This is a genomic window from Beijerinckia sp. 28-YEA-48, from assembly GCF_900104955.1.
Taxonomy (GTDB): domain Bacteria; phylum Pseudomonadota; class Alphaproteobacteria; order Rhizobiales; family Beijerinckiaceae; genus Terripilifer.
The window spans coordinates 839,595-1,755,506 of the sequence record NZ_FNSI01000001.1; the positions used below are offsets into that span (position 1 = coordinate 839,595).

The following is a 915,912-nucleotide window of genomic DNA, read 5'->3' on the forward strand; positions in this document are numbered from 1 at the left end:
TCACGCAGAACGTCTTTCCAGTTGATCTCCGCATTCGAGACGCGATCGAGCTTCTCTTCGAGATCGGCTGTGAAGTCATATTCGACATAGCGCTTGAAAAAGCTCTCGAGGAAGGCGACGACCAGGCGTCCCTTGTCCTCGGGCACCAGCCGCTTCTTATCGATCCGCACATATTCGCGGTCGCGCAGAACGGCGAGCGTCGAGGCGTAGGTCGAGGGCCGGCCGATGCCGAGCTCTTCCATGCGCTTGACCAGGGTCGCCTCGGAGAAGCGCGGCGGCGGCTCGGTGAAATGCTGGCTCGCTTCGATCTTATCCTTCGTCGCCGGATCGCCCGCCGTCATCGGCGGCAAGCGGCTGCCGTCTTCGTCTTCTTCGTCGTCCTTGCCTTCTTGATAAAGGGTGAGGAAGCCGTCGAAGCGAACGACCTGGCCGGTGGCGCGCAGTTCGATCTTGCGGGTGCCGGCTTCCGCCAACACTTCGACCGTGGTGCGCTCGAGTTCGGCCGATTCCATCTGGCTGGCGACGGTGCGGTTCCAGATCAGCTCGTAAAGGCGGAACTGATCTTTCTCGAGCACTTTGGCGAGCTGGCGTGGTAGCCGGGTAACGTCGGTCGGGCGGATGGCCTCATGGGCTTCCTGCGCATTCTTCTGCTTGGTCGTATATTTGCGCGGGACTTGAGGCACGTATTTCGCGCCATATTCCTTCTCGATCATCTGCCGGGCGGAGGCGATCGCCTCCGGCGCCACGTCGACGCCGTCGGTTCGCATATATGTAATGAGACCGACGGTCTCGCCGCCGAGATCGACGCCTTCATAGAGGCGCTGAGCCAGGCGCATGGTGATGGCCGGTGCAAAGCCAAGTTTGCGCGAGGCTTCCTGCTGCAGGGTCGAGGTGGTGAACGGCGCCCAGGGATTGCGGCGGGCGGGCTTCGCCTCGACCGACGTGATGGTGAACTTGGCGTTCTCCAGGGCCGTCTTGAAATCCTCGGCTTCCGTGCCGGAACCGATGTCGAGACGCTGAATCTTCTTGCCATCGGCGCCGACAAGACGGGCGACGAAGGGCGCGTCGTCTTTCGTCTTCAGATGGGCGGCGATCGACCAGTATTCGCGGGTAACGAATTTTTCGATTTCGAGTTCGCGGTCGCAGACCAGGCGCAGCGCCACCGATTGCACGCGGCCGGCCGAGCGGGCGCCCGGCAGTTTGCGCCACAGCACCGGCGACAGGTTGAAGCCGACCAGATAGTCGAGAGCGCGTCGCGCCATATAGGCATCGACCAGCGCCTCATCGACCTGGCGCGGGTGGCGCATGGCTTCGAGAATGGCGTTCTTGGTGATGGCGTTGAAAACGACGCGCTCGACCTTCTTGTCCTTGAGCACGCGTTTGTCGCGCAGCACTTCCAGCACATGCCAGGAGATGGCTTCACCTTCGCGATCCGGATCGGTCGCGAGAATGACTTTATCCGAGTCTTTGACCGCCTTGGCGATGTCGGACAGGCGTTTGGCCGCCTTGCCGTCGACTTCCCAGCGCATGGCAAAGTCATTCTCGGTATCGACCGAGCCATCCTTGGCGGGCAGATCGCGGACATGACCAAAGGAGGCCAGGACTTCATAGTCCTTGCCCAGATATTTGTTGATCGTCTTGGCCTTTGCCGGCGATTCGACGATGACGACAGCACTCATTGCGGGGAACGCCTCGCAGGCTAAATCATTGAAATATTTTGAGGATACCCATTCGAAGAGGATCGGGCTTAAGACACCCGGAGCCGGTCCGCATGGACATTCGATCGGCCGGGAACATGGTGTAGGGTCTGCCAAGTGTCAAATTGTGGGCGCTGCGGGCGGGGGCTCAGGCCTGCATCAGGTGACTTTCTCAAGTCATTTAATTGTCTGATTTTGAAGGTGTTTATATCTCTGGCAGGGCACTGGCGGGTGCTTTTGTGGCCACATCACGATTTTGCGCCCGATTGCCGAAGGCGGTGCGCAAGTGCCACCGATATCTTGCGGATTCCGCATCTTGGCCTATAGACCAGCCGATATGACCGCTCGCGCCACTCCCGTCTTCCCCCATCGGCACCTGCTCGGCATCGAAGGGCTTTCCCGGCCGGATATCGAGGCTTTGCTCGATCTGGCTGAAGAAGCCGTCAAAGTTTCCCGCCAGGTCGAAAAGAAACGCGCCGTGCTCAGCGGCCGCACATTGATCAACCTGTTCTTCGAAGCGTCGACGCGCACGCAGGCGTCCTTCGAACTGGCCGGCAAGCGCCTGGGCGCCGACGTCATGAATATGTCGGTGGCCACGTCGTCGGTGAACAAGGGCGAGACCCTGATCGACACGGCCGCGACCTTGAACGCGATGCGGCCCGATCTCATCGTCGTGCGCCACCATCATTCCGGCGCGGTGCATCTGCTGTCGCAGAAAGTATCCTGCTCGGTCATCAATGCCGGCGACGGCAGCCACGAACATCCGACGCAGGCACTGCTCGACGCCTTGACCATCCGTCGCAATAAGGGCCGCATCGAAGGCCTGACCGTGGCGATCTGCGGTGACGTCGCCCATTCCCGCGTTGCGCGCTCCAACATCATTCTGCTGACCCATCTGGGGGCGCGCGTGCGCGTCGTCGGCCCGTCGACCTTGCTGCCGGCGGGGATCGAGCGCATGGGCGTTGAAGTGCACCACTCGATGGAGACGGGCCTTCGCGATGCCGATATTGTCATGATGCTGAGACTGCAGCGTGAGCGTATGCAAGGCGCCTTCATCCCTTCGCTGAAGGAATTCGCGCGCTTCTACGGCCTCGACGAGGACAAGCTGAAGTGGGCCAAGCCCGACGCGCTGGTCATGCATCCGGGTCCGATGAACCGCGGTGTCGAGATCGACTCCGCTGTCGCCGACGGGCCGCGCTCCCTCATTACCGAGCAGGTCGAGATGGGCGTTGCTGTTCGCATGGCCGTTCTCGAAGCTCTGTCGCAGAACCTGCCCAATGGCTGATGCAATGACCTCTTTGCCCGTCGCTCTCCTCAACGCGCGCCTGCTCGATCCGGCCACCGGCACCGAGACGCCGGGCGGCGTGTTGGTCGAAAACGGTTGCATCGTCGAAGTCGGCGCCAAGGTGACGAAGGCCAATGTCGGTGCGCGCACCGAGGTTGTCGATTGTGCTGGCGACATCGTCAGCCCGGGCCTCATTGATATGTGCGTCTTCGTCGGCGAGCCGGGCGCGAGCCATCGCGAGACGATTGCCACCGCGAGCCGGGCGGCAGCCGCCGGCGGCGTCACGACGATCGTTGCGGCGCCCAACACCAATCCGCCGATGGATGGCGCGGCCAGCGTCGATTATCTGATGCGCCGGGCGCGCGACAATGCGCGGGTGCGTGTTCTGCCGTGCGCGGCGCTGACCAAGGGCCTCGCCGGCATCGAGATCGCCGAGATCGGCCTGCTCCAGGAAGCGGGCGCTGTCGCCTTTTCCAATGGACCGAATTCGGTGGTGTCGTCGCAGGTGATGCGCCGCGCCATGATCTACGCGCGTGACTTCAACGCCATTGTCATCCATCGCGCCGAGGATCCCGAGCTAGCGCGCTCCGGCGTGATGAACGAAGGCGAGTTCGCTAGCCGCATCGGCTTGCCGGGCATTCCGCGCGAGGCGGAAGCGATCATCCTCGATCGCGACATGCGGCTCGTGGCGCTGACCTTTGGCGACGGCGCGCAGGGCGGCCATTATCACGCGCAGATGGTGACGACGACTTTGTCGCTCGAGATCATCGCCAAAGCGAAGGCCGCCGGCCTGCCGGTGAGCTGCGCCACGTCGATCAATCATCTGACTTTGAATGAAAGCGATATCGGTCAGTATCGGACCTTCCTGAAATTGTCGCCGCCACTGCGGGCGGAAGAAGAGCGCATGGCGCTGGTCGAGGCGCTCGCCGGCGGCCTTATCGACGTCATTATGTCTGATCACAATCCGCAGGATGTCGAAGCCAAGCGCGTGCCGTTCTCGGAAGCTGAATATGGCGCGATTGGTCTTGAGACCATGCTGTCGGCGGGACTGCGCCTGGTGCGCTCCGGCCAGGTGTCGCTCGGGCGCTTGATCAACGCGATGACGGTGCGGCCGGCTGAGATTTTGGGGCTGCCGCAGGGCCGCTTGCAAAAGGGCGCGCCCGCCGATCTGATCCGTTTCGATCCCGACGAGCCCTATGTGGTCGATCCGTCGCGTCTGCAATCGCGCTCGAAGAACACACCGTTCGACGAAGCTCGCTTGGAGGGGGTCGTCAAACTGACAATGGTGGCTGGCACAATTGTCTAAGGCGGTTGGGTGGATGCGGTTTGCCGTTGCGGCGAAGCGCGTTAATGTCACCTTTCTTGCCGGGCTCTAGACTACGAGAAGACATGTTTCTGGATCTGCCGCAAAACCTGATCGCGCTTGCCATCGGCTATCTCCTGGGCTCGATCCCCTTTGGCCTGGTGCTGACGAAGCTCGCCGGGATGGAGGATCTGCGCTCCATCGGCTCGGGCAATATCGGCGCGACCAATGTGCTGCGCACCGGGCATAAGGGACTCGCGGCGGGAACCCTGGTGCTCGATGCGCTGAAAGGCACGATTGCCGTGCTGATCGGCGCGCAGCTCGGCGAATATCAAGCGATCATCGCCGGCCTTGGCGCTTTTCTGGGTCATCTCTATCCGGTCTGGCTCAAGTTTAAGGGCGGCAAGGGCGTCGCCACTTTCCTTGGCTGCGCCTTGGGTCTTGCCTGGCCGGGCGCGCTTGTGTTCGCGGTGGTCTGGCTCGGTGTCGCGGCGATCACGCGCTATTCGTCGGTGGCGGCGCTTGCCGCGAGTGCCGCGACGCCGCTGGCGCTGTGGCTCATGGGACGCCCCGAAGCGGTCGAACTCTTCGTCGCTCTAACCGCGTTGCTGTGGTTCAAGCACTGGCCGAATATTTCGCGGCTGATGGACGGCACCGAAACCAAGATCGGCCAGAAGCCGTGACGGAAGCGCGCGCCGAAAGACATCGTCTTTCCGACGCGCATTTGCCAGACGCGCATTTGCTGGACTGGCTGCAGCTCACCCGCAGCGACAATATCGGTCCGCGCACGTTTCAATCGCTCCTGCAACGTTTCGGCAGCGCCACAGCGGCGCTGAATGCCTTGCCGCGTCTCATCGCCAAGCAGAGCGGCGCGCGCGCCATTCGTCTCGCGGTACGCGAAGATTGCGAGCGCGAGTTGGACATGCTGCGCCGAAAGGGCGGGCAGTTCCTGACGCTGGATGACAGTGCTTATCCGCAGGCGCTCCGCGCCATCGACGCGCCGCCGCCAGTGATCGCCGTGCTTGGCAATCTCGATGTTTTGGCGCGGCCGATGGTGGCGATCGTTGGTTCGCGCAACGCCTCGGTCTATGGCGCGAAATTCGCGACCGCCACGGCGCAGGAATTGGGCGAGGCCGGTTTCGTGATCGCCTCTGGTCTGGCGCGCGGTATCGATGAGAGCGCGCATCGCGCATCGTTGGCGACAGGCACCGTGGCGGTGCTCGCCGGTGGTCTCGACAAGATATATCCGGCGGAGAATGTGCCGTTGGCCGAGGCGATGTGCGAACGCGGCGCGGTCATCTCCGAAATGCCCCTGGCATGGGTGCCGCGCGGACGCGATTTTCCGCGCCGCAATCGCATTGTCTCGGGCTTGGCGCTGGGCACCGTGGTTGTCGAAGCGGCGCGGCGATCTGGTTCGCTGATCACGGCGCGCTATGCCAATGAGCAGGGCCGGGAAGTGTTCGCGGTTCCAGGCTCGCCGTTCGATCCGCGCGCTGAAGGCACCAATGATTTGTTGCGCCAAGGTGCGACGCTATGCACACGCAGCGCCGACGTGATCGAAGCGCTGGAACCATTGATGGTGACAGGTCCGCAACGTCAGGGCGCGCAAGCCGCGTCTGATGAAGACGCGCCGGATCTCTTCGAGGCCATCGCGCCGCGCGATGGCGCGGATGAGACGGTCTCGCAGCAACCGCTCGCGCCTGCCTTTGCCCGCAGCGTCGTGCCACAGGATTTCGTCGAGCGTTTGCGCGCCTTGCTGGGGCCATCGCCGGTGTCGATCGATGATCTCGTGCGCGTCACGGGACGTCCGGTGGCGGAAGTTCAGGCCGCGATCCTGGAGCTTGACCTTCAGGGCGCCATCGGCCGCCAAGGCGGCAACCGTATCACACTGATGCCATAGGCTGTTTTGGCTCGATTTTAAGCATCACAACCTGTGATTGCATACCGGCAATGCAACTCCTTGTCTGGCAAAGCGTTCAACCTACATTCAGGTAGGTGCCGATAAGTTCAGCCCCAAATGGTCGGCTGAACAGGCCGGCCTCTTTCATAAGGGGACTGCGTCATGTTTTCGAGCAAACCGATGAAGGTACTGCCGGTCTTGGCCGGCGCGGCCTTCGCAATTGGACTGATCGGCCAGGCTTCGGCCTTGCCGATGGACTCGTCGCTGGGCAAGGCGGCGACTGAAGCTTCGCCAATGGTGCAGGATGTGCGCTATGTCGCGAAAAAGCGGCATGTGGTGAAGCGGCATAGAGCGACGCGCCATCATGTGCGTTACGGGCGTCATGTGCGTTACGGGCATCGCGGCTACGGCCCGGCGGCTGCGTTCGGCGTGTTCGCGGCCGGTATCGGCGCCGCCATCGCGGCGGATAGCTACAACAATGGCTACTACTACGGGCCGGGCTACGGCTACGGACCGGGCTATTACGGCTACAACTACGGCTATGCGGCGCCGGCCTATTACGGGCCGCGTTATCGCTACGGCGGATACGGTCACCGTCCGTTCTACGGCCGCACGACGGCGATAGTCCCGGGCTATCGCGGCTTCCATGGCGGTGGTTTTGGCGGTGGCGGCCGGGTTATCGGCGGCGGCGGCTTTCACGGAGGTGGCGGTTTCCATGGCGGTGGTTTCCATGGTGGCGCCACGACCATGCGCATCAAATAAGCCTGAGCCGTTGGATTGAAATCAAGACGTCGCGGCATCGATGTGCCGCGACGTTTTTCATTCAGCCTTTTCGTTCAGCCTTGGCTGAGCCGCTGCAGTCGGTCGAGAACGCCTTGCAGAATATAAGCGGCGGCCATGCGATCGACCACTTCGGCCCGCTTAGCGCGCGAGACGTCCTGTTCGATCAATTGCCGGGTGACGGCAGCTGTCGACAGGCGCTCGTCCTGCAACAGGAACGGTCTTTGATCGAGCGCGGCGAAACTGCGGATGAAGGCGCGGGTCGATTGGGCGCGCGGGCCTTCGCTGCCATCCATGTTCAACGGCAGGCCGATGATGAACGCGGCGATGTCATAGGTCTTGGCAAGCTCCAGCATGCGGGCCGCATCCTTGCTGAACTTGACCCGCTTGATGGTCTCCAGCGGCGTGGCGATGCGCCGCTCGACGTCGGAGATCGCCAGACCGATGGTTTTCGTGCCGAGATCGATGCCCATGAGACGCGAGCGCGCGTGCAGCCGGGGCAACAGGGTTTCGGGGGTGACGATTTCGACGCTCATCGGGGCGGCCTATCATGGCGGTGGCTGTCTGTCTCGTCGCCCGGCAGCCAATCCGGTGCCAGAACGGACCGGCTGGCTAATATTCAGGCTGATTCGGCTTAAATTTGCCCGGCGGCCCGCGCAAATGCTATAGCCGCGCAGCTTTCAACCATATGGGGATTTCATGTCGGTCGATCACGCGACCGTGCGGCGTATTGCGCATCTGGCGCGGATCGCCGTCACAGAAGAAGAGGTGCCGCACCTCGCCGGCGAACTCAACGCCATCCTGTCTTTCGTCGCCGAGCTCGACAAGGCGGACGTTGCCGGCGTTGAGCCGATGACATCGGTCATTCCCATGAGCATGCGCATGCGTGCCGACGTGGTGAGCGACCAGGCGGGCGCCGATGCTGTCGTCGCCAATGCGCCGCAGCGCGAGGAACATTTCTTCGTCGTTCCGAAGGTGATCGAATGACGCGGCCGACCGACCTGACCCTCGCCGAGGCGCGCGACGCTCTTACCAAGCGCAGCCTCTCGGCCACCGAACTGACCCAAGCGCATATCGATGCGGTTGCCGGCGCGCGCGCCCTGAATGCCTTCATCGTCGAGACGCCGGAACAGGCGCTGGCCATGGCGAAAGCCTCCGACGAGAAGATCGCGCGCGGCGCCGCTGGTCCGCTCGAGGGGCTGCCGATCGGCGTTAAGGATCTTTACGCCACCCAGGGTGTTCACACCCAGGCGTGCAGCCACATCCTCGATGGCTTCAAGCCGGTCTATGAATCCAGCGTCACCGCGCAACTGTGGCGCGATGGCGCGGTGATGCTCGGCAAGCTCAACATGGACGAGTTCGCCATGGGCTCGTCGAACGAGACTTCGTTCTATGGACCGGTCGCTTCGCCCTGGCTGCCGCCGAATTGGACGGTTGAACAGGGTAGGGCGGCGGCGCTCAAAGCCGACAAGCATGGCTTGCTCGTGCCCGGCGGATCTTCGGGCGGTTCGGCTTCTGCTGTCGCGGCGCGCCTGTGTCTTGCCGCCACCGCGTCCGACACTGGCGGTTCGATCCGCCAGCCAGCGGCGTTCACCGGCACGGTTGGCATCAAGCCCACCTATGGCCGCTGCTCGCGCTGGGGCATGGTGGCGTTTGCCTCCTCGCTTGATCAGGCGGGCCCCATCGCCCGCACGGTGCGCGACTGCGCCATCTTGCTCGGCTCGATGGCCGGGTACGATCCGAAGGATACGACGAGCGCCGATCTGCCGGTGCCCGATTACGAGAAGGCCATCGGCGCCTCCGTGCGCGGCATGCGCATCGGCATCCCGAAGGAATATCGCCTCGACGGCATGCCCGAGGAAATCGAGACGCTGTGGCAGCAGGGCATTGCCTGGCTGAAGGACGCGGGCGCCGAGATCGTCGACATCAGCCTGCCGCACACGCGCTACGCTTTGCCGGCCTATTACATCGTCGCGCCGGCGGAAGCCTCGTCCAATCTCGCCCGCTACGACGGCGTGCGCTACGGCCTGCGGATGCCCGGCAAGGACATCGTCGGCATGTACGAGAACACGCGGGCTGAAGGCTTCGGCAAGGAAGTTCGGCGGCGCGTGATGATCGGCACCTATGTGCTGTCGGCGGGCTACTACGACGCCTATTACGTCAAGGCGCAGCAGATCCGCACGCTGATCAAGCGCGACTTCGAGACCGTGTTCGCCGCGGGCGTCGACGCCATTCTGACACCGGCGACACCGTCGGCGGCTTTCGGCATTGGCGAGAAGGGCTCAGCCGATCCGATCGAGATGTATCTGAACGACATCTTCACGGTGACGGTGAACATGGCGGGGCTGCCCGGCATCGCGGTGCCGGCGGGCCTGTCACGTGACGGGCTGCCGCTTGGCCTGCAGCTCATCGGCAAGCCGTTTGAAGAACAGACCCTGTTCACATTGGCCGTAGCGATCGAACAGGCGGCAGGTCGGATCAGCCTGCCCGAGGCGTGGTGGTCCTAGGACCCGGTTAAACCGGATCCTAGCTGTTTTGTTTTGATGCATTTTCTTGGCGCGAACTGGCATCTGCTGCGCGCGAAAATGCCATAGAGAACTCTGGAAGACAGACATGAGCGCATCCGCAGCAACCAAGTCCGCAGCAGCCAAGTCCTCGAAGCTCGTCAGGGGCGCCACCGGCGATTGGGAAATCGTCGTCGGCATGGAGATCCACGCGCAGGTGAATTCGCGCGCCAAATTGTTCTCCGGCGCCTCGACCACCTTCGGTGGCGACGCCAACAGCCATGTCTCTCTGGTCGATGCCGCCATGCCCGGCATGCTGCCGGTGATCAACGAGGAATGCGTCAAGCAGGCGGTGCGCACGGGCCTCGGCCTCAAGGCGCAGATCAACCTGCGCTCGGTCTTCGATCGTAAGAATTATTTTTATCCTGATTTGCCGCAGGGCTATCAGATCAGCCAGTACAAAAGCCCGATCGTCGGCGAAGGCGAAGTCGTCGTCGATGTGTCGCCGACCGAGCAGATCCGCGTCGGCATCGAGCGGCTGCATCTGGAACAGGACGCCGGCAAGTCGGTGCATGACCAGTCGCCCGACAACAGTCTGGTCGATCTCAACCGATCCGGTGTGGCGCTGATGGAAATCGTCTCAAAACCGGACATCCGTTCGGCCGACGAAGCACGCGCTTATGTTTCCAAGATGCGCACGATCCTGCGTTACATCGGCACCTGCGATGGTGACATGGAGAAGGGCAATCTGCGCGCCGACGTGAACGTTTCGGTGCGCCGTCCTGGCGAGCCTCTCGGCACGCGCTGCGAGATCAAGAACGTCAATTCGATCCGCTTCATCGGCCAGGCGGTTGATGTGGAAGCGCGGCGGCAGATCGCCATCCTGGAAGATGGCGGCAGCATCGATCAGGAGACCCGTCTCTTCGACCCGGCGCGCGGTGAGACGCGTTCCATGCGCTCCAAAGAGGAGGCGCACGACTATCGGTATTTCCCCGACCCGGATCTCCTGCCGCTCGAATTCGATCAGGCGTTCGTGGATGCGCTTGCGGCGGAATTGCCCGAGCTGCCGGACGCCAAGATCGCCCGCTTCATGAACGACTATGGGCTGCAGGCTTACGACGCCAACGTGCTGGCGAGCGAACGCGAGTCCGCTGAATATTTCGAAGCCGTTGCCCGTGGGCGAGACGCCAAGACGGCGGCCAACTGGGTGATCAACGAACTGTTCGGCCGGTTGAACCGGGAAGGCATCGAGATCACGGCTTCGCCGGTTTCGGCCGAGCAGCTTGGCGCCATCCTCGACCTGATGGCGGCCTCCACCATCTCCGGCAAGATCGCCAAGGACGTGTTCGAGATCGTTTGGAAGGAAGGCGGCGACCCGCACGCCATCGTCGACGCGCGCGGCATGAAGCAGGTCACCGACACCGGTGCGATCGAGGCGGTGATCGATGCCATCGTCGCCGACAACGCGGACAAGGTCGCGCAGGTTCGGGTGAAGCCGACGATGCTTGGATGGTTCGTCGGACAGGTCATGAAGCAGAGCGGCGGTAAGGCTAATCCGCAGGTCGTGAACGACCTCCTGAAGCGCAAACTCGAACTCTAAATCGGTCGAATCATACCACCCCGATTCGGGGCAGTTGCGCGATTTTGGGTTTTGGCGGTGATCACAAGCGCCAAAATTTTCTCTATTCCCAAAATTTTTTTTGAGGTGTTGCCGACGCGTCGGCGACACCCTTCGGAATGCTTGCGCGTTAATCCGTAAACACGCGCCGGCATCCTTTGACTCGCTGCCTTCGACGTCATGCGCGAAGCGTCGGCGCTGATGCGATGATGATCGATGCGATTGCGATGCGCCACCTTGCACCGATGAGAATCGGAAGCCGTTGCGCTTTACGTCGTCAATTCAGTTTTTCAGGAGAATCAATGAGTTTTCTTATTGAATCGATCTGCGGTGCATCTAAGCGAAGATCATCGCTTGATGCTTCTTGGCATCGCGGCGATGCGCGAAGGGAATGGATTGAAAGGGCGTGATGACCCACGTCGATGGTGGGTACACTTTCTTGAATCCGGATCGATAAGTCTGCGTGTTGGATGCGTCGTCGGACGTGTTGGAAAGAGCGTCGCGACCATGCTGAAAGGCCCCGCAACACGGCTTGTTGCGCGCAGACGACTTGCACAACTAGTTAACCTCGCTAACTTATGTCTGCCTGATGCCGACGAAAGCTCGTCGGCTGTCAACTTAGAGGGGACCTCAGATGGCTAAGGCAGCTAAGCGTAAACCGGCCAAGAAGGCCGTGAAGAAAGCAGTGAAGAAGGCGACCGCCAAGAAGAAGGTTGCCAAGAAGAAGACCGCCAAGAAGAAAGCTTCTAAGAAGAAGTAAGTGGCTTTCGGGCGGACCGGCTTAGGCTGGTCAGGCTCGAAGCGCTGACCAGACTTCAGCGGTTCGGAGACATAAGCGAAATGTTTTGGTCGGCCTGTTTGCCGAGGGGTTACCTCCAGACAGTCTAGGCAATTAACAGATCGTTTCGTTCAGGTCTCATCTTCATCTGGTCCCTCGCATGGCAACATGCGGGGGACTATTGTTTTGGGGCCTGCGGTTGGGGGGCTTTTGCCACTCCCACCTTGAGGGCCTCGGCCCTAAGACGCGGGCCTTCGACGCCCTGGAGCCTAGCGCTTGTCGCGCCGGTTTTGCTGGGCGCAGTCCTGGGCGAAGTCGCGCCAGAGACGGCCCGCCGCGGTTCCATCCAGTTTCATCGCCTGCCAGCGGGTGGCGCAATAACGCAGCGTCGCGCGGTCGAGGGGCGGGCGTTCCACCTCTGTCTCGGGACGGGCGGCGGGTGGTTGCGGCTCGGTAGCTGGTGCCGGCTGATCGAGGTTTGGCGGGCGGGGCGGCGGCAGTGGGACATTGGTCGGAAGCGTCGACCGCGTGCCTTGGGCAAGCGCGGGAGTGATGGCGACCGAGGCAAGCACTGACCCGATCGAGAGGATAAGCGAACAGATCGCGCCGGGGCGGTACACCAGCCATCGCCGGGTGCTTGTGTTTCCCATCATGAGCCTTTCAGGCCACAGGATGACCGCACATGCAAGGGTGCAGGCGCTTCTACGCGATGCGCATGCATGCCGGTGGCGGAATAAAGCATCTTACTCCGCATGAATCTCCTTCGCGATGAATCTCCCGTGGGAAAATGGCGTTTCGTCTGACGGAAAGTTGGACGGAGATGTCCGCCGATGGTGGCACACCTTGGGCTTCAGTTGGCCCCTTGCGTCGTTCAGGCACCCGAGTACGATCCTCGCGAGAGACGGGTAGTAAACCCGCCGCTGGGAGAGCGCCCGCATCGAAGTCGGACAAAGTTGGACACGGCACGCCTGGAGATTTCAGCGGCTAACTCCAGGGCTTGGGAAGGAAATTGCGAGATGAGCGCTGGTGATGTGAAAGCCGAAAGCAGAGCGTCGGACTACCGGTGCGATCAGGTCGGCAGTCTGTTGCGGCCGCCCCATCTCCTCGATGCGCGGGATGCTTTCAAGACGGGCCAGATCGATCGCCAAGCCCTGCGGGCGGCGGAAGACAAGGCGGTGCTGGAAGTTCTGCAGGTGCAGAAAGACGCTGGCATGGCGATCTTCACCGATGGCGAGATGCGGCGCGATTCCTGGCAGACGGTGTTCAGCGAGGCGGTTGACGGGTTTGAGGAAAAATATCCGATCCGGGAGTTTAAGCGGCCGGATGGCACCGTCGCCCGGTTGCAGATGCATACCAAGGCGATCACCGGCCAGGTGCGGCAAAAGCAGCGACTGGCCGGTGTCGATGCCGCCTTTCTGAGCGGCCACGCGCCGGGGCCGTTTAAGATCACCATGCCGAGCCCGGCGATGATCGCACGGCAGAGCTATCGCCGCGGCGATACGGACAAAGCCTATCCCGATGCCAACGCGCTGCGCGTCGATCTTGGTGACATTGTCACGGGCGAAATGAAGGCGCTGGCGCGGGAAGGGTGCGCCTATCTCCAACTCGACGAGGGCTTCACCGTCTATGCCGATCCGGCGCGGCTAGCGATCATGGTGGAGGAGGGGCTCGACGCCGACCAGGCGCTCGAGGAAGACATCGCGTTGGAAAATGCCTGCTACGACGCGGTGCGCCGGCCGGGGCTGACCTTGGCGATGCATCTGTGCCGGGGCAGCCGTGCTGGTTTCGCGCGCGGCAAGGGTGGCTATGACTGGCTGGCCGAACGTCTGTTCGAGCTGCTGCATGTCGATCGCTATCTGCTCGAATATGACAGCGACAAGGTGGGCGGTTTCGAGCCGTTGCGGCATCTGCCCAAGGGCAAGGTGGCGGTGCTGGGCCTGGTCAGCAGCACGAACCCGCGTCTTGAAAGCCGCGATGAATTGCTGCGCCGCATCGAGAGCGCTGCCGAACACTGCCCGATCGAGCGCCTCGCCATCAGCAGCCAGTGCGGTTTTCAAGGCGCGGCGACCCGCGACGGGGCGCATATGAGCTTCGACGATCAGCGCCGCAAGCTGGAGCGGATCGGTGAGGTTGCCCAAGAGGTTTGGGGCTGAGATCGAGCTCAGTTGATCCGGCAGAGGGAGGGCAGGTGATGCGCGTCAGATTTCTGCGCCGATGGAGCGCCGTCGTTGCCCTTGTCTGTCCTCTCGCCTTTCCTCTGGCTCTGGCGTCATGGCCGGCGCTGGCGGCCTATCCCGACCACCCGATCAAGGTGATCTGCACCTATGTGGCGGGCGGCGGTGGCGACCTGATGGTGCGCTATTACGCGAAGGGGCTCAGCGACCTGACCGGTCAGCCGGTCATCGTCGAGAACCGTCCGGGCGCCAACGGCCATGTCGGCAATCAGGCCGCGATGGATGCCAAGCCGGATGGCTATACGCTGTTGATCACCGGCGCCTCGGCCTATGTCGGCAATCCGCTGTTCATGAAGAGCGCCGATTACGATCCGGTCACGGCGTTGAAGGCGGTAGCGACCTTGAACGAGTTGGGTCTGGCGCTGGCTGTCAATCCGAAGCTCGACGTGCATTCGGTCGCCGACCTGACCAGGTTCATCAAGGAGAAGAACGGCCGGGCCCGCTATGGTGCGCAGACGTCGAGCGCCATGGTCGCCGCCAGCCTCTTTCTGCAGAAGATCGGCGCCGAGGCGACACAGGTTAACTACAAAAGCGCTGGCGATGCCGCCGGCGACACGACCGCCGGTCTGATCGATTTCTTCTTCCCCGACATTACGCTGGCCATGGCGCAGGCCGCGCAGGGGCGGCTGCGCCTGCTGGCCTCGACGCCGGCCACGCCGGTGTCGGCGGCGCCTAGCCTGCTCACCATGCAGCAGGCGGGCGTGCCCGACTTCGCCTATTCGGTGATCTGGGCCGCCTGGTTTCCCAAGGATACGCCCGATGCGATCGTCAACCAGATGCACGGCTGGCTGACCGAGATCGTCAAACGGCCGGAGACCAAGAAATTCCTGTTCGGCGTCGGCGCCGATCAGCGCATTTCGCAATCGCCCGAGGATATGGCGCGGATCGTCAAAGCCGAATTCGAGAACTGGAAGAAGATCGCCGAGGCGGCGAAGATCCAGAAGGAATAGGCGCCACGCGCGATCCTGATCGCTTGCCGCAACCTTGGTGTCATACCGGACACGCAAAGCGTGATCCGGTATCCAGGGGCAAGTGGTCGGATGCCAAGTGACGGCCGCTCATAGGCCTGCAAAGCGAATATGTCAGCGTTTGCCCTGGATCCCGGATCACCTGCTGCGCAGGCGTCCGGGTGACACAGAGCAGGCGACTAAGGCTACGTCACCACGGACTCAAAGAAGCGCGGCGACAGTTCCGGTCCCCATTGCGCCAGGTTTTCCTGGGTGGCTGGATAGTCGCCGGGCGGCACGCTGGCGTTGAGCAGGTCGCCATCGGCGTAGTGTTCGAAAATATGGCCCCAGGGGCTGCGCCAATAATCGAAGACCTGGCTGCCGAGCAGGTGGCGGCCAACACCCCATTCCTGCTTCCAGCCCTTGCCCTGTAGCCAATAGTGCCCGAGCTGAACGGCATCCGGATCCTGCACTTCGAACGAGACGTGGTGGACGTTGATGTCGCCGGGGGCGTGCAGGGCGAAGATGGTGTGATGATCGGCCGGCTTGTCGCCGCGATTGCAGCGCATGAACGTGCCGAGCGTCACCTTCGGATCGTCGGGCACGTGCAGGCGGTCCGTCACCAGCATGCCGAGCGTGTTGACGAACCAGTCGCGGGCGGCGCTGCCGTCGGTGAACTTCAGCACGCAGTGGCCGAGCCGGATGATCTTGGCGGACTCGTTCTTTGGCCGTTGCAGTTCGAACAGGCGGTTCTTCTCGTAGCCGAAATTGATCGCCAGCGGGTCGCGGATGTCGATGCGCTCGGTGCGCTTGATGCCATGCACCAGATCGATCCGATAGCCGTCGGGGCCTTGCAGGCGCACGCGCTTGCCGCCGCCGGGCGCATCGATGGTCTCGATGGCGGAAGAACCGGGCAGGCGCGCCGCCTCTTCAAGTTCGGCCTCCGAGCCCGCCAACATGCCGACGGCCGCGAAACCGGGCTCGCCTTTCTCGGTCACGTGAAGATAGGGATAGTCGCCGGCGCCGCGCATGTAGAGTTTGTCGGGCTCGCGCAGTGCGCGATACATGCCGAAATCGATCAGAAACTGTTCCATCTTGTCGAGATCGGGCGCCCGATACACGACATAGACGATATCCTGCACCTTGATCATTAGGCGTCCTCCCTGGTGGCCCGCTGGCCTCCCTCGCCGGGCGGTAAGCTTCCACCTTTTTCCCTGGATGTGAAGGCCTTTGAGTGGCAAAGCAGGCCTGCATGGCGAACGTGTCCTGGCGACGTATCCTGGCAGGCGTGGGCAGGCGAATTTTGCTGGAGGAGACGACATGACAGACCAATTCATCCATCCCGAGAAGCGCAAGCGGCAGGCGTTCCGGGCGCTTTTGGCCAAGGACGGGCTGACGGTGATGCCGGGCGGTTTCAGCCCGATGTATGCCAAGATCGCGGCCAGGGCCGGGTTCGAATGTTTCTTTGTCGCTGGATCGCAGATGTCGGCGTTCCTGCTTGGGGTTCCCGATACCGGCGTGATCGGCTTGCGCGACATCTGCGACCATGCCCGCCATGTCGCCGCGCGCTCGGACATTCCGATCCTGCTCGATGCCGACACTGGTTTCGGCAATGCGGTGAACGTGCATTTCAGCGTGCAGGAGATCGTCCGCGCCGGTGTCGCCGGCATGTCGATCGAGGATCAGGAGGCGCCGAAAAAATCCGGCACCAGCGCCGGCCGCCGGGTGATCCCGAAAGAGGAGATGGTCGGCAAGTTGCGCGCGGCCGTGGCGGCGCGTGATGCCATCGATCCCGATTTCGTCATCTGCGCGCGCTGCGATGCCATCGGCGCGGAAGGATCGAGCGCGGAGGATGCGATCGACCGCTGCGTCGCCTATGCCCGCGACGGTGGTGCCGATCTCGTCTGGCTCAACTCAGCCAAGTCGCTTGAGCAATTGCAGGAGGTCTGCAAGGCGGTGCCCGCGCCGGTACTAATGATCTGGGGCGGGACGCCGCCGGGGCCTGACTTCGAGGCGCTGGAGAAAACCGGCCTGCGCATCGCGCTCTATCCGACCTTGGCGGCGTCGGCGGGCATGCAGGCCGCCTGGCATGTGCTGGCCGACTTCAACAAGCGCGGCGTCGCGGCGCTGAGCGACTGGCGCAAGAGCATCGCCAGCAATCCGTTCGGCGCCCTCGAGTTCGCCGAAATGACCGGCTACACCGGCGTGCGCGACCTGGAGGCCAAATATCTGCCGCAGGACGCGCAACGCGATTACGACACGACCTATGGTCATGTCTCGCCGCTGGGCTTCGGCGATGGGCCAGACAAAGCCAAGACATGATCCTAAAGGCTCAGCAAAGGCTCTAGGCAAGGCCCTAGGATGACCGCTGAGCCCGTTCGTCGTTTATTCGACGCTGAGGCCGAGGCTTTGTACCATGGTGCGCCAGCGCGCGATTTCGCGCCGGAAATAGTCCTCGGCTTCTTGTCTGCCCGCGTTCATCGGATTGAAGCCGATAGCGATCAGGCGTTCGCGGATCGCCGGCTCGCGGACGATCTCGTCGATCTGCTTGTTGAGTGTGTCGATCTCAGCGGAGGGCGTGGCGGAGGGGGCGAAGAAGCCGACCCAGGACTGGGCGGTGAAATCCTTAAAGCCGCTCTCCGAGAAGGTCGGGACTTTCTCGATCACCGCGATGCGCTGCGGCGAGGCCACGGCAAGGCCGCGCAACTGGCCGCCGGCGACCTGGGCGGCAAAGCCCGACAGCGACGAGACGACAAGCGGCACATGGCCGCCCAGCACCGCATTGGTGGCATCGGGACCGCCGCGGAACGGCACATGTTTGGCGTCGACCTTGACCAGTTCGCGGAAGAAATATTCAGCCGCGATATGGGAGCTCGTGCCAATGCCGGCGGTGGCGAAGGCGATTTCCTTGCCTCTGTTCTGGGCGACGAAGTCGCTGAGCGACTGCGCCGAACTGTCGGGGTTGATGGCGAACACCTCTGGCGTCGTGGCGACGACGGCGATCGTCTTCAACTCGTCGGCGGAGAAACCCTTGTTGCGATAGAGCGTCTCGTTGATGGCGAGCGCCGCCGTCGACATCAGCAGGGTAGCGCCATCGGGCGTGGCGCTGATCACGGCGCGGGTGGCGATATTGGCGCCGGCGCCTGGTCGGTTTTCGACGACGATCTTGCGCTGATATTTCTCGCCGAGCCGATTGCCGACCACCCGGGCGATGGAATCGGCCGAGCCGCCCGCCGCGAAACCGACGATGAGGGTGAGGATCGAGCCTGGCGTCTGCGTTTGCGCCTGCGCGCTGGTGATCTGCGCACTCGTGCTCGCGGCCAAAAGCATCGCGACAGCGAAAAAGTTCGCCCTCTTCATTCCGTTTCCTCCCCATGTCGGCTGACGCCGTTACAGGCAAGCTAGGACGAGTGTGGCGGGGCTTGCAAGCATAGCCAGGGAGATGCGTGCCGGCGCGTCACGCGAATGTGACCCGGTACTTTACGTTGCGATTTATTTGGCAGTCTTACTTGCCAGCGCTGGCCAGCGTGCGAGCCAATGCCTGTTCGCTGGAAATATGGCTGGAAATCTCGCGCGCCGCCGTCAGCACGATATCCTTGAGCCGGCCGACCATTTCTTCGGGCGCGACGGTGGTGTCGACAGCGGTGACGTTGATCGCCGCGACGATCCGGCCGTTGTTGTCGCGCAGGGGCGCCGCGATGGCGCTGATGCCGCGTTCGAAGAAGGATTGGCTCACCGCATAGCCGCGCTCGCGATCCTCCTTGAGCAGCTTCTTCAGAGCGGGCAGCGTCTTCGGCGTCTGCTCGCTGAAGCGCGGCAGGGCCGGCTCGGGAAAAAGCTCCCGCAGTTCCGTGTCGTCGAGTTCGCAGATCAGCATGCGGCCGAGAATGGTGCCATGCACGGGAAAGCGCGTGCCCACCTGCACGCTGCTGGCCAGCGCCGAATGGGCCGGGAAGCGGGCGAGATAGACCACTTCGCGCCGGTCGCGCATCACCAGATGCGAGGACATGCCGGTGTTGTCGCGCAGTTTACGCAGCGCCGGCTGCGCCACTTCGACGAGATCGAGGGAGGCGAGATAGGCGAAACCGCGGCCGAGCACGGCAGGCCCCAAGCGATATTGCCGGTCGTTGATGTCGCGCTGCAGGTAGCCCAGGGTTTCGAGCGTGTGCAGCAGGCGGAACACCGTGGCGCGCGACAGGCTCAGCTCGCGGGCGATATCGGGCGGTGCGAGAACGGGACGTTCGCGCGAGAACAGGCCGAGGACGGACAGTCCCTGGGTCAGCGCCGGGACAATATATTTGCCCTCCGGCATCATGTCAGGGCCGTTCATCATGTCCCTCCAGAAATGCATCGATGACAGCGTTGAAGGCTTCCGGCATTTCCACATAGACGGCGTGGCCGCCGTCGGGGATGGCCGTGATCGGCGTGCCGGGCCGCGCGGCGGCGACCCGCTCGTTGGCGGCGGGCGGCGTGATCACATCGGCGGTGCCGTAGACGACCTGCACCGGCATGGCGGCGGGTAGGGTGGCGACGTCATCGAGCATGTTGCCTTGCGACAGCATGCGGGCGGCCTGGGCATAGCCCTTGGGATCGACGCTCGCCATGACGTCGACGACCTTGCGGATGGCGGTTTCGCTGGCGCGTGGTCCCAGCAGGCGCGGACCGCGCTTCTCGGCCATGGCGCGCGGGCCAAGCGTCATCACGTCGTCGACGCGGCCGTTGAGCATGCGCGCGCGTTCCTCTGCCGGCAGTTTGGCGTGGCCGATGGCGCAGGAGGCAAGGGTGAGCGTGAGAATGCGCTGCGGATATTGCGCGGCGAAACGCGCCGCCATCAGCGCGCCAAGCGAATGGCCGACCAAATGCACTTGGCCGACACCCAGCCGGTCGAGCAGGCCGGCCAGCGCCTGCGCATAGGCGGAGGCTTCAGGCGCTTCCTCGTGCAGGGGCGTAGAGCCGCCATAGCCAGGCGCGTTCCAGGCGATGGTGCGATGGCGTTGGCCGAAATAGGCGAGCTGCGCCGCCCAGGAGGCAGCCGACGAGCCGATGCCGTGCAGCAGCACCAGCGGCGTGCCGGTGCCGTTTTCCTGCCAGACGATCTCCTGCGTGTCCTGCATCGCACTCACTTCAATTCATGACAAAGCCGCCGTTCACCGGAACGAGCTGGCCGGTGACGAAACCGGCGCCGGGCCCGAGCAGGTAAACGACAGGGCCGGTGACGTCTTCCGGCATCTGCTGGCGCGGGATGGCGCGATTGTTGACGTAAAGATCATGCCGCTCCTGCGGCACATATTCGGTGGATTCGCTGATGACGATGCCGGGCGCGATGGCGTTGACGGAAATGCCGTCGGGGCCGAGTTCACGCGATAGCGAGCGCGTCATGGAGATGATGGCGCCTTTGCTGGCGACATAATGCAGAAGGTTCGGTGCGCCCCACATGGCGGTGTCGGAGGCGACATTGACGATGCGGCCGCCGAGGGTGGATTTCTTCAGCAGGGGCGCCAGCGCCTTGATGACCAGCCAGACGCCCCGCACATTGATCGCCATGACGCGGTCGAACGTGGCGATCTCGATCTCGTCATAGGGCACGCCGCCGATGCCGGTGGCCAGGGCCGCATTGTTGACGAGGCCGTCGATGCGGTCGAAGCGCTCCGCCAGCGCCTTGCCGAAGGCCTCGATCGACTGCGGTTGCGACTGGTCATAGGCGATGAACTGCACGTCGGCGCCACGCTGGCGCAGATCCGCCGCGCAGGCTTCGCCCAGTTTCACGTCGATGTCGGCGACGATAACGGTTTCAGCGCCGGCAGCGACGCAAGCTTCGGCAAAGGCGCGGCCGAGGCCGCGTCCAGCACCCGTGACGACGATACGACGTCCAGTCAGCTCCATTTTAGGCCTCTCCTACGACGCGCGACGGGCGCGGCCGGGCAGCCAATGCAGCACACGGTTTTCAATCAACACGATCGCGCCATAGAGCACGATGCCGATGATAGTCAGCATGATGATGGTGACGAAGACCATCGGCGTATTGCCGGCGCCTTCGCCGAAGGTCAGCAGATAGCCAAGGCCCTGGTTGCCACCGACGAGTTCGCCGACGAGGACGCCGATGACCGCGAGCGTCGCTGCGATACGCAGGCCAGCGAAGAACGGCGGCAGCGAAGCCGGGAATTCGATCTTGCGGAAGATCTGCACCTTGCTGGCGTTGAAGGAGCGGGCCAGGCGGACGATGTCGGGGTCGATGGCGCGCACCGCGCCCAGCACATTGATCATAATTGGAAAGAACACGATCAATATCGCCACGAGAATCTTTGGATAGACCGTATAGCCGAACCAGATGACGAAGAGCGGCGCAAAAGCCACTTTCGGTGCGATCTGCAAGGCCAGGATGTAAGGCGAGAGGACGAATTCCGCCGTCGGCGACATGCCGAGGACGAAGCCGACCGCCATGCCGAGGATCATGCCGAGCACGAAGCCGACAACCACCTGCATGGCGGTGATGCCTGTGTGATACATCAGGCGATCACGCGTCAGCATCTTCAGGAACTCGTCCCAGACTTGGGAAGCCGGTGGGATGATGAATTGCGGAATGCCCAGCGCGCGCGGGCCCCATTCCCAAGCGGCGAGGAAGGCGATTGCCAACACAAAACTGGCAAGCATCATTCGCTGCGTGGAAGGATTGCTGAGTTCGCTACCCATCTTTTAACCCCACCGGCCTAGACCGTCTGATCGATTTCAAAACAACGAGCGCGGGACGCGAAGATTTCCGCATCCCGCTCTTGTGCTACTGCAGGAACTGGTTGGTGTAGAGATCCTTCACCGGCGTCGTCTTCTCGATGATGCCTTCCTTCAGGTAGAAATCCTGAAGCGCCGAGAGGCGGGACTCATCCATTTCGCCCAACACCTTCTGACCCGGATAGACCAGGGTGTCGTAAGCCTTGAAGATTTCCGTCAGATCGGCTTCCTTGCCGGCGAATTCCGGAACCGCCTTGGCATAGTCGACAGCCGCGGCCGCCGGATCATCCATGAGCGCCTTCATGCCCTTGAGGGTGGCGCGCACGATCTTGCGCAGCAGTTCCGGGTTCTTCTGGATGGTCTCGTCGGAAGCGACGATGGCCTGGGCCATGCTCTTGAACACGGTGTCCGACGGGATGGACTCGATGTTCATCTTCGGCGCTTCCTTGCGGGCCTGGATGGTCCATTCCGGCGTGCCGGCCATTGCGTCGGACTGGCCAGCGGCGAACAGCTTCCAGATGTTGACGGGGCCGACGGCCTGGGCGTTGACGTCGTTCTTGGTCATGCCCTGGGTGGCGAGCATGCCGAGGAGGGCGAAGAAGGTCGTGTCCTGATAGGCGAGAACCGTGATGGTCTTGCCCTTCAGATCCTTGACCGAGTTGATGCCCTTGTCCTTGTTGACGGCGAGCTGCATCAGCGCCCGGCCGCCGATCACCGCGATCGCCTTCACCGGCACGCCATTGCTGCGCACGATGATCGGCGTGTCGCCGATGGCGCCGCCAACGATCGCATTGCCGGCGCCGACCTGTTTGGCGACATCGACGCCGCCGCGCGCCACCTGGAAGTTCACGTTGAGGCCTTCATCGGAAAAATAGCCGCGCTGCTTGGCGACCATCCACGGGCCGAAAGCCGGCAGGGAGCCCGGAGCGGGCAGGAGATAGGTAATGTCTTGAAGCGGCGCCTGCGCCATTGCGCTTTGGGTGCCAGCGAGGCCGAAGGAACCGGCGAGGCCGGCGAAAGTCAATGCAAGAATCTTGCGACGCGAATTCATGACCCTTCTCCTGTTTTGATTTTTCAATGAACGTCTTCGCCGATGTTCAGAAGACTCATTAGTTGTGCAATATAGGGGCCCGTTTTCGGGCTCTTGCGGCGTTCCATCGGATTTTCCCGGCCGGGAATATCGATGACGATTTCTTCGATGATCGTGCCGGGGCGCTGGCTCATCACCAGAACACGATCCGACAAAGCGATGGCTTCGACGAGATCGTGCGTGACGAACAAGGTCGTCTTGCCGGTTTCAGCCAGAGTGCGGCCGAGGTCCTGCTGCAATACCATTTTGGTCTGCGCGTCGAGCGCCGAGAACGGTTCGTCCATCAAGAGCACGGCGGGATCGACGGCGAGCGTGCGGGCGAGCGCCGCGCGCTGGCGCATGCCGCCCGACAGCTGGTGCGGGTAGCTGTCGGCGAAATCCGGCAGGCGGCACTTGCGCAGCAGATTGAGCGAGATCACCTTCCGCTCCGAAGCGGGAACGCCACGGATTTCCAGGCCGAACTCGACATTCTGACGGATAGTGCGCCAGGGCAGCAGCAGATCCTTCTGCAGCATGAAAGCGACATGTTCGTTCGGCTTTATCACCTTCTCGCCATCGACGAGAACTTCACCTTCGCTTGCCGGATCAAGGCCCGAGCCCATGTTGAGCAGGGTGCTCTTGCCGCAGCCCGATGGGCCGATCAGCGAGACCACTTCACCATCGGCAATCTTGAAGTTGAGATTCTGCACGGCGGTGATGGTGCCAAAGCGCTTGGCCACATTGCGGCATTCGAGGCGGATCTGCGCCATCGCTGTCAGCTCCGCTTCTCGGTGATGAACTTGCCATCGGGGGCAGGCGTGCTGGCGCTCTTCTGGCGGCGAGTCTTGCCGTCGATGCCACCGGAGATCGCCCATTCGGCGAAGAGGTCAGGGCCAGGCACGAAGTCGCGGGTCTTCCACTCTTCGGTCAGCACGTCCTCGTCGGCGTAATATTCGATGAGGGAGCCGGCCGGATTCTGGAAGTACCAGAAGAAGGCCGAGGAGATCGGATGCTTGCCCGGTCCAAGCTGGGTATCCCAACCGAGCCGCGACATATGCATGCCGCCGCCGAATACTTCATGAATGTCGCGCACAGCGAAGGCGACGTGGTTGAGGCCAGGCTTACCTTCCGGCGTCTGCAACAGGAACATGTCGTGGTGGCCGCCGCGCGGTGCGGTGCGCAGGAAGTGGCCGCGACCGGGATAGCGATCCGACATGCAGAAGCCGATGTCCTCGTAGAACTTGGTCGTCTCGTCGAGATTCTTGGTGAAGAACACCACATGGCCGACTTCGATCGGCGTCGCATGATCGTAAGCCGCGCTGGGCTCATTGACCCGCGAGGCCTTGTCCCAGGTGTTGGTCTGGCCGCCATGCACGTCGATGGCGCGCTTGCGGCTGACGCGGACGCCAACAGCGAGACCGTTGGGATCGGTGCAGAACAAAGTGCCGTCGGCTTCGCGGAAACCCGGCGCTGCCCGCATCTTTTCGCGGCTGGCGGCGATGTCGGCGTCGTTCTCGGCGCTCCAGATCACTTCGCGCACGGTCGGCCCGGCTTCGATCGCCGGCGGCAGGGCGGGGTCGTCATGCAGGCGGACGAAGACCTCGCAGCCATTGAGGGTCTCGAAGTCGAGCGCTGTCTCGGAATCGCGTACCAGCGACAGGCCCCAATCGAGGAAAAAGCGACGGCAGAGGGCGATGTCCTCAACGCCGTACGTCACGCGGTCGATGCCAGATATACTCACGGTCAACTCCAGATGTTCGGGCTGCGGCGAAGTTGGCGGCACCGGAGCGCCGCCACCTCAATCAGCGTGTCAGGCGACCTGTCGGCCGGCTTCGGCCAGGGCGTTGAGCTGCTGGGCCGCCTGGTTCTTCATGACGCGGCGCAGGCGCACGAGACCCATGTCGTGGGCGTAGAGGTTCTCATGCTTGTTGGCGTCGGGGTCGCACGCTTCGAGCATGGTGCGATCCTGTTCGAGCACGTGCCAATGGCGCGCTTCGAGGCGGTTCTTATAGAGGAAGCGCCAGGTGTCACGCTGCCAGCTGTCGACCTTACGGCAACGCCAGTGGATGACCACGGACTTGCCTTCGGAAATCGGCGTGTAGGAGCCGATGATGTGGAAGTTGCCGCCCGGACCGCCGGTCTTGGGATAGGGGATTTCGAGACGCAGCCACGACGTGCCGGTCTGGCCGTATTCGGTCCAATCGAAATTGACGTTGCGCTGGCCTTCCTTCTCGAAAACGAAACCGGCTTCGGTGTCTCGGATGCGGAAGTTGGCCTGGGTGTCGCCAAACGACATGGAATGGGACTGCTTGTGCAGGAAGGTGCCATGCATCGGGTCCATCACATTGTCGATGACATAGCGATAGTCGCCGTTCCATTCGGCATAGCAGAGGAAGGCGCTGAACTCGGGCGAGGTTAGTTCTTCCGGCAGGACCAGTTCCGGCGGCTCTTGATGCAGCTCGTCGCCGACATAGGCGAAGATGACGCCAGCGCGTTCCTGCAATGGGAAGGATTTGGTCGCCTTCGAGCCTTCAAGCTTGCTGCCGGGAGCGCCGGGAACGACGACGGCGACGCCGTCCTTGTTCACTTGCACGCCGTGATAACCACAGGCAATGCGATCGCCCATCAGGATGCCGCAGGAGAGCGGCACGCCACGATGCGGGCAGCGGTCTTCGAGCGCATAGGGCGTTCCGTCAATGCCGCGCCATAAAACCATGCGATAACCGCAGCGACGCAGGGACAGAGCTTTTTCAGTGACGAAATGCGTCGGGCAGATCGCATACCACTGGTTGCGGGGCCCGACGGAGAGAAGCTTTTCAACGGCGATATCGGAAACGGCGGCCATTTCACTCTCCTAATTACGCGCCGAGGCGCTTCATTTCCTGCTGGAACAGTTCCGGCGTCCAAGGCGAGCCATTCGGCGAGGGGACGCAGTCATTGTTGAGCATCTCGCAGATGCTGGGCAGATCATGAATGCCGGCAGCATAAGCTTTCTCGATGCCGTCGCCGAGGAGATTTTCATAATCGGTCGGCTCGTGGTCTCGGGTCTGATGGGGGTTCAGATACTGATCCATCATTTGCCTCCTTTACGCACACGTTCTTTGATCATCTCGCGCACCGGTACGAAATCGTAGGCCGGATAGCATTCGGTTGTAAAAACACCCCAGGCCGAGCGTTCGAGTTCGACGTTGACGGCGGGGATTTTCGAGGGCGGCAGGCGCAGGGTGACGATCTGTCCAAAGCCCATGGCGACGACCCAGGAGACGACTTCCACGCCCTGCGGCGGAAACCGTTCCCACCAATCGGCGTCTTTCAGTTTCGTCTGCACGGCGTCGAGATTGTTGGATTGATCGTGACGGAGAAAAACCGTCATCAGCATCGTTTCCGATGCTGTCTCGCTCGTCGTGCTGCGCCCCTCGTTCGCCATGGACATCCTGCTCGATGACAGTGGAAAGCGTGTTTCATTAGAGAAACATCATTTCATATTTGCAACAACCTAAAACGTCGTGTAATCTTTGTCAAAATAAAATTCCGGTGGTTGGCGGGACGAATGCGGTGCATGTGCCAATGCTTTCGAAACGAGCACGCAGTGATCACGTGTTCGGCAGAGAACGAGGAGATTGCGTCATGAATCAGCACTGCAAGGCTGAGCTAACGCGTCGGAGGCGCGCGCGCGATCGAGCTGCCAACACTGCGCGGTCCAGCGGATCGGCTGTTGTCGAAAATCAAGCGTAACAAGGTCTAAGCGGTCAGGAGAGTCGTATGGATTTGGGGCTTTCGGGGCGCACCGTCGTTGTGACCGGTGGGACGTCAGGCATCGGCCTGGCGACGGCCGGTTTGTTCTTGAACGAAGGTGCGAAGGTGGCGATCTGCGGACGCGACGAGGCGCGGCTGGCGAAAGCCTTGGCCGATCTCGAGGCGCGCTTTCCCGGCAAGGTGATGGCGCAGCGCTGCGATGTGACCAAGAAGGAAGACGTCGAGGCTTTCGCCGCAGCCGTGCAGACATGGGCCGGTGGCACCGACATTCTCATCAACAATGCCGGGCAGGGGCGCATGACGACCTTCGCCTCGACCACCGATGAGCAATGGCGGGCCGAACTCGATCTTAAATTCTTCAGCCAGATCCATCCGGTGCGGGCGTTTCAGCCGCTGTTGCAGAAGAGCGATGCGGCGGCGATCCTCGCCGTCAATTCGCTGCTCGCCTATCAGCCAGAGCCCTATATGGTTTGCACCTCGGCGGCGCGCGCCGGCGTGCAAAGCCTCATCAAATCATTGGCGACCGAGTTCGCCCCGCGCATCCGCGTCAATTCCGTCATGCTCGGCCTGATCGATTCCGGTCAGTGGGAGCGGCGTTTCCAGGCGCGCGAGAACAAGGCGCAGACGCGTGACGAATGGATGGTCGAACTGACCAAGACGAAACACATTCCCTTCGCTCGTCTCGGCCTTCCAGACGAGGTGGCGCGCGCCATTGTTTTCCTCGCTTCGCCGGCGGCCAGCTATGTGACTGGCGCTTCCCTTGAAATCTCCGGCGGAATTTCCCGCTACATCTGAGAGGACGCGATGAACATCGCAACCGCAACATCATCTACGACGACCCGCGACGAGCCGGTCGGTGATCTGATCGCCCGCACGCTGGCCGAAGCCGGCGTCACCCATGTCTTTGGCGTGATCTCGATTCACAACATGCCGATCCTCGATGCGATCTTCCGCCAGGGCCGCATCACTTTCGTGCCAGCGCGCGGCGAAGCCGGCGCCATGAACATGGCCGATGCCTATGCCCGCGTGTCGCGTTCGGTCGGTGTCGTCATCACCAGCACGGGCACGGCGGCCGGCAATGCCGCTGGCTCACAGGTGGAAGCGCTTACCGCCGGTTCGCCGGTTCTGCACATCACAACCCAGATCGATACGCCCTGGATGGATCGCGATCGCGCCGCCATCCATGACGTGCCGCGCCAGCCCGACATGCTGAAGGCTGTGTCGAAGGCTTATTTCCGTCTGTGGGATGCCAATGGCGTCGTGCCGGTGGTGCATGCGGCGATCTCGGCGGCCTTGAGCGCGCCGACGGGGCCGGTGAGCCTGGAAATTCCCGTCGATGTGCAGCGCATGCCGGCGATCATCCCGCCGCGCATCGGCAAGCCGGTCGTCGTGCGCGTCGCGCCCGATGCCGATCATCTCGATCTCTTGGCCGACATGGTCAAGAAGGCGAAGCGGCCGATGCTGTATCTTGGCGGTGGCGCGCGTGGCGCCGAAGCCGCTGCGACGGCTTTGGTCGAGCGCGGTTTCTGCGCCGCCACCAGCACCAATGGCCGCGCCAGCGTGCCGGAAGATCATCCGCGCAACATCGGCGCTTTCAACATGACGCCACAGGCGCAGGAGATCTACGATCGCTGCGACCTGATGATCGTCATCGGTTCGCGCCTGCGCGGCAACGAAACCCGCAACAATGCGCTGCGCCTCGGCAAGCCGTTGGTGCAGATCGACGCCGATGCGAGCCAGGGTGGCCGCAACTATCCGATCGATCTCTTCGTGCATGGTGATGCCAGCCTGGCGCTTGAAGGCCTGCTGCAACGCCTGCCGGCGAAGGTCGGTGGCGATGCGGATTTCGCCGCGGCCGTTCTCGCCGCCCGCGTCAAGGGCGAAGAGGGCGTCGCGCGCGGCCTCGGTGTCTATCAGAAGCTGGCCGACGTGCTGCGCGATCGCGTGCACACCCAGGCTTTGCCTTTCGTGCGCGACGTGACGATCGGCAATTCCACCTTCGGCAACCGCTATGTGCGCCTCGCGGCGCCACACCTGGGCGTCCATGCGCTCGGTGGCGGCATCGGCCAGGGTATTGCCATGACGGTGGGCGCCACCTTCGCGGCACAGGGCAAGAAGACCGTGTCGCTCGTCGGCGATGGCGGCGCGATGGTCAATATCGGCGAGCTCGCCACGGTGGTCGACAACGCCTGCGATACGGTCATCGTGATGATGAACGACAAGGCCTATGGCGTCATCGCCAACATTCAGGATGCGCAATACGGCAATCGTCACGCCTATTGCCATCTGCTCACGCCTGATTTCGGCCTGCTCGCCAAGTCCATGGGCTTGCCCCATGTGCGCATCAGCAAGATCGACGATTTTGAGCCGGCCTTCGACAAGGCGTTGGCGGAGCGCGGCCCGATCATGCTCGAAGTCGATATGATCGCGATCGGCCCCTATGCGGAAGCCTTTGGCGGACCGCCGGCGGGTGCGGCGGGCGGCGCGCGCTGATGCGGCTGGCTCTGATCGGATATGGCAGCATTGCCCGCCAGGCGCTCGGCGCCCTGGCGGACACCCTGCCGTCGCCGCTGGAAGCCGTGATCTGCCTGGCACGGGAAAAGGGCGCCAATCGCGCCCGCGACCTGCTGGAAAGTTTTGGCGGACGGCTGGCGCGCCAGCGCCTGGTGGTCGGTTCGATGGCGGAGTTGCAGCAGTATCGACCGCTGCTGGTGGCCGAGGCTGCCGGGCATGGTGCACTGAAGATGTATGGCGCCGAAGTGTTGCAAGGCGGCGCCGATCTGATCGTGACTTCCGTGGGCGCGCTGGCCGATAGCGAGTTGCGCGGTCAGCTCGATACGGCGGCGCAAAGCTCGGGCGCCTCCTATCATCTGTGTCCCGGCGCCGTTGGTGGGCTCGACCTGCTCGCCGCCGCGAAGCTGTCGGGCCTCGATCAGGTGACCTACACGTCGCGCAAACCGCCAAAAGCCTGGATGGGATCGCCGGCTGAAAAGGTGGTCGACCTTGCGGCGCTGACATCGGCTCACGTGTTCTACGAGGGCGCCGCGGCCGATGCCGCGCGCGACTATCCGCAGAACGCCAATGTGGCGGCGACCGTGGCGCTGGTGGGGGCGGGATTTGAAGCCACCCGGGTGCGTCTGATCGCCGATCCGGCCGTCAGCCGCAACATTCACGAGATCTCGGTGCGGTCGAAAAGCGTCGATTTCGAGCTGCGGATCGAAGGCCGGCCGTCGCCCGACAATCCCAAGACATCGCTGACCACGGGCTTTGCCCTGGCGCGGCAGATTCTCGACAACCTGAAATTGAATCGGCCTTAAGACGCGCCAAAACAAAGTCCCCGGGGCAAAATTGCGTTTCGAAACGCAATTTGCTCTCGGGTTGCCACAATCGCAGGCAACCCTGGGCGGCCCTTGTGCGTTGAGGTGGGGAGGCGGCCGCGCCTCACCCTTTCTCATCAATGCAGGAGGACGAAATGGTCGCTCTTGATGAAACGACATCTCTGATCGCGGCGGGAAAAGTCACCGGCACGCCGGTCTTCAACACGGCGGGGGAAGCGCTGGGCGAAATCTACGACATCATGATCGACAAGCAGTCGGGCAAGATTGCTTATGCGGTGATGTCGTTTGGCGGCTTTCTGTCGATTGGCGAGCGCTATCACCCGTTGCCCTGGAACAGCTTGAAATACGACACGCGGCAGGGCGGCTATGTGGTTGGCCTGACACGAGAACAGCTCGAAGGGGCGCCGACGATTACGCAAGCCGACCCGCTGCATTGGGAAGAGCGTGGACCAGAGCCAGGCATCCATGGCGCCTATAAGGCGCCGCCGTACTGGCCGTTTTGATCCGCGCCGAAAGGCCGCTGCCAAGCAAAATTGCGCCGTGGCATCTGCGCGATGCAACGGCGTTGCTTATGAAAAGCAGGGAGCAGAGGGCTGATCGGACGCTGACGAATGGATTAAATTGAGCGTCTGATCGCTAGAGCTGGGATTGTTGGGAGGGCTTGTTGGTTGACAGATCCCGCGAGGTTTCAGCCTTGGAGACGAGGTGCAGCCGCAGCGCGTAAAGCGCGACCGCGGCAATACCGAGCATCAGTACCGAGCCGATGCCGGCCATCCACATGAAATCCGCATAATCGATAATCATCTGTGGTCCAAACTCAATAAATGTACACAAACTGTACGCACCGCTTCCTAAGGGAGCCGGTTTAAAAGTCCTTAAATCTGATCTCCGAAAGAGAAGAAAAAAATCGTCAGATTGCGATAGTCGCGCCCGCTTATGGTTTTCAAATCATGAAATAGCGTTCGGGTCAGCCCTTCTTCAGCCGTACCAGAATGGTGTCGAGCGTCGATAGGAAGGTTGAGCGGTCACGTGGACTAAAGGGTTTGGGGCCGCGCGTGACGGCACCAGCATCGCGCATATCCTGCATCAGATTGCGGGTCGCAAGCGCCATGCCGATCGAACTGGGCGTGAACTCGCGGCCGTTCGGCGCCACGACGGCAGCGCCAACCTTCACGCAGCGCGCCGCGAGCGGCACATCGGCCGTGATGACCACATCGCGCGGGGTCGCATGGTCGGCGATCCAATTGTCGGCCGCATCCATGCCGGCGGGCACGAGAATGCGCTCGATCATCGGATCTCTTGGCACCTGCATATAGCTGTTGGCGACGATCAAGACGCGCAGCTTGTGCCGGGCGGCGACGCGATAGACTTCGTCCTTCACGGGGCAGGCATCGGCGTCGATGATGATGCGGGAAGGGGCGTCGGGCAAATCAGTGGACATCGGGCGGCAATGTGCCATCCCGCGACCTGTGAGGAAAGGTGGTCGGGATTTTAATGGCGGGAGATCGCCGTCTCTTTCAGCCTCGCTCAACTCACGCCGCGTGCGGCGTCAGGCGCTGTTTCGAAGCTGCAAAGAGATCGCGGCCAATGGTGCGCGCGGTGTCGAGATGTGACTGGGCGTCCGAGCCGGGTAGAAGTTCGGAGGTGACCACAGGTGCCCCGCAATAATTGAAGATCCCATGATCGATCTGCGTTTTCATCGCACCGAAATAGCCGTGCCGCGCATAGGTGCGCAGGTCCGCGCCACCGATTGCGACCAGATGAACCTTCAGGTGGCGCAGCTTCTTGACCAGCTTGGTGTCAGGGCCTTCGTCGTAAGCCCAGCCGTTGGCGAAGACGCGGTCGATCCACCCCTTGAGAAGGCCAGGCATCGACCACCAATAGACCGGATAGACCAGGACCAGCGCATCGGCGCGATCGATCCTGGCCTGTTCGGCGGCGACGTCGGCGGGAGGCGCTGCCTCACGACGGTGCAGGGCGAGATCAGCAGCGGTGAAGCGCGGATCGAAGGCTTCGGCCGCCAGATCGGCGATTTCATAGGAATGGCCCGGGCCGGACAAGGAGAGGCCCTCGGCCACTTGCCTGGCGATGCTGTGGGTGAGCGACTGCGGCTCGGGATGGGCGACGACGATGAGGGCATGCATGGCGAAACGCGCTCCTGCCGGCAGTTGCCGGCACGTGATCTGTCTTATATACTTTTAGTAAGTTACTAATGGTATATTATCATGTCAAGTCCTGAAGCGCTGGAAAAGGCTAAGGGTCCGCGTCGCCGCCTGTCCCGGCAGGATCGGCATCGGCAATTGATCGAAGTTGCCTGGCGGTTGGTGTGCGCCGAAGGGACGGAGGCTTTGACGCTCGGGCGGCTCGCCGAACAGGCTGGCGTCACCAAGCCCGTCGTCTACGATCACTTCGAGACGCGCTCTGGCCTGCTGGCAGCGCTCTACCAGGATTTCGATGCCCGTCAGAACGCGCTCATGGATGTGGCGCTCGCGGCCAGCACGCCGACGCTCGCGGGGCGGGCGGCGGTCATCGCTTCATCTTATGTCGACTGCGTGCTGCTACAGGGGCGCGAGATTCCCGGCGTCATCGCGGCTCTTGCCGGTTCGCCGGAGCTTGAGAAGATCAAGCGTGACTACGAGAAGGCCTTTATCGAAAAATGCCGCTTGGCGCTCGCGCCTTTCGCCAGCGCGGGTGCCATTGCACCGGCCGGACTGTGGGCGATGCTGGGGGCGGCGGAAGCGCTCTCCCACGCTGCCGCGACCGGGGATATCACGCCGGTGCAAGCCCAGGACGAATTGCTGGCGACGATCGTTGCGATGGTTGGCAGGCAGGGGGCCAGCACGGCGCGGTCGGGCAAGCGTGCTTGAAGCCGTGTATCCGGCTTCAAGCTTCTCTTTCTTTTTTCTTGGCTATTGCACGCCGCCCTTGTTGACCACGGGGCCGGTATAGGCCTCGAAACGCTTGCGCAGATCGATGATCAGCGGCTCGTTCGAGACGAAGGCGTTATAGTCGAGGGCGGCATTCGCGGCGGAGAGCGGTTTGAAGCCGGCCGGTGGTGGCACGTCGGTGCGCGCCGAGAAGACGCCGGAGCGCCGCTGTTGCTCGGGCTGCAGATACCAGTTGAGAAAGAGCTTGGCGGCGTTGGGGTGCGGCGCATCCTTGAAAATGCCGGCTGTGAGGGTGAAGGTCACGATGGGGTCGTCTTGCGGGATGACGAGTTCGACCGGCGCGCCGCTCTGCTTCAATGATCCGGTGGTGGAGGTCGTTGCGTCGAAAGTCACCAGGCGTTCGCCGGAGGCGATGGCGCGAATAACGCCGAGATGGCCTTGGATAAAGCTGGGTTTGTTGGCCATGAAGCGGTCCATATAGGACCAGCCGTATTTTTGAACGATGGTGTAGAAGACGTAGAGCGTGGCGTCATCGTCCGCCGGATAGCAGGTGATGATCTTGTCGGAAAATTCCGGCTTGAGAAAATCCAGCGCCGATTTCGGCACTTCGTTCGCGGCAACCGCGTTCTTGTTATAGGCATAGGCGATCGCATTGACGCGCGCGGTGGTGAAGGCGCCGTCGGGATCCTTGAAGACGGGGGCGATGTTTTCATGACCCTCGACCTGGAAATTCAGCAGCAGGTTGCGCTTCTTCCAGGCAACGAAATCCTGGGCCGTCTGAAACAACGCCATGTCGGCTTCGAGCTTGCCGGCCTTGAGCTGCTGCTCGATCTTATCGTTCAGCACATTGCTGAAGCCGCCCGTCACGCTGACTTTTATGCCGGGAAACTTCTGTTCGAATTCGGCGACGATGCCTTGATAAGGTGCGACCGGGCCGCCGGTATAAAGAGTGAGCGCGCCTTCGGCTTTTGCCTTCTCATAGAGATCGCTCGTCATGTCGGCCTTGGCGCTCGCCGCACTCATGGCGACGACGAGTGCCGCAGCCGGGATCACCCCGGCTGCTGTGCGGAAACTCTTCATCATGTCCCCCCTCCCAGTTTACCGGAAGACCTTCACAAAGCTTCCGGCCATCTCTCTATTTTTGCGGCGTGGCCTGCGCTGATCGCTCCGCATCCAAAACCGGCACGATGAGTTGCGACGGATAGTCCTTGCTGTGGAAGAAGGTATCCGTGCCGTTCTGCCGGGCGCTGTAGGGATGGGTGAAGATCGCGTCGGTGATGGATGAATCGCCGTTGCTGATCTCAAGGCGCAGGCGGCTACCCTTTTTGAAGAGATAGGCCGTGGGCATGACGGCGATCTCATATTTGTACACCTTGCCCGGCTCGATCGGCTGTGGGTTTTCGTGGGTGTAATAGGGGGCGTTTTCCAGCGATTGCTTGGCATCGATGGCGCGATGGGAGGCCATCAGCCAGCCCTTGGTGACGATGCGGGCGCGGGGCTGCACGCCACGGGCATGCTCTTCGTCGGCCTGCTGCGATTGATCGGAAATTTTGACGATGAACTGCGTGTCCGGTTGGGTCGATGCCGCATAGAGGACGAGCTTGATCGGTCCCGTAATCTCCGTATCGCGATCGAAAGGTTGCGTCACGAAGGTCAAAACGCGCCGCGCCGGATCGGGACGCCCATCGGGGCCAGGGCCGACGACGCCGTTGCGCCAGCCGGCGTCGGGATAAGTATAGGTGGTCTTGCCGTTCGCGCTGTCTGAAACCTCCGACGTCAGAAGACCGTCGTTGAGGGACGTGACGCTGCCGCTGGGGCCTGCCGCCAGATAATAGCTGCGATAGTTCGCGGCTTTCGGCGGCCAGGCGTCGGCTGTCTCCATACGGTTGCCGTTGACGAGAGCATAGCGAACGGTCGGCTCCTTCTGATAGGCCGTCGGCTCGCCTTTCAAGCACCAGTCATAGAACGGCAGCAGGTAGCGCTCGTGGAACTTGATGCTGGCATATTCGGCAACGGCTTCGTTCACATCGGCGCCGCCCAGAACCAGAAGTTTCTTGGGGCCGGCGACCCGTTGAAAGCCCAGGATATTGCCGTTCAGATGCAGGTCGACCTTGCCCCAGACGCCAATGGAATAGACGGGGATTTTGACCCGATGCAGATTTTCGCCGGCTGAACGTTCGCGCCAAAATGCGTCATAGGTCGGATGGCGCCGCATGTTCAGCGAATAGTCCCAGGGCACTTCACGAGACGGGCCGGTCAGCGGACGCTGGTTGTAGTTGCGAACCGTGCTCCACCACCCTTCCGGATAGGCGCCTGGAATGCCGCCTGTATAGGCGGATTGCCGATAGGTATCGATGTGGCCGTCATAGGGCGCGATACAGGCCAGGTGCGGTGGCGCCTGCGTGGCCGCGAACCATTGAGAGCGCGCGTAATAGGACTGGCCGACACCGCCGACCTTGCCGCTCGACCAGGGTTGCTTGGCGATCCATTCGATCACTTCGTAGAGATCGCGTTGTTCGCGCCGGCTTTGATATTGATACTGGCCGCCGGAGCGGCCGGTGCCTCTGACATCCATATGGATATAGGCGTAGCCATGCGCATTGTAGAAGCCGATGGGGCCGAGCTCTTGAATCGGGTAGATCGAAACCGCCGGCAGGCCGTCATTGTCGAAGCGATAGGGCGAGGCGGCGAGCAGGGTCGGGGCGGGGCCCGGTGTCTTGGGCAGATAGAGCGCAGCGGAGATGGTGATGCCGTCGCTCATGGGGACTTGAATGATGCGGGCAGGGGAACGTTCTGGTGCGCGCTCTTGCGCGCGTTCTGGCGCAGGCTCTTGTGCAGTGGCGTAAAGAGGCAAAAGCGTGAGCAGGCCAACCAAAAATTGGCGCGCATGCGATCCATAGGTGCGCATGGTTTCCTCCCTGATGTCATTTCTATAGCCGCTCGATCTTAGCGAGAGGTCTTGGAAACTGCGAGCCTTATTCTACACTTATGGGTTTAATTCACTCTGAGCCTGGTCGGACTTCTGTCGGATTCCGCTTCACACCTAAAGCCCGTTTTCCTTCAGATATTTCGAGACATTGGCGGCCGTCTTCTCGATGTGGTCGACAATCAGCGTGCGGGCCTTTGCGGTATCGCGTCGTAGGACACAGTCCATGAGGGCCTTGTGCTCGGCGACCGTGTTGCGCGACTTGCTGCGAACATTGGCCGACAAGCGACGGTAGCGTTCGGACTGATCGAAGTGGTTCTCGCAAGCACTGATCAGGCGTTCCGATCCGCATGCCGAAATCAAAGCGATGTGAAAGGCCTTGTGCAGTTGCGTCCAGGTATCATCTCGCTGCGCTTCGCCGCGATTGATCTGGCGCTCGACTTTCTCAAGCCGGTGGAACGCTGCGACGACACTGGCTTCCCAGGCATCATCGCCATATCGGATCGCCAGTTCGAAGGCGCCGGCTTCCTGAATGGTGCGGCACTGGGTGAGATCGCCGAGATCTTTCGCCGTCATCGGCGCGGTACGAAACCCGCGTCGATCGTCGGAGGTGACAAGCCCTTCGGCGACCAGCCTGTTCAGCGCTTCACGCAAGGGACTGCTCGAAAACTTATGGAGCTTCTGCAGCGCATCGACCTTGAGCTTTTCTCCCGGCGAGATCTGGCAAGCGATGATGGACGCACGCAGCGTTTCATAAGCCTGCGAGGCGAGAGGGCTGTTGCGCGGGGCGAGGTCGGCTTTTTCCATGGCCTTGATTTATGCATAAAATTGTGTTCCCTGCAATAAACTGTTTTGGGAGGATTTGTTGTTGAAGCTGAAATTGCAGCTAGCCGCCGTTGTCATGGCCCTCGTCTCGGGGGCTGCGAAGGCTGATTATCCGGAGCGGCCGATCACCATTGTCGTGCCCTTTGCCGCGGGTGGGACGGCCGATTTGCTGCCGCGGATCGTCGCCGAAAAGCTGCGTCCGGTTCTCGGTCAGGCGATCATCATCGAGAACCGGCCTGGGGCTGGCGGCAATCTCGGCGCTTCGATCGTGGCCAACGCCAAGCCCGATGGCTACACCTTGCTCTGCGCACCGCAGCTCAACTACAGCGCCGCCGATCTGATCTATAAATCCCTGAATTTCGACCCGCTGAAGCTGGAGCCGGTCGTCGTTCTGGCGCGCTATCCCAATGTCATCGTGGCGCGGCGCGACTTTGGCCCCAACAATCTGGCCGAACTGATCGACTATGCCAAGAAATCACCAGGCAAGCTCACCTATGCGTCGCAGGGCATTGGCCAGGTCGGGCATCTCACTTTCGCGCTGCTGGCGAAGGTGACCGGCACGGAACTGGTGCATGTGCCTTACAGAGGTAGCGCACCGGCGATCACCGATCTCCTCAGCGGACAGGTCGATCTGCTCGCCGACAATCTGCTGCCGACCGCATCGAATATCGATGTTGGCAATCTGAAACTGATCGCTGTTGGCGGAACGCGTCGTGTCGTCGCTTATCCCAATGTGGCGGGCATTTCGGAAACCATCCCGGGCTTTATCTCCGATACGTGGATGGCCATTTCCGCGCCGCAGGGAACGCCGCCGGAGATCGTGAGCAAGTTGTCCAAGCTGATCACCGAGGCGACGCGCTCGCCTGAGTTTCTGGAGAAGACCAAGAGCCTGCAAACGGAACCGCTGGAGGGAACGCCGGCCGAGATGGGCCAGTTGATCAAGGGAAGCCGCGACCAATGGGCGCCGATCATCAAGGAACAGTCCATCCAACTGGAATGAGATCAGGCCGCGCCTTCCGGGGCGCGGCCTCAAACAACCGCTCCTGCAACATGCTCAACACAGGTGATCCATGCCCGAAGATTTAAAAACAAAAAGCGGTCTGTTCCCGGTCGGTGGTGTGCTGCTGGAGCGGCCCTTTGCCATCCGCCGGCTTGGCCATTTTGGTCTTGACGTCGATGACATCGATCGTGGCATCGATTTCTATACGCGCATGTTCGGCCTGAAAATTTCCGATCCGATCGATTTCGGCGCGCGCCTGCCTATTGAAGAGCAGGGCAAGCATGGCTCCGGTATCGGCTATTTCATGCGCCATGGCACCGACCACCATTCCTTCGTGCTGTTTCCGCGCCGCGTGCGCCGCAAGCTGCTGAAACAGATACCGCCGGGAATGACGATCAACCAGATCACCTGGCAGGTCGGCAGCCTGCGCGAGGTGGTCGATGGTTCCACCTGGATGAAAGGCTCGGGCATCCGCATCGCCCGCTCCGGCCGCGACAATCCCGGCTCCAATTGGCACGCCTATCCGGTCGATCCGGAAGGTCATATCAACGAAATCTATTACGGTATCGAGCAGATCGGCTGGGATGGTTTCAGCAAGCCAAAGGGCATGCATCGGCGCGACTATCACGACGTGCCGCCGCTGCCGCATCGTTCCGAATTCGTCGAGGTCGAGGAAGGATTGGCCGCCAAGATCGCGGTGGCTGACGGCTATCGCTTCAAGGAGCCGTTGGACGAGAAATATGACGTCGGCGGCATTCTGCTCGGCCGTCCGTTCAAGGTCGCGAAAATCGGCCCGATCCGCATTTTCGTCGATGACGTTGCCGCTGTCACTGCCTTCTATCGCGAGACGATGGGGTTGCGGCTGACGGAAGAGATCTCCTGGAACGGCCATTCCTGCACGTTCCTGCGCGCCAATACGGAGCATCATTCGCTGGCCATCTATCCAGCGGCGCTGCGCCAGGAATTGGGCCTGAGCGATCACACGTCGCTGTTCTCCTGTGGCTTTCAACTGGGCGACTACACGCAATTGAGGGCCGCCGTCGACTTTCTGCAAGAGCAGGGCGTCACCGTGCGCAAACTGCCGCCGGAGCTGTTTCCAGGCGTCGACTACAGCGCCTTCGTCATCGATCCCGATGGCCATGCCATCCAGATCTATCATCACATGGAACAGATCGGCTGGGACGGTCGGCCGATGCCGGCTGAGCAGCGCCGCAAGATCGACAACGACCGTTGGCCGGAGGTATTGCCGGCGCAAAGCGACAGTTTCAACGGCGAGGTCTATCTTGGCCCGTGGAATTGAAGCTGGCTCTCGCCGTGGGTGTTGAATAGGCTTCGAAGAGGGCGCCGTCACGAGCGCCCCACGCCTGGGAGGAAAGCATGAACCTGTTTGACCCGGTACGCCGCGCCGTCAGCCGTCGCGCCATGCTGCAACATATGGCGGCGGCATCCGCTGTCCTCACCGCCGTTCCAAGCCGCGTGCTGGCGCAAGCGCCCGCATCGCAGCCGGTGACGACGGCGCTGCCGGCGCGCGGCGAATATCTCATCCGCAATGCGCTGGTGTTGACGATGGATGCCAAGCTCGGCGATGTGCCGAAGGGTGACATCCATGTGCGTGACGGCGCCATCGTCGCCGTTGGTCTGTCCCTGCAAGCGCCCGGCGCCAGCGTCATCGACGCCACCAATATGATCGCGCTGCCGGGATTGATCGACACCCATTGGCATATGTGGGGCTCGGTCGCCCGCAACATGGCGGGCGAAGATTCCAAGACCGGCTATTTCCTCTTCGCCCGCGCCGTCGGCGATGTGTTCACGCCCGAGGACAATGCGCGCGGCGTGCGCCTGTCGCTGGCCGAAGCCATCCATTCCGGCATCACCACCGTGCACAACTGGGCGCATAATCTGCCGCGCCCCGAGTTCGCCGATGCGGAGCTGCAGGCCCATGTCGATTTCGGCGGCCGCGCGCTCTATGGCTACGGCTATGCGGGCGTCGGCATGACCAATCAGCCGGTCAATCTGGCCGATCTGCCGCGCGTACAAAAGCAATGGTTCGGCGACCGGGCAGGCCTCCTGACGCTGGGCATCGCCTCGCGCGGACCTGAGAGCAATTCGCCGGAGATCTGCAAGCGCGAATGGGACACGGCGCGCCAACTCGGCCTGCGGATATCGACGCACATCGGCACCGGCATGGCGCGTGTGAAGCAGAGCCAGGGTGTGAAGGCTTTGGCGGCGGCGGGCCTCCTCGGCCCGGATGTGATCCTGGTGCATGACACCAACTATCTGCCCGAGGATCTCGAGCCTCTGGCCAAGACCGGCACGCATATTTCGATGAGCCCCTATACGGAGATGCGCACCGGCTTCGGCTTTCCGCCGATCCTGCCGATGCTGGAGAAGGGCATCAACGTCTGCCTGTCGGTCGATACCACTGTGCTGGCTGGAAATTGCGATATGTTCGCGATCATGAAGGCGATGCAGAATGTCGCCGATGGCGCCAAGCAGAGCGAGTTCGCCTTGGCGCCCCGGCGCGTGCTGGAAATGGCGACGATCGATGGCGCTCGCGCTCTGGGTATTGAAGATCGTGTCGGCACGCTGACGCCGGGCAAGCGCGCCGACATTATTCTGGTGCGCATGGACGATCTCAACATGGCGCCGTTCACCGATGGCGTGCGCATGATCGTGCAGGCGGCGCAGCCGGCCAATGTCGATACGGTGCTGATCGATGGCCGCATTCTCAAGCGCGGCGGTCGCCTGCAACATATCGATACGGCTAAGATCATCGCCGATGCCGGCGAGACCATGGGGCGCGTGCGGGCTGGCGTCGAAAAGGTGCTGGAGCGCAGCGGTGTCAGCGTCGTGCGCTGACGTCAGTCCTCAGAAGCGTTCGCGATAGGCCTGAGGGGAGACATTCAGCAGGCGCAGGAAGCTGCGCCGCATGGTCTCTTCGGAGCCAAAGCCGCAGCGCTTGGACGTCTGCGCGACGCTGGCGCGCTCCTCCAAGAGGCGTCGAGCGGCTTCGACGCGGATCTGCTCGATGGCGCGGGCCGGGGTGATGCCTGTCTCATGGGCATAGTGGCGTGAGAAGCTGCGGGCGCTCATATGGGCCTGGGCCGCGAGCGTTGGCAGCGAGAGATCGCCGCGCAGATTTTCCATGATCCAGGCATGGAGACGGTCGAAGCGGCCATCGCTTTCCTGCAGGGCCAGCGTGGCACTGTACTGCGACTGGCCGCCGGGGCGCTTGAGAAAGACGACGAGCTGGCGGGCCACGGCAAGCGCGGTCTCGCGGCCGAGATCGTCCTCGATCAGCGCTAGGGCCAGATCGATGCCCGCCGTGATGCCCGCCGAGGTCCAGATGTTGCCGTCGCGCACGAAGATCGGATCGGGATCGAGTTTCACCTCGGGGTAGAGCCGGGCGAATTCGGCGCAGCGCCGCCAATGGGTGACGGCGCGGCGGCCATCGAGCAGGCCGGCGGCGGCAAGCAGAAAGGCGCCGCTGCAAACGGAGGCCATGCGGCGCGTCGTGCGGGCGCGGCTCTTGATCCAGCGGATCAGGCTTTCGTCCTCGCTGGCGACGTTGACGCCCTGGCCGCCCGCCAGCATCAGCGTGTCGAACGGAGCTGAGCGCGCCGATAGAGGCATGGTCTCCAACACCAATCCCGCCGTCGTCCTCACCCGCTGTTCCTGGGCCAGGACCATGGTTTCGTAAGGCAGGGGGCGCTTGCCGGACGCCGCCAGATCGTTCGCCGAGGCAAAAGCCTGCAATGGCCCGGCCACATCTAGGAGCTGGACATCGGGAAAGGTGAGGATGGCGATACGGCGAGGGGCGTTTGGCATGAGTAGCGTTTGGCATGAAACGAGGGATTATTGGCAATCTCGCCAGAGCCTGATCGGTTAGGGTCCGAACGTCAAGCCAAGAGGCGGTCAGGAGATCGTGATGAATACGCGCTTTGGAATTCTCGTCTTCCCCAATGTCCAGCAGCTCGATCTCACCGGGCCCTATGAGGTCTTCGCCGCCGCGCGCGGCGCCGAGGTTCATCTGATCTGGAAGGATCGTAACCCGTTGACGTCATCGACAGGCTTGGCCCTGACGCCAACCGCGACCTTCGACGACTGCCCGCCACTCGACGTGCTGTGCGTGCCGGGCGGTGGCGGCGTGAACCCATTGATGGAAGACGCGGTCGTCCTCGATTTTCTACGCCGCCGCGCCTCTGAGGTTCGCTATCTCACCTCGGTCTGCACGGGTTCGCTGGTGCTGGGCGCCGCCGGATTGATCAAGGGCCGCAAGGCGACGAGCCACTGGAACGCGCATGACCTGCTGGCGCGCTTCGGCGCGATCCCGACGCAAGGCCGCGTCGTGCGTGACGGATCGCTGATCACCGCCGGTGGCGTGACGAGCGGGATCGACTTCGGCCTCACCGTGGTGGCGGAACTGTTCGGCCGGGAAGAAGCGGAATCGATTCAGCTCGCCATGGAATATGCACCGGCGCCGCCGTTCCATGCCGGCACGCCTGATGAGGCGTCGCCCGCCATTCTCGCGGCGACGAAGAGCAAGCTGGCGCCCTCACGCCAGGCGCGCGAGGCGATCATCGAGAGAGTGGTGGGGAGCTGGGTGGCGGCGTGAGGAGAAAAGTGGCAGGTATGTGCTTTTCTATCGAGTTTTTCTTGTTTTCAGTTGACCTGGAGGCTGAGGATTTCGGTTTCCACGTATGTGCGAAAATCTGTAATTGACGTGAAGCAACGAAAGCCCGCAGCGTTTGCAAGACCTAGCACGCTGGCGGGCTCGTTCAGGAGAACTGTAACTGGCCCGGTGAGGCCCAGCTGAATACCTTTCGGCCACGCTAAGTCGAAGATGGCTTTTTGTTCTCCGGTATTGGAGTCGGCATAGTCGAACGCCATTTGTCCGCGGGGTAGGCCTTGTTCTTCCATCCAGGCGTTGAGTTCTTGCAGTTCTAGCTCCTCGGCTTCGCTGGTAATGCTGCCGATCTCCGCCTTTGCAGGTTCTGTTGGTGTGACCGTCGAGCCGGTTAGCCAGTGCGTGTCATCGTGTAGAAGGTCTTTAAACCGCTTGTTCGCTTCCGTAGTTAGTAGGATTTTCCTTGCCTCCAGAAAGTCGAGATAACGCTCGATCTTCCACAGGGCTGGATCCTTGGGAATCCATTGAGAGGCGAGTGCGCCCGGATGCTTTTCTTCCACCTCAGCGAAGTATTTCTCAGGCAACTGGTCGCTGATGTTGAGATTGGTGTCTTTGGTCAGAAAACAGAAATTGGCGAGGGCGTTGACGTCAGGTCGTTTCTGACCTCGCTTATAAAGTTGCGCTTTCGGGAAGATATGGTGAACCTCAAGACGATTCATGTTGCCTAGCATGTTCGCTTTCAGGGGTAAGCCTGTGCCCCAATCGCGGGCTTCGCCCATGCGCGTCAGCATGTAAAGGACGGGATAAAACCGTGCGCCAAGACTCCAGCCCGTGAAATGGTCTGGCTCGATCAGAAGGCTACCGTGCCACAGACGCAACTGTTCAATCAATGAATCGAGGCCACCGTTTGCCCCCTCCAAAGCAGCGAGATCTTGATCTATTACCGTTTCGGTAGAACCAGAGAAGCGGCCCCACATTCCGGCCTGGGCAAACCAGAATAAAAGCTTGTCACGTTCTCTTGCATCCAGCCTACCATTTTTCTTGTCTAAATAGCGCACCATCACTGGTACACCGAAACGTCCGAAAAATACTTGGTCGTGGTCGAGACCTAGGCGGCCGGCTATCAGATTGAGTGTCGTATCGATATGTTTCGAAGCGCGTTTCAACCCGTCTCGAATGTCGAGAGCGCCTATATCATGTAGGTAGCTGAATTTGGCTTCGCCAGTCAGGATTGTATTCACCGACCGCAGCAACCAATCCAGGTTGAATTGGTAGCCGGCATCAGTCCATTCGTTGAGTTTGCTCTTCATGGAGTCGCGAGCATCGGGCCACTCGGCGCAGATTTTTGCTAGGGCCAGGTCGCCTTTGGAAAGTTTTGTGCCGCCACTGTTTACGCGGTTGAAAATGTCGACGACGATGTCGAGTGTCTTGTCTTGTCCGGTGACTTCTTCGATGTGCAGATCGATATCCGTAATGCCGAGAAGATGACTAAGGCGTCCAATAAACTCGCCGACTCGAGCTGTATGTTCCGGGTGCGCAGACAACTGAGCGATGAAATTGCCGAGCCCCGCAGCGCCCGCCTGCATGAGCACCGTCACATCGATCCACAGAGGATCATCTTGCATTTTGATCGGTTGATAGAATGCGAAAGTTTCGGTGCCGAGATGAAAACGCAATCCGCTGAATACTTGATCGTTTCCATCAAAGAATTTCGGCGGCCTGCCACGTACAACGCCGTAAAGTGATGTGATGCGTTGTTGTCCGTCTAGCAGTAGCTTGACGATGCCGGAAGCCACAGGACCATCGCCGCGACGAATTGCCGTGTTAGCTTCTGTTGCCCATACAAGAAGCCCACCTACCGGGTGGCGACGATAGAGAGAGTCAAATAGTCCGCGTACCTGATCACGGTTCCAAACATACCCGCGCTGAAACTCCGGCAGCGCCATATGTCCGTTATCGATGTGATCCAATACCGTTGAAATTCGCATCAGCGCCCTCCATGAACGCTTGTTTATGGCATGCGCGATCGTCTTGACCAATCCGCAGCGTCGGTCTGAGGAATGCGAGACTTTGGGATGCTTAAAATGGTGGAAATGGGGGCTACGAATCCACGATAGGTGTTGTAGTCCTACAGTGGTTCTGCAAACTTCCGCCTCTCGACCAAGTTCTGCTTGCATGGCTCCTCGATTTTCGGCGCGGTCGGGATTTTTCCTTCCGGGGCCGTTTTCGGATCGGGCGTCCCCCGGTTCGATCCGTCACGCTCCATGCGCATTGGGATTTTGCGCCATCGACGACTGCTCGATCTTCGCGAACAGCGTCAGTTCCTTTTGCGACATTGCCGAACCGTCGCGCACCGGCAATTGGCCGATGCTGACTCATCTGATGGAACATACCCGCTTATGTCGCGAGGGCGCTGGACCGACGCGCTGTTGCCTTCGCCCATGGCAGGAAGCCATCGAGGAAGCGCGTCGTCGCCGGCATGAAGTTGCTCCCGTGGTGATAGAAGGGATCGAGCGTGGCGATGAGGGCGCGGCCGGCAAAACTTGTTCTGTCGTCATAGAGCAGAGCGCCGCCTTGATCGCGCCCTTGCCGTTCAGGCGGTACATCGATCAGCACTTGCGCGCCAGCCGGCGGCGTCAGCACGCCGTGATAGTGCCAGATGGTGTCTGAGAAGGGCAGCGCGTTGAACAGCCCATGCTCAGGGGCTGCAAGGCGCTGTTCGGGGACCGCGTTCTTGTCGAGCCACCACCAGAAATTCGTCGGTCGTGGCGACCAGGCGATCCCGGGCAGCCAGGTCTCGACCTGATTTTCGCCGAACACGACGAGCGTGCGTCCCTGAGCCAGGAAAGTTGTGAACACGTCCTTATGCTGGCGCAGCACGTCCGGATTGATGCGATCCGGCACGATCAGGACAGCGGTTGCTGCAAGCGCCTGTAACGTCAGGTCGCGGGCATAGATCACGCTGTCGAACAAGCCGTTATAACGCGGGCCATGAATGGTGGCGTGGTGATAATAGGTACCACCGTCGAGAACGGTGAGTGTCACGGCGAGACCTCTGGAGCGAAGAGCCAGTGGAAAAACTGCGGCAGGAGGCGCGCGGTGCTGTCGCCGCCACCGAATTGCCAGAGGTCGTTTCCACCATGCAGAAGAACACGGCCGCGCCCGACCGGATAAATGATGTCGAGGGCGCGTTGCGGCGCTCCAACAGCATTGATCACGAGAGCATCTGACGGAGGATCATGCCAGGCCCGGCCGTAGAAGCCGGCAACACCGCGCCGGAAGGTGAGGTCTTCGCAGGAGACACCCGCCCAGATCGGATGATCGGCGAGCCTGAGGATGCGTAAATCCTCCAGCCCCTGCTGGGCCAGGATACGCGCCTGTCCAATACCGGGCAGAAACGGATAAGCGATGTGGCCGTTGGCCACGACGGTGCCCCCTTGCGCCAGAAAGGCGGCAATGCTGCTGGCCTGGCTTGCGAGAAAGCGCTGGTCGCTGTGCATGCTGATCAGCAGGGCGCCATAGTCGTTCAGGTCGAGACGATCCAGATCATAGATGTCACGGCTGACGACCGCGCCCAGGGCCTCGGCCTTTTGGGCCAGAGCCGCGCCCGACCCTTCGGGATGACCGAACGACGGGTAAAGCGCGGGCTTCATGTCTGCGGTTGTCCAACGACGAACAGGTCTTGTCCGGCGCGACTCAGGATATCGCCGGCAATGGTCCTTTTGAGCAGGCTCAATTCGGCATTATCGGCTTCGCTGCGGTTGGGCGTGAAGTTGAGTTCGAAGAAGCGCGGCGGCAGGGCGTCGGGCTTCAACGCCAGCTCGATGGTTTTGCCATCGAGCGTGATGCGGAAACTGTAGGAGATGTCGAACCCCGGCACGAGGCGGCCATGCGGCAGCGCGCGGTCCACCACATAGACGCCGCGCGTCACCGCGCGGGTGACGCATTCGAAGGCATCGCGCACGCCGGGGCCGGGATGGCCGCTGACGATGGAGATGCTGCTACGCCGGGCGGGCGCCTGTGGCGAGAGGATAGAAAGCGCCACCGCCTGTGCCTGGAACGTGACCGCCAGCATGGCGAGCGCCGCCTGGCCATGATAGGCGGCGAGCATGTCGAAGCCGATCGCGATCGGCTCCTCCTCCGCCTGCACGGTGATGACGGGCCAATGCGCTGGTGAGGTTTGGGATGTCATGACGATCTTCCAGCCTAGAAGTTGTGTTGCAGTTTGACGGTGAAGTTGCGGCCCATTTCGACCAGCGGATTGGTCATGCTTTGGGCATAGCTGCGGTTCACGAAGGTCGAGGCATCGACATAGGTCTTGTTGAAAATGTTCTCGATGCCGAGAACGAGCCTGGTATCGCCGAGTGTAGGCGAGATCAGTTTGCCGAGCTGCAAGGTCGCGTAGATCTTGGGGACGACATAGCCGCCGGTCGCATATTCCTGCGTCGTATCGATGCGCGTCTTGGCGCTCGCCCAATCGACCACGCCCATCACAGAGTAGGACGCGTCGGGCGCTGCATATTGCACGCCGACGCGGCCGCGCCAGGGCGCCAGGAAGGGCAGGGGCCGGCCAGTGGTTTTGTTATCGCCGCGCAGATAAGCGACCGTGCCGAAGATGTTGACGGTCTCGCTCGCCTGCCAACGGCCTTCCAGCTCGAGGCCGCTGACTTCGGCCTTGCCGATGTTCTGGCTCTGGGTGAAGCCGGCGACGCCGTTGTAGGTTACAGCGGTGGTCTGCAGGAAGTTTTCGTAGCGACTGTTGAAGGCCGTCACCTTCAACGTGGCGTTGTCCATGTGGAAGCGGAAACCACCTTCATAGGTGACGCCGCTCTCCGGCTTCAGCGCCGGATTGGGCACGGTCGTCGCTGAGAAGGCGAAGAGCTCCGAATTGGTCGGCTGCCGGAAGGAGGTTGCAACACTGGCGAGCAGATCGAAGTTCGGCAGGATGCGATAAACCGCGCCGATGCTGCCTGTCGGCGCGCTGCTGGCAACCTGCGAGTGGGCGAGGAAGGCGGGCAATACGGCTGCAGGCAGCGGCGCCAGACCGGTCGTCGTGTTGAACCAATCGAAGCGGCCGCCGGCCGACAAGGTGAGTTGGCGCACCGGCGTCCACTCATGCAGCATGAAGATGCCAGCATTGGTCTGCGTCGTATCCGGGCCGTTCTTGGCCGGGGTCACCAGGCTCGTGCTCGTCAAAGCGCCGGTGGTGGCGGTGAAGTTGCGCGTGGCGGACCAGCCCTCGCTGCCAGGCCGGAACTCCTTGAAGGCGTCAGCGCCCACAAGCGTGTTCACCTCGCCGATGCCGAAACTCCACGGAATAGTGCCGACCACGCGACCGCCGACCACCAGAGGGCCAATGACATGGCTCGTCGACTCGACGCTACGCGTGATGATGTTGCGCGCGTTGATCGTGTTGTTGATGGTCTTGAGGTAGGTGTCGAAATAATTGACGTAGACCGAGGCCTCGACCTTCTTCACCAGGCCGTCGAACTCGCCCGTGTAGGCGAGGCGGCCCATGGTCACTTCATTCGGGCTCTGGCGGACGTTGAGATAGGGCGCGCCAGGCGCGCCGCCAACGCCGCCGGCGCGGCCATCGGTTTCCGTATAGCGGCGGAAGGAAAGTTCGACGCGCTGGCCGGCGGTCGGCGTATATCCAAGCTTCAAGCTGCCGCCGAGACTGCGATAGTCGCTGTTTGGCGCAGCGCCGAGCGGGGTCTGATAATTGTCGCCCCAGCGACCGTTGACGCTGGCGAGGAAATCGAAGCCGTTGCCGGCGCCTTGCAGCCAGGCGTCGGTGGTCAGCGATTTGGCCGCGCTGCCATAGCCACTCGAGACGCCACCACCGCTGATCTTGAACGGGCCGTTGATGTCGCCCGCTGGCTTGCGCGTGACCACATTGACCAGACCCGTGAGCGCTTCGCTGCCGTAAAGCACGGACGCCGGACCACGGATCACTTCGACGCGTTCAATTTCGCCGGGCGCGAAATAATTGAGCTGCAATGTGTTGCGGCCGCGGAAGCGATCGCCATCGACATAGAGCGGCGAGCGGAAATTGTTGGAGCTGAAGCCGCGCAGATAGATCTGTCCTCCGATGCCACCAGCGCGGGCAATCGAGATACCGGGCACGGTGGCAAGGATGTCGAGAAGCCCGGTCGGTGATGTTTGTTCGATCTGCGCACGCTCGATCACCGTCGCGCTTTGCGTCACCTGCTGTTTGAGGCTCTCGACCTGAGGCAGCTGGCCGCCGCGCGGCAGCAGCGAGTCGCGGCCAGCTTTGCGCATATTCGTCGCAGGCGCACTGGCAACAGGCACGGGCGCTTGAGCGCGTGGCGCGGCGACACGCGCCGGCGCGCGGCGTGCCGGTGTTGCTATGCGTGCGGGACGTGTTGCCGCGCGATGGGAGGCTGTCGCGGGGGCGTCGACCGTGACGCTGGGCAGATTGGATTGCGCCTTTGCCGTTGTCGGAAGGCTTAAAGCGGCCGTCATCATGCCTGCGGCGACAGTGATAGAGAGCTGCCACGCTTGGGCGGAAGGCTTGTACCAAACGCGATTTGAGGCGAGCGCAGCGGAACCGGAGGAGAGCATCATCATGGCCTTTGTTTTTCTTAGCGGCCGACGCTTATCCGATTAAGTAAATTCACAGCAAGAGCATGGAGAAAGATCATAACTATAAGAATTATAAAGAAAAACTAGGATTTCTTATGTTGCGATTTAACTAGAGCTGATCCACAAGGCTGGCTGAGGGCGCAGTTCATCTGGGCCATGGGAAATCGTCATGCCGTATCGCTCCCACATCTTTGCCGCCGCCGTCAGCGCCGTCTTCTGCCAGTCGGTCGGAGCAACCGAGGTCACCGATCAGCGCGGTCAGTCGTTGTCTTTCGACAAGCCGGCGGCGCGCGCGATCTTCCTGCCGATGCCGGCGGCGTCGACCTATATGGCGATCAACCGCAGCGAACATGGCATCGCCGGCATGAATGCTTCGTCGGCTGTTGCCATGCGTGATGGCATCCTCGGTAAGCTCTTTCCCGGCTATGCGAAGATTGCGACCAATATCACGCTTGGCGCCGGGACCGCCGCCAATGTCGAAAGCATTCTCGCCTTGCGGCCGGACGCGGTGTTTCAATGGGCCGCAGCCGGCGACGATGCGCTGGCGCCGCTCGAACGCACAGGGCTCAAAGTGCTGGGCATGCGCTATGGCAGCCAGGAGGATATGGCTGGCTATATCGCGATGATGGGGCAGGTGGCGGGAAAGCCGGAGCGGGCCCAGGAACTTGTGGCGCGGCAAGAGACGCAGCGCCGACAGATCGAGGCGGCGCTTGCTGGAGTTGCCAGTCAGGAACGGCCGCGTGTGCTTTATCTGGCGCGCGCCTCCGATACCTTTCGTGTCGCCGGCAAAAAATCCTACAACGATTTTACCATTCGCCTAGCGGGCGGCGAGAACATCGCAGCCGATACGCCCTCGTCGACGACCGTGACGATCGAACAGATACTGACTTGGAATCCACAGGTCGTGCTGCTCGGCAATTTCGATACGGTGATGCCGGCTGATCTTTATGCCGATCCGCGCTGGCAGGGCGTCGAGGCTGTGCGAAGCCGCAAGGTCTATCGCATGCCGCTGGGCGGCTACCGCTGGGATCCACCGAGCCAAGAGTCAGCTTTAACCTGGATCTGGCTCGCGGACCTGCTGCATCCCCAGCGCGCCGGCATCGATCTGCGTGTCAGCATGCGTGGCTGGTTCGATTTTCTCTACGGCTATGCGCTGAGCGATGATGAGATCGATACCATCTTGTTCGCTCCAGAAAACCGGCGTTCGGCTGGCTATGATCGGCTGCTGGTTCGATGACACAGCACAGCGCCATGGTGGACGGGCCACGGATTTCGAGCGTCAGGCGGAGGGGTGAAAGCGCGCTCATCCCGGTGCTGCTCGCTGGGCTCGTTGGCGTTTTGCTTTGGTCGGTGACGTCTGGTCGCTATCCGGTGCCGCTGGATCATGTTTTGGCGATCCTGGTCTCGCGGTTTGTCGACGTGACGCCGATCTGGACGTCGACGGAACTCGTGGTCGTCGAAGTCGTGCGACTGCCGCGCGTTTTGATGGCGGCGATGGCCGGGGCAGGGTTGGCGCTCAGTGGCGCGGTCTTGCAGGGACTGTTTCGCAACCCGCTGGTCGGGCCGCAGACGATCGGGGCTGCTTCGGGCGCGGCGCTGGGTGGAGTCGTCGCCATCCTCTTCCTCGGCTTTGGTCTTGGCGTTCAGGTCGGCGCTTTCGTTGGCGCGGCGCTGGCGCTGATCGCCGTTCTCGCCATCCATCGCAGCGATGGGCTGTCGCCAATTCTGAGTTTGGTTCTGGCGGGCGTCGTTGTCAGCGCCTTCTGCGCGGCCCTGGTCGGTCTGGTCACTTACGTGGCGGATCCGGAAACCAAGCTGCCGGGTATCGTCTTCTGGCTGCTCGGCAGTTTTGCCGCGGCGAGCTGGACGAAACTGGGATTGATCAGCGTCTGCACCGTGCTGGCTGGTATTGTCATGCTCGGCATGCGCTGGCGCATCAACGTGCTGTCGCTGGGCGATGAGGACGCGCGCTCGCTTGGCGTCAATCCGGCGCGCGACCGGCTGATCCTGATCACGGCAACTTGCTTGGCGATCTCGGCGCAGGTGGCGGTCAGCGGCACGATCGGCTGGGTTGGACTCGTCATTCCCAATTTGGCGAGAATGATCGTCGGCGCCGACCATCGCCGGCTGCTGCCTGTCGCCACCTTGATGGGCGCCATCTTTCTGGTGGTGGCCGACACATTGTCGCGCGATCTGACGGCGGCGGAAATCCCGGTCGGGATTGTCACGGCCATCGTCGGCACACCGATTTTCGCTTATCTCCTGCGTCGCAATGCTGCGAGTAAGGCACCATGATCGCGCTGCACCAGGCTGGCCATTGGTTTCAGCCGTCACGCTGGCTGTTTCGTCATCTGTCGCTTACGCCAGCGCCGGCGCAAATCACCGCCATCCTCGGTCCCAACGGCACCGGCAAGACCACATTGCTGCGGGCGTTATGCGGAATTTTGACGCCGAAGGAGGGCGCGCTCACGGGCAGTGAAGTGGTTGGCTATGTGCCGCAGGCTCTTCACGCGGACCAGGCTTACAGCGCGCTCGATATGGTGCTTCTGGGCCGCAGTCGCTTTCTCGGCCGTTTCGATGCGCCCGGACGAAAAGATCTGGCGCGGGCGCGGGCCTGTCTTGAGGAGGTTGGTCTTTCGAGTGTTGCGGACGCACGCTATGACCGATTGAGCGGCGGCCAGAGGCAACTCGTTCTGCTCGCCCGTGCGCTGGCGAGCGACGCGCGCGTCCTTGTCCTGGATGAGCCGGTCTCGGCGCTCGATCTGGCCAATCAGGGGATCGTCCTGCGTCTCCTGCGTCGCCTGGCCGATCAGCATGGCCTGGCTGTTTTGTTCACGACCCATCATCCTGAACATGCGCTCGGCATTGCCGACCGCGCCCTGCTGATGTTCCGCGACGGCGAACATGTCGAAGGCGGTGCCGATACTGTGGTGAGCGAGGCCAATCTGGAACGCATGTATGGGGTTCCCGTGCGACGGCTGGCGCTTGGGCAGGACGACGCTTCCGCCTTCGCGATCATACCGCTTCATGGTCTGAGATCAGCGACGACGTCTCGCGGGACGGGCGAGGCAGTCACGGGCTGAGGCTTCGGACAAGCCACACGCCGACGCTGAGCGCGCCGATGGAGAGAACCAGGCTGAGAATAAGGTAGGCAGCGAGGTGCGCCGGCTGGTTGCGTTCCCACAGCAAAACGGAATCAAGGGAAAAGGCTGAGAAGGTGGTGAAGCCACCCAAAATGCCGGTGGTGAGGAAAAGGCGCCAATGCTGGGAGGCGTCGCCTCGGAAAGCGAAATAGCCGGCGAGCAGGCCCATGGTGAGCGAACCGACGATGTTGACGGTGAGCGTGCCAAAGGGAAATGCGGTGCCGAGCAGGCGCGCAGCGGCGAGATTGACCCCGTGTCGCAAAGCCGATCCGATGCCGCCGCCAATAAATACGATGAGATAAGTCATATCGATTGCCCTTTATGTCGTTTGATCGGGCAATAAAAAACCCGCCTATGGCGGGTGCTGGAAATGCTCCCACCACGGCAGGGCCTTCACGGCCCGTGTCGCAGTAGGAGTCATCAGCCTTACGGCGGGTATCGGGGGACTCCATCCCCATCGCGATCAGTGTATCGCGAACAAGGGGCGATCGTAAAGTCGCTGCGGCCGCGCGCGTCAAGCTTAGACTTCACAAATATGTGTCAACTTGCCAGGCTGATTGGTGCCGCAGCTGCCGATGACAGCCGTTCCCTGGACGCGCAAGCGATTTAACCACGCGATTTAACCAAGCGACTTAACATGTGGTCGTTTCACCGGGCTGACGTCATCGTCGAAATTCCGCGCGGTTTGCTGTGCACTGTTCCGTCGCTGTTTGAATGGCGCATCATGATTTCAAAACGGGAGAAATCATCGGTGTTTCCGATCGATAATTTCGATTTGATCGATTTGACCGGCGGCCAAAACCGTCGCAACATTGTTCGGGTTCTAAACGGCGTGGTGAGGTCTCTACGATCCGCCGGCCCGCGCTTGGTGTTGTTGCGCCAACGTTGAAGCTGGCGTTTTCAGAGCGAGCGTCGTGGAGGAGGAGCTGGCAGTGTCGAGCAAGGATAAGTCCTACAAAGCGACGACAGCGGAACAGGTGGCCTACTTTATGATGAAGCTGGTTGCGCGAAACGAAGGCAAATCCCTGGAGCAGGGCAGCACTTCGGATGGCTCCATTCATCGCGATTACATCTTGGACCTTTATGCGGAGTGCCTGGAAGCGACGAGCGGAAAGCGCCAAAGGACAAAGTCCGTGGCCAAAAAGCCCGTAGCGAAGAGAGTAAAATAATTCTGCTCGGCAAATCGGGAGCAAGCAGAGGAGGAGCAGCTTTATCGCAGTGGTTCGTCATCTGAATTGAGGACGACGATCTCGAATGTTCGATGAGCTCTGCAGCGCATGCAGACACGAGTTGGCAAGCAAACTTGGTAAGCAAACACTTGGGTGGAGAGAAACATGGACGCGAAGACCGACAACAATGCTGGTAAATGCCCCGTCGTTCATACGGCCAAGACCAATCGAGAGTGGTGGCCCAATCAAGTCGACGTTCAGATCCTGCACCAGCACTCCAAACTTTCCGATCCGATGGGCGAGGCCTTTGACTACGCCAAAGAGTTCAAGAGCCTGGACCTGAACGCGGTCATCAAGGATCTGCATGCGTTGATGACGGATTCGCAGCCGTGGTGGCCAGCGGATTTTGGTCATTATGGACCTTTCTTCATCCGCATGGCTTGGCACAGCGCCGGCACCTATCGCATCGACGATGGTCGCGGCGGTGGTGGTTTCGGGACGCAACGGTTCGCGCCGCTCAACAGCTGGCCAGACAATGTCAATCTCGACAAAGCGCGCCGGCTGCTGTGGCCGATCAAACAGAAGTATGGCCGCAAAATCTCATGGGCCGACCTCATGATTTTGACGGGCAATGTGGCGCTCGAGTCGATGGGCTTCAAGACGTTCGGCTTCGGCGGCGGTCGCGCCGACACTTGGGAGCCGGGAGAAGATATTTACTGGGGGCCGGAAGGCAAGTGGCTCGAGGACGAGCGCTATACGGGCGATCGCGATCTTGAAAAGCCACTGGGCGCCGTTCAGATGGGTCTGATCTACGTCAATCCGGAAGGTCCGAACGGCAACCCTGATCCGCTTGCCGCAGCCCGTGACATTCGCGAAACCTTCAAGCGCATGGCCATGGATGATGAGGAAACCGTCGCGCTCATCGCCGGTGGGCACTCATTCGGCAAGACCCATGGCGCCGCCGATCCAGCCAAATATGTTGGACCAGAGCCAGAAGGCGCCCCGATCGAACTGCAGGGTCTCGGTTGGAAAAACACCTATGGCAGCGGCGCGGGCGGGGATGCGATCGGCAGCGGCCTGGAAGTGACCTGGACGAAAACGCCGACAAAATGGAGCAACAATTTCTTCGAAAACCTGTTCGGCTTTGAATGGGAATTGACGAAGAGCCCGGCCGGCGCGCATCAATGGCAACCGAAGAATGGTGCGGGCGCTGGCTTGATCCCCGATGCCCATGATCCGTCGAAGCGGCGTGCTCCCACGATGCTGACCACGGACCTTTCCCTGCGGGTCGATCCGGCCTACGAGAAAATTTCAAGACGCTTCTTCGAACATCCGGATCAGTTTGCCGACGCGTTCTCGCGCGCCTGGTACAAGCTGACCCACCGCGACATGGGGCCGATCGAGCGCTATCTCGGTCCGCTGGTGCCGAAGGAAAAATTGCTGTGGCAGGACCCGATTCCGCCGCTCGATCATGAGGTGATCGGCGAGAAGGACATCGCCGATCTGAAAGCCAAGATCCTGGCGAGCGGGCTGTCCGTCTCGCAATTGGTGTCGACCGCTTGGGCCTCCGCTTCGACCTTCCGTGGCTCGGACAAGCGTGGCGGCGCCAATGGCGCGCGTATTCGCCTGGCGCCGCAAAAGGGTTGGGAGGTCAACCAGCCGGCTCAACTGGCCACTGTTCTCCAGAAACTTGAGGCGATCCAGAAAGAGTTCAACGCGACGGGCGGGAAGAAGAAAGTTTCCGTGGCTGATCTGATCGTGCTCGGCGGTAGCGCGGCTGTCGAGAAGGCGGCCAAGGATGCTGGGCATAACGTCACGGTGGCGTTCACACCAGGGCGTCGGGACACGACCCAGGAGGATACGGACGTCGAGTCCTTCGAACCGTTGGAGCCGGTCGTCGACGGCTTCCGCAACTATGCGCGTGGCAAGCATCGCTTATCGATCGAGGAAGCGCTGGTCGACCGCGCGCAACAGCTGACGTTGACGGGACCGGAGCTGACGGCTCTCATCGGCGGCCTGCGGGTGCTCGGCGCCAACACGGGACAGTCGCCGCATGGCGTCTTCACCAAGCAGCCAGGCACTTTGACGAATGATTTCTTCGTCAATCTGCTCGACATGGGTACTGAGTGGCAGCCTTCGAAGACCGAGCATGTCTATGAAGGGCATGATCGTAAAACAAAGGCGGTCAAGTGGACGGGCACGCGCGCCGATCTGATTTTCGGATCGCATGCGCAGCTGCGCGCCTTCGCGGAGGTCTATGCGTCCTCTGATGCCAAGGAGAAGTTCGCGAAGGACTTCGTCAAGGCTTGGACGAAAGTCATGAACCTCGATCGCTTCGATCTCGCCTAAGCGCGAGGTCTTCGCAAGCATCTTCCCGCCGCCTGAGAAGGGCGGCGGGATCTATCTGTAAGGGCCAAAGCGCGTCGCTAACGCGCCAGCACCTCACGCAGGGTTATCGGTGGGCGACCGATGAGGCTCTTGAGTGTCGGATCAGTGGCGGCGAATTCGCCCGCACGAGCCGCGCGATACAGGCCGAGGGCTATGGCGATGATGGCTGGCGGCAGACCGCGCGCGGCGAGGCGGGCTTCCTGCTCGCTGTCGGCAATCATCCGCCTTTCGATGGGTCGACCGGAGAGATCGCTGAGGATTTTGGCGATATCGGCGAAGTCCAGCGCGTCAGGTGCTGTCAGCGGTGGAGTAGGGCCGTCGAGCCGGCCTTCGTCTGTCAGCGCATGTGCCGCTGCAGCTGCGAGGTCCGCGTGGGCGGTCCAGGAGACCTTGCCATCTAGCGGGGCTTCCAGCACGCCCGATGCGGCGGTATTGCCCAGATACTGAGGCACGCTCTCGGCATAAAAACCATTGCGCAGGGCGGTCCAGGCGATCCCGGTGTCGCGCAGCATGGCTTCGGTGGCGGCATGGTCGTGCATCGGCGGGAAAGCCGAAGACGCGCTGGCGCCCATATGGCTGGTGTAGACGATCCGGCGCGCGCCGGCTGTGCGTGCGGCGTCGATGGCGGCGCGATGCTGGGCGAGGGTGTCGCCACCATGGGCGCGGGCGTTGGACGAGACGATCAGAACCTGGGTCGCCCCTTCAAACGCGGCTGCCAGACTGTCCGGCTCGGAAAAATCGCCGCGCCGCACCTGCACACCGCGCGAAGCCAGATGGCCGGCTTTTCGCGGGTCACGGGCGCTCGCCGCGACCTGGCCAGCGGGAATAAGCTCCAGCAATCGCTCCACAATCAGGCTGCCAAGCTGCCCCGTTGCGCCGGTCACAATGATCATCAGAACTCTCCATCCTGGGTGCCGATATCGCCGCTAACGATATTTTGTTATCAGTAATTATCAATGGAAACAAGATCGAGATAGCGATGATAAGTTGGGCGGGCTATGAATAGTCATGTCCACTTCGATGCCCCCGTCCGACGATCCCCTGAGTAGCGACACCCGCGCGCGCATCATCGCGGCCGCTGCGGCGCTGGTCGCCGCTGGCGGTAGCGAGGCCGCCACCACGCGGGCGGTTGCCAACGCTGCGTCCGTCCAGGCGCCGACCATCTATCGTCTGTTCGGCGACAAGCGCGGTCTGCTCGATGCGGTGGCGGAAGAAACATTCTCCAACTATGTCGCCGGCAAAGCGCAGCGAGCGCGGGATGGCGATCCGGTGGAAGACCTGCGCCTAGGATGGGACGCCCACGTCGCGTTTGGTCTGGCCAATCCGGCGATCTTCACCTTGATCAGCGCGACCTATCCCGAGCCGTTGTCGCGCACGGCCGCCGCCGGCATGGCCGTGCTGCGTGAACGGGTGCGCCGCGTCGCCCGCACGGGCCGGCTGCGCGTCAGCGAGGAGCGGGCCGTCGATCTCATCCATGCGATGGGGACGGGTACCGTACTTACACTGCTGGAGAAGGCGCCGAACGAACGCGCCGGCCTGGCGGAGGCCGCGCGTAATGCTGTCTTCGCGGCGATCCTCGATGAGCGATCGGGCCCGGTCGCAGGTGCAAGCAGCGTTGCAGGGACGGCGTCGGCCTTGCGCGCGCGTCTTGATGAGGTGACGGGGCTCACACCCGGCGAGCAACTTCTCCTCGATGAACTGCTGCGCAGAATTGCTGGCGCGCAATAGCGATTTGCTCCTGAAGATGGAGTAGCCGCTCGTTGCTGCCCCACGGGCACTCTTCGGTTCAGCAGTCAGCACTTTATCAACACGGGCGATCTGTTGATAAATTTACTTCATTCGCTTGTGCTGATTAGTATGGAAAGGGCTTGATGGTTTGGGGTGGGGCATTTGATGCGTGGATTTTGTGGCCGGGCTTTTTTTCGATCTTCGTTGTACGGCTCCGTTTCCCATCTAACCTTGCTTGCAGGTCTGAGTTTCATGGGGCTCGGGGCAAACCAGAGCTTGGCTGCTTGCGTGGCAGGGGCGCTACCTAATTATACTTGCTCTGGCACTGAAACGACGGTTCAAGCGATCACCACCAACACGGCCAACGTCACAACCAACGCTGGATTTAACGTGACGGTGAATGCTCCCAACACTGGCGCGTTGGACATTCGTGCGAACGGCGCTCTCAATTATAGCGATACCAATTCGTCCAGTTTGCTGAACAACAGCGCTGACGGCTATGGTCTCTATGTTGTTTCACACGGCGATGACGGAGGCATTCCGAGCGCGATCACCATCAACACCAATGGTGCGATTGCAGGTGGCCGCGGCATTTACGCTGCGGTGAACGGCCTTCACGGAAGCGGACTGAGCGTGACAGCAGCAAGTGTCAACGGTCTCCTTGAAGGCATTTTTGCGCAGAACAACGGCGTCGGAACAACCAGCGTTATAGCCAACGGCACCGTTGTTGGAGTGAATGGCACTGGCATTTATGCTGTTGCTACTGGCATCGGCGGCAGTGGGCTCAGCGTGAACGCCGCTGATGTCAGCGGTGACGGGGGCATCTTTGCGCGCAACGCGGGTGGTGGGATAACCAGCATCACAGCCAGTGGTTTGGTCACGGGAGCGAGCCGCGATGGCATCAATGTCTATGCGGAGGGTACCTCCGGCACTGGGTTGAGCGTCGACACTGCCGCTGTCAGCGGTCGCGGCACTGGTATTTTTGCGCAGAACGGGGGCGGTGGGACAACCAGCGTCAATGCCAGCGGCACCGTCACGGGCATGAGTTACTTGGGAATCAGCGTTTACGCCGCGGGCATTGGCGGCACCGGACTAAGTGTGAGCGCTGCCTCTGTCAGCGGCCATACCGGCGGCATTTACGCGGTCAACGCTGGGGGGGGGTACGACCAGCGTCAACACCAGCGGTGCGATCAGCAGTCTAATCGGTACGGGCATAGATGTTTATGCCCGTGGCGTTAGCGGTATCGGACTGAACGTGACCACGACGGCCAGCGTCTACGGTTTTTACAACGGCCTGAGTGCGAGGAACGATGGCGGTGGGACCACCAATATCAATGCTAGCGGTTCCGTCATCGGCTCGGACTCCGCCGGCATTTCTGCTTATGCCGGAACCAGTGGAACAGGGCTGAGTGTAACCGCGACGGAGAGGGTCTCTGGTCGCTATTACGGCATTCGCGTACGAAACGAGGGGGGAGGGACAACCAGCGTCATCACCAGTGGCACGATTACGGTCACCGACTCGAATGGCGTGGGCATTTATGTCGACAGCCAAGGTTCAAGCGCAACGCAAATCACCACCAACGGCTTGGTGGAAGGCGGCAGGAGCGCGATTTTCGTCAACTCCACCGGCCAGCCTGTTACGATCACGGCCAATGGCCTGGTACGCAATGTGCTGCAGCGTTCCACTAGCCTAACGGTTGAAGGCGGTGGCGGTCCGATCGCCTTCACCAACGCTGGCGGCCTGATCGGTACGGTCCGTTTTGGCGCCGGTGCTCATGTCATGACCAATGCCGCGACTTGGAATACCGCTGGCGGCAGCAATCAGTTTGGTGGTGGCACGCTGATCAATAATAACGGCAGCGCTATTATTGCTGCCAACAATGGTGGCGTTATCGAAAATACGACGTTCGACGGACTTGCCAGCTTCGTCAATCGTGGCGTGCTTGCCTTAGCCGATGGCAATGCTGGCGATACGGTTCGCCAGAGCGGCGGTAATGCCCGGTTCGAGGCAGGTTCACTCCTGGCCATCGATATCAACAGTGCCGGTCAGTCCGATAGGTTCATGACGACGGGAACGGCCACGTTGTCGGGAGCAAGACTGGCGGTGAACGTCGTCGGTGGCATCGCCGCTTATGGAACGCGCTATTTGGTGATAAGCGCTGACGGTGGCTTGAGCGGTCAGTTCGACGGGGTGTCAGGCATCGAGGCACGCACGGCTTTTACACGCCTGCAAGACACCTACGACGCCAATCACGCTTATCTCGAAGTTCTCAAATACCGTAATTTCGCTGATGCGGGTCTGATGCCCAATCAGATCTCCACCGGTCACGGGCTCGACAGCCTCGGTCCTGGTGTGCTGGTCGGCGTGATCGGCGCCATGACCAGTGACGCCCAAGCACGCGCCGCCTTCGATCAACTGTCGGGCGAACCGCACGCCTCAGCCATAACGACGCTCATCCACGACAGCCAGTTCCAACGCGCGGCGGTGATCGATCGTTTGCGGGGCTCCTTCGATGCGCCGGGTGCATCGACGATCCCGGTCATGTCCTATGCGCCGGGTGGACCGACCAGTGTGAAGGCCGGTCCCAGTGAACTCTTCTCGATCTGGGGGCAAGGCTTTGGTGGTGCCGCGCGATGGAACGGCAACGGCAATGCCGCGCGTCTCAATCGCTCGATCGCGGGCTTCAATGTTGGTATCGATATGCCGGTGTTCGGCGGCTGGCGCGTTGGTGCTTTGGCTGGCTATGGTTCGACGGGGCTGGGCGCGCGCAACGGCAGCGGCCAGGCCGACAATTATCATCTGGGCGTCTATGCCGGTGCGCAATACGGTGCCTGGGGCATTCGGGCCGGCGCCGTCCACAGCTGGCACGACATCGCCATGACGCGCATGGTTGCCTTCAACGGCTTCTACGATTTGCTGCGCGCCCGCTACGATGCCCGCACCACACAGATTTTCGGCGACATCGGCTATCGTGTCGCCTATGGCGGCGCTGCCTTTGAGCCCTTCGCCAATCTCGCCTATGTCAACTTGCGCACGCAAAGCTTCCAGGAGATTGGCGGCCCGGCGGCACTGGCCAGCTTTGGCAATGGCACCAGCCTCACCTATACGACCTTGGGCGTGCGGGGCTCGACCGACTTCGTACTCGGGGGCGTGTGGGCGACGGCGCGCAGTACGTTGGGCTGGCGTCATGCTATCGGCGCGACGACACCGACGGCTCGCTTGGCATTCGTTGGTGGTACGCCCTTCGATATTGCCGGTGCCCCGATCGCCCGGGACGCAGCGGTGGTTGAGGCTGGCCTCGATCTGCGTATCGCTCCTGGTGCCGCTCTCGGTTTCAACTACAGCGGTCAGTTCGGCGGCGCTTTCCTTGATCAAAGCGTCAAGGCAAATCTTGCAGTGAGATTCTGAAACGGTATCAAGGATGGCGGCGTGATCACCGCGTCGAGCGGAACTCGACGCGGTGATGAAAGGCCGAGGCACCGATGTCTTTCGCGCGCCTGGCTTCGTGCCGTCTACCAACGATGGTAGCGTGGCCCATACCAACCATAGGGGCGATACATCGGGCGCGGTGCATACCAGCCATAGGGGCGGTACATCGGGACCGGTGCGACCCAAGGATTTGGAGCGCAGCGACCCCAGGGGGTCATATGTGCGGCAGGGCCGCATGGCCAATCCACCTGCGTGGCCTGGCTTGCCATGTCGGGCTTGGGGCTTATCGGCATGGCCGATGCGGCCGTCACCGAAAACGTTGCGATGCCGCCAAAGAGCGTTGCGGCGATAAGGCTCGTACGATTCATATCGGTCTCCTAACGATCCAGCCCTCCTTTGCCCGATGAGAAAATTGCCTCGTGCAGCTTAACTAAAGCTGAACGATAATGCGGTTCCAAGGCGATGACCGCCTCCGACATATCTCAGCGCATGACTGCAGGATGAAAATCCTCCGCCATTGCAATTCAAAGATGCAGCGAAACACGACAGGCTCAGGGGAGCCTGCTAGGTTGGCGCACGTCTTATGCGGGAGGTTCGTTATGATCGTTGAATTCGTGCAGTTCCGGCATCCCAAAGGTTGGTCGCGAGAGCAGGTGCTGGCAGAGGCGCGAACGACTGTCGCGAAATGGCAGGCCAACGATAAGCTGATCCGCAAGCATTTTCTGATCGGCGATGATGACATGGCCGGCGCCTTTTACATCTGGCCGACACGGGAAGACGCGGAGAGGGCCCACGATGCCGCATGGCGCGACGGGGTTATCAAGCGGACGGGTGCTCCCCCCAACATTCGCTATTTTGATCTGCAGATGATCATCGACAATGCGGATGGGTCCGTGCGGGAGTTCGCCGCCGATGAAACGCAGTGGCAGACGTGAGCGTTGGCCATCCGGCGGCGATGCGACTTATTGTGAGCCTTCCAGTCCTGCTTTGCGCACAACATCGCCCCAGCGTATGAGCTCCGCCTTCACGAATTTCTGAAGGTCCTCGATATTGCGGGGGGGAAGCGGCAACATGCCGGCCTTGCTGATGGCCTCGGCGATGTCAGGCATTTCGAGCACCGACCGGATATCCGCGCTCAGCTTTTCGAGAATGGGTTGCGGCGTGCCGGAAGGCGCGGCGAACATCTGCCACGAAGCGACATCGAAACCAGGCAGCGTGTCGTTGATCGGCGGCACGTCGGGCAGCACATCGAGCCTTCGGGCGAGCGAGACGCCAAGGGAGCGGACGGCGCCCGATTGCATCTGGCCCAGGCCGGGGCCGAGGTCCACGAACATCACCGGCACATGCCCCGCCACCACATCGGTGAGCGCGGGCACGCTGCCACGATAGGGCACCGGATTCATCTGCACGCCGGTCATGCTCTTGAGCAATTCCATATAGAGATGATGCGGCACGCCATAGCCCGCTGTCGCATAACTCAGCGGTTGCGGGCTGGCCTTGGCGTAATCAATGAATTCCTTCACCGTCTTGACCGGTACCGACGGGTTGACGACCAGAACGAATGGCGTCGCCGCGGCCATGGCCAAGGGCGTCAGTTCTTTTTCGGGATCGTAGGGCAGCTTCTTGAACAGGGTGACGTTGACCGTGAATTGCGGACTGGCGCCCAAGAGCAGCGTGGTGCCGTCTGGCGTGGCGCGCGCCACCGCGGCCGCGCCGATATTGCCGCCGGCGCCAATGCGGTTCTCCACGACGACGGCTTGGCCCCACTTGGTTTCCAGTTTGGCGCCGACCAGACGTGCCAGAATGTCTCCGCTGCCGCCGGCCGCGTAGGGCACGACGATGATGACCGTCTTGTTTGGAAAATTCTGGGCTTTGCTCGATCCGCCGGTCAGGAGCGCCACCGTGAACATGGCGAAGCAGAATACGGCCATGCGGCCGATGCCTTTGCGGATCATGATTCCTCCCAACACGCGGCTCGTTCGAACTCGCTGCGCGAGCATAGGCTGCCATGAGAGGGCGTGACAAGTTTGGCGCGTCAATCGAACGTCATGCCTCCACGGGCGTTCGCGCGGCCATGGATAGAGCTGTGCGACTCTCCCCACCGCCTTGAAATATCTCTTGCTTTTACCCCGGCCGGCATGTTCCACAGCCGCTCATGGCCGGCATAATGTCGGTCAGCACCTTAGGACTCCCATTTATGTCGACCAAATCACGCATGCTTTTGGCCGCGTTCGCGATGACGCTCGTTTCTTTTTCTGTTTCCGCACAGGTTACGGACCCGGAAATGAGCTGCGCCGACTATCTCAAGGCCGTCGCGACCGGTGGCGGAACGCCCAAGACCGGTGATGCCGCCATGGACAAGATGGCCGCTGAGGTCGACGCCAAGATGAAAACCTATTGCACCGCCAATCCGAAGGAAAAGGCGATGGACGCTGCCATGAAAGTCATGGGCGGCTAAAAGGCTCGGCCCTGCGCTCCTTCGTGAACGTAGGGCCAGTTCGTTTTTAAGCGTTCCGGCAGCCGATTTGCGTTGCGTCAGGGTCGACGTCGCAGAGGAAATGAGCTGCAGGTCATAGTTGCTACCTGGGGTTGGGAAACTCAAATGCATATTGCTCGCATCCTCTTTGCGACCTTCGTCGCGTTCCTGCATGTCATGCCGGCCTCCGCGAAGAATTTCGCCGTTCCGGACAAGAATCCGGCCATCACCCTCACGGTTCCGAACAATTGGAAGACCGAGGAAATCGAATACGGCTACTCGGCCCGGCCGCCGGACGAAGCCATTTTCTTCTCCGTTGAGTTCGCCAACGCCCGCAACATCGACAAGATGATGGCGACCAACGAAGCCTGGATGAAGGAAAACGAGATCAAGCAGGTGAAGCCCATCAAGGCCGAAATGCCGATCAATGGGATTTCATCGACCGTTTTCCAATTCCAGACGACAGACGCCAACGGCCCGACAAAAGTCGATTTCATCCTGATGCCGGCCGGCAATGAGCGCGTGATCATGATCACCGTTTGGGGCAATGACGAAGAGCGCGAGAAGCACGGCAAGGCGCTCGACGATATCTTCGGCAGCATCAAGCCGATCAATTGATCCATTGAGAGAAAGCCCGGTCGCGCTAAAGCGTGATCGGGCCTATGCACTGAGAAACGCCGCGCGGCGATTGGATATCCTGCGGCGCATCGGGATCTATCGCCCAATAGCGATGGAATCCGCCCGAAAAATGAGGAGCGGGCGGCCGGCCCGGTAACCCATAGCCGCCATCACGCCGCAAAGCGCGAGGCAGATCAGCAGTGGTGTCGTCCAGCCATGGGAACGATCATGGATGAAGCCCGCTGCTGGAGGAGCCATGGCGGCAACGAGATAGCCGACGCATTGCGCCATGGCCGATAGGGCGGCGGCCTGGTGCGCATTGGCTGTGCGCAGGCTGATGAACGCCAGCGCGAGAATGAAGGTTGCCCCCGCGCCAACCCCAAACAAGGCGACCCACACCACCGACCATCCGGGCAGCACGAGCAAGCCCAGCAGGGACAGGGCGGTTATCGCCGATATCGAGACGGCTATGATCTTCTGGTCCTTGAAGCGGCTGAGGACGGCGCCGAAGACAAGGCCGGGAATGGCCGTGGCAAGCTGCGAGGCGCCATGAAGCGATCCCGCTGCGGCAGCCGAATATCCAGCTTCCCTCAGGATCGCGGGCAGCCATGTCACGATGACGTAATAGATGAGTGAGTTGAGCCCGAAGAACAGCGTCACCTGCCACGCCAGCGCCGAATGCCAGGTGCGGCCGCCATGGGGCGGGGTCGCGGTGCCCTTCGATGGCGCGGTGTGCCCGGCCAGTTGCGGCAGCCACGCCGCCATCGCCATCAGGGGAAGGATCACAAGCGATCCGAGCGCCCAGGTCCATCCCGCTTCGAACAGGCCGGCAATGGGAATAGCGGCGGCCGAGGCCAGGGCGGCGGCGATGCCGGCTGTCACTGAATAGGCGCCCGTCAGCGAGGCGATCCTGTCGGGGAAATCGCGCTTGAGGAGGCTCGGCAACAGCACATTGGCGATGGCGATACCGACGCCGATGATCGCGGTTCCGAGGAAAAGGCACCAGACGAAACCGAGCGAGCGCAGGACGATCCCGCAGGCCATCAGGAAAAGCGCGCCGAACAGGCTTCGCTCCAGCCCATATTCACGCGCGACCAGAACGGCAAAGGGCGAGGTGACCGCGAAAGCCAACAGCGGCAGTGTCGTCAACACGCCGGCTTCGGTCGTGCCGAGCGAAAAGCTTTCACGGATCATGCCGAGCACCGGCGCGATGCCCGTGATCGGCGCTCTCAGCGTCGCGGCGATCAGCAGAATGCCGACGATCAGCAGGGCCGGTCGCGCGACGGGGGCAATTTTCTTGGTCATGAGGGGCTATCCACCTTTCTGCCTTTCTCGTAGTGGTTTGCGCCTCCGATGAATTCAGATAGAATGCCAATTTATCGCTAAATCATGCCAAGCCTCATGCCATCGCGTTTCGCCCACACCGACTTCGAACTCGACGGGACTGACCGGCCCGCCGTCGCCCTGCATCTGGACTTCAAGGATTACGCGACGGAGGTTCCAACCCATCGGCATCGCAAGGGTCAGCTCGTGCTGGCCTTGCACGGGGCCGTGACGTGCCATGTCGCCGATGGCTGGTGGATGGTGCCGCCCCAGTGCGGTGTGTGGATTCCAGGCGGCATGGCGCACAGCAATCGCGCCACGGCCAATGCGCGCCTGTCCTACCTGTTCGTGGAGCCCGAGGCCGTCGCCTTGCCCCGGCAGTGCTGCACCCTGTCGATCTCGCCGATGATCCGCGAAATGATCAGCCACCTTGCGCGACAGCCGCCGGACTATGAGCCGGGGAGCCATACCGATCGCCTGGTCGGGGTTCTGCTCGATGAATTGATGCTGATGCCGAGGGAAGATTTTCATTTGCCGGTTTCCAGTCACCCGAAAATCCGCCGGATCGCCGAGGCCCTCGACGTGGATCCAGGCGATCGCAGCACGCTCACGCAATGGGCGGCGCGCGTTGCGGTCAGCGAACGCTCGCTGGCGCGGTTGATGGTTCAGGAAACCGGGCTGACCTTCGGCCGCTGGCGGCAGCAATTCCATCTCATGCTGGCGCTGCGCGAAATCGCGGCTGGCGCTTCAGTCCAGAGCGTCTCCGAAATGCTCGGCTATGAATCCGTGACGGCCTTCATCACCATGTTCAAGAAAGCCCTGGGGCAGACACCGGCGCGTTATCTGGCGGAACGCAGAGGGGACTGACGAACGACCTCTCGTCGGGCTTCTCCATGATCATCGCTCGGGGCAATCACGAGAACGCCAGACGCACGCCCAACCTGTCAAAGAAGCTGGGGCAATCTCGTCTAGCTTATTGGATTTCGAGCGTTTATCTTCGCCGCTTCGATAAGCTGAAAAAATCGTGAGATGATCGAGCGAACGCGCCCTTCTTTATCTTTTTTGCTCTTTTTGGCAGCGAGCGCTTCTCAAGAATTGGAGGCGAAATCCCTCGGCAATCGAGCCGAGCCAAGTCGTATCGTATCGGCCTGCACGGAAACGCCGCCTGACAGCTATTCGCTCGATAAGCCAAAGGCGCAAATCCAGGCGGAGGATGAGGAGGATACGGAGAGCGACGACGACGATGATGCGCTGCCTTCAGGCCGCAAAGGAAAGGGGATTGCCCCTGGTCTTTACAACGCGCCTTTCGGATGTCTCCTGATCGACGGTTCGGTCGACACCGGAACGCAAACCTCGATCATATCGACGGATAAATCTCGGTTCTCGGGGGCTTCCAGGTTAACCGATACGCAGTCGCTGCTGTTGGGGACGGTCAACTTCACGCATCAAACGTCAACCGAATTTGGAAGTTTGACGACCCGGTTTGGCGTCCAGGCAGACCCGGATGGCAATGCAACGCTACCCCATGCTTCGATTCAATTCGGCAATGCCGTCGTTGGCGTCCAACCCTCCTTTTTCAATGCCTGGCTGGCATTGGAGTTTTCCTTCCGCGCGCTTGCCGCAACGCAGTCGCCGCTTGTCGCTGCCTATATCTTCAGGCCGACCGACAGCAGCACACTCAGCATTTCGTTGGAAGATCCTTCCTATCGACGCGTCACGATCTCGGGTTATGGCCCCACGAGTTATCCCGATGTTGTTGGTCGCTATCGCTACTACTCCGGAAACTGGCAATTCATTCTCAGCGGAGCCATCCATCAAACGACCTTCGCCAATTCCATTTTAAAAAATCCCGCATCGAACAATTCGCCGATATGGGGGGCGGCCATTCAAGCTTATGCCCGATATGCCCTGCCAAACGAGGCGCAGAGCGACAACTCCTTTGTGGTTTTACAGTTCGCTTATGCCAAGCAGGCTGCGGGCTATCTTGGGATAAACACACCAACGAGCGGATTTAGATTGCAGCTGCCTGGCGCATTCGGTGCCGACAACGCGGAGCGGTCTATAGGCTGGAATGGCGCTGGCGTCGTGAGTTGGGCGTGGAGCGAAAAGTGGCGCTCGGCTGCATTCACAAGTTTCACGAAATTGAATCTGCCAGACCTCGTCGGAAACGGCTCCGTTCTATCGACCAGGAGCGCGATCAATTTGACTTACACACCGGTTGCCAGCTTGGAATTTACACTGGAAGCGGGCTTTGCCCGGGTGATATCGGCCAACTCAGGTATTCCGTCAGCTCGGCAATGGTCCGTCATTCTGAGCGCTTCACGGAGTTTTCCGTGACGGCTGAGGTCTGTGAAGTGTTGTGAGACGAACGAAGCGAGGCACAATCCAGCGAATAGCCTTTTATGGCAGCAACTCCATCTCATGCTGGCGCTGCGCTAAATCGCGGTCGCGCTTCAGTCCGAGGGGCTCCGAAATGCTCGGCTATGAATCCGTGAAAGCCTGATCGCGCTGCGGCTTGAAGTGCTTGGCCCGGTGCTAGGGCCAATGCTTATACATGGCGTTTAGAAACGTCGTTTCAGCGATTGGATATCTTGAAGCGGACCCGATTGCGGAATTGCGCCCAATTGCTGGTTCTCAATGTCTCTCTCTACGGTCCGGATAGCGGAGGCACGTTTGGGTAGAGGCGAGTCCCACCGCTGCTCGCGGTGCCGCAATCAGCGCGAATCCGCCCGTTAGTTATCATCTGCGCACTCTTGGGTCTTCAGATCAGCGATGGCGCTCGACGATGTTCGCCCGTTGGTTGCGCTATATGATAATTAGTCATTGGTAGGGGCGGGCGGGATAAAACCGATACGCTCACCAGGTTCGGCTTCATCACCTGCAAACCACTCGTAATTGACCGCATCAGCTACGTCTCGAGGCGGTTCCTTGTTTTCGATGATGGCTACCTGCACGACTGCCGGGATCTTTTTCAAAGAATCCCAGAACGCAGTCTCGACACCAGCGTCAATTGCGCCATCGGCACCTCGTACCCTCGAACTCTGCTTCTTTTTGTAACTGGTTAGGGGAGAATCAATTACGACAAAACCAGGGTGAGGCAAATTCTCTCTATGACAATAACGCAGCAAAGCGATAACGAACGCTGAGTATAAAACCGCGCGCACTCCCTTGCCGTGTGATTGCCTCGCCTGACCGTCAACAATAATGTCATATTTTTTTGGGTCGAACTCGACCTTGCACGCACCTTTAAATTGCCAAGCTTTGAGTACAATCTCAATCTCATCGCACAGCGACCGAAGGGATTTGCCCGGGAGTTCTTCCCACTGCTTCTTGCTGGATTTTCCTCCTGCGTTCTGTTCAATTTGGCCCTTCATGACGCGGAGGGCATCGGCCTGCTCGATGTCGTTTCGGGTGGATTCCAGCTCGATCCGCCTCGCGGTCAAACGGCGCAATTGCGCGCTGGCATTGGTAAGCGCAGGCTGGACTATCGTAGTCAAACGTTGATTGGCGTCCTCCTCTGAGGCTTTTGCTTCAACCCAATCTTTTTCTCTCGCTTCGCGTCGCCTTTCCAAGCTGGCGATCGCATCTTCTAGATCGCTGTACTGCGCTAAGATCTTCGACGCTTCGGCCTGTGACGCTGAATAGACATCGGCGCTAGATTGCGCTGCGGCGTGAAGGTGCTCATCGGACATCTGCTGCCCGCACATAGGGCACATGATTTCTTGGAGTCCTTCAAAATAGTGCGCACCTTCCGCGATGAAGTCGAGGCGTTCCAAGTCTGATTTATATCGGTCGCTCAGCAAGTGGTACCTCGTGAGCAACTCGTCTATAGCGATGACCTGCGTCTCAGCCTTTATGCGGCGTTCGGCCGCCGCTTCTCGCAGTTCCTGAAGGTCAATACGTTCGCTCTCTACCTCGCCGATCTGGTCGGTTAGGCGTTCTATCGCAGCTTCAACCCTCTCGATTGTCTCGTCATTTTCGGGCGCTGGACGATTTTGTAAACGTTTTTCCAGCGGGGTAAGAAGATCATTTATCAGCGAAACCTGCGCGTTCATTCGCGCCGTTGCGATTTCCCTTTTCTCAGCAGCGATGATGCCGCTGTCGTCTTTCCCGGAGAGCATGTACGCAAACATTCGTTTGCGCGCGGTGGTATCAAAACCCCGTTTTCCCAAAACAGGGGACTGTTCTTCGATAACCGAGACTTCATCGACAAGTGTGATCGGGATGAATGTCCGAATTGTTAGACGTTGTGTCTTGCCGTCATCGTTCTTACGGAGCCTTGCTTCCATTATGCTCGCGAACTCGAACAAAACTGAAGTGACGTCGGGCGCGGTGTTCTTGCCAGACCGACTCGAAGTGACTGCCTCACCCATTTCTTCGATTTCGGCGATGGTGCAGTGATGAACCGCAACGTCACCGCCGCTCAGGCTACGTTGAAGAGTGAGGACCGCGTTTGAGGCATTCTCAAATTGCACGAACAACTGGGAGTATGACTCCGCTTCCGGGATACGCTTTTCAAGTTCGTCGGCGGCAAGGATGTAGTTGAGAAGGTGAAGCAAGTAGCTTTTGCCGGTGTCGGAATCACCCGCAATAATGTTTGCTCCACCTTTTAAACGCACAGACGCATCGGGAAGATTTATGCCTCTCAATAGGATTTCGCGGATTTGGAGCATATTATAGTTCTAGCTCCCTGATTGCCGTTAGCCGTTCGAACTCCGCGCCCCAACGCCCAATGCTTTGTGTCATGTAGTTTTCGAGTAGATCATCGGTGAAGCTCGCGAAATGGTTTGTCACCCATTCGGCGCGTGACCGGAGGGCGGAAGCGTAGGGTGAGACGAGCAATCTAAGAAATGGCGCCGTTAAGTCGTTGGAACGGTACCAGATCCCCGACGGTTCGAACCGCTTTGTCAGAAGCTCCCTGGCGAACATGACATTAAGGCCGGCCTGCACGAGGTCGCGTTTGACGAGCAATTCGCCCCCACGGAATGGTACTGCGGGGTGCAGGCTTGTCGGCCCCATTTCAACGTCGCCGGAATGAACCAACAGATAATCGTAAGCCACCAAGCGTTGTAGATCTAACGGACATCCACGGGCTGCATCGAGCGTGAACAGCAGGCGCAGCCCGCATTCCAGCGGCGTATTGAAGGGGCGGATTCTGACTGCGGTTACACTCATGGCTCGCACCACTCAACCCGGCCGTCATTGGCCATTTGATGGCACATGCCTTCTCTATCGTTTGGCACAACATGTGGCGTGAGCGCATGGGCGCTGAGTTGGAGGCTTTGAGCAGCTTTGATGGTGCTAACAAGACGATCATATCCGTCTGGAGAGCCCGTATACCAATGATACAGTCCGTCGCTGAACTCGTCGAACAGCATATCGAAATAGCCCTTGTCGGCCATCTGGTCTCGTGCCAACTCCTTCAGACCTTCGGCGCAGTAGAAGGTGAGCCGTGACCTGTCAAATAGCTTTCGATGTTTGTCCGAGTGCAGAAAGTCGGCAAGACCCGAAACGGGTTGTCCGAGATCTTTCGCGACAACCGTCAGCAGCTGGGCAACGTACTGATTTTCGCCTGGAGCAACCGCTGACGGTGGCTGAGGGGGCTTCGGGCGCTGTATCAGCGGCGCGCCAAATACGGTCAAATGGTATGGGGTTTGCTGGTGCTCTTCGAGCAGCGCTTGGGGTTGTTTCGCTCTAAAGATTGAAAATGGAAATTTGTTGATATGATCCTTAAGTTCCACAGTGAGTTCGACCGGGTCTTTTTGGATTTTCTCGCGACAATATTTATCCCAGTTGTCGAGAATTGATTTTCTCAGATTTTCCGGACTATCTAATAGGTCTTGAAAGTTTGATGTCATGCCTTTGTGGGTGATGAAGTGATACTCTTCAGGAATCGTGTAGTCGCCTCGCTTGGTATAAAATAAAAGCTTGGCGATCTCGGCTGCGGCGGTGCCTTCGCCTAGTGCCGCGGCGTAGTGTTTGCATTGGTACAATCGCCACCGACGAATTGAAGCAGTGTTCGTATCTAGCCAAGCGATTACGTCTCGCCCTTTGTCGCCCGCGCCGCCACGTTGCTGTACCTCGACGATTTCCGGGACTTTTTTTGCCAGGTATCCAGCGACCCATTCGAGCGTAAAACGTTCGAAGTCAGCGGCGCTGAATTGGGCCAGCCGAACAAGCGGGTCCACGGGCAGGCCGACGCCTAGACCTAAGAGTCGCGCATTGGCGCCGGGCCATGCTGATGGCGCGCCGATTGGCTCTAAGGTAGCCGCAACTAGATCTGACTGTAATTTCTTCACCTTGCCCCCAGGTGATTTTTGCCTCTTTTTCGTCCCTAGCGCTAGAGCGATTTGGCGCAGTCTTCTGAAGTACAGGCCACTTTCTAATTTGCTATTGCTTGGGAGCTGTTGGTCCGCAGATGGCCGGCTGCTGTCGTGAAAGCGCGATCTTTTGAATGGGGATCATGGTCCTCCCAAGCGAACTCGCAGTGGTGGCTATGGCAATGAGGTGGAAACAGCGATTCGATATTCCGCGTGGTGTCATGCGGTAACCTGAGGGAATATCTAGCCACAGAGGGCAATCAGCGGTGCTGGCGGAGACGGAGGGATTCGAACCCTCGATAGGGCTTTACAACCCTATAACGGTTTAGCAAACCGCCGCCTTCAGCCTCTCGGCCACGTCTCCGGCTTCCGTCGCGATATCTGGCGCGGAACGGATCGGCAGGGCCGATCCGGCGGGGAACCATATGCCCGAGGGGATCGGCCTTTGCAAGGCGCAGGTGGGCGGTTGCGGTGGCAAATCGTGCCTCACGGGCCGGATTTCTGGGGGAGGCCGGGCGAGGGGCGGCCGGGGCGCCGTAATCCTCTGATTTTTGATGCGGAAATCGGGGTGTGAGCCGTGTCGAGCTGGCGTCGGCGGGGCTTGCTTCTGTGGATCGGCGACTCAGTCCGCGACTCAGGCCGGATCGGCCTCGGCAATGAAGCGGGCGAGACGGGCGATGGTGGGGGCATCGAGCAGCAGCGGCGCGTGGCCCTGGTTGTCGACCACATGGGCCTGGCAGCGGGGATGGCGCTTTTGCATCTCGGCGACGGTTTCCGCCGACAGGAGGTCGGAATTGGCGCCGCGCAGCACCAGGGTCGGGATGTCGCGCAGTCCCTCGAACTGCGGCCAGGCTGTTGGCAGCGGCTTTTCCAGGTCGATGCTTTCCAAGGTGCGGAACAGGGCGCTGTCGTAGCGCGCCCGCAGCTTGCCGTTCTTTTCTTCGAAGGTGAGGCGCGCGAAGGCCTCCCAATCAGCATCCGACATGTCGGTGAATTGCGCGCTCATCAGGCTCTTGGCGATGTCGACGGTGTCGCTCCAGTGGCGTGGCTGCGGCAGTTTGCCGATATAGCCGCGCAGGCGCGCGAGGCCCTTGGTCTCGATCACCGGGCCGATGTCGTTGAGGACGGCGGCGTGCAGCAGGGCCGGCCGCATGGCGGCGATGAGCATGATGTGCAGGCCGCCGCGCGACGTGCCGATGAAAATCGCGCGGTCGATGCCGGCGGCCGCCAGCGTGTCGAGAATGTCGTCGTTCTCGATGCGCAGATCATAGTTCTGCCAGGTCGGGTCGCGGTCGGAGGCGCCGCGGCCGCGATAGTCCAGCGCCAAGACGCGGCGCGGTTTCGCGGCGGCGCCGTCGGCCAAAGCCAAAGCGAGCCGTTCGAAATCCTGCCCCGTGCGGGCAAGGCCCGGCAGGCAGACGACGGGGATGGCCGATGTCAGGCGCGGGCCGAAATCGAGCATGTGCAGGCGCAGGCCATCGCGCGCCGTGTAGAAGCGGCTGATGCCGGTGTTCGTTTCAATCATGCGGGATGGCTACATGCGAGATGGCTAGCTGGGTGAGCATGGCGGCGATTTAGAGCCGTGCTTCGCGGGCGCGCAAGTCGGTATCGACCGGGCGGGGCGTCGCAGTCGTCGAGTTCAGGCGGGCGCGATACATGCCAAGGTTTTCGACGACACGCTGGACGTAATTGCGCGTCTCGGTGATCGGAATGCGCTCGACCCAATCGATCGGATCGACGTCGCCCTTACGCGGATCGCCGTAAGCCGCGATCCATTCCTTCACCCGTTTGCCGCCGGCATTGTAGGCGGCGAAGGTGAGGATGAGCGACTGGCTGTAATCGTCCATCAGGTCGGCTAGATGGGCGGCGCCGAGCTGAGCGTTGAAGGCGACATCGGCGGTGAGGCGGCTTTCGTCGAAAGCGACACCGGCGCGTTGCGCCGTGCGGCGTGCCGTCGGCGTCATCATCTGCATCAGCCCCTTGGCGCCGGCATGGGAAATAGCGTCGCCTTGAAAGGCGCTCTCCTGGCGCGCGATCGAATAGACGACGGGCAATTCGGCCGAGCGCGGCAGCGGGGTGAACGTGGGCACGCCAAAGGTCGGGAAGGCAATGTCGTCGAGGGCGACGCCGCGTTGCGAGGCGAGCTTGCCGACAATCAAGGTGGCACGAGCATCATTGCCGCGCCGCGTCACATCGGCGAGCGCCGCGATCTGCGCCTTGTCTTCGAGCGTGCGCGCCAGCTCCATGGTCAGGCGGAAAGCCAGGTCCTTTTCGCCGACTGAGAGAAACATTTCGACGGCGCGGATCGGCTCGTCGCGGGCATCGCCTTGCGCGATCGTGTCGGCGACGCGCATCGCCGGGTCGGGCAGGCCGAGGCGGGCGCGCGCCAATTGACCATAGTATGTGCTCGTTTGCTCGGCGGCGATGGCATAAAGGCGGCCGGCATCTTCCGGTTCCTCGCCCTTCTCGGCGGCGCGCGCCTGCCAATAGGCGGCTCTGGCGCGCGAGATCGGCGTCTGCGCGATTTCCAGCGCGGCGGCGAAATGGCCGAGCGCGCGCGTCGGATCGTTGAGGAAGCGCAGCGCGATCCAGCCGGCGTGGAATTCCGCTTCGATGCGGGCTTCGCCGGATTCCGCATTGTGTTTGGCGGCGACGCGGAACGCGGCTTCGGCATCGCCGGAGTCGAGCAGCTTGCGCGCCAGCAGGCGACGCTCGGTCCACCAGTCGTCGCCGCTGACGACCACATTGGCATCGTCGGGAATGGCGTCGAGCACGGCGGCGGCTTCCTGCAGCTTGCCGGCACGACGGAATTGCTGCAGGCGGGCGAATTGATAGGACGCATCGGCGCGCATCGCTTGCGGCACCGCGTTCATCAGCTTGTCGGCACTGGCTTCGTTGGCGACGGCATTGCGCGCCTGGGCGAGCTTCACATAGTCGGGCGAGACGAGCCCGGCAACGCGCAGTGAAGCGGCGAGCTTCTCCTTGTAAAACAGCCGGTCGGAGCGGAAGCGATGATCCTGCGCGGTGAGGAGCTGACCGAACTCCTTCTGCAAGGCGTTCTCGGTCCAGGCGCCGATGTCGTCCATGCGCCAGACGCGGGCGACAAGGGCGGTGGCTTCCTTCTCATGTTTCTCGGCCATCAGCAGCCGCGCCTTGGCGAGGCGACCCGATGAGGTGACGGGGTCGTGGTTGGCGAAATAGCGGCGCACGGCGGCGAGGTTCTTGTCGCCGTAGAGCGCGTCCTCGGTGCGGGCGCGCAGGAAGTTTTGCGATCGCCATTGCGGATTGCCGTCGGCGAAAGCCGCCAGGCGGGTCGGGCCGGCGAGACGGGCCTGCAGGCGCAGAACGCTCCATTCAAGCGCGGTGCGTGCCAAAGGATCGGTCACGCCCTTGGCCGCCTGGTCGCCGGCGGCGAGATCGCCCTTGCGATAAGCATCGAGGGTGTTGCGGATGGCGGCGGCTTCCGGATGGGCGGGAAAGGCCACGACCACGGGGGCGGGGACATCAGTGGCCGGCGCCGTCGGGCTGACCGCTTCGGGCGCATAGGCGGTGACAATGGGCGCGTCGGCCGATGGGGCCGGGGCGGTCAGGGCGTCGATCGCCGCGACCGCTGAACGGGGCTGCAGGGCGTTATAGGCATCTAGATGGGCGCCGAAGCCGGCGGCGGGATCGGGCGGTGCGGCACCATCGCGCAGGCTGTTATTAAGCTTGGCAATGATCGAGGTGGGCAGCAACGAGGCGATCGAGCCAGTGGGGCGCCCGTCCGGCATTGGCGGTGCGATACCGACGACGGTGGGCGCCAGCACGAAGATGGCGGCCGGGCCTATCGCATAGAGGGGACGGGAGAATCTGAAGCGCAAAGGCGAAATCCTAGGCAAAAATCCTGGTCGCTATTCCTGGTCGTGTCGTCCGCTGGCGTCCTGCATCAGATAAAGCGTGCCCGATGGCTCTTTACGAATGCTTAACCACGTCTCGCTGATCCGGGGGCGACATGATCCCGGCCAGGCGTAACCTTGACAGTGGCTAAGTCTACCGAGCGCCAAGGCATTCAAAAATCACCCTGGCCACTGGTCGCCAGGGTGATTGTTTCACAGCCTCTTTCCAGCAAAGGGGCAAAGGGCTATCAATTCGGGTTCAGAGTCGCTTGCGAATGCGGCGACCGTGCGGCGGCCCCTGCCGTCCGTACAGCAAGGGAATTCCGGTGATGACCAAGGCCCCGCTCAAGGGATGGATGACAGCTCTCGTGACGCCGTTCCGCGACGGCAAGGTCGACGAGGCCGCCTTCCGCAAACTGGTCGACTGGCAGATCGCGGAGGGCATCCATGGCCTCGTGCCTGTGGGCACGACCGGCGAGAGCCCGACCCTGACCCATGACGAGCACCGCAAGGTGGTCGAAATCTGCATCGCCGAGGCGAAGGGCCGGGTGCCGGTGATCGCCGGGGCGGGCTCCAACAACACCGCTGAAGCGGTCGAGCTTGCCCGCCATGGCGAGAAGGCCGGCGCCAGCGCCGTGCTGGTGGTGACGCCCTATTACAACAAGCCGAACCAGGAAGGCATGTACCGCCACTTCAAGGCGGTGAACGATGCCGTCGGCATTCCGATCATCATCTACAACATCCCGCCGCGCTCGGTGGTCGATTTGTCGGTTGAGACGATGGCGCGGCTGTTCGAGCTCAAGAACATTGCCGGCGTGAAAGATGCGACCGGCAATGTCGGCCGCATCTCCATGCAGCGCGCCGCCATGGGGCCGGATTTCATCCAGTTCTCCGGCGACGACATCACGGCTCTGTCGTGCCTCGCCGCCGGCGCGCATGGCTGCATCTCGGTGGTGTCGAACATCGCACCGAAGCCCTGTTCGCAATTGCAGGACGCCTGGGATCGCGGCGATGCCAAGCAGGCGCTGGCCATTCAGGATCGGCTGACGCCGCTGCATCTGGCGACCTTCCTGGAAGCCGGTGTCACTGGCGCCAAGCATGGCCTGTCGGTGCTTGGCCGCATGAGCGAGGAAGTCCGCCTGCCGCTGGTGCCGATGGTGGAAACCAACAAGGCGAAACTGCGCGAGGCCATGGTCCACGCCGGTTTGATCGCCGCTGCCGCATCGCGCGCCGCCGAGTAGGGCTCGCAGTCGCGGTGCTTGCTTCCTATGTATAGTGCATAGGTGGGGTCGCGCAGGATTGCGCGACCGTGAGTGTGTGTTTTGACGCGTCTTGCCGTTTGATGAAGTCAAACCGCGAAACGCTGTGGGAGTTTGAGTTTTGGCGCAGAAGCCGGAGCCGCGTTTCAAGATCGCGGCGGAAAACCGCAGAGCGCGGTATGAGTTTGAGATCGGCGACAAGCTTGAAGCGGGCCTGGTCCTCACCGGCACCGAGGTGAAATCCTTGCGCTCCGGCAAGGCGACGATCGCTGAAAGCTATGTCGGCGTGACCAAGGCCGGCGAAGTGCAGCTGATCAACGCCAATATCCCCGAATATCTGCAGGCCAATCGCTTCAACCATGAACCGAAGCGGCCGCGCACGCTGCTGCTCAAGCAGCGCGAGATCGCCAAGCTGGCGCAAGGCATCGAGCGCGAAGGCATGACCATCGTGCCGCTCAAGCTGTATTTCAACGAACGCGGTCGGGCCAAATTGGAAATCGCTCTGGGGCGCGGCAAGAAGCTGCACGACAAGCGGGAAACCGAGAAGCAACGCGACTGGGGCCGCGAAAAGGCCCGCCTGATGCGCGATCGCGGTTAAAGCGCTTCGCGGTTTGGTTCAAACGTCCAAGCACGCGCCTAAGCCAAGATTTTTGGTCAAGATTCACGGCAAACTGATTTGCACCGTTTTGGCCAGCGCATCGGCGGCTTCTAGGTCGGTGAGAATGCGCTTGCGGATGGGCGCGGTCATTTCCAACCGCGACAGCGCGCCGGGAATGTCTCTGGCGAAGCGCGGGAACTGCTGCGTCAGATGCGTCTGCCATTTGGCAACGAGACGCGCGTCCTGATTGTAGTTGGCCATGATGATGCGGGCGATGAGACCGAGCGGCGTGCGAACTGTTTGGGTCCGCGCGGTATAGCGCGCGGCGAGTTCGTCATTGTCGGTCATATAGGCGTTGAGGAAGAGGTAGAACTGCAGCCAGGTGGCGCTGTTCTCGGTGCTCGCCAGCACCTCGTCCAACAGGTTCTGGCTGATTTCGTGCTCGCCGCGCAGCGCATAAGCGCTCCCGAGCCGGGCCTTGATCTCGGTCGAGAAGGGATTGAGGGCCAGCGCGCGCCGGGCCGATACGAAAGCATCGGTGAAGCGCCGTTCATGGAAGCGGGTCAGGAAGAGGGCGAGATGGGCCCGTGCCGATTGCGGTGCGAGCTCCACCGCTTCGTTGGCGGCATTGGCGGCACGCGATAACGGTTCATCGCCATCGTTCCAATAGCCTTTGACGTAACCGTCGACGAGGAGGATCGCCAGCATTGAATGGCCGAGGCTGGATTTCGGTTCGGCTGCGACGGTGCGCTGCAGGCAGGCTTGCGCTGCGTCGAAAGAGGTCCGGGTCGGCGCGTTGAAATAGCGCGAACCATAGATCATGCATTCGAAGCCGATGGAGGCGGGCCCCAGATCCGGGGTCTGCCGGTAGCGGTCGGCGAAGATCACGCCATGGATGCGCCCGAGCGTGCTGGCGATGTCGCCGACGATCTTGATCCGATGGTCGGCGGTTAAATCGCTGGGAAGCTGGTCGTAGGCCTTGCTCCAGATGATCTGGTTGTCGCTGGCGCGGACGAGGCGATAGGAAATGGTGTGCCGATCACCGGCTCGGCCAACGCCGCCCGCCAATACATATTCGGTGCCGGGCGCGGTGGTGGCATCGGGATCAACCTCGCGGACGCGGATCGTCTCGAAACGGCCGAGCCCTGCCGCGATTTCGCGGGCGAGCGCGCCGGCCTGGAATGGCGATATGTCACTTTCAGGTGGCAGTTCCAGTCGCGTGACGGCAATCGAGGGCGGCGAAGCCCAGACCGGGCTGAAGGCCGTGGACGGTCCGTCGGAGAAGGACGGTTGGGCCACCCAATAGGCGAGACCGGCCATCGCCAGAAACAGCGCGGCGACGGTCGCACCGGCCAAAAACCAGGGTACTTTCGAATTGCTGGCGACAGATTTTCTTGTCTCAGGGGCATCTTCGGCGATCGGCGCACCCGCCGGAGCATTTGTGCGTTCAATAAATTCAGGGACATAGCTGCCACGATTGACGCGGATTTCGATCGGGTCATCGGTGCCGGGGCCGGCATAATAGGTGGCGAGTTGCTTGCGCAGTCGGGTGGCTTCGACGCGAACGACGGAATTGGTCTGCGGGTCGAATTTTTCGCCGCGGGAGAACACGCTGAGGGCGACATTGTAGCCTTTCAGCCGGCTGCCGCGATCGGCCAATGTTTCGGTGACGATATAGCGCAAAAAGGCTGACAGCCGATCCGACGTCGCGAACGTCTGATCCTGCAAAATCTTTTCAAGACAATGCATTACTGTGTCTGCACACAGTGTCTTGGATGTTTCCAAACCCATTCCCTGATTGTTATATTTATTGTTATGCTTATGCTCGTTGTCGGGCAGAAGTGGCGCGTCTCCTACAAGCATCTGACTCGTGACCGTGCGTTTATAGTTCGTTGCAGCATTCTCTGCAAAATTTTTCTTAATTGCTTTCTCCTCCGCAGACGAGAGGAAGCAAGATGAAATCGCTTCATAGTGATGATGACGGATAGCGTGGTGTGTCTTGTGGCCTGCGGCAGAGACGAGGCAGCGGATTTACATTTCCAGAAGCCATCCCAATTGAATATGTACGCATTTGTCATTGTTATGGCCCCATTTATTACTGGATCTGGGGCGTGGATACTTGTCTGAAGGCTGGGTGTAGGGGCGATGATGTAGGTGCGCCGCCGGGAAGGGGGCAGGCGATGGCCTCGCGATGGGACCCATTCGTTCGCCGATGCCGTCGGCGGTTATTGGCGGTAAGGCCCGCTGACGTGCTGCTCGAGTCGGGGAGGCGACGCTCTTCCCTCTTTCCCTATTGCCTCTTGCCCTCTCGGCGTTTTGGCGTCGACCGCGACCCTGCTCCCAACGAATAGGGTCTGAATTGCCGATTTCAGCAGTCTCAATTGTGGCCGTCATGGGTGCCGAAACGCTTTTCGGCCGCGAACGGCATTTCTTCGCTCGGTTGAGATATGAAATGGGAAAATATTATTATATATCAAATAATTAATTTGTTTTTGTGAGATTTTGAATCCGATTGGGTGAGTGGCGCCGCCATATGTTGCCATTGTCAATTGTGGCGAATTTGGTCCAGTTTTGGACGGTTCTAAGAGGCTGAAAATCAGCCTAACTGCCGTGCTTATCTATTTATAAATAAACAATTTTCACTGTTACAAACTAGTGCGCATGGCCTTGTAGCCTACAGCCGGCCGTCACAATCCCGTCAAAGTCTCCCTGGCTGCGACTCGATCCCTCACGGATCGGGCGGGGCGTGACTTGAATATGCCGAGGCCGACACAGGCGGGGGCGTGTCAGAGGAGAGCACTAGTGAAACACCTTAAGATGGTACTGGCGAGCAGCGCGGCAGGTCTCCTGTCCGTAGCCGCTGCCCAGGCGGCCGATTTGCCATCGCGCAAAGCCGCCCCTGTTGAATATGTCCGAGTTTGCGACACCTATGGCGCGGGCTTCTACTTCATTCCCGGCACCGACACCTGCTTGAAGGTTGGCGGCCGCGTTCGTGTCGACATGTGGTACACCCCGGCGAAGAACGCCGTTGCGCACCGCTCGACGGCGTCCGCCGCTGTTCCCGCCGGCACGTTCGTCAGCTCGAACGCTGTTGACCAGAACGGCTGGTACGCGCGCGGCATCGTCAGCATGGACGCTCGCACCCAGTCCGCTTGGGGCACCGTGCAGACCGTGTTCACCCTGCGTCTGGCAGCGACCTCCGGCCTGGCCAATACCCCCCCGGGCTACACCGGTGGCGTGTTCGCGGCTGGTATCGCTTCGAACGCGACGATTGAAGCGGCCTACATCCGCTTCGCCGGCTTCACCGTCGGTCAGGCTGCCTCGAACTTCACGTTCCTGCCGCCGTTCCAGTACCACACGATGTTCACCTCGGGCTTCCCGAACGGCATCCGTCAGCTCGCTTATACGGCGACCTTCGGTGGCGGTTTCTCGGCGACCATCGCCTTGGAAAACCGTGCTGAACTGACCAACTCGGCTTCCGTCAACACGCTTGCCGGCAACCCGTTCACCGCTACGGCGGCGACCGCTGGCCCGAACGCGCAGCGTCTGCCGGCCCTCGTTGGTAACCTCCGCGTCGACCAGTCGTGGGGTTCCGCGATGTTGTCCGCCGCGGTTCTGCAGAACAGCGGCACGTTCGGCAACGCGGCTCTCGCGGTTGTCGGCAATGCTGGCCCGGTGGCCCGCAGCACCGGTTGGGCTGTGAGCGGTGGTGTCCGCATCAACCTGCCGATGATCGCCCAAGGCGACAGCGTCCAGGCTTGGGTGTCTTACGGCGTCGGCGCGCTCGACTACGTGACCAACTCCGGCATCAACACGAACCCGCCGGTTTCGGGCAACTTCCTGGGCGGCTTCCTGCGTGCTGACCGCAACATGACCCTGTTCTGCGTGAACGCGGCCTGTACGGTTGGTGGTTCGGAGCAGACCAAGGCTTGGTCGGCTGCGGCGATCTTCACCCACTACTGGACCCCGTCGCTGCGTTCGAACCTGATCGGTTCTTATGCGCGCGTGACCCCGGGTTCGGTCACTCGCAACACGGCATGGGCCAACGGTGGTCTGTCGAACGCCTCCGTGTTCGGTGTCATGGGCAGCCTGATCTGGTCGCCGGTGCGTAACTTCGACATCGGTGTCGAGCTGACCTACGCCCGCCTGAACCAGAGCCTGCCGCTCTCGTTCCCGGTTGGTCTCGGTACCCTGGCTTCGGTCAGCCCGAACAACTGGACGGGTCGTGTTCGCGTCGAGCGCACGTTCTAATCAAGCCAGGTTTCGGCCGGGGGGCGCAATACCCCGGCCGGAACGGCCGCACCCTGTAAAACCCGGACAATCGGCACGATTGAAATTGGCCTCCGTTTCAATCCGCTCCCTCTGAGCAACAAATCCAGGATTACGGGAATCGGGCGGACTTCGGCCCCGGCGTCTAACGCCGGGGCTTTTTCATGGGGCAAGTGTACTTTGAGCCGGTATTTGGGAGCAGCTGCTCGGGAGCAGGCTTGTTCCCGTCGCATTCCTCTGGTTGAAATCGATCTGGTTTCGAGAGGGCCTGAAGCATGCGGTTCGCCGGAAGTTTTTCTATCGTTTCGGCATCCTTGCTGCTTGCACTGAGCGCACAGGCGGCAAGTCCGGAACCCCTACGTCCGCAATCGCCACGCAAGGCCACGGCTGCTGAAAAGGCGGGAAATTGCGATGCCTATGGGCCGGGCTTCGTGCGCCTTCAGGGCAGCGATACCTGCATCAAGGTGGGCGGTCGCGTCCGGGTTGAAACCTGGTATACGCCCGGCCAAAACGCTGTGACGCAGGGGACGACCACGGGCCGCTAGTCACGCCGGGTTCGACGGAAATACGGATTTTAGCGTTTGACGCAGCGGTCAAACGGCCAAGCCTTCAGCCGGGACGGCCCAGGTCATCCACAGGCAAATCGGCCGCGAATCCACTGAATCGCCGTAACATCCTGACTGGGACATGGCTGTTTTATGACGGCTGCGTTTTTGTCATCGACGCCAGAAAAAGGGTTCCTCCAAGCCCACCTGAGCGTCCGTCGCCTTGCGCAAAAGCTCAAGCAGGGCAGGGCTGAACGCCAAATTGTGACCTTCTCACAACACATTGCGGGAAACGACATGTTCCGCTGCCCGGAATGGCTCGTGTGGCGAAGTTGCCCCTTTTTGGTCACATTGCCCAGCCCATGTCACCGGCGTTGCACAAAGCCAAGGCTATAAGCTAGAGCTTGGCTGATAGCGTCGGAATCAGAGGCCGGCGCTTCGCATAAATGGAGGCTGAATAAATGACGTTTACCAAGAGCCTATTGCTCGGTTCTTCGGCGGCTTTGCTCGCCGTGGCCGGCGCCCAAGCGGCGGATCTCCCGTCGCGCAAGGCGGCTCCTGTCGAATATGTTCGCGTTTGCGATGCTTATGGCGCGGGCTTTTACTGGATCCCTGGCACCGACACCTGCTTGAAGGTCGGCGGTCGCGTCCGTGTTGATATGTGGTTTACCCCGTCGAAGAATGCGGTCTCCAGCCGCTCGACAGGTGGTGGCACCGGCACGTTCATCAGCTCGAACGCTGTTGATCAGACCGGCTGGTATGCCCGCGGCATCGTCAACATGGACGCCCGCACCCAGTCCGCTTGGGGCACCGTGCAGACCGTGTTCGCGCTGCGTCTGGCAGCGGCTTCCGGCCTCGGCAACACGGGTCCGGGCTATTCCGGCGGCGTGTTCGCGGCTGGTAACGCCAACTCGACGGCGATCGAAGCGGCCTATATCCGCTTCGCCGGCTTCACCGTTGGTCAGGCGGCCTCGAACTTCACGTTCCTGCCGGCCTTTCACTACGGTTCGACCTGGGCCTCGGGCTTCCCGAACGGCATCCGCCAGCTCGCCTATACGGCGACCTTCGGTGGCGGCTTCTCGGCGACCATCGCCCTCGAAAACCGGGGTGAGCTGACCAACTCGATGACCGCCAACACGCTCGGCGCCAACCCGTTCAGCGCCACCGGCGCCGTGACCGGTCCGGTTGCACAGCGTCTGCCGGCGCTCGTCGCCAACCTGCGTATCGATCAGGGCTGGGGTTCGGCCATGATCTCGGGCGCCGTGCTCGAGAACACCGCGACCTTCGGCAATGCAGCGCTTGCGGTTGTCGGCAACGCTGGTCCGCAGGTCCGTCGTACGGGCTGGGCGGTCAGCGGTGGCGTTAAGGTCAACCTGCCGATGCTCGCCGCTGGCGACAGCGTCCAGGTGTGGGCTGCCTACGGTGTCGGCGCGCTCGACTATGTCTCGTCGGCTGGCGTGAACTCCAATACGTCGATCTCCGCCAACTATCTCGGCGGCTTCCTGCGTATGGATCGCAACATGACGCTGTTCTGCGTCAATGCGGCCTGCACGATTGGTGGTTCGGAGCAGACCCGGGCGTTCAACGTGACGGGTATCTTCACCCATTACTGGAGCCCGTCGCTGCGTTCGAACTTGATCGGCACTTACACGCAGATCGATCCGGGCAGCGTCACCAAGAACACCGCCTGGTCGCAGGGTGGTCTGTCCAAGGCCAACGTGTGGGGCGTCATGGGCAGCCTGATCTGGTCGCCGGTGCGTAACTTCGACATCGGTGTCGAACTGTCCTACGCCCGCCTGAACCAGAACCTGCCGTTGTCGGTTCCGGCTGGCCTTGGCGTTCTCGCCAACGTCAACCCGAACAACTGGTCGGGTCGTATGCGCGTCGAGCGCACGTTCTAATCTAATCTAAGCTAAGGTTCCGGCCGGGAGGCGCAATATCCCGGCCGGAACGACCGCACCCTCGCAACCTGGGCGGTTCGATTGAAAACCTCCGTTTCAATCCGCTCCCTCTGAGCAGCAGTTCCGGGACAGTGGGGATTGAGGGCCTAGAGCCTCGGCGTCTAACGCCGGGGCTTTTTTTATGTCGACTACCGCCATGCTTTGTCGCCGCCGCCGCTAGACGCCAGCGGCTGTTCAACTTTCTGTGTCTGCTAGTCTCCGGCTTCTTCTTCGCTGCCGCGACACCCGGCTCCGCCATTGGCGCGATGTATTATCCCGTGGCCGCCACGGACCGCCTTTTGCCGCCTTTTTACTAGGTCACTGCAGACTATCGGCTTCAATTTGTCGCCGTAGAAATACGAGTGCGTCAATCGAGCGAGGCTAGGGGATAGTATTCGTATGTATATTTTTTATTTTAAAAGTAATTTTTAGTATATATAAGTATACACTAGGCTGAATGTGTCTATAAAGTCACATTTTTGAATAATCAGCGTCCGTAATGCGGCTAAATACATGCGAATGCTCGTCGGATGACACGATTCGGCTATAATGGGGCCGATCGGAATCGCGGGGGTCTAAAGTGAGTTCAGGTCCTGGGAAGCGGGCCCGCCGATCTTAAAGGTTCCGACCGCTTCCTGTAGTGGCTTTGAAATCAGTATTTTAGAATTTTGTACGGAGAGAAACGAATGACGCTCACCAAGAGCCTTCTGTTCGGAACGTCGGCGGCTCTGCTCGCTGCGGCCGGCGCACAGGCCGCAGATTTGCCATCGCGCAAATCCGCCCCTGTCGAATATGTGAGGGTCTGCGACGCCTACGGCGCAGGCTTCTATTGGATTCCGGGCACCGACACCTGCTTGAAGGTCGGCGGCCGTATCCGTGTTGATATGTGGTACACCCCGGCGAAGAATGCGGTCTCCAGCCGCTCGACCGGTGGTGGCGCCGGCACGTTCATCAGCTCGAACGGGGTTGATCAGAACGGCTGGTACGCACGCGGCGTCGTCAACATGGACGCGCGCACCCAGTCCGCCTGGGGCACCGTGCAGACCGTCTTCGCTCTGCGTCTGGCGGCAGCGTCCGGCCTCGCCAACAGCCCTCCGGGCTATTCGGGCGGCGTGTTCTCGGCCGGCAATGCCAACTCAGCGACGATTGAAGCGGCCTACATCCGCTTCGCCGGCTTCACGGTTGGTCAAGCGGCTTCGAACTTCGTCTTCCTGCCGGGCTATATCTATCACTCGCCCATGTACGGCGGCTTCCCGAACGGCATCCGCCAGCTCGCTTATACAGCGACCTTCGGTGGCGGCTTCTCGGCGACTATCGCCCTGGAAAACCGCGGTGAGCTGAATCTGTCCACCACGGCCAACACACTCGGCGCCAATCCGTTCTCGCCGACGGCGGCGACGGCTGGCCCGAACGCGCAGCGGCTGCCGGCTCTCGTCGGTAACGTTCGTGTCGACCAGTCGTGGGGCACCGTCATGGTGTCGGGCGTCGTGATGCAGAACAACGCGACCTTCGGCAATCCGGCGCTCGCGGTGGTCGGCAATGCAGGACCGTCGCTTAATCGCACCGGCTGGGGCGTGAGCGGTAACGTCCGCATCAATCTGCCGATGCTCGCCCAAGGCGACCACATCATGGCGACGGTTGCCTATGGTGTTGGCACGCTCGACTACATCACCGGCATCGGCGCCAACGCCAACTTCCTCAACACGGGCAGCTGGCTTGGTGGCTATCTGCGCGTCGATCGCAATCTGACACTGTATTGCGTGAACGCGGCTTGTACGGTTGGTGGCTCAGAGCAGACCAAAGCGTTCAACGTGACCGGCATGTTCACGCACTACTGGACACCGTCACTGCGGTCGGTCTTCGTGGTGGCGTATACGCAGATCACGCCGGGCAGCGTCACCCAGAACACTTCGTGGGCCAATGGTGGTCTGTCGAAGGCCAATCTGTGGCAGGCCGCTGGCCAGCTCGTCTGGTCGCCGGTGCGCAACTTCGACATCGGTGTCGAACTCTCCTACGCCCGCCTGCAGCAGTCGCTGCCGCTGTCGGTTCCGGTTGGCCTAGGCACGCTCGCCAACGTCAACCCGAGCAACTGGACGGGTCGCGTTCGCGTCGAGCGTTCGTTCTAATCGATCGAGTTTCGGCCGGGATCCGCAATATCCCGGCCGAATGGCCGCGCCTCTGATACCTGGGCATCGGTGAGATTGAAATCGACCTCCATTTCAGTCCGCTCCCTCTGAGCAACAGATCCGGGACATGGGGAAGTGGGCTAAACCTTAAGCCCCGGCGTCAGGCGCCGGGGCTTTTTCGCGCCTTGTGGTCCGTGCCGGTCGCCGCCGCGCGGCATTTCGGTGGCATTTGTGTGGCTATCTGACCACACCCCCCGGCGAAGTTTGCGCGGAATGCGAACAAATCCGCTCTGCTACAAAACTTTCACAAAACCGTTGTGTGGGCCGCTTACCCGCGCCTGGTGCAGGAGAGAAGTCCGCGGAGCCGGAGCCTCCTGCGCTTAGTTCCACTCTGGAGGTTTTGTAATGACATTCACCAAGAGCCTATTGCTCGGTTCAGCGGCGGCCCTGCTCGCCGTGGCCGGTGCGCAGGCAGCGGATCTGCCCTCGCGCAAGGCGGCTCCTGTCGAATACGTGCGGGTTTGCGACGCTTATGGCGCAGGCTTCTATTGGATTCCCGGCACCGACACCTGCTTGAAGGTCGGCGGCCGCGTCCGCGTTGACATGTGGTACACCCCGGCGAAGAACGCCGTTGCGCATCGCTCGACCGGCACCGCCGGCACGTTCATCAGCTCGAACGGCGTCGATCAGAACGGCTGGTACGCTCGCGGCATCGTGCAGATGGATGCCCGCACCCAGTCCGCTTGGGGCACCGTGCAGACGGTCATGAGCCTGCGTCTCCATGCCGGCAGCGGCCTGTCGAACGGCAACTACACCACCGGCAGCTTTGCTGGCGGCAATGCCAACTCCACCACTCTCGAAGCGGCCTATATCCGTTTCGCTGGTTTCACCATCGGTCAGGCGTCGTCGAACTTCACCTTCCTGCCGTCGTGGAACTACCACTCGCTGTTCAACTCGTCGTTCCCGAGCGGCATCCGTCAGCTCGCTTACACGGCGACCTTCGGTGGCGGTTTCTCGGCGACGATCGCGCTTGAAAACCGTGGCGACTTGCCGATGTCGATGGCTGCCAACACGCTCGCCGCCAATCCGTTCACCGCCACGGCGGCGACGGCTGGTCCGATCGCGCAGCGCCTGCCGGCGCTCGTTGCCAACCTGCGCGTCGACCAATCGTGGGGTTCCGCGATGCTGTCGGGTGTCGTGCTCGAGAATACCGCGACTTTCGGCAACGCCAATCTTGCGGTTGTCGGCAATGCCGGTCCGCTCGTGCGTAACACCGGCTGGGCTGTCAGCGGTGGCGTGAAGATCAACCTGCCGATGATCGCCGCTGGCGACAGCGTCCAGGTGTGGGCTGGCTACGGCGTCGGCGCACTCGATTACGTCGTCGGCAACGGCATCAACGCCGGCGCCACCTCGACCACGGGTAACTTCCTCGGCGGCTTCCTGCGTGCCGACCGTAACGTCACGCTGTTCTGCGTGAACGCGGCCTGCACCATCGGTGGTTCGGAACAGACCCGCGCCTTCTCGGTGGCTGGTATCCTGACCCACTACTGGACCCCGTCGCTGCGTTCGAACCTGTTGGCTTCGTATGCGCGCATCACCCCGGGTTCGACGACACGCAACACCGCTTGGGCCAATGGCGGTCTGTCGAACGCCACCGCGTGGAACGTCATGGGCGACATCATCTGGTCGCCGGTGCGTAACTTCGACATCGGTGTCGAACTGTCCTACGCCCGCATGAACCAGAGCCTGCCGCTCTCGGCTCCGGCCGGTCTCGGCACGCTGGCTTCGGTCAGCCCGAGCAACTGGACGGGTCGTGTTCGCGTCGAGCGCACGTTCTAATCAAAGGTTTCGGCCGGGAGACGCAATCTCCCGGCCGGGACGACCGCGCCTCGTGACACCCGGGCATCCGGTGAGATTGAAATTGGCCTCCGTTTCAATCCGCTCCCTCTGAGCAACAGATTCGGGATTATGGGGAATCGGGCGGACCTTGAGCCCCGGCGTTGGCCGGGGCTTTTTCATATATGCTGCCCATTGAGCCAAGCTTGTTTTGGAACACAGTGGGTCGTGCATGAAGAACGTGCTGTTCGTTTGCAGCCAAAACCGATTACGAAGTCCGACCGCCGAGCAGGTGTTTGCCACCTACCCAAATATCGAGGTCGCTTCAGCCGGTACGAACAATGATGCTGAGACCCCTTTGGACGCCGAACTGGTGCGCTGGGCCGACATCATCTTTGTCATGGAGAAGGCCCATCGGGGCAAGCTCCAGCGTCGTTTTAAATCCGACTTACGGGCTCGTCTCATCTGCTTGGATATACCCGACGAGTACGACTACATGGATCCGCGGCTGATCGAGATCCTGAAGACGAAGGTGCCCCGGTTTTTGCCTGCTGCCTCCTAAAGGAGACAGGCGCGGGAAGTCGTGCCTGTCAGGGCAGGGCAGCGCGGACGGCGGCGAAGACCTGTTGGAACATCTTTGGCGTCAGCACACCGGTGTTCGTGTTGTAGCGGGAGCAATGATAGCTGTCGTAGAGGCGCACGCTGCGGCCGTTCGCCAGTTGCAGCGCATGTTGCGCGCCATGGCCGAAGGGATGTGACGCGAGCTTGGCGCCCACGGTCCGCAGCAGGCTCTCATGGGCGATCCGCCCGAGGGCGACGATGGCTTCGAGACGCGGATTGTCGGCGAGGGTGGCGTTGAGAAAGGGCCGGCAGGTGTTGATCTCGGCCGGGGTCGGCTTGTTCTGCGGCGGCACGCAGCGCACCGCATTGGTGATCCGGCAATCGATCAGTTTCAGGCTGTCGTCGGGGCTTTGCTCGTAGATGCCTTTGGCGAAGCCGTAGTCGAGCAAAGTGGCGTAGAGCAGATCGCCAGCATAGTCGCCGGTGAACGGTCGGCCCGTGCGGTTGGCGCCGCGCAGCCCGGGCGCCAGGCCAATGATCAGCAAGCGCGCGTCGGCGGGGCCAAAGCTCGGCACCGGCGCATTGTGCCACAGCGGTTCTTTCGCCCGCGCTTCAAGGCGAAACTCCATCAGTCGGGGGCAGAGCGGACAATCCCGCCCGGGCCCGGCGCTGAGGGCTGTCGCTTTCGCAGCTTTGGCCATCGGCGAGGCGATCAGCTGTCGGGGTCGTCCAGAGGATGGCTGGCAGGGCCAACGGGCATCGGCCGCCGCTCACCAACGGGGCGCTGCGGGCGCTCGGTCTGCTCGCGGCCGACCTTCTGGATGAGCGAGATGAGATCGACGAATTCGTCGGCCTGGCGGCGCAGTTCGTCCGCCACCATGGGCGGGTGGGTGGTGACAGTGGAGACCACCGAGACGCGCACACCGCGGCGCTGTACGGCTTCGACCAGCGAGCGGAAATCGCCATCGCCAGAAAACAGGATCATGTGATCGATGAAGCCGGCCATTTCCATGGCGTCGACTGCGAGCTCGATGTCCATATTGCCCTTGACCTTGCGGCGGCCGAGGGAATCGACGAATTCCTTCGTCGGCTTGGTGACCACCGAAAAGCCGTTGTAGTCGAGCCAATCGATCAGCGGGCGAATCGAGGAGTATTCTTGATCTTCGACCAGCGCCGTATAGTAGAAGGCCCGGATCAGGCGGCCTCGCGTCTGGAATTCTTTCAGCAACTTTTTGTAATCGATGTCGAAGCCGAGCGTTTTCGCGGTCGCATAAAGATTGGCGCCATCAATAAATAGTGCAATCCGTTCGTCGTTTGCCATTGTAGGATGCCCGCATTTCCCGGAATAAGAAAACAGTCGCCGTCAGATAAAAAACTTAAACAGACGAATTGCGTCTGGAAATATTCCCAGCCAACATAAAATATGCGGCCTCACTGGCTACATACGCGACATTCGCGGCAATATTTTGTGTCGTCTTTGGAAAGTCTACGCCGCAGCCGCTCTTCCCATACCTATTTGCCGGCACGCCGTAAATTCGTATGTTATTGGCAGCGCGGGTAAATTTACAACCGACTCCGATGGGCAAGATAGTTGTCGCCATGATTACTGCAAGTGAAAATTGGTGACTTTGGTCAAATTTGCGCAGACTTTTCCGGATAGTAGGGATCTCTTCAGGGTTGCTTTCGCAGCGCCCACCGTGTACCCGGACAAGAATCTCAGCATTTTTTGGCATTCTTTTGCCCGTTTGGAGGCTCCATGGCCCGCGTCACCGTCGAAGATTGTATCGACAAGGTAGAAAACCGCTTTGATCTGGTGCTCGTCGCCAGCCATCGCGCTCGTATGATTGCGTCCGGCCAGCCGATCACCATTGATCGCGACCGTGACAAAAACCCGGTCGTGGCGCTGCGCGAGATCGCCGACGGCACCTTGCAGCCCGAGGATCTCAGGGAAGATCTGATTCACTCGCTGCAGAAGCACGTCGAAGTCGACGAGCCGGAGGCCGAGGTCGTGCCGGCGCTGGCGCCGGCTGGCGAGCAGAGCGATGGGTCCGGCGACGTTCAGTTCGATCGCATGACCGAAGAAGACCTGCTGCGGGGCCTCGAAGGCCTGGTGCCCCCGGCCGAAACCGAAGAAGACGCTGAATAAGCGTTTTTTCATCGGCTTACGCGCCGCCAAGGCAGTGTTTGGCTTGCCAGTGTCGGCAAATGCCCCGATATGTGATCCAGGCGCGCCCGTGAGCGCGCCTGAGCGTTGGCACGACACAAATGATGAGGCAATACGAGCTCGTCGACCGGGTGCGGAAGTACAATCCGCAGGCCGACGAGGATCTGCTTAACAGAGCTTACGTCTATGCGATGAAGGCGCATGGAGCGCAGAAGCGCGCGTCGGGCGACCCCTATTTTTCGCATCCGCTCGAAGTTGCCGCCATCCTCACCGGCCTGCGCCTGGACGATGCCACCATCGTCGCCGCGGTCTTGCACGACACGATCGAAGACACGGCCTCGACGCGCGAAGAGATCGATCAACTCTTCGGCGAGGAGATTGGCCGGCTTGTCGAAGGCCTGACCAAGCTGAAGCGGCTCGATCTGGTTTCCAAACAGGCCGAGCAGGCGGAAAATTTCCGCCGCATGCTGTTGGCGGTCGCCGACGACATCCGCGTGCTGTTGGTGAAGCTCGCCGACCGCCTGCACAATATGCGCACCCTGCAATATGTGCCGCCCGAGAAGCGTCGGCGCATCGCCCAGGAGACGCTCGACATCTATGCGCCGCTCGCCGGCCGCATGGGTATGCAGGCGATGCGTGACGAACTGGAGAACCTGTCGTTTCGCACGTTGATGCCGGACGCAGCCGTCATGATCGACGAGCGGTTGGACGTGTTGCGGCGTTCCAACGGTGAGCTGATCAAGCGCATTGAAAAGGAATTGTCCGACGCGTTGAGCGATCGTGGCATCACCACGGACGTGAAGGGACGCGAGAAGACGCCCTATTCGATCTGGCGCAAGATGGAACGCAAGTCGATCGGCTTCGAGCAGCTGTCGGATATTTTTGGCTTCCGCGTCATCGCGCCGACGATCGAGGATTGCTATCGCGTGGTCGGTGTCGTCCACACGCGTTGGCCGAACGTGCCGGGTCGGTTCAAGGACTATATCTCGACCCCGAAGCAGAACGACTATCGTTCCATCCACACCACCGTGGTCGGTCCCGGCAGCCAGCGCGTCGAGCTGCAGGTGCGCACGCGCGAGATGAACGAAGTCGCGGATAACGGCATTGCCGCCCATGCGCTCTATAAGGACGGCCATACGGTCGATACCGAGCGGCTGTCGAGTGAAAGCCGTGCTTATGCGTGGCTGCGGCGCACCATCGACGCGCTCAACCAGGGCGATACGCCGGAAGACTTTCTCGAGCACACCAAGCTCGAATTGTTCCACGACCAGGTGTTCTGTTTCTCGCCGAAGGGCCGGCTGATCGCGCTGCCGCGTGGCGCGACGCCGATCGACTTCGCTTATGCGGTGCATACCGACGTCGGCAATCACGCGGTCGGCGCGCGCATCAACGGCCATATCGCGCCACTGCTGTCGGAACTGCAGAACGGCGACGAAGTGCAGATCGTGACGGCGGAAGGCCAGACGCCGCCGCCGGCTTGGGAATCCCTCGTCGTCACCGGCAAGGCGCGCGCCGCCATTCGTCGCGCCACGCGCGATGCGGTGCGTGAGCAGTATTCAGGCCTCGGCCGCCAGATCGTCACGCGCGCTTTCGAGCGCAGCGGCAAGACCTATTCCGACGATCGGCTCAAGACGGCGCTGCCGCGGCTGGCGCGCCAGAGCGTTGAAGATGTGCTGGCGGCGGTGGGTCGTGGCGAAATGTATTCGGGCGATGTGGTGAAGGCGATCTATCCCGATGTCGCCCTCGACCGTCCGGTGGCGCGCACCGCCAAGTCAGCCAAAGGCAAGAAGACAGCGAATGGGACAGCGCCGGGCACCTTGGCCGCCGACCAGGGGACGGGCATTCCGATCCGTGGCCTGCGCGGCGATCTGCCGGTGAGCTTCGCGCCCAACGGCGGCGCGGTCCCCGGCGATCGCATCGTCGGCATCCTGACGCCAGGCGAGGGGGTCGTCATCTATCCGATCCAGTCGCCGGCACTGACGCAGTTCGACGACCAGCCGGAACGTTGGCTCGACGTGCGCTGGGACGTGGAGAGCGCGTCGGGCAGTCTGTTTCCCGTGCGCCTCCTTATTTCTGTCATCAACGAACCGGGCGCGCTCGGTAATGTCGCCACAGTCATTGGCGAAACTGGCGCCAATATCGACTCCGTTGATATCGCCAAGCATTCCGACGATGTCCGCGATTTGATGCTGGATATTGAAGTGCACGATTTGAAACATCTCAACGCACTGATCGCGCAGTTGAAGGCGCAGAACGTCGTCTCGCGCGTTGAGCGGGTGAATGGCTGATGAGCGCCGCCGAAGAAGAAGCGGCGGCGCCAGCGCCCTCGCGCGCAACCTATCGGCGTGTTCTCTTTTTCGTGACCCATTACTGGCTGCGTTGGCCAGGCCTTCTGGCTGGCATCCTCGCGGCGCGTATTGGCTCGACGCTGATTGACGTCAGCATTCCGCTGGCGTCTGGCCATCTGATCGATGCCATCGCCTCTGGATCGCGCGACAATCCAGCGCCCGTCGTGCGGGCGCTGGCGATTTTCATTGGCCTTGGCGCGCTGTTCGCGTTGTCGCGCCAGATTGTCGGCTTCCTGCTCAATCGCCTCAGCGCGCGCTCGATTACCGCAATTGGCCGCGATGCCTTCGCCAAGGTGCAGCGCTTTTCGTCGGAATGGCACGCCAATTCTTTCGCCGGCTCGACCGTGCGCAAGATCACGCGTGGCATGAGCGCCTATGACACATTCACCGACACGATCATCTTCGGCCTGCTGCCGGCGCTCATCGTCATGCTCGGCGTCAGCGCCATCTTCGCCTGGCGCTGGCCGATCCTCGGTCTCATCGTTGCTGCGTCCATCGTCATCTTTCTGACGGTGGTCATCTCGATTTCGGTCATCTATGTGCAGCCGGCCAATGTCGCGGCGCGCGAATGGGATTCGCGCATGAGCGGCACTCTGGCGGATTCGATCACGTCCAATCCGGCGGTGAAGACCTTCGCCGCCGAGGAGCGTGAAGACAAGCTCTTCGCCGATGTCGCCGGCAATTGGGAATGGCGGGCGATCCGCTCGTGGGACCGTGGCGTCCTCAGCGGCATGGTGCAGTCGGTTCTGCTGGTGTTCTTGCAGATCGCCATGCTCAGCACCGGCCTGAAATTGTGGATCGATGGCCAGGCGACGCCAGGCGACATCACGACGCTGATCACTACGCAGATCCTTCTCAACGGCTATCTGCGCGACATCGGCCAGCATGTGCGCACCATCCAACGCAACGTCAACGATATGGATGACGTGCTGGAGTTTCGCGAGACGGACGTGCAAATCGCCGACCGGCCTGGCGCCAAGCCGCTCGCCATCACGCGCGGCAAGGTCGAGTTCGATCATGTCACCTTTGCTTATGCAGGGGCGGGGCGGGCGCTGTTTCGCGACCTGTCGGTGGTCATCGAGCCGGGGCAACGGGTCGGCCTTGTCGGCCATTCGGGCGCGGGCAAGTCGACCTTCGTCAAGCTGGTGCAGCGGCTCTACGATCTGCAGAGTGGCCATATCCGCATCGATGGCCAGGACGTTGCCGAGGTGACGCAGGACTCGCTGCGGCGCGGTATCGGTCTGGTGCCGCAAGAGCCGATGTTGTTCCACCGCTCGCTGGCGATGAACATCGCCTATGGCCAGCCGCAGGCGAGTCAGAACGAAATTGAACAGGCGGCCAAGCTTGCCCATGTGGACCGTTTCGTCGGCGGTCTGCCGAAGGGCTATGAAACCCTGGTTGGCGAGCGCGGCATCAAACTGTCCGGCGGCGAACGCCAGCGGGTCGCCATCGCCCGCGCCATTCTGGCGGCGACGCCCGTGCTCATTCTCGACGAGGCGACATCGAGCCTGGATTCGGTGTCCGAGCTTTATATCCGCGACGCTATCGAAAAGCTGTCGAAGGGCCGCACCACATTGGTCATTGCCCACCGGCTGTCGACCATTCAGAGCATGGACCGCATTCTGGTTTTCGACGACGGTAAAATCGTGGAAGATGGCACCCATACGGAATTGATGGGGCGACACGACGGCATCTATCGGCAATTGCTTGAGACGCAGATGCGCTCGGGCGAGATCGCGGCGGCCGCGGAATAGAGCTAGCAGACGAGGAATTGTGTGATGGGGCAGTTACGCCTGGGGGTGAACATCGATCACGTGGCGACGGTGCGTAACGCCCGGGGCGGGACGCTGCCCGATCCGGTGCGCGCCGCGCTGATTGCCATCGCCGCTGGCGCCGATGGCATCACGGCGCATTTGCGTGAGGATCGGCGCCACATCCGCGACGAGGATATGGCGCGGCTGAAGCGCGAAATCTCCAAGCCGCTCAATTTCGAAATGGCGGCGACCGACGACATGGTCGCCATTGCGCTTAGTACACGGCCGCACGCCTCTTGCCTGGTGCCGGAGAAGCGCAGCGAACGGACGACCGAAGGCGGTCTCGATGTGGTCGGCGGCCACGATCATCTGAAGATCGTCACGACGGAGTTGAAGCGTGCCGGCATCCGGGTGTCGCTGTTCATCGAGCCATCGCGCGATGCGCTTGAAGCCTCGCATTCGATCGGCGCCCCGGTGGTCGAACTGCACACGGGCGCCTGGTGCGATGCGTTGGCCCATGGCGAGACGCAGCGCGCCGCTATGGAGTTCGAGCGCCTTCGCACGGCAGCGGCCCTGACCAAGGAGCTCGGCATCGAATGCCACGCGGGTCACGGGCTCGATTTCGACACCGCGCGCACGATTGCGGCGCTGCCCGAGATCGTCGAGCTCAATATCGGCCATTTCCTCATCGGCGAGGCGATCTTCATCGGTCTTCCGGCCGCCATCGCGCAGATGCGCAAGGCGATGCAGGAAGGCCGGGCGCGTCTAGCGCCAGGCGAGCCCCAAAATGGGGGCCAGACATGATCATCGGGATCGGCTCAGACCTGGTCGACATCCGGCGGATCGAGGAAACACTGGAACGGTTTGGCGACCGCTTCACCCGGCGCTGTTTCACCGACATCGAGCAGGCGCGCTCCGACCGCCGTGCCGCCCGCGCCGCCTCCTATGCCAAACGTTTCGCGGCCAAGGAGGCCTGCGCCAAGGCCCTGGGCACGGGCATCCGCATGGGGGTAGCCTGGCGCGACATGGGCGTGGTCAACATGCCCGGCGGCCGGCCGACCATGGCGCTGGCTGGCAAGGCCGCGCTGCGGCTGGAAGAATTGACGCCGATCGGACAGACGGCGCTGATCCACGTCACCATCACCGACGATTATCCTTATGCTCAAGCTTTCGTGGTGATCGAGGCCTTCCGTCCCTGAGAATCACCTGCCGGTTCAAGGGGCAGGTGGGCTCCTGGGCCGGCTGGAAGCGGCCAGGGGCGGGGGCTGGCTGGGGTGGGCGCGGTCATCCACTCCCTTCCGTTGCGCCCTACAAGAGCCTGATTTCGGGATCAAATCGCCATAGGTTTGCGGGAAATACAGGTGACGCTGCCAAGGATTAGCCTTGGCGGGTCCGTGTTCCAGGACTATACGGACGGAAGGGTTGGCCGTCCTGTTATGCTCGGTGCAACTGCCCCGCATTGGCGGCGCGAACAGACGGATGACGGCATGTCGGACCGGAAGGTGGAGCGGGTGGCGAAAAAGGCCGAAGGCGGCATAGGCGAGACCATCAAGGTCGTCATCGAAGCCCTTCTCATAGCCATCGTGGTGCGAACGCTGCTGTTTCAGCCGTTCAACATCCCCTCGGGCTCGATGATCCCGACATTGCTGATCGGCGACTATCTGTTCGTCTCGAAATATTCCTACGGTTATTCCAAACATTCGATGCCGTTCAGCCCGGACCTGTTCTCCGGCCGCGTGCTCGCCTCCGAGCCCAAGCGTGGCGACGTCGCTGTGTTCAAACTGCCGCGCGATGGTTCGACGGACTACATCAAGCGCGTCATCGGCCTGCCGGGCGACCGGGTGCAGATGATCGAGGGCAAGCTCTATATCAACAGCCAGCTGGTGCCACGCGCGCCAATCAGCAAGATTCGCACCCGCGATGCGTTTGGGCGCGACGCCGAAGTGCCGACCTATAAGGAAACCCTGCCCAACGGCGTCAGCTACACGGTTATCGAGCGGGACGGCGACACCGGTTTCTACGACAACACCAATGTCTACACCGTGCCGCCGGGCAATTACTTCATGATGGGCGATAACCGCGACAATTCGACGGATTCGCGCGTTCCCAGCAATGATGGCGGTGTTGGCTATGTGCCGTTCGAAAATTTCGTCGGCCGCGCTGAGTTGATCTTCTTCTCGATCGATGAAGGCGAGCCGGCCTGGCAAGTGTGGCGCTGGCCCTGGACTGTCCGCTGGGATCGCATCTTCACGCCTGTGCGGTAGAGCGATGGCGCGAAAAGCCCGGCCCGAATTCGGACCGTTAGAAGAGCGTATCGGACATCAGTTCAGCAACCGCGACCTGTTGGAGGCGGCGCTGACCCATGTCAGCGCGGTCACCACGGCGAAGCGGGCTCACTCCTATCAGCGGCTTGAGTTCCTCGGCGATCGGGTGCTGGGGCTGGTCATCGCCGAAATGCTGTTCGAGACCTTTCCGAAGGCGACCGAAGGGGAGATGTCGCAACGTCTCACCGACCTGGTGCGCCGCGAGGCTTGCGCCGACGTGGCGACCCAATGGGGCGCCAGCGACTGGTTGCGGCTGGGCGGCGGCGAGGTGAAGACCGGCGGTTCGCAGAAGAAGGCTATCCTCTCAGACGTCTGTGAATCGATCATCGGCGCGGTGTTCCTGGATGCCGGCTATGAGGCGGCGCGCGGCCTGGTGCGCCGCAGCTGGTCGCAGCGGATGATGGCGCCGAAAAACCCGCTGCGGGATCCCAAGACCGTTCTGCAGGAGTGGGCGCAGGCGCGCGGCAAGGAGCCGCCGCATTATCGCGAGACCGGCCGGTCGGGTCCCGATCACGCGCCGCACTTTACAATTGCTGTCGAAGTGACAGGCTATCCGCCGGCGGAGGCGGAGGGCGCGTCGAAACGAGTGGCCGAGCAGGCCGCGGCGCGCGCTTTCATGACTCGCGAAAAAGTTCGCGACCGCAAGGACAAGGTATAAAGTTGACCACTGACACTCAAACGCGCTGCGGGTTCGTTGCCCTGATTGGGGCCCCGAACGCCGGCAAATCGACGCTGCTCAACACGTTGGTTGGCGCGAAAGTCTCGATCGTTTCGCGCAAGGTGCAGACGACGCGGGCGCAGGTGCGCGCCATCGCCGTGCACGAGAAGACGCAGATCATCTTTGTCGACACGCCGGGTATCTTCCAGCCCAAGCGCCGGCTCGACCGCGCCATGGTGACGAGCGCCTGGGGCGGAGCGGTCGACGCGGATGCGGTATGTCTGCTGATCGACGCGCACCGCGGGCTCAACGATGAAGCGCGCGAGATCCTGACGAAGCTGAAGGACGTGCGGCTGCCGAAGGCGCTGGTGCTCAACAAGATCGACACGGTGGAGAACACCACGCTGCTTGGCCTGGCCCAATCGATCAACGAATTGTGCCCCTTCGACGACACCTTCATGGTGTCGGCGCTCAAGGGCTATGGCGTGCCGACCATGCTGGAGAAGTTGGCGGCCAAGATGCAGCCGGGCCCATGGTTGTTTCCCGAAGACCAGATCACCGAGGCGCCGATGCGCGTCTTCGCCGCCGAGATCACCCGCGAGAAACTGTTCGAGCGCCTGCACGACGAACTGCCCTACAACCTCACTGTCGAGACCGAACAGTGGAAGGACCTGCCGGATGGTTCGGCGCGCATCGAGCAGACGATCTATGTGACGCGCGACGCGCATAAGAAGATCGTCATCGGTGAGGGCGGACGCACGCTGAAATCGGTCGGCAGCGCGGCGCGCAAGGATATCGCCGAAGCGGCCGAGCAGAAAGTGCATCTGTTCCTGTTCGTGAAAGTGCGCGAGCGCTGGCTCGACGATCCCGATCGCTATCGCGAAATGGGTCTCGACTTCCCCAAGGAATAAAGGTGACGCAAGCGGCTGGGACAGGGCGGATCGCCAAGGGGACGCCGCAATATCGGCGCACGTCGCTGGCGATCTTTTCCTGCGGCTTCTCGATCTTCGCGCTGCTCTATTGCACCCAGCCGATCCTGCCTTTGTTCGTCGACGAGTTTCATGTCTCGCCGGCGCAGAGTTCTCTCGCCCTGTCGCTGACGACCATCACGCTGGCCGTGGCGATGATCTTCGCCAGCTCCTTCGCCGAAGCTTGGGGTCGCAAACCGCTGATGTTGGGCGCGCTCGTCTCGGCCTCTGTGTTGACCCTGCTGCTGTCGGTGGCGACGGAATGGAGCCAGATCTTGTGGCTGCGGGCGCTGGCCGGCGTCGCGCTCAGCGGCATGCCGGCGGTGGCGCTCGCCTATCTCGGTGAGGAGATGGAGCCGCAGGCGGTGGCGCCGGCCGTCGGCCTCTATATCGGCGGCGGCGCGCTTGGTGGCATGTCGGGCCGGCTCTTTGTCGCGGTGTTGGCCGACTACGGTTCCTGGCGCATCGCCATGGCTTTTATCGCCGCGACCGGGCTCGTCTCGGCCGTCATCTTCTGGAAGGCCTTGACGCCGTCGCAGCATTTCGTGCCGCGTGGGCTGCATTTTGGCGGGCTCGCCGCCTCGCTGTTTCGCCATTTCCGCAATCCTGGCATTGTCCTTCTGGTGTGCGAGGGCTTTCTACTGCTCGGCGGCTTCATGGTGCTCTACAATTACATCGGCTTCCGCTTGCAGGCGCCGCCATTCAATTTCAGCCAGAGTCTCGCCGGTCTGGTCTTCGCCTGCTATCCGATCGGCAGTCTGGGATCGGCGACCATGGGCAATTTGGCGTCGCGCTTTGGGCGGGGTCGTGTGCTGGTCGCCTCGATCCTGATCATGATCTGCGGGCTGGTGGTGATGACGCCCGACAATCTCATCGCCATCGTCTTCGGTCTGGCCGCCATGACATTTGGGTTTTTCGGCGCCCATGCGATTTGCAGTGGCTATGCGCCAGCGCTGGCTGACCAGGACAAGGCGCAGGCTTCTTCGCTCTATCTGCTATTCTATTATATCGGCGGTGGCATCGCCGGCTCGGCGGGCGGCCTGTTCTGGAGCACGGCCGGCTGGCCGGGCGTGGCGATGTTCTCGGGCGTGTTGATGCTGGGCACGCTGACCGCAGGCTTGTTTCTGGCGCGTCGCGCGCCATAGGCTCAAAACGCTATGATTGAGGTTGCGCGTGGAATGGCGCGATGAAGGCATCATCATCGGATTGCGCAAGCACGGCGAGACCAGCCTCATCGTCGAATTGATGACGCGCGCCCATGGCCGCCACATGGGCATTGTCAAAGGCGGCCGCTCGCGGCGCATGCAGCCGACCCTGCAACAGGGCAATAGCGTCGAGGTGACGTGGCGGGCGCGGTTGGAAGAGCATCTTGGCCTGTTCACGCTCGAGGTGGGGAAGGCGCGCGCGGCCGAGATAATGGCGACGCCGCTGGCGCTCGCCGGTATCAATCTGATCGGCGAACTGCTGCGGCTGCTGCCCGAACGCGATCCGCACGAAACGCTTTACGAGATGGCGAGCGCCATGGCCGATCGCCTGGGTGATCAGCAGTTTGGTCCGGCGCTGATGGTGCGCTTCGAGCTGGAAGTGCTGTCGGAACTGGGCTTCCGTCTCGACCTGTCGCAATGCGCGGCGACGGGAACGAATGACGCTTTGATCTACGTGTCGCCGAAGACGGGGCGTGCCGTCAGCGCCAGCGCTGGCGAGCCCTATAAGGATCGACTGCTGCCGCTGCCGGCTTTCCTGCATTCCATGTCCTGGCAATATGCGCCCAGCAAAGCGGAGATTGCCGATGGCTTTCGCCTGACGGGGTATTTTCTCGACCGCGATGTGCTGCAGCCGCGCGGCGGGAGCGATAAGCTGGTGCGCCGCAGTTATCTCGCTGCCGCGGGACTGACGTCGGGCGATCTCTCCGGCACCGGTCATTGAGCACACGGCTGCATCATGGTTGCAGATCCCAGTTGCGATCTTGCACGGGCAGGGCGCGCATCAATCGGACGAATTCTTCCGCATCGGGTGTCGTGAGCCAAATCAGTGTGGCGAGCCGAGAAGGGCAGGACATCGGATGGGTGCGTGGCCTGTCCCGTCCGGCGACTGGGACAACTGCTTTCCAGATGCCGAGAGCAGTCTCTACCGCATGGGGCGCGCGTTTGAGATCGATCGGGGCGTGTGCCGGTCGTCCACGGACTAAAACTTGTTCTTCGCGGGACATGTGGCTTCTCCTGCGGGCTGAATGAACCGCAGGTTAGGAGTGGTTGGATTTCTTCAGCACACCGGTTCTTGCTGTCGAATCGAAGATTCATCGGTCCGGTTCGATACCAGGGCAATATTCGGAGTTTGATGGGCGTTGTCTCGACCTAGGTCTGCTTCCGCTCGCGCCGATGCGAGCTGACAGGAGATCGAGATGTCCAAGATTGATGATAACAAGGCCGTTGTCGGCCGTTGGTTCACCGAGTTCTGGGGCGAAGAATGCAACCTCGACGTCGTCGACGAAATTGCCGCGCCCGACATGCTGCTGCGCTATTCGCTGCATGAACCGCGCCGTGGCCATGCCGACATCAAGGCTTTCATGACCGACTTCCGCGCCGCTTTTCCCGATCTCAAATTCTGGGGAACGGCCGATCTGATCGCAGAGGGCGACTATGTCGTTGGCCAATGGGAAGGCGGCGGCACTCACACGGGCGCGGCCTTCAGCGACTTTCTCGTCGGATCGCTGCCGGCGGCAAGTGGGCGCAAGATGCACTTCACCGGGACCACGGTGCTGAAGATCGAAAACGGCAGGATCGTTTCCGAGATCGGTCTCGATGACGGCGTGACGGCTCTGACGCAGCTGGACCTGATCCGGCAGCTGGCCTGACAGCCTTCGGCCCGCATGCGCAACATGCGGGCCGTTCTATTTATTCCGCCCATTCCTCGTCCGTCGTGAAGACGATGGTGAGCCAGCGATCCGACGTGTCGCCGCCGATCGACTCGCCGATTTCATCGCGGAGGCGGTCCCATTCCTCCAACCGCTTTGCCGGCCAGCCCGTTGGCACGATGAAATAGAGCTCGATCTGGCGGCCGCGTCCGACCCGGGCGACATAGGCGCGATAGGAGGCGAAGCCGTAGCGCGCGACGATGTTTTCGGCGATTTCGTCGACGTGCTGTTTGAGTTCCGCCGGCGTCACCAGCAGGATATCGGCCAGCGCCTGTCGCACCGTGCCGAGGGGAATGGGGATCACCACAAGGCAGACGACCGCAAGAATGGCCGGATCGACATAAGGCGACATCCACTGCAAGTGGGTGCCCTGGATGAAATAGCCGAAGATGAAGGCGACCAGCAGGGCGGCGGTCAAGGCCGCCGACATCACCCACGCCTTGGCATCCATGGCGAGAAAATCCGAACGGATCGTCTTGTTCGCGCGCTTGCCATAGATGGCCATGCCGACGGAGAGCACGACGGTCACCACGGCATAGATGATCGCCATATTGAAGCTCAGCACGCGCCCGCCCGACAGGATGCTGCCGATGGCGTTGATGAGGGCATAGATCGAGGCGCCGATCAGCAAGATGCCGTTGAGGCCGAGCACCATGGGCTCGAGATGCCAGAAGCCCATAGTGAAGGTTTCGACGAGCTTGCTCTTCTTGGTGCCGATGGCCGTCGAGGCGGCGATGAGATTGGTCACCAGAAGCGACAGAACGGTCATACTGGCGTCGGTTAGGGCGTAGAGGCCATCGAAGACGATGGAATACGAGCCCGACAGCAGGCCGAAGAGGATGCCAAATCCGGCCAGGAAGAAGGTCATGACGATGGAGAAGCGAAGGACGCTCTGTTCGGTCTTCATCGTGCGGTCCTTCCGGGATTCGACCCCACATTTATAGTTCAAACTGTGATGACGGCGTGAATGCTCCGGGTTGCCCAGATCCGGAACGTGGGGCTTTCAGCGTAATCGGGTGGTTTTCAGCGCCGAGGCGGCCAACATGGGAGCCTGATTTCGGAGGCGGCCGCGCGGCAGCGGTGTGCCGCGCCAATCCGCATAGAGCCGGCCGATGACCATATTTTTGAAGAAACAAACGATTTCGCAAGCATTTGGCGGCGATGATGGGCGCTGGACGCAGATTTTGGCGCGCGACCGTAATGCGGACGGTCAGTTTTGGTATTCAGTCTATACGACTGGTATCTATTGTCGCCCCTCCTGTCCCTCCCGTGCCGCCAACCCCAAAAACGTGCGTATTCACGCCACTTTGGCCGATGCGAAGGCGACGGGCTTCCGGCCTTGCCGACGCTGCAATCCCGATGGCGCCTCGGTCGTGGATGATCAGGCGGCGCTCGTCGCGCGGGCCTGCCGCATCATCGAGGCGAGCGAGGAGGAGCCGGCATTGGCCGATCTGGCGCGGGCGCTCGGGCGCAGCGCCGGCTATTTCCACCGGCTGTTCAAGGCGACGACCGGCCTGACGCCGAAGGACTATGCCGCCGCGCAGCGCGCCAAGAAGGTGCGGCTGGCCCTGGCGCAGGGAAGTGGCGTGACCGAGGCGATCTATGATGCCGGCTTCAATTCGAGCGGCCGCTTCTACGAGCAAGCTGTGGGCATGCTCGGCATGACACCGACGCGCTATCGTGCCGGCGGCGCGCATGAAGACATTCGCTTCGCGGTCGGCCAGTCCTCGCTCGGGGCGATCCTCGTCGCTTCGACCCGCAAAGGCGTCGCCGCCATCCTGTTCGGCGACGACCCGGATCAACTCGTGCGCGATCTTCAGGATCGTTTCCCGAATGCCAGCTTGATTGGCGGCGATGCCGATTACGAGACGCTGGTGGCGCGTGTCGTCGGCTTTGTCGAAGCGCCGCGGCTGGGGCTCGATCTGCCGCTCGACGTGCGGGGCACTGCGTTTCAACAGCGGGTGTGGCAGGCGTTGCAGGATATTCCTGTCGGCGAGACGATGTCTTATGCGGAACTCGCCCGCCGGATCGGCAGGCCTAGTGCGGTGCGCGCCGTCGCTGGCGCCTGTGCGGCCAATCCGTTGGCCGTGGCGATCCCGTGTCATCGTGTCGTCAGAACCGATGGCGCGCTGTCTGGCTATGCCTGGGGTGTCGAGCGGAAGCGAGCCTTGCTCGATCGCGAAGCGCATCCCTTCGTTGAGCGGGCGCAGCGCCAATGATCACCAGGCCCGCGCGGCAGGCGCGGAGCATTGCCACGCTCCGTGTCATCAGGCGCGACGATCCGGACAAGGCGCTTGTTCTGTCGATGATCGAGCGGCTGGTTCGGCGCGGGTTCGCTAAGCGGCGCGCTCTCGACAATGGCGATTTCGAGGTTCGCTTTCACAGCGGCGAGGTCTTTCTTCTGGGCGACGCCGATGTCACCCGCATTCGCTGAAGGGCGGGGCATGTGCTCAGAAATGACGAGATGAATTTGCAAAAGTCGATTTGCAAAAGTCGATTTGAAAGCAAGGACCGGAGTGTGGCCCTACGTTCGCGCCTCTAGAGTCAGCCTTGTCGCAACACAGGAGTGACGAAGATGAAACATGTTGAAATCGAGCGTCTCGTTTACGCGACGGCTGAGACCGCGCTGGGGACGGTTCTGGTGGCGCGCGATAGCGGCGCTATCCGGGCGATCCTGATCGGGGACGATGCCGAAGCGGTTCGTGCGGAACTGGCAACGCAGTTCGGTGCCGGTCTCATCGAGGATGAAGCACGGCTGCGCGCCGATCTTACCAGGGTTCGCCGCCATATCGAAAACCCGAATGAAGCTCTCGATCTGGCGTTGACGATGCATGGCACGTCGTTTCAAAAACGCGTTTGGGCGGCGATCCGCCAGGTGCCTGTTGGATCGACGATCACCTATACCGAACTGGCGCAGCGGATCGGTGCGCCCCAGGCGGTGCGGGCCGTTGGCAGCGCCTGCGCGGCGAATGTCACGGCGTTGGCCATTCCTTGCCATCGCGTGATCCGCAGCGACGGGACGCTCGCCAGCTATCGCTGGGGCGTCAACCGCAAGCGGCGACTGCTCGATCTGGAGGCGGCCGCGTGACCCGTCTTTCGATTGAAGACCGTATCGGCGCGGCCGACTGGATGTCGGCCGCTGACGATCTCGATGCGCAGGGCTGGACGGTTCTGCCGAAGCTTTTGCAGGATGGCGAATGCGATGCCATCGCCGCTCTCTATGGCACGGGCGGCGAAATGTTCCGCAGCCGGGTGGTGATGGCGCGCCATGGCTTTGGCCAGGGCGAATATCGCTATTTCGCTTATCCGCTACCAAGCCTGATCCAGGATCTACGCACGGCGGTCTATCCGCGTCTCGCTCCGCTCGCCAACCGCTGGCACGCGCGCATGGGGATGCCGGCGCGCTTTCCCGAGGATCACGCGGAGTTTCTCACGCGCTGTCATGAAGCCGGGCAAAAGCGGCCGACGCCGTTGCTGTTGCAATATGGGCCGGGCGACTACAATTGCCTGCATCAGGATCTTTATGGCGAGCATGTCTTTCCGCTACAGCTCGTGGTGCTCCTGTCGCAACCGGGAGCGGATTTTCAGGGCGGCGAATTCGTCCTCACCGAACAGCGCCCGCGCATGCAGACGCGTCCCGCCGTGGTGCCCTTGAACAAGGGCGATGCGGCGATCTTCGCGGTCAACAGCCGCCCGCAAAAAGGCACACGGGGCGATTATCGTGTGGCTCTGCGCCATGGCGTCAGCAAGCTGCGGGAAGGCCACCGCCACACGCTGGGCGTCATCTTCCACGATGCGACATAGGTTGTGGTTGCTGTCATGAATGATCTCTTCGAGAACGATCTCTTCGACACAACGCGGGCAGATGTTTCGCTCGGGCCGGGCGCTGTGGTTCTCGCAGGGTTTGTCCGTGCCGAAGCGGAAGCCTTGTTGACTGCCGTTGCGGCGATCGCGCAAGCCGCGCCGTTCCGGCATCTGATCACGCCGGGCGGCTGGAAAATGTCCGTGGCGATGACCAATTGCGGCCAACTCGGCTGGGTCAGCGATCGCAGGGGCTATCGTTATGATCCGCTTGATCCTGAGTCCGGCCGGCCCTGGCGGGTGATGCCGCCGCTGTTTCTCGATCTGGCGCGACGGGCGGCGGCGCAGGTGGGCTTTGCCGACTTCGCGCCAGAGGCCTGCCTGATCAATCGCTATGTGCCGGGCGCGCGGTTGACCTTGCATCAGGATCGCAACGAGCGCGATCTCGACGAACCGATCGTCTCCGTCTCGCTCGGCTTGCCGGCGACGTTCCTCTGGGGTGGCCTGTCACGCGCCGACAAAACGCGCCGCCTGCGCCTCGTCCATGGCGATGTGGTGGTCTGGGGCGGGCCGGCGCGCATGACGTTTCATGGCGTCGACACCCTGCGCGATGGTGATCATCCGATGACGGGTGCCGTGCGCTACAATCTGACGTTCCGGCGCGCCGGCTAAAGCAATGCGCGTTTTGCGACTTCGACGAGATAGCTCGACGCGCGCGGCAGGATGGCGTCGTTGAAATCGTAATGTGGGCTGTGCAATTCGCGGCCGCCATCGGTCGGGCCATTGCCGATCCAGACGAAGGCGCCCGGCACTTCATTCAAGAAACAGGCGAAGTCTTCGCCGGTCATGGCGGGCGGCAGATCGCGGCGCAGGGCGCCACCGACGGCGGCGGCCGTGGCGGCGAGGTCGGCTTCGGCCGCATGATTGATGGTCGGCGGAATGATACGGCGGAATTCCAACCGTCCGCTCACCTCAAACGTGGCGCCGATGCCCTGCGCGATGCGCTGCAGGGCGGCTTCGATGATGTCGCCATCTTCCTGGCGCAGCCAGCGCGCTGTGCCGCGCAAGGTGGCGCTGGCGGGAATTTGGTTCATCGCCGTGCCGGCTTCCATCATGGTGATGGAGACGACGCCACCGCCGGTGACGGGATCGAGATTGCGCGCCACGATCGATTGCGCGGCGACGATGGCGTGGCCAGCGGCGACCACCGGATCGCGGGTGAGATGGGGCAGGGCGGCGTGGCCGCCATGGCCATCGAACTGCATGTCGAAACGGGCGCCGGCCGCCATCACCGGGCCGTCGTGGACGGCGATCGTGCCGGCCGGGAGACCCGGCCAATTGTGCCAGCCGAAGATGCGCTCCATCGGGAAGCGCTGGAACAGCCCGTCCTTGATCATCGCGTTGGCGCCGCCAGCGCCTTCTTCCGCCGGCTGGAACACCAGATGCACGGTGCCCGACCAATCGGGGTCGTCTTGCAATAAAGCGGCGGCGCCGAGCAGCGCCGTGGTGTGGCCATCATGGCCGCAGGCATGCATGACGCCAGCGTTGCGCGAGCGCCACGGCAGCTCTTCGGTCGCTTCCTCGATGGGCAAGGCATCCATATCGGCGCGCAAGCCGACGGAGCGATTACCGCCACGACGCAGCGTGGCGACCACGCCATGACCGCCGATGCGCTCCGTGATCTCGGCGACACCAATCTGTTTGAGTTTTTCGACGACGAAGCCAGCGGTCTCGCCTTCATGCAAGGAGAGGCCGGGATGAGCGTGCAGATGGCGACGCCAAGTGGTCAGTGTGTCGGCAAGGGAAGCGTCCATGGCCGAATGGTGCGCGGCTTCCGCGTGCTTGGCAAGCCTCAAGCTTGAGCAGATTTATGCGGCAGAAACACTTAAGTCGTTGAGGAAGCGCTTAGTCTTTACAGACCTGCTGCGTCACCATGGCGGTGATGCCATAGCCTTCGTCGAGCGGCACTTCGATCTGGCGGCAGTCGCTGTTCTCGCGTGCTTTGAGCTGGGCCGACGGCGGCGTCAAAGCAACGAGCGCCAGGCTGCCGACGAGAGCGAAGCTGAGAGCGAAAGTGACGAAGCGTGTCATGATCTTGCCTTGGCGGACGGCGGCTTGACTTGAATGGTGCGAAATTAGTCCGAGGGCGACCGGCGCGATGTATCGAATCGCACGGGGCCGGGGGAGGCTGTGTAACCTCCTGCCGCCGCGGTATCTAGTGCATCCGTGCAACAGTTTGGCGTCGGTTCGAAGGTTGTTGTTTCCGCTGTGTTTTTCGTCAATTTTTAATCCACAGCCGTCAATATCCAGGGCCGCCTGGGCCACGCCCGGTCGGCAGGGCGAACAGAGCGGCGAGCGCGCGGCTATAGTCCTGGTCTCATTGCCTTTTTGAACTTGCGGCGGCTAATCTCGTAGGACGTCTGATCGAGCTGGAGTATTCCTTGTTTCTTGGATAGCTCTCTGTGATAGCAGGGGTTTCGAAGGCAGCACCGTTCATCGAGCGAGGCACAATTGGTGGCAACGAAGAAGCGTCAGGCGGCCGATTCCGATCGAGAAGGGCCGCCGAAGCTCAGCAATCTCTCTCACCAAATTCTCGGCGTGCTGCTGCGTGAGCCGCGCTCGGGATATGACATCGTCAAGGAGCTGCACGCCTTTCGGCCAGCCAAGACCAGTCAGGTCTATCCGACCCTGGCCGAATTGGAGGAGGGCGGCTTCGTCACCTCCGTCGATGTCGATCAGAAGGGCCGGCCCAATAAGCGCGTCTATTCGGTGACGGATACGGGCCGGGCGGCGCTGACCGACTGGATCGGCTCCGAGCCCGAACCGCCGACCCAGCGCGACGACTTCCTCACCATGATCTATTCGTCCTGGACGAAGGAGCCGGCGGTGGTCCTGGCCATGTTCGAGCGGCGGCTGGCCTATTTCGAAGATCTGATCACAAGCTTCGAGGCCACGGTCGGGGAGCTGCGGAAGAACTTCCCGAGGGAGATGGAGGATCCATTGCACTGGCGCTTTTCGCGCTATGTGCTGGTTCTGCGCCGGCTCGAGATCTATCGCCTGGAAGTGACGTGGTGCCAACAGGTGATGGATAAGCTGCGTGAGAAGATGAAGGGCTGAGGCCCTCTCTTCGCTGACCGTCGCTCAGGCGTTGAGCCAGAGTTTGAGTTCCGCCACCGTGGCCGCCGGCTTTTCCATGGGCAGCAGATGGCCTGCGCCAGGCACGACGACGACACGCGCCTTTGGCGCTGCGGCTGCCGTGCGCTGCATTTCGGCCAGCGGTACGACATTGTCGGTTTCGCCCGCCATCATCAGCATCTCGTGTTGCAGCCCGGCGAGGACATGATAGCGCGCCGGCCGTTCCAGGGCGGCGCGGCTGTGGGCGACATAGCGCTCTGCGCCATAGTCTTTCACCATCGCATCGCGGCGCGCCATCAGCCGTGCGTCGGTGAGGCTGTCTGGATGAAAGGCTGCATTGGCATTGGCTTTCACCATGGCCTCGTACTCGCCGTTCTGCGCCCGTGCGATGGCGGCCTCGCGGGCGCCACGGCGCTCCGGCTTGTCGGCGCCGGGGCCCGCACCGATGAAGGCGAGGCGCTCGATCCGTTCCGGCGCCTGTTCGAGCATGGCGGCGGCGACATAGCCGCCGAAGGAAAAGGCGCACAGGTTGAAATGTTCGGGGCAGCGCGCCAGGACATCGGCGGCGATCGCCTCCAGCGTGTCGAGCGGCGGATATTCAAGCACGGTAACATCGACCGTGTCGGCCAGCAGCCGGATCATGTCTTCAAACACGGCGCGGGTGTTGTTGAGGCCAGGAAGCATGACGAGAGAGGGTTTGGACATGAGAGAGGGTCCTTCAGTTTGCCGTCGCGCGGTTTGCGTGTGCGACTTGTGCTGGATGATTGAGAAAATCGAGGAAGATTTGGGCGACGCGGTCGCGTTTCTGGCCCCACTCGAGCGCGGCTTTTTCGAGCTGCGTCTGCGCGGAGATCACGTCGTCATGCAAAGTGGCGGACGCAAGCAGATGGCTCAGGGTTTGCGCGGCGGTGCGTGTATGGATCGGGTCATTGCCCGCGATCACACAGGTGGGAGCCGTGATGGCTTGCAATTGCGCCGCGGAGGCGCCGATCACCGGCATGGCGGCTTCGCGCAGGAAAGCATCGCGCCAACTCTTCATGACGGCGACAAAGGCGTTGACCTGCATTGCCATCAGCCGGTCACGATTGCCGGGGCGGGCGTGGATACAATCAGCAAAATGCGGCGTGGCGCAGACCGCGGCCATGCCGCCTTGCTCGGCGATGCGAATGAAATCGCCGTAATAGGCCTCGGCCAGCTCCGGCGCGGAAGCGCCACCGGTGATGCGCCATAGGAGCAAGCCCCTGACGCTTGCGGGATGACGGATGGCCAGGAGGAGGGCCAGCCGCGCCCCGGAAGAGCCACCGCCCGCATAAAGCGGCAGCAGGCCAAGTGTCTCGGCCAAGGCGTTGAGGTCATCGGCCCAGACCTCATATTCCGAGCTTGTCGCATCGAAAGACACGGCGCTGGCGCCGCAATTGCGCCGATCATGCAGCAGCACGCGATGACCGGCTTTGGCCAGGCGCTCGGCCAGGGGCTGCACATCGCCAAGTGGGCGGCGGCCGCCAGGGCTGAGCGCGATAGCGGGGCCGCGATCGCCCAGAATGCGATAGTTCAGACAGACGCCACGGATGATCGCTTCAGCCACGGTTTCTCCTTCGACCGTTCGCGGCTCTCACTCGGCCAGCTGGATGTCGCCATCCTTGATGAGCTTGCCGAAGCGGTTGAGATTGGCCTCGACCGTGGTGCGGAATTCTTCGCCGCTTGAGCCGCGCACGGTGTAGCCGATGTTGCTGTAGATCTTACGGACATCGGGATCGTTGATGGCTTCGCGCATGGCTGCTTCGAGTTTTTTCGCAGCGGGCGCCGGGACGTCGGCTGGCACGACATAGCCCACCCATCCCTCGGTGACGAGGTCGACGCCTTGTTCGCGCAAGGTGGGAATATGGGGGAGGGAGGCGATGCGGTCCGTGCCGGTGACGGCCAGGGGAACGGCTTTGCCTGAATCGATATAGGCGCGACCGGCGGCTGCGCTGGTCAGCAGAAACTGGATCTGGCCGCCGGCGAGATCGTTGAGCGCATTGCTGTCGCCTTTATAGACCACATGCACGGCATTGAGACCGAGCTCCTTGGCCAGGATGACGCTGTAGAAATGATAGGATGTGCCGGCGCCTAACGTGCCGTAGTTGAACTTGCCCGGATTGGTGCGGGCATTGGCGGTGAAATCCTTCAGCGTCTTGCCGGCGTCCGCATTGGCCATCAGAACCATGAACGTATCCACCGCGATCGTCAGCGGCGTGAATTCTTTCAATGGATCGATGCCATAGCTCTTGTCGGTGAGCGGCAGTGAAACCATGGTCGCCGGCACGACGGTGCCGATGGTATGGCCGTCGTGCGGTGCTTTCAACATGGCCTGCAGACCGACCTTGCCGCCGGCGCCGGGCTGATTGACCACGATCACTGTTTTGCCGAGGAGCTTGCTGAGCTTGGCGGCCATCGGCCGGGTGACCACATCGGTCAAGCCGCCGGGCGGATAGGGAACGATGATGGTCAATGTCTTCGTTGGCCAGGCCTCGTCGGCGATGGCGAACACGGGCGCCATCACCGCGAGGGCGGCGACGCTCAAGAACATAATCGTGCGACGTGACAGCATGATAAGACCTCCCCAAGTTTCTTATCTTCATGGGCTGCCTGATAGAGCAGCCCGCGTTCCCAATTTGTTAGGCTCTTGCGCTCGTTTTCGTCGCGGGCGCTTCCGCCGGCCGGCTGTTGTTGGCAATCCAGGCCACGATTTCGTCGGTTGAGGCGACATCGCCGAATAGGGCGTAGAACGTGCCGAGCGTGGCGTTGTGGGCGTCATCGTCATAGGTGGCGTTGGCATCGCTCACCATGATGGTCTTGAAGTTGAGCATGGCGGCGTCGCGCGCCGAGGATTCGCAACAGACATTGGTGACGGTGCCAACGATGATCACCGTGTCATATCCGCCCGCGCGCAAGCGAGCGGGGAGGTCGGAGCCCCCCTCAATGAAGGCGCTGAAACGGTACTTTTGGACGCAGTCATCCTGCTCGCGGACGTCTAGGCCGGCATAAAGCGCGTGGCCGGGGGAGCCGGGTTTCTGCGTCTCCAGCGACAGGCTGGTGGCTTCGGGAAGATTCATCTCAAACCAGTTCGACCAGGATTGCACGGTCTCTGGCGTGAAGGTGTTTTGAATCCAGAAGACCTTGCCGCCTCCGCCGCGCACCGCCGTAGCGAGGCGATTGACGTTGTCGACGATGGACACCGCGCTCGCAATCAAAGACACCGCATGTTCCTTGACCATGAAGGCATTCTGCAGATCGATCACGACGAGCGCGGTTTTACGCGGATCGAGATCGGCATGGGGATGTTCGGCCTTGCGCCGGCGCATGGCGCTTTTTTTCGCCCATGCCGGCAGATTGGTCTTGTTCATCGATCCATCTCCCGTCCGTTCATGCCGCCAGAGGATAGCGCCAGCGCCAGATGATCGGCGTCGCGACGATGGCCACCAGGGCGAAGAAAGCCACGTAATGCGCCGGTGCGATTGGCACGATTGGCGCCAGCGCCCCCAGGATAACCGGCGAGAGCCCGCCGATGATTGCCGCCGCGAGATTGTAGCCAACGGCGATGCCGGTGTAGCGCACCTGCGCCGGAAAGCTGCGGATCATCACCACATAGAGCATGGTCTGGAAGCCGATCAGCAGGCCGAAGAAGAAGAAATAGGTCGCCGTCGTGAGCAGAGAATTCGAGACGTTCAGATAGAAGGCGTAGACGGCGACAATCGCACACATCGCGACGCTCATGATCGTGCGCACGGCGCCAAACCGATCGACCAGAAGACCGCAGACAAAGGTGCCGATGGCCAAACCGCCGGAAGCCCAGGGCGCCGCGTCATGGATGACATGGCGGTCGATGTGCATGAACGTCTGTAGATAAGTGACGGGATAAAGCAGGCCGCCCGCGACGATGGCGGCCGGCACGGTGGAGACGACAAAACAGCCGAGGGTTTCGCGCGGGTAAAAGCGCAGCAGGTCCATCAGCGGCATGGTGCTGGCTTTTTCCTTGTTCCGGCGCATTTCCTCGAAGACCGGCGTCTCGCGCACGTAGCGGCGCAGATAGGCGGAGATCAGGCCGAAGATGCCGCCCAGGATGAAGGGCAGTCGCCAGCCGTAGCTGATCTGGTCCTGCGCCGGCAAAGAAATGATGATGGCGACGATGCCGGCGGCGAGGAGGCCGCCAATCGCCAGGCCTGAGCCCATTAGTCCGCAGGCAACGCCGAGCCGGCGCTCGTGCAGATGTTCCGACATGAAGACCAGCGCGCCGGGGATTTCGCCGCCGATGGCGAGGCCTTGAAACAGGCGGCAGACGAGCAGGAGGAGCGGCGCCAGCGCGCCGACCTGGGCATAGGTCGGCAGCAGTCCAATGAGGAAGGTGGGCACGGCCATGAGAATGAGGCTGACGGCGAACAGGCGCTTGCGGCCGAAGAGATCGCCGAGAACGGCCAGGATGATGCCGCCGACCGGCCGGATGAAATAGCCGAGCGAGAAGATCGCCAACACCTGCAATTGCGCGATCCACGGCGGCATGTCGGCGGGGAAGAACAGCTTGCTGAGGATCGGCGTCAGATAGATGAAAACGACGAACTCGTAATATTCGAGCATGCCGCCCAAGGTCGCCAGGCCCATGACCCGGATTTGTTCGTGGGTCAGTGTGCGCTGGACTTGCGTATCTTCCGCGCTGATATCCAAGCGTGCCGTGCTCATGCCTGTTCCTCCGGCTTGTTCCTTCCTGGGCGCCAATCGCGTCAGATGATGGTTGAGCGTCCCTCGTCTTTGATGCGATCGCCCTCGACCCAGCAGGCATGGGTGCCGGCGGAGATGCGGTGCGGCAGGATGATGCGGGCAATCGGCTCGGCCGCGATATTGGCGGCATCAAGGATGAGGCATTCCGACTGGTTGGCCTTCATGTCGGTGATGTAGGTCAGCAGATAGCCGTCGTCCTCGCTCTTGGCGTTGAGGCGGCGGGCGATCTGCGGCTCGCTGCCATAGCGGCCCTCGCCGAATTCCATGCGCTCGGTCGTGTCTCTGGCCAGGTCATAGCGCTTGAGGCCGCGGAACAGCCATTCGCCGGGTTGATAGAGCACATTGTAGCTGAAGCGATAGGGACGGCCGACATAGTCGTTGCTGCACACCGGGAATTCGGTGATCTCGTCGTCGATCTGCTGTTCGGTGGTCTGGCCGGTGCGCATGTTGAAGCGCCAGCGATACATCAAGGTCGGATTGTTGTGCTTGTCGAGATGGGCGCGGATGCGCTCATACTGCTCCTGCTTGGTGCCGCCTTCGCCGACGCGCGGCTTGTGCGGATCGTTCTGGATGCAGCCGTCCATCACGACTTCATCGCCATCCTCGTAGCAATTGGCCAGATGCAGAATGAAACAGGGCTTGGCCTCGAACCAGCGCACCTGCGCATTGTCGCCATGGCGCGGAATGACGCCGAAGCGGGCCGGTACGTCGCGGTGGAAAGCGAGCTTGCGCTGGCCTTTCTTGAGCAATTCATGATCGAAGAAGAACGGCAGATCGTGCAGGACCGTGTAATTCTTGGTGATCCCGAGATCGTGCGGCCAGCGCGGGCCGGGCAGTTCGATCGGGACATAGTGAACGAGCTGATTGTGCCGATCGATGACGCCATAGTTCATGAATGGCGCCACTTCCGGGTAGTTGAAGAACATCATCTCCCCGGTTTCCCAATCGACCTTGTAGTGGGAGGCAAGGCCGTGGACGACCTTGCGCGCCCAGGAGCGATCGGCGCCGAGGGTTTCCAGCGTCACCGGATCGAGACGCCAAGGCTCGCTGCCTTGCGACATGGAAGCGATCAGCTTGCCGGCGTGGCAGATCACGTCGGTGCCGGCATTGTCCTTCATCGCGCCCATGGAACCCCAGCCGCGCCGCTCGTAGAGCTGCGGCGCGAGGATGCCGGGCCAGAGCGATTTGCCGGCGCCTTGTTCGGCGAGAAAGCCGGTGGTGCGGACGAAGCGGTTGCGATAGGTCGCCTTGCCGTCCTCGAAAGACATGGCATGCAGCATGCCATCCCCATCATAGGGGTGATACATGCCGATCGATTCATGCACCTGATTGTGGGTGTTGCGCACATAGATGCCGTGGAGATCGCGCGGAATTTCGCCGATCACCTTTAGGTCCGGCGTGCTCGCCGTATATTCCTTGTCGTTGGGCGTGAACGGGCCGTTGAGGAACGGGTGATCATTGTCGGCTGCGAGGGTGAGCTTGATCTGATTGGCGATCTCAAGCATGGGCGCTCTCCTTGGCTTTGGCGACGCGGCGTTGGATGAAGTCGAACACGGCGCTGTTGAATTCGCCCTGGTTCTCGGCCCAGCCGTAATGGCCGGCACCGCTGACAACGGCGAATTCGGAATCGGGAACGAGCGCCGCCGCGCCACGCATGCCTTCGGGCCGGCCGACGCCATCGCATTCGCCGGCGATCAAAAGGGTCGGGAGACGCAATTGCTTGAGCGTGTCGCGCCCGTCATAGGCCATGATGGCGAGGATGGAGCTGCGAAACGTATCGGCTTCGGTTGATCCGGCGACCTGGGTGACGAGATCGACCATCGGGCCACTGGCTTTCGGACCGAACATGGATTTGATCACCGGCATCGCCGATTCAGCCAGCGTCTTGCCCTGGTCGAGCGGCGCGAGGCGTTCGGCGACGTAGTTCTTCTGATCTTCGGCGCTGCGCGTGGCGAAGGAGCCGACCGTCGCCGAAACGATCAGGCCGTGGACGAGATCGGGAAAGAGCAGGGCGGCGCGTGGCGCGATGATGCCGCCGAGACTGTGGCCGAGCACGACGTTGGTGTGGCCGCCTGTTGCCTTCAGCAGTTGGCCGAAACTGCGGGCCAGATAGTCGATGTTGTAGCCGCCAGCCGGTAGGTCGGGCAGAGGGCTCAGGCCATAGCCGGGCGCATCCCAGGCGATGACGCGATAGCCGGCGCGCACCAGTTCGGCGATCTCGTAGCGCCAATAGTCCTTCGAGCCATAAGCGCCGTGCAGCAGGTAGACGGTGATGTCGCCATCGCCTGTGACGGAATAATCCGGAAGCCGTTCACCTCGAGCCACGAAATCCTCCCTTAGGCGCTTGATTGCCGCGCGCGTCTGTCGCTTTGGGAAGCTAAGCTTGGCCCAGACTTGGCGTCGTGTTGCTTCCCGGCGTAGGCGATGCTGGTCTAAGACAAACTCTTTCATATGTCAAACATTACATATATAACTTTCTTTCAAGGAGGCCCGATGCCGCACCAAATCATCCGCCGTGATGTGACTTTTCAGTCCGAAGGCGACCCGATCAGCGCCTGGTTCTATGAGCCGGCGAATGCTGGAGCAGAGGGCGCACCAAAACTTCGGCCCGGCATCGTCATGGCTCATGGCTTCGGGGCGACGAAGTCCATGCATCTCGACAGTTTCGCCTTGCGCTTCGCGGCGGCTGGCTTCGTTGTCGTGGTCTTCGACTATCGACGTCTGGGCGAAAGCGGCGGCGTGCCGCGCCAGGAAATCGATCCGGCGACGCAGATCGAGGATTATCGCAACGCCATCACCTGGCTCTGCACTCAGCCCGGCGTCGATGCCGATCGTATCGGCATCTGGGGCACGAGTTATAGCGGTGGTCATGTGCTCGTCGTCGGCGCGACCGATCTGCGGGTGAAATGTGTTGTTGCGCAAGTGCCGACCATCAGCGGTTATGCGGTGGGCAAACGCCGTTTCGGCACGGCCGAAGCGCTGGCGAAACTCAATGCCGATCTCCATGCGGATCGTCTGGCGCGGCTGCAAGGCGCGGCGCCGGAATTGCGTCCGCTTGTTGCTGCCACGCCGGCCGATGTTGGCGCGATCTATGCCGCGCCCGATGCGATCAAATGGTATGTGGAGGCGGGCGCCGCCGGCGGCGGCTGGGTTAATCAAGCGACCCTGCGGTCCATCGAATATTCGCGCGCCTATGAGCCTGGCGCCTATGTGTCCTTCATCAGCCCGCGTCCGTTGCTGATGATCGTGGCGCGCGAGGATTTCGTCACCCCAACCGATCTGGCGCTGTCGGCCTTCGAGAGCGCGCGTGCGCCAAAGAAACTTGTGCTGGTGCCCGGCGGTCATTTCGAACCCTATGGCGCGGCATTGCCGCAAGCCGCCGGCGCCGCGACCGACTGGTTTGTCGAACATCTGAAACCTTGACGAGTTCTTGAACGAGTTCCTGCAATCCTGAATGAGGACATTATGGCTGTTGATCTTTTCGACCTCACCGGACGCGTCGCGCTGGTTACGGGCAGTGCATCCGGCATTGGCAGCGCGGTGGCGCGTCTGCTGGCGCAAGCCGGCGCCGACATGGTCGTGCATGGCTTCAATCAGGCCGAGGCGAGCGCGGCGCTTGTCGCTGAGATCAAGGCTATGGGGCGTCGCGCCATTGCGGTCGATGGCGATCTGACCGATGCGAAGGTCGTTGCCGGCATCGCCGAGACGATCGGCCAGCAGATGGGCGGGCTCTCGATCCTGGTCAATTGCGCTGGTGGCTCACCGCGCAAGGCGCTGTTCGCGACGATGGACGAAAGCGATTGGGATCATGTGATCGACAAGAATCTCAAATCGATGTTCCTGACGACACGGGCGATGCTGCCGCTGCTAAAGGCAAAGCCCGAAGCTTCCATCGTCAACATCACTTCTTGCGTGACGCGCTCCGGCGGCGTGCCTGGCGGCGGCGCCTATGCGACGGCCAAGGGCGGCGTTGATGTTCTGACACGCGCGCTTGCCAAGGAGCTGGCTGGCAATGGCATCCGCGTCAATGGCATTGCGCCGGGACTGGTAGACAGTCCGTTCCATGAGGGTGATCCGAAGAGCAAATACGCCCATTTGATCGGCCGTATTCCGCTCGGCCGCATCGGTGAGCCCGAGGATCTGGCGGGGCCGGTGTTGTTTCTTGTCTCCAAAGCGGCGCGCTATGTCACCGCCGAGATTATCGAAGTGAGTGGCGGGACGCGCCTGACTTAACGAGAAGCAGAAGAGGGGCGCGGATGAGGTCCGCACCCCTCGTGTCTCAAAGTTTTAGGCCTTCGCCAGCTTGTCCTGCGTCTTGGTGTCGAAGTCGCTGGCGTCGTGGCGCTCGTGCAGTTGGGTCTCCGGGTCGCCGCTGGTGCGGTTGACCATGCGGCCGCGCTTCACGGCGGGGCGCGCATAGAGCTGGTCGGCCCAGCGCAGCAGGTTCTTGTATTCGTGCACGGCGAGGAATTCGCCAGCGCCGTAGTTCCAGCCCTTCACCAGGCCGCCATACCAGGGCCAGATCGCCATGTCGGCGATGCTGTATTCGCTGCCGGCGATATATTCGTGCTCGGCCAGCTGCCGATCGAGCACGTCGAGCTGGCGCTTGGTTTCCATGGCGTAGCGGTCGATGGCATATTCGATCTTCGTCGGTGCATAGGCATAGAAATGTCCCAGGCCGCCGCCGACGAAGGGCGCGCTGCCCATCTGCCAGAACAGCCATGACAGCGTCTCTGCGCGCGCCGCTTGTTCGGTCGGCAGGAAGGCGTCGAATTTTTCCGCCAGATGCATCAGGATGGCGCCGGATTCGAACACGCGGATCGGCGTCTTGCCGCTGCGATCCACTAGGGCCGGAATCTTGGAGTTCGGGTTGACGGCGACGAAGCCGCTGCCGAATTGATCGCCTTCACCGATCTTGATCAGCCAGGCATCATATTCGGCGTCGCTGTGTCCCGCCGCCAGCAGTTCCTCCAGCATGATCGTCACCTTCACGCCATTGGGCGTGCCGAGCGAATAGAGCTGCAGCGGGTGCTTGCCGATCGGCAGTTCCTTGTCGTGGGTCGGCCCGGCGATCGGGCGATTGATGTTGGCGAACTGCCCGCCATTGCCCTTGTTCCAGGTCCAGACTTTGGGCGGCGTGTATTCGGATGTCTCTGCCATGTTCGGCTCCGCTGATGGATGGATGATTGGTAATCTGGGTGCTTGTTATGCGAACGACAATCGGGCTGATCGGTTTTCTGAAGGGGACGTCTAATTCACCCGTTGGTCGTAGCTCTGCTGCGCATCGATGACGGCAGCGAAATTGTTTTCGGCCCAGAGACGCAGGGCATCGACGGCCTGTGCCAAGGTGCGGCCGAGTGGGGTGATCGCATATTCGACTGTCACTGGAACGGTGGCTATGGCGGTGCGTGTCACGAGGCCGTCGCGCTCCAGGCTTTTCAATGTGTGCGACGCCATTTTTTGCGACAGGCCGTCGATCTCACGGCGCAGCTGATTAAACCGCTGCGGTCCGCGATCGAGGAGGCCCAGGATCAGCACGGCCCATTTGTCGGCGACGCGATCGAGCACCATCCGGGTCGGGCAGAGGGCGGAATAGGGGTTGGGCGGCAGGGTATCGCCAGAGGCGGTTTCGGTGAGGTGACTTAAGCGCATCGTGGTGCCTTCTTTACAGCAAGATATCTATACAGCATCTAGTATCCATTGGAAACCAATAGAAGGATACTGTCATGAAAATCGCTCTTATCGGCGCCACCGGGAACGCCGGCTCGCGCATTCTGGCCGAACTTTCCCAGCGTGGTCATAAGGTTACGGCGATCGTCCGGAAGCCGGAAGCCGTGCCGGCGCTGCCCGGCGTCACCGCCCAGAAGGGCGATGCCGACGATCAGGCGGCGCTGGCCAAATTGCTCGCGGGCCATGACGCGGTGATCAGCTCGGTGCATTTCTCGGCCAGCGACCCGCATAAGCTGATCGAAGCGGTGCGCGCTTCGGGCGTGAAGCGCTATCTGGTGGTCGGCGGCGCTAGCAGTCTGGAAGTGGCGCCGGGGGTGAAACTCATTGATACGCCAGAGTTTCCGGCGATTTACAAAGTCGAGGCCTCGGCCGGTAACGTCTTCCTCGACCTCCTGCGCCCCGAAAAAGAGCTCGACTGGACCTTCCTGTCGCCATCGGCCGTGTTTACCGCCGGCGAGCGCACCGGCAAGTTCCGCCTGGGCAAGGACACGCTCCTCACCAACGACAAGGGCAGCAGCATTTCCTTTGAGGATTATGCCATCGCCTTGGCCGATGAGCTTGAATCGCCAAGACATTCTCGCCAGCGCTTCACCGTCGGCTACTAACCGATTTGAGGGCGGGGCGGGGCGGAAAAAGGTCGGAAAACGCGCCGATCCACATCCAAAAACTTGCCCCGACTCGCCCCTTCCATTACCCGTGCGGCCATGAGCAAAAACGTCACGCCGCCGAGCGCGTCGGGTGGTTCCGGCGCCGATATCGTTTCGCTGAAAGATGCGCTCGAAGAGCGTTATCTCGCCTACGCGCTTTCCACCATCATGGGCCGCGCCCTGCCGGACGCGCGCGACGGCTTGAAGCCGGTGCATCGCCGTATTCTTTACGGCATGCACATCCTCAAGCTCGATCCGGGCACCGCCTTTAAGAAATGCGCCAAGATCGTCGGCGACGTGATGGGTTCGTTCCATCCGCACGGCGACCAGGCGATCTATGACGCGCTGGTGCGTCTCGCCCAGGATTTCTCCTCGCGCTATCCGCTGATCGAGGGGCAGGGCAATTTCGGCAACGTCGATGGCGATAGCCCGGCGGCCTATCGTTACACCGAAGCGCGCATGACCGAAGTGGCGCGCATGCTGCTCGAAGGCATCGATGAGGATGCCATCGACTTCCGCGAGAATTACTCCGGCGACCAGAAAGAGCCGATCGTTCTGCCGGCGGCTTTTCCGAACCTGCTCGGCAATGGCGCGCAGGGCATCGCGGTGGGCATGGCGACATCGATCCCGCCGCATAATATCGGCGAGCTGTGCGATGCCGCCCTCTATCTGGTGAACCATCCGAAGGCCAATTCGGATCAGCTGAGTGCCTTCGTGCCGGGACCGGATTTTCCGACCGGCGGCATTATCGTCGACACGCCCGAACAGATCCAGGAAGCCTATCGCACCGGCCGCGGCTCTTTCCGCATCCGCTCGCGTTGGGAGAAGGAAGAGGGCGCGCGCGGCACCTGGAACATCGTCGTCACCGAAATTCCTTATATGGTGCAGAAGAGCCGGCTCATCGAAAAGATGGCCGAGCTGATCAACGACAAGAAACTGCCCCTCGTCGCCGACATTCGCGATGAATCGGCGGAGGACGTGCGGGTTGTCATCGAGCCGCGCTCGCGCACGGTTGACCCGGCGGTGATGATGGAGACCCTGTTCAAGCTGACCGAGCTTGAAAGCCGTTTCCCGCTCAATATGAACGTGCTGGTCGATGGCGTTGTGCCCCGCGTGGTGTCGCTGTCGGAAGCGCTGAAGCAATGGCTCGACCATCGCCGCACCGTGCTGGTGCGCCGTTCGCGCAATCGTCTCGGCCAGATTGAACACCGGTTGGAAGTTCTGGCCGGCATGATCATCGTCTACCTCAATCTCGACGAGGTGATCCGCATCATCCGCGAGGAGGATGAGCCGAAGGATGCGCTGAAGGTCCGCTTCGAACTCTCCGACGTGCAGGCCAATTACATCCTCGACACGCGACTGCGCTCCTTGCGCCGCCTGGAAGAGATGCAGCTCAAGAAAGAGCACGACGACCTTACGCAGGAGAAGGGTGGCATCGAGGAACTGCTGGCGGACGAAGCCAAGCAGTGGAAAGTCATCACCATCCAAATTCGCGACATGAAGAAGAAGTTCGCCACCGATGCCAAGCTCGGCAAACGGCGCACGACCTTCGAGACCGCGCCTGTCACCGCCGATATCGATCTCACCGAAGCGCTGATTGAGCGCGAGCCGATCACCGTCGTCCTGTCCGAAAAGGGCTGGGTGCGGACCATGCGGGGCCATCAGGCCGATCTGTCGTCGCTCGCCTTCAAGGGCGATGATTATCTGAAGACCGCCTTCTTCACCGAGACGACGCAGAAGATCCTGCTGTTTGCCACCAACGGCAAAGTGTTCACGCTCGAGGCGTCGAAACTGCCGAGTGGTCGCGGTTTCGGCGAGCCGGTGCGCCTGATGGTCGATATCGAGGAGGGCGCCGACGTCACCGCGCTCTTCCCCTATCGATCCGGAACGAAAATGCTGGTCTCCTCGTCCGACGGACGCGGGTTCATGGTGTCGCAGGACGAGATGATCGGCAATACGCGCAAGGGCAAATCCCTGCTCAATGTCGATCCGGGCGAGAAGGCCGTCATCATCGTCGAGGCCGATGGCGATCATGTCGCCACCATCGGCGAGAACCGGAAATTGCTGGTCTTCAAGCTCGATGAAGTGCCGGAGATGGCGCGCGGCAAGGGCGTTCGCCTGCAGCGCTACAAGGATGGCAGCATCGCCGACGCGAAAGTGTTCAAGCTGTCGGAAGGACTCACCTGGAAGGACAGCGCCGGGCGCACCTTCACTGTCGAGCGTGGCGAGCTGAAGGAATGGATCGGCGCCCGCGCCGAGGCCGGGCGCCTGCCGCCCAAGGGCTTCCCGAAGACGAATAAGTTCGGGTGAGTTTCAAGCTCTGATGAATTGCAAGTTCTGATAAATTAAAGGCCGCGGCTTAAATGCAGCGGCCTTTTTTATGTCTGCTGATAGATGCTCTTCACCCGGTCGAAGCGGCGAGCCGCGAGATCGTCCTCATGCAGGATGAGGAAGGTGTTGCCGTCTCCACCCATGTCATGGGGCATGGTTCTGGTGCCGGCATAGCTCTCCGCGCCCCAGGAGAAGAGATGACGCCAGGGCGTGAGGCCGGGGCTTATGATCTCGCTGTTGTCGATTTCCTGCTCGGCATTGCCTTGGATGTCGGATGGCCAGCCGCCGAGACGATCGCCGAAATTGGCGGTGACGGTGTCGTCGCCGCCGACGAGTTCAGCGCCGGGATGGAAAGCCTGTTTGTGCGCGCCCTCCTGAAACCAGTCCCAAATCCTGCTCCATTTGGCGCTGCCATGGGGGAAGGCATATTTCCAATGGTGCGGCACGGTCAGCGCGGAGAAGGGGAACAGCACTTCGGCATGGGTCAGCCGTTCCCATTGCCAACTGCCGTCCCGGCGTTCGGCGCCTTGGCCGAAGCGATCGGAATAATCGACGAGCCGATGCGGCCAGGCGTGCCGTTCGAGCGTCGTTGTCTCTGGATGCCAGTGGACGGAGAACTGCTCGCCGGTGATGTCGCTGAAAATGCTCAACAGGCCGGTGTCGGGAAAATCGGCGGGGAAGCCCGCTTCGTGAACCAGGGTCGATAGATTGATCTGCGCGACGAAGGCCAGCGGCATCGGCACATACATATAGGCGGCCATGCCCTTGTGCCGGGCCACGACGCCGTCGAGATGGTCGGCGGAAATATGCGTGTCTGGATGGTCCCGCTGTAATTGCTCGAGACCTTCACGGATCATGCTGCCGCGCTGGTGCAGCGCCTCGGCCCGTTTCGCGGCGTCGGCAAAGGCTGGGCGCTGCGGCCAGATGAAATCGTGCGGCAGATCGGGATAGCCGCCGATCTTGCTGGTGCCGACCGGCAATGTATCGTCAAGCTGCTGCTGACGCACGAACAGGATCGCCGGCCGAACGGTGGCGGCAATGTCGCGGCTTTCGGCGCCGAGACCGGCGGCCCAAAGGGATTTTTCCAGATCATATGTCGAACGAAAGGCAGGCATGGTCGTGGCGTTATCGCCGATTTCGGCGCGTCGAGAAACGCCCTGGGGACCAGATGTTCACATGTTCCATGCCCTGCAGCAGCATGTAAGACGCTGAAATCCGGGGCAAATGCCATTAACCATCTTGTTATGGCTTGACCGTGACTGTGGATGTCCGGGCCAAGAGACCGTCCTCATTTGATTTTCGGCGTCTTGATGCAGCGATGCAGATCGTCGACCTGAGCATCGCTCAGCACGCGGCGCGGCAACATCTGGAAGAGGCGGGACGAATGATAGAAGAGGATGATGCGTTGATCCTCCGCCCATCGGAACAGATCGGTCCAGGGGAAGGCGGCGCGTCCTTGCTGGTTCTGAACCTCGATGCCATCGTCCGACCACGTCAGGGTCAGGGGGTATTGAAAGCCTTTCTGTTCCTGGAAGGCTTTGCGCGTTTGGCGTGGAACGAGGAAGAAATAGCTGACGAGTGACCAGAGAATGCCGCCCCAGAAGGCGCCATGAACGATGACGGCAAGCGGCGCGGGCGGGGCGCGATGCCAACTCATGACGATAAAAACGAGATAGGCCAGGGTGACGCAGATCGAAAAGACAAGCAAAAGCGGCTTTCGATATTGTTTGCGCACATGCAGCTTGTTGGCGGTGACATAGTCCGCCGCTTCAAGTTGAAAAGTGACGCTGCGATTTGGCTGGTCTGTACCCAATATACTCACGACGGTCTCCAATTAATGCGGTAGAAATATGCATCCAGTGATCGTCGCTTTGATGAATCCATTCAACGATGGCGCGGTCTATCGGCCGATCATAGTGTTCGGGCAGGAGCTCCCCGGTTGTAAGAATGCGAGCTTCGATTTTGTTGGTGGGAAAATATTGATTTAGGACCGTATCGACTTCTCGAACCAAAGCTTCATCGGTTGCATTGTCAGTTGCGAACGTAGCCTCGATGCGCAAGGGATTGTGGAGGCAATCTTCGACCTGACCGGCAACGCGATGTTTGGTGTCGTGGATTTTTCCGTATGGATGAATCTTATGGGAAAAGCCGTGGAACTTTATCTCGAATATTGTTCCAAGCTGCCAAATATTTTCATAGCACGGAGGCCTTCTCGACAACTCTTTCTCCGATGGTTTCTTGCCGGCAATGAGGAGAAGATATGACGATGTCGGACGCGATCCGGGTGAGTAGATGCTGATACTTTGGTCTTCAGGCTTATAGATATCGCCTTTCGTATCAATGTTTATTTGCAAGATGTAGCTATCGGAAAAAGCCTTTGCGAGGGCATCGACGACACTGCTCGCAGTTCTGACAGTCGCCGCGAAGCTCACGTCATAATACGTGGTTGCCCCAGTCAGATCGATGTAAGGTCTATCGTCATCGTCTTTTTCATTTTCGGTTGGGAGGGCTGGAACCTCGCCTTGAATAGAGATGCCGGCGTAATGACAGAGTTGTCCTATTGAAAGCGAAGCATGTAAAGATGGGCCTATACGCTCATTCAACAGGTGGGCGGCGTCGCTATGGACGTCCGACTGGACAGCTTTTGCAATGTCAACTGACAGCCATCCGTTTCGGTAGCGACAGTACACTTCCCGCCCGTCATGAGTTCTCCCATCGAATTGCGCGGGCCAACCATTCCGCTTCCTAAGCGATGCAAGATCGAGATTCAGGGGACTCAACTTCGGTGGCGTGAAGAAGCGCATTGATTGAGTATCGGTCACGATTGTATCCGTTAGATTCAGTATGGATTTCGCGCGGTCACGCAATTACGCCGCCGGGAAAAATTAACGACGTGGCTAAAGTCGGAACCGGTTAGTCTGGACAGCTTATCGAGGCCCCTCATTCCTCAAGCGTGAAGCCGACACGGATCGTCACCTGATAATGCGCGATCTTGTCGTTATCGATAAAACCACGTGTATTGGTGACTTCGAACCAGCGCATGTTGCGAACGGTCTTGGTGGCCCGCGCGATGGCGTTTTCGATCGCTTCCTCGATTGAGTCTTCCGAGGAACCAACGAGTTCGAGAATTTTGTAGACATGTTCTTGCATGTTCATTCTCCCTGGTTGGCGTGAAGCGCGATCGAACGCGTCCTCTCCCAGCGTGGCGATTATACGACGTTGGGCGTGGCTAGGCTAAGATTAATTGGGGGGATCAGCGTCTGAAGATGCCGGCGAATGTCGCAATCGCGGCTTCGGATTCAGCGCGGTCAGGCGTCTCGTTGTCGATGCCGTAGCCCCACATGTCATTGTCGCCGGCCTGTTGCACGACGATGCCGTCGGGACGCGGCAAAACGACGACATTGCGATAATAGACGCCGTAGCGCACCTCCGGCTGCGCCGGCAGCCAGGCGATCTGGCCGCGCACGGGTGTGATCGTCTCGTCCTTCCATAAAGCCCGCGCGCCATAGCCGGTGCAATTGACCACCACGGGCTGTTTGAGCCGTGCCAGATCAGCCGGCGTGTTGAACGTCATGGTTTCGATCTGGCCGCCTTCACGCAGAAAATCCTCAAGCAGCATTCTGGCCAGTTCGGTGACATTGAACTGCATGCTGGTGCCGTGTCTGACATAGTTGACCGGGAAGGGATGGGAGCCGGGCGCCAGGAGACGGAAGGGCGGTGTGATGTCGGCCAATACTTTCTTCTCATATTCGGCGAAGTGAATGTCGCCGATGGAGCGTGGCTTCGGCGCATCGTCGGACAAAGCGTAGCGATCGGTCCAGGCGACGGGCTCTCCCGGCAGGCCGAGCAGGGTTTGATAGGTGGCGTAGGAGGTGCGCGCCATGTCTTCCCACAAAGCCGGGAAGGTTGGCGCCACCCTATCGGCATCGGCGATGCGCGAGTCCGGCGACCAGGTGCCGGTGGCGCGGAAGGAGCGGGTCTGCGGCGTGCGCTCCTTGGTATAGATGGTCACCCTGGCGCCGGCTCGTCGCAGCAGCAGGGCGGAGGTGAGGCCAAGCGCACCGCAGCCGATGACGGCGATGTCGCGCTTGCCGCCTTCCAGCGCATAGCGCGCGGCGATCGTGCTCGACCCCCAGGACAGCGACCAGCCGCTGCCGCCGTGGCCATAGTTATGCACCACGCGCTTGTTGCCGACGCTCTCGACTTCAAGGCGTGGACCGGTGGCGCGGAACGGGCGCATGCAGGCGGTGATGCGCGTGATGCGATCGGCGCTGAGATGCACCGGCGCCAGAGAGGGCACTGTGAAACGAGGAGCTTTCTCGGTTGCTGGCGGCTTTGGGGCGCTGGCCTCCTCGGCGAAGGCGCGGGTGGCGGCCACGGCGCCAAGGCCGGAGAGGCCGATCATGAAGGCACGCCGGTTGTTCGTCATCTGAGGCATGGGTTATCTCGAAGTGGCGAGGCGGGATCGCCGATGTCGGCCAGAAAGACGGCAAGATTACGGGCGTAGGCTCGTCATGATTGTCGGCGAGGCGGGTAAAAGGCCATTGCGGTTTGGTTTTCTGTGAATTCCTATAAAGTCGCGCCCGGCCAGATGATTGCCCTGGGGCTTTCTGCGATACAAGCTGGCTCGAGATTTCACCGGCGCGACGTCGCTACCCGCCGGATCATAGGGCTGACGATCATGTCCTTTCCATACGATGATCCGTTCTGGACGTCGGCCGCTACATTTTTGTCGTCGCACGCACGCCCTGTCGACCGGGTTCTGGCACCTGAATTGTTCTGGCGGATTGTTCCGGTGGTCAGCACCTATGGCACGACGTTCGCGCCGCAGCCGCCCGTCTACGACTGGATGGTGCTGCACAAGGGCGAGCTTGAGCTTGTTGAGCGCCAGTTTCTAACGCGAATTGCGCAAGAGGCGGTTCCGGTTTTCGCCAATGAAGTGTTCGTTATTTTCGCAGACGTGCCAGACCGGAATTTAGCGTCGGTGCGCGAGAGCGAACACGTCCGCGCCTTCGAGGAGATCGTCAAGGCGTTGCCGCCGGCACAGGCGCCGCCCGTGTCGTCGGCGCCCTTGGTCATCCGGAATTTTTCCGCGATGAACTCCGCCGAACTCCGCGAGGCCATGAACGCATTCTGGCGCATCGGTGGCTATGAATATGTCACCTTGCGCGACAAGGTCTATTACGGCGAGGTGGATACCTACGTCGATGAATTCATCGAAGATGCCCGTGACCTGGAGGTCCTGGATCTGTGTTGCGGCGATGGGCGCGTCATCCCTAAATTGCAGAACGCGCGACGGGTGATCGGCATAGATTTATCGGACGAAGCCGTCCGGCTGGCGAACGAGCGCAACAGCTCACCGAACCATTCGTTTCAGGCGATGGATGCGGAGGCTCTCACATTCGCCGATGCCTCTTTCGATCTGGTGCTGTTCGTCGATGCGATCGAGCATGTACTGGACGCTGAAAAAGTCTTTCAGGAAATTGGACGGGTCATACGGCCAGGTGGCCGTCTCTTCGTGACTGTGGCCAACCGCGCCAGCCTGAATCAGGTCATGACCCGGAAGATGGGATTTCCCGAATTCAAAACCAACTATCAGCATATCCGCGAGTTCGACATGGCCGAGACGCGGCGTCTGTTCGCCGATGCCGGGTTTTCGATCGAACGGGAAGGGGGATTGTTTCTGTTCCCCTATTGGGGCGTCCCTGGCGTCGATCAACAGGTGCGCCACATCATCGACCATGACGCGGAAGTCGTCGAGCTGCATCGGCTTCTTGGTCGGGCGGTGGGGGCGGAACATGCCTATTGTTCAGTGGTGCTAGGCAGAAAAATCTGAAGTGCGGCGGCGGAATTTTATCGGATTGAGTTGAACCATGCGCGTTTGTCTTGACGCTTATTCAATAGATCTTCCGCATCAAACCGGCATTGGCGTTTATGCGCGCAGCCTCGCCGCGGCCTATCGCGCCAACGGCGTGATGGTCGACGGCTTGTTCGGACGTATTGCACCCCGGTTCGATGATCCCGAATTGGCGGAGATAGCCTTCCATCGTCAGGGCATAGTGGTCGGCGATCTGCCATTGCGGGAGCGGTTGCGGTGGTTCACAGATGGCCTGATGGGAAAGGTCCAGGCGTCTCGTGTCGAGCGGTCGGGGACCGTGCAGTATAGGCCGGTTGCCGAGCGGTTCAGCTGTCTTGACGGTGTTTTGAATGCGCCCATGCCGTTGGGGCGGGCGCAGCGCCATTTCGCCAAAACCGGCCGGTTTCTGACAGTCCGTCTGCCCAAAGACGTGGAGCTGATGCACTGGACCATGCCCGTGCCAATCCGGGCTGAGGGCATCAAAAATATCTATACGATTCTCGATTTGATTCCGTTTGTTCTGCCCTATGCGACGCTCGGCAATGCGGAGCATGAAATGAAGATGTTCCGCACCATTCTTGAGACGGCTGATCAGATTGTCACGATCTCGGAGTTCAGCCGTAGCGAGATTGCCCGCATCTTTGCCGTCGACAAGGAGAGCATCCTAAACACCTATCTTAGCGCGAGCACCGAGGCGACGATTGCTGCTGCGCCCGAGGATGAAATCGAGAAATTCGTTGCGGCGTCGGCGGGACTGCAACTGCGTAACTATCTCCTCTTCGTTGGCGCCATCGAACCGCGCAAGAACGTTGAGAGAATGATCGACGCCTATTTGAAATCCGCCACCACGCTGCCCCTCGTGGTCTGCTCGAGTTCCGGTTGGCTCAATGAAGAGACGATCACGCGTCTGGACTTTCTGTCCCGCAGTCTTGATGGGACGAGCCGGATGAATGGGGGAGGCAAGCGGATCATACGCATCAACAAGGCAAAGGATGCGGATATTGCGCGTTTGATCCGGGGCGCTCGCGCCGTCGTGTTTCCTTCTCTCTATGAAGGGTTTGGCTTGCCAGTTCTCGAGGCGATGCAATTGGGAACCCCGGTGATCACGTCCAACACGGCATCGATGGCCGAAATTGCGGCCGATGCCGCGATCTTGGTCGATCCTTTTGCAGTCGATGAACTGGCGCGCGCGATGGAGACCATCAGCAGCGACGACGTAACTTGGAGCCAGCTTGCGGCGGCTGGGCTGGCCAGGGCGGAGACGTTTTCGCCGAAGGCTTTCGCCGAGCGCATGCGTGTTGTTTTGAATATGCCGGACCGTGTCCGCGCCAAGGTGCCGTTGACGAGCGCAGAAGGCGCGCCTGCTGGTCTGTGACCTATCGGATTTGGCGCAGGTGTGGCTTGGCTTATCTTAGAACACCGCTGGTGAAGGCGGCGAGCGCGAAACAGGCGAGCGCCACCACCAATATGAACCAGTAATAGCCGGTCGGGTTTTCCAGCGCCGCGTTCGAGGGATTGGCCGGATCGTAGTGAACGTCGACATCGCTGCCGAGTGGATAGTGAGCGATGGTCTTTTCGGCGAAGCCACGCGCGCCGGAGACGCCGATGCCGAATTTGATCTGGCGGCCGTGGTAGTCGAGCCCGCGCACTTGATAGGTATATTCGACCGCTGGCGCGTAAGCGGTGCGCGAACGTCCGTCCTCCATCTTGTGAATGGTTTCCACTTCGCTCGTGATGATCCGTCCACGCACGACCGGCCAATTGGCGGCGGCGCGCGAAGCGCGGTAGCCGGCGACGAACGCCAGGAGCAGCAGCAAGCCGAAACAGATGGCGAAGACCGTGGCAGGGGCATTGCCGTTTGGCAGATGATCGCCGAGGAGGCGCGTCGCATTGGTGACAAGATACCAGACGACGAGCGCAAATAGCGCCAGGGCCGCGAAGCCGATGAGGCAGCCTTTGCCCATGCCGGAGGGCGGATCGCGCTCCAGCACGCAGTCATTTGGGTTCTTCGGATTGTAAAACACTTTGACGACGGCGCCGACAGGATAGCGTTGCAGGGTGGCCTCGGTGTTGGCGCCACCAGAATCTTCGCCGATGCCGATACGCTGGCTGCTCCACCTGCGTCCATCGGTGGTGAATTCATAGGCGACCGACGGCACGTTATGGACTTGAAGCGTGTCGCTCGTTCCCTTGCTGTGGCGCGCTTCGAGGGTCGAGCGGGTGATCCGTCCCATGGCGCTCGGCCAATGCGCCGCCTTGCGCATTTCGATCATCTTCACGGCGAACGCGAGGATGAGGAGCATGAGGATCGGCAGGAAGATCAGGCCGATCCAGAACGTATGATAATTGGTGAAAGGTAGCGCATTGCGCCAGGAATTGTCGCTGCCGTCCAGCAGCGTGAAGGCCAGGACGACGAGGGCGATGGTGCCGACCATGATCGCCACGGCCCAGGCGGGTGGTTCCGCCATGCCTCTGTTGGTGGGGATTGCGGCGGAGCTCGCCTCGGCTTCCTGCCGCCATTTGCAGGCGCGGGCCCAGGATCGGTCGCGGTGCAGATATTTGCCCAACAAGGCTTTCAGCGTCGCGGCATCGATGGTGTCGATCGAACGCTGACGTTGATCGTTTCTCCGGCTATGGAGACGGAAGGCGCTGCCTTCGGCAAAGGCCTCGACAGAGGTGCCATCGTCGGACGCGAGACGGAGGAACCAGCCGGCTGGATAGGGCGTCGCGTCGATCGCGGCGGCGATATCGTCAGATGTCGGGCGGGCGATGAGGCGGTTGTTGACGTTGAGTTCCAGGGCCCGGCTCCATGGCAGTCCATGGTCAGCCTATGCCTGTCCAGCGGTTGGCGAAATGTGTGCGGGCACACAAGGCCGTTCAGTCGACCACGTCCCAGCCGTCCATGCCGAGCCGCTCCTGCGGCAGGAAGCGGGCCTTGTAGGCCATCTTGCGCGAGCCATCGACCCAATAGCCGAGATAGAGGTGGGGTAGGCCGAGGCGGCGCGTGCGCTCGATATGATCGAGGATCATGAAGGTGCCAAGTGAGCGGTCCGCGTGTTCGGTATCGTAGAAGGAATAGACCATCGACAGGCCATCGGCGAGCACATCGGTGAGGCAGACGGCGATCAATGGACCGGTGCCGCGTCCGTTGATGGAGCTGTCGGGGCCACGGCGGCGATATTCGACCAGCCTGGTTTCGACATGGGTGTCCTCGATCATCATCGTGTAATCGAGCACGTTCATGTCGGCCATGCCGCCATCGCCGTGGCGGGCGTCGAGATAGCCGCGAAACAGCGAATATTGTTCCGAGGTCGGCCGTGCGGGCAGGGAGGCGCCGATGAGATCGCTGTTGGCGTCGAGCACGCGGCGCATGTTGCGGGTCGGCTTGAACTCGTCGACGCGGACGCGCACCGAAACGCAGGCGCGGCATTCCTCGCAGGCGGGACGATAGGCAATGGTCTGGGAGCGACGGAAGCCGCTTTCGGTGAGCGCATTGTTCAGCGCCACCGCCTTGCGCCCGACCAGATGGGTAAACACCTTCCGCTCCTCCCGCCCCGGCAGATAAGGGCAGGGCGAAGGCGAGGTGAGATAGAATTGCGGGGCGTCGCGCGGTTCGCTCGTCACGCTCCGAAGACTCCAGCGTTCATCATCCCCGTAAGGTTAGCAAAAAGGCTTACGAAAGCCAGAACATCTTCGGGGCGAACCTCCAGATATTAGGTGTAAGCGGCCCTCTATTACCGCATGAGCGCATAAGGCCCGCCCCGTTCGACGGCGGCGAGATAGGCCGGGCGGGCGTGGATGCGCTGGAGAAAAGCGGCGGTTTTCGGCCGCGCCTTGCCGTCGCCACGGGCGGCGGCGGCCTCGATGGGAAAGCTCATCTGGATGTCGGCGGCGGTAAAGGCATCGCCGGCGAACCATTCGGATTGGCCAAGCGCCGTCTCCCAATAATCGGCATGCTGGGCGAGCTGCGGATCGATGAAGCCTGCGACGGCGCCCTCCGTGTTGGGCAGGCGCGAAAGCACCAGTTTCATCAGCAACGGCGGCATGGCGGAGCCCTCGGCATAATGCATCCACATGCGATAGCGCTGGCGCTCTGGTGTGCCCGCCGCCGGGATCAGGCGGCCGTTGCCATAGGTCTCCACCAGATGTTCGAGAATGGCGCCGGACTCGGCATAGGTCTCGCCGTTGTCGGTGATGACGGGCGATTTGCCGAGCGGATGAATGGCGCGCAGCGCCGGTGGCGCGAGCATGGTTTTGGGGTCGCGCTCATAGCGGACGATTTCGTAAGGGAGCCCCAATTCCTCCAGTAGCCAGAGCACGCGCTGGGAGCGGGAATTGTTGAGGTGGTGAACCGTGATCATGAGGGTTCCTGAAGGGTTCGAGGGGCTTGAAGCTCAATGTAAATAGAATTAACATTACAAAATCAAGGAATCAACGACGGGCCTCCCTTGCGGCTTTCGCAGCTGAGCGGACGCCGCGACCGGCTGAGGGTGCGGGTCAAGAGTGGCCAAATTGGAGAGAATTCATGTCGCTTGCGCCGCTGCTGGCCGCGCCTCTCGCCATCCAGATTCATGCCTTCGCGGCGATGGCCGCCTTCGCGCTTGGCGTCGTTCAGTTCGCCGCGTCGAAGGGCACGCTGCCGCATCGCACGTTTGGTTGGATCTGGGTTGGGCTGATGCTGGCGGTGGCGCTGTCGTCGTTCTGGATTCACGAACTGCGCCTGTTCGGGCCATGGAGCCCGATCCATTTCCTGTCGATCTTCACCTTGGTGACGCTGCCGCTCGCGGTCTACGCGGCGCATAAGCACAAGGTGCGCGTGCATCAGCGCGCCATGATCGGCTTGTTCGTTGGGGCGCTGGTGATCGCCGGGCTGTTCACCTTCATTCCCGGCCGCTTGATGGCGCGGGTGGTTTTGGGTGGTTAGGCCGGGCAGCTGCGATCGGCATTCGCTTCCTGCTTCGTGCCGTGGGGCATGTCCTTCGACGCGGCGCGATCGAGCCACAAAAGCGAGAGCAGCGCGCCAGAGAGGAAAAGGATGACGGCGAGGGCGAGAGACAGCAGCATGCCGTCCATGAAAGCGTGTTCTGAGATGTCGCGCACGAGATAGCCGCAGACTGCCACGCCCAGCATGCCGCCGACTTGCCGGGCGGTGTTGAGCACACCCGAGGCGAGGCCGGCGCGCGAGGGCTCTACGGCGGAGAGCGTCATGTTGGTGATGGTGGGCACCACCAGGGCAAGGCCGCCGGCCGCCATCAGCATCGGCACGATGAGCAGCGCATAGGAGCCCGTCGTCACGGCGCCCAGGAGCAGCAGATAGCCGCTGGCCGCCAGCATTTGGCCCAGCACCATCAGACGACGCGCGCCAAGACGGGTGATGAGAAGGCCGCTGGCGATATTGGCGATCATGAGTACGATGGTCATCGGCAGAAAGGCTAGCCCCGTCTCCTGCGGCGAGAACTTCTGTTGCCATTGGAAGTAGAGGCTGAAAACGAAGATCAATCCATAATAGGCGAAATTCAAAAAGGCGCCGCTGATCGAGGCGATCGTGAAGGCACGTGATTGGAACAGCGTCAGCGGCAACATCGGCTCCGTCGTCCTGGCTTCGATCGCGATGAAGGCGACGGTGGCGATCACGGCGACCGACAGGGCAATGATGATGGTCGGATTCGTCCACCCGAGATGTCCGGCTTCGATCAACGCCGTGGCCAATGCGGCGAGCGCGATGATGGCGGTTCCTTGTCCGGGCAGGTCGAGCGATCGGCGCGCATTGACGGGGCTGCGCGGGGCATAGCGCAGCGTGATCGCCAATCCGATCAAGCCGATCGGCAGATTGATGAGAAAGATGCTGCGCCAGCCGAAATGGGCGACGAGAAAGCCGCCGATGACGGGGCCCGCGGCCAGCGCACTGCCGCCGGCGGCGCTCCACCAGCCCACGGCACGGTGGCGTGTCGCCTCGACCGGGAATGCCTGTTGAACGAGCGAGAGCGAATTGGGAATGAGCAGCGCCGCGCCCGCACCCTGAACGAGGCGCGCCATAACCAATGTCATCAGCGTGGGGGCGAGGCCACAGGCGACGGAGGCGGCCGTGAACAGGACGAAGCCGGCAACGAAGACCTTGCGCGCGCCAAAGCGGTCGCCCAGCGTTCCAGTGGTGAGAAGCAGGGCGGCGAAGATCAGCGTATAGGCGTTGACCACCCATTCGAGGCCGGCGACGTTTGTTGAGAAGTCGGCACGGAAGGCGTCGAGCGCGACATTGACGACGCTGACATCAACGACAACGACGACGAAGCCGAGGGCGGCGCCGATGAGCGTGAGCCGCGACCGGGAGGCGGGAGAAGGCGACATTGCAAGGATCCAAAAGGGTTTGCCAAAATGGGTCGCCCCGCAATACGCCCGTGCGCACTATGCGAAAATTCGGTATATATGCGACTGATCCTTGAGATTTCGCACAGATTGTCGATTGGCAAATGGTTGACTGGGAAGACATCCGGCATTTCCTCGCCGTGGCGCAAAGCGGGTCGCTGTCTGCCGCTGCCCGCAGCTTGAAAGTCGATCATGCGACGGTGAGCCGGCGGCTCGCTGCCCTTGAGGCGGCGCTCGACGTGCGGCTGGTCGATCGCCTGCCGCGATCCTGCCGTCTCACCACGACCGGCCAGCAGGTGTTCGAGCGCGCGCTGGAAATGGAAGCCGGCGCCCATGGCATCGCCCGGTTGGCGAAGGCTGCTCATGCGCCGCTTGTCGGCCGGGTCACGCTGAGTGCGGCGCCGGTTCTGGTCACGCATCTTCTGGCGGAGCGCTTGACGCGCTTCCGCACCGAATATCCCGATATTCGCCTTTCGTTGTCTTCTGAAGGGCAGCAGATTTCGCTCAGCCGGCGCGAGGCCGATGTTGCCCTACGCATGGCCCAGCCCGATGAAGCGAGCAGCGTGGCGCGGAAGATCGGCAGGATGCCCTTCGGCCTCTACGCGCACCGGGCCTATGTCCATTTGACGATACCCGAGCGCTGGCAGTTCATCGCCTTCGACGAGAGCTTCGCCGACATGCCGCAGCAGGTGTGGCTGCTCGGCATTGCCGGCAAACGGCCTGTGGCCTGCGAATTGAACCTTATCAGTGAACATCTCATCGCCGCGCGGGCGGGGGCCGGTGTGGCCGGCTTACCCTGCTTTATCGGGGAGAGAGACCGCGATCTGGTGCGGATCGATCAAGACGTCCCGGCTTTCGCGCGCGACATCTGGCTCGCGGTCCATCACGACTTGCGCCAAGCGCCGGCGGTTCGCGCCGTAATGGATTTCGTCGCGGCCGCCGTTGTCGAGAACCGCGATCTGTCGTTGCGATAAAAAAGCTTGGCGCGCTCTAGTCGCGGCGGCGGGTGATGATCACGTCCGACAGGATGTCGTGCAGGCAGCGCTTGTTGCGGGTGAACAGGCAGACCAGCAGCGAGAACGGCGTCAGGATGGTGAAGCTCAGATAGAACAGCACCGCATGAGCGGCGGCATTGATGAACGGCACCGGATGGCCGTCGGTGAGGCTGGCTTCGAGATCCATGAAGCGCATGCCGGGCGTGCCATGACGCCAGCCCGAGACCGTGAGGCCGTTGTAGAAGAATGCGACCAGCGGAAACAGGAAGGGGATGGGTAGCCAGGCGAGGCCGAACGTGACGACACCCAGGATGCCCAACACCATGAAGGCGACGGTCACGAGAATGGTGACGAGGATCAGGTCAAGACAGACCGCGATGATCCGACGCGTCCGCACGCCCTCAAGGGCAGCGGCCGGTAGATCTTGATCGAAGATCACCGGGGCGGGGGAGTTCTGGCCGGAATAGCTCATCTTGGTCCTCTCGAAGCAGCGAAAGCCGCGACGCCTATCATTTGGGGAACGCCGAGCCGCGCGCAAGGTTCAAATGGGGTAAGTACCGGTCTGGATGGCGATTTATTGTGATGAGGGCCGTTTTTGGATTTTGGGCATGAAACGCAGGCTGTCATCATCAGCCTGATTTAATTGCGCAAAACGTATTTGCTGAAATCAGGCGGCTGTAGGGATCGCGTGCAACGGCAGCCCGATTACCGGTTCGTTTTCTCCTGACCGGCCGCCGCGCTATTTCCCTGAATGATCAGATCCTTCATGGCGTCCGTGAAAATGGCCACGCCTCTGCCGCCGAAATGGCAGCCGTCCATGCGGTCTTCGGCCGATATCAATCGATCCGTATCGACGCCGGCATAAATGCCCTTGGACGGGTCTGGCATCTGGTCCAAGGCGATACCGACGGGATTCTCGCGCACCCACGGAATGTCGGGCTCGCAAAACGTGGCGCGGGTTACGAAAATAGGTGCGCCAACGCCCTTGCCACGGATGCTGTCGACCAGTCCGAGGAAATGCTGGCGATAGGTCGCCGTATCGGTGCCTTGGCTGCGGTCGTCTTCGCCTTGAACCCAGACGATATGGGTCGGGAAATAGGTCGGCGTCAGTCTGTCCAACTGCTGCATGAGCATGGTGAAGAGATCACCGCCAGGGCTCCAGCGCGCGACTTTGGTTCCGCCGATGGCGAGAGGGACGATGACGACGGTGTCGTAGGCGCCCGCCTCGATGAGCTTGTTGGCGAGGATCGTCCAGCTCTCGCCACGGTCTCCGCTGGTCCCAAGGAGGGGAGACTCGGCGATCTGGCACTTTCCGTCGAACCACGAAACGATGTTGGCGCCATGGTGCGATTTCCCACGCTCGCCAGCCTCGTTGGAGGCGTTGGATTGGCCGATCGCGAGGATGACGGCCGTGCGTGGACCAGCGGGCGGGCAGGCCACGTCGGATTTGCCGGGATAGGCAACAAGCCGGCCAAAGTTGTCGATTTCGATGCGCCGCGCGGCCGGCGTCCGCCATTCGGCTTCAAAGCGCCGGATGGGGTTGGCTGGCCACTGGCCCTGATGGTCGCGCAGCGCCCCGTAAAGGAAGGCCAGGGCTAGGAGCAGCGCAGCGATTGTGAGACGCACCAATCTCGTGATCATCGGAAGCCCCAGTTCGCCATCGCCACGTTTTGACGCGCGGATCTCATTGTAGCCCTTTGCCAGGTCTCGGTCGAAATGGCTTCGGCCCAATCCCTTGAGAATGGCGCGCCATGGGACAGGCCTGCCGGGGCGGGGTAGCGAATTCTAGGCAACGAGGCTCAAACGATCGACTTCGACGCGATTGCGGCCTGAGCTTTTCGCTTCATACAGCGCGATATCGGCGCGGCTCATCAGCGTTTGAATAGCTTCAGAGCCTTCGGAATAGGCAAGCCCGACGCTGACGGTTGTCTGAATCAGTCTTGATCCGATCCGCATCGTCGTCATCTCCATCTGTAACCTGATGCGATTGGCAACAGCGGTGGCCAATTCCAAAGACGAACCGGTGAGGACAATGCAAAATTCCTCGCCGCCGAGGCGCACGACGATGTCTGTGGAGCGGACGCTATCGAGAATGAGGCGGCTGAAGCGTTTCAGCACCTGGTCGCCAGCGTCATGCCCAAAGCGATCGTTGACTGTTTTGAAGTGATCCAGATCCAGAAGAAGCACGGCCGTGTCGGGAGGCACGACATCCGGCCAGACTTCGAAGAGCACGCGCCGGTTCATCAGGCCGGTCAACGCGTCCGTCATGGCATTGAGTTTATGCTGCTCCGCGATCCGGGCTTGATGAAGCGTGAGCGATAATGTGCCGACGGCGGTCAATCCCATAATCACGACAACGGCATTGATATCTTCGGCCCAATTCGCGGGGCGTGCGTCGAGGGCAAATTGGCCCTGTTGGAGAAGGGCATAGCCACAGGCGATGAACGACGCCGAGGCCAGGAAGAAGCAAACGGCGTTGACGCCCATCAGAACGGGGGATTCGGCGCGTGCGATCCAATATTGGTGGCCGCTCAGTGCGAGCAGAACACCGATGACCACATTGCCGACCATTGTGCCGATGCCGGAATAACCAAGTCCAAAGCTGACAGACAAGGCGAGGGAGCCGGCCGCGCAAATCGACAGGGCTGTTCCCAACCTCATTCGGTCCGAGCAGAATTTCGCCGAGCCCAAATAAAGCAACCCAAAGCCAATGGTCAGGAACGTAAAGGACCAGAACAGATAGGCGTTATTGTAGCGCTCGATGATCCAGCCAAAAAAGATGACGCCGACGACGATAAAGACGAGGCCGACGGACCAGACGAGCAAATGCGCCTCTGATCGGGCCACGGTCCACATCATGAACAAGGTCAGCCCAAGGGAAGCCCCTGAGAAGCCGATCGCGACGAGAATGGAAAACTGATCGAGAAGCATGCTGGGGTGATGTTGCCGCAGGAAGGTGACTTCGTCATAGGTCAGCAATCGTACCTAACGGAACATCTGCCGAATTATTCTATATAAGACAGATAATTCGTTAAATTTTTCGATTTGAAGAAGATAAAATGGGCCGGGCTCTTGGACGCGCCGCGTCCCTTCTGTGATAGGAAGAATCTCTAAGCCCCCGGAGCCGTGCGCAATGAAACGCCAGATCAGACGCGCCATTGTCGCTGTCTCCCTTTCGGCCGCTGCTGTTTTGCCGGCGTCGGCCCAAGGGCTTCCGCCGGGTTTCGTGCGGGTTGCCGATGTGGTGCCGGGCGCCTTGCAGGACGTGCGCTACGCCGGCAGCAATAATTTTTACGGCCGGCCGGTGCCGGGCTATAGCGCGGCCGAATGCTGGCTGTTCAAGCCGGTGGCCGAGGCGCTGGCGCGGGTCGAGGCTGATGCGCGGGTGCGCGGACTGCGGCTGGTGCTGTGGGATTGCTATCGGCCGCAACGGGCGACGGATGCTTTCGTGCGCTGGGCCGCCGATCCCTCGGACCAGGCGACCAAGGCGCAGTATTATCCCAATATCGATAAGAGCATGTTGTTTGTCGCCGGCTATATCGCGAAAAACTCATCTCATTCCACCGGTACGGCGATTGATCTGGGTCTCGCCACGGCCGACGGGCGCGTGCTCGACTTTGGCTCGTCCTACGATCTCTCCGATCCGATGTCGGCGACGGTTTCAACCGCTGTGCCCGATGCCGCGCGGGTCAATCGCGCGCTCCTGCATGGGATGATGGCGGCGCGCGGGTTCAAGAATTACGCGCGCGAATGGTGGCACTATTCCTATCCGCCAGCTGGTCGGCAGCCGACCTATGACGTGCCGATCACGGCACGTTGAGCGACCCATATCGCCATCCCCATATCCCCATCCCTATGTCGCGGTCTTGAATCGTCTTCGCAATCGTCTTCGCAATCGTCCTGGCATCAACCTTGTTCCGAAAGGGGTTTTGTCGGTGTGATGTCGTGCGACATGCTTCCGTCATGTGGCCGACGCGCGAGCGTCATGCGACTCGCATAACCGGCTCCGGCAATGGGCGGCGCGATGGCTCCGCCAGTTCGGGAGCCCGCCCTTGTCAGATATCGCCGCCGCCGTCCGCCGTCATACCACCAGCAATCTGAAACAGGCCGTGCACAAAAACGGCACCCTGTCGCGCGAAGGCGTGTTGGAGCGGCTGTTCACATTTGCTTTTCGCGGCCTGGTTTATCCGCAGATCTGGGAAGATCCGGTGGTCGACATGGACGCGCTGGCGATCCGCCCCACCGATCATGTGGTCACCATCGCCTCTGGGGGCTGCAATGTGATGAGCTATCTGGTGGCCGGTCCCGCCAAGGTGACGGCGCTTGATCTCAACGGCGCCCATGTCGCCCTCAATCGGCTGAAGCTCGCGGCGGTGCGCGCCGTGCCGAGCCATAAGGAATTCTATCGCTTCTTTGGCGCCGCCGATCGGCGCGACAATATGGATCTCTACCAAGAGCATGTCCGGCCGCAGCTCGACGAGACGACACAGCGCTATTGGGAAAAACGCAGCCTGTCCGGACGCCGCCGCATCGGCGCCTTCTCGCGCGGCTTTTATCGCAGCGGCTTGCTCGGCTCCTTCATCGGCGCGGCGCATCTGGTGGCGCGTCTGCATGGTTGCGATCCCAAGCGCATCCTCTCGGCCAAGACGCGCGAAGAGCAGCGCGAGCTGTTCGAGAAACATTATGCCCCGGTGTTCAACAGCTTCCTGCTGCGCCGCATCGTCGCCAATCCGGCGTCGCTCTACGGCCTTGGCATTCCGCCGGCGCAATATCGCGCGCTGGCTGGCGATGAGGGCATGGCGGCCGTGCTGAAGAAGCGGCTCGAAACCCTGTGCTGCGATTTCGACATCGCCGACAATTATTTCGCCTGGCAGGCCTTCGCCCGCCGCTATGACGCGGGCAATAATCCGAGCCTGCCGCCGTATTTGCAGCCGCGCCATTTCGAGACGGTGCGGGCGCGGGCGCATCGCGTCGATGTGCGCCATCAGTCGATGACGCGCTTTCTGCACACGAGCCCGTCGGCCAGCGCCGATTGCTACGTGCTGCTCGACGCGCAGGATTGGATGAGCGATGTCGATCTGACCGAATTGTGGGAGGAGATCACCCGCACGGCGCGGCCGGGCGCGCGCGTCATCTTCCGCACCGCCGCCGACGAACGCCTGCTGCCGGGCCGCATCCCCGAGCGCCTGCTATCGCGCTGGACCTATGAGGAGAGCCGCAGCCAGGTGCTTGGCGCGCGCGATCGCTCCTCGATCTATGGCGCCTTCCATCTCTACACCCTGCGGAATCCTTAAGATGTCGGGCGCCGCCGAACATATGGATCGCATCTACCGCTGGCAGGCGCCGATCTATGATCTGACACGCAAACCCTATCTGCTCGGCCGCGATCAGTTGATTGCTTCGCTTGCGCCGCCGCCGGGCGGAACGGTGCTGGAGATTGGTTGCGGCACCGGGCGCAATCTGGTTGCCGCCGCCAGGCATTGGCCGCGCGCCCGTTTCTATGGCTTCGACATTTCAACGGTGATGCTCGCCAACGCGCGCCGCGCCGTGCAGGATGCGGGTCTCGAAAAGCGCATCACGCTGGCTGCCGCTGATGCGGCGACCTTCGAGCCGCAGCAGGTGTTTGGACGCGGCAGTTTCGATCGCGTCTTCATGTCCTACACGCTGTCGATGATTCCACCATGGCGCGAAGCGCTGGCGCGGGGCTGCGATGCGTTGACGCCAGAAGGTGAATTGTTCGTCGCCGACTTTGGCGATCAAGCCGGTCTGCCCAAAACCTTCCGCGCGGTGCTCTATCGCTGGCTGGCCGCGTTCTCGGTCACGCCGCGGCTTGATCTTGATGAAGAGCTCGATCGGCAGGCGCTGGCGCGCGGGCGCGCTGCGTCGGTCGAGCGGCCCTATCGTGGCTATGCCGTCCTGGGACATATTGGCCCAGTGGCGTAAGCCTGCAACCATTCGACTGTTGAACCGTTAGCATCCCGGATCATTTTTCAGGGATGTTGGCATGCGCTTTCTGATCGGCCTTATTTGTGGCGTCGCTCTGACGATCGGAGTGGCCTGGGTCATCGATCATTCTGGCGGTTCGGAACACAGGCTGGTCAATTGGGACCAGTTCGAAAAGACCGTCGATGGTGCGCGCCAAAGCGTGCGCCGACTGGCCGAATGATCACAATATAGAACTGGTTTCCTGGTAGATTGCGCCACACGCCCCCTGCGAGCCATACTGGGCGGGCAAGAGACGAGGGCGCCATGGGTTGGTCGGTTATGATCGGGCGTATCGCCGGGACGGCGGTGCGCATTCACATCACCTTTCTGCTGTTCCTGTTGTGGATCGGCTTCGCCTCCTGGCGCACCGGCGGTTCCGAGGCCGCCTGGAACGGCGTCGCCTTCATGGTGCTGCTGTTTGCCTGCGTGCTGGCGCATGAGTTCGGCCATATCTTCATGGCGCGCCGCTTCGGCATCGCCACGCCGGACGTGACCTTGCTGCCGATCGGCGGCGTGGCGCAGCTTGAGCGCATGCCCGAAAAGCCGATCGAACAGCTTTGGGTGGCGATCGCCGGGCCAGCGGTGAATGTAGTGATTGCCCTGGTGTTGATCTTCGCTTTGGGCGCGACGACGGATGTGCAGCAACTGGCGCAGATCGAAGACGGCCGGCATGCGCTGATCGCACGGCTCGCCAGCGCCAATCTGTTTCTCGCCATCTTCAATCTCATTCCCGCTTTTCCGATGGATGGCGGGCGCGTGCTCAACGCCATTCTCGCCATGCGCATGGATCCGCGCCGCGCCGTGCAGATCTCGGCGCGCATCGGGCAGGGCTTCGCTCTGCTGCTAGGATTCTTGGGCCTGTTCGGCAATCCGCTGCTCGTCTTCATCGCCATCTTCATCTATATGGCCGCCGCCGCCGAAGCGCAGGGCAGCACGATGCAGAGCACGACATCGGGGCTTTTCGTTTCCGACGCGATGGAGACGAAGTTTCTCACCATTCCGATCGAGGCTGATCTTGCGCACGCGGTCGAGACATTGCTGTCCACATCCCAGCATGAATTCCCGGTGGTCGATGCTTTCGGCAAACCGATCGGCGTTCTGACCCGCGACGATCTGTTGACGGCGCTAAAGAGCAAGACGCCGGATGCGCCGGTGGCGGAAGCCATCAACGCCGGCGCCCCCAGCGTGCATCCGCGCGATAGCCTCGACAGCGCCTTGCGGACGCTCAATTCCACCGGTGCGCCAGCGATCAGCGTCATCGACGAGCAGGGCCGGGCCGTCGGCATGCTGACGGCGCAGAACGTGCTGGAAATGATGATGGTGCGCAGCGCGCGGCCGGAGTGGAATTTCGGACGTAAGTGAAGACCTCGCTGTCATTCCCGACGTCTGCGCAGCAGGCGAGCGGGAATCCAGAGCAGCCGCTGGTTGCTCAGTCAGTCGGATATCATGCCACGATCTTATTGGGTCTATATTCTGGCCAGCGAACGCAATGGCACGCTTTACATTGGTGTGACCAACGATCTTGCGCGGCGCGTCTATGAACATAAAACCAAGGCCGTTCCTGGATTCACTTCGCGTTATGATGTCGGTCTCCTCGTCTGGTATGAGGAATACAGTGACGTGAATGATGCGATCGCGCGCGAAAAGGCGCTGAAGCGCTGGGAGCGGAAGTGGAAACTTCAGCTGATTGCGGCAACCAATCCGCAGTGGTTCGATCTTTACGAAACCTTGAACCGCTAGCTCTGGATTCCCGCTCGGCCGCTTTGCGGCTGTCGGGAATGACAAGTGAGCCTTTTACTGGCGCATTTGCCAGATAGCCTCGCTGTCATTTCCGACGTCTGCGCAGCAGGCGAGCGGGAATCCAGAGCGCGTGGTAGGATCGTCGTGCAGTTATCATGAGTGTAAGGCGGGCGTTGAGCCGGTTGCTCTGGATCCCGGATCGCCTGCTCCGCAGGCGTCCAGGATGACACCGAGGTTCTACGATCAAGCCATCTCCGGAGCTCTGAACCCCCTTCGCCTGCTTTAGTTCCCTCAAAACGGGCGAAACCTTCAATGGAGCTCTCACAATAGAGTGACGTCCTCCCGCTGATCTACCGGGGTGATTGCCTCGTTGTAGATCTGGTCACTTCGGCCATCCCAGAGGGAGCCTCATCATGAAGACAATCTCCAAATTCGCCTTCGCGGCAGTTTTTCTAAGCTCTGCTTCGTTGTTTACGCCGATCGCATCGGCAGCACCGTTCAGCTTCACGCCGGTCGGGACACAGGGCGATGCCCAGATCGTGCCAGCGGCCATGACGCGCCACGAGCGGATGATGCATCGCCGCGAGATGGAACGGCACCACATGCGGCGCGGTCATCGGGCGATGCGACCCAGTCAAATGCGGAGCAATCGCACGATGGGCCGCAAGGACATGACGAATTCCGATGCGGGCGCGATGACCAATTCGCGCGCGCCGACGAGTGAACGCGGTCCGATCAGCCCGCCGAAGGATATGTCCACGTCTGATGCAGGGGCGCGTAACAACTCGCGCGCGCCAGCCAGCGTGCGTGGCCCGATGACGCGGCCGAAAGACATGTCGACGACGGATTCGCCGAGATAGCCTGGCTGTCATTCCCGCTCGCCTGCGCAGGTGAGCGGGATGAAACGGAGGCTCGGCGTAGGGGTTCAGAAGCTCACAACCCCTTCGCCAGCTTCTCCGCGATGAACGGCGCGAAATAGGTCAGCACGCCCTTGGCGCCGGCGCGTTTGAAGGCGATCAGGCTTTCGGCCATGGCCTTCTCGTGATCGAGCCAGCCGCGTTCCACCGCCGCCATGATCATCGAATATTCGCCCGATACCTGATAGGCATAGGTCGGCACGCCGAATGTATCGTGGACGCGGCGGATGATGTCGAGATAGGGCAGGCCGGGTTTCACCATCACCATGTCGGCGCCCTCGGCGAGATCGAGCTCGACTTCGCGCAGCGCTTCATCGCTATTGCCGGGATCGAGCTGATAGGTGCGCTTGTCGCCCTTCAGCAGGCCGCCGGAGCCAACCGCATCACGGAACGGGCCGTAGAAGGCCGAGGCATATTTGGCCGCATAGGCCATGATTTGCACATGCTGGAAATTCTCCGCATCGAGCCCTCTGCGGATGGCGCCGACGCGCCCGTCCATCATGTCTGAGGGGGCGATGATGTCGGCGCCGGCGCGCGCCTGCGTCAGCGCCTGGCCGACGAGCACATGCACCGTCTCGTCGTTGAGGATTTCATCGCCGCGCATCAGCCCGTCCTGGCCGTGGCTGGTGTAGGGATCGAGCGCCACGTCGGTGAGCAGGCCGATCTCGGGCACGGATTTCTTGATGGCGCGGCAGGCGCGGCAGATCAGATTGTCGTCGTTCAGCGCTTCGCTGCCGTCTTCGTCGCGCAGTTTCGGGTCCGTATAGGGAAAGAGGGCGATGGCCGGGATGCCAAGCTTGGCGGCCCGTTCGGCCTCGCGCACCGCTTCATCCACCGAATAACGCTCGACCAGCGGCATGGAATCGACCGGAATGCGCTGGCGGGCGCCGTCGACGATGAAAATCGGCCAGATCAGGTCGTCGACCGTGACGACGTTCTCGCGGGTCAGCCGGCGGCTCCAGTCGGTGCGGCGCAGGCGGCGGGGGCGGTGGGTCAGGTCGAGGCTGGGGGCAGCTTGCGTTGCGGGGACTTTCCGGCCTGATTTCGACGCCATTTCATGTTCCTTATGTCTTACAGCGCGCAGGTTATAGCCCTCATTCGTGCCGCAGATGATGGATAAAACTGTCACATCTGCTGAAAAATGAGCGAAAAGCAGGGGAAATGTAAGCGCCATCTTACATATCGAGGGAAGTTTCCTCACGTTGACGCGGCGGGCCGGCGGCTCTATCCGGGAAGCCCCTTCCGCGCCGATTCAGTTGGCGCGTCCGGAGCTTGCGCATGCCGATCGTCCAGGCGGACCGATCAGACCCATTTGACGACCGCGAGGCCATCCAGGTCGGGCCGGAGGCGGAACGCCGCCGCCGCGCCTCGCTGCGCTGGGCCATCATGCTGGTGGTTTACATGCGGGCCCTGGCGGCGCTGTGGATGGTTCTCGGCCTCGTTAACTGGATGAAGTTACTTTTCCCGGCCGGCGGCCCGCCAAACCTTCCCGAAAGCCTGAATTCGACCGTCGCCGTGCTCGCCGTCGTCCAGGTGGTGGCGGCCGCGGGCCTGTGGCTGGCCAATCCATGGGGTGGGGTGCTGTGGCTGGTGGTGGCTTTTGGCGAGGCGCTGGCGGCGCTTTTCGTGGCCGGATTTCCCAATGGCGGGGCCCTTCTGATGGCCCTCTACGCGCCCCTGATTTTGATCTATTTCCTACTGACTTATCTCGCTTCCCGGGAAACCGAAGTGCGTTATGGAGGCCGTCCAAAGCCTCTGATCGGGCGCTTCAAGCGCACCGGTGGTTAAGCGATTTTTACTCAAAAAACAGAGGGTTAGTTAAGCATCGATTCAGCCCAAGTGGTAAACCTGGGATTCATTCTGTTATTTAAACTCGTCTTCATTCGAGCAACCTATCTTCCTTATCAACGAGCCGGCACAGACCGGCCGGGCAAGGTGTTAACGGGGTGATGAAAATGAGCACGGCTTTGAAGTCCGAAATGTCGCAGAACCGGTCCGAGCGCACAGCGCAAGTGCGTCCCGCCTATTTGGAATCGCTGACCCTGGTGGAGCGGCTGCATCGCCGCCTGCTCGATGTCATCAAGGATGAATTCGACCGCCGCGGTCGCAGCGACATCAACGCCGTGCAGGCGCTGCTGCTCTATAACATCGGCGGCAGCGAGTTGACGGCGGGCGAACTGCGCACACGCGGTTACTATCTCGGCTCCAACGTCTCCTACAACGTCAAGAAACTGGTCGAGATGGGCTATCTGCATCATGCCCGCTCGCGCGTCGATCGTCGCTCGGTGCGCATCAGCCTGACCGACAAGGGCAAGGAAGTGCATGACGTCGTCAGCGCGCTCTATGAGAAGCATGTCCTGACGGTGGAACAGATCGGCGGTATTCCGGCGGAAGATTTCGTCCGCATGAACCAGGCCCTGGTGCGCCTCGAGCGCTTCTGGACCGACCAGATCCGTTATCGTCTGTAGAAATTGAGTTAGGTCCCCCCGAAAGCAGCCCCCTAGTGGGGCTGTTTTTGCGAGAAGGAGGGCGCGATGGAGTTTCTCTTCAATCTCCTTGGCGAGTTTTTCATCGTGCTCGGCGCGCGGGCGGTGGAATCGGTTGCGAAAGACGAACGTCACGTTGATGGAAACAGTTTCTACGCGCGGGCAGCCGGCCTTGTTGCGGGCATCGCTGTCGTGGCAGTGTTCGGGGCGATGATTGGCGGCGTGCTTTACATATCGTTTGCACGATGACGCCCTCGTTTCTTTCCGCAATCCTCAACGCGTATCCGGATTGGGGGCGGTTGCCGATCATCGAACGGTCGGGGCCGGGGTGGCGGGGCCGCGCGTTGATCGTGCCGGCACCTTCGACTTCCGACCTCGAAGGAGGTCTCGATCTCGAAGAAGTTGACGATGAAGTGACGATCAGCTTCGATCATAGCCACATTCATCGGAACTGGCCGGCGGAACGACCGGGCGATCTGTGGTCGGACGCTTTGATTTTAGTCGGGGCGATCCTGAATGAAAAAGTTGCCGCATCGTCCGGTTGGATCGATGATGAGCTGCGGGTAGGGGCGCTCCATGAGTCCGACAATGAACCGAACCTGCTGGTCCCTGGGATCCAGCTCATTCGTATCAGGTCGTGGCTTGGAACCTTTGACCGGGATATTTCGCCAGTTCGGTGAAGAGCGGTAAGGGTTGAATTTCATGCTGCCGAATTGGGTCATCCGTTTCTGGCGTTCGTTCGCGATGACCGGCCTGTTGCTGGCCACGCTATTCTTCGCGGCCTCGCTGACACCGACCCTGATCCCGCGTAATTATCTCGCCCAAGGCGCATTGTCCGGCCTGTCGGCCGCCGCCGGTTATGGTCTCGGCTTCTTTCTGCGCTGGCTCTGGCGCTATCTGGAACTGCCGGAATTCAAAGCGCGCACCCAGCGCATCTGGAAAGTCGTGGCGGCGCTGATCTGCGGCGTCGTCGGCCTCGTCTTTCTGTGGCGCGCCGCCGAATGGCAGAACTCGATCCGGCATTTGATGCACCTCGATCCGGTGGACACGGCGCATCCGCTGGAGGTCGGCGGCATCGCGCTGGCCACCTTCGTCGTGGTCATCGCGCTCGCCCGGTTGTTCAACCTTCTGCTCTATTTCATTTCCGAACGGCTGAACCGCTTCGTGCCGAAGCGCATCTCCTATGTTGTGGGAACGGCGATTGTGGCGCTGCTGTTCTGGTCGGCGGCGAACGGCGTCATCTTCCGCTATGCGCTGCGCGCGCTCGACAGCTCCTTCCAGCGGCTGGACGCCCTGATGCCGCCCGACATGCAGCGGCCAGCCGATCCGCTCAAGACCGGCAGCGCCAGTTCGCTGGTGCGCTGGCAGGATCTCGGCCGCATGGGCCGCTCCTATATCGCGACGGGGCCGACCGCCACCGACATCGCCTCTTTCACCAAGGCGCCAGCGAAGGAGCCGGTGCGCGTCTATGTCGGGCTCGAATCCGGGGCGACGCCGCAGGAGCGGGCCCGTTTGGCATTGGAGGAGTTGAAGCGGGCGGGGGGCTTTGAGCGCTCGACGCTGGTCATCATCACGCCCACCGGCACCGGCTGGGTCGACGGACAGGCGATTGACCCGATCGAGTTTCTTCACCGTGGCGATGTCGCCAGCGTCGCGGCGCAATATTCCTATCTCGCCAGCTGGATGTCGCTTCTGGTCGAACCGGGCTATGGCGCCGAACAATCGCGCGCCCTGTTCAGCGAGATCTACGGCTATTGGCACACGCTGCCGCGCGCCTCGCGGCCAAAGCTCTATCTGTTCGGGCTCAGCCTCGGCTCGCTCTCGACCGAACTGTCGAATGAATTGTTCGAGGTGTTGGGCGATCCCTATCAGGGCGAGCTGCTGGCTGGGCCGCCGTTCGCCAGCCGCATCTGGCGCTCGATCACCAATCGCCGCAACCCCGGCACGCCGGAATGGCTGCCGCAATTCCGCGACGGCTCCTATGTCCGCTTCACCGCGCAGAAGAACGCGCTGGATATTCCCGATGCGCAGTGGGGACCGTTGCGGGTGGTCTATTTGCAATATGCCAGCGATCCGATCACCTTCTTCGATCCGAGCTCGTTCTACCGCGAGCCCGACTGGATGAAGACGCCGCGCGGCCCCGATGTTTCGCCCGAGCTGCGCTGGTATCCAGTCGTCACCTTCCTGCAACTGGCGCTTGATCTCGCTGTCGCCACCACAACGCCGATCGGCTTTGGCCATGTTTATGCGGCGGAGAATTATATCGATGCGTGGAAGGAAGTGGCCAATATCAAGGATTGGTCGCCGGTGGAGACCGATCGGTTGAAAGAGCGGTTTATTGCGCAGCGGGCGGTGAAGAATTGAGGGCCGATTGGTACAAGAGCGTTTCGCGGTTTGCTGGAAGCGCTGAATGACCACCGTCATTGCGAGGAGCGTAGCGACGAAGCAATCCAGGGGCGTGTGGAAATATGCCAAGAAGTGTCTGTGGTGCAGGCATATTTATGCCTAGGATTCTATCCTTTGACTTCTGCCTTTGACTCCTGGATTGCTTCGCTGCGCTCGCAATGACGGTTATTTCTCTACCGCCGCTTCACCTCATGCGGCGATCTCCCAAACGCCGCTTTAAACGCGCGGCTGAAGTGAGACAGGTCGCTGAAGCCATAGTTGAGCGCCGCGTCCGTCACCTGTTGCACCTTGCCTTCGCTCAACGCGCGATAACTCAAAGCCAGGCGCTGTTGCCAGAGCCAGCGGATCGGTGTCGTCTCTTCCGCCGCGAACAAACGGTTTAGGGTGCGCGGCGCCATGTTCTGGGCCTTGGCGATGGTGTCGAGATCAAGATCGGGATCGTGCAGGTGGGCGCGGATGAAGGTTTTGACGCGCTCAAGCCGTGGGTCGCCGCGCAGGCCGTCGGACGCGGTGAGTTCGGTTTCCAAAGTGGTGGCGAAAATGTCCAGCGCCGACTGGCTCAGGCGGTCCACCACCGCGTCGGAGGCTTCATCGAGGCTGGTGATCTGGCGGATGAGCGTGCCGCAGAGATTGCCGAGCTTTGATGTACGTGGGATCGCGCGGGCGGTGAGCGCGGCCGCATCGGGCAGGCGCGCTGTGAGCAGGGGTCTTGGGACCGAGACCATCATGGCGCGGGCGCGCGGGGCGAATTCCAAGGTGAAGGGTTGTGACTGGTCGTGCAGCACCATGTCGCCCTGGCGCAGCGGTGCCTCGCGGCCGCATTGCGTCAGGATCGCTTCGCCGCCGAGCGATAGCCAGAGCATGAAATAGTCGCGCGGGTCCTTGCGGATATCGTGCGGGCTGCGGGTGACGCAGATGCGCTCGTCCTCCGGTGTGGCCGACCAGATGTCGTTGATGGCGAGCGCGCCGAAGTGGCGGATGGCGATGCGGGCGCGAAACGCATGATGCGGCGCGCGACGGCATTCGGTGCGCGAGAAGTCGCGGCAGGTCACCTGATGCCAATGGTCGAAACCGTCGCTGGGTTTGACGGCGGTGACATCCGAGATGTGAGCCGACATGGGCATTCCCCAATGCATGAAGGGGCGCATTAAGCCCCGAAGGCGAGGCCGTGGCAATGTTTGGGCCAATTGTGCGGGATCATTTCTCCGCAACCTCAGTGTCATCCCGGACGCGCAACGCGCGATCCGGGAACCAGGGGCGTGTGGAAGAGTGCTGATCGAAACGGCGATACGCGGTCACGACGCAAGGCTTTACCGCTCGCCCCTGGGTCCCGGATCGCACCTGCGGTGCGTCCGGGATGACACCACGGTGGCCGCCTTGCAGGGATCGTCTGTCCATAAATCCGCCGTCCTCCCTGTCTATTCTGAGCCCGATCGATTGCGGCGAGCGCCGTCGGCGCGCAAGGGGGAGGGGGTTCCGCGCAATTCTGAGGAACAACCCCATGCGAGGTCAAGTCAAGGACACGCCTGAGATCATGTCCCTTTGCATTGAGCCAAGCGACACAAAGGCTTCTGTATCTTCAACTGAGCTGATGATGCCGCTGATGAGGCGGCCTGGCACGCAGAGGCCAAAAGCTGGCGAGCGCAGGCAAGCGCGCTGGCGGGGCACGGTGTTAGGGAGAAGCCTTCACCAGAGCGGGAGCAATGCCATGCCATATCAGGTCCAAACACTCGATCCGGCCAAAACCGTGATGATCGTCGTCGACATGCAGAACGATTTCGTCGCCGATGGCGCCAAGCTGCAATCGAAACAGGCCCACGCCATGGTGCCGAAACTGGCGCAGACCTTGAAGGCCTGTCGCGAACAGGGCATCCGCATCATCTACACCGCTCATGTGCATCGCCGCGATGGCAGCGACATGGGACTTTACGACGATCTCTATGGGCCGATCGCCGATCGTTCGTCCCTGGTCGATGGCACCGCCGGCTCGGAGATTTACGATGATCTGGCGCCCGCAGCCGGCGAGCATGTGATCAAGAAGCACCGTTACAGCGCTTTCTTCGCCACCGATCTCGATCTGATCCTGCGCGAATGGGGCATCGACACCGTGATCGTCTCGGGCACGACGACGGAAAACTGCTGCCACGCCACGGCGCGCGACGCGATGTTTCACAATTACAAAGTGGTCTTCCTGTCCGATTGCACCGGTACGTTCGATTATCCCGATGTCGGGCAGGGCGCGATGACGGCGGCTGAGGTGCATCACGCGACGCTTTCGATCCTGGCGTTCTCGACCGCCCATGTGATGACGGCGGACGAATGCCTGGGCCGCGTGCAGGGCGGTCCGGTGGTGCTGCGCAAAGCAGGGTGATCTTTGGAAAGGCGTCTTGCCTTCCGATAAGATCTGAATGGGTTGTGCGATTTGCGATAGGTCATGCTATGTCTTGCGCATGCATGGCTTTCGCGATCAGGCCCGACAGTGAATACACGCACCAGCAAGGCAAAACCCGTCGCGCGGCGCAACGCTGGCGAGAGCGCGGTTTCGCGCACCACCAAGAGCGACAAAGGCAGCGTGCAGTCGGCGGAGGTCGGGCTCAACCTGCTCGTCACCCTGGCGGAGAATGGTGGCGACCTGACTTTGTCGGCTTTGTCGGCGCAATCGCAGATGGCGCCGGCCAAGGCGCATCGCTATCTCGTCAGCCTGATCCGCGCCGGTTTTGTCGAGCAAGATCCGCGTTCGGAGCGCTATGCGCTCGGGCCCCAGGCGATCCGCGTCGGGCTGGTGGCGTTGGGCCGCCTCGACATGATGGAGGAAGCGACCAACGCGCTCTACCGATTGCGCGATCGCATCGATGAGACGGTGCTGCTCGCCGTTTGGGGCGCTTATGGTGCGACGGTGGTGCGGCGCGTCGATGCCAGTCGGCCGGTGACTGTCAATGCGCGTATCGGCTCGGTTCTGCCGTTGTTGCGTTCGGCGACGGGCCTCGTGTTCGGCGCCTTCCTGCCGAAAGAGATGATCGAGCCTGTGCTGGCTTCCGAATTGGCGCTGGCGCGCGAAGGCGCGCCGCTGGCGCTGGCGACCACGGAGCAGGCGGCGCACCGGCTCTTCGATACGGTGCGCCAGCGCGGGATCGGCTTTGTCGATGGCGCCAGGCTCGTGGGCATCCAATCGTTCAGCGCGCCGGTGTTTAATGCCGAGGGCGAACTGGCCTGCGCGCTGACGACGCTCGGCCCCACAGGCAGTTTCGACGATCGCCCCGATGGCCAGACGGCGCTCGCGGTGCTGGACGTGGCACGCGACCTGTCGGTACGGCTCGGCAGCTTCAAGGCGTGAAGGCCGCGCTTTACGCGCGGCCGGTCGGGAACGGGCTCCAGTCGCACAATTCCATCATGGTGCGCGACATGTCCTCGAAAAGATCGGTACGGATGCGCGCGCCCTCCGGCGTGTCGGCCAGATTGGTCTGCTCCAGCGGGTCGTTGACGAGATCGTAGAGTTCGACCAGCGGCAGCTTGTCGTAGATGCTCATGCGATAGCGTTGGGTGACGATGGAGCGTGTGCGCAGCGGGCCGTCGAGGCCGGGGAAGGCTTCATGTCCGTCCTCTTCGATCAACACGGCCTTGCGCCAGTCGGCCTTCGGATCGTGCAAGAGAGGGCGCAGGCTTTGGCCCTGCATGCCGTGAAACGGCGCGAGGCCGGCGGTGTCGAGGAAGGAGGGCGCGAGATCGATGGTGCTGGTGAGCGCATCGGTCGCCGCGCCGCCGTTCTTTTCGCCGGGCTCGCACCAGATCAGCGGCACGCGCACCAGGCCGTCGTAGTGCAGCGACGATTTCAGCATCAGGCCGTGGTCGCCCATGAAGTCGCCATGGTCGCTGGTGAAGACGATGACGGTGTTTTGGGCGAGACCCAGCCGTTCGAGGGTGGCGACGATGGCGCCCACCGCATCGTCGATCATGGTGATCATGCCATAGGTCAGCGCGATGGCCTGCCGCGCTTCCTCGACATCGACCACGAAAGGCACGGTGCCCAAGGTCTTGGCCTTGCCCGCTTGGCGCAGCTCACGCAGGCGCGTGATGATCGGATGATCGGCCGGCTGGCCGCAGATCGGCGACAGCGGCACTTGGGCGGGATCGTACATGTCCCAATAGCGGCCGGGTGGCGTGAAGGGGTGATGCGGATCGGGAAAAGAACAGTGCAAGAAGAACGGCGCATCGCCGCCCGCCAGGCTTTCGAGACGCGCGACGGTGCGCTCCTGAATGTAGCGTGTCGGATAAAGCTCTTCGGGAGTGCGCGTGCGATAGGCTTGCGGCACCGTGTAGCGATCATCCGGTAGAGCGTTGGCTGGGCCGCGCACGGCGTCGGGATCGGGTAGGCGCTGTTTCAGCCAGCCATAGTAATCGCCATGCACCATGTCGCCGTGCATCGTGCACAGTTCGATCTCATCGAAACCGTAGTAGGGACCGGAAATCGGCTGCGGATCGCTCTGCCAGCGTTTCAGGCTTTCCTCGTCATAGCGGCCATCGCTCCACATCGCCTTTTCGGTCTCGCTCAAAGCGGGTTGCGGCGCCGTGAGATCGGGATTGGCGTGCTGTTGCGCAGCAGCCGGCGGCAGGCCGGTCATGTTCTGCAGATGCGACTTGCCGACGACCCCCGTGCGATAGCCCGAGGCGCGCAACAGATCGCCAAACGTGTTGCTGCGCAGCGCCAGCGGCACGCCGTTGCAATGCAAGCCGTGCACCGAGGGCATGCGGCCGGTCATCATCGTGGCGCGATTGGGCATGCAGATTGGCGAAGCGACATAGTTTCGCGTGAAGCGACGCCCGCGTGCGGCCAGGGCATCGATATTCGGCGTGGCGACCACCGGGTTGCCGTAGCAGCCGAGGTGATCAATGCGATGTTGGTCGGTGGTGATGAACAGGATGTTCTTGCGGTCGGCGCGCATGGTCGCTCGCTCTATTGCTTGATCTGCGGCAGGCGTTCGATCTTCTGGGCCCATTCGTCCATATCGCGGCGAACATAGGCGGCAGCCTCGGTCACCGAGAGGGACTGCGGCGCCAGAGAATGGATTTTCAGGCTGTCGGCGAAGCCCGGCGAGGCGGTGGCGCGATTGATGGCGCCATTCAGCTTCTCGATGATGTCCTGGGGCGTGCCGGTGCGTGCGAAGATGCCGAACCAGTAATAGCCGGTGTCGAGATCGACGCCGCCTTCGCGGAAGGTCGGAACATTGGGCAGGACATCGCAGCGTTTGGCGGTGGACACGCCGAGCGCGCGCACTGTGCCGGCTTCGATAGCGCTCACCGCGGAGACAGCCGAGACGAACAAGGCATCGAGATGGCCGCCGATGACATCCTGGAAGGCGGGGCCGGAGCCGGTGTAGGGCACTTTCTGCATTTTGGCGCCGGCGCTCGCCTGAAACTCGATAGCGACGGTTTCGGCCGGCGTGCCAAGGCCGGAGCCGCCGTACATGACTTCGCCGCTTTTCGAGCGCGCCAACGCCACGAAGTCCTTCAACGTCGCGGCGGCGAATTTCGGATTGACGACGAGCACGTTGCACCCGCCGGAAGCAAAGACGGCGGCAGGCACAAAGTCGGTTGCCGGATTGTAGGGAATGTTCTTCTGGACATGCGGGTTGATCGACATCGGGCCTTCGCCCGCCATCAACAGCGTATAGCCATCGGCGGTCCCGCCCTTGACCGAGGTGGCGGCGAGGGTGCCACCGCCGCCGACCTTGTTCTCGATGACGACACGCTCGCCGATTTCCTTACCGAAAGGTTCGGACAGGAGACGGGCCGCGGTGTCGGCCGGTCCGCCGGCGGCATAGGGAACGACGAGAACGATCGGCTTGCGGGGATAGGTGTCGGCCCAGGCGGTTGTGGAGAGCCCGGCGGCAGCCAGTACGAGACCAAACGAAAACGACTGTCGGATGTTCATGACGTCCCTCCCTTCACTTACGGCACGCGCGATCAATTACGAATTTTAGGTCGACGCGCGGTTGCAGTTGACTTCCGAATTAAATCGTAATTCATTACGTATGTCGTAATCAAGTCCGGTGCGCGACTTTTTTCGAGGCGCGACTGGCTGGCGGCATGGCACTAATATCGGCGCACCAGGATGCGACAAGGAAAGACCCATGGCAGAAACCGCGGCAGCATCCGGTTGTCCATTTTCGGGGCGGAGCGACGCTGCGCCGCTGTCGCCGACGGGCTGCCCGGTTTCCCATCACGCGGCTGCTTTCGATGCCTTCGAAGGGCCGTATCAAGTCGATCCGGCCGAAGCTCTGCGTTGGGCGCAGGAGAGCGAGCCGGTCTTCTACAGTCCCAAGCTCGGTTATTGGGTGGTGACACGCTATCAGGACGTGAAGGACATCTTCCGCGACAACATCCTGTTCTCGCCATCGATCGTGCTGGAGAAGATCACGCCCGCGCCGCCGGAGGCACAGAGCATCCTGGCGAAATATGGCTATGCCATGGACCGCACGATGGTGAACGAGGACGAGCCGGCGCATATGGAGCGCCGCCGTCTGCTCATCGATTCTTTCGCGCCCGACGAATTGAAGAAGCAGGAAGCTGATATCCGCCGCTTGACGCGCGACTATATGGACCGCTTCATCGACACTGGGCGGGCCGATCTCGTCGATGACATCTTTCGAGAAATTCCGCTGACGGTCGCACTGCATTTCCTGGGCGTGCCGCAGGACGGCATTGACGAACTGCGGCAGTTTTCCGTCGCCCACACGGTCAACACCTGGGGGCGGCCGACACGCGAGGAACAGCTCGGCGTCGCCGATACGGTGGGCCGTTTCTGGCAGGCGGCCAATCGCATCCTCGATGAGATGATGCGCGATCCCGCAGGTTCGGGCTGGATGCATTTCTCCATCCGCCAGCATCACAAGCACCCGGACGTGGTAACGGAATCCTATCTGCGCTCGATGATGATGGCCATTCTGGTCGCGGCGCACGAAACGACGTCCTATGCATCGGCCAATGCGTTCCGCTTGCTGCTCTCCGATCGTCAAGCGTGGGAGGAGCTCTGCGAAAATCCCGAGCTTATTCCTAACGCGGTGGAGGAATGTCTGCGCCGTGCCGGCTCGATCGTCGCCTGGCGTCGCCTGGTTACTGCCGATACGACGGTCGGCGGGGTTGATATCCAGAAGGGGGCAAAGCTGTTGATCGTCATGGCTTCGGCCAATCACGACGAGCGGCAGTTCGAAAATCCTTTTAGTCTCGATCTGCATCGCGGCAATGCGATCGATCATCTGTCCTTCGGCTATGGCAGCCACCAGTGCATGGGCAAAAATATCGCCCGCATGGAAATGCGGGTCTTCCTTGAGGAATTCACCAAGCGGTTGCCGCATATGCAACTGGAGCCGCAGACGTTCGAATTTCTGCCGAACACGTCTTTCCGTGGCCCAAAACATTTATGGGTGAAGTGGGATCCCACGCAAAATCCAGAACGACGCGATCTAGCGCTGCTCGACAGGCATCAGGATTTCAAGATCGGCGCGCCGTCGAAGCGCGAGATCGCCCGTCCGCTGCGGGTCAAGCACATCCATCGCGAGACGGATCAGGTCGTGCGGCTGGTTCTGGAAGATCCGCATAGCCGCCGCCTGCCGAACTGGACCGCGGGTTCGCATATCGACGTGCTCGTCGATGGCTTCGACCGCCAATATTCCCTGTGCGGCGATCCGGCGTCATCGACCTATGAAATCGCCGTCCTGCGCGAGGACAACGGACGCGGTGGGTCCAGGTTCATCCACGGGCAGGTCACGGAAGGCATGATCCTGCGCACACGTGGGCCATCGAACCGTTTCCGCCTTGATGAAGCGGCGGATGGCTATGTGCTGATCGCGGCGGGCATCGGCATCACGCCGATCATCGCCATGGCCGATCGCCTGAAGGCGCTCGGCAAGCCCTATGAACTGCATTATGCCGGGCGCTCGCGCGGCGAGATGCCTTTGATCGAGCGGGTCGTGCGTGACCATGGCGCTTGCCTGCACGTGCATTGCAAGGCCGATGGGCGTCGGCTGGCGCTTGCGGCCCTGGTGAACGAGCTGGCTCAGGGCTGGCAGGTCTATGCCTGCGGGCCGGAGCGTCTGCTCAGCGAGATCGAGGACCTGACGGCGGGCTGGCCTGACGGTCGCCTGCATGTGGAACATTTCAGCGGCTCGGGCCTGCTGCTCGATCCGTCGAAGGAAATGGCGTTCGAGGTTGAATTGCGTGACTCCGGCCGCACGCTTCATGTCGCGCGGGATCAGACCTTGCTGCGGGCTTTGCATGCGGCAGGCGTCGATGTCGCCTGCGATTGCGAGGAAGGTCTGTGCGGTTCCTGCGAGGTCGGCGTCATCGATGGCGAGATCGACCATCGCGACATGGTATTGACGCGCGCCGAGCGGACGGAGAACCATCGTATGATGACATGTTGCTCACGTGCGCGTGGCGGCAAACTGACGCTGTCGCTCTAAGCGGACATTGGCCTCGGCTCTGCAATAAAACTGTCACAGAGGGCGCATAGGCCGAGAACAGCTCTGTTCCAGCTGGAGACTGCCATGCGTCGCTCTGTTCTTGTTCTGGGAGCGCTAGGCGCGCTTTGCGCCTTGGCCGAACCAGCTTTGGCCGAACCAGCCATAGCCGCCGCTCGCCCGCACAATGTTTTGCTCTTCGTCGCCGATGGTTTGCGGCCGGGGATGGTCAATGCGCAGACGGCTCCGGCGATCACGGCGCTGTGGAAACAGGGCGTGCATTTCACCAACACCCATTCGATGTTTCCGACCTTCACCACCGCCAATGCCTCGGCCATGGCGACAGGCCATAAGCTCGGCGACACCGGCGATTTCAGCAATACGATCAATGCCGGCTTTCAGGTGCCGGGCGCCGGTAACAGCCTGACGCCGTTTCTGGAAAGTGATCCGGTGCTGGCCGATGTCGATGAGCATTTCGCTGGCGACTATCTCAATCAGGAAACGGTGATGAAGGCGGCGCGGCTTGCCGGCATCAGCACGGCGACGATCGGCAAGCTTGGGCCGGCCCTGATCTTCGATCATACCGAACGCACGGGCGCGCAGACGCTCACCATCGACGACATGACCGGACGCGCCGGCGGCGTGCCCTTGAGCGAGGATGTGCAGCAGCGGCTGAAGTCCGCCGGTCTTGGCCTGGAAGCGCCGGGGCGTGGCGACAACGGTCAGGCCGGCGATATGCTCAAGCCCGGCACCTTGCAGGCCAATGTCACCCAGCAGGATTATTTCCTCAACGCAGCGACCAAAGCCGTGCTGCCGCTGTTCAAGGCGCGGGCCAAGCCGTTCATGATGGTGTTCTGGTCACGCGATCCCGACGGCACCCAGCACAATCAGGGCGACAGCCTGAACCGGCTGGTTCCTGGCATCAACGGCCCGACTTCGCTTGCCGCCATCCGCAATGCCGATCACGATCTGGCCGAACTGCTGGCGACGCTGAAGACGCTCGGCCTTGATGAAACGACTGACGTGATCATCACCGCGGACCATGGTTTCTCAACGATCTCGAAGGAGAGCGCGACGAGCTATGCGGCGACGCAGGGCTATAAGGATGTGTTCCAGCGCTTCCTGCCGCTGGGCTTCGTGGCGATTGATCTGGCCCATGGTCTCGACATGCCGATGCTCGATCCCGATGCCAAATATGCGGCGATTGTCGCAGGCGCCCATCCCTCGAAGGGCAATGCTTTGATCGGCGGTGACCAGGATCACTCCAAGGTCGTCATCGCCGCCAATGGCGGATCAGATTTGGTCTATATCCCCGAGGGCGATCGCAACCTGGCGCGCAAGGTTGTCGATATCCTTTCGGCTCAGGATTATGTTAGCGGCCTGTTCGTCTCCGACGATCTCGGGCCTATTCCCGGCACGCTGCCGATCTCGGCCATCGATCTGAAGGGTTCGGCCGTGACGCCGATGCCGGCGATCGTCGTCAACTTCCGCAGCTTCTCGACGGGCTGCGCCGATCCGCTGGCCTGCGGCGTCGAAGTGGCCGACACGGTGTTGCAGCAGGGGCAGGGCATGCACGGCAGTTTCAGCCGCGCCGATACGGCGATCATTGGCGGCGCGCTCGGGCCGGACTTCCGCCAGGCCTTCGTCGATCCGGCGCCGGTGAGCAATGCCGACATCGGCAAGACCATGGCGCGCATCCTGGGGCTGCACATCAAGGATGTCGGCAAGCTCGTCGGCCGCGTCACCATCGAGGCGATGCCGAATGGCGCCATGCCGAAATGGCAGTCGACCGTGCAGGTCTCGGCGCCGGATGCGCACGGGCAGATCACCAAGGTGGTGATGCAGGTGCTCGGCGCGACCCGCTATTTCGACGCCGCCGGCTATCCGGGGCGCACGCTCGGCTTGCCGGATCCGGCGGTTGCGCCCGTCCGGCATTGAGGGCGGAGAGCGGCCTATTCGTGGCGAATTTTTCGGCCGATTTCCTTGTTATGTGCCAATCGGCACATCTTTTCGCCCTTGTGCCGTGTTCTGTCTCTCCCTCAAGAAAAGGGAGTGCGATGAAGATGACCCGTTGCGACGATCTCAATCGGATCGCCGACCAGCTTTGGCAGGCTGGCGGTGAAGACCGCAAATATGCCGGCGTTGCGCGCGACGCGGCTGAAAAACTGGCGCGTGAGCGGTGCGATGTGTGGTTGGCCGTCAAGGTGGACGTATTGGTGCGCCGGCTCTGCGCCCAGGGCAAGATGGAAGAGGGGCAGGCGTTGGCCGAGGCCGCCTTCATTTTGCGGGCCGAGAAAATTCGCGATCATGCACAGGCTGCCTGATATGAGCGGTTCGCGTTAAACCCGCATTTTCATGCGGGTTTTCGCGCTTATTTGAATCCAAAGCTGCTGGCGACTGTCATCAGATTTCCAACTTTTTCGACGATACTCGCTGCAACGAAAGTTGGTGTTGTGCGTTGAGTAACGGGAAATGCCGGGCGGGCCACCTAGAGCCATGACTTAAGACCGGCAAAACGCGTCACGGAGAGGCGGAGGCTCATATGAACGACCGCATTGCCCGTTTGGTGCATTTGTCGCAGCGTCTCACTCAGGCTGAGGAAAATTTCGCGGTGGAAGCGGAAGCCGTCCGCACCGCTGCTACCCGTCTCGCCGAAGGGCAGGGGGACGCCCGGCTCGCCGGCGTCATGGACGATCTCTTCAAACATATGCGCGCCCGCGCCCGCCTCGATGACGGCCAGCTTCTGGCCGAGACGTCGCTGCTGCTGCGCCGCCGGGGCGGTCCCTCGGGCACCAACCCAGTGTCGGAAGCCGCCTGATTGGTCAGGTAAAACTGACCGCTCAACGCCTTGCGCCGCGCATCCCACTGTGTGACCTTGGTCACACCCTTGATCTTTAACGGTCTTTCACAAGCTTGTGTTGCCCATTTACGCCGCAGTCGCCCTAATTTGGCCCGACTGTTCGTTCCTTTTTAAGCATATAACGGTACATCACTGTTGCTCGCGGCGGATTTTGCAATCGCTCGAGCGCGGGGCGCACGGCGCCGTACCAATACGAGGTTCAGTTCCCGTGTAATCCGCGCCCGCTTTTCGCGAGCGTTTTTTATAGCGGTGATTCAGATTTCTGGAGCAAGGCTTTGGGTGACAATATGAAATCAATTTCGCGGCGCGCCTTCACTTTGGGCTTCACCGGCGCGGCGTTGGGGCTTCCCTTGGCCTCCGCCTTTGCGGCCGATGACTTCGACAGCGGCCAGGCCGAATGGCAGCAGAAATTCGACGGCGACGCGCGCCTGCGCGTGCCGCGTTCCGAAACGCCGCTCCTGTCGCAGCAGACCATTTCGGGCACCGAGCAGGCGATCGCGCAATATCAAGCGCTCGCCGGTCGCGGCGGCTGGCAGACGGTGCCGTCCAACGCCACCCTCAAGATCGGCTCGCGCGGCCCGGCCGTGGTGTCCTTGCGCCAGCGCCTGATCATCACCGGCGACCTTGACCAGCAGGCCGGCGATTCTCCGGTGTTCGATTCCTATGTCGAGGCCGGCGTGCGCCGTTTCCAGGCTCGTCATGGCATCGGCCAGACCGGCATTGTCGCCAAGCAGACGTTCACCGAGATGAACGTGCCGATCCAGACCCGCATCCGCCAGCTCGAGACCAATCTGGTGCGCTTGCGTGCCTTTTCCGGGAACCTCGGCAACCGCTACGTTATGCTCAACATTCCCGCCGCCGCCGTCGAGACGGTGGAGAACGGCCAGATCGCCACCCATCACCAGGCCGGCGTCGGCAAGATCGATCGCCAGTCGCCCGTCATGCAGGCGCGCGCGCTGTCGGTGAACTTCAACCCATTCTGGACGGTTCCTGCCTCGATCATCCGCAAGGATTTGATCCCCAAGATGCAGCAGGATGCGAACTATCTCACCGAGAACAAGATCCGCATCTTCACCCGCCAGGGCCAGGAATTGCAGCCCTCGCAGGTGAACTGGAACTCCAACGAAGCGACGAACTATATGTTCCGCCAAGATCCGGGCGGCGAGATCAACTCGCTCGGCTTCGTGCGCATCGACATCGCCAATCCGCATGGCGTCTATATGCACGACACGCCGGCCAAGGGCATTTTCGGCGACGACTATCGCTTCGTCTCCTCGGGCTGCGTGCGCGTGCAGAACGTGCGCGACTATGTCGCCTGGCTGCTCAAGGACAACCCCGGCTGGGATCGTCCCAAGATCGACGAGGCCATCCGGTCCGGCCAGCGCATCGACGTGCGCCTGACGCCGGCGGTCAATGTCTATTGGGTTTATATCACCGCCTGGGCGAACGAGAATCTCATCCAGTTCCGCGATGACATCTATCGCCGCGACGGTTTCGGTGGTGGCGCTGTGGCGCAGAGCGCCCCGATCAACAATGCCAACGCGGCCGACGACGATCTGCTGCCGCCGATCCGCTAAACATCGGCTGGATTGAAACGACGAAGCCCCGGACCGAGAGGTCTGGGGCTTTTTGTTTCTTGTGCGGTCATACGGGATTGGATCATAAAAATCGTATAACGATAGTATTATTACGTCCGTAAATTCATTGCGAAGCCCTCAGGGGTTGAATAGGCTGGTATCCTGCTTCCTTGAGGATATGCCATTGCTCGCAAGATCAGCGCGCATCGCGATAGGAGCTCTTGCTTTACCCCTGGCGGGGTGTAGCGGCGTGCTTGATCCGCAGGGACCAGTCGGGGCCGCCGAAAAGCTGATCCTGTTCAATGCGCTCGCAATCATGCTGGTCATTGTCGTGCCGACAATCGTAGCGACGCTGGCCTTCGCCTGGTGGTTTCGCGCTTCCAATACCCGAGCCCAATACCGTCCTTACTGGGCCTTCTCCGGGACGTTGGAATTGATCGTCTGGGCGATCCCGGCCTTGGTCGTCATCTTTCTTGGCGGCATCGCCTGGTTCGGATCTCAAGCTCTCGATCCGTATCGTCCGCTGCCGAGCAAGGATAAGCCTGTCGAGATCGAAGTGGTGTCGCTCGATTGGAAATGGCTCTTCATCTATCCAGACGATGGCATTGCCACCGTCAATCAGCTGGTCATTCCTGTCGGCAGGCCGGTTCATTTCCGCCTGACGTCTTCGGGTGTGATGAACAGTTTCTTCGTGCCGCAGCTCGGCAGCCAGATCTACACGATGGCGGGCATGACGTCGCAGCTCCACCTGCAGGCCGATCGTGCCGGAACCTTCGAAGGTCTCTCGGCTCAGTTCAGCGGCGAGGGCTTTTCCGGCATGCGGTTCGAGACGCGTGCCATGGCGCCCGCTGATTACGCGGCTTGGATCTCCAGCACGAAGGCGACGGGGCCGCATCTCGATCAAGCCGCCTATGCCGATCTGGTGAAGCCCAGCAAGAACGTTGCGCCCAGCATATTCAGCTCTGTCGAGCCGGGCTTGTTCGACAAGATCGTCTCTGGGACCGCGTCCAGTGGATCCTCGTCAGCTGCTGGGAGCGGCATGGAGCATGGTGCCTCCCGACGGATGGAAAGGAAGCCGTAATGCTCGGCAAGCTGAGTTGGTCGTCCGTTCCGCTCGATCAGCCGATCCCGTTGATCGCTTCCCTCGCGGTGGTCGTTGGCATTGTCGCCGTGCTCGGATGGATCACCGTCAAAGGCTATTGGCCCTATCTGTGGCACGAGTGGATCACCTCGGTCGATCACAAACGGATCGGCGTCATGTACTGCCTGCTGGCGCTGATCATGCTGCTGCGCGGGTTCATCGACGCGCTGATGATGCGCTCGCAGCAGGCCATGGCCTATGCTTCGCAAGGCTATCTGCCGGCCGATCACTTTAATCAGATCTTTTCGGCCCATGGGACGATCATGATCTTTCTGGTGGCGATGCCATTCGTCATTGGGCTGATGAACTTCGCCGTTCCCTTGCAGCTCGGCGTTCGCGACGTGGCGTTTCCCACCTTCAATTCGGTGAGCTTCTGGTTGACCGCGTCGGCGGCGCTGCTCGTCAACATGTCGCTTTTGATCGGCGAATTCGCGCAGACCGGCTGGCTGGTTTATCCGCCGCTGTCGGAGCTGCAATTCTCGCCAGGTGTCGGGGTCGACTATTATCTGTGGGCCATCCAAATATCAGGCGTCGGAACGCTTCTGACCGGGATCAATTTCGTCACCACGATTCTGAAGGTGCGTGCGCCAGGCATGACACTGACGCATATGCCGATCTTTTGCTGGACGGCGCTCGCCGCCAGCCTACTCATCGTTGCCGCATTCCCGATTTTGACGGCGACGCTCGGCATGCTGCTGCTGGATCGCTATCTCGGCTTCCACTTCTTCACGGTGGAAGCGGGTGGCAATCCGATGATGTATATCAATCTCATCTGGGCCTGGGGACATCCGGAAGTCTACATTCTGATCCTGCCCGCCTTCGGCGTCTTTTCCGAAGTGGTCTCGACTTTCTCCGGCAAGCCCTTGTTCGGCTACCGCTCGATGATCGCGGCGACGATGGCGATCTGCGTGCTCTCCTTCATGGTGTGGCTGCATCACTTTTTCACCATGGGGGCAGGGGCCGATGTCAACGGCTTCTTTGGTGTCGCGACGATGATCATCGCCGTGCCCACCGGCGTGAAGATTTTCAATTGGCTGTTCACGATGTGGGGCGGCCGGATTCGCTTCTACACGCCGCTGCTGTGGACGATTGCCTTCATGGTGACGTTCACGATCGGGGGCATGACCGGCGTGCTGATGGCGATCCCGCCCGCCGATTTTGTCCTGCACAATTCGCTGTTTCTCGTCGCGCATTTCCACAATGTGCTGATCGGTGGACTGCTGTTTGGCTGTTTCGCCGGCTACAGCTATTGGTTTCCGAAGGCGTTCGGTTTCAAGCTCGATGAACGATGGGGGAAGGCGGCCTTCTGGTTCTGGGTCGTTGGCTTCTACGTAGCTTTCATGCCGCTTTATGTTCTCGGTCTCCAAGGCATGACGCGACGCATGCAGAGTTATGATGTTGCGGGTTGGCAGCCATGGCTGCTTGTGGCCGCCGGCGGCGCCGGGCTCATTCTGTGTGGGATTCTCTGTCAGATCGGCCAGCTCGTTTACTCGATCAAGCATCGCGCCGCCTTGCGCGACACCACCGGCGATCCTTGGGACGGGCGAACCCTGGAATGGATCACGGCTTCGCCGCCGCCGGCCTATAATTTCGCGGTGCTGCCCAATGTGTTTGGGGAAGAGGCCTATTGGGGGATCAAGCAGATCGCGCTTGCGCAGCATCAGCTGACCGATCTGCCTGATTACGCGGATATCGAATTGCCGCGCAACAGTCCGACGGGCTTTGTGGCGTCATTCTTCGCTGTCGTGACGGGCTTCGCTTTTATCTGGCACATCTGGTGGATGGTTCTGGCAGGTCTTTTCGGAGCTTTTGCCGTCTTTGTCGTCTTCGCCTGGCGCGACCGTTCCGAATATGAACTGCCGGCCGCGGAGGTGGCTCGGATCGATCATGAGCGGCGTCAGGCGCGCATTGCTTTGGTCGAAGGCCGTGAACCGGGCATTACCGCCATCGCGCCTGCGCGCGAGATCGACCACGATCCCAATCAACTGGGCCTGTGGCCGGGGGCCAACGAGGAGTTCAAGGGGCCGGCCTCCAAGCGGATCATCAGTGCCTATGGCTTCTGGATCTTTCTGCTCTCCGATTTCGTCATGTTCTCGGGATTCTATGCGGCCTATGCCGTCCTGTCGCACGCGACCGCTGGAGGGCCTGGCCCCCAGGATCTGTTTGATCTGAACACGGTGGCGCTCGAAACAGCCTTCCTCTTGCTGTCGAGTTTTGCCTGCGGCATGGCGACGATCGCCAGCAACGTCCGCAATATGCTTTGGACACAGATCTTCTATCTGATCACCGGCTTGCTGGGCGCCGGCTTCCTCTATCTCGAACTGCGCGAATTCGCCCATATGCTGGCGGCAGGCCACGGGCCCAGCAGCAGTGCGTTCCTGTCGTCGTTCTTCGCGCTCGTCGGGCTGCACGGCGCCCATGTGACGGTGGGCTTGTTGTGGCTGGGGACGATGATGGCGCAGTTCTGGGCCAAGGGTTTTAGGCCCGACATCATGCGGCGCGGGCTGAGCTTTGCTTTGTTCTGGCACGCGCTCGATATCATCTGGGTTGGCATTTTCACCAATGTCTATCTTCTGGGAACAAGCCCATGAGCAACCATCATCACAACCACACCGATTGGCACACGGATACCGCGCCTGGCGATCAGGAAGGCGACCATCACGATATCGCGGGCGCCGTCCGCAATTATCTGATCGGCTTCGTCTTGGCGGCTGCCCTGACGGCCGGTTCATTCTGGGTCGCGAGCGGAACGAGCTTTATTTACACGCCTGGCGTGCCGATGGCGCTGGCGGCGCTCGCCATCGGCCAGATGGGCGTGCATCTGGCGTTCTTCCTGCACATCACGACCGGCCCCGACAACACCAACAATGTCATCGCGCTCGCCTTCGGCGTTCTCATTGTCGGCATCGTCATCGCTGGATCCCTGTGGATCATGTATCACCTCAACGCCAACATGATGGTGCCGGGCAATCTCATGGATATGCGCATGCAGCCGGGGCTGTAAGCTCAGTGAAATACGACTAAGACGGGTTGAAGCGAGGAGCCAGGCAAAATCGCATTTCTTTCGAAACGGGATTTGCCCTAGCAACCGCGGCAAATGTCCTGGATCTTTTTGAGGGTCTGGTTGCCACCATTGATCAGCTTCTGATAGGAGCGCTCTTCTTCGTCGCGGCTGGCGCTGTGGGGTTCGGGCTGCTGCATGACTGGCAGGGCATTGACGGTGAAGATGCGAACGCCGGCCTTTTGCGCATCGGTTTCGAAATTCTTGAACGGCTGAGAAACCCTCCAGCCATCGGCTTCCTGGGTCGTATTGAAGGCGACCAAAAAGAACGTTGTCGGTGGCACGCCGTCTATGGCGCTGGGGCTGGTGTCGTGGGAGACAAGCCGGCCATTGAAAGCTGGCAGGCTCTCGGTCAGCTTGGTGGTTAGGGCAGGGACGAGGGTTGCGTCTGTCGTCGACGTCATCTCGACCGCAGCATAGGTGCTGATGGCGATATCGGAACGGTTCGCGCGCCGTTCACCGGGAACGTGCAGGCCATGTGGACCATGGACGCCATGGATCCCGCTGTGGAACCCGCCGCCTCCGCCAAAGCCACCGCCCATATGGCCGCCTCCCCGAGCACTCGCCAGCGCTGGCCAGAGGGCGAGGGGGATGAGGAGAAAAAGCGAAACAGGTCTCAACACGATCATTCTCCCGGCTGCCCGCGGCCCGAAGCCGGAGGAGCTATCACGGGATTGGAGCAACACTACGAACGGTCCTCGAAAGATTGGGGGAGAACTCACAGCGAGCGGAGGGCACCATCTTCGTTTGCGCTTGGATGGCACCGCCCGCTGACTGGCCGCAAATGCTTCCTCCGGCTGAACAATCCGAGGTGGTTTAGACGGGAACGATCATTGCGCTGGTAGCATGGCTCGTCTTCTCTTTGCGCCTTTGCGGGAGCCAGCGAACAGGAGCAGAATATTGTCATTGATGTCGTGATGGGACGCAACAATTGCGTTAGCGCGTTTGAATTATCAGCTGGCGATTGTTCCGCTGGGTCGCGTGAAACGGTCGCCGCTTATTCGGGAGGTCGCGATGCCAAACGGGTCTGTCCGCTGGCTGCTTATTCTTCCTTACATCGGACTGTTGTGGGTGCCTTTCTATAACAGGCACGATCCGGTGTTGTTCGGCTTTCCATTTTTCTATTGGTACCAACTGGCCTGGGTTCCGCTCTCGGCGCTCCTGACGTGGATCGTCTATAGGAGCATGCCCCATGACGACTGAAGTCGACACCACCGCACTTGCGGTCTTCACCTTCTTCTTCGTGCTGGTCACGGTGATGGGATTCATCGCGGCGCGCTGGCGCCGGCCCGCGACGCTGGCGCGGATCGATGAATGGGGATTGGGCGGGCGCTCCTTCGGCACATGGATCACCTGGTTTCTCATCGGCGGTGATTTCTATACCGCCTATACGGTGATCGCTGTTCCCGCGCTGGTCTATGCTGTCGGCGCTTACGGCTTCTTTGCCTTGCCATATACGATCATCGTTTATCCCTTCGTCTTCCTCGTCATGCCGGTTTTGTGGAAACGAGCGCGCGATCTGAACTACATCACTGCCGCCGATGTGGTGCATGGGCAATATGGCTCGCGGGCGCTTGAACTGGCGGTGGCGGCCACCGGCGTCATCGCCACCATGCCCTATATCGCCTTGCAGCTCGTCGGTATGACGGCGGCGTTGAGGGCGCTGGGCCTGCATGGCGAAATCCCGCTGGCGATCGCCTTCATCGTGCTGGCGCTTTACACCTATTCGGCGGGCTTGCGCGCCCCGGCACTGATCGCCTTCGTCAAGGACATCATGATCTATATCGTGGTGATCGCAGCGGTGGCGTTGATCCCCTCGCGGCTCGGCGGCTATGCGCATGTGTTCGAAGCTGCCGATGCGGCCTTCAAGGCTAAGGGGTCGGGAAGCCTGTTGCTCGAGGGCAATCAATATGTCGCCTATGCGACCCTGGCGCTTGGTTCGGCGCTGGCCGCCTTTATGTATCCGCACACGCTGACCGGTATTTTCGCGTCGAAGAGCGGCAATACCATTCGCAAGAACGCGGTCCTGCTGCCAGTCTATACGCTGCTGCTCGGTCTGCTCGCGCTGCTCGGCTATATGGGCCATGCCGCCAGCTTGAAACTGTCGAGCCCCAACGACGTGGTGCCGCAACTGTTCAAGACTCTGTTCCCGAGCTGGTTTGCGGGTTTCGCTTTCGCTGCCATTGCCATCGGCGCCTTGGTGCCGGCGGCGGTCATGAGCATCGGCGCGGCCAATCTGTTCACGCGCAATTTCTGGAAGGCTTATATCAACCCGGCGGTCAGCGAGGCGGGGGAGGCCAATGTGGCGAAGATGACGTCGCTGGTCATCAAGGCTGGGGCGCTGCTCGTCATTCTGTTCCTGCCGACGCAGTTCGCACTCGACTTGCAGCTGCTTGGCGGCGTGTGGATCCTGCAGACATTGCCGGCGGTGGTGTTCGGCCTCTACACCAATTGGTTCCGCGCGCCGGCTCTGTTCGCGGGATGGTTTGTCGGTTTCTTCGGCGGCACATATCTCGCCTGGGACGCCGGCTTGAAACCGCTGCATGCGGTCAGCCTGGGCGGTACGCCAGTGACCATCTATATCGGCCTGTTGGCGCTGGCCGCTAATATCATCGTCGCCTGCGTGCTGAACGCAATTCTGCCGGCGCGGGAGACGGCCAGGGCGTAAGCGCCTTAGCCGCTTATTCCGCTGGCTCGCAAATCGCAGCGTCGACCGGCGCGTTGGAGCCATCGCCCGCGAGCGTGCGTTGGCCGAGCAGCACGGTCGTGAGGGCGATGAGGCTGGCTGCGACCGAAACCCAGAAGCCATTGTAGGCGCCGAATGTGTCGACCACCCAACCGGTGACAAAAGCGCCGAGCGCCATGCCGATGCCGATCCCCGTCATCACCCAGGTGATGCCTTCGGTCAGTAGGGCGGGGGGCACACGCCGTTCGATCAGGCCGAAAGAGGTGATGAAGGTCGGCGAGACCGCGACGCCACTGACGAAAAGCGCCAGCGCCAGCACGGGCACCGTGTTAGCGAGGAGCAGCGGCAGCGTCGTCACGACGATGACGGATACGGCGATGGCCAACTGTTTTTGCAACGGCATGCGCAAGTTCAGCGCGCCGACAATGATGCCGACGAGGAAGGACCCAACCGCATAGACGCCGATGGCGAGACTCGCCGCGCCAGGCTGACCCAATTGCTTGGTGATCGCGACTGTCGTTACCTCCGCCGTGGCGAAGATCGCGCCGATGAAGATCAGGGCGAAGGTGATGATCTGCACCGGCCGCAACAGGATGGCCGATTGCCGCCCGCCAAGCTGGATCGGCCGCACCTTGGGTTCTGTTGATCGCTGCAAAATGAAAGCGGTGGAGCCGATGGCCAAGCATAAAGTCGAGACGAGCACGCCTGCTTCAGGAAAGAGCGAGACGCTCAGGCCGACCGACAACGACGCACCGGCGATATAGACGAGTTCGTCGGCCACCGATTCAAACGCGAAAGCGGTGTTGAGTTGCGGGCGGCCGCGGAAAATCTCGGTCCAGCGGGCGCGCACCATGGCAGGCATGCTGGGCATGGTGGCCGCGAACAGGGCGGCCACGAACAAGGTCCAAGTGGGCCAGCGCAGGTGCGTGGCCACCATTAAAGCGGTGAAGGCGAGGACGGAGATGACGGTCGCGGGCACGAGCAGCCGCGTCTGGCCGTAACGATCGACCAGGCGGGAGATTTGCGGGGCGATCAGCGCATTGGTCAGCGCGAAGGTGGCCGCGACAGCGCCGGCCAGCCAGTATTCGCCATGGGTCTGCGACAGCATGGCGACGATGCCGATGGCCTCCATGGCGATCGGCAGGCGGGCGATGAAGCCGGCGGCGGCGAAACCTTTGGCGCCCGGGGTGCGGAAAATCTCTGCATAGGGATTGGGCATTGCCCGGGCTCCTCGACCCTTGAAAACTTACATACATTGCGTATGTTGATCAAATAAGAAGATACGTCGCGTATGTCAACCGTTCGCGACAGCCCTGTGACCGGAGTTTTTGATGGCGCACAAACCGCGCAAGGAGATGATCGCCGAGACCCGCGCCAAGCTGATCGCTGCGGCCCGCAAGGCGTTCGCCGAAAAAGGCTATGCTGAAGCCTCGATGGATGATTTCACCGCCGAGGCCGGCCTGACCCGTGGCGCGCTCTATCACCATTTCGGCGACAAGAAAGGCCTGCTGGCGGCTGTGGTGACGCAGATCGACGGGGAAATGGTGGAGCGGCTCAACGCCATATCCGCCAAGGCGCCCTCGCGCTGGCAAGGGTTTTTGGACGAGAATATTGGCTATCTCGAAATGGCGCTGGAGCCGGAAATCCAACGGATTGTCCTGCGCGATGGCCCAGCGGTGTTGGGCGATCCATCGCTGTGGCCAGAAACGGAAGGCTGTGTTGCCACGATCACGGCCACTGTCGCGCGCCTGAAAGCGGAGGGGGTGATCGCCGACGTCGATGCGGAAGCGGTGGCGCGGCTGATCGTCGGCGCCTCGGCCTATGCGGCGAGTTGGATCGCCAATTCGGGCGATCCGAAAGCGACCTCGGAAAAGGCCATTCCGGCATTCAAGGCGCTGATGGAAGGGGTGCTGTTGCGGGATTGATCTGGCTTAGTTGTGTGACGGTGTCACGTCGTTCCCAGGATCATAGCTGACCCCCGGCTCGAAGCTGATGCCTGGATCGCGCGTGGGTGGGAAAACTGATTTGGCCTCATCTTTCGGTGGTCGGAAGGCCCAGTATAAGGCGCCTCCAACGACGACTAAGCCAACCAGCAGACCAAGAACGACCGAAAGCCAACTGGACATAGGTGTGTTCCTTTGTCTGCGCTCATCTGGCGACAGCAACACCGTACACGAAGCTGATCATTTCAACGATTATGTCGATGTTGCAGGGCTAGGCATAATATCATGCATTGGTGCTTCAGGCAGGCTCACATCGCAAAGTTGTTTGCATCGAGCCGTTAGCAGCCTTTGAAATCTTGCCGCGCGCGCACCTTTGAAGTGGCGGGTGACGAAGCGGAGGCGCAAATTCTTGCAAAGATTTCGATTGACGCTGAGGGGATCGCTGGTGCTCATTCTCATGTATCGCGCAGGGGGGATCGAATTGCGCCGCAGGTGTTTCCGGCGGTGAAACCTCGCATACGCTCTGCATAACGTCTGCGTTGCGGAAGATGGATATTGCATATGAAACGCGTGCTGATCCGTTGCGGTTGGTTGGTTACGCTCGATCCTAAAATAGGTGACTTCCGCTCCGGCGAATTACTGTTTTCCGGCAATCGTATTGAAGCCGTTGGCCGCAATCTCGGTGCGACGGCGGACGAAATCATCGATGCCTCCGACAAGATTGTGATGCCGGGTCTCGTCAATGCCCACATGCACACCTGGGAGACGGCGCTGCGCGGCATCGGCGCCGAATGGATGACGCCTGATTATCTGCGCACCATCCATCTCAATCTCGCCACCCGCTACACGCCCGAAGACAACTATCTTGGCAATCTCGTCGGTGCACTCGGCCAGATCGATGCCGGCGTGACGACGCTGGTCGACTGGTGCCACAACATCACCAGCCTCGACATGGCCGAGCGCGCGGTGGACGGCCTGATCGACAGTGGTATCCGCGCGGTGTTTGCGCATGGCACGGCGAAGCCGCCAACCAAGGAAGGCGGGGTGCCCTTTACACACATTCCGCATCCGCGCGAGCGCATCGAAGCGCTGCGCAAAGGCCGGCTTACGAGCGACGACAATCTCGTCACGCTGGCGATGGCGATCCTCGGACCAGACTGGGGCGCGTGGGAGGTCGTCGAGCATGATATCGCGATGGCGCGCGAATTTGGTCTCGTTTCTTCCTCGCACACGCGGCGGCGCGAGGATTGCGTGGTGCCCGATGGCTATCATCGCATGGCCAAGGCCGGCCTGCTCGGACCCGACCACAATCTCGTTCACGGCACCAGCTACGACGCGCGCGACATCCAGGTCGTGGTGGACAATGGCGCCTCGCTGACCTCGACCGTGCTGGTCGAACTGCATCACCACATCGGCGATCCTCAGGTGGCGGCGTTCCGCGAGGCGGGAGGCGTGCCTTCGCTGGGTATCGACGTCGAGCCGTTTACTTCCGGCCACATGTTCCGCGAAATGCAGGCAGGCCTGCTGTTCACGCGCGGTCGCGAGATTCGCAACAATGCCCTGCGCGGCAACTCGCCGTTCAAGCAAATGCCGGTGCGCTCGCGCGAGGCACTTGAATGGGCGACCATCGGCGGGGCGAAAGCCTTCCGCATGGACGACAAGATCGGCACGCTGTCGCCAGGTAAAAAGGCTGACATCGTGATGCTGCGCGCCAATGACATCAACATGGTCCCGATCTACGATCCGATTTATTCGATCGTCGAGATCGCCGGGGCGGGCAATGTCGACACCGTCATCATCGATGGCATCGTGCGCAAGCAGGATGGCAAGCTCACCTTCCCAGCCGATGTGCTGGCGCAACGGGTCGAACAGCTCGCGGAATCCGGTGCGCGGATCATGCGCGAAGGCGGCTATCAAATAGCCGGTGCACTGCAATAGGAGGCGATGATGACGCAACTTACGCGCCGTGCTGTTGTTGGCGGGCTATCCGCTCTGGGGGCTGCGCCTGCGCTGGCGCAAAGCGGTCGGCCGATCGCCATGCTGCATGGTTTCACGGCGGGTGCGAATGTCGACTTGGTCGCGCGCCTCATTGCTGATCAGTTGAGCCGGAAACTCAATCAGTCGATCGTGGTCGAACCGCGCCCTGGCGCCGGTGGCACCATATCGGCGGCAGCGGTGGCGCGCGCCGCGCCCGATGGCGCGACACTGACGGTGCTGCCCGGCGGCCATGCGGTGTCGGCGGCGATCTACAAGCAATTGCCCTACAACACCGCCGAGGATTTCAGCTTCATCAGCATGCTCACGGACTTTCCGTTCATTCTGGTGACCCATCCCAATCATCCGGCGAAGACCGTCGCCGACGTGATCCGTATGGCGCAAGCCGATCCCGGCAAGCTGATCTGCGCCACCGCCGGCAACGGCACGGGCATGCATCTCGCCCTCGAGTTGTTCATCTCGATGGCCAACGCGAAGATCCAGCACGTGCCCTATCGCGGCTCGCCGCAAGCCATCACCGATCTGATGGGGGAGCGCTTCGATTTCCAGATGGATACGCCGACGGCGCTGCTGCCTTTCATCAATGATGGAAAATTGCGCGCCATCGGCGTGACCGGGCCACGGCGTTTCTTCGCTTTGCCGAATACGCCCGCTATCGCGGAAACCGCCGTGCCGGGCTATTCGGTCACGTCCTGGCTCGGCCTTGCCGGGCCCCCAGGATTACCGGCGCCGTTCGTCGCCAAGATGAATGCCGACATCAAAGCGATCCTAGGGGATCCGGCGGTGGTCGAGCGGTTGCAGAGCTTCGGCAGCGAGCCCATGGCGACGACGCCGGAGGGATTCAAAGCCCGAGTCGCCGACGACGTGGCCAAATGGACCAAGGTCGTCGCCGAGGCCAATATTCAGCGGATCTAGCAAACACGGCCGTGCGCCCTGGAATTGTTGCGCCTGTCAGAGGCGCTGAAATGCCGCTGGAGCGCGAAATCCAGGGCATTGCCCTGTGCGACGGCCGGCGTGCCGCTTGGAGAGGGATTGCCGCGAAAACGAGGCTATTCAATCGTGTGACGGCGTTACCCCATTTCGACGCTGATCCGTGGGGCGGAGGGCCTTGGCAGGCTCGCTGATTATTCGTCCGTCCCATTCCGAGCGTATTGTACAGTTCAAATGACACTATATCTGGACGCGGACGGCCATTTTCTCTATTGGCAGGGCGGACCGAAGATCGAATCCGCGCCGGACGCGGGATCAGGAAAAAATCAGATGAGCCAGTCGTCAGCAGCCATGGCCGGTCAGGCTAGGTCGAATTCTTTCTTTTCCGCCAGCCTCGCCGAGGCCGACCCGGAGATCGCCCGCGCGGTTGACCTGGAATTGGGTCGCCAGCGCGATGAGATTGAGCTGATCGCTTCGGAAAACATCGTCTCCCGTGCCGTTCTCGAGGCGCAGGGCTCGGTGATGACCAATAAATATGCCGAGGGCTATCCGGGCCGGCGCTATTACGGTGGCTGCCAGTTCGTCGATATCGCCGAATCCCTCGCTATCGAGCGGGTGACGCGGTTGTTCGGCTGCCGTTTCGCCAATGTGCAGGCCAATTCGGGCTCGCAGGCCAACCAGGCCGTCTTCCTGGCGCTGTTGCAGCCCGGCGACGTGTTTTTGGGCCTCGATCTCGCCGCTGGTGGCCATCTCACCCACGGTTCGCCCGTCAATATGTCGGGCCGCTGGTTCAAGCCGGTGTCCTATGGCGTCGATCGCGACAGCCATCGGATCGACATGGACGAAGTGGCCAAGATCGCCCGCGCCAACAAGCCGAAGCTGATCATCGCTGGCGGCTCGGCCTATGCCCGTCATTGGGATTTCGCCAAGTTCCGCGAGATCGCCGATGAAGTCGGCGCGGTCTTCATGGTCGACATGGCGCATTTCGCCGGTCTCGTCGCTGGCGGCGCGCATCCCTCGCCATTCCCACACGCTCATGTGGTGACGTCGACGACGCACAAGACCTTGCGTGGACCGCGCGGCGGCTTGATCCTCACCAATGAGGAAGACATCGCCAAGAAGATCAATTCGGCCATTTTCCCCGGCCTGCAAGGCGGCCCGCTGATGCATGTCATCGCCGCCAAGGCCGTGTCCTTTGGTGAAGCGCTGCGGCCGGATTTCGCGCTCTACGCGCAGCAGGTCGTTGTCAATGCCAAGGCCCTGGGCGATGCGATCAAGAGCGGTGGCTATGATCTTGTCACCGGCGGCACCGACAACCATCTGCTGCTGGTCGACCTGCGCTCGCGCAAACTGACCGGTAAGGCGGTTGAGGCGGCGCTGGGCCGTGCCCATATCACCTGCAACAAGAACGGCGTGCCCTTCGATCCGGAGAAGCCGTTCGTGACGTCGGGTGTGCGGCTTGGCTCGCCGGCGGCGACGTCGCGCGGTTTCGGTGCGCAAGAGTTCCGCCAGGTTGGCGATCTCATCGTCGAGACATTGAATGGCCTTCTCGCCCACGGCGAAGCCGGCAATGGCGCGGTCGAGGCGAGCGTCAAGACGCGCGTCAGCGAATTGACGAAGCGGTTCCCGATCTACGGCTGAGGTCGGTGCAAAGGAGACAGGATGCGCTGTCCGTATTGCGGCACGCTCGATACGCAGGTGAAGGATTCTCGGCCGACGGATGATTCCGCGGCCATCCGTCGCCGTCGTGTCTGTCCCGATTGCAACGGCCGTTTCACCACCTTCGAGCGCGTGCAATTGCGCGAGCTCACCGTGCTCAAGAAGTCCGGCCGGCGTGTCCCGTTTGATCGTGACAAGCTGGCCCGGTCCTTCGAGACGGCGCTGCGTAAGCGCTCGGTGGCGCCTGAGCGTGTTGAGCGCATGGTCAACGGCATCGTGCGCCAGCTCGAAAGCTCCGGCGAATCCGAGATCGACAGCGGCAAGATCGGCGAATTGGTGATGGAGGGGCTCAAATCCCTCGACAGCGTCGCCTACGTGCGCTTCGCCTCGGTCTATCGCAATTTCCGCGAGGCGCGCGACTTCGGCACGCTCATCGACGAATTGAACGAGGAAGGGCCCGACGGCACGATCAAGTCCGTGGCGGGCGGTGAGTGAACATGCGGACGGCCCCTGAGCCGGGCGGCGTGATGGCTGACCAGGACGAACGCTTGATGGCCGCCACGATCGCGCTGGGCCGGCGCCAACTGGGCCTCACCGCGCCTAATCCAGCGGTGGGTGCGCTGGTGGTGCGCGATGGCGTCATCGTTGGTCGCGGCGCCACGCGCAAGGGCGGGCGGCCCCATGCGGAGACCGAGGCCATTGCCCAGGCGGGCGCACTGGCGCGCGGCGCCACGCTTTATGTCAGCCTCGAACCGTGCAGCCATTTCGGCGTTACGCCGCCGTGCGCGCAGGCGATCATCACGGCTGGCATCGCCCGCGTCGTCTCGGCGCTGGAGGATCCCGATCCACGTGTTGCCGGGCGAGGCCATCGCATGATGCGCGAGGCCGGCGTCGAGGTGGTTGTCGGTGTCGGCGCGGCTGCGGCGCGGCGCGCTCATCTCGGCCATATTCTGCGCGTCACCCAAGGCCGTCCGCAGGTGACGCTGAAACTGGCGGAAACCGCCGATGGTTTCGCTGCCGGTGGTCCGCACGACCGGCGCCTGCACATCACCGGCATCGCCGCCAACAATCATGTGCAAATGCTGCGCGCCACCCATGACGCGATCATGGTCGGCATTGGCACGGTGCTGGCGGATGATCCGCTGCTCACCGTGCGCCTGCCGGGGCTCGACGAGCGCCAGCCGTTGCGGGTGATCCTCGATTCCGCTCTGCAACTGCCGCTGCGCTCGCGTCTGGTGACGACGGCGCGGGAGGTGCCCGTGCTGGTGCTCTGTGCCGCCGATGCGGACGGTGGGGCAGAGGCCGCGTTGACGCAGGCTGGCGTCAACGTCGTGCGCGTCGCGCGTGGTGGCGATGGCCATCTTGATCTGGAGGCGGCGCTGCGGGTTTTGGCTGGCCGGGGTTTGACGCGGGTGTTTAGCGAGGGCGGCCCGCAGGTGGCTAGCCGGCTGATCGGCCTTGGTCTGGCCGACGAATGTGTCCTGCTCACCGCGCCCAAGCCCTTCACCCGCGAGGGCGTTCCCTCGCTTAGTGCCGAAGCCCGGGCGCAACTTGAGGATTCTCAGCTTTATCGGCTCGTCGAAGACGGCTTTTCCGGGGTCGATCGGCTGCGCCGCTACGAGCGCGTTCCGTAATATATCGTATTACCGCAAGGCGGCTTCTGGCCGCGCTTGCGCCGGTTGCCGCCGGTCTTTAAGGAACTGTCTCCCGAAGTTCGTGATAGGCTGTGTCGGCGTTACGGCTGGCACTGACTTCATTGGACTTGTCTGATTTCAAGAGTTTACCATGGCAGAACCCCGCCGCTCCACCTCGCAGCCACTGCCGCGCGCCGATGGAGCCCGTTTCCTCATCGTTGAAGCGCGTTATTACGACGCGATCGGCGATATGCTGCTCAACGGCGCCAAGGCGGCGCTGGAGCAGGCTGGGGCGACATGGGACATTGTCGGCGTTCCCGGTTCGCTGGAAATTCCCGCCGCCGTGCGCATGGCCACGGCCGGTGGTACCTATGCCGGCGCGCTGGCGCTTGGCTGCGTCATCCGTGGCGAAACCTACCATTTTGAGATTGTCGCTAATGAAAGCTCGCGTGCGTTGATGGATCTGTCGGTGTCGCAACAATTGCCGATCGGCAATGCTATTCTCACCGTTGAGAACGAGGAGCAGGCGGTTGTGCGTGCCGATCCCAAACAGGGCGACAAGGGCGGGGATGCAGCGCGTGCGGCGCTGTCGCTTTACCAGCTCAAACGCAGCGTGGTCCGGTCATGAGCGCGCGTCGTCAACGGGCCGCCGCGCGGCTTGCCGCCGTCCAGGCGCTCTATCAGATGGAAGTGGCCGGCAAGGGGCTGAATGAAATCCTGGCCGAGTTCGAAACCTTCTGGATCGGTGGCGAGATCGAAGGCGATCAGTATGAGGAAGCCGACGTCGCTCTGTTCCGCGACATCGTGCAGGGCGTGCTGACGGACCAGCTCGAGATCGACCAGGCCGCCGACAAGGTTTTACAGGAAGGCTGGCCGCTGCGTCGTATCGAGGCCGTGCTGCGCGCCGTGTTGCGCGGCGGCGTCTATGAATTGAAGCGTCGTCCCGATGTGCCGGCGCGTGTTATCATCACCGAATATGTCGATGTCGCCGCGGCCTTCCTGGCCGCTAACGAAGTCGGTATGACCAATGCGGTGCTCGACAAGCTGGCGCGGGAGTTGCGTGCCGATGAGTTTCTGACGCGCGCTTGACCGCGTGGAGGAGGGGAGATTGGCTGCCGATTTTTCGGAAGACGATCTGATCGCGACTTTGTTGGCGCCGCTTGCCGGCCGCGCTGGCTTGGGGCTGCGCGATGACGCGGCGTTGATCGATATTCCCGAAGGCATGCAGGTTGTCGCCACCAAGGATGCTTTGGTGGCGGGCGTGCATTTCTTCGCCGACGATGCGCCCGATGACATCGCGCGCAAGGCGCTGCGGGTAAATATTTCCGATCTCGCCGCCAAAGCGTCTGACCCGCTCGGCTTTCTGCTGTCGATCGCCTTGACCGAGAACATTGATCGCAAGTGGATGACGGCTTTCGTGCAAGGGCTGCGCGAGGATGGGGCACTGTATCATTGCCCCCTCATCGGTGGCGACACGGTGCGCACGACAGGCCCCTTGGTCATCTCGGTGACGGCGCTGGGCACTGTGCCGCGCGGCCGCATGGCTTTGCGCACGGGCGCCAAGGCCGGCGACATCATTTATGTGAGCGGCACAATCGGCGATTCAGCGCTTGGTTTGCGCCTGCGGCTGAAGAGCGAGCGCGATGCCGGATGGTGTAGCCGATTGAGCGTTGCCGTGCAGGCGCATTTGCTGCGGCGCTATCTTCTGCCGTCGCCACGTCTGGCGCTCGCGCATGTGGTGCGCGCCTATGCTCACGGTGCCATGGACGTCAGCGATGGTCTCGCGGGCGATCTGGCGAAAATGTTGCGTGTGTCGAACGTCGGCGGCGATGTGCGCCTCGCCGACATACCGCTGTCGGACGCGGCGCGCGCGGCGGTGGCGCTCGATAGCAGCTTGATCGACGGCGCCGTGACGGGCGGCGACGATTACGAAATTCTCTGCACCGTGCCGCCGCAGAATGCCGCGGCCTTCGAGAGTGCTGCGAAGGGCACAGGCGTGCCGGTGACAGCGATAGGCGAGGTCACAGCCGATGCCGGTGGTCTGCCGCGTTTCATCGATGGAGCGGGCGTGGCACGGACGTTTGAGAAGGGCTCGTATAGCCACTTCTGAACGACTGCGTCACAGCGGCAACGCGTTGGTCTCTTTCAGCGTTGCCAGCACGATCGCGGTTTTCACATGCTGCACGGAGTCGTGTGGCAGCAGCACGTCGTTGACGAATTGCGATAGCGCCTTCAGGTCCCGCGTCACCACCTTGAGGATGTAGTCCATCTCGCCGGTAAGCGCGTGCGCCTCCTGCACTTCGGGCAGGCGCGACACCAGTTCGGCGAAGCGGCGGGCGTTGTCGCGGTTGTGGGTAGCTAGCGTCACGGTGATCATGTTGACGAGCCCGAAGCCGAGCCGGTCGCGATTGAGCACGGCGCGGTAGCTGTCGACGAAACCGTCCTCTTCCAGCCTTTGCCGACGGCGCGAGCATTGCGAGGCCGAGAGGTTCACCCGTTCCGCCAGATCGTTGTTGGTCAGCCGCGCGTCGGCCTGCAGGCTTGCCAGGATCTTGCGGTCGAATTCGTCAACGTGCTCGATATTGCTCATAAAAATGGCCTTATATGCAAGAAATACGCGTAAATTTCTCATTACGAGCGTCAGAATGCAAGCTCAATGCGCGCTTCTGCGCTTAAACTTGCATCCAGATTCGAAGCTCACGAGCCGGACAGTAGGAGAGGATTATGGGACCGTTTCCGCACGATGCGCCGCCTGCCACCATCAGCGCTGAGAACCCGGCTGGTACAGATGGGTTTGAATTCGTTGAATTCGCCCATCCGGAACCGGAGAAACTGGAAGCCCTGTTCGCCCGCATGGGCTATGTGGCCGTGGCCAAGCACAAGACCAAAAACATCGCGATATGGCGCCAGGGTGACATCAATTACGTGATCAATGCGGAGCCGGGCTCCCATGCGATGACCTTCGCCGGTGAGCACGGGCCGTGCGCCTCGGCCATGGCCTGGCGCGTGGTCGATGCCAAACATGCCTTCGATTACGCAGTGGGCAAGGGCGCGACGCCTTATGAGGGCAATGATAAGATGCTCGATGCGCCGGCTATCGTCGGTATCGGCGGATCGCTGCTCTATTTCATCGACAGATATGGCGCCAAGGGCTTGGCCTATGAGGCGGAGTTCGATTGGCTCGGCGCGCGTGATCCGCGCCCGGCTGGCGTCGGCTTCTATTATCTCGACCATCTCACCCACAATGTCGTTCGCGGCAATATGGACACGTGGTGGGATTTCTATCGCGAGAAATTTGGCTTCAAGCAGATCCATTATTTCGACATCGACGGGCGCATCACCGGCCTGGTTTCGCGCGCGATCACCTCGCCCTGCGGCAAGATTCGTATTCCGCTGAACGAGTCGAAGGACGAGAGCAGCCAGATCGTCGAATATCTGAAGAAGTATAAGGGCGAGGGCATTCAGCACATCGCGGTCGGCACCGACGGCATCTATGACGCGACCGACAAGCTCGCCGCAAACGGCCTGAAATTCATGCCGGGGCCGCCGGATACCTATTACGAAAAATCACACGCACGCGTGCATGGCCATGACGAACCGATCGATCGCATGAAGACGCACGGCATTCTCATCGACGGCGAGGGCGTGATCGATGGCGGGATGACCAAGATCCTGCTGCAGATCTTTTCCAGGACGGTGATTGGGCCGATCTTCTTCGAATTCATTCAGCGCAAGGGCGATGAAGGTTTCGGCGAAGGCAATTTCCGCGCGCTGTTCGAGTCGATCGAGGAAGATCAGATCCGGCGTGGCGTGCTGAAGGGCGACAAGGCGGCGTAAGCCGCCGTTCAGCGCGGCGGACGATCTGTCTCGCCGCGCGCAAGGTCGTGATGCCGGATCACTTCCTTGATGATGAAGGCCAGGAATTTTTCGGCAAAATCAGGATCGAGATGGGCATCTTGCGCCAGCTTGCGCAGTTTCTCGATCTGTCCTTTTTCACGCATCGGATCGGCCGACGGCAATTGAAGGCGCGCCTTCAATTCGCCGACCCGCTGCGTGCATTTGAACCGCTCGGCAAGAATATGAACCAGCGCTGCATCGAGATTATCGATGCTGTTGCGAAGGGTCTGCAGTTCGGCGGGCGTTGTCATTGTGTCTTTCATCTAAAACAACCGCATCACGTCTGCCGCCGCCGCCTTCGGATCATCGGCGCCGATAATGGCCGAGACGATGGCGAGGCCGTTGGCGCCAGCCTTCAGCACGTCGGCCGAATTGCTGGCCTTGAGGCCCCCGATGGCCATCACTGGCTTTTGTGTCAGCGCCCGTAAAGCCGTAAAGCCTTCAACCCCGAGCGGCGTCGCCGCATCGGCCTTGGTCGTCTGCGCATAGAGCGGGCCGATGCCGAGATAATCGGCCTGGCGCGCGTCCTCGCGTTCGATCTGCGTACGGTTGGTGATCGACAGGCCGATGATCTTTTGCACGCCGATGAGCTGGCGCACCTGCGCCACGGGCATATCGGTCTGGCCGACGTGCACACCTTCCGCATCGACGGCAAGCGCGATATCGACGCGATCGTTGATGATCAACGGAACGTCGAGCGGCTGCAGCAGCGCTTTCAGCGCGCGCGCTTCTTCGAGAAACTGCCGTGTAGTGGCATCCTTCTCGCGCAATTGCACCATGGTGACGCCGCCTGAGACCGCCGCGCCGACGACATCGACGAGGTTGCGGCCGTGCGACAGGCTACGGTCAGTGACGAGGCACAGCCGCCAGATTTTCGGATCGAAACTCATAACTGTACTTTCAAGCGTGTGGCGATGTCGGCGGGCGTGATGGCATCGAGCGCATCGATGAAGGCGACGCGGAAGCTGCCGGGATGTTTGGTGGTTTCGGCGGCGATGTCGCCGGCGACGCCATAAACGGCGAGCGCGGCGATAGCCGCATCGAATGGCGGCGCGATGGCGAGGAAAGCGCCCATGACGCTCGATAGAGAACAGCCCAGTGCAGTGACGCGGGTCATCAATGGCGAGCCGTTGGCGAGGCGCACGATCTGCTGGCCATCGGTGACGACATCGACTTCGCCGGTGGCGACGACGACGCAGCCGGCGCGTTGGGCCAGTTCAACGCAGAGCAGCTCGGCTTCGCTCGTCGTATTGGCGCTGTCGACGCCGCGCGGCGCGGCGCTGGCTGTCGTCAAGCCGGCGAGGCGGGCGATGGCCATGATCTCCGAGGCATTGCCGCGCAGGATGGCTGGGTGGTTTTCCATCAGTTCCAGGGCGACATCGTTACGATAGTCGGTTGCGCCAACGCCGACCGGATCGAACAGCCAGGGCCGGCCGAGCTGGCGGGCCGCCGTGGTCGCCACTTGCGCGGAGCGGGCGGTCTCGGCCGACAATGTGCCGATGTTGATGACGAGCGCGCCGGCCAGCGCCACGAATTGCGGTGACTCCTCAGGCGCATGGACCATGGCTGGCGAAGCGCCGACCGCCAGCAAGGCATTGGCGGCGATGTCCATGGAGACGTAATTGGTGATGTTTTGGACCAGGGGCCGAGCGGCCCGCATCTGGTCGAGCAGGGCGCCGCAACGCGTGGCGACGGTCCGGGCATCAATATCCAAAGAATTTTCCTCCTGAGAATCTTCACACAAGCCTTGGGTGTGGTTCATATCATTGCCGTGCATGATCTGTAAAACTATTTAAAATCAGTGTGGTAGCTAGGGATGAGCTTGGCAATCCGCTGCTCAAGGTCCTAATGTGCCCGCTGCTTTTGTAAAGAGACCGGGGCGGACACAATGACAACAACAACGGCTGCCGTGCCCGATATCGATGATCGTACAGCCAAGAGCGCCATTCTGCGGCTGGCCATCGCCCAGGCTCTGGCCGGTGCCAATTCCACTGTGGTCATGACCACGGGGGGTATCGTCGGCTCGATGCTGGCGCCGCGCGCCGATCTGGCGACGCTGCCCGTCACGACCTTCGTCATTGGCACGGCGCTGTCCACGCTTCCGGCGGGCTGGATCGCTCGCAACTATGGGCGACGCGCGTCGTTCATCGCCGGGGCCGTGTGTGGTGTGCTGATCGGTCTGATCGCCGCCTTCGCCATTTATATCGGGTCATTCGCGCTGTTCTGCTTCGGCACCTTTATCGGCGGTGCTTATCAGGCGGTGGCGCAATCCTTCCGTTTCGCGGCGACCGATGCGGCGAGCCCGGCGCTGCGCCCGAAGGCGCTCTCCTGGGTGATGATCGGTGGGATTTTCTCCGGCGTGCTGGGGCCGCAGCTGGTCAACACGACCATGGATTGGGCCATGCCCTATCTGTTCCTGGCGAGTTTTCTGGCGCAGTCGGTGGTCGCTCTGCTGTGCATGGCCGTTCTCAGCACGATCGATATCCCGCGACCGGTGATGACGACACTGGCGGTCGGCCGTCCTCTCAAGGAGATTGCGCTGCAGCCGCGTTTCATCACGGCCGCTGCTTGCGGCATGGTTTCCTATGCGCTGATGAATCTGGTGATGACATCGGCGCCGTTGGCGATGAAAATGTGCGGGCTGCCGTTGTCGGATGCCAACTGGGGCATCCAATGGCATGTGCTTGCCATGTATGCGCCAAGCTTTTTTACCGGCAGCCTGATCGCGCGCTATGGCGCGCCGCGGGTCGTCACTGTCGGTCTCGCCTTCACTGTGCTGGCCGCCATTTCCGGCCTGACTGGCATCACCGCCTGGCATTTCTGGATTGGCTTGATCCTGCTCGGCATCGGTTGGAACTTCGGTTTTGTCGGCGCTTCCGCCATGGTGATCGAAACCCATCGGCCGGAAGAGCGCAACAAAGTGCAGTCGTTCAACGACTTTCTGGTCTTCGGCTTCATGGCCATCGCCTCGTTCTCCTCCGGCCAGATGTTAGCCAATTCAGGCTGGGCGCTGGTCAATTGGGTTGTGTTCCCGCCCATCGCTCTAGCACTGCTGCTGTTGATCGCCACCGGCGCGTTCAAGCGCCGGGAGCGGGTGGCCTGATCGCTATTGGTCGCCTTTGGCGCCGGTCAGTTTGATCCGCCGTTCCGTGCGCGTCATGTCGGCGGCGATGACCTCGCTGAACGCCTGAGGCGTTGAGAAGATCGGTGACGTCCTTGGCTATTTTTTCCCGCCGAAGATTGGATCGTCAATCGGGATGGCCGCACATCGTGTCGATGATTGCATCGTAGGATAGGGCGATTCCTCCGGCCGCCCCGGCATTCATCGAAACCGTCAGGTCCCATATCGCGGCGTTGTAAGTCGTCTTCCGCTCGGCAGGCCGGGGAGGTGGCTTAGGTTCCGCTGCCGCGCTTGTGTTGCCGTCGCGGTTCGCCGTGGTCTTGGTTTGCTGTGGGTCGATTGCTTGTATAGTATTGATTTTTATGAATTTTATTGGATGTCTCGTCTGATTGCTCGTATCCAAGGTTGGTCGCGTTTTAAAGTGCACTGCACGTTTCCGGGTGCCAGAAAGCGGTGAACAAGAAGCGGTTTGCCACCTTCAGCATTGCCTAACATTGCCGTTCAGGCATCTTTCTGGCATAGGCGGATTGGGTTGGCGGCCACCATGCTGACATAATTACGATAGGGCCGCACGAATGGGCGGGCTTCTGTCCGTCTCGTGAACTGGAGAGGGCGGAGCTCAATGAGTCCAATTCTATGGATTATTGTCGGCGGCTTGCTGTCGATTGTGTATGGCGTTGTTACCGTTTCCGCGCTGATGAAGGCTGATGCCGGCTCGCAGCGCATGCAGGAAATCTCGGATGCGGTCGCTGAAGGCGCGCAGGCTTATCTCAAGCGTCAGTATCTATCGATTTCCATTGTCGGCATCGTCATCTTTCTTGCACTTGGCTATTGGCTCGGCTGGCTGGTTGGTATCGGCTTCCTGATCGGCGCCGTGCTGTCGGGGGCTGCTGGCTTCATCGGCATGAACGTCTCGGTTCGCGCCAACGTGCGCACGGCGCAGGCGGCGACGAAGTCGCTGGGCGCAGGTCTCGACATCGCCTTCAAAGCGGGCGCTGTGACCGGCATGCTGGTCGCCGGTCTCGCCCTTCTCGGCGTTGCCGTCTACTACTGGGTGCTCACCGGTCCGCTTGGATTGCAGATCGCCAATCGCACGGTCATCGATTCCCTGGTGGCGCTCGGCTTCGGCGCTTCGCTGATCTCGATCTTCGCGCGTCTCGGCGGCGGCATCTTCACCAAGGGCGCTGACGTCGGCGCCGATCTGGTCGGCAAGGTGGAAGCTGGCATTCCGGAAGATGATCCGCGTAACCCCGCCACCATCGCCGACAACGTCGGTGACAATGTCGGCGATTGCGCCGGCATGGCGGCCGATTTGTTCGAGACCTATGCGGTGACCGTGGTCGCCACCATGGTGCTTGGCGCGATCTTCTTCGCCAAACAGGCGGTGCTTGGCAGCGCCATGCTCTATCCGCTGGCGATCTGCGCCACCTGCATCGTGACCTCGATCATCGGCACCTACTTCGTCAAGCTGGGCGCCAACAATTCGATCATGGGCGCGCTCTACAAAGGCCTCATCGTCACGGGTGTGTTGTCCGTCGGCGGTCTTGCCCTGGCGACCCACCTGCTGATCGGCTGGGGCGAAATGGGTAGGGTTGCTGGCCAGTCGATCACCGGCACCAACCTGTTCGTCTGCGGCGTCATCGGTCTGATCGTCACCGGCCTGATCGTCTGGGTGACGGAATATTATACCGCGACCGGCAAGCGTCCGGTCGTCTCCATCGCCCAGGCGTCTGTCACGGGCCATGGCACCAACGTGATCCAGGGTCTGGCCGTGTCGCTTGAATCGACGGCGCTGCCGGCCATGGTCATCGTCGGCGGCATCATCGCGACATCGCAGCTCGCGGGCCTCTACGGCACCGCGATCGCGGTCACCACCATGCTGGGTATCGCCGGCATGATCGTGGCGCTCGACGCCTTCGGTCCGGTCACCGACAATGCCGGTGGCATTGCCGAAATGGCCGGCCTGCCGAAGGAAGTGCGTCACTCGACCGATGCGCTCGACGCGGTCGGCAACACCACCAAGGCCGTCACCAAGGGCTATGCCATCGGTTCGGCCGGCCTTGGCGCGCTGGTGCTGTTTGCTGCCTATACCAACGATCTGCAGGCGTTCATCGATGAAGGCCGTCCCTACTTCAAGGACGTTGGCAAGGTCTCGTTCGACCTGGCGAACCCCTATGTCGTGGCCGGTCTGATCTTCGGCGGTCTGATCCCCTATCTGTTCGGTGGCATCGCCATGACGGCGGTGGGTCGCGCAGCGGGCTCGGTGGTCGAGGAAGTGCGGCGGCAGTTCAAGGAAATGCCTGGCATCATGCAGGGCACGCAGCGTCCGGATTACGGCCGCGCCGTGGACATGCTGACCAAGGCGGCGATCAAGGAAATGATCATTCCGTCGCTGCTGCCGGTGCTTGCACCGTTCGTCGCTTACTTCGGCGTGCTGTGGATCTCGGGCTCGAAGGCCAATGCTTTCGCGGCACTCGGCGCTTCGCTGCTCGGCGTGATCGTCAACGGCCTCTTCGTCGCCATCTCGATGACCTCGGGCGGCGGCGCTTGGGACAATGCCAAGAAGAGCTTTGAAGACGGCTTCGTCGACAAGGACGGCGTCAAGCATCTGAAGGGTAGCGAGGCCCATAAGGCTTCCGTCACCGGCGACACCGTCGGCGACCCCTACAAGGATACGGCGGGTCCCGCCGTCAATCCCGCGATCAAGATCACCAATATCGTCGCGCTGCTGCTGCTCGCCATTCTGGCGCATTAGTTTTCTGTTTAGACGCCGCACGGCCCATAGAACGAACGAAGGGCGGGGGAGACCCCGCCCTTTTTCGTGGTTATTCAAAGGTTAACAAGGCGGCCGCCGGGTTCATAAAGCTGTGCTTTAGGCGAGCTAGTTTTGCCTCCGTAACTCCACGGAGGCGGGCAATGACAAACATTACAATGCCGGGAGGCATGGCGACAGAACAGCCGCAAGGCCAACGGCCATCCCTTGAGACCGGGATCAGTCCTCTCACTCTTCTCATTCTTTTCAGCGTTATTGCGATCGGGCTGTTTTATGTGGCCTGGAGCATCCGCACCGACGTTATCGACGCTGGCGTGCCGGCGACGACCTGGGCGCCGTTCCTGCTGCTCGGCGTGGCGCTGCTGATCGCGCTGGGCTTTGAATTCGTCAACGGCTTCCATGACACCGCCAACGCGGTGGCGACGGTGATCTACACCCATTCGCTGCCGGCCAATTTCGCGGTCATGTGGTCGGGCTTCTTCAACTTCCTCGGCGTGCTGATGTCGACGGGGGCGGTGGCCTTTGGCATCGTCTCGCTGCTGCCGGTCGAACTGATCCTGCAGGTCGGCAGCAGCGCCGGCTTCGCCATGGTGTTCGCGCTGCTCGTCGCCGCCATCGCTTGGAACCTCGGCACGTGGTGGCTCGGCCTGCCGGCTTCGTCCTCGCATACGCTGATCGGCTCGATCATCGGTGTCGGCGTCGCCAATGCGATGATGCGTGGGCGCGACGGCACTTCGGGCGTTGACTGGTCGAAGGCGACCGAAATCGGCTATGCGCTGTTGCTGTCGCCGCTCGTCGGCTTCGGTCTTGCCGCGGCTTTGTTCCTGGCCATGAAGGTGCTCATCAAGAATAAGGCGCTTTACGAAGCGCCGAAAGGCAATCAGCCGCCGCCGTGGTGGATCCGCGGCCTGCTGGTCTTCACCTGCACCGGCGTGTCCTTCGCTCACGGCTCGAACGACGGTCAGAAGGGCATGGGCCTGATCATGCTGATCCTGATCGGCACGGTGCCGACGGCCTATGCGCTCAACCGCTCGCTGCCGGAAAGCGAATTGGCTGCGTTCCACAGCCGTTCGGAATCGGCGTCGAGAGTGGTGCAGGAAAAGGGCTACGGCCATGCGATCATCGGCGATCCGCGCCCGGCGGTGACGGCCTATGTCACCGAGCACAAGATCAGCGAAGGCACTTATCCGTCGCTGGCCGTGTTGCTCACGGACATTTCGCGGCAGATCAATGATCACGGCACGATGAACAAGATCCCCGCTGCCGCGGTCGGCAACACCCGTAACGACATGTATCTCGCGTCCGAGGCGATCCGCTTCCTGATGAAGGATAAGGAGAACGATCTCAGCGCCGGCGATGTGAAGGTGCTCAAGGAGTACAAGGAGTCGCTCGATGCGGCGACGCGCTTCATCCCGACCTGGGTGAAAGTGGCGGTCGCCATCGCGCTGGGGCTCGGGACGATGATCGGCTGGAAGCGGATCGTCGTCACCGTGGGCGAAAAGATCGGCAAGACGCATCTGACTTACGCGCAGGGCGCTTCGGCCGAATTGGTGGCGATGGCCACGATTTTTGCCGCCGACAATTACGGCCTGCCGGTGTCGACAACTCATGTGTTGTCGTCAGGCGTGGCGGGCACGATGGCGGCGAACAAGTCGGGCTTGCAATTGTCGACGGTGCGCAATCTGGCGCTGGCCTGGGTGCTCACCCTGCCGGCGGCGATCCTGCTGTCGGGGTCGCTGTACTACATCTTCTCGCATATCTTCTAAGCGATGTGCCGGCGCGGGTGGGAAACCGTCCGTGCCGGCTACAGCCATGCACGACACACTCTCTTCCCAAAATCGCGAAGCCGTGGTCTTCGCCTATCGCTTCGACGAGAGCGGACGCGCCAGCGCGCTGGCGGGTTGTAGCGTCGATGAACTTGCCTCGACGGCACGCGGCTTCGTCTGGGTGCATCTCAATCTGGCCGACGTGCGGGCGCGCAAATTTCTGACGGAGCTGCCGGGTGTGCCGGCCGCCGGCTTGCAAGCGATGCTGCGCTCCAGCGATCACCAGCAGATGCATCACGAAGCCGGGGTGCTGTGGGGTGTTTTCTCCGACCTGGCCCAGGACTTCGATGGCGTCCGGGACGATTTCGCCCATCTCCGTTTTCTGTTGTCCGACCGCTGGCTGGTCAGCGGCCGGCACCATGCCACCCATGCGGCGGAAACCCTGCGCCGGACGATCGAAGCGGGGACCAGTGTCGAGGCGCCGGTGGCGCTGTTCGAGACCCTGGCGGATCATATCGCCGACGGCCTCGACGGGGCGATGATGCGGATGGCGGACGAGCTTGAGGCCAGCGAAGACCGGCTTCTTGCCGACGATAGTTCGAAAGAAGCGCGGGCGCTCGGGGATTTGCGCCGGCAGGGCGTGCGGATTGAACGCAAGCTTGCTGGCGTCCATGCGATTCTGCGCCGGCTCGAGGTTGTCCGGTCAGACGGTCTGAGCCCAGCCATTTTGGCTGCCGTGATCCGGGTCAGCCATCGGTTCGAGATGCTGCACCACGAGGCGCATGGGTTGGTCGAGCGGACACGGCTATTACAGGACGAGGTTTCGAACCAGCTGCAGAGTTCGGCCAATGCCCATCTCTATGTGCTGACCATTCTCAATTCGCTGTTGGCGCCGGCGGTGCTGGTGACCGGATTTTTCGGCATGAACACCGCCGACCTGCCGTTCAAGGATGATCCGGGTGGCACCTGGTATGGCGTGGGGCTGTGCGTCCTGGCGTCCGGGCTGACATTCTGGTTCATGCACCGTCGTGGCGCGGTCGGCAGGAGAAAATACTAAGCTTTGAAATGGGTTATGTGGATTTGATCGGATTCTGATTCAAGTTGTTGTCGTGGCAAATGAAAAGGGCCCAGGCAAAGCAAATTGCGTTTCGTTAGAAACGCAATTTGGCCTGGAATCTTTGTTGTGACGCGTCTTTGTGCCGTTTGACTAAGTCAAACGGCAAAACGCTATGGTCGCGCCCTGAAAATTGCAATGAACTGCACTTCTTAGGTGAAGCGCAGCAGGTTCGACATCATGTTGCGAATGAACGAGGTTTCCGCGCCGGCCGTCGGAGTGGTGCGGGTCACGAAATCGATGACCTTGCCGTCTTCCAGACCGTAATTGGCGATGCGCTGGACTTTTTTGTTCTTGTCGAAATAGACAGCGAAAATGCGCTGGTCCGTGATGGTCGGCTGCATGAAGGCGACTTTGCGCTCGACCTTCTGGCTGATGTAGTACCAGGCGTCACCGCCGATGGTGGACGTGGTGGAGGGCGTGCCGAGCAGCACCAGGGTCTGTTCAGCTGAACTGCCGACCTTTATTTGATTCATGGTCGTTTCGTTGACGACATAGCCGCGATTGATGTCGCCGTCATAACCGAGGCAACCGCCAAGGGACACCGCGAGCGCCGCTGCCAGTGCCAGACCTGCCGATTTCGTCCCGACCTTGAACTTCATCTCTGATTCCCCTCTGCGCTCGCCGGTCCGCCATCGGAGCGCGCGCAACTGCCGCATCTGCGTGATTTTTCTTGCATCAGCGACCGGCGATGCCTAACCCCCGGAAACGCGAAATGCAAGAATAGCGTTTATTGTGGCCCGGGGTGCCGGGCGGTTTCTTGCCAGTGCAGACAGACAAAGCCGATGGCATTCAGCTTCTTCCGCCGCTCCCGCAACCGCCCTGTGATCGAACGGCTTCAGGGCGAGATCATGGCAGCCTCGCGCCAGCCGGCGTTTTTCCTCGATTATCAGGTCACTGACACAGTGTCCGGCCGGTTTGAGCTGTTGTCGCTGCACACCGGCCTCCTGGTCTGGCGGGTCGAGACCTTGCCGGCGCCGGGTCCTGACCTGGCGCAGGACCTGACGGACGCGGTGTTCCATAATATAGACACAGCCCTGCGCGAGATCGGCATCGGTGACGTCTCCATGCCCAAAAAGATGAAGTCCCTGGCCCAGGGCTATCTCGGGCGCACGCTGGCCTATCGAACGGCGCTCGAAGCAGGCGATTTGGGCGCGCTGGCGCAAGCCTTGGCCCGGAATGTTTACGGCGACGAGGGCCGGGCGGGGGATCCTGCCTGCCAGCGTCTCGCCCGCTATACGCAAAGCCTCAACGCCGCCTATAGCCGGCTTGACCTCGAAAGCGCATGGTCTTCGCCGCTGCCGGTGGTCGATGCTGCCACAATCGTCTGATTTTCTGTGTCTGATTTTCTGTCCTGCAATCCTGATCGAACCTTCGGGAGGCCCCATGATCAAGGAAAACCATACCGCGCCGGCCTTCTCCCGTCCGACGCTCGTCAGTGACCTGTTGCGCGATCCGACCCGCCGCTTCGACATCGAGGCCGATGCGAAGGAGCGGGCGGCGCTTGCCGCGCTCAATGGGCTTGATGACATCGCCAGCTTCAAGGCCTCTTTCCAGGCGGTGAAGGCGGGCAAATTCATTCGCATCACCGGCCGGCTCAAGAGCCGGCTGACGCAGCAATGTGTCGTCACCCTCGAGCCGTTCGAAAGCGAAGTTGCCGAGGAGATCGACACGCGTTTCTTGGAGGAGCCGACCGGCCCGGCCATGCGCGCTGCCAAAACGGCCAGAGCGATCAAGGCGGCTGGCAAGGTGACTGGCAAACCGACTGGGAAAGGGGAGAAGGAGGAGCGCCGCACCCCTGCGCCGATCACCGACCCGATGTCCATGGACGAGGATGAGGCGGAGGAGATCGTCGATGGTAAAATCGACCTCGGGGCGCTGGCGGGGGAGTTTCTGACCCTGGCGCTCGACCCCTATCCGCGCAAGCCGGGCGCGACTTTCGACCTTCCGGCGGAGGATGATGGCGAGAAGTCGCCGTTTTCCATGTTGGGCGACCTCAAGAACGGTGCCAACCGCAAGAAAACGTAAGATTTCTTGTCAGAACGTGGTCGGCTTTGGGATTGCCTTCCGATTGCAAACGGCTATTGTCCGCGCCTGAAATTTGGCCCGCCGGTTTGTTCGTGCAGGGCGGGAGCTTTTGTTGGATGGCGAAACCGGTCAGGATTTCTCTGGACGGTATGGGTGGTGATCATGGCCCCTCGGTCGTCGTCGAAGGCGCGGCCTTGGCGCATGAACGCCGTCCCGATACTCAGTTTCTGATCTACGGCGACGAGGCCATCATCGCGCCGCTGCTGGCGAAGCATGCGAAGCTGGCGGCGAATACGAAGCTTATTCACGCCGCCGTTGCGGTGCGGATGGACGACAAGCCGAGCCAGGCCCTGCGCAGGGGCCGCCGTGTTTCGTCCATGTGGATGGCGATCGAGGCGGTCAAGCGCGACGAGGCCGACGTGGCCGTGTCGGCTGGCAATACCGGCGCGCTGATGGCGATGGCGAAAGTCTGCCTGCATACGATGGCGCAGATCGATCGGCCGGCACTGGCGGCGCTGTGGCCGACCGTGCGTGGCGAATCCGTCGTGCTCGATCTTGGCGCGTCGATCGGCGCCGACGCGCAGCATCTTGTCGATCTCGCGGTGATGGGCGCCGCGATGGCGCGGATTGTCCTCGATATTGAGAAACCGACGGTGGGCCTGCTCAATGTCGGCGTCGAGGAGATCAAGGGGATCGAAGAGGTCAAGGCGGCCAATCGCATCCTGCGCACCGTCAACCTGCCGCATCTCAATTATCACGGTTTCGTCGAGGGCGACGATCTGGGCGCCGGCACCACCGACGTGGTGGTGACGGAAGGGTTTACCGGCAATATCGCCCTGAAGACGGCTGAAGGCACGGCGCGGCAGATCGCGCGCTATCTGCGCGAAGCCATGGGCGCGAGCCTGATGTCGAAAATCGGATATCTGTTCGCGCGCAAGGCTTTCGATGCGTTGCGTGCGAAAATGGATCCGCGCAGCGTCAACGGCGGTGTCTTTCTTGGTCTCGATGGATTGGTGATCAAGAGCCACGGCTCCACCGATGCATTGGGCTACTGCGGCGCCATTGAAATTGCCTACGACGTGGTACGTCATGATCTCATGAGCCGTATCCGCGATCTCATCTCGCTGTCGCAGGATCTGCGCACAGCGGAAACGCGGTCTCTGGCCGCAGAAACTGAAGCGCCTGTCGCCAGCGACGGCGCAACTCTCTAGTCGGACAAAATGGTCGAAAGCTCGCAGAAGATTTGGCGTTCGGTGGTTGAAGGCGTAGGCGCCTTTCTGCCGGAGCGCGTTATGACAAACGCAGATCTGGAAAAGGTGGTCGATACGACCAGCGAATGGATCGAACAGCGCACGGGGATTCGCGAGCGGCATATGGCCGCCGATGGCGAGACCACATCGGTGTTGGCGACTAAGGCGGCGCATGCGGCAATGATGGCCGCCGGCTGCACGGCCGACGATATCGATCTGATCGTCCTGGCGACCTCGACGCCCGACTACACGTTTCCCGCGACGGCGACGCAGGTGCAGGCGGCGCTTGGCATCACGCGCGGCGCGGCATTTGATCTGCAGGCGGTCTGTTCTGGCTTCGTCTATGCGATGAGCGTCGCCGATAAATTCTTGACCACCGGCGCCAGCGAGCGAGCGCTGGTGATCGGCGCCGAAACATTTTCGCGTCTCCTCGATTGGAACGATCGCACCACCTGCGTGCTGTTCGGCGATGGGGCTGGCGCTGTCGTGCTTGGCCGCCAGCGCGGCGAGGGAACGATAGAAGATCGCGGTGTGCTCACCTCGCATCTGCGCTCTGATGGGCGGCATCGCCAGAAGCTCTATGTCGACGGTGGTCCCTCGAGCACTGGCACGGTCGGCCATCTGCGCATGCAGGGACGCGAGGTTTTCCGGCACGCGGTCGGCATGGTCGCCGACGTGATGGACGATGCGTTTAAGGCGACCGGCCTTTCAGCTGAAAAACTCGATTGGTTCGTGCCGCATCAGGCCAACGAGCGCATCATCGATGCTTCTGCCGATAAGATGGGCCTTGCCCGCGAAAAGATCATCAAGACGGTCTCTCTGCACGGCAATACGTCGGCGGCATCGATCCCTCTGGCCCTGAATGCCGGGGTGGCCGATGGGAGGATCAAGCCGGGCGATTTGGTGATGATTGAGGCCATGGGCGGCGGCTTTACATGGGGTTCCGCCATTATTCGGTGGTAAGTCACTGTATACATTTTCAATTTGGCGTTATGCTCTTGACATTCGGGTGATTTTTTTAGAGACCGTAGGTTGTTTTTGATAAATTATTTTGGATGTTTCTATGACCGACAGCAGTGGAAAGAGCCCCACTAATATTACCCGGGCCGATCTCGCCGAGGCAGTCTATCGGCGCGTTGGGCTTTCCCGGGTGGAATCGGCTGAGCTTGTCGAACTCGTCATCAACGAGATTTGCGACGAGCTGGTGCGCGGCAACAATGTGAAATTGTCGTCGTTCGGCTCGTTTCTCGTGCGTTCGAAAGGTCAGAGAATCGGCCGCAATCCGAAAACCGGCGTCGAGGTTCCGATCACGCCGCGGCAGGTCATGGTGTTCAAGCCCTCCAATATCCTCAAGGCGCGGGTCAACGGCGAGACCGTCCCGGACGAGGAAGAGTAAGGCTCTCAGCCGCAAGCTGTCGCGAATCGCCCTGGCGCGATAGACTGGCCGCCTCCTGTCCCTCGCGACGGATTTATCGGCCATGGACAAGCAAGCAGACGCATTTCGGACGATCAGCGAGGCAGCCGATGCGCTCGGATTGCCGCAGCACGTCTTGCGCTTCTGGGAGACGCGGTTTCCGCAGATCAAGCCGCTGAAACGCGGTGGCGGCCGGCGCTATTACCGGCCCGACGACGTGCATCTGCTCTCGGCGATCCAGCGTCTTCTCTATAACGATGGCTATACGATCAAAGGCGTCCAGCGCATTCTAAAAGAGCAGGGCGCCAAGGCCGTCATCGCGCTCGGCCAGAATGGGCCGGAGGGCGGCAACCCCGCACCGGCGGGGCCGCAACTCGTCGGGCGAATGCACCCCGATATTCTCGACGACGACGATACGGAACAAGACGAGCCAGCCGGCTATCCGCGTGCTCTGGAAGCGCCGCCGGCGCGCCGCCCCAGCCCGTCAGGCGCTTCAGCCCAGGACCTGCGGGCGCTGCTGACGGTGATCGACGGCTGCATCAACCTGCTGGAGACCGCCGAAGCTTAGAGCTTTTCGGTTTGATCCATTTTCTTCACGCGAACCGAAGTTCACTTCGCTTGAAAATGCATTAGGCAACACATCCTGTTAGGATCGTTCGTCTGCGGTTGCGAGTGCCGAACCCTTTGTCTATAGGTGTCGCCGTCGGAGTGTAGCGCAGCCTGGTTAGCGCACCTGTCTGGGGGACAGGGGGTCGTGGGTTCGAATCCCGCCACTCCGACCACTTCAAGCCATTGAAGTCTCGTTTCGGGCCGCTGCGAAGCAGTGCGGATAGGCTTTGCCATCGTCGATGGGCGGTTTCGGGGCGCTTGGCGTGGCTCTTAAATTCTCAAGGACACGCCTACCGTCCTGTGTTAAGCAGCCGGCCGGGTCGTGAATCTTATATAATATATTCCATATCTATCATTTAAGATATTGAAAATAAATATCTTTTTATTGTTTCTGGGTTGGATGAGAAAGCAGGGCTGGTCAGTTTCCATTTCGAGACTGCCGCTCGGGAGGCGGACGGAGGAAACAGTGGATCTCGACGAGTTTGTGCGCGAATCAGATCGCCGTGGCGGCCCTAACACGCCGGATTGCACCGCCTATTGGATGAACTGGATCTATCAGCCGCAAGTGGCGATCGATCAGACGCTCGATCCACGGAGCGATGAGTATTGCGTGCAACAGCTGGCGCTCTACGAGGAAATGTCGGGGCGTCGTTTCGACCAATATGCCAATGAGCTCACCGCTTTCGACCTGGAGCGGAATATTCTCGCCCCGAATGGCTATGACCATTCCGATCCGAAGATTTTAGCCCACCAGATCGCACAGCTGGCTCATATGTTTCGCCGCGTGCCGATGGTGCGTGGCCAGCATCTCCTGGATATGGGATGCGGATGGGGGCTGTCGTCGGAATTCGGTGCCACGATTGGTCTCAATGTCACGGCCGTCGACATCAATCCGCAGTTCATTGAACTGGTGCGCCGCAGGGCTGAACGCCTGAGCTTGCCGATCCAAACGGTCATGGGATCGTTCGACGATGCGGCGTTGCCGCCATCCTACGATCTCGTCCTGTTTTATGAATGCCTGCATCACGCCTATAAGCCGTGGGAGCTGATCGCGAAACTTGCTCGCAATCTGTCGCCTGGTGGCCACTTTCTCATCGCCGGAGAACCGCTGATCAGTGACTGGAAGCACTGGGGCATGCGGCTCGATCCCTTGGCCACCTATTGCATCCGCAAGTTCGGGTGGTTCGAATCCGGGTGGTCCCTGGAATTCGTCTGCAGCATGTTCGAGGAACTCGGTATGGGCGTCGAGGTCGATCATGGCGGCCCAGCGCAGTTCGGCGCCAATTTTATCGCCGGGTTCAATATTCCCCAACGGGTACGAGTGGCGGCGACGGCATCGCGTCCCTGGCACGCACGTCTGCGTTCGGCATTAAACCTGGCTTGATTTTCTGCCCAACATTTGCCCATCGAAAGCTCGGCAACTCCGACTGGTCGAGTCAGGCTTAGCGTGCACTGCAACGGCACAAAGCGCTGCAAGATCAGTGCTTCACGCATCGTCCTCCGTATAAATCACGGTTGAGGTCGTGCCTCGACCGTTGTAGGCTTTGCTCGTTCGCGTGGGTGGGTCTCGGAAACCACTGGCACACAATGCATAGGGGAGCGGTGTGCCAGCTTCAGGACCACGCAAGCGAGCCATTTGAAGAAGGGGTTAGCTTCAGAGCATCCGGTTCAGCAGGACCGCAATAAAAATAAAAAAAGCGTCATTCGAGTGGAAGGGCAATGACAATGAACACAGCCGTGAACACCGCTGGAAAATCCAAACGTGGTTTTGCATCCATGAGCGTGGAGAAACGCCAGGAGATCGCTCGCATGGGCGGCCTCTCGGTCAAGCCGGAGAACCGCGCTTTCTCAAAAGACAAGAAGTTGGCGGTTAAGGCCGGCCGTAAAGGCGGATCATCCGTCGGCCCGCAAAATCGTGCCTTCACGCGCGATCCGGCGCTAGCCTCAGCTGCTGGACGCAAAGGCGGTTTGGCCCGCGCGGCGGACAACGAGTAGCACGGATCCAACAGCGCTGATCTTCGCGCGCCGTCACACGGCTCTAGGCCGTGCGGCGGCGTGTTTTGCATGTGGAGCTCTTTTTGATGATGCAGTGCGCATGAGGCGCTTGTTCGTTTAGATGATCATCGGCATCGATCCATCGGACAAGAGAAAGCAAGCCTGTGACTGGTACGTCGACATCACCATTCTGGACATTCTCATTGCGCTTCTATCGGCTCGAAGGGGTCGCGCCCGCCTGTCTTGAAATGCAGGACTTGAAGGGCGTCGACGTGAACGTGCTGCTGTTCCTTTTGTTCCTCGGCCACAACGGCAGGGCCTTGTCGCAAGCCGATATGGCGGCGATCGATGCGGCGGTGGCTGGATGGCGCGCCGAGGCGGTCGTGCCGCTGCGGGCGGTGCGTCGTTTCCTGCGCGCGCCGCCGCCGAGCGTCGATGCCACCGCTGCCGGCGCTTTGCGCGAGCGGATCAAGGCGGTCGAGCTTGAAGCCGAGCGGTTGCAGCAGGAGGCGCTGTTCGCCCTGCGGCCCATAGCTGACTGGGGCACAAACGGGAACGCCGGGGCGCCTTCCGGCAATGTTGCCGCCTATGGCGCTCATCTGCGCACTATCTTGCCGGCGGCCGCCGTCAATCTGCTGCTGGAGCGGCTGGCCAGCCTGCCGGCTGCATCGTCAGCTTGACGAGGCGCGTCCGAGCAGGCACTTCGAAGTCAATCAAGGAGTGAAACGTGGCAAGCGCAGATAAGCAGCGGATCATCGTCGGTATCAGTGGCGCCTCGGGCGTCGTCTATGGGGTGCGCATGCTCGAAGTGCTGCGCAAGGCCGGCATCGAGACCCATCTGGTGATGAGCAAGGCGGCGGAAATGACGCTCGGCTATGAGTCCGATCTCAAGGCCAAGGACGTGCGCGACATGGCCGATGTCGCGCATCCGGTCGCCGACATCGGCGCCTCGATTTCATCGGGCTCCTTTCGCACCTTGGGCATGGTGGTCATTCCCTGTTCGATCCGCACCATGAGCGAGATCGCCACCGGCGTCACCTCGTCACTGATGAGCCGCGCCGCCGACGTGGTGTTGAAGGAGCGTCGCCGGCTGGTGCTGGCGGTGCGTGAAACGCCGTTGCATACGGGGCATCTGCGCACCATGCTGCAATTGTCGGAGATGGGCGCGGTCATCTCGCCGCTGATGCCGGCTTTTTACAACAAGCCGCAGTCGGTCGAGGATATCATCGATCACAGCGTTGGGCGCATTGTCGATCTCTTCGGCCTCGATGCCGGCATCGTCAGACGCTGGAAGGACGATGGCTCGGAATCTTGAGCGACAACGATTGAACAACAATGATTGAACTTGCCTGCGCCGATGCGCGCGCCAGCATCGCGCTGCTGGGCGGCGAGTTGCGTGCATGGCGTGTCGGCGGCCAGGAGCTGATCTGGACACCAGATCCCGCGATCTGGAATGCCAGCGCGCCAGTGTTGTTTCCGATTGTCGGCTGGGCGCGCGAGGGCGCGATCCGTGTCGGCGGCAAACGCTATCCGATCGGCGTCCACGGCTTCGCCGCCGCTTCGTTGTTTGCCATCGAAGCGCAGCGGGCGGATGAGGTGACGCTGGCGTTCCGTGACGATGCACGAAGTCGGGCCCACTATCCGTTCGGCTTCCGTTTCTCGATCACCTATCGCCTGTCGCCCACGGCGCTGGGGATTGATATAGCGGTCGCCAACACGGGCGACGAGATGATGCCCTATGCCTGCGGGCTGCATCCGGGCTTTCGCTGGCCCTTTGCTGGTGGCGCGCAGGAGCAGTATGCGATCCGCTTCGCCGAGGCCGAGGTACCGAGCGTTCCCGTCATCGCGCCGGGCGGGCAGTTCAGCGCGCGCCGGCGGGCAATCCCCCTCAGCGGCCGCGATCTGCCGCTGATACCAGGTCTGTTTGCCGCCGAGGCCCTGTGCTTCCTTGATGCTGCCAGCCGGCAGGTCGATTTTATCGCGCCGGATGGGCAGCGCCTGTCCGTCGCCACCCAGGGCTTTCCCCATTGGGCGCTGTGGTCGCGGCCCGGTGCGCCGTTCCTGTCGATCGAATCGTGGAGCGGCCACGGCGATCCGGAAGGCTTTGACGGCGAACTGGCCGACAAGCCGTCGATGATCCTGCTGCAGCCGGGGCAGACGCGCCGCCACGGCGCGACCTATGCCTTGCATCCCGCCGTGTGAATGCGCGCCGTATTGACGCGGCGAAAGTGGGCCAGCAGCGATCCCATGGCGCACAGCCATGCATTCCAAGGCTTTATCGAACGGTGGGATTCGCCCACAAAATAAGGCCTGTTCGCAGGCGAGCGATGCTGCAATCACCGCCCTTGGCATGAGCCGCTATCTCTGCGAAGAGGGCGCGTCCAGATTTCGCCGCCCTGAAGCTGAGGCCGCCGCCATGTCAGAAACTCTCGCATCCAATGCTCCCGCCGCCGCCAAGCCGGCGTTCATCATCGATGGCAAGGCGATCTCGCAGCGTGTCCTGCAGGACGTGGCGGCTGAGACGGCGCAGCGCGGCCTGAAGCCGGGGCTGGCGGTGGTGCTCGTTGGCGAGGATCCGGCGAGCCAGGTCTATGTGAAATCGAAGGGCCGGGCGGCGGAAAGCTGTGGCTTCCATTCCGTTCAGCACACGTTGCCGGTCGATACCAGCGAGGCCGATGTGTTGGCGCTGGTGGCGGCGCTCAACGCTGATCCGGCCATCCACGGCATTCTGGTGCAATTGCCGCTGCCGCCGCATATCAACGCCACCCGCGTGCTCGAGCTGATCCTGCCGGCCAAGGACGTTGACGGTTTTCACCCGGTGAATGCCGGCTTGCTGTCGATCGGCGATATCGAGCGGGCTCTGGTGCCGTGCACGCCGGCGGGCTCGATGGTGCTGATCGACGAGGCGGTGAAGGCCCTGGGCGTGCGTCTTGCCGGCCTGGAGGCCGTGGTGGTTGGTCGCTCCAACATCGTCGGCAAGCCGATGGCGCAATTGCTGCTGGGCCGGAACTGCACGGTCACCATTGCCCATTCGCGCACGCGCGATCTGGCCGAAACGGTCGGCCGGGCCGATGTTCTCGTCGCTGCTGTCGGGCGGCCCGAAATGATCAAGGGCGAGTGGATCAAACCCGGTGCCATTGTCATCGATGTCGGCATTAACCGCGTTCCGGGGGAGGGGCTGACCAAGGACGGCAAGCCGAAAACCCGGCTTGTCGGCGATGTCGCCTACGCCACGGCGGCGGTGCGGGCTGGGGCGATCACCCCGGTGCCGGGCGGTGTCGGCCCGATGACCATCGCCATGCTGATGCGAAATACCCTGACGGCAGCGACGCGCACCAGCATGTGACAAGCCACACCCCGCAGGGCGCGGCGGAGTGGCAGTATAGGGTAGCCCCGTCGGCGGTTCATGCTAGATTGCCGCACACTGATTTCTGGGGCCTAACAGCGGCAGGGACCCGTTATGCAGACTTTGGCGCGTATACCCTTCTTCAAGGACACGTCGGACATCGATCTGACGTTGTTCGACCGACGTTGTACGTGGAAACGCTACGACCAGAACGAGATCGTCGTCGATTTCGAGGATCGTTCGTCCGACGTTTACTTCATCCTGTCTGGCGACGTGCGCGTTCTCATCCGCACAGCCGCGGGCAAGGAAGTGATCCTGGCCGAGATGAAGGCCGGCCAGTTCTTCGGCGAAATGTCGGCGATCGACAGCGTCGCGCGCTCCGCCAATGTCACGGCGTTGACGCGTAGCGAGCTTTGCATCATGCCGGCGGCGGTTTTTCGCGAACTGCTGTTCGGTTCCCGCTCAATTTGTGAAAAGGTGATGCGTCTGCTCACCGGCCGCATTCGTGAAAGCAATGCGCGCCTCACCGAATATTCGATCTTCGACCTCAAACACAGGCTCTATGCTGAATTGTTGCGCATCTCCGCTCCCCGCACTGGCCACGATGGCCAGCGTATCGTCAGTCCGCCGCCGTTCCATCATGTACTCGCGGCCCGCATCGGCTGCCGGCGTGAGCAGATCACGCGCGAATTGTCGGCGCTCGATCATGAAACACTGGTCGAGAAATCACGCGGTGGTCTCGTTCTCCTGAAGCCCAAGGTTTTGGAGGCGCGCCTCGCCGAAGCCATGCGCAACGAAGGCTGACCTGCACCATCATGCAGCAGCCTTTGGTCCGCATCGACGGCGTCAGTAAACATTTTGGTGAAACAACAGCCGTCGACGACGTGTCGCTCGAGATCGGCGCGGGAGAATTCTTCGCACTGCTCGGTCCCTCCGGCTGCGGCAAGACCACGCTCATGCGCTTGGTTGCCGGCTTCGAGACGCCTGATAGCGGCCGCATTCTGATCGATGGCGTCGATATGGCTGGCGTCCCGCCGAACCGGCGGCCAGTCAATATGATGTTCCAGTCCTATGCGCTGTTTCCGCATATGAGCGTCGAAGCCAACATCGGCTTTGGGCTCAAGCAGGCCGGCATGGGCAAGGCCGATATCGCGGCGCGCGTGATTGATCTCCTGAAGCTCGTGCAGCTTGAGAAACTGGGAAAGCGCAAGCCCGATCAGCTTTCGGGCGGCCAGCGTCAACGCGTGGCTTTGGCGCGCGCTCTGGCGCGACGGCCGAAATTATTGTTGCTCGACGAGCCGCTGGCAGCGCTCGACCGCAAGCTGCGCGAGGAGACGCAGTTCGAGTTGATGCAATTGCAGCGCGATCTGAAAATGGCCTTCATGGTCGTTACCCATGATCAGGACGAAGCCATGGCGATGGCGCAGCGCATCGCCGTGATGCGGGCCGGGCGCATCGAGCAATTGGGCAGCGCGCGCGACATCTATGAGATGCCGGCGACCCGTTTCGTGGCGCAATTCATTGGCGAGATCAATCTGTTCGCGGCCAAGGTGGAACACGGCCAGGTCGTGCGTTGCGCCGCGCCGGCTTTCACTTGCGCTCTGCCTGAGTCGATGACGGAAGGCACGGAGGTGTCGCTGGCGGTGCGGCCGGAGCGTATTCGTCTGACACGCTCAGAAGCCAGAGACGGCGAGATCGCGCTGTCGGGCGAGGTGATGGACAGTGTCTTTCTCGGCGATTTGAAAGTCTGGCGCGTGCGCACCGCCGATGGCGCGCTTTTGCGCGTCAGCGCCGTCAACAGCGGCAATGGCAGCGACGATGTCAAACGCGGCGAACATGTTCGCCTCGCTTTCGCGGAAAGCGACGTTCGGATCTTGCCGCGATGAGCGCCGCCAAGCGCAAGCTCGGGGTGGGGCAGCGCGTCCTGCTTGCCGTGCCCTTCCTCTGGCTGCTGTTGTTCTTCGCCGCGCCGTTTCTGTTCGTCGCGAAGATCTCCCTGTCGCAGGCGGTGGCGCAGCGTCCGCCCTATGAGCCGGTCTTTGCCTGGGGCGAAGGTTGGAACGTGATCGTTGAGAAGCTCGGCCAGCTTTCGCTGCAGGCCTACGGTCTTCTGTTCGAGGACGAACTCTACATCGCCTCCTATCTGGGATCGCTGCGGCTGGCGGGCCTGGCGACCCTCATCGGCCTCTGCCTGGCCTATCCGATTGCGCTGGCGATGACGCGAGCGCCGCGCGCCTGGCGGCCGGCGCTGATCGTGCTGGCCATCGCGCCGTTCTGGACGAGCTTTCTCATTCGCGTCTATGCTTGGATCGTCATCCTCAAGGACGAAGGTCTGCTCAATCACGCGCTGATCTCGCTCGGCCTGATCGACAAGCCGCTGCAAATCTATGCGACCGACTGGGCGGTGCTCATCGGCATCGTCTATTCCTACATGCCGTTCTTGATCTTGCCGATCTACAACGCCATCGACCGGCAGGAGCCGCAATTGGTGGAAGCGGCGCGTGATCTGGGCGCGAGTGGGATGTCGGCCTTCTGGCGCGTCACTTTTCCCTTGTCCTTGCCAGGCGTCTTTGCCGGCGCGCTGTTGATGTTCATTCCGGCGGTCGGCGAATTCGTCGTGCCGGATCTGCTCGGCGGCTCCGACACACTGATGATCGGCCGCACCTTGTGGAACGAATTCTTCGCTAACCGCGACTGGCCGACGGCTTCGGCCGTCGCCGTGGTGATGCTGCTGGTGCTTCTCGTGCCGCTGTTGCTTTACGAGCGCAATGAGGCGCGCTTGTCGGAGAGGCGGCGATGACGGGCACTTTGCGCAAGCGCGACGTGGCGATCCTGCTGGCCGGCTTTGGCTTCCTTTACGTGCCAATCGCGCTGGTGATCATTTATAGTTTCAATGCGTCGAAGCTCGTCACCGTCTGGGGTGGCTGGTCGACGCGTTGGTACGGGTCGCTGCTCGACAACGCCCAAGTGCTCGACAGCGCCTGGCTCAGTCTGAAAGTGGCTTTTCTGTCTGGCGTTCTCTCGACGATCTTGGGCACGATGGCGGCGCTTGTGCTGTCGCGCTACGGGCGGTTTCGCGGCCGTCTTGTCTTTTCGTCGCTGATCTATGCGCCGCTGGTCATGCCGGAAGTGATCATGGGCTTGTCGTTGTTGCTGCTGTTTGTCGCCATCGACATGGACCGTGGCTTCTGGACCCTGTTGATCGCCCACACGACATTTGGCCTGTGTTTTGTCGCCATCGTCGTCAATGCGAAACTGGCGGGCTTTGACCGTAGTCTCGAGGAGGCGGCGCGCGATCTGGGCGCGTCGCCGGTCGCGACCTTCTTCCAGGTGACTTTGCCGATCATCGCGCCGTCGGTCATCGCCGGCTTCCTGCTCGCCTTCACCATTTCGCTCGACGATTTCGTCATCGCCAGTTTCACCACCGGGCCGGGGGCGACGACCCTGCCGATGCGCATCTATAGCCAAGTTCGTCTTGGGGTGACGCCGGAAATCAACGCGATTTCCACGTTGATGATCGGCACGGTTCTGGCGCTGGTGCTGTTTGGCTTCGCTTTGACGCGGGCTTTCGGCGGCCGTCAGGCCTCTGGACGCGCTTGAAACCAGTCGTCGGCCGCTATATCCTTGAAAATATATCGATCCGCCCCCGTGCTGCGCGCCCGGGAGTGTTTGGGCACGATGGTTCCCGAAGCGATCGTTCTCCAGCCCGATTTTCCCCTTTCAGGAGGACGCCCTTGCGCGCGCATATTCGTACGTTTTTGACTGCTTTCGCCATCGGCTTTACCGCCATGCACGCGCCGGTGCGCGCACAGGAGCCTCTGGTTGTTTTTGCCGCCGCCAGCCTCAAGGATGCGCTGGATGATGCAGCGAAAACCTTCAAGGGCGCCGGTGGCGTCGATGTGAAGTTCAGCTATGCCGGTTCGCTCGCTCTGGCGCGTCAGCTGGAGCAGGGTGCGCCTGCCGACATTTTCGCCTCCGCCGATCAGGAGTCGATGAACTACGCGGCGAGCAAGAACAGCATCAAGCCCGACAGCCGCTTCAACCTGTTGCAGAACAAGCTCGTCGTCATCGCATCGAAGAACAGCAAGCTGCAATCGCTGCCCTTCACGGTCGAAGGATTCAAGGAAGCACTCGGCAGCGGTCGCCTGTCGACGGGTGAGGTCAACACCGTGCCGGTGGGGCGCTATGCCAAATCAGCGCTGGAGAAACTCGGCCTGTGGCGCGAAGTCGAACCGCGTCTCGCGATGTCGGATAACGTCCGCGCGGCGATGAGTTTCGTGGCCCGCGATGAGGCCCCGCTTGGCATTGTCTATGCGACCGACGCGGCCGCTGACGCGAATGTTAAGGTGATCGCCACTTTCCCGGCTGATTCCCATGCGCCTATCATTTATCCTTTCGCTCTGACCGCCACGAGCAAGAATCCGGCGGCGGCGAAGTTCCTTGAATTCCTGCGTTCGGACGCGGCCAAGCCGATTTTCGAAAAGCAGGGTTTTACTGTCGTTAAATAGGCGGAGATTGTCATGAAGATCAGCGCGCGCAACGTTCTCAAAGGCACGATTGTGGAAGTGACGAAAGGTGCCACGACCGCTCATGTGAAGATTGAGGTCAATGGCGCGGTGATCACCGCTTCCATCACCAACGAGTCGGTCGATTCCCTGAAGCTGGAAAAGGGGAAGAGCGCCTATGCAGTGGTGAAATCCTCCGACGTGATGGTTGCGATCGACTGACGCCGATGCGTTATCGCTCTCTTGCTTTGACGTTCGTGGCGGCGCTTGTTGTCGCCACGAACCTTCATGCGGCGGAATTCACCGATTCTGCCGGACGTAAGGTCAATTTGCCGGATAAGGTTGGCCGCCTGCTGCCAGCCGGGCCGCCGGCCGATGTCCTGCTCTATGCGCTGGCGCCCGATCTGCTCGTCGGTTTGGTCGAGCCGTGGAACGACAGCCAAAAGCAGGCCGTGCCGCAGCGGTTCCAGGCCTTGCCGGGCGTGCCGCGCCTGACCTCGCAGCACCTCAGTTCCGACGATCTCGAAAAGCTGCGGCAGCTCAAAGCCGATCTCGTCGTCGACTATGGCGATATCAATCCGAATTATGCGGCGCTGGCCGATCGCATTCAGGCCTCGCTGGGCGTGCCCTATGTGCTGATCGACGGCAAGTTGCGCGAGGCGCCGCAGGTGCTGCGCCGTTTGGGCGATATCATCGGGCGGTCTGAGCGCGGGCAGGAATTGGCGGGCGCGATCCAGAGTGCGCTCACTTTGATCGAGGGCGCGGGAACCGTGGCGCCGCAACAACGGCTGCCCTTCTACTATGCCCGTGGTGCTGACGGTTTGCAGGGCGTGCGCGCCGGCTCCAGCGTTGGCGAGGCGATCGAACTGGCCGGCGGGCGCAATGTGGTGCCGTCGGCACGCGGCGCGTTTGTCGGTCTGAGCGCGGCTGAGGTGGCGCAGTTGGCGCCACGGATCGTCATCGTCGGTGATGCGGCAGCGGTACAGTCGGGCAGTGTGTTGCGCCAGGCTTTGCCTGACGGCACGCGTTTTCTCGTCGATCTCGGCGCGCCCTATGGCGCGATTGAGAAACCGCCGTCGCTCAATCGCATTCTTGGCGCGTTGGCGATCGCAGCATTGATCCATCCCGAGCAGGCGTCAGCTTACAACGCGGCGGCGACGCGCTTGGCTGCCGTGCTGTTTGGCGATAGCGCTAAGTTCGAAGGCCTGCGCTAATAGCTATTGCTCTGGCCTTTGCTGGCTCAGAGTTCACCCCAACGACAGATCATGGTTCCATGCCCCAAGCTTCTCCTCAGCCCCCCAGCCGCACGAGGGTCGAAGGAGGCTCACCATCGCGGATGGACTTGACCGGCCTGTCGTCCTCCCGGACACCGCTCTGGTTGGTGAATTGCAATTTCGAGGAAGCTGACCTGTCTGGCCTCGACATGGTCGATTGGCGGTTCGAAGGGTGCATTCTGAAGCGCACTAACTTGGCGGGGGCGATGCTTGAGAACGCCGCTTTCCAGGGGTGCAGGGGCTCGTTTACCAATTTCACCGCGGCTAAACTTATCGAAGCGGTATTCCAGTCGAGCGATTTCAACAATGCGCTCTTCACCGGTGCGTCGCTCTCCCAGGCGACATTCACCGGATGCAAGCTGACGGGGGCAGATCTCACACGGACGAGTTCAACTGGCACTTCGTTTAGGGAAACCACCTTGTCGGCGGCGCGGCTTCATGGCTTTTCGTTCCGAAAGGCTGAAATCCATCGGGTGGATTTCAGCCTCGCGGACCTCGCCAAATGCGACTTCCGCGAGGCCGTCTTTGAGGAATCCAGTCTTCGTGAAGCTCACCTTGTGGACGCCAGGTTTGAAGGGGCCGACCTGCGGGGCGCGGACCTTGGTGGCCTGCGCCTCAACGATGCGCGCAAGTTCAAGGGCGCGACGATCTCGCGGAGCCAGGCCGGCAACCTTCTGGCTGAACTGGGACTGAAAGTTCAATAAGGATGACGATGAGGCTTGAGGACGCCTCGGCTCACAAGGGTAGGCTGCACCAACGCCATTCGTGACGCTGCTCTAGCTGCTTCTACGTGCCTTGGCGATCTGACGGATCATGCTGCCGGTGGCCAGAAGCATTTCGGCGATGAAAGCCCAGAGCGACAGCGACAGACACAGCAGGCCCATGCCAAAATTCCAGTAGAGCCAGTCTTCCTTGATCGTGCGTTCGATCTGGCCGACGAAGAGCCCAAGAATGGCGGCGCAGACGAAGATGCCGGTCAAAGCACCGAAGATGACAGCGATCTCCAGCGCGATGGTCCTGCGTCGTAGCACCCGCAATTGGGCGTTGCGGACATCAGCTGTTACGTCGCCGGTCCCCATTCCGTCGACAATGTTGTTGATGCGATCGGAGACGCGCGCGAGCCGTGATGAATAGACATTCAAGAAGCCCGCTGTGCCCGCCAGAAGGAAAACCGGTGTCAGCGCTGACTGAATGATTTTGACGATGCCCTCGACATCGGCCGTTGGGAGCTCAGTCATGGACCTGTTACCGCGCGATTTCCGATCAATCCGTCACGCGATACTTCGGCGCAAAGCATGCGTCGCGCATCATTTCGCGGCTTTGGGACGGTTGCAAGCCGTCGCCCTAGGGATTGGATGTCGCGTCGAGCGTGAAGGCCGGTGGCAGCGGCAGGGGGGCTTCGGGCGGCTTGATCACTGCGCGCAGTAGAGCAGCGGCAGCTTCGGAGCGGCGGATCAGGCCATCGGTGTCGAGCGAGAAGGTCGGCGCTTCCCAGGGGCCCGACAGATCGAAGTTCAGTTGCATCGGCGCGGTCGGATTGGCAGGCATGGCTTCCGGTCGGCGGGGCGGCGATACGCCGATGTCGAGATGCAGGGTCTGGTCCGGCCCGTTGATCACGCCGCCGAGGTTGATCATCGCACCTGGTCCCGCGACCTGGCCGCGTTCCAGCGACAGGACGCCCTTGTTGATGGTGCCGCCGATTTCGGCCGTGGCGAAACTGGTGCTGCCAGCACGCACTTCGCCGGGAACCGAGAGCGGCCGTTTTTCCGAACGCCGCAAAGCCTGTTCAGCATCGAGGCCGGCGAGTTCGCCATTTTTGGCTGAGAGCTTGAGCTGGCCGGACAAGGTCTCGACATGTTCGCCGACGCTGCCGCCGCGGCTTTGCAGGGCGATTTCGCCGGTGACGATGCCGCTCATGCGCGGCGAGCGGACCATGTCTTTCATGAGCGCGCCGGCATCGACACTGGTGAGCGACAAGGTGCCCTTGAAGTCACCGTCGCCGCCGGCTGGTGAAATCGTCAATTGCCCTTTCATCCGGCCGCCATAAGCCTGTGCGCCGGCGAGCAACACTTCCAGCTTGCCGTCGTTGGCAAGCACCGAGAGGCCCGTGGCGGTCATGGTCATTTTGCCGATCACGGCGCGTTGCGCCGACAGCCGCAGATCCAGGTCGGTGCGCGCCAGCGCGGCGAGCGACAGTGGTTCGCGGCTCCATTGCCGGTCGACACGCAGTGTCGGCATGATCTCGCTGCTGGGGAGCATCAGCGAGGGCGTGGCGAGCGTCGCCGATATCAGGGGACGTTCGCCTTCCAGCCGAACGCCGATCGAGCCACGAAACACGTTGGCGTCGAGGGTGATGCTGGCGTCCGACAGAGCCAGGGCCTGTTGGGTGACACGCAGGGTGCCGTTGGCGGAGACGGTGGCGAGTGGACCGGGCAGGGCCGGCGCGAAGTTTAGCACTTGCATCAGGGCGCGGGGCTGGGCGGCGGTGCCGGCGAAATGACCGTCGAATTGCCAACGCGAGCCGCCTTGCAGCACACCGTCGAAGGCGGCATCGGCGAGCGGTGAACGCAGTTTGGCGGTGAAGGGCGATGAGCCCTTGTCGAACAGGTCGGACAGACGAGCGAACAGCACTTCGGCCTCGCCGTTCACGTCGTTCCAGAAAAGGCGACCGGCGAAGGACAGCGGGCCTGGCAGACCGCGTGGGTCAAGGATGCCGTCGATCTGTGAAATCTGAATGGGCGGACGATCACCGAGCTGCAGGTCGAGCGAGCCGCCAGCGATGGTCAGTGGTCCCAGTTTCGACAGTTCGGCCAGCAATTGCGTCGAGGGCCGGGTCAGGGTCGCCTGCGTGGTTTGTAGGGACAGCTGCGGGCCGATCAGCGTCAGCCGCTCCAGCTCGATGCGTCCGCCCAGCAGCGGCAGCAGGCGGATGTTGCCGCGTATGAACGGTGTGTGCAGCGCCATGGCCGGATGGGTGCCGATGGCGACATTCTCGGCCCTGACTTGTGGTCGCGGAAGAAGAGAGAAGGACAGCCGGCCTTTGATGTCGGTTTCGAGACCGCTCACCTGTCTGACCTGTTCGGCGATCTGCTTGCGCAGCGCAGCCTCAAAGGCGCTGATCGGAAAAAATGCTCCAGCCGCTGCCAGGAGCAGCAGGAGGCCAATTCCCCATTTGAGGCTTCGGTTCATCAAGGACGGTTGATCGATGGTTTGAGAAGGGGCAGGGCGCACGAGGCAACCGCCATCATGACCTGGTCAGCTTAGAAAAGAAAAGTTGAGCAAATCCATGGCCGGGACAGGGATTCCTGATGCCATCCCCAAGCAAATAGCGCCAAGAACAAGGCTGGGAAGGGGCGGCGCGGCGGGTCAATGGGCAGCGCACGCTTGCGGCTGGGGCATCCGGATTGGCGATCTGCGCGACATCTGGTCCTCGGTCGAATGTTGAAAACATTCGGATAATCAATGATTTCGCACATATTTAATCAAGGTTTAGGGGAGTGACAAGAGCCTGTGAAAAGGGCCCGTGCTCGGCACGGGCCCTCAGCATCTTGGGGAGGCGCGGCGTCTACTCGGCCGCGTGGCGGACTGGCACCGGCTCAAGGTCAGGCTCGGCTTCGGCGCGTTGCTGCGCCCCGCCGGAAATGTAGCTGTCGACCTTGTCGAGGTAATAATAGATCACCGGCGTGATGTAGAGCGTCAGCAATTGCGAGACGCACAGGCCGCCGACGATGGCGATGCCGAGCGGCTGGCGCAGCTCAGCGCCCGCGCCCGCGCCGATGGCGATCGGGATGGCGCCGAAAATCGCCGCCAGCGTCGTCATCATGATCGGGCGGAAACGGATCAGGGCGGCTTCGCGAATGGCGGGCAGGGCTTCGATGCCGTCGCGGCGCCGCTCGAGCGCGAAGTCGACCATCATGATGGCGTTCTTCTTGACGATGCCGACGAGCAGCAGCACGCCGATGATGGCGATGACCGACAGATCCAAGCCGAACAGATGCAGCGCCAGCAGCGCGCCGATGCCGGCAGACGGCAGGCCCGACAGAATGGTGATCGGATGGATGTAGCTCTCGTAGAGCACGCCGAGCAGGATGTAGATGGTCAGGATGGCGGCGATGATCAGCGGCACCTGGCCCTTCTGCGCTTCCTCGAACAGGGCGGCTGCGCCGGAGAAGTTGGTCGAGATCGTCGCCGGCAGTTCGATCTCTTTGGCAACGCGGCGGATCGCTTCGTTGGCCTCGGAGAGGGCGACGCCGGGCGCGACATTGTAGGACAGCGTCACGGCCGGTTGCAGTGCCTGGCGGTTGATGGTGAGCGGGCCGACCGACCGGCGGATCGTCGCCACCTGATCGAGCGGGACAATCGGGAAGTTGAAGATATTGGCGGTCGGTGCGGGTGTCGCCGCCGCGGCGCTCGTGCTGGCGCCAGCGCCCGTGGTTGGGGCGACCGGGGCCACCACCGTGCCGCCGGCGCCAGGCTGGGCGCGGATATAGATGCGGCTCAGCGCTGAGGGATCGTCCTGGAAGCGGCGGTTGGCGAGCAGGATCACCTGATAGTCGGCGATCTGGGTGAAGATGGTCGAGATCTGGCGGGCACCATAAGTGTTGAACAGTGCCGTTCGGATCTGGTCAGCGGTCAGGCCATAGGCGGCGGCCTTCTCGCGGTCGATATCGACGTTGAGCTCGGGATTGCGGATCTGCAGATCACTCGTCACGTCGCGCAGGCCCGAGAGGCCTTGCATCCGCTCGAGCATTTCGGGACCCTTGGCGTAGAGTGCCTGGAGATCGCCCGATTGCAGGGTGAACTGATATTGCCCGCGCGACTGACGGCCGCCGGACAGGTTCATGTTCTGCACCGGGTTGAACACGGTGTTGATGCCAGGAACTGCGGTTGTGGCACGGCGTAGGCGCGCGATGACATCTTGAATGTTGCCGCGCTCGGCCTTCGGTTTCAGCGCGACGAAGACGCTGCCTTGATTGGCGGCGCCGAGGAAGCCGACGTTCGAGGCGACATATTCGACAGCCGGATCCTTGAGGACGATGTCGACCACTTTCAGGTTGAGATTGGACTGCAGCGGGAAGGCCGTGTCAGGCGCCACTTCCGTCGAGCCGGAGAGGAAACCGGTGTCTTCGGTCGGGAAGAAGCCCTTCGGCATCCACATGAACATCGCAATGCTCAGCCCGATCGTCAGGACGGTGATGCCGAGCATCAACAGGCGCGCCCGCAGCACCGCATCGAGCGTCACGCGGTAGACCGAGTTCATGCCGTCGATGAACCAGTCGACGCTGCGGGTGAAGGCGTTCGGCTTAGCGTGATGGTCGATGGGCTTGAGAATGCGCGCGCACAGCATCGGCGTCAGCGTCAGCGAGACGAAGCCCGACACCAGGATGGAGCAGGAGATCACCACGGCGAATTCGCGGAACACGCGCCCGACCACGCCGCCCATCAACAGCACCGGAATGAACACGGCGACGAGCGAGAAGGTGATTGACAGAATGGTGAAGCCGATTTCGCGCGAACCCTTCAGCGCCGCCTCGAACGGGCGCATGCCGTTCTCGATGTGGCGCATGATGTTTTCGAGCATGACGATGGCGTCGTCGACGACGAAGCCGACCGCGAGCGTAATCGCCAGCAGCGAAATATTGTCGATCGAATAGCCGAAGAGATACATGAAGGCGCAGGTGCCGATCAGCGACACGGGCAGTGCCAGCGCCGGGATGATCGTGGCGGTGAACGTCTTCAGGAACATGAAGATGACGAGCACGACCAGGGCGATCGACAGGAGCAGGGTGAACTGCACGTCGTGGACGGACTCACGGATCGAGTCCGATCGGTCCATGATGATGCGCGCTTCAACCGACGGCGGCAATTGCGCCTGCAATTGCGGGATCTTTTCCTTGATCGCATCGACCACGGCGACGGTGTTGGCGTCCGACTGGCGGAAGATCGCGAGCTGGATCGAGCGCTCGTTGCCGAACCAGGCGGCGGTGCGGTCGTTTTCCACCGAGTCATAGACATTGGCGATTTCGGACAGGCGAACCGGTGAGCCGTTGCGCCAGGCCACCACGATATCGCGATAGCCGTCGGCCTTTTCGATCTGGCCGGTGGCTTTCAGCACGGCGTCCTTGTTCTCGCCGCGCAGGCCGCCGACCGGCGCCGAGGAATTGGCGGCGGCCACGGCGGTGCGGATTTCGTTCAAGGTCAGGCCGCGCGCCGCGGCGGCATCGGGATCGGCCTCGATGCGGACGGCGAATTTCTGCTGGCCGAAGATCAGCACCTGGGCCACGCCAGGGATCTGCGAGATCTGCTGGGCGAAGGTGAATTCGGCGTAGTCATTGGTCGCCGACAGCGGCAGCACCGCCGACTTGAGGCTGAGGAACAGGATCGGCGAGTCGGCCGGGTTGACCTTGCGGAAGCTCGGCGGCGCCGGCAGTTCCGGCGGCAGGCGTCGCAGCGTGCCGGAAATCTGCGATTGCACGTCGAGCGCCGCGCCGTCGATGTTCCGATCAAGTTCGAACTGGATGATGATGTTGGTTTGGCCGTTCGACGACCGCGACGTCATTTGGGTGATGCCCGGAATGGTCGCGAAGGCGCGCTCGAGCGGCGCGGCGATCGAGGAGGCCATGGTCTCGGGATTGGCGCCCGGCAGAGTGGCCGAGACGCTGATTGTTGGGAAGTCGACGCGCGGCAACGCCGCGACAGGCAATTTCGAATAGCCGAAAAGTCCGAAGACGATAAACGACATCATTAGCAATGTCGTCATCACAGGACGGCGAATGCATAGTTCAGAGATGTTCATTTAACGACCTTCCAGCCCTTCCGTTCAGCCGTCCGTTAGCTCAGCTATCCGTCTTTCAGCTATCCGTCTTGCCCGTTTCATTGCGAATGATGACGCGTGCGCCATTGGAGAGCGCCAGCGCGCCTTCCACGACGACGGTTTCGTCACCCTTCAAACCTTCCGCGATGATGTCGCGACCGTCCTGGGTGCGCGCCACCTTGACCGCGCGCACGCGGGCCGCGCCATTCTCGATCACATAGACGAAATTGCCGGTCTGGCCCGACTGGGTGGCTTCGCGCGGAATGCTCACCACGTCCTGGTCGATGCGTATGACGATGCGCAGGTTGCACAATTGGCCCGGCCACAGGGCCTCGTCGGCATTTTCGAAGACCGCACGGACGCTGACCGTGCCGGTCGAGGGATCAATCATATTGTCGACGAAGGCGATCCTGCCTTTGATGGTGCGGTTCGAGCCTTGCGGCGTCGCCAGCACTTCGGCGCCGGTCGCGCCGATGGAATCGCGCAGTTCGGGCAGCAGATACTGGGCGAGTGAGAAGGCGACATAGATCGGCGCCGTCTGCACGATGGTGGCGAGCGTGCCGGTCGCGGTGTTGTCACCGGAACGCACGATATTGCCAGCCTTGGCGCTGATCATGCCGACGCGTCCGGTGATCGGCGCGGCGATCGTGTGCCAGCCGAGTTGCACCTTCAGATTTTCGATCTGTGCCTGGTCGCCAGCGATATTGGCGGTGGCGGTTGCCGCAGCGGTGCGGGCATTATCGACATTGATTTTCGTGCCGGCGTTCTTGGCCAGCAGTTCGGTATAGCGCGCGACATCGCGATTGGCTTGGTCGAGAGCCGCGACATCGCGAGCGAGAGTGGCTTCGGCCTGTTTGATCTGCGCTTCGATCTGGCGCGGGTCGAGACGAGCGATGACGTCGCCGGCTTTGACGAGGCTGCCTTCTGAAACGCCGATCTTGTCGATCTGGGCATCAACGCGCGTCTTGAGAGCAACGGTTGCCATTGGCTGAGCGGTGCCCAGCGAATTGATCACCATCGGCATGGCGCCGCGGGCTGCCTTGCTTGTCACCACGGGCGTTGCCGGGCGGCCGCCAGGCGAGCCGGGCGCTTGCGCCTGGGCCACGCCGATGGCGCCGCCGGATGCGCCGGACGTATAGGCCGGCAAGGCGCCAGCGAGGGAGGACGGTAGATAGGCACGCAAAGCATTGCCGCGATCGCCCGCCCCCGGGAAGATCGTGTTCGCTGCGCCCGGCCAAATGACCGCGGACGCGATCACGGCGACGGCCACACCTGTGAGCGTCGTCGCGACGCTGGGCCTTTTCATCGAATAAAGTCTCCCTCCGGCGGACGTTTTTCGTCGCGCGCTGTTTCGGTTTCGCTCCCCCGTCAGGTATTTATACCACGTCGGAGGTAGATGCATCTAGATTACATAAAGTTGAGCGGGCTACGAGTTACGATAAGGCAATGTTCGCGCCAGCCACGCTCAACGACGGTGGAAAAGCCCGCAAAGCCCGGTAACCAGCCACCCAACGATCATCAGCACGCCGCCGGCGGGCGCCGCCATCGGAAATGCCCGCACGCCAGCCAGGGCGCGCAGGGCCAGATCGCCCGAAAACAGCACAGTTCCGAGCAAAAGTGTGCCGCCGCCGGCCAGGAGCATGAGCGGCGGGCCGCCGCCCAGGGCTAGCGCGAGCAAGGCGGCAGCATGAAACAACAGCATGTGCGAGGCGGGATTCAGCAGTTCCGGCGCACCTGTGTGGGTGGCGGCTGCGGCCAAGGCGACGCCAGCCGCGCCCATCAGGCCGGCAAACAGAATGAAAAAGCGGCTTGAGGTCGGCATTAACGCTTCCTTGATCGTGGCCGGGATTCGGCAAAGTCTGGCCGGGCCGGGCGCGGTGGCTTCAATCTTGAAGCAAGGTTTTGAGAGCACGGTATCCGCGCGCCACCGTTGTGCGCCTCATTCGGATTTATATGCATATCTTCATCCTTGCCGATCACGCCTATATCAATGGCGGCCAGTCGAAAGTCGCCATCGAAAGCGCGCTCGGGCTTGCGGCGCGTGGCCGCAAGGTCACTTATTTTGCTGCTGTTGGGCCAGCCGACTCGCGCCTGGAGCAGGCCGGCATCGAAACCATCTGCCTCGAACAGTTTGACATCGATACGACACCTTCGAAACTCGGTTTCCTGCGCCAGATCATCTGGAACCGGCCGGCGGAGCGGCGGCTTGAAGCGGCGCTGGCGGGCCTCGACCGGCATGAAACGGTTGTCCACGTGCATGCCTGGCCGAAGGCGCTGTCGCCGTCGATCGGCGCGGCGCTGAAGCGGGCCGGACTGCCTTGCGTCTACACCATGCATGAATTCTTCCTGGTGTGCCCCAACGGCGGCTTTTACGATTATCCGCGCGCCGTCACCTGCCATCGGGTGCCGCTGTCGCTGCCTTGCATCAGCACCAATTGCGATTCGCGCAGCTACCCCCGCAAGCTGGTGCGGGTCGCCCGGCAGGTGGTGCTCGACCACAGCGGGCTGAAGGAGGCCATCGGCCACGTCATCACGATCAGCGCGCTGCAGGACGAGGTGTCACGGCCCTATATGCCTCGTCATCCGATCTATCATCGGGTCGACAATCCGATCGAGGCGCAGGATCTCGGCCCCAAGGATAAGCCGGGCGCGGCCTTTCTTTATGCCGGGCGTCTGTCGCGGGAAAAGGGGATCGAACATTTCTGCGCCGCCGCCGAACTGGCCGGCGTGACGCCTGAGATCGCCGGCGATGGGCCGCTGATGGACGAACTCAAGACGCGCTATCCCAAGGCCGGCTTCCTCGGCTGGCAGACATCCCAGGCGGTGCGCGCCCATATGCGGGCAGCCCGCGCCCTCGTTTTTCCCTCGGTCTGGTATGAAGGCCAGCCGCTCACCGTCTATGAAGCGCTGGCGCTCGGCACGCCTGTGATTGTCAGCGATGTCTGTGCTGGCCGCGAGGCGGTGGAGGATGGCGTCAACGGCCTCTGGTTCAAGTCGGGCGATGCGGACTCCCTGGCCCAGGCGCTGCGGCGTCTGAGCGATGAGGAGGAAGCGGCGCGCATGTCGCGTGCCGCCTATGAGCGCTATTGGGCGCGACCGCTGACTTTGGATCGTCACCTCGATGCGATCGAGGCGATCTACAAGCAGGCGTTGGCGGACTAGTCGAGCGGTTTAATCACGGCCTGCCTCGACCAGTTTGTCGGCGAGGCCGACAGGGTTGGTGAAGAGCACTTCGTGGCTACCGGGCATCTGCACCAACCGATAGAGACCAAGGCGGCTCGACATGCGCGGGTGCCAACCCCATTCGCCTGGCGGCAGCGCGATGTCTTCGGTGCAGTTGAGATAGCTCTTGGGAGTTTTGGTCTCGTAGAACCGCTTGAGATCGAGCTTGTCGATGAACGGCTGATAGGGCTCGGGTGACAGGGTATCGTAGGCGGATTTGGCCTGGGCCCCATCGGCATCGTTCATGAAGGCTTCGCGCCAGATCGGATAAGGCATCACGACAGAACGATCGGGTGAGGCAGCCGAGAGCTGTTTGAACAGCGCGCGATAATGCGGGGGCGTCTCGTCGTCGAGACTATTGCCCGGCAGCGGCACGAAGGCATTCCAGAACACCAACCGGCGAATGCGATCGGGAATTTCTTCCGCCAGCCGGGCGATGACCGTCCCGCCATAGGAATGGCCGGCGAGGACGAAATCTTTCAAATCTGCCTTGGTGATCTGGCGGACCAGATCGTCGATTTGCTGGGCATGGGTGACGTTTTTGTCGACGCCTTTGCCGTGGCCAAGCACCGTAGGCGCCGTGACCTTGTGGCCGAGCTGTTCAAGTCGCTTGGCGACCGGCGCCCAATGTTCTCCTGTATGCCAGGCGCCGTGGATCAGAACGAAATGTGTCATTGGAGTCTCCCTCTCTCGCCTTGCGCTCTAGCATGACCGGGCTCCCGTCTCTTGGACAGAGGCGCCGACGATTTTGGACACAGGCGCTGATTTGCCGGCCGCGTCCGCAAGGGTATGCTGATCGTCGGAGGGGCGTGGGAGATCGTCATGCGGGTGTGGTCGACCGATGATGTCGCCGGGAGGGAACGTTTCTCCTTCTGGAATGATGCGGTGTGCGATGCCTTCCTGAAGGTGCGGACGGAGTGCGACGAGCCTGAGGGCTTTCAGGGGCGGATCAGCAGCGTTACCGCCGGTCCGCTGGTCGTCAATCATGTCAGCTCGCAGATGCATCTGGTGCGGCGCAGCCGTTCCTCGGTCCGTGTCGATAACAGCGATCATTTCCACGTCAACCTCCACACCGGCGGCGCGTGCATCCTGACCCAAAACGACAGGCGGCAGAGTCCCGAGGTTGGAGATTGCCTGTTTTTCGACAGCACGCGGCCATTCGACTTGTGCTTTCCGACAGCCATGTCGCTGACCAGTTTCATCGTGCCGCGCGTCCTGCTTCTGGCACGCGCCGCCGACGCAGCGGATGCAGCGGCATTGCCGTTGTCGCAGAGCGGGGCGGGGGCACTGTTCAATGCTTTCGCCAAGACGCTGGCGACGACGGCCGATCGGTTGACGTCGGCCGAGGCGGTGCAAGCGAGCGAGATTTTCATCGATCTGTTGGCGTTGGCGCTTGGTGCGCTCAGGGTGAGGGAGGCGGGTGGCAGTGTACGGCAGGCGCGCTTCCAGCAGGCCTGCCTGCGCATCCGCGCCCAGTTGACAGATCCGGCGCTGACTTTGACGCAAGCGGCCTGCATCACGGAGCTCGCGCCCCGCACCTTGCAGACTTTGTTCCGCGAACACGGCACCACGTTCAGCGACTATGTGCTGGAGCAGCGCCTGCTGCTGGCGGAGCGGCAGTTGGTCGGGGGATCTCGGGCCTCGCTGACCGAACTTGCCTATGCGGTTGGATTTTCCGATCTGTCTTATTTCAGCCGCGCCTTCCGTCGCCGTTTCGGCGTGACGGCGCGCGAGCGCCGCGCCATGATGCGGCAGGACAATTCATGATCGCCTGATCGGAGGTTCCAGCATGTCATGCCAACACACCAGCAGCATCAAGACGGTCAAGCCGAGTGCGCTGGGCTGCGAGGAATGTTTGATGACCGGCAGCTGGTGGGTGCATCTGCGTCTGTGCCGGAGCTGCGGCCATGTCGGCTGCTGCGACCAGTCGCCCAACAAGCACGCGACCGGGCATTTTAAAGCCACCGGCCATCCGATCATCGAGGGCTACGATCCGCCGGAGGGCTGGGGCTGGTGTTATGTCGATGAAGACTTCATCGATCTCCCCGATCAGACCCCGCACAACGGCAAGATCCCGCGCTATTTTTGAACGGGTGTGCTTAGAGCCGTTTTGCCTGCCCGGCACGTTCGTCGTGTCGGGCTTTTTCCGTGCGATCGATCGCGATGCGCAAATCAAGTAGCGCTTCATCTATCTCAGCTTGATTTTAGCTTGACAAAAATCAAGCAAAACTTTATTTAGAGAGGGTCGGACGCGCCCGGGGGAGAAGCCCACGGCCGACACACCGCCCGCGACCTGACGCTGGCGGCGAGCGTTGTTTTCCTTGTTGAAAATAGGAGATCGGCATGGGTTACACCGTGTATCCGGACAATATTGTCTATGTTGCGACTGGCGGGACCGGCACGCTCCAGGACGCCATCAACCAGGCTCAATCGACCAGCAAGCCGCTTTATATTTCGCCGGGCACTTACTCCACCGGTGATCTTGTCATCTCCGGCGCCGTTGAAATCTATGGAACACCGGGAACCGTTGTTCTGCAGCCATCTTCGGCGACGAGCGGCTTTACGCTCAACATCCGCTCAAACACAGCCGGCGCCACGATCACTGACGTAACTATTCGTGGCATCACCTTCTACGGTGCGCTCAAGCCGTTCGCCACGGCTGTCAATCCCACCGACCGCTGGATCTTGGATCACTATACGCTTCCCGGCAATTTCAATGCGATTATCAGCGCCTACAAGGTGACGCGTCTGACGATCCGCAATTGTGCCGTGAACTATTCTGGCTCCAACGGCATCGCCATGTGGCAATGCACGGCGACCGTCGAGAACAATGACTTCGGTGGCAATCGCTTGTGCGCGGTCTATTCATGCGATGCCTGGGCGACATCCATCGTCGATAACTTTGTCCATGAAGGTGAGAATGCTGCTATCGTCGTCTGTCGCGTCTCGCAAGCATTCGACGGGACGGTCATTCGTGGCAATCATATCTATGATACGCGCGCGACCTATGGGGCCAATACGGGCGCCGGTCAGGTCAGCGGATCGGGATGGTTCGGCAATGCCATTTATGTGGCGCATGCGTCCAATACCATCATCGATCAGAATGTGACGGCCTACAGCGCTTTTTCGGGAATTCGCGTGATCGCGGCTTGGAACTGCACCATGACCAACAACCAGATTTTCAGCAGTCAGGAGGTCGCGGTGTTCCTGGAAGCTCCAGGAGGCACGCCGTCACCGACCAATCCTGAGCGATATGAAGGAGGTATTATCGCCAACAATGTCATCAATGGTGGCGGTCTCGGGATCAATGTTGCGAACGGTTGGTGGGGCGCGAGACGTGCGGTGGTCAGCGGCAACACAGTGACTGATATTGTACGCCGAACCTTTTCCACGACCGACCCCAACTATCCGACCTATACGACGACGGGTGCTGGCATTTTCGCCGAATCCGACGTCGTGGTCAGCGACAATATTGTCGATGGGGCTACGCAGGGGCCAGGCATCGTGATTTCGCCGGGTCAGATTTCAGGCAGCACGATGAAGATCACTGCTTCCGCGACGGGGAATACCGTTAAGCAGTCTCTCATGGGCATCGGCTTCTTCAAGGAATACGCCAACGGCTTCTCGCTCGTGGCGAGCAATATCGTCGAAGGCGCTTCGGGCGGTGCCATTGTTCCGGTGACCTTGCCTGGCCCGGCCTATGACACGGTAACCCGTGTTCCCGGCTCGACGGACTACGGGACGGCAAGTGGCGGCACCTATACTGGCAAGCCATTCACCAACGTGATGATCGGTCTGAACTTCGCCGTTTAAGCTGTAGGATCACTCACGAAACACGCGAAACCGATGGGGTGGCTGTCCGGCCTCCCCATCTTTGCAGCCAAGTCGTCAACGGCCGTTCGAACCAGCGATAGGCGATCACAGAGATGATGATGGTTGCGATCAATGTCGAGAGAATGAAGAGCCATGGCGGCAGACCGGCCGAAAGGCCCATCTTGTCCCAGAAAACCCGCAGCGCGCGGATGATTATCGGGTGCAGAAGATAGATCGAATAAGATGCGTCACCGAGCAGGATCGCCGGGCGAGCCAAAGCGCTACGCAGGGACGCGTTTCCACTCAACGTCGCGCCAGCCAGTATTAGAATAGCCGGGATACCCCAGAGGAGTGGACGAGCCGTCCCGTAGACTGTTCCAGGTTCAGGAACGGGAGCAAGCGAGAGCCAAAGGATAGCCAGTGCGGCAAGAATCCATCTCATTTTGGCGGGCAGGCGAACACCATCGATATAGAGGGAGGCAAGTAGAGCGCCGGCACCGAATTCGAGAATGATGGGATGCGTCCAGAAGGACGCGGGCTCGCTTCCCGCAGGGATGAATGCGCCAGCAACGACGAGCGTTGAAAGGACAATCAATAATGCGGCCACGGCCCGGCGACGCGGCAAGGCGATCATGCATGCAAGCAGCGTGTAGAAAAGCATCTCGTAGTTGAGAGTCCAGCCAAGTTTGTAGACCGGCTGGGCCAGGGCTGTTCCCGGTGCTGAGAATGGGATGAATAAATATGATTTGATGATCTCGCCGGGCGTCGGCGCGCCACTGGAAAGCAACGCGGGAGAGGCTGCCAGCACGAGGAGAAACAAGCTCGTTACGGCCCAATAGAGAGGTACAATGCGGGCGATGCGTCGGAAAAGGAATTTCCAGCCAGCACCTTGCGTCGCGAAAAGCTTTTGCGACGCGTAGATCATGACAAAGCCAGAAATGGCAAAGAAGAGATCTACGCCGGCTCCGCTTCTGTCCATCACGAAGGTGCTGAACGAGCCGCCTGTCATGCCTGGGAATGATAGGGTTTCATGCAAGGCGTGGCCCAGTACCACCGACAGGGCTGCCAAAGCGCGCAGAGCTTGAACCAGCTCGAGACGGTTCGCCTCACTACGGTTCCCCTGCATCGTGAAATATCTCCTCGTTCGTCGTCTTGTTTATCTTGCCGAGGCGGGCAAGGGGGCTTCGCGCGCGATGTGACGCTGTTGCCATTGCCAACGTATGCGAGCGGCCTCCATGCCCCAAATCATGCCGAAGCCCAGGAAAACCCAGCGCCAATGGTCGATATCGATTTGAAAGCCTTGCAGAAGCATCGCGAAGAGGGGAGGCCAACAGACGTGCGCAAGATCGCGATAGGGCGACTTCATGAATGTCAGCCGAAAGCCGATGAAGCATGTCGATGCGACCAGGATCAGCCAGGTGAAGCCACCAACCCAGCCATAGGAGGCGAAGGCGTTGATGTAGGAATTGTGCGGTTCAAGGAAGAAGAACAGGCGGAAGCGCAATGGCCCGAAGCCGTTTGGTAGTTCCAGCAGCATCGGTAAGGAGCGAAGCTGATTGCCGAACCGGCCCGTGAGGCCTTCGTCATAGTCTTGCGTGACGGTGGCGCGTTGTAAGAAGAGTTCACGGGTCGTGTCGAATGAAAGAATGACAATAATGCCGAGGATCGCGATCGTTATAGCCGCCGCCGCCCATAGCAGCATACGGCGGCGCGTCGGGGCATCTTCTGCAGTGAAAAAGGTTACAATAAACATCGTGACGAGCGCGATGACCGCTGCGCCCCAGGAGCCACGCGAGAATGACAAGAATATGCCGAGAGCAACAATTCCGGTGCTGACGATCACGAGAAACGGGCGACGCGTGCGGCCAGTGATCAGTCCATGGGTGAGGTAGACAAGCGCCATGACCAGATAGGAACCAAACACGTTCGGATCCTTGAACGTGCCGCTGACACGGCCTTCATACATAACCGTGTAATCAGCTAATCCGAAGAGACCAAGATAGCCAAGAATGCCGAGGAGGGAACTGGCGACGCAGCCAAAAGTGAAGGCCTTGAGGCACAGGTCTATTCGGTCATGAGTCTTTTCCGAGAAGAACATGGCGAAGAAGACGACTGTCACGATCAGATAAAGCGACTGAAACTGAAACAACCACGAGTCGTGCTCGTTCCAATGGGGCATGAGAGCGACAAAGCCAGCGACAGTATAGATCACCCAAAGGAAGATCATCGGCATTAGCACGACGTTGAGCCGAAAGCCTCCGAGTGCCCACACTGCGATCGCGAGCAGCGAAAGGAAATCGTAGGGCGAGGGCTCGATGATCGAAATGCAACCCGAAGCAATAAAGGCTGCGAAGACGATCCGCAGCAGAGGTTCGAGATCGAGCCTGCGTCGAGTGTGTGGCCCGATGTCGGCGTTCTGTGGTCTCGGATAGGTCGCGGTGTCGCTCATCGGGCCGTGGCCTCCGGTGTGATCGTCACCTTGCGGCGCACCAGCACGCGATCAGAGGTGTGGGCGCAGCCGTCGATGCGCATCGAGGCGTAGTAGAGCCAGGCCTCATTGCCGACGTCTTCGAAATTGCGCGTCTGCGCCTGCTCGTCGAGGAGCGCGGGATAGGAGTTGAGCCGGTCGGCGCCGCAGGCATTGTCGAAGAGCGTCTTGGTGGCAAACAGCAGGCGCGGCTCGCTCCAGGCGATCAGATCGCGCGAGGTGGCGTAGTAGAAGCCCGGCACCGGGTAGCTCTTGTCGTCCTTCCACGCCTGCACGACGGCGATCCAGGTGCCTGAGGCGCGCTGGCGCACGAGAGCGCCGGGCGCCACCGGGAAAGGTGCGATCGGTTGGCATTCGGCGGGGGCTGGCTGTTGCGGACCGTAGGGATCCGCGTAGCGGATGCTGAACCCCTTGCCGTCATAGGCGCGCCAGGTGCCGGCTTTCAGCGGTTCGGCGCTGCGGAACAGGCAGGCGCCATAGCGCTGGCCGGTCCAGCCGGTGGTGTTGCTGAGGAAATAGCGGTTACCGCCGAGGCCGACGATGTTGGATGGATTGAAAAAGCCGCGATGGCGGCCTTGTTCGACATTCTGGCGGAACGGCGCTGAAGCGACGACCGGCGGCGCCATTTTGGCGAAGGTCGTACCGCCATCGTGGGAGACGGCGCCGATCAACGTGTTGAACCAGCAGCCGAGCGCCGCCTTGTCCTTTGGTACGTCGCATTGACCGTTGCGGTCGCCATGGAATTCGTGATGGACGACGGCGGCGACATCCTTGCCGTTGTCGGTCCAGGTGGCGGCGATCCAGCTCTGGTGATCGTAGGCGGCGGGATCAGCGCTGAACGACGCCTTGAACGCGATTTTGCAATCGAGCTTGAGGTGAGACAGATCCTTGCCGCGCAGAGGGCGGTTGACGTCATGCAGCGCGAACATCACGACCTGATTGTCGCCATCGCGAAAGGCGCGGGCGTTGACGTCTGGCACATCATGGCCGTCACAGGCGTCGCGCTTGGGATCGAACATGATCTGCGTATCGTCGCCCAGCGCCAGCTTGAGCCGTGGCGCGTCGGCCAGCGCGGGCGCGCCGATGCTCATCACAGCAATGCTGGCCAGCAATCGGATTTTGCGCGGGCTGGGGCTCAATACGCGTTCTCCGCTTTCAACAGGGCGAAGGGCGTGACCGCGAGAATGTAGATGTCGAAGAGGATCGACCAGTTCTCGATGTAGAACAGGTCGAATTCGACACGCTGCTGGATTTTTTCCTGCGTATCGGTTTCGCCGCGCCAGCCGTTGACCTGGGCCCAGCCGGTGATGCCGGGGCGCATGCGGTGGCGGGCGAAATAGCCGTCCACCACTTTCTCATATTCGCGGTCGGCGGCCTTGGCGGCGACCGCATGCGGACGCGGGCCGACGAGGGAGAGATTGCCCTTGAACACCACGTTGAACAATTGCGGCAGCTCATCGAGAGAGGTGCGGCGGATAAAACGGCCAACGCGCGTCACCCGCGGGTCGGTGCGCGTCACCTGTTTCTGCACGGTCGGGTCGAGCTGGTCCGAATACATCGAGCGGAACTTCAAAACTTCGATGAGCTCGTTGTTGAAGCCATAGCGTTGCTGACGAAACAGCACCGTACCGCGCGACTCGAGCTTCACCGCGATGGCGATCGCCAGCATCACCGGTGACAGCAGGATCAGGCACAGCGTGCCGACGATGCGGTCAAAAGCCGATTTCAGCACCAGGTCCCAGTCGACGATCGGCCGATCGAAGACGTCGAGGACGGGTACGTTGCCGATCCAGGAATAGGAGCGGGGCCGCAGCCGCAATTTGCTGGCATGGGCGGCGAGGCGGATGTCGATCGGCAGCACCCAGAGCTTGCGCAGCATCTGCAGAAGCCGCTGTTCGGCGGTGATCGGCAGAGACAGGATGACGAGATCGACGCGGGCGTGACGGGCGAATTCGGGCAGATCGTCGACGGTGCCGAGTTTTGGATAGCCGGCCACCACGTCGGGCGCGCGGTCGTCGGAGCGGTCGTCGAAAACGCCGTAGATGCGCAGGCCGATGTCCTTTTGCTGCGACAGAGCGGTCAGCAGTTCCGCGCCGAGTTCGCCGCCGCCGACGATGACCGTGCGGCGATCGAGCTGGCCCCGGCGGGTCAGCCAGCGCACGCCGATGGCCACGAGGAGGCGTCCAGCCATGAGCATGACGAAGCCGACGGAGAAAAAGCCGACGGCCCAGACGCGCGAAAACACTCCTTCGAGCTTAAACAGGAAGATGACCGACAAGGCGGCCAGAAAGACCAACGTCCAGGCGCAGGCGAGGCGGATACCCCGTCTGATCGGCGCGCGGAACGCGGTGATCGTGTTCAAGTCGAAAGCCTGGAACAGGATGACGGCGAAACAGGCCAAGGTCGGAATCGCGGCGACATAAACGGCCTCGAGCCTGTGCAACGGCAGCACATAGATCGCATGCACGGCGAAGCCCGTGGCGCAGATGATGAGGATGTCGAGGAGGCGGACGAGACCGGTCAGAACGATGGGCGACCAGGCCGGCCGTGTGTCGCTGCCGGCCAGGGTCTCGGCCAGCTGCGCCATGCGGAGGCGCCGCGCGTCCTGCTGCGCCTGTTGTTCGGGCGTCAGCGGCGTCGGCGGTTCGATCCGCTTCATATCGTCGACGGTGAACGTGTTCATGACCGCTCGCTTCAACTGTCGTTCGGCAGACGATATCAAAATGCCAAGGCCGTGCTTTTGTCTCTATCTTCGATGCTGGGCAATTTTCTGGCCAAGGCGGCCCGGTACCCATCGATTACAGCGTCGACCATTTGATGAATAGTAAATCGTGACGCGACATAGTCGGCCAGCGCCGTCGCTTCCTGGGCCAGGACCTCGGCTGGTTTGCCGACGAGGTCGATCATGGCCGAGGCGAGGGTGCTGGGCTCGTTGCTGGGAATGAGCCGGCCGGCATGGGGGCCGAAGATTTCTGGAATGCCGCCGACCGAGGTGGAAATCATCGGGAGACGCGCGGCGGCTGCTTCAAGCACGATATAGGGCAGCGATTCGGCGCGCGATGGCACGATGAGCGCGTGGCCAAGTTGAAACGCCTCGTGCGCCGGCAGGGGGCCGGGGAAGGTGACGCGCGATCCCAAGCCGTTGCGGGTGGCCTGGGCCTGCAATGCCTCCCGATCCGGGCCGGAGCCAACCAGCACGGTGCGGATGCGCCGGTGGGTGCGCAGTTCAAATTCGAGATGGGCATCCAGAAGGGTGTCGATGCCTTTGGCGGCGCGCAGTTCACCGACATAGAGGAAGTTGGCGGCATCGGCGCGGGGCGTGACGGGCACGAACTCCGCCTTGCTGATCCCATTGGGAATTACGCGGGTGAAGGCGCCCGGCGCCCGGACGTAGCAGATGAAACAGCTTTGGATGAAAGCGCTCTCGAACAGGAAAATGTCGGTGGCGCGGGCGAGCTGCGATTCCGTTGCCATATAAATGGAATGGAGCGTGGTGCCGGGCCGGTAGTTGAAACTGCCGCCATGGGGCGTGTAGGCGCGCACGGCCGGCGCGGCACCGGGCAGAAAACCGGGCAGGCGGGCGTAAAGCCCCCCCTTGGAGCCGTGGCCATGAATCACGTCCGGCTGCAGCTGGCGCATGAGCTTGCGAATCCGCGACAGATTCATGATGTCGCTGGGATGCGGATTGCGCTGCATGGGCATGCGGGTGAGGCCCAAAGCCAACTGCGGTGCGAGCTCAGCCAGAACCGTCTCGGTCCGTTCGCCGCCTGTGAGCGAATCGCAGACGATGCCGACTTTATGGCCGCGCTTGATTTGGGCGCGGGTCAGATCGAGGACATGCCGGAACAGGCCGCCGAGCGGGGCACGGAAGACGTGGATTATTTTAAGACGATCATCGGGGGGCGGCGTTTCCAACATGACACATGCCTATACGCGCCCTGTCTTAAAAGAATCGCTCCCGAACTGTGATCGTGTCGCCCGGCAGGACCGGATAGGTCAGCGGTACAGATCCCGTGACGGGAGCGCCATTGATAACCCGTGTCAGATCGGCGCTCGATCTTGCCGCCCGCGGCCCGAAACCTCCGGCAACGGCAACGGCGTTTTGTACCGTCATGCCGTTAATGAATGGGTACTGGCCGGCGGTCAGGACCTCACCGAGGATGAAAAACGGCCGGTAAGCCTCGACTTCGACAGACACTTTTGGCTCGCGCAGATAGCCGCCGCGCAACCGCGCCTCGATGATGCGCTCAAGCTGGGTGGTGGAATGGCCGAAAGCATCGACCGGGCCGATGAGCGGCATCGAAATGCGGCCGGCGCCATCAACTGCATAGCTGTTGGACAGCGAATCCTGTCCGAAAACGATGACGCGCAGGCGATCGCCGGACGCCAGAAGATAAGGCGCCGCCGCATTCGCTTCGAGCAGCTCGTTTTGATAATGGGTCCTGGCACAACCCTGCAGCGCGATCGCTGTGAGCGCCAGGGCCGCAATGAACGAACGCCGTATCATGCTGCAACCACACGGGACTTTACCCGCCGGGCATCGGCGGGATCACAGCCTGAGTCTTAGGGTGGTATGGTTAACAAAGCCTAAGCAGGTCCGCGCCAAAGGATTGGCGGGTTAACCAGCCCTCAACCATAAGGCGCTCTAATCCGCCCAGTTTCCGAAAGGGCGTTGAATGAGTTCCCAGGCGACCGATTCTAACGATCAAAGATATGACGGCCGCAGGCTGGATATCGATCTGCCGGGAATCTGGCAGACGGTCTGGCGCAAGCGCAATGTTGTCCTGGGCACGACGGCTCTTTGTTTCGCTCTCGCAACCGTTTTCGTTCTGGTGGCGAAGCCGCGTTACACGGGCGAAGCGAAAGTCCTGGTCGAGAATCAGGAAAACTATTTCACGCGGCCGGCGGGGCAGGCCGAATCGGCGGCACAGGGGCAAGGCCCCGACCAGGAAGCCATCGCCAGCCAGGTGCAGGTGGTGACGTCGCGGGATCTTGGCCGCGAGGCGATTCGCGCACTCGGCCTCAAGGGCAATCCGTTTTACGATCCGCTTGCCGGTGGCGGTGGGCTTTTGGGCAATCTTCTGTCGCTGCTCGGCCTCAGCCGCGCGCCGACCCATCCGGAAGACCGTATCCTCGACAATTACTTCGATGCGCTGGCGGTGTTCCCGGTGCCGAAGTCGCGCGTGTTGCAGATCGAGTTCAAGGCCCCTGATGCCGATCTGGCGGCCAAGGGCGCCAACACGATCGCCGACCTTTATATAGACATGCAGTCGCAGGCGAAGCGCGAGCGGGCGAAGGCTGCGGCGGAATCGCTGGGGACCCTCGTCGCCGAATTGCGCAAGCAGGTGGCGCAGTCGGAAGCGCGTCTCGAAGCCTTCCGCGCCTCGTCCGGCTTGATGCTGGGCGCCAATAATATGACGCTGCCGACGCAGGCCCTGTCCGACATCAACGGCCAGCTTTCCACGGCCCGTTCGGTGCAGGCCGAGGCGCAGGCGAGGGCGAAATCAATCCGCGATGGAATCCGCAACGGTCGTCTCACCGAGATGCCGGATATCGCCAAGGATGATTTGATCCGCCGGATCTCCGAACAGCGCATCAATCTGCGCGCGCAACTGGCGCTCGAGTCGCGCACGCTCGGGCCCCAGCATCCGCGCATCAAGGATCTGAACGCGCAACTCGCCACACTCGATGCCGATCTGCGCGCCGCAGCCGAAAGGGCGGCGCGGGCTCTGGAGAATGAAGCCAAGATCGCTGGTGGGCGCGTCGATAATCTGGCCGCCGCCGTCGATCAGCAGCGTCGCAGCATCGGCAATGCCAGCGGCGACGAGGTGCGGCTGCGCGAACTCGACCGCGACGTGAAGCTGCAAAAGGATCAGCTCGAAGCCAACATCACCAAATATCAGGAAGCCGTCGCCCGCCAGGACTCGGCGTCGACGCCGGGTGATGCGCGCGTGATCTCGCGCGCCGTGGCGCCGCAGCTGCCGTCCTTCCCGAAGAAGCTGCCGATCATTGTCCTGGCGACGCTGGCTGGCCTGATTCTTTCGATCGGCGCGGTGCTGATGCGCGAGTTCCTGACGGGCAATAGTTTCGTGCCGAACGGACCTGATGGCAGCTACGCGCCGCCGTCGCCCCGTTACGATCCCGATCCGCGGCCTGGTCGGGGGACGGCCCGCATGTTTTCTGAGGCGGCTGCTTCGTCAGCTCCGGCAGCGAATCCTGAGACGCGTCTGGGTGCGGAGCCTGATGTTCGCCCCGATCCTCGCTCTGATGTTCGTGCCGCCGCCGCTGATCCGCTTCCTGAAGCAAGCCTCCATCCGCTCTCCGAGGCGAAAGCTGAGGCAAGTCCAGAGATAAGCCCTGAAGTAAGCTCCAAGGCGAGCCGGATCCGCAGCCTGTTCGCGTTGCCCGTGCTGGCGTCCCTGTTCGCGGGATGGCGCAAGCCCAAGACGGTGGAAGATTCGAAGGCTGTGCTGGCAGTGCCGGTTTTGACGGAGCCCGTGCCGCAACCTATGTCGCAATCTGTGTCTCAACCTAAGTCACTTGCCGAGCCGGTTGCGGAAGCGGAAGCACCGCTTGAGACGCGTCAATCCTTCGCCATTGTCGCGCGCGGCCTGCTTGAGGTGGCGCAAGCCGATTACGCCACGCGCGTCATGACCGTCGCGACCGATGCGATGCTCGACAGCCGCGAGACGGCCTATCCGCTGGCGCGCGAACTCGCCAACGAGGCGCGCACCATTCTGATCGATTTCCGTCGCTCGCCGGCGCGTACCCATCTGGAAGGTTTGTCGGATCTGTTGAGCGGCGAAGCGTCGTTCGAGGACGTGATCCATCGCGATCGCGGCTCGCGCCTGCATGTGCTCGAAGCGGGCGAGGGCAGTGTGGTGATCGGCGAAGATCTCGAAGCCGTCATCGACGCTCTGTCGCAGACCTATGAATTCCTCGTGCTGTCGGCGCCACCGGTGGCGGATGACGGCATCACCAAGGGGTTGGCGCCGGCCGCCGATTTCGTCTGCGTGGTTGCGCCGATTGCTGGGCCACCGGCTGTGGCGCTTGGCGCGTTGCTGGTCGAGGCTGGCGCGGGCGAAGCCATCGTCGTATCGCCGGAGGTCATGCCGGACATGCCGCGTCCGCACCGTCGCCCGATGGTCAGCGACGCGGCCTAAACAAACCGCGTTCGATATAAGCCTGACCTGCCTCGCGATGCGCGTCGATGATGACGGGTGAAACTGTTGCCCGAAAGCGATGGCCGACGCTTAGGTGTGGGGTTCCAGCTCGCTCAGGATGGAGGAGACGACGGAGCCAAGTCGGGGGTCTTTGAGGCTGACTTGGCGAGCCTTTGGCAGGGACGTCACCTGGAAAATCGCGTGCTGATGAAATTCCTCGGCAGCCTTGGCGGCGGCCTTGGCGTCCCGGCGTTCAATGGCCTGGACAAGGCGGAGCCGCAATTCATGCAGTTCCGAAAACATCTTTTGCCAGGCGCCGATCTTCCCCTCGGTCATGATGCGGGCGAATTCGACTTGAATGTTCGTTAGGAAGCTGCAGATGACCTCGAGCAGAGCATTATGCGATGCCTTGGCCAGAGCATAATGAAAGGCGCGGACACCGGCGGCCGCTTGTTCGCCGTTCTGCGCAGCGCCGAGCGCGGCGCATGTTTCCTTCAGCCTGCGAATATCGGCATCCGTGCCTTTTTCCACGGCGCATGTCGCGGCATGCACGCAAAGCACCTTCTGAATGTTCAGCGCATCGGCCACGCCCACCGTTTCCAACTGCATAACCGCGGAAAGAGACATGGCCACGAGGGCTTCGCCATTGGCGCTGACATAGGCGCCGCTGCCCTGTCTGACCTCGATAAGGCCGATGACCGAAAGGCCACGTATTGCTTCGCGAACCGTCGGGCCGCTCACGGAATAGAGTTCGGACAACTCCTTTTCCGTTGGCAGTTTCTGTCCCCGTTGCAACGCGCCGCTGATGATTTGATCCTTCAAATCATTGAAGATCTGGTCGGCGAGGCGGCCTTTGTCGATCGAGCGTGTGGCTAACGGCATGGCTCTGTTTCAGAAGTGTTTGGCAGGTCGCTCAAGGTTGCCTCCTGCAGGGTCGGCAATCGCCGCTGCGACTCATGCCGCGGTGACGCCGCGAAGAGTATCGCGAAGTGTTCGCTTCGTCTTGGCGAGCAGAGCCCGTGGGCGAACAATCCGAAGCTTCGGTTCATGGCTGAAGCGCCATCTGTGGGGCGGGCGAGGTTGAAACTGGGCGCATCCTATGGCGCAAGGCGAATACCGCGCCGGCTGCCATCACGGAAATAAAGGCTGGCACCAGGAAGAACGAGCCGTTCAAAACCCCAGTCCCGATGAGTAGACCGCCGAGCACGGGGCCGACAAAGGCGCCGATTTTGCTGATGCCGCTGGACCAACCTATGCCGGTGGCGCGAAGCCACGTGTCGTAAAAGGCTGCGGTGAGGGCGACCGCGCACATTTGGGCTCCGATGCTGAGAAAGCCCGTGGCGAAAGTGGCCGCGAGAAGCAGTGCGACCGATTGGTCACCCAAGCCGATCGCCGCGATCGCGATCGAACCAATCGCAAAGGCCGTCGATATGACTTTCACCGCGCCTCGCCGGTCAGCCAGTCGGCCAATCACCAGGCAGCCTAGTATCGCACCGATATTGAGGGTGACGACACTCATGACCGCGTGTCGGATGTCCAATCCAGCGCGCACGCTCATCAGCGGGAGCCAGCTGATCAGGAAATAGGTCAGCAACATGCTCAGGAACAGCGTGGCCCACAGCAGCAATGTGCCGACGCCACGTCCTTCTTGAAAGAGGCTGGCCACGGATGCTTTTGGCGGGTGCGCCGTGACCTCTCCTCCGGTCTTGGGGGCCAGCTTGAGACGGCTACGTATCCGCGCGAGCAGCTGATGCTTCTGTTTCAGTTCAAGAAAGGCCATGGATTCCGGCAGCAGAAGCGCAAGGATGGGGAGGAGCAAGAGAGGGATGACGCCGCCGGCGACGAATATGCTTTGCCAGCCCAGGACAGGCATGGCGGCGGCAGTTGCCATTCCTCCCAATACCGCACCGAGAGGAAAGCCGCAGAACATCCCGGCAATCACGGTTTGCCGCATTCTGGCCGGCGTATATTCGGCGGTAATGGCGATAATGCTGGGCAATGCGCCGCCGAGACCAAGCCCCGTGATGAAGCGGATCGCAACGAGCAATCCGAAAGATCGGCAGAATGGGGTGACCAGGGACGCACCAGCAAACAGCAAGACCGCGAACAGCAAGGTTGGCTTGCGTCCAAATCTGTCGGCAAGGCCGCCGAAGAGCATCGAGCCGATCAAACTACCGAGTAGGCCCGCGCCGAATATGGGGCCGAAATGGGCCATGTCGATCTGCAAGTCGTGCGCCATCTGTGGCGCGACAAGGGATATGGCCTGGGTGTCGAATCCGTCGATCATCGCAACGACGCTGCAAAGCGCAATGATGGTTATTTGATATCGCCCAAGGTTGCTCTGATCGATCGTCGTCCGCTGATGGAGAACCTCCGTCATGATTTCGACCCTCCCGATGAAATGTCCGTCCCCTCACGAAAATTTAACAGGAGACTTAGTGAATTTTTTCAAATCTCGTCAAGCGGAAAGTAGATAAATAGCAAATTTCGAAGGTTTTGCCTTGCACGCCCGGGCAGCTTAGATATATTTACCAGGTGAATTTACGAGAGGGGCCAGCGGTCCTTTGGGCGCGCGTCGGGACCTCACCGCTTGGGAGGCAGGCATGAAAATAGTTCACTACAGCGAAGACAATTGGACCATGGACCATCCGACGGGCCTGGTTGCGTTCCAGCATTTGGCGAAAGGCGATCCGCGCTCCAACGACAACTTCATGTTCATTCTCGGCCGGCAACAGGGAGAGTTCCTGATGCCGAGGCACCGGCACAATTTCGATCAGATCCGGCTCGGGGTCACCGGCGACATGAACCTGGGCGACAACTTTACGCTTCGCGAAGGCGAGATCGGCTATTTCGGCGAAGGGATGCCGTATGGGCCACAACATGATGTGGGACACAGGCTGCAACTCGTGCTGCAGTTTGGCGGCGCCTCCGGCTATGGGTTCATGAGCATCGAACAGCGTCGCGAGGCCTGGAAGGAGCTTGAAAAGACAGGGCGCTTCGAGGGGCCGAATTATCGCCACGCGGATGGCCGGCTCGAATGGGGATTGAATGCCATCTGGCGGCAGATTTTCGGCGTGGAGCTGCGCTACCCCAAACCGCGCTATCGCAAGCCCGTTATCGTTACGCCCAAAAGCTTCAACTGGTTGCCCGTTTCCGGCCAATCAGGTGTTGAGCGCAAGTATCTCGGGGCATTTTCCGAGCGCGGTGTCTGGGTGGAACAGATACGCATTCACAAGAATTCCACATGGACGCTCTCGTCGCCCGTGCGGCAACTTCTCACCGTTCTGAACGGTACAGGCGCAGCGGCTGGCAAGAAGCTCAGCAAGATGAGCGTAATTCAACTGGAACCGCAGGAAACCATCGAGATTACTGCCGAAGAGGAAATGACGTTCTTCGTCATTGGTTTGCCGCCAGTTGTGACGCCCGTCGAAGAGTCGCGGGAATATGACCTTGAGGAAATGCCGGCTCAAGAAGTCGCCTGACGGGGAATGCCTTGGGCCTCGTGTTCGAGCAAGCTCTGGCGTTTCGGCGGAATAGAAGATGCAGGCGGATCGCTTTTCTAATGAAGCGCGTCCGCTTCAGTTTTTGCGCAGAAAGCCGAGGCAGGCGCGCAGGCGTTTCGCCATCGGCCAGGCCCACTCGCTCTGCTTGATGAGGCGCTTGGCGCGGCGGCGGGTCTTTTCCATCAGCACGAAAGCCTGGCCGGCGCCGCTTTGGCCAATCAGCGTGTCGAACAAGGGTTCGGCCTCGTTGCACCAAGCGCTTTTGTAGCGGCCCTCGCCGATGCCAAGATCGAAGCGCGTTAGGCCGTCGTAGCATTTGGCTTCGATCAGCCGTTGCAGCAGCAGATCGCCGGGGCTTGAACGCGCAATCATCGGATCCATGTCGAAGGAATTGACCATGCCGTGGAAGCGGCCGCGATGCACGCCACCGCCGTAGATGGCGACGATCATCGTGTCGAGATAGAGGGCGTGCAGTTCGACCGCTGGCGCCTCATCGCCTTGCGGCAGGCAGGAGCGGCGGAAGTACGCGACCGCAACGCTGTTGTGCATGTCGGAGGCGATGTTCATCTGCGCGAAGCGGGCGCGCTTCTGCGCGAGATAGGTGCCGATGACCTTCTCGATTTCCTCGGCGGTCGTGGCCTTGCGATAGGTGACCTGGCCCAGCTCCTCGAGCTTGCGCAGTTTCCAACGCTGTTTCTTGCGTGCGTCCGACGAGAGCCGTTCCTTGGCGAACGAGTCGAAATCATGATGAAGCGCGGTCGAGTAGCAGAAGCTAGGGCTGTCTTGTCGGGCCAGGGCGGCGAAGGGATTGGGCCGGCCTTCCCAGGTGAGCGGCTGATTGGCCAGCACATAGGCGTCAGGCCGCAGCGGGCTGGCCTGCGCCACCTGCATCAGGATGGCGGTCAGGATATGGCGCGGCGGTTCGCTGCCAGGCCGGTAGAGGCCGAGGTTGGCGTTGGAATCGCGGCCGCCCAGGAATTGCACCAGCCTCAGGCCGCCGACCTTCTGAATGCCGAAGGGCAGCAGCATGAGCGGCGAACCGCTAGCGTCGCGGGTGAGGATCAGCAACGGGCGGATGCCGGCGGCGGGACAGACGGTCTCGATCCACGGCAGCAGCCAGCGCCGCGTCTGATAAACGGACGCGGGCGCGATCGCCTCCAGTTCGGCCCAGGCGTCGAGGACGTCAGCCGGATCGTCGTAAATCTCGATGCGGGGAAGGATGCTCACGCTGTCGATGCTCTTGTGTGGCTGCGCGACGGGCCGTCGCGACGATTTGTTCGTAACTGCCGTCTATGATGGACTGTGAAAATAGACCGCAATTGTCAATGCGGGCTTATTGCTGGTGTAGAATTCGGGTTCGGGATCTGTCATGCGCGCGAGCGTCAAGGAAAAGGCCATCGCCGCCGGTTTCGCGGTGTTTCGGGCCACCGGACTGCATCGGGCGGCGCGTTTTGCCCGTGGATCGGGCGTGATCTTAATGTTCCATCACGTGCGGCCGTGGGCGGGGCAGAGCTTCGCGCCGAACCGGCTTTTGGAGATCACGCCGGAATTTCTGAATACGGTGATCGAAACCTTGCGCGGCGAAGGGTTTGACATCGTCAGCCTGGATCAGGCTGTTGAACGGCTGGGGCGGGCCCAGGAGCGGCCGTTCGCCGTGCTGACCTTCGACGATGGCTATAAGGACAACCTTGAGCATGCGTTACCGATCCTGCGCCGCCATCAGGCGCCATTCACCCTCTATGTGACCACCGGCTTCGCCGAGCGCACAGCGCGGTTGTGGTGGGTGGAGCTGGAAGAGGCGATCCGCGCGCTGGACCGGATCGAGGTGGAGATCGATGGCACGCGGCTGACGCTGGAGTGTCGGAGCGATGCGGAAAAAGCTGCTGCCTTCCGCGCGCTCTATTGGCCGCTGCGCTCGGGCTCGGAGCAAGACCTGCTTGATCGGATCGCGGGGCTGGCCGAGCGCGCCGGCATCGCTCCTGCCGCCATTGTCGAGCGCCTGTGCCTCGACTGGGACGGCTTGCGCCAGATGGCCGCCGATCCGCTGTGTACGATCGGCGTTCACACGCTGACCCATCCGATGCTGGCCAAGCACGATGACGCCTTGGTGCGGCGTGAACTGGCCGACAGCCGCGCCATTATCGAACGCGAGATCGGCCGCCCGGCGCGCCACCTGGCTTATCCGGTGGGCGATCCGACTTCGGCAGGGCCGCGCGAATTCGCGCTTGCGGCGGAGCTGGGTTTTGCCAGCGCGGTGACGACAAGGCCTGGCATGCTGTTTCCAGACCACGCCGCTCATCTGACGGCGCTGCCGCGCCTGTCGGTGAACGGCAATTGGCAGGACCGGACGTTTCTTGAAGTGCTGCTTTCTGGCGCGCCCTTCGCGCTGTGGAATCGAGGCAGGCGCGTCAACGCGGCTTGAACTGGTCTTTGCGCTGCACTGCGGTTACGCTCGCGCAGTGATGGATTCTGGATCATCGGACATGGAACAGGTGCAGACGGTTGAACGGCCCTGGCGGCACGTCGCTGTTATCATCGGTGTTTTGATGATTTACGCACTGGGCAGCAAGATTCCGTTGCCGGGACTGGACGTCGATAAGCTTATAGCTGTCGGGGCTGGAGGCAACGCGCTCCGCTTCTCCATCATGGCGCTGGGCCTGACGCCAGTTTTGACGGTGCTCATCGTCTTCGAGGTCGCTAAGCTGCTCTTTCCGAAGTTGGACCAACGGCAGGCGGCCGCACCCAGCAAGACGGATCGTATCCTACGGACGCTCGCCTTGGTTCTTGCCACTGTGCAGGGGGGCAGCGTCCTTATCGCCATGCAACGCGCGGGATTGTTCGAGGCGGACGAAGGCGGCCTCGTGCTGGCCGGTGTCGCAGCCTTGGTCGGTGGGACGCTCCTGCTGATTTGGCTTGCCGATCGCATTGTGCTGCCCGGTCTGGGCAACGGCTTCTGGTTGCTTTGGATCGCGCCGCTTCTTGCAGGCCTCGCGCCGCAGGTGGCAACCGCGATCATGGTGATGCGGAATGGGGCCATGGGCACACCGCAGATTTTGATGGGCATCGCTTACGTGCTGATCGCGAGCGCCGCTGTGGTTGTGGCCAATGTCGTCATGACGAGGGGACGTGGCGAGCAAGAGAAAAGGCAATCGGTCCAGGCGTTAATTTGGCCGCCGCTCCTCGCAAATGTCGCGGCGGGGTACATTGCGACATTGTTCTATCTGGGTTTCTCCCTGTCGACGTGGGGGCTCGTTGTCGCGCGATGGATTTTGCTCGTGCCGTTGATCGTGTTGTTTGTCTTTGCCTATGCACGAAAGCCCGTTGCAGGCAGAGCGGCGGATCAGTTGACGCGTGAGCCGGTGATGGCACCTGCGGCTGTGTGGCTGCTGCTGTGTCTGTTGCAATTAGCCCTATGCGTTGGCGGCGAATTGCTGACCGACCTTCTTGGTCTGCCATGGCAACTCAATGGCGGGCTGCTCATCATCACCGTAACGGTGATGACGTCGCTGCTTCGGCTGGTGTCGTCGCCTCGGGTGAGCGCTACAGCGAGCGCTTAAAGTAATGGGCTATCTCGCCGATGATGGGGAACGCAGGGGCGACTAAATACTATGAGCTTATTGTTTCTTTGACTATTTCTTTTGCTCGCCGATAACAATACTCAATCAATTCATCGGGATCTGTTCCCGTCTTCTCGACGGCATGTCCACTGAGATCGTGTCCTGCTGCATGAAAAACGTTTGCCGATATCTCGTCGACAACGAATGACCATCCTGGAGCATCTGGGAACGTAAGCTGCTTCATCGGAGTGTCTCTCAGGGGCCTACCAGCTACAGCGAACGCTTAAAGTAATTCGCGATCTCGCCGACGATGCCGCGGCGGAAGGTCAGCACGCAGATCACGAAGATCACGCCCTGGATTACGACCACCCATTGGCCGAACTGGGCGAGATATTGCTGCATGGTGATGATGATGAAGGCGCCGACCACGGGGCCGAACACCGTGCCGAGGCCGCCGAGCAGGGTCATCAGCACCACTTCGCCGGACATCGACCAGTGCACGTCGGTGAGCGAAGCCGTTTGCGCGACGAGCACTTTGAGGCCGCCGGCGAGGCCGGAGAGGGCGCCTGAGAGAATATAGGCCATGAGTTTGTATTGCTCGGCCCGGTAGCCCAACGAAATAGCCCGTTGTTCGTTCTCGCGGATCGACTTCAGCACTTCGCCGAAAGGCGAATTGATGATGCGGAAGATCAGCAGGAAAGCGAGCAGGAAGACGATCAACACAAAATAATAGAGTGTCAGCGACTGGGACAGGTCGATAAAGCCGAGCAGCTTGCCCTGCGGGATGCCTTGAATACCGTCCTCGCCATGGGTGAACGGCGTCTGGATATAGATGAAATAGAGCAGCTGCGAGAGTGCCAGCGTGATCATCGCGAAATAGATGCCCTGCCGGCGGATCGCCACGAGGCCGGTGAGGACCGCCAGCGCGCCGGAGGCGAGCACGCCGAGGACGATGCCCGCTAAGGGATCAAAGCCCCAGACCTTGAGCGCATGCGCGGTGACATAGCCTGCCGTGCCTAAGAACATGGCGTGGCCGAACGACAACAGGCCGCCATAGCCGATGAGCAGATTGAAGGCGCAGGCAAACAGCGCGAAACACAGCGCCTGCATGACGAAATAGGGATAGATGCCGGTGAAGGGGACAATCGCCAGCACCGCCGCCATGATGATGAAGGCGATGTTCTCGTCACGCGGGCGATGGGCGGGGGCGGTCTTTTCTGCGATCGATGTCATGTCAGTTGGTCCGTCCCGTGAGTCCCGTCGGCTTGATCAGCAGCACCAGCACCATCAGTACGAAGACCACGGTGTTGGAGGCTTCGGGATAGAAATATTTCGTCAGTCCCTCCATGACGCCGAGGGCGAAGCCGGTGATGATCGATCCCATGATCGAGCCCATGCCGCCGATGACGACGACGGCGAAGACGACGATGATCAGATCGGCGCCCATCAGGGGGCGTACCTGATTGATCGGCGCCGACAGCACGCCGGCGAGCGCGGCGAGGCCGACGCCCAGGCCATAGGTGAGTGTGATCATGCGCGGCACATTGATGCCGAAGGCCTGCACCAGGGTAGGGTTTTCGGTCGCCGCGCGCAGATAGGCGCCAAGCCGCGTGCGTTCGATCATGAACCAGGTGAGCAGGCAGACAAAGAGCGAGAAGATCACCACCCAGCCGCGATAGATCGGCAGGAACATGAAGCCGAGATTGATGCCGCCTTGCAACTGCGGAGGAATGGCATAGGGCAGGCCGGCGGCGCCGAAATAATTCTGGAACAGGCCCTGGATGATCATCGCCAGACCGAAGGTCAGCAACAGGCCGTAGAGCTGATCGAGCCCGGCGAGCCGTTGCAGCATGGTGCGTTCCAGCACGATACCGAAAAATCCGACCACGATGGGCGCGAGCAGGAGCGACCACCAATAGCCGAGGCCGCCATATTCGAGCAGGAAATAGGCAACGAAGGCGCCCATCATATAGAGCGCGCCATGGGCGAAATTGATGATGTTGAGCATGCCGAAGATGACGGCGAGCCCAAGGCTCAGAAGCGCGTAGAATGACCCGTTGATCAGACCGATCAGCAACTGGGCGTAAAGGGCTTGGGACATCTGTCTCTCTTGAGTGCCGGTTCAAACGCCGAGATAGGTATGCAGCTTCGTGAGATTGGCTTGCAGCTCGGCGTTGTCGAAGCCGTCGATCACTTTGCCGTGCTCGACGACATAGAAGCGATCGGCCACCGTCGAGGCCCAGCGGAAATTCTGTTCGACCAGTAGAATGGTGAAGCCTTCTGATTTCAGGCGAGCGATGGTGGCGCCGATCTGCTGGATGATGACCGGTGCCAGGCCTTCCGTCGGCTCGTCGAGCATTAGGAAGCGCGCGCCGGTGCGCAGGATGCGGGCGATGGCCAGCATTTGTTGCTCGCCGCCAGAGAGTTTCGTGCCCTGGCTGTTCAGCCGTTCCTTCAGATTGGGGAAGAGTTCGAAAATCTGCTCCAGCGACAGACCGCCGGGCCGTACCATGGGCGGCAGCATCAGGTTTTCGCGCACGTCGAGACTGGCGAAAATGCCGCGTTCTTCCGGACAGATGGCGATGCCCTGGCGGGCGATCTTGTCGGAGGAGGTGCGCACGATCTCCTGGCCGTGGAAGCGTACCGAGCCCGTGCGCTTGCGGATGATGCCCATCACCGATTTCAAGGTCGTGGTCTTGCCGGCGCCGTTGCGGCCGAGGAGCGTCACGACCTCGCCTTCGCGCACGTCGAAATCAACGCCGTGCAGCACATGGGATTCGCCATACCAGGCTTCGAGACCGCGCACGGAGAGCACCGTGTCGGATGCGCTTGCCGTGTTCCGAGCGGAAAAGGCTGTCTCAGACATGACCCGCTCCCAGATAGGCTTCCTTGACCCGCTCATCCTTGGTGAGATCGGCGTAATTGCCTTCCGCCAGCACGCGGCCGCGCGCCAGAACGGTGATCTTGTCGGAGAGGTTGGCCACGACGCTGAGATTATGTTCGACCATGACGATGGTATATTTCGCCGAGATGCGTTTGATCAGCGTGGCGATCTTGTCGATGTCTTCGTGGCCCATGCCGGCCATCGGTTCGTCGAGCAACATCATTTCGGGATCGAGCGCCAAAGTGGTGGCGATCTCCAAAGCGCGCTTGCGGCCATAGGACATTTCCACGGCCTGGGTGTGGGCGAAGGCGCTTAGGCCAACATCGTCGAGAAGTTCCAGCGCGCGATCGTTGAAACGATCGAGAACGGTCTTGGAGCGCCAGAAGTCGAAAGAGCTGCCGTGCTGGCGCTGCAACGCCACCCGCACATTCTCCAGCGCGCTCATGTGAGGAAACACGGCTGATATCTGGAAGGAGCGAACGAGGCCGAGGCGCGCCACATCGGCGGGTTTCAGCGCCGTGATGTCTTTTCCATTGTAGAGGATTTGGCCACGGGTCGGCGTCAGAAATTTGGTGAGGAGGTTGAAGCAGGTGGTCTTGCCGGCGCCGTTGGGGCCGATCAGCGCGTGAACGCTGCCGCGCTTGATGCGCAGGTTCACGTCATTGACTGCGACGAAGCCGGCGAATTCCTTGGTCAGTCCCTGCGTCTCAAGAATATACTCTTGTGCCAATCAGATCTCTCCCAACAGTCCTCTGGAGCGCAGCGAAAGGTCTCAGTGCGATGTCATCAAACCGTGCCTAGGCAGGCTGGATGCCCTTTGCTGCGCATGCCGCTCTCCCAATGCTTCCCTTCATGGGTCCCTCGGCGGCAATGTTCTTGAAAGCGAATTCGATCTGGTTTCTGACGGCGCGGGCCGTGCAAACATGAACTTGCTTCATATTTGGGCGCCCCGGCGATGGCTCCTGTCGCTGAATGCCGGCAGTGTGGAGGACCAAATCGGCAAGTGCAAGATATCTCTATGGTTCCGCCTGTTGCGGGATTCCCCGAGCCGGAGCTACCGCGCGGTCTGTCATGCTCTTTACGTCTGGGTCCTTTTGCGGGAGGCTTACTTGTGGACGATTGGGGCGGGAAATTTAGCTTGCCACCCATGTTTCGTATGACGGCCATTCGGGCCTGCGAATTGGCAATAAGTCTGATTGCACCTGACAGGGCTTTTCTATCGGATTGGCTTTTCTATCGGATCAGCGGTTCAATCGCCCGACCCTGATCGGTGGCTGAGACCAGACCCATCGATCGCGGCGCGTCTTGGGGCGTTTCTTGGAGGGATTTATGACAGCAAAACTTTTGTCCGCGGTCGCTGCCTGCAGCCTGTTGCTCGGCGGTTCCGCCTGGGCGCAAGGCGTCAAGATCGGCATCCTCAACGATCAATCGGGTGTTTATGCCGATTACGGTGGCAAATGGTCGGTGGAAGCCGCCCGCATGGCCATCGAGGACTTTGGCGGCTCGGTTCTTGGGCAGAAGATCGAACTGGTCACCGCCGACCATCAAAACAAGCCGGATCTTGCCGTCAGCATCGCCCGCAAATGGTATGATGTCGATGGCGTCGACATGATCACCGAACTGACCACGTCGTCGGTGGCGCTTGCCGTGCAGGAACTGACCAAACAGGCCAAGAAGATTGATATCGTCATCGGCGCGGCAAGCTCACGCATCAGCGGCGATGCCTGCTCGCCCTATGGTTTCCATTGGGCCTTCGACACGCGCGCGCTGGCCGTGGGCACCGGCGGCGCCTTGACCGAGCAGGGCGGCAACACCTGGTTCTTCCTTACCGCCGACTATGCCTTCGGCTATTCGCTGGAAGAAGACACGACGGCGATCGTCAAGGCCAAGGGCGGCAAGGTGCTGGGCTCGGTGCGCCATCCGCTGAATTCATCCGACTTCTCCTCCTTCCTGTTGCAGGCGCAAAGCTCGAAGGCGAAAGTCATCGGTCTGGCCAATGCTGGTCTTGATACGATCAACTCGGTCAAGCAGGCGTCCGAATTCGGCATTGTCGCCGGCGGCCAGAAGCTCGCCGGCCTGCTGATGACGCTTGCCGAGGTCAACGGTCTGGGCCTGCAGGCGGCGCAGGGGCTGGTGCTGACGGAATCCTATTATTGGGATCGCGACGATCGCTCGCGCGCCTTCGCCGACCGCTTCTTCAAGCGCACCGGCCGCATGCCGAGCATGATCCAGGGCGGCACCTATTCGGCGACCTTGCAATATCTCAAGGCGATCAAGGCGGCCAACAGCAAGGACAGCGACATCGTGGCCAAGAAGCTGCGCGAAATGCCGGTCGAGGACGATGTCTTCAACGGCGGCAAGGTGCTGGCCAATGGCCGCATGGTGCACGACGTCTATCTGTTCGAGGTCAAGAAGCCGTCCGAGTCGAAGAAGCCGTGGGACTATTACAAGCTGCTCGCCACGGTGCCGGGCGACCAAGCCTATCCGACCGCGGCCGAAAGCGGTTGCCCGCTGACGAAATAAGGTCTGCGATAAACGAGAAACGCGAAAGCCCGGTTCCTGGAACCGGGCTTTTGTTATGCGGCGGTTTTTTCCTCTAAGCGTGTCTCGTCCCAGGCCACCTTATAATCGTAGACCCAGGCGAAGCTCGGAGCGAAACGCAGGAACAACGGCATCAGCAAGCTCTGGATGAAGGTCATCACCGGGCCGTGCCGTTTGCTGTTGCCGCTGAGGCGGCCAAAGGCGATCACCTTTTCGGTGCGCTCGCGCCGAGCCTTAACGAAGGCTTCAAAGGCAATTTCCGGCGCGGCCGGCGCGTCGCGCAGTTCTCGCGCCATGATGATGGCGTCTTCCAAAGCCATCGAAACGCCCTGGCCGGAATGCGGGCTCACCGCATGGGCGGCGTCGCCAATCAGGGCGACGCGGCCGGCCCACCAGAGCGGCAGCGAGGGCATGTCATAAATGTCGAGCGGCGGGATCGCCCGCGTTGTTGCAGCTAGCATGGCGCGGATCTCTGGCGACCAGCCCTTGCCTGCGTGCAAAAGCGCCTGCATGCCGGCTTCGCCCATGAGCGCCGCGCGACTGTCGGTGTCGAGTGGCGTTTCGCGGGCGAGCGCATACCACCAGAAGGCGCCGTCGGTTGCGCCGCGATCGCCGCAGGCATAGCCGATGAAGGCGCCGGTGCCATAGCATAGGTGCATCACGTTTTCGTCGCGCGGTTCTATCGCCGGCACCTGGCTGCGTGGCAGGAAGCCGCCGGCGCCGGTCAGGCCGGTGAAGGCGGGTTCGGGCGCATCGGGCAGGAGGCAGCGCCGCACTCGCGAGCGGATGCCATCAGCGCCGATCAGCAGATCGCCGTCCGCCTGCGTGCCGTCCTCGAAACGCACGCTCACGTGCGTGCCATCATCGTCGATGGTGGCGAGGCGCTTGCCGTAGTGAATGGCAATGCCGCGTTCGGCGGCAGCCGCCAGCAGCATCGCTTGAAAGGTCGAGCGCGCCAGGGCGATGGCCGGGCGACCGGCGCCGCTGGTGCGGCCATAGGACATGCTGCCGAGGAAGCGGCCTTTGGGGGTGTGAAACGCCATGCTGGTGATCGGCGTGCCGGCATCGGCGACCCGATCGGCAAGCCCGATCTGGGCAAGCACATTCATGCCGTTGGGCGCAATGCAGATGGCGCCGCCGATATTGGCCAGCTCGCCATGCGCTTCGTAAATGGTCGCTCGGATGCCGGCCTTGGCGAGGAACAGGGCAAGCGCCGGGCCGGCGATGCCGCCGCCGACAATCAGGACATGGCGTGGCGACGCGGGTGGTGGAAAGGCGTTAGGCATGTCGAGCATAGCGGGCTCCCAAGAAAGCCGCCGGAGAAACCACTGGCCCCGGCGGTGCGGGCGAGGTATGATGAATATCTTATAATTAGATAATCAAACTATCAGAATGTCAAGCAAACAACGCCAAGACCCACAACGGCAAGAACTGATGCAGGCGCTCGGAACGGCCATGGAGCTGTTTCAGGACGCGACCGATGCCTTTGACGACACGGCTGCGGTCGCCCTCGGCCTCAACCGGACCGACCTCAAATGCGTAAGCATCATCGTTCGCCACGGCCCGGTCGCGGCCGGTGACATTGCGCGGTATACCGGCCTGACGCGCGGCGCCATGACCACGGCGCTCGACCGCATCGAGCGCGCCGGCTATGCCCGCCGCCGCCCCGATCCCAACGACCGGCGCGGCGTGCTGATGGAGTTGACGGAGAAGGGGCGGGAGGCGCTCGACGCGATCTGGGGCGTCTATATCCGCGAGGCCGACACGTTCTTTGCCGGCTATACGACAGCGGAACTGGAGACGATCCGGCGCTTTCTCGTGCACGCTCGCGAGGTGCAGGACGCTAATCGCACGCGGGTTAGTGGGCTGCGGTTGGGGGCGTCGTAATCAGCTTTTGCTGTCGCCCCCGCCTTCCATCCATTTGATGAAAGGGAACATCGGGATGATCCAGCCGATGCCGAGGAAGGCGTAGCCGAAGCCGCGCAGCACCGCATTGGCCTCTTGGAAGATGCGCGCCTGCGCCAGCGCCATGACGAGCAGCGCGTAGACGACCACGAAGGCCAGAACCACCGCCGCACCGATCAGTTTCCGCGTCCGCCGTTTCATGATCCAATATCGTCCAATTTGGGGGCCAGTTCAGGTGCGACGTGACGTCCGTGGACGCCCAAGCGCCGAGGGCTTATCTCTCCCTGCGCTTTAAAGCAAAATGCTTTTCCATCGAAATGCCTTTTGCTCTCTTGTATGTCTTTGTTTTGACGCGTTTTTGTGGCGTTTGACTTTAGTCCCGTCGCAAAGCGGTCTCCACGCGGAATTCACTCATGACCTCTCAGACGGTCGCTTCGCCCGTCCACCCCGCCGCCGACGTGTCGAGCGGCACCACCGCCATGCGGATCTGGCTGTGGGGCGTGGCTTTGCTGGTGTTCGCCATGGTGATCGTCGGCGGCGCGACGCGGCTGACCGAATCCGGCCTGTCGATCACCGAATGGAAGCCGGTGCTGGGGGCGATCCCGCCGCTGTCGGAGGCGGCGTGGCTGGCAGAGTTTGAGAGATATAAGCAGATTCCACAGTATTCTCAGATGTTTCCCTCGATGGCTCTGAGCGATTTCAAGTTCATCTACTATTGGGAATGGTCGCATCGGCTGCTTGGCCGCCTGATCGGCATCGCCTTCGCCCTGCCGCTCGCCTGGTTCTGGCTACGCGGCCAGGTGAAGGGCAAATTGCGCTGGCAGCTGCCGGCGGTGCTGGCGCTCGGCGGCCTGCAAGGGGCGGTCGGCTGGTGGATGGTGGCTTCCGGTTTGGCCGGGCGCACCGAGGTCGCTCCCGAGCGGCTGATGATTCATTTGATCCTCGCCTCGATCACCCTCGTCGCCCTGGTCGCCATCGCGGTGGGGCTGACGGATCGGCGTGATCGCGATGCGACAGCGTGGACGCGGCGTGCCGCCTTCATTCTGCTCATCGCCGTATTGTTGCAGATCGCGCTTGGTGCCTTGGTAGCGGGCTCGCGCGCCGGGCTCTCCTACAACAGCTGGCCGCTGATGGATGGCTCCTTCGTACCGAACTTCATGTTCCGCACCGATCTCGAACCGACCTGGCGCAATTTCTTCGAGAACGTCACCATCGTGCAGTTCCAGCACCGCATGTGGGCCTATGCACTGCTCGCCATCGCGCTCTGGCATGCGTTCGCGCTGCGCGGCTCGCTCGCCGCTGGTCGTGCCTGGCTGCTACTGGCCATGGTCATCGTCCAGGCCGGTCTCGGCATCGCCACTCTGCTGCTGGTGTTTCCGGAAGGGCGTATTCCCATCGGCTGGGCGCTGGCGCATCAGGGCTTTGCCATGTGCGTGCTGATCGTCGCCACCGTGCATTGGCGGCGGTTGGCGGCGGCGAAATCCTGAATCGTTCAAGTCGTTTGGCGGTTTTGCTTTAGAGTTTGATTCAGGGGCGCTCGACCTTGGTGTCATGCCCGACACGCCGTAGGCGTGAGCGGGCCAAAGGTGTTTGCAGGCGCTTTGCCACTTGCTCTGGTTCCCCGCTCGCCTGCTGCGCAGGCGTCGGGGATGACAGGCAGAACACGTTGCCGAAGCCCACGTGTTTATCAGCTACCTTGACACATTGCGGCACGCGGCGAATGATCAAACGATAAGATCACCGGGTAGGACTGCCGCGTCCGGCAACGGCGCGCAAAGGGTACATGCAAGTTTTCTCAACCGTCGATGTCGCCGCCGCCGCGAAGCTGGATGCCTGGAACAAGCTCTGTTCCAGCCTCTACAATCCGCTCGACATCGAGCCGATGGATCGCGAGGCCTTCGCCGGGCGCATGGAGATCTTGTACGACGATCTCTTTCGCGTCACGCGCTTCACCTCCGCGCCGGTGCATATGAATCGCACGCGCGCGCGGACGCGCCATGCCACAGGCACGTCTCTCACGGTTTTTCTGCGCTTGACCGGCGAAGCGCAATTCATGCTCAGCGATCGCGACGTGACGACACGGCCGGGCGACTTCATGTTGCTGGATGCCCATACGCCGTTTGGCTGCCGGGCCGAGCAGGGAACCTCGGCGCTGGCTATCGGTCTGCCGGATCATCTGCTGTCGGCGCACCTGCCCAACGTCGGGCGCGTCGTTGGCCGCGTGATGGATGGCGGGGCGGATCTGAATGCCTGCATCGCCGCCACCATGCGCACGATCGCCAGCCAGGCCGCTGCAGGGCGGGCGCCGTCGCTCAATCTGGCGCGTGGTCTGCTCGAACTGATTTCAGCGTCCTGTGCCGAGGTCGAGGCGCAGGCCGAGCCGGTTTCGCCCTCAGTGCAGCGCTGGCGCCGGCGGATCGCTGCCTATGTTGGCACCCATCTGCGCGATCCCGAGTTGACACCAGCGCGGATCGCCACGGCGTTGAACATCTCGCAGCGTTACCTGCGCCTGTTACAGAGCGAAGATGGCGAGACGATCGCGCAGCAGATCCTGCGCCTGCGGCTTGAGGAAGGCGCGCGCTGCCTGCTCAACCCGGGCTGGAACGCTATTTCCATCACCGAACTGGCGCATCACTGGGGTTTTGAGGATTCCGGTTATTTCGCCCGTCGCTTCAAGGAGCGTTTCGGCGTGACCCCCAGCGCCTATCGGGCGGGAGCGATCGCCCGCTGCTGATTGCCGCTTTGTCCGGGTCGGTCTGCCGCTCTGTCAGCGCGGCATCCGTTGTTTTCGTTCAGTCTGCTTCCTGCCGCTATCGGTGATTTCGATGGCGCATGTTCCAAAGAGGCAGGACCGGGATGAAATTCGGAGTCTTCGACCACGTCGATTGCAGCGATGTCGATCTGGCGACCCATCTGGAAAATCGCCTGCGGCTGACTGAGGTCTACGACCGCTGCGGCATGTATGGCTATCATGTCGCCGAACATCACGGCACGCCGCTCGGCTATGCGCCGTCACCCTCCGTGCTGCTCTCCGCCGTGGCGCAGCGCACCAGCCGCCTGCGCATCGGGCCGCTGGTCTATCTGCTGCCGCTCTATCATCCGCTGCGTTTGATCGAAGAAGTCGCCATGCTCGATCATATGTCGCATGGACGCTTGATGCTCGGCGTCGGGCGTGGCGCCTCGTCGATCGAGATGGGGTTTTACGAAGTGCCGGCCGAGGAACAGCAGGGCCGCTATGAGGAAACGCTGGAGATCTTGCTCCAGGGCTTTCAATCCGACACGCTGACCTACAAGGGCAAGTACCATTCCTTCGCCAACGTGCCGATGACCATGAAGCCGTATCAAAAACCCTATCCGGAGCTTTGGTATGGCGGCCGCAGCCTGGAGAGCGCCGCTTGGGCGGCGCGACGGGGGATAAACATCGTGACGCTGGCGCTCGACGCGGAGGTGCGCGCCATGACGGACCTGTATCGCCGCGAATGGGCTGCCGCTGGCGGCAAGCCGGAAGATGTGCCGCTGATGGGCGTCAGCCGGCACATCGTCGTCGCCCCGACGGATGAGGAGGCCAAGGCCATCGCGCGTCCGGCTTACGAGCATTGGCGGGCCAGCTTCATCAAGCTGTGGATCGATAATGGCTGGAAGACGCCGATGCTGAATCTCTATCCCGAGACCTGGGACGAGCTGGAAGCGGTGAAGAATGGCTGCGCCGGTTCGCCGGAAACCGTGCGCCGCTTTGCCCATGAGGAAGCCGAGCAGGGCGGCTTCAACTATCTGATCTCCTGGTTCGCCTTCGGCAGCATGGGCCTGGCGCAGGCGACCCGGTCAGTGGAACTGTTCAGCCAGCATGTCATGCCGAGCTTTGATGGCCGGTGAAGTCTTGGGACGTGCGGGGTGACGACCTTTTCCGTCATTGCGAACGGAGTGAAGCAATCCAGGAGCCTAGGCGTAGAGCCTTAGACGCCGATATGCCTATGCCACAGGCGCTTCTTGGGACTATATCACGCGCCCCTGGATTGCCGCGTCGCTGCGCTCCTCGCAATGACGGAGAGCAAGCGGTTCGTGTTGCAGGCGTCGGGCATGACACCGATTTACTTGGCTTGCGAAAGACTGTTTCTATAGTCCGCGATGCGTTCCAGCAGCTTGTTGGGCTTCTGGCCGATCATCGAGGTGTTGAAGGAGATCGTCGGTGGCTTCGGTTTGCGGATGCCGCCTGTGTCGATCGCTGTCCCGGCGATGGTGAGGTTGGACTTCATCACTGAGACATCGCCGAGTTCAGCCCAAGGAATGGTCGTCTGCTTGAGGCCGAAGCCTTTGCTGAAACCGGTGATGCCTTGCGCCGACAAGCTCAGTGGCGGGATGCCGCTGAGCCAGCGCCGCAGAAAGACAACACCGCCCAGAGCCGTCACCGCCGCGATCAAAACCCAGAAGCCAGCGCGCAGCGGAACCGGGACGCTGTGCATCAGATCGCCGAACCAAGCATAGCGACCATTTGAATGGTCATAGAAATGGGGACTGAGCGAGAGCCATCCCATCCAGAGGAAGCCGGCGGTGAGAATAAAAAACAGAAAAAGCCAGAGCAACATACGGATGGGCTTGAACGGAAAGTTGAGGACGTCGCTCATTCTATTCTGCCTGTTTCGGGACGCTACGATCAATTCCGCATTGATCTTTGCGAGACACTTGGTCCGTACTGGGAGACAATGCGTCGCCGAAGACGAGATCACACTGCGGGCTGGCGGATGACGGTTTGTCTCCGGCGGTACGTGTGATTTTTCACTTCTTGATTGTCACGGCCTCAAGCGCTTCGATACGCATCTTGATTGCCTCGCACATGGCGGCGCGGTCTTCCGCCGGCATTTTCTCGAGCGCGTCGATCTGTTCGTTGACCACGTAGCTCACCATTGATGGCTCTTTCCAATGGGTCAGCAACTTAACAGCTAGGTCGCGTCGCAAGTCCGGCGAAATCTTGGCCTCGCAGGTTTTAACGGCGGCCATGACGGAGCTAGCCTCCTTGCTATCACTACGCATATCTGCCTGGCCCATCGACGCTGTGAAAAAGAAAACAGTTGCGCACAGGCCGCAGAAGAAAGTTTCAAAGCCCCACTCCCATCTGTGTTCGTCTGGCATATTTATGCAAATTGCATAGGCATAGGGAAGACGTCCTCGGCATAGGGAAGACGTCCTCAGACGTATTTCGACCGATCACACGATCGACACACCGATCAGGATGGGGTGCAGGTAGACCATCGCCACGGCGGCGATCGTGCCGACGATGACGGCGATGGCGTCGCCCTTGGTGAAGCTGGCGCTGGCTGGAGCGCCGAAGTCGCCGCGTCTTTTCACAGCGATCCGATCCCACACCGCCCAGGCGAGCAGCGAGCCGAACAGGATGATGCCGCCGAGATCGCCATTGGCGAGCAGATGCGCCAGCGCCCAGATTTTCACAGCCGCAAGCATCGGGTGATGCAGCCAGCCTTTGATCTTGCCCGGCGGCGCATAAGTGGAGATCAGCGCGATGAAGGCAAGCCAGACGAGCGGCATCGCCAGATGCCGCGTCCAGGTCGGTGGATCCCACACGGGGATATAGCCCGCCGCGCGATAGCTGCCGAAGCCATAGACAATGAGGACCAGGCCGACGGCGGAGGCGAGGGAGTAGAGGCCTTTGTAACCGTTCTCGCCAAAACGGGCGATGAGCCCTGCGCGAGTCTCGCGCAGGGTCGTCAGCGTGTGGGCGCCCAGGAAGATAACGAGGCCGAGGATCAGGATTGCCATGGTGTCATCTTCCTTGGGTTGTGTAAGCAAATCGCGTTTCTCTTGAAACGCGACTTGCCCTAGGTCGCGGCCAGCGCCTGGTCGAGATCAGCGATGATATCGGGCACGTCCTCGATCCCGACCGACAGGCGCACGACGTCAGGCCCGGCGCCGGCGGCAACCTTTTGATCGTCGCTCAGCTGACGATGGGTTGTCGAGGCCGGATGGATGACCAGCGACCGGGTGTCGCCGACATTGGCGAGATGGGAGAACAGCTGCAGGTTCTTCACCAGCGAAATGCCGGCGTCGTAGCCGCCCCTGAGGCCGAAGGTGAACACGCCGCCGGCGCCCTTCGGGCAATATTTCTGCGCCAGATTGTAATAGCGGTCGCCCTTCAGGCCCGGATAGGACACCCATTTCACCGCCGGATGGCCCGACAGATATTCCGCCACCTTCTGCGCATTGTCGGAATGGCGCTGCATGCGCAACGGCAGGGTCTCGATGCCGGTCAGCACCAGGAAGGCGTTGAACGGCGAGAGCGCCGGCCCCAGATCGCGCAGGCTGAGCACGCGGCAGGCGATGGCGAAGGCGAAATTGCCGAAAGTCTCGCCGAGCGTCATGCCGTTATACTCGGGACGCGGCGCCGAGATCATCGGATAGCGCTTGTCGGCCATCCAGTCGAACGAGCCACCATCGACGATAACGCCGGCAATGGAATTGCCGTGGCCGCCTAAGAATTTCGTCGCCGAATGAATGACGATGTCGGCGCCGTGCTCGAACGGCTTGATCAAATAGGGCGTCGCCAGGGTGTTGTCGACGATCAGCGGCACGCGGGCGCGCTTGGCGATCTTGGCGATGGCCTCGATGTCGACGATGACGCCGCCGGGATTGGCGATGGATTCGATGAAGATCGCCTTTGTGCGCGGGCTCACCGCCGCCTCGAAGGTCGACAGATCATCCGGATCGGCCCATTTGACGTTCCAGCCAAAATTCTTCCACGAATGATTGAACTGATTGATCGAGCCGCCATAGAGCTTGTTGGCGGCGATCACTTCGTCGCCCGGCTGCATCAGCGCATGAAAGGCGAGGAATTCGGCCGCGTGGCCGGAGGCGACGGCCAATGCCGCCGTGCCGCCTTCCAGCGCCGCCACCCGTTCTTCCAGCACCGCATTGGTCGGATTGGTGATGCGCGTGTAGATGTTGCCGAACGCCTGCAGGCCAAACAGCGAGGCGGCGTGGTCGACGTCATCGAAGACGAAGGACGTCGTCTGATAGATCGGCGTGGCGCGCGCGCCTGTGGCCGGATCGGGCTGGGCGCCGGCATGGACGGCGAGGGTGGAAAAACCAGGGGCGGCAGGCGTGTCGGTCATGGCACCTCGCGGAGGATTTCATAAAACAGGACGATTTGTTCTTTTTATAGAACGTGCGGCTGGCGTCAATCGCCAGCATCCCTTTGCCTTGTGAAGGCTTGCCTTTGGGTTCGCCACCTTAACCGCCGGCGATGACGGGTGGAAGGCGGGGCGTCTTGATGCAAAGGTTTGCAGCCTCTTGACCGTGAAGCGGGGACGCGAGAGACCGCGTAACACTTCTAAGGAGGGGACGATTGGCAGAGGGCAAGGGAACGATCGTACTGGTGCACGGCGCCTGGTTCGGCGGCTGGGTGTGGCGTGACGTGGCGCGGCTGCTGCGGGCCGAAGGGTTCGACGTGACGACCCCGACGATGAGCGGGCTTGGCGAACGCCGGCATCAGCTTGGTCCAGAGATCGGCCTTTCCACCCATGTCGAGGACATCGTCAGCCATATCGAGATGGAAGATCTCAGAGATGTGACCCTGGTTGGCTGGAGTTATGGCGGCATGGTCGCCAATGGCGTTTTGACGCGCATCAAGGACCGTATTCGCACATTGGTCTATTTCGACGCCTTCGATCCGAAGGATGGGGAGTCGCTCGCCGATATCGTGAACAGCCCGCTCTCGCAGAGGGCACGTGACCTGGAGCAGGCGGGACAGCCGTTGCCGCCGCCCAATCTGACGCGACAGTGGAATGTGACCGATGAAGCCCTTCTTGCCAAATGCGCTGATCGCGTCGGTCCGCATCCGGCAAAGACGATGACGGAACCGGTGAAGGGGTTTCATGAGCGTCCGCAAGGGGTGAACTATGTCTATGTCTGGTGTGGCGCCAACCCCGCTTCGGTCTTCGCACCATTCTATGAGCGTGCCGGCAAGGACCCGCAATTTGCCTTCGCCGAACGCCTGCCGCACGACCATGTGGTGGCGTTGACGGATCCGCCCGTGGTGGCCGAGGTGATTGCCAAGGCCGCGCGGCTTTGATTTTTGGAACAAGCGTTTTGAATAAGAGGAAATGGAATTGAATATGGATCAGGACGTGCTTGACGGGATCGCCGTGCGCCAGCTTGTCGACAATTGGGTGTTGTGGCGTGACGCCGGCTATTGGGAGAAGTTCCGCACGGTCTGGCATCCGGATGGCAAGATGTTCGCCACCTGGACGCAGGGCACCGGCGATGAATTCATCGCCATGAACAAGAAAGCCTGGGCCGCTGGCGTCAGCATTCTGCATTCGCAGGGCGCGCATACGTCGGAGATTCGTGGCAACCGCGCCATCGCCGAAACCAAGATGCACATCTCTCAACGTGACACGGTGCACGACATCCTGGTGGATGTGGTCTGCGTCGGCCGCTTCTATGATTTCTTGGAGAAGCGCGACGGCAAGTGGGGCTTCGTGCTGCGTCAGCCGATCTACGAAAAGGACCGCATGGATCCGGTGCGCGCCGGCGAGAAGGTGCCGCTCGACGAGAAGCTGCTCAACTCATTTCCCGAGGGCTATCGGCATCTCGCCTATATCCAGTCGAAGATCGGCTTTCCGGTGAAGACCAATATGCCGGGGCTGAAGGGCGAGCGGGTCGAGGCGCTCTATGCCGCTGGCGAAGCCTGGCTCGCCGGTAAGCCGCTGTCTTGGGGCCATGATTAATCGGGCCAAGATTAATCGGGCCATGACTAGAAATACGCTGAGAGATCACGTTTCTTGAGGGGATAGTATGCGCGAACTCGACGAAAACAGCATCACGCAGGCGGTCATTGAGCGTTTCGCCAATGCGCCGAATGCGCGGGTGAAAGAAGTCTGCACGTCGCTGGTGAAACACCTGCACGATTTCGTGCGCGACGTGCGTCCGACCGAAGACGAATGGGGGGTTGCCATCGACTTCCTGACGCGCACCGGCAAGATCTGCGACGACGTGCGGCAGGAGTTCGTTTTGCTCTCGGACACGTTGGGTGTTTCGACCCTGGTCGATTCCATCAACCATCCGGTGCATGGCGACATCACGCAGTCGACGGTGTTGGGGCCGTTTTGGACGGCGCAGATGCCCGACTGCAAGATGGGCGATGACATCCACGGCAATATGAAGGGCGAGCCGGCTTATATCTACGGCACCTTGCGCTCGGAGGATGGCACGCCGCTCGCCAATGCGCAGATGGATGTGTGGCACTCCGACGACGATGGCTTTTACGACGTGCAGCAGATGGAAAAGCTCGGCGGTCCGGGCGGTCGCGGCCGCTTCAAGACCGACAGCGAGGGCCGTTACTTCTTCTGGTCGATCAAGCCGACGTGTTATCCGGTGCCGACCGATGGGCCGGTCGGCGAAATGCTGCGCGGGCAGGGGCGTCATCCGATGCGCCCGGCGCATCTGCATTTCATCTTCACGGCGCCAGGCCATCGCCGGCTGGTGACGCATATCTTCGATCCGACCGATAAGTACATCGATTCCGATGCGGTGTTCGGCGTCAAGGAATCGCTGATCCGCGAATATAAGGAACATCCGCCAGGCAAAGCGCCCGACGGCAAAGTGATGAACGAGCCCTTCGTCACCATCACCTATGATTTCGTGATGGCGAAGGAAGGTAAGAAAGCGGCTTAAGCCGAAGCCTTGGTGTCATACCGGACACGCCAAAGGCGTGATCCGGTATCCAGGGGCAAATGCTTCTGCGTTGATCGCTCTGCCACGCGCTCTGGATCATCTGCTGCGCAGATGTGGCACGTCTACTTGATATCGATCTTCGCTACTTCAGCCACCTTGTTCCAGGCGGTGATGGCCTCATCGAGTTTCTTGGTCATGAACGCCGCGTCGCCCTTCACCGGCACGCCGCCGTTGTTGAGCAGGAAGTCGGCATAGGCTTTCGAGCCGGCCGCCTGCATGAACCAGTTGGCCAACTTGTCGAGGATCGGCTTCGGCGTGCCAGCCGGCGCCCACATGGCCCAGATCGGCGTCGTGTCGGAGGTGCGGTAGCCAAGCGAGTCCATGGTCGGCACATTCGGCATGGCCGGATTGGGCGTCGCCGTCGTCACGGCGAGGAGTTTCACTTTGCCCTGTCGCTCCTGGCCGCTGGCATAGAGCGTGTCGACGAAGGCGAAGTCGATCTGGCCGGCGGAAAGGTCGCGCACCGCATCGGGCGTGATCTTGTAGGCGACCGGCGTCATGTCGAGGCCGGCGCCCGTGGTATAGGCGACGGAGCCTGCGAGGCCGACGGTTGTCGCCCAGCCATAGGTGGCGCGCTTGCCCTTGGCCTTCAGATATTGCGTCAGTTCGGCGACGGTCTTCGAGGGATTGTCGGGCCCGATCGCCAAAGCGAAGCCGTTCTCGTGCAGCGCGGCGATTGGCACCAATTCCTTCTTCACGTCGAAAGGCACCGGCTTGTAGAGCGCCGTATTGCCGGCGGTGGTGGCGGTGGAGGCGAGCAACAGCGTGTAGCCGTCGGGCTTTGCCTTGGCGCCGGCATCAACCGCGATATTGCCCGAAGCGCCGGGCCGGTTGTCGACGATGAAGGTGGCGCCATTGGTGATCTGGCGCAGCTGTTCGAGCAGGAAGCGGGCGGGAATGTCGGCGCCGGAGCCGGCAGCAAAGCCGAGCATGATGCGGACCGGTTTGTCGGGGTAATTGTCCTGCGCGCGCACCGATGTCAGGCCGGCGCTAACGGCAATTAGGATCGCCACGATACGTGCGAGTTTCATTGTTCCCTCCCAGAAACTTATGGGAGGGAGGATCACAGGCTTCCTGCCATCGGTCAATGACGAAAGCGGAGGGGAGGGTTATGCCCGCCCGGCTATTTCTTGTTCTTCTTCGCCCGCTCGATCGCCTCGACGATCAGCTTGCGCGCTGCTTCCGCATCGCCCCAGCCCTTGGTCTTCACCCATTTGCCGGGCTCGAGATCCTTGTAGTGCAGAAAGAAATGCTCGATCTGCTGCAGGGTGATCTCCGGCAGGTCGGTGTAGTTCTGCACGCTCTTATAGCGTTGGGTCAGCTTGTCGGAAGGCACAGCGATGATCTTCTCGTCACCGCCGGCTTCGTCTTCCATCAGCAGCACGCCGACGACGCGGCAGCTCATGATGGCGCCCGGCACGATGCCGCGAGTGTTGGCGACGATCACGTCGCACGGATCGCCGTCTTCCGACAGCGTGTGGGGGATGAAGCCGTAGTTCCCCGGATAGCGCATGGCCGTATAGAGGAAGCGGTCGACGACGAGCGCGCCGGATTCCTTGTCCATTTCATATTTAATCGGTTCGCCGCCGATGGGGACCTCGATGACCACGTTGACGTCGTGGGGCGGGTTTTTGCCGATGGCGATGGCTTCAAGATTCATGATGGTTCCATATGCAGGACCCGTGCCCCTTTGGGGCGCGGGGAGGGTATGTTGTTGACGGCCTCGGCGCCATGCCTGACGCGCAAGATCCCGGATCGCCTGCGGGCAGACGTCCGGGATGACAGTGAGGTGACCAGTAGTGGCATCACGACAGCTGTGGCAAGTGCTTCTTCTGTCGCAAGGCCGGCCCTGAATCAGGGCAAATGATCAGGGTTTACCGTTCATCTTGATGAGCTGGTCCTCGAGCTTGCCGAGGGTCTGCATGGTCGAAAGAGCTTCGGCCACCGAGCAGTTCGGGACGCGCTTTTCCTCGATCGCGGCGATGAATTCACGGTCCTGGTTCTCGAAGCCGTTCATCGACGGAGCGACGCCCGTGAGATCGATCTTCTTGCCAAAGCCGTCGGTCAGGTCGTCGTAGAAGGAGACCCAGGTGCCCTTGTCGCACATATAGCGGTAGGGCGATCCGATCGGACCTTCGTCATTGAAGGAGAGGGACAGCACGCAGATGGCGCCCTTCGGCGTCTTCATGATGATGCCCATGTCCATGGCGATCTTCAGTTCCGGATGATAGGGGCCCTGGACCGCATAGGCCTCGGAGACCTTTTCGCCGGTCTGATAGGAGAACAGATCGACGGTGTGGCAGGCGTGGTGCCACAGCAAGTGGTCGACCCACGAACGGGCATGGCCGAGGGCGTTCATATTGGTGCGGCGGAAGAAATGGGTGTGGGCCTGCATCTGCTGCAGGACGACGCCTTCCTTCTGCAGCTTCTGGTGCATCAGCTGGTGGCTGGGGTTGAAGCGGCGGACGTGGCCGGCCATGGCAGTGACGCCGGTTTCCTTCTGGACGCGGACGATGCGCTCGGCATCGGCGACGGAATCGCACATCGGGATTTCGATCAGCACGTGCTTGCCGGCGCGCATGGCGATTTCGGCCTGGTCAGCGTGAACCTGGGTCGGGCCGGTGATGATGACGGCGTCGACGTCCTTGCGATTGACCGCTTCTTCGAAACTCGTCAGGGCGACGGGGACATTATATTCGGCAGCAGTCTTTTCCGTGCCTTCCTGGGTGCGGCTTTGCAGCACAGTCACCTGAGAGCCCTCGATCGCCTTGATGGCTTTCAGATGGGCGACGCCCATCGCGCCATTGCCGCTGATGCAAAACCTCATTGTCATTTCCTCATTTTGGCAGAGAGCCGTTACGGGAAAACCGATCGTAACTTGCGAAAAGTCCTGGTTTTCCCTTCGGCCGGAGTTACAGGCGGCCGGATAGCATGGCGGGGCCGAAATAGGAATGCCGGTTCCCATCCGCCGCGTCTGCATTTTGGGTCGTTTACACTCTGTTTGCGCTCATTGAAATCGCTCGAATTACATCCGTTAAGGTATCTCTCCCTTAACTTTAGCTGCCTAGGAATGGGGCGAGCCGGGCGGTGGTTCCGGAAGAGAGTTTGGGGTTCTGCGTCGTGGCACTAGCGCAGGGTGAGAAGCAGTTTGGTAATCGCCGGCCAGGGGGCGTCGCCGCTCCGCCGGTTCGTACAGCAAAGAGCGGGGCGCGGGTCGGCGCCAGCATGACCGATGTGTTCGACGAACAGAATCGCACCCGCCTGATGATCATCGGCGGGGCCGTGGCCGCGGTTCTGTTGGTTGGCTGGGCCTACTTCAGCCTGCTCTCGGCGGAATCCATCGACGGGAAAGTGCTGCGCAGCCCGGACGAATGCGCCTCTTTCGGTTCGGCAAAAATAGACGATTGTACAGAGCTTTGGCGCCAAGGGCTCATTCAGCATGCGAACACAGCGCCGGCCTATGAGACGAGCGAGGCCTGCGAGCGCAACCATGGTGCGGGGCGCTGCGCGCTTGCCAGTCGCTCGACCATTGCCAATCGGCAAAACAAGTTCATTCCAGCCATGATGGCGATCATGCCGGTGGCGTCCGCGAATGGTTGGGCGGTGACGCCGCTCTATCGCAATCCAGGTGACGGTCCGGATCAGTGGCGTCAGACTTTGCCTTGAAATATTATTTATTCCAAATAGATGCGCCGAAGTCCTAAGGATTGAGGCGAGGTTTCTGCTTTTGCCTCGGCCGCTGGAGCGGTCGCACATATCGCTGAATTTCAGATTTTGTTTACCATATTCGCCCACGCTCATCTCGCTGGCGTCCTGTGAGGGAACGCCAGTCCGACAGTCGGCCCGGCACATTCCACCGGCCGCGTCATTGGAATGCGAGAGATGAGCCAGTTCAGCCAGCAATTCCGCTATTTGCGCTCCCGTTTCGGCGCGCCAGCGCTGCGCGCCTTGCCGGCTCCGGCCGCCGTGCCGCCGAGCCAGAGCGCTCTTACTATAGAATCTGAGGCTGTTGCCCCGGCGGGCGCCGCGCAACGGCGCAAGTCGGTCTTGGCGCACCCGTCGATGGGGGCGCTGCTGATCGCGCTGGGTGCGGTGGTCGGCGCCAAGTTTTTGGCTTCGACCGAACGGCCGGAAATCGTCCGCGAGACACCGACCATCGCCGCGCCGACACAAAGTTATAAAACGCAGGTCGCCCAGACCGGAACGACACCGCCGATCCAGCAGAAAACAGCCCGGGCTAGCGTCGAAACGCCGGCCGGCCCGGTGGGGGCGACGCCGCTGACCGCACCGGCTCAAGTCGCCTCGAATGTCTATTTTCCAGAACCGAAGACGGTGAAGTCGGTCGCCACCGATTCCCGTGGCCGCATCGTCGACCCGACGCCGACCGGCACCATCCGACCCGCGCCAGTCGCCACACCGTTTGTCGTGGCCACCGCCAAACCTGAAACCAAGCCGGAAACCATCAAGCCTGAAACGACCAAACCTGAAGTTGCTAAGCTGGCGGCTGCCAAGCCCGAGATTGTTAAGTCAACAGCTAAGGTTGAGGTTAGGGCGGAGCCGACGACGATCGTGGCTTCGAATCCCACCCCTTCCGCCGCGCCGGCTAACGTGGACGTCCGAGTCCAGTTGCCGCCGGACGCGCCGCTCAACCTGAGTGTCGTCGCAAAAGCCCCCGATCCACTGCCTCCCGTGGCGCAGGATCAGCGGCCTCCGGCCACTGTGGTCGATAGCGCCCGTTTCGGCCGTTCCGGCGGCGTTTCGATCCAACTCGCCGCCGCCAGCACGGAGGATGAAGCCCGGGCCCTTGCCGAGAAGCTTCAGCATCGCTTTTCATACCAATTGGACGGACGGCCGCTGGAAATCATCCCAGCCAAGCCACGTGACCGAATCGTCTATCGCTTGCGCCTGACCGAAATCTCCCGCGATGAGGCCGATGCCATCTGCGCCTCGCTGCGGGCCAACCGGGCCGGCTGTTTCGTCGCGCGGGACTGATCTCCGTCGTACTTGCGGTCAGCCGCCCCGCGGCTTAGGTCTCCGGTCAAAGCAAATCGCGTTTCGAGAGAAACGCGATTTTGCCTTGGATTTTCTTTTTGACGCATTTTCTTCACGCGAACCGGCCTCCGCTTCGCTTGAAAATGCTTTGAAAAACCGGAGTGATCATGCAGGCGAATGGCGAAGTACGGATCGGCACAGGCGCGAAGTCGGTGGTTTTTGGCAACCAGCGGCCGTTGTCCTTCATCGCCGGCCCTTGCGCGCTGGAAAGCCGGGATCATGCGCTGCGCATGGCTGGCGCCCTGCGCGACATCGCCGACCGGCTCGGCGTCGGCATCGTCTACAAATCCTCCTTCGATAAAGCCAACCGCACCTCGCTGACTAGCAAGCGCGGCATGGGCATCCATGAGGCTTTGCCGATCTTCGCCGAAATCAAGGAGCGCTTCGGCTTTCCCATCCTCACCGACGTTCATGAGAACGAGCAATGCGCCATCGTCGCGCCGGTGGTCGATGTGTTGCAGATCCCGGCTTTCCTGTGCCGGCAGACGGACCTGTTGCTGGCGGCGGCCAAGACCGGCCGGGCGGTGAACGTCAAGAAGGGCCAGTTCCTGGCGCCGTGGGACATGAAGAATGTCGCCGCCAAGATCACCGGTGCTGGCAATCCGAACGTGCTCGTCACCGAGCGCGGCGCCAGCTTTGGCTACAACACTTTGGTGTCCGACATGCGTTCGCTGCCGATCATGGCCGAGCAGACCGGCGCGCCGGTGATTTTCGACGCTACCCATTCGGTGCAGCAGCCCGGCGGGCAAGGCACGACCTCTGGCGGCGAACGCCAGTTCGTGCCGGTGCTGGCCAAGGCGGCGGTGGCCGTCGGCGTCGCCGGTGTGTTCATCGAAACCCACGACGATCCGGCCAACGCCTTCTCCGATGGACCGAACCAGGTGCCGCTTGGCGAGCTGGAAGCGCTGCTCAAGCGGCTGATGGCTTTCGACCAGTTGGCGAAGTCGTAAACTCACTCAGCCAACGATCGAGAAAATCCCTTCGATCTCGACCGCCATGCCGTGCGGTAGGGACGGCACGCCGATGGCTGAGCGGGCGTGTCGGCCGCTCTCGCCGAAGACATTGGCCATGAGATCGGACATGCCGTTGGCGACGGTGGGATGTTGCGTGAAATCCGGCGTCGCATTGACCAGGCAGAGCATCTTCACCACCTGATCGATCCGGTCGAGGGAACCCAGCGCCTGTCGCGCCACGGCGAGCAGGTTGAGGCCGCAGAGCCGTGCGGCCGCGATGCCTTCCTCGACCGAAAGATCCTGGCCGAGCTTGCCGAGCGTGAGGTGGCCGCTGAGATCGTGCGGTCCCTGGCCGGCGAGATAAAGCATGTTGCCGCAGACACGAAACTGCACATAGGAGGCGAGCGGCGTGCGCACCTCCGGTAGTACGATGCCAAGCTCGATCAATCGGGCTTCTGCACTCATGGTTCTTTCCTCAACTTAACTGGCTTGCAATTGCGGGCGGCCGGCGCGCCGCTCAAGGCGGGCGATCAGTTCAGCATGATCATCGCGGGTAAGGGAAGGACCGGGGCGCGGACATAAGCGCTGGTGATCGAGCCGCAGGTCGCGATGAAATGGTTGTGCTGTTGTTTTTTGATCGGGTGCGAGGGCAGGCCGTAAGGCGAGCGCTTATCGCGCGCTTGCCTTGCCGGCTGAACTCTGGCATAAATGTAGCTCATGCTACACTTTAGTGTGTAGGCTTTAATGGGAGCTAGCCATGACGTTACAGCAGGCGGCGGGGGCAACCTGGCGGGTGCATCTTGCCGGCAGGTTCAGCAAATTGGAGGACGTGGAATCCTTCGCCAAGACATGCGGCGCATTTGAAAGCGGCTATGCGGGCACGCTCTATTTCGCCTTTCGCGAAGCCGCTGAGGCGCGCCGTTTCGCCGCCTTTAGTGAGTTGAACAATCCGAAGACCGCGGTCATCGTCGTCAACGTTTAGCACTCGAATGCGTGACATCCGTCATTGCGAGGAACGCAGCGACGAGGCAATCCAGAGCGCGTGATAGAATGTCAGAAATGCCTGTGGCGCAGGTCTGATTACGTCTATGGCGCTACCTTTGGCCCTGGGTTGCTTCGCTGCGCTCGCAATGACAGTGGGCGTCAGGCGACACGTCCGGCGCGGAAGGCGCGTTCCATCGCCTCGGTGCGCACGGTGCTGCGCTGATCGACGAAACGGCACACCAGATCGCCGAATTCTTCGCGCGCCCATGGCTGGGTGAGCATGTGGTCGGCGTTCTTCAGAATATGTTTGGAGACGCCGGGCAGGGCGTCGGCATCCATGCCGTCGCCATCGAGATATAAGCCCATGTGCCGTTCGAGTTCTGTGAGGCCGGCATCGTTCTCACTGTAGACCAGCATGATCTTGGTGCCGCGTCCGGCGATGGTGTGGAACGCTGCCTCGACCGGGTTCTGCTGCGCCAGCACGTGATTGGCCCTGGCCGAGAGCGCCATCATGGCGTCCAAACTGCTGCGGGCAAAACGCTTGGCGAGCGGGAACAGGCGCGCCATCAGTTTGGCCGCGTCGCTTGCCGCCTGTTCGTCGCTGTCGAGCGCCGACAGTTTCGTCTGCATCTCGCGGGCTTTCGACTTCTGCCAGGCCGCCAGTTTCATCGCATGGGTGGCGCTCCATACGAAGGAACCTTGATTGAGCAGCACCAAGCGGTCGATGCGGGGATCGGCCAGCGCCGTGCGGAAGGCATGATAGGCGCCGCTGCAAGCGCCAGCGAGGGAGATCTCGGCGAAGCCGCGCTCTTTCAGCCAGTCGATGATCGTTGAAATGCGCGCCGACAGATCTTGCGAAATGACAGCGACCGCTGAGGGGCCGCCGGGCCAGGCGCTGTCGGCGAGGCCGGGCAGGTCGATGCGCAACGATGAGGTGCCAAAGCGCGCCAGCTTGCGGGCGAGATCGACATGCATGCGGCCCCAGCCGCTGCGCGGAATGCCGCCGGCATTGAAGAAGACGATGATGTTGCGGCGCTGCTCGCCGCCGGGGGGCCGGCAGAAAATGCCGTTGACGTGGCCATCGGCGCCGATCTGCACGGGCGTTTCGACGAAGTCGGCGCCGACGAGCGGTAGGCAAGGCGGGTTTGCCGGTCCGCTTTCCCGCAGGGCATTGCCATGGGGGAGATGGTCGGCGATCAGGGTCAACGTCGGGATGGGCGGCTCGCTCGCTGTCGGATCGCACATCATCGCGCCATAGCCGGCGAACGGCAGGACTTCGACTTTATCCGATGGTCCGCCAGCGCGTTGCGCCAAGGCCTGGGCCTCCTGCGTCTGTTCACGCGACAGGATCAGGAGCGGGGTGGAGGCTGTCTCGAAGCTCGGCCAGGTGAGGGCCTTCAGGGCGGCCGCTGTTTCGCTGGTCATGCGATAGCCCGCCAGGGTGATCTCACTCGTGGCGGAGGGCGCAGTAGGTTCGCCCAGTGGTGGCGCGATCATCGCCGAGAAGGCTTGGGTTTCGCGCAGCCATGCCTTGCCGCTGAGCGGTGGGGCGATCAGCACCAGTTGGCTAAGCTGTTCGATGGACGGTGCGGCGTTTGCCGCCAGCAGCGCGCCGAGGCGCAGGCCGATCAGCGAGATATCGGAAACAGCAGCATTGGTTTTCAGCCAGGCGGCGGCGGCGCGGATATTACTGATCCAGCTCTCGACCTGATGCGGATGCAAGGGCCCGCCGAGGGCATCGCCGGTGCCGAAATAATCGAAGCGCAGCACATTGATGCCGCGCGCAGCCAGCTTATGGGCAAGCAGTACCAGCGATTTGCGGGCGCAGATCTCCTCGAAGCCGAAGCTCGAACAGATGACAACGCCGCGTGTTCCCCGTGCCGGATGAAAACTACCCGCGCACCCCTCGAAGCTGACCGGAACCATTGAACCCCCACCTCGCCGTTTACCGGCTTTGGTCCAGCATGGGGCTGGCGAGGTTAGGGGCTCGTGAACGGAATCGTTTGAAACGTCGGTGTGGTTATCCGTTCGTTGCGATGAACCCTGTGTGTGGCCAGGGCGTTGCCGCTATCAGCCACGGCCGCGGTAGGTGGGCACGCCCTGGTCGGGCGCCCAGGTGCCGGCGGGAAGCTTGCCGGTTTGCCAGAACACGTCGATGGGCATGCCGCCGCGCGGATACCAATAGCCGCCGATGCGCAGCCAGCGGGGTTTAAGGAGCGTGGCGATGTCTTTGCCTATGCGCACGGTGCAATCCTCATGGAAGGCGCCGTGATTGCGGAAGCTGCCGAGATAGAATTTCAGCGATTTGGATTCGACCAGCCATTTGCCGGGCACGAAATCGATGACCAGATGGGCGAAATCTGGCTGGCTGGTGACGGGGCAGAGCGAGGTGAATTCCGGCGCGGTGAAACGCGTCACATAGATTTCGCCGGCCTGCGGATTGGGAACGCGCTCGAGAATCGCGGCATCCGGATGATCGGGCATGGTGGCGGGTCGGCCGAGCAGGCCGAGGGACAGGGCGGGGGCACTCTTTCGAGCCGGGCTTTTCGAGGTTTTGGCCATATTCGTCACCAGAAGGAGAAATTTGGCCTCTGATTAGAGCAAATTGCGTTGCGACAGAAACGCAATTTTGCCCGTGAAAGCGTGAAACGCCTGCAGCCCTTGCCGGGTGCGCCAACTTGCGGCCTACTGTGGTCAAGACCAGGGTCAAAGCCCGGGGCTTCAGGGGAGGACATCTTGATCAATCGTCGCGACATGATTGTTGGCGCGGGGGCGGCTGCGCTCTCGTCCGCCGGTCTACCGGCTTTCGCGCAAGGCTGGCCGGACAAACCACTGCACGTCTATATCGGCTTTGCCGCCGGCAGCGGCGCCGATATCCTGTGCCGCTGGTTCACGACGAAAATGCAGGAACTCAGCGGCCAGACCGTGGTGATGGAAAACCGGCCGGGCGCGGTCGGTTCGATCGCCATCAATGTCGCGGCCAAGACGAAGCCCGACGGCGCCAACATCCTCTTCACCGGCAATACGCTGATCGCCGGCGGCAAACATCTCCTGAAGGATTTTTCGGTCGATTATCGCACCGATCTCGATTGCGTGTGCGGCCTGGTCGAGACACCGTTCGTGCTGGTCGTCGGCACCAAGTCCAAGGCCAGCAACGTGAAAGAGCTGCTGGCGCTGCTGAAATCGAAACAGCAGAACCGCTATGGCTACACCAACCCAGCGGCGATGGTCGCGGGCTTCGCCCTGAAAGCCTTCGCTGGCGTGCAGGCCGAAGCCATTTCCTACCGCACCACGGCCGATGCGGTGGGCGACCTGGAAAGCGCCACTCTCGATTACATGATCATGGATGGCACCTATGCCGCCGGCCAGCTCAAGGCGGGGCGTCTGCGCATTCTTGGCGCCACCATGGAGAAGCGCATCAATGTGCTGCCCGACGTGCCGACCATGCAGGAAGAGGGCGTGCCGGATTTCTTTTTCAGCCCCTGGTGGGCCGTGTGGCTGCCCAAGGGCTCGCCGCAGGAAGCCAATGCCAAGCTGGGCGAATTGGTCCAACGCATCTGTAAAATGCCCGAAACGGTCAAATTTCTTGGTGACATGGTGGCGATGCCGGTGGTCGGCGATGCCAAATATGTCCTTGCCAAGCTTGATGCCGACCGGGCGCGCTGGGACAAATTGGCCGCGGCCGCCGGATTGACCCCACAATAGCCAAATTGGCGGTCAAAACCGCGTCAGAGCCTTGTTTTCAGGGGAAGATACGCTTGCGCGGGATACGACCCTCTGCTTAATGGCCGCATTCGCCGGGCGGCGTCAGCCGTGCCGGACGCAACGGGAGAAAAGAAATGGATCGTAGGGACGTGGTCAAGGGGCTTGGCGCTGGCGCTCTGTCGCTGACGGTGCCGGGCGGGGCGTTCGCTCAAGCTGAGAACTATCCGGCGCAGCCCATGCATATTTACATCGGCTTTCCGGCCGGCAGCGGCGCCGACATTCTCGGCCGCTATTTCACCAACAAGCTGACCGAGCTGACCGGCAAGACGATCGTTGTCGAAAACCGGCCGGGCGCCAACAGCAATATCGCTCTTGGTCTTGTCGCCAAGGCGAAGCCCGATGGCTATTCGATCCTGTTCTCGGCCAATTCGAACATGGCCGGCTCGCGCTATATGTTCAAATCGCTGCCCTTCGACACGGTGCAGGATTTCGTGCCGGCCGGCACCTTCGCGCAGATCGTGTTTGTCGTCGTTGTGGCGGCGGACTCGAAGCTCAATTCGATCGCCGATCTGACGGCTTTCCTGAAGACGACCGACCGGGCCAAATATGGCTACACCAACCAGATGGGCATTCTCTGCGCCGAGCTCTATAAGTCGACGACGGGCACCAAGGCCGAGCCGGTGTCCTATCGCACGGCGCCGGATGCCTTGCCTGACGTTGTCAACGGCACGCTCGACTTCATGGTGATGGACGGCACCTATGCTGCGGCGCAAGTGCGCTCCGGTCGCCTGAAGTGTTTGGCCGTGACCACGGGGCAGCGCAGCGACTCGTTCCCCGGTGTGCAGACCATGCAGGAAGCCGGCTTGAAGGATTTCGATCTGTCGCCGTGGTGGGCTGCTTACTTCCCCAAGGGCACGCCGCAGCCGATCATCGACAAATTCTCCGGCTGGCTGCTGCAGATAGCCAAAACGCCTGAGACGGCGAAGTTTCTTGAGTCAGTCGGTGCGGTGCCGCATCACGACACGGCGAAGGAAGCGAATGCACGTCTCCTCTCCGACATCGAGAAGTGGGCGCCGATCGTCAAGGCCGCGAACATCGTGCCGATGTGATCTGAGCAACGGTTCTTTTAAAATTTTGGCCCGCCGGATTTTCCGGCGGGTTTTTTGTTCAAGTGAGGTCCCGAGGTCTGATCGCAACATCGCGCAGTTTGGATGATTTACAATCTTCCATCACAGCAATTTGTTTCGGGTTTATTTGCCGTGGAAATGAAAATCGTACATCGGGATTATGGTCGTGACTTTTGCAATTTGGAGATGGAATGTTTGGTAATCTGAATGCAATCAGCCCGTATTTGCTGAGTGTTTTGCGCATTGTCTTTGCGCTTGTTCTCTTCAGTTATGGCACTCAGAAAATACTCGGATTTCCTTATTCCGCGCGCGGGCCTGAGGTCCTATCTCTGTCTTGGATCGCCGGCGTGTTCGAATTGGTGGTCGGCTTCTTCCTGTTGATTGGATACTTGAGCAGACCGGCGGCCTTTATCCTGTCGGGGCTGATGGCTTGCGCTTATTTCATCGGTCATGCGCCAAAGGATTTCTTCCCCTCGCAAAATGGCGGTGTGGCCGCGATCCTTTTCTGTTTCGGCTTTCTCTACATCGTGGCCGCTGGGCCCGGGCCTTTCAGTGTCGATGCGTGGAGAAAAGCGCGCGCTTGATTTCACGAGCTGGAGGAGAGCCGTGTGGCTCTTATCTTGTATGGGCGCGGGGCGAGGGCTGAATACTCGCTTCGCGGCCAAGCCCTTTTGTAGCGGTCAAGCCTTTTTATAATGGCCTGCTCCATTGCATTTGCGAACCGGTCATTCGTTTTCACGGGCTACGAAGCCAGATTGTGCAAGCGCGCGATTTATTGTTTCGACGGCGTGCAACAAGGGAGCCGTCAAACGGTCGCGAACTTGTTCGGGATTTTCCGCGCCTGTCAGCCAGCCCGCGCCTATCGCCGCGAATGTGGTTCCTCGCGCATCGATGAGGGGGGCGGCTATCGAACATAAACCTGTGGCGTGCTCGTCCCGCACGAATGACCAGCCTTGTACGCGATCTTTTTGAATCTGCCTGGCCAAAGTCTTTTTGTCAGTAAGAGTGGAAGGCGTGAGAGGAGGCAGCGTTTGCTTCGCCAGCAGAATGTCGATTTGGCGATCAGACATCCCCCCTAAAAGGGTTCGACCCAGTGCAGTTACAAAAGCTGGAAATCGCTGGCCAATGCTGAATGTCATCGTGATCCGGTCGGCGACATCGTAATTGACACGATCCAGATAGATGACCTCATCATCTTCAAGCACAGCGGCGTTGCATGGCAACTTTGTTGCCGCCGCCAACGCCGTAAGTTCTGGTCGCACGATGCCGAGCCATCCCTGCGATGAAAGATAGGAAAACCCCAGTTCCAGTATCTTGGGCCGCAATTTGAAAATGCGGCCTTGCGCCTCGACATAGCCGAGGTTTTGAAGCGTCATTAAAATGCGACGCGCAGAGGCTCGCGTGAGCCCGGTTTTTTTCGCCAGGTCGCTCAGGCTCATGCCCGATGGCGCATCCGCGAAGGTCTTGATGACAGCCAAGCCGTTGGCGAGCGTTCCCAGTAACTCTCGTTCTGGGGCTTTGGATTCTGGGGCGTTCATGCTGTCCAGCTTAAAGTGTTTTGGCGGGGTGTGAGCGTTGATTGGCTGTTTCACTAATCAATCCGATCCGAACATTGAAGGGGACGAATATTGACACCGACGCAGAGCCGATGAATATTGTCGCGTGCGTTATACGAACAAATGTACGGTATGCGAACAAATGAATCAGCTCTTTCCATCTGCCAAGCAGCCAATTCCGTCCGGGGCCCGCGCGACTCCGGTTTTAAAGCAATATTTTCCTGGGCTTAGCCTCAAGGAGCGAGATCGTCGATGGGACAAGGCGCGTAAGCGCATGTTGATGGCGGGCCTCGATGCGCTGGTGTTCTTCGGCAACGACATCTTCTGGGGCGCTGGCATGGCCAACATGCGCTACATGTTCCAAGTCGACTCGCAGAGCGGCGCTCAAGCGCTGTTTCCGCTTTCTGGCAAACCGATTGTCTGGAACGGCATTCCCCACAATTTGCGGCCGACACATATGTATTTGTCGCTGCAGGATTGGGTGGATGATTTCCGCTGCAATGGTGGCGTGGCCGCCGTTGCAGCGCAGCTGCAGGAGCAGGGCCTCGACAAGGCCCGCATCGGCCTTGTCAGTTTCTCGTCGACAATTCAGACGACGCCGACACTGCTTCACCAGGATGCTCTGACGCTCCAGAAGCTGCTGCCGAATGCCGCCTTCATCGATGCCAATTGGCTGACGCAAGAAATGCGAATGGTGAAGAGCGAAGAGGAGATAGGACAACTTCGCAAGGCCGGGAAAATCGCGCGCAAAACGATCGATGCGATGATCGATGCGGCGCGCCCAGGCCGAACGGAGGCCGAAGTTTATGCGGCGATGATCCATACGCAGATCGCCAACGGTGGCGATCCGAACATTTTCAATTTCCTCGCGTCGGGGCCGGTCGAACATTCCGATATGGAGTTGTGGCATCTGCTGCACGGGTGTGAACAGCCCCTATCTCCGACAACGCGGCCGTTGGCGAAAGGCGATCTCATCATCGCCGAATGGCACACGAAGTATGGCGGCTATCGTTGCCACACGGAATATACGGTCTATCTCGGAGAAAAAGCGCCGCCGGAGCTGCTCGATATCTGGAAAGTGTCCGTCGAGTGCCTTGAAGCGAGCAAGCAAGCACTCGTTGCCGGCAGAACAATACGGGAAGCCGTAGAAATGATCCGGCGGCCTGTCGAGCGTGCGGGGATCGACTTCGTCGAGCTTGGTTTCCACGCCATGGGAACGGCATCGCCGGAATTTCCGACCGTGGTCTACAAGGAGGGCTATGGCTACGACACCATGAACGGTCACGGCATCGGAGACCTGGTTCTCGAAGAGGGCATGTGCTTTGGCAACAATATCGACCTGCACAATTCACGATGGAAGCCCGATGTGGGCTGCATGCTCTCCGATTTCATGGTGGTGAGGGAAAAGCAGGCGGAATGCCTGATCGGAACGCCAATCGAGATGGCTCAGATCGCCTGTTGAAGGCGATCTGTTCGTGGGAGGGGATCATGACGTTTTATCGTGACATAGCCAGCTATCTGCTTGCGTTTGTTCTTGCTTTCAATCTTGCGCCAGCGATGGCGCAAGAGCCATTGAGGCTTCGGCTGGGTGTCGGTCCAAGCTGCGTTGAGGAGGTTATGTGTCTCATGAAAGCCCGGCCGGATCTCACGCCGGGGCAAGGGAAAGACTATCTCTTGGATATCACGCCTTTCCGTGCCGGTGACATTCGCTTTCAGGCTTATGTCGCTGGGCAGATCGACGGCGGAACAACCAGCTTCTCAACGCTCATGCTATCGGCCTTAAAAGGTATTCGGACGACCACGGTTGCCGCTATCTCGAAAGAGAGCAACAGAACCTATTCGACATCGTTTCTGAGTTTAACCGAAGGCGGTATAAATTCGGCGAAAGATCTCAAGGGCAAGGTCATAGGAATTCCTGGCCTGCGCAATACTTTCGAGCTGATCGCGCGCGCCGAGCTGAGCAAAATTGGCCTCAATCCTGATCGCGATGTTCGTTTGGTTGTCGTCCCCACGCAAGTGATGGAGCAGGCACTGCGAGATCAAAAGATTAGTATTGGCGCCTTCGTGCAGCCCTTCTATGCGAACGCGATCGCTGGTGGCGGCGTGAAGGTTTTGTTTAATTCCATCAACACGCTTGGGCTTGCCGAAGAGTTCAACATTTTCTTCCAGCCCGAATTTCTAAAATCACATGACAGGGTAATCCGCTCGTTTTTGAGCGACTTTGTCGCGTCCACGAAATACTACATCGCCAATACGGGGAAAGCTCGGAAGGCGCTGCTGGCGAGCAAGATGGTTGAGATCCCAGCGTCGGTCTTTATCGGTATGGCCAACCTCGAGCCCGTTCCAGACGCACGACCGTCACCAGCCGACTGGGAGAAGATGCAGGATTGGATGTTCAAGCTTGGGTTCATGGATCAGAAGGTCGACATTAATTCGATGATCGACACGAGCTACCTGCCAAACTGACGTTGCTCTCATAACCGCCAATCAATTTGGCTATTTGGATCTGTCCATGAGTTCCCCGGAAGTCGCACCGAACCTTCATCGTGTTGTTACCGGCCATGATGCGGGCGGTACCGCGATCGTCATTCTCGATGACGATGCCCAAAATGCGCGCCTGTTTGAAGGGGGTACCGTCTCTCGCCTGGTTTGGAGTACGGACCGAACGCCAGCGGATATTCGGATGGGGACAAGCATCGAGGATGCGGGCGCGCGCCGGTTGGCCACTGCTCCGCCTCCCAATGGATCTCGCTTCGCGGTGATTGATTTCGCGCCATATTCCATTGGTCCCATGCATCGCACCGAGACGCTCGACTATGTGCTGGTCCTCTCCGGAGACGTTGAGATGCAACTGGATAACACGTGTATTTCTCTTAAAGCAGGAGACGTGCTTGTGCAGAGAGGAACCAATCATTCTTGGATCAACAAGACAGATCAATGGGCGCGCGTTGCATTTGTTCTGCTTGATGCCAATCCGCTCGGCATAGGCCGACCGATCACCGGTAATCAGTCCCCCGTTGAGTAGCGTCGCGGCAACGATAGATCATGAACCGAGCAGCGGTCGTCGCGTCGAGCCGAATTCGGCAAATTGCGATCTCCCGAATTTTTCCGTCAGCTCAAGGCCGATTTCAGCGCCTCCATGGCCGTGATGCTGGATGTAGACGTCACCATTGATACAAGCGAAATCTCGCCGGAGGCTGCCGGCATGACGATCGAGAAGGTGGCGGGGCTGTCGCGGAGGCCGCCGCCGTGAGAGCACCCAATGCAGCGTGCGGACGGGCTCGCTACAGCGCCTAGATTAGAACGCGTATAATCTAGAAGCAGATTTAATATCAATTGTCTGTGCGGGTGCTGCCGACGGCCTTTGTGGCGCTTGCTGATGGGCGGTGGCGGCGCTATCACGGCGCATTCGGCGCCGACATCCCGGCGCTGCTGCGGCCGATATGATGACTATGGGCGAAGAGATCGATACGCGTCAGCACATGCCGTTGGGGCAGGCCCGGCGCGGCTATCGCGGCATTATTCAACACCTGGACACGGCGGGCGTCAGTTCGGCGCTCTCGGACCTTGAGCTCGAAAGCCGGTTGCTCGAACTGGGTTTCGTCGAGGGCGCCAGGGTTGAGATTTTGCACGAAGGGATCGTTGGACGCGATCCGATCGCGGTGCGTGTCGACAACGTCACGATCGCCGTGCGCCGGCGCGAAGCCATGGCCATTATCGTTTCTGATCTGACTGGACTGTGAGCCATGGAACCCCCTCAGATGCATCTTGCCCTGGTGGGCACGCCGAACAGCGGCAAGACGTCTTTGTTCAATGCGCTGACCGGCAGCCGGCAGAAGGTCGCCAATTATCCGGGCGTCACCGTCGAGCGTAAGGAAGGCTCGTTCGTCACCCCGAAGGGCCGCCAGGTTTCGCTGGTTGATCTGCCTGGCACCTATTCGCTGCGCGGCCGCAGCCCTGATGAGGAAATTACTCGCGACTTCGTGCTTGGCCGTGTCAGCGGCGAGTCCCTGCCGGACCTGGTGCTGTGCGTCGCCGATTCAACCAATCTGCGGCTGACGATCCGCCTGCTGCTGGAACTCAAGAGCGCCGGCCGGCCGTTGGCGCTGGTGTTGAACATGTTCGACATCGCGACGCGCCGGGGCGTGAGCGTGAACGTGCCGCTGCTGGCGGAGCGGCTCGGCGTGCCCGTCGTCACATCGATCGCGATCCGCAAGGGCGGCACCGCGGATCTGTTACGGTTGACCGACGATCTTTTGATCCAGGCCGCGGCGGGCCACGCAAGCTCCTGGGAACCGTTGACGGTGGCGCAATTGCGCGGGCTGCAACGCGACGCCGATCGCATCATCGCCGAGACGATCAGCCTGCCGGCGCGCCCCGACACATGGACCGCGCGGATCGATGCGGTCGTGCTGCATCCGGTCGCTGGCCTGCTGATCCTGGCCCTGATCCTCTTCGTCATGTTTCAGGCGGTGTTCGCCTGGGCGCAGCCTTTGATGCAATTGCTGTCGTCGAGCTTCGATTGGGTAGGGCAGTTCATTCACGACACATTGCCGGCCGGGTTGCTGCAGAGCTTCTTGCAGAATGGTGTGATCTCGGGCGTTGGCAGCGTCATCGTGTTTCTGCCGCAGATCATCATCATCTTCCTGTTCATCCTGCTCTTGGAAGACTTCGGCTATATGTCGCGCGCGGCCTTTCTGATGGATCGCATCATGGGCGGCGCCGGGTTGCATGGCCGCGCGTTCATTCCGCTGCTGTCGAGTTTTGCCTGCGCCATTCCCGGCATCATGGCGACGCGGGTGATCGACAATCGCCGCGATCGGCTGACCACCATTCTGATCGCGCCGCTGATGACCTGTTCAGCCCGCATTCCCGTCTACACATTGATCATCTCGGCATTCATTCCGCAGAAGATGATCGGGGGATGGGTCAATTTGCAGGGGCTGGTGATGTTTGGCCTTTATGCGGCGGGCATCGCTAGCGCGCTCTGCGTGTCGTTTCTGATCAAGTTCTTCATGCTGCGCGACTATGCGCCGGCGCCTTTCATGCTGGAACTGCCCGACTATAAGATGCCGCGCCTGCGCAGCATCTTGATCGGCGTGTATACGCGGGCGAAGGCCTTCCTGCAGCGCGCCGGTACGACGATCTTCGCCATGATGGTGCTGATCTGGTTCCTGGCCTCGTTCCCGCAGCCGCCAGTCGGCGCGACGGAACCGGCGATCGACTACAGCTTGGCGGCGATGATCGGCAAGGCGATCGAACCGCTGCTGACGCCGATTGGCTTCAACTGGCAGATCGCCGTGGCGCTGATCCCGGGCATGGCGGCGCGCGAAGTGGCGGTTGCCGCGCTCGGCACCGTTTACGCGATCGAGGGCGGCAAGGAAGCGGCGGAGCAGATCGGCCAGGTCCTGGCGACCCAGTGGAGCCTGGCGACGGCGCTGTCCTTGCTTGCCTGGTACATTTTCGCGCCGCAATGCGCCTCGACCCTGGCGGTTATTCGCCGCGAAACCGGGAGCTGGAAATGGATGGTGATCACCTTCCTTTACATGCTCGTGCTGGCTTATGCGGCGAGCTTGCTCGTCTATAATGTCGCCAAGTCCCTCGGCGCAGGCTGACTAGAGGCGTTAAAACGCCCCGCTTTTGGCATGAATTCTTACGGTTTGATAACCGTATCCGGCAGGAAACGGGCCGAATTGGGCCATTTCGGCGCCTGGAGCGGCCGCTGGCGGCTTCCCGGTCGGCCGCGCTCACGATCCCTTAAGGTTGATTGGCTCAGCTTAACGATCTACCTTTGAGACCACTGATCGTGTCTGCGTTGCGTAGGAGTTCGTCGTGGCTGCACCCGCACGTCCCTATTGGAAGGGCTATCTTCAGCTCTCGCTCGTTTCGTGCCCGATTTCGCTTTACACGGCGGCGTCCTCATCGGAGCGCGTCGGGTTCCGGCAAATCAATAAGCAGACCGGCAATCGGCTGCGCCAACAACTCATCGACGAAGTGACACAGAAGCCTGTCGGCGCCGAGGACAAGGGCCGTGGCTATGAATATGCCAAGGGCGTCTATCTCCAGGTTGAAGACGAAGAGCTTGATGCGATTGCCATCGAGAGCAGCCATATGATCGGCGTCGATCGTTTCGTGCCGCGTTCCCAGATCGACGAGCGTTACCTCGAGAGTCCTTATTACATCGTGCCCAATGACAAAGTGGGGCAGGAGGCTTTCGCAGTCATCCGCGAGGCGATGCGCGTCAAGGATATGGTGGCGCTTGGTCGCGTTGTCCTGGCCAAGCGCGAGCGGGTCATCATGCTGCAGCCGTGGGGCAAGGGCATTTTGGGCGAGACCCTGCGCTACGATTATGAGATCCGCAACGCCGACGAATATTTCGACGATATCTCCGATATCAAGATCAAGAAGGAGATGCTCGATCTGGCGCAGCACATCGTGGCGTCGAAGACAGGCGATTTCAATCCGAAGGAATTTCGCGACGAGTATGAAGAAGCCGTCGTTGAAATGCTGAAGAAGAAACAGGCCGGCGCGCCAGTGCCGAAAGATCGGCCCGCGGCGGCGCCAAGCAATGTCGTTGATCTGATGCAGGCGTTGCGGCGTAGCATCGGCCAGAGTGCCCCCGCCGCGAAGGTCGAGGCGGCGAAGCCCGCGAAGACGGAAACGAAGAAAGCCGGCAAGCGCAGCAAGGCCATTCCAGGCCAGCGCGAACTGCTGCTGCCGATCACGGGCAGCGGCAAAGGCAAGGTGGCGGCTGAAAGCGTGGCGGAGCCGAAGAAGGCTTCCGGCAAGCCAGCCGCGACGCGGCGCAAGGCGAGCTGAGCAATCACGGCCTCAAATCTCAGTGTCATCCCCGACGCCTGCGGAGCAAGCGAGCGGGATCCAGAGCGCATGGCAGGGCCATAAAAAATCCGTGATGTTCCATCAAAGAGAGACGCGGGACATAGACGCCGTTGCCCTGGATTCCGCTCACGCTTTGGGCGTGTTGGAATGACACTGAGGTGTTCTCTCTCCCTGACGGAACTCATCGCATCCCCATCGGTTTGAACAGTAAGTATCAACCGATGAGAGATGTACATGATGTTTGTGAACGGCATGCCGCCGACCGAACCAGACCACCCGCAACCGCCGATCACGGAACCCGAGCCGCCGCCGCAGGAGGTGCCGCCGATGACGCCGGTTCCAACGCCGATCGAGAAACCGTTGACGGATCCCGATCGCATTCAGCCCGGACGCCGCACGCCGGATACAGATCCGCAGCCGGTGCCTGTGGAACCGCCGCCGCCCGCTGCAACATAATCGAATAAAACAATGCGGAACCCATCTTCGCAGGTGACGTTAGCTTGATGCCGGGGCGCTCATCCGCAGATGTCATATCTGCGGCAACATGAGAGAACGATCATGAGAAACAAACACCTGATGGCAACGGCTATCGTTGCAGTGCTTGCATTTCCTGTTCTCGCTCACGCGCAAGGTGTCGTTGGCGGAGCTGAAAGTGGCGCACGTGAAGGTAATAGAGCGGCTGGCCCAGTCGGCGGTGTTGTTGGCGGCGTCGTCGGAGGCGTCACAGGTGGCGTCGCCGGATTGATCGGTGGCGATCAACGGCCGCGTTTCCACGAATATGTCGTGACGCAAAGACGACCGTCTTATGTCTATCGCGAGGAGCTTCGCGATGGTGTTGTTCTGCCGTCCGAAGGCCTCCAATATTACGACGTACCGCCCGAATATGGTCCGAGCACTTATCGCTATACGGTGGTGAACAATCATATCGTTCTGGTTGATCCTGCGACACGCCGGATCGTCCAGATCATCGACTAATCAGCGATAGGTTTGACGTGAGGGTGGACAGGGTGACCTGTCCACCACGAGAAAATTGCGTGTCGGCAGAAAACGTAATTTCGTCGCGGACTTTTGTTTTAATGCGTCTTTGTGGCGTTTACTGCAAACGCTCTAGCTCCGTAGAAAATCGACGATCTGCGATAAAGTTGCGTCTCGCCCCCGTTCCGGGCGATCGAGCAACACGTAGTGTGTCGCATTCTTTGGCTCCCATCGGCGCACCTGCTCTGCGTTGACGAGATCACGTTGCAGTTCGTCGACATCTTCGACGCGGGAAAAATAGTCCAGCTCCCCTCGGACGATGAGGACCTTGCAGGACACTTGGTTGGCATGGACGAGTTTCTCGCCGATGCCAATATAGAAACTGTCTTCGAGCATGCCATTTGGGCTGCGGAAGGTCGGGGGATCGCGGCTCAAGGTGGTTGGATCACCATCGCTGAGAGCTTGGACGAAAGCCTTGGCGACAGCAGGATCGCGCCATTCATCCTTGTTGGCGAGAGGGATCGACGTGTCCCATTTCTCAAGCAGATGATCGAGCGTGTTGAAATTATAGCCGCCGAACTTCTCGACATTGAAGCGCAGAGGGTTGTTGGGATCGGCCAGTTGCGCGCCGCGATAACGCGCATGTTCGGAAGCGCCGCCATAGAGCGGGTTATAGAGAACGAGATGGCTGACCTTCTCCGGCCAAAGCGCCGCGTACATAAGGATGAGCGTCGCGCCGACACCCCAGCCCAGCAAAGCGACTTTGTCGACCCCGCAGGTTTCGCGCATCGCGTCCACTGTAGCGTCAACGTCGCGGGTGATTTCAAGGCAGCGTGCCAGTGGCCGTGAAGCGCCTGGCGGCTGTGACATGGCGGCGGGGCGATCGGAACGGCCAAAGCCGCGCGCATCGGGAATGAAGCTGTCGTGCCCTGAAAGCGCCAGGGTCTCGGCCACCGAGCCATTTTCGACCGGAAGGTCGAACTCGCTGATCCCGGGCACACGCGTGCCATGCATCAGAAGGATCGGCGTGCCCTGGGTCGAGGTTTCGTCACCACGGACTTCGCGAACCGCGATCGTGACCTGGTCGATTGTCTTTACCGTGATGTCCCGACGAACGATACGCGTCACTTTATTCCCTCGTTTGGAGATCAGTTGAAGAAGAGTTTGAGGGCGGTCAGGTCCATCGCCCGTCGCACCGCTTCATCGGGAAAATTGGCCGCATAGCGTTCGAGGGTTTGGGCATAGGTCACCTTGTCCTCGAAGGCGGCGAAGGGCCAATCGCTGCCCCAGAGCAGGCGCTCGGGCCCGACGTGTTTCAACAAGGTGGCGGCGAACACGGGGCAATCCTCCGATGGTTCGATCCGGAATGCGGCGGAAGCTTTGACCCAGGTGTTGCCGTTGTCGAGGGCGCGTAGGACAGCCTGGAAGCCTGCCGAATTGACGCCCTGACCGCGCGTCGGCCGGCCGAAATGATCGATGACAAGTTTGGCGCCGGACGCTGTAATCTTGGCGATGTGATCGGGCAGGCGCACGCCTTCGTCGTGCAGCTGAACGTGCCAGTCGAGATCGGCGATGCGGCGCATCAGCCGACGGTATTCATAGCTCGTCAGGTCGGGCGGCGTTTCGACGTTGCGGAACTGGAAGCGGACGCCGACGACGCCATCCTCCTTCATCCGCCGCATGGCGTAGAGATCGATGTCGGGCGAAACGATTACCGTGGTGCGCAGGCGCTTGTAGCGGCGGACAGCCTCAAGCTGATAATCGTTGTAATCGCCATAAATGCTCGCGGCGGCAAGCACGGCGAAATGCACGCCGTGGCGATCAAGCGTCGCGATATAATCATCGATCGGCGCATCGGCTGGTGGAATATGCCAGGCGGTGGCGCTTGTCGGCATCGATCTGGTGTAGACGTGCGCGTGGCAATCGATGAAGGGCTGTGCAGCCGGCATGGCGGATTTCATTATGGATCGGCCAGTTCTTTGCTGATGAGCCATTTCGAGATCTTGTCGGCAATCTCGCGATTGTTCTTATCCATCATCATCATGTGGGAATTGCCCTTGATGCCGATTTGGGGGAGATCGATAATATCGACGCTGCCGCCGGCGGCCTTGACCGCATCGAAATAGGCGAAGTCGCTTTTGCGATAGGCGACCCAGCGCGAATCCTGCTCGATATAGTCACCGAAGACACCGAGGATCGGGATTGATTTCAGGAGTGGTGCCTTGTCGAGATTGCCGGCGCTCGCCGCCTCGACGGAGACGATCCCCTTGATCTTGTCGGGACGGGCTTCCGCCGCCTTAAAGCCGAACACGCCGCCCTGGCTGTGGGTCAGGAGAACGCAGGGGCAGACTTTGTCGATGAGCGCGATATAGGCGGTCAAAACCGCATCGTCGGTCGACAGCCAGCGCGGCACGATCTGTTTGGTGAAAGCGTCGAAGGCTTCGATCGGGAACTGATTGCCGGGCAGGAGTTTGCGCTTGGCCGGATCGGCATCGAAGGAGCCGGCGCCGGGGCCGATGCGGAAGCGCTCCCACGGATCGGTCTGGGTTAGGAAGAGGGGCTGGGACTTCCAGATGTCGGGGGAGGCGAAGCTGGAGCGGCCGCGTTCCATGGCATCGCTGACATAGACGTCCCATCCCTTGCGGATGAACATGTCGCGCCAGCCCTCGCGGCCATCGGGCGTTGTCTCATAGGTCACACCGGTCAGGCCGCCGCCATGCCACATCAGCAGCGGCCATTTGCCTTTGCGGTTCTGCACCAGGAAATATTGCACATACATCTGCTCGACCTGATAACGGCCGTTGGGATCGAGCTTGGAGGTCGGGCCGCCGGGAACGCGCACGATGTCCTGTACGGGGAGGCCGGACAGTTCGGCGATGCGGCCGCCGACATGGAAGGAGCCCATGTCGCGTAAAGCGATCGGATCGGCGGCGTAGGAAGCTGTTCCTGTCAGACACAGGAGCGTAGCCAAGAATGCGTTGCGGAGTTTCATGTTAGGGCTCCCTCTCAGTCTGACGGATAGGCTATTGGCCGAAGGCGCTGCCCAGGGCTTTCAAGACTTCGGGCGGCGCGGCATAGAGGCGCTGGACATAAGCGCGCATGTCCATTCCCGACAGGCCGGAAACATCAATCCGCATCTTGTCGGCGTCGGCTTTCAACTCGCTGCTGGCGAGTGCATCGAGGAAAGCCTTCTGCAGAATCTCCAGCCGGTCGGCGGGAACTTCAGGCGGCGCAACATAGGGACGGCTGAGATCGTTCTGCGCGTAGAGAATGGTGAGAACCTGGCGTTGGATGTCGGTCTTGGCGAGGGCGGGCATCAGGGGCACGCCGGCGGCATTCAGTTCAGGATCGCCCTTCATGTCTTCCTGCACGAAGATGCGGGCAAAGCTGTTGCCGGTGAGGAGGTCGGGGTATTGCACCTTGAGCGTCGACCAGCCGATGCCGCAGATGCCCTGGACCTCATTCTTTTCGATGGCGCCGCCGACTTCGCGCGTGCCTTGATAGCCGGGAATGAGCTTGAATTTCACGCCGAGCAGATTGCGCTCGACGGTGGGAAAATCCACGACCTGACTGCCGCGCGTCGTTCCGCCGATGGTGATGTCCTGGGTCAGCAGATCTTCAATCTTCTTCACGCTGGCATCATTGCGCAGCATGCAGACCGAGGCTTCCACCTTGGCGTTACCGATGAAGCTGAACTTGCTGGCGTCCAAAGCATTGGCGCCAGGCGCCAGCAGGGCATCGATGAGAACGCTGGGAAAGAAGGTGCCGATCGTGGTGCCGTCTTTGGGCGCGCGGAACATCAGATGCCTGGCCACGATCTGGCCGCCGGCTCCGGGCATGTTCGAGACGACGACGTTCGAAGCGCCAGGGATACGCGAGGTGAGATGGCGCGCCAGGAGACGCGCATAGGTGTCGAGCCCACCGCCGGCTGCTGCGCCCACGGCGATGGTGATCGTTTTGCCTTGAAAGAACTGGCTTGCCGGCTGGGCGAAGGCAGGCGCGGCCGCGAGCGCCGAGACCAAGCCATAGCCGAGTGCGGTTCGGATTGTACCGACGAGCAGCCCCATTGCGATCTCCCTAGCGCCTATCGGCCTATAATTTTGGCTATTGATATTCGACCGTAGGAAGCAAGAGTGCGCCAATATTCGTTGCAACGCTTATCAAAACCAATACTTTCGATATAAAAAATACGCCATAAATTTTGTAGCGAGCCATCACGTGGAGCGAATTCCTGATCTTCGGCGTTTGCGCGCTCTTCATGAAGTGGCCCTATCGGGATCGCTCGTCATGGCGGCTGAGGCTCTGCGCATCAGCCAGCCGGCGATGACCTATCTGATCAATCAGCTCGAAGCCGATCTCGGGATCCGATTGGTGGTTCGTGGGACGACGGGAACAGCGCTGACCACGATCGGGGACCTTTTCGCCAAGCGTACCGAACGCTGTCTGCAGAAGATCGCGGAGGCCGTTGAAAACCTGTTGGGGGAAGGGATCTCTCTGCGGCGTAGACAGGCCGTCGTGTCGCGGATTGGTGGCACGCAGTACAACGCCATCCTGGCGCTCTGGCATGAAGGCGACGGCGCCTCGGCGAGCCGATCGCTTGGCGTATCGCAGCAATCCCTGCTGCGGCCCATTCGGGAGTTGGAGAAACTCCTGTCCATCAAGCTCGTCCGTTCGCTGGGTGGTCGGGTTCTCTTCACGGATGCTGGGCGCGAGTTGGCGCGGCACCTGGTGTTGGCGGGACAGGAGATTGGATCGGCGCTGGAGGAGATCGGTCGCGGGCCAACAGGGGCGCGGAACCTGCGCATCGGTGCGCTGGTGTTGTCGCCACGGCTCATCTTGACTGAGGCGCTCGACGAAGCGCTTCGCTCTACACCTCGGCAAACGGTGGAGATCGTCGAAGGGGCCTATGAGGATTTGGTGCTGCGGCTTCGCGACGGGTCCATCGATGTCATTTTCGGCGCCTTGCGGGCACCACCGCCGTTCTCCGACCTTGTCGAGGCGCCGTTGCAAAAGGATCCCTATATCGTCGTCTGTCGGCGCGGCCATCCCCTTGCTCGCTTGAAGCGGATCAAAGCGAAAGATCTAGAAAAATTTGACTTCATATTCCCGACGGAAGGGTTGCGTCGCGAGGTGCTGGACGCGCTTGTGCAACGCTGGAAGCTTTCGCCGCTCTCCCAAGTCTATAGCAATTGGCTGCCAACGGTTGTCGCCATGGTGCGCTCAAGCGATCGTCTGGCGGTGCTGTCGCGCTGGCATATCGAATCCGATGAGTCCGCCGATCTTCAGGCGCTCGACACTTTGCCGGTGCCGCACGCGCCGCGTTATGTCGGCCTGACAAGCCGGGCGTCGTGGTTGCCGACGCCATTCCAGCAGCATTTCATGGACGTGTTGACGAAGGTTGTGCGCGCGCGGGCTTCTTAGGAGCCCCGAGCTAGGTCGCCAGAATGCTGGCGCGGCCGAAGCCGTATTGATCGAGCGGCACGACGCGGCAGGGATCGCCCTTCTGCGCTTTGGGCGCGTGCGGCTGGCGCACGATCAGGCCCTGCGCTTCGGCGAGGATGCCGAGCATGGAGGAGTCCTGGCGCTTGAACGCCGTGGCGACAGGCAGGCCGTCGCTGTCGTGCTGCAGGCGCGCGCGCAGATAGTCCTGGCGCACATCATTGGCCGGCACATCCTCGCCGAGCACGGCGGCGATGGTGGGATCGCGGCCGGCGGCGCTGTCGCCGCACAGCGCGCGGATCATCGGCAGCACGAACAACACGCAGCAGACAATGGCCGACACCGGATTGCCGGGCAGGCCGGCGATCAGCATGTCGTCGATGCGGCCGTGCATGAACGGCTTGCCGGGGCGCATGGCGATGCGCCAGAAGCCGAGTTCCATGCCTTCGCGCTTCAGCGCCGATTGCACCAGGTCATGGTCGCCAACCGAGGCGCCGCCCAGCGTGACGAGGACATCGGCCTTGGCATCGCGGGCGCGGCGGATCGCGGTTTCCAGCGCTGCGAAATTGTCGCCGGCGATGCCGAGATCGAGCACTTCGGCGCCGGCCTGGCGCAGATAGGCGCCGACAGCGAAATTGTTGGAGGCGATGATCTCGTCGGGGCCGGGTGAGCTGCCCGGCGGCAGCAGTTCATCGCCGGTGGCGAGAATGGCGACGAGCGGCTTGCGCACCACATCGACCGTGGCATGGTTCATCGCCGCCGCCAGCGCCAGTTCGGCGGGGCCCATCAGCCGGCCGGCTTCGAGCAGCACATCGCCTTCTTTAAAGTCGAGACCGGCGCCGCGCACATGGCGGCCGAGCGGTTCGCTGAATTTCGCGGTGATGATGTCGCCATCGACCTCAGCGTCTTCCTGGATGAGGATTGTGTCGGCGCCTTGCGGCACGCGCGCGCCGGTGAAAATGCGCACGGTCTCGCCGGGGCTGATGGCGCCGTTGAAGCCGTGGCCGGCGGCGCTGGTGCCGATCAGTTTCAGCTTTGCGGGAAGGGTGGCGATATCGGCGGCGCGCACCGCATAGCCATCCATGGCGGACAGATTGGCGGGCGGCTGGGTGCGGCGGGCGGCGAGGGGATGGGCGAGCCTGCGGCCATGGGCCTGCGCCAGGGCAACCGTGTCGCTGAGGCGCGGCCGTTCAGCACTTGCCAACAAGCGCTTCAGAGCCTCGTCGACCGACAGCATCGGTTCTTTCGCCACTTTACGCCTCGTGTTTCCAATCGCCGGATTTGCCGCCGGATTTCTCGACCATGCCGATGCCTTCGATGCGCATGAAGCGATCGACCGCTTTCACCATATCATAGACGGTGAGGCAGGCGACGCTGACGGCGGTCAGCGCCTCCATCTCGACGCCGGTCTGGCCGCTGACTTTGGCGGTGGCGCGCACGCGCACGCCAGGCAGGCTTTCGTCGGCCGTCAGATCGACTTTGATGCTCGAGAGATTCAACGGATGGCAGAGCGGGATCAGCTCGTGGGTACGCTTGGCCGCCATGATGCCGGCGATCCGCGCCGTGCCCAGCACATCGCCTTTCTTGGCATCGCCGGCGATCACCAGCGCCAGGGTTTCCGGCTTCATCACGACGCGGCCTTCGGCGATCGCGATGCGATCCGTCGACGCCTTGGCCGATACATCGACCATATGCGCCTCGCCGGAGGCCGCGATATGCGTGAGCTTGCTCATGCCTTGGTTCGCACGGTCTCGCCATGCAGCAGGGTGTGGGTGGCCTTGCTCACATCGGTGTGGCGCATCAGGCTTTCGCCGACCAGGAAGGCGTCGATGCCGGCGAGGCTCAGGCGCTTGCAATCCTCATGCGAGCCGATGCCGCTCTCGCCGACGATGATGCGGTCCTTCGGCACGAGCGGCGCCAGCTTTTCGCTGATCTCGAGCGTGGTCTTGAAGCTGTGCAAGTCGCGATTGTTGATGCCGATGAGGCGCGTCTCCAGCGGCAGGGCGCGGGCCAGCTCCTCTTCATTGTGGATCTCGACCAACACGTCGAGATGCAGATCATGGGCGGCCTTGTTGAGCGCAAGGGCGGTCTCGTCGTCGACGCTGGCCATGATGATGAGAATGCAATCGGCGCCCCAGGCGCGGGCCTCATAGACTTGATAGACGTCGTAGAGAAAATCCTTGCGCAAGGCCGGCAGCAGAGTGGCGTCGCGCGCGCTGGTCAGGAATTCGGGCTTGCCCTGGAAGGAGGGCTCGTCGGTCAACACCGACAGACAGGCGGCGCCGCCGTGCTCATAGGCCTGGGCGAGCTTGGGCGGATCGAAATCGGGACGGATGAGGCCCTTCGACGGGCTTGCCTTTTTGACTTCGGCGATCAGGCCAAAACCGCCGGCATTGATCTTCGTCTCGAGCGCATGGACGAAGCCGCGCGTCGGCGAGCGCTGGCCGATGATCCGCTCCAGCGCGGGCAGGGGCATGCGCACCTTCGCTTCGGCGATTTCGCGGCGCTTATAGGCTTCGATCTTACGCAGAATATCTGACATTTCGGATCGCTTTCTGCTCCGCACCAGCGTCTTGCAGTTTGACAAAGCCGTCAAACGCCAAAAAGACGCGTCAAAACAAAGATCCCCGCAAATCGTGTTTAGATGAAACGCGATTTACGAGGGACGATTGGTTACTTCCGCCAGTTTGGCAAGCGTGGCCTTCGCCCTGCCATCGGCGATGACCTTGGCGGCGATGGCAACGCCTTCCTTCAGTTCCTTCGCCTTGCCGGCGACGATCAGGGCCGCGGCTGCGTTCATCAGCGCGATATCGCGATAGGCGGAGGCCTTGCCGTCGAGCACGTCGCGCAGTGCGCGGGCATTGTGCTCCGGGTCGCCGCCCTTGAGATCGGCGCTCGTCGCACGCGCAAGGCCAGCGTCCTCGGGGGTGACCTCGAAGCTTTCGATCTTGCCATTGGCGAGCGCCACGACGCGCGTCGGGCCGGTGGTGGTGATCTCGTCGAGCCCATCCGAGCCATGCACGAACCAGGCGTTGTCGGAGCCGAGATTGCGCAGCACTTCGGCCATCGGTTTCAAAAGATCGACCGAGAAGGCGCCGACGAGCTGGCGCTTGACGGCGGCGGGATTGCACAGCGGTCCAAGAATATTGAAGATCGTGCGGGTGCCGAGTTCGATGCGCACGGGCGCTACATGGCGCCAGGCGGCATGGTGGGTCGGCGCCATCATGAAGCCGAGACCAACTTCCCGCAGCGATGTTTCGATCTGCGCCGGTTTCAGGCCGATGCCGATGCCGAGCGCGCCCAGCACATCGCTGGCGCCGGAGCGCGACGACAAAGCACGGTTGCCATGCTTGGCGACCGGCACGCCGCAGGAGGCGACGATGATGGAGGCGAGCGTCGAGACATTGTAGGAGCCCGAGCCATCGCCGCCTGTGCCGACGATGTCTATGGCGCCCTCGGGTGCGGTCACCCCCAGCATCTTGCCGCGCATCGCGGCTGTCGCACCGGTGAATTCATCGACGGTCTCGCCGCGCACGCGCAAAGCCATCAGGAACGCGCCCATCTGCGCCGGCGTGACTTCACCCGACAGCAGATTATCGAAGGCGGCCTCGGCTTCCGGCCGGGTCAGGCTGGCGCCCGCGGCCACTTTGGCGAGGATCGGCTTGAAGGACTCCATTCATGCAGCTCCGCTTGCAGTTCTACGCGCTTGGCTCGGTACGGTTTGGGTAGGCACGGCTTGGTGCGCCGCGCGGCCGCGTGCATTCCAATCGCCAGCCATGTCGAGAAAGTTTTTCAAAATGAGATGACCATGTTCGGAGAGGATACTCTCCGGATGGAATTGCACGCCATGGATGGGCAGGCTGCGGTGTTGCAGCGCCATGATCAGGTTGTCGGTCCAGGCGGTGGCTTCGAGCACGGACGGCAATGTGTCGGCGCGGACCACCAGGGAATGGTAGCGCGTTGCCTGGAAGGGTCCGTTGATGCCCCGGAAGAGGCCGGCGCCGCTATGGGTGATTTCCGACAGTTTGCCGTGGATCGGGGTCGGGGCGCGCACGACCTCGCCGCCAAACGCCTCGCCGATGGTCTGATGGCCGAGGCAGACGCCGAGCAGGGGCACGGTTTCGCCCGCAGCCGCCACCAGATCGAGGCAGATCCCCGCCTCGCGGGGCGTGCAAGGCCCCGGCGACAGGACAATGGCGTCGGGCGCGGCCGCCATGACGGCGGCGACGGAGATCTGATCGTTGCGGTGAACGGTCACGGACGCACCTAGAGAGCCCAGGTAATGCACCAGGTTCCAGGTGAAACTGTCGTAATTGTCGATCAATGTGACGGAAGGCATGCAGGCCCCTGTTTCCGGCGTCCTTTTCGACTTTGGCAGGGGCAAGGTCAAGCCGGCTGTTTGGACGGCAATCCGGCGCCGTTTGGGAGGCCGGTTCCGCCTTATTCTTCCGTGATCTAGCTTCTGTGATCTTGCTGTTACCGGCCTGTCAATCGCCTGTCAGGGAATCGGCGCATGCCGAGGTCATGTTCGACCGGACCAGACCTCTGTTGGCGACACGGCGCGACCTCCTCCTTTCAAGCGCGGCCCTGGCCAGTTTCTCGGCCTTATCGGGCCTGGCCCGCGCCTCGGAGCCCGTCCAGGCGGGCGTTTTGGTGGGCGTATGGGCCAGCGGGCGGGTCCTGGACGTTGATCGCGATGTGGGCCTTCCCGGCGTTTTGGTGTCGAACGGCCTCGACATCGTGGCGAGCGACAATGACGGGCGCTATGTCCTGCCGGAAGCCGACGACGGTACGCTCTTCGTCATCAAGCCGGCGCATTATCACGTGGCGGTCGATCCGCTGACCGGCCTGCCGCAGCACTATCGCCCCTATGGCGCAAGCGCCGGTCCGTCTGATTTCAGATTGCGGGCCGGCGATGAGCCCGCGCGGTTCGACGTGGCGCTGTTTGCCGATCCGCAGCCGGAAACCCATCGCCATATCGATTATATCCGCGACGGCGCGGTGCGCGACGTCGCCAAGGCTTTACAGCTGCCGGCCTTCGGCCTGACGCTTGGCGATATCTGCGGCGACAATCTGGCTTTGCTTGACCGCCTAAATCTGACGATCGGGCAGGCGGGCGTGCCCTGGTGGAATGCCGGCGGCAATCACGATCTCGATTACGGCGCGACGACGAAGGTTGGCGCGCGTCGCACGTTTCGGCAGAAATATGGGCCGAGCCACTATGCCTTCCATTATGGGCCGGCATTGTTCGTCGTCCTCGATAATGTCGATTACGAAGGCGCCCGCGCCGATGGGTCGGCTGGGCGCTATCGCGGCGCGCTTGGCGCCCGGCAACTGACGTTCGTGCGCAATCTCCTGAAACACTGGCCGCGCGACCGGCTGGTGGTGTTTGCCATGCATATTCCGCTGACCACGGCGTGGAACCCGCGCAGCACCAGCGACAATACCGCCGATGCGGAGGCATTTCTGCGTGTTATCGATGGCTATCGCGCCGTCAGTTTTTCCGGCCATATGCACACGACGGAACATGGCTATCTGCCGCAGCTGTCCGGCGTGCCGCATCATCACCACGTGCTGGCGGCGGTGTCGGGTTCGTGGTGGAGCGGGCCGAACGATTATAGGGGCACGCCGCTTGCCATGGGCTGCGATGGCTGTCCGGCGGGTTATCATCGGCTTTCGGTCAGTGATGCCGATTACACGACGACCTTCCGCGCGCCGGCTGTGAGCGAGCGGCTGCGCCTTCATTGCACCGTTGGCGACGATACGGTTGATGTCATCGTCAACCTGTTCGATGGCGGCCCGCGTTCGACGCTGTTTGCGGCAACGGGTTCAACGCGCGTCGAGATGACGAAGGTGCGCCGCGCCGATCCTTTCGTCGAGAGCTTGTTCGCCGATCCCAGTGTGGACCGGCCCTCCTGGGTGAAGGCGGAGCCGAGCGAACATCTGTGGCATGCGCGGCTGCCGCTGGGTTCGGCGCTCGCGCCACAGCGCATCGCCGTTGAGGCCTATGATGAGTATGGCCAGCATGTCGATGACATGGTTTTTGTCGAGCGCGCGGTGCAAGAAATGGCTGTCTCGCACGGGTAAGTCTATCATTCCTGGTCAGCCGCTACGCGGCTGTCGGGAATGACAGAGGGGTCGCCTTACTGCCCCCGCCTGGCGCTGGTGGCGAAGCGCACCGCTTCTTCCGCCGCGCGGAACAGCGCCTGCGCCTTGTTGATGCATTCGCGGTGTTCGCTGGTCGGTACGGAGTCGTAGACGATGCCAGCGCCCGCTTGCGCATGCATCTGGCCGTCCTTGATGATGGCCGTGCGCAGCACGATGCAGGTGTCCATTTCGCCCGAAGCGCCGAAATAGCCGATGCAGCCGGCATAGATGCCGCGCTTGTCGACTTCCAACTCGTCGATGATCTCCATGGCGCGCACTTTCGGCGCGCCCGACACCGTGCCGGCGGGAAAGCCGGCGGACAGCGCGGTGATGTTGTCGTGCTGGGGATCGAGCTTGCCCTCGACATTCGACACGATGTGCATGACGTGGCTGTAGCGTTCGACGAAGAAACGGTCGGTCACTTCCACGGTGCCGATCTGCGCCACGCGGCCGACATCGTTGCGGCCGAGATCGAGCAGCATCAGATGTTCGGCGCGTTCCTTTGGATCGGCTAATAGTTCCTGCGCCAGAGCCTCGTCCTCGGCCGGCGTCTTGCCGCGCCAGCGGGTGCCGGCGATCGGGCGGATCGTGACCTTGCCGTCGCGTACGCGCACCAGAATTTCCGGGCTCGAACAGACGATCTGGAAACCGCCGAAATCGAGATAGCAGAGGAACGGCGCCGGATTGACGCGCCGCAGCGCGCGATAGAGCGAGAAGGCCGGCAGTTCGAACGGGCCAGTGAAGCGCTGCGACAGCACCACCTGAAAGATGTCGCCGGCGCGGATATATTCTTTGGCGCGGTCGACCATCTCAAGGTAGCGCGCCTCCGACGTGTTGGAGGTGGCGGGCAGGGCCAGCATATGCGGGTCGGCCGCCGGCGGCGCATGGGCGAGCGGCGCTTCCAACAACGTGACGATGCGATCGAGGCGCGCCTGCGCGCTTTCCCAGGCGGAGCGGGCATTGACGCTTGGCTGCGGACGCACCGGCGTGACGATGGAGATTTCGTCGCGGACCGTATCGAACACCACCATCAGGGTGGGGCGGATCATCACCGCGTCGGGCACGCCGATCGGATCGGGCTTGGCCGGCGCCAGATGTTCCATCTGTCGCACCATGTCATAGCCGAGATAGCCGAAGACGCCGGCCGCCATCGGCGGCAGGTCGCCGGGCAGGTCGATCTGCGATTCCGCGATCAGCGCGCGCAGGCCATCGAGCGGCTTCTGCGGCATCGGCGCGAAGTCATCGCGATCGGTGAGGGCGCGTCGATTGATCTCGCAGGTATCGCCCTGGGCTCGCCAGATGATGTCGGGATCGAGACCGATCATCGAATAGCGGCCGCGCGAGGCGCCGCCTTCGACGGATTCGAGCAGGAAGACATTGCCGTCGCGACCGGTCGTCAATTTCAGAAACGCCGAGACCGGCGTTTCCAGATCGGCGATCAAAGTGGTCGCGACTAGAACGCTTTTTCCGGCGCCGAACGCCTGCGCGAAATCCTCATAGGTCATCGCCGACATTGCGTGCGCCGTTTCAGTTGATGTTGTCGCCACCGCCAACCGCCATGCGAACGGCTGCGTCGTTGATGGTGACGCCGAGGTCGTTCTGCAGCCGCGTCACATATTGCGCCAGGATGTCTTCGGACAGCGCCGGCTTCAGCCTGTCTTCGACAGCCTTGAGGCCTTCGTCGTCGGCATCGAGCGGTGGCGTCACCGAATCCACGACCTTGAAGATAACGCGGTCGAGACCATCGGCGACCGAGGCGATGGCGCCATTGGCGACGGAGAAGACGCGCGCGACCACCGCCGGCGACAATTTCTCCGAGCCGGTGCGCTTCACGTCATTGGCGAGTTCCACCGTGGCGCCCAGTTCCTTCGCCGCGTCCTCGAAGCTGACGCCGCCCTGCAAGCGCTTGACGATCTCGCCGGCCTTTTCCTGCAGGGTGCGGACGACTTCGTCGTCGCGCCAGTTCTTGGTGACCTGGTCGCGCACTTCGGCGAGCGTGCGCTCGCGCGCCGGATCGATCGCTCTCACCTCGTACCAGATGTAACCGTTATCCTTGGTGGTGATCACGTCATTGTCCATGCCGATGTCGGAGGCGAAGACAGCGCGCAGCAACTGTTCACGTTCGGGAATATCGGCGACCTGCTGGCCGTCGTGGCTACGGCCGCTGGCATCGACGCTGTCGAAGGTGAGCGCCTTCAGCTTCAGCGCCTGGGCGGCGTCGGTGATCGACTTGCCGGCGGTGCGCTCGTCTTCGATCTTGTCGCGCAGGCTCAGCACTTCGTCGCGGGCGCGGGTGATGGCGAGCTGGTTCCTCACCTCGTCGGCGACCTCGGCGAAGGGCTTGACCGCCTGCGGGTTGATCTTGACGACACGCACCAGCACGGCGCCGAAGTCGCCCTTGACCGGCGCACTCACGGCGCCTTCGCTCAGGGCATAGGCGGCCTTGCCAACGGCGGCGTCGACGAAATCGCGCTGCGTCAGGGTGCCAAGCGCGATGTCCTTGTCCGACAGCTTGCGCTCCTGGGCGATGGCATCGAAGGTCGTCCCGGCCTTGATCTTGTCGCTGGCTTCCTGGGCCGCCTTTTCGTCGGGGAAGACGATCTGCTGCACTTCCCGTGTCTCGGCGCTCGTGTAGCGCTCGGCCTTGATCTTGTCGTAGTAGGCCACCGCGTCGGCGTCGGAGATTTTCGCCGTGTCGGCGACGGTGGCCGGCGTGATCGCCAGGGCGGTGAAGCTGCGATATTCCGGCGCGCGGAAGGCCAGCTTGCGCGCCTCATAGAAGCTCTGCAACTGCTCGTCGGTCGGCGCCTTGATTTCGCCGGCGGCCTTTTCGGGCAGGCGGAAATATTCGACGCTGCGCGTTTCGGAGCGATAGCGATGGATCGCCTCGCGCATCGCCTGCGGCAGCTTCAGATTGGCGGTGAGGGAATCGGCGATCTGCTGGCGCAGATAGACGCGCGCCTGCTCCTGAATGAAGCGCTGTTCATTCGCGAAGCCGGCTTCGCGCAGGGCGTCGTTAAAGCGGGCGCGGTCGAACTTGCCGGTCGGACCCAGGAAGGTCGGATCGCTGACGACCGAGGCGGCGATGTCGCTGTCGGCGAGGGCGAGGCCCATGGCCTTGGCCTTCTGGTCGAGCGCCGCTTCGCCGATCAGCCGTTGCAGCACGAGGCGGTCGAGGCCGGCGGCCCGGGCCTGGTCGCTGGTGATCGACTGGCGTGTCTGGCGCTGCAAATTGGTGAGCTGCGTCTGATAGGCGGCGCGATAGGTTTCGAGGTTGATTTCCTGACTGCCGACATAAGCGATACGGCTCTGGCCGAATCCCTTGAAAATGTCGGCGATGCCCCAAACAGCGAAGCTGGCGATTAGAACGCCGAACAGCAACGTCATAATGGTTTTGCCGACCCAATTCTGGGTCATCCGCCGCATACCTTCGAGCATTGTCACCCTTCCAGACCAGTAAGCGCCGCAGTCTCCTGTCGCGTACGCCATCGCGTTTTGCAGTTTGACGGAATCGTTAAACGTTACAAAGACGCGTCAAAATACAAATCCTTGGCAAAATCACGTTTCTATCGAAACGCGATTTGCTCTAGGGAAGCGGTTCACATACCTGCCCCAGCGCGCTTTGCATAGCTTGGCGGCTCTGCTAACCCCGGCCATAGAAGGGGAATAATGTCCTTGGGAGTATCAATGAGCCGCAGCCGCCGTCCGCTCGTCGCCGGAAACTGGAAAATGAACGGTCTGAGGGCGTCTCTGGCCGAAATTGCGGCTATTGCAGCGGGTTCCGGGCCGGCTCAGGCGGCAGGCCTCGAACTTCTGATCTGTCCGCCGGCGACCCTGGTGGCGGCCGCCGCCGCCCAAATCACCGATTTGGAGGGAGCCGGTGTGAGAATCGGTGGCCAGGATTGTCATCCGGCGGCCTGTGGCGCCCACACCGGGGATATTTCCGCCGACATGCTCCGGGATGCCGGCGCCAGCCATGTAATCGTCGGCCATTCCGAACGCCGCGCCGACCATGGTGAGACCGACGCCATGGTGAAGGCCAAGGCTGAAGCGGCGCAGCGCGCCGGCCTGGTCGCCATCGTCTGCATCGGCGAGACCCAGGCCGAGCGTGAGGCAGGTAAGACGCTGGACGTGGTCGGCGCCCAGCTCGCCGGCTCTTTGCCCGATGGCGCCAGCGCCGCCAACCTCGTGATCGCCTATGAGCCCGTCTGGGCCATCGGCAGCGGCCTGACGCCGACGCTTGAGGATGTGACCGAGGTACACGGCTTCATCCGCGAGCGGCTGGTGAAGGCGCTGCCCGGAACAGGGACGAACGGAGGCGATGCTGTGCGCATTCTCTACGGCGGCTCGGTGAAGCCCTCGAACGCTGCCGAGCTGATGGCCGTGACGAATGTCGACGGTGCGCTTGTGGGTGGTGCGAGTTTGCTGGCGAAGGATTTTCTGGCGATCGCGTCGGTGTATCGCTGAGGCGCTGTGTGACGCGTTAGCAAACAACCGCAGGCTAGATACGTCGCGATCAGACTAAGAACCTCGGGGGCGTAGACATACGTGCTTCGGCCTGACGGGCACGACATCTTTGATGCGGCTCCTGTTTATGGCGTGCGGATGTGGCTTGTTCGGCCGTTCGCTTCTGATACCAGCAGAGCTGCGACGCCTCTCAAAAAGATGTGTCGTTTCTCGAACTATGGGTCGGAAAACTATGATCGTGCGTACCGCTCTTCTGTCTGGCTTCGTCGCGGGCCTTCTCCTTGCTTCACTTCCGGCGGCCGTTGCGGCCGACCGCAACGTGGACATCGTCAACAACACAAAGAAAACGCTGAAGGAGTTCTACGCGTCGCGCACGAACAAGAACGCCTGGGAAGAAAACATCATTGGCGATGATCCGGTGAAGCCCGGCGAAACGCAGCCCGTCGACATCGATGATGGCTCTGGCGGCTGCCGATTTGACTTCAAGGCCATCTTCTCCGACGGCGATGAAGTCATCAACAAGAACGTCGACGTCTGCGCCGTCAGCACGATGACCTACAAGTAATTTGCCTTGATCGTTCGAGATGCGCGGCGCTGAAGCGCCGCGCATTGGCAGCTATCGATGCCTGCGTCCGTTGTAGTAAAGCGACCTGCCAAGCTGCCTTCACGGTCGTCTAAAGAAAAATTGAATTGCATACCTCCGGACACTGAGTGTTTTGGCAATCTCCAGTCAGGATAGGAGGTTGCTCATGACAGTGCCGTTCAGGATCGCGCTTGCAATAGCCGTTTTCTCGACACTCGGTGGTGTTGCATTTGCGCAGTCGACGCAGCGAAACTTCGCGTCCGAGGAAACCAATCGAAAATTGGTCGTCGAATTTTACGACCGCTTCTTCAATAAGCACGAGACGGCCGAGGCGGCACAGGTCGTGGCCGACGATTATAAACAGCACAATCCCAATGTTCCCGATGGGAAACAGGTCTTCGTTTCGTTCTTTACCAAGATGTTCAAGGACAATCCGGAACGCCGGTCCAGAATCGTGCGCAGCGCCACGGATGGCGATCTTGTCTATCTGCATGTCCACTCGCAATTGAATGCCAACGACCTCGGATCGGCCATCGTCGATATCTTTCGCGTCAAAGACGGCAAGATCGTCGAGCATTGGGACGTCGTCCAAAAAGTTCCGGAAAAGGCAGCCAACCAGAATACGATGTTCTAAGAAGGGACTTTGTTGGCTGCCATACCGGCGGCTCGAATGGAGAAGTCCCATGTTGGCGCCCATCGTTGGCAATCCGGTTGTTCAGGTCAAAGCGCCGGCCTTGCTCAACCCGCGCTATGCGGCGGCGGGCATCGACCTTGAAGTGGTTCCCATGGAACTGCCGCTTGACGGTTTCGACGATGCCTTCTCGGCTCTGCTCAACCGTCCTGATGTCGCCGGGGTGATTGTCACGGTTCCGTTCAAGGCGCAGGCGGCCAAGCATTGCGCCGTCCTCGACAGCGCAGCTGAAATCGCCGGTGCGGCAAATCTTGTCACGCGCGATGAGGACGGCCGCTGGCGCGGCGCGATGACCGACGGCGTTGGCATGGTTCGGGCGCTGCGCAAGGCCGGCTTCGATCCGGCCGGACGACGGGGCTTCATGGCGGGGGCTGGCGGTGCGGGGAAGGGGATCGCGGCCGCGCTTGTTTCAGCAGGCATCATCGCGCTCGATATTTTCGATCCGGCTTATGAGAAAACAATCGATCTCGCCATTCGCACGGGCACGATGGCTTTGCGCCGGCCGCCCGACACGCTTGCCGGCTATGACCTCTTGATCAACGCGACGGCGCTCGGACTAAATGAAAACGATCCGTCGCCGTTCGATTTCGCACAGGCGGCCGTCGATGCCTTTGTCGCCGACGTGGTTGCCGAGCCTTCGCCGTCTCGCCTGCAACAACGCGCTGCCGCACACGGACTTCGCAATATCGGCGGCATGGACATGCTGTCAGGACAACTCGATCTGCTGTTCGACGGGCTGGCCGCTTCCCTTGTCAACACGCGCAAGATCAGGCCGTCGTGACGGACCGGAGATCCTTGAGATAAGCGCACAGCATGTCGGCTACGGCATCGGCATAGGTTTCGATCTCGGCAGCCGTGCGCGGACGGCTCGAAAACTGTTTGCCCACCGCGCTGAGCGTCGTCGTGATGAGCTCGCCGGCGAGGATATGCGTTTCTTCCGGCGTGTCGGGCAGGGCCTCGCGCATGAAGCGCTGCACCGTCTGCGTGCCTGACGCCTTGGCTTCGCGCGCCTCGGGCGCGTCGCGATAGAGCGGTGCCGCGTCATCGAGCGCGCCACGTATGGTGGCCTCGTCACACTCCGAGCGGATGAAAGCGTGGACCAGCGCGCGCAATCGTTCGGGCGGCGGCGTGCTGGTGTCTTCGAGGATGGTGCGCAACAGCTCGGTGGTCTGGCGCCATTCGTCGCTCTGCAGCCGGAACAGGATCGCCGCCTTGTTTGGGAAATATTGATAGAGCGAGCCGACGCTGACGCCGGCCTTTTCGGCGACACGCGTGGTGGTGAAACGCTGCGCGCCTTCGCTCGTCAAAACCTGAACAGCCGCTTCCAAAACCGCCGCGATTAGGTCGGTCGAGCGCGCCTGCTGAGGCCGTTTTCGCGAGGAAATAGAGGTGCTTGGACGATCGGTCATGAAGCGGGCCGGGCAATGCGAATTGGAAACCTGAAGGATTATTCGTATTTTCCAGGTCGACGCAAGAACGCATTTCCGGAGACCCATTGGATGACGACCCTGACCACCACGCCACTGGCGCCGCTGCTCGACCGCCTGTTCATGGAAGCGGATGCCATGCAGCCGGCGATGAATGCCTTCGTTACAGACCTTTCGTCCGAGGAGCGGGGGCGCCTGATGCGCAGCAAGACCGACTATCTCGATCTCTACGGACGGCTGAAGGATCTGCCGCTGCCCGTGTCGCGCGAGACCGGCGCGCTGCTCTACATGTTGGCGCGTGGCACGCGGGCGCGCACGATTGTCGAATTCGGCACGTCGTTTGGCATCTCGACTTTGCATCTGGCGGCGGCGCTGCGCGACAACGGCGGCGGCCGGCTGATCACCAGCGAGTTCGAGCCGTCGAAGATCGCACGCGCGCGTGACAATCTCACCGCCGGCGACCTGATCGATCTCGTCGAAATCCGCGAAGGAGACGCGCTGCTGACGCTGAGCGTCGATCTTCCAGACACGATTGACCTGCTGTTGCTCGACGGCGCCAAGGCGCTTTATGCCGATGTGCTGAGCCTGGTGGAGAGCCACCTGAAGCCCGGCGCCTTCATCGTCGCCGACAATGCCGATTATAGCCCGGAATATTTGAAGCGCGTGCGCGCGCCGGCGCGAGGCTACATGTCGATGCCGTTCGGTGGAGATGTCGAGCTATCGATGCGGCTCGGCTGATCGCAGCTCACAAAATTATCGCTGCGGTGTTCGCACCGCAGCCGTAAGCGTTCACGTCAACCAACGCATTGCCCGATCTCGTTCGGCAGTGCGTTGGCATGTTCGTGGCGCACTCCGTCGATGTCCTATGGAGTGTGCAGACATGTCTGCGATTGTTCATCCCGATACCGCTTATCGCCACGTTCTCGCCCTGACGGGCGCGTTGTTTCTATCCTACCTCACCGTTGCGATGTCGCTGCCGGCCGTCTCGATCTATGTCGTCAATGGCTTGCATCTGAACAATGCCTATGGCGGGCTTGCCGTCGGCATTGCCTTTCTGTCGACCATCGTTACGCGCGGTCAGTCAGGGATCATCACTGACCGGATAGGCGGCAAACTCGCCATGCAACGGGGCCTCGTTCTCTATGCGGTGGCTGGCGTGATCTGCCTGCTCGCCAGCCTGCCGCAACTGCCCGTGGCTGGGCGTTACGCCGTGCTGATCGCCGGGCGGCTTCTGCTTGGTCTGGGTGAAAGCCTGGCCATGGTCGGCATGGTTAGCTGGGCCATCGGCCTGATGGGGCATGGGCGATCCGGCCAGGTGCTGTCGCTGGTCGGCATGGGCATGTATGGCGCGTTCGCCGCTGGCGGTCCGCTCGGTCTGGCCTTGCTCGATCGGATTGGTTTTGGCGGTCTCATGGGCATTTGCGCGACCTTGCCGTTGCTGGGGCTGATCGGCATCCATTGGCTGCCGGCGGTGGCGCCGCAGGCGGGCCAGCGCGAACCTTTCTGGCGGATCATAGGCCGGATCTGGCGCGCCGGCGCTGCGGTCGGCTTGCAGGGCGTTGGTTTTGCGACCTTGGGGGCATTCTTTGCGCTCTATTTCCTGAGCCGTGGTTGGCCTTACGCGGGGCTGGGCCTCACCTGTTTCGGTGTCGGCTTCGTCGCGGTGCGTCTGTTCTGCGGCCACTTGCCCGATCGGATCGGCGGTACCCGTGTCGCTATCGTCTCGTTGATCGTGGAAGCCTGCGGCCAATATCTGCTGTGGCTGGCGCCTGGGCCTGAGCGGGCGCTGGTCGGCGCTTTGCTCACCGGGCTCGGCTGCTCGATGGTGTTTCCGGCCATGGGCTCGGAAGTCGTCAAACAGGTGCCGCCGCATCTGCGGGGAACGGCGGTTGGTGGCTTCGCGGCTTTCCAGGATCTCGCCTATGGCGCGACGGGGCCTGTGGTGGGCGTGTTGGCGGATGTCTCTGGCTATCCGAGCGTGTTTTTGATCGGTGGGTTGGCCGCGACGCTGGGAGTGTGGATGGCGATGGGTGTGCGTAAGATGACCGCCCAGCCGTGATAGGCATGACATGCGAAAGGGCGGCCGATGGCCGCCCTTTGACTTTCTATTAGTGGATGTCGCCGGCTCAGTTCGCGCCAGCCAGTGCGACAGCGTCGGCGCCGGCGGGGAAGCGCAATTGCCCGGACACATCGTTCGCGGCCAGCCACACAGCCTCGGCCACATCCGTCTCCTTCGTCACCAGGGCCGGCTTAGCAAACGCGGCGAAGATCGGTTGCGCGAAAGCGGCATAGACCTCAGGGATCAAGTCTTCGATGCGCACGTCCGTATTCTCAGCGAAGCGGGTGGTCGGGGCATAGCCTGGCTCGACCAGTTTGACGCTGATGCCGAAGGCTTGAAGCTCGTGGGCGAGCGAGCCCGTAAAACCTTCGATCGCCATTTTGCTGGCCGTATAGGCCGCCGCCAGGGGCATCGGCGTAAGTGTCACGCTGGAGGTGACGTTGACGATCACGCCCGATCTGCGGGCGCGCAACTGCGGGATCACGGCCTGGGTCATCGCCATCACACCGAATGTGTTGGTCTCGAACACCTTGCGCACATGGGCCATCGGTGTCGCCTCGAAAGCGCCGACCACACCAATGCCGGCATTGTTGACGAGCACGTCGATGGGCCCGCTGCGGTCGAGTGCCGCCGAAATGCTCTTAGGGCTCGTCACGTCGAGCGGTAGCATCAGCAGGCGATCCGATGGCGGCAGAAGGCCGTCGCGCGGGGTGCGCATGGTGGCGACCACCTTCCAGCCCTGGGCCAGGAAATGACGGGCGGTCTCAAGTCCATAACCGGACGAGCAGCCGGTGATCAGTACGGTCTTCATTGCGAGGTCCTCTGGGTTCAAAACTCTTGGGTTGACGGGCCAGAAATAACCTCCACAATCAGGACTATCATCAATCATAAGTCCAAATTTAGTTGGCAATAGTCCTGAAATGGCTGATCCGCTGTCCCAGGTGATCGATCTCCTGAAACCCCGTGCCGTCTTCTCCAAGGGGATCAGCGGCGCCGGACGTTGGGCCGTGCGCTATTCGGCGTTTGATCAGCCGGGCTTCTGCGCGGTGATCGAGGGCCGCTGCCGCCTCGCCGTCGATGGCGAAGAGGCGGTCACTCTTGAGGAAGGCGACTTCGTGCTTCTGCCGGCGACGCCAGCCTTCACCATGTCGAGCTTCGAGACCGTGCCGCCGCGACATATCGATCCCAAGGTGGCGCCAGCGCCAACGGAAGAGGTTCGCCATGGCAGGCCTGATGGTCCGCCCGACGTGCGCCTGCTTGGCGGCTATTTCGTCTTCGACTCCCCTGATGCAGCGCTGCTGGTGTCACTCCTGCCGGTGATCGTTCACGTGCGTGGCGCCCAGCGGCTCTCGGTGCTGGTGCGTCTCGTTGGCGAGGAGGCGAGCGCTGAGAATGCCGGCCGAAATCTCGTGCTGAGCCGTCTCGTTGAGGTGCTGCTGGTCGAAGCCTTGCGAGCCACCCAAAGCAAGAATGCGTCTCCGGGATTATTGCGCGGGCTTGCCGATGCGCGGGTCGCGGTGGCGATCCGGCAGATGCATGGCGATCCCGAACGCGCCTGGACGGTGGTCGATCTTGCCGCAGAGGCTGGAATGTCCCGCTCGGCTTTCTTCGACCGCTTCACCCGCACCGTCGGCCTGCGGCCGATGGAATATCTCCTGACCTGGCGCATGGCTATGGCCAAGGATCTTTTGCGGAGCCGAGACATGGCGCTCGATGAAGTGGCGCGGCGGGTTGGCTACGGCTCGGCCAGCACGTTCAGCACCGCGTTCAGCCGACATGTCGGGCAGCCGCCGGGGCGTTATGCGCGGGTTGGGGTGGTGTGAGGAGGGTGGGGAGTTCGTCAGGCCTCCGAAGCTTGATCTCTCTGGTGACGCTTTGTTGACCGGGCTCGGCGGCTCAATGGTGTTTCCGGCCATGGGTTCGGAGGTCGTCAAGCATGTGCCGCCGCATCTGCGCGGCACGGCGGTTGGTGGTTTCGCAGCTTTTCAGTATCTGGCTTACGGCGCGATGGGGCCGGTGGTAGGCGTGCTGGCGGATTACTCCGGCTATCCGAGCGTGTTCTTGATTGGCGGTTTGGCTGCGACGCTGGGTGTGTGGATGGCCATGGGGGTGCGGGGCAGATAAGGCTCGGTAGCCGAGCTGATAGTCGTGACGAATGTTGATGGCGCGTTAGTCGGCCCCAGGAGCCGGCTACTGCTGTGAACGATGAAGCCGCAATTGATCGGTTGACGTGTTGCAGAAACGGTCAGAGGTAAAAGGGTATCTGTTCAAGATGTCCTACGATGATCTTAGAACGGAAGATCATCATCATCCGTAGATGCTGGGACCGCACCGGCAGGAAGGGGTAAATTGGTGACGACGAATAGATTTAATATATCCTCGCGATCCATGAAAAGGATCTGGCTGCGTTTCGTCGCGTCGAGTTTATTGCCCAACCAGTTGCGCGCTGACTTCGTGATCTCACCACCCGCAACTATGAAAGCATGATCAACCAGAACGCGCTTGCCTATCTCGGGATCAAATATCTCATGGCCGAGCATCATTGTTACTTGGTTGTGGATCTCGGCTATGTTGGCGTTGGAAGCTTTGCTTGTGCCCGACGCGTCGAGCTTTCCCTTCTTTACCTGGATGCCGAAATAGAGGACGTGCTGCGTTGGTAGCATGAATTTCATCCATACGTCCTTACCGTATTCGAGCTGCTTGTCCTTATGGCCGGCGGCGGTCACTCGATGAAAGCCAAGCTGCCGAAACAGCGGCAGCAAAACCTCTTCAATTAGTGCATCCTCGGATACCTCTCCAAGATAGGAGAGAAGTTGATCACGGCGTATTAACTCGGCAGCGGAAAATGGCCTGTGTGGATTTGGACCGGGTGCCAAGATCGCGTTGGTCTTCAAGTGCCGTAAGTAGCACAGTTTATCATCAGCGTAGAAGGCTTCGAACCCCTCGCGTACCAACGATGCGTTCAGCATTGCCAGAGCGCTCTGTCGTTGGGGAGATTCATTCAAGGCGTCACCCTGATCCATAAGCGTGCGTATCACGCGTCCGAAAGCGTCGGGCGGAATATTTGGACCTGGCTGCGGCGCTGACAAGATTTGCCTCAGGGTCTCAGCGACCCAATAGTTTCTCGTCGAACCGTCGTGAACGTAGTTCGTGCCACAGTCCCTGAAAAAATCCGTCAAGTAGCTGCTACTTCGATACCGAAAAAAGCTATCTTCCTCTTTGTAATTTCCGCAAATCATGTCGGCGATCTGCATCAAAGTACGTTGCTTGAAATCCATTCGTCCTCGCTCCGCTACTCATCCGGCACGATCTGACCTTCTGTTGGTTCGGGAACAACGGTCGCACGATCACCGACGGCAGATTCAACCTTCACGCCAAAACGAGCAACGCGCCGGGCATTGATCGCGGACTCTGAGCCGATCTGCTGGAGCGCCTCTCTCGCGCGCTGTGGAATTCTCCGCATGTCATCTGAAGCCCCTGCTATACGGTCGAATTGAAGCACATTGGCGAGTATTCGTCGCAACTGTCGTCCCGAATGCGACTTGAACACTTTTTTATACTCGTCAATGGATGCGGTCGCGAGAGCATTTAACTGATCTTCATTCCAACCATCTTTGATGCCCGCCATGACTGCGGCCAAGTCGGGAAGGGCTTCGGCTTCAGCGGCGCGCGTAACAAATGCTGCTCGGACATCCTCGTCATCGATGCCATCGCCAAACGGGTTATCGTCTAGATCAAAGAACCTTCGATCCTCATTTCGATTGGCCATATAATAATCTAGTAGCTCCTTCGCTTGTTCTGCGCGTCCTAGTTCCTTGAATAGCTTAATCGTACCATTCAGGTTTGTTGGGGTGATGTACCGGGCATTTTTCAGGAAGGACTCATAGAGGTCATCCAAAACCTCTTCCTGATTGTCGTCGAATGAATCGTGATAGCCATTCCATGCTTCTCCGAAAGACCCATCGGCCTTCGTCGCTATTATGCGGTCATGAACCGCCTGCGCAGTATTTCTCACGCGCTCCGGATCAAAATATCCATCGCAAACACCCTTCAACAGCACCAGATCGAAATCGTCGGTCCATGTATAGCCGTAAGCTTCAAGTAGGCTATTCCATGCCGCTTCCTCTGGCGGAACTTCGTTCTTTGGTCGTAACCCAAACTTATCTACCGCCTTGTTTTTGAGGTACGCTAATGACGGTGCCTGCTCGGGTTGATCATGAGACCATGAGAATAGTACAATAGAACTGATCGCGATCTTCAGAACATCGGGATCGTAGTTCTTTAGAAGGGGTTGGATAGATGCTATGAAGCGGAGAACTCGCTTCATGACGCGAATGTTGGTGATGCCGAGAGCGATACAACGATCACGTACGTCCTTGCTGATTTGGTCGGTACTGGCAACTGCGATGTCTACCGACACCTCCGGCGGTGGCTCATAGACGACCGATACATCGACCACTTTTTCAAGGTTCTTCTCGAAGTCACGTTTGGTGTCTCCATCCAGTTGTTGGTCGTTCAGGATCAAGACAACCTTGCAATTCCGCTGTTCTCGCAAATAGGAAATCAAGCCCAGCACGTCATTGACGTCGAGCTTTTGTCCCCGACGTTCGAGATCGTCGATGCAAATGATTTGGTCACAGATCGTCATGAACGAGATGAGTGACGTCGCGTCGGTGGTGAACACATTTCTGAGCACTGGTAGTGATGATGCTATTCTCGTTAGCTTGCGCCAAGAGCCAAGCTTCGAAACATATGCGTCCAGGGTTTCTAGATTTGCTTTCTTGATACCTTCGTTCAGCGTGATCACGTTTTCGAAGATCGCAAACTTCAGCTCGTCAAGAGTATTCACTCCGAAAAGTGAAACGTAGGAGTATCGGTGCAAATCTATTTTGCCAGCCTTTTGGGATGCTTCTAGTTGCTTCGACCAAGTGTACGTTTTTCCAACTCCCCACTTTCCACGGATACATAAAACCTCGGGGTCTGCTCGACTGAGAAACCGTGAGATTTCCTCGTGCACCAGTTCAACGGACATGATCTGTGCAATCCTTCTCAATCGTGGTTGTGGCAATAAACCTACCGGCATTTTTTATTCTTTCCAGAAGACTGGAGAGATACTCTTTAGGTAGAGCTTATCGAACTGTGAGCCCTGGGATATAAAAAGGGCGGCCTATAAGGCCGCCCCTCGTCTTCTATTGATGGACAATCAACCCTTACGAACACCCGGTCGTGCTTCCACACGTGTCGCACTTCAGACACGTCCCGTTCCGTACCAGCGTGAAGTTCTGGCACTCGGGGCAGGCCTCGCCGACATAGCCTTTCATGCGCGCTTCGGCGCGGCGGTCGGCGACGGACGGCGCGGCGGCTGTCGTAGAGTTTGCTGCCACCGGCGCTTGCCAGTTCAGCGTTTCCACCACTTCTGCCGTGTCGCGCAGAGCGGTCGGCGCGTCCGCGCCGTGGGCGCGGGCCACGGGTTCGTCCTTGCCGCCGGCGGTCTTCACCAGCATCAGTCGATCCTGCTTGCCGCGCACGAAGCCCGAGGAGACGAGTGGCGCGTTCTGGCCGCGGCTCTGGTCTTCGCCGCCGCCGATGCCGGTCGAGCCGATGTCGGCTGGTTCGACGTGGGCGAGGTCGTTGCGGTTGAGGTAGGAAATGGCGAGTTCGCGGAACACATAGTCGAGGATCGACGTGGCGTTCTTGATCGCGTCATTGCCCTGCACGAAGCCCGCCGGTTCGAAGCGGGTGAAGGTGAAGGCGTCGACATATTCCTCCAACGGCACGCCATATTGCAGGCCGACCGAGATGGCGATGGCGAAATTGTTCATCAGCGAGCGGAAGGCAGCACCTTCCTTGTGCATGTCGATGAAGATTTCGCCGATGCGGCCATCGGTATATTCGCCGGTGCGCAGATAGACCTTGTGGCCACCGACAACCGCCTTTTGGGTGTAGCCCTTGCGGCGATCGGGCAGGCGCTCACGCTCGCGCGTGCGCTCGACCCGTTCGACGATGCGCTCGACGATCTTCTCGGCCACCTGGGCCGCGCGGGCGGCATTGGGCAGTTGCACGAGATTCTCGACCGCATCGTCTTCCTCGTCGTCCTCATCGGAGATGAGCTGCGAGTTGAGCGGCTGCGACAGTTTCGAGCCGTCACGATAGAGCGCGTTGGCCTTCAGGCCAAGGCGCCACGACAGCATGTAGGATTCCTTGCAATCCTCCACCGTCGCATCGTTGGGCATGTTGATCGTCTTCGAGATCGCGCCGGTGATGAAGGGTTGCGCCGCCGCCATCATGCGGATGTGGCTTTCCACCGACAGGTAACGCTTGCCGGTGCGGCCGCACGGATTGGCGCAATCGAACACGTTGTAATGTTCGACCTTCAGGAAGGGCGCGCCTTCGAGCGTCATGGCGCCGCACACGTGCGTGTTGCAGGCTTCGATTTCGGCGCGCGAGAAGCCCAAGAAGGCCAGCAGCTCGAAAGCCGGATCGTCGAGCTTTTCCGCCGGCACTTTCAGCGCGCCGGTGAGGAAGTCGGCGCCGAGCGTCCACTTGTTGAAGACGAACTTGATGTCGAAGGCGCTCTTCAGCGATTTCGCCAGCACGTCGAGTTTTTCGTCGGTGAAGCCGCGCGCCTTCAACGTAGAAGTGTTGATGGCGGGCGCTTGCGCCAGCGAGGCATGTCCCACAGCATAGGCTTCGATCTCGGCGATCTGCGAAGGCGAGTAACCAAGCACGCGCAGCGCTTCTGGCACGGCGCGGTTGATGATCTTGAAATAGCCGCCGCCGGCGAGCTTCTTGAATTTTACGAGGGCGAAGTCAGGCTCGATGCCGGTGGTGTCGCAATCCATGACCAGGCCGATCGTGCCGGTGGGCGCGACGACGGTGGTCTGGGCGTTGCGATAGCCGTGCTGTTCGCCCTTGGCCAGCGCCCGGTCCCAGGCGGTCTTGGAATGTTCCGACAGAGCGCTCCAGTTGGAGCCGAGCTTGATCAGCGAGGCGTGATCGAGCGGCACCGGCGCGACGGCGATCGTCTCATAACCCGCCGCTTCGCCATGGGCGGCGCGGCGATGGTTGCGGATGACGCGCAGCATCTGCTCGGCGTTCGGCTTATGGCCGGGGAAGGGGCCGAGCTCCTTGGCCATTTCGGCCGAGGTTTCGTAGCAGACGCCGGTCATGATGGCCGAGAGCGCACCGACGATGGCGCGGCCTTCGTCGCTGTCATAGCCGAGGCCCGACGACATCAGCAGGCCGCCGACATTGGCGTAGCCGAGGCCGAGCGTGCGGTAGTCGTAGGAGAGGCGGGCGATTTCCTTCGACGGGAACTGCGCCATCATCACCGCGATTTCGAGCACGATGGTCCACAGGCGCACGGTGTGCTCATAGCCCGTCACATCGAACGCGCCGGTTTCCGGATGACGGAACTGCAGCAGGTTCAGCGAGGCAAGGTTACAGGCGGTGTCGTCGAGGAACATATATTCGGAGCAGGGGTTCGACGCGATGATCGGACCCGAGGCCGGGCAGGTGTGCCAGTCGTTGATGGTGGTGTGATACTGGATGCCCGGATCGGCCGAGGCCCAGGCGGCATAGCCGATCTTTTCCCAGAGATCCTTCGCCTTGAGGGTCTTGTGCAGCTTGCCGTCGGTGCGGCGGATCAGGTTCCAGTCGCCGTCTTTCTCGACGGCGCGCAGGAATTCATCGGTGACGCGCACCGAGTTGTTCGAGTTCTGGCCGGCGACCGTCAGATAGGCTTCCGAATCCCAGTCGGTGTCATAGGTGTCGAAGGCGATCTCGGTATAGCCCTGACGCGCGAACTGGATGACGCGCTTCATATAGCCGTCGGGCACGCTGTCGCGGCGGGCGAGTTTCACGGCCTTCTTCAGCGCCGGGTTCTTTTCCGGGTTGTAGCAATCGTCGCCCGGGCCTTCGCAATTGACGCAGGCCTTCATGACGGCGGCCATGTGCTTCTTGACGATCTTCGAGCCGGTGACGAGGGAAGCCACCTTCTCCTCTTCCTTCACCTTCCAGTCGATATAGGCTTCGATATCGGGATGGTCGGCGTCGACCACGACCATTTTGGCGGCGCGGCGCGTCGTGCCACCCGACTTGATGGCACCGGCGGCGCGATCGCCGATCTTCAGGAAGCTCATCAGGCCGGAGGACTTGCCGCCGCCGGAAAGCTTTTCGTTCTCGCCGCGCAGGCGCGAGAAGTTGGAGCCGGTGCCCGAGCCGTATTTGAACAGGCGCGCTTCACGCACCCAAAGGTCCATGATGCCGCCTTCGTTGACGAGATCGTCAGCGACGGACTGGATGAAGCAAGCGTGCGGTTGCGGATGCTCGTAGGAGCTCTTCGACTTGGTCAGCTTGCCGGTGAACGGGTCGACATAATAATGGCCCTGGCCCGGGCCATCGATGCCATAGGCCCAATGCAGGCCGGTGTTGAACCATTGCGGCGAATTCGGCGCGGCCATCTGGCTCGCCAGCATGAAGCGCATTTCATCGAGGAAGGCCTGGGCGTCGTCTTCGGTGTCGAAATATTTGCCCTTCCAGCCCCAATAGGCCCAGGTGCCGGCCAAACGGTCGAAGACCTGCGTCGAGGTCATTTCGCTGCCGTAGCGGGCGTCCTTGGGCAATTCGGCGAGGGCTTCTTCGTCGGCGACCGAGCGCCAGAGGAACGAGGGGACGTCGTTCTCTTCAACCTTCTTCAGGCGGGCGGGGACTCCGGCCTTGCGGAAATACTTCTGGGCGATGACGTCGCAAGCGACTTGGCTCCAGTCGGCGGGTACGTCGATACCGTCGAGCAGGAAGACGACAGAGCCGTCCGGGTTGCGGATCTCACTCTTGGCCTTACGGAACTCAAGTTCGGCATAAGGCGATTGATTGGCTTTGGTGTAACGACGTTCGATCCGCATTTTAGTCCCCCGATATGCGCGGACCGCACAGGCCCGCTGAGGCCACGCCTGGCCCCTGTTTTCCGTCTGACTTGGTCCCCGAAACTGGCGGGCCGCTCAACGGTCCCGTCTGCACGCAACGGATCAGGCTCTGCGGCGCTTCAAGGCGTCCGTGTCGTGCCATCCATTGAACAGAAAAATGCGCCTCTGTCGTGGCAACGTCAAGGATTAGTGGTGGGCTTGACGGTCGGACGCAAAATGTAGTGGGGAGGCTGTGAACAGCGGGGATTCGTCGCGACCATATCCCAAGTGTCTGACGAGTCGTGAATTTCTGCAACGGACCGACGCCAATCCTGTGGGAGAATCAGATCGCCACAGAGGTTACGATCGATTCATCATCCTGTTGATCATCCCCATACACCACAGGGTAGTGACAGGAGCTGTCACGAGCCGACCGCGTGTGGTCGGCGCGCAGGGTTGCAGAGCTGTCGGAAATTCAGAACCTTGGCCGAGAATCGAGGGGCGAAACAGGCTGCGCGGGTCGGACGACCTGTGGAGACGGGCGGCTGCCGGAAAGAAAAAATTTTATCGATCGGCTGGCGCGCGCCGGCCCGCGAATTCAGCGGGCGGGAGGGGCCCTGGCGATCACGGTGGATATGTCAGCATCGTCGCGGCCGTCTATCCGAACGGGTCTTTCCTGCCGGTCAACGGCAATGGCTCCGACCGGCGCTCTACGTAAAGTCTTCGCTAGTCTTTAGATCTTCCGCTTATGAAACGAAGGCTTACGATCCCACGGGCGTTTTGCGCCAATGACGATGATGGCGGCGCACAGCGCAGGGAAACCGATTAAGGCCGAGGCGAACTGAATGGGTGAGAGCCCCAATAGCCCCGCGATCGTACTGACCAGCAGCACCAAGATAGCAACACCGCTCGCTGCGATTAGTAAGACGCCTGAGAGGGCCGGAAGAAGGACGGCAAAAACCTTCAGATAATGTACAGAATCTCGCATAGGGATGGTGCCTAAATCCGACGTAGCCCAGATATTTCCAAGCAGAGAATAGGCGAGACGTCTGACAGCAGCCTTACTGGTTAACTGAATGAATTCAGCCCGCCGCCGGTTCGCCGGCGGCGGGGCTTTGTGCGTTTTGAAGGGCTTCAAAACGAGGAGGAGACCCTAAGACGATCCTAGACCGAGCCGTCCGCGCGATGGATGTCGCCATTTCCGATGGCGGCCAGTCCGAAACTCACAGGTAAGCCGCATAGGACTTAGCCCAGAGCAGGATGTGCGCGATCAGCCCAATGACGCCGGCCGTTTCGGAGAATACGGTCGCCGTGCCCGATGTTCCCAGGCGAAGCACGTCAGGATGGGTATCTGGCGGGATCGAGATGACTGCGGGATAGGCGCTCGTACCTCCGATCGATCCGACCCGAGCCAGCGTCCCTGAAACCGCGATTTCGCCCTCGCCAACGCCCTTTGGAATGGCCAGAATCGTCGCCTCATAGAGGCGGCCCGGTTCGGCATCGAAGAACAGTCGCACGGTGGCGCCCGGCTGAATGGTGCGGAACCCATTCTGTAAGAACGTGCCGACGATCGTGGTATCGGACTGGACGATGAAGGACATCGCCGCGCGGGCTTGCAGCGCCCGAGCGCCGACCGCGAGCGCCATGGTGCTCACATAGCCGTCCGATGGCGCCTTGACTGTCGTCTGCTTAAGCTCCCACTTAACATCGTCAAGCTGGGCGCGTGTCTGAATGACGGTCGTGTTGATGCCATTGATGGAGGAATCGAGGCCTGCGCGCGCGCTTTGCCGTTGGGCCTTGGCGGCCTGCAACTGTGCCGTGGCGATGTCGAGCTGTTCGAGCGTTTCCTGCTCGCGGAACGTCGTTGCCGATCCGCTCTTCGTCAGCTTCGCGATGTCCGCCAGCCGCTGTTGCTGGAACGCGACCTGTTTCTCAAGCCCCGTGACATTCGCGTTCGCCTGATCGAGGTTGGCCTGAAGTGCGTCGGCCTGGTGCTGTGCGGCGACGAGCGCCGCTTCGAGCTGCCGGACCTTGTACTGAAAAGGCGCCGGGTCAATCTGGAAAAGTACAGTGCCGGCCTTGACGGACACGTTGGGTTTGACCGGAACGGCTATGACTTCGCCGCTGACGTTCGGCGTCACCTCGACCACGCGCGATCCGACAACGATACGTCCTGTCGGCGTGAGAGAGTTCAAGAGTGCTGCGAAAATGGCGATAATGAAGATGCAGATCAGCGCGGCCAGGCTTCCGCTCAGCCATGTCAGCCGAAGCAGCTTGAACTTAGAAAATATGAGCCAGACCAGGATAAGATAGCTTCCGAAGATGATGAACAAGGGCCGACTCTTTCTCAACGCGCCTGGAGGCGGCGCTCAACAATCCGCCCGAAGCGTGCCGCCCCACCAAGGCATGCGCCGCTGCGGCCGGCACAGTTCGCGCCAGTTTTATAGCCTCCTGCAGTAGCGAGATCGGTCGGCGAGTCTTGCCATTCCGCGCCAATCACTGGGCTCAGGTAGCCTTCGCGGGACGCGGTGCACCCATCACGCCAGATAGTCATGCACCACTTTGCCCAGACCCAGGGTGAGGTCGGCGACAAGATGGGTGGCTGACAGCACTTCCAGCACCGGCAGTTCCGAGACCGGCGCCAGGGCATGGGCGAAGAGTTCGAGCGCGGCAGGTCCATGCCAGGCGCCTTTCACCGCCACATCGACGAGATCGAAGGTCACCAGCTCGCAGATGCGTGGCGTGGCATCGACATGGGGGATGATCTTGAGGAGGTAATTGGGCACGAGCAGTGATTTGCGCACGTCTTCTATGTCGGCGGTGGTGTGTTTGTAGCCCATCGTGCCGGTGGCGATCCGCACCGGGCCGTAATCGAGGGTGCCGACGAGGGTGTCGCGATGCACGGCGAGGGTGGGCTGGGCGTATTTCTTGGGAAAGCCCCAGAGTTCGCGGCCACCGAAAATCGGCGGCCCGTCATTGAGATACATGGCGTGGGTGTAGTTTCCCGGCTTGCCGTGGAAGCGCACGGGAATGACCTGGCCGGATTCGGTGTAGCTGCCGAAGCCGGTCGAATCGGGCATGCGGATGAACTCGAACTTGACGATCGGGTCGGCCATTTCGAGCGGCTCCGGAATCACGGCCCGCAGCCGCTGCGGATCGGTTCGGTAGGCGATAATGAGGAATTCGCGGTTGAAGAACCGGTAGGGGCCTTTGGGGAAAGCCGGGCTCGTCAGGGGCATGGAATAGGCGTTTTTCTTGATGTCGCTGGCTTTCATCTGCGCCTCTTTGCCGGGTAAAAATCCCTCAGACCCTTTGTGCCGCGCCCTTTGTGACAAATTAGCGGGTTTGGGGCGGATTTGGGCGGCGGTCCGATAATATTCCTGTGAGGGCCGGGTGGGCTGGCGGTGGATCGCGGCAGGACATCGCGCCTCATCACCCCTCGACATCGCCCCTGGACATCACGCTTGGGCATCGCCATAGTCCGCGCGAAATTCACATTAATTTCCCTTCGGATTCAGATCGGGCGCAGCCGATGAAATGGTTTCTGCAATTCTTTACCTGGTGGCACGGGCAAACGCTCAACACCAAGTTCAACACTTGGCGTAAGGGCGAGCTCGTCGGCGAAGACGAGTTCGGCAACCGCTATTTCCGCACCAAGGGCGGCCGGCTCGATCCGGCGCTTGGTTTCGAGCGGCGCTGGGTGATTTATCCTGGCATCAGCGAAGCTTCGAACGTGCCGCCGGGCTGGTATGGCTGGCTGCACCACACGGTGAAAGAGCCGCCGACCCGCGAGAACTACAAGCCGCGCGACTGGCAATTGCCCCATAAGCCGAACATGACCGGCACGCCGGATGCCTATCGTCCGCCGGGCTCAACCTTGAGCACAGGTATACGCCCGCCAGCGACGGGGGACTACAAGGCCTGGACACCGGGCACCTAGGCGCCTGAGCGCCATACCCTTGCTGCAATTTTCGGCGAATCGTGGCTTGAGTTCAAAAAAGGCGCCGCTGGCTGCGCCAGCGGAAGCGATATGAGACTTAGCTCTTTGAAGATCGGGCCTATGAAAATCGACAGAGCGGCGGCCGTCCTCCTGGCCGGCGCCTTGGTGGCAATCGCCTCGCCCGCCTCGGCCGACAAGATCAAGCATCCGACAGCCGTGTTCGCCGGTCTCGACAAGATCACCGGCCGGATCATTTCCTTCGATGTGGCGATCGACGAAACGGTGCAGTTCGGCACCCTGCAGATCACGCCGCGCGCCTGCTATACGCGCCCGGCCACCGAGGCGCCGCTGACCGACGGTTTCGTCGAGGCCGAGGAGATGATCTCGCCGACGGAAACCAAGAAACTGTTCGCCGGCTGGATGTTCGCCGCGAGCCCCGGCCTGCATGGCATTGAACACCCGGTCTATGATGCCTGGCTGACCGACTGCAAAGGTGGCAAGGAAGTCATTGCCGATCCGACACCGGCACGCCTCGACGATCCCGCAGACGTGGTGACGCCGCCGCCGCCAAAGCCTGGCACCCAGCCCCGTCCGCGCCGCCGCGAGACCGCGCCGCCGGCGCGCGAAGTGCGCCCGAGCCTGCCGCCGGGGCAGGAGACCATGTCGGAGCCGCAGGTTCTAGCGCCACCGCCGCCGCGCCCGTCGCAGAACCGCAGCGGGCCGCCGGGCCTGATCCCGCCGGGCGACATTCCCTTCGATAACAGGCGCTGAGACGTCATTTCCGGAGTCTGATGTCCTGTCGGACGCGCGTGAGCGTGATCCGGCATGTCATTCTAGCGCCCTAGCACCGCCAACACTTCTCGGCCGTACATCACTTCGCCCTTCGGCCAGCAATGGAATTGCGCCGGGCGTCCAATCGCTTCGTCGAGACGGGCGTGATACTCGGCGCGCGGAATTTCGACAGCGCCGAGCGTGATCAGATGCGGCGTGACGAATTGCGTGTCGAGCAGTTCGAAGCCGCCTTTGTTGAGCCGCGCCACCAGATGCACCAGCGCCACTTTCGAAGCATCGGTCTCGCGGTGAAACATGCTTTCGCCGAAGAAGGCGCCACCGATGGCGACGCCATAAAGGCCGCCGACAAGTTCGCCGGCGTTGTAGGCCTCGACGGTGTGCACATGACCTTGGTCGAAGAGATCGCGGTAGAGTTTGCGGATGCGGGTGTTGATCCAGGTGCTCGGTCGGGAGAGGCCCATGCCGGCGCCGGAACATCCGTCGATCACCGCGTCGAAGTCGCGGTCGATGTGAATTTCAAAACGATCCGAGCGCACCGCCTTGGCGAGCGAGCGTGAAATCGCCAGTCCGTCGAGCGGAAAGATGCCGCGCTGTTCCGGGTCGACCCAGAAAATCGACGGATCGTCGGCGCTCTCGGCCATGGGGAACATGCCGACCGAATAGGCGCGCAGCAAAAGCTGCGGTGTGATTTCGAAAATCTGTCCGGCTTCGCTCATGACTGTCGGCTCAAGACTTTTGACTCACGGCACCTGATCCTGCGCAAAGGGTGGGTTCGCTACCGGCGCTCGTCAAGAGGCGGCTTTCGGTTCCCCGCCGGTTTGCGATTGTCGAGGCGTAACCTTTGCCGGGCTGCATTGCGATGTTTGCTCATCTGCCGCCGCCAAGACACGGTAAAATACAACTCTTAAGGTAAATCCGGCCCTTCATCGAGGCACGATTTGTTTCGACAAGTTCTTTCGACAGGTTCTTCGGGAGAACGGTTGCATCGAGGAGCAGCGCGGTTCCATGGCAAACGTCTCGTCTTCAATCCATCAGACAGCGGCCGGCGGCTATGCCGTGGGCGCCGATTTCTACACGAAGGGACGGCCGGAATATCCAAGCGAAGTGTCGGACTGGTTGCGTGACGGTCTTGGCTTGCAGCCTGGGCGGGTGGTGGTCGACCTGGGCGCGGGCTCCGGCAAGTTCTCCGGCTATCTGGTGCGGACTGGCGCTTCTGTGATCGCAGTGGAACCCGTGCCGCAGATGTTGGAGAAGCTGACGCAGGCATGGCCTGACGTTATCAGTCACCTTGGTATGGCGGATGCCATTCCGCTTCCCGATGGTTCGGTGGACGCGGTGGTCTGCGCGCAGGCGTTCCATTGGTTCGCGCATGCCGGCGCCTTGAAGGAGATCTGCCGCGTCTTGAAGCCGGGTGGTCGGCTCGGCTTGATTTGGAACATGCGCGACACATCCGTCGGCTGGGTCAAACAGCTCAATGCGATCGTCGATCGCTACGAAGGCAACACGCCCCGTTACGCCAATGGCGATTGGAAGCAGGCCTTTCCGTTCGCCGGTTTCGGACCGATGCAGACGGTGCATTTCCGTTACGGCCACACCGGCGCACCGGAAGATGTCATCGTCAATCGTGTGCGCTCGACGAGCTTCATCGCGGCGCTGCCGAAAGATGAGGAAGCCAAAGTGGTGGCCGAGGTCCGCGCCTTGATCGAAGCAACGCCGGAGCTGAAAGGGCAGGGCACCGTGACAACGCCTTATGTCACCGACGCCTACAGCATGATCAAGGTCGCAGGGTAATCAGTGCTGGTTGTTGCGTCGTCTAAGCGCAGTGCAATGTTGAGTGATGGTCGTAGTCTAGCTCGAGGATCAGCGTGTACGGCAGAGTGGGCCAATTCTTCTCGAAAGAAATACGAGCGTGAAACGGCTGATTGCAACATGTTGCATAGTGGGCGCGGCGGCGATCTTGTGATGCCTATCGCGGTAACCGGTTGACAGTCCGAAAGCCAATCGTCAGTCTCCAGTCTTATAACGAATAGAACCCGCCTGGGGAGGTCCGATGATTGAAGCGCCGCGTCGTTCGCGCGTTTTTGGTGTTAGGGCGCTATTGTGACGGGAGCGACGGTTGGGAGTATCAGCCTCGGCCGGCAAGTCCCTCTCGGCCTGACAAAGCAACGGCCACCGTCGCGCTTCACGCGCCTGTTCAGTCTGGAATATCTCATCATGGGCGGCGCGATCGTCGCCCTGTTCGTGCTTGTGGTCTTGCCGCTCTGCTCCTTACTGATCGGGAGTATCTGGGGGGAGAATGGCTTCACCCTCGAATATTTCAGCGAGGCTTTCTCTGGCCGGCTTTATGTTCAGGCGCTGCTCAACTCGTTGATCTTGGGCGCCTGGACGGGATTGTTCAGCCTGCTGCTCGGACTGCCGTTAGCCTGGGCGGTGGCGCGCACGAATATACCGGGCAAGCCGCTCATCACTCTGACCGCCAATCTATCCTATCTCTCGCCGCCTTTCCTGACCGCGATCGCCTTCGTCAATCTGTTTGGCCCCAACGCTGGCCTGATCAACGCCTTCTCTCGCGACGTCCTCGGTCTGCCTTGGCTTGGCTTCAACATTTTCTCGATGTCAGGCCTCGTCCTGGTCACGGTGCTGCACACTTTTCCTTACGTCTATCTGCTGGCCTCAAGCGCGCTTCAGTCGGTCGATGCATCCTATGAGGAGGCCGCCCAAATCTTAGGGGCCAGCAAATGGCGCACGGCCCTGGTGATCACGACGCCGCTGGTGATGCCGGCGATCCTGTCGGGCGTTCTCCTTGCCTTTGTTAACGCCATCGCGCTGTTCGGCTCGCAAGCGATCATCGGCCTGCCTGGCCGCATTGTGACCTTGCCAACCCGCATCTATTCGCTTTTCGATTATCCGCCGCAGTATGGGCTGGCCTCGGCTTTATCGTTGCTTTTTGTCTTCATCACGATCGCAGCGCTCTACCTGCAACGCGCCTACCTGGCGAAGCGCTCCTTCGTGACGCTGGGCGGCAAAGGCGCGAGGCCGCAACTGATGGACCTGGGTTGGGTCAAATGGCCGCTTTTTGGCTTTTGCCTCTTGGTCTTTTTCATCGCGATCGTGCTGCCCTACATGACCTTGATCGCGGTTTCGCTCTCGAAGTCGTGGGGGCTTGCTTTTTGGCAGGGGCTGACGCTCGAGCATTATCGCTTTGTGCTGTTCGACTATGATGTCACGCAGCGCGCTATCCGCAATTCCCTCGGATTGGCGACCATCGCCGCCACCGTCGCTGTTTTTCTCGGCGCGATCATCGGCTGGATCGACATCCGCACTCATCTCCCTGGCCGCAAATTCCTCGACTATGCCGCCTTGGTGCCACTCGGCTTGCCAGGGATCGTCATGGCGGTGGCGTTGATCCAGTTTTGGCTGTCGATGCCGATCGCGCTTTACGGCACGCTGGTGATCCTGCTGCTTGCCTATGTCGGCCGCTATATTCCACTGGGCGTGCGCGCCGCCAATACATCGCTGCGCCAGATCGATCCGACGCTCGAGGAAAGCGCTCGCATCCTCGGCGCAAGCTGGGGCCATACGCTTAAGGAGATCACCTTGCCGCTGATGCGGCCTGGTCTCTTTGCTGGTTGGCTGCTCGTCTTCGTGCCGGTCATCCAAGAACTCAGCGCCTCGATCCTGCTGTTCTCGTCGAGTTCGATGACGTTGGCGGTGGCGATCTACAACCTCTACGAAACCGGCTATACCGAGCCTGTCGCCGCGCTTGCCATGATCAACATGGCGATCATCGTCGTGGCGATCGCACTGGCGCGCAAGATCGCTGGCGGAAGCATTGGCAAAGAGTCCGATAAAAACCTAACAGCACAGGGAGGAACCGCCTGATGGCCGGTATTACGATCTCCTCGCTTTCCAAAAGCTATGGTGGGCATCATCTGCGGCTGACGGCTGTGCAGGATCTCGACCTGGCGGTCCAGGACAATCAGTTTATCACGCTGCTCGGTCCTTCGGGCTGCGGCAAGACGACGACGCTGCGACTGATCGCGGGCTATGTCACCCCCGATACCGGTTCCATCCATGTCGGTGACAGGTTGGTCTCGTCGCCATCCGGCGTGGTCTCGCCTGAACGGCGCGGCATGGGCATGGTCTTCCAGAACTATGCGGTCTGGCCGCACAAGACGGTCTACGAGAACATCGCCTTCGGCTTGAAACTCAGGAAGCTCTCCTCGACACAGGTCCGTGACAAGGTTGAGGGAGCGCTCGACCTGGTCAATCTGAAGGGGCTCGCGGCGCGTTTCCCCAATGAGCTTTCCGGTGGTCAACAGCAGCGCGTCGCGCTGGCGCGCTCGCTCGTGGTCGAGCCCGACATCCTGTTGTTGGACGAACCTCTCTCGAACCTCGACGCCAAGTTGCGGGAGAAGATGCGCGGCGAACTCAAACAATTGCAGCGGCGCACGGGCATCACCTTCATCTATGTCACCCATGATCAGGCCGAAGCGTTGGCTCTCTCCGACCAGATTGCCGTGATGCATGCCGGGCGGTTGCAGCAATTCGGCTCGCCCTTCGATGTCTACACCACGCCGGCGAACCGCGTCGTCGCCGACTTCATGGGGCTCGTGAATTTGGTTCCAGGCCGCATCCGCTCGATCAGCGGCGACAGGGCCGAAATCGAGGCCGACGGCGGATTGGTCCTGGTGGCGCCACGGCCGCCCGAGATGGCGGTGGGTATGGAGATCGACATCGCGATCCGCCCGGAGAATATCCGATTGAGCGTCGCACCCGAAGCCTTTGCCGGTGTCGTCAGCGAGCGAACCTTTCTCGGCAATCTCTGCGAATATGTTGTCGTCATCCCGGGCGGACGGGCGCTGCGCGTTCAGACCCATCCCTTGCAGCAATTTTCTATCGGCGAAAGCGTCGGCATCACCATCGACCCAAGCCAGTGCAGCCTGTTCGCGTGCGAGCCGGATGCCGTCGCTTCGGCCGCATGAAACCATCAGAGACGGAGACGGATATGAATCAGCATGCAACCATGCAAGGCGCCATCAAGAGCGAGGAGCACTGGACCAAGAAGGGGGATGTCGATCTCTTTCTATTCGAAAAATATCTAAACCATCCCAGCGACGACAAGGGCACGATCTTGTTCGTACATGGCTCGTCGATGGCCTCGCAACCGACCTTCGATCTCAATGTTCCTGGCCGGCCGGATTCCTCGGTGATGGAATGGTTCGCCAAGCAGGGCTACGATACCTGGTGTGTCGATATGGAGGGCTATGGTCGCTCGACCAAGACCCGCGACATCACCAGCAACATCGCTGACGGCGCCGATGATCTGGCGGCAGCCTCCGAGTATATTATGAAACTGCGCGGCAACCGTCCTTTCCTGATCTATGGGATTTCTTCGGGTGCGCTGCGCGCCGCGAGCTTTGCCGAGCGTCATCCCGAGCGGGTGCGTCGGCTGGCGCTCGACGCTTTCGTGTGGACCGGCGAGGGGAGTCCGACGCTGGAAGAGCGCAAGAAGAAGCTACCGCAATTCCAGGCGATGAAACGCCGGCCGATCGACCGTGCTTTCGTGCATTCGATCTTTGAGCGGGACCATCCCGGAACGGCCGACCACGCGACGATCGAGGCCTTCGCCGACGCGATCCTGGCGCTCGACGATTCCATGCCGACAGGCACCTATGTCGACATGTGCTCGCGCCTGCCGCTGACCGACCCGGCCAAGATTACCGTGCCGACGATCATCATGCGGGGCGAATATGATGGCATCGCCAGTTTCGAGGATCTGATGGCTTTCTATGCGCGGCTGCCGAATGCCGACAAGCAATTCATCGTCATGCCTGGCATCTCGCATGCCTCGTTTCAGCAGAAGAACTACAAGCTGGTTTATCACATCTTGAGGAGTTTCTTCGAACAGCCGGAGCCGCTCTATCGCGGTGAATGAGCCCGCAAGGCCGGCGACTGCAAAGGAATATCAACGAACCAGGGAGGATCGCATGCGCAGACTGGCTTACACGATCGCGATGGGCACCGTGATATCGCTGGGCGCGGTCAGCGTCACGCTTGCGCAAGACAGGGCCGACCTGGAGGCCGCCAAAAAGGAAGGCAAAGTCGTCTGGTACACGTCGACGCCGGTCGAGACCGGCCAGAAGATCGCGAAAATGTTCGAGGCAAAATACGGCGTAAAGGTCGAGATCTTCCGCTCGGGCGGCTCGGCGATCCTGCGCCGTTTCCTGCAGGAGGCGCAGGCCAAGCGCATCAACGCCGATCTCCTCACGACATCGGATCCCGCCGCTGCGGCGGAACTGGGCGACCAGGGCATGTTCGTCCCGTTTAAGCCCGTCAATTTCGATAAGATCCCCGACAGCGCGAAGGATGCCAATGGCAATTTCATCGCTCAACGGCTCAATATCATCACGATCTATGTGCGCAGCGACAAGATGCCGGCGGCGATGGCGCCACGTACCTGGGATGCCTTGCTCGATCCTAAATATAAGGGGCTGCAGGTCATGACCGACCCTTCCTTCACTTCGCTTCAACTGACGGTGGTTGGCATGAATGCGAAGGAGAAGGGCTGGGGATATTATGAGAAGCTGCGCCAGAACGACATTATGATCGTGCAGAGCAACCAGCAGGTCTCCGACATGATCAAGCGCGGCGAACGCGTGATCGCTGCTGGCGCGCTTGATTCTTACGCTGCCGAGGATCGTAAGGACGGTCATCCGATCGAGACGATCTATCCGACCGACGGCACCTATGTGATCCCGTCGCCAACCTCGGTGGTCAAGGGCTCGCCCAACCCCAATGCCGGCAAGCTCCTGGCCGAATTCATGATCAGCGACGACGTTCAGAAGCTCTTCCCCGAGGACGGCGCCTATTCGGCGCGTATCGACATGCCGCCACCGGCCGGCAGTCCCGCCATCAAGGACATCAAGGTGATCGGCGTCGACTATGCCTTCCTGCGTAAGCAGGGGCCGGTCGTGAAGAAGAAGTTCAATGAGATATTCCAATAAGTGGGGATGAACCGATTTCGCTTTGTCTGATGCTTTCGCCCCGTCCTTGGACCGTTCGTCTCGATGGGGAGATGAAGGTCAGCTTCGCGTCGTTACGACTTGATCAGCGCGTAATAGGCGATGAGCAAGATCGGCAACGCCAGCGCGAGCCAGGACAGTATGTCCCAAAATCCGTCCCCGAGCAGGGCCGAGAGCAATCCGAAAGCTACTACGCCACCGACGACGGCCGGTGCGCCAAAGATGAGCTTGAGCGGCCGATGCCGCGACAGGAATGTCATCGCTTAACGTCCTGGCGCGTGTTGGACTTCGGAAGTCTGGCTGGCTGCCTGCGGACGGCGGATGCGTGCCAACCAGAGGTAAAGACCGCTGCCTAAAACCATGATGGCCGCCAGATCGAGTAGAGCCCACAGAATTTTCAGGGACATTCCACCATAGTCGCCGAAATGCAGCGGCTTTGAGAGGAAGAGCACCTGCGCATACCAGGGCAGGCTGCGCATGTCGCTGATGGAACCATCCTCGGCGTTGATGAGGACAGGCATGATGAGTTTTGAGGTCAGCGGCTGATTGCCGCTGAGAAAGACATCGTAGTGGTGGCCACCGGCCATCATGGTGCCGGGCATCGCGACCGTGTTGATCGTCATGCCGGGCGCCGCCGCGAGAGCCGTCTCGGCCGCCGATTGAGCCGAGATGATTTTCGCTGGCACTGGCGTATTGCGCCAAGGGCGGATCATCTCGGCCAGCTCTGTCGCCGCCCAGTGATTGGCGATTTGCAGCGAGAGCGTGTTGACGACGCCGGTCAGGCCGACGGCGAGCAGCCAGACGGTGAGGACGATGCCGCCCAAATTATGCAGGTCGAGCCAATACAGCCGTCGGCTGGTTTTGCGCACGGTGCCGAAATCGAGGCGACGCATGAAGGGCGCGTAGACGACGACGCCCGAAACGATTGAAGCGACAAAGCACACGCCGACAATGGCGAGGATCCACATGCCTTTGTCATCGAGGAGGAGTTCTGAGTGGAGATCCCTGAGGAATTGCATCGCGGGACTGCGGAGGCGGTCGCCGGTTCGCATGACCTTTCCGGTTCGCGCATCGACGGTGACGATTGCCGTCAGTTTGCGGGACTCGACCGAGCTGCCCATCGCCATGTTCCACAACGGTTCGCCCGGCACCGGTGTGGCGAAGCGAACGGCTTCGCCAGAGCGAGCCTGGCTCGCGATCTCCATCAGGCGGTCAAGCGGAAGGTGAGGCATTGTCGCTGTCGCGGACGGATCGGGAATGCCGCGCTGGCCGAAGGCCCGATCGATGTCCTCATGGAAGATGAGAGGCAGCCCGGTCACGCACAGCAGGAGCAGGACGAGCATGGGGAGTAGGCTCGTCCAGGTGTGCACACGGATCCAGATGCGAAGCGTCTTCGAGGTCATGGATTTACCATGTCATGCGCAGGCTCGCCGTCACGACGCGGCCCGCGCCATAGAAGCAGGCGCTGAGGCTCTGGCAGGTCGCAACATAGGGGCGATTGAAAATATTCTGCGCGTTGATGGCAATCGTCGCGCCCTTCAAGGTCGGGCTGAGGTTGGCCAGATCATAGCGGAGCGCCGCATCGACCAGCGCATAGTCAGGAATGCGCATGGTATTGGCCGCATCGCCATAGGATTTGCCGGTGTAGCGAACGCCCGCACCAAGGCTGAGACCGCGCGCCGCGCCGTCTTGGAACGTATAGTCAGCCCACAAGGCCGCCTGATTGCGCGGCGTGATGATGAGTTGCTTGCCGAGTTGCGCGGCGGTGTTGCTCTTCGTCACCTTGGTGTCGGTGTAGGTATAGGACGCGATGAGTTTGAGGCCTTCGGTGAGCGAGGCCATGGCTTCCAATTCGACGCCTTTCGATCGAGCTTCGCCGGTCTGGACCTGAGGAGCACCCGGTATCCCGGAAGGATTAGGCGTGAGAATGTTTTGTTGCGTAATGTCGAACACCGCCGCCGTCAGCATCACATTGGTGCCGACGGGCTGATATTTGACGCCGGCTTCGATCTGTTCGCCCGTGGTCGGGCGTGACGGACCGGTGGTCGTGACGGCAAGCGTCGGCTGGAACGACCGCGCATAGGCCACATAGGGCGACAGGCCGAAATCGAACACATAGTTCAAGCCGACGCGGCCGGAAAAGGCTGAGTCACTCTGATTGAGCTTTGGGGTGGTGGCGCTGAGGTAGTTGCGCGTCTCCGTTGACACCCAGTCATGCCGGCCGCTCAACGTCAGGCGCCAGCGATCGAACGCGATCTGATCCTGCGCATGGAGGCCGAGCTGATCTTGCACCTGTTCCGTAAAGGTCGTCAGCGGCGGTAAGGTGATCGGCTGGCTGTAGACCGTGTTGAAGATGTTGATGGAGGGAGCGGGGCCAAAATATTGTTTGAAGCTGCCCGTCGAGTGCCGGTAGTCGAGCCCGAACAAGGCTGTGTGGGTCAGCGGCCCGGTGTTGAAACGTGCTTCCGCCTGATTGTCGAGTGTGAACGCGGTAGCCTTTTCAGGCACCCGGAAGGCGAAGCGATTGAGCGTGTACATATTGGCGGCCAGGCCGCCTTGTCCGATAACCGCCTTGATATTGGTATCGAGGGATGCGTAGCGCAGATTCTGGCGCAGGGTCAAAGCGTCGTTCACGCGGTGTTCGAGCTGATAGCCCGCCCAATATTGCGTGCGCCCGTAGTGATCGAAGTTGGAATCACCGACGAATTTGTTGATCGGAATCTTGCCATAGGGGTTGGGATAGAGCGTGCCGTAAGCCGGCAGGAACTGAATCTCAACGCCGGTATCGTCGCGCTGGAAGGAACCGAGCACGGTCAGCGTCGTATCGGCATTCGGTTTCCAGGTGAACGACGGCGAGATCACGCCCCGAAAATCGTCGACGTGGTCGACCTGCGTGCCGCCGGCATGAACCAGTCCCGTGACGCGATAGAGAAATTCGCCGCTGGGGCCGACAGGGCCGCCGACGTCGAAGGCCGCCTGGCCGCGGCCAAACGTGTTGGCCTGAAATTCGACGGTGCGGATCGGCGTGGACGGCGGCAGCAGGCTGACGAGATTGACCAAGCCGCCGGGCGCGATCTGGCCATAGAGGGAAGACGACGGGCCCTTCAGCACCTCAACCCGTTCCAGCATGAAGGGATCGACCTTCGGCCTTGCGAACAGGCCGGTGCCGTAGGGCAGTTGCATGCCGTCGAGGTAAATGACGGGCTCGAAACCGCGAATGCGGAGCGTCTCGAAGCGCCCGTCGTTCGGATTGGCGTTAGCCGCGACGCCGGCGGTGTAGCGCAGCGCCTCGACCACGGATTGGGCGTTCTGGTCGCGGATCTGATCGCGCCCGACCACGGAGATCGCCTGCGGCGTTTCCAAAAGCGGCGTGTCGGTCTTTGTGCCGGCGAGGCTGCGACCGGCGACATAGCCGTTGATCGGGCCGTTGCCGCGCAGGATCGTGGTCGGATTTTGCAACGGCTGGGGCGGGATCGGCCTTGGCGTTTGTGCGACTTGGCTTGAGCGCGCTCCGGCGCGGGGCCGGCCCGTGGCGGCTTGTCGAACATGTCGTGGGGCACGAGGCGCGATCTGCCTTTGCATCGGCGCATCGACGGTGACCGCGGGCAAACTGCTGGCGCCGTTGGTCGATTGCGCGGAAACCCGATCGATGCCGAAGGCGAGCGCAGCATAAGCCGTCGTCAGCATAAGGATGCCCTGCATTCGGAATGTCGGCGTCATCAAATTCTCCCGCTAAGGTATCGCTCACGGCTAGCGGGCCATCGCCAATTTGGTCAAACTCGGCGCCTTGCATATCCTGCGTATACAAGTCACATCCTGCGCGCATCGACGGTTCTACCGTCAAATAGTTGTCCTGCGTAACAGCAAAGACACAGAGTATATTTAGACAATTTAAAAAATATGCCTCCGCCGCAGTGATATTTTGTATTTCGCCATCCAATTTGTATTAATGGCAACATGACACCGCGCCGTTTCGTGCAGAAATCATCTGATGGTACCCTCGCCAGAGGAGACCAGGGCGTCCCTGTCGATCATACTGCAATCGGGCTGCGCGCAGACGGCGCGTTCCGCCGCACGCGAGGTCCATCGGCCCAGACTGCCAGCAAAGAAGGCGGACACGGCGTTGAATTGCTCCTGACGAACCAGAGCGGCGATGTCCGGCTGATGTATGCGACATATGCGGCAAAAGAAGGCGAGTTCGCGAAGCTTTCCGACACATGGATTCATCTATGCCGCGACGGCGGCGGCCATCTTTACAGAACCACGGATCGCAACCGGCTCGATGGGCAAATGCGGCCAGGAGTTATCGCGCTTGCCGGACCCGATGCGCGCGTCGTCGGTTCCTGGCCGTCGATGAGCCTCTTGAGCCTGGGGATATCAACCAACAAGCTCGGCGCCATCATTGCCGATCTGCATCGGCAAGGCAGCGCCGGTTTGATTGATTACTCGCGTTTCTATCAAGACCCTTTGCTTGAGCAGCTTCTGATCGCGATTGCAGCCGAAGCAGAAACACACGCGTTGTCGACACTCTTCATCGAACACGCCTTGACACTGCTGGTGTTGCGGCTCACCTCGATGCCGCCGAAGAACACTGAGGGCGCATTGTCACCGAGGCAATTGATTCACGTTTGTGATTTCATCGCCGAACATCTGTCGAATGACATCTCCCTGCCGGCTTTGGCCTCCATCACGGGTCTGAGTACGGCCGAGTTCAGCCGGCGCTTCAAGACGAGCACCGGTGAAGCGCCCTATGCCTACGTCACTCATCAGCGCATCAGGCGGGCCATGTGGCTTCTGCGCGACGCGTCGGTCAGCATCGATAGCATCGCTAAGTGCGTTGGCTATCTGAATGGAAGCCAATTCGCACGTGCATTTCAAAGGGTGGTTGGGCGGTCTCCGACGCACTGGCGTCGAGAAGACGCCGCGCATTCTTGATTTGCTTTTTGAGTTGTTACGCACTGAGAGCGAGAAAGCGTCCGGTCACTATAGCGCTTCACAGCTCGACGGAATCGTCGAGCGCCATGAAGACGCGTCCAAATAAGAGGGGCTAAGCAAAATCACGTTTCTTCCGAAACGTGATTTTCTCCAGGCCGTCACCTCGTCGTCACTCGTGTTCAATGCTGGTTCGTTGCGTCGTCGAAGCGCAACACGTTGCCGAACGGATCGGTGAGGTTCATTTCCTTGGCGGTCGGGCTTGGCCGGGCGAAGCGAGCCTTCTTGGCATGCAGTTCCGCCGCGAGCGCTGGAACGTCATGACCCCGGATATAGACGGCGCTGCCGGGTGTGCCGTCGCCGTAATGTTCGCTCAGATGCAGCTTCGTGCCGGAGCGCGACACCTGCATGTAGAGCGGCGCATTATCGTCGAAGCGATGTTCCCAATCGATCTTGAAGCCAAGGAAGTCGACGTAGAATTCCTTGGCTTTCGCGATGTCGTAGATGCGTAGAATGGGGATGGCGGCGTCGAGTGCGAGACGAGACATGCGGTGTGACCCTTTTGCTCGCTCGCGATCCGACGTTCTACCGAGACGGATCCATGCCGCCGGTCGCGAGGAATTTTTCCAGCCAGTGGATGTCGTAGTCGCCGTTCTGCATGTCGGCATTGCGCACGAGCGTGCGGAACAGCGGCAAGGTGGTCTCGACACCATCGACGATGAATTCGTCAAGCGCGCGACGCAGGCGCAGCAGTGCTTCGTTGCGGCTGCGGCCGTGGACGATCAGTTTGCCGACCAGCGAGTCATAATAGGGCGGGATCGTATAGCCCTGATAGACGGCGGAATCGACGCGCACGCCAAGGCCGCCCGGCGGATGGAAATAGCTGATGCGGCCAGGCGAGGGTCGGAAGGTCGCGTGATGTTCGGCGTTGATGCGGCACTCGATGGCATGGCCGGAGATGCGCACGTCATTCTGCGTGATCGTCAGCGGCGCGCCGGCGGCGATCTTGATCTGCTCGTTGACGAGATCGATGCCGGTGATCATCTCGGTCACGGGATGTTCGACCTGGATGCGCGTGTTCATTTCGATGAAATAGAACTGGCCGTCCTCGTAAAGGAACTCGATCGTGCCGACGCCGAGATAAGCCATTTCGCGCATCGCCTTGGCGACGACCTCGCCGATCTTTTCGCGTTCCTCGACATTGAGCGCGGGCGAGGGGCCTTCTTCCCAGACTTTCTGGTGGCGACGTTGCAGCGAGCAATCGCGTTCACCCAGATGAATGGCGTTGCCCTGGCCATCGCCGAGCACTTGAATTTCGATGTGGCGCGGCTTCTCCAGATATTTCTCGAGATAGACCGCATCGTCGCCGAAGGCAGCCTTCGCCTCGGTGCGCGCGGTGGCGAGCGCATCGACAAGATCGTCGGCGGTGCGGGCTACTTTCATGCCCCGTCCGCCGCCGCCAGCCGCCGCCTTCACCAGAACCGGGAAGCCGATCTCGGTGGCGATCTTCATCGCTTCGACGTCATCGGTGACGCCGCCTTCGGAGCCGGGCACGCAAGGAATGCCGAGACGGCGGGCCGTCTTCTTGGCTTCGATCTTGTCGCCCATGGTGCGGATATGCTCGGCCTTGGGGCCGATGAAGGTGATGCCGTGATCGGCGCAGATGTCGGCGAAGCGGGCGTTCTCCGACAGAAAGCCATAGCCCGGATGCAAAGCGTCGGCGCCGGTGATCTCGCAGGCGGCGAGCAGAGCAGGGATGTTGAGATAGCTGTCGCGCGCGGTCGGCGGGCCGATGCAAACCGATTCATCGGCCAGCTTCACATGCATGGCGTCGGCATCGGCGGTGGAATGGACAGCGACCGTGGCGATCCCGAGTTCCTTCGCCGCGCGCAGAATGCGCAGGGCGATTTCGCCTCGGTTGGCAATGAGAATCTTGTCAAACATCGGCTGGGCCGCCCGTCTATTCGATCACGAGCAGCGGCGCGCCATACTCGACCGGCTGGCCGTCATCGACGAAGAGCGCCGTGATGGTGCCGGCGCGCGGTGCGACGATCTCGTTGAATGTCTTCATCGCTTCGACGAGCAAAATCTTCTCGCCTTCCTTGACGACGCTGCCGATCTCGACGAACGGCTTGGAATCCGGGCTCGGGCGGCGATAGGCGGTGCCGACCATCGGCGACTTCACCGTGCCGGGATGCTCCACAGGAGCGGCCGCTGGTGTGGCGGCCGCAGGGGTGGCGATCGGCAGCGGCGGCGGCGCAATGACGGAGGTCGGAGCGGCTGTGGCGATCACGGTCGGCGGCTGACGCGACACGCGCACGCGCATGCCTTCATGCTCAACCTCGATCTCCGACAGTTCGAGACGCCCCAGGATCGCGCCCAGTTCCTCGACCAGCGAGGTGTCAAACCGGGGCTTTTCGTCTTCGGGCTTCTTGGTCATTCGGTCTTAGCTCTTCTTCTTTGCCGCGAGCGCGATGAGCGCATCGACGGCCAGGTCATAGGACAGGGATCCGAACCCGAGGATGACGCCGCGCGCCACCGGCGAAATCAGGGAACGGTGGCGGAAGCTTTCCCGGGCGTGGACGTTGGAGAGATGGACCTCGATCACATCGGCGCCGGAGCCGGCAATGGCATCGCGCAGGGCAATAGAGGTGTGGGTATAGGCGCCGGCATTGAGAATGACACCCGCGCCGCCTTGGCCGGCTTCCTGGATCCAGTCGACCAGATCGCCCTCGTGGTTCGACTGCCGGCATTCCAGGATCAAGTTCGCGGCCCTGGCTTTGGCGATGAGGCGCGTCTCGATATCGGCAAGCGTTTCCGAGCCATAGATTTGCGGCTCGCGTGTTCCGAGCAAATTGAGATTGGGCCCGTTGAGGACATGGATGGCTTGCATCAGTGGCTCGGCAGGACGGTTTGGTGACGCTCGGAAACGGATGAACAACCGCAGGACTGCGGTGCGGGGGCGTGCCCGCCGGGGTGCCTCATAGCCCGGTTATCCTTGGGATGGAAGGGTTTGGGCTCTCCTGGCGTGCTTTGCGCACGTGAAACGCGGGGCGGGTTCCGGTTGCGCAAGAACAAAAGAGAACAAAAAAGAACAAAACATGAAAATTTTTGATGCAAAGCGCGCGAGGTTCTGGCAGCATCGGATCGGCTGCGTGGGCGGCGACAGGTTGGGAGTTGGCGATGGTGGCAAAGACGATCGTTCTGGCGACGGGACTGGTGCTTCTGGCTGGGCAGGCTTTTGGTCAAGCTTCTGGATCTGTGGCTGGCCAATCGGCCGGCAAGGAGACCCTGGTGCGGCGTTCGACCGAGGCCGGCAAGCCGGTGGAGGTGTGGAGCCATTCGTCGATGCGGCCCGATTGCTCGACCAAGGCGCCGGTGGTCACCGTCGTGCAGCAGCCGTCAAGCGGCACGGTGGCGGTCAATGATGGGCCGCGCGTGCTTTCCGGCAACAAGGGCGATTTCGCCAAGTGCAATGGCCAGACCGGCTTTGGCAGCCATATCGTCTATCAGCCCAAGCCCGGTTTCGAGGGCCAGGACCGGCTGCGCTACACGGTGCGCTTCGATTCCGGCACGGAGCTTATGGTGACGGCGCAGATGCGGGTCGGCACTGTGGCCCGCAGCGACGAGGGCTGGCATCCCGCGAGCAATGCGGCCAATGCCACCGCGCCCGTGCCGCAGCAGGCGGCGGCGCGGTAGTTCGCCTTGAGCCTCAAAAAATAATCCCCGAGGCGAACCTCGGGGATCGGTCAGTTCCGGAATAGTGAATGGCTCAGATGCAGCCAGGCTTTTAGATGCAGTCGGTCTTGCCGCATTTGCGCAGGTTGCTGATCTTGTCCTGCAGCTTTTCCACGCCGACGGCGCCGACGACGATTTCGGAGCCGACGATATAGGACGGCGTGCCGTTCAGGCCGAGGGTCTCGGCGATGTTCATCACTTCACTGAGGCCCGCGCGGACATCCGGGCCAGCCATGTCGGCTTGCAGCTTGTCGAGATCGGCGCCGGTTTCCTCGGCGACGGCGAGCGCCTGCGCCTTGCTGACCGGGCCGCGGCTGCCACCGAGAAGTTTCTGGTGGAACTCCCAGTATTTCGGGGCATCGACCTGTTTCTTGAGCGCGATGGCGACTTGCGCAGCCTCGACGGAGCCCGGTCCAAGAACTGGAAATTCCTTAAGGACGACACGTAGATCGGGGTTGTCCTTCATCAACTGCGAGAGGTCGCTGAGGGCGCGTTTGCAATAGCCGCAATTGTAATCGAAGAATTCCGCAAGCTGGATCTTGCCGTCCGGATTGCCCAGAACGGTCTGATATTTGGACTGGAAAATCTGCGGGCTGAGCTTGGCGACGGACTCTTGCTTGCGCGTTTCTTCCTGCGCCTGGGTGTGCCGCTCCATCTCCTCAAGCGCCATCCGCACCACATCCGGGTTCTTCAGCAGATAGTCCTTGATGATGGCTTCGACCTGCGTCCGTTCCGTTGTCGGTGCGACGACGGCAGGGCTGCGGGCGAGGATCCCGACGCCGAAGGCCAGGAGGGCGACTACCGCGAAGGCGGCGATCTTGCCGGCCATAGAATCAGGAAAACGCATGTTTGTATCCAGAATGAGGGTGCTTGACCTGAAGCTATAGGCTGAAAGCGGCTGAATCGCGAACGGCGGCCAGACAATTTGGTGTGAACGACCACAATCTTGGCCTGATCGCCCGCCGCGCGGGGATGCGGGAAGATATTGCGGCTTTCAGTCCTTCGGCGGCCGGTATTCGAGGATGTCGTCGGCCTTCAGCCAGCCGGGGGAGTTGTCCTTGAACAGGCGCTTGGCGCGATCGGCCTGGGTGCGAGCTTCGACGAATTTGCCGACGAGGAACAGACCCTGGGCGGCGCTGAGCATGGCATTGGCCTGGTCGCCCTTGCGCTCATAGGCCATGGCGAGGAATTGGAAGGCCTCGGCGTTGTCGTCTTCTTCCTGGGTGGTGCGGGTGAGGACGCGGATCGCGTCATTGGCATAGGTCGGATTGTTGGTCGCCACATAAGCATGGCCGAGCATAACGCGGATCGGCACGCCGCGTGGCGCCAGGGCCGCGGCGCGGCGCAGCGGCTCGATCGCCTGGCCAGCACGGCCGGCTTCGAGCAGGGCCTGGCCTTTCAACTCGTGGAAATAGGCATTGTTGGGCTGCGTCGCGATCAGCGCATCGATCTGCCCCAACGCATCGGGCAGGCGGCCGTTGCGATAGGCGGCGACGGCGCGGGCGTAGCGCGCCGCCAACGACGTGTCGCTCAAGGGATAGCGCCGGCCGGTCTCCGAAGTGTTGCCAACGAAGGCAATCACCTTGGCGCGCACCAGATCATGCCGCGCCTGCAACGCTGGATTGTCCGGTTTGTCGAAATTCGGACTGCGGCGCGCTTGCTGCTGCAGATTGGAAACGCGCTCGGCTGGCAGCGGATGGGAGAGCAGATAGGGATCGAGCGCCTGCGACTTGAACAGCATTTCATTTTGAAAGCGCTCAAGGGTTGTCAGCAGGCCCTTGGGCGATTGGCCGGAGGCATTGAGATATTTGACGGCGGCGATGTCGGCGGCCTGTTCCTCGCTGCGTTGATAGGAGAGCAAGGCGCGCCGCACCATTTCCTGCGGCCCGAGAATGGCGCCCATGGCGCCGCCGGAGTCCGTGCCGACCTGACGGCTGCGAGAGGCTCCGACCACCGCGCCGGCGCCGAGCAGCAGGCCGGCGACCGAATAGATCTGCGCATTGGCCAATTCGAGACGCTGGCGCACCAGATGGCCGCCGGCGATATGGCCGGTCTCATGGGCGATGACGCCGATCATCTCGCCGGGCGTTTTTGCTTCCATGATCGTGCCGAGATTGAGGAAAATCTTGCGGCCGTTGGCGACGAAAGCGTTGAAGGCGCGGTCCTGCACCAGGATGATCCGTGTCGCGCCGGCATTGACGCCCGCCGCGCGGAAAATCGGCGTGGCGTAATCGCGCATCAATTGCTCGGTCTCGGCATCGCGCACGATGATCTGGCTGGCCTCCTGCGCGCGCGCTGGCAGGCCTGTCGCAATCCCTGTTCCTGTCACAATCCCTGATATGGCGAGGCCGTAGGCCAGGGTGATCGCGGCTAGGCGCATGGGCGAATACGCGTTAGGGCTGCGCCGGGAGATCGTTGGCGGGAAGTCCAGCGGGCGGGACATGGCTACTCTTGAGCAATTCTCGGACAGTTTCGGATCACGTAAGGCAAGTAGTATGGCGACAGAACGGTGGCAGGGACAAGAGCGAGCATTGCCCGGCAGGTTGCGTAACCAGGCTGCGTTGCGCAGCCAAGTGGCGCCATTCCTTGCCATGGAGGTGTTCAAGGAGGCCGCCGCGCTGGAAAGCGGCGGGCGCCGCATCATCCGCATGGAAGCAGGCGAGCCATCGGCGCCGGCGCCGCGCATCGTGCGCGAGGCTGCCATCCGTGCGCTCGAAACTGGCCGCATCGGCTATACCCAGTCGCTGGGCCTGCCGTCGCTGCGCGCGCGCATCGCCCAGCACTATCACGACACCTATGGCGTTCACGTGCCGATGGAGCGGGTGGCGGTGACGACCGGCTCGTCCGGCGGTTTCATTCTGGCATTTTTGTCACTGTTCGACGCCGGAGCGCGCGTGGCCGTCGCTTCGCCGGGCTATCCGGCCTATCGCAACATCCTCGAGGCCATCGATGTGAACGTGGTGGCGCTCGAAACGTCCGCCCGTGACCGTCATGTGGTGACGGCGGCGATAATCGAGGCGGCCCATGCGCAGCAACCGCTCGATGGCGTGCTGCTGATGAGCCCGGCCAATCCGACCGGCACGATGATGACCGATGCGGCGCTGGCAGAGATCGGCGCCACCTGCCGACGGCTCGGCATCGCCTTCGTTTCCGACGAAATCTATCATGGCCTGACCTATGAACGGCCGGCGCAGACGGCGCTGGCCTTCGACGATCAGGCGATCGTCGTCAATTCCTTCTCCAAGTATTATTGCATGACCGGCTGGCGCATCGGCTGGCTGGTGTTGCCGGAATGGCTGACGCGCTCGGTCGAGCGGTTGGCGCAGAGTTTCGCCATTTCGCCGCCGACCCTGAGCCAGATCGCGGCTGAGAAGGCTTTCGATGCCATCGACGAACTCGAAATCGTCAAAGCCGGCTACGCCCGCAATCGCGCCTTGCTGATCAAGGAGCTGCCGCACATCGGTCTCGGCGACTTTCATCCGGTCGACGGCGCTTTCTACGTCTATTGCAACGTCAGCCGCTTCACCAACGACTCGCTTGATTTCTGCAAGCGCATGCTGAACGAGGCTGGCGTCGCTGCAACACCCGGTGTCGATTTCGACCGCCAACATGGCTCAAGCGCCGTGCGCTTTTCCTTCGCCGGTTCGCAGGATGACATCGCCGAGGCGCTGGATCGTCTGCAGCGCTGGCTGCCGAAATCATAGAGCGGTCGCGCCCCGTTATCTCGATCGACTATGGGCCTATGGAATGCGCGCTTCCCAGCCGCTTGGATAAGATATCCGCAGTCTTGAGGATAATGCCTTCAAGGCGCTTCAAGGCATCATCGTCAATCCGGCTTCTCGGCCCGCTGACGGTGATGGCGCCGGCTAACTCTCCCCCGGTCTTGAAGACCGGGGCGGCGATCGCCGCGACCTCCTGACTGACCTCGGCAAGGCTCACCGAATAACCCTTCTTTCGGATTTGAGCATTCCGCGCACCTTCGCCACCAGAAAACGCTTCGAGGATGTGACCGGCAGCGCCGTGCTTCAACGGAATGACGTCGCCAACCGTGACATGGTCGCGGAGACGATGATGCGACTCGATGCGGTAGAGGCAGACGCGATTGTCGCCATTGCGGATATTGAAGCAGGCGCTCTCGCCGGTTTCTTCGACCAATAGCCGCAGGGCCGGAATAATCACCTCCGCGGGCTCGAACGCTTCCTGATGCAAGCGCGCGAGCTGCAGCGTGGCCGAGCCCAGATAGTACTGACCACTTTCGCTGCGAGACAAAAATCCAAGCGCTTCAAGAGTCTGAGCCAGGCGTAAAATCGTACTCTTGTACAATCCCGTCGCTTCCGCGAGGTCGGCCAGCGTCATGCGCGGCCGCGCGATCGAGAATGCCAGCAACAGATTGAGCGCACGCTCCACCGAAGCAACATTCTTGGCGTCGCCATCGTCCTGTCTAAGGTCTGTCATGGGGTGACACTTCCAAAAAATGGCGGCAATTGTCAACTTTCAGAATGGCGTTCTATTTTCTTGAACGTCCTCCCGAGTTGCTGTAAGGCAAAAACAGAATGATGTTCTGTTTTTTGGGGAGAGAGATGATATTTTCGAAGGGGGCGCTCCGTTGCTGCGCCATTTTGGCAGCCTGTTTGCCGATGGTCTCGGTTGCCGAGGCGCAAAGCCCAGCCTTTTACAAAGGCAAGACCATCACCATTATTGTCGGCTTTTCGCCGGGGGGCGGCTACGACCTCAGCGCGCGCACCATCAGTCGCTACATTGGAAAGTATATTCCGGGTAATCCCACCGTCGTCGTTCAAAACATGCCGGGCGCCGGCAGCCTGACGGCCATCAACTACCTTTCGAATATCTCCCTGAAAGATGGCACTTCTCTCGGCACATTTTCACGTGGCATCGCCTTCGAGCCGTTGCTCGGCAATAAAAGCGCACAGTTCGATCCGCGTAAGTTGAATTGGATCGGCAGCCCGAGCCGCGAGACCAATGTGGTCTTTGTCCGTCAACAAGCGCCCATCAAAGTCTTTGATGATCTCAAGACAAAAGAAATGGTCGTCGCGACCACGGGAGCAGGTGCTGATACCGCGACATTTCCGCGTATCGTCAATACGATTTTTGACACCAAGTTGAAGATTGTGACGGGCTATCCGGGCGCCACGGAGACGCTGCTGGCGGTTGATCGCGGCGAAGCTGATGGCATGGCCGGGCTGTCCTGGGGATATTTGAAAGCCAGCCGCCCAGCTTGGATCAAGCAACAGCAAGTTCGCATCCTGATGCAGCTTGGTCTGACCAAAGCGCCCGACTTGCCGGACGTTCCGTCATCCCTGGATCTGGTCACCGATGACAGCAGCCGCCAATTGCTCCAGTTTTTTCTCGCGCGGCTCGAGATCGCATGGCCCTTGGCTGCGCCGCCCAACGTTCCAAGCGAACGCATCGAAATTCTTCGCTCTGCTTTCCAGCAGACCATGAAGGATCCCGAGTTTATCGCGGAAGCTGAAAAGCAGTCGATCGATGTCTCTCCGGTTTCGGGCGACGAAATCGCGAACATTCTATCGAAGGTCTACGCCACCGATCCGGCCATCGTGGAGCGCGCCCGCCAAATCTCCGACGCCGCGCGCTAACTTTTTCAGGACATCGCATCGTGAAAAGTCACTATCAGATCATCATCGTTGGCGGCGGTCCCGTCGGTGTCGGGCTCGCCACCGAATTCGGGCAACGCGGTGTTTCGTGTTTGCTCGTCGAGCCGCGCACAACACTGAGCAAAGTGCCAAAAGGGCAGAACCTCACGCAACGGACCCTTGAACATTTTGCGACATGGGGCTTGGAAAAAGAACTTCGCGCCGCGCGCCTCATGCCGAAGGGCTATCCGATTGGTGAGTTGACCGCCTACGGCAATTTAACCAGCGACTATTGGCATGCGCCTGCAGGGCGCGAGCTTGTCCGTGCTTTCTACGCGCAAGATAACGAACGTCTCCCGCAATATCAGATGGAAGCCGTTCTTCGTAAGAACGTCGTCACGCTTGCCTCTGTTGACACGCTGTTTGGATGGGAGGCTGGCCCTGTTGTCCAAGATGCCAACGGTGTGCGCGTCGAAATTCGCTCGATCGATACAAACGAGCGGGTTTTGGTCTCCGGCGATTATCTGGTGGGGTGTGATGGCGCCCATTCCACGGTCAGAACCCAATTGGGGATCGAGCGAAACAAGCAGGATTACGAGCAGAACATGCTTCTGGCCGTGTTCCGCTCCCCGGAATTGAGCAAGTATCTCGAGAGATTTCCGCAACGCTCGACCTATCGCGTGCTCCGACCCGAGTTGAAGGGATACTGGCAGTTCTTTGGGCGGATTTCAGAACCGGACGAATGGTTTTTTCATGCCCCGGTGCCGATGGACGCGGATATCAAAACCTTCGATTCCGTGGGCCTTATTCGTGAAGCGGCGGGCTTCGACTGCAACTGCGATTTCGAGCATGTTTCATTTTGGAAAATGCGTGTCGCGGTCGCCGAGCAGTATCAACTTGGCCGGATCTTCATTGCTGGCGATGCGGCGCACAGCCATCCGCCCTATGGCGGATTTGGACTGAACAACGGATTGGAAGACATCCGGAACTTGGGGTGGAAGATCGCAGCCCGTGTGCAAGGGTGGGGAAGCGATCGCCTGCTTGAGAGCTACAGCATCGAACGCCGCCCGGTGTTTTGGGAAACGGCGGATGATTTTATTACCAGCCGCATCAAGCGCGACGCTGCATTCCTTGATCGTTATAATCCGCAGGTCGACAAAACCGAGTTTGAAACGGCCTGGCAGGGTTACGCAACGGACATTGGCTCGCGGTTCCAGCAGTATGAGCCAAATTACGAGGGCTCGCCCGTCGTCTGTGGTCCGGTTGGCGGGGTGAATACGGCGCACGGAACGCATGCTGTGCGTGCCCGGGCGGGACATCATCTGGCGCCCGTGCCGATGTCATCGGGCCGCAATAGTTTTGAAGAGCTGGGCTTCGATTTTACGCTTCTGGCCTTTGGCGCACCTGACGACGATGTTGCATCGTTCACGTCAGCGGCCGCCGATTTGGGCATACCGCTTAAAGTTGTCCGCGACAGCTTGGATGGCGGGCGTGAGAGCTATGAGGCCAATCTCATTCTTGTTCGTCCTGACCAATATGTTGTTTGGCGCAGCGACCTGAACCATGTCGATGCCGCCAGCATTCTCGCACGAGCGACAGGCCGTTCTTAAACGGCGCTGGCGCGGTCAAACTGCAATACGCCGGAACGGCCTTCTTGAAACGACAAAGCCGGGCATCAGCCCGGCTTTGTTTATTCAGATGAGGCGATCTCTTATTCGCCGTTAAACGTCGACTTGGCGCGCTGCCACCAGCCGCCACGCTTTTGCTGCGGGGGCGGGGCCTCGGGCAGCAATTCGACTTCGCGATGGGCTGCTTGCGCCTGTTCCTCGGCGGATGGCGTCACGGCGATCGGTGCCGTCGGCTGCTCCGCTTCGTGATGGGCATGCACCGGGGCCGGGGGGGCCTGCGGCTCGGGGGCTACGTCGTGATGCGCTTCGTGAGTGCCGGACGCGGGTTCGGCTTCAGCTTCAGCGGGTGCCGCATAGGGGGCGAATTCGGCGTCGGGCTGACCGTCGTCCGTTTTAATCCACGCGCCTTCCTGCGAACGGCGCGGTTCATGTTCGTCACCGTCACCATTGCGCGGCAGGCCGTAAGGACCACGGCGATTGCCGCGCCGCGAGCGGCGCCGACCACGGCCTTCGCGCTCCTCGCGTGCTTCCTGGGCTTCGCCATTGGCGGTTTCCGGGGCATCGTCGTTAGCGGCGGCTTCCGGATCGCCGGCGAACGGCGTTTCGAGGCCGGCAGTGATGGCGAGAGCGTCGTCGGAGGGCTGTGGCGCCGACGGATCGATGCCTGAAGATTCACGGTTGCGACCGCGGCGTCTGCGCCGACGGCGGCGACCGGCTTCTTGTTCGCCATCGCCGCGCGCTTCCTGCGGGCTGTCGGCCTGTTCGTTGCTCTCGTCTTCGTCGTCGCTCTCTTCGATGGCTTCATCGTCATAGGGCGAGATGGAGTCGACGCGCACCAGCGGCTTCTGCACGGTCGGCGCCGGCACGGCCGTTGCCGGCTCGCCGCGTTCGAGCGTGTGGTAAACCGAGCCCGCCAGCGTGTCGTCGCCGAGCACGGTGATCGCCACGCCGAAACGCTCTTCCAGCTCGCGCAGATGTGCGCGCTTCTGGTTGAGGATGTAGAGGGCGACGACGCTGCGCGTCTTCACCGTCATATTAAAGGAGGCGTTGCGGATCAGCCCGTCTTCGAGCACGCGCAGGACATGCAGGGCGATCGACGAGGTCGAACGCACCGTACCGGCGCCGGCGCAATGGGGGCAGACGACGCTGGAGCCTTCCAGCACGCCGGGGCGCATGCGCTGGCGCGACATTTCCAGAAGGCCGAAATGCGAGATGCGGCCGACCTGGATACGGGCCCGGTCGGCGCGCAGCGCTTCCTTCAAGCGGCGCTCGACGGTGCGGTTGTTGCGATGCTCCTCCATGTCGATGAAGTCGACGACGATGAGGCCGGCGAGATCGCGCAGGCGCAGTTGCCGCGCCACTTCATCAGCGGCCTCGACATTGGTGCGGAGCGCCGTGTCTTCGATATTGTGTTCGCGGGTGGAGCGGCCGGAGTTGACGTCGATGGCGACGAGGGCTTCGGTCGAATTGATGACGATATAGCCGCCCGACTTCAGGGTGACCTGGGTCGAGAACATGCCATCGAGCTGCTGTTCGACGCCATATTTGGCGAAGAGCGGCTGCGGCTCGTTCCACTGGCGCACATTGCGCACGTGGGTCGGCATCAGCATGCCCATGAAGCTGCGTGCTTCCTCGAAACCGGCCTCACCGGAGACGGTGATATCGTCGATGTCCTTGTTGAACAGGTCGCGGATCGAGCGCTTGATCAGCGAGCCTTCCTCGTAAACGAGGCTCGGCGCGGTGGATTCGAGCGTCAGTTCGCGCACCGATTCCCACATGCGCAGCAGATATTCAAAGTCACGCCGGACTTCCTGCTTGGTGCGCGCGGCGCCGGCGGTGCGCAGGATCACGCCCATGCCTTCCGGCACGTCGAGCTCCTGGGCGATTTCCTTGAGGCGCTTGCGGTCTTCGCCGTCGGTGATCTTGCGGGAAATGCCGCCACCACGCGCCGTGTTCGGCATCAGCACCGAATAGCGGCCGGCGAGCGACAGATAGGTGGTCAGGGCTGCGCCCTTGTTGCCGCGTTCTTCCTTGACGACCTGGACGAGCAGGACCTGGCGGCGGCGGATGACTTCCTGGATCTTGTATTGACGACGGCTGCGCGGGGCGCGGCGCGGCATTTCTTCCAGCGCGTCGCCGCCGAGCATTTCGACATGCTCTTCTTCTTCCTCGCCGTTGCCGTCTTCGTCCTCGTCGTCCTCATCGTCGGCGTGTTCGCCGTCGTGTTCCTCGTCGCCGTGGCGCGCCTCGGCAGCGTGGGCCTCGGTCTCTTCGCCATGGGTTTTGTCTTGGGCTTCGCCAGCGTCTGCGTGATGCACGGCCTCGACGTCAGACGAATGCTCGTGCGACGTGTGTTCGGCAGGGGCGGGTTCAGCCTGCGGCTGGGGTGCCTCAGCCAGCTGGAGCGCTTCGATCGGCTCGGGCGGGCTGGCCTCGGAGCCTTCGATCAGGCGTGCCGGTTCCTGCTCGTGCTCATGCGCGACCGGCGCGGCGCGATGTTCGCCTTCGCCATCGTGCGGCAGGAAGTCGGCGTCGGGTTGCTCAGCCGGAATGTCGAGATGCGGCTGATCGCCGTTCTCGCTATTTTCTCCATTCTCATGCGCCTCACCCGAGACGGTCTCGTCGCCATTGCTGGCGCGGCGCTCGGAGCGGTCGCGGCCACGCCGATTGCGGCGGCTGCGACGGCCCCCGCCATTGCGCGGCTCTTCTTCTTCCTCTTCGCTGTGCTGGCGAGCTTCCTCGTCGAGCAGGGCCTGCCGGTCGGCGACCGGGATCTGATAATAGTCGGGGTGGATTTCCGAGAAGGCGAGAAATCCGTGACGGTTGCCACCGTATTCGATGAAGGCTGCCTGCAGCGACGGTTCAACCCGTGTCACCTTGGCGAGGTAGATATTGCCTCTCAGCGGTTTCTTGTTGGCTGCCTCGAAATCGAAATCTTCAATGCGGTTGCCGCGCAGCACCACAACCCGAGTTTCCTCCGGGTGCGATGCATCTATAAGCATCTTGTTGGCCATAGGGGTCTCTTGTGACTCTGTAGTGATGAGCCCGCGACGGCGGCGACACGGAAAGTCCGCGTGCTGGTGCGCGCTCCGCTTGAGGGCGGGGCGATGGCGTCGGGGCCGGATGGATGGGAAAAACGGTTAGGGTCAGGACAAGGTCGATCGCGTTCAGCCGCGATGCCGGCGACTGCCGGTCGAAAGCGGAACGGAGCGAATTCGTGAAAACAGGAGCCGGGCGTCTGCCGACGCGACCGGGTTCGCCTCTCCAGGGAAAGGTCGCTGCCAGGATATTTCGTCTGCGCTGTCCGGGCCTATCGCCCTTCGCGTGACGGATCATTTCCTACTCACCTGTGCACATCAGCGTGCGCCGGCGCCGGGTGGGGCCGGAATGCCTGCCCGAGGGCCACGTGACCATTCACGTGGTTCTGGGGCGGCCGGACTTGGACCGTCTGATGCAAACCCCGCAAAACTCGGGAGGCATTTCGACGTGGACCGCGGCGCCCATTAACGGTGCGCCGGCAGGCTGGCCCGCATCCGGCAGGCAATTGATACATATGACGGTTGCACGAGCCTGACAAGTTTCCTGGGACCTGTGGCGAAAGAGACACAGGCTTTGGTAACTGTCTGTCACATCGTTACCGGGCGTTAACCGCTGCGTGGCTATGGCTTACAAGTCATTAATGGCGGTCTTACGGGCGGATTCCGGGCCAAATGCGTTCCAGCACTGCATTTTTTCGCGTCGGCGCCGGTCGGTCCCTCTGGGCCGGGCGGCGCGTTGCCTTGGCATTGACCCTCTTCGCCGGCTGCCTTTACCCGGCCGCCGGACAGCAAGGGGCGCAAGCGCCCGCTCAGGCGGCCTCCGACTCAGCTGCCACAGCCAAGCCCGCCGAGATGCCTGTCGTGACCGGGGCGCGGATCGTGCGCCAGGACGACCTGACGCGATTGGTGTTCGATCTTTCGGGGCCGGTGACGCCGCGCGCCTTCGTGATGAGCGGGCCAAACCGGGTCATCGTCGATCTTCCAGAAGTCATTTTCCAAATAGATCAGTCGGTTGGGCAGATCAAAACGAGCCGGGGGCGGCCCGGAAGCCATGGTCTCATCTCGTCCTTCCGCTTTGGCCGGCTGGCGCCGGGCAAGGCACGAATCATCGTCGACCTGACCGATCCGGCGCGTATCGCGCGGGTCGAAACCGAAGTTGATAGCGAGGGCGCCCAGCGGCTGGTGCTCGAATTGACGCGTACCGACGCTGAAAGCTTCGCCCAGGCGGTGCGCGATTCGGCCCGGGACGCGGCCGCGCCACAACCTTTGCGGGTAGAGACCGACGCCGCCCGGCAGATTGCCGCCGGCGCCAAGCCCGTGGTGGTGATCGACCCCGGTCATGGCGGTATCGATACCGGCGCGATCCGGCCAGGTGTGCCGTTTGAAAAGGATTTGGTGCTCGATTTCGCCCGCGCGCTTGCCGAGCAATTGCGCCAGAGCGAGCGTTATCAAGTGGTTCTGACCCGCGACGAGGACATTTTCGTGCCGTTGGGCGAGCGCGTGCGCATCGCCCAGATGGCGCAGGCGCAATTGCTGGTGTCGGTGCATGCCGACACGATGCGGGCGCCGGGCGTGTCCGGGGCGACCGTTTATACGGTTTCTGAAAAGGCATCAGACCGTTACGCGGCAAAGCTCGCGGAACAGGAGAACCTCGCCGACCAAATCGCTGGCTTCGACGCGAAGGAAGAGACCAGTGGTGTCACCGACATTCTGTTCGACCTGACCCGCCGTGAGACCCGCGCTTACAGCCATTTGTTTGCCCGCACCCTGGTGTCGGTGTGGAAAGAGGCTGGCAATCTCAATAAGAATCCCATGCGTTCGGCGGGGTTCCATGTGCTGAAAGCGCCGGATGTGCCCTCGATCCTGCTCGAAATCGGCTATTTATCGAGCGCCCATGACGCGGCGCAGATGCGCACGCCCGAATGGCGCGAAAAGGCGGCCAGCACCGTGGCGCGTTCGATCGACTCGTTTTTCGAACCGCGGCTGCGCGGCCACACTGCCGATGTAAATCAAGCTTCGGAGCGGGACGGGGGCGGTACGCCCGTTGCGGCTGCTAACAAGTGATGTAATAAGCGCCATTGTATTGTATTGCGTTTGCCATATTTGGATTTTTGCTGAATCGCCGCCAAATGAACACAAAAAGACGCGAGTGAGGCTTTGGCGAGTGCATAGATTCCGCTGGACGGACAGTGCCGGCTGATTTCCGAGAGCTATTGCGGAGCTACGATCAGAATGCGCGGTATTGGCAGGTTTTTTGGGTTTCTGTTCGCCACCGGCGCGATTCTGTTCGTGTTGGGTGCCGCGGCAGCCGGCATGCTGATCTGGGGGTACGAAAAGGACCTGCCGGACTACACGCAATTGCGCAACTACGAGCCGCCGGTGATGACCCGCGTGCACGCGGGCGACGGCAGTATCTTGGCCGAATATTCGCGCGAGCGGCGCCTGTTCCTGCCGATCCAAGCGATTCCACCTCTGGTGAAGAACGCCTTCATCGCGGCGGAAGACAAAAATTTCTATAGCCACTCGGGCATTGATCCCGAAGGCATCGTTCGTGCCGCGGTCATTCTGATCCAGGGCAATCGCAGCGTGCAGGGCGCCTCGACCATCACCCAGCAGGTCGCCAAGAACTTCCTTTTGACGAATGAGCGCACGTTCGAGCGCAAGATTCGCGAAATGCTGCTCTCGTTCCGCATCGAGGCGGCCTATTCGAAAGACCGCATTCTCGAACTCTACCTCAACCAGATTTATCTCGGCCTGGGTAACTATGGCGTCGCCGCCGCGGCGCTGAACTACTACGGCAAGTCGGTGAATGAACTGACCCTGGCGGAAGCGGCCTATCTGGCGGCGCTGCCGAAGGCGCCGAGCACCCTGCATCCGTTCCGCAATCGCGACGCGGCCATCGCCCGCCGCAACTACGTGCTCGACCGCATGGTCGCCGACGGCATGGCGAAGGCGGCCGACGCCGAGAAGGCGCGCAAGGAACCGCTCAACGTCAACCCGCGCTTCCTGTCGCCGAATCATTATGTCGCCGGCTTCTTCGCCGAAGACGTGCGGCGTGAACTGCTCGACCGCTACGGCGAGAAGAAGCTTTACGAGGGCGGCCTCTCGGTCCGCACCACGCTCGATCCGCAGATGCAGGTGCAGGCGCGTAAAGCCCTGACCGATGGTCTGGTGCGCTTCGACGAGGCGCAGGGCTATCGCGGCGCCATGCGTGTCATCAATGTCAACGCTGGCGATTGGGGTCCGGCGCTGGCCGATATCCCGGCGCTCGGTGACGTGAAGCCCTGGCGCCTGGCCGTGGTGCTCGACGTCAGCGACGCCTCCGCCCGCATCGGCCTGCAGCCGTCGCGCGAAGCCTCGGGCGAAGTCAGCCGCACCCGCGAGACCGGCCTGGTCACCAATGACGGCGTCCGCTGGACCCGGCGCACGAGTGTCCGCGCCGCCTTGACGGCGGGCGATGTGGTCTATGTCGAGCCGATGGCTGACCGTCCCGGTCAGTATCGCCTGCGCCAGATCCCTGACGTGTCCGGCGCCATCGTGGCGATGGATCCCTACACCGGCCGCGTGCTCGCCATGGTCGGCGGCTTCTCCTACGACCAGTCGGAGTTCAACCGCGCCACGCAGGCGTTCCGCCAGCCGGGTTCGTCCTTCAAGCCGTTCGTCTATTCCACCGCTCTCGACAACGGCTATACGCCGTCGTCGATCATCCAGGATGCGCCGATCGAAATCGATCAGGGCAATGGCGAAATCTGGCGGCCGGAAAACTACGGCAACTCGCAGAACTTCGGTCCGCACACACTGCGCTACGGCATCGAGCATTCCAGAAACCTGATGACGGTGCGACTGGCGCGCGATGTCGGCATGCCGCTCATTGCCGAATATGCCAAGCGCTTTGGCGTCTATGACGACATGCCGCCGATGCTGGCGATGTCGCTGGGGGCGGGCGAAACCACCGTGCTGCGCATGGTGACCGCTTATTCAATGCTGGCCAATGGCGGCAAGCGCATCCGCGCCTCGCTGATCGATCGCATCCAGGATCGCTGGGGCCGCACCATCTATCGTCACGACCAGCGCGTCTGCCAGGGCTGCGATGCCGAAGGTTGGGACAATCAGCCGGAGCCGCGCCTGATCGACCAGCGCGAGCAGGTGCTTGATCCGCTGACCGCCTATCAGATCACCTCGATGATGGAAGGCGTCGTCCAGCGCGGTACCGCCCAGGTCCTCAAGGCTGTCGGCAAGCGGCTGGCGGCCAAGACCGGCACGACCAACGAAGCCAAGGATGTGTGGACCGTCGGGTTCTCGCCGGACCTCGCCGTCGGCGTGTTCATGGGCTACGACCGGCCGCGTTCGCTCGGCAATTCGGCGACCGCCGGCCAGTATGCCGCGCCGATCTTCCGCGACTTCATGCTTCAGGCGCTGAAGGGCAAGCCGGACGTTCCGTTCCGCGTGCCGCCGGGCATCAAGCTGATCTCGATCGATCCGCGCTCCGGCCTGCGTTCGTCGGGCGCTGGCTCGATCCTGGAAGGCTTCAAGCCGGGCACCGCGCCGCCGGACTATATCGCCGGCGACGGCATCTCGCGCGCCTCGACCTCGCCGTCCTCCGATCGGTCGATCGGCTCGGGCACCGGCGGCCTTTACTGATAGCCAGAACCAGCGGCTTCAACGCCGCTGGTTTATGCTCGCGCAGCTTACACTTGCGCGGTTTACACATGTGCTTGGCGTCGATATGACGAGCGCAGTTTCTTTCCCTTTTTGAGAGCCATTTCATGCGCGCCGAGGCGGAATCCCTCGTTGAACAGATCAAGCAGTCCGTGGGACTGCTGAGGAGGCATCTTTGACGTCGGGACTGCCACGCGCCGTCTCGCGGAACTGAATGCCAAGGTTGAAGACCCGTCGCTCTGGAACGATCCGGACGCAGCGCAGAAGATCATGCGCGAGCGGACGGAGCTTGAGGACCGGCTCGGCGCGCTGTCGCGCTTCGAGCGCGATCTCGAGGATGCGATCACGCTGGTCGAGCTCGGCGAATCCGAGAACGATGCCGACACCGAGAAGGAAGGCGTGACCAGCCTGAAGGCGCTGCTGGCGGAAGCCGAGCGCCGGCAGATCGAAACGCTGCTGTCGGGCGAGGCCGATGCCAACGACACCTATGTGGAAATTCATTCGGGCGCCGGCGGCACGGAGAGCTGCGACTGGGCGCGCATGCTCTTGCGCATGTACACGCGCTGGGCCGAGCGGCGGAAATACAAGGTCGAGCTGATCGAAGAGACGCCGGGCGATGAAGCCGGCATCAAGTCGGCGACCTTGCTGATCAAGGGCCACAATGCCCATGGCTGGCTGAAGACGGAATCGGGCGTGCACCGCCTGGTGCGCATTTCGCCGTTCGATTCCAATGCGCGCCGGCACACCAGCTTCGCCTCGGCCTGGGTCTATCCACTGATCGACGACAAGATCGATATTCAGGTCAACGAAAGCGACTGCCGCATCGACACCTATCGCTCGTCGGGCGCCGGCGGCCAGCACGTCAACACGACCGATTCAGCGGTTCGTATCACCCATATTCCAACGGGCATCGTCGTTGCCTGTCAGATGGAACGCTCGCAGCACAAGAACCGCGCCACGGCGTGGAACATGCTGCGCGCACGCCTTTACGAGCGCGAGCTGGAAATCCGCGAAGCCGCCGCCAATGCGCAGGAGTCGGCCAAGAGCGACGTCGGCTGGGGCCATCAGATCCGCAGTTATGTGCTGCAGCCCTATCAGATGGTGAAAGACCTGCGCACCGGCCATGTCTCGGGCACGCCCGACGACGTGCTCGACGGCGACCTCGACGAGTTCATGGAAGCCTCGCTGGCACAGCGCGTCTACGGCGGTGGGCCTGAGGATGTGAGTGACGTGGATTAAGCGATAACGGAGCGCCGCGATGGCCGTGGCGCTCCGATCCGTTTCCCAACATCTATCGGAACGCGATTTAGATCGCGTGCGGCATTCGCTATCCGAATGCGCTAGGCTGGCCGGCGATTAAAGATCGGCGGCGTTGACGACGGTCCGTGATTGTGCGGAAATCGTCAGAAGCCATTTCGGGAGGATGGAATGTTGGCAAGACATCTCTTTCCAAAGCATCTGTTGTTCTGCGGGGCATGTGTCGCGGCGCTGATGTCGCAGACGGCCCAGGCGCAAGTCTCCGCGCAAATCTCCGACGACATCGTGAAGATCGGCGTGTTGACCGACATGACCGGGCCGTCGGCCAGCGCGAATGGACCAGGCTCGGCGGTCGCCGCGCAGATGGCCATCGACGATTTTGGTGGCAAGGTTCTCGGCAAGCCGATCACTCTCATCACGGGCGATACACAGAACAAGCCCGACATTGGCGCTGGTATCGCACGCCGTTGGTACGATACCGAACAGGTCGATCTGATCCTCGACGTTCCGGTCTCGGCGGTCGGACTGGCGGTCCAGAATATCGCCAACGACAAGAAGAAACTCTTCATCACGCACGCCACCGGCACGGCGGATTTTCACGGCAAGTTCTGTTCGCCTTATGCGATACAATGGGTCTTCGACACGCATGCGCTCGCCGTCGGCACGGCGCAGGAGGTGGTCAAGCGTGGCGGCGATACCTGGTTCTTCATCACCGATGACTATGCTTTCGGCTATTCGCTTGAGCGCGATGCCTCCGCGGTGATCGTCAAGAACGGCGGTAAAGTCTTGGGATCCGTGCGTCCGCCGTTCGCGACATCGGATCCATCATCTTTCATCTTGCAGGCGCAGGCTTCGAAAGCGAAGATTATCGGCATTGCCGGCGGCCCGCCCAACAACATCAATGAGATCAAGTCGGCCAGTGAGTTTGGCGTCTTGCAGGGCGGACAGTCGCTGGCCGGTCTCCTGGTGCTGATCACCGACGTTCATGCGCTTGGCCTACAGGCGGCGCAGGGGCTTCTGCTGACGACATCGTTCTACTGGGACATGGACGACAAGACGCGGGAATGGTCGAAGCGTTATTTCGCGAAGATGAAGCAAATGCCGACCATGTGGCAGGCGGGTGTGTATTCGGCCACCATGCACTATCTTGAGGCGGTTAAGGCCACGGGCTCGGATGAGGCCTTGAAGGTCACCGCGAAAATGCGTGAGACACCTATCGAAGACGCTTTCGCTCGCAATGGTAAGCTGCGCGCCGACAATCTCATGGTGCATGACCTCGTGCTGGTGCAAGTCAAGTCGCCAGCCGAAAGCAAATACCCGTGGGATTATTATAAGGTGCTGACAACTATCTCGGGGGAGCAGGCCTTTGGCCCGCCAAATCCGGAATGTCCCTTGGTGCGATGACGCATTGATGCGTTGAGAGGACAACGCTTCTTCCGTTACGCCGCGTTTGCCCGGTCACGCCGCCTTGTTGTCGCGCGACGCCACCCAGACGCCAACCAGGATCAGCGCGCAGCCGACGATGTGGAACCAGCGCAGATGTTCGCCGAGCAGGCTTGTCGCCAGCACCGCGCCATAGAAGGGGATGAGGTGCAGGAAGACGGCGGCGCGTGAGGCGCCGATCGCTTCCTGGCCGCGATTCCAGAAGACATAAGCGAGCGTACCTGAGAACAGCGTGATGTAGGTCATGATGCCGAAGGTCAGCCAGGTAAACTGGATCTGCAAGCCGCGCATATGTTCCCAGATGGCGAAGGGCGCCATGGCCAAGCCGCCCAGGAACGCGACAAAGAACACGAAGGTCATCGGGTGCACGGGCGGGCGCAGGCGCAGGCAGGTGCAATAAGCCGCCCAAATCCCCATGTTCGCCACCAGTATGATGTCGCCCCAGTTGAACTGGACCGACTGCAGTACGTCGAGACTGCCACGGCTGACGATGATCATCACGCCAATGAAGGAGACGGCGATGCCGAGGCAGTTGATTGCAGCCAGTCGATCGCGAAATAAAATGGCGCCTGCGGCGGCAATCATCGGTGGCGCAAAGGAGTTGAAGATCGAGGCGTTGAGTGCCGACGTGTAGTTGAGTGCGACATACTGCAATGTCGTGAAAACGCCACCGCCGAAGACGCATAGCGGCACGACGATTTTCCAGTTCTTCCGGATCAGTGGCCAGTCGGCGATGACCTGGCGACGGACGAAGGGCCACAGGATCAGGGCGCCGAGCAGCCAGCGTCCGCTCGCCATGGTGACCGGCGGGATATGGCCGGCGCCGGCTTTGCCGGCGATGTGGTTGCCGCTCCAGAACAGGCCGGCGAGCGCCAGAAGCAGATAAGGGCTGGTGACGATGCGCCACCACAGGCTGGGCGCGACAGCTTGCGTCGTCTGATCGTCGGTCTGGGCGGTCATGGCATCTCCTCGCCCGATCCATGCTTGTTTTTCAGGCAGTCGGCAATGAGCCTCACCGCAGGGCGGGGTTACCTACAGAGCAGGTCAGTTCAAAGAGGCAGTCCGATGAGGTCGGTTCAGCGTTGCGCAAAAAATTGCGCGCCAGCGCGTAGGAACCGGGTCGGATCGACCGGCTCGTCGTCGATCCGTACTTCGTAATGGAGATGAGCGCCGGTGGAACGACCGGTGGATCCGAGGCGGCCGACGACGGTGCCGGCGGTCAACTGCTGGCCTTCCGAAACCAAGATGGCCGACATATGGCCGTAGCGGGTGGAGACTCCATGGCCATGGTCGATCTCGACCATATTGCCGTAGCCACCGTTCCAGCCAGCGGTGACGACTTTCCCGGCGGCGGTCGCCACCACCTGCGCGCCGTAGGGCTCGCGCAGATCGACGCCCGTATGCATGGCGGCACGGCCGAGAAACGGATCGGTGCGGGCCCCGAAGGGCGAGGTGACATCGGCGACGGATGACAACGGCCGACGCAGGGGAATGAAGGGCAGGGCCTGGCGCAGGCGCTGGGCGAGGATGATCTGATCTTGCTGGCGGATGACTTCGCGCTCGAACGGCGAGCCGTTGCTATCGCTCTTCAATGGCACGAAGGGACCACCGACCGCAGCTGGCTCACCAGCAGAGGCTTGGCGTGCCGGGGTGAAACGGTCGAGCGAGACACCGGCCGAAGCGAGAGCGGTGCGCAATTGCGCCGTCTTGCGCTGCGCCGTGACGGCGATCTGGTTGACCGAGCGGACCTGCAAATTTTCGACCCGGTCGAGCTTAGCGGTGATTTCAGCCAGATGCAGCGCCAGCGGCACGGCGCTGGAAGCATCGGAGGTTTTGCCTGAGCGCAAGGGCAGCGTCTCGGGCGTGGTGTCTTCGACGATGGGTTCGGGCCGGGGTTTCTGCGGCGCGAGGGAGCGTTCGAGCGCTTTCAGCGCCGGCGCATCGCGGGTTTCGAGTGGCGCGAAAGCCGGCGCCTGAACAAAGCCGCCACCGATCGCTTGGTTCGCTTGGCGGTTCTTTGCAGCCGGCCGGCCCATTGGCAGAGGCGTGCTGGTGTTTGCCTCAAGGCCAGCGCTATCGGCGAGGCTGGCGACGACCACGGCGCGGGTTTCAAGCTGGGCCTGGCGGGCGACGAGTTCCTGTACCCGGTTCTCGATCGAATCCTGATCGAGCAATTGCCGTGAGGCGACCCGGTCGACATGGGTGCGCATGGCAGCCAAGCGATCCTCGTAGGCCGACTGCATCTCGGCCTGACGGGTCATCAGCGCCTGCAGCATGCGGTCATGAAAAAGGGAATAGGCGGCGCTGCCGATCGTCAGCAGGGCGACCAAGGGGACGACACCGCCGGCCAGGTACAACGCCCAAGGCCGGATCGCGATGCATTTGATGTCGTCGCCGTGCGCCAGGGTAATAAAATAGCGGGAGGCGGGCCGGCGGCCTTTGGTCGTCTTTTGGCGGGAAGTCTTGAGGGAGGAAGCGCGCAAAGACATCAACCGAACTCCGGCGCCGCATCGAGGCGCAATCAGCAGGTTGATTAGATATTGTTAGGGTTAATTTTTGAGAAACGAGCCTAAAACAAGGGATTAGCCGTAGCGTTTTGCAGTTCGCAAAGACGCCTCCAAATAGAAGCCTAGGCTAGGCCGCCAGGTGGGTGATCAGGATATTGCTGCCGATGGCGATCAGGCCGAGGCCACCGAACCGTTCGGCCCAGGCGCCGGCGCGCCGGCCGATTTCGCGGCCGAGATGCAGCCCGATCCAGGCCATGGCGAAGGTGACGAAGCCGATGGCCAGCAACGTCATGGCGATATCGGTCTCGACCAAAGCCAAGGTGACGCCGACGGCGGTGGCATCGACGCTGGTGCCGAGAGCCGTCGCGAACACGGCGGCGACTGACAAAGGCATGGCGACGCCGGTGGGCGTGTCCGTTTTGAAGCTCATCCAGATCATGCGCACGCCGAGGAAGCCGAGGATGGCGAAGGCGATCCAATGGTCGACGCTCTCGATCGCACCGGCGAAGTGGCGGCCGAGCAGATAGCCGATCAGCGGCATCACCGCCTCGAGCAGGCCGAAGCTGGCGGCGATGGTGGTGGTGCGCACGATCGACATGCGTGGCGCCCGAGCGCCATTGGCGATCGAGACCGCGAAAGCGTCGGACGACAGGCTGAAAGCAAGGAGGGCTGTCTGCAACATGATGCGGCGAGCTGTAAATCTCGAACGCAAAATAAGCAAGTAAAAACAATTAGATGAAGTGCTTACTGCATGTTGTAGCTGCGGCTACGCATTGGTGCCAAGTCTGACAAACACCCGTCTCAGGCGAGTGCTTTGGCAGCGGTTAGGACCTCCTTGGCGTGGCCGTCTACCTTCACTTTCCGCCAGATACGGGCGATCTTGCCCTTACTATCAATCAAAAAGGTCGAGCGTTCGACGCCCATATATTTGCGGCCGTACATGCTCTTTTCCGTCCACACGCCATAGGCTTCGAGCATGGTCTTGTCCTCATTGGACAGGAGCGCAATGCTGAGGTCGTGTTTGGTTTTGAACTTGTCGTGGCTTTTCACCGAATCGGGCGACACGCCGAACACCTCGGCTCCGGCTTTGGTGAAGTCCTTCTTCAGGCCGGAAAAATCGATCGCCTCGCGGGTACAGCCGCTGGTGTCGTCCTTGGGGTAGAAATAAAGCACGATTTTCTTGCCCGCGAGTGACTTGAGCGAGACCTTGCCGTCGCCGTCGCTGGACAGGTTGAAAGCGGGCGCTTTGTCACCCTCCTGTAATGCTGCTGTCATTTCGCCATCCTTTCGCTCAACTGACTCTCCAGATGGACGAAGCTAGCGAACCCCTTCTGTCAGGTCCATGCAAGACGAGTGGGAATAAGGTTCGAATCGTGGCGAATTCCTTTATGTTTGCAGTGTCCCGCAACCGAGAGATGCGATCCTATTGTCTGACCAGGTGAACCCCGCCGCGATCTGCGACGTCGCACCTGCGCCGACGAGGATCTGCGCCCGGCCGAGTTTTGCCCGGCGCTGCGCCTTGTTTTGCGCCGGCACGGTCTCGCTGATCGCGATCCTCTGCCTGGGCGCCGGCGGCTATCTGTACTGGCGCCTCAGCCAGGGGCCGATCCATGTGGAATGGCTGTCGACGCGCATTCAAGACGAGCTCAATGCCCGCTTGCCCAGCGGCTATGCGGTTCAGCTCGGCCATACGGTCATCGAGAGCACCGACAATGGACCGGTTCTGTCCATCGATGGTTTGGAATTGCGCGGCCCGGACGGTGGCCTGGCGGTGACCGCACCGCGCGCCACCGTGTCGATCGACCCACTGCGGCTCGCTGGCGGCGAGGCGCGACCGCGCCGTCTCAATCTCTACGATCTCAATATGCGGCTCATCGTTCTTGAAGACGGCATGGTGGCGCTGTCGGCGGGCGAGAAAGAGATCATGCTGCCAAAGCCCGCGGCCATGGACGATCCGGCGCTGACGACGCCGCAGGCGCGTCTGGTGTCCGTCGTCGCCCATATCATCGCGGCGGCCACCGCCGGGGCCTCGCCGCTGGGCGATCTGGAGCATGCCGGCCTCATCGGCGGTCATCTGGTCTTCGAAGACCAGCGCACCGGCGTGAAGAATCGATTCAACAACCTGTCCTTGTCCTTTGATAAATCGAACGAAGGCGCCGATCTGCAAGTCACGGCCGATGACGGTCCGCGGCAGCGCGAGGTGCGTATCAAGGCGGCGGGGTTTAGCGGCGATGGGGCCGATGGCGCTGCCCGCCTCGACATGTCGATGCGCGATCTCTCGCTCGACGACTTGGCGCTTCTGTCGGGTCGGCGTGAGCTGCCGTTTGATTTCGACATGCCGGTTTCTGGCAATGCCCGTTTCGCCATCGGCAAGGATGGGGCGCTCTATGTGGCGCAGGGCGACTATACGATCGGCGAGGGTCTCTTCGTCTTCCGCCATCCCGATCACGAACCGATGGCGGTGCGCGCGGTCAACGGCTCTTTCGCCTGGCAGCCGGATCGTCAGGTTTTCGATCTCACCGGCACGCGCTTTTTGGGCGGCGGCACGGACCTGGGTTTTTCCGGAACGATCGTTCCGCCGGCGCCGAACGAGGATGCCTGGCACGTCAATATCGATATCGCCCCTGGCCAGTTTGGGCCGGAACGGCCGAAGGAGACCGATATCGTCATCGAGCGTGGCGAGCTGGCGGTCACCGTCAATCCGGTGGCGCAGACGTGGTCGCTTGATCAACTGAATGTCGCCGGGCCGGCTCTGTCGATGAAGCTCAGCGCCCAGGGCAGCTGGCGTGAGGGCGAGAACCGGCTGGCGCTGTCAGCCGACGTGCAGAAGACGCCGGTGCGCACGGTGATGCGGCTGTGGCCGACCTTCGCCGCGCCGGAAACACGCGCGTTCCTCCTGCAACATCTGCTCGGCGGTCAGCTCGATACCGGTTCCGTGCGCATCGATCTCGATCCCGATGCCATGGCGGCGTTGCGCAACGCGCATCCCGTGCCGGAGCAGGCCTTGAACATCGAGTTCAATGTCTCCGACGGCGTGTTCGACTATTTGCCCGGTGCGCCGCCGCTGTCGCGCCTGGTCGGCAGCGGCCAAGTCTCTGGCAAGAGCACCCAGTTCACGGCGAGCCAGGGGCAAATCGATCTGGCGCAAGGGCGCAAACTCTCGCTCGTTTCAGCGAAATTCGAGATTCCAGATCAGACCAAGTGGATATTCCCGGCGTCGGTCAACGTGCAATACACGGGCACCGTCGATGCCATTATGGATTTCGTTTCGCGCGATGCGCTGAAATCCTATGGCGCCGTGCCGATCGATCCGAGCACGATCAAGGGGCAGGTCGATGGCCGCGCGGTGATCGACCTGACCCTTGGGCACGAGGCGCCGGGCCGTGACCCCAATATTCGTTTCTCGCAACAGGTCAGCAATCTGACCATCGAGAAATTCGTCGGCAAGGAGCGGCTGGATCAAGGGACGCTCACTGTCGCTGGCGACAGCAAGGGCATGACGGCCTCGGGGCAGGGCCGTCTCTTTGGCACCACCGCGAAGATCGACATGCGGCAAGCCAACCATGGTCCGGCGGAGGCGGCGGTCTCCTTCGTGCTCGACGATGCCGCGCGCGCCAAGCAGGGCTGGGCCAGCGATGCTTATTTGTCGGGACCGATGGGCGTTCGACTGACGGCGCTTCTTGGTCAAAGCGACAAGCAGCGCGGCACGGTCGAACTCGATTTGCAGAAGACGGCGATCAACTTGCCGATCCCTGGCGTCGGCAAGCCGGCGGGCCGCGCCTCGAAGGCGACATTCACGCTGACCGGCGACCAGGATAAGATCCAGTTGCAACAGCTCGCCTTCGATGGCGGGACGTTCTCAGCGCAGGGACAGATCGATCTCGATGGTGGCGGTGGCTTCCAGAGCGCCCGCCTGAGCCAGATCAAACTCTCGCCCGGCGATGACATGCGCGCCGATATCCAGCTTAGCGACGACGGACTTAAGATCGTCGCGCGCGGCAATGTCTTCGATGCGCGCCCGCTGTTGCAGCAAGCCAATGAGGGGCAGGGGCGTAGCAATGGCGGCGTCGATCTCGATCTCAAGTCGGCGCTGGTGACAGGTTATAATGGTCAGTCCCTGGCCAATGTGGATTTGCGCTTGATCCGCAAGGGCACGACCTTGCGCGATATCAAGATGACGGCGCGTTCCGGCCGTGCGCCAGTGACCGTCGGCCTGACGCGCGACGACGGCCAGCCGCAGGTGACGGTGCGGGCCGGCGACGGTGGCGCGCTGCTGTCTTTCTTCGACTATTACAAGCGCATGGAAGGCGGCCAGCTTGTGCTGGTCACGCAAGGGTTTGGCGAGGATGTGAGCGGCGTGCTCTCGGTGCGCGATTTCACTTTGCGCAACGAGCCGGCGCTCGGCCGTCTGTTGCAGGAGGGCGTGCCGCAGCGGGCCGACGAACGGGCGGCGCAGCTTGATCCGAGTGCCGTCGCCTTCAATCGTCTCGGCGTTACCTTCCATAAGGTCGATGGCCGTCTGGATATCCGGGATGCGATCATCAATGGTCCGTCGATCGGCATGACCCTGGAAGGCTCGATCGATTATCCCCGCAATCGCGTCAATATGAACGGCACATTCGTGCCGGCCTATGGCGTCAATAATCTCTTCGCGAAAGTGCCGTTGTTCGGCCCGCTGCTGGGCGGTGGCACGAACGAAGGTCTGTTCGGCGTCAACTTTCGCGTGTCGGGGCTGGCGAGCGCGCCAACCTTGAACATCAACCCGCTCTCGGCCATCGCGCCTGGCTTCATCCGCAAGATTTTCGGCGCCATCGATGCCTCGCAGACGCCATCGCCGCCGGCTCCGATGCCACAGCAGCGTCAACGCCAGCCGTCGATGCCGATGTCGATCACGCCAGGGCAGTAAGAGCTTATTCCGGGTACAGCAAGAAGCGTTCTGATTTTGCCGTGTCGATAGGATCATCGTCTATACGACGTCCATGCTGGTCGACGCGCGAACGCAACCTCGTCGTGAGTGCGTATTGCGCTTAGTAACGAGCAGGGAGCTTAGTCTGCAAATGTGTTCGTGAGGTCTGATTACGGATTCCGAACTGCTTAGTGTTTTAGATCGCTAGGGGGGGGCGCCTCAAGGTCATTCGATAATTTCTGTTCGTTGGTGTTTGGAGTGTTCGCGATTAGAGCGCTTGCCCCTCGTGCAGTCACTGTCGAGTTGTCTTGCGATAGATCCTCACCGTAGATTTTAGAAAACGCGCCTGAGAATTTGGAATCGTCCCGAACCCAAGAGAATACCGGCCACTCTCGGTAACATTCTTTTTTAAGAGAATCGCTCGCCGCAATTCGAGGCATCAATTTTACGACTCCGTCCACGTCTTCCTTCAGTGAAAGCACACAGATTTGGAAGTCATCGGTTGCTGCACTCCAATCGGTTTGCTCAATTAGGTTGCTAGCCTTCTCTGTCTCTTCTAGATTTTTATATGCATTCGCAAGGTTGATAGTAAACATTTTTAGTAAGCGATCATTTATTGGTGCTTTTGATTTTACGATAGCGAATTCGATAAGTCTTGAGCTAAGTCTGTATCTTCTCTTTGTGATCAGTTCGTATGTAATATTATTTAGTTCTTCGTATGCTTTTGTGATCTCGTTTTTGAAATTTTGCTTCCAAAGTAAGCAGATTAATTCGATGCCAATTTCGATTAGTGTGTCTGCCGATCTATTTAGATAATTTGGGGTTAATTCCAGCTTATCGCCAATTTTCATGTCGGCGGTTGTAAAGTTGCTTTTTTGACAATTTGAAAGATACGTGGCGTTGATTAGAAGGTCTCCATGCGCAACTAAGTTGCGACGTTCAAATATTTCTACAAACTCTCCCCATTTTTCGTGTTTTTCTTTCGGAAATGAGACGTTGAACGTGCGCTCAATATATTCAATCTGCTTTAGATGACTTTCACGCATTACGTTAGATACTTCGTCGTCGATCAGTCTGGTAATTACATCGTCGAACGAGTTCATTGACAGAATATCAGAAATTGCCATCTTTTTGTCTGAAGAGCGAAGTCTTTCAGGCAGAGCCATGATCATAGTTTTGATTAGATCAACTATCAGAGAGTCGAATGTTGCGACTAAGCTGAGTAGAATAGCACCGGGTATCACGGCTTTTGCGGACGACATGTCTTGCAAGCGTTCTAGGTGTCGCATAACTTTAGACAAATCAGTATTGTAAATACCGAAAGTAGCGAATGAGCCATCATCGCTAATTTTCGCTGTTGTTTTCTCGATGTCGACTAGCATTTCTTTTTCAAGATATACTGTCTGTAGGATCGGGTAGATAGCTAATACGTTCGTCGTGATAGTTCTGTATCCAGATATTGATATCTGGAAACGGTGCATCAATTCGGAAAGTTGCTGCCATGGAAGCTTTTCATGTGATGCTTCGGTCTTATTTTCCGAGGAGTTTCCTATTTCTAATTTATAGGAATCGTCCTGGACTTTTAGTTTCCATTGTTCTGTTTGCTCTAATGTCTTGCAAAAGATTGCGCCGCTATCGGGATCATCTTTTTTCGGTTTTGCAAAGCAAAGAAAGCCTACGTACTCCTCCTTAGATCCTGTCATAAATCCCCCTCCCCAATGCTCTTAGGAGCAACAATTAGTATTACACACAGCACGTATATTGTGGCGGGGATGAAATACTAGGTCAATATTCTAATCGTTTTTCGCATGATAAACAGGTCGCGTTCCAACGCGTTATAGAGCCTCTTAAGCGAGAGAGGGGCTCGTTCACACTACTGCTGCGCTGGATAGCCGCGTCTAGGATTCGGCGCGGGTTATGACGTGAGAAGCCTACTCCGGCCGCAGCAGGATGTGCTTCTTCTTGCCAAGCGACAGTTTCACGGCGCCATTAACTAGATCGTCGCGCGTTAGCACAGCTCGCTCGTCGGTGACGACTTTATCGTTGACGCGCAGTCCCCCAGCCTTGATTTGTCGGCGTGCTTCGCCAGTTGTAGCTACAAGCCCTGCAGCGACATTGGCGGTCAGCACGCCGATGCCGGCGTCGAATTCGGCGGTGGTGACGGTGATCGTCGGCAGCGTGTCGGCGGCGACGCCTTCCTCAAAGGTTTTGCGTGCCGTTTCGGCCGCCTGTTCGGCGGCCTCGCGGCCATGCATCATCGCCGTCGCCTCATTGGCGAGCACTTTCTTGGCTTCGTTGATCTCGGCGCCGCCGAGCTTTTCGTAGCGGGCGATCTCGTCGAGCGGCAGGTCGGTGAACAGGCGCATGAAGCGGCCGATGTCGCCGTCCTCCGTGTTGCGCCAGTACTGCCAGTAGTCATAGGGGCTGAGCATGTCGCCGTTGAGCCAGACGGCGCCTGACGCGGTCTTGCCCATTTTGGCGCCCGACGCGGTGGTCAATAGCGGCGCGGTGAGCGCGTAGAGCTGCGGCGTGCCCATGCGGCGGCCGAGATCGATGCCGGTGACGATATTACCCCACTGGTCCGAGCCGCCCATTTGCAGGACGCAGCCATAGCGCCGGTTCAGCTCGACGAAGTCGTAGGCCTGCAGGCACATGTAGTTGAATTCGATGAACGAGAGTTCCTGGTCGCGTTCGAGGCGCATGGCGACGGAATCCATCGACAGCATGCGGTTGACCGAGAAGTGCCGGCCGACATCGCGCAGGAAGTCGATGTAGTTGAGCGCCGTCAGCCATTCGGCATTGTCCGACATGTAAGCGTCGGTCTTGCCGTGGCCGAAGTTCAGGAAGCGCGCGAAGGTTTTGCCGATCTCCGCCTTGTTGGCGTCGATGGTCTCGACCGGCAGCAGTTTGCGGCTCTCGTCCTTGCCCGAGGGATCGCCGACGCGGGTGGTGCCACCGCCCATCAGCGGGATCGGCTTGCCGGCGCCGGTCTTCTGCAGCCAGTGCATCATCATCGTCGGCAGCAGATGGCCGATGTGCAGGGAGGGGGCGGTGCAGTCGTAGCCGACATAGGTGATCAGCTCGCCGGCCCGCGCCTTGTCGTCGACCCCGGCAAAATCCGAGCACTGGTGCACGTAGCCGCGCTCCAGGAGGACAGAGAGAAAATCGGATTTCGGGCGGAATTCGGCGGACATGGGAACCTCTTAGCGCGGCCTCTCGCAGGAATGGCGCGCGAATGCGGCGTGTTTAGGGGCCAAAAGGCCGGAGCGCAATGGTGTTGGTGCGCGTCAGGCTGGGGTGGGCGAAGGGGCGGGCGCTGGCGTTGGCGCGGGGCTTGGCGCCTGAACCGCTGGCTGATCCCGGTCGGCGGGGAGGTGCCGTTTCGAGGGGCCGGCGAGGCCCTCGCCGGCATCGGGCGGCAGCCGCAGGTAGATCACGATCGACAGCAGCATCAACACACCCAAAGCTAGGAAGGCGGGCGCGAAAATATCCGGGGTGAGGGCGCTTTCGCCACGGGCGAACTGGGTCATTTCCACGAAGATGGCGCCCAGTGCGATCCCGCCGGAGGCGGCGATCTGCTGGCTGGTGGCATTGATGCCGGTGGCATTGCTCATGCGCGGGCTATCGACGTCGGAAAAAACCAGGCCGTTGAGGGTGGTGAACTGCAGGGACCGGAAGAAACCGCCGACGAGGAAAATCGACAGCAGGATCACATGCGGTGTCGCCGGAGTGAACAGCGCGTTGACGGCGAATGTGCCGGCGCAGACGATGCCGTTGACGATGAGCGTGTTGCGGAAGCCGAAGGTGCGCAGCACCCAGGCCGAAGCGACCTTCATGAACAGGGCGCCGATGGCGCTGACGAAGGTCAGCAGGCCGGAATGAAACGGCGACAGGCCGAAGCCCAGCTGCAGCATCAGCGGCAGGAGGAAGGGCACGGCGCCCATGCAGAGGCGGAAAATCGTGCCGCCGAGGATGGCGCGGCGAAACGTGACCAGCTGGAACAGGGTGAGGTCGAGCAGCGGATTGGGATGGTTGCGGGCGTGGCGGACATAAAGGCCAAGAAAGCCCAGGCCGGCCAGCACCAGCAGGATGTTGGGACCGGCGGAGATGAAATGGCCGCCGGCGAGCGAGAAGCCGAAGACGACACCGGTGAAGCCCAATCCGGCGAGGATGAAGCCCTTGAAGTCGAACACGCCGGGCTTCTCCTCGCGCACGTCGGCGATGTACTTCGTCACTAGGATCGCCCCGATGATGGCGATGGGGACGTTGATGAAGAAAATCCAGCGCCAGTGAAAATAAGTGGAGATGAAACCGCCGACAGGCGGCCCGAGCATCGGCCCCACCATGGCGGGAAAGGTGAGCCAGGTGAACGCCTCGATCATCTGCGAGCGCGGCACCGAGCGCAGCACGATGAGCCGTCCGACTGGCGTCATCATCGAGCCGCCGATCCCTTGGATGACTCGGCAGGCGACCAATTGCTCCAGCGATTGCGACAGTCCGGACAGGATCGAACCGGCGATGAAAATGACGAGCGCGACCCGGAAGACGTTGCGGGCGCCGAAACGATCCGCAACCCAGCCGCTGGCCGGGATGAACACCGCCAGCGACAGCATGTAGGAGGTCATCGCCAGCTTCAAAGACAGGGGGCTGGTGCCCAGATCGGCGGCGATCAGCGGCAGGGACGTCGAGATGACCGTGCTGTCCAGATTCTCCATGAGCAGTGCCGAGGCCACGATAAGCGCGGTGAGTAGGCTGCGGTCCAAAACGGAGAATCCTTGATGTCGGCACTGTTATGCGCCGGCACATTAGACCGCTCAGCTGCCTACGTCCAAAGCGTTAACCGCGTATCAAGAGGGCGAGAAATGCGGTTTTTGCAGAGGTCGCGGCCGGGGCGGGTCGGGCAGCTCCTCGGTGATCGCCTGGCCGGGCTTGGGGTGGACCTCCTGGGCCAAGACGATGAGCACCGTGTCGCGCAATTGTTTAAAGTTGAACGGTTTACACAGGAAGTCACTGGCGCCGGCGCTGATCGCCGTCTGCCAGTAGTCGAGCGACATGTTCGCCGTCATCATGATGAAGGGCTTGCGAGCGAGCGTCTGGTCGGCGCGCACCGAACGCAGCAGATCGATGCCCATCGCCGGCTCCATGTTCCAGTCGCTGACGATGATGTCGACGCGGGACTTGGTTAAGATATCCCAAGCCATCTCCACATCTGAGGCCAGGGCGACGCGCTTGAAGCCCATTCGGCGCAGCATGAAAGCCATGACTTCGCGAAAGCTTGAATCGTCTTCGACGACAAGCGCAACCATTGATTTCGTTATCATTACTGCCACTATTTCGGGGGTGGGACTTCCGAATCGCGAGAACGACGCAACGGCGATTGAGGGGCAGTGTTTACCTATGGAGGTGAATCCATACTTGCCGAAGTCGTTAAGATTTTAGCGATCTCGCGCGTCTTTTGTGGATCGGACGGCTTTTGAAATGGCGGCGCGGTTCTGTGCCGGAGCTCCGGCTCTGCGAGCCCTATTTCTGCTCCATCCAGCCATTGACCTCGCTCAGGACCGTTGGCGAGGTGGCGTATAATTTCTCGATCAGCGCGTCCACCTGGGGACCGCTCATGGCGCCGGTGGAATCGAGATTCATCTTCGTCAGGTCCGCCGTGAAGGCTGGATCAGCCATCGTCTCCTGGAAGGCGCGGCGCCAAAGATCGACAATCTTTGCGGGCGTACCGGGTGGCGCGATATAGGGCCTGGCGATGTCCTGCGACGAGAACACCAGCTGAATCGCTGAGCGCTGCTCGTCGGTCTTGGCCAGATCGGTGACGAGCCGAATCCCTTCCAGATCCGGGTGCCCGGTGAGCGCCAGCTGCAACAGAATCTTGATCTGCCCGCTTTTTACCCAGTTGAGACGAGAGGCCTTGATGCTCGACCAATTCCAGCTCGCCACGCCCTCGACCTCGCCGCGCTCCATCGCCAGGGCGATGTCTTCGGAAGATTTATAGCCGCGGACGATCTCGAACCTGGTGCCAAGCAGGCCGTTCAGGATCGAGGGAAACACGATGTTTCCCGACGTGGGGCCGCCGCCGCCGACAAGGACTTTGCGTGAGAAAGCATCTTGAATCGAGGAGACCCCAGACTTCGCGGTGACGGCGACCACGCCGACTTCGCTGGCCAGACTGGCGAGCCAGATCAGGCGGCGCGGATCGAAGCGAACGTTCGGCACTTTGTAGAGTTGGACGGTGGCGATCGATCCGCCGACAGCGCCAATCTCGGTGCCGTCCTTGCGCGCCGCTTCAGCAATGTAATTGGCCGACATGAGAGTGCCGGCGCCCGGTAGCTCTCTGATGATGACGGACGGCGTTCCCGGAAGCCGTTTGCCGATATGCGCCGCCAGCACGCGCGCATAGAGTGCATAGCCGCCGCCCGACGCGTAGATGGAAATGGTTTTTCCTGCGAAGTTCGGTTCCTCCGCCGCTTGCGCGGAGGCTGCGAAAAGGCATAGCGATACCAAGCTCAACACAGGCCATTTCGCCATCGGTCCCTCCCTCTGGCAGCACTCTTGCCTCTGGTCGCATTCTTGCGACGTACTTGGTGGACAGGTGCTACGGATAGCCCGGCATGTTCGCGGTTGAGCCAGAACCGAAACCCCAATAGTTGCGCAGGGTCTCGGGGCCATGTTGTTTCGGCCGCAGAGGCGTTTCCTGATGCCACGGACGCGGATCGAAATAGCCGAGCGCTTCGTCCTTCATCTGATCCATTTCGGTGTAGAGCTCGACGCGCACGCCATCATGGTTGCGATGGTAGGCCGCGATGTTATGGCCGATGACGTGGCGACCCGGGCCCCAGACAAGCAGCAGATTGTTCTTGGCCAGGTAGTCGCAGGCGCGGTGGATTTCCGGCCAGTCCTGGAGTTCGAAGGCGATGTGATGCAGCTGCGCCTTCGGGTCGTTGACGAAATTGATCGCGTGGTGGTCGGAGTTGCAGCGTAGGAAACAAAAGAAATCGCCGCGAATGTCCGACAGCCGGAAGCCCAATATTTCCATATAGAACTTCATCACCGGCTTGATGTCTTCGCAACGATAAGCGACATGCCCCAGCTTGAGGGGCATGATGCCGATGGGCTTCTCCAGGTCCTTGGCGAATTCATATTCGGCGTAGACGTCGATATGGGTGCCCTTGTTGTCCTTGAAGGTGATGGCGTCCTTGACGCCAGGCGAAATCTCGCTGCGCCGCTCAGCCTTCACACCGTGCTTGGATAGGGCCTTGATGCAGTCGTTGAGATCGGTACCGGGGGCGACTTGGAAGGAGAGGCGAGATAGTTCCGCGTGATCACCCTCAACCAGGGCGATGGCTTCGAGGCCCATCTTGGTGGCGAGGATCGCACTCTTCTTGTCGCGGGCAACCACATTGAGACCGATGACCTCGTTATAATATTCGATGGCTCGATCGAGGTTCGGCGTGGTCAGGGTGGCATGGCCGAGGCGGCGCACATCAATCATGAGCGTAGCCTCCCATGCATGAGGTTTTGCATGAGGCTTCGCCACCGTCCTTGTCGTTCTTCATGTTGTCCTCCCTTTTTTCGTTTAGCGCTTTTTATGGGCGCCTATAATATTTGCCGCCGCGTCGAGATCGGATTGTTCGCGCGTGCGCAGGCCGGGCAATCCGACCAGATCGGTGAAGGCGTCGAAGGTCACCATGCGATCCTGCTGGCCGCGGCTGATGCCATCGACCGCCAGCGCCCGCATGAATTCCTGCAAGGTGCGCGTGACAGCCAAGAGTGCCGAGACCGGCCAGATGGCCGCGCTGAAGCCAACGTCCTGCAATTCGCGCGCGGTCAGTTCTGGCGTCATGCCAAAGTCGACCATATTGGCGAGATGCCTGCCTTCGACCTCGCCGCAGATACGGCGCATCTGCGCCAAGGTGCGCGGCGCTTCGACGAAGAGCAGATCGGCGCCGGCTTCGCGAAACAGATTGGCGCGCTCGATCGCCGCTTCGATGCCTTCCACCGCGATGGCATCGGTGCGGGCGAGAATGATGAAGTCGCCGTCTTCGCGCGCGTCAACGGCGGCTTTCACCTTGGCGATCATGTCCTCGACCGGAATGATCGCCTTGCCTGGCGTGTGACCGCAGCGCTTGGGGAAGACCTGATCCTCGATCAGGATGCCGCCGGCGCCGGCGCGCTCGAACAGCTTTACGGTGCGGCGCACGTTGGTGACATTGCCAAAGCCCGTGTCGGCATCGGCCAGGACGGGAATGGACACCGCATCGCAGATGCGGGCGGTGTGATCGGCCATTTCGGTCAATGACAATTGCGAGGAGTCGGGCTCCGCCAAGGTCGCGCCGGTGGCGGCGAAGCCGCCGAGGAAGGCGGCCTTGTGTCCGGCCTGTTCGGCGATCCGTGCGGACAAAGCATCGTAGATGCCAGGCATGGCGCAGATCGCCGGCGCCTCGATCAAGGTCCGCAATTGTTTTGTCGGTTTCATCAAGCGTTTCCTGTGGCGTCCATCCGTGTTGGCGCGTGGTTACAAGGTTAGGACAGATATGTCCTATCGATTTTGCCGGTTGCATCGACATACCAGCGTTCACTTGTCGTCATGGGGGTGCCGGCGAGGCGGGCCTGCATCCAGTCGGCGATGAGCGTCGGCGCGAAGGGGCCGAGCGTCGCCGCTGGCACGGTGCCGATGGCGTGACGGGAATCCTGGTAGATCACGAGCTGGCGCGGGCCTTGGATCTTACTCATCATCTCTTCGACGAAATGCAGCGGGCTCAGCTCGTCGGATTCACCGGTGAGGCAGAGCAGGGGCGCCTTGATCTTCTCGGCGTGGCCGCGCCAGGACAGGTTTTTCGCGAAACGGTCGAAGGCCGCTTCGTCGGTATAATTGGCCATGAACATGAAGCGCATTTTGAACGTCGGCGACGCCTCTTCGAAAATCGTGTGGCAGCCGGGTTCGAGACAGGGCGCGTTGAGCGCGATGGCTTTGATGCGCGGCTCGTTGGCGCCAGCCAGCGTCGAGAAGAACGTGCCGAAACTGGTGCCCGACAGGCCGATCCTATCGCCGTCGATCTCAGGCCGCGTCAGCAGCCAGTCGACGCAGGCCGTGCCGGTGGCGGCCCAGGCTTCCGGCGTGACGTAGATGCCGAGCAGGGGGCATTCGTATTGGCCGGGGCCGTCGATGGCGAGAACGGCGATGCCGCGATTGAGCCAGCGATCGCCGTAGAGAGAGACGCTGCATTCCTTAAAGCTGTCCATGCCTGGCACGGCAATGACCACCGGCACGCGCCCGCCGGCATAGCCATAGGGCAGGTGCAGCCAGGCCGGCAGCTTTTTGCCGCCGAGCGGAATCCAGACTTCCTCGACCTGATGGTCGGCGATCTCCGCATAGGCGCGGTAGTTGGCGCGCTTGGCAGCGTTGTAGCGCTGATTGGTGGCGTCGGCCGCGTCGATCGGCCATTGCGCCGCGCCCCAGTGGACCGCTGCGATGAAATGATTGTCGCGGGCGGTGACGGTCTCGCCCGCCGCCGCAGCCGTTTCGGCGCGGGCCTGCCGACGCTTGGCCAAGGCCTCGAAGGCGGGCGCGGCATCGGCATATTTGCGGATACGCAGGCGCGCGGCGGAAAAATCCGCATTGGCCTCCGAGCCGCAGGGCGCCGACAGATAGATCGAGCGCGGCTGGTCCCAATCGATGCCATTGGCCTGGATGATGTTGTCGAGGAGCCAGCGTTGCTCGGTCCAGCGCCGCGTGGAGGGGTGAGCGGCGGTGTGTCCTGTGGTGTGGGCGGGAGCGCCCTCGGACGGCGCGCTGTGTGGAATCCTGTCGAATCGCGAAATTTCGTGCCGCATCCTGCCTCCCGTTTGGCTTTAATCGCCATTTCCCCAGGCATATCGCGCAACCGGGCCGTTTGTCGATCCGAGCTATTCGCGCTGGTCAGGTCTGCTAGTTGTGGTCTCAGGGGCAAAATTCGCAATATTTAGTTGCGCATCGTCGTATGCATGCTAAGAGCCGCTGCCAACCCTGTTCCCTATGACCAAGCGGAAACGAGTCGCCTCGCGAGCTCGTACCCGTTTCGCATCCGAAACACATCCAGGAGTTTGGCAATGGCCGCAATTGAACGTCCGACCTTCGAAACCGCACTGACGTTCGACGACGTTTTGCTGAAGCCCGGCCATTCCGAAGTCATGCCCTCTGGCGTTGACCTTCGCACCCGCCTTACGCGCTCGATCAGCCTCAACCTGCCGATCATTTCCTCCGCCATGGATACGGTGACGGAAGCACGCCTCGCCATCGCCATGGCCCAGGCCGGCGGCATTGGCGTCATCCATCGTAATCTCGATCCGGAAGTGCAGGCGGAAGAGGTCCGGCGGGTCAAGCGCTACGAGAGCGGCACGGTGATCAACCCGATCACCATCTATCCCGATCAGACATTGGCCGACGCGCTTGAGCTGATGAAGGCGCATGCGATCTCCGGCATTCCGGTGGTCGAGCGCGGCAATCCGGGCAAGCCGTCGAAGCTGGTGGGCATTCTCACCCATCGCGATGTGCGCTTCGCCGCCGAGCCGGCGCAGCCGGTCTCCGAACTGATGACCAAGAAAGTCGTCACGGTGCGCGAAGGCGTGACGCAAGACGAAGCGCGCCGCCTGTTGCATCATCATCGTATCGAAAAGCTGATCGTGGTCGATGACGACGGCCGTTGCGTCGGCCTGATGACCGTCAAGGACATCGAGAAGGCGACGCTGCATCCCAACGCCTGCAAGGACGAGCAGGGCCGTCTGCGCGTTGCCGCTGCCTCGACCATCGGCGACAAGGGTTTTGAGCGGGCGCTGTTGCTGATCGAAGCCGGCGTCGACTGCGTTGTCGTCGACACCGCCCATGGCCATTCGCAGAACGTGCTCGACCAGGTGACGCGCATCAAGCGCATCTCCAACAAGGTCGCGGTCATCGCCGGCAATGTGGCGACGGCTGATGGCACCAAGGCTTTGATCGACGCGGGCGCCGATGCGATCAAGGTCGGCATCGGCCCGGGCTCGATCTGCACGACACGTATCGTTGCTGGCGTTGGCGTGCCGCAGCTCACCGCCATTCTCGATTCCGCCGAAGAGGCGCGTAAGCAAAACATTCCGGTGATCGGCGACGGCGGCATCAAATTCTCCGGCGATCTGGCCAAGGCGATCGCGGCCGGCGCCGAATGCGTGATGATCGGTTCGCTGCTGGCGGGCACGGATGAGAGCCCCGGCGAAGTGTTTCTCTTCCAGGGCCGCTCGTTCAAGGCCTATCGCGGCATGGGCTCTGTCGGCGCTATGGCGCGCGGCTCGGCCGATCGCTACTTCCAGCAGGACATCAAGGACACGCTGAAACTGGTGCCGGAAGGCATCGAGGGGCAGGTGCCGTATAAGGGGCCGGTTGGCGCGGTGGTGCATCAGCTCGCCGGTGGTCTCAGAGCGGCGATGGGTTATGTCGGCGCGCCAGACATCACCGAATTCCAGAAGCGCGCCCGCTTCGTGCGCATCTCCAGCGCCGGCCTGCGCGAGAGCCATGTGCATGACGTCTCGATCGTGCGCGAGAGCCCGAACTATCCGATGGGTGGTGGCTAGGCGAAAGGGCCTTACTTCGGGGCGTATCTAGGGCCTCGAGGGTGTGCCGACATTCCTCTGCGGTGAAGGCGGAGAGGCAATCGGCGACGACCGGCCAGGTCGTCGACGGTTCTGGCCGTTGCCTTTTCAGTAGGGCTTTGGGCCTTGGGGAACGGCTGTGCGGGCGATCAGCTGCCGGCTGGTTCAAGCGTTGCGACAAGGCGCTCTATCGCTGTCGTCAGAGAAATCGTGCCGCGCCGGTGCTCGCTGTCGTTCTGGCGGATGAACAGGCCGTTGGCGATGCCCTCATACATGCCGACAAGCGCGCTCGCGACCTCGCCGGGCACGCCTGCCTCGACCAGCAGCGCGGCGCGGCGCTCCGGCAGCACCAGCACCGGCGCCACCGGGCGGCCGAGAGCTTGCGCCAAGGCCAACGCCACATCGCTGGCGCTCCAGTCTTCGGGGCCGGCCAACTCCACGATCCGCTTGCCGGTCCATTCCTCGCACAGCACGGTTGCCGCTGCGCGCCCGACATCGATCGTGCTCACCATCGGGATTTTTTGTGAGGGTTCGAGAAAGGTCGGCAGCACGCTTTCCGACATGACGGCTTCCGCCACCTCGCTCCAGGTCTCGACAAAATAGCCCGACCGCAGGAAGGCGGTCGCCGGCGCCACGCCGTCAAGCAGCGCCTCGAACCGGTTGAGGGTGGCGATGACGCCCGTGCCGGCGATATGCTGCGCGCCGATCGACGACAGGACAACAGCCTTGGGCAGACGCGCCCGCCGAACTGCATCGGCCAGTGCCGCGCCGAGTTCGTCCGTGCGCGCATAGGGATCACCGCTCACCGGCGGCGGATTGATCAGGAACGCTCCCGACGCGCCCTTCAGCGCATCGGCCATCGCGTCAGCGTCCTCCATGGTTGCGACGGCCACTTCGGCGCCGAGGGCTACCCACTTTCTACCCTGTTCCTTTCGACGCAGAATGACACGCACGGCCTCGCCGCGTTCGATGAGGGCGCGCGCTGCCTCGCCGCTGGCCCGTCCATTTGCTCCAAAGATGACATGCATGATCGCCACTCCGTCCGTTCTCTCGACGGAGGAACGGATAGGGGCGGGACTTTCATGCGTCCAATGCATGTCATATATAGTTAGTATGCGCGAAGTGGATTTTCGACGGATCGACCTCAACCTGCTGGTGGCGCTTGAGGCACTGCTGGACGAAAAGAGCGTCACAAGGGCTGCCCAGCGGCTCGGTATGAGCCAGCCGGCCGCGAGCCGTGCCCTGGGGCGGTTGCGCGCGCTGTTTTCAGACGCGCTGCTGGTCGATGGGCCGGGCGGCTACGTCCTCAGCTCCCGTGCCGAAGAGGTGCGCCCGATGCTGCGCAGGATATTGGCAGACGTGGGCGACATGTTGGAAGCGAACACGTTCGATCCAGCGACGGCGACGGGTCGAATCCGGCTTCTCATGCCCGATCTCCAGGCCGCCGCGCTCGCGCCGCATTTGCTCGCCCGCCTTGCCCGCGAAGCACCATCGCTTGATCTCGATATTGTCGCGCCAGGCACCGATGGGGTTGAAGCGCTGGAGCAGGGTGTCGCGGATGCGATGGTGGCGCTGATCGATGAAGCGCCGGCCGGCATTCACCGCCGCCGCCTCTATGACGAAGAACTCGTGACGCTCGTGCGCGCGCATCACCCCGCGCTCACCGAAGAACTCACCCTCGAGCGCTTTCTGGCGCTCGAGCATATCGTGGTGAGCGTCACCGGCGTCGGGCCTGCGCCTGTCGATGAGGTGCTGGCGCGGATGGGGCGGGGGCGACGGGTGAAGCTGCGCGTGCCGAACTTCTTCGCGGCGGTCGAGATCGCCGCTCGCTCCGACCTGATCATGACGCTGCCATCGAGCCTGGCGCGAGCGGCCGCGAACATGAGGCGCTTCGTGTCGCTCCCGCCGCCCCTCGATCTTGGCAGCTTCACGATGAGCCTTGCCTGGCACGCGCGCCAGCAAGACGCGCCCAGGCACATATGGTTGAGACGCGCCATTGTCGCGGCGGCGAGCGATATGTCATCGGACGGGCATCACACGCGTGACATTGAGGCTTGACTTGCAGGGCTGGTGACGAGCCTCCTAGACTCCACCCTCCCAGGCGATTGGCTCGCCGCAGCAAAGGTTCACGCATGTCAGTTCAGGCCATTCTGCTGCCGGTGTTCGTCTATGTGGCGCTGATCCTCATTCTGCTGCTCGAACTGGGGCGGCGGCGCGCCGGGGCGGTGCGGACACGGCAGGTGGGTAAGGATGCGGCGCTGCGCGAAAACGCCTGGCCGGATGATGTGACCCAGGTGTCGAACGCGTTTCGCAATCAGTTCGAAGTCCCGGTGCTGTTTCTGGCGCTGGTGGCCTTCGCCATGTTCACGCGCAAGGCGGACTTTCTGTTCGTTGTGCTGTCCTGGGTGTTCGTCATCTCGCGCTATCTGCATGCCTTCGTCCACATCACGTTCAATGCGGTGGCGTGGCGCTTTTCGGCCTATTTCATCGGTGTGCTCGTGCTGGTTGTGATGTGGGTGATCTTCGCCGTGCAGATTCTTGGGGCGATTTAGAAAACTGGACTTTCCGGCCCGGATCGTCACAAGGGGCGCATGACACCCGCAGCCCGCATCGCCGCCGCCATCGAGATTCTCGAAGACATTGAAACCCGCCGCCGCCCCGCCGGCGACGCCCTGAAGGATTGGGGCCTGCGCCACCGCTTCGCCGGCTCAAAGGACCGTTCGGGCATCGCCAGCCTAGTCTATGACGCTTTGCGGGTGCGCGCCTCCGCCGCCTGGATCATGGGGCAAGACCAGGGCCAGCCGACCCCGCGCGCGGTCATGCTGGGCGCGCTCAAGCGTGGGCGTGGCATGCAGGTGGACGCCATCGCCGGGCTCTGTGGCGCTGGCCCGCATGCGCCGCCCGCGCTGACCGACGACGAACGCCAGCGGCTGACGGCCGACGATCTCAGCGCCGCGCCCGACCATGTGAAGGGCGATTATCCGGAATGGCTGGCGGCCTCCTTCGCCGCCGCCTTCGGCGATAAGGCCGTGGCGGAAGGCATGGCGCTGGCGGAACGCGCGCCGGTCGATCTGCGCGCCAACACACTCAAGCTTGGTCGTGACAAAGCCCTGGAAGGGCTGAGCCATCTGGGCGCGCAGCCGACGGCGCTGTCGCCCTGGGGTCTGCGCATCTCGGTCACCGCCGATGGGCGCGGCCCGGCGCTGGCGGCCGAGCCCGCCTATGTCAAAGGTCAAGTGGAGGTGCAGGACGAAGCTTCGCAGCTCGCGGCCCTCATCGCTGGCGCCAAGCCCGGCTGGCAGGTGCTGGATCTGTGCGCTGGGGCCGGCGGCAAATCCCTGGCGCTCGCCGCCATGATGGACAACAAGGGCCAGATTTTCGCCACCGACAACGACGGCCGCCGGCTGATGCCGATCTACGAGCGGCTGGAGCGCTCAGGCGCGCGCAATGTGCAGGTGCGGGCGCCGAAGGCCGGCAAGATGGATCTCGCCGATCTCGAAGGCCGCTGCGATCTCGTCTTCGTCGATGCGCCGTGCACTGGCACCGGCACCTGGCGGCGCAGCCCCGACGCCAAATGGCGGACACGGCCGGGCGCGCTGCAACAGCGCCAGAAGCAGCAGGACGAAGTGCTGCGCCAGGCCGCATCTTACGTGAAAACCGGCGGCCGCCTCGTTTACGTCACCTGTTCGGTGCTGCGCGAGGAGAACGAGGAGCGCGTCACGTCATTCCTGGAGAGCAACGCCAGCTTCCTGCCGTTGGAAGCAGCGCATCTGGCGCGCGGCGCCGGCAACGAGGCTTTGGCGCAGTTCGCCTCGCCGCATGGGCCTGGCCTGCGGCTATCGCCGGCCAGCGCCGGCACCGACGGGTTTTATATAGCCGTCATGCTGAAAGCATGATCGGCAGCGTCACGCTGCGTATGTGATCGGCTGTTGCAGGCTGACCGGGCACCAGCGGCCCGGCCGGCCGCCGTTCTGATAGGTGACGTTGAGCAGCATGAAGGCTTCGCGCTGCATCGGCCGGAAGCCCAGTTCCGCGGCGCGGCTGCTGCGCATGTCGTGCAGCTGAAAATCCCACTGCGAGAGCTGGTTTTCGAGTGCCGCCAGCGCGAAGGCCAGGGCGCCCTTGCGCTTTTCAAACAGGCTTTCGCTGACAAACACACGGCCCGAGGCGACGCCGAAGCCGCCGGCCAGGAGTTCGCCGGCCCGGTTGCGCACGGCGAAGCAATGGCCAAACCCCTGGTCGAACAGATTGGCGAACACCTGCAGTGCCGTCGGGCTGAGGCCGAAGCCTTCGCCATTCAGGGTAGCGGCGGCAGCGCAGGCGGCAGAGACCTGCTCAAAGCCCTGGTCGAGCTCGAAGACATAATCGCTGGTTGGCCACAGCTCGTCGGCGACGGGCTTGCGGATCATCCGTTCCTGCGGCGACCACCAGGTGGCGCGGCCCAAGATCCAGCGCGGAAAGAAGCCGGCCGCGTAGCCCCCGGCGATGGCCACCGGCGACAGATCGTCGATGACGCCGGCGAGCCCATCAGGCCGGCGGCGCACCTCTTCCAGGCCCGGCAGGCCGGTGTGGCCGAGGACGGCGGTGCGGACGAAGAAATCAGCGGTCTGGGGCAGGTCGCGGATGTGGCGCAGCAAATAGCCGACATCGGCGCCAATCCGCGAGAGGCGCGTTAAAACCGTCTCGCGGAACATCCGCTCACGGTATTTGCGACGTTCGGCGCGGGTCATATCGGTGCCCCAGTCGGATCCGTCCGAAAAGAGTGTCCCAAACTGCGCGATTCGATAATTCAGCATAACCTGTCCCTGCCGGTTCCGGCGCATTCATTCCCGGTTGCAGCCCCGGTTGCACACAGGGCTTAGCCGGCAGGGTGTTGCAGGCGGCTCAAGCAAATCGCTCAAAACCCAGTTAAAACCGGTTCACCATGGTGGCTGCGGCACTCCTGCCGTTGCACCTTTCCGGGGGGTGCCTTAATCGAAGTCCTTGCCCGGAGACCCAGAATTCCATGACCGCCGCCCAAAACGACACCCACTCGGACATCACCGCCCACCACGACAAAGTGCTGATCATCGACTTCGGCTCGCAGGTGACGCAGCTCATCGCCCGCCGCGTCCGCGAAGCCGGGGTCTATTGCGAGCTGGCGCCGTTCCAGAGCGCCGAGAAAGCCTTCAAGGAGCTGAATCCAAAGGCTGTTATCCTCTCGGGCGGACCGTGCTCGGTAACCGATGAGGGTTCGCCCCGGGCGCCGCAGGCGGTGTTTGACGCCGGCATTCCGATCCTCTCCATCTGCTATGGCCAGCAGACCACCGCCGTGCAGCTCGGCGGTGAGGTCGAAGGCGGGCACGCCGCGGAGTTCGGCCGGGCCGATATCGAGATCAAGGAAAACAGCGCGCTCTTCGACGGTTTGTGGGAAATCGGCGGCCGTTATCCGGTGTGGATGAGCCACGGCGATCGCGTCACGCGGTTACCGGAAGGTTTCACCGTCAAGGCTGTCAGCGAGAACGCCCCCTTCGCCATCGCCAGCGACGAGAAGCGCCGCATCTACACCACCATGTTCCACCCGGAAGTGGTGCACACCCCCGACGGCGCCAAGCTGATCGCCAACTTCGTCCATAAGATCGCCGGCCTGAAGAGCGACTGGACCATGGCCGCCTTCCGTGGCGAAGCGGTGAAGGCGATCCGCGCGCAAGTCGGCGAGGGCAGGGTGCTCTGCGGGCTCTCGGGCGGTGTCGACAGCTCGGTGGCCGCCGTGCTGATCCATGAAGCCATCGGCGACCGTCTCACCTGCGTCTTCGTCGACCATGGCCTGATGCGCCACGGCGAGGCCGACCAGGTGGTGACCCTGTTCCGCGACCATTACAACATCCCGCTCGTCCATGTGGACGCCAGCGACATGTTCATCGGCGCGCTCGAAGGCGTTTCCGATCCCGAGACCAAGCGCAAGACCATCGGCAAACTGTTCATCGACGTGTTCGAGGAACAGGCCAAGAAGATCGCCAGCGACGGGCGCGGCGCGCCGCAGTTCCTGGCGCAAGGCACGCTCTACCCGGATGTGATCGAAAGCGTCTCCTTCACCGGCGGCCCCTCGGTGACGATCAAGAGCCACCACAATGTCGGCGGCCTGCCAGCCCGCATGAACATGAAGCTGGTCGAACCGCTACGCGAACTGTTCAAGGACGAAGTGCGCGCGCTCGGCCGCGAGCTCGGCCTCACCAAGGCCTTCGTCGACCGCCACCCCTTCCCAGGCCCCGGCCTCGCCATCCGCATCCCCGGCGCTATTTCGCGCGAGAAGCTCGACATCCTGCGCAAGGCCGATCTGATCTACCTCGAAGAGATCCGCAAGGCCGGCCTCTACGACAAGATCTGGCAAGCCTTCGCCGTGCTGCTACCGGTGCGCACCGTGGGCGTGATGGGCGACGGCCGCACCTACGACCATGTCTGCGCGCTGCGCGCCGTGACATCAGTCGACGGCATGACGGCGGACTTCTTCCCGTTCGACATGAACGTGCTGGGACGCACCGCGACGCGCATCATCAATGAAGTGCGGGGGATTAACCGGGTGGTTTATGACGTGACGTCGAAGCCGCCGGGGACGATTGAGTGGGAGTGAATGCGAGACGTTTCCCGACAACAGGCCTTCCATCATGAGTTACAAAGACAGCACGTCAGCGCTTGAGCGCCGTATTCGCCGCATCGCGGTGCGTCACGGGCTGCACATCCTAAAGCCACAGACTCCTGATCCCAGGGTGGACCGGCATGGCGGCTATATGTTGCGCGACGTGGAGACCGCCAAGATCGTTTTTGGTGACCAGCCCTATCCCTTCGCCGCCGACATCGAGGAAATCGAGGCGTATATCGAGAAACTATGACCGCGACTTCGTATCCCTTCGACACGGGCTTCATCGGCTGGGTGGCGACGCGCGAGATACGACATCGTCTGGCAGGCCTTTGCCGTGCTGCTGTCGGTGCGCGCTACGGGCTTGATTGGGGATGTGCGCACGTATCATCAGGTGAGTGCGTTGCTCGCGTTGACGTCGGTGGATGGGATGGCGGCGGATGTCTTCCCCTTCGACATGAACGTGCTGGGCCGGACCGCAACGCGCATCATCAATGAAGTGCGGGGAATTAATCGGGTGGTCGGTGACGTGACGAGCAAGCCGCCGGGGACGATTGAGTGGGAGTGAGGGGTGTCGTGCAACGAGAATCACTGGGCGAAACATCTCGCTAAACCCCACATGGTCTTCAACGACGCAATGTCGACCCGTGGGAGCAGATAATTAATCGATGAGAGCCACGCGTCATCGCGACGTAGAGATTTCGGGCATCAAGATCGTTTGCGTCGAGAATAACGGACACATCCGCCTCTAATCCCTTGAGTAGCAAAGTGCTGCCGACCGCTCGTTTTGGTAGCGGTCGCCCCAATAGGCGATTTTGTTCACGTGAGCGAACGGCGGTATCGTGAAACGTGTTTCCTTCTGCGCCATTGCATCCTTGCAGAGCTTTGATACATGCGCGCAGTACCGCGGGACGATGCGCGCGCACGCCACCTTCCTGGCCGATTTCTACCAGCAGATTGACTGTCGCTCGTGGCGAGCGTTCGATGTTAAAGGCCATTGCTGCCCGTTCTACATCTGATGCCGCCCTGCGTTCCGCTCCGCGCTCAAGGATATCGACCCGGCGCAATAAATCGGTTGCGCCCACGCCCGTCATCACAGACGCGGCAAAGTTTATCACACTCTGAAGCGCATCTTCGGCCCGAAAATCCAAAGTGCGGGCAAACTGTACCAGATCTCGTAGATCGACCGCCTCAACGGTGACGGCTCCAGGGATCTGGCTTGCATAGAGCTGTTGGCTCGGCGGGCTACGGCTGTTGCCGATGATCAGCACTCCACCATTCTGAGTCGGTGCTTTCGTTTGTGCTGCCTTTAATTGTCGAACGCGATCTTCCGTTCCGTCTAAATCGACCCAAGTGATCTCTTCAGGAGCTGTCAAGAGATTGATGGGCTGGCCATTTTGCAATTTGCGACGTGCGTCCAATAGCCACTGTCCAAAATCTTCTTTTCCGGCGTTTCGCCACCGCCATGGGACATCGAGTTCGCCAACAAGTGGAAAGTGCTTGCAAACGTGCTCGTTCCAATCGGCTAATGTGTTGCCTTGCCAGCCGAAGATCGCCTGCATGGGGTCGCCGAGCAGGCAAGTTGGAAGCGCCGGTGCAGCACAATAGATGATTGCATGTTGTGGTATGGAGCAGTCTTGGTATTCATCGACGATCAGTCGCGCATAGCTTGCCTTTAGTAACTCCTGGATATGTCCGGCCTGGAGCAATTTCCAGGCCGCGTTACGAATAGTCGGATAGTCCGTTTGAGGGTTTCCTAGTTTCAGGATAGTTGGATCGCTAGCACTTCGTTTTGGGAACATCCCGATCAGGCGCATGGCCCAGCCATCGATAGTGGATAGCCTGTAAGCGCGAGATGAGACATCAGCCTTGTTGAGCCGTTCTCGCAAAGCGGCAACACCCGCATTCGTATGCGTCAGTACAAGTATGGGTTTTGGTCCGCTGTGGCGCTTTAGTGTTTCTGCTATTAGGTGCGTCTTACCACATCCGGCAGGTGCCGCGACTGTGCCGCACTCAATTTCGAGAAGATCAATTGTTCTGTCAGGCATTTTGCGTCCACGTGAACACCCGGTCGACGACATCACTTAAGCCCGGGTCCGTATTCGGAAACTCTGGAGCCACAATCTTACGCGCAACCTCTTCCATCCACGAGATAGACTTAAACCAGCCGGCTTTTTTCGCACGCGAGGCCCTGCCGAGCGCGGCTAGCGTGTCTGCACTTATTGTCCCATCGGCCAGCTCGGCACGAATGGATTCGAGGTCTTTTAAGTTCTGTGTCGCAGATTTTATGTGCTGATTGATCAGCTCATCGCCGTGAAGTTCGATCGCGAAATTGAGTAACTTGCCGATGGCCGCTATTGGCAAGCTTTGAAATAGCTCATCTTCCAACGTACGGCCGTTACGCCATGAAAACACTGTGCCTTCTTGGTCGGTGAAGCTACTTTCTACCCCATGCGATGGATGCGTATCACTGTCCCGAAGCACCCCGACACGGTATCCAAGCTGACGAAAGGCCGATGCTCGCTTGAAGGGTCTATCGGCTTCCCCCCCACCACAATCGACCAATGCAACGCCGTATGCAGATATAGACGCGCCACCGCTCGCCGCTCGATATTGGTCGACTCCTCTAACTAGCCCAACCTCGCTTGCTCCTTCGCAAACTAAAACGGACTTTGCTAAGAATGCGTCCGGGTAGAGTCGAATGGTGCTCTGTACGTCATTATCTGTGCCAACGTTCATCGCCACGTGCTTTTCGTTGATCTTCCGCACTACGATTAGTTGGCTGCCAGCGAGTTCACGCAACGCAACTGGTGAATGCGTGGTCATGAAGACCTGGAGCGGTGGCGTTTTATCCTTGGCTCCCAGTGAGCCCAGAAACCGAATTATTCGATGCGGCTCTAATCCATGCTCAAGCTCATCAACTAACAGAATCGCTGCCTGTGCCGCTGCTTTGCGTTGAAGGCCCGCAATTAAGAGGCGGGTAGAGCCGACGCCCAAACCTCGCAGTGGCACGCCGTCTTCATCGTGAAGAGAAATGGTGCCTCCCCCAAACGTAGCAGAATGGGTATCAAGTAGTGCTCGAACCTTGTCTCCAACATTAATCCCTAGTTCTGTTGCTGCTTCACCTACAATGCGCAGCGTTTCCCCTAATTGCTTTTCGGCATCGTCCCCAAAGGCACTTCGCGCATCGCGCGCGGCTTTTGCTAATGCTGCTGATGCATCTGCTTTCTCGTCGGTCAGGCGGTTTAGTACTGAACCTCGGCGCCAACTGAGATTAAAATCTGTTAATACGCCGATACGCGTGGGGGCGAGGCGAATACGGTCATTCCAGGCTAAATTACGGATCGCATTCTGCGTTTTGGCCCGATCGGAAACGAGAGTCCAAGCCGGTTCGAGGTCGCTCATTACAGTCAGTGTTAACGTGAGAACGGTCTCAAGGTCCTTTTCCGGCTCGTCCTCGACATTCCCGCTGCTTGGGTCGAAACCGCGCAAGAAGAGGCCATACGTCTCGATATTCTTTAGCGTGTCGTCCAGGTCACCAATCGTCAACGTAATGACGATTGGCACGTCAACGTCGAGGTTATGAAAATCAGCGTCAGTTAATTGAATGGTTCGACGTGCGCCTAGACAGAGGTCAATCGCATCGAGGATGGTTGATTTGCCGCTATCACCGGGACCAATCAGGCAATTAATACCACTAGAAGGCTGCCACGACATCTCTTTGACACTGCGGAAATTTGCGATCTCTACTTTACGGATTCTCGGCATATCGCTCCCCTCGGGCTCGTCTGCCGATTGGCGCGCGATCCCACGATTGCTAACAGTCACATGCCATCGAGCTGATCACAACGTCGGGGCTCTACTCCAATCTATTCTCCACATCCTTTCCTTTGGGCTTGGTCCCCTCGGTCCGATTAAGGATTTCTCGCCCAGGCGTGCCTGGAGCCGTCGCCGTTGCTTATCAAACGCGCGCGCTGCGCCCGCTCAACCTGTCTGATATTTTCGGCTGCCCACGTCCATACCCGGCAAAAGACGCGCCAAGGGGGCTAGTTCTGTGATCTTGGGGGCAGCTTGACCGCAACATCGCGATCAAAATTAAGTCATGCATGAGCGGCTGCGCTCCCTCTTTGATGATAATGCCTTCCCTCAGAAAGGGATGTCCGGGCTTGAAACCCGGAAGCGCGATTGCGCAAGCCGCAGCGGCCTGCTGTTATGCGGGGAGCACAAGCGATGTCCGAAGAGGCAAGACCGATCAAATCCCCGCCGTGCGTGCAGGCTTATTACACCGCGACCTTCCGACTCTCCCGCTCCGCATAAATCGGCGCCACGTCCATGAATACCCGCAGCTCGCCAACCTTGTCGCCGTCCGGTTTTAGGATGGCGACGCTGGGTAGCGTCAGGGTCTGGCCGTCCTGGCGGGTGTAGGTCACGGCCGCCTCAAGGATCGATTCATCCGGGTGGTCCCAGCGGTTGATGAATTTGTGTTTGAGGCCGCCGATGGTCGACCAGAACTGGCCGATGGCGCCGGCGATCTGATCGGCGCCAACGGCCGCCGGGAAATTCGCGAAGGTCATCCGCGCGCTCTCGCTGTGCATGGACTTGAAGGCTTCGAGGTCCATCGCGTCGACCGCGTCGTAATAGCGCTTGATCAGCGTGTCGCGGGCGGTCTTGGCTTTGCGGATCGCCGCGAGCGTCGCGTCCACGGCCTTCAAATAATCCTGCTCGACAATTTTACCGTAGGCGATTTCTTCCGGGCTGCCGTCGGCAACGCCCGCAAGCTGCAACTTGAAGCTGAAGCGCAGGCCGAGGCCATCATCGTCATCTTCGATGAGGTTGAGAATGGTGCCCAGCACCGAGCCGTCGAGCCGCACGAATTCCACCTGCTGTTGCGGCGTCATCGTGATCCGCTCGCGGCAGCGCTCGCCGCGAAACTCGATCTCGCGCACGAAGACATTTTCGCCTTCACGGTTGAGAACCTTGCAATGGGTCATCGCCGGCACGAAGGGCAGGGCATTGTTGGCCTTCAAGACAAGGCCCTGCCACACGTCGCCGCGCGTCAGGGTGGGGTGGCCAGGCGCGTTGACCGGAATACGTTTCGACACTTCGATCATAGGGTGCCTCCCTGGATTATCATCGGTGCAATACGGCGCGGGCAGGCGAGAGCGCGTTCCTAGACGTATGCGCTTCCTCAGCCGGCCGGCGAAAATATGTACCGTAACGAACGTTACGGAAAAAGCCACCCAGTGGCTAGCCAAAAGTTTGGGGCTGGCTTCAAAAGCGATTAGCTGGCATAGCTTGGGTATGGATTCACGTAAGAAATCAACGACGCGGCCTGCGGCGTCTGACACCCGACGCGCTGCCGACACGCGCACACGGACCGAGATCAAACGCGAGAAAATCGTGCGCTCCGCTGCAAAGCTGTTTTTGGAGCGCGGCTATGACAGCGTCTCCATCAACGAAATCATTGCGGTCGTCGGCGGTTCAAAAGAAACCATCTATTCGAATTTTGGCAACAAGGCGCAGTTGTTCGAAGCCGTCGTTCGCCAACTCTGTTCGGATGTCACCATTCACGTCGATACCAGCCCCGAGGGGACGCTCGAGGAGCAGGCGACGCGCCTGGCACGCTCCTTCGTCGCGATCGTGTTGACCCCGCAAATCATGGCCTTTCATCGGCTGGTCACGTCGATAGGGCGGGCCTTTCCAGAGGTCGGCCGGCTGTTCTATCAGACCGGCCCGGAGACGATGTATCGCATCTTTGCCGAGTGGATCGCGCAGCATCAGGCGAAGGGGAATATCCGCGCCGACAAGGACCCGCGTCGGCTGGCCGTCTTGTTTCATGACATGCTGATCGGCGAACAGCTCCTCAGCTGGCTCACCTCCGCCTCCAGTCAGAAGGACCGGGCAAAGCGGATCAATGAGACTGTCGAGCTTGCGGTTTCGGTGTTTATCGGGGGCTGCGCGACGGAAGCTGGAACACGGGCTGCGTCGGCCAAAGCGAAAGCGTCACGGTCGAAAAGCGCCTGATCGCAGTGTTGCGGCTGCCTCAAGCGCGGCCTGTCTTGCCGCTTATATCTTCCTGAAAAATCGATCGTTGCAGCGCTGCGGCCACTGGTCGTTGCGACTGTGGCGGTTGCCTGCGCCCGCGCTCTGCGACGCGAAAACCTCCCGCGCATAATCTCCATTGTAAAAATTTCCAAAGATGCGCAGAATACGTACCGTAACGAACGTTACGCTTTTGGGAGGGAGCAAACATGCAACAGGAAGCGACACGCGTCCTAGCCGTTCACCCGCTGGCGGCGCGGCCTGACTTTTCCGACATCATCGCCAGAATTCGAAAGCTCGCACCGGAGATCGACGCGCGGGCGCTGAGCACGGAGAAAGCCAAGCGCGTTTCGGTGGAGACCATGGAGGCGCTGCGCGACGCAAATGTGTTTCGCACGATGCAGCCCCGGCGCTTCGGCGGCTACGAATATGGTCCCGCCGAGCTGGCGCAGATCGGCTTCGAGCTGGGCCGCGCCTGCGGCAGTACCGGCTGGTGCGGCACGCTCGCGGTGTGCTTTGGCTGGATGACCGCCTTCTTTCCGCTCGAAGCGCAACAGGAGGTCTGGGATAACACCGACAACCTGCTCGCGGTCTCCTACACGCCCTCGCCGAAAGTCGAGGTGGTTGACGGCGGCATCAAGATCTCAGGCAGTTGGCCCTGGGCCAGCAGCGTCGACAGCGCCGCCTGGCTCATCCTGGCCGCGTTGATCCCCGGCAAGGATGGACCGCCGGCCATCGCCTGGTGCCTCGTCCCGATCGGCGACGTCACCGTCGATCACGACAGTTGGAATGTCAGTGGACTGCGCGGCACCGGATCGAAGACCGTGCATATCACCGAGCCGGTCTTTGTCCCGCAGCACCGCGTGCTGCCGCTGAGCGTGGTTTTTTCCGGCCAAGTGCCGGGGCTCGACGTGCCGGACAACGCTCAGGCGCGCTTTGGCTATCCGACCTTCGGTCCGACCGCTCTGGTCGCGCCCATCGTCGGCATGGCGCAAGGCGCCCTCGATGCCTTCACTGAGAATACGCGGGAGGCAAAGCGCATGATGAGGCCTGGCGTGTTCGAGAAGGTCGCGGACCAGCCGATGACCCAGAGCCTGATCGGCCGCTGCGCCGCGCGCCTCGACGCCGCGCGCACCCTGATGGTGACTAGCCTCACAGAGGGCCAAGAGCTGGTCCATCACGGCGGGACGCTCGAGATCGAGCAGCGCGTCCGCATCCGGCGCAACCACGGCTTTGCGGCCCGCACCGCCGCCGAAGTGGCGAGTGACATTTTCACCAAGTCCGGCGCGTCGGCGGCCGATGAGAAGAACCGCGTTCAGCGCTTCTGGCGCGATGCCACGGTGGCGGCCCAGCACGCCAGCCTCGATTGGGACGCGCTATCGGCCCTTTACGGCACGCAGCAATTGGGCCTGCAGCCGCAGGGGGTGTTTTGAGCGAAAGGGCGGGACAGGGCTTGCCTTCGAAGCCGGTCGCCTCTTCGAAAGCCAAGGGCTTAAGTGGCGCCGACCTTGGATTTTCGCAGGCTTGCCCCATCCCTTCCGGGCGGATGGCCGAAGAGACGGCGATATTCGCGGCTGAACTGCGAGGGGCTGTCATATCCAACAGTCAGGCCGATGTAGGCGACATCCTGGGATGACGAGAGCAGCCGCGTCCTGGCCGTATCCAGACGGATCTGCTTTTGAAATTGAAGCGGACTGAGTGATGTCACGGCTCGGAAGTGGCGGTGGAGCGAGGTGGCGCTCATCCCCGCCACGGCGGCCAAGTCCTCGATCCGGATGGTCTCGGTATAGTGGCTTCTAATCCAGGCGATTGCCCGGCCGATCTGGGTCATGCGGCTGTCGGCGAGCCCGAGTTGCCGCACCATGGCGCCTTGTTGGTCGTTGATCAGCCGCCATAGGATCTCGCGTTCAATGGCCTGGGCCAAGACCGGAATGTCCTGTGGCCGGTCCAACAGCCGCAGCAGGCGAACGACGGGATCGAGCAAGTCGGCGGTGACATCGCTGACGGCGATGCCGCGTTGCTCGACTTTGTTCCTTGGAGCGGCGCCGGTCTCCAGCAGCAGCGCGGCGATCGCCTCTGGTCTTAAAGTCAGCCCGAGGCCGAGAAGCGGACCCTCTTCGCTGGCTTCGATGACGTGGGCGCTCAAGGGCAGGGTAACCGAATAGACGAGATACTGGCCCGCCGCATACACGAGCACCTGATCGCCCAAGACCACGCGCTTGGCGCCTTGCGCGATGATTGCAAAAGCGGGGTCGGCCATGTGGGCGGTGGGCTCGGTCGGCAGTGTCGATGCCGACAGCACGATGTTGGGCAGCGTCGTGCGGCTTTCACCTGGTGCGGCGTGACGGGCGATCAGCGTGCGCAACTCTTCCAGCAAGTAGGCACGCATATCCATTCCGCGTTCCTTTCAGTCCGCTTCCGCCGCTCCGCTTTCAGTAGGCGATCGTATTTATTTTGGGCCGATCGTGCAAGCCAACGGCAGCTTCGATTTACCGTCCGCCGGGCGATTTCCTGTAGTCCAAAGCCTGTCTTCGCAACGCCCGTGATGGCGCGGCGAACACAGAGACAAAGCGGAGGTCATGGTGAAGCGTCGAACCTTTCTTCAGGCCGCCATCACCGCCGTTGCCACCGTCCCATTTCGCGCGTCGGCGCAATCCGCCGCAGCAGCGCGGCAGACAAGGATCATGCACATGAAGCAACAGCCAGTTACATTCGACAGCGCGGGCCTCAAGCTCGCGGGCATCCTCCATATGCCCGAAGGCAACGCCAGCGCGCCGCGCCCAGCTATTATTGTTGGCCATCCCGCCTCCAGCGTGAAAGAGCAGACCGCTGGCCTTTATGCCCGTCGCCTCGCGGAGCAGGGCTTCATCACCCTTGCCTTCGACACAGCCACCCAGGGCGAGAGCGAGGGTCAGCCACGCGGCGTCGAGGACCCGGCGCGCCGCATCGAGGAGTTTAGGAACGCGGTGTCGTTCCTCAGTGTCCAGCAGGGGATCGATCCCGATCGCATCGGTGTGCTCGGCGTCTGCGCTGCGTTCGGTTATGCGATCCCGGCCGCCGCCACGGATCACCGCATTAAGGCTGTCGCGTCCGTTAGCGGTTTCGATGTCGGCGCACAGTTCCGCGTCGGCGCCGACGGCAAGCAGGATCCAGCCGTCCTCCAGCATATCCTCGGCATGGTGTCGGCGGCCCGTACGGCGGAAGCGCGCGGCGAGGGCATCGGCACGCTGCCGCTCTTTCCGGCCAATGAAGCGGAAGCGCGCGCCGGCGGCCGGCACCTCTTCGAAGGCTGGGAATATTATTGCACCGACCGCGCGCAGCATCCTCGGTCGGCGAAGACTTTTACGCTGAACAGCCTGGATCGCCTCGCCACGTTTGATCCCGTCCGGTTCGTTGGCATGATCGCGCCGCGCCCGCTGCTCATGATCGTGGGGACCGAGGCTGTCACCAAATGGGTCGCCGAAGACGCCTTCAGGAAGGCTGGGGGACCCAAGGAGCTGTTCTGGATCGACGGGGCGACGCATGTCGATCTTTATGACAAGCCCAAATATGTCACGCCGGCTTCGGCAAAGCTGGGCGATTTCTTCCGCTCGCACCTGGGCGCCTGATCCGTCTGCGCCTCTGCTCGAATGCTTGCCTGATCCTGCCAGCCAGATCGTACTGCCAGTATCCAGCATCTAGTGGGCCCGCGGGGCACAGTGCTTCTGCGTCGGCCCTCGATAGCCCGGTTCTTTGAACCCGGCAGTGCGAGTGCCGACGCAGATGCAGTTTCGGCTACTATTTGACTTCTGAGGCAGCCGCTTCGATGAGCTTGGCGACCGCTGCCGGTTGCGAGACATAGATCGCGTGGCTACCGGCGTGATCGGTGGTCTTCGCGCCGGCGCGCTTGGCCATCATCCGTTGCACGTCGACAGGGATCATTTGATCGTCGGTCGCGACGAGATACCAGCTGGGCTTGGCTCTCCAGGCCGGGACAGTGATCGTGCCGTTCAGGGAATCGAGGCCCCAGGGAACCTGGGAATCGGCCATGAAGGCAGCCAGTTCGGGCTTTACGTCGGCTGCGAACGAGCCCGCGAATTTGGCCTTATCGAGGAACAGGAAGCCACCGACCGGTGGAACGATCGGCGGAACCGGCGCACCTGGAGCCGGATTGGAGGTGAGTTTCGCGACGGACTCGCCCTGATCGGGCGCGAAGGCGGCGATATACACCAGTCCGGCAACCTTCGGATCGGTCCCGGATTCGGTGATCACCGCGCCGCCGTAGGAATGGCCGACGAGGATGACCGGCTTGGTTTGAGCCTTGACCGCAGCCTTGGTGGCCTCGACATCGGCCTTCAGCGAGAGCGTCGAATTCTGGACGATGGTGACATCGTACCCGTCCTTCTTCAGGATCTGATAGACGCCCGCCCAGCCCGAGCCATCGACGAACCCGCCGTGAACGAGGACGATCGCCTTGTCCGTTCCTTTGGTCTGCGCGGAGACCGATGCGGAAGTTGTGGCGATGGCTATTGCTGCTCCTGCTATTAGTTTGAACATCGTTTTCATATGCGCCTTATCCTTCGAATGTTGTTTGCGCCAACGGGGAAATGCGCGCTTTCACTTGCGCGCCTGGGCGATCTGCCCGACGAGCTTCGCCCACGGCATGTCGAGAGCCTCGTAGACGGCGCCGGCCTCTGGCCGCCCGTTGTCCTTCAGGATTTCGACCATCAGCGTTGCGTAGTCCGAGAGGATGACGCCGGCTTGCTGCATGCGCAGGAGACCGGCCTGGCGCTTCGTCTCGCTGAATGTGCCGGATGCGTCGACCGCGACGTAAGCGTCATGGCCTTTGCCGATCGCCGTGATCGCGGGAAATGCGGCGCAGACTTCAAGGGAGATGCCGGCGAAGATCAGCTTCTTGCGGCCGGTCGCCTCGATGGCGCGTGCGACGGAGGGATCATCGAAGGCGTTCACCGACGAGCGGTCGATAATGCGGATGCCCGGCAAGGCTTCGACGAGCTCGGGGAAGGTCGGTCCCCACATGCTGTCACGCGCCGTTGTCGTCGCCACGATCGGCAGATTGAGCGCCTTGGCGGCCTTCGCCAGCGCGACGACATTGTGCTTCAGCTCGCCCGTCGAATAATCGCGCACGCCGGTCATCAGGCCGATCTGATGGTCAACGAGGATGAGCGCGGCGTTTTCGGACGTGAGCGGGGCATAGGGATGGGCTTGGTCGATCATTGCAAACTCCTGTTGGCGTGGATGAATGGTGGCCGGGAGCGACGGGGCGATGCCGATGACGGTCGCCGTTGCTCCGGCCGCTGCAATTTGGAGGAACTGACGCCGTTCCATGGTGCCTCCATGTGAGTCCTGGCTGGCCGGTGCGGCGCATCCAGGGTCGCGGCCTTAGGGCGGCGACGGGCGATACCTAGGCGCTGGATTTCCGGCTAAGAAGTCGCTTAAATCGCAACTTAGCGTCCGACCTATTGGACGATGGAGGGTGCGTGCTCGATCTCAATGATTTCTACTACTTCGTCCAGGTGGTGGACCGGGGCGGCTTCACCGCCGCAGGGCGCACGCTGCGCGTGCCTAAGTCGACGCTGAGCCACCGGATTCAGCAGCTTGAGAGCGAGCTTGGCGTAAGACTGCTCAACCGAACGTCGCGGCGCTTCGGCATGACCGAGGCTGGCGACGAGTTCTACCGGCATGCCGTCGCGATGCTGCAACAGGCCGAACATGCGGAGACGGCCATTCGTCATCGGCTGACCGAGCCGACCGGCACGGTGCGATTTACAACGGGTGTGGCGACCGCGGAGTTTGCGATGCGGGACATGGTCGCCGACTTCCTGGTCCGGTTTCCCAAGGTGAATGTGGTCTGTCATGCGACGGACCGGATCGTCGATATCGTCGGCGATAATTTCGATGTGGCGATCCGGGCGCACACCGGACCCTTGCCGGATTCCGCGCTGGTTCAGAGAACCCTGGCGCCGGCGCCCTGGTTCCTCTTCGGTGGGGCGGCCTATCTCGACGCCAATGGCGACTTGGAAACGCCGCAAGATCTCACCAAGCATCGATCGCTGTTCATGATGCGAACGGGGGTCGCTCCAACCTGGCGGCTGCGGCACGCAAGCGAAGGGAAGGACGAGGTGATCATGCCGCTCGCGCCGCGTCTTTTGAGCGATAACATGATTGGTCTCAAGCAGGCGGCGATCGCAGGCCTGGGGATCGTCTCGCTGCCGGGTTACATCTGCCGGGACGACGTGCGGTCGGGGCGCCTGCGGCGCGTCCTGCCGGATTGGCTCGCCGGCGATTCCACGCTGACAGCGCTGGTTCCTTATCGGCAGGGTCTGCTGCCTTCCATTCGCGCCTTTATCGATCACCTGGCTGTGGAGTTCCCCAAGGTCGTGCGGATGTAGGCAGCGTCGACAGCGCCGTCTGGCTCATCCTGGCGGCGTTGATCCCCGGCCGGGATGGACCGCCGGCCATCGCCTGGTGCCTCGTGCCGATTGGCGACGTCACTGTTGATCACGACAGTTGGAATGTCAGCGGACTGCGCGGCACGGGATCGAAGACTGTGCACATCACAGAGCCGGTCTTTGTGCCGAAGCACCGCGTGCTGCCGCTGAGCGTGGCTTTTTCCGGCCAAGTGCCGGGGCTCAGCGTGCCGGACAATGATCAGGCGCGCTTCGGCTATCCGACGTTTAGTCCAACCGCTCTGGTCGCGCCCATCGTCGGCATGGCGAAAGGGGCGCTGGATGCCTTCACGGAGAATGCGCGGGAGGCAAAGCGGATGACGAGGCCCGGCGTGTTCGAGAAGGTCGCTGACCAGCCGCTGACCCAGAGCCTGATCGGCCGCTCCGCCGCGCGCCTCGACGCCGCACGCACGCTGATGGTGACCAGCCTCGCAGAGGGTCAGGAGCTGGTTCGTCACGGCGGGACGCTCAAGATCGAGCAGCGCGTCCGCATCCGGCGCAACCACGGATTTGGGGCCCGCACCGCCGCCGAGGTGGCGAGCGACATTTTCACGAAGTCCGGCGCGTCGGCGGCCGACAAGAAGAACCGCGTTCAACGCTTCTGGCGCGATGGCACCGTCGCGGCCCAGCACGCCAGTCTCGATTGGGACGCGCTGTCGGCACTCTACGGCACGCAGCAATTGGGCCTGCAGCCTTAGGAGGTGTTTTAAGCGAAGGGGGCGGGGGGAGGCGAGAACGTTCGCGCGGACATCCTCGAAGCGGCTTGGCAGCGTCCGGCCAAGCAACGCGCTTGCCGCCTGGGATTGTCGGAGATTATCATGGGCGATCACCGCTCACTTGGACCTACGCGACGCCAGAACTACAAGATTCTGAGACCGCGATCTTTTTTCTCGATGCCGACAGGGGTTAAACACCCTTCTCTAACAACGCGATGCGGAAGGCTAACCATCGTGCTCAATGGGTATGCGGCACGAACGCGGGCGCGATAACTAACGTGGCGAGGATATTCCGGCGATTGTCGTCGCTCCCAGTAGGGATGTATTTCTTCACATTAGGACGTGATTTCGACGAGCGCTTTTCTGGCAGCGTCGCGGCGATCAATCAAGCTAAGTAATTGGGTTTCTTCTGACGGGGACAGATTTCCGCTTTTGCCTGCCTTATAGATCTCAAGATGGAATGCGTACCAATCCTGATAGGCAGTCGCAAACTTCGTAAGGGCATCAATGTGGTTCGGTGATACGGAAATCAGCTCTAATACATTTTCTGGAAGGGAGCTCTCATCCTCATCTTTGCCGATGATTCCGAGCGATTTTGATGCCTTCAATACTGACCATGCGATGACCTGACGAAGTATTTCTTTTGTGAAGATCATAGTGTCCCCGAAAAATGAACTGCGCTCGTAACGATACATACATACGAGGCTTGGATAGTGGAAGGGGTGACGTGTTGCGAGCAGTGTCTACACGGAGCGGAACTTCGTTACGGAGATGCCAAGCTTGCGAACCTTGTCGGTGGGATTGTCCTGGATGCCAGTGCGGGGAAATGGATCACGCTGATAAGAATCGTGTTCAGCTTAACGTCGTTGCCTTTCGTAGTTTTGAGACGACGCTCAGTCCCGCTCCTGCTCGATCGTGAATCGCAGGGATCCGACGGTCCAATCGCTGGGAGGCTCGGGAAGATAATGCTCCTCCTCGGGAACGCTCAATATCCTCAACTCATCAAGGAGATCGTCCACCGTGGGGACAGGCTCTCCTCGTTCCTGCAATCGTTCGACCGCGGTAACCAGTTGAGACCAATTGGAGAAGACCGCATCGTTGCCGTCGACGACCAACCGTAGCGAATGAGCATAGTGGCGCGTCAAAGCCAGGAGGCTTACAACCGGGCTGGTCATGGAGGACGGAAGTCGTAGGGTCGCCCGCACTTCGGATGTGCTTGCAGCGGCGAACCATGAGCGCACTTTGCGCAGCCAGTCGCTGACCTGCTGATTCAGCCGACCCGTCCGCGCTTGCATGGTGGCCAAGTCTGCGCCGTACGGATCCTGATGCTTCAGTTGAATGAGGACCACGCGATCGGTGGAGGGCTCTATGACTACTAGGTCGAGGTCCGTTAGGACCTTGCCGGACTGCCTCAGCTTGACGTTGCCTCGAAACTCCAGTTCTGGAAGCAAAGGGCGCAAGGTACTTTCGACAGCCCGCTGCATCGCGCCCTCCCGCGTCCGTTGGGCTCGGTCGTAGTCCTTTGGGAAGCTGTGCTGGAGCGAGTTCAAAAGGAACAGCATGACCTCATCGCTGGTCGCGCCGGCCAAGGGCCTGATGACGTGGTCATCTGAGCACTGGATCAACGGCGGTATCGGCGCTCCGGGGCGATCCAGTAGCGCCAAGTTCCGCCGGTTCACGGATAGCACATCGAAAATGATCCGGACGTCCTTGTCGGTGACGGGTACATGTCCCCCAAAACGCTTGCCGAACTCGTTGATGAATTCTCGCAGGCCTTCGAGGAAACCGTCGGTTGCGACCGACACTGTGAGTATGTCCTCGATCCGGATAGTTGGCCTCTTATCCATGAGCGCCCGCACAAATGCGCGATGTTTCATCCCAATCGACACGATGAACATCGCCGCTAGCTTGTAGTTCGAGAACGTGATGCCACCAAATATCGTGGAGAAGTGGAAGGTGTCGAAGCCTTTAGCGAGCATGATTTCATTGTAGGCATGGCCGAAAAAATAGAAGTCGAGGGCGGGGTCGGCCTCATACCCGATAAAGTGATCGCGGAACGGATAGACGAGCTCGGTGAGTAAGGCTCTCACCTCGTCACCTATCTTAGAGCCAATAAGCGCTTCATAGTCGTTCGCGAACATCGCGCGCTGCTGCGCGACATGGTAACGCTCGAGCTCGCGCTCATGCAGTTCGAGGTCGATTAGCTGGGAAGGTAGGACGATGTGGAAGCAATCAGGCAACCTCTCGATGCGGCCTGACTTCACGGTCACGCTTTGCGCCACCCGCCGGCCATGCTCAATAGTGCCGACTTTTCTGATCAGGGAAAGCACTGAGAGCGAATATCGCAGATCGCGCTGGAACGTCAGCGTTGGCGCCTCGAACTGCTGGTGCGCCTGCATTGCCAGCTTTATGATGCGGATCACACCGATGCGCATGATATACCAGCGCTCATGGTTGGCATCGCCTACGGTATTGATTAGATGCACCCCTTCGAAATCGAGGTCGAGCTCGTTGATGGCGATGCGCATCAGGAGACCTAGCCGGTCGGCCGCAATATCCGCTGCGAGGTCTGCCTCCTCTCGGTTCAGGCTGTGGTAGAACTCTCGCAGATTATCAGCCACCTATGTCAGCCTCCCTTCAAAACGCGATACCCGCGAACCTATCGCAGTTGCGATCTACGTCACAGCGAATTGAGTTCCCTGCCTTCCGACGGAATTTATGCTGAATTTGGGATCGCGATACCGAGGATGGATCAATGGTAGAGGGATACATTGCTGGGTGGCTGGAAGATTAAGGGTGCCGCTGTCATCGTGGCGCGCATCAACAAGTTGTCATGGCGCGAAGTGCTCGATAGCTGCATCGGGGTCGGCGCGCTTCTGCGTGCTGCAATAGCAGGGGCGCGGCGATTTATTTTGAGCAGCCGTTTCATAGTGTCGCTGGCCGTTGATCGTCGATCGCGTCTTCTTGGAGCTGGTGTGTAGGGCTGACCAGATCGTGCCTGACCGACCGTTCACTCGCGGCCGATCAGGTCGCCAACGCAGCGCCTCTCAGCGCGCGCGACCCAGATGATAGCGATCCAACCTATTTGGAAAGGCGGAAGCAGTGGAAACAAAATAAGAACAAAAATCCGCCGCCCTGGCTTCGTATTTTCGCGATGAGGGCGGACCCGAGGCAAGAACCCGAGAGATGATGCGCCAGCGGGGCAAAGGGTCGTTCGCAGGATCCCTCTGGAAGGAGGTGGGGAGGGGGTGTCGGGCAAAACTGAGGAACAACCCCATGCAAGGGGCTTTTTCCATGCCGACGGCGAGGGGCGTCATGGCTCCGTAGCTCTACTGATCGCCACGTCGTCGCTGGCCTCTTTGCCTGCAAGTCTTTGACGAAGTTCATTCATCTTAAATTTATCAACGCGGTATACTGGAGACGGAGTGGGTATGGGGGACTGAAGTGTTGGGGAAACCGGACGATAAGGGTGCCGTGGCCAGCGCCGCGCGCATCAACACATTGTCACGACGCCAACTGCTCAATGGCAGTGCCGGTGTCGGCGCGCTGCTGCTGACCGCAGGGGCGGCCCGAGCGCAACACGCGGGTCATGCCGGGCACGACAATCACGGCGATATGGACATGTCGCCGGCGCTGGGCCGGGTGGCGGACAAAGTGGTGCCCGCCATGGATCAGCCGCTGCTCGAGCCCGAGGTGCGGCGCTCCGTCAATGGTGTGCTGAGCACGACCTTGCGCGTCGGTTATGCCTATCGGCGGATCGGTGGCGTCAGGCTCTATGTCCGCTCTTATGAGGGTGGCAGCCCGGGGCCGACTCTGCGCATGAAGCCTGGCGAAACCTTGCGTATCAAGCTGATCAACGACCTGCCGCCGAACCGCGATGCCATGCCAGCCGACATGAGCCGGCCGCATCAGTTCAACAACACCAATTTTCACTTCCACGGTGCGCATGTCAGCCCGAGCGGCATCGCCGATAACGTCATGCGCTCGATGGCGCCAGGCTTCAGCTACGACATTGAAATCAAGCTGCCGGAGGATCACACCAAGGGCACCTATTGGTATCACCCGCACCACCACGGCAGCGCCGATATTCAGATGTCGAGCGGCATGGTGGGCGCTGTCGTCATCGAGGGCGATTTCGCCGATGTGCCGGAAATCGCTGCGGCGCAAGAGCGCCTGCTGGTGCTGACCCAGGTCGTGCACGATGCGCATGGCATGGTCGAGAATTTCGAGACGCTGTTTCCCGAGACGGCCACACGCTTTCTGGCGATCAATGGACAACGGCGGCCGATGATCGCCATGCGCCCTGGCGAAGTGCAGCGCTGGCGCATTCTCAACGCGGCCTATCAAGACGATATGCTGCTCGATCTGGAGAAGCATGATCTGCATGCCATCGCCTATGACGGCATTCAGCTCGGCGCGGTGCAGCCCCTTAAGCAGTTGCTGATCGCGCCGGGCCAGCGCGCCGATATTCTGGTGCAGGCCGGCCCCGCCGGCACCTATGCGCTCGAGGCTATGCCTTACGATCAAGGCCATCCTTCGCCGACAGGGTCTCTCGCCCGGGTGGTGGTCTCCGGCGCGCCGATGAACATGAAACTGCCGGGCGCCTTGCCGCGCCCGCCGTTGGAAAGCATCAAGGCGTCCGAAATCACCAACCGCCGCAAGGTGATTTTCTCGGCCACCGCGCCGGAGGCCGATGCCGCCGGCCATTGGCAGGAATTTGAGTTCTTCATCGATGGCAAGAAATTCGATCCGCGCCGTATCGATCATCGGGTCAAGCTCGGCGCGGTCGAGGAGTGGACGGTCGTCAACACCCATGAGCATGACGATCATGTCTTTCATATCCACACCAACCCGTTCGAGGTGGTGTCGATCAACGGCAAGCCGCTCGCCGTGCCGCAATGGCGGGATTCGGTGATCGTCGATCGCAAGGGCGGCGAGGTCGTGTTCCGCTCTCGCTTTCTCGATTTTACCGGCGTCTTCATGGTCCATTGCCACATGATGAACCACGAGGAAATGGGCATGATGCAGACGGTCGAAGTCTACAAGCCCTGACGAAGTCTACGAGCGTGAGCGAGAGACGATCATGAATTTGAGCACGATAACCGAAGTCAAACGCCCGACATCCTGCGACGACATTGGTGGTTGGCGCGATGGCTATTCGTGGCTCGCCGGCGGCACCTGGCTGTTCTCCGAGCCGCAGGTGGCCGTTGACACGCTGATCGATCTCGACGCCTTGGGCTGGACGCCGCTGACGGTGACGGAAGCGGGCCTCGACATCGCCGCGACCTGCCGCGTCGTCGAACTGCATGATTTCCACGGCGACTTTCAAGGCTTGCCCGGATGGCGCGCGGTGCCGCTGTTTCGGCAAACGATCGATGCATTCCTGATGTCGTTCAAGATCTGGAATGCGGCGACCATCGGCGGCAATGTTTGCATGTCGCTGCCTGCTGGCGCGATGATCTCGTTGACGGCGGCGCTGGAAGGCGTGTGCACGCTGTGGCCACGCGAGGGCGAGCCGCGCGAAGTGTCGGTCGTCGATTTCGTCACCGGCAACCACCAGAACGTGCTGCAGAAGGGCGAGTTGCTGCGCAAGATCCATCTGCCGGTGGCGGCTTTGTCGAAACGCGCCGCCATGCGGCAGGTGTCGCTGACGAAATTCGGCCGCTCGGCAGCCCTCATCATCGCCACGGTCGAAGACAATGGCGCCGATTTCCTGCTGACGGTTTCGGCCGCCACGCCGCGTCCCGTGCAGTTGCGCTTCGCCAAGTTTCCGTCGGCCGCAGAGCTGCGCCAGGCACTGGAGGCGCGATTGCCGCCGGACGCCTATTTCGAAGACGTGCACGGGTCGGCGGCCTACAAGCGTCACGTCACGCTCTATCTGGCCGAACAGATCCGAGAGGAGCTCGCGTGAGCCATTTCCATGTCAACGGCCGTCACTATGCGGCTGAGCCCGCAGCCGGCCAGTGCTTGCGCACCTTTTTGCGAGATCTTGATGTCTTTGGCGTCAAGAAGGGGTGTGACGCGGGCGATTGCGGCGCCTGCACGGTGCATATCGATGGCAAGCCGTTCCATTCCTGCCTGGTGCCGGCGTTCCGGGGCGAAGGCCGTGAGATCACGACGATCGAGGGCCTGGCGACGAATGGCGAACTGCATCCGATGCAGAAGGCGTTTCACGATGCGCAGGCCTTCCAATGCGGTTTCTGTACTGCCGGCATGATCATGACGGCCGTGACGCTGACCGAGGCGCAGAAAAACGATCTGCCGCATGCGCTGAAGGGCAATCTCTGCCGCTGCACCGGCTATCGCTCGATCAATGACGCGCTGCATGGCACCTGCAACATCGAGGCTGATGTGGCCGGCAAGGCGCTGGGCGCCAGCCTGCCCAATCCGTTCACCGATGCCATCGTCACCGGCACGGCGCGCTATACGATGGATCTCGCCATCGAAGGGCTGCTGCATCTCAAGGTTTTACGCTCGCCGCATGCCCATGCGCGCATCGTCTCCATCGACCGCCGCGCGGCGCTCGCCGTGCCCGGCGTCCTCGCCGTCTATACATGGGAGGACGTGCCCGGCCGCCTGTTCAGCTCGGCCTTGCACGAGGATCATCTCGTCGATCCCGATGACATAAGGCTGCTCGACAACGTCGCGCGGTTCGTCGGTCAGCGGGTTGCCGCCGTGGTGGGCGAAACCGAGGCTGCGGCCGAGGCGGGATGCCGGGCGCTGCATGTCGATTATGAGATCCTGCCGGCCGTGTTCGATCCGGTGCTGGCGATGCAGCCGGGCGCACCTTTGCTGCATGACAAGGACCAGCTCACCGCAAGCGATAATATCTTCTGCACGTTGCAGGGCGAAATCGGCGACGTCGCCGCGGGCTTCGCGCAAGCAGATGTGGTGCACGAGCAGACCTATTCAACCACCCGCGTGCAGCATGTGCACCTGGAGACCCATGGATCGATCGCCTGGAAGGGCGAGGATAACCGCTGGCATGTGCGCACGAGTTCACAGGCGCCGTTCGCCGCGCGGCAGAAGCTCGCCTATATCATGGGCATTCCGCCCCGCGATCTGCATGTATTCACCGAGCGCGTCGGCGGTGGCTTCGGCGGCAAGCAGGAAATGGTGTCGGAAGATCTCGTATTGTTCGCCACGATGAAACTGGGCCGTCCGGTGAAGTGGGAGTGGAACCGCGAGGACGAATTCATCGCCGCGACGACGCGCCACCAGATGACCACCCGGGTGAAGATCGGCGCGCGCCAGGACGGCACGCTGACGGCGCTCGACGTCGAAGTGTTCTCTAACACCGGCGCTTATGGTGGCCATGGCAGCGAAACATTGGCGGCCGCGATGGCGAGCCCGATCGCGGCCTATCGCTGTGCCAACAAGAAGGGCATCGGCCACGCCGTTTACACCAATATGACGCCAGGCGGCGGGTTTCGCGGTTATGGCGCTTCGCAGACCACATTCGCGGTGGAATGCGCGATCGACGAACTGGCAAGACAGCTCAACATCGACCCGTTCGAGATGCGGCGCAAGAATGTGGTTCGGCCGGGCGACAACATTGAATCGATCTGGAAGGAACCGAGCGACGCCAGCTTCGGCAGCTATGGCATCGGCGAATGTCTCGACATCGTCGAGCGCGAGCTGAAGAAGGGCAATGGCGTCCCCAAGCCCGAGGGCGCCGATTGGGCCGAGGGCCAGGGGATCGCCTTGGCCATGCTGGAATGCGGGCCACCGACCGAGCATCGCTCGGGCGCCGAGATGCGGTTGCTGCCGGACGGCACCTATCATCTGGCCTGCGGCTCGACCGAAATGGGCAATGGCATCACCACGGCGCATAAGCAGATTGCCGCTTCGATCCTCGGCACGCGCGCCGATGATGTCGACATCATCAATGCCGATACGGATCGGACCCCCTATGACACCGGCACCTTTGCCAGCACCGGCGTCGTGGTCGGCGGCAAGGCGGTTCATCTGGCGGCCGAGGCGATGTCGGCCGACATCCTCGATTTCGCCAGTCGGCATACCGGTGTGCCGATCGACCAATGCCGCCTCGACAACGATGGCGTCATCTGCGGCAACCGGCGCATTTCGCTGCGCGAGCTCTATGCGGAAGGCACGAAAGTCGATCATCGCTTCTCGGTGAGCCGCCGGGCCTATCTGTCGCCGCGCACGATCGCCTTCAACGTGCAGGGGGTGCGTCTTGCCGTGCATCGCGCGACCGGCGAAATCCGTGTGCTGCACAGCGTCCATGCGGCCGATATCGGCCGACCGATCAACCCGATGCAGTGCCGTGGCCAGCTCGATGGCGCCGTTGCCATGGGCTATGGCTGGTCGCTGGTTGAGAACATGGTGCATGACGCCAACGGACACATGGTCAACCCGCAGCTGCGCAACTGCCGCATCCCGACCTTTGCCGATACGCCGCATACCGACATCTTCTTTGCCGACACGACCGATGCGATCGGTCCCCTTGGCGCGAAGTCCCAGGGCGAATGCGGCATCAATCCGGTGGCGCCGGCCGTTTCGAATGCCTTGGCCAATGCCACGGGCGTGCGGTTCTCACATCTGCCTTTCACGCCCGATCGTCTGTTCGCTAAACTCAGCACCGCCACATGAGCGATCCGGCGACCAGCGTCAGTCTCGTCACGCAAACCAGCGTGCGGCCCGAGTGCGGCGAAGCATTCGCGCAATGGCAAGGCGAAACCAGCCGGGTGATTTCCGGGTTCCCAGGATTCATCGAGCAGCGGCTGATGCCGCCGCATCCGCCGCTGCAAGTCGATTGGGTGATCCTGCAGCGCTTCGTCAGTCTGGACGATGCCAAGCGATGGCTGGGCTCGTCCGAACGGCAATCCCGTATCGAAGGCGCTGCTCCCATGCTCGTGGGGCGCGACGATGTGCATATCGTGCGCGACGCTGCCAGTGCGGCGCGCACGGCGCCGGTCTCCGCGGTGATCAGCACGCGGGTGAAGCCCGGCATGGAGGCCGAATATCTGAAATGGGAACAGAAGATCGCCGCGGCGCAGTCGAAGGCCGCGGGATTGCAGGGCTATCGCTTTGAACCGTCCGTGCCCGGCGTGCAGGAGGATTTTGTCGCGATCTTGCGGTTCGACAGCGAGGCCAATCTGAACGCCTGGCTAGAGTCACCGCAACGACGTCAGCTCATCGAGGAAGCCGCACCGCTGACGGCGGAATTCCATACGCGCATGGCGGAAAGCGGTTTCGAACAATGGTTTCGCGACGCCACGCCCGAGGGTGCACCGCCGCCGGCGGCGTGGAAGATGAACATGATCGTCCTGCTGACGCTCTATCCGGTCGTATTCCTGTGGGGCCTCCTGGTCGGCACGCCCATTCTTATGGGGGCGCTCAAGCTGGATTTTCCGGTCGCGCTGTTCATCGGCAACGCGTTCAGCGTTATTCTGACCTCGTATCTGGTGCCGTGGACCGCCAATAGGCTCAGCTGGTGGCTAACACCGCCGAAGGCTGGGCGAACGCGTGTGGACTTGCTGGGCGCCGTTTTGCTGGTGGCGACCTATGCGATCATGATCTTGCTGTTCTGGAAGGTTTTTTAGGCGGCCGGGCGGGTGACGTTGAGTACCCGCGTTACTGCGGCAGAGGCTGTTGGGCTTCGCTGAGTTTTTGCCGCGCTTCCTCAACTTTGGCTCGTCGCTGGGCGATTTTTCGCGCATCCCCCGTGCGTTCGGCTCTTGCCAATTCGGCCTGCCGTTTCGCGAGTTTTGCCTTAGCATTCTCGATCTTTTGATTGCGCTCAGCCTCAAGCGAAGCCGTCGTGCAATGGCTTATGTTGGCGCGCAAAGCCCTTTGGAGCCCTCGGACCTCTCGGGTATTGCCGCGCGCTTGCGCGGCGGAAATGCCTTTCTCGATTTCGGCACGTTTAGCCAGACAGGCGGGAGATTGCTCGGCGGCCAAAAGCGGGCTGCTGCTCAGCACTGCGATCAGACCAAGGATGTATGACTTCATCAATGAACCCCTCTCAAGTGACTGTGCAATGCTGGTCGCCAAAGATGAATGTAGACCCACTTTCGGGAGAAGCAATTGACGCATTCATGTCTTCAACGGAGTCGCCAGCGTTGGTTTCGTGGTTGATCGGTCGTCCCTGAAGGCCAGGACATTCCGGAGCAGTCAAATTTCTCTTTAAAATCAAAATCCATGTGCATCGGACAGAGTAATTGCGTTTCGGCGCAACGCGCTTTGTAATAGGACCGTCGCCAGCAAAGCCGTGTCGGGACTAAGACGTATGGATCCAACGCATTTATTCGAACTCGTGATCGGCATGTTCGTGGCGATCATTGCGTTGCACTATGCCGCCCATCGGATCGGCCTGCCGCCATCCGTGGCGCTGCTTGTCGGGGGCGGGGCGCTGGCCTTCGTGCCGGGCCTGCCGGCGATCACCGTCGATCCCGCTTTGGTGCTCGTCATCTTCCTGCCGCCGCTGCTGATGGACGGCGCCTGGTCGATTGCTCTGGGCCGCTTGCGCCGGCACATGATCGGCATTGCCTCGCTCGCCGTTGGCGCGGTGTTGTTTACCTGCGTCGTCGTCGCCGTGGTGACGCACCTGCTGTTTCCGTCGCTGCCCTGGGCGGCATGTGCGGCGCTGGGGGCGATCGTCTCGCCACCTGACGCGGTCTCCGCCCGTGCCGTGTTGCAACGGGTCAGAATGCCCCGGCGTCTGCAAATTCTGCTTGAGGGGGAAAGCCTGCTCAACGATGCGAGTGGCCTGGTGCTATTCCGTTTCGCCATTGCAGCGGGTGTCACCGGCATGTTTAGCGCTGTTGATGCTGTCGGCAATTTTTTCCTGCTGGCGGTCGGTGGCGCTCTCGTCGGCATCGTTGTTGGCACTGCCTGGGTCTTGCTCGTGCGTCGTCTTGGCGATGAATATCTGATGATCGCCGCGACGGCCTTGTTGTCCTGGGCGTCTTACCTGCTCGGCGAATTGATCCATGTTTCAGGCGTCATCGCCACCGTGACCACCGGCCTGATCGTGGGCTGGCACCAGCACACCGTCCTGTCGGCGGCAACCCGCATGCGCGGCACGTCATTCTGGACCGTGATCGTTTTCCTGATGGAAGCCGCAGTCTTCATCTTGATTGGGCTGTCGCTACGCGGCGTCGTCGAACGTGGTGGTGGCTTCGACGTGGTGGTCGCCACGATGGGATGGCCGATCCTGGTGATTGTGCTCGCACTCACTCTGGCGCGCTTCGCCTGGGTGTTTGGATCCGACGTGGTGATCAAGCTCTGTAATGCCTTGGGGCTCAATCGCTACGCGCCGCTGGGCGCGCGCGGCGCCACCGTGTTGAGCTGGGCAGGTGTTCGCGGCGTGGTCACGCTGGCCCTGGCGTTGAGCGTGCCGGAAGGTTTTCCCGGCCGCGACTTCATTCTGGTGACGTCCTTCGCCGTCATTCTCGGAACCGTGCTGGTCCAGGGCACGACGTTGGGGCGGGTGATCAACTGGGCTGGCCTGGGCGAGCCGGAGTCTGAGAAGGCGCGCCTCACCATGAGCCAGGCCGAAGCCGCCATGGCCCAGGCGCAGTTTGCGACCGTCCAGACCTTCGCTTATGATAGCGAAGGCACGCTCATTCATCCGCAATTGCTGGATCGGTATCAGCGTAAGGCGGTCATGATCGTCGACTATGCGGCGCGCACGGATCACTACACGCCGATGCTTCATGCCCATTTCGATGTGGTTCTGGAAGCGGTCGCCACCGGACGTCGCGAACTGATACGATTGCACCGGGCCGGCGATATCGATGATGAGACTCTGCACGAACTGGAGCGAGACCTCGATCTTGAAGAGTTGAGTGCTATGGCCGCGAAGGGGTAGGGGCGGCCATTTCTCTCATCTCGCGTGAGGGATCTCATTCATTGAGGGATTTTGGACCGCTGACGAACGGACTGTTCCGAAGATAAAATCGTAGGAGGCGGTGGGCGTCCCGCGAAATGCCGATCCTGATGCTTTCGCCGATTTCGCCGGGCTCGGGGTCGCCGCGCTCGAGCCATAGAGGGCCTTCCTGGCAAAGGTCGAGCCCATCAAGTTGACGATCAACCTGCAACGCGGCGGCGAGGCGTCCTGGTCCGCGCGCCAGGTCACGCAAGCGCTCGACACCACGATTCTGCCGCATGATCGGGATGCCTTCGCGCGGCTCGAGCGCTCTGATCAGGACGCCGGCTCCGATGCCGGGCGCCTCGCTTGAGACATTCAGCATGTATGAGGTGCCATAGGCGATATAAACATAGGCGTGCCCATGTTCGAGAAACAGCGAACGATTGCGCTGCGTCATTCCCCGATAGGCGTGCCCGGCGGCGTCGCCGACGATATACGCCTCGGTCTCGACAATTCGGCCGCTGACGGTGCCTTCTGGCAGGCGCCGCACCAATATTTTGCCGATGAGATAACGGGCGAGGGAGGCGGTATCCGCTGGCAGGTCAGCGCGCGCGAGCGGCACATAACTCTCCTTGCGTTTCAGGACATTTGCTCGACCCATTGCGCGCGTGAAGGCCCCGGTGTGAACGGATCGCCAAAATACTGGGTCTCACGGGCCACCTTTTCCTCGCGGAACTCCATGATGCTCACCGTGTAGGACGGCTGATCGTCATAGGTGAGGATATATTCGGTGACCCAGAGGTCGCCCGAGCCGATTATTCGTCGCACCGTAAAACGCTTCCGGTTCGGCTGCGCGGCGCGCGACAGTTGGATCGCCTGCCGCCCGCGCAGGCGCTCGCCCGACTGGGGATATTCGAGCACCGCATCCTCTCGATAAATCTGGTGCTCCGCCTCGAAGTCGTTGGCATCGGAGGCGGCCCAGTGGCGATCCAGAAGCGCGCGAACCTCTCGGTCTTCCATGTCAAATCTCCCTGGCCATCGCCATCGATATTGACGGAGTTTACAGCGATAGGAAAAGTTGGGGCTAAAAATAAACCGTTACAGCCGATCGGAACAACCCAATGGAGATGGGTCATGGCGTAGGTTTGGCTGTGACTTTCGTTGCCGTTAAGCGCAACGTGCCTCACACGTAATGAAATTGAGTACTGGAGCGCGATGTAACCGGAAGCCTTCCGCCACGCAGCGAGAAGCCGGCCTGTGTCTCAATGCGTTCGCGGGAGCTCAGAACGCGTCGTCTGCATCTCATGACAAAAACTTTTCTGTTCAAGTCTGACGTTCGTCTGATCGCATTTCCTTAACAGACGTTAATCGTCATCAATCTGTCATTCAGTAGTTCTACGGGGTCGCCAGGGTTGGTGCTGGGGCTTTGATATAAATGTCGTTTTCTGTGCAGGGTGTTGCTCGCGCGGCTGCGAGCGTGAGCGTGTATGGTCAATCTCAAGGGAGCGTCCTGCGGCGTTTCACGCTTTTGTGCTCCGCTTCGGTTGTCGCTCTTGTCTTCGCCGGTCATGGTATGGCCGGGCAGCTCCCAGCGACGGCCTTTCAGAACTACGATCCGAGCGCCGCGTCCGGCATTGTCGCCGGCCCCCTCGCGCTGTACACGGTGCACGTCAACGACATTCTGCCGACGCAGCTCAACCTCGGTTTCGCCGAGGTTGGCAAGAAGGTCACTGCCTATGATCTACTCACTGCGGCAGGGGTTCAGAACGATCTTTTGAGCAGCCTCGAGCCGGTGGTGATAGGGCCGGGCGGCAAGCTCTATCTGACCAATGGCCATCATACATTCACGTCGCTGCAACAGTCCGTGTATGGCGCCTCCAATCCGTCGGTTTATGTCAACGTCATCGCCAACTATTCGAACCTGACCGAGGCCCAATTCTGGGCCAAGATGCAGTCCAGCAATTTTCTGCTGCCGCTCGACAATGGCGTCGTGAAGTCCGTCGACCCGCTCACTGGGGCTCCTATTCCATCATCCTTTTCGGGCATGACCAATGACCCTTATCGGGGATTGGAATACAGCATCCTGAAGAACAAGGGATCGAAGCTGTTCGATACGGCTTCGAATATCAGCGGGGCGGTTGGCTCGACGATCCCCGGTCTCGACAAGACGGCGGCTTTTTACTCCGATTTCATTTGGGCCAATGCCTACCGCTACGCCAACAACGGCCTCGGCCTGGCGTATCTCTCGCCCGGCGATATCCTGCTGGCGACCCAGTGGAATTTGAACGGTGCCAATGTGACCAAGCTGCAGCAGGGCGGCGCCGATGTTACCGTGGCGCAGTTGCCGGGCTATATCCTTCCGGCTGCTGGTCTTAATATCAGCAGTGTCATCGACACCGCGACTGTCAACAGCGGCGCGCTCGATGGCTACGGCACCTTCACTGGCTTGCGCGGTCTCAATCTCGGCACAGTGACCATTGGCACGCCGGATTCGACGACGGGCCTGATTCTACAATTGGGTGCCGATCGCGGCGGCAAGGTTACACTGTCAGGCAACAATACCTATACCGGCGGCACCACGATCCTCGCCGGGACGTTGATTATCAGCAGCGATGCCAATCTTGGCGCTGCAAGCCCGTCCAATCTGGCGGTTTCGAGCATCCTCACAGCCGACGACGTGCGTGCCGCGAATGGCATCGTTTTCAATAGCCTCAGCGAGGGCAAAGGAACGCTGCAGATCAACAGCTCGATGACGTTCAACCGGCCGATCGGCGCTGGTGGCGAAGTCGCGACCATCAATCCCAACGGCAACATCATCACATTGACCGGTCCGATTATTTCTTTGGACAACAATGCCACCGGCTTCTCCGATCTCTCCATCGGGGGAAGCGGGACCGTCGTTCTCGCTCCGACCGCTGGCAGCAATCCCAATTTCTACGGCAATTGGATCGTCTCGGCCGGTACGTTCCAGGCTTCGAGCGACGCCGCGCTGGGCAATACAAGCGGGCCGGCTTATTCGATCGGTCAAATCATTCTCGATGGTGGCACGTTCAAGCCCGGCGCCTCCTTCAGTTCAGTTCGCAGCGTGACGCTGACTGGCGGCAGCGTGTTCGACACGAATGGCTTCAACACCTCGTTCGCTGGCGTTTTGACCGACGTGCAGCGCCGGTTGGACATCACCAACAGCAGCGCGACGAGTAACGGCGCCGTGACGTTCGGCTCACTTAATATCAGCGGTTCGAATACGACGAACGCCACTGGCGCAACCTCCACCTTGCGCTTCGTGGCCGGCGCCGGCAAGAACACGGCGGTTACGCTGACGAATGGCGTGACCCGCACCGATCGTTCGACGCTCTTCATCCAGCCGTCGACGGCGACGTCCCTTGGGACAAGCGAATTCGTCTATTCTGGCGCGCCAGCACTGACCAACACCATGGCGCCCGCTTGGATGATTTCAAACACCAGCGGTGCGGATGCCTATGATTTTCTGACCTACGGCCCCAATGGTTACGTCAAGGCGACCTATACCAAAGCTGGAAGCGGCGCGAGCGGCGGCATCAACGATGCCTCGACGACGGTCCCCAATGCTGGGATCGTGGAGCAGACGAACAACGGCACGATTGCGACCAATCGATATGCCTATGCGCTCAAAGTCGACAGCAAGGCGACCGTTACGATCAACGCCAGCAACTCGCTGACGCTCGGCGATGGTGTCAACCCGGCCGGGCTCATCCTGGGCGGCAGCAGCAGCAACACCGCCAATATCATGGGCGGCAAGCTGATCTTCGGCGGCAGCGAGGGCATTATCTACTCCAGAAGCACCGCGGTTTCTGGCACGACCTTGGGCAATACCATTTCGTCCGAGATCGTCGGAACGAATGGATTGACCATCGCGGGCGAGGGCATGCTGACGCTGAGCACGGCGTCTCCCAATCTCACCGGATGGATCAACGTCGACTCCGGCATGTTGAACCTCACCGCTGCCAACGCGTTCCTCAATGTCAGCGGCGTCAATCTGTCGAACGTCAAGAGCAATCCGGCGCCTGCGGGCCTGACGATCGCCGCCAGCAATGCCTTCAGCTCGCTCAATAGCGGCGGCAGCAACAGCACGATCAAGGTCTCCGGCGCTAACACCGTGCTGACCATTGGCCAGACCAACAACACCAATGCGGCGCTGAACAATCTGGATTCGACGATTTCAAGCACGATCACGGCGACTGACGTGGCCGCCGGATCGGCCGCGATCGTCAAAGTCGGGACCGGCATGCTCGATCTGTCCGGCGCGACGATGACGCTGACGACGGGCAGCAATATTGCCGTGAATGCCGGAACGCTGCGGGTGAGTGCCTCGTCGTTCACCAATACGAACAATATCGTGACGTCGGGCGCCAGCGAGGTGCAGTTTGCGCAAAATGGCGGCGGCAAGTTCGCCGGCAACGTGACGGGCACGGGTGTGCTGCATCTGATCGGCGGCACCTTGCAGTTGACCGGCACGGGCAACACCTATTCGGGCGGCACCATCGTCGAGCAGGGATCGACGCTCGATCTCACCACGGCCAATGTGTCGAGCGGGAACGCGAATATCATCAATGCGGGCGGCCTGATCGTCTTCGATCAAGCGAGTTCCGGTATCTATAGCGGCGTCATCAGCGACGGCTGCCAGATGCAACAGGCTTGCACCACCAAGCTCGCCGGCAGCCTGGTCAAGGACGACAGCACCGGCGGCAATGGCGGCAATGTCACAATCGCAGCGGTGCAGACCTACACGGGCGGCACATTCGTCGAGGCAGGTACTCTGACGCTGGGCGTCGGCGATGCCGTCGCCTCCAGCGCCGGAGTGGATCTCGGCCGCATCGGCGGCGGCGCGACAGCGACGTTGGCGCTCACCGCGAACAACACCATCAAGGGGTTGATGAGCGAGAAGTCGAACACGACGATGGTCCAGCTCACCGACAAGACCCTAACGGTCAACACGGCGAGCGGTCAGGCGTGGGATTTCGGTGGCGCGATCACCGGAACGGGCAATTTTGCTAAATCCGGCGCTGGCGTCCAGATCTTGAGCGGCGCCAGCTCCTATACCGGCACGACGACGGTCGATGCAGGTGTGCTGCGTGTCGACGGGTCCATCGCTTCATCGTCGCTTCTCTCGGTGAACAACGGTGCCACGCTCGCCGGCAACGGCACGGTCGGCAACACGATCATCAATGCTGGCGGCAATTTGGCGGCCGGCAATTCGATTGGTACTCTGACGGTGCAGGGCGATCTCACCTTCATGAGGGGATCGACCTATCAGGTCGAGGTCTCTCCGACTTCCTCCGATCGCGTCAATGTCTCCGGCATCGCCACGCTCAATGGCGCCAGTGTCGCCGCCTATTATGACTCGGGCGCCTATATCACCAAGCGTTACACCGTGCTCAATGCGGCCGGCGGCGTCAGCGGCACCTTCTCGGGGCCGGTGAACACCAATCTGCCGAGCAATTTCTCGGCGGCGTTGGACTATGACCATAACAACGCCTACCTCGACCTGACCCTGAACTACACGCCGCCGGGACCGACGCCGCCGAACTTCGGCAGCGGACTGACGGGGAACCAGGCCAGTGTCGCCAACGCGCTGGTGAATTCGTTCAACACCTCCGGCGGTATTCCCCTGGTGTTCGGCGCCCTGGGGCCGAGCGGCCTCTCGCAGGCTTCGGGCGAATCCGCCACGGGCGTCCAGCAGGCGACCCTCACCGCGATGGATCGCTTCCTCAATCTGATGACCGATCCTTATTCCAGCGGTCGCACCGTCGCGATGGTGCCAATGTCCTATGCGCCGCTGCCGCGCGGTGCGCAGCCTCTGATGGTGACCCAGCAACCGCGCTGGAGTGTGTGGGGCGCGAGCTACGGCGGCACGCAGACGACGCGCGGCCAAGCCCTCACCGGCACCAGCACGGCGATCAACGGCATCTTCGGCGTCGTCGCCGGCGCCGACTATCGCGCCACGCCCGACACGGTCATTGGCTTCGCGCTCGGCGGTGGCGGCACCAGCTATCGCCTCGCCAGCGGCGCCGGCAGCGGTTCGGCCAATATGTTCCAGGCGGGTCTCTACGGCCGGCAGACGTTTGGTTCGGCCTATGTCGCCGGTTCGCTCGCCTACGGCTGGCAGGACGTCACCACCGACCGGCGCGTCATGTTCGATCAGCTGCGCGCCCGCTTCAACGCGAGCGCCTTCTCGGGCCGGCTTGAAGGCGGATATCGCTTGGCAACCCCGTTCGGCGGCGTGACGCCTTATGCGGCCGGCCAGTTCACCAACATCGCTTTGCCCAATTACAGCGAGCAGGCGATCACCGGCCCCGGTCTGTTCGCGCTCAACTATGGCTCGAAGAGTGTCACCGCCTGGCGCTCGGAACTGGGTCTGCGCTCTGACACGGCCTTCGAGATGGGTGATGCGACGCTGACGCTGCGCGGCCGTCTCGCCTGGGCGCATAACTACAACCCGAACAGCTCGATCTCGGCCTCCTTCCTCAACCTTCCTGCGTCCGGCTTCACTGTTAATGGTGCAGCGGCGGCGCGTAATGCGGCGCTGGTTTCGGCCGGAGCGGAGATGAAATGGCAGGGTGGTCTGTCCATCGCCGCGACGTTCGAGGGCGAATTCTCAGGTCGTGGCAACAGCTATGCCGGCAAGGGAACGCTGAGGTATCAATGGTGAACGAGGCGGGCTTGATGCGACAGCTGCCGACTTAGCTGAGTGGATCGGGTTGCTTTCGCTGTGGGCCACCGCCGGTCTCCAAAGCAAATTGCGTTTCCAAGGAAATGCAATTTGTTCTAGGCGGCTGAGCCGATCGCCACACCGCTGCTCATGCTTACCCCCTTGTCCATCTCTTTCGCCTTCGCCACTGCCTGCCTCAACACCTCGGGTGTGAGCAAGGTGAGCTGGCCGCTGGCGATGAGGTCGGGGAGGGGCGCGGGGCGGCCGAGGAGGTAGCCCTGGGCTTCGTCGCAGCCTTCGTGCGTGAGCAGAGAGAGCTGGCCCTGCGTCTCGATGCCTTCGGCGAGAACCGAAATATCGAGGCTTTTGCCCAGCGCCAGGACGGCGCGCACGATCGCCTTGGCCTGCGGGCTGGATTCGACCTCGCTGATGAACGAGCGGTCGAGCTTGATCTTGTCGAAAGGGAAGGTCCGCAGCGTATCGAGCGAGGAATAGCCGGTGCCGAAATCGTCGAGCGCGATATCGACGCCGAGCGCCTTGATCTGGTGCAGCATGTCGAGCGAGCGTTCTTTGTCGGTGAAAATGGTCGTCTCGGTCAGCTCCAGTTCGAGGCGATTGGGGGCAAGGCCGGTTTCCTCCAGCACGTCGCGCACCAGCTTGGGCAGATCGGCATGGGTGAACTGGGCGGGAGAAATGTTCACCGCAATCTTATAGGGCTGCACCCATGCGGCAGCTTGCGCGCAGGCGGTGCGCAACACCCATTCGCCGATGTACAGAATGAGGCCATTCTCCTCGGCGATCGGAATGAACTCTGCGGGTGAAATGTTGCCGCGTTGCGGGTGCTTCCAGCGCGCCAGCGCCTCGAAGCCGAGGATACGGCCGCTCGGGATCGAGGTTTGCACCTGGTAGTGAATGTCTAGCTGGCCAGCCTTCATCGCGTCGCGCAGATCATTGGCCAGGGTGCGGCGAGCGCGGACGGTTTCGTCCATGGACTGGTCGTAGAAGCAGATCACTTTGCCGAGATCGGCCTTGGCGCGATACATGGCGAGATCGGCATTGTTGATCAGGGTCGCTTGGTCAGTGGCATTGTCGGGATAAAGCGCGACGCCGATGCTGGCGCCGGTAACGACAGGGTAGCCATCGACGGTGATGGATTCGAACAGCGCAGTTTGCAGCCGAGCCAGGAAATGGGTGAGGGTGCTGTCGTCCTTGACGCGCTGTACGGCGGCGAATTCGTCACCGCCGAGCCGGGCGATGAATTCGCCGTCGCGTAGGAGGTCGTTCATGCGCTGGCCCAAAACCTTGAGCACGTAATCGCCGACGCTATGGCCGCGCTGGTCGTTGATATCCTTGAAGCGGTTGAGGTCGATGCCGACCAATGCGACTTTGCCGCCGGTCCTGGTGACGGTTTCGAGATCGTGTTCAAGCCGGGCATCAAAACTCACCCTGTTGGGCAAGCTGGTCAGGCTGTCGATCAGCGCCATCCGGCGTAGACGTTCGTAGGCTTCGGCGCGCAGGCTATCGTCGATGAAATAACTGGTAACGCCGGCGCCGAGGATGAGGACGGCGACGCCGGCAATGGCCAGCGCCAACGCCTGCATGGCGTCGGGATTGGAATAGTCGCCTTCGATCAGCAGGGGATAGACCTGGAAGGCTGTCATGGCGGTGAAATGCAGGCTGACGATGGCGGCGACCAGAACGCCGGCGGCGAGGAACTGGCCACTGCGGGTGATCTTGTTCATGGCGATATGCAGCGACAGGCTGCCGAAGGCGACCGCGAGGGCGATGGAAGCAATCAGATAGGGCATGTTCCAGGAGACGAGGCCCTGAACGCGATAGCCCATCATGCCGGTGTAGTGCATGGCAACGATGGCGAGGCCGATGAGGGCGCCACCAAAGATCGGGGCCATTCGGACCAGCTTGCTGGTCGAGACCATGAGACCAACAGCGCCACCGATGACGGCGACCAGCAGGGATACGATCGTCAAAACTGGATCGAAGCCGATGGGAACGCCAGGGTTGAAACCGAGCATCGCGATGAAATGCGTGCACCAGATCGTCGCGCCCAGCGACGTGGCGGTCAGCACATGCCAGCCCAGTTTTTGTGTCCCGGTTGCGGTGACGGCGCGGTGAAACAAACGGATCATCACCCACGAGCCGACGACGCAAATGGCCGCGGCGATGAGAACCAGCCAAATGTTATGGCTTTCGGTGATGCACGAAAGAACACTCATCATGCGAGGATCATGCTTGTTTGGTTGAATCCAGTGACGCTAGTCTTGGGAATGAAGCGGTATCCCATGGTATCAAGCCATTGAAGAATTAATATCCCATTGATATAGCGTCTCTAATTGCGATGAGGCTTGCGGGTGGCTTTGAAAATATGTGCCTGGTCGCGCACTCGCGAAGCAGGTCCAATGGGCGCTGGCCTTGCCCGCGCCGCCCGCCATTTTCCAGGTTTTGGGGCACTGTTTGGTCTCTAAAGACCTCGGAGATTGTCGCTCTCGGAGCGTCCTAGGCGCTGACGAGGCCGCAGGCCGCTATAACAGGCGACGTTGCGCGTGACGTTCCGTGGCTGCAAGCAGCAGCTTTAGTTGGACGTCAGCCTTCGCGTGGGTGCTCAATTTCGCCGATAGGGGCGCTCGGCCTCAGGCGGCGGAGCTGATGATCATGCCAGGGCTTGAGCGGGTGTCGTTAGGCATGTTCTTGTCCAGGCTCTTCTCGGCCTCCTTCACTTTCGCCACCATCTGCTTCAGCGAGTCCGGTGTCGTCAGGGTGAGTTGGCCGCTGCCGACGAGTTCGGTGAGAGGGACGGGGCGGCCGAGGAGGTAGCCTTGGGCTTCGTCACAGCCTTCGCTGGTGAGCAGCGTGAGCTGTCCCTGGGTCTCGATGCCTTCGGCGAGAACAGGAATCTCCAGGCTTTTGCCGAGCGCCAGCACGGCGCGGACCATGGCCTTCGCCTGCGGGCTGGACTCGACCTCGCACATGAACGAGCGATCGAGTTTGATCTTGTCGAACGGAAAGGTGCGCAGCGTATCGAGCGAGGAATAGCCGGTGCCGAAATCATCAAGCGCGATGCCGACGCCGAGGGCCTTGATCTGGCGCAGCATGTGCAACGAGCGTTCCTTGTCGGTGAAGATGGTCGACTCCGTCAGCTCCAGCTCGAGGCGCTCGGGCGACAGGCCGGTTTCCAGCAGCACGTCGAGAACCAGTTTCGGCAGATCGGCATGGGCGAACTGGACGGGGGAAATGTTCACCGCGACTTTATACGGCGGTTCCCATGAGGCGGCGCGCGAACAGGCGGTGCGCAGCACCCATTCGCCGATCTGCAGGATAAGGCCATTCTCCTCGGCGATCGGAATGAACTCGGCGGGCGAAATGTAGCCGCGCAGAGGATGCTTCCAGCGCGCCAGGGCTTCATAGCCCTGGATTTGGCCGGTCGAGATCGAGGTTTGCACCTGATAATGAATGTCGAGCTGGCCGGCGTTCATCGCCTCGCGCAGATCATTGGCGAGGTTGCGGCGAGCGCGGACCGTTTCGTCCATGGACTGATCGTAGAAGCAGACGACTTTGCCCAGATCGGCCTTGGCGCGGTACATGGCGAGGTCGGCATTGTTGATCAAGGTCGCTTGATCGGCCGCATTGTCGGGGTAAAGCGCGACGCCGATGCTGGCGCCGGCGATCACGTCGAAATCGTCGACGGAGATGGAATCGAACAGCGCGGTTTGCAGGCGGGCCAGAAAGTCGGTGAGGCTGTCATCGCCTTTCGCCTCGTCATCGTGCATGCGCTGCACGGCCGCGAATTCATCGCCGCCGAGCCGGGCGATGAATTCGCCGTCGCGCAGCAGGCCGTTCATCCGCTGGCCCAAAACCTTGAGGACCTGATCGCCGGCGCTGTGGCCACGCTGGTCGTTGATGTCCTTGAAGCGATCAAGGTCGATGCCGATCAAGGCGAGTTTGCCGCCGGCCTTGTCGATGCCCGTGATCTCATGTTCGAGCCAATTGTTGAAGCTGGCCCGATTGGGCAGGCTGGTGAGGCTATCGACCAGGGCCATCTGGCGCAAACGCTCGTAGGATTCGGCGCGCAGGCTGTCGTCGATGAAATAGCTGGCGATGCCGGCGCTGAGGATGACGATGGCGACGCCGGCAATAGCCAACGCCAGGGCCTGCATGGCATCGGGATTGGAATAATCGCCGTCGATGAGCAAGGGCTGAACCTGGAAGGCGGTCATCGCGGTGAAATGTAGGCTGACGATGGCGGCGACCAGGATGCCGACGGCGAGAAACTGGTTGCTGCGCGTCATCTTTTCCATGGCGTTGCGAAACGTCAGGGCGGCGAAGACGACGGAGAGGACGATCGAGGCGATCAGATAGGGCACGTTCCAGGAGACGAGGCCCTGGACGCGATAGCCCATCATGCCGGTGTAGTGCATGGCGACGATGGCGAGGCCGACGATGGCACCGCCCAGGACTGGCGCCATCCGCGTCACATTGCTGGTCGCGGCGATGAGGCCAATGGCGCCGCCGATGACGGCTACGAGCAGGGAGACGATCGTCAAGACCGGATCGAAACCGATCGGAACGCCGGGATCGAAGCCGAGCATGGCGATGAAATGCGTGCACCAGATGGTGGAGCCAAGCGACACGGAGGTCAGAACATGCCAGCCCAGTCTTTGCGCACCGGCCGTCGTGGCGGCTCTGTGGAACAGGCGGATGGTCACCCAGGATCCGACGACGCAAATAGCGGCGGCTACGAGAACCAGCCAGATGTTATGGCTCTCTGTAATGCACGAAAGAACGGTCATCATGCTCAAATTGCGCCTGTAAAAAGTTTAGCCCAACGAATGCGGCGCCTTGCGATAGAGCAAGGCGGGGAAGAAAAATCGATTAGACTTAAACTGCGATCTTGAACTGCGGTCTTGGGGGAAAAGCCGCACAGCGATCACAGAGACCACAAGACATTAATATCGTCTTGCGTCAGCGCTTCGAATTGCCATCAAAAATGTCGGGGCGCTTGGATACCGCGGTGTTCACAAAGTTGGGTTAATGGGCGATGGCGTTTTATGGGAAGCATCCGTCGCGCAGGCGGCGCGACGGATGCTGTGTTATCCGCGCTTCGGCCTTCTCACGGCCCGAACTTTCCCGCTGTTGCCACCGCCGCAAAAGAACCGACCATCGCCATCGGATTCCAACCCCGACACGACGACGCCTTCGGGCATATCGATCCGTTCCAGTACTTCGCCGCTTTGCGGATCGATGCGGCGCAGGTCGCTCTCGTCGCCTTCCCAGGTGCCGTGCCAAAGTTCGCCATCGACCCAGGTGACGCCAGTGACAAAGCGTTGGGATTCTATGGTACGCAGGATGATACCGGTTTCAGGGTCGATCTGATGAATCTTGCGATCGCGATATTGGCCGACCCAGAGCGAGCCTTCCGCCCAGGTGAGGCCGGAGTCGCCACCGCCGCCAGGCGCGGGGATCGTGGCGAGTACCTTGCCCGTCTGCGGATCGACCTTCTGAATGCGGCTCTCGGCGATCTGAAACAGATGCTGGCCGTCGAAGGCGGTGCCGGCATGGGCGGCGACAGGCAGGGTGCGCACCGTCTTGCCGCTGTCGGGATCGATCGCGTTCAACACGTCGCCGAGCGCGACCCAAATATGGCGACCGTCGAACGATACGCCACCCACTTTGTCGAAGCCGGGAAAGGGGCCGTATTCGCGGAGAATTTCGGCGGCTGAACGGTTGGCTGTTCGGGTCATGATGCGATCCTGGGTTTGAGTGAGGCCGTCGTGCGCTATTCACGTCGCATGAGAATGCTTTAATCGCCGGGCAGGGGCGCGGGGAGTAACAAGGTTGTCGTGAAACCGGGCACGGGCGGGGTGAGCCAGCGCCGCGCGCGACCGCGCCCGAAGGATTGCACCTTGTTGGCCGCTGCCAGCGCATCGAGCGCGCGCTGCACATTGCGCTGGCTGACGCCAAGCGCCAGAGCCAGCGCCGAACTCGACCAGGATTCGCCGTCGGCCATGAAAGCCAACACTGCCGCGTGGGTCTCTTCGACCGGCCGTGCCAGCACAACGATCTGTTGCGCCTGGTGTGGCGCCAGCGTGAAGCCACGCGCCGTCGCGTTCACATCGACGAGCGGTTTGAGCAGGCGGCGCAAGCGGCCAATCTCGACACGCAAGCGGGCGCGATGGGACTCGTCGGCCTCCTTGGCGCGGAAGGCGCTGATGACTAGCGTGTCACGCGTGACGTCTTGCGGCCAGGCTTCGGCCAAGGTGCGGGCGAGGGCGAACAACACCGGGCGCGTCGCCAGCGCTACGATGGTGCCGCCGCTACGCACCCCATGGCGGCAGGCGTCGACGATGAGCGCTTGCGAGGCAAACAGAGCTTCGACATCGTCGAGCAGGAGCGGGCGTTCGGCGCCGTTGGCGATCAATCGTGCGGCGGGTGCGTTCAAGATCCGCGCGGCGTTCTCGACCTCTGCCGTGAGCGCCGGAATATGCGCTTTGCGGGCGGTCTGTTCGGCGCGGGCGAGGGCGGCGCGCGCCGCTTTGGTGTCGAGGCGTCGCAGGGCGATGCCGGCGATCACCAGTTCATAGGTTGCCTTGAGCGATGATGGCAGCGGCGCGGCATCGAGACCCGTGAGTGCGTGTTCGGCCTCGTCGAGACGGCCGATGAGCAGCAGGCGACGAACGTTGAGCAGGCGCGCATGGGCGGTGTTGATGGCATCGCTATGGGCTTCGAGGGTGGCGCGCGCCGCATCGAGCGCCTTGACGGGCCAGGAGAGGTCGCGGGCGGCAAGGGCGATTTCGGCCTCGGCGACGATGCAGCGGGCGCGCGCCATGGCTTCGCGTGGCCCGAAGGCACGAGCAGCACGGCGCACCAGCGCCTTGGCGCGGGGGAGGTCGCCGAGCTGCGCCATGGCGATGCCGCGTAGCGCCAGCGCCGGGGCATCCTCGCGCAGCGCCACGCGCTTGAGGGCGCCGAGCGGATCGCCCGCCGCTAGCGCTCGTGCCGCTGCTGTGATCAGCGAGTCCATTTAGATCCTGTCCCCAAAAAGTTCCGGCCGAAAAAATCCCGCCAAACTTGTCACTCCCACCGGGGGCTGTCCCGGGATTACCACCTCTCAGGACGCTGACTGACGTTGGAGCACGAGTCAGCAGGATTCCTGACAAGAGGAGACAGTGATGACGACACGTAGAACCGGGACACGTCAAGAGTGGCTGAAAGCACGGATGGACCTGCTCGAGGCTGAAAAAGAATTCTCGCGCCGTGGCGACGAACTGGCGCAACGGCGGCAGGAACTGCCATGGGTACGTCTCGACAAGGACTACCGTTTCGAGACGGAGGCGGGCGATGCCTCGCTGAAGGATCTGTTCCGGGGGCGCTCGCAGCTGCTCGTCTATCACTTTATGTTTGGGCCCGATTACACGGCCGGCTGTCCGTCCTGCTCGTCGATCGCCGATGGGTTCAACGGTATCTCAGTGCATCTGGCCAACCATGACGTGATGCTCTGGGCCGTGTCGCGGGCGCCGCTCGCCAAGCTGCAGGATTATAAGAAACGCATGGGCTGGACCTTCCCCTGGGCTTCATCGTCCGACAGCAGCTTCAATTTCGACTTCAACATTTCCTTCACGCAAGAGCAGCAGCGCCAGGGCATCGAATATAACTTCCGGCGCGAGCCGGGGGCGGTTCAGCGCAAGGAAGAGACTCAGGGCGTTGGGGGGCAATCGGCGACCATGTGCGGCACGGACATGCTGACCTATCAACGCGAGCGGCCGGGTCTCAGCGCCTTCGTGCTGGAGGATGGCGCCGTCTACCACAGCTATTCTGCTTATGCGCGTGGTGTCGACGGCATTTGGGGCATGTATCCTTGGCTGGATCGCGCACCCAAAGGCCGCAACGAAGCGGGCATGTGGTGGCGTCGCCACGACGAATATGCCTCGGCCTGAGCGAAGCCGTGGCTTTCGTGCGCCGCACTGAAGACTGGGAGAGTTCGCGCAGCGTTGTCGCTGCGCGGATATCCACTTGGGTCTTCTTCACCGTTCTGGCGTTGCTCTTTGCCGCCAATGTGGGGCTGATCGTCGTCTGGTGCACCTCCATGTCGGGCATGGCGGCGATGCCGATGCCCGGCGACTGGACGATGTCCATGATGTGGATGGCCGTGTGCGGGCAGACGTGGCACGACGCCGGTTTCTCGTTCCTGGGCATGTGGATCGCGATGATGATGGCGATGATGCTGCCGTCACTGGCGCCCGTGCTATGGCGCTATCATGAAGCGGTGCGGCGCGCCGGCGGGATGCGCCTTTGCCTGCGCACGCTGTCCATGGCCCTGGGCTATTTCGCCGTGTGGGGCTTGCCGGGGCTGGTGATCTTTGCGTTCGGCGCGCTGTTCGCCGATGTGGCGATGCGGGAACCGGCGCTGGCGCGGGCCGTTCCGCTCGTGGCCGCCGTGGTCGTCGTGATGGCCGGTGTCTTTCAGTTCACCGCATGGAAGCTGCGACATCTCACCTGCTGTCGGGACATGTCTGGGTGGGGCTGGATATGTCCCGCGCAGGCCACGTCGGCCTGGCGACACGGACTGCGACACGGACTGAGTCTTGGCCTTCATTGCCTGTGCAGCTGCGCCGGCCTGACGGCGATCCTTCTCGTCACCGACATTATGGACCTTCGGACGATGGCAGCTGTGACAGCGGCCATCACGATCGAGCGCCTTGCCCCCAATGGCGCGCACATGGCACGCGCCATCGGAGCCGTTGTGATGGGGGTAGGGCTGTTGCTGATCGCGCGCGCTGTCGCGCTGGCCTAAAGCAAACGCGCGCTAGTCTGAGTTGAGCCGGGAAACTCGATTGCTTCGTCGCTGCGCGCCAGCTCTCATGCCGCCTGCGGCACGAGGGAACCGGCCAGATGTTGGATTTCACCTTCGAGGAAATGCGGCAATCGGGTGAAGGTGAGGGCGCCGCCGCCTGTCTGTGCCGCGCTGCTGAGCTGCGAGAGGGCTGTCGTCAACTCGGCCAGGTCGGCATCGGTGAGCGGCGGTGGTTTGGCTTTTCCCTGTTCGGCTGCCTGCTCGAGAGCCCAGCAGGCGGCGAGGGTTCGATAGGCGAGGCGCTGGGTGGCGACGACAGCGGGCCACATGCGCTCTGCCGCGCCTTGGTGGCGCGATAGGCCACCCATTTCCGTTTCAGTCGAGGTGACAAGAACGAAGACATTGTGCTGCAGCATGCTGCGCGCGCGGCGCGCGGCCGGTGTGGTCACCTGGCCGGCCGCGATATGTTGGAGCACGTTTTGGAGGGTCGTCAGGGTTTGGGCGATCTCCTGGCCGATGGAAGCGGCGGGGCTGCGCGCGGCCGTCAGTGCGTGGACGACGAGCGCGATGAGGCAGCCGACGAGCGTATCGATGCCGCGCGCCCAGAGCAGATGGCTATCGTCAGCCATGGGGCGTCCACCAGAGGCGATCAGCAGAGCGATGGCGGTGATGAAGACGACAGCCAGCGCGTAATTACGCGTGACCACGATTTCGATGGTGAATTGCAGCAGCATCATCGTCGCCACAAGCCACAGGCCCGTTGGATGCAGCGTGAGGATGGCGGCGGCCAGGCATAGGCCCAGTAGCGTGCCGCTCATCCGTTCCACGCCGCGCTGCAGGGTCCGGGTCCAGTCCATGCCTTGATGCAGCATCAGAACGGCCGAGGCCATGACCCAATAAGCATGTTCGAGGCTGAAGGCAGCACCTGCTACGCCGGCTACCGCCACGGCGATACCGACACGTGCGGCGCTGCGCGCGGCCGGCGAGCGCAAACTTAAATTCTCAAACAGCAGTCCCTTGAGGCCGGGCCGTCCCAAAGGCACTTGCGTCGGATCGGTTCGTTCGCGGCCGGCCTGCAATGATGTGGCGGCGGCGCCAATCTCGCGCGCCCGCGCGGCGACAGCGCTCATGCTGTCACCGGGCGTGCCGGCGGTGTTGATGCAGGTGGCGAACAGCAGATGCAGTTCGCGATTGAGTTCGCGCAGACGGGCCAGAGCGCCGTTGGGGCGCGGCCGGGCTGGCTGCAAGGTGACCAGGGCGACCCAGGCTTCACGCAAAGCGAGTGCCGCGCCATGGCGTGCCGTGTCCTGTCCGGCGGTGCCGGTGGCTTGCGCGAGTTGCGCCACCGCTTTGGCGGCGGCGGTGACGGCGGCTTTTTCCGGCCCTCGGGGGGAGAACAGGGCGCCGGCCATGTGCAAGACCCAGGACAGGGCGCCCCCAGCCAACACCAGAAGGCCGATATGCCAGACGGAAATGTGAGCGGCGGGAAGCGCCGTGCCGGCGGCGCAAGCCAGCGCGAACATATAGGCGCCCGGCGGTCCGATCCTGAAGGCGTTGCAGATGAAGGTGGCGGCGATGGAGATCAGCACCACGAAAGGAACCACAAGCCACGGTTCTTCCTGTACCCAGGCGCCGAGGCTGACGACGAGAGCGAAAGCGAGCGCGATGCAAGCCACGACCGAGGCGCGGTTGCGATAGGGCCGGTCGCCGGCATAGAGCGCGGTGAAGGCGCCGATGGTCGCCATCATGCCGGCCGGCACGTCGCCGGCCATCCAGCCGGCAGCGACCGGCAAGCCCATGCTGAGCGCGGCACGCACCGCGCCGGGCCAGCGTGGGGCAGAGGGGCGCAATACGAACATGGCGCCCATTCTGAGGGTCGATTTTGGTGGCGGCGGTGTATCTGGCGATGTGGGGACCTGTGGTGTCATGCGCTCATGCGGAATAGGTAGTTGCAATTTGAATTATATCGATATTTTCGTGTGGGCTCTTAACTGTGTCACCACCTTGCTGCTGGGTTTCCGTGGCTCGGCCGAGTATCTTCGGGCTTACGAGTATCTTCGACTTAAACGCCTCGCGACAACAAGTTTTCATGAAAGTCGGTGACGATGCGCCTCCTGATGGTCGTGCTTGCCTTCCTCGGTCTAGCCGGCGTGGTCTCGCCAAGTTTGATCTCGCCAAGCGCGGCGCAGGCTCCCGCGACCGATCTTGCAGGGATCATCTCGCGCGGAGAATTGCGGGTTGCATTGCCGGCCTTCGATTCCGTGCCATTTTTCTATGTCCGAGAGGGTGCGCTTGAGGGCTCCGACATCGACATGGCCCGCGATATCGCCTCTAAGATCGGCGTCAAAGCCGTCTTCACCCGTGCTGGCGGCAGTTTTGACGATGTGGTGGATCGGATTGCAACCGGCGGGGCCGATGTCGCGATCTGCAAGCTTAGCCGCACGTTGGCCCGGGCGCGCGTCGTCATCTTTACGCGGCCCTATATGGCGCTCAAACATGGGCTCGCCCTCAACCGGGTTAAGTTCGCTCAACTGGCGCGTGGCGAAGATCCGGCCGCGATTTTGCGCAAATACACGGGCAGTCTCGGGGTAATCCAAGGGTCGTCCTTTGCGCAGTTCGCGCGGACGAACTTCCCCACGGCGGATACCCGCGAGTTTGACTCGTGGGAGAACGTGCTCGCGTCGCTCCGTGCGGGCAAGCTCATCGCCGCCTATCGCGACGAGTTTGAGATCAAGAAAATCCTTATCGATGATGCAGCGGCTTCGCTGACCCTGCGCACGGTCACCTTGCTCGACCTGGAGGATACGCTCGGCATGGCCGTGCCGGCTGGATCGATTCAGTTGGCGGCCTTCCTCGACATGTACATCGCCAACGAAGTGAAGAGCACGTCGGCGGATGCCGTGATCGCCCGCTATGATCAGCTGGTCAAACAGTCCCCCGCCATGAAGCAGGCGACAACGCAGACCATGGCGCCTTGATCATGCCCCTCATCTCGCGCTTCCTGCGTTCTCCCCTTGCCGTCGTTGTGGCCGCCACCGCCGGTATTGGCGTCGGGCTTGCAGCGCCACAAGTCGCTTTGGCGATGGCGCCGCTGAGCAAGCTCTATATCGACCTTTTGAAGATGGTGGTGCTGCCGTTCATCGTCTCGTCGATCATCTTCAGCTTGCGCTCGCTCATCCGCGATCCCCAAGCGAGTTCCTATGTCGCGAAGGTGATTGCCGCGGTGATTGGCATTTCGGCCGCGGCCGTGGTGGTCGGCGTCGTCGGCACGCTGGTGATCCAGCCCGGTGTCATCCACGATCCGGCGACGAGTGCTGCTTTCGGCAACGTCATCAACCGCGATGGCGGCGTGGCGACCGAGCTGCAGATGACCTTGCGCGAGCCGGAGAATAAGGTGCTGGAACCGGGCATGGTCGACATGCTGCTGCGTTTCGTGCCCGACAATGTGTTCCGCGCCCTGTCCGAGGGCGATACGATCAAGGTTTTGGTGTTCGCGCTGCTGTTTGGCTTCGCCGTCGGTCGCGTGCCGCACACCGTCTCCGAACCCTTCGCGCAGGCGCTCGAAACGGTCTACCGAACCTGTCTGATCCTGACGCATTGGTTCAATCTGATGCTGCCGTTGGCGACCTTTGCCATGATCGCCCAGCAGACTGCTTCGATCGGTTTTCAGGCGCTTGGCCTGATGATCGGCTTCTTGACCGTGCTCGGCCTGTCGGTGCTGGTCTTTGCCGTCGTCACTTTCATGGTGATCGCGGTCAAGGTGCGCCAGTCGCCCTGGCGGGTGTTGAGTGCGCATAGGGACGTGCTGGTGATGGCGATCGCCACGCGCAGCAGCGTCAGTTGCGTGCCGCTGCTGATCGAAACACTGGTCAGCAAGCTGGGGTTCGGTCGCGCGGTGGTCGAATTGCTGGTGCCTCTGCAAACGGCGCTGTTGCGGGTCGGCCCGGTCCTGATGTTCGCGATCGCGCCGATTTTTATCGCCCAGCTCTATGGCAGGACCTTGTCGGCGTCCGACATCGTGCTGATCAGTCTGGTCGCTCTGCTGCTTGGCCCGACGACAGCTGGTATGAGCGGCATCACCACCATCGCCCAGATTGGTGTCATCTGCGGCTATCTCGGTCTGCCCTTCGATGCCGCCTTCGTGCTTTTCGTTGCGGTGGACACGATGTGCGACACGTTGCGGACGCTGGCGATCGTCATCACGGTCAGCGGATCGACGGCGGCGATCGCGCCACGCGATCAGGCCGCCGTCGTGCTGGACGAGGAGGATGAATTTGCCCCAGCGGTGGAGCGGGCATGAGCCTTGCGCCGAAAAGATCCGGCCCGAAACTGCGGCTCGGCATCCTCGGCGGCCTGGGGCCGCTCGCCTCGGTCGACTTTTACGCCAAGCTGACCGAGCTGACGCAGGCGACGCGGGATCGCGAGCACGTGCCGCTCGTGCTCGTCAGCGCGCCGGAGATTCCAGATCGAAGTGCCGCCATTCTCGATCAGGGTGTCAGTCCGCTTGCCGAGCTGGAAGAGGCGGTTCGCTTGCTCGACGATCTCGGCGTCGAATGTATCGTCATCACCTGCAACACGGCCTATCACTGGTATGACGCCTTGGCGAAAGTCAGCCGCGCGCGCTTGCTGCACATAGCCGATGGCGTGATCCGCGCGCTTTCAACCCGGCTGGCGCCGGGCGCGCGTGTCGCGGTGCTCGGCACGCGCGGGACGCTGCGTTCTGGCTATTACCAACGCCGTCTGACCGCAGCGGGTTTCGACCCTGGGCCGCTGCCGGAGCCGAAGCTGCAGGCGGGCGTCGATCGCGTCATCGCCGCCGTGAAGGCCGGTCGAATTGCTGAAGCGGCTGTGGCGCTTCAAGAGGCTGTCGATCAGCTTGCCGCGGACGGTTGCGAAGCTGTTGTTTTCGCCTGCACGGAACTACCGATCGCCCATGCGGCTCGTACACAGGAGGTGGTGGGGCCGATCGTGCCGATCGATGCCACTCTCGAGCTGGCGCGCGAAGCGTTGATCGTCCTCGGGCACCCAATCAGAGAGCGGCCGTAAGGCGCTCGCGCAGTTCACGGATAAGCTGTTCGAACCGGCGACAGAGGATCGCTATTTGACTTTTATATTTCCATATGGCTATATAGCTAAATGGAAATAGAAAGCAGACCCACGCACCGTTTGGATAGAGCCTTCTACGCCCTGAGCGATCCGACGCGGCGGGCGATCTTGGCGCGTCTCGCCTTGGGCGAGGCCAGTGTTTCGGAACTGATGGCGCCGTTCGAGCTCAGTCAGCCGACGATCTCGAAACATCTCAAAGTTCTTGAGAGCGCTGGATTGATCGAGGGCGGCCGGGATGCGCAGCGGCGCCCGCGCAGGCTGGCGCCGCTCGCCATGAAAGACATCGCCGAATGGATCGAGCCTTTCCGGGCGCAGTGGGAGAGTAGGTTCAACAATCTGGATGCTCATCTCAGCAAGCTCAAAAAACGGGAGAAGTGACATGCCGGCTCACGTGCAAACCCAAGCGCAATCTCACGTGCAAACTCAAGCCAGGACCGATCTCGAGATCGATCGCGCGGCTCACACCATCAGGCTGACGCGCAGCTTCGACGCATCGCGGGCCGAGATATTCGAAGGCTGGACGAAACCGGAGCATGTCTCCCAATGGTGGGACCCAGCCGGTCAGCCTCTCGTGGTTTGCGAGATTGATTTGCGTCTAGGTGGCGCATTCACATTTACCACCAAGGCTCGTCCGGACATGCCGTTCACGGGAATCTATCGCGAGATCGCGCCACCCGATCGTCTCGTGTTCGAGGCCTTGGCTGCCACCGGACGCGTCATGCTTCAGGATGTTGCGGGCAAAACCAAGATGACGGTCGAGATCGAATGTCATTCGGCCGAACAGCTCGATCAATATCTGAAGATGGGCATCGATGTCGGCACGTCGCAAACTCTCGACAATCTCGTCGCCTTCATGCGGCGCTGATCGTCGTCTCTCAGAGCGCTGAATTCACCACACGCCCGGGACGAACCTGTATTTCACTCGCTGGCTATAGGCATCGTAGTCAGCGAACTGGTGGCGCAGCGTGTCTTCCTCATGCACCGAGCGCCAGGCGAGCGCGAGGCTGAGCAGGATGGAAATCCATAGGCCGTTCCAGGAGCCCAGCAGAAGGGGAACACCGAGGAAGAAGAAAAGCGCGCTCGTATACATCGGGTGTCGGACCAGCGCGTAAGGACCGGTGTCGATGATCTTTTGCCCCTCTTGGATTTTCACCACCGGCGCGGCGAAGGCATTGGCATTGAAGGTCCAGGCGCAGCCGGCATATTCGAGAATGATGCAGAGCGCGCCGAAGCCTTGCAGCCAGGGCGGCACGGCGGTGAAGCCTGTGCGCGCCGCGTCCCCGGCCATGAAGGCGAGCCAGGCGCAGGCGATGACAATGAACAGGCTGAGGAAGATCTTGTCCCAGCGCTCTTGGCCGGACTGGAACGGTGAGCCCATGCGCTTCTTCAACAGTTCCGGGCTGTAGCGCGAGAGCCAGGCGATGAAGGCGGCGCTGCCGATCGCGAAGATGACGAGCAGCGCCCAGGCACCGGGATAAGCGAAAGTGCCGGCGGGCCAGAACAGCAGTGCCGCCATGAATACGGTCCAGGCAAATGTTTTCAGCTGATAGAGGACCATGGATCGCTCCGTAATGTTCAGTGATCACGCGGTTTGGCGATCCATCCGACGTAGGTCAGGTAAAGGCCGATCAGCGTGAACAAGCCGAAGCTCAGGCGCAGCAGAGTTTGATGCGGCATCAAGGCCTCGCCGCCGCGTATCATCAGATTGGGTGCGACGAGCACTATGGCGCCACGTAACACCAAGAGCCAGCCGAACAGTGAGATGAGGACGGCTGCTGGAGCCCGCCAATATTGATGAAGCGCGATGATGATCATGCCGCAGAGCAGCAGCAAAGCGCCGGTGATCCACACCACCGCGCCATTGGCGAAAAAATCCGAGAACATCGCGGCCATGGTTGGCATGCGATAGGCGGCCACGGCTGTGACGATGGCGAGAAAGGGGCCGAGGACCCTTGCGAACGCGCGGGTGCGGGCCGGGGATGAACTGGAATAGGACATGGTGGCCTCCAACGTCAGCGAACCGCGCTGTGGCGAGGCGAAGTCCAAGTGTCGGCTGAACGAGCGGACACGATGGACATTCTCACATCATCTAGTATATTCGATATATGTCGAATATGTCAAATCTTGAGCCGGATCAACGGCGTTTTATCGACGAAATTGCCAGGCTGTTCGTGCCCTGGGGTGTGCCGCAGTCAGCAGCCAGCCTCTATGGCTATCTGTTGCTTCGCCCCGAAGCCGCCGATCTCGATGAAATTGTGCGCGATCTTGAGATCAGCAAGAGCAGCGCCAGCGTCGCGGGCCGGTTGCTTGAGCAATATATGCTCGCGCGTCGTCTGCGCGTGCGTGGCAGTAAGCGTATCCTCTACGAGGTTTCTGAGAATTACGAGGAAATGCTGAGCCAGCAGAACCGGCTCTTGGAAGCACTGGCGAACCAGCTGCTGGCGGGAGCGGAGGTGAGCCAGTCGAAAAAGATTCAGCTGCGGCTGAAGGAGATGGCGACCTTCAACCTGGCGGCACGCGATGCGATGAAGGATCTGCTGCGCGCCATGGCCGCGAAACGCCGCGGGTAAGTGCCGGGCAAACGTGCTGCCCGGCACAGATTTCAAGACGGATCAGTTCAAGCGAATGTTGTTCTTCTGGATGACGTCGCTCCACTTCCGGCCTTCGTTGTCCAGGAAGCGGCCGAAAGCCTCCGGCGGCTCGTCGACGGGAACAAGCGACTGGCCTTCGAACCAGGATTTCAGTTCCGGTGTCTTCAACGCGGCGCGGATGGTGGTGTTGAGCTTGTCGATGATCGGGCGCGGCGTGTTGGCAGGCGCCAGCATGCCGACCCAGGATTGCACTTCGAAGCCCGGATAGGTCGTGGCGATGGTCGGGACCTCGGGCAGGACGGGAATGCGGTCGGCCGTGGTGACGGCAAGGGCCTTCAGCTTGCCAGCCCGGATGTGCTCCAGCACGGACGGCACGCTGACGAACATCACCTGCACCTGGCCGGCGACGATATCGGCGATCGCCGGGGCGCCGCCGCGATAGGGCACATGGGTGATTTTGATGCCGGCCATTGTGTTGAACAGTTCGGCCGTGAGCTGATTGGAGCTGCCGATGCCGGTCGAAGCATAGTTCAAGGCGTCGGGTTTGGCCTTCGCCAGCGCGACCAGTTCGGCCACGGTGTTGGCTGGAACTGAAGGGTGAACGACAAGCGCGAGCGGCGACGTGGCGATCAATACAACCGGTGCCAAGTCCTTATGCGGATTGTAGGAGAGTTTATAGAGCTGATCGCTCACCGCATGGGTGTCGAACGTGTTCAGGAGCGTATAGCCATCGGGCGCGGCGCGGACGACTTCAGCGGTGCCAACGGTGCCACCGGCGCCGCCTTTATTCTCGATGAGAAACTGCTGCTTCAGCTCGGTGGTGAGCCGCGCGGTGAGGGCGCGTGTCGTGTTGTCGACGATGCCGCCGGCCGGGAAGGGCACGATGACGCGGATCATCCGATCGGGATAGGTCGCTTCAGCGCCAGAGGCATGAGGCAGAAACGCCGTGGTGAGGCCAGCGAACGCCAGGGTAGCCGCGTGGCGGCGGGTGATCGGAAGCACGGAGTTTTTCACTTGTTTCAGCCCTCGAGGATTGCGACCGCGCGGCACCAGGCCGCCGATCCGTTTTTAATTTTGATAGGGAAACAGCTCACGGTGAAACCATGAGACGGGAGCTGATCCAGATTGGTCAGCTTTTCCATCTGGAAATAGCCGATGTCACGGCCGGCCTTGTGGCCTTCCCAGATGATCGCCGGATCATGATCGCGGCGATAGCGTTCGACGACGAATTTGAAAGCGGGATCCCAGCTATAAGAATCCGTGCCGACGACACGCACACCGCGCTCGGTTAGCCACAGGGTGGCATCGCGGCCGAAGCCGCAGGCGCTTTCCCAATAGTCTTCCAGGCCCTGGCGGGCGCCGGCGCGCGTGTTGGTGAGGACGATATCGAGTGGTTGCAGCTCATAGCCGATGCGGGCGAACTCGGCCTCAACGTCGGCTGGCGTCACCACATAGCCGGCATCGAAATGGCGGAAGTCGAGTTTGACGCCAGGGCGCTGGCACCACTCGAGCGGCACTTCGTCGATGCCGGGCGCTGGCCGCCCACCGGGGACGAGCGCGTGATCGGTCGTCGGGTGGTAATGCCAGGGCGCGTCCATATGGGTGCCGGCGTGGGTCGATAGTTCCATCTGCTCGACGGCCCAGGCTTTGCCTTCTGGCAGATCCTGCGGGCCAATACCGTCGTAGAGTTTCGAAAACAAATCGAACGACTGATCATGATCGACATAGTGGATCTTCGGCCGATGGTGCGGCGGCGATGTCATCTTGTCTTCGAGCGTCACGGAAAGATCGATAAAACGGCGTGCCATGTGCGGCCATAATCCCAGGGCTTGCTCCGCTGGGCGAAGCGAGGTTCAGAGCTGGCCGGAAGCATGGATTCAAGGCGTGGAGGAGTCGCGACGGACCGCGCTTCGCACGAGAGCCCCCAATCCAGCGCGCGACCGCGTCTCATTGTTGGGTGGCTTAATCATTTATATAATTGTGGTTGTCAACGATGAGCTGTCGCGGCGTTGTGAACAGGCGAAATGGAGCAGGAATAATGCTAGGCTCCGACCTCCTCGCAGGAGATGTCATCATGTTGGCCCCGCAGCGAATTTGACAAACGACCCTTCTCTGAAATCGACGACGAGCCTCTCTCTTTCCGTCAATCGCAGGCCGTACTGATGACAAGCGCCGAAAAGCCGGTATTCCCTTCGCCGACACAGGTTTACCCGCCATTCGCGCCACCGATCTTGCCGCGGAGCGCCTTGCGTGAAGCCATCACCGCGCATGATCGCACCCCGGAAGCGGCGTGTCTCGCGCCGCTCCTCCAGCAGGCGAGTTTCGACACTGAAACGAAAACTGCGATCGCTGCATTGGCGCGCAAGTTCGTCACGGCGCTGCGCAGCAAGCCAAAAGCCTTTGGCATCGGCGAACTGGTGCAGGAATATTCGCTGTCGAGCGAGGAAGGCGTGGCCTTGATGTGCCTGGCCGAAGCCTTGTTGCGCATTCCCGACGCTGAGACGCGCGACGCGCTGATCCGCGACAAGATTTCGACCGGCGACTGGCACGCTCATCTTGGCCATGATCGGTCATTGTTCGTCAACGCGGCGACCTGGGGGTTGGTTGTCACGGGCAAGCTCACCGCCACGGTCAACGATACTGGCCTATCGGCCTCGCTGCTGCGGCTCATCCATCGCCTGGGTGAGCCGGTCATTCGTGGCGGCGTCGACATGGCGATGAAAATGATGGGCGAGCAGTTCGTCATCGGCGAGACCATCGAGGAGGCCTTGCACAGGGCGCGCGACCAGGAAGATCTGGGCTTCCGATATTCCTACGACATGTTGGGCGAGGCGGCCCTGACGGCGGAAGATGCCGCGCGCTATTTCAAGAGCTACCAAGAGGCGATCCACGCCATCGGCAAAGCGTCGGCCGGCCGTGGCGTTTACGCCGGCCCCGGCATATCGATCAAGCTTTCTGCACTTCATCCGCGCTATCAGCGCTCGCAAGCCGCGCGCGTGATGGATGAGTTGCTGCCGCGTGTCAAAGCACTGGCCGCGCTGGCGAAGACTTACGACATGGGTCTCAATATCGATGCGGAAGAAGCAGACCGTCTCGAACTGTCGCTCGATCTGCTGGAGCATCTTGCCACCGACGTCGAGCTTGCTGGCTGGAATGGGCTCGGCTTCGTCGTGCAGGCCTATGGCAAACGATGCCCCTATGTCCTCGACTTCGTGATCGACCTGGCGCGACGCAGCGGGCGTCGCCTCATGGTGCGGCTGGTCAAGGGCGCCTATTGGGATGCGGAAATCAAGCGCGCGCAGGTCGATGGGCTGGAAGATTTTCCCGTGTTCACCCGCAAGGTGCATACGGACGTGTCCTATATCGCCTCCGCCCGCAAATTGCTTGACGCGACGAATGTGGTTTTCCCGCAGTTCGCCACTCACAATGCGCAGACGCTGGCAACGATCTACCATCTGGCCGGGCCTGAGTTTCACCTCGGTCAATACGAATTCCAATGTTTGCATGGTATGGGCGAGCCGCTTTATTCCGAGATCGTCGGGTCGGCTGACCTCGATAGGCCCTGTCGCATCTATGCGCCGGTGGGCACGCACGAGACCTTGCTGGCTTATCTTGTGCGTCGTCTTTTGGAGAATGGCGCCAACTCGTCCTTCGTTCACAAAATCTATGATGAGCATGTCGAGATCGATGAGCTGATCCGCGATCCAGCTGTCGTCGTGCAGGGCGAGGCGGTGCCGGGGCAGGGCCATCTGGGGATCGCGCTGCCGGCGCATTTGTTTGGTGACGCGCGTCTGAATTCGCGCGGCCTGGATCTGACAAACGAGAATGTGCTTGCCTTGCTCTCGCAGGCGCTGACGGCGAGCCGCCGCGCCAATTGGGAAGCCAGGCCACTGCTGGTGCATGATCCGGTGGCACAGCCGCCGCGAACCCTCATCAATCCGGGCGACCATGCGGATGTCGTCGGCACGGTGATTGACGTATCGGAGGCGGATGCGCGATTGGCGGTTCGCTCCGCCGCTGGCAGTTCCTGGTCGTCCGTGCCCTTGGCGCATCGCGCCGCGTGTCTCAAGCGTGCCGCCGAGCTGCTGGATGCCAGGCGTTTCGATCTGATCCCGCTGATCATGCGCGAAGCCGGAAAGTCGGCGGCCAATGCGGTGTCCGAAATTCGCGAGGCCACCGATTTTCTCCGCTATTACGCGGAGCAGGCGCACGCGACCTTGTCCGTGGAGACGCCGCCGCTTGGCCCTGTCGTTTGTATCAGCCCGTGGAATTTTCCCCTCGCCATCTTCACCGGGCAGGTCGCGGCGGCGCTCGTCGCCGGCAATGCGGTTTTGGCCAAGCCGGCCGAAGAAACGCCGCTGATCGCTGCCGCCTGTATTGCCATTCTGCATGAAGCGGGTGTGACCCGCGACGGCCTGCAGCTGGTTCCAGGGGATGGCGCCATCGGAGCCGCGCTGGTGGCGGCGCCTGAGGTCGCCGGTGTGGTTTTTACAGGTTCGACCGAGGTGGCCAAGAAAATCCAGGCGCAGCTCGCCAGCCGTCTTTCGGCGCAGGGCCGCGTCATTCCGCTGATCGCAGAGACGGGCGGACAGAATGCGATGATCGTCGATTCCTCCGCGCTGCCGGAACAGGTGGTCGCCGATGTCCTTGCCTCGGCATTCGACAGCGCCGGGCAACGCTGTTCGGCGCTTCGGGTGTTGTGCCTGCAAAGCGATGTGGCCGAGAGGATCATGGACATGTTGCGCGGAGCGCTACGCGAACTCGATATCGGGCCGACGGATCGGCTTTCAACCGATGTCGGCCCCGTCATCACGCAGGAAGCGGCTGAGACAATCACAGGCCATATCGAACGTATGCGCGGGCGTGGCCATCCTGTCCATCAGGTCGCGCCGGACGCAGCGGCAGCGAACGGAACCTATGTGCCGCCGACAATTATTGAGATCGCCGACATCGCGGAATTGCAGCGTGAGGTCTTTGGCCCGGTTCTCCATGTGGTCCGCTTTCATCGGGAGGATCTCGATAAGACGATCGCCAAGATCAACGCCACCGGATACGGCCTGACCTTCGGCCTGCACACACGCATCGACGAGACCATCGCCCATGTGAGCGAACGCGTGCAGGTCGGTAATATCTACGTCAATCGCAATATGATCGGCGCTGTCGTTGGTGTGCAGCCGTTTGGCGGCCGGGGCCTGTCAGGTACTGGGCCGAAGGCGGGTGGGCCGCTGTATATTCACCGCTTGGTGGCCAAAGCTGGCACGCTACCCAAGCGCGCTTCGGCCCGGGCTGACGAGGCGCTGCTGCAGTTCGTCGCCTGGCTCGAGCGAAAGGGCCTGGCCGAAGCGGCGCGGATCGCGCGCGATCAGGGCGATCACTCGCCGCTCGGCTTCAGTTGCGCATTGAAGGGCCCAGTCGGGGAAAGCAATCGCTATGTCCTGCAGCCGCGCGGCCGCGTGCTGATTGTGCCGCGGACGGAGGCGGGGCTTTTCTGCCAGATCGGCGCGGCGCTCGCGACCGGCAACGATATCGTGATCGATACCCATCACGGATTGGAGGGATCGCTGGCCAATCTGCCGATTGTGATCCAGCAGCGTGTGTCTTGGTTGGCGGACTTGAAAACCGCAGGTTCATTCGCGGCGGTGCTTGTCGAGGGGGATGGCGATTTCGTCACATCTGTGAATGAACGCATGACGCAATGGCCGGGGCCGATCCCCATCGTTCAGGCCGCCACGTCGCAAGAGGTTCGCTCAGGGGCCGATGCCTATTGCCTGCATTGGCTGGTCGAGGAGGTGGCGACGTCGATCAACACAGCGGCTGCGGGCGGCAATGCGAGCTTGCTGGCGCTGACGTAGAACGCGAAAATCTTACCGTCATTGCGAACGTAGTGAAGCAATCCAGGAGTTAAGGCGTAGAGTCGCAGGCGCAACTAGATCTGCGCTACTGAAATTCTTGACATTTTACCACGTGCCACTGGATTGCCGCGTCGCTGCGCTCCTCGCAATGACGGTTAGCCTTTGCGCGGCTTCAACCCGATCGCCTGACGGCAGAAGGCGAGCACGGTCGCACCGAGCGCTTTGTGGTTGATCTTGCTGCCGCTGTCGACCGCGTCATCGACTGCACCATGCAAGGCATAGAACAGCATCATCGCGGTCCTGCGGGGATCTTTCACGATCCAGGCGCCCTGTTGGGCTCCTTCTTCCAATAGGGCCGCGAGCTGAAGGATTATAGGATTGTCGTGCTGGATGCGCTGGTGAACCGGTTGCGATTCATGGAAGACGAGATCGTGCAACGGGACCTGGTCGAAATATCCGCGCATGGCCGCTTCGATCCAGGCATCGAAACGCCGGTCCCAGGCATCGGGTGGACAGCGCTTCAGCGCATCTTTCAGGCTGTTGTGAAAATCATCGATGAAGCGGGCCTGCAAGGCCAGCAGGACATCGTCCTTGGTCTTGAAATGCAGATAGAACGTGCCCTTGGCAACGTCGGCGATCTTGACGATCTCGTCGACACTCGCCGCCGAAAACCCCTTTTCAAGGAAAAGCGCCTGGGCTGCATCCATCAGCTCTTCGCGGCGTACTTCCGCGGGCTTGGTGCGAGGCCGTTTGGCGGTGATTTCGGTCATCGTCTGGGCTGGTCTGCATCGTTGTTGTGACAGATTCCAAACTAATGCAGATCAGCCTGAATTGAAAGATTTAAACGAGATCGACCGAGCGATTCCGCTGCTTACTGAAACGCCTCGGCGGATGTGATCAGACGCGCATAGACGCCGCCTTTTTCGACAAGATCGGCATGCCGGCCTTCTTCCACAATGCGGCCGCCGTCGAGCACCAGAATCCGATCGGCGCTGCGGATCGTCGAGAGGCGATGCGCGATGACGATCACGGTGCGATCGCGGCGGATCTCGTTCATGGCCGTTTGCAACGCTTTCTCGTTTTCGCTGTCGAGGCTCGAGGAGGCTTCGTCGAGAAGCAGGATCGGTGCGTCGAGCAATAGGGCGCGGGCAATGGCGATGCGCTGGCGCTGGCCGCCGGAGAGGCGCGCGCCGCGTTCGCCGCAGACCGTGTCGTAGCCTTGCGGCAATTCGGCGACGAAGTCATGGGCCTGCGCCAGCCGCGCGGCGCGTTCCACCGCCGCGATCGGCGCATTTGGCAGGCCGAGACGGATGTTGTCGGCGATACTCTCGTTGAAGAGATGAACGTCCTGGGGAACGTAAGCGACAAGCTTGCGCAGCGCGCTGATAGGACGGTCGCGGATATCGCAATCACCAATCGCGATGCGGCCATCGTCGACGTCCCAGAAGCGCAGCAGCAAATTGCTGCACGTGCTTTTGCCGGCGCCTGATCGCCCGACCAGCGCCACGGTCTCGCCGGGCCGCACGGAGAAGCTAACACCATTCAGCACGGAACCGCGTTCGTCGTGGCCATAGCCAAAGCGCACATTGTTGAAATGAACCGTGGTGTCGGGCGAGGGGCCGTCACGGCCGGTGTCGTGAACGGCGGGTTGCTGATGGAAGATGGTGAGGATGCGCGCGGCGCCGGCGCGCAATTCGCCGAGTTTGCGCGCGGTCTGGGTGACTTCGACGATCGGGCTGAACGCCGCACCGGCTAAAACGATGAGCAGCGGGAAATGGGCGCGATCGAGGCTGCCACGGGACACAAGCCAAATGCCGACGATCGCCGAGGTCAACACGGCGAGCGCGACCAGGCCATCAATAGCGGAATGTTCAAGGCCAGCGCGCGAGCCATAGCGTTTCTGTGCGGCGGCGAGATGGCGCGTCTGTTGGATCAGGCGGGCGAGCCTGTCCGGCATCCGGCCAAAGATCGCCAGTTCGCGCTGCCCTTGGATCACCTCAACGGTTTCGGCATTGAGGGCACCGAGTTCATGCATGACCTGGCGACCCTGTTCGCCGGCGCGGCGCGCCAGCCAGAACGGCACTGAGGCGACGAGCGGTAGAAACGGTAGCAAGGCTAATGCAGCGAGCGGGGAGAGCATGAAGATGACGATCAGCGCGCCAAGCGGCACCACGACGGCGCCGACGTAATCGGCGATCGTATGGGCATAGAAATGCTCCATCAGTTCGGCATCGGTGGTGGCGACAGAGGCCAGTTCGCCGGTTCGCTGGCCCAGTACATAGCCAGGCGCAGCGCGTTCCAGCCCGTCGTAGATGCCGACCTGCAAGGTCTCGATCAGCGCGAAGGCGAGATCGTGCGAAATATAGGCCTGCCACCAGCGCGCCGCCGCGGCGAAGACAGCGACGATGCCGAGGATGATAAAGCCCGGCACGAGGCTTGCCGGCGTCGCACCTGTGACGGCGTGCCCGACAAGCCAGGCGCCGACGGCAAGGCTCGCCAATGTGCCGGCCTGGGCGAGAATGCCGGAGAGAATGGTCAGCGCCAGGACCAGGCGCCGGCTTTTGAGCAGGGGGATGAGGCCGAAAATGCCGCCGGCTTTGGGGGCGCGCGTCGCAGGCCGGGGCAGGGTTGCGTCGGTCATGCGGCTTCTCCTTGCGCGGCCATCAGGCGGGAATAGATCTGTCCGTTCTGTTCGAGGCTGTGGTGATCGCCTTCCTCGACGATGCGGCCATCTTCGATCACCAGAATGCGATCGGCCTTGCGGATGGTGGACAGGCGATGGGCGATTACCAGCGTGGTGCGACGCCCGACCAGCGCGTCGAGGGCATCCTGGATGGCGCGTTCGCTGCGCGGATCGACATTGGACGTGGCTTCGTCGAGGATCAGGATCGGCGCGTTCTTTAACAGCGCGCGCGCGATCGAGAGACGCTGACGCTGCCCGCCGGAGAGATGAGCGCCGCGCTCGCCGATTTCGGTGGCATAGCCCTTGGGCAGACCAAAGATGAATTCGTCGATATGGGCGGCGATGGCGGCGGCGTAGATTTCATCCATCGTCGCATCCGGCTTGGCGATCCGCAGATTGTCTTCGATCGTGCCGTGGAACAGATAGGTGTCCTGCGAGACGACGCTGACGAGCGAGCGTAGGTTTTCGAGCGAGAGATCGCGGATATCGGTGCCGCCGATCCGGATATGACCGGAGGTCGGATCGAAGAAGCGCAGGAGCAGCGAGATGATCGTCGATTTGCCCGAGCCCGACGGGCCGACCAAAGCGACGAATTCCTTCTCCTTGATCGCGAAGGAGACGGCGGACAAAGCCTTGGCGCCGTCGGCTTCGTAAGCGAAGCTCACATTGTCGAAGGCAATGCCGTGGGCCGTAGGGATGGGCGCGCTCATTGTGGGCTCATGGATGTTGGGCATCAGGGCCAGGAAATCGCTGATCGAGGTGGCGGCGCCGCTCGCTGCCCAGGCGGTGTGGAATTCCTTTTCCAGTCGATCAAGCGGGCGGAAAGCTTCGCGCACGAGGAACAGCGCGGTGAAGAGAGCGACCGGCGTGAGCAAGCCAGCGGCCGTGCGCCAGCTGTTGAAGGAAAGCACCAGTGCGACGCCGATCAGGGTGATGAAGCCGGTGAGTCCGGTGCGCATCAGGGTCACGGCCAAAGTGGCCATGGCTTCCTGGCGTAGGGCCGCGGCGCGGCTTGCCAATTCCTTGCGGCGCGCGGTCGTGGCGTCGAAGGCTTTCAGTGTGACGATGCCTTGCAGGCTGTCGAGCAGATAAGCGCCAAAGGCGCCCATGGCCGCGAACACACCGGAACTCTTGGGCATGCGCCAGCGCAGCCATAGTCTGTCGGCGATCGGGAAGGCTGTGACGAAGAAGCCGAGCAGGAGGGCCGAGGGCCAATCGACCCAGGCGAGAACAGCGAGCACGCCGCCGCAGCCGAGAATGGCGATGAAGATCGCCGGCATATAGCGGCTGTAATAGCCCTCCAGCGCTTCGACGCCGGCAACGAGCACAGCCTGGAGATCGCCAGTCTGCTGACGCAGGGTGACGCCGGGGCCAAGCGCCGCGAGATGGGAGAGCAAGCGGGCGCGCAGATGTTCCTTGGTCCGTTGCGCCGTGGTCTGCGCGGCGATTTCTGCGCACCAGAGGAGGAGGCCGCGCAGAAGGACGATGCCGGCGAAGGCGATGATCCAGGGCGTGATGTCGGCGATGGCGCCGCCGGCGAAGAGGACGGCCAGGGCCTGTGCGAGGGCGATGCCTTGCAGCCCGTAACAGGCGGTGACGAGCAGACCGAGGCCGGTGCTGATGGCGACGCGTGTTCTGATTGGGCCGGCAAGGGCAAGCAACTGAGCATTCATCGGCGAGTCTCCAGCAGTCTCGTGTCGCGTCAAAATTTGACTGACTGTCGGTCATATGTCAATGCTCCATCATTACTTAGGGATTGACCTTAGTATTTTCCCGCGCTAGCTCTGTCGTCATGAGAGGAGATGTCGTGGTGATCGGCGGGTATCAATCAAAGGCTGGATCAATCAAAGGAAAGAGCGAACCATGATGCAGGGCATGTCGGCGGAGTCGGTGGTGGTCGACGGCATTTTCCGCGCGCTGGCGGATCCGACGCGACGCGATGTGGTGGAGAGGCTCAGCGCCAAACCGTCATCGGTCAGCGAATTGGCGTCGGCCTATGACATGGCGCTGCCGTCCTTCGTCGAGCATTTGAAAATGCTCGAAGGTGCGGGGCTCGTCAGCTCGGAGAAAGTCGGCCGGGTGAGAACCTACGCCCTCGTGCCCGAGCAGTTCGACATTCCTAGAGATTGGCTCAGTCGGCAGCGTTCCATGTGGGAAGGCCGGCTCGATCGTCTCGACGCTTATCTCTTATCGCTGAAAAAGAAGGAGAAGCCTGAATGATGTCGCCTTTTGGAAAAACCGATCCCGCGCTCGATCTTGTGTTGGAACGGGAAATCGATGTTCCTGTTGAACTGGTCTGGCAGGCCTGGACGGATCCCGACAGCGTGAAGCACTGGTTTGTTCCAAAGCCCTGGACCGTGGCCGAATGCGAGATCGATCTGCGTATCGGTGGCGGCTTTCGCTCGGTGATGCGCTCGCCGGAAGGCCAGGAGTTTTCGAACCTCGGCTGCTATCTGGAGATCGTGCCGAATAAGCGGCTGATTTTCACCGATGCGCTGCTGCCGGGCTTCCGGCCGTCGCCGAAGCCTTTCTTCACCGCCGGCTTGTTTCTTGAGCCGAACGGAAAGGGCACGCGCTATACGGCGATCGCGGTCCATGGTGACGAAGCGGGTCGAAAGACCCATGAAGACATGGGCTTCCATCACGGCTGGTCGACGGTGGTGGATCAGATGGTCGCGCATATCAAAGCGACGACACACTAACGGCCTGGCCGTAGCAGAGGGGCCGCTATGATCGCTGATCAATCCTATATCCGCCTGTTGCTGTTGGCTGGAATCGCGGCAGGACTGTTGTTCTTTGTCGTTCCAACCATCGAGGTCTTCCGGCGTCCAGGGTTCAGTATCGAGCGGCATGCGGTCAGCGTGCTCAGCCTTGGCGAAGGCGGCTGGATCATGAAGGCCGTGTTCGTGATCAGTGGCCTCCTGACGCTTGCCTGCGCGCTTGGGGTGCATCAGGTCATCGGCAGCAAGGGGAGCGGGCTGGCCTGCGCTCTCCTGATCGCTGTCTATGGCATCGGACTAGTGCTGGCGGGCGTTTTCGATGCGCCCGCCGGATTGGGGTTTCCGCCAGGAACGCCAGATGATCAGCAGCCCGTGATGACGCCGACGGCGATCGTGCACAGCATGGCGTTCATGCTCGCCTTCGGAGCGCTGATCATTTCCTGCTTCGTCTTCGCCTTCCATTTTCTGAACGATCAGCAGTCGATTTGGGCTGCCGTCTCGCTGATCGCTGGCCTGGCGCTTCCTGCGCTGATCGGGCTTGGCATATCCAGCACCATCGCGCCGGGGATCGCCTTTTATTGGGCGGGGATGCTCGGATGGGGCTGGCTTGGTGTCACGGCCTATTTGTTGTCACAGCCATGATGCCACATCGATCATATCAGGGTCCTTGAATTGCTTTCGGGCGGCCAAAACCGCCCGGTCAAAATAGGCAAAAAATTCGTTCCCGATGTCGGAATGACCGAGGCTCCTGCGTCCTTGAGAAAGACGACGGCATCTCGGGCAGGGTTTCGGGAGGCCGGCAGGATCGCAACCTGAGGACAGCCGGACATGAGCTCTTATCGTTGGGTGATCGTTGGCGCTGGTGCGCTGATGACCTGTGTCGCGCTCGGCGCGATGTTTTCGTTGGCTATTTTTCTCGAACCGGTGGCGACCGACACCCATTGGTCGCGCGCCGGCATATCGAGCGCGATGACGTTGAATTTCCTGGTCATGGGCTTTGGCGGCTTTGCGTGGGGCGCGGCGACCGACCGTTTCGGGCCGCGTGTGGTGGTGTTGAGCGGCGCTGTGCTGCTCGGCCTAGCGCTCGTTTTGGCGAGCCAGGCGGGAACGCTGACGACCTTCCAGCTCATTTACGGGATCTTGGTCGGGCTCGCCGCCAGCGCCTTTTTCGCGCCGATGATCGCCACCACCACGGGTTGGTTCGAGACCAATCGTAGTCTCGCGGTCTCACTGGTTTCCGCCGGCATGGGTGTGGCGCCGATGACGATCTCGCCTTTCGCGCGCTGGCTCATCACCGCTTATGACTGGCGCACAGCGATGTTCACCATCGGCGTGATGGCCTGGATATTGTTGATCCCGGCGGCGTTGCTGGTGCGCAAGCCGCCTGTCGTCACCAGTGGTGGCGCAGGACAAGCGCTCGGCAACGGACCCGGCATGTCGGTGAAGGACGCTCTGCGCTCGCAGCAGTTCTGGGTGCTGGGCCTGACGTTCTTTGCCTGCTGCGCGGCGCATTCCGGCCCGATCTTCCACATGGTCAGCTATGCGACCTTGTGTGGGATCGCGCCGATGGCCGCAGTCAGTATTTACAGTGTCGAAGGTCTGGCGGGCTTGGGTGGCCGGGTTCTGTTTGGCGTCCTCGCTGACCGGCTTGGTGTCAAGCGGGTGCTGCTTACCGGATTGACGTTGCAGGCGTTGGCGATCGCGGCCTATCTGCTGGTTAGCCGGCTCAGCGAATTCTATGTGCTCGCCGCCATTTTCGGGATGATCTACGGCGGTGTGATGCCGCTCTATGCGGTGCTGGCGCGGGAATATTTCGGGCAGAAAATCCTCGGCACGGTGTTTGGCGCGGCAACTTTGTTGTCGAGCATCGGCATGGCATTCGGCCCGATGGCTGGTGGTCTGATTTTCGATGCTTATGCCAGCTATGCGTGGCTCTATATCGGCTCCGCGCTTGTCGGGCTTGGTGCCGTGGGAATAGGGCTGGCCTTTCCGCCATTGGTGCGTCGACAATTGCAACCAGCCTGATCGCTCCACTTTGTCATCCCGATGCCGGCGTAATCGGTATCGGGAATGACACCGAGGATTTAGAACCCTATCTCGGCGAGGAACCGTACGATCCTAGGTCCGGCGAAGCCAGCAAAGCTCGTATCATCCACCGGGTCGGTGACGAAGAAATGGCCGGCGCCGGGAACGACCACGGTGCGGACGTAGAAACCCGCTTGTTTGAGTGCGAGGAGAAACGCGCTCGACTGGGTAGGGGGATCGACGATGTCGTCATCGGTGCCATGGATCAGCAGGAAACGGATTTGGTTCCGGTCGACGGTGGCGTAATTGATCGGCGACGACTCAAAGAAGACTTTTCGATTGGTATTAGGTGCGGCGCCCAAAAATTTCTCCGCGATATTGTCGCGTGGGCGGGTGACGAGATCGTGCTGCCACTGCGCCTGCATGTCGTAGACGCCGTAGAATCCGACGACCGCCTTTACCTTCGCCGAAACAGAGGCGTTCGGATCGGACTTATACTCGCTTGAGTACAGCGGTTCCTCGCCGGCGAGCGCGACGAGCGCGGCGAGATGGCTACCGGCGCTGTCGCCGATCAGGCCGAGGCGATCGGGATCGACGCCGAGCGTCGCTGCATTGGCGCGTACATATTGGATCGCCGCCTTGGTGTCGTAGACCGCGCCGGGATAGCTGCGCGCCTGCGGCTTGTTGAGCCGGTATTCGATGGCGAAGACCGCATAACCGTTCTTGGCCAGATAAGGGCCTAAATTCTGGTAGATTTTGCGGTCACCGACCTGCCAGCCGCCGCCATGGACGGCGACCAGGACCGGGGCTTTCTGGACGCCTTGCGGCAGATAGAGATCGCCGACGAGCTTCACCTGGTCATGTTCGACGAAGGTGATGTCATTGCGCGTGGTCACCGCATTTTCGGCATGGGCGATGGGCGTGATAAGAAGCGCAACAGCTGCGGTCAGGGATAGAAAGCGCCACGATCTGAACATCCAAGCCTCCCTCAGACGCCGGACTAGGCGGGTTTGCTCGCCAGTCGGTCTTGACTCTTTTAGCTTAACGTCGATTATCTTAATCTCAAGACATACCGATTTAGACTTTGAGATATAGACTTAAGGAGGGTGAGCACATGAGCCATCCAGAAAACACCGGTGTTACATTTAAATCGGTTTCCGACGAATTCGAAGCAGCCTGGAATGATCCAAACCACAGCCGGTTCGAATTGCCGGCCGTCGCCGTCAACAGCAAGCTGCGCGAGAAATATACGGTGGCGCCCTCGGTGCGCATGTCACGCGATAAGCTGTGGGATATGGAGCGCAAGAAGGCCTGGGATCCGGCCAGCTTCATTCCCTATGTGGTGTCGGAAGGAAAATCCTGGGGACGACATAAGCTGAACGACGGCACGGAACGGTTCTTCCGCGCCTCCGACCAACTTGGTTGGATCGACAACAAGGCGCACGGCACGGTGCTGGAGGAAGTGCTAATCGACAATGAAGCGCAGCGCATCCTGTTCATGGGCCGGGCTCAGTTCGCCGATGACACAGGCCATCAATTGCACGCCGGCGACTTCCAGCCCTTGTTTCATGTGGAGCATGCGGCCGGCGGCGACGACAGCGATCCCCTGAATCTCTGGCGCATCGTCGTGCTGACCAAGGCGCGTGACGATCGCTATACAGAGCCCTTCAGGGATATGGTGCGCCAGGGTTGGCTGCCGGGCTTCGTCGAAATCTACATCGAGCGAGAGTTCAACTGTAAGCTGACGCGCAAAGCGGCGTGATGGCGCGTTAGATGATGAGCTTGCTGCCTTCGATCTTGACGCGGGGCAGCCGTGCGAGATCGACTGCCTCCAGGCAGCGCACATTGATGGCCCATCCATCGAAAGGCGCAGCACCGGCCGCGAGTTCGCTCGCTGTCGGTGCGCTTGGCCGGCGAAACGGCAGGATGCCGCAAACCCGGCAGATGTAATCCGCCGCCGTTCCGCTGCCCCAGCGATAGATCATCATGTCTTCAACGGGTGTGAGGATGCGGAGGGCTTTGTCGGGGACGCGAAACGTCAGCGCGCCACGCCGCCGGCAGATCGAACAATCACATTCGCGCACGTGATCAATCTCGGCTTCGACCTCGAAGCGAACCGCGCCGCAGTGACAGGAGCCGTGATGAATCGTCATCGCGCGAGCATATCATTGCTGGATTGTCCGATCATGGCGCTTGCGTTTTGTTCTCTTTTTGTTCTATTGTAATGATTGGGGACTGCAGGCGGCGTGGGAGTAGGCGTCATGCAGTATGAGTTCGATTTCGATGAACGTGCGCTGCCTAGGCCGAAGTGGCCGGAGCGGATATTCTTCGCGTTGTTTCCCGATGCCGAAACGGCGGTTCGCGCCGAACGGTTTGGGCAGGTTTTTCGTCGTGAGCATCGGCTCGCTGGGCAACCGCTTTTGACGGAGCGCTTGCATATCTCCTTGCATCTCATTGGCGACTACAAGCGGGTGCGCGGCAAATTCATTTACGCAGCGCGGCGGGCCGGTGATGCGGTTGCGATGAAGCCGTTCGAGGTTACGCTGTCCGGGGTTTCCACTTTCGCCAGCGGACGTCCCAACCGGTATCCGCTGGTTCTGCTTGGTGAAAGCGAGGCTTTGCGTGACCTTCACCGGCGGCTCGGGGTGGCGATCGACAGCAACGGCCTGCGGGCCGCTGATCAATTCGCCCCCCACATGACGCTTTCTTATGGCCCAGACACGATCCGTCCGCGCGAGATCGAGCCGATCCGCTTCGTGGTGTGGGAATTCTGCCTCATTCATAACGAACGTTGGCTTGGCGAACTCGGCACTTATCATCTGCTTGAGCGCTGGCCCTTGGTGCTGCCGGCCATGCGCTGAAGGCTTAGCTTTCAGACGTTTCAGCATTGCCTTAGCATTGACGCCGTAATGGGCCAGGGGATAGAAGGAGCGGCCGAAACGAGAGCAGGTCGGATGGTTAGCCCGGCCACTTCCCAAGAAACACTTGGGGCAGCATTCTCGACCTAGCGGATCCAAGGCAGCGCATCGCATGCGCCGATGCATCCGCTCTCTGTCCAAAGCAGCCGTCATGAACGTTCAAGAAAATTTCGATCCTCGCCCGGACGAAAGGCTCGGCCTCAGGGAAAAACGGGCGATCGTCATCGGCGTCATGGTCGTCATGCTGTTGGCGGCGATCGACCAGACCATCGTGACACCAGCCATGCCGACGATCGGCAGCGCGCTGGGCGATACCGAATATCTGCCCTGGATCGTCACCGCCTATCTGGTGACGGCGACGGCATCGGCGCCGCTCTATGGCAAGATCTCCGATAGCTATGGCCGGCGCCCGGTGATCGCTGCGGCGGTGATCATCTTTCTCCTCGGTTCGGTGATCTCAGCGCTCGCGCCCACCATGCTGATCCTGATCGTCGGCCGCGCCGTGCAAGGCATCGGCGGCGGCGGTCTGCTGGTCCTGGCGCAGACCGTCATTGGCGACACGGTGCCGCCGCGCGAGCGTGCCGCCTATGCCGGCTATATTTCGGCGACCTGGGCGATCGCCAGCCTGGCCGGGCCGCTGCTGGGGGGGTTCTTTGCCCAGCGCTGGCATTGGTCGCTGATCTTTTGGGTCAACATCCCCCTGGGCATCGCAGCTTTGTTCATTCTGGTCGGCCCGCTGAAGAAGCTGGTGGTGCCGTCGCATCGTCATCGTCTCGATTTTGTCGGTGGCCTGTTGACCCTGGCGGCGACGACGACGTTGATGCTGGCGCTGACCTGGGGCGGCGGCACCTATCCATGGCTCTCAGCCCCCATTCTGTCGCTGCTTGGTGGGTCTGTCGTCTTATGGCTGCTGTTCGTGTTCTGGCTTGGCCGGGTGGAGGAGCCGCTGATCCCGCTTGAAGTGCTGCGCAACCGGATCGTCGCCGCCGCCACCCTGGCGTGTTTCTTCGGCATGGGTGCGAGCCTGGCAGTGGCCGTCTACGTACCGATCTATCTGCAGGCTCATCTGGGACTGTCGGTGGCGGCATCCGGCGTGGCGTTGGTCGCTTATATTATGGGAACGACCATCGGCAGTGCCGTGATCGGCAAGATGGTGGCGCATGTGCCGCGCTACAAATATCTGGCTGTGGGTGGTTATGCTCTGGCCGCTGTTTGCCTGACCATACTGGCTCTGCACTCCACCACCGCCTCGTTGTTTCTGACGGAAACCCTGCTTTTCCTTGCTGGCTTCGGCATGGGCTCGATGTTTCCCATCGGCACGGTCACGGTTCAGAACGCGGTCGACTATCGCCATCTCGGGGTCGCCACGGCTGTCTTGAGCTTCATGCGCAGTTTGGGCAGCGCCATCGGCGTGGCAGCGGTGGGCGCTATCGCGCTGGCCAGCGGATTGCCGGGCTTGCGCGAAGGCGCCACCGGCAATGCCGCGCTCGAACTGGCGACCGCCAGCGCTTTCCGCGACATTTTCCTGGCAGGCGCGGTGATCTCAGCGCTCGCCGCCCTGTGTTTCCTCGCCCTGAAAGAAATACCGCTGCGGGCAACGGTGAAGGGCGAATAACCCGGTCGTCTATCCCGTGCCGACCGCAGCAATGCCCAGGCCGGAAACGCGGAAGCCGACTGTCTGCGCATGCGCCGGGTTGGTGATGATATCGATCACGGCCTTGCCGACGATCGCTGGTGTTACCGGCGGGGTCATGCCTTTCTGTTGCTTGATGTCGTCTTCGGAAACGCCGAGATATTTTGAGAAATCCTTGAGCGCTTCGCGACCGACTTCCGTGTCTGGCGCCATCACCGGCAACAGGCAGTGAACATTAATGCCAAACTGGCGGGCTTCGCCCGCTACGCCCTGCGCGAAGGCGAATATGGCGGCCTTGGCCGCCGCGTAACTGGCATTGACAAAGACCGGCCGAAGCGCAGCGCCGCTTGAGCCGAGAATGACCGTGCTGCCCTTGTCGAGAGGGAGCAACAAAGCTTCGCGCATCCAGAGAAAGGCAGCCTTCACATCGGTTTCATACTGAACCGAAAAGGTCTCCCAGCTGTGGAGGCGGGTTGGACGATTGAGGCCACGGGCGCCGGCATTGAGCACAACGATCGAGGGCCTTTCGCGCTCGATGGTCCGCCCCGCGAACACCGGGTCCGTCACATCGCCCTGCGCCGTCGCAAGATCGCCTTTCACCTCACGCTTGAGCGCGTCAAGCGATTCAGAGTTGCGCGCGATGGCGACGACCCGCGCCCCCTCGGCCGCCAGGGCCTCGACGATACCGCGGCCGAAACCGCGCGTGCCGCCTGTGACGACGGCGGTCTTGCCTGTTAACGTACCCATCGGGCCTCCTCTGCCAGCGCGTCGGCGGAAGGTTCCGTGGCGCCAGCTCTCAGGAAGAGTACTCCGGCCGGGTCGGCGTGAATACGTCGAGATTCATCACCGGCTCCTCGCCGATCACTTCGCCCCAATGTTCGACGTTCGGCGGCACGACGAGCACGCTGCCGGGCCCGAGGATATGCTCCTCGCCACCGACGACGAACTTGATTTTGCCGCTGATGATATAGGCGATCTGCTCGTGCGGGTGCGAATGCGGCCGGGGCTCGTGGCCAGGCATCAGCCGGTTGATGGCGATGGTGGCGCCGGTGCCGGAAAAGCCCTTGCGATCGACGCCTTCGCGCACGTGCGTCCAGTCGGTTTTGCTCCAATCGATCTTGCTGATGTTCATGGCAGGTCCTTTCCAGATGTTGATCGATTATATCACTTGCTGGCGCCGACGATGCCGCCGGGGCGCAGGAACAGGAAGATGAGCAGCATCGACAGGGCCGCGACATTCTTAAGCCCAGAGCCGAAGCCGGCGATCGCCGCCGCTTGCACCACGCCCAGCAGCAGGCCGCCGAGGAAGGCACCGGACGGTTTGCCGAAACCGCCCACGATGGCGGCGATGAAGCCGGAAATGGCGAAGGGCACGCCGACATTGAAGGCGGTGTATTGGGTCGGCGTGATTAGCACGCCGGCGAGCGCGCCCAGCGCGGCGCTGAGCGCGAATGACAACGCCAGCATGCGCTTGACCGGAATGCCCTGTAATGCCGCCGCCTCGCGATCGATGGCGCAGGCGCGCATGGCCTTACCGGTCTTGGTCTTTTGAAAGAAGACGGCGAGGCCGGCGACGATGAGGCAGGAGGTGGCGAGGATCCAGATCAGTTGCAGGCTCACCGCGACGCCGCCGAATTTCAGCGGCGGCAGATCGGTGAAGACGGGCAGGGTGCGCGGCTGATCGCCGACCGCGAGCAGGGTTGCCCGTTCGACCACGATCTGCGCCGCTAATGTGGCCAGTATCATCACGAACATGGTGGCGTTGCGGTCCCACAACGGGCGCACCACCAGCCGTTCCAGCATCGTGCCGGAGGCCGCGACCAGGAGAATGGCGATGATGGCGGCGATGGGCAGTGGCAGACCAAACCGGCTCAGCACCACTTGCGTGAGCATGCCGCCCAGCATGACGAAAGCGCCTTGAGCGAAATTGACGATGCCGCTGGCGTTGTAGATGACGCAGAAGCCGATACCGATCAGGCCGTAGATGCAGCCGGTGCCGAGGCCGCTGACCAGAACTTGCGCGAAATAGGTATAATCAGACATCGGCGATCTCCACGCCGCCCAGATAGGCTTCGAGCACGGCCGGATGTTTTCGCACCTCAGCTGGTGTGCCCTCGGCGATCTTGCGGCCGAAATCGAGCACGACCACCCGGTCGGCAACCGACATGACCAGCGACATATCGTGTTCGATCAAAAGGACGGTGACGCCGCTGGCGGCGATCTGCCGGATCATCGCGGCGAGATGTTTGGATTCGTTGGAGTCGAGGCCGGCGGCTGGCTCGTCCAGCAGGATGAGGCGTGGTTGGGCGGCGAGCGCCCGTATCAGTTCGAGCAGGCGTTGTTGGCCATAGGAGAGAATCTTGGCCGGCTGGTCGGCGAGGGGCGTCAGGCGCGCCATCTCAAGAAGCTCGCGCGATGTCGCCTCGACGCGGGCTTCTTCCGCGCGCGTCGAGCCCGGGCGCAGCACGGCGGCGAGCAGGCCGCTCGATGTGTGCAGATGCTGGCCGACTTTCACATTGTCGAGCACGCTCATTTCGGGAAATAGCTGGACGAGCTGGAACGTGCGCACGAGGCCACGCGCCGCGAGTTTGTCTGGCGTCAGCCCGACGATGTCGTCGCCCTCGAAACGGATCGTGCCTTCGGTCGGCGGCAGGAAGCCGGAGATCAAGCTGAATAGGGTGGTTTTGCCGGCGCCGTTGGGGCCGATCACCGCCGTCACGCCGTCCGCCGGCACCTCGAAGCTGACGTCGCCGACGGCGATGAGGCCGCCGAAGCGCTTGCTCAGCCCGTTGATCGACAAGCGGGAGGTCATGGAAGCACTCATGACTTAACCCTCAAGGGGCGGCGCTCGAAGAAAGCGGCGAGGCCGCGTGGCGCGTAGATCAGCAGCAGGATCAGCGCCGCGCCATAGAACAGGTCCTGGTAATCCTTGAAGCTGCGCAGCACTTCCGGCAGCAGGCTGATCAAGAGGGCGCCGACGAGCGGGCCGGCGATGCTGCCGATGCCGCCGACATAGAGCATGGTGAAGCCGAGAATGACCATATGCAGCCCGAACACTTCCGGGCTGACATAGCCGACCACGTGAACGAACAGCGCGCCCGACAGCGCGGCGAAGGCGGCGGCGGTGAGGAAGGCGATGAGCTTGGTGCGCGCCACGTTGATGCCGAGCGCCAGCGCCGCGTTCTCGGAGGCGCCAAGCGCCAGGAAGGCGCGGCCCATGCGAGAGGCCTTGATGCGCGCGGCGACGAAGGCTGAGAGCAGCGCGATAATGGAGAGGGTGGCGAGCAGGCCGCGATCGGAAATGATCTCATAAGAGCCGATGCCGAGCGGCGGAATGCCGGAGATGCCGAGATAGCCTTGCGTCAGAGATTGCCATTCGACGGCGATCTCATAGGTGATGAGGCCGATGGCGAGCGTCGCCATCGCCAGATAGTGGCCCTTGAGGCGTAAGGTCGGATAACCGATGACGAGCGCGATCAGCACGGCCAACGCGATGCCGGCGCAGATCGCCGGCACGACAGGCCAGTTATAGGTCGTCGTCAGGATCGCCGAGCCATAGCCGCCGAGAGCGGCGAAGGCGTTCTGGCCGAAGGTGACTTGATTGGCGAAGCCCATGAACAGGTTCAGGCCGGTCACAAACACGGCATAGACCAGAGCGAAGGCGATCACGGTTGCGGCATAGCCGCCGACCACGAAGGCATAGCCGACGATGACAGCCGACACCGCCCAGGGCCAGATGCTCAAGGGCAGCGCGCGCAGCAGCAAGCCGCCGCGATCAGTGGAAGTAATATTGCGCAAGATCGTCATGTGAGGTCAGGTCACGCGGATCGAGACAGGCCACGATACGGCCGAGAACGAGCACATAGGCACGCTGCGCCAATTTCAGCGCGGCGGGCGCCTTTTGTTCGACGAGCAGGATCGGCAGGCCCTCGTCACGCAGCAGAGCCAGCTTTTCCATGATCTCGGCGATGACGCGCGGCGCCAGGCCGAGCGAGGGTTCGTCGAGCAGGAGAATTTTCGGATCGCTCATCAGAGCGCGGCCGATGGCTAGCATCTGCTGCTCGCCACCGGACATGGAGCCGGCGGTTTGCGCGAGACGTTCGCCGAGACGGGGGAAAAGCGCCAACACGCGGGTGAGCCGGCGCTCATATTCGGGCTTGTCGCCGCGCAGGCGATAAGCCCCGAGCTGAAGATTTTCCGACACCGTCATGGGGCCGAAAATGCCACGCCCCTCCGGCACCAGAACCACGCCACGCGAACTCACCGCCACCGGATCGTGCCGCGGCAATGGCTGGCCGCGAAAGCTCGCGGTGCCCGTGGTCGTGGCCAGGCCCAGGATCGCGCGCAGCAGGGTCGACTTGCCGGCCCCATTGGGGCCGAGCACGGCGACGAGCTCTCCGGCGCAGACATGAATGTCAGCGCCAGACAGCGCCTGCACATGGCCGTAGCGGGCCGTCAGGGCTTGCGTTTCAAGAACCCGCGCGGGGGCCTCTGTCATTCCACGACCTTCGGTTTGCCATCGACGATGGTGGCGATGAAGAACGGATTGATCGTCAGGCCCTGATGCACGGTGGGGCTCATATTGTAGACGCCCGTGGTGCCCTGGAAGCCGGTCAGTTGTTCAAGCGCGTCGCGTACCGCCGGGCCGTCAAAGGATTTCGCTTTCTCGATGGCGGCGACCGTCAGCATCACCCCGTCCCAACCGCGCGAAGCCCAGTTCGGATCGCGATCGGCGAATTTCTCGTGCCAGGGTTTCAGGAATCTGCCGATCTCGGTCTTGAGCGCACCGTCGGGCAGGGCGTTATTGACCTGCGACGGTGAGGCAACGAAGAAGAATTTGTCGCCGAGCACGTCCGCCACCGGCTTGAAGACGGCGATGTCTTCGAGGCTGGTCAGCAACAGCAGGTTGGAGCCGAGCTGTTTGATGTTCTTGGCGGCCGTCAGCGTGGTGCCACCGAGGCCGATCTTGAGGATCGCGCCAGCGCCGGCCGCCTGCATCTTGGCGATTTGCACCGAAAGGTCAGCGTCGTCCTGCTTGTATTGTTCGATACCGACGACCTCGATGCCATATTCGGCCGCCGCTTTCTCCGCCACGCCCTTCTGCAGATTGGCATAGGGGGTGGGGTCATGCAGCACGCCGACTTTGCGGATATTGGTCTTGTTCTTCAGATATTCGTAGCGCTTGGTGATTTCGAAGCCGGCCGGCGGCAGCGTGGAGAAGGCCCATTTCACCTGATCGGGCTGCTGCGGCAGGATGGAGCAGAGCACCATCGGCACTTGCGCGCGCACGACAAGGCCGGCGGCGGCGAAATTGCCGGCCGAGACGCAGCCTGAGATGAAGATATTGACTTTGTCTGAGGTCAGCATCTTGCGATAGACAGTCACCGCTTCCTGCGGCTCGGAGCGATTGTCCTCGACGATCACTTCAAGCTTGCGGCCATTGACGCCGCCCTTGGCATTGATGGCGGCGGCGGCCAGTTCGACGCCATCGCGCCAGGCGCGATCGACAGTGGCGGCATAGCCGGTGAGGCCGGCGGAAATGCCGATCTTATAGGTCTCCTGCGCGCTGGCGGCTGAGGCGGTGAGGACGGCAGCAAAGCTGGCGGCCGCCAATACGGCGTAGTGTCTCCCTTGCATATTCTTTCTCCCTCTCCTGTTTATGCTTAAATCAGTAGTTGGACGATCCGAAACCGCCCCCTCCGGGCGTTTCCAAGAGAACAACGTCATCGGGCTGCATGGTCAGCTTACGTGGTTCGCTGACATCGCGGCCATTGACTTGAAACACACCCTTCTGGCCCGGCGAACCGCCGCCGACGCCGTCAGGCCCGGAGGCGAGACGGCTTGGCACGGCGTTGAGCAGCCAGGGATCTTCAGTGAGCATATGGAACTGGATGATCTGGCCGTCGCCGCCGGCCGTGCGACCCTGGCCGCCGGAGCCGCGCCGCAATTCCTTGCGGTCGAAAACGATCGGCATGGCTGCTTCGAGAATTTCGATCGGCACGGCCGCGACGCCGGTGGGATAGCAGGTGGCGCTGGGGCCGGGTTTTGTGGCGCGCGCGCCCATGCCGCCGGAATAGTTGAACATGGACGAGGTGAAGGCGTTGCCGTCGGCTTTCTTGCCTTGGATCTGCATGGTCCAGACCGCGCCCGAGCCTTCCGCCAGCACCCGCTGCGGCATGACCTGATAGAGCGCCTTGAGGATCGGCATCGGCACATACATGCCGACCACGTGGCGCGCATTGACGGGCGCCGGATAGCGGCAATTGACGATCGAGCCTTCGGGCGCCTTGACGATGATAGGCGCCAGGCTGCCGGTGTTGTTGGGCAGTTCCGGGTTGAGGCAGCTGCGGATGGCGAAGGTGGTATAGGCGTGGGTGTAGTTGAGCACGACATTGATGCCGGTGGTCGTCTGCATCGAGGAGCCGTCGAAATCGACGGTGATGCTGCCCTTGTCGGCATCGACGGTGAGCGCGGTCTTCAAGGTGATGATCTCGCCGCCGGGCACGTCGAACTTGCTCTCGCCGTGATAGACGCCGGGTTTGAGCTTGCGGATGGCGGCGCGCGTCGCCTCCTCGGAGCGGGCGATGATCTCGTCCGACAAGGTTTCGATATCGTCGAGCCCGTGGCGACGGCACAGCGCGATGAGATGATCGGCGGCGGCATGGCCGCTCGACACCTGGGCGGCGAGATCGCCGAACACGGCGTCGGGCGTGCGCACATTGCGGCCGATCATGGCATGCAACACTGGATTGGGGACGCCGCGCTCATAGAATTTGAGCGGCGGAATCCACAAGCCTTCCTCGTGCACGTCACGCGCACCAGCGCCGATGCCATAGCCGCCGATGTCGGTGTGATGGATGGTCGAGCCGATATAGGCGATGATTTTGGTGCCGTCGTAGATCGGCGTCAGCAGAGTGATATCGAAGAAATGGCCGGCCGAGAGCCAGGGATCATTGGTGATCAAAACGTCGCCCGGCTCGCATTTGCCCTCGAAGAGCTTGACGAGATGAGCGCCAGCGAAGGCGAGCGAGTTGATGTGGCCAGGCGTACCGGTATTGGCCTGCGCCACCATGCGGCCGCGCTGGTCGAATAGAGCGCAGGCAAGATCGCCCGCCTCGCGCACGATCGGGCTGAAGGCGATGCGCTGCAATGCCTTGGCCCGCTCGCTGACGATGCCAATCAGGTTCGACCACAGGATTTCAAGTTCAACGGCGTCCATGAATTTTATCCTTTTGTGGCGACGATGCAGCCATAGGCGTCGATGACGGCGGTCCAGCCAGGCGGCAAAGCGGTGGTCGTTTCGCGCTCTTCGATGATGGCGGGGCCTTCGATCTTCTGGCCGACAGCCAGATCGGCGCGCGCATAAACCGCGACCTGCTGATTGTCTTCCCAGGCATGCACCGTGCGATGGCGCTTTTGCGCTGTGGCCTTGCCACCGGCATTGGTCGCGGGCTGGAACGGGATCGCCGGGCCGCGCGCCGTCAGCCGCCAGGTGACGACCTCGATCTGCACATGGGAGGGGCTGACGCCATAGAGTGTGCGATAGGCGGTCTCGAAACGATCGCCGATGCCGCTGATGTCGCGGGTGACGCGCGGATCGCCCTCGAAGGTGACCGGCACTTCGTGCTGCTGGCCGACATAGCGCATGTCGGCGCCGAATTCGAAGCGCACGTCCTGGGGCGCGCAACAGGCCTCGACGAGGGCCTCGGTTGCTTCCTTGGTCAGTTCGCCGAGAATGTGGTTGACGCGGTCCCAGTCGAGATCGTTGAGGCGGCCGAGGTCGCTGCGCACCAGATCGAGCCGCACCGGCGTCACCAGAGTGCCAAAGGCGGACAGCACGCTCGACTGCGGCGGCACGATCACCGAGGCGCTCTGCAGCAGGCTCGCGACGCCGCAGGCATGCAAGGGGCCAGCGCCGCCAAAGGCAAAGAGCGGCAGGCCGCGATAATCGATGCCGCGATCAGTGGCGTGGGCGCGTGCGGCCGACGCCATGGCTTCGGTGACGACGCGGTAGATGCCGCGTGCGGCTTCCACGGGCGTGAGTTTCAATTCGCCCGCCAGTTGATCGAAGGCCTTTTGCATGGCGGGGCGATCGAGCTTCATGTCGCCGCCGAGGAAATTGTCGGCGTCGATCAGGCCGAGCATCAGGTCGGCGTCGGTGACGGTGGGTTTGGTGCCGCCACGGCCGTAGCAGGCTGGGCCTGGCATAGAGCCGGCGCTTTCGGGGCCGACCTTCAAGAGACCCAGATCATCGACATGGGCAATCGAACCGCCGCCGGCGCCGATTTCGATCATGTCGATCGACGGCACCGTCACCGGCAGGCCGCTGCCATCCTTGAAGCGATAGCGCCGGTCGACCTCGAATAGACCGGTGACGAGAGGCACGCGATTTTCAATCAGGCAGGCTTTGGCGGTGGTGCCGCCCATGTCGAAAGACATCAGCCGGTCGATCTTGAGCAATTCAGCATAGTGGCAGGCGGCGAGCGCGCCGGCGGCCGGGCCGCTTTCGATCATGCGCACGGGATTGCGGCCTGCGGTTTCAGCGCCGACGACACCGCCGGACGAGAGCATGATCAGCGGCGTATTGGCGAAGCCCTCGGTCTCCAGCCGTTCGCTGAGCCGCTTCAGATAGGGCTGCGAGATCGGCATCGTATAGGCATTGACCGTGGTGGTGGAGGCGCGGGGATATTCGCGGATCTGCGGCGCCACGTCCGATGACGTGCAGATGAACAGATCGGGCAGGGCCTGGCGCAGGGCGGCGGCCACCTGCCGCTCATTTTCCGGATTGGCGAAGCTGTTGAGGAAACAAATAGCGATGGCCTTGGCGCCGCTGGCTTTCAGCTGGGCGATAAGCGCGGCGATGTCCTTTTCCGCCGGCCTTGCCAGAACGCGGCCATCGGCCAGGGTGCGCTCGGCAATGCCGAAGGTGAGTTCTTGCGGCACCAGCGGCTCGGGAAATTCGATCTGCGGATCGTACATTTCGTAGCGGTGTTCGTTGCGGATGAAGAGTACGTCGCGAAAGCCTTCCGTCACCACCATGGCGGTCGGCTGGCCCTTGCGCTCGATCAACGCATTGGTGACGACGGTGGTGGCGTGGACGACGACGCCATCGACGCTGTTGGGGGCGATATCGGCCTTGGACAAGACCGCATGCACACCGTGGAAGAAGCCCTCCAGGAGATCGTGGTGGGTGGTCAGCGTCTTGTCGACCGTCAGCGCGCCGGCATCGTTGCGCAGCACGATATCCGTGAAAGTTCCGCCGATATCGACAGCGAGCGAATAGGTCATGGCGTTACTGTCTCCAACCTAAAGTTCCGGAAATACGAGCGGCGGTTTCGAGTGTCGCCGTGATCTGGGCGGGCGTCGGCGTGGCCGGGATGAACTGCTTGGCGCCGACGATGGCGATGGAGGCGATCAGCGTGCCGTGATGGTTGCGCACTGGCGCCGCGAGCGTATTGACGCCGCTGATCACCTCGTCCGGTGCCGTGGTCCAGCCCCGCGTCCGGGCTTCTTTGACATCGCGGATGAGTCTCTTGGGATCGGTGATCGTGTCCGGCGTCCAGGACTGCAGCGGCGCGCTCGCCACTTTGTCGAGCAGATGATCGGGGCCGAAAGCGAGCCAGACCTTGCCATGGGCGCTGGCGTGCAGCGCCATGCGCGTGCCGGGCCGAGTGGCGAATTCAATGACGGTGCGCCCTTGCGTGAGTTCGAGGACGACGACTTCGTCATCGATCAGAGTGCAGATGGTGACGGCCTGGCCGGTGGCATCGCGCAGCGCCAGTAGTTCGGGCCTTGCCGTCGTGACGATGTCGAAACGGCTGCGCGAGGCCTCGCCCAGCACCATCATCTTGACGCCGATGTCGTAGCTGCCGGTTGCCGGATCATGGCGGACGAAGCCGTGGCGCTGCAGTGTTTGCAGATGGCGATAGACCGTGGATTTGGAAGCATCGAAGGCGGCGGCGATCGTACCGAGAGGCGTCGGCCCGCTCTGATAGGCGAGGTATTCAACAAGCCGCAGCGCGAGATCGAGCGTGCTCGTCCCTGGCTCGGTGTTGACGCTCTCCGCCTTGCCCATGCGGTTTCCTCGGTGCGATCCCATCGTTTCATTATTCAAAACGACGTTTTGTTATATGGATCATGCGCCGATGCCCTGAGGCCGTCAAGGGGGCGATTTGCATTGGCGTGGGATGTCTTTTCGGGGCGGGGCGGTATCCTCCGAGCGGATTTTCTGGGAGCGCCCTATGATCGATCATCCGAACGCCAAGTCGTCTAGTACGATGAAGATTGTGGAGAGCGACGGTCTCAAGACGGTTATCGTCGTTGATACAGACCTCAAACTGAATCGCGACGATCCGGGTTACGACGGCGTCAAACTGCAAAGCTTGCGTGATGCCTGCAAAAATTACGTTGCTGCGCATCACGGTCAGATTGATAGGTACAGCATTCGAAGCTGGAACTGAGAGTTGGGTCCTAATTGAAACCCCGGCCAACTGAACGGCATTGCCGACACCTGGGTGTCATTCCCGACAGCCGCATAGCGGCTGAGCGGGAATCCAGAGTCACTGCTTCAGTCTTTCATGGAAGCTCGTCGCTTCAAATAGTTTACCGCTTGTTCTGAATGCCGGATCGATTGCTGCGTAGTCGTCCAGCATGACAGAAGTCGCAGCGTGATTGCTATGCAACACTTTGTCCCGAACAGCATCCTGCCGCTTGCTCTGGATACCCGCTCACCCGCTGCGCGGGCGTCGGGTATGACACCGAGGGGTCTTCTACAACCTCCTAAATCAGACGAGAGCGATCTTGCCCGTCGCTAGATCGTAGTGTGCGCCAACCACTTTCACCTTCTTGGCCTGAACGAACTCGCTGAGGATCGGCTTGGCGGTTTCGAGGCGGCGCACGCCGTTGCGAACGTTCTGGGTGATCGACGCGGCGAGCAGATTGGCCGGCTTCTGCTTCTGCGCGGCTTCGACGGCTGGCTTGATGTCGCGCACCAGCTGCTGCAAATGGCCGGGCAGGGTGACGCGATCGTTGAGTACCTTGATGGCGGCATCGACGGCGCCGCAGTTGGAATGACCGAGCACCATGATCAGCGGCACGTTGAGGATCTTCACCGCATATTCGAGACTGGCGAGACCATCGTCGTTGACGAAATTGCCAGCGAGGCGAACAACGAAAAGATCACCGGGCGCCTGGTCGAAGGCGAGTTCGGGGGCAACGCGCGAGTCGGCGCAGCTCAAGATGGCGGCGATGGGATATTGCGCCGTGGCGCGCGCGGCGCGGCCGGCCGAGTAATCTTGATTGGAGGAGGTATTGGCGGCGTAGCGCGCATTGCCGTCCATGATGCGCTTCAACGCCTCGTCTGGCGAAATGGCATTCTGCGGTGTCGCCGTCTGCGCCGAAGCTGCTTGAAATGGCGTCAACGCAGCGGTGGCGAGTGCCGCACCGCCCCAAAGAAGATGTCGGCGGGACAAGTTTGATCGGTCGTTTGACCCGTTAGAAGAACAATAGTCGCACATGAAGCCCCCAGCCATGATCGATGTTGCTCGTGCACCAGCGGTATATATTTGCGATATGCTGGCCGTGGCAACGCGGGGAGGATTTTCTATCGGATCGTGAACGGCTGACCAGTATTTTCGGCAAGTCTGGTTCATGAATTCGAAACCCAGGCCGCAGCTAGACAGAGCCAGCCCTCGATCAGCCTTCGTCAGCCGGTGGTTTGTCGGAGCGGCCGACGACCAGATGTCGTGCATAGGCGCCGAAGTGATTTTGCACGGAGGCCAGTCGCGGATCGCTCTGCCCCGACGGTAGTTGGCCACGCGCCTGGTTCGGCGTCACGGCAAAACGGGCGCGGAAGGCGCGGTGGAATTGCGTGCTGCTGGAGAAGCCGAACGTATGGGCAATTTCCGAGATCGACTGGACGCGGCTGCCGGGCAGGGACAATTCGCGGAAGGCTGCATCGAGGCGCTTTTCGCGAATGATCGTCGCGACACCGCCTTCGGTTGCGAACATCCGATAGAGATGAGCGCGCGACACTTGGAAACGCTGCATGAGCAACGCCGGGCTGAGTTCTGGATCGGACAGATTGGCGTCGATGAAATTGAGTAGACGGTGACGTAGAATATGGGCCAGCGCCGGGTCGTGCGAAGTGGGGGCATGCTGGGCCAGGCTTGTTGCGACCAGCGTCGTTACCGCTTCCTCGATGGCCAACGCATCGGCGCTGTCCTGATCCGTCAGCTTGGAGAAGGTGACGATGAAGTCGGCGAGGAAGCGCGTCAACGGCGTGTCCGCCTTCAGCACCAGTCCATGCAGATTGCGCCCGTTGGTGGCTTTGTCGATCAGGGCTCGTGGCAACACCATCGATAGGGTGGAGCCGGTTCGCACCTGTGTCTCAAAAGGATGGGCGAGGTCGAAGACGCAAATGTCTCCGGGCTCGACAGATATGGCACGGCCGTTGCAATCGCCTTCAAGCGCGCCGGAAACGAACAATTGTAGGAAATACTGATCCAGTCCGCCTTGCAGGATGGTGCGCCGGTCGCGGCGATATTGTTGCTGGCTGAACGTGGTGGGGCCAATCAGGAGCGCGCCGATGGCGCGTGAGCGGATCGAAACTTCGAGAGGTGTTCGGGCTTCGCCAGGGTAGGGCGTCGCTTCGAAGAAAGGCCGCGAGATTTCACGGCACATGTCGGTGCGCAGGGATGGTTCGACCATATCGGTCGAAAGAGAGATTTCATCCGCTGCCATTGAGCCGCCCCCAGCTCGCGCACCGCCAAACACGACGGTATCCCGTTTATTGCTAAGCTAAATTGCTTGATGGATCAAGTGAGCTGCCCAGGGAGCTCCCGAAAGCGAGATGGCGCGTGTATTGGCCGAAAAGGCCCTGCAGTGGGTCAGTCGCTGATTGGCCAGGGCGGAGAGGCGTTCGCGGCGCGCCTGGTTCGGTGTCAGCGAGAAGCGCGCGCGAAAGGCGCGATGGAATTGCGTGCTGCTGGAAAAGCCAAGGCCATCGGCGATCTGGGTGATCGAACGGCTGCCGCTCTGCGGCGTGGACAGGGTGTGGAAGGCGGCGTCAAGCCGCTTTTCACGGATGATCGTGGCAACGCCACCTTCCGCCGCGAACATCCGGTAGAGGTGAGCCCGTGAGACTTGAAATCGATGCATCAATAACGCCGGACCAAGCTTGGGCGAGGAGAGATTGGCATCAATGAAGCGGAGCAGACGGTGGCGCAGAACATGCGCTAACGCAGGATCATGTGCCTTGGGCGCTTCTTGAACGAAACAGGTGCCGATCAAGGTCGTCGCAGCCTCTTCGATGGCTTGTGAGCTGGTATCTGCTGTTTCCGCCGCAAGCGCGGAGAAACTCACCATGAAATCAGTTAGAAATTGCGTCATCGGCGCGCCGGCTTTGAGGATCAGCCCGTGCAGATCGCGTCCGCGGGTTGCTCTGTCGATCGGCGCGCGTGGGAGAAGCAAGGACAGCATCGAGCCTTGATCGACACGGCCTTCGAAGGGGCGAGCGAGATCGAAGAGTATGATGTCGCCCGGGCCAGCCGACATCATGCGGTCCTCACAAGCGCCCTCATGCGTGCCCGTGCGGAACAGGCGCAGGAAATACTGGTCCAGTCCGCTTTTCAGGATGCGGCGACGGTCCCGATAATATTGCTGTTGGCCATGGAGACTGTCGGCAACCATCACCCTGTCGATCATCTGCGAGCGGATGGAGAGTTCGAGAGGAGCAGGTCTACCGGCGAGCGGCGTCGCCTCGAAAAAGGGGCGTGACATTTCGCGGCAAAGCTCGGTGCGCAAGCCAGGCTCGACCATGTTGGTCGAAAGGATGACTTCGTCGGTCGCCATCATGCCTCCCAGGCTTGTGAATTCGCCATTTTAGTGAGGCGAGCATAGAGGGCTAAGGTTAAGAGGATTTGTCAGTGCGATCAATATGATTGACAGCGAGTAAACGCCGCCGATGGCGGTTCACCACAACCGGTTTTGAGACGCAGCGCCATTAAAAATGAGACGCGGTGTTACGTTCAAAGCGGTGCCGATGTGCGAGCATTCCGTGCAGTGCTGATTCATCTTCGCCACGCAGTCTCTATCGGGGCCGCGCGGGTGGGGCATTTTATCCAATCGATTGGCTGAGCCGGGGGGCATAGCAGTATGTTTTCGACGTCTAATTCTTTGCGTGGACTTTCGCTGCGTGGATATGCAATCGCCGCTTCCGTGGGTTTGGCGACCCTCGCTGCGGCCATGCCAGCGGGTGCCGCCGACATGCCGGCACCGCGAGCGCCGGTGCCGACCTTCGTTGCGCAGAAGGATTGGTCGATTACCGTCACGCCTTATCTTTGGGCGGCGTCGCTCAACGGCAATGCCGCCGTGCTTGGCATCCATCGCCCTGTCGACGTGCCGTTCCGCGATACCCTGAAAAATCTCGACTTCGGCTTCATGGGCAATGTCGAATATCGCCAGGGTTCGGCCGGCGCCTATCTCAATGCCGAATATACCAAGGTCTCCAACAACGCCCATCTTGGCCCGTTCAACATCGGCGTCAGCATGCGCTCAGCCTTGATCAGCGCCGGCTTCTTCTACCGCGTCTATGAGGCTGGGCTCGGCGGCAATACGGTGTTTGGCACGCCGCGTGTCTTCGCTATCGAGCCGACGGCCGGCATGCGCTGGACCAGCATGAGCGCCCGCGTCCACCTTGGTTTCTTCAACGTTTCCGAGCGGCAAAGCTGGGCCGATCCGTTCGTCGGTGCCCGTTTCAACTACGATCTGACCGACCGCTGGAATCTGTTCGTTGAAAGCGATGTCGGCGGCTTCGGCGCTGGTTCGCGCTTCAGCATCAATGCCCAGGCGGTGCTCGGCTATCGCATGCTGCTGGCGGGTTATCAGACGACGTTTGGCGTCGGCTATCGCGTGTTGAAGCAGGATTACCGCAGCGGCGGTTTCCAGTGGAACGTCACCCAACATGGGCCGCTGGTCGGCGCCTCGATCCGCTTCTGACGGCGTGAGATATTTCAAGGAGATCTACGATGTGCTTGGCTTGTAACCCCGGCCAATTAGCCGTTCTCCGCAGCGCCGCATCGCGCCGCGGTTTTCTCAAGTATATGAGCGTTGCCACCGCATCGGCCTTCGTCGCTTCGGCGGTGGAGCCGGTCATGGCCCAACCGGCTTCGGGGCCTGCTGACGTTATTTTCCGCGGTGGCCCGGTTCTCACCATCAACAGCCAGGCGCCGCGCGCCGAGGCTCTTGCCATCCGTGGCAACAAGATTATCGCCGTCGGTAAATTGGACGATGTGCAATCCTTCAGCGGCCCCAAGACGCGTGTGGTCGATCTGAAAGGGCGCACCTTGATGCCGGGGTTGATCGATCCGCACATGCATTTCGTCTTCACCATTTTCGAAGACTGGATCGACGTCAGCCCGATCACGACGCCGGATTACGCGACGGTGTTGACGAAACTCAGAGATGGTGTGGCCAAAGCCAAGGACGGCGAATGGGTCCGCGCCCAGCAGTTCGACTCCAGCATCACCCGTGACGCCCACATCCCGACATTGGCTGAGCTTGACCAGATTTCACCGAAGAATCCGTTCTTCATGCAGGAGAGCAACGGCCATATCGCTTACGCCAACAGCCTCGCCTTCAAAGCCGTCGGCGTTACACGTGACACGCCCAATCCGTCGGGAGCGCGTTTCGTTCGCGATTCGAACGGGAACCTGACCGGGCGCCTCGAGGAGATGGCCGCCCAAGAATTATTCATCAAGGCCATGCCGGCGCCGAGCGCGGCCGAGATGGTCGGACGGACGCGGAACTTGATCAACCGCTGCGCCTCGGTCGGTTGCACGATGGTGCACGACAACGGCATCGGCTTGATGGCTGGCATGCAGGACCTGGCGCTGCTCGACGCCGTGGCCGGCAATGCGAATTCGCCGCTGCGCTACCGGGGCATGCTGGTTTCGACGTTGATGGACGAATGGGAGAAGCAGGGCATCAAGCCGGGACGCGGCAATGAGTTCTTCCGTGTCGACGGTATCAAGGCCTGGGCCGACGGTTCGAACCAGGCGCAGACCGGCTATCAGCGCGAGAACTATCTCGGGACCAACGCGCGCGGCGCGTTGAATTACAGTCTTGAGCAGGTAACCGAAGTGATCCGCAGGTCGCACGCCGGCGGCTGGCAGGTCGGTGTGCATGCCAATGGCGACGCGGCGATCGATATGGTCATCGATGCCTATGAGGCTGTGCTCGGACCCAATCCGAACACCGATCTGCGCCATCGCATCGAGCATTGCAGCGTCCTCCATCCAGAACAGATGGTGCGGATGAAGAAGCTTGGTCTGTCGCCGTCCTTCCTGACGGGGCATATTCGCTGGTGGGGCAAGGCGTTCCGCGACCGGCTGCTGGGGCCGGAGCGGGCGCGCTTCTATGATCCCTGCGCTTCGGCTCTCGCGGCTGGTCTCAAGATTTCATTCCATTCGGACTGGAACGTGACGCCGATCGAACCGCTGCGTTGTGTCGAGGATGCGGTGACGCGTGTAATGAACGAGGGCGGCGACGTCTTCTTCCCCAACGAGCGCATTCCCGTCGAAGCGGCGCTGCGCGGAGTCACGATCGACGCCGCCTGGCAGTGCCATATGGACGACAAGATCGGCACGCTCGAAACAGGCAAACTGGCGGATCTGGCCATTCTCGAACAGGACCCGACCGCTGCCCAGGTGCAGATCAGCAAGATCAAGGTCAGCGAGACCTGGATGGATGGCGTGCAGCGCTACGGCGCTTAAAGAGCCCTGCTGACGAAATTTTGAAGTGCCACGCCGGCCCCGGCGTGGCACTTTCATGGGATGAAGTTGCGATCCCTCGCGCATTGTCTGGTTCTGGCGCTGTTCATGGCGGCAGGGACCCTGTCGGCTTTCGTCAGTCCTGCGAAGGCCGGCTACGGCATGCCCGGGGGCGAAAATGCGGCCATGGAAGCTGGCATGCCGTGCTGTCCTTCCGACGACGGCAAAACGCCCGATTGCGCCACGCATTGTCCGGCATTGAATCTCTGCCTTATCAAGAGCTTCGCGAGCGGTGCCGGAAAAAGCTTCGTCAATCTCGTTCTGCCCGTCGTCGCGGTGATCGCCCTGGAGGACGACGCGGCGCGCAGCTCCCGGCTGTCGGAGCCGCCGGCACGACCTCCTCGAACCGTCAGCATCGCCGGCGCTTGAACGCCGGCTACGGCCGCATGGATCATCCGCGCGGTCGTCGCGCCGTGGCCTTTTTTGCCACGCCATGAGCCGTGCCTTTGCGCGGCAGCTGATCAATTTCGAGTCTGAACATGAACTTCTTTCATCTGTCGCGCGCCCTCGTCGCGGCGTTTGCGCTCGTCCTGGCCACCGCAACGGGCAGGGCTGACATCAAGGACTACGAGTTTCGTCTGCTCGAAGACGGCTTCCAACCGGGCGATGCCGTGGTCGCCGTGCGCCTCATCGACAAGCGCTCGGGCCAACCCGTGTCGGGCGCTGAAATCGTCGCCCGGCGCATGGACATGGAGCCGGACGGCATGGCCGAAATGACCACGTCGCTGGACATTCTCCCCGTGTCGGAGCCAGGGCTTTATCGTTTCAAGACGAACCTGACCATGGGAGGTCGCTGGCGCCTGTCGCTGACTGCGAATGTGCCCGGCGAGAGCGGAGTTTTGCAAAGCAGTTTGGTTGTGAAAGCCGTGTCGGCGCCCGTGCCGGCGCAGGGTAAAGGCCGGCTGCTTTATTACCGCAATCCGATGGGCCTGCCCGACACGTCGCCCGTTCCCAAAAAGGATTCGATGGGGATGGACTACTTGCCCGTCTACGAGGGCGAGGACGGCGACGGCACCACGATCAAATTATCGCCAGGCCGAGTGCAGCGCAGCGGCGTGCGGTCGGAGCTTGTAAGCCGACAGGCGATGACCCGGACGATCCGCGTGCCTGGCGTGGTGCAGCTCGACGAGCGCCTGATCTCCGTGGTGGCGCTGCGCGCCGATGCATTCATCCAAGAGGTTGCACCCGTCACCACCGGCGACCGGGTCAGCAAGGGGGCACGTCTCGCACGCATTTATTCGCCTGACATCAGTGCGGCGAGCGCGCAGTTCGTCACTGAACTGAGCGCCGCGACGCGCGGCGCGCTGGAAGGCGGGGCGCGGCAACGGTTGGAAAATCTTGGTGTTCCATCGGCGATCGTCGCTGAGATCGAGCGCACCCGGAAAGTACCTTCCACACTCAACTGGACGGCGCCACGGGACGGCATCGTACTCGAACGCAATATTGTCGACGGCATGAAGGTGGTGGCGGGCAGCACGCTCTTTCGCTTGGCTGATCTGTCGACAGTCTGGGTTGTCGCCGACGTGCCGGAGGGCGATCTGGCCGCCATCGGCGTTGGCACGTCGGCCTCCGTCCAGCTGCGCGGCCGACCGGAGAGCCGATTCACCGGCCGGATTGGCCTGATCTATCCGCAGGTGGCCGAGGCGACGCGGACAGTGAAAGTGCGGATCGAACTCGCCAATCCCGAAGGCTTGTTGTTGCCGAACATGTTTGCCGAGGTGGATATCCGCTCCGGCGATGCGGCGCCGGTGCTGGTGGTGCCCGATAGCGCGGTGATCGATAGCGGCACGCGCCGTGTCGTCATTCTCGATCGTGGCGAAGGCCGGTTTGAAGCACGTGAAGTGGCCATCGGTCTGCGGGGCGACGGCATGGTCGCGATCCGCGATGGTGTCAACGATGGCGATCGCGTCGTCGTGGCCGCCAACTTCCTGATCGACGCGGAAAGCAATCTCAAAGCGGCGCTGCGGACGCTTTCCATGACGGAGAACCAGCCGTGATCGCCCGCCTGATTGCCTGGTCGACGCGCAATCTAATTCTTGTCCTGGTCGGCGCGGCATTCGCGGTAGCGGCTGGGCTTTACGCGCTGAGAACTCTACCGCTCGATGCCATTCCCGATCTCTCCGATGTTCAGGTGATCGTCTATACGGACTTTCCCGGCCAGGCGCCGCAGGTGGTCGAAGATCAGGTAACTTATCCGCTGACCACTTCGATGTTGACGGTGCCGAAGGCGCGGGTTGTGCGTGGCTTCTCTTTCTTCGGCGTTTCCTTCGTCTATGTGATTTTCGAGGAGGGCGTCGATCCGTATTGGGCCCGCTCGCGGGTGCTTGAATATCTCAATGCCGCCGCGCCTCGGCTTCCGTCAGGCATCGTGCCGACGCTCGGTCCGGATGCGACGGGCGTCGGCTGGGTCTATCAATATGCGGTCATCGCGAAAGAGATGACCTTGGCTGAATTGCGGTCCCTGCAAGACTGGGTGGTGCGTTTCGCTTTGTCGCGCGCCGAAGGCGTGGCGGAAGTAACGAGCGTGGGTGGGTTCGTCAAACAATATGCGATCGTCGTCGACCCCATTCGTCTGCGAGCGCAGGGTCTTTCACTGGTAGCGCTGCGCGAAGCGGTGCGCACAAGCAATCAGGATGTCGGGGGCCGCACGATTGAGCTGTCCGAGTTCGAATTCATGGTGCGCGGCCGTGGTTATCTGAAATCCGTTGCCGATATCGAGAATATCGTTTTGAAGAGCGAAGCTGGCGTTCCGCTGCGGCTTCGTGACGTGGCGCGTGTGGAGATGGCTCCCGACGAGCGCCGCGGTATTACCGAGCTGAACGGCGAAGGGGAGGTGGCAAGCGGCATCGTGCTGCAGCGGTATGGCGCCAATGCGCTGAGTGTGATCGGGCATGTCAAGGCACGCGTGGCCGAGATCGCGCCGAGCCTGCCGGCGGGCGCAGAGATCGTGCCGGTCTATGACCGCTCGCAGCTCATAGAGCGGGCGATCGATACGTTGAAGAGAACATTGCTGGAAGAGAGTGCGATCGTCGCTCTGGTGTGCGTCGTTTTTCTACTGCATCTGCGCAGCGCGCTGGTAGCGATCCTGATGCTGCCGGTTGGCATTCTGATGGCCTTCGCGGCGATGCGGGCGCTCGGGATCGGTTCCAACATCATGAGTCTCGGTGGCATCGCCATCGCCATCGGCGCGATGATCGATGCCGCCATCGTGATGATTGAAAATGCCCATAAACATTTGGAACGCGCACCGCCAGACAAATCGCGCGTTGCGATCCTGGTCGAAGCGGCGAGCGAGGTCGGGCCGGCTTTGTTCTTCAGCCTGCTGGTCATCACGGTATCCTTCTTGCCGATCTTCACTTTGGAGGCGGAGGAAGGGCGATTGTTCGGCCCGCTTGCCTATACCAAGACCTTCGCCATGGCGGCGGCGGCGTTGCTGTCCGTGACGCTGGTGCCGGCGCTGATGGTTGTTTTTATTCGCGGCAAGATCGTCGCCGAGCACCGCAATCCAATCAACCGAGTGTTGATCGCACTCTATCGCCCACTCATTCGCACCGTGCTTCGTGCCAAAGTGCTGACCATCGTCGTGGCGCTGATGGCGCTTGGGGCTAGTGTCTGGCCAGCGCGCCAACTCGGCTCTGAATTCATGCCGACCTTGGACGAGGGCACGCTGATGTATATGCCGACCACTTTGCCTGGTCTCTCAGTGACCAAAGCGGCCGAATTGCTCCAGACACAGAACCAGATCATCCGTTCCTTTCCCGAGGTTGTCTCAGTGTACGGCAAAGCGGGGCGCGCCCAGACAGCCACCGATCCGGCCCCGATGGAGATGTTCGAGACCATCATCAATCTGAAGCCCCGGGCCGAATGGCGCGCCGGCCTGACGCTCGATGCTCTCAAGGCCGAGATGGATCAGGCCTTGCAATTCCCCGGCGTTACCAATGCGTGGACGCAGCCGATCCGCGCCCGCATCGATATGCTGGCTACGGGCATTCGCACGCCGGTCGGTGTCAAACTGTTTGGCACTGACCTTGGCCAGATGGAGGCGATTTCGCGCCAGATCGAAAGTGCTTTGAAGAAGGTGCCCGGCACGAGCAGCGCCTATGCCGAGCGCTTCATCGGCGGCTATTTCCTCGATATCGTGCCAGATCGCATCGCGTTGGGTCGCTACGGTCTGTCGATCGCCGATGTGCAAGGTGCGATCAGCATGGCTTTGGGCGGCGAGACCGTGACAACGATGGTCGAAGGCCGTGAACGTTATGGTGTGAGCATCCGCTATCCGCGCGACCTGCGTTCCGATCCGCAAGCGATTGCGCGAGACGTTCACGTCGCGATTGCATCGGGCGGGTCGATTCCTCTGGGAGAGGTCGCCTCCATCGAGCGCCGACGGGGTGCGACATCCATTAGAACCGAGAATGGGGAGCTGGTGATCTACCTTTTTGTCGACATCGCCGGCCGCGACCTCGGCGGCTATGTCCAGGCGGCGCAGGAAGCGGTCGCACAGGCGGTGAAGCTGCCGCCGGGTTACCGCATCGCCTGGAGCGGCCAATACGAATATCTCGAACGGGCGGAGGCACGATTGAAATTGGTGGTGCCGCTGACCTTGGCGATCATTTTCCTGCTGCTCTATTTGAATTTCGGCCGTCTGACCGAAACATTCATCGTTCTGCTGTCGCTGCCTTTCGCCTTGGTCGGTGGCGTTTGGTTCCTTTGGTGGCTGGATTTCAACATGTCGATTGCCGTTGCCGTAGGCTTCATCGCTCTTGCCGGCGTCGCCGCTGAAACCGGCGTGATCATGCTGATCTATCTCGATCATGCGTTGAAGGAGGTGCGAAACCGCTGTGCTGTAGAGGGGCGGGCCTTCACGCAGGCCGACCTGCACGAGGCCATCATGATCGGTGCGGTCGAGCGTGTCAGGCCCAAGGTGATGACGGTTATTGCCATCATCGCCGGCCTGCTGCCTATTTTGTGGAATACCGGCACGGGATCGGAGGTGATGCAGCGCATTGCCGTGCCGATGATCGGCGGCATGATTTCCTCAACCGCGCTGACGTTGATTGTCATCCCGGCCATATACGGATTGGTCAAGAGTTGGCGGTTGGCACCTTCATCAGATTGCTCGACTACGGGCTGTTGACCGACGCGGGCGCGCGCGAGGGAATAGCCGGCCGGCTGGCAGAGAATTGGTCGATATAGCCGCGTGTCAGCGGCACGACATCGTTACGATGGGTGAGCTGAATCTGGAACACCATCAGCTCTTGCCAGCGGAAGGCAGCTTCCGAGGAGGCGAGGTAGAATTCCCACATCCGGCAGAAGCGTTCGTCGTAGATTTCCTTGGCGCGGTCGCGATGCGCCTGGAACCGTTCCTGCCAGGCCTTCAGCGTCTCGGCATAATGGAAGCGCAGGATCTCGATGTCATTGACCATCAGCCCGGCCTTCTCGATCGCCGGCAAGACTTCGGACATCGAGGGAATATAGCCGCCCGGGAAGATATATTTGCGAATGAAAGCGCCAGTGGCGATGGGCGGCCCGTTGCGGCCGATCGAGTGCAGCACCATGACGCCGTCCTTCTTCAAGAGCTTCGCGCATTGCTCGAAGAAGGTGTGGAAGTGGTTGACGCCAACATGTTCGAACATGCCGACCGAAACGATGCGATCGAAAGGCTCGGTCAGGTCGCGATAGTCTGTAAGCTCGAAGCGGACGTGCTTGTCGACGCCGGCGACACGTGCCCGCTCCACCGCCACCGCATGCTGCTCCGTCGACAAGGTGATGCCGAGCACATCGGCCTCGCAATGCCGCGCCAGATGCAAGCCGAGGCCACCCCAGCCTGAACCGATATCGAGGACGCGCTGGCCAGGCTTGATCAGGAGCTTTGCCGCGATATGGCGCTTCTTGGCGAGCTGGGCTTCTTCCAGCGTCATGTCGGGGCGCTCGAAATAGGCGCAGGAATATTGCATGTCCTCGTCGAGGAACAATTTGTACAGTTCGCCGGAGAGATCGTAGTGCCGGTGCACGTTCTCCTTCGCCCGGACGGCCGTGTTGATCTGCTGCAAGCGTTTGAAAAGATTCCGCGTTCCCTCGATGATGCGGGTCAACACGTTGCCGTGGATGCTGAGGCCGATGTTGTTGTAGACGACCGACAGCAGCCGCAGCACGTCGCCTTCAAGGAAGTCGACCTCGCCGCTCATATAGGACTCAGGGAAGGCGAGCATGGGGTCGCGGGTGATCGCCCATTCGGCGCGGCTGTTGTGAATGACAATATGCGCGGGTGGACCGCTGCCATCGCCAAATCGGTTCACCTTGCCCTCGGGATCGGTGACGAGAAGGTTTCCGTTGCGTATCACGCGTTCAAGGGTGCGCTGCAATAGAGTGTTCATGGCAACAACCATTGTTGTCGGCAGTACCGCCTATTGGGTCCGATGAACTTAATTAACGCCAGTTTTCTTTCAAGGGCTAGACCTTGGGTTGTGGGGCAGGCCCGCCGTCCCGTCATAGCTGCCGCGATTGAGTAGCACTTAAGTTGCAGCGGGCTTCCCGGTGGATTTGCACAGATCGGCGATGCAGGGCGAAACGAACAGATTGCCACGCCAGGCGCCAGCGACCGTGCGTGCCGTGACCAGGGTCCACATCGTGGCCAGGACCGCGGTGAGCAGGGTGCCGGCGATGCCGAAGAAAGTCAGATTCAAGGTGGTGCCGAGTTTGAAGGTCGTGACGGCATAAACGCCGATGGGAAAGGTGTAGCCCCACCAGCCGAGATTGAACGGAATGCCCGAGCGCAGATAGCGCAGCGTGATCATGGTGGCGAGCAAGAGCCACCACAGGCCAAAGCCCCAGAGCGCGAGGCCGGCAACGGTGCCGATGCCCTGGGCCACCTGGCCGGCGGTGGCCATGCCGTGGGCGGCGAAAATTGTCGGGGCATCCGTGCCCAGCACCAGAAGGCCGAGCGCGCCGGTGCCAATCGGGCCGAGCGCCAGCCAGCTTGAGGCGGCCATGCTCTCGTGCGGCAGTTTGTGCAGGGCCATGCGCAGCATCAGGATGACGAGAATGGAGAAGGCGGCGGGCACGGAATAGGCCCACAGCACATAGCTGGTGACGAGCGTGGCATATTGGGCCGCAGGATCGGCCAGGTGCGGCGCCAGCAAACCGCCGCTGACGGCGGCGACTTCCGCCGCGACCACCGGCAGGAGCCAGATGGCCGTCATCTGATCGATGCGATGCTCCTGGCGCGTGAACATGAGATAGGGGATCAGCACGCCGCAGAGGATCGAGAGGGCGCTGTCGATCCACCACAGGGTTTGCGCGATGGTGATCGCAGCCGCGCCGAAGCGAGGAATGCCGAAAACGAGAAAGCCGTTGATGATGGTGGCAAGGCCCATCGGGATCGTGCCGATAAACATCGAAACCGAGTTATGGCCGAAGATGCGTTTGGCTTCGTGGCCAAACAGCAACCAGCGAGCCCCATAAAGGGTGCTGAAAAGCAGGAAGAGCACGATATTGGCAAGCCATAGCGCTTCGCCCAGGCCCTCCAGCGACGGGCCGATGCCGGGCACCTGCGGCAGCGCCAGGGCGAGGATGCCGGTGCCCATGGTGGCGGCAAACCAGTTGGGCGTGAACTGACGGATCACCTCGCGCGGATGGTCGAGTGCGGCGAGCGGGCTCAAGCCGTTGAGAACCTTTTGAACGCCAGCGGGGGCATGTCGAGAGAATTGACGAGGGAATTGAAACGTCATCTTCCGTTCTCCGTGATGAGGTCGAGCAGGGCCTTGGCGGCGCGGCTGCTGTAACGCTCCTTGTGGCGCAGGCCGAAGAACGGCCGGCGCGGCAGATCGAGTTTGAGTTCGGCCAGCATACCAGCGCGCACCGCCCGCAAAACGACGAGTGACGACAGCGCGGCAATGCCGGCGCCGGCTTCCACGGCACTGCGTACCGCTTCGTTGGACGGCAGGGTCAGGGCGATATCGAGCGTCGCGGGGTCGAGGCCACGGGCGCGCAACACGTCCTCGAAGGTCGAGCGTGTGCCGGATCCTTGTTCGCGCATGATCCAGCGCGCGCTTTGCAGCCAGGCCTTGTCGATGGCGGGCGGGGCGGTGCCTGGCGCCGCGACCAAGGTCATCTGGTCTTGAGCCACTTCCCAACTGATGAGGGCCGGATCGTCGATCTGTCCTTCAACGAAGCCAAGTTCGGCGGCGCCATCGTGGACGCGCTCGGCCGCGCCACCGGTGTTGGCGATGGCGAGATCGACCGCCACGTCGGGATAGCGCTGTCGGAACGCCGCGAGATGGCGGGGCAGCCAGTAGCCGGTGATGGTCTGGCTGGCGACGAGTTTGAGCGTGCCGCGCTTCAATCCGCCGAATTCGGCGAGCGTCAGCTCGGCGCTGGCGGCGCGGCCGAGGACGGCGCGCGCTTCCTCGAGAAACTGACGCCCCGGCTCGGTCAGTTCGATGCGGCGGCCGACCCGGTGGAACAGGGCGACGCCGTGCTGGGTTTCCAGGGTGGCGATCGCGGCGCTGGCGGCGGATTGGGTGACGTTCAGCGCTTGGGCGGCCTTGGTCATATGTTCGCGCTCGGCGACGGCCACGAAAATCCGCAGTTGTTCAAGAGTCATATCGGTCTCCGCCGTCTTGATGCGCCGATCTAATCAATCTGTCTAACTGATTATTATAATCATAATGATCTATTTTTACGATTAATTGTCGGCGCCGGAAGGAGGTGCCTGATGGATGGGTGAGCCGCTCTCTCGGGCGTGCTAAGCCTGTGCTAGGTTTCTGTACCAACCGAAGGAGACGACCGATGGCACGGCTGAGACATTTTGCGATCAGCGTGAAGGACCTGGAGGCGTCGGCGCGCTTCTATTCGCAGGTTTTCGACCTCAAGGAGGTGGGCCGCGAGAGCAACGAGATTGGCTCGGGGGTGTATCTCAGCGATGGCGTGATCAACCTGGCGCTGCTCAGTTTCAACGGTGAGCGTGGCTCCGGCCTCAAGGACGCGAAGAGCTTCGCAGGCCCGCATCATTTCGGCTTTCAGGTCGACGATCTCGCCGATGCGCAGCGCCGTATTGAGGCCGCCGGCGGCACGTTCTTCTTCGATTTAGGCGAGGAGCAGAAGGGCAACTTTGAACGTAAGTTCAAAGATCCCGATGGCGTCATCTTCGACATCTCCAAGAATGGCTGGGTCGGGACAGACGGCTTTTCTTTCGCACACGCGGAAGCGGAGAAGGATTGACGGCTAGCCGCGGGCAGCTTTTGCCGGCTTCCGCGGCTGCATGCCTTGGGACATGTTGTTGCGGAAACGCTGCAACAAGGACCTGAGCTGCTGGCGCTCCTGGTCGGTGAAGTCCGACATGGAGGTGTTTGTCACCACTGAAATCTCGGGGATGACGAGAGCGTGGAGGCTGCGGCCGCTGTCGGTGAGTGTCACCAGAACCTTGCGTGCGTCCTTTTCATCGACCGAACGTTGAATATAGCCGGCTTGTTCGAGTTGTCTTAGCGCCACGACAGTCGTCGAGCCGGTGACGCCGATGCGATCGGCGAGTTGCCGTTGCGTGACACCGTCTTTTTCCCAAAGTGAGCGCAGGAACGGAAACACGCCCACCGAAATGCCGTGTAGCATCAGGGTCTGATTGTAGTGTTTCGTAAGCGAACGCGCCGCGTCCCACATCAGGAAGCCAATCGCGTCTTCAAGCTTTTCATGCGGTGGTTGCATTGGGTCCTTGCCGGTTGTCTGCCTGTCCGACGAACGGCATTACACCATTTCGTTAGACCATGAATCGATACCGTTTGACAAAACAGAAGCGCCTCCTGACGATCTGGCGCGCAAGACGGTCCAGTCGTTCGCTTAACGTCTGGCCTCCTAATTGATTGGCGCGATCTGGCCTGAGCGGAGATGAGGTTTGAGCGAAGCGGCGAACGACAGCGAGATGCCGAAGCGACGCCGCAGGGAGGCTGTGAAGTCATTCCTGAGCGGCGATCGCACGCCGATGTGGTTTTCTCTCTTCGTCCTGCTGCTTGGCGGGGGCGGAACCTACTTTCTGGCACCGCGCGTCAATGCTCAATTCGAGGAGCAGAAGATCAAATCCGATTTCGTCATCAAGAACTACGGCGACCTGCGCACGAAAATGGAAGAGTTCCAGGGGCTCTATGCCGTCGTGACGCAAAAGCTCGTGGCTGGGGAGGACGTTCGCGCCGATGTCTTCAAACTGCAAGAATTGAACGCACGGATCAGTGCGCAGAATCTTTCGCTGCTGCCCATGTTCAGCACCGAATCCGGCCCCAAAGCGGCTTCAGAGTTGAACGCCGCCTTGAACGGTATGATCCAGGTGATCTTCGCCAATGCCGGGAAGAAGATCGAGAGCGAAGCGGAGGTCGCTGCCTACCAGGCCCAGGTGGCGGAGGCGATGCAGAAAATGGTTTCGCCCTTGCTCGAACTCTATGTGCGCATCGGCGACGTCGGCCGGTTGCGGCCGATCGAAAAGAACCAGCAGCTGGCCAAGCCCTGAAGCAGTCTCGGCCAACGCGGTGTTTGCCAATTCGGTGCTTGTTTGTCTCGGTGGGGTATTGGCCACCCGTTAACCGTCCCTTTGGGCGGCCCACGAGCCTTTGCAAAGGCGCCGTTGGAACGGCGCGGCCGGTGGCATAGAGTGGCCGAGAGACTCATGGGGGACGGACGACGTGGCCGGTTTGCGCATTCTGCTGGTCGAGGACAATGTTGAACTCGCCGCCTTGGTCATGTCTGGCCTGCGGTCGGCCGGGTTTCTGGCTGACCACATGGGCACGGCCGCCGATGGCCGCCATGCCCTGCGGCTTAGTCAATATTCGCTGCTTATCCTCGATCTCGGCCTGCCCGACGCGGATGGGCTGACCCTGTTACGGGAAATCCGCCAGGCGAACGATGCGGTACCGGTGCTGGTGCTGACGGCCCGGTCCGGCGTCTCCGACCGGGTCGAGGGGCTACGGGCGGGCGCCGATGACTACCTTGCCAAGCCCTTCGCCTTCGAGGAATTACTGGCCCGGATCGAGGCTCTGCAGCGCCGGCCGCGCCAGCTCGCGGACACGATGCTGTTTATCGCCAACCTGAAACTGGATGTTCCCAACCGCCAGGCCTTTGTCGATCAGCTGCCGATCACCCTCAATTCCCGTGAAATCTCGGTGCTTGAGCTGCTGCTGCGGCGCAAGGGCAGGGTGGTGCCGAAACAGGTCTTCGAAGACCAGCTGTTCGGCCTGTCGGGCGATGGCTCGCCCAATGCGGTCGAGGTCTATGTCTATCGGCTGCGCAAGCAGCTCGGCGATCATGGCGCCTCGGTGAAAGTGCATACGGTGCGCGGGGTGGGCTATCTCATCTCCGAGGCCACGGGGTGATGCGTCGTAATTCGATCGTCGCGCGTATCGTCTGGCTACATATTCTGGTGGTCGGCAGCGTCTCTATCTTCATGCCGGTGGCGCTGTATTTCCTTTTGGCCTCGGAAACGAACGAGATCCAGCGCCAGTTCATCACCAGCCAGGTCAATCAGATCGGCAAATATTTGGAGCGCGGCAGTGACGGGACCTGGCAGCTGAAGCTGCCGGAAGGCATCCAGGACATCTATTCAGAGGCCTATGGACGCTATCGCTACGCGATCATCAATGACAAAGGGCAGGTCGTGTTCTCGTCCCTGGCGGACAAATCCGCCGTCTTTCCCGACGCTGGGTTGACCGACGAGCCGCAATATCTTGATCGGCGCGATAGTGGCCTGGCCGTCGCGGGCGCTCGCATCCCGGAAACGATCGATGGCGAGCCGTTCTGGGTCGAGGTCGGAGAAGACCTGTCGCATCGAGACGTTATTATCGACGATATCCTGGGGCGATTCCTGCAACGCGTCGCCTGGGTTACGTTGCCGCTGCTGTTGCTGCTGCTGGGGCTCGACATCGCCATCGTCCGAACCGTGTTCAAGCCCGTTCTGAGGGCTTCGGAGGAGGCCGAGGCGATCAGGCCCTCGCAGCCGGGTCTGCGTCTGTCGAGCGCGGAACTGCCCAGCGAAATCCGCCCCCTGGTCCAAGCCATCAACAATGCCCTTGATCGTCTGGAAAGCGGCTACAAGCTGCAACACGAATTCGCGGCCGATGCCGCCCATGAATTGCGCACGCCGCTGGCCATCCTGCGCACGCGCATCGACACGTTGACCGATCGGGACGTGTCGCGGCAACTGCGCAGCGATGTCGAGCGCATGTCCCACACCGTCAATCAGTTACTTGAAATGGCGGAGTCAGAGATTTTCATCGTTGGTCCCGACGAACAGGCGGATCTGCATGCGATCGCTGTCGATGTCGTTTCCTTCCTGGCGCCGTTGATCTTTGGCGAGGGGAGGTCGGTCTCTGTTGTCGGCGCCGATCAACCTGTGCTGGTGAACGGCAACGTTGAGATGATCGCGCGTGCTTTGCGCAACCTGGTCGAGAATGCCGCCAAATACTCTCCCTCGGGCAGCGAGATCGAGGTCATTGTCGATAGCGCCGGGGCGTTGCGGATCACGGATGAGGGCGCTGGGATCAGCGACGACGACAAGCAGCTTCTCTTCCGGCGGTTTTGGCGGCGTGACCGGCGCGGCACCAACAGCGTCGGCCTTGGCTTGGCGATCGTGCAACGGATCATGGCGGCGCACAGCGGCGAGATAGAAGTCCATAGCCGTTCGCCACGCGGGACTGCTTTCGTCCTTCGCTTCAAGCCCTTCGAGACTGACATTTCGTCAGACGGCGCCATCGCTTGAGCCGCTTCGGGCGGCTCGTGTCAGTTTCGCGTTAGCTTGGCGTCAGGCATTTGTCAGCCAGCCCTCCTATGAGACTCAGAGCTAGATTTAGCGCGAGGGCGCCCAAGTGGTCGACAATGTGAGCAATCGGAAGCGATACGTGCGGTCGCTACCAGTCGTCGCGGGCGTTCTTGCGATAGGTGCAGGTTTGGCTTGGGCCCTGCCTTCGCAAACGGCGTCGAAGGCCGAGACCGCAACCACACTGCCGAAACCCGCTGCGCCGTCGTCGTCGTTCAAGCTGTCCGAGGATCAGATGGCGGCGGTGACTCTTGAGCCCGCGACCGAGATGCGGTTCCGCTCGACTTTGACGACCGATGGCAAGATCGCGGTCAATGAAGACGAAGCCACGCCGGTCTATCCGGCCTATGCTGGCCGCACCGTGCGCATTCTGGCGAAGCCCGGCGATCAGGTACAGCGCGGACAAGTGCTGTTTACCCTTGAAGCCGCGGATATGGTTCAAGCGCAAACCGATTTCATTTCAGCTGTCGCTACGCTCAACAAGGCTATCTCGCAAGAAAATCTAGCGAAGACGGCCGAAAAGCGGGTGCATGGGCTCTATCTCGTTCACGCCCTGGCGCAGAAAGACTGGCAGGAGGCACAGGCCGAGCTCGTCAGCGCGCAGAACGACACACGTTCTGGCCAGGTTGCTGTTGAGGCGGCGAGCAATCGACTGCGACTGCTAGGTCGCAGCGACGAAGAGATTGATCGCTTCAAGAATGAGGGGCGCATCAGCGCCGAGACATCCACCTATGCGCCGCTGAGTGGCACGGTGGTCCAGCGCAAGATCGGCCCCGGCCAGTTTATCGCGGCAGGTTCGTCTGATCCGGCCTTTGTTATCGGGGATCTGTCGTCGGTCTGGATCGTCGCCAATGTTCGCGAGAGCGACGCGGGCAATATCCGCCTCGGTCAGACGATCACGGTTTCGCTACTTGCCTATCCTGGCCAACATTTCAACGCGACGGTGGATTATGTCTCCTCGTCGGTCGATCCCTCGACCCGTCGTCTCCAGGTTCGCGGCACCATCGCGAATCCGGATCGTAAGCTGCGACCGGAAATGTTCGCCACCGCGACGATCGATATTGCCAACGCGACCTCGTCGATTGGTGTTCCCCGCCATGCGCTTGTCTATGAGGGCGATAGCATCCGTCTGTGGGTCTATCAGGACGGCAAAATCACACCGCGCAACGTGACCACGGGCCTCATCAACGACGACTTCGTCGAAATCAAGGATGGGTTGCGTCGCGGTGAAACCGTGGTGACACGGGGTAGCCTGTTTATCGATCGGGCGAATGTCGCAAACGCCGGCTGATCGTTGCACGTCTAATCGAGGATAAGCGCGTGAATACGCTGATCGAATTCGCACTGCGGCAACGCGTGCTGGTGATCCTATTGCTCCTCGGCGTCTTCGCGGGCGGCTTTGTCGCGTTTCAAAACCTCAATATCGAAGCCTATCCCGATCCAGTACCGCCTATGGTTGACATCGTCACGCAGAGCGATGGCATGTCGGCGGAGGAGGTCGAGCGTTACATCACCATTCCGATCGAAACGCAGACATCCGGCCTTCCCAATTTGCGCACGATGCGCACGATCTCGCTGTACGGCCTGTCGGATGTGAAGTTGCAATTCACCTTCGACTACACCTATGAGCAGGCGTTGCAGCAGGTGCTCAACCGCCTGTCGCAGCTGCCAAACCTGCCGAATGGCGCGCAACCCTCGATTTCGCCGGTGTCGCCGATTGGCGAAATCTATCGCTACAAGCTGACGGGTCCCCCGGGCTACAGCGTTCTCGATCTCAAAACCTTGCAGGATTGGGTGTTGCAACGGCGTTTCCGCGCCATCCCCGGCGTGATCGATGTGACCGGATGGGGCGGCAAGACCAAGACCTATGAGGTTCAGGTTAAATTCGACAAACTGGTGGCCTATGGCCTGACCTTGCCGCAGGTCATCCAAGCCATCAACAATGCCAATATCAACGTCGGCGGCAATACGGTCGACATTGGTTCGCAATCGGCTGTTATTCGCGGTGTCGGCGCTATTCGCACGGTCGACGACATCCGCAACACCATGTTGACGCAAAACGGGGGCAGTGCGGTCCTGGTGAAGGACATCGCCGACGTCATCGTCAGCAACCAGCCGCGCCTCGGCATCGCCGGCAAGGATGACGACAACGACATCGTGCAAGGCATTGTGTTGATGCGTCGTGGCGAAAAGAGCATGCCGACGATCCTCAACGTGCATGCCGCCGTCGAGCGCATCAACAGTTCCGGTGTCCTGCCGCCGGGCGTCAAGATCGAACGCATCTATGATCGCAAAGAGCTGATCGATCTGACGACCCACACCGTCTTGCACAATATGATGGTCGGCATCATCCTCGTCTTTCTCATCCAATGGCTGTTTCTGGGCGATTTACGCAGTGCGGTCATCGTGGCCGCGACGATTCCGTTTTCGTTATGTGTCGCTATCGGCATCATGGTCTTACGCGGAGAATCCGCGAACCTGCTCTCGGTCGGCGCCATCGACTTTGGCTTGATCGTCGATGCGACGGTAATCATCGTCGAAAATATCTTCCGAAATCTGGCGCATCGTACTGGCGGTGTTCCCACCGGCCCGTTCGGCAAAAACGCCAAGCTTAATATCATCTATAACTCGTCAACGAGCGTCAGCCGGTCGATCCTGTTTTCCGGCGCGATCATCATCGCCGCCTTCCTGCCGCTGTTTACGCTGAGTGGCGTCGAAGCCCATATTTTCGGGCCGATGGCGAAGACCTATGCCTATGCGCTCGCCGGTGGTCTGCTTGCGACCTTCATCGTCTCGCCAGCGCTGTCCGCCGTGCTTCTGCCGGAGCGCGTGCGCGAGACCGAGACCTGGCTCGTGCGCGGATTGGATTCGATCTATCGGCCCGTGTTGCGTGCGGCGATGGCCAATCGGTTGAAAACGGTGGCCAGCGCGCTCATCCTCTTTGTCGGCGCTTTGGCGGCGGGACGGGGGCTGGGTCTCGAATTCCTGCCCAAGCTGGAAGAGGGCAATCTCTGGATTCGCGCCACCATGCCCGCGACCATTTCGCTGACCGAAGGCAATGGCTATGTGAATCAGATCCGTTCGGTCATTCAGTCGATTCCGGAAGTGCAGTCGGTTGTCTCACAACACGGCCGGCCCGATGACGGCACCGATGCCACGGGCTTTTTCAACGCCGAGTTCTTCGCGCCACTGGTGCCGGCTGGCGATTGGCGGCCTGGGATGACCAAGGACAAACTGACTGCGGAAATTCTCGGCCAGCTCGAGCGCCGCTTCCCTGGCATTGAGTTCAATTTCTCGCAATATCTGCAGGACAATGTCGCTGAAGCGGTGTCGGGCGTGAAGGGCGAGAATTCGATCAAGCTCTATGGCAATGATTTGGCGCAGCTGACAGCCACCGGCAACAAGATCAAAGACGTTCTCGCCACTGTTCCGGGCATCAAGGATCTGTCGGTGTTCACCTCGTTGGGCCAGCCGACGATCCAGATCGATGTCGATCGCGAACGCGCCTCCCGTTATGGCCTCGCGCCTGGCGATATCAATACGGCGGTTCACGCGGCGATCGGTGGTCAGTCGGCAGGCGATCTCTTCGAGAACGGCAGCGATCGCCATTTCCCGATCATGGTGCGCCTGGCGCCGGAGTTCCGGCAGAGTGCCGAAGCCATTCGCAATCTCACCATCGGCGTTGCCGGACAGAACGGATCGATTTCACAAATCCCGCTCAGCGACGTCGCCTCGATCCGCTTGGTCACGGGCGCCTCCTATATTTATCGCGAGCAACAGGAGCGTTATCTGCCGATCAAGTTCAGCGTTCGCGATCGCGACTTGGGTGGTGCGATCGAAGAGGCACAGCGGCGGATCGCGGAGGAGGTTAAGCTAGGGCCGGGCATGCGTCTGGAATGGGTTGGCGAATTCGGCAACCTTCAGGACGCGATCGCGCGGCTGAAGATCGTTGTTCCCGTCACGCTGCTGCTGATCGCGCTGCTGCTCTATCTGAACTTCGCGTCGATCACCGATACGCTTCTGGCGCTGTCGGTCATTCCGATGGCGATGGTCGGTGGTGTCGTCACCTTGTTCCTGTCCGGCACGGCGTTTAGCGTCTCGGCGGCGATGGGCTTCATTGCGCTCTTCGGTATCTCGGTGATGGAAGGCGTGATCCTGCTGGCGACGTTTAATGGCCTGATCAACACGGGAATGGAACGCTCGGCAGCTATTTTCGAAGCGGCCACCACCCGCATGCGCCCGGTGATGATGACCTGTGTCGCGGCTTGCGTCGGCTTGTTCCCGGCGGCGATTTCCACGGGCATCGGCTCGCAGGTGCAAAAGCCATTGGCCATGGTCGTCGTCGGCGGCATTCTTCTGGCGCCGATCCTGATCCTGGTCTATCTGCCGCTGCTCATCGATTTCTTCTCGCGGCGGAAACTGGCCATTATCGATGATAGCGAGGGCGAGGCGCCTGTGCCTGAGGCGCATCCGCATCAGACGTAACCTCGAACAATTCTCCATTGCCATTCCCGACACGGCTGTCGGGAATGGCAACGAGCGTTTTTAGCAGGCGTTATCAGATGGCCTGAAAACGGCGATAACCGTCCGCCCGCAATTCGCAGGCGGGGCAGGTGCCGCAGCCAAAGCCCCAGGGATGGCGCATGCCGCGTTCGCCGAGATAGCAGGTGTGGCTGTCCTCGACGATAAGATCGATGAGGGGCTGGCCGCCGAGCCTTCCGGCCAGGCGCCAGGTCTCGGCCTTGTCGATCCACATCAGCGGTGTTTCGAGTACGAAGCGCTTGTCCATGCCCAGATTGAGCGCCACCTGCAGCGCCTTGATCGTATCGTCGCGACAGTCGGGATAACCGCTGTAGTCGGTTTCGCACATGCCGCCGACGATGTGTTTGAGACCACGGCGATAGGCCAGAGTCGCCGCGAAGGTGAGAAAAACGAGATTACGCCCCGGCACGAATGTATTGGGCAGGCCCGCATCGGTCATCTCGATGGTGACATCGCGGGTCAAGGCGGTGTCGGAGATCTGGCCCAGCACATTGAGATCGATCGTGTGGTCGTTGCCGAGCCGCGTCGCCCAGCGCGGATTCATGGCGGTGAGGCCATCGCGAATCCGGCCTCGGCAATCGAGCTCGATGCGATGGCGCTGGCCATAGTCAAAGCCGACCGTCTCGACCCGGTCAAAGCGCTCCAGTGCCCAGGCGAGGCAGGTGGCGGAATCCTGTCCACCGGAGAACAGGACGAGGGCAGCGGTGTTCAAATCCATATCTCCTTCACGGCTTTCCTTCACGACTCGGCTTTCACCGGGGCTCTGGCCACGGTGAAGTGATAGACGAGCACGAGCAGCAGCAGAACGCCGAAGGCCGAAACGCCCAGCGACCAGTGGATGCCGGTCCAGGCGCCGAGCAGACCGACCGAAATGCCGCTGAAGGCGCGCATGCCGAGCCCGGCCATATTGTAGAGGCCGACGACGCGGCCACGGCTTTCCGGCGGCGCGTTCAACTGCACCAGTGCCTGCGCGATGGTATTGAACGACAATTCGCAAAAGCCTGCGATCATCAGCAAGGCGATCGCCAGTGCGAAACTTCCGGCGGTGGCGAAGCCGAGGAGGGCGGTTGCCCAGACCGCAGCCAGAATCATCGCCGCCTTCGCGGTCGAGCGAATGACGTTCCAGCCTTCGAGCAGGACGCCGGCGAGCACCGCGCCGGCTGCATCCGCCGCCAGCAGCAGACTGTAGGAAATGCCGGGATCGCCATGGCCGAGATCGGCGGCGAAACCTGGCATTTGCGCGCTATAGGCATTGCCGACGAGGAACGAGGTCAGACCCGCCAACAGGGTCATCGAGGTCAAAACGGTGTTCGGCCTAATATCGCGCATGGTCTGGATGATGTCGGCGAAACCGCGCACAGCGCGCGCCAGAGGCTGCGCCGCCTTGCCTGGCGCCCAGAACAGCCACAACAGCATCGGCAGGTAGAACAGGGTGTTCAGCATGATGCCCTTGATGGGCCCCAGCGTGTACATGATCAGGCCGCCGACGGCGGGTCCGACCAGAACGCCGAGATAGCGCGCCATGGCATTCAGACGCACGGCCGATTGCAGATCACCGGGGCCGACCATGTCATAGAGCAGCAATTGGTTCGGTGTTTGCCACAGCACGCCAGCGCAGCCGTGGATGATCAGGATGAACATGGCGCTCCACATCGTCAGCGTGTCGGTGACGAAGAAGAAGGCCCAGCCGGCCGAAGCGATGATGAACAGCAGCATGCCGCATTGAATGATGCGGCGCCGGTCCATCCGATCGGCCAAGCCGCCGACGGTGACCGAGAACAATAGGAATGGCAGCCAGTGGGACAGGATGGCGAAGCCACCGAGCGCCGGCGAATGGAATTTTTGATAAATGAACCAGTAGCTGATCACATGCTCGATGTTGTCGGCCATCATGGCGACGACATAGGAGATGAATTGCAGGCGGTAGGCGGGGTGCCGCATGGCGGCAAAGGAGGTCCGAGGCAGACCGGTTTTGACAGGGGCAGTCACGTCACTTTTCCAATGCAGGTGTGTCCAATGGAGGTGCGGCCGCATAACACGGAAGCGGCGGCAGTTTTTTGATCTTGTACCGGAAGGTGTACTTCTCGGTGTACCTTTGTCCTAAGCAATCGCCACGCCATCTATGGCGCTTTCGGAATATCGAGGGTTTCGAGGCGGCTCAATTCGGCATATTCGGCGGCGAGAAAGTCCATCAATGCGCGCACCGAGGGCAAAAGGCCACGCCGGGATGGGAAGGCGGCGTGGATGATGCCCGTGCGCGGCGCCCAGCCGGGCAGAATGTCGATCAGCCGGCCGGCCCGCAGGTCCTCTTGGACCACCATGGTCGGAAATTGGCAGACACCGATGCCAGCGAGCGCCGCCTCGCGCAGCGCCACCATATCCTCGGTCAAAAGCCGGGGGCGGTGCGGGATTTTCGCCGTCGCGCCGTCCGGGCCATCGAGGCACCAGTCATGATCACTGTGCGCCGGGCCCCAGGCCAGGCTCGGTAGGGTGGTGAGATCGGCCGGCACCAGTGGATGCGACAGGTCTTTGATCAGCGTAGGGCTCGCCACCAAGCGTTGGATGCTGTCGGCAAATTTGCGGATGATCAGATCGCTGTCGTCGAGCGGCGGAAAGCGCACGCGGATGGCGAGATCGAAGCCTTCGCGAATGACATCCACCCGCCGGTTGGTGCTGTCCAACATCACTTCGACCTGCGGGCAGGCGGCCATGAAGCGGGCGATCATGGCGCCAAGCTGAAAGTAGATCACCGATGAGGGGCAGCTGACCCGCACGAGACCACGCGGCTCGCCGCGCATGCGCTGGACGGCCTCCGTCGCTGCCTCGGCTTCCACCACCATGGCGACGCAGTGGCGATAGAATTCGCGGCCGACGTCAGTGACGGCGAATTGTCGGGTGGAGCGTTGGATAAGGCGGACGCCGAGACTTTCCTCCAGCAGTCCGATGCGGCGGCTGAGCCGCGAGCGCGGCATGCCGAGCTTGCGAGCGGCGGCTGAAAAGCCCTTTTGCTCAACCACATCGACGAAGAGCTTGTAGTCGTTCAGATCCGGCATGGCGGGGCTTTGATTGTCCTATCTTTGGGACAGTCTAGCGTGAAATCGCCGTCTACAGGAATTTTTGATGCGTATCTATCTCGCTGCCAACAAGGAGAGTGAGATGAAGAAAGTTCTCGGAACCTACAGTAGCCCGCGACCCCACTGGGTTGGCGACGGCTTCCCCGTGCGCTCGCTGTTCTCCCATGGCAGCCATGGCGAGCATATCAGCCCGTTCCTGCTGCTCGACTATGCCGGCCCGGCGGATTTCAAGCCGACAGACACGCCCCGTGGTGTTGGGGTTCACCCGCATCGCGGCTTCGAGACCGTGACGATCGTCTATAAGGGCGAGGTAGAGCATCGCGACTCCACCGGCCGAGGCGGTGTCATCGGACCGGGCGACGTGCAGTGGATGACGGCGGCCGGCGGCATTTTGCACGAGGAGTTCCATTCCAAGGCGTTCACCGCCAAAGGTGGCACGCTGCAGATGGTGCAGCTCTGGGTCAATCTGCCGAAGAAGGACAAGGACGCCGAGCCTGGCTATCAGAGCATCGTCAACGGCGACATTCCCGCGGTTGATCTGCCCGAAGGGGCCGGCACGCTCCGGGTGATTGCTGGTGATTATGACGGCAAGCGTGGTCCGGCGCGCACCTTCACGCCAATCGAGGTGTGGGATGTGGCGCTGAAACCGGGCGCGACGGCGCGGTTGCCGGTGCCCGAGGGCCATTCGACGGCTGTGGTCGTGCTGGAAGGCGTGGTCGAGGTGAACGGCGAGGCCATTGCGCGTGAGGCGGAATTCGTTCTGCTCGATCGCCAGGGCAGCGAGATCACCATCGAGGCCAACGGCAATGTGCGCCTGCTTGTGCTGGCTGGCGAGCCGATCGACGAGCCGGTGGTCATGCACGGTCCGTTCGTCATGAACACGAAGGAAGAGATCGTGCAGGCGATGACCGACTTCCAAAGCGGTCGCTTCGGCGCCATCCCGGCCTAATGCGTTCTTGCCTAAACGAAAGCGGCCGCCGCTCTGGAGTTCTCTCCAGAGCGGCGGCTTTTTGCTATGGGTCGATGATCTTCTTCACGTCGACGGCGGCCGGTCGCGACGAGAGATAGGCGTGGATCGCCTGTAAATCCGGCTCGGGGAGAACCTGCTCGCGGAATGGCGGCATCTGGCGCGAACTGCTTCTGACGAAGGCTGAGAAACCTTCGTAAGGCAGCGGGTCTGGAGCAAGTTTGGGGCCGGCCGAAGTGCCTTGGCCCTCGGTTCCGTGGCATTGCCAGCAGCCATATTTCAGGAATTGCGCATGGCCGGTGTCATCAGCCGCCGCCGCCGGCAGATAAGAGCCGAGGAGCACCGCAAAGCTGAGGGACGTGAATTTCAAGGTTCTCATCATCACGTTACCTCGGCTGGCAGACGACATCGACGAGAGCAGGCTCGCCACTTTTGACAACTTCCACCGCGCGTTTGAGCGCTGCGGGCAGATCCTTGGGATCTGTGATCGGCCCGGCCGACCAGACGCCGAGCGATGACGCCAGTTTGGCGAAATCGATATTCGGGTTCTCGATACCGGTGCCGACCGGCACCATGCCGCCGCCGAGATTGGCGACACGATTATGCCGGTTCGCCATGCGCTGCACGTGCATCACCTCCTGATGATAGGCGCGGTTGTTGTGCATGACGTTGAGCAGCGGGATCTTGTGATGGGCAGCTGTCCACAGCACGCCCGGCGCATACATGAGATCGCCGTCCGCCTGGATATTGACCGAGAACCGGCCGAAGGCCTTATTGGCCAAAGCGGCGCCCAGGGCTGCCGGTGCGCCGTAGCCGACGCCATAGCCTCCGGCACCGCCGATGAACTGATAGTACTTGTCGAAGGGCCAAAGCCGCGTCGGCCAGGAGCTGTGAAAGCTATCGCGGCTGACCATGGACCAGTCTTCGCCCTTGATCTGATTCCAGATTTCAGCGCAGAGCCGCGCCGTGCTGATAGGCTGGGCATCCCAGGCGATGCCGGCCGCGGCGATTGAGCGTGCGCGGTTTTCGCTCCAGGCTTTCTTGTGGCGATCGGCGCGCTGGCTGAGCGCGTCCTTCTTGCTGGCCGGCAGAGCCGACTTGATGAATTCAATCAACTGCGGCAGCGAGGCTTCGGCATCGCCGGCCATGCCGATGTCGACCGACTGGAAGCGCTGGAAATCCTGGAAGTTGGCTTTCGTCAGCAGTTCAGCCGATGAGATCGAGATCAGCTTGGCTGACGGTTTGGTCGTCGGCTCCTGTATGCCGTGGCCGTGATTTTCCTCATTGTCGATATAGCCGTTCACTGTGCCCCAGAAGTCGGACAGTTCGAGGCCAAGTACGACGTCGGCTTGGGCGATCAGCGCGCGCCCGCGCGCCGATTGATTGAGATAGTGGTTGGTCGCGATATTGAGGCGGCCGAGCTGGTCGATGACCGGTGCCTGCAAGGTTTCGGCGAGTTCGGTCACCAGGCGCAGGCCAGCTGGCGTGCGCGCGGCGCGATCGGCGATGATCACCGGGTTTTCCGCTGCTGCGAGCAGTTTGGCGGCCTCACGCAAGGCTGCGGTGTCGGCCTGTGGCGGGGCGCTCGGCACATATTTGGGAATCTGGAGTTTTTCGCCCCTCGGAGCTTCCTCTTGCAAGCCGGCGTCGAGGGAGATCGCGACCGGTTCGTAAGGCGGCGTCATGGCGATGCGATAAGCCCGGACCATCGATTGCGCGAAGTGATTCAAGGAAACCGGTTGATCATCCCATTTGGTGAAATCGCGGATGATGGCATTGGGATCCTGCGCCGCATGGAAAGTCGGCACACCAGGCGGCCGCGTCGCGGCGTCGAGATGATTGCCGCCGATGACGATGATGGGGACGCGATCGCACCAGGCGTTAAAAATACCCATGGTGGCGTGCTGCAATCCGACCGTGCCGTGAACCAGAACGGGTAAAGGCTTGCCGGAGATCTTGAAATAGCCGTGCGCCATGCCGACCGCTGACTCTTCGTGCATGCAGGTCAGCATTTCCGGCATTTTATTGCCGCCGTAGTTGATCAGCGACTCGTGAAAGCTGCGAACGCTCGATGCCGGATTGGTGAGCAGGTAGTCGAAGTTGAGGGATTTCATGACATCGACCATGAAATCGGAGCCTGGCTTGCGGGCTTCCTCAACGGAAGCCGTCGATATCTGTCCGACCTCGGCAGCGGCGACCTGGGCATTGGGCGGCAAGGCGCTGGGTTTGGGAGGCGGGAGGTCGAGATGATCGGGCGGTGCCGCCGCGTTGGCGATGGATGCGCCGGCAACCGTTCCGGACGCACCTGCCGCCACGACCGTTTTTAAAAAGACGCGACGCGAACTTCCTCGAGCATTAGCCATGCCAGCCTCCTTGGTTCAGATCATCCCATCTCAGCGCACAGTATTTGTGCGTCGGTATTCTTGAGAGCTAGGTTGATCCTAACGAGGCTCCGGATCAAGCGCGAAAAGACGCGCTCAAGCTGCAATATTTTGCATCAGTTTGGGGTTCCGGTGTCATTCCCGCTCGCCGCCATGCAGCTGTCGAGAATGACACCGAGGTTTTTTCGTAGCCTGTTAGACCTCGATCTTCTCATACCGCCCGACGCCTTGCGGCGGCCGATGGGCGATGATGACGAATGTGGTCTGCGGTAGCGTCGCCTTCAGCCGTTGCAACAACGCCGCTTCACTCTCCTGGTCGAGCGCGCTGGTCGCCTCGTCGAGAAAGGCCCAATCCGGTTGTTGCAGGATCAAGCGGGCGAGCGCCAGGCGCTGTCGTTCGCCGCCAGAGAGGCCGCGCCGCGCTTCCTCCCAGGCTGTGCCTTGAAGCGAGCCCAACCTCTCAAGCCCGACGATTTCCAATGCCCGGGTGAAACGCTCTTCGGCGAAGTCGTCGGGATTAAGGGGATAGGCCATGGCGGCGCGCAGGCTGCCGAGTGGCAGATAGGCTTGCTGCGGCATGAAGGCGATGTCGCTGGCGGGTTTGCCGATACGCCCTTCCGCATGGCGCCAGAGGCCGGCGATGGCCTTTGCCAATGTGCTCTTGCCACGGCCGGAGGGGCCGGAGAGCCAGTAGGACGTGCCGGCCTGCAGATCGAGACGGTCGAAGGGCGCCAGTACCTTGCCAGCCGGCGTCAGCAGGCGCACGTCATCGATCGTCAGGCGATCGTTGGGCGCGGTGGCGATGACCGGCCGTATCGCTTGCTGGCTGGCTTCTTCCGCCGCGTCGAGGAAGAAGGCGAGGCGGTTCGCGGCGGCGGCGAGTTCGGCCAGATCGCGATAGGAGAAGATGAACCAGGACAGGGTGGTGACCACATTGGAGAAGGCCGAGCTGATCTGCATCAAGCCGCCGAAGGTGATCTTGCCAGCGAGAAAGGCTGGTAGAGCCAGGAACAGCGGAATGCGCAGGACCGTCTGCATATAGGGACGGGTGAAACAGCCCAGTATCAGGTCGCGGCGGGCCAACAGTCGCCAATTGTCAAGCACGGCGCGAAAGCGATCGCGCAACAGGCGGCGCTCGGCGTTCTCGCCATTGGCCAAGGCCACGGCCTCGACATGCTCGCGGAAGCGCGACAGGGCGAAACGGAAATCGCCTTCGCGGCGCTGCTGTTCGAAATTGATGTCTTTCAGCGGCGCACCGAGAAAGTGCGTGGCGCCGCTGGCGATCAGTACATAAATCGGTGCGGCCCAGACCATGTAGCGCGGAATCTCGATGCCGAGGCCGAACACTGAAAACGACAACGGAAAGGTCGAGAGCTCCCAGACGATGCTGACATACCAGACGATCGCCACGATATTGACCATCAATTCGACGGCCTCGCCGGTGAGCTTGTCGACATAGATGCGGCAATCCTCGGCGATGCGCTGGTCGGGATTGTCGACGCCGCCGTCCTTGCGATCGCGCAGGTGCCAATAGGCCTTGCCGGCGAGCCAGCGGTCGAGCACCGCCTCGGTCAATGTGCGGCGCCAGCGGATGATCAGCATTTTGCGCAGATAGGTCGCTGTGAGGAACATGGTGGCGCTGGCGCCGATCAGGCAGAAGAATACGCCGATCTGCCAGATTGCCGTGTCGACATCGAGCTTTTGCAAGGCGTTGTAGAAAACGGCGGTCCAGCCGATGATCTGTACCGTGATCCAGATGCCGCCGAGGCCGAGCGCGAACAGGATGACGACATAGAGCAGGCCGATCCTGCCGCCTTCGCCGGTGATGCACAGGCGTGTGAGCCGGACGAGCTGGCTGGCTAGAACGCTCATGGTGTGGCTTTCAACGCGACGGGCCGTCGTTCGGCTGGTGGCTCCGGATAGGCGAGACGGAACAGGCCATCGGCAATGCCGGGGAGCACGTCGGCGTCATGGCTGTCGCGATCGGTCGGCAGCAGAACGCCGATCCGGCTGACGCCAAGATCGTGCAGCTGATAGGGCGTGCCATGGCCATATTCGAGATGGCCGCGCCCGATGATGCCGATCACGAGGGGATCATCAGCTTGCCCCTTGAGGCAGTCGGCGATGGCGCAAGCGAAGGAACGATCCCAGACCTGTTGCGCGCGGATGAAACGATCGAACCGTTCCGGGGCTGCGAAGGGGGCCGCAACACCCGCCATCAAGCCCGTGAGATAGTCGCGATAGGCCTGCGTCGCCGGCGCTGAAGGCGTGACGCTGTCACGCTCCTCCAGCGGAATAACGTCCCAGCCGAGCTGGCCGACGCGGGTGACCAGCGACCGGGTGCAGTTCAGCGCCTTCATCGGCACATTCTGCTGCCGACAGAAATAGAACAGCGGCAGGTAGATTGCCGGATCGAAGCCCCAGACGGTGGCCCATTCGCTGCGCTCGATGAAGTCCGCTGTGGTTAGCTCCTGCGCCACCCAGGCATCGAGCACCGGCTGGACGCGGCGTGGAAACATTTCGAAGCCGACGACCATGTTGGGGCGCAGCAGATGCAGGCAGGTCATCACCTGCAATTGCCAGCGATGGATTTCGGCGATGTCGTGGGTTTCGCCCAATAGCACGACCTGCTGCGTCGCCATGCGCGCGATCAGATCGCTTTGCATCTGCTCCGCGCCCGTCTGCGGATCGATCCAACAAGCGCGACGATGCGGAATACGGCGTGGCTCAACCATGGATGACAGGCTCCGCGAGGGCGGGTACGTGCAGGCCCGGCACCCGCGCAAAGGCCTGCGGCGCGCCACGCAACACAAGACCGCTCGCCGCGCCGTCGGCCGTCTCGGCATGCAGTTCCACTTCTCGTGCGTCGCCGAGCTTGCGCCAGCGCGCGACGGCTCCCGCCATCAGGTGCAGGTGAAAATCCTTGCTCATGACGTTGACGAACCCCATGGCCGGTTTTGGCGCGGGCACATCGCCGGTCCAAGCCTGGACCAGACCGGCGCGGCGAATCTCGATGGTGACAGGTTCGCCACTTTCGTGCGCAGCTTGGAACGTGGCCGCGGCGAGATCGTCCGCCGGCACGTCCTGCGCTGGCGATGATGAAGGCTTACGCTCGATGGGAGCCACGGATGTGCCGGGGCCAAATGGCGCGAGCGCCTTGTCGAATAGGTCTGGGCCGTCAAGCGCGTGCAGGCTGAACAGCGTCTTGCCGTTCCGATCCTGCATTTCGAGTTTCGGCAAGATGCGATCACGCATGCGCCCGGTGCGGTCGGCGATGACGGTGGCGATCTGCGACACGTCGATCTGACTGTTATGGCATGGCCCTGACAACCGTGCGGTTTCGCCCTCGATGGCAACGGTCTCGACTTCGCCAAGCCGCTCGTGGGTGGCGCCGCCGGCCTGAGTGCCGAGCATGATGCGACCCATCTGCGGCAGAAGGGCGAGAATGACTTTTGCCGAGGCGTTGAGGACTGCGCGCTCGGGTGATAGCTCTGACATGATGGTACTCCCTGACGAGAACGGCGCCGGGCTTATGCCGGCACCGTTCCTCAATTGCGGTTTCTAGAAATCGATGGTCGCGCCGATCTTGAACGTGCGGCCCGGAGCGGTCTGCAGTTCAAGCGGATTGACGGCGCGCACGCTGGCCAACGGCGCCATGTCGTAACGGAACACATTCGAGAAATAGCGGCGGTCGAACATGTTCTGGATGCCAGCGCGGAGTGTCACGTTCGGCAAGGGCTTCCAGTTAAGAAAGGCGTCGAAGACGCTGTAGCCCGGCGGCTTGAACGTCGTCGCCGTTGCGGCGCGAGTGACGCCGGCCGCGAACGTGCCGATGAATTCAGCCTCAAGACCGTATTCGGGCATGAGATATTTGACGCCGGTGACGGCTGTCAGCGGGCTGATATCCGTATAGGCGGTCTTGGCCGCGCCTGGCGTGGTGCGCTGGTCGCCGTATTGATAGCTGACGGAGAGATTGGCCAACCAACGCTCGTGGAAGCGCCATTCGGCCGAGGCCTCGACACCTGAAATGGTCACCGACGACAGATTGCGCGAGGTGATGTCGGTGGCGTTGACCTGGTACAGCTCCTGGATGAAGTCCTTGTAGCGGGTGTGGAAGACGCCGAGCGAGAACCAGCCTTGAGCGAACTTGCCGCGAATGCCCGCTTCATAGGATTGCGCCTGTTCCGGCCGTAGATCCGGATTGGGGATCACGACTTGGTTGCCGGCGGGCAGGGAGGTGAACAATTGCTGCGCCGTCGGCATTTTGAAGCCTTCGGAATAGCGCGCATAGACCGCATAGGTGTCGTTCAGCTTGAACATGGTGCTGATCTGCGGCACAAAACGATGGGCGGCGAGATCGCGCGGCAGCTTGCCAGGAATATAAATGTAACCTGGGCCCGGCTTCGGATTGATCTCGTAATTGGCGTAGCGAACGCCAGGTGTCACCGTCCAACGGTTTCCGAACAGCTCGATCTCATCCTGCAGGAAGAAATCGTAGCGCTTGGTCGTCGAGTTGGCGAAATTGAAGCCGGTGGCAACCGTCGTCGTCAACACATTGGTGGTCAGATTGCGCGCATCGTCACGCCGATTGTAGTCGGCCTGCATGAGGTCGCCTTGGAAACCATAGGTCAGCTTGTGCCGGCTCGGTCCCAGAACGAAGGTCGACTTGGCTTGAATGTCGAGCTGGGTAAATTTCTCCTGATAGCCCAGATAGGAGTGGGTGTAGCGGAGCTGGCCATTGGCGAGTTGCTGCACACGGTCGCTGATGAACTGGCGTTGTTGCTGCGAATGCGACACCTGCCAGCGCAGGCTGTCGAGGAAGGGTGCGCCGACGTTCCACTCATGTTCGAGCGAGAGGGTTTTGCGCGTCAGCACCTGATTGCGCAGATAGGGCCCGTTGCGAATGCCAAGGCTGACAACATTGTAGTCGTAGATCTGGTTGACGGTGCCGTCGCGATCATACCATTCGCCGGTGAGCTTGAACTCGTGGTCCGCACTCGGCCGGTAGACCAATTTCCCGAAAGCATTCACCGTCGATTGCGAAACGGGATTGAGCTGGTTGCACGGCAAGAAGCGCAGGGTCGGAACCGGACAGCCGTAGATGCCGCCATCGGCGCGCGCCTGGCTCAACCGGCCCTCGTTGTTGCTGCGCTGGCTGAAACCGACAAGCGCCTCAAGGGACGGATTGATGCGGACCGCGACAATGCCGGTTTTGACGAAGGACCGGTCGAAACTGTCGAAGGCGGTGTCGAGCTTGCCGCCGTAGGATTTCGTCGGATCGCGCAGGAGATCGGACGGATCGAGCGTGCGATAGGCGACGATGCCGCCCAGCGCATCGGCGCCCCATAGCACAGTGCCGGGGCCGCGCAGGATTTCGATGCTTTTGGTGAAGGGTAAGCCGACGAAGTCGCGCGTGCCGTCGGTGATACGCTCGATGACGCGCACGCCGTCAACACGCACCTGCACGCGGTTGCCGCCGACGCCACGGATGGTGAAGCCGCCATAGTTGCCGAACGGATCGGTGCCGCTGGTCTGGCGGTTGACGCTCACGCCCGGCTGATAGCGCACCAGGTCCTGCATGTCGCGGATGCCGCGATCTTCGATTTCCTGACGGGTGATCACGCTCACGGTCGCTGGCACATCGAGCACCTGCTGCGGACTGCGAGTCGCTGTGACGGTGATCTGATCTAGATCAATCGGCGATTCAGCCGTCGCGCCGGAGGATTGCTGGGCCGATAGACCACCGGGAAGGATCGAGGCCGTAACCAAGGCTAAGGCCGTAATATGCCACTTAGAATTCATAAAAGCGCCCCATTTATTGATGAAGCGCCTTAAATTAACAATATATCTGAGAGCAAGCTAAATATAACTCAGATATGTACTATATATTTGGAATATATATAGATTATAACTCGCATAGAAACAGATAAAGTATATTGTCTTTGAAATTCAAGGCGATCTTCGGTCCGCGCGCTATTTTGGATCGCCAGACGGCAGAAATCACTTTTCTGCGGAATATGTGGCTTTAAGGGCGAAATTATCCGTATAACTACGGTATTAGTGGGCTTTTCTGCCCTTTGCCTGGGACTCGCATCGACAGATCGTGACGGCAATGCATCGAGTGATTGTGGTGGATGAAACTTATAATATTTAAAAAATACATCTGTTGCGCGAAGGAAATACTTGGCTATAGACGATTGATGCCGGAGACCGCGCATGACCTGTCCTCCGGCTATCGGATGAGAAGGCCATGTTGAACAGCTACGATTTCGGACAGCCTGCGGACGGAAAGAGCCTCTGGGGCATGCGCCTGCGCTGGGTCGCAGCGGGGCTGTTGGTCGCATTCGCCCATGGCGCGGTGGTCTGGCTGGCGGTGAGCTGGCGGCTCAATCCGGCCGAGGCAGCGGAACCCGCCCAGAGCATGATCATCGAACTGGCCTCTTTGGCTGTCGATCCCGAGACGGCCGAAGAGGATGCGCCCCCGACGCCGGACGTGGTGAAAACCGAACCGCCGCCGGTCGAGGAGCCGGTGCCCGCGGAAACGGCCGAGAAGCCAACGCCGGAGCCCGAGCTTGAACAGGCGGTGGAAGCGTCGCCGCCCACGACGCATGAGAGCGACGTGGTGATGGAGACGGCGAAACCGAAGATTGAACCGAAGGTCGTGCCGAAGCCGGTGCGCGAGGTGAAGCCGAAGGAACCAAAGCGCGAGGTTCGACAAGCGAAGGTGGAGCATCATAAGCCGGAACATGCGGCACCGCCGCGCGCTGCCGCGTCGCGTCTCGCGGCCCAGCCCAGCGCCGCAGCGCCGGTGGCGGCTTCAGCGCCTGTCTCCGGGGCGGCGATAGCGTCATGGCGCGGTAGCCTGATCGCTCATCTCAACCGCTACAAGCGTTTCCCAGCGGGCGCGAATGGGGCTGGGGCCGCCTCTGTCTCTTTCACCATTGACCGATCGGGCAGGGTGTTGTCATCGAGCCTGGTGCGCAGCTCCGGCGATCCAGCGCTGGATGGCGAGGCGGTGGCGATGATGCGGCGGGCAAGCCCGGTGCCGCAGCCGCCCGAGAATATGGGCGGCCGCACGATTTCGCTGGCGGTGCCGATCCGCTTCAATCGATAGAGCGGTATATGTTGGAGACAGCTCGCTGTCTCCAACCTGGTTACGGGCGTTGCGCCTCGATCTCGGCGAGCGCTGCGAAGAATTCATCCTTCGAATGCACCGGCTGCGGAAGCCACAGACGGGCAAGCGCATCCGTCGTTGCGAGATCGATTCCCGTCGGATCGATGGAGGTCACGCGCCATCGTCCGAGTTTCGCGCCGGAGCGAACAGCCAGGTTTGACGGTTGCTCGCCGCTGTTCAGAACAGCGATGATTTCAGATGCGCTCGCCATCAGCGCTTCCGCGCCCGCCAGCTCCGTAAGCAGGTCTTGCGGTTGCACGTCGTTGGCGTTGCGGGCGGGGCCGCCATTCAGCTGCACGCCCTCGACCTGGAGACGGTAAAGCCGGCTGTCGCGCAACGACAAATACAGTTTGCCTTTGGGGTATCGGTCGACATAGCGCTGCTTCAGTTCGGCGATCTCATGGTCAGGAACCAAGACGGCTCGGCCCACCAGTGTCAGCCTTGGCGTAGTCATGACATCGGTACTGGTCTCGGCAACGGTCAGTGAAATCCGTTCGTCGCCATCGATGTTGCGCGCATGCAGTGCCAGGCCTGCCGTATAGAAAAACGGTGTTCCGTTCGGCTCAATCGCCAGATTTGTGACGGTGCTATAGGGGTAGCCGCTGGGATCGATCGTCGCCAGGGCGGCGATCCGCGACGTTCTCAGCAAGGCGCGGGCGACGTGCACCGCTTCAAGTGGCAAAGCCGCGTCCAAATTGATTTCTAGCCCCCGTGGGGTGATGACCGGCATTCTCTGACCTTCAACTTCTGGCTTGCAACCGAAATTCCAACATTGACGAAATAGCTGCGGCTCCGCCGCTTATGCGGCTTTTCCGGAGGATTTTCCGTCAATGACCTGCAAGACATCAAAGCCTTCGAACTGCGAAGGGCCGATTGTCATGGGCTGCTTTTCGGGTTCCGACTTTTCATCGCCGGCGGTCTTGCTCGCTGCCGACTTATGGGCGGAGGCGAATTGCGGCGATTTGGTCCAGGCTTCGAAAGCCTCGCGCGAGGCCCACAGCGTGTAGGAGGAAAACAGAATGTGATCCTCGCGCTGCGGTCCGCGCAACATATGGAAAGACAGAAAGCCCGGCACTTCCGGCAGTCGCGTCTCGCGCTTCAGCCACATCTGCTCGAACGGGGTGGCGGCTTCGGGGCGGACTTTGAAACGGTTCATGGCGACATACATGGGCAGACCTCTCGACGGGGACATGGCCGCGAACGAACACATGACGATAGCAAACGTCAACGGAGAGAGGCGAAGATTTAGTTTGTTATAATCCTACGTCGGGCGCGGGCAGAGCCCATCTGATCTTGGCTGTTTGCCGATTTTATGGCTGAGCCGCGCTGGCCATCGTTGGTACGCGAACGCTTCAACGTCATCGCAATGACGGACGTTACGTGTCGGAGAGTTTTATTCGGATTTGATCATGCGATCCGTCGTTGCCCGTCCGCTTGGCGTGCATGCGCTGCATGGCGGCCGGCCAAGCGATAAGCGACGCGTCTATCTTGGCCGGGAAAGTAGTAGCGTTCGAGGGCGCCGACGGTCATGAGATCGATCAGCGCCTGCAACGCTTCCACGCTCAGGGGAATTTCGTCGACGATCTCGTCAGCAACGTTTTTCAAAACCAGCCGCGGTCGAGCCGCGTGCGGAATTTCTTCGAGATATTGGCTGGGATCGCCGCTCAGTTGCCGGAGAAGATCTTGGTGCCGAGACGAAAAGTCGGGCAAATCTCTATCAAGATGAATGGTCATTGGCGTTAAACTATCGCTCCCTTGAGGGGCTTATCGTTGAACAATCAATTCAAATGATTTGAATTCAATGACGCTAAAAAAGCATCACCGCGATCGTTACAATTTGAACGATCGCGGTAATCCGTGGGGATAGCTTTGCAATGTCGCGTTTCGATCGAAACGCGTTCTACTCTAGCGCAAGGGTGGGGCGTAGAGGATGCCGCCGTTCGACCAGAGCTGGTTTAGACCACGCGGGATGCCGAGCTTGGACTGTGCGCCGACATTGCGCTCAAAAATCTCGCCATAGTTGCCGACGGCGCGCACAGCCCGGATTGCCCAATCGGGTTCGAGCTTAAGTTGCGCGCCAAAGCCGCCTTCGGTGCCGGTGAAGCGGCGCACGTCGGGCTTGGTCGATTTCATCGCCTCGTCGACCGTTGTCGTGGCGATGCCGAGATCCTCCGCATTGATGAGTGCGAAATTGGTCCATTTAATCAGATTGAACCAGGCGACATCGTCGCCGCGCACGGCCGGGCCGAGCGGCTCTTTCGAGACAACGTCGGGCAGGACCACGGCAGTGCCGGGCTGGGACAGTTTCAGGCGTTCACCGTAGAGGGCTGACTGGTCAGCGGTGAAGACGTCGCAATCGCCTTTCTCCAGCGACTTGATGGCATCGGCCGGCGAGGCGACAAGCACCTCGCGGTAGGTCATCGAATTGGCTTTGAAGAAATCGGCAAGATTGGCGCGGGTCGTCGTGCCTTCCTGCACGCACACAGACGTGTTGTTGAGTTCGAGCGCCGAAACCACCTGTGGCTTGCGCGCGACAAGGAAGCCCATGCCGTCGTGATAGGTGATGCCGGTGAACAGCAGGCCGAGCCCGGCCTCGCGCTCGAAGGTCCAAGATGAGTTGCGCGACAGGAGATCGATGCGCTTAGCTTTCAGCGCCTCGAAGCGATCGGCGGCGGAGAGCGGAACGAAGCTTACTTTCGTTGGATCGTTGAAGATCACCGCCGCGACGGCACGGCAGAAATCGACATCGAAGCCGTTCCATTGTCCTTTGCTATCTTGCTCGGAAAAGCCGCCGAGACCGGTGCTGACGCCACACGACAAAGTGCCGCGTTGCTTGACGTCATCGAGCGTGCCGGCGTGGACGGGCAGGGTGATAGCGGTTAACGCCAGTCCAAGCGCTAGGCCTGTGGTGCGAAACTGATCGAGCATGGAATGTCCTTGCGATCTGATTAAAGTTGCGCCGAATGGCGAATGATGACTTTCGCGCCGACATTGGTGCGAGAGAAGAGATCGATGACGTCGCCGTTGGCGAGACGGAAGCAGCCGGAGGAGATCGATTGGCCAATGGTTTCCGGCTGATTGGTGCCGTGGATGCGATAGACGGTGGAGCCGAGATACATGGCGCGCGCGCCCATCGGATTACCAGGGCCACCAGCCATGAAGCGCGGCAGATAGGGCTGGCGGGTGATCATTTCCGGCGGTGGCGTCCAGTCGGGCCATTCAGCCTTACGACTGACTTTGACCAGGCCCGACCATTGAAAACCCTCGCGGCCGACGCCGATGCCGTAGCGCAGCGCCCGGTTGTTGCCGAGAACGTAATAAACGAAGCGTTCGGAGGTGTGGATCACCAGTGTGCCGGGTGCCTCGTTGGAGCGGAAGAACACGAGCTGGCGGGCATAGGGGCCATCACGGATGATGGTTTCCTCGGTCGAAATGCGGCCCGGTTCGTCGCCGACATTCATGGTCTCGCGCTGCGCTGCAGCGGAGGCCGCCTGCGCCTGCGCGAAAGAAGGGGCCAGCAAGGCCACGGCGGCAACCAGCGCGGCTGCCAACCATGGGCGGGTCGATATTTTATCTTGCGTCGTCATGCCCGCCCTTTCTTAACACCGTACATAGATGAAGGTCCCGTAGCGGTTGTTCGCATCGGGATCGACAAAGCGCATGATCATCTCTTTGTCGGTCATCGAGATGATTTCACGATCCTGCGGATCGCCAGGTGGCGTGGCGAAGCCGAGATAGGTCTTGCCATCACGCGCACGCTTGAGCGCCAATTCATATTCTTTCGGATCGTCGGCGACATGCATCAGCACGCCGTCAGTCGGGCCCTTGGCAATCACATAGGGCTGGCGACATTGCCGCGCGATGCGCTCAGTGCGGGCGCGATCCTTGTCTTCGCGGTAGGAGGCCATGCCCCATTTGCCGATCATTCGGTCCGCCGGCAGGGTCTGATAGTTCCCGGAAGCCGGCGCTTGCGCTGTCGTCGGCGTCAGGTTCTCGACTGTGGCGCAGGCGGACAAGCCAAGCGCCATCGCTAAGCCAACAAGTTTTTGGCAGACGAGCTTTTCGGCACGGTACTTCATGTGATCTGTTTCCTCCAGCACGGCAAAGACTAAGGTAAGGCTCCGCGTGTGTCCAGTTAGGCACTTGCCGACCTCACTTGCTGACGCGTTGACCGCTACAGGGGACGCGGCTATGCACACGCTTAAGAACGCCGTTGAGCGCGTCATCACTTGTGAATGTGAGGAGGAAGGCCATGGAATTTCGGACAGTTGGCCGTTCGGGCCTGCGCGTCTCGACGCTGGGCATCGGCTGCAACAATTTCGGCGGCCGCCTTGACGAGGAGAATTCGCGCAAGGTGATCCATGCTGCCCTCGACGCCGGCGTTAACTTTTTCGACACGGCCGATGTCTATCCGATGAACCGCTCCGGCGCGTCGGAAGAGATCCTTGGTCGCGCGCTGGGCAGCCGCCGCGCTGATACGGTCATCGCAACCAAGTTCGGCCTGCCGCTCGATCGCAGCAGCCATGACTCCAACGGGTCGCGCCGCTATATGATCGCGGCGGTCGAGGCAAGCTTGAAACGTCTCGGCACCGACTGGATCGATCTGTATCAGCTGCACTTTCCCGACCATGTCACGCCGATCGAGGAGACCTTGCGTGGTCTCGACGATCTCGTGCGGCAGGGTAAGGTGCGCTACATCGGCATGTCCAACATGCCGACATGGCAGCTGGTCGATGCTTTGCATGCGTCGGATAAGCTCAACGCCGAGCGCTTCATCTCCAGCCAGAACCAGTACAGCCTCCTGGCGCGCGACGTGGAAGCGGAACTGCTGCCGGCGCTCGAACATCACGGGCTTGGTTTGTTGCCGTTCTTTCCGCTGGCAAGCGGTTTCCTGTCCGGCAAATATCGCCGCAACGTGCCATTGCCGGAGGGACGGCTGACCAAGAGCGAAATGCTCGCCGATATTTTCCTGCGCGACAACAATTACGAGATCGTCGAACGGCTCGATGAATTTTGCACGGCGCGCGGCATCACCATGCTGCAACTGGCATTCCGCTGGCTGCTATCACGCCGGGTGGTGCCGAGCGTCATCGCCGGCGCTTCGACGCCGGAACAGGTGCAGCAGAACGCCGATGCGGTGAGCGGATTCTTGAGCGGCGATGACGTGGCGGAGATCGAACGGCTCGCAGGCAATGCGCCGAGTGTCTTCTGGGTGCATTAAAGCAGCCTTATTTCATCAATGTATCAAAATCGGGATCAGCACGCTGACGGCAACTCGTTTGCCCAGCTAGCTCGTCCTTCCTGCGCAATTCAAGGCGACCGACCGCGGTCGCATCGTAGGGCTTCGTCGTTAAACCATCAGCGCTGTATGTCGTCGCATAGCCGGTTAGAGGTCTATTCGTTATCGATTGCAATTTCTCAGCGACGTCTTCGAGGCCCGTTTTGCTCTCACAATGAAAGTTCCCTGCAGAGCAAGAGCATCTTCTTGTTTCGTTGACGATACCGCTCCAGTTTCGCTTTAGGTAGGAAATAGGTGCTGAACCTTCGCCACTGACGCGTGACCCAGGATTAAATGAGCCGACAATAACAGAAGATACAGTAGCCGTGGTCGATATGCGCCAGTCGATGGCTTCATACGATGCCAGCCAGAGGATCAGCGGCTTATCAGACGCTGGTAGCACAACTGTCACGCTCGTGTCTTTTGCGCGACTTTCGTACATACTCACATAATATAGGTCGGCATCGTCCGACTTGTTGTTCATGAAATATTGAGCGACCTCGGTTTCAGTTAGCAGAGTCCTTTTATCGTCGATCGTGACCTTATATTCAACGGTGTGCCAATTATTGATGTATTCGACTTCCATGACGTGTTCGCCAGGACTGAAGTCGTACACAAAAGATTTGCTGGTGTTTTTATCATCGAACACTATACGGCCGTCGATGAAAATTCGTGATTTTGCCCAGCTTTGACTGATGCTGATCTGCTTCGTGGCCGGCTTATCGAATTTCAATTTGCCAACCCAGTAGGCGCCGAAATTTTCAGATTTTATGCTGTGAAAATCGGACCATGAGTACTTGATCGCAACGTCTTTGATATTTTCTTGGAATATTGCGCGGGTGGGACGATTTCGATCGAAATAGTACGCCGCAAACCCGTCATTTGGGATCACGCCGGCTGGATTTAATGTCTTACCCCAACTGCTACTGATTGAAAGTTGCGCGGCAACGGGATTATCAGCAAGAGCAATGACCGGCGTGGCAAGCGCGGATACGATGGTCAGAATTGCGCCGAAGATCTTGAGCATGTTCGAAATCCTAACGGTGAGCCAAGCTAGGTATTTCTGGTTGCGTTCTCATTAAGCCGAACGTGAAAAATTGCTCATGTCTAAAGTTCGAGCGTCAGGTCCAGGAGCGCAGCTCACGCGAGCGGGGTCGGCTTGCTGCGATCACCATCGTTCAGCGCGCGCTGCATCATCACCGTGTCGACCCATTGGCCGAGCTTGAAGCCGACGGCTTGAAATGTGCCGATGTGGCGGAAGCCCATACGGCGATGCAGGGCGATGGACCCGGCATTGCCGCTATGGCCGATGACCGCCGTCATTTGCCGCCACGGCCCTCTCTCGCAACGGGCGATGAGTTCGCCGAGCAAGGCGGTGCCGATGCCGTGTCCGTCGAGGCCATGGGCGACATAGATCGAGTCCTCGATCGCATAGCGGTAGGCCGGGCGAGGCCGGTAGGTGGCTGCATAACTAAAGCCAACCACTGCGCCATCGCGCTCGGCGACCAGATAGGGCAGGCCGGAGTTCAGCACGGCGGCGCGGCGCGCGATCATCTCGTCGAGTGAGGGCGGAACCTCCTCGAAGGTGGCAAGGCCATGGAGAACATAGTGCGCGTAGATCGTCTGGACCGCGGCCATGTCGGCCGTCTTGGCGTCGCGGACGACGGGCTGCGCGCGATCGGGCGCAGCCGTGTTTCCGGTGAGGTTGTCGTTCTCCATCGCGTATCTCGAAGTCTTGAGGCCCAAATATCAGCTTACCGCTGCGTCATGGGTTATGGCCAAGCATAAGAGACGTTTGCAAGCCTCATTCGCACTTCATTCGCCCGGACAGGCTACCACAGCCGTGCGATAGGCCTTGCGCCGCTCCAGCCGCAGGGCGAAGAGCGCCACAGAGAGGGCCAGAAGTGGCACGAAGCCGGCGATGAGGGTGACGGACCCCAGGCCCGGCCCATGATCGATGACGAAGCCGCCGAGCCAGGCGCCGATGGCATTGCCGAGATTGAACGCGGCGATGTTGAAGCCCGACGCCAGGCCCTGGCCGGCGCCTTCGGCCTTTTCCAGCACCCAGGTCTGCAGCGGCGGCACGGTGGCGAAGCCCGCTGCGCCAAGCAGGCCGATGGCAATCACCGTCAGCACCTGGTTGTGCAGGGTGAAGCTCATGGCGATCAGCACGACCGACAGGGCCGCGAGGCTGCCGAGCAATGCGGGCACCAGGCGCTTATCGGCCAGGCGACCGCCGAGCAGATTGCCGACGACAAGGCCGCCGCCGAAGACCAAGAGGATTGGTGACACCGCCGCATCCGAAAAGCCGGTGATGCGGGTGAGGATCGGCGCGATATAGGTGAAGGCGGCGAAGACGCCGATCCAAGACAGCACGGTGGTCAACAGGCCAAGCAAAACCGGGACGCGGCCGAGCACGGCGAGGAGATTTTCAGATCCTGCCTCGCTTTCCTGCTGCTTTTCATCGCGCGGCACGAAAAGCGCGATCACGCCCCAAGCGATCACACCAATGACGGAGACGGCCCAGAAGGTGGAGCGCCAGCCGAAATGCTGGCCGAGCCAGGTGCCGAAGGGGACGCCCAGAATATTGGCGACGGTCAGGCCGGTGAACATGATGGCGATGGCCGAGGCCTTGCGGTCGGGTGCGACAAGGCCAGTGGCGACAACCGAGCCGATGCCGAAGAACGAGGCATGGGCGAAGGCGGTGAGAACCCGCGCGGCCATCAAGGTCCAATAGTCCGGCGCCAGGGCACAGGCGATATTGCCGATGGTGAACACCACCATCAGCGCCATCAGCAGCGCTTTGTGGGACATGCGCCCGGAGATGGCGCCGAGGATCGGCGCGCCGACGACCACGCCCAGGGCATAGCCGGAGATCAGCAGGCCGGCGGCGGAAATCGAGACGTGCAGGTCGGCGCTGACATCGAGCAGCAGGCCCATGATGACGAATTCGGTGACGCCGATGCCGAAGGCACCGGCGGTGAGGGCATAAAGAGCGACAGGCATGGGTTTTCTCAAGGGTGGAGGCTGCCCGAATCCGGCGCCGGGCGTGAGCTTCACAAATGAGGGGGCAGGCGTTTGTGAACCAGTCTTGATTTAGGCACAGTTTTTGTGAATTGAATTCACAATGGCCCGTCCTGACATCAACCGCTCCGGCGAAATCGAAGTCTTCGTGCGCGTCGTCGAGGCGGAAAGCTTCTCGGCGGCGGCGCGCGACCTGCGCATGACCCCCTCGGCGGTCAGCAAGCTGATCGCCCGGCTGGAAGACCGCCTCGGCGCCCGCCTGATCCGCCGCTCGACCCGGAAACTGCAGGTGACGCCGGAAGGCTTGGCTTTTTACGAGAGCGGCCTGCGCATCCTCGCTGACCTCTCAGCGGCCGAGCGCGAGGCCTCGCTGGGCGCCACGCCGCGCGGCCGGCTGCGCATCAATTGCCTGGTGCCGTTCGGCCAGCACTACCTGATTCCGCTGATCCCGCGTTTTCTGGAACAGAACCCGGAGATCACCATCGAGCTGACGCTCACCGACAAAGTGGTCGACCTGATGGAGGAGCGCGCCGACCTCGCCATCCGCGCCGGCCAGCTCACCTCGCCAGGCCTCGTCGCGCGCCGGCTCGGCCAGAGCCGCATGGTGATGGTGGCCTCGCCGGCCTATCTGGAAGCCCATGGCCTGCCGCAAACGCCGGCCGATCTTGCCCAGCATAAGCTGCTCGGTTTCTGCTTCCGTCGCACCAGCGAGGGTTGGCCGTTTCTCGAGGCCAAGGGCCAGAATGACGGCAAGATCATCAATGTGGTGCCCGACGGCTCGTTGGTCAGCGATGGCGAACAGATGCGGCTGATGATTTTGGCCGGCGGCGGCATCGGGCGCCTGTCGTGCTGGCACTCCGCGCCCGACATCAAGGCGGGAAGGCTGGTGCCTTTGCTGGAGGACTTTAACCCCGGTGACGAGGAGGCCGTGCACGCGGTCTATGTCGGCCAGGGCAAACACCTGCCGGCGCGCGTGCGGGCGTTTCTGGATTTCCTGGTGGCCAATGTGAAGATGCAACAGGGTTGGAGGTGAAAGCCCTCGGCGATCACGTTGCGGCAGGTTGGACTGCTATACGTGCGGGTAAGGACGATTTGTGCCCTTCAATTGGCAACGAATTGGACACAAGGAGCTACGGCGGTAAATTTTTTCCCGGAGCATCAAACGGGCCGCCAAGGAAAAAAGCTAAATACTCAGCTATGAGATCGACCTGATCGTTCTCCTGTCCTTGGGGCGCCCTTGTAAATAATTCCAACGCAATGGCCAGCAGTTTGCCAAACGGCCTCGGATGAATCGAAAAGCGATTGGTAACGGGAATTCCTAACTCGTAGGCCATGGCAGCAAAAAAGGCTCGCTGGATATGCCCGGTTCCGTCCAAGAACGGATGGATTTTGCCTAGCCAGCAAAAGGTGCACGCTAAACGCCATAGCTTTGTGGCGTCGTCGATACTTTGGCGGCTCGATATCGTCGTGGACGCTTGATTTAGAACTTTATCCATGGCCGGGCGCACGAGGGAAGCGTCCAAAAAATTGTAGGTCGTTCCCGGTGCCAACTGGCTGGGCGAACTAGCCGCTCTCTTGGCGAGTGTTGTTGCGGGCGTTCCTCGATAGGTTCCCGCATATTCGGAATATCCTGCCGGGGCGAAATCTGCCAACAATTCGGCGTGTAGATGCCTTGGATCACCAATTATCGACTGGCGACGCGACTGATCACTCTTGATTTCATGTAGCAGTTGGTCGCAACGTTTGGACATTTTGGCGTCATAGTCGTTGGCTTGGTGCGCCTGCCACGATGGGAAACTCATCTCTGCTCCAGAGTAATTAGCTGCGAATTAAATCAAAGGAAATCAAACTTGGCACGTGGTGGCATGAGCACAGGAGCATTCAACCAACAGGATACAAACCGTCGGCGATGCCGCTCCATCGGAAAATGTGTGGTGGATCACGGCCCTTTCCAAATTGCGAGGCCGAGAACGCCGGTCGGAACATAGCGGCTCAGTGAACTGAGGACGAAAGTGTGTTGTTTGGGCTCATTACCCTCTTTCCAAACGCAAAGAGCGGAACCATCAGCTCTTAATTCGCGAATTGTCATAGGTTGGCCGTTCGGAGCAGCTGTGACGTCATCGCCTACTTGCAATGGGCGGTTTAGCTTCTTTGATTTTCGTGGCATTAGGGGCTCCTATTCTTAGATAAAGTCATCCAGAAATTTGCTTAGCGCCTTTTGGAAGCTCTGCTAGATTATCTGTATTGCAACCGAGAAAGCGTATTTGCCAAGAAACACCACGCTCGGCTCGTCGCGGGTGAATGCTTGCGCTTAGCCTTTCGACCATGGATAGGTGGAGGAAAGATCTGCTTCTTTCCTATGTTCAGTAGTACCGCGGCCCGCAGCCGGTTGGTGCTACTATTGCTGGACCGTCTGCTTGGCTTCTAGACGGGTCACTGAACCTCAATCTTGCCAATCCGCACCGCGTCCTTCCAGGCGCCGAGAGCCGTTTCGAAGTTCGCCTTATAGTCCGCTGTATTCAGAGCACGGGGCGTGGCGCCCTGATCGGATAGAAACTTCTGCGTGTCGGGCATGTTGGTGATGTCGGTCGTCCAGCGCTCGAGCTGGCGCAGGATCTCGGGCGGTGTGCCGGTGGGGGCCCAAACGCCCCACACGGCAACGATGTCGCCGGTCTTCGTGCCGGTGGCTTCCTTCAACGTGGGGACATCCGGCAAGGTGGGAGACCGCTCGTTCGACGAAATGGCGAGGATTTTGATGCGACCCTGCCGCGCCTGACCCGTGGCATAGACGACATCGGCGAAGGCGAAGTCGATCTGGCGGCCAGTCACGTCCTGCACGGCATTCGCGGTCGCCTTGTAGCCGACATAGGTCGCTTCCGCGCCGATGGCGTTCAGATAGAGCGCGGACGACGCCACGCCGCTACCAGTCGCCGCGCCATAGGTGGCGCGGGCGCCTTTCGCCTTGATGGCTGCGGTGAGGTCGGCGACGGAGTTGATGCCGGCATCGGGCGCGACGACCATGACGAAGGGTGTTTCGGCGAAACCGACGATGGGCACGATGTCCTTCTCGACGTCGATCGGCAGTTTGCGGAACAAGGCGGCATTGCCGGCCGTGCCGACGGTGGCGGAGAAGAGAAGCGTTAGGCCATCTGGCTTGGCATGCCCGGCGGCTTCGAGCGAAAGATTGCCGGAAGCGCCGACTCTGTTCTCGACCAGGAACGTGCCGCCGGAAAGCTTGCCGAGTTTCTCCGCATACCAGCGCGCCATGATGTCGGCGCCGCCGCCGGCGGCGAAGCCGAGCATGATACGCACCGGCCGATCCGGATAGGCAGCGGCCGCAGGCGCGGCTTGGACGAGGAGAAGTGCGGTCGATAGGCAGGCAGCTGCGATGCGGGCGAACATGGCGTTTCCTCTTAGCGTTTTCTCTTGGCCGACAGGCTTGTGCGTCTGGCCGTCTAGCGCGGCCATGCTGCGAGAATGACACTGGCACGGCTATGGAGGCAAGCGCGGGCCGTCTGGCCTCGAAGGGGGCGTTTCTTGAGAGGAAAACGGATGAGACGGCACTGCGCGCCGCTCAATCGCAGAGGGCTCTACACGTGAGACGGAAAATCGGAAGAACCTATGCGTGGCGCCAGCCAACAGCGCCGATCGTTCAGAATCACCCGCACATAGGAGTCGATGAGGTCCGCCAGCAGTCGTGTTTCGAGACCTTTTGTCTCGGTGAAATCAAGACGTTCATGCCTATCTTACGGGTAGCTTCAATGGCTTGGCGCCGCTGACTATCTCGGTAGGAGGCAAGGATGTTTGAGAGCACTGGGAATATCAAGAATTGGCATCCGGTGCCGTTCTGGACCGGCTTTTCAGTGGGGGTGATGCTTACCGTCGGACTCTTCTTGCTGGGCAAGTGAGGGGCGATCCGTGTCGACGTGATCCCAACAGAAACCGCCCACAAGGCACAGAGTTTCGGCGGTTTTCCAAGTTACGATCATCCAGCTTATATCCACTCCATCTGCGATAACAGCGCGCTCTAGCTTATCAGCGTCCGATATCGCGTAACGGATCAGGCAGCATGTAAGGACGGTGTAATTGGCCGATCGTATGAATTGATGGCGGCAAAATAGGATATGACGACTGCAACAATGTCCTGCGAAACCTAGGCAAGCAATCACTCGGTATGACGTTTACAAAGGGCCAAATCGAGCACACACGATGAAGCTTAATGCGAAATAGCGCGCTGGCAGCCTGCTCATTGGCATCGATGTCTTTAATATTTGGTGGCTTCGCTCAGGCGACGGAGTGGCGTTATTGCCTTGCGCTGTCACGAGTAGAGCGCAGGATTTACATGTCGCACCCGTTTCAATGCGGGATTGGCGACTACCAGAAGATCGAGCGAATGCTCGGAGAATCGCTAACCGGTGCGGGCGTTTCTGTTGACGTTGTACAGTGCCCGCGGGGTAGCGATGAGCGCACCATTCTGGCAATGCGCGACCACGCCGTCGCATTCAATCAGAAAATGCAAATTACCGTGGCCGATGTCAATTGGCATCCCGGAGCTGGTCTTGGATGCGAGTGATAATGTTTGAACATTTCCCGCCCGTCTATCGGGCAATGAGAATGCGGGGCGGCGTGTAAGCATCTAACGTCTTGGTGCGATGACCTTGTCTCCCAGCACCAACGCACTGCTCTATCCCGGGAGAAGTGCCGATCAATACTCTTCTCGGCATCTACATCTTCGTTCTCAAACTCTCCCTCAAATCCTCCATCAACCTCGGCAAGTCCGCCAACCTTCGCCCAGCCCCAAACAAATAATAATCCGGCCGCTTCACCAGAACGTCGGCGCCGTATTCATCCATCAGGCGCAGGATGCGGCCGTCGAGATCGACGCATTGCGTTGGCCCGGCGTTGTGCGCGCACGCCATTTCAAGGGTGCGGCCGCCGAGGGATTGCCAGAATTCTTGATCGGCCTCACTTAGAACGCTGCTGGCTGCGGCGCAGCGCGTGATGATGAGAAAGCCGCGCCCCGCCACATCATCGAACAGGCCTTCACGACCGCCGATGCGCACGCGCCCCTGCGGAAAAGCGTCGCCACGGCCCAGAGTGTCGCGATGTTTGGCGGCGATGACGCCTGACGAATAGCCCGGCACGCGGAAAGCGATCAACGCCTTGTCGAAGGTGCCGGCGTCTTTCTGCGCCTGCAAGGCCATCAGCTGCGCGTCGCGGGCGCGTATTTTGTCGGGATCGCGTTCGTTGACGTTGAAGCCGACCTTCATGCTTTCGATCACCGTGGCGCGGGCCGGCGGCTCGCGTTCGTGGACGTAGTTTTCGAGAAAGCTGTCCGGCGCGAGATCACGCAGGGCGAGGTCGAGCTTCCAGCTCAGATTGAAGGAATCGCGGAAGCCCGAACACAGGCCCTGGGCGAGGAAAGGCGGCATCAGATGCACCGCATCGCCGACCATGAAGATGCGGCCCTCCTGCCAGCGCGTGGCGATGCGTGACTGGAATTGATAGGAGGCGATCCGGATCAGGTCGAACTCGTCCGGCGTCGCGCCTTCGCGCCGGTCGAGCCGGCGCCAGACGTTTTCCGGCTTCATCGCTTCGGTGTGGGATTCGCCCGGAAAGATCATGAACGACCAGCGCCGGTGCTGTGGCCCCATCTGCATGGTCATGCCGGGCTGCTGCGGATCGCAGAACTGGCGCAGATGCGGCAGGCCAGGGCGACCGCTCTTGGCCTTGGCATCGATCACCAGCCAGTCCTGATCGAAACCAAGATCTTCCCAGCCGATGCCTAGCGTCTGGCGGACAAAACTATTGCCGCCGTCGGCGCCGATCAGAAAGCGCGCTTCGATATCGCGCGCAGCGCCGTCTTGTTCGACGGTGATGCGCACCGTTTCCGCCGTCTGCGTGATCGCGGTCGCCGTCGCACCGAGGTGCAGGTCTATATTGGGCAGGCGTCGCGCCTCGACATCAAGCTCGGTCTCGAAAGCCGGCTGATAGATCGAGGTGAATTCTGGCCAGCCATGGGTGGCATAGGGCTCGACATCGTTCGAGAGCAGCACCCGTCCGTCGTGAGCCAGTTCATAGTTCGGCAGGAAGCGGGTGGCGGGCGCGACCCGCTCGGCAATGCCGATCTCCTGGAACATGCGCAGGATGTCGTCGTGGACGATGCCGACGCGCGGCAGGTTGTAGAGACAGGTGTAGCGTTCGATCACCGCGACGCGGTGTCCGGCGCGGCCGAGCAGAATGGCGGCCAACATACCGCTTGGGCCATAGCCGACAATCGCGACATCATAGATCGCTGGATGGATCGGCATGACGTGTTCCTCCCGCCGATGCTTTTCCAGCAACTGGCGAGGTTATCGTAATAATGATTTGCGGCGTAGGCTAGGGGGTGCGTCAGAAGTTGCTGGCTTTACCCTGCGCGGACAGTTTCACGCGCGCTCAACAGCGATGACGAAATCATGCAGTTCTTCCGGGAGGGCTTTTCTCGCTTCGTCGAGCGCCTCTTCCCTAAAAGGCGATATCTTCCCAAAAAGGGTTGTCTCCACGCTTGGCACAGTTTCAATAGCGACGCGAGACTGTTTGGGCCAAGCGTCCGCTGTGTGACGGAATTGCCGAACGAGGTAGCCAGAGGACTATGGACATCATCATTGATCGCGTCGAACGCGCGCCCATTCATCAAGGCAATGGCCAGGTCGATGCCAAACGTGTGCTGATCTCGACGTCGGATTTCGCGTCGATCTCACCGTTCCTGCGTTTTTCCGAAGACTGGTTTCAGGCACCCAGTGGCTTCGACACCCATCCGCATCGGGGCATGCAGACGGTGACCCTGGTGCTCGATGGCGCCTTGCAGCATCGCGACCACACCGGCGGGGAGGGCGTGCTGCGGGCGGGTGACGTTCAGTGGATGACGGCCGGCCGTGGAGTCCTGCACAGCGAGAAGCCGTGGGGGCTCGATCCCGTACACACGCTACAATTGTGGCTGAACCTGCCGTCGCGTCTCAAAATGTTGCCCGCGCGCTACACCGACCAACCTTTTGCGGGTGTGCCTGTGCATCGTGAGCCAGGTGTAGAGGTCAAGGTATTCGCCGGCAGGGCCGGTGAAGCGGAGCATCAGCATGGCAGCGACTGGCCGCTGATCTTCCTCGATATCCAGCTTGATCGTGAGGCGATCTATCGGGTTGAGGTGCCGGCCGCTTGGCGGGGTTTCCTCTATGTCATCGATGGTCAAGGCATAGCAGGAGGCAACAAAATCAAGGTCATGGCGCCGGATATGGCTTGGTTTGAACCGTCATCCGAGGCGGCCGATGCAACGGCGATATTGACGATCGAGGCCTCGACTCCACTGCGGGTGCTGCTCTTTGCGGGGCTGCCGATCGATGAACCGGTGGTCGCTTATGGCCCGTTTGTCATGACCACAGCCGAGGAGATTCAACGCGCTTTTGATGACTTTCGGCATAACCGTCTGACAAACGGTTGATTTGACGTCGAACGATCGGTTGAGCATATAAGGCGCAGATTGTTGCGTTGCGTAATTGAGTGGGCCGGGGGACTAACTTTGCACTGCGCGGTGAGGTAGGCGCTTCCGCCGGTTCATTTGATATTGAGTGAGGCTATTGAAATGCGGATTGATAGACGGGTTTTTGTGCTTGGCGCGCCATTGGCTGTTGCCGGTTGCGCCTCACAGAGAGAAATGATCGTCGCCGCACCTGGTCCGACCATCGATCCGCACTACCGCGCCATGTATGATGAGTTGCCGGACGAGAAGCATCCGGTCGACGCGGTGGATCTGACGCAGATCGACGAGCAATTCCTGCGCCGCGAGGTCAATTTCCCGACCAACGAGCCGGTCGGCACGGTGATCGTCGATCCGAGCGCGCGTTACGCTTATCTGGTGCAGGGCGGCGGCAAGGCGATTCGCTACGGCGTCGGCGTCGGCAAGACCGAAGCCTTCAACTTCAACGGCGTTGCCACCATTGGCCGGAAGGCCGAATGGCCGCATTGGACGCCGACCGCCAAGATGGTCGCCCGCGAGCCAGATCGTTACGGCCCGGTGGCTGCTGGCATGGTCGGTGGCGAGGACAACCCGCTCGGCGCCCGCGCGCTGTATCTCTATCGCAACGGCAGCGACACCTTCTACCGGCTGCATGGCACGACCGAGCCCTACAGCATTGGCACCATGGTTTCCTCGGGTTGCATCCGTTTCCTCAACCAGGACATTATCGATCTCTACAGCCGGGTGCCGGTTGGCGCGAAGGTGATCGTGCGTCCGGCGCGGGCCACCGCTGCGGCCTGATGGCGCCAGCATGATGAGCTTGTCCGTGGTATAAACGAGAGCGGGATTGAGAAAATCCCGCTCTTATTTTTTAAAATCGATCGCGTTTCATGATTTTGGACCGAATCAGTCCAAAATTATCGTGATCCAGGGTCGCCGAAGCTGGCGACGCCATCGCAGACGGCACGTGGGAACGCCATGCCCCAATTTCAGACCACGCGGCGGGTTCGCCATTCCGCCGCCGACATGTTCGCCCTTGTCGCCGACGTGGAGAAATATCCGCTGTTCCTGCCCATGTGCACGGGGCTGCGGATCCGGCGGCGGCAGACCGATGCCAAGGGCAATGAGGTGCTGATCGCCGAAATGTCGGTCGGCTATAAGGCGATCCGCGAATCCTTCACCAGCCGGGTGACGCTCGATCGGCCGGGCCAGCGCATCGTGGTCGAATATATCGACGGTCCGTTCAGCCGGCTCGAAAACATCTGGACCTTCCGCGACGTCGCCGCCGATCGCGCCACCTCGGATATCGATTTCGCCATCGACTATGAATTCCGCAGCCGCATGCTTGGCATTGTGATGGGCGGCCTCTTCGACACCGCCTTCCGACGTTTCGCCGAGGCCTTCGAACGGCGTGCCGATCTTGTCTATGGCGTGGCCTCGCGGCGTCCGGCGCCGGCGACCTAAAATCCCTCGGGTTCTCTCGCGCGGGCATGGTCGAGCATCTGTTCGGGACCTTCCACGGGAAACGCGATTAGCTTGGCCGCGACTGCTCGCGAAACCGACGCGGTGTAATGCCAGAAATGCGGCGGAAGGCACGACTGAAGTGTGCTGGATCGGTGTAGCCGGAAGAAAAGGCTACATCGATAATCTTGCAATCCGTGTCGCGCAGAAGCTTGCTCGCACTCTCATATCTGACGGTATCGAGTACGTCTGAATAGGAGAGGCCGACATGCGCGAGCTTGCGTTGAAAAGTGCGCGCGCTGACGCCCGCCATCTCCGCGACGTCAGCAAGAATTGGAATGCCTTCATCCAGATAGGACGGCAACATCAGTTTAAGGAGTTCGACGATGTCGTAGCCAGAGGAGCCATCGTCGTGATCGGACAGCGGAGGGTTTAATTCGGTCGAATGATTGGAGAGGCTGAGGAGCTCGACCGGCAGGCTGATCCAGGCGGAGTGCTGGTCTGACAGGAACCGTACATTTGGCCAAGAGTCTTGTGTCGTCTGGCTCGGCTTGTAACGGCCTTCAAATGCAATTGTCGCCGGCCTCCAGTGTGGCCCTGCGAATTGCCGAACGATGTATATAGAGAAAATGTTCTGGATCCATTGCGCATGCTCCAGATGCAGGAACCCGTCCGTCCTGGCGAGCCTGCTGCAAATCCGCACGTGATCATAATCGTGTTCGATCCACATGCTCAGAATTGTATCTTCCCGCGACGCCCAGTAGCAGGCGTGCCGCAGCGCAACAAGCAGCGTCGGGGAATGAGCGATCAGAGCCCGTGTCTTTTCTCTCATATGGCGGTAATGCAGCCGCTGGCTCGCGAGGAAGCCGAAGTCTTGAATACCCTGGGCCCTCTGGCTGGTTTCCACGAAACGGAGCGCCGGCAGAAGGGGGACGTAGAGATTGCTCTTCTCCTGAAGAGACGAGGGAAGCCGAAACTTTTCCAGAAGCGTCTCTGTCGGCGCACCGATTTCGTCGAGAATTCCGACGAAAGGCAGAAGAAACTGGGCGCGTGTCAAAGGAATGTTGGCCATTGGATCTCGCCGCGATCGTGTGCTGACGCTTTCTACTAGGAATTTCCAAGGATTCGCTACAGGCGAGGCGCGCATTTGGCGCGAAATGGCAAGACAGACGATCTGCCTATACTCGAAAAGGTCCGAACAAAGTCCGTTTGCCGATCAGACAGCGATCGGTTAGACGGCATTTGAATTGGCCCGTGCCGTGCCTTGTGGGATGGCTCCTCGGCGTTACTTGGCGCGGCCTTGAATGAAGAGGTAGGCTTATGTTGCGCTTGGTTGGGATCAGTCTCGCATTTGCATCAGTTGCACTGACCAGTGGAGCATTTGCCCAGGCGCCAGACGGCAAAATACCGGTCACTGTTGACAATTTCGCCCGGGCTGAGACCGACCATTACCTCGCGGCAAATGCAAAGGTCATAGGCGGACTGGGCAAGTTTCAGCACTCCCGAGCGCCCGCATCGATCGATAATCAAACGGTCATCCGTATGAACCGGGATACGCTTTATTCGTTCGCGGTGTTTGATCTTGCCGCCGGGCCGGTCACGCTCTCGCTGCCTGACACGGGCAAGCGCTATATGTCGATGATGGTCGTCGATCAGGATCACTACCTGCCAATCGTCGCCTACGGCACGAAGCCGGTTACACTGACGCAGAAATCGGTTGGTACCAGGTATGCGTTCGTCGCTGTCCGGACGTTGGTTAATCCCAACGATCCGAAGGATCTCGACGAGGTCCACAGGCTTCAGGACGCGATCAAGGTCAGCCAGAAGGAGACAGGGAAGCTCGATCTTCCAAACTGGGATGAGAAGAGCCTCACGGACATCCGCAATGCGCTGCTCGCGTTGTCAAAACATCAGTCGTCTTTTCGTGGCGCCTTTGGCGCGCGTGGTCAGGTCGATCCGATCCAGCACCTCATGGGCACGGCCTCCGGATGGGGCGGTATTCCGGAGCGGGACGCTACCTACTTGAGCTTCACGCCTGCGAAAAACGATGGCAAAACCGTCTACACCATCAACGTGCCAAAGACCGTGCCGGTGAAGGAGTTCTGGTCAGTGAGCGTCTACAACGCAAAGGGCTTCTTCGAGAAAAACGCCTACAACGCTTATTCGATCAACAGCATTACAGCGAAGAAGAACGAAGACGGCTCGGTGGTCGTCCAGCTCGGCGGCTGTGACGGCAAAATCCCGAACTGTCTGCCGATCGTTGAGGGTTGGAACTACACCGAGCGGCTTTATCGTCCGGAGCAATCCATTCTCAGCGGCAAGTGGAAGTTCCCAGAGGCGAAGCCCGTAAACTGAGCCTCAAGGGATTACCCTACGAAAAGGGAGAAGTCGGTTTCGTCGCCCCCATCGCCATTGGCGGATGGGGGCTACGGAAGGCACTCCTTGTTGTCTCGTCTCAACTGAGCCGGTCGCGACCTGGCGTATGAGCTGCCGCCAGCATGGTGAGAGCTGCGGCGCCGTGAATGCCGGTAAGTCGGGGGCGCTTCATCGTCCTGCCTCCCTCGAAAGCGCGGCGGAAAATGCTGTCGGCTGTGGGACGGCAGCGTGATTCAAGGAGAAACAGTGCGCTATTTCCTCATCGGGTTGATGTCGGCATCATTGTACGCTCCCGCTTGGGCGTCTGATCTCCCACAGGCCGGCGCGCCGCGCGCCCCGATCGTGGCGTCCGGCCCAAGCTTTTCCATTACGAGCTATATCTGGGCAACTGCGATCGACGGGAAGAGCGCGACCTTCCCACCGCTTCCCGCCGCCGACATCAACTTGCGCTTCCGTGACGTGCTCAGGGAGCTCAACGGCGCGTTGATGGGCTCCGCCGAGATGCGTGTCGATCGGTGGAGCTTTCTGGTTGACGGCCAATTCTCGCAGGTGACGTCCGGCGGCAATCTGCCTGGTCCTTTCTTTTCGTCTCTGAAGGTGCGCTCGCAGACCACGACCATCCAAGGCTCCGTTCTTTATCGTGTCTATGAAGGGGCGGCCGTTTCGCTCGATGCAGGGGGCGGTGTTCGGTTCTGGAACTTGAACAACAGGCTCGAGATTCTGCCCGGGCTCGCCAATCTTCGGATCGACCATCGCGAATCCCAGACGTGGGCAGACCCCATCGTCGGCGCCCGACTTGGGATCAAGCTCAGCGGCCCATGGAGCTTGACGCTGGCTGGCGATGTCGGCGGCTTCAGCGTCGGCTCGCGCCTGTCCTGGCAGGGGTTAGGCAGTGTCAACTATGCCTGGAGCGACAACTTGACGTTGAAAGCCGGCTACAGGGCGCTTCATGTCGACTATCGCCGTGGCGGCTTCTCCTACGACGTCACGCAGCACGGCCCGGCCGTGGCTGCAACGTATCGGTTCTGACCGAGCAATTTATGGGCTCGGCGATGTTGAAAGGAATGAGAATGTCTATGACTGCGACTGCGGTTCGGACCGCAGGTGTTTCCGCGTTTGCGCTGCTCGCGATCTGTGGACAGGTCTTCGCGCAATCGGGCGTGGCTCAGCCTAACGTGACCGATCCCCATTTCAAGATCGCGCCGGGCTATCTGAAGCGATCCGACCTGCCAAATAGCTTGCTCCTGCTGGGGGCGCCCCCGGACGCGGGTTCGGCCGCGCTGGCCAGGGACGAAGAGGCGCGCAAGGCGACGATTCCACTCCGTGATACCGCCCGTTGGAAGCTCGCCTACACCGATGCCGATCTCGCCTTTCCGCAGGCAGCCGACAATTTCTCCTGCGCGATGGGTGTCAAGATCGACGAAAAGCAGACCCCGCGGCTCTACGCGATGATGCAGAAGATGCTGTCGGATTTCGGCCTGTCGACCTATGGCGTGAAGAACAAGTACAATCGCGTTCGCCCCTTCGTCGTTCACAACGAAGCGACATGCAGGGCGGATCAGGAGGCCATTCTGCGTGAAGACGGTTCCTATCCGTCTGGCCACACGGCCGCAGGCTGGGGATGGGCTCTCGTCCTCGCACAGATCAATCCCGAGCGCTCGGATGAGCTGTTTAAGCGCGGCATTGCTTTCGGTCAGAGCCGCGTGATTTGCAACGCTCACTGGCAAAGCGATGTCGATGCGGGCCGCATCATGGGCGCGGCGACCGTTTCGCGGTTGCAGATCAATGCGGCTTTCCTTGCCGATCTCAAAGCGGCAAAGGCGGAGGTGAAGGCGGCGCTGGCGAAGCGACCCGGTCCAGCGCCCCATTGCGCGGCCGAGGCGACAGCTTTGTCCGAGCAATAAGCCAATCTCGCCGTGGCGTGTGTCCGGTTAGATCGAATGGATCCCCGGATAAGCAGAGGATAGGCGGTGTCTATCCCCTTGCAGTGCATCGCGTTTCATCGAAACGCGATGACAAGAAGCCTTATTTATCAAAGCGAAAATAGGGGCGTCCGCCGGCACCTATTGTCTTGCCTCCGCCCGTCAGAACCGGCAGCTTAAGCCCCAATGATCCTGCGCCGTGTAGCGCTGGATGGGGGAGGAAGATGATGGTCCGCAAGGGATGGCTTTGACGGGCCCCAGGGTCGCCTACGACGACGGAAGGCCGCGTTGAATGGCGGTTGACCTGAAATCGCTACGCCTATTCGTGGCTGTGGCCGATCTGGGCAGCATCAGCGAGGGCGCCAAGCGCTGCCATCTGGCGTTGGCGGCGGCGAGCAAGCGCATCGCCGACCTCGAAGAACGCACCCGTCTGCCGTTGTTCGTCCGCCACGCGCGCGGCGTGGTGCTCACACCCGCAGGGCATGCGCTGCTGGTGCATGCGCGCACTGTGCTCTCAGCCATGGATAAGCTCGGCGCCGAGCTGGATGATTTCCAGCGCGGCGTGGCCGGTGTGGTGCGGGTCAGCGCCAACGCCTCGGCCATCGCGCAGTTCCTGCCCGTGCCGATCGGGTCGTTCCTGCGCACGCACCCTATGCTGCGCATCGATTTGCAGGAGCGGTCCAGCGCCGAAGTGGTTAAAGCCGTGCAGGGCGGTCTGGCCGATATTGGTGTGTTCGAAGCCAGCACGCCAGCGCTGGATCTCGACTGTTTACCCTTCGCGCGTGACGAACTCGCCGTGGTGGTCGCGGCGGACCACCCGCTGACGCGCCGGGGCAGCATCGGCTTGGCAGAGGTCTTGAGCTGCGAACATGTGATTGTGCGTGAGGGCACAGCCGTGCATCGGGCCCTGCAGGCAGCGGCGCAGGAGGCCCAACGCCCGCTGCAGGTGCGTATGCAGGTCGGCAGTTTCGACATGGTTTGCCGTATGGTCGAGCAGGGCGTGGGGATCGGCGTGGTGCCGCGTGGGGTCGTCATGCAGGAGCCCGTGCCCAGCAAGCTACGCTGCCTCACGCTCGACGCGCCCTGGGCCTCGCGCCAACACGTGCTTGGCGTGCGCTGGCTCAACGGTCTGTCGGTCGCCGCGAGCGCTTTGCTGCAACACCTGCGCGCCGCGACCGCTTGAGGTACCGAGCCGCTTTCCGATTCACGTGAGCCTTCGCCCCGCGCGAAGCCTGGCGCCTGCCAGAAACGAATTGTTCCCGCCGTGATGGCGCATCACACTCGCGACCAGAGCAAATCGCGTTTCGACCTTCGCTCGAAAACGCCATGGGGAGAAACGCTTGAAGATCGTTCGCGTCGGCGCCACGCCGCTCAACGTGCCTGTCTCCATTGATCTGGTCGGTTTACATAAGGAAACCTCGCTTTCTCTGTGTCTGACTGAGATCGAGACCGACACGGGTCTTGTCGGTCACGGTATGACCGCCATCACCGAAGAAGAAGTCATTGCCACCGCCGTGCGCGAGGTCGCCGGTCCAGCGCTTATCGGCGAGGACCCGCTGGCCATTGAGCGCCTGTGGAGCAAGCTTTACTGGCTGTTGTCGCCGCGCGGCCAGACCGGCTACGCGAGCCATACGATTGCGGCGCTCGATGTGGCGTTGTGGGACCTGAAAGCCAAAGCCCTTGGCTTGCCACTGTGGCGCTTGCTCGGCGGGGCGCGTTCGCGCGTGCCGGTCTACGCGACTTTTGGTTTCGGCTTCTTCGAGCGTGACCAACTCGCCGAGGCAGCGAAACTTTTTGTGTCGCAAGGCTTTCAACGTCTGAAGATGACGGTCGGCGACCATGCGCTGTCGCGGCGCGACGAGCCACGGCCGATCGATAAGGTTATCGCCGAGGACGAGCGCCGCGTCCGCGCCGTGCGCGAAGCCGTGGGCCCGGACGTCAATCTCTATGTCGATGCCAATTGCGGCCTCGACCTGTTCCACGCGACCGAACTCGCGCAGCGTATCGAACCGCATCGGATCACTTTCTTCGAGGAGCCGTTGACGCAGAACGACGTGCGCCAGATGGCCGAGCTGCGTCGGCGCACGCGTATCCCGCTGGCTTGCGGCCAGAACGAAGGCCTGGCTTTCCGTTTCCGCGATCTGCTTGTGCAGCAGGCCGCCGACGTTCTGCAACCCAATGTCACGATCTCGGGCGGCTATTCACAATGTCTGAAGATCGCGGGCATGGCCCAGGCCTTCAACGTGCCAATCGACAACGGTGGTGCGTGGCCTTTCCATAACATGCATCTGCATGCTGGCGTCGCGAACGGCGGTCTCGTCGAATACCACTATGTCGCCGTCGCGCTGCTGCGCCAGATCTACGATGGCTTGCCGGAGCCCGAAGACGGCTGGCTGACATTGCCCGAGACGCCGGGGCTGGGCTTCGAACCGAACGTCGAGCGCGTCAAGGAAATCGCACGCCGGCCCTTGTCGGGCGGAAAGGGCAAAGCATGAAAACCTCTGCTTTAATCCTTTATATGATGCGGCGCCGCGCGCTGTTTGCTCTCGCCATCGCGGCCGGCACCGCTTTTGCCGCGCCAGCGCTCGGCCAGGTTCAAGGCGGTTACCCGAACCGTCAGTTGCGCCTGATGGTTGGCTATTCGGCCGGTGGCGGCGTCGACCTGGCGGCGCGCCTGCTTGCAGCGCGCTTGTCCACTGTGTTGGGCCAGCAGATCGTGGTCGAGAACCGCGCTGGTGCCTCGGGCCAGATCGCAGCCGACGCGGTGGCCAAGGCCCCGCCCGATGGCTACACGCTTCTCATGGGCGAAAGTGGAATGCTGATCGTCAAGATCTTGCAACCTAAGAACACGCTTGATCCTCTGACGAGTTTCAGCCCCGTGGCGGGTGTCTTCGTCTCGCCGCTGGTCATCATCGCGGGCAACGACTTTCCAGCTAAGACGCCGGCCGAGCTCGTGCGTCAGCTCAAGGCGAACCCGGGACGCTACTCCTTTGCGACTTCGGGTGTAGGCACCGTGCAGCATCTCGGCTTCGAAGTCCTCAAACAAGCGACAGGCTCGGTTGTCGTGCATGTGCCATATCGCGGCGCGGCTCAGATCGTCACCGACGTGGCCAGTGGTCAGGTGCCGTTGGGTGTCGTCAGTGTGACCTCTGCGGTTGCCCAGGCTAACGCTGGCGAGCTGCGCGCGCTCGCGCTTATGAACCCGGGGCGCGTTGAAGGGGCGGAAAGTGTGGCGCCGCTCTCGGATGCCGTGCCTGGCTTCAACGTGGCGCCGCGTCTGTTTGTGCTCGCGCCCACCGGCACGCCAGCGGACGTGGTGGGCAAACTCGCCGCGGCGGTCAAGAATGTGCTGGACCAGCCAGAGACCGCGACGGCCGCGAGTGCCCAGGGGACTGCGGGCGCTTACCTCGCGCCGGCGGCACTTGGCAAAGAAATGGTCGAAGAGGCGGCGCGCTGGCGCCGCATCGTTGCGGAACAACAAATTGTGGTCGAGGGCAACTGATAGGGGCGGTACGGCTGCTTCCGCCTTGACCTGATCGCGTCACCCCTCGGCCGGTTAAACATAAGCCAGGGTCCCTTATGCTCGCGACGAAATAATCGTGCGCGTGGCCGTTGCCGGCTTGCCTCATCGCTTAATAACCGGCAGCTTAAGGTCAAGGGCGCCGACGGCAGCGCCGAGATGGGGAGAAGATGATGCTCCGCAGGGGAGGGGCTCTGATCGGCCTGTTGATGGCGGTCGTCTTATCCGGCGCGCAAGCGGCTTTTCTGCAAGCTGCGGCCCAGCAAGCCTATCCGTCGCGACCGATCCACATTCTTCTCGGTTTTGCCGCTGGCAGCGGCGCCGATATCGGCGCGCGTTTCGTCTCAGCTGAATTGCAGAAGCGTGCAGGCCAACCTGTCATCATCGAGAACAGGCCGGGCGCCGGCAGCAATATCGCCATAGGCCTCGCCGCGAAGGCCAAGCCGGATGGCTATACGCTGTTGCTGGCGGCGAGCTCCGCCATGGCGGGCAGTCGCTTTCTCTACAAGGACTTCAAGATCGACACGGACAGCGCGTTCGAACCGGTCGCGGTGCTATTCGATGCGACCTTCGTCATCACTGTCGCGCCGGATTCATCCGTACAGACCATCGCTGCCCTGAGCGAGACGCTGAAGACGAAGACGCGCAATCGCTTCGGCTATACCAATCAGACCGGCCAGCTCGCGGCCGCTTATTATCTCGCGCAAGCGGGCGCGAGCGCGGAGCCCGTTTCCTATCGCGTCACGGCCGATGCGGTGGCCGATGTCGCCAGCGGCACGCTCGATTTCATGGTGCTCGATGGCGGTTTCGCGACAGGCGTTGTGCGCAACGGCAAGATCAAGGCGTTGGCGGTGACGACGGCGGAACGCTCGGTCAGCCTGCCGCAAATCCCGACCATGACCGAGGCCGGCATGAAGGATTTTGTCTTCGCGCCGTTCTGGGCGGTCTACGCGCCGCGCGGCACGCCCGATGACATGATCAAGACACTGCAAGGCTGGCTGCGCGAGATCTACACGTCCGATGCAGCCCGCCAACATCATGGCGTGACCGGCAGCAATGTGCGCTTCCAGGACGCTGTGGTGTTACGTCAACGCTTGCGGGCGGAAGTGGATGAATGGGCCAAGGCGGTGCAAGCGGCTGGGATCGAACCGCAATAAGCGGTCCAATAAAACGGTTCTTGGGGAGGAACAAAATGGATCGACGATACTTTCTGAACCTTTTGGGCGCAGCGCCTGTCGCCTATGCGGCGGGCTTTGAGTCGGCGTTGGCCGAAAGCGATTACCCGGCGCAAACGATTAAGGCGGTGATCGGCTTTGCGGCCGGCAGCGGCGCCGACATTCTGGCGCGCTTCTATAGTAAGAAGCTCTCGGATCTGTGCGGCAAGCCGGTGATTGTCGAGAACAGGCCGGGCGCAACCAGCAATATCGCCTTGTCCATGGTCGCCAATGCCAAGCCTGATGGCTACACCATTCTGTACTCGGCCAATTCCAACATGGCTGGTAATCCGTTCATGTTTAAGGACCTGTCCGTTGACGTGGAAAAGGATTTCACGCCGCTGGCACTGCTGTCGCAAACCACATTCTTCTTTGTCGTTGCCCCGAATTCGCCGTTCAACACCCTTGAGGAGCTGACGAAACATCTCGTGCGCCAGAAAGACAGGAACAAATACGGCTATACCAATCAGACGGCCCATGTCGGGGTCGAGTATTACAAATCCCTCGCGGGGATCAGCGCTATTCCCGTCGCCTATCGCACAGCGGTCGACGCGATGGGCGATCTCAGCAACGGCGGTATCGATTTCATGATCATCGATGGCACATTCGGATCGGGACAGGTGAAGGCCGGAAAACTGAAAGCACTCGCCGTTACATCGGCGACCCGCTATCCGAGCTTTCCCAACATTCCGACCATGGCGGAAGCCGGCATCACGGATTTTGAATTCACCTCGTGGTGGGCGGCCTGGGTGCCGAAGAACACGCCGCAAGACGTCGTCGCCAAACTCGAGGGCTGGTTCGGCCAGATCATGGCGCAGGACGAGACGCGCGAGTTTCTTGAGCCCAATGCCGGCACACCGCTGAAGGGTGGCTCGAAAGAGGCGCGCGAGAAGCAGCGCGTTGAAATTCTGAAATGGAAACGCGCCACCGAGGCGGCGGGGATCAAGCCGCTTTGAACAGGCGAGGTCGATCATGAGCCGGGCGAGCCAAGCTCGCCCGGTTTTGCAAGCTCACTCTGCCAGTTCGCGCATGACCTTGATCAGATCGGACTTGCCTTCGAAGCCGATGCCCGGCAGCTCCGGCATGAGGATATGGCCGTCCTGAACCTTCACGCCATCGGGGAAGCCGCCATAGGGTTGGAACAGATCCGGATAGCTTTCATTGCCGCCGAGACCGAGGCCGGCCGCGATGTTGAGGGACATCTGGTGTCCGCCATGGGGAATGCAGCGCGACGGCGACCAGCCGAACTGCCGCAACACGTCGAGGGTGCGCAGATATTCGACCAATCCGTAAGAGAGAGCGCAGTCGAATTGCAGATAGTCACGGTCAGCGCGCATGCCGCCATAACGCAGCAGGTTGCGGGCGTCCTGATGGGAGAACAGGTTTTCGCCGGTGGCCATCGGCGCATCGTAGAATTCGGAGATGGCGGCCTGCAGTGCATAGTCGAGGGGATCGCCGATTTCTTCGTACCAGAAGAGCGGATAGTCGCGCAGCATCTTGGCATAGGCGATTCCGGTCTCCAGATCGAAACGCCCGTTGGCGTCGACGGCGAGCTGGGCTTGTGAGCCGATCTCCTTCAGAACCGCTTCGATCCGCGCCCGATCTTCGTCAATCGAGGCGCCGCCGATCTTCATTTTGACGACGGTGTAGCCACGATCGACATAGCCGCGCATTTCAGCTTGTAGGGCGCGATTGTCCTTGCCCGGATAGTAGTAGCCGCCGGCTGCGTAGACGAAGACCTTCGGATTGGCCTGTCTGTCCTTCATCTCGGCGAGCAGTCGGAATAACGGCTTGCCTTCGATCTTGGCGACAGCATCCCAGACGGCCATGTCGAGCGTGCCGACGGCGACGGAGCGTTCGCCGTGGCCGCCCGGCTTCTCGTTCGCCATCATGGCCGTCCAGATCTTGAATGGGTCGAGATTGCTCCCCGCGTCGTTCAGCAGGCTTTCCGGGCTGGCTTCAAGGATCCGATTCTTGAAGCGCTCGCGGATCAGGCCGCCCTGGCCGTAGCGGCCGTTCGAATTGAAGCCATAGCCAACCACCCGGCGGCCATCGCGGACGACGTCGGTGACAACAGCCACCAGGCTCGCCGTCATTTTGCTGAAGTCGATATAGGCGTTGCGAATGGGCGAAGCGATCGGCTTCGTGACTTCGCAAACATCAACGATACGCATGCCGTTCTCCCGTCTGGCTCAGGTGGCCGATGAATATTTCATGGAGGAGGATGGCTTCGCCGTCCAATGCCGGCTGGAGCCATATCAGTGCCGTTTCGGCATAACCGTTTCATGCTATAGTACTGTATAAATTCCCTGAATGCAGCTTTGGTCTTACACAATGAACACTACGGGCTTGGAAAGCACTTGGCTTGCCGATCTTCAGGCACTGGCGGAGACGCTGAATTTTTCGCGCGCCGCCGAGAAGCGAAATGTCACGCAGCCGGCGTTCGGGCGACGGATCAAATCGCTGGAAGCCTGGTGCGGGATCGCGCTTGTCGATCGCACAACCCACCGGCTCAGTTTCACGCCCGCCGGCGCGATCATGCTGGACGTCGCCAAGGATGTGACGCGGCGGCTGGAACGGGCGCGAACAGAGCTTGACCAGTTGCGCGCCAGTACCGCGACGCTGACGTTCGCGGCGACCCACGCTCTCTCATTCATCTTCTTTCCTGACTGGGTGCGGCAGATCGGTGGCGATGCGCTGGCCATTCCGATGCGTCTGCTTTCGGACAATATGAATGAGTGCGAAAGACTGATGCGCGAAGGGCGAGCGCAGTTTCTGCTCTGCCACTATCATCCCGACAGCACGATCAACCTCGATAAAGCTGACTTTACCCATATCGAGTTGGCGACGGATCAACTCATTCCCGTCACCGGCAAGAACGCTGAAGGATTTCCGCTCTATCAGCTGCCGGGCGTGCCTGAAGCCCCGGTTCCCCGGATCGCCTTCGAAGAGAAGTCGGGAATGGGGCGCATCTTGTCGTCAAATCTGTTTCTGCGGACGGATCAACTTCATTTGACGACGGTGTTCACGTCGCATCTGGCCATGGTGCTGAAGGCGCTGGCGATCGATGGCAAGGGGGTCGCTTGGATTCCGCAAAGCTTGGCGGGCGACGAATTGGGGCTGGAGGGCCGTTTGACCTTAGCCGGCCCGAGCCAATGGGCCGTGCCGGTCAAAATTGTGCTCTTTCGTCCGCGTGCGCGCATGAGCGACGTGGCGGAGGCCTTTTGGGCGCAGGTCCAGAGTAGGTTTCGGCGATGAAGAAGCTGTGCCGCAGAGGCTTTTGGTCTCCGCTTTAACCTGTCGCCGGGGCGGCATAGCCGAGCGCCTGCGACAACAGATCTGCTGATGACAGCAATTGCGGGACGATCTCCTGATCGATCTCGCCTTGATCGGTCAGCGTCGAGGCGGCCGAGATGTTGATGGCGGCCACCACATTGCCGCTGACGTCACGCAAGGCGGCGGCGGCGCTGGCAACGCCTGCCTGAAAGCCGCCGATATGGACGACGAAGCCGCGGGCGCGATCCTGACGCAATTGCGCGAGTAGGGCTGGCAGGTCCGAGACAGCGCGCGGGCCGGCGCCGCTGAGCGGCGTGTCGCGATAAAGCGCGATGACCTCGTCTTCGCTCAAATGTGCGAGTAAGATGCGCCCCATGGTGGTCGCATAGGCGGGAAGGCGGCTGCCGACATGCACAATGCTGGCAAGACCTTGTCGGGTCGGGACGCGCAACAGATAGACGACATCCTTGCCTTCAAGCACGCCCAGATGGGCCGACCAGCCGGTGCGATCGCGGAGTGCCTCAAGATGCGGGAGCGCCACTTGGACGAGATCTCGGGAGGCGAGATAGCCATAGCCGAGCCGCAGGACGGAGGGCCCAAGCATATAGCTGCGCGTCTCGGGCTGGTGGGTGAGGAAGCCAAGCTCGGTCAGGGTGTAGGCGATGCGGAACACGGCCGAGCGCGTGACGCCAAGGGCATCGGCAAGTTCCCGCAGGCTCAGCTGGGGCCTTTCCGGCGAAAACGCCAGGAGAACGGCCAGGCCGCGCACCAGGCCTGGAACCAGATAACGGTCGGTCTGTCCGGTCAGCAGCTCGGAGAGGGCCGCTGTATCATCGGGATGTTTGCCCATAAAACGCTATATCGCATGTAAAACGGAATTTGGGTAGAGGTTAGTCAGCATCAGCGGAGACACCAATGAACATCATGGTTCCGAACCCCACCTCGCTGGAATCCGACCTGCGCGGCCATGTCGGTCGGCATGTCGCCAAAGTGTTCGACTGGGACGCCTTTCCCAGCAACAGCGGCTTCCCCGAACTCGAGCGGGCGCAAATGCGCTATATCGGCGCCGGCGGCTCCCCGAAGGTCGGCGACAGCTCGACCCTGAAGCCCGAACATTTCACCGTCAGCCTCATCCATCAGCCGGTCGGCAAATATGCCGCCTGCCATGCCCATGAGATCGAGGAGAGCTTCCTGATCCTGGACGGCGTGCTGACAGTTGGCTGGGAGCGCGATGGCGAAGTCGTCGAAGTTCGCCTCGGCCCGAAGGACATGATCCTGAACGCCCGCGACGTCGGCCACGGCTTCCGCAACGAAGGCATCGAGCCGGTGTTGATGTCAATCAGCGTCGATGTCGGCAAGCCGCTGCCGCCGCGTTATCTCTATCATCCCAAGAACACAGCGCCGGAACTGGCGCGCAGCTTTGGCGCCGCGCCGGGCAAGACGATGCCCTTCGATCTTGCTGGAACGCATCCGTTGCAGCAGCAGATGACGCATTACGTCATTCGTCATAACGAGCAGCCGACGCAGTGGGATCCGGCGGGCTTCACCCGCAAGGTCTATGTCGGACCGGGCGGCGTGGAATCGGATACCTGCCGCAAGGAAATGCTCGGCATTCCCGTCGGCGTCGGCGTGAAGCCTTACGAGCGCGATGTCGAAGATGCTTTCCTCGTAGTCGAGGGTAGCCTGACGGTTGGCTGGGAAGAGAACGGCGTGAAGACCGAGCTCGAACTCGGGCCGCGCGATCTCGTCCTCAATCCGGCCGGGCGTCGCCATTGGTTCCGCAACAACAGCGCCGGGCCTTGCACTGTTTGGTCGGTGATCGGCACCGAAAAGCCGGAAACGGTGGCTTTCGAACGGGCCTGATTGTACGGCGTGCAATGATATTTCAGGGCTGCCTTCAAAGGGCAGCCTTGAAGCCAAAAGACCAGCCAATACATTCGTGCTGTCTCACACCGATGAGAAGCTCCTGAGGTTTAATTCCATGGCGGGAATTAGCTCAGCTTGGGCAAGCCAGCGGTTTTCACGATGCAATCGATAAGTGCTCTCGCTGCCACCGACGGTGGCCGTCCTCGCCGGGTCGCGAAGCCATATGTCGTATGCACTTGGTAGAGATCCGGTCGCATGACCCTCATCTCGCCACGCTCAACCCAATATCGTGCGAAGTGCGCCGGGAGAAAGCCGACATAGTTGCCCGTTAAAACGAGCATCGCCATCGCCTCGATATGAAAAGCCTCGACCGCTGTGACGTCCGATTTCTGGCCCAGGAGAAGCGGCGCTTCATCGTACCATTTCGATGAGTACGACGTATTTCGAAGATCGTCGTCCGTAATATTTTTATCGTCTATGTCAAATAGCCGATGCCTGCTCCCGCAATACAGGTAGCTCTTTTCCGACACCAAGGGGATGTAGTCCAAATTTTTTGAATAGTCGTGAACGGATGTTATCGCGATATCCAGGGCATCGTCGATAATCATTTTTTCTATTTCACTTGGATGAAATACAAATATCGACATCTTAACATTTGGATTGGCGCTCGTAAAAGCTCTGAAGCCCTCAGTCAATTTGAGCTCTCGATAGTTTATAAAAGAATCGAGGAAGGCAACTCTTAGAGAGCCGCTGGCTGAATCATTTAGGGACTCCATCTCTTCTTGAAAATTGCCAACAGATTTCAGCAACTGAGCGGTCGCGTGATAAACCTTGGCACCGTCGTCAGTCAGCTTGAAGCCGCCGCGGCCCCGTTCACATAGGCGCTTGCCCAACCGTGTTTCGATGCTGGTGAGATGTGTGCTGATCGTCGAGCGACTTATACCCAGCCGCAGCTCGGCAGCGGCAAGCCCTCTGCATTCCGCCACAGCTTGAAACACCCGAAGCAATCGTAGATCGAGGTCGCTTAGCCGACCGAGCTTGGCCTTGCGTTTACTCAATTTATCGCCTCGTTTCGTCGTTTGTCAGCGCACCCACACAGACTTGCATCAAGTTGCATCGATATAGGGAGCGTAGCGCCAGACTTTTCTTTCAGCCTTCCGGGGCCGCCCAGCCGTACCCATGTCGATCCCCATGCCTACAGCCCATAACAGGGCAAATCCGAGACAACAATGATTGGCAAGAATTGTTGGCAAGTGTCCATTGTTTGAGAGTTAGCAAACGTAGCTTCCAAACTTCTTGATCGAACGAACCCCACACCCTGTCTAGCCTGCACTGCGTTTCCAAGCATGCAGGGAGAGGGTGGCCACCAATGCTCCCCTGCAATCCGAGCCAAAACTCTTGAGGGGGAGCATAAGTGACGCCCGTGCATCAGGACAAGGTCAGAACGGAAGTCGGCGTGTTTCTGCCGGTCTTCAGCGGAGGGTGGATAAAATCCACGACGTCTCCCAAACTGTCGGGATCCTATCGCGACAATCTCGCGATTACTTTGTCCGCGGAGGAAATGGGGTTCGACTTCGCCATGAGCGCCGCTCTATGGCGAGGCTACGGCGGCGAATCCCAATCGGCGAAATATTCGCTTGAATCGATGATGTGCATGGCCGGATTGGCGCAGGCTACGTCCCGCATAAAGATCTGGGCGACCGCGCATATGATGATGTGGCCGCCGACCATCGTCGCCAAGATGATCGCGACCCTCGATCAGATCGCCGGCGGCCGGATCGGTCTCAACGTTGTTACCGGCTCGAAGCCGCCGCTGATGAGGCAAATGGGGCTCTGGCAGGATTTGCGCCATGACGAGCGTTACGATCTCGCCGATGAGTGGGTGCGTCTTGTGCGGCGGATTTGGAGCGAAGAGAGCGTGACCCACAAGGGGCGGTTTTATCAAACCGAAGACTGCCTCATTCATCCCAAACCTTCGGTCACGCCAACAATCATATGCGCTGGCATGTCGGATCGAGGTTTCCGCTTCACCGCGCAGAACTGCGACGTGGCTTTCATGTCGGCTCAAGACAACGCGAAGTTCTACGAACGCGCCTTGCGGGCCAAAGAGATAGCCGCCGAAGTCGGCAATCCCAAACTCAAAACCTTCGGCCTCTTTCCGTTGATCATCGGCGCGACCGATAGGGAGGGACAGGAAAAGCTCGACATGTATAACGCCGGAGTCGATCGAGCCGCGGTGCTTCAAATGATGGAGGACCTCAACGACGACAAGGATGTCCAACACAATGTGGGGTCAAAGGTCTTCATCGACCAGGCCAAAGCATTGTCGGCGGTGATGTCGAATACCATGGCGGGTTCGGCCGAGACGATTGCGCGGCGCTTGGCGACCACCGTGCAGGAAGCCAAGCTCGATGGGATCATGATCATCCTCGCTGACTACGACGCCGATCTTACAGCGTTTGGACGGAAGGTTCTGCCGGCGATGCGGCAGCATGGCATCACGACCAACGTCGCGTCTGCCGCATGACAAAGCCTGGTGGTCGATAAGACAACACTATGTACCGGCGGGCTTCGAAACAGTCCAGTGAAGCAATGCAGTTACGGAGATGACAGTTGACGAAAGAGAGCACTGTTAGATTGCCAAAGAAATGGGCCAGCGAAAATTGGCAGGATGCATGGGTTCCTGGCGTCAAGGCAGGAAACATTCTCTACATTTCAGGCATCACGGCTTCCGATCCCGACGGAACACCGGTTGGCGTCGGGAACTTTCGAGAGCAGGCCATACGCTGTTTGGACAAGCTGAAAGACGTCGTCGAACGGGGCGGCGGAACACTCGACGAGGTCGTGAAGCTTACAACCTACATGGCGCCGGGCGTTGGGCCAGAGTCAGTCAACGAGTATTTCAACATCCGCAAGAGCTACTTTAAGGAGCCGCCCGCCAGTACGGGATTTAACGTCAACGCATTGGCAAGACCCCAATACCTTCTTGAGATCGATGCCATCGTGCATCTGATATCAAAGAGGGATTGATGACTGTTGTCATAATTTCTGGGAGTCCACGACCTGGTTCGCAATCCCGGCGCGTAGCGGATTTCATCCGCCACCGCCACACTGCCATGTTCGACAGGGTATCCATTGAACTTATAGATCTCTTCGAACTTGCGTTACCTTTTTGGACAGGAGAATTTTCTGCGCATCCGTTCACCGATCAATCGTCAAAGTGGCGCAGCGTGTCGGATATGTTGGAGCGGGCGGAATCTCTGATCGCGGTTGTTCCCGAGCACCACGGAATCGTTCCGCCGGCCTTCATGAATTTGCTTCTGCACTGCCGATATGAATTGGCGCACAAGCCCGGCCTTATTGTTTCGGTGTCGGCCACGGACGGCGGAGCTTATCCGGCTGCCGAACTGCGCGCCGCCGCGACTAAAAATAATCGGATCTGCTGGATTCCGGAACAGGTGGTCGTCAGAAACGTGAAGCAGGCTTTGAGCGACACCAGTGCGAATCCATCCGATCGCGTGAAAGCCCGCATAGATTACAGCCTGACACTTCTCGATCGGTATCGTGATGCGCTGAAGGCGGTCAGGAAAAGCAGAGTCATTGATCACGCAACATTCGCGTTTGGCCTTTGAAATACGCGGCAACTTTTTTTTCGCACCATCTACATCGAGGCGTTGCCAGAGGCTCGTCTGAAACTCGCAACTCAGTCGTGTATGTCGATTTGAATCCACTGTCCCGAATTCGAAAGAGAAAGAATCCTCTCAATATGCGGATCGTTTCGTTTCTCGACAGGATCGTATCCTTGGTTGGTACGCCACCGAATGGGATCGCCTCCCGGATGCGCGGCGTATTGCTCGGCCAGCCATTTGAAAGGTTCGCTTCCAGGCTGGGGGCTCGCGCATGATCGAGAGAGAAATCTACAGCGGATTTGGAAACTCTGTAGCCTCACACCGTAAAGCGATTGGTTTGACTCAGGCCGAGTTCGCCAAGAGGGCGAGGATGACTCGCGTCACCGTTGCGAACATTGAAAGCGGACAACAAAGCGTCCTTCTTCATCAAGCCTATATCCTCGCCGCGGCACTTGGCATTGTCACTGTGGCTGATTTGTTGCCTCCTCTTCGGGAGAGCTCCCTTGAGGAGGGACCCAAAGTGACACTCTCAAAGCAGACGTTTGCGGAGCAGGAAGGCGCCCAAGTGGCTGAGCTCGTCAGCAATGTGCTGGGCGCCTTGTTCCCCAGTCAACGGTCAGATCGGGATCGCTGACGGCCGGGATCGCCCGAGGACGGTCGTGCTCGTCGTGAAGACGGAAAGCACACTGCACCTGATGTTTTTAAAGCCCGGCTGCCATTCAACCGGGCTTTTTGGCAACCAGACGATGGATGATCTTGCCGGATGAAGCGCTGACCACCTCTTCATCGAGCAGCAATGTGGTCGCCGACAGGGGCGCGCGCACAAGCGCTGCATTGAAGGCGGCATAGAGCCTGCCATGTTTGTCGCGTTGGTCGACTGCCGGCGTGACGCGCCAGCTGAGATAAAGAATGCCGCCTGGTCGCAGAATATCGAGCAGCCGCCGTGTCGCTGGCGTGATGTCACCGTGACCGAGATGCATGATCACGGTTTCGCACAGCACGTTGTCGAAACTCGCCGATGCGATCTCCGGCAGGCCCGGCAGCTCGGCATGGCTGAATGTGAGATGCGGATACCGCCGCCGCGCTTCCTCCAAAAGACCGTCCGACGCATCAAAACCCTGCGCCGGAAAGCCATTGGTGGTGAGCCAGGCCGTGTCACGGCCGGAGCCGCAGCCGATATCGGCGGTTATTCCTTTGATGAAATAGTTTTGGACAATGACGTGGAGATCGCTCGGTGGCGGCTGGTCGTGCCAGTCCTGAGCGAAGACGGCAGCATCGCTATCGTAGGCGGAGAGCGTTTCGCGATCCATGAACCATCTCAGCGTGGTTGCGTGTCGGCGACGCGCGCGGCCTGACGTTCCAATAAGTTGAACGCGAAATCGACGGCGGCAAGGCGGATGGCCCTGCGGCCCAGATCTTCGAAGCGCTGCTCGGAATGAAGGGTTTCGCCATCGCGGCGGGCGGCGGCGAAATGGACGAGCCCGACCGGCTTCTCGTCGCTGCCACCGCCGGGACCGGCGACGCCGGTGACGGCGATGGAGATGTCGGCGTTCGAATGAGCGAGGGCGCCCTCGGCCATGGCGATCGCCACCGGCTTGCTGACCGCGCCATGTTCGACGATCAGATCGGCCGGCACGCCGATCATCTCGTTCTTGCCGGCGTTGGAATAGGTGACGAAACCACGTTCGACCACATCGGAAGAGCCGGGGATTTCGGTGAGTAGACCGGCGATCAGGCCGCCGGTGCAGGATTCAGCCGTGACCAGTTGCAGTTTGAGAGCACGAAAGGCGTCGAGCAGGGCTGCCGCCCGGTCCATGCGCTTCTGCGAAAACGGCTGTTCAGACATACAGGCTCCTCAAAGCATTTTCAGGCGAAGCAGGCTCCGCTTCGTGTGCAGAAAATGCGTCAAATAATAGACCTTCAGCGAAGCTCATCGCGGATGAAAGCTTTGAGAAGCCGGCCAAGGTTGGGCCTATATACGCGTTTCATCGCGCCTGGGCTGCAAAATCGAGCTGTTCGCGTTGAAATTTGGCGCCGCAGAGGTGGTAGTCGATGCAATGTCCGGCATCTTTGGTGATCGCCGCATCGACGCGACCGGCGGATGTGAAGAGAGCTGCGAAGCCGTCGATCATGGCCTGATCCATGAGCCATAGCTTTTCATATTCGCCTTGCCGATAGTGGACCGGCACCTGGACGTTGGGCGCCAGAGCGGGCAGGCGTTGTTGCCACCCCCCGGTAATGTCGGTCAGCTCAGAACGAGGAACCGTCGTATTGGCGATATGGCTGGCTGCGGGCATGTCTGCGGCGAAGGTGCCTTCGGGGCCGAACATCACCTGATCTTTCATCGGCGTGGGCAACTCGACGAGATACTGCGGCGGAAGATGCGCGTAGTTTTCCGCGTGGTCCGGCGGTGTTTTGAGGCCAACCCCGGAAATGGCGATCCCGGTCAATTTCCACGCGGGCTGGAGCGCAGCCATGGTCACCGTAATCGCGCCACCGATGGAGTGACCAATCAGGAACACGGGCGCGTCCGGACGGCCGAAATCGCCCAGCAACTCGGGAATGCATGAATTCAGATATTCCGCGTTCTTGTGGATGAGATCAGGCGCATCATCGAGGGGCGTGGAGACGCCGTATCCTGGGCGATCGACAGCTATGATGTCGAAACCTTTGGCAAGGGCCTGATCGAGGAGGGAATAGTTTGGAACGTCGAAGTAAGCGCTCGAATAGGTGCCGCCGTGAATCGCGATCACAACCGGCCGGCTCACCGCCTCGGGCTTCGTCGACCGTGCGCGGCGTCCAGCAAGTTTGGTCCGGTTCTTCGTTGATGTCTCGAAGAGTTGCACAATGCTGTTCACGCTCATCCTCCCCCAATCGATGATCCGCGAAGGTAGCAGGGAGGAGTCCGTGCGGGAGATACCAGTTTTTCCAAACTGATGCCTTCCAAGTATCGTTCCAGTATCGTTCGCGATAAATCTCAGGGCAGGCGAATGGTGGCCGAGGCCTGGGCGGCGATGCCCTCGCGCCGGCCGGTGAAGCCCAGTTGCTCGGTGGTCGTCGCCTTGACCGAAACCCGGTCGATCGCGAGGTCGCAGATCTCGGCGATGGAACGGCGGAGCGCATCGCGGTGCGGGCCGATTTTCGGCGCCTCGCAGATAACCGTGGCGTCGAGGTGGGCGATCATGCCGCCGCGCGCCCGGACCAGCCCGACGGCGTGTTCGAGGAAAATGCGCGAGGCGGCGCCGCGCCATTGCGGATCGGACGGCGGGAAGTGGGAGCCGATGTCGCCATCGGCGAGGGCGCCGAGCAGCGCGTCGGTCAGGGCATGCAGCAGCACGTCGGCGTCGGAATGGCCGGTTAGGCCCTGGCCGTGCGGGATGGCAAGACCGCCGATGGTGACGTGATCGCCCGGTCCGAAGGCATGGACGTCGAAACCGGTACCGGTGCGAATGTCGGGCAGGGCGGCGAGGAGGCGGGCTTCGGCCAGGATGAAATCCTCCCTGGTGGTCAGTTTGATGTTGGCGGGATCGCCGGGAAAGGTCGAGACCTCATGCCCGGCCCAGAGCGCTACGGCGGCATCGTCGGCGAGGTCGGTGATGCCGGCGGCCTCGGCCTTGAGATGGGCGTCACGGATCAGCGACAGATGAAAGACCTGCGGCGTCTGCACGGCGCGCACTGTTGTCCGGTCAACGGAGGCGACGATCTTGCCGGCCGGATCGACGCTTCTGAGGGCATCGGCGATTGGCAAAGCGGGTATCACGGCACCGCTTTTTACAACTGAAGCGAGCGATGATGATATTAATTTTATACTTACAAAAGGCCGTGCAATATCATGAATAAAAACATTTATTTTATCATCATTATCTTCATGTATTGCTTTAAGTCCGGCCAGTACGCTTTGCTGTCGTGTTGCTCCGCCGGGCACGGGCGCGCGCAGCCGTTGGGCGCGTGACAGCCGCGCTGCTGCCTCGAACTGGACTGTGTCGTCAGGGTGGATCACCGGATAAATGTCGGCGTCCGGCAGGGCGTCGGCGAGGGCGTTGAGGGTATGGGTCGCGACCGGCAGGCCGGCAAGCAGCAGATACTGTTTGGGCAGGTCAAAGCCAGCGCGTGTGCCGCGCCCCGCCGCCACCAAAACCACTGCCGATTTCGTCGCCACCATCATGTCACCTCTGGCGAGGGTCTGCGGTGTTTGACCGCTGGCGTCAATGTAGATTGTGACTTGGTCAGTCAACCTGATTTGGTTATAATGTGTGCATGAGCTCAGATGCACATCAATTGTGCAGTCCCTCCCTTCACGTCGGAAGTCTCCTTCTCGACGGCCGCGCGCTGCTCGCGCCGATGTCCGGTGTCACCGACGTCGGTATGCGGCGCGTCGCCATGCGCTTTGGCGCCAGCGCGGTCGTATCGGAAATGGTGGCGTCCGATGACTACGTGCGCGGCGATGAGGAGAGCCGGCTGCGCGCCGAGGGCGAGGGTGTAAAACCCCACATCGTCCAGATCGCCGGTTGTCAGCCCTATTGGATGGGCGAGGCGGCGCGGCTGGCGGAAGCGTCCGGCGCCGAGGCGGTCGATATCAATATGGGTTGCCCGGCCAAGCGGGTCACCGGCGGCTATGCCGGCTCGGCGCTAATGCGCGATCTCGACCTGGCGCTCGGCTTGATCGAGGCCACGGTCAACGCCGTCCGCATTCCTGTCACTCTGAAAATGCGGCTTGGCTGGGATGCCGACGCGTTGAACGCGCCGGAACTGGCGCGCCGTGCAGAAGCGGCTGGCGTGAAGCTGATCACCGTCCACGGCCGCACCCGTCAGCAGTTCTACAAGGGCCGCGCCGACTGGAGCGCCATCGCGCCGGTGCGCGAGGCGATTTCGGTGCCTCTGGTCGCCAATGGCGATTGCGACGGCCTGGATGATGCCCGGGCCATGCTGGCGGCATCGGGCGCCGATGCGGTGATGATCGGCCGCAGCGCCGTTGGTCGCCCCTGGCTGGTCGGCGAGATCGCCGCCGGTCTGGCAGGGCGGGAGCCGCAGGACATTGCGGTGGAAGCGAAGGCCGCGGCAGCCGTCGAGCACTTGCAGACCCTCTTGGCGACGATGGGGCCGCGAACCGGCCTTCGCCATGCCCGCAAACATCTTTCCGCCTATGCGCAGCATGCGGGCGCGCCGGAGGCGCTGCGGCTGCAACTGGTGACGACCGACAATGCCGCCGAGGCGGAAGAGCTTTTGCGGCGCGCGTTCGAGACTTCTCTCGTCGCCGCCGCTGCCTGATGACGACTTCACGGATGAACCATGGATGATGGAATGAGAGCCGATCGGGAAATGGGGCGGGCTGGCGCTTTCTCCGAGCTGATCCTGAACGCCCTGCCGTACCCGGTGCTCTGCATCAACCGGTCGGGCGAAGTGCTTGATCTGAACAATGCCGCAGAGCAGTTCTTCGAGCTTGGCGCGGCGCATCTCCTGCGCAGCAAGATCGCCGATCTGCTGCCGCCGCGCTCGCCGGTTCTGGCGCTGATCGACGACGTGCGTCGGCGTGGTTCAGTCGTCAACGAATATCGCGTCGAGATCGGCAATCCGCGCCTCGGGATTGAGCGGATTGTCGATATTCACGCCGGCCCGCTCAGCGATGATGATGAAAAAATAGTCATTATGCTTCAAGAACGGACAATCGCCGACAAGATGGATCGGCAAATGACCCATCGCGGCGCCGCCCGATCGATCACGGCGTTGGGGGCCATGCTGGCCCATGAGATCAAAAATCCGCTTTCGGGCATCCGCGGGGCAGCTCAGCTGCTGGAAACCGACCTTGAGGATGAGGGGCGGGCGCTGACTCGGCTGATCTGCGAGGAAACCGACCGGATCGTGAAGTTGGTCGATCGTATGGAGGCTTTTTCCGACGGCCGGCCGATCGAACGCGAAGCGGTCAATATCCATATGGTCTTCGACCATGTGAAACGGGTGGCGCAGGCCGGTTTCGCCCGCCACATCCGCTTTGTTGAGAATTTCGACCCGTCGCTGCCGCCGGTTTTCGCCAATCGCGATCAATTGATCCAGATTTTCCTGAATCTGGTGAAGAATGCCGCTGAAGCGATTGGCGAACATGCCATCGAGGGCGAAATCGAATTGATGTCGGCTTACCGGCCTGGGGTGCGTATTCGCGGCCAAGGCGCGGGAACGAGCGTAGCTCTGCCGTTGGAGTTCTGTGTCCGCGACAACGGGCCTGGGGTTGCTCCGGAAATCTCTGAACACCTGTTCGACCCGTTTGTGACCAACAAAGCATCAGGAACTGGCCTCGGACTTGCACTGGTAGCGAAAATCGTTCGGGATCACGGCGGGATTGTCGAATGCGATCCGCAGCCGCGCCGAACGACCTTCAGGGTCCTGATGCCTGTGTACGCGCAGCAGGACGGGCGGCATTCCGAGCCTTAGTTGAGGGGCCCGGACTTATGAGGACAAGGCCTTGATGGCGACCGGGAATATCCTAGTAGCAGACGACGACACCGCAATCCGAACGGTGTTGAGCCAGGCCCTTTCACGCGCCGGTTACGAGGTGCGGGTGACAGGCAATGCATCGACCTTGTGGCGCTGGGTGCAGGCGGGAGAGGGCGATCTCGTGATCACCGACGTGGTGATGCCCGACGAGAACGCCTTCGATCTCTTACCGCGTATCAAGAAGATGCGTCCCGAACTGCCGATCATCGTGATGAGCGCGCAGAATACATTCATGACCGCGATCCGTGCCTCCGAGCGCGGGGCCTATGACTATCTGCCCAAGCCTTTCGATCTGAAGGATCTCGTTGCCATCGTCGGTCGGGCGATGAGCGAACCAAAGACGAAGCCGGCGCGGGAAACGCCGGAAGAAATGGAAGGCATGCCGTTGGTCGGCCGTTCGCCGGCCATGCAGGAAATCTACCGCACCTTGGCGCGGTTGATGCAGACCGATCTGACGGTGATGATCAACGGCGAGTCCGGCACCGGCAAAGAGCTGGTGGCGCGCGCGCTGCACGATTACGGCAAGCGCCGCAACGGGCCGTTCGTCGCCATCAATATGGCGGCGATCCCGCGCGATCTGATCGAAAGCGAATTGTTCGGCCACGAGCGCGGCGCTTTCACTGGCGCCAACGCCCGGTCGGTCGGACGTTTCGAACAGGCTGAAGGCGGCACGCTCTTCCTCGACGAGATCGGCGATATGCCGATGGAGGCGCAGACGCGGTTGCTGCGCGTGTTGCAGCAGGGCGAATATACGACGGTGGGCGGGCGCACGCCGATCAAGACCAATGTCCGCATCGTCGCGGCCACCAATAAGGATCTGCGCGTTCTCATCCAGCAGGGCCTGTTCCGCGAGGATCTGTTCTTCCGTCTTAATGTCGTGCCGCTGCGCTTGCCGCCGCTGCGCGAACGGGCCGAGGACATTCCCGATCTCGTGCGCCATTTCTTCAAGCTCGCTGCAGCCCAGGGCCTGCCGCTGAAGTCGGTGGACAATGCGGCGATCGAGCGCCTCAAGCGTCACCGCTGGCCAGGCAATATCCGCGAGCTGGAAAACCTGATCCGCCGTCTCACCGCGCTCTATCCGCAGGAGGTGATCGGCGAGCATCTGGTCGAGACGGAACTCGCGGTTGACGCGGCGCCGATGGAACGCGGCGGCGCGCCGGCCAATTCGGCGGCGCCAGCACAGACCTCGGCCGGCGACCGGGAGCCTGAACGCGGCCAGCGCCTGTCGATCGCGGCCGAGCATTACCTGGCCGACCTGTTCAAGCAGCACGGCGATAACCTGCCGCCGGCCGGGCTCTACCATCGGATTTTGCGCGAGATCGAGGTTCCGCTGCTCACGGCTGCACTTGCCGCGACCCGTGGCAACCAGATCAAGGCGGCGGACCTTCTTGGTCTCAACCGCAACACGCTGCGCAAGAAAATCCGCGATCTCGACATCCGGCTGCTGCGCGCCTCGCGGTAAACATCGGAAAAGCGTTTCAAAACAGAGACCCGGGAGCAAGGTGCATTTCTATCGAGATGCATTTTGTTCCCGTTTGGCAACATCCAGGAGAAATGCACGGGACAACCTGATTTGGTCGTCTCGCAGCCCTGATTTTGTCGCAATCCAGCAACACCGTTGCATTATTGCAACGAGCGCGATTTGATCCGCTTGTTGGACGGCTGCGATTCCTTTTCCGCTGGCTCCCCGCTCGCGGCAAATCTTTGGAATTGCCTTTGAAATTCTTGCCTTTGAGATTTTGCTGATTAATGACGGTGCAGCGGGAAACGGAACAAGTGATCGGCCCCGAGCGCCACGATCGACGGATCGTGAGCCGGCTCGGCGCCTTGGTCGTGAGTTTGGCGCTCATTTGCGCCCTCGCGACCCTTTTGATTTTTGCCGATTACACGCCGATCTCGCCGACCAACGAAGTGGTCGTCACCCTGCTGTTGACCAATGCGGGGCTGGTTTTCATCCTCATTCTGTTGTTGCTGGCCGAGTTCTGGCGGTTGATCGCTGCCCGGCGGGCCCAGGCGGCCGGATCCGGCGTCCATATCCGGATGGTGGCGCTGTTCTCCTGCATCGCTGCCTTTCCAGCGATCCTCATCGCTTTCGTTGGTTCCGTGACATTAGACCGGACACTGAACCCGGCCTTTCTTCAGGACGTGCGCGGCTTTATCCAGAACACCTCGGAAGTGGCCCGGGTGTTTCGCGAGGCGCAGTGCCGCTCGCTCCTGCAAGAGGCGAGCTTGACGGCGAGCGACCTCGACCGGGTTAATCCGCTCTATCAAAGCAACAAGGCGCTGTTCCGCGAATTTTTCTCCGCCCGGGCCCGCACACTTGGCTTCTCGACGGCGGTGATGATGCATAGGGACGGCACCGTCACCGAATATGGCACTGGTCAGGATTCGCGCGTCGTCACGCCCGAGGCGACCGATTTCGACGATGCCGCCAAGGACGAGCCGCTTTGCCTGATCCTCGACGAGGGCAAGACCTTCGTGGCGCTCCGCAAGATGGAGAGTTTCCCTGACAGCTTCATCTATGTGGCGCGTGGCATCGACCCGTTGGCCAATGAATTTCCGGCGCAGGCGAACAATCTGAACTCGCTCTACAACGCCTATGATGGCCATCGCCGCAACATCCAGATCGCCTTCGCCGCCATGTTTGTCACGGTGGCACTGATCACCCTGTTATCGGCGACCTGGCTCGGCCTGTCCTTCGCCAACCGGCTGGTGATGCCGATCCGACGATTAATCACCGCCACCGACCAGGTGTCGGAAGGCAATCTCTATGTGCAGGTGCCGGTGAACTCGCATGATGGCGACCTTGGCCACCTCGGCGAGACCTTTAACAAGATGACGTCGGAACTGCGCCTCCAGCAGAATAGTCTCATTGCCGCCAGCCGTCAGAACGACGAGCGGCGCGTCTTTACCGAGGCGGTGCTGTCGGGCGTGCCGGCAGGCGTCATCGGCGTCGATGCAGCCGGCAATATCCTGGTTCTGAATTCCTATGCCATGCGCTTTATTGGCGATGGCCAGGAGGGCGATACCACTGAAATTGTCGGTCAGCCGATCGCGCAAACCGTGCCTGAACTGGCTGATCTCGTCACTGCGGCGCTGAATAGCCCGCTGCGCAATTATCAGGGCCAGATCGCGTTGAGCCGGCGCGGCCGCGAACGGACGATCAATGTGCGCGTCACCTCCGAGCAGAAGCAGGAGGGGAGTGGCAATCATGTCATCACCCTCGATGACATCACCGATCTCGTCACCGCGCAGCGCACCTCCGCCTGGGCGGATGTGGCGCGCCGCATCGCGCACGAGATCAAGAACCCGCTGACGCCGATCCAGCTTTCAGCGGAACGGCTGCAACGCAAATACGGCAAGGTGATTGTCGAGGACCGCGCCGTGTTCGACCAATGTACGGCGACGATCATCCGCCAGGTCGACGACATCAAACGCATGGTCGACGAATTCTCCTCCTTCGCCCGCATGCCCAAGGCCCGTCTGCAAGTGGACGATCTCGGCGAATGCGTGCGTCAGGTTCTTTTCCTGATGCGTGTCGGTAATCCCGATGTGGAGTTCGCCGAGGAATTGCCGGCGCAACCGTTGAATGTGCATTTCGATCGCCGGCTGCTGTCGCAGGCGCTGACCAACATCATCAAGAATGCGACCGAAGGCATTGCCGCGATGGACGAGAACAAGCCGGAGCACCCGCGCATTCTCGTTCGCCTGACCCGCGATGACGACGATGTGATTTCCGTCGACGTCATCGATAACGGCAAAGGCTTCCCGCACGAAAATCGGCAGCGCTTGCTCGAGCCCTATATGACGACCCGCGCGGAAGGCACCGGTCTCGGCCTGCCGATCGTCGGCAAGATCATGGAAGACCATGGTGGTGGTATCGAATTGCTCGATGCGCCCGATGGTCAGGGCGCGTGGGTGCGTCTGTATTTCCGTGAAGGAGAGGCCGCCGCCAAATCCGAAGATTCAGGCGCTGCGCGCGAAAAAACGCAGGCCGCACCATGACACTGCAGTGTAAGAACGGACGGAACAATTATGCCCGCTGACATATTGATCGTCGATGATGAAGCCGACATACGCGAAGGCGTATCCGGCATTCTAGAAGACGAGGGACATGGCACGCGCTCGGCTCGCAATTCCGAGGAGGCGCTTGAGGCCATTGCGGCACGCCGGCCGCAACTCGTCTTTCTTGATATTTGGATGCAAGGCTCGCGGCTGGACGGGCTGCAATTGTTGCAGGTGGTCAAAGAGCAGCATCCGACCTTGCCGGTCGTGATGATCTCGGGCCACGGCAATATCGAGACCGCCGTGTCGGCAATCAAATTTGGCGCCTATGACTTCATCGAGAAGCCGTTCAAGGCCGATCGGCTGGTGCTCATCGCTGATCGCGCATTGGAAAATTCGCGGTTGAAGCGTGAGTTGACCGATCTGCGCGCCCGCGCTGGCGCCACCAACCGGATCGTCGGCAAGTCGTCGATGATGAACCAGCTGCGCCAGCAGATCGAACGGGTCGCGGCCGCCAATTCACGGATTCTCGTCACCGGCGCGCCTGGCACAGGCAAGGAACTGGCGGCGCGTGTTGTCCATGAAGCGTCGAACCGCTCGTCGGGGCCATTCATTGCCATCAATGCCGCCAATATCATGCCGGACTCGATGGAGACCGAATTGTTCGGCGTCGAAGGCGGCGATGGGCGCAGCCGTAAGATCGGCGCTTTGGAAGAGGCGCACGGCGGCACGCTCTATATCGACGAAATCGGCGACATGCCGCGCGAGACCCAGGGCAAGATCCTGCGTGTGTTGATCGACCAGAATTTTCAGCGTGTCGGCGGTTCGACCCGCGTCCATGTGGACGTGCGGATTGTCTCCTCGACCAGCCGCGACCTGGCGCTCGCCATTGCCCAGGGCACGTTCCGCGAGGACCTGTTCCATCGTCTGGCGGTGGTGCCGCTGCGAGTGCCTTCGCTCAGCGAGCGGCGCGAGGACATCGGCGAGTTGGTCGAGTATTTTCTCGAACAGGTGGCGATCACCAGCGGTATGCCGCGCCGGCGTATCGGTCCCGACGCCATGGCCATTCTCCAGTCGCATGACTGGCCGGGCAATATCCGGCAGTTGCGCAACAACGTCGAGCGGCTGATGATCCTGGCCACCGGCCGGCCGGAGGACGAGATCACGGCCGACATGCTGCCGGCCGAAATCGGCGCCCTGGTGCCCTCGACCCCAAATGGAGCGGGTGGGGAGAAGCTGATGGGTCTGCCGCTGCGCGATGCGCGCGAGGTGTTCGAGCGCGAATATCTGGTGGCGCAGATCAACCGGTTCGGCGGCAACATTTCACGCACAGCCGAGTTCATAGGCATGGAACGGTCGGCCCTGCATCGTAAATTGAAGTCCTTGGCCATTGAATGATGGTTAAATCGACGGTCAAGCTATTGAATTAATTGAACTGCGCGAGAAGGCCGAAATCGGGAACTGTCGTGGACAACGCTTTAAATCGGATGGTTTGGACAGATTATCCATCCAAAGAGAACTTGCGTTGTGAAACCGGCTGGGCCTTAACTCGAACAGATGGGGAATGACGTTTCCATGATTCAGCGGTTGATCGTGGGGCGACATATCATGAAAGAGCAGGAGCGAAGGATATACAATGGCGGGAGAACGCGCACAAAACCTTCAAGACACGTTCCTAAACTATGTCCGTAAGAACAAAGTGCCTCTGACGATTTTCCTGGTGAACGGCGTGAAACTCCAGGGCGTGGTCAGCTGGTTTGACAATTTTTGCCTTCTGTTACGCCGCGATGGGCATTCGCAGCTCGTCTACAAACATGCGATCTCCACCATCATGCCTGGTGCGCCGATTCAAATGTTCGAGCAGGGCGAGGAGGGGGGCGGAGCGTCCTGAAGCGAGCCAAGTCCGAGTTACAAAGGGTCACGTTCGGCGCCAACACCAACGTTGAGCCCCAAGGCCGAGATCCCGATGCGCCGACCCGCGCATTGGTGATCGGTCCTTATCTGAACGAGCGTAAAGCTGCCTTCGATCCAGCGACTGGCATTCGGCCGCCCTCCGGGCGGTCGGTGGAAGCGCGTCTGGACGAAGCGGCAGGCCTTGCGCGCGCCATCGACCTCGATGTGGTCGCGGCCGAAATCGCCATGCTGTCGAAGCTGAAGCCGGCGACCTATCTGGGCACTGGTAAGGTCGAGGAATTCGCCGCTCTCGTCAAAGAGAAAGACGTCGAGATCGTCATCGTCGACTGCGCCTTGTCGCCGGTGCAGCAGCGCAATCTCGAAAAGGAATTCGTTGCCAAGGTCATCGACCGCACCGGTCTTATTCTGGAGATTTTCGGGCGTCGCGCCCGCACGCGCGAAGGTGCGTTGCAGGTCGAGCTGGCGCATCTGGCCTATCAGCGATCGCGGCTCGTGCGCTCCTGGACCCATCTGGAACGCCAGCGCGGCGGCTTCGGCTTCCTCGGTGGTCCTGGCGAAACCCAGATCGAAGCTGACCGTCGGCTCATTCAAGAACGTATCCTCAAGATCGAACGCGATCTGGAAGGCGTGAAGAAGACGCGCGGCCTGCATCGCGCCCAACGCCAGGCTGTGCCTTATCCGGTGGTGGCGCTGGTTGGTTACACCAATGCCGGCAAATCGACCCTGTTCAACCGGCTGACGCGCGCCGAGGTTTTGGCGCAGGACATGCTGTTTGCGACGCTCGATCCGACCTTGCGCGCGGTGGCGCTGCCGCATGGCGAGAGGATCATGCTGTCCGATACGGTCGGCTTCATCTCCGATCTGCCGACCCAGCTTGTCACCGCCTTTCGCGCCACGCTCGAGGAAGTGATCGAGGCCGATCTGGTGCTGCACGTGCGTGATCTCTCCCATGAGGACACGGAGGCGCAGAGCACCGATGTGGAACAGGTGCTGCGCGACCTCGGCATCGATCCTAATGACGGTCATTTCGTCGAGATCTGGAACAAGATCGATCTGCTCGATCCCTCCCAGGCGGACGCCTTGCGCACCAGCGTCTCGCGCCGTCCGCTTGAAGAACGTCCCTTCGTCGTTTCGGCGCTGACGGGCGAGGGCATCGACGATCTGCTCGCCGGGATCGAGGCACGGCTCTCACGCGATCATGTGACGTTTGAACTGCGGCTTGGACCGCAGGAACAAGATCAACTCGGCTGGATCTATGACAACATGCAAGTGCTGTCGCGCGATCACGACGAAGACGGCGCCGTGCATTTCAAACTGCGCGTCGCGCCCGACATGATCGATCGGTTGGAACGCCGCATGCCGCAGGCAACCCGCGTGGTGGTCCGACAACCAGCGCGCCGCCGTCCGCGTCGACCCGCAGCTGAATAGTTGAAGAATGGCTTGGCGCGCTCACTCCATGCGGGCGCGAAACAGGATGGCCGAGGCGGTCAAAGTGATCGCGGCAATGATGATCAGCGGCCAGGTGTTGGCCAGCACGTCGAGCGCCGGCATGGCCTTCAGGAAGATCCCTTCACTGACGATAAGGAAATGTTTCGGCGGATTGGCCTGTGCCAGCACCTGCAGCCAGCCGGGCATATTGTCGACGGGGCTGGCATAACCTGACAACAAGGTTGCCGGCACGGTGACCAGAAAGACGCCGAGAAAAGCCTGCTGCTGCGTCTGCGCCAGCGACGACACCAGCATGCCGACGCCGACGAGCGCCAGCAGGTAGAAAGTCAACGCCAGATAGAACAGCGGGACCGAGCCGGTGAGTGGTACGCCGAAGGCAAGGGGTATCAGCACCAGATAAAGCGACGCGTTGAACAGGCCGACGAGGAAAGGCGGCACCATTTTGCCGATCAGGATTTCGTGGACGCGCAAGGGCGAGACCATGAGTTGATCGAAGGTGCCCAGCTCACGCTCGCGCGCTACTGACAGCGCCGTGATGCCAAGGCCGGATACGGTGCTGATGATGACGATCAGCGCCGGCATGGTGAACCACAGATAGTCGAGGTTCGGGTTGAACCAGTTGGTGATGACCGATTGTGAGCGAGGCGCATCGATAACAGGCGCGAGCGACGCTCCCATTTCGGCAGTGATGCGCTCGATATAGCCGGAGACGATCTGTGCGGCGTTGGAGCGGCGACCGTCGAACACGGCCTGGATGATCGCCGGGCGGCCGGCCGTCACATCGGCGCTGAAGCGCTGGTCGATCGAGACGGCGACGATGACGCGTTGATTGTCGATGGCGCTGCGCAATTCCTCGGGCGATCGGAGCCAGACGATGCCGCGGATATTGGGGCTGCCAGCCAAGCGCTGCACGAATTCCGTGCTCCAGGCGCCGCTGTCGCGATTGTAGACGCCGACGTCGATATTCTTGACTTCCAACGTCGTCGCAAAGCCGAGGATGAACAATTGCACCAGCGGCGGCACCACCAGAATGACGCGGGCTCGGGGATCGCGCAGGATCGCCCACATTTCCTTGATGATGAGCGCGATGATGCGACCCCACATCAGGTGATCCTCCGGCGGGTGGCGCGGATGGCGAGCACAAAGAAGAAAGCGCCGAAGCCGAGCAGGATCGCGATATCGCGCAGGAACAGGCCCCAGAGATCGCCGACGGCAAAGACCGTCTGCAGCGGCGGAATGACATAGCGTGCCGGCACCGCATAGGTGATGAATTGGATGATCCGCGGCATCGAGGAGATTTCGAACAGGAAGCCGGAAAGCAGCATCGCCGGCAGAAAGGCCGAGAGCAAAGCGACCTGGCTGGCGACGAACTGGTTCTTGGTGACAGCGGAGATCAGCAGCCCTTGACCTAGGGCCGGCACCAGAAAGGCCGACGCAATGGCGAGCAGGGCCAGCGCCGAACCGAGGAACGGCACGCCGAAGACGAAGATCGCGATGAGCGTGCAGATGGTCATCGAGCAGAGCCCGAGAACGAAGTAGGGAATAACCTTGGTCGCCAGAAATTCCGGCATGCCGATCGGCGTTGCCAGCAAAGCCTCCATCGTGCCGCGCTCCCATTCACGCGCGACGACCAGGGCGGTGAGCAGCGTGCCGATCATCGTCATGACGATGGCGATGGAGCCCGGCACCAGAAAATAGCGGCTGGTCAGTTCCGGATTGAACCAGAAGCGCTGGGCGAGACTGATGGGCGGCAGCGGCTGCACGCCGCGTTCGCTGGCGAGGCCCGCCGCCCAGCCAGCGCGGATGCCTTCGGCATAGGCGGCGACGAAGCCGGCGGTGTTGGGCATGGAACCGTCGGTGATGACCTGTACGGACGCTGGCTCGCCGCGCCCGTCGAGGCGGCGGCCGAAGTCGGGTGGAATGACGATGATGCCGCGAATGGCGCCGGCGACGAGATCGGCCTTCAGCGTCGCGACATCGCGGGCGCCGGTGATCTCGAACCAGGTCGAGCGTTCATAGGCGGTGGCGAGACTGCGCGCCTGGGCGCTCGTGTCCTGCAAGGCGAGGCCGATCTTGATCCGCGTCGTGTCGAGCGACACGCCATAGCCGAAGAGGAAGAGCAGGATCATCGGCAGCACGAAAGCGATCAGGAAAGTCGAGGGATCGCGCAGGATTTGCAGCGTCTCCTTGACGAGGAGCGCGGTGAAGCGTTGCCGGGAGAAGGCTTGGCTCATGCGGCCTCCCGTTGCTTGTCGGATTCTTCGATCAGGGTGATGAAGGCACCTTCCAGAGTTGGATCATCGAGCCCGGCTTTTGCCGCCGCCTGCGATTTGAGATCGTCGGGGGTGCCGATGGCGATTTCCGCGCCGCGATAGATGAGCGCGATACGGTCGCAATATTCCGCCTCGTCCATGAAATGGGTGGTGACGAGAACGGTGACGCCGTGCTCCACCAGGCCGTTGATATGGGTCCAGAACTCACGGCGCACGATCGGATCGACACCGGACGTCGGTTCATCGAGAAATAGCACCGGCGGCTGATGCATGACGGCGCAGGCCAGCGCCAGCCGCTGTTTGAAGCCAAGCGGCATGGTCCCGCTATTGGTCGAGAGATAATCCTTCAGATGAAAGATCTCGACCATGCGCTCGATCGCCTCGCGCTGCCGCGCGCCGGTCAGTCCATAGACACCGGAGAAGAAATTCAGGTTCTGTTGGACGCTGAGATCGCCATAGAGCGAGAATTTTTGCGCCATATAGCCGAGCGATTGGCGCGCCTCGGCGCGTGCCTTACGCAGATCATGGCCGGCGACGCGGCCACCGCCTGAGCTGGGCGTCAGCAGGCCGCAGAGCATTTTGAACGTGGTCGATTTGCCCGCGCCATTGGGGCCGAGCAATCCAAAAATCTGGCCACGGGGAACCGAAAAGCTGATGTCGCTGGCGGCGGTGAAGGCGCCAAACCGCTTTGTTAGCTTCTCCGCGATGATGGCCGGTTCCTGTGTGTCAGGGATCGTTCGATAGGCTTGCGCCAGGATGCTGGTGCCGGACGGGCCACCGCCGAGAATATCGACAAAGGCATCTTCGAAGCGCGGCGCCGTCGGCTCGATGCGGGAGTCGCTTGGCGCGCCGAAGGCGGCGGGGGCAGGGGCGCCGACATCTGGTTTCATCACCAGGCGCAACGACGCGCCCTGGACGGTGCCGTCGGTGACATCCTTGTCGTTGAGGGCGCGCTCGAGCAGTTTGCGGCGGCCGTCGGCGCCGGCGAAGACGCGATAAACCCGGCCCTGGATCTGGCCGGTGAGACGCGCCGGCTCGCCCGCATAAAGCAACTTGCCTTCATTGAGCAGGAAGACGGTGTCGCATTTCTCCGCTTCGTCGAGATAGGCGGTCGACCACAGCACGCCGATGCCTTCGCCGGCGAGATTGCGTACCATGGTCCACAATTCCCGCCGCGAGACCGGATCGACGCCGACGCCCGGTTCGTCGAGCAGAAGCAGTTTCGGCGCTTTCACCATGGCGCAGGCCAGACCGAGCTTCTGCTTCATGCCGCCCGAGAGCTTACCCGCTAAACGCGTGCGGAAACGGTCGAGATCGGTGAAGGCGAGCAGCTCATGAAAGCGTGCTTCTCGTTCGCTCACCGGCAATCCACGGAGATTGGCGTAGAGCGAGAGGTTCTCGATGACGCTGAGATCTTCATAGAGGCCGAAGCGCTGCGGCATGTAACCGATATCAGCCCGATCGGCGTCAACGGCCGCAACGTTCTGCACTTCCACAGAACCGCCGTCGGGATCGAGCAGGCCGGCGAGCAGGCGGATCAAGGTAGTCTTGCCGGCGCCGTCGGGGCCGACGAGCCCGGTCATCCGCCCGGCGATGATGTCGATGGAGACCGCGTCGAGTGCCGCCGCAGCGTTCTTGCTGAAGCGTTTGGTGACGGCGCGTGCCGTTGCGACGAGGCCGTCCATCCTAGCGCCCTCCGGCTGGCCGGGCGTCGGGAATGGTGACGGTGACGGGCTGGCCCTGGCGCAAGGCATCGTCAGGATCGGTGACGACGATGCGCAGGCGATAAACGAGGTCGGTGCGCAGGCTTTCCGTCTGCACTGATTTCGGCGTGAACTCCGCTGTCGGTGAAATGAAGCCGATGGTGCCGCGATAGAGTTTTGGATTGCCGTCGCTTTTGACCTGCGCTTCCATGCCTGGCGAAATGCGCCCGAGATCAGGCTCCGACACATAGGCGCGCACGCGCATCGGCCGATCGATGGTGAGGGTGAAAACGGATTCGCCCGCCTGGACGATGGCGCCGGGCTCGCGCGCCCGTGTCAGGATCGTGCCGGCTGATGGGGCTTTCAAGGTCGCGTCGGCAAGATCGGTCTGTGCCTTATCACGTTGGGCTACGGCGACCGCATATTGTGCGTCGGCCGAGGCGATGTCCTCTTTGCGGAAGCCGGCGCGGATCAGCGACAAGGATTGCTCGGCCGCCTGCAAGCGTGCCTGATCGGCCCTGAACTGGGCTTCGGACAGATCGTATTGCGCCTGGCTGACGATGTGGTTCTTGAACAATTGCGAGCGACGGTCGAAATCCTGGCTGGTCTGCACCAGCGATGCACGGCGCTCAGCTACGGTCGCTTCGGCCTGCGCGATGTCCTGCGGACGATTGCCGCTGCGGCGTTTGTCGCGTTCCGCCGCCGCGACACTGACCTGCGCTTCGGCGGCGTTCAGCATATCGGTGAGCGGTTTGGTATCGAGCTGCGCCAGGATGGTTCCTGTCTCAACGCGTGCGCCTTCGTCCACCGGCATGGTGGCGATGCGACCGGGCACACGGAAGCCGAGATCGACGGAGCGAATGTCGACATTGCCGTAGAGGGCGAGAGGGCCGCCGGTCTGCGGTGCGAAGAAGCCAAAGCCGTGCGTGAGATAAGCGGCCAGTGCGACGGCCGCGAGCAAAGCGAGAATGATCAGCCGCGTCTTCATGGCTTGCTTTCGATGTCGCTGGAGAGAATGGCCCGGCAATGGGCATGCACGGTGCGGCGGATCTTTTCGGCATGGGCTTGGTCGATGTCGTCCCATTCCATGAAGCGCAGTGCGGTTGCGCGTGCGACACGGAAGACGATGACCTGGCCGAGGATGCTCACCAGTTTCAGGCGCGCGTCTTCTTGGCTCCATCGACCATTGCCGTGGTGCTCGACGAGTGCGATCAAGCGGCCCGCCACCCGATCGAAGATATGCCGGTAGAGAATCTGGAAAGCCTCGGTCGGCTCCATCTGCTCGCGCACGATGAAACGGGCCCAGGCCGCGCTCTGCGGATTGAGCATGAGCCCCAGCATGCCGTCGACCATGGTGAGGACGTAGGGCAGGGCCTCCTCGGGCCGGATGTCGTCAATCGCGGGCAGGCGGGTGAGGGCGGCGCCCAGCCCGCTTTCGATCTTTTCGGCGATGTGCTTGGCGGTGGCCAGGTAAAGCCCTTCCTTGCCGCCATAGTGATAGGTGATGGAGGACATGGCGGTGCCGGCAGCTGCAGCCAGCGCGCGGGTGCTGACCCCTTCGAGACCCTTGCGGCCGAAGAGGTCGACGGCTGTCTCCAACAGCCGGTCGTCGGTGGGCAGGGGCTTTTGCGGTGTTTTCGGCTTCTGGCTCATGCCTTATTTTAGTTCGATCGAACGAACAAATCAATGAAGATCTGTTGGCGCAGGCGGACGATTTAGCGGAAAAAGCTCTAAATCATTGGCATTTCAAATAAATATTGAAATTCTTAAGCGGCGCGGCGAGTAGCGGCAGGTCATAGGCGCGGTGGAATTGATTTGGCCGACGGCCATGTCGCACATTCGGTTGTCAGCTCCAGCGTCGCACGTGCTCGACTAAAGCGCGCAGCTTCGGTGCCATGTTCCGTCGTTGCGGATAATAAAGGTAGAACCCTGGAAAGGGCGGCAGGAAGTCTTCAAGCAGCCAGACAAGCTCACCCCGCTCCACATAAGGCCGGAATGTCTCGCGCATCGCGAAGGTGATCCCGGCCCCACAAAGGGCGGCGCGCAGCATCAGGCGAAGATCATTCGTCGTGATCTGGGGCTCGACCGCCACGTCAAAGGCGACGCCTTTTTCTTCGAATTCCCAGCGATGGGGAGCGATATGTGGCGCGCGGCGCCAACCGATGCAGCGATGCTGAACCAACTCGCGTGGATGGCTCGGCACGCCATGGGTCGCCAGATAGGATGGCGCGGCCACAGCTGCTTCACACTGGTTGCCCCCCACTGGCACGGCGATCATGTCTTGTTCGATCACCTCGCCTAGCCTGACACCTGCATCAAATCCTGCCGCGACGATATCGAATTCCTCGTCGGTGACCGTCACGTCGATGGTCACGGCCGGATTGGCCTCGGCAAAGCGGGAGAGGAGAGCCCCCGACAAGAAGTCTTCGGCAATCGAGGTGACGGCCAGCTTTAACAACCCACGCGGTTGATCTTCGGCCGCCAGATGCTCCAGTACAGCCATCATGTCCGACATGGGTTGCGAGAGAGCCGCACGCAATCGCTCTCCCGCCTCGGTCAATCGGACCGAGCGCGTGGTGCGCGTCACCAGGGCCATGCCAATGCAGTCCTCAAGCCGCCGCACGCCCTGACTGACGGCCGAGCGCGTCACTCCCAGACGATCGGCAGCGGCGCGGAAATTGTCAGCTTCCGCGACAGCCTGAAACAGGGGCAAGAGGTTCAGGTCGATGTTCATTGTCGAGTATCGCTAACCATCCAGTCCATGAATGGAGGAATACCGGCGACAGATGGCTTGGTCCACCTTTCCGTCAACATCACGGAAAGGAGCAGATTATGGACAAGGTCATTCTGGTCACCGGCGCCTCGGGCGGGATCGGCGAGGGCATCGCGCGCGAGCTCGCAGCCCATGGCGCAAAGGTCTTGCTGGGCGCGCGTCGAGGCGACCACATCGCAGCCATAGCGGCTGAAATCCGCGAGGGCGGCGGCACAGCGGAAGCCCGCGTGTTGGATGTCACGGATCGGGTCTCCATGGGCGATTTTGCGCAAGCCGCGCTCGATCTCTGGAACCGCATCGACGTTCTGGTGAACAATGCAGGCGTCATGCCCCTGTCGCCGCTTTCCGCCGGAAAGCTGGATGAATGGGAGCGCATGGTCGATGTGAACATCAAGGGCGTGCTCTGGGGCATCGGCGCGGTTCTGCCGGTCATGGAACGCCAAGGCAGCGGGCAGATCATCAATATAGGTTCGATCGGTGCGCTGCAGGTCGTGCCTACTGCGGCTGTCTATTGTGCGACGAAATTCGCCGTGCGCGCCATTTCCGAGGGGCTACGCCAGGAGAGCACGAAGATCCGCGTTACGTGCGTCAATCCCGGCGTCGTCGAAAGCGATCTTGCCTCGACGATTACCCATGCGGAGACGATCGCCGTGATGGACGAATATCGCGCCATCGCACTGCAGCCCAACGATATCGCCCGCGCGGTACGGCAGGTGATCGAGGCGCCCGACAGCGTCAACACGACCGAAATCACGATCCGGCCGACCGCGTCGCCGCAATGATGGCGTGGCTGGCAAGCAGCTAGCTTTTCCTACATCATGAAAGAAGCGAGAGATGATTTTCCGCATGACTCGATACGCCTGCGCTTTGCTGATCACCTCGACCTTCGTGGTTGTCGCGGCGCCGGCGCAAGCGCAGGATGCAGATGCGACGGCCCGAAACGCAGCGATCGTGCGGCAGGCCTTCGACAGCTGGGTCAAGGGTGGCAATGTCTTTGCCAAACTCCTGGCTCCGGATGTGACCTGGACCATTCACGGTAGCGGCCCTGTGGCGAGGACCTATATCGGCCTCAAGGATTTCGTCGAACGGGCTTCGGCTCCATTGATCACCCGCCTCGCGACGCCGCTGGTTCCAGAGGTCCATGACATTTGGGCCGTCGGCGATACTGTGATCATTCGCTTCGACGCATCGGCCACCACGACCTCGGGCGCGCCTTATGCAAACCAGTTCGTCTGGATCTTTCGGATGACCAACGGTGTCGTGAGCGAGGCGCAGGCCTTCCTCGATCTCGTCGCTTATCAGAAGGTCGTCGACAACAACGCGCCTCGCGCGGATTAAGCGCTGCGTTCGGCGGCCTTGGCGGCGTTCCAGAGGGCGTCCATTTCCTCGAGTGTCGCTTCGCTGGGTTTGCGGCCCTGGTCGTGCAAGGCGGCTTCGATGAAGGCGAAGCGGCGGGCGAATTTGGTATTGGTGCCGCGCAGCGCTGCTTCCGGATCAGCATCGGCATGGCGCGCCAGATTGACCACGGCGAACAGGAGATCGCCGATCTCGCCAGCGACCGCGGATGCGTCACCGGCGGTGAGTTCCACATCGATCTCGTCGCATTCCTCACGGATCTTCGCCAGCACCTGGCGCGCGTCGTTCCAATCGAAGCCGACCGCGCCAGCCTTCTGCTGTAGTTTGAGCGCGCGGGTGAGAGCCGGCAGCGGTGTGGGCACGCCGTCGAGCGCGCTCGTCGGCGTATCGTCGGCTTGGAGACCGGCGGCGGCGCGCTCACGCGCGCGCAAAGCCTTTTCTTCTGTCTTGATCTCGCCCCAGAGCTTTTTGACTTCGTCGGGCGGCAGGTCGCGCGCGCTGCCAAAGACATGCGGGTGGCGCCGGATCATCTTGGACGTGATGGCTTCGACCACGGCGGGAAAATCAAAGGCGCCACGCTCTTGCGCCATCTGCGCGTGGAACACCACCTGCAGCAGCAGATCGCCGAGCTCATCCTTGAGGTCGGCCAGATCCCCACGCTCGATGGCGTCGGCAACTTCATACGCCTCTTCGATCGTGTAGGGCGCGATCGAGGCGAAGTTCTGTTCGAGATCCCATGGGCAACCGCCGGCGGGATTGCGCAGCTGCGCCATGATGGCAAGGAGGTCGGCGATATCGCGCGAAGGTGTCATGCGAGGCGCTTTGCATAGGAAGACTGGTGGACGAGCGTGCGCACTCTCAAAACAAAACGCGCCGCAGTGCAAGTGCGGCGCGCCAGATTTGATTACAGTGCTAGGGGCTCAGGAGAGACCGATGGACACCGCTTCGCGGCCTTTCGGCGTTTCGACGACACGCATCATCACGGCCTGGCCTTCGACCAGCTGGGTGATGCCGGCCGGACGCAGGGTCGAGATGTGAACGAACACATCCTTGCCGCCGTCATCGCTCGCCACGAAACCGAAGCCCTTGGTCATGTCGAACCACTTGACCTTGCCGCCGAGTTCCACGGCCGTCGACGGATCGGGACCACGGCGTTGACCGCCGAAACCACCACCGCCGCCGCGATCGCCACCACGGTCTCCGCCGCGGTCGCCACCACCGCCACGCGGACCGTCGAACGAACGGGCCGGGCGCGGGGACATGTCCGCGGTCGACAAGTCGACTTCGAGCACGCGAGTGACCTGCAAGCCTTTGGCGCCTTGCGCGGTCGTTACTTTCAGCTTCGCTCCGGGAGGGACGGTCTCGTGACCGGCGGCCTGGAGCTGGCCGATATGCAGGAAGGCATCGCCGGCGCCGTTGCCGAGTTCGACGAAACCGAATCCTTTATCGCCCTTGAACCACTTTACTGTGGCGTCGACACTCGGAGGAGCAGCTCCACCGAAATCCGGGGGCGGGAAGGGGGAACCACCACCGAATTGTGATCTTGGCTGACGCATCGGCGGAAAATCCATCGGTCCGTCATCGTCGAAACCCCGCCGTCTGGGCCTAAAATCCTTACCTTTGCTCATCGTGTTCTCGTCAGTCTCCGCCAAACAGGCCGCCAGCCTGTAATTTCGCAAACGCACGTGCCAACAGTCGGCCGAAACGGGTGTTTCGAACCGGTGGTTTCCCATCGAACGGGCCAACTAAGTGACCGCGAAAATGTGTTGTCAAAACCGGACCTGCAGCGCCTACGAAGGGTTAGTGTAGCAGGCCCCTTCGAATTCCGCCATCTGTCCACAGTAAATATTTTGCTCATCAGGGGTTCCCGACACAAAATATTCGCAATCCGAGGGACCGCACCAGTCCTTACGATACCAGGACGTCTGATACCGGCGTTTCAAGTCGTCGCCGAACGTCATTGGGTGAAGGAAACCCGAGGAGGAAATTGCGTGCCACAGATCGCTGACGGCAAGCGAGTTGATCGCGCCTCAAGGGTTATTAAAGCTGCGCCACAGCGCATTTATCGGGCTCTCCTTGATCCGGGGGCGATCGCGACGTGGCGGGCGCCGAAGGGCATGATGGCACAAATACATCTGTTCGACGCCCGGCCGGGCGGGCGGTTCCAGATGTCGCTTCATTATGGGAGCGCGGATCATAAAGCGTTTGGCAAGACCAGCGCCGATGCCGACGTCGTCAACGGGCGGTTCGTCGATCTGGTTTCCGACCAAAGGGTGGTCGAGCAGGTTGAGTTTGTATCGAGCGATTCTGCTTTTGCCGGCACCATGACGATCACGACGACCTTAAAGGCGATCGGGTCCGACGCGACCGAGGTTACCATCGAATGTGCCAACGTCCCGGTGGGAATAGCGCCGGAGGATCATCAGGAAGGTCTGACGTCGACCTTGGAGAATCTTGCCGCTTACACCGAGGGGCCGGGCGGAGGCGGATAATCTAGGCAGCCTATAGAGCACAGGCCGCTTCGAAACCCGAATAAGTTAAAGATATGTATTATTGATTTTATAAGTATCTGGTAGCCCAAACCTCCTTCATTTCAATGCTGACCCTGGGCATTCCCGCCAATGCGTGATGGTGCTGATGATGGGCGCCATGATGATTCACAACATTGCGCCTGGCCCGCAGATCCTGACGCAGAGTACGGCGGTTATTTCCTCGCGCGCCTGAAATGCGAGATGGCGCTTGCTGCTCGGCTTCGTTCTGGGGCCGATGCTGGAAGAAAATTTCTGCCGTTCGATGCAGATCTCCCGGGGCGACCTGAGCATATTCGTAACGCAACCGATTTCGGCCTGTGCCTGGCCACGGCGCTTGTGCTTCTCGTCGCGGTCGCATCGCCGAAGATACGCAGCAAGCGCGAGGATGTACTCGTCGAATCCTGATCATGGTAGAGGAGCCGGGCAAAGCTTCGGAGAAACGACCATCGACACCGGTTTGCCGCCGCAGGCGCTGACATTTATTCAGGCTCATTTTCCGGTGCTACCGGCGCCATCGGTGCCGGAAATCCGTTTGCATAAAGCCGGGCCGAAAAGCGGCCTGTGGCGCCTGGCCGAGATGGATCGAGATTTCGGCACGCCGTATTGGGCGCATCACTGGGGCGGCGGCCTGGCGCTGGCCCGGCACATTCTCGATCATCCCGAAATCGTTGCCGGCCGTAGCGTGCTCGACCTGGGCGCCGGATCCGGTCTCGTCGGGATCGCCGCGGCTCAGGCAGGGGCTCGGGAGGTGATTTGCGCCGACACGGACAAATATGCCGTGGCCATGGCGCCGTTGAACGCGGCAATCAACGGGGTGACCGTCACGACGTTCTTGGGTGACTTGACGGGCGGCGCACCGCCCGCCGTCGAAACCATTCTTGTCGGTGATCTTTTCTATGAACGCGATCTGGCTGAGCGGGTCACGGCATTTCTCGATCGATGTCTCGCGGCACATATCGAGGTGCTGGTCGGTGATCCCTGGCGGGCGTTTCTGCCGGAGGCGTGGCTGCGTCTGCTGGCGGAATATCCGGGGCCGGATTTCGGTGATGGAGGCGGCACCGCGCACCGGAGCAACGCGGTGTTCGCCTTCATTGCTTAGACGCCTACCCGATGAAGTGGCGGCGCAGCTCTTCGAACTTCTTGACCTGATCGGCGAGCAGCTCCCGGCTTTCATCCCGGCCCATGAAGACTTTGAACATCACGTTGCCGTCGAGGTTCAGAAACTGGACCGAGAGAGAACGGCGTCCAAAGAACAGCCTGTTGACGAAGGCAATCTGCTTGCAGCGGTCGGATCGAATGTGGCCGCTGATGGGCGATTGACCGTGGACGTTGAAATAGCCGCGACCCGCACTTCCTGGCGGCAGCTCGCCCTTCGTTTCAAAGACGCCATCGGCGGAATGGACGATGAAAACGATAGGGCCGAATGCCGTCAGCTTGGACCAGACATCCTCGAAGGCCTCGCCCGCTGCAAACGCGGCCTGTTCCTTCGGCAAGGCCTCCAGAACGGTCTGCATGCTGACATCGCAGGATTCAGCAACGCTTTCGAGAACGCCATCGGGCCGGGCCGCGATGGCGTCGCTGACGAGCTTCGCCTGTTCTTCGCGGGAAGGTGCAATCACCGCCGTCATCACACTGTTTCTTTCTGGGGCGCGGCGTGCGCTTCGAGCTGTTGAATGACGTCGAAGCCTTCGAATTCCGGATGGCCAATGATCGCCGGCGGGCTGTTTCCCGCCCGCTTGTGAGAGGCCGCGAATTGCGCCGATTGGACCCAGGCGTCGAAATGCTGGCGCGTCCGCCACAGCGTGTAGGACGAGAACAGGACATGGTCCGGCTTTGCCGGTCCGCGCAGAAGTTGGAACGTCATGAAGCCTTCCATCTCATGCAGGTAAGATTCCCGCTTGAGCCAGGTCGCTTCAAAGTCATTGGCGCGCTCTAGGATAACGCGGAATCGGTTCATGGCAACATACATGGTGTTTCCCCTTCTTGGCTTTCTCGGCCTTACCAACGGACCGTCGCGTTGAGCGCGAAGGTTCGGCCCGGCGCGCGGTATAATTCAAGGATCGGATTGCTCGCCAACAGTCCACGGACGTCCTGCGCCACGAAATACCTCTGGTTGAAGATATTATAGACGTTGGCGTTGATCGAGATATTCGGTGTCGGATTGAAGAACAGCGTGAAGTCGGTGGTCGCCCAGCCCTGCGGCCGGTAGATCGAGGGTGAGCTTACGCGGTTCTTGGCGCCGGCAAAGCGCTGACGAACTTCGGCGCCCCAGAGTTTCGATGGCTGATAGCGCGCCCCGACCAGGCCGGTGATTGGATCGACGGAATCGATCGGCAATCCCGTGGCTGAGTCTCGGCCTTGCTGGAAGGCGACGTTGGCGAAGAGCGACCAGTCGTCTGTGAGCCGCAGTGTGCCTTTGCCTTCGAAACCCCAGATGACGACCTTTGATAGGTTCTTGTACTGGAACTGCTGCAGGCCCGCCGGAGAGACGCCGAGGAGGACAGATTCGATGAAGTTCTGATAGATGTTGTAGAAGCCGTTGACCTGGAAGCTTGATCCGTTGTCGAAGCGGCCGCGCAAACCAGCCTCGAACCCATCGCTGGTTTCCGGCTTCAACGAGAAGTTTGGCAGAATCTGATAGCCGAACGCCGGATTCGAATAGGCGAAATTGGCATTGTCATAGGGAGGCGCGCGGAAACCGCGCGCATACTGACCATAGAGCCGATACTGGTCTGTCAGATTGTATGTAAAGCCGAACTTCGGCGAGAGCGCGACCGTGTTGAGCTTGTCGACTTGGAAGTTCGCGAGATTGGAATTGGCGAAGGCCTGATCGGGCTTTGGCGTCAACTGATAATGGTCGATGCGCAGCGCGGGAATGAATCTCCAGCGGCCCGATGAGATGGTGTCCTGGACGTAGGCCGCGAGCTGCAGCGTTTCGGTGTCAGGGAAATTCTTGTTCGGAAAGTTCTCAAGGCCGACAAATCGCGTCGTCGCACCGGTGAGAAGGTTTGTCTCGGTCCGGTCGCGGGGGCGGGTGGTTGTCGTGTAATCGACGGTCGCGCCGTAGATGATCTTATGGTTCCAGTCGCCCCAGTTGCGCTGGGCTTCCAGTTGCACCTCGGCGCCATAGATTTTTTGTTTGAAGTCAAAATCAGAGAAACGATAACGGTTGGGTATCATGGAGGGCGCGCCCGTGACGCGGCCTTGGCGGGTCAACTCTTGCCGGTCGACCTCGGTATAATAGGCCATGGTCTTGATAGAATCGGCGATCGCCCAAGTGACGGGAAGCGACCAATCAAAGCTGATGCGAGGACGGATCGTGCGATCCTCGCCGCGCGATCCCAGAACCGCTGAACTGAGCTCGGTGTAAAGATTGGTGTCGAGCGTCTTGTGGGTCAGCTCGGCCGTTAGGCGAAACCGGCCCCAGTCGCCCGCGTCATAGACCATCTTCCCGAGCACGCTATGGGCCGTATAGTTCTGCGGATTGGCTTTCCGATAGGTGTTCGGCGTGACTTCGTGACCGTTGCGATGGGTGTAGATCAGCAAGGTTTCGAGCTGGCCGACCTTGCCGGCGCCCGTCACGGTCTGAGAAAACGAGCGGTCGGTGGAGTCATAGGCGACCTTGCCGCTGGCGAACCAATTGCGCGAACTGAACGAGAGATAATCGGCCGGATCCTTCGTTACATAGGAGACGACGCCGCCAATGGCGTCGCTGCCGTAGAGAGCGGAAGCCGGGCCGCGAATGATCTCGACCTGTTTGAGCGTATCGAAATCAACGAAGTCGCGCGTGTAAGTGCCGGCGCCATAGTTTGAACTCGGAAAGTCCGGAACCTTGATGCCGTCGACCTGCAGGCGGACTCGGTTCTCGCCGATGCCGCGAATGACATAGTTCGTCGAGCCGCTGCGCGACGGCTGATTGCCGACGGAGACGCCAGGCTCGTCGCGAACGAGATCGCGTGGCGATTGGATGTTCTTCTCTTCGAGTTCGGTGCGTTCGCGAACCGAGACGGTGGCCGGAAGGTCAAATATCTTAGTCGGACCGCGTTCCGCCGAAACAGTGATCTCATCGAGTTCGGTGACGGGTCCGCTCGTTTGTGCGCTGGTCTGTGCGCCGGTCTGTGATTGTGCCGCTACCGATGTCGCGGACAGACAGGTCGCTACAGCGAAAAGCCACTTTCCGGTCTCTCTGTTCATGCCCATAGCCCCGTATGGAATTGGCGAGCAACGCATTGCTCTTAAATGTCAGCCGGAAGCCTGAAGATCAGAACAAGTATTTCGAGTCAATAAATACCGAATATATTCTATTTATACGAATTCTAAATCTGGAAATATTGGATTTAAATAATTCTAAACTGGAAGTGTTGGCTAGTATTCTTAGTTGGAATTTTCTAATGAACAGGGGAAACATGGTCGGATTTCGCGGACAAGATTATGAAGCTCGTAGCAATCAAAGGCGCGCTCGCGTCCCTTCTTCTTCTGAGCGGCAATGGGTTGGCGCATGCCGAGCGGCCGAGCCGACTCGTTTCGCTTGGCAGTTCAAACACTGAGATCATTTACGCGCTCGATGCTGCGGACGCGGTGGTGGGCGTCGATTCCACCAGTCTTCTGCCGCCGCAGGCGCTCGCGACTAAAGCCAATGTTGGCTATCTCAGGGCGTTGTCGGCTGAAGGTCTGCTGGCGCTTCGCCCGGACATGGTGCTGACGTCGGCAGGGGCTGGGCCGCCGGACGTTTTGGAAAACCTGCGCCGGGCCGGCATCAAACTGGTCAATCTGGATGACGTGGCGAGCGCGGAGTCTCTTCTCAATCGGATCGATGCCATCGGCCACCTGGTCGAGCGGGAGAGCGCGGCGCAACAACTGCATGCCGATGTCGCCAAGCGTTTCGAAAGTCTGACGGCGAGCGTGGCGAAAATTGCCAATCGCCGTCGGGCGCTCCTTGTTCTGGGCATGCAGAGCGGGAAAGCAATGGTCGCCGGCCGGAAAACCGCCGCCGATGCGATGATCCACCTCGCTGGCGCGGTGAATGCCGGCGACGGCATGGATGGCTATAAGCCGATGAGCGACGAAGCCATCGTAGCGGCGGCTCCCGATGTCATCATATGGGCGCATCGCCCCGGCGAAGATGTGGTGCAGGATGTTTTCTCGATGCCGGCCTTTGCCACGACACCGGCTGCTACCAACAAAGCCATCGTCCGCATGGATGCGATTTATCTACTGGGATTTGGTCCGAGCGCGCCGGAGGCTGCGAAGGATCTGATGCGCCAGATCTATGGAGACGAGGCGACTTCGAAATGACGGTCTTTTAGAAATGACCACCTTGGCTGCTTCAGCCGACATCGCTCCCATCCATCGACGCCGCGGCCGTCTCGTTGCTTATGGCGGGATATTCGCGGCCGCGATTCTTGTTCTGTCCGTCGTTGTGGCGCTGGCGACGGGGCCTGTCGCCATTCCGGTCAGCCGGCTGGCCAGGCTCGCTCTATCCTGGCTGAGCGGCGAGAACGATGCGTCCATGGCCCGCGACTGGCTCGTGCTCATGAACATTCGGCTGCCGCGCGTGGTCTTGGGCATCTTGTTGGGAAGCGGCTTGTCCGTTGCGGGCGCGATCATGCAAGGCCTTTTCCGCAATCCGCTTGCTGACCCAGCCATCGTCGGCGTTTCCAGTGGCGCGGCTCTGGCCGCCGCCGCAACGATCGTTCTGGGCGACCGCCTTCTGCCGCTCTCGCCCATGATGATGCAAGGCGTCATTCTGCCTATCGCGGCTTTTGTCGGCAGTCTTCTGGCAGCTGGCGCCTTATACGCCATATCGACTCGCGAGGGACAGACATCCACAACGACCATGTTGCTCGCGGGCATTGCCATCTCGGCTTTGGCGGCGTCGGGCATCGGGCTGCTCATCTACATCAGCGACGATCGCCAATTGCGCGACATCACATTCTGGACGATGGGGAGTTTGGGCGGCGCCAACTGGTGGAAGGTCTCGGTCGCTGTTCCGGTCATGCTCGTTCTGTTCATCTCGTCGAAATTTCTGGCGAATGGCCTGAACGCGCTGGCCTTGGGGGAGGCCGCCGCCTTTCACGTCGGCCACCGGGTGCAACTGATCAAAGTGGTTTCAATCGTGCTGATCGGGCTGGCGACGGGTGTCGGTGTCGCGGCAGCGGGTGTCATCAGCTTTGTCGGGATTGTCGTGCCGCATCTCGTGCGCCTGGCGATCGGTCCTGACTATCGCAGTCTGCTGCCGATCTCGGCGCTGCTCGGGGCGAGCCTGCTTGTCGCCGCGGACGCTTGCGCGCGCACGATTGTCGCGCCGGCCGATTTGCCCATCGGCATTCTGACCGCGCTTGTTGGAGCACCGTTCTTTCTGTGGCTCTTGCTGCGACGCGAAAGATCGTTCTGACCATGATCATCGAAGCCGAGCGGGCCTGCTACGCCATTCGTGGTCAGACGATTGTCGACAATGTGTCCCTGTCCATCGACAAGGGCGAGCTGGTGGTCATTCTGGGGCCGAATGGCGCCGGCAAGACAACCTTGCTGCGGATGCTGACGGGCGAATATAAACCCACGTCCGGCGTCGCTCGCCTCGGCGGTGTGGCGATCGGCGAGATGGCGCCTGTGGCCCTGGCGCGCCGTCGCGCGGTGATGACGCAAGCCTCTCATCTGATGTTTCCCTATAGCGTTCTGGAAGTCATCAGTTTTGGTTTGCATGCGGCCAATCAACAGTCTCCGCAAGCCGCAACTGCCATCGAGCGGTCGATTGATCTGGGTGACGTGCGCCATCTGATCGACCGAAATTATCAAACCCTATCGGGTGGCGAACAGCAGCGCGTGCAGTTTGCCAGGGCCATCTGTCAGATCCTGGCTTGTCGGGAGGCGGGGAGCGATCAAGCTCTATTCCTGGACGAGCCGACGTCGAATCTCGACCTAAAACACCAGATCATGATCATGAGCGCGGCCCGCACGCTCTGCCGCGAAGGCGTGGCCGTCTGCGCGGTACTCCACGACATCAACCTCGCGGCCGCCTGCGCGGATCGGATCGTCATGATGAAGAAGGGACGGGTCGAGCGCGTCGCCAGGCCGGCCGAAGCCATCACCCATGCCACGATACGGGAAATCTTCGACATCGATCTGACGGTCCTCAGCGCGGACGCGCGGGGGCGCCCCTATATCGTTCCCGACTATGGCTCGATCGAACGGCTCTGAGGGCGGCGGCGGTCTGGCTGACCTCCAGGTCCAGGGGGTGGGACTTGGAGGGGAAGGGACTTGGAGGGGGAGGGTAATTCTATTGTTTTCTCGGGAGGTGAACGGCACTATTCAGAACGGATGTCTCTGGATGGTGGTCTCTTATGCTGAAGATCGTTCAGCAGTTCACGTGGCGCGACGTCTTGTTTTCCGTCAAAACGTTCGTTGCCGCTATGCTGGCGCTATTCATTGCCTTCCACCTTAATCTCTCCCAACCCAGCTGGTCGTTGACCACGGTTTACATCGTGTCGCAGCCGCTGGCCGGAATGGTGCTGGCCAAGTCCGTTTTTCGGATCTTGGGCACTGTCATCGGCGCTGTGATGTCACTGGTGTTCGTGGGGCTTTTTTCCAATGCACCGGAGTTGTTCTGTCTTGTTCTGGCTCTGTGGATCGGTGCCGGCACGTTCGTCTCGGTTTACCTGCGCGACGTGCCCCAGGCCTATACGGGCATGCTGGCCGGCTATTCCGCCGCTATCATCGGTCTTCCCGCAGCGCTTGCCCCCGACACCGCATTCGATTTTGCCGTCGCGCGATGCCTTGAGATTCTGCTCGGCATCGCCTGCGCGGCTTTGATGCATCATGTTGTTTTTCCACGCCGGGCCGGCGATGCTCTGCGTAAGGCCCTTGCCACAACGCTTCCCACGATGGCGCAATGGGTTTCCGATGCATTGCGCGGGCAGGAGGGCGAAGCCAAAGGGCTGGCGGACCGACGCCAGCTCATATCGGCGATCCTCTCGCTCGGCTCACTGCGGACATTCGCAGCTCTCGATACGCCGGCGATCCGGGTGATCGATTCCGCCATCCGCCAATTTCAAGGCAAGCTCTTGTCTCTGCTTGCCCTGCTGGTTTCCGTCTATGACCGCTTCGCCATCCTGCAACGGGACCAGCCGACCATGGCGGAAGAGCTTCGGCCGCTGTTGGAGCGGGTGGTTGCCCATGTTGCCGAGACAGCCAATGCTTCGACATCAGAGCAATCTCGGCAGGAAACCGCATTGGAAGCGTCCCTGGCGGCGGATGTCCAATCGCGCCTGCCGCCGGCGCATGCGCTGAGAAGCCATCCGCAAAACTTCCTCGTTCGCAGCATTCTGTTGCGGTTGAACGACATTCTGGCCATGTGGCAGGAACTCATCTGGATCCGCACGCACATTGCTGCCAACATCCGTCTTCCGGGGGAGGGCGCAGCGCCCTCCTTTCAACCGTATCGCGATGCGACGTTCGCCTTGATCGGCGGTGCCATATCCGCGGTCACAGTTTTGATCGCCAGCGCTTTCTGGATTCAAACCGCTTGGCCCAACGGGCCGGCGGCCGTCACCTTTGCGGGGGTGATGTGCGCGATCATGGGTGCGCGAGATGATCCAGCGGCGGCGGCACTGACGTTCCTGAAAGTCAGTGTGGTTGGAGCCATGATTGCCGGCTTCTATCTGTTCGTTCTGTTGCCACCGCTCAATACGTTTCCAGCGCTAGTGGTCGCATTGGCGCCATTCTATCTCATATGTGGCGTCTTCCTCACCGCGCCTGCTGCCGTCCCGTTCGTCATTCCGGCGATCTTCATCGGTGGCGGCCTGATGGGCGTGTCGAACCAGATGACCTACGACTTCGCCGCCTTTCTAAACAGCTTCCTCGGTTATATGGCCGGTATTGGAATCGGCGCGATGGCCTTGGCGCTTCTGCGTCCGCTTGGCTCGGAATGGATCGTGCAGCGTCTGACGCGCGGCACCAGAGCCGATCTCGCGCGGGTGGCGGGCGGGCAGACGCCGGAATCCCGTGCCAGTTTCGAAAGCCGCATGTTCGATCGCATCAATGCGCTGCTGACACGGCTCGATCCGCTCGTCGACGATCAACGCGCGGCAATGCAGGGGGGGCTCGCCAGTCTCCGGATTGGCCTCAATATTCTCGCGCTCAGGCGCTATCGTCTGCTCCTGCCGGGGCCGGCGGCCAGGGCTGTCGACAGAGCTCTCGCGGCCTTGGCTACGTGTTTCGACAAAGCTGCTCGGCAGGGACAAATGCCATCGCCGCTGTCTCTCCTTCAGGTCGCTCGCAACCGCGTTTTGGCACAGCCAGAGGAGGATCTGCTGATCCAGACCGCTGAAGCGCTCTACGGAATCGAAACAACGTTAAGGCAACACGCGGGATTCTTCGGATTGCCGGAGCCGTCCCCGTCGGCCACGACATCGATAGGAGCGGTCGAGGCATGATCAAGGAAATCAATCTGGACGGAGTCTATTTTCCGCCCATGGTCGGCTATCTGCTGGGGACGGCGCTGGCCTGGTATGTCATCCGCTATCTGCTGGATTGGTCTGGATTCTACCGCTTCGTTTGGCATCCGCCGCTGTTCAATACCGCCCTCTATGTCATTCTGCTCAGCGCCTTTGTCGGCGCGACGCTCTAATATTGGTGAGAGATCGATCCCATGCCCAATGTCAGTTCATGGATTCGCATTCCGCTCACTCTTGCGATCACCCTCGGGGCTGTCATCGCAGGATGGTATTTGTGGCGCACCTATGAGGAAAGCCCGTGGACGCGAGATGGCCGCATACGTGCCAATGTCGTCATGGTGACGCCCGATGTGAACGGGGCGGTGATTGATATTCGCGTCAAGGACAATCAGGAAGTCAAAATTGGCGATGTTCTGTTCGTCGTCGATCCGGCACGCTATCAGCTCGCTCTTTCTGAAGCCGAGGCGGTGCAGGCCGGCGCCAAAAGCCAGCTCGATCAAAAGCAACAGGAGCTTGCAGGGCGGGAGAAGCTGAGTTCAGGCTCCATTTCAGCCGAAGCGCTGAACCAGGCACGCACCGCAGCGCTCGCCGCCCAAGCCGCCTATGATCAGGCGGTCGCTGCCTTTAAGGTTGCCAAACTCAATCTTGCTCGGACGGAGGTACGCGCACCGGTGAATGGCTACATCACCAATTTGCTGATGAGCCGTGGCGACTATGCGACCGCCGGACGCGCCATGCTGGCAATCGTTGACAGCGACTCCTATTACGTCGCCGGCTATTTCGAAGAAACCAAACTGCGCCGCATTCGCGCCGGCGACAAAGTCTCCATTCGCCTCATGGCCTATGAGCCAGCGATGAGTGGTCACGTCGAGAGCGTGGCACGCGCCATCACCGATCGGGACAATGTCTTGGGCAGCGATCTGGTGGCCAACGTCAATCCGACTTTTAGCTGGGTTCGCCTGGCCCAGCGTATTCCGGTTCGCATCGCCATCGACGACATACCGGCCGGCATCACGCTGAGCGCTGGGATGACGGCGACGATCGTGGTGATGGATCGATAGCGATGAGCATGACGATGTATTTGAAAATCACAGATCCGTGAACAGGGGCAATTAGGCGGACCTTTCGCCCGACAGCGTCCGGGCCTTTCTGTCTCGCTCGCACTCCGACCTAACCCCGCTGCGATAAGCACAAGATCAGAGCGCGAGAGCCTGTGTAACAGAGCTAACATCACGCACGAGCAGGCTCCCGAAAACACTTCGGCAAGCAGATATGCATTGGGAACCGCGTTGAACCAACCTCTCTGTCAGCCTTGGTGCAGGGTGATCTCTCGTGACAAGAAAGAGTTTGCAAGGTTCAAGATCAGGTTCAAGTCAGTTTTAAATAATACGATTCTTTGTCCTGCAGCAGGAATGCATCAAAATCTAAAATAATTGCGGGGGGAGCCGAATGATTAATCGAGAGATGGCACGGGGTATTCTCCTCACAACCGTGGCGCTCTATTTCATAGTTCAGGCTTCCCAATATCAACTCGGTAGCTTTCGCAACGCTGGGCCGGGTTTGTTTCCGCTGATCGTGGCTGGTGTTCTGCTCATCATTGGCATTGCGATTATTGCGCGCGCGATGTTTCTTGCACCGGCGCCACTTGATTTTCGCATCAAGAACATTGCGTTGATCGTTGCTAGCTTTGTCAGCTTTGCCCTCGTCTCCAAATTCCTGAACATGTTCGTTGCTATCGGCGTGATGGTTATGATCGCGTCGTTAGCTAGCGATGATTTTTCGATAAAGAAGAGTGCCGTTATTGCACTGGTCCTCTGCGTCATTGCCGTCGGCATGAAGGACCTCCTCGGTGTCCCACTCCCGCTTTATTGAAAGCCACAGACATGGGCATTATTGACAATCTCATATTCGGCTTCAGTCATGCATTGACGCTTCAGAACCTTTTGCTCTGTGGAGCAGGGTGCCTCATTGGGATGGTGGTGGGGCTTTTGCCGGGTCTTGGTCCTCTCGCTGCGATTAGCCTTCTATTGCCATTGACCTTCTCGCTTCCCGCCACGGGGGCGCTGATCATGCTTTCCGGCATCTATTATGGCGCACAGTATGGCGACAGCGTCAGCGCCATCACGATGAAGATCCCGCACGCATCGAGCATCGTTGCCTGTATCGACGGCTATCAAATGACGTTGAAAGGGCAAACGGGAGTCGCGCTCTTTACAGCGGGTGTATCAAGCTTCATCGGCGGCACTGTCGCTATCATCGTGCTGGCGTGTTTTGCTCCGACGTTGAGCAGCCTTGCCTCCTTATTCGGCCCAACCGAATATTGCGCGCTGGTCTTTTTTGGGTTTGTCTGTGTAAGTTTTGTGACGACCGGAAGTGTCCTTGATGGCTTGGCCATGTGTTTCGTCGGCGTTTTGCTTGGGCTGGTCGGCACCGATGTGATGAACGGGACAGAACGTTTTACTTTAGGCTTTATATCTCTGTATGACGGGATCAACCTCGTATGCATCGCCTTAGGCTGTTTCGGCATTGCTGAGATCACTAAGAATCTCGACAACAAAGAAGACCGATCACCATTCAACGGCGCCATCAAGCTTATGCCGACCTGGCCGCAGTTCAAACGTATCATTCCAAGTGCCCTGCGCGGCAGTGTCGTGGGCTCGATCCTCGGTCTCTTGCCCGGCGGCGGACCCGTGATCGCTCAGTTTGCGGCCTACGGTCTCGATAAGAAATTCAGCAAATATCGAGACGAGATAGGTTCCGGTGCAATTGAAGGCGTGGCGGGGCAGGCTGCGGCCGATGAGGCCGCGGCGCGAACCAGCTTCATTCCTCTGATGAGCCTGGGTATCCCAGAGAACGCCGTCATGGCTCTGATGATGGGCGCATTCATTATCAATGGCATACAGCCTGGTCCGGGCATGATCACGAAGCATCCCGAACTCTTCTGGGGCCTGGTTGCGAGCATGTGGATCGGCAACTGCTTCTTGCTGCTGCTCGCAGTGCCCTTGGTTCGCTATTGGCTCTCCCTGTTCAAGATTAAATACAGCTCTCTGTTTCCTGCGATTTTGTTCTTTTGCTGCATTGGCACCTTCAGCATCAACAATAATTTGGACGATATTTATCTAACGGCTTTTTTCGGCGTCCTTGGCTATACGTTCCTGCGTTTTAAATTGGAGCCGGCGCCGCTTGTTCTCGGTTTCATCCTCGGTCCGATGCTTGAAGAAAATTTCCGGCGGGCGATGATCATCAGCAGAGGAAGTGTCGGCGTCTTTGTGACACGGCCGATCAGCGCAGGATTGCTTGGCATCGTCGCGCTCTTTTTCTCGTGGCAAGCGTTTTTATCCCTCCGAACGCAATGGCGCTTGCGAGCGTCACAGCAAATATCCTGAGCTGTCGAAGACCAATCGCAACAGCTGGCGCGGCTGACCGCGCCCGGTTTTGTGAATTCTCGCTGAGGGGAAGGGCGCTGAGCGCATTGATCAGCTCGCCGGCGCAATCACAGCGATAGCCTGGCTTCAGACGCGCCCTAAGGTCCCTCCAGATCCCAGTATGGCCATCATCCAGCGGCCGCCCTGTCAGGGTTGGCGCAAAATGGCAAGATTTGCCGCCAGCTGTCTGCGAAATGGCGAGACGAAACCGCCTCCAGCGGCACGCTCTATCAATACGACATGCTCACGCACGGGCCGATCACGGCGACGATGCGCTGTTGATCTCCGCTGCGCGTCGGGTTCTTGGCAATTTAGAGAGGCATACATGAAGATCACTCGTCGGTCTGCAGCGTTCGGCGGATTGGGCTTGCTCGGCGGCACGGCAATGGCTCGCTCGGCGCTCGCGCAGGGGGCCTTTCACGGCATTGGCGAAGGTCTCGAGGATTTTTGGCTGGCGGTCGACGCTTACATTTTCGGATACCCATTGGTGACGATGGAGATGACCCGGCGGATCATCACCAATGTCGCCGAGCCCGTGGGAACACGGGGACCGATGGGGCATATCATCAGGCTGCGCAGCTATCCTGACGCTTCGTTCAAGGATGTCACGGCGCCGAACGCCGACACGCTCTACACAACCGCCTTTTTCGATGTCGGCAAGGAGCCCTGGGTGCTCAGCATCCCGGACATGCAGGGCCGCTATTCCGTGATGCCGCTGCTCGACGGCTGGACGACCGTGTTCCAGGTTCCGGGCAAACGCACGACCGGCACTGGAGCGCAGACCTATGCGATCACCGGTCCGGGCTGGAAGGATACGCTGCCCGAGGGTGTGAAGGAATATAAATCGCTGACCAGCATCGTGTGGCTCCTCGGCCGAATCTATTGCACCGGTACGCCGGAAGACTACGCTGCCGTTCACAAGCTGCAAGACGAGTGCAGGCTCGTTCCGCTCAGTGCATACGGCAAGCCCTACACGCCGCCGCCAGGTCAGGTCGATCTATCCATCGACATGAAGACGGCCGTGCGCGACCAGGTCAATCGCATAGATGCGGTGTCCTACTTCAAGCTGCTTTGCGAGCTGATGAAGGCAAACCCGCCATCAGCCGCCGATGCGCCTCATATCGCAAAATTCGCGCGTATCGGCATCGTTCCTGGTCAGGACTTTGACGAGAGCAAGTTCAATGCGGATTCCGCCAAGCGCGTTCCTGAGATCGCGTTCGACAGAATTATGCAGCAGTTCAAGATCAACAAGGCGGTCAAGAACGAGAACGGCTGGGCGTTCACGACGAAAACTGGAATCTATGACACCGACTACTTGATGCGGGCTCTCGTGACCGCAATCGGACTCGGCGCCAACCTTCCCCAGGACGCGGTCTATCCGACCTCGACGGCGGATGCGGAGGGAAAAAAATATAACGGGGCGAACAAGTATGTCATGCGGTTCCCCAAAGGTCATTTGCCGCCCGTCCAGGGGTTCTGGTCGTTGACGATGTATGACGACCAGTACTTCTTCGTGGACAATCCGCTCAACCGATATTCGATCAGCCCGCGCCAGAACTTGCAGGCAAATCGAGACGGGTCGACGGATCTCTACATCCAGAAGGATTCTCCCGGTAAGCACAAGGAATCGAATTGGCTTCCCGCACCTCCCGGCGATTTCATCCTGATGCTGCGGATGTATTGGCCGACCGAGACAGACCCGTCGATCATCAACGGGACATGGGCAATTCCAGCAGCCCTGAAGGTCGGCTGAGAGTCCGGCTGACACCTCTTCGGCGAGCTGCGCGAAAGAGGATTTCGCGCGGCTCGCCATGCACAATCTGAGAAAAGGAGAAATGAATATGATCCGTAAGGCCTTCGTTGCGTCGATCCTGATGTCGGCATTGATTCAGTCTGCGAGTGCTCAGACCCCATTGGGCGCCTACGCTGATGACAAGGGCTATATCGATGTTCAGAAACTGACTTGCGCGCAATTGGCCGGAACCTTCCAGGAAGACGCCGATATGCTCACCACCTGGTATAGCGGCTGGTATAACGGTCTCGCCCGCAAGCACCTCCTCAACGTGAAGAGGGCGAAGGAGGCGGAACACGAGATCATCCAGTACTGCAAGGCCCATCAAGACAAGCGGGTCATGGATGCGATCGGCGTCGTGTTCAAAGACATGCGCGCGAACCTCGGGATTAAGATGAAGCCGTAGTCACACGCGGAAGCTTCGCCCTTCACGATCCGGGAAGCAGGTCTGACGACAGTTGTCATCAGGCCTGCTTGGGCGCGGAAATTTTGGCAGGGCTGGAAAACATTCCCAGTTCTGGCGGTCCCTGAGCGAACACGTCGCTATTCCATATGATCATGAATCTCGGCGTAAAACATCAACGCCGAACCAGGACAAAAATAAGGACGACACAGGTAACCAAATCGATGAGCGAAGCCCAACGCATCGCCCATCGTCGCGGCTTGAAGGCGAACGCGCGCATGCGGTCACGAGGCATCAGCAGGTCTTGCCGATCCGCCATCATCGCCTTGCGCACGACCGCGCGTCTCGCATGTCTTGGAAGCATCATGGCCAAGCCCAGTCTGGCCGCGATATTGGCTGCGCAAACGGCGATGATGGCCGGAAGGAAAAGACTTGGCGCGAAGGCTATGCCGATCAAAGCTATCGAAAGGAGTGCCATTCCGATCGCGAGCCGAGGTTGCTGGTAGCCGAGGCAGGCGTTCGTCGGGAAGAGCAGGGGAATGATTGGCCGCATGGCGGCGGGGTTACGCAGGCGATACAGCGCGTAAATCGCCCCGACCACGACAACCGTCCCTAAATAACCCCAGGGGCCGGCGGGCGTACCCAGAAACGATTTGATGCTTGCGTGATACAGTCCGAGCGCAAGAAGCAGAACAATCAATGTCTCGCTGAACCACCACTTGGCAGGGATGCTTCGTGTTATCATCTCGAATCCGAGATAGGAACTTGGATCGAGGAGGACGTGATCTTCCACCGGCAGACTGAGTTTGCCGTGACTGTCCAGATACGCGGACTCGCCTTGCTTGACGCGTTCTCGCATTGCATCGCGCCGGCGAACGAACCGCAACCAAGTATCGTAAGCGACAACCGATTTTACAGGGATGAACTTAAGCAGATATGCCTGCTGGGCTGAAAGAGCAAACTCGTTTTCGAGCCTTGCGACGATCTCGATGATAGAGCGAAAGGCGTCGTCGGCTTCGCCTTCGGGGTTTTCAGGCAGGAGCGGAAACAGCCGCATGGCCAGGCCGGCGCGCAAATGCTGGCGCGCTGTGATCCCGAGGTCGCTGGCGCGTCCCATGAAGGTTCGCCACTGAGCCTCCGTCCATTCCAGTATGATGCCATCCGCCTGCCAGTGCTGCTCTCGCGTCAACTGTTCGAATTGCTGCATGAGAGAGGAGAGGGTGGTTGCCTCGACCTGTGCCGCTGTATCGATAACAGGCGCCGAATGTACGGATATGGTCTCGCGTTGTAAGGCCTCCGCTGTGGTTGCCGGTTTCGCGGCGTTGAAGGCGCTCCACTCGATCGCCACGTCTCGGGCCTCCCGCAGCCGCTGGAAGCCTTGTGGGTCCTCGTCGGGGCGGAATTGCCGCAAGCGCGTCGCATAGGCGCGCCGAATGACGGCTTCGTCCTGTGTCGGGTCAATCTCGAGCACGTTCCAAGGGTAGTCGATCATCGGCCTGCGACCATTTAGAAGACGTTCCGCTCAAAGTCGTCGAGGAGGGCGGCGAACCGCGCGCGCAAGTCCTCAGCATTGCGAAGATGCTGATCGTTGATTTCGCGCTCGAACTGTCCGACCAGTTCAGCGATAAGGGTGCGGCGCTCGCCTAGGCTTTCGGCATAGAGGCGTTCCGCTCTGGCGATCAGAGCATGGTTGGACGCTTGGTCGCGTGGGGCCAGCTTCAAGGCCGCGAGAGTGCGAAAGCGCGCGTTGATCTCGTCGTCGGTGAGATTGCTCTGATTGCGGAAGACGCGACGTTCGACCATTTTGGTTGAGGTTACGGTGACCTCGACTTCGAGCGCGCCATTGACGTCATAGGTGAAGCGCGCCTCCGCAGACTCGTGCCCCGCCGGCGCCCTGGGGATGTCGACCAAGATTTCCCCGATCTGGATGTTCTGTGATGCTCGAAGATGCTCGCCTTGCAAAACTTTGAATTGAAGCTTGGACTGATTGTCCTGGACAGTAAAATAGCGATTTGTACGACTGATCGGGATGACCGCATTGCGTTCAATGATCGGCGACAGGAGGAGATCGTCTCTCATGGACAAGTCGACCGTCGCTACTCCCAGAGTGAAAGGACATACATCGGTCATGACGATGTCGTCGAGGGCCGCGTGCCTGGCCTTGAGACCGGCCTGTATCGCCGCGCCGAGTGCGACGACATGGTCCGGTCGCGGATCGATGAGGGGGAAACGGCCGAAGAGCTTTGCCGTCATGGTGCGCACGAGGGGCATGCGCGTTGCGCCGCCCACGAGCACGATCTGATCGATCTGCGCAGGATCGAGCCTGGCATCAGCAATCGCGCGCTCGATGGGCGCGCGCAGACGAGCGTTCAGTCCCTGTGCTCGCTCTTCAAAAGACGCGCGCGTGAGCGTGCCTTTGCAGGTTTCTTTGTCGTCGAGGTGAATGTCCCAATCAGCCTGCTCTCGTTGCGACAGGGTGTGCTTGACCGCTTCGGCGGTGGCCATCAGGCGCGCCTGATCTGCCGCTTTGACGTCGGAGAACTTGATGCCAGCGGCGGTGGCGATCAATTCCACCAGAACGTCTCTGAAGTCATTGCCGCCGAGCATGGAATCGCCTGCCGAGGCGCGCACCTCCATGATTCCCTCGTATTTGTGGAGCAGCGACACGTCGAACGTGCCGCCACCGAGATCGAGGATGAGGAAATGCCCTTCTTCGGTGCCTTGCAGGCCATGCGTCAATGCGGCCGCGGTCGGCTCGTTGATCAAGCGTTCGACCTTGAGACCAGCCAGCCGCGCGGCGTCGAGGGTCGCTCTGCGCTGCGGATCGCTGAAATACGCTGGAACTGAAACGATCGCCTCTGTAACGTTTTGCCCGAATTGGCTTTCGGCATCGTCACGCAAGGCGCGCAGCATGAGGGCGGAGAGTTCTTCAGCCCGGAATACCTTTCCGGCTAAAGTTGCGCCCATGGTTGAGCCCATCCAGCGCTTGAATGAAGCGACGGATCGGTCCGGATGGGTGATTAAGCGGTCGAGGGCCGGGCGCCCCACGAGTATGGAGCCGTCGTCGGCGATACTGATCGCCGACGGCGTCAACGTTTCCCCAAGCGCATTGGGAATCAATTCAGGGGAACTGCCGTTCCATAGGGCGATTAGGGAGTTGGTCGTCCCGAGATCTATACCGACAATCATTGTGTGCAGACGAGATAAAGGAGGACCTGGCCGCTCTTTGGCCGCTGGTTCAACAGTAGCTAGATACCGTACCCAATGAAATAGGTTTGCCAGAGCGTATGCCACGACAATCGGATAGGCGAATGCGAGCCTCTTCTAAGAGAAGGATTGATTCGCATAATCTATATTATGGAACTTAAAATCTAAGATGAAATGTGCGGAAACGCCTCTAAGCCTTTCACGCACATCCCAAATTGATGTCGCCCGCTAATCAGTCGATCAGACGAGCGCCGGCTGTTTCGCGCTGCTCTTGAAGCGCGGCATGACTTCGCGCGCGAACAAGCGCATCGACTCTTCCGAGATATAGCGCGTCTCGCCCGGCCATTCGCCGAGGAAGCGCACCAGCAGATGATTGATGCCGAGATCGGCCAGTTCCTGCACTTTGGCAGCGACCGTATCGGGCGTGCCGGCGATGATGTTGAGCATGTCGCCACCAGCGGCGAAGGCAGCCGGCGTCGATTCCTCGGGCTTCTTGCGCACGACCGGTCCATGCAGCGGACCGTGCTCGGCGACGTACTTGTCGCGCATGGCGAGATGTTCGGCCCGGGCCAGCTTGGCGCGCGCTTGGGCCTCTTCGTCGGTGTCAGCGACGACGACGGCAAGCCAGTCGCAGGTGCACCAGCGCAGGCATTCGTCGATCACGTGCTGCGGATGGTTGGCCGCCACCAGAGCCTCGCGATAGATGCGGATCTGCTCGGCGAGCGGCGATTCAGCACTGAAGATGCCGAGGAAGGCCGGCAGACCGCGCTGCGCCGCCTTGATGACGGACGAATCCCGGCTGGCCGTGCGGATCACGGTTGGATGGCGCTTGCGGTATGGGCTTGGGGTGACGCGGCGGCGCACCGTGCCCTTATAGACCGGCGTGTCGATGACGAGTTCAGGATCGCCGGTTTGGAAGTCCCACAGGCGCTCCATGATCTCGAGCGTATCCTCGGCGGCGCGGCCGGAGCTGTGATAGTCGGCGTCAAGGCCCATGCCCAGCGGCTCCAGGCCGGCAAAACCGCTGCCCAGGCCATAGAGCGTGCGGCCCTTGGTCAGCTGATCGAGCTGGTTCATGGCCTCGACCAGGCGCACGGGATGATAATACGGGATCGAAAGCACGCCGAAACCGAGATAGCGATCCGGCCCGATCTGCGGCGCGATATAGGACGCGAACTGGATCGGATTGCTATGCCACGGCCCGCGGAAATGATGCTCCGTGAACCAGGGATTGAAGCCGAGTTCCGCCGCCAGCAAGGACTGTTCGACCGCGATGCCGAGCACGCGCTCGTCCGCCGCCGGACCGTCCTCGACGGCGACATACATCGTCAAAACCATTGTCGAGAAATCCATCGCGTTTCGTCCTTATTGGTCTTCAGTGATTAAACGTTGACGCGATGCATATCGGCCAGCGGAGCTGCGGCATCGATAACTGCCAAGTCGTCGTTCGTCAAAAGTCGCTGTCCATCAAAATGACAGCGCAGACTGTCGGATTTTCTTGCGGCAGACGCCGGATTTCGCGCCAGGATTGGCGCGATCATTACACCCGATTTTTGCGCACGGCCCGAGGTCCGACAATCGCCAATTGAGCATCCGAGCGATGCGTGAATGACGTATTTGATTATGAAAGCGCGCCATTCGCGCCCCCCAAACCCGCGTCGTCGGACGGCTTGTTATGGCTCGTGCGGAGACAGGTTATGACTTTGAATATTCTCTCCAATCGCGCCCGCCAATCTCATTGACTCGCTATATTCTAAAATATATAGCGATTTAATATTGGCTGCAAAATAGCCAATATTACCGTCATATCAAGACGGAAGATAATAATTCTTACAATTTTGGAGGAAGCAATGCACGGCATGAAGGACGTGACAGGCAAAATGTTGATCGGCGGAAAGCTCGTCGACAGCCTCGATGGCGGATGGCTTGAATCGATCAACCCGGCCGACGAAACACAGCTGGGCCGTGTGCCCATGGGCAGCAAGCGGGACATGGATGCAGCGGTCGATGCCGCGGCGGAGGCCTTCCCCGCCTGGGCTGCGCTATCGATGGAACAGCGGGCTGGCTATGTTCATAAGCTGGCCGACGCCATCCTCGCCAAGGCGGAAGATTTCGCTCGTATTGAATCACTCGATACTGGCAATACGCTGCCGCCGATGCGTCATGACGTCATCAACGCCGTCGAGCGCATGCGCTTTGCCGCCGGCCTGGCCTATGAGATCAAGGGCGAGACCATCCCCTCCTCGGCTGGCAACATTCATCTGACGCTGCGCGTGCCTTATGGCGTGGTTGGTCGCATCATTCCGTTCAATCATCCCATTGGCTTTGCGGCCTCGCGGATCGCTCCGGCCATCGTCACAGGCAATACGATGGTCATCAAGCCGTCGGAACAGAGCCCGCTGTCGGCGGCGATCTTGGCGGAGCTGTGCGCGGCGATCTTGCCGCCCGGCGTCGTCAATATCGTGACCGGTGGCCGCGAGACCGGCGAAGCACTGGTGCGCAATCCGAAGGTCAAGCGCATCGCCTTTATCGGCTCGGCAGCCTCGGGCATGGCGATCCAGAAAGCCGCGGCCGAGACGGCCGTGAAACATGTGACCCTTGAATTGGGTGGCAAGAATCCGCTCGTCGCTTTCCCGGACGCTGATCTTGACCGGGTCGCGGCAGCGGCGGTCGGTGGCATGAATTTCGGCTGGCAGGGGCAGTCCTGTGGCTCGATGAGCCGCATCCTGCTGCACGAAGACATTTATGACGCCGTGCTGGAAAAGATCCTGGAGCGGGTCAAGACCATCAAGGTTGGGCATCCCCTCGATGACGACACCAATATGGGGCCGATCAACAACCAGGGCCAATACAAGAAGGTTCTGTCCTATATCGAGATCGGCAGGAGCGAAGGCGCCAAGCTGCTGTTGGGTGGTGGGCGTCCGAAGGGCGAGCAGTTCAAGCGCGGTTACTGGGTCGAGCCGACCGTGTTCGGTGATGTGAACATGTCGATGCGGATCGCCAAGGAGGAAATCTTCGGCCCGGTGATGTCGATCTTGAAGTTCAAGACTGAGGCGGAGGCCATCGCCATGGCCAACGCCGTCGATCTGGGGCTGACTGGCGCTGTCTGGACGCAGGATATCAGCCGCGCTCTGCGCGTCGCCCAGGCGATAGAGGCGGGCTACATCTGGGTCAACGGCGTGGGCACGCACTATCGTGGCGTTCCCTACGGCGGTTTCAAGAACTCAGGTGTCGGCCGCGAAGAGGGCTTGAGCGAGATCCTCAGCTATACCGAAGAGAAGGTGATCAATCTCTGCAACGGCGATATCCGCAAAAAGTAGGATCGGCTTCAGTCTTTCTGAATCAAAGAACGTCGTGTCGGCTGGCAGCCGGCACGACGCTTCTATTTGTGTTCATCCTGGCAGCATATCGCGCAAAGCGCCCTCTCCTGCCGGATCAATTGACCTTGATATCGAGTGCTTTAATCACCGGCTTCCAGCGGCTGATTTCGGCGTCAATAACCGCACGGAATTCCTCTGCCGTATTGGCGACCGGCTCCATCTGCAGAGTGGCCAGCTTGTCGCGCGAAGCCGGGGATGTGATCACTTGTGCCGCCAGCGTCTGCATCCGCGCGAGAAAGGCCGGTGGTGTCCCGGCGGGCGCGATCAGGCCCAGCCAGGCGTCGGCCTCCACATCAATGCCGGCCTCTTTGAGCGTCGGCGTATCGGGCAGAAAGCGTGAGCGCTTCGCCGTGGAAATGGCGAGAATCTTGATCTCCCCAGATTCTAGCTGCGGCGTCACGGCGATCGAGGGCAGAAAAGCGATCTGGACGTCGCCGCGCAGCAGCGCCGTCATGGCGGCGGGTGAGCCTTGCAAAGGCAGATGCACCATTTTAGCGCCGGCCTTTTGCGCGATCGCTTCCATGGCCAAGTGCGATAGGGAACCGACGCCGATGGATCCATACGTGTATTTGCCAGGCTCCTTCTTCAACAGCGCAATCAGATCCCTAACAGTGTCGACGCCCATGCTTGCATTGACGGCGAGGACGCTGGGCTGCGTGGCAAGCAGGGTGACGGCTGCGATGTCTTTTGCGGGATCGTATTTGAGCTGGCTGAACAGAATGGTGTTGATCGCGAGGGGGCCGCCGATGCTGACGCCGATCGTGCTGCCGTCGGGATCAGCCTTGGCGACGGCATCCGTACCAATGTTGCCGCTGGCGCCTGGTTTGTTCTCAACGATGAATGTCGCACTGGGCGCGCTCTGTTGCAGACCGTCGGCCAGGATGCGCGCGACGGCGTCAGGCGTTGATCCCGGGGCGAACGGGACCACGATCTTAACGAGTTTGCTTGGCCACTCGGCGGATTTGGGGCCTTGCGCCAGGGCGGGCGCGGCGCATATGGCCGCGACCGATACGAGTGCAGCGATCAATCGCATTTCGAATAACCTCCCTATTCAAAACAATTTCGTTCAGGTGTCTTCAGTTTCCTCGTTTAGGTTTCCTGGCGTCCTAGAAAGGCTCCATCCCGCTGCAAGCGCTCTTGCAAGGCGCTAACGGAAATGTTCGCAGGTGTGGATTGAGCCGCGATCGCCATGTCGGCGGCGGTTCCGGCGGCCTGCCCCATCACAAAGCAGGCTCCGGAGACGCGCGCGGCGGACTGCCCCATGTGGGTCATGGACGCGCAGCGCCCTGCCACCAGTAGATTGTCGACCTGTTGCGGCAATAACATTCTGTAGGGCATTTGATTGTAGCCTCTTGAGCCTTCCGATGCCCATTTGATAACGATATCGCCACTCACATGCGCTTCGATCGGCCAACCGTTGACACCAATCGTGTCATCGAAGCTCACACAGTTGAGTACGTCATCTTCGCTCAACATGTAGGGGCCGACGATGCGGCGGGTCTCGCGAATGCCGATCTGCGGCGCGATATCGACGATGTAGGAGTTTTCAAAGCCTGGGACTGTCTTCAGGAATTGGAATACGTCGGCGATCTGCCGCCGGCCGATCATTTCACCGCGTGACAGGTCATCAGCGTCAGTGCCGTCGATCGCGGTGCCATCATCGCGTGCGAGCTGAGTCATGTTGGCGCGCCATTCGATTCCGCTTCTGTGCGGACGCACGATGGGTGTTTTGCGCGGAAAGCGGCGATTGCTGGTGCGCTCTGCCTCAGCCATCAATTTCGCGAGGCCCGTCCATGAATAATCAACGCGCGCCGGGTCGACGGCATTGATGCGAAACATCGACGAGGGGTAGAGCATATTGCCGTTGCCGTCGCCCAACTCAAAGGGCGCGCCGGCCCAGGCCGCGAGATCGCCATCGCCCGAACAGTCGATAAACATCTGTCCCTTGACGGCCCGCCTGCCCGACTTCGTCTCGAGGAAAATCGCGCCGATGCGTCCCGGCGCTTCCATATGCAGCGCGCTCGCCAAGGCATGAAACAGAATGTCCACTCCAGCGGAGAGCAGGAGTTCGTCAGCGGCGATCTTATAGGCCGATGTGTCGTAGGCTTGCGCCTGAATGCGCCCAAACACGTCGTGCGGCTCGCGCAGGCCGCCTAAATGATCGATGCGATCGAGAAGATCGTCGGCGACGCCATGAACCACCTGCTGGTTTTCGCCATGCACATTGGCATGCAAACCGCAGAAATTGGTCACCCCTGCCGCTGTCCCCATGCCGCCCAGGAAGCCGTAGCGCTCGATCAGCAGGGTCGAACGGCCGCTGCGTCCGGCGGCAACGGCCGCCGCTATGCCCGCGGGGCCGCCGCCCAACACCACGACGTCGTATTCGCCATAGACCGGGATCGATCGAGCCGGTTCCAAAATGGCCGGGTGTGGGGTGCGCGCCATGTGCGATTTCCTCTTGTCTTCGGGCGCCGCGTCTAGGTTTGGAGCTAGTTGAGCGCTTGGAAATCGAGCGGTAACATCGCGCGATTAGGAGTAGAATATGCTTTTTTGGATGATCATTTAATCTAAATCGAGTGAGCTGATGGACATCTATCTGAATTTCAAGGCGTTCCAGGTCGCGGCACGTCGAGGAAGTTTTTCAGCCGCCGCACGCGAGCTTGGCCTGGCGGCCTCGGTCGTCACCAAACGCGTTACGCAGTTGGAACATCACCTGAAGACGGTGCTGTTTGAGCGGTCCACGCGCAGCCTTTCCCTCACCGAGGCCGGTCGTCGCTATCTCGAACGGTCCCGTCTGGCCATTGCTGGTTTCGAGGATTTATTGCGGGATACTGGCAGTTCGTCGGAGGATGTAGAGGATTTTTTGCGGGTCAAATTCCCGACATCGCTGACGATTTTTCAACTGCGGAAAATTGTCAGTCGCTATCGAGCGGACTTCCCGCGCGTCAGACTTGAGATCGTGCTGATGGACCGTCCCGTCGATCCGGTGGCAGAGGGGTTCGATCTCGCGGTTGGCGCTTATTGGACAACGTTCGGTGGTGTCGTCGAGACACATTTGCTTACCGTCGATCGGGTGCTTTGCGCAGCGGCGAGCTATATCGCCGGGAATGCACCGTTGCGCCACCCACGCGAATTGGCGGCCCATGCTTGCTTGAACTATCTGCCAACGGGCAACGCATGGACCTTCAAAACCAAACAGGGCCTGGTAACAGTCGAAGTAACGCCGACCTTGAGTTCGAACGACGCTCAAATCCTTATCGATGCTGCGGTTGCTGGAACCGGAATTGTGTTGCTTTCGGAATATATGGTGCGTGATCTGTTGGCTTCCGGAACGCTTATTCAGTTGTTGCCCGAATTCTCAATCCCGCCATTTCAGATTACAGCAGTCGCGCCTATTCGCCGTGGCGATGCACCGGCCGTGCGTGCGCTGATTGAACGGCTTCGGCAGTCCTTGGCTCTGACGTTTGAACATTCCGATCCGGATATCGAAACTGCTCGCCTTGATTAAATGCGGAGATGTCGTGTCGTCTGGCGACAGTGACGTTTCGATTTCTGTTTACCGAAAACATGATGACTTCAGGTTGAAGCAAGCGCCCTGCCCACCGACGTGATCGTCGCGTGGGCAAATGAAGCGCACCTCCGTTTCGAGTGTGGGCACCAACACACGAGAGAGCGACAACGAAGGCATTTGTGCGATTCAGGAAAATTGAGCGATAATGGTTTCGGAATGCGAGCGCTCGTGCGCATGACATCAGGCGAATATCATTGAGGGGAAAGTCCGTGGGTAAACTCAGCAATCGTGGTCTCGTCTATCTTGGTCCAGGCAAGGTTGAAGTTCAGGACATCGCCGATCCGAAATTCGAAAACCCGGGTGGAAGCAAGATCGAGCATGCTGTCATCCTCAAGGTCGTCTCGACCAATATTTGCGGTTCGGATCAGCACATGGTGCGTGGTCGCACGACAGCTCCCGCTGGATTGGTGTTGGGCCATGAAATCACCGGCGAAGTGATCGAAAAGGGCGCCGACGTCGAGATGCTGAGTATCGGTGATATTGTTTCGGTGCCGTTCAACGTCGCTTGCGGACGGTGCCCCAATTGTCGCACGCTCAACACCGGCGTCTGTGAGACTGTGAACCCGGCGCGGGCCGGCGGCGCTTATGGCTATGTGGACATGGGCGGCTGGATTGGCGGCCAGGCAAAATACGTCATGGTCCCCTATGCCGATTTCAACCTTCTGAAATTCCCCAATCGTGATCGCGCGATGGAGAAGATCCGCGATCTCACCATGCTGTCGGATATTCTACCAACCGGTTTTCACGGTGCGATCAAGGCGGGTGTTGGCGTCGGCTCGGTTGTCTATGTTGCGGGTGCGGGGCCGGTCGGCATGGCAGCCGCGGCATCAGCGCAGATCCTTGGCGCCGCCGTCGTCATGATTGGCGACTTCAATAAAGAGCGGCTTGCTCATGCCGCAAAATTTGGCTTTGTCCCGATTGATCTTGGCAAGCATGATCGCCTCGGCGAGATGATTGCCGAGGTGACGGGATCCCCAGAAGTCGACGCGGCGATCGATGCCGTCGGGTTCGAAGCGCGCGGGCATTCGGGTGGCGAGCAGCCAGCGATTGTTCTCAATCAGATGATGGAGATTACCCGCGCGGCGGGTCAGATCGGTGTTCCGGGATTGTATGTCACGGACGATCCGGGTGGCGTCGACGATGCAGCCAAGAAGGGCAGCCTTAGCCTTCGTTTAGGACTGGGATGGGCAAAAGCGCAAAGCTTCCATACCGGCCAAACGCCGGTCTTGCGCTACAATCGCCAGCTCATGATGGCGATCCTGCATGACAAGTTGCCCATCGCGAAGATCGTCAACGCGCAGGTCATTTCCTTGGAAGATGCGCCGAAAGGCTATGAGAGCTTCGATCAAGGCGCGGCAACCAAATACGTGCTGGACCCGCACGGAATGATTTCATAAGCCGATCCCTACAATGAGAGTGCACGGACCAGCGTCGATGCTGGTCTGTGCCGATCATGGATGCGTCCGACAATTTCGGGATTTCCGGTCTCGTTCGTCTCGATCTTGGGGTCGCCTCCTACGCTGCGGCAGCGCGCTCCAGCCGTTCGATGAGGCTGTGAAATAATTGTATGTTTTGTCATATTTATTATGTAGATAGAGCGGGTATTTTATATAGAACCTTAGGTTTTGGCCCGGGTTTGCATTCGGAGCCTGGCGGCCCAATCCGCCGTCAGACCGTCGGATGCCGCCGCTAGAATGAGCTTTGCTTTTTTACCAAAGCTCATCCGCTTACATTCCCAGGCGGTTTCGAATACACGCTTGGCAGGATTCACGGGCAGATCCGCCAATTAACTCGGCCAATCAACTTGGCAATCAAACACGGGATGAAACAGTGACCCAAACCCTCACCAAACCGACTGCCGCCGCCAGCGCGCCGGCCACCGCCGAGATGACCGCCGAGGCGTTCCTGTCGCGCCTCGCCGAGCGTGGCATCGACTATGTGTTCGCCAATGCCGGCACCGATTTCGCGCCGATCATCGAGGCGCTGGCCCGCAAGAACAAGAAATTCCCGCGCTTCGTCACCGTGCCGCACGAGAACGTCGCCATGGCCATGGCCAATGGCTACTACCGGCTGGCCGGCAAGCCCGCCGCCGTGATGGTCCATGTCACCGTCGGCACCGCCAACACGATCTGCGGCCTGATGAACATGGCGCGCGACAACGTTCCGGTGCTGTTGTGCGCCGGCCGCACGCCGGTTACCGAAACCGGCCACGATGCCTCGCGCAATGGCGTGATCCATTGGGGCCAGGAATCCTTCGACCAGGGCGGCATGGTTCGCGAATTCGTCAAATGGGAATATGAGCTGCGCAGTGGCCAGCCGGTCGGTGCCTTGGTCGATCGCGCCCTCGACATCGCCATGACCGAGCCGCGCGGCCCGGTTTATATGTGCCTGCCGCGTGAAGTCCTCGCCGACGATGCCGTGCCGATGCGCCGCGACAATGTTCGGCCGCTGGGCGCCCTGGCCGCGACGCCGGCGCAAGAAGCCATCGATCAGGCGGCGCAGATTCTCTCCAAGGCGAAGAGCCCGATGGTCATCACCTCGGCCTTCGCGCGCACGCCGGAAGCCCTGGCGGCCCTGAGCGAGTTCGCCGACAAGTTGGCGATTTCGGTGGCACAGCCCTCGCCGATCGATCTCAACCTGCAGACCAACCACCCGATGTTCGCCGGTTTCGATCTGCCGGCTTCATTCGCCAAAGCCGATACGATTATCGTCATCGACTCCGGCGTGCCGTGGATCCCCAAGAACGTGCGGCCGGCCGACCACGCCAAGGTCATTCACATGTCGGTTGATCCGCTGGTCAGCCGCCACCCGTTCCGCGAATTCGAAACCGACCTCCTGGTTGCTGGCGATCCGACGGCGGGCCTGCGCATGCTGCTGCAGGCGGTCGAAAAGATCGGCTATGACAAGGCTGCCGCCGAAGCACGCCGCACGGCGGCTGTTGCCGCGCGGGCGGAGGCCGTGGCCAAGCGGGAAGCCTTCGCTCTGTCGATGAAGGACCACACGCCGATCCATCCGGCTTGGTTGGCCCATTGTATCAACAAGACCAAGGCCAAGGACGCGATCGTCATGAACGAGCTGGGCACCTCCCCTGCTCGGCTCGACTTTGAAGCGCCGCAGACCTTCTTCAGCGTCGGCCTCGCGGGTGGTCTGGGCTCGGGCATCGGCTCGGCGCTTGGCATCAAGCTGGCGGCGCCGGAACGGGAAGTCATCGCCTGCGTCGGCGACGGCTCCTATATGTTCGGCAATCCGCTGCCGACCCATTTCGTCGGTCGTTCCGAGAAGCTGGCGACCCTGACGATCGTCGCCAACAACCACCAGTGGCTGGCGGTGCGCATGTCGACCCTGGCGGTCTATCCGGATGGCGCGGCCGCCAAGGCCAATGTCATGCCGGTGCAGGACCTCAATCCGTCGCCGGATTTCGAAAAGGTGGTCGAATCCTGTGGCGGCTATGGCGAGAGCGTCAAGGACCCGAGCAAGCTGGAAGACGCGCTGCGCCGGGCCCTGGAAAAGGTACGCGCGGGCATTCCGGTGGTTCTGAACGTCCATACCCAGCCGGGCACGCGCTGACCCCTGGAAATCGGCTCGTGCGGGCGGTGGCCCGCGCGAGTCGCTGATGGTCTGAAATTCAACGCTTTTCGACGGGCGCTGCCAGACATGGCAGCGCCCGAAGCTTGTAACTGCGCCTTGCAACCGCGCCTTGCTCGTGCTTCCTGCCGGGAGTTGGAGCAAATCGCGTTTCTGTGGAAACGCGGTTTGCCCAGAATCTTTGTTTTGACGCGTCTTTGTAGCGTTTGATGAGTCCATCAAACTGCAAAACGCTGTGACTAGGACCGGATAGCGACGTCGTTTTGGCCATGAGCGGCACTTCATCGAGCACCAATTCTCTGCGCGTCTATCAGGAATTGGCGCAGCAAATTCTCAGCGGCGTCCTGACGCCGGGCCACAAGCTTGAAGAAAAAGTTTTGGCCGAACAGTTCGGTGTGTCCCGCACGCCGGTTCGCGAGGCGTTGCGCGAATTGGGCGCGCGCGGGCTCGTCGACTTTACGCCGCGCCGTGGCGGGGTCGTGGCCGAGATCAGCATTTCCCAACTGGCCGACATGCTGGAAGCCGAGTGCGAGATCGAAGGGCTTTGCGCCAAGCTGGCGACGCAGCGCATGACCGCGCTCGACAAAGGAAATCTCCTGGAAATTCACCGCCTGGCGATGCAGCTTGGGGGCACCCGATCGGAAGCAACCTATCGCCGGCTCAATAACGAGTTCCATGATCTGATCTGCGCTGGCGCGCGCAACAAGACCATTGCAACGAGCGCGCGCGAATTGCGCGAACGTCTGGCTGCTTTCCGACAAACGCAATCGAGCAGTCTGAAGGAGCGCATGGAGCGCTCCAACGAGGATCACGAAGCGATCGTCCGAGCCATCCTCGCCGGGCAACCGGAAGCCGCCTATGAGGCGATGCGCAAACACAATGCACGCTTGAGTTCCGATGTGTTGCGCCAGCTCTCGCGCAATGCAGCGCCGACTTCAACGAAATAGACGGCTCGATAGATCGTGTGATCGCGATCGGATCGTTCACATCAGCTGCAAAAATTTGCGTGAGAAAACAGTCACTTTCATGGCTGAAGCGTTCGACCGCCCTCTTGACAACATCAGGCCTGGGCCAGACGCTAAGGGTCTGCGTCGGAGCGTTTGCGAGTTCGACGAACGCGTGTCGTCAAATGCGTTGACGTTTGTATGGACGCTTGAATGCCGAGCCCCGTCCGAGGCTGAGGGAGCCGCGGGGCTTCGCCAATAAGAACAAAATCACGGAGATAGTTTTAGCGGAGGAAGCGATGATCCTGTCAAAGTTGAAATGGATGAATCTGTTGCCCGTCGCGACGTGTTTGCTTTTGTCGGGCGTCGTTCATGCCAAGGAGCAGGCCATCGGCGATCCGCCTGAAGCCAAGAATATGCAGTTGGTCGGCTGGAACGACTTGCAGCAGCGCTCCGCCTATCAACCGACGGTCTATCACCAGGGCAATCGCTGGATCGCCTATATCGGCCATCACGGCGGCACGGAAGCGGCGCCGCGCCCGATCAATCCGCTGACCGGCCAGGCCGAGTACAATGGTACGTCCATTATCGACGTCACTGACCCAAGCAAGCCGGTCTATCTCCATCATATCCCCGGCCAGGAGGGGCTTGGCGAAAGCGGGGCGGCGCAGATGACGCGCGTGTGCAGCGGCGCTCAGCTGCCCAAGGGCGATAAGAACGCGATCTATCTGCTGCGCACGTTCGGCAATATCGCCCACGAAGTCTGGAACGTGACCGATCCGGCCGCGCCGAAGCTGGTCAGCCGGATCGAAGGGCTGAAAGACACCCATAAGAGCTGGTGGGAGTGCGACACTGGCATCGCCTTTCTGGTTTCGGGCGCGTCGGACTGGCGCACGCGGCGCATGACGCAGGTTTATGACCTCAGCGATCCGGCACGTCCGGTGAAAATCCGCGACTTCGGTCTGCCGGGCCAGCAACCAGGTTCGTCCGGCTCCGTGCCGACGGAACTGCACGGGCCGATCTCAGCGGGGCCTGAGTCCAACCGCGTCTATTTCGGCTATGGCACCAACAAGGGTGGCATCATCCAGATCGTCGATCGCAAGAAACTGCTGGAGGGCCCAAGCGAACCGACGCCGGAAAATCTCAAGGCACCCGAGGTTAGCCAGCTCGCGCTGTCGCCGTTGATCGGCGCCCACACAGTTTTGCCGCTGTTGAAGATGCCTATCCCTGAATTCAAGAACGATAAGGATGGCAATACGCGCGACATGGTGATGATCGTCGACGAGAGCCTCGTCAACGAATGCGCCGAGGCGCGGCAGATGGTCTGGTTCGCCGATATCACGGTCGAAACCCGTCCCATGGTCGTCTCTAATTTCACCGTCGATGAAGGATCCGGCGACTTCTGCCAGCGCGGCGGCCGCTTCGGCTCGCATTCCTCCAACGAGGCCGCCTTCGCCATCTTCAATAAGAAAGTGGTGTTCGTGACCTTCTTCAATGCCGGTGTGCGGGCGATCGATATCCGCGATCCGTTCCGTCCGAAGGAGATCGGCTACTTCATTCCAGCGATCACATCGGCGACAACGCAACGCTGCGTGAAGATCAACGGTGCCGATCGCTGTAAAACCGCGATCCAGAGCAACAATGTGGAGATCGACGATCGCGGTTACATCTATGTGGTGGATCGCGCCAATACGGGCGTCCACATTCTCAAACTCAGCGATGAAACGCTGAAGTCCATCGGACAGTAGTCGTGCGGTGGGCGAAGCACATCGGCGTGATCTTCCTCGTCCTGTTGCTTCCGGCTGCGTCCATGTCTGATCACAGGCCAGTCGATCCACCCAAGTGGGTTGCGATCGACTGGCCTTATCCCCGCGACGGATGGCCAGCGGGCCGCGCGTTCAGGTGTTCCGCTGCGTCCTGTGGCACGGATGCTATTCTTACCGTCCGGGTCAAACTCGGCATGTGCAATTGCGAGAGTGGCGTGCGCGATGATGTCGAGGTCGACGGGCTGTCGGACGTGGATATGATCAGCGCCACTTTCGATCCCAGTGGACAGGGTGTTCCCTTCCAGTCTGGCCCACTGAAGGGACGGATGCGCGAATATCAGACGGTGGTCGATGGAGCCAAGAAACGCCTCGTCGGTCTGGTTCTGAGCCGAGGCTGCGACGTGATCGCGGCCAGTCTTGTGACGCCGGCGCAAAGCGCGCGGAATTGGGATGGCGATTTTGCCCGCCTGACGCAGAAAACTCCTTAGTTTCTGGCTCTTTCCCGAACCTCTCTCGTTATCGTCTGGCAGGCTTGCTTTTCGAGCAAATAACGGCTCGGAGCGCGCTATTTTTCCCATGAGAGTTGACCGTTGCAACAGTGCCGGGCCAAACAAGGGATAGAGAACAATATGGGAAGGAAATGACATGCGGATCGCCAAGGCCACCGTCAGCTTGCATCATCTGCCGATGATTTTGCCGCTCGTCGAGAAGCCGGCGGGCGATGGCCTGCGGGTGATCTGCGAGATCGAGACCACCGATGGTCATCGTGGCTTTGGCATGAGCGGGCGCTGGATGGCCCATGGCGTCGCCGCGGCGCTCAAGAACGACCTGCTGCCGGTCATCAAGGATATGGACATCCGCGATATCGAGGCGATCCATGGCCGGCTGTGGCCGGAGATCACGCCGCGCGGCATTCGCGCCGGCGCTGGCATGACCGCCCTCTCCTGCCTCGACATGGCCATCTGGGACGCGGTGGGCCGGGCCAGTGGCCGTACCGTGGCGCAGATGTTCGGCGGGGCGCGCAAGAAAGTGCCGGTCTATGTCACCTTCGGCTTCGGCGTTTATAGCGAGGACCAGCTGGTTCAGCTGGCACGTGAACTCGCCGATCAGGGTTTTAGCTGCCTGAAGGTTCTCGTCGGTGTCGCCAAAGGCGGCGTTGCCGAGGATGCACGGCGGGTGAAGATCGTCCGCGATGCGGTGGGCGATCGTGTTTCCATCGCGCTCGACGCCAACGAAAGCCTGTCCTTCGATCAGGCGGTGCGCCTGTGCAAAATGCTCGACGACACCGATATCGCGTTCTTCGAGGATCCGATCCGCGGCAACGACGCGCGCCAGCTCGCCGATCTGCGCCGCATGGGCCGCATTCCCGTGGCCATCGGCCAGTTCGACGGCTATGCTAGCCGCTTCCGCGAGTGGATCGAGGCGGGTGCGATCGACATTGTCATGGCCAACAGCATGTATAACGGCGGCTTCACCGAGACGCGCCGCGTCGCCGCCCTATCGCAGATTTATAATCTGCCTTTGTCGGATGCAGGCGGCGGTGGCTTGTTCTCGCTGCACCATGTCGCGGGCTTTCGCAACGGCACGATGCTGGAAATGCATCTCGGCAATGCGCGACTGGAGCGCGCGCTGTTCACCAACGCGCCGGAGCCGGAAAACGGCTTCCTGGCGGTGCCGACCGATCCGGGCATCGGCCTCAATCTCAATCGGGACTTGATGCGCGACAGCCTGATCAAGGAGGTCTAACCGGCGCCGCATTTGCGCGGGATGTAGCTCCTCCCGAAACTCAGGAGAAGATTCCATGGCTCTGCGTCCGTTGCCGATCATCTGGAAGGCCCTTGATCTGCCGGACGCGGCGCTCGACCGTATCGCTTTCACGGGGCTCGCCAATCTTCCTTCTGCCTTTCCCGTCACGGAGCTAGCGGCGAGTTCCATCGGGGCGGCTTGCCTCGCTCTGTCGGAATTGATCGGCACAATCGGCGAGGCGCCGCGCGTCGCTGTGGATCGGCGCCTGTCCTCGCTTTGGTTTGGGATATCGATCCAGCCGGTCGAATGGCCCCTGCCCGCCATTTGGGATCCGCTGGCTGGCGATTATCTGGCCCGCGACGGCTGGATCAAATTGCACACCAATGCCCGGCATCACCGCGCCGCCGCGCTCAAAGTTCTCGACTGCGCCGGCGAACGCGGCGTCGTCGCGGAAGCCGTCAAAACCTGGTCGGCGAATGACCTTGAAGCCGCTGTGGTGGAGGCCGGGGGCGTCGCTGCGGTGCTGCGCTCCGGCGCTGATTGGGCGCGGCATCCGCAAGGCGCGGCCGTGGCCGCCGAACCGCTGATTGCTTTTGCTTCGGCGGACGTCGGCCAGCCGCGCTGGTCGCCCCGGCCCGCGCGTCCACTTGCGGGCCTCAAAGTCCTCGACCTCACCCGTATTCTCGCCGGGCCGATCTCGACGCGTTTCCTCGCCGGCTATGGCGCCGATGTGCTGCGTATCGATCCGCCCGATTGGGACGAGCCCGGCGTTATTCCAGAAGTGACGCTTGGCAAGAGATGCGCGCATCTCGATCTGCATGCGGATACCGACCGTCGCACCTTCGAACGGCTGTTGGCTCGCGCCGATGTTCTCGTTCACGGCTATCGGCCAGGCGCGCTCGACGGGCTCGGTTTTGGCGAGGCGCAGCGGCGCAAGATCAATCGCGATCTCATTGAAGTCTCGCTCGACGCCTATGGCTGGACCGGGCCGTGGAAGGGCCGGCGCGGCTATGACAGTCTCGTTCAGTTCAGCAGCGGCATTGCCGCCGCGGGCATGGCCTGGAAAGGAGGGGACCATCCGGTTTCCCTGCCCGTGCAAGCCCTCGACCATGCCACCGGCTATCTGCTGGCGGCGGCGGTGATCCGTCAGCTCATCGGGCGCCAGCAAGGCGGGAAACTGGCCTCGGCGCGGCTATCGCTCGCGCGCACGGCGGCGCTGTTGGTCAGCCTGCGCGAATTGGCGAGCGAACCGAACTGGACGGAGGGTGGCGTGGCAGACGTTGCGGCTGCCATAGAGACGACACCGTGGGGCGACGCGCGACGCTATCATCCGCCAGCCGACATCGTCGGCGCGCCGATGCGTTGGGAGCGCGGCGGGCAGCGGCTCGGCTCTTCCAAGCCGATGTGGTGAAGCCTGTGGCAGACTCGAAAGGCGGAGTTGTTCTTCTGCACGGACATGGCCGTACTGGTCGATCGATGGCTTCCATCGCCACCAGCCTGCAGCGGAGTGGCTATTCTACTTTCGCGCCGAGTTACCGAAGTCCAGGGCGATCGATGGCCCATATCGTCGAGCATCTGAGGCCGCAGATCAACCGGTTTGCAGGGGAGACGGGCGGCCCTCTGCATTTTGTGACCCACTCTCTTGGCGGCCTCGTCGCGCGGGCCTTGATCGCTTCGCATCGGCCCCAGAAATTGGCGCGCGTGGTGATGCTGGCGCCGCCCAATCGCGGCAGCGAGTTGGCTGATATTCTGTTTGGGCTCCGCCTCAATCGTCTGGTGCTCGGGCCAGTCGGTCCGCATTTGCGGACAGGGCGGACTCGGATCGACAAGGAGCTGCTGGGAGAGGTCGATTATGATCTCGGCATCATCGCCGGCGACCGTCCGCTCGATCCTGTCTTTCCCCGGCTTCTGCTGCCGCGCCCTAACGATGGCAAAGTGTCGGTGGCTTCGACACGCCTGCAAGGTATGCGTGATCATATCATCTTGCCCGTGTCCCATACATTGATGGTGTATGATCGCAGGGTTATCGCTCAGGTCCTGGCCTTTCTGGAAACTGGCGCTTTTAACCGATAGAACGCATGGCTTAAGCCTGTTGGTCAGGCGCCATCGTGTGGCGCCTGACCAGATCCGACTTTATTCAGCGTTGACCAAGGCGCGCATGCGCGCGCTGATCTTCGGTGACCGCTGCGCGGCCTTGTCGACGAAGGCCTGCAAGTCTTCGCCAGTCATCGGTTCGATCTCGACATTTTTGGCCTTGGTCGTGGCGATGAAGGCTGGATCCTTGACCATGGCGTCGAAAGCACGGCGTAGGATCTGCAGCCGGTCTTCCGGAATTTCGGCCGGCGCTGCCAGAGCCTGTCCAACATCGGCATAGTGGACGGAATAGGCGAGCAGCTCGCGATCCTCGGCGGTCTTGGCCAGGCTTTCGACCTTTGGCACGGTTTCGTAGCCGGTGAATTGGCGGCTGCCCATGGTGGCCAGCACTTTGATCTTGCCGTCGCGCAGCCAGTCGGCGTGCTGGGCGACCAGTCCCTCCCAGGCCACGGTCGTCGCATCGATTTCACCGCGCTCAAGCGCCAGATAGGTCGTGCCAGCACCGCCATAGCCGTTCACGATTTTGAATTTGGTGCCGTAGATATCGTTGACGAGAAGCGGATGGATCGACGTGAGTGCGCCGGCGCCAGACGAGCCGAGCGCCACCTGGCGCTTGCGGGCATCGTCGATGGTGTTGATGCCGGCTGCGTGCCAGGCGACGAAGGCGCGTGGCAGGTCAGCCGCCCGACCGATGTAGCGGAATTTAGCGGCCTTGAATTTGACCGCGTCTGGCTGCGTGTCTTCCGCCAGCAGGCCGGAGATTAGCATGGTGATCACCGTGCCGTCCTTTGGCGCAGCGTTGTAGACATAATTGGCGGCGACGATGCCCCCTGCCCCAATGCGATATTCGGTGGTGACGACGGGATTGCCGGGAATGTGGCGCTGTAAATGTTCGGCGATCAGCAGGCCGTAAAGCGAGGTCGAGCCGCCGGGCGCGGTCGGCAGGACGATTTTGACGGTTTTGCCCTTGTAGAAATTGTCGGCGGTTTGCGCTTGAGCGGCGGCTGTGAAGCTGGCGAGGACGCCAGCGCAGACGATTGTCAGCGCTCTAAGAGCCCGTGCGTGCAAGATCATGTCTCCTCCGTCCCTCAGCGTTCGGCCGGAAGACGTGAGAAGCGCTCTGCGGTTCTCGTTCCTCGGCCCTCCACCCACGTCCATGTTCTTCGTTGAGAGAGAACAATCGGACCAGGAAGCTTTAGCAGAAAAACCGCATTTCCCTCAAATCAATCGCGTCTGGTGGCGGCGGGCGCGGTCGGCGTTGGGATACCAGACGCTTTACGCCGATTTTACGCCTTCGCCGGCTTTCCAAATGGTGACTTTACGAGCGTAATCGTATCCCGACGCCTATCTTTGGACGGTCGTGGAGTACGATCCATGTTGGCGGATTTCCTGTTTCTCTTCGGTGGCCTCGTGTTCTTCGTGGTTGCCGCCCTGTCGGTCATCGCGGCCGACTACCTCTGAGGGTAACGACAATGCTCGATACCACGCTCGGCGTGCTGCTGGCCGCCGTTCTCCTGATCTATCTCCTGATCGCGCTGCTGCGTCCCGAACGCTTCTGAGGACATCATGACCCCTGATCTCATCCAGGCGGCGCTCTATGCGCTCGTGTTGGTCGCCTGCGCGGTGCCGTTGGGCGCCTATATGGCCAAGGTCGCTACTGGCGGCTTCAAAAGTCTCGCGCCGATCGAACGCGCGGTGCTCGGCGTTGCCGGTGTCAACGGCGATACGGGCCAGCGCTGGACGGCCTATGCCTTCTCTCTCCTGGCATTCAATGCGGTAGGCTTTTTGCTGCTCTACCTCATTCTGCGCTTTCAGAACTTCCTGCCGTTCAATCCGCAGGGGTTTGACGGCATGTCCGCGGACCTTGCTTTCAACACGGCGGTTTCCTTCGTCACCAATACGAACTGGCAGAGCTACGGCGGCGAGACGACGCTGTCGAACTTCAGCCAGATGGCCGGCCTGACGACGCAGAACTTCGTGTCCGCCTCGAGCGGCATGGCGGTGGCTGTCGCTGTGGCGCGTGGCCTCGCTAGCCGTCAGACACGCACGATCGGCAATTTCTGGCTCGATATGACGCGCATGACCCTCTTCGTCCTGCTGCCGTTGTCGATTATTTTCGCCTTCGTGCTGCTCTACACCGGCTCGCCGCAGACCTTGGCCAGTTCGGTCGATGCGACGACGCTTGAAGGCGGCAAGCAGACCATCGCGCTTGGCCCGGTGGCCTCGCAGATCGCCATCAAACAACTCGGCACCAACGGTGGTGGCTTCTTCAACGTCAACTCGGCGCATCCATTCGAGAACCCGACGGCGCTCTCCAATTTCCTGGAGATGCTGGCGATCCTCGTCATCCCCGTCGCCTTTTGCTTCACCTATGGCCGCTTGGTCGGTGACCGCCGCCAGGGGCGCGCGTTGTTCATCGCCATGGGCATCTTGCTGGTGGTTGGCTTTATCGGCCTCTACGGCGCCGAGCGCTGGGGCAATCCGCTTCATGCCGGCCTCATCGATACGGCCGCCGGCAATATGGAGGGCAAGGAGACCCGTTTCGGGATCATCGGCTCGGTGCTCTGGGCCGTTGTCACCACGGCGGCCTCGAACGGCTCGGTCAATGCCATGCATGACAGCCTGACGCCGCTTGGCGGGCTGATTGCCATGCTCAATATCCAGCTTGGCGAGATCATCTATGGCGGCGCCGGCGTCGGCCTCACGGGCATGCTGCTGTTCGTCGTGCTGACCGTCTTTATGGCTGGCTTGATGGTCGGTCGCACGCCGGAATATCTGGGCAAAAAGATTGAGGCGCGCGAGGTGAAACTGGCGGCGCTGACCCTGCTCGTCATGCCCGTCGGCATGCTCAGCTTCGCAGCGCTCGCCATCGCCACCGGGCATGCTCACTCGAGTGTGCAAGATGCCGGCCCACACGGCCTGTCGGAACTGCTCTACGCCTATTCGTCGGCCACGGGCAATAACGGCTCCGCCTTCGCTGGCTTCAACGCCAATGTGGTCTGGCACAATACGTTTCTCGGCCTGTCGATGCTGATCGGCCGGTTTGGCTATATCATTCCGATCCTGGCCATCGCCGGCTCACTGGCGCTGAAGAAAACGACGCCCGCCTCCGCCGGTACGTTTCCGACCCATGGCCCGATCTTCATCATCCTGCTGGTCGCCACGGTTCTGATTGTCGGCGCCCTCACCTTCCTGCCGGTCCTGGCGCTCGGCCCGATCGCCGAACACGTGTCCATGCTCGCTGGCCAGAAATTCTAAGAGGTTTCATCATGTCCAAACATGCTCCGGCCGAGATTGGGCTCTTTGCTCCAGAAATCATCTGGCCCGCCATTCTGAACAGCTTCAGAAAGCTGGATCCGCGCAGTCTCGTGCGCAATCCCGTGATCTTTTCCACGGCGCTCGTCTCCCTCATCGCGAGCATTCTCACGATCCGCGATGGCTTCAACGGCGGCGCGACTTTCTGGGTCGGCTTGCAGGTGTCCGTCTGGCTTTGGTTCACGGTTCTCTTCGCAAATTTCGCCGAAGCGGTGGCGGAGGGACGCGGCAAGGCGCGGGCGGATGCCTTTCGCGCCACCCGCTCCAATGCACGCGCCAAGGTTCTCATTAACCCGCCCAATCGTGAACTCTATGAGTTTCAGGATGCAGATCTGTTGGAGCCGGACACGGTCATCCTTGTCTCGGCTGGCGAGACCGTGCCGACCGACGGCGAGGTGATCGAGGGTATTGCCTCTGTGGACGAGAGCGCCATCACCGGCGAGAGCGCGCCCGTCATCCGTGAATCCGGCGGCGATCGTTCGTCGGTCACCGGGGGCACGCGGTTGATTTCCGATTGGCTGGTGGTGCGTGTCACCACCAAGCCCGGTGAAACCTTCCTTGATCGCATGATCGCGCTTGTCGAAGGGGCGAAACGACAGAAGACACCCAACGAGATCGCGCTGGATATTCTGCTCGCGGGCCTCACGCTGGTTTTCCTGTTTGTCGTCGCCACGCTGCCCTTCTTTGCCTCCTGGACGGGGACGCAGATCCCGATCGTCTATCTGATCGCTCTGTTCGTCACCCTGATCCCGACGACCATCGGCGGCTTGCTATCGGCCATCGGCATCGCCGGCATGGACCGCCTGGTGAAAGCCAATGTGATCGCCAAATCAGGCCGCGCGGTTGAAGCTGCCGGCGATATCGATGTGCTGCTGCTCGACAAGACCGGCACCATCACCTTCGGCAACCGCATGGCCGATGCGTTCGACCCGGTGCCGGGTGTCGAGGAACGCGACCTGGCGAGCGCGGCTTATCTGTCTTCGCTCGCCGACGACACGCCGGAAGGGAAGTCGATCGTCGATCTGGCTGCGCGTAAGTTCGGCTTGAATGCTTCAGGCGCGGATGCCAACTTTATCCCCTTCACGGCGCAAACCCGTATGTCGGGCGTCGATCTTGCCGATGGTACGATCATTCGTAAGGGCGCCGTCGATGCAATCTTGACGCTGACTGGCAACAAGGCCGATGCGGCGCTTGACGGCATCGTGCGGCGCATCGCCAGCACCGGCGGCACACCGCTTGTCGTTGCCAAAAATGGCCGCCTGCTCGGCGTCATCCATCTGAAGGACGTGGTGAAGCCGAATATCCGCGAGCGTTTCGCCGAGCTGCGCCGCATGGGCATCCGCACGGTGATGATCACCGGCGACAATGCCCTTACTGCGGCGGCCATCGCCGCCGAGGCGGGCGTCGACGATTTCTTGGCCGAGGCAACGCCGGAGAAAAAGCTCGAGCTCATCCGCCGTGAACAGGCCGAAGGACGGTTGGTCGCCATGTGCGGTGACGGCTCCAACGACGCGCCGGCTCTGGCCCAAGCCGATGTCGGCGTGGCGATGAATTCCGGTACGCCGGCCGCCAAGGAGGCTGGCAATCTGATCGACCTCGATTCCGACCCGACCAAATTGATCGAAATCGTGCTCGTCGGCAAACAGCTGCTGATTTCGCGCGGTGCGTTGACGACCTTCTCGATCGCCAATGACGTGGCCAAATACTTCGCCATCTTGCCGGCTTTGTTCGTAACGGCCTATCCGGGTCTCTCGGTGCTCGACATCATGCGCCTGGGCACACCGTCAAGCGCCATCCTGTCGGCGATCATTTTCAACGCGCTGGTTATCGTCGCGCTGATTCCGATTGCTCTGAAAGGGGTTTCCTACAAGCCGGCCTCGGCATCGTCGCTGCTGACGCGCAACCTGGTGATCTACGGCATCGGCGGCCTCATCGTACCCTTCATCGGCATCAAACTGATCGACCTCCTGGTCGACTTCCTGCATCTGGCCTGAGGAGACGAATATGTTCGCCTATCTTCGCCCTGCCCTTGCGCTGACGGTTCTGTTCACGATCCTGACCGGCCTCGCCTATCCACTGGCCTTCACTGGCATCGCCCAGGTGATCGCGCCGCAGGCGGCCAATGGCAGCCTGATCGTCAAGGACGGGCACGTCCTCGGTTCAGCGCTCATCGGCCAGGAGTTCAAGTCCGACCGTTATTTCCATGGTCGTCCGTCAGCCACGACCATGCCGGATCCGAATGATCCGACAAAGACCGTGGATGCGCCCTATAATGCGTCGGCCTCTACCGGCACCAACCTCGGCCCGACCTCGGAGGCGCTGTACAAGAGCATCTCTGAGCGGGCGGCGGCGCTTGGCCCAGGCCCGGCCCCGGCCGATCTCGTCACGTCGTCCGCCTCCGGCCTCGACCCGGACATTTCGCCGGCGGCGGCGTTTATCCAGGTCAATCGCGTCGCTGCGGCGCGCGGCATGGCCCCTGATAGTCTCCGCGCCCTGGTGGAAGCCCAGGTCCAAGGCCGGTTGTTCGGCATTCTCGGCGAACGGCGCGTCAATGTTCTGGCTTTGAATTTGGCCCTGGACCAGACTAAACCATGAGGTGTTATGGGAGAACCTGAAGCCGCACGCCCCGATCCCGACGCTCTTCTCCAGGAAGCGCGAAAGAGCGGGCGTGGCCGGCTAAAAATCTTTCTGGGCGCCTCCCCTGGGGTCGGCAAGACCTATGCGATGCTGGAGGAGGCGCGCGCGCGCCGGCGCGCCGGCATCGACGTCGCTGTGGCGCTGGTCGAGACGCACGGCCGCGAAGAGACGGCGGCTTTGCTCGCCGATCTCGAATATCTGCCACGGCGCTCCTTCGAATACCGTGGCCAGACACTTGAAGAACTCGACATCGATCAGCTGCTGGCCCGCAAGCCGCAGCTCGCCCTCATCGACGAATTCGCCCACACCAATACGCCGGGCTCTCGCCATCCCAAGCGTTGGCAGGACGTCATGGAGGTGCTGGATGCGGGCATCGACGTCACCACCACTCTCAACATCCAGCATATCGAAAGCCTCAACGATGTGGTGGCGCGCATCACTGGCGTGCGCGTCCAAGAGACCGTGCCGGACGAGGTTCTGTCGCGGGCCGACGATATCGAACTGATCGACCTGCCGCCCGAAGAGCTGATGAACCGCCTGCGGGCCGGCAAGATCTATATTCCGGCGCAGATTGGCCGGGCGCTCGACAATTTCTTCAACAAGGGCAATCTGACGGCCCTGCGCGAACTCGCTTTGCGCACGGCGGCGAGCCGCGTCGACGCCGAAATGATCAACTGGATGCGGTCGAATGCCGTGTCTGGCCCCTGGCCGGCGCAGGAACGCCTACTCGTCTGCATCAATGAAGCACCCGTCGCCAAAGCGCTGATCCGTGCCGCCAAGCGCATGGCGGACCGGGCGAAAATTCCCTGGATCGCCGCGACCGTCATCACCGCCCAACGCGAGGCGCTTGGCGCCGGCGCCCAGGAGCTGACCAGCGAGGCGCTGCGATTGGCCGAGGCGCTGGGCGGCGAGGCGGTGACCCTGCACGCGGAATCGAACGCGGCGGCCGAACTGCTGACCTTCGCACGTAAGCGCAATGTCACGCGACTTGTTGTCGGGCGGCCGCGCCGCAAAGGACTGAAAGGCTTTTTCCGCGAGGACGTTGCTGACAAACTCGTCGACAGTGCCGTCGATTTCGAAGTCACGGTGGTGGCTCAGCACGCCCGCGCCGCGCGGCGGCGGATCGATCTCACCGCCTCCGCCGGCTATCGCCATTGGACGCCGCCGGTGCGCGCCTTACTGGAAGCGGTGGCTGCGACCTCTGCCGCGACGGCGGTGGCTTGGCCGTTCTGGCCCCATCTACCGGTGGCGTCGCTCGCCGTCTTCTATCTGGTCGCCGTCCTGGTTGTCGCCTTCCGCAACGGTTTATGGGGCGCGGCGCTTGGCAGTGCCTTGGGTTTTCTGGCCTACAATTATTTCTTCACCACGCCCTATTACACGCTCGCCGTCGAACAGCATGAGGCCATCGTCGGCCTGCTGGTGTTCATGGTCTCCTCCGCTGTCACCGGCACCCTGGCGAGCCGGCTGAAGAAGCAGGTGGAAGGCATGCGCATCGCGCAGCGGCGCACCGAGACCTTGTTCGAGTTCGCTCGCAAGATCGCCAGGGCAACCCAGGCCGACGATGTGCTGTGGGCCGCGGCGGCGCATCTGGCGACCACGCTCAACTGCCGCTCGCTCATCATGATGCCCGATGCCGACGGCTTGTTGCAGCAGGTGCAGGGCCATCCCTCGATCGAGGAGGATCTCGATCCGCGCGTCGAAATGGCGGCCCGTTGGGCCTTCGAGAAGAATGAACCGGCGGGCGCTGGCACTGGCACTTTGCCGGCCAGCGAATGGCTGTTCGTGCCGCTCGCCACGGCGACCGCATCGCTCGGCGTCATCGGCGTCCTGTTTCGCGATCCACGCCGTTTCAACGATCCGGAGATGCGCCGGTTGCTGCTGGCGGTCGAAGATCAGATCGCGGTGGCGGTCGAGCGTTTCAACCTTGCCGCCGATGTGGAAGCGACTAAGGTGCGCGCCGAAGGGGAAAAGCTGCAGACGGCCCTGCTCAATTCGGTCAGCCACGACCTGCGCACGCCGCTCGTCTCGGTCATCGGGGCGCTGACCGCCATCAGCGACAGCAATGCGCCGCTCAGCGACGAGGACAAGCGCGTGCTCAACGCCGGCGCTCTCGACGAAGCGCGTCGTCTCGATCGCTACGTGCAGAACCTGCTCGACATGACCAAGCTCGGTTATGGCGCGCTACGACCCAAGAGCACGCCCGTCGATCTGCGCGAGATTGTCGGCCGGGCTCGCGGCGAATTGGCGCGTACCCTCACCCTGCATCCGCTGACGGTGGAAATGGCGGCGGATCTGCCGCGTGTCCATGTTGACCCGGTGCTGATCGGCCAGGCGCTGGTCAACGTGCTCGACAATGCCGCCAAGTTTTCGCCAGACGGCAGTCCAATTATCATCAGGGCACGGGAGGACAATGGTTTCGTGCGTCTCGACGTGATTGACCGAGGACCGGGCATTCCACTTGAGGACCGCGAAAAGGTGTTCGACATGTTTCATCGTTTGCGCCAGGAGGACGGGCAGCCGGCTGGCACCGGGCTCGGCCTCGCTATCGTGCGCGGCCTGGTTGAAGCCCATGGCGGCACCGTCGAGGCGCAGACGGGTGATGACGGCATCGGCACCACCATCCGCCTGCGGCTGCCGATCGCCAGCGCCCAGACCGTTCCGGAGGAAGCCCGATGACGGCGCCGCGTGTTCTGGTGATCGAGGATGATCCGGCGATTCGCCGCTTCCTCAAGATTGCCATCAGCAGTATCGGCTTTGTCATGGAGGAGGCTGATCGTGGCCGCGTCGGCCTTGAACGCGCCGCCACCTCGGCGCCCGATGTGGTGGTCGTTGACCTCGGCCTGCCCGACATGGATGGCAAGGCGGTGGTGACGGCGATCCGCGAATGGTCGAAAGTGCCGATCCTCGTCCTGTCCGTGCGTGACTCCGAGGGCGAAAAAATCGCCGCGCTCGATGCCGGCGCCGACGATTATGTGACCAAACCCTTCGCCACCGGCGAATTGCTGGCGCGGCTGCGGGCGCTTTTGCGCTCGCGCCGACCGGTCGAGACCGAGCGTTCAGTCATCACGTCGGGGACGCTGACGATCGATCTCGCCAACCGGCTTGTGCTGGTCGATGGGGTTGAGGCGAAGCTGACGCGCAAACAATTCGATGTGCTGGCGCTGCTCGCCCGGCACCACGGCCGGCTGGTGACGCATAGGCAGCTCCTCACCACGGTCTGGGGACCGGCACATGTGGAAGACGCGCATTATCTGCGCGTTGCCGTCGGCCAGATACGCGAACGCATCGGCGACGATGCCGCCGATCCGCAGTTCATCATGACCGAGCCTGGCGTCGGCTATCGCCTGCACGCGCCGGCCGACCAACAGGCGTGATCAATCCACTTTCACGCCGGATTCCCGCACGATCTTGAACCAGCCCAAATATTCCGCTTCGGCGGCCTCGCGGACTTTCTCTGGCTTCATCTCTGGGTCCGGCAGGTCGGAATCGAAACTGTCGATCCGGGTGGTGAATTCTGGATCCTTGATCGCCATCGCGTAAGCCTGGTTCAGGCGATCCAGAATGGCCTTGGGCGTGCCAGCGGGCGCGGCGAGATAGAGGGTCGATGCCTTGTCGGCCAATTGCGGCACGCCCAATTCGGCGATCGATGGCACTTGCGGCAACTGCTTGATCCGGCCGGGCGCGATGACGGCGAGCGGCGTCACCTTGCCGGCACGCGTCAGCGGCAGCGATCCCACCGGCGTGTCGATCATCCAGAGGATCTGATTATTGGCCAATTCCTGCAGCGCCGGCGCGCCGCCTTTATAGGCGGCATGGCGCAGGTCCAGGTTCAAGGCGCGGACGATTTCGGCGCTCCACAGATGTGAGGGCGTGCCAGGGCCAGCCGAGCCATAGGAATATCGCCCTGGTTCCTTCCTGACCTTTTCGACGAGATCGGCGAACGAGGTGACGCCGGACTGGGTGGATGTGGTCATAACGCCCGGTGTCGAAGCGATGAGCGAGATGTAACTGAGTTTGGGCAACTCAGCTTCGCTCGTTTTGGACCGCAGCGCTTCGAAGATCGCGAGCGACGAGACGCCGGAGACAAGCAGCATATAGCCATCGGGCGGCGCGCGAACGACGCTCTCGGCGCCCACAGTGCCGCCAGCACCTGGCCGGTTGAGCACCGGCATGGTCTGGCCGAGCAGCACGCCAAGTTTAGCGGTGACGACCCTGGCGAAGGAGTCGACATAGCCACCGGCTGGAAACGGCACCACGACATTGACCGGTTTGTTTGGGTAAGTCTGTCCCACAGCCTGGCCGTGAAGACCGCCCAGAGTGACAGTCGCGAGAATAAACGCCATTTGGCGTGCGGACATCCGTGTCATGCTTCCCTCCCCGAGATGATTGGCCGATCGCTATCCCTGCAAGGGCACGATTTTTCCGTGGCCGCTTTCGTAGCGGGCCAGCATGCGCACGTAATAAGGCCAGAACCGCTCCAAGGTGGCGCGGCTCGCCAGCTTCTCTTCCTTCATTTTGACTTCGTCTTCCGGCGGCAAAATAATGGGATAGCCGGTGGCGGCGAGGGTGATCTGCTGCCGGCAGGCCTTTTCGAGCGTGATGCCAAGCGTGCCGGCGACCCCCATGGATTCGCCGCAGAAGACCACGCCATGATTGTTCATGAGCACTGCTTTGCGTGAACTAAGAACCTTGGCGAGGTCGCGGCCAAGGGCCTGAGTGTCAATCAGATAGGACGTACCGCGATAGCGCGGCAGGTCATGGCCGAAATAGCAGCCCTCGTGACCAAGCCCGACAAGCAGCTCTTCGGTGGCCGCGAACAGGCAGCCATAGAAGGGGTGGGTGTGACCAACGACATCGATCTCCGGTCGCGCGATCATGATCTCCGTATGGATGGGCCATTCCATATGGACGGTGCCCTCTCCATACAGTTTGTGGCCCGCGAAATCGATCAAAGTGAAATCGTCGGGTCCTTCGATCTCGGCCAGGCCGACGCCGGCGCGCTTGAGCCAGAGCCCTCTGCCCTGCGGATCGCGCAGCGACAGATGGCCGAGGTTCTTGTCCTCGTGGCCATAGAGAGCCAGAACGCGGCAGCCGACAGCGATTTCGTTCAGTTGCGTCGCGATGCGATCGTCGATCATGGGTGCTCCCCTTCTCTTCAAGCCGGTTGCGCGACCGCGCCGAGCGCCGGCATGACGTGGCTGGCGAATAGATCGATCGAGCGCGACGACTCTTCAAACGACATGTCACCGAAGACGAACTGGCCAGTGAGATAGTTAATCCCCGCCTTGTCGATCTTGGTTCGCAGGAATTGCTTCACGGTATCTGGCGAGCCGGCGATGCCGCGTCCCAGTTTCTGCAGGCCGGCGAAGTTATCGGCGCGTTCGCCAAGCATGGGCGAGCGCCCGTGCAGGCGATAGAGATAGTTGAAGCTGTGGAACCACTTTCGATAGCATCTGTCGGCGATGTCCATGGCTTCCGCGTCGCTGTCCGCGACCACGATGAAGAGCGACAGGCCAGCCAGCATATCGCGGGACGGTTCTTCGCCGTGGAGGTTGCGCCATGTCTCGCGATAGCGGTCGACGCGCGAGCGCATTTCCTCCGGCTCGAGAATGCAGACCATGTTCATTTTATATTTGGCGGCGAAATCGGCGTTCTCGAATGATTGAACGCCCATCCACAGCGGTGGATAAGGCCGCTGCGCCGGTTCGAGTTCGATCGGCACATTGTCGGCTTGGCGATATTGTCCCTGATAATTGACCTGCTTCTGGGTGAGAGCTGCCAGCAGGATGTCGAGGGTTTCCTGATAGACCTGCCGTGACGTTTCCTTGTCGGAGGCCTCGCCATAGTAATGGCTCTCGATCGGCGAAATGCCCCGGCCAAGCCCGACTTGCAGTCGGCCGCGGCTGAGGTGATCGAGCATGCAGATTTCCTCGGCCAATCGCAGCGGGTGATAGAGCGGCAGCGTGTAAACGAGGCTGCCGATACGCAGGTTTTTCGTGCGCTGAATGACGGATGCGAGATAGACACTGGGTGAGGCAGCAAGGCCCAGCGGTGTGAAGTGATGCTCGGCCACGTGATAGCCGTGGAAGCCCGACTGGTCATAGAGTTCGGTCATCCGCAGGCGTTGTTCATAGAACTCATGCAGCGGCAGGTCGCTGCGATCGACATGATCAAAAATGCCAAACTTCACGTTCCGCTCCCACCTGTTGCTCTCAAGATAAGGTGGAGGATAGGAGGGAAACTGGAGTGGGCAATTGTGAATTTGAAAATGTCCGACCAGCGGACATCGCGACGGCTATGGGATTGTTATATCCGACGTTTTTCCGCGGCCAGTCGTGAGATGGTTCGCGCCGTTGCCTGCAAAGGGCGCAGATAACGCTCAAGCGCGACTGCGGTCGTCATCGCCGCGGCAATATAGGTGATGCCTATCGAAGCCACGGCTCCGCCTCCGACCATGATCGGCACGGCGATGGTGGCGTTGGTGTCGAAGATGTCGGGATAGGCGATGCCGGAAAAGACGTTGCGGTGGCGCGTGGCGAAGCCGCGTGTCTTGGTGGCCGACAAGATGCGGGCGATGCGCGTTTTGTTGCGTGCCAGATCGCCATCCAGCGACGGCCCTTGTTCACGATAGAAGCGCAAAGTGAGATCGCGCTCGGGCTTGGGACAATGGGCCAGATAGGCAATGCCGAGCGCGGTTCTGAGTACAGGCAACACCACGCCGACGTTGCCATAGTCGATAACGAAGGGGCTGTGGCGCCGCGTCGACAGGATCAATTGCATGGTGAAGTTCTGGCAGATGGCCATCTCAGTCGGCCAGACCACCTTGCGCTGCAGCTTTTCCAGTTCGAGACCAGCGATTTCGCCGATCCATTGCTCGTCCTTGAAACCTTCGCTCAAGGCGCGCACGAGGTTCGTCAGCTGATAGCGGCCACTTTCTGGATGGCGGGCGACATAGCCTTCAGCGACAAGGGTTTCGAGAATGCGATAGAGCGCTTGGCGCGATATTTCGGTCATCGCGCTCAAGCGCAATACCGTGGTGTCGTTCTCGACATTCAGAGCGCGCAGCACCGCCAGAGCACGCAGCGTCCCTCTTCCGTTATCGCGCAAGAGCCCTCCTCCCTCGCCGAACGAACAGCCTCACATATCGAACGTCAGGGTCATGCCGTCCCAAGCCGGTTCGACGCCGGCCGGAATTTCGCTCTTCAACCGCTCGAAATCGAGATCGGTGTTGAGATTGGTGAGAATGGCGCGGCGCGGCTTCATGCGGGCGATCCAGTCCAGCGCCTGGCTGAGGCTGAAATGGCTCGGATGCGGGCGGTATTGCAGCGCGTCGATGATCCAGACGTCGAGGTTTTCGAGATAAGGCAGGCTCACGTCGGGGATGCCGACCACGTCGGGCGTATAGGCGATGTCGCCGAAGCGGAAGCCGAGCGCGTCGATGTCACCGTGATCGAGGCGGAACGGGATGCCAGCCACCGGGCCACCTGCCCCGTCGATGACGCAGGCGCGGCCATCCTCGATCGGCTGAAAGTCGAGCAGCGGCGGGTATTGGCTGCCAGGCGGCGTCTGGAAAATATAGTCGAAGCGCAGCAGCACCGCTTCGGCTGTCGGCGCGTCCATATGGATGTTGATACGATGACGCATCTTCAGGATCAGCGGCCGCACGTCGTCGATGCCGTGGATATGATCGGCATGGGCGTGGGTGATGAGCACGCCGTCGAGATGCTGCACATCGGCGCTGAGCAATTGCTCGCGCAGATCCGGCGAGGTGTCGACCAGCACGCGCGTGGTGCCTTCGTCGCTCGTTCGCTCGACCAGGATCGAGCAGCGCCGCCGCCGGTTACGCGGATTGGCGGAATCGCAATTGCCCCAGCCGATGCCAACGCGCGGCACGCCGCCGGACGAGCCGCAGCCGAGAATGGTGATCTGCGCCGAGGGCGCGCTCGCGGTCATGCAGCGACCGGCGCCGCTTCGAGCGGCGGCATTTTAGAGAACAGGCGCAGGACGTTCTGTGTCGTCTGCTGGGCGATCTCGTCGAAGGACACGCCTTTGACCTCAGCCAGCACCCGCGCGGTATCGGCCACCCAGGCCGGCTGGTTGCGCTTGCCGCGATGCGGCACCGGCGCCAGATAAGGCGCGTCGGTCTCGACCAGAAGCCGGTCGAGCGGCACATCCTTGGCGATGGCGCGTAGTTCTTCCGAGGTTTTGAAGGTCAGAACGCCGGAGAAGGAGACATAAAGACCGAGTTCGAGCCCGGCCTCAGCCAAAGAGCGCGATGAGGTGAAGCAATGCAACAGCGCCTTGAAGGCGCCTTTGCTCATTTCGTCGCGCAGGATCGCCGCGACATCGTCGTCGGCATCGCGCGCGTGGATGACGAGTGGCAGGCCGGTGCGCCGCGCCGCGTCGATATGAGTGCGGAACACGGCGGCGGCGACATCGCGCGGGCTTTTGTCATAGTGATAGTCGAGGCCCGCTTCGCCGATGCCGATACATTTCGGATGGCAGGCGAGATCGACGATCTCCTGCACCGTCGTGTTCGGCTCCTCATGAGCATGGTGCGGATGAGTGCCGACGGTGAACCAAACGTTGTCATGCCCCTCGGCGATGGCGCGATAGGTATCGTGCCGGGCCAACGAGGTCGCGATGGTGATCATGCGCGCGACATCGGCCTCGCGCGCCCGCTGCATCGTGCCGGCCATATCCTGCGCGAAGTCGGGAAAATCGAGATGGCAGTGGCTGTCGATGAGCAAGGTTTTATGCGGGCGTAGCGCCCGCCTCCGTTTCTACATAACGCGGGAAGATAGGCACGGGCGCCGGCAGTGCGACGCCGCCTGTGAGAGCATGGTCCTTGCCGATGTGACGCAGCATGCGGGCGTCCGGCGCGGCCGCCAGGCTGTCGAGCAGCTTGCCGGCGGCGGTCGGAATGACCGGCTGGGCGGCGATGGCGATATTGCGCAACACCTCGGCCGTCACCCACAGGATGGTGCCCATGCGTTCTGGATTGTCCTTGCGCCGCGCCCAAGGTTCTTCGCCGGCGAAATAGCGGTTGGCGTCGGCGACGACCTTCCAGATTTCGGCCAAGGCCGTGTGCAGGGCGAACTCCTTCATCGCTTCGCTGGTGCGCTCGGCGAGTGCCCAGGCGGCGGCGAGGATGATCTCGTCATTGGCGGTCAGTGCGCCCGGCACCGGCGCCTTGCCGTCGCAGTTCTTCGTCACCATCGACAGCGAGCGCTGCGCCAGATTGCCGAGGTCGTTGGCAAGATCCGCGTTGATGCGGTTGACCAGCGCCTCGTGCGAATAATTGCCATCCTGTCCGAACGGCACTTCGCGCAGGAAGAAATAGCGCATCTGGTCGACGCCGTAGTGCTCCGCCATCGTAAGTGGATCGACCACGTTGCCAACCGACTTCGACATTTTCTCGCCGCGGTTGAACAGAAAACCGTGCACGACAATCTGTTTTGGCAGCGCGATTTCAGCCGACATCAGAAAGGCCGGCCAGTAGATGGCGTGGAAGCGCGTGATGTCCTTGCCGATCACATGAGCGTCGGCCGGCCAATAATGCCAATGCGGCGCGCTGGCGATGGGATAGCCGCAGGCGGTGAGATAGTTGGTCAGCGCATCGACCCACACATACATGACATGCTTGTCGTCGCCGGGCACCGGCACGCCCCAATCGAACGTGGTGCGGCTGATCGACAGGTCCTGCAGGCCGCGCTTCACGAAGGAGACGATTTCGTTGCGGTATTTCTCCGGCACGATGAAATCGGGATGGGCTTCGTAATGGGCGAGCAGCCGGTCGGCATAGGCCGACAGCTTGAAGAAATAGCTCTCCTCCTCCACCCATTCGACCGGCGTGCCGTTGGGCGAGAACTTCTGGCCCTCGGAGTTGGATGTGATTTCGCCTTCGTCGAAATAGGCTTCCTCACGCACCGAATACCAGCCGGCATATTTCGACAGGTAGATGTCGCCCTTCTTCTGCATCGCTTCCCAGATAGCGCGCGAGGCGAGATAGTGGCGCGGCTCGGTGGTGCGGATGACGTGATCGGCGCGGGCGTTCAGCAGCGTGCCCATGTGATCGAATTGGGCGGCCGTGCGGTCGGCGAGCTCTTGCGGCTTCAACCCTTCCCGCGTCGCCGTCTGCTGCATCTTCAGGCCATGCTCGTCCATGCCGGTGACGAAGAACACGTCTTCGCCGGCGATGCGGTGGAACCGCGCGATCGCGTCGGTCGCTATCCGCTCATAGGCATGGCCAATATGCGGCTTGCCATTGGCATAGGGGATGGCGGTGGTAATGCAGAATTTCGCCGTCATTGTCGTTTCACAAACTCATTTCGCGAGTCACGTCCGCGCGGCCTGAACAGCCGTGGACAGATCGGTAAAGGCGTTCAAGATGAAGGTCCGGCGGTCGAGGTTCAGGGCCTGCGTCTCGCGCGCCGAGAGGGCGATCTTGTCCCATACCTCCGCCAGCGGCGCAAGGCGGCCGCCCTCGGACGCACCTTGCCGCACGCGTGCGTCGATCCAGTCGAAAATCGCCGAGATCATCGCCTCGAATTCCTCCGTCGCCTCGCGCCCGGTCAGCTTGTCGGCAAGCCCGTGCACGCGCCGCCAGTCGACAATGGGCAGGTGACCGAGCAGCCCATCGACGGCCTCGATCAGGGTCAGGCTGTCGCCGGACAGGAGCCGCAGGGTGTCGCGCACCGAGCCGCCGCTGCGCCGCGCCGCTTCAGCCAGACGGCGCTGGTCGGTTTCGGCGAAGGGGGGACCGAGCGTGCCGACGGTCTCAACAATGGCCTCGGGCTTGAGTTCGCCCAGATTGAGCTTGCGGGTGCGCGAGCGGATCGTCGTCAGCACCTGCGCCGGCCGGTGGGACACAATGAGGAAGAGCGAACGTGGCGGCGGCTCCTCGATCAGTTTCAGGAGTGCGTTGGCGGACGAGCCGTTGAGATCCTCGGCGCTGTCGACGATGGCGATGCGCCAGCCGCCCTCACCTGAGGCGTGGTGAAACAGTTCGATGACGCGACGCACGTCGTCGACGCGGATTTCGGTGTAGTGGCGTTTGCCCTTGGGATCATAAGAGCGGCGCAGCACCATGACGTCGCTGTGGGATTGCGACATTACGCGGCGCAGAGCTGGGTTTTCGGGATCAACCGACAAATCGGTGGCGCGCGTTACCGCCGGCAGGCTGGGATCGCCGTGGGCCAGCAGGAATTTGGTGAAGCGCCAGGCCAGCGTCGCCTTGCCGATCCCTTCCTTGCCGCCGATCAGCCAGGCGGATGGCAGGCGGCCGCTGCGATAGGCCGAGAGCAATTCCTGCTCCGCCTCGTCGTGGCCAAAGAGCTGCATGGCGTCGCGCGGATGTGGCGCATGGTGGAACCGGTCGCTCTCGGGCGCCGCCTCGCCATCACTGGCGCGGGTGGTCGGGCGGCGGCTCATGAGGGGATCCTTGAGATGCTTTTAGCCTTGGTCTTCTTGGCCGCGACGGGATCGGCGGGCAACAGCCGTGCTTTGACGAGACGCGGTTTGACCGCCTCCCAGATGGTCGCCTCCACCTGATCAGGCGGGCGCGTCGCATCGATCACGACACAGCGCTTCGGCTCCGCTGCGGCGATATCGAGGAAACATTGGCGTAAGGCAATGTGAAACGCCTCGTTTTCGCCCTCGAACCGGTCGACGGCGGCGTTGGCGCGGCGCGCAGTGGCGCGGGCGAGGCCCACGTGTGCGGGGACATCGAGGATGAGAGTCAGGTCCGGCCGGGTCTCGCCGACGGTGATGCGCTCGAGGCCTTCGATGAAACCAGGGTCGAGATTGCCGAGTGCGCCCTGATAGGCCCGGGTCGAATCTGCGAAGCGGTCACAGACCACGATGTCGCCGCGCGTCAGCGCCGGCCGGATGGTGTGGTCGAGATGATCGATCCGGGCAGCCGAGAACAGCACCGCTTCGGCCGCCGGGCCAAGCGGCGCCGCGGCGCCTGACAGAATGACATGGCGGATTTCTTCGGCCTTGGGCGAGCCGCCAGGTTCGCGCGTGGCGATGGCGGCGAGATCGAGGCTCTGGAGATGCGCCAGCAGCCGCTTGACCTGGGTCGACTTGCCGCCACCCTCGCCGCCCTCAAAGGTGATGAAAAGGCCTCGGCGCGGCGTCTGCCGTTTCAGGACCCTGGTGGTTTTGGCCATCAGCTCTTGAACACATATTTGCGAATGAGACCGGAGAACCATTCGAGCCCGGCGTCAAGCGCCTGCTGGCGCAACGTGCCCTTCTCGATGGTTTCGGCTGCTTTCAACGGCGTGTCGAGGGCCAACACCTGCCCGCGGTAGATTCTCAGCCGCGCCACCTCATCGCCCTGTTTGACCGGCGGGATCAAGGGGCCGGTGTAGACAATCCGACCGCTCAGCCGCTCGTTTGAGCCGCGCGGCACCATCACCCGAACCGGCAGGTCGGAGACGAGGTCAACACTGCCCTGGTTGCCGCCATAGACCTTGGCGGCTCCGACGATCTCGCCGGCGTTATAGACGCTTTTATGGTCGAACCCGCGCATGCCCCAGTTGAGTAATTTACGCGCCTCTTCAGCACGTTCGCGGGCTGTCTTCACACCATTGATGACCAGGACCAGGCGCTGGCCATTCTCGACGGTCGAGCCGACGAGGCCAAAGCCGGAGTCGTCGATATTGCCGGTCTTCAGGCCATCGGCGCCAATGTTCATGGCGAGCAGTGGATTGCGGTTGGTCTGGCGTATTTTGTTCCAGGTGAATTCGGTCTCGCCGAAATATTTGTAATAGTCCGGATAGGTCTTGATGACGTAGAGCGACAGCCGGGCGAGATCGCGCGCCGTCACCTTCTGCTCCGGATCGAACCGCCCCCAGGCGTTCTTGAAGGTGGAATCGCGCAGTCCGAGCTCGCGCGCCCGCTTGGTCATCAGCAAGGCGAAGGTTTCCTCACTGCCGGCGATGCCCTCGGCGAGCGCGATGGCCGCGTCGTTGCCGGACTGGACGATCAGGCCGCGTAGCAGATCCTCGATCCGCACGTGACTGTTGACCGGGGCGAACATGCTGGACCCGCCTGAGGGCGCGCCGCCGCGCCGCCAGGCGTTCTCGGAAACGACGAATGTCTCGTCGAGCGTGTGACGCCCCTCCTTCAGCTCCTTGAACACCAGTTCGGCGGTCATGATCTTGACCATCGATGCCGGCGACATGAGCTGGTCGGCGTTTTTCTCAAACAGCACACTCTGGGTGTCCGCATCCATCAGGATGGCCCAGGTGGCTGAAGTGGTGATGGTTTGCGCGACAGCCACGGCCGGCGCCACCAGCAAGGCGGCCGCGAGCAGCGGCGCGGTTAGGCGCGCGCGCAGGCTAAGGGCAAAACAGACGGTCAGGGCGGACATGGGTCGGGCCATCCAAGGCAGTGGGCGGACTTATGAATCCGCCCGGACTCCTACCGGAATGTGCCCCTTCAAGCCTTGAAAATCAACGACCCGAGACGACTTCGCGGCGGATCAGTGACTGCAGGCCCTGGGTGTCGACGCCATCAAACGGGTGTCGCTTGATCAAGGTCGAAGTGACCTTCGAGGGCTGCGCGTAAAAGGAGGCGCTGGCGCTCTGGAGCCGCTTGGTGGCGATGATCGGCACGTCGGCGCCAGGAATGGTGCCGAGATCGAAGGGGCGCGAGGGCGGGAGTGGCGTGGTCGTCGGCAAGGCTGCGGAACGTTCCGCGGGGGCTTCGGACCGAGGCGACGGCCCGGCGACGGCCATGGCACGGGGTATTTCCACGGGAGCCGGCGCTGGCGCGCGCGGCGGCGGTGCGTAGGCCACGGGCTCGGGAGCTTCGTTTTGGGCCAACATGGTGGTCGGCGCCATGGTGGGCATGCCGGGCAGGCTCGCGGGACGTCCATCCTCGGTGAGCGTCGCCATCAGCTGCTGGTCATCCGAACCGCCGAGACCGGCTGGACCAAGATAATCGACTTTTACTTGGCCAGTGCCGGCACGGCGGAAATCGAGGGCGTCGGCCACCCGTTTCGAGACGTCCATGACGCGGCCGGCATGGAAAGGGCCGCGATCGTTGACGCGCACGATGATGGAACGACCGTTGCGCGTATTGGTGACGCGGGCATAGCTCGGCAGCGGCATCGTCGGATGAGCGGCCGAAACCGAACTCATATCATAGACTTCGCCGTTGGCGGTTTTACGCCCGTGGAAAGCATCACCATACCAGGAGGCCATGCCCGATTGGCTTTGGCCGGGTGCCATTTCGCGCGGCACATAGCGTCGGCCGGCGATCGTATAGGAGCGGCCAACTAGGTACTGGCCGCCGCCTCGTGGCACGGCCTCACCGTCGGCGACCACGCGCTGGCTGGCGCGGCCATAGCGACCTTCCGGGAAATATTCCTTGGTGGCGCTGCGGCGAACGCCGCCGCCTGAGGGTTGCTGCGCACAGCCGGCGATGGTCGCGGCGACGAGGAGCAAGCCAATGCCGGTCAGACAACGCCCGGCGAAATTGCGACCGGGGACGCTGGGACGTACGAAAAAATTTCGCACAAAAATATCTTGGCCGCTGGCGCGGTGTTCATCTGTCATCGGGCAGTACGCATCACTCGAAAGCCACAGCGGGCGTGCAAACCAAATCGAAGCGAGTCCGGATAGTCCCGATAGCCATGGTAACGCTATCGCCCAGATGGTTCAAATACACCCTACTGGGTTTATTGCCTGTTGAGGTTACAGAAGATTTAAATCGCAATGCTCCGACTTCCCCTGTCCCTCAACGCGCGCAAAGCAAATCGCGGTATCAGCCTGTATATTCCCTGAATGTCCGGCGAAATAGGACAGAATTACGGCCCTGGGGCCGGAAACGACCTCCGTAATCAATGATTTGGATGAAAATATAGCATCAATTCCTTGATATATATAATCTTAATCATGTTGTTATTTGGTGTGATTTCCTGCCTTGGCCGCCATTGTCTTGGACATGAAAAGTCCATTTGTCGCCGGCAAATCACCTTGCCAGATCATGGTTGAGTCCCTTTGGGCCGTCATCAAACGCTATTTTCCTGTCTGCGGCTCGCCTCGCCTGCCCGCAATCCGATGGCTGATCCTTACAATGACGTGGCACGATCTATATAAATCCGGTAGCAGAACCACAGCTATCTAGCCGCCTTGTCGATCAAGACGCCGGAATTTTAACCGGGGCTTGCGAATAATTGCAGAGTTGAGGGCGAGGGCTTTCCGGGCAAAATGGATTCAACCACCGCTTTCGTCATTGTCTCGGTGATGATGCTCGCCAATGGCAGCGTCCTCGGCTTGCTGCATCGCGACTTGCCGGTGAACTTGCGGCCGGCGGCGTTGAGCTGGCAGGCCGGCACCCTGCTGGTTGCCGCGGGCTGCGTGGTCTTTGCCTTTGAAGGGCATATGTCCCTGCCGGTGACGGTGACCTTTTCCAACGGGGCATTCCTGCTTGGCCTGACGGCTTATGTGTGGGCCCTGGAGCGGTTCTACGGACAGCGCCCCACTCTTCTTCACCTCATCCCGGCATTTATCGGGACCTTCTGCGTCTTCTGGTTCTCGACTTTTCATCCAAACACCAAGATCCGCATCATTATCGTCGCGATAGCCTGGGTGTGGCTCATGGGGGCCGCCGTCAGAACTTTGCTGGCGCATCCGGATTCGGCGCTCAGCCGGAGAATGCTGACTTTCATTCTCATCGCCGCCATCGTGTTCACGGCGGCGCGGGTGCTCTTTTATATATTCCTGCCCATGCCGCCGGATTTCAAAATCACTGACAATTCGAGCTGGATGAACCTGGCGACGCCTTTGTTCATGACGATCCTGCCCGTCGTCGGGGCGACCGCTTTCGTTTTGATGTGTTCGGACCAGATCCGCCGGAAATGGGAGCATGCCGCGTCCACAGACTATCTGACCGGCCTGGCCAACCGACGGACTTTGACGGAAACCGGAACCGGACAATTCAGGCTCGCCGCGGAGCGCAGCGCCAGACTTGCAGTGGCGGTTCTCGACATCGATGCGTTCAAAGCGATCAACGATACCTATGGTCATGAATTCGGCGATCAGGCGCTCATCCACGTGGCCGGCAGGCTGCAAGCTGGAACCCGCAAGATGGATCTGGTCGCCCGCTCCGGCGGCGAGGAGTTCGTGGTTTTGCTGAACGATCTCGACCAGCGCGAGGCGGAAGCAGCGGCCGAGCGTCTGCGCCTATCGGTGGAAGCGGATCCCTTCCGCATGGGCACGACGACCGTTCCGATCACCGTGTCGGTCGGTGTCGCTATCCATCAGACCGGAGACGGAAGTTTCGCGGATATCATGCGTCGCGCCGACAAGGCGCTGTATCGCGCCAAATCGGAAGGCCGAAACCGGGTCGAACTGGCGGCCTGAATGGCCCCTGGATAGCGGCGTACCGCCCCTCAACAGCTTGCGCTGGTTGTGAGCCATAGCGCTCATCCCTCCCCGGCCCCTGAAAAATTCGCACTCCATGTCACATCGTGCAGGGTGCCATTCGTCATGTCTTCACAGGCCATCCAGAAGGAGACGACGATGATCCCCCAATTGAATCTTTTTACCGCCGGTTTGGCAGCAAGGATTGATCATGTCTGACAAGATACTGATCATCGGCAGCGGCTTTGCTGGCTTCTGGGCCGCACTCGCGGCGCGGCGTATGGCTGGTCCTCGGCTCGAAGTGACCCTGCTGTCGCGTGAGCCGATGCTGGAAATGCGGCCAAGGCTCTATGAGGCGAAGCCTGAGACACTGGCTGTCGCCCTGCTCCCAATTCTACGCAAGGTCGACGTCAACTTCGTACAGGGCGAGGCCATCAGGCTCGACGCCGCCGCCAGAGCCGTGACGCTCGCCGCCGGCAACCGCTTCGCTTACGACCGCTTGGTCGTCGCGACCGGCAGCCGCATGCGTCGGCCGCCGGTGCCCGGCGCAGAGGCGGCGTTTTCGGTTGACACCCAGGCGGAGGCAATCGCCTTCGATCGCCGCTTGATCGAAATCGTCCGTGATGTCGCGGCGCCGACCATCGCTATCATCGGCGCGGGCTTTACCGGGATCGAGCTGGCGCTCGAATTGCGCGACCGGCTGCGGGTGCACGGCGCTGAGGGCGTGGCCGAGCGACTGCGCATCGTCCTGATCGAGCGAGCCGAGACCGTCGGGCCCGAACTCGGGCCGGGGCCGCGGCCGGTGATCGCGGCGGCGCTGGCGGCCGCCGGTGTCGAGTTGCGCCTCGGCGCCGCCGTGCGCGCCTTGGCGCCAGACCGTGTCAGCTTTGCCGACGACAGCGTTCTCGCCGCCGACGCCGTGGTGCTGGCGACGGGAATGGCCGCCTCGCCTTTCGCGGCTCAAGTCCCCGGCACTCGGGATGAGCTTGGACGGGTCGTTGTCGATACGACCCTTAGGGTGCCCACCGCGCCCGAGGTCTTCGTGGCCGGCGATGCGGCAACGGCCGATACCGGCGATGGCCACCGGACGTTGCAGTCCTGTCAGCATGCGGGGCAGCTCGGCCGTGTCGCGGGTGAAAACGCGGCGCGCGACCTGCTCGGCCTGCCGCCTGTGCCCTACGCGCAACTGCGCTACGTTACCTGTCTGGACCTCGGCCGCTCGGGTGCGGTCATTACCCAAGGGTGGGAGCGGCGGGTCGAGAAAGCAGGCGAAGAGGGCAAGGCGGTGAAGCGGCTGATCAACACGCAAGTCATCTATCCGCCCATCGATGGTACGGCTGAAGCGTTGCTCGCGAGTTCCAGCACCAACCTTGCCGAAAGGGCCGGCCGAGTGGACGGTGCAAAAGCCGATCTCAATCCGGTTCAAGGGGCCTGATGGCATCCGCATCGAGCCAGGACGCTGCCGCCGTCTTTGATCCGCTCCGGCCGGTGCTTATTCGCACGGCCTATCGGATGCTCGGCTCGGTCGCGGATGCGGAGGACGTGCTTCAAGACGCCTTCCTGCGCTGGCTCGATGTCGACCGGGACGCGGTGCGCGAACCGGGCGCGTTTCTGCGCCGCGTCGTTACGCGCTTGTGCCTGGACCGGCTCAAATCAGTTCGACGCGAGCGCGAAACCTACATCGGCACTTGGCTACCCGAGCCGGTCGTGGAAACGGGGGACGATGGATCGGACGACGTTACATTGCCGCTGCTGATGGCATTGGAACGTCTGTCGCCGTTGGAGCGCGCCGCCTTCCTACTGCATGACGTGTTCGGCCTCGACTTTGAAGAGGTCGCGGCAACGATTGGGCGGGAGGCCGCGGCGTGTCGCCAGCTCGCAAGCCGCGCCCGTAGCCATGTTCGTACAGACCGCCCACGCTATCCTGTGCCGACGGAGCGTGGTTTCGAGATCGCTGAAGCCTTCTTCGCTGCCTCCCGAAACGGCGACATGGAACGCCTGCGCACGCTGCTTATGGCGGACGTCACCCTCTATGCCGATGGTGGCGGCAAGGCGCCGGCGCGGATGACGCCAGTTGCCGGGATCGATGGCGTTATGCGGCTGTTCGCGGCTGTCTTTGCCGTGAGCAGCTCTCGCCTCATCCGCTATTGTTTTATCAATGGCCTGCCGGGGTTTATCACCATCGAACCGGGCGACATTCTCCAGACGACCGCCCTGGAGATCGAGCATGACCGGGTCGTCGCGATCTATGCTGTGCGCAATCCCGATAAACTGAGGCACGTGGCGAGCGCCCTGCACTGACAGCTTGCTGCATAGCGAGCGACTTCGGATCTCAGCCCCGATAACGCAGCCGATCAACCAGCAGAGCAAACGCTGGCGATGATTGTCGGCGGCTGGGATAATAGAGATGGTAGCCGGGGAATGACGGGCACCAGTCAGCGAGAACCTGAACAAGGCGTCCCGCCGCGATATCCTCCCGCACATGATTTTCCGGAAGGTAAGCCAGGCCCAGGCCGGCGAGCACCGCGTTCATGCGCAGGCCGATATTGTTGAAGACCAATTGCCCTTCGACCCGCACCTTCACCTCGCGTCCGTCCTGCTCGAACTCCCAAGCGTAGATTCCGCCGTAGGTTGGCAGGCGGAGATTGATGCAGGCGTGGGCGGTGAGATCGTGGGGCGTGTGCGGCCTCTCGCGCTGGGCCAGATAAGCTGGCGATCCGACGACAACCATGCGCATGTCTGGCCCGATGCGCACGGCGATCATATCCTTGGCGACCTGCTCGCCGAGCCGCACACCGGCGTCGTAACGCTCAGCCACGATATCAGTCAGGCCATAATCGACGATGATCTCGACCTTGATGTCTGGATAGTCCGGCAACAGTTTGGCCAGCGTCGGCCAGAGCACGGTTTGCGCCGCGTGTTCGCCGGCGGTGATGCGGATGGTGCCGGCGGGCTTCTCGCGCAATTCGCTGAGCGCCGTCAGCTCGTTTTCGATTTCGTCGAAGCGTGGCCCCACGGTGCGCAGCAGGCGCTCGCCGGCTTCTGTCGGGGCGACGCTACGGGTGGTCCGGGACAAAAGGCGAAGCCCAAGCCGCTCCTCGAGCCCCCGTACCGTATGGCTCAGAGCAGATTGGGACACGCCCAATTTCGCGGCGGCCCGCGTAAAACTGCGTTCCCTGGCAACGGCGAGGAAGGCGAGGAGGTCGTTGACGTTTTCGCGCGGCATTGATGAACTCTCCTCATGAGTCCATGTCAATTTTTCCGCCTAATGGCAAGTGCCTCCGTCTCCTACATTCATGACGGACAGCAGCCCTGCCCGGCTGCTCCGAAGTTTGTTTGGGAATTTGAAGGAGACCGACGATGGACATCAAAAGAAGTGGATCGCAGCCATCGGCCAAGGGACCGGCCGACTATTTCACCGGCACGGTGCGCATCGACGCTCCGTTCCAGGGCACTGCGCCGGCGCGGGTCGGCGGCGCGCTCGTCACCTTTGAGCCCGGCGCGCGCACCGCTTGGCATACCCACCCCTTGGGTCAGACGCTGATCGTCACCGCTGGTTACGGCCGGGTGCAGCGCGCAGGCGGCCCGATCGAGGAGATTCGTCAAGGCGACATCGTCTGGTTCGAGGCCGGCGAGAAACATTGGCACGGCGCGTCGCCGCAGACGGCCATGAGCCATATCGCCATCGCCGAGGCGCTCGACGGCAAAGTCGTCGATTGGATGGAACAGGTCAGCGACGCGCAATATCAAGCAGGTTGAACATGAAACCGCATGTCATTTTGCATATGGGATCGAGCCTCGATGGCCGGATCGTTCCGACGCATTGGCCGCAGGATCTCACCGACCGATTGACCGAGGTTTACGAACGCGTTCACCAGGCGTTGGAAAGCGACGCCTGGATCGTTGGCCGTATTACCATGGCCAGCTTTCAGACAGGCAGTCCGAAACCAGCGATGGCGACCGAGGCTTTGCCGCGCACCACATGGAAAGCGTCCGCCGCGGCGCAAGGGCCTTATGCGATCGCCATCGATCAGCATGGCAAACTGCATCTCAACAGAGGCCAGATCAGCGGCGATGCCATTATCGTCGTTTTGTCCGAGGCGGTATCCGATGACCATTTGGCCGAACTGCGCCGCGATGGCATCTCCTACATTTTCGCCGGACGAACCGAGATCGATCTGGCGCGAGCGCTGACCATTCTTGCGACGGAGTTCGGCATTAAACGCCTGTTGCTGGAAGGCGGCGGCGCCATCAACGGCAGCTTTCTTTCAGCTGGGCTGATTGATGAAATCAGCCTGATTGTCGTGCCACTCGCAGACGGTTTGGCCGGCTTGCCGACAACATTTGATCGCACGTCCGGCAAGCCGCGCCTGTTGCAATTTCAGTCTGTCGAGCAGCTCGAACATGATTTGGTGCATCTCAGATACACCGTTGTTTGAGCGCCGAATGTGGCAAGGTTAACGGGCGTCATTTGCTTCAAGGAGAGGTCCGCGCTAATTCACCGAGTTGGAATTTGTGAGAAACAGAGGACGCCGGACAGGCTTTGCGAGTCCCGTCAAATCCACTTCTCCTCCTCGGCCCGACCATTATCCTGCTTTTCGCGGTCGCGTTTATCTTTGCCTGGACGCTCGATCGACCGCGCCGGCATTTGTTATTGTTCGGCATTGCCGGGTTTCTGTTTTGCATGGGTACCCTCTGCCAAATTCTAGCGGTGCCCGCGGCCCCTGGCCCAAACGCTGTCGTCTCCGCCTTCATCTATACGATCAGCGTTTTGACCTTCAATGAAGGGTTGCTGATCCGCTCCAGCAAGCACACGCCATGGCTGGCGCAGTGTGGCATCCTGTTCCTGATCGTCGCGGGCACGGCCTATTTCTTTTACGTCGATCGCAACGTGTGGATCCGCGTCTACATTTTGAACTTCGGCTTTGGTTTGATCTGTCTGGTCACCGCGTGGCGCGTGCGCGCCTTGCGCTTGGGACAGATGACGGAACGAATCTTGTTCTGGACGCTGCTGATCTTCTCCATTCAATTCATTCTGCGCACCCTGCTCACGCAACAATTCATTGTGCCCGACGCCACTGCTTTTGGGCTGTCGCCGTTCTGGCTGGCGCTGCAATACTCGCTCGCGGTGCTCGGCGTCGCTCTGGCTCTGGCGCTTCTTGGGGTTGCCGTCGGCGATGTGATCGAGGATCTGCGGCGCGAGCGCGCGATAGACTCTCTGACCGGCCTGCTCAATCGACGTGGCTTTCAAGAAGGCGCTGCGCCGTGCATGCATGATCCGCGCAGCCTGCCCTTGAGTGTCGTCGTTGCCGACATCGATCATTTCAAACAGATCAATGACGCATTGGGTCATGCCGCCGGCGATGAAGTGCTTCGGACACTCGGCAAGGTGATCCGCCAGGCGGCACGGCGCATCGATCTGTGCGGCAGGTTGGGCGGCGAAGAATTTGTCCTTCTGCTGCCCAACTGCGACGCAGAGGGCGCCGCCGCCTTCGCCGAACGATTGCGCGCGGCCATCAGCGCCACACGGTTCGCGGGACTCCCGGACACGTGGCGCGTGACAGCCAGTTTCGGTCTGGCGGAGAAGCGGCCCGACGAGAGCCTGTCGGATCTCCTTGTGCGGGCCGATGCGGCGCTCTACCGGGCCAAGCACGCCGGGCGTGATCGCGTCGAGCGCCATACCGAAACGATGCTTGGCCAACCCCTTGGCCAAACCGACAGACTGTCGATCGATCCTGTTTAGATCTTTTCGAGCTCAGCGAGAACATCCTTCGTCAAGACCAGCTCGGCCGCCGCTAAGTTCTGCGTCAGATGGTTGACCGACGATGTCCCCGGGATCAGCAGGATGTTGGGCGCCCGGGCCAGCAGCCAAGCGAGCGCAACCTGCATCGGTGTCGCGCCGAGCTTCGCGGCCACGTTCGACAAGCTGTCCGACTGCAACGGCGTGAAGCCACCGAGCGGAAAGAAAGGAACGTAGGCGATGCCCAGCTTGCCGAGTTCGTCGATCAACGGGTCGTCGTGGCGATGCGCTAGATTATACTGGTTCTGCACGCAGACGACCTTGGCGATCTTGCGTGCCTCCGCCACTTGGGCGGATGTGGCGTTGCTGAGGCCCAGATGCTTGATGAGGCCCTGGCGCTGAAGTTCAGCCAGCGTGACGAACCGCTCTTCGATCGAGCCTTCGGCGGGACCGTGGCCATCGCCCCAGAGGCGCAGATTGACGACGTCGATCGCATCAATGCCGAGGTTGCGCAGGTTGTCATGGACCGCTTGGGTGAGTTCCGCCGGGCTTTGCGCCGGAAGCCACGACGCATCGGCGCCACGCTTGCCGCCGACCTTGGTCACGATCACCAGATTGTTGGGATAGGGATGCAAGGCTTCCCGGATCAACTGGTTGGTGATGTGAGGTCCGTAGAAGTCGCTGGTATCGATGTGGTCGACGCCGGCTTTCACGGCCTGGCGCAGCACCGCGAGCGCCCCGTCGCGATCCTTCGGCGGCCCAAACACGCCGGGGCCGGCAAGCTGCATGGCGCCATAGCCCATTCGCTTTACGCTCTGGCCGCCAAGGGAAAAAGTGCCTGCTTTGGTGAGGTCGGTCATGTTTCTGTCTCCAACGCCTAACGACGTGGTTCGAAGATAGGCGTTGACCGGCTGTGCGATAACCACCTTATATCGGCACAGGCTGTATGGAATTTCGAACAATGGCGGCTGACCTTCAGGATCTTTCGGCGTTTCTCGCCGTGGTGCAGGCGGGGGGCTTTCGCGAAGGCGCCCGTGCTAGCGGTGTGTCGGCCTCGAGCCTGAGCGAGGCGGTGCGGCGTCTTGAAACCCGATTGGGCGTCCGGCTGCTCAACCGCACGACCCGCAGCATTGCCCCGACCGAAGCGGGACTGCGCCTGGCCGAACGGCTCACGCCGGCGCTGAACGAGGTGGAAGCGGCGCTCGACGTCGTCAACACATTCCGCGACCGGCCGACGGGAACGCTGAAGCTGAATGTGCCGACCGTTGCCGCCCGCCTTATTCTTCCCGCCATCGTCACACCATTCTTGAAGGCCTATCCCGACATCAAGCTGGAGGTGATCGTCGAGGACAGTTTTGTCGACGTGCTGGCCGCCGGTTGCGATGCGGGGATCCGCTACGACGAGCGGCTCGATCAAGACATGATTGCCGTGCCGATCGGGCCCCGCGTGCAACGGTTCGCGACCGCCGCCTCACCGGCTTATTTGGATGCAAGAGGCCGCCCCGAGCACCCGCGCGACTTGCTCGCTCATTCCTGTCTGCGTGGACAGTTCGCCAGTGGCACAATCCCCGCTTGGGAATTCGAGCGTGAGGGAGAAATCGTGCGTGTCGACCCCACCGGCCCGCTGCTGGTCCGCATCGGCCTGGCGGCCGATCTGGCCCTTGAAGCGGGGGTGGATGGGCTTGGCATCATCTATTTCTTTGAAGACTGGTTGCGGCCCTATCTGGCGAGCGGCGCGCTCGAGCCGGTGCTGGAGCCCTGGTGGCAGACCTTTAGTGGCCCGTTTCTCTACTACCCCGGCCGACGCCACCTGCCCGCGCCGTTGCGTGCCTTTGTCGATTTCATCAAGACGCAGTGATCAGAGTGTCACGTTCAAAGCCAACCCAGGGAGTGTGACATGGCGCAAGACGCGGGCCTGGCGGAACTGTTGCGAGAAGATCTCGTGTCCGTGCGGGGCTTGACGGAAAAAGCCATGTTCGGCGGACGCGCCTGGTTGTTGAACGGCAACCTTTTATGCGGCGCTCGCGACGATGGCATGCTGGTCCGGCTCGGCAAAGGCAAGGATGACCGGGCGCGGGCGACGCCGGACATTGTTCCGATGATCTCCCGTGACAGAGTAATGTCGGGCTGGGTGCGCGCTGGCCCCACGGCCTTTGGCGACGACAAGCTGCGGCGCAGACTGCTCGACGCCGCCCTCGCCTTTGTCCGGTCGCTGCCGAAAAAATAATTTCACGCTGGCTCCACTTCGACCGTCACGTGCGAAAGCTCGTGGATGTGCGCCAGCAAAGCCTTGTAGTGCGATGGCTCTTTGGGGCTCGGCGACACAAGGGCGATGATCGCCGCATGATGGCCAGGGCCCAACTGCCACACATGCAGATCGGTGATCTTGTCGCCTTGCCCTTCGAGAGCTTCACGAATTTCGCCAGGAAGCTCTTCATCGTCCGACACTTTGTCGAGTAGCACACTGCCCGCGTCGCGGATCAGTCCCAATGACCAGCGCGCGATGACCAGCGCACCCACCACGCCCATCATCGGGTCGGCCCATAGCCAGCCATTGAAGAGGCCGAACAGCAACGCGACGATGGCCAGAACCGAGGTGAGCGCGTCCGCCAGAACGTGCAAATAGGCGGCGCGTAGATTGTTGTCGCGCGCCGGGCCATGGTTGTGATCTGCGTGATCGTGATCGTGCGCATGACCATGATGGTGGTGCGCATGATCGTCCTTCAGCAGCCAGGCGCTGATCAGATTGACGACAAGACCGACGACCGCGACGGCGATCGCCTGATCGAAACTGATCGCCACGGGATTGGCGAGACGCACGAGGCTTTCCCAGCCGATCAGCAGGGCCACCAGGGCAAGCACCACCGCGCTGGCGAAGCCGGCCAGATCGCCGAGCTTGCCGGTGCCAAAGGTGAAACGCGGATCACGGGCGTGGCGCTGGGCGTAGAGATAGGCGAGCGCGGCGATCAGCATGGCGCCGGCGTGGGTCGACATGTGCCAGCCATCGGCCACCAGAGCCATCGATCCGTAGATGGTGCCGGCAACGATCTCGACCACCATCATGCTTGCGGTCAGCGCGATGACGAGCCAGACCCTGCGCTCGTTCCGCTTGTGATCGTCGCCGAGGAAAACGTGATCGTGGTTGGGAAGGAAAATTTCATTCGCGGCCATGGGATATTCCTTTCAGGCGCGCCGGCCTACTTCATGTAGGTCCGCAAGACTTCGATCAGTTCCTCGCCGCCCTGTTGGCGTTCGGTTTCCGTTGCCGCCGCAAGCACGTGCTCGCGCAGATGGTCTTCCATCAGTTCGGTGGTCAGCCCGCTCATGGCGCCGCGCACCGAGGCGAGCTGGCGCAAGACTTCACCACAGGCCGTTTCGGCTTGCAGCGCCCGCTCGATCCCTTCGATCTGGCCGCGGATCCGGCGCACGCGGGCGATCAGTTTGTCTTTCTGGCGGACGGAATGGGACATGAATTGTTGCTTCGCTAAATAATATAGGGGAGTATACTATTAGAGGTGTCGTGACGCAAGCCTCATTGTCGGCATTCAGATTCAGGGCCTTCATCAGAATGAGGAGTGGCGGCACACCAAGCCGCCACCCATGGCCTTCGGAAACACGGAGCAATTAGCTCGATTGTCTCCGCAAAACATAAGCTTACTACTCTGGCCTACGCGCCCTTGACGTCGATTTGCACGTCCACATTGCCGCGCGTCGCATGGGAATACGGGCAGATTTTCTCGTGCGCTTCGGTTGCCAGCGCGGCGAGCTCGGCTTGCGGCAAGGTCGGATCCTCGACATGCAGTTTGACCGCAATGCCGAAGCCGCCGCCATCGCGCGGCCCAATCGATACCTCCGCCGTGATTTTTGCTTTGGTCGCGTCCTTCTTGTGCTGTTTGGCGACGAAATCGAGGGCGCCGCCGAAACAGGCCGCATAGCCGGCGGCAAACAGGTGTTCTGGGGTGGTCGTGCCCGGCTTGCCCGGGCCGCCCATGGCTTTCGGAACGGATAAATCAGCGCTGACTGTGCCGTCGGATGCCGCTGTATGGCCGTTGCGCCCACCAGTCGCCGTGGCAACCGCCGTGAACAGAGGCTTGATCGTATCCATCGCATGCTCCTCAAAAATGGACCTGATCTGCATCAGGCCGGACAAGAGTTCGATTGTGCGCCCTCCCTATAGTGGCGGCAATCCCATGGAGTTTCGATGACAGGCTCGAATGACAGGACGCCCGCCCTGCCCCCGCCTTTGCCTCAATCGGCGACGGCTTCAAGCTGCTCGGGAGCGGGCCGCGGCGCGCCCTGTGAAGAGGAAGCCGTCTGCTGGCCGCGGCTATATTGCCGTGGCGAACAGCCCATGACCTTTTTGAAGGCGGTGCTGAACGCGCTCTCGGACTCGTAGCCAAGCGACAGGGCGATGGTGGAAATAGGATCGCTGGAATGCGTCAGCCTGTCGCCACCCAGCAGCATGCGCCAACGCGTCAAATATTCCATCGGGGTTTTGCCAACGGTCTCCTTGAACTTCTCGGCGAAGACCGAGCGTGACATGCCGGCGCGCTGCGCCAGCTCTTGCAAGGTCCAGCGATGCGCAGGATCAGCGTGCATGGCGGTGATCGCCGCACCCATGTGCTTGTCGGCCAAGGCAAAGAGCCAACCAACGCCGCCCTTCGCCTCCGCCAGATGCAACCGCAGGGCCTGAACCAAAATCATGTGGGCGAGATGCTGGATGATCAGAAAGCCGCCAGGTTGCTCCGCGCGCAATTCCTGCATCATGCGCTCGACCGACCAACGCAAGGCCACCTGCTCCGCTTCGCTGCGGATGTGCACAATCGGCGGCAGCATCTGCAACAAAAGGTCGGCATGATTGCCAGCGAGGGCGAAGCGGCTACTGACGAAAAAGAAGTCGCCGCCTCCGTTGTAACGGACGATGCCACCACCGCGCGCCGGTGAAAACACCTCTGCTGCTTGGACCGGCGTCAACGCCATGTCGGTGGCTATGCGAAACGGTCGACCGCTCGGCAGCAGGAAGCAGTCCCCCGTATCGAGGCGTAATGCGTCAGGCACCCCTTCGACCGACAGCCAGCACTGACCGGACACCACGGCACCGCATTTGATGCTTTTTTGCTGATCGGGAAACTGGATTGACCATGGTCCACCAGCTTCGAAGCCAGCGGACATGTAATTGCGCGGCTTGAGCAGCGACAGCACGTCTGAAAGGGGATCCATGGGCATTCCGGACGATCACGAAGATAATGCGGACGTTACCGCATGGATCGTATGGGCTCAATCGCTTATCTCCCTCCCAACGCGCCGCATGCGGCGTGGGTGAAATGAAGTGAAGGAAGTTCGCCATGCGTGTCTTCGTTACAGGCGCCACCGGTTTTGTCGGTTCCGCCGTTGTTCAGGAATTGCTGGGCGCGGGCCATGAGGTCATCGGTCTGACCCGCTCGGATGCTGGCGCCAAATCTCTTGCCGCCATGGGTGCCAAGGTGCATCGCGGCGATCTCGAAGATTTGGAGAGCCTGCGCCGTGGTGCGGCAGCGTCGGATGGTGTGATCCATACCGCCTTCAATCATGATTTCTCAAGATTCAAGGAGAACTGCGAGAGCGAGCGCCATGTCGTCGAAGCCCTCGGTTCTGCTCTTATGGGCTCTGATCGTCCCTTGATCGTCACCTCAGGCATCGGCGTCCTGTCGGCCGGCCGGGTTGCCACTGAAGACGATGCTTCCCCCACGGGCCCGACCGCCAGTCCGCGTGTCGCGTCAGAAGAAGCGACCGCTTCGCTCGCTTCGCGCGGCGTGCGCACGTCGGTTGTTCGTCTACCGCCGTCGGTACACGGCGACGGCGACCATGGCTTCGTGCCGATGCTCATCGGCATCGCCCGCCAAAAAGGCGTCTCGGTCTATGCCGGCGAAGGGCAAAACCTCTGGCCGGGAGTGCATCGGCTCGACGCAGCACGTCTTTACAGGCTGGCGCTCGAAAATGGATCGGCCGGAAGCCGCTATCACGCGGTGGCTGACGAGGGCGTGCCGTTCCGCGATATCGCTGGCGTTATCGGTCGCCAGCTGAATGTGCCGGTTGTCAGCAAGACGCCCGAGGAGGCTGCCGCGCATTTTGGCTGGTTCGCGCATTTCGCCGCGATCAACACTCCGGCCTCAAGCCAGAAAACGCGAAAACTGTTGGGATGGCAGCCGACCCAGCCGGGACTGATCGCCGATATAGATCGGCCGCGCTATTTCGAGGGCTAAGCAGATCGGAAGGTTACAACAGGGCATTGCCCTGTTGTACGGCCGCCTGCTCGTCAGCGACGAAAGCTACTGTCATCCCCAATGCCTTGACAAACGTTTGCGCCGCAGCACGAACCGGCAGCGCAAACGGCCGGTCTCCCTGAATGAATATGATGCCGCGACAGAGCTCATGTAGTTGCTTTCTGATCTGCTTGAAGAAAAGCGCCCGTTCCTTGCGCTCCTCGTGCGTCTCGTCATGCCCCTCTCCGAGACGATGATGGGTGATCAGCACAAATTTCTTCCCGGCCGCGAGCAGTTCGACCAACTGATGCGGAAGCGGCATTTCTGACGGCCCCTCTTCTCTCAGGAAGACGATGGGGAAATGGGCTTGGTCCAAATACATGATCATCTCCGTGGCGTGATCAACGCTCAATAAAGATCGTTGCGGACCGCATGGTCATAATGCGCATCGAGGGCCTCGACATTGGCGTCCCGCAGTTGCGCCAGCGAGGCCAGAATCTTGCCGACGGAAGGAAGCGCACTCCGGTCGAGTTGTGAAGCTCCAGACCACAAGCGCGCGCGGTTTATGGCCTTGCCGCAGTGGAACAACACTTCGCTCACGGAGACGACAATGGCCGCCTTGGGTGCACGCTCGCCCTCCTTCAACCGCTCAAGCAGGGTTGGATCAACCGATGCGCGGGCGCGTCCGTTGATCCGCAAGAAGACTTCCAGGCCCGGGAACAGGAACAGCATCGCCGCGCGATCGTCCTCATCCAGATTGCGCATCGACTCGATGCGGTTATTGCCGGGCCAGTCGGCGAAAGCGACAGTGTGCGGATCGAGCACATGGACAAAGCCGGCCGGCCCACCACGGGGCGAAGCATCCAGTCCGCTGTCGCGCCCGCTTGCGAAGCAAAAGAATGTGGCCGCCCGCAAATAGGCTTCGTGAAAATCGATGAGGCGATCCAGCACCGCCTTCTGGATCATCTCTGAAGGCGGGGCATAAAGCGCGTTCAAATCGGGTTTTGCGTTCATCGGGCCGCCTCCATCAGCCCGAAGGCGGCGATCTCGAACTCATGGATCGGGTCAGGTCGGATACCCTGCGCGCGCATATGCCATCTCCTCGTTACAAAGCGAGAATAGCAATCCGGCGCTGGCGGCTATAAACTAGTTATGCCAATTTATATCAGAATGACGCCATGACGGATCTTTCCTTCGACCCCGCCCTCGTCAACTCCGCTGCCGAACCTTTTCTCATTGTCGCTGCCGGCAAGGTGGAGAGCGAGCGGACCTCGATTCCCCATGCGCACGCGCGCGGGCAATTGTTCGGATCGACAAACGGGGTTCTGACCGTGGGCGTAGTGGACAGCGTGTGGATTGTACCGGCGATCCACGCAGTCTGGTTGCCGCCGTATCATGAGCATTGGGCGGCGTCTCATGGCTCCTTCGAGGGGTGGAGCGTCTATATTGCAGAAAGCCTCTGTCTCGATCTGCCGAAAACGCCTCGTGCCTTAAGGACATCAGGGCTGTTGCGGGAGGCTGTGTTGCGGGCGGCAAGCTGGCCGGTGGCTCCATTGGATGCCGCAAGTGCCCGGCTTGCCACCGTCATTCTCGATGAAATCCGCACCCTCCCCACGGAGGCGCTTGGCCTTCCCATGCCTAAAGACAATCGATTGGCACGGATTGCGCGGGCGCTGATCGATGATCCTGCCGACGGTCGCGATCTGGAGGGCTGGGCGCGATGGACCGGCGCCAGTTCGCGGACGCTTAGCCGGCTTTTCGTGGCGGAAACGGGCTTCACATTCACGGTCTGGCGCCAACGCGCCCGCCTTTTGAGATCGCTCGAGATGCTGGCCGCCGATGTTCCGGTGACGTCCGTCGCCTTGGATTTGGGCTACTCAACCGCCAGCGCCTTTATAACGCTCTTCCGCCAGACCTTCGGCGAGACGCCGGCCTCCTATCAACGGAAGCTCTGAACAATATGCCTGCGGCAGCTAGCGTTGTTCGTAGGGAGAGTAATCTTCAACGCAGAGCAGTTTGAAGATGGACGATCCGCTGCATGGCATCATGCGGCGTGTCTAACAACGGGCAAACACCTATCAACGGAAGGCCGATGAAGGTTTGCGGGTTGCACAGGAATTTCAGAGAATGGTCATCGCGCTTCAAGACCGACGCTTAGGTCTGCGATTTAAGCGACGGATTGGATTTGCTCCAGCCAGCCAATAGTCTTGAACGGCGCAGCAATGTTCGCGGCTTGGAGATTGCGGTCGGCGCGCCACCGATCGCTCGCCTCGCACTCGCGACGGTGGCCAGATCGTGTTGCAGGATCATGTGTCGGATCGGCGAAGTCTCGTTCGTCCTTGGAATGGCACCAGATTGGCTGCGCCCACGTCCACCTGTTAATTCAAGAGGATAACGATATGCCCAGTACCCTTCGCTTGCACCGCGTGCTGACAACCAGCCCCGAGAAAATCTATCGCGCGTTCATCGAGGCGGACGCACTGGCAAAATGGCTCCCGCCCAACGGTTTTGCCTGCACCGTGCATCATCTGGAACCGAAGGTCGGCGGCACATTCAGAATGTCCTTCCGGAATTTTACGACGGGCAACAGCGATGCGTTTGGCGGCGCCTATGTCGAACTCGTCCCGGGGGAACGGCTGCGCTACACGAACAAATTCGATGATCCCAACCTGCCCGGCGAGATGGTGGTGACGGTGACGTTGAAAAAAGTCCTGGTCGGCACCGAGGTCAATATCGAGCAAGCCGGCGTGCCGGATGTCATTCCTCCGGAGGCTTGCTATCTTGGTTGGCAGCAGTCGCTGCGCAATCTGGCACGGCTTGTTGAGCCTGAAATCAATCAATAACGCCTCAAACCAAGCGGAAGCACACAGGCTCCGGATCGTGGAGCCGCGCGATCCGGCCAGTTCAGGCGCATCTGGGAGCCTCTCCGCCGTGCTTCCGTGAGGAAATATGAAGCTAATCTTTACAGTTTAGCTTCATATATGCTATAGCCGCCGCCATGAATGCGAAATGGGATGATCAGCAGGCGGCTGTCACCGCGGCACTGGCACAGGATCTTCGGGCCTTGGTCAGCCAGATCAGGCGGCGGCTGCGCGACCAGGCCCATCTCGGCGGCGACCTGACACCGACGCAAACCTCCGTGCTGTTGCGCCTCGAAAAGCATGGTCCCGCAACGACGTCGGAGCTTGCCCGAGCGGAAGGGATACGGCCTCAATCTATGGGCACGGTCATCGCCGCACTGGAAGAGGCCGGACTTGTGGCGGGTGCGCCGGATCCGACGGACGGACGGCGCACCATCTTGTCCCTGACGAAGGCCTGCATGGACTGGATCCAGCAAAGCCGCGCGGCGCGGCAGGATTGGTTGTCGCGGACCCTCGACGCCCGGCTTTCCCAACAGGAGCAGAACCAGGTCGCGGCTGCGGTCGCCCTGCTCCGACGTCTTATCGACGATTAAGCTTCCCTATGCCCCGTCCCGGCCAACACCCGAACCGCTAAGGACATGCCGTGCTGACAACCCTCGATCCGAACACGGCGCTGATCGTCGTCGATCTGCAGCAGGGCATCGTCGGCCACGCCTTCATCCACCCCATCGGTCCGATCCTGGAACGCACGCGGGAATTGATCGAGGCTTTTCGGGCGCTGAATCTGCCGGTCGTTCTGGTCAACGTCTCAGGTGGCGCCCCGGGGCGAACGGAGCAGCCAAGACGGGTTCCTGATCCACTGCCCGAGGGCTTCGTCGACATTCTTCCCGAACTCGGTCAACAGCCAGACGACATCGTCGTCACCAAGCGGACATGGGGCGCCTTTGCCAGCACCGATCTGGAGGCGCGCCTGAAAAAGCTGGGCGTCACGCAGGTCGTGGTGACGGGCGTGGCCACGGCCACCGGCGTCGAGGCGACGGCGCGTCAGGCCTATGAGCTAGGCTTCAACGTGACCCTGGCCGTCGATGCGATGACGGACACGTGCGCGCAAGCCCATGATTACAGCATCAGCTTCGTCTTCCCCCGACTGGGCGAGACCGGGACGACACGCGAAATCATCAAACGGCTCGCAACGAAAGACCATTGAGATGAAGGACCAAGCGACATGACCTGGCTTCCAATCCTGTCCTATTTTTTCGGCGGCGCCTTTTTGGCGAATGCTGTGCCGCACTACGTCAACGGCACGATGGGGAAGGCTTTCCAGAGCCCATTCGCAACGCCGCGGGGCCAGGGCCTGTCGTCGTCCAGCGTGAATATCCTCTGGGGCTTTGCCAATCTCGTGATCAGCTATCTGCTCGTCTGCCGCGTCGGCGACTTTGACCTGCGGAACACGGCGCATGTCGCCGCGCTCGGGCTCGGCATGCTTCTGCTGGGCCTCTTCGCCGCCCGGCATTTCGGGCGCTTCCATGGCGGCAACCTGCCAGAACGCCCGTGAATCTAGCGGTTCAAAACATTTTTCGGTCGCTGCGGAGTTACAACTACCGGATCTGGGTTGGCGGCGCCTTCGTCTCCAATGTGGGCACATGGGTGCAGCGCACCGCCCAAGACTGGCTGGTGCTGACGCAGCTCACCCACCACAATGCTTCGGCGGTCGGCATCGTGATGGCGCTTCAGTTTGCGCCGCAGTTCCTTTTCCTGCCCTGGACCGGCTTTGTCGCCGACCACTTCAACCAGCGCAAATTGTTGCTCGCCACCCAGGCGCTCATGGGGGCCCTCGCCCTGACGCTGGGCATCCTCACCATCAGCGGCTTTGTGCAGCTCTGGCATGTCTATGTCTTCGCCTTTCTCTTTGGCACGGTGGCGGCGTTCGATGCGCCGGTGCGCCAGACCTTCGTCGCGGAGCTGGTCGGCGAAAAGGACCTGTCCAATGCGATCGCGCTCAATTCGACCTCCTTCAACTCCGGTCGCATGATCGGGCCTGCGGTGGCTGGCATCGTCATCGCTACGATTGGCACCGGCTGGGCCTTTTTGATCAACGGACTGTCCTTCATCGCGGTGCTGATCTCGCTCTCGCTGCTGCGCACATCGGAGCTTCATCCCAATCCGCGCGCTCAGCGCACACGGGGCAGCTTTGTCGAAGGGTTTCGCTATGTCTGGGCCCGCCCCGATCTGAAGGCGATCTTGATCATGCTGTTCCTGATCGGCACCTTCGGATTGAATTTCCCGATCTTCATCTCGACCATGGCGGTCCGTGTCTTCGACGCCGATGCCCGGGGATATGGTCTGCTGTCGTCGATCATGGCGATCGGAACGGTCGCTGGCGCGTTGCTGGCCGCCGGTCGGGACAGGCCACGGTTCGAAACACTTATGGTTGGCGCCGCCATCTTCGGGATTGGCTGTACGCTGGCCGCCGTCGCGCCGAGCTACTGGGCGTTCGCAGCCGCTCTCGTCGTGATCGGCGTTTCGGCACTGACCTTCTCCAATACGACCAACAGCCTGATGCAGCTTTCGACGGATCCGGCCATGCGCGGGCGGGTGATGGCGCTGCGTGTCAGCGTCGCGCTTGGCGGCACGCCGATCGGTGCACCGATCGTCGGATGGGTGGCGGACAATCTGGGTCCACGCTGGGCGCTGGGCATCGGCGCGGCGTCAGGCTTTGCCGCCGCGATCGTGGCCGTTTACGCGATGACACGGAAAGGCCCCCGGCGCGGGCCACCGCCGCCGCAATCCTGACGATCGAAGAACGCCTGACGATCGAAGAACCGATGATCAAACCCTGAGGCGGTTGTCGGCTCTTGCGTCTCTCAATCGTCTTCTTATGGTGGAGATTACTTTGTTGAAGACGGTTAGGAGATATTTTGAATGGCGACGGAGAAAGTGAAAGGCCCTGCTTCCTACTTTCCTTCGATTGAGAAATCATACGGCAAACCAGTAGGTCACTGGCTCACGCTTCTCGACACCATGAAGGACAAGAAGCACATGGAGGTGGTTTCCCTCCTCAAGTCGGAGCACGGGATGGGCCATGGGCATGCCAATGCGCTGGTCGCCTATCATCGATCACAGAAGTAACCTGACTACAGTTCTATGATGGATCCAGTCGAACAGGCGCTTGCCCATCTTCGTCAGTTCTGTACAGGCGAGACGGACGGCGTATCTCTCCCCATCACCATGAACTTCCATCCGGATATTGTTGCTGGCGGCGAAAACGTCATTGAACTCCTTGCCCGTCACGATGCCTATCGCTCGCAATTCGAAACGGGGACCAGCAGCGGCGGTTTGACCGCCCATCGCGGTGGGGATCGCTGGAGCTGGGAAAGCCGGATTTTCGGGGGTGCGTATGACAAGGAGGCCCCTTCGTTCCGACCAAAATATGGTGCGCTGAACCATCGCAATGACCCGGTGGGAGGTTCGCGTCGCTTCGGTTCAAGCCATATGCGTCTCAGGCCGCACGTTCGACCCCGAACGTCGTTCTGCTATCCTGACAGTTATCTGGAGCCAAAAAACTTCGCGGTCGGCGATGCTCGTCCTCTGATCGTCTTGGCCGAAGCAAACGCATCAGGGCTCGATCCATGGCTCGATAATTATATTGAGGCGCATGTTCACGGTCCGCTGCGCATCAGCGAGGATGTCGAAGCCATCGTCCTCGATCCGTCCTTTCGAAACACCGTGATAGAAGAATCCGCTGCTTCGCTCGGCTGCCGGGTGGAATGGCACGACGGTTTCCGGTTGCCGCTGGATCGGATTGCCGATTGCGAAGCGTATCGGGGGCCGGTCGCGGCCAATGCGATCGGACGAATTGCCGAGCAGAAGGTCGTGACGCCTGCGATCCTGTGGCGCGCCCGTGATCACCTGCTCGACTACCAAACGGCAAAATGGGTCTGGCATTGCATCGCGCGATACGGGCATGTTTGAGCGAATATCGGCTTGGGGCTGAAGCGCCGTTGTCGGAAGTTCGGCAGGCAGGGAACCCGACGATCGCTTCTGTGTTGAGAGTGCGGAACGCCCTTCGTTAAACCGCCAGCCCGAGGGTGCTACCTATTGGCCCGTCATCATGCTGCAACGCATGATGACGGGTCTTGCTGCTGGCCTCAACAGATCGAGTTTAGCGCGCAGTCCGGGAACGACTTCGGTCGTTACGGGTTAGATTTGAAGAGGCCGAAAGGCCAATTCCTCCGGAGATAGACGATGCCGGACAAACGCGCGGCTCCCAGCGCTTCTGACGATAAAGAGGCGGAAATCGTCGAAGAAATCACGACGGAGGCCGTGACGTGGAGTTCAATACTCTACGAACCGAGCTTGCTCGTGTTGATATTTATCGTCCTAATCGCGGCGGGTTCCGCGATCTGGTACCATTTTTATTGAGCCGTTATGCGTCTTGAGCCGCCCTACTCGGCCCTACTCGCTTGAGGCTTTCAGGCCAGACTGATGATCCTGGCCATCCTTGTCGCTGGGACGTGGATCTGAAGACGTCTGTTGCAAGGCGCAGCCTGCTGCCTTCTGCCAGAGGCGTGCGCAATCCAGAGGTATTTGTAGCCTCTAAAAGACAATTTCAGAACCCCTGCTCAAGATTCCATCCCTCATCTTCTCTCGGTCCTCGGCGTTATCGCCAGGCCGTATCCGAATTGGAACTTTCAGCCAGTTCCCTGAATTGCATCTATGCTGCCATTTACCAAAGAGGCCTGACATGATTGGATTTCTTATCGCCGCCTTGATCATCATCCTTGTGGCTTATGTGGTGATCCTGCTCATCGGCATGATCCCCGGATTGCCAGGACAAGTTCATCAAGCCGCGCGCATCGTCGTCGGGTTAATCGCCCTGCTCGCCATTCTTCAAAGGGCATTGCCGCTGATCGGTGGCGCTGGCCTGACGGGCCTATAATGCGCCTTCGAGACGGCTTGATCAGTAGCAGCGCGTTGTTCCCAACTTATCGGTTCGGCAACGCGTGCCATTGCTGCCCCGCGTTATCCCTAAGCGATCGGTTCTCCACCTGTTGCCGTAATTATCGCGCGTGGTGCCCAGCTTGTCAGTGCGATAGGTGGTGCCGTCACTGCCCCGCGTAGTCCCCTGGCGATCAGTTCGCCACCTGTTGCCATGATTGTCGCGCGTGGTGCCGAGCTTGTCGGTGCGATAGGTGGTGCCGTTGCTGCACCGCGTGGTCCCTAGCTTATCCGTTCGACATGTGAGCGCCAAAGCGGGCGCCGCCGAAAAGACCAAGATCGCCAACACGCCAATCAATCGCATGAATGCCCCCTATGTCGGATTTTGACCGTCCCAACCGAGGCTCATGTGTTAGCGCCAAATCATGTCGGCGCAAAATCTTTGCGTCGGTGATAGCCTGGCGATTGACCTGCGGCTTGAAACGCCCGAGCCCGTCGGCAATTTATAGGGCCGATACGCGGTTGCGACCGGCCCGTTTCGACTGGTACAGCCCCGCATCAGCGCGTGTGAGTATATCGCTGGAAAAACGATCCGGCAGACTGAATTCGCTAACACCGCCGCTGATCGTGGATTCGTAACGCACGGTTTCCTTGAGGGCGATGGGAACATGCTTACGTAACCGCTCGGCGATTTCCAGCGCATCGCTGCGATCGGTGCCGGGCATCACCACCACGAACTCGTCACCGCCGAAACGGGCGATCACATCGCTTTTGCGCAGGCTCTGGCGGCATAGGCGTGCTATTTCGACCAGAGCCGCGTCGCCTGCATGGTGTCCCATCTCATCGTTGAGGCGTTTGAAATTGTCGAGATCGAAGACCAGCACAGAAGTCTGAGCCTTTTCTCGTTCAAAGATCGTCAGCCGGTCATCCAAGGTCTCAAGCAGCTTACGGCGGTTGTAGAGCCCCGTCAGTGCGTCCGTTTCACTCAGTTGGCGCAGCTTTTGCTGAACGTCATTCTTGTCGGTGATATTGCTCGCTATCCAGACGACGGCCGCCTCGCCTTCAACCTGAAAGTTCAGTGCCTGAACGCGGCCTTCGAACCAGATGGAATGACTGGGGCCGTCGCCGGCTCCCTTCACGTCACTGCCGCTGAGTTCGTATTCGACGATATGGAGTACGCCGCTTTCCAACGCCTTTTCAATTTCAGCGGCGAACCATCGTGCCTTTTCTTCTTTCAGCACTTCAAACATGCTGCGTCCTACAAGCCCACTACCGTCATGATAGTGCCTGAGATCTTTCCCACCGAATACAGCCGCATAGCGGCCGCTGCGCGTGAGGATGAATGCCGGGTCTGGTAGGGAGGAAAGGATTGAGAGCAACTGCTGCTGAGTAAACACAGGCTAACTTCTCGCTCCACCTGACGACACGGCCCCTGCGATAAAAACCTCCGCATGTGCACTTACGCACAGCGTGTATTTCATCTGCAAATCAGCCTTCATTATTGTTGCATGGCAGCCTTTCATTTTTCTAAATGCCCAATCTGGCTCCACTTAGCCTGGCTCGAAAGTCGATCGGGTCAGCTCGACGGTTTTTTTCGCCACCCAGACTCTTGGCGGGGTCCGGTTTCTGGCAAAAGATGTCGAGAATTGCCGCAAAGCCGCTTTGTGGGCATGCGGTAACCGGCGGGAGCGCAGGCTATAGAGGGCAATTGGCAGGAGTGGCGGAAGAGGTGAGATTCGAACTCACGGTGAGCTTGCACCCACGGCGGTTTTCAAGACCGCTGCCTTAAACCACTCGGCCACCCTTCCAAACGACTGATCGTGCTTGCATTTCCCATTGGCAGTAGAACGGGTCTCCTGCCGCGAGAGTCCAGGCCGCGAACATCGCGGGCTCTCTCTAGGGCCGCGGGCCTCCTGACGTCAACCTTTGCTTACGGGCACGCCCTGCCGGCTGCGGTTCACTTCACCGCTATGTCGAAGTGCAGCACGTCCTCGCGGGTGCCGAGCTTGGAATAGAGGGCGACGGCCGGTGCGTCGGGCGGATCGGCCTGGACGTAGATCACATGAGCACCACGCGCCGCGCCGATGGTTTTGAGGGCCTCGATCAGCGCCGTCGCCACGCCTTTGCGGCGATAAGCGGCAGCCACCGCCAGGTCGTAGATATAGATCTCGTTGCGCGCCTGTTCGAACTTCGGCAGCTCATAAGCCGCGAGGCCGCCGATCACGGCACTGTTTTCGATCGCCGCCAGTGTGATGAAATGATCACCGTCCAGCAACTTTCGCAGATAGGCCGTGTCGGGCTGAGCCCGCGTATAAGTGTCGAGCTCGCCAAACGCCTCACCCATGACGGTGAGCAGATCGCGGAACAGGTCGATGTCGGCGCTGGTCAGCGGGCGGACGGCGAAGGCGTTGTCTTTCGGCATACTCTCCCCTCGGGCCCTGCCAAGGTACATCCGGCTGGCCGTGGTTGTCGCTCGGCGGCTGAAAACGGCCAACGCTCCCTCGGTGCAAGCCCTAAATTGTCCTATATTTAGAACAGATAGACGCAAAGTAGGTGTCTATCGCGAATATTGTCTCACAATTACCCTCTTTGCATTGAGGTCGGATCACAAAGCGCCGCCTCGCCATCAAGGAGCATTGTCATGAGCATTCCAGCCAATTTCAACGGCCAGAAGCCGACCATCGACCCCAATAACGCTGTCCTGCTGTTGATCGATCACCAGAGCGGCCTGTTTCAGACCGTTGGCGACATGCCGATGCCGGAGCTTCGCGCGCGCGCGGCGGCATTGGCCAAGATCGCCACGCTCGCCAACATCCCCGTCATCACCACCGCATCGGTGCCGCAGGGGCCGAACGGGCCGTTGATTCCAGAAATCCACGCCAATGCGCCGCATGCGAAATATGTCGCGCGCAGAGGCGAGATCAATGCCTGGGACAATCCGGACTTCGTCGCGGCGGTCAAAGCCACCGGTCGCAAACAGCTCATCATCGCGGGCACGATCACCAGCGTCTGCATGGCCTTCCCCTCGATCAGCGCCGTGCAGGATGGCTATCAGGTCTTTGCTGTTGTCGATGCCTCGGGCACCTATTCGAAAATGGCCGAGGAGATCACGCTGGCGCGTATCGTACAGGCTGGCGTCGTGCCGATGGATACAGCGGCTGTGGCATCTGAAGTGCAAAAGACCTGGAATCGCGACGATGCTCAGCAATGGGCTGAAGTCTACACCAAGATTTTCCCGGCCTATCAGCTGCTGATCGAAAGCTACGTTAAGGCGCAGCAGGTCGTGAACGATCACGAGCAGCTCGATTCCGTGCGCAGCTAGACGGAGCGATGCGGCAAGGCATCCATCTTAGGGCTTATGTCCGAAGCGGATGCCTTGCCGCGCTCCCACGCGCGCGGCCAACATCTCCCCAAGCTGGCGAGTGAGGTCTCGCCCGTCACGCCAGAAGCGGCACCGGCAGCTTCAAACTCTCCAGCAGCGCCTCGCGAAAGACGGCGATCGGCCGGGCGAGCCGTCCGGCCGGCGTGCGATGCAGCAGCCATGACCTGACGCGGGGATTGAATTCGGGGGAATCGATGACCTCGATCTTGTCGCGCCAGGGGCTGCCGGCGAAGGCAGCCGGCGTTACGATGCCGATGCCATGGCCGCGCGCCACCAACGACAGGCGGAGATCGGCGCTCAGCGCCTCGACGCCGACCTGAAACGGCAATCGGCTCGCCTCGAACTTATGCCGGATGAAGCCGCGAAAGCCGCAGCCGCTTTCATTCATCACCCAGGGAAAGCGCGATAGCTCCGACAGGCTCGCCGGATTGGGCACGCCGATCTCGGCTGCGGCCACCAACAAGACAGCCTGCGTTCCCAGCTCCTCGCTCGCCAGATCGTCTGGCGGACGCATGCCATCGGCAAGACAAAGCGCCACCGCATCGAGTTCATTGCGCGAGACCTGCTCCACCAGGCGTGGCGACCAGCCCGAGACGATGCGCAGCGTCAGCTGCGGAAATTCGCTGCGCAGCCGATCGAGCGGCAGCGCCAGCGCCGCGTCCGACAGATAGGGCATGATGCCGAGACGAAACTCGCCTTTGATATCGCCATCGGGCGAAACGCCGGCTTTTAGGTCTTCCAGCGAGCTCAACACCTTTCGGCCGTGCTCGTAGGCCTCGCGCCCAGCGGCAGTTGGCTTCAGCGGTTTCGACTGTCGGTCGAGCAGCACGGTGTCGAGCTGGATTTCGAGGTTTTGGATCCGGCGCGTCACGCCAGGCTGGGTCAGGTTCAGCCGGGCGGAGGCACCGACAATGGAGCCGGTTTCGACCACGGCGATGAAGGCTTCGAGATCTGGGATATTCATGCTGATCACGCATAATCATTATATATAATATTGAATTGTATCATATTGCGTGATCCAAATAAAGTCTTCGCTCTATATGCGACTTCGTTATGCGAGCGAAACACCATGTCTTCCAGTGAAATCCCTGCCCTCGAGTCCGCGCCAGCCCGTGCCGAAACGATCACCGGTCCGCTGACGCTGTTCTTTGCCGCCAGCGTGGGCGTGATCGTCACCAATCTGTTCGCGCCGCAGACGCTGGTTGGGTTGATCGGCCCTGCCATGGGGCTCGATCTCGCCGGTAGCGGCCTGATCGCGATGACGACGCTGCTCGGCTATGCGGCCGGGCTCTTCTTCCTCGTTCCGCTCGCCGATCTCCTGGAGAACCGGGCGCTGATTGTGCGCATGCTCGGCTGCGCGACACTGGCGGCGGCTGCGGTGATCTGGGCGCCGACGGCGACCGCGCTGCTCATCATCCTCTTCGTTCTCGGCGCCGCCTGTTCCGCCATTCAGATCATGGTCCCGATCGCCGCCTCCATGGCGCCGCCAGAGCGCCGTGGCCGGGTCATCGGCGATGTGATGAGCGGGCTGATGGTCGGCATCCTTCTGTCGCGTCCGCTGGCCAGCGTTCTCGCCGATGCGTGGGGGTGGCGGGCCTTCTATGGGGTGAGCGCGGCGGCCATGGCGATGCTCACCCTCGTCCTCGCCCTGCGCCTGCCCCGCCGACAGCCGGCGTCTTCGCGATTGAGCTATCCTGCCCTTATCGCCTCGCTTTGGCATCTTTTGCGCGCCGAGCCGGTGTTGCGCCAACGCGCGCTGACAGCGAGCCTCGCCATGGCTGCCTTCAGCCTGTTCTGGACAGCGGTGGCGCTGCGGCTGTCGCAAGCGCCGTTCGGTCTTGGCCTGCGTGGCATTGCGCTGTTCGCGCTCATTGGTGCCGTCGGCGCCGCGGTGACGCCCTGGGTCGGACACCTCGGCGATCAGGGCCGGACACGGCCGGTGACGATCATGTCCCATCTCGTCATGATCGGCGCTTTCGCTCTCGCGGCTTGGGCCGGGGCGGATGCGGCGGGATTGTCGCGGGCGATGTCTTGGCTGCCGCTGGTGCTGATGGGCGCGAGCGCGGTTCTGCTCGATATCGGGGTGACCGGCGATCAGACGCTCGGGCGGCGCGCCATCAACATGCTGCAGGCGGAGGCGCGCGGACGCATCAATGGCCTCTTCGTCGGGCTGTTCTTTGTCGGCGGCGCCATCGGCTCGGCCCTGGCCGGCGTTGCCTGGAACTGGGGCGGATGGACGGCGGTCTGCGTCGCCGGTGCTGCCGTTGGCGGTATGGCGCTCGTGTTCGACTGGCTGGAGGATGGCTCGGCCTGAACCGGCCTCACCTACCCCAGGCCAGCTCTTCCACATAGGTGCGGACATCCGCCGGCCACGGGCTCGCGTGTTCGGCGAAGCGCTCACGATCGATGGCGAACAGCGCGCGAGAGGCCTCCTCGAAACCCGGCAGGTTGCCGGCCATTGCCGACATGAAGCGATAGGCCGCCTCTTGCGCGGCGCGCGTCTGGCTGCGGCCGCCGTCGGTTTTGCGGGCGTCGTCGACAAGCCGGCGCAGCGCCTGGGAGGCCCCGCCCGGCTGCAGCGCCAGCCAATCCCAATGGCGCGGCAGCAAGGTGACCTCGCGGGCGACGACGCCGAGTTTCGGTCGGCCACGGCCACGGCCGCGCGGGGCATCGGCCGCTACCTCGGGCGGGTCTATCTGCGCGGGAGCGGCAAGCCGGGCCGCGATCTCGGTCGCGCTGCCCCGCAGATCGAGGTCAACCACCCGGCCTGTCGTATCGTCGAAAACGAGGACGGCCGCGTCCGGTCGCTCGGTGAGCGCACCTTTGACGGCGAGCGCCACATCGATCAAGGCGCCACGGGCCAGCAGGGCATGGCCGTCGAAGGCGGTGCAAGAAGGGGGAGTTGAGGTCGGGTTGGTCATGGCCGTTCATTACCCGGATAAAAAGGCTTGAGTCAATATTACCCGGATGATAATTGACGCCTCTCAAACAAACGAGATGAGGATAAGAGAGATGAAAGGCGCCGACAGAAAGGCGGCGGTGGCCGCCTATAAGGAGCGCAAGGCTGTCGCCGGCATTTACGCGGTGCTGTGCCGGCCGACGGGCCAACGCTGGATCGGCCGCGCGCCCGATCTATCAACCGTGCAGAACCGCCTGTGGTTCACCCTGCGCCAGAGTGTTACCCCGCACCGCAGCCTGCAGGCCGCCTGGGATGCCCATGGCATGGAGGCGTTCGCGATCGAGGAGCTTGAGCGGCTTGCCGAGGAAAGCGATCCCTACATCCGTGACAGCCTGCTGAAGGAACGCCAGGATTTTTGGCAGAAAAAGCTGGTAGCTGAGAAGGTTTGAGTATCAAATTAAAGTTTATGTAGAACTGAAAGATCCAGCCTCAACTCTATTCATTTTCGTCAAATTCGAGCTTGAGCTGCGCGCTTTCTTCCGGCACGCGCCTAGCTCGAATCTGACGTAGCGCCATGCCGACCAGGCTGCGCGCCGCGTCGCCGGCGGCCTCCATATAGGCGGGGTCGCGCTGCAGCAGCGTCACGGCGAAGGCGCCGTCGAGAAGCAGCAGCACCTGCTGGGCGAGCGGCTCAGCCGGGCCGATCCCGGCGGTGGCGAAGGTGGCGGCCATCCAGGCCTCGAACTTCTTTTTATGGGCGGCGCCAATCTTCAGCGCCGGATGACCGGGCATGGCGACAAGCTCGACCGAGGTGCGCAGGAAGCCGCAGCCCTGCCAACGTGGATGCCGGGCCGCATGCGCCAGGTGCAGAAAGATCGCCTTGGTCTTATCGGCCAGGCTCCCATCAGCCGCCTCGAACCAGCGCTGGAACAGGACCAGATTGGGCTGGTCGCGCGCCGTCAGATAGGCCTCGATCAGCTCGTCCTTGCTGGTGAAGTGGTAATAGAGCGTGCGCTTGGTGACGCCGGCTTTCTCGGCTACCGCGTCGACGCTGACGCGCCCGATCCCCTCCGCGTAGAACAGCTTTTCCGCCGCCGCGATGATCTTTCCACGGGTAGAGCTCTGACTTATCGCCATAATTATGTATACCGTCTAGTGAGTATACTTCAATCGCCAAGGGCTGTCCAAAGGGTGGCATTGTCGGCGCGTCAATGTCGGAGAAAATGATGGCCCCGCCCCTTCAGCCCTCGGAACGGATCAGGATGACCTGCCGCGATGGCGTCCAGCTGGGTGGCCATTTTTGGCCGGCGATTGGCGAGCCGCAGGGCTTCGTCGTCATCAACCCGGCGACCGGGGTGCTGGCGCGCTACTACCATCCCTACGCCAGCTTCCTGGCCGGGCATGGCTATGACGTTCTGACCTATGACTATCGCGGCATCGGCGCCTCGCGACCGGATAGGCTGCGCGGCTGCGGCTATCGCTGGCGCGATTGGGGGCAGCTCGACTTCGATGCGGCGATCCGCTTGGCCGCCGAGAAACGTCGGGCCGGCCCCCTCCTCGTCGTCGGTCATAGCGTCGGCGGCTTCCTACCTGGCCTCGCCGAAAGCGGACCGCTGGTCGATCGCTTACTGACCGTCGGTGCCCAATATGCCTATTGGCCCGACTATGCGCGGGCGCAGCGGCTGCACCTGTTTCTGAAATGGCATGTGGCCATGCCCGTTCTTACAGCCCTCGTCGGCTACTTCCCCGGCAAGCGGCTCGGCTGGTTGGAAGACCTGCCGGCTGGTGTCGCGAACGAATGGAGTTTTAAACGGCGGCGGACGGAATGGAGCTATCCGGCGGAAACGCGCGCCGACGTGCTCGCCCGTTTCGCCGCCTTCCGCGCGCCGATCCTTGCCATCGCGGTCACCGACGATGAACTGGGCACGGTGGCCGCGATCCAACGGACGCTGGCATACTATAGCGGCGCCGGGCGACAGCAGGTGGTGCTGTCGCCCGGCGATATTCGCGTCGAGGCGATCGGCCATTTCGGCCTGTTCCACGCCCGCTTCGCCGACAGCTTTTGGCCAGCGAGCCTGCTCTGGCTGCGCGACGGCATCAACCCGTGGGCTGATCGGGCCTAGGTCACACCTCGCGCACGAACGGTCAGTCGATCGCCTCGATGCCTTGCGCCCGCAAGCGTTCAATCCCCTCCTTCATTTTCTTCAGCCGTTCGGGAGAGTGGCCTTGCCACTCTGTGACCTCGCCGGTGACCTGCAACGGCTCGCGCGAGCGGTAGGACTGCGTCGGATTGCCGGGAAATTTCTTATCCGTCAGATTGGGATCATCGACGATCGGGCCAGTCGGCTCGACGATGTAAATCCTTTCTCGGCCGTCGCCGGCTGCTAGTTCGGCGCCCCAGATGGCCGCCTCCAAGGTGCCGGTGAGATAGACCCAGGACGCTGGCTTTTGCGCTCCGAAATTGGAGTTGTAGCCGGCCGCGATCAGGTCTCCCGTTTTCAGATCGGCGCGGGTGCCGTGATAAAATTGCTGCAGAATTTGATCGTTGGATGTCATCGAAGGTTGCTCCCTGTGTACGGGGGCAAGGCTCATAGACCGGGACCGGGGGCTTGCCGCAATCCCCCGGGTGAGCTAGATAATAATAGTGGCAAATGCCGGTTGATTTTCCCGGCCCGAATGCCGCCTTCCTCCCCTGAACAATCCGCTCAGCAAGAACCTCTCGCCGCGCCCTTATTTTCTTCCTACGCGCGCCTAGATTAAAAGGATCGGAGGAGCGCATGGGCACAACCACCACTCGCACCACTCAGGCCGACACTCACCTCTGGCGTATCGACGAGCACTGTATTCAGTGCGGCGCGGCGCAGACGGCCTTTCCCAATCTGGTCGCCGAGGGCAAGGATCGGTACTTCTTCCATCGCCAGCCGGAAAGCGCCGCCGAGACCGCCGACGCCTGGCGTGCGGCCCTGCTCTGCCCGGTCAGCGCGGTGCGCGCGCCCGAGGGCCTGAAAATGCCGGAAGGACTGTTCCCTCAGGAACTGGGGCCGGATCTCTATCGGCTCGGCTACAACGCCCGCGCCTCCTGGGGCGCCCACAGCTATCTGCTGCGTCGTCCGAACGGCAATGTGATGATCGACGGGCCGCGTTGGACGCGCCAGCTCGTCGAATGGCTGGAAGCGAACGGTGGGCTGAGCGATGTGCTGCTCACCCACAAAGACGATGTCGGCGACAGCGCCCGTTACGCCAAACACTTTTCCGCGCGGGTCTGGATTCATGCCGACGATCGCGACGGCGCGCTCTTTGCCAGCGATCTAATCGAAGGCACCGAGCCCGTCACCGTCGCCGACGACATCCTTGCCGTTCCCGTGCCCGGCCATACGCGCGGCAGCGTGGTCTTCCTGGCGGGCTCGGTCCTTTTTACTGGCGACTCCTTGGCCTGGAGCCATGACGACAAGCACCTCGTCGCCTTCCGCCGGGTCTGTTGGTACGACTGGCCGACGCAGTTGCGCTCGCTGGCGCGCCTCACGGCTTATCCTTTTGACCGCGTGCTGCCCGGCCATGGCGGGAAAGTGCACGACACGGCGGATGCGCTGCACGCGGCTCTGGTCGACATGCTCAGGCGTTATCGCTCGCCTGAGCCCAAAACCTAGGGCTAACGCTTCCTGGTTCCCGCCTCCATCGAAGTCATACGAAGGTTTGGGTAGGCACCCTTCCCGTTTCTTCCCACTATCGTTGTGCTGAAGCCTGGGAGGGATCGCCATGACACGGATGAGTCATCTCGTCGCAAAGTCTTTTGGCCTGTCGGTCTGGCCGGCGCTTGCGCTTTTTGCCTGGGCGACGCCCGCGGCGGGCGCGCTCGAAAAGGGCGCCTGTACCGTCAAGAAGGAAGCCGACGTCGCCGCCACCATGCGCGACGGCACAGTGCTTTTAGCCGATGTCTACCGGCCGCAAGAACCTGGCGACTATCCGGTGCTGCTGATGCGCCTGCCCTACAATAAGTCGGACGCGCAATCGGTGGTCTACGCCAAGCCGGCTGATTACGCCGCTCAGTGCTACATCGTCGTGATCCAAGATGTGCGCGGACAATTCACCTCCGGCGGCGAGTTCTATCCGTTCCGCCACGAAGGCAAGGACGGCTACGACACGGTGGAATGGGCCGCCAAACTGCCGGGCTCGAATGGCAAGGTCGGCATGTATGGTTTCTCCTATGTCGGCGCCACGCAATGGCTGGCCGCCGCCGAGAAACCGCCGCATCTGGTGGCGATCGCGCCGGCCCATACAGCATCCGATTATTACGACGGCTGGTCCTATGAAGGCGGCGCCTTCTCACTTGCGTTCAAGAAATCCTGGCCGGTGACCTCGATCGCCGCGTCAGCCATGCGCCGGTTCGGCGACCAGGGGCTGCTCGACAGCATTCAGAAAGGGGTCTCCGACCTGCCGGCGCTCTATCGGTACAAGCCGCTGATCGATTATTTGCCCGGCCGCAACGGAGGGCGCGTCGCGCCCTATTATCGCGACTGGGTGACCCACGACACCTGGGATGCCTATTGGAAGCAATGGAGCATCCGGACGCGCTACCAGAATATCGCCGTGCCAGCGCTCAATTTCGCCGGCTGGTACGACGTGTTCATGCGCGGCGGCGTCGAGAATTTCACCGGCATGCGTGAAAAAGCCAGCACCGAAGCAGCCCGCAAGGGCCAGCGGCTGGTGATCGGGCCGTGGATCCACTTGCCGTGGCTGCGTAAGGTCGGCGAGATCGATTTTGGACCAGAGGCGACCAATCCGATCGACCAGTTGCATCTTGCCTGGTTCGATTACTGGCTGAAGGGCAAAGCCAATGGCGTCGACAGCCAGAAGCCGGTTCGCCTGTTCGTGATGGGCGCCAATCAGTGGCGCGAGGCCGATAGCTGGCCTGTCGAAGGCACGCGCTTCACGCCCTATTACCTGTCGAGCCGGGGCCAAGCGAACACGCGCTTCGGCAACGGCACGCTTGGCACCGACAAGCCCGATGACGTGCAGGCACCCGACCGTTATCGCTACGATCCGGCCAATCCGGTGCCAAGCGCCGGCGGTCATTCCTGCTGCACCAACGATGCGGCGCCGGTCGGTCCTTTCGACCAGACCAAGATCGAAGGCCGCGCCGACGTGCTCGTCTACCAGACGCAACCGCTGGCCGCGAATATGGAAGTGACAGGGCCGGTGCAGGTCGTGCTCTATGCCGCCTCCTCGGCGCGCGACACGGATTTCACAGCAAAACTCGTCGACATCCATCCCGACGGCAAGGCTTACAATCTCAGCAATGGCATCATCCGCGCCAGTTCGCGCGAGACCTTGGAGCGGCGCATCCCGATCACGCCGGGCAAGGTCTATGAATACAAGATCGACCTGTGGCCGACGGCCAATCTGTTTCGCGCCGGCCATCGCATCGGGCTCGAAATCTCAAGCTCGAACTTCCCGCACTACGATGCCAATCCCAACACCGGGGCGAAGCATGGCACGACCACGGCGGTGAAGATCGCCGATCAGACCATCCTGCACGATGCGGCGCATCCCTCGCGCATCGTGCTGCCGGTGATGGCGACGCCGATCCAGTAAGAGGAAGGGCCGCATATAGCGGCCCTCCCCGATTATCCCGCCGCCACCGCTTGCCGTCGCGCGATCGGCTGCCGCCAGAGCTGCGCGCAGACGACGCCGGCGAGCGCCAGGCCGCCGCCGATAACGTGGAAGGCACGCACCGGCTCGCCGAGCATGACGATGGCCGCGGCCGCCGTCATCACCGGCAGCAGGTTGAGGAAGATGGCGCAGCGGCTTGGACCGATCTGCTGCACGCCTTTGATCCACAGAAACGGCAGCACCACCGACGCCAGGGCGCCGGCATAGAGGATGAGCGGCACGGTGTCGGCATTGAGCTGGCGCAGAGGCGCGGGTGTCGCCAGGAAAGCGGGAAACATCACCACCATGGTTGAGAGCGCCTGCATATAGGTCGATTGCCAGCCGGGGATCGGCAGATTCCAGCGCTTCAGCAGCACGCCGTAAAGCGCATAGACGACGGCGGCGACCAGCATCAGCGCATCGCCTGGATGCACGCCGTCGCGCAGGATCGCGGCGGGATCGCCGCCGCTGACAAGATAGACCAGGCCGACGAAGGACAGCACACCGCCGCCGATCATGCCCCAGGTCGGCGTTTCGCCGAGCATTGACGCACCGATGGCGACGGTGAGCAGCGGCGTCAGCGCCGTGAACACCGCCATATTGGTCGCCGTAGTCGTTTCCGCCGCCAGATAGGACAGGCTCTGGAACAGGCACATGGCGAGGAAGCCCAAGATGATGAACTGGCCGATGTGGGGCCAGATCGCCGCGCGATTGCGCCAGGCCGGGCGCGCGACGAACAGGCTCAACAGGCCGACCGCCACCACCAGACGATAGAAGGTGATCGCCTGCGGGCCGATGGCATGGGCGGAGAGGCGCGAGACGATGACATTGCCGGCCCACAGGGCGACGGCGATAAAAGGATAGAGAAAGGCCGCTTTCGAGGCTTGATTTGGGGTTTGCATGACACGATCCGGATTGGAGGTGCCTGCCGTTTAGTCCTTCCGGGAAAGTCCGTCTCACGCTAGAATGACCCTAACTAGCGAGAATGGGACATTTCGACTTTGGAGCCTGCAGACCTCGACGACCTCACCAGCCGCCATCTCGACTTTCACGCCACGGCGCGGCCGATGGTGGCGATGGAGATCGACTATCCCAATGGCACCTCCACCGGCCTGCACGCCCATCCGCGCGGCCAGTTGCTCTATGCCATCGCTGGCGTGATGATCGTGCGCTCGATGGTCGGCACTTGGGTTGTGCCGCCCAACCGCGCCGTCTGGCTGGTGGCCGACCTCGATCACGACGTGCGCATGGCCGGCGACGTAAAAATCCGCACCCTGTTCATCGACGATCGCACTGTGCCCGGCCTGCCTGCGGAAAGCTGTGTTCTTGCCGTGTCGCCGCTGCTACGCGAGCTGATCGTCGCCGCCATGAGCGTGCCTGCGGACTATGCGCCCGACAGCCGCGACGCACGCTTGATGCGGCTCCTGCTCGATGAACTGCGTCAGGAGCCTGTGTTGCCACTGCATCTGCCGATGCCGCGCGACCTGCGCGTGCGGCGTCTCTGCATGGCATTGGTGGCGCACCCCGACGCGGCGGCGACGGCGCAGGACTGGGCCGAAGGCTTCGGCGTGACGGCGAAGACCATTCATCGCTTGTTCGCCAAAGAGACCGGCCTCACCTTCGGCCAATGGCGTCAGCAGGCGCGGCTTCTGCACGCGCTCGAACGGCTGGCGCGCGGCGAGCGCATCATCGATGTGGCTATCGAGAGCGGCTATGCCAGCCAGAGCGCTTTCACCGCGATGTTTCGCAAACATTTCGGCCTGCCGCCGAGCGTGTTTTATCGCTAGCCTCGCCTTATTCGACCGGCAGGCCATGCAGCTTAAGGAAGGACAGCTTGTCCCAATAGCCGCGCTGAAAGGCAACCTTGCCGTCGCGCACGGTGAAGAAGCCGCAGCCGCGCAGGCCGAGCGGATCGCGCCATTCCAGCGCCGCCACATCGCCGGCCTCATGGATCGCCTCAACCAGGCAGACCATGTCGGCTGAAGCAAATTCCCGTTCGAACATCGCCTGAATAGCCACGGCGCCGATGATGGGCTCCTGCGTCACCTGATGATTGACCGCGTCGTCGTGATAAAGTTCAGCAAGGCCTTTGGCATCGGCCGCGTTGAAACGCTCGACCCATGTTTCGACCACTTGACGAGGCGTCATCATCGCCCTCCCATGAAGTTTCGCATCAACAAGCCTTCCACTCTATTTCAACCTGCAAGCCGCTTCTTGTGCGCGGTCCAGGACAATTGCGCCGGTCAAATTCACGATCACGAGAGCGCACAGAACGGCACAAACGAGCTCGAGCAGCAGGTTCGCCCGCTTGCGCCACGCCAAGCCATTGATGACGAGACTGACCCCATAAATGAGAAGCGCCGGCACGGCGAACAGATAGACATTGAACGGGCCGTCGCAATCGAGCGCATCGATGCCGAGCGCAGCCTGGTATTCGTTCGGCGGCATGACGGCACCCATCAGCGCCAGCGGTAGACCCAACACCAGCACGGTCCAGCCGAGCCACTTCAGCCTGTGGCGCGGCGAGGTGGCTGACGTATTGCTGGATCCATCATCGGAATCGGGTCGCCCCACGCATTCTTCTCCGTCACAAGAGCCGCCTCATATCGGAAAGGTTCTTTCATGACGACTCTGAACAACAAAATCGCGATTGTCACCGGTGCCAGTTCAGGCATCGGGCGGGCGGCGGCGGAACTGTTCGCGCGCGAAGGCGCAGCCCTTGTAGTCTCCGGGCGACGGCAGACTGTTCTCGACGAAGTGATTGCACAGATCAGCGCCGCAGGTGGACGCGCCGTGGCGGTGGCGGGCGATGTTAGCGACGATGCTCACGCGCGAACGCTAGTTGAGACCGCGATCGATCGCTTCGGCGGCCTGGATATCGCGTTCAACAATGCGGGAACCTCTGGCATCGCTGCGCCCGTGCCCGAGCTTTCTATCGAGACCTGGCGCGAGACGCTCGACACCAATCTCACCAGCGCCTTCTTCGCGGCCCGGCATCAGATTCCCGCCATGCTGGCACGCGGCGGCGGTTCGCTCATCTTTACATCCACCTTCGTTGGCCACACGGTTGGCTTTCCGGGCATGGGCGCCTATGCGGCGAGCAAAGCTGGCCTTGTTGGACTGACGCAAGTGATTGCCGCCGAATTTGGTGCGAAAGGCATCAGGGCCAATGCCCTCCTGCCCGGCGGCACGGATACACCGATGGGCCGCGCCGTTTCCAACACGCCGGAGATGCGGGCCTTCGTCGAAGGCTTGCATGCGCTCAAGCGATTGGCCGAGCCACGGGAGATCGCGCAAGCAGCCCTGTTCCTTGCCTCGGATGCGTCGAGTTTCATCACCGGCACGGCGCTACTGGCGGATGGTGGCGTTTCCATCACCCGCACGTAAGAGGCTTAAAGCCCCTTCACGAAGGTCGCGATCGCCGGCACGAGCGGCGCCGACAGAGCCAGGTTCGGATCCTTATAGGTCGCGATATTAGCCGTGCGGTCGGACGGCGCGGTTTTGAGGATGTGGTTCATGCCATCGATGATCAGCAATTTTGCGTCAGGCCGCGCCTCGGACAGGTGTTTGGCATCGTCCACGGTCACCTGGAAATCGGTAGTGCCCTGGATGATCAGGACTGGACCGCGCACCTTGCGCAATTCCGCGACCGGATCGAGCGTCAGCCAGGACATCATGTAGTTCTGCACGCTCGGCCGGTAGATCGCCATCAGGGCAGCCGGGACATCGGCCACCGACTTGCCCTGCTGCAACTGTTCGATGATCCGTCGCGAGGCTTGTTGCAGCTCGTCTGGAACCTTGGCGGCCGCCAATTGCCGGTCGATGGTGTTGGCGATCGGCTCACCGACACCAGCCATGAGGATAAGGCCGGAGACCGGCGTGCGTTGCGCGGCGATCGTCGCGATCAGCGCGCCCTCGCTGTGGCCGGCCAAAACGACGCGCGCCACCCTGCTCTGTTTGCCCAAAAGTTCAGCCCATCCCACCGCGTCGGTGACATAAGTGTCGAAGCGCAGATCGTTTTCGCGCAAACCTGACACCGCGCTGGCGGCGATGCCGCGCTTATCGACCCGCAGCGAGGCGATACCTTGGTCGGCCAGGCCGTGCGCCAGCATTTTGAGGCTGTCGTTGCGCACACCTGGCAGATTGCCGTCACGATCGACAGGCCCCGATCCGGCCAGGATCAGAACCGCTGGCACGGAATTTTCGCCGTCCGGCACCGTTAGCGTGCCGTGCAAATTGTCATTGGTGAGTTCGCGCTCGCTCCAGGCCGAGGCGTGCGATGCGTAGAAGTTCATGACCAGAACCTGAATGACGGCAAGCAGCGATTTCAAAATCACCTCGTTTGCCCGTTGAACGTGAATGGAACTCGATCTCGTTGACTTTAAATAAAAAGACCCGGTACCGCCAGAGCGGTACCGGGCAAGTCGCTCTCGAGGGACGCTCGAGGAGCTCGGTTAACTTATCAGCTCAGGTCGCGCCGATCCCGGCGGCCTTCACGATCCGTTTGATGGTCTCGTAATTGTCGCTGAGCAATTGCGAGAATTCCGACGAATTCATCGTCCTGGGTTCAATGCCCTGGATTTCAATCTTCTCGGCGACGCCGGGCATGTTGATCACCTTGTTCAGCATGCCGTTGAGCTTGTCGCGCACGTCGGCTGGAATGTTGGCTGGCCCGAGTAGGCCGAACCAGGAGGTGAACTCAAAATCGGGCAGACCGCTCTCGCTTACCGTCGGAATATTCGGCAGCGACGGGACGCGCTTTTTCGAGACGACGGCGAGAACTTTGAGGCTTGGATTCTCGATGAATCCTTGCGAGCCCAGGGTCGGTACGATCAGAATTTGCGTGTCACCGACGACGGTGCTGTTCAATGCTTCCGCCGTGCTCTTGTAGGGCACATGCACCACATTGATCTCGGCGCGATTGGTGAAATAGGCCGAGGCCAGATGGGTAGCGCTGCCGACACCCGCCGAAGCGTAATTGAGCTTGCCCGGATTGGCCTTGGCATAGGCGATCAGTTCGGCCACCGATTTCGCCGGCACGGCCGCATTAATGAGAAGCAGGTAGGCGCCGGTGCCGACATGGGCTAGCGGCGTGAAATCCTTGATCGGATCGTAGGCCGTCTTGCGATCGATCGCCGGACCGATCGAATGGCTGGACGCGGCCATCACCATCGTCCTGCCGTCCGGTGCTGACCTGGCAACGACGGAACTGCCAACACCGCCACCGGCCCCGGCGCGGTTTTCAACGATGACGGTCTCGCCCAGAAGCGTGCTCAGTTCCGGTGCGATCACGCGCGCCAGCACATCTTGGCCTCCGCCCGGCGCGAAAGGTACGATGATCTTGTAAAAATCGCTTTGCGCCGTGGCGATCTGCACACTGGCGCAAAGCGCGAAGAGGCCGCCGAGCACGCGCAGCGGCAATCCAACTCTAGTCGGTAACGACCCACTCCTCATATCGTCCTCCCATTTGTAGATTCTTGCCTTTTGTAGAGTCTCGTCTTTGCTGCCGAGCCCCTCCGCTCAGCGGGCCAAAGACGGGTACAGTCGCTCCGCCGTGCGGCGGAAGATCCACTCCTGATCGTCAACCGACAGGAAGGACATGGCCGCGAGGCTTTCGTCGACGATGCGCGACAGCGACGCGTCGGAGGTCGGAAAGTTCGAGCCCCAGGCGATGCGCGAGGCGCCGAAGGTGTCGACCACCTTCTGGAAATACGGCTGGAACGCGCCACCGCCTTCCGCGATCATCCGGACGTTGCGGATGGTCAGTTTCAGCGTCAGGTTCGGATAACGTGCCAGATCGAACAACGGCTGCGCCGCCGCGTAAGGCGCTCCGTCGCGCGCGTCGGGCGAGGCCAGATGATCGAGGATCACAGTCGCCCTGGGGAAACGCTCCAACAACGTATGCAGCTGATCGACGGCCTTGAGCTGCATCTGCACGCAAACCGGAATGCCCAGCTCCTGCGCGCATTCCCAGGCCGGGAAGGTCTTGGCATCGTCGAGCCAGCCGGCCTGCTCGCGCATGGTGCTGCCAGTGGTGAACAGACGCAGGCCAGACAGGCCCTTGCCGACCCAATGGCGGATTTTCTCTGGCGCGTCCGCGCTCAACACATCGACGGAGAAGACACCGGCGAAACGCTTTGGATAAGCGGCCACGGCATCCGCGACGAGCGAATTGTCATAGCCGTAGCAGGTCGAAGCCTGCACCAGGGCCGAGCGGCTGACACCGGCCGCATCCATCGCCGCGACCATTTGATCTGGCGTCACCGGCCGGTCGCGTGCCCAATCCGACAGGACACCACCCAGCGGCGAGCGCGGATAACGCACTTCGTGGGCCGAAATGACATGAGGGTGAATATCAACGATTTCGATGGCCATTGCGTATCCTTAAATCCTCGACGGTCTGTTGCGCGCGGCACTATTCGTGGGTGATAGCATAGACCTGCTTCAGGAGATCCGGGGACGCGGCGCGGAATTCCGCGAGCACGCCGTCGATTTCCTTCGCCGTCTTCAGCTCAAGATTCATCATCATCTTCTTACCGGCTTCGAGCGCCTCGGGATCGCTCAGCGTGTCAGCGAGAGCCTGGCGTAGTGCTTTCACCCGCTCATCGGGCGTGCCCGGCGGCGCCGCGAGGGGCCGCGTAATCTTGGCTGGATCGAAGACAAGCCGCGCGGCGCGGCGCATTTCGTCGCTCTTCATCGCACTCATGATCGGCGTGGCGCTTGGAAACAACGGCGAGGCCTGCTCGGTTGAGCTCTGCATGATCAACTGCAGCGATCCGCCTTTGATGTCATCCATATAAGCGGAGCGCAGGGAGGATTCGAATAGGCCGCAGGTGCCGTCCACCTCGCCGCGCTGCATCGCCAGCATGATGTCCTTGGTGCCGGTGTAGCCGTTGATGACTTTGAGCGGCGCGCCGAGCGCGTTCTTGAAGAACAGCGGATAGACGCTGGGCACCGCGCCTGGCGCGCTGGAACCAAAGGAGATGGTCTTTTTACTGGCGACGAGATCGGGCAGGTTCTTGATGTCGACGCCCGCGCCTTTCCACACCCCGCAATATTGATTGTCGGTGTCCATGCTGCCGATCCAGGCGAATTTGCTTGGATCGAACATCGCGCCCTTCTCGCCATAATAAGGCTGCAAAGCCACGTCGAAGGCGAAGACGCCGAGCGTCAGGCCGTCCTTGGCGGCGGCGTTGTAGATGGAATTGGCGACACGCAGGCTACCGCCGCCGGGCGCGTTCTGCACCACCACGGTCGGTTTGCCGGGAATATGCTTGCCATAGAACTGCGAGACCACCCGGGCCGTCATGTCATAGCCGCCGCCGGGGCCGTAGCCGACCTGAATGGTCAGCGTCTTGCCTTTGTAGAACGCCGCGACGTCTTCGGGTTGGGCTTGCGCGGCTGTGCCCGCGGCAAACGCGCAGACGGAGGCGATCAGCAAAGCAGTCCGGGCCGGAGTGAACAAAACCGTTCCTTTCATTGAAGTGTCCCCGTCAGGCCGCGTTCCCGCAACAGAGCCACGAACGCGCCCATCCAGACGTCATAGTCGGGGCGCCGCCAGGCGGTCACCAGATTGCCATCGACCACAGCCGTGCCCGGCGTGTGCACCCAGATGCACTGGGCGGCGAGCACATCGGCTTCGATCACCACATTGCCGCTGAGCCGTTTGCCGGTGATGCCCGACTGATGCAGCGCCTCAAGGATGACGTTCGGCCCGTGGCAGATGCCGGTCACCGGCTTGTCGTTCTCGATGAAGTGGCGAACGATCTCGATGCAACGGCGGTTGGCGCGCAGATATTCGGGGCCCGGGCCGCCGGGAATAACGATGGCGTCATAGTCTGTGGGATCGACATCGTTGAAAGCGACATCGACATTGACGATCCGCCCCGGCCGCTGCTCGAACGTGTCGACAGCCCCATTGGCGCCGCCGGCGACGATGACGACCATGCGCGTTGGCTTTTTAACATGGGCCGCGATAGTGACGTTATGGCCCTCTTCCAACATGCGGTAATAGGCATAGTCGTGGATGCCGCAGCTGGTGGATTCGGCGATGGTGAACAGGATTTTCGCCATGTTCAGGCCGCCTTCCGAGCGTTGGTGCGGGCCCGCAACAGCGCGAGGAATTCGCGGACCCAGATATGCGGATAGCCATCGCTGACGGTGACGATATTGCCATCGCGCACGGCCTCGCCGCGCGTCTCGACGAAGGTGCAGCCGCCCATCTCGACGCGCGGGCGGATCAAGGGATGGCCGGTGAAGCGCCGGCCAGGGCCGCCGGCGGTGACAAGAACGATGGGGCCACGGCAGATCGCGGCCACGGGCTTGCCGCTGGTGATGAAGTGGCGAACGATTTCAGTGCAGCGTTCGTAATTGCGCAGATAGACCGGGGCGCGACCGCCCGGCAGCAGCAGGCCGTCATAGGTGGCGGGATCGATATCCTCGAACGTGGCGCTGGCCTGGGTGACATACCAGGGCCGCTCGACGCCGGCATCCCAGCCGTCTTCCTGCTGGTGAAACACGGTCAGCAGTGGCTTCTTCTTCGGCGCGGCGACGGTGACCTCGAAGCGCTCCTCGCGCATGCGGAACAGGCCATATTCCAGCTCGGGACCGGCGCCGTCCCCGCTGATGATCAATACCCGGCTCACGCGTTTCTCCCGTCACCTTTTGTTCTGTGGCCTTTAGAGCGTCGAGCGATATGAAACAAATGGAAGTTTTTGCTCAATTGATCTATTTTTCTCATAGAAGGAAACGTCAGAAACAGCTTGGCTAGAGCGGGCGGAGACAGTCTTGAAGATCGATATGCGCGGCTTAGAGGCGTTTCTGTGGGTCGCGGAACTCGGCACCTTTGGGCGCGCCGCCGCCCATCTCAACATCTCGCAGACCGCCGTCAGCCACAGGCTGAAGAAGCTCGAGGAAAGTCTGGGGTTGCAGCTGTTCAGCCGCTCGACGCGGCAGGTCACGCTGACGCCGGCCGGCGCCGACCTGCTGCCGACGGGCCGCGCGCTGATCAGCGATTTCGAGGCTCAGCTTGAGCAGATCCGCAAGCGCCACGTGGACACCGCCGAGGAGCTGACCTTGGCCTGCGTGCCGACGCTCGCGATCCATGTGTTGCCGCCAGTCTTCGCCAAGTTCAGCAGCAAACGGCCGACGGCGCGGGTGCGCCTGTTCGACAAGTCGATTACCGAGATCGGCGACACGATCGCCTCGGGCCTCGCCGAATTCGGCATTACCTTGCTTGCCGCCAATCACTGGAAGCTCGCCACCGAGCCGCTGCTGAAGGACGAGTTCGTCTGCGTCTGCCCGGCCAAACATCCGCTGGCCAACAAGGCAGTTGTAACGTGGAGCGATCTCGAGCCCCTACCCTTGGTGCGCTTCACGCCGCACACGGCCAATCGCATTGTCATCGACAACGCGCTCGGCAGCCGTGCTGATCGGTTCAACTGGTTCTATGAAGTGCAGCACACGATGACGGCGCAGATGCTGGTCGACAGCGGCCTCGCCTTGGCGATCCTCCCCAGCCTCGCCACCCAGAACTTACCCCCGAGTCTGAAGGCCCTGCGGCTGACGCATCCGCGCGTCACCCGCACGATCGGCATCGTCCGGCGCCGAGACGAAGCGCCATCAGACCTGGCGCGGGTGTTCCATGCGGCGCTGAAGGAACAGGTGGAGAGGATCAGGAAGTAGCGCTTGACCAACCCATAGCTCGCTGGTTATAGATAAATCCATAGCCAATGGGTTATTGATCTTGATGACGAACGCGCCTGACATGCTCTTCAAAACCCTCGCCGATCCGACGCGGCGAGCCCTTTTCGAGCGGCTGTGCCGCGAGGGAGAGCAGACAGTCGGGGCTCTGACCGCCCAGGCCGGGGTTTCTCAGCCCGCCGTCTCGAAGCACCTTGGTGTTTTGAAACAGGCCGGACTAGTGCGCGACCGCCATGAAGGTCGCCAGACCCATTACAGCGCCGAACTCAGCGCCCTGGCCCCACTGGTCGACTGGACCAGCCGCATGACCGGCTTCTGGCAGGGCCGGTTCGACGATCTTGAAGATCTCCTGAAAAGGATGGACCAATGACAGATACAGCAACAGAAACCCTCTCCGTCGTTGTCGAACGGGAGATCTCTCATCCGCCGGAAAAGCTCTGGCGCGCGCTGACGCAGTCCCATCTGATCGCCGAGTGGCTGATGAAAAACGATTTTGCGCCCGTCGTCGGACACCGCTTCAATCTGCGCGGTGAATGGGGCGGCGTGCTGGACTGCGAAGTTCTGACGATCGAGCCGAACAGAACCCTGTCCTACACGTGGAACTTGGCGCACGACGAAGCGGCCTACAATCTGCAGAGCGTGGTGACCTTCACGCTGACGCCGACAAGTGCTGGAACGCATCTGCGCATGGAGCAGTTGGGCTTCCGTCCAGATCAGAAGCGGGCTTTTGGCGGCGCCAAGGCGGGTTGGCCGCAGTTCTTCACGAAACTGGAACAGGTGCTGGCGCGGCCCGTGTGAGGTCTGCCGCTTTGCGCTTGTCTTCATAGGAGGTCCCATTGGGAGTGGACATGGCCAAAACGTCCGCCAAGGTTGCGAAGAAGACCGCTGCGAAACCCGCCCTTCTCTCAGGCGCCAATCCGCAGATCGCGAAAGGCGATGGCGATGCGCCAGTGCAAGCTTACATCGCGGCCATGCCCGGCTGGAAACAGGATGTTGGGCAACGCCTCGATGCGCTGATCACGCGCACGGTTCCGAGCGTGCACAAGGCCGTCAAATGGAACTCACCGCTTTACGGCATTGAAGGCCAGGGTTGGTTTCTCGGCATTCATTGCTTCACCAAATACATCAAAGTGGCGTTCTTTCGCGGCACATCACTGCATCCTGTTCCGCCAGGTGCGTCCAAGAGCCAAGACACGCGCTACCTCGACATCCGTGAGGATGACCCCTTCGATGAGGCCCAGCTCGCAGCCTGGGTGAAGCAAGCAAGCCAATTGCCCGGCGAACGCATGTGAACGGATACGACCATGAAAAAAGCGACCATGAAGCCGAGCGGTGCGACGGAAGCCGAGCATTCCGCCACGCAGCTGATCGACGGGAGAATCAAGGAGCTGGGCGATTGGCGAGGCGAGATGCTGGCGCGGGTCCGCACGCTCATTCAGCAGGCCGTCCCCGATGTGGTCGAGGAGTGGAAATGGCGCGGCGTGCCGGTGTGGTCACACGCCGGCATCATCTGCACCGGCGAGACCTACAAGGCGGTCGTGAAGCTGACCTTCGCCAAAGGGGCGGCGGTGGAAGACCCGTCAGGCCTTTTCAATTCCAGCCTCGAAGGCAACACCCGGCGCGCCATCGATATTCATGAGGGCGACAAGATTGACGAGAAGGCGCTGAAGACGCTCATTCGCGCCGCCTCGGCCCTGAACATGTCGGCAAAAGCCAAGAAAGCAAAGAGTGTGAAGTAGCGAGAGGCACTTGTGGACCATCCTCCAGGCCCGCTTGACCATTTGGCTTGCGGCTTTTAATTAACAGACTGACCGCTCGGTATACTATCCATTCACCATGGCTCGCCCGCTCAATCTCGAAGACCATCAAGCCCGTCGCCAGGCGATCCTGGAGGCGGCGAAGGCGTGTTTCGGGCGGAAGGGTTTTCATCAGACGACGACGGCTGAGATCTGCGCCGAGGCTGGGATCAGCACCGGCAATCTGTTCCATTATTTCCGCTCCAAGAAAGCGATCATCGCCGCCATCGTCGAGCAGCAAGGCGACGAGACGAAGAGCCATCTGGAGGGCTTGGCGAGCGCGGGCGATCTCTACGGCGCGTTGCACGGCTTCTTCGACTTCGTCATTGCTTTGGCCGGCGAACCCGATTTTGCCAATTTGGCGTTGGAGATCGCGGCGGAAGCCAGTCGCGATCCCGAGATCGGCGCGCTCGTTCGACAGAATGATGCGCTCTTGCGCGAGGGCCTGACGGTGCTGGCCAGCGAGGCCATCAGGCGCCAGCAGATCGCGCCGGGTCTCGACGCGGCGGAGGTGGCGCTTGGCATAGCCGCCCTGATTGACGGCCTGTTCGCCCGCGTCGCCATCGACCCGATGTTCAATGCGCAAGGTCAGCGCAACACATTTCTGCTGATGCTCGAACGCTTTTTACAACCGAAGGCGAAGTAGCCATGCCTGCACCCCTGCCCGATCCGCGCATCCTGAACGTCGACGGGCTGCGCGGTTTTGCCTTGCTCGGCATTCTGGTCGTTAATATCACCGCCTTCGGTTCGCCCTTCTATGGGCTCGACATCGCCGATCCGATCTTCGCCGATCCGTTTGATAAGGCGATGCGCCTGTTCATTGCTTTGTTATTTGAGACCAAGTTCTATCTCTTGTTCTCCTTCCTCTTTGGATACAGTTTCACATTGCAGATGGCTGCTGCAGAGCGCGTCGGCGAAAGCATCGCACCGCGCATGCTGCGCCGTGTCGCCGGCCTCTGGCTTATCGGCCTCATCCATGCGGTGTTTCTGTTTCGCGGCGACATCCTCACCACCTATGCGGTGCTGGGTGTGATCCTGCTCTATCTGCGCGATGACAACGATGGGCCGTTGCTCAAGCTCGCCGCCGGCCTGATTGCCGCGACTGTTCTGCTCTGGGCGGCATTCGCCGTGCTCGATGTGTTTGCGCCCGTGGGCGACGATCCGATCAGGATGTTCGACCAGGCCTATCAGATCCAGTCGGCCTATGTGGGCACGGCGCGCGAGGTGATTGGCCAGAATATCAGCGCCATGTCATCCATGTGGATCATTCTGGCGCTGCTGCAGGCGCCCTGCGCGCTAGCCATGTTTCTCCTTGGCCTGGTTGCCGGACGGCGACAGATGTTGGTGCGGCCGCAGCAGCACGAGCCGTTGCTGCGTGGCCTGACGAAACTGGGTTTTCTCATCGGCCTGCCTGGTGCGATCCTCTATGCGCTGAGTGGCGCCTTTCTCACCGGCACACCCTGGGTCATTGCCGGCCTGGCGATCGGCCTCGCCACAGCGCCATTCCTCACCGGCGCTTATATCGCGCTTGGCCTGCGGCTGTTCCAAACGTCGTTTGGTGCGCGCATTCGCGCCGCGCTCGCGCCTGCCGGCCAGATGGCGCTGACAAACTATCTTCTGCAGTCGCTTGTCTGCGCGCTGATTTTCTACGGTTACGGTCTCAAGCTGATCGGCCAGCTCTCGCCCTTCATCGTCTTCGTCATCGGGCTGGAGATTTTTATCGTGCAGCTCCTGCTTTCACGCTGGTGGCTGGCGCGCTACGCTTACGGGCCGGTCGAATGGTTGCTGCGCGCCGCCACGCTGGCGGCATGGCCACGTTGGCGCAAACCGTCCGCAGCACGTGCGGCGCCGAGTGTCTGACGGATACGGCCGAATGATGGCAGATTGGAACGGAACGGTGCATTGCCCGACACTCAGGAGATGGCCGTAACCATGAATGAAGCTGAAGATCATCGCGTTCGGGTCGCTGCGGAACGGCGCGCCCGCATGCGGCTTCGCCTCCTGCAAGCGGTGCTCGACACATGCGCCACGCAAACCGAGGGCGGGTTGCCGGCCCTGGACGAGGTCGCTGCGCGCGCAACCGTCTCCAAGGCTACATTCTACAAATATTTCACCTCCGTTGAGGAAGCGGTCGACGAGGTCGGCCGCAACCAGGTGGATGAAATGATCCACACGCTCATGGCGTTGTTCGACGGCCCTGAGACACCGTTCTTTCGCATGACTGTCGCTATTCAGCTCTTTCTTCTGCGCGGTGTGCTGACGCCAGCCTGGGCCGCGTTCGCCTCGCGACCGGACACGCTTGCCTATGACAACATCTTGTTGCGGGGCATTACGACTCATCTTGAGGCCTCGCGCGAAGCCGGCATCCTCCATTTCACCGACGCGGAAGCCGCCGCGACGATTGCGATTGGAACCTTGCGGGAAGCGATGGGCCATCTGGCGCGTCGCAACGGCGATATCAGGCGCGAATATGTCGAGGAAGTGGAGGTCATGATCCTCCGCGCGATTGGTATGGAACTCGACGCCGCGCGCAAGGCGGTGCGCGATGCGGTCGTGTTCATCCGCGGCATCGGGCCGGACCGTCTCGCCTGGTGGCGAGACCCCTGGACGGCTGGCAGCGGTGGTGAGGCCAGCCGCCGCCCCGCTCTGCTCAAACCGGCATGAGTGCAGGTTCGACACCCGCCAGCATGCGCCCATAAAGCTCATAGTTGCTGGCCAGATTGACGAAGGGATGGGCGGTGCCGACTTTGACATCCTGCCAGATGCGGTTCGCCGTGTTGCCAGTGCGCGAGAAGGACCCGCCGCTGGCGTCCGCCAGCAAGTCCACGGCTTCCCAAACGAGTTGATTGGCGAAAGCGCTGTCGCGGCACAGCGCCGCCCGTTGGATCTGCTCCATATACGTGCCGGACGCGGCCCACGCGTCGATTTCGCGACACAGCTTCTCGACGATGGTGCGAGCGGCGTCGATCTTGGCGCTGGCTTGGCCGAGTTGCAGATGCGTCACCGCCGCTTCGCCCTGTTTGCTGTACGGCGTCAGCTTGATGTCGCGCTTCGGCAGCGTGTGCAGAAACTCTTCTACCATGTGTTGGCCCAGGCCAAGTACAGGGAAAGTCAGGACACTGACCATCAAGGGGGCGAACGCGCTGCGGTAGAGCGCTTCGTTGGGAAATGTCCGCGGCTGCCTCCCCTCGTTGCAAGCGAACAGACCGACGATGTGATCATCGGGAATGAACACGTTCTCCATGCTGACGTTGGAGCTACCGCTGCCTCGGATGCCGGTGGTGTCCCAGTCGTGCAGAATGGTGACATCGCTCATTGGCACGAGCGCGATGCCTGGCCCGATCGGTTCGCCCGCCGCATTGAACATGGGCACGCCGAGGAGATCCCAATCGGCCTGATAGACGCCGGAGTTGAAGAACCACATTCCCTTGTCGACGATAATCCCGCCGTCGACGCGGTGCGCCTTGACGGCGCGGTTGGAGAACACCCCCGCGACGCACGTGCCCGGTTTGGCGAAGACCTTGTCGGCAACGTGTTTCGGGTACAGGCCGGCCGCCATCCAGTTGCAGGCGGTGACCAATGTCACCGCCCAAGCGACGCCGCCGTCGCCGCGGCCCAATTCGGCGACTGTCCGCATCCAGGTCGAGATGTCCGCTTGCAGCCCGCCGTAAGCGCGCGGCACCGTCAGGGCGTACACGCCAGCGCGCTTCAGCTTGTCGACCACGTGCTGCGGCGGACGTCCGAGACGGTCCGATTCTGCCTGAGCCGCCCGCAATTCCGGCACGAAGTCCCTCGCCCACGCGACAACGTCGAACGTCGCCTCTTGAACGGCCTGATCGGCAATCAGAGCACCCATCTCCTATCTCCGGTTTTAATAATAGACTTGTAATCTACTATGAAACGGGTACGGTGGTTTAGATGACGAGTCAATCGGCTCATCAAGTCGGCATACGCGCCGCTTTCAGCCGCTTCGCTATTCTATTTCTTGGGGACGCACGAGCCATCTAAAGTTCAAAATAGACTATACGCCTACTATTCTTTGGATCGTTCGGTCCGGAGGATATCTAAGAAAGGATGGGGGGATGGAGAGGCAAAGCGGAGCCGGAACGAATTCGGTCGGTAGTGACCATGCGTGGTTGGTTTTGCTCGGCGCGGGGCTCTGCATGTTCTGCGGGCAAGCCGCCACGATGCTCTTCACCTTCGGCGTGTTCGCGCCCGAAATCGCAACCGCGACCGGCTGGTTGCCGGTGACGATCGCAGCGGCCATCGGACCGGCGACGATTGCAGGCGCACTCCTCGCTCCAATCGCGGGCCGCGCCGCCGATGCATTCGGTGTGCGCCGCATGGTGCTGATCGGTGGCCCTGCCTATGCGGTCGGGTTTGTCATGCTCGGGCTTCTGCCACATGACCCTGTCCAGTTCATCGCCCTGCTGGCGCTGGTCAGCGCGCTCGGCTTCGCCGCGACACCCGTGCTGTACGCGCAGCTCGCAACGCTCTGGTTTGCACGACGGCGCGGCCTTGCGTTGAGCCTGATTTTCGCCTGCACGTCGTTAGGCGTCGCGTTCTGGCCTCCCCTCGCCGCCAAGCTGATCGACCTCTATGGCTGGCGCATAGCCTATATGACATTGGGAACGGCCGCAGGGTCTGTCATTCTTCTCAGCGCCTTGTTCCTGCTCCGCGATCCGCTCACAATGACGCCCTCGGTCGCGCCATCGGGCTCGCACGCCATTGCGCCAGGAATGAGCTTGCCCGAGGCCCTGCGCGGCGGCACCTTTTGGGTTCTCATGGCCGTGTTTGTGATCCTGACCGGCGTCATGGCCGGCATCATCGTGAATCTGCCCGTCATTCTACGACAACTAGGTGTCCCACCGCTCAGCGCCGCCTCAGTGATGGCGGTGGTCGGAGCGGCCATGTTCATCGGCCGCTTGTCTGCCGGCCTCATGCTCGACCGCTGGTTTTCGCCCTATGTTACCGCCGCCTTCACGCTGCTGCCGATCGCCGGCCTGGCGGCTCTGCTCGTCGATTTGTCTCCGACCACGCTTTACCTCGCTGCGGTGTTCCTCGGCCTGGGGCTCGGATCGGAAATGGACGCCGCAGCCTACATCGTTTCGCGGGCGTTCGGGGTTCGCTGGTTCGGCGCGATCTACGGTGTGATCACACTGAGCTACGGTTTAAGCAGCGCCATCGGACCGGCGATGACGGGAGCGGCCCTGTCGAGCGGGATTTCTCCCCACACGGTGTTCGCCATCGGCTTGGCGATGCTGGTGCCGGCCCTGCTTCTCCTACTAAGCCTGCGGCGCCGCCATCTTCCCTTCAGCGTTGACGTCCTTGTTGAGACTGACCGTCTTGCGGAGGTGCGATAATGTTGCAGGATCACTTGATCGATCAGATGCAGCCGGGCCGCCGTGGCTTCCTGATCGCCGCCGCCTTAGTCGGTTCGGTCGTGACACCCGCGTCCGCGCAGCAGCCGCCGCGCGACGCGAACGAGCCGCGTGGTTCTCACGGATCCTTGGACGGCCCCAATGGTGACATTCTGGATGGCCTGCGGATCGCAGACCTCATTCAACGTGAGAGAGCGGCGCGGGATGCCGGCCAATGGGAGGACATGGCCGCGTCCTACCACCCGCAATCCATTGTGGACGTTTCCTGGTACCTCGGCGACGGCGCCGGATTTGTTGCCGCCAGTCGTCGCAACGCCGCCAGTGGACGGCTAAGCCTGCACCAGCTCGCCCCCACCGTGACGAGAGTAGCCGGCACACGCGCGCTTGCTGAGACACCATGCCAGCTCCTCAGCTTCGTGCCGGTCGACGGTGTTGATGTGTGTATGGTCGGCACCGTCCGGCTGTTGTGGCGCGCGCAGATGCTTGATCGCCGATGGCTGATCGCGGGATTGCGCATGATCTACATCAGGGACTTGATTCTTCCATGCGATCCCGGCCGCCTGCCATCGATCAACGCGGCAGAACTCGCCAGCTACAGAACCTCCTATCGTTTTCTGAGCTATGTTCTGGCCCGGTCGCCAAACCGTCCCCGTGATGACCTTCCCGGTATTGATCGACCAGAATTGGTCGAGACACTCCGCACAGGTGAAAAGCAGTGGCTAGGGCAAGGGTGAGTGGTTGCTTGCTGAAGGCATGGAGCCTCGCGGTTTGTGGGCGTGATAAGCGCGCGGTGATTTGCAGCCGAGCGCAAGGTGCGGCCGCACTGTTATGCGCATCGCTCCACGATCGATCACAGGGCTATTGTCAGGCCGGCAAAAAAAGATAGTCTTCTAATCAAACAACGAGAGTCCCGATCGATCGGGCTCGCGTTGGGCCAATTGTCCTGGGAGGGAACATGCGCGCTTCTTTGATCGCGGCCGGCTTATTGCCTTTGGTTTTGCCAACCGGCGCCTTCGCCCAGCAAGGTCCGATCAAGATCGGTCTGATCCTCCCACTCTCGGGAACCTTCGCGCCAAATGGCGAAGACACTTTAACCGGCACGCGTATCTACTTCGATTCCATCGGCAATCAGGTGGCGGGCCGCAAGATCGAGCTGATCGTAGAAGATGAACAGGGCCGCCCTGACGTCGGACTGACCAAGGCGCGCAAGCTGGTCGAGAACGACAAGGTACAGATTCTCGCCGGCTTCGTTTCCACCGCCGTCGCATTGGCGGTGAACGATTACGCTCGCGAAAAGAAAATTCCGACGGTGATTTCGGGCGATGCCGGCTCCAATGAGTTGACCATGCCCGGCCCGCTCTTCAATCCTTACGTCGTGCGTACATCGCAGAACGGCCGCACGCCGGCTGCTGCTGCGGCGGCCTTCGCTTACAAACAGGGTTGGCGCAAAGTCGCCACCATGACATCGGACTATGCTGGTGGCTTCGATACGATCGGCGGTTTCGCGCAGGCCTTCTGCAAGCTCGGCGGCACGATTGTGCAGGAGCAATATCCGCCCGTTAACACCAACGACTACGGCCCCTATGTCACCAACGTGCAGTCAGGTGTCGATGGCGTCGTCACCTTTTTGCCGGGCAGCGCCGGTTTGAAATTCGTCAAGCAATTCGACGAGTTGGGCATGAAGGCGAAATATCCGCTGATGGATATCTTTGGCCAGATCGTCTACGAGCCGTTTCTGCCGCAACTGGGCGACGCGGCGCTCGGTATCTACTCCACCCTGCACTATGCGCCGACGCTGCAGACGCCGGAAAACGAAGCCTTCGTCGCCGAATATATGAAGCGCGCCAAGCGCGTCCCAAGCGACAACGGCCCCGACGGCTGGGCTGGCGCCAGAGCCATCGCCGATGCCATCAAGGCGGTGGACGGCAAGGTCGAGGATACGGAGAAATTCCTGGCCGCCTTCAGGGCCGATAAGTTCCCCTCGCCGAAGGGCAATATCTCCTTCGACAAATACGGCCAGCTCATCCAGACGATGTATGTGCGCAAGGTCGAAAAGACCAAGGATGGCTATGCCAATGTGGTCATCGAGAAATTCGACAATGTCGATCAGTTCTGGCCGATGACCGAGGCCGAGATTGAATCCTACAAATATCGCTACAGCGAATTGAAAGGCTCGATGACGAACTGCGCCAAGGTTCTGGAAAAGAAATAGCGCAGCCCATGATCTGGGTCATCCACACGCTGAACGGCGTCTCCTTCGGCATGCTGCTGTTTCTGCTCGCGGCCGGCTTGTCGCTGATCTACGGCCTGATGAAGATTTTGAACCTGACGCACGGGTCCTATTATCTCATCGGCGCCTATATCGGCTCGACGATCATCGCCAAGACCGGCAGTTTCGCTTTGGCTTTGATCATCGCCCCCTTGATCGTCGCTCTCCTTGGCGCCGTGATGGAGCGCTATTTCCTGCGCCGCTTCCATCTGCAGGAACTGCCGCAGACCCTGCTCACCTTCGGCTTCCTGTTCATCTTCTCCGACCTGATGCTGTGGATCTGGGGCGGCGATCCGATCGTTCTGCCTAAACCTGCGGCCTTTTCCGGCTCGATCTCGATCGGCGACGCGCGCTATCCAACTTATCGGCTGGCGCTGATCGGCGTCGGCCTGATCGTCGCGCTCGTTCTGTGGTGGTTTCAAGAGCGCACGCGGCTCGGCGCCATGTTGCGCGCCGGCGTCGATGATGCCGAGATCGCCGGCGCGCTCGGCATCGACGTGTCCCTGCTGTTCACGCTCGTCTTTGCTGTCGGTGCGCTCTTGGCCGCACTTGGCGGTGTGCTCGGCGGTCCGATCATCGGGGCGCAACCAGGCGCTGATTTCGAGGTCATGCTGCTGGCCTTTGTCGTCGTGATCGTCGGCGGACTGGGCAGTCTGCGCGGCGCCTTGATTGGCGGCCTGCTGGTCGGCCTGCTCGACAATTTCGGCAAGATCTTCTTTCCCGAACTCGCCCTGTTCACGATCTTCGTGCCGATGGCGATCATTCTCTCTTTCCGGCCGACGGGCCTGTTCGGGCGCCTGTGATGTACCGCAATCTCATCGTCATCGCCCTCGCGGTAGTCGTCTTCGTAGCGCTACCCTTCGTGCTGCCGTCCTATTATGTCGGCCTCACCACCAAGATCCTGATCTTCGCGCTTTTTGCCATGAGCCTTGATCTGCTCATCGGCTATACCGGGCTTGCCTCCCTGGGCCATGCCGCCTTCTTCGGCGTCAGTGCCTATACGATCGGCGTTTTGTCGGTAAAGCTGCGGATGTCCGAATGGATCGCCTTTCCCGCTGGTCTCGCCATGGCGACGGCGCTGGGGGCACTGTTCGCGCTGTTGGCGTTGCGGGCTCGTGGCAGCTATTTGCTGATGATCACGCTGGCTTTGGCGCAGGTGGTCTGGGGCATTGCGTTCGGTTGGCGCACTGTGACAGGCGGTGACGACGGCCTGCCCGGCCTGCGTCGCCCAGCCTTCATTACCGACGAGACCTCATTCTATTTCTTCGTCCTTGCTTTGGTCGCCGCCTCGGCGCTCGTCCTTGTCGCGCTCATCCGCTCGCCTTTCGGACTGGCGCTGCAAGGCATTCGCGAAAGCGAAAGCCGCATGCAGGCGCTCGGCTTTAACGTCTGGCGGCATCAATTCGCGGCCTTTGTCATCGCTGCCGCCTTCGCCGGTCTCGCCGGTGCGCTCTATGTCTATTACAATCGCTTCGTTAGCCCGGATTTTCTGCATGTGGTGCGCTCAGCCGAAGTGCTGATCATGGTCATCATCGGGGGCGTCGGCACTCTGCTCGGCCCGGCCATCGGCGCGGCGGCGATCATCCTGCTGGAAGACATCATCTCCTCGCAGACCCAGCACTGGCTGCTGGCGCTGGGCATCATCTATGTGGTGACGACCCTGTTCGCGCCGCGTGGCCTGATCGGGCTCTATCGCGAGCGCTTCAAGCGGGGGCGCAAGTCATGACCCCGCAGGTGAAAGCACTCGACGTCGAGAACGTGGCGAAGAATTTCGGCGGCGTGCGCGCACTAACAGACGTGACGCTGTCTATGGTGCCGGGCGAACGCCTGGTGCTGCTCGGCCCGAACGGCGCCGGCAAGACGACGCTGTTTCATTCCATCTCCGGCAATATCATCGCCTCGGCCGGCCGCATCCGTCTGTTCGGCCAGGACATCACCCAGTTGGCACCTGATGCCCGCGCCCGGCTTGGCCTCGCCCGCACGTTTCAGATTACCAATCTGTTTCGCCAGCTCACCGTGTTCCAGAACATCCAGCTCGCGGTCTGTGGCGCTCAACAGGTAACCTTCAAATTCATTCGGCCGATGACCGACTATACCACCGTCAAGGCCCGCGCCGATGCGCTGCTGGCGGATTGGAACTTGACCGATGTCGCCGACACGATCGTGCAGAACCTGTCTTATGGCGAGCAGCGACAGATCGAGGTGGTGATGGCGCTGGCAGGCGATCCAAAAATCCTACTGCTCGATGAGCCGACCTCTGGCCTGTCGCCGGCCGAGACCCATCGCGTCGCCGCCATGGTGCGGGCCTTGCCGCGCGATATGACCATTTTGATGATCGAGCACGACATGGACGTCGCCTTCGAGATCGCCGACCGCATCGCCGTGATGCATCAGGGGCGAATCATCGCCGAGGGTGACGAGGCGGCCATTCGCGCCAACCAGCAGGTCAGCGACATCTATCTGGGCGTGGAGTGAACCATGCTCCAAGTTGAAAACATCTACACCAACTACGGCTCGAGCCAGGTGCTGCAAGATCTGTCGCTCGAGGTGAAGCCCGGCGAGATCGTCGGTATTCTCGGCCGCAATGGCGTCGGCAAGACGACCTTGATGCGCTCGATCATGGGACTGACGCCGCCGCGTAGCGGCCGCATCCTGTTCGAGGGCACGGATATCACGCGGCTGGCCTCGCACCGGATCGCCAAGCTCGGCATCGGCTATGTGCCGCAGGGCCGGCGCGTCTTCCCGTCGCTCTCGGTGCGCGAACATCTTCAAGTGACCGCGCGGGAGCGCGAAGCGAGCCCGTGGACTTTCGCCAAGATGATCGAGCTCTTTCCCAATCTCGGCCAGAGGCTCGATCAATCCGGCGCCAAGCTGAGTGGTGGCGAACAGCAGATGCTGGCGGCGGGCCGCGCACTCGTCGCCAACCCGACTTTGCTGTTGATGGATGAGCCGACCGAAGGGCTGGCGCCCTTGATGGTGCGTGAGCTCGGCCGCCTGGTCGGCGCGCTCAAGGACAGCGGCACGGCGGTGCTGCTGGTCGAACAGCAGTTGGCCTTCGTGCTGAAATATGCCGATCGCGTTTATATCGTCGCCAAGGGCCAGATCGTTCATCACTGTCTGCCGGCGGAGCTTGCCACGGATAGCGAGATCAAAGCGCGCTATCTTGGCGTGTGACGCAAATCGTGTTTCGATAGAAGTACGATTTCGCCAAAGGTTATATTGCCTCGTCTTTGCAGCGTTTGACTAATCAAACGACGCTCTGAGCGCTTTGCCTTGTGAGGCAGCCTCACATAATATCATGCCTATCCGTATGATGTTTCAAAGGTAAAACGCTTCATGACGAAGATCGTCATTGTCGGCGGCGGCATTGCTGGCGCCTCTCTTGCCATCGCGCTTAAACGCCAGTCGGTCGATGCAATCCTGATCGAAAAGGATCTGCATTGGACGCCATCGAGTTCCGGGATTTTTCTCTATGCCAACGGGCTTGAGTCCGTACGCCAGCTCGGCGTGCTCGATGCGGTGCTGGAACGCGGTTGGGCCAGTGATGGACGCAACGTCTATCTGACGGCCGACGGCGGTTTCATCACTGAGACACGTTATCCGTCACGCGATCCCGATCACGTGCCGCCGATCGTCGGCATCAAGCGTTCAGACCTGCATCGTGCGCTCGCCGATGAAGTCAAACGTTTGGGCGTCGATATCAGGCTGGGCCAGACGGTGGAGAGTTTCGAGGACCAAGGCGCAGGCGTCATCGTGCGGTTGTCCGACGGCAGCGAGATCGCCTGCGATGGATTGATCGGCGCCGACGGCATCCGCTCGACGATCCGAGAAAAACTCTTCGGCAAGATGACACCGGAGTTCACCGGCTTTGGCACGTGGCGCAGCGTTCACAAGAAGCCGAAGGAGATCGACGTCAAGATCATGATGATGGGCGTCGGCAAGCGCCTCGGCATCATGCCGATCAGCGACGATCAGCTTTATATTTTCGCCACCACCAATGAACCGTCGAAGCCGCTCTACAATATCTCGCAAATGCATCAGGTGATGCGCGAGAAGCTTGCCGAGTTCAAAGGCCCGGCGGCGGCTCTGCTCGACGAACTGACATCGCCCGAAGGCGTGCTCTATACCGCGGTCGAGGAAATGGCGCTGCCCCTGCCCTGGAGCAAAGGCCGGGTTCTGGTGATCGGCGATGCCGCCCATGCCTGCACGCCCTATATGGGACAAGGCGGCGCCATGGCATTGGAAGATTCGCTCCTGCTGGCGCCGCGCATCGCCGCGTCAAACGATCTCGTCGCCACGTTCTCTGCCTTCGGCGTGTTGCGTCACGAGCGTTGCACCTTCGTCCGAAAAGTCTCGCGGCAGGTGGGCGATGCAGGCGGCAAGGAACTGGCCGATGACGTCGAGGCGCGCAACACGCGCTTGCAGACGCAGGGCCAAGCCGACGTCGATTCCTTTTATGCGCGCATGTTCGCGGGCACATGAAAACGCCGCGGATGAACCATCCGCGGCGCTGATACTTAACGTATGAAGACGTTAGCGGCAGACGCGCACTTGTTTCACGATTACGCGACCGTACGGACCACGCGTGCGCACGTTGGTGATGCGGCAAACCGGGCGATAGACCGGACGGGCATGACGATAGCCAGGCGGCCGATAATTCGGATGGCCAGGGCGATATTGCACATGATCGATATTGGTTTGCGCGGCAAGAGCCGGCGCTTGCGATACGGGCATCGCGCTAGCCGATCCGATCGCGCCCAAGGTCACCGCGCCCAGAACCGACGCCGCCAAAGTGAGTGCATGAAATCGCATTTTTGAATCTCCTTGGGTTACTTCAACAGGCCCTTCATGACGCCTCGAACGTGAACAAACTCTGAATAGACCGCATTACGATATTGTAAGAATCACGCTGCGGCACAATGCGAAGATTTGATGGCAACGCGCCATTTTTCATGTACATGACCATGCAAAAAGCTGCGCGAAGATATTCGCGCAGCTTTGGTCGTTTCGTCATGGAAGCAGTTACCGATGATACTTGATCAGTGTGTCTTGATCAGTGCGCCTTGGTCGCAGATACGAAGAGCACTATCGTTATTCGGCGTTCGTTACTTGACGTCTATTCATTAGACATGTCCGATCAGGCTTATCTGAAACAACAACGCCAACGCGCCAAATCAGCTCTCAGCTGCTTCCGGTGTTCCAGGTCCCGCAAGACCACCTTTGCGTCCCGCGCTCGAAGCAAGCGCCGGGTTACGCGAAAAGGCGCGGTTCTGCGGGTTCACCGATGAGCCGCCCTTGCGTCCAGCTTTGACGGCCAACTTCTTGTCTTTTGAAAACGCACGGTTCTCTGGCTTGACTGCCAGTCCGCCCTTTCTTGCCACTTCCCTGCGACGTTCCGCGCTCATGGAAGCAAAGCCTCGTTTCGATTTCTCAACCGCTGTCATTTTCTTGCCCCTCACCACTTTCGTCAGGCCATCACGAACCGTCGACGGCCCCTCCCACTTCGGTTGCTACTACAGATGACAAAATCAATTTTATGCTGCAAAAACAAAGGCAATATTTGTTCTTGTAGAGAACAAATATTGCCAAGGCGCAAGTTAATTGCACAAACACATATGATGAGCTTTTGTGCTTGGTGCTGCGTCACGCATTCACTGCTGCGGACTGCTTCAACGTCATCATCATAATAGTATGAATACGTGCTATTTTAGCTTGCTCGCCAGACAAGACTTTGGCCGATCATAGGAATTGAGTATTCCTTCACGCCGCCTCGTCGTCGATGCGCGAAAACCAGCAGCGGCACCTATCTCAATTACTACATAGGGCGCGCTTTTGTTGCGAGACCTAAGGATAGCGCGACGACTGATCTATTTAACGGCCAGACGGTACAAGAGCCTGCAAACAGCGCGACTCAGTATTCCCATTCCACGCCGATGCCGACCGAGGTTCGCCCGTCAGCGCCGACTTCGCCGACCCCGCGCACACGGCGTGTGATGTCGACATTGACGCCGACAGATGACTGTTCCGGCCTGGCGCCAGCTCGCACGCCGATGCTGACATTGTCGGAAATATAGCGCGACGCACCAGCACTCACGCCATTGGCATCCTCGCGGATATCCAACGAGTCGACGCCGAGCGATTTGCGCAGTTTCTCGAACACGTCGAGGCCCGGACCAGCGCCGGAGAATTGCGCCACCGATTGCGCCAGCATCACCGCCTGGAAGGCCGACAGGCTGCCGGATGGTTTGGCGAAGAGGATGCGCGACATCACCTCATCGGTCGGCAATTGCGGCTGCGAGCCGAAGCTGAACGACGGTTGCGCCGCTGGGCCGGAGACCTGGATCTGCAAGGTCGCGTCGCTCGATGTGGTCTCGGCGACGAAATCGATCTCGGGCGTCAGTCCGCCGGTGAAGGTCAGGCGGCCTTGCGTGATGTCGAGGCGCTTGCCGGCAATGCTGATACGGCCGCGACGCATGTCGAACTGGCCGATGATGACAGGCTTTTGCACGCTGCCGGACAGGCGCAGGTCGCCGCCGAATTCCGCATCGATGCCACGACCGCGCACGAACATGCGGTTTGGTGCCGACACGGCGACGTCAAGGCCAGCGTCGAAAGCGGATCTGGCCTTGGCGCGGGCTCTGGCCTTCTTTTCCAGCGCCAGGATTTCGCGGACGAAGGGACCGGGATCGATATGTTTGGTGTTGGGCAAGGGCCGCAAATTGATTGGCAGGCGCTCCGGCACGGTCACATCCATGGTGAGGATGGTGATCTTGCCGGCGACATTCGGCCGGGTACCAAGCGTACCGGTGATGTTGAGATCGAAATCGGCGGTGCTCGAGACGGTCTGCGTCGAACTCACCTGCGCGTTGCGCCCGGTGATATGAACGGTGCCAGGGAAGCCAGCGCCGGCGAGGTTGATCTTGCCGCTGCCGCTGATCGTACCGCCGTTGGGCGTCGTCGCCGACAATTGCTCGATGTTGAGCTCCCGCCCCGAACCGACGAGGCGCGTATTGATCTTCTCAAGCCGCACGCCGTTCAGGGGATCGGCAAAGGTGCCGCCAGCGAGCGTGGCGTTGCCGGCCACCTGCGGATCGGCAAGAGAGCCCGATGCACGCAGGTCAACATTGAGCTTGCCGCTCACCGTCTGACCATTGGCAGCCAGCATGGTGTTGGCGGCGCTCGCATCGATGGCGCCGCGGATATTGAGGTCCATGCGCGCGCTGCCGTCGATCGGCACGCGGCCGGTGACATTGAGGCTACCGGCCCTGCCGGCATTGATCTGCGCATTGACCGAGGTGGAGGTGCCCTCAAGACGTCCGTTGGCGGCGATATCAAGCGACGGCAGGCCGGAGGACCGCAACGAGGGATCGGACAGCTTGCCGATTTTCACATTCCAGTCGCCAGCCATGGACGAAGGCGTGCCGGTGATGCGGGCTTCGCCGTCGAGCGTGCCGCTGGCGGCGACGCCCGGTGTGACCAAGGCCGCGATCGCCAACGGAATCGCGCGGGCATTGACCGCGAGATTGAGCTGGCTCCCTGCCCGGCCGCTTGCTGTCAGCCGACCGCTGTCGGCGGCGATCGCCAATTGATCGAAGGAAGCAACGCCGTTCTGCCAATAGATCGTGGCGGGCGCAGCCAGGCTCAGCCGCCGGCCGTTGCCTCTGGCGTTGAACGATGTGAGATCGATGCGCGTGCGTTCGCCCGGCGCCACCGTTGCCTTGCCGTCGACGGCGATGCCACGCACTTCGCCGGAAAGATCCAGATTGGTCGACGACGGCGTGCCACGCGCCACCACTTGGAAGCGCGGAATGGTCGTGCCGGAAACTGTCGCGCCCTCAAGACGGGCCGTGGCGTCGATCGAGGGCTTGCGGAGCAGGTCCAACCCCTTGCCGCTGATGTCGAGGCGCGACACGGCGATGTCGCCAGCACGGATGGCATTGCCATTGGCGTTGATCTCGGCCGATTGCGCGCCGTCCTTGCCGATAAGCGTGATGTCGGCATTGAGCCGGCCCTGCATGTCGCGCAGCGCGAAGGCTGATAGGTCTTCCAGCGAGGGCGCATTGATCTTGATCGTACCGTTGGCAAGCCCGGACGGCGCCACCGTGCCGCTGGCGGCGATCGCGACACGACCGATGGTCAGATCCGACTGTGCGATCGTCCAACCGGCAACAGCCTTGGCCACCTGCACCGAACCGCGCGCGGCGCGGTTGTCGACATCGCCATCGAGCTTCAAGGCAAGCTTCGCCTGCCCCAACACATCGGTGCCGTCTATATCGAGCTGCAAGCGCCGGATCGGTCGTCCGACCGCCGTCGCCTTGTCGAGGGACAGCCTGCCCTTGAGGTCGGGACTGTTGAGATCACCCGTCACCTGCGCCGCCAGATTGGCGACGCCGGTCAACCGTTCATCGACCTGGCGGAGATCGGAAATCGCCGCGTCGACAGCCAACGCCGGCTTGGTCGCGGCGCCGGTCGCGGTCAGTTTCGCGGTCACATATTGTCCCGCGACCGACAACGCGCTCGCGCCGAAACCGGCGCTGGAATATTCGAACGGGCCGGACAGGGTCAGCCGTTCGCCGATCAGCTTGTCGAGCGCCGGCACGCCGGTCGTGAGCTTGCCAAGGCGACCGTCGAGTTTGGCGGCGTAGCTGTTGGCCTTGGGCCGTGCGTCGATATCCATGGCGAGATCGGCGCTGCCCGTGAGATCGCGCCCGGCGAGCTTGCTGAGCGGCACCAGGCTCGGCAGCGCCAATTGCAAGCGGCCTTTGACCTGATCGGGGGTCGCCGTGCCGGCATAGGCGATCGACGCGGTGTTGGTGGCGATGCGCAGGTCGTCGAAGGTCCAGACGCCATCAGCACCGATACGGCCACGGCTGCCGAGCTTCACCGGATCGGCCATCAGACCGACGAACCGCTCTGGCATCAAAGCGGCGACACGGCCTTCGCCATCAAGGGTGAACTGGCGGCCATCGCCCGCCTTCTCCAACCGCGCCTTGGCCTGCGCACCGATCGTGGGACCGGCGGTGAAGGTGAGATCGGCGGAAAAATCGTCGAGCTTGCCGTCGCCCTTGAGATTGAGTTCGACCGGTGGCCGGTTGGGGATCTGCAAGGCGCCAGCGACCATGCCGCCGGCCGGTTCATTGGCGGCGAGAGCGACCGACAAGACGGTTGTCTGCGGCTCATAATTGAGTTTCGCGGTGATCGTGCCCGGCGCGTCAAGACGCTGGACATTAATCTCGCTGTCGAGCCCGGCCGCGGCATCGCCGAGCTTGGCGCGACCATTGATGGTGATGCGGGCCGCCTGCCCGACAATATCAGGCCCCAGATCGATCTCGTTGACGCGGAAGCCGCGAATGTCGACGGCGACCGGCAGATCGGGAATGAGGGACTTCGGATCGAAGGGTTCGCTCTTGGCGGTCGCAGGCGTGGGGTCGCTCACCGGCTTGCGCAGCACCTCGACCTTGCCGGCCTCAAGCCCGTCCACTTCAAGCCGGCCGCGTAGCAGCGCCAGCCGTCGCCAAACCAGCCGTGCCTGATCGAGCTTGAACCAGACGCCGTTGCGATCGGAGATTTCAACATTGCGAATGATGGCATCTGACGACAGCGGCCCATCAATCGCACCGATAGAGATCTTCATGTCGGGCGACGAGACCATGCGCGAGATGAAGGAGGCGAGCACGCCTTTGTCTTCTTCGGCGCTGCTCAGCACAGTGTAGCTGGCCCAGAGGCCACCGGCGGTGAGCGTCACCACGGTGACGACGGCAAGGGAGCGAAGCGGGCTCAGTTTCATCAGAATGCCTGTCCCAACCCGACATAGACGCCGAAGCGCGGATCGTCGGGCTTGCGATTGAGTGGCATGGCGAAGTCGATACGCACCGGACCGATGGCGGTAAAATAGCGCAGACCGAGGCCGGCCGCGACCCGGATCCCGCCCTTGAAGTCAGGCAGCGACGAGGCGAAGGCATTACCGGCATCGACGAAAGGCACGATGCCGATCGTATCGGTGATCTTGATGCGGGCTTCGGCGGAGGCTTCAAACAGGCTGCGGCCGCCAATCGGCACCCCGAACGGCCCGAGCGGGCTCAGATAGCGATAGCGGAAGCCGCGCACAGAGCCGCCGCCGCCGGCGAAGAACCGATGATTGGCCGGAATATCAAGCAGGTTTGAGCCAGCGAGCGAGCCGACATTGACGCGACCAGCGAGGATATAGCGGGCGTCTTCATCGAGCGCGTAATAGGCGGTGACCTGGGCTTTCGACTGAATGAGATTGAGGGTCGAGCCGAAGGCCTTGGCATAGGGCGAGACCGAGGCGGTGACGCGGATGCCGCGTGTCGGGTTCAGGAGATCGTCGGTCGAGTCATAATTCGCCGCGGCCTGGAAGCCGACGAGCGTATAATCGGTGGTGCCGAGGATGTCCTGGACTCGGCCGCGTTCGGCATCGATGCCGAGCTGCACGCTGGCATATTCGGTGAAGCGGTGGCGGATCGAGATGGTGCCGCCAGCGGTCATGCTCCAATAGGAATTGGTGCGCTCACGCTGGATGCCCGTATCGATCAGGAGATCGTTGCGCGTGCCCCCCAACGCCGGCTTGATGAAACTGGCCTTCAGGCGACCGACGATATTCTGCGCATCGAAGGTTTTGATGCGGCGGAACTGCTGCCCGCCGGTCGGCGCGGCGAAGCCGAGTTCCGCATCGATGCGCAGTCGTTCGGCGCCGCCGAATAGATTGCGATCCATCCACCAGGCGCGCAGCGACGGTCCGTCGAAGGTGGAATAGGAGGCGGAAGCGCCGACGGCGTGGCGTTTGCGCTCGGAGACCGTGACATCGAGCGGCAGATTGCCATTGGCATCGAGATGATCGGCTTCGTCGATACGCACCGAGCCTATGGCATCGATCTTCGAAATGGATTTACGTGTCTCGGTCAGGCGGCGCGGATAATAGGGCTCGCCCGGCTGTAGATAGATGAAGGACTGAACGACGCTGGCCGGCACGTTCTGCGTGCCTTGTACGGTCACGGGGCCGAAGCCAGCCTTCTCGGAGGGATCGATGCTGATCGCCAGATCGACAACATTCAGCGGATGCTCGACCACAGGGGCGATCGACACCATTTTGGCGAGCGGGCGCGACTCTTCCCGCAGATAATCGACGGCGGCGGCGGCGCCAGCGCGAATATTGTTCGCGCTCGCCTCGTCGCCGGCTTTCAGGGGAAAGCCGCGGCGGCGTATGAGATCGGCGGCCAGCGGCTGGTTGGTGCGCGCATCAAACACCCGCACTTCGCGCAGATGAAACATCGGCCCCAGCGAAACCGCCACCGTCAGCGGCACAAGCTGGCGACCGCGCTGGGTCTCCGCTGCCGAGGCGGCAGACCGATTATCGCCATCGACGGCGAGGGCTCGCCCGGCAACCGTCATGCGGACGTCGGCATTATAATAGCCGGCAGCCCAGAGCGCTTCGGCCAAACGGGGGAAGTCGGCGGCGGCGCGGCGCACCAGCCCATCGCCGGAAGGCGGCGGGTCGCGACGCAGCGCCCAGGTGTTGGAGGCATCCTTGAGGGTTTGCAGCAGCGTCTTGTCGTCGACGCCGGTGATCTGCAAGTCGTAAGGCAGGGTCTGCTGGGTGGGCTGCGGCAAGGCTTCTTCGCTGCCAAACAGGCCGAAGAAGTCAAACGCCCTCGCCTGCCCAAATAAGGCAGGTGTGACCAGAACAGCTAACGCCACCGCCCATACGAAACGCAAAACAGCAAAACTCCCGGCTTTCCTCTGCCCCTTTCAGAGGCTGCCGCAAAATCAATCGATCAAATAAATCCGCCCCAGGCCCATCCTTGCCTGTCCCTGACTAACAAACCACCAATTCTTCGCAATTGTTCCAGGATCCGACCCAAGTCATGGCCGTGGTTCGGCCGAACACTTAAGCCAGCCCACTCAAAACTCTCACTTGAAACTACAGATTTATGCCGTATCTATATGTTATATAATGCATTCATAGAAAAACCATTGGCGGATGGATCGAGCTGCCCACTGCGTCCATTTTACTGCCAAGGATGCGAAAAAACGAGGGCTATTTCGGGGCTAGCGCCATAGTTCAGCGTGCAGAATCGAACTCAACTAGTCCTGTACATGACTCATTGACTCCCCGCCGCACGTCCTTATGGTGCGCGGCGAGAGGTGTCCTATGAAGCGACTTATATTGACTGCGGCCGCATTGATCGTCTCGGCGACGGGGATTGCAACCGGAGTTCTTGCCCAGACTTACCCGGACAAGGTCGTCCGCATGGTCGTGCCCTTCCCGGCCGGCGGCAGCTACGACGTGATCGCCCGCCTGATCGGCGCGGGCTTGGGCGAACGCTGGGGCCAGCAGATCGTCATTGATAATAAGGGCGGTGCAGCCGGTGAGATCGGCGCAGCCGCCGTCGCCACCGCGGCGCCTGATGGCTACACGTTGCTTTTGTTCGGCGACGGCATCCTCATCAACCAAGGCCTGATGAAGAACCGGGCCTTTCATCCTCTGAAGAGTTTCAGCCCCGTCACCTTGGTGGCGCGTTCGCCGCAGGTGCTCGTGGCGAGCCAAAGTCTCAATGTCACGAGCCTCACCGAACTTGTCGCGCGCAGCAAGGCCGGCAAGCTGGACCTTCCCTTCGGCACGGCGGGGTCTGGAACGCCAGGCCATTTGGCCGCCGAGCTGCTGGCTGCCAAGTCGGGCCTGCCGCTGCGCCACGTTCCCTATCGCGGTGGCGCGCCGGCGCTGGCCGACCTCCTCGGCAACCATCTCGGTCTCGTCTCGACCGGCCTGCCCGCTCTGATCGGCAGCATTCAATCGGGCAGCATCATTCCGCTGGCGGTTTCATCGGAAAAACGCTCGACGCTTCTGCCGAACGTGCCGGCGATGAATGAAAGCGTGCCCGGCGTCTTCCTCGATACCTGGTACGGCATTCTCGCGCCCGCCGGGCTGCCCGATCCGATCGCCCAGAAGATCTACACCGACGTTAGCGCCGTCATGCGTGCACCTGAGATGTCCACGAAGCTTGCCGAACAGGGGTTCGAATTTGTCGGCGGCAGCCCGGAGGAACTCAAAGGCGTGATGGAGCGTGATTTACCGCGTTGGCAGGAGGTCATCGACCTCGCAGGGATCAAGCCGGGACAGTGATCATGAATATGTCTTCTTCTTTCGCCGGACGGCAGATGTCGGCGCGCGCGGCGGATGGCTGCGAGCTGGTTTTCGATCTCATAGCATCCCCGGTGGCGGATGCGCCGCGTGTCGTCTTGATTCACGCGCTTGCCATGGGGGCGCGGCAATGGGACGAACTCGTGCGGGAACTGCGCGGCAGTTGCCACCTGCTGCTGATCGACTGTCGCGGCCATGGCCGATCCGAGAAACGCCCCGGCCCCTACACCAGCGATCTTTTCGCCGATGATCTCGCCGCCGTTCTCGATGCGGCGGGCTGGCCGTCTGCCATCATCGCGGGATGTTCGATGGGTGGCTGCGTGGCCCAGGCCTTCGGCCTGCGTCATCCCAGCCGCACCGACGGTCTTGTGCTGATTGACACCACCGCCTCCTACGGCCGCGAAGCCATGCCGAAATGGGCAGAACGGGCGCGCTTGGCCGCGCAAGATGGCATGGCGGCGCTGGTCGACTTCCAACTCGATCGCTGGTTCACCGACGCGTTTCGCATCAACCACGCAGACGCGGTCTCGCGCTGCCTCGATATCTTTCTGGCCAACGATCCCTCTTGTTACGGCGCCACCTGCGACATGCTGGCGAAGGCCGATCTGCGCGCTGAGATCGCCACCATCACCTGTCCGACAGCAGTGATCGTCGGCGAAGAGGATTACGCGACACCGATCGCCATGGCGCAGGATATCGCCACGCGCATTGCCGACGCGAAGCTCACCATCCTGCCGAAAGCCAGGCATTTCTCGCCGGTGGAGTGCCCACGCGCCATCGCCGATGAGGTGCTTTGGGTCATCCAACAACGTTGAGCGCCGTATTCTTGAGGGAGAACACCATGTTTATGGATCGCCGCCGCTTTTTGGTCGGGGCTACAGCGCTTGCGACCTCGGCGCTGTCGCCGTTGCGTGCCGCCGAACGCCGGATCTTTGACAGCCACTGTCACATCATCGATCACGCTTTCCCGATCATTCCCAACCAGGGCTATACGCCGCCGCATTTCCCGCTCGACGATTATCTGGCGCAGACGCGGCCGCTCGGCGTTGTCGCCGGCGCGATCGTCTCCGGCTCGTTCCATGGCTTCGATCAAAGCTATCTGAAGGCAACATTGCCGAAACTCGGCAAGTCCTGGGTCGGCGTCACTCAGGTGCCCAACGACATTCCCGATGCCGAGATCGCCCAGCTCGCCGACATCGGCGTGCGGGCGCTGCGCTTCAATATGTTCCGTGGCCGCATCGACAGTGTCGATGATCTGGTCGCGCTGGCGACGCGCGCGCATGCGGCCGGGCGCTGGCATGCGGAAATCTATGCGGATGCCGCAGCACTCAAGCCCCATGTCGATCGGCTGGCGAAACTGCCGCAAATCGTCATCGACCATCTCGGCATGACCGAAGCCGGATTGCCCGTCGTGCTCGACCTCGTCGCCGCCGGCGCGAAGATCAAGGCAACCGGATTTGGCCGGGTCAAAATGGATGTGCCGAAGGCGCTTGAGCGCATTGCCGCCAAAAATCCGGACGCGCTGGTCTTCGGCACCGATCTACCATCGACGCGGGCGGAACGCCCTTTCCAACCTGACGACATCACTTTGGTCGAGCGCGTGCTGGGCCCCGAGCTGGCTCAGAAAGCATTCTGGAGCAATGCGCTGGCGCTCTACCGCGTGCCCGCCCCCGCCGGCTGATCAGGTGAGACGAACGCGATAGCGGAACCGATCCGACCGGCCATAGGCGCGCCGCCAGTCCACCGGCGCGCCGTCGGCGGCAAAGGACGTGCGTTCGACGACAATCAGCGGATCGCCGGCTTCGACGTCGAGAAGGCGCGCTTTAGCGGCATCGGCTCGCCCTAGCGACAGTTCATCCTCGACCGAGGCGACCACCTGGCCGAAGACGCGCTCGTAGATCGGATAAAGGAGCGGCCCGATCTCCTGTTCATCCATGGTGATGAAACGATCGAACAGGGGATGCGGCAGATAAAGGTCTTCGCAGATAACGGGATTGCCGGCCCAGAGCCGCAGGCGCAGCACCCGCACGACTTTGGCGCCCTCAGTCAGGCGCAGGCCTTTGGCGACCTCGGGGGTGGCCGTCACCACCTCGCGTTCGAGCAGCCGACTTTCCGGCACCGTCCGGCCGCCGCCACTCGAGGCGTCTTCAAAATTGAACCAGCGAAACAGCGAGCCATCGAAGGACGGTCGGCGGACGAATGTGCCGACGCCTTGTTTGCGCTCAAGCAGGCCTTCGCGCACCAGATGCTCGATCGACTTGCGCATCGTGCTGGTCGAGACGCTGTAGGTCTTGGCCAGTTCCTGCTCGGAGGGAATGGCTTCGCCGGCCGCCCATTCGAGGGCAGCGATGCGGGAGGCCAGCGCATCGCGCAGGCGCGCATGCATGGGTAAACGGTCGTCGCTGGACGGCAGCACTCTCAACTCCGGCAAACCTTTGACCTGTGGTAGTGCATAGGACTGGAGCAAGACAAGCCGGCGTTGCAGAGCGCGGTTAAAGATGACCCGCTCAATCTAAACTAAAATATTAGTATATAGAATTATTATTCTGATTTTATTTGCATAAATAGACCTTTTCTGTATTGAGAAAGCAGTGCTGTTATCGGCTGGCGGCTCTGCCGAGACGCGCATGGAGCAGCCAGCGCGGCATGGACATACGCGCATTTGCTTGGCATGACGCTTACCGCTGACGACTGTCTTTGGGCGCGGTGGGACGTGACCTTCAACTGGAACGACCTCAGATATGTTCTGGCCGTGGCGCGCCAGGGCTCGACCTTGGCCGCCGCTTCGGTGCTTGGGGTCAATCAGACGACGGTGGCGCGTCGCATCGACATGCTGGAACAAGCGCTCGACATCCAGCTCTTCGAGCGGCGTCCCGAAGGATACCGGATCACCCAACAGGGGCAGGAAGCCCTGGCGGTCGCCGAGCGCATCGAACGGGAGGCGGCGGCGCTGGCCGATGGGGCGCGATCCTGGCGCCGGCAAATCTCCGGTGTTGTTCGGATCACGGCGACCGAACTGGTGGCGACCGAACTGCTCGCGCCGCTGATCGCGGAGCTACGCCAGCGCCATCCGCTCTTGCAGATTGAACTCATCGCCGACGACCGGCGATTTGATCTCACCCGTGGCGAGGCCGATGTGGCGGTGCGCGTCGGCCAGATCCCTGACGATCCAAGCATTGTCCGGCGCTGGCTCGGTCGTAGTGTCTGGTCGATCTATTGCAGCCAGTCCTATGCGCAGCACCACGGCACGCCACTCAACCTTGCCGAGCTCGACGAGCACCAAATCATCGGCGGTAGCGGTCAGCTCGACAAGCTCGCGCCGCTCTTGGCCTTGCGCGAAGCGGCTCCCCGCGCCGCCATCGCTGTGCGCTGCAATTCGGTCGCCAATCTCATTGCCGCCGTCCGCTCCGGGATCGGCATCGGTCCTCTGCCGGGCTGGGCCGATGGCGACGATCTCGTGCGTTGCCCCCTGCCCGAACTCGAAACCAGCGCCGACATCTGGCTGCTTTTCCCCGAGAGCCAGCGCAGCAGTCGGCATGTCCGCACCGTCGTCGATGCCTTGATCAGCCGGTTTGAAACGGTGCGGAGCCGGTTGGAAGGACGCTCTTGATCAGGCAGCGAGTGGAAAGCCGAGCTGACTTGCCTGTGCGCCGCCATCGCGGACGCCCCAGCGCCGCGCGATCAGACCATCGCGCATCTCGAACCATTCGATCGCAACCAGCCGATAGCTTTTGCCGGTGGGTTCACTGAAGCCCAGAAACGTGCCCGTCCAACGGCCGCTTTCGATATAGCGCACCGCCACCGTGTCGCCCTCGGCGACAATCGCCGCGATCTCCAGATGCATGTTCAGCCCGTGGTGGAGATCGCGCCAGACCGGCAGAGCCATCGCGATCGGGCCACCACCCGTTACGCCCTGTACGGTCGCATCCTCGGTGAAGAGGCGCTGCAGACTGTCGAAATCGCCGGCATTCAGGGCGGCGACATAGGCTTTGACCGTCGTAAGATTCGTGTTCGCGACATCCATGGCTTTCTCCTGGTCTATGGAGACGGCTGGATGGCGGTTTCGTCCGAAGACCTCAATCAGCGAGTTTGCGGCCTGCTTCTGCGGATTTGCAGACCTAAATGACCAACCAAGCGAATTTGCCTTCGGATCACGCGCCGATCGCCTTGACACCCATGGTGGCACAGAGGATATAGCGCCCATTCGGCCTCGGGCCGGGCGATTAGCTCAGCGGGAGAGCACTCCCTTCACACGGGAGGGGTCGCAGGTTCGATCCCTGCATCGCCCACCATTCATCTCATTGTTATTGCTTGGGATTGATGGTGGGCCCGCCAGAGCCTTGCGGGACGATTCAGCAGAACACCGTTGGAACTTGGAACGATTCGGCGGGAGGAATCCGGGAGGGATGTTCCGCGCTCGTTCTCGTAGATTCGTCCGCCTCGACGGAGGCGGGACGATGAGACGGCGATATCGTCTTGAGCCCTGCCAATTCGGCAAGCCTGAAATCAAATGCGCTCAGGCGGCGGAAGATTGCATCTACACCTGGGTGCAATGCCCGGCATGCCTGGCGGCTTCCTCGTCTCGATCCGCTACAGCCGTTTCTTCGCCGTCAGGAGGCCAAGGCCTTATCGAGTTTGGGGGCTTTGGAACTGGCGAACGCTGGGCGCGTTCTACCAACGGCCGGAAAACATTGGTCCACGCGGTGGATAGGCTGAGCCGGAAGTGATTGTCGCCGTCTTCGACAACGAAAATGCGAACCTATGTGAGAGTATCGAAGGCATTGATGCCCTCGTAAACGCTTAAATGGACGTATTGGAAGTGTTTTGCTGAGCTCAAGGGTCACAGACGCGTCCTACTTCTAAATCGTAGCACGCCAAACAAGGAGCGAAACTATGCGTTTAATTGCTGTTAGCTTTATTGTTGCGATCTCAACAGTTGCGATATCCTCTTCAGCATCCGCTCAGTCACGATCCCTGCGGGAAAAAGCGCTGTCGCAGTGCATCGCCTTCGTTCAGTCCAACTCGCCGCAGCCGGTCGATGCAGCGGACCCGCAACAGAATGCGCGGTTGAACATGTACAAGTCGTGCATGAAAAAACTCGGATATCGTCCGTAGGATAGCGACGTAGCCGGTAAGAACAGGGCTGCGTACAAGCGTAGCCCTGGCGATCGTGCTCGCGCTCCGCTCATGGTCGCCTTTGCCAACGGCTTCATGTTCGCTGCCGGCGCCCTTTTAGATATCTCCATTTGCAGTCATCCTTGGTCGGCGTTGAACCTTAGCGAAAATTTCCTTATCTCGACGGGATCGCTCGATATTCCGCCCGATGATGAAGCCGAGGCGCAATGCGATGGTGTCGCATGACGCACATCCGGGTTATCTCTTGATGAGCTGAACTCGGGGGCGAGCATGCGTGCCAGAAATCTGCCAACTATCGATGCCGGCTATTGGGTCGCCATTGTCGCGGCCAGCATGTGCGGCACGAATGCCGGCGATTTGGCCGCCGGCCCCCTCGGATTGGGGCATGTGCGTGGGATATTACCGATCGGCATTGTTTTTCTCGCCATCCTTTGGGCCGAGAAAGCGCTGAGCTGGACCACGGTGGCGTTCTATTGGTTGGCCATTATCGTGCTGCGGACAATGGCGACCAATATCGCCGATTTCGCTACCCACGATCTAAAGCTGTCGTATCCGATTTTCACCGCTTTGCTGATCGTGCTGATGGCTTTGCTGCTCTGGGCTGAGCGGTTTCGAAACATCGCCGCCAATGACAATCGCGGTGTCGGACTGCCTGCCACCGACTGGAACTATTGGATCGTCATGCTCACGGCCGGCGTGCTGGGAACCGCGCTCGGCGATTGGCTCGTGGAAGATACGGGCCTCGGTGTCTATTGGGGCTCGCTTGTTGGCCTGCCCCTCTTCGCCGCCGCCGTCTGGATGGCTTACCGCTTCGGTTTGACCAAATATTGGTACTGGTTCGCCATCGCCATATGCCGGACGTGGGGAACAGCACTGGGCGACATGCTGGTTGTCGCCTTCCGCTCAATGACGTCGCGACCAACCGCGCTCTGGGTCAGTACGGCCCTAACCGCCGGCTTGCTCGCCTGCGTCATCTATTTCTGGACCCAGAGAAATCGCACGGAGCAAGAAGCGCCGGCCGCGCCTTAACGGCGTTCGACCGACGCTGAGGTCTCAGTTCGAAAACCGCAGCCCGGCCACCGCATCCCAGAGCTGATCGAAGCGGGAAATCACCACATCGGGCCTAAAAGTCTCGATCGGCTGGTCGGTATAGCCGAAATCCACTGCCACGACGGGCATGCCCGCCGCCTGGGCAGTGTGAATATCGGTTTTCGAATCGCCGATCATGACCGCATGGGCTGGATTGCCGCCGGCCCGCTCGATCGTCGCGCGCAGCACGCGGGGATCGGGCTTCATCACCGCCTTGCCGTCGATATAGATCGTGTCCTGGCCGCAGATTGCCTTGAAACGATCGGTGATATCAAGCGCCTTCAGCAGCTTCAGCGAAGCCCGCTCGACCTTGTTGGTGCAGACGGCGAAGATCCAGCCGGCCGCCTCGAAGAGGTCGAGCGCCCCGATCAAGCCGGGAAACAGATGCGATTCCTGGGCGATGCGCTTTTCGTAAACGGTGAGGTAATCGGCAAACAACTTCTCCAGCCGCTCCGGATCGAGCTTGCCGCCGCCGGACGCAGCAAAGCCATGCTGAAGCAGGACCCGGCCGCCGGCGCCGACCATTTCGCGGCCGGCCTTGAGGCTGACGGGCGCCATGCCTTCGCGCTCCAGAATGGTGTTGAGCGCGCCGATCAGGTCACCGGCGGTTTCCGCCAGGGTGCCGTCGAGGTCGAAGACGAGGATGGGGGGCTTGGAGGGAGATTTTGACATACCTGCCGCCTACCACACGGCCTCCCTCAACGAAACGTGCATAAAGCCGCGCTCGAAATCGGGCGCGTTTTCGGCCAATCGCGGTAAAATTGCCGAAACGATTCGTCGCGGCTGTCTTCTGGCCGCCAGCAGCCGTCCGGGATGTTCCAATGGCCAGTTTTAAGCGATTTTCTGCGGTTTTGACCGGTATCGGGCTGTTTGGAGCACTCGCTTTGCCCGCCATCGCCGGCAATTACCAGTTCATGGCCTCCCCCGCGACCGGCCTTAACTTGATGTATCGGCTCGACAAACTGACCGGAGAAATCGGCGCCTGCCAATATGGCCTGAAGGAAGGCACCATCGGCACCACCTTGTGCTACCGCTCGGGCGAGGGCGCCAGCGCACAGCCTCCCTCCGAATATGAGCTCGCCGCCTCTCATCACGAGGGCGAGGCCGGCATTTTCCGGGTCGATCTGCGCAACGGCACCATGTCGATCTGCTATCTGCTGAACGACGCCATCGTCTGCACGCCGCCCGGCAAATAAGTCGATCCCCGACAAGCTGGGTTAGGCAGTCAGGGTTGGGGTTGACCTGGCCTCCCCGAGTCCATAACGACCGGGCCTACAAGTTTGTTTGTTTCCAAGGTCGTTATTGAGGTCGCCCGCCCCGTGTCTTCCCTCGACAAAGCCAAACGCCTTGCTGCCGAACGCGCCGCGGAATTCGTCCGCGATGGCATGCGATTGGGTCTCGGCACCGGCTCGACCGCCGCCCATTTCGTCGATTGCATTGGCGAGAAGGTGGCGCAGGGGATGACATTCACCTGCGTGCCGACATCAGAGGCGACGCGTCGCCAGGCCGAGCGGCTGGGCATTACGCTATCGACCCTCGATGAGACACCGCAGCTCGATCTCACCGTCGATGGCGCCGACGAGTTCGATCCGCAATTGCGTTTGATCAAGGGCGGTGGCGGCGCATTGCTGCGTGAGAAGATCGTCGCCTTCGCCTCGCAACGCATGATCGTGATTACCGACAACACCAAGAAGGTCGCGACGCTGGGACGTTTCCCGCTGCCCGTCGAAGTGGTGCCGTTCGGTTTGGAAGCAACCCGACGGGCGCTCACCACCCTGCTCGCAGACATGGGCCTGAAGGGCACGATCAGCCTGCGCACAGGCGCCGACGGCCATGTTTTCGTCACCGACGGAGCCCACAGCATTCTCGATTGCGCTTTAGGCGCTATTCCCGACCCGGAACGCCTGGCCCAAGAACTGAAGACCATCCCAGGTGTTGTCGAACACGGACTGTTTTTGGGGCTCGCTGATGCGGTGATCGTGGCGGGCGAATCCGGACTGGAAATCATCGGAAATCCGGGGTCCTGACAGCAACGACCCCTTGCTGGAGTGAAACAACGTGAAATCGATCCGCTCTTCCCTGTTTGCCGTCGCCCTGCTCTCGACTGCTCTGGTGCCCTTCGTTGCGCAAGCGCAGCAGCCGGCACCAGCTCCTGTCGCGCCCGAGACCGACAGCTATTCGCCGAGCCATCTCGCGCTGGCGCGCCAGGTCGTGCTGACGTCGGGCATCGCCAACACCTTCGACCTGGTCTATCCGCAGCTCGCCGACCAGACCGTCGGCATCGTGACGCGTACGCGCCCGGAATTGCGTGCCGACCTCATCGCCGTCCTGAAGCAGCTGCAGCCGGAATTCGAAGGTCGCAAGGAAGAGATCATCAAGGCGACGACCAATGCCTTCGCTGGCGCCATGAGCGAGAAGGATCTCAAGCCGGTCGCCGATTTCTTCGCCTCGGAGTCGGGCAAGGCCTATGTCGCCATGCAGCCGAAGGTCATCAACCAGATGGTCGTGGCGATGGACGCGTGGAATCGCCAGCTGTCGACCGACATCATGGTGCGCGTGCGCGAAGAGATGAAGAAGAAGGGTCATCAGCTCTAACAAATTGCGTTTCCATTGAAACGCAATTTTGTCCTTGGGCTTTTTGTTTTGACGCGTGGCATTTGACTCTCCGTCAAACTGCAAAACGCTATTGAGAGGCGCGCCCCGTGGCCCAGTTCGACGTCGATCTTTTCGTCATAGGTGCTGGCTCCGGCGGCGTGCGTGCTTCGCGCATCGCCGGCGGCCATGGCGCCAAAGTGATGGTGGCGGAAGAATTCCGCATTGGCGGCACCTGCGTCATCCGCGGCTGCATCCCCAAGAAGCTCTATGCCTACGCCAGCCGCTTCGTCGATGATTTCGAGGATGCTGCCGGCTACGGCTGGAGCTTTCCCGAAAAGCCGACCTTCGACTGGACCAAGCTGGTTGCGGCCAAGGAGCGCGAGATCACGCGCCTGTCGGGCCTCTATCTGAAAGGCGTTGAAGGCGTCGGCGGCACCATCGTGCAGAGCCGCGCCGAGATCGAGGACGAACACACGGTTCGTCTGCTGAACGACGGCCGCAAGATCACGGCCAAATATATTCTGGTGGCGACCGGCGGCGGACCGTCCTTCGTGCCCGAAATCCCCGGCATGGTCCATGCGATTTCCTCCAACGAGGTGTTCGACCTGAAACGCCTGCCGGCGAGCATGCTGATCGTCGGTGGCGGTTACATCGCCGTCGAATTTGCCAGCGTGTTTGCGCGGCTCGGCACCAAGATCACGCAGGTGATGCGCGCCGATAACGTGCTGCGTGGCTTTGACGACGACATGCGCGTTGGTCTGCGCGACGGCCTGCACCATGCCGGTATCGAGACTCGCTTTGGCATCCTGCCGACGAAGATCGAGAAACAGGCCAGCGGCAGTTTGACCGTGACGTTCAGCGATGGCTCGACCAGCGATTTCGAACAGGTGTTGATCGCCACCGGCCGCCATCCTCATACTAACGGCCTCGGGCTCGATAAGGCCGGCGTGCTCCTCGACAGGGACGGCGCGGTCAAGGTCGACGCCTATTCGCGCACCAATGTCCCGTCGATCTATGCGGTGGGCGATGTCACCAACCGCATCAATCTGACGCCGGTTGCCGTGCGCGAGGGCCACGCCTTCGCCGATACGGTGTTTGGCGGCAAGGATGTAAAGGTCGATCACAGCGATGTCGCCAGCGCGGTCTTCTCGACGCCGGAGATCGGCACTGTCGGCCTGACCGAGACGCAGGCGCGCGAGACCTTCGATGTGGTCGATATCTATCGAGCCGCGTTCCGGCCGCTGAAAGCCACTCTCTCTGGGCGCACCGAACGCATGGTGATGAAGATCGTCGTCGACGGCAAAAGCGACCGCATCCTCGGCGTCCATATCCTCGGCCATGACGCTGGCGAGATGGCGCAGCTGCTCGGCATCGCCGTCAAGATGCGCGCCACCAAGGCCGACTTCGACGCCACCATGGCGGTGCATCCGACAGCAGCGGAAGAATTGGTGACCATGCGCACCCGCACGGCACGCTATGAAAAATAACGGGCGCACAGCGCCCGAACAAATAGATGGCGCATAAGCGCCGAATGGGAGGCAAGCGCTTGGCCAAGATCACGCGCATAGAGGCGATCCATGTGCGCATTGCGCTACCGCGTGATTTTCGCGGCAGCATCTACAGCGTGCCGGAGAAGAATGCGATCATCACCCGCATCCATACCGATCATGGACCGATGGGCGAAGCGATCAACGGCGAAGGCAATGCGGAGGCTCATGCCGCTGCCGTGCGCGTGATCGAGAATGATCTGACGCCGCGCCTGATCGGCGAGGATGTTTCGAACATCGAGGCGCTCTGGACGAAGATGTGGGCGGCGACGCATGTCTCCAACCGCGACCGCCGGCCGGAAGTGCGCGCCATCGCCTGTATCGATTCCGCCCTATGGGACATCAAGGGCAAGGAAGCCGGCATGCCGCTCTACAAATTGTGGGGTGGCGCGCGCGACCGCCTGCCGATCATCGCCATTGGCGGCCAGTACCATGACGATTACAGCGCCGCGGATTACGGCAAGGAGGTCGCCTTCTATCGCGACTTCGGCCTGGCCGGCTGCAAATTCAAGGTCGGCGGCAAGACGGCACAGGAGGACGCTGAACGCACCAAGGCCGCGCGCGCCGCCGTCGGTGACGATTTCGTCCTCTGCGTCGATGCCAATCGCGGCTGGGATCTGGCGACCGCCCTCGCCTTCTGCAAACTGGTCGACGGCCTCGGCCTGCGCTGGTTCGAAGAACCCTGCCATTGGCATGACGACAAGCGCACCATGGCGCGCATGCGCCAGACATGCGGCCTACCGATCTGCGCCGGTCAGTCGGAAATCACCGCGGAAGCCTGTCGCGACCTGATACTGACGGGCGCCATCGACGTCTGTAATCTCGACGCAAGCTGGGGCGGCGGGCCGACGGCTTGGCTGCGCGTGGCGCATATGGCCGCCTGCTTCGGGATTGAGATGGGCCACCATGGCGAACCGGTGGTCGGCTCCCATCTTCTTGCCGCTGTTTCGAACGGGACCTATGTCGAAACGCATCATCCAGATCGCGACCCGGTTTTCCATAAAATGGTTGGTGGCCGTGGTGTTATCGCCAATGGTTTCTACGAGTTACCGCAAGGTCCCGGCTGGGGCGTCACGCTCGATACGGACATGATCGCGAAATATCGAACAAGTTGAGCCATGCGCGATCTAATCGTAGATCGACATGAAACATCTGCTAAGCTTCTGTTTAAAGATGTCTTTTTTGTGTTCTGTGTTCAAAATGAAACACTGCAACATCCGCCCTGATGATAGATTGTCACAGGTAGTTTTACTACCGACTCTATGGGGGGCTATTTGATGAAGCATCCAGCGCTGATTGCCGCTGCTTTGGCAGCATCTATGAGTTCTGTTTTTGCGGCGGATCTGCCGGTAAGAGGGCCCGCGCCCGCACCTATTTTCGTTCAAGCCTTTAGCTGGAGCGGCTTCTATGTCGGCGCCAGCATCGGTTACGGCTGGGGCCAGTCGAAGACCAGGACAGCTCTTGATCCGACCAGCAGCTGGGCGATCGAGGCTCCGGCGTTCCAAGCTGGCTGGGCCGGGCTGAGCAATGGCACGACCAATCCATCCGGCGTGCTCGGTGGCGTACAGGCCGGCTACAACTACCAGATGAATTCGATCGTCCTGGGTCTTGAGGCCGACATCAACCTCTCCGGCATGAAGGGCAATTCCACCACGTTCGGAGCGCCCACCCCACCGGGACCGCCCACCTATACGTGGATGCGCAGCGCCAAGAACGATTGGTTTCTGACGCTACGTCCGCGCATCGGCGTCACCTTTGATCGCACGCTCATCTTTGTCACCGGTGGTCTTGCCGTTGGCGACATCAAGGGCGACTGGAGCGTGCTGGGCAGCAACGGCTACAGCAAGGCCGGATCGATCAATAAGACCAAGGCTGGTTGGACGATCGGCGGTGGCGTCGAACAGGCCATCAACCAGAACTGGAGCATCAAGCTCGAGTATCTGTATACAGATCTTGGCCGCGTCGATTATGCCTCGTTCTACCGGGCGGGCAGCACGTTCGCGCCTCCTGGCTTTAACTATCGGGAACTACTGTCCCAGGATCTCAAGTTCCATACGGTTCGTGTGGGTGTGAATTACCGCTTCGGCGGCCCAGCCGGCGCAGTCGTCGCCAAATACTGAAATCGCTTCAGAGTTCTTTTCAATCGGATCGCCGCGCAGCCACAAGCTGCGCGGCTTTTTCATTCTGCCGCGCCTTGCTCTAAGATGGCGACAACAAAAAGCTAGGGAGAGCGACCATGATCGACAGGCGCGCACTTTTGACCGCCGGCGCGGCAACGAGCTTGCTGCGCTACACGCCGGCATCCGCGCAGCCCGCTGACTGGGCGCAGATTGAACGCGCGGCGAAGGCGGAGCGCGAAGTCGTCGTCTACAACACCGGTGTCGGACTGCATCGCGACGTCGCCGGCGCCTTCGAGGCGCGCACTGGCATCAAGGTGAACTTTCTCGACATGCACGCCAGCGAATTGCGCGAGCGCGTCCGCATCGAACAATCAGCTGGCCGTTTCGTCACCGACATCTGCCTGAACGGCAGCACCGGCTCAATCGTCATGGATCAGCTCGGCCAGTTCCAGCCCCATGGCGGCCTGCCGAACGAGGCCAATCTGCTCGACGCCTTTCGCGACAACGGTACGCGCATTTCGATCTTCCAGAATATCTTCGGCTTCATGATCAACACCCGGCTCGTGCCCCTGAGCGAGGAGCCGAAGAGTTTCGCCGATCTCTTGCATCCCCGCTTCAAGGGCAAAATCCTCGCTGATGATCCGCGCGCCTCGGGCGAAGGCTATGCGACCTTCGCCGTGACCTACGACAAACTCGGCGTGGGCTTTCAGCAGCAGCTCGCCAAACAGGAGCTCGTCTTCACGCGCAATCTGCTTGAAGGCGCGCAGCGGGTGGCCCGGGGCGAATATGCGGTCTATTTCCCGCAGAAATTCTCCGATTATCTCTTGCTCAAGCCCCTGCCGGTAAAATTCATCTGGCCAACGGAGGGCTCGCCTTATCAGACCTTCATGCTGGCCATGGCCCGCAACGCGCCCCATCCCAATGCGGCGCGACTGCTGATGAACTTCTTCCTCGATCCCGCGGGCCAGGCATTCTACGCCCGTTCAGGCCGTGGCGTCACCGTGCGCGGAGCGCTCGATGACGTGCCAGCCGAAATCCGCGACGCCTTGAGCGCCAAACTGCTTGGCACCGCTGATGCCGCGCGCGAAGCTGAGTTCCTGAAGCTCGCGAAGGATATCTACGGCGCCTGATCGTCACTGGCCAATCGATTTTCAGTCTGCTCACCTCGCGGCAGATTGACAGACAATCTGACCGCTGTATCCTTTTTCAACACTCATGATCCACGTCCTGCCACCGCATGCGAGGCAAAGATATGACGAAGGCAGCAGCGGTCCGCCAAGCGGCGCGAGACAATCGTTGGGTCGGCAGCACACGCGGCGCGGCCCCTGGTCAAGTGCAATGCAACGTGGTGATCCTGCCAGGGTCCGAAGCGCCGGATTTTCTGGCTTGGTGTGAACGCAACCGCGCCGTTACACCTATCTTGGCGCGCTCCGTGGCAGGTGATCCCGCCTTGCCGACGCTTGGCGAGGACATCGATATACGCAGTGATCTGCCGGCTTATCGGGTTTTCGAGGACGGTGTTGATCGCGGCGAAGTCGCCGACATCAAGGCGCTCTGGCAAGACGATTGGCAGGCCTTCGCCTTCGGTTGCTCATTTTCGCTTGAAGACGCTTTACGTGCCGAGGGCATTCCCCTGGCCTATGAGGAACGTGGCTTCGGCGGCGCCATCTATGTCACCGATGTTCAGAGCGAGGCATATGGCGGCTACGGCGGGCCGCTGGTTGTCTCGATGCGCCCCATCCATCGTTCATTCACACGTCGGGCCGTTGAGGTTAGCCAAGCCTATCCGCAATTACACGGCGCGCCGGTGCATGTCGGCACGCCGGAGACGATCGGCATCGATCTCTCCCGTCCGCTCGAGGCGCTGGGCACGCTGAGCCTACTGCCTGATGAAGAGCCGATGTTCTGGGCCTGCGGCGTCACCACCCAGTTTGCAATCCAGAACGCCAAGCCGCGCATCGCCGTGACCCATGTTTCAAGCCGCATGCTGGTCACGGATCTCGCCATAGCGGCCCTGGCGCGAGCGCCGCTTGGCGCTGACGCCTAGAGCAAAATCACGTTTCCGTAGAAACGTGATTTCGCTTAGATCCTCCTATTTGAATGCGTCTTCATGGCGCTCGACGATGCCGTCGAGCTGTGAAACGCTATAGGCCCGATGCGCGCTAAGCGCTGCGGAACCAATCCGTGATCTCGCTGCCGGTCGCCATCCAGACGCCTTCATGGCGGGCAATGTGTGCCAATGCCCGGTCAAGATGGCGAGCGCGGAACGGATGCCCGATCAGGAACGGATGCAAGGCCAGCGACAGCAAGCGCGGGCGATGCGCACCCTCCTCATAGAGCTGGTCGAACTGATCGGCGACGATGTCGTAGAAATTGCCGCCGCTGCGCCCTTGCTGCAGGAAGATCGGAATGTCGCCAACCTCAAGCGTATAGGGCAGCGATAGGATCGAACCGGCGCGGGTGCGCATCTCATAGGGCAATTCGTCGTTGGCCCAATCCATCACGTAATCGATCTTCTGTTCGGCGAGGAGATCGAGCGTGTGGTCTGTCTCGGTCAGCGCCGGGCCGAGCCAGCCACGAGGCCGTTTGCCCGCTGCCTGGGCGATGCGATCGATGACACTGGCGATAATCGGCCGCTCCGCCTCTTCCGGCATGCCGGTGAACAGCATGGAATTGGACGGGCCATGGGCCACCCATTCCCAACCAAGCTTGCTGCCCTCTTCAACGATGCGTGGATATTCGTCGCAGACTTCCGCATTGAGCGCCGCCGTCGCCTTGATCTTATATTTGGCGAGGATTTCCATCATCCGCCAGATGCCAACCCGCGCTCCATAATCGCGCCAGGCGTGATTGAGGACGTCGGGCGTCAGGCCCGTGGTCATCGGCGTCATCGCCATGCCGGGCTTGCCCCAGTGGAAATGCTCGATGTTGGGCGTGATCCAGACACCGACGCGGGCGCCGCCCGGCAATTTGCGCACAGGGCGATCAATGATCGGCGAATAATCGAAGCGGTTGTGATGTGTCATCTACAATGGTCCTGAGATTCAAGCGACTTTCGGACGTGGCGGCGGAAACAGCTGCGTCGCGGTTTCATCGAACGCGGCGATGACGCGATAGGGGCAGCTCTTCGCCGCCTTCAACAGCTCCTCGTCGCTGTTCTTTGGAATGTCCGCGAGAACCACTTTCCCTTCGTCATCGAGCGTAAACGTTTCCGGCGCCCAATGGGTGCAGCGCTTGTAGCCTTGGCATTTGGCGCGATTGATTTCGACTGTGATCGTCATCTCATCTCCCTCAAATCAGAAATTGCAGCAGGGGAATTTCCTGCCCGCTGTTGATAAGAAAAACCGTCTTGCGAAGAATGCGAAAGCCGTCCCCCTCCGGGCGCAACCTGTGCACGCTCTGACCGATCCAGACTTGCTGCTCCGCCGTTCGCGCGATGCCCAGCATGAAATTGGAGCGCACCTCAATCCCGTCGCTACCAGTGTCTACTTCGATATTGGAGACGATGCGGCGCATCGCGCCTTTCTGGCCCTCGACGGCAAGCACCGATCCGCTTTTCAACCGGTCAAGCCGCTGTACCAGGCGCGTGTAATCATCGCGGATGATGGCGACGTGTAGTCCGGTCCCCGTGTCGTTGTGGTCGATGGGAACATGATAGACGCCATGCTCGTCCCAGAGCCTCAGCCATTCATCATAACGCATATCATCCATCAGCCGGGCTTCGCGATAGACAAAAGCCTCAATATCCGAACGGCTCATACCCCCTCTCCCATCAACGAAATATAGTGTCTCCAGAAGCCGCGCAGATGGGTCTCATCCATCGTCATGCCGGAGCGGCCGCCATCGGGCATGTCCCGTTCGCGATGCAGGCCACGGCCGATAAATAGCCAGTCATCGCCTTTTGCTTGCAGGCCGATCTGATTGCGCTCCATGATTTCGATATCGTCGGGCGAGACAAATCCAGCGGCGCCGAACATGAATTCATGGTCTGACAAGCGCTGTTGATTGATTTCGTCCGGTGCGCCGTCGAGCATCGCGGGAAAGTAGGAACAGGAGGTGCGATCGACACTGATGGGTTGGACGACGCGGATATGGGTCATCAGATAAAGCAGATTTGGAAACACGAAGATCAGCGGCGCCATTGTGCTCTGCAATTGCGCGGCCTTTTCCTCGCCGTAGCGCTCTCGCATGGCTTTGGTATAGGCGACGCGCGCGGGTGACGGTTCTTTCTTCGAGGGCTTGAATGGCGCCCCGCGATAATCCTCCACCATATGGCCGCCCGGCAGCGAGCGGATCACATCGGGAATTTCCTCGGCGGCTAGGGTCGAAACGTCGAGACCGGAGCGACGCGCGAACAGATCGAAGGCGATCTTGTGAATGAAGGGCCCGTGATAATCGCCCTCCAGGGAATTCTCCGGCATATATTTCCAATTGCCGCGATAGGCAACTTTCTGCACGCCGGCGTTGAGTGAGATCGACCCCTGCGGCGACAGGCTCATGAAGAGATCGATGAACTCTTTCGCCGCTCCGAGATGTTCGTCCAAGCTCTGGCCTTCGCTAGCGACGCTGGCGAAGACGAGGCCGCGATAGCTCTCCTGACGCGCTAATGGCGTCAGACCGAAGTCGCCCTTGCTGAGATTATAGTCGTAGCCTTCGTCGAAGGTCGGCTCGAGCATTTCGCCCGTATTGGCATAAGACCAACCATGATAGGGACAGACAAACCTGTCGACGCGCCCCTTCGGCGTCAGGCACAGCATGTTGCCGCGATGACGACAGCGGTTGTAGAAGACGCGGACCTGATCATCCTCGCCGCGCACCATCATCACGGGCTGCAGACCGATCTGCCGGCGCACATAATCGCCGCGATTGGGCACTTCGCTTTCGTGACCGACATAGACCCACACTTTGTACCAGATGTTTTCGAGCTCGCGCTGAAAGATCTGCGGATCGCGATAGACGCTGCCGTGGACACCAGCCTCGCGCGGGAACGGGCGATCATCGGTGCGATCGGCGAGAGAGTCAGAAGATGGACACATGACGAGCTCCAAAATGCATCTGCATCGATTTCAAGGATAGGCGAACGCTGATGTCGACGCTATAATCGTCAGACAATTTTAAGGGGGACATGATGTTCACAATGAATAGCCGCCGCATCGTTATCATTGGTGGCGGAATGGGAATTGGCCTTGCGGCCGCGGACATTCTGACGCGCCTTGGCGCGCAGATCTTTGTTGGCGATATCGATGCGTCTTCGCCTCATCGTCTTCCTCCCAAAACGCATTTCAATGTCACGGATGCGCAGAGCGCCGACAGTGTCCAAGACACGTTCGCCAAGGCGGAAGCAGCGCTTGGCGCTATCGACGGGGTTTTCACCACGATCGGTGGCGCGGCCCTCGGCCCCTTCGCCGACACGACGCTTGAAGGCTGGAACAAGGAAGTTCTGTTCAATCTCGGCAGCGCCTATCTCGTCGGCCACACGGCCCTGCCCTATCTGGCGCGCGCCGGCGGTGGTTCGCTGGTGGTGACGAGCAGCGGCTACGCGCTGCTGGCTGGCACTGACCGCGTGGCTTATTCGGCGGCCAAGGCCGGCGTGATCTCGCTGTCGCGTTCGCTGGCGGCGATCGCCGCGCCCCAGCATATCCGCGTCAACTGCATCGCGCCGGGCCCAACCGACACGCCACGTTTCCGCGACATGAATGGCGGCGATGAAGGGGTTGCTCGGGTCCGCGCTCAAATGCCTCTAGGCTCCATCCCAACACCGGCTGATTGTGCCAATCTCGCGGTGTTCCTCCTCTCGGATGCCGCCGCGCAAATCACCGGCCAGACGATCCATGTGAACGGCGGTCTGTTGACGCCGTAAGCAAACCCGCCGGTTCGCGCCGCTATTTCAGGCGCGCGCCGGCCTCCTCGATCAACGAGAGATCGACATATTTCGACGCGTCGAGCGGGGAACGGATGAAGCGAAACTCGTGCAGCATGTCGACACCACGCTGGATGGACGCAACGTCGGGCTTCAAATTCGGGTCGCGATAGAAATCACCCTTGGTGAAAGCCCAGCTTAGCCGCTTCGGATCCATCTTGTTGAACTTGGCGGCGATCTCGACAGCGGCCTCGTGATTGGCCGGATCCAGATACCAACGCGTCGCCGTCAGCACGTCCTCGAAAAAATCCACCAGAGCTGGGCGGTTCTTTTTGATCCACGCCTCCCGGCCGGCCAGGAAGGTCATATCAATCGGACCGACGGCTTCGCGCTGAGTGAACAGGGTGCGCGAATTCTCTTTCAGCTCTGGGTCCTCGGAGAACGGTTTCACCGCCATGATGAGGTCGGCCTTCTTGCTCAACAGCATGGCTTTCATCATTGGATATTCGTTCTCGACGACCACATAGTCACGCTGCGCTTCCAGCCCGTGCTTACGCAGCATGACCCGCATGAAGATATCGCTGCCGGAGCCCACCGCCGGCACGGCAATCACTTTCCCCTTCAGATCTTCGATCTTCTGGATATTGCTGTCTTTGCGCACCGAGAAGAGATTGCTGTTGTAGTCATCGACGCCGTCGCGGAATTCATCGATGACGACGCGCAGATCGGTCATGCCGCCATTGAGAACTGCAGCCGGCACCTGGGTGAAAGTCAGGTTCGCCAATTCCAGCTCACCCGCGGCCAAGGCGGTCAAAGCCACCGAACTGCCGGGATAACGCACCGCTTCCAACACGTAACTTTTGCCAAGATGTTTGGCGAGGCCGGGCTGGCTGAAGAGGATCGGCGTCAATTGGCCTGGTGTGGCAACCCATCCGGCGCGGATGCGGAGCGGTTCAGCGCTGGCCGCTCCGACAAGTGCGAACGAAACAAACACCGCGCCGATTGCCCGTATCTTCGAGACCCATCCCGCCATTCGCCGCTCCTGTCGCGATCGTTGATTTCATGAATTGTAAGACAATCTGACTCGTGACGCAACAGCCTGCTCGCTGACACAACAGGCAGAGATAAGCTTAGCAGCGCATAAAATTGCACCGATGTGGCTTCCCTTTGAGCAAGGCTCGAAGAGAAAGTGCGTGATGATTACGCTTGCCCTTCGGCGTGCCAGCGCAACAGCCGACGGCGGAGCATCGCCGCGCCCTTCACCAGAACGAAGCCAACGACCGCGACAGCAACGATGCCGGCGAATGTTTCAGGTGAATCCGCATTGCGCGAGGATTCCAGCATCGCGCCGCCAAGGCCGCGACCGCCGGTCAGCATTTCAGTGGCGATTTCGACAACGATGGCGATCGGCAAAGCCACTTGCAGGCCAGTCATGATCGCGGGAAAGGCAGCGGGTAGGATCACATCCCATAATATCCGCCGCTCGCTCGCGCCCATATTGCGCGCCGACCAGATGAGCTGTCGATCGACGCCCCTGATGCCTACGAGCGTGGCGGCGATCACCGGCAAAATCGCATCGACCACCACCATGAAAATCTTCGAGGCATCGAACACGCCGAGCCAAAGCACGAAGATCGGCAGAAAGGCGATCTTGGGCATGGGAAAGATGACCGAAATAATCGGATCGAGGAACCAGTGCACGATACGGCTGGCGTGCATACCGAGCCCAATGGCGACACCGAGCACCGCCGCGATCGCGAAGCCCGCCAGAGCGCGGTAGATGGTGAAGGCGGTGTTTTCGAACAGAATGCCGCTCATGGCATTGTCGGCGAGGCGCTCCAGAACCGAGGAGAAGGTCGGCAGCAGAAAGCGCGAAACCTGCCCCGATTGGGCGAACACTTCCCAAAGCCCGAGAACCAGGAGGACGGACAGCAGCCGAACCGCCGGCCATTTGAAGCGGCGCAGTCGCTCAAACGTCACTTTGCGTGCCGGAAAGAAGGCCGGCCCCGCAGGGGCCTCGATCACTCTCGCCAACGGAGCATCCTCGCTGAGAACAGTTGAAAGCCGCGATCGGCGATAAAGCCGAGAAGAGCCACGGTGAAAACGGTGGCGAACATGGCGTTGTAGACGCCGCCTGATCCAAGAAAGCCGATGAGATAACCAAGGCCGCTGCGCGACGCGATCAATTCCGAGGTCACGAGCAGGATGAAGGACAGCGCCAATGCGGTGCGGATGCCGCCGAGAATTTCTGGCATGGCGCTCGGCAACAGCACATCGCGCAAAACGCCGAACCAGGACGCGCCCATGCTGCGCGCCGACCAGATGAGCACTTTCTCCGTACCGCGCGCACCATTATAGGCGCCCATGATCACCGGCAGCATGGCGCCGAGAAAAATGAGCAGTATTTTCGAACCATCACCGAAGCCAAGCCAGATGGCGGTAACAGGGATCAAGGCGGTCTTGGGCAGAGGATAGAGGATCTCTACCCACGGTCCGATAATGGCGTCGACCCAACGCGAGGCCGCGAGCGCTAAACCCAAAACCGTGCCGATGGAAATCGCCAACAACAGGCCGATGACGACGCGATACAGTGAGGGACCCAGATTGGCGAGAAGATCGCCCTCGCGCACCAGATCGAGCCAGGCCCTCGCCACCGAGGACACGGGTGGCAGCACATCGGCTACGAGCAACCCGGAGCGGGCGACAAGCTCCCACAAGAGAACGAGGATCAGAAGCGGCGCATAGCGCAGCGCCGTGGTCGTCATGCGCGCTGCTCCCGAGCAATCCCGTCGGCGATCACCGCTTCCTCGCGGATCAGGTTCCACAGATGATCGACCTTTTCGACGAAAGGCCGCGATTTGAGGATCGCCGGGTCTTCTTTGTCGAAGTCGGTGGCGACAATGCTCTTCACCCTGCCCGGCCGCGCCGAAATGACGACGACGCGCTGCGACAGCAGCACCGCTTCCGCTACATCGTGCGTGACGAAGATCACCGTTTTGCGCCGTTTGTTCCAGATCGACAGCAATTCACGCTGCATCAGGCTGCGGGTCTGGGAGTCCAGCGCGCCGAACGGCTCGTCCATCAAAAGGATGTCGGGATCGAACGCCAGCGTGCGGGCGATGGCGGCGCGCTGGCGCATGCCGCCAGACAATTGCGAAGGAAAGGCGTCCTCAAATCCCTTGAGGCCGACCATTTCGATGAAGTCTTGGGCGCGCGCCTGACGTTCCGCTTTGTTGAGATTCATCCGCTCAAGGCCGTAGAGCACGTTCTGGCGCACGGTCTTCCAGGGAAACAAAGCGAAGTGCTGAAAGACAATCCCACGATCCGGCCCCGGCCGCGTCACCGGCTTGCCGTCAACAGTGATCTGTCCGCTTTCGATCGGCAGAAAACCACCCAGCAGATAAAGCAAAGTGGACTTGCCACAGCCAGATGGTCCGAGCAGCGAGACGAATTCGTGTCGCCCGATGTCGAGCGACACGTCGTTCAGCGCCAGCACCGACTTACCGGCGTTGGAACGGTAATGATGGGTGATGCCGTCGATGCGGATCTGTACATCGGCGGGCGACGTTTCCGCCGGCCTATCCTCAGCGTCCAGACCGATCATTGTCCCAGGCTCCATTCCAAAGAAAACGCAGGCATCTGTTTAGTCTCGTTCAAAATTGTAAGACAATTATTTGAACGAGGCAAACGAGGATGTGTTGTGACGATGCTTCTTTACGCGGCAACAACTTGGGCGCGCGTCAGCGTCACCCGCCTCAAACAAAGGCAAAGCGCGGCGGTGACGAGCGCGAAGAGTGCCAATACATACAATGCACCGCCGACATTGCCGGTCTTTTCCAGGCCATAGGCCAAGGCCAGGGGCGCGACCACACCACCAAGGGAGCCGACACTGTTGACGAAAGCGAAGCCGCCGACCGCCGCTTCGCCGCCGAGCAGATCGCCCGTATAGGCCCAGAACACGCCGAACATCGACCAGATGCCGAGAATGGCGACACAGATGCCGATGAAGCGCAGAATGGGATCGGTGGCCCAACCGGCATAGGCAAAGCCGACGGTGGCCAGCAAGGCGCAGACAACCAGATGCCATTTACGGTCGCCGCTCCGGTCCGAATTGCGGCCCGTCCATATCCCGCCAAGACCGCTGATGAAGAAGGCAAGCGAGATGAGCAGGCTGATCTGGATATTGGTCAAGGTCGGGAAAATGCCCTTCACGATCTGCGGCAGCCACAGCACGGTGCCAAAATTGCAGCAGACCAGGAAGAAACAGGTGGCAGCCGCCATGAGAACGCGCGGATCGAAGAAACCGGCCATCATCGAGGTGGCGCCCTCGGTTCTCTTCTCTTGCTCTTCCTGCGCCAAGGTCGCCGCAAGCGCCCGTTTCTGGGTATCATCGAGCCAGGAGCTGTCGGCGATGCGGTTGGGCAGCAGGAAATAGCACAGGGCGCCGAAAACGACCGTCACCAAGCCTTGGATCAGGAACATGGCTTGCCAGCCTTTCAGGTCACCGAGGCTGATCTGCATCATCGTCGTGGTCAGGGGAGCGCCGACCGCATAGGCAATCGCCGTCGTCATCAGCAGCGTCGCGTAAGCCTTGCCGCGTTGGCGCGCTGGCAGCCATTGACCGAGATAGAGCAGAAGGCCGGGCAGAAGCCCCGCCTCGGCTACACCGAGCAGAAAGCGCAGCACATAGAGCGACGTCGCCCCTTGCACGAAGACCATGGCGGCGACCACCAATCCCCAGGTGACCATGATCCGCGTCAGCCACAGGCGCGCGCCGAAGCGTTCGAGCATGAAGTTGCTGGGGATTTCGAAAGCCAGATAGCCGATGAAGAAGATGCCGGCGGCCGTTCCATATTGGCTCGGCGACAACATTAGATCTCTGTTCATATCGAGCGCGGCGAAACTGATGTTGGTACGATCGAGCAGGCTGAAGAAGAACATCAACATCGAGACCGGCAGCAAACGCCACATCACTTTGCGGACGGTCGTATTTTCGAGAGTTGTCATGAAAGCCTCCCTGCGCTCGCAGCGACATCCCGGTGACGCGTTGTTACGACGCGCGCCATTGCAGGATGAATTCAGTGTCTACGATTGTTAGACAATCTTAGGAAAGCGAGCTTGTCAATTTAATTGTCTGACAATATCGATCAAATGCGATGCAGGCTTCTGCCCAGCTTTGCGGCGACAAAAAAAAAAGCGACCGCCAAAGAGGCGGTCGCCAGAGAAGCATCATAAAGATGTTTCCGTTACACAGGGAGTGGCGGATATTCGATAAGACCGATGCCGGTCGCCCAGGCGGTGACCGGCTCATAGGTAATGGTCGTCGCGGGGCGCGCATTCATAACGCCGGCCAGACATATCCACGACAGCAGCTCGGTCGCGCCGGCGCCTGCCGCCATCAATTGCTGGTCGGAATAGGCCGATAGTGTCGCGCCATCGCCAGCCGACATCTGCGCCAAGAAACGATGATCGAAAGCTTCGTCGATGAAACCGTGATTGCGCTCGCCGGGGTCATGCGACATGCCACCAGTGGCGACGACAGCGATGCGTTGCGGACTTTTTTCAAGGCTGGCGCGCAGCACTTGCCCCAACTCAAAACAACGTTTGGCGCTGGCGCGCGGTGGCGCCAACGTGTTGAAGATGATCGGTACCAGAGGCACGTCGAAATCGGGCGTGAGGAAGTTCAGCGGCACCATCGTGCCATGATCGAAACGCAATTCATGAGCGTGGTTGAGTTCAAACCCATGGGCATAGGCATGTTCGAGCAAGCGTGTCGCCAGCACCGGGTCGCCGGGAACCTGGCTTTTCGCCAGCTTCAACCAAGGCTCCACTGGCCCTTCATAGGCGTCAGCCCGGCCGAGGCAGTAAGCGCCGACATGGTCGAGAAAGAAATTGGCCCAATGTTCCGAAGTCAGAACCAGCATGCGTTCGGGCTTCGCGGCCATGAAGGAAGCCCGCAACTGCGCGAATCCGTCGGTGACGGATTGCAGCTGTGCCGGTGGCGCGGCATCGCGCCAGGCGGTGATCCCCGGTGCATGCGACACGGCGCAGGCATAAACGATCGGCATAGTGCTACTCCCGAATGGCCCGCAGATAATCGGCTTCGGGCATTTGCTTCAACAAGGTGAAGGGACGCAGGATCAACCCGTGCACACCGAGCCGATAGAGCGCGCCGATGTCCTGGGTTAGAAAGGCCCCACGTTCTTCTTCAGACAGAACAAAACGTTCGGCGATCGTTTCCGGCCGCTCGAAATAGCCCTGCCGCGTTGCGGGGTTCTGATTGATCTCGCGCAGCATCTTGTTCAATGCATAGGCGCTCATCTCGTCCCTCCGCAACGCAACCGCATCAGTTCTTCTTCAGATAGGGGAAGTCACCGAGATCGGTGCCGACACCCATTTCCTTGGCCTTGGCATAGATCACCGCGGCCAGCGTGATGTCTTGAATGCCAGTACCGACAGACTTGAACAGGGTGATCTCCTGATCGTTCTTGCGACCCTGCGCCTTGCCAACGACGAGTTCGGCCAACTCGTTCACCGAATCCGGCTTCACCATGTCGCGCACGGCATAGGCATCGCCAGCTTCTTCAAAGACGCCATGACGAGTGTCGACGACGATACGAGCGCTCCTGGTAAAGACCTCCTCGTCGATCTCGTGCTGATCGCGCCGCGCCGTGCCCACTGAGTTGACATGCATGCCGGGCTTCAACCATTGGCCGAGCAGAACCGGTTGGCTAGATTTAACCGCCGCGACAATCGTATCGGCGTCGGCGACCGCTTCCTCGGCACTGCCGCAGGTCTCGATCGTCATGCCGTAGTGGCACCGAAAATCTTCGGCCAGTTTTTCGCGATTGGCCACAGTCGGGCTGAAGACACGGGCGGACTTCACCCAGCCATCCACCTGCATGGCCTCGAGCTGGGCGCGGGCTTCGACACCCGATCCAAGTAGAGCGACGATGCCGGGACCTGGCCGCGCCAGGCGGCGGGTGGCAACGGCGCTGGTGGCGCCGGTGCGCAAAGTGGTGAGATGCTGGGCATCCATGATGGCCAGCACGGCGCCGGTTTCCACCGAGTAGAGATGCACCTGATAGCGCAGGCCCTGCCCTTGCACCAGGTTCATCGCCTTGAACCCGGCGAAGCCCATGTTCTCCATGACCACGGGCCCGACGCGTAACCAGCCCTTGCCGGATTTAATATTGATCCGGCTCGGCAGATTGGCGTTGCCCTTACCCTCTTCATCGAAACCCGTCTCCATGGCGGATATTGCATCCGCCATGGTGATGACGCGTTTGACGTCTTCATGTCTCAAAAGCAGCGTCATGGTCACTCCGCCGCGCGGCGCGCCAGGGAAGGATCGCGCTCCACCGGAAACAGACCCGGGTAGAAGCCATCATCGCTCGCCGGTAGGTCGAAATTCGATGCCTGCAGACCGGCGCGCAGGCCGCGCATCTGGTTCGGGTTAAGCCGCATCTGCGGCATGCGCAGCAGGCCACCGCTATAGCCATGCAGCCAGGACACATATTTCCAGCCGTTGCGGTGGATCAGATTGGCGCCGCCGAAGGTGGCGTGGAAGGCGCCCTTGGCCTCGCGCGCCGGCTGATAGCTCCAGTAGAGCTGCATCGCCTCGTCCCACTTGCCTTCGTGCAGCAGCTTGAACCAGCGCGGCACGCGATCGCCAAACGAGTCATAGGCGCTGGTGCCCATGAAGGGCATGCCATACCAATCGACCAAGCCCGGCGCATAATGTTCCAGCGGGCATTGAATGATCGCATCATTGCCGCAGAGGCGGCGCAGATCGGCCAGACCGGAAATCATGCCCGGCGGATTGGCCTCGTATTTGACGCTCGCTGCCGTCGGCAGACGGGCGCATGCGGCCATGGCTTCCGGCGGGAAGGCGCTGGGATGTAGCGGCTTGAAACCCCAGGTCGGCACGTCGAACAGGATCAGCGCCAGATCGGTCGCATCCGCGATCGCCTTGGTGAAGGCAACGATGTCAGCGGCGGACTTCGGCCGGAACGACGGCGGATAGGACAGAAGTGCACCTTCGTAGCCAAGCGTCTCTGCTGTCTTGGCGGCCTCGATCATCTCGTCCACCGTATCAAAGCTCAGATGGGTGATGAGATTGAAGCCCTTCGGCGCGGCAGCGGCCGCGATGTCCATGAACTGCAGATATTCGCGGAACGTGGTGCCGCTCTCCTGGGCGATCAGAGTTCCCCAGAACCCCATTTTGGCGCCGAGGCGAACGTCGTGCTCGATCGCCTTTTCGTTCAAGGCATCGAACTGGCTGGTGAAGGACGGCAATGTGACATTGCAGGCGCCCTTCCAGGTGGCGCGAACGCGCTCTTTCACTTCTTTACGGGTATACGGCAGAGCCATGGCTATTTTCCTTCTGTGCGTGTTTTGACGATCGAGAGAACCCCGTCCCGGCTTCGCTCGATATGGGTGGAAAGAATGGTGCAGGCGGTATCGAGATCGTCGCGCCGCACGGCTTCGACGATCTGGCGATGTTCCCGGCCCGCCTGAAGGTGCCGGTCGGACTTGGTGTGATTGAGCCGCATGTAGCGCTGGACCTGTGCCGAGTGCGAGGCGAGCAAGCGCAGGCTGATGTCGGCTGCCGAAGGGCTGAGCAGCGCTGCGTGGAATTCGCGATTGGCTTCCAGCCATAGGTCGTGGTCGGTGAGGCTTTCCATCAGATCGCAACGGCTGAGCAGTTCGTCGATATAGGCCGGCGACATATTGCGGGCGGCGCGACGCAGCACGTCGGGCTCGATTAGAATGCGCAGGCGAAAGATTTCCTCGATCTCGGCGGTCGTCAGCGCCTGGACGAAGGCGCGTTGATTGGTCGGCGCCTTGATCCAGCCTTCCGCTTCAAGCGCTCGCAAGGCCTCGCGCACTGGCACGCGCGAGACGCCGAAATGCTGCGCGAGACCAACTTGCGACAGTTCGGCGCCATCGGCGAGTTCGCCGGACTGGATCGCGCCGCGCAACGCATGCGCCACATAGTCGACCGTGGTCATGCGCTGACTCAGATGCGGAGACACCTTGATGGTGAGCACTGGTTTCTCCACGCCGTTTCCATCCTCTCCGGTCAGCCTTCCGACTGCCAACGCGGTTACCATTCGACCGCGATATATTGGGTCTCGAGAAACTCCATCAGGCCTTCATGAGCGCCTTCGCGGCCGATGCCGCTCTGCTTCATGCCGCCGAAGGGCGCGGCTGGATCAGACGCAAGGCCACGACAAAGGCCGATCATGCCGAACTCAAGCCGCTCGGAGAGCGCCAGCCCACGCTTCATGTCGCGTGTGTAGACATAGGCGATCAGCCCATGTTCGGTGGCATTGGCTCGGGCGATAGCATCGTCCTCGTCGTCAAAGGTCTGAATGGCGGCGACGGGACCAAAGATTTCCTCGCGCAGACAGAGCGCTTTATCGCTGATGCCAGTGATCACCGTCGGCGCGAAGAAATAGCCCGGCCCCGGCAGCGCACGACCGCCGGTGATGATCTCGCCACCATGAGCGATCGCATCCTCAACCAGCTCTTTCACCTTGTCGCGGGTCTCGGCATTGACGAGCGAGCCGACCTCGACGCCCTCCTGCAAGGGATCGCCGACTTTCAGGGCGCCCATGCGGACAGCGAACTTGCGAACGAATTCGTTGTGCACGCTGCGATGGACGAGGAAACGGTTCGCCGCCGTGCAGGCTTCGCCAAGATTGCGCATCTTGGCCAGCATGGCGCCGTCAACCGCCGCATCAACGTCCGCATCGGCGCAGACGATGAACGGCGCATTGCCGCCGAGCTCCATGGCCGATTTCAGCACATTGTCGGCCGCGCCGTGCAGAAGCTTGCGTCCAACCTCGGTCGACCCAGTGAAGGAAATCACCCGCACGCGCGGATCATGCAGCAGCGTATCGACCACGGGGCCGGACCGGCGCGACGGCAGAACATTGACGAGACCGTCGGGCACGCCCGCCTGCTGCAACAGCGGCATCAATGCCAGCATGGTGAGCGGCGTATCGGACGCCGGCTTGATGATGACCGGGCAACCGGCGGCGAGCGCCGGGCCGATCTTGCGGGTGCCCATGGCGGCCGGATAGTTCCACGGCGTCACCAAAACGGCGATGCCGATCGGGCGATGTTGCACGAGAATGCGCGCGCCGGTCGAGGGCGACTGCGATACCTGGCCAATGTTGCGGACAGCTTCCTCCGCATACCAGCGGAAGAACTCCGCCGCATAGGCGATCTCGGCGCGCGAGTCCGGCAGGGCCTTGCCATTTTCCAAGGAGATCAATCGCGCCAGCCGTTCCTTATCGGCGATGATCAGATCGAAAGCGCGGCGCAGCACTTCGCTGCGGTCGCGTGGTGAACGGGCGGCCCAGGCTGGCGCTGCGGCAGCCGCGGCGTTCAGTGCGTCCTGTGCGTCCTCAAGGCTGGCGCTGGCGACGCGCGCCAGGATATCGCCGGTCGCGGGATTCTCCACCGCGAAGGAGGCGCCATCGGACGCATCGCGCCAGCGACCGTTGATGAACAACTGGGTCGGGCCGTCAAAGGGAATAGCTTCCTGCGTCCGCTCAAGAACCTGCATCAAACTTGCCTCGTTTTCGGCTTCGGCCGATGGATCTCAGTCGGATGAGTTGCTCGACAGATTGTCTGACAATTCAAATTCCGACATGTCTCTTTGTCAAGTCCCAACCAACAGATTGTCAGACAGAATTCACTCGTATCCAGGCACGACCGAGACATCGACGACCGCGACGCCGCCGGCTTCGACATGGGCAATGGCCTTGGCAAAGGCAGCGGGCAGATCGCCGATCGTCATGACGGGACCGATGCCAAGCGCGCCCTGCCCTTCGGCGAGTTTGGCCAGATCGAGCGCCGGCTCGATCATCTTCTGGCCGATCCACATATTCTCAGGCGGCCGCGAACGCGCCTGCGCCACCCGCTCCTGATGGATCTCGTCGTTATAGAAAGAGGAATTGTCGAAGACGACGATGAGCAACGGCAGTTTATAGCGCGCCGCCGTCCAGACAGCCGTGCAGCCCATGACGAAATCGCCGTCGCCGAGCACGCCGACGACAAGCCGCTTATCATCCTTCAAGGCCAAAGCCGCGCCGACCGAGATGCCTGGTCCAGCACCAATGCCACCGCCGGCAGCCCCGCCGAGATAATCAAGCGGATGGTTGAGCGGCCACCAAGCGACGTTCCAGGCGATCGTCGTGCTGGCAAGCGTGACGGGACGATCGCCAAGCGCGGCACGGAGGGCCAAGGCCGCATCGCGCTGGCGCGGCATAGTATCAGCCTCGCCAAGCTCGAAAGGTTCCGAGCGTGGGCGCGGCGACCCAATTGCTGGTTTCTTCTCCACCGCAGCCAGCAGCGCCGGCACCACCTGATCGACATCGGCGGAGACCATCAGATCGACGGCTGGCAGGCCCTGGTGATCCATGGACCAGCCGTTGTGGATGCGATGATCCATGGAAACATGAACGACCTTGGCGGCTGGCGCGCCCGCTGGGCAGGCATATTTGAACATGCCGCCGAGATCGACCGCGTCAAAAGCCAGGATCAGATCAGCGGCGTTAATGGCCGCATCCGCCGCCTTATTGGGGCCGACGCTGGGCGCGGCCACATGGAGCCCGTGCTCCGTTGGGAAAGTGGCGCCAAGTTTCAGATCAGTCAGCACTTTGGCGTTGAGCTTTTCCGCAAGGGCGACACGATCAGCCCAGCCCTGCTCCGAACGGGAGAAGCGGCCGTAGATGATGAGGATGTTGCGCGCGGCCGCCACCAGTTCAGCGATCTCGCCGATCTCCTGCGGCGTCGCTCCTGGCGCGATCTTCGGCGAGAAGCGCTTCACGTCCATCGACGGCAGGTCGGACGCCATAGCGTCCTCTTGCAGATTGACGTCGAGATTGATGTAGACCGGCCCCTTCGGCGCTGTTTCTGCAATCCATTTCGCCCGCACCAGCGCTTCGCGCGCCGCGCCAGGCGAACCGGGGATGTCGTCGAATTTCACATACTGGCGGATCATCGCAGCTTGGTCGCGCGTCGTATGGATCCAGTCGATCCAAGGCCTGCGCCGCATCGCATCGAGCGGCCCCGTGGCGCCGAGAATGACCATGGGCATGCGGTCGCACCAGGCATTGAAGATCGCCATGGTCGCGTGCATCAGGCCAACGTTGGAATGAACGGCGCAGGCCATCATCTTGTCGGTGGCCTTGGCATAGCCCTGGGCGATGTGGACCGCATGCTCTTCGTGCAGGCAGAGCAACATTTCCGGGTTTTTATTGCCCAGATAATTGACGATGCTGTCATGCAACCCACGATAGGAAGCGCCAGGATTGAGGGCGATGTATTTCAAGTCGAGATCGCGCAAGGTGGCAGCCACAACATCACTGCCGAAGCCAATTTTGGTGGCGAGCGGCCCCTGCGGCTCCTCGCGCCCCGTATCGTTGCGGCGTGCCGTGGCTTCAATCGTTGCGGTCATGAACGTTCCCTCAATTTCGATGGCCTGATGACAATCAGGTAAAAACAAATCCGGCATCGACAGGCAGAACCTGGCCGGTGAAGCACAGCGCATGGGGCGTCAGCAGGAAGACGATCGCCTCGGTGATATCTTCGGGCATCTGCGGCCCGGGCACGGCGCGGCCGCGCTCATATTCCTGGTGGCGCTCGGCCGGCACATAGTCGGTCGCTTCATTGCGCATGATGCCCGGCGCGACACCGACGACGCCGATCCGTCGCGCGCCCAATTCGCGCGACAAGGAGCGCGTCATCGAAATGATGGCGCCCTTGCTGGTGACATAGGCAAGCAGACGCGGCGGCCCCCATAGTGCGGTGTCGGACGCCAGATTGACGACCTGCGCGCCAGCTGACAGCAGCGGGCTCGCGGCCTTCGTCACCAGCCAGGTGCCGCGAATATTGACGCGCATCACCCGATCCCACAGATCGATGTCGATATCCTCGAAGGCCGCGCCACCGACATTGGTGGCGATCGCAGCATTATTGACGAGGCCATCGAGCCGTTCTTCCGTCGCGGCGATATTCTGCCCCATGGCGGTGATCGACTGTGGATCAGCGAGATCGACGCGCAAAAAACGGCAGGATGTGCCTGTGGCGCGAATTTCGGCCGCCGTCTGCTCGCCTTCCTCGGTGAGAATGTCAGCCAAAATCAATTGCGCGCCAGCACGCGCGCAGGCGAGCGCTATGGCCTTGCCGACGCCGCGCGCGGCGCCCGTGATCAAAACAATTCTCTGGTTCAGCATGATGTTTCAGCTCACCGCGCGGTTGTCAGCGGAGGCCTGCATTTCCGCCTCGACCTTGCGCCGGATCATTCGCCGCAGCCGGGTGACGCCGAGATCGTGCTGGTAGAGCATTTCGCGACGGCGGGCGTCGGTCGGCATGCGCTCCAGCATTTCGCGATCCTGTTCGAGCACATACCAATGGCGTGCCTCGAAGCGGCTGCGGAACAGGAAGCGCCAACTCTGGCGTTCCAGCTCGTTGGCAGCGGCGCGTATACGCCAGAAGAAGATGCGGCAACTGTTGTCGTCGATCGGCGTGACGAAATTGATCACATACATCGGCCCGCCAGAGCCCGCAGCCGGCGGATAGGGAATAATCACGCGACCGTGGAACACCGGACCGTCAACGACGATTTCCGACCAATCGAAATTCACATCTTGCTGGGCGACACGCTTGGTGATGAAGCCCTGCTCCCTGGCCTCAATCGTCACCGTGTCCTGAGTGGTGCCCCGCCCAAGGGTGAACGTGTCCGAATGCAGGAAAATCCCATGCATGGGATCGACCAGATTGTCGAGCACATAGCCGTAGTTGCACTCCCAGGGCGAGACGCAAAGAAAGTGAGCATAGTTTTGATCGGTGAGTTCCTTCGGCAAGGTCAGCGGCGGCGGCGACGGCTGCGCTTCGCTGGGAAAATAAACGAAGACGCCATCCGCCGCTTCTTCCACCGCATAGGAATCGAGCGGACGACGGCCTTCGAGCGCACATTCGGCCATGCCTGGTACTTGAACGACGACACCATCGCCGTTGAGGGTGACGCCATGATAACGGCAAGACAAGGTGTTGCCGGTGGCGCGACCGATCGACAGGCGTGCGCCGCGATGTGGACAGTAATCCTCCAGGCAGCGAAGCTTGCCGTCCTCGCCACGCCACAACACTAGATCGCGGCCGAGCGCGCGCACCGATGTCGGCTTTTGCGTTTTAATATCGGCCGATTTGGCGACCACGTACCAATAGCCCAAAAGTCCTTGGTGGATACGTTCCTCGATCCGGTCTGCTTGCCGATCCGCTTGCCGATCTGCCTGCGTCTGGTCCATTACCGTTCTCCCATGAATGGGGCGACCCTGCCGTATGGTGAGATCGCCGGGGCGGCGGCATAGGCCTCATCCAGCGATGCGTTGATCGCCGCCAACTCGCTCTGCAAGGCCGCGACGCTCCACGGCTCCCTGGCTCCGGAAGGCCGTGCGATGGCGCGGGCGTTCAATTCCGCAGTCACCTTTTCGAAATCATGGATGCCTGCGGCGTAGATCGCTTCCAGGCCAGCCGCCAAGGCTTGCTCCGCATCCGTCAGCTCGCGTCGAAGCGCCTGTGCGCCGAGCCTGCGATGCAAATCCGGGTCATTCATCGAGCGCCTCTCTAGTTCGGCCTTTTATATTGTCAGACAATCTTAACTCCGATAAGCTGGATGCTGTCAAGGAGCTTTCAGTGCAAGCAGCGGATATTCAGGCGGCGATCGACCAGGCGCGGGATCACTTGGAACCGTTCGCCGAACCGTTTTCCCCGCCCTCGAAAACGATCGATTTTCCTTTGGATTTCGCGGGGCTGCGCCTCGGCCATCTGGATTTTCGCGACGTGACCTTCACCGCGCCGGTGAATTTTCGCGGCGCGCTATTCACAGGCATTGCCTGGTTCGACCGCACACATTTTTTGGCGCAGACGGATTTTTCTTTCGCGGAATTCCATCTCGACGCACGCTTCGACAGTGCGCGATTCGAACGCGAGGCCTATTTCTCGGCGACGGCTTTTTCAGGGGGCGCCATCTTCGATCGGGCGCTGTTCCAACAGGGCGCGTCGTTTGATCGTTGCCTGTTCTATGCCGGCTCGTCGTTTGCCAGTGCGAACCTGCAAGGCACGACGAGCTTTCGCACTGCCGAGAGTTATGGCGGCGCCTGGTTCGATCAAACGCATTTCAACAGCCTCGACATGACTGGCTTCGCTATCCACGGCCGCACCTATACGCGCGCGGCGACCTATCGCACTGGTTACACCCGCCTGCCACTCAGTGCTTTGAAGCAACCGATCCTTCTGGGCGATTTACGGGCTTGATACCCGGTCGCATCTGACAACAATGCCATCTGACGCGAGGAGCCTATGAGCAAGCCAGTCCGCCACGCCGCCGTCGGCCGCGAACCTTCAAGCGGTCTTTATTACGAGATCATGGGGGAAGGTTCGTCCTATCGGTACCACCTTCTCTTCATCCATGGCGGCGGCAGTACGGGCGATGTTTTCCGCGCCACACCGGACGGGCGCCTGGGCTGGGCCGATCAGCTTGCCGCACAAGGCTTTCGCTGCTGGCTGACCGATTGGCCCGGCACCGGCCGCTCCGGCTATCGCGATATCCTTACCCTGCAATATCAGGACGTGGTCGACGGCTATATCCATCTGCTGCGCGACGTGATCCAGGAACCGGTGGTTATCGTCACCCATTCCATGGGCGGGCCGACGACCTGGAAACTGATCGAGGCGCTGCCCGATCTCGTCGCCGGCGTCATGGGTGTCGCCACAGGCTATCCGGGCAATCTCGCGGCGAAGAATTCCAAGGTGATCACTGACGACGGGCGCGTCGTGCACTTCACCTTTGGCGATACCGGCGTTACTTTCGCGCTCGATCGGCAGAAGCCCTATGTCTACGACGACGCCTATGTCTACAAACAGGCCATTGGCGCCAGTAAGCTGTTCCCGATGCAGGCCATCGCCGCATTCCGTCAGAGTTTCAGCGCCATCTCGCCACTGATGATCTTGCAACGCACGGGCATTATGCCGGGCATGCCGGTTGTTGAACATACGACCGGCTTCGCTAACAAACATATCCGCCTCATCGCCGGTTCTAACGATCCAGCTCATACGCGCGAGATTGAGGACCGGACCGCCGACCTGTTGAGGCAGTGGGGCGCTGACGCCAATGTGGTCTGGTTGCCGGATCACGGCATCACCGGCAACGGCCATTTCCTGCAGCTTGAACTCAATAGCGACGAGATTCTTGACCTGCTGATCAAGGAGCTGCGCGCCGTCCCTGGCGCGTGATCAATCGGCTTTAATATGGGCATCGGCGATGACGTCGCCGATGATCCGATCCTGCGTCTCAAGGAATTGTCGGGCCGCGTTCCCGCATTGGCCCACAGGCAGCATGTGCAATTCATCCAGCCGCGCCAGCAACGCCGGTTGACGCAAGGCTTGCGCGAACAATTTGCCCAAGGCCACGGTCATCGCCTCTGGCGTGCGCGCCGGCGCAACCAAAGCGAACCAGCCGGTGATATCGAAATCATAGCCCAGTTCCCGCGCGGTCGGTACATCGGGCAACGGTGCGAGACGCTCCGGCGACATGGTCATCAGGATTCTGAGATCGCCGGCGGTGACTTTCGGCAGCACCTCGGAAAAATTGACGAAGACCGCTTCGATCTCCTTGCCGGTGAGTGCGCTGACTGACGCCGCGCCGCCGGGATAAGGCACGTAGGACATCGGCGCCTGCGCGTTCTTCTTCAACAGTTCGATGGCTATCTGGAGGACCGATAGAGGCCCAAGCGCGCCGACGCTGAAACGCCCGCCGCTGCGCCGGGCGGCCTCGATCAGGTCGACCATGGATTTATAGGGCGCGTCGGCGCGCACAGCGACGACTTGCGGCGAGTCAACGAGATGACAGATCGGCTCGAAATTGGCGAGCCGCACCGCGTCGGCCTGGCGGATGCGGGCATTGATGACGAGCGCCGGCGAGACCATGCCGACAGTGGCGCCATCCGGCGCGGCACGGGCGGTCGCGGTATTGCCGATCAGATTGTTGGCGCCGGTGCGATTCTCGATGACGATGGTCGGGCCGCCCTGCCGCTTGATCTCGTCGCCCAGGAGGCGGGCCAGGATGTCGATGGAGCCGCCCGGCGGCACCGGTACAATCACCTTGAGCATGCTCGGCACTTGCGCGAAGGCCGAACCGGTCGCCGTCAGAAGGAAGGCCAGAAGAACGCATCGGGCGCAGATCATCGATGTCTCGCGGAAAGTTGCTTTTATAAATTGTCTTACAATTTGACCGTTGGGCCCGCAATGGCCGATCCCTGCATTTCCGCATCAAGCGATTGATCGGCAGGCTGTTCCGCGCCGAGGCCTTGTGCTGCCTTTGCCTTGGCAGGACAAGAAAATGACGACATGAGATGCGGTCTGCCCTCCCAAGGGCAGAAGCACTTTTCCGCATGGATACTGTATTCACTTTAGAAATCAGTCATCTAACAAACATTCCGCTTGAAATTGTCTGCCTATTCAGGCATCAGTCTGCCCATGCGACGGATGATGTGGGTTGATCCACCCAAAACAAGGATCGCTCAATCGGCCTGGGTCCTGCGCGACAAGATCGTGCGTGGCGAGCTCAAGCCCGGCGAACGGCTGGTCGAACAGCAGGTTGCCCCTCTCCTTTCAATCAGCCGGGCTTCGGTGCGCGAAGTGCTGCGCCTGCTCGAAGCCGAACGCCTCATCGATTGGGAGCCGAACTGCGGCTACACCGTCTCCGCGCTCGACGACAAAGAAGTGCGCGGCATTCATGAGGTGTGGGCGCTGCTGACGGGACAGTCCGTCTATGACTTCACCCGTCGGGCGACGCCGGCTGACATCGAACCGCTTTTGGCTCTGCCGGATCAGATCCGCGCCAAGGCCAAAGACAAGCTGAAACTGATCGAACTGATCAATCGCTTGTTCAACGACATTTCCGACAAATGCGACAACGGCCCGTTGCGCGATGTGGTGTGGGGCCTGGTGGCCCGCATCAACGTGCTGCGCGCCCGCTGTTTGAACGAAACCGTTGCGCGGCAATGGGCGGATGAGTTCGACGAGCTGCTCGTCGCCTGCAAGGAAGGCCAGGCCGTGCGCGCGCGTGCATTGGTGCGCCAACATATCGATGGCGCCTGCGAGCTGGCACTGGCGCACAGCTCGCAGATGCGGGCCAACGAACCGCTCACGACGATGGTTCGCCCGGCCCGCGCCGAGAAGGTGGTGAAGAAAACCCGCCGCTCCGCCTAATTGGGGAGAGCCCTACGGCTCTTCCATCAACTCCTGATTGATCTTGCGCGCCGCCGCGACCTGCTCCGGCGGCGTCGCCATCAGTTTGTCTACATAGGCCGCGAGTTTCTCGCCCGACATCGGCGCCAGTGGCGTGCTCGTCTTCTGCGCCTCGGCAAGAAATTCCTTATCGACGATCGTCTTGTCGAAAGCGTCGCGCAGGGCCTGCACGAAGGGTTTCGGAACACCCGGCGGAAAGGCCAGCGCCCGGCCAATGGTGCCGCTGGACGTATAGATTTCCAGGAACGCTTTCTCGTTCGTGTCGCGGCCGAACTCGGTCACGGTCGGCACGTCGGGATAATCGGGAATGCGTTTTTCGGCGATGGCGAAGATTGGCACCAATTCGCCGCTCTTCAGCGCCGCCCCCTGAATGGTCTGCGCATTGGCCAACGTCACGGCCGCGCCGTCGACTTCGCCGCGCTGCATGGCGATGTGAATGTCCGCCGTGCCCTTGTAGCCGGCTATGACCTTGAATTTGGTCCCGCCGAAGCGGTTCAGCATCAGCGGCCCGAGCGCGAAGGCCGTGTCGCGGCCGGTGGAGCCCATGGTGATTTCGCGCTGGCGCACCTGGTCGAGCGAACGGATACCGGATTGGCGTGACACCAGTCCGATGGAATCAGCGTCGGCGAAGCGGCCGATATATTGAAAAGTGCGGGCGTTGAATTTCGAGTCCGGCTTCATCAGCGTCTCGAACAGCACTTCGGCATGGACGAGATGCATCATGCTGCCGTCCTTCGGGGCGGCATTGGCCGAATAATTGAGGGCAACGATGCCGCCGGCGCCGGGCATGGCCTGCAGGATGATGACCGGCTGACCGGGCACATATTGGCGCATGTGGCGGGCGGCGAGCTGGGCGTAAAGGCCATAGGTGCCACCTACCCCGGCGCCGATTAGAACCTTGATATCCTTGCCTTTATAGAATGCCTCCAGCGTTTGCGCGGCGACCGTGACCGGCGCCAGCGCCGCTAAAGCCACAGCAAATGCCATCCCTCTTACGACCATTTTCGCCCTCCCAAGCGTTTTCTAAAGCATGACGGATTATGTCCGATTCCGCTCAGTTTGGGCCCGCCGGGTGCGGCCCGCAATGGCGGCCGGCGCCGTCACGCAAAATATCGCCAAGCCGTCTGCCCTTGTGTATAAGTCGGCCGGTTCAGATATGTGCAGGGCGGCGGGATATGAGGTCCCGGTCCGCCCCTTTGGAGTCAGGCAGATGAGTAGCGAACGCTGGAGCGTCGACAGCTGGAGATCAAAACCGATCCAGCAGGTCCCCGACTATCCGGACCAAGTGGTCCTGGGCGAAGTCGAAAAGCAGCTCGCCGGGTTTCCGCCGCTCGTTTTTGCAGGTGAGGCGCGCAAGCTCAAACGGGCGTTGAGCAAGGTCGCCAATGGCGAAGCTTTCCTGTTGCAGGGCGGCGATTGCGCCGAGAGCTTCGCCGAACATTCTGCCGACAATATTCGCGATTTCTTCCGCGTCTTCTTGCAGATGGCCGTGGTGATGACCTTCGGCGCGGCCTCGCCCGTGGTCAAGATTGGCCGCGTCGCTGGCCAATTCGCCAAGCCACGCTCCGCACCGACCGAGAAGCAGAACGGCATCGAATTGCCGAGCTATCGCGGCGACATCATCAACGACATCGAGTTCACGACGGCAGGCCGCACGCCTGATCCGAAGCGCCTGCTCGAGGCCTATCGGCAGTCGGCGGCGACGCTCAACCTGCTGCGCGCCTTCGCCACCGGCGGTTACGCCAATCTGGAGAACGCGCATCGCTGGATGCTGGGCTTCATCAAGGACAGCCCGCAGTCGGGCCGCTACCAGGAGCTGGCGGATCGGATCACCGAGACGCTCGGCTTCATGCGCGCCATCGGCCTCGACGCCGAAGCCCATCCGGAACTGCGCCAGACCGATTTCTACACCTCGCACGAGGCGTTGCTGCTCGGCTTCGAACAGGCGTTGACCCGTGTCGACTCGACCACCGGCGACCCCTACGCCACCTCGGGCCACATGCTGTGGATCGGCGACCGCACGCGTCAGCTCGACCACGCCCATGTGGAGTTCTGCCGTGGCGTGAAGAATCCGATCGGGCTCAAATGCGGCCCGTCGCTGAAGAGCGACGATCTGCTGCGCCTGATCAAAGTGCTCAACCCGGAGAACGAGGCCGGCCGGCTGACGCTGATCTGCCGCTTCGGCTCGGACAAGATCGCCGACCATCTGCCGCAGCTCATCCGCGCCGTGAAGCGCGAAGGCGCCAAAGTGGTCTGGTCCTGCGATCCGATGCACGGCAATACGATCGCGGCCGGCGGCTACAAGACGCGGCCGTTCGAGCGCATCATGGGCGAGATCCGGTCGTTCTTCTCGGCGCACCAGGCTGAGGGCACCTATGCCGGCGGCATCCATCTAGAGATGACCGGCAAGAACGTTACCGAATGCACCGGTGGCGCGCGCATGATCTCCGAGGCCGAGCTGCACGATCGCTATCACACCCATTGCGATCCGCGCCTCAACGCCGAACAGGCGATCGAGGTGGCCTTCCTGGTGGCCGAGCTGCTCAAAGCAGAGCGTGTCGCCTTCCCGCTGCCGCAGGTCAGTGCGGCCGAGTAACGGCTGCCAGAGCGCGGTTCTGATGAGATCAGAACCGCGCTCTCTTTTTGTTTTGAGGCATCTCCGGGCGAACCAACATCGCTCGAAATGCTGTACGGGGGGCTAAGTGCAGCGGATCATTGCCGCGTTCTGGAATTCGTGCGCAGGGCTCACCTACGCCCTGCGCACCGAGCGGGCCGTGCAGCAGGAAACCCTGCTGCTCGTGCTGGCGGTACCGCTGTCGCTGGTCATCGGCACGGATATGTGGCAACGGCTGCTGCTCGTCGGCATCGTGCTCGCCATGATCGGCGCCGAGCTGCTCAACACCTGTATCGAGAAGCTCTGCGATCACGTGACGCCGCAGCTTCACCCGCAGATCAAAGCGGTGAAGGACATGGGATCGGCCGGTGTCTTCTGCTTTCAGGTTTTGACCGGACTCGTCTGGTTGGCGGCGATCGCCGAGCGGCTCAGCTTGATTTAGCTCGGCCTCATTGAACGGCACAACAATAACGGGATATTTTCGATGCAACTGACCTTGATGAAGGGCAAGATTCACCGTGCGCGCGTCACCGACGCCGACCTGCACTATGAAGGCTCGATCTCGATTGACGCCAACCTGATCGAAGCGGCCGGCTTCCTCATCAACGAGCGTGTCGATATCTATAACATCGACACCGGTGCGCGCTTTTCGACCTATGTGATCGAAGGGCCGGCCGGCTCGGGCATGATCGGCCTCAATGGCGCCGCCGCACGCCTCGCCATGAAGGGCGATAAGGTCATTATCGTCGCCTATGCCAATTTCGATGAAGCCGAAGCGCGGACGTTCAAGCCGCGCGTTGTTCTGGTCAACGAGCAGAACCAGAAGATCTGAAAACGCCGGCGTGGACTACCTGCGCGTCTGCGCCGACCGGCGCGTGTCAGACGGGGTTTCACCATAGCGACGACGATAGGCGGCAGCGGCACGGCCATGGTGGATCAGCCCCGCCGTCAGGGCCAGTTCACCCGCGCTCTGCGCCTGAGCGGGATCGGCGAGCAGCGCGCGCCAGCGGCCCAGACGCGCTTCAAGAATAGCTTCCGTCAGCGTCTTGTCGCGGAACTGGCGAAAACCCGCCTGCAAGGTGCGCAAGCCGACACCCGCGGCTTCCGCAATGTCACTTGCGGCCAATGGCTCATGCGCATGGGCTTCCAGATAGTCTTCGGCACGGCGGACATGGACCGGCGCCGCAGCGCTCGCTGGACGCGCCAATATCGCGGCATGATTGTGCGGCTGCGCCGCCAGCATCAGTCCGATCAGCGAGTCCCGCAATTGCCGATGCGCCAGCGACCAGCGCTCCACGGAGCGGCCGGCGCGTTCGCTCAGCGCTTGCATGAGCAGCGCCTGCGCCCGCATTGCCGCCCCCACGGGAGTTTCAACAGCGACATCGACATCGAACTCAATCTTGTCGATGGCGCGATCGAGCAGGCAGACAGCATGTTGCTCGACCACGTGCCGGTCGATCAGCACGATCAGCTTCTGTGTGCCCTCGCGCCAACGCATTAAGGTCGGCAAAGTGGGCGACAGCAGCGAGGCATGGGTGAGCGAAGCTTCAACCGTCGTGCTGCCGCAGCGCACGTCGGCGCCCCCGATCAGCGGAATTTGCAGCAGAAAGAAACGGTCGAGCCGGCCGGGATCGATCTCGACGTCGGCGCCATAGGCGACATAATTAATGGAGAAGCCATCGTGCTGGGCGTTGTTGTGCACGGCCCGGAAATATGGCGCGCCGCTCTTTGTCGGCGTCAGGCGATGGGCGCAGAAAATCCTACCGACCTCGGCTTCGGCAGCGCCGGGATCCCTGGTGTCCACGCGCGTATAGCGCGCAAGTGGGACACCGGGCGGACTATTGACGCCGACAGCAAGCATGGCCGGTCCGATCGTCAGGTGGGCCTGCAGATACCGGCCCACGGCACGAAGGCTAGCGGAAGCCCTATCGGCAGGCAAGGAAAGCTCCCAGCCAACGGCTACCTAAGATTTCGGCGCAAGATGGACAGGGCTTTCGCAAATTGGATAAAGCCCCCGCTTCCGCCCCTTGCCGGGCGTCCTCTCCGGCTCTGTAATCCCCCTATCAAATAGGAGGAGGCAGCGATGACGGATCTGGAAAAAGGGATCACCCGCGACGGCGAAGGTTTTGCCAACAAGCAGTGGAACATCCTCGGGCAGACCTATTTCCCGAAGGCCTCATGCGACTCCACCTTCGCTTTTGAGACCAATAGCGAGCCAGGCCAATTCGTCCCCGTCCATGTTCATCCGACCCAGGAGGAGTTCATCCTGGTTCAGGAAGGCGTGTTGAGCCTGAAGCTTGACGGTGTTTGGCTCGATGCCAAGGCCGGCGATCTGGTGCGCATGCCGCGCGGGGTGCCGCATGGCTATTTCAACAAATCGGACAAGCCAGCCCGCGCCATGTTCTGGGTGTCGCCGGCGCGCAGCCTCGAAGCGCTGTTCGAGAAGCTGCATGATCTCACCGACCCCAATGAAGTGGTGAAGATTTCGGCGCAGCACGAAGTCAACTTCCTGCCGCCGGAAGCCAACGACTGAAAATGCCGGCTCGTCGTGAAGGCGAGCCCCCTATCCCACTCTCAGACGGATGAGCGACCATGGTTCACCGAAAGCAAGTGTGCATCATCGGCGCTGGCGTCAGCGGCCTTGCGACCGCAAAAGTCTTCAAGGCACGCGGCCATGAGGTAACGATCCTCGAGCGCAGCGGCGATCTCGGCGGCGTCTGGGAGCCCGCCCGCTCCTATCCCGACGTGCAGACGCAAAGCCCGAAAGAGCTTTACCGCTATACCGACAAGCCGATGCCCGCTGACTATCCTGAGTGGCCGAAGGGACCGCAAGTCTATGCCTATCTGGCGAGCTATGCCGACGAACACGGCCTGAAGCCGCTCATTCGATATGGCATATCCGTGCAGTCGATGGCGCGCCGTGCCTCGGGCGCACCCGGATGGACGCTGGACTTGAAACGGGCGGATGGCACGACGAGCCAGAAAGAATTCGACTTCGTCGCGGTCTGCACAGGCCAGTTCAGCGAGAAGAAGAAAGCGAGCTGGCCTGGCCAGGCCGGGTTCGTTGAGAATGGCGGACACGTCCTGCATTCGTCCGACTATACCAATCCGACTTCCGTCAAAGGCAAGCGCGTCGTCGTACTCGGCGCGTCGAAGTCGGCGACTGATATCGCCGTCAATGCGGTCAACTCCGGCGCCACATCCGTGCATTTCGTCTATCGCGAGCCGATGTGGCGCATTCCCTATTTCATCGGCGGCCTGATCAACTTCAAACGCATCCTCTATATCCGTGCGCAGGAGGAGATGTTTCGCGGCTGGAATCTCAGCCGCATGTCGAAGATCAATCATGCTGTCGCCAAGCCGTTCATCTGGGCCAATTGGCGGGCGCTGGAGTCGTTGTTGAAAATGCAATTGCGGCTGAAGGCCTGCAATATGATCCCCGAGCAGCGGATCGAAGATGGGGTCAATTGCTCGGTGCCCATCGCCACGCCAGGCTTCCATCCGATGGTGGCGGACGGGCGGATCAAGGCGATCCGCGGCAGCTTCGATCACTTCGACAAAGATGCGATCGTCATGACCGGCGGCGAGCGGATCGAAGCCGACATGGCTATTCTGGCGATCGGCTGGGAACTGGGCATTCCCTTTCTGCCAGACAGCTACAAGCAAAAGCTCGTCGAGCCTGATGGTCAGTATCGGCTCTATCGCCTGATCGCCAATCCCGATCTACCCGACATGGGCTTCGTTGGTTTTAACTCATCGTTCTGCACGGTGCTCAACGCCGAAATGGCAGCGAACTGGCTGGCGCGTTACGCCGACGGACAGTTGGCGCGCCAGCCCAACCCTGAGGAGATGCGCCGCGACATCGACATGATGCTCAACTGGCGGCGCAACGAAAGACCGGCGGCCGGTGTCTATGGCGGGCTCTGTGTCGCGCCCTTCCACTTCAAGCATTTCGACGAGCTTTTGGCCGACATGGGTGCCAAGGTATCGCGGCGCAATCCGGTGACGGAGAAATTTTCGCCACCGGACGCGGACGCTTTCGCCCGCTATCTTGCTTCGGTGCCCGAGTATCGGGTTCAGTAGACCAACTCCAACAATCTCGCCTGTCAAGCGACCAGCGAAACGGTGATGAAACGGCTACTCAATCAGCTTTAATCCCCAGTTTGGTGATCACCGGCGCCCAGGTTTCATAGCCCTCCTTGATGAGCGAAGCCATCTCGTCGGGTGTGCTGCCGAACGGATCGACTTGCAGGCTCTTGAACACCTCCTTCGCCTCGGGTGTCTTCAAGGCTTCCGCGATCGTCGTCGACAGAAGTTGAGTGATCGCCTTTGGCGTACCGGGCGGCGCGGCAATCGCCATCCACGTGTAAAAATGAAGGCCCGGCAGTTTTTCGGCAATCGTCGCAACATTGGGATAGGCCGGCATTCTCTCTTCGCCACCGACCGCGAGAATCTTGATCTTGCCGCTCTCAACATGCGGCCCGGCGGCGATCATACTGTCGATCAGGAGATCGACATGTCCCGCCGCCAGATCGGTCAAGGCCAGAGCGGTGCCGCGATAAGGCACATGGACGATATCCACTTTTTCGCGAAGCTTGATCGCCTCCATCGCCAAATGCCCCATTCCGATGACACCCGGCGACGCATAGTTCAACTTCCCCGGATTGGCTCGGACATAATCGATGAGCTCCGCGAATGTATTGGCCGGCAAGTCGGCGCGGGCGAAGAGGACGTAAGGGTAAGTCGCCAGAACGCTGACGGGCTCGAACTTCTGAGGATCGAACCGCAATGTTGGATTCGTCAGATGATTGACGCTGAAAGAAAGCTGAGGCGCGGTCAGCAGAGTGTAGCCATCGGGGGCCGCCCGATACACCGTTTCGGCGCCGAGATTGCCCGATGCTCCGGGACGGTTCTCGGCAATGACCGACTGCCCGAGCTTCTGCTTCATGTATTCGCCGACAAAACGGGTCATGATGTCCGACGCGCCGCCAGGCGCGAACGGAAGCACGATGGTGATAAGCCGGTTCGGATAAGCCGCTTGGGCGAAGGCACCCGAAGTGAGGGACGCCAGAACGACCGCAAGGCCAACGCTTCTCCATAGACGATTCAACATGCTCTCTGCCTCTCCCACAGACATATTTGCATAGGCTCGGAATTTATCGCCTGACGTCGCCGCAAAGCTTTTCCGACAAGGTGACCAAGACATCGCGGCGACAAAATAAGCACTCACTCGGTTGTAATCCCCGTTTTAGTGATCACCGGCGCCCAGGCTTCGTAGCTTTCCTTGATGAGCGACCTCATCTCCTCGGGCGTGCTGCCAAAAGGATCGACCTGCAGGGTTTTGAACAAATCTTTCGCTTCGGATGTCTTCAAGGCTTCAGCAACGGCAGTCGATAGAAGCTGAGTTATGGCCTTTGGTGTCCCCGGCGGGGCCGCGATCGCCATCCACGTATTGAAATAAAGTCCCGGCAATCTTTCGGCAAAGGTCGCGACATTGGGATAAGCGGGCATTCTGCTTTTGCCGCCGACCGCGATCATCTTGATCGTGCCGCTTTGAACATGCGGCGCCGCCGCGATCATACTGTCGATCAGAAGATCGACGTGCCCCGCCGTCAGATCGGTCAATGCCGGCGTCGTGCCGCGATAGGGCACGTGCACGATATCCAAGTTTTCACGGAGCTTGATCGCCTCCATCGCCAGGTGCCCCATTTGTCCGATGCCTTGCGATGCGTAATTCAACTTGCCTGGGTTTGCTTTGGCGTAGTCGATGAGCTCCGCCAATGTATTGGCTGGCAGGTCAGCGCGGGCGAAGAGGACGAACGGGTATGTGGCCAGAACGCTGACAGGCTCGAACTTCTGGGGATCGAACCGCAACGACGGATTGAGAAGATGATTGACGCTGAAGGTGAGCTGCGGCGCGGTCAGCAAGGTGTAGCCGTCGGGCGCTGCCCGAAACACGCTTTCCGCACCGAGATTACCGGATGCCCCTGGTCGGTTCTCGGCAATGACCGACTGGCCGAGCTTCTGCTTCACATAGTCTCCGACAAAGCGGGTCATGATGTCCGAGGCGCCACCTGCCGCGAAAGGAAGCACGACGGTGATAAACCGGTTCGGATATGCGCCTTGGGCGAAGGCGCACGAGGTCACGGTCGCCAACACGGCGGCAAAGCCCGCGCTTCTCCAAAAACGTTTGAACATGGCCGTTGGCCTCCCGCAGAATTATTTGCGCAAAATAGAAATTTTGCACAAAATGTAAAGCTGTACATTTTCGAAATGCACAGGCGGGCTCGCTTCGACCTATTAAGTATTTGATATTTAGACAGATTATAGTGGTGGGAAGAGCGCGGAAAAAGGTGCGGCGCGCGCGGCTCAAATACGGGCTATGCGGGGCGCACACGGCGGCGCCCAGGGCAAACAGCCAAGCAGGATCCCAGCCAAAATCGCGTTTCAATAGAAACGCGATCTGCTCTAGGCCCGCTCCCGCAGCTTCTCGACCCGCGCAGCGAATTCCGGATTCTGTCGGCGCAGCCGCTCGTGATCGACGCGGCCAGCGCGCATCATGTAGTCGTAAGCGAAAGCGACCGGCTCGAGAGGCATGCGTTCGTCGACACTCTCGTACCAGAGGATGCTCTTCATCGCCGCCGCCTGGAACGTGCCAGCCCCGCCGCGCCGCTCGCGCTGCGCGAAGGTCGCCGGCACATCGCTGCCGTTCTCCTTCTCCGCACCAGTCATACACATCGACGAAGATGCGCTGCAAATCCACGCATGCGTTCCATTTTCTCCAAGGCTCGCCTTAGCCGAACTCATCATCGTTCGCTGGCTCGCTCAGAAAGAGTGGATGCAAGTATTGCTGGACGAGTTCCTTTTTCTTCGCCTGCTCTTCGCGCGATCGACAACCCTTCGCAGCATAGCATCATGACCGTCCGCGCTCATAAGCAGTGAGCCATCGCTCATCTAGGGCAAACTCCTATGGCGCACCTTTTTGGGAACTCCAAACGTCCATTCGGCCGCGTGCTTGGGTTCGCCGAAATAAGGGATCATCCGCACGATGGCTGGGAATCTCCCCCATATGCCAGATTGCGCGGGCTGGTAAGCTTTCAAGGCGCCAACCTACACTTAGCCTCACTGCCATCGGATTCAGAATTTTCTCTTGCCGTAGCCACTGTGGGACTGGGCTCGGTTCATGTCGACAAGAAGTATTAGAGAAAGTCGCACGCTGTAAGTGATGCGTCCCAATTCACGATTCTTTGGGAGATAGTGAATGGCATGGCAACTTCCGTGGACGCCATCATCCAGAGGTCGAGTTCAGACAACCGGCGCATCTTTTGGAATTTCAATATTTTTTCGCCCCTCGGGTAGATCCTTACTCATTGGAATGCTCTTAGCCATTCCAGGCGCGGTAAGAGGACAAACAATTGGCCCCAGCCCGCCAACAATTACGACCACGACCAATGTCACCAGCGGAACAGCGACAGTCGTCGGTAACACGGCGATCGAAACCACTTTGGCGACCCATGCTACAAACGTTTCCGGCGGAACACTGATCCTAGACGGCTCCGCGGGACCTACGCCTGGTCCTATCAGCGTAAGGACGCTGAATGGCAACGCCCTTCAGGCGAGCGGTGGCACCATTACGGTTCCTAATGGAAATCTCACCCTATTCACCCAGGGCGGGCATGCCGTCCTTGCAAACGGAGCGGCCAGCAGCGTCCAGCTCAACGGGGTAGCAATTACGACAACTGGCGTTGGATCGGCCTTGGCAGCTATTTCCGGCGTCATCGATGCAACTAACGTCGTGATCAACAATACAGCGACCGCCGGCCCATCCGTCTCAGCGGGTCACGGCGCCATTGCCGAAGCTGGCGGCACCGTGAATCTTCATAGCGGCACCAGCATTACTACCGCAGCGTTTAATTCGGTTGCGTTCGGTGCATCTGGAGCAGGAAGCCGCGTCATCGCGGATACCCTTATCCCAGTTACGGTGAATGGTCGCGGATCAATGGGCGTCTATGTCCACGATGGTGGTCAGGTTCTGCTTCCCTCCAATTCAGTGCTCAATTTCAATGCAACCAGCAGCATCGGCGTTTCGGTGGACAATACCACTGTGCTGCCGGGTACCATCGGAAGTGGATTAACCGTCAATTTTAATGCAGCTGGAGTTGCGGGCCAACCTGGAGGAACGGGAGTTGTCGCCTTCAACAACGGGAGTATCACTCTAGAAAATCTGACGGTAACCGGCCCAAATACCGCTGCAGGCGCTTGGGCTCGTGCAAGCAGCAACATCACGCTTACCGGGCGTAGTGTGATCAATGTCAACTCAGAGCAGAATCCAACTTTTTACACGCTACAGACGCCCTATCTCGTCACGCCGGCAGGGAACGTCGGTTCGATTTTCAGCGTGACCAGCGCCATTCCCGTAAGTGGGCTTCTAGCTCAAGGAGCGGGAGCCGTGATCACGAGTATCGGCACCACAATCAACGTAACTTCCGGCAATGGGGCAGCGGGTGCTGATGCCGGCATCGGCGGTCTCGTCGACATGACCGACAATACGATAACAACGACAGGGCCTAATTCTTTTGGGGTACGGGTGGATTCGGATGGGCGCGTTGTCGGCCGGGATTCTCAAATAGCTACCTCGGGTGGCGGCGCAGCTCTCTTCATCAACGGTGGTCCAGGCTCCATTGATCTCACCAATACGGCAGCGTTGGCGACAGGCACAGATACGGCGGGGTTGGTATCGCTGAATTTGTCTGCGGTGGCCACTAACACAGTAAATCTGACTGGTGGCAGCCTGATCAGCACGAATGACACGGCGGTGATTGCGCAAGGGCCGCTCGCTCTTACCGCCAATCGGACCACGCTGACGGGCGGAGGCGGGTTTCTGCTGATTGCCTATAACAATATTGCGGGCTTTCAACCAACAGCGGTTCAGTTCCAAGCATCGAACGGGAGCACCCTGACGGGTGACGCCTTGGTTCAAACGCAGAGCATTGCAAACATCAACTTGTCGACGAATTCGAGCTGGACCGGTGCGGCTTTTGACGTAACGAATATCAGTCTCGATACAACCAGTCGCTGGACGATCACGGCGAATTCGACGGTGACTCAGAATACGGCGAACGCCGGTCTCATTCAGTTTACCTCTCCTGTCGGTGACCTAACTCAGCTTGCCAGCTACAAGTCGCTGACGACGCAAAACTACATTGGCGCGGGCGGAGCGATTGGGCTGAATACTTTTCTGGGGACGGATGGCTCCCCGTCTGATCGCCTGATTATCAATGGTGGGCGTGCATCCGGAGTATCCTCTCTGTTGATCGCCAACACGATAGGCCCTGGTGACCTCACACGCGGCAATGGCATTCTGGTTGTGGATGCCATCAATGGGGGCACAACGGACCCTGGGAGTTTTGCGCTCAGCCGAGCGGTTTTAGCCGGGCCCTATGAGTATACCCTTCATCGATCGAGCGCGGACGCTTCAGGCCCACAGAACTGGTATTTACGTTCGACCCTTAATCCGGATCCCCCCGTTCCTCCCGAGCCCCCTGTTCCGCCAGGGCCTCCCCCTATTCCCGACTATCGCCGCGAGGTTTCGCTTTATGCGGCCTTACCGGCGATGGGCCTGCTCTATGGCCGGACTTTGATGGACAGCCTACACGAGCGCGTCGGTGAGCTCCGATCGCTCGAGGAGCCAGTGGTGACCGAGGAGCGCACTGTCTGGTGTAAGAATCCAGAAAAAAATTTTCGCTGCACGACCACCGCGCAGACACCGGCGAGCAATTCGACTGCCGGGCGATCATATGCCTCGGCGAGCTGGGCTCGTATTATTGGCACCCGTGGCAACCATGACGGCGGCAGCATTTTCAGCAATGGACCTGCTTTCGACTATAAGATTTATGGTCTGCAGGCAGGTCTCGACATATATCGCAACTTCAATGCTGACGGGAGCCGAGACTATGTGGGCGTCTACGCCGCGATTGGTCGCATCCAAGGCAATGTCACGCATTTCAATGGCATATGGGCTGGAATCAATACAATCGATGGCTATTCACTGGGCGCCTATTGGACTCACTTCGGACCATCCGGCTGGTATCTGGATGGCATTGTTCAAGGCACGTGGTTCGATGCCACAGCGGATTCACAACGGCTCATAAAGCTCAAGTGGAAGAGCTTTGGCTTCGCCGCTTCGCTGGAAGGCGGTTATCCAATCGCGCTGGGGCGAGGTTGGATCATCGAACCTCAGGCACAACTGGTTTATCAAACACTGGTCAACGGCTCGGGATACGATAGCGCTGCTTTGGTTCGCTTCAGCGACGTCAATTCGCTAGCTGGGCGCCTCGGGGCACGTATCGCCAAGACCTGGTCGCTCGAAGAATCCGCGCCACATGCCCGCCTCATGACGGCCTGGCTGAAAGTCAGCGTTTGGAACGAGTTTCTGGGTAACCCAAAAACGTCCTTCTCGTCGGCAACAGGCTTCATTCCGTTCAGTGCCGATCTTGGTGGCGCATGGGCTGAGATCAAAGCTGGTGCGGACGCGCAGGTCAGTAAAAACACCTCTCTTTACGCTTCTGCCGGCTATTCCGTCGGCTTCAACGGTCGCTCGCACTCCTACAACGGAAGGCTAGGGATCAAAGTCGTCTGGTGAGCCCACGAGGATTGACGAAAGTGGCCAACGTTCGCGTCATGCCTTTTAGAAAGCTCCAGAGCTTCGAAATAGGCAAATCTGCTCTAGGCCCGCTCCCGCAGCTTCTCGACGCGCGCCGCGAATTCCGGATCCTGTCGGCGCAGCCGCTCGTGATCGACGCGGCCAGTGCGCATCATGTAGTCGTAAGCGAAAGCGACCGGCTCGAGATGCATGCGTTCGTCGACACTCTCGTACCAGAGGATGCTCTTCATCGCCGCCGCCTGGAACGTGCCAGCGCCGCCGCGCCGCTCCCGCTCGAACTGCGCGAAGGTCGCCGGCACATCGCTGCCGTTCTCCCGCAACGCTTTGGCCAAGGCGATGGCATCCTGTAGCGCAACGCGCGTGCCCGACCCGATCGACGGATGCACGGTTTTCAGGGCATCGCCGATCAACACCACATTCTCGTGATGCCAGTGGGTGCTGGTGACAAATTCCGGATTGAACCAGAGTGAGCGGTTGGAGATCAGGGACTCCCCGCCGAGAAAATCCTTGAAAACGCCCTCGCAGATTTTTTGACTTTCTTCGTCGCTTGCTTTGTCGAGCCCGGCGGCGCGCCAGCTCGCCTCGCTGCATTCGATGACGAAGGTGCCATGATCGGGCGCGTAACGATAGGTATGGGCGATGAACGTGCCATAGGGCGAAGGCTGGAAAACCAGATTGACGGAGTCGAAGCGCTTCGTCGTGCCGTACCAGATCCACTTGTTGAGGCGTGGCTCCTTGGTCGCCTGAAAGAAATCATTCAGGGATGTGCGCACGATGCTGTTGACGCCGTCGGCGCCGACGACCAGGTCATAGTCGCGACGCAAATCCGGCGTTGTGACGCGTTTTTCAAAGATGATCCGCACGCCCTCTTGTTTGGCGTTCTCCTGCATCAGTTGCAGGAGTTTCACACGGCTGACACCCATGAAGGCGTTGCCCTGCAGTGGGATGGCTTCGCTTTTATGGGTCAGAGTGATGTGTGTCTGGAATTCGGCATTCTCAGAGATCCGGCGGCGCAGATCGGAATCGACGTCATCGAGAATGTTGAGCGCCACGTCAGCGAGGACGACGCCAAAGCCATAAGTGGCATGGGCCGGGTTCTGCTCGAACACGTCGATTTCGTGCCTGGGATCAGCCTGTTTCGCCAATTTAGCGAAGAGCAGTCCCGCCGGCCCTCCTCCAACCACCGCGATGCGCATCCGGCTCTCCTGGGCATGTTTCATCATAAGTGTTGATATATTTACACAAGCGTTGATAAATTGCAAGGGTCTAGACGGGATCGCACCGAGAGGCGCAGCATGACGGGTGATTCCAGGCGAAGCTGGCATCCCTGACCGGCCCACCCGCGAACGATAAAGCGAGCAAATAGAACGAGGAGACCCGGATGGAAACGGAAGCGCTCAACGTCACAAGTCTGATCGATGATCGCCCCATCGGTGGCCTGCAGATCGCCGTTATCATCCTCTGTGCGCTCGTCAACATGCTGGATGGTATCGACACGCAATCGATTGGTGTCGCGGCCCCGTTCATCGCCGAGGGGCTCGGCATTCCCGTGGCCCAGTTCGGGCCGATCTTTTCCGCCGCGCTTCTTGGCGCCGCCCTTGGCGCAATCGGTTTCGGTGCTGTCGCCGATCGTCTTGGCCGCAAACCTTTGTTGCTCGTGGCGCTCCTGCTGATCGGCGTCTTCACCTTGCTGACCGCCCATGCCTCGTCGGTCAAATGGCTTGTCGTTTATCGTTTTCTCGCTGGCGCTGGCCTTGGCGGCGCCACGCCTTGCTTCATCGCTCTCACGTCGGAATATGCACCGGCCCGCAATCGTGCGGCCTGCGTGACGTTGATGTGGGCGGGTTTTCCGCTCGGCGCCATGCTCGGGGCCTTCGCCAATTCCTTTCTCTTGCCGGCCTTTGGATGGCGGGCGATTTTCTATATCGGCGGCCTTCTGCCGCTCATCGTCGCCATGATACTCATCATCTGGTTGCCGGAATCCCTGAAATTCCTGGTCAACCGCGGCGCCTTCGATGCGGCGCGGCGCATCCTGCAGCGCATGGGTATCAAGACCGAGCCTGGGACGAAACTCACGACGAACGAACATAAGCAAGAAGGCCTGCCGTTGCGGCAGGTCTTCAGCGAAGGGCGCGGGCTGCTGACACTCCTGCTCTGGGTGCCATTCTTCATCAGCTTCGGCATTCTGACGGTCGCTGTCTTGTGGACGCCGACGTTGCTGCGGCTGAACGGCATCTCGCCGGCCATGACGGCGTTCGTCGTTGCATTCAACGGGCTCGGCGCCCTCTTCGGACAGGGCCTCGCCGGCCGGCTTGTCGAACGTTTCGGTGCGTTGCGGACTTTGGTGCCAGCCTTCATCCTCGGTGCGCTCGCCACGGCCGGCCTCGGCTACGGCGCTTCGTCCGTGGCGGCGGCTTCGTTTTTCATCGGCCTCAATGGCCTGTTCCTCGGCCTGGCGTCGGGGGGAGCGATCGCCCTTGCCGCCCTGCTCTATCCAACGGCCGTCCGCTCGAGCGGCGTCGGTCTCGGCATGGCGATGGGGCGCTTCGGACAGGTGGTCAGCCCGCTGATCGCCGGCGGCATGCTCGGCGCTGGCTTCAACGCTGGACAGATCATGGTGGTGATCGGCTCAGGCGCGCTGGTCGGCGCTCTTTTCGTGATCTGGTTTCGTATCCTCGCCGCACGGCGACACATCGCCACCGTAGGCACAGAGGCCAGCACTGGCTGATCACCCAAGAACGCCGCGCGTCGGCGTCTTCAGCGATCGTAAATGCCGCTGTTACTCATCTGAACCAGCATATTATACTGGTTGAAGATGTTCTGAACGGTGAGTGACGCATTGCCACGGCGCAGATCGCCCTTGCTGCGGGCCAGCTGTTCGCGCAGCCCGCGCAGATCGCCCAAGAGCTGGCTGGGCGTCGACGCGAAACTCGACAATGCCTTCGGATTGCTGGCGGTGAACGCCACCATCTCCTTGATAGCACCAGCGTAGTCGTTGAGCGTCGCGTCGAAGACCGCCAGATCGACCGGCTGGCGGCCATTGCCTGGCAAAACATCCATCACGCGACGGATTTTCCACATCACATTGGTCCGCTGCCACTTCGCCTGCCGGCCTTCCTGCTTTTCAATGACGTCAAGCCGTTGCTGGTCGGCTTTGTCTTTCTCGACGCGGAAGGCAACCTCTAAACGGGCCCGCGCCGTCTCATAGGCATCGATCGCCGGCACCAATTTGGCGTGCAGTTCCTTGCCCTCAGCCATTTTGTCGGCCAGGTAATCCTTGCGTTCGTAATAGCCGCTGGCTTGGTTCAGCAGCGGGCTGATCGCCGTGTTGGCCGCAATGAAGCTCTTCATCGCCGCATCGAGATCCGGCATGGCCGGCTCGCGTCCGGCTGCCGCTTCAGCAGCTGCCGTCTCGCCCGATGTGTCATAGACTTCATAGAGACCGTAATCGATGTAGCGTTCCTTGCCGGTCGGACCGCTCTTCATATTGACCCAGCTTCGGTAGCGATTGATCGAATCCTCGACCCGCAACGTCCGGTTCATCAGAGCCACATAGGCGTTGAACTTGGTCGTCGCCGCATTCAGAAGCGCGGAAGGATCGGTGACGGCGGCAGCCGTTGTCTGCGCCAAGGCCTGTGGCCCGCCGACGCTCGCAAGGCTGAGAGCCGCCAATAAAAGCGCCGCGCCGGTCTGATGAACCTTCATGGTTCCGCTCCAATCATGTCTCTTGGCAGTTGTTATACCGCAGCCGATTTCGACGAATATGGCAGCGGTCAAGTTTCCGGAAAGACATACAATTGGATGATGCTGCCGGCGTGTGCGCCAGCGCACAGAACCGGGGCGCCTAATCCTTTTCCGCCAACCGCTCGATGAGCGCGAGATTCTCACGGATCTCGCGCGACAGCGCGCTGACCGTCGCCGCCTTCTTCGTCGCGGCCGTGCGCTGCACCACAGCCATGGCGTTTTCGGCCATCCGCTGGGCGATTTCTTCCGGCCGCTGCTCCCGGCTCGGATAAAGCCACCAAGCCGTCCACATGGTCATGCCGATGATCGAGAAGGCGCTGACCCGCCGATCGGTCGCCCGCGCCTCTCCGGCCCGTTCGGCCGCTTCGATCAACCGCATCATCTCGCCCAGGATGTGACGCTTGGCTTCTTTGTGCGCGATGGCTACGGCCTCTGGCAGTTCCGCCTCGCTGCGCTCCACCAACCGGAAATGGGTGTGGGGATCGGAGACCCACAGCACCAGCCGGCGCACCACTTCGCCGATCTTGGCGAGGGGTGTCAGCGCTTCGCCATCAACCTCCTGAAAGATCTGCGCGACAGGCAGCGTGACGCCCTGGATCAACTCCTGCAGCAGCGCGTCCTTGTTGGGATAGTAGTAGTAGATCGACGAACGATGGAGGCCGACCGCGTCGGCGACATCTTTCAAGCTGGTCGCCGCAAACCCCTGTTTAGCGAACAGGTCCGCCGCCTTGTCGAGCACTTCCGTCGCCAACAGGTCACGGCGAATGCCACCGGCTGGGTCAGGCTCAATAACCGGCTTAACCGCTTTGCCCGGCTTCGCCGTCTTGCTCGGCGCCTTCCTGCTGGAAGTCGTCTTGCTGTTTTCAGACTTGGGATTTCGGGAGCGAGCGACGGCCATGTCCATCCCTGTTCGATTGCTAAGGTCTCTCGGCATAGAGGGTCCCAATACCGCCCGGCAAGAGGAACCTTGGGCGAAAACCGTTGCCGTCTCCGTCGGTTCGCAGTCCAATTTGACGGCAACGTCAATACATCAACACCATAGTTGAATATCGGACAGAAACGTTGTAATCAATCCTGATCGGCGGTCTGATCACGCAGGGAGGAACAGGTGGGGATCAAGCAGCAGGGCGCGACCATAGATGCCACTTCGGCAAGCGCTTTCGGCCCACATCAGCCGATGCCCGGCGTCACCTATCGCTCCGCAGAGGAAGCGCGACGGCACATCGATGCCGGCGACTGGCTGGACTTCAACATCGGCGACAGCCTGCGCCGAACGGCCAAAGCCCATCCCGCCAAGACCGCCATTGTCGATGCCGACCGCGCGCTGACCTTTGCCGACATCGATGCCCAGTCGGAATCCGTCGCCGCGAGCCTGCTGGCGCTCGGTCTGAAGCCCGGCGACTGCGCCCTCTTCCAGGTCGGCACCTGCAACGAATTCTTCAGCGCCTTTTATGGCTGCTTGAAAGCCGGCGTGGTTCCGGTCTGCACCCTGCCGCAATATCGCATCACCGAGATGCGCCACTTCGCCGAGAAGACCAATGCCAAGGCGATTTTCGTCCAGGCCGACGTTAATCCGAATTTCGATCAAGTGGCTTTCGCCCGCGAACTGGCTGAGGCCGTGCCGAGCTTGGCCCATGTCATCGTCGTGCGCGGCAGTGGCATCCCCTCTCTTGCCGATATGGCGACGGCCTTCGATGTCGAGACGGCCCGCGCAAAGACGGCGCATGTGGCGCCCGGGGTTCTCGATGTCGCCGTGTTCCAGCTCTCGGGCGGATCGACCAATCTGCCGAAGATCATCCCTCGCATGCATGGCGAATATCTCGGCTCGGCCCGTCAGCTCGGCCAATGTTATGGGCTGACCGGCGAGGATGTGACCCTGTGGAGCCTGCCGCTGATCCACAACGCCGGCACGATCTTCGCGGTTCTGCCTGTCACCGTCGACGGCCGCACGCTGATCATGCAGCCGCGCGTCGACATTCCCGAAATGCTACGCCTGATCGAACGCCATGGCGTGACCTTCACCGGCAGTATCGGCCCGATCGCGCCGAAACTGCTCGAAGTGAAGGACATCGATCGCAACAGCATCCGTTCTCTCAAACAGTTCTTCTCGCTGACCCGCGCCGAGGCCGTGGAAGCGCATGTCGGCCTGCCCGTGAGCCAGATGTTCGGCATGACCGAGGGCATGCTGTTTGGCTCCGCGCCAACGATGCCGGCCTTCGTGCGCCATCACACGGTCGGCTATCCGGTTTCTCCCGGCGACGAAGTGCGCCTGCTCGCGCCAGGCACAGAGACCGAGGTCGCCTTCGGCGAGATCGGCGAATTGTGCTTTCGCGGGCCGACGACGCTCACCGGCTATGTCGGCGATCCTGAGACGACGGCCGCCTCCTTTACCTCGGACGGTTTCTTCCGCACCGGCGACCTGCTGCGCACGCACCATATCGAGGGCCGCGTCTGCTATTCGTTCGAAGGCCGCATCAAGGACAACATCAACCGCGGCGGCGAAAAGATCGGCGCCGAAGAGGTGGAAGGCCTGGTCGTCCAGCACCCCGACATCTCCGATGTGCGCGTCGTCGCCATGCCAGATCCGATCTATGGCGAAAAGGTCTGCGCCTTTCTGATCATGCATGCCGGACGGCCGACGCCGAGCGTCGCAGAACTCGGCCAGTTTCTCCTCACGCTTGGCGTCGCCAAATACAAGCTGCCGGAACGTGTCGAGGTCATCGATGCCTTTCCGCTCACCAAGGTCGGCAAGGCCGACAAGGCGGCGATGCGCGCCTTGATCGCTGAAAAGCTGGCACGTGAATCGACGGCGCAAGGATGACGGACCACGTGCCTGGCTCCGTCACGATCGATATTCATCATCATTTCAATCCATCTTCAAAGGATAACGACGGCAATTTCTGGTCGATCGACATGGCCCTCGATCAGATGGACCAGAACGGCATCGCAACCGCGATCGCCTCGCTCGGCCCGGTCAGCGATTGGGCAAGCGCCGATCGGCCGGCCCGCGTCCGCGCTTGGAACGAATGGGGCATGAGAGCCTGCCTCGATCATCCTGGCCGGTTTGGTCTTTTTGCCTCGCTGCCGCTGCCGCAGATCGATCTTGCGCTCGCCGAAATCGCCTATGCCTTCGATGTTTTGAAGGTCGATGGCATCGCGATATCGACCAATGAAGGCGACCTTTGGCTCAGCGATGACAGGAACCGGCCGGTCTTCGACGAACTCAACCGGCGCAAGGCCGTAGTCTTTGTTCATCCGGCTCCGACCTCGAACTGTGCCGCGCTCAGCCGCGCTTATGGCGGTAGCGATATCTCGTCGCCATGGCTGGAATTTCCGGTGAACTCGGCGCGCGCCATCCTTGGGCTGCTGGCCAAAGGCATTACACGCAGCCATCCCGATATCCGCTTCATTTTCTGCCATGGTGGCGGTGTCATGCCGCCATTGCTCGGACGGATTTTCGGCTTCTCCGGTTGGAAGACCGTCGGCCCGACAAAGCTGGCCGAGCTGTTTCCCGACGGCATCTACGCCGAGTTCGCGAAATTCTATTTCGACTGCGGGCAGGCTTATGCGCCTGAAACCATGGCGCTGCTGCAACGGATCGTCCCCGTCTCGCACCTGCTGTTTGGCACGGACTTCTCCTACTTTCCCATCGGCCACAGCGTTGCGGAGTTTGCCGCGCTCGATCTGACGCCCGATGTGCGCGCTGGCATCGCCGGCGGCAATGCCGCCGCGTTGTTCCCACGTTTTAAAATTTAAGCAGCGCCAGGAGCGCTGACACTTATCGCGAGCAAACCGCTCCATAATTCTTCTGGGAGGATAGAATATGAAAATTCGCCAGCTGATCCTGGCTGCTGCTTTGTTCAGCGGCCTTTCGCAGACAGCCGTTCAAGCCCAAGGCTCCACTGGAAACTGGCCCGCGCGGCCGATCAAATTGATCGTGCCGACTGGTCCGGGAGCAGGAACCGATGTCATCGCCCGCGTCATGGCGACGGAAGTATCGAAGACCATTGGCGGATCGATGTACGTTGAGAATATGCCTGGCGCCTCGGGCCTATTGGCGCATCAGGCGGCTGCAACATCCGACCCCGATGGCTATACCCTGCTCTTCTCCAACACGTCCGGCCTCGCCATCAACCCGACGACATTCAAGAAGCTCCCGTATGATCCGGAGAAGAGCTTTGTCATGATCGCGTTGGTGGCCGATTTCGCCCCGCAGATCGTCACTGTCCACAAATCCGTACCGGCCCAGAACCTCGGCGAGCTGATCAAATATGTGAAGGCCAATCCAGGTAAAGTCAGTTACGGCGTCGACGCGACAGCCGGCGCTGGTGTCTTCACCGGCCGGCTTCTCAATCGTCGGGCACAGCTCGACATGGCTGAAGTGCCTTATCGCAATGCCGCGCAGCTGGTGCAGGATGCAGCGACGGGCCGCGTCGAAGTGCTCGTCAGCTCGATCATCGCCGCACAACCGTTCGTGCAGACAGGCGATCTCCGGCAGATCGCCGTGTCTTCCGGCAAAAGATTTCCCGGCCTTCCCGATCTTCAGACCGTCGCGGAAACCATTCCCGGCGCGGTTCTCGACGGTTGGTTCGTGCTCGCGGCACCGACAGGCACGCCAGAACCGATCGTCGAGCGCCTCAACAAAGCCGTGAAGGATTTCCTCGGTGGCGCCGATATCCAGCAGCGGCTCATCGCCCTGGGGCTTGCGACCAACGGTACGGATTCGCCAGCAAAGACGGCCGCATTCGTTCGGCAGGAACAGCAAACATGGCGCGATCTGGCCAAGGAAATCGACATTCCGCAGCAGTGAACGGGATTTTCCGCGAACAGCCCTGAGGGCGGCGGGTTTTGCCAAGCCCGCGCCAGCCCGCCATATGGCCAAATCGGTTCGGACATCCCATATGAGGGTTTAAATCCATCTGAGATGAAGACCATGTCCGATCGTATGCCCACCCTGTTCCTGTCGCACGGCTCACCGATGACGGCGTTGCATCACAGCGCCGCGCGCGATTTTATGGAACATTACGCGCCGGAATTGCCGCGCCCGAAGGCTATTCTCATCGCCACCGCGCATTTCGAGGCGCGCCTGCCCCTGCTGACCGCCGATGAAAAGCCGGAGATGATTTATGACTTCGGCGGCTTTCCGCGGCCGCTGTTTGAAATGGTCTATCCGGCCCCGGGCTCGCCCGATATCGCCGTGCGCGCCGCCAGTCTGCTCCAGGCGGCGGGCTATGAGGCGCATCCGGTCACCGATCGCGGCTTCGATCACGGCACCTGGGTTCCCCTTAAACTGATGTATCCGGACGCTGACATCCCGGTCGTGCAGATCTCGGTGCAGACGCAGAAAGGCTCCGCCCATCATCTGGCGCTGGGCGCTGCCTTGCAGCCGTTGCGCGATGAGGGCGTGCTGATCGTCGGCTCCGGTAGCCTCACGCACAATCTCTATGAACTGGCGCGTGGTGGCCGACAGCTCGATGCGCCGATCCAGGATTGGGTGAAGGACTTTGCTGAGTGGATCGCGACCAAGGTCGAGGCAGGCGATGCGCAGGCCATCGCCGACTATCGCACCACCGCGCCCTTCGCCCGCGAGAACCATCCAAGCGAAGAACACTTCCTACCGCTGCCCTTCGCCATGGGCGCCGGTGGCGGTGCGGGCAAACGGATCCACTCAAGCTATGACTATGGCATCCTCTCCATGGATGCCTACCGCTTCGACTGATTGATGCGGTGCGGCGCAGCTAGACCATTGCTGTACTTAGGGAATTCATACTTTGGTCTAGGAGCGACAGAATCCGATCGCTGGCCGTTTACGCGCGCGCCATCGATCGCCTAGCCTTGTCTCCGAGCGGTCACCGACCGCGTGATCGAATCCGGCTTCAAGACCGGAGTTTCCGGAGAGACAGGGATGACAAGCAGCGACAATGCTTCTTCGAAGGCTTCTTCACGTGCACAAACAGAAACGCGCCGCCGCTTCCTGAAGGGGGCAGCCTTTGCCGGCGCGGGCGTCGTGGCCATGCCGAATGTGGTCAAGGCGCAGGGTGTCATCAGCATGCGCTGGCAAAGCACCTGGCCGGCCAAAGATATCTTTCATGAATTCGCTATCGACTACGCCAAGAAGGTCAATGACATGACCGGTGGCGAGTTGAAGATCGAAGTGCTGCCCGCTGGCGCGGTCGTACCGGCGTTCGGTCTGCTCGACGCGGTTTCGAAAGGCACGCTCGATGGCGGCCATGGCGTGCTCGTCTATCACTATGGCAAGAGCACCGCGCTGGCGCTGTGGGGTTCGGGACCGGCGTTCTCGATGGACGCCAACATGCTGCTCGCCTGGCACAAATATGGTGGCGGCAAGGAATTGCTGGAGAAGCTCTACGCTTCTGTTGGCGGCAATGTGGTCTCCTTCCTCTACGGCCCTATGCCGACGCAGCCGCTTGGCTGGTTCAAGAAACCGATCACTAAATCCGATGATCTGAAAGGCTTGAAATATCGCACGGTCGGTATTTCGATCGACGTGTTCCAGGGTTTGGGCGCAGCTGTCAACGCGCTGCCGGGCGGTGAAATCGTCTCGGCGATGGACCGCGGCCTGCTCGATGCGGCGGAATTCAACAACGCCTCGTCAGACCGCGTTCTCGGTTTCCCCGACGTCTCGAAGGTCTGCATGCTGCAGAGCTATCATCAGAACGCCGAGCAATTCGAGATCATGTTCAACAAGACCAAATATGATGCCCTGCCCGAGAAGATGAAGTCGATCATCGGCAATGCGACCGAAGCGGCCGGACAGGAAATGGCCTGGAAGGCGATCGACCGCTATTCGCGCGATTATGAAGAGATGCAGTCGAAGGACAAAGTGCGCTTCTTCAAGACGCCTGACAGCGTTCTGCAACGCCAGCTCGACATCTACGACGATGTCATCGCCAAGAAGGCGGCGGAAAATCCGCTGTTCAAGGAAATCCTGGACTCGCAATACGCCTTCGCGCGCCGCGCGACGCGGTGGGAACAAGATACGGTGGTGAGCCGGCGCATGGCTTACAATCACTACTTCGGCCCCAAGGCGACGAAGAAGTTCTAACCTTCAGATCAAAGATGATCCGTCCGGGGCCTGTGCTCCGGACGGCGCGTCTTCGCTCCGATTCCGATGTCACGACACGCAGCTCAAAATGCGGTGCCCATGACCACACAACGTCTGCTTTATGGTATCGATGCCCTCAGCACTTGGGTTGGCAAGGCCGCCGCGTGGCTCATCATCGGGCTCATGGGGCTCGTCTGCATCGAAGTGTTCAAGCGTTACATGATGAACATGCCGACGGCCTGGATATTCGATGCCAGCAATATGTTCTACGGCACGCTGTTCATGATGTGCGGCGCTTATACGCTGGCGCAGAACGGCCATGTGCGTGGCGACTTTCTCTACAGCTCCATGCGGCCGCGCACGCAGGCGGCGCTCGACCTGTTGCTCTATTTTGTCTTCTTCTTGCCTGGCATCGCCGCCCTGCTCTATGCCGGCTGGGGCTATGCGGGAGATTCCTGGCGTATCGGCGAGCATTCCAACGTCACCGCGGACGGGCCGCCGGTCTATCATTTCAAAACCATCATTCCGATCGCTGGCGCCTTGATCCTGGTGCAAGGCTTTGCCGAGATGATCCGCTGCGTTGTCTGCCTGCGCACCGGCGTATGGCCTGAGCGCCTCAAGGACGTGGCCGAGATCGACGTGGTCGAGGAACAGCTCGCCAATAGCGAATATGTCGACGAGGAGGCGAAGAAACAGGCGATCGAACAGGCGCAATCCATCGACGAAGCGGCGCGTCAGCGCGGCATGGGCGGCAGGGAGTCAATCTGATGAGCGACCCGGCCCTCGGCCTTTCCATGCTCGGCCTCATCGTGATCTTCATTCTGATGGGCTTTCCGACGGCCTTCACCCTGATGGGTCTCGGCATGTTCTTCGGCTTCTTCGCCTTTTACAATCCGGCGGAATCCTGGGCCGACAACCGCATCTTCGACCTGATGGTCCAGCGCACCTATGGCGCGATGACCAATGACGTCCTGATCTCCATCCCGCTCTTCGTGCTGATGGGCTATGTGATGGAGCGCGGCGCGCTGGTCGATAAGATGTTCTATTCGATCCAGCTTGCCTTCCGCCGCATGCCTGCATCACTGGCAGTGGCGACCCTGATCGTCTGCACCTTTTGGGGCATTGCCAGCGGCCTGGTCGGCGCCGTGGTCGTGCTGATGGGCGTGATCGCGCTGCGGCCGATGCTCAATGCGGGCTATGACACGCGGCTGGCGACCGGCGTCATCACCGCCGGCGGCACGCTCGGCATTCTCATCCCGCCGTCGGTGATGATCATCGTCTATGCGGCGGTGGCGGGTCAGTCGGTGGTAAAACTCTATGCCGCCGCGATGTTTCCGGGCTTCTTCCTGGCCCTGCTCTATCTGATTTATATCGTCGGCTGGGCGCTGTGGAATCCACGCATCGCGCCGCAATTGAGCGATGCGGAAAACCGCGTGCCGGTTCGCCCCTGGGTCAGCGGCCTGCAGGGCGCCTACACGCCGAAAATCTTTCCGGCTCTGCTGCGCGCGCTCGTCAGTCCTGGCCGAGCACTTGCCCTGGAAACCGGCGCTGGCAAGATCACCTACAGCACCCTCATCGGCAGCCTCGGCTATGCACTGGTGCCGCTCATCCTGGCGATCGCCACCATGTGGGGCACGTGGTGGTATGTGGTCATCCACCAGCAGCCTGATGCGCCGCCGACCGTCATAACCGAAATGAACAGGCAGGCCGTGCCCGCCGCCACGGCCGATACAAGCGCAGCACCGGCAGAAGAGATGCCACAAGAACTTGGGGCCGGCGCCGATCAGGACGAAGACAAGGCCGAGCCGGAAGGCCTGCAACAGATGGGCGATCCGGAACTGCGTAATCAGGCGCAAGCCGCCTACACTGGGCCGCCAGCCAGTTTCTACAATTGGTTTTGGGGCACCTGCGCGGCCCTGGCTCTGCTGCTGCTCTATTACTACTGGGGCATGGAGGCGGAGCGCTTCGAGGTTCTGCGCATGCTCACCTCGTCGGTCATGCCGCTTGGTCTCCTCACCGTTCTTGTTCTGGCGGTGATTTTGCTCGGCATCACCACGGCGACGGAATCAGCCGCCGTCGGCGCCTTCGGCGCCTTCCTTCTGGCGCTGCAAGCGCGCACGCTCGACTGGAAGCGCACCAAGGAGGCGGTGTTCCTCACCGCCAAGACCACATCGATGGTGTGCTGGCTGTTCGTCGGCTCGGCTTTGTTTTCAGCGGTGTTCGCGCTGCTCGGCGGCCAGGCCCTGCTTGAGCAATGGGTGCTGTCGCTGAACCTGACACCGGTTCAGTTCATGATCCTGTCGCAGGCGATCATCTTCATACTCGGCTGGCCGCTGGAATGGACCGAGATCATCGTCATCTTCGTGCCGATTTTTCTGCCGCTGTTGAAACATTTCAACATCGATCCACTGCTGTGGGGCACCTTGGTGTTCGTCAATCTACAGGCGGCCTTCCTATCGCCGCCGGTGGCCATGTCCGCCTTCTATCTCAAGGGCGTGTCGCCGCCGCATGTGACCTTGAACCAGATCTTCGCCGGCATGATGCCCTATATGCTGATCGTCATTCTCTGCATGGTCATCATGTATGTGTGGCCCGGCATGACTTTGTGGCTGCCGAACTATCTCTATGGAGGCGGCTGATTAAAGAGGTTGCGCGCAGCTACTTGCCGGAGACTACTTGCCGTTACGCGCCAGCCGCGCCGCTTTCAGCTTGGCGAAATCCTCGCCCGCATGGTGCGATGAGCGCGTCAGCGGCGTGGCCGAGACAAGCAAGAAGCCCTTGGTCGAGGCGATCGTCTCGTAGGACTTGAACTCCTCCGGCGTGACGAATTTGACGACGCGATGGTGCTTGCGCGTCGGCTGCAGATATTGGCCGACGGTGAGGAAGTCGACATCGGCGGAGCGCAGGTCGTCCATCAGCTGCAACACTTCGTGCCGCTCTTCGCCAAGGCCAACCATGATGCCCGACTTGGTGAAAATCGTCGGGTCGATCTCCTTCACCCGCTGCAACAGGCGGATCGAGTGAAAATAACGCGCGCCGGGCCGCACCGAGAGATATTTCGACGGCACGGTTTCGAGATTGTGGTTGAACACGTCGGGCCGCGCCGCGACCACAACTTCGAGTGCGCCGGGCTTGCGCAGGAAATCCGGCGTCAGAATTTCGATGGTCGTATTGGGCGCGCGGGCGCGGATCGCTTCGATGGTCAAAGCGAAATGCTTGGCGCCGCCGTCGGCGAGATCGTCACGGTCGACCGAGGTGATGACCACGTGGCTCAGGCCGAGCTTGGCGACGGAATCTGCGATATGCTCGGGCTCAAGCGCATCGAGCGCATTGGGCATGCCGGTCTTCACGTTGCAGAAGGCGCAGGCGCGGGTGCAGGTGTCGCCCATGATCATGAACGTGGCGTGCTTCTTTTCCCAGCACTCGCCAATATTAGGGCAGCCGGCCTCCTCGCAGACGGTGACGAGGCCATGTTCCTTGACGATCGCGCGAGTCTTGGCGAAGGCCGGGGAACCGGGCGCTTTCACCCGGATCCAGTCCGGCTTGCGCAGAATCTCGGTATCGGGGCGGTGTGCCTTCTCGGGGTGGCGCAGCGCCGCCGTGGCCTGCCCGGCCTTACGGCGGGGGTCATTGTTGAGAAGGTCGAGAACGACGGCCATTCAAAGCTCCGTGCGGCCTGAAATAGCCGGCAGACCCTTCATTTAGGCCATGAAAGCGGCCACGCCAAGGCTTAGCGTGACCGATTGGAACTGCATGAATTGCAAGGCAGTTAAGCCCTAGCGGCGGCTGAGACCAAAATCCTTAGATCTTGTCGATCGGCGTGCGGCCTTGGGGCAGCTGCGAGGGAGCGCTGCGCCCGCGCAGGGCCTGCCAGACGAACAGCAGGATGATCGCGCCGACGGCAGCGGTGATCAGACGGCTCAGGAAGCCCTGAACGGGAATATCGGCCACTTCAGCCAAGCGCGTACCGATGAAAGAGCCGGCGATGCCGACGATGATATTGGTCAGCAGGCCGTGGTTCGAGCGCGTCACCTTCTCGGCGATCCAACCGGCGATGGCGCCGATGACCAGCAGCGAGAAAAAGCCGACGCCCGGCGTTCCGAGAACGGGATAAACCTGATCCATTTATAAGCTCCTACGCAAGGCCTGCTGCCAGGAAGCTAGTCATGGCCTCCAAGCATGACAAGTCCAAGAAGCGCCTGAAAGGACTTATGTCCTCAGCCAAAGTTCGGTGAGGCCCCGCCAGACCAGAAGACCGCCGCCGAGAAAGACCATGGCTTCGATGATCAGGTCATGAATACGCAACGACATTCGCTCCGTCAGCCATTTGGCGACAAAGGCGCCGGGCACGGCGACGAGGCCGATGATCAGCGCTATGGCCCAGGAGGCCGGCGTCATCAACCCGGTCGACTGGAACATGCCGGTCTTGGCCATGCCGAGCAGGAAGGAGATCGTCGCATCGGTGGCGACAACTGCCCTACCGCTGAGGCCCGCGGCCATCAGAATCGATAGGAGCACGATGCCAGACCCTGCCGTGCCACCGATCAGCAGACCTAAGCCGGCGCTGGCGAAGCCAAGCGATTTGGAGCGCAGTCGCACGCCAGAGCGTTTGAGAAGGCGTTTGGCTGGCACCAGCAGCATCAGCATGGCGCCGATCAGGATCGTCACCCAAGGTCCGGAGAGTTGCGAATAGAAATAGGCGCCAGCCAGACAGAACGGGAACGAAATCAGGGTGATGAACCCGACCAGCCGCCAATTGATCGCTTGGCGGAAAACGTAGAGCCGGCTGATGTTGTTGAGGATCGACGCCGCGCCGATCACCGGCACCGTTGCTTCAGCGCCGATGGTCGGCACCAGAACCAGCGGCAGGATCAGGCCCGTGCCGTATCCGGTAACACCGCCCAAAATGGCCGCAAGACCGCCGACTGTGGTGACCAGCAGCAGCTGGAACAGGGTGACGCCGATAATCGGCAGATCGGGATTGGGCAGCATCGCTGGCCGCCTTCTAGGACCAGTGGGCGGCAATGGCCAGTCCCGCCAACGCAGAGCTGGCCTGCTGTACCGCTCCCGCTCACGGCCATGTGTGCGACGGTGATTTGCCGGATCGCCGGTGCGGAGGCTAACCAAGGGCATGCCTGCGCCGTCTCGCCTGTTCTCAGGCCGCCTCCTTTCCAGCCGCCTCTTCTCGGCGCGCCGTTTGCGCCTCGCCTCGGGCCTGGTGCTGTTTGCCTATATCTCAGGGCATCTGATCAACCACGCGCTCGGCCTGTTGTCGCTCGATCGGGCCGAGGCCATGCTGCGGGTGAGTATGGCTATCTGGCAGAGCCGGCCAGGCACGATCCTGCTCTACGGTTCGGCCCTGCTGCACTTCTGGCTGGCGCTGCGCTCGATCTACATCCGCCACGACTGGCGCTTTCCGCTGATCGAGATTGTGCGCTTCTGGGCTGGATTCAGCCTGCCGCTCTTGCTCATCGGCCATATCGCCACGACGCGTCTGGCGCTGACGCTTTATGACGTGAAGCCTGACTATGCCGGCATCGTCTCATCGATCGTCGCTGGCGGTTCGGAGCAATGGCAGATCGCGCTCTTGGCGCCAGGCTGGCTGCACGGTTGCCTCGGGCTGTGGATCAGCCTGCGCCACTCTCCCCTCATGCTGCGATTGCGGCCAGTGCTGATCGCCGGCGTGATCGCCTTGCCGATCCTGTCGGCGGCCGGTTTCATGGCTATGAGCCGAGATGTCGAGGTGCAGGGTCTTGTCGCAGCCCTGCGCGATGGGGCGCAGGAGGCGCTTGCCGTTGAACGGCGGGTCGAACTCGCAATTTGGAAACGCGATATGACGATCGGTTATCTCGCCATTATCGCCCTCGCCTTGCTGCTCGGGCCAGTGCGGCGCGGCGTCCTAAGAAGCCGCGCCGCGTAACACACGTTACATATGGATGACGCGCCCATAAGCGTCGAGCACGCTCTCGTGCATCATTTCCGAGAGCGTCGGATGCGGGAAGACCGTGTGCATCAGCTCTTCCTCGGTCGTCTCGCAATTCATGGCGATGACGAAGCCCTGGATCAGTTCGGTGACTTCCGCGCCGATCATGTGGGCGCCGAGCAGCTTGCCGGTCTTGGCGTCGAAAATGGTCTTCACCAGGCCTTCCGGCTCGCCCAGCGCGATCGCCTTGCCATTGCCGATGAAGGGGAAGCGGCCGACCTTGATCGACAGCCCCTGCTCTTTCGCCTTGGCTTCGGTGAGGCCCACGCTCGCCACCTGCGGGTGGCAATAGGTGCAGCCCGGAATCATCATCTTGTCCATGGGATGCGGGTGGAGCCCCTTGATCCCCTCGACGCAGAGCGAGCCCTCGTGCTCGGCCTTGTGGGCCAGCATCGGCGGGCCGGCAACGTCGCCGATGGCGTAGACGCCGGCGACATTGGTGCGGCCGAGACCATCGGTCACGACACAACCACGCTCGACCTTCACGCCGAGCTTTTCGAGCCCGAGATTTTCGACATTGCCGACGACGCCGACGGCCGAGATGAGCCGATCGGCTTTAATCGTCTGCTTGTTGCCCTTCTCGTCTTCCACGGTGCAGGTGACGTCGTTGGCGCCCTTCTCGACCTTAGTGACCTTGGTCGAGGTCATGATCTTGATGCCCTGCTTCTCGAAGCGCTTGCGTGCCAGGGCCGAGATCTCGGCATCCTCAACAGGAAGAACCTGCGGCAGCACTTCGACCACGGTCACGTCGACAGCGAACGTGCGATAGAAGCTGGCGAATTCGATGCCGATTGCGCCTGAACCCATGACTACGATCGACTTCGGCATATCCGGCGGCACCATGGCCTCGAAATAGGTCCAGATCAGCTTGCCATCGGGCTCGATGCCCGGCAGCGCGCGCGGCCGCGCGCCCGTCGCCACGATGATGTGTTTGGCTTGATAGGTGCCCTCGCCCAGCGTGCCCTTGGGTGGCGGGACCTGCGGCTGCATGGCCGGCTTCTTGGTCGCTGCAACGGTGACTTCACCGACCTTGGAGATGTTAGCTTCACCCCAGATGACATCGATCTTGTTCTTCTTCATCAAGAAGCCGATGCCGGTGTTGAGCTGGGTCGACACGCCGCGCGAGCGCTTGACGATGGCGGAGGGATCGTAGGTCACCTTGCCTTCAATGCTCAGGCCGTAGTCCTTGGCATGGGTGGCATAGTGATAGATCTCGGCCGAGCGCAGCAGCGCCTTGGTCGGAATACAACCCCAGTTGAGGCAGATACCGCCGAGATGCTCGCGCTCGACGATGGCCGTCTTGAAGCCGAGCTGAGCGGCACGAATGGCGGTGACATAGCCGCCGGGGCCGGAGCCAATCACGATGATGTCGTATGAATTAGCCATGAAATGTTTCCGTCTGCACGATTGAGCGCGTGTGAAGTGAATAAGCCGGGGCGTGCCCCGGCCGTCCTCACACCAGCATGCTTACCGGGTTCTCGATCAGATCCTTGAAGGCCGAAATCAATTCGGCGCCCAGCGCACCATCGACGGCGCGATGATCGGTGGAGAGCGTGACGCTCATCATCGTCGCGACCTTCATCTGGCCCTTCTCGACAATCACCCGCTCCTCGCCTGTGCCGACCGCGAGGATCGTCGCATGGGGGGGATTGATGACGGCGGAGAAATTCTTGATGCCGAACATGCCGAGGTTGGACACAGCCGAAGTGCCGCCCTGATATTCTTCCGGCTTCAGCTTACGGGCACGGGCGCGCGTCGCGTAGTCCTTCATCTCGCTGGAGATGGCGGCCAGGCCCTTGGTCTGCACATTGCGCACGACCGGCGTGATGAGCCCACCAGGGATCGACACGGCGACGCCGATATCCGACGTCGTGTGTTTCAGCATGGTGTTTTCGGTGTAGGTGACGTTGGCCTCGGGCACACGCTGCAATGCCATGCCCAGCGCCTTGATGACGAAGTCATTCACCGACACTTTGTAGAGCGGCTGCTTCTCTTTGTTCTTCGGTGCGGAGGCGTTGATCGCCTCGCGCGCCGCCAACAGCGCCGTCAGGTTGCAATCGACCGTCAGATAGAAGTGCGGGATCGTCTGCTTGGCCTCGACGAGGCGCCGCGCGATGATCTTGCGCATGGAATCATGCGGCACTTCTTCGTAGCTGCCAGGCGCGTACATCTTCTTGATCGTCTCGTCCGACATGCCGGGCGCCAGCGCCGGTGCGCCGGGCTTGGCCGCAGCAGGCGCCGCCTTGGCGCCGCCGCCGGCCTGGGCCGTCTTCACGTCGCGCTCAACGACACGGCCATGCGGGCCGGTGCCGGTGATGGCAGCGAGATCGAGACCTGCTTCCTTGGCGAGACGACGAGCCAACGGCGAAGAGAAGACTTTCTCACCAGCCGGTTTTGCTGCGGCCGGCGCAGCCGCTGCCGGAGCGGCAACGGGCGCAGGCGCAGCGGCGGGAGCCGCGGCCGGCTGGGCCTTCAGCGCTTCGGCAGCAGGTGCAGCGGCGGCCTTGGGCGCCGGAGCAGCAGCCCCGCCGCCGGCGGCAACCGCCTTCACGTCTTCGCCTTCACCAGCGACGATCGCGATGAGCTGATTGACCAGCACGTCCTGGGTGCCTTCCGGCACAAGGATCTTGGCGATGACACCTTCGTCGATCGCCTCGACCTCCATGGTCGCCTTGTCGGTCTCGATCTCGGCGATCACGTCGCCGGATTTAATCTTGTCGCCCTCTTTCTTCACCCAGCGGGCCAGGTTGCCCTTTTCCATGGTCGGCGAAAGGGCGGGCATGAGGATATTGATCGGCATGGCGCGGGCTCCTCAGCGATACAGAACGGCTTTGGCCGCCTGCACGACCTCGGCGACGCTGGGCAGCGCCAGCTTTTCGAGATTGGCCGCATAAGGCATCGGCACGTCCTTGCCGGTGATGCGCACGACCGGCGCATCGAGATAGTCGAACGCCTCTTCCATCAGGCGCGCGGCAATCTCGGAGCCGACTGAGCTTTGGCGATAGCCTTCCTCGATGGTGATGCAGCGGCCAGTCTTCTTCACCGAAGCAGTGACCGTCTCCATGTCCATCGGACGGATGGTGCGCAGATCGACGATCTCGACATCGATGCCTTCCTTCTCGAGTTCCGCAGCGGCCTTGAGCGCATAGACCATGCCCATCGACCACGACACGATGGTTACGTCCTTGCCCGGACGCGCAACGCGCGCCTTGCCGATCGGCACCAGATAATCGTCGATCTGCGGCACGTCGAAGCTGTGGCCGTAAAGCAATTCGTTTTCGAGGAAGATCACCGGATTGGGATCGCGGATGGCGCTCTTGAGCAGACCCTTCGCATCAGCTGCGGTATAGGGCGCGACGACCTTCAGGCCAGGGATGGCGGAATACCAGGCGGCATAGTCCTGGCTGTGCTGCGCGGCGACGCGCGCGGCCGAACCGTTGGGACCGCGGAACACGATCGAACAGCCCATCTGGCCACCGGACATGTACAGCGTCTTGGCCGCCGAATTGACGATCTGGTCGATCGCCTGCATGGCGAAGTTGAACGTCATGAATTCGACGATCGGCTTCAGGCCCGAATAAGCCGCACCGACAGCGAGGCCGGCGAAGCCATGTTCGGTGATCGGCGTATCGACCACGCGCTTGGCGCCGAATTCCTGCAACAGGCCCTGGGTCACCTTATAGGCGCCCTGGTATTCAGCGACTTCCTCGCCCATCACGAAGACATCGCCATCGCGGCGCATTTCTTCGGCCATGGCGTCGCGCAGAGCTTCGCGCACCGTCATCATGGTCATCGCCGTTCCAGTCGGCACTTCCGGCTCCGGCTGGATGATGGCCGCAGCTGCAACGGGCGCGGCCGCAGGCGCTTCGGCCTTCTTCTCGGCAGCGGGTTCGGCCGCCTTCGGAGCGGCAGCGGGAGCTGCTGCTTGCGGCGCGGCGGCGGACGCGTCCTCGCCTTCGCCGGCGATCACGCCGATGCGCGTGTTGACGGCGACATTGTCGGTGCCATCTGGAACCAGAATCTTGGCGAGCACACCCTCGTCGACCGCCTCGACCTCCATGGTCGCCTTGTCGGTCTCGATCTCGGCCAGCACGTCGCCGGACTTAACCTTGTCGCCTTCTTTTTTAATCCAACGGGCAATCTTGCCCTGCTCCATCGTCGGCGACAAGGCCGGCATGAGAATATCAATCGGCATGTGTATCTCTCGAAGAAAACGCGGACGCGTAATGCGTGGCGAAAGGAAGGATCGGAAGAATCAGCGCAGGATGTCGGTCCACAGCTCCGAGGGATCGGGCTCGGGATCATTGGTGGCGAATTCCGCCGCCTCGGCGACGATGGCGCGGACGCTGGCGTCGATCTTCTTGAGTTCGTCCTCGGTCGCCATATTGGCCTTCAGGAGACGGTTGCGGACCTGTTCGATCGGATCGAACTCGTCACGCATCTTCTGGACTTCTTCCTTGCTGCGATACTTCGCCGGGTCGGACATGGAATGGCCGCGATAGCGATAGGTCTGCATTTCGAGGATGTAGGGACCATTGCCGTCCCGGCACCATTTGATCGCCTTGTCGGCGGCAGCTTTCACCGCGCGCACATCCATGCCGTCGACCTGTTCGCCGGGAATGTTGAAGGAAATGCCGCGACGAGAAAAATCGGTCTGGGCCGAAGCGCGGGTCACCGCGGTGCCCATGGCGTAGCGGTTGTTCTCGATGATGTAGACGACGGGCAGCTTCCACAGCTCCGCCATATTGAAGCTCTCGTAGACCTGGCCCTGGTTGGCGGCGCCGTCACCGAAATAGGTCAGCGAGACGTTGTCATTGCCGCGATAGCGATGGGCGAAAGCGAGGCCGGTGCCAAGGGGTACTTGCGCAGCAACGATGCCGTGACCGCCGTAGAAATGCTTCTCCTTGGAGAACATGTGCATCGAGCCGCCCTTGCCTTTCGACAAGCCACCGCGGCGACCGGTGAGCTCGGCCATCACGCCCTTCGGATCCATGTCACAGGCGAGCATGTGGCCGTGATCGCGATAGCCGGTGATGATGGCGTCGCCGTCTTTCGACGACATCTGCACGCCGGTGACCACGGCTTCCTGGCCGATATAGAGATGGCAGAAACCGCCGATCAGACCCATGCCGTACATCTGGCCCGCCTTCTCTTCGAAGCGGCGGATCAGCAACATCATTCGGTAAGCGTCCAACTCCTGCTGGCGGGTGAATTCCGCGATATTGCTGCCGGAGAAATCTGCGTCGGCGGCGGCAGGTTTACGGGCGGCCTTGGGCCGGGCGGACGATTGTACCGATGCCATGAGCGATCCTCTGATGCGTTCCTCTAGCGGCGTGCGTGCTTGGACGCAGCACCGCGACTAAAGGCGAAGATAGCGGACAGCGGATCAGAAAGCGAGGCCCTTCGGCGCGCGCTTTAATGTATACAATCAACTGATTTATAGACTACTTCTGAAATAAACTGGAAACCGGTTAATTCTAAGAATGAACCAGTTTTTGGTTGATTACTTCTCGTTCGGTTTGAGAAAAACCACCACGTCGCTTTTGTGGACGCGGCCCAGCTGAATCCGCGCCTCTTCTTCGAGGATATCACGCTCGACGGCCTCGGCCCGCATCATCGAAATACGGCGCTCATACTGCTCGCGCTCGGCCCGCAATCCAGCATTCTCGGTGATCAGCTCGGCCATCACCTTGCGGTATTCCTCTTTGGTCTTGAGGCCCCGCTCGCCATTCACGGCATGCCAGACAAAATAGCTCGAAACGCTGCCGGACACAGCGTAGAGAAGGAGCGGCAGGAGGATGGAGCGGAGTCGGCGGCGAATAACCATGCGCGGATCATGGCCTCGGTACGGTTAGCGAAATCCTAACAAACAGGAAACGCACAGCCCCCGACTGGTGAAATAATCCGGAATCGTGCAAGGTTGCGCTCAAGCCGGGCTGGCCCCGCGCCACAGTGAGGGGGATTCGTCATGGACCGGGACAGGCTGCATCTCTATTTGCTCAACGCCGGCCATTTCCTCGATCACCTCACCACCCTCGTCTTCGCCACCATCGCCGCCGTGGCGCTGTCGCGCGAATGGAACATGGGCTACGCCGAGCTTGTCGCCTATGCGACGCCGGGCTTCGTCGCCTTCGCCGTCTTCTCCTGGCCCGCCGGTTGGCTGGCTGACCGCTGGAGCCGAGAAGGCATGATGGCGGTTTATTTCATCGGCCTCGGCCTCGCCTCCATCCTCACCGGCTTCGCCTCCACGCCGATCGCCATTTCGGCCAGCCTGTTCGTGCTCGGCATGTTCGCCGCCATCTATCATCCCGTTGGCTTGGCCCTTCTGGTGCAAGGCCGCCAGCGCACCGGCATGCTGATCGCGGTCAATGGCGTGTGGGGCAATCTCGGCGTCGCCAGCGCCGCCCTCTTCGCCGGCTGGTTCATCGATCACGGCGGCTGGCGCTTTGCCTTCTACGTGCCGGGACTGGTCTCGATCGCCCTTGGCATTGTCTACAGCATCGTCATGCGCAGGGAGATCGCGGCGCGCAATTTCTCGTCGAAACCCAAGGCTGCGGCGGCGACGGTGGCGACACCAGCGACGCCGGAAATGCGCGCCGTTCTGCTGCGCCTGTCGGCCGTCATCTTCTTCACCGCCGCCTTCTCGAGCCTGATTTTCCAGTCGACCACCTTCGCATTGCCGAAGATTTTCGACGAGCGGCTGCAGACGATCGTAGGCTCGGCCACCCAACTTGGCTGGCTGACATTCCTGGTCTTCGCCATCGCCTCGTCCGCGCAATTGCTGACCGGCCTGGCGCTTGATCGCTTTAGCACCCGCAGCGTCTATCTCACCTCGGCGGTGGCCCAGACCCTGTTCTTCGCGTTGATGCCGGGGCTGATGGGTTGGCCGGCTTTGATCGTTGGCCTCGGTTTCACCTTCGCCGCCTTCGGCAGCATTCCGATCAACGATTATCTGATCGGCCGCCTGGCCAAGAGCGAATTGCGGGCGCAGATCTATGGCGCGCGCTACGTGCTCAGCTTCTCAGTTATGTCGCTGTCGCTGCCGCTGATTGCCTGGGTGCATCTCAACTGGGGCTTCGACCGGTTGTTCCAGATCCTGGCGCTCTGCGCTGGCGCTATCCTGATCTCGGCCACCCTGCTGCCGCGGCAATTACCCCAGGACAACCAGAAACCGGCGATGGCCGGAGCCTGACATGACCGCAACAGTCCGCCGTCAGCGCCTGCGCGCCCTTCTGGCCAGCGACCGCTGCTATTTTCCTGCCTCGGTCTTCGACGCCTTGTCGGCCCGAACCGCCGAAGACATCGGCTTTGAATGCGGCATGTATGCCGGATCGGTCGCCTCGCTCGCCGTGCTCGGCGCGCCCGACATCATCCTACTCACCCTAAGCGAGTTCGCCGAACAGGCGCGCCGCTTCGGCCGTGCCAGCGCCCTGCCCGTGATCGCCGACGCCGACCACGGCTACGGCAATGCGCTGAATGTCATGCGCACGGTCGAGGAGCTGGAACACGCGGGCCTTGCCGCGTTGACGATCGAGGATACGGATCTGCCACGGCCCTTCGGCGAACCGGCGCCGCGTCCACTCTCCCTGGCCGAAGGCATCGGCAAGATGCGCGCCGCTGTTGCCGCACGCAGCGATAGCGCGCTCTGCGTGCTGGCCCGCACCGGCGCCCTTGGCATGACCGGCCTCGCGGATACGCTCGAGCGTTTGCGCGCCTATCAAGATACCGGGGTTGACGGCGTATTCCTGACCGGCGTCACCACCATGCAGGAGGTCGATGCTTTCGCCAAAGTGGCGCGTCTGCCGATCTTGCTCGGAGGCCTGCAGGCGAAGCTGCAGGATCGCGAAGAACTGGCGGCGCGCGGTGTGCGAATCGCCCTGCAAGGCCATCACCCCTACATGGCCGCGCTCGCCGCCGCGCGGGCGACCATGCAGGCGCTGCGCGATGGCGCACCGTTACCGCAGACCATGTCGAAGGCTGATCTCGATCGCCTGAGTGGCGAGCCGCTCTGGCGGGCGCGCACCAGCGATTTCCTCGACCGCAAGGGCGACTGATCTTCGCATAAAGAAAGAGCCCATCCTGATACGGATGGGCTCTCATGAACTGACAGCGCAGCTGCGATCTTAAAGCGTTTTGTAGTTCGATGGACGCATCAAACGCCACAAAGACGCATCGAAAGCAAAGATCAGGCGAATCGCGTTTCTATCAAAACGCGATTGGCTCTAGATCACGTGGCGTTCAGGTGGTTCGCGATCGCGTTGAACTGGCTGGCGACCTTCGAACCGGTAAAGGTCACCGCGGTGATGATGGCAACGGCGATCAGGCCGGCGATCAGACCGTATTCGATCGCGGTCGCACCAGATTCGTTGCGGATGAACTTCGAAAAGAGTTTCACGTGGCAGCTCCTTGAATAACTTCGCCTGCGCTCCATCAGTGCCTGGCGTGAAGGGAATATGGGCGGTACCTCTAAAAGGGGTATTAATTGGGTATGTGCAAACCGCTGGTATCTCGCTGCTACGACCGTATAAACACAGGCTTTTTCGCGCCGAACATGGACAATAAAGTGTTTATCGCAACGCCTTGCCTGCGCGGCTCGTTTTCCCATCCCGCTGCAATTTCAAGGCAAATGCCGGAATATTCGTCGCGGTGAAACGGCGGTATCCCCTTGTCATTCAGTCCCGCAACCAAACATTAACGACATTTCAAATGCTTGATCAGAACCATGGGCATTTAACGATCAACGGTGGTCGCTCGCGGCACGAGCACACGATCTAACGCAGCACTTGAGCGAGAAAAGCTTTCGTGCGCTCCTGAACCGGATGGGCGAAGAAGCGCTCTGGCACATTCGCTTCGACGATCTCACCCCGGTCCATGAACACGATGCGATCGGCGACTTCCCGGGCGAAATTCATCTCGTGGGTGACGCAGATCATCGTCATCCCGTCCCTCGCCAAGCCGATCATCGTATCTAAGACTTCTTTAACCATCTCGGGGTCCAGCGCCGAGGTGGGCTCATCGAACAGCATGATCTTCGGTGACATACACAGCGCCCGGGCAATGGCGACGCGCTGCTGCTGGCCGCCCGACAATTGCAGCGGATATTTCATCGCCTGCTCGGGGATGCGCACCCGCGTCAGATAATGCATGGCGATCTCTTCGGCCTCGCCCTTGGGCATGTGCAGCGACCAGATCGGCGATAGCGTGCAGTTCTCCAGTACGGTCAGGTGCGGAAACAGATTGAATTGCTGAAACACCATGCCGACATCGCGGCGCACCGCATCGATGCGTTTGACGTCGTCGGTGAGCTCGACGCCATCGACCACGATCTGGCCGCGCTGATGCACTTCAAGCCGATTGATGCAGCGGATCAGGGTCGATTTACCCGAGCCGGAAGGACCGCAGATGACGATCTTCTCGCCGCTCCCGACATTCAAATTGATGTCTTTCAGCACATGGAACGTATCGTACCATTTGTGCACGTCCGACATCATGATGGCGTTGGCATTAGTGACCTGACGAGGCCGAAAATTGGTCGCGGTGATTGTGGTGGCCATGGCCTCGCCCCCTTAACGCTTGCGCCCAGCCGCGAGACGCCGTTCCATCATCAGGGAATAGCGCGACATGGCGAAGCAGAAAATGAAATAGAACGCGGCGGCGAAGATATAGCCGGTGGTGGAAATCGTCGGCCCAGCCCAGGCCGGATCCAGCCTTTGAACGTCGACCGCGCGCAGGAAATCGAAAATGCCGACGACGGCCACGAGGGTCGTATCCTTGAACAAGGCGATGAAGGAATTGACGATGCCGGGAATGACCGCCGTCAACGCCTGCGGCAGGGAGACCAGCAACATCATGTTGCGCCAATTGAGACCGAGCGCTTGCGCGGCTTCATATTGGCCGCGCGGCACCGCCTCCAGGCCGCCCCGCACCACTTCCGCCATATAGACCGAGGCAAACAGGGCCACACCGATCAGCGGCCGCAGCAGCCGGTCGGGCGACCAGGCCTCGGGCACAAACAACGGCAGCATCGTATTGGCCATGAACAGCACGGTGATCAGCGGCACGCCACGAACGATCTCAATCAGCATGATCGAGAGGAAGCGGATCACTGGCAGGCGCGAGCGGCGACCGAGCGCCAGCAGCACGCCACAGGGCAGCGAGAAAACGATGCCGACGGTCGCCACCAGCAGGCTGACGAAAATGCCGCCCCATAGATCGGTGCCCACCAGGCTCAGGTTGAGGATCGGCCACATGACGCCAACCAGCCACCATGCCCCGACGAGCAGAAGCGGTATGCCAAAGCGCCTCTGACGCATCAGGGTCAGGGCCAGACCGATGACCAGGAGCGCCACGATCGCGGTAATGGCGATCCAGATGCCAGTGGTTCCGGCGTCTGGCACCGGGAAGGGAAAGGGCGTGCGGCCGGTGAGAAGACCAAAGGCCAGCAACGGATAGACGATGAAAAACAGGATGGCCGCGAGCCCTTTGCCCCTGACATTCGGCCACAGCAGCCAGAGCGCCAGAGCGCCGCCCGCGCCCAGCACCAGATCGACCCGCCAAACCTGGTCGCGCGGATAGGCGCCATAGGTGAAGAACGACAGTTTGGCGCTGACATAGGCCCAGCAGGCCCCTGCTCCCGGCGCCCGACACGCGGCGCCGTCGGGCGCGCTCCAGACCGCATCGATGAATAGATAGCGGATCAGCTCCGGCAGATACCAAACGAGGAAGGCGATGCTGCCGAGCGTCAGGAAGACCGAGAACGGCGATGCGAACAGATTGGCCCGCATCCAGCCCCAAAGACCGCGCATGGACGCGGGCGGCGGCAGATCAGGTGAAGGAACAAACGGCCGCGACTGGCCGACGGCGGGCTCAGCCATGGCTCATCGCTCCTGCAGCGCGATGCGGCGCGCATAGAGGTTCATCGCCAGCGATGTGACCAAGGAGATCACCAGATAGACCGCCATGGTGATGATGACGACCTGAACCGCCGCGCCAGTCTGGTTCAACACCGTACCCATGAAAATCTGCACGAGATCCGGATAGCCGATGAAGACGCCGAGCGACGAATTCTTGATCAGGTTGAGATATTGATTGGTGAGCGGCGGCACGATGATGCGCAGCGCTTGCGGAATGACCACGAGGCGCAGCACCTCGCCGCGGGAAAGACCGATGGCTTCGCCCGCTTCGCTCTGGCCGCGTGGTACGGCGGTGACGCCGGCGCGAACGATTTCCGCGATGAAGGCGGCGGCATAAAGCGACAGGCCCAGCACCAAAGCGACGAATTCAGGATTGATGCGGGCGCCGGTGAAATTGAACCCGCGCAACTCCGGCAGCATAAAGGTGACCGGCACGCCTTGTAACGCGGCAGCGCCGCCAGCAAGCGCGATCAGCAAACCAACGAACACCGGCCACGTATGATAGCGCGCCCCGGTCGCGGTCTGCCGACGCCGCGCCCAGATGGCAAAAGCGAAAGACAGAAGCAACGCCAGAAGGATCGCGCCGGCCACCCACGCAAAGCCCGGGCCGACCAGCGGCTCAGGCAACACAAGGCCGCGATTGTTGAGAAAGATGCTGCCGGGAAGCGCGATGGAGTCACGCGGCCCCGGCATCGCCTTCAAGACCGCATTGTACCAGAACAGCAATTGCAGCAGCAGCGGCGTATTGCGGATGACTTCGACATAGACGGTTGCGAGACGCGCCACGATCCAATTGTTCGACAGCCTGGCGATGCCGATGACGAAGCCGATGATGGTGGCTAGGACGATGCTGATGACAGCCACGACAAGCGTGTTCAGCAGCCCGACGAGAAAGGCGCGTCCGTAAGTCGAGGAGGCTGAGGAGAACGGCACCAGGGCCTGGCTGACGTCAAAGCCAGCCGGCTGGTTCCAGAACGAGAAGTCCGTCGGAATGTTACGGGACCGCATGTTGACGATCGCATTGTCGATCGCTTGCCATGCCAGCCAGACAATCACGGCCAGGGTCAGGATCTGCCAGAACACGCCGCGCCAGCGTGGATCGTTCCACGGCGCCGGCCTCGTCAGCGAGGCCTCATGCCTATCCGCCATCAGGGACGCGCCCCGTGCGCGTCAGCGAACGGGAGGCGCGTATTGGATACCGCCCTTGTTCCACAGCTTGTTGTAACCGCGATCGATCTTCAGTCGCGAGCTTTCACCAAGATTCCGCGAGAAGATCTCGCCGTAATTGCCGACACTTCTGACGATGCGTGCCGCCCAATCGCTGGTCAGGCCCAGCGCCTTGCCGAAATCGCCTTCCGTCCCGAGCAGACGTTTGACCTCCGGATTGTTGGATTTGGCGCGCTCGTCCACATTGGCCTTGGTGATCCCCAGTTCCTCGGCGTTGAGCGTCGCAAACAGGCTCCATTTCACCAGATTGAACCATTGGTCGTCGCCCTGGCGGACGGCGGGGCCAAGCGGCTCCTTCGAAATGATCTGCGGCAGCACCATGTGCTCATCCGCATTGGCCATCTTGAGCCTTTCGGCATAGAGGCCGGAGACATCGGTGGTGAACGCGTCGCAGCGGCCGGAATCATAGGCCTTCACCGCTTCGTTCGACGTCGCAAAGGCGACGACTTCGTATTTCATATTGTTGGAGCGAAAGAAGTCGGCAAGATTGAGCTCCGTCGTCGTGCCTTGCTGCACGCAGATCGAAGCGCCCGACAATTCCAGCGCCGAATTGACGTTCAGCTTCTTGCGCACCATGAAGCCCTGGCCGTCATAATAGTTGACGCCAACCCACAGCAGTCCCAGTTCCGCCTCGCGCGACAGCGTCCAGGTGCCGTTGCGCGCCAGCACGTCGACCTCGCCTGACTGCAGCGCCGTGAAGCGGTCTTTCGCAGTCAGAGGAACGAATTTTACTTTTTCGGAATCATTGAAAATGGCGGCGGCAATGCCGCGACAAAAATCGACGTCGAGCCCGGTCCAGGCGCCCTTGTCATCGGGCATGGAGAAGCCGACGACGCCCGGGCCGGTGCCGCAGGACAGGAAGCCACGTGCCTTAACTTGTTCGAGCGTCTTCGAGCCCGGCGCTTGGGCGCTGGCAGCGCCGATCTGGGCGGCGAGCGCGACACCGGCGGCGGCCGCGATCAGGATGGCACGGACAGGCGACATGGGACGGCTCCTCACCGGCAAATGGTTCACGTGTTCTGACGGATCCACGACCCTCCGGCCGCAGTGCAACATGCGGATATCTCATCCGGTTTTAGCGAGACGGGTCAAGCCTATTCTGGATATGTCACCTGTTCGCTTGACCTTTCCGGGTACGAAACGGCAAATGCAGTGGAAAACCATAGCAATTTCGCTTCGGCAGAACTGGCAGAACGTTTGGCATGAGCAAAATCACAAAAGAAACAAAAGCCCGTCTGAAGCCCCGTACCAAACTCGTCTATGCCGGGCGCCAGCCCGAGGAACAGTTCGGTTTCGTCAACACACCAATCTATCGCGGCTCAACCGTGCTGTCGCCGACGGTCGAGCATTTGTACGACGCGAAAAAACGCTTCAGTTACGGCACCAAGGGCAATCCGACGACGGAAGCGCTCGAAACCGCCTGGAGCGAACTCGCCGGCGCGCACGGCACCGTGCTGGCGCCAAGCGGCCTTGCCGCCATCGCGCTGGCTTTCTCAGCCGTGACCAAATCCGGCGACCATATCCTCGTCACCGATTCCGCTTATCGGCCGACACGAAACTTCTGCGAGCGCTATCTGCGTCGCATGGGCGTCGAGACCACCTATTTCGACCCTTACGTCGGCTCTGGCATCGCCGATCTGATCCGTCCCAACACCACTGCCATTCTCACCGAAGCACCGGGTTCGCAAAGCTTCGAGATGCAGGACATCCCGGCGATCTCGGCGGTAGCGAAGAAGCGCGGCATCTGCGTCATCATGGATAATACCTGGGCAACGCCCCTGTTCTTTCCGCCGCACGAGCGTGGTGTCGATCTCGCCATCGAGGCCGGCACCAAATATCTCGCCGGCCATTCCGATCTGTTGCTTGGTCTCGTCTCCTCCAACGCGGAATATTGGCCACGCCTGCGCGAAACCTTCGATCTCTTCGCCAACTGCGCCGGGCCGGAAGATGCCTTCCTGGCGCTGCGCGGTATGCGCACAATGGAGCTGCGCTTGAAGGAAGCCGAGCGCCAGGGCCTTGCCATGGCCCATTGGCTGGCGGCGCGGCCCGAGGTGAAGGAGGTGCTGCATCCAGCCCTGCCCGGTCATCGCGGTCACGACATCTGGAAGCGCGACTTCCTCGGTTCGAGCGGCCTGTTCTCGGTGATCCTGCATCCCGCCTCCGACGCGGCTGTCGCGGCCATGCTCGACGGGCTCGAACTGTTCGGCATGGGTTACAGCTGGGGCGGCTTCGAAAGCCTGGTCATTCCCTTCGACTGTTCGGCCTATCGCTCGGCCACGCCGTGGAACCCGGGCGGACCGGCGCTGCGCTTCCAGATCGGGCTCGAGGACGTCTCCGACCTGCAAGCCGATCTTGACGCCGGCTTCAGCCGGCTGCGGAAGGCGTAGTCGTCGCCTGCCGGCGGCGCGGCAGCAGACGTGGGACGATCCGGCCCCCGTCTGCTTCAAAGACGATGCGACGGCGCGCGAACAGCCGCCGCAGGATGACGGCCGAGAGAATGCCGATCAACGCGCCGCCCATCGTGTCCGACAGGTAGTGCGATCCCAGCACGAGCCGCGAGATCGCTACCAGAACGGCAACGATGAGCAGCGGCGTGCGCAGCCGGGGCGCGAGGAAGCCGATCGCGACCGCCATGGCGAAGGCGGTGATGGTATGGCCGGAGGGGAAACTGGCGAACTTCGCGTTGAAGACGAAGGGATGAAAACCGAACGGGCCGTAGGTATCGATCAGGAACGGACGTGGCCGGCCGATCGGCTGTTTGATGATCACCGACGCCAGGCCAGAGACCGCGCATACCGCGAACAAGTAGAAGGCTCGGGCCGCGACCAGGCCGGCGCGGGCGCGGTCCAGCCCCCGTCGGCGCACGTAAACCACGAGTGCGGCCAGGCAGCCTAGAACGGTTGCGGCGAAAACATAGCCAGATGTGCCGATCCGGGTGACTTTCTCAAAGATCACTCGAAAGATTGGCGGTAAAGTATCGGCATATCTAGAAATTTCGACATCGAGGAGAAGCGCCACGGCGACCATGGCGACGATCCAAGCCGCGACCAGTCCATAAGCGACGGTCGGAACCGGGGCGAGATCGGTGCGTGGCCCTTTCCAGCGGCTGACGAAGGCGCGCGCCGGCAGCATCAGGTTCTGTCCGGATTTCGGCTGCGGGGCGAGGTCGAGGGGCGTTGCCGTCATCTGTCCTATGTTTCGATTCTACTTTTGGCTCTATTTCTGACCCGGATGGTCCCGATCGAGCCCCTTGGCGGCAAGCTCAGCCTGATAGGTGGCGAATTTGACATCCGCCTCGGCGCCGAGTTCGGCGAGATAAGTCCATGAGAATATGCCGCTGTCGTGGCGATCGGAGAAGGTCAGCCGTACCGCGTAATTACCGACCGGATCGACCTTGGCGATCATCACGTCGCGCTTGCCGCCGACGGTCTTGCGCTCGGCCTCAGAATGGCCCCGCACCTCGGCCGACGGACTGCAGACACGCAGCAGTTCGGCGCTGATCGTATAGGTGGCACCATCCTCGAAACTGACCGTCAGCGCCTTGCGGTCCTGCGACAGACGGATTTCGGTGGGCCAGATGTCCTTTGCCGCGCTCATGAGCGCACCTGCTGTTGATCCAGCTTGCGAATACGAAACACCAGGGCGCTGTCGCGTTGTATGGTCTCGATCAATTCGTCCCCCGCCTCGCGAACCACGTTCGGCACGTCGATTGCCGCCATTGGATCGGTGCACGTGACCTCGATTTCATGCCCTGGCGTCAGGCGGCGCAGCGCCTTGCGGGTGCGCAGCGCCGGCATCGGGCATTTCAAGCCGCTCAAATCAAGCAGATGCGAGGTCATGAGGTTGACATGGCAGCGGCGGGCGCGGCGGTCAACTTGCTATGGGTTTGGCGAAGCGCCGCACCAGATCGGCGACGGCCTCGATATCGTCGAGCGCCACGACCGGCCGGCCGGTGTCCGCAAGGGCGGTGTCTGCCGCGATGGCCACGACATGAGGATCGTCGGGATAGAGCGATGGTTTGCCGTTTGCCGCCCGAAAAACCTCGATTTTCGGCACATGCGCGGTTTTGAACCCCTCGATCAGCACCAGATCGACCGGGCTCATCCGCGCCAAAAGTTCTTCCAGCGGCGGCTCATCGCCCTGAATTTCGTGCATCAGCGCCCAGCGCGAACCGGAGATGACGAGCACTTCGCCAGCCCCAGCCTGGCGATGGCGCCAGGAATCCTTCCCCGGCGTATCGAGTTCGACCTTGTGGTGGACATGCTTGATCGTCGAAACGCTGAGGCCTCCTGCCCGCAGTGCCGGGATCACCCGCTCGATGAGCGTCGTCTTGCCCGCCCCGCTCCACCCGGCAAATCCGATTGCTTTCATATTCTTCCCGTAACCGGCAGCGGCGCGAGCGGCAAGGCGGTGGCGTCGGCGACGAACCGGCTTGGACGGCTAAAGGTGGGGATACGTTGGCTTCGCCGGGCCAATCTCAAACGGCAAACAACTTCGGAAAAGACTGCTTCACGATTTCCGAAAAACCAGAACCTGGCTCAGCAAGAGCTTGAAGCGCCGCCAGGGTTCTGCCCGCTGCCCCGTCAAACTCAATTGTCGTGGTATTCAGATCATTCCCGTCAAACGAGAAGACATCCTTCCCGGCGAAAACCAGTGTGCAGTTCTCAAATTTGCAATTGGAAAAGTGCCTTCCGTCGATATTCACACGCTGCCCTTTGAATACCTTACCGGTGATCTTTTCCACGTGCCGCGGCTCCCCTTAAGTCCTGCGGCAAGATTAGCTCAGAAACTGAATCGAAAACAATTACTTGGCATCCTCATCTCGGGGCCTTCGACTCTCCCATTTGCATGGGCTCGTCTTGCCCTCCCCGCTCGCGATTAGTTTGTGGGAGCAAGCTCCCAGGTGGCCGACATCGTGGCCTTTACGGTGACCTCTCCAGGCTCCAACGGGATGGGCGCACCTAGCGGATTCGGCGTCGGCGCCCTTCGTGGCAAATCGGCATAGCCTTCGGGCTCGACCGGCGGCGCACCTTCGTAAACAGCAACCAGACGTCCCAACTTCACGTTCAAGGTCGCGGCATAGGATTCGGCCTGTGTCCGGGCTTTGCGCAGAGCTTCGTTATTGAGGGCCAGTTGCCGCTCCTCTCGCTTCTCCAGAAGGAAGTCTGTACCGTCATATTCGTTCGCCCCTTTATCGAGCGCCAGCCGCACGAGAGCGCCCGCCTTGTCGATATCTCGGACCTGAATGCTGAAATGATGTTGCGCGACGAAGCCGCGGGGCTTGCGCGAGATTTCCCGTCGGTCCGGCCCATATTCGATGTCGTAGTTGCGCGCTACACTCGAATTCGTAGTCCGAATGTCGAGATCTGCGATCCTCTGCCCACGTAAAGCCAAGACGACTGCGCCCGCTATACGAGAGGTTTCATCGGTCGCTTCTTTTGCACTCGGACGCTCGATGCGTATGCCCAAACGAATGCGCGCGATATCCGGCTTCTCCCGCGCGGCGGCTGTCCCCGTAATCGTAATTTGGGGAAACGTATCTTTCGAGACGGTTGCGATGGTTTGCGCCTTCACCGCGACGGATGCGCTGAGCGAAGCCAGCAAAGCTGCACCTAAAACGGAAAGCTTGAGCGACGTCATGTTTGTCTCACCCTTCTGAGGACGAACAAATGTCGCGATCATCTATGGCGGCTTTGTGCCGTCTTTTCTCCTGAGCGCAAATGTTATCACTGGTAAGATTCTGTCATCTCAGCGAAAAAGAACGGTCCCCACGCCGCCCGAAGATGAGAGAATGCACTGGCTTCTGAAACAGGAGCCCCCATTTGCAATCCTCCGATCGTTCCTATTTAGGTCAGAGAGCAAACGGCTGTGTCTGACTGGAGCCCATCTTGGCCATTACCGAAGCTGATATCCGCGCCGCGCTCGCCCATGTGGCCCTGCCTGACGGCTCGCCGCTCTCCGCCTCCGGTCGGCTGACCAATATCGTCGCCCGCGAGGGCAAGGTGATTTTCGCCATTTCCGTGTCGCCCGAGGAAGCCAGAGCCTTCGAGGGCGTGCGCATGGCGGCCGAGCGCGCCGCCGGCGCCCTGCCCGGCGTCACCCAGGTTCTCGTCGGCCTCACCGCCGAAAAGGCTGCGGCGCCGCGCGCACCCGATGACGAGACGCGGCTGCGGCCGTCGAAACCGTCTCCGGCCACCACCCGGGCCGCCGGCATTCCCGGCGTGCACCACATCATCGCGGTGGCCTCCGGCAAGGGCGGTGTCGGCAAATCGACCACCGCCTGCAATCTGGCGCTCGGCCTGGCGGCAACCGGCCTCAAGGTCGGCATGCTTGACGCCGATATTTACGGCCCGTCGCAGCCCAAACTCTTCGGCCTCACCGGCAAGCCCGCGATCGATGGCAACCGCAAAATCATCCCGCACGAAAAGTTCGGCATCAAGGTGATGTCGATTGGCTTCCTGGTCGATGAATCACAGGCGATGATCTGGCGCGGCCCGATGGTCATGTCGGCGATCACCCAGCTGCTGCGCGATGTCGCCTGGGGTGAACTCGATGTTTTGGTCGTCGACATGCCGCCAGGTACAGGCGACGCCCAGCTCACCTTGGCTCAGCAGACGCCGCTCGCCGGCGCTGTCATCGTCTCGACGCCGCAGGATCTTGCCTTGATCGACGCGCGACGCGGCGTCGCCATGTTCGAGAAGGTCAATGTGCCCGTGCTCGGCGTGGTCGAAAACATGGCGACCTTCTGCTGCCCGAACTGCGGCCATATCTCGCCGATCTTCGGCCATGGCGGCGCGCGGCGCGAAGCCGAAAAGCTCGGCGTGCCCTTCCTCGGCGAAATCCCGCTGCATATGGAAATTCGCGAGACCTCCGACGAGGGCCGCCCGGTGGTCGCCACCGCGCCCGAAGGACCGCATGCCAAAGCCTATCTGGCGGTGGCGCAAGCGGTGGCCGCCGCGCTCTCTGGCAAGGCCGCCAATCGCGCGGCGCCGCGCATCGTTATTGAGTGAGCCTGGCATGAACACGTCGGCGGTCTGCGCCGTGGTGCTGGCCGGCGGCCAGGCACGGCGCATGGGGGGCGAGAAAGCCTTCGCCACATTAGCAGGCAAGCCGCTCATCGCCCATGTGATTGCGCGGCTCGCGCCGCAATGCCACGCGGTGGCGATCAACAGCAACGACGACCCGGCGGGCTTCCAAGCCTTCGCCCTGCCTGTTCTCGCCGACACCGTGCCGGATTTTCCCGGCCCTCTCGCCGGCATTCTCGCCGCCATGGACTGGTGCGCGACGACCTACCCTGACGATACCTATGTGCTGACCGCACCGGTCGATTGCCCGTTCCTGCCCGATGATTTGGCGAAGCGGCTCTGGAACGCGCGTGACGACATGGACATCGTCGTTGCTGGCAGCGGCGAGCATCTGCATCCGACAGTGGCGTTGTGGCGCGTTGCTTTGCGCGAGGATCTGCGCGCGCACCTGATATCTGGCGGCACGCGCCGGCTCGTCACCTGGATCGAGCGCTATCGACACAAACAGCTCGACTGGCCGACGGAACCCTTCGACCCGTTTTTCAATGCCAACACGCCAGACGATCTGAACGACGCCATCCTCCGGCTGCGCTGAAATAATCTGGTTGAAGCAAGCGGCGCTGGATTGCGGCGCTTCGTCCGCATTGACGGCGTGACGTCGGATCTCCGACGATGACGCGCTATCCTGGCGAGCTTGTTCAACACCGCCGCTTGTTTCCTTCAAAACGTGAAACGCTCCTGGTCTTGAGGGAGCAATCCGTCCGCCTGTCAGCGGGATCATGAAGCGAACGTGGCGGCCTCGTTCATTGCTTTTTTTGCAATTGGTAGCTGAGGCGCTCGACAGCCGCACAGACGCTTCCTAGAAACCCAATCTTAGAATTAGAAGAATGAGGATAGCCCATGCGTTCCGATCTGAATGAAATTCTCACCCGTGTCGGCCCTGGCACAAAGATGGGTGAATTGTTTCGCAGGTTCTGGCTTCCGGCGTTGCTTGAAGAGGAAGTCGCCAAGCCAGATGGACCGCCTGTTAAGTTTCGCATTCTGGGCGAAGACCTCGTCGCCTTCCGCGATACCGAAGGCAAGGTCGGCGTTATCGACGCCTATTGCGCGCATCGGCGCGCCGGCCTCGAATACGGACGCAACGAGGAGTGCGGCCTGCGCTGCGTCTATCACGGCTGGAAATTCAGCGTGACCGGCGAGTTGCTCGATGCGCCATCCGAGCCCCCAAGCCGCCTCGACCAAGTGAAAAAGACAGTGAAGATTACGGCCTATCCAACCCATGTCGCCGGCGGCGCCGTATGGGTCTACATGGGGCCCCCGGAAGCCAAGCCGCCATTTCCCGCGTTCGAATGGACGCGCTTTCCGGCATCGCAGAGCGCCATCATCAAACGCTATCAGCCGTGCAACTACGCCCAGGCGCTCGAGGGCGGTATCGATTCAGCGCATATTTCTTTCCTGCATCGCGACCTCAAAGATCTCGCAAAGGCCGGTCAGCCTGTCGCAAATGCAGGTCAGCCTCGCTCTACCCATGCACGTTATGCTGGTGGCTGCCAGTACCCCGAATTCTCGGTCGACGAGACCGACTATGGCTTGCGCATCATGGCCCGTCGCTATCTCGACGACGCGGACAAGGACTACTGGCGTGTGACGCAATTCATGCTGCCATGTTTTCAAATGGTCCCGCCCACTCTGGAGAAGGGCGAATTCATCGCCAATCCCACATATGGCAATATCTGGGTGCCCATCGATGACTACAACACTTGGAACTGGGGCTTTAGTTCCGATGTCGAAGCGCTCAGCGAACGCCAGCGGATCTTCATGGGCAAATCCGGCATCTGGGGCGAATTGCACGATGATTTCACCGCGGCTCAAAATCTGTCGAACAAGTTCGAATGGAGCCAGGAGCGTCAGCGCAGCGTGAACTATTCAGGCATCGCCGGTGTGCGAAATCAAGATGCGGCCGTGGTCGAAAGCATGGGCCCGCTGGTCGATCGCAGTAAGGAAAATCTTGGCCACTCGGATTCGGCCATCATTCGCTTCCGTCGCCAGATTATCGCGCTCGCCAATGCTTTGGCTGATGGCAAGGAGCCGCCCATGCCCCACCGTCCGGAGTTGTTCAACATCCGCTCCTTTTCAACACTTCTCGAGAAAGATGTGCACATCCGCGAGCAGGCGCCGCTTCTGGAGGCTGGCGCACCGCTTTAACGGCGCGCCAACGCTTGATCGAATTGTGAGCGCGGCCAGGCATTCAACAGCCGCCGCGCTCACCCAACGAGCGGGTTCAGCCCGTGCAGGTACGAATGAACTCGAGGGCGACCTTGGCGAAGTCGTCGTCCTTGCTGCCCATGCTGGCGACCGTCGAGAAATGGTTGTGGCCGTCGAAGCAGCGGATGCGTGGGCTCTTGCCGTCGCGCAAGGTCAGCGCATGGGCCATCTCGAAGCCCGGCGTGATCAGATGCTGCGGATCATATTCGGCGATGGAGACGGCAACCGGCACTTTGCTCTGCGCCACGTAGTGGATCGACGAACGACGATCGAACTGGCCCGTGTCGGTGCCGAAATAGGCCAGCACATTGTCGCGGCTCTCGTCCTTGCGCACTTCGTAAGGGCCGCTTGAGAGCATGCCGCCGGCGACGATCTCGCCGCCCTTGATATCGGGATCGAACAGGAAGGTCGCCACATGGGCGGCGCCAGCTGAATGGCCCATGATGACGATCTTGTTGGGATCGCCGCCGAATTCGCTGGCATGGGCTCTCACCCATTTCACCGCGCTTTCGATGTCCTTAGCGGCGGACGGCCATTTCGCTTCCGGCGCCAGGCGATAATTGGCGACGACGCCAACCATGCCTTCGCGCGCCACGCAGCCGCCGATATTGCCGTAGAACACCGGATCGGAGCGCTTGTCGCCGCCGACGAAACCGCCGCCGGGAATGTAGATGAAGACGGGCTTGCCGGTGCCGCCGGCTTTCCAATAGACGTCGAGCTTCTGGCGCTCATGATCGCCATAGGCGATGTCGAGCTTCATTTCGACACCGTTCATCACGCCGTCGACGAGCGGCGCGTAGAGCTTACGGATCGTAGACGCATTTTCTGGCGCGGCATTCTGCCCGAGCGGCGGAATGGCCTTGCGGATATCATCAGGCATTGAAGTCATAGACAGAACTCTCCTTGAAAAACTTTCCGGAAACTTATTCGGCGGCCGCTTTGGTTGGCTGCGGCATACGATCCTTGAAATAGGGCAGAACTTCCTTGGCGATGGCGATCTGGTTTTCCTGCACCATCTGATGCGGCATGGTGCCGAACTGGGTCTTGGTGAGGGAAATACCAAAGCCTGCCATATCCTGATACTGCGCCAGCTTCTCGCGCACCGTGTTCGGGCTACCGACGATGACGATGCCGCGCGCGATCATGTCTTCGGCCGTCGAGCGGCCCGTCATGAAGCTTTTCAACGCGCGCATGCGCTTGATCGATTCCACGCTGGTATAACCCGGCGGCGCCATCATCACCGGATCGCGGGTGAGGAATTCATTGGCATAGGCTTCGAGATGCGGACGTACATCACGCAGCGCCTTCTCGTCGCTCTCGGCGACATAGATCGCATTCGACCAGGCGAATTGTTCTGGCGTCGCTTGATAGCCAAACTTGTCGGCCTCCTCGCGATAGAGCCTGAAAGTCTGTGCCACGGAAGCAATCGGCGCCAGCGTCTGGCAATAGGTGTATCGGTGCTGCGCCGCCCAGCGAATGGTCGAGAGAGAACCCGACGAGGGCGTGAAGATAGGCGGATGCGGATCCTGATAGGGCTGCGGCCATGGGTTCACATATTTGAACTTGTAATATTTGCCCTCGAAGGCAAACGGCCCCGGCCGCGTCCAGGCCTGGATGATCAGGTCATGCGCCTCCAGGAAACGCTCCTGCGATTCCGCCGGGTTCATGCCCATGGTGTGATATTCGACGCCGATGCCGCGCACGAAGCCGGCGATGAAGCGGCCGCGCGTTAGATTGTCGAGGATGGCGAATTCTTCGGCTATCGTCAGCGGATTGCTGACGAGCGGCAGAGCGCGACCGAGGATCGCCAGCTTGCCGTTCTTGATGCGTCGCGCCAGTGCGCCGGCCAGAACGCCAGGTGCCGGCATCATGCCATAGGCGGTCTGATGATGCTCGTTGACGGCGACGCCATCGAAACCAATCTCGTCGGCGAATTCGAGCTGGTCGAGATATTCGTGATAGAGATCGGCGCCCTTTTTTGGATCGTAATAGCTGTTCGGATAGGTCATCCATGACGTGCCGAGACGCTTGATCGCTTCAAGATCGGCATGGGCATAGGGCATCAGGTGGAAGTTGAAGATTTTCATGCGGCGGCCCTCTCGGCGGCGGCGAAATCGGAAATGAGACGCACGAACTCGGCTGGCTTCTCGATCGGCGGCACGTGTCCGCAAGCGGCGATGATTTCCACCTGCGCGCCGGGAATGATTTTGCCCCATTCCTGCGCATAGGCTTGCGGCAACAGACGGTCCTCGGCGCCCCAGACGATCAAGGTCGGCACGTCGATGCGATGCAGCCATTTGCGCAAATGCGGATCATAGCCACGTGGCTGCCAGGTGGTTTGGGCGATGACAACCTGATTGTTCAGGCGCATGTCCTCGCTCTCCGGCGTGAGCCGCCGCGCTGTCTCGGCCTCGGCCAGTTTCGGATCATGGAAGAGATCGGCGATCGCCTGCTCTTCCGTGCACAGGAAGGTGTCGAGGGTCGGCACGCCATCGAGCCAGAGGCCTTGGGCGTCGACCAAAGTGAGCGAGGCAATACAGCGGGTGTCGCGCGTGGCGAGTTCCGCCGCGATCCAGCCACCCATGCCGTGGCCGACAAGATGGACATCCTTCAGGTCCAGCCGATCGAGGAGATCGAGATAGAAATTGGAATAGTCGGCGATGCGATCGAGCCATTTCGGCTTCGGCTGGCCGCCGAAACCAGGATGTTCCGGCACGATCACGTCGAAGCGGCGCGCCAGTTCGTCGAGATAGGGCTGCCAGTCGTCGGATGCATCCGTGCCCCGTAGAAACACCAGTGGCGTTCCCTGCCCGGCGCGCAAAACCTTGATGCGGCAGTCGTCGAGATCGATGTGGCTCTCTACCGGCGACACGTTTCCTCCCCGTGTTCGTTATCGCGCTGGCGCGCGTGCGACCTTTATAGTCACGCTTGGGCTGATGGTTCAACTAGGGCGGCCAACGATCAATCGTCGCCGGCCTTCCGTTCATCGCTCCCTGCTATTTGAAATAGCCCAGGATCAGCAAAACCATCGTGACAGTCACGGCGCCGCCGATGCGCGTGGCGATCTGCGCGAAGGGCATCAGCTGCATGCGATTGGCGGCTGTGAGGATCGCCACATCGCCGGTGCCGCCCTGCCCACTGTGGCAGGCATTCACGACGGCGGTTTCGATCGGATACATGTTCATGTAGCGCCCGATGACGAAGCCGCTCGCCACCATGGTCACCACAGTCGACACGATGGTGATGATATTAGCGAGGTGAAAGGCCGCCACCAACTTGTCCCACGGGGTCATCGCCACGCCGATGGCAAACAGCAGCGGATAGGTCATGTTGGTGCGCACGAACTCATAGACCACCATGCCGCCCTGTTCGAGTTGCGGCGACACCGCGCGCGACAGTTTCGCCAGAACGGCGAAGAACAGCATCGCCACCGGCGCTGGCAAGCCGATTAGATGGTAACTCATCACGCCGAGCAGATAGAGCGTCAGCGCCGTCAGGCCGGCGGCGGCAATGGTTCCGACATCGACATGGCCGACATCGTGTTTCGGGCCCTCGTCCCCGTCATCGATCGGCGGGGCGGTATCCTCGCCTGTATGCGGCTGCAACCGGCCGTTGCCGGTGAGCGACGGATATTTCTTGCCGACGAAATTCAGCGCACCGGCCAGCAGGATCGCGGTCAAACTGCCCAGCATCACCGGCGGCAGCACCTGCGCGAAAACCTCGCCTTGCGATACGCCGGTCAGCGCCGCATAGCCGATCGAAAGTGGGATCGCCCCCTCGCCGACACCGCCGGCCATGATCGGCGCCACCACGTAAAAGAAGGTGTGATGAGCGCCCAGGCCAAGGGCCGTTCCGACGACCGTTCCGACGATCGCCGCCAGGACGGAGCCGATCGCGAGCGGTACGAAGACTTTCAGGAAGCCGCGGATCAGCACATCGCGATCCATGGAAAAGATACTGCCGACGATGATCGAGGCGATGAAAAGATAGAGAAAGTTGGTCGAGGCGGTGAAGTCGATAATCGACTTTTCCATCTTCGCTGGAATGAGATGATAAAAAACCAGCGCCGAGGGAATGAAGGTGGCGAAAATGGCGCCCGCGCCGATGCTGCGCAGAACCGGCAGACGCTTGCCGATTTCGGCACAGGTGAAGCCTCCGACCACCAGGACGACGATCATCGTCGGTCCGTCGGACTTCATCTCGCCGGTATAGGACAGGGCGGCGATCAACAGGATCAGAAGCACGTAGATCGGAACCGGGATGATCCCAATCCGCAGATTGACCACCCGCCACCAGCCTTCAGGCCAGAAACGCCGCGCGATGTCAGGAGCGCTAGCCGGCGCTTCCGCGACGCCGGATACGGGGGATGCCAGTCCGCCAACCTCATGAGGTGACATGCCCGCCTCCTCCTATTTCTGCCCTACACGTCTCCCATTGGCGCCGGAACCCGCGCCCCTGTCAACAAGCGGACGGCGATGCCGCCGTCCGCCGTTTTCCAGAGGCAAGGTTCCTAAGATAATCAGCCGACGATTTGACCGACATAGGGTCGCCCGGCGCGCTTGCACCAGTTCTCCCACGCCCGTTCCCAGGTATAGGACGACATTCCAGCCAGGATGCGCTCGACCTCGCCTTCGGTCAGATATTTGATCTGGCCCAAGGGCATCGACTCGCGGATCAGCTTGGCGTTGAGTTCGAGCTGGATCGCGGTGAACACCGACAGTCGGATGTTGCGGGTCGCGACCACGCAGCCATGGCCGCGCATCAGCGCCGTGATGCCGTCGCCGAGCGTGCGCACGAGGTCGCGGCCCATGACCATATCGGCGACGAGCAGATTGGTGTCGCCGAACTTATCGCTGGAATCCCAGATCGGCACGTCTTTGCCGATGGCCGAGCAGATGTGCATGATCGGCTTCATCCGCCAGCCGGTGACACCATAGGGAATGATGCTGGCCGCGTGGCTATGAATGATCGCATGCACATCGGGGCGCGCTTCGTAGATGGCGCCATGGATGAACCGTTCGAGATAGGGCTTGCGATCGCCTGGGCTCACCGCCGTGCCATCGAGATCGAAGGTCATGATGTCCGCTTCCTCGATGCAATCGGGAGCACGGGCGCGCGACAGCAGATATTGCTGCGGATTGTCCGGGTTGCGGGCGCTGATATGGCCGAAGGAATCGAGAATATTCTCGCGGGCAAGAACGCGATTGGCCGTGACGAGATCTTCGATCACGGCGGTAAGGCCGGTCATCCTGTCCTCCCAAGATTTCGTTAGGTGTTGTCCCGACCGGTTTCGTCGACCAGGTCGTCGTCGTCAACCGCGAAATTGGCGCGGATCCGCCGCAGCATGTCACTTAGCTGTTGTCGTTCAGCATTCGTGAAGCCGGCCAATGCCTGGTCCGAATTATCTTCAATCAACGGCAGGACAACGGAGCGCAGCCGTTGTCCTTCCTCGGTGAGCTCGATGTTGCGTTTGCGACTGTCGGTGGGACATGGGGTACGCACGATCAGGCCCTGGTTTTCGAGCTGCGCGACGACACCAACAATGGTCGGGCCGGTCAGGCAGCTACGCCGGGCGATTTCCGATTGCGTCAGACTGTCCGCGTCCCAGAGAACACGCAATACGGAGAATAAGCCATTGCGCAGCCCATGGAGCGCCAATGTGCGATCGAACTCACGCGCCACGGCGCGACGCGCGTCCCATAAGAGAAAACCAACCGTCTCGTCGCGGGGCGTGAAAGGGCCGGCCATCGAACGCGTCGTCAATTTCTCGCTGCCATCGGCCCGCAGATTACGTTCGGACATTCCCGTTCCCAAGTCTGATTTGAAACCGGCTCGTCGCAGGGGGCATGGCCATAAGCCTATGCCTACTCAGCCAGCGTGACCTCAGGAACAGCGCCCACACGCGGTCCACCCGGCCTTTGACTTCCTCCCGCGCCGATGTCGGCGTCATTGTTGTCAGGCAATGCTAGCAGCGAACCGTCTGTAAAGCCAATTGATGAATCAGCAACGCAATGTGGACGTGGCAAGGTTTGCGGCAGGGTTTTACATGCGAAGCGCTGTAATCACAGACACATGCGCGCCCCATCAGCGACAGGGCGCGCGCGTTTCTAAGAGAGGATTACTGCAGGCGTTCCAGCGCCGCCTTCAATTTAGCGATGCGCGAGAGCGCCTCTTCGCGCCGCTCGCGATTTTCCTCAACCACTTCTTCGGGCGCACGGCGCACGAAATCGGCGTTATTGAGTTTGCCATCGACCCGGCGGACTTCGCCTTCTTCCTTGGCGATCTCCTTCGTGAGACGAACTTTCTCAGCAGCAAGATCGACAACGCCGGCGAGCGGCAAGGCTGCGACGACGCCACGCACGATCATCTGCGCCGATTCCGGCGGCGGTGCATCGGCGAAGGAAATATCCGAGAGACGCGCCAGACGCTTGATCATCGCGTCCCACGCCCCTGCCCGTCGCCGCACTTCCGCATCGGCGCCTGTGAGGACAAGCGGCATTTGCGCGCCAGCCGGCACGTTCATCTCGGCGCGCACCGAGCGCACTTCCGACACGAGGTCGACAACGAAACCGATCTCGGCTTCCGCCGCATCATCGCCGGCGGTGACGTTGGTGGGCCAGGCCGCCAGGGCCAACACGCTCTCGCGCTTGGGACCTTCCGCCCCTTTGATCGCCCACAACTCTTCGGTGATGAAGGGCATGAACGGATGCAGCAGTTTGGCGATTTCGTCGATCACATAGGCGGTGGTGGCGCGCGTCTCCGTCTTGGCCGCGCTGTCGTCGTCAGCCTGCAACACCGGCTTGCCCAGTTCGAGATACCAGTCGCAGAAAATGTTCCAGACGAAGCGATAGACCGCCGCCGCCGCTTCGTTGAAGCGATAGGATTCGATCGCCGTGGTGACTTCACCGGTGGCCCGCGCCAATTCGCCGATGATCCACTTGTTCAACGTCTCCTGCACGGTCGCCGGATCAAAACCAGCGACACGGGCACAGCCGTTCATCTCGGCGAAACGCGAGGCGTTCCAGAGCTTGGTCGCGAAATTGCGATAGCCCTCGACACGTTGCGTCGCCAGCTTGATGTCGCGCCCCTGCGCCGCCATGGCGGCCAGGGTGAAACGCAGCGCATCGGCGCCATAGGTGTCGATGAGGTTCAGCGGATCGATAACGTTGCCCTTCGACTTCGACATCTTGGCGCCCTTCTCGTCGCGGACGAGAGCGTGCATGTAGACATCGCGGAAGGGAATTTCGCCCATGAAATGCAGGCCCATCATCATCATCCGGGCAACCCAGAAGAAGATGATGTCGAAGCCGGTGACGAGCACGCTTGTCGGATAGAAGCGCTTGGCGAAGGTCTCGTCTTCGCCGGGCCAGCCGAGCGTCGAGAACGGCCACAGAGCCGAAGAGAACCAGGTATCGAGCACATCCTCGTCGCGGGTCAGCAATGTCTTCCACTGGTCCGGATCCTGTGCGATCCGGCCGGCCTCGACATCGTCATAGACCTCGCGCGTCACCGCATCGGCGAGCGCCTGCGTGACAGCCTCTTCCTCGGTCTCGGCAACATAGACACCGCCCCAAGCCGAATACCAGGCCGGGATCTGATGGCCCCACCAGAGCTGGCGCGAAATGCACCAGGGTTGAATGTTCTCAAGCCATTCGAAGAAGGTCTTCTCCCAATTCTTCGGCACGAATTGGGTGCGCCCGTCGCGCACGGCAGCGATCGCCGGCTGCGCCAGGGTCTTGGCATCAACATACCATTGATCGGTCAGCCACGGCTCGATCACCACGTTGGAGCGATCGCCGTGCGGCACGGTATGCGCGTTCGGCTCGATCGCCGGACACAGGTTGCGCTCCTGCATCATCGCAACGATGAGCTTGCGCGCCTCGAAGCGATCCTTGCCGTCCAGCGCCAGGACCGCATCGAGATCGGCGCTCTCGGGCACGCCTTCGAGGAAGTCGGCATTGTCGCGCAGGGTGAGCTTGGCTTCCTGATCGAAAATGTTGATGAGCGGCAGATCGTGCCGCCTGCCGACCTCGAAATCGTTGAAGTCATGGGCCGGCGTGATCTTCACCGCGCCAGTGCCCTTCTCCGGATCAGCATAGGTATCGGCAACGACAGGGATGGTGCGGCCGACCAGCGGCAGCACCACACGACGGCCGATGAAATGACCGAGCTTCACATTGTCTGGATGCACCGCGACCGCGGTGTCCCCCAGCATGGTCTCCGGCCGCGTCGTCGCCACGGTAATGAAGGTCAGTGGATTTTCCGGATCGTAGATCGCGTCTTCGACCGGATAGTTGAAGTGCCAGAGATTGCCCTTGGTCTCGACCTGCACCACTTCAATATCGGAAACGGCGGTCAGCAGCTTCGGGTCCCAATTGACCAGCCGCTTGTCCTTGTAGATCAGGCCCTGACGATGCAGTTCGACGAACACTTTGACGACGGCCTTCGACAGGCCCTCGTCCATGGTGAAGCGCTCGCGGCTCCAGTCGCAGGAGGCGCCCAAGCGCTTCAGCTGGTTGACGATGGTGCCGCCGGATTCGGCTTTCCATTCCCAGACACGGGCGAGGAAGGCTTCGCGGCCCATGTCGCGTCGACCCGGCTGCTGGCGTTCGGCGAGTTGCCGCTCGACCACCATCTGCGTGGCGATGCCAGCATGGTCGGTGCCCGGCTGCCACAACACATCCTTGCCGCGCATGCGCTCGAAGCGGGCCAGAATGTCCTGCAGCGTATTGTTGAGGGCATGCCCCATATGTAGGGAGCCCGTGACATTGGGCGGCGGAATGACGATTGAGAACGGCGGCGCATCGGCCCGTTCCGGCCGGCCGGCCCGGAAGGCCTGTGCATCGTCCCAGGTCCGCGCGACGCGGTCTTCCACCGCGCCGGGGTCGAATGTCTTGTCCATCATGAAATGCGCTGCTCCGGCTTTCGCCTAGACTATGTCAGGAAAGCCGTCAGAAACAGGGCGATGCCGGCAAAGTCAACCATCGCGTTTTGCGGCTTGACCGGGTCAAACACCTCAAAGACGCGTCAAAATGGATATCCCGGCTAAATTTGCCTTAGCGGCCGCCGCGCGCCGCCCGCTCGATCTCGGCCCGAACCAAGCGTTCGACCAGAGGCGGCAGATTGTCGTCGAGCCATTGCTTCAGCATCGGCCGCAGCAGGTCACGCGCCATATTCTCCATCACGCCTGGATCGCGCAGCAGGACCGATTGCGCCAACGACTGGAAGGCGGTGGCGACACTGGCGTTGGTTTCTGCTGACAACAGCGGCTGAACCGTCGGCTCAGAGCGGATTTTGCGCGGTTCCGTTCTTTGCTCTGTTCTTGGCTCCGTCCTTGGCTCGGAGCGACCCTCATTCACCGTGCGGATGAAGTCCTCGTCGCTGACCCGGCGGATGCGCGGCGGCGGCACCACGGCCGGCTGTTCGACGATCGACGCGCGCAACGGCAGCGCCGCCTCCTCAAGCCAGGACATGTCGTCATCGGCAATTTCGGGTTCGGCGACGACGGGCTCTGCTGCCACCTTGGCTGCGGCGGTGGGCTTGGCAGCGGCGGGCTTGGCGGCAGATACTTCAGGCGATCGAACTTCGGCGGCTGGCGCTTGTGCCGGCGGCGGCTCGACCAGCGTCGGACGGGCCGGACGCGGCGTCAGCGGCAGCACCTGATCATCGGCGATGATGCGCCGGATCGAGGCGAGGATTTCCTCCATCGTCGGATCACTACCGGCCTTGGAAGAGGCCGCAGACTGGGCACTCTGGGGCGCTGGAATCGCATTCATGGCCGGCCGCTTCCTTGTCTCGAACCGTTTCATACTGCGGCGCAGCCTACACGCCCACGTGCCTGGACATCAGCCCGCATGGGGGCTCAAACGCCGCAGCCCACAGAATGATTCGTTGCAAGGATAGATTGATCCGGTCTCAGGGCACCGGCAAGCCCTCTTCACTCAGGAAGCTCTCTTCACCGAGCAGGCGCATCTCCCGCGTCACGGGAGATGCGGTATGTCTTCAGCGCCCGTCCGGCGTCCCGGTGCCGAACCACTTACCCTTCACCTGGTCGTAGTGAATGCTTGGGTTGTAGGTATTGACGCGCAGCCCCAGCGAACTGGCCGAGAGCTGGCCGACCGCCGACACCAGAACGTAGGAATTGACGACGCGATCGCGTTGCGCCGAGATCAGGTTGACGCGCGACTGCAACAGAGCCTGCTGCTGGTTCAACACTTCGACCGTTGTGCGCTGGCCGACCTTGGCTTCCTCACGCACGCCGTTCAGCGCGATCTCAGCGGCGCGGACGGCGGCCTGGGTCGACTGTATGACGCGCGCCGAAGCTTCCCACTGCCCCCAGGCGGAGACGACCTGGGCACGTACTTGATCACGCTGCAAATCGGCCTGCAGACGGGCCTGGCCGAGCAATTCCTTCGACTGGCGAATGGAAGAGTAGCTAAGGCCGCCATCATAGAGCGGCATGGAGAGCGAGCCGACGATGGACGCCTGCGTCGCATGCATGCCGACAATGCCCTGCTGCTCATAGAGACGGTTGACGCTGCCGGTGACACCCACCGTCGGCATCAGCGCCCCTTCGTTGATCTTCACGGCGAGCGCCGCGACATCAACATTGTGCAGGGCCGCCTGGATCAGCGGATGCTCACCCTGGGCGCGGTTGATTGCATCATTGAGCGAACGGGGGACGGCGCGATCGAGCGGACGCGCCGGATCGAGGCTCTTGGCATCGACGCCGATGAACTGCCGATAAGCGGCCAAAGACGTCTGCAGCGTCGCCTGAGAGACGATGGCGTTGGCGCGGCCTTGCTCAAGAGCGGCTTCCGCCTGCGCGACGTCGGTGCGCGTCACTTCGCCGACCTTGAAGCGGTCCTGCGTCAGACGCAGTTGCTCGGCCAGCACCTCGACGTTGTTGTTGTTGAGATTGAGGGTCGCCGTGTCGCGCAACACGTTCATATAAGACGCGGCGGCATTGGAGAGCAGCTGCTGCTCACTCTGGCGCAATTGTTCGCGCGACTGCAAAACCTGCGAGTCGGCCTGGCGCACACCGTTGATGGTGCGATTACCGTTCCAAATATTCTGGGTGACGCTCAGTCCGAACGAGCCGGGGGTCGTATGGGTCTGAATGGGGCGGCCCGTGGCGTTCGAACCTTGAAACGCGGCACCGGCCTGGGCCTGCCCCGTGATCGTCGGCCGATAGCCGGATGTCTGCCGCGGCACGTTCTCGTCAACGGCACGCGTGGCGGCGCGCTGCTGATTGAGATCAGGACTGTTGACGTAGGCGCGCGACAACGCGCCGGAAATTGTTTCCGCACTCACCGGGATAAGCCCCCCGGATGCTGCGACCATCGACAGCGCCAACAACAGGCGCGTCGAGACGCCCCCCAAGACAGGACGCTTCGCCTTCACGTCATACGAACGTTCGACCGACGGAATCAAGATTGACCTCTTTGCCCAAGCGGCGACAGTAACCGCTTCTTTAAGTTTCGCATCGCTAGTTCGTGACAGATTACGACTTTTTAAACGGTCGCGGTTCACCCCAACCGCTATTTTTCCGTGGTGACGCAAAAATGCGACACAAATCACTCATTTAAAAACTAAATACCGCTTTTCGGCGGAACGCGTCGAGCGGCTTGGCGGCGGCATCAAACAGCGTCCGGCTGCCGATCCGCCCGGAATTCTTCTCAAAAACCGTGGCCTTACCGCGCCAACCCGCGGCCCCTTCCGGCAGCACGACGGCATAGAGCCGACCGCCCTCACCCAACTGTCCAAACAGCGCCTCGGGCTCGGCCTCGAGAGCCCCATCGACGATGATCACGTCATAGGGCGCCTGCGCGGCCACGCCGTCGGCCAGAGCGCCGGTGACAGCCTGGACGTTCCCGGCACCGATTCGGGCGAAATTCGCGGTCGCGGCAGCGGTCAGCGCGGCCTCGCTATCGAGGGCGACGACGGTGCCGGCGAGCCGGCTTACCAGGGCGGCGGTGTAACCCGTGCCCGAACTCACCACGAGGACCTTATCCTGCGGCTTGAGGTCGGCAGCCTGTAGCAGGCGGGCCACGATCATCGGCGCGGGCATCGCCCTGCCCTGACCGCCCGGAATGTCCAGCATACGGTCGCTGTAGACGACGGCGGCGGCGACACCCGGCACGAAAACCTCGCGCGGCACTTCAAGCGCCGCTGCCAGGACTTCACGATTGGTGATGTCGAACGTGCGCAACTGGCAATCAACCATCGTCTGCCGCAAGGCTTCGATGGTGGGAACGGCCTGAGGATCCTGCATTTTCAACCCGAGCAATAAGGGGACAGCCTGGTCCGGGCGGGCCCGGACTCAGTACTCTCCCGACTTATAGAGCCGGGTGGGACGCCCTGTCCATGCGCAGGGCGCAAGGGTGCCTGGCGAATGGCTGCGCCAATATGGCTCAGCCAATCAGGCGCGGCCAATCAGGATCAACCCTGACCTTTGAGGCGCGTGTTGCACTGGCTGTAATAGCCACCGCCCTTCTGGATCCATTTCAGGCCGCCGTTGGAATTGTCGACCTTGTTGGCATTGTACTGGTCGAGGCAGGTCTTCTCGCGCTGCTTACCGGCCGAGAGCGTCGAATATTTCGGCGAAACGGCGGTGGGGAAGAGTGCGTTCGAGGCCGGCATGGCATTGGCGGCAGGGGCGCGAGGCGCCGGCGCGGCGGCACTGGCGGTTGGTGCGCGCGAGGCCGGCGCAGCTGCTGCTGGTGCGGGGGCCGGAGCCGCGGCAGGCGTTGCCGCCGGCGCGGAGGCCATGTCCTTACGGCATGAGGACAGAAACTGCGGCCACGTTTGATTGTTGGTGGCGTTGGCGGCCTTGGCAGCCTGCCATTTCTCGCCGCAGGCTTTCATCGCATTGGCTTGCGCCTGGGCGGGAAGATTGGCCGCGAGCGAACCGACAAATACGGTCGCAGCGACCAGACCAAAACAGCTTGCTTTCTTCATCACAAATCTCCCGAGTCTAAGGACCGGTAGGTAAAAGTTCCTCCTTTTTTCCGACACCGTCAACGCGAAACAAAACACCGCAACGCGAAACAAAAAAGCCGGGCTCACGCCCGGCTTGAGTTGCCTCTCTCGGAGGTATCAGCGAGAAACCACCAGGGGAGCGGTCGTTTCCACACCGATATCGACCCATACATTCGGATCCGTCTGCGACTGACGTTTCACGAACTTGTAGGGAATTTGCGTCCACGGCTTCACGTCATCGACCAGATTGTCGAGAATGAACTCGCCCTGGCTCGTCTTGACCGTCAGCACGGCATGGCCCTCGCCGCGCTCATCCTTCACCACGGTCACCAGCAAGCCCTGGCGCGGAAAGCCTTCTTCGATCAGCAGACGGCGCTTGAGCAGAACGAAATCCTCGCAATCGCCGACACCATCGGTCGGATAATCCCAGCGATCGACCACACCCCAATGTTCCTGGTCGGTCTTGGCCTTGATATTGTTGTTCACCCAGCTGTTGATACGCTTCATCAGCTTGGCCGTCTGGGCCGTGTAATTGACGTCGGCCGCCGGTAGGGCTGGCGTCGCGCATTCGCCTGTATAGCGCTTGCAGAAATCGACCCAGCCGTAGGGCACCAGAGTGTCACTGCCGACCGCGATAAAGGAAGACTTGAGCGACTGCGCTTCCGTGGAAGACTGAGTAACCAGATATCCCCCGGCCACAATGGCTGCCGCCACCGCAATCTTAGCAATCGACCTGAACATAACACCGCCCCTGTTTTCTTATGGGGCCAGTGTTGCAAGGCGGCTTTGCTGTCGATTGAAATGAAAAGCGCGCTTTTTACGCGAATACGTTCATATCTACTGGGATCAGCATCAAGTATAACGATCGGTAAGGAGATCAGGTAAAATTCGACGTAACCATACTATCTATTTGATTATACGTATTATTTTTCAGACCTTCGGCCTCGCGCGGCAATCGCTCCAATCCGAGTAAAACTGTATGTATTAACAGCTCGGGGGAAAACCGGCCGAAAACTGGTTAATATGGCCATTGGAGACCCGTTAATTTCGCAAAAAAGTCGGCTGGCTGGGACAGCTTGCGGATGTATTTTCCCGCTTGTAACGGCGCGCGGCAGGGCCACATTTGAGCGGTCACGCCGGATCGTCGGACGGACACAGCTTCTGCAGCAGGAGTGCCTATGCCCGACGTACATCCCTTTAATGACGGCCCGCGCCTGAAAATCGTCGAGGTCGATCCGTCCCAAATCTTCAGCCCGCTGGCGGTCGAGGACGAACAGGCGCTCGTCGAGGCTGTCCGCCTGCTCGAATATACCTCAATGACCGCGCGCCTGACCCATGTGCTGGGCAAGCAGATTTCCGGCGTCGGCAATTTCGTGCCGGCTCGGGTGCGCAATCTCGCCGGCAAGGCCGCCTCGCTGGCGCTCAGAGGCGCGATGAAGATTGCCCTGAAAAGCCTCGATCAGAAGCCCGGTACGGCCAACACCCTTTATCATAAGACGCTGGCAACGGCGTCGGGGGCCGCCGGCGGTGCCTTGGGCATCGCCGCCCTGCCTATCGAACTGCCGATCTCGACGACGATCATCCTGCGCGCCATCGCCGATATCGCCCGCAGCGAAGGGGAAAACCTGAAGGACCCCGAGACGGCGCTCGCTTGTATGGAGGTCTTCGCCCTTGGCGGCCGCTCCGAAGTCGATAATGAAATGGAGAGCGCCTATTTCGCCGCCCGCGCCTTCCTGTCGAAATCGATCAGCGACGCCGCCAAATATCTCGCCTCCCAGGGCGCGGCGCAGGAAAGCGCGCCGGTCTTCGTCAAGCTGATCACCCAGATCGCGGCGCGGTTCGGGGTGGTTGTGACGCAGAAGGCCGCGGCGCAGGCCGTGCCGGTGCTCGGCGCGATCGCCGGGGCCAGCATCAACTATGCCTTCGTCGACCATTTCCAGGGCTTGGCGCGCGGCCACTTCACCGTTCGCCGCCTGGAGCGCAGATACAGCCCCGAACAGATCAGGCTGGAATATGGGCGCCTGGTCGCGGTGTGGCGCGCCAACCGGGAAACCGAATAGGCCAGCGAATAGGTTTGGCGCGGGGCACCGGCCCCGCGTGCCAAAAAACACATCTTGCTCGAGCGGGAAGAATTAGTGATCAGCTAAGACGGCACTTGCGCCTGGAGAGCGATCATGAAAACGGCCCCGCTTCTGTTGACCCTGTTCGCGACAGCGGGCCTGCTGCATGCCGCTTCGGCCTTGGCCGCCGAAAGTCGCTACACCAACCTCGGCAACCAGGAGTGCAAGCTCGATCAAGCCGCGTCAGGCCAGATCAAGCCGCACGAGGACTTCAAGCCACTGCTCTATCGGTGCAACGGCCTTGGCGAGCGTCAGGTGAGCGTCACCTATCACGGCCTGATGGTGCGCACGACCTTGGCTCGGGCGGACGGCAAGAGCCTCGACGTCCTGACGCCTTACGATGCCGGGCCGAGGATCGAATGGCGCGGTGAAGGGCGCTCCAGCGCGTTTGCGCCGACGGCCGCGATCTTGCGGCTCTCGGCCAGGGGCGATGATGGACGCCCGGCCTCGGCGCTGGCCGTTCTGAAACTCACACCGGAACAGGACTGTCTCCTCGCCATCATCGACGTGAAGGCCAATCGCAACGCCAATGAATTGGCGCGCGACGCCGCCGATGCGGCCGCGACGGCCAGTTGCGGCAGTGCGCGCATGATCGGCGCCACGGGGTCGACGGGGACGGAAATCCTCGATCTCAACAAACGCTGATCAGACCGGAAACTTCCGTTCCGCCCATTCCGGCACCGCCTCGATCAGGCCGCCGAGATGGCCCGAGGTCAGGAACAGAACCGCCGCATCATCGCCTATCGTTTTACCGATGGCGTCGACCGCAGTGGCCTTATCGTCGATCGCTTCGACCTTATGGCCGGACGCCGCAATCCGCGCCACGATATCGGCCTGGGTGACCTGCTCATGGGTGCCGGCGCCCTGCTCGGCTGGATGCCAAACGAAGGTTTGCGCGGCGCCGTCGAACACGTCGTCGTACCAATGCATGGTGGCGCGGTTGCGCCAACTGAACGTATGCGGCTCGAAAACGACGATCAGCCGGCGATCGCCGAAATGCTGCTTCATCGCCGCGATGGCGCTCTTGGCCTTGTCATAGGACGAGCCGAACCCTTCGAAAATCGGGATGCGCGTCAGCTCCGACTTGCGGTCGAGCCGGCGCTTGATGCCCTTAAACGAGGCCATGGCGCGGGCGAACTGCTGCGCGCTCACATAGCCCTGCCCGATAAGGAAGGCGCCGACGCCGAGCATGTTCTCGATGTTGTGCAAGCCAAGTTGGCCGGTTTCGACCTGGGCGACCTCGGCTTCCCCCTGCACGATGCGAAAGCGCGTGCGCTCGCCCCAGGCGATGTCGCGCACCTGCCAGTTGCCCTGGGCAATGCCATAGGTGGTCACGGGGCGCTTCACGCTGGCGAGGAAACGGCCGCTTAATTCGCCGCTGGTCGAGGCGAGCACAGCGCCTTGTGCCGGCACCATGTCGATAAGCTGTGTGAACGGCGCCAGATAACTCTCTACCGTCGGAAACACATTGACATGGTCGTGGGCCAGCGGCGTCAGCAACAAGTGGGCTGGATGATAGTGCAGGAATTTCGAACGATCGTCTGTGTTTGACGAGGGATATTCATCCCCTTCCAGAAGGAACAGTTCGCCTTTGCCGACATGGGCCGCGGTCGGCGGCGACAGCGGCACTGCGCCGATCATGAAGGATGGATCGAGGCCGCTTTCCAACAGTGCATGGGCAAGCAGCGAAACGCTCGTCGTCTTGCCGAAGGAACCGGCGGCAACCACGGCGGTTTTATTCTGTGACAGATGACCCAGCACTTCGGCGAAGGACATGATCGCCCTGCCGCTGTCCTCGGCCGCGCGCACTTCCTCATTGGTGGCGCGCACCAGTTTGGCATTCTTGCCGATGACGAAGAGATCGGCGTCGGGGGGAATGTTGTCGGCGGCGTAAGGTGTGCGATAATCGAGCTTCTCACGACGGAGCACGTCGGAGATCGGTGGATAGACCGCTTCGTCGGATCCTGTGACGGCGAGGCCGGAATCGCGCAGCAATTTCGCGGTGGCGCTCATGCCGACACCACCGATGCCGATGACATGTGCCTTACGATAAGGAAAACCGTTCAACGCCTGCTCCGCCTTGGGCCAATCGCATCTCAAGCGCCGAATCGCGCGTGCCGACCATAGCAGAGCAGAGAAAAAGCGATCCGGGCGGGGGCCTGATTCCCCGCCCGGATCTGACCAAATTTGATCTAGGGGACCTCATTTGGCTTGGTGAATCATAGCATCCTATTGTGACGCTGCATCCGGCAAAAATGAGTCCTGAGCGAAGAAATTCCGCCGAAAATCGCGCGATTCGAGAGGATTTTGGGTATTTTTTGCTTGAAACTCGGGTTTTAGCCCTGTGCCCGCCCGGGTCGGAACGCCCTTCCACGGGGGGATGGCCGACCACTGCGGGAGGTCGCCAACTGACCGGTCGCGGCACCATGGTCGTCCACAGCGTACGCCAGCAGAATTTTTCGTTGCCGCTGTCGGCTATAAGCTCGCGCATTCGTCCTTGGTTCAACGAAGGAATGCCCGATGCTTTATGCGATCCTCTGCTATCACTCCGAAGACGTTGTCTGCTCCTGGCCGAAGGAGAAGGACGAACAGGTGATGCGCCAACTCACCGAAGTGACCGACAATCTCGCCAAGGCCGGACGCCTTGGTCCGGTGGCCCGCCTCCTGCCCACCACCGCCGCCACGACAGTTCGCGAGAACAAGCGCGAGGACATGCTCGTCATCGATGGCCCCTTCGCCGAGACCAAGGAGCAACTGCTCGGCTTCTTCGTCATCGACTGCGCCGACCTCGACGAGGCAGTCGCGACCGCCAGACAGCTCATGCAGGCCAATGACGGCGCCACCTATGAAATCCGGCCAATCGGCTTTTTCAATCCGGGCGTGCAGGTCTTGCCGGGCGTGCAGGTCATGCCAGGGGTGAAGATCACGTGACGGATCTCGCCTGGATCAATGGCGCACTGACCTCGGCCCGGCCCCAGGCCGTCGCCGCGCTGCTGCGCTATTTTCGCGATCTCGATACCGCTGAGGAAGCTTTTCAGAATGCCTGCCTGCGGGCGCTCAAATCCTGGCCGCAGAATGGGCCGCCGCGCGATCCCACCGCCTGGCTGATCATGGTCGGCCGCAACACCGCCATCGATGAGGTGCGGCGCCGGCGCAAGCAGGAAGAACTGCCTGACGAAGAGCGCATTTCCGACGACAGCGACGCGGAGAGCGAAATGGTCGACCGGCTCGACGGCGACCATTACCGTGACGACGTGCTGCGGCTCCTGTTCATCTGCTGCCATCCGGACCTGCCGGCCTCGCAGCAGATCGCCCTGGCGCTGCGCATCGTCAGTGGCCTCAGCGTCAAGCAGATCGCCCGCGCCTTTTTGGTCGGCGACAGCGCCATGGAACAGCGTATCACCCGCGCCAAGGCCCGCATCGCCAAGGCCGATGTGCCGTTCGAGACGCCCGGCGCCATCGAACGCTCGCAACGGCTCGCTGCCGTCGCGGCGATGATCTATCTGGTGTTCAACGAAGGCTATTCGGCCAGCGGCCCAACGACACCCGATCGCGAGCCTTTGTGCGACGAGGCGATCCGCCTGGCACGCCTCCTGTTGCGCCTGTTCCAAACCGAGCCTGAGATCATGGGCATGACGGCACTGCTCCTGTTGCAGCACGCCCGTGCGCCAGCCCGGTACGACGGCAACGGCGAGATCATCCTGCTTGAGGATCAGGACCGCACTCTGTGGAAAAGCGCCTTGATCACCGAGGGGCTGGCGCTGATCGACAAGGCCATCCGCCACCGCCGGCCGGGGCCCTATCAGGTGCAGGCGGCCATCGCCGCTCTGCATGCCCGGGCCAAGCGGCCGCAGGACACGGATTGGGCAGGGATCGACGCGCTCTATGCGACGCTGGAACAGATGCAGCCCTCGCCGGTCGTCACGCTCAACCGGGCTGTCGCGGTTTCCAAGGTGCGCGGCGCCGCCGATGCGCTCGCCATGATCGAGCCGCTGGCCGCGAAGCTCTCCGGCTATTTCTATTTCTTCGGCCTCAAGGGCGGGCTGCTGCTGCAACTCGGCCGCGCTGGTGAAGCCCGTATCGCCTTTAACCAGGCGATCGCGCTCGCCCAATCGCCGGCCGAAGCCGCGCATATCCGCATGCATATCGACCGGTTGATCGCCGAGACCGGCGACAAGCAGGCGTCACACGCCTGAAATTTTCGCGCATCGATGTCGGCATCGCGCCCCATCATTCGTCCTTAGATCAGAACGGCCGCAGCGCCCTTGCTGCCGCCAATGAACCAAACGACGGAGGCAGTAGTGGTAGACGTTGCATCAACAACCGGAAATTCCAACAAGAGAAATTCCAACAAGACCTGGTTGTGGACCGGCCGCATCATGAGCGGCCTGGTCGTCGCCTTTCTCATCTTCGATGGCGGGATCAAACTGGTGCCGATCGCGCCCGTCACCGAAACTTTGCAGCAATTGGGCTATAGCGGCACGGTTGCGCAAGCACGCGGCCTCGGCATTCTCACCTTGGGGATCGCGCTGCTCTATGCGTGGCCGAAGACGTCGGTTTTCGGCGCCGTGCTGCTGACCGGCCTTCTCGGTGGTGCGATGGCCACGCATCTGCGGGTCGACTCGCCGCTCTTCAGCCATCTGCTGTTCGGCCTCTATCTCGGCCTCATCGCCTGGGGCGGATTGTGGCTGCGCGACGCCAAGTTGCGCGCCTTGTTTCCGATCCGCTTCTGAACTGAATCCCAGGAGAACGACGATGACACAGACCAACACCGCGGATCGCGAACTCGTGCTCACCCGCGTCATCAATGCGCCGCGTGAAAAACTCTATCGCTGCTGGACCGAGCCGGAACTGATGAAGCAATGGTTCGCTCCCGCCCCTTATACCACACCCGAAGTGAAGATCGACGTGCGGCCGGGTGGCTCAAGCCTGGTGGTGATGCGCAGCCCCGAGGGCACCGACATTCCCTGCCCCGGCGTCTATCTCGAAGTCATCCCGAACAAGAAGATCGTCGCCACCGATGCCTTCACGCAAGCCTGGGTACCCTCGAACAAACCGTTCATGACCCTCGTGTTGACCTTTGAGGATATCGGCAACGGCCAGACCCGCTACACGGCTGTGGCGCGACACTGGAGCGTCGAAGATCGCGAAGCGCATGAAAAAATGGGCTTTCACCAAGGCTGGGGCACTTGCACCGATCAGCTTGCGGCGCTCGCAGCGAAAATCTAGAAATCGGTGCGCGCATGGCCCTGGGCGTGTGATCCCGCCCGTGGCAGAATGCAGGCTTCTTTCATGGAGCTTGTCATGCGCGCTGTTCATCTCGCTCTTGCGGTCGCGACCGTGATCCTTCCCGCCGCGACCGCGCAGGCCCAATCCTGCGGTCAGCTTTGGTATCAGCGTAACGCCGTCTATGCGGAAGCTGGATACTGCTTTCAGACGCAACGCGCCCGCGCCGAATTCGGCGAAAACTGCTTCCCACCCTATGGCCGCTTAAGCCCGCGACAGCAAGCACAGGTCAATGCCGTTCAGCGCCAGGAAGATTTGCGCGGATGCCCGCGCTGAAGAGTGCACTATGCTGCCAAATTGCGCTCACCGCCGCCATTGACTATGAAGCAGTCTTTCAGTCCACACACCGAGTGGCCCAAATTAGGTGACAATGCGATGAGCACCAGCAAGAAACTGCGACAGATCGGCAAGTCTGGCATCGAAACGCCGGCCATCGGCCTTGGCTGCATGTCTCTCACCGGCACGTATGGCGCCAGCACGGACGAAGCCAGCATCGATGTGATCCGCGCCGCGCTCGACAACGGCGTCACGCTGCTCGACTCCTCCGATATGTATGGCGACGGTAAGAACGAAGAACTGATCGCGCAAGCCATCAAGGGCCGCCGCGACCAGGCCGTCATCGCCACCAAGTTCGGCAATCTCGGTGGCCGTGGCGGCAAATTCGCCGATGGCAAGCCCGAGACCGTGGTGCGCTCCTGTGAGGCGAGCCTGAAGCGGCTCGGCATCGAGACCATCGATCTTTACTATCAGCACCGAATCGATCCCGATGTGCCAGTGGAAGAGACAGTCGGCGCGATGGCGCAACTCGTGGCGCAAGGCAAAGTGCGCGCGCTCGGCCTGAGCGAAGCCAGCCCGGAGACGATCCGTCGCGCCCACAAGGTGCATCCGATCGCTGCCGTGCAGAACGAATTCTCGCTGCTCTATCGCACCGAAGCGGAAGAGACCCGCCAGACGACGCGCGATCTCGGCATTTCCTTTGTCGCTTATTCGCCGCTTGGCCGTAGCCTGCTGACCGCAGCCGTCGTCGACGACTCGTCCTTTACCGAGGGCGATGCGCGTCGTCGCCATCCGCGCTTCGCCGCGGACAATCTGGCGCGCAATGTCGATCTCGTCGGCCGCCTCAAGACGATTGCCGAGGAAAAGCGCTGCACGCCGGGCCAGCTCGCTTTAGCGTGGCTGCTGGCGCAAGGCGACGATGTCATCGCCATTCCCGGCACTAAGCGTCGCGAGCGCCTCATCGAAAACATCGGCGCGTTGAATGTCGAACTCGGCGCTGACGATCTGCGTCGTATCGCAGAAGCCATTCCGAAGGGCGCGGCTGCCGGCTTGCGCTATCCCGAAGGACAGATGGGCAGCGTGTTCCTCTAAGCCGCGAAGCACTACGACGGTAAAACTCCGCCCATTGTCAATCTGCCCTGTCCGGTATAATTTTGGAAAGTGCAGAGGGAGACAGGCCACCATTGTGGCTTGTCTGCACAAATGGGGGAACGCATGATCAGGAAAAGCCTGCTCGGGCTCTGTGCTTTTGCTGGATTTCTTTCAGCCTTGCCAGCAGCGGCGCAAACCTGGCCGACAAAGCCGGTTCGTTTCATCCTCCCCTTTGGGCCCGGATCGGGCATCGATATCACCGCACGTCTGCTGCAGGACCGCCTCAGTTCGAAATGGGGACAACCGATCGTCATCGAACATCGACCTGGCGGCGATGCGCTGATCGCCATTGGCGCCTTCGCCAACGCCGCCGACGATCATGTTCTACTTTATGCCTCGCTTGCGAACTTCCTGGCGCATCCCTACCAGCATGAAAAGCTGCCCTATAATCTCGCCCGCGATATCGCGCCGATCGCCAGGGTCAGCGAAACTGTTCTGTCGGTCTCGGTGCCGACCGCGCTGGGCATCAACAACCTGAAAGAGCTTGTCGCACGCGCCCACGCTGAGCCCGGTAAATTGAGTGGTACGTCATCGGCTGGCATCGCCGCCTTCACCTGGTCGGCATTCATGAAGAACGAAAAGATCGACATCCCCCAGGTGCCCTATCGTGATGCGGTGATGGCGCCCAACGATCTCAGCGAAGGCCGGCTGCAAGTCATCTTCGGCGCGCTTGCCGCGATCGGCCCCCAGCTCAAATCCGGCAAGGTGAAGGTGATCGCGGTCAGCGGCAACAGTCGTTCGCCACTTGCTCCGGAAGCGCCCACAGCTGCCGAAGCCGGCTTCCCCGTTCTCAATGCCGCGAGTTCCGTAGGTCTATTTGGCCCAAGCAGCATGTCGCCGGAATTGCGCGCCCGCATCGGCGCCGATGTCGTAGCCGCCGCCTCCGATCCCGCATTCATCGAACGTGTCACGATCACAGGCCAGGCTGTGGCACCGGCCGGTGCGGCTGCGATGGAAAAGAGCTTGCAGACGCAGACTGAGAATGTCGCCGAGATCGCCGCTCAATTGAACATGAAGCGGTTGAGCCGCGAGTAATCGCGGCTCAAATCAGCAAGACCTAAACTCGTATCAATGCCCAAAGAGTTCACCTCCTCGATAGACACTGCTGATTTTCGACTGCGCCGCTTAAGTCTTTTGCACTAGGCGTGCGACGCACGTCACGCACTCTCAACAGCTCTCACAAGCCCGTGAAACGGCTCTCCCGACGGTATTCGTGCCCACATCATGTCGCATGATTTGGGCACGGCAAAACCACCCTAAGGAGAGACGCTATGATCAAGTCCCTTGTTTTTGTTGCGGGTGCCCTCGCGGCAACCTTGGCTCTATCGGGCCCCACCTTCGCGAAGAGCAGCATGACTGCCAAGCATAGGCACTATCGCGCCATGGTCACGGAACCGGCGCCTGCCTACGTCCCCTACTATCCCGCGCCGGCCCCCATTCTTTCGCCGCGCCAGTTTGATCCGCAACGCGCCTATCAGGGCCGCGACCAGACGCTGGATTTCAACAACCACTACTATTGATTCTGAACGGTATCGTATCGTTTATATCTATAATTTTCAATAACCTATCGCACTGCAATCACGAATATTCACGAGCCCGTGAGAGACCCTCGAAAAGCTGGTTTGGGCGCATACATCATGACCAGACGCCGATCGACGTCTCTACGCTCCGGTGCCAATGCGGGCCGCAGCGTCTGTAAGAAAATGGAGAATTACCATGACCCGTTCTTTAGCTCTTGTTGCGGGCGTTTTCGCCGCGACCGTTGCTTTCTCTGGCGCCTCGTTCGCGCAGAGCCGTCCGTCTGATGCCACTCTCGACTCTTATGTGGCACCGCAGGCCGCCGTGGCTGCGCCGACCATTCACCGTAGTGCCCAGGACCTGCGTCAACAGCGTCTGAGCGATCTGCGCCAGGAGACCACCTCCGCTGGCCAGCCGCTTGCCCCGACGGTTGCTCACAACATCACTGTGACCGCCAAGGATCGTGCGCTGCAGGCGATCTACAACGATCAGGACAGCACGCTCGACTAATCTCGATGCTGTCGTAAGATTGAGTTTGAGTTTCTAAAAAAGCCGCCGCGTTCTCAACGCGGCGGTTTCTTTTTTGCTGACGTCCGTTCAGACTTTTGCGCTCACCACAGCCACTTCAGCTTCTCATCACAAACACTCACGAGCCCGTGAGATAGCGATGCAAAAACGAAATCGACACCTACATCCTGATGGTGACGCCGATTGACGTCTTCGCTTCAGCGCCAACAAGGGCTGGAGCATAAGCAAGATGAAGTATGGAGAATTAAGATGACTCGTTCGTTTGCTCTTGTTGCGGGCGCTTTCGCCGCGACTGTTGCTTTCTCTGGCGCCTCGTTCGCGCAGAGCCGTCCGTCTGACGCCACCCTCGACTCTTATGTGGCACCGCAGGCCGCCGTGGCTGCGCCGACCATTCACCGTTCCGCTAAGGATTTGCGCCAACAGCGCGTGAGCGATCTGCGCCAGGAGACCACCTCCGCCGGCCAACCTTTCGTTGCCGTGCCCGCGCAGGGCATCACGCTGACGTCCAAGGACCGTGCCCTTCAGGCGATTTACAACGATCAGGACAGCACGCTCGACTAATCTCGACGCTGTCCTAGGATCAAGTTTGAGTTTTTTTTAAAAACCGCCGCGTTCATCAACGCGGCGGTCTCTTTATGCAGTTGCCCTGCCGTGTGCGTTTGCCATACTGATCGTCCCCCAGTTGGAAACGCCTTTATATGTCGACGGCTCCCGTTATCGTCTGGCTACGCAACGATTTGCGGCTCAGCGACAATCCGGCTCTTGCGGCGGCGATTGCGACCGGCGCCCCTCTCCTCGTCATCTATATTCTGGAAACAGGAGTGCGCGCACGAGGCGGCGCCAGCCGGTGGTGGTTGCATCATTCGCTCGATCAGCTTTCCAAGGAACTGAGCAAGCGCGGTGGCCGCCTCGACATATTAGAAGGATCCGCCATCGCTCTTGTCCCACAGCTCGCCGACAGACTGGCCGCAAGCCATGTGTTCTGGAATCGTCGCTACGATGCAGCCGGCATCGAAATTGATAAGACCCTTAAGGCGGAACTGCTGAACGCCGGCACGCATGCCGAAAGTTTCAACGGTCAGCTTCTGAATGAACCCTGGACCATGACGACCAAGATTGGCGGCCCCTTCAAGGTCTTCACACCTTACTGGCGGGCCTGTCTCGCCATGCCCGATCCCGATGCACCGCAACGTGCGCCTGCCAAAATACAGGCCGCGGACTGGACGTCAGGCGCGCCGGCGCGCAGCAAACTCAGCGACCTTCATCTGCTGCCTCGCAAGCCCGATTGGGCGGCAGGCCTGCGCGATGCCTGGACCCCAGGCGAAGCCAGCGCACGCCAATGCCTATCAACCTTTCTCGACGAGGCTCTGCCGCATTACGCCGACCAGCGTGACCAACCGGGTAAACGCTCGACGTCCAGGCTGTCCGCGCATCTGGCCTTTGGCGAAATTTCACCTCGCCAAGTCTGGCATGCGGCTCACCATGCCGGACAGCGTTCGCCGGCCCTGGCGTCCAATGTCGCAAAATTTCTGTCCGAGATCGGCTGGCGAGAGTTTTCTTATCACCTGCTGTTCCACAATCCGGATCTGGCACGAAAGAACTACAATGTTCGTTTCGACGATTTTCCGTGGCGAACATCAGCCGAGGACGAGAGCGCCTGGCGCAAGGGGCTGACCGGCTATCCGATTGTCGATGCCGGCATGCGGGAACTCTGGCAGACCGGCTTCATGCATAACCGCGTCCGCATGATCGCAGCCTCATTTCTCATCAAACATCTGCTGCTCGACTGGCGCCTCGGCGAAGCCTGGTTTTGGGATACGCTGGTCGATGCCGATCCGGCGAACAATGCGGCGAGCTGGCAATGGGTCGCCGGCTCAGGCGCCGATGCAGCGCCCTACTTCCGCATTTTCAATCCGATCCTGCAGGGCGAGAAGTTCGATCCCCTGGGCCGATATGTTCGCACCTACGTGCCAGAACTCGCGAACGTGCCCGACGCTTATCTGCATAAGCCCTGGACCGCACCGACCGAGATCTTGAGCAAGGCCGGCGTCGAGCTCGGCGTGACTTATCCGAGACCGATCGTCGATCATGCGCAGGCCCGCGCTCGTGCGCTGGCAGCGTTCAAGACCCTAGATTAAGAACCGCGTTTGCGCTTCTCATAAGGGTTGCTGGTGGTGCGCTTGGAGATGCGGATAGGCACGCCCGGCAGTTCGAACGTCGCGCGCAATCCGTTGATCAGAAAGCGCTCGTAGCTGACCGGCAGCGAGTCGAGCTGATTGCCGAAGATGACGAAATACGGCGGCCGCGCCTTCGGCTGCGTCATGTAGCGGATCTTGATGCGGCGGCCGGAGACGGCTGGTGGAGGCGTCTGTTCGACGGCGCCTTCCAGCCAGCGGTTGATGCGGCCAGTGGAGATACGCTTATTCCAGACTTCGTGCGTGCTCAGAATCGCCTGCATCAGCTTGTCGATGCCAGTGCCTTCGAGACCCGAAACCGGCACGACGGCAGCGCCGCGCACCTGCGGCAACAGACGGTCGGCTTTCTCGCGCAGGTCGCGCATGAGCTTCTGCGGGTCCTCGATCAAATCCCACTTGTTGACGCCGATGACCAGCGCCCGGCCCTCGCGCTCGACCAGGTCGGCGATGGTCAGATCCTGTTTTTCGAAAGGGATCGTCGCGTCGAGCAGGAGGACGACCACTTCAGCGAATTTCACCGCCCGCAGCGCGTCGCCCGCAGCCAGTTTCTCGAGCTTGTCCTGAATGCTCGCCTTGCGGCGCAGACCGGCCGTGTCGAACAGCTTCAACTTGCGGTCGGGCCCATGGCGAGGCGTCCAGACGAAATCGACCGAGATCGAATCCCGCGTCACGCCGGCTTCCGGGCCGGTGAGCAGACGGTCTTCGCCGACGATGCGATTGATCAAGGTTGACTTGCCGGCATTCGGACGACCAACGACGGCGATGCGCAGCGGCTTGGTCGGATCAAGTTCGCTGCCATCTTCCTCGTCGCCGAGAACGAGCGGTGTGGCGCCCTCCTCGTCGTCTTCGGCCGGCAGCGCGGTTTCGTCCGGCAGCGCTTCGCGCAAGGCGGCATAGAGTTCGCTAAAGCCATCGCCGTGCTCAGCCGACAAGGCAATCGGATCACCAAGACCAAGCGAAAAGGCTTCATAAGCGCCGGATTCACCCGTTCTGCCTTCCGCCTTGTTGGCGATAAGCACGATGGGCTTGTCGGCGCGGCGCACCAGGTCGGCGAAATGCCGGTCCGTCGGCGTGATGCCGGTGCGTGCGTCGATGACAAAGAAAATCGCGTCGGCCGAAGCAATGGCGGCTTCAGTTTGCGCCCGCATGCGCCCGGTCAAGGAATCCGGGTCGCTTTGTTCGAGGCCGGCGGTATCGATGATCGAGAAGTCGAGATCGCCCAGATGCGCGTCTCCTTCACGCCGGTCGCGGGTCACCCCGGGCCGGTCGTCAACGAGAGCGAGCTTCTTGCCGACAAGTCGATTGAACAAAGTCGACTTGCCGACGTTCGGCCGCCCGATGATGGCGACGGTAAAATGCATGATCGTCCAATCCAGGCTATTGCCCGGTCGTTGCCCCGGAAGCGACAAGGCCGAGAAGTGTCGAGGCGCGGTCGCGGGTTGATTGCGGTGTTTGCGGATCAGCGACGACCATGTCGAGCCAACGACCGGCGCTCTGCATGTCACCGGCCTTCAGCGCGGCGAGGCCGAGCAGTTCGCGGGCGGTATGGCGGAACGGGCTCGTCGGCGCGGCTAGCGGCTCAATGCGCTGCTTGATTTCGGCCTGATCGGCGTCGTCGATGCGCAGATAGGCGGCGCGTAGCTTGGCGGCTTGCTGCAGCAGAGGATCGACAGCGCTGTCAGCGGCGATCGCATCATAAATCTGCACCGCTTCCTTGGGATCGCGGGTGCCGATCTCATCGGCGGCGCGCAGGCGTGCCAGCACCTGGTAGCCCGGGTTGCCGGTCTTGGCGATCTCGAGGAAAGCCGCTTCGGCCTCCTTCGGCTTGCCATCGCGCACCAGTTGCAGCGCCGCCTGGAACTGGGCGCCGGAGGCCTGCGCCGCTTTCAGGCGCTGCGTTTCCCAAATGCGCCAGCCAGCGGTGGCGGCCACCACCAGCACGGCCACGGCGATGATGATGTTTTGATACTTCTGCCAAAACTTGGCAGCTCGGTCGCGGCGATATTCTTCGTCGACCTCGCGGATAAAATCGGACATGGACTTTCCGGAAAAGGGTGAGCCTGACTCAAACAGGCGTTCTGCCATGCGGTTAGCACGGACTCGCGGCGAAGGCGAGGCTCACGGCGGAAGGCGGCAAAATCGCCCCTGTCGGCGTTAAGCGCCACTTTCCAACAGGCTGCAGCGCTGACCGCGCACCTTTAAATACCTATATAATTCAAATCGATAAGATAATTTCCAAATATCTAAGTTTAATAGATATCCAACGCTTCGAAGCGGTCCGCAAGCCATTAGCTTGACGCTGCACCACCAAGCTACGAGAACGAAAACATAAAGCCCGCACCGTAATCGCGGACGAGCGGAGGAAAAAATCGACCAAACCGTGAAGACCACGCCCACACCGGCCGAGCCGGATGTGCCGTGGCGGGTTCAGCTTCCCATCTACCTGACAGGCTTCTTTTCCAACAGCCTGAACGATGTCGCCGGCATCATCTTGCCGCTGTGGCTGCATGGTCAGAACGCCTCGGCGGCGACCGTCGGCCTGGTCATCGGCGCCCGGCATATCCTGCCCTTCTTCTTCGCCATCCATGGTGGCGCCTTGATGGACCGTTTCGGCGCCCGGCGTTTGATGGTCTGGTGCTGCCTGTTAAGTATTTTCGCCATTCCGCTGTTTCCGATCGTCGTTTGGCTGCCAGGCGTCTTCCTCTTGCAGATGCTCAACGGCTATGGCTCAGCCATTGGTTGGCTTGGCGCCCAGACCCTGTTTGGGCAGAACATGCGCGGCAGTCACAAACTGGCCGGGCGCTTCGCTTTCATCCTGCGCATGGGCAGCTTCATCGGACCGCCGATCGCCGGCCTCGCCTGGGATCATATCGGCGTCGCCGGCGGCTTCGCCGTTTTGACCTTTTGGGCGCTCGGCACCCTCGTCTCCGCCCACTTCGCCCCCGCGGCGCCCGAGCGCGGCAGCGGCGCCATGGCCCACAGCTTTCGCTTCGCCGATTTCATGCCGCGCGTTGCCGACTATTCCGCCGCGCTGCGCATGGCCGCGCTGCCGGGCATGACCATTGTGCTGATGATTACGGTCATCCGTATCGGCGCCAGCAGCGTGCAGGATTCCTTCTATCCGCTTTATCTGTCGACGATCGGCTTTTCGGCGACGCAAATCGGTGTTCTCGTCACCGTCTCCTCGGCGGTTGCCGCCGTCGGCGCACTGTTGGTGGGCCCGGTCGTGCGGGTGGTTCCGCCGATCTGGACCCTGATCCTGTCCACGGCGGTTTCCGTGATTTTCGTCGCGGCCACGCCACTTTTGACCGCCTATCCGGCCTTGGCGACGACGGCGGCTTTGCGCGGCCTGGGCATGGGCCTTAGCCAGCCGCTGATGCTGTCGATGCTGATCGAGGCGTCGGGGCGGAAATCCCAGGGCATCGGCGCGGCACTACGCACAACGGCCAATCGCGCCGCCGCCGCCATCACCCCGACGAGCATGGGCATTGTCGCCTCGGTGGGCACGCTCGCCGCCAGTTTTTTCCTGGTCGGCGGCGTCATGCTGACCGGCCTGGCGGTGATCAGCATTTATGTCCGCCGCCGGCCTCATCTCACCTATTAGAACTGTGATCAGTGCCTTCCGGCAAGGTTAGAACGTCCTGCAAAAATCGCGACTTGATGCTATATATGATGAAACCTCGACAGGATCGCCGGTCGCTTGTTCAACCGGTTTTGGAGTGAATGCCATGCCGTCGCAGCCCGAGTGGAAACTTCCCTCCAGCCTGCAGCCCAAAGCGCACGACTACACCTTCGATCTGGACGACGCCCTGTCGTCTGTCGTGGCGTTGACTGCGCGCGTTCCAGAGGAAGCCTTTACGGCCGAGACGCTGGGCACAGAGCGCGGCGGCAATGCGGTGCTGATCAACGATCGCGGCCTGTTTTTGACCATTGGCTATCTGATCACCGAGGCCGAGGAAGTGTGGCTGCGCTCCAATGACGGGCGCACCTTCGCTGGCACGGTCATCGGTTACGATCAGGAAAGCGGTTTCGGCCTGGTCCAGGCCCTGGCCCGGCTCGACCTGCCGCATCTGCCGCTGGGCAGTTCGGCCGCGGCGCGCGCCGGCGATGCGGTGATTGTCGCTGGCGCCGGCGGTCGTGAGCATTCGGTCGCCGCGCGCATCGTCGCCAAGCAGGAATTCGCCGGCTATTGGGAATATGTCCTCGACGAAGCGATCTACACCGCCCCCGCTCATCCCAACTGGGGTGGTACGGCGCTGATCAGCGAGAACGGCGATCTGCTCGGCGTTGGCTCCCTGCATCTCGAACAGGGCGGCGACAAGGGCGAGCGCGGCCATCTCAACATGATCGTGCCGATCGATCTGTTGAAACCCATTCTCGACGATCTCGTCCGGCTCGGCCGCCGCAGCATGCCGCCCCGGCCGTGGCTTGGCATCTATGCCGCCGAGATCGAGGACAAGGTCGTGGTGGTCGGCCGCAGCCAGCGCGGCCCGGCGCGGCGGGCGGAATTGAAGAACGGCGACATCGTTCTGGCTATCGGCGGCAAGCCGATCAGTTCACTGGCCCAGCTCTACCGCACCATCCACGCCCAGGGGAATGCCGGCTGCGACATTCCCATGACCCTGCATCGGGATGGCGTGACCTTCGACGTCAGCGTGCGCTCGGGCGACCGGGCGCAAATGTTCCGGGCACCGAAGCTGCATTAGGGATCAGGACCCCATTGATCAGGAAAGCGGTCGAAGACGACGAAGCAGCCATTCGCGCCTGTGCCGAAAACGCTTATTCCCCCTATGTCGCAGCGATAGGTCGCAAACCAGCTCCGATGGTTGCTGATTTTGCGTCACAGATCGCCGCTGGTCAGGTCTATGTGGCGATGAATGAAGCCGATCATCTGCAAGGCTTCATCGTATTCTCTGCGCGAGAATATTTTATGTTTCTCGAGAACATCGCGGTGCAGCCTGCCGCGACGGGTCGAGGGATTGGCAAATCGCTGGTCCGGTTCTGCGAGGACGAAGCCCGGCGTGCGGGTCTAAACGCCGTGCATCTCTACACGAACGAAAAGATGACGGATAATCTCTCGATCTATCCTCGCCTTGGATACGTAGAGGTTGAGCGCCGCACGGAAGATGGCTTCAACCGCGTTTTCTTCGAGAAACATTTGAGCTGATAATGCCGAGAGCAGCCCGGCTTCTGGCTTCGTCCAGGCTGCAGTTGGTTTGAGACTAGGCCAAGCCTGCTGCGATCTTGCGCAGCTCGTCTGGCGTATGCTCGCCGGCAAGCGGCGTTCCGGGCACGAGATATTTTCCCTTCGCCAAGCCGCCGACGAGAACAGCTTCAAAGCCGATGTCCTTAATCAGACTGCTCGCCAGCGCGATCGCTTTCGCGTCGTCGCCAGCGATCGGTATTCCCAGTGACTCACCGCTACGGTGGGCCGCCTTAGGGAGCGCTGCATAGTTGATGGCATTGAAGGCGCGTACGATGCGCGCGCCCGGCAAGATTTTAGCTGCTGCCAGGCCCGCGCCGCCTTCATCGTTGACCTGTTTCACCAAGTCAGCGCCATCACGACCGGCGATGGGGTTCGATATATCCAGGACCAGTTGCTTGGTCGCCAGGCCACTGCCGAAATCCTTGCCGATCTGCGCCATCGCTGTGTAGGGCACGGCAATCAGAACGACATCGCCAAAGGCAACGGCCTGCGCAGTGGTGCCGGCCTGGGTGTTTGGGCCGGCAGCCGTGACCAGGTCTTTCAGCGCGTCTGGATCAAGAGCCGAGAACATGACTTCGAACCCCGCCTTGGCGAACAAGGTTCCGAGCGTGCCGCCTTGTCGGCCGGCGCCGATGGTCGCGATTTTGGGCTTGGGATTGCCGATCACTTGCGCAAAAGCCGGCGACGCCGCGAGCGCCAACGCACCTGTCGCTAAGCCAAGAAAATCACGACGATCGATAGAAAAAAACGGTGGCCTCATCATGGTTGACATCCGTGTAGGCCCAGCGCCGCCACGACCCTAGTCGGGGCGCAGGCGGTGGCACAAATCACGATTCCGACAGCAGACGCAGACCGCGATCATAGCGATTTAATACACTATAAAGATTGAATATTTTTCCGATCGCCAAGATGGAGGCCGGCCATGTGCGCCAACGCACGGCAACCCAACGCAGCCACGGGCATAAGAGCCTCACGAAGGCCGAGGCAATCGGCCGACAGGAGAGGCTCATGTCCCGCAATCGCATCAATATCGAAGGTGAAGACCGCGGATATGCCAATGTCCGGTTTGGCCGCACTCTGGCGATCGCTCTTTCGACGCTCGTCATCGGTGGCGCCTTGGTTCTGGCGCAAGGCAATGGCGTCAAGGCGGCCAATGGGGCGACCGTGCAAGTCGCCGTCGTGAAAGTCGCCGTGGCCGAGACTGTCGCGCTTGCCCCAACGACACCGCAGGCGGCCGTCACACAGGTTCAGCCCCGCAAGGCCGTCCGGGTCATTCCGCTCTACAATATCCCGGCGGATCAGGCTGCGGCGCAGCGCTAATTGCGAGACCGGACATCTCAAAATTTGGCGCATCCGTTGCCAACACGGTGCGCCGCCTAAAGCTATTTACCGCTGATCACTCATTTGGTCAGACGTTTGCGGTTGGCGCGAACCGTGCGCCGAACCTTACGTACCATCGCATCGGTTGAACCGCCCAAGGCCATATGAGTGGCCGCTTCCGCGAACGCGAAACCCTTTTCACTCACCATGCGGTTGGCTTCGTGCATCGCCGCAGGGCCGCCGAGAGCCAGCTTCGCCATGCGCAGACCAATCACCTGCTGCGATTCCAGGACCAGCATCGCCGTATCAAAGCTCAATTTTGCAAAAGCATTGATCATTGAAAACAGACCATTTCATTCATTTGGCCGGCGGCAAAAACCGTCGGCCAGGGGTATCTCCCCTACGGATATAGGCCAAAACACAGCCGTAACAATAACAATTGACAAGTTTCTGTACCACAATGCGGTACTTCCACCGCTCATCACCCAGACGTGAGGCTGGAATGGAGGACCGGGCGGTAGCCAGCAACCATCGCGCGTACCGTAGAGGGCGGCGTCAACATAAACGGGCGGGACAGTTCCGTCTCACTGCGCCGATAGCCCCTAGGCGACCAGACCCACGGACGGCCGCCCACCACCGCATAATCGACGTCCCCGTCCCGCACCATGACACCATCGGGCAGCGCGGCGATGGCGGCGGGTAAAACATGCAGGCGCTTGCTTTTACGCTTGTGCTTACCCCTGCCCTCGCCTTCGAGCCGTTCGCCGTGGAGAACCCCGTCCATCACCGCGACCTTCGGCAAGGCGACGCCGTTCCCCTCAGCCCAGGCCGCCTGAAAGCGCTTGGCATCCTCGCGGCGGCAGAAGAAGCACGGCCGGTGGCCAGCGGCCAGCGCCGTCGCTTCGTCGAGAAAGAACAGTTCGGTCCAACTGCGCTGCGCCATCACGGCGCGGCGACGGCCCCGGAATTCGCAGACGCAGACGATCCAGGCGTGTGTTGTCCAACGACGCTTCAGCAAAGTGCGCGTCGCCGGGTCGTGAATGATGCCGCGATTGCCTGTGAACGTGCCGCGTTCGGGAATAGCGACAATCTCGCCATCCGGCAGCACGCGGTTCTGCAGAGGCATCAGCCCAGCTTTTCGATCAGAGCCTGCGCCGCGGCGGGATTGCGCTCCTTGTAGCCGCCGATGATGTAAATGAACACATCGGTCGGTGGCGTTTTCGTTTTCGGCAGCGGCGCGATAGCAGTCATGCCCTTGGGAATATCGCCAGCGGCCCAGGCACGTGCCGCCTCAGCCCATTTGTCGATGGTGGCGGTGGTAAAGCCACCCTTCACGTTGTCATCGGTGATGGTGATGCGCGCATAAACGAAATCGGCCGTGCGGTCGGCGATTTGCAAATAGGAATTACCGGCGGCGCAAACGATGGCAACGCCATGCCGGCGCGCCAGTTCGATAAACTCCGGCGTCGAAAAGCTGTCGTTGCGCACTTCGATGACATGACGCAGCGGCTGGCCTTCAATCTCCTTCGGCAGCAGCGCCAGGAAAGCGCCCATGTCGGCAGGATCGAACTTCTTCGATGGATGGAACTGCCAGTTCACGGGCCCAAGCCGATCCTTGAGTTCGGCGATGCCGCTGCCAAGGAAGCGCCCGACGGACTCACCCGCCTCCGCCAGCACGCGCCGGTTCGTCGAAAAGCGCGTGCCCTTCATCGAAAAGATGAAACCGTCCGGCGTCTCATTGTGCCATTTGATGAAACTGTCGCGCTTCTGCGCGCCGTAATAGGTGCCGTTGATCTCGATCGAGGTCATATGCCGGCTGGCGTATTCGAGTTCACGCTTTTGCGTCAGTCCGTCCGGATAAAAGGTTCCGCGCCAGGGCTCATAGGTCCAGCCGCCGACCCCGATTCTGATATTGGCTTTGGCCGCTTTCGCCATCACGCTCTCCAAATTTACATCAACAGCAGCAGACCACCGATCACCGCCGCATTGCCGAATAGATTGCTCACATGAAAGTGCCGCCGCAGCGGGTCCTCGACCAGCCAGAAACGGTGGAAAATGGCCGAAGCCGCGAGGGTGAAGACGATCAGCAACACGGCGGCGATCGGCGCCCTCCAATTCAGCGCCAGCATGATGCCGGCGACGATTTGCACCGCGAAGCCGATCCACAACGTCACCCAGGGAAAAGGAATGCCGGCAGCGATCATCCGGTCCACATGCTGCTGCTGTTTCCACCCCGCATTCATGATGCCCGTGCCGATGAACAGAAGGGCGATCAGCAGTTGTCCCACGATCTGCAGCACGGTTTTATCAGCATACATGATGGCGCTCTTGGTTGGGGCACGAACCTAGCGGAGATTAGGCAATGCCGCCAGCAAGGCGCAGCCACGCGGCGACAACCGATAGCCGACCCGCAGGCTTTCGGTGAGGCCGAGATCTTTCAGCTTGCGAACCCGCCGCTTGAACAGTGCCTTGTCCATGCCCAACGCATCAGCCAACTCGCCGGCGGCGACATCGTTGCGGCGATCGATCAGCCGCAGAGTGTTGAGCGACCACGGCCCGTCCGGCGTCCGGTCGAAGCGGCTTAAACAGTCGCGCAAGGCGGAGATTTCCTCGGCTTTGAGCGTCGCTTGCGCCCGCAAGGCCACACGGTCATCAGCGCCAAGCCACTCAAAGACGATTTTATAAAGCTGCCCCTCTCGCTGTTTCGCCAGATCGGCGAGCAAATCCGTGCGATTGGCAAATCCGGCCCGTTTCGCGTCCTGCCCGGTCGTCGCATCGAGATCGACAGGTTCAACCTGACGGATTGCCAGCACCCCGATCGCCGTCCTCAGGGTTCCACCAGGTTTAACGGTCGGCTTGCGCCAGCGCCGGAACGCCAGCGTCACCTGCCCCTGCCGGATCGCATCGAGAACGGCGGACCTGAACAGCATGAAGCGCGGCTTATGAGAACAATTTGCCGTAAATATCTGGCTTGAAGCCGACCGTCAGCTTCCCGTCGACATCAAGCACCGGCCGTTTGATCATCGACGGCTGCGCCAGCATCAGCGCGATGGCTTTCTTCTCGTTGAGCCCTTCCCTGTCCTTCTCGGGCAGTTTGCGGAAGGTAGTGCCGGCGCGATTGAGCAGAGTCTCCCAGCCGACAACGCCGGCCCATTTCTCCAGCGAGGCTTTGTCGATCTCTGACGCCTTATAATCGTGAAACTGATAGGCAACGCCGTGTTCATCGAGCCAGGTGCGCGCCTTCTTCATCGTGTCGCAGTTCTTGATGCCGTAGATCGTAATCGCCTTCGTCTTGCCCATCGTCCTCTCCTGTTGATTCTGACTATGACGTCATGAACGGAGTGTCGGCAAGGTTTGACAGCGGGTTTGCAGCCAGCAATGCAGCGGCGAATCCGTTGTTATCCATGCGACGCGCAGGCGCAGTCACATTTCGCCACACCCATTAGATCTCGCTGAAAACAATTGTAATTTTGACCATTGTCGTAAGACGTGCAACAATGTCGCAATATCGCCGCGCTCTGTGACGTGGTTAGCGTCGCAGCAGTCCCGGCGAACACGTTGGGAAAGACGCGAGCGACACATGTTCGACCATCTCGATCCCGTTCTGCTGGCCCGCATCCAATTCGCCTTCACGGTCAGTTTCCATTTTATCTTTCCCGCTTTCTCGATCGGCCTCGCCAGCTATCTGGCTGTGCTCGATGGTTTGTGGCTGTGGACGGGCAAGCAGCTCTACTTCGATCTGTTCAAATACTGGCTGAAGATCTTCGCCGTGACTTTCGGCATGGGCGTCGTCTCGGGCATCGTGATGTCCTATCAGTTCGGCACCAATTGGGCGGTGTTTTCCGACAAAGCCGGCCCGGTGATCGGCCCGTTGATGGCCTATGAAGTGCTTACAGCCTTCTTCCTCGAAGCGGGCTTTCTCGGCGTCATGCTGTTTGGCCTCAACCGCGTCGGTAAAAATTTGCACTTCGCTGCGACGCTCATGGTTGCCGTTGGCACATTCATCTCGGCCTTCTGGATTCTCTCGGCCAATAGCTGGATGCAGACACCGACAGGCCATGAGATCGCCGCCAACGGCCAGTTCGTCCCGGGACCGAGCTGGTGGGCGATCATCTTCAATCCAAGTTTTCCCTATCGGCTCGTCCACACCGTCATCGCCGCCTATCTGACGACCGCGCTGGTGGTTGGCGGCGTCGGCGCCTGGCATTTGCTGCGCCGCCGCGACGATCCACGCACCCGCAAAATGTTCTCCATGGCGATGTGGATGGCGGCCATTGTCGCGCCGATCCAGATCTTCGCCGGCGACATGCATGGCCTCAACACGCTGGAACATCAGCCCGTGAAAGTGATGGCCATGGAGGGGCACTATGACAGCCACCCTGATGGTGCGCCGCTGATCCTATTCGGCATTCCCAACAGCGCCGAGAAGCGTGTCGACTACAAGATCGAGATTCCGAAACTGTCGTCGCTGATCCTCAAGCACGATCTCAACGCGCCGCTGGCCGGCCTCGACACGGTGGCCGACGATCGTAAGCCGCCGGTCGGCATCGTCTTTTGGTCGTTTCGCATCATGGTTGGCCTCGGCATGCTGATGCTGCTTCTGGGCCTGTGCAGCCTGTGGGCGCGCTGGCGCGGCCGGCTCTACGACTGGCCGCTGCTGCATCGCTTCGCCATCGTCATGGGACCATCGGGCTTCGTCGCGGTGATTGCCGGCTGGGTGACAACGGAAGTCGGTCGCCAGCCCTGGACCGTCTATGGCCTGTTGCGCACCGCCGAAAGCGCTTCGCCGCTCGCGGCCTCCGCCGTCGCCACCTCGCTGCTGGCCTTCGTCATCGTCTACTTCATCGTGTTCGGCCTGGGCGTCTGGTACTTGCTACGGCTGATGGCGAGCCCGCCGATGAGCGGCGAATCCGAGCCCGAGACAGGGCCGTCGCGCGCCGCCGGGCTCACGCCTGCCCCGGCCGTCGCCAGCAAATCCTTCCGGAGGTGAGATCGTGAGTGCATCTCTTATCGATCTGCCGATGATCTGGGCCTTTATCATCGCCTTCGCCGTCTTCGCTTACGTGGTGATGGACGGGTTCGATCTCGGCATCGGCATTCTCTTCCCGGCCTTCGCCGTCGGCGATGAGCGCGACCAGGCGATGAATTCCATCGCCCCGGTCTGGGATGGCAACGAGACCTGGCTGGTGCTGGGCGGCGGCGGATTGTTCGCCGCCTTTCCCCTCGCCTTCGCCATCATCATGCCGGCGGTCTATCCCCTGATCATCGCGATGTTGCTCGGCCTGGTGTTTCGCGGCGTCGCCTTCGAGTTCCGCTTTCGCGATCCGGGCCACCGGCCCTATTGGGACGCGGGCTTCACCATCGGCTCCGTCGTCGCGGCCTTCTCGCAAGGCATGATCCTGGGCGCCCTGCTGCAAGGCATCACCGTCGAGAATCGCTCTTATGGTGGCGGTTGGCTCGACTGGCTGTCGCCCTTCAGCCTGCTCACCGGCGTCAGCACAGTGATTGGCTATGCGCTGCTCGGCGCCACCTGGCTGATCTGGAAAACCGAAGGACGGGCACAGGAACATGCGCGGCGCCTGGCGTGGCGGTTCTTCATTGGCACGTTGGTCGCCATCGTCGCCGTCAGCCTGGCGACGCCGTTCCTCGCTTTTGGCTATTACCAGCGCTGGTTCACCTTCCCCAATGTCCTGGCGACAGCGCAGGTACCGCTGCTGACGGCTATCCTTGCCGGCTTGTTCTGGCTGGCCATGCGCAAGGGACACGAGACCTGGCCATTCTTTCTGGCGTTGGCGCTCTTCCTGATCTGTTTCGCCGGCCTCGGCGTCAGCATGTATCCCTATGTCGTGCCCGATAAGGTAACGATCTGGGATGCGGCGGCGCCTCACCGCAGCCAGTCGTTCATGCTGATCGGCGTCGTGATCATCATGCCACTCATTCTCGCCTATACCGCGTGGGCCTATTGGGTGTTTCGCGGCAAGGCCGGCGCGGAGGGCTATCACTGATGGCGGCGCCCATGCAGCCGCAAGCGCCGTTGTGGCAGCGGCTATTGTGGATGGCCGCGATCTGGCTGGTCAGTATCACGGCCTTGGGCATCGTCGCCTATGGCATCCGCTTCTGGCTCAAGGGCTGAAGCGGATGCGATATCGGAAAGTGCTGGGCTAGGCCTGTTTGCTACGGGCCGCCAGGCCAAGGCCGATCCAAGCAGCGCCGGCAAACACAAGGTCGATGCCCAGGAAAATGCCGAGCGCATAGAGCCCCGACAGCGGCCAGCGCGCCAGCAGGATCACACCCAGCGCCAAGGTCACAAGACCTGACAGACTAACCCAGATCCACGGCGACTCGCTCTTCATGTTGAACGCCAGAACGATGCGCAAGATGCCCGATACGACAAGCGTGACGCCTAGCATCAAGGTCAATGCCGTCGCCGCCAGCAAGGGGTTGAGATAGCAAATCACGCCCGAGGCGATGTAGAGCACCCCAAGCAGCAGCCAGAGGATGAACTTGCCCCAACTCTTGAATTGGAAGGAATTGATAATCTCGAAGACACCCGAGAGTATCATCATGAAACCGACGATGAGTACGCTCACCACCGTCGCCATGACGACACTGCCGAGGGCGACCACGCCGGCGATGGTGTAGACCACGCCGAGCGCGACGATCCAGCCCCATTTGGCTTTCAACAAGGCAAAGGGGGCTGGCAGTGGCGTTTGGGGATTCGAGCTAGCGGATGATGCGTCGGTCATAGCCTCACCTCCTGATTCAGCGAACGCCCTACGATGCGACGAAAGCTGGCCCGAGGCAAATAGCCGACGCGCCGGCCATTATTTCTTCCAAATCGCCGGATCGGCCGTCACCGCGCCGTTGACCAGGACGATTTTGGTGGCGTCGCCGCGAATGCCGAAGTCGTTATCGTTAATCAGCATCAGGGTGCCGTCTTCGAGGATGGCCATGCCCTCGATCTTCTCCGGCGCATCCTTGATGTCGCGGAACGTGTCGAGGCGAAGCGTCTTGGTGACTGGCGTGACGTTCAACGGCCCAAGGTCATTCTGCTGTTCCAGCGACGGCGAGGTGGCCACCTCGTCCCACTTGCTGCCCAGAATATTGGTGGCGCCATCGAGGGTGATCTCGAACAGCTTCGTGGTCTTCTCGGTGCGCTCCAGCACCAGAATACGATCGGTGCCGAGCGCCAGGATTTCCGAGATGCGCGGCTCGTTCTGGCGCGGCGACGGATCGAAGCCGAAGGATTGCGGATCGGCGAGCTGATAGACCCATTCACCGACAACCTTGCCGGCCTGACGATCGAACTTGAAGAAGCGCGTGTTGCGCGCGGCCTGATAAGCCTTGGCGTCGGGATTGGCGAGCGGATTCTGCACCATGAAATAGAGGAAAGCCTCGTCGGGCGATACAGCGATGCCCTCGATGCCGCGATTGCCCTGGCGCTTCGTCAGGATCGCCGGCAGATCGGCGACGATCTTGGCTTCCGCATCCTTATAGTCAGCTGCCGCATCGGTCGGCACATGGCGCTCAAGAATGCGGCCGTCGGCGGACAGATGGGCGATGGAAGGACCCATTTCCTCGCCGATCCAGAACGTGCCGTCGGACAGACGGACGATGCCCTCGAGATCGACGTTGTCGGGATCGTCGGGCAAGACCTTGCCGGTCATGTCCATGCCGGTGTCCTTGGTGGCCTTGGTCTGCGGATTAAGGAGACCGGTGATCGTCGCGCCTGACTTGGCCTTGCGCAGCGGGATCGTCTCGAGCAGCTTGAACGTGCCCTTATCGCGATCGAGTTCGAGCTTGTAGATCGACGGCACGTAGTCGGGAGTCGGATAGATGCGGCCGTTGGAAAGCTTGCGGCAGGTCTGCGCGATTTCCTCGCCGAGGATCGCTGGCGCCTCGCTACAGGTCATGTTCGGGCCACGATCGCCCGTGGTCCACACCACATTCGGCGGATCGCTGCGATGACGGAAGGCGCCGGAGCCGACACCCAGCGTATAGGCGCCCGTCTTGCCGTTCGGCAGCGTCACCGTCTTCCACACGAATTTCGGATCCTCGGAGGAAAAAATGCGCGATTGAATGGTTTGGGCGGCGGCCTGGCTGCCGAAAGCAGCGATCGACAGCGCGACCAGGGACAGCGAAGCAAACAGGGAAAGCGGACGGTTCATCATGGCGCTCCAGATACGGTGGCGCGGCTATGGCGGGGCCCGATGACAGGCGGATGACGATCATTCTCGTCCGTCCACCCGGCACGGACTTTCCCCCTTAAACCGTGCGGTTGCGGCCAGCGGCGAGGCCAAACAGGGCCTGAACCAGCGTCACGACCACCATGGCGATCAACGGTACCGTCCAATTGTGCGCAAAATCATGCAGGAAGCCAAAGGCTAGCGGGCCCATCGCGGCCACCAGATAGCCGATCGACTGCGTCATGACCGACAAAGACGCCGCGCGATAATGATCAGACGCGCGCAGCCCGATGAAGGCGAGCGCCAGAACGAAGCAGACGCCGCTGCCCAGCCCCATCAGCAGCACCCACAGATAGGCGATGCCGGGCATCAGGATCATTCCCATGAGCGCGGCCGAGATCAGCAGCGAGGCGAAAAACACGAACAGCTTTTGATCCGACGCCAATCTCAGGAGCGGCGGAATGCTGATGCCGACCACCAGCGAAATGAGCTGAAACAGCGTGATCAGAAAGCCTGCGTTCTCCGCCGAATAGCCCATGTCCTGCAAGATCGCCGGGAACCAACCAATCGTCATATAGAACGTCATGGACTGCAGGCCCATGAAGGCGGTGATCTTCCAGGCCAGCGACGAGCGCCAGACCGAGGTGCGCGGCACGCGCACAATGTTTTTCTCACCCGGCGTCCGCCAAGCCGGTGGCAGCCAGACGATCAAGGCTACCACGGAGAAGATCGACCATGCCGCCAGAGCCGCTCGCCAGCCGCCGGGCAGCCAATTGGACAACGGCACGGCAAGCCCTGACGCGATGGCCGAGGTCAGCCCCAACGCCATGGCATAGAGCGTGGTCGTGCTCTGCACACGGTTGGCATAATCGCGTTTGATGACACCGGGAATAAGAACATTGGCGATGGCAATACCGGCAGCCAACATGATCGTGCCGCCGAACAACGCGATGACGGAGCCCTGCGAGCGCAAGAGCAAGCCAGTGGTCAGCGCCAACATCGACACCACCAGAGTTCGCTCCAACCCAAACCGACGCCCCAACTGCGCCAGCGGCGAGAAGCATGCGAAAGCCAGCAGAGGCAGACTGTTCAACAGGCCAGCGGCCGTCACCGAAATGCCGACGCCCTGTCTGATCTCTTCAAGGAGCGGGCCGACGCTGGTCAGCGCCGGCCGCAAATTGGAGGCCAGCAATACCAGGGCAAAGATCGGTATCGCGGCCGCCGTGTTGTTGCTTTTGTGTTTCATCATGATCCAGCCCGCAGGAATACGGGGCGCAGGCTGAAAAGGAAACCCCTTGCGCGCCCTGGTTATTCGCTGCGGCGATAGAGCGTCCAGGCGATGCACGCGACAAAGGATTCATAGACTTCGCGCTTCTCTAAAAGAATACGATCAAAGGCGCGGCCGGCACGCTGATCGTCACAACGGCGATAACGCCCCAGCCTGCACTATTCGTTTTTCGACAATGCGAATGGAGCGGCGTGAACAACGCGACGCCGACATAACCACGAACAGCAGACCGCGGACGATCCGGGTTGCGGTCTCACATCCCACCTTCACCCAGATCGTTCAGCAACCCCCGCGGTGCCGAGCGCGATCGTGAGGCCGCGCTGCGCCAAGCCGCGAAGACCACTCCCTTGAGAGCGGCCCCTCTTCCAACATTCTCATGGCGCGATCGGTCCGCCACATCCTGCGGTCTGACCGACGCCAGAAAGTTGCGATCTCGTTGGAGCGGCCGGATTACGCGTCTCCGCATGCGGTTGTGGGCGGACGCCATACCGGCCAAAAAACCGCCTTGACAATCACTATATGATATCACAATCATAATACGATAAGACCACAGGGAGGCCCGCTGGGCTGGTCGCACGTGCCGAAAGACAATTCTGACGCAACATTCAGCCTGCGCGCCTATCGGCGCATGGCCCACATTCGCGGTTTCGAAGATCTGTGCATGCAGTTCAGCGAGGCTGGGCTGGCGGTCGGATCCATCCATCTGTGCGCCGGCCAGGAGGCCATTCCGGTCGGCACCCTGGAGGCGCTCGGCGACGAAGACCGCATTTCGGCGACCTATCGCGGCCACGGCTGGGCGCTGGAGGTCGGCATCGACCCCTTTGCGGCGATGAGCGAGATCTGCCATCGCGCCACCGGCATCAACGGCGGGCGGGCCGGCTCGGCGCTGATGATCGCGCCTGAGCATCGCTTCATCGGCGAAAACTCCATTGTCGGTGCGGGCTTTCCCATCGCCGCTGGCGTCGCGCTGGCGCAGAAGCTGCAGAAAACCGGCGGTATTTCCGTTGTCAGCATCGGCGACGGCGCCATGAACCAGGGATCGGCGCACGAGGCGCTGGTCTTCGCCAGCCTGAACAAGCTGCCGGTTCTATTCATCTGCGAGAACAATGGCTGGGCCGAGATGACCCCGTCCGATCAGGTGGCGCCGGTACCGCGCCAGGCCCGACGCGCCGGCGCCTATGGCATCAAGGCGGCGACCGTCGATGGCGGCGATCCGGTGGCGGTGCGCGACAGCGTCGCGATGGCCCGTCAGCAATTGCTGGAAGGCAACGGGCCGATCTTTCTCGAATTCGAAACCGTTCGCCTCTGGGGCCACTATAATAAGGACGGGCAACATTATCGTCCGAAGGACGAATGGGACGCGGCGCAAGCCAAGGATCCCCTAGCCCGACTGCGCCACAAGCTGATCGAGACGGATGCGAGCCTCGCCCGCGAGCTTGATACGATCGACGCCGAGGTGAAGCAGGACATCGAGTCCTTGCGGCAGCGCGTCGAAGCGGCGCCGCTGCCAAATCCCGCCACGGCCAGAGACCACATCATCGGCGCCCTGCCCGCATCCAAGCCGCGTCCGGCGCGCCGGAGCGCGCCAACCGAGACCACCTATGGCAATGCCGTGACCATGGCGTTGAAACAGGAATTGCAGGAGCGGCCGGAGCTTCTCGTCTATGGCGAGGATGTCGGCGGCGGTGGCGGCATTTTCGGCTGCACGCGCACATTGCAAAAGAGCTTCGGCAAGGAGCGCGTGTTCGACACGCCGATTTCCGAAAGCGCCATTCTCGGCTCGGCGCTCGGCGCCGCCATGATGGGCCTGCGGCCGGTGGTCGAGATCATGTGGGCCGACTTCATGCTGGTGGCGATCGACCAGATCATCAACCAGATGACCAATCTGCGCTACATCACCCAGGGCAAGGCCTCGGCACCCTTGGTCGTGCGCATGCAGCAGGGCACGACGCCAGGCTCCTGCGCCCAGCATTCGCAATCGCTCGAAGCCCTGTTGTTTCACATCCCCGGCCTGCGCATCGGCCTGCCGTCGACGGCGCAGGATGCCTACGACATGCTGCGGGCGGCGATCGCCAATGACGATCCGACCATCATCATTGAATCCAGAGTCTTCTATCAGCGCAAAGAGATGGCCAGCCTTGAGGGCCCGGTCGAACCGATCGGCGGCCTGCGCCAGCGCCGTGCCGGCAAGGACATCGCTTTGGTCAGCTGGAGCACTGGCATGCCGGTGATCGAGAACGCGGCGGAGGAGCTGGCGAAACTCGGCATCGACGCGGCGGTGATCGACCTGCGCTGGCTCTCGCCCCTGCCCGAGGCTGAATTGATCGCGGCAGTGCGCGCGGCGGGCGAAACCGCTCTGATCGTGCATGAGGCTAATCTGACTGGTGGCGTCGGCGCTGAACTCGCCTGCCGCCTTCACGACGCCGGCCTGACGCGCGTGGCGCGGCTGGCGACGCCTGATGTGCGCATGCCTGCCTCACCTGTGTTGCAGGCGCAATTGCTACCGAACGCCGCCAAAGTGGTGGCGCAGGTCAAAGCGCTTTTAGGGAGCGACAGCAGCGTCGTGCGGGCTGTGGCGGAATAAGCCCGTGTTGGGAGAGACACGAGCCTATTCTTTCTAAAGGAGCGCGCTAGGGACGCGCGGGGAATAAGGGAGGGAAAGTTATGAGCATTACACGACGCCGTATTCTACAAGCGGGCGCAGCCAGCACGTCTCTGTGTTTTGCCCCAGCCGTTCACGCTCAGGCGAAAACAACGGTGCGTTACGCGACCTTGAACGCCGGCATCAGCGTGATCTTCGACGAATATCTGAAAGCAAAACGCTTCGATACAAAACACGGCCTCAATATCGAACTCGCCACCGCCTACACATCCGTACCGAGCTATTACAGCGATTTCATCGCCGGCAGTTTCGATCTCGCCATCGGCGCCTGGGACAGCTTTAAAGGCATGTCCGACAAAGGCGTCCCGGTGAAACTGGCCTCGATCTTCACCACCGCCGACATCATCAATATCGTCGCCGGCAAGAACGGCCCGCAGTCGGCCAAGGAACTCAAGGGCAGGCCTCTCGCCGCCGTCGTCGCCACCGGCTCTTATAATATGTGCCGGGCGGTTCTGAAAAACGCCTATGGCGTCGAACTCGGCAAGGACATGCCGGTGCAGAATGTGCCGAACCCGGTCCAGGCGGTCGCGATGGTTGTGTCTGGCAATGTCGACGCGGCCCTGTCCTGGGAGCCCAATATCATCGGCGCTTTCGAAAAAGTGCCCGATCTGCGCGCTATTTTCAATCTCGGCCGCGAATATGAAAGCCGCCAGAAGCGCCCGCTTCCCTATTTCGGCCTGGCCCTGCGCAAGGAAGCGATCGCCCGCGATCCGGACCTGCCCAAACGCGTCGATGCGACGTGTCACGACCTCGTTGCCGCGATCAACGCCAACCCTTCGGAGATCTACAGCATCGCGGCGCCGAAGCTCGGCTTGAAAGTGGCCGATATGGTCGCGGCCCATGAAGCTGGACGCCTGAAATTCCTCAACCTGTCGATGCTGACCGAAGACGGCCGCGAGTCTATTCGCGCCGCCCAGGCTTACATTGATGAGAAGAATCCGAAGATCAATCCGGACTTTTTCCCGAGCTGACGGTCTCGTTGAACCCTTCGCATAAGAGTGGCCCATGACAATCGAAGTGATGCAGGAAAAACCCGCACTGCCGCGCCTTCCCAAGCACGAGCGCTATGCGGGCATTGTCACCGCGCTGGCGATCGTCGTGCTGTTGCAGATCGCCAGCATGGTCGCGCCGCATTATATCGCGCCGCCGCCAGCTGACATCATCAGCAGCCTGTGGAACAAACTGCTGCCGCTCTATGGCGACATGCTCCTCACCCTCGGCCGGCTGGCGCTGGCCCTGGGTTGCGCCATGCTCATTGGTACCGGCGTTGGCCTCGCGATGGGCATGTTTCCCACCGCGCGGCCCTATCTGCGCTCGCTGATCGTGATCGATACGGGCATCCCGGCCCTCTCCTGGATGCTGATCGCCGTGTTCTGGTTCCGCATGCCGGAGCTGCGCATCTTCTTCATCCTGCTGGTCATCGTCATTCCCTTCTATGCGCTTGGCGTGGCCGATGCCATTCGCGCCATGCCCAAGGACCTTTTGGAAATGTGCGAAAGCTTCCGGCCAAACCGTTGGCAGGTGCTGCGCTACCTGATCGTTCCCCATGTCATGCCCTATATTTTCGCCACCACGCGCTCGGTGATCGGCTATGCGACGCGCATGATCATCTTCGCCGAACTGATCGCGGCAACGGCTGGCATCGGTGCGCAGATGGGCCTGGCCCAGGCCAATTTCGACATCGCCACCATCCTCGCCTGGACGATCCTGCTCGTCGGGCTCAACATCGTGCTGCAACAGCTGGTGACGTGGGTGGAACAATATGTGCTCAGCTATCGCCAGACGATCGAGGTGCGCTGATGCAAGCCGCTCAAATGACCACTGACCTTCCCGCCATTCAACTCCAACAGGTCGGCGTCTCCTTCGGTGACGTCGTCGCAATCCAGAACCTGTCCTTCGCCGTCGAACGCGGCGAGATCGTCTCCTTCCTTGGCCGCACGGGTGCGGGCAAGTCGACCGCGCTCAATCTCATCATGGGCAATCTGGCGCCGACGCGCGGCGAAGTACGGGTGATGGGCATCGATCCCAAGGCGGAGTTTCAGCAATTGCGCCGCGTGATTGCTGTTGGTTTCCAGACCGACCGGCTGATGCCCTGGCGCACGGCGCTCGAAAATGTCGAGCTCGGTCTCCAGATCCTGCACGAAGAGAAGTCGCAGACACGTAAGACAGCGACCGAATGGCTGGCGCGGGTTGGCCTTGAGCGCGCCGCCAACCTCTACCCGCATGAACTGTCAGGCGGCATGCGCCAGCGTGTCAGCCTGGCGCGCGCGCTCGCCATCGATCCGGAAATCCTGCTGCTCGACGAATGTTTCAGCCAGCTCGATCATGTGACGTCGCAAGTTCTGCGCGCCGACATCAGCCGGCTGATCCGCGAATTACGCAAGACCTGCCTGTTCGTCACCCATCGCATTGATGACGCCATCGAGATGGCGGATCGCATCCTGGTCTTCGGCGCGCCGGCAAAGCTGCTGCTCGAACATCGCCCCACCGAAGCCGACCGCACCGATGCGGCCGCTTTCAAAATTCTCCACGACCTGATCGCCGAGAAACTCGGCATTATTGAATAAGGGGAAACCCACATGCTCAGCGAACAAGACAACCGCCTCCTGACGCAAACCGGCGAAGGCACCCCGATGGGGCATATGTTCCGGTTCTTCTGGCAGCCCGCTTTGCTGTCGGAAGAATTGCCGGAGCCCGATTGCCCGCCGCGTCGGGTGAACATGCTGAATAAATATATGATCGCCATCCGCGACAGCGCCGGCAAGGCACAGCTCATCACACCCACCTGCCCGCATCGCGGCGCCGATCTGTTCTTCGGCCGCGTCGAGGAAGGTGGCATCCGCTGCGTCTACCACGGCTGGAAGTTCGACGTGAACGGGCGCTGCCTCGACGTGCCGACCCTGCCCGACAACGGCCAGCGGCAAAAGATGTGCGAGAAGATCCAGCTTGAGACGTTCCCGACCCGCGAGGCCGGCGGCATCATCTGGGTCTATCTCGGGCCTGCCGAGCAGATGCCGGAGTTTCCTGAGTTCGAATTCACGCAACTGCCGGGAACCCATACCTTCGCGTCGAAGAAATTCCAGGAGTCGAACTGGGCGCAGGCCTGCGAAGGCGGCCTCGATACGGCGCATTTCTCCTTCCTTCACCTACCGATCGACAAGAACCGGCAGCAGGTCACGGGGTCGGAGTTCGTTGGCCAATCCTCGGCCGACGAGCGGCGGCTGCAATGGATCCGCAATGACGGCGCCGTGCGCTTCTCCATCATCCCTCATGAAGCTGGCCTCGTTCTGGGCGGCGCCCGCCATGCCGATCCTGGCGACACCTATTGGCGCGTCAGCCAATTCCTGATGCCCAATCACGGTCTCGCGCCAAATGCGCTGCCAGGCGAAACCATGCACGGTCAATGCTGGGTTCCGATCGACGATACGTCGCACTGGATCTTCACCTACAGCTGGAATCCTGACCGCCCCCTCGGCACAGAGGAAGTCAAACGCTTCCGTTCCGGCGCGTCGATCCATTCCGAGGTCGATGAAAATTATGTGGCCTACCGCAACAAGGCGAATGACTTCCTCATCGACCGCGTCGATCAGAAGAACAAAAGCTTCACCGGCATCAAAGGCGTGTCGGAGCAAGATGCGGCCATCCAGATCAGTCAAGGGGTCATCGCCGATCGGACCAAGGAACATCTCAATTCGTCCGACCTCGGCGTGGTGCAGTTCCGCCGCTTCATTCTCGACGCGGCGCGGGTGCTCGACAACGAAGGCCTTTTGCCAATCGCCCATGCACGTCCCGATCTCTATCGGCTGCGGTGCGGCAGCCATGTCTGTTCAGATCAGATCAAGTTCGAGGACGTGATGGTGGAGCGGTTCGGCAACAAGCTCGGTCTGGCGCCAGACGTCCCCCCTCAACACACGCAGCAGGTCGCGGAGTAATCAAGATGAACATAGCAGCCACCACTCGCCCTTCCTTCAAGCAGCGCATCGTCTCGGGCGAATTCGTCTGCGGCATCTTCGCCTGCATTCCGACGTTCCAGACGATCGAGATCCTCAGCCACACCAATATCGATTATCTGGCGATCGAGGCGGAACATGCGGCCACCAATATTCCGATCCTGCATCAGCAGATCGTTGCGGCCGGTGGGCGCAAGCCTATCCTGGTGCGCATCAGCTCGGAGCATGTCGATACGTTGAAGCCGCTGCTCGATCTCGGCGTCGATGCCATCATGGTTCCCAATGTGCACACGGCCGAGCAGGCTCGCCACATCGTCTCGCTCACACGTTTTGGGCCGGAAGGCCGGCGCGGCATCGGCGGCAGCGTGCGCGCCGCCATGTGGGGCCTCGACAAGAATTACTATCGCAGCGGCCCCTCGCCCATTGCCGTGACCGTGCAGATCGAAAGCCGCGAGGCGCTGGAGAACCTGAAAGACATCTGCAGTGTCGAAGGGGTCGATGCGGTCTTCTTCGGGCCGAACGACCTTGCCGCACAGCTCGGCTTCCCTGGCCAGCCGAATGCGCCAGAGGTGCGCAAGGCGCTTGAGGACGGCATGCAATTGGCCCGCCAATGCGGCGTCATGACCGGCTGCCTGGCGGCCGCCGCCGACATTGCTCACTGGCGCAAGTTCGGCGGCACATTCTTCATCAGCGGCGCCGATATCGGCGTGCTCATGCAAGGCACCAATGCGATCGCCGCCACCGTGGCCCAGGGCGCCTGACATGACCCAGGACAACGCCAATTGGCTGGCAACGGAGTGGGACTGCCAGAAGCTTCTCTTGGCCTTTTATCAGGCCATCGACGAAGCCCGGTTCAAGGATGTCGCCGGCTTCTTCGCGCCTGACGGGGAATGGCACCGTGCCGGCGCCGTCGTGCGCGGACCGGCCGCTGTGGAAAGGATCTATGAAGGGCGCAGCACCGACACACGCGCCCGCCACATCATCACCAATCTGGTGACGACGGCCAAAGGCGTGGACACGGCCTCCTTCTCGCTCTGCATCACCTTCTATACTGGGCCCGGGGGCAAGACGGCACCCACCATTTCCGGTCCCTCGATGGTGCTGTCGTCCCACGGCGAACTGGTCCGGATTGATGGCAATTGGCGTATCCGCCGCAAGGAAACGATCCGCGAGTTCATGGTGGCGCCGGCGGCTGGATGACAATGGACGTGCCGGCGGTCCCATGCCAGTAACGGATGACAATGCACAACAGACTGGCCCAACAGACGACTGGTATGAGACCCATGAAAAACCCTGCCGAAGAGCCGCTCGAGGGCGAGCACATTGCAGCGGAAGAGACTGAAGAACAGCAGCCAAAGCCGCGCGTCCAATCGGTGGCGCGGGCCATGTCGATCCTTTTCGCCGTCGCCCAGAGCCGCGATGGGCTTGGCGTCAGCGAAATCCGCCGCAAAACTGGTCTGCCGCTGCAAGCCACCTATCATCTGCTGCACACCTTGCAGTCGCTCGGCCTTTTGCGACGGGGCATGGAGAATAGGTTTCTCCTCGGCCTACACGTCGGCGATCTCATTGACGGCTTCAACATGCAGTTCTCCTGCCCGGATGAACTGCGCGGCTTAGTCAAGAAGATCGCCGAAAAATCCGGCGAAACCAGCTATGTCTCGGGCTGGCTCGACGGCGATCTGATCACCCTGGCGGTTGAAGCCGGCACCAATCCGATCCAAGCATCGGGCGGTGCCTCGCGCCGGCGCGGCGGCGACATCCATGCGCGCGCTTCAGGCAAATTGCTGCTCGCCATCGCCTCGGAAGAAGAGCGGGAGAAATTCATCCGCACCTGCAAATTCGTGCCGCGTACTGCCAATACGATCCCCAATGCCGAGGCGTTCCGGCGCGAAATTCGCAAGATCCAGTCCGATGGCTATGCGCTCGACGACGAGGAATATGCTGAAGGGTTGCGCTGCGTCGCCGTACCGTTCCGCATCGCCGGTGAGAATTACGCGGTCTGCGTCTCCGCGCCTTCGGATCGTTTCACCGCGAACTTCGCGCAGATCCTCGAACTGCTGCAATCGCTCAGCCGCTCGATGAAGCTGCCGACCTTCGCCTAATCCCTTCCCATGATTTGATGATTGAACTTTCGGAGAGAGTTACGATGTTGCCGACAAGCATGAAGGTTGCCGAGATCAAGCAGCCCGGTGGGCCTGAAGTCCTGACTCTGGCGACACGCCCCGTGCCCGCACCTGGGCCCGGCGACATCCTCATCAAGGTGGCGGCGGCCGGCGTCAATCGCCCAGATGTCGTGCAGCGCAGCGGCCATTATCCGCCGCCGCCCGGCGCGTCAGACCTCCCGGGCCTTGAAGCGGCCGGCACGGTCGCAGCACTTGGAGAAGGCGTTAGCCGCTGGAAGGTTGGCGATGCGGTGACGGCGCTTCTGCCCGGCGGCGGCTATGCCGAATATGTCACCACGCCCGCCGACCATGCCCTACCCGTTCCCAAAGGCTTCAGCATGATCGAAGCCGCTGGCCTCTGCGAAACCTTCTATACGGTGTGGGGCAATCTGTTCATGCGCGGTAAGCTGCGCGCTGGCGAGACGGTGCTCATTCATGGCGGCACGTCTGGCATCGGCACGACGGCGATCATGCTGGCCGTCGCCAAGGGCGCCACGGTATACGCCACCGCAGGCAGCGACGAGAAATGCGCCACCTGCCTCAAGCTCGGCGCCACGCGCGCCATCAACTATCGCAGCGAAGATTTCGTTCAGGTGATGAAGGAGGCGACCGGCGGCAAGGGTGTCGATGTCGTGCTCGACATCATCGGCGGCGATTATATTCCGCGCAATCTACAGACGCTGGCGCTGGAAGGCCGGCTCGTGCAGATCGCCTTTCTCGGCGGCGTCCGCTCCGTCACCATCGATGTCGCGCAGATCATGATGAAGCGCCTGACCGTCACCGGCAGCACGCTGCGGCCGCAGTCGGTGCCGCAGAAGGCGAAGATCGCCCGCGAACTCGAAGAACATGTCTGGCCGCTGCTCAACGCCGGCACCATTCACCCACTCGTCGATTCCGTCTATCCGCTGGGAGAAGCGGCGGAGGCACATCGGCGTATGGAATCCTCGGTCCACATCGGCAAGATCATCCTCGACGTGCAAGGCTCATAGGGTTTCTGCGTTTGATGGGTTCATCAAACGCTCAGAAGACGAGTCAAAATAAGAGATTCAGGCAAATCGCGTTTCTATCGAAACGCGATTTTGCTTTGGGCCAGGCCGACCCGGTCTTGGAGCGCTCCAGTGGCGTTTCCCTATCCTAGCGCTCATGACCAAACCGCTCTCGGCAAAGCCATCAAACTATCTTTGATCAAACAAACCTATCCTTTGATCCAAATCCGATTTGTCCCAAATTGGTTGACTCAAAACGAAATGGCCACTTAGTTTTGACCGCTGAATTCGGCTGAGTTCGAACAGGTAGAGGGGTTCGGGCTCATATCGGCAACACCACATCAGCATTTTTACGATGTGCGAAAAAGCCAGCGGACCGGCTATTTGGAGGGGGACCATGTCGAGGACGTTTAAGAGAGCACTGCTTATTGCTGCGGCCTTTGCTGTCGGACAGATGTCCGCAGCACTGGCACAAACTTGGCCAAGTGGCCCCATTCGTCTCGTCGTCGCCTTTCCGGCCGGGGGCGCGGCGGATCAATTGGGCCGCCTGATCAGCCAACCTCTTAATGAAACGCTTGGCCAACCTCTGGTGATTGAAAACAAGGCTGGAGCTGGCGGAAACGTCGGCGGTGAATTCGTCGCCCGGTCCACGCCAGATGGCTACACGCTGCTCCTGACTTCGGGGGGTATGGTTTCGATCAATCCACATCTCTATGCGAAGATGCCCTTCGATCCGACGGCCGATATCGTCCCCGTTGCCGCCCTTGCCCGCGTGCCGCTTTATCTGGTCGTTCGCACCGAAAACCCGGCAAAGGATTTCAACGCCTTCCTCGCCGACATCAAAGCCAATCCCGGCAAGCGTAACTTTGGCTCACCTGGCGTCGGCAGCTCGCCGCATCTTGGCGCGGAAATGCTACGCAGTATGACGCGGACAGACATCGTCCATGTGCCTTATCGTGGCGCGGCTCCCGCGCTGACAGACTTGCTGGGCGGACAGCTCGACTTCCTGTTCGACCCGGGCATTGCGATTGAACATGTGAAGGCCGGCAAACTCAGACTTCTGGCCGTTGGCAGTCCGCAGCGCTTGCTACAGTTTCTCGATACCCCGACCCTGCACGAACTCGGCCTCACCGATTTCGATGGCGACTCGGTCTTCGGTGTCTATGCGCCAGCGAAAACCCCACCGGAAATCGTGGCACGCCTGAATACGGAAATTAACAAGTCGCTGGCCAACCCGGCCATGCAGGAACGCATCACAGCCATCGGCAATATCCCCGCGCCGATGTCTCCGGCGGAATTTGCGGAAAAGTCCCGCAAGGATTCCGAACGTTACGGAGCCATCATCAGGGAACGGGGCATTACCGCCTCGAACTAGCGCAAATCGCCTAGATTGCGGTGGAGCCGCGCACAACCAATGTCGGCCGGCAGGAGCGCACTTCCGGCTCCGCCGGCGCCTTGCCGCCAATCCGATTGAGGATCAACGTCTCCGCCGCCTCGACCATCGCATCCACCGGCAATTGCACGGCGGTCAACGCCGGCGACAGCAGGCGGCACCAGACCGGATCGCCATAGCCGATGACGGCGAGCCCATGCGGAATGTTCACCCCCGTCGCCTGGATCGCGCCCAGGCCGCCAATGGTCAATTCGGAACTGCCGATGATGAGCGCGGTTGGCGCTGGCGTGAGCGCAAGCAGACGCGCGACGCTGTCGGCGCCAAATGTCTGGCGGGGCGAGACGAGCGCGATATAGCGTTCATCGATTGTCAGGCCGGCGGCGGCTTGGGCCGCCAGATAGCCGTTCAGGCGCGCCTGCCCGACATTAATGTCCTTGCGCGTGCCGACATAGCCGATGCGCGTATGGCCCTGGGCCAGCAAATGTTCGGTCGCCTCGCGCATGGCGCCGGTATCGTCCATGCTGACGATGTCGCCGGCGAGCTTGGGTGATTGCCGAACAAACTGCACGGTGGGCACCGGCGCCAGCAGGCGTGCCGTCGTTTCCAGCAGTTCCGGCGTCGGCGTGATCAGCACGCCGGCGACACGCGCCTCCATCAAGGCGCGCACCTGTCGACACTCGACTTCGGGATGATCATCGGTGTTGACCAGAACCATCTGAAAGCCGGCACGATTGCAGCGCTCAGCCAGGGCACGCGCCACTGAGCTATAGAAGTCATTGCGGATATCGGGGATCGCCAGCCCGATGAGCGCATTGTGATTGTAGCGCATAGCCCGGGCCGAAGCGTTGGCGACATAGCCGAGCCGCAGCGCCGCCTGGCGAACCTGGTGCTTGGTCTCTTCGGAAATATTGGGATTGTCGTTCAGTGCACGAGAGACGGTCGAGTGATCGATCCCGAGATGAACGGCGATGTCTTTGATGGTGGTGCGCCGCTGCTGCATCGATCTCGAAAGCCCCTCCCTCAAAACGTGCTACGCGCGACTACACACAATCTATGGTTAATGCTCTTATGGAGTGAAGCTGCCTTGGTAAAGGGCGGTGTTGCAAGGGTGCTCCGCGCCCCAGGCAGGTCAAACCCGCAAACCAGCCTGTTTTTCATGCGATCCGGCCCCATCTTGACAACGCACACGTGTGCATTTCATACCCTATGACATGTATTTTGCGAAGAACGACGATCGCGCCCCTCGAAACGACGCCGATCGCAGGGCCACAACCAAACCGAACAGGCTGGAGAAAAAGGCATGAAGATCGCCGTCGTCGGATGCGGTGCGATGGGATCGATCTATGCCGGTTTGCTGGCAAGCGCCGGGCATGAGGTCCTCGTCATCGGCCGCAGCGCCGACCAGATGCGCGTGCTCAACGAGCACGGCCTGCGCGTCGAAGGCGCCAGCGGCGATCGTACCGTCGCGGTGCGCGCGCTGACGGAGGCTCCCCAAGAGCCGGTCGATCTTGTCATCGTCGCGGTGAAAGCCGGGCATATCGCCTCCGTGCGCGTCCACCTGCCCCGTCTCCTTGCGCCGCAGACTGTCGTGCTGACCATCCAGAACGGGCTTGGCAGTGCGCAGGCCGTAGCGGAAGCCGTTGGCGCCGATCGCCTCGCCGTCGGCATTGCCGGCGGCTTTGGCGCCATCCGCCGTGGACCAGCCCATGTCTTTCACAACGGCATGGAAACGATCCGTATCGGCGCCTTTGGCGGCCTGTCCACTGTTCATCTGACGCCTGTCATCGATGCCTGGTCGGGTGCTGGGTTCAAGACCGAGCTTTCGACCAATATCGTCGCCATGCAGTGGGAAAAACTGATCTGCAATGTCGCCTTTAGCGCGCCCTGCACGCTCACCGGCCTGACGGTCGGCGAAGTGATGGACGATCCCGAGATGGGGCCGATCAGCCGGGCGGCTGCGGTGGAAGCCTGGAATATCGGCCTGGCGAATGGCGTCGCTATCAAGGTCAAGGATCCGGTGGAACATGCGCTGGCCTTCGGCCGTGCCGTGCGCCATGCCAAACCCTCGATGCTGCAAGACCATGAACAGCGCAGGCCGAGCGAAATCGACGTGATCAATGGCGCTGTGCCGCGCGAGGCCGCCAAGGTCAGCCTGGCTGCCCCGGTGAACATGGTGCTGACCCATCTCGTCAAGCAAAGGGAGCGCGCCTTTGCAAGATCGAGCTAGAAGCGCCTCCTTGCACCAGACGACAACATCATCAGGCTACCGACTGGATGAACATGCGCATTGTCGACATCATCGAACGTAGCGTGCCGCTGGAAGGCGCGATCTCCAATGCGGTGGTTTCCTTCACCGATCATGACGTATCGCTGGTCGCGGTGGTCAGCGATGTCATGCGCAACGGTCGTCCGGTCACAGGCTTCGGCTTCAACTCGATCGGCCGCTATGCCCAGCGCGGCATTCTGACCGATCGGATCATTCCGCGCCTCAAAGCCGCTGCGCCCGAGGCACTTCTCGATGACAGCGGCACCGCATTCGATCCGGCGAAAGTGCTTGCACGCGCGCTAACCAACGAAAAGCCGGGCGGCCATGGCGACCGTGCCGGCGCGATCGCCGCCGTGGAACTGGCTTTTTGGGATCTCAACGCGAAACTGGCTGACGAGCCGGCCTATATGACGATCGCGCGCGCCGCCGGGCGCGCGGAGGTTTTGCACGATGTGCCTGTCTATGCCGCCGGCGGCTATTACTATCCCCAAGGCAGTGGCAAAACGCTGACCGACGAATTGCAAAGCTATCGCGATCTCGGCTTCGACGCCTTCAAGATCAAGATCGGCGGCGCGACCATGGCAACAGACATGGCGCGGATCGAGGAAGCTCTCGCCATCGCCGGCAATGGCAAGCGCCTGTCGGTCGATGCCAACGGCCGTTTCGACATCGATGCCGCACTCACCTATGCCCGCGCTATCGAAGGGTATGATCTGCGCTGGTATGAAGAGGTTGGCGATCCGCTTGACTATGAACTCAACCAGCAACTGACGGAGCTCTACGGCCGCCCTGTGGCGACAGGTGAAAACCTGTTCTCGCGGCAGGACGTGAAGAACCTGCTGCTATTCGGCGGCCTGCGCCCAGGACACGACATCTTTCAGATGGATGCCGGGCTCAGCTATGGCCTGGTCGAATATATGGCCATGCTGGACCTGCTCGAACACTCCGGCTTCGATCGCGCGCAGGCCTTTCCCCACGGCGGCCATCTGATCAATCTGCATATCGCCGCCGGGCTCGGGCTTGGCGGATGCGAGGCCTATCCCGGCGTGTTCCAGCCCTTCGGTGGCTATCCAACCGCCTGCCCTGTCGGCGGCGGCACGGTGCGACCGAGCGATGCGCCGGGCTTCGGCCTAGAGCAGAAGCCGGAGATCGCTGCGGTCATCAAGACGCTGTGCCTCTAAAGGCAGCTTCTATTTCTTTTTCTGGATGCTGTTGTTGACGCCCGACGACGAGATGGAGGGATCCGGTGCGCCGCCGGCAAGCGACCATTCGACCTTCTGATCGGCGCCATCGACTTTCAACTCGGACGCACCGGCCAACACCAGGTTCAGCTTTTGCTCAGCGCCGGACACATCGACCAAGCTCTTGACATTGTTCTTGCCGTCGATCGGCTGGATCGTCACCGCAACAGTGTTTTTGGCAACCTCGACATTAAGGCTCGACACCGTGCCGCCGGTGACCGCGTTATCAGCGCCCGACACCGACAGATCGGTTCCACGCTCCAGCGACACCTTGTGATTGGAACCATGGACGACGATCTTATTGCACTGGCCAGTGAGGGTGATCTTGTTCTTCGCCCCATAAACGCCGATGTCCTGGCCGTTGCAGGGAATATCGCGATTGATGCCAACACCTTCGATCTTCAATTCATCCGCGAAAGCAACAGGCGCGAAGACGGACACGGCGACCACAGCAAGCAGAAGGGACTTCATTCAAACATCCTTTGTCCGCCACGGGCTACCTCCGACGGGAATTCTTCGAGCAATGCGCAACTCAAGCGTTAATCAACGACGAAGAAAACAAAAGGTTCCATCTGGATCGCTTTTATCTTTCTGGCCGTCTGCTGGACCGCATCGACACCCTGCCATAATCTCAATCGGTTAAACTCGATAACGGCAGGTCAACGTGGCGACGGATCTTCAAAACGAACAAGTGGAAGCCGAGACGATGGAGCTGCCATCCGATCCGGTCGTCGTGCTCCTCTCTATCCTCGTATTTCTGGCGGTGTTGTGCGTCGCTTATTTTGCAGCGTCCATCGTCCTGCCGATCGTTCTTGCCTTCGTGCTGAAACTTTTGTTCCAGCCTGGCATGCGTTTTCTCGAACGGTTCAACATTCCGCGCGGCCTCGCCGCGCTTCTGCTCATTCTGCTGGTCTTCGGCGCTATCGTCGGTTTAGGCGCTGCTGTGTCCGGCCCTGCCGGTGAATGGGCGGCCAAACTGCCCGATGGCATTCCCAGGCTGCAGGAGCGATTGAAATTTCTCAATCAGCCGATCAACACGCTCCAGACTTTTCTGGGCCAGATCGATGGTTTTGTCAGTGGCACCGGACACGCATCCCAACAAAGCGCCAGCCTGACCTCTGGTATCGCCGCCAGTCTTTTCACCGGCGGCACGCATTTCGCCAGCAGTTTTTTTGAAACCATTCTGGTCCTGTTCTTTCTGCTGGTCTCGGGCAGTACATTCTTGAAACGCACGGTCGAAATTCTTCCAACCTTCAAGGACAAAAGGCAGGTCGTCGAACTGTCCCTCGATGTCGAGAAGAACATCTCGGCCTATCTCGTCACCATCACCGCCATGAACTTCGCCGTCGGCGTCGCGACGGGCGTTGCGATGTGGGCGACTGGACTGGGCGATGCGGTTCTGTGGGGCGTGGTGGCTTTCCTCCTCAACTATGTCCCGATCATGGGGCCCCTATTTGGCGTGGGTATCTTCCTCCTCGCCGGTCTCTTGGTCATTGATCAGTTGTGGCTGGCCCTGCTTCCTGCCGCGCTCTATCTCCTCATTCATGTGATCGAGGGCGAGATCGTCACGCCGATGCTGCTGGCGAAACGCTTCACGCTCAATCCGGTGCTCGTGATCATTTCATTGATCTTCTGGTTCTGGATGTGGGGCGTGCCCGGAGCCATCCTCGCCGTGCCCATGCTGGCGATCGTCAAAATCGTCGCCGACGGCATACGGCCTCTCGCGGCGATCGGTCACTTTCTGAGCGGCGACGAGTAGCGCTGGATGACCAGACTACCAGCGCAGAAAGCGGGGGCCCAAGAGTGCACCCGCCAAAGTCGCCAAGGCAATCGCCCCGCCGTACCACACGAACACGAACGCGACCGCGCTTTCATCGCACGAGATCGAATAGACAAGGGCCGATAGTGCGCCTGACGCCAGGCCACATGCGGCGCCAGCGAGCCGCAGGCGCGTGGGGCCCATTGATCGCATGGCGGAGAAACTACCGATCAGTACAGGGACAGACAGCGCCAGGATCAACCACGGGCAAGTCGCCCAGGTCTTACCCATCACGAGCGTCCTCCATGCTGCCGAAGGAGCGCCCGCGAGTTCGAAAATAGCCAACAGCGCCATGGCGATCCCAGCCCCGATGGCAATAGCCGCTGGGCCGCCAGCCGTACCGCCCGGGCGGGCCAGCCTGATCATTGAAAAGATTCCGGCAACCGCCAGCGCGATGGCGAACCCCTCCTTCAGCCAGAGCGGCCCGGTCACCAAAGAAGCACGCATGTCCGGTCGAACACCCCAAAGCCAAAGCACGGTGACGGCAGACACACACGCCCCCGCCAGCAAAGCGAGACAGATGAGTCTCGAAACGGTACCTTGCGAGGCCGGCTTCAGGTCGGATGCCAGCCGATCGATGAGGGTATCTGTTGGATTTTGCGACATCGGATCAATCATTCGCCTGACCTCTGCCGAAACGCTGGCTCAATTTTCTCAAAGCCCGATGGATTGTCACCTTTACGGCTGACTGGCTGAGGCCGGAGGAAGACGCAACCTCGGCGACAGACCGCCCTTCAACTTTCACTGCCTTGATCAGGCTCTTCTGCAACGGCGACATTGTTTCCAGCAGCGTATCCAGATCCCGATCGACAAGTTCGGTTTCCCCTTCCGAAGACGCGAGCAGCCCCTCGGGTACATCGTCCAATGTCACCGTCTCCCGTCGTTTGTTCAGACGGATATAGTCGATCAACTTATAACGGGCGATCGCATACAGCCATGCCGTGAAGGGGCGCCGACTGTCATAGGTCGAACGGCGGCCATGAATGGCAATCAACGTCTCCTGGACCAGATCGTCGATGGCCGACCGTTCTCTCAGCCGGCGTCCGTAATAGGCCCGCAGCAGCCGTGCGATATCGTCCAACAGGGCACGATAGGCCCGTTCATGTCCCGCCAGACTCTGAATCATCAGTGTCTTCAGTCGCTCTTCGACTTCCTGCACCTCGATGAATTCCTATTCGTCCGACGCGGCGGAAAGTTACATGTGTCGCATCGAATTGTCACGATCGAGGACATGACTCTAGCACGCACAGATGAGATCACGAACTCGTGAAACATGACGGCGTAACCTTTTCCCACGAACTCCGAATGAACGAAGGCGTACTCGAACAGTACGATCAAAGCTCATGTGGAGAACGTCATGTCTGCAAAAAGCGCAGTGAATTCACTGATCCTCGCCAGCGCCATCACGACGGCACTCGCGACCATCGCTGCTGCCGCCCCCTTGTCGAAGGCCGAAGGTGATGCTGCCATAGCCGCCAAGAAGGAGAAGTGCTTCGGCGTCGCTCTGAAAGGCCAGAATGATTGTGCCGCCGGCCCGGGCACCACATGCCAGGGCACATCGACTGTCGACTTCCAAGGCAATGCCTGGAAGTTCGTTCGAGGTGGAACCTGCACGACCATCCAAATTCCCAATGGTGGTCATGGCTCCATGAAGCCGATCTGATCCTCGAAATATCGCAATCCGCCAATCGGAAAGCGGGGAAAATCCATGGACACCACTCAGCGCCTCGTTGCGGCAACCGCAGCGCATTTTCCCCGCTTTTCAAAAACGTTCACGACAGAACTTGTCGGCACGAGTTTCAAACATCAGCACCTGCCCAAAATCATGCAGGAAGAAGGCTTGTCCTGCTTCTTCGAGGTTCATGCCGAAAATTACATGGGCCAAGGCGGGCCGCCCCATAATGCACTCACCACCATCCGGCGCGATTATCCCATTTCGCTTCACGGCGTCTGCATGTCGATCGGTGGGCCCCAGCCACTCGATAAGGCACATATTGCTCGATTTAAAGGCTTGATTGACCGCTACCAGCCGGCGCTCGTGTCTGAACATCTCGCCTGGTCGACACATGCCACGACCTATTTTAACGACCTTCTTCCCCTTCCCTACACCAAGGGAACCTTGGCCCGGGTGTGTGACCATATCGACGAGCTGCAGGACGGCATCGGTCGCCGCATTCTCATCGAGAACCCGGCAACCTATGTCACCTTCAAAGACTCGACGATGGCAGAGACTGAGTTCATTCGAACTGTCTCGGAGCGCACCGGCTGCGGCCTTCTGCTGGACATCAACAATGTCTTCGTATCCGCCACCAATCACGGCTTTTCTTCGCACGCCTATCTAGCGGACTTTCCGCTTTCGCGCGTCGGCCAAATTCATCTCGCCGGTCACAACCAACAGACCGACGCAGACGGCGCACTTGTCTTGATCGACAGCCATGACGAACCGGTCGCTCCCCCGGTGTGGGCGCTTTTTGAAACTGTGATTGAGCGCTGCGGGCCTGTCCCCACCCTCATCGAATGGGACAGCAAAATTCCCGCGTGGTCCACACTCAAGGCCGAAGCCAAGGCCGCACGCGACATTCTCAATCCATCGTTCTCTCGCCTGACAACGGAACGGACCTATGCTGTCTGAATCATCAAGCTACAATCAAGGAGCGAGGCCGCCATCGTACACCGCGGCGTTCGCGGCGTCCCTGCTTGATCCTGCCGCGCAAGCGCCAGCCATCCTGAAGGGTTCGGGCGAGATCGGCGTAACCCATCGTTACACCATCTATCGCAACAACGTCACGGTCAGTCTGATCGAAGCGCTCGCTGCTATCTATCCCGCCGTGCAACGGATGACCGGCACGGATTTCTTCAGGGCGATGGCGCGTTCTCACGTCAGGTCCTCGCCGCCCCGGTCGCCGCTTCTCTTCGAGTACGGACGCGACTTTCCAGCCTTTATCGAACAATACGAATATGCACGGCCCCTGCCTTACCTCGCGGACGTAGCAAGAATCGAGCGCGCCTGGCTCGATGCCTATCACGCGGCAGACATCGATCCTTTGCAGCCTAGCGTGTTCGCATCGCTCCCGTCGGACAAGCTGGCCGATCTCATTCTGACGCCCCATCCGGCAACACGGATCATCCGTTCTGGCTATCCGTCGATTACCCTTTTCTCCGCCCATCGAACGGAACGAGATCCGCCCGCATTGTTGGACACCGCTGCCCCCGAGGACGCTCTCGTCACACGGCCTGGCCTTGATGTCCTCGTCCAGTATCTACCTCCAGGGCAATCGACTTTCCTTGGCTCTCTCATCACGGGGCATCCGCTGGGCGAAGCCGCGGCGGCAGCGCTTCGGACATCCAGCACCTTCGACATCGCCACCGGCATCGCCGGGATGATCGAGGCTGGCGCTTTCTGTGCCATTCGTGTGGGAGAAACCCCATGACCATTTCGAACAGGAAGAAACTCACAGAGCGCCTGACAGTTTGGAACCGCCTGCTTCAGGCTCTCGCCTCGCCCTCACTGACGCAATTTGTGCTGCGTGTGGCGCTGGCCGTTCCGTTCTGGCGATCGGGCATTCTGAAATGGGACGGATTTCTGCAGCTCAACGACAATGCGATCACGCTCTTCTCCGATGAGTTCATGCTGCATTTGCCGGGCGGGCCTTATCCGTTTCCGGTCCCGGCCGTAATGGCTTTTCTCTCCGGATGCGCGGAAGTCACCTTGCCCATTCTTCTGGTTCTCGGTCTGGCCACCAGAACGGCTGCGCTCGGGCTGCTGTTCATGACCCTGGTTGTGCAACTCACGGTCCCCGAGGGCTGGCCCATTCATATTTCCTGGGCGGCGATGGCGCTTGCCATCATGGCTTGGGGACCGGGACGTGCGTCAGTCGATCATGCCGTGCGGCACTTCTTGCAAGGACCGGCGCCGGAGGGAACCTCACCTAGCGACGAACGCCAGTCCAATTCCCCATGACGCCTGGGCGCTTAACGATCATCTTGTCATAGGTCACGAGAACAGCATCGGCGAGTTTGCCTGACGGCGTTGTGGCACAGGCGGCCGCCACCTCGCTCCAGATGCTGTTTGCATCGACGTCGGCGTCGATCTTGGCATCGATCCGGCTGGCCAGATTGAGCGCCGACCAGAAGCCAAGAATCCAGGCGTTCCCTTCCGTCTTGTGAGCGTCCGTCGATTGCCAGTTGACGCAGCTATCGGTTCCAATGCCGAAGGCTGTCCAGGACACTAGATCGCTCTCGGCTGCATTCGATGCCAGCGTTCCCAAAAGGAGCGCCGCAGCCAGCGGCAAGGCACGTTTCATGTCTGCAATATCCAGAAAATATGGCTGGAGTTCTGTACACAGCCGGTGTGCAAACGCCAGACCAATTCATGCAAAAAATTCCGGAAAAATGCATTTTTTGCAGATTAGAAATGTAAGACTTTCGTAAGCAAACGGTACCCCGCAGGATACCGTTACCGATCTCACCGACCCGATAAACCCCTAGGGGGCTTTTAAACGTTGCCCTAAACAGGCTCATATTTGGCGAGCTGCAAAAGCTCGGCGTTGCGCTCGACATAGTTTCGCGCAAAGGCCTCGAACTCGGTTGGCCCTTGGGTGATGGCCTCAAGCCCGATCTGCGCGAGACGCCCCTCGTCACCGAGCTGGCGCACCGCTTCGTTGATCGTCTGATTGAGGTGGTTGACCATCGGGGCCGGCAAAGCCTTCGGAGCCCATACGCCATACCAGGTTGAGTGGTCGAAGGATGCCAGCCCCTGCTCACTCATGGTTGGAAATTTGGGCGCAAGCACGGTCCGTTTGGCGGTCGTGACACCCAATCCCTTCACCTGATTTTCCTGCGCCATGGGCAAAAGCGCCAGCACCGGATCAATCATCAGTTGGATGTGACCGGCGGCCACGTCATTCAAGCCCGGCGCCGTTCCCCGATACGGCACGATCGTCAAATCGAGGCCGGCCGCGCGATTAAAGTCGATCGTCGCCAGATGGCCGGCAGCCCCCAGCGCGGAAACGGCGAACATCCATTTATCAGGCGCCGCGCGGGCGGCCGCGATCATCTCGCCCAGCGAATTCGGCGCCAACGCAGGCGACATGATCATCATCATCGGCGCTTCGCCGACGCGCGCGATCGGCGCGAAGTCCGTCAGCGGATCATAGGGCGCGTTCTTCATCACCTGGCGCGCCATCACATGGGTGGAGGCCGAGAACAACAATGTATAGCCGTCCGGCTCCGCGTTGCGCACGGCTGCCCCGCCGATCGCACCGTTGGCGCCCGGCCGGTTCTCGACGATCAGATTGTAGCCGTGCAGCTGGCGCACCTTTTCGGCCAGCAGCCGCGCGAAGACATCGACGCCGCCCCCTGCGGCGAAAGGCACGATCAGGCGTATCGGACGATCTGGATATTTGGCAGCCTCAGCTTTCACAGGCATCGCGCTGAGCGATGCGGCAAGCAGCGAAAGCGACGACGCGATAAATTGACGACGCTGAAACATGAATCCTCTCCCTCCCTCTGCTCGTCAACGAGCAGCATGGTCCCATGTGGCGTGGGCTGTCGGCGCGGCGCCCTCCTGTCGCCACGCCGACATCAGATCAGGCGGCTTCCGCAACTTTCGACGGGAGCAGACCGACCTGAGCAAGTGCGTCGCGGATTTCCTTCTCCGCGCCGGCGGCCAGCGGCAGAAGCGGCGAACGCACGGTGGCGTGTTCGAGCTTGCCGCGCGCCACAAGACCAAGCTTGAGGGCGCAGGTGCCTTCCATATGCGAACCGCGATGATAGACGGTCTTGGTCAACGGCAGCAGGCGGTCATGAATGGCGCGCGCCGCGTTGTAGTCGCGGGCCTTCCCGGCGGCGAGATACTCAACCAGCGGTTCCGGCGCGAGACTGCCGTAGCCAACAAGCATGCCATCGACATCGAACATGGTCGGCAGCAGCCATTCATCGTGGCAGGTGAGGATTTGCAGGTCCGGGAACTCCTTGCGCAGCACCGGGATTTCCGTGTCCCAGCGCTTCATATCGCGCACGCCGTTCTTGGTGGCGACGACGCCTGGTTGCGCTGATATCTCAAGTTGCGTCTGCAGGTCATAAGTCGCCTTGGTGGCGTTGGGATATTGGAACAGGATGCATTGCAGGCCGGAAGCCTCGTGAATGGCCTTGTAGCGATCCTGAGGCGCGCCCTTCTGGAAGCCGAAGCGCAGCCAGCCGTGGTTGGGATAAACCAGCGCGCCGATGGCGCCTGCTTCAGCCGCCCGCTTGGCCTCGAGGGCTGCGACCTTCGTACCCTCCCCGGTGATGCCGGCGATGATCGGCACCTGCTTGCCGACGGCGTCGACATAGATCCTGATCAGTTCAAGCTGTTCTTCCGAGGTCAGGAACGTGCCTTCGCCAGCATGCCCGAGGATGACGAGACTCTTGACGCCCTTCACCGACGCCAGCCAACGCGCCAGATCGGCATTGGCCTTGGGATCGAGATCGCCATCGCGGGTGAAAGCGGTGACCGGAGCGGGATTTACGCCGCGGAGGTCCATAATAGACATGTTTGTCTCCCTGATGATAAGATCGTTACCGAGAACGTTCCCAGACTTGGCCGCGAAACGCCCGATTGGGATCAGGATCGATGGCGGGAACGTTCCCAGATATAGACGGACGACTTTTTCGAGTCAATTACCAATCTGGCGCGCAGCAATTGGCGCGCCCCAATCCAACTCGATTCGTCGAGCGACCGCGTAAGAAGGATGCCAGGTGTCTCAGGACCTAGAATTTCTAGAACGGCAGTCGCGCGTGACCTTGCATGACGTCGCGGCCGCCGCCGGCGTTTCCAAATCGACGGTTTCCCGCATCCTCGACGAACGGCTGCCAAGATCCGACAGCGACACCGCCAAACGCGTGCGCCAGGTCGCGGCCGACCTCGGCTATGTCCGCGACGGCTCGGCCGCCAGCCTCCGGCGCGGCACCACCATGACCATCGGCATGGTCGTCCCCCGGCTGACCGACACCGTCATGGCCATGCTGTATGAAGCCCTGTCGCGCGCCTGCAGCCGCACCGGCCGCTTCGCTATCGTGGCGATCACGGAAGACGAGCCGAAGGCCGACCGCGCGGCGGCGCAGACGCTGTTGCAGCGGGGTGTCGATGGACTGGTGCTATCGACCGCCCGCACCGACGATGATTTCCCGCAAGAGCTCACCGCGCGCGGCGTGCCCTTCGTCCTGGCCCTGCGCACGGACGGACAAAGCCTTTCCTCGATCGCCGACGATCGGCTCGGCGGCTATCTGGCGACCCGCCACCTGCTCGACCTGGGCCATCGGCGCATCGGCCTGATCGCCGGCCCCGACTATGCTTCGAGCAGCCAGGGGCGCATCAAAGGCTATCGGCAAGCGATGGCGGAAGCCGATGTGACGGTTGATCCGGCACTGATTGTCCCATCGACCTTCGGGATCGACTCTGGCGCCGAGGCGGCGGAAGCGCTGATGCGCCTGCCCTCCCCACCGACGGCGATCTTCGCCGTCAACGACAATACCGCGATCGGTGCGCTTTCGACCCTGCAAAGATTGGGCTTGTCGGTGCCAGGCGATGTCTCGCTGGTCGGCTACAACGACATCCCGATCGTCAGCCGCCTGCCGACGCCGCTGACCTCGGTCCGCGTGCCGTTCGATCAGATCGCCAGCGCCGCGCTGGACTTGCTGACGGGCGGACCAACCGGCGCGCAGGACCGGATCAGAATCGCGACACCGACGCTTATCCCGCGGCGATCAACGGCCCGGCCAAATACGCGTTGATCGCGACGCCCCTGTTCATTGATGCAAATGCGTCTAGTGCCGGAAGAATAACGTGTTACCATTATGCCTCGGCATTCCGCCGCAGGAGGCATAGCCGTGGCTAACAAGGGCCAAGTCAAGAGCAACAAGGAAGCCAAGAAGCCCAAAGCCGACAAGGCGCAGGGCAAGACCAAGGTTTCCGCCTACCAGCAGTCGCTAGGTAAGGGAATTCCCGCCGCCAATCCAATGGCGAAGAAGCCCTAATACACAGCGCGAAAGATAGATCGCACCTACCGTCATTGCGAGCAGGCTATGCTCATCGCAATGACGGATGCAAACCTTTGCTTTGCCAAGAATGGCGCCAAAGGCGCTTCAACACCCTACTCGTCACACCTATTCGGATCAGTTGACCAAGACGGCATTGCCACAACTGACGCCTGTGACCCAGGTGTCGGCCTCACCGATGTTGATGCCGAGAGCGGTCAGGACACTGACGAGAACGCCGTCGATCGAACTGGTCGCCGCCGTCAGGGTACTGGTCACAAGGTTTTGGGTTCCCAGCAGCCCGCCAAGCCCGAGAAGATCCAGATTCAACAATCCACCAAGCGCCGTAGATTGCAGGTTCAGATTGCCGATCAAGCTCGTCAGCAGCGATGTGGTGAAATCGGTCGTCGATGTCGATTTGACCGTGCCTGCCGTGATATCGGCGTAGCTGAACGTCAGCGGCGTCTCCGTCATATTGCTCATGGAGACATGGGCGCTGCCGGTGACGGTGACAACGCCTATCGCATTGACCAAGGTGGCTGGGCCAGGCGAGATCGGCGCTGTTATATTGGTCATGGCAGCCGGCGTTACATTCGCGATCCAGGCATCGATTACACCGGGTTTGACGCCAAGGGTCACGCTGGCTGTGTTAATATTGGAGGGCGAACAGCTCAAAGCCGTCAGGCGCGCATAGGCAGTAGCGACCTCGATATAAATCGGGACATTGATTAAAGACGCCTTGCCGGACCCGATCAGACTGATGGTCAACAACAAGCGGGTCTGCGCCGTATAAGCTGTGGAACCGACGGCACCCACGGAAATCGCACTTGTCCCGACGGGCCGTTGGCCAATCGCGAGCGCCAGATTGATCGAGGCGATGCCCGGCAATGACAGGCCCAGGGACGCACTGAGCTGATTGGCGCCCCCAGAAATCTGCGCAATGGTGGAGACAAGATTCAACGCCGAAATGGTCGCGTTCAGCGGATCGCCCTCCCCTGGAACGCGCGCCCCATAGACACCGAGGGACAAAAGCGACGACAGACTGATCAGATCACTTGAGCCTTGTTTCGCGGCGGCGATCTGGGCAAGTGCTGCGATGGCTCCGGCGCTGTTAGCGGAATTGGCGCTCGCCGCGCTCTGCACCGCCTGCAACACATCGGCCGTGTGAACGCTGGTCGCCAGAATCTGCGAATAGCTCAGTGCCGTCAGGTTGAGGCGCGTCGCCAACTGATCCATGAAACTGAAGAGATCGACCTTGGCGCTAGCGAGCGATTGATAGTCCATCACCGACAGCGAAATACTCGTGCCCAACAGGCTGCCCAGAACCGTGTTGATGACACCTCCATTCAGGCTCAACAGCCGCGATCCAACCGTGAAGGAGGCCTGGGCATTGGTTGCCGCAATCGCCGAAGAACTCACATTGACCGCTGTGGAGTTCGCTCCCGCTCCGTTGAAAAGGCTGAGAATGCGACCAAAATAGATTGGCTGTTGCGTTTGCACCGTGACGCGCGCGGCGTTGATGCCTGACGATGTATTCGCGACGAAGCGCGCGCTCGGCGTCAAGGTCGGATCAGGGGTATAGGTTCCGGTTTGGACCACAACCCCCGCGGTACTGGACGTCTTGTTTTGCGCCAGCGTGGCTAGCGCCGCCGCGGATGCATGGGTCAGATCACTCGCGGCCGCGAGCGCTGCCAGATCATTTGCCGTTTGCTGGCGACGTGACTGAAGGAACAGTGAACCCATATCAACGCCCAGCGCCACGAAGCCCATCAGCGCGGTCAGAGCGACGGCCGTCACGATCATCGTTGATCCACGACAATCACGGAGGAACTTGATCGAGGGTGGTGCGAGCCGCCGCACCGTCGAAACCTCGTGAGCAACAAACTCAGCAACATACTTGGCCATTGCCATGGCAAGCGCTCCAAGCATACGCGCGCAGCCCGCTGGCTGCGGTATACTGTAATATTTGAGCGCTTAAATCCTTGAGCAAATATTACCGCTTACGCGACTAATTTATCACTTCTTGGTTCTGTTCCGGGATGAAGCCAGTTTAGGCGCGGGCAATTCTTCGCCTCACGATCGATAGCCTCATTCTAGCCATGCTGGAGCGGCGGGGTACGATCCAATGTCGGTGAAAGACAGGCATCGAACTGTTCGTGACGGCAGCGCTGCAATCCTGCTGGCGCATTTCATCGTCGCATCAAACGAGCCCACCGGAGCGAAGCGGATTGAGCATCAACATCGTTCTCCGCACCCGACTTATCGCACCAAGAGCAACCGTATGCGCGTAGCGCGCGTCACAACCGTGTCATCGATCCGCGCGGAATATGCATCGCGGGGCTGCAGCAGGAGAAACTCAATGTCGAAAGATACGCACGAGCATCATACGAAAGCTGCTGAACATCACGAACTCGCCGCGAAGCACCATCGCGAAGCGGCAAAGCATCACGAATCCGGCGAGCACGAAAAGGCTGCGCATCATTCCAAGATCGCTCATGGGCATAGCCTTCATGCCACCGAGCACCATGAGCATGCCTCCAAAAAGCATGCCGAACATCACAGCTAGGATATTTCCGGAGCGAGATTTAAACGATCTCGCTCCCCCTCACTCGGTGAAGCCAACTAAGCCGAAACAGCCTGTCGGTCCCACACAGTGCGCACGGGGGCTTCGACGCCGATGGGAACGAACATTTCCGCATCGTCGAGAAAAGCGTCGAGAATACTGACGTTGGGTGGATTGCGCAGACAAACATCGAGATATCCAGCCAAGGACGGCGGTGGCTCCATGCCTTCAGCAAGCAAGCGGCTGTTGTCGAACGTGGTATTGAGCGAGCAGAAACGATAGTACCGCTCGGCGGCGCGCACCATCAGTTTAGCCATCGAGCCCTCGTAGCCAAGCCGTTCTCGAAAGCGCTTCTGCAAGAGAGAGCGATCAGCGGGATCAAAGGGATCTGGCGGCGGCTCGGCACGCGCCTCGCCACGCAAACGGGCAAAGGCGTCGGCGAGCTCCATCCAGTTCGTGCGCGAACCAAGACCTGCCGAGAGATGATAGGTCGTGTGCGCCAAGGTGGGCTTGGTCAAAAGATGCAAGAGAGCATTGCCCGTCCAATCAGACGGAACGATATCCACATAGCAATTTCGCGATGACGGAATCAGGCCGACGGCTTCGGCGAAACGCGCAAACCAGAATATCGATGACGAAGGCCGCGCGCCAAGACGCGTGTGCCCGGCGACGATCGACGGACGTGCAACGATCAGCGGGAGATCGCGAAAGCGTTCATGCAGGAAGAACTCGGTCGCCGCCTTCGCGCGCGTATATTCGACCATGTGGTGGGTGCGGATCTGCGGATAATCGCCTTCATAGACGATAGGATTAGGCTCGCTACCGCAGATCGTCGCGGTGCTGACATGGAGGAACCGCGATAGACGGGGCATGCGATGCGCCAAACTCGCCAGAGCCATCGTGCCATCGAAGTTGGTGTCCCAGATGCCTTGATGGGTCGAAAAAGAGGTGTCGGCAGCCAGATGAAGAATGCCCGTCGTGCGCTGCAATACTGTTTTAGAGATCTGCTTCAGAGTCGAGAGATCGCCAGCAATGATGTCGATCTTGCGTGTCAGCGCCATCACTTCTTGTTCGCTCGTGCAGAAGCGCGCGAAGCGCTTCTGTAAGCGCGCACGCGCATGACCGACGTCATCGCCGCGAACAAGAGCCGTCCAATGAATGTCAGGTCGGTTAGCCAAGGCTTCGACGAGCATTGCGCCGCCGAGCAAACCTGTGGCTCCGGTGATCAGAATTTCAGCGCTATAGTCCAATGGGCACGTCCGCGATGTACGTCAGTTGGAATCGACAAACTGACAGTGCCCATCGCAGATAGAAGTATGCGCTGACAGAAACCTGACAGTAAAAGTCAGCGCGAGAGCAAGGCTATGCCACCGATAACGGCTGCGAAACCGGCTAACTCTCGTAACCCGATAGATTCTGCAAACAACCAATGACCAACGAGAACAACGCCGGCGACACCGCATCCAGCCCAAATGGCATAGACACCACCGACTGGCAGTTGCTTCAGCACCAGCGCCAGCATGAAGAAAGAGATGCCGTAGCCAACCGCAACCGGAATAAAGTAAAGCGGCCTGTCCCAGCCGTTAGCGAGCTTAAGGGAGATCGTTGCCGTGATCTCGGCGACGATGCCGATCGCAAGAAGTAGGTACGGTGACAAAGGTAGCGCTTGCATGGGCAAAGACCGCAGTGGACAATGAAGGAGCAGCGACCACTTGGTCGCTGCATCGGTTTATTAAGGGAAGCTGTGCCAACTGTACAATCTGAGTTGGTACGTTTGTTTGTGCGTGACCTTCATGATGCGTTATCTCCCACTCATTTCAGCTCTGCTCCTAAGCAGCGCTCCAGCTTTCGCTGACGACACTCCGCTCAGCGACAAGCCGGCCAAAGAGTGGCTTGTGACATTGGGTGGCATCACGGCCGTTGGCGCACGCTATCCAGGCGCGAGCGACTTGAGCTTTTATGCCCTGCCCTGGATCTCGTACCGCCGGGTCGGCCAGCCAGCTGAATTCTTTTCGCCCGACGATGGCTTCGACGTGACGCTGTTTGACAGCGGCAGCTTTTCCTTTGGTCCGGTGGCCGATCTGCGGGCCGGCCGCACAGACAATGCGCTGCTGAAAACCATGGGGGCCCGCGATTTGCCGTGGGGAATCGACGCCGGCGTCTTCGCTGAATTCTGGCCGATCGAGGGACGCCTGCGCACGCGCGTGGAGCTGCGCCAGGGGCTGACGCGCGGCAACAATGGTGCTGTGGCTGATTTCGCGGCTGACTGGGTGAGCAAATTCGACAATGTGACCTTCGCGCTGGGCCCGCGCCTGTCACTTGGCGATAGCCGCTACATGCGCAACTATTTTGCTTCGACCACCCCGCTGTTCGTTCCGAAGGCAGGTGTTAAATCGGTCGGCGCGATGACCTCCGTGTTGATCGCTCTGTCACCGCGCTGGTCGACCACTGTTTTCACGCGCGTCGATCGACTTATCGGCGCTGCCGGCGACAGCCCCCTGGTGATGCGTCAAGGCTCCCGCTGGCAGACCTACTCAGGCGTCGGCGTCGCCTACACGTTCAGCCTTTGAAGTAACGTCGTTCGTCGCCAGTTCGATAGCGGCTACTCAATCTCATCCGCCGTTTCTCCAAATCGCGGTAAGATCACGGTCGTTTCGAAATCGCCACCCGTTCTCGTAGAAGGCGCGCAGCGCGGCTCCCTGACTGAGCACAAATCTCTGCAGCAACGGCATCGGCGCACTGTCGAGCTGTCGCCTGTGACTGTGGAGGGCGATCACATCGGCCATCACTTGCTGGTTTTAAAGCTCGCATAGGCAAGACTTGCCGCCAGCGACAAAAACGCAACGAGGGCGCCGATCAAGTAGGCTTTGTCCCAGAAGGTCCAATGCATCTGCATCTCCCATCTTAAGGAGGCAGCAATATACAATAGTCCTGTGGCCAAATCGGGTTGTCAGAGGCGGCAGGTGCAGACCAATTCGGCTCTCCGTCCTCACTGTGGGTGCAAGCCAGATCAGCCCCAACCGGGCAAGGCGCGGCAAAACCCTTCACAGCCCCGCCGGCCGCACAGGGCACCGTCTCCGACGAGCACCAGCCATCGCGAAGGACGGGCCAATAGAAAAATGGAAGGCCAGTAAGAAGGTCGCGCTGCTCACCAAAAGACTTTGTTGGCCGACAGTTTCGCCAGGGCAAGTTAACGCGTAAAAGTCCTCAAATTTTCAGCCATTACAGACGCTTAAACGCGGTAAAAATGAGAGCAAATGGCAACATTCCGAACCCGCGCGGAACGACAAATACCGATATTTATTTTCTAACCTTGATTTAAACATGATACTTGTCTATATGTACCGCATCGGCTTTTGGTTGATTGTTTTGTCTCCCGCCTCTGGCGCGCTACTTTCTGTCCCCGAAAAATTCGATGCTTGCTGCACGCGAGAATACTCGCGCGCTACCGAAAATACGCGCCTAGGCGCAACTACAGAGACCTACAAAATGGCAACCGGAACAGTTAAGTGGTTTAACGACCAAAAGGGTTATGGATTTATTGCTCCCGATGATGGCGGCAAGGACGTTTTCGTCCATGTTTCCGCTGTGGAGCAGGCTGGCATGCGCGGCCTCAACGAAGGCCAGAAGCTGAACTACGAAATCGTGACCGACAGCAGAAGCGGCAAAGCTTCGGCTGGCAAGCTTCAAGCTGCCTAATTAAAGAATGCGATAGTCTCTAAAGCGCGAGCCACGGATGTACTGGTGGTGTTCAAGGGACCGTCTCAAGAGCCTCGGAGAAATCCGGGGCTTTATTTTTATCAAGGGCAGCGTGATGAGAGCCCGTGTCAGCGGCGAGGCATCCCGCCACGCCGCTCACGCCGGCCGCTACATGATATTGCCGACCGCATCAGCGGCCGCAGCGTCGGTGTAGAATTCGGGTTTCATGCGACTGGCCAAGCCCTCCTCGCGCAGGCGCGCCTCGAACTCCTGGCGCAGATGCGGATCCTCGTCACAATAGGGAATGGCACTGCCACCCTTCTTCAAGTCGATGGCGCCATAATCCATCACCTTTTCGCCCGGCAGACCGGGCTTGCGCGAACGCTGGTTATTGGGACCGTGCCAAGCACTGACGCGCAGCGGTTCGGAGCCAATGCCGAAATGCTGGTGGAACCAATCGCCTGACATCGGCGCGGCGGAAACGAGGCCGCCGTATTCGTATTCCTGCCGCTTCACCTTGTCGGCGAAACCGTTCTGCCAGGGATGCATGCCAAGCTCGGCCGGCCAAGTGTAGGTATAGCCCCTGCCCTTCAGGCAGAGCAGCACCGCCGCCGACATGTGCTTGTGCGCCTTGGAATAGCGTCCGGTCTCGTGTTGGCCGACCCACAGATAGAACCGATTACCCGTCATATGCGGCTCGACCCGGCGATAGCCCGGAGAGCGGCGGTTATCGAGCGGCAGTTCGGTGTTGACCAAATCGGGCACGAAATTGGTGCGCCGCATGGCAAGGCCGCGCACCGGATCGGGTAGCACGTCGTCATTGGGCTTGAAGTAATCGGCGGCGCCCGAGTAACGCTCGGTGAAATCATAGTCGCAGTCGAAGATGAAGCGCGGATTGTCGAGGAGGTTCATCATGTTCGGAGCGGTCGTGCCACACAGCAGCAGCGCCGGCGCATTGGTGGCGTTGACGAAGCGATGATTGGCGTTGAGCGGGATCGAGAACAGCGATCCCTTCTGCCATTCGAACACCTGCTTCTTCGGCCCGCTGCGCCACACTTCTGTCGTGCCACGCCCTTCGACGACGAAAACCACTTTCTCGTAGAGATGCTTTTCCGCGTTCAGCGCGCCACCGGGCGGCACTTCCACGACATACTGCCCCCAAAGCCCTTCGGTGCCGAAGAGCTGGATATAGCTGCCGCGACCGCCAAGCCGCTTCCACGGCTCGAGCGGCAGATCCAGCACTGTGCGCACGCCGATGTCGCGATAGACCGGGACGCCCTCATCTTCCATGAATTTGTCGTAAGGCATGGGCGGGCGGCTGAATTTGCCAAAGCCTGCATTCTGCCCCGTGGTCGGTTCATGCCAATGTTCGGGTCCGTCATGGGGCATGGAATCCTCCTGTGTGTTTGGCATTACCGCAGCGGCGTCGAGGCCTCCTGCTGGCGCGTATTGTCTCCAAATGGAGAGAAAACTCGCCTGCGTCAAGGAATGCGCTGAAGCGGAGCTAAGTCGAACGGACAACGACAGGCTGATCTTCGGCCTCTCCCCGATACTTCATTCAGGCTTGTTCAACGGCCCAGCGCTTGCTTGACACGATCGAGCACCTCCGGTGGCGAATTGGCAGCATCTTTCAAAAGAGCGTCGACCTCCTCGCCGGTGACGAGATCGATGCCCATGCGCGCACGATCGGCATCCTTCTTGAGTTCAGGGTCGCGCATGGCGTCATTGAAGGCTTGGCGCAGCGCCTTGACGCGATCGGCCGGCAGACCAGGCGGCGCGACAAACGGGCGTCCGATCACCTCACGCGCCAGCAGAAAATCCAACGCCTTTTTGTCGGTTGGATCGGTCACCGAGTCTCGGATTTTTGGGAGGCCCGGCAGGAAGGAAATGTCCGTTGTTCCCGTCTGGAACAGAACGTTGATCTTCTTGTCGCGGATCCAGTCGGGATGCACCACCATGAGCGCGCTGACCGCCCAATAGGCGATGCCGGCAAGTTCGCCCGCCTCCATGGCAAGCGCGGCGGCGTTCGTATCCTTGTATCCGGAGATGATCTTAAACTTGGAGCCGGCAAGCGTATTGATGGCGCGCGGAATGATTTCGGAATCCGCGCCCACGCCGGTGCCCGGCACGATCAGCTCTGTCTTCTTCAGATCGTCGAGCGTTTTCACCGGCGAGGTATGCCATGCCATGGCGAGCGAAGCCTCGCTGTTCATGCTGCCGATCCAGGTGAATTGCAGCGGATCCCAATTGACGTCGCGGGCGCCTAACATAGGTTCGAATGGCAGGCCACGTCCAATCGTTCCGATCAACGAGCCATCGCGCGGCGCGATGCGGTTCATGTAGTCGACGACTTTCAAGCCGCCGGCGCCGACCATATATTGGATGATGATCCCCGGTTTGCCGGGCAGATATTCGGGCAAGTATTTAGCGAGCAGCCGCGCATAAACATCATAAGGGGAGCCAGCGCCGGCATAGACAAGTATGGTGAGCTGTTTATTTTTATAGAAACTCTCGACGCTCTGCGCGCGCGCGACGCCCAGGCTCATCGCAACGGAAAGAGCCATCGCGGCGACGCGATGAAAAATGAGCGACATCAAGTCCTCCCAAAATTATTCTTTGGTCGATCATGATCGGACCTGTCGTAGACGTCAACTCGCTGCAACGAAGTGCAGTAAAATGCAGGAAACAGCCATCGGCGCATGATTTTGTGACGCGGCCAGTTCGCGCGATCGCGCGTTATGCTACCACTTAAGTCATGCTCAACATCGACACCCTCGATCTGAAACGCCTGCGCGCCTTCCATCTGGTGGCCCGACAGGGCAGTCTCAGGCTGGCGGCAGCGCGGCTCAAACAGTCGATCCCTGCGATCTCTGGCAAAATCCGCAAGCTTGAAAGCGAACTGGGCTTCGCGCTTTTCGAGCGCCTGCCCAACCGTCTCGTACTCACGCCGTCTGGCGAGCGTGTCCTCGCCGAGGTCGACGCGATCTTCGCGCGGGCCGAACAGGCGATAGCGAACCTGTCACGCGGTGCATCGGAAGGACGTCTGGCTATCTCGGTCGGCAGCGATCACGCTTGGTTCTTCGCGCCGCGCATTCGCGATTTTCTCAACCGCTACCCATCGATCGAAGTAAGCCTGCGCGTCTATAAATCAGCGGATGCCCTCGTCGCGCTCGACAAGGACGATATCGATGTCGCCCTGGGCATCTTCCCCCATCTGCCCAAGCGACTTGTCCGCGAGAGCGTGATCCAAACCGGCCTATCCCTGGCCTATCATCCGAAGAATTTTCCGCCGCACCGCAAGCCAGGCCTTGCCGATCTCGCCGGCCAGCGGCTCATCGTGCCCCCAGCGACGACAGCAACACGGCGCATGATCGACAACAAGCTGGGGCCGACCCTCAAACGCGCCTCCATGCTGCTGGAAGCGCCGACCTGCGCCACCGCCGCCGCCTTCGTTGAGGCCGGTGTTGGCAGCGCTATCGTTCATACGCTCTGCATCGATCACTTGCGCTCGTCCCATGTGCAGGCGGTGGAGCTTGGTCCCCGCGCGGGCGTGCTCGAGTTCGGCGTTGTCTATCGCAAGGGCGTGTCGCGCACGCCCCATGCAACCGAGCTGATCGAGGCGCTGGCGCAGAAACAGCGGCCAGCGAGATTAAGCAGAAGTTGAACTCAGGTACACAAACACTATCATTTACCTGATCCTCTCGCCCGTCTAGGCTGCCGTCCGAAAAGAACGAAAGGGCGGAATCGTCAATGGGGCGTTATCGGGTCACCGTCGATACGGGCGGCACGTTCTCGGATTTTGTGTATCTCGACGAAGATACGGACGAGATCACAGTCGCCAAGATTCCCTCGACCCCCGACGATCCCTCCAGAGCCATCCTCGCCGGTATCGAGCGGCTGATCGGAAAAGGCGTCGCGCCAACCGACATCCGCTACTTCTGCCACGGCACCACGGTCGGCACGAACGCGCTGCTCGAAGGCAAGGGCGTGCGCACTGGCCTTCTCGTCACGCAGGGCTTCCGCGGCATTTACGAGGTGCAGGAACAGTCGCGCCCGCACGGACCGACCATCTTCGACATCATGTACGACAAGCCGCCCCTGCTCGCGCCGGCAAGCCAGACAGGCGAGGTGCGCGAGCGCGTCACGTCCAGCGGTGAAACGCTCATCCCGCTCGATGAGGCGCAGATCCGGGCGGAAGCACGGCGTCTCGGCAAGAGCGGCGTTGAATCGATCGCCGTCTGCCTGCTGTTCTCCTTCCTCAAGCCCGAGCACGAGGCGCGCGTGCGCGCCATCATCGCGGAGGAAATTCCAGGTTGCAGCGTCTCGCTCTCAAGCGAGATCGTGCCGCAGATCAGGGAATATTACCGGCTCTCGACGACCGTCATCAACGCCTACCTGCAGCCGATCCTGGCCCGCTACATCGCCAATCTCGACGACCGCCTCAACGGCGCGGGCGTTGCCACGCCGCAGAAATACATCATGCAGTCGAACGGCGGCATGTCGACCTTCGCGGCAACGGCGAAGAAGGCCGTCGCCACCGTGCTCTCGGGCCCGGCGGGCGGCGTCACGGCCAGCCTGCAGGCCTGCCGCACGACGGGCTTTCAAAACCTCATCACCTTCGATATGGGCGGCACGTCCTGCGATGTGGCGCTCATCAAGGACGGCGAACCTTCGCTCAGCAATCGCGGCAAGATCGAAGGCCGCGACATCGCCCTGCCGATGATCGACATCAACACGGTTTCGGCGGGCGGCGGCACCTTGGCCCGCGTCGACCGTTTCGGCACGCTCGAGGTCGGTCCCGAAAGCGCTGGCGCACAGCCCGGCCCCGCCTGCTACGGGCGCGGTGGCGAACAGCCGACGATCACCGATTGCAACCTCGTGCTGGGCTATCTTTCGCCGGATAATTTCTTGGGCGGCCAGATGACGCTCGACCGCGTCCGGGCGCATCTGGCGGTCGAGAGCCATGTGGCGCAGAAACTCGACATGGATGTTCCCGCCGCCGCCGAGGGCATCGTGCGCATCATCAACGTCAAGATGCAGGAGGCGATCAAGGCGATCTCCACCATGCGCGGCCACGACTTGCGCGAGTTCATGCTGCTCGCCTTCGGCGGCGCCGGGCCGCTGCATGCTGGCCGCATCGCAGCCGATCTGGGCATGGCGGGCGTCATCGTGCCGCCGTTCCCGGGCGTCTATTCGGCCATGGGCCTCGTCATGTCGGACGTGAAGCACGATTACATCCGCTCGCGCCTGTCGCCCCTCGCCAATGTCACGGAAGGCCAGATCAACGCGATTTTCGACTATCTCGGCAGGCTGGCGCGCGAAGACCTCGCGGCCGAGCATTTCGCCGAGGCGCAAATCCGCATCGAGCCGGCGCTCGACATGCGCTACGCTGGCCAGGGTTACGAGATCACGGTTCCCTGCGACGCCCTCCTCCAGCCTGGTGCCATCAGGGCGCTGCGCCAGCGTTTCGACGAATTGCACAAGGAGAGCTTCGGCCACACGGCGCCCGACGAACCGGTCGAGATCGTCTCTTACCGCCTGCGCGGCGTCGGCCTCGTGCCGCCGGTGAAAATCCCGACATTCGAACCGACCGGCGCGAAGCTCGCAGACGCCCTGCGCGAGACGCGCAAGGCGCAGTTCGACGGCCAGATCGTCGACTGCCCGGTCTATCAGCGCGAAAAGCTCGACGTCGGCGCCACCTTTATCGGCCCCGCCATCATCGACCAGCTCGATTGCACCACGGTGCTCTTCCCCGGCCACGTGGCGCGGGTCGACGCATACCGCAACATCATCATGACCGTACAGGAGGCCTGAGCATGGCCGCTGAACATAAGCTTGACGCCGTCGACCTCGAGATCATCCGCGCGAGCCTCGATGGTATCGTGCAGGAAATGCAGAACTCTCTGTTCCGCACCGGCTTCTCGACCATCGTGCGGGAATCCCAGGATGCCTCCTGCGCGATCATGAATCCAAAGGGCGAGGTCATCGCCCAGCATGTCGTGCTGCCGCTGCACATCGGCTCGTTCCCCGCCTGCTGCCAGGCGGTACTGCAAGCTTATGACGACATCGAGCCTGGTGACGCCTATGTGATCAACCACCCCTATGAAGGCGGCAGCCCGCACGCGCCGGACATGGCGATCCTGACGCCCGTTTTCGCCGACGGCGAGCTGATGGGCTTCTGCGGCTCCATCGCCCACAAGAGCGACATCGGTGGCCCGGTGCCGGGCTCCTGCTCCGGCCAAGCCCGCGAGATCTTCAACGAGGGCCTGCATCTGCCGGCGGTGCGCTATCAGCGCGGCTACCAGCGCAACATCGAGATCGAGCGCATCATCGCCGCCAACAGCCGCACGCCCGAACTCGTGCTCGGCGATATGCGCGGACAGCTCGGCTCGAGCCGCCTCGGCGAGGATCGTCTCGGCGCGCTGGTCAAGAAGTTTGGCCGCGACAATGCGAAGGCCTGTTTCAAGCGGCTGCTGGAACTCTCCGAACTGCGCATGCGGGCCGTCATCAGCGAATGGCGCGACGGCCGCTACGAGGCCGAGCGCTTCGTTGACGACGATGGCATCGAACTGAACAAGCCGGTGCGCATCCATGTCGTCGCCGAGAAGAAGGGCGACCGCATCCATTTCGACTTTTCGGGCTCAGCCGACCAGACGCGCGGGCCAGCGAACATCCGCCCGCCCCTCGTCAAGGCTGCCTGCGCCTATGTGCTGATCGCGCTGGTCGATCCAGATATCTTCGTCAATTCCGGCCTCTTCAACGCCTTCACCGTCACGGCGCGCGAGGGCAGTGTCATGAACCCGCGCTTCCCAGCGCCGGTGAACACCTATAATCCAACCGTCCATGCGACCGTCGAAGCGGTCTTCGCGGCGCTCACCAACATCGTGCCGGCCAAGGCGCGGGCTGATGGCTGCGGCAGCCGTTCGATCATCATCGGCGGTCGCGCCACCAACACCGGCAAGGGCTATGTGCAGTATGAAATCCTCGGCGGCGGCGCCGGCGCCCGGGCGACCAAGGATGGAACCTCCGGGACATCGGTAAACCAGAGCAACGCCAAGATCGCACCGATCGAGATCATCGAGAGCGAATTCCCAACACGCGTCGAGCGGTTCGAGCTGATCCGCGATTCCGGCGGCCCGGGCAAATTCCGCGGCGGCCTCGGCATCCGGCGTGAATACATCAACCTCGCCGAGGCGCGTTTCTCGATCCGCTCGACCAAGCATGTGATCGCGCCCAATGGCGCGGCGAGCGGCGGCAAGGGCCGCACGGGCGATATCCTCATCAATCCGGGCGAGACCGACGAAAAACGCCTCCCGACGCGCTATGCCGATTACCCCCTTAAGTCCGGTGACCATTTCCAGCTCGACACGCCAGGCGGCGGCGGCCTCGGCGATCCGCTGGAGCGCGACGCGACGCTGGTGCTGCGCGACATTCGCGAGGGCTATCTTTCCGTCGACGCGGCGCTGAGCGACTACGGCGTCATCCTCGCCGGCGACGCGGTGGATGAAGCTGCCACGACCAAAGAACGCACAGCCCGCGCGCGCGGCTGAACAGGAAGCAATAAGGAGACACGCATGACCGCAAAGCTCGCCAATAAGGTCGCCATCGTCACTGGCGCCGGCCGCAACATCGGTGAAGAGGTTGCCAAGCTGCTCGCGGCGGAAGGCGCGGCTGTCGCCGTGGTCGACGTCGACAAAGGGCGCGCCGACAAGGTTGCCAGCGACATCATCGCCACTGGGGGCAAGGCCAAGGGCTTCGTCTGCGACGTCGGCCAGGAGGAGGACATCATCGCGACGGTGCATGGCGCCGTCGCCGAATGGGGCCATGTCGACATCCTCGTCAACAATGCCGCCATCTCCGACAACAGGCATATGTTCGATATCACGACGGAGGAATGGAACCGCACGCTGGCGATCACCCTGACGGGTCCGTTCCTTTTCGCCAAACACACCGCCAAAGCCATGGTGGAGAAAGGCGTCTCTGGCGCGATCGTCAACGTCAGCTCGACCTCGGGCTATTACGGCCGCGACCGCGCGATCGGCTACGCGGCCGCCAAGGGTGGCATCGTCAACATGACCCGTTCGATGGCCATCCAGCTTGCGCCGCACAACATCCGCGTCAACAGCGTTGTGCCCAACAAGATCGGCTCGCCAGTCGGCCGAGACACCTTCAACCCCGACCGCAAGGTGGTGAACCTGCGCAACCGCCACGGCCTGCCGATCGACCTCGCCAAGGCGATCCTGTTTCTCGTGTCGGACGATTCAGACTTTGTCGCCGGCACGGCGCTGTGGGTTGACGGTGGCGTCTCGGCGATCATGCCGGGCAATGAATAAGGCGTGTCAGTCCAGACGCCGGACGAGCCCCTAGGGCCTGGCGGAACAATGATTGAGGAGCGTGAAGCATGAAGACTCTGGGTTTCATTGGTACCGGCGGCATGGGCAGCGGCATGGCGGCGAACCTGATCAAAGCGGGATATCGCCTGGTCGTGAGCGACCTCAACCGCGAGCGGGCCAAGGGACTGGAGGACCAGGGCGCCTTGTTCGAAGCGACGCCCAAAGCCGTGGCTGAATCCTGCGAGCTGGTGCTTTCGATGCTGCCGAACAGCGACGCGGTCAGGGCCATCGCCCTCGGCAAGGGCGGCCTCGTGGAGGCTGTAACCGGCGCGAAGACGTGGATCGACTTCAGCAGCATCGACAAGGAAACGATCGTCAAGGTCGACGGTGAGCTCACCAAGAAGGGTTGGACCGTTGCCGACGCGTCCGCTGGCGGCGTCGAAGAGGCCGCGGCGGCGGGCGCCCTGGCGCTCTGGCTCTCAGGCTCCAAAACCTTGTTCGACGCGCATCAGCCGATCTTCAAGGCCATGGGCAAATCGATCCTGCATGTCGGCGAGCTCGGCAACGCCAAGCTGGTCAAGAACGCCATGGCGATGCTCGCCGCCGTCCAGCACATGAGCCTCGTCGAGATCGGCTCCTGGCTCGGGAAAGGCGGTCTCGACGCAGCCACCTTTCAGACCATCATCAAGAACTCGGCGCAGGATTCGGAAGCGACCCGACGCATCATGGACATTGTGGTGAGCCGCAAGTTCAAGCCGCGTAAGTCCTGGATGCCGAAAGATGTCGGCTTCGGGCTCGACATGGCCCGCGAGATGGAGGTCCCGATGCCGTTCGTCAGCCTCGCCTCCCAGATGTTCGCCATCGCCCAGGCGACGGGCCAGGACGGTTACGAAGCGACAGGCATCGCCTGCAATGTCTACGACGTGATCAATGGCAAGCCGCGCGGTAACGGAACGTAGATCGGACTCAAGGAGCTTAAAACGCGCCGCGCTTAAGCGAGCATGCCCGCCTAGTGACGTTTAAAGTATTGCACCTCGCGCTCATGTTTCTCGGCAGCGCCTCGTGTTTTGAACGTCCCAAGATTTCTGCGCTTATGGGTCTTTGGGTCGAGCTTGCGCGAATAGAGGCGATACTCGCCGGATTTGAGCTTTCGGATCATGGCGACCTCCTGCATCGTTGATAAGTCGCCACGGGCGGGATCCGTTCCATGAACGAATTTCACGGCCCCCCGCGCGGCACGCCCCTCCCCCGACGTTCGATCCGCGGCTCCCAAACGATGATCTGTGGAATTGACGCCGATAGTTCCATGCAACATCTTATCGAGCATTGGGATCGTCGGTGTCATTGCTTGAGAGGCACCGTATAAAAATCAATCCTGGGGGGAATGATGTTCGATCGTCGGAAATTTTTGCTGGCGTGCCCCGCTATCGCGGTGAGCTCTCTAAGCGCGTTTGAAGCAGCCGAAGCTCAGTCCTACCCCAACAAGATTATTCGTATCATTGGTCCCGCGCCTCCCGGCGGCATGGTCGATATCATCGCTCGCATCGTCGCGCCGCAACTTCAGGACGCATTTAAACAGAACGTCATCGTCGAGAATCGTGGGGGTGGCGGCGGATATCTGGGCACAGAACAACTGTCTAGAGCTGCGCCCGATGGCTACACACTAGGCATCGGAGGAGGCTTTTCCACTATAACGGCGACCTTGCAGAAGGCCCCTTCTTATAATCCGCGTGATTTGATCCCCATCGCTGTCTTTGGGGGAACGCCAAACATGCTCATCGTCAGTCCAAAGGTAAAGGCTCGGTCTTTTGCCGAGCTCCTTGCGGACGCGAAAGCAAATCCCGGCAAATATAATGTCGGCTCCAATGGACTTGGAACCACTATTCATCTCACGGCGGAACTCTTCAAACAGCGCACCGGCACTCAGATTACCCACATTGCATATCGAGGCCAACCGGAGGCTATGAACGCCCTGATGTCTGGCGAAACCGATATGATGTTTGATACCGCTTCAATCCATGTTGCGAATGTAAAAGAGGCAAAAATTCGGGCTTTTGGTATCGCGGGGCCCAATCGTTTTAAGCCGCTCCCTGATGTGCCGACGCTGGCGGAAGGCGGAGTTGAGGGCGTTGAAGTGCTATCTTGGTTCGGACTCATGGCGCCAAAAGGCACACCACCTGAGGTCGTTACCACGTTGGATACTGCGCTTAAGTCGATAGTCGCGAAGCCTGAATTTCAAAGGGCCGTTATCGAACAGGGTCTAGAACCGATGACGATGAATGCAACACAGGCCCAGGCTTTCTGGCGAAGCGAGATCGATAAATGGTCCGCAGTCATAAAGGCTGGAAATATGCAGCAATGAACGAACGAGCTCGCGAGCACGTGCGCTGTTGGTGAGACCTTCGGTTAAGTGGTTCCGATCCCATCCGGCGTGCGGCCGACGGTGAAACATCCGACGGCCGCTTTTGCTTTCGATGAAACTGCTCAGATTTAGCGGAGGCGCGCGAAGACAGCTTGATTTGAGTTCAAGAATTCAACGCCCCTAAAAGTTGCTATGCCGGCAGGACGACCACCTTCGTCTTGACCGGCGTTTGCGCATAGAGGTGCAACATGTCCTGGCTGAGGAGGCCGACACAGCCGCTCGTGATGCCTGAGCCGATCGACTCGACATCGCTGCTGGCATAGATCGTGTAGAGCGTGTAACGGCCGTTCTGGTAGAGATAAAGCGTGCGGGCGCCGAGCGGGTTGTCGAGGCCACCCGGCATGCCACCGGCGTATTTGGCCGCTTCAGGCTGGCGCTTGATCATCTCCTTGGGCGGTGTCCAGGTCGCCCATTCGCCCTTGCGCCCGACATAGGCGTCCCCACTCCAGCGGAACCCGTCGCGGCCGACATTGACCCCATAGCGGGTGGCGTTGCCATCGCCCTCGATGCGGTAGACGTGGTAATTGCCGGGATCGACGATAATCGTGCCGGGTGCTTCGTTGCTGCTATAGCGCACCGTCCGGCGATAATATTTCGGATCGAGCTTGCTGATGTCGGCGGCTGGGATCGGGAACTTCTCGTTCGGAACCGGCCCGTAGAGCGCCGTCGCCTCGGCGAAGCTCATGCCATCGGTTGTGGCGCAACCCGCTAGCCCCAGCGCGCCGAGACCTGCGGCAGAGCCGCTCATAAATGACCGGCGGCTGAGAAGCCCCGACCGAAGCCCAAACTGGGCGCCCTTGTTTCTTTCGCCGGTATCGGCAATCCGATCGTCTATAATCATGGTCAACTCGCTGAACGCCTGACTGAGCTGAGATTGCCGTCACACAGATCGATTGGCAAGACCAGCGGCAGAATCCTCTCACGCAGGTCTTATCAGACCGTTATTGGACAGGCCGCCCCGATGAAATCATAAGCCTTTGATTTAATAGATTTAAATGCACCGTCACCGCAATTCCTCAGAGCCTACGAAGATTAAGCCGAACCTGGATGCCATCGAGGATGATATCCAGGCCTGCGGAAAAGCCTTCGCTTTGACGGTGCTCGGACTCGGTTTTCTCAAGCTCACTGAACAGGGCCGCGGAAAGCGGGTAATTTCCGGATCTCTTGAGCGATTCAGCATATTCGGCCTGATCGGAATCCCATTGCTCTTCGGCGAGGCCTGAGCAACTTCGCCGGATCATTGGAAGCGCCAGCATGACTTGCTGGCGCTTCGTACATGGCGTCGTAGCCGAAGCTACGCGGGAGGAATGCCGATCACGACTTCCACGGACGATCCGCGCCGACCATCGGTGCGTCGGCGGCGAGGTCAACCGCGTCGACGATATCGACCGGCACCTGGGCCCGCGGCGGGAAGATCACCGGCGGCGCCGGCTTGGTGGCGTCAACAATAATCGCCGCCGACCGCTTTTTGCTCCGCGTGCCCTTGGCATCGTACTCCCACGTCGTGGGCAGCAGACCGCCCGGTCCGTTCCACTGCGGGACGACCTGGAGGTCGGTCGCCGCGTCGAAGCGCGTGCCAATCGCCCACTCGACCTCACGGTGATCGTTGACGTCGATGTCGTCGTCGACCACGTAGATCGCCCGCAGGTTCTCAGGCTCGGTGTTGAGCGCGGCGAAGGCTGCTCTGGTGGCGTCGTTGTCGGTCTCTTTGCTAATCGACAAGATGCAGTTCATGCGGGCGTGGATCGGCACGCTCACCGCCTTGAGCCCGGGGACAACCTGTTTGACGTTCTTGAAGATCGAGGCCACGCGCGGCATGCCACCCATCAAACGGTGCTCGCGCCCCGACGCCTGGATGTCCTGGAAGATCGCGTCGCGGCGATAGGTGATGGCGTCAACGACGATTACCGGCTTCAGACCGCCGCCGACATAGTGGCCTGGCCACTCGGCAAACGGACCTTCCTCGACGAGTTGACCATGCAGGATGCGCCCCTCGATCACGACCTCGGCCCGCGCGGGCACGAGCAGGTCGGACGTTTCGGCTTTGACGACCTCGACTGACTCGCCCAGGTAGGCGCCGGCGGCGTTGTACTCTCCACCGATGCCGGGCACGCGGCTCACCGCTCCCATCACGAAGGCCGGGTGATGGCCGATGGCGAGGGCAATCGGCGTGTCCTTGCCGAGCGCCTCGTAGCGGCGGTGGATGGTGCCGCCGTGGTGGGCGCCGAAGAACCACACGCCCATGCGATTGTCGTCGTAGATGTGGTGACGGTAGATACCGGCATTGAGGGCACCCGTTTCCGGGTCACGCATGATGCCGACCGCGGCGGTGAGATAAGGCCCACCGTCAAGTTCGTTATGCGTGGGAATCGGTAGTGCGCTCAGTTTGGCGGCCTCGCCCGTCAGCACGACGTCTTTGACCGGCGCGTCGGCACGATCGACTTCGATCGGCGGGTGAGCCTCGCGGCTGGCACCGAGATCGCTGGCCCCGGCACGCAGTTCGGCGGGATCAAGCCCGAGCCCAAGAGCCAGGCGTTCGTGGGTGGCGGCGATATTCGACACACACCGTAGCGGCGACCCGGCAACATTGGAGAAGAAGAACAAGGGAAAATCGCCGGCCCGATCGGCTTTCGCGCCATAGGCCGTGATCTCGAAGCGCGGGTCGACTTTGTTGGTGACGTGGCGGATATCGTTGGGGTAGCGCTCAGCGACGTCATCAAGGAACGTCCTTAAGTCCTTACTCCTGGAGTTCCCCGGCCGAGCGCCTACCCGCTCAGACTTCGAGCCGCTCGCTGGCGCACGCTGAATAATTCCCGCCTCTTTGTTCACTGCGTCTCTCCCTCGAAAGATTGCTCTTAGCTTTGTCCTAGCTTTAGGACATGTGCGCATTCTTGCACCGGTTTTCTCCGTCCGTCCAACTCTTATGTGGCGGGCGAAAAGACCGTCCCCATGCCAAACCCCATGCCAAAAAACTTTTCCGGAAAAGTGTCGCTGCTCTCCTCGCCATCGGCCTTGAAATCCCGTTCGCGGCAACCGCTCAAGCTCCAAAGCTCTAAGGATTGTGTGTTTCCACCAGCAAGGGCGTCAGCCGTTCGGCCAGACGTTCGACAAAGCCCTGACCGAAGGCAGCTCGCCACGCCAGTGCGGGTTAGCAGGGTTCAAAGCGGCCCGCCCGGCGACCAGCCCGATGGCCGACAAGATCAGAGCTTCGTTCATGCCCGAACAGCAACAGGCGTGCGAACGTGACAAGGCAGAGCGCCAGAACACCGGACGTCTACAACGTTCTCTACGGCAATTGGCCCATCGAGCACGATCGCCCCTTGGGCTGTGAAGGAAGCCCCGCCCCTACCGGTGAAACGCCTCGCAGCGCGCGTCCCACACCCAATACTTCCCCGCAGCTCCCGCTCAATCGGTCACCATTTGGACACCATGCGTGCTTTCATGGCCGCGCGCTCTCAACGGCGATTCATTTTCTCTATCCACGTCAGGGGAGATCATGTCGCCTGTTATCGTCCGGCAGGACGGGGCATCACCCCAAGATACGATTCTGGATAAAGCCATAATTTCGGCCACATGGGCATGCGGGCCGGCAGGCTAACGCGAACATGGGAAGGGCAAAAAGGAGAGCAAGCCCTACGATGAAAATTCACCAGCGTTCAGGCCCGTCCACACACGTTATATTAGACGGAAAATCAGGAGAAATCGCTAAGCGCTTGATTTAATTGGTGCGCCCAAGGGGAATCGAACCCCTGTTTTCGCCGTGAAAGGGCGACGTCCTAGACCGCTAGACGATGGGCGCGGGGATCACGGGGAGCATTTGGAGACGCCGACAGCGTTTCCGCAAGAGATGTCCCGCGAACCGCCGCCGGTATAGTCACAGCTCCCGCCCGATGCAAGCCGTCGCGAGACATTTTGCTGGTGATTTTAGCGGGTTTTGTACAGCCTCAATCCGGAGGCGGCCGTTCGGCAGTGTTTTCGGCGTAAATGGTAGATTTTAGCGGCTAATCCGGCACGGCGGCGTCGATAATACGTAGCCGCACGCGCTCATTGCCGCCCCAGCGGTCGATGGACAGCGTGCCGGCGAGGTGCAGATTCTCGCCGCGACGGCCGATCAGCGCCTGGCCAAGCGGCTTGTCCATAGCCCGGAAGGCAATCGCATCGATCCGGCTAGAATCACCTGACTGGGCGCGCACCCGCACGTGATTGGCCCCCACCTGCGCCGCTTCGAGAATGCGGAGCGACGGCAAGGCGAAAACAGGTTCAGGATTGCCGGCGCCAAATGGCCCTGCCCGCTCGACGTCGCTGACCATCTCCTTGCGAGCGCCGGCGGCCGTCAGCGCCGCGTCGATGATCAAGGCATGTTCGGCACGCGCCCGCACCACGGTCTCGCCCAGCCGCTCCTCGAGCCAGGCGCGGAAGGCGCCGAGCTTGTCGCGCTCGACCGTGACACCGGCGGCCATGGCGTGGCCGCCGCCCTTCACCAGAACATGCGCTTCGACTGCGGCACGCACCGCCTTGCCGAGATCGACGCCGGCGATGGAGCGGCCAGAGCCGGTACCCGTGAGTCCGCCCATGGCGATGGCGAAGGCTGGACGGCCAAAACGTTCTTTCAAGCGCGCCGCCACCAGTCCAACGATGCCCGGATGCCAGCCTTGCGACGCAGCGACGATCACCGACGCTCCCTCCTCGTCGAGGCCAAGCGCCGCCAGAGCTTCCGCCTCGGCTTCGGCGACAGCGACGAGTTCAAGCGCCTGGCGTTCCTTGTTGAGGCGATCGAGTTCGGCGGCGATGCGCGTCGCTTCCGCCTCGTCATCCATGGACAGAAGCCGCGCGCCGAGCGAGGCGTCGCCAATACGGCCGCCGGCATTGATGCGCGGGCCAATCATAAAGCCCAGCGAGAAAGCTTGCGGCGGCCCGTCGAGACCAGCCGCATCGAAGAGCGCGCGCAGGCCGATACGGCCGCGACCGCGGATCACCTGCAAGCCAGTGCTGACAAAGGCGCGGTTGAGGGCGCGCAGCGGCACCACATCGGCAACAGTGGCAAGCGCCACCAGATCGAGACTTGCCAGCAGATCCGGCGCTTTGCGCCCCTCCTGCCAGAAGCCTTGCTCACGCAGGCGCCGGTTGAGCGCCACCAGGGTCATGAACACGACACCAGCAGCGCAGAGATAGCCGAGACCCGACAGATCATCGAGCCGGTTCGGATTGACGATGGCAAGCGCCAGCGGCAACACTTCCGGCGCCTGATGGTGATCGAGCACGATCACGTCGAGGCCAAGCGTGCGCGCGTGCTCGAACGGCTCGATGCTGGCGGTGCCGCAGTCGACCGTCACCAGCAGGGTCGCGCCCTCGGCGGCGAGCCGGGAAATGGCGTCGTTGTTGGGGCCGTAACCTTCGAAGATGCGGTCGGGAATATGGATGGCGTGTTCTGCACCGCAATGGTGCAGGAAGTCGGCGAGCAGCGCCGAGGAACAGGCGCCATCCACGTCATAGTCGCCGAAAATGGCGATCTTCTCGGCGCCGGTGATGGCCCGGGCCAGGCGTGCGATGGCCGGCTCCATATCGACCATGGTGGCGGGATCCGGCATGGCGTCGCGCACGGTCGGATGCAGAAACGACAGCGCCGTTTCCGGCGTCACGCTGCGCCCGGCCATGACGCGCGCGAGGATATCGCTGATGCCGAACTGCTGTACCAAGGCTTCGGCCATGGCACGCCCGTCCTGCCCCAGCCGATCGCGCCAGGCTACGCCCGTCACCGAGCGTTCGACGTTCAAGAATGCGGGGCGAACCGCCGTGTCGAGCATGGCGGCATGGTAGCGTGCCAGGCAGCGATCAGCGACTATAGCAGCGGGCTGGAGCCAGGTTGTCCCGTGCCAAATGCGCGCGCCACGGCATTTTCGCCAATTGGCGTGCGAAAAGCGCCTCAAAGCAGGCCGATCAGGTGAAAATCAGATCGTCGCGGTCGGATCGGTCGATCGGCTTGCGCACGGTCTGCGGCGCCGGCGCGGCTTCAAACAGCTGTTCGGCTTGCGGCGCGGCGAGCATCATGCTGTCAGGCGTAGGATGCGGACCGGTGGCGGCAGCGGCGAGCAGCGCCTCGTCGGCTGGCGCGGTATTACGGTTCGTCTGCCCCATGGCGCGGGCCGAGCGCAGCAAGTCGGCGCCACGATAGCCGTCGATCGGATACATGGCCGAATTGCTGCGCAGAGCGATGTCCTTGCCGGCGAATTGCGGGAAGCGCATCTGCGCGAAATTGATGGCGCGGCGGATGCGCTGTTCGATCGGCACGAAATCGTCGCGTTGACGCATTTCAGCAAGCAGGATCCCGTATTCGCCTTCGCCCAGGCGCGCCACCACGTCGGAAGGACGCAGCGCCGCGGCAATGCTGTCGCGCACGCCAAGCTGCAGATCTTCGACTTCCTCGCCCGTATGGTCGAGATGCAAGGCATCGAGATTGGTCATGGCGATGAAGAGCACGCCGGTTTTCAATTCGCCGGCGAGCGCCGTGGGAATGGCTTCGTCGATCAGCCGGGGCAGATCGGCGGCGGCAACCGGCGGACGCGTGCGCGCGGCTTCGGGCGTGGCTTCTTTCTCCGGCTCGCTGGCGGCGACAGGCACAGTGCGGTGATGGCGCACGGCGTCGGCCAGACGCATGACCTTGCCGGCGCTGCGCGAGACGACAAGCCCATAGGCGCACATGATGCCGAGCACGGCGAGGCCGGCGAGGAACCACATTTCCGACATGCGACCACCTGCGTTGGCCAGAGCTTGCGCCTGCAGCGGCAGTTGCCGCAACTGGTCTTCCATCAAACCGGCGGCGGTTGTCGAGAGCATCTGAGACGACTGGTTGATGCCGTCGGCGTGGACGACAAAGTAATCGCTGCTGCGGCGATTACCGGCGAGATCCTCGGACAAGGCGCGATAGGCCGCGTCATAGCGGCTGCGCAGATCGCCGTAGAGATTGTTGAACTGAATGCGGGTGGCGCTGCCGTCTGGATAGTTGCGGGCGATGGCGTTGGCGCTGGCGTCGAGCTGGCTCATGGCCTGGGTGAAACGGGCGGTGAGCGTGCCACGCGGCACAGCCGCCTGATTGCGGAAATCCATTTCGGTGGCCGCAAGCTGCGCCGGGAAGCGGGCGAGCTGGGCGACCTGTTGGGTCTGGGCGGCGACGCGCGCGGCCACATCGCCCTGGCTGGAGACGATGTATTCAGTGCCGACCAGCGCTACGCCGAGGGCAGCGCAGGTGGCGATCAGAGCCAGGACAATCCCTCGTCCAACCTTTTGCGTCGTCAACATCAGTAACCGCCCCGAAAATAAGTCCTGCTCCCTCACATGGAGCCACCCTACGGGGCAGCGCATCGCCCACATAATCCTATTGCAGAATGTCGTTTATCTTCCGTGAAGCTTGAGGCCGGATTCAGGCCTATACTGGCGGCAAATAGAGCTGAATATGGCCCATCGTGGGACAGATCGGACACTCTTAAGCTCAACCGAGGAGATTGGGCCGACAGGAGCCCTACTTCGCCGCAGCGAATTCAGCACGGCTGTCGTGCTTGAGCATCACCACAAGAAGCGCCGCGATAAACGGCATTAGCGCCAGGATGAGAAGCCCGGTCGCAGTGTTGCCGGTACTGTCCTTGACCCAGCCGATCAGGTACGGGCCGCCGAAGCCGGCCAGATTGCCGATGGAATTGATCAACGCAATCCCGCCAGCCGCCGACGCTCCGCTGAGGAAAGCGGTCGGCAGGGTCCAGAACAAGGCGAAGGTGCAGAATATGCCGATGGCCGCCACGGTGAGCGCCACCATGATGACGATCGGATCGGTGAAGCTGCTCGCGGCGACCAGCGCCAGCGCGGTGAGAAACAACGGCAGCGCCACGTGCCAGATACGCTCGCGCGTCCGGTCCGAATGCCGCCCCCACAGGATCATGGCGACCGAGCCGAAGAGATAAGGGATCGCGGTGACAAAACCGGTCTGTAAATTGCTCAGGCCGAACGCCTTGACGATCTGCGGCAACCAGAACTGCATGCCGTAGAGCGCGGCGACAAAGCCGAAATAGATCAGGCTAAGGACCAGCACTTTCGGGGATGACAGCGCCTCGCCCAAGGTCATCCGATGGGAGGCTTCCTTGGCGACCTCCTCGCTCTTCAGTCGCGCCGCAAGCCATTGCTTTTGCTCAGCCGTGAGCCAGGTCGCTTCAGCTGGCCGGTCGGTCAGATAAAACCAGGTGACGATGCCAAGCAAAACCGACGGCACGCCTTCGAGAATGAACAGCCACTGCCAGCCATGCAGACCGCCGATCCCGTCAAGACCGAGCAGATAGCCCGAGATCGGCGCGCCGATCACCGTCGACAGCGGTACGGCGATGGTGAAGGCGGCGAGAATGCGGGCGCGATAGGCGGCCGGGTACCAATAGGTCAGATAGAGGATGATGCCGGGAAAAAAGCCGGCCTCGGCGACACCGAGGAGGAAGCGCAGGACGTAGAAGCTGACAGGGCCGCCGACCAAAGCCATCAGCGCCGAGATAATCCCCCAGGTCACCATGATGCGGGCGATCCAGCGGCGGGCGCCGACCTTATGCAGAATGACGTTGCTCGGCACCTCGAACAGGAAATAGCCGATGAAGAAAATGCCGGCGCCCCAGCTGAAGACCAGCGGCGAAAACTTCAGTTCGTCGTTCATGGTCAGCGCGGCGAAGCCGAGATTGACCCGGTCGAGATAGGCCAGGAAATAGGCCAGGATCAGAAACGGGATGAGCCGCCGCGACACGGTTCGCACGGTGGACGCTTCAATCTCGTTGAGGCTGCGGGCAACCGACGACGCGGGCGTCCTAGCTTCGGCCATGCGTTCCCCTCCACGGCGCCGCCGATGCGGCCCCCTGCGCGCGCCCGAATCCAGACGACGTCTTCCTATTTCACTGCAACAACGCGGTGAGGTCCAGCCTGATCTGATCTATCAGCAAGAAGGACTTACTATTTGATATTTTTATGTAAACTCAAAAATGAAATGGGCCGCTCCGCATGCGGAACGGCCCATCCTATCTGACAACCAACTTTAAGACTCAGGTTTAGGAGCTGGGTTTACGACTTGGAGACCCGGCTCGCCTGCCACTTGGTCTCGGCGCCATTAGTCTTGGCGGTGCCTTCGATCGCGTCGCCATTGACCTTGCCGGTGTATTCCGTGCTGCCGGCGGTAAAGGTGATCGTATCGCCCACCAGTTTGCCGTTGGAGATCGGCGCCACCACATTGCCCGTCGTCACCGTGCCGGTGAAATGCTGGAACTTCTGTTCGAGCTTGATATCGCTATTGCCACTGTGCCAGCCGCCATCGACCTTGGCCGGGACCATCCAAAAATAGGCGCGGCAATAGGAGGTGCACTCGGTCGTCGCCTGCACCTGATCGTCAGCCTGCCACTCGCCCATGTCGAATGTGTTGGAGACGATGCGCGTGCCCGGCTTCATGTCGAGGATTTTTGGACGCAGGCGCAGATTGATGTTCGGCAGAAGGAACATGGTGACGACGGTCGCTTTCGAGAAATCGCTCTCGAAGATGTCCGCCTTCTCGAATTTCGCCTTCTCGCTGACGCCGGCTTCGGTGGCGTTGCGCTGCGCCAGGGCCACCATGTCGGGATTGTATTCAATGCCGAGCGCACTGATGCCCCGTTTGGCGGCGGTGATCACCGTGCGGCCGTCGCCCGAACCGAGATCGATGACAAAATCGCCCGGACCGACCTTGGCCATGTCGAGCATGCGATCGACCAGTGCCTGTGGTGAGGGCACCCACACGACATCCTTGCCTTGCTGGCCAACCGACGGCTTGTAGTCTGTCGAGGGTGCCGGCTGAGCTTGCGCCAGCGCGGCCGAAGTCAGGCCGAGACCCAGTGCGACCGCGAGACAAGTCATCGACACAGAAACTTTCAACGTCATACATTCCTCCGATAGCGGACCAGGGGGACCGCAGTGCTGACATGATACCGGCGATTTCTGGATTGACCGCTCCCGCCTCTGAACCGGGTACGAATATGTTCCAGACTTGCCAGCGAAGGTCACGCCCGACCTCTGAAAAGTCAAGCGTTCCGGCTCCACCGAACGGTAATGCTGCAGCGCTTCCAACGTTCCAGCATAGTGATGTAACGGAGTTGTGATCCCTGCCGCAGCCTCCGCGCAAATCCCAAGGTGCCATCGGTTCGTAGGAAGCAGGACGCAGGATCGGCGCGGGCGGATCGCGCTGGAGGATTCATGAGAATATATATCGCCGGGTATCTTTCAGCCGCGCTCTGCATGCTGGCGCTCGACATTGTCTGGCTGTCGGCGACGGCACAGCCGCTCTATCGCGCGCAACTCGGCGACCTGTTCCGGCCTGATTTCGGCGTGCAACCGGCTGTGTTGTTCTACCTGCTCTACATTTTCGGCATCGTCTGGTTCGCCGTGCTCCCGGGGCTGGCCACGGGGCAATGGACGACGGCGCTTGTCAACGGCGCCCTGCTCGGCCTCGTCGCTTACGGAACCTATGATCTGACGAACCAGACGACTTTGGCGCGCTGGTCGACGATCATCACGATCGTTGACCTGTGTTGGGGCACGTTTTTGACGGCGCTCGCTGCAACCGCCGGCTTTTTCGGCGCCCGCGCCTTCGGCGGTGGCTGAAGTCTTCACCGCTCCAATGAAACAGTGAAGACTTTAGATTTTGACGCGTTTTCTTGACGCGGACCGGTGTCCACTTCGCTCGAAAATGCGCTAGCTGTTCCTATTTCGCCAGGGCGACGGTGCGGGTCAGCCCGGCCGGAAATCCCTTCAGGGAAATCGAGAAATTGACCGGCGTCGTGCTCTCGCTGGGCGTGGCGCTCAGTTTCAGCATCGCGCCAGCGCGCAGGGCATTCGACGTCGCCGCATCGAATTGCAGCGGCACGATGCAGCCGGCGGGGACGCAGGTGCGCATGCGCAGCGGCTTGCCGAACGGCTTGTCGTCAAGCTGCATGGTGATGCCCGGGTCGAACAAAAGGCCGAATGGCATGACCAACGTTCCGCTGAGCGAATTGTTGTCGCCAGGCACGAGCTCGATCGCCAGAACGCGCTGACGGTTCTGGCCGAACTGCTCCTGCCCGAGCGCGCAGCGCTTGCCGTTGCCCTGGCTGACGCAGGCGACCTGCCAATCGTCGAAAGTTTCGCGCAGAGACGTGGCGCCGCCAGGGAGCGCGCCCTGAGCCGCCGGTGCCGACGCTGGCGCCTGGGCCGAGGCCATTCCCGATATCAAAGCCGTTCCCGACATCAGAGCAGCAAAAATGACAGAACGAAACACGGTGAATCCCTTTTCTAGAACTTCACCGCGAGATTGGCCTTGAGGCTCTGGTCGTTGGCGGTGCGGGCAAACTGACCACTGTAGCTTATCCCGAGCATCGCCGCCGGCGTCAACATCAGATCGAGCCCCGCTTCCACCACTGCCGCATCACGGGCGATGGCGATGCCGGAGATGGCGAAGGGCGCGCCGCCGGCGAAGGCAAACACCGCCTGCGGCGTCACCGCGCCGAAGGCATGGCGCCAACCGAGCGTGCCACGCGCCGTCAAGGCCATGCCACCGAGATCGAACTGGCTCGAGGCGCGCAGGCCGAGCGTCGAGAAGGTGACGCTGGAGGTCCTCCCCTGGCTCGTCAGCGCCGCAGCACCGCCCATCTCACGGAAGCCGTTGGTGCGCAGGTTGACATAAGCGAGATTGGCGAAGGGTTCGAAACCGAAACGGCCGGCGTCGATCCGATAGCCGAGATCACCGAACACCTGTGTGGTGCGGGCATCGTAGCTGCCGCGCAGGGAGTCGTTGAAGCCCATGAAGGCGACAGAGCGGCTCGTGCGGATGTCGTGCCACGTGTGGACGACACCAGCGCGGAAGCCAAAGGCGCCCCATTGCGTGCCGGCATAGGCACCCATGTGATAGTTGTCGCTTGAACCCGACGAGGTGCGGCTGCCGGCGTTGAAGCTGGTGTTGCTGTAGCCGGCGAGCAGACCGACACGAACAGGCATCGCAATCGTGCCGAAGTCAGGCGTATCGACGCCGACAGTGAAGCCACCGGTGGAGCGGTTCAGCCGCGCCGCATTTCCGTCGCCGTTCCAGCGGCCCCAGGAGCCATAGGCCTGGCCCCAGATGGCGAAGCGTTCGACCGGCGCGATTTTCACCGACGTCGGGCCGCCCGGGGCATAGGACATCACCGGGACGGAGGCCGCGCCCGGCGCGCCGAACGCACTGCGCAGACGATCGAGCGCGCTGCCGCGCACGAAGCGGCTGTCCTCGACCAACGCCGTGCTCATTGAGGCATGCGCCTCGCCGGAGAGCTGATCGAAGGCGGCGCGCGCTTGCGCATCGGTGGCCAACCCGCCAACGGCATTGGCCAATTGTCCCGGAGCGAGGCTGTCGAGGCCACGGCCCGTCGAGATCTGGTTCGGTGTCCAGCCGGCATCGGCGAAGTTGCGATATTTTTGCACGTCGAGATAGGCATTGTTGGCGTCGTAGACGTCGACAAGCCTGAGAAAGGCAGTGCTGATATCGCCGGTTAAGCTGCCGTACTGCCCGGTCAACCCACTATCGGCGGTCAACACGGTATAGCGCGTGCCTGACGCTGCAAAGCCACCGGGCGCGTTCACCCTCAGGATCGAGCCAGTGATCGTCGCCGTACCAGATGTGCTGAACCTGTCGGCCTGCCCAGCCGCGTTGATATCGATCGCCAGGGTGCTGCCAGCCGCAAAAGTGGCATTGCCACCGGTTTGCCGGATCATGTCGCCGGCCCCGCCGTCAATCATGGTCAAAAGACCTTGATTGGTGAACTGAGCCAGATTGGACCATTGCGTCATCTGAGCGACGCCCGCGGAACTTCCGCCCACAACGGTGCCGGTGTTGATCAGCGTACTCGCGCCCCCACCGAAGTCGCTGGTTCCGCCGGCGCTGTTCCAGCTCCCGTTATTGAGAAACTGGGTTGCGGCGCCGGTGAACTGGACCGTACCGACGATTGAACCGGCGTTTGTGAGCGTCATCGTCGCCGCAGTGGCCTGGATCGCTGCGTCGGTGGACAGGCCGGAAAGGTTGCGGATCGCTCCGGATGACGAAACAGTTATGGTGCCGGCGCCGCCGAACAAGTTTACGCCGCGCGTCGCGCCCGTCACCGTGCCGGCCACCTGCACGTCCACCGCGCCATTGCCCGTCGCGTTGATGCCTGCGGCCGCTGTACCGGTCACCGTGCTATTGGCGATGACGCTGATCGCACCCGTGCCGAGATTCAATGCATTAATGCCTATCGTACCCGAGACATTGCCATTGGTCGTCACAGCGACCGTGCCCGCGCCGGCTCCCGAAACCTGCTGTGCGAAGATCGCGGCGCTACTCGTCGAAGACACCGCGCCCGTCGTCACCGACACATTGCCACCCGTCGCCAGTGCAAACACGCCATTGCCTGTCGTCGTGGTCACAGGACCGACCGTCTTCACCGTCGTAGAACCCGCCCCGAAATTCTCCGCGTCGATGCCAAAGCGCGCGTCAATCGCGCCATTAGCCGTCACGTTGACATTGCCGGTTGCGCCCCCTGCGAGGATCGCGCCGACGATGCCGGCATTGCCCGCCTTGATGTCGCCGTTCGCCACGATCGTCACATTGCCGGCCGTCGACTGTGCCTGAACATCGATGCCGTTTTTGCCCACGGTCAGCGCCGTCACCGCGCCCGTCGTGACGTTGATATCGCCGCCCGCCGGCGTGTCACGCACCACAATGCCGGCCCCTGCCGTCGAACTGCTGGCGCCCGAGATGTTGACCGCGACCGTGCCCAAACCATTGTTCTGAATGTTCGCCGCATCGCCGGTGCCGCCGACGAAGCCACCGGTGCCCGTCACCGAGATGTTGCCCGTGCCGCCGGTACCACCGACCAAGGTCAAGCCACGCGTCGCGCCCGTCACGGTGCCAGCCACCTGCACGTCCACCGCACCCTTGCCTGTCGCAATGATGCCTTCGGCAAAAGTACCCGTCACCGTGCCACCAGTGATAACCGTGATCGCGCCCGTACCGCTGTTGGTTGCCTCAATACCCGTCGTGCCCGAAACATTGCCGTTGGTCGTCACGCTGATCGTGCCTGGAGCCGCCGCGCTGGTCTGACGCGCGACGATCGCCGTATTGCCCGTCGAGCTCACCGCCCCCGTCGTCACCGACACGTTGCCACCCGTCGCCAGCGCAAACACGCCATTGCCCGTCGTCGCGGTCACAGGACCGACCGTCTTCACCGTCGTAGAACCCGCCCCGAAAGTCTCCGCATCGATGCCAAAGCGCGCGTCAATCGCGCCATTAGCCGTCACGTTGACATTGCCGGTTGCGGCCCCTGCGAGGATCGCGCCGACGATGCCGGCGTTGCCCGCCTTGATGTCGCCGTTCGCCACGATCGTCACATTGGCGCTCGTCGAGCTCGTCTGGACATCGATGCCGTCCTTGCCCGCGGTCAGCGCCGTCACCGCACCCGTCGTGACGCTGATATCGCCGCCAGCAGCGGTGTCGCGCACCACGATGCCCTCGCCCGCCGTCGAACTGCTGGCGCCAGAGATGTTGACCGTGACCGTGCCCGAACCATCGTTCTGAATGTTCGCCGCATCGCCCGTGCCGCCGACGAAGCCACCGGTGCCCGTGACCGAGATATTGCCCGTGCCTCCGAAGCCGCCGACCAAGGTCAGGCCACGCGTCGCGCCCGTCACGGTGCCGGCCACTTGCACGTCCACCGCGCCCTTGCCTGTCGCAATGATGCCTTCGGCAAAAGTACCCGTCACCGTCCCGCCAGTGATAACCGTGATCGCGCCCGTGCCGCTATTGCTCGCCTCAATACCCGTCGTGCCAGAGACATTGCCGTTGGCCGTCACAGAGATCGTGCCTGGAGCCGCCGCATTATTCTGACGCGCGACGATCGCCGTATTGCCCGTCGAACTCACCGCACCCGTCGTCACCGACACATTGCCACCCGTCGCCAACGCAAACACGCCATTGCCCGTCGTCGCCGTCACGGGGCCAACCGTCTTCACCGTCGTCGTACCAGTGCCAAAGTTCTCAGCATCAACACCAAAGCGCGCGTCGATCGCGCCATTGGCCGTGATATCGATGTTGCCCGTCCCAACGGCTGGGAAGATCGCACCGACGATGCCGGCATTGCCCGCCTTGATGTCGCCGTTCGCCACGATCGTCACATTGGCGCTCGTAGAACTCGTCTGGACGTCGATACCGTCCTTGCCCGCGGTCAGCGCCGTCACCGCCCCCGTGGTGACACTGATGGCGCCGCCAGCAGCGGTGTCACGCACCAGGATGCCCTCACCCGCCGTCGAACTGCTGGCGCCCGAGATATTGACTGTAACCGTGCCCGAACCATCGTTCTGAATGTTCGCCGCATCGCCGGTTCCGCCGACGAAGCCACCGGTGCCCGTGACCGAGATATTGCCCGTGCCGCCGGTACCACCGACCAAGGTCAAGCCACGCGTCGCGCCCGTCACGGTGCCAGCCACCTGCACGTCCACCGCACCCTTGCCTGTCGCAATGATGCCTTCGGCAAAAGTACCCGTCACCGTGCCACCAGTGATAACCGTGATCGCGCCCGTACCGCTGTTGGTTGCCTCAATACCCGTCGTGCCCGAAACATTGCCGTTGGTCGTCACGCTGATCGTGCCTGGAGCCGCCGCACTGGTCTGACGCGCGACGATCGCTGTATTGCCCGTCGAGTTCACCGCCCCCGTCGTCACCGACACGTTGCCGCCCGTGCTCTGCGCGAAGACACCGGTGCCCGTCGTCGCCGTCACCGGGCCGACCGTCTTCACCGTCGTAGAACCCGTGCCGAAGTTCTCTGCGTCAACACCAAAGCGCGCGTCGATCGCGCCGTTCGCTGTGATGTTGATATTGCCCGTGCCGACAGCCGGGAAGATCGCACCGACGATGCCGGCGTTGCCCGCCTTGATGTCGCCGTTCGCCACGATCGTTACATTGGCGCTCGTCGAGCTCGTCTGGACATCGATGCCGTCCTTGCCCGCGGTCAGTGCCGTCACCGCACCCGTCGTGACGCTGATATTGCCGCCCGCGGCGGTGTCACGCACCAGGATGCCCTCGCCCGCTGTCGAACTGCTGGCGCCAGAGATGTTGACCGTGACCGTGCCCGAACCATCGTTCTGAATGTTCGCCGCATCGCCCGTGCCGCCGACGAAGCCGCCTGTGCCCGTCACCGAGATATTGCCCGTGCCACCGGTACCACCGACCAAGGTCAGGCCACGCGTCGCGCCCGTCACGGTGCCAGCCACCTGCACGTCCACCGCGCCCTTGCCTGTCGCAATGATGCCTTCGGCAAAAGTACCCGTCACCGTCCCGCCAGTGATAACCGTGATCGCGCCCGTACCGCTGTTGGTTGCCTCAATACCCGTCGTGCCCGAAACATTGCCGTTGGCCGTCACGCCGATCGTGCCTGGGCCCGCCGCACTATTCTGACGCGCGACGATCGCCGTATTGCCCGTCGAGCTCACCGCCCCCGTCGTCACCGACACGTTGCCGCCCGTGCTCTGCGCGAAGACACCGGTGCCCGTCGTCGCCGTCACCGGGCCGACCGTCTTCACCGTCGTCGAACCCGTACCGAAGTTCTCTGCGTCAACACCAAAGCGCGCATCGATCGCGCCGTTCGCCGTGATGTCGATGTTGCCCGTGCCTACAGCCGGAAAGATCGCGCCGACGATGCCGGCATTGCCCGCCTTGATGTCGCCGTTCGCCACGATGGTGACATTGGCGCTCGTCGAACTCGTCTGGACGTCGATACCATCCTTGCCCGCGGTCAGCGCCGTCACCGCGCCCGTTGTGACGCTGATATTGCCGCCCGCAGCGGTGTCACGCACCACGATGCCTTCGCCGGCCACCGCGATAACATTGCCGGTGATATTGATATTGGTCGTCCCAGCGCCATTCTGTGACACATCGAAGGCGTTGCCGACGCCGTTATTGATGATCGCGCCGCCAGTATAGATGATTGGCCCCCCCGTGGCGGTGACGCTTAGCGCCGCCGTGCCACCGGCGGTTGGGGTGTTGCCAGCATCGACGCTAATCGTGCCGCCATTGGTAACCGTAACGCCGCCGTTAGCGACATTGCTTATCGCTAGGCCGAATCCGCTGACCGCCGCGCCAGGGTCGATCGTGAGCTGGACTGGGACTGCCAAATTACCCACATAATTTCGATCGTTGGGCGGAGCGGTCGGAAAACTCGTGTCAGTCGTGGAGGTCGTGTCACACTGCACGGTAGTGGCGCCGACCACGCAGGCCGCCTCTGCGTCTGGCGAGAAGAGAAAAGCCGAGCCTGCGAAGGCGACGATGCCAACGGCGGATCGCATCGCAAACCGACTGGTCTGTGAGAGGAAGCGCGCACGCAAATGAGCAACTGGGCAAGCTTCGCCTGCCGAAAAAGCGTAAAATCTCATAATACCCTGCCCCTCTGGGTATAAAACTCACGCGTCTAACACTTTAGCTTATTCACTGTCGTACAACGATAGACTTAAGTTTGAGGTCTTCATCAACGGCTAAAAGCAGACTTTTCACCGCGGACGCGCCCTTAAAACGCTTTGAACTCAACCAGATTCGCAATAGCGGACGGGAGTGCCCGGATAAATATGGCATATGCCATATGCCGACCAATGAATGGCTGGCTGTTACTGACAGGATACAACTGTAACGCCTAACATTCAAAGAAAGATTGATGAACTATTGCAGATCCTTAAGCGAGGAACCGAATGGAGTTCAACAGCGCAACAAGTTGGCTCTGCTGTCGCGTCTCGGTTTTGCGAAAAATTCTCTCAAGGTGAATGCGCGCGGTACCGAAGACGATGTTTTCCTTGATGGCCGTTTCCTTCAAGGACAATCCACTTGCCAGCGATAGCGCAATAGAAGCCTCTTTCGCTGTCAATCCGAAGGTTTCGCGCAACTGATCGTGCAGGACGGGCGAGAAAGCGGACTTCGATTCGCGCGCCAGCACAACCGCGCAAGGTCCGGCCGACAGGCCGAACATTCCGCCGCTGGGTAACAATCCAATCGACAAAGCCAGCTGGTCGCCGCGCTCCGCCCTGACGATGAGATCAGCGCCCAAACCTGGCAGCTCGCCTTCGTGCACCCGGCAGACCCGCCCGACCACCTGTAGCAGCGTGTTGGTTTGCGCGGGATCGCAGGCCGCCAAATGTCCGGCGCGCGCGGTCAATGCACATATCGGCTGCGACAAAAGTGTTTGCGCGGCGGCATTCATCTCAAGAATGCGCAGGCGCGTGTCGAGCACGAAGCCAGCGAAGGGCAGATGAGCGAACAGCGATCGAGACGCCTGCCGCGCCTTAAAGTGCTCGCTCAATCTGGTGGCGCGTTGCAGATGCGGTGCGACCAGGGCGAGCATGGCATGATCGTCGACGTCGAACACCGGCTGATCGCGACCACGCTGCACGTCGAAGAATGCAAAGCGCTTTCCCGACATCTGAAGATTGCAGCCCATGCCATCGTACATGTCCTGCGGCGCCATCCATTCGTTCCAGATGGCTGTGCCCTGCAAGCGATCCCGGCCAAGCAGTTGGGCATCGCCGAACACCCGGCCGATCGGCATGCTAGTGCGTGGCATAATCAGTTCATTGATCGGGAACTGCACGGGAAGAAGCGCATTCCAACTCGGATCGGAGCCAGGCGAGAAGAAAATGCTGTCCTCGAACCGACCCAAGTCCATATTGACGAGACAGGCCTTAGAGCCGTGAAAAGTGGCCTGCAACTGCAAGATTGCGTCAAGCCAGACCGACGGATCATAGGCCGCGTCATAGATGCGGCCTATCGCGGCGGATAGGGTCTCGTGGGAAATGGAATATCCCATAAAGCCTTGCAATAAAAACAATCAGCGGGCGATGAATTTATCACAAGCCACGACTAAAGCATCGGACAAACGTCGTATAAATACTTAAATAATAACACGATAGGCCAAGTCAGAGCTGACGAGCGGCCCTTAAGCGCTCGGCACGGCCGGATTGAGCTGCTCCATGACGCGCTTCTGCACCGAGGCGAGATGGGCGCGCATGGCGCGGTCGGCCGCTTCCGGATCACGCCGCGCGATGGCTTGCGCGATGGCGCGATGCTCGTTGTCACGCACGGCGATGCGCTGGGGCGTGCTGGGACGATTGCTACTGCCAAGCCGCACGCGCGCATCGCTCGAAACCTGCCGCAGCAGGCTATAGAGCGAGGCGGCGAGTTTGTTGCCGGACGCGGCAGCGATCATTTTATGGAAGGTTACGTCCCAGGCGCCGCTGTCGACATCGTTCGCCGTGGTCGCCGCTTGTTCGATCCGCGCGATTTCCTGCGGCGAAGCTCGCAGCGCCGCCAACCGCGCTAGGAACGGCTCGATAGCGATGCGCATTTCGATCACTTCCATCGGATTGGTGGCCTGCACCAGGCTCTCGCCATTGTGGCCGACGAGCGGTTGGCGCTTGGCCCGCGCCGGCTCCAGCTCGCCCTGGGCGCGCAGGGACTGCAAGGCGCGGCGCAACTGATGGCGCTTGACCGCGAGCGTCTCGGCCAGATCCCGTTCCGACGGCAGCTTCTTCTTGGCCACCACCATGGCGCGGATGGTCTCCTTCAGCTCTTCGATATCGTCATCCGGCTTCAGCGCGCGGGCGCGTTTGGAAGCAGAACGGGAGCTGGACACAATCGCTGTCATGAAGACGGTCTTTGAACCTTGAGAAATTGAAGCCTGGAGCCGACCGGAATCGATCTCCGTTGAAATTAAAAGATCGGCGCAAAGCTGGACAGGCACGCTGGTGAACCTACCCCGCAATTTGTACATCGAGCGCCTCATTATCTCAACCAAAAATTTTGGTTGAGATTACGAAAAACAACTCAGCAACATTTTCATTTGCCGAAATAGCGCTGAAACACCGATATTTTATGGTTTTGCATCGCATCAATGCAATGTGCACTGCAATGATGCACAGGCGTCCAACATTTGACCAATACGATTGGTTATTTTTGGTTGACCAAAACTGGTTGCGTGAACTAGCCTGACGTCATTCAGCGAGAGGCTAACGGGAGGCCCGCATGTCCAGCACTGTTCTGTTGCGCAACCGTGATGTGGAACTGAAGGCGCTTTACGACGATGTCGCCGCCAACCACATGTTCCCCTTCTGGGCGACGTCAGCCGACGTCGCCCACGACGAAATCAAACAGCTCATGGCCAGTCCAAAGGCCGTGCCCTATGTCTGGCGCTGCGCCGAGGATATCGAGCCGATCCTCAATCGCGCCGTCGAACTCATCACCATGGACGATTCCGAGCGCCGCTCGCTCGTGCTGGTCAATCCGGGCCTGGCGCCGCGCCGCGCCACCGTCTCGACCATGTACACAGCCTATCGGCTGAACGATGCCAACGAGATCATGCCGCCGCACAAGCATTCGCCAAGCGCCGTGCGCTTCGGCCTCAAGGGCCAGGGCAATTTCACTGGCGTCGATGGCGAGAACATGGTGTTTGGCCCCGGCGATCTGGTGCTGACGCCCAACGACACCTGGCATAACCACGGCACCGTCGGCAACGAACGCGCCCTCAACCTCTCGGTGCTCGACCTGCCGCTGGTCGAGACCCTCAACGCCATCCATTTCGATCACGACTACCAGGAAGAGATCGACGGCAAGGTGGTGCATCTGAAGCAGCAGACCGAGCGCTTCACGCCCGACTATTCGCAGAAGACCTATGGCTATGGTGGATTGATGCCGCGCTTTGCCGGCAACAAGTCGCGCGGAGCGGGCTATTCCTCGCCGATGTTCCTCTACCGCTGGGACATGGTGCGCGAACTGCTGCACAAGCACCGCGAAAATCCGGGCGACGACCACGACGGCCTGATGGTTGAATATATCGACCCGACCACCGGCCAGCCGGTGTTCAAGACCATGACCTTCTTCGCCCAGATGCTGCATCCCGGCGGCAAGACCCTGCCCGTGCGCACGACATCGAGCCTGCTCGTCTCACCCTTCGAAGGCCAAGGCTATTCGATCGTCGATGGCAAGCGCATGGACTGGAAGGAATATGACACGCTGGCCATTCCTGGCGGCTCCTGGTTCGAGCACCACAACACCTCCGACAAGGATCCGTTGGTTCTGTTCGTCGCCAGCGACGAGCCGACGCTGAAAAAACTCGATCTCTACAAGAAGTGGGGCAAGAGCGCCTCGGGCCAAGTCTCCGCACTGGCCTGACGCCGATCTCTGGCCGGCGTCCACGCCGGCCTCCCCCGCAATACGAATGGCAGGAGTCCTCCGTGCTCGACAAACCGCAGCGCCAATCCAATACGACGCTTATTTCCCGCATCGAAACACCCGGCGGCGGCCAAGTCTGGGTCGAAGGCACGACGATGTATGTCGGGCATATGCGCCCGACGTCAGGCACGACGATCATCGATGTCGCCGACCCACGCCATCCCAAGGTGATCGCCGAGATCGAGGTGCCGGCCGGCTGGCACTCGCACAAGGTGCGCGTCAAAGACAACATCATGATCGTCAACCTCGAACGCTTCGGCAAGAACCAGCCTGGCGACATCGGCGGCGGCCTCAACATCTACGACGTGTCCAATCCGGCGCAACCGAAGCTGATCAGCGAATGGCGCACCCAGGGCGGCGGCGTGCATCGCTTCGATTACGACGGCCGCTACGCCTACATTTCCCCGACGGTCGAAGGCTATATCGGCAATATCACGATGATCCTCGACCTGAAGGATCCGGCGCATCCGGTCGAGGTTGGCCGCTGGTGGATTCCTGGCCAGTGGCAGGCGGGCGGCGAAGCCTATCCCTGGGGCAATGACTGGCCGACGCCGCGTTGCCATCATCCGCTGCGCCATGGCGACCGGCTCTATGTGAGCTATTGGCACCATGGCTTCTTCATCCTCGACATTTCCGACATGTCGAAGCCGACGCTGGTGTCGGCCTACAACACCAGCCCGTCCTACCCGCACCCGACCCACACCTGCCTGGTGATGCCGAAACCCTTGAAGGGCCGCAACATCATGATCGTGGCGGATGAGGACGTGGCGAAGCTGTGGCCGTCACCGCCGTCCTTCACCTGGGTCTATGACATCACCAACGAGCGCCTGCCGGTGCCGATCTCGACCTTCCAGGTGCCGGGGCTCGATCCCGATGGCAAGGCGCAGCCGGCGATGACCGGTTGCCATCAGCCCTCCGAGCGGTTCTCCGGCACGATCGTGCCCTTCGCCTGGTTCGCGCAAGGGCTACGCATCGTCGATTTCGCCGACCCCTATCAGCCCAAGGAGATCGGCCACTACGTGCCGCCGGCGGCACCCGGCGCCGACCGTCCCTCCTCCAACGACGTCACCATGGACAGTCGCGGGCTCATCTATCTGGTCGATCGCGTCAGCGGCGTCGACATCATCGAAGCGGCGGCTTTTCGCTAAGGACCTGTCATGACTGAGACACGTAACGACGTCTATCCGATCGGCAATAAGAACCCGAACCTGCCCTTTCATCCCGCCGTGCGCGCCGGCGATTATATCTTCGTCTCCGGCCAGGTGGCGAAGGATGCCGACGGCAACATGGTCTCCGGCACGATCGAGGAAGAGACCGCCGCGACGATCGAATCCATCCAGCGCATCATCGCACTCGAAGGTGCGAGCCTCGCCGACGTAGTGCGCGCCACCACCTATCTCGAGGATACGCGCGACTTCGGCCGCTACAACAAAGTGTTCGGCCAATATTTCAAGGACGCCATCCTCGCCCGCACCACCATCGAGGCGCGCGCGGTGATCAGCACCAAGATCGAGATCGAAGTCATCGTCTACAAGCCGATCAAGGACAAGTGAGCCGCACAGGGAGATGAAATGATGCTCGCCGAGACCATCGCTACCACCCCTCCCGTGACGCCTGCGCAGGCCACCGCCGAAGCGCAGATCATCGGGCGCCACATCGCCGTCGACTTCGACCATTCGGGTCGACGCCAACGCGTGCTGCAGAGCGTCAATATCGCCATTCCCCGTGGCAGTTTCGTCTCCCTGATCGGCCCGTCTGGCTGTGGCAAGAGCACGCTGCTGAAAGTTCTGGCCGGGCTCGTCATGCCCACCGAAGGATCGGTGACGGTTGACGGCATCGCGCCGGAAGAAGCGGCCAAGAACCGCATCATCGGCCTGGTTTTCCAGGAAGCGACTTTGCTGCCGTGGAAGAATGCCATCGAGAACGCCGCCTTTCTGTTGATGACGGCGGATGAATCCATCGCCAAATCGGAAGCTTTCGGCCGCGCTGAAGCGATGCTGAAACTTGTCGGCCTTGTCGGCGCCGAAAAGAAAATGCCTTCGCAGCTATCGGGCGGCATGAAGCAGCGCGTCGCCATCGCCCGCGCTCTAGCGCTCGATCCGCAAGTGCTGTTGATGGATGAGCCGTTCGGCGCGCTTGATGCCATCACCCGTGAAGAGATGAGCGAGTGCCTGCTCGACATCTGGGAGCGCACCGGCAAGACCATCGTGCTCGTCACCCATTCCATCGATGAAGCGGTCTTTCTCTCCAATGAAGTGCATGTGATGGGCACCGGCCCCGCCCGCATCATCGAGACCTTGCCGATCACCGTGGCGCGGCCACGCGGCGAGGACAGTTATTCGGAACCCGCGTTCAAGGCTGCCGAGAAGCGCCTGCGCGGCCTGTTGATCGAAAGCCACAGGAGGACGTCGTGACGGAAGCGGTGCAGAGCGGCGTGTCTCCCGCCCGATCCGAAAAGGTGCGCAAGCCGCTGCCGGATTTCATCCCGGCGATGGCGCTGATGATCGCCGCGCTGCTGCTATGGGAATTGGGCGTGCGCCTGTTCCAGGTGCCGGAATTCGTCGTGCCGGCGCCAAGCGCCGTGCTGCGCTCGCTGATCGAGAGCCGCTATCACCTGATGATGGCGGCGAAGGTGACGGCGATCGAAGTGCTCGTCGGCTTCATTCTCTCGGCGATTGTCGGCATCGCCGTAGCGCTGATCATCGCCCGGTTCGAACGGTTTGGCCGAGCACTCTATCCATTGATCGTCCTGTTCCAGAACGTGCCGAAGGTGGCGCTGGCACCGATCTTCATCCTCTGGTTTGGCTACGACCTGGCGCCGAAACTGCTGCTGATCGTCGTCATCGCCTTTTTCCCCGTGACCATCGACATGCTGGCTGGCTTGCAGTCGGTTGAATCGTCCTTCGTCTCGCTGATGAAGTCGGTTGGCGCCAATCAGAACAAGATCATGATGCGGGTGCGCATTCCCCATGCCCTGCCGCATCTGTTTGCCGGCCTGAAAGTGGCCATCACCTTTAGCGTCATCGGCGCTATCGTCGGCGAGTTCGCCGGCGCCAACGCGGGCCTCGGCTATGTGATCCAGTTCGCCTCGACGCAATTGGACACGCCGCTGGTCTTCTCCGCCCTGTTCGTCATCTCGGTGCTCGGCCTTGCCTTCTACTACGTGGTGGAACTGGCCGAACGGATCCTCGTGCCGTGGGCGCCGAAATACGACACGAGGCAACGTTCTCACTGATCAAAACAAGAAACCCCACCCAAACTGAACCAGAGGACCAGACCTATGAGAAGATTAGCGTTCGCCGCCCTCCTCGTTGTCACCGGCTCGGCCGCTGAGGCTGCCGACAAGGTCAGCGTGCAGCTCGACTATGTGGTGCGTGGCAATCATGCGATGTTCTTTGTCGCTCAGGAAAAGGGTTACTACGCCAAGAACGGCATCGAGGTGACGGCGATCCAGAAGGGCACGGGCTCGCCCAACGCCATGCGGCTCGTCGGCAATGGCAATGCCGAATTCGGCTTCGGCGATCTGCCGACGCTGGCCGTGTCGCGCTCGCAGAACGTGCCGGTGGTGGCGCTCGCCGCCGTCAACCAGCACAGCCCACTCGCCATGCTGTCGCTGTCCAGCAAAAACAAGCTAACCAAGCCGTCGGATCTCAAGGGCCTCAACATCGGCGTGCAGCCGTCTGGCTCGACCTATGTGTTCCTCAAGGCCTTTCTCGCCGTCAATGGCATGTCGCTCAATGACATCAAGCAGAGCACGGTGACACCGCCCTACGAGAATTATCTGCTACTGGGCCGCGTCGATGCGGTGCCTGGCTATATCGACGCCGAAGTGCCGGAGCTGGAAGCCAAGGCCGGCGGCCCGGGCTCGTTGTCGATCATGCAGGGCTCGGATTTCGGCTATAAGGTCTATGGCTCGGGACTGTTCACCACCGAGAAGATGATCGCCGAAAAGAGCGATGTGGTACAGCGTTTCGTCAACGCCTATATGCAGGCCTTCGCCGACGTGGCGAACAACCCGTCCGAGGCCGCCGACATCATTATCAAGGCCAATCCGGAATATGCCAGCCGCAAAACCGTTCTAGTGCAGCAGATCGAAGCCGACGTGGGCCACAGCTTCTTCAGCGACGACACCAAGGCCAATGGTCTGGGCTGGATGACCGAGGCGGTCTGGGCCTCGACGATCAAGACCCTGGTCGATCAGGAAGTGATGAAGCAGTCGATCCCAGCCGCCTCCGCCTTCAACGACAAATATCTCAAAGGCGCCAATCCGCTGAAGCGGTAGGCACCGAACAACTAGAGGAGACTACCCATGATCCGTGTTCTTGGCCGGCAGACCTCCGGCAATGTGCAGAAAGTCCTGTTCTTCCTCGAAGAGGTGGGCGTGCCTTATGTGCGCGAGGATTACGGCCGTCAATTCGGCAATACCAACACCGACGATTATCGCGCGCTCAATCCCAACATGAAGGTACCGACGCTGGTCGACGGCGACGTCACCGCCTGGGAATCGCACACGATCCTGCGCTATCTCGCGGCTTTGCATAAGCCGGAATTCACCGGCGCGACGCCGGCCGAGAAAACCCAGGTCGAGCGTTGGATGGATTGGCATCTCGGTTCGCTGAACGCGCCTTATCTCGCCGTGTTCCGCGATGCCAAGAAGCCGGAAGCCGAACGTAGCGCCGATTTCGCCGCCCAAGCGGCCGATCTCGTCGCCCAGATGAAGATCCTAGACGGCGCCTTGGCTGGCAAGGACTGGCTGGCTCTTGGCCGCCTGACGCTCGCCGACTTCGCCATGGCCAGCGTCGCCAAGCGCTGCCTGGAATTCCCGATCGAGAAACCGGCACTGCCGAACCTGACGCGCTGGATGAAGGCCATCGAAGAACGCCCGGCCTTCCAGGTGGCCATCGGCAGCAAGCCGAGCACGATCGCCAAGGCGGCGTAATCTTGAGGGCGCGCCGCGGGAGGCGCGCCCTTTTCTGCTTTCAGGGAGAGACCGGGCCGTGGCCGGCGACCAGTTCGACTATGTGATCATCGGCGCTGGCTCTGCCGGCTGCACGCTCGCCAACCGCCTGTCGGCTGATCCTCATCTCAAGGTTCTCGTGCTCGAAGCCGGTGGCTGGGACAGGCATCCCTTCATCAAGCTTCCGCTCGGCTGGGGCAAGGTACTGCGCGACCGCATCTATGACTGGGGCTATGACGGCGAGCCGCAGCAGACGATGGGCGGACGCCGGGTCGAGTGTGCGCGTGGCAAAGTGGTCGGCGGCTCGTCCTCGATCAATGCCATGGCCTATGTGCGTGGCAATCGCGGCGACTATGATCGCTGGTCCTCTTATGGCCTCGATGGCTGGTCCTACGAGAACGTGCTGCCCTATTTCCGTAAGCAGGAGAATTGGGAAGGCGGCGCCAACGCCTATCGCGGCGCCGGCGGTCCTCTCTCAACACGCAAGGCGCGCTATCAGGACCCGCTGGTCGAAGCCTATTTCGCCGCAACCGCCGCGGCCGGCTACGAGCAGAACGAGGATTATAACGGCGCGCGCCAAGATGGCTTCTCGCGCATGCAGATGACCATCCGCAACGGCTGGCGCGAGAGCGCCGCCACCGCCTATCTGCATCCGGTTCTGCGCCGCCCCAATCTGCAGATCCGCGTCAAGGCACAGGTAACGCGTATTCTGTTCGAGGGCACGCGCGCCGTCGGCGTCGAATATGTGCAGGACGGCCAGCTGCATCAGGTGTGCGCCGACAGCGAGGTCATTCTGTCCGGCGGGTCGATCAATTCGCCGCAAACTTTGCAACTGTCCGGCATCGGCGATCCGGAACTGCTGGCCGCCCACAAGATACCCGTCAAGGCCGCCCTGCCCGGCGTCGGCCGCAATCTGCAGGATCACGCCGCCGCTTTACTCATTTACGGCCGTGGCGACACCAGCCCGCTTCTGCGCAACATGCGCTATGACCGTGTCGCGCTGGGCGCCCTGCAGGGCTATGCCTTCGGCACCGGCTTCATGAGCGATCTGCCGGGCGGCATCACCGGCTTCGTCAAGACCGACACGGCGAAAGCCCTGCCCGACATCCAGCTGCTGTTCATCGCCGGCTCTTTGGCAGCCAATCCCTACCTGCCGCCGTTCCAGAAACCTTTCGCCGACAGTTTCGCCTGCCGCATCGTGCTGCTGCGGCCGGAGAGCCGTGGCACGGTGAAGATCGCCTCCGCCGATCCGTTGGCGCACCCCAAGATCGACATGGGCCTGCTCTCCACCACCAACGACTGGACGGTGCTGCGCCAGGGCATCAACCTGTTCCGCGATCTGGCGCGCCGGCCCGAGCTGAAAGACTTCGTGTCGCGCGAGATCGGCCCCGACGCCAGCGTCAAGGACGATGCCGCCCTGGAAGCCTATGTCCGCAACACCGCCGTCACTGCGCATCATCCGGCTGGCACCTGCAAGATGGGAGCTGCCAGCGACGAGATGGCGGTGGTCGACGGCGCCCTGCGCGTGCGTGGTGTCGAGGGACTGCGCGTCGTCGATGCCTCGGTTTTCCCCGATCTTGTCGGCGGCAACATCAACGCGCCAACCATCATGATCGCCGAGCGCGCCGCCGATCTCATTCTCGGCCGCGTGCCGTCATAGCTGGTCGTCGCACCAGCGGCTGAAGAAGCGCAGGAACGTGCGTACGCGACGCGGCGCGAAGCGCGCATTGGGAATGACGGCGTAGACCGGCCGCTGGCGAATATCATATGCGGCCAGAAGCGGCTCCAACAGACCACTCTCCAGGTCAGCCTTGACAAAATAGAGCGGCAGCTGGGCGATCCCGACGCCGGCAATCGCGGCCTGCCGGATCGCCTGGACGCTGGCCGCCGAAAAGCGGCCGGACACTTTGACGGACTGGCCATTGGTGAAGCGCCAAATTCGATCCGGCGCGAGACGCGGATGCAAAAGGCAATTGTGCGACGACAGGTCCTCAATGCTTTGCGGACGCCCGGCCTCCTTGATGTAGGCCGGGGCGGCGCACGTCGCCCAGCGCATCCAGCCAACCCGCCGCGCCACCACCGCCGAGTCCGCCGGAATCTCCCAAAGCCGAATGGCGATATCGACATCGCCATCGACGCCGCCGAAAGAATGCGAAGCTGAATCGCTGAGCAGCATCGTCACCTCGAGGCCGGGGTGCGATCGGATGAACTCAGCCAGAAAAGCGGCGAAGCTTCCGGCTCCAAACGCGCGCGGCACCAGCAGGCGCAAATGCCCCATCGGGTCGGTCTGGCTATCGCGAATGCTGGCCTCAGCCTCGTCGAGATCGGCAATCAGACGCGTACAGAGATTGAAATAGCTTTCGCCAACCTCCGTGAGGGCCAGCCGCCGTGTGGTTCGGCGCAGCAGTTCGGCGCCGAGGCTCTGCTCCAGATCCTGAATATGTTTGGTCACAGCAGCGCGTGACGCCCCAAGTTCCGCAGCTGCGTTGCGAAAGCTCCCGGCCTTCACCACACGCACGAAGGTTTTCATCGCCCGCAACCGATCCATCCAGGCAAGATTGTTCACATTTTCTGAATTGTCGAGTCGTGTTTCATTATCTTGTTTAGATTCCGCGGCTCCCATAACCTTCTAAAAAATAAGCCTGGGAAGGAAACAGATGCCGGCCTATGTCATTGGTGAAGCTGAAATTCTTCATCCTGAACGCATGCAGCCCTATAGTATCGCGGTGGCCAAGGCCGTGGCGCTGCACGGCGGCAAATATCTAGCCCGTGGCTCGGTTCCTGAAACACTGGAGGGAGCCGGCGGCCACAAATTCCTGCTCATCGAATTTCCCGACCGACAGACGGCGCGCAACTGGTTCGCTTCCCCAGAATATCAAGCCGCAAAGCAGCTTCGCTTGGGCAACTCGAACCTGCGGCTGCTGCTGATCGACGGCTAGATTTCATGGAGATTGGGCACATGGCGCATCGACCCGCATATCGCCTCCTGGCACAGCTCCCTGCTCTGGCTGCGCTCACTGCGATGACCACGTTGGCGCTGCCTGCACGCGCTCAGCCGAATTTCTACGCCAATAAGCAGATCAGCGTGATCATCTCCCACGCCGCCGGCTCGCCCTATGATTCCTTCGCGCGCCTGGTGATCCGATACTATGGCAAGCACATTCCCGGTAATCCGACGTTGGTGCCGCAAAACATGCCCGGCGCCGTCGGCATGATCGCGCTCAACACGCTCTACAATCGTGCGCCACGCGACGGCACCACAATCGCCCAAGCCGGCAAAAGCGTTGTTCTCGAGCCGCTCTTTGGCAATGAATTGGCGCGCTTCGATCCATTGAAACTGAACTGGATCGGCAGCGGCCAGGCCGACGTCAGCTTATGTTTCAGCCGCCTCGACAGTCCGATCAAGACGATTGAGGACGCACGGCGCCAACAGGTTCTGGTCGGCGGCACCGGACCGACCGGCGACAGCAATTTCATCTCGCATCTGGTCAATCAGCTGCTCGGCACCAAACTGAAGCCGATTCTCGGCTATCCCGACACCCCCAATGTCGCGCTCGCCATGGAGCGCGGCGAACTCGATGGCGGTTGCGGCTACACGTCGACCACACTGCGCGCCGCTCGGCCTCAATGGTTTGACGGCAAGTCCATCAATATTTTTCTGCAAGCCAGTCTGAAACGCACCACCGGCTTCCCCGACATCCCATCCCTGGGCGAACTCGTCACCGACAAGAAGGATCGCGAGGCGCTCGAGGTGGCGATCAGCACCGACCCGTTGGTGCGCACCTTCGTGGCGCCGCCCGGAGTTCCCGCCGAGCGGGTCGAAACCCTGCGCAGCGCCTTCATGGCCACGATGAAGGATGCCGATTTCATCGCCGATGCGACAAAGGCGCAATTCGACATCACCGCGACCAGCGGCGCGGCTGTGAAAGCCCTCGTCGAAAAGCTCTACGCCAGCCCGCAGGACGCGGTGCAAAGGATCATCGAAATTCGCAAGATCGCCAGCAACACGTCACCCGGTCCGACACGATAACCCGTCTCATACAGGAAGAACGCCCATGCTCCCGACAGTGAAGCCGCTCGATTTCTCGGAAGTCCCCGTTATCGATCTTGGCCCGATCGCTTCCGGCGGCGATGAAGCGCGGCGCGCCGTCGCCACTGCCATTGCTGAAGCCTGCGCCCGGGTCGGGTTTTTCTACGTCAAGAACCACGGCGTCGCGAACGAAGATATCGCCGCCATTTTCAAAACCGCCGAAGATTTCCATAACCTGCCGCTGGACGCCAAGATGGAGGTCTCGGTCACCAAGAACAATCATTTCCAAGGCTATCTGCACGGCAAGACCAAGGGCAACGACCGCAATATTTCCGAGAACCTACAGGAAGCCTTTCAGATCAAACGCCCGCTGGCGCCCGACGATCCTGATCTTCTGGCGGGCACGCCGCTGCATGGCCTGATTCCTTGGCCCAGCGCCATGCCTGATCTGCAGCCGCGCATGATGGCCTATTATGAGAAAGTCGATGCGCTCGGCCGCGAACTGGTAACGCTGTTCGAGATGAGCCTCGATCTGCCGCGCAAGACCTTCAGCCGTTTCTTTCGCAAAGACATGAACTCACTGCGGCTTTTGCATTACCCGCCGCAAGCGCCCGATGGTCCAGGCGACCACCTTGGCGCGCGGGCTCATACCGACACGAATGCCTTCACCATCCTGGCGCAGGATGCCAATGGCGGACTGGAAATCCGCAACAAACTCGGCGAATGGGTAGCGGTGCCGCCTATTCCCGGCACCTTCGTCGTCAATGTCGGCGAAATCCTGAAAGTATGGACCGATGGCGTCTTTTCTTCGACCGTCCACCGCGTCATCAATCGCTCCGGCCGCGAACGCTACTCCATTCCTTTTTTCCTCTACCCCACCTACGACGAAGTGATCTATCCGATCATCCGCAATCCCGACCCCGCAAACGTCGCTCCGGAGGATTTGCCGACGTCGATGCCGCGCGATCGGCACTTCATTTGGGGAGAGTTCAAAGCCCGCAATTCAGCCCGCATCATTCCGCAAAAAGAAACGGCGAGTTGAAGCAGCTTGAAAATGAAAACCGCCCCGCGCTGCGGCACGGGACGGTTCTCCGAGACGGCCCTCGGGCTGTGGAACAAAGGCCTCTCGGTTACGCCGCTTGAGCTTTAAGCAGCTTGGCGACGCTGCGCGGGGATCGCAGAGGTGACGATCGAGAAACGCGCGCAGGCTTCGAAGCGGTTGGCCAGCGAACAATCGCGCCAGACCTTTTGCGCCGCTTCATAATTTTCGAACGGACCGAATGTCTTGCCGGTACCTTCGATGATCTGGCGGAAATCGAGATCGGAGAACTCGCCGCCGACAACCCAGAATTGCTCTTGCATGGCATGCTCCTTAAGATTGGACATTGCGTTGAAGGTGATTACTCCGCCGCGACGCGGGTTTCGGTCGCGGGCTTGAACTGGTCGGTCTCGGTCGATCCCGCCATGGCGGTCGTCGAGGATTTGCCGCCGGAGATCGCCATCGCCACCGCATCGAAATAGCCGGTGCCCACTTCGCGCTGGTGGCGCACGGCGGTGAAGCCGTTGGCCTGGGCGGCGAACTCACGTTCCTGCATTTCCGAATAGGCGCCCATGCCGCGCTTGGCATAGCCCTTGGCCAGGTCGAACATCGACAGGTTGAGGGCGTGGAAGCCGGCCAAGGTCACGAACTGGAAGCGATAGCCCAATTCGGCGATCTTCTCCTGATAGTGTTCGATCGCGTGGGCATCGAGCTTGGCGCGCCAGTTGAACGACGGCGAGCAGTTATAGGCGAGCAACCGCCCCGGATGCTGGCGATGCATCTCCTGCGCGAACTCGCGCGCTTCGCCGAGATCGGGCTCGGAGGTTTCCCACCACACCAGATCCGAATAGGGCGCATAGGCCAGGCCACGGGCGATGGCATGTTCCACCGAATGGTGGTTGCCCTGCTTCAAGCGATAGAAGCCTTCGCCGGTGCGGCTGGAGCGATCGATGAAGGGATGGTCGTAATCATCGATATCCGAGGTGATCAAGGTCGCCGAATGGGCGTCGGTGCGGGCGCAGATGATGGTATCGACGCCGCAGACATCGGCCGCCAGGCGCGCCGCATTGAGCGTGCGAATGAAGGTCTGGGTCGGCACCAACACCTTGCCGCCAAGATGGCCGCACTTCTTCTCCGAGGCGAGCTGATCCTCGAAATGGACGCCGGCGGCGCCTGCCTCGATCATGCTCTTCATCAGTTCGAAGGCGTTGAGGGGGCCACCGAAGCCCGCTTCCGCGTCGGCAACGATGGGGGCGTACCAATAGGTCGAGGTGTCGCCTTCCGCCCGCGCGATCTGGTCGGCGCGTTGCAGAGCATTGTTGATGCGCTTGACGACGTCCGGCACCGAGGAAGACGGATAGAGCGACTGGTCCGGATACATCTGGCCGGCATTGTTGGCATCGGCCGCGACCTGCCAGCCGGAGAGATAAATCGCCTCGAGGCCAGCCTTGACCTGTTGCAAAGCCTGATTGCCGGTCATCGCGCCAAGCGAACGCACGAAGGGGCGTTCGGCCAAAAGCTTGCGCAAACGCGCCGCGCCGAGCTTCGCCAAAGTGTGTTCGATCCGGACGGAACCGGAGAGCCGGTCAACCTCGGCAGCGGTGTAATCGCGGCGGTTTTCCGGGCTATAGGAGGAAGACATTGCTTTTTACTCCGCTTGTAACAGTGACCCTTATGTCCATCACTGCTTGGCTGTTTGGCCGTCATCGGGCTGAGCGGAAAATGTCATCTGCCTTTGTGAATCGCAATAACTATATGAAAATGAAGATATAACTTGAAATTTCTCATCCGATTGACAATTGTTGATTTGTAAATTGTAATAATCCTGTCAAATGAGGATCCGCATATGCGTTCAGCACGGATTGGCGGCAAGCTGCGTCGCCTGCGGCAGGATCAGAAATTCAACCAGACCCAGATGGCGGCCGAGCTCGGCATTTCGCCGAGCTATCTCAATCTGCTGGAGTCGAACCAGCGCCCCGTCACCGTGAACATCCTTTTGCGCCTGGCGGAGCGCTTCAAGGTCGACCTCGCCGCCATGGGCGGCGAAGACGATAGCCGCCTCGTTGCCGATCTGATGGAGGCGCTGTCCGATCCAGCCTTCGATGCACAAGACATCAAGGCGACCGATGTGCGCGACATCGTCGCCACCCTGCCCTCGATGGCCCGCGCCATGCTGGCGCTCTATCAGACCTATCGCCGTGGCGCGGCGCTGGCGCCCGTCGAAGGCGATTCAGAAAATGACGCAGCGCCGATCGGCCTGCCGTCGGAGGAGGTGACCGACTTCCTGCAGGCGAAGCTGAATTACTTCCCCGGCCTGGAAGAAGCGGCGGAGTCGCTCTGGCACGATAACAGCCTGGCGCTGCTCACCCTGCAGCAGGACCTCGTCAAAGTGCTGGCCGAGCGTTTCGCTGTTGATCTGGAAATCGCGCCCGCTTCCGCCATGCCCGGCCATCTGCGCATGTTCAATCCGCTGACGCGCAAGCTGACGCTGTCGGAAATGCTGCCGGGGCCAAGCCGCACCTTCCAGCTCGCCTATCAGATCGCTCTGCTCGGCCATCGCCGCGAAATCGACCACGCAGCCTCCGCCGGCAAGTTCACCACGCCACAAGCAGAAGCCCTCGCCGGCTCCGCCATGGCGAACTATTTCGCCGCCGCCGTGATGATGCCCTACGATCGTTTTCTAGCTTCGGCTAAATCGACACGCTACGACATCAACGTGCTGCAACATCGTTTCGGCGTGTCCTTCGAGCAGATCTGCCATCGGCTCACCACTCTGCGTCGGCCCGGCCAAGAAGGCATTCCCTTCCACCTCATCCGTGTCGACATCGCTGGCAATATTTCCAAGCGCTTCTCGGCCTCCGGCATTCACATCGCCCGCTTCGGCGCCGCCTGCCCGCGCTGGAATGTCTATGACGCCTTCGCCACGCCGGGCATGGTGCGGGTGCAGGTGTCGCGCATGCCCGACAATTCAAGCTATTTCTGCGTCGCGCGCACCATCGACACGGCAGCACGCGCCACGCCACGCGGCGGCCTGCCGAGCCGTATCGGCCAGCTCGCGGTGGGCCTGGGCTGCGCTGTGCATTTCGCCAAGGATCTGGTCTATGCGGATGGGCTCAATGTCGACGATCCGCAGATCGTCACGCCGATCGGCGTTTCCTGCCGCGTCTGCCCGCGCGGCGACTGCGCCGATCGCGCCATGCCATCGCTGTCGCAGCGGCTTGAGATCGACGAGAACAAGCGCGGGCTATCAACCTACGCCATGCAGATTTAGACCTGCACAAATTTAGATCTTCGCACCCAGTGCCGCACGCGGAATATCAATAGCAAAGCGCGCGCCAGGCCCGGGCGCCATGGTCAGCTTGCCGCCCAATTGCCCAAGCACCGAACCGATCAGCCGCATGCCAAGCCCCCGTGCACCGTCGATCGAGAAATTCGCCGGCAGGCCAACGCCATCATCGGCGACAACCAGATGGACGTTCTCTTCCGTCGCGCTTAAGGAGATGTCGATGCGGCCACGTCGATCGTCCGGATAGGCATATTTGCAGGCATTCGTCACGAGTTCGATGACGATCAAGCCCAGTCTCATGGCGCGGGTGGAAGGTAAAGTGATCGGCGCGGCGTCGACGGTCAGCGCCTCGACATTGTCGGGATGGTTGTCTGCTAGCGCGGTGCAGAGCCCGGCCAGAAAAATGCTCATATCGACCTGCTCCAGATCGACAATGCCGAACAGCTGCTCGTGCACCGCGGCGATGCCGCAGACGCGCTGTTGCGCTTCCTCAAGAGCCGCAGCCGCAGCGCTATCGGACATACGGCGCGCCTGAAAGCCGAGCATGCTGGCAACGATCTGCAGCGAATTCTTGACCCGATGGTCGATCTCGCGCATCAAAATATCGTTGTGAGCCAGAAGCTCCTCTTTCTCCGCCAGAAGGCGCTCAGCCTCAAGCCGGGCGGCGCGCTCCTCCTGCAGAGCCGCCTTCCATTCCTCCGCCTTCATATCCTGAGGCGCGTGTGATTTGAGATCGTCTTCTTGATCTGGAGTCATGTCTTGCATCATGTCTTGCGCCATGCCCCTTGCCTGAAGATCGGACACGCACAACATGCCGATGCGAGGTCCATGAGATGTTTCGATGGGTACGCCAGGCAATATCCGCTCTAGCGGTATGACCTGTGTCGCCCAGGAAGCGAGGCTGTGGTCTCCCATCCGCCGAGCGGTTCGATCCATGCCTGACCTCCTGGCTCGTTTCCTGACCGAAACCGAAATCCTCGGCTCGTGTCTGCAAACGGAAATTAGGTATCCCAAGGCAAGCGCAACAGAGCTGGTTGCATCAGATCATGCTGATACAAATGTATCAGGCCGTGGATCACTTCGAACGGGTGGTGACTTTGGTTGTCGTCCCGATGAAGCCGCGTTCGCGCGCCCAGACGACGGCTGCGGCGCGGCTATGCACATCCGCCTTCGTATAAATGCGGGCGACATGATTGCGGACCGTGTTGCGCGTCAGCTTCAGCTTTTTGACGATCTCGCCATCGCTCAGGCCCTGGCACATCAGCCCCAGCACCTCCAGCTCGCGTGGTGTCAGGGCGGACAATTCCGCTCCTTCCACACTGGCCCGGCCGGGATGCCGCAGATTGGCGAGCTTTTCGATTACCGTGCGGCTAAACCACGAGGTGTCCTTCATCACCGTCTCGATCGCGGCGATCAGCTCGACCTCGGTACGCTTACGCTCGGTGATGTCCTGGATCACAATGAGTACGCAATCTTCACCGTGAATACTCACCGTCTCGGCCGAGACGAGACAATCCAGGATCTCCTGGTGTTTGGTGCGAATCTGAATTTCGACATTGCGGAAACTGCCGCTCTTCTCAATCTCTCGCTCGAGCTGCCGGCGTGATGCATCCACGGTCCATATCGGCAGTTCGCGTCCCATCCGGCCGATAACCTCTTCTTCGGTAAAACCCAGAACGGAGAAGAAGGCGTCGTTGGCATCAAGCAGGCGAAGACCTTCGCGTGTCGCCAGCACCGTGGGGATCGGCGTCAGACGGAAAGAGCGCGCGAAACGTTCCTCGCTCTGGCGTAGCGCATCCTCGGCCTTCCGACGAGGCTCCAGGTCCATGAATGTGAAGAGCATGCAGGCTTCCTCGCCGACCTCGATCGGCTGGCCGGCGACGATCACAAACTTCGAAGTTCCGTCCGGGAGCCGGATCGTCGCTTCCGTCTGCGGGATTGTGCGCCCCTCCCCCAGCGCGGCTATGGCCGTGTCCCTGGTGGCAGCGCCTTCCAACACATCGACCTCATAAGTCGAGCGGCCGATCACGTCTTCACGCGCATAGCCAGTCATCTCCAGAAAGCCCTGGTTGACCTTCACATAGCGTAGGTCCGAGAGACGGCAGATGATGGCGGGCGCCGGATTGGCGCCGAAGGCCCGCTCGAAACGTTCCTCCGCTGTGAAGCGCTCGGTCATGTCCTCGATGATGAGCACATAAGATTCCGGCGCCTCCTTGGCGTCAGTCAGAATAAGCCCGCGCAGCTGCTGAATGCAGTGCCAGGAGTCGTCTTCTGAATCCTCTTCCGAGCGCCCGCCTTTTTTCGCGACCTTAGTGACGTCAACGATCACATCCCTAAACACGGCGCCCGCCAACAGGCGGTCGATCGGATATTGGCTCTCCGTCAATACGTGATTGTTGCGATATTTCAGCTGAAAGCGCGCCCGATAGTCGGCGGCTGTCGTGCCGAGTTCCGCCAGTTCGGTGACGCCATGCAGGCTCAGGGCTTTATCATTGGCCCAGACGATACCCTCGGCCCGATCGATCAGCAGAATACCCTCACCCAATCCGGAGATGATCTCTTGTAGCTGACGACGATCCACCTGCTGTCGCAGAACCGCCTCGTCCGGAACCTCGTTCGTCATTGTATTCCTTGTCTCGCACGGATCGATCGACGAGAGCCTTTTTTCAACCATCACAATAGCCGGGAATTCCTACCAATGAAAAGCACCCCTGCCGCATCGCGCCAGGGGTGGTTGAAGATTTAGGAGGATGCGGCGAAACATCCTCGCTTGCTTCACTTCTTCACGGCGTCGCGGACGGAGTCCTTGGCGCTGCCGACGGCGTTCTGGACTTTACCAGCAACCTTTTCCGCCTTGCCTTCTGCTTCGGTCTTGGCGTCGCCCGTCACTTTGCCGACGGCTTCCTTGATCGTGCCCTTGACCTGCTTGGCCGCGCCTTCGATGCGATCCTTGTCCATGATATTTCTCCATGAATGTATCGCCGGCTCGTGTGGAAGCTTTCGCCTCCGACCGGCACGCTCCACATCTAGGCTTCGAAGCGGAAGCGCAAAAGACACCCCTGGATCAGGATAAGTGATACATGTGCATCAGGCTGCGGGCTTAGCCGGCCTCAGCAAATAGTGGCTGACGCCCCATTCCTTGCCATCGGCATGGCCAAAAAGGCCGGATGTCGCGAGGAAGAACAACCGCCAGCGGCGCATCCATAAATGGGTCTGTTTGCCATAAACCGGACGCAACACCTTTTCGATCTCCGTTGTGTGTGCATCGAAATTGGCCAGCCAATCCTCCGCCGTGCGCCGATAATGGGTGCCGTTCCAACGTTGCTCGGTCTCGACTTGAAACAGATCGTCAAACTGCCGGATCAAAGTATGGCTCGGCATGATGCCGCCGGTGAAGAAGTGTTGGGCAATCCAATCGCCGCGATCATTCTCATCGAATTTGTACGAGCCGAGACGGTGGGTGAAGACATGCAGGAACAATTTGCCCTGCGGGCGCAGCCAGCCACGCACATGGGTCAGGAGCTTGCGCCAATTGCTCATATGTTCGAACATCTCAACAGAGACGATGCGATCGAACGTCGTCGCCGTTTTGAAGATATTCATATCGCAGGTGATGACCGCGAGGTTCGAGAGGCCCCGCTGCTCCGCTTCGCCCATGATATAAGCGCGCTGCGAATTTGAGTTGGAGACGGCGGTGATGCGGGCGCCTGGAAATTGTTCCGCCATGTAGAGCGACAGAGAGCCCCAGCCGCAGCCCAATTCGAGAATGTCCTGGCCGTTCCTCAGATCGGCGTTGCGCACGGTCTCGACCAGCGCGGCGTTCTCCGCCTCCTCCAGGGTTGCCGGACAGTTCGGATACAGGCAGCATGAATATTTACGATGCGGGCCGAGAACCAGCGCGAAGAAAGCGGCCGGCACCTCATAGTGCTGGGCGTTGGCTGCATCCGTATGCACGGCGATCGGCGCCACGCCCATCTGCGCGACAAACCGCGCGTCGTCCATGGCATCGATATTCGCCAATTGGCGACGGGTGCGCGCGACAAGGAAGTTGATACCGGCCCGGCTGATGAAATCGGGAACCGGAATAGCCTCGGCTGCCACGATGGCTGAATCGACGAATGTCATGGCGTGCCTCCTTCAGGCGGCTGGCGGGCGTGGAAAGAAAGCGCTGGTGCGGGCGGCGTAGCGCCGAAAACTGTCGCCATATTTGGCGCGCATATGCGCTTCGAGTGGCGGAACTCCGGAGACGCGGGTGAGCAGCCAATACATGGAAAGAGCACCGGCGAAAGCGAGCCAGCCGATCGGATAGTCAGTGGAGAAGCTCACCGCGAAAAGCGGATAAGCCAGCCAGCCGAGCCATTCGAAGAAGTAATTGGGATGCCGCGACCAGCGCCACAGGCCCTCGTCGCAGAAGCGATCGCGATTTTCAGGCTTCGCGCGGAAGGCGCGCAGTTGCGCGTCAGCCACGGCTTCCCCAGCAATGGCGACCAGAGCGACGATGATGGCCAAGACATCCTGTGGTCGCCATGGGATAGGCGACCAGGCGGCCAGTGCGATCGAAATCACCAAAGGAATACTGACCAGGGCCTGCGCCTGCACCAGCCGGAACATGCCGAGTCCGACCTTCAGGCCCATTTCGGTTTTCATCTTGGCATAGCGCGGATCGTCGCTGATCCCCCGCGTCCGCCGCAATAGATGTAGGCCGAGGCGCAAGGCCCATAAGGCAACGAGGGCGACGACCACCAGAATGCGTGTCGATGACGCCTTCGTCGAGAGGAATGCCGCGAGCGCCAGGACAATGCCGACACCACCGACAGCGCAGGTCCAGGTCACATCGATCCAGCCGGAATTGCCCGTGCGTCGCTCGGCAATCCAAGCCCCGGTCATCGCCAAAGCCAGCCCTATCCACCCGCAAAGGAGAGTGAGGAGAAGGACGCGGGCACCCATGACGATCTCCGGACTATAAGCGCACGAAGGGCTGTATCAGGCGGCCCAGCAAACCCTTCAGGCGGATCGTACCTTCCATGGCGACAAGACAGATACACTCCTCGTTACCGATGCGCGGGGCATGGGCAATGCCGCCATCGGCTTCTTCCAAATCACCGACCTGGAAACGCCCGAGTTCGTGACTGAATTCCCCCTTCAAGATCAGGGTCAGTTCGGTACCGGAATGGGTGTGATGCGGCAATTCAGTGCCGGCGGCGCCACGCAGCATGAAGGCGCGCACACCACGATCTTCCAAGTTGATGCCGCGTCGATAGACGCCGGGCCCAATCCAGCGCCAAGGTCCCCGGCCATAGAGATCGATCATCGCTTCGACGCCGTCGGCGCCCGCGAGATCGCGTGGCAATGCCGGCTGCTGCGGCAGATCGACGGGAATGGCGGTGAGCGCCTGGGCGCGCCGCTTCGCATCGAACGCCCCATCATCGACCTGATCGAGGAGCATGCCGCCAATACATTCAAAATCAGCCACCGCCTGCCGGCACTGCGAACACATGGCCACATGAGCTGCGATAACGAGCGCACTCGCCTCGTCAAGGGCACCGGAGGCGAATTCGGCCAGCAAAAGGTCGCTCGGGTGATGGGCGGGAATCATGATGTTTTTTCCTCCGCCAGATCTCCCAGAGCCTGGCGCAACCTAATCATGGCGAGGCGAAGCCGGGATTTGACCGTTCCCAGCGGCAACTCGAGACATTTCGAAATTTCTCCATGGGCTTTGCCTTCGACAAAGGACATACGGACCACCTCGGCCTGTTCGGCCGGAAGGTATTTCAGTGCATCGGCGACACGGCGCTGGCGCTCGTCGAGGCTGGCACGCTGATCGGGTTGTTCCGGCGCCTCCGGCTCGATCCGATCGAGAAGAGCGTGCATCTGGGCGCGCCGGTCGCGACGGATGCCGTCGATGCGCAGATTGCGCGCGATGGCGAAAACCCAGGCAGCAGGCGCCGCGCGCTGCGGGTCGAAATATTCGGCCTTGCGCCACAGGGTCAGCATAGCGTCCTGAGCGACGTCCTCGGCGATTTCCACCGTCGCACCGGTGCGCAGGATCATTCCGCGAATGCGTGGGGCGAAGTGATCGAACAGACAAGCGAAGGCCTGCCGGTCGCGCCGCTGCGCGATCAGCCGGATCATCTCCCCATAGTCCTTGTCCGACTGGTCCGGACCCTTGCCTGTCATCTCAACTCCGCGCCGGATCGTGGTGACCCAGCGTTCTGACAATCGCCGACGGTCGCGTCCCGCCCCGATCACCGTTTCGTTTGCAACCTGGCGAATGTCGAGCTTCATAACTCCCGATACGCCTGCCGGATGCAAGTGGATCACCGATTCCCTTAAGGAACGGAACCGGCGGCCTGCCGTTGAAGGGCAGAAGCGCCAGCAGAATTCCCAATCGTCCTGATCCAACGGTCCGCCTGGGCCGTTCTATAGAGGCCCAACTGCTGTTCGGGAGGCAAATTCATGCACAAAATCGTTGTTTTAGCTGTTCCAGCAGCCATGTTTCTGAGTCTTTCGGCTCCCCTCGCCCTGGCCCAGGATGCCTCCGGCAGCTGGGCCCGAGGCGACGGCATCGCCCGGGTCAACATCGCCCCCTGCGGCGCGCAGATCTGCGCCGTCAACACCTGGATCAAAGACGGCGTGACCGATGAGAAGATCGGCGACCGGCTGGTGATGAACGTCAAACCGGCTTCGCCCAGCGTCCTCAGCGGCACCGCTTATGACCCGCAGCGTAAGATGTCGTACAATATCGACATCACCGTGGCTGCCAACAGTTTGAAAACCCAAGGCTGTGTCCTGGGCCGGTTGCTGTGCAAGAACATGTCCTGGAGCCGCATTCGCTGACGCGTATGATCGTGCGGCAGTGATCCAGGAGACGGCCAAGACCGTAGTGCAGATAAGCCGCAGATGAGAAGCGGCGACCGCACGAGGTCTGACAATGAATGCCCATGTGGCCCCGCCCCTTTCCAGAGCAGCCGGCCTGAAGATCGCCATCGTCGGAACCGGAATTTCCGGCATGTCGGCAGCTTGGTTGCTCGCCACCCGCCATCAGGTCACAGTCTACGAACAGGATGGACGTATTGGCGGCCATTCCAACACCCGCGACGCGCCGACCCATAACGGTTCGATCCCCGTCGACACCGGCTTCATCGTCTATAACGAGAAGACCTATCCCAATCTGACCGCCCTCTTCTCCCATCTCGACGTCACCACGCAGGAGTCGGACATGTCCTTCTCCGCTTCGCTGCACAATGGCGAGATCGAATATTCCGGCGAAAATCTCGCCAGCCTGTTCGCTCAGCGCAGCAATCTGTTGCGGCCGCGTTTCTGGTCGATGCTCTATGATCTACAGCGCTTCTATCGGCAAGCATCGCGCGACAGCCGTCATCATCTGCTGGCGGACTTGTCGCTCGGTGAATATCTCGACAAAGGCGCCTATGGCGCGGCCTTCCGCGACGATCATCTGCTGCCGCTCGCCGCCGCGATCTGGTCGGCGCCAGCTAGGCGCATTCTCGATTATCCCGCCGCCTCTTTCATTCGCTTTCAGGAAAATCACGGCCTGCTGAATATTTTCAAACGGCCGATCTGGCGCACCGTGAGCGGCGGTAGCCGCGCCTACGTGGAAAAGCTGACGCGTGGCTATGCCGATCGCATTCGCCGCAATGCCGCCGTCGTGTCGGTTGTCCGCCATGACGATCATGTCGAGATCATTGATGCCACGGGCCAGCGCGACTGTTTCGATCATGTCATTCTCGCCACCCACGCTGACCAAGCGTTGAAGCTTATCGACACGCCGACATTGCCGGAACGTGAATTGCTGTCGGCATTCCGCTACAGCCACAACATCGCCTATCTGCATCGCGACACCTCGCTGATGCCTCGGCGACGCAATGTCTGGGCGAGCTGGAACTACCTCGATCTGCGCACCGAGAACGAGCTTGACTGCCTCACTGTCACCTATTGGATGAACAAGCTTCAGGGCATCGACCCGGCGCATCCGCTGTTCGTGACGCTCAATCCGGCGCGCCCGCCTGAAGCCGACAAACAGATCAGCCAGGAATTCTATGAACACCCGACCTTCGACACAGAGGCCATCGCCGCGCAGAAGCAGCTCTGGTCGCTGCAGGGACAGGGCAATGTCTGGTTTTGCGGCGCTTACATGGGGGCTGGCTTTCACGAGGATGGCTTGCAGGCAGGGCTCGCGGTCGCCGAAGCGATCGGCGGCGTGCGGCGGCCCTGGCAGGTCGAGAATGAATCCAGCCGCATCGGCTTGCCGGATGGCTGGGAGGTCGAGGTTAAGGAACTGGCCGCATGACCTTCCACTCGCGCCTCTATGTGGGAACGGTGACACATCTGCGCCTGCGACCGCGCCGGCATCGGCTGCGTCATTCCTGCTTTTGGCTTTGCCTCGATCTCGAGGAAATCGATATGCTGGCGTGCAAACTGTGGTGGTTCTCGTCCGAGCGTTTCAATCTGATGAGCTTTCGCACCGCCGATCATGGCGATGGCAGCCCCACGCCGCTACGTCAGCAGGTGGAACGGCATCTGCGGCAGGCCGGCCTCGATCCACAGGGAGGCACCATCAGCCTGCTCACCATGCCACGCGTCCTCTGGTATGGCTTCAATCCGATCAGCGTCTATTTCTGCCGCGATCGCGACGGGCGGCTACAGGCCTTAGTGTATCAGGTGCACAACACCTTCGGTGAACGTCATTCCTATTTGATCCCGGTCGAACCGGACCGAGAGAATGGCGACAGCATTCGCCAAACCTGTCGCAAGGAATTCTACGTGTCGCCCTTCATGGACATGGACATGGTCTATAACTTCAAGGTGCAGCCACCCGGCGAGCGCGTGACCGTCGCCATCAGCAGCCACGACAACGACGGGCCGGTGCTGCAAGCGACCCTGAGCGGCAAGGCCATGGCGATCAGCGACAGGACATTAATGAAACTGTCGCTGGCCAATCCGTTTTTGACCCTGAAAGTCATCGCCGCCATTCATGTCCATGCGCTGGTGATCTGGCTGAAAGGCATCCGCCTGCGTGCGCGCCCGAAGGCCCCGGAACAACCGGTGACGCAGGTATCAGCCCGCTAGGGCAATTGACACCCACTCGTCTTTCCGTCATTTTCGTCTCGGTTGATACGACCTGCCGCTTGCGCCCTTCGGGGACGGTAAACGTATCGCGGCCTTAGTCGCCCTTTGCCCGAACGAGCGGGCCAGCAATGCAAGCCTCTGGCACTTCTGTCTCGTTCAAGCAAAGGATGAAGACATGCGCGATTTCCGCAACGCCAAAGCCATGGCGCAAACACTGCGTAGTGCACTCGCCGCCAAAGGCCTCAAGATCACGCACAGCCAAAGCCTCGAACTGATCGCCGAGACATTCGGCGTCGCCGATTGGAATACGCTGGCTGCGATGATTCACAGCGAACCCACGGCTGTTCGCAACAATGTCCCCTCACCATTGCGCCTCGCTATCGGGAGTGATCCGGAGGTTCCGCTTTCCGCTACGCTTTCGAGCACATTGCAAAAGACTTTTGTTTTCGCCAGCCGGAGAAAGCATGAATACGCCACGCTTGAGCATCTCCTCCTCGGCCTGATTGATGACGCGGATGCGGCCGCGCTGATGAGCGTCGGCAACGTCGATTACGGCGTGCTATCGGAGAAACTGACCGGCTACCTCGACAACGACCTCAAGAAATTGATGGTCGGCGGTATCGCCGCGCCCAAACCGACGGCCGCGTTTCAGCGCGTGATCCAGCGCGGTAGTCTCCGCGCCCAGGAACTGGAGCGGCCCCTCCTCACGGGGGCACATATCCTCGAAGCTCTGTTCACCGAAACGCAGAGCCCGGCGGTAAGATTTCTCGGCGAACAGGGGATGACCCAGCAGAGACTATCCGAGATCATCGCCCCAGAGCCCTAGCTCATCTCCGGCGCCCAGAGGAACAGGGCGAAGGGGAAGACACCGAGGAAAAGCCAGAAGGCGAGAAACAGCGCCGTGGAGAATGGTCGCCCACGCTCGCGCGCCCGCTTTGGCTTGCGCGGATCATAAATGATGTCGATCGGCGCGCCGATGATCCGTGTCATGGCATTGCAGCCGAGGTTCGAGACGAACTCCTGCGAACGGCCCAGCACATCCTTGAACTGGATGATCGGCCGATCGGGCGATTCATCGCCCGGATCGATGCCCACCACCCTGCCCGCCGCGCGCCGGCCACGCATGACCAAGACGATCTCTTCATAAGCGGCGGCCAGAATGACGGCGGCGAAAAACAGGCTCACCATTAGCAGCCAGATCCTGCCGGAGTTGAAGTCGAAACCGAGGAACTTAGCGAGAAGCACGAACGGCCGCAGCACGGCCTCGAAGAGGGCCTGGATCTGCCGGAAGACTGTGTTCCAGAGAGCTTCAATGGCCATGGGTGCAACCTGAAGATGTAAAAACCCAATAGCATGGGTTCGCAAAGCATTGATGAACGCGGGCCAATGCCACTTGCTGGATTATTGTGCAACGCACAATTTGTAGCCAGGAATCTGCCCCGGAGTTCGCATCAGCCCCCTCGTCCGGCGCGGGACCTCACCCGTGCCGTCCAATCGCGCTGGCACGACAATTGCCTAAAAATATAGCGCTTGGAGCTCATGGACAGGTACGGCCGTTGGTCATGCTTTCCGGGGTCCTCGGCTTCTGACATGCCGCACGGCAATCCGCGCGGCCATTCGATGGAATAGCACTTGCTTGATCGAAGACAGAGACGGGCGTTGAGCGACGACGCTGTTGATCTATCGGCAAAGCCGCGACGTACGGCGAGGACTGGAGCTTTGGCTGAGATGGAGAAAAAGCCGGTTTCGTCAGGTGCCGAACCGGGCGGACAGCGCGACGCCAATTTGAAAATCGCTATCGTCGACGAAAGCGCCATCCGCGCGGCGATCCTGGAGGATGGCTTGCGTGAGGCTGGCTTCACCCACGTCACCCGTATCGAGGAAACGCGCAATCTGCTGACACGTATCTACGCCATGGACCCCGATGTCATTCTGATCGGCCTGGAAAGTCCCAGCCGTGACACGCTGGAACAGCTGTTCCAGATGAGCCGTGTGGTGAAGCGGCCGGTCGCCATGTTCGTCGATCAGAGCGACCGCGCCTCGATCCAGGCGGCCATGGATGCCGGTGTTTCCGCCTATATCGTCGACGGGCTGCGCAAGGAGCGTGTGACCACCATCCTTGATCTGTGCATCTCGCGCTTCAATGCCTTCTCACGGTTGCAGACCGAACTCGACCAGGCCAAGGGCGCGCTTGAGGAGCGCAAGCTGATCGACCGCGCCAAAGCCATTCTGATGAAGGCCAAGGGCCTCGCCGAGGATGATGCCTATGCGCTGATGCGCAAGACCGCCATGAACGAGAACAAGAAGATCGCCGAAATCGCCCAAGTCATCATCACAGCCGCGGACCTCTTCAGATGAAAATAACGCGACTTCGCATTGGGTACATCCCGTTGGTGGACGCGGCCGCGCTCCTGGTCGCCGCCGATTGCGGCTTCGCCCAGGCGGAAGGGCTCGAAATCGAGTTGGTGCGCGAAGTTTCGTGGTCGAACGTGCGCGATAAACTCAACCTCGGCCTGCTTGATGCCGCGCATCTCCTCTCGCCGCTGGTGATCGCCTCCAGCCTCGGTCTCGGCCATGTTCGCGTCCCCATTATCACGCCCTTCAATCTGGCGCTGAACGCCAACGCCATCACCATCTCGCCGCAGCTCCACGCCGCCCTGTCGGACGTTGCCACCGGCGATCTGGCCGATCCCCATGTGTCAGCACGGGCGCTGGCGCAGGTCGTGGCCGACCGCAAGGCGCGCGGCGCCGAGCCTCTGAATTTCGGCATGACCTTTCCGTTCTCCAACCACAACTACCAGTTGCGCTTCTGGATGGCGGCGGGTGGCGTCGATCCAGACGAAGACGTGCGGCTTGTGGTCCTGCCGCCGCCTTACATGGTCGAGAGCCTGGCCAGCGGCCATGTCGACGGCTTCTGCGTCGGCGCGCCCTGGAATCTGGTCGCGGTCGATGCCGGTGTCGGACATATTCTGCATCTGGGCTACGAGATCATGGCGCGGGTGTCGGAAAAAGTGCTGGCGATGCGCGAGCGTTGGGCAAACGACAACCCAGCGCCGTGCGCCGCGCTGATCCGCGCTCTGATGCGCGCCGCCGATATGATCGGCGACCCGGCCCATCGCACGACAGTGGCGGACGTCATCGCGGCCCGTATCGACGTGACGCCCGATCTCGTCGCGCGCGTGCTGGCCGGCACGATCCTGCTCTCACCGAATGGCCCTACCCGCAACAACCCACATCACATCATCATTGGCGGCCAAGCCGCCACGCGACCCGATCCGGTGCAAGCCGCCTGGTTCTACGCCCAGCTTGTGCGCTGGGGTCAGGCGCCTCTGTCGGACGAGATGCGGGAACGCGCGGTGGCCGCATTCCGCACCGATTTATACGACGAAGCGCTTGGCACATTGCCCGCCGCGGCCAACACGCCATCAGATCGCATCGGCGCCTTCGCCGGCCCAGAGTTCAATCCGGTTAACATCCAGGACTATCTCAATGCCTGGCGTAAGCCCTCGGGGCGCCCTCGGCTGTCGGTCGTGCGATGAACAACGCCGTTTTGCTCAAATCGTTGACATGCTGATGCTTTGGTCGCCAGCGAGGCAGCGCTCGCGGTTGACGTGCCTGCTTTGTAACCATTTGGAAGCAAGACGAATTCGAATCCCGCCGAAGTTGGCACGCGTCTTGTATTAAAAACAACGAGAGGCGCTGCTGTTGTAGCGTCTGGTCCAACGACGGGCCAATCAGCAATGCCGCTGTTCTGAGAGAAACGCGCACTTCGCGCGCTTTCAGGACTGCGGCTTTTTTATTGGCTCGCGCGTGGCGCAAACGGCGAACTGCAGGGTTCAAGCGAACGAAGGGACGACTAATGAGCACAAATGAAAAACGGCGCCCCAACGGCATGATCGACCGTCGCGGCCTTCTTAAAACCGCTTCGGCCACAGCGGCTCTCGCCGCCGCCGCCAGGATCGGCTTTCCGTCCGGCGCGTTCGCCCAGGGCGCCGGCCCCGAAGTCACCGGCGTCAAGCTCGGTTACATCGCGCTGACCGACGCCGCGCCCCTGGTCATTGCTCAGGAAAAAGGCCTGTTCGCCAAGCACGGCCTGCCCAATGTCGATGTCGCCAAGCAGGCTTCCTGGGGCGCGACACGCGACAATCTCGTCCTCGGTGGCGCCAGCAACGGCATTGACGGCGCGCATATCCTATCGCCGATGCCCTATCTCATCTCGGCCGGCAAGGTGACGCAGAACAATATCGGTGTGCCGATGGCGATCCTCGCCCGCCTCAACACCGACAGCCAGGCGTTCTCGGTCTCCAATGAATATAAGGGCCTTGGTGTGACCATCGACGCCAAGCCGCTGAAGGCCGCCTTCGAGAAGAAGAAAGCGGAAGGCAAGGAAGTGAAGGTCGCCATGACCTTCCCCGGCGGCACCCACGATCTGTGGATCCGCTATTGGCTGGCCGCTGCCGGCATCGATCCGGACAAGGACGTTTCGACCATCGTCGTGCCGCCGCCGCAGATGGTGGCCAATATGAAGGTCGGCAATATGGACGCGTTCTGCGTCGGCGAGCCATGGAACGAGCAGCTCGTCAACCAGAACATCGGTTTCACCGCTGCCACCACCGGCGAGATGTGGAAGAACCATCCGGAAAAATGTCTCGGCTTGCGCGCCGACTGGATCGAGAAGAATCCGAAAGCCACCCAGGCCCTATTGATGGCGGTGATCGAAGCGGCGCAGTGGTGCGACGCCATGGCCAACAAGGACGAGATGGCCACCATCCTGGGCAAGCGGCAGTGGTTCAACGTGCCGCCCGTTGACATCGTCGGCCGCCTGAAGGGCGACATCAACTATGGCGACGGCCGCAAGGTGACCAATAGCGGCCTGGAGATGAAATTCTGGAAGGACCACGCCTCCTATCCGTTCAAGAGCCACGACACCTGGTTCCTCGCCGAAGACATTCGCTGGGGCAAGTTCGAGCCGACGACGGACATCAAGGCGCTCGTCGACAAGGTCAATCGCGAGGATCTGTGGCGTGACGCCGCCAAGGCGGTGGGCGTCGCGGTCGCCGATATTCCGGCCTCGCCCTCGCGCGGCAAGGAAACCTTCTTCGACGGCAAAGTCTTCGATCCGGCAGATCCCTCGGCTTACCTCACCTCGTTGGCGATCAAGCGCGTCGCCTAAGCGACACGTGGCGGGCCCCTCCAGGCCCGCCACACACCTGATCGATATTGCTTCAGTTCATCAGCGTTCAACATCACCGCGTCCCCGTCTGAATAAAACCTGGAGAAAATCAGTGTCTCTCCCCCTTCTCAAAGCCAATGCGTCCGCCCCGGCATCGCCGCGCCCGCCGGCCGCCATCATTCCGCTGAGATCGGGTAAGCCCATGGCGCAAGTGATCCGCAACAAGGCCATCGCAGTCGCTGGCACCGTGGTGCCGCCGCTGATCGTCGTCGTGCTGCTGCTCCTGGTCTGGGAGCTCGCCTTCAGCCGTCCCGGCGCGGCATTGCCGACACCGCTCCAGGTGTGGCGCGACGCCAAAGACCTGATCATCGATCCGTTCTTCGTCAATGGCTCGCAGGACATCGGCCTTGGCTGGCGCGTGCTGACGTCGCTGCAGCGCGTCGCCTTCGGCTTCGGTCTCGCCGCTGTCACCGGTGTTTTCGTTGGCGCGGTCATCGGCCAGTCGGTCTGGGCGATGCGCGGACTCGATCCGGTGTTCCAGGTGCTGCGCACCGTGCCGCCGCTTGCCTGGCTGCCGATCTCGCTGGCTGCCTTTCGCGACTCCAGTCCATCAGCGATCTTCGTGATCTTCATCACTTCGATCTGGCCGATCATCATCAACACCGCCGTCGGCGTGCGCAATATTCCGCAGGACTATCGCAACATCGCCGCCGTGCTGCGCCTCAACTCGCTGGAATTCTTCTGGCGCATCATGTTGCCCTCGGCCGCGCCCTATATCTTCACCGGCCTGCGCATCGGCATCGGCCTGTCCTGGCTCGCCATTGTCGCGGCTGAAATGTTGACCGGCGGCGTCGGCATCGGCTTCTTCATCTGGGACGCGTGGAACTCCTCGCGCCTCTCCGACATCATCGTCGCCCTCGTCTACATCGGCGTCGTCGGCTTCCTGCTCGACCGCGTGGTCGCCGCTGTTGGCTCCTTCGTGACGCGCGGCGTCGCGGCAACTTGAGGATAATCCCATGTCCAACCATCCCTATCTCAAGTTCGACCAGATCGGCAAAACCTTCAGCCGTGGTTCGGCCACGACGGAAGTGCTGCGCGACATCAATCTGGTGATCGGCCAGGGCGAATATGTGTCGATCATCGGTCATTCCGGCTGCGGCAAATCCACTTTGCTCAACATCGTCGCCGGCCTGACGCCGGTGACATCAGGCGCGGTCCTGCTTGAAGATAAGGAGGTCAATTCGCCAGGCCCCGAGCGCGCGGTGGTCTTCCAGAACCACAGCCTGCTGCCCTGGCTGACGGTCTACGAGAATGTCTCGCTCGCCGTGAACAAAGTGTTCTCAGGCGTCAAAACGCGCAGCGAGCGGCATGACTGGATCATGCACAATCTGCAGCTCGTCCACATGGTTCACGCCAAGGACAAACGGCCGGCCGAAATCTCCGGCGGCATGAAACAGCGTGTCGGCATTGCCCGCGCTTTGGCGATGGAACCGAAAATCCTGTTGCTCGACGAGCCCTTCGGCGCGCTCGACGCGTTGACCCGCGCCCATCTGCAGGACAGCGTCATGGACATCCACATGAAGCTCGGCAACACGATGATCATGATCACCCATGACGTCGATGAGGCGGTGCTGTTGTCCGACCGGGTGGTGATGATGACCAACGGCCCGGCAGCGACCATCGGCGAAGTGCTGGAGGTGAACCTGCCACGTCCGCGTCGGCGGCTCGAGCTGGTCAACAACCGCGCCTATACGGAGGCCCGCGCCGCCGTCCTCGAATTTCTCTACGCGCGCCACAAGGCGCCGTCGATCGCAGCCTAGCGGGGAGAGACCATGGGCCGGGCGGAACATATCATCGTCGTCGGCAATGGCATGGTCGGCGTGCGCTTCCTCGAACGGCTCGCCGCGCTGGCGCCGGATCGGCACAAGGTCACGGTCATCGGCAGCGAACCTGTCGAGGGCTACAACCGGGTGTTGCTCTCGGCGCTGCTTGCCGGCGACGTCGGCCAGGCGGACGTGCGCCTGCGCGACCGCGCCTGGTATGCTGCGCAAGACTTTGCCCTGCGCACCGGCGTCACCGCGACCCGCATCGAGAGTGCCGCGTCGCGCCTGGAGCTGTCGACCGGCGAAAGCCTCGCCTATGACCGGCTGGTGCTGGCCACCGGCTCCAGCGCCATTCGCCTGCCCCTGCCCGGCTCACATCTCGACGGCGTCGTCACTTTCCGCGATGTCGCCGATCTCGACCGCATCCGCGAGGCTGCCGCCCCTGGCGCGCCGGTCGCTGTTATCGGCGGCGGCCTGCTCGGCATCGAGGCCGCCTATGGCCTGGCGCGGCTTGGTTGCGACGTCACCCTCGTGCATGTGATGCCGCGCCTGATGGAACGCCAACTCGATGCCCGCGCGGCGCAGTTCCTGCGCGATGCCCTCGCCCGCAAGCGCATCAAAATTCTTTTGAACGCCGACACCGCCAGTATTCTCGGCGAAAGCAAGGTGGAAGGGCTCGCCTTCAAGAACGGAACGCAGCTTAAAGCCAGCCTCGTTGTCATGGCGGTCGGCGTGCGGCCGCAGAGCATTTTAGCGCGCGAGGTGCTCGACACCGGGCGCGGCATCAAGGCCGACGATGGAATGACCACGTCGGTCGCCAACATCCATGCCATCGGCGAATGCGCCGAACATCGCGGCCAGATCTACGGTCTGGTCGAACCTGGCTACGAGCAGGCCGATGTCCTGGCGCGGCGCATCGCCGGCGAAGCCGACGCTGCTTATGAAGGCTCGGTGCTCTCGACCAATCTGAAGATCTCCGGCATCGGCGTGTTCTCGGTTGGCGCCTTCGATGGTGGCGACGGCATGGACAGCGTTACCTTCGAGGACCGGCGCAAATGCCATTATCGGCGGCTGGTCTTTAAGGGCGACCAGCTGGCCGGCGCCATCCTCATCGGCGAGACCGGCGACGCGCTGTGGTATCGCGACATGATCCGTGACGGCTTGGACATTTCCGCGCTGCGTCCGTCGCTGATCTTCGGCCGCACCCATGCGGAGCGTTCGCTCCGGGAGGCAGCGTGATGAGCGGCGATTTTTCCACCGACCAGAAGCGTTATCTCGAGGGCTTCGTCTCGGGCTTGCAGTCGGCGCGCACCGTTCGCGGCCTCACGCCGATCGGCGGCACCGGCATTGCCGGCCCCGCTGAACCCTCAGGCCCCGACGCCATTCATCTGAAAGCCCAGGACCGCACCGTCACTACCGGCGGCAAGCTGGCCGAGCAGGAGAAATGGAAACGCAGCGAACATCCCTTCGACGCCTATCCGCGCCTGCGCGACCAGGCGGCGCAGAACCAATATCCCAAGCCCGATGACAATTTCCGCTGGCGCTATTACGGCCTGTTCTATGTCGCGCCGGCGCAGAACTCCTATATGGCGCGGCTGCGCATTCCCAATGGCGTTCTCAAAGCCTTCCAGTTCGAGGGCCTCGCTGATCTGGCCGAGCGTTGCGGCGGCGGCTTCACCGATGTCACCACCCGAGCCAATCTGCAGATCCGCGACATCAGCGCCGATCATGCCATTCACATCGTCGAGGGTGTGCAGGAGCTGGGACTAACCGCGCGCGGCTCTGGCGCCGACAATATCCGCAATGTCACGGGATCGCCGAGCGCCGGTATCGATCCACTCGAGCTGATCGACACGCGCGAGATGGCGCGCGAGTGGCACTATCACATCCTCAACGATCGCTCGCTTTATGGCCTGCCGCGCAAGTTCAACGTTGCCTTCGACGGCGGCGGCATCATTCCGGTGCTGGAGGAGACCAATGACATCGGCTTCCAGGCGGCCCTGGTGGGTGATGGCGCCGGCGTCGAATCCGGCCTGTGGATGCGCCTGGCGCTGGGCGGCATCAGCGGCCATCGCGATCTGGCGCGCCCGACCGGCGTTTATTGCCGCCCGGCCGACTGCACCCGCATCGCCGATGCCATCGTCCGCGTCTTCATCGAAAACGGCAACCGCACCGACCGCAACAAGTCGCGTTTGAAATATGTGTTGGATTCCTGGGGCTTCGATAAATTTCTTGTCGCGGTCGAAGAGAAGCTCGGCAAGCCTTTAACACGCATCGATGACGCCTTCATCGCGCCGCGCCCGGCCTTTGATCGGCAGGCCCATATCGGCGTTCACCGCCAGAGCCAGGATGGGCTCAACTGGATCGGCGTGCTGCTGCCGGTCGGGCGTATCACCTGCGCGCAGATGCGCGCGCTCACCGCCATCGCGCGCGAAGATGGCGATGGCGATATCCGTCTCACCGTCTGGCAGAACCTGCTGCTCTCCGGCATCGCCGACGACAAGCTTGATAAAGTGAAAGCACGGATCGAATCCTGCGGGCTTGACTGGCGCGCCACCACTGTGCGCGCCGGCCTCGTCGCCTGCACCGGCAGCCGAGGCTGCAAATTCGCCGCCGCCGATACCAAGCGTACCGCCATGGCCATCGCCGAGCATATTGATGCCCGCATGACCATCGACCAGCCGGTCAATATTCATCTCACCGGCTGCCACCATTCCTGTGCCCAGCATTACATCGGCGACATCGGCTTCATCGGCGCGCGCGTGCCGCTCAACGAAGATGGCGATACGGTCGATGGCTTCGATCTCGTGGTCGGCGGTGGCTTCGCCGATCGAGCCAAGATCGGCCGATCGATCGCCACCAAGATCCGCGCCGAAGATTGTCCGCAGACTGTCGAGGCGCTGCTCAAGGCCTGGACGAAACAGCGCAGCAGCGAAGAAGAGACGTTCCAGGCCTTCACTGCCCGCCACAGCGAAGACGAGTTGCGCGCCTTCGCCGGATTGCCCGCCGGGAGCCCCGCATGACCATTCACGCCAACCCTGTGCCGGTTGAAATCCTGCCCGAGAACGCGCCTTTCAGCGCCGAACAGCGGGCGTGGCTGAACGGCTTCTTCGCTGGCATTCTGTCGCCTGGCACAGCGGCGACAGGCGCCACCGCGCTCGATGGCAATGAGGTGGCGCGACTGGCCGGCAGCGCCACGGAAGATGACGGCGCCCCTTGGCACGATGCGTCGATGGAATTGCCCGACCGGATGAAGCTCGCCGACGGCAAGCCGCTGCCCCGGCGCATGTTTGCCGCCATGGCGCAGCAGGATTGCGGCCAGTGCGGCTATGTCTGCGAGACCTATTCCGCGGCGCTCGCGGGCGGCCAGGAGAAGCGACTGAACCTGTGTGCGCCCGGCGGCAAGGATACGCTGCGCATGCTGAAGACGCTGGCTGTGGAGCTGGACAGCGCGCCTGCCCTCGCTGCGGCAGAGCCCGCTGCTCCCGTTGTGGTGGCCGCCGATGCTGGCCCATCGCGCGACAACCCAGCACAGGTGGGCTTTCTGTCGCGACGCCGCCTCAACAAAGGCGCATCCGAAAAACTCACCTATCACATCGAGTTCGATCTCGCTGGCAGCGGCCTGGCCTATGTGCCCGGCGATTCATTCGGCATCTATCCGCGTAACGACCCCCGTCTCGCCGATGCCATCGTCGCGCTGCTTGGCGCGCGGCCTGATGGGCTGGTTTCGGGCAAAAGCCTGCGCGACAAGCTGATCGAGGATTGCGCCCTCGGCCCCGCCCCCGACAGCCTGTTTCAGCTCTTCTCCTACATGTCCGGCGGCGAGACGCGCCGCAAGGCGCAGGCGCTGGCCGCCGGCGAAGATCCCGATGGCGATCTTGAGCGGCTCGATATTCTCGGCGCCCTGCATAAGTTCTCGGGCCTGCGGCCTGGCGCCGAGGCTTTCATCGAGGCGCTCGATGCATTGCAGCCGCGGCTTTACTCCATCTCCTCGTCTCCACGCCTCAATCCGGAGTTGTTGACGCTGACCGTCGATACGGTGCGCTACAAGATTGGCCAGCGTGAACGGCTCGGCGTCACTTCCACCTATCTGGGCGAACGGGTGGAGGCCGGTGCGCCAATCCGCGCCTTCATCCAGAAAGCCCATGGCTTCGCTCTGCCCGCCGATCCGTCGACGCCGATCATCATGGTCGGGCCTGGCACTGGTGTGGCGCCGTTCCGCTCCTTCCTCCAGGAGCGCGCCGCCCTCAACGCGACGGGGCGCAACTGGTTGTTCTTCGGCCATCAGCACCGCGCCCATGATTTCCTCTATGAAGACGAGTTCGACGCCTTGCAGGCGAGCGGTAAATTGCAGCGCTTGACGCTGGCCTGGTCTCGCGACGCCGCAGAAAAGATTTACGTGCAAGACCGCATGCGCGAGACCGGCGCCGATCTGTGGAAATGGTTCGAGGATGGCGCGCATTTCTACATCTGCGGCGATGCCAAGCGCATGGCCAAGGATGTCGAGCGCGCACTGGTCGATATTGCCACCCAGCATGGTGGCATGACGACGGACGCGGCCGTTGCCTGGGTGGCCGCACTGAAGAAGGCGCAGCGCTTCCAGGCCGATGTGTATTGAGGCGATGATGGCAGGTGAAACGATCAAGACCACCTGTCCCTATTGCGGCGTCGGCTGCGGCGTGTTGGCGACGCCGAAAGGCGATGGCGCCGAAATCGCCGGCGATCCGAACCATCCGGCCAATTTCGGCCGGCTCTGCGTCAAGGGCTCGGCGCTGGGCGAAACCCTCTCGACGGCAAGCCGCCTGCTTTATCCATCGGTGCGCGGCGTGCGCGCGTCCTGGGATCGCGCCATTGGCGAGGCCGCGCGCGGACTGGAGCAGACCATCGCGCGCCACGGCCCCGATGCGGTCGCCTTCTATCTCTCCGGCCAATTGCTGACCGAGGACTATTACGTCGCCAACAAGCTGATGAAGGGCTTCATCGGCTCGGCCAATGTCGACACCAATTCGCGCCTGTGCATGGCCTCCTCGGTTGCGGGCCACAAGCGCGCCTTCGGTTCGGACACAGTGCCCAACGCCTATGTCGATCTGGAGAGCGCCGATCTCCTGGTGCTGGTCGGCTCCAACGCCGCCTGGTGCCATCCCGTGCTGCACCAGCGCATGCAGATCGCCCGCGAGCGCGGCGCCCGTATCGTCACCATTGACCCACGCCGCACCGCCACCGCCGACGATGGCGACCTGCATCTGCCGATCGCCCCAGGCATGGACAGCGTTTTGTTCTCGATGCTGCTGGTCGAACTGGCGCGACGCGACAGGCTCGACAGCGCGTTCATCAGTCAGCACACGTCCGGCTTCGAGGCCGCCTTGCTGCGCGCGCAGGAGATCGCGCCCGATATCGAGACCGCCGCCACGCGTTGCGACATTCCCATGCGTGATCTGCGCCTGTTTCTCGACTGGTGGATCGCAACGCCCAAGGTCGTCACCTGCTATTCGCAGGGCGTCAACCAGTCGGCCCAGGGCACCGACAAGGTCAACGCCATCCTCAACTGCCACCTCGCCACCGGGCGCATCGGCAAGCCGGGCTCAGGCCCCTTCTCGCTCACCGGCCAGCCCAATGCCATGGGCGGGCGCGAGGTCGGCGGGCTCGCCAATCAGCTCGCGGCGCATATGGGGTTTTCAGCCCCGGAGGTCGATCGCGTCGGCCGCTTCTGGAACGCGCCCGCCATGGCGACGCATGAGGGGCTGAAGGCCGTCGATCTATTCGACGCCATCGACAGCGGCCGCATCAAGGCGCTGTGGATCATGTGCACCAATCCAGCCGTGAGCCTGCCCGATGCCGACCGCGTGCGCCGAGCCTTGGCGCGGCTCGACCTTTTGATCGTCTCTGAAGTGAATGCGGCGGTCGACGGCATTCTCGAAAATGCTCACGTGGTCATGCCGGCCGCCGCCTGGGGCGAGAAGGACGGTACGGTGACCAATTCGGAACGGCGCATCAGCCGGCAGCGGCCATTCCGCACAGCGCCTGGCGAAGCCAAGCCCGATTGGTGGATGGTGTGCGAAGTGGCGCGCCGCATGGGTTTTGGCGAGGCCTTCGCCTATACGGGGCCGGATGAGATTTTCGCAGAGCATGCGGCGCTCTCCGCCTTCGAGAATGAGGGCACCCGCGATTTCGACATCGGCGCTTTCAGAACAATCGATCGCGCCAGTTTCGACGCGATGGCGCCGTTTCAATGGCCACGTCCTGACATCACGGCGAGCGGCACGGAACGGTTGTTCGCCAATGGCGGCTTTTTCACGCCGGACCGCAAGGCGCGCTTCATCGCCATCGAGCCACCGGAACTCAAAGCCCGGCGCTCGCGCGACTATCCCCTCCTGCTCAACACCGGCCGCGTGCGCGATCATTGGCACACGATGTCGCGCACCGGCCTAGCGCCGAAACTGGCGCGCCACATCGCCGAACCCTTCGTCGAAGTGCATCCCGACGATGCACACCGTTTCAACCTGAGCGATGGCGGCTACGCCAGCCTGCGCACGCCCTATGGCTCGTCGATCCTGAAAGTCACCGTCAACGACGGCCAGAAGCCCGGCATGGCCTTCGCGCCGATCCATTGGAACGACATGACCAGTGGCCGCGCCCGCGTTGGCGCCTTGGTGCAGGGTTTCGCTGATCCGGTGTCCGGCCAGCCGGAAATGAAGGCAACGCCGCTGGCCTTGGAGCCGGCCGAGATCCACTCCTTCGCCTTCATCCTCTCGCGCCAGCCGCTGGAACTGCCGGCCTGGCTGGTGCATGCGCATCTGCCGATCGAAGACGGCCATGCAACCCTCATCGCCAATCCGCGCACGCCCGCGGGCGTGCACGCCTATCTGAGCAACTTCCTGCCCGCCGAGGGAGAATTGCTGGCGCTGGAGGATTCCAAGGCCGGCACCTATCGCAGCATCATCATGAGCGGCACGCGCATCGAAGCGGTGCTGTTTTGCGCGGCGGAGCGCGAGAGCGCCTTCTTCGATTTCATGTGCCAGCGTTTCGCCGCGCCCGTGGACGGCGACAGCGAGCGCCTGGCGCTGCTGACCGGCCGCGATTTCGATGCTAGCGCCGACACCAGCCCGATCGTCTGCTCATGCCACGGCGTGCGCGCTTCGGCCATCGCCGCGACGATCATGGCCGGCGCCGGGAACGTCGACGCAGTGGGCGCGGCCTGCAAGGCGGGCACCAACTGCGGTTCCTGCAAGCCGGAAATCCGCAAGATGATCGAGAAAGAGCGGATCAGCGAACTAGCCGTGGACGCGGCTTAAGCGAAAACCCGGCGTCTAGCCGCAACAGCCTCCACTACGCGCGCGTCGGTAGCATGGTGAAGAGCAGCATGCCGACGAGCATGGCGGCAGCGAAGATGGCGATGGGTGCGAGGCCCAGGCTGAGGCCGGCAATGGCTGGCCCTGGACAGAGACCGACAAGGCCCCAGCCGATGCCAAACAGCGCCGAACCGACGATGAGCCGTGTGGTGACGGGGCGTGTCGGCGGCCAGCCGAACTGTTTATCGAAGAAGGGGGTCGCGCGCCGGCGGGCCCAGGCCTGGCCGAGCGCCGCGACGATGACCGCGCCGGCCAGGACGAACGCCAGACTCGGGTTCCAATCCCCCGTCACATCGAGGAAGCCACGCACCCGCGCTGGATCGAGCATGCCCGACAGCGCCAGGCCGAAGCCAAAGAGAACGCCCGCGACGAGGCCAATGACGAGGCGCGCCATCATGACAGCCCCACCACGCGCATGAGGAAGACGGTTGCGACCGCCGCGATCATAAAGGTAATCACCGCCGCGATGGAACGTGGTGACAGGCGCGCCAGGCCGACGACGCCATGGCCGCTGGTGCAGCCCGAGCCGAGCCGCGTGCCGAAACCGACCAATAGCCCGCCGACGATCAGTAGCGGCAATGAAGCCGTGACGCTCACCGCCGGCCAGGTGCCCGCCGCCAGCATGTAGACGACAGGCCCCAACAACAAGCCGACGACGAAGCTGACATTGACCAGCACGCGCGCGTTATCGCGCGCCAGCAGTCCGCCCAAAATACCGCTGACACCGGCGACGCGGCCGTTGCCAATCAGCAGCACCGTAGCCGCCAAGCCGATCAGGCAGCCGCCTATAAAGGCGGAGAGAAATTGCATGGCCATGATTTTTCCTGTCCCTCTCCGTGTCATCAAGCCACAAAGACGTGCCAAAACAAAGGTCCCCAAACAAGATCCTGGGCAAAATTGCGTTTCTATCGAAACCTAATTTGCTCTAGGCTCGAAGGGTTCGATGCTGGCCAGAATGAAGCCAGCGCCAGGGTCTTCGTTTTGACGCGTCTTTGCGCGTCTAACGAAGTCAAACTGCAAAACGCTATGGGAGGATACATGTTTCTACGGTTTGCCATGATCGGCACGCTCGCCTTTGCCGCCGCCACGGCCCAAGCCGAGCCCTTGCGTGTCGCCGTCTCGCAACGTGGGTTCTGGGATAGTTCGTTCGTCGACATGGCGATCGAACAGGGTTTCTTCAAAAAGGAGAACCTCGAAATCCAGACCTTCTACACGGAAGGCGGTGCGACGACCCTTGATGCGGTTATGTCCGGCAGCGTTGATATCGCCATGTCGAACGGGCTGCTGGGGGTGGTCGGCCGCTATGCGAAAGGCGCGCCGCTACGCGTCATCGCAGCCGAATTCACGGGCGGGAGCGACGCCTTCTGGTATGCGCGCGCCGATAGCGGCATCAAGAGCTTGAAGGACGCAGAGGGCAAAACGGTCGCCTTCTCTTCGAACGGCTCCTCCACCAATCTGATGATCCTCGGCCTGTTGAAGCTGGCTGGCGTCACCGCCAAACCGACCCCGACGGGCGGCGCGCCGGGAACCTATGTGCAGGTCAACACCAAGCAGATCGACATCGGCTGGTCGGTGCCGCCATTGGCGTTGCAGGACGTGCTAGACAACAAGCTGGTCATCGTCGCGCGCGGATCCGATCTGCCGGACCTCGCCAACCAGACCGTGCGCGTCAATGTGGCGATGGAACCGGTGTTGAAGACCAAGCGCGATGCGATGCAACGGTTCATGAAGGTCTACAACGCGACGATCGCGTGGGCCTACACGGACCCGAAAGGCCTGGAGTATTTCGCCAAGGAGAACAAAATCTCCACCGAGGTCGCCAAAAAGGCGCTGGAATTCTATCCGCAGGCGGCCACGCAGACGCAGCAGGTCAAGGGTCTGGACCAAACCGTGCGTGACGCCATCGCCTTCAAATATCTGGGCCCGTCAGCGACGACAAAGGACTTGGCCGGACTGATCGACATCGTCGAGCCGGGACCAAAGTAAGCAGGCTTATTCAGCGCAGGCTTGGTCAGCGCTTGTCGGGGGCCGTCATCGTCCCCGACCCTTCCAGCGGCCGCATCTCGGCAGCTTGATCCTGCCTATTTGCCGCGTTTCATGAAATCGAGAATCTCCCGGCCCATCAGCTCGTCCTTGCTGTTGAACTGATAGACCATCGAAAGATGATTGTGGCGCTCCATGCGGGTAAAGCGCGGACAGGCGCGGTCGCGTTTGCAGAATTCCGCCAGAAGCAACGCGCCCTGCGTATCAAGATCGGGGTTGTCGTATTCGGCGATCACCAGATAGAGCGGAACGGCCGGCGCGTCCTTGACGTGGGTGATCGGCGACATGATCGAATAACGTGCGGTATCGGTGCCGAAATAGGCCTGGAAATTGGCCAAGTTCGGATCCTTCGGATTGGGATCGAACAGGTAGCGCCCGCTCATCAGTACGGCGCCGGCAATGGCCGGTTTCTCGAGACGGATATCCTTATTGAACAGATAAGTGGCGATATGGGTGGCGCCGGCCGAATGGCCGATGAGATAGATCTTGTTCGGATCACCGCCATATTGAGCGATGTTCTTTTGCACCCATTCGACAAGACTTTTCACGTCCAGCGCCGCCGCCGGCCATTTGGCTGCCGGCGCCAGGCGATAGGTGGCGTTGATACCGACCATGCCGTTCCGCGCGAAGTAGAGCGGAACATTGCCGTAAATCTCGCCGTTGATGCTGCGGTCACCGCGCACATAGGCGCCGCCGTGCAGGAACACCACCACCGGCGCACCGCCGTGCAGTTTTCGCGGTTTGAAAATGTCGAGTTTATTGCGTGGGTCCGGCCCATAGGAAAGATCGCGGCTGACATCGACGCCGGCATGCGGCGCGGCGCGCAACAGCGGCGTATAGAGCTCCGTCGTGATGGCGACATTGCCCAGGATATCACTCCCCCAGCGCGGACCGATCTCGGCCAACCGATCCTGCAGGGCCTGCGGCATGGCCGACATCTGGGCACTGGCGGCAGCGGGCATCAACAGGCCCAAAGCCAACGGTAAGGTCATCAAAATTTTCGGAAAGCGCATTGCCCCAGCCTCCATCTTGTTGTTGGCGACAGGCTATGGGCGCGGTTTAGACCCAGCAAGCCGATTTGGACCCGAGGCCAAATTTTCCCCCGGCCTATTCGACGGCGGCCTACCCGGCACGGGTGCGGCGCCCCTTCCTAACCATCCATTAGCCATGCCGCGTGGAAGCGATGGCGTGCACGGCCCAGAGCATGGAACATAACCGGGCTCGCTCTCCCATGCCGACGACGTTTCGGGGGACAAGCTGCGGCCCTGGCCCGCCCGATCATTGCAATTTCAACATCTTGCATTATAGATACGGATGGTATTTATCCTTTATAGATACTCCTGGTTTCTATAGATGAGTTGATTGAAATCGCTTTGAAAAAGCCAAAACCACGGAAATCGATCGGCCCGCTGCGCAGCCCGGAGACGCGCCGCGCCATCCTTGAGGCGGCGCGCGAAATCCTGACGGCGGAAGGCTATGGCGGCTTCACGCTCGATGCCGTGGCGAAGCGCGCCGGCGCGTCAAAACCGACGATCTACAAATGGTGGCAGGGCAAGCCCGGGCTGATCATCGAGATCTATGACCAGGAGAGCGAGGCGCTGCTGACGACACCGGACCTCGGTTCGCTCGCTGATGAACTCGTCTGGCTCACCCGCAACCTGTGGCGCTTCTGGCGCATCACCTCCTGCGGCGCGGCGCTGCGCAGCCTGATCGCCGAGGCCCAGCACGACGGGGCGGCGCTGGCGTTGCTGAAGGACCGGCTGCTGCCGCAACGGCGCAGCTATCCCCTCTCCGTCTTCGAACGAGCCAAGGCGCGCGGCGAGCTGGACACGGATTTCGACCCCACCGTCGCCACCGACCTCCTCACCGCCTTCTCCTGGTATCACCTGGTCACCGACACGCTCGACCGGGAAAGGGACATCGAGCCGGTGGTGGCGATGATGGTGAGGGGGCTGCGGGAGGGGTGAAAACCTTGGTGTCATCCCCGCGGCTGAGCGGGGATCCAGGGGCGAGCGGTAGATTGCTGTCCGGCGCAAGGCACGCAAGGTGATGCGCGGCAATCACGTAGCGCTTTACCACACGCTCCTGGATCCCCTCCCGCGCCTGCGGCGCGTCGGGGATGACACCGAGGTTCTTCAATGCCCGGCTAGGTCAGCACCACGATCTTTCCGCTCGCCGTATTGGCGTCCATGAGGCGGTGGGCCTCGACGATGTCTTCAAGAGGAAACACCCGGCCGATATTCAGGCGCAGCGTTCCGGCGGCGATGTCGTCGGCCAGCGCCTGCAAGGGCGTCTCCATGAATTCCGCCACACCGCCGGAATAGACGGTGAGACCGACGGCCGAGGGAATGGCCTCCATCGGGCTGAACTGCTCGAAGCTCCATTGATTGCCAACAATGCCGGTCATGCAGACGAGGCCTTGCTGGCGCGTACAGCGCAGGGAATCCTTCAGCGTGGTGACGCCGATCAGTTCCAGCACTTTGTCGACGCCCTCAGCATGGATCGCCCGCACGCCAGCGGCGATCTCGCCGCCATCGATCACCACCTGGTCGGCGCCGTTATCGAGAAGCAGGTCTTCACGCGCTGCATTACGGGTCGTCGCGATGACAAAGGCGCCCTGGTTCTTGGCGATGGCGGCAGCCGCCAGACCGATCGAGGTGGTGCCGCCACGCACCAGCAGCCGCTCGCCGGCTTTCAGCTGCAAAGCCTTGAACAGCGAGCCCCAGGCGGTCTGCAGCATTTCCGGCATGGCGCCGAGCACATCCCAGGGCAAAGAGGTCTCGAGCTTCTGCACCTGCCCTGAAGGCACGCAGACATATTCGGCATAGCCGCCGTCGTATTGCCGGCCCATGCCGCCCATCGCGGTCATCACGATGTCGCCTGTCGCGAAATCGCCATCCGGCGCTTGCGCGACAACGCCCGCCGCCTCGATCCCCAAAATGCGTGGAAAGGCGACACCGGGGGATTGGCCGCGACGGGTAAAGAGTTCCGACCGGTTGATGCCGAACGCCTTCACCTGAATGAGAACTTGTCCCGACTTAGGCACCGGCCGTGGGCGGCGTTCGATCTGAATGGCTTCCGGTCCGCCCGCCTGATGGATGACGGCGGCTTTCATCGTGTCAGGCATGATCTCACCCTCAGCTTTCGCCGCTCCGACTGCAATCGATATGACCCAGGTCGCGGCCGGGATCGAGACGATCGCGCACCCGTTGTTTCAGGGCTTTGGCGTCAGGAAAGCCGCCATCGGCCTTGCGCTCCCAGATGATTTCGTCGTTGAACCGGATTTCGAAACGGCCGCCGGTCGCCGGCACCAGCGCCACTTCACCGAGATCGGCGCCAAAGGTCGAGAGCAGTTCCTGCGCCATCCAGCCGGCGCGCAGCAACCATTGGCATTGGGTGCAGTAGATGATGACGATGCGCGGTGGAGTCATGTTGCCTCGGCGAACGGGCGGCGAATGTTTCGCCGCCCCGATCCTAGACCGAGGCGAACAGCAGGTCGAGCCGCCCTACCCTCAGGCGCTGCGCACATCCGCTTGATCGAACCGCCCCGAGAGCAAAGCGCCGGCATTGGGAACCTGCGTGTGCAGGCCGAGCCGGCTCAGCATCTGATAGCTGGTGCAGACGGCGCTGGAAACGACCGGCAGACCGCTGGTCGCTTCGATCAGCGGCACCGAGGCAAGCGAGGGCATCTGCACGCAGGCCGAGGCGACGATGGCATCGACATTGGCGAGATTGAGCTTCTTCCACAGCTGCGAAGGCCCGAGCGGATCGAGCGCGCCGACAGCGAGATTGTCATGCACTTCAAGCGACAGGCTATCGACCACCTCGATACCCTCGTTCTCGATATAGTCGATCACCAGCTTGGTCAGCGGTTTCATATAGGGCGCGAGGATCGAAACCTTCTTGGCGCCGATGACTTTCAGGCCATCGACCAAAGCGCCAGCGCTGGTGACGACAGGCGCCGGCGCGCCGTTCTCGACCGTGCGCTGATGCAGCCGTGCTTCCGACACCCGATGATACCCCCTCCCCATGCTCATGATGGCGACCAGGCAGGCATAGCCCAGCACATCGACACGGGCGTCGGAAAGTTCGAGCGCGCAGCGGTCGGAATCCGCGTCCATCTTCGCCAGCTCGTCCTTGGTGACGCTCTTCATGCGCATGCGGCTCGAATGGAACGTGAAACGCTCCGGCGCGATGCCTTCCCGGGCGCGCAACATGGCGGGAATTTCGGTTTCCATGGTCGTGTTGGAACTCGGCACGATCTGGCCGATGCGATAGACGCGGCTCATGACAACCTCCTGGGGCGATGCGGTACGTCAGGCGCGTGGTAGCGCAACAGCAGGCGTCGATCACTGGCGATGTCGTTGACACATCCTCAACATCCGGTTGAGTATCGAGGCCAGGAATCCCAAAAGAAATCCCAGATGAGCGAACCCACAGGCCTCAATCGTTTCGATCTCACCTCCCTGCGCCTGTTCGTCGCCGTGGCCGCCGAGGGCAGCCTGACGCTGGGGGCTGAGCGTTTCGCCATCAGTCTGGCGGCGGCGAGCAAGCGCATGCTGGAGCTTGAAGCGCGCGTCGGCACGCCGCTGTTGACGCGCAGCAAGAGCGGCGTCACCGCCACAGATGCCGGGCAGACCTTGCTGCGCCACGCCATCACCCTCGTCGCCGATGTGGAACAGCTGGCAGTGGCGATGGACGATTTCCGCCGTGGCGCCAAGGGGCATTTGCGGCTTTGGGCCAATACCTCTGCCTTCGCCGGTTTTCTGCCGGCCCTACTGGCCGATTATACGGCGGCGCATCCCGCCGTGATGATCGATCTCGAGGATGCACTCAGCGAGGATGCGGCACGGGCGGTGACGCGCGGCGCAGCGGAGCTTGCTGTCATTGGCGCCAACACGCCGTGTGACGGACTGGAAACCTTCGTCTGCGATCGGGACGAATTGATCGTCGTGGCGCGCAAGGAGCGCGGCTTCACCAGAAAATCTACTGTACCGCTCGCCGATGTGCTGCGTCACGACATCGTCGGCCTTGGCCGCTCCACCTCGCTCATGCGGCAGATTTCAGCGGCGGCCGACGCCATCGGCGGCGAACTGCGGCTGCGCATCCAGGTGCGTAGTTTCGACGCCATGTGTCGCATGGTGGCAGCGGGCATCGGCATCGCTATCTTGCCGCGCGCCGGCGCCACGCCGCATCTCGCCGCCATGGGCCTGCATGCCCATCGCCTCACCGGCATGAAGACGCAGCGCGATCTCCTACTCGCCATGCGCGAGCGCAAAACATTGTCGCGCCCGGCCGAGGCTTTCGTGCGCATGGCCGAAGCGCGGATGCAATAAAGGCGGCGAGACCGACCCGCCGCCTTCTCAATCAGACAATTGCTGTCAGGCCCTCCCCTGCCCACTGCCGGTCGCGGCCTCCGCGTAGCGGCTCTTGCGGCGGCCGAACAGACCGAACATAAACGCACAGCTGATCATGCCGATCACGCTGGCGATGGCGCCGCCGTACATCATGAAGCGATCGAGATCGAGCTCCTCGGACGCATCGTCGACGAGAACCACGCCCTCCTTGCCCGGCAGATCAGCCAGATGTTTGATGCGCACGCTGTCAACGACGATCTTGTCATCGCGGATCAGCTTGCGCGCCATAGCGCCCGACATATGAATATCGCTGGCCCGTTGCATCTCGCCCTTGCTGTCCTTCCAGGCGAGGTCGACGTAATAGCTGGTGCCGCTCTTGCGACCCTTCTTGCGCGTCGCGCCGGTGATCAGCGCCTCGGTCTCCACGCCTTTGGCTACCACCTGATTGACCCGGTCCACGTCCGCCCAGCCGATATAGGCTGAGATCGGACCGCCAATCGCCGCGACAATCAAAAGCCATTTCAACTTGCCAATAATCCAACCGATCATGCCAAATCCTTTATCTTAAAATACCCAAATCCTTCGTTTTAAATATCGATGCCAACCAGCCATCGATCTCGTCATCACGCCGTCACGATTCACGGTCCGACTGCGATTTCACGCAGACGAGAACGCGCAGGACATCAATAGGTTCGCCGATCGTCGAAAAAATTCGGCGAGAAAGAGGCTGAAACAACGGCGAAAAGTTCCGGCCGATTCATCAAGTCCCACACCGCGCCCAACCTGCGTCCCACCCAAACCGCGCTCGGCGCAAACTTATCCCGCCAGCTCAAATACTTAATTGCCAGCGTGACACTCGTGCGGCATCATCGGCGCAAATAACTGCATACGGGAGGACGCGATGAAGGTGCTTTGGTTTCACCTGATGCCGTATCAGGACCTGCCGGAGGATTTCAAAGAGAAGCACAATTCGGTGTGGGTCGATATCGACCCCGGCCTGTTCGATCCGCTGCGCGGCCACGAGCACTATCACGAATATATGGATCAGCTCGAATATGCGGCCAAGGCCGGATTCGATGGCATCTGCGTCAACGAACATCATTCCAACGCCTATGGCATGATGCCTTCACCCAATCTCATCGCGGCATCGCTCGCGCGCAACACGCGCGATGCGGCACTGTGCGTGCTGGGCAATTCGGTGGCGCTCTATAATCCGCCAACGCGTGTTGCCGAAGAGATGGCGATGCTCGATTGCATCTCGGGCGGCCGGCTGATCGCAGGCTTTCCGGTCGGCACACCGATGGATACCTGCTACGCTTATGGGCAAAATCCGGCGAAGCTGCGCGATCGCTATTACGAAGGCATCGATCTCATCTTGAAGGCCTGGAAGGCGGACAAGCCCTTCGCCTTCAACGGACGTTACACGCAGCAACGCTATGTCAATTGCTGGCCACGCCCGGTGCAGAAGCAGCCGCCGGTGTGGATCCCTGGTGGTGGCTCGGTCGAGACCTGGCAGATGTGCGCCGAGCGCAGCTTCGTTTACGCCAACCTGTCCTACTTCGGCCATCAAGCCAGCATGGCCCATGTGAAAGGATTCTGGGGCGAGATGAAGCGGCTCGGCAAAGAGCCCAATCCGTTCCAAGCGGGCTTTCTGCAATTCGTCGGCATCGCTGAAACCCGCGCCGAGGCGGAAAAACTTTATCACGAGCCGGCAAACTATTTTTACAATCGCTGCCTGCATACCGATCCAGCCTTTGCCAATCCACCAGGCTATACGAGCGAGGCGACGGTGCGCGCCCGCATCACCTCGCAGGTGCTGCGCGCCGCCGAAGAGTCACGCAAGGCGACACGTTCCGGCGGCGGCGCGAAATTCTTCGAGGAAGGCCATGTGATCATCGGCAGCCCCGACGAAGTGGCGGAGAAGCTGCTCAGCGTGTGCACGGAGATGCATGTCGGCCATCTCCTGCTCTTGCTGCACTTCGGCAATATGAGCCGCGAACTGACCAAATATAACACTGACCTGTTCGCAACCAAGGTGCTGCCGCAAATCCGGCATCTTTACGAGAAGGAGTGGGAGGATCACTGGTGGCCGACGGGCATGCCCAAAAACGGGCCCAAAAATTTATCCAAGAACGCCGTTCAACCGAGCCAGACTTTCACAGGGGTAGCGGCGCAATGAAAGACTATAAAGAGCGTTTCGTCGAAACCCCAGCTGGCCCGACGCGGGTTTGGGAAAAGGGACGCGGCAAGAAGCTGGGCTATCTCGCTGGCCTCAACGGCCTGCCGAAATGGAGCCCCTTCCTCGATAAGCTGGCGGAGACCCATCGCGTCATCGTGCCGTCCCTACCCGGCTATCCCGGCGGGCCATCGTCGGAGCCCCTCGACAACCAGCTCGACTGGGTGCTGGCGGCGCATGACGCGCTGGTGGCGGCCGGTCTCGACGGCGCCGATCTCATCGGCGCTTCGGTCGGCGGCGCGCTGGCGGCCGAAGTCGCCGCGCTGTGGCCAAAGTCTGTGCGCAAGCTCGTCCTCATCGCGCCCTTCGGCCTGTTCGATACCGAGGCGCCGATCGCCGATGTCTTCGCCCAGCGACCGGGCCAGACCACGGCGCTGCTTTCGGAACGGCCGTCCGATTATGCCGGCTATCTCTCCGTGCCAAAGGAAGGCGATACGGGCGAATGGGAGGTGCAGGCCCTGCGCGCCCATATCGCCGCCGCAGGATTGATCTGGCCACTCGGCGACACGCGCCTGTCAAAGCGGCTGGCGCGCGTCACGGCGCCCACCTTGATCCTGTGGGGCCATAACGACCGGGTGATTCCGCTGTCCTATGCCCGGCGTTTCGCCGAAGGCATCGGCCCTGGCACCAAGGTGAAAATCGTCCGCAAAGCCGGGCACATTCTCGAGTTCGACGAGCCTAAGGCTGCGGCCAGGACAATCGATGGTTTTCTGGCGAGCTGACGGATAGCGATCCGCCTAAATCTCGATCTCCGTGCCGAACTCCACGACCTGGTTTGTCGGCACGTCGAAGAAAGCCGCCGTGCGCTCGGCGTTGCGCTGCATGAAGGCGAATAAGTTCTCGCGCCACACCCACATGCCCGCCACATGCTCGCGTGGAATAATGGTCTCGCGGCCGATGTAATAGGTCAGGTCCTTCAGATCGATGTCCTTGAGCTTGCCTTGCTGGCAGGCGAGCGTCAGTCCCTTGTAGATCGTCGGATGCTGCATGAAGCCATAATGCAGGATGACGCGGGTGATGCCCGGGGCAAGCTCGATCACCTCGACGCGTTCCGTGGGCGGCATACGCGGCACTTCTGCAATTACCACGGTGACGATCACAACGCGTTGGTGCAGACAGTGATTGTGCTTGACGAATTGAGTGAGCGCCAGCGGCACGCCTCTGGGGGCCGCGGCAAGGAAGACCGCCGTGCCGGCCACTCGCGCCGTGCATTTGTCGACGGCGGTTTCGATCAGGTCTTCCTCGGGCTGCCGCAACCGGGTTCGGGCTTTTTCCACCAAGCCGACGCCGCTGCGCCAGGTCAGCATGAGAAAGGCGACGATGACCGCCAGCAACAGCGGAAACCAACCGCCCTCGAACAGTTTGGCCACATTGGCGGCGAAGAAAATGATGTCGACCATGAGAAAGAAGCCATTGACTGCGACGACCAGCACGATCGGATAGCCCCATTGAATGGCAACCAGAGCGGCGAGCAGCGTGGTGATGGCCATCAGCAGTGAGACGGCGATGCCATAGGCGCCAGCCAGAGCGTCGGACGAGCCGAAGCCGATCACGGCCCCAAGGGTCGCGGCCGCCAGCAGCCAATTCACCAACGGAATGTAGATCTGGCCGATGGCGTGGCTCGTGGTGTGGTTGATCTGCATGCGCGGCAGGAAGCCGAGTTGGATCGCCTGCTGCGTCAGAGAAAAGACACCGGAGATGATCGCCTGGGAGGCGATCACGGTGGCGACCGTGGCCAGCGCCACCAGCGGATAGTGAAACCAGTCGGGCGCCAGTTGATAAAAGGGATTGTCGATCGCACTGGCATCGATGAGCAGCACCGCCGCCTGCCCGAAATAGTTCAACACTAGCGCCGGCAGAGCGATGAAAAACCAGGCGAGCCGGATCGGCACCCGACCAAAATGGCCCATGTCGGCATACATGGCCTCGCCGCCCGTCACCGCCAGGAAGGCCGCGCCGAGGATGGCGAAGCTGATATGGAAATTCTGGTGGATCAGAAAATCGATGGCATAGAACGGGCTGAGAGCGACCAGCACGCCGGGCGATTGAACGATGCCGTGAATGCCGAGCAAGCCGATGATGACGAACCAGCCGAGCATGACCGGCCCGAAAATGGAGCCGATGAAGCCCGTGCCCATCCTCTGCACGAGGAAGAGCCCCACCAGCACGACGATGGTGATCGGGACCACGAGCGGGGCGAGCGACGGCGCGTCCACCTTCAGGCCTTCGACGGCGCTGAGGACGGAGATCGCCGGCGTGATCGCGCCATCGCCATACAGTAGCGCCGCGCCGATAAGGCCGACGACCAGAAGGTGCGCGCGCCAGGTTCTGGGCTGGGCATTGCGCGCCGACAGCAAGGCGAGCATGGCGACGATGCCGCCTTCCCCCCGGTTGTCGGCCCGCAGAATCAGCACCGCGTATTTCAGTGAAATGATGATGATCAGCGCCCAGAAGATCAGGGACACGACGCCGAGCACCGCAGCCGGGACGACCGGGCCGCCGTGGCTCGCCGCCCGCGCCGCCTCCTTGAAGGCATAGAGGGGGCTGGTGCCGATATCGCCGTAAACGACGCCGAGGGCGCCGAGCGTGGCCACCAATGGCAGGGCTTGGGAGCTTGCGGGACCGGTTGCTGGCGTAGCGGTCATAACCGACTCCCCTCGAAAGTCTCGTATCGCGCCGATTCTGGTGAGCGCGACTTCACCACTCTGCCCGCCGCACCGCGCATTGCCAAGGGCAGTCTAGAAGCGCCCTAAGTTCTAGGCTCAAGCATTGACAGTTCTTCGACAGCCTGACACGGCGTCACAAAACCGTTTCTAGAATCGCCAGGGAGCCGCTCGGCCATGTCCGCTTTTGAAGCCAATGACACCTATGCCCCGCTGATCCCAGCGCCCGCCGCCCGCCGGGCGTTCACGGCCCGCGACGCCTTCGCCCTGTGGTTCAGCCTCGGCATCGGCCTTCTGGTGCTGCAGGCGGGCGCGCTGCTGGTGCCGGGCCTGAGCCTCGGCGCGGCTTTTGCGGCCATTGTCATCGGCTCCCTGCTCGGCGTGTTGCTGCTGGCCACCGCGAGCGTCATCGGCGCCGATACGGGCCTTTCCGCCATGGCCAATCTGCGCCCAACCTTGGGCGTGCGCGGCGCCTCCATTGCCGCCGTGCTCAATGCCATCCAGCTCGCCGGCTGGGGCGCCTTCGAGATCATCGCCATGCGCGATGCCGCCGATGCGCTGACCCGCCAGACCTTCGGCTTTTCCAATGCGCTCCTCTGGACCTTGGTGTTCGGCGCGGCGGCAACGGCGCTGGCCCTGCTCGGCCCGCTCTCCTTCGTGCGCCGCTTCCTGCGCAACTGGGGCCTGGCGCTGCTGCTGGCTGGCGCCGCCTGGCTGACCTGGCGGTTGATGGCCAATTACGATCTGCCGGCGCTCTTCGCCAAAGCCGGCAATGGTGAGATGACCTTTGCCGGCGGCATAGACCTGGTCATGGCCATGCCGCTGTCGTGGCTGCCTTTGATCGCCGACTACAGCCGCTTTGGGCGCTCGCCTGGCTCGATGTTCCGTGGCAGCTTCTTTGGCTATCTCTTGGCGAATATTTGGTTTTTGGGCCTCGGCGCTGCTTATGCACTGGCCTCCGGCGGCGGCGACACCATGCTGATCACGGCGCTGGCGGCGACTGGCGGCGGCATCGCCCTGCTGCTGATCCTGGTCGACGAGACCGACAATGCCTTCGCCGACATCTTCTCCGGCGCGGTCTCGACCAGCACGCTGACCGGCTTTGGCGTGGCGCCGCTCGCCGTCGGCTATGGCGTGCTCTGCACCCTCATCGCCCTGCTGGTGCCGCTGGCGCGCTACGAGCATTTCCTGCTGCTGATCGGTTCGGTCTTCGCGCCGCTGTTCGGTGTGCTGTTTGCCGACCATTTCCTGGTGCGTGGACGGCAGATCGATGCGGCTTCCATCACTGGCCCTGGCGGCAGCTATTGGTTTTCGGCCGGCTGGCATCTGCGTGGCCTGATCGCCTGGGCGGCCGGCATCGCCTGCTACCAGCTTTTGGCAAACACTCAGGCGGCCATCGGCGCCACCCTGCCGGCCTTCGTCGTCGGTGGCGGCGTCTATCTACTGCTGATGGCGCTCCGGCCGAGGAGCAGCTGAAGCCGGGAGCCTCAGGGCATCAGCCTGGAAAACTGAAAGCCTCGCCGTTGCGACGGGGCTGTCGTGGTGGCTGGTCCGAAACTCGCCGGCACAGGTGTAGCTGACTGGTTCTGGCCGGGCACGGGAAAGGCGTAGCCAAGAATCAATTTAAACACCAGATGATCCGATGCTTTGGTCAGCCCCCAGCCGACACCAACATCAACGTCGAATTTGCCGACCTTGAAATCAGCGACCGCAAACAGTGTGTGTTGCTGCTGAGACAACTTATCGAAATGTCCTATGCGGCCGAGGTCCCCGTAATATTCGACCCCGACAAGAAGATCCTTGTCGAGATTTCGCGCCAGCCGTGCCGCCGGTGCGAAATCGGCCTCGCCATGTTTGCCGAAGCCAATGTCGACGATCGGGTTGACGATGAATTCATAGTCGGCATTTCGCACGCCTATGATCGGCCGGACTTCCAGGCCGGTCTGGGTTTGCGAAAAGCGCGGCGTCGAATTGCTGAATTCGAAATTGATCCCGTAGAAAAAGTTTCTTTGTTCGGCATGGGGCGACACGAACAGCGTGCGTAGCTTGAAGCCATCCGACCAATATTGTTTGTCTTGGATGGAGAACGGCATGTAGAAGCCGAGCTCCCACCAGTCGTTGACGCCATAAGCCAATTCTGGCGTGCCGTTGACACTGCCATTGGAGACGAGCGCGCCCGGAAGAGCCGGCGTCTTCCCGCCGAAGCGAACGAAATTGGCATGCTGCTGGATCGTGAGCTGTCCCGGCTCAGCAATTTCGGCGTTGTAGACTTGAATTTCATCGGTGGCGCATGCGGGCCCGGCTAAAACCGCCGCACCCATGAAACTCGCCGCAATACGGTTACTGACAAATCGCAGGGAAAAGACCATCGCCCACCAAGAATTGAAGCTCCTTCAAAATAAATTAGTTAAGTCATAAATTAGAATCAATCTAAATTTGGATCGCCATTCGACTGAAGCCGAGGCTTGGCCTCAATCATCATGCCAGGCCCGCCCGGTGCGTTCGATCAGAGCGAACGCGCCGGCCGGTCCCCATGAGCCGGCCGGATAGGGTTTAGGCGCCAGGCCCAGGCGACGCCAGGCGTCGTTGACCCCGTCGACCCATTCCCAGGCCTCTTCGATCTCGTCTCGACGCACGAAGAGCGTCGAGTTGCCATGCAAGGCGTCCAGCAACAGCCGCTCGTAGGCGATGCGGCGGCGCGAGGCGTGCGCCTTCTTCAGGCTGAGGCTCAATGGCAAGCTCTCCAGCCGCATTTCCTCCAAGGACAACCCAGGCGCCTGGTTCATCAACCGAAGAACGATGTCCTCCTCCGGTTGCAGGCGGATCAGCAGATTGTTGGGCGCCAGGTCCTGGCGGCTTTGGTCCGAGAAGATGGAGTGCGGCACCGGCTTGAACTGAATGAAAATCTCCGTGTCGCGGTCGGGCAAGCGCTTGCCCGTGCGCAGGAAGAACGGCACGCCAGCCCAGCGCCAGTTGTCGATGTGAGCTTGGATGGCGACAAAGGTTTCGGTCTCGCTGGAGCTGCCTTTTTCCTCGGCATAGCCTGGGACCCCCTTGCCCCCGGCCATCCCCGAACCGTATTGGCCGCGCACGACAGAGCCCTGCACGTCGGCGCGGGTAATGCGCCTTAAGGAACGCAGCACTTTGACTTTCTCGTTGCGCACCGAGTCCGGCCGCAGATCCGAAGGCGGCTCCATGGCGACCAGGCAGAGAAGCTGCATCATGTGGTTCTGCACCATGTCGCCCATGGCCCCGTATTCGTCGTAATAGGGCCAGCGCTCGCCAACGCCCTGCGTCTCGGCGATGGTGATCTGCACGTGATCGATGGTGAGATTGTTCCACAAGGGCTCGAACAGCGTGTTGGCGAACCTCAAGGCGATCAGGTTCTGCACTGTCTCCTTGCCGAGATAGTGATCGATGCGGAACACGCGGTCTTCGTTGAAAGCCGAAGCGACCGTGTCATTGATAATGCGCGAACTCGCCAGATCCTTGCCGATGGGTTTTTCCATCGCCACACGCGCATGATCGCCCGTCAGCCCTGCGGCCAGCAGGCCTTGGCATATGACGCAGTACAGGCTGGGAGACACCGAGAGATAGTACAGCGGACGCTGGATGCCGAGTTCGGCCATCTTCCGACCCAGGCGCTGTATATCCGCCGGTTTGGTAGCGTCCACTGGCAGGTAGTGGGTGCGCGCCAAAAGCTGATCGGCGGCTCCGCTTGCCACTGCTTCCGGCGCTCGGTCCTCCAACGCCTCGCGTACCAACCGCCGAAAAGCGTTGTCGTCCATCACCGTTCGCGACACCCCGATCACCGGCAGGTCGGTCGGAAGCAGTCCGTTCATCTCCAGATAGGCGAGCGAGGGGAACAGCATCCTCAACGCCAGATCGCCACCTGCGCCGAAATACACGAGGCCATCGCTGATGGGCGAAGTCGTCTGTTGCGGCATCAACAATCCAATCTTGCTTCGCCCCTTGAATTGAACGCTCAATACGGAAAAACGTTTCAATGTGAAAAATCGAAGCGATCTTCACTCGAATCTGCCGCGGCTTTCAGCCTTGAGCCGCGCGTCTCAAGCCGGATCGGCGAATTCGAAGCGGTAGTGATCGCCGACGCGGCGGATGTAGCCGCCGGTCGGTGTCGGGAAATGGGCGGGGAAGATCAGCCGGTCCGTGTCGGCATGATCGGCAAGAAAGCGCAGCCGCGTTTCCCGCGCCAGCGCCTGGTCGACGCAGAAGCGCGTACTCCAGTGCGGATAGCGCAATTGCAGCGGCGTATGCATCATGTCGCCCGACAGGATCGCCTCGTGCCCGCCACCGCACAGATGAACGCCAAAATGGCCGGGTGTGTGGCCGTGCAGCGGCTCGATTGAGATATCTTCCGAAAATCCCACCCTGTCGTCGATCAGTTCGGCCTGGCCGATTTCGACGATCGGCAGCACGCTGTCGGTGATGAAGTCACCGGTGCGGGGAAGGCTCGCCCGCCCCGCTTCCGAACGCCAATAGTCCCATTCGCGCTGCGAGACGAGATAGCGGGCATTGGGGAATGTCGGCACCCATTTGCCGTTCTCGAGCCTGGTGTTCCAGCCGACATGATCGACATGCAAATGCGAGCACATGACGATGTCCACATCTTCCGGCGCGACGCCGGCGGTGCGCAGCGTGTCGAGCCAGCCCCATTCGCGCTGGTTGAAGAACGGCCGCGCGCGATGCTTGTGATTGCCGCCACAGGAATCGACCAGAATGATCTTGCCGCCGCTGCGGATCAGAAAGCTCTGAATGGTGATCGCCAGCAATTGCACGCCGGGATCATAAAAATGCGGCGCCAGCCAATCGAGGTTTTCGTCGAGATGGGCCTGTGTACAGTCCGGCAGGAGTTCGAAGGGCGACAGCAGCGGCACTTCGGATTCGATAACGCGCGTCAGCGACGTGTCGCCGAATTGCCAGACCGGTGAGACGCCGGCGCCGTGATCTGTCGACATGGTTCGCTCCTTCAAAGACTCGAACCCAATCGTTAGCAAGATCGGACGACGACCGGCAATTAATAGATTTATAAGCCCGAAACCGGTCACTCAGAGGCGATCACTCGGCGGCGACCGCCTGCGGCGCCATGCGCACGCCGCGTTCTTCCAGCAGCGGCAGCACATTGTCGCGAAAATAAGGGAATTCCTCGACATAATCGACAAAGGACAGAGTGGTGCCGCGAAAGGCCGCCGCATGCAGCGCGGTGATGCCGTCGGCCACCTGCTCCGGCGTGCCGGTGAGCGGAAAGCCGCCATGGCCCGCCGCCATGCGATCGCGGATCAAGGCTAGAAGATCATGCGGGAAGGATTGGGCATGGGCGAATTGCAGGTTGACGAGATTGTCGACGGCGGCCCAATCGGCATTCGCCTTGCCGAAATGTTCGAGATAGGCCTGGGCCTCCTTCTCCGTGGGACGGCAGACCACATGGCTGAAGGTCAGCACATCCACAGCGCGGCCGGCCTCGCGCGCCTGCTGCTTGAGCGCACCAATCTCCTCGGTCGAACGTGCCAAATCAATGGCGGGCGTGAACAGGAAATTGGCGTTGCGCACGGCAAAGCCCCGGCCCTGCTCGGAGCCCGCCGCATTGATGATCGGCACGGTTGATCCGGGACGCGGATCGCCCAGCACATTCTTCAATTGAAAGAACTTGCCGTTCCAATCGAAGGCCTCGGCGCGGCTCCACAGCGCCTGGACAATATCGAGCCATTCCTGCGCATAGCCGTAGCGGGTCTCGTGATCGTCGGGCAGTTTTAAGCCCAGCGCTTCATATTCAGGCTTGTTCCAGCCAGCGACCACATTGAGGCCGATGCGGCCGTTGCTGATCTGATCGATGGTCGCCAACTGTTTGGCGACGACGACGGGATGATTGGCTGCCGTATGGGTGGTGGCGAAGACGGTGATATCGCGCGTATGGGCGAGCAGCGCCGCCGCCCAGGTGATCGTCTCCAAGACATTGCCGTGGAAATTGGTCTCGCCGCCATAACCGACCCAGCGGGCGATGGGCAGCATGAAATCGATGCCCGCCGCATCGAGAAGCTTCGCCAATTTGAGATTGTTGTCCCAGGAATTTTGCCAGCGTTCCGGCACTTTGGTGACCGACATGCCACCGGAACAATTCGAGGCGAACGTGCCGAGCAGGAACTGCTTTTCATCGAACATGCGATTCTGAGATGCCATTGCATTCCCCTCCAGGAAAATGACCGACGCCGTTCATTCGAATTTTAAGATAGAAAATCTATTATAAACTCTATTCATAGGCAAGGACGGCGACTGCTGTATCTTTGAGCGTCAGGAGACATCCATGAGTCGCACCCCATCTGGTCGCACCCCGCCCCACCGCGCCCCGGCCGAAGATCGTCGTTCGCCGTCGCTTGACCGCTCACTTCTGGATCGTTCCTGGCACCTTGCCCGCACCAAACAGGAAATGGATGTGGCGGAGATGGAATATGCCTTGATCCGCTGCTTCGAGGGCTTCGGCCATTGGCAGGCGGAATGCCTGGCAGCCGTCTCGGAGTTCGCCGGCAGCGGGCCTGAAAACGCCCTGCTCCATATGATCCGCATGAACGATCGCCCCAAGAGCGTGCGCGATCTCTGTCATCTCGCCAATCGCGACGATATTCCCAACATCCAATACAGCTTGCGCAAGCTCATCAAGGCCGGGCTGGTGGTGCGCAACGGCAGTGGCCGTTCGGGCGTCACCTATGAAGTGACCGCGCATGGCCGCAAGACCACAGATGACTATGCCAATGTGCGCGCCGATCTCTTGATCGAAGCGGTGTCGCGCGTGCCTGATCTCAGCAAACGTCTGCGCGCGGCGGCGCAGACCTTCGACCTGATGACGGGGATCTATGAACAGTCCGCGCGCACCGCCGCCACCCATCGCACCTATCGGCAAAAGCCGATCGCGAAGACGAAACGCAGCTAGCGCAACACTTGTCATTCGCCACTATTCCCAAAAGAAAACGGCGGGCCTAAGCCCGCCGTTCTAAAAGTCTTGGTACGATCAGTGCCACCGACGATGATGACGATGGTGGCGGGGCGGCGGGCGGCGATGATGGCGACCACGATGATGGCGACCACGGTGGTGGTATTGTGACTCGGTCGCGCCCTCGGCCGGCCTGTCGGCGACATTGTCGTCAAGCGGCTTAACCGGCGTTGGATCGGCCGAAAGAGCCGGTGCCGCCAGTGCCTGGGCCACCGGCAACGCAGCAAGAGCTGCAGCGGCGGTGACTGTGAGTCTCAGGAAGTCGCGCTTGTTCATCAATTTCCTCCTAGAGGCAGGCGCTCGCCGGCCTTGTGATCGCGCCATTTTCACGAACCGAACCGCCTCCAACAAGTAGCAGAAGCTCGGCAGCCGAATGTAGAATGGGTAGGCATTGTGGCGGAACAACAACCAAATCCGAACAGCCCACTGCATACACAGAAAAACGGCGGGCCTAAGCCCGCCGTTCATCCTTTACCAATGGCGGCGATGGTGCCCGTAGCCATGGCCACGATGGTGATGATGGCCCCAATGCTGCCGATAGTGGTGGTGGCGGAAATGCTGGTGATGCCGAGGACGCTGCCAATGACCGCGATAATGGCCATGATGGCGATGATGATACTGCACCTCAGAAGCGCCCGGCGCTGGGATATCAGCGCTGTTGGTTTGCGTCTGCTGCACAGGCAGCGACTGGACGGGAGTCACGGGGGCCGCCAAGGCTTGGGCCACCGGCAAAGCGATAACCGTCGCTGCAGCAATAATGGAAAGTCTCAGGAAATTGCGCATTGTCTTATTGCTCCTCAAGGTGGGACGCTCACCGACCGAGTGAATCGCGCCATATTCACGCCGCTCCAACGCCTTGAATCAGCAATGGGATCGGCGATCGATAGTGGCTATGCTCGCGCATCGTGGCTGAACGAAAACTGAACAAAGACTATCCACGGAAACTTGACCCCGGCGCCGCGCCTGCCTATTTCAGGGTGCGCGAGGCAACGTCCTCCCCCATCAATGGGCAGATGTCCGGGACGGCCCGGCCCTTTTTGAAAAAGGAGGGCCACATGGCCTGGATTCTGTTACTCGCCGCCGGCATTCTTGAAGTCGTCTGGGCGTTCACGATGAAGCAATCCGAAGGCTTCACCAAGCTGACGCCCAGTATCATCACCCTCATTACCGCCCTGGCGAGTTTCGCCTTGCTCGCCATCTCCATGCGCAGTCTGCCGCTCGGCACCGCCTATACGATCTGGACCGGGATTGGCGCCATCGGCGCCTTCGTCGTCGGCATCCTCGTCTTGGGCGAACAGGCCAGCCTGCCGCGCATCATCGCGGCGGCGCTGATCGTCAGCGGCCTGGTGCTGATGAAACTCTCGACCGAGGCATAATCGCTCACCCTCCCCGGCTCTTGCCCTTACGCTTGCCGCTCGCTAGCCATAGGTGCAAGAACCGGGGAGACTCGCCCAGCCGATGGCCGACAGCGCGCGCGACAACGATGACGTCTTGCAGTTTCTGCAACGCGCCGGACTTGACACGACCGGACTTGGCACGAAGGACATCGCCCTGCAGCCGCTGACGGGCGGCGTCTCCGCCGATATCTGGCATGTGACGAGTGGTGACCGCGACTTCGTCGTCAAGCGTGCCGTGCCGCAATTGCGTGTCGCTCAGACATGGATGGCGCCGCTGTCGCGCAATCAATCCGAGGTCGACTGGCTGAACGAAGCACGGTGCATCGTGCCCGAGGCGGTGCCGCAGGTTCTCGCCAGCGACGACAAACTGAACATGTTCGCCATGACCTACTATCCGCCGGATATCTATCCGCTGTGGAAGCGCGAACTGCGTGAGGGACGTGCCGACCCCGCCGTGGCCAGCGCCGTCGGCCAAATCGCGGCCCGTATCCACAATGCCACCGCCTATTCCGATGCGATCGCGCAACGCTTCGCCACCGACGAGGCGTTTCTGTCGCTGCGCGTCGATCCCTATCTTTATGCCACGGCCATGCGTCATGCCGATCTCGCAGAAACCCTGCGCGCCATCGGCCGCGATATTCTCGCCAACAAACGCGCCCTGGTGCATGGCGATCTCAGCCCCAAGAACATTCTCGTCGGCGCGCGGAGCCCGATCCTGCTCGATGCGGAATGCGCCTGGTATGGCGAGCCAGCTTTCGACATCGCCTTCTGCCTCAACCATCTCTATCTCAAATGCGTCTGGGTACCGGCAGCGGGTAAAAACTTCGTCGCCTGCGCCGACGCTTTGACCGAGGCCTATCTCGGCGCGATCACCTTCGAACCCGCAGCCGACATCGCTCAGCGCATTGCCCGCATCCTGCCAGGGCTGATGCTGGCGCGCATCGACGGCAAGTCGCCGGTCGAATACATCACGGACGAAAACGATAAAGCGCGCGTGCGTCGCGTCGCCCGCAGCCTGCTGCACGACGAGGCGCGCACGCTGACAACCATCAAGACCGATTTTGCCGCGGAGTTTGCTTCATGACGACTGCCATTACCGCCGTTCATCCACGCCGGGTCTGGGACTCACGCGGACGGCCGACCGTCGAAGTGGAGGTGCATCTTGATGGCGGTGCCATCGGCCGCGCCATCGCGCCGGCTGGCGCTTCCGTCGGCAGTGGCGAAGCGGTGGATCTACGCGATGGCGGCAAGGCTTTCGGCGGCTATGACGTGACGAAAGCGATCGCCGCCGTGCGCGACGAGATCGCCCCGGCGCTAATCGGCCAGGATGCGACCCAGCAAGCCGCCATCGATACCCTGATGACCAGGCTCGATGGCACGCCGCAGAGATCACGCCTCGGCGGCAATGCGCTTGTCGCGACATCCATGGCCGTGCTGCTAGCCAGTGCCAATGCCGCCGCACTGCCGCTGTGGAGATATCTAGCGAAGGACAAACCCATCCGCATGCCCCTGCCCGAGATCCAAATCTTCGGCGGCGGCGCCCATGCGGACGGGCGTGTCGACATCCAGGATTTCATGATCATGTGCCCGGCGGCACGCAGCTTCGCTGATGCGCTTGACTGGACGGCCGAGGTCTATCGCGCCGCCGGCGCCATTCTGAAAAGCTCGGGACGGCTGCGCGGCGTCGCCGACGAAGGCGGTTTCTGGCCGGAGTTCAGGACCAATGAAGAGACCATCGAAACGCTGATCCAGGCGATCGAACAGGCGGGCTTCAAACCTGGCAAGCAGATCGTGCTATCGCTCGACATCGCCGCCAGCAATTTCCGCCGCGATGGCGCCTATCATTTGGGTCTCGAAGGCCGCAAGCTCGACATCGACGGCATGATCCGCCTGGTCGGTGGCTGGATCGAGGCCTATCCGATCGCCTCCGTCGAGGACCCGGTGGCGGAAGACGATCGCGATGGCTTCGTCGCCTTCGCGCAAAAATATGCGACACGCTGCCAGATCGTCGGCGACGATTATCTCGTCACCAATGCGGCGCGCGTCACTCACGCCATCGCCGACAAGACGGTCAACGCCGTACTGATCAAACCAAACCAGGCGGGCACGATCACCGAGGCGCTGGCGGCGCTGACCACGGCGCGCGCGGCCGGCCTCGCCACCCTTGTCTCGGCCCGCTCCGGTGAAACCGAAGACGTGACGATCTCGCATCTGTCTGCTGGATGGGATGCCGGCCAGCTCAAGGTCGGCTCCTTCACCCGTTCCGAGCGCATGGCCAAGTGGAATGAAAGCCTGCGCATCGAAGAAGCCTCGGGCGCCCCCTTCGCCGGTTGGGCCGCTTTGCCGAAAATGGTAAACTGGTCGGCATGAAAGCGCTGCTGCACCTCAA

At 61.3% G+C, this 915,912-nt stretch carries 859 protein-coding genes, 5 tRNA genes, 3 pseudogenes and 1 riboswitch (2 of these 868 running past the window's edge); of the genes and pseudogenes, 460 read left to right on the top strand and 407 right to left on the bottom strand.

Going from position 1 to position 915,912, the window contains the following annotated elements; genetic code table 11:
- Positions 1-1,679, bottom strand: the 5' portion of a protein-coding gene (gene topA / locus BLW50_RS03990) for a type I DNA topoisomerase (RefSeq protein WP_090697768.1). It extends 1,273 nt beyond the left edge of the window; only the first 1,679 of its 2,952 coding nucleotides appear in the window; its start codon is at positions 1,677-1,679; its stop codon lies beyond the left edge, outside the window.
- A gap of 355 nt (positions 1,680-2,034) precedes the next feature.
- Between topA and BLW50_RS03995 the strand changes: the two genes are divergently transcribed.
- The 5 genes from BLW50_RS03995 (at position 2,035) to BLW50_RS30595 (ending at position 6,947) form a co-directional block, all read left to right on the top strand.
- Positions 2,035-2,982 (top strand): aspartate carbamoyltransferase catalytic subunit, encoded by a 948-nt coding sequence (locus BLW50_RS03995; protein ID WP_090697772.1) that lies wholly within the window; start codon positions 2,035-2,037, stop codon positions 2,980-2,982.
- A gap of 4 nt (positions 2,983-2,986) precedes the next feature.
- Entirely contained in the window at positions 2,987-4,288 is a 1,302-nt protein-coding gene (pyrC, locus tag BLW50_RS04000) for a dihydroorotase (RefSeq protein ID WP_090708664.1), read from the top strand.
- An 83-nt stretch (positions 4,289-4,371) separates the two neighbouring features.
- Positions 4,372-4,968, top strand: coding sequence for a glycerol-3-phosphate 1-O-acyltransferase PlsY (gene plsY, locus BLW50_RS04005; RefSeq protein WP_090697776.1), 597 nt, complete (start codon positions 4,372-4,374; stop codon positions 4,966-4,968).
- Positions 4,965-6,185 carry a DNA-processing protein DprA gene (gene dprA / locus BLW50_RS04010; protein WP_244544131.1) on the top strand — a complete coding sequence of 407 codons (1,221 nt, stop codon included), beginning with the start codon at positions 4,965-4,967 and terminating at the stop codon, positions 6,183-6,185. Before plsY ends, dprA begins: the two co-directional genes overlap by 4 nt.
- Before the next feature lie 162 nt (positions 6,186-6,347).
- Positions 6,348-6,947, top strand: a complete 600-nt coding sequence (locus BLW50_RS30595) for a hypothetical protein (protein ID WP_090697779.1) — start codon at positions 6,348-6,350, stop codon at positions 6,945-6,947.
- Positions 6,948-7,021: 74 nt separating this feature from the next.
- On the opposite strand, the gene ruvX is transcribed toward BLW50_RS30595, so the two are convergent.
- A complete protein-coding gene (gene ruvX / locus BLW50_RS04020) occupies positions 7,022-7,501 on the bottom strand; it encodes a Holliday junction resolvase RuvX (protein WP_090697783.1) in 480 nt (159 codons plus the stop codon).
- Positions 7,502-7,664: 163 nt separating this feature from the next.
- Between ruvX and gatC the strand changes: the two genes are divergently transcribed.
- The 4 genes from gatC to BLW50_RS31215 all read left to right on the top strand — a co-directional run bounded on the left by gatC (position 7,665) and on the right by BLW50_RS31215 (position 11,847).
- Positions 7,665-7,952, top strand: a complete 288-nt coding sequence (gene gatC / locus BLW50_RS04025; protein ID WP_090697787.1) for an Asp-tRNA(Asn)/Glu-tRNA(Gln) amidotransferase subunit GatC — start codon at positions 7,665-7,667, stop codon at positions 7,950-7,952.
- Positions 7,949-9,472, top strand: a complete 1,524-nt coding sequence (gatA, locus tag BLW50_RS04030) for an Asp-tRNA(Asn)/Glu-tRNA(Gln) amidotransferase subunit GatA (RefSeq protein ID WP_090697789.1) — start codon at positions 7,949-7,951, stop codon at positions 9,470-9,472. The genes gatC and gatA overlap by 4 nt, the downstream gene beginning before the upstream one ends.
- A gap of 106 nt (positions 9,473-9,578) precedes the next feature.
- Positions 9,579-11,069: an Asp-tRNA(Asn)/Glu-tRNA(Gln) amidotransferase subunit GatB gene (gene gatB, locus BLW50_RS04035; protein ID WP_090697792.1), complete on the top strand. Its 1,491-nt coding sequence runs from the start codon at positions 9,579-9,581 to the stop codon at positions 11,067-11,069.
- Positions 11,070-11,721: 652 nt separating this feature from the next.
- On the top strand, positions 11,722-11,847 hold the full coding sequence (locus BLW50_RS31215) for a hypothetical protein (RefSeq protein WP_280141447.1): 126 nt from the start codon (positions 11,722-11,724) through the stop codon (positions 11,845-11,847).
- 287 nt (positions 11,848-12,134) lie between these two features.
- On the opposite strand, the gene BLW50_RS04040 is transcribed toward BLW50_RS31215, so the two are convergent.
- On the bottom strand, positions 12,135-12,518 hold the full coding sequence (locus BLW50_RS04040; RefSeq protein ID WP_139267452.1) for a hypothetical protein: 384 nt from the start codon (positions 12,516-12,518) through the stop codon (positions 12,135-12,137).
- A 363-nt stretch (positions 12,519-12,881) separates the two neighbouring features.
- Between BLW50_RS04040 and BLW50_RS04045 the strand changes: the two genes are divergently transcribed.
- Positions 12,882-14,018 carry a cobalamin-independent methionine synthase II family protein gene (locus tag BLW50_RS04045; RefSeq protein ID WP_170849974.1) on the top strand — a complete coding sequence of 379 codons (1,137 nt, stop codon included), beginning with the start codon at positions 12,882-12,884 and terminating at the stop codon, positions 14,016-14,018.
- A gap of 38 nt (positions 14,019-14,056) precedes the next feature.
- Positions 14,057-15,049, top strand: a complete 993-nt coding sequence (locus BLW50_RS04050) for a Bug family tripartite tricarboxylate transporter substrate binding protein (protein WP_090697802.1) — start codon at positions 14,057-14,059, stop codon at positions 15,047-15,049.
- Between the two features lie 203 nt (positions 15,050-15,252).
- On the opposite strand, the gene BLW50_RS04055 is transcribed toward BLW50_RS04050, so the two are convergent.
- On the bottom strand, positions 15,253-16,197 hold the full coding sequence (locus BLW50_RS04055; protein WP_139267453.1) for a VOC family protein: 945 nt from the start codon (positions 16,195-16,197) through the stop codon (positions 15,253-15,255).
- 169 nt (positions 16,198-16,366) lie between these two features.
- On the opposite strand from BLW50_RS04055, the gene BLW50_RS04060 reads away from it, so the two are divergent.
- Positions 16,367-17,368: an isocitrate lyase/PEP mutase family protein gene (locus BLW50_RS04060; protein WP_090697805.1), complete on the top strand. Its 1,002-nt coding sequence runs from the start codon at positions 16,367-16,369 to the stop codon at positions 17,366-17,368.
- Positions 17,369-17,431: 63 nt separating this feature from the next.
- Here BLW50_RS04060 and BLW50_RS04065 read toward each other — a convergent pair whose 3' ends face one another.
- From BLW50_RS04065 to BLW50_RS04115, 11 genes are all read right to left on the bottom strand, one after another.
- Positions 17,432-18,406 carry a Bug family tripartite tricarboxylate transporter substrate binding protein gene (locus tag BLW50_RS04065; protein ID WP_090697808.1) on the bottom strand — a complete coding sequence of 325 codons (975 nt, stop codon included), beginning with the start codon at positions 18,404-18,406 and terminating at the stop codon, positions 17,432-17,434.
- A 145-nt stretch (positions 18,407-18,551) separates the two neighbouring features.
- Positions 18,552-19,376 (bottom strand): IclR family transcriptional regulator, encoded by an 825-nt coding sequence (locus BLW50_RS04070; RefSeq protein WP_210186028.1) that lies wholly within the window; start codon positions 19,374-19,376, stop codon positions 18,552-18,554.
- Complete coding sequence (locus BLW50_RS04075; protein ID WP_090697816.1) at positions 19,363-20,160, bottom strand: alpha/beta fold hydrolase; 798 nt, start codon at positions 20,158-20,160, stop codon at positions 19,363-19,365. The genes BLW50_RS04070 and BLW50_RS04075 overlap by 14 nt, the downstream gene beginning before the upstream one ends.
- A gap of 10 nt (positions 20,161-20,170) precedes the next feature.
- A complete protein-coding gene (locus BLW50_RS04080; protein WP_090697820.1) occupies positions 20,171-20,929 on the bottom strand; it encodes an SDR family oxidoreductase in 759 nt (252 codons plus the stop codon).
- A 12-nt stretch (positions 20,930-20,941) separates the two neighbouring features.
- On the bottom strand, positions 20,942-21,697 hold the full coding sequence (locus tag BLW50_RS04085; protein WP_244544132.1) for an ABC transporter permease: 756 nt from the start codon (positions 21,695-21,697) through the stop codon (positions 20,942-20,944).
- A 124-nt stretch (positions 21,698-21,821) separates the two neighbouring features.
- Positions 21,822-22,823 carry an ABC transporter substrate-binding protein gene (locus BLW50_RS04090; RefSeq protein WP_090697827.1) on the bottom strand — a complete coding sequence of 334 codons (1,002 nt, stop codon included), beginning with the start codon at positions 22,821-22,823 and terminating at the stop codon, positions 21,822-21,824.
- A 23-nt stretch (positions 22,824-22,846) separates the two neighbouring features.
- On the bottom strand, positions 22,847-23,611 hold the full coding sequence (locus BLW50_RS04095) for an ABC transporter ATP-binding protein (RefSeq protein WP_090697831.1): 765 nt from the start codon (positions 23,609-23,611) through the stop codon (positions 22,847-22,849).
- Between the two features lie 5 nt (positions 23,612-23,616).
- Positions 23,617-24,582: a VOC family protein gene (locus BLW50_RS04100; protein ID WP_090708670.1), complete on the bottom strand. Its 966-nt coding sequence runs from the start codon at positions 24,580-24,582 to the stop codon at positions 23,617-23,619.
- A 69-nt stretch (positions 24,583-24,651) separates the two neighbouring features.
- Positions 24,652-25,686: an aromatic ring-hydroxylating oxygenase subunit alpha gene (locus tag BLW50_RS04105; protein ID WP_090697834.1), complete on the bottom strand. Its 1,035-nt coding sequence runs from the start codon at positions 25,684-25,686 to the stop codon at positions 24,652-24,654.
- A gap of 13 nt (positions 25,687-25,699) precedes the next feature.
- Positions 25,700-25,915 (bottom strand): recombinase-like helix-turn-helix domain-containing protein, encoded by a 216-nt coding sequence (locus BLW50_RS04110; protein ID WP_210186029.1) that lies wholly within the window; start codon positions 25,913-25,915, stop codon positions 25,700-25,702.
- Positions 25,915-26,268: a hypothetical protein gene (locus BLW50_RS04115; RefSeq protein WP_090708672.1), complete on the bottom strand. Its 354-nt coding sequence runs from the start codon at positions 26,266-26,268 to the stop codon at positions 25,915-25,917. The genes BLW50_RS04110 and BLW50_RS04115 overlap by 1 nt, the downstream gene beginning before the upstream one ends.
- 335 nt (positions 26,269-26,603) lie before the next feature.
- Between BLW50_RS04115 and BLW50_RS04120 the strand changes: the two genes are divergently transcribed.
- From BLW50_RS04120 to BLW50_RS04135, 4 genes are all read left to right on the top strand, one after another.
- Positions 26,604-27,392 (top strand): SDR family oxidoreductase, encoded by a 789-nt coding sequence (locus tag BLW50_RS04120; RefSeq protein WP_090697840.1) that lies wholly within the window; start codon positions 26,604-26,606, stop codon positions 27,390-27,392.
- A gap of 9 nt (positions 27,393-27,401) precedes the next feature.
- Complete coding sequence (locus BLW50_RS04125) at positions 27,402-29,090, top strand: thiamine pyrophosphate-binding protein (RefSeq protein WP_090697845.1); 1,689 nt, start codon at positions 27,402-27,404, stop codon at positions 29,088-29,090.
- Positions 29,090-29,914: an aspartate dehydrogenase gene (locus tag BLW50_RS04130; RefSeq protein WP_210186030.1), complete on the top strand. Its 825-nt coding sequence runs from the start codon at positions 29,090-29,092 to the stop codon at positions 29,912-29,914. Before BLW50_RS04125 ends, BLW50_RS04130 begins: the two co-directional genes overlap by 1 nt.
- Positions 29,915-30,069: 155 nt before the next feature.
- Entirely contained in the window at positions 30,070-30,438 is a 369-nt protein-coding gene (locus tag BLW50_RS04135) for a PRC-barrel domain-containing protein (protein ID WP_210186031.1), read from the top strand.
- Between the two features lie 133 nt (positions 30,439-30,571).
- Here BLW50_RS04135 and BLW50_RS30600 read toward each other — a convergent pair whose 3' ends face one another.
- The 3 genes from BLW50_RS30600 to BLW50_RS04145 all read right to left on the bottom strand — a co-directional run bounded on the left by BLW50_RS30600 (position 30,572) and on the right by BLW50_RS04145 (position 32,079).
- On the bottom strand, positions 30,572-30,739 hold the full coding sequence (locus tag BLW50_RS30600) for a hypothetical protein (protein WP_170849975.1): 168 nt from the start codon (positions 30,737-30,739) through the stop codon (positions 30,572-30,574).
- A gap of 163 nt (positions 30,740-30,902) precedes the next feature.
- On the bottom strand, positions 30,903-31,376 hold the full coding sequence (locus BLW50_RS04140) for a YaiI/YqxD family protein (RefSeq protein WP_090697854.1): 474 nt from the start codon (positions 31,374-31,376) through the stop codon (positions 30,903-30,905).
- Positions 31,377-31,467: 91 nt separating this feature from the next.
- Entirely contained in the window at positions 31,468-32,079 is a 612-nt protein-coding gene (locus BLW50_RS04145; protein WP_090697858.1) for an NAD(P)H-dependent oxidoreductase, read from the bottom strand.
- A gap of 81 nt (positions 32,080-32,160) precedes the next feature.
- Between BLW50_RS04145 and BLW50_RS04150 the strand changes: the two genes are divergently transcribed.
- Complete coding sequence (locus BLW50_RS04150) at positions 32,161-32,802, top strand: TetR/AcrR family transcriptional regulator (protein WP_090697861.1); 642 nt, start codon at positions 32,161-32,163, stop codon at positions 32,800-32,802.
- Positions 32,803-32,844: 42 nt separating this feature from the next.
- Here BLW50_RS04150 and BLW50_RS04155 read toward each other — a convergent pair whose 3' ends face one another.
- From BLW50_RS04155 to BLW50_RS04165, 3 genes are all read right to left on the bottom strand, one after another.
- Positions 32,845-33,906 (bottom strand): extracellular solute-binding protein, encoded by a 1,062-nt coding sequence (locus tag BLW50_RS04155; protein ID WP_090697865.1) that lies wholly within the window; start codon positions 33,904-33,906, stop codon positions 32,845-32,847.
- A 52-nt stretch (positions 33,907-33,958) separates the two neighbouring features.
- Complete coding sequence (locus BLW50_RS04160) at positions 33,959-35,731, bottom strand: CocE/NonD family hydrolase (RefSeq protein WP_090697868.1); 1,773 nt, start codon at positions 35,729-35,731, stop codon at positions 33,959-33,961.
- A gap of 135 nt (positions 35,732-35,866) precedes the next feature.
- On the bottom strand, positions 35,867-36,556 hold the full coding sequence (locus BLW50_RS04165) for a GntR family transcriptional regulator (RefSeq protein WP_090697872.1): 690 nt from the start codon (positions 36,554-36,556) through the stop codon (positions 35,867-35,869).
- A 58-nt stretch (positions 36,557-36,614) separates the two neighbouring features.
- On the opposite strand from BLW50_RS04165, the gene BLW50_RS04170 reads away from it, so the two are divergent.
- The 3 genes from BLW50_RS04170 to BLW50_RS04180 all read left to right on the top strand — a co-directional run bounded on the left by BLW50_RS04170 (position 36,615) and on the right by BLW50_RS04180 (position 40,433).
- Complete coding sequence (locus BLW50_RS04170; RefSeq protein WP_090697874.1) at positions 36,615-37,574, top strand: Bug family tripartite tricarboxylate transporter substrate binding protein; 960 nt, start codon at positions 36,615-36,617, stop codon at positions 37,572-37,574.
- Between the two features lie 70 nt (positions 37,575-37,644).
- Positions 37,645-38,874, top strand: coding sequence for a VOC family protein (locus BLW50_RS04175; protein ID WP_090697878.1), 1,230 nt, complete (start codon positions 37,645-37,647; stop codon positions 38,872-38,874).
- Positions 38,875-38,951: 77 nt separating this feature from the next.
- Positions 38,952-40,433, top strand: coding sequence for an amidohydrolase family protein (locus BLW50_RS04180; protein ID WP_090697882.1), 1,482 nt, complete (start codon positions 38,952-38,954; stop codon positions 40,431-40,433).
- A gap of 9 nt (positions 40,434-40,442) precedes the next feature.
- Here the strand turns inward: BLW50_RS04180 and BLW50_RS04185 are convergent.
- Positions 40,443-41,418, bottom strand: a pseudogene (locus BLW50_RS04185) (helix-turn-helix domain-containing protein).
- 84 nt (positions 41,419-41,502) lie between these two features.
- On the opposite strand from BLW50_RS04185, the gene BLW50_RS04190 reads away from it, so the two are divergent.
- Positions 41,503-42,189 (top strand): DJ-1/PfpI family protein, encoded by a 687-nt coding sequence (locus BLW50_RS04190; RefSeq protein WP_090697888.1) that lies wholly within the window; start codon positions 41,503-41,505, stop codon positions 42,187-42,189.
- A gap of 47 nt (positions 42,190-42,236) precedes the next feature.
- Here BLW50_RS04190 and BLW50_RS04195 read toward each other — a convergent pair whose 3' ends face one another.
- From BLW50_RS04195 to BLW50_RS04215, 5 genes are all read right to left on the bottom strand, one after another.
- Entirely contained in the window at positions 42,237-44,189 is a 1,953-nt protein-coding gene (locus BLW50_RS04195) for a GmrSD restriction endonuclease domain-containing protein (protein ID WP_090708674.1), read from the bottom strand.
- A 409-nt stretch (positions 44,190-44,598) separates the two neighbouring features.
- The gene (locus tag BLW50_RS04200; RefSeq protein WP_090697891.1) at positions 44,599-45,246 is read right to left on the bottom strand and encodes a hypothetical protein; all 648 of its coding nucleotides are present in this window, start codon (positions 45,244-45,246) and stop codon (positions 44,599-44,601) included.
- Entirely contained in the window at positions 45,243-45,854 is a 612-nt protein-coding gene (locus tag BLW50_RS04205; RefSeq protein ID WP_090697895.1) for a DUF4350 domain-containing protein, read from the bottom strand. Before BLW50_RS04205 ends, BLW50_RS04200 begins: the two co-directional genes overlap by 4 nt.
- A complete protein-coding gene (locus BLW50_RS04210) occupies positions 45,851-46,393 on the bottom strand; it encodes a hypothetical protein (protein ID WP_090697898.1) in 543 nt (180 codons plus the stop codon). The genes BLW50_RS04205 and BLW50_RS04210 overlap by 4 nt, the downstream gene beginning before the upstream one ends.
- A gap of 14 nt (positions 46,394-46,407) precedes the next feature.
- The gene (locus BLW50_RS04215; RefSeq protein WP_244544133.1) at positions 46,408-48,687 is read right to left on the bottom strand and encodes a TonB-dependent receptor; all 2,280 of its coding nucleotides are present in this window, start codon (positions 48,685-48,687) and stop codon (positions 46,408-46,410) included.
- Positions 48,688-48,976: 289 nt separating this feature from the next.
- On the opposite strand from BLW50_RS04215, the gene BLW50_RS04220 reads away from it, so the two are divergent.
- From BLW50_RS04220 to BLW50_RS04230, 3 genes are read left to right on the top strand one after another with little or no spacing between them, the layout of a single operon-like run.
- Positions 48,977-50,044: an ABC transporter substrate-binding protein gene (locus BLW50_RS04220; protein WP_090697902.1), complete on the top strand. Its 1,068-nt coding sequence runs from the start codon at positions 48,977-48,979 to the stop codon at positions 50,042-50,044.
- Positions 50,041-51,102 carry a FecCD family ABC transporter permease gene (locus tag BLW50_RS04225; protein ID WP_244544134.1) on the top strand — a complete coding sequence of 354 codons (1,062 nt, stop codon included), beginning with the start codon at positions 50,041-50,043 and terminating at the stop codon, positions 51,100-51,102. Before BLW50_RS04220 ends, BLW50_RS04225 begins: the two co-directional genes overlap by 4 nt.
- Positions 51,099-51,890 (top strand): ABC transporter ATP-binding protein, encoded by a 792-nt coding sequence (locus tag BLW50_RS04230; protein ID WP_090697906.1) that lies wholly within the window; start codon positions 51,099-51,101, stop codon positions 51,888-51,890. Before BLW50_RS04225 ends, BLW50_RS04230 begins: the two co-directional genes overlap by 4 nt.
- On the opposite strand, the gene crcB is transcribed toward BLW50_RS04230, so the two are convergent.
- Positions 51,880-52,257, bottom strand: a complete 378-nt coding sequence (gene crcB, locus BLW50_RS04235) for a fluoride efflux transporter CrcB (RefSeq protein WP_090697909.1) — start codon at positions 52,255-52,257, stop codon at positions 51,880-51,882. The genes BLW50_RS04230 and crcB overlap by 11 nt on opposite strands.
- A 97-nt stretch (positions 52,258-52,354) precedes the next feature.
- A riboswitch (Fluoride riboswitch) is annotated at positions 52,355-52,415 on the bottom strand.
- A gap of 467 nt (positions 52,416-52,882) precedes the next feature.
- Between crcB and BLW50_RS04245 the strand changes: the two genes are divergently transcribed.
- Positions 52,883-53,119 (top strand): hypothetical protein, encoded by a 237-nt coding sequence (locus BLW50_RS04245; RefSeq protein ID WP_139267454.1) that lies wholly within the window; start codon positions 52,883-52,885, stop codon positions 53,117-53,119.
- 165 nt (positions 53,120-53,284) lie between these two features.
- Positions 53,285-55,468, top strand: coding sequence for a catalase/peroxidase HPI (katG, locus tag BLW50_RS04250; protein ID WP_090697919.1), 2,184 nt, complete (start codon positions 53,285-53,287; stop codon positions 55,466-55,468).
- Between the two features lie 77 nt (positions 55,469-55,545).
- Here katG and BLW50_RS04255 read toward each other — a convergent pair whose 3' ends face one another.
- Positions 55,546-56,400 carry an SDR family oxidoreductase gene (locus BLW50_RS04255; RefSeq protein ID WP_090697922.1) on the bottom strand — a complete coding sequence of 285 codons (855 nt, stop codon included), beginning with the start codon at positions 56,398-56,400 and terminating at the stop codon, positions 55,546-55,548.
- Between the two features lie 115 nt (positions 56,401-56,515).
- Here BLW50_RS04255 and BLW50_RS04260 point away from each other — a divergent pair, with 115 nt between their 5' ends.
- The 3 genes from BLW50_RS04260 to BLW50_RS04270 all read left to right on the top strand — a co-directional run bounded on the left by BLW50_RS04260 (position 56,516) and on the right by BLW50_RS04270 (position 60,644).
- On the top strand, positions 56,516-57,235 hold the full coding sequence (locus BLW50_RS04260) for a TetR/AcrR family transcriptional regulator (protein WP_090697925.1): 720 nt from the start codon (positions 56,516-56,518) through the stop codon (positions 57,233-57,235).
- Positions 57,236-57,400: 165 nt separating this feature from the next.
- Positions 57,401-58,474 carry a hypothetical protein gene (locus BLW50_RS04265; RefSeq protein ID WP_139267455.1) on the top strand — a complete coding sequence of 358 codons (1,074 nt, stop codon included), beginning with the start codon at positions 57,401-57,403 and terminating at the stop codon, positions 58,472-58,474.
- A 16-nt stretch (positions 58,475-58,490) separates the two neighbouring features.
- Entirely contained in the window at positions 58,491-60,644 is a 2,154-nt protein-coding gene (locus tag BLW50_RS04270) for an autotransporter outer membrane beta-barrel domain-containing protein (RefSeq protein ID WP_139267456.1), read from the top strand.
- 104 nt (positions 60,645-60,748) lie between these two features.
- Here BLW50_RS04270 and BLW50_RS04275 read toward each other — a convergent pair whose 3' ends face one another.
- Positions 60,749-61,033 (bottom strand): GCG_CRPN prefix-to-repeats domain-containing protein, encoded by a 285-nt coding sequence (locus BLW50_RS04275; protein WP_090697935.1) that lies wholly within the window; start codon positions 61,031-61,033, stop codon positions 60,749-60,751.
- Positions 61,034-61,264: 231 nt separating this feature from the next.
- Between BLW50_RS04275 and BLW50_RS04280 the strand changes: the two genes are divergently transcribed.
- On the top strand, positions 61,265-61,600 hold the full coding sequence (locus tag BLW50_RS04280) for a hypothetical protein (protein WP_090697939.1): 336 nt from the start codon (positions 61,265-61,267) through the stop codon (positions 61,598-61,600).
- A 27-nt stretch (positions 61,601-61,627) separates the two neighbouring features.
- Here BLW50_RS04280 and BLW50_RS04285 read toward each other — a convergent pair whose 3' ends face one another.
- Positions 61,628-62,620 (bottom strand): Bug family tripartite tricarboxylate transporter substrate binding protein, encoded by a 993-nt coding sequence (locus tag BLW50_RS04285; protein WP_170849976.1) that lies wholly within the window; start codon positions 62,618-62,620, stop codon positions 61,628-61,630.
- Between the two features lie 212 nt (positions 62,621-62,832).
- Between BLW50_RS04285 and BLW50_RS04290 the strand changes: the two genes are divergently transcribed.
- Complete coding sequence (locus BLW50_RS04290; RefSeq protein ID WP_139267457.1) at positions 62,833-63,123, top strand: hypothetical protein; 291 nt, start codon at positions 62,833-62,835, stop codon at positions 63,121-63,123.
- A gap of 144 nt (positions 63,124-63,267) precedes the next feature.
- A complete protein-coding gene (locus tag BLW50_RS04295; RefSeq protein ID WP_090697950.1) occupies positions 63,268-63,759 on the top strand; it encodes a hypothetical protein in 492 nt (163 codons plus the stop codon).
- Between the two features lie 96 nt (positions 63,760-63,855).
- Here the strand turns inward: BLW50_RS04295 and BLW50_RS04300 are convergent, their stop codons facing one another.
- Positions 63,856-65,064: an MFS transporter gene (locus BLW50_RS04300; RefSeq protein WP_090697953.1), complete on the bottom strand. Its 1,209-nt coding sequence runs from the start codon at positions 65,062-65,064 to the stop codon at positions 63,856-63,858.
- 96 nt (positions 65,065-65,160) lie between these two features.
- On the opposite strand from BLW50_RS04300, the gene BLW50_RS04305 reads away from it, so the two are divergent.
- Entirely contained in the window at positions 65,161-65,949 is a 789-nt protein-coding gene (locus BLW50_RS04305) for an AraC family transcriptional regulator (protein WP_090708680.1), read from the top strand.
- A 162-nt stretch (positions 65,950-66,111) separates the two neighbouring features.
- Positions 66,112-67,419 carry a porin gene (locus tag BLW50_RS04310; RefSeq protein WP_139267458.1) on the top strand — a complete coding sequence of 436 codons (1,308 nt, stop codon included), beginning with the start codon at positions 66,112-66,114 and terminating at the stop codon, positions 67,417-67,419.
- 479 nt (positions 67,420-67,898) lie between these two features.
- On the opposite strand, the gene BLW50_RS04315 is transcribed toward BLW50_RS04310, so the two are convergent.
- From BLW50_RS04315 to BLW50_RS31220, 6 genes are all read right to left on the bottom strand, one after another.
- Positions 67,899-69,755, bottom strand: coding sequence for a hypothetical protein (locus BLW50_RS04315; RefSeq protein ID WP_090697959.1), 1,857 nt, complete (start codon positions 69,753-69,755; stop codon positions 67,899-67,901).
- Position 69,756: 1 nt separating this feature from the next.
- A complete protein-coding gene (locus tag BLW50_RS04320; protein ID WP_090697962.1) occupies positions 69,757-70,257 on the bottom strand; it encodes an ABC-three component system middle component 2 in 501 nt (166 codons plus the stop codon).
- Positions 70,254-71,381: an ABC-three component system protein gene (locus BLW50_RS04325; protein WP_090697966.1), complete on the bottom strand. Its 1,128-nt coding sequence runs from the start codon at positions 71,379-71,381 to the stop codon at positions 70,254-70,256. Before BLW50_RS04325 ends, BLW50_RS04320 begins: the two co-directional genes overlap by 4 nt.
- A gap of 291 nt (positions 71,382-71,672) precedes the next feature.
- A tRNA-Ser gene (locus BLW50_RS04330) sits at positions 71,673-71,766 on the bottom strand.
- 270 nt (positions 71,767-72,036) lie between these two features.
- Positions 72,037-72,927 (bottom strand): alpha/beta fold hydrolase, encoded by an 891-nt coding sequence (locus tag BLW50_RS04335; RefSeq protein ID WP_090697969.1) that lies wholly within the window; start codon positions 72,925-72,927, stop codon positions 72,037-72,039.
- Positions 72,928-72,976: 49 nt separating this feature from the next.
- Complete coding sequence (locus tag BLW50_RS31220) at positions 72,977-75,262, bottom strand: transglycosylase SLT domain-containing protein (protein ID WP_090697973.1); 2,286 nt, start codon at positions 75,260-75,262, stop codon at positions 72,977-72,979.
- 344 nt (positions 75,263-75,606) lie between these two features.
- Here BLW50_RS31220 and dapA point away from each other — a divergent pair, with 344 nt between their 5' ends.
- A complete protein-coding gene (gene dapA / locus BLW50_RS04345; RefSeq protein ID WP_090697976.1) occupies positions 75,607-76,518 on the top strand; it encodes a 4-hydroxy-tetrahydrodipicolinate synthase in 912 nt (303 codons plus the stop codon).
- 139 nt (positions 76,519-76,657) lie between these two features.
- Positions 76,658-77,134, top strand: coding sequence for an SsrA-binding protein SmpB (gene smpB, locus BLW50_RS04350; protein ID WP_090697980.1), 477 nt, complete (start codon positions 76,658-76,660; stop codon positions 77,132-77,134).
- A gap of 63 nt (positions 77,135-77,197) precedes the next feature.
- Here the strand turns inward: smpB and BLW50_RS04355 are convergent, their stop codons facing one another.
- Positions 77,198-78,883, bottom strand: a complete 1,686-nt coding sequence (locus BLW50_RS04355; protein ID WP_090697984.1) for a hypothetical protein — start codon at positions 78,881-78,883, stop codon at positions 77,198-77,200.
- Positions 78,884-79,128: 245 nt separating this feature from the next.
- On the opposite strand from BLW50_RS04355, the gene BLW50_RS30220 reads away from it, so the two are divergent.
- The 7 genes from BLW50_RS30220 to BLW50_RS04385 all read left to right on the top strand — a co-directional run bounded on the left by BLW50_RS30220 (position 79,129) and on the right by BLW50_RS04385 (position 88,412).
- Positions 79,129-79,485 carry a porin gene (locus tag BLW50_RS30220; RefSeq protein WP_139267461.1) on the top strand — a complete coding sequence of 119 codons (357 nt, stop codon included), beginning with the start codon at positions 79,129-79,131 and terminating at the stop codon, positions 79,483-79,485.
- A gap of 451 nt (positions 79,486-79,936) precedes the next feature.
- Entirely contained in the window at positions 79,937-81,385 is a 1,449-nt protein-coding gene (locus BLW50_RS04360; protein WP_170849978.1) for a porin, read from the top strand.
- Between the two features lie 293 nt (positions 81,386-81,678).
- On the top strand, positions 81,679-81,948 hold the full coding sequence (locus BLW50_RS04365; RefSeq protein WP_090697991.1) for a porin: 270 nt from the start codon (positions 81,679-81,681) through the stop codon (positions 81,946-81,948).
- A 461-nt stretch (positions 81,949-82,409) separates the two neighbouring features.
- Positions 82,410-83,849 carry a porin gene (locus BLW50_RS04370; RefSeq protein WP_090697995.1) on the top strand — a complete coding sequence of 480 codons (1,440 nt, stop codon included), beginning with the start codon at positions 82,410-82,412 and terminating at the stop codon, positions 83,847-83,849.
- Between the two features lie 725 nt (positions 83,850-84,574).
- Positions 84,575-86,014, top strand: coding sequence for a porin (locus tag BLW50_RS04375; protein WP_090697998.1), 1,440 nt, complete (start codon positions 84,575-84,577; stop codon positions 86,012-86,014).
- 405 nt (positions 86,015-86,419) lie between these two features.
- Entirely contained in the window at positions 86,420-87,853 is a 1,434-nt protein-coding gene (locus BLW50_RS04380; protein WP_090698001.1) for a porin, read from the top strand.
- 229 nt (positions 87,854-88,082) lie between these two features.
- On the top strand, positions 88,083-88,412 hold the full coding sequence (locus BLW50_RS04385; RefSeq protein ID WP_090698005.1) for a low molecular weight protein tyrosine phosphatase family protein: 330 nt from the start codon (positions 88,083-88,085) through the stop codon (positions 88,410-88,412).
- 28 nt (positions 88,413-88,440) lie between these two features.
- Here the strand turns inward: BLW50_RS04385 and BLW50_RS04390 are convergent, their stop codons facing one another.
- Both BLW50_RS04390 and BLW50_RS04395 read right to left on the bottom strand, forming a co-directional pair.
- Positions 88,441-89,112: a uracil-DNA glycosylase gene (locus tag BLW50_RS04390; RefSeq protein WP_090698008.1), complete on the bottom strand. Its 672-nt coding sequence runs from the start codon at positions 89,110-89,112 to the stop codon at positions 88,441-88,443.
- Between the two features lie 11 nt (positions 89,113-89,123).
- Positions 89,124-89,732, bottom strand: coding sequence for a LabA-like NYN domain-containing protein (locus BLW50_RS04395; protein WP_090698010.1), 609 nt, complete (start codon positions 89,730-89,732; stop codon positions 89,124-89,126).
- Positions 89,733-90,167: 435 nt separating this feature from the next.
- Between BLW50_RS04395 and rpoZ the strand changes: the two genes are divergently transcribed.
- The 11 genes from rpoZ to BLW50_RS04450 all read left to right on the top strand — a co-directional run bounded on the left by rpoZ (position 90,168) and on the right by BLW50_RS04450 (position 101,481).
- Positions 90,168-90,557: a DNA-directed RNA polymerase subunit omega gene (rpoZ, locus tag BLW50_RS04400; RefSeq protein ID WP_090698014.1), complete on the top strand. Its 390-nt coding sequence runs from the start codon at positions 90,168-90,170 to the stop codon at positions 90,555-90,557.
- Between the two features lie 119 nt (positions 90,558-90,676).
- Positions 90,677-92,863, top strand: coding sequence for a RelA/SpoT family protein (locus tag BLW50_RS04405; protein WP_090698018.1), 2,187 nt, complete (start codon positions 90,677-90,679; stop codon positions 92,861-92,863).
- The gene (locus tag BLW50_RS04410) at positions 92,863-94,677 is read left to right on the top strand and encodes an ABC transporter ATP-binding protein (RefSeq protein WP_090698022.1); all 1,815 of its coding nucleotides are present in this window, start codon (positions 92,863-92,865) and stop codon (positions 94,675-94,677) included. Before BLW50_RS04405 ends, BLW50_RS04410 begins: the two co-directional genes overlap by 1 nt.
- A 24-nt stretch (positions 94,678-94,701) precedes the next feature.
- Positions 94,702-95,481 carry a pyridoxine 5'-phosphate synthase gene (locus BLW50_RS04415; RefSeq protein WP_090698025.1) on the top strand — a complete coding sequence of 260 codons (780 nt, stop codon included), beginning with the start codon at positions 94,702-94,704 and terminating at the stop codon, positions 95,479-95,481.
- On the top strand, positions 95,478-95,876 hold the full coding sequence (gene acpS / locus BLW50_RS04420) for a holo-ACP synthase (protein ID WP_090698029.1): 399 nt from the start codon (positions 95,478-95,480) through the stop codon (positions 95,874-95,876). Before BLW50_RS04415 ends, acpS begins: the two co-directional genes overlap by 4 nt.
- A gap of 288 nt (positions 95,877-96,164) precedes the next feature.
- Complete coding sequence (gene lepB / locus BLW50_RS04425) at positions 96,165-96,941, top strand: signal peptidase I (protein WP_090708682.1); 777 nt, start codon at positions 96,165-96,167, stop codon at positions 96,939-96,941.
- A gap of 4 nt (positions 96,942-96,945) precedes the next feature.
- Complete coding sequence (gene rnc, locus BLW50_RS04430; protein WP_090698032.1) at positions 96,946-97,659, top strand: ribonuclease III; 714 nt, start codon at positions 96,946-96,948, stop codon at positions 97,657-97,659.
- Between the two features lie 2 nt (positions 97,660-97,661).
- Entirely contained in the window at positions 97,662-98,570 is a 909-nt protein-coding gene (gene era / locus BLW50_RS04435; RefSeq protein WP_244544135.1) for a GTPase Era, read from the top strand.
- A 2-nt stretch (positions 98,571-98,572) separates the two neighbouring features.
- Positions 98,573-99,772, top strand: coding sequence for an MFS transporter (locus BLW50_RS04440; RefSeq protein ID WP_170849979.1), 1,200 nt, complete (start codon positions 98,573-98,575; stop codon positions 99,770-99,772).
- Positions 99,773-99,800: 28 nt separating this feature from the next.
- Complete coding sequence (gene recO / locus BLW50_RS04445; RefSeq protein ID WP_090698038.1) at positions 99,801-100,553, top strand: DNA repair protein RecO; 753 nt, start codon at positions 99,801-99,803, stop codon at positions 100,551-100,553.
- Positions 100,554-101,028: 475 nt separating this feature from the next.
- Entirely contained in the window at positions 101,029-101,481 is a 453-nt protein-coding gene (locus tag BLW50_RS04450) for an ester cyclase (RefSeq protein WP_090698042.1), read from the top strand.
- Positions 101,482-101,521: 40 nt separating this feature from the next.
- On the opposite strand, the gene BLW50_RS04455 is transcribed toward BLW50_RS04450, so the two are convergent.
- Positions 101,522-102,448, bottom strand: a complete 927-nt coding sequence (locus BLW50_RS04455) for a cation diffusion facilitator family transporter (protein WP_090698045.1) — start codon at positions 102,446-102,448, stop codon at positions 101,522-101,524.
- Between the two features lie 205 nt (positions 102,449-102,653).
- Here BLW50_RS04455 and ada point away from each other — a divergent pair, with 205 nt between their 5' ends.
- The 5 genes from ada (at position 102,654) to alkB (ending at position 106,014) form a co-directional block, all read left to right on the top strand.
- Positions 102,654-103,760, top strand: a complete 1,107-nt coding sequence (ada, locus tag BLW50_RS04460) for a bifunctional DNA-binding transcriptional regulator/O6-methylguanine-DNA methyltransferase Ada (RefSeq protein WP_090698049.1) — start codon at positions 102,654-102,656, stop codon at positions 103,758-103,760.
- A complete protein-coding gene (locus BLW50_RS04465) occupies positions 103,757-103,975 on the top strand; it encodes a hypothetical protein (protein WP_090698053.1) in 219 nt (72 codons plus the stop codon). Before ada ends, BLW50_RS04465 begins: the two co-directional genes overlap by 4 nt.
- Positions 103,976-104,116: 141 nt before the next feature.
- Positions 104,117-104,629, top strand: coding sequence for a methylated-DNA--[protein]-cysteine S-methyltransferase (locus tag BLW50_RS04470; RefSeq protein WP_090708687.1), 513 nt, complete (start codon positions 104,117-104,119; stop codon positions 104,627-104,629).
- Between the two features lie 41 nt (positions 104,630-104,670).
- Complete coding sequence (locus BLW50_RS04475; RefSeq protein ID WP_090708690.1) at positions 104,671-105,345, top strand: 2OG-Fe(II) oxygenase; 675 nt, start codon at positions 104,671-104,673, stop codon at positions 105,343-105,345.
- Positions 105,346-105,360: 15 nt separating this feature from the next.
- Positions 105,361-106,014: a DNA oxidative demethylase AlkB gene (gene alkB / locus BLW50_RS04480; protein ID WP_090698057.1), complete on the top strand. Its 654-nt coding sequence runs from the start codon at positions 105,361-105,363 to the stop codon at positions 106,012-106,014.
- Here alkB and BLW50_RS04485 read toward each other — a convergent pair.
- Positions 106,011-107,156, bottom strand: coding sequence for an amidohydrolase (locus BLW50_RS04485; protein ID WP_090698061.1), 1,146 nt, complete (start codon positions 107,154-107,156; stop codon positions 106,011-106,013). The genes alkB and BLW50_RS04485 overlap by 4 nt on opposite strands.
- A 91-nt stretch (positions 107,157-107,247) precedes the next feature.
- Complete coding sequence (locus BLW50_RS04490; RefSeq protein ID WP_090698065.1) at positions 107,248-107,433, bottom strand: hypothetical protein; 186 nt, start codon at positions 107,431-107,433, stop codon at positions 107,248-107,250.
- A gap of 423 nt (positions 107,434-107,856) precedes the next feature.
- Here BLW50_RS04490 and BLW50_RS04495 point away from each other — a divergent pair, with 423 nt between their 5' ends.
- Positions 107,857-108,459 (top strand): PadR family transcriptional regulator, encoded by a 603-nt coding sequence (locus BLW50_RS04495; RefSeq protein WP_170849980.1) that lies wholly within the window; start codon positions 107,857-107,859, stop codon positions 108,457-108,459.
- Between the two features lie 24 nt (positions 108,460-108,483).
- On the opposite strand, the gene BLW50_RS04500 is transcribed toward BLW50_RS04495, so the two are convergent.
- From BLW50_RS04500 to BLW50_RS04530, 7 genes are all read right to left on the bottom strand, one after another.
- Positions 108,484-109,182, bottom strand: a complete 699-nt coding sequence (locus BLW50_RS04500; protein ID WP_090698071.1) for an alpha/beta fold hydrolase — start codon at positions 109,180-109,182, stop codon at positions 108,484-108,486.
- Positions 109,183-109,195: 13 nt separating this feature from the next.
- Positions 109,196-110,062, bottom strand: a complete 867-nt coding sequence (locus BLW50_RS04505; protein WP_090698074.1) for an alpha/beta fold hydrolase — start codon at positions 110,060-110,062, stop codon at positions 109,196-109,198.
- Between the two features lie 27 nt (positions 110,063-110,089).
- Positions 110,090-111,067 carry a Bug family tripartite tricarboxylate transporter substrate binding protein gene (locus BLW50_RS04510; RefSeq protein ID WP_090698076.1) on the bottom strand — a complete coding sequence of 326 codons (978 nt, stop codon included), beginning with the start codon at positions 111,065-111,067 and terminating at the stop codon, positions 110,090-110,092.
- Positions 111,068-111,134: 67 nt separating this feature from the next.
- Positions 111,135-111,863 carry a cysteine hydrolase family protein gene (locus tag BLW50_RS04515; protein WP_090698078.1) on the bottom strand — a complete coding sequence of 243 codons (729 nt, stop codon included), beginning with the start codon at positions 111,861-111,863 and terminating at the stop codon, positions 111,135-111,137.
- A gap of 19 nt (positions 111,864-111,882) precedes the next feature.
- Positions 111,883-113,193: an MFS transporter gene (locus BLW50_RS04520; protein ID WP_090698082.1), complete on the bottom strand. Its 1,311-nt coding sequence runs from the start codon at positions 113,191-113,193 to the stop codon at positions 111,883-111,885.
- A 41-nt stretch (positions 113,194-113,234) separates the two neighbouring features.
- Positions 113,235-114,737: a carotenoid oxygenase family protein gene (locus BLW50_RS04525; RefSeq protein ID WP_090698085.1), complete on the bottom strand. Its 1,503-nt coding sequence runs from the start codon at positions 114,735-114,737 to the stop codon at positions 113,235-113,237.
- Positions 114,730-115,557 (bottom strand): alpha/beta fold hydrolase, encoded by an 828-nt coding sequence (locus tag BLW50_RS04530; RefSeq protein ID WP_170849981.1) that lies wholly within the window; start codon positions 115,555-115,557, stop codon positions 114,730-114,732. Before BLW50_RS04530 ends, BLW50_RS04525 begins: the two co-directional genes overlap by 8 nt.
- A 168-nt stretch (positions 115,558-115,725) precedes the next feature.
- Here BLW50_RS04530 and BLW50_RS04535 point away from each other — a divergent pair, with 168 nt between their 5' ends.
- Both BLW50_RS04535 and BLW50_RS04540 read left to right on the top strand, forming a co-directional pair.
- Positions 115,726-116,655: an alpha/beta hydrolase gene (locus BLW50_RS04535; protein ID WP_210186032.1), complete on the top strand. Its 930-nt coding sequence runs from the start codon at positions 115,726-115,728 to the stop codon at positions 116,653-116,655.
- A gap of 42 nt (positions 116,656-116,697) precedes the next feature.
- On the top strand, positions 116,698-117,465 hold the full coding sequence (locus BLW50_RS04540) for an SDR family NAD(P)-dependent oxidoreductase (protein WP_090698092.1): 768 nt from the start codon (positions 116,698-116,700) through the stop codon (positions 117,463-117,465).
- A 54-nt stretch (positions 117,466-117,519) separates the two neighbouring features.
- Here BLW50_RS04540 and yghU read toward each other — a convergent pair whose 3' ends face one another.
- Both yghU and BLW50_RS04550 read right to left on the bottom strand, forming a co-directional pair.
- Positions 117,520-118,392 (bottom strand): glutathione-dependent disulfide-bond oxidoreductase, encoded by an 873-nt coding sequence (gene yghU / locus BLW50_RS04545; protein ID WP_090698095.1) that lies wholly within the window; start codon positions 118,390-118,392, stop codon positions 117,520-117,522.
- A 90-nt stretch (positions 118,393-118,482) separates the two neighbouring features.
- The gene (locus BLW50_RS04550) at positions 118,483-118,884 is read right to left on the bottom strand and encodes a winged helix-turn-helix transcriptional regulator (RefSeq protein WP_090698100.1); all 402 of its coding nucleotides are present in this window, start codon (positions 118,882-118,884) and stop codon (positions 118,483-118,485) included.
- A 74-nt stretch (positions 118,885-118,958) separates the two neighbouring features.
- Between BLW50_RS04550 and BLW50_RS04555 the strand changes: the two genes are divergently transcribed.
- On the top strand, positions 118,959-119,567 hold the full coding sequence (locus BLW50_RS04555; protein ID WP_090698104.1) for an NAD(P)-dependent oxidoreductase: 609 nt from the start codon (positions 118,959-118,961) through the stop codon (positions 119,565-119,567).
- A 99-nt stretch (positions 119,568-119,666) separates the two neighbouring features.
- Positions 119,667-121,919 carry a DNA topoisomerase IV subunit A gene (gene parC, locus BLW50_RS04560; protein ID WP_090698108.1) on the top strand — a complete coding sequence of 751 codons (2,253 nt, stop codon included), beginning with the start codon at positions 119,667-119,669 and terminating at the stop codon, positions 121,917-121,919.
- Between the two features lie 68 nt (positions 121,920-121,987).
- Here parC and BLW50_RS04565 read toward each other — a convergent pair whose 3' ends face one another.
- The 5 genes from BLW50_RS04565 to BLW50_RS04585 form a co-directional block, all read right to left on the bottom strand.
- The gene (locus BLW50_RS04565; RefSeq protein ID WP_090698111.1) at positions 121,988-123,055 is read right to left on the bottom strand and encodes a DUF1963 domain-containing protein; all 1,068 of its coding nucleotides are present in this window, start codon (positions 123,053-123,055) and stop codon (positions 121,988-121,990) included.
- Between the two features lie 173 nt (positions 123,056-123,228).
- Positions 123,229-123,762, bottom strand: a complete 534-nt coding sequence (locus tag BLW50_RS04570; protein WP_139267463.1) for a YcxB family protein — start codon at positions 123,760-123,762, stop codon at positions 123,229-123,231.
- Positions 123,710-124,762 carry a hypothetical protein gene (locus BLW50_RS30225; protein ID WP_139267465.1) on the bottom strand — a complete coding sequence of 351 codons (1,053 nt, stop codon included), beginning with the start codon at positions 124,760-124,762 and terminating at the stop codon, positions 123,710-123,712. The genes BLW50_RS04570 and BLW50_RS30225 overlap by 53 nt, the downstream gene beginning before the upstream one ends.
- A 118-nt stretch (positions 124,763-124,880) precedes the next feature.
- The gene (locus BLW50_RS04580) at positions 124,881-125,090 is read right to left on the bottom strand and encodes a dodecin (protein WP_090708695.1); all 210 of its coding nucleotides are present in this window, start codon (positions 125,088-125,090) and stop codon (positions 124,881-124,883) included.
- 103 nt (positions 125,091-125,193) lie between these two features.
- Positions 125,194-126,378, bottom strand: coding sequence for an NAD(P)/FAD-dependent oxidoreductase (locus BLW50_RS04585; RefSeq protein WP_090698123.1), 1,185 nt, complete (start codon positions 126,376-126,378; stop codon positions 125,194-125,196).
- Positions 126,379-126,531: 153 nt separating this feature from the next.
- Between BLW50_RS04585 and BLW50_RS04590 the strand changes: the two genes are divergently transcribed.
- Together BLW50_RS04590 and BLW50_RS04595 are read left to right on the top strand one after the other, a co-directional pair.
- Positions 126,532-127,776, top strand: coding sequence for a class I SAM-dependent methyltransferase (locus BLW50_RS04590; RefSeq protein WP_210186033.1), 1,245 nt, complete (start codon positions 126,532-126,534; stop codon positions 127,774-127,776).
- A gap of 139 nt (positions 127,777-127,915) precedes the next feature.
- A complete protein-coding gene (locus BLW50_RS04595) occupies positions 127,916-129,172 on the top strand; it encodes a glycosyltransferase family 4 protein (protein WP_170849983.1) in 1,257 nt (418 codons plus the stop codon).
- A 31-nt stretch (positions 129,173-129,203) separates the two neighbouring features.
- On the opposite strand, the gene BLW50_RS04600 is transcribed toward BLW50_RS04595, so the two are convergent.
- The 3 genes from BLW50_RS04600 to BLW50_RS04610 form a co-directional block, all read right to left on the bottom strand.
- A complete protein-coding gene (locus BLW50_RS04600; protein WP_139267466.1) occupies positions 129,204-130,364 on the bottom strand; it encodes a DUF3592 domain-containing protein in 1,161 nt (386 codons plus the stop codon).
- 310 nt (positions 130,365-130,674) lie between these two features.
- Positions 130,675-131,421: an arginyltransferase gene (locus BLW50_RS04605; RefSeq protein WP_090698134.1), complete on the bottom strand. Its 747-nt coding sequence runs from the start codon at positions 131,419-131,421 to the stop codon at positions 130,675-130,677.
- A gap of 110 nt (positions 131,422-131,531) precedes the next feature.
- Entirely contained in the window at positions 131,532-132,158 is a 627-nt protein-coding gene (locus BLW50_RS04610) for a glutathione S-transferase family protein (protein ID WP_090698138.1), read from the bottom strand.
- 164 nt (positions 132,159-132,322) lie between these two features.
- Here BLW50_RS04610 and BLW50_RS04615 point away from each other — a divergent pair, with 164 nt between their 5' ends.
- Positions 132,323-132,721, top strand: coding sequence for a DUF2306 domain-containing protein (locus BLW50_RS04615; RefSeq protein WP_090698141.1), 399 nt, complete (start codon positions 132,323-132,325; stop codon positions 132,719-132,721).
- Here BLW50_RS04615 and BLW50_RS04620 read toward each other — a convergent pair.
- Entirely contained in the window at positions 132,718-134,142 is a 1,425-nt protein-coding gene (locus tag BLW50_RS04620; protein WP_090698145.1) for an MFS transporter, read from the bottom strand. The genes BLW50_RS04615 and BLW50_RS04620 overlap by 4 nt on opposite strands.
- Before the next feature lie 122 nt (positions 134,143-134,264).
- On the opposite strand from BLW50_RS04620, the gene BLW50_RS04625 reads away from it, so the two are divergent.
- Positions 134,265-135,134: a LysR family transcriptional regulator gene (locus BLW50_RS04625; RefSeq protein WP_090698148.1), complete on the top strand. Its 870-nt coding sequence runs from the start codon at positions 134,265-134,267 to the stop codon at positions 135,132-135,134.
- Positions 135,135-135,150: 16 nt separating this feature from the next.
- Here the strand turns inward: BLW50_RS04625 and BLW50_RS04630 are convergent, their stop codons facing one another.
- From BLW50_RS04630 to BLW50_RS04640, 3 genes are all read right to left on the bottom strand, one after another.
- Entirely contained in the window at positions 135,151-135,627 is a 477-nt protein-coding gene (locus tag BLW50_RS04630; RefSeq protein WP_090698151.1) for an RDD family protein, read from the bottom strand.
- Positions 135,628-135,860: 233 nt separating this feature from the next.
- Entirely contained in the window at positions 135,861-136,796 is a 936-nt protein-coding gene (locus tag BLW50_RS04635; protein WP_139267467.1) for a sialate O-acetylesterase, read from the bottom strand.
- Positions 136,797-136,940: 144 nt separating this feature from the next.
- Positions 136,941-138,134 carry a GGDEF domain-containing protein gene (locus tag BLW50_RS04640; protein WP_244544136.1) on the bottom strand — a complete coding sequence of 398 codons (1,194 nt, stop codon included), beginning with the start codon at positions 138,132-138,134 and terminating at the stop codon, positions 136,941-136,943.
- A gap of 154 nt (positions 138,135-138,288) precedes the next feature.
- Here BLW50_RS04640 and BLW50_RS04645 point away from each other — a divergent pair, with 154 nt between their 5' ends.
- The 7 genes from BLW50_RS04645 to BLW50_RS04670 all read left to right on the top strand — a co-directional run bounded on the left by BLW50_RS04645 (position 138,289) and on the right by BLW50_RS04670 (position 143,740).
- The gene (locus tag BLW50_RS04645) at positions 138,289-138,975 is read left to right on the top strand and encodes a M15 family metallopeptidase (protein WP_090698157.1); all 687 of its coding nucleotides are present in this window, start codon (positions 138,289-138,291) and stop codon (positions 138,973-138,975) included.
- 232 nt (positions 138,976-139,207) lie between these two features.
- Complete coding sequence (locus BLW50_RS04650) at positions 139,208-140,449, top strand: BtaA family protein (protein WP_090698161.1); 1,242 nt, start codon at positions 139,208-139,210, stop codon at positions 140,447-140,449.
- 1 nt (position 140,450) lies between these two features.
- Complete coding sequence (locus BLW50_RS04655; RefSeq protein WP_210186034.1) at positions 140,451-141,098, top strand: class I SAM-dependent methyltransferase; 648 nt, start codon at positions 140,451-140,453, stop codon at positions 141,096-141,098.
- 61 nt (positions 141,099-141,159) lie between these two features.
- Positions 141,160-141,321, top strand: coding sequence for a hypothetical protein (locus BLW50_RS30605; protein ID WP_170849984.1), 162 nt, complete (start codon positions 141,160-141,162; stop codon positions 141,319-141,321).
- Positions 141,322-141,404: 83 nt separating this feature from the next.
- A complete protein-coding gene (locus BLW50_RS04660; RefSeq protein ID WP_090698165.1) occupies positions 141,405-142,502 on the top strand; it encodes a site-2 protease family protein in 1,098 nt (365 codons plus the stop codon).
- 84 nt (positions 142,503-142,586) lie between these two features.
- The gene (locus BLW50_RS04665) at positions 142,587-142,880 is read left to right on the top strand and encodes a GIY-YIG nuclease family protein (protein WP_090708702.1); all 294 of its coding nucleotides are present in this window, start codon (positions 142,587-142,589) and stop codon (positions 142,878-142,880) included.
- A 413-nt stretch (positions 142,881-143,293) separates the two neighbouring features.
- Positions 143,294-143,740, top strand: a complete 447-nt coding sequence (locus BLW50_RS04670; protein WP_090698168.1) for a hypothetical protein — start codon at positions 143,294-143,296, stop codon at positions 143,738-143,740.
- A 73-nt stretch (positions 143,741-143,813) separates the two neighbouring features.
- Here the strand turns inward: BLW50_RS04670 and hemB are convergent, their stop codons facing one another.
- On the bottom strand, positions 143,814-144,851 hold the full coding sequence (gene hemB / locus BLW50_RS04675; RefSeq protein WP_090708705.1) for a porphobilinogen synthase: 1,038 nt from the start codon (positions 144,849-144,851) through the stop codon (positions 143,814-143,816).
- A gap of 224 nt (positions 144,852-145,075) precedes the next feature.
- Between hemB and BLW50_RS04680 the strand changes: the two genes are divergently transcribed.
- From BLW50_RS04680 to BLW50_RS04700, 5 genes are all read left to right on the top strand, one after another.
- Entirely contained in the window at positions 145,076-145,585 is a 510-nt protein-coding gene (locus BLW50_RS04680; protein ID WP_090698172.1) for a DUF6163 family protein, read from the top strand.
- 167 nt (positions 145,586-145,752) lie between these two features.
- Complete coding sequence (locus tag BLW50_RS04685) at positions 145,753-146,265, top strand: transcriptional regulator LdtR (protein WP_090708708.1); 513 nt, start codon at positions 145,753-145,755, stop codon at positions 146,263-146,265.
- 66 nt (positions 146,266-146,331) lie between these two features.
- Positions 146,332-146,532 carry a hypothetical protein gene (locus BLW50_RS04690; protein WP_090698176.1) on the top strand — a complete coding sequence of 67 codons (201 nt, stop codon included), beginning with the start codon at positions 146,332-146,334 and terminating at the stop codon, positions 146,530-146,532.
- A 50-nt stretch (positions 146,533-146,582) separates the two neighbouring features.
- Positions 146,583-146,963: a hypothetical protein gene (locus tag BLW50_RS04695; RefSeq protein WP_170849985.1), complete on the top strand. Its 381-nt coding sequence runs from the start codon at positions 146,583-146,585 to the stop codon at positions 146,961-146,963.
- A 22-nt stretch (positions 146,964-146,985) separates the two neighbouring features.
- Positions 146,986-148,647, top strand: coding sequence for an alpha/beta hydrolase (locus BLW50_RS04700; RefSeq protein WP_090698183.1), 1,662 nt, complete (start codon positions 146,986-146,988; stop codon positions 148,645-148,647).
- A gap of 215 nt (positions 148,648-148,862) precedes the next feature.
- Here BLW50_RS04700 and BLW50_RS04705 read toward each other — a convergent pair whose 3' ends face one another.
- Complete coding sequence (locus tag BLW50_RS04705) at positions 148,863-149,807, bottom strand: AraC-like ligand-binding domain-containing protein (RefSeq protein ID WP_244544137.1); 945 nt, start codon at positions 149,805-149,807, stop codon at positions 148,863-148,865.
- A 590-nt stretch (positions 149,808-150,397) separates the two neighbouring features.
- Here BLW50_RS04705 and BLW50_RS04710 point away from each other — a divergent pair.
- Entirely contained in the window at positions 150,398-151,060 is a 663-nt protein-coding gene (locus BLW50_RS04710) for an isochorismatase family protein (RefSeq protein WP_090698189.1), read from the top strand.
- Positions 151,061-151,168: 108 nt separating this feature from the next.
- Positions 151,169-152,023: an IclR family transcriptional regulator gene (locus tag BLW50_RS04715; RefSeq protein ID WP_170849986.1), complete on the top strand. Its 855-nt coding sequence runs from the start codon at positions 151,169-151,171 to the stop codon at positions 152,021-152,023.
- A gap of 10 nt (positions 152,024-152,033) precedes the next feature.
- On the opposite strand, the gene BLW50_RS04720 is transcribed toward BLW50_RS04715, so the two are convergent.
- A complete protein-coding gene (locus tag BLW50_RS04720; protein WP_090698195.1) occupies positions 152,034-153,629 on the bottom strand; it encodes a sulfatase family protein in 1,596 nt (531 codons plus the stop codon).
- An 11-nt stretch (positions 153,630-153,640) separates the two neighbouring features.
- Positions 153,641-154,618: a Bug family tripartite tricarboxylate transporter substrate binding protein gene (locus BLW50_RS04725; RefSeq protein ID WP_090698200.1), complete on the bottom strand. Its 978-nt coding sequence runs from the start codon at positions 154,616-154,618 to the stop codon at positions 153,641-153,643.
- 199 nt (positions 154,619-154,817) lie between these two features.
- On the opposite strand from BLW50_RS04725, the gene BLW50_RS04730 reads away from it, so the two are divergent.
- The 8 genes and pseudogenes from BLW50_RS04730 to cyoD all read left to right on the top strand — a co-directional run bounded on the left by BLW50_RS04730 (position 154,818) and on the right by cyoD (position 165,727).
- Positions 154,818-157,148, top strand: coding sequence for a cytochrome P450/oxidoreductase (locus BLW50_RS04730; protein WP_090698203.1), 2,331 nt, complete (start codon positions 154,818-154,820; stop codon positions 157,146-157,148).
- Positions 157,149-157,232: 84 nt separating this feature from the next.
- Positions 157,233-159,083, top strand: a complete 1,851-nt coding sequence (locus BLW50_RS04735) for an alkaline phosphatase family protein (protein ID WP_090698206.1) — start codon at positions 157,233-157,235, stop codon at positions 159,081-159,083.
- 119 nt (positions 159,084-159,202) lie between these two features.
- On the top strand, positions 159,203-159,469 hold the full coding sequence (locus tag BLW50_RS04740; RefSeq protein WP_090698209.1) for a hypothetical protein: 267 nt from the start codon (positions 159,203-159,205) through the stop codon (positions 159,467-159,469).
- A 218-nt stretch (positions 159,470-159,687) separates the two neighbouring features.
- Positions 159,688-159,963, top strand: coding sequence for a hypothetical protein (locus BLW50_RS04745; protein WP_090698211.1), 276 nt, complete (start codon positions 159,688-159,690; stop codon positions 159,961-159,963).
- A gap of 329 nt (positions 159,964-160,292) precedes the next feature.
- Complete coding sequence (locus tag BLW50_RS04750; protein ID WP_090698213.1) at positions 160,293-161,582, top strand: L,D-transpeptidase family protein; 1,290 nt, start codon at positions 160,293-160,295, stop codon at positions 161,580-161,582.
- 184 nt (positions 161,583-161,766) lie between these two features.
- Positions 161,767-162,663, top strand: coding sequence for a ubiquinol oxidase subunit II (cyoA, locus tag BLW50_RS04755; protein ID WP_210186035.1), 897 nt, complete (start codon positions 161,767-161,769; stop codon positions 162,661-162,663).
- A pseudogene (gene cyoB / locus BLW50_RS04760) lies at positions 162,663-164,609 on the top strand (cytochrome o ubiquinol oxidase subunit I); the annotation flags it as partial. The gene cyoA and the pseudogene cyoB, both read left to right, overlap by 1 nt.
- A 701-nt stretch (positions 164,610-165,310) precedes the next feature.
- The gene (cyoD, locus tag BLW50_RS04765) at positions 165,311-165,727 is read left to right on the top strand and encodes a cytochrome o ubiquinol oxidase subunit IV (protein WP_090698222.1); all 417 of its coding nucleotides are present in this window, start codon (positions 165,311-165,313) and stop codon (positions 165,725-165,727) included.
- A gap of 77 nt (positions 165,728-165,804) precedes the next feature.
- Here the strand turns inward: cyoD and BLW50_RS04770 are convergent, their stop codons facing one another.
- A complete protein-coding gene (locus BLW50_RS04770; RefSeq protein ID WP_139267469.1) occupies positions 165,805-166,407 on the bottom strand; it encodes a hypothetical protein in 603 nt (200 codons plus the stop codon).
- A 391-nt stretch (positions 166,408-166,798) separates the two neighbouring features.
- Here BLW50_RS04770 and BLW50_RS04775 point away from each other — a divergent pair, with 391 nt between their 5' ends.
- Both BLW50_RS04775 and BLW50_RS04780 read left to right on the top strand, forming a co-directional pair.
- The gene (locus BLW50_RS04775; protein ID WP_090708710.1) at positions 166,799-166,987 is read left to right on the top strand and encodes a DUF3311 domain-containing protein; all 189 of its coding nucleotides are present in this window, start codon (positions 166,799-166,801) and stop codon (positions 166,985-166,987) included.
- The gene (locus tag BLW50_RS04780; RefSeq protein ID WP_090698228.1) at positions 166,977-168,452 is read left to right on the top strand and encodes a monocarboxylate uptake permease MctP; all 1,476 of its coding nucleotides are present in this window, start codon (positions 166,977-166,979) and stop codon (positions 168,450-168,452) included. Before BLW50_RS04775 ends, BLW50_RS04780 begins: the two co-directional genes overlap by 11 nt.
- A gap of 13 nt (positions 168,453-168,465) precedes the next feature.
- Here BLW50_RS04780 and BLW50_RS04785 read toward each other — a convergent pair whose 3' ends face one another.
- Positions 168,466-169,689 carry an MFS transporter gene (locus BLW50_RS04785; protein WP_090698232.1) on the bottom strand — a complete coding sequence of 408 codons (1,224 nt, stop codon included), beginning with the start codon at positions 169,687-169,689 and terminating at the stop codon, positions 168,466-168,468.
- A 112-nt stretch (positions 169,690-169,801) separates the two neighbouring features.
- On the opposite strand from BLW50_RS04785, the gene BLW50_RS04790 reads away from it, so the two are divergent.
- From BLW50_RS04790 to thiL, 9 genes are all read left to right on the top strand, one after another.
- The gene (locus BLW50_RS04790; RefSeq protein ID WP_090698234.1) at positions 169,802-170,395 is read left to right on the top strand and encodes a TetR/AcrR family transcriptional regulator; all 594 of its coding nucleotides are present in this window, start codon (positions 169,802-169,804) and stop codon (positions 170,393-170,395) included.
- 579 nt (positions 170,396-170,974) lie between these two features.
- The gene (locus tag BLW50_RS04795; protein ID WP_090698237.1) at positions 170,975-172,351 is read left to right on the top strand and encodes an amidohydrolase family protein; all 1,377 of its coding nucleotides are present in this window, start codon (positions 170,975-170,977) and stop codon (positions 172,349-172,351) included.
- 9 nt (positions 172,352-172,360) lie between these two features.
- Entirely contained in the window at positions 172,361-173,323 is a 963-nt protein-coding gene (locus BLW50_RS04800) for a tripartite tricarboxylate transporter substrate-binding protein (protein WP_170849987.1), read from the top strand.
- A gap of 366 nt (positions 173,324-173,689) precedes the next feature.
- The gene (gene glyA / locus BLW50_RS04805; RefSeq protein ID WP_090708713.1) at positions 173,690-174,979 is read left to right on the top strand and encodes a serine hydroxymethyltransferase; all 1,290 of its coding nucleotides are present in this window, start codon (positions 173,690-173,692) and stop codon (positions 174,977-174,979) included.
- Between the two features lie 21 nt (positions 174,980-175,000).
- Positions 175,001-175,492, top strand: coding sequence for a transcriptional regulator NrdR (nrdR, locus tag BLW50_RS04810; RefSeq protein WP_090698246.1), 492 nt, complete (start codon positions 175,001-175,003; stop codon positions 175,490-175,492).
- A gap of 2 nt (positions 175,493-175,494) precedes the next feature.
- Complete coding sequence (gene ribD, locus BLW50_RS04815; protein WP_244544138.1) at positions 175,495-176,631, top strand: bifunctional diaminohydroxyphosphoribosylaminopyrimidine deaminase/5-amino-6-(5-phosphoribosylamino)uracil reductase RibD; 1,137 nt, start codon at positions 175,495-175,497, stop codon at positions 176,629-176,631.
- A gap of 151 nt (positions 176,632-176,782) precedes the next feature.
- On the top strand, positions 176,783-177,259 hold the full coding sequence (gene ribH / locus BLW50_RS04820; RefSeq protein ID WP_090698248.1) for a 6,7-dimethyl-8-ribityllumazine synthase: 477 nt from the start codon (positions 176,783-176,785) through the stop codon (positions 177,257-177,259).
- Positions 177,256-177,720, top strand: a complete 465-nt coding sequence (nusB, locus tag BLW50_RS04825) for a transcription antitermination factor NusB (RefSeq protein ID WP_090698251.1) — start codon at positions 177,256-177,258, stop codon at positions 177,718-177,720. Before ribH ends, nusB begins: the two co-directional genes overlap by 4 nt.
- 19 nt (positions 177,721-177,739) lie before the next feature.
- Complete coding sequence (gene thiL, locus BLW50_RS04830) at positions 177,740-178,741, top strand: thiamine-phosphate kinase (RefSeq protein ID WP_090698255.1); 1,002 nt, start codon at positions 177,740-177,742, stop codon at positions 178,739-178,741.
- 9 nt (positions 178,742-178,750) lie between these two features.
- Here thiL and BLW50_RS04835 read toward each other — a convergent pair whose 3' ends face one another.
- Positions 178,751-179,221 carry an Lrp/AsnC family transcriptional regulator gene (locus BLW50_RS04835; protein ID WP_090698260.1) on the bottom strand — a complete coding sequence of 157 codons (471 nt, stop codon included), beginning with the start codon at positions 179,219-179,221 and terminating at the stop codon, positions 178,751-178,753.
- A gap of 134 nt (positions 179,222-179,355) precedes the next feature.
- On the opposite strand from BLW50_RS04835, the gene hppD reads away from it, so the two are divergent.
- Complete coding sequence (gene hppD / locus BLW50_RS04840) at positions 179,356-180,468, top strand: 4-hydroxyphenylpyruvate dioxygenase (protein WP_090698262.1); 1,113 nt, start codon at positions 179,356-179,358, stop codon at positions 180,466-180,468.
- Positions 180,469-180,476: 8 nt separating this feature from the next.
- Here hppD and BLW50_RS04845 read toward each other — a convergent pair whose 3' ends face one another.
- From BLW50_RS04845 to thiM, 3 genes are read right to left on the bottom strand one after another with little or no spacing between them, the layout of a single operon-like run.
- The gene (locus BLW50_RS04845) at positions 180,477-180,779 is read right to left on the bottom strand and encodes a chorismate mutase (RefSeq protein ID WP_210186036.1); all 303 of its coding nucleotides are present in this window, start codon (positions 180,777-180,779) and stop codon (positions 180,477-180,479) included.
- A gap of 12 nt (positions 180,780-180,791) precedes the next feature.
- Positions 180,792-181,418 (bottom strand): thiamine phosphate synthase, encoded by a 627-nt coding sequence (gene thiE, locus BLW50_RS04850; protein ID WP_090698268.1) that lies wholly within the window; start codon positions 181,416-181,418, stop codon positions 180,792-180,794.
- Positions 181,415-182,242 (bottom strand): hydroxyethylthiazole kinase, encoded by an 828-nt coding sequence (gene thiM, locus BLW50_RS04855; protein WP_280141450.1) that lies wholly within the window; start codon positions 182,240-182,242, stop codon positions 181,415-181,417. Before thiM ends, thiE begins: the two co-directional genes overlap by 4 nt.
- 174 nt (positions 182,243-182,416) lie before the next feature.
- Here thiM and BLW50_RS04860 point away from each other — a divergent pair, with 174 nt between their 5' ends.
- From BLW50_RS04860 to BLW50_RS04875, 4 genes are all read left to right on the top strand, one after another.
- On the top strand, positions 182,417-183,631 hold the full coding sequence (locus BLW50_RS04860) for an MFS transporter (RefSeq protein WP_090698271.1): 1,215 nt from the start codon (positions 182,417-182,419) through the stop codon (positions 183,629-183,631).
- Positions 183,632-184,271: 640 nt separating this feature from the next.
- Positions 184,272-186,404, top strand: coding sequence for a sodium-translocating pyrophosphatase (locus tag BLW50_RS04865; protein WP_090698275.1), 2,133 nt, complete (start codon positions 184,272-184,274; stop codon positions 186,402-186,404).
- Positions 186,405-186,565: 161 nt separating this feature from the next.
- Complete coding sequence (locus BLW50_RS04870) at positions 186,566-188,188, top strand: inorganic phosphate transporter (RefSeq protein WP_090698279.1); 1,623 nt, start codon at positions 186,566-186,568, stop codon at positions 188,186-188,188.
- A gap of 31 nt (positions 188,189-188,219) precedes the next feature.
- Positions 188,220-189,245 (top strand): CorA family divalent cation transporter, encoded by a 1,026-nt coding sequence (locus BLW50_RS04875; protein WP_139267471.1) that lies wholly within the window; start codon positions 188,220-188,222, stop codon positions 189,243-189,245.
- A 209-nt stretch (positions 189,246-189,454) separates the two neighbouring features.
- Here BLW50_RS04875 and BLW50_RS04880 read toward each other — a convergent pair whose 3' ends face one another.
- Positions 189,455-189,904, bottom strand: coding sequence for an outer membrane protein assembly factor BamE (locus BLW50_RS04880; protein WP_090698285.1), 450 nt, complete (start codon positions 189,902-189,904; stop codon positions 189,455-189,457).
- Positions 189,905-190,087: 183 nt separating this feature from the next.
- Here BLW50_RS04880 and BLW50_RS04885 point away from each other — a divergent pair, with 183 nt between their 5' ends.
- From BLW50_RS04885 to BLW50_RS04985, 21 genes are all read left to right on the top strand, one after another.
- The gene (locus BLW50_RS04885) at positions 190,088-190,633 is read left to right on the top strand and encodes a ubiquinol-cytochrome C chaperone family protein (RefSeq protein WP_090698288.1); all 546 of its coding nucleotides are present in this window, start codon (positions 190,088-190,090) and stop codon (positions 190,631-190,633) included.
- A gap of 55 nt (positions 190,634-190,688) precedes the next feature.
- Positions 190,689-191,330, top strand: a complete 642-nt coding sequence (locus BLW50_RS04890; protein WP_170849988.1) for a YceD family protein — start codon at positions 190,689-190,691, stop codon at positions 191,328-191,330.
- A 116-nt stretch (positions 191,331-191,446) separates the two neighbouring features.
- Entirely contained in the window at positions 191,447-192,541 is a 1,095-nt protein-coding gene (gene plsX / locus BLW50_RS04895; protein ID WP_090698293.1) for a phosphate acyltransferase PlsX, read from the top strand.
- 9 nt (positions 192,542-192,550) lie between these two features.
- Positions 192,551-193,543, top strand: coding sequence for a beta-ketoacyl-ACP synthase III (locus BLW50_RS04900; RefSeq protein WP_090698295.1), 993 nt, complete (start codon positions 192,551-192,553; stop codon positions 193,541-193,543).
- 100 nt (positions 193,544-193,643) lie between these two features.
- On the top strand, positions 193,644-193,976 hold the full coding sequence (locus BLW50_RS04905) for an integration host factor subunit alpha (RefSeq protein WP_090698297.1): 333 nt from the start codon (positions 193,644-193,646) through the stop codon (positions 193,974-193,976).
- 82 nt (positions 193,977-194,058) lie between these two features.
- Complete coding sequence (locus BLW50_RS04910; protein WP_090698300.1) at positions 194,059-194,562, top strand: MerR family transcriptional regulator; 504 nt, start codon at positions 194,059-194,061, stop codon at positions 194,560-194,562.
- Between the two features lie 136 nt (positions 194,563-194,698).
- Positions 194,699-194,776, top strand: a tRNA-Pro gene (locus BLW50_RS04915).
- 293 nt (positions 194,777-195,069) lie between these two features.
- Positions 195,070-195,987, top strand: a complete 918-nt coding sequence (locus tag BLW50_RS04920) for an SAM-dependent methyltransferase (protein WP_170849989.1) — start codon at positions 195,070-195,072, stop codon at positions 195,985-195,987.
- A 341-nt stretch (positions 195,988-196,328) separates the two neighbouring features.
- The gene (locus tag BLW50_RS04925; protein ID WP_090698307.1) at positions 196,329-196,598 is read left to right on the top strand and encodes a con-10 family general stress protein; all 270 of its coding nucleotides are present in this window, start codon (positions 196,329-196,331) and stop codon (positions 196,596-196,598) included.
- Between the two features lie 164 nt (positions 196,599-196,762).
- A complete protein-coding gene (locus BLW50_RS04930; protein ID WP_170849990.1) occupies positions 196,763-197,278 on the top strand; it encodes a TIGR02444 family protein in 516 nt (171 codons plus the stop codon).
- Between the two features lie 47 nt (positions 197,279-197,325).
- A complete protein-coding gene (locus tag BLW50_RS04935; protein WP_090698312.1) occupies positions 197,326-197,913 on the top strand; it encodes a UbiX family flavin prenyltransferase in 588 nt (195 codons plus the stop codon).
- A 20-nt stretch (positions 197,914-197,933) separates the two neighbouring features.
- Positions 197,934-198,800: an aldose 1-epimerase family protein gene (locus BLW50_RS04940; RefSeq protein ID WP_090698315.1), complete on the top strand. Its 867-nt coding sequence runs from the start codon at positions 197,934-197,936 to the stop codon at positions 198,798-198,800.
- Between the two features lie 214 nt (positions 198,801-199,014).
- Complete coding sequence (gene folD, locus BLW50_RS04945; protein WP_090708721.1) at positions 199,015-199,944, top strand: bifunctional 5,10-methylenetetrahydrofolate dehydrogenase/5,10-methenyltetrahydrofolate cyclohydrolase; 930 nt, start codon at positions 199,015-199,017, stop codon at positions 199,942-199,944.
- Between the two features lie 114 nt (positions 199,945-200,058).
- Positions 200,059-200,748, top strand: a complete 690-nt coding sequence (locus BLW50_RS04950; RefSeq protein WP_090698318.1) for a Crp/Fnr family transcriptional regulator — start codon at positions 200,059-200,061, stop codon at positions 200,746-200,748.
- Between the two features lie 11 nt (positions 200,749-200,759).
- A complete protein-coding gene (locus BLW50_RS04955) occupies positions 200,760-201,830 on the top strand; it encodes an ABC transporter ATP-binding protein (RefSeq protein WP_090698320.1) in 1,071 nt (356 codons plus the stop codon).
- Positions 201,827-202,744, top strand: a complete 918-nt coding sequence (locus BLW50_RS04960) for an ABC transporter permease (protein WP_090698322.1) — start codon at positions 201,827-201,829, stop codon at positions 202,742-202,744. Before BLW50_RS04955 ends, BLW50_RS04960 begins: the two co-directional genes overlap by 4 nt.
- Positions 202,741-203,544, top strand: a complete 804-nt coding sequence (locus BLW50_RS04965) for an ABC transporter permease (RefSeq protein WP_090698325.1) — start codon at positions 202,741-202,743, stop codon at positions 203,542-203,544. Before BLW50_RS04960 ends, BLW50_RS04965 begins: the two co-directional genes overlap by 4 nt.
- A 134-nt stretch (positions 203,545-203,678) precedes the next feature.
- Positions 203,679-204,452 carry a molybdate ABC transporter substrate-binding protein gene (gene modA / locus BLW50_RS04970; RefSeq protein WP_244544139.1) on the top strand — a complete coding sequence of 258 codons (774 nt, stop codon included), beginning with the start codon at positions 203,679-203,681 and terminating at the stop codon, positions 204,450-204,452.
- 12 nt (positions 204,453-204,464) lie between these two features.
- Entirely contained in the window at positions 204,465-204,671 is a 207-nt protein-coding gene (locus BLW50_RS04975) for a TOBE domain-containing protein (protein ID WP_090698329.1), read from the top strand.
- A gap of 5 nt (positions 204,672-204,676) precedes the next feature.
- Positions 204,677-205,663: a TroA family protein gene (locus BLW50_RS04980; RefSeq protein WP_090698331.1), complete on the top strand. Its 987-nt coding sequence runs from the start codon at positions 204,677-204,679 to the stop codon at positions 205,661-205,663.
- 122 nt (positions 205,664-205,785) lie between these two features.
- Positions 205,786-206,427 carry a pentapeptide repeat-containing protein gene (locus BLW50_RS04985; protein WP_090698333.1) on the top strand — a complete coding sequence of 214 codons (642 nt, stop codon included), beginning with the start codon at positions 205,786-205,788 and terminating at the stop codon, positions 206,425-206,427.
- A gap of 72 nt (positions 206,428-206,499) precedes the next feature.
- On the opposite strand, the gene BLW50_RS04990 is transcribed toward BLW50_RS04985, so the two are convergent.
- The 5 genes from BLW50_RS04990 to BLW50_RS05010 all read right to left on the bottom strand — a co-directional run bounded on the left by BLW50_RS04990 (position 206,500) and on the right by BLW50_RS05010 (position 214,359).
- A complete protein-coding gene (locus BLW50_RS04990) occupies positions 206,500-206,961 on the bottom strand; it encodes a DUF2721 domain-containing protein (protein ID WP_090698337.1) in 462 nt (153 codons plus the stop codon).
- Between the two features lie 106 nt (positions 206,962-207,067).
- Positions 207,068-208,912, bottom strand: coding sequence for an AsmA family protein (locus BLW50_RS04995; RefSeq protein WP_090698340.1), 1,845 nt, complete (start codon positions 208,910-208,912; stop codon positions 207,068-207,070).
- Positions 208,913-209,288: 376 nt separating this feature from the next.
- On the bottom strand, positions 209,289-212,519 hold the full coding sequence (locus tag BLW50_RS05000) for an efflux RND transporter permease subunit (protein WP_090698342.1): 3,231 nt from the start codon (positions 212,517-212,519) through the stop codon (positions 209,289-209,291).
- 55 nt (positions 212,520-212,574) lie between these two features.
- On the bottom strand, positions 212,575-213,843 hold the full coding sequence (locus BLW50_RS05005; RefSeq protein ID WP_170849992.1) for an efflux RND transporter periplasmic adaptor subunit: 1,269 nt from the start codon (positions 213,841-213,843) through the stop codon (positions 212,575-212,577).
- Between the two features lie 159 nt (positions 213,844-214,002).
- Positions 214,003-214,359: a DUF423 domain-containing protein gene (locus BLW50_RS05010; protein ID WP_090698352.1), complete on the bottom strand. Its 357-nt coding sequence runs from the start codon at positions 214,357-214,359 to the stop codon at positions 214,003-214,005.
- 131 nt (positions 214,360-214,490) lie between these two features.
- Here BLW50_RS05010 and BLW50_RS05015 point away from each other — a divergent pair, with 131 nt between their 5' ends.
- Complete coding sequence (locus BLW50_RS05015) at positions 214,491-215,699, top strand: glycosyltransferase family 4 protein (protein WP_090698356.1); 1,209 nt, start codon at positions 214,491-214,493, stop codon at positions 215,697-215,699.
- Between the two features lie 9 nt (positions 215,700-215,708).
- Here the strand turns inward: BLW50_RS05015 and BLW50_RS05020 are convergent, their stop codons facing one another.
- Entirely contained in the window at positions 215,709-216,434 is a 726-nt protein-coding gene (locus BLW50_RS05020) for an alpha/beta fold hydrolase (protein WP_090698360.1), read from the bottom strand.
- A 147-nt stretch (positions 216,435-216,581) separates the two neighbouring features.
- Between BLW50_RS05020 and BLW50_RS05025 the strand changes: the two genes are divergently transcribed.
- The 3 genes from BLW50_RS05025 to BLW50_RS05035 all read left to right on the top strand — a co-directional run bounded on the left by BLW50_RS05025 (position 216,582) and on the right by BLW50_RS05035 (position 219,572).
- The gene (locus BLW50_RS05025) at positions 216,582-217,526 is read left to right on the top strand and encodes a helix-turn-helix domain-containing protein (RefSeq protein ID WP_170849993.1); all 945 of its coding nucleotides are present in this window, start codon (positions 216,582-216,584) and stop codon (positions 217,524-217,526) included.
- A 22-nt stretch (positions 217,527-217,548) separates the two neighbouring features.
- A complete protein-coding gene (locus BLW50_RS05030) occupies positions 217,549-217,848 on the top strand; it encodes a UBP-type zinc finger domain-containing protein (protein WP_090698366.1) in 300 nt (99 codons plus the stop codon).
- A gap of 254 nt (positions 217,849-218,102) precedes the next feature.
- Positions 218,103-219,572: a TIGR03808 family TAT-translocated repetitive protein gene (locus tag BLW50_RS05035; protein ID WP_090698369.1), complete on the top strand. Its 1,470-nt coding sequence runs from the start codon at positions 218,103-218,105 to the stop codon at positions 219,570-219,572.
- 13 nt (positions 219,573-219,585) lie between these two features.
- Here BLW50_RS05035 and BLW50_RS05040 read toward each other — a convergent pair whose 3' ends face one another.
- Genes BLW50_RS05040 through BLW50_RS05065 form a run of 6 tightly spaced genes read right to left on the bottom strand, consistent with a single transcriptional unit; the run spans position 219,586 to position 226,567 of the window.
- Complete coding sequence (locus tag BLW50_RS05040; RefSeq protein ID WP_090698372.1) at positions 219,586-220,698, bottom strand: acyltransferase family protein; 1,113 nt, start codon at positions 220,696-220,698, stop codon at positions 219,586-219,588.
- A gap of 30 nt (positions 220,699-220,728) precedes the next feature.
- The gene (locus BLW50_RS05045) at positions 220,729-222,021 is read right to left on the bottom strand and encodes an O-antigen ligase family protein (RefSeq protein ID WP_090698374.1); all 1,293 of its coding nucleotides are present in this window, start codon (positions 222,019-222,021) and stop codon (positions 220,729-220,731) included.
- Positions 222,018-223,199 (bottom strand): hypothetical protein, encoded by a 1,182-nt coding sequence (locus BLW50_RS05050; protein ID WP_139267472.1) that lies wholly within the window; start codon positions 223,197-223,199, stop codon positions 222,018-222,020. Before BLW50_RS05050 ends, BLW50_RS05045 begins: the two co-directional genes overlap by 4 nt.
- Positions 223,196-224,743, bottom strand: a complete 1,548-nt coding sequence (locus tag BLW50_RS05055; protein ID WP_090698381.1) for an undecaprenyl-phosphate glucose phosphotransferase — start codon at positions 224,741-224,743, stop codon at positions 223,196-223,198. Before BLW50_RS05055 ends, BLW50_RS05050 begins: the two co-directional genes overlap by 4 nt.
- A gap of 35 nt (positions 224,744-224,778) precedes the next feature.
- Positions 224,779-225,978, bottom strand: a complete 1,200-nt coding sequence (locus tag BLW50_RS05060; protein ID WP_090698384.1) for a glycosyltransferase family 4 protein — start codon at positions 225,976-225,978, stop codon at positions 224,779-224,781.
- Positions 225,979-226,003: 25 nt separating this feature from the next.
- Positions 226,004-226,567 (bottom strand): polysaccharide biosynthesis/export family protein, encoded by a 564-nt coding sequence (locus BLW50_RS05065; protein ID WP_090698387.1) that lies wholly within the window; start codon positions 226,565-226,567, stop codon positions 226,004-226,006.
- Between the two features lie 169 nt (positions 226,568-226,736).
- Between BLW50_RS05065 and BLW50_RS05070 the strand changes: the two genes are divergently transcribed.
- Complete coding sequence (locus tag BLW50_RS05070) at positions 226,737-229,223, top strand: exopolysaccharide transport family protein (protein ID WP_090698390.1); 2,487 nt, start codon at positions 226,737-226,739, stop codon at positions 229,221-229,223.
- Between the two features lie 90 nt (positions 229,224-229,313).
- Here BLW50_RS05070 and BLW50_RS05075 read toward each other — a convergent pair whose 3' ends face one another.
- Complete coding sequence (locus BLW50_RS05075) at positions 229,314-230,105, bottom strand: FadR/GntR family transcriptional regulator (protein WP_090698392.1); 792 nt, start codon at positions 230,103-230,105, stop codon at positions 229,314-229,316.
- Positions 230,106-230,268: 163 nt separating this feature from the next.
- On the bottom strand, positions 230,269-231,603 hold the full coding sequence (locus BLW50_RS05080) for an MFS transporter (RefSeq protein WP_090698395.1): 1,335 nt from the start codon (positions 231,601-231,603) through the stop codon (positions 230,269-230,271).
- Positions 231,604-231,862: 259 nt separating this feature from the next.
- Between BLW50_RS05080 and BLW50_RS05085 the strand changes: the two genes are divergently transcribed.
- Positions 231,863-232,705 (top strand): hypothetical protein, encoded by an 843-nt coding sequence (locus BLW50_RS05085; protein WP_090698396.1) that lies wholly within the window; start codon positions 231,863-231,865, stop codon positions 232,703-232,705.
- Positions 232,706-232,801: 96 nt separating this feature from the next.
- Here BLW50_RS05085 and BLW50_RS05090 read toward each other — a convergent pair whose 3' ends face one another.
- Positions 232,802-233,953 carry a GNAT family N-acetyltransferase gene (locus BLW50_RS05090; protein ID WP_090698397.1) on the bottom strand — a complete coding sequence of 384 codons (1,152 nt, stop codon included), beginning with the start codon at positions 233,951-233,953 and terminating at the stop codon, positions 232,802-232,804.
- A gap of 142 nt (positions 233,954-234,095) precedes the next feature.
- Here BLW50_RS05090 and BLW50_RS05095 point away from each other — a divergent pair, with 142 nt between their 5' ends.
- Both BLW50_RS05095 and BLW50_RS05100 read left to right on the top strand, forming a co-directional pair.
- Complete coding sequence (locus BLW50_RS05095; RefSeq protein ID WP_090698398.1) at positions 234,096-235,148, top strand: polysaccharide deacetylase family protein; 1,053 nt, start codon at positions 234,096-234,098, stop codon at positions 235,146-235,148.
- Between the two features lie 61 nt (positions 235,149-235,209).
- Positions 235,210-236,283 (top strand): hypothetical protein, encoded by a 1,074-nt coding sequence (locus tag BLW50_RS05100; RefSeq protein ID WP_170849994.1) that lies wholly within the window; start codon positions 235,210-235,212, stop codon positions 236,281-236,283.
- 270 nt (positions 236,284-236,553) lie between these two features.
- Here BLW50_RS05100 and BLW50_RS05105 read toward each other — a convergent pair whose 3' ends face one another.
- The 4 genes from BLW50_RS05105 to BLW50_RS05120 are packed head-to-tail and all read right to left on the bottom strand — an operon-like array spanning position 236,554 to position 239,897.
- On the bottom strand, positions 236,554-237,516 hold the full coding sequence (locus BLW50_RS05105) for a branched-chain amino acid ABC transporter permease (protein ID WP_090698401.1): 963 nt from the start codon (positions 237,514-237,516) through the stop codon (positions 236,554-236,556).
- Between the two features lies 1 nt (position 237,517).
- Positions 237,518-238,384: a branched-chain amino acid ABC transporter permease gene (locus BLW50_RS05110; protein ID WP_090698402.1), complete on the bottom strand. Its 867-nt coding sequence runs from the start codon at positions 238,382-238,384 to the stop codon at positions 237,518-237,520.
- A 21-nt stretch (positions 238,385-238,405) separates the two neighbouring features.
- Positions 238,406-239,149 (bottom strand): ABC transporter ATP-binding protein, encoded by a 744-nt coding sequence (locus BLW50_RS05115; protein ID WP_090698404.1) that lies wholly within the window; start codon positions 239,147-239,149, stop codon positions 238,406-238,408.
- Positions 239,142-239,897, bottom strand: a complete 756-nt coding sequence (locus tag BLW50_RS05120; protein WP_090698407.1) for an ABC transporter ATP-binding protein — start codon at positions 239,895-239,897, stop codon at positions 239,142-239,144. Before BLW50_RS05120 ends, BLW50_RS05115 begins: the two co-directional genes overlap by 8 nt.
- Positions 239,898-240,496: 599 nt before the next feature.
- Here BLW50_RS05120 and BLW50_RS05125 point away from each other — a divergent pair.
- A complete protein-coding gene (locus BLW50_RS05125) occupies positions 240,497-241,690 on the top strand; it encodes an ABC transporter substrate-binding protein (RefSeq protein ID WP_090698409.1) in 1,194 nt (397 codons plus the stop codon).
- A gap of 53 nt (positions 241,691-241,743) precedes the next feature.
- On the opposite strand, the gene BLW50_RS05130 is transcribed toward BLW50_RS05125, so the two are convergent.
- Positions 241,744-243,003, bottom strand: a complete 1,260-nt coding sequence (locus BLW50_RS05130; protein WP_090698411.1) for an FAD-dependent oxidoreductase — start codon at positions 243,001-243,003, stop codon at positions 241,744-241,746.
- 160 nt (positions 243,004-243,163) lie between these two features.
- Here BLW50_RS05130 and BLW50_RS05135 point away from each other — a divergent pair, with 160 nt between their 5' ends.
- Entirely contained in the window at positions 243,164-243,595 is a 432-nt protein-coding gene (locus BLW50_RS05135; RefSeq protein WP_210186037.1) for a MarR family winged helix-turn-helix transcriptional regulator, read from the top strand.
- Here the strand turns inward: BLW50_RS05135 and BLW50_RS05140 are convergent, their stop codons facing one another.
- Complete coding sequence (locus BLW50_RS05140) at positions 243,596-243,814, bottom strand: DUF2842 domain-containing protein (protein ID WP_090698417.1); 219 nt, start codon at positions 243,812-243,814, stop codon at positions 243,596-243,598.
- A gap of 212 nt (positions 243,815-244,026) precedes the next feature.
- Here BLW50_RS05140 and BLW50_RS05145 point away from each other — a divergent pair, with 212 nt between their 5' ends.
- From BLW50_RS05145 to BLW50_RS05155, 3 genes are all read left to right on the top strand, one after another.
- Complete coding sequence (locus BLW50_RS05145; protein WP_090698420.1) at positions 244,027-245,100, top strand: COX15/CtaA family protein; 1,074 nt, start codon at positions 244,027-244,029, stop codon at positions 245,098-245,100.
- Between the two features lie 296 nt (positions 245,101-245,396).
- Complete coding sequence (locus tag BLW50_RS05150) at positions 245,397-246,347, top strand: helix-turn-helix domain-containing protein (protein WP_090698423.1); 951 nt, start codon at positions 245,397-245,399, stop codon at positions 246,345-246,347.
- 122 nt (positions 246,348-246,469) lie between these two features.
- Positions 246,470-247,486 carry an LLM class flavin-dependent oxidoreductase gene (locus tag BLW50_RS05155; protein WP_170849995.1) on the top strand — a complete coding sequence of 339 codons (1,017 nt, stop codon included), beginning with the start codon at positions 246,470-246,472 and terminating at the stop codon, positions 247,484-247,486.
- A 215-nt stretch (positions 247,487-247,701) separates the two neighbouring features.
- Here the strand turns inward: BLW50_RS05155 and BLW50_RS05160 are convergent, their stop codons facing one another.
- The 4 genes from BLW50_RS05160 to BLW50_RS05175 all read right to left on the bottom strand — a co-directional run bounded on the left by BLW50_RS05160 (position 247,702) and on the right by BLW50_RS05175 (position 250,734).
- The gene (locus tag BLW50_RS05160; RefSeq protein WP_090698428.1) at positions 247,702-248,235 is read right to left on the bottom strand and encodes a hypothetical protein; all 534 of its coding nucleotides are present in this window, start codon (positions 248,233-248,235) and stop codon (positions 247,702-247,704) included.
- A 151-nt stretch (positions 248,236-248,386) separates the two neighbouring features.
- Positions 248,387-248,608 carry a hypothetical protein gene (locus BLW50_RS30230; RefSeq protein ID WP_139267474.1) on the bottom strand — a complete coding sequence of 74 codons (222 nt, stop codon included), beginning with the start codon at positions 248,606-248,608 and terminating at the stop codon, positions 248,387-248,389.
- Between the two features lie 207 nt (positions 248,609-248,815).
- The gene (locus BLW50_RS05170; RefSeq protein ID WP_090698435.1) at positions 248,816-249,385 is read right to left on the bottom strand and encodes an NnrU family protein; all 570 of its coding nucleotides are present in this window, start codon (positions 249,383-249,385) and stop codon (positions 248,816-248,818) included.
- 59 nt (positions 249,386-249,444) lie between these two features.
- Positions 249,445-250,734, bottom strand: a complete 1,290-nt coding sequence (locus BLW50_RS05175; protein ID WP_090698440.1) for an O-acetylhomoserine aminocarboxypropyltransferase — start codon at positions 250,732-250,734, stop codon at positions 249,445-249,447.
- 233 nt (positions 250,735-250,967) lie between these two features.
- Here BLW50_RS05175 and BLW50_RS05180 point away from each other — a divergent pair, with 233 nt between their 5' ends.
- The 3 genes from BLW50_RS05180 to BLW50_RS05190 all read left to right on the top strand — a co-directional run bounded on the left by BLW50_RS05180 (position 250,968) and on the right by BLW50_RS05190 (position 253,297).
- The gene (locus BLW50_RS05180; protein ID WP_090698443.1) at positions 250,968-251,693 is read left to right on the top strand and encodes an alpha/beta fold hydrolase; all 726 of its coding nucleotides are present in this window, start codon (positions 250,968-250,970) and stop codon (positions 251,691-251,693) included.
- 43 nt (positions 251,694-251,736) lie between these two features.
- Positions 251,737-252,351 (top strand): nuclear transport factor 2 family protein, encoded by a 615-nt coding sequence (locus BLW50_RS05185; RefSeq protein ID WP_090708726.1) that lies wholly within the window; start codon positions 251,737-251,739, stop codon positions 252,349-252,351.
- Between the two features lie 67 nt (positions 252,352-252,418).
- Complete coding sequence (locus BLW50_RS05190; RefSeq protein ID WP_090698445.1) at positions 252,419-253,297, top strand: intradiol ring-cleavage dioxygenase; 879 nt, start codon at positions 252,419-252,421, stop codon at positions 253,295-253,297.
- A 122-nt stretch (positions 253,298-253,419) separates the two neighbouring features.
- Here BLW50_RS05190 and BLW50_RS05195 read toward each other — a convergent pair whose 3' ends face one another.
- From BLW50_RS05195 to BLW50_RS05205, 3 genes are all read right to left on the bottom strand, one after another.
- On the bottom strand, positions 253,420-254,388 hold the full coding sequence (locus BLW50_RS05195) for a Bug family tripartite tricarboxylate transporter substrate binding protein (protein ID WP_090698449.1): 969 nt from the start codon (positions 254,386-254,388) through the stop codon (positions 253,420-253,422).
- Between the two features lie 92 nt (positions 254,389-254,480).
- Positions 254,481-255,017 carry an inorganic diphosphatase gene (gene ppa, locus BLW50_RS05200; protein WP_090698452.1) on the bottom strand — a complete coding sequence of 179 codons (537 nt, stop codon included), beginning with the start codon at positions 255,015-255,017 and terminating at the stop codon, positions 254,481-254,483.
- A gap of 207 nt (positions 255,018-255,224) precedes the next feature.
- Positions 255,225-256,184 carry a Gfo/Idh/MocA family oxidoreductase gene (locus BLW50_RS05205; RefSeq protein WP_090708729.1) on the bottom strand — a complete coding sequence of 320 codons (960 nt, stop codon included), beginning with the start codon at positions 256,182-256,184 and terminating at the stop codon, positions 255,225-255,227.
- 293 nt (positions 256,185-256,477) lie between these two features.
- Here BLW50_RS05205 and BLW50_RS05210 point away from each other — a divergent pair, with 293 nt between their 5' ends.
- From BLW50_RS05210 to kdsA, 3 genes are all read left to right on the top strand, one after another.
- The gene (locus tag BLW50_RS05210; RefSeq protein WP_139267475.1) at positions 256,478-257,023 is read left to right on the top strand and encodes a DUF1190 domain-containing protein; all 546 of its coding nucleotides are present in this window, start codon (positions 256,478-256,480) and stop codon (positions 257,021-257,023) included.
- A 216-nt stretch (positions 257,024-257,239) separates the two neighbouring features.
- A complete protein-coding gene (locus BLW50_RS05215) occupies positions 257,240-258,349 on the top strand; it encodes an SPOR domain-containing protein (protein WP_170849996.1) in 1,110 nt (369 codons plus the stop codon).
- 167 nt (positions 258,350-258,516) lie between these two features.
- A complete protein-coding gene (gene kdsA, locus BLW50_RS05220) occupies positions 258,517-259,359 on the top strand; it encodes a 3-deoxy-8-phosphooctulonate synthase (RefSeq protein ID WP_090708731.1) in 843 nt (280 codons plus the stop codon).
- A gap of 6 nt (positions 259,360-259,365) precedes the next feature.
- Here the strand turns inward: kdsA and BLW50_RS05225 are convergent, their stop codons facing one another.
- On the bottom strand, positions 259,366-259,827 hold the full coding sequence (locus BLW50_RS05225; RefSeq protein WP_090698464.1) for a RidA family protein: 462 nt from the start codon (positions 259,825-259,827) through the stop codon (positions 259,366-259,368).
- 65 nt (positions 259,828-259,892) lie between these two features.
- Complete coding sequence (locus BLW50_RS05230; protein ID WP_090698467.1) at positions 259,893-260,081, bottom strand: hypothetical protein; 189 nt, start codon at positions 260,079-260,081, stop codon at positions 259,893-259,895.
- Positions 260,082-260,119: 38 nt separating this feature from the next.
- Between BLW50_RS05230 and BLW50_RS05235 the strand changes: the two genes are divergently transcribed.
- Positions 260,120-260,344, top strand: a complete 225-nt coding sequence (locus tag BLW50_RS05235) for a hypothetical protein (RefSeq protein ID WP_090698471.1) — start codon at positions 260,120-260,122, stop codon at positions 260,342-260,344.
- 161 nt (positions 260,345-260,505) lie between these two features.
- Here the strand turns inward: BLW50_RS05235 and BLW50_RS05240 are convergent, their stop codons facing one another.
- Positions 260,506-262,272 carry a serine aminopeptidase domain-containing protein gene (locus BLW50_RS05240; RefSeq protein ID WP_090698474.1) on the bottom strand — a complete coding sequence of 589 codons (1,767 nt, stop codon included), beginning with the start codon at positions 262,270-262,272 and terminating at the stop codon, positions 260,506-260,508.
- 144 nt (positions 262,273-262,416) lie between these two features.
- Complete coding sequence (gene queF, locus BLW50_RS05245; protein ID WP_090698477.1) at positions 262,417-262,908, bottom strand: preQ(1) synthase; 492 nt, start codon at positions 262,906-262,908, stop codon at positions 262,417-262,419.
- 174 nt (positions 262,909-263,082) lie between these two features.
- Between queF and BLW50_RS05250 the strand changes: the two genes are divergently transcribed.
- From BLW50_RS05250 to BLW50_RS05260, 3 genes are all read left to right on the top strand, one after another.
- On the top strand, positions 263,083-264,051 hold the full coding sequence (locus BLW50_RS05250) for a Bug family tripartite tricarboxylate transporter substrate binding protein (RefSeq protein WP_090698481.1): 969 nt from the start codon (positions 263,083-263,085) through the stop codon (positions 264,049-264,051).
- A 134-nt stretch (positions 264,052-264,185) separates the two neighbouring features.
- Positions 264,186-265,160, top strand: coding sequence for a Bug family tripartite tricarboxylate transporter substrate binding protein (locus BLW50_RS05255; RefSeq protein ID WP_090698484.1), 975 nt, complete (start codon positions 264,186-264,188; stop codon positions 265,158-265,160).
- Positions 265,161-265,369: 209 nt separating this feature from the next.
- The gene (locus BLW50_RS05260; RefSeq protein ID WP_090698487.1) at positions 265,370-265,762 is read left to right on the top strand and encodes a DoxX family protein; all 393 of its coding nucleotides are present in this window, start codon (positions 265,370-265,372) and stop codon (positions 265,760-265,762) included.
- Between the two features lie 141 nt (positions 265,763-265,903).
- Here BLW50_RS05260 and BLW50_RS05265 read toward each other — a convergent pair whose 3' ends face one another.
- Positions 265,904-266,770, bottom strand: a complete 867-nt coding sequence (locus tag BLW50_RS05265; RefSeq protein ID WP_090698489.1) for an IclR family transcriptional regulator domain-containing protein — start codon at positions 266,768-266,770, stop codon at positions 265,904-265,906.
- 106 nt (positions 266,771-266,876) lie between these two features.
- On the opposite strand from BLW50_RS05265, the gene BLW50_RS05270 reads away from it, so the two are divergent.
- The 9 genes from BLW50_RS05270 to BLW50_RS05305 all read left to right on the top strand — a co-directional run bounded on the left by BLW50_RS05270 (position 266,877) and on the right by BLW50_RS05305 (position 274,549).
- Positions 266,877-268,196, top strand: coding sequence for a M24 family metallopeptidase (locus BLW50_RS05270; RefSeq protein WP_090698492.1), 1,320 nt, complete (start codon positions 266,877-266,879; stop codon positions 268,194-268,196).
- Positions 268,197-268,222: 26 nt separating this feature from the next.
- Positions 268,223-269,200, top strand: coding sequence for an ABC transporter substrate-binding protein (locus tag BLW50_RS05275; RefSeq protein WP_170849997.1), 978 nt, complete (start codon positions 268,223-268,225; stop codon positions 269,198-269,200).
- Positions 269,201-269,246: 46 nt separating this feature from the next.
- Positions 269,247-269,759 (top strand): cupin domain-containing protein, encoded by a 513-nt coding sequence (locus tag BLW50_RS05280; RefSeq protein ID WP_090698497.1) that lies wholly within the window; start codon positions 269,247-269,249, stop codon positions 269,757-269,759.
- Between the two features lie 63 nt (positions 269,760-269,822).
- Positions 269,823-269,987 carry a hypothetical protein gene (locus tag BLW50_RS30610; protein WP_170849998.1) on the top strand — a complete coding sequence of 55 codons (165 nt, stop codon included), beginning with the start codon at positions 269,823-269,825 and terminating at the stop codon, positions 269,985-269,987.
- Between the two features lie 199 nt (positions 269,988-270,186).
- Positions 270,187-270,477, top strand: coding sequence for a FeoA family protein (locus BLW50_RS05285; RefSeq protein ID WP_090708734.1), 291 nt, complete (start codon positions 270,187-270,189; stop codon positions 270,475-270,477).
- 3 nt (positions 270,478-270,480) lie between these two features.
- Positions 270,481-272,349 (top strand): ferrous iron transporter B, encoded by a 1,869-nt coding sequence (locus BLW50_RS05290; protein ID WP_090698499.1) that lies wholly within the window; start codon positions 270,481-270,483, stop codon positions 272,347-272,349.
- Between the two features lie 217 nt (positions 272,350-272,566).
- Positions 272,567-273,553 (top strand): non-homologous end joining protein Ku, encoded by a 987-nt coding sequence (locus BLW50_RS05295; RefSeq protein WP_090698503.1) that lies wholly within the window; start codon positions 272,567-272,569, stop codon positions 273,551-273,553.
- Between the two features lie 255 nt (positions 273,554-273,808).
- A complete protein-coding gene (locus tag BLW50_RS05300) occupies positions 273,809-274,030 on the top strand; it encodes a hypothetical protein (RefSeq protein ID WP_139267477.1) in 222 nt (73 codons plus the stop codon).
- A gap of 102 nt (positions 274,031-274,132) precedes the next feature.
- Positions 274,133-274,549 (top strand): DUF1236 domain-containing protein, encoded by a 417-nt coding sequence (locus tag BLW50_RS05305; RefSeq protein ID WP_090708737.1) that lies wholly within the window; start codon positions 274,133-274,135, stop codon positions 274,547-274,549.
- 132 nt (positions 274,550-274,681) lie between these two features.
- On the opposite strand, the gene BLW50_RS05310 is transcribed toward BLW50_RS05305, so the two are convergent.
- From BLW50_RS05310 to BLW50_RS05325, 4 genes are read right to left on the bottom strand one after another with little or no spacing between them, the layout of a single operon-like run.
- Positions 274,682-275,677: an alpha/beta fold hydrolase gene (locus BLW50_RS05310; RefSeq protein ID WP_090698509.1), complete on the bottom strand. Its 996-nt coding sequence runs from the start codon at positions 275,675-275,677 to the stop codon at positions 274,682-274,684.
- Positions 275,678-275,697: 20 nt separating this feature from the next.
- Positions 275,698-276,498 (bottom strand): amidohydrolase family protein, encoded by an 801-nt coding sequence (locus BLW50_RS05315; protein ID WP_090708740.1) that lies wholly within the window; start codon positions 276,496-276,498, stop codon positions 275,698-275,700.
- Between the two features lie 11 nt (positions 276,499-276,509).
- Positions 276,510-277,541, bottom strand: a complete 1,032-nt coding sequence (locus BLW50_RS05320) for an alpha/beta hydrolase (RefSeq protein WP_090698514.1) — start codon at positions 277,539-277,541, stop codon at positions 276,510-276,512.
- A gap of 31 nt (positions 277,542-277,572) precedes the next feature.
- The gene (locus BLW50_RS05325) at positions 277,573-278,616 is read right to left on the bottom strand and encodes a type 2 periplasmic-binding domain-containing protein (protein WP_090698518.1); all 1,044 of its coding nucleotides are present in this window, start codon (positions 278,614-278,616) and stop codon (positions 277,573-277,575) included.
- 151 nt (positions 278,617-278,767) lie between these two features.
- Between BLW50_RS05325 and BLW50_RS05330 the strand changes: the two genes are divergently transcribed.
- The gene (locus BLW50_RS05330; protein ID WP_280141451.1) at positions 278,768-279,970 is read left to right on the top strand and encodes a LysR family transcriptional regulator; all 1,203 of its coding nucleotides are present in this window, start codon (positions 278,768-278,770) and stop codon (positions 279,968-279,970) included.
- A gap of 10 nt (positions 279,971-279,980) precedes the next feature.
- Here BLW50_RS05330 and glp read toward each other — a convergent pair whose 3' ends face one another.
- The 5 genes from glp to BLW50_RS05355 form a co-directional block, all read right to left on the bottom strand.
- The gene (gene glp / locus BLW50_RS05335; protein WP_090708742.1) at positions 279,981-281,225 is read right to left on the bottom strand and encodes a molybdopterin molybdotransferase MoeA; all 1,245 of its coding nucleotides are present in this window, start codon (positions 281,223-281,225) and stop codon (positions 279,981-279,983) included.
- 16 nt (positions 281,226-281,241) lie between these two features.
- A complete protein-coding gene (gene moaC / locus BLW50_RS05340) occupies positions 281,242-281,721 on the bottom strand; it encodes a cyclic pyranopterin monophosphate synthase MoaC (protein WP_090698526.1) in 480 nt (159 codons plus the stop codon).
- A complete protein-coding gene (gene trpC / locus BLW50_RS05345) occupies positions 281,718-282,530 on the bottom strand; it encodes an indole-3-glycerol phosphate synthase TrpC (RefSeq protein ID WP_090698530.1) in 813 nt (270 codons plus the stop codon). The genes moaC and trpC overlap by 4 nt, the downstream gene beginning before the upstream one ends.
- A 114-nt stretch (positions 282,531-282,644) precedes the next feature.
- Positions 282,645-283,664: an anthranilate phosphoribosyltransferase gene (trpD, locus tag BLW50_RS05350; RefSeq protein ID WP_090698532.1), complete on the bottom strand. Its 1,020-nt coding sequence runs from the start codon at positions 283,662-283,664 to the stop codon at positions 282,645-282,647.
- Positions 283,665-284,327, bottom strand: a complete 663-nt coding sequence (locus BLW50_RS05355) for an anthranilate synthase component II (RefSeq protein WP_090708744.1) — start codon at positions 284,325-284,327, stop codon at positions 283,665-283,667.
- A gap of 185 nt (positions 284,328-284,512) precedes the next feature.
- Between BLW50_RS05355 and BLW50_RS05360 the strand changes: the two genes are divergently transcribed.
- The gene (locus tag BLW50_RS05360; protein WP_090698535.1) at positions 284,513-286,075 is read left to right on the top strand and encodes a calcineurin-like phosphoesterase C-terminal domain-containing protein; all 1,563 of its coding nucleotides are present in this window, start codon (positions 284,513-284,515) and stop codon (positions 286,073-286,075) included.
- Between the two features lie 56 nt (positions 286,076-286,131).
- Here the strand turns inward: BLW50_RS05360 and trpE are convergent, their stop codons facing one another.
- On the bottom strand, positions 286,132-287,649 hold the full coding sequence (gene trpE, locus BLW50_RS05365; protein WP_090698537.1) for an anthranilate synthase component I: 1,518 nt from the start codon (positions 287,647-287,649) through the stop codon (positions 286,132-286,134).
- A gap of 13 nt (positions 287,650-287,662) precedes the next feature.
- Positions 287,663-289,573, bottom strand: a complete 1,911-nt coding sequence (locus BLW50_RS05370; RefSeq protein ID WP_170850000.1) for a SurA N-terminal domain-containing protein — start codon at positions 289,571-289,573, stop codon at positions 287,663-287,665.
- A 249-nt stretch (positions 289,574-289,822) separates the two neighbouring features.
- On the opposite strand from BLW50_RS05370, the gene tpiA reads away from it, so the two are divergent.
- From tpiA to BLW50_RS05390, 4 genes are all read left to right on the top strand, one after another.
- Positions 289,823-290,602 (top strand): triose-phosphate isomerase, encoded by a 780-nt coding sequence (gene tpiA, locus BLW50_RS05375; protein WP_090698543.1) that lies wholly within the window; start codon positions 289,823-289,825, stop codon positions 290,600-290,602.
- 238 nt (positions 290,603-290,840) lie between these two features.
- Complete coding sequence (locus BLW50_RS05380) at positions 290,841-291,167, top strand: hypothetical protein (protein WP_244544141.1); 327 nt, start codon at positions 290,841-290,843, stop codon at positions 291,165-291,167.
- Between the two features lie 184 nt (positions 291,168-291,351).
- Entirely contained in the window at positions 291,352-291,819 is a 468-nt protein-coding gene (locus BLW50_RS05385) for a nuclear transport factor 2 family protein (RefSeq protein WP_090698545.1), read from the top strand.
- A gap of 49 nt (positions 291,820-291,868) precedes the next feature.
- Positions 291,869-292,657: a shikimate dehydrogenase family protein gene (locus BLW50_RS05390; protein ID WP_090698547.1), complete on the top strand. Its 789-nt coding sequence runs from the start codon at positions 291,869-291,871 to the stop codon at positions 292,655-292,657.
- Here the strand turns inward: BLW50_RS05390 and BLW50_RS05395 are convergent.
- Positions 292,644-293,285 (bottom strand): TetR/AcrR family transcriptional regulator, encoded by a 642-nt coding sequence (locus BLW50_RS05395; protein WP_090698550.1) that lies wholly within the window; start codon positions 293,283-293,285, stop codon positions 292,644-292,646. The genes BLW50_RS05390 and BLW50_RS05395 overlap by 14 nt on opposite strands.
- A 90-nt stretch (positions 293,286-293,375) precedes the next feature.
- On the opposite strand from BLW50_RS05395, the gene BLW50_RS05400 reads away from it, so the two are divergent.
- Both BLW50_RS05400 and BLW50_RS05405 read left to right on the top strand, forming a co-directional pair.
- A complete protein-coding gene (locus BLW50_RS05400; RefSeq protein WP_090698554.1) occupies positions 293,376-294,041 on the top strand; it encodes an O-methyltransferase in 666 nt (221 codons plus the stop codon).
- Between the two features lie 142 nt (positions 294,042-294,183).
- On the top strand, positions 294,184-295,362 hold the full coding sequence (locus BLW50_RS05405; RefSeq protein ID WP_090698557.1) for an MFS transporter: 1,179 nt from the start codon (positions 294,184-294,186) through the stop codon (positions 295,360-295,362).
- A gap of 67 nt (positions 295,363-295,429) precedes the next feature.
- Here BLW50_RS05405 and BLW50_RS05410 read toward each other — a convergent pair whose 3' ends face one another.
- Positions 295,430-296,173, bottom strand: a complete 744-nt coding sequence (locus tag BLW50_RS05410; protein ID WP_090698561.1) for an SDR family oxidoreductase — start codon at positions 296,171-296,173, stop codon at positions 295,430-295,432.
- A 109-nt stretch (positions 296,174-296,282) separates the two neighbouring features.
- Between BLW50_RS05410 and BLW50_RS05415 the strand changes: the two genes are divergently transcribed.
- On the top strand, positions 296,283-297,185 hold the full coding sequence (locus tag BLW50_RS05415; RefSeq protein ID WP_090698564.1) for an AraC family transcriptional regulator: 903 nt from the start codon (positions 296,283-296,285) through the stop codon (positions 297,183-297,185).
- Positions 297,186-297,240: 55 nt separating this feature from the next.
- On the top strand, positions 297,241-297,486 hold the full coding sequence (locus BLW50_RS30615) for an MFS transporter (protein WP_210186040.1): 246 nt from the start codon (positions 297,241-297,243) through the stop codon (positions 297,484-297,486).
- Between the two features lie 164 nt (positions 297,487-297,650).
- Here the strand turns inward: BLW50_RS30615 and BLW50_RS05425 are convergent, their stop codons facing one another.
- The 6 genes from BLW50_RS05425 to BLW50_RS05450 form a co-directional block, all read right to left on the bottom strand.
- On the bottom strand, positions 297,651-298,640 hold the full coding sequence (locus tag BLW50_RS05425) for a hypothetical protein (protein ID WP_090698568.1): 990 nt from the start codon (positions 298,638-298,640) through the stop codon (positions 297,651-297,653).
- Positions 298,641-298,654: 14 nt separating this feature from the next.
- Complete coding sequence (locus BLW50_RS05430; RefSeq protein ID WP_090698572.1) at positions 298,655-300,394, bottom strand: P-loop NTPase fold protein; 1,740 nt, start codon at positions 300,392-300,394, stop codon at positions 298,655-298,657.
- A gap of 178 nt (positions 300,395-300,572) precedes the next feature.
- Positions 300,573-304,265 (bottom strand): vitamin B12-dependent ribonucleotide reductase, encoded by a 3,693-nt coding sequence (locus tag BLW50_RS05435; RefSeq protein WP_090698575.1) that lies wholly within the window; start codon positions 304,263-304,265, stop codon positions 300,573-300,575.
- A 733-nt stretch (positions 304,266-304,998) separates the two neighbouring features.
- Positions 304,999-305,403, bottom strand: coding sequence for a hypothetical protein (locus BLW50_RS30240; protein WP_139267480.1), 405 nt, complete (start codon positions 305,401-305,403; stop codon positions 304,999-305,001).
- A gap of 85 nt (positions 305,404-305,488) precedes the next feature.
- Positions 305,489-306,598 carry an HlyD family secretion protein gene (locus BLW50_RS05445; RefSeq protein WP_090698581.1) on the bottom strand — a complete coding sequence of 370 codons (1,110 nt, stop codon included), beginning with the start codon at positions 306,596-306,598 and terminating at the stop codon, positions 305,489-305,491.
- A 204-nt stretch (positions 306,599-306,802) separates the two neighbouring features.
- Positions 306,803-307,540, bottom strand: a complete 738-nt coding sequence (locus BLW50_RS05450; RefSeq protein WP_090698584.1) for an acetoacetate decarboxylase — start codon at positions 307,538-307,540, stop codon at positions 306,803-306,805.
- Between the two features lie 257 nt (positions 307,541-307,797).
- Between BLW50_RS05450 and BLW50_RS05455 the strand changes: the two genes are divergently transcribed.
- Both BLW50_RS05455 and BLW50_RS05460 read left to right on the top strand, forming a co-directional pair.
- A complete protein-coding gene (locus BLW50_RS05455; RefSeq protein ID WP_090698587.1) occupies positions 307,798-308,205 on the top strand; it encodes an NADH:ubiquinone oxidoreductase subunit NDUFA12 in 408 nt (135 codons plus the stop codon).
- A 120-nt stretch (positions 308,206-308,325) separates the two neighbouring features.
- Complete coding sequence (locus BLW50_RS05460) at positions 308,326-308,976, top strand: DUF2155 domain-containing protein (protein WP_090698589.1); 651 nt, start codon at positions 308,326-308,328, stop codon at positions 308,974-308,976.
- Positions 308,977-309,038: 62 nt separating this feature from the next.
- Here BLW50_RS05460 and aat read toward each other — a convergent pair whose 3' ends face one another.
- Positions 309,039-309,713: a leucyl/phenylalanyl-tRNA--protein transferase gene (gene aat, locus BLW50_RS05465; RefSeq protein WP_090698592.1), complete on the bottom strand. Its 675-nt coding sequence runs from the start codon at positions 309,711-309,713 to the stop codon at positions 309,039-309,041.
- A gap of 289 nt (positions 309,714-310,002) precedes the next feature.
- Here aat and BLW50_RS05470 point away from each other — a divergent pair, with 289 nt between their 5' ends.
- The 5 genes from BLW50_RS05470 to BLW50_RS05490 all read left to right on the top strand — a co-directional run bounded on the left by BLW50_RS05470 (position 310,003) and on the right by BLW50_RS05490 (position 316,004).
- Positions 310,003-310,788, top strand: coding sequence for a class I SAM-dependent methyltransferase (locus BLW50_RS05470; protein WP_090698596.1), 786 nt, complete (start codon positions 310,003-310,005; stop codon positions 310,786-310,788).
- Between the two features lie 309 nt (positions 310,789-311,097).
- Positions 311,098-312,879, top strand: coding sequence for an ABC transporter permease (locus BLW50_RS05475; RefSeq protein ID WP_090698602.1), 1,782 nt, complete (start codon positions 311,098-311,100; stop codon positions 312,877-312,879).
- Positions 312,879-313,982 carry an ABC transporter ATP-binding protein gene (locus BLW50_RS05480; RefSeq protein ID WP_090698606.1) on the top strand — a complete coding sequence of 368 codons (1,104 nt, stop codon included), beginning with the start codon at positions 312,879-312,881 and terminating at the stop codon, positions 313,980-313,982. The genes BLW50_RS05475 and BLW50_RS05480 overlap by 1 nt, the downstream gene beginning before the upstream one ends.
- Before the next feature lie 23 nt (positions 313,983-314,005).
- Positions 314,006-314,935 carry an alpha/beta hydrolase gene (locus BLW50_RS05485; protein WP_210186041.1) on the top strand — a complete coding sequence of 310 codons (930 nt, stop codon included), beginning with the start codon at positions 314,006-314,008 and terminating at the stop codon, positions 314,933-314,935.
- 52 nt (positions 314,936-314,987) lie between these two features.
- Positions 314,988-316,004: an extracellular solute-binding protein gene (locus BLW50_RS05490; protein ID WP_090698608.1), complete on the top strand. Its 1,017-nt coding sequence runs from the start codon at positions 314,988-314,990 to the stop codon at positions 316,002-316,004.
- Between the two features lie 92 nt (positions 316,005-316,096).
- Here BLW50_RS05490 and BLW50_RS05495 read toward each other — a convergent pair whose 3' ends face one another.
- Genes BLW50_RS05495 through BLW50_RS05505 form a run of 3 tightly spaced genes read right to left on the bottom strand, consistent with a single transcriptional unit; the run spans position 316,097 to position 319,742 of the window.
- On the bottom strand, positions 316,097-316,282 hold the full coding sequence (locus BLW50_RS05495; protein ID WP_090698611.1) for a hypothetical protein: 186 nt from the start codon (positions 316,280-316,282) through the stop codon (positions 316,097-316,099).
- 3 nt (positions 316,283-316,285) lie between these two features.
- Entirely contained in the window at positions 316,286-317,425 is a 1,140-nt protein-coding gene (locus tag BLW50_RS05500) for a PepSY-associated TM helix domain-containing protein (RefSeq protein ID WP_090698614.1), read from the bottom strand.
- Positions 317,426-317,429: 4 nt separating this feature from the next.
- The gene (locus tag BLW50_RS05505) at positions 317,430-319,742 is read right to left on the bottom strand and encodes a TonB-dependent siderophore receptor (RefSeq protein WP_090698617.1); all 2,313 of its coding nucleotides are present in this window, start codon (positions 319,740-319,742) and stop codon (positions 317,430-317,432) included.
- A 237-nt stretch (positions 319,743-319,979) separates the two neighbouring features.
- Between BLW50_RS05505 and BLW50_RS05510 the strand changes: the two genes are divergently transcribed.
- Positions 319,980-320,957, top strand: a complete 978-nt coding sequence (locus BLW50_RS05510) for an AraC family transcriptional regulator (protein ID WP_090698620.1) — start codon at positions 319,980-319,982, stop codon at positions 320,955-320,957.
- Positions 320,958-321,136: 179 nt separating this feature from the next.
- Here BLW50_RS05510 and BLW50_RS05515 read toward each other — a convergent pair whose 3' ends face one another.
- Genes BLW50_RS05515 through aroQ form a run of 4 tightly spaced genes read right to left on the bottom strand, consistent with a single transcriptional unit; the run spans position 321,137 to position 323,847 of the window.
- Entirely contained in the window at positions 321,137-321,502 is a 366-nt protein-coding gene (locus BLW50_RS05515; protein ID WP_090698622.1) for a glyoxalase superfamily protein, read from the bottom strand.
- 37 nt (positions 321,503-321,539) lie between these two features.
- Positions 321,540-322,898 (bottom strand): acetyl-CoA carboxylase biotin carboxylase subunit, encoded by a 1,359-nt coding sequence (accC, locus tag BLW50_RS05520; RefSeq protein ID WP_090698625.1) that lies wholly within the window; start codon positions 322,896-322,898, stop codon positions 321,540-321,542.
- 16 nt (positions 322,899-322,914) lie between these two features.
- Positions 322,915-323,394, bottom strand: a complete 480-nt coding sequence (gene accB, locus BLW50_RS05525; RefSeq protein WP_090698628.1) for an acetyl-CoA carboxylase biotin carboxyl carrier protein — start codon at positions 323,392-323,394, stop codon at positions 322,915-322,917.
- 6 nt (positions 323,395-323,400) lie between these two features.
- Positions 323,401-323,847, bottom strand: a complete 447-nt coding sequence (gene aroQ / locus BLW50_RS05530; RefSeq protein ID WP_090698632.1) for a type II 3-dehydroquinate dehydratase — start codon at positions 323,845-323,847, stop codon at positions 323,401-323,403.
- Positions 323,848-324,137: 290 nt separating this feature from the next.
- Here aroQ and BLW50_RS05535 point away from each other — a divergent pair, with 290 nt between their 5' ends.
- The gene (locus BLW50_RS05535) at positions 324,138-324,653 is read left to right on the top strand and encodes a hypothetical protein (protein ID WP_090698634.1); all 516 of its coding nucleotides are present in this window, start codon (positions 324,138-324,140) and stop codon (positions 324,651-324,653) included.
- A gap of 91 nt (positions 324,654-324,744) precedes the next feature.
- On the opposite strand, the gene BLW50_RS05540 is transcribed toward BLW50_RS05535, so the two are convergent.
- The gene (locus BLW50_RS05540; RefSeq protein ID WP_090698639.1) at positions 324,745-325,539 is read right to left on the bottom strand and encodes a DsbA family protein; all 795 of its coding nucleotides are present in this window, start codon (positions 325,537-325,539) and stop codon (positions 324,745-324,747) included.
- 147 nt (positions 325,540-325,686) lie between these two features.
- Positions 325,687-327,135, bottom strand: coding sequence for a M48 family metalloprotease (locus tag BLW50_RS05545; protein WP_244544142.1), 1,449 nt, complete (start codon positions 327,133-327,135; stop codon positions 325,687-325,689).
- A 52-nt stretch (positions 327,136-327,187) separates the two neighbouring features.
- Between BLW50_RS05545 and BLW50_RS05550 the strand changes: the two genes are divergently transcribed.
- Positions 327,188-328,396, top strand: coding sequence for a pyridoxal phosphate-dependent aminotransferase (locus BLW50_RS05550; RefSeq protein ID WP_090698645.1), 1,209 nt, complete (start codon positions 327,188-327,190; stop codon positions 328,394-328,396).
- 28 nt (positions 328,397-328,424) lie between these two features.
- On the opposite strand, the gene BLW50_RS05555 is transcribed toward BLW50_RS05550, so the two are convergent.
- Positions 328,425-329,183, bottom strand: a complete 759-nt coding sequence (locus BLW50_RS05555; RefSeq protein WP_139267481.1) for an IclR family transcriptional regulator — start codon at positions 329,181-329,183, stop codon at positions 328,425-328,427.
- 146 nt (positions 329,184-329,329) lie between these two features.
- On the opposite strand from BLW50_RS05555, the gene BLW50_RS05560 reads away from it, so the two are divergent.
- Both BLW50_RS05560 and BLW50_RS05565 read left to right on the top strand, forming a co-directional pair.
- Positions 329,330-330,307 (top strand): Bug family tripartite tricarboxylate transporter substrate binding protein, encoded by a 978-nt coding sequence (locus BLW50_RS05560; RefSeq protein ID WP_170850001.1) that lies wholly within the window; start codon positions 329,330-329,332, stop codon positions 330,305-330,307.
- 20 nt (positions 330,308-330,327) lie between these two features.
- Positions 330,328-331,914 (top strand): FAD-dependent monooxygenase, encoded by a 1,587-nt coding sequence (locus BLW50_RS05565; protein WP_090698657.1) that lies wholly within the window; start codon positions 330,328-330,330, stop codon positions 331,912-331,914.
- 101 nt (positions 331,915-332,015) lie between these two features.
- On the opposite strand, the gene BLW50_RS05570 is transcribed toward BLW50_RS05565, so the two are convergent.
- Positions 332,016-334,946, bottom strand: a complete 2,931-nt coding sequence (locus BLW50_RS05570; protein WP_090698658.1) for an Rne/Rng family ribonuclease — start codon at positions 334,944-334,946, stop codon at positions 332,016-332,018.
- Between the two features lie 696 nt (positions 334,947-335,642).
- On the opposite strand from BLW50_RS05570, the gene BLW50_RS05575 reads away from it, so the two are divergent.
- The 4 genes from BLW50_RS05575 to BLW50_RS05595 all read left to right on the top strand — a co-directional run bounded on the left by BLW50_RS05575 (position 335,643) and on the right by BLW50_RS05595 (position 342,290).
- Positions 335,643-337,034, top strand: coding sequence for an N-acetylmuramoyl-L-alanine amidase (locus tag BLW50_RS05575; protein WP_090698661.1), 1,392 nt, complete (start codon positions 335,643-335,645; stop codon positions 337,032-337,034).
- Between the two features lie 168 nt (positions 337,035-337,202).
- Complete coding sequence (locus tag BLW50_RS05580) at positions 337,203-339,611, top strand: penicillin-binding protein 1A (protein ID WP_090698663.1); 2,409 nt, start codon at positions 337,203-337,205, stop codon at positions 339,609-339,611.
- Positions 339,612-339,736: 125 nt separating this feature from the next.
- Positions 339,737-340,868, top strand: a protein-coding gene (gene prfB / locus BLW50_RS05590; protein WP_139267482.1) for a peptide chain release factor 2 whose coding sequence is annotated in 2 segments (ribosomal slippage) — positions 339,737-339,805 and positions 339,807-340,868 — 1,131 coding nt in all. Because the reading frame shifts where the segments join, the coding sequence is not laid out codon by codon here.
- A 252-nt stretch (positions 340,869-341,120) separates the two neighbouring features.
- Entirely contained in the window at positions 341,121-342,290 is a 1,170-nt protein-coding gene (locus BLW50_RS05595) for an ABC transporter substrate-binding protein (RefSeq protein ID WP_090708751.1), read from the top strand.
- A gap of 54 nt (positions 342,291-342,344) precedes the next feature.
- Here the strand turns inward: BLW50_RS05595 and BLW50_RS05600 are convergent, their stop codons facing one another.
- The 4 genes from BLW50_RS05600 to bcp form a co-directional block, all read right to left on the bottom strand.
- Positions 342,345-343,289 (bottom strand): DMT family transporter, encoded by a 945-nt coding sequence (locus BLW50_RS05600; protein WP_090698674.1) that lies wholly within the window; start codon positions 343,287-343,289, stop codon positions 342,345-342,347.
- A 116-nt stretch (positions 343,290-343,405) separates the two neighbouring features.
- The gene (locus tag BLW50_RS05605; RefSeq protein ID WP_090698677.1) at positions 343,406-344,818 is read right to left on the bottom strand and encodes a M23 family metallopeptidase; all 1,413 of its coding nucleotides are present in this window, start codon (positions 344,816-344,818) and stop codon (positions 343,406-343,408) included.
- Between the two features lie 145 nt (positions 344,819-344,963).
- On the bottom strand, positions 344,964-345,518 hold the full coding sequence (locus BLW50_RS05610; RefSeq protein WP_090698681.1) for a manganese efflux pump MntP: 555 nt from the start codon (positions 345,516-345,518) through the stop codon (positions 344,964-344,966).
- Positions 345,519-345,637: 119 nt separating this feature from the next.
- Positions 345,638-346,111 (bottom strand): thioredoxin-dependent thiol peroxidase, encoded by a 474-nt coding sequence (bcp, locus tag BLW50_RS05615; RefSeq protein ID WP_090698684.1) that lies wholly within the window; start codon positions 346,109-346,111, stop codon positions 345,638-345,640.
- Positions 346,112-346,262: 151 nt separating this feature from the next.
- Here bcp and BLW50_RS05620 point away from each other — a divergent pair, with 151 nt between their 5' ends.
- Complete coding sequence (locus tag BLW50_RS05620) at positions 346,263-349,742, top strand: YhdP family protein (RefSeq protein WP_139267484.1); 3,480 nt, start codon at positions 346,263-346,265, stop codon at positions 349,740-349,742.
- Between the two features lie 188 nt (positions 349,743-349,930).
- On the opposite strand, the gene BLW50_RS05625 is transcribed toward BLW50_RS05620, so the two are convergent.
- The 8 genes from BLW50_RS05625 to BLW50_RS05660 all read right to left on the bottom strand — a co-directional run bounded on the left by BLW50_RS05625 (position 349,931) and on the right by BLW50_RS05660 (position 359,579).
- Positions 349,931-351,445, bottom strand: coding sequence for a hypothetical protein (locus BLW50_RS05625; protein ID WP_090698692.1), 1,515 nt, complete (start codon positions 351,443-351,445; stop codon positions 349,931-349,933).
- Positions 351,446-351,673: 228 nt separating this feature from the next.
- Positions 351,674-352,936 (bottom strand): tyrosine--tRNA ligase, encoded by a 1,263-nt coding sequence (tyrS, locus tag BLW50_RS05630; RefSeq protein WP_090698694.1) that lies wholly within the window; start codon positions 352,934-352,936, stop codon positions 351,674-351,676.
- A 93-nt stretch (positions 352,937-353,029) separates the two neighbouring features.
- The gene (locus tag BLW50_RS05635) at positions 353,030-354,505 is read right to left on the bottom strand and encodes an MFS transporter (protein ID WP_244544143.1); all 1,476 of its coding nucleotides are present in this window, start codon (positions 354,503-354,505) and stop codon (positions 353,030-353,032) included.
- Between the two features lie 84 nt (positions 354,506-354,589).
- Positions 354,590-355,063 (bottom strand): response regulator, encoded by a 474-nt coding sequence (locus BLW50_RS05640; RefSeq protein WP_090698697.1) that lies wholly within the window; start codon positions 355,061-355,063, stop codon positions 354,590-354,592.
- 199 nt (positions 355,064-355,262) lie between these two features.
- Complete coding sequence (locus tag BLW50_RS05645) at positions 355,263-356,273, bottom strand: Bug family tripartite tricarboxylate transporter substrate binding protein (RefSeq protein WP_170850003.1); 1,011 nt, start codon at positions 356,271-356,273, stop codon at positions 355,263-355,265.
- Between the two features lie 67 nt (positions 356,274-356,340).
- On the bottom strand, positions 356,341-357,237 hold the full coding sequence (locus tag BLW50_RS05650) for a VOC family protein (RefSeq protein ID WP_090698703.1): 897 nt from the start codon (positions 357,235-357,237) through the stop codon (positions 356,341-356,343).
- 84 nt (positions 357,238-357,321) lie between these two features.
- Positions 357,322-358,221, bottom strand: a complete 900-nt coding sequence (locus BLW50_RS05655) for an isocitrate lyase/PEP mutase family protein (protein ID WP_090698706.1) — start codon at positions 358,219-358,221, stop codon at positions 357,322-357,324.
- Between the two features lie 47 nt (positions 358,222-358,268).
- Positions 358,269-359,579, bottom strand: coding sequence for an alpha/beta hydrolase family protein (locus BLW50_RS05660; RefSeq protein WP_090698708.1), 1,311 nt, complete (start codon positions 359,577-359,579; stop codon positions 358,269-358,271).
- A 255-nt stretch (positions 359,580-359,834) separates the two neighbouring features.
- Here BLW50_RS05660 and guaB point away from each other — a divergent pair, with 255 nt between their 5' ends.
- A complete protein-coding gene (gene guaB / locus BLW50_RS05665) occupies positions 359,835-361,328 on the top strand; it encodes an IMP dehydrogenase (protein ID WP_090698712.1) in 1,494 nt (497 codons plus the stop codon).
- 167 nt (positions 361,329-361,495) lie between these two features.
- Here guaB and BLW50_RS05670 read toward each other — a convergent pair whose 3' ends face one another.
- Positions 361,496-362,374 (bottom strand): NmrA family NAD(P)-binding protein, encoded by an 879-nt coding sequence (locus BLW50_RS05670; protein WP_090708755.1) that lies wholly within the window; start codon positions 362,372-362,374, stop codon positions 361,496-361,498.
- Positions 362,375-362,459: 85 nt separating this feature from the next.
- Between BLW50_RS05670 and BLW50_RS05675 the strand changes: the two genes are divergently transcribed.
- From BLW50_RS05675 to BLW50_RS05685, 3 genes are all read left to right on the top strand, one after another.
- Positions 362,460-363,404 carry a LysR family transcriptional regulator gene (locus BLW50_RS05675; protein WP_170850392.1) on the top strand — a complete coding sequence of 315 codons (945 nt, stop codon included), beginning with the start codon at positions 362,460-362,462 and terminating at the stop codon, positions 363,402-363,404.
- A gap of 74 nt (positions 363,405-363,478) precedes the next feature.
- Positions 363,479-363,898 carry an MAPEG family protein gene (locus tag BLW50_RS05680; RefSeq protein WP_090698717.1) on the top strand — a complete coding sequence of 140 codons (420 nt, stop codon included), beginning with the start codon at positions 363,479-363,481 and terminating at the stop codon, positions 363,896-363,898.
- Positions 363,899-363,937: 39 nt separating this feature from the next.
- Entirely contained in the window at positions 363,938-365,242 is a 1,305-nt protein-coding gene (locus BLW50_RS05685; protein WP_090698721.1) for an RsmB/NOP family class I SAM-dependent RNA methyltransferase, read from the top strand.
- A gap of 9 nt (positions 365,243-365,251) precedes the next feature.
- Here the strand turns inward: BLW50_RS05685 and BLW50_RS05690 are convergent, their stop codons facing one another.
- The gene (locus tag BLW50_RS05690; protein WP_170850004.1) at positions 365,252-366,142 is read right to left on the bottom strand and encodes a GNAT family protein; all 891 of its coding nucleotides are present in this window, start codon (positions 366,140-366,142) and stop codon (positions 365,252-365,254) included.
- Positions 366,143-366,351: 209 nt separating this feature from the next.
- Between BLW50_RS05690 and guaA the strand changes: the two genes are divergently transcribed.
- From guaA to BLW50_RS05700, 3 genes and pseudogenes are all read left to right on the top strand, one after another.
- The gene (guaA, locus tag BLW50_RS05695) at positions 366,352-367,956 is read left to right on the top strand and encodes a glutamine-hydrolyzing GMP synthase (RefSeq protein WP_090698729.1); all 1,605 of its coding nucleotides are present in this window, start codon (positions 366,352-366,354) and stop codon (positions 367,954-367,956) included.
- 34 nt (positions 367,957-367,990) lie between these two features.
- The gene (locus BLW50_RS30245; protein WP_139267485.1) at positions 367,991-368,215 is read left to right on the top strand and encodes a hypothetical protein; all 225 of its coding nucleotides are present in this window, start codon (positions 367,991-367,993) and stop codon (positions 368,213-368,215) included.
- Positions 368,216-368,260: 45 nt separating this feature from the next.
- A pseudogene (locus BLW50_RS05700) lies at positions 368,261-368,530 on the top strand (GMP synthase (glutamine-hydrolyzing)); the annotation flags it as partial.
- A gap of 58 nt (positions 368,531-368,588) precedes the next feature.
- On the opposite strand, the gene BLW50_RS05705 reads toward BLW50_RS05700, so the two are convergent.
- The 3 genes from BLW50_RS05705 to BLW50_RS05715 all read right to left on the bottom strand — a co-directional run bounded on the left by BLW50_RS05705 (position 368,589) and on the right by BLW50_RS05715 (position 373,073).
- Positions 368,589-370,010: a UvrD-helicase domain-containing protein gene (locus BLW50_RS05705; protein ID WP_090698736.1), complete on the bottom strand. Its 1,422-nt coding sequence runs from the start codon at positions 370,008-370,010 to the stop codon at positions 368,589-368,591.
- Positions 370,003-371,730 (bottom strand): ATP-dependent nuclease, encoded by a 1,728-nt coding sequence (locus BLW50_RS05710; protein ID WP_090698740.1) that lies wholly within the window; start codon positions 371,728-371,730, stop codon positions 370,003-370,005. Before BLW50_RS05710 ends, BLW50_RS05705 begins: the two co-directional genes overlap by 8 nt.
- 512 nt (positions 371,731-372,242) lie before the next feature.
- Positions 372,243-373,073, bottom strand: coding sequence for an AtaL-like protein (locus BLW50_RS05715; protein ID WP_090698743.1), 831 nt, complete (start codon positions 373,071-373,073; stop codon positions 372,243-372,245).
- 67 nt (positions 373,074-373,140) lie between these two features.
- Between BLW50_RS05715 and BLW50_RS05720 the strand changes: the two genes are divergently transcribed.
- Positions 373,141-373,986 carry a TetR/AcrR family transcriptional regulator gene (locus BLW50_RS05720; RefSeq protein ID WP_090698747.1) on the top strand — a complete coding sequence of 282 codons (846 nt, stop codon included), beginning with the start codon at positions 373,141-373,143 and terminating at the stop codon, positions 373,984-373,986.
- A 227-nt stretch (positions 373,987-374,213) separates the two neighbouring features.
- Positions 374,214-375,437 carry an acyl-CoA dehydrogenase family protein gene (locus BLW50_RS05725; protein WP_090698751.1) on the top strand — a complete coding sequence of 408 codons (1,224 nt, stop codon included), beginning with the start codon at positions 374,214-374,216 and terminating at the stop codon, positions 375,435-375,437.
- A 59-nt stretch (positions 375,438-375,496) separates the two neighbouring features.
- Here BLW50_RS05725 and BLW50_RS05730 read toward each other — a convergent pair whose 3' ends face one another.
- Positions 375,497-376,399 (bottom strand): AraC family transcriptional regulator, encoded by a 903-nt coding sequence (locus tag BLW50_RS05730; RefSeq protein WP_210186042.1) that lies wholly within the window; start codon positions 376,397-376,399, stop codon positions 375,497-375,499.
- A 184-nt stretch (positions 376,400-376,583) separates the two neighbouring features.
- Here BLW50_RS05730 and BLW50_RS05735 point away from each other — a divergent pair, with 184 nt between their 5' ends.
- On the top strand, positions 376,584-377,612 hold the full coding sequence (locus tag BLW50_RS05735) for an alpha/beta hydrolase (protein ID WP_210186043.1): 1,029 nt from the start codon (positions 376,584-376,586) through the stop codon (positions 377,610-377,612).
- A gap of 169 nt (positions 377,613-377,781) precedes the next feature.
- Here BLW50_RS05735 and BLW50_RS05740 read toward each other — a convergent pair whose 3' ends face one another.
- Positions 377,782-378,549, bottom strand: a complete 768-nt coding sequence (locus BLW50_RS05740) for an alpha/beta hydrolase (protein ID WP_090698754.1) — start codon at positions 378,547-378,549, stop codon at positions 377,782-377,784.
- A gap of 51 nt (positions 378,550-378,600) precedes the next feature.
- Entirely contained in the window at positions 378,601-379,332 is a 732-nt protein-coding gene (locus tag BLW50_RS05745; RefSeq protein ID WP_170850005.1) for an isochorismatase family protein, read from the bottom strand.
- Positions 379,333-379,484: 152 nt separating this feature from the next.
- On the opposite strand from BLW50_RS05745, the gene BLW50_RS05750 reads away from it, so the two are divergent.
- The gene (locus BLW50_RS05750; protein ID WP_090698756.1) at positions 379,485-380,396 is read left to right on the top strand and encodes a LysR substrate-binding domain-containing protein; all 912 of its coding nucleotides are present in this window, start codon (positions 379,485-379,487) and stop codon (positions 380,394-380,396) included.
- Between the two features lie 38 nt (positions 380,397-380,434).
- Positions 380,435-381,151: an acyl-CoA dehydrogenase family protein gene (locus tag BLW50_RS05755; protein WP_090698761.1), complete on the top strand. Its 717-nt coding sequence runs from the start codon at positions 380,435-380,437 to the stop codon at positions 381,149-381,151.
- 353 nt (positions 381,152-381,504) lie between these two features.
- Here the strand turns inward: BLW50_RS05755 and BLW50_RS05760 are convergent, their stop codons facing one another.
- Together BLW50_RS05760 and BLW50_RS05765 are read right to left on the bottom strand one after the other, a co-directional pair.
- Positions 381,505-381,825: a hypothetical protein gene (locus BLW50_RS05760; protein ID WP_090698765.1), complete on the bottom strand. Its 321-nt coding sequence runs from the start codon at positions 381,823-381,825 to the stop codon at positions 381,505-381,507.
- A gap of 237 nt (positions 381,826-382,062) precedes the next feature.
- A complete protein-coding gene (locus tag BLW50_RS05765) occupies positions 382,063-383,790 on the bottom strand; it encodes a hypothetical protein (protein WP_090698768.1) in 1,728 nt (575 codons plus the stop codon).
- Between the two features lie 823 nt (positions 383,791-384,613).
- On the opposite strand from BLW50_RS05765, the gene BLW50_RS05770 reads away from it, so the two are divergent.
- Genes BLW50_RS05770 through BLW50_RS05785 form a run of 4 tightly spaced genes read left to right on the top strand, consistent with a single transcriptional unit; the run spans position 384,614 to position 390,735 of the window.
- Positions 384,614-386,221, top strand: a complete 1,608-nt coding sequence (locus tag BLW50_RS05770; RefSeq protein WP_090698771.1) for a multicopper oxidase domain-containing protein — start codon at positions 384,614-384,616, stop codon at positions 386,219-386,221.
- Between the two features lie 31 nt (positions 386,222-386,252).
- Positions 386,253-387,080 (top strand): FAD binding domain-containing protein, encoded by an 828-nt coding sequence (locus BLW50_RS05775; RefSeq protein ID WP_090698774.1) that lies wholly within the window; start codon positions 386,253-386,255, stop codon positions 387,078-387,080.
- A complete protein-coding gene (locus BLW50_RS05780) occupies positions 387,077-389,782 on the top strand; it encodes a molybdopterin-dependent oxidoreductase (RefSeq protein WP_090698776.1) in 2,706 nt (901 codons plus the stop codon). The genes BLW50_RS05775 and BLW50_RS05780 overlap by 4 nt, the downstream gene beginning before the upstream one ends.
- Positions 389,779-390,735: a putative antibiotic biosynthesis monooxygenase gene (locus tag BLW50_RS05785; protein WP_090698779.1), complete on the top strand. Its 957-nt coding sequence runs from the start codon at positions 389,779-389,781 to the stop codon at positions 390,733-390,735. The genes BLW50_RS05780 and BLW50_RS05785 overlap by 4 nt, the downstream gene beginning before the upstream one ends.
- A gap of 31 nt (positions 390,736-390,766) precedes the next feature.
- Here BLW50_RS05785 and BLW50_RS05790 read toward each other — a convergent pair whose 3' ends face one another.
- Positions 390,767-391,228: a DUF1090 domain-containing protein gene (locus tag BLW50_RS05790; protein ID WP_090698782.1), complete on the bottom strand. Its 462-nt coding sequence runs from the start codon at positions 391,226-391,228 to the stop codon at positions 390,767-390,769.
- A gap of 193 nt (positions 391,229-391,421) precedes the next feature.
- Here BLW50_RS05790 and BLW50_RS05795 point away from each other — a divergent pair, with 193 nt between their 5' ends.
- Positions 391,422-393,005, top strand: a complete 1,584-nt coding sequence (locus BLW50_RS05795) for a Na+/H+ antiporter (RefSeq protein WP_090698785.1) — start codon at positions 391,422-391,424, stop codon at positions 393,003-393,005.
- A gap of 34 nt (positions 393,006-393,039) precedes the next feature.
- Here BLW50_RS05795 and BLW50_RS05800 read toward each other — a convergent pair whose 3' ends face one another.
- Positions 393,040-393,666 (bottom strand): DNA-3-methyladenine glycosylase, encoded by a 627-nt coding sequence (locus tag BLW50_RS05800; RefSeq protein ID WP_090698789.1) that lies wholly within the window; start codon positions 393,664-393,666, stop codon positions 393,040-393,042.
- The gene (locus BLW50_RS05805; protein ID WP_090698792.1) at positions 393,645-394,025 is read right to left on the bottom strand and encodes a nuclear transport factor 2 family protein; all 381 of its coding nucleotides are present in this window, start codon (positions 394,023-394,025) and stop codon (positions 393,645-393,647) included. Before BLW50_RS05805 ends, BLW50_RS05800 begins: the two co-directional genes overlap by 22 nt.
- Before the next feature lie 553 nt (positions 394,026-394,578).
- Between BLW50_RS05805 and BLW50_RS05810 the strand changes: the two genes are divergently transcribed.
- Positions 394,579-399,693: an autotransporter domain-containing protein gene (locus BLW50_RS05810; RefSeq protein WP_170850006.1), complete on the top strand. Its 5,115-nt coding sequence runs from the start codon at positions 394,579-394,581 to the stop codon at positions 399,691-399,693.
- Between the two features lie 116 nt (positions 399,694-399,809).
- On the opposite strand, the gene BLW50_RS05815 is transcribed toward BLW50_RS05810, so the two are convergent.
- From BLW50_RS05815 to BLW50_RS05830, 4 genes are all read right to left on the bottom strand, one after another.
- A complete protein-coding gene (locus BLW50_RS05815; protein ID WP_090698797.1) occupies positions 399,810-401,930 on the bottom strand; it encodes a putative bifunctional diguanylate cyclase/phosphodiesterase in 2,121 nt (706 codons plus the stop codon).
- Positions 401,931-402,341: 411 nt separating this feature from the next.
- A complete protein-coding gene (locus BLW50_RS05820) occupies positions 402,342-404,501 on the bottom strand; it encodes a putative bifunctional diguanylate cyclase/phosphodiesterase (RefSeq protein ID WP_090698800.1) in 2,160 nt (719 codons plus the stop codon).
- A gap of 297 nt (positions 404,502-404,798) precedes the next feature.
- Positions 404,799-405,449 (bottom strand): Vgb family protein, encoded by a 651-nt coding sequence (locus BLW50_RS05825; RefSeq protein WP_090698803.1) that lies wholly within the window; start codon positions 405,447-405,449, stop codon positions 404,799-404,801.
- 59 nt (positions 405,450-405,508) lie between these two features.
- Positions 405,509-406,729 (bottom strand): helix-turn-helix domain-containing protein, encoded by a 1,221-nt coding sequence (locus tag BLW50_RS05830; protein ID WP_090698805.1) that lies wholly within the window; start codon positions 406,727-406,729, stop codon positions 405,509-405,511.
- 148 nt (positions 406,730-406,877) lie between these two features.
- Here BLW50_RS05830 and BLW50_RS05835 point away from each other — a divergent pair, with 148 nt between their 5' ends.
- Positions 406,878-407,642, top strand: a complete 765-nt coding sequence (locus tag BLW50_RS05835) for a DUF899 domain-containing protein (RefSeq protein WP_170850007.1) — start codon at positions 406,878-406,880, stop codon at positions 407,640-407,642.
- An 8-nt stretch (positions 407,643-407,650) separates the two neighbouring features.
- Positions 407,651-408,499 (top strand): DUF2182 domain-containing protein, encoded by an 849-nt coding sequence (locus tag BLW50_RS05840; protein ID WP_210186044.1) that lies wholly within the window; start codon positions 407,651-407,653, stop codon positions 408,497-408,499.
- A gap of 65 nt (positions 408,500-408,564) precedes the next feature.
- Here the strand turns inward: BLW50_RS05840 and BLW50_RS05845 are convergent, their stop codons facing one another.
- On the bottom strand, positions 408,565-410,427 hold the full coding sequence (locus BLW50_RS05845; RefSeq protein WP_090698812.1) for an FUSC family protein: 1,863 nt from the start codon (positions 410,425-410,427) through the stop codon (positions 408,565-408,567).
- A 177-nt stretch (positions 410,428-410,604) separates the two neighbouring features.
- On the opposite strand from BLW50_RS05845, the gene BLW50_RS05850 reads away from it, so the two are divergent.
- The 5 genes from BLW50_RS05850 to BLW50_RS05870 all read left to right on the top strand — a co-directional run bounded on the left by BLW50_RS05850 (position 410,605) and on the right by BLW50_RS05870 (position 414,470).
- A complete protein-coding gene (locus tag BLW50_RS05850) occupies positions 410,605-411,477 on the top strand; it encodes a substrate-binding periplasmic protein (RefSeq protein ID WP_090698814.1) in 873 nt (290 codons plus the stop codon).
- A 2-nt stretch (positions 411,478-411,479) separates the two neighbouring features.
- Positions 411,480-412,799, top strand: a complete 1,320-nt coding sequence (locus BLW50_RS05855; protein WP_090698817.1) for a dicarboxylate/amino acid:cation symporter — start codon at positions 411,480-411,482, stop codon at positions 412,797-412,799.
- A complete protein-coding gene (locus tag BLW50_RS05860; protein ID WP_090698820.1) occupies positions 412,796-413,545 on the top strand; it encodes a cysteate racemase in 750 nt (249 codons plus the stop codon). The genes BLW50_RS05855 and BLW50_RS05860 overlap by 4 nt, the downstream gene beginning before the upstream one ends.
- Before the next feature lie 90 nt (positions 413,546-413,635).
- Entirely contained in the window at positions 413,636-413,983 is a 348-nt protein-coding gene (locus BLW50_RS05865) for an ArsR/SmtB family transcription factor (protein WP_090698824.1), read from the top strand.
- Between the two features lies 1 nt (position 413,984).
- On the top strand, positions 413,985-414,470 hold the full coding sequence (locus tag BLW50_RS05870; RefSeq protein ID WP_170850008.1) for an SRPBCC domain-containing protein: 486 nt from the start codon (positions 413,985-413,987) through the stop codon (positions 414,468-414,470).
- A 24-nt stretch (positions 414,471-414,494) separates the two neighbouring features.
- On the opposite strand, the gene BLW50_RS05875 is transcribed toward BLW50_RS05870, so the two are convergent.
- Together BLW50_RS05875 and BLW50_RS05880 are read right to left on the bottom strand one after the other, a co-directional pair.
- A complete protein-coding gene (locus BLW50_RS05875; RefSeq protein WP_090698830.1) occupies positions 414,495-415,163 on the bottom strand; it encodes a methyltransferase family protein in 669 nt (222 codons plus the stop codon).
- Positions 415,164-415,180: 17 nt separating this feature from the next.
- Positions 415,181-415,603 (bottom strand): hypothetical protein, encoded by a 423-nt coding sequence (locus tag BLW50_RS05880; protein ID WP_090708766.1) that lies wholly within the window; start codon positions 415,601-415,603, stop codon positions 415,181-415,183.
- A gap of 107 nt (positions 415,604-415,710) precedes the next feature.
- On the opposite strand from BLW50_RS05880, the gene BLW50_RS05885 reads away from it, so the two are divergent.
- Positions 415,711-416,175 carry a GbsR/MarR family transcriptional regulator gene (locus tag BLW50_RS05885; protein WP_210186045.1) on the top strand — a complete coding sequence of 155 codons (465 nt, stop codon included), beginning with the start codon at positions 415,711-415,713 and terminating at the stop codon, positions 416,173-416,175.
- A gap of 42 nt (positions 416,176-416,217) precedes the next feature.
- On the opposite strand, the gene BLW50_RS05890 is transcribed toward BLW50_RS05885, so the two are convergent.
- Entirely contained in the window at positions 416,218-417,198 is a 981-nt protein-coding gene (locus BLW50_RS05890) for a Bug family tripartite tricarboxylate transporter substrate binding protein (protein WP_139267487.1), read from the bottom strand.
- Between the two features lie 17 nt (positions 417,199-417,215).
- Positions 417,216-418,004 carry a cyclase family protein gene (locus tag BLW50_RS05895; protein WP_090698836.1) on the bottom strand — a complete coding sequence of 263 codons (789 nt, stop codon included), beginning with the start codon at positions 418,002-418,004 and terminating at the stop codon, positions 417,216-417,218.
- Positions 418,005-418,358: 354 nt separating this feature from the next.
- On the opposite strand from BLW50_RS05895, the gene putA reads away from it, so the two are divergent.
- Entirely contained in the window at positions 418,359-422,048 is a 3,690-nt protein-coding gene (gene putA, locus BLW50_RS05900; protein ID WP_090698839.1) for a trifunctional transcriptional regulator/proline dehydrogenase/L-glutamate gamma-semialdehyde dehydrogenase, read from the top strand.
- Between the two features lie 155 nt (positions 422,049-422,203).
- Here the strand turns inward: putA and BLW50_RS05905 are convergent, their stop codons facing one another.
- The 3 genes from BLW50_RS05905 to BLW50_RS31000 form a co-directional block, all read right to left on the bottom strand.
- Positions 422,204-422,818 carry a TetR/AcrR family transcriptional regulator gene (locus tag BLW50_RS05905; RefSeq protein ID WP_090698842.1) on the bottom strand — a complete coding sequence of 205 codons (615 nt, stop codon included), beginning with the start codon at positions 422,816-422,818 and terminating at the stop codon, positions 422,204-422,206.
- A gap of 101 nt (positions 422,819-422,919) precedes the next feature.
- Positions 422,920-424,689 carry a thiol reductant ABC exporter subunit CydC gene (gene cydC / locus BLW50_RS05910; protein WP_090698845.1) on the bottom strand — a complete coding sequence of 590 codons (1,770 nt, stop codon included), beginning with the start codon at positions 424,687-424,689 and terminating at the stop codon, positions 422,920-422,922.
- Complete coding sequence (locus BLW50_RS31000) at positions 424,686-426,404, bottom strand: ABC transporter ATP-binding protein/permease (protein ID WP_090698848.1); 1,719 nt, start codon at positions 426,402-426,404, stop codon at positions 424,686-424,688. The genes cydC and BLW50_RS31000 overlap by 4 nt, the downstream gene beginning before the upstream one ends.
- 190 nt (positions 426,405-426,594) lie before the next feature.
- Here BLW50_RS31000 and BLW50_RS05920 point away from each other — a divergent pair, with 190 nt between their 5' ends.
- From BLW50_RS05920 to BLW50_RS05935, 4 genes are all read left to right on the top strand, one after another.
- Positions 426,595-426,951 (top strand): ArsR/SmtB family transcription factor, encoded by a 357-nt coding sequence (locus tag BLW50_RS05920; RefSeq protein ID WP_090698851.1) that lies wholly within the window; start codon positions 426,595-426,597, stop codon positions 426,949-426,951.
- A complete protein-coding gene (locus tag BLW50_RS05925; protein ID WP_090698855.1) occupies positions 426,951-427,433 on the top strand; it encodes an SRPBCC family protein in 483 nt (160 codons plus the stop codon). Before BLW50_RS05920 ends, BLW50_RS05925 begins: the two co-directional genes overlap by 1 nt.
- Before the next feature lie 27 nt (positions 427,434-427,460).
- Entirely contained in the window at positions 427,461-428,093 is a 633-nt protein-coding gene (locus tag BLW50_RS05930) for a DUF998 domain-containing protein (protein ID WP_090698857.1), read from the top strand.
- A gap of 186 nt (positions 428,094-428,279) precedes the next feature.
- On the top strand, positions 428,280-429,476 hold the full coding sequence (locus BLW50_RS05935) for an MFS transporter (protein ID WP_090698860.1): 1,197 nt from the start codon (positions 428,280-428,282) through the stop codon (positions 429,474-429,476).
- Between the two features lie 59 nt (positions 429,477-429,535).
- On the opposite strand, the gene BLW50_RS05940 is transcribed toward BLW50_RS05935, so the two are convergent.
- Positions 429,536-430,453 carry an alpha/beta hydrolase gene (locus BLW50_RS05940; RefSeq protein ID WP_090698864.1) on the bottom strand — a complete coding sequence of 306 codons (918 nt, stop codon included), beginning with the start codon at positions 430,451-430,453 and terminating at the stop codon, positions 429,536-429,538.
- Positions 430,454-430,590: 137 nt separating this feature from the next.
- Here BLW50_RS05940 and BLW50_RS05945 point away from each other — a divergent pair, with 137 nt between their 5' ends.
- Entirely contained in the window at positions 430,591-431,238 is a 648-nt protein-coding gene (locus tag BLW50_RS05945) for a hypothetical protein (protein WP_090698868.1), read from the top strand.
- Positions 431,239-431,245: 7 nt separating this feature from the next.
- Here BLW50_RS05945 and BLW50_RS05950 read toward each other — a convergent pair whose 3' ends face one another.
- Positions 431,246-431,629, bottom strand: coding sequence for a GFA family protein (locus tag BLW50_RS05950; protein WP_090698871.1), 384 nt, complete (start codon positions 431,627-431,629; stop codon positions 431,246-431,248).
- Between the two features lie 108 nt (positions 431,630-431,737).
- Here BLW50_RS05950 and BLW50_RS05955 point away from each other — a divergent pair, with 108 nt between their 5' ends.
- Together BLW50_RS05955 and BLW50_RS05960 are read left to right on the top strand one after the other, a co-directional pair.
- Positions 431,738-432,337 (top strand): 2'-5' RNA ligase family protein, encoded by a 600-nt coding sequence (locus BLW50_RS05955; protein ID WP_090698873.1) that lies wholly within the window; start codon positions 431,738-431,740, stop codon positions 432,335-432,337.
- A 208-nt stretch (positions 432,338-432,545) separates the two neighbouring features.
- The gene (locus tag BLW50_RS05960; protein ID WP_090708768.1) at positions 432,546-434,009 is read left to right on the top strand and encodes an MDR family MFS transporter; all 1,464 of its coding nucleotides are present in this window, start codon (positions 432,546-432,548) and stop codon (positions 434,007-434,009) included.
- 9 nt (positions 434,010-434,018) lie between these two features.
- Here BLW50_RS05960 and BLW50_RS05965 read toward each other — a convergent pair whose 3' ends face one another.
- From BLW50_RS05965 to BLW50_RS06010, 10 genes are read right to left on the bottom strand one after another with little or no spacing between them, the layout of a single operon-like run.
- Complete coding sequence (locus BLW50_RS05965) at positions 434,019-434,774, bottom strand: SDR family NAD(P)-dependent oxidoreductase (RefSeq protein WP_090698877.1); 756 nt, start codon at positions 434,772-434,774, stop codon at positions 434,019-434,021.
- 49 nt (positions 434,775-434,823) lie between these two features.
- Entirely contained in the window at positions 434,824-435,159 is a 336-nt protein-coding gene (locus BLW50_RS05970; protein ID WP_090698881.1) for a cupin domain-containing protein, read from the bottom strand.
- Positions 435,160-435,191: 32 nt separating this feature from the next.
- Positions 435,192-436,070, bottom strand: a complete 879-nt coding sequence (locus BLW50_RS05975; RefSeq protein ID WP_090698885.1) for a branched-chain amino acid ABC transporter permease — start codon at positions 436,068-436,070, stop codon at positions 435,192-435,194.
- On the bottom strand, positions 436,063-436,851 hold the full coding sequence (locus BLW50_RS05980; protein WP_244544144.1) for an ABC transporter ATP-binding protein: 789 nt from the start codon (positions 436,849-436,851) through the stop codon (positions 436,063-436,065). Before BLW50_RS05980 ends, BLW50_RS05975 begins: the two co-directional genes overlap by 8 nt.
- Complete coding sequence (locus BLW50_RS05985) at positions 436,848-437,834, bottom strand: branched-chain amino acid ABC transporter permease (RefSeq protein ID WP_090698888.1); 987 nt, start codon at positions 437,832-437,834, stop codon at positions 436,848-436,850. The genes BLW50_RS05980 and BLW50_RS05985 overlap by 4 nt, the downstream gene beginning before the upstream one ends.
- Positions 437,803-438,525 (bottom strand): ABC transporter ATP-binding protein, encoded by a 723-nt coding sequence (locus tag BLW50_RS05990; protein WP_090698890.1) that lies wholly within the window; start codon positions 438,523-438,525, stop codon positions 437,803-437,805. Before BLW50_RS05990 ends, BLW50_RS05985 begins: the two co-directional genes overlap by 32 nt.
- Positions 438,522-439,664, bottom strand: a complete 1,143-nt coding sequence (locus BLW50_RS05995; RefSeq protein ID WP_170850009.1) for an ABC transporter substrate-binding protein — start codon at positions 439,662-439,664, stop codon at positions 438,522-438,524. The genes BLW50_RS05990 and BLW50_RS05995 overlap by 4 nt, the downstream gene beginning before the upstream one ends.
- 31 nt (positions 439,665-439,695) lie before the next feature.
- Positions 439,696-441,246 (bottom strand): hydantoinase B/oxoprolinase family protein, encoded by a 1,551-nt coding sequence (locus BLW50_RS06000; RefSeq protein ID WP_090698896.1) that lies wholly within the window; start codon positions 441,244-441,246, stop codon positions 439,696-439,698.
- Between the two features lie 5 nt (positions 441,247-441,251).
- Entirely contained in the window at positions 441,252-443,315 is a 2,064-nt protein-coding gene (locus tag BLW50_RS06005) for a hydantoinase/oxoprolinase family protein (protein ID WP_090698899.1), read from the bottom strand.
- Between the two features lie 4 nt (positions 443,316-443,319).
- Entirely contained in the window at positions 443,320-444,102 is a 783-nt protein-coding gene (locus tag BLW50_RS06010) for an IclR family transcriptional regulator (protein ID WP_170850010.1), read from the bottom strand.
- Positions 444,103-444,268: 166 nt separating this feature from the next.
- Here BLW50_RS06010 and BLW50_RS06015 point away from each other — a divergent pair, with 166 nt between their 5' ends.
- The gene (locus tag BLW50_RS06015; protein WP_139267489.1) at positions 444,269-444,487 is read left to right on the top strand and encodes a hypothetical protein; all 219 of its coding nucleotides are present in this window, start codon (positions 444,269-444,271) and stop codon (positions 444,485-444,487) included.
- A gap of 324 nt (positions 444,488-444,811) precedes the next feature.
- Here the strand turns inward: BLW50_RS06015 and BLW50_RS06020 are convergent, their stop codons facing one another.
- From BLW50_RS06020 to BLW50_RS06030, 3 genes are all read right to left on the bottom strand, one after another.
- Complete coding sequence (locus tag BLW50_RS06020) at positions 444,812-445,543, bottom strand: carbonic anhydrase (protein ID WP_090698909.1); 732 nt, start codon at positions 445,541-445,543, stop codon at positions 444,812-444,814.
- A 178-nt stretch (positions 445,544-445,721) separates the two neighbouring features.
- Positions 445,722-446,768, bottom strand: a complete 1,047-nt coding sequence (locus BLW50_RS06025; protein WP_090698913.1) for a helix-turn-helix domain-containing protein — start codon at positions 446,766-446,768, stop codon at positions 445,722-445,724.
- Between the two features lie 57 nt (positions 446,769-446,825).
- Entirely contained in the window at positions 446,826-447,878 is a 1,053-nt protein-coding gene (locus tag BLW50_RS06030) for a helix-turn-helix domain-containing protein (protein ID WP_170850011.1), read from the bottom strand.
- A gap of 414 nt (positions 447,879-448,292) precedes the next feature.
- On the opposite strand from BLW50_RS06030, the gene BLW50_RS06035 reads away from it, so the two are divergent.
- The 5 genes from BLW50_RS06035 to BLW50_RS06055 all read left to right on the top strand — a co-directional run bounded on the left by BLW50_RS06035 (position 448,293) and on the right by BLW50_RS06055 (position 455,990).
- On the top strand, positions 448,293-449,024 hold the full coding sequence (locus BLW50_RS06035; protein WP_244544145.1) for a hypothetical protein: 732 nt from the start codon (positions 448,293-448,295) through the stop codon (positions 449,022-449,024).
- A 29-nt stretch (positions 449,025-449,053) separates the two neighbouring features.
- Entirely contained in the window at positions 449,054-450,799 is a 1,746-nt protein-coding gene (locus tag BLW50_RS06040; protein WP_090698920.1) for an amidohydrolase, read from the top strand.
- Positions 450,800-450,859: 60 nt separating this feature from the next.
- Positions 450,860-451,225, top strand: coding sequence for a hypothetical protein (locus BLW50_RS06045; RefSeq protein WP_090698923.1), 366 nt, complete (start codon positions 450,860-450,862; stop codon positions 451,223-451,225).
- 110 nt (positions 451,226-451,335) lie between these two features.
- On the top strand, positions 451,336-452,853 hold the full coding sequence (locus BLW50_RS06050) for an efflux RND transporter periplasmic adaptor subunit (protein WP_090698925.1): 1,518 nt from the start codon (positions 451,336-451,338) through the stop codon (positions 452,851-452,853).
- Complete coding sequence (locus BLW50_RS06055; RefSeq protein WP_090698928.1) at positions 452,850-455,990, top strand: efflux RND transporter permease subunit; 3,141 nt, start codon at positions 452,850-452,852, stop codon at positions 455,988-455,990. The genes BLW50_RS06050 and BLW50_RS06055 overlap by 4 nt, the downstream gene beginning before the upstream one ends.
- Here BLW50_RS06055 and BLW50_RS06060 read toward each other — a convergent pair.
- From BLW50_RS06060 to BLW50_RS06070, 3 genes are all read right to left on the bottom strand, one after another.
- Positions 455,977-457,230, bottom strand: a complete 1,254-nt coding sequence (locus BLW50_RS06060; protein WP_090708776.1) for an SAM-dependent methyltransferase — start codon at positions 457,228-457,230, stop codon at positions 455,977-455,979. The two genes, BLW50_RS06055 and BLW50_RS06060, sit on opposite strands and share 14 nt — an antisense overlap.
- 138 nt (positions 457,231-457,368) lie before the next feature.
- Positions 457,369-458,583, bottom strand: a complete 1,215-nt coding sequence (locus BLW50_RS06065) for a TDT family transporter (RefSeq protein WP_090698931.1) — start codon at positions 458,581-458,583, stop codon at positions 457,369-457,371.
- Positions 458,580-459,458 carry a LysR family transcriptional regulator gene (locus tag BLW50_RS06070; RefSeq protein WP_090698934.1) on the bottom strand — a complete coding sequence of 293 codons (879 nt, stop codon included), beginning with the start codon at positions 459,456-459,458 and terminating at the stop codon, positions 458,580-458,582. Before BLW50_RS06070 ends, BLW50_RS06065 begins: the two co-directional genes overlap by 4 nt.
- 185 nt (positions 459,459-459,643) lie before the next feature.
- Here BLW50_RS06070 and BLW50_RS06075 point away from each other — a divergent pair, with 185 nt between their 5' ends.
- Complete coding sequence (locus tag BLW50_RS06075) at positions 459,644-460,075, top strand: VOC family protein (protein WP_090698938.1); 432 nt, start codon at positions 459,644-459,646, stop codon at positions 460,073-460,075.
- A gap of 3 nt (positions 460,076-460,078) precedes the next feature.
- Here the strand turns inward: BLW50_RS06075 and BLW50_RS06080 are convergent, their stop codons facing one another.
- Positions 460,079-460,555 (bottom strand): MarR family winged helix-turn-helix transcriptional regulator, encoded by a 477-nt coding sequence (locus BLW50_RS06080; RefSeq protein ID WP_090698941.1) that lies wholly within the window; start codon positions 460,553-460,555, stop codon positions 460,079-460,081.
- A gap of 187 nt (positions 460,556-460,742) precedes the next feature.
- Between BLW50_RS06080 and BLW50_RS06085 the strand changes: the two genes are divergently transcribed.
- From BLW50_RS06085 to BLW50_RS06105, 5 genes are all read left to right on the top strand, one after another.
- Entirely contained in the window at positions 460,743-461,348 is a 606-nt protein-coding gene (locus BLW50_RS06085; RefSeq protein ID WP_090698945.1) for a hypothetical protein, read from the top strand.
- Between the two features lie 181 nt (positions 461,349-461,529).
- Positions 461,530-462,207, top strand: coding sequence for a response regulator (locus BLW50_RS06090; RefSeq protein WP_090708778.1), 678 nt, complete (start codon positions 461,530-461,532; stop codon positions 462,205-462,207).
- Positions 462,207-463,589, top strand: a complete 1,383-nt coding sequence (locus tag BLW50_RS06095) for a sensor histidine kinase (protein WP_090698947.1) — start codon at positions 462,207-462,209, stop codon at positions 463,587-463,589. The genes BLW50_RS06090 and BLW50_RS06095 overlap by 1 nt, the downstream gene beginning before the upstream one ends.
- A 139-nt stretch (positions 463,590-463,728) precedes the next feature.
- Positions 463,729-464,937, top strand: a complete 1,209-nt coding sequence (locus BLW50_RS06100) for an efflux RND transporter periplasmic adaptor subunit (RefSeq protein WP_139267491.1) — start codon at positions 463,729-463,731, stop codon at positions 464,935-464,937.
- 29 nt (positions 464,938-464,966) lie between these two features.
- Positions 464,967-468,131 (top strand): efflux RND transporter permease subunit, encoded by a 3,165-nt coding sequence (locus BLW50_RS06105; RefSeq protein ID WP_090698954.1) that lies wholly within the window; start codon positions 464,967-464,969, stop codon positions 468,129-468,131.
- Between the two features lie 73 nt (positions 468,132-468,204).
- Here BLW50_RS06105 and queC read toward each other — a convergent pair whose 3' ends face one another.
- From queC to BLW50_RS06120, 3 genes are all read right to left on the bottom strand, one after another.
- Positions 468,205-468,906 carry a 7-cyano-7-deazaguanine synthase QueC gene (queC, locus tag BLW50_RS06110; RefSeq protein ID WP_090708781.1) on the bottom strand — a complete coding sequence of 234 codons (702 nt, stop codon included), beginning with the start codon at positions 468,904-468,906 and terminating at the stop codon, positions 468,205-468,207.
- A 20-nt stretch (positions 468,907-468,926) separates the two neighbouring features.
- Positions 468,927-470,177: an MFS transporter gene (locus tag BLW50_RS06115; protein WP_280141454.1), complete on the bottom strand. Its 1,251-nt coding sequence runs from the start codon at positions 470,175-470,177 to the stop codon at positions 468,927-468,929.
- A gap of 131 nt (positions 470,178-470,308) precedes the next feature.
- A complete protein-coding gene (locus BLW50_RS06120; protein WP_090698960.1) occupies positions 470,309-471,241 on the bottom strand; it encodes a LysR family transcriptional regulator in 933 nt (310 codons plus the stop codon).
- A 103-nt stretch (positions 471,242-471,344) separates the two neighbouring features.
- Between BLW50_RS06120 and BLW50_RS06125 the strand changes: the two genes are divergently transcribed.
- Positions 471,345-472,211 (top strand): pirin family protein, encoded by an 867-nt coding sequence (locus tag BLW50_RS06125; RefSeq protein WP_090708783.1) that lies wholly within the window; start codon positions 471,345-471,347, stop codon positions 472,209-472,211.
- A gap of 64 nt (positions 472,212-472,275) precedes the next feature.
- On the opposite strand, the gene BLW50_RS06130 is transcribed toward BLW50_RS06125, so the two are convergent.
- From BLW50_RS06130 to BLW50_RS06155, 6 genes are all read right to left on the bottom strand, one after another.
- Positions 472,276-472,611: a c-type cytochrome gene (locus BLW50_RS06130; RefSeq protein WP_210186046.1), complete on the bottom strand. Its 336-nt coding sequence runs from the start codon at positions 472,609-472,611 to the stop codon at positions 472,276-472,278.
- 4 nt (positions 472,612-472,615) lie between these two features.
- Positions 472,616-474,592, bottom strand: a complete 1,977-nt coding sequence (locus tag BLW50_RS06135; RefSeq protein WP_090698967.1) for a thiamine pyrophosphate-binding protein — start codon at positions 474,590-474,592, stop codon at positions 472,616-472,618.
- A gap of 213 nt (positions 474,593-474,805) precedes the next feature.
- Positions 474,806-476,482, bottom strand: a complete 1,677-nt coding sequence (locus BLW50_RS06140; protein WP_090698969.1) for an ABC transporter ATP-binding protein/permease — start codon at positions 476,480-476,482, stop codon at positions 474,806-474,808.
- Complete coding sequence (locus BLW50_RS06145) at positions 476,479-477,345, bottom strand: ChaN family lipoprotein (protein ID WP_090698972.1); 867 nt, start codon at positions 477,343-477,345, stop codon at positions 476,479-476,481. Before BLW50_RS06145 ends, BLW50_RS06140 begins: the two co-directional genes overlap by 4 nt.
- Positions 477,338-478,108 (bottom strand): ChuX/HutX family heme-like substrate-binding protein, encoded by a 771-nt coding sequence (locus tag BLW50_RS06150; protein WP_090698976.1) that lies wholly within the window; start codon positions 478,106-478,108, stop codon positions 477,338-477,340. Before BLW50_RS06150 ends, BLW50_RS06145 begins: the two co-directional genes overlap by 8 nt.
- A 63-nt stretch (positions 478,109-478,171) precedes the next feature.
- Positions 478,172-480,412, bottom strand: a complete 2,241-nt coding sequence (locus BLW50_RS06155; protein WP_090698980.1) for a TonB-dependent hemoglobin/transferrin/lactoferrin family receptor — start codon at positions 480,410-480,412, stop codon at positions 478,172-478,174.
- Positions 480,413-480,860: 448 nt separating this feature from the next.
- Between BLW50_RS06155 and BLW50_RS06160 the strand changes: the two genes are divergently transcribed.
- The gene (locus BLW50_RS06160; protein ID WP_090698982.1) at positions 480,861-481,724 is read left to right on the top strand and encodes a TonB family protein; all 864 of its coding nucleotides are present in this window, start codon (positions 480,861-480,863) and stop codon (positions 481,722-481,724) included.
- Positions 481,725-481,764: 40 nt separating this feature from the next.
- Here BLW50_RS06160 and BLW50_RS06165 read toward each other — a convergent pair whose 3' ends face one another.
- The 6 genes from BLW50_RS06165 to BLW50_RS06190 all read right to left on the bottom strand — a co-directional run bounded on the left by BLW50_RS06165 (position 481,765) and on the right by BLW50_RS06190 (position 485,863).
- A complete protein-coding gene (locus tag BLW50_RS06165) occupies positions 481,765-482,514 on the bottom strand; it encodes a HugZ family pyridoxamine 5'-phosphate oxidase (protein WP_090698986.1) in 750 nt (249 codons plus the stop codon).
- A gap of 69 nt (positions 482,515-482,583) precedes the next feature.
- A complete protein-coding gene (locus BLW50_RS06170; protein WP_090698989.1) occupies positions 482,584-482,952 on the bottom strand; it encodes an antibiotic biosynthesis monooxygenase family protein in 369 nt (122 codons plus the stop codon).
- 239 nt (positions 482,953-483,191) lie between these two features.
- A complete protein-coding gene (locus BLW50_RS30250; protein ID WP_139267494.1) occupies positions 483,192-483,518 on the bottom strand; it encodes a hypothetical protein in 327 nt (108 codons plus the stop codon).
- 171 nt (positions 483,519-483,689) lie between these two features.
- Positions 483,690-484,712, bottom strand: a complete 1,023-nt coding sequence (locus tag BLW50_RS06180; protein WP_090698994.1) for an amino acid ABC transporter substrate-binding protein — start codon at positions 484,710-484,712, stop codon at positions 483,690-483,692.
- A gap of 20 nt (positions 484,713-484,732) precedes the next feature.
- Positions 484,733-485,371, bottom strand: coding sequence for a L,D-transpeptidase (locus BLW50_RS06185; RefSeq protein WP_090698997.1), 639 nt, complete (start codon positions 485,369-485,371; stop codon positions 484,733-484,735).
- Positions 485,372-485,383: 12 nt separating this feature from the next.
- The gene (locus tag BLW50_RS06190; protein ID WP_090698999.1) at positions 485,384-485,863 is read right to left on the bottom strand and encodes a hypothetical protein; all 480 of its coding nucleotides are present in this window, start codon (positions 485,861-485,863) and stop codon (positions 485,384-485,386) included.
- 173 nt (positions 485,864-486,036) lie between these two features.
- On the opposite strand from BLW50_RS06190, the gene BLW50_RS06195 reads away from it, so the two are divergent.
- The gene (locus BLW50_RS06195) at positions 486,037-487,005 is read left to right on the top strand and encodes an aldo/keto reductase (protein ID WP_090699002.1); all 969 of its coding nucleotides are present in this window, start codon (positions 486,037-486,039) and stop codon (positions 487,003-487,005) included.
- 7 nt (positions 487,006-487,012) lie between these two features.
- Here BLW50_RS06195 and BLW50_RS06200 read toward each other — a convergent pair whose 3' ends face one another.
- The 3 genes from BLW50_RS06200 to BLW50_RS06210 all read right to left on the bottom strand — a co-directional run bounded on the left by BLW50_RS06200 (position 487,013) and on the right by BLW50_RS06210 (position 490,068).
- The gene (locus BLW50_RS06200; protein ID WP_090699005.1) at positions 487,013-488,089 is read right to left on the bottom strand and encodes a hypothetical protein; all 1,077 of its coding nucleotides are present in this window, start codon (positions 488,087-488,089) and stop codon (positions 487,013-487,015) included.
- Between the two features lie 113 nt (positions 488,090-488,202).
- The gene (locus BLW50_RS06205; RefSeq protein ID WP_090699008.1) at positions 488,203-488,781 is read right to left on the bottom strand and encodes a GNAT family N-acetyltransferase; all 579 of its coding nucleotides are present in this window, start codon (positions 488,779-488,781) and stop codon (positions 488,203-488,205) included.
- A 96-nt stretch (positions 488,782-488,877) separates the two neighbouring features.
- Positions 488,878-490,068 carry an MFS transporter gene (locus tag BLW50_RS06210; RefSeq protein ID WP_090699011.1) on the bottom strand — a complete coding sequence of 397 codons (1,191 nt, stop codon included), beginning with the start codon at positions 490,066-490,068 and terminating at the stop codon, positions 488,878-488,880.
- 121 nt (positions 490,069-490,189) lie between these two features.
- Here BLW50_RS06210 and BLW50_RS06215 point away from each other — a divergent pair, with 121 nt between their 5' ends.
- Positions 490,190-491,119, top strand: coding sequence for a LysR family transcriptional regulator (locus tag BLW50_RS06215; RefSeq protein WP_090699014.1), 930 nt, complete (start codon positions 490,190-490,192; stop codon positions 491,117-491,119).
- A gap of 97 nt (positions 491,120-491,216) precedes the next feature.
- Here BLW50_RS06215 and BLW50_RS06220 read toward each other — a convergent pair whose 3' ends face one another.
- Together BLW50_RS06220 and BLW50_RS06225 are read right to left on the bottom strand one after the other, a co-directional pair.
- On the bottom strand, positions 491,217-491,888 hold the full coding sequence (locus BLW50_RS06220) for a Fic family protein (RefSeq protein WP_090699016.1): 672 nt from the start codon (positions 491,886-491,888) through the stop codon (positions 491,217-491,219).
- A gap of 631 nt (positions 491,889-492,519) precedes the next feature.
- Positions 492,520-493,488: a Bug family tripartite tricarboxylate transporter substrate binding protein gene (locus BLW50_RS06225; RefSeq protein WP_170850013.1), complete on the bottom strand. Its 969-nt coding sequence runs from the start codon at positions 493,486-493,488 to the stop codon at positions 492,520-492,522.
- A gap of 817 nt (positions 493,489-494,305) precedes the next feature.
- On the opposite strand from BLW50_RS06225, the gene BLW50_RS06235 reads away from it, so the two are divergent.
- Positions 494,306-494,659, top strand: coding sequence for a hypothetical protein (locus BLW50_RS06235; protein WP_139267495.1), 354 nt, complete (start codon positions 494,306-494,308; stop codon positions 494,657-494,659).
- Positions 494,660-494,810: 151 nt separating this feature from the next.
- On the opposite strand, the gene BLW50_RS06240 is transcribed toward BLW50_RS06235, so the two are convergent.
- Positions 494,811-496,397 (bottom strand): bifunctional 3-(3-hydroxy-phenyl)propionate/3-hydroxycinnamic acid hydroxylase, encoded by a 1,587-nt coding sequence (locus BLW50_RS06240; RefSeq protein ID WP_090699027.1) that lies wholly within the window; start codon positions 496,395-496,397, stop codon positions 494,811-494,813.
- Positions 496,398-496,720: 323 nt separating this feature from the next.
- Here BLW50_RS06240 and BLW50_RS06245 point away from each other — a divergent pair, with 323 nt between their 5' ends.
- From BLW50_RS06245 to BLW50_RS06255, 3 genes are all read left to right on the top strand, one after another.
- Complete coding sequence (locus BLW50_RS06245; RefSeq protein ID WP_090699029.1) at positions 496,721-497,563, top strand: pirin family protein; 843 nt, start codon at positions 496,721-496,723, stop codon at positions 497,561-497,563.
- Positions 497,564-497,704: 141 nt separating this feature from the next.
- Positions 497,705-498,379 (top strand): L,D-transpeptidase, encoded by a 675-nt coding sequence (locus BLW50_RS06250; protein ID WP_090699034.1) that lies wholly within the window; start codon positions 497,705-497,707, stop codon positions 498,377-498,379.
- Between the two features lie 177 nt (positions 498,380-498,556).
- Positions 498,557-499,042, top strand: coding sequence for a type II toxin-antitoxin system RatA family toxin (locus BLW50_RS06255; protein ID WP_090699036.1), 486 nt, complete (start codon positions 498,557-498,559; stop codon positions 499,040-499,042).
- Positions 499,043-499,109: 67 nt separating this feature from the next.
- Here the strand turns inward: BLW50_RS06255 and BLW50_RS06260 are convergent, their stop codons facing one another.
- Entirely contained in the window at positions 499,110-500,111 is a 1,002-nt protein-coding gene (locus tag BLW50_RS06260; RefSeq protein WP_139267497.1) for a helix-turn-helix transcriptional regulator, read from the bottom strand.
- A 248-nt stretch (positions 500,112-500,359) separates the two neighbouring features.
- On the opposite strand from BLW50_RS06260, the gene BLW50_RS06265 reads away from it, so the two are divergent.
- From BLW50_RS06265 to BLW50_RS06300, 8 genes are all read left to right on the top strand, one after another.
- Positions 500,360-501,394 (top strand): DUF1254 domain-containing protein, encoded by a 1,035-nt coding sequence (locus tag BLW50_RS06265; protein ID WP_090699039.1) that lies wholly within the window; start codon positions 500,360-500,362, stop codon positions 501,392-501,394.
- Positions 501,395-501,643: 249 nt separating this feature from the next.
- Positions 501,644-502,444: a hypothetical protein gene (locus BLW50_RS06270; RefSeq protein ID WP_139267498.1), complete on the top strand. Its 801-nt coding sequence runs from the start codon at positions 501,644-501,646 to the stop codon at positions 502,442-502,444.
- A gap of 47 nt (positions 502,445-502,491) precedes the next feature.
- The gene (locus BLW50_RS06275) at positions 502,492-503,319 is read left to right on the top strand and encodes an acid phosphatase (protein WP_090699044.1); all 828 of its coding nucleotides are present in this window, start codon (positions 502,492-502,494) and stop codon (positions 503,317-503,319) included.
- 310 nt (positions 503,320-503,629) lie between these two features.
- Positions 503,630-504,520 (top strand): LysR substrate-binding domain-containing protein, encoded by an 891-nt coding sequence (locus tag BLW50_RS06280; RefSeq protein WP_090699047.1) that lies wholly within the window; start codon positions 503,630-503,632, stop codon positions 504,518-504,520.
- 157 nt (positions 504,521-504,677) lie between these two features.
- A complete protein-coding gene (locus BLW50_RS06285; RefSeq protein ID WP_090699049.1) occupies positions 504,678-505,832 on the top strand; it encodes a mandelate racemase/muconate lactonizing enzyme family protein in 1,155 nt (384 codons plus the stop codon).
- Positions 505,829-506,839 carry a Bug family tripartite tricarboxylate transporter substrate binding protein gene (locus tag BLW50_RS06290; protein WP_090699053.1) on the top strand — a complete coding sequence of 337 codons (1,011 nt, stop codon included), beginning with the start codon at positions 505,829-505,831 and terminating at the stop codon, positions 506,837-506,839. Before BLW50_RS06285 ends, BLW50_RS06290 begins: the two co-directional genes overlap by 4 nt.
- Before the next feature lie 191 nt (positions 506,840-507,030).
- Positions 507,031-508,014, top strand: coding sequence for a Bug family tripartite tricarboxylate transporter substrate binding protein (locus BLW50_RS06295; protein WP_170850015.1), 984 nt, complete (start codon positions 507,031-507,033; stop codon positions 508,012-508,014).
- Between the two features lie 35 nt (positions 508,015-508,049).
- Positions 508,050-509,027: a Bug family tripartite tricarboxylate transporter substrate binding protein gene (locus tag BLW50_RS06300; RefSeq protein WP_170850016.1), complete on the top strand. Its 978-nt coding sequence runs from the start codon at positions 508,050-508,052 to the stop codon at positions 509,025-509,027.
- Between the two features lie 54 nt (positions 509,028-509,081).
- Here the strand turns inward: BLW50_RS06300 and BLW50_RS06305 are convergent, their stop codons facing one another.
- On the bottom strand, positions 509,082-510,245 hold the full coding sequence (locus tag BLW50_RS06305; protein ID WP_090699062.1) for a mandelate racemase/muconate lactonizing enzyme family protein: 1,164 nt from the start codon (positions 510,243-510,245) through the stop codon (positions 509,082-509,084).
- Between the two features lie 175 nt (positions 510,246-510,420).
- On the opposite strand from BLW50_RS06305, the gene BLW50_RS06310 reads away from it, so the two are divergent.
- Positions 510,421-511,329: a LysR family transcriptional regulator gene (locus BLW50_RS06310; RefSeq protein ID WP_090708787.1), complete on the top strand. Its 909-nt coding sequence runs from the start codon at positions 510,421-510,423 to the stop codon at positions 511,327-511,329.
- Between the two features lie 34 nt (positions 511,330-511,363).
- Here BLW50_RS06310 and BLW50_RS06315 read toward each other — a convergent pair whose 3' ends face one another.
- The gene (locus BLW50_RS06315; RefSeq protein WP_090699066.1) at positions 511,364-512,197 is read right to left on the bottom strand and encodes an IclR family transcriptional regulator; all 834 of its coding nucleotides are present in this window, start codon (positions 512,195-512,197) and stop codon (positions 511,364-511,366) included.
- 65 nt (positions 512,198-512,262) lie between these two features.
- On the opposite strand from BLW50_RS06315, the gene BLW50_RS06320 reads away from it, so the two are divergent.
- Positions 512,263-513,210, top strand: coding sequence for a cupin domain-containing protein (locus tag BLW50_RS06320; RefSeq protein ID WP_090699070.1), 948 nt, complete (start codon positions 512,263-512,265; stop codon positions 513,208-513,210).
- A 128-nt stretch (positions 513,211-513,338) separates the two neighbouring features.
- Here BLW50_RS06320 and BLW50_RS06325 read toward each other — a convergent pair whose 3' ends face one another.
- A complete protein-coding gene (locus tag BLW50_RS06325) occupies positions 513,339-514,271 on the bottom strand; it encodes a LysR family transcriptional regulator (RefSeq protein WP_090699074.1) in 933 nt (310 codons plus the stop codon).
- Between the two features lie 398 nt (positions 514,272-514,669).
- Between BLW50_RS06325 and BLW50_RS06330 the strand changes: the two genes are divergently transcribed.
- The 4 genes from BLW50_RS06330 (at position 514,670) to BLW50_RS06345 (ending at position 517,476) form a co-directional block, all read left to right on the top strand.
- Complete coding sequence (locus tag BLW50_RS06330) at positions 514,670-515,740, top strand: LLM class flavin-dependent oxidoreductase (RefSeq protein WP_244544442.1); 1,071 nt, start codon at positions 514,670-514,672, stop codon at positions 515,738-515,740.
- A gap of 86 nt (positions 515,741-515,826) precedes the next feature.
- The gene (locus BLW50_RS06335; RefSeq protein ID WP_090699080.1) at positions 515,827-516,243 is read left to right on the top strand and encodes a Rid family hydrolase; all 417 of its coding nucleotides are present in this window, start codon (positions 515,827-515,829) and stop codon (positions 516,241-516,243) included.
- On the top strand, positions 516,243-516,845 hold the full coding sequence (locus tag BLW50_RS06340) for an NADPH-dependent FMN reductase (protein ID WP_090699083.1): 603 nt from the start codon (positions 516,243-516,245) through the stop codon (positions 516,843-516,845). The genes BLW50_RS06335 and BLW50_RS06340 overlap by 1 nt, the downstream gene beginning before the upstream one ends.
- Positions 516,846-517,113: 268 nt before the next feature.
- A complete protein-coding gene (locus BLW50_RS06345; RefSeq protein WP_090699087.1) occupies positions 517,114-517,476 on the top strand; it encodes a helix-turn-helix transcriptional regulator in 363 nt (120 codons plus the stop codon).
- A gap of 85 nt (positions 517,477-517,561) precedes the next feature.
- On the opposite strand, the gene BLW50_RS06350 is transcribed toward BLW50_RS06345, so the two are convergent.
- From BLW50_RS06350 to BLW50_RS06365, 4 genes are all read right to left on the bottom strand, one after another.
- Positions 517,562-518,152 carry a class I SAM-dependent methyltransferase gene (locus tag BLW50_RS06350; RefSeq protein WP_090699090.1) on the bottom strand — a complete coding sequence of 197 codons (591 nt, stop codon included), beginning with the start codon at positions 518,150-518,152 and terminating at the stop codon, positions 517,562-517,564.
- A gap of 8 nt (positions 518,153-518,160) precedes the next feature.
- Positions 518,161-518,688, bottom strand: coding sequence for a CinA family protein (locus BLW50_RS06355; protein ID WP_090699094.1), 528 nt, complete (start codon positions 518,686-518,688; stop codon positions 518,161-518,163).
- A 139-nt stretch (positions 518,689-518,827) separates the two neighbouring features.
- Complete coding sequence (locus BLW50_RS06360) at positions 518,828-519,700, bottom strand: alpha/beta hydrolase (RefSeq protein ID WP_170850017.1); 873 nt, start codon at positions 519,698-519,700, stop codon at positions 518,828-518,830.
- Between the two features lie 119 nt (positions 519,701-519,819).
- On the bottom strand, positions 519,820-521,007 hold the full coding sequence (locus tag BLW50_RS06365; RefSeq protein ID WP_090699101.1) for a bifunctional 2-C-methyl-D-erythritol 4-phosphate cytidylyltransferase/2-C-methyl-D-erythritol 2,4-cyclodiphosphate synthase: 1,188 nt from the start codon (positions 521,005-521,007) through the stop codon (positions 519,820-519,822).
- 176 nt (positions 521,008-521,183) lie between these two features.
- On the opposite strand from BLW50_RS06365, the gene dusB reads away from it, so the two are divergent.
- The 7 genes from dusB (at position 521,184) to hflX (ending at position 530,678) form a co-directional block, all read left to right on the top strand.
- The gene (gene dusB, locus BLW50_RS06370; RefSeq protein ID WP_244544443.1) at positions 521,184-522,110 is read left to right on the top strand and encodes a tRNA dihydrouridine synthase DusB; all 927 of its coding nucleotides are present in this window, start codon (positions 521,184-521,186) and stop codon (positions 522,108-522,110) included.
- 33 nt (positions 522,111-522,143) lie between these two features.
- Positions 522,144-523,268, top strand: coding sequence for a two-component system sensor histidine kinase NtrB (locus BLW50_RS06375; protein ID WP_090708790.1), 1,125 nt, complete (start codon positions 522,144-522,146; stop codon positions 523,266-523,268).
- Positions 523,269-523,302: 34 nt separating this feature from the next.
- A complete protein-coding gene (ntrC, locus tag BLW50_RS06380; RefSeq protein ID WP_090699106.1) occupies positions 523,303-524,793 on the top strand; it encodes a nitrogen regulation protein NR(I) in 1,491 nt (496 codons plus the stop codon).
- Positions 524,794-525,080: 287 nt separating this feature from the next.
- Positions 525,081-527,336: a sensor histidine kinase NtrY-like gene (locus BLW50_RS06385; RefSeq protein WP_090699108.1), complete on the top strand. Its 2,256-nt coding sequence runs from the start codon at positions 525,081-525,083 to the stop codon at positions 527,334-527,336.
- 30 nt (positions 527,337-527,366) lie between these two features.
- Positions 527,367-528,734, top strand: a complete 1,368-nt coding sequence (locus BLW50_RS06390) for a nitrogen assimilation response regulator NtrX (RefSeq protein ID WP_090699111.1) — start codon at positions 527,367-527,369, stop codon at positions 528,732-528,734.
- Between the two features lie 238 nt (positions 528,735-528,972).
- On the top strand, positions 528,973-529,227 hold the full coding sequence (gene hfq, locus BLW50_RS06395) for an RNA chaperone Hfq (RefSeq protein ID WP_090699115.1): 255 nt from the start codon (positions 528,973-528,975) through the stop codon (positions 529,225-529,227).
- 95 nt (positions 529,228-529,322) lie between these two features.
- Positions 529,323-530,678: a GTPase HflX gene (hflX, locus tag BLW50_RS06400; RefSeq protein WP_348272783.1), complete on the top strand. Its 1,356-nt coding sequence runs from the start codon at positions 529,323-529,325 to the stop codon at positions 530,676-530,678.
- Between the two features lie 21 nt (positions 530,679-530,699).
- Here the strand turns inward: hflX and BLW50_RS06405 are convergent, their stop codons facing one another.
- The 6 genes from BLW50_RS06405 to BLW50_RS06430 all read right to left on the bottom strand — a co-directional run bounded on the left by BLW50_RS06405 (position 530,700) and on the right by BLW50_RS06430 (position 537,409).
- Entirely contained in the window at positions 530,700-531,806 is a 1,107-nt protein-coding gene (locus BLW50_RS06405; RefSeq protein WP_170850396.1) for an ABC transporter permease, read from the bottom strand.
- Positions 531,803-532,933 (bottom strand): ABC transporter permease, encoded by a 1,131-nt coding sequence (locus BLW50_RS06410; RefSeq protein WP_090699123.1) that lies wholly within the window; start codon positions 532,931-532,933, stop codon positions 531,803-531,805. The genes BLW50_RS06405 and BLW50_RS06410 overlap by 4 nt, the downstream gene beginning before the upstream one ends.
- Positions 532,930-534,657 carry an ATP-binding cassette domain-containing protein gene (locus BLW50_RS06415; protein WP_090699125.1) on the bottom strand — a complete coding sequence of 576 codons (1,728 nt, stop codon included), beginning with the start codon at positions 534,655-534,657 and terminating at the stop codon, positions 532,930-532,932. Before BLW50_RS06415 ends, BLW50_RS06410 begins: the two co-directional genes overlap by 4 nt.
- Position 534,658: 1 nt before the next feature.
- On the bottom strand, positions 534,659-535,663 hold the full coding sequence (gene hlyD, locus BLW50_RS06420; protein ID WP_090699128.1) for a secretion protein HlyD: 1,005 nt from the start codon (positions 535,661-535,663) through the stop codon (positions 534,659-534,661).
- Positions 535,660-536,328, bottom strand: a complete 669-nt coding sequence (locus tag BLW50_RS06425; protein WP_090699131.1) for a CerR family C-terminal domain-containing protein — start codon at positions 536,326-536,328, stop codon at positions 535,660-535,662. Before BLW50_RS06425 ends, hlyD begins: the two co-directional genes overlap by 4 nt.
- A gap of 193 nt (positions 536,329-536,521) precedes the next feature.
- Complete coding sequence (locus tag BLW50_RS06430; RefSeq protein ID WP_090699134.1) at positions 536,522-537,409, bottom strand: LysR family transcriptional regulator; 888 nt, start codon at positions 537,407-537,409, stop codon at positions 536,522-536,524.
- A gap of 98 nt (positions 537,410-537,507) precedes the next feature.
- Here BLW50_RS06430 and BLW50_RS06435 point away from each other — a divergent pair, with 98 nt between their 5' ends.
- Positions 537,508-538,230 (top strand): SDR family oxidoreductase, encoded by a 723-nt coding sequence (locus tag BLW50_RS06435; RefSeq protein WP_090699139.1) that lies wholly within the window; start codon positions 537,508-537,510, stop codon positions 538,228-538,230.
- Between the two features lie 64 nt (positions 538,231-538,294).
- Positions 538,295-538,786 carry a nuclear transport factor 2 family protein gene (locus tag BLW50_RS06440; protein ID WP_244544146.1) on the top strand — a complete coding sequence of 164 codons (492 nt, stop codon included), beginning with the start codon at positions 538,295-538,297 and terminating at the stop codon, positions 538,784-538,786.
- Here the strand turns inward: BLW50_RS06440 and mazG are convergent.
- Together mazG and BLW50_RS06450 are read right to left on the bottom strand one after the other, a co-directional pair.
- Positions 538,783-539,616 (bottom strand): nucleoside triphosphate pyrophosphohydrolase, encoded by an 834-nt coding sequence (mazG, locus tag BLW50_RS06445; RefSeq protein ID WP_090699146.1) that lies wholly within the window; start codon positions 539,614-539,616, stop codon positions 538,783-538,785. The two genes, BLW50_RS06440 and mazG, sit on opposite strands and share 4 nt — an antisense overlap.
- A gap of 108 nt (positions 539,617-539,724) precedes the next feature.
- Positions 539,725-540,432 (bottom strand): cold-shock protein, encoded by a 708-nt coding sequence (locus tag BLW50_RS06450; RefSeq protein WP_090699148.1) that lies wholly within the window; start codon positions 540,430-540,432, stop codon positions 539,725-539,727.
- Between the two features lie 363 nt (positions 540,433-540,795).
- Between BLW50_RS06450 and BLW50_RS06455 the strand changes: the two genes are divergently transcribed.
- Positions 540,796-541,296, top strand: coding sequence for an SRPBCC domain-containing protein (locus BLW50_RS06455; protein WP_244544147.1), 501 nt, complete (start codon positions 540,796-540,798; stop codon positions 541,294-541,296).
- Between the two features lie 247 nt (positions 541,297-541,543).
- Positions 541,544-542,434, top strand: a complete 891-nt coding sequence (locus tag BLW50_RS06460) for a class I SAM-dependent methyltransferase (protein WP_348272784.1) — start codon at positions 541,544-541,546, stop codon at positions 542,432-542,434.
- Between the two features lie 4 nt (positions 542,435-542,438).
- On the opposite strand, the gene hutX is transcribed toward BLW50_RS06460, so the two are convergent.
- Genes hutX through BLW50_RS06475 form a run of 3 tightly spaced genes read right to left on the bottom strand, consistent with a single transcriptional unit; the run spans position 542,439 to position 545,529 of the window.
- On the bottom strand, positions 542,439-542,963 hold the full coding sequence (hutX, locus tag BLW50_RS06465; protein ID WP_090699154.1) for a heme utilization cystosolic carrier protein HutX: 525 nt from the start codon (positions 542,961-542,963) through the stop codon (positions 542,439-542,441).
- Positions 542,963-543,304, bottom strand: coding sequence for an antibiotic biosynthesis monooxygenase family protein (locus BLW50_RS06470; RefSeq protein WP_090699157.1), 342 nt, complete (start codon positions 543,302-543,304; stop codon positions 542,963-542,965). The genes hutX and BLW50_RS06470 overlap by 1 nt, the downstream gene beginning before the upstream one ends.
- A gap of 29 nt (positions 543,305-543,333) precedes the next feature.
- Positions 543,334-545,529, bottom strand: a complete 2,196-nt coding sequence (locus tag BLW50_RS06475) for a TonB-dependent hemoglobin/transferrin/lactoferrin family receptor (RefSeq protein WP_170850019.1) — start codon at positions 545,527-545,529, stop codon at positions 543,334-543,336.
- A gap of 237 nt (positions 545,530-545,766) precedes the next feature.
- On the opposite strand from BLW50_RS06475, the gene BLW50_RS06480 reads away from it, so the two are divergent.
- The 10 genes from BLW50_RS06480 (at position 545,767) to BLW50_RS06525 (ending at position 556,410) form a co-directional block, all read left to right on the top strand.
- Positions 545,767-546,630: a heme/hemin ABC transporter substrate-binding protein gene (locus tag BLW50_RS06480; protein WP_090699164.1), complete on the top strand. Its 864-nt coding sequence runs from the start codon at positions 545,767-545,769 to the stop codon at positions 546,628-546,630.
- Positions 546,631-546,652: 22 nt separating this feature from the next.
- Entirely contained in the window at positions 546,653-547,729 is a 1,077-nt protein-coding gene (locus tag BLW50_RS06485; protein WP_244544148.1) for a FecCD family ABC transporter permease, read from the top strand.
- A 2-nt stretch (positions 547,730-547,731) separates the two neighbouring features.
- The gene (locus tag BLW50_RS06490) at positions 547,732-548,532 is read left to right on the top strand and encodes a heme ABC transporter ATP-binding protein (protein ID WP_090699171.1); all 801 of its coding nucleotides are present in this window, start codon (positions 547,732-547,734) and stop codon (positions 548,530-548,532) included.
- A gap of 143 nt (positions 548,533-548,675) precedes the next feature.
- Positions 548,676-550,766, top strand: coding sequence for an FUSC family protein (locus BLW50_RS06495; protein ID WP_090699174.1), 2,091 nt, complete (start codon positions 548,676-548,678; stop codon positions 550,764-550,766).
- Positions 550,763-550,960 (top strand): DUF1656 domain-containing protein, encoded by a 198-nt coding sequence (locus BLW50_RS06500; protein ID WP_090699178.1) that lies wholly within the window; start codon positions 550,763-550,765, stop codon positions 550,958-550,960. The genes BLW50_RS06495 and BLW50_RS06500 overlap by 4 nt, the downstream gene beginning before the upstream one ends.
- Before the next feature lie 21 nt (positions 550,961-550,981).
- A complete protein-coding gene (locus BLW50_RS06505; protein WP_090699181.1) occupies positions 550,982-551,848 on the top strand; it encodes an efflux RND transporter periplasmic adaptor subunit in 867 nt (288 codons plus the stop codon).
- A 388-nt stretch (positions 551,849-552,236) separates the two neighbouring features.
- Entirely contained in the window at positions 552,237-552,659 is a 423-nt protein-coding gene (locus tag BLW50_RS06510) for a tripartite tricarboxylate transporter TctB family protein (RefSeq protein ID WP_090699183.1), read from the top strand.
- 11 nt (positions 552,660-552,670) lie between these two features.
- Positions 552,671-554,173, top strand: a complete 1,503-nt coding sequence (locus BLW50_RS06515) for a tripartite tricarboxylate transporter permease (RefSeq protein WP_090699186.1) — start codon at positions 552,671-552,673, stop codon at positions 554,171-554,173.
- 364 nt (positions 554,174-554,537) lie between these two features.
- Positions 554,538-555,965, top strand: a complete 1,428-nt coding sequence (locus BLW50_RS06520; protein WP_090699188.1) for a DUF1254 domain-containing protein — start codon at positions 554,538-554,540, stop codon at positions 555,963-555,965.
- Positions 555,966-556,053: 88 nt separating this feature from the next.
- Positions 556,054-556,410 carry an HdeA/HdeB family chaperone gene (locus BLW50_RS06525; protein ID WP_090708794.1) on the top strand — a complete coding sequence of 119 codons (357 nt, stop codon included), beginning with the start codon at positions 556,054-556,056 and terminating at the stop codon, positions 556,408-556,410.
- A gap of 172 nt (positions 556,411-556,582) precedes the next feature.
- On the opposite strand, the gene BLW50_RS06530 is transcribed toward BLW50_RS06525, so the two are convergent.
- From BLW50_RS06530 to BLW50_RS06540, 3 genes are all read right to left on the bottom strand, one after another.
- The gene (locus BLW50_RS06530; protein WP_090699191.1) at positions 556,583-557,899 is read right to left on the bottom strand and encodes a hypothetical protein; all 1,317 of its coding nucleotides are present in this window, start codon (positions 557,897-557,899) and stop codon (positions 556,583-556,585) included.
- A 14-nt stretch (positions 557,900-557,913) separates the two neighbouring features.
- Positions 557,914-559,596, bottom strand: coding sequence for an Hsp70 family protein (locus BLW50_RS06535; RefSeq protein WP_090699193.1), 1,683 nt, complete (start codon positions 559,594-559,596; stop codon positions 557,914-557,916).
- 258 nt (positions 559,597-559,854) lie between these two features.
- On the bottom strand, positions 559,855-560,967 hold the full coding sequence (locus tag BLW50_RS06540) for an LLM class flavin-dependent oxidoreductase (RefSeq protein WP_090699196.1): 1,113 nt from the start codon (positions 560,965-560,967) through the stop codon (positions 559,855-559,857).
- Between the two features lie 497 nt (positions 560,968-561,464).
- Between BLW50_RS06540 and BLW50_RS06545 the strand changes: the two genes are divergently transcribed.
- Positions 561,465-562,934, top strand: coding sequence for an aldehyde dehydrogenase family protein (locus BLW50_RS06545; RefSeq protein ID WP_210186047.1), 1,470 nt, complete (start codon positions 561,465-561,467; stop codon positions 562,932-562,934).
- Between the two features lie 115 nt (positions 562,935-563,049).
- Here the strand turns inward: BLW50_RS06545 and BLW50_RS06550 are convergent, their stop codons facing one another.
- Positions 563,050-564,027: a Bug family tripartite tricarboxylate transporter substrate binding protein gene (locus BLW50_RS06550; protein ID WP_090699199.1), complete on the bottom strand. Its 978-nt coding sequence runs from the start codon at positions 564,025-564,027 to the stop codon at positions 563,050-563,052.
- Between the two features lie 56 nt (positions 564,028-564,083).
- On the bottom strand, positions 564,084-565,439 hold the full coding sequence (locus tag BLW50_RS06555; protein WP_090699202.1) for an FAD-dependent oxidoreductase: 1,356 nt from the start codon (positions 565,437-565,439) through the stop codon (positions 564,084-564,086).
- Between the two features lie 139 nt (positions 565,440-565,578).
- Between BLW50_RS06555 and BLW50_RS06560 the strand changes: the two genes are divergently transcribed.
- A complete protein-coding gene (locus BLW50_RS06560; RefSeq protein WP_090699206.1) occupies positions 565,579-566,502 on the top strand; it encodes a LysR family transcriptional regulator in 924 nt (307 codons plus the stop codon).
- A 254-nt stretch (positions 566,503-566,756) separates the two neighbouring features.
- On the opposite strand, the gene BLW50_RS31225 is transcribed toward BLW50_RS06560, so the two are convergent.
- Complete coding sequence (locus BLW50_RS31225) at positions 566,757-566,885, bottom strand: hypothetical protein (protein ID WP_280141541.1); 129 nt, start codon at positions 566,883-566,885, stop codon at positions 566,757-566,759.
- Here BLW50_RS31225 and fdhA point away from each other — a divergent pair.
- The 8 genes from fdhA (at position 566,838) to BLW50_RS06600 (ending at position 576,679) form a co-directional block, all read left to right on the top strand.
- On the top strand, positions 566,838-567,962 hold the full coding sequence (gene fdhA / locus BLW50_RS06565; RefSeq protein WP_244544445.1) for a formaldehyde dehydrogenase, glutathione-independent: 1,125 nt from the start codon (positions 566,838-566,840) through the stop codon (positions 567,960-567,962). The genes BLW50_RS31225 and fdhA overlap by 48 nt on opposite strands.
- A 433-nt stretch (positions 567,963-568,395) precedes the next feature.
- A complete protein-coding gene (locus BLW50_RS06570; RefSeq protein WP_090699213.1) occupies positions 568,396-570,132 on the top strand; it encodes a thiamine pyrophosphate-requiring protein in 1,737 nt (578 codons plus the stop codon).
- A 287-nt stretch (positions 570,133-570,419) separates the two neighbouring features.
- Positions 570,420-571,097: a GntR family transcriptional regulator gene (locus BLW50_RS06575; RefSeq protein WP_090699215.1), complete on the top strand. Its 678-nt coding sequence runs from the start codon at positions 570,420-570,422 to the stop codon at positions 571,095-571,097.
- Positions 571,098-571,417: 320 nt separating this feature from the next.
- The gene (locus tag BLW50_RS06580) at positions 571,418-572,842 is read left to right on the top strand and encodes an LVIVD repeat-containing protein (RefSeq protein WP_090708798.1); all 1,425 of its coding nucleotides are present in this window, start codon (positions 571,418-571,420) and stop codon (positions 572,840-572,842) included.
- Positions 572,843-573,075: 233 nt separating this feature from the next.
- Complete coding sequence (locus BLW50_RS30255; RefSeq protein ID WP_139267499.1) at positions 573,076-573,348, top strand: hypothetical protein; 273 nt, start codon at positions 573,076-573,078, stop codon at positions 573,346-573,348.
- 157 nt (positions 573,349-573,505) lie between these two features.
- Positions 573,506-574,606, top strand: coding sequence for a mandelate racemase/muconate lactonizing enzyme family protein (locus tag BLW50_RS06590; RefSeq protein WP_090699223.1), 1,101 nt, complete (start codon positions 573,506-573,508; stop codon positions 574,604-574,606).
- Between the two features lie 55 nt (positions 574,607-574,661).
- Positions 574,662-576,017, top strand: coding sequence for a CoA transferase (locus tag BLW50_RS06595; RefSeq protein ID WP_090699226.1), 1,356 nt, complete (start codon positions 574,662-574,664; stop codon positions 576,015-576,017).
- A 5-nt stretch (positions 576,018-576,022) separates the two neighbouring features.
- Positions 576,023-576,679, top strand: coding sequence for an alpha/beta fold hydrolase (locus tag BLW50_RS06600; RefSeq protein WP_170850020.1), 657 nt, complete (start codon positions 576,023-576,025; stop codon positions 576,677-576,679).
- Positions 576,680-576,739: 60 nt separating this feature from the next.
- Here BLW50_RS06600 and BLW50_RS06605 read toward each other — a convergent pair whose 3' ends face one another.
- Positions 576,740-577,774, bottom strand: coding sequence for a Bug family tripartite tricarboxylate transporter substrate binding protein (locus tag BLW50_RS06605; RefSeq protein WP_170850021.1), 1,035 nt, complete (start codon positions 577,772-577,774; stop codon positions 576,740-576,742).
- Between the two features lie 492 nt (positions 577,775-578,266).
- On the opposite strand from BLW50_RS06605, the gene kdpA reads away from it, so the two are divergent.
- The 5 genes from kdpA to BLW50_RS06635 are packed head-to-tail and all read left to right on the top strand — an operon-like array spanning position 578,267 to position 586,026.
- Positions 578,267-579,958, top strand: coding sequence for a potassium-transporting ATPase subunit KdpA (kdpA, locus tag BLW50_RS06615; protein WP_090699237.1), 1,692 nt, complete (start codon positions 578,267-578,269; stop codon positions 579,956-579,958).
- 11 nt (positions 579,959-579,969) lie between these two features.
- Positions 579,970-582,009: a potassium-transporting ATPase subunit KdpB gene (gene kdpB / locus BLW50_RS06620; protein ID WP_090699241.1), complete on the top strand. Its 2,040-nt coding sequence runs from the start codon at positions 579,970-579,972 to the stop codon at positions 582,007-582,009.
- 10 nt (positions 582,010-582,019) lie between these two features.
- Entirely contained in the window at positions 582,020-582,610 is a 591-nt protein-coding gene (kdpC, locus tag BLW50_RS06625; protein WP_090699245.1) for a potassium-transporting ATPase subunit KdpC, read from the top strand.
- A gap of 6 nt (positions 582,611-582,616) precedes the next feature.
- A complete protein-coding gene (locus BLW50_RS06630; RefSeq protein ID WP_090699249.1) occupies positions 582,617-585,328 on the top strand; it encodes a sensor histidine kinase in 2,712 nt (903 codons plus the stop codon).
- On the top strand, positions 585,325-586,026 hold the full coding sequence (locus BLW50_RS06635; protein WP_090699253.1) for a response regulator: 702 nt from the start codon (positions 585,325-585,327) through the stop codon (positions 586,024-586,026). The genes BLW50_RS06630 and BLW50_RS06635 overlap by 4 nt, the downstream gene beginning before the upstream one ends.
- Here BLW50_RS06635 and BLW50_RS06640 read toward each other — a convergent pair whose 3' ends face one another.
- The 11 genes from BLW50_RS06640 to BLW50_RS06690 form a co-directional block, all read right to left on the bottom strand.
- Complete coding sequence (locus BLW50_RS06640) at positions 586,027-587,019, bottom strand: Bug family tripartite tricarboxylate transporter substrate binding protein (RefSeq protein WP_090699257.1); 993 nt, start codon at positions 587,017-587,019, stop codon at positions 586,027-586,029. It lies immediately after the preceding gene.
- Between the two features lie 30 nt (positions 587,020-587,049).
- A complete protein-coding gene (locus BLW50_RS06645; RefSeq protein ID WP_090699261.1) occupies positions 587,050-587,790 on the bottom strand; it encodes a class II aldolase/adducin family protein in 741 nt (246 codons plus the stop codon).
- A gap of 17 nt (positions 587,791-587,807) precedes the next feature.
- Positions 587,808-588,842, bottom strand: coding sequence for an LLM class flavin-dependent oxidoreductase (locus BLW50_RS06650; protein ID WP_170850022.1), 1,035 nt, complete (start codon positions 588,840-588,842; stop codon positions 587,808-587,810).
- A gap of 116 nt (positions 588,843-588,958) precedes the next feature.
- On the bottom strand, positions 588,959-589,759 hold the full coding sequence (locus BLW50_RS06655; protein ID WP_090699267.1) for a helix-turn-helix domain-containing protein: 801 nt from the start codon (positions 589,757-589,759) through the stop codon (positions 588,959-588,961).
- A 30-nt stretch (positions 589,760-589,789) separates the two neighbouring features.
- Complete coding sequence (locus tag BLW50_RS06660; protein ID WP_090699273.1) at positions 589,790-590,605, bottom strand: MBL fold metallo-hydrolase; 816 nt, start codon at positions 590,603-590,605, stop codon at positions 589,790-589,792.
- On the bottom strand, positions 590,602-591,402 hold the full coding sequence (locus tag BLW50_RS06665; RefSeq protein WP_090699276.1) for a TatD family hydrolase: 801 nt from the start codon (positions 591,400-591,402) through the stop codon (positions 590,602-590,604). Before BLW50_RS06665 ends, BLW50_RS06660 begins: the two co-directional genes overlap by 4 nt.
- 4 nt (positions 591,403-591,406) lie before the next feature.
- Positions 591,407-592,963 carry a methionine--tRNA ligase gene (metG, locus tag BLW50_RS06670; protein WP_090699277.1) on the bottom strand — a complete coding sequence of 519 codons (1,557 nt, stop codon included), beginning with the start codon at positions 592,961-592,963 and terminating at the stop codon, positions 591,407-591,409.
- Positions 592,964-592,990: 27 nt separating this feature from the next.
- The gene (locus BLW50_RS06675) at positions 592,991-594,085 is read right to left on the bottom strand and encodes a DNA polymerase III subunit delta' (protein ID WP_090699281.1); all 1,095 of its coding nucleotides are present in this window, start codon (positions 594,083-594,085) and stop codon (positions 592,991-592,993) included.
- Positions 594,082-594,825 (bottom strand): dTMP kinase, encoded by a 744-nt coding sequence (gene tmk, locus BLW50_RS06680; RefSeq protein WP_170850023.1) that lies wholly within the window; start codon positions 594,823-594,825, stop codon positions 594,082-594,084. Before tmk ends, BLW50_RS06675 begins: the two co-directional genes overlap by 4 nt.
- On the bottom strand, positions 594,825-596,030 hold the full coding sequence (locus tag BLW50_RS06685) for a D-alanyl-D-alanine carboxypeptidase family protein (protein WP_090699288.1): 1,206 nt from the start codon (positions 596,028-596,030) through the stop codon (positions 594,825-594,827). Before BLW50_RS06685 ends, tmk begins: the two co-directional genes overlap by 1 nt.
- 82 nt (positions 596,031-596,112) lie before the next feature.
- Positions 596,113-597,180: a septal ring lytic transglycosylase RlpA family protein gene (locus tag BLW50_RS06690; RefSeq protein ID WP_244544149.1), complete on the bottom strand. Its 1,068-nt coding sequence runs from the start codon at positions 597,178-597,180 to the stop codon at positions 596,113-596,115.
- Between the two features lie 693 nt (positions 597,181-597,873).
- Between BLW50_RS06690 and BLW50_RS06695 the strand changes: the two genes are divergently transcribed.
- From BLW50_RS06695 to BLW50_RS06705, 3 genes are all read left to right on the top strand, one after another.
- Positions 597,874-599,028 carry a GGDEF domain-containing protein gene (locus tag BLW50_RS06695; protein ID WP_090699293.1) on the top strand — a complete coding sequence of 385 codons (1,155 nt, stop codon included), beginning with the start codon at positions 597,874-597,876 and terminating at the stop codon, positions 599,026-599,028.
- Between the two features lie 211 nt (positions 599,029-599,239).
- Positions 599,240-600,463 (top strand): NAD(P)/FAD-dependent oxidoreductase, encoded by a 1,224-nt coding sequence (locus BLW50_RS06700; RefSeq protein ID WP_090699297.1) that lies wholly within the window; start codon positions 599,240-599,242, stop codon positions 600,461-600,463.
- Positions 600,463-601,329, top strand: a complete 867-nt coding sequence (locus BLW50_RS06705) for a sigma-70 family RNA polymerase sigma factor (RefSeq protein WP_090699299.1) — start codon at positions 600,463-600,465, stop codon at positions 601,327-601,329. Before BLW50_RS06700 ends, BLW50_RS06705 begins: the two co-directional genes overlap by 1 nt.
- Positions 601,330-601,360: 31 nt before the next feature.
- Here BLW50_RS06705 and BLW50_RS06710 read toward each other — a convergent pair whose 3' ends face one another.
- Positions 601,361-602,254, bottom strand: a complete 894-nt coding sequence (locus BLW50_RS06710; RefSeq protein WP_090699302.1) for a LysR family transcriptional regulator — start codon at positions 602,252-602,254, stop codon at positions 601,361-601,363.
- Positions 602,255-602,388: 134 nt separating this feature from the next.
- Between BLW50_RS06710 and BLW50_RS06715 the strand changes: the two genes are divergently transcribed.
- The 3 genes from BLW50_RS06715 (at position 602,389) to BLW50_RS06725 (ending at position 604,771) form a co-directional block, all read left to right on the top strand.
- Positions 602,389-602,787, top strand: coding sequence for a (R)-mandelonitrile lyase (locus BLW50_RS06715; RefSeq protein WP_090699306.1), 399 nt, complete (start codon positions 602,389-602,391; stop codon positions 602,785-602,787).
- Positions 602,788-602,789: 2 nt separating this feature from the next.
- On the top strand, positions 602,790-603,467 hold the full coding sequence (locus BLW50_RS06720; protein ID WP_090699309.1) for a dihydrofolate reductase family protein: 678 nt from the start codon (positions 602,790-602,792) through the stop codon (positions 603,465-603,467).
- A 245-nt stretch (positions 603,468-603,712) separates the two neighbouring features.
- Positions 603,713-604,771, top strand: a complete 1,059-nt coding sequence (locus BLW50_RS06725; RefSeq protein ID WP_244544150.1) for a GGDEF domain-containing protein — start codon at positions 603,713-603,715, stop codon at positions 604,769-604,771.
- Here BLW50_RS06725 and BLW50_RS06730 read toward each other — a convergent pair.
- A complete protein-coding gene (locus BLW50_RS06730; RefSeq protein ID WP_090699316.1) occupies positions 604,768-605,628 on the bottom strand; it encodes an aldo/keto reductase family oxidoreductase in 861 nt (286 codons plus the stop codon). The genes BLW50_RS06725 and BLW50_RS06730 overlap by 4 nt on opposite strands.
- Positions 605,629-605,729: 101 nt before the next feature.
- Between BLW50_RS06730 and BLW50_RS06735 the strand changes: the two genes are divergently transcribed.
- A complete protein-coding gene (locus BLW50_RS06735; RefSeq protein WP_090699320.1) occupies positions 605,730-606,626 on the top strand; it encodes a LysR family transcriptional regulator in 897 nt (298 codons plus the stop codon).
- A gap of 39 nt (positions 606,627-606,665) precedes the next feature.
- The gene (locus BLW50_RS06740) at positions 606,666-606,995 is read left to right on the top strand and encodes a TfoX/Sxy family protein (protein WP_090699324.1); all 330 of its coding nucleotides are present in this window, start codon (positions 606,666-606,668) and stop codon (positions 606,993-606,995) included.
- Positions 606,996-606,997: 2 nt separating this feature from the next.
- On the opposite strand, the gene dmeF is transcribed toward BLW50_RS06740, so the two are convergent.
- The 4 genes from dmeF to BLW50_RS06760 form a co-directional block, all read right to left on the bottom strand.
- Complete coding sequence (gene dmeF, locus BLW50_RS06745; RefSeq protein WP_090699328.1) at positions 606,998-607,939, bottom strand: CDF family Co(II)/Ni(II) efflux transporter DmeF; 942 nt, start codon at positions 607,937-607,939, stop codon at positions 606,998-607,000.
- A gap of 26 nt (positions 607,940-607,965) precedes the next feature.
- A complete protein-coding gene (locus tag BLW50_RS06750) occupies positions 607,966-608,238 on the bottom strand; it encodes a metal/formaldehyde-sensitive transcriptional repressor (protein WP_090699329.1) in 273 nt (90 codons plus the stop codon).
- A 197-nt stretch (positions 608,239-608,435) separates the two neighbouring features.
- Complete coding sequence (locus BLW50_RS06755) at positions 608,436-608,873, bottom strand: organic hydroperoxide resistance protein (RefSeq protein WP_090708800.1); 438 nt, start codon at positions 608,871-608,873, stop codon at positions 608,436-608,438.
- 143 nt (positions 608,874-609,016) lie between these two features.
- Positions 609,017-609,988 carry an AraC family transcriptional regulator gene (locus tag BLW50_RS06760; RefSeq protein ID WP_090699333.1) on the bottom strand — a complete coding sequence of 324 codons (972 nt, stop codon included), beginning with the start codon at positions 609,986-609,988 and terminating at the stop codon, positions 609,017-609,019.
- A gap of 125 nt (positions 609,989-610,113) precedes the next feature.
- Between BLW50_RS06760 and BLW50_RS06765 the strand changes: the two genes are divergently transcribed.
- The gene (locus BLW50_RS06765) at positions 610,114-611,010 is read left to right on the top strand and encodes an SDR family oxidoreductase (protein ID WP_090699336.1); all 897 of its coding nucleotides are present in this window, start codon (positions 610,114-610,116) and stop codon (positions 611,008-611,010) included.
- A gap of 13 nt (positions 611,011-611,023) precedes the next feature.
- On the opposite strand, the gene BLW50_RS06770 is transcribed toward BLW50_RS06765, so the two are convergent.
- Together BLW50_RS06770 and BLW50_RS06775 are read right to left on the bottom strand one after the other, a co-directional pair.
- Entirely contained in the window at positions 611,024-611,392 is a 369-nt protein-coding gene (locus tag BLW50_RS06770; RefSeq protein ID WP_139267501.1) for a hypothetical protein, read from the bottom strand.
- 26 nt (positions 611,393-611,418) lie between these two features.
- Positions 611,419-612,024, bottom strand: coding sequence for an MSMEG_1061 family FMN-dependent PPOX-type flavoprotein (locus BLW50_RS06775; protein ID WP_090699343.1), 606 nt, complete (start codon positions 612,022-612,024; stop codon positions 611,419-611,421).
- Positions 612,025-612,188: 164 nt separating this feature from the next.
- On the opposite strand from BLW50_RS06775, the gene BLW50_RS06780 reads away from it, so the two are divergent.
- From BLW50_RS06780 to BLW50_RS06820, 10 genes are all read left to right on the top strand, one after another.
- Positions 612,189-612,965: an AraC family transcriptional regulator gene (locus BLW50_RS06780; RefSeq protein ID WP_090699347.1), complete on the top strand. Its 777-nt coding sequence runs from the start codon at positions 612,189-612,191 to the stop codon at positions 612,963-612,965.
- 444 nt (positions 612,966-613,409) lie between these two features.
- Complete coding sequence (locus tag BLW50_RS06785) at positions 613,410-613,853, top strand: SRPBCC family protein (RefSeq protein WP_090699349.1); 444 nt, start codon at positions 613,410-613,412, stop codon at positions 613,851-613,853.
- 155 nt (positions 613,854-614,008) lie between these two features.
- Positions 614,009-614,464: a MarR family winged helix-turn-helix transcriptional regulator gene (locus BLW50_RS06790; protein ID WP_090699351.1), complete on the top strand. Its 456-nt coding sequence runs from the start codon at positions 614,009-614,011 to the stop codon at positions 614,462-614,464.
- Positions 614,465-614,514: 50 nt separating this feature from the next.
- Positions 614,515-615,078 (top strand): isochorismatase family protein, encoded by a 564-nt coding sequence (locus BLW50_RS06795; protein ID WP_090699354.1) that lies wholly within the window; start codon positions 614,515-614,517, stop codon positions 615,076-615,078.
- Between the two features lie 18 nt (positions 615,079-615,096).
- Entirely contained in the window at positions 615,097-615,426 is a 330-nt protein-coding gene (locus BLW50_RS06800; RefSeq protein ID WP_090699356.1) for a hypothetical protein, read from the top strand.
- The gene (locus BLW50_RS06805) at positions 615,423-616,664 is read left to right on the top strand and encodes an MFS transporter (RefSeq protein WP_090699360.1); all 1,242 of its coding nucleotides are present in this window, start codon (positions 615,423-615,425) and stop codon (positions 616,662-616,664) included. The genes BLW50_RS06800 and BLW50_RS06805 overlap by 4 nt, the downstream gene beginning before the upstream one ends.
- Before the next feature lie 129 nt (positions 616,665-616,793).
- A complete protein-coding gene (locus BLW50_RS06810) occupies positions 616,794-617,000 on the top strand; it encodes a DUF4287 domain-containing protein (protein ID WP_090699363.1) in 207 nt (68 codons plus the stop codon).
- An 18-nt stretch (positions 617,001-617,018) separates the two neighbouring features.
- On the top strand, positions 617,019-617,843 hold the full coding sequence (locus BLW50_RS06815) for a DUF3626 domain-containing protein (protein WP_244544151.1): 825 nt from the start codon (positions 617,019-617,021) through the stop codon (positions 617,841-617,843).
- A 273-nt stretch (positions 617,844-618,116) separates the two neighbouring features.
- Positions 618,117-618,293: a hypothetical protein gene (locus tag BLW50_RS30620; RefSeq protein ID WP_170850024.1), complete on the top strand. Its 177-nt coding sequence runs from the start codon at positions 618,117-618,119 to the stop codon at positions 618,291-618,293.
- Between the two features lie 322 nt (positions 618,294-618,615).
- Positions 618,616-618,810 (top strand): hypothetical protein, encoded by a 195-nt coding sequence (locus BLW50_RS06820; protein WP_090699369.1) that lies wholly within the window; start codon positions 618,616-618,618, stop codon positions 618,808-618,810.
- Positions 618,811-619,312: 502 nt separating this feature from the next.
- Here BLW50_RS06820 and BLW50_RS06830 read toward each other — a convergent pair.
- The 3 genes from BLW50_RS06830 to BLW50_RS06840 form a co-directional block, all read right to left on the bottom strand.
- Complete coding sequence (locus tag BLW50_RS06830; RefSeq protein WP_244544152.1) at positions 619,313-620,059, bottom strand: GGDEF domain-containing protein; 747 nt, start codon at positions 620,057-620,059, stop codon at positions 619,313-619,315.
- Positions 620,060-620,527: 468 nt separating this feature from the next.
- A tRNA-Ser gene (locus tag BLW50_RS06835) sits at positions 620,528-620,617 on the bottom strand.
- Positions 620,618-620,766: 149 nt separating this feature from the next.
- A complete protein-coding gene (locus tag BLW50_RS06840; protein WP_090699380.1) occupies positions 620,767-621,231 on the bottom strand; it encodes an AAC(3)-I family aminoglycoside N-acetyltransferase in 465 nt (154 codons plus the stop codon).
- A 219-nt stretch (positions 621,232-621,450) separates the two neighbouring features.
- Here BLW50_RS06840 and BLW50_RS06845 point away from each other — a divergent pair, with 219 nt between their 5' ends.
- Positions 621,451-622,131: an isochorismatase family protein gene (locus tag BLW50_RS06845; RefSeq protein ID WP_090699383.1), complete on the top strand. Its 681-nt coding sequence runs from the start codon at positions 621,451-621,453 to the stop codon at positions 622,129-622,131.
- Between the two features lie 115 nt (positions 622,132-622,246).
- On the opposite strand, the gene BLW50_RS06850 is transcribed toward BLW50_RS06845, so the two are convergent.
- Positions 622,247-623,155, bottom strand: a complete 909-nt coding sequence (locus BLW50_RS06850) for a LysR family transcriptional regulator (protein WP_090699387.1) — start codon at positions 623,153-623,155, stop codon at positions 622,247-622,249.
- 105 nt (positions 623,156-623,260) lie between these two features.
- On the opposite strand from BLW50_RS06850, the gene BLW50_RS06855 reads away from it, so the two are divergent.
- Positions 623,261-624,505 carry an MFS transporter gene (locus BLW50_RS06855; protein WP_090699390.1) on the top strand — a complete coding sequence of 415 codons (1,245 nt, stop codon included), beginning with the start codon at positions 623,261-623,263 and terminating at the stop codon, positions 624,503-624,505.
- 7 nt (positions 624,506-624,512) lie between these two features.
- On the opposite strand, the gene BLW50_RS06860 is transcribed toward BLW50_RS06855, so the two are convergent.
- Positions 624,513-625,112, bottom strand: coding sequence for a DUF2239 family protein (locus tag BLW50_RS06860; protein ID WP_090699393.1), 600 nt, complete (start codon positions 625,110-625,112; stop codon positions 624,513-624,515).
- 91 nt (positions 625,113-625,203) lie between these two features.
- Between BLW50_RS06860 and BLW50_RS06865 the strand changes: the two genes are divergently transcribed.
- Positions 625,204-625,539 carry a GIY-YIG nuclease family protein gene (locus BLW50_RS06865; protein ID WP_090699395.1) on the top strand — a complete coding sequence of 112 codons (336 nt, stop codon included), beginning with the start codon at positions 625,204-625,206 and terminating at the stop codon, positions 625,537-625,539.
- 46 nt (positions 625,540-625,585) lie between these two features.
- On the opposite strand, the gene BLW50_RS06870 is transcribed toward BLW50_RS06865, so the two are convergent.
- A complete protein-coding gene (locus tag BLW50_RS06870) occupies positions 625,586-626,227 on the bottom strand; it encodes a TetR/AcrR family transcriptional regulator (RefSeq protein ID WP_090699397.1) in 642 nt (213 codons plus the stop codon).
- A gap of 89 nt (positions 626,228-626,316) precedes the next feature.
- On the opposite strand from BLW50_RS06870, the gene BLW50_RS06875 reads away from it, so the two are divergent.
- Complete coding sequence (locus tag BLW50_RS06875) at positions 626,317-627,213, top strand: alpha/beta hydrolase family protein (protein WP_244544153.1); 897 nt, start codon at positions 626,317-626,319, stop codon at positions 627,211-627,213.
- Between the two features lie 22 nt (positions 627,214-627,235).
- On the opposite strand, the gene arr is transcribed toward BLW50_RS06875, so the two are convergent.
- A complete protein-coding gene (gene arr, locus BLW50_RS06880; RefSeq protein ID WP_090699404.1) occupies positions 627,236-627,646 on the bottom strand; it encodes an NAD(+)--rifampin ADP-ribosyltransferase in 411 nt (136 codons plus the stop codon).
- Positions 627,647-627,867: 221 nt separating this feature from the next.
- Between arr and BLW50_RS06885 the strand changes: the two genes are divergently transcribed.
- Both BLW50_RS06885 and BLW50_RS06890 read left to right on the top strand, forming a co-directional pair.
- Positions 627,868-628,737 (top strand): MBL fold metallo-hydrolase, encoded by an 870-nt coding sequence (locus tag BLW50_RS06885; protein ID WP_090699407.1) that lies wholly within the window; start codon positions 627,868-627,870, stop codon positions 628,735-628,737.
- A 109-nt stretch (positions 628,738-628,846) separates the two neighbouring features.
- The gene (locus BLW50_RS06890) at positions 628,847-630,682 is read left to right on the top strand and encodes a CocE/NonD family hydrolase (protein ID WP_090699411.1); all 1,836 of its coding nucleotides are present in this window, start codon (positions 628,847-628,849) and stop codon (positions 630,680-630,682) included.
- A 32-nt stretch (positions 630,683-630,714) separates the two neighbouring features.
- On the opposite strand, the gene BLW50_RS06895 is transcribed toward BLW50_RS06890, so the two are convergent.
- Positions 630,715-631,641, bottom strand: coding sequence for a DMT family transporter (locus BLW50_RS06895; protein ID WP_090699414.1), 927 nt, complete (start codon positions 631,639-631,641; stop codon positions 630,715-630,717).
- Positions 631,642-631,740: 99 nt separating this feature from the next.
- On the opposite strand from BLW50_RS06895, the gene BLW50_RS06900 reads away from it, so the two are divergent.
- Positions 631,741-632,526 carry an AraC family transcriptional regulator gene (locus BLW50_RS06900; RefSeq protein ID WP_244544154.1) on the top strand — a complete coding sequence of 262 codons (786 nt, stop codon included), beginning with the start codon at positions 631,741-631,743 and terminating at the stop codon, positions 632,524-632,526.
- Between the two features lie 7 nt (positions 632,527-632,533).
- Here BLW50_RS06900 and BLW50_RS06905 read toward each other — a convergent pair whose 3' ends face one another.
- Complete coding sequence (locus BLW50_RS06905) at positions 632,534-632,887, bottom strand: nuclear transport factor 2 family protein (protein ID WP_090708805.1); 354 nt, start codon at positions 632,885-632,887, stop codon at positions 632,534-632,536.
- Positions 632,888-632,929: 42 nt separating this feature from the next.
- A complete protein-coding gene (locus BLW50_RS06910; RefSeq protein WP_090699417.1) occupies positions 632,930-633,313 on the bottom strand; it encodes a hypothetical protein in 384 nt (127 codons plus the stop codon).
- A gap of 48 nt (positions 633,314-633,361) precedes the next feature.
- On the opposite strand from BLW50_RS06910, the gene BLW50_RS06915 reads away from it, so the two are divergent.
- Positions 633,362-634,126 carry an SDR family oxidoreductase gene (locus BLW50_RS06915; RefSeq protein WP_090699420.1) on the top strand — a complete coding sequence of 255 codons (765 nt, stop codon included), beginning with the start codon at positions 633,362-633,364 and terminating at the stop codon, positions 634,124-634,126.
- A gap of 5 nt (positions 634,127-634,131) precedes the next feature.
- Here BLW50_RS06915 and BLW50_RS06920 read toward each other — a convergent pair whose 3' ends face one another.
- The 6 genes from BLW50_RS06920 to BLW50_RS06945 all read right to left on the bottom strand — a co-directional run bounded on the left by BLW50_RS06920 (position 634,132) and on the right by BLW50_RS06945 (position 639,384).
- Positions 634,132-635,070, bottom strand: coding sequence for an alpha/beta hydrolase (locus BLW50_RS06920; protein WP_244544155.1), 939 nt, complete (start codon positions 635,068-635,070; stop codon positions 634,132-634,134).
- Between the two features lie 136 nt (positions 635,071-635,206).
- Entirely contained in the window at positions 635,207-636,193 is a 987-nt protein-coding gene (locus tag BLW50_RS06925) for a Bug family tripartite tricarboxylate transporter substrate binding protein (RefSeq protein WP_090699424.1), read from the bottom strand.
- Positions 636,194-636,259: 66 nt separating this feature from the next.
- Positions 636,260-637,114 carry an amidohydrolase family protein gene (locus BLW50_RS06930; RefSeq protein ID WP_090699427.1) on the bottom strand — a complete coding sequence of 285 codons (855 nt, stop codon included), beginning with the start codon at positions 637,112-637,114 and terminating at the stop codon, positions 636,260-636,262.
- Positions 637,115-637,154: 40 nt separating this feature from the next.
- A complete protein-coding gene (locus BLW50_RS06935) occupies positions 637,155-638,219 on the bottom strand; it encodes a Bug family tripartite tricarboxylate transporter substrate binding protein (protein WP_090699429.1) in 1,065 nt (354 codons plus the stop codon).
- Complete coding sequence (locus BLW50_RS06940) at positions 638,216-638,812, bottom strand: DJ-1/PfpI family protein (RefSeq protein WP_090699432.1); 597 nt, start codon at positions 638,810-638,812, stop codon at positions 638,216-638,218. Before BLW50_RS06940 ends, BLW50_RS06935 begins: the two co-directional genes overlap by 4 nt.
- Before the next feature lie 2 nt (positions 638,813-638,814).
- Positions 638,815-639,384 (bottom strand): DJ-1/PfpI family protein, encoded by a 570-nt coding sequence (locus BLW50_RS06945; protein WP_090699435.1) that lies wholly within the window; start codon positions 639,382-639,384, stop codon positions 638,815-638,817.
- Between the two features lie 142 nt (positions 639,385-639,526).
- On the opposite strand from BLW50_RS06945, the gene BLW50_RS06950 reads away from it, so the two are divergent.
- The 8 genes from BLW50_RS06950 (at position 639,527) to BLW50_RS06985 (ending at position 644,901) form a co-directional block, all read left to right on the top strand.
- The gene (locus BLW50_RS06950) at positions 639,527-640,423 is read left to right on the top strand and encodes a LysR family transcriptional regulator (RefSeq protein ID WP_090699437.1); all 897 of its coding nucleotides are present in this window, start codon (positions 639,527-639,529) and stop codon (positions 640,421-640,423) included.
- Positions 640,424-640,487: 64 nt separating this feature from the next.
- Positions 640,488-640,811 carry an ArsR/SmtB family transcription factor gene (locus tag BLW50_RS06955; RefSeq protein ID WP_090699439.1) on the top strand — a complete coding sequence of 108 codons (324 nt, stop codon included), beginning with the start codon at positions 640,488-640,490 and terminating at the stop codon, positions 640,809-640,811.
- A complete protein-coding gene (locus BLW50_RS06960) occupies positions 640,808-641,239 on the top strand; it encodes an SRPBCC family protein (RefSeq protein ID WP_090699442.1) in 432 nt (143 codons plus the stop codon). The genes BLW50_RS06955 and BLW50_RS06960 overlap by 4 nt, the downstream gene beginning before the upstream one ends.
- Before the next feature lie 50 nt (positions 641,240-641,289).
- A complete protein-coding gene (locus tag BLW50_RS06965) occupies positions 641,290-641,733 on the top strand; it encodes a DUF1801 domain-containing protein (protein WP_090699444.1) in 444 nt (147 codons plus the stop codon).
- A gap of 12 nt (positions 641,734-641,745) precedes the next feature.
- Entirely contained in the window at positions 641,746-642,180 is a 435-nt protein-coding gene (locus BLW50_RS06970; RefSeq protein WP_090699447.1) for a DUF1801 domain-containing protein, read from the top strand.
- 97 nt (positions 642,181-642,277) lie between these two features.
- Entirely contained in the window at positions 642,278-642,883 is a 606-nt protein-coding gene (locus BLW50_RS06975) for a TetR/AcrR family transcriptional regulator (RefSeq protein ID WP_090699450.1), read from the top strand.
- A gap of 2 nt (positions 642,884-642,885) precedes the next feature.
- Positions 642,886-644,097 (top strand): DUF418 domain-containing protein, encoded by a 1,212-nt coding sequence (locus tag BLW50_RS06980; protein WP_090699453.1) that lies wholly within the window; start codon positions 642,886-642,888, stop codon positions 644,095-644,097.
- 72 nt (positions 644,098-644,169) lie between these two features.
- On the top strand, positions 644,170-644,901 hold the full coding sequence (locus BLW50_RS06985) for a TetR/AcrR family transcriptional regulator (protein ID WP_170850025.1): 732 nt from the start codon (positions 644,170-644,172) through the stop codon (positions 644,899-644,901).
- Here BLW50_RS06985 and BLW50_RS06990 read toward each other — a convergent pair.
- Entirely contained in the window at positions 644,888-646,093 is a 1,206-nt protein-coding gene (locus BLW50_RS06990) for an acyl-CoA dehydrogenase family protein (RefSeq protein WP_090699458.1), read from the bottom strand. The genes BLW50_RS06985 and BLW50_RS06990 overlap by 14 nt on opposite strands.
- 226 nt (positions 646,094-646,319) lie before the next feature.
- Here BLW50_RS06990 and BLW50_RS06995 point away from each other — a divergent pair, with 226 nt between their 5' ends.
- The 8 genes from BLW50_RS06995 (at position 646,320) to BLW50_RS07030 (ending at position 654,369) form a co-directional block, all read left to right on the top strand.
- Positions 646,320-647,600, top strand: a complete 1,281-nt coding sequence (locus tag BLW50_RS06995; protein WP_090699460.1) for an MFS transporter — start codon at positions 646,320-646,322, stop codon at positions 647,598-647,600.
- The gene (locus BLW50_RS07000) at positions 647,600-648,352 is read left to right on the top strand and encodes a nuclear transport factor 2 family protein (protein ID WP_090699463.1); all 753 of its coding nucleotides are present in this window, start codon (positions 647,600-647,602) and stop codon (positions 648,350-648,352) included. The genes BLW50_RS06995 and BLW50_RS07000 overlap by 1 nt, the downstream gene beginning before the upstream one ends.
- Positions 648,353-648,573: 221 nt before the next feature.
- Entirely contained in the window at positions 648,574-649,830 is a 1,257-nt protein-coding gene (locus tag BLW50_RS07005; protein ID WP_090699465.1) for an ABC transporter substrate-binding protein, read from the top strand.
- Between the two features lie 8 nt (positions 649,831-649,838).
- Positions 649,839-650,690 (top strand): branched-chain amino acid ABC transporter permease, encoded by an 852-nt coding sequence (locus tag BLW50_RS07010; protein WP_090699468.1) that lies wholly within the window; start codon positions 649,839-649,841, stop codon positions 650,688-650,690.
- Positions 650,690-651,613, top strand: a complete 924-nt coding sequence (locus BLW50_RS07015; RefSeq protein WP_090699473.1) for a branched-chain amino acid ABC transporter permease — start codon at positions 650,690-650,692, stop codon at positions 651,611-651,613. The genes BLW50_RS07010 and BLW50_RS07015 overlap by 1 nt, the downstream gene beginning before the upstream one ends.
- The gene (locus tag BLW50_RS07020; protein ID WP_090699476.1) at positions 651,610-652,362 is read left to right on the top strand and encodes an ABC transporter ATP-binding protein; all 753 of its coding nucleotides are present in this window, start codon (positions 651,610-651,612) and stop codon (positions 652,360-652,362) included. The genes BLW50_RS07015 and BLW50_RS07020 overlap by 4 nt, the downstream gene beginning before the upstream one ends.
- A 3-nt stretch (positions 652,363-652,365) precedes the next feature.
- Positions 652,366-653,061, top strand: coding sequence for an ABC transporter ATP-binding protein (locus tag BLW50_RS07025; RefSeq protein WP_090699480.1), 696 nt, complete (start codon positions 652,366-652,368; stop codon positions 653,059-653,061).
- A 162-nt stretch (positions 653,062-653,223) separates the two neighbouring features.
- Complete coding sequence (locus BLW50_RS07030; RefSeq protein WP_090699483.1) at positions 653,224-654,369, top strand: FAD-dependent monooxygenase; 1,146 nt, start codon at positions 653,224-653,226, stop codon at positions 654,367-654,369.
- Positions 654,370-654,420: 51 nt separating this feature from the next.
- Here the strand turns inward: BLW50_RS07030 and BLW50_RS07035 are convergent, their stop codons facing one another.
- The 4 genes from BLW50_RS07035 to BLW50_RS07050 form a co-directional block, all read right to left on the bottom strand.
- On the bottom strand, positions 654,421-654,699 hold the full coding sequence (locus tag BLW50_RS07035) for a hypothetical protein (protein ID WP_139267505.1): 279 nt from the start codon (positions 654,697-654,699) through the stop codon (positions 654,421-654,423).
- Between the two features lie 362 nt (positions 654,700-655,061).
- On the bottom strand, positions 655,062-655,331 hold the full coding sequence (locus tag BLW50_RS07040) for a con-10 family general stress protein (RefSeq protein WP_090699489.1): 270 nt from the start codon (positions 655,329-655,331) through the stop codon (positions 655,062-655,064).
- Between the two features lie 467 nt (positions 655,332-655,798).
- Positions 655,799-659,674 carry a translocation/assembly module TamB domain-containing protein gene (locus tag BLW50_RS07045; RefSeq protein WP_090699492.1) on the bottom strand — a complete coding sequence of 1,292 codons (3,876 nt, stop codon included), beginning with the start codon at positions 659,672-659,674 and terminating at the stop codon, positions 655,799-655,801.
- Positions 659,674-661,620 (bottom strand): autotransporter assembly complex protein TamA, encoded by a 1,947-nt coding sequence (locus BLW50_RS07050; RefSeq protein WP_244544156.1) that lies wholly within the window; start codon positions 661,618-661,620, stop codon positions 659,674-659,676. The genes BLW50_RS07045 and BLW50_RS07050 overlap by 1 nt, the downstream gene beginning before the upstream one ends.
- 436 nt (positions 661,621-662,056) lie before the next feature.
- Here BLW50_RS07050 and BLW50_RS07055 point away from each other — a divergent pair, with 436 nt between their 5' ends.
- From BLW50_RS07055 to BLW50_RS07065, 3 genes are read left to right on the top strand one after another with little or no spacing between them, the layout of a single operon-like run.
- Positions 662,057-663,028 (top strand): Bug family tripartite tricarboxylate transporter substrate binding protein, encoded by a 972-nt coding sequence (locus BLW50_RS07055; RefSeq protein WP_170850026.1) that lies wholly within the window; start codon positions 662,057-662,059, stop codon positions 663,026-663,028.
- A gap of 2 nt (positions 663,029-663,030) precedes the next feature.
- The gene (locus BLW50_RS07060; protein WP_090699503.1) at positions 663,031-663,861 is read left to right on the top strand and encodes an alpha/beta fold hydrolase; all 831 of its coding nucleotides are present in this window, start codon (positions 663,031-663,033) and stop codon (positions 663,859-663,861) included.
- Between the two features lie 26 nt (positions 663,862-663,887).
- The gene (locus BLW50_RS07065) at positions 663,888-664,727 is read left to right on the top strand and encodes an amidohydrolase family protein (RefSeq protein WP_210186048.1); all 840 of its coding nucleotides are present in this window, start codon (positions 663,888-663,890) and stop codon (positions 664,725-664,727) included.
- Here the strand turns inward: BLW50_RS07065 and BLW50_RS07070 are convergent, their stop codons facing one another.
- Entirely contained in the window at positions 664,728-665,462 is a 735-nt protein-coding gene (locus BLW50_RS07070) for a GntR family transcriptional regulator (RefSeq protein WP_090699506.1), read from the bottom strand.
- Positions 665,463-665,717: 255 nt separating this feature from the next.
- Here BLW50_RS07070 and BLW50_RS07075 point away from each other — a divergent pair, with 255 nt between their 5' ends.
- Entirely contained in the window at positions 665,718-666,656 is a 939-nt protein-coding gene (locus BLW50_RS07075; RefSeq protein WP_090699508.1) for a LysR family transcriptional regulator, read from the top strand.
- Here BLW50_RS07075 and BLW50_RS07080 read toward each other — a convergent pair whose 3' ends face one another.
- Positions 666,657-667,070 carry an ester cyclase gene (locus tag BLW50_RS07080; RefSeq protein WP_090699512.1) on the bottom strand — a complete coding sequence of 138 codons (414 nt, stop codon included), beginning with the start codon at positions 667,068-667,070 and terminating at the stop codon, positions 666,657-666,659. It abuts the gene before it with no gap.
- A 193-nt stretch (positions 667,071-667,263) separates the two neighbouring features.
- Here BLW50_RS07080 and BLW50_RS07085 point away from each other — a divergent pair.
- From BLW50_RS07085 to BLW50_RS07090, 4 genes are all read left to right on the top strand, one after another.
- Positions 667,264-667,338 (top strand) — tRNA-Val (locus BLW50_RS07085).
- A gap of 601 nt (positions 667,339-667,939) precedes the next feature.
- The gene (locus BLW50_RS30260; protein ID WP_139267506.1) at positions 667,940-668,161 is read left to right on the top strand and encodes a hypothetical protein; all 222 of its coding nucleotides are present in this window, start codon (positions 667,940-667,942) and stop codon (positions 668,159-668,161) included.
- Between the two features lie 72 nt (positions 668,162-668,233).
- Positions 668,234-668,407, top strand: a complete 174-nt coding sequence (locus tag BLW50_RS30625; RefSeq protein ID WP_170850027.1) for a hypothetical protein — start codon at positions 668,234-668,236, stop codon at positions 668,405-668,407.
- Between the two features lie 45 nt (positions 668,408-668,452).
- The gene (locus BLW50_RS07090) at positions 668,453-669,211 is read left to right on the top strand and encodes a COG4705 family protein (protein ID WP_090699515.1); all 759 of its coding nucleotides are present in this window, start codon (positions 668,453-668,455) and stop codon (positions 669,209-669,211) included.
- A gap of 24 nt (positions 669,212-669,235) precedes the next feature.
- On the opposite strand, the gene BLW50_RS07095 is transcribed toward BLW50_RS07090, so the two are convergent.
- Positions 669,236-669,943: an HAD-IA family hydrolase gene (locus BLW50_RS07095; RefSeq protein WP_090699519.1), complete on the bottom strand. Its 708-nt coding sequence runs from the start codon at positions 669,941-669,943 to the stop codon at positions 669,236-669,238.
- Positions 669,944-670,092: 149 nt separating this feature from the next.
- On the opposite strand from BLW50_RS07095, the gene BLW50_RS07100 reads away from it, so the two are divergent.
- The 8 genes from BLW50_RS07100 (at position 670,093) to BLW50_RS07135 (ending at position 677,580) form a co-directional block, all read left to right on the top strand.
- Positions 670,093-670,467, top strand: coding sequence for a hypothetical protein (locus BLW50_RS07100; protein ID WP_090708815.1), 375 nt, complete (start codon positions 670,093-670,095; stop codon positions 670,465-670,467).
- A 123-nt stretch (positions 670,468-670,590) separates the two neighbouring features.
- Entirely contained in the window at positions 670,591-671,298 is a 708-nt protein-coding gene (rpiA, locus tag BLW50_RS07105) for a ribose-5-phosphate isomerase RpiA (protein WP_090699523.1), read from the top strand.
- 31 nt (positions 671,299-671,329) lie between these two features.
- Entirely contained in the window at positions 671,330-671,866 is a 537-nt protein-coding gene (locus tag BLW50_RS07110; RefSeq protein ID WP_090699525.1) for a DUF2059 domain-containing protein, read from the top strand.
- Positions 671,867-671,973: 107 nt separating this feature from the next.
- Positions 671,974-673,353, top strand: a complete 1,380-nt coding sequence (gene gor / locus BLW50_RS07115; protein WP_090699528.1) for a glutathione-disulfide reductase — start codon at positions 671,974-671,976, stop codon at positions 673,351-673,353.
- 59 nt (positions 673,354-673,412) lie between these two features.
- Complete coding sequence (locus tag BLW50_RS07120) at positions 673,413-674,528, top strand: mandelate racemase/muconate lactonizing enzyme family protein (protein WP_170850028.1); 1,116 nt, start codon at positions 673,413-673,415, stop codon at positions 674,526-674,528.
- 162 nt (positions 674,529-674,690) lie between these two features.
- Positions 674,691-675,533, top strand: coding sequence for an outer membrane protein (locus tag BLW50_RS07125; protein ID WP_090708817.1), 843 nt, complete (start codon positions 674,691-674,693; stop codon positions 675,531-675,533).
- A 116-nt stretch (positions 675,534-675,649) separates the two neighbouring features.
- On the top strand, positions 675,650-676,663 hold the full coding sequence (locus BLW50_RS07130) for an ABC transporter substrate-binding protein (RefSeq protein ID WP_090699533.1): 1,014 nt from the start codon (positions 675,650-675,652) through the stop codon (positions 676,661-676,663).
- 122 nt (positions 676,664-676,785) lie between these two features.
- A complete protein-coding gene (locus BLW50_RS07135) occupies positions 676,786-677,580 on the top strand; it encodes a D-glutamate cyclase family protein (protein WP_170850029.1) in 795 nt (264 codons plus the stop codon).
- Positions 677,581-677,695: 115 nt separating this feature from the next.
- Here BLW50_RS07135 and BLW50_RS07140 read toward each other — a convergent pair whose 3' ends face one another.
- Genes BLW50_RS07140 through BLW50_RS07155 form a run of 4 tightly spaced genes read right to left on the bottom strand, consistent with a single transcriptional unit; the run spans position 677,696 to position 680,569 of the window.
- Complete coding sequence (locus tag BLW50_RS07140; protein WP_090699539.1) at positions 677,696-678,559, bottom strand: polysaccharide deacetylase family protein; 864 nt, start codon at positions 678,557-678,559, stop codon at positions 677,696-677,698.
- An 18-nt stretch (positions 678,560-678,577) separates the two neighbouring features.
- Positions 678,578-678,814, bottom strand: a complete 237-nt coding sequence (locus tag BLW50_RS07145) for a ferredoxin (protein WP_090699542.1) — start codon at positions 678,812-678,814, stop codon at positions 678,578-678,580.
- A gap of 10 nt (positions 678,815-678,824) precedes the next feature.
- Complete coding sequence (locus BLW50_RS07150; protein WP_090699546.1) at positions 678,825-679,292, bottom strand: aromatic-ring-hydroxylating dioxygenase subunit beta; 468 nt, start codon at positions 679,290-679,292, stop codon at positions 678,825-678,827.
- On the bottom strand, positions 679,289-680,569 hold the full coding sequence (locus BLW50_RS07155; RefSeq protein WP_090699550.1) for an aromatic ring-hydroxylating oxygenase subunit alpha: 1,281 nt from the start codon (positions 680,567-680,569) through the stop codon (positions 679,289-679,291). Before BLW50_RS07155 ends, BLW50_RS07150 begins: the two co-directional genes overlap by 4 nt.
- Positions 680,570-680,661: 92 nt before the next feature.
- Between BLW50_RS07155 and BLW50_RS07160 the strand changes: the two genes are divergently transcribed.
- Positions 680,662-681,393: an SDR family NAD(P)-dependent oxidoreductase gene (locus BLW50_RS07160; RefSeq protein WP_170850030.1), complete on the top strand. Its 732-nt coding sequence runs from the start codon at positions 680,662-680,664 to the stop codon at positions 681,391-681,393.
- 22 nt (positions 681,394-681,415) lie between these two features.
- Here BLW50_RS07160 and BLW50_RS07165 read toward each other — a convergent pair whose 3' ends face one another.
- The 15 genes from BLW50_RS07165 to BLW50_RS30630 all read right to left on the bottom strand — a co-directional run bounded on the left by BLW50_RS07165 (position 681,416) and on the right by BLW50_RS30630 (position 696,025).
- Positions 681,416-682,426: an ABC transporter substrate-binding protein gene (locus BLW50_RS07165; RefSeq protein ID WP_090699556.1), complete on the bottom strand. Its 1,011-nt coding sequence runs from the start codon at positions 682,424-682,426 to the stop codon at positions 681,416-681,418.
- Between the two features lie 167 nt (positions 682,427-682,593).
- Complete coding sequence (locus BLW50_RS07170; protein WP_090699560.1) at positions 682,594-683,418, bottom strand: ABC transporter permease; 825 nt, start codon at positions 683,416-683,418, stop codon at positions 682,594-682,596.
- Positions 683,415-684,158, bottom strand: a complete 744-nt coding sequence (locus BLW50_RS07175) for an ABC transporter permease (protein WP_090699563.1) — start codon at positions 684,156-684,158, stop codon at positions 683,415-683,417. The genes BLW50_RS07170 and BLW50_RS07175 overlap by 4 nt, the downstream gene beginning before the upstream one ends.
- On the bottom strand, positions 684,155-684,997 hold the full coding sequence (locus BLW50_RS07180) for an ABC transporter ATP-binding protein (RefSeq protein WP_090699565.1): 843 nt from the start codon (positions 684,995-684,997) through the stop codon (positions 684,155-684,157). Before BLW50_RS07180 ends, BLW50_RS07175 begins: the two co-directional genes overlap by 4 nt.
- A gap of 110 nt (positions 684,998-685,107) precedes the next feature.
- Positions 685,108-686,400, bottom strand: coding sequence for an MFS transporter (locus tag BLW50_RS07185; protein WP_090699568.1), 1,293 nt, complete (start codon positions 686,398-686,400; stop codon positions 685,108-685,110).
- 239 nt (positions 686,401-686,639) lie between these two features.
- Positions 686,640-687,461, bottom strand: coding sequence for a DODA-type extradiol aromatic ring-opening family dioxygenase (locus BLW50_RS07190; protein ID WP_090699571.1), 822 nt, complete (start codon positions 687,459-687,461; stop codon positions 686,640-686,642).
- Positions 687,462-687,465: 4 nt separating this feature from the next.
- Positions 687,466-687,714 carry a hypothetical protein gene (locus BLW50_RS07195; RefSeq protein WP_090699574.1) on the bottom strand — a complete coding sequence of 83 codons (249 nt, stop codon included), beginning with the start codon at positions 687,712-687,714 and terminating at the stop codon, positions 687,466-687,468.
- A 25-nt stretch (positions 687,715-687,739) separates the two neighbouring features.
- Complete coding sequence (locus tag BLW50_RS07200) at positions 687,740-688,711, bottom strand: ornithine cyclodeaminase family protein (RefSeq protein WP_090699576.1); 972 nt, start codon at positions 688,709-688,711, stop codon at positions 687,740-687,742.
- A 2-nt stretch (positions 688,712-688,713) separates the two neighbouring features.
- On the bottom strand, positions 688,714-689,766 hold the full coding sequence (locus BLW50_RS07205; RefSeq protein ID WP_090699579.1) for a dihydrodipicolinate synthase family protein: 1,053 nt from the start codon (positions 689,764-689,766) through the stop codon (positions 688,714-688,716).
- Positions 689,767-689,768: 2 nt separating this feature from the next.
- Entirely contained in the window at positions 689,769-690,458 is a 690-nt protein-coding gene (locus BLW50_RS07210) for a GntR family transcriptional regulator (RefSeq protein WP_170850031.1), read from the bottom strand.
- 44 nt (positions 690,459-690,502) lie between these two features.
- Complete coding sequence (locus BLW50_RS07215; protein WP_090699587.1) at positions 690,503-691,972, bottom strand: NAD-dependent succinate-semialdehyde dehydrogenase; 1,470 nt, start codon at positions 691,970-691,972, stop codon at positions 690,503-690,505.
- Positions 691,973-692,101: 129 nt separating this feature from the next.
- A complete protein-coding gene (locus tag BLW50_RS07220; protein ID WP_090699589.1) occupies positions 692,102-693,868 on the bottom strand; it encodes a thiamine pyrophosphate-binding protein in 1,767 nt (588 codons plus the stop codon).
- A 34-nt stretch (positions 693,869-693,902) separates the two neighbouring features.
- The gene (locus BLW50_RS07225) at positions 693,903-694,646 is read right to left on the bottom strand and encodes an SDR family oxidoreductase (RefSeq protein WP_090699592.1); all 744 of its coding nucleotides are present in this window, start codon (positions 694,644-694,646) and stop codon (positions 693,903-693,905) included.
- A gap of 6 nt (positions 694,647-694,652) precedes the next feature.
- Positions 694,653-695,717 (bottom strand): aromatic ring-hydroxylating oxygenase subunit alpha, encoded by a 1,065-nt coding sequence (locus BLW50_RS07230; RefSeq protein ID WP_090699594.1) that lies wholly within the window; start codon positions 695,715-695,717, stop codon positions 694,653-694,655.
- A complete protein-coding gene (locus BLW50_RS30630) occupies positions 695,717-696,025 on the bottom strand; it encodes a recombinase-like helix-turn-helix domain-containing protein (RefSeq protein ID WP_090699597.1) in 309 nt (102 codons plus the stop codon). Before BLW50_RS30630 ends, BLW50_RS07230 begins: the two co-directional genes overlap by 1 nt.
- 80 nt (positions 696,026-696,105) lie before the next feature.
- Between BLW50_RS30630 and BLW50_RS07240 the strand changes: the two genes are divergently transcribed.
- Positions 696,106-696,726 (top strand): pentapeptide repeat-containing protein, encoded by a 621-nt coding sequence (locus BLW50_RS07240; RefSeq protein WP_170850032.1) that lies wholly within the window; start codon positions 696,106-696,108, stop codon positions 696,724-696,726.
- 45 nt (positions 696,727-696,771) lie between these two features.
- Positions 696,772-697,704 carry an alpha/beta fold hydrolase gene (locus tag BLW50_RS07245; protein ID WP_090699602.1) on the top strand — a complete coding sequence of 311 codons (933 nt, stop codon included), beginning with the start codon at positions 696,772-696,774 and terminating at the stop codon, positions 697,702-697,704.
- Here the strand turns inward: BLW50_RS07245 and BLW50_RS07250 are convergent, their stop codons facing one another.
- The gene (locus BLW50_RS07250) at positions 697,705-698,655 is read right to left on the bottom strand and encodes a tripartite tricarboxylate transporter substrate binding protein (RefSeq protein WP_090699606.1); all 951 of its coding nucleotides are present in this window, start codon (positions 698,653-698,655) and stop codon (positions 697,705-697,707) included.
- Positions 698,656-698,946: 291 nt separating this feature from the next.
- Between BLW50_RS07250 and BLW50_RS07255 the strand changes: the two genes are divergently transcribed.
- Positions 698,947-699,681 (top strand): GntR family transcriptional regulator, encoded by a 735-nt coding sequence (locus tag BLW50_RS07255; RefSeq protein ID WP_139267512.1) that lies wholly within the window; start codon positions 698,947-698,949, stop codon positions 699,679-699,681.
- Positions 699,682-699,693: 12 nt separating this feature from the next.
- Here the strand turns inward: BLW50_RS07255 and BLW50_RS07260 are convergent, their stop codons facing one another.
- Complete coding sequence (locus BLW50_RS07260) at positions 699,694-700,722, bottom strand: tripartite tricarboxylate transporter substrate-binding protein (RefSeq protein ID WP_090699616.1); 1,029 nt, start codon at positions 700,720-700,722, stop codon at positions 699,694-699,696.
- Between the two features lie 208 nt (positions 700,723-700,930).
- Between BLW50_RS07260 and BLW50_RS07265 the strand changes: the two genes are divergently transcribed.
- The 3 genes from BLW50_RS07265 to panD all read left to right on the top strand — a co-directional run bounded on the left by BLW50_RS07265 (position 700,931) and on the right by panD (position 703,166).
- Entirely contained in the window at positions 700,931-702,316 is a 1,386-nt protein-coding gene (locus BLW50_RS07265) for a class II 3-deoxy-7-phosphoheptulonate synthase (RefSeq protein WP_090708820.1), read from the top strand.
- Positions 702,317-702,422: 106 nt separating this feature from the next.
- Positions 702,423-702,776, top strand: coding sequence for a diacylglycerol kinase (locus tag BLW50_RS07270; protein ID WP_090699619.1), 354 nt, complete (start codon positions 702,423-702,425; stop codon positions 702,774-702,776).
- Positions 702,777-702,818: 42 nt separating this feature from the next.
- Positions 702,819-703,166 carry an aspartate 1-decarboxylase gene (panD, locus tag BLW50_RS07275; RefSeq protein ID WP_090699622.1) on the top strand — a complete coding sequence of 116 codons (348 nt, stop codon included), beginning with the start codon at positions 702,819-702,821 and terminating at the stop codon, positions 703,164-703,166.
- A 15-nt stretch (positions 703,167-703,181) separates the two neighbouring features.
- On the opposite strand, the gene BLW50_RS07280 is transcribed toward panD, so the two are convergent.
- The gene (locus tag BLW50_RS07280) at positions 703,182-704,195 is read right to left on the bottom strand and encodes an AraC family transcriptional regulator (protein ID WP_139267514.1); all 1,014 of its coding nucleotides are present in this window, start codon (positions 704,193-704,195) and stop codon (positions 703,182-703,184) included.
- Between the two features lie 222 nt (positions 704,196-704,417).
- Here BLW50_RS07280 and BLW50_RS07285 point away from each other — a divergent pair, with 222 nt between their 5' ends.
- Both BLW50_RS07285 and BLW50_RS07290 read left to right on the top strand, forming a co-directional pair.
- Positions 704,418-704,867: a cupin domain-containing protein gene (locus BLW50_RS07285; RefSeq protein WP_090699629.1), complete on the top strand. Its 450-nt coding sequence runs from the start codon at positions 704,418-704,420 to the stop codon at positions 704,865-704,867.
- 59 nt (positions 704,868-704,926) lie between these two features.
- Complete coding sequence (locus BLW50_RS07290) at positions 704,927-706,417, top strand: flavin-containing monooxygenase (RefSeq protein WP_090699632.1); 1,491 nt, start codon at positions 704,927-704,929, stop codon at positions 706,415-706,417.
- A 58-nt stretch (positions 706,418-706,475) separates the two neighbouring features.
- On the opposite strand, the gene BLW50_RS07295 is transcribed toward BLW50_RS07290, so the two are convergent.
- From BLW50_RS07295 to BLW50_RS07305, 3 genes are all read right to left on the bottom strand, one after another.
- On the bottom strand, positions 706,476-707,447 hold the full coding sequence (locus tag BLW50_RS07295; protein WP_170850034.1) for a Bug family tripartite tricarboxylate transporter substrate binding protein: 972 nt from the start codon (positions 707,445-707,447) through the stop codon (positions 706,476-706,478).
- Positions 707,448-707,560: 113 nt separating this feature from the next.
- Positions 707,561-708,532 (bottom strand): Bug family tripartite tricarboxylate transporter substrate binding protein, encoded by a 972-nt coding sequence (locus BLW50_RS07300; RefSeq protein ID WP_090699641.1) that lies wholly within the window; start codon positions 708,530-708,532, stop codon positions 707,561-707,563.
- A gap of 270 nt (positions 708,533-708,802) precedes the next feature.
- Positions 708,803-709,072 (bottom strand): hypothetical protein, encoded by a 270-nt coding sequence (locus tag BLW50_RS07305; RefSeq protein ID WP_139267518.1) that lies wholly within the window; start codon positions 709,070-709,072, stop codon positions 708,803-708,805.
- Between the two features lie 523 nt (positions 709,073-709,595).
- Between BLW50_RS07305 and BLW50_RS07310 the strand changes: the two genes are divergently transcribed.
- Entirely contained in the window at positions 709,596-712,976 is a 3,381-nt protein-coding gene (locus BLW50_RS07310; RefSeq protein WP_090699646.1) for an autotransporter family protein, read from the top strand.
- 83 nt (positions 712,977-713,059) lie between these two features.
- On the opposite strand, the gene BLW50_RS07315 is transcribed toward BLW50_RS07310, so the two are convergent.
- A complete protein-coding gene (locus tag BLW50_RS07315) occupies positions 713,060-714,193 on the bottom strand; it encodes an FAD-dependent monooxygenase (RefSeq protein ID WP_090708823.1) in 1,134 nt (377 codons plus the stop codon).
- Between the two features lie 185 nt (positions 714,194-714,378).
- Between BLW50_RS07315 and BLW50_RS07320 the strand changes: the two genes are divergently transcribed.
- Positions 714,379-715,725 carry an MFS transporter gene (locus BLW50_RS07320; protein ID WP_090699649.1) on the top strand — a complete coding sequence of 449 codons (1,347 nt, stop codon included), beginning with the start codon at positions 714,379-714,381 and terminating at the stop codon, positions 715,723-715,725.
- A 29-nt stretch (positions 715,726-715,754) separates the two neighbouring features.
- Here BLW50_RS07320 and BLW50_RS07325 read toward each other — a convergent pair whose 3' ends face one another.
- Together BLW50_RS07325 and BLW50_RS07330 are read right to left on the bottom strand one after the other, a co-directional pair.
- Entirely contained in the window at positions 715,755-716,702 is a 948-nt protein-coding gene (locus BLW50_RS07325) for a YiiG family protein (RefSeq protein WP_090699651.1), read from the bottom strand.
- A gap of 139 nt (positions 716,703-716,841) precedes the next feature.
- Positions 716,842-717,639, bottom strand: coding sequence for a TetR/AcrR family transcriptional regulator (locus BLW50_RS07330; protein WP_170850035.1), 798 nt, complete (start codon positions 717,637-717,639; stop codon positions 716,842-716,844).
- Between the two features lie 210 nt (positions 717,640-717,849).
- Here BLW50_RS07330 and BLW50_RS07335 point away from each other — a divergent pair, with 210 nt between their 5' ends.
- The 7 genes from BLW50_RS07335 to BLW50_RS07365 all read left to right on the top strand — a co-directional run bounded on the left by BLW50_RS07335 (position 717,850) and on the right by BLW50_RS07365 (position 726,446).
- Positions 717,850-719,562, top strand: a complete 1,713-nt coding sequence (locus tag BLW50_RS07335; protein WP_210186049.1) for an AMP-binding protein — start codon at positions 717,850-717,852, stop codon at positions 719,560-719,562.
- Entirely contained in the window at positions 719,559-720,497 is a 939-nt protein-coding gene (locus tag BLW50_RS07340; protein WP_090699656.1) for an amidohydrolase family protein, read from the top strand. Before BLW50_RS07335 ends, BLW50_RS07340 begins: the two co-directional genes overlap by 4 nt.
- 67 nt (positions 720,498-720,564) lie before the next feature.
- Positions 720,565-721,551: a Bug family tripartite tricarboxylate transporter substrate binding protein gene (locus BLW50_RS07345; RefSeq protein ID WP_090699659.1), complete on the top strand. Its 987-nt coding sequence runs from the start codon at positions 720,565-720,567 to the stop codon at positions 721,549-721,551.
- 123 nt (positions 721,552-721,674) lie between these two features.
- On the top strand, positions 721,675-722,460 hold the full coding sequence (locus tag BLW50_RS07350; RefSeq protein WP_090708828.1) for a DODA-type extradiol aromatic ring-opening family dioxygenase: 786 nt from the start codon (positions 721,675-721,677) through the stop codon (positions 722,458-722,460).
- A gap of 186 nt (positions 722,461-722,646) precedes the next feature.
- Positions 722,647-723,807, top strand: coding sequence for a TRAP transporter substrate-binding protein (locus BLW50_RS07355; RefSeq protein WP_090699663.1), 1,161 nt, complete (start codon positions 722,647-722,649; stop codon positions 723,805-723,807).
- Positions 723,808-723,906: 99 nt separating this feature from the next.
- Complete coding sequence (locus BLW50_RS07360) at positions 723,907-724,575, top strand: TRAP transporter small permease subunit (protein WP_090699665.1); 669 nt, start codon at positions 723,907-723,909, stop codon at positions 724,573-724,575.
- Positions 724,575-726,446 (top strand): TRAP transporter large permease, encoded by a 1,872-nt coding sequence (locus BLW50_RS07365; protein ID WP_090699670.1) that lies wholly within the window; start codon positions 724,575-724,577, stop codon positions 726,444-726,446. The genes BLW50_RS07360 and BLW50_RS07365 overlap by 1 nt, the downstream gene beginning before the upstream one ends.
- 33 nt (positions 726,447-726,479) lie before the next feature.
- Here the strand turns inward: BLW50_RS07365 and lipA are convergent, their stop codons facing one another.
- The 3 genes from lipA to BLW50_RS07380 all read right to left on the bottom strand — a co-directional run bounded on the left by lipA (position 726,480) and on the right by BLW50_RS07380 (position 728,799).
- A complete protein-coding gene (gene lipA / locus BLW50_RS07370) occupies positions 726,480-727,466 on the bottom strand; it encodes a lipoyl synthase (protein WP_090699673.1) in 987 nt (328 codons plus the stop codon).
- A gap of 142 nt (positions 727,467-727,608) precedes the next feature.
- Complete coding sequence (locus tag BLW50_RS07375) at positions 727,609-727,932, bottom strand: GlsB/YeaQ/YmgE family stress response membrane protein (RefSeq protein ID WP_090699678.1); 324 nt, start codon at positions 727,930-727,932, stop codon at positions 727,609-727,611.
- A gap of 84 nt (positions 727,933-728,016) precedes the next feature.
- The gene (locus tag BLW50_RS07380; RefSeq protein ID WP_090699681.1) at positions 728,017-728,799 is read right to left on the bottom strand and encodes a sulfite exporter TauE/SafE family protein; all 783 of its coding nucleotides are present in this window, start codon (positions 728,797-728,799) and stop codon (positions 728,017-728,019) included.
- 139 nt (positions 728,800-728,938) lie between these two features.
- On the opposite strand from BLW50_RS07380, the gene BLW50_RS07385 reads away from it, so the two are divergent.
- On the top strand, positions 728,939-729,727 hold the full coding sequence (locus BLW50_RS07385; protein WP_090699684.1) for a hypothetical protein: 789 nt from the start codon (positions 728,939-728,941) through the stop codon (positions 729,725-729,727).
- Between the two features lie 6 nt (positions 729,728-729,733).
- Here the strand turns inward: BLW50_RS07385 and lpdA are convergent, their stop codons facing one another.
- From lpdA to BLW50_RS07410, 5 genes are all read right to left on the bottom strand, one after another.
- Positions 729,734-731,176, bottom strand: coding sequence for a dihydrolipoyl dehydrogenase (lpdA, locus tag BLW50_RS07390; protein WP_090699687.1), 1,443 nt, complete (start codon positions 731,174-731,176; stop codon positions 729,734-729,736).
- A gap of 67 nt (positions 731,177-731,243) precedes the next feature.
- A complete protein-coding gene (locus tag BLW50_RS07395; RefSeq protein WP_090699690.1) occupies positions 731,244-732,590 on the bottom strand; it encodes a pyruvate dehydrogenase complex dihydrolipoamide acetyltransferase in 1,347 nt (448 codons plus the stop codon).
- Positions 732,591-732,602: 12 nt separating this feature from the next.
- Positions 732,603-733,985, bottom strand: coding sequence for a pyruvate dehydrogenase complex E1 component subunit beta (locus BLW50_RS07400; protein WP_090699692.1), 1,383 nt, complete (start codon positions 733,983-733,985; stop codon positions 732,603-732,605).
- 60 nt (positions 733,986-734,045) lie between these two features.
- On the bottom strand, positions 734,046-735,092 hold the full coding sequence (gene pdhA, locus BLW50_RS07405) for a pyruvate dehydrogenase (acetyl-transferring) E1 component subunit alpha (protein ID WP_090699696.1): 1,047 nt from the start codon (positions 735,090-735,092) through the stop codon (positions 734,046-734,048).
- Positions 735,093-735,293: 201 nt separating this feature from the next.
- On the bottom strand, positions 735,294-735,617 hold the full coding sequence (locus BLW50_RS07410) for an FtsB family cell division protein (RefSeq protein WP_090699700.1): 324 nt from the start codon (positions 735,615-735,617) through the stop codon (positions 735,294-735,296).
- A gap of 141 nt (positions 735,618-735,758) precedes the next feature.
- On the opposite strand from BLW50_RS07410, the gene BLW50_RS07415 reads away from it, so the two are divergent.
- Positions 735,759-736,982 (top strand): MFS transporter, encoded by a 1,224-nt coding sequence (locus BLW50_RS07415; RefSeq protein ID WP_090699703.1) that lies wholly within the window; start codon positions 735,759-735,761, stop codon positions 736,980-736,982.
- Position 736,983: 1 nt separating this feature from the next.
- A complete protein-coding gene (locus BLW50_RS07420; protein WP_090699705.1) occupies positions 736,984-737,844 on the top strand; it encodes an isocitrate lyase/PEP mutase family protein in 861 nt (286 codons plus the stop codon).
- Between the two features lie 173 nt (positions 737,845-738,017).
- Here the strand turns inward: BLW50_RS07420 and BLW50_RS07425 are convergent, their stop codons facing one another.
- The 5 genes from BLW50_RS07425 to BLW50_RS07445 form a co-directional block, all read right to left on the bottom strand.
- Positions 738,018-738,185, bottom strand: a complete 168-nt coding sequence (locus BLW50_RS07425; RefSeq protein ID WP_244544158.1) for a Flp family type IVb pilin — start codon at positions 738,183-738,185, stop codon at positions 738,018-738,020.
- A 376-nt stretch (positions 738,186-738,561) separates the two neighbouring features.
- Positions 738,562-739,344: an amino acid ABC transporter ATP-binding protein gene (locus BLW50_RS07430; protein WP_090699712.1), complete on the bottom strand. Its 783-nt coding sequence runs from the start codon at positions 739,342-739,344 to the stop codon at positions 738,562-738,564.
- A 12-nt stretch (positions 739,345-739,356) separates the two neighbouring features.
- Entirely contained in the window at positions 739,357-740,664 is a 1,308-nt protein-coding gene (locus BLW50_RS07435) for an amino acid ABC transporter permease (RefSeq protein ID WP_244544159.1), read from the bottom strand.
- A gap of 3 nt (positions 740,665-740,667) precedes the next feature.
- On the bottom strand, positions 740,668-741,852 hold the full coding sequence (locus tag BLW50_RS07440; RefSeq protein ID WP_090699715.1) for an amino acid ABC transporter permease: 1,185 nt from the start codon (positions 741,850-741,852) through the stop codon (positions 740,668-740,670).
- Between the two features lie 21 nt (positions 741,853-741,873).
- Positions 741,874-742,914 (bottom strand): amino acid ABC transporter substrate-binding protein, encoded by a 1,041-nt coding sequence (locus BLW50_RS07445; protein ID WP_090699718.1) that lies wholly within the window; start codon positions 742,912-742,914, stop codon positions 741,874-741,876.
- Positions 742,915-743,132: 218 nt separating this feature from the next.
- On the opposite strand from BLW50_RS07445, the gene metC reads away from it, so the two are divergent.
- Positions 743,133-744,317 carry a cystathionine beta-lyase gene (metC, locus tag BLW50_RS07450; protein WP_090699721.1) on the top strand — a complete coding sequence of 395 codons (1,185 nt, stop codon included), beginning with the start codon at positions 743,133-743,135 and terminating at the stop codon, positions 744,315-744,317.
- On the opposite strand, the gene BLW50_RS07455 is transcribed toward metC, so the two are convergent.
- The 6 genes from BLW50_RS07455 to BLW50_RS07480 form a co-directional block, all read right to left on the bottom strand.
- Positions 744,295-745,116: a phosphatase PAP2 family protein gene (locus tag BLW50_RS07455; protein WP_090699724.1), complete on the bottom strand. Its 822-nt coding sequence runs from the start codon at positions 745,114-745,116 to the stop codon at positions 744,295-744,297. The genes metC and BLW50_RS07455 overlap by 23 nt on opposite strands.
- A 30-nt stretch (positions 745,117-745,146) precedes the next feature.
- Positions 745,147-745,527 carry a gamma-butyrobetaine hydroxylase family protein gene (locus BLW50_RS07460; protein WP_090699727.1) on the bottom strand — a complete coding sequence of 127 codons (381 nt, stop codon included), beginning with the start codon at positions 745,525-745,527 and terminating at the stop codon, positions 745,147-745,149.
- Positions 745,524-745,769: a sulfurtransferase TusA family protein gene (locus BLW50_RS07465; RefSeq protein ID WP_090699731.1), complete on the bottom strand. Its 246-nt coding sequence runs from the start codon at positions 745,767-745,769 to the stop codon at positions 745,524-745,526. The genes BLW50_RS07460 and BLW50_RS07465 overlap by 4 nt, the downstream gene beginning before the upstream one ends.
- Before the next feature lie 31 nt (positions 745,770-745,800).
- Positions 745,801-746,301: a molybdopterin-guanine dinucleotide biosynthesis protein B gene (gene mobB / locus BLW50_RS07470; protein ID WP_090699735.1), complete on the bottom strand. Its 501-nt coding sequence runs from the start codon at positions 746,299-746,301 to the stop codon at positions 745,801-745,803.
- A gap of 106 nt (positions 746,302-746,407) precedes the next feature.
- Positions 746,408-746,674, bottom strand: coding sequence for a hypothetical protein (locus tag BLW50_RS07475; RefSeq protein ID WP_090699738.1), 267 nt, complete (start codon positions 746,672-746,674; stop codon positions 746,408-746,410).
- A 134-nt stretch (positions 746,675-746,808) separates the two neighbouring features.
- Positions 746,809-747,570, bottom strand: coding sequence for an SIMPL domain-containing protein (locus tag BLW50_RS07480; RefSeq protein WP_170850036.1), 762 nt, complete (start codon positions 747,568-747,570; stop codon positions 746,809-746,811).
- A gap of 248 nt (positions 747,571-747,818) precedes the next feature.
- Between BLW50_RS07480 and BLW50_RS07485 the strand changes: the two genes are divergently transcribed.
- The 3 genes from BLW50_RS07485 (at position 747,819) to BLW50_RS07495 (ending at position 751,160) form a co-directional block, all read left to right on the top strand.
- Entirely contained in the window at positions 747,819-748,940 is a 1,122-nt protein-coding gene (locus BLW50_RS07485) for an Mrp/NBP35 family ATP-binding protein (protein WP_090699744.1), read from the top strand.
- Between the two features lie 7 nt (positions 748,941-748,947).
- Positions 748,948-749,550: a molybdenum cofactor guanylyltransferase MobA gene (gene mobA / locus BLW50_RS07490; RefSeq protein WP_090699747.1), complete on the top strand. Its 603-nt coding sequence runs from the start codon at positions 748,948-748,950 to the stop codon at positions 749,548-749,550.
- Between the two features lie 305 nt (positions 749,551-749,855).
- A complete protein-coding gene (locus BLW50_RS07495) occupies positions 749,856-751,160 on the top strand; it encodes a Rieske 2Fe-2S domain-containing protein (protein WP_090699750.1) in 1,305 nt (434 codons plus the stop codon).
- 76 nt (positions 751,161-751,236) lie between these two features.
- Here the strand turns inward: BLW50_RS07495 and BLW50_RS07500 are convergent, their stop codons facing one another.
- The 12 genes from BLW50_RS07500 to BLW50_RS07555 all read right to left on the bottom strand — a co-directional run bounded on the left by BLW50_RS07500 (position 751,237) and on the right by BLW50_RS07555 (position 764,942).
- On the bottom strand, positions 751,237-752,109 hold the full coding sequence (locus tag BLW50_RS07500) for an alpha/beta hydrolase (RefSeq protein WP_090699753.1): 873 nt from the start codon (positions 752,107-752,109) through the stop codon (positions 751,237-751,239).
- Positions 752,110-752,143: 34 nt separating this feature from the next.
- Positions 752,144-753,307 carry an LLM class flavin-dependent oxidoreductase gene (locus BLW50_RS07505; RefSeq protein ID WP_170850037.1) on the bottom strand — a complete coding sequence of 388 codons (1,164 nt, stop codon included), beginning with the start codon at positions 753,305-753,307 and terminating at the stop codon, positions 752,144-752,146.
- The gene (locus BLW50_RS07510; RefSeq protein WP_090699759.1) at positions 753,304-754,092 is read right to left on the bottom strand and encodes an alpha/beta fold hydrolase; all 789 of its coding nucleotides are present in this window, start codon (positions 754,090-754,092) and stop codon (positions 753,304-753,306) included. Before BLW50_RS07510 ends, BLW50_RS07505 begins: the two co-directional genes overlap by 4 nt.
- A 124-nt stretch (positions 754,093-754,216) precedes the next feature.
- Positions 754,217-755,617 carry a 2-hydroxycarboxylate transporter family protein gene (locus BLW50_RS07515; RefSeq protein WP_090699763.1) on the bottom strand — a complete coding sequence of 467 codons (1,401 nt, stop codon included), beginning with the start codon at positions 755,615-755,617 and terminating at the stop codon, positions 754,217-754,219.
- A gap of 122 nt (positions 755,618-755,739) precedes the next feature.
- On the bottom strand, positions 755,740-756,468 hold the full coding sequence (locus BLW50_RS07520) for a class II aldolase/adducin family protein (protein ID WP_090699767.1): 729 nt from the start codon (positions 756,466-756,468) through the stop codon (positions 755,740-755,742).
- A 20-nt stretch (positions 756,469-756,488) separates the two neighbouring features.
- A complete protein-coding gene (locus BLW50_RS07525; protein WP_090699771.1) occupies positions 756,489-757,022 on the bottom strand; it encodes a MarR family winged helix-turn-helix transcriptional regulator in 534 nt (177 codons plus the stop codon).
- Positions 757,023-757,338: 316 nt separating this feature from the next.
- A complete protein-coding gene (locus BLW50_RS07530) occupies positions 757,339-760,125 on the bottom strand; it encodes a valine--tRNA ligase (protein ID WP_090699775.1) in 2,787 nt (928 codons plus the stop codon).
- A gap of 151 nt (positions 760,126-760,276) precedes the next feature.
- Positions 760,277-760,996, bottom strand: coding sequence for a PopZ family protein (locus tag BLW50_RS07535; RefSeq protein ID WP_170850038.1), 720 nt, complete (start codon positions 760,994-760,996; stop codon positions 760,277-760,279).
- 226 nt (positions 760,997-761,222) lie between these two features.
- On the bottom strand, positions 761,223-762,653 hold the full coding sequence (locus tag BLW50_RS07540; protein ID WP_244544160.1) for a TolC family outer membrane protein: 1,431 nt from the start codon (positions 762,651-762,653) through the stop codon (positions 761,223-761,225).
- A 151-nt stretch (positions 762,654-762,804) separates the two neighbouring features.
- Positions 762,805-763,494: a protein-L-isoaspartate O-methyltransferase family protein gene (locus BLW50_RS07545; protein WP_090699779.1), complete on the bottom strand. Its 690-nt coding sequence runs from the start codon at positions 763,492-763,494 to the stop codon at positions 762,805-762,807.
- A gap of 167 nt (positions 763,495-763,661) precedes the next feature.
- A complete protein-coding gene (locus BLW50_RS07550) occupies positions 763,662-764,180 on the bottom strand; it encodes a hypothetical protein (protein ID WP_090699782.1) in 519 nt (172 codons plus the stop codon).
- A 138-nt stretch (positions 764,181-764,318) separates the two neighbouring features.
- Positions 764,319-764,942, bottom strand: a complete 624-nt coding sequence (locus tag BLW50_RS07555; protein ID WP_090699785.1) for a transglutaminase-like cysteine peptidase — start codon at positions 764,940-764,942, stop codon at positions 764,319-764,321.
- A gap of 437 nt (positions 764,943-765,379) precedes the next feature.
- Between BLW50_RS07555 and BLW50_RS07560 the strand changes: the two genes are divergently transcribed.
- Positions 765,380-766,261 (top strand): EcsC family protein, encoded by an 882-nt coding sequence (locus BLW50_RS07560; protein WP_090699787.1) that lies wholly within the window; start codon positions 765,380-765,382, stop codon positions 766,259-766,261.
- A 114-nt stretch (positions 766,262-766,375) separates the two neighbouring features.
- A complete protein-coding gene (locus BLW50_RS07565) occupies positions 766,376-766,966 on the top strand; it encodes a hypothetical protein (protein WP_090699791.1) in 591 nt (196 codons plus the stop codon).
- Here the strand turns inward: BLW50_RS07565 and BLW50_RS07570 are convergent, their stop codons facing one another.
- Complete coding sequence (locus BLW50_RS07570) at positions 766,967-768,388, bottom strand: UDP-N-acetylmuramate--L-alanine ligase (RefSeq protein ID WP_090699793.1); 1,422 nt, start codon at positions 768,386-768,388, stop codon at positions 766,967-766,969.
- Between the two features lie 453 nt (positions 768,389-768,841).
- Here BLW50_RS07570 and BLW50_RS07575 point away from each other — a divergent pair, with 453 nt between their 5' ends.
- From BLW50_RS07575 to BLW50_RS07625, 11 genes are all read left to right on the top strand, one after another.
- Positions 768,842-769,252, top strand: coding sequence for a YciI family protein (locus BLW50_RS07575; protein WP_090699796.1), 411 nt, complete (start codon positions 768,842-768,844; stop codon positions 769,250-769,252).
- Positions 769,249-770,517 (top strand): RNA polymerase sigma factor, encoded by a 1,269-nt coding sequence (locus BLW50_RS07580; protein WP_090699800.1) that lies wholly within the window; start codon positions 769,249-769,251, stop codon positions 770,515-770,517. Before BLW50_RS07575 ends, BLW50_RS07580 begins: the two co-directional genes overlap by 4 nt.
- Before the next feature lie 183 nt (positions 770,518-770,700).
- On the top strand, positions 770,701-771,054 hold the full coding sequence (locus BLW50_RS07585; protein ID WP_244544450.1) for a DoxX family protein: 354 nt from the start codon (positions 770,701-770,703) through the stop codon (positions 771,052-771,054).
- Positions 771,055-771,076: 22 nt separating this feature from the next.
- A complete protein-coding gene (locus BLW50_RS07590; RefSeq protein ID WP_090699811.1) occupies positions 771,077-771,550 on the top strand; it encodes an SRPBCC family protein in 474 nt (157 codons plus the stop codon).
- A 75-nt stretch (positions 771,551-771,625) separates the two neighbouring features.
- Complete coding sequence (locus BLW50_RS07595; protein ID WP_090708836.1) at positions 771,626-771,883, top strand: YARHG domain-containing protein; 258 nt, start codon at positions 771,626-771,628, stop codon at positions 771,881-771,883.
- Positions 771,884-771,982: 99 nt separating this feature from the next.
- Positions 771,983-772,975 (top strand): aldo/keto reductase, encoded by a 993-nt coding sequence (locus BLW50_RS07600; protein WP_090699813.1) that lies wholly within the window; start codon positions 771,983-771,985, stop codon positions 772,973-772,975.
- A gap of 123 nt (positions 772,976-773,098) precedes the next feature.
- Entirely contained in the window at positions 773,099-774,070 is a 972-nt protein-coding gene (locus BLW50_RS07605; protein WP_170850040.1) for a Bug family tripartite tricarboxylate transporter substrate binding protein, read from the top strand.
- A 236-nt stretch (positions 774,071-774,306) separates the two neighbouring features.
- Complete coding sequence (locus BLW50_RS07610) at positions 774,307-774,555, top strand: hypothetical protein (RefSeq protein ID WP_090699820.1); 249 nt, start codon at positions 774,307-774,309, stop codon at positions 774,553-774,555.
- 196 nt (positions 774,556-774,751) lie between these two features.
- Positions 774,752-775,063 (top strand): hypothetical protein, encoded by a 312-nt coding sequence (locus BLW50_RS07615; RefSeq protein ID WP_090699824.1) that lies wholly within the window; start codon positions 774,752-774,754, stop codon positions 775,061-775,063.
- A 267-nt stretch (positions 775,064-775,330) separates the two neighbouring features.
- Positions 775,331-775,642 carry a hypothetical protein gene (locus tag BLW50_RS07620; protein ID WP_090699827.1) on the top strand — a complete coding sequence of 104 codons (312 nt, stop codon included), beginning with the start codon at positions 775,331-775,333 and terminating at the stop codon, positions 775,640-775,642.
- Between the two features lie 137 nt (positions 775,643-775,779).
- The gene (locus BLW50_RS07625) at positions 775,780-777,219 is read left to right on the top strand and encodes a cryptochrome/photolyase family protein (protein WP_090699829.1); all 1,440 of its coding nucleotides are present in this window, start codon (positions 775,780-775,782) and stop codon (positions 777,217-777,219) included.
- On the opposite strand, the gene der is transcribed toward BLW50_RS07625, so the two are convergent.
- Both der and BLW50_RS07635 read right to left on the bottom strand, forming a co-directional pair.
- A complete protein-coding gene (der, locus tag BLW50_RS07630; protein ID WP_090699832.1) occupies positions 777,216-778,637 on the bottom strand; it encodes a ribosome biogenesis GTPase Der in 1,422 nt (473 codons plus the stop codon). The genes BLW50_RS07625 and der overlap by 4 nt on opposite strands.
- 16 nt (positions 778,638-778,653) lie before the next feature.
- Positions 778,654-779,313 carry a tetratricopeptide repeat protein gene (locus tag BLW50_RS07635; protein ID WP_170850041.1) on the bottom strand — a complete coding sequence of 220 codons (660 nt, stop codon included), beginning with the start codon at positions 779,311-779,313 and terminating at the stop codon, positions 778,654-778,656.
- 343 nt (positions 779,314-779,656) lie between these two features.
- On the opposite strand from BLW50_RS07635, the gene BLW50_RS07640 reads away from it, so the two are divergent.
- From BLW50_RS07640 to BLW50_RS07650, 3 genes are all read left to right on the top strand, one after another.
- The gene (locus BLW50_RS07640) at positions 779,657-780,880 is read left to right on the top strand and encodes an MFS transporter (protein WP_090699840.1); all 1,224 of its coding nucleotides are present in this window, start codon (positions 779,657-779,659) and stop codon (positions 780,878-780,880) included.
- 124 nt (positions 780,881-781,004) lie between these two features.
- Positions 781,005-781,982 (top strand): S1C family serine protease, encoded by a 978-nt coding sequence (locus BLW50_RS07645; protein WP_090699845.1) that lies wholly within the window; start codon positions 781,005-781,007, stop codon positions 781,980-781,982.
- 14 nt (positions 781,983-781,996) lie between these two features.
- A complete protein-coding gene (locus tag BLW50_RS07650; RefSeq protein ID WP_090699850.1) occupies positions 781,997-782,443 on the top strand; it encodes a GNAT family N-acetyltransferase in 447 nt (148 codons plus the stop codon).
- Positions 782,444-782,498: 55 nt separating this feature from the next.
- Here the strand turns inward: BLW50_RS07650 and BLW50_RS07655 are convergent, their stop codons facing one another.
- Positions 782,499-783,245 (bottom strand): NADPH-dependent F420 reductase, encoded by a 747-nt coding sequence (locus BLW50_RS07655; protein WP_170850042.1) that lies wholly within the window; start codon positions 783,243-783,245, stop codon positions 782,499-782,501.
- Positions 783,246-783,490: 245 nt separating this feature from the next.
- Here BLW50_RS07655 and BLW50_RS07660 point away from each other — a divergent pair, with 245 nt between their 5' ends.
- The gene (locus BLW50_RS07660) at positions 783,491-783,802 is read left to right on the top strand and encodes a hypothetical protein (protein WP_139267520.1); all 312 of its coding nucleotides are present in this window, start codon (positions 783,491-783,493) and stop codon (positions 783,800-783,802) included.
- Between the two features lie 80 nt (positions 783,803-783,882).
- On the opposite strand, the gene BLW50_RS07665 is transcribed toward BLW50_RS07660, so the two are convergent.
- The 6 genes from BLW50_RS07665 to BLW50_RS07690 form a co-directional block, all read right to left on the bottom strand.
- Complete coding sequence (locus BLW50_RS07665; RefSeq protein ID WP_090699860.1) at positions 783,883-784,140, bottom strand: hypothetical protein; 258 nt, start codon at positions 784,138-784,140, stop codon at positions 783,883-783,885.
- A 143-nt stretch (positions 784,141-784,283) separates the two neighbouring features.
- Positions 784,284-784,928 (bottom strand): hypothetical protein, encoded by a 645-nt coding sequence (locus BLW50_RS07670; RefSeq protein WP_090699863.1) that lies wholly within the window; start codon positions 784,926-784,928, stop codon positions 784,284-784,286.
- Positions 784,928-785,737 (bottom strand): DUF72 domain-containing protein, encoded by an 810-nt coding sequence (locus tag BLW50_RS07675; protein WP_090699866.1) that lies wholly within the window; start codon positions 785,735-785,737, stop codon positions 784,928-784,930. Before BLW50_RS07675 ends, BLW50_RS07670 begins: the two co-directional genes overlap by 1 nt.
- Before the next feature lie 14 nt (positions 785,738-785,751).
- The gene (locus BLW50_RS07680; protein WP_090699869.1) at positions 785,752-786,120 is read right to left on the bottom strand and encodes a DoxX family protein; all 369 of its coding nucleotides are present in this window, start codon (positions 786,118-786,120) and stop codon (positions 785,752-785,754) included.
- A 27-nt stretch (positions 786,121-786,147) separates the two neighbouring features.
- Positions 786,148-786,732: an ASCH domain-containing protein gene (locus BLW50_RS07685; protein WP_090699873.1), complete on the bottom strand. Its 585-nt coding sequence runs from the start codon at positions 786,730-786,732 to the stop codon at positions 786,148-786,150.
- A gap of 10 nt (positions 786,733-786,742) precedes the next feature.
- A complete protein-coding gene (locus BLW50_RS07690) occupies positions 786,743-787,102 on the bottom strand; it encodes an ArsC family reductase (RefSeq protein ID WP_090699875.1) in 360 nt (119 codons plus the stop codon).
- Positions 787,103-787,382: 280 nt separating this feature from the next.
- Between BLW50_RS07690 and BLW50_RS07695 the strand changes: the two genes are divergently transcribed.
- Genes BLW50_RS07695 through BLW50_RS07705 form a run of 3 tightly spaced genes read left to right on the top strand, consistent with a single transcriptional unit; the run spans position 787,383 to position 789,935 of the window.
- A complete protein-coding gene (locus BLW50_RS07695; protein ID WP_090699877.1) occupies positions 787,383-788,792 on the top strand; it encodes a cytochrome ubiquinol oxidase subunit I in 1,410 nt (469 codons plus the stop codon).
- 31 nt (positions 788,793-788,823) lie between these two features.
- A complete protein-coding gene (cydB, locus tag BLW50_RS07700; protein WP_090699880.1) occupies positions 788,824-789,807 on the top strand; it encodes a cytochrome d ubiquinol oxidase subunit II in 984 nt (327 codons plus the stop codon).
- The gene (locus BLW50_RS07705) at positions 789,807-789,935 is read left to right on the top strand and encodes a DUF2474 family protein (RefSeq protein WP_090699883.1); all 129 of its coding nucleotides are present in this window, start codon (positions 789,807-789,809) and stop codon (positions 789,933-789,935) included. The genes cydB and BLW50_RS07705 overlap by 1 nt, the downstream gene beginning before the upstream one ends.
- Before the next feature lie 28 nt (positions 789,936-789,963).
- Here the strand turns inward: BLW50_RS07705 and BLW50_RS07710 are convergent, their stop codons facing one another.
- From BLW50_RS07710 to BLW50_RS07720, 3 genes are all read right to left on the bottom strand, one after another.
- A complete protein-coding gene (locus BLW50_RS07710) occupies positions 789,964-790,548 on the bottom strand; it encodes an HdeD family acid-resistance protein (protein ID WP_090699887.1) in 585 nt (194 codons plus the stop codon).
- A gap of 78 nt (positions 790,549-790,626) precedes the next feature.
- The gene (locus BLW50_RS07715) at positions 790,627-791,970 is read right to left on the bottom strand and encodes an esterase-like activity of phytase family protein (RefSeq protein WP_170850043.1); all 1,344 of its coding nucleotides are present in this window, start codon (positions 791,968-791,970) and stop codon (positions 790,627-790,629) included.
- Positions 791,971-792,067: 97 nt separating this feature from the next.
- Complete coding sequence (locus BLW50_RS07720; RefSeq protein ID WP_090699894.1) at positions 792,068-793,237, bottom strand: MFS transporter; 1,170 nt, start codon at positions 793,235-793,237, stop codon at positions 792,068-792,070.
- Between the two features lie 616 nt (positions 793,238-793,853).
- Here BLW50_RS07720 and BLW50_RS07725 point away from each other — a divergent pair.
- From BLW50_RS07725 to BLW50_RS07770, 10 genes are all read left to right on the top strand, one after another.
- Entirely contained in the window at positions 793,854-795,860 is a 2,007-nt protein-coding gene (locus tag BLW50_RS07725; protein ID WP_210186050.1) for an alpha-ketoacid dehydrogenase subunit alpha/beta, read from the top strand.
- 80 nt (positions 795,861-795,940) lie between these two features.
- On the top strand, positions 795,941-796,909 hold the full coding sequence (locus BLW50_RS07730) for an ABC transporter substrate-binding protein (RefSeq protein WP_139267522.1): 969 nt from the start codon (positions 795,941-795,943) through the stop codon (positions 796,907-796,909).
- Positions 796,910-796,943: 34 nt separating this feature from the next.
- The gene (locus tag BLW50_RS07735) at positions 796,944-797,738 is read left to right on the top strand and encodes an ABC transporter permease (protein ID WP_244544161.1); all 795 of its coding nucleotides are present in this window, start codon (positions 796,944-796,946) and stop codon (positions 797,736-797,738) included.
- Positions 797,738-798,505: an ABC transporter ATP-binding protein gene (locus BLW50_RS07740; protein ID WP_244544162.1), complete on the top strand. Its 768-nt coding sequence runs from the start codon at positions 797,738-797,740 to the stop codon at positions 798,503-798,505. Before BLW50_RS07735 ends, BLW50_RS07740 begins: the two co-directional genes overlap by 1 nt.
- Before the next feature lie 12 nt (positions 798,506-798,517).
- Positions 798,518-799,870: a Rieske 2Fe-2S domain-containing protein gene (locus BLW50_RS07745; RefSeq protein WP_090699906.1), complete on the top strand. Its 1,353-nt coding sequence runs from the start codon at positions 798,518-798,520 to the stop codon at positions 799,868-799,870.
- A 5-nt stretch (positions 799,871-799,875) separates the two neighbouring features.
- On the top strand, positions 799,876-800,649 hold the full coding sequence (locus tag BLW50_RS07750) for an HpcH/HpaI aldolase family protein (RefSeq protein WP_090699909.1): 774 nt from the start codon (positions 799,876-799,878) through the stop codon (positions 800,647-800,649).
- 1 nt (position 800,650) lies between these two features.
- Positions 800,651-801,088, top strand: coding sequence for a nuclear transport factor 2 family protein (locus tag BLW50_RS07755; protein ID WP_170850044.1), 438 nt, complete (start codon positions 800,651-800,653; stop codon positions 801,086-801,088).
- An 83-nt stretch (positions 801,089-801,171) separates the two neighbouring features.
- Positions 801,172-801,990, top strand: a complete 819-nt coding sequence (locus BLW50_RS07760; RefSeq protein WP_170850045.1) for an IclR family transcriptional regulator — start codon at positions 801,172-801,174, stop codon at positions 801,988-801,990.
- A gap of 44 nt (positions 801,991-802,034) precedes the next feature.
- A complete protein-coding gene (locus tag BLW50_RS07765; RefSeq protein WP_090699919.1) occupies positions 802,035-803,039 on the top strand; it encodes an NAD(P)H-quinone oxidoreductase in 1,005 nt (334 codons plus the stop codon).
- Between the two features lie 394 nt (positions 803,040-803,433).
- Entirely contained in the window at positions 803,434-804,411 is a 978-nt protein-coding gene (locus BLW50_RS07770) for a Bug family tripartite tricarboxylate transporter substrate binding protein (RefSeq protein ID WP_090699921.1), read from the top strand.
- A gap of 10 nt (positions 804,412-804,421) precedes the next feature.
- Here the strand turns inward: BLW50_RS07770 and BLW50_RS07775 are convergent, their stop codons facing one another.
- The gene (locus tag BLW50_RS07775; protein WP_090699923.1) at positions 804,422-805,429 is read right to left on the bottom strand and encodes a LacI family DNA-binding transcriptional regulator; all 1,008 of its coding nucleotides are present in this window, start codon (positions 805,427-805,429) and stop codon (positions 804,422-804,424) included.
- A 300-nt stretch (positions 805,430-805,729) separates the two neighbouring features.
- On the opposite strand from BLW50_RS07775, the gene BLW50_RS07780 reads away from it, so the two are divergent.
- A complete protein-coding gene (locus BLW50_RS07780) occupies positions 805,730-806,656 on the top strand; it encodes a ketopantoate reductase family protein (protein WP_090699926.1) in 927 nt (308 codons plus the stop codon).
- A gap of 47 nt (positions 806,657-806,703) precedes the next feature.
- Entirely contained in the window at positions 806,704-807,876 is a 1,173-nt protein-coding gene (locus BLW50_RS07785; RefSeq protein ID WP_244544163.1) for an enolase C-terminal domain-like protein, read from the top strand.
- Between the two features lie 9 nt (positions 807,877-807,885).
- Here the strand turns inward: BLW50_RS07785 and BLW50_RS07790 are convergent, their stop codons facing one another.
- Entirely contained in the window at positions 807,886-808,407 is a 522-nt protein-coding gene (locus BLW50_RS07790; RefSeq protein ID WP_090699929.1) for a DUF3060 domain-containing protein, read from the bottom strand.
- A 193-nt stretch (positions 808,408-808,600) separates the two neighbouring features.
- Between BLW50_RS07790 and BLW50_RS07795 the strand changes: the two genes are divergently transcribed.
- Complete coding sequence (locus tag BLW50_RS07795; RefSeq protein WP_244544164.1) at positions 808,601-809,695, top strand: AI-2E family transporter; 1,095 nt, start codon at positions 808,601-808,603, stop codon at positions 809,693-809,695.
- Positions 809,696-809,710: 15 nt separating this feature from the next.
- Here the strand turns inward: BLW50_RS07795 and BLW50_RS07800 are convergent, their stop codons facing one another.
- A complete protein-coding gene (locus BLW50_RS07800; protein WP_090699934.1) occupies positions 809,711-810,373 on the bottom strand; it encodes an NrsF family protein in 663 nt (220 codons plus the stop codon).
- Positions 810,366-810,914 carry a sigma-70 family RNA polymerase sigma factor gene (locus BLW50_RS07805; RefSeq protein WP_244544165.1) on the bottom strand — a complete coding sequence of 183 codons (549 nt, stop codon included), beginning with the start codon at positions 810,912-810,914 and terminating at the stop codon, positions 810,366-810,368. The genes BLW50_RS07800 and BLW50_RS07805 overlap by 8 nt, the downstream gene beginning before the upstream one ends.
- 198 nt (positions 810,915-811,112) lie before the next feature.
- On the opposite strand from BLW50_RS07805, the gene BLW50_RS07810 reads away from it, so the two are divergent.
- The 4 genes from BLW50_RS07810 to BLW50_RS07825 are packed head-to-tail and all read left to right on the top strand — an operon-like array spanning position 811,113 to position 813,716.
- On the top strand, positions 811,113-811,418 hold the full coding sequence (locus BLW50_RS07810; protein ID WP_090708852.1) for a BufA1 family periplasmic bufferin-type metallophore: 306 nt from the start codon (positions 811,113-811,115) through the stop codon (positions 811,416-811,418).
- A 45-nt stretch (positions 811,419-811,463) separates the two neighbouring features.
- The gene (locus BLW50_RS07815) at positions 811,464-812,387 is read left to right on the top strand and encodes an MNIO family bufferin maturase (RefSeq protein ID WP_090699937.1); all 924 of its coding nucleotides are present in this window, start codon (positions 811,464-811,466) and stop codon (positions 812,385-812,387) included.
- The gene (locus tag BLW50_RS07820; protein ID WP_090699941.1) at positions 812,377-813,186 is read left to right on the top strand and encodes an HvfC/BufC N-terminal domain-containing protein; all 810 of its coding nucleotides are present in this window, start codon (positions 812,377-812,379) and stop codon (positions 813,184-813,186) included. Before BLW50_RS07815 ends, BLW50_RS07820 begins: the two co-directional genes overlap by 11 nt.
- On the top strand, positions 813,183-813,716 hold the full coding sequence (locus BLW50_RS07825; protein WP_090699943.1) for a DoxX family protein: 534 nt from the start codon (positions 813,183-813,185) through the stop codon (positions 813,714-813,716). The genes BLW50_RS07820 and BLW50_RS07825 overlap by 4 nt, the downstream gene beginning before the upstream one ends.
- On the opposite strand, the gene BLW50_RS07830 is transcribed toward BLW50_RS07825, so the two are convergent.
- From BLW50_RS07830 to BLW50_RS07840, 3 genes are all read right to left on the bottom strand, one after another.
- Complete coding sequence (locus BLW50_RS07830) at positions 813,685-814,059, bottom strand: hypothetical protein (RefSeq protein ID WP_090699946.1); 375 nt, start codon at positions 814,057-814,059, stop codon at positions 813,685-813,687. The two genes, BLW50_RS07825 and BLW50_RS07830, sit on opposite strands and share 32 nt — an antisense overlap.
- A gap of 203 nt (positions 814,060-814,262) precedes the next feature.
- Entirely contained in the window at positions 814,263-815,246 is a 984-nt protein-coding gene (locus tag BLW50_RS07835; protein WP_090699949.1) for a Bug family tripartite tricarboxylate transporter substrate binding protein, read from the bottom strand.
- Between the two features lie 97 nt (positions 815,247-815,343).
- The gene (locus BLW50_RS07840) at positions 815,344-816,288 is read right to left on the bottom strand and encodes a dihydrodipicolinate synthase family protein (RefSeq protein ID WP_090699952.1); all 945 of its coding nucleotides are present in this window, start codon (positions 816,286-816,288) and stop codon (positions 815,344-815,346) included.
- A 205-nt stretch (positions 816,289-816,493) separates the two neighbouring features.
- Between BLW50_RS07840 and BLW50_RS07845 the strand changes: the two genes are divergently transcribed.
- Both BLW50_RS07845 and BLW50_RS30265 read left to right on the top strand, forming a co-directional pair.
- Complete coding sequence (locus BLW50_RS07845) at positions 816,494-817,528, top strand: LacI family DNA-binding transcriptional regulator (protein WP_090699954.1); 1,035 nt, start codon at positions 816,494-816,496, stop codon at positions 817,526-817,528.
- A gap of 96 nt (positions 817,529-817,624) precedes the next feature.
- Positions 817,625-817,771: a hypothetical protein gene (locus BLW50_RS30265; RefSeq protein ID WP_210186052.1), complete on the top strand. Its 147-nt coding sequence runs from the start codon at positions 817,625-817,627 to the stop codon at positions 817,769-817,771.
- A 138-nt stretch (positions 817,772-817,909) separates the two neighbouring features.
- On the opposite strand, the gene BLW50_RS07850 is transcribed toward BLW50_RS30265, so the two are convergent.
- Positions 817,910-819,682, bottom strand: a complete 1,773-nt coding sequence (locus BLW50_RS07850; protein ID WP_170850046.1) for a TadG family pilus assembly protein — start codon at positions 819,680-819,682, stop codon at positions 817,910-817,912.
- Positions 819,683-819,896: 214 nt separating this feature from the next.
- Here BLW50_RS07850 and BLW50_RS30830 point away from each other — a divergent pair, with 214 nt between their 5' ends.
- The gene (locus BLW50_RS30830; protein WP_210186053.1) at positions 819,897-820,337 is read left to right on the top strand and encodes a hypothetical protein; all 441 of its coding nucleotides are present in this window, start codon (positions 819,897-819,899) and stop codon (positions 820,335-820,337) included.
- Between the two features lie 56 nt (positions 820,338-820,393).
- Here BLW50_RS30830 and BLW50_RS07860 read toward each other — a convergent pair whose 3' ends face one another.
- A complete protein-coding gene (locus BLW50_RS07860) occupies positions 820,394-821,584 on the bottom strand; it encodes an SDR family oxidoreductase (protein WP_090699962.1) in 1,191 nt (396 codons plus the stop codon).
- 95 nt (positions 821,585-821,679) lie between these two features.
- Complete coding sequence (locus BLW50_RS07865) at positions 821,680-822,006, bottom strand: DMT family transporter (RefSeq protein ID WP_210186054.1); 327 nt, start codon at positions 822,004-822,006, stop codon at positions 821,680-821,682.
- A 121-nt stretch (positions 822,007-822,127) separates the two neighbouring features.
- Here BLW50_RS07865 and BLW50_RS07870 point away from each other — a divergent pair, with 121 nt between their 5' ends.
- Entirely contained in the window at positions 822,128-822,904 is a 777-nt protein-coding gene (locus BLW50_RS07870) for a MipA/OmpV family protein (protein ID WP_090699964.1), read from the top strand.
- Between the two features lie 919 nt (positions 822,905-823,823).
- Positions 823,824-824,033: a cold-shock protein gene (locus tag BLW50_RS07875; RefSeq protein WP_090708856.1), complete on the top strand. Its 210-nt coding sequence runs from the start codon at positions 823,824-823,826 to the stop codon at positions 824,031-824,033.
- Between the two features lie 168 nt (positions 824,034-824,201).
- On the opposite strand, the gene BLW50_RS07880 is transcribed toward BLW50_RS07875, so the two are convergent.
- Positions 824,202-825,422 (bottom strand): cupin domain-containing protein, encoded by a 1,221-nt coding sequence (locus tag BLW50_RS07880; protein WP_090699967.1) that lies wholly within the window; start codon positions 825,420-825,422, stop codon positions 824,202-824,204.
- Between the two features lie 179 nt (positions 825,423-825,601).
- Complete coding sequence (locus tag BLW50_RS07885) at positions 825,602-826,627, bottom strand: Bug family tripartite tricarboxylate transporter substrate binding protein (RefSeq protein ID WP_090699970.1); 1,026 nt, start codon at positions 826,625-826,627, stop codon at positions 825,602-825,604.
- A gap of 161 nt (positions 826,628-826,788) precedes the next feature.
- On the opposite strand from BLW50_RS07885, the gene BLW50_RS07890 reads away from it, so the two are divergent.
- The 5 genes from BLW50_RS07890 (at position 826,789) to BLW50_RS07910 (ending at position 833,325) form a co-directional block, all read left to right on the top strand.
- The gene (locus BLW50_RS07890) at positions 826,789-827,697 is read left to right on the top strand and encodes a LysR family transcriptional regulator (protein WP_090699973.1); all 909 of its coding nucleotides are present in this window, start codon (positions 826,789-826,791) and stop codon (positions 827,695-827,697) included.
- 86 nt (positions 827,698-827,783) lie between these two features.
- On the top strand, positions 827,784-829,847 hold the full coding sequence (locus BLW50_RS07895) for a hydantoinase/oxoprolinase family protein (RefSeq protein ID WP_090699977.1): 2,064 nt from the start codon (positions 827,784-827,786) through the stop codon (positions 829,845-829,847).
- A 2-nt stretch (positions 829,848-829,849) separates the two neighbouring features.
- Positions 829,850-831,583, top strand: a complete 1,734-nt coding sequence (locus BLW50_RS07900) for a hydantoinase B/oxoprolinase family protein (RefSeq protein WP_090699980.1) — start codon at positions 829,850-829,852, stop codon at positions 831,581-831,583.
- Between the two features lie 24 nt (positions 831,584-831,607).
- Positions 831,608-832,366 carry an SDR family NAD(P)-dependent oxidoreductase gene (locus BLW50_RS07905; RefSeq protein WP_090699984.1) on the top strand — a complete coding sequence of 253 codons (759 nt, stop codon included), beginning with the start codon at positions 831,608-831,610 and terminating at the stop codon, positions 832,364-832,366.
- Between the two features lie 68 nt (positions 832,367-832,434).
- On the top strand, positions 832,435-833,325 hold the full coding sequence (locus BLW50_RS07910; RefSeq protein ID WP_090699988.1) for an NAD(P)-dependent oxidoreductase: 891 nt from the start codon (positions 832,435-832,437) through the stop codon (positions 833,323-833,325).
- A 50-nt stretch (positions 833,326-833,375) separates the two neighbouring features.
- Here the strand turns inward: BLW50_RS07910 and BLW50_RS30635 are convergent, their stop codons facing one another.
- Complete coding sequence (locus tag BLW50_RS30635) at positions 833,376-833,693, bottom strand: hypothetical protein (RefSeq protein ID WP_170849894.1); 318 nt, start codon at positions 833,691-833,693, stop codon at positions 833,376-833,378.
- Positions 833,694-833,753: 60 nt separating this feature from the next.
- On the opposite strand from BLW50_RS30635, the gene BLW50_RS07920 reads away from it, so the two are divergent.
- A complete protein-coding gene (locus BLW50_RS07920; RefSeq protein WP_170850047.1) occupies positions 833,754-834,728 on the top strand; it encodes a Bug family tripartite tricarboxylate transporter substrate binding protein in 975 nt (324 codons plus the stop codon).
- 190 nt (positions 834,729-834,918) lie between these two features.
- Here BLW50_RS07920 and BLW50_RS07925 read toward each other — a convergent pair whose 3' ends face one another.
- The 8 genes from BLW50_RS07925 to BLW50_RS07960 all read right to left on the bottom strand — a co-directional run bounded on the left by BLW50_RS07925 (position 834,919) and on the right by BLW50_RS07960 (position 844,715).
- Positions 834,919-835,629 (bottom strand): L,D-transpeptidase, encoded by a 711-nt coding sequence (locus BLW50_RS07925; RefSeq protein WP_090699994.1) that lies wholly within the window; start codon positions 835,627-835,629, stop codon positions 834,919-834,921.
- Positions 835,630-835,804: 175 nt separating this feature from the next.
- On the bottom strand, positions 835,805-836,044 hold the full coding sequence (locus BLW50_RS07930) for a TetR/AcrR family transcriptional regulator C-terminal domain-containing protein (RefSeq protein ID WP_090699997.1): 240 nt from the start codon (positions 836,042-836,044) through the stop codon (positions 835,805-835,807).
- A 58-nt stretch (positions 836,045-836,102) separates the two neighbouring features.
- On the bottom strand, positions 836,103-837,617 hold the full coding sequence (locus tag BLW50_RS07935) for a UbiD family decarboxylase (protein WP_210186055.1): 1,515 nt from the start codon (positions 837,615-837,617) through the stop codon (positions 836,103-836,105).
- Between the two features lie 894 nt (positions 837,618-838,511).
- Positions 838,512-838,587 (bottom strand) — tRNA-Glu (locus BLW50_RS07940).
- A gap of 202 nt (positions 838,588-838,789) precedes the next feature.
- Positions 838,790-840,592, bottom strand: a complete 1,803-nt coding sequence (gene recJ, locus BLW50_RS07945; RefSeq protein WP_090700003.1) for a single-stranded-DNA-specific exonuclease RecJ — start codon at positions 840,590-840,592, stop codon at positions 838,790-838,792.
- A 133-nt stretch (positions 840,593-840,725) separates the two neighbouring features.
- The gene (locus BLW50_RS07950) at positions 840,726-842,084 is read right to left on the bottom strand and encodes a diguanylate cyclase domain-containing protein (protein ID WP_170850048.1); all 1,359 of its coding nucleotides are present in this window, start codon (positions 842,082-842,084) and stop codon (positions 840,726-840,728) included.
- Between the two features lie 220 nt (positions 842,085-842,304).
- Positions 842,305-843,633, bottom strand: coding sequence for an MFS transporter (locus BLW50_RS07955; RefSeq protein WP_090700011.1), 1,329 nt, complete (start codon positions 843,631-843,633; stop codon positions 842,305-842,307).
- Positions 843,634-843,869: 236 nt separating this feature from the next.
- Complete coding sequence (locus BLW50_RS07960) at positions 843,870-844,715, bottom strand: SAM-dependent methyltransferase (protein WP_090700013.1); 846 nt, start codon at positions 844,713-844,715, stop codon at positions 843,870-843,872.
- A 312-nt stretch (positions 844,716-845,027) separates the two neighbouring features.
- Here BLW50_RS07960 and BLW50_RS07965 point away from each other — a divergent pair, with 312 nt between their 5' ends.
- Positions 845,028-845,435: a DUF2177 family protein gene (locus tag BLW50_RS07965; RefSeq protein ID WP_090700017.1), complete on the top strand. Its 408-nt coding sequence runs from the start codon at positions 845,028-845,030 to the stop codon at positions 845,433-845,435.
- A gap of 100 nt (positions 845,436-845,535) precedes the next feature.
- Here BLW50_RS07965 and BLW50_RS07970 read toward each other — a convergent pair whose 3' ends face one another.
- From BLW50_RS07970 to BLW50_RS07985, 4 genes are all read right to left on the bottom strand, one after another.
- Positions 845,536-846,087: an invasion associated locus B family protein gene (locus tag BLW50_RS07970; RefSeq protein WP_244544166.1), complete on the bottom strand. Its 552-nt coding sequence runs from the start codon at positions 846,085-846,087 to the stop codon at positions 845,536-845,538.
- 14 nt (positions 846,088-846,101) lie between these two features.
- On the bottom strand, positions 846,102-852,152 hold the full coding sequence (locus BLW50_RS07975) for an autotransporter domain-containing protein (protein WP_090700023.1): 6,051 nt from the start codon (positions 852,150-852,152) through the stop codon (positions 846,102-846,104).
- Positions 852,153-852,532: 380 nt separating this feature from the next.
- Complete coding sequence (locus tag BLW50_RS07980; RefSeq protein ID WP_090700028.1) at positions 852,533-853,657, bottom strand: helix-turn-helix transcriptional regulator; 1,125 nt, start codon at positions 853,655-853,657, stop codon at positions 852,533-852,535.
- 129 nt (positions 853,658-853,786) lie between these two features.
- On the bottom strand, positions 853,787-854,494 hold the full coding sequence (locus BLW50_RS07985) for a FadR/GntR family transcriptional regulator (protein ID WP_170850049.1): 708 nt from the start codon (positions 854,492-854,494) through the stop codon (positions 853,787-853,789).
- A gap of 377 nt (positions 854,495-854,871) precedes the next feature.
- Here BLW50_RS07985 and BLW50_RS07990 point away from each other — a divergent pair, with 377 nt between their 5' ends.
- The 8 genes from BLW50_RS07990 to BLW50_RS08025 all read left to right on the top strand — a co-directional run bounded on the left by BLW50_RS07990 (position 854,872) and on the right by BLW50_RS08025 (position 862,694).
- On the top strand, positions 854,872-856,017 hold the full coding sequence (locus BLW50_RS07990; RefSeq protein ID WP_090700033.1) for a cupin domain-containing protein: 1,146 nt from the start codon (positions 854,872-854,874) through the stop codon (positions 856,015-856,017).
- A 62-nt stretch (positions 856,018-856,079) separates the two neighbouring features.
- Entirely contained in the window at positions 856,080-857,225 is a 1,146-nt protein-coding gene (locus BLW50_RS07995; protein ID WP_244544167.1) for an LVIVD repeat-containing protein, read from the top strand.
- Positions 857,226-857,234: 9 nt separating this feature from the next.
- Positions 857,235-857,630 (top strand): RidA family protein, encoded by a 396-nt coding sequence (locus tag BLW50_RS08000; protein WP_090700035.1) that lies wholly within the window; start codon positions 857,235-857,237, stop codon positions 857,628-857,630.
- Between the two features lie 18 nt (positions 857,631-857,648).
- Positions 857,649-858,491 carry an ABC transporter ATP-binding protein gene (locus BLW50_RS08005; protein WP_244544168.1) on the top strand — a complete coding sequence of 281 codons (843 nt, stop codon included), beginning with the start codon at positions 857,649-857,651 and terminating at the stop codon, positions 858,489-858,491.
- Positions 858,488-859,312 (top strand): ABC transporter permease, encoded by an 825-nt coding sequence (locus BLW50_RS08010; protein WP_244544169.1) that lies wholly within the window; start codon positions 858,488-858,490, stop codon positions 859,310-859,312. The genes BLW50_RS08005 and BLW50_RS08010 overlap by 4 nt, the downstream gene beginning before the upstream one ends.
- A 45-nt stretch (positions 859,313-859,357) precedes the next feature.
- Positions 859,358-860,359 carry an ABC transporter substrate-binding protein gene (locus BLW50_RS08015; protein ID WP_090700040.1) on the top strand — a complete coding sequence of 334 codons (1,002 nt, stop codon included), beginning with the start codon at positions 859,358-859,360 and terminating at the stop codon, positions 860,357-860,359.
- A 27-nt stretch (positions 860,360-860,386) separates the two neighbouring features.
- A complete protein-coding gene (locus BLW50_RS08020; RefSeq protein WP_090700043.1) occupies positions 860,387-861,016 on the top strand; it encodes a glutathione S-transferase family protein in 630 nt (209 codons plus the stop codon).
- Positions 861,017-861,074: 58 nt separating this feature from the next.
- Entirely contained in the window at positions 861,075-862,694 is a 1,620-nt protein-coding gene (locus BLW50_RS08025) for a GMC family oxidoreductase (protein ID WP_090700045.1), read from the top strand.
- On the opposite strand, the gene BLW50_RS08030 is transcribed toward BLW50_RS08025, so the two are convergent.
- Positions 862,689-863,600 carry a LysR family transcriptional regulator gene (locus BLW50_RS08030; protein WP_170850050.1) on the bottom strand — a complete coding sequence of 304 codons (912 nt, stop codon included), beginning with the start codon at positions 863,598-863,600 and terminating at the stop codon, positions 862,689-862,691. The genes BLW50_RS08025 and BLW50_RS08030 overlap by 6 nt on opposite strands.
- 91 nt (positions 863,601-863,691) lie before the next feature.
- Here BLW50_RS08030 and BLW50_RS08035 point away from each other — a divergent pair, with 91 nt between their 5' ends.
- From BLW50_RS08035 to BLW50_RS08045, 3 genes are read left to right on the top strand one after another with little or no spacing between them, the layout of a single operon-like run.
- A complete protein-coding gene (locus BLW50_RS08035) occupies positions 863,692-863,973 on the top strand; it encodes a DUF1330 domain-containing protein (protein WP_090700052.1) in 282 nt (93 codons plus the stop codon).
- A 20-nt stretch (positions 863,974-863,993) separates the two neighbouring features.
- Positions 863,994-865,064 (top strand): Bug family tripartite tricarboxylate transporter substrate binding protein, encoded by a 1,071-nt coding sequence (locus BLW50_RS08040; RefSeq protein WP_170850051.1) that lies wholly within the window; start codon positions 863,994-863,996, stop codon positions 865,062-865,064.
- A gap of 25 nt (positions 865,065-865,089) precedes the next feature.
- Positions 865,090-866,106: an isopenicillin N synthase family dioxygenase gene (locus BLW50_RS08045; protein ID WP_090700058.1), complete on the top strand. Its 1,017-nt coding sequence runs from the start codon at positions 865,090-865,092 to the stop codon at positions 866,104-866,106.
- A 104-nt stretch (positions 866,107-866,210) separates the two neighbouring features.
- On the opposite strand, the gene BLW50_RS08050 is transcribed toward BLW50_RS08045, so the two are convergent.
- Together BLW50_RS08050 and aceA are read right to left on the bottom strand one after the other, a co-directional pair.
- Positions 866,211-866,426 carry a DUF4170 domain-containing protein gene (locus BLW50_RS08050; protein ID WP_090700061.1) on the bottom strand — a complete coding sequence of 72 codons (216 nt, stop codon included), beginning with the start codon at positions 866,424-866,426 and terminating at the stop codon, positions 866,211-866,213.
- 38 nt (positions 866,427-866,464) lie between these two features.
- A complete protein-coding gene (aceA, locus tag BLW50_RS08055) occupies positions 866,465-867,745 on the bottom strand; it encodes an isocitrate lyase (RefSeq protein ID WP_090700064.1) in 1,281 nt (426 codons plus the stop codon).
- A gap of 204 nt (positions 867,746-867,949) precedes the next feature.
- On the opposite strand from aceA, the gene BLW50_RS08060 reads away from it, so the two are divergent.
- A complete protein-coding gene (locus BLW50_RS08060; RefSeq protein WP_090700068.1) occupies positions 867,950-869,374 on the top strand; it encodes a helix-turn-helix domain-containing protein in 1,425 nt (474 codons plus the stop codon).
- A 12-nt stretch (positions 869,375-869,386) separates the two neighbouring features.
- On the opposite strand, the gene BLW50_RS08065 is transcribed toward BLW50_RS08060, so the two are convergent.
- The 7 genes from BLW50_RS08065 to BLW50_RS08095 all read right to left on the bottom strand — a co-directional run bounded on the left by BLW50_RS08065 (position 869,387) and on the right by BLW50_RS08095 (position 875,791).
- On the bottom strand, positions 869,387-870,145 hold the full coding sequence (locus BLW50_RS08065) for a sensor histidine kinase (protein ID WP_170850052.1): 759 nt from the start codon (positions 870,143-870,145) through the stop codon (positions 869,387-869,389).
- Between the two features lie 319 nt (positions 870,146-870,464).
- Positions 870,465-872,012 carry a helix-turn-helix transcriptional regulator gene (locus BLW50_RS08070; RefSeq protein ID WP_090700076.1) on the bottom strand — a complete coding sequence of 516 codons (1,548 nt, stop codon included), beginning with the start codon at positions 872,010-872,012 and terminating at the stop codon, positions 870,465-870,467.
- A gap of 152 nt (positions 872,013-872,164) precedes the next feature.
- Positions 872,165-872,347 (bottom strand): CsbD family protein, encoded by a 183-nt coding sequence (locus tag BLW50_RS08075; RefSeq protein WP_090700078.1) that lies wholly within the window; start codon positions 872,345-872,347, stop codon positions 872,165-872,167.
- 129 nt (positions 872,348-872,476) lie between these two features.
- A complete protein-coding gene (locus tag BLW50_RS08080; RefSeq protein WP_090700081.1) occupies positions 872,477-873,514 on the bottom strand; it encodes an SAM-dependent methyltransferase in 1,038 nt (345 codons plus the stop codon).
- 12 nt (positions 873,515-873,526) lie between these two features.
- Positions 873,527-874,336: a DUF1295 domain-containing protein gene (locus tag BLW50_RS08085; RefSeq protein WP_090700083.1), complete on the bottom strand. Its 810-nt coding sequence runs from the start codon at positions 874,334-874,336 to the stop codon at positions 873,527-873,529.
- A 13-nt stretch (positions 874,337-874,349) separates the two neighbouring features.
- The gene (locus BLW50_RS08090) at positions 874,350-874,985 is read right to left on the bottom strand and encodes a ChrR family anti-sigma-E factor (RefSeq protein WP_090700086.1); all 636 of its coding nucleotides are present in this window, start codon (positions 874,983-874,985) and stop codon (positions 874,350-874,352) included.
- A complete protein-coding gene (locus BLW50_RS08095; RefSeq protein WP_244544170.1) occupies positions 874,982-875,791 on the bottom strand; it encodes a sigma-70 family RNA polymerase sigma factor in 810 nt (269 codons plus the stop codon). Before BLW50_RS08095 ends, BLW50_RS08090 begins: the two co-directional genes overlap by 4 nt.
- A gap of 54 nt (positions 875,792-875,845) precedes the next feature.
- On the opposite strand from BLW50_RS08095, the gene BLW50_RS08100 reads away from it, so the two are divergent.
- From BLW50_RS08100 to BLW50_RS08115, 4 genes are all read left to right on the top strand, one after another.
- Complete coding sequence (locus BLW50_RS08100; RefSeq protein ID WP_090700089.1) at positions 875,846-876,226, top strand: DUF2147 domain-containing protein; 381 nt, start codon at positions 875,846-875,848, stop codon at positions 876,224-876,226.
- Between the two features lie 94 nt (positions 876,227-876,320).
- Positions 876,321-877,697, top strand: coding sequence for an NAD(P)/FAD-dependent oxidoreductase (locus tag BLW50_RS08105; RefSeq protein WP_090700092.1), 1,377 nt, complete (start codon positions 876,321-876,323; stop codon positions 877,695-877,697).
- Complete coding sequence (locus tag BLW50_RS08110; RefSeq protein ID WP_090700096.1) at positions 877,694-878,476, top strand: DUF1365 domain-containing protein; 783 nt, start codon at positions 877,694-877,696, stop codon at positions 878,474-878,476. Before BLW50_RS08105 ends, BLW50_RS08110 begins: the two co-directional genes overlap by 4 nt.
- Before the next feature lie 175 nt (positions 878,477-878,651).
- Positions 878,652-879,302: a Clp protease N-terminal domain-containing protein gene (locus BLW50_RS08115; RefSeq protein WP_090700098.1), complete on the top strand. Its 651-nt coding sequence runs from the start codon at positions 878,652-878,654 to the stop codon at positions 879,300-879,302.
- Here the strand turns inward: BLW50_RS08115 and BLW50_RS08120 are convergent.
- Positions 879,299-879,796: a DUF3592 domain-containing protein gene (locus tag BLW50_RS08120; protein WP_090700101.1), complete on the bottom strand. Its 498-nt coding sequence runs from the start codon at positions 879,794-879,796 to the stop codon at positions 879,299-879,301. The two genes, BLW50_RS08115 and BLW50_RS08120, sit on opposite strands and share 4 nt — an antisense overlap.
- A gap of 408 nt (positions 879,797-880,204) precedes the next feature.
- Between BLW50_RS08120 and BLW50_RS08125 the strand changes: the two genes are divergently transcribed.
- The 9 genes from BLW50_RS08125 (at position 880,205) to BLW50_RS08165 (ending at position 892,764) form a co-directional block, all read left to right on the top strand.
- Positions 880,205-880,834: an ANTAR domain-containing response regulator gene (locus BLW50_RS08125; RefSeq protein ID WP_090700104.1), complete on the top strand. Its 630-nt coding sequence runs from the start codon at positions 880,205-880,207 to the stop codon at positions 880,832-880,834.
- Positions 880,831-882,015: a CmpA/NrtA family ABC transporter substrate-binding protein gene (locus tag BLW50_RS08130; protein ID WP_090700107.1), complete on the top strand. Its 1,185-nt coding sequence runs from the start codon at positions 880,831-880,833 to the stop codon at positions 882,013-882,015. Before BLW50_RS08125 ends, BLW50_RS08130 begins: the two co-directional genes overlap by 4 nt.
- 320 nt (positions 882,016-882,335) lie before the next feature.
- Positions 882,336-883,649, top strand: a complete 1,314-nt coding sequence (locus tag BLW50_RS08135; RefSeq protein WP_090700110.1) for a CmpA/NrtA family ABC transporter substrate-binding protein — start codon at positions 882,336-882,338, stop codon at positions 883,647-883,649.
- 112 nt (positions 883,650-883,761) lie between these two features.
- Positions 883,762-884,655, top strand: coding sequence for a nitrate ABC transporter permease (ntrB, locus tag BLW50_RS08140; protein ID WP_244544171.1), 894 nt, complete (start codon positions 883,762-883,764; stop codon positions 884,653-884,655).
- A gap of 10 nt (positions 884,656-884,665) precedes the next feature.
- Positions 884,666-885,469, top strand: coding sequence for an ABC transporter ATP-binding protein (locus BLW50_RS08145; protein WP_090700116.1), 804 nt, complete (start codon positions 884,666-884,668; stop codon positions 885,467-885,469).
- Between the two features lie 12 nt (positions 885,470-885,481).
- Positions 885,482-886,711 (top strand): NAD(P)/FAD-dependent oxidoreductase, encoded by a 1,230-nt coding sequence (locus BLW50_RS08150; protein WP_090700119.1) that lies wholly within the window; start codon positions 885,482-885,484, stop codon positions 886,709-886,711.
- Positions 886,711-888,495 carry a NirA family protein gene (locus tag BLW50_RS08155; protein ID WP_090700121.1) on the top strand — a complete coding sequence of 595 codons (1,785 nt, stop codon included), beginning with the start codon at positions 886,711-886,713 and terminating at the stop codon, positions 888,493-888,495. The genes BLW50_RS08150 and BLW50_RS08155 overlap by 1 nt, the downstream gene beginning before the upstream one ends.
- Positions 888,492-890,090 carry a sulfite reductase subunit alpha gene (locus BLW50_RS08160; protein ID WP_090700126.1) on the top strand — a complete coding sequence of 533 codons (1,599 nt, stop codon included), beginning with the start codon at positions 888,492-888,494 and terminating at the stop codon, positions 890,088-890,090. Before BLW50_RS08155 ends, BLW50_RS08160 begins: the two co-directional genes overlap by 4 nt.
- 7 nt (positions 890,091-890,097) lie before the next feature.
- Complete coding sequence (locus BLW50_RS08165; protein WP_244544172.1) at positions 890,098-892,764, top strand: nitrate reductase; 2,667 nt, start codon at positions 890,098-890,100, stop codon at positions 892,762-892,764.
- 34 nt (positions 892,765-892,798) lie between these two features.
- Here the strand turns inward: BLW50_RS08165 and BLW50_RS08170 are convergent, their stop codons facing one another.
- A complete protein-coding gene (locus tag BLW50_RS08170) occupies positions 892,799-893,218 on the bottom strand; it encodes a DUF6691 family protein (RefSeq protein ID WP_090700131.1) in 420 nt (139 codons plus the stop codon).
- Positions 893,215-893,637: a YeeE/YedE family protein gene (locus BLW50_RS08175; RefSeq protein WP_090700135.1), complete on the bottom strand. Its 423-nt coding sequence runs from the start codon at positions 893,635-893,637 to the stop codon at positions 893,215-893,217. Before BLW50_RS08175 ends, BLW50_RS08170 begins: the two co-directional genes overlap by 4 nt.
- Before the next feature lie 222 nt (positions 893,638-893,859).
- Between BLW50_RS08175 and BLW50_RS08180 the strand changes: the two genes are divergently transcribed.
- Complete coding sequence (locus BLW50_RS08180) at positions 893,860-894,807, top strand: ABC transporter substrate-binding protein (protein ID WP_170850053.1); 948 nt, start codon at positions 893,860-893,862, stop codon at positions 894,805-894,807.
- Positions 894,808-894,902: 95 nt separating this feature from the next.
- On the opposite strand, the gene BLW50_RS08185 is transcribed toward BLW50_RS08180, so the two are convergent.
- Positions 894,903-895,877, bottom strand: coding sequence for an alpha/beta hydrolase (locus BLW50_RS08185; protein ID WP_170850054.1), 975 nt, complete (start codon positions 895,875-895,877; stop codon positions 894,903-894,905).
- Between the two features lie 345 nt (positions 895,878-896,222).
- Here BLW50_RS08185 and BLW50_RS08190 point away from each other — a divergent pair, with 345 nt between their 5' ends.
- Positions 896,223-896,831, top strand: a complete 609-nt coding sequence (locus BLW50_RS08190; RefSeq protein WP_090700143.1) for a TetR/AcrR family transcriptional regulator — start codon at positions 896,223-896,225, stop codon at positions 896,829-896,831.
- Positions 896,832-897,010: 179 nt separating this feature from the next.
- Here the strand turns inward: BLW50_RS08190 and BLW50_RS08195 are convergent, their stop codons facing one another.
- From BLW50_RS08195 to BLW50_RS08205, 3 genes are all read right to left on the bottom strand, one after another.
- Positions 897,011-897,991, bottom strand: coding sequence for a zinc-binding alcohol dehydrogenase family protein (locus BLW50_RS08195; RefSeq protein WP_244544173.1), 981 nt, complete (start codon positions 897,989-897,991; stop codon positions 897,011-897,013).
- A 10-nt stretch (positions 897,992-898,001) separates the two neighbouring features.
- The gene (locus tag BLW50_RS08200) at positions 898,002-898,295 is read right to left on the bottom strand and encodes an Rdx family protein (RefSeq protein WP_090700145.1); all 294 of its coding nucleotides are present in this window, start codon (positions 898,293-898,295) and stop codon (positions 898,002-898,004) included.
- An 81-nt stretch (positions 898,296-898,376) separates the two neighbouring features.
- Positions 898,377-899,153 carry a maleate cis-trans isomerase family protein gene (locus BLW50_RS08205; RefSeq protein ID WP_090700149.1) on the bottom strand — a complete coding sequence of 259 codons (777 nt, stop codon included), beginning with the start codon at positions 899,151-899,153 and terminating at the stop codon, positions 898,377-898,379.
- A 135-nt stretch (positions 899,154-899,288) separates the two neighbouring features.
- Here BLW50_RS08205 and BLW50_RS08210 point away from each other — a divergent pair, with 135 nt between their 5' ends.
- Positions 899,289-900,200 (top strand): LysR family transcriptional regulator, encoded by a 912-nt coding sequence (locus BLW50_RS08210; protein ID WP_090700152.1) that lies wholly within the window; start codon positions 899,289-899,291, stop codon positions 900,198-900,200.
- A 45-nt stretch (positions 900,201-900,245) separates the two neighbouring features.
- Here BLW50_RS08210 and BLW50_RS08215 read toward each other — a convergent pair whose 3' ends face one another.
- Positions 900,246-900,770 carry a hypothetical protein gene (locus BLW50_RS08215; protein WP_090700156.1) on the bottom strand — a complete coding sequence of 175 codons (525 nt, stop codon included), beginning with the start codon at positions 900,768-900,770 and terminating at the stop codon, positions 900,246-900,248.
- 352 nt (positions 900,771-901,122) lie between these two features.
- Between BLW50_RS08215 and BLW50_RS08220 the strand changes: the two genes are divergently transcribed.
- Positions 901,123-902,400, top strand: a complete 1,278-nt coding sequence (locus BLW50_RS08220) for an LLM class flavin-dependent oxidoreductase (RefSeq protein ID WP_090700160.1) — start codon at positions 901,123-901,125, stop codon at positions 902,398-902,400.
- The gene (locus BLW50_RS08225) at positions 902,397-903,179 is read left to right on the top strand and encodes an alpha/beta fold hydrolase (protein ID WP_090700162.1); all 783 of its coding nucleotides are present in this window, start codon (positions 902,397-902,399) and stop codon (positions 903,177-903,179) included. Before BLW50_RS08220 ends, BLW50_RS08225 begins: the two co-directional genes overlap by 4 nt.
- A 15-nt stretch (positions 903,180-903,194) precedes the next feature.
- On the opposite strand, the gene BLW50_RS08230 is transcribed toward BLW50_RS08225, so the two are convergent.
- Positions 903,195-905,102 carry a potassium transporter Kup gene (locus BLW50_RS08230; RefSeq protein ID WP_090700164.1) on the bottom strand — a complete coding sequence of 636 codons (1,908 nt, stop codon included), beginning with the start codon at positions 905,100-905,102 and terminating at the stop codon, positions 903,195-903,197.
- Between the two features lie 195 nt (positions 905,103-905,297).
- On the opposite strand from BLW50_RS08230, the gene cytX reads away from it, so the two are divergent.
- Complete coding sequence (gene cytX / locus BLW50_RS08235; RefSeq protein ID WP_090700167.1) at positions 905,298-906,596, top strand: putative hydroxymethylpyrimidine transporter CytX; 1,299 nt, start codon at positions 905,298-905,300, stop codon at positions 906,594-906,596.
- A gap of 11 nt (positions 906,597-906,607) precedes the next feature.
- Here the strand turns inward: cytX and BLW50_RS08240 are convergent, their stop codons facing one another.
- From BLW50_RS08240 to BLW50_RS08255, 4 genes are all read right to left on the bottom strand, one after another.
- On the bottom strand, positions 906,608-907,441 hold the full coding sequence (locus BLW50_RS08240; RefSeq protein WP_244544174.1) for a hypothetical protein: 834 nt from the start codon (positions 907,439-907,441) through the stop codon (positions 906,608-906,610).
- A 150-nt stretch (positions 907,442-907,591) separates the two neighbouring features.
- Positions 907,592-909,067, bottom strand: coding sequence for a glucose-6-phosphate dehydrogenase (gene zwf, locus BLW50_RS08245; protein ID WP_090708874.1), 1,476 nt, complete (start codon positions 909,065-909,067; stop codon positions 907,592-907,594).
- Positions 909,068-909,190: 123 nt separating this feature from the next.
- Positions 909,191-910,099, bottom strand: a complete 909-nt coding sequence (locus tag BLW50_RS08250; RefSeq protein ID WP_090700170.1) for an MBL fold metallo-hydrolase — start codon at positions 910,097-910,099, stop codon at positions 909,191-909,193.
- Positions 910,100-910,199: 100 nt separating this feature from the next.
- Positions 910,200-911,318, bottom strand: coding sequence for an LLM class flavin-dependent oxidoreductase (locus BLW50_RS08255; RefSeq protein ID WP_090700174.1), 1,119 nt, complete (start codon positions 911,316-911,318; stop codon positions 910,200-910,202).
- A gap of 124 nt (positions 911,319-911,442) precedes the next feature.
- On the opposite strand from BLW50_RS08255, the gene BLW50_RS08260 reads away from it, so the two are divergent.
- Complete coding sequence (locus tag BLW50_RS08260; protein ID WP_090700178.1) at positions 911,443-912,066, top strand: winged helix DNA-binding protein; 624 nt, start codon at positions 911,443-911,445, stop codon at positions 912,064-912,066.
- Between the two features lie 78 nt (positions 912,067-912,144).
- Here BLW50_RS08260 and BLW50_RS30270 read toward each other — a convergent pair whose 3' ends face one another.
- Complete coding sequence (locus BLW50_RS30270; RefSeq protein ID WP_139267526.1) at positions 912,145-912,402, bottom strand: hypothetical protein; 258 nt, start codon at positions 912,400-912,402, stop codon at positions 912,145-912,147.
- 117 nt (positions 912,403-912,519) lie between these two features.
- Between BLW50_RS30270 and BLW50_RS30640 the strand changes: the two genes are divergently transcribed.
- The 5 genes from BLW50_RS30640 to BLW50_RS08290 all read left to right on the top strand — a co-directional run.
- Positions 912,520-913,050 carry a hypothetical protein gene (locus BLW50_RS30640; RefSeq protein WP_170850055.1) on the top strand — a complete coding sequence of 177 codons (531 nt, stop codon included), beginning with the start codon at positions 912,520-912,522 and terminating at the stop codon, positions 913,048-913,050.
- A 131-nt stretch (positions 913,051-913,181) separates the two neighbouring features.
- Positions 913,182-913,502, top strand: a complete 321-nt coding sequence (locus tag BLW50_RS08275) for a DMT family transporter (RefSeq protein WP_090700182.1) — start codon at positions 913,182-913,184, stop codon at positions 913,500-913,502.
- An 82-nt stretch (positions 913,503-913,584) separates the two neighbouring features.
- Positions 913,585-914,607 carry a phosphotransferase gene (locus tag BLW50_RS08280; RefSeq protein WP_090700185.1) on the top strand — a complete coding sequence of 341 codons (1,023 nt, stop codon included), beginning with the start codon at positions 913,585-913,587 and terminating at the stop codon, positions 914,605-914,607.
- Entirely contained in the window at positions 914,604-915,893 is a 1,290-nt protein-coding gene (gene eno / locus BLW50_RS08285; RefSeq protein ID WP_090700189.1) for a phosphopyruvate hydratase, read from the top strand. Before BLW50_RS08280 ends, eno begins: the two co-directional genes overlap by 4 nt.
- Positions 915,890-915,912: the start of an NAD(P)-dependent oxidoreductase gene (locus tag BLW50_RS08290; RefSeq protein WP_090700192.1), read on the top strand. Its footprint extends 913 nt past the window's final position; the window shows 23 of its 936 coding nt (coding positions 1-23); it begins with the start codon at positions 915,890-915,892; its stop codon lies off the right edge, out of view. The genes eno and BLW50_RS08290 overlap by 4 nt, the downstream gene beginning before the upstream one ends.

Bases quoted from the DNA above. Each gene is read 5' to 3' on its own strand.
- BLW50_RS03995 (WP_090697772.1), top strand. From the start codon at position 2,035: ATGACCGCTCGCGCCACTCCCGTCTTCCCCCATCGGCACCTGCTCGGC.
- pyrC (WP_090708664.1), top strand. From the start codon at position 2,987: ATGACCTCTTTGCCCGTCGCTCTCCTCAACGCGCGCCTGCTCGATCCG.
- plsY (WP_090697776.1), top strand. From the start codon at position 4,372: ATGTTTCTGGATCTGCCGCAAAACCTGATCGCGCTTGCCATCGGCTAT.
- BLW50_RS30595 (WP_090697779.1), top strand. From the start codon at position 6,348: ATGTTTTCGAGCAAACCGATGAAGGTACTGCCGGTCTTGGCCGGCGCG.
- ruvX (WP_090697783.1), bottom strand. From the start codon at position 7,501: ATGAGCGTCGAAATCGTCACCCCCGAAACCCTGTTGCCCCGGCTGCAC.
- gatC (WP_090697787.1), top strand. From the start codon at position 7,665: ATGTCGGTCGATCACGCGACCGTGCGGCGTATTGCGCATCTGGCGCGG.
- gatA (WP_090697789.1), top strand. From the start codon at position 7,949: ATGACGCGGCCGACCGACCTGACCCTCGCCGAGGCGCGCGACGCTCTT.
- gatB (WP_090697792.1), top strand. From the start codon at position 9,579: ATGAGCGCATCCGCAGCAACCAAGTCCGCAGCAGCCAAGTCCTCGAAG.
- BLW50_RS31215 (WP_280141447.1), top strand. From the start codon at position 11,722: ATGGCTAAGGCAGCTAAGCGTAAACCGGCCAAGAAGGCCGTGAAGAAA.
- BLW50_RS04040 (WP_139267452.1), bottom strand. From the start codon at position 12,518: ATGATGGGAAACACAAGCACCCGGCGATGGCTGGTGTACCGCCCCGGC.
- BLW50_RS04045 (WP_170849974.1), top strand. From the start codon at position 12,882: ATGAGCGCTGGTGATGTGAAAGCCGAAAGCAGAGCGTCGGACTACCGG.
- BLW50_RS04050 (WP_090697802.1), top strand. From the start codon at position 14,057: ATGCGCGTCAGATTTCTGCGCCGATGGAGCGCCGTCGTTGCCCTTGTC.
- BLW50_RS04055 (WP_139267453.1), bottom strand. From the start codon at position 16,197: ATGATCAAGGTGCAGGATATCGTCTATGTCGTGTATCGGGCGCCCGAT.
- BLW50_RS04060 (WP_090697805.1), top strand. From the start codon at position 16,367: ATGACAGACCAATTCATCCATCCCGAGAAGCGCAAGCGGCAGGCGTTC.
- BLW50_RS04065 (WP_090697808.1), bottom strand. From the start codon at position 18,406: ATGAAGAGGGCGAACTTTTTCGCTGTCGCGATGCTTTTGGCCGCGAGC.
- BLW50_RS04070 (WP_210186028.1), bottom strand. From the start codon at position 19,376: ATGAACGGCCCTGACATGATGCCGGAGGGCAAATATATTGTCCCGGCG.
- BLW50_RS04075 (WP_090697816.1), bottom strand. From the start codon at position 20,160: ATGCAGGACACGCAGGAGATCGTCTGGCAGGAAAACGGCACCGGCACG.
- BLW50_RS04080 (WP_090697820.1), bottom strand. From the start codon at position 20,929: ATGGAGCTGACTGGACGTCGTATCGTCGTCACGGGTGCTGGACGCGGC.
- BLW50_RS04085 (WP_244544132.1), bottom strand. From the start codon at position 21,697: ATGCTTGCCAGTTTTGTGTTGGCAATCGCCTTCCTCGCCGCTTGGGAA.
- BLW50_RS04090 (WP_090697827.1), bottom strand. From the start codon at position 22,823: ATGAATTCGCGTCGCAAGATTCTTGCATTGACTTTCGCCGGCCTCGCC.
- BLW50_RS04095 (WP_090697831.1), bottom strand. From the start codon at position 23,611: ATGGCGCAGATCCGCCTCGAATGCCGCAATGTGGCCAAGCGCTTTGGC.
- BLW50_RS04105 (WP_090697834.1), bottom strand. From the start codon at position 25,686: ATGGCCGCCGTTTCCGATATCGCCGTTGAAAAGCTTCTCTCCGTCGGG.
- BLW50_RS04110 (WP_210186029.1), bottom strand. From the start codon at position 25,915: ATGGATCAGTATCTGAACCCCCATCAGACCCGAGACCACGAGCCGACC.
- BLW50_RS04115 (WP_090708672.1), bottom strand. From the start codon at position 26,268: ATGGCGAACGAGGGGCGCAGCACGACGAGCGAGACAGCATCGGAAACG.
- BLW50_RS04120 (WP_090697840.1), top strand. From the start codon at position 26,604: ATGGATTTGGGGCTTTCGGGGCGCACCGTCGTTGTGACCGGTGGGACG.
- BLW50_RS04125 (WP_090697845.1), top strand. From the start codon at position 27,402: ATGAACATCGCAACCGCAACATCATCTACGACGACCCGCGACGAGCCG.
- BLW50_RS04130 (WP_210186030.1), top strand. From the start codon at position 29,090: ATGCGGCTGGCTCTGATCGGATATGGCAGCATTGCCCGCCAGGCGCTC.
- BLW50_RS04135 (WP_210186031.1), top strand. From the start codon at position 30,070: ATGGTCGCTCTTGATGAAACGACATCTCTGATCGCGGCGGGAAAAGTC.
- BLW50_RS30600 (WP_170849975.1), bottom strand. From the start codon at position 30,739: ATGATTATCGATTATGCGGATTTCATGTGGATGGCCGGCATCGGCTCG.
- BLW50_RS04140 (WP_090697854.1), bottom strand. From the start codon at position 31,376: ATGTCCACTGATTTGCCCGACGCCCCTTCCCGCATCATCATCGACGCC.
- BLW50_RS04145 (WP_090697858.1), bottom strand. From the start codon at position 32,079: ATGCATGCCCTCATCGTCGTCGCCCATCCCGAGCCGCAGTCGCTCACC.
- BLW50_RS04150 (WP_090697861.1), top strand. From the start codon at position 32,161: ATGTCAAGTCCTGAAGCGCTGGAAAAGGCTAAGGGTCCGCGTCGCCGC.
- BLW50_RS04155 (WP_090697865.1), bottom strand. From the start codon at position 33,906: ATGATGAAGAGTTTCCGCACAGCAGCCGGGGTGATCCCGGCTGCGGCA.
- BLW50_RS04160 (WP_090697868.1), bottom strand. From the start codon at position 35,731: ATGCGCACCTATGGATCGCATGCGCGCCAATTTTTGGTTGGCCTGCTC.
- BLW50_RS04165 (WP_090697872.1), bottom strand. From the start codon at position 36,556: ATGGAAAAAGCCGACCTCGCCCCGCGCAACAGCCCTCTCGCCTCGCAG.
- BLW50_RS04175 (WP_090697878.1), top strand. From the start codon at position 37,645: ATGCCCGAAGATTTAAAAACAAAAAGCGGTCTGTTCCCGGTCGGTGGT.
- BLW50_RS04180 (WP_090697882.1), top strand. From the start codon at position 38,952: ATGAACCTGTTTGACCCGGTACGCCGCGCCGTCAGCCGTCGCGCCATG.
- BLW50_RS04190 (WP_090697888.1), top strand. From the start codon at position 41,503: ATGAATACGCGCTTTGGAATTCTCGTCTTCCCCAATGTCCAGCAGCTC.
- BLW50_RS04195 (WP_090708674.1), bottom strand. From the start codon at position 44,189: ATGCGAATTTCAACGGTATTGGATCACATCGATAACGGACATATGGCG.
- BLW50_RS04205 (WP_090697895.1), bottom strand. From the start codon at position 45,854: ATGAAGCCCGCGCTTTACCCGTCGTTCGGTCATCCCGAAGGGTCGGGC.
- BLW50_RS04210 (WP_090697898.1), bottom strand. From the start codon at position 46,393: ATGACATCCCAAACCTCACCAGCGCATTGGCCCGTCATCACCGTGCAG.
- BLW50_RS04215 (WP_244544133.1), bottom strand. From the start codon at position 48,687: ATGACGGCCGCTTTAAGCCTTCCGACAACGGCAAAGGCGCAATCCAAT.
- BLW50_RS04220 (WP_090697902.1), top strand. From the start codon at position 48,977: ATGCCGTATCGCTCCCACATCTTTGCCGCCGCCGTCAGCGCCGTCTTC.
- BLW50_RS04225 (WP_244544134.1), top strand. From the start codon at position 50,041: ATGACACAGCACAGCGCCATGGTGGACGGGCCACGGATTTCGAGCGTC.
- BLW50_RS04230 (WP_090697906.1), top strand. From the start codon at position 51,099: ATGATCGCGCTGCACCAGGCTGGCCATTGGTTTCAGCCGTCACGCTGG.
- crcB (WP_090697909.1), bottom strand. From the start codon at position 52,257: ATGACTTATCTCATCGTATTTATTGGCGGCGGCATCGGATCGGCTTTG.
- katG (WP_090697919.1), top strand. From the start codon at position 53,285: ATGGACGCGAAGACCGACAACAATGCTGGTAAATGCCCCGTCGTTCAT.
- BLW50_RS04255 (WP_090697922.1), bottom strand. From the start codon at position 56,400: ATGATCATTGTGACCGGCGCAACGGGGCAGCTTGGCAGCCTGATTGTG.
- BLW50_RS04260 (WP_090697925.1), top strand. From the start codon at position 56,516: ATGTCCACTTCGATGCCCCCGTCCGACGATCCCCTGAGTAGCGACACC.
- BLW50_RS04265 (WP_139267455.1), top strand. From the start codon at position 57,401: ATGCGTGGATTTTGTGGCCGGGCTTTTTTTCGATCTTCGTTGTACGGC.
- BLW50_RS04275 (WP_090697935.1), bottom strand. From the start codon at position 61,033: ATGAATCGTACGAGCCTTATCGCCGCAACGCTCTTTGGCGGCATCGCA.
- BLW50_RS04280 (WP_090697939.1), top strand. From the start codon at position 61,265: ATGATCGTTGAATTCGTGCAGTTCCGGCATCCCAAAGGTTGGTCGCGA.
- BLW50_RS04285 (WP_170849976.1), bottom strand. From the start codon at position 62,620: ATGATCCGCAAAGGCATCGGCCGCATGGCCGTATTCTGCTTCGCCATG.
- BLW50_RS04290 (WP_139267457.1), top strand. From the start codon at position 62,833: ATGTCGGTCAGCACCTTAGGACTCCCATTTATGTCGACCAAATCACGC.
- BLW50_RS04295 (WP_090697950.1), top strand. From the start codon at position 63,268: ATGCATATTGCTCGCATCCTCTTTGCGACCTTCGTCGCGTTCCTGCAT.
- BLW50_RS04300 (WP_090697953.1), bottom strand. From the start codon at position 65,064: ATGACCAAGAAAATTGCCCCCGTCGCGCGACCGGCCCTGCTGATCGTC.
- BLW50_RS04305 (WP_090708680.1), top strand. From the start codon at position 65,161: ATGCCATCGCGTTTCGCCCACACCGACTTCGAACTCGACGGGACTGAC.
- BLW50_RS04310 (WP_139267458.1), top strand. From the start codon at position 66,112: ATGATCGAGCGAACGCGCCCTTCTTTATCTTTTTTGCTCTTTTTGGCA.
- BLW50_RS04315 (WP_090697959.1), bottom strand. From the start codon at position 69,755: ATGCTCCAAATCCGCGAAATCCTATTGAGAGGCATAAATCTTCCCGAT.
- BLW50_RS04320 (WP_090697962.1), bottom strand. From the start codon at position 70,257: ATGAGTGTAACCGCAGTCAGAATCCGCCCCTTCAATACGCCGCTGGAA.
- BLW50_RS04335 (WP_090697969.1), bottom strand. From the start codon at position 72,927: ATGATTGAAACGAACACCGGCATCAGCCGCTTCTACACGGCGCGCGAT.
- dapA (WP_090697976.1), top strand. From the start codon at position 75,607: ATGACCAAGGCCCCGCTCAAGGGATGGATGACAGCTCTCGTGACGCCG.
- BLW50_RS04355 (WP_090697984.1), bottom strand. From the start codon at position 78,883: ATGCATTGTCTTGAAAAGATTTTGCAGGATCAGACGTTCGCGACGTCG.
- BLW50_RS04365 (WP_090697991.1), top strand. From the start codon at position 81,679: ATGCGGTTCGCCGGAAGTTTTTCTATCGTTTCGGCATCCTTGCTGCTT.
- BLW50_RS04370 (WP_090697995.1), top strand. From the start codon at position 82,410: ATGACGTTTACCAAGAGCCTATTGCTCGGTTCTTCGGCGGCTTTGCTC.
- BLW50_RS04375 (WP_090697998.1), top strand. From the start codon at position 84,575: ATGACGCTCACCAAGAGCCTTCTGTTCGGAACGTCGGCGGCTCTGCTC.
- BLW50_RS04380 (WP_090698001.1), top strand. From the start codon at position 86,420: ATGACATTCACCAAGAGCCTATTGCTCGGTTCAGCGGCGGCCCTGCTC.
- BLW50_RS04385 (WP_090698005.1), top strand. From the start codon at position 88,083: ATGAAGAACGTGCTGTTCGTTTGCAGCCAAAACCGATTACGAAGTCCG.
- BLW50_RS04390 (WP_090698008.1), bottom strand. From the start codon at position 89,112: ATGGCCAAAGCTGCGAAAGCGACAGCCCTCAGCGCCGGGCCCGGGCGG.
- BLW50_RS04395 (WP_090698010.1), bottom strand. From the start codon at position 89,732: ATGGCAAACGACGAACGGATTGCACTATTTATTGATGGCGCCAATCTT.
- rpoZ (WP_090698014.1), top strand. From the start codon at position 90,168: ATGGCCCGCGTCACCGTCGAAGATTGTATCGACAAGGTAGAAAACCGC.
- BLW50_RS04405 (WP_090698018.1), top strand. From the start codon at position 90,677: ATGATGAGGCAATACGAGCTCGTCGACCGGGTGCGGAAGTACAATCCG.
- BLW50_RS04410 (WP_090698022.1), top strand. From the start codon at position 92,863: ATGAGCGCCGCCGAAGAAGAAGCGGCGGCGCCAGCGCCCTCGCGCGCA.
- BLW50_RS04415 (WP_090698025.1), top strand. From the start codon at position 94,702: ATGGGGCAGTTACGCCTGGGGGTGAACATCGATCACGTGGCGACGGTG.
- acpS (WP_090698029.1), top strand. From the start codon at position 95,478: ATGATCATCGGGATCGGCTCAGACCTGGTCGACATCCGGCGGATCGAG.
- lepB (WP_090708682.1), top strand. From the start codon at position 96,165: ATGTCGGACCGGAAGGTGGAGCGGGTGGCGAAAAAGGCCGAAGGCGGC.
- rnc (WP_090698032.1), top strand. From the start codon at position 96,946: ATGGCGCGAAAAGCCCGGCCCGAATTCGGACCGTTAGAAGAGCGTATC.
- BLW50_RS04450 (WP_090698042.1), top strand. From the start codon at position 101,029: ATGTCCAAGATTGATGATAACAAGGCCGTTGTCGGCCGTTGGTTCACC.
- BLW50_RS04455 (WP_090698045.1), bottom strand. From the start codon at position 102,448: ATGAAGACCGAACAGAGCGTCCTTCGCTTCTCCATCGTCATGACCTTC.
- ada (WP_090698049.1), top strand. From the start codon at position 102,654: ATGACCATATTTTTGAAGAAACAAACGATTTCGCAAGCATTTGGCGGC.
- BLW50_RS04465 (WP_090698053.1), top strand. From the start codon at position 103,757: ATGATCACCAGGCCCGCGCGGCAGGCGCGGAGCATTGCCACGCTCCGT.
- BLW50_RS04470 (WP_090708687.1), top strand. From the start codon at position 104,117: ATGAAACATGTTGAAATCGAGCGTCTCGTTTACGCGACGGCTGAGACC.
- BLW50_RS04475 (WP_090708690.1), top strand. From the start codon at position 104,671: ATGTCGGCCGCTGACGATCTCGATGCGCAGGGCTGGACGGTTCTGCCG.
- alkB (WP_090698057.1), top strand. From the start codon at position 105,361: ATGAATGATCTCTTCGAGAACGATCTCTTCGACACAACGCGGGCAGAT.
- BLW50_RS04485 (WP_090698061.1), bottom strand. From the start codon at position 107,156: ATGGACGCTTCCCTTGCCGACACACTGACCACTTGGCGTCGCCATCTG.
- BLW50_RS04490 (WP_090698065.1), bottom strand. From the start codon at position 107,433: ATGACACGCTTCGTCACTTTCGCTCTCAGCTTCGCTCTCGTCGGCAGC.
- BLW50_RS04500 (WP_090698071.1), bottom strand. From the start codon at position 109,182: ATGTCCAAACCCTCTCTCGTCATGCTTCCTGGCCTCAACAACACCCGC.
- BLW50_RS04510 (WP_090698076.1), bottom strand. From the start codon at position 111,067: ATGCTGTCACGTCGCACGATTATGTTCTTGAGCGTCGCCGCCCTCGCG.
- BLW50_RS04515 (WP_090698078.1), bottom strand. From the start codon at position 111,863: ATGAACAAGACCAATCTGCCGGCATGGGCGAAAAAAAGCGCCATGCGC.
- BLW50_RS04520 (WP_090698082.1), bottom strand. From the start codon at position 113,193: ATGAGCACGGCACGCTTGGATATCAGCGCGGAAGATACGCAAGTCCAG.
- BLW50_RS04525 (WP_090698085.1), bottom strand. From the start codon at position 114,737: ATGCTTGAGATCGCCAATCAGATCAAGCTCACCCTCGCAGCCGACAAT.
- BLW50_RS04535 (WP_210186032.1), top strand. From the start codon at position 115,726: ATGCCGCACCAAATCATCCGCCGTGATGTGACTTTTCAGTCCGAAGGC.
- BLW50_RS04540 (WP_090698092.1), top strand. From the start codon at position 116,698: ATGGCTGTTGATCTTTTCGACCTCACCGGACGCGTCGCGCTGGTTACG.
- yghU (WP_090698095.1), bottom strand. From the start codon at position 118,392: ATGGCAGAGACATCCGAATACACGCCGCCCAAAGTCTGGACCTGGAAC.
- BLW50_RS04550 (WP_090698100.1), bottom strand. From the start codon at position 118,884: ATGCGCTTAAGTCACCTCACCGAAACCGCCTCTGGCGATACCCTGCCG.
- BLW50_RS04555 (WP_090698104.1), top strand. From the start codon at position 118,959: ATGAAAATCGCTCTTATCGGCGCCACCGGGAACGCCGGCTCGCGCATT.
- parC (WP_090698108.1), top strand. From the start codon at position 119,667: ATGAGCAAAAACGTCACGCCGCCGAGCGCGTCGGGTGGTTCCGGCGCC.
- BLW50_RS04565 (WP_090698111.1), bottom strand. From the start codon at position 123,055: ATGCCTGCCTTTCGTTCGACATATGATCTGGAAAAATCCCTTTGGGCC.
- BLW50_RS04580 (WP_090708695.1), bottom strand. From the start codon at position 125,090: ATGCAAGAACATGTCTACAAAATTCTCGAACTCGTTGGTTCCTCGGAA.
- BLW50_RS04585 (WP_090698123.1), bottom strand. From the start codon at position 126,378: ATGCCTCAGATGACGAACAACCGGCGTGCCTTCATGATCGGCCTCTCC.
- BLW50_RS04590 (WP_210186033.1), top strand. From the start codon at position 126,532: ATGATTGCCCTGGGGCTTTCTGCGATACAAGCTGGCTCGAGATTTCAC.
- BLW50_RS04595 (WP_170849983.1), top strand. From the start codon at position 127,916: ATGGTCGACGGCTTGTTCGGACGTATTGCACCCCGGTTCGATGATCCC.
- BLW50_RS04610 (WP_090698138.1), bottom strand. From the start codon at position 132,158: ATGATCACGGTTCACCACCTCAACAATTCCCGCTCCCAGCGCGTGCTC.
- BLW50_RS04615 (WP_090698141.1), top strand. From the start codon at position 132,323: ATGTCGCTTGCGCCGCTGCTGGCCGCGCCTCTCGCCATCCAGATTCAT.
- BLW50_RS04620 (WP_090698145.1), bottom strand. From the start codon at position 134,142: ATGTCGCCTTCTCCCGCCTCCCGGTCGCGGCTCACGCTCATCGGCGCC.
- BLW50_RS04625 (WP_090698148.1), top strand. From the start codon at position 134,265: ATGGTTGACTGGGAAGACATCCGGCATTTCCTCGCCGTGGCGCAAAGC.
- BLW50_RS04630 (WP_090698151.1), bottom strand. From the start codon at position 135,627: ATGAGCTATTCCGGCCAGAACTCCCCCGCCCCGGTGATCTTCGATCAA.
- BLW50_RS04635 (WP_139267467.1), bottom strand. From the start codon at position 136,796: ATGATCACGAGATTGGTGCGTCTCACAATCGCTGCGCTGCTCCTAGCC.
- BLW50_RS04645 (WP_090698157.1), top strand. From the start codon at position 138,289: ATGAAACGCCAGATCAGACGCGCCATTGTCGCTGTCTCCCTTTCGGCC.
- BLW50_RS04655 (WP_210186034.1), top strand. From the start codon at position 140,451: ATGTCGGGCGCCGCCGAACATATGGATCGCATCTACCGCTGGCAGGCG.
- BLW50_RS30605 (WP_170849984.1), top strand. From the start codon at position 141,160: ATGCGCTTTCTGATCGGCCTTATTTGTGGCGTCGCTCTGACGATCGGA.
- BLW50_RS04660 (WP_090698165.1), top strand. From the start codon at position 141,405: ATGGGTTGGTCGGTTATGATCGGGCGTATCGCCGGGACGGCGGTGCGC.
- BLW50_RS04665 (WP_090708702.1), top strand. From the start codon at position 142,587: ATGCCACGATCTTATTGGGTCTATATTCTGGCCAGCGAACGCAATGGC.
- BLW50_RS04670 (WP_090698168.1), top strand. From the start codon at position 143,294: ATGAAGACAATCTCCAAATTCGCCTTCGCGGCAGTTTTTCTAAGCTCT.
- hemB (WP_090708705.1), bottom strand. From the start codon at position 144,851: ATGGCGTCGAAATCAGGCCGGAAAGTCCCCGCAACGCAAGCTGCCCCC.
- BLW50_RS04680 (WP_090698172.1), top strand. From the start codon at position 145,076: ATGCCGATCGTCCAGGCGGACCGATCAGACCCATTTGACGACCGCGAG.
- BLW50_RS04685 (WP_090708708.1), top strand. From the start codon at position 145,753: ATGAGCACGGCTTTGAAGTCCGAAATGTCGCAGAACCGGTCCGAGCGC.
- BLW50_RS04690 (WP_090698176.1), top strand. From the start codon at position 146,332: ATGGAGTTTCTCTTCAATCTCCTTGGCGAGTTTTTCATCGTGCTCGGC.
- BLW50_RS04700 (WP_090698183.1), top strand. From the start codon at position 146,986: ATGCTGCCGAATTGGGTCATCCGTTTCTGGCGTTCGTTCGCGATGACC.
- BLW50_RS04705 (WP_244544137.1), bottom strand. From the start codon at position 149,807: ATGTCGGCTCACATCTCGGATGTCACCGCCGTCAAACCCAGCGACGGT.
- BLW50_RS04710 (WP_090698189.1), top strand. From the start codon at position 150,398: ATGCCATATCAGGTCCAAACACTCGATCCGGCCAAAACCGTGATGATC.
- BLW50_RS04720 (WP_090698195.1), bottom strand. From the start codon at position 153,629: ATGCGCGCCGACCGCAAGAACATCCTGTTCATCACCACCGACCAACAT.
- BLW50_RS04725 (WP_090698200.1), bottom strand. From the start codon at position 154,618: ATGAACATCCGACAGTCGTTTTCGTTTGGTCTCGTACTGGCTGCCGCC.
- BLW50_RS04730 (WP_090698203.1), top strand. From the start codon at position 154,818: ATGGCAGAAACCGCGGCAGCATCCGGTTGTCCATTTTCGGGGCGGAGC.
- BLW50_RS04735 (WP_090698206.1), top strand. From the start codon at position 157,233: ATGCGTCGCTCTGTTCTTGTTCTGGGAGCGCTAGGCGCGCTTTGCGCC.
- BLW50_RS04740 (WP_090698209.1), top strand. From the start codon at position 159,203: ATGAAGATGACCCGTTGCGACGATCTCAATCGGATCGCCGACCAGCTT.
- BLW50_RS04745 (WP_090698211.1), top strand. From the start codon at position 159,688: ATGAACGACCGCATTGCCCGTTTGGTGCATTTGTCGCAGCGTCTCACT.
- BLW50_RS04750 (WP_090698213.1), top strand. From the start codon at position 160,293: ATGAAATCAATTTCGCGGCGCGCCTTCACTTTGGGCTTCACCGGCGCG.
- cyoD (WP_090698222.1), top strand. From the start codon at position 165,311: ATGAGCAACCATCATCACAACCACACCGATTGGCACACGGATACCGCG.
- BLW50_RS04775 (WP_090708710.1), top strand. From the start codon at position 166,799: ATGCCAAACGGGTCTGTCCGCTGGCTGCTTATTCTTCCTTACATCGGA.
- BLW50_RS04780 (WP_090698228.1), top strand. From the start codon at position 166,977: ATGACGACTGAAGTCGACACCACCGCACTTGCGGTCTTCACCTTCTTC.
- BLW50_RS04785 (WP_090698232.1), bottom strand. From the start codon at position 169,689: ATGCCCAATCCCTATGCAGAGATTTTCCGCACCCCGGGCGCCAAAGGT.
- BLW50_RS04790 (WP_090698234.1), top strand. From the start codon at position 169,802: ATGGCGCACAAACCGCGCAAGGAGATGATCGCCGAGACCCGCGCCAAG.
- BLW50_RS04795 (WP_090698237.1), top strand. From the start codon at position 170,975: ATGAAACGCGTGCTGATCCGTTGCGGTTGGTTGGTTACGCTCGATCCT.
- BLW50_RS04800 (WP_170849987.1), top strand. From the start codon at position 172,361: ATGACGCAACTTACGCGCCGTGCTGTTGTTGGCGGGCTATCCGCTCTG.
- glyA (WP_090708713.1), top strand. From the start codon at position 173,690: ATGGCCGGTCAGGCTAGGTCGAATTCTTTCTTTTCCGCCAGCCTCGCC.
- nrdR (WP_090698246.1), top strand. From the start codon at position 175,001: ATGCGCTGTCCGTATTGCGGCACGCTCGATACGCAGGTGAAGGATTCT.
- ribD (WP_244544138.1), top strand. From the start codon at position 175,495: ATGCGGACGGCCCCTGAGCCGGGCGGCGTGATGGCTGACCAGGACGAA.
- ribH (WP_090698248.1), top strand. From the start codon at position 176,783: ATGGCAGAACCCCGCCGCTCCACCTCGCAGCCACTGCCGCGCGCCGAT.
- nusB (WP_090698251.1), top strand. From the start codon at position 177,256: ATGAGCGCGCGTCGTCAACGGGCCGCCGCGCGGCTTGCCGCCGTCCAG.
- BLW50_RS04835 (WP_090698260.1), bottom strand. From the start codon at position 179,221: ATGAGCAATATCGAGCACGTTGACGAATTCGACCGCAAGATCCTGGCA.
- hppD (WP_090698262.1), top strand. From the start codon at position 179,356: ATGGGACCGTTTCCGCACGATGCGCCGCCTGCCACCATCAGCGCTGAG.
- BLW50_RS04845 (WP_210186036.1), bottom strand. From the start codon at position 180,779: ATGACAACGCCCGCCGAACTGCAGACCCTTCGCAACAGCATCGATAAT.
- thiE (WP_090698268.1), bottom strand. From the start codon at position 181,418: ATGAGTTTCGATCCGAAAATCTGGCGGCTGTGCCTCGTCACTGACCGT.
- BLW50_RS04860 (WP_090698271.1), top strand. From the start codon at position 182,417: ATGACAACAACAACGGCTGCCGTGCCCGATATCGATGATCGTACAGCC.
- BLW50_RS04865 (WP_090698275.1), top strand. From the start codon at position 184,272: ATGAGTCCAATTCTATGGATTATTGTCGGCGGCTTGCTGTCGATTGTG.
- BLW50_RS04870 (WP_090698279.1), top strand. From the start codon at position 186,566: ATGACAAACATTACAATGCCGGGAGGCATGGCGACAGAACAGCCGCAA.
- BLW50_RS04880 (WP_090698285.1), bottom strand. From the start codon at position 189,904: ATGAAGTTCAAGGTCGGGACGAAATCGGCAGGTCTGGCACTGGCAGCG.
- BLW50_RS04885 (WP_090698288.1), top strand. From the start codon at position 190,088: ATGGCATTCAGCTTCTTCCGCCGCTCCCGCAACCGCCCTGTGATCGAA.
- BLW50_RS04890 (WP_170849988.1), top strand. From the start codon at position 190,689: ATGATCAAGGAAAACCATACCGCGCCGGCCTTCTCCCGTCCGACGCTC.
- plsX (WP_090698293.1), top strand. From the start codon at position 191,447: ATGGCGAAACCGGTCAGGATTTCTCTGGACGGTATGGGTGGTGATCAT.
- BLW50_RS04900 (WP_090698295.1), top strand. From the start codon at position 192,551: ATGGTCGAAAGCTCGCAGAAGATTTGGCGTTCGGTGGTTGAAGGCGTA.
- BLW50_RS04905 (WP_090698297.1), top strand. From the start codon at position 193,644: ATGACCGACAGCAGTGGAAAGAGCCCCACTAATATTACCCGGGCCGAT.
- BLW50_RS04910 (WP_090698300.1), top strand. From the start codon at position 194,059: ATGGACAAGCAAGCAGACGCATTTCGGACGATCAGCGAGGCAGCCGAT.
- BLW50_RS04925 (WP_090698307.1), top strand. From the start codon at position 196,329: ATGAACACAGCCGTGAACACCGCTGGAAAATCCAAACGTGGTTTTGCA.
- BLW50_RS04940 (WP_090698315.1), top strand. From the start codon at position 197,934: ATGATTGAACTTGCCTGCGCCGATGCGCGCGCCAGCATCGCGCTGCTG.
- folD (WP_090708721.1), top strand. From the start codon at position 199,015: ATGTCAGAAACTCTCGCATCCAATGCTCCCGCCGCCGCCAAGCCGGCG.
- BLW50_RS04950 (WP_090698318.1), top strand. From the start codon at position 200,059: ATGCAGACTTTGGCGCGTATACCCTTCTTCAAGGACACGTCGGACATC.
- BLW50_RS04955 (WP_090698320.1), top strand. From the start codon at position 200,760: ATGCAGCAGCCTTTGGTCCGCATCGACGGCGTCAGTAAACATTTTGGT.
- BLW50_RS04960 (WP_090698322.1), top strand. From the start codon at position 201,827: ATGAGCGCCGCCAAGCGCAAGCTCGGGGTGGGGCAGCGCGTCCTGCTT.
- BLW50_RS04965 (WP_090698325.1), top strand. From the start codon at position 202,741: ATGACGGGCACTTTGCGCAAGCGCGACGTGGCGATCCTGCTGGCCGGC.
- BLW50_RS04975 (WP_090698329.1), top strand. From the start codon at position 204,465: ATGAAGATCAGCGCGCGCAACGTTCTCAAAGGCACGATTGTGGAAGTG.
- BLW50_RS04980 (WP_090698331.1), top strand. From the start codon at position 204,677: ATGCGTTATCGCTCTCTTGCTTTGACGTTCGTGGCGGCGCTTGTTGTC.
- BLW50_RS04985 (WP_090698333.1), top strand. From the start codon at position 205,786: ATGGACTTGACCGGCCTGTCGTCCTCCCGGACACCGCTCTGGTTGGTG.
- BLW50_RS04990 (WP_090698337.1), bottom strand. From the start codon at position 206,961: ATGACTGAGCTCCCAACGGCCGATGTCGAGGGCATCGTCAAAATCATT.
- BLW50_RS04995 (WP_090698340.1), bottom strand. From the start codon at position 208,912: ATGAACCGAAGCCTCAAATGGGGAATTGGCCTCCTGCTGCTCCTGGCA.
- BLW50_RS05000 (WP_090698342.1), bottom strand. From the start codon at position 212,519: ATGAACATCTCTGAACTATGCATTCGCCGTCCTGTGATGACGACATTG.
- BLW50_RS05005 (WP_170849992.1), bottom strand. From the start codon at position 213,843: ATGAAAAGGCCCAGCGTCGCGACGACGCTCACAGGTGTGGCCGTCGCC.
- BLW50_RS05010 (WP_090698352.1), bottom strand. From the start codon at position 214,359: ATGCCGACCTCAAGCCGCTTTTTCATTCTGTTTGCCGGCCTGATGGGC.
- BLW50_RS05015 (WP_090698356.1), top strand. From the start codon at position 214,491: ATGCATATCTTCATCCTTGCCGATCACGCCTATATCAATGGCGGCCAG.
- BLW50_RS05020 (WP_090698360.1), bottom strand. From the start codon at position 216,434: ATGACACATTTCGTTCTGATCCACGGCGCCTGGCATACAGGAGAACAT.
- BLW50_RS05025 (WP_170849993.1), top strand. From the start codon at position 216,582: ATGCGGGTGTGGTCGACCGATGATGTCGCCGGGAGGGAACGTTTCTCC.
- BLW50_RS05030 (WP_090698366.1), top strand. From the start codon at position 217,549: ATGTCATGCCAACACACCAGCAGCATCAAGACGGTCAAGCCGAGTGCG.
- BLW50_RS05035 (WP_090698369.1), top strand. From the start codon at position 218,103: ATGGGTTACACCGTGTATCCGGACAATATTGTCTATGTTGCGACTGGC.
- BLW50_RS05040 (WP_090698372.1), bottom strand. From the start codon at position 220,698: ATGCAGGGGAACCGTAGTGAGGCGAACCGTCTCGAGCTGGTTCAAGCT.
- BLW50_RS05045 (WP_090698374.1), bottom strand. From the start codon at position 222,021: ATGAGCGACACCGCGACCTATCCGAGACCACAGAACGCCGACATCGGG.
- BLW50_RS05055 (WP_090698381.1), bottom strand. From the start codon at position 224,743: ATGAACACGTTCACCGTCGACGATATGAAGCGGATCGAACCGCCGACG.
- BLW50_RS05060 (WP_090698384.1), bottom strand. From the start codon at position 225,978: ATGTTGGAAACGCCGCCCCCCGATGATCGTCTTAAAATAATCCACGTC.
- BLW50_RS05065 (WP_090698387.1), bottom strand. From the start codon at position 226,567: ATGATACGGCGTTCGTTCATTGCGGCCCTGGCGCTCACAGCGATCGCG.
- BLW50_RS05070 (WP_090698390.1), top strand. From the start codon at position 226,737: ATGAGTTCCCAGGCGACCGATTCTAACGATCAAAGATATGACGGCCGC.
- BLW50_RS05075 (WP_090698392.1), bottom strand. From the start codon at position 230,105: ATGCCGTTAGCCACACGCTCGATCGACAAAGGCCGCCTCGCCGACCAG.
- BLW50_RS05080 (WP_090698395.1), bottom strand. From the start codon at position 231,603: ATGACGGAGGTTCTCCATCAGCGGACGACGATCGATCAGAGCAACCTT.
- BLW50_RS05085 (WP_090698396.1), top strand. From the start codon at position 231,863: ATGGACCATCCGACGGGCCTGGTTGCGTTCCAGCATTTGGCGAAAGGC.
- BLW50_RS05095 (WP_090698398.1), top strand. From the start codon at position 234,096: ATGCGCGCGAGCGTCAAGGAAAAGGCCATCGCCGCCGGTTTCGCGGTG.
- BLW50_RS05100 (WP_170849994.1), top strand. From the start codon at position 235,210: ATGGAACAGGTGCAGACGGTTGAACGGCCCTGGCGGCACGTCGCTGTT.
- BLW50_RS05105 (WP_090698401.1), bottom strand. From the start codon at position 237,516: ATGACATCGATCGCAGAAAAGACCGCCCCCGCCCATCGCCCGCGTGAC.
- BLW50_RS05110 (WP_090698402.1), bottom strand. From the start codon at position 238,384: ATGTCCCAAGCCCTTTACGCCCAGTTGCTGATCGGTCTGATCAACGGG.
- BLW50_RS05115 (WP_090698404.1), bottom strand. From the start codon at position 239,149: ATGTCTGAGACAGCCTTTTCCGCTCGGAACACGGCAAGCGCATCCGAC.
- BLW50_RS05125 (WP_090698409.1), top strand. From the start codon at position 240,497: ATGACAGCAAAACTTTTGTCCGCGGTCGCTGCCTGCAGCCTGTTGCTC.
- BLW50_RS05130 (WP_090698411.1), bottom strand. From the start codon at position 243,003: ATGCTCGACATGCCTAACGCCTTTCCACCACCCGCGTCGCCACGCCAT.
- BLW50_RS05135 (WP_210186037.1), top strand. From the start codon at position 243,164: ATGGAGCTGTTTCAGGACGCGACCGATGCCTTTGACGACACGGCTGCG.
- BLW50_RS05140 (WP_090698417.1), bottom strand. From the start codon at position 243,814: ATGAAACGGCGGACGCGGAAACTGATCGGTGCGGCGGTGGTTCTGGCC.
- BLW50_RS05145 (WP_090698420.1), top strand. From the start codon at position 244,027: ATGACCTCTCAGACGGTCGCTTCGCCCGTCCACCCCGCCGCCGACGTG.
- BLW50_RS05150 (WP_090698423.1), top strand. From the start codon at position 245,397: ATGCAAGTTTTCTCAACCGTCGATGTCGCCGCCGCCGCGAAGCTGGAT.
- BLW50_RS05155 (WP_170849995.1), top strand. From the start codon at position 246,470: ATGAAATTCGGAGTCTTCGACCACGTCGATTGCAGCGATGTCGATCTG.
- BLW50_RS05160 (WP_090698428.1), bottom strand. From the start codon at position 248,235: ATGAGCGACGTCCTCAACTTTCCGTTCAAGCCCATCCGTATGTTGCTC.
- BLW50_RS30230 (WP_139267474.1), bottom strand. From the start codon at position 248,608: ATGGCCGCCGTTAAAACCTGCGAGGCCAAGATTTCGCCGGACTTGCGA.
- BLW50_RS05170 (WP_090698435.1), bottom strand. From the start codon at position 249,385: ATGGCAATCCTGATCCTCGGCCTCGTTATCTTCCTGGGCGCCCACACG.
- BLW50_RS05175 (WP_090698440.1), bottom strand. From the start codon at position 250,734: ATGACCGACACGCCTGCCGCCCCTGGTTTTTCCACCCTCGCCGTCCAT.
- BLW50_RS05185 (WP_090708726.1), top strand. From the start codon at position 251,737: ATGGATCAGGACGTGCTTGACGGGATCGCCGTGCGCCAGCTTGTCGAC.
- BLW50_RS05190 (WP_090698445.1), top strand. From the start codon at position 252,419: ATGCGCGAACTCGACGAAAACAGCATCACGCAGGCGGTCATTGAGCGT.
- BLW50_RS05195 (WP_090698449.1), bottom strand. From the start codon at position 254,388: ATGAAACTCGCACGTATCGTGGCGATCCTAATTGCCGTTAGCGCCGGC.
- ppa (WP_090698452.1), bottom strand. From the start codon at position 255,017: ATGAATCTTGAAGCCATCGCCATCGGCAAAAACCCGCCCCACGACGTC.
- BLW50_RS05205 (WP_090708729.1), bottom strand. From the start codon at position 256,184: ATGAGGTTTTGCATCAGCGGCAATGGCGCGATGGGCGTCGCCCATCTG.
- BLW50_RS05215 (WP_170849996.1), top strand. From the start codon at position 257,240: ATGAGCCAGTTCAGCCAGCAATTCCGCTATTTGCGCTCCCGTTTCGGC.
- kdsA (WP_090708731.1), top strand. From the start codon at position 258,517: ATGCAGGCGAATGGCGAAGTACGGATCGGCACAGGCGCGAAGTCGGTG.
- BLW50_RS05225 (WP_090698464.1), bottom strand. From the start codon at position 259,827: ATGAGTGCAGAAGCCCGATTGATCGAGCTTGGCATCGTACTACCGGAG.
- BLW50_RS05230 (WP_090698467.1), bottom strand. From the start codon at position 260,081: ATGAGCTACATTTATGCCAGAGTTCAGCCGGCAAGGCAAGCGCGCGAT.
- BLW50_RS05235 (WP_090698471.1), top strand. From the start codon at position 260,120: ATGACGTTACAGCAGGCGGCGGGGGCAACCTGGCGGGTGCATCTTGCC.
- BLW50_RS05240 (WP_090698474.1), bottom strand. From the start codon at position 262,272: ATGGTTCCGGTCAGCTTCGAGGGGTGCGCGGGTAGTTTTCATCCGGCA.
- queF (WP_090698477.1), bottom strand. From the start codon at position 262,908: ATGGCCAAAACCTCGAAAAGCCCGGCTCGAAAGAGTGCCCCCGCCCTG.
- BLW50_RS05255 (WP_090698484.1), top strand. From the start codon at position 264,186: ATGGATCGTAGGGACGTGGTCAAGGGGCTTGGCGCTGGCGCTCTGTCG.
- BLW50_RS05260 (WP_090698487.1), top strand. From the start codon at position 265,370: ATGTTTGGTAATCTGAATGCAATCAGCCCGTATTTGCTGAGTGTTTTG.
- BLW50_RS05270 (WP_090698492.1), top strand. From the start codon at position 266,877: ATGAATCAGCTCTTTCCATCTGCCAAGCAGCCAATTCCGTCCGGGGCC.
- BLW50_RS05275 (WP_170849997.1), top strand. From the start codon at position 268,223: ATGACGTTTTATCGTGACATAGCCAGCTATCTGCTTGCGTTTGTTCTT.
- BLW50_RS05280 (WP_090698497.1), top strand. From the start codon at position 269,247: ATGAGTTCCCCGGAAGTCGCACCGAACCTTCATCGTGTTGTTACCGGC.
- BLW50_RS05285 (WP_090708734.1), top strand. From the start codon at position 270,187: ATGGGCGAAGAGATCGATACGCGTCAGCACATGCCGTTGGGGCAGGCC.
- BLW50_RS05290 (WP_090698499.1), top strand. From the start codon at position 270,481: ATGGAACCCCCTCAGATGCATCTTGCCCTGGTGGGCACGCCGAACAGC.
- BLW50_RS05300 (WP_139267477.1), top strand. From the start codon at position 273,809: ATGATGTTTGTGAACGGCATGCCGCCGACCGAACCAGACCACCCGCAA.
- BLW50_RS05305 (WP_090708737.1), top strand. From the start codon at position 274,133: ATGAGAAACAAACACCTGATGGCAACGGCTATCGTTGCAGTGCTTGCA.
- BLW50_RS05315 (WP_090708740.1), bottom strand. From the start codon at position 276,498: ATGCCGGCTGCACAGCCCTTCATCGATTGCCACGCGCACGTCTACACC.
- BLW50_RS05320 (WP_090698514.1), bottom strand. From the start codon at position 277,541: ATGAAACTCCGCAACGCATTCTTGGCTACGCTCCTGTGTCTGACAGGA.
- BLW50_RS05325 (WP_090698518.1), bottom strand. From the start codon at position 278,616: ATGGGGCTGCTCGTCGGTACAATCCGAACCGCACTCGGCTATGGCTTG.
- glp (WP_090708742.1), bottom strand. From the start codon at position 281,225: ATGCTGTCGGTCGACGAGGCTCTGAAGCGCTTGTTGGCAAGTGCTGAA.
- moaC (WP_090698526.1), bottom strand. From the start codon at position 281,721: ATGAGCAAGCTCACGCATATCGCGGCCTCCGGCGAGGCGCATATGGTC.
- trpC (WP_090698530.1), bottom strand. From the start codon at position 282,530: ATGTCAGATATTCTGCGTAAGATCGAAGCCTATAAGCGCCGCGAAATC.
- trpD (WP_090698532.1), bottom strand. From the start codon at position 283,664: ATGGAGTCCTTCAAGCCGATCCTCGCCAAAGTGGCCGCGGGCGCCAGC.
- BLW50_RS05355 (WP_090708744.1), bottom strand. From the start codon at position 284,327: ATGCCTTCCGTCACATTGATCGACAATTACGACAGTTTCACCTGGAAC.
- BLW50_RS05360 (WP_090698535.1), top strand. From the start codon at position 284,513: ATGTTCGACCGGACCAGACCTCTGTTGGCGACACGGCGCGACCTCCTC.
- trpE (WP_090698537.1), bottom strand. From the start codon at position 287,649: ATGTCGGCGATGACCTATGAGGATTTCGCGCAGGCGTTCGGCGCCGGA.
- BLW50_RS05370 (WP_170850000.1), bottom strand. From the start codon at position 289,573: ATGCTCGAAGGTATGCGGCGGATGACCCAGAATTGGGTCGGCAAAACC.
- tpiA (WP_090698543.1), top strand. From the start codon at position 289,823: ATGAGCCGCAGCCGCCGTCCGCTCGTCGCCGGAAACTGGAAAATGAAC.
- BLW50_RS05385 (WP_090698545.1), top strand. From the start codon at position 291,352: ATGACAGTGCCGTTCAGGATCGCGCTTGCAATAGCCGTTTTCTCGACA.
- BLW50_RS05390 (WP_090698547.1), top strand. From the start codon at position 291,869: ATGTTGGCGCCCATCGTTGGCAATCCGGTTGTTCAGGTCAAAGCGCCG.
- BLW50_RS05395 (WP_090698550.1), bottom strand. From the start codon at position 293,285: ATGACCGATCGTCCAAGCACCTCTATTTCCTCGCGAAAACGGCCTCAG.
- BLW50_RS05400 (WP_090698554.1), top strand. From the start codon at position 293,376: ATGACGACCCTGACCACCACGCCACTGGCGCCGCTGCTCGACCGCCTG.
- BLW50_RS05405 (WP_090698557.1), top strand. From the start codon at position 294,184: ATGTCTGCGATTGTTCATCCCGATACCGCTTATCGCCACGTTCTCGCC.
- BLW50_RS05410 (WP_090698561.1), bottom strand. From the start codon at position 296,173: ATGAAGACCGTACTGATCACCGGCTGCTCGTCCGGTTATGGACTTGAG.
- BLW50_RS05415 (WP_090698564.1), top strand. From the start codon at position 296,283: ATGGCTGATCCGCTGTCCCAGGTGATCGATCTCCTGAAACCCCGTGCC.
- BLW50_RS05425 (WP_090698568.1), bottom strand. From the start codon at position 298,640: ATGGATTTCAAGCAACGTACTTTGATGCAGATCGCCGACATGATTTGC.
- BLW50_RS05430 (WP_090698572.1), bottom strand. From the start codon at position 300,394: ATGTCCGTTGAACTGGTGCACGAGGAAATCTCACGGTTTCTCAGTCGA.
- BLW50_RS05435 (WP_090698575.1), bottom strand. From the start codon at position 304,265: ATGCGGATCGAACGTCGTTACACCAAAGCCAATCAATCGCCTTATGCC.
- BLW50_RS05450 (WP_090698584.1), bottom strand. From the start codon at position 307,540: ATGAAAGCCAGCGACATCAAGAAAAACGCCTATTCCATGCCCCTGACG.
- BLW50_RS05455 (WP_090698587.1), top strand. From the start codon at position 307,798: ATGAAATGGTTTCTGCAATTCTTTACCTGGTGGCACGGGCAAACGCTC.
- BLW50_RS05460 (WP_090698589.1), top strand. From the start codon at position 308,326: ATGAAAATCGACAGAGCGGCGGCCGTCCTCCTGGCCGGCGCCTTGGTG.
- aat (WP_090698592.1), bottom strand. From the start codon at position 309,713: ATGAGCGAAGCCGGACAGATTTTCGAAATCACACCGCAGCTTTTGCTG.
- BLW50_RS05470 (WP_090698596.1), top strand. From the start codon at position 310,003: ATGGCAAACGTCTCGTCTTCAATCCATCAGACAGCGGCCGGCGGCTAT.
- BLW50_RS05480 (WP_090698606.1), top strand. From the start codon at position 312,879: ATGGCCGGTATTACGATCTCCTCGCTTTCCAAAAGCTATGGTGGGCAT.
- BLW50_RS05485 (WP_210186041.1), top strand. From the start codon at position 314,006: ATGAATCAGCATGCAACCATGCAAGGCGCCATCAAGAGCGAGGAGCAC.
- BLW50_RS05490 (WP_090698608.1), top strand. From the start codon at position 314,988: ATGCGCAGACTGGCTTACACGATCGCGATGGGCACCGTGATATCGCTG.
- BLW50_RS05495 (WP_090698611.1), bottom strand. From the start codon at position 316,282: ATGACATTCCTGTCGCGGCATCGGCCGCTCAAGCTCATCTTTGGCGCA.
- BLW50_RS05500 (WP_090698614.1), bottom strand. From the start codon at position 317,425: ATGACCTCGAAGACGCTTCGCATCTGGATCCGTGTGCACACCTGGACG.
- BLW50_RS05505 (WP_090698617.1), bottom strand. From the start codon at position 319,742: ATGACGCCGACATTCCGAATGCAGGGCATCCTTATGCTGACGACGGCT.
- BLW50_RS05510 (WP_090698620.1), top strand. From the start codon at position 319,980: ATGACACCGCGCCGTTTCGTGCAGAAATCATCTGATGGTACCCTCGCC.
- BLW50_RS05515 (WP_090698622.1), bottom strand. From the start codon at position 321,502: ATGTCTCGTCTCGCACTCGACGCCGCCATCCCCATTCTACGCATCTAC.
- accC (WP_090698625.1), bottom strand. From the start codon at position 322,898: ATGTTTGACAAGATTCTCATTGCCAACCGAGGCGAAATCGCCCTGCGC.
- accB (WP_090698628.1), bottom strand. From the start codon at position 323,394: ATGACCAAGAAGCCCGAAGACGAAAAGCCCCGGTTTGACACCTCGCTG.
- aroQ (WP_090698632.1), bottom strand. From the start codon at position 323,847: ATGCAAGCCATCCATGTCCTCAACGGGCCCAATCTCAATTTGCTCGGA.
- BLW50_RS05535 (WP_090698634.1), top strand. From the start codon at position 324,138: ATGGTGGCAAAGACGATCGTTCTGGCGACGGGACTGGTGCTTCTGGCT.
- BLW50_RS05540 (WP_090698639.1), bottom strand. From the start codon at position 325,539: ATGCGTTTTCCTGATTCTATGGCCGGCAAGATCGCCGCCTTCGCGGTA.
- BLW50_RS05545 (WP_244544142.1), bottom strand. From the start codon at position 327,135: ATGTCCCGCCCGCTGGACTTCCCGCCAACGATCTCCCGGCGCAGCCCT.
- BLW50_RS05550 (WP_090698645.1), top strand. From the start codon at position 327,188: ATGGCGACAGAACGGTGGCAGGGACAAGAGCGAGCATTGCCCGGCAGG.
- BLW50_RS05560 (WP_170850001.1), top strand. From the start codon at position 329,330: ATGGTCTCGGTTGCCGAGGCGCAAAGCCCAGCCTTTTACAAAGGCAAG.
- BLW50_RS05570 (WP_090698658.1), bottom strand. From the start codon at position 334,946: ATGGCCAACAAGATGCTTATAGATGCATCGCACCCGGAGGAAACTCGG.
- BLW50_RS05575 (WP_090698661.1), top strand. From the start codon at position 335,643: ATGCGTTCCAGCACTGCATTTTTTCGCGTCGGCGCCGGTCGGTCCCTC.
- BLW50_RS05580 (WP_090698663.1), top strand. From the start codon at position 337,203: ATGCGCGGTATTGGCAGGTTTTTTGGGTTTCTGTTCGCCACCGGCGCG.
- BLW50_RS05595 (WP_090708751.1), top strand. From the start codon at position 341,121: ATGTCGCAGACGGCCCAGGCGCAAGTCTCCGCGCAAATCTCCGACGAC.
- BLW50_RS05600 (WP_090698674.1), bottom strand. From the start codon at position 343,289: ATGACCGCCCAGACCGACGATCAGACGACGCAAGCTGTCGCGCCCAGC.
- BLW50_RS05605 (WP_090698677.1), bottom strand. From the start codon at position 344,818: ATGTCTTTGCGCGCTTCCTCCCTCAAGACTTCCCGCCAAAAGACGACC.
- BLW50_RS05610 (WP_090698681.1), bottom strand. From the start codon at position 345,518: ATGTTGCAGACAGCCCTCCTTGCTTTCAGCCTGTCGTCCGACGCTTTC.
- bcp (WP_090698684.1), bottom strand. From the start codon at position 346,111: ATGACAGCAGCATTACAGGAGGGTGACAAAGCGCCCGCTTTCAACCTG.
- BLW50_RS05625 (WP_090698692.1), bottom strand. From the start codon at position 351,445: ATGACAGGATCTAAGGAGGAGTACGTAGGCTTTCTTTGCTTTGCAAAA.
- tyrS (WP_090698694.1), bottom strand. From the start codon at position 352,936: ATGTCCGCCGAATTCCGCCCGAAATCCGATTTTCTCTCTGTCCTCCTG.
- BLW50_RS05640 (WP_090698697.1), bottom strand. From the start codon at position 355,063: ATGATAACGAAATCAATGGTTGCGCTTGTCGTCGAAGACGATTCAAGC.
- BLW50_RS05645 (WP_170850003.1), bottom strand. From the start codon at position 356,273: ATGGCGAAATGGCCTGTGTTGAGCTTGGTATCGCTATGCCTTTTCGCA.
- BLW50_RS05650 (WP_090698703.1), bottom strand. From the start codon at position 357,237: ATGATTGATGTGCGCCGCCTCGGCCATGCCACCCTGACCACGCCGAAC.
- BLW50_RS05655 (WP_090698706.1), bottom strand. From the start codon at position 358,221: ATGAAACCGACAAAACAATTGCGGACCTTGATCGAGGCGCCGGCGATC.
- BLW50_RS05660 (WP_090698708.1), bottom strand. From the start codon at position 359,579: ATGCGGCACGAAATTTCGCGATTCGACAGGATTCCACACAGCGCGCCG.
- guaB (WP_090698712.1), top strand. From the start codon at position 359,835: ATGGCCGCAATTGAACGTCCGACCTTCGAAACCGCACTGACGTTCGAC.
- BLW50_RS05670 (WP_090708755.1), bottom strand. From the start codon at position 362,374: ATGCATGTCATCTTTGGAGCAAATGGACGGGCCAGCGGCGAGGCAGCG.
- BLW50_RS05675 (WP_170850392.1), top strand. From the start codon at position 362,460: ATGCGCGAAGTGGATTTTCGACGGATCGACCTCAACCTGCTGGTGGCG.
- BLW50_RS05680 (WP_090698717.1), top strand. From the start codon at position 363,479: ATGTCAGTTCAGGCCATTCTGCTGCCGGTGTTCGTCTATGTGGCGCTG.
- BLW50_RS05685 (WP_090698721.1), top strand. From the start codon at position 363,938: ATGACACCCGCAGCCCGCATCGCCGCCGCCATCGAGATTCTCGAAGAC.
- BLW50_RS05690 (WP_170850004.1), bottom strand. From the start codon at position 366,142: ATGCTGAATTATCGAATCGCGCAGTTTGGGACACTCTTTTCGGACGGA.
- guaA (WP_090698729.1), top strand. From the start codon at position 366,352: ATGACCGCCGCCCAAAACGACACCCACTCGGACATCACCGCCCACCAC.
- BLW50_RS30245 (WP_139267485.1), top strand. From the start codon at position 367,991: ATGAGTTACAAAGACAGCACGTCAGCGCTTGAGCGCCGTATTCGCCGC.
- BLW50_RS05705 (WP_090698736.1), bottom strand. From the start codon at position 370,010: ATGCCTGACAGAACAATTGATCTTCTCGAAATTGAGTGCGGCACAGTC.
- BLW50_RS05710 (WP_090698740.1), bottom strand. From the start codon at position 371,730: ATGCCGAGAATCCGTAAAGTAGAGATCGCAAATTTCCGCAGTGTCAAA.
- BLW50_RS05715 (WP_090698743.1), bottom strand. From the start codon at position 373,073: ATGATCGAAGTGTCGAAACGTATTCCGGTCAACGCGCCTGGCCACCCC.
- BLW50_RS05720 (WP_090698747.1), top strand. From the start codon at position 373,141: ATGCGCTTCCTCAGCCGGCCGGCGAAAATATGTACCGTAACGAACGTT.
- BLW50_RS05725 (WP_090698751.1), top strand. From the start codon at position 374,214: ATGCAACAGGAAGCGACACGCGTCCTAGCCGTTCACCCGCTGGCGGCG.
- BLW50_RS05730 (WP_210186042.1), bottom strand. From the start codon at position 376,399: ATGGATATGCGTGCCTACTTGCTGGAAGAGTTGCGCACGCTGATCGCC.
- BLW50_RS05735 (WP_210186043.1), top strand. From the start codon at position 376,584: ATGGTGAAGCGTCGAACCTTTCTTCAGGCCGCCATCACCGCCGTTGCC.
- BLW50_RS05740 (WP_090698754.1), bottom strand. From the start codon at position 378,549: ATGAAAACGATGTTCAAACTAATAGCAGGAGCAGCAATAGCCATCGCC.
- BLW50_RS05745 (WP_170850005.1), bottom strand. From the start codon at position 379,332: ATGGAACGGCGTCAGTTCCTCCAAATTGCAGCGGCCGGAGCAACGGCG.
- BLW50_RS05760 (WP_090698765.1), bottom strand. From the start codon at position 381,825: ATGATCTTCACAAAAGAAATACTTCGTCAGGTCATCGCATGGTCAGTA.
- BLW50_RS05775 (WP_090698774.1), top strand. From the start codon at position 386,253: ATGAATTTGAGCACGATAACCGAAGTCAAACGCCCGACATCCTGCGAC.
- BLW50_RS05785 (WP_090698779.1), top strand. From the start codon at position 389,779: ATGAGCGATCCGGCGACCAGCGTCAGTCTCGTCACGCAAACCAGCGTG.
- BLW50_RS05790 (WP_090698782.1), bottom strand. From the start codon at position 391,228: ATGCGTCAATTGCTTCTCCCGAAAGTGGGTCTACATTCATCTTTGGCG.
- BLW50_RS05795 (WP_090698785.1), top strand. From the start codon at position 391,422: ATGGATCCAACGCATTTATTCGAACTCGTGATCGGCATGTTCGTGGCG.
- BLW50_RS05800 (WP_090698789.1), bottom strand. From the start codon at position 393,666: ATGGGTCGAGCAAATGTCCTGAAACGCAAGGAGAGTTATGTGCCGCTC.
- BLW50_RS05805 (WP_090698792.1), bottom strand. From the start codon at position 394,025: ATGGAAGACCGAGAGGTTCGCGCGCTTCTGGATCGCCACTGGGCCGCC.
- BLW50_RS05810 (WP_170850006.1), top strand. From the start codon at position 394,579: ATGGCCGGGCAGCTCCCAGCGACGGCCTTTCAGAACTACGATCCGAGC.
- BLW50_RS05815 (WP_090698797.1), bottom strand. From the start codon at position 401,930: ATGATGAGTGTTCTTTCGTGCATCACCGAAAGCCATAACATTTGGCTG.
- BLW50_RS05820 (WP_090698800.1), bottom strand. From the start codon at position 404,501: ATGATGACCGTTCTTTCGTGCATTACAGAGAGCCATAACATCTGGCTG.
- BLW50_RS05825 (WP_090698803.1), bottom strand. From the start codon at position 405,449: ATGACCCGAACAGCCAACCGTTCAGCCGCCGAAATTCTCCGCGAATAC.
- BLW50_RS05830 (WP_090698805.1), bottom strand. From the start codon at position 406,729: ATGGACTCGCTGATCACAGCAGCGGCACGAGCGCTAGCGGCGGGCGAT.
- BLW50_RS05835 (WP_170850007.1), top strand. From the start codon at position 406,878: ATGACGACACGTAGAACCGGGACACGTCAAGAGTGGCTGAAAGCACGG.
- BLW50_RS05845 (WP_090698812.1), bottom strand. From the start codon at position 410,427: ATGACACCACAGGTCCCCACATCGCCAGATACACCGCCGCCACCAAAA.
- BLW50_RS05850 (WP_090698814.1), top strand. From the start codon at position 410,605: ATGCGCCTCCTGATGGTCGTGCTTGCCTTCCTCGGTCTAGCCGGCGTG.
- BLW50_RS05855 (WP_090698817.1), top strand. From the start codon at position 411,480: ATGCCCCTCATCTCGCGCTTCCTGCGTTCTCCCCTTGCCGTCGTTGTG.
- BLW50_RS05860 (WP_090698820.1), top strand. From the start codon at position 412,796: ATGAGCCTTGCGCCGAAAAGATCCGGCCCGAAACTGCGGCTCGGCATC.
- BLW50_RS05865 (WP_090698824.1), top strand. From the start codon at position 413,636: ATGGAAATAGAAAGCAGACCCACGCACCGTTTGGATAGAGCCTTCTAC.
- BLW50_RS05870 (WP_170850008.1), top strand. From the start codon at position 413,985: ATGCCGGCTCACGTGCAAACCCAAGCGCAATCTCACGTGCAAACTCAA.
- BLW50_RS05875 (WP_090698830.1), bottom strand. From the start codon at position 415,163: ATGGTCCTCTATCAGCTGAAAACATTTGCCTGGACCGTATTCATGGCG.
- BLW50_RS05880 (WP_090708766.1), bottom strand. From the start codon at position 415,603: ATGTCCTATTCCAGTTCATCCCCGGCCCGCACCCGCGCGTTCGCAAGG.
- BLW50_RS05885 (WP_210186045.1), top strand. From the start codon at position 415,711: ATGTCGAATATGTCAAATCTTGAGCCGGATCAACGGCGTTTTATCGAC.
- BLW50_RS05895 (WP_090698836.1), bottom strand. From the start codon at position 418,004: ATGGCACGCCGTTTTATCGATCTTTCCGTGACGCTCGAAGACAAGATG.
- putA (WP_090698839.1), top strand. From the start codon at position 418,359: ATGACAAGCGCCGAAAAGCCGGTATTCCCTTCGCCGACACAGGTTTAC.
- BLW50_RS05905 (WP_090698842.1), bottom strand. From the start codon at position 422,818: ATGACCGAAATCACCGCCAAACGGCCTCGCACCAAGCCCGCGGAAGTA.
- cydC (WP_090698845.1), bottom strand. From the start codon at position 424,689: ATGACCGACGCAACCCTGCCCCGGCCTGCGACGCGCGCCCCCAAAGCC.
- BLW50_RS31000 (WP_090698848.1), bottom strand. From the start codon at position 426,404: ATGAATGCTCAGTTGCTTGCCCTTGCCGGCCCAATCAGAACACGCGTC.
- BLW50_RS05920 (WP_090698851.1), top strand. From the start codon at position 426,595: ATGATGCAGGGCATGTCGGCGGAGTCGGTGGTGGTCGACGGCATTTTC.
- BLW50_RS05925 (WP_090698855.1), top strand. From the start codon at position 426,951: ATGTCGCCTTTTGGAAAAACCGATCCCGCGCTCGATCTTGTGTTGGAA.
- BLW50_RS05930 (WP_090698857.1), top strand. From the start codon at position 427,461: ATGATCGCTGATCAATCCTATATCCGCCTGTTGCTGTTGGCTGGAATC.
- BLW50_RS05935 (WP_090698860.1), top strand. From the start codon at position 428,280: ATGAGCTCTTATCGTTGGGTGATCGTTGGCGCTGGTGCGCTGATGACC.
- BLW50_RS05940 (WP_090698864.1), bottom strand. From the start codon at position 430,453: ATGTTCAGATCGTGGCGCTTTCTATCCCTGACCGCAGCTGTTGCGCTT.
- BLW50_RS05945 (WP_090698868.1), top strand. From the start codon at position 430,591: ATGAGCCATCCAGAAAACACCGGTGTTACATTTAAATCGGTTTCCGAC.
- BLW50_RS05950 (WP_090698871.1), bottom strand. From the start codon at position 431,629: ATGACGATTCATCACGGCTCCTGTCACTGCGGCGCGGTTCGCTTCGAG.
- BLW50_RS05955 (WP_090698873.1), top strand. From the start codon at position 431,738: ATGCAGTATGAGTTCGATTTCGATGAACGTGCGCTGCCTAGGCCGAAG.
- BLW50_RS05960 (WP_090708768.1), top strand. From the start codon at position 432,546: ATGAACGTTCAAGAAAATTTCGATCCTCGCCCGGACGAAAGGCTCGGC.
- BLW50_RS05965 (WP_090698877.1), bottom strand. From the start codon at position 434,774: ATGGGTACGTTAACAGGCAAGACCGCCGTCGTCACAGGCGGCACGCGC.
- BLW50_RS05970 (WP_090698881.1), bottom strand. From the start codon at position 435,159: ATGAACATCAGCAAGATCGATTGGAGCAAAACCGACTGGACGCACGTG.
- BLW50_RS05975 (WP_090698885.1), bottom strand. From the start codon at position 436,070: ATGTCTGATTATACCTATTTCGCGCAAGTTCTGGTCAGCGGCCTCGGC.
- BLW50_RS05980 (WP_244544144.1), bottom strand. From the start codon at position 436,851: ATGAGTGCTTCCATGACCTCCCGCTTGTCGATCAACGGGCTGAGCAAG.
- BLW50_RS05985 (WP_090698888.1), bottom strand. From the start codon at position 437,834: ATGACGATCTTGCGCAATATTACTTCCACTGATCGCGGCGGCTTGCTG.
- BLW50_RS05990 (WP_090698890.1), bottom strand. From the start codon at position 438,525: ATGACAGAGGCCCCCGCGCGGGTTCTTGAAACGCAAGCCCTGACGGCC.
- BLW50_RS05995 (WP_170850009.1), bottom strand. From the start codon at position 439,664: ATGCAAGGGAGACACTACGCCGTATTGGCGGCCGCCAGCTTTGCTGCC.
- BLW50_RS06000 (WP_090698896.1), bottom strand. From the start codon at position 441,246: ATGGACGCCGTTGAACTTGAAATCCTGTGGTCGAACCTGATTGGCATC.
- BLW50_RS06005 (WP_090698899.1), bottom strand. From the start codon at position 443,315: ATGACCTATTCGCTCGCTGTCGATATCGGCGGAACTTTCACGGATATC.
- BLW50_RS06010 (WP_170850010.1), bottom strand. From the start codon at position 444,102: ATGGGCAAGGCGGAGAGCGTCAACACCGAGCCAGGGACGAGCACGCTC.
- BLW50_RS06015 (WP_139267489.1), top strand. From the start codon at position 444,269: ATGATCGATCATCCGAACGCCAAGTCGTCTAGTACGATGAAGATTGTG.
- BLW50_RS06020 (WP_090698909.1), bottom strand. From the start codon at position 445,543: ATGTGCGACTATTGTTCTTCTAACGGGTCAAACGACCGATCAAACTTG.
- BLW50_RS06025 (WP_090698913.1), bottom strand. From the start codon at position 446,768: ATGGCAGCGGATGAAATCTCTCTTTCGACCGATATGGTCGAACCATCC.
- BLW50_RS06030 (WP_170850011.1), bottom strand. From the start codon at position 447,878: ATGGCGACCGACGAAGTCATCCTTTCGACCAACATGGTCGAGCCTGGC.
- BLW50_RS06035 (WP_244544145.1), top strand. From the start codon at position 448,293: ATGCCGGCACCGCGAGCGCCGGTGCCGACCTTCGTTGCGCAGAAGGAT.
- BLW50_RS06040 (WP_090698920.1), top strand. From the start codon at position 449,054: ATGTGCTTGGCTTGTAACCCCGGCCAATTAGCCGTTCTCCGCAGCGCC.
- BLW50_RS06045 (WP_090698923.1), top strand. From the start codon at position 450,860: ATGAAGTTGCGATCCCTCGCGCATTGTCTGGTTCTGGCGCTGTTCATG.
- BLW50_RS06050 (WP_090698925.1), top strand. From the start codon at position 451,336: ATGAACTTCTTTCATCTGTCGCGCGCCCTCGTCGCGGCGTTTGCGCTC.
- BLW50_RS06060 (WP_090708776.1), bottom strand. From the start codon at position 457,230: ATGAACACTCTATTGCAGCGCACCCTTGAACGCGTGATACGCAACGGA.
- BLW50_RS06065 (WP_090698931.1), bottom strand. From the start codon at position 458,583: ATGACGTTTCAATTCCCTCGTCAATTCTCTCGACATGCCCCCGCTGGC.
- BLW50_RS06070 (WP_090698934.1), bottom strand. From the start codon at position 459,458: ATGACTCTTGAACAACTGCGGATTTTCGTGGCCGTCGCCGAGCGCGAA.
- BLW50_RS06075 (WP_090698938.1), top strand. From the start codon at position 459,644: ATGGCACGGCTGAGACATTTTGCGATCAGCGTGAAGGACCTGGAGGCG.
- BLW50_RS06080 (WP_090698941.1), bottom strand. From the start codon at position 460,555: ATGCAACCACCGCATGAAAAGCTTGAAGACGCGATTGGCTTCCTGATG.
- BLW50_RS06095 (WP_090698947.1), top strand. From the start codon at position 462,207: ATGCGTCGTAATTCGATCGTCGCGCGTATCGTCTGGCTACATATTCTG.
- queC (WP_090708781.1), bottom strand. From the start codon at position 468,906: ATGGATTTGAACACCGCTGCCCTCGTCCTGTTCTCCGGTGGACAGGAT.
- BLW50_RS06120 (WP_090698960.1), bottom strand. From the start codon at position 471,241: ATGCCGGATCTGAACGACTACAAGCTCTTCGTCGATGTGGTTGAGCAA.
- BLW50_RS06125 (WP_090708783.1), top strand. From the start codon at position 471,345: ATGAAGAAAGTTCTCGGAACCTACAGTAGCCCGCGACCCCACTGGGTT.
- BLW50_RS06130 (WP_210186046.1), bottom strand. From the start codon at position 472,611: ATGATGAGAACCTTGAAATTCACGTCCCTCAGCTTTGCGGTGCTCCTC.
- BLW50_RS06135 (WP_090698967.1), bottom strand. From the start codon at position 474,592: ATGGCTAATGCTCGAGGAAGTTCGCGTCGCGTCTTTTTAAAAACGGTC.
- BLW50_RS06140 (WP_090698969.1), bottom strand. From the start codon at position 476,482: ATGAGCGTTCTAGCCAGCCAGCTCGTCCGGCTCACACGCCTGTGCATC.
- BLW50_RS06145 (WP_090698972.1), bottom strand. From the start codon at position 477,345: ATGGTTGAGCCACGCCGTATTCCGCATCGTCGCGCTTGTTGGATCGAT.
- BLW50_RS06150 (WP_090698976.1), bottom strand. From the start codon at position 478,108: ATGTCAGAGCTATCACCCGAGCGCGCAGTCCTCAACGCCTCGGCAAAA.
- BLW50_RS06155 (WP_090698980.1), bottom strand. From the start codon at position 480,412: ATGAATTCTAAGTGGCATATTACGGCCTTAGCCTTGGTTACGGCCTCG.
- BLW50_RS06160 (WP_090698982.1), top strand. From the start codon at position 480,861: ATGTTGAACAGCTACGATTTCGGACAGCCTGCGGACGGAAAGAGCCTC.
- BLW50_RS06165 (WP_090698986.1), bottom strand. From the start codon at position 482,514: ATGCCGGTCATCACCCCACGGGGGCTAGAAATCAATTTGGACGCGGCT.
- BLW50_RS06170 (WP_090698989.1), bottom strand. From the start codon at position 482,952: ATGTATGTCGCCATGAACCGTTTCAAAGTCCGCCCCGAAGCCGCCACC.
- BLW50_RS30250 (WP_139267494.1), bottom strand. From the start codon at position 483,518: ATGACCATTCATCTTGATAGAGATTTGCCCGACTTTTCGTCTCGGCAC.
- BLW50_RS06180 (WP_090698994.1), bottom strand. From the start codon at position 484,712: ATGCTCGATCAGTTTCGCACCACAGGCCTAGCGCTTGGACTGGCGTTA.
- BLW50_RS06185 (WP_090698997.1), bottom strand. From the start codon at position 485,371: ATGACGACGCAAGATAAAATATCGACCCGCCCATGGTTGGCAGCCGCG.
- BLW50_RS06190 (WP_090698999.1), bottom strand. From the start codon at position 485,863: ATGAAGTACCGTGCCGAAAAGCTCGTCTGCCAAAAACTTGTTGGCTTA.
- BLW50_RS06195 (WP_090699002.1), top strand. From the start codon at position 486,037: ATGGAATTTCGGACAGTTGGCCGTTCGGGCCTGCGCGTCTCGACGCTG.
- BLW50_RS06200 (WP_090699005.1), bottom strand. From the start codon at position 488,089: ATGCTCAAGATCTTCGGCGCAATTCTGACCATCGTATCCGCGCTTGCC.
- BLW50_RS06205 (WP_090699008.1), bottom strand. From the start codon at position 488,781: ATGGAGAACGACAACCTCACCGGAAACACGGCTGCGCCCGATCGCGCG.
- BLW50_RS06210 (WP_090699011.1), bottom strand. From the start codon at position 490,068: ATGCCTGTCGCTCTTTATGCCCTCACCGCCGGTGCCTTCGGCATCGGC.
- BLW50_RS06215 (WP_090699014.1), top strand. From the start codon at position 490,190: ATGGCCCGTCCTGACATCAACCGCTCCGGCGAAATCGAAGTCTTCGTG.
- BLW50_RS06220 (WP_090699016.1), bottom strand. From the start codon at position 491,888: ATGAGTTTCCCATCGTGGCAGGCGCACCAAGCCAACGACTATGACGCC.
- BLW50_RS06225 (WP_170850013.1), bottom strand. From the start codon at position 493,488: ATGTTCGCCCGCATCGCAGCTGCCTGCCTATCGACCGCACTTCTCCTC.
- BLW50_RS06235 (WP_139267495.1), top strand. From the start codon at position 494,306: ATGCGAAATAGCGCGCTGGCAGCCTGCTCATTGGCATCGATGTCTTTA.
- BLW50_RS06240 (WP_090699027.1), bottom strand. From the start codon at position 496,397: ATGCCGATCCATCCAGCGATCTATGATGTCGCGATTGTCGGCTATGGC.
- BLW50_RS06245 (WP_090699029.1), top strand. From the start codon at position 496,721: ATGGACATCATCATTGATCGCGTCGAACGCGCGCCCATTCATCAAGGC.
- BLW50_RS06250 (WP_090699034.1), top strand. From the start codon at position 497,705: ATGCGGATTGATAGACGGGTTTTTGTGCTTGGCGCGCCATTGGCTGTT.
- BLW50_RS06255 (WP_090699036.1), top strand. From the start codon at position 498,557: ATGCCCCAATTTCAGACCACGCGGCGGGTTCGCCATTCCGCCGCCGAC.
- BLW50_RS06260 (WP_139267497.1), bottom strand. From the start codon at position 500,111: ATGGCCAACATTCCTTTGACACGCGCCCAGTTTCTTCTGCCTTTCGTC.
- BLW50_RS06265 (WP_090699039.1), top strand. From the start codon at position 500,360: ATGTTGCGCTTGGTTGGGATCAGTCTCGCATTTGCATCAGTTGCACTG.
- BLW50_RS06275 (WP_090699044.1), top strand. From the start codon at position 502,492: ATGACTGCGACTGCGGTTCGGACCGCAGGTGTTTCCGCGTTTGCGCTG.
- BLW50_RS06280 (WP_090699047.1), top strand. From the start codon at position 503,630: ATGGCGGTTGACCTGAAATCGCTACGCCTATTCGTGGCTGTGGCCGAT.
- BLW50_RS06290 (WP_090699053.1), top strand. From the start codon at position 505,829: ATGAAAACCTCTGCTTTAATCCTTTATATGATGCGGCGCCGCGCGCTG.
- BLW50_RS06295 (WP_170850015.1), top strand. From the start codon at position 507,031: ATGCTCCGCAGGGGAGGGGCTCTGATCGGCCTGTTGATGGCGGTCGTC.
- BLW50_RS06300 (WP_170850016.1), top strand. From the start codon at position 508,050: ATGGATCGACGATACTTTCTGAACCTTTTGGGCGCAGCGCCTGTCGCC.
- BLW50_RS06305 (WP_090699062.1), bottom strand. From the start codon at position 510,245: ATGCGTATCGTTGATGTTTGCGAAGTCACGAAGCCGATCGCTTCGCCC.
- BLW50_RS06315 (WP_090699066.1), bottom strand. From the start codon at position 512,197: ATGGGCAAACATCCCGATGATACAGCGGCCCTCTCCGAGCTGCTGACC.
- BLW50_RS06320 (WP_090699070.1), top strand. From the start codon at position 512,263: ATGAACATCATGGTTCCGAACCCCACCTCGCTGGAATCCGACCTGCGC.
- BLW50_RS06340 (WP_090699083.1), top strand. From the start codon at position 516,243: ATGACTGTTGTCATAATTTCTGGGAGTCCACGACCTGGTTCGCAATCC.
- BLW50_RS06345 (WP_090699087.1), top strand. From the start codon at position 517,114: ATGATCGAGAGAGAAATCTACAGCGGATTTGGAAACTCTGTAGCCTCA.
- BLW50_RS06350 (WP_090699090.1), bottom strand. From the start codon at position 518,152: ATGGATCGCGAAACGCTCTCCGCCTACGATAGCGATGCTGCCGTCTTC.
- BLW50_RS06355 (WP_090699094.1), bottom strand. From the start codon at position 518,688: ATGTCTGAACAGCCGTTTTCGCAGAAGCGCATGGACCGGGCGGCAGCC.
- BLW50_RS06365 (WP_090699101.1), bottom strand. From the start codon at position 521,007: ATGATGGTGGCGACGAAATCGGCAGTGGTTTTGGTGGCGGCGGGGCGC.
- dusB (WP_244544443.1), top strand. From the start codon at position 521,184: ATGTCCGGTGTCACCGACGTCGGTATGCGGCGCGTCGCCATGCGCTTT.
- BLW50_RS06375 (WP_090708790.1), top strand. From the start codon at position 522,144: ATGAGAGCCGATCGGGAAATGGGGCGGGCTGGCGCTTTCTCCGAGCTG.
- ntrC (WP_090699106.1), top strand. From the start codon at position 523,303: ATGGCGACCGGGAATATCCTAGTAGCAGACGACGACACCGCAATCCGA.
- BLW50_RS06385 (WP_090699108.1), top strand. From the start codon at position 525,081: ATGACGGTGCAGCGGGAAACGGAACAAGTGATCGGCCCCGAGCGCCAC.
- BLW50_RS06390 (WP_090699111.1), top strand. From the start codon at position 527,367: ATGCCCGCTGACATATTGATCGTCGATGATGAAGCCGACATACGCGAA.
- hfq (WP_090699115.1), top strand. From the start codon at position 528,973: ATGGCGGGAGAACGCGCACAAAACCTTCAAGACACGTTCCTAAACTAT.
- BLW50_RS06410 (WP_090699123.1), bottom strand. From the start codon at position 532,933: ATGAGCCAAGCCTTCTCCCGGCAACGCTTCACCGCGCTCCTCGTCAAG.
- BLW50_RS06415 (WP_090699125.1), bottom strand. From the start codon at position 534,657: ATGGACGGCCTCGTCGCAACGGCACGCGCCGTCACCAAACGCTTCAGC.
- hlyD (WP_090699128.1), bottom strand. From the start codon at position 535,663: ATGAAGACGCGGCTGATCATTCTCGCTTTGCTCGCGGCCGTCGCACTG.
- BLW50_RS06425 (WP_090699131.1), bottom strand. From the start codon at position 536,328: ATGAGCCAGAAGCCGAAAACACCGCAAAAGCCCCTGCCCACCGACGAC.
- BLW50_RS06430 (WP_090699134.1), bottom strand. From the start codon at position 537,409: ATGAACATCGACCTGAACCTCTTGCCCCTGTTTCAGGCTGTCGCGGAA.
- BLW50_RS06435 (WP_090699139.1), top strand. From the start codon at position 537,508: ATGGACAAGGTCATTCTGGTCACCGGCGCCTCGGGCGGGATCGGCGAG.
- BLW50_RS06440 (WP_244544146.1), top strand. From the start codon at position 538,295: ATGACTCGATACGCCTGCGCTTTGCTGATCACCTCGACCTTCGTGGTT.
- mazG (WP_090699146.1), bottom strand. From the start codon at position 539,616: ATGACACCTTCGCGCGATATCGCCGACCTCCTTGCCATCATGGCGCAG.
- BLW50_RS06450 (WP_090699148.1), bottom strand. From the start codon at position 540,432: ATGAGCAAAGGTAAGGATTTTAGGCCCAGACGGCGGGGTTTCGACGAT.
- hutX (WP_090699154.1), bottom strand. From the start codon at position 542,963: ATGACGGCGGTGATTGCACCTTCCCGCGAAGAACAGGCGAAGCTCGTC.
- BLW50_RS06470 (WP_090699157.1), bottom strand. From the start codon at position 543,304: ATGTATGTTGCCATGAACCGATTCCGCGTTATCCTAGAGCGCGCCAAT.
- BLW50_RS06475 (WP_170850019.1), bottom strand. From the start codon at position 545,529: ATGAACAGAGAGACCGGAAAGTGGCTTTTCGCTGTAGCGACCTGTCTG.
- BLW50_RS06480 (WP_090699164.1), top strand. From the start codon at position 545,767: ATGAAGCTCGTAGCAATCAAAGGCGCGCTCGCGTCCCTTCTTCTTCTG.
- BLW50_RS06490 (WP_090699171.1), top strand. From the start codon at position 547,732: ATGATCATCGAAGCCGAGCGGGCCTGCTACGCCATTCGTGGTCAGACG.
- BLW50_RS06495 (WP_090699174.1), top strand. From the start codon at position 548,676: ATGCTGAAGATCGTTCAGCAGTTCACGTGGCGCGACGTCTTGTTTTCC.
- BLW50_RS06500 (WP_090699178.1), top strand. From the start codon at position 550,763: ATGATCAAGGAAATCAATCTGGACGGAGTCTATTTTCCGCCCATGGTC.
- BLW50_RS06505 (WP_090699181.1), top strand. From the start codon at position 550,982: ATGCCCAATGTCAGTTCATGGATTCGCATTCCGCTCACTCTTGCGATC.
- BLW50_RS06510 (WP_090699183.1), top strand. From the start codon at position 552,237: ATGATTAATCGAGAGATGGCACGGGGTATTCTCCTCACAACCGTGGCG.
- BLW50_RS06515 (WP_090699186.1), top strand. From the start codon at position 552,671: ATGGGCATTATTGACAATCTCATATTCGGCTTCAGTCATGCATTGACG.
- BLW50_RS06520 (WP_090699188.1), top strand. From the start codon at position 554,538: ATGAAGATCACTCGTCGGTCTGCAGCGTTCGGCGGATTGGGCTTGCTC.
- BLW50_RS06525 (WP_090708794.1), top strand. From the start codon at position 556,054: ATGATCCGTAAGGCCTTCGTTGCGTCGATCCTGATGTCGGCATTGATT.
- BLW50_RS06530 (WP_090699191.1), bottom strand. From the start codon at position 557,899: ATGATCGACTACCCTTGGAACGTGCTCGAGATTGACCCGACACAGGAC.
- BLW50_RS06535 (WP_090699193.1), bottom strand. From the start codon at position 559,596: ATGATTGTCGGTATAGATCTCGGGACGACCAACTCCCTAATCGCCCTA.
- BLW50_RS06540 (WP_090699196.1), bottom strand. From the start codon at position 560,967: ATGGATTTCTCGACAATGGTTTTGACGATGTATGTCGCCGTCGAGGAC.
- BLW50_RS06545 (WP_210186047.1), top strand. From the start codon at position 561,465: ATGCACGGCATGAAGGACGTGACAGGCAAAATGTTGATCGGCGGAAAG.
- BLW50_RS06550 (WP_090699199.1), bottom strand. From the start codon at position 564,027: ATGCGATTGATCGCTGCACTCGTATCGGTCGCGGCCATATGCGCCGCG.
- BLW50_RS06555 (WP_090699202.1), bottom strand. From the start codon at position 565,439: ATGGCGCGCACCCCACACCCGGCCATTTTGGAACCGGCTCGATCGATC.
- BLW50_RS06560 (WP_090699206.1), top strand. From the start codon at position 565,579: ATGGACATCTATCTGAATTTCAAGGCGTTCCAGGTCGCGGCACGTCGA.
- BLW50_RS31225 (WP_280141541.1), bottom strand. From the start codon at position 566,885: ATGCTCGATCTTGCTTCCACCCGGGTTTTCGAATTTCGGATCGGCGAT.
- BLW50_RS06575 (WP_090699215.1), top strand. From the start codon at position 570,420: ATGAGCGGCACTTCATCGAGCACCAATTCTCTGCGCGTCTATCAGGAA.
- BLW50_RS06580 (WP_090708798.1), top strand. From the start codon at position 571,418: ATGAATCTGTTGCCCGTCGCGACGTGTTTGCTTTTGTCGGGCGTCGTT.
- BLW50_RS06590 (WP_090699223.1), top strand. From the start codon at position 573,506: ATGCGGATCGCCAAGGCCACCGTCAGCTTGCATCATCTGCCGATGATT.
- BLW50_RS06595 (WP_090699226.1), top strand. From the start codon at position 574,662: ATGGCTCTGCGTCCGTTGCCGATCATCTGGAAGGCCCTTGATCTGCCG.
- BLW50_RS06605 (WP_170850021.1), bottom strand. From the start codon at position 577,774: ATGATCTTGCACGCACGGGCTCTTAGAGCGCTGACAATCGTCTGCGCT.
- kdpA (WP_090699237.1), top strand. From the start codon at position 578,267: ATGACCCCTGATCTCATCCAGGCGGCGCTCTATGCGCTCGTGTTGGTC.
- kdpB (WP_090699241.1), top strand. From the start codon at position 579,970: ATGTCCAAACATGCTCCGGCCGAGATTGGGCTCTTTGCTCCAGAAATC.
- kdpC (WP_090699245.1), top strand. From the start codon at position 582,020: ATGTTCGCCTATCTTCGCCCTGCCCTTGCGCTGACGGTTCTGTTCACG.
- BLW50_RS06630 (WP_090699249.1), top strand. From the start codon at position 582,617: ATGGGAGAACCTGAAGCCGCACGCCCCGATCCCGACGCTCTTCTCCAG.
- BLW50_RS06635 (WP_090699253.1), top strand. From the start codon at position 585,325: ATGACGGCGCCGCGTGTTCTGGTGATCGAGGATGATCCGGCGATTCGC.
- BLW50_RS06640 (WP_090699257.1), bottom strand. From the start codon at position 587,019: ATGACACGGATGTCCGCACGCCAAATGGCGTTTATTCTCGCGACTGTC.
- BLW50_RS06645 (WP_090699261.1), bottom strand. From the start codon at position 587,790: ATGATCGACGATCGCATCGCGACGCAACTGAACGAAATCGCTGTCGGC.
- BLW50_RS06660 (WP_090699273.1), bottom strand. From the start codon at position 590,605: ATGACCGCGAGCGCGCCCTCGGCGCAGATCACCATTCTCGGCTGCGGC.
- metG (WP_090699277.1), bottom strand. From the start codon at position 592,963: ATGACGGCGAAATTCTGCATTACCACCGCCATCCCCTATGCCAATGGC.
- BLW50_RS06675 (WP_090699281.1), bottom strand. From the start codon at position 594,085: ATGAGCCGCCGCCCGACCACCCGCGCCAGTGATGGCGAGGCGGCGCCC.
- tmk (WP_170850023.1), bottom strand. From the start codon at position 594,825: ATGGCCAAAACCACCAGGGTCCTGAAACGGCAGACGCCGCGCCGAGGC.
- BLW50_RS06685 (WP_090699288.1), bottom strand. From the start codon at position 596,030: ATGTCCGCCCTGACCGTCTGTTTTGCCCTTAGCCTGCGCGCGCGCCTA.
- BLW50_RS06695 (WP_090699293.1), top strand. From the start codon at position 597,874: ATGGATTCAACCACCGCTTTCGTCATTGTCTCGGTGATGATGCTCGCC.
- BLW50_RS06700 (WP_090699297.1), top strand. From the start codon at position 599,240: ATGTCTGACAAGATACTGATCATCGGCAGCGGCTTTGCTGGCTTCTGG.
- BLW50_RS06705 (WP_090699299.1), top strand. From the start codon at position 600,463: ATGGCATCCGCATCGAGCCAGGACGCTGCCGCCGTCTTTGATCCGCTC.
- BLW50_RS06710 (WP_090699302.1), bottom strand. From the start codon at position 602,254: ATGCCGCGCGAAAACGTCAACGACCTCCTCGCCTTCCTCGCCGTTGCC.
- BLW50_RS06715 (WP_090699306.1), top strand. From the start codon at position 602,389: ATGGACATCAAAAGAAGTGGATCGCAGCCATCGGCCAAGGGACCGGCC.
- BLW50_RS06720 (WP_090699309.1), top strand. From the start codon at position 602,790: ATGAAACCGCATGTCATTTTGCATATGGGATCGAGCCTCGATGGCCGG.
- BLW50_RS06725 (WP_244544150.1), top strand. From the start codon at position 603,713: ATGGGTACCCTCTGCCAAATTCTAGCGGTGCCCGCGGCCCCTGGCCCA.
- BLW50_RS06730 (WP_090699316.1), bottom strand. From the start codon at position 605,628: ATGACCGACCTCACCAAAGCAGGCACTTTTTCCCTTGGCGGCCAGAGC.
- BLW50_RS06735 (WP_090699320.1), top strand. From the start codon at position 605,730: ATGGCGGCTGACCTTCAGGATCTTTCGGCGTTTCTCGCCGTGGTGCAG.
- BLW50_RS06740 (WP_090699324.1), top strand. From the start codon at position 606,666: ATGGCGCAAGACGCGGGCCTGGCGGAACTGTTGCGAGAAGATCTCGTG.
- dmeF (WP_090699328.1), bottom strand. From the start codon at position 607,939: ATGGCCGCGAATGAAATTTTCCTTCCCAACCACGATCACGTTTTCCTC.
- BLW50_RS06750 (WP_090699329.1), bottom strand. From the start codon at position 608,238: ATGTCCCATTCCGTCCGCCAGAAAGACAAACTGATCGCCCGCGTGCGC.
- BLW50_RS06755 (WP_090708800.1), bottom strand. From the start codon at position 608,873: ATGGATACGATCAAGCCTCTGTTCACGGCGGTTGCCACGGCGACTGGT.
- BLW50_RS06760 (WP_090699333.1), bottom strand. From the start codon at position 609,988: ATGGATCCCCTTTCAGACGTGCTGTCGCTGCTCAAGCCGCGCAATTAC.
- BLW50_RS06765 (WP_090699336.1), top strand. From the start codon at position 610,114: ATGCGTGTCTTCGTTACAGGCGCCACCGGTTTTGTCGGTTCCGCCGTT.
- BLW50_RS06770 (WP_139267501.1), bottom strand. From the start codon at position 611,392: ATGTATTTGGACCAAGCCCATTTCCCCATCGTCTTCCTGAGAGAAGAG.
- BLW50_RS06775 (WP_090699343.1), bottom strand. From the start codon at position 612,024: ATGAACGCAAAACCCGATTTGAACGCGCTTTATGCCCCGCCTTCAGAG.
- BLW50_RS06780 (WP_090699347.1), top strand. From the start codon at position 612,189: ATGACGGATCTTTCCTTCGACCCCGCCCTCGTCAACTCCGCTGCCGAA.
- BLW50_RS06785 (WP_090699349.1), top strand. From the start codon at position 613,410: ATGCCCAGTACCCTTCGCTTGCACCGCGTGCTGACAACCAGCCCCGAG.
- BLW50_RS06790 (WP_090699351.1), top strand. From the start codon at position 614,009: ATGAATGCGAAATGGGATGATCAGCAGGCGGCTGTCACCGCGGCACTG.
- BLW50_RS06800 (WP_090699356.1), top strand. From the start codon at position 615,097: ATGACCTGGCTTCCAATCCTGTCCTATTTTTTCGGCGGCGCCTTTTTG.
- BLW50_RS06810 (WP_090699363.1), top strand. From the start codon at position 616,794: ATGGCGACGGAGAAAGTGAAAGGCCCTGCTTCCTACTTTCCTTCGATT.
- BLW50_RS06815 (WP_244544151.1), top strand. From the start codon at position 617,019: ATGGATCCAGTCGAACAGGCGCTTGCCCATCTTCGTCAGTTCTGTACA.
- BLW50_RS30620 (WP_170850024.1), top strand. From the start codon at position 618,117: ATGCCGGACAAACGCGCGGCTCCCAGCGCTTCTGACGATAAAGAGGCG.
- BLW50_RS06820 (WP_090699369.1), top strand. From the start codon at position 618,616: ATGATTGGATTTCTTATCGCCGCCTTGATCATCATCCTTGTGGCTTAT.
- BLW50_RS06830 (WP_244544152.1), bottom strand. From the start codon at position 620,059: ATGTTTGAAGTGCTGAAAGAAGAAAAGGCACGATGGTTCGCCGCTGAA.
- BLW50_RS06840 (WP_090699380.1), bottom strand. From the start codon at position 621,231: ATGCCGAAAGACAACGCCTTCGCCGTCCGCCCGCTGACCAGCGCCGAC.
- BLW50_RS06845 (WP_090699383.1), top strand. From the start codon at position 621,451: ATGAGCATTCCAGCCAATTTCAACGGCCAGAAGCCGACCATCGACCCC.
- BLW50_RS06850 (WP_090699387.1), bottom strand. From the start codon at position 623,155: ATGAATATCCCAGATCTCGAAGCCTTCATCGCCGTGGTCGAAACCGGC.
- BLW50_RS06855 (WP_090699390.1), top strand. From the start codon at position 623,261: ATGTCTTCCAGTGAAATCCCTGCCCTCGAGTCCGCGCCAGCCCGTGCC.
- BLW50_RS06860 (WP_090699393.1), bottom strand. From the start codon at position 625,112: ATGACCAACCCGACCTCAACTCCCCCTTCTTGCACCGCCTTCGACGGC.
- BLW50_RS06865 (WP_090699395.1), top strand. From the start codon at position 625,204: ATGAAAGGCGCCGACAGAAAGGCGGCGGTGGCCGCCTATAAGGAGCGC.
- BLW50_RS06870 (WP_090699397.1), bottom strand. From the start codon at position 626,227: ATGGCGATAAGTCAGAGCTCTACCCGTGGAAAGATCATCGCGGCGGCG.
- BLW50_RS06875 (WP_244544153.1), top strand. From the start codon at position 626,317: ATGGCCCCGCCCCTTCAGCCCTCGGAACGGATCAGGATGACCTGCCGC.
- arr (WP_090699404.1), bottom strand. From the start codon at position 627,646: ATGACATCCAACGATCAAATTCTGCAGCAATTTTATCACGGCACCCGC.
- BLW50_RS06885 (WP_090699407.1), top strand. From the start codon at position 627,868: ATGGGCACAACCACCACTCGCACCACTCAGGCCGACACTCACCTCTGG.
- BLW50_RS06890 (WP_090699411.1), top strand. From the start codon at position 628,847: ATGACACGGATGAGTCATCTCGTCGCAAAGTCTTTTGGCCTGTCGGTC.
- BLW50_RS06895 (WP_090699414.1), bottom strand. From the start codon at position 631,641: ATGCAAACCCCAAATCAAGCCTCGAAAGCGGCCTTTCTCTATCCTTTT.
- BLW50_RS06905 (WP_090708805.1), bottom strand. From the start codon at position 632,887: ATGACGCCTCGTCAAGTGGTCGAAACATGGGTCGAGCGTTTCAACGCG.
- BLW50_RS06915 (WP_090699420.1), top strand. From the start codon at position 633,362: ATGACGACTCTGAACAACAAAATCGCGATTGTCACCGGTGCCAGTTCA.
- BLW50_RS06925 (WP_090699424.1), bottom strand. From the start codon at position 636,193: ATGAGGAGTGGGTCGTTACCGACTAGAGTTGGATTGCCGCTGCGCGTG.
- BLW50_RS06930 (WP_090699427.1), bottom strand. From the start codon at position 637,114: ATGGCCATCGAAATCGTTGATATTCACCCTCATGTCATTTCGGCCCAC.
- BLW50_RS06935 (WP_090699429.1), bottom strand. From the start codon at position 638,219: ATGAAAGGAACGGTTTTGTTCACTCCGGCCCGGACTGCTTTGCTGATC.
- BLW50_RS06940 (WP_090699432.1), bottom strand. From the start codon at position 638,812: ATGGCGAAAATCCTGTTCACCATCGCCGAATCCACCAGCTGCGGCATC.
- BLW50_RS06955 (WP_090699439.1), top strand. From the start codon at position 640,488: ATGACGAACGCGCCTGACATGCTCTTCAAAACCCTCGCCGATCCGACG.
- BLW50_RS06960 (WP_090699442.1), top strand. From the start codon at position 640,808: ATGACAGATACAGCAACAGAAACCCTCTCCGTCGTTGTCGAACGGGAG.
- BLW50_RS06965 (WP_090699444.1), top strand. From the start codon at position 641,290: ATGGCCAAAACGTCCGCCAAGGTTGCGAAGAAGACCGCTGCGAAACCC.
- BLW50_RS06970 (WP_090699447.1), top strand. From the start codon at position 641,746: ATGAAAAAAGCGACCATGAAGCCGAGCGGTGCGACGGAAGCCGAGCAT.
- BLW50_RS06975 (WP_090699450.1), top strand. From the start codon at position 642,278: ATGGCTCGCCCGCTCAATCTCGAAGACCATCAAGCCCGTCGCCAGGCG.
- BLW50_RS06980 (WP_090699453.1), top strand. From the start codon at position 642,886: ATGCCTGCACCCCTGCCCGATCCGCGCATCCTGAACGTCGACGGGCTG.
- BLW50_RS06985 (WP_170850025.1), top strand. From the start codon at position 644,170: ATGAATGAAGCTGAAGATCATCGCGTTCGGGTCGCTGCGGAACGGCGC.
- BLW50_RS06990 (WP_090699458.1), bottom strand. From the start codon at position 646,093: ATGGGTGCTCTGATTGCCGATCAGGCCGTTCAAGAGGCGACGTTCGAC.
- BLW50_RS06995 (WP_090699460.1), top strand. From the start codon at position 646,320: ATGGAGAGGCAAAGCGGAGCCGGAACGAATTCGGTCGGTAGTGACCAT.
- BLW50_RS07000 (WP_090699463.1), top strand. From the start codon at position 647,600: ATGTTGCAGGATCACTTGATCGATCAGATGCAGCCGGGCCGCCGTGGC.
- BLW50_RS07005 (WP_090699465.1), top strand. From the start codon at position 648,574: ATGCGCGCTTCTTTGATCGCGGCCGGCTTATTGCCTTTGGTTTTGCCA.
- BLW50_RS07010 (WP_090699468.1), top strand. From the start codon at position 649,839: ATGATCTGGGTCATCCACACGCTGAACGGCGTCTCCTTCGGCATGCTG.
- BLW50_RS07015 (WP_090699473.1), top strand. From the start codon at position 650,690: ATGTACCGCAATCTCATCGTCATCGCCCTCGCGGTAGTCGTCTTCGTA.
- BLW50_RS07020 (WP_090699476.1), top strand. From the start codon at position 651,610: ATGACCCCGCAGGTGAAAGCACTCGACGTCGAGAACGTGGCGAAGAAT.
- BLW50_RS07025 (WP_090699480.1), top strand. From the start codon at position 652,366: ATGCTCCAAGTTGAAAACATCTACACCAACTACGGCTCGAGCCAGGTG.
- BLW50_RS07030 (WP_090699483.1), top strand. From the start codon at position 653,224: ATGACGAAGATCGTCATTGTCGGCGGCGGCATTGCTGGCGCCTCTCTT.
- BLW50_RS07035 (WP_139267505.1), bottom strand. From the start codon at position 654,699: ATGCGATTTCATGCACTCACTTTGGCGGCGTCGGTTCTGGGCGCGGTG.
- BLW50_RS07040 (WP_090699489.1), bottom strand. From the start codon at position 655,331: ATGACAGCGGTTGAGAAATCGAAACGAGGCTTTGCTTCCATGAGCGCG.
- BLW50_RS07045 (WP_090699492.1), bottom strand. From the start codon at position 659,674: ATGAAACTGAGCCCGCTTCGCTCCCTTGCCGTCGTCACCGTGGTGACG.
- BLW50_RS07055 (WP_170850026.1), top strand. From the start codon at position 662,057: ATGAAGCGACTTATATTGACTGCGGCCGCATTGATCGTCTCGGCGACG.
- BLW50_RS07060 (WP_090699503.1), top strand. From the start codon at position 663,031: ATGAATATGTCTTCTTCTTTCGCCGGACGGCAGATGTCGGCGCGCGCG.
- BLW50_RS07065 (WP_210186048.1), top strand. From the start codon at position 663,888: ATGTTTATGGATCGCCGCCGCTTTTTGGTCGGGGCTACAGCGCTTGCG.
- BLW50_RS07075 (WP_090699508.1), top strand. From the start codon at position 665,718: ATGACGCTTACCGCTGACGACTGTCTTTGGGCGCGGTGGGACGTGACC.
- BLW50_RS07080 (WP_090699512.1), bottom strand. From the start codon at position 667,070: ATGGATGTCGCGAACACGAATCTTACGACGGTCAAAGCCTATGTCGCC.
- BLW50_RS30260 (WP_139267506.1), top strand. From the start codon at position 667,940: ATGCGTTTAATTGCTGTTAGCTTTATTGTTGCGATCTCAACAGTTGCG.
- BLW50_RS30625 (WP_170850027.1), top strand. From the start codon at position 668,234: ATGGTCGCCTTTGCCAACGGCTTCATGTTCGCTGCCGGCGCCCTTTTA.
- BLW50_RS07090 (WP_090699515.1), top strand. From the start codon at position 668,453: ATGCGTGCCAGAAATCTGCCAACTATCGATGCCGGCTATTGGGTCGCC.
- BLW50_RS07095 (WP_090699519.1), bottom strand. From the start codon at position 669,943: ATGTCAAAATCTCCCTCCAAGCCCCCCATCCTCGTCTTCGACCTCGAC.
- BLW50_RS07100 (WP_090708815.1), top strand. From the start codon at position 670,093: ATGGCCAGTTTTAAGCGATTTTCTGCGGTTTTGACCGGTATCGGGCTG.
- BLW50_RS07125 (WP_090708817.1), top strand. From the start codon at position 674,691: ATGAAGCATCCAGCGCTGATTGCCGCTGCTTTGGCAGCATCTATGAGT.
- BLW50_RS07130 (WP_090699533.1), top strand. From the start codon at position 675,650: ATGATCGACAGGCGCGCACTTTTGACCGCCGGCGCGGCAACGAGCTTG.
- BLW50_RS07135 (WP_170850029.1), top strand. From the start codon at position 676,786: ATGACGAAGGCAGCAGCGGTCCGCCAAGCGGCGCGAGACAATCGTTGG.
- BLW50_RS07140 (WP_090699539.1), bottom strand. From the start codon at position 678,559: ATGACACATCACAACCGCTTCGATTATTCGCCGATCATTGATCGCCCT.
- BLW50_RS07145 (WP_090699542.1), bottom strand. From the start codon at position 678,814: ATGACGATCACAGTCGAAATCAATCGCGCCAAATGCCAAGGCTACAAG.
- BLW50_RS07150 (WP_090699546.1), bottom strand. From the start codon at position 679,292: ATGAGCCGTTCGGATATTGAGGCTTTTGTCTATCGCGAAGCCCGGCTG.
- BLW50_RS07155 (WP_090699550.1), bottom strand. From the start codon at position 680,569: ATGTGTCCATCTTCTGACTCTCTCGCCGATCGCACCGATGATCGCCCG.
- BLW50_RS07160 (WP_170850030.1), top strand. From the start codon at position 680,662: ATGTTCACAATGAATAGCCGCCGCATCGTTATCATTGGTGGCGGAATG.
- BLW50_RS07165 (WP_090699556.1), bottom strand. From the start codon at position 682,426: ATGGCGGGATGGGTCTCGAAGATACGGGCAATCGGCGCGGTGTTTGTT.
- BLW50_RS07175 (WP_090699563.1), bottom strand. From the start codon at position 684,158: ATGACGACCACGGCGCTGCGCTATGCGCCGCTTCTGATCCTCGTTCTC.
- BLW50_RS07180 (WP_090699565.1), bottom strand. From the start codon at position 684,997: ATGATCGGTCTGGACGCTGAGGATAGGCCGGCGGAAACGTCGCCCGCC.
- BLW50_RS07185 (WP_090699568.1), bottom strand. From the start codon at position 686,400: ATGACAACTCTCGAAAATACGACCGTCCGCAAAGTGATGTGGCGTTTG.
- BLW50_RS07190 (WP_090699571.1), bottom strand. From the start codon at position 687,461: ATGCCGATCGTTTATGCCTGCGCCGTGTCGCATGCACCGGGGATCACC.
- BLW50_RS07195 (WP_090699574.1), bottom strand. From the start codon at position 687,714: ATGAGCGCCTATGCATTGAACAAGATGCTGCGCGAGATCAATCAGAAC.
- BLW50_RS07200 (WP_090699576.1), bottom strand. From the start codon at position 688,711: ATGACGCTGCTTTTGAGACATGAAGACGTCAAACGCGTCATCACCATG.
- BLW50_RS07205 (WP_090699579.1), bottom strand. From the start codon at position 689,766: ATGGCTCTGCCGTATACCCGTAAAGAAGTGAAAGAGCGCGTTCGCGCC.
- BLW50_RS07215 (WP_090699587.1), bottom strand. From the start codon at position 691,972: ATGCAGGTTCTTGAGCGGACGCAGGAAGCTATTCCCTTTGACGGCCCG.
- BLW50_RS07220 (WP_090699589.1), bottom strand. From the start codon at position 693,868: ATGACCGCAACGATTGAAGCCACGGCACGCCGCAACGATACGGGGCGC.
- BLW50_RS07225 (WP_090699592.1), bottom strand. From the start codon at position 694,646: ATGCTGAACCAGAGAATTGTTTTGATCACGGGCGCCGCGCGCGGCGTC.
- BLW50_RS07230 (WP_090699594.1), bottom strand. From the start codon at position 695,717: ATGGACCAGACGCAGGCAGATCGGCAAGCGGATCGGCAAGCAGACCGG.
- BLW50_RS30630 (WP_090699597.1), bottom strand. From the start codon at position 696,025: ATGAATGACCCGGATTTGCATCGCAGGCTCGGCGCACAGGCGCTTCGA.
- BLW50_RS07245 (WP_090699602.1), top strand. From the start codon at position 696,772: ATGAGCAAGCCAGTCCGCCACGCCGCCGTCGGCCGCGAACCTTCAAGC.
- BLW50_RS07250 (WP_090699606.1), bottom strand. From the start codon at position 698,655: ATGATCTGCGCCCGATGCGTTCTTCTGGCCTTCCTTCTGACGGCGACC.
- BLW50_RS07255 (WP_139267512.1), top strand. From the start codon at position 698,947: ATGCGACGGATGATGTGGGTTGATCCACCCAAAACAAGGATCGCTCAA.
- BLW50_RS07260 (WP_090699616.1), bottom strand. From the start codon at position 700,722: ATGGTCGTAAGAGGGATGGCATTTGCTGTGGCTTTAGCGGCGCTGGCG.
- BLW50_RS07265 (WP_090708820.1), top strand. From the start codon at position 700,931: ATGAGTAGCGAACGCTGGAGCGTCGACAGCTGGAGATCAAAACCGATC.
- panD (WP_090699622.1), top strand. From the start codon at position 702,819: ATGCAACTGACCTTGATGAAGGGCAAGATTCACCGTGCGCGCGTCACC.
- BLW50_RS07280 (WP_139267514.1), bottom strand. From the start codon at position 704,195: ATGCTTGCTGTCGGCGTCAATAGTCCGCCCGGTGTCCCACTTGCGCGC.
- BLW50_RS07285 (WP_090699629.1), top strand. From the start codon at position 704,418: ATGACGGATCTGGAAAAAGGGATCACCCGCGACGGCGAAGGTTTTGCC.
- BLW50_RS07290 (WP_090699632.1), top strand. From the start codon at position 704,927: ATGGTTCACCGAAAGCAAGTGTGCATCATCGGCGCTGGCGTCAGCGGC.
- BLW50_RS07295 (WP_170850034.1), bottom strand. From the start codon at position 707,447: ATGTTGAATCGTCTATGGAGAAGCGTTGGCCTTGCGGTCGTTCTGGCG.
- BLW50_RS07300 (WP_090699641.1), bottom strand. From the start codon at position 708,532: ATGTTCAAACGTTTTTGGAGAAGCGCGGGCTTTGCCGCCGTGTTGGCG.
- BLW50_RS07305 (WP_139267518.1), bottom strand. From the start codon at position 709,072: ATGTGTATGACTGGTGCGGAGAAGGAGAACGGCAGCGATGTGCCGGCG.
- BLW50_RS07310 (WP_090699646.1), top strand. From the start codon at position 709,596: ATGGCATGGCAACTTCCGTGGACGCCATCATCCAGAGGTCGAGTTCAG.
- BLW50_RS07315 (WP_090708823.1), bottom strand. From the start codon at position 714,193: ATGCGCATCGCGGTGGTTGGAGGAGGGCCGGCGGGACTGCTCTTCGCT.
- BLW50_RS07320 (WP_090699649.1), top strand. From the start codon at position 714,379: ATGGAAACGGAAGCGCTCAACGTCACAAGTCTGATCGATGATCGCCCC.
- BLW50_RS07325 (WP_090699651.1), bottom strand. From the start codon at position 716,702: ATGAAGGTTCATCAGACCGGCGCGGCGCTTTTATTGGCGGCTCTCAGC.
- BLW50_RS07330 (WP_170850035.1), bottom strand. From the start codon at position 717,639: ATGGCCGTCGCTCGCTCCCGAAATCCCAAGTCTGAAAACAGCAAGACG.
- BLW50_RS07340 (WP_090699656.1), top strand. From the start codon at position 719,559: ATGACGGACCACGTGCCTGGCTCCGTCACGATCGATATTCATCATCAT.
- BLW50_RS07345 (WP_090699659.1), top strand. From the start codon at position 720,565: ATGAAAATTCGCCAGCTGATCCTGGCTGCTGCTTTGTTCAGCGGCCTT.
- BLW50_RS07350 (WP_090708828.1), top strand. From the start codon at position 721,675: ATGTCCGATCGTATGCCCACCCTGTTCCTGTCGCACGGCTCACCGATG.
- BLW50_RS07355 (WP_090699663.1), top strand. From the start codon at position 722,647: ATGACAAGCAGCGACAATGCTTCTTCGAAGGCTTCTTCACGTGCACAA.
- BLW50_RS07360 (WP_090699665.1), top strand. From the start codon at position 723,907: ATGACCACACAACGTCTGCTTTATGGTATCGATGCCCTCAGCACTTGG.
- BLW50_RS07365 (WP_090699670.1), top strand. From the start codon at position 724,575: ATGAGCGACCCGGCCCTCGGCCTTTCCATGCTCGGCCTCATCGTGATC.
- lipA (WP_090699673.1), bottom strand. From the start codon at position 727,466: ATGGCCGTCGTTCTCGACCTTCTCAACAATGACCCCCGCCGTAAGGCC.
- BLW50_RS07375 (WP_090699678.1), bottom strand. From the start codon at position 727,932: ATGGATCAGGTTTATCCCGTTCTCGGAACGCCGGGCGTCGGCTTTTTC.
- BLW50_RS07380 (WP_090699681.1), bottom strand. From the start codon at position 728,799: ATGCTGCCCAATCCCGATCTGCCGATTATCGGCGTCACCCTGTTCCAG.
- BLW50_RS07385 (WP_090699684.1), top strand. From the start codon at position 728,939: ATGCCTGCGCCGTCTCGCCTGTTCTCAGGCCGCCTCCTTTCCAGCCGC.
- lpdA (WP_090699687.1), bottom strand. From the start codon at position 731,176: ATGGCTAATTCATACGACATCATCGTGATTGGCTCCGGCCCCGGCGGC.
- BLW50_RS07395 (WP_090699690.1), bottom strand. From the start codon at position 732,590: ATGCCGATCAATATCCTCATGCCCGCCCTTTCGCCGACCATGGAAAAG.
- BLW50_RS07400 (WP_090699692.1), bottom strand. From the start codon at position 733,985: ATGCCGATTGATATTCTCATGCCGGCCTTGTCGCCGACGATGGAGCAG.
- pdhA (WP_090699696.1), bottom strand. From the start codon at position 735,092: ATGGCATCGGTACAATCGTCCGCCCGGCCCAAGGCCGCCCGTAAACCT.
- BLW50_RS07410 (WP_090699700.1), bottom strand. From the start codon at position 735,617: ATGGTTATTCGCCGCCGACTCCGCTCCATCCTCCTGCCGCTCCTTCTC.
- BLW50_RS07415 (WP_090699703.1), top strand. From the start codon at position 735,759: ATGGACCGGGACAGGCTGCATCTCTATTTGCTCAACGCCGGCCATTTC.
- BLW50_RS07420 (WP_090699705.1), top strand. From the start codon at position 736,984: ATGACCGCAACAGTCCGCCGTCAGCGCCTGCGCGCCCTTCTGGCCAGC.
- BLW50_RS07430 (WP_090699712.1), bottom strand. From the start codon at position 739,344: ATGGCCACCACAATCACCGCGACCAATTTTCGGCCTCGTCAGGTCACT.
- BLW50_RS07435 (WP_244544159.1), bottom strand. From the start codon at position 740,664: ATGGCTGAGCCCGCCGTCGGCCAGTCGCGGCCGTTTGTTCCTTCACCT.
- BLW50_RS07440 (WP_090699715.1), bottom strand. From the start codon at position 741,852: ATGGCGGATAGGCATGAGGCCTCGCTGACGAGGCCGGCGCCGTGGAAC.
- BLW50_RS07445 (WP_090699718.1), bottom strand. From the start codon at position 742,914: ATGTCGCCTGTCCGTGCCATCCTGATCGCGGCCGCCGCCGGTGTCGCG.
- metC (WP_090699721.1), top strand. From the start codon at position 743,133: ATGAGCAAAATCACAAAAGAAACAAAAGCCCGTCTGAAGCCCCGTACC.
- BLW50_RS07455 (WP_090699724.1), bottom strand. From the start codon at position 745,116: ATGACGGCAACGCCCCTCGACCTCGCCCCGCAGCCGAAATCCGGACAG.
- BLW50_RS07460 (WP_090699727.1), bottom strand. From the start codon at position 745,527: ATGAGCGCGGCAAAGGACATCTGGCCCACCGAAATCCGTCTGTCGCAG.
- BLW50_RS07465 (WP_090699731.1), bottom strand. From the start codon at position 745,769: ATGACCTCGCATCTGCTTGATTTGAGCGGCTTGAAATGCCCGATGCCG.
- mobB (WP_090699735.1), bottom strand. From the start codon at position 746,301: ATGAAAGCAATCGGATTTGCCGGGTGGAGCGGGGCGGGCAAGACGACG.
- BLW50_RS07480 (WP_170850036.1), bottom strand. From the start codon at position 747,570: ATGACGTCGCTCAAGCTTTCCGTTTTAGGTGCAGCTTTGCTGGCTTCG.
- mobA (WP_090699747.1), top strand. From the start codon at position 748,948: ATGAACACGTCGGCGGTCTGCGCCGTGGTGCTGGCCGGCGGCCAGGCA.
- BLW50_RS07495 (WP_090699750.1), top strand. From the start codon at position 749,856: ATGCGTTCCGATCTGAATGAAATTCTCACCCGTGTCGGCCCTGGCACA.
- BLW50_RS07500 (WP_090699753.1), bottom strand. From the start codon at position 752,109: ATGACTTCAATGCCTGATGATATCCGCAAGGCCATTCCGCCGCTCGGG.
- BLW50_RS07505 (WP_170850037.1), bottom strand. From the start codon at position 753,307: ATGAAAATCTTCAACTTCCACCTGATGCCCTATGCCCATGCCGATCTT.
- BLW50_RS07515 (WP_090699763.1), bottom strand. From the start codon at position 755,617: ATGTCACCTCATGAGGTTGGCGGACTGGCATCCCCCGTATCCGGCGTC.
- BLW50_RS07520 (WP_090699767.1), bottom strand. From the start codon at position 756,468: ATGACCGGCCTTACCGCCGTGATCGAAGATCTCGTCACGGCCAATCGC.
- BLW50_RS07525 (WP_090699771.1), bottom strand. From the start codon at position 757,022: ATGTCCGAACGTAATCTGCGGGCCGATGGCAGCGAGAAATTGACGACG.
- BLW50_RS07530 (WP_090699775.1), bottom strand. From the start codon at position 760,125: ATGATGGACAAGACATTCGACCCCGGCGCGGTGGAAGACCGCGTCGCG.
- BLW50_RS07535 (WP_170850038.1), bottom strand. From the start codon at position 760,996: ATGAATGCGATTCCAGCGCCCCAGAGTGCCCAGTCTGCGGCCTCTTCC.
- BLW50_RS07545 (WP_090699779.1), bottom strand. From the start codon at position 763,494: ATGCAGGATCCTCAGGCCGTTCCCACCATCGAAGCCTTGCGGCAGACG.
- BLW50_RS07550 (WP_090699782.1), bottom strand. From the start codon at position 764,180: ATGAAGAAAGCAAGCTGTTTTGGTCTGGTCGCTGCGACCGTATTTGTC.
- BLW50_RS07555 (WP_090699785.1), bottom strand. From the start codon at position 764,942: ATGTTCAGGTCGATTGCTAAGATTGCGGTGGCGGCAGCCATTGTGGCC.
- BLW50_RS07560 (WP_090699787.1), top strand. From the start codon at position 765,380: ATGCCCGACGTACATCCCTTTAATGACGGCCCGCGCCTGAAAATCGTC.
- BLW50_RS07565 (WP_090699791.1), top strand. From the start codon at position 766,376: ATGAAAACGGCCCCGCTTCTGTTGACCCTGTTCGCGACAGCGGGCCTG.
- BLW50_RS07575 (WP_090699796.1), top strand. From the start codon at position 768,842: ATGCTTTATGCGATCCTCTGCTATCACTCCGAAGACGTTGTCTGCTCC.
- BLW50_RS07585 (WP_244544450.1), top strand. From the start codon at position 770,701: ATGAGCGGCCTGGTCGTCGCCTTTCTCATCTTCGATGGCGGGATCAAA.
- BLW50_RS07590 (WP_090699811.1), top strand. From the start codon at position 771,077: ATGACACAGACCAACACCGCGGATCGCGAACTCGTGCTCACCCGCGTC.
- BLW50_RS07595 (WP_090708836.1), top strand. From the start codon at position 771,626: ATGCGCGCTGTTCATCTCGCTCTTGCGGTCGCGACCGTGATCCTTCCC.
- BLW50_RS07600 (WP_090699813.1), top strand. From the start codon at position 771,983: ATGAGCACCAGCAAGAAACTGCGACAGATCGGCAAGTCTGGCATCGAA.
- BLW50_RS07605 (WP_170850040.1), top strand. From the start codon at position 773,099: ATGATCAGGAAAAGCCTGCTCGGGCTCTGTGCTTTTGCTGGATTTCTT.
- BLW50_RS07610 (WP_090699820.1), top strand. From the start codon at position 774,307: ATGATCAAGTCCCTTGTTTTTGTTGCGGGTGCCCTCGCGGCAACCTTG.
- BLW50_RS07615 (WP_090699824.1), top strand. From the start codon at position 774,752: ATGACCCGTTCTTTAGCTCTTGTTGCGGGCGTTTTCGCCGCGACCGTT.
- BLW50_RS07620 (WP_090699827.1), top strand. From the start codon at position 775,331: ATGACTCGTTCGTTTGCTCTTGTTGCGGGCGCTTTCGCCGCGACTGTT.
- BLW50_RS07625 (WP_090699829.1), top strand. From the start codon at position 775,780: ATGTCGACGGCTCCCGTTATCGTCTGGCTACGCAACGATTTGCGGCTC.
- der (WP_090699832.1), bottom strand. From the start codon at position 778,637: ATGCATTTTACCGTCGCCATCATCGGGCGGCCGAACGTCGGCAAGTCG.
- BLW50_RS07635 (WP_170850041.1), bottom strand. From the start codon at position 779,313: ATGTCCGATTTTATCCGCGAGGTCGACGAAGAATATCGCCGCGACCGA.
- BLW50_RS07645 (WP_090699845.1), top strand. From the start codon at position 781,005: ATGCCGTCGCAGCCCGAGTGGAAACTTCCCTCCAGCCTGCAGCCCAAA.
- BLW50_RS07655 (WP_170850042.1), bottom strand. From the start codon at position 783,245: ATGATGAGGCCACCGTTTTTTTCTATCGATCGTCGTGATTTTCTTGGC.
- BLW50_RS07660 (WP_139267520.1), top strand. From the start codon at position 783,491: ATGTCCCGCAATCGCATCAATATCGAAGGTGAAGACCGCGGATATGCC.
- BLW50_RS07665 (WP_090699860.1), bottom strand. From the start codon at position 784,140: ATGATCAATGCTTTTGCAAAATTGAGCTTTGATACGGCGATGCTGGTC.
- BLW50_RS07670 (WP_090699863.1), bottom strand. From the start codon at position 784,928: ATGCCTCTGCAGAACCGCGTGCTGCCGGATGGCGAGATTGTCGCTATT.
- BLW50_RS07675 (WP_090699866.1), bottom strand. From the start codon at position 785,737: ATGGCGAAAGCGGCCAAAGCCAATATCAGAATCGGGGTCGGCGGCTGG.
- BLW50_RS07680 (WP_090699869.1), bottom strand. From the start codon at position 786,120: ATGTATGCTGATAAAACCGTGCTGCAGATCGTGGGACAACTGCTGATC.
- BLW50_RS07685 (WP_090699873.1), bottom strand. From the start codon at position 786,732: ATGCTGTTCAGGTCCGCCGTTCTCGATGCGATCCGGCAGGGGCAGGTG.
- BLW50_RS07690 (WP_090699875.1), bottom strand. From the start codon at position 787,102: ATGGGCAAGACGAAGGCGATTACGATCTACGGCATCAAGAACTGCGAC.
- BLW50_RS07695 (WP_090699877.1), top strand. From the start codon at position 787,383: ATGTTCGACCATCTCGATCCCGTTCTGCTGGCCCGCATCCAATTCGCC.
- cydB (WP_090699880.1), top strand. From the start codon at position 788,824: ATGATCTGGGCCTTTATCATCGCCTTCGCCGTCTTCGCTTACGTGGTG.
- BLW50_RS07705 (WP_090699883.1), top strand. From the start codon at position 789,807: ATGGCGGCGCCCATGCAGCCGCAAGCGCCGTTGTGGCAGCGGCTATTG.
- BLW50_RS07710 (WP_090699887.1), bottom strand. From the start codon at position 790,548: ATGACCGACGCATCATCCGCTAGCTCGAATCCCCAAACGCCACTGCCA.
- BLW50_RS07715 (WP_170850043.1), bottom strand. From the start codon at position 791,970: ATGAACCGTCCGCTTTCCCTGTTTGCTTCGCTGTCCCTGGTCGCGCTG.
- BLW50_RS07720 (WP_090699894.1), bottom strand. From the start codon at position 793,237: ATGATGAAACACAAAAGCAACAACACGGCGGCCGCGATACCGATCTTT.
- BLW50_RS07730 (WP_139267522.1), top strand. From the start codon at position 795,941: ATGAGCATTACACGACGCCGTATTCTACAAGCGGGCGCAGCCAGCACG.
- BLW50_RS07735 (WP_244544161.1), top strand. From the start codon at position 796,944: ATGACAATCGAAGTGATGCAGGAAAAACCCGCACTGCCGCGCCTTCCC.
- BLW50_RS07740 (WP_244544162.1), top strand. From the start codon at position 797,738: ATGCAAGCCGCTCAAATGACCACTGACCTTCCCGCCATTCAACTCCAA.
- BLW50_RS07745 (WP_090699906.1), top strand. From the start codon at position 798,518: ATGCTCAGCGAACAAGACAACCGCCTCCTGACGCAAACCGGCGAAGGC.
- BLW50_RS07750 (WP_090699909.1), top strand. From the start codon at position 799,876: ATGAACATAGCAGCCACCACTCGCCCTTCCTTCAAGCAGCGCATCGTC.
- BLW50_RS07755 (WP_170850044.1), top strand. From the start codon at position 800,651: ATGACCCAGGACAACGCCAATTGGCTGGCAACGGAGTGGGACTGCCAG.
- BLW50_RS07760 (WP_170850045.1), top strand. From the start codon at position 801,172: ATGAAAAACCCTGCCGAAGAGCCGCTCGAGGGCGAGCACATTGCAGCG.
- BLW50_RS07765 (WP_090699919.1), top strand. From the start codon at position 802,035: ATGTTGCCGACAAGCATGAAGGTTGCCGAGATCAAGCAGCCCGGTGGG.
- BLW50_RS07770 (WP_090699921.1), top strand. From the start codon at position 803,434: ATGTCGAGGACGTTTAAGAGAGCACTGCTTATTGCTGCGGCCTTTGCT.
- BLW50_RS07775 (WP_090699923.1), bottom strand. From the start codon at position 805,429: ATGCAGCAGCGGCGCACCACCATCAAAGACATCGCCGTTCATCTCGGG.
- BLW50_RS07780 (WP_090699926.1), top strand. From the start codon at position 805,730: ATGAAGATCGCCGTCGTCGGATGCGGTGCGATGGGATCGATCTATGCC.
- BLW50_RS07785 (WP_244544163.1), top strand. From the start codon at position 806,704: ATGAACATGCGCATTGTCGACATCATCGAACGTAGCGTGCCGCTGGAA.
- BLW50_RS07790 (WP_090699929.1), bottom strand. From the start codon at position 808,407: ATGAAGTCCCTTCTGCTTGCTGTGGTCGCCGTGTCCGTCTTCGCGCCT.
- BLW50_RS07800 (WP_090699934.1), bottom strand. From the start codon at position 810,373: ATGATTGATCCGATGTCGCAAAATCCAACAGATACCCTCATCGATCGG.
- BLW50_RS07810 (WP_090708852.1), top strand. From the start codon at position 811,113: ATGTCTGCAAAAAGCGCAGTGAATTCACTGATCCTCGCCAGCGCCATC.
- BLW50_RS07815 (WP_090699937.1), top strand. From the start codon at position 811,464: ATGGACACCACTCAGCGCCTCGTTGCGGCAACCGCAGCGCATTTTCCC.
- BLW50_RS07820 (WP_090699941.1), top strand. From the start codon at position 812,377: ATGCTGTCTGAATCATCAAGCTACAATCAAGGAGCGAGGCCGCCATCG.
- BLW50_RS07825 (WP_090699943.1), top strand. From the start codon at position 813,183: ATGACCATTTCGAACAGGAAGAAACTCACAGAGCGCCTGACAGTTTGG.
- BLW50_RS07830 (WP_090699946.1), bottom strand. From the start codon at position 814,059: ATGAAACGTGCCTTGCCGCTGGCTGCGGCGCTCCTTTTGGGAACGCTG.
- BLW50_RS07835 (WP_090699949.1), bottom strand. From the start codon at position 815,246: ATGTTTCAGCGTCGTCAATTTATCGCGTCGTCGCTTTCGCTGCTTGCC.
- BLW50_RS07840 (WP_090699952.1), bottom strand. From the start codon at position 816,288: ATGTCTATTATGGACCTCCGCGGCGTAAATCCCGCTCCGGTCACCGCT.
- BLW50_RS07850 (WP_170850046.1), bottom strand. From the start codon at position 819,682: ATGGCAATGGCCAAGTATGTTGCTGAGTTTGTTGCTCACGAGGTTTCG.
- BLW50_RS30830 (WP_210186053.1), top strand. From the start codon at position 819,897: ATGTCGGTGAAAGACAGGCATCGAACTGTTCGTGACGGCAGCGCTGCA.
- BLW50_RS07865 (WP_210186054.1), bottom strand. From the start codon at position 822,006: ATGCAAGCGCTACCTTTGTCACCGTACCTACTTCTTGCGATCGGCATC.
- BLW50_RS07870 (WP_090699964.1), top strand. From the start codon at position 822,128: ATGATGCGTTATCTCCCACTCATTTCAGCTCTGCTCCTAAGCAGCGCT.
- BLW50_RS07875 (WP_090708856.1), top strand. From the start codon at position 823,824: ATGGCAACCGGAACAGTTAAGTGGTTTAACGACCAAAAGGGTTATGGA.
- BLW50_RS07880 (WP_090699967.1), bottom strand. From the start codon at position 825,422: ATGCCCCATGACGGACCCGAACATTGGCATGAACCGACCACGGGGCAG.
- BLW50_RS07885 (WP_090699970.1), bottom strand. From the start codon at position 826,627: ATGTCGCTCATTTTTCATCGCGTCGCCGCGATGGCTCTTTCCGTTGCG.
- BLW50_RS07890 (WP_090699973.1), top strand. From the start codon at position 826,789: ATGCTCAACATCGACACCCTCGATCTGAAACGCCTGCGCGCCTTCCAT.
- BLW50_RS07895 (WP_090699977.1), top strand. From the start codon at position 827,784: ATGGGGCGTTATCGGGTCACCGTCGATACGGGCGGCACGTTCTCGGAT.
- BLW50_RS07900 (WP_090699980.1), top strand. From the start codon at position 829,850: ATGGCCGCTGAACATAAGCTTGACGCCGTCGACCTCGAGATCATCCGC.
- BLW50_RS07905 (WP_090699984.1), top strand. From the start codon at position 831,608: ATGACCGCAAAGCTCGCCAATAAGGTCGCCATCGTCACTGGCGCCGGC.
- BLW50_RS07910 (WP_090699988.1), top strand. From the start codon at position 832,435: ATGAAGACTCTGGGTTTCATTGGTACCGGCGGCATGGGCAGCGGCATG.
- BLW50_RS30635 (WP_170849894.1), bottom strand. From the start codon at position 833,693: ATGCTCGATAAGATGTTGCATGGAACTATCGGCGTCAATTCCACAGAT.
- BLW50_RS07920 (WP_170850047.1), top strand. From the start codon at position 833,754: ATGTTCGATCGTCGGAAATTTTTGCTGGCGTGCCCCGCTATCGCGGTG.
- BLW50_RS07925 (WP_090699994.1), bottom strand. From the start codon at position 835,629: ATGATTATAGACGATCGGATTGCCGATACCGGCGAAAGAAACAAGGGC.
- BLW50_RS07930 (WP_090699997.1), bottom strand. From the start codon at position 836,044: ATGCTGGCGCTTCCAATGATCCGGCGAAGTTGCTCAGGCCTCGCCGAA.
- recJ (WP_090700003.1), bottom strand. From the start codon at position 840,592: ATGCTCGACACGGCGGTTCGCCCCGCATTCTTGAACGTCGAACGCTCG.
- BLW50_RS07950 (WP_170850048.1), bottom strand. From the start codon at position 842,084: ATGTTGACGACGCAAAAGGTTGGACGAGGGATTGTCCTGGCTCTGATC.
- BLW50_RS07955 (WP_090700011.1), bottom strand. From the start codon at position 843,633: ATGGCCGAAGCTAGGACGCCCGCGTCGTCGGTTGCCCGCAGCCTCAAC.
- BLW50_RS07960 (WP_090700013.1), bottom strand. From the start codon at position 844,715: ATGACGTTGAAAGTTTCTGTGTCGATGACTTGTCTCGCGGTCGCACTG.
- BLW50_RS07965 (WP_090700017.1), top strand. From the start codon at position 845,028: ATGAGAATATATATCGCCGGGTATCTTTCAGCCGCGCTCTGCATGCTG.
- BLW50_RS07975 (WP_090700023.1), bottom strand. From the start codon at position 852,152: ATGCGATCCGCCGTTGGCATCGTCGCCTTCGCAGGCTCGGCTTTTCTC.
- BLW50_RS07980 (WP_090700028.1), bottom strand. From the start codon at position 853,657: ATGGGATATTCCATTTCCCACGAGACCCTATCCGCCGCGATAGGCCGC.
- BLW50_RS07985 (WP_170850049.1), bottom strand. From the start codon at position 854,494: ATGACAGCGATTGTGTCCAGCTCCCGTTCTGCTTCCAAACGCGCCCGC.
- BLW50_RS07990 (WP_090700033.1), top strand. From the start codon at position 854,872: ATGTCCAGCACTGTTCTGTTGCGCAACCGTGATGTGGAACTGAAGGCG.
- BLW50_RS08000 (WP_090700035.1), top strand. From the start codon at position 857,235: ATGACTGAGACACGTAACGACGTCTATCCGATCGGCAATAAGAACCCG.
- BLW50_RS08005 (WP_244544168.1), top strand. From the start codon at position 857,649: ATGATGCTCGCCGAGACCATCGCTACCACCCCTCCCGTGACGCCTGCG.
- BLW50_RS08015 (WP_090700040.1), top strand. From the start codon at position 859,358: ATGAGAAGATTAGCGTTCGCCGCCCTCCTCGTTGTCACCGGCTCGGCC.
- BLW50_RS08020 (WP_090700043.1), top strand. From the start codon at position 860,387: ATGATCCGTGTTCTTGGCCGGCAGACCTCCGGCAATGTGCAGAAAGTC.
- BLW50_RS08035 (WP_090700052.1), top strand. From the start codon at position 863,692: ATGCCGGCCTATGTCATTGGTGAAGCTGAAATTCTTCATCCTGAACGC.
- BLW50_RS08040 (WP_170850051.1), top strand. From the start codon at position 863,994: ATGGCGCATCGACCCGCATATCGCCTCCTGGCACAGCTCCCTGCTCTG.
- BLW50_RS08045 (WP_090700058.1), top strand. From the start codon at position 865,090: ATGCTCCCGACAGTGAAGCCGCTCGATTTCTCGGAAGTCCCCGTTATC.
- BLW50_RS08050 (WP_090700061.1), bottom strand. From the start codon at position 866,426: ATGCAAGAGCAATTCTGGGTTGTCGGCGGCGAGTTCTCCGATCTCGAT.
- aceA (WP_090700064.1), bottom strand. From the start codon at position 867,745: ATGTCTTCCTCCTATAGCCCGGAAAACCGCCGCGATTACACCGCTGCC.
- BLW50_RS08060 (WP_090700068.1), top strand. From the start codon at position 867,950: ATGCGTTCAGCACGGATTGGCGGCAAGCTGCGTCGCCTGCGGCAGGAT.
- BLW50_RS08065 (WP_170850052.1), bottom strand. From the start codon at position 870,145: ATGACTCCAGATCAAGAAGACGATCTCAAATCACACGCGCCTCAGGAT.
- BLW50_RS08070 (WP_090700076.1), bottom strand. From the start codon at position 872,012: ATGACGAACGAGGTTCCGGACGAGGCGGTTCTGCGACAGCAGGTGGAT.
- BLW50_RS08075 (WP_090700078.1), bottom strand. From the start codon at position 872,347: ATGGACAAGGATCGCATCGAAGGCGCGGCCAAGCAGGTCAAGGGCACG.
- BLW50_RS08080 (WP_090700081.1), bottom strand. From the start codon at position 873,514: ATGACATTCGTCGATTCAGCCATCGTGGCAGCCGAGGCTATTCCGGTT.
- BLW50_RS08085 (WP_090700083.1), bottom strand. From the start codon at position 874,336: ATGGGTGCCCGCGTCCTTCTCCTCACTCTCCTTTGCGGGTGGATAGGG.
- BLW50_RS08090 (WP_090700086.1), bottom strand. From the start codon at position 874,985: ATGATTCCCGCCCATCACCCGAGCGACCTTTTGCTGGCCGAATTCGCC.
- BLW50_RS08100 (WP_090700089.1), top strand. From the start codon at position 875,846: ATGCACAAAATCGTTGTTTTAGCTGTTCCAGCAGCCATGTTTCTGAGT.
- BLW50_RS08105 (WP_090700092.1), top strand. From the start codon at position 876,321: ATGAATGCCCATGTGGCCCCGCCCCTTTCCAGAGCAGCCGGCCTGAAG.
- BLW50_RS08110 (WP_090700096.1), top strand. From the start codon at position 877,694: ATGACCTTCCACTCGCGCCTCTATGTGGGAACGGTGACACATCTGCGC.
- BLW50_RS08115 (WP_090700098.1), top strand. From the start codon at position 878,652: ATGCGCGATTTCCGCAACGCCAAAGCCATGGCGCAAACACTGCGTAGT.
- BLW50_RS08120 (WP_090700101.1), bottom strand. From the start codon at position 879,796: ATGGCCATTGAAGCTCTCTGGAACACAGTCTTCCGGCAGATCCAGGCC.
- BLW50_RS08125 (WP_090700104.1), top strand. From the start codon at position 880,205: ATGGAGAAAAAGCCGGTTTCGTCAGGTGCCGAACCGGGCGGACAGCGC.
- BLW50_RS08130 (WP_090700107.1), top strand. From the start codon at position 880,831: ATGAAAATAACGCGACTTCGCATTGGGTACATCCCGTTGGTGGACGCG.
- BLW50_RS08135 (WP_090700110.1), top strand. From the start codon at position 882,336: ATGAGCACAAATGAAAAACGGCGCCCCAACGGCATGATCGACCGTCGC.
- BLW50_RS08145 (WP_090700116.1), top strand. From the start codon at position 884,666: ATGTCCAACCATCCCTATCTCAAGTTCGACCAGATCGGCAAAACCTTC.
- BLW50_RS08150 (WP_090700119.1), top strand. From the start codon at position 885,482: ATGGGCCGGGCGGAACATATCATCGTCGTCGGCAATGGCATGGTCGGC.
- BLW50_RS08155 (WP_090700121.1), top strand. From the start codon at position 886,711: ATGAGCGGCGATTTTTCCACCGACCAGAAGCGTTATCTCGAGGGCTTC.
- BLW50_RS08160 (WP_090700126.1), top strand. From the start codon at position 888,492: ATGACCATTCACGCCAACCCTGTGCCGGTTGAAATCCTGCCCGAGAAC.
- BLW50_RS08165 (WP_244544172.1), top strand. From the start codon at position 890,098: ATGGCAGGTGAAACGATCAAGACCACCTGTCCCTATTGCGGCGTCGGC.
- BLW50_RS08170 (WP_090700131.1), bottom strand. From the start codon at position 893,218: ATGATGGCGCGCCTCGTCATTGGCCTCGTCGCGGGCGTTCTCTTTGGC.
- BLW50_RS08175 (WP_090700135.1), bottom strand. From the start codon at position 893,637: ATGGCCATGCAATTTCTCTCCGCCTTTATAGGCGGCTGCCTGATCGGC.
- BLW50_RS08180 (WP_170850053.1), top strand. From the start codon at position 893,860: ATGTTTCTACGGTTTGCCATGATCGGCACGCTCGCCTTTGCCGCCGCC.
- BLW50_RS08185 (WP_170850054.1), bottom strand. From the start codon at position 895,877: ATGCGCTTTCCGAAAATTTTGATGACCTTACCGTTGGCTTTGGGCCTG.
- BLW50_RS08195 (WP_244544173.1), bottom strand. From the start codon at position 897,991: ATGCCTGACACGATGAAAGCCGCCGTCATCCATCAGGCGGGCGGACCG.
- BLW50_RS08200 (WP_090700145.1), bottom strand. From the start codon at position 898,295: ATGACTCCACCGCGCATCGTCATCATCTACTGCACCCAATGCCAATGG.
- BLW50_RS08205 (WP_090700149.1), bottom strand. From the start codon at position 899,153: ATGAGCCGCGTCTATCGCATCGGCCAGATCGTGCCGAGTTCCAACACG.
- BLW50_RS08210 (WP_090700152.1), top strand. From the start codon at position 899,289: ATGAGCGAACCCACAGGCCTCAATCGTTTCGATCTCACCTCCCTGCGC.
- BLW50_RS08215 (WP_090700156.1), bottom strand. From the start codon at position 900,770: ATGATCGGTTGGATTATTGGCAAGTTGAAATGGCTTTTGATTGTCGCG.
- BLW50_RS08220 (WP_090700160.1), top strand. From the start codon at position 901,123: ATGAAGGTGCTTTGGTTTCACCTGATGCCGTATCAGGACCTGCCGGAG.
- BLW50_RS08225 (WP_090700162.1), top strand. From the start codon at position 902,397: ATGAAAGACTATAAAGAGCGTTTCGTCGAAACCCCAGCTGGCCCGACG.
- BLW50_RS08230 (WP_090700164.1), bottom strand. From the start codon at position 905,102: ATGACCGCTACGCCAGCAACCGGTCCCGCAAGCTCCCAAGCCCTGCCA.
- cytX (WP_090700167.1), top strand. From the start codon at position 905,298: ATGTCCGCTTTTGAAGCCAATGACACCTATGCCCCGCTGATCCCAGCG.
- BLW50_RS08240 (WP_244544174.1), bottom strand. From the start codon at position 907,441: ATGGGTGCGGCGGTTTTAGCCGGGCCCGCATGCGCCACCGATGAAATT.
- zwf (WP_090708874.1), bottom strand. From the start codon at position 909,067: ATGCCGCAACAGACGACTTCGCCCATCAGCGATGGCCTCGTGTATTTC.
- BLW50_RS08250 (WP_090700170.1), bottom strand. From the start codon at position 910,099: ATGTCGACAGATCACGGCGCCGGCGTCTCACCGGTCTGGCAATTCGGC.
- BLW50_RS08255 (WP_090700174.1), bottom strand. From the start codon at position 911,318: ATGGCATCTCAGAATCGCATGTTCGATGAAAAGCAGTTCCTGCTCGGC.
- BLW50_RS08260 (WP_090700178.1), top strand. From the start codon at position 911,443: ATGAGTCGCACCCCATCTGGTCGCACCCCGCCCCACCGCGCCCCGGCC.
- BLW50_RS30270 (WP_139267526.1), bottom strand. From the start codon at position 912,402: ATGAACAAGCGCGACTTCCTGAGACTCACAGTCACCGCCGCTGCAGCT.
- BLW50_RS08275 (WP_090700182.1), top strand. From the start codon at position 913,182: ATGGCCTGGATTCTGTTACTCGCCGCCGGCATTCTTGAAGTCGTCTGG.
- BLW50_RS08280 (WP_090700185.1), top strand. From the start codon at position 913,585: ATGGCCGACAGCGCGCGCGACAACGATGACGTCTTGCAGTTTCTGCAA.
- eno (WP_090700189.1), top strand. From the start codon at position 914,604: ATGACGACTGCCATTACCGCCGTTCATCCACGCCGGGTCTGGGACTCA.